General features: G+C 37.5%; 869 protein-coding genes, 2 tRNA genes, 12 pseudogenes and 2 riboswitches (2 of these 885 only partly in view). Of the genes and pseudogenes, 393 read left to right on the plus strand and 490 right to left on the minus strand.

The window, feature by feature from the left end; genetic code table 11:
• The 3 genes from AC07WY_RS00540 to AC07WY_RS00550 form a co-directional block, all read right to left on the minus strand.
• A protein-coding gene (locus AC07WY_RS00540) for a 3-deoxy-7-phosphoheptulonate synthase (protein ID WP_004719768.1) crosses the window boundary here: on the minus strand, window positions 1–473 show its beginning. The gene continues 619 nt to the left of window position 1, outside the view; only the first 473 of its 1,092 coding nucleotides appear in the window; it begins with the start codon at window positions 471–473; its stop codon lies off the left edge, out of view.
• 143 nt (window positions 474–616) lie between these two features.
• A complete protein-coding gene (locus AC07WY_RS00545) occupies window positions 617–1,495 on the minus strand; it encodes a sulfite exporter TauE/SafE family protein (RefSeq protein WP_034615589.1) in 879 nt (292 codons plus the stop codon).
• A 357-nt stretch (window positions 1,496–1,852) separates the two neighbouring features.
• The gene (locus tag AC07WY_RS00550; protein ID WP_419335642.1) at window positions 1,853–2,749 is read right to left on the minus strand and encodes a DUF4198 domain-containing protein; all 897 of its coding nucleotides are present in this window, start codon (window positions 2,747–2,749) and stop codon (window positions 1,853–1,855) included.
• Between the two features lie 101 nt (window positions 2,750–2,850).
• Between AC07WY_RS00550 and AC07WY_RS00555 the strand changes: the two genes are divergently transcribed.
• Genes AC07WY_RS00555 through AC07WY_RS00565 form a run of 3 tightly spaced genes read left to right on the plus strand, consistent with a single transcriptional unit; the run spans window position 2,851 to window position 6,561 of the window.
• Entirely contained in the window at window positions 2,851–4,407 is a 1,557-nt protein-coding gene (locus AC07WY_RS00555; protein WP_419335641.1) for a DUF2271 domain-containing protein, read from the plus strand.
• A gap of 60 nt (window positions 4,408–4,467) precedes the next feature.
• Window positions 4,468–5,058 carry a PepSY-associated TM helix domain-containing protein gene (locus AC07WY_RS00560; RefSeq protein ID WP_034615581.1) on the plus strand — a complete coding sequence of 197 codons (591 nt, stop codon included), beginning with the start codon at window positions 4,468–4,470 and terminating at the stop codon, window positions 5,056–5,058.
• A 12-nt stretch (window positions 5,059–5,070) separates the two neighbouring features.
• Window positions 5,071–6,561: a sulfite reductase subunit alpha gene (locus AC07WY_RS00565; protein ID WP_494735473.1), complete on the plus strand. Its 1,491-nt coding sequence runs from the start codon at window positions 5,071–5,073 to the stop codon at window positions 6,559–6,561.
• Between the two features lie 207 nt (window positions 6,562–6,768).
• On the opposite strand, the gene AC07WY_RS00570 is transcribed toward AC07WY_RS00565, so the two are convergent.
• Entirely contained in the window at window positions 6,769–8,259 is a 1,491-nt protein-coding gene (locus AC07WY_RS00570) for an amidase (RefSeq protein ID WP_419335639.1), read from the minus strand.
• Window positions 8,260–8,281: 22 nt separating this feature from the next.
• Window positions 8,282–9,757 (minus strand): GGDEF domain-containing protein, encoded by a 1,476-nt coding sequence (locus AC07WY_RS00575; RefSeq protein WP_034615571.1) that lies wholly within the window; start codon window positions 9,755–9,757, stop codon window positions 8,282–8,284.
• A 253-nt stretch (window positions 9,758–10,010) separates the two neighbouring features.
• Here AC07WY_RS00575 and AC07WY_RS00580 point away from each other — a divergent pair, with 253 nt between their 5' ends.
• Window positions 10,011–10,499: a hypothetical protein gene (locus tag AC07WY_RS00580; RefSeq protein WP_004821977.1), complete on the plus strand. Its 489-nt coding sequence runs from the start codon at window positions 10,011–10,013 to the stop codon at window positions 10,497–10,499.
• Window positions 10,500–10,614: 115 nt separating this feature from the next.
• Here AC07WY_RS00580 and accC read toward each other — a convergent pair whose 3' ends face one another.
• From accC to AC07WY_RS00600, 4 genes are all read right to left on the minus strand, one after another.
• The gene (gene accC / locus AC07WY_RS00585) at window positions 10,615–11,979 is read right to left on the minus strand and encodes an acetyl-CoA carboxylase biotin carboxylase subunit (RefSeq protein ID WP_004719789.1); all 1,365 of its coding nucleotides are present in this window, start codon (window positions 11,977–11,979) and stop codon (window positions 10,615–10,617) included.
• Window positions 11,980–11,995: 16 nt separating this feature from the next.
• Window positions 11,996–12,415 carry an acetyl-CoA carboxylase biotin carboxyl carrier protein gene (locus tag AC07WY_RS00590; RefSeq protein WP_004719790.1) on the minus strand — a complete coding sequence of 140 codons (420 nt, stop codon included), beginning with the start codon at window positions 12,413–12,415 and terminating at the stop codon, window positions 11,996–11,998.
• Between the two features lie 17 nt (window positions 12,416–12,432).
• On the minus strand, window positions 12,433–12,888 hold the full coding sequence (aroQ, locus tag AC07WY_RS00595) for a type II 3-dehydroquinate dehydratase (protein WP_004719793.1): 456 nt from the start codon (window positions 12,886–12,888) through the stop codon (window positions 12,433–12,435).
• 235 nt (window positions 12,889–13,123) lie between these two features.
• Entirely contained in the window at window positions 13,124–14,440 is a 1,317-nt protein-coding gene (locus AC07WY_RS00600; RefSeq protein ID WP_494735474.1) for a Y-family DNA polymerase, read from the minus strand.
• Between the two features lie 351 nt (window positions 14,441–14,791).
• Between AC07WY_RS00600 and AC07WY_RS00605 the strand changes: the two genes are divergently transcribed.
• Window positions 14,792–14,998 carry a hypothetical protein gene (locus AC07WY_RS00605; protein WP_262086217.1) on the plus strand — a complete coding sequence of 69 codons (207 nt, stop codon included), beginning with the start codon at window positions 14,792–14,794 and terminating at the stop codon, window positions 14,996–14,998.
• Between the two features lie 135 nt (window positions 14,999–15,133).
• On the opposite strand, the gene AC07WY_RS00610 is transcribed toward AC07WY_RS00605, so the two are convergent.
• Together AC07WY_RS00610 and AC07WY_RS00615 are read right to left on the minus strand one after the other, a co-directional pair.
• Window positions 15,134–16,333 (minus strand): winged helix-turn-helix domain-containing protein, encoded by a 1,200-nt coding sequence (locus AC07WY_RS00610; RefSeq protein WP_494735475.1) that lies wholly within the window; start codon window positions 16,331–16,333, stop codon window positions 15,134–15,136.
• A gap of 107 nt (window positions 16,334–16,440) precedes the next feature.
• Window positions 16,441–16,980 carry a LexA family protein gene (locus tag AC07WY_RS00615; protein WP_151802384.1) on the minus strand — a complete coding sequence of 180 codons (540 nt, stop codon included), beginning with the start codon at window positions 16,978–16,980 and terminating at the stop codon, window positions 16,441–16,443.
• Window positions 16,981–17,117: 137 nt separating this feature from the next.
• Here AC07WY_RS00615 and AC07WY_RS00620 point away from each other — a divergent pair, with 137 nt between their 5' ends.
• The 3 genes from AC07WY_RS00620 (at window position 17,118) to hpaR (ending at window position 18,985) form a co-directional block, all read left to right on the plus strand.
• On the plus strand, window positions 17,118–17,456 hold the full coding sequence (locus AC07WY_RS00620) for an immunity protein Imm33 domain-containing protein (RefSeq protein WP_262086214.1): 339 nt from the start codon (window positions 17,118–17,120) through the stop codon (window positions 17,454–17,456).
• A 19-nt stretch (window positions 17,457–17,475) separates the two neighbouring features.
• A complete protein-coding gene (locus AC07WY_RS00625; protein WP_004821964.1) occupies window positions 17,476–17,856 on the plus strand; it encodes a hypothetical protein in 381 nt (126 codons plus the stop codon).
• A gap of 697 nt (window positions 17,857–18,553) precedes the next feature.
• Window positions 18,554–18,985: a homoprotocatechuate degradation operon regulator HpaR gene (hpaR, locus tag AC07WY_RS00630; protein ID WP_004821962.1), complete on the plus strand. Its 432-nt coding sequence runs from the start codon at window positions 18,554–18,556 to the stop codon at window positions 18,983–18,985.
• A 135-nt stretch (window positions 18,986–19,120) separates the two neighbouring features.
• Here the strand turns inward: hpaR and dsbG are convergent, their stop codons facing one another.
• The 5 genes from dsbG to AC07WY_RS00655 form a co-directional block, all read right to left on the minus strand.
• Window positions 19,121–19,870, minus strand: coding sequence for a thiol:disulfide interchange protein DsbG (gene dsbG, locus AC07WY_RS00635; RefSeq protein WP_494735476.1), 750 nt, complete (start codon window positions 19,868–19,870; stop codon window positions 19,121–19,123).
• A gap of 57 nt (window positions 19,871–19,927) precedes the next feature.
• Entirely contained in the window at window positions 19,928–20,758 is an 831-nt protein-coding gene (locus AC07WY_RS00640; protein WP_262086211.1) for a TlpA disulfide reductase family protein, read from the minus strand.
• A gap of 11 nt (window positions 20,759–20,769) precedes the next feature.
• Window positions 20,770–22,803, minus strand: coding sequence for a protein-disulfide reductase DsbD (gene dsbD / locus AC07WY_RS00645; RefSeq protein WP_494735477.1), 2,034 nt, complete (start codon window positions 22,801–22,803; stop codon window positions 20,770–20,772).
• A gap of 68 nt (window positions 22,804–22,871) precedes the next feature.
• Window positions 22,872–23,327, minus strand: a complete 456-nt coding sequence (locus AC07WY_RS00650; protein ID WP_494735478.1) for a hypothetical protein — start codon at window positions 23,325–23,327, stop codon at window positions 22,872–22,874.
• Window positions 23,328–23,354: 27 nt separating this feature from the next.
• Window positions 23,355–23,597, minus strand: a complete 243-nt coding sequence (locus AC07WY_RS00655) for a DUF7660 family protein (RefSeq protein ID WP_227504254.1) — start codon at window positions 23,595–23,597, stop codon at window positions 23,355–23,357.
• Window positions 23,598–23,802: 205 nt separating this feature from the next.
• Between AC07WY_RS00655 and pepN the strand changes: the two genes are divergently transcribed.
• Window positions 23,803–26,412 carry an aminopeptidase N gene (gene pepN / locus AC07WY_RS00660; protein WP_494735479.1) on the plus strand — a complete coding sequence of 870 codons (2,610 nt, stop codon included), beginning with the start codon at window positions 23,803–23,805 and terminating at the stop codon, window positions 26,410–26,412.
• Between the two features lie 133 nt (window positions 26,413–26,545).
• Here pepN and AC07WY_RS00665 read toward each other — a convergent pair whose 3' ends face one another.
• The 4 genes from AC07WY_RS00665 to AC07WY_RS00680 form a co-directional block, all read right to left on the minus strand.
• The gene (locus AC07WY_RS00665; RefSeq protein ID WP_262086204.1) at window positions 26,546–27,493 is read right to left on the minus strand and encodes a hypothetical protein; all 948 of its coding nucleotides are present in this window, start codon (window positions 27,491–27,493) and stop codon (window positions 26,546–26,548) included.
• A 43-nt stretch (window positions 27,494–27,536) separates the two neighbouring features.
• Window positions 27,537–27,731, minus strand: coding sequence for an exodeoxyribonuclease VII small subunit (xseB, locus tag AC07WY_RS00670; protein ID WP_034615548.1), 195 nt, complete (start codon window positions 27,729–27,731; stop codon window positions 27,537–27,539).
• The gene (gene xseA / locus AC07WY_RS00675; RefSeq protein ID WP_419338174.1) at window positions 27,724–28,986 is read right to left on the minus strand and encodes an exodeoxyribonuclease VII large subunit; all 1,263 of its coding nucleotides are present in this window, start codon (window positions 28,984–28,986) and stop codon (window positions 27,724–27,726) included. Before xseA ends, xseB begins: the two co-directional genes overlap by 8 nt.
• A 180-nt stretch (window positions 28,987–29,166) precedes the next feature.
• Window positions 29,167–29,631, minus strand: coding sequence for a DoxX family protein (locus AC07WY_RS00680; RefSeq protein WP_494735480.1), 465 nt, complete (start codon window positions 29,629–29,631; stop codon window positions 29,167–29,169).
• Window positions 29,632–29,841: 210 nt separating this feature from the next.
• On the opposite strand from AC07WY_RS00680, the gene AC07WY_RS00685 reads away from it, so the two are divergent.
• The 3 genes from AC07WY_RS00685 (at window position 29,842) to AC07WY_RS00695 (ending at window position 32,555) form a co-directional block, all read left to right on the plus strand.
• Complete coding sequence (locus AC07WY_RS00685) at window positions 29,842–29,967, plus strand: hypothetical protein (RefSeq protein ID WP_004821939.1); 126 nt, start codon at window positions 29,842–29,844, stop codon at window positions 29,965–29,967.
• 566 nt (window positions 29,968–30,533) lie between these two features.
• Window positions 30,534–30,914 (plus strand): NADPH-dependent 7-cyano-7-deazaguanine reductase, encoded by a 381-nt coding sequence (locus tag AC07WY_RS00690; protein ID WP_494735481.1) that lies wholly within the window; start codon window positions 30,534–30,536, stop codon window positions 30,912–30,914.
• A gap of 414 nt (window positions 30,915–31,328) precedes the next feature.
• Window positions 31,329–32,555: an acetamidase/formamidase family protein gene (locus AC07WY_RS00695; protein ID WP_419335628.1), complete on the plus strand. Its 1,227-nt coding sequence runs from the start codon at window positions 31,329–31,331 to the stop codon at window positions 32,553–32,555.
• Between the two features lie 273 nt (window positions 32,556–32,828).
• Here AC07WY_RS00695 and AC07WY_RS00700 read toward each other — a convergent pair whose 3' ends face one another.
• Entirely contained in the window at window positions 32,829–33,110 is a 282-nt protein-coding gene (locus tag AC07WY_RS00700) for a hypothetical protein (protein WP_004719854.1), read from the minus strand.
• A gap of 338 nt (window positions 33,111–33,448) precedes the next feature.
• Here AC07WY_RS00700 and AC07WY_RS00705 point away from each other — a divergent pair, with 338 nt between their 5' ends.
• The 5 genes from AC07WY_RS00705 (at window position 33,449) to AC07WY_RS00725 (ending at window position 36,935) form a co-directional block, all read left to right on the plus strand.
• The gene (locus AC07WY_RS00705; protein WP_034617245.1) at window positions 33,449–33,664 is read left to right on the plus strand and encodes a hypothetical protein; all 216 of its coding nucleotides are present in this window, start codon (window positions 33,449–33,451) and stop codon (window positions 33,662–33,664) included.
• A gap of 130 nt (window positions 33,665–33,794) precedes the next feature.
• On the plus strand, window positions 33,795–34,790 hold the full coding sequence (locus AC07WY_RS00710) for an alpha/beta hydrolase (protein WP_262086198.1): 996 nt from the start codon (window positions 33,795–33,797) through the stop codon (window positions 34,788–34,790).
• A 77-nt stretch (window positions 34,791–34,867) separates the two neighbouring features.
• The gene (locus tag AC07WY_RS00715) at window positions 34,868–35,092 is read left to right on the plus strand and encodes a hypothetical protein (protein WP_004821923.1); all 225 of its coding nucleotides are present in this window, start codon (window positions 34,868–34,870) and stop codon (window positions 35,090–35,092) included.
• 902 nt (window positions 35,093–35,994) lie between these two features.
• Window positions 35,995–36,339, plus strand: coding sequence for a DMT family transporter (locus AC07WY_RS00720; RefSeq protein WP_004821920.1), 345 nt, complete (start codon window positions 35,995–35,997; stop codon window positions 36,337–36,339).
• Between the two features lie 29 nt (window positions 36,340–36,368).
• The gene (locus AC07WY_RS00725; protein WP_262086197.1) at window positions 36,369–36,935 is read left to right on the plus strand and encodes a TetR/AcrR family transcriptional regulator; all 567 of its coding nucleotides are present in this window, start codon (window positions 36,369–36,371) and stop codon (window positions 36,933–36,935) included.
• A 141-nt stretch (window positions 36,936–37,076) separates the two neighbouring features.
• On the opposite strand, the gene putA is transcribed toward AC07WY_RS00725, so the two are convergent.
• Window positions 37,077–40,832, minus strand: coding sequence for a trifunctional transcriptional regulator/proline dehydrogenase/L-glutamate gamma-semialdehyde dehydrogenase (putA, locus tag AC07WY_RS00730; protein WP_494735482.1), 3,756 nt, complete (start codon window positions 40,830–40,832; stop codon window positions 37,077–37,079).
• A 120-nt stretch (window positions 40,833–40,952) separates the two neighbouring features.
• Between putA and AC07WY_RS00735 the strand changes: the two genes are divergently transcribed.
• A complete protein-coding gene (locus AC07WY_RS00735; RefSeq protein ID WP_004821915.1) occupies window positions 40,953–41,450 on the plus strand; it encodes an Lrp/AsnC ligand binding domain-containing protein in 498 nt (165 codons plus the stop codon).
• A gap of 50 nt (window positions 41,451–41,500) precedes the next feature.
• Here the strand turns inward: AC07WY_RS00735 and putP are convergent, their stop codons facing one another.
• The gene (putP, locus tag AC07WY_RS00740; RefSeq protein ID WP_034617251.1) at window positions 41,501–43,006 is read right to left on the minus strand and encodes a sodium/proline symporter PutP; all 1,506 of its coding nucleotides are present in this window, start codon (window positions 43,004–43,006) and stop codon (window positions 41,501–41,503) included.
• A 374-nt stretch (window positions 43,007–43,380) separates the two neighbouring features.
• Between putP and aspA the strand changes: the two genes are divergently transcribed.
• Together aspA and AC07WY_RS00750 are read left to right on the plus strand one after the other, a co-directional pair.
• A complete protein-coding gene (gene aspA, locus AC07WY_RS00745; protein ID WP_262086195.1) occupies window positions 43,381–44,832 on the plus strand; it encodes an aspartate ammonia-lyase in 1,452 nt (483 codons plus the stop codon).
• A gap of 144 nt (window positions 44,833–44,976) precedes the next feature.
• On the plus strand, window positions 44,977–45,978 hold the full coding sequence (locus AC07WY_RS00750; protein WP_262086194.1) for a DUF4349 domain-containing protein: 1,002 nt from the start codon (window positions 44,977–44,979) through the stop codon (window positions 45,976–45,978).
• A gap of 54 nt (window positions 45,979–46,032) precedes the next feature.
• Here AC07WY_RS00750 and AC07WY_RS00755 read toward each other — a convergent pair whose 3' ends face one another.
• On the minus strand, window positions 46,033–46,734 hold the full coding sequence (locus tag AC07WY_RS00755; protein WP_494735483.1) for an SIR2 family NAD-dependent protein deacylase: 702 nt from the start codon (window positions 46,732–46,734) through the stop codon (window positions 46,033–46,035).
• Between the two features lie 171 nt (window positions 46,735–46,905).
• Here AC07WY_RS00755 and AC07WY_RS00760 point away from each other — a divergent pair, with 171 nt between their 5' ends.
• From AC07WY_RS00760 to AC07WY_RS00770, 3 genes are read left to right on the plus strand one after another with little or no spacing between them, the layout of a single operon-like run.
• Complete coding sequence (locus AC07WY_RS00760) at window positions 46,906–47,799, plus strand: hypothetical protein (protein ID WP_494735484.1); 894 nt, start codon at window positions 46,906–46,908, stop codon at window positions 47,797–47,799.
• 51 nt (window positions 47,800–47,850) lie between these two features.
• Window positions 47,851–48,801, plus strand: coding sequence for a hypothetical protein (locus AC07WY_RS00765; RefSeq protein ID WP_494735485.1), 951 nt, complete (start codon window positions 47,851–47,853; stop codon window positions 48,799–48,801).
• Complete coding sequence (locus tag AC07WY_RS00770) at window positions 48,798–50,828, plus strand: DUF4034 domain-containing protein (protein WP_494735486.1); 2,031 nt, start codon at window positions 48,798–48,800, stop codon at window positions 50,826–50,828. The genes AC07WY_RS00765 and AC07WY_RS00770 overlap by 4 nt, the downstream gene beginning before the upstream one ends.
• A gap of 138 nt (window positions 50,829–50,966) precedes the next feature.
• Here the strand turns inward: AC07WY_RS00770 and AC07WY_RS00775 are convergent, their stop codons facing one another.
• Together AC07WY_RS00775 and AC07WY_RS00780 are read right to left on the minus strand one after the other, a co-directional pair.
• A complete protein-coding gene (locus AC07WY_RS00775) occupies window positions 50,967–51,302 on the minus strand; it encodes a hypothetical protein (RefSeq protein ID WP_004821903.1) in 336 nt (111 codons plus the stop codon).
• Between the two features lie 109 nt (window positions 51,303–51,411).
• Window positions 51,412–52,710 (minus strand): MFS transporter, encoded by a 1,299-nt coding sequence (locus tag AC07WY_RS00780; protein ID WP_151803078.1) that lies wholly within the window; start codon window positions 52,708–52,710, stop codon window positions 51,412–51,414.
• 858 nt (window positions 52,711–53,568) lie between these two features.
• Between AC07WY_RS00780 and AC07WY_RS00785 the strand changes: the two genes are divergently transcribed.
• The 6 genes from AC07WY_RS00785 to AC07WY_RS00810 all read left to right on the plus strand — a co-directional run bounded on the left by AC07WY_RS00785 (window position 53,569) and on the right by AC07WY_RS00810 (window position 62,513).
• Window positions 53,569–56,358 (plus strand): type VI secretion system Vgr family protein, encoded by a 2,790-nt coding sequence (locus tag AC07WY_RS00785; RefSeq protein ID WP_419335618.1) that lies wholly within the window; start codon window positions 53,569–53,571, stop codon window positions 56,356–56,358.
• Complete coding sequence (locus AC07WY_RS00790; RefSeq protein ID WP_494735487.1) at window positions 56,355–57,152, plus strand: hypothetical protein; 798 nt, start codon at window positions 56,355–56,357, stop codon at window positions 57,150–57,152. Before AC07WY_RS00785 ends, AC07WY_RS00790 begins: the two co-directional genes overlap by 4 nt.
• 4 nt (window positions 57,153–57,156) lie before the next feature.
• Window positions 57,157–58,329 (plus strand): hypothetical protein, encoded by a 1,173-nt coding sequence (locus AC07WY_RS00795; protein ID WP_419335616.1) that lies wholly within the window; start codon window positions 57,157–57,159, stop codon window positions 58,327–58,329.
• A gap of 95 nt (window positions 58,330–58,424) precedes the next feature.
• Complete coding sequence (locus AC07WY_RS00800) at window positions 58,425–59,477, plus strand: type VI immunity family protein (RefSeq protein ID WP_494735488.1); 1,053 nt, start codon at window positions 58,425–58,427, stop codon at window positions 59,475–59,477.
• Window positions 59,478–59,809: 332 nt separating this feature from the next.
• The gene (locus tag AC07WY_RS00805; RefSeq protein WP_494735489.1) at window positions 59,810–60,976 is read left to right on the plus strand and encodes a hypothetical protein; all 1,167 of its coding nucleotides are present in this window, start codon (window positions 59,810–59,812) and stop codon (window positions 60,974–60,976) included.
• A gap of 172 nt (window positions 60,977–61,148) precedes the next feature.
• The gene (locus tag AC07WY_RS00810; protein WP_494735490.1) at window positions 61,149–62,513 is read left to right on the plus strand and encodes a hypothetical protein; all 1,365 of its coding nucleotides are present in this window, start codon (window positions 61,149–61,151) and stop codon (window positions 62,511–62,513) included.
• Window positions 62,514–62,649: 136 nt separating this feature from the next.
• Here AC07WY_RS00810 and benE read toward each other — a convergent pair whose 3' ends face one another.
• The 6 genes from benE to catA (AC07WY_RS00840) form a co-directional block, all read right to left on the minus strand.
• Window positions 62,650–63,876, minus strand: coding sequence for a benzoate/H(+) symporter BenE (gene benE, locus AC07WY_RS00815; protein WP_494735491.1), 1,227 nt, complete (start codon window positions 63,874–63,876; stop codon window positions 62,650–62,652).
• A gap of 57 nt (window positions 63,877–63,933) precedes the next feature.
• Window positions 63,934–64,719, minus strand: coding sequence for a benzoate diol dehydrogenase BenD (gene benD / locus AC07WY_RS00820; RefSeq protein ID WP_262086180.1), 786 nt, complete (start codon window positions 64,717–64,719; stop codon window positions 63,934–63,936).
• Between the two features lie 27 nt (window positions 64,720–64,746).
• Window positions 64,747–65,763 (minus strand): benzoate 1,2-dioxygenase electron transfer component BenC, encoded by a 1,017-nt coding sequence (gene benC, locus AC07WY_RS00825; RefSeq protein ID WP_494735492.1) that lies wholly within the window; start codon window positions 65,761–65,763, stop codon window positions 64,747–64,749.
• Window positions 65,764–65,872: 109 nt separating this feature from the next.
• Entirely contained in the window at window positions 65,873–66,382 is a 510-nt protein-coding gene (benB, locus tag AC07WY_RS00830) for a benzoate 1,2-dioxygenase small subunit (RefSeq protein ID WP_262086178.1), read from the minus strand.
• The gene (gene benA / locus AC07WY_RS00835) at window positions 66,379–67,779 is read right to left on the minus strand and encodes a benzoate 1,2-dioxygenase large subunit (protein ID WP_494735493.1); all 1,401 of its coding nucleotides are present in this window, start codon (window positions 67,777–67,779) and stop codon (window positions 66,379–66,381) included. The genes benB and benA overlap by 4 nt, the downstream gene beginning before the upstream one ends.
• 82 nt (window positions 67,780–67,861) lie before the next feature.
• Window positions 67,862–68,782, minus strand: coding sequence for a catechol 1,2-dioxygenase (gene catA, locus AC07WY_RS00840; RefSeq protein WP_004719897.1), 921 nt, complete (start codon window positions 68,780–68,782; stop codon window positions 67,862–67,864).
• A 282-nt stretch (window positions 68,783–69,064) separates the two neighbouring features.
• Here catA (AC07WY_RS00840) and AC07WY_RS00845 point away from each other — a divergent pair, with 282 nt between their 5' ends.
• From AC07WY_RS00845 to AC07WY_RS00855, 3 genes are all read left to right on the plus strand, one after another.
• Window positions 69,065–69,991 carry a LysR family transcriptional regulator gene (locus AC07WY_RS00845; RefSeq protein ID WP_004821871.1) on the plus strand — a complete coding sequence of 309 codons (927 nt, stop codon included), beginning with the start codon at window positions 69,065–69,067 and terminating at the stop codon, window positions 69,989–69,991.
• Between the two features lie 461 nt (window positions 69,992–70,452).
• Window positions 70,453–71,826, plus strand: a complete 1,374-nt coding sequence (locus AC07WY_RS00850; RefSeq protein WP_494735494.1) for an MFS transporter — start codon at window positions 70,453–70,455, stop codon at window positions 71,824–71,826.
• Between the two features lie 108 nt (window positions 71,827–71,934).
• Window positions 71,935–73,200, plus strand: a complete 1,266-nt coding sequence (locus AC07WY_RS00855) for a DcaP family trimeric outer membrane transporter (RefSeq protein ID WP_494735495.1) — start codon at window positions 71,935–71,937, stop codon at window positions 73,198–73,200.
• Window positions 73,201–73,658: 458 nt separating this feature from the next.
• Here the strand turns inward: AC07WY_RS00855 and AC07WY_RS00860 are convergent, their stop codons facing one another.
• Both AC07WY_RS00860 and AC07WY_RS00865 read right to left on the minus strand, forming a co-directional pair.
• The gene (locus AC07WY_RS00860; RefSeq protein WP_494735496.1) at window positions 73,659–74,570 is read right to left on the minus strand and encodes an alpha/beta fold hydrolase; all 912 of its coding nucleotides are present in this window, start codon (window positions 74,568–74,570) and stop codon (window positions 73,659–73,661) included.
• A gap of 8 nt (window positions 74,571–74,578) precedes the next feature.
• Complete coding sequence (locus tag AC07WY_RS00865; protein ID WP_004719902.1) at window positions 74,579–75,130, minus strand: PadR family transcriptional regulator; 552 nt, start codon at window positions 75,128–75,130, stop codon at window positions 74,579–74,581.
• A gap of 168 nt (window positions 75,131–75,298) precedes the next feature.
• Here AC07WY_RS00865 and AC07WY_RS00870 point away from each other — a divergent pair, with 168 nt between their 5' ends.
• The 3 genes from AC07WY_RS00870 to AC07WY_RS00880 all read left to right on the plus strand — a co-directional run bounded on the left by AC07WY_RS00870 (window position 75,299) and on the right by AC07WY_RS00880 (window position 79,051).
• Window positions 75,299–77,323 (plus strand): NADPH-dependent 2,4-dienoyl-CoA reductase, encoded by a 2,025-nt coding sequence (locus AC07WY_RS00870; protein WP_151803512.1) that lies wholly within the window; start codon window positions 75,299–75,301, stop codon window positions 77,321–77,323.
• Window positions 77,324–77,467: 144 nt separating this feature from the next.
• Window positions 77,468–77,878 (plus strand): nuclear transport factor 2 family protein, encoded by a 411-nt coding sequence (locus tag AC07WY_RS00875; protein WP_004821860.1) that lies wholly within the window; start codon window positions 77,468–77,470, stop codon window positions 77,876–77,878.
• Between the two features lie 90 nt (window positions 77,879–77,968).
• Window positions 77,969–79,051, plus strand: coding sequence for a YheT family hydrolase (locus AC07WY_RS00880; protein WP_262086172.1), 1,083 nt, complete (start codon window positions 77,969–77,971; stop codon window positions 79,049–79,051).
• A 180-nt stretch (window positions 79,052–79,231) separates the two neighbouring features.
• Here AC07WY_RS00880 and AC07WY_RS00885 read toward each other — a convergent pair whose 3' ends face one another.
• Window positions 79,232–80,107 (minus strand): LysR substrate-binding domain-containing protein, encoded by an 876-nt coding sequence (locus AC07WY_RS00885; RefSeq protein ID WP_494735497.1) that lies wholly within the window; start codon window positions 80,105–80,107, stop codon window positions 79,232–79,234.
• Between the two features lie 145 nt (window positions 80,108–80,252).
• On the opposite strand from AC07WY_RS00885, the gene AC07WY_RS00890 reads away from it, so the two are divergent.
• Complete coding sequence (locus AC07WY_RS00890; protein ID WP_494735498.1) at window positions 80,253–81,671, plus strand: aspartate ammonia-lyase; 1,419 nt, start codon at window positions 80,253–80,255, stop codon at window positions 81,669–81,671.
• Window positions 81,672–81,815: 144 nt separating this feature from the next.
• Here the strand turns inward: AC07WY_RS00890 and AC07WY_RS00895 are convergent, their stop codons facing one another.
• Window positions 81,816–82,280: an internalin gene (locus tag AC07WY_RS00895; RefSeq protein WP_105712515.1), complete on the minus strand. Its 465-nt coding sequence runs from the start codon at window positions 82,278–82,280 to the stop codon at window positions 81,816–81,818.
• 229 nt (window positions 82,281–82,509) lie between these two features.
• Here AC07WY_RS00895 and pyrG point away from each other — a divergent pair, with 229 nt between their 5' ends.
• The 10 genes from pyrG (at window position 82,510) to AC07WY_RS00945 (ending at window position 94,253) form a co-directional block, all read left to right on the plus strand.
• Complete coding sequence (pyrG, locus tag AC07WY_RS00900) at window positions 82,510–84,150, plus strand: CTP synthase (RefSeq protein WP_004719920.1); 1,641 nt, start codon at window positions 82,510–82,512, stop codon at window positions 84,148–84,150.
• A 30-nt stretch (window positions 84,151–84,180) separates the two neighbouring features.
• A complete protein-coding gene (gene kdsA / locus AC07WY_RS00905) occupies window positions 84,181–85,038 on the plus strand; it encodes a 3-deoxy-8-phosphooctulonate synthase (protein WP_004719923.1) in 858 nt (285 codons plus the stop codon).
• A 45-nt stretch (window positions 85,039–85,083) separates the two neighbouring features.
• A complete protein-coding gene (gene eno / locus AC07WY_RS00910; protein WP_004719930.1) occupies window positions 85,084–86,373 on the plus strand; it encodes a phosphopyruvate hydratase in 1,290 nt (429 codons plus the stop codon).
• A gap of 403 nt (window positions 86,374–86,776) precedes the next feature.
• A complete protein-coding gene (gene ftsB / locus AC07WY_RS00915; protein WP_494735499.1) occupies window positions 86,777–87,163 on the plus strand; it encodes a cell division protein FtsB in 387 nt (128 codons plus the stop codon).
• A complete protein-coding gene (gene ispD / locus AC07WY_RS00920; RefSeq protein ID WP_262086167.1) occupies window positions 87,126–87,845 on the plus strand; it encodes a 2-C-methyl-D-erythritol 4-phosphate cytidylyltransferase in 720 nt (239 codons plus the stop codon). The genes ftsB and ispD overlap by 38 nt, the downstream gene beginning before the upstream one ends.
• Window positions 87,846–87,946: 101 nt before the next feature.
• Window positions 87,947–89,083: a rod shape-determining protein RodA gene (gene rodA / locus AC07WY_RS00925; RefSeq protein WP_494735500.1), complete on the plus strand. Its 1,137-nt coding sequence runs from the start codon at window positions 87,947–87,949 to the stop codon at window positions 89,081–89,083.
• Window positions 89,084–89,813: 730 nt separating this feature from the next.
• Window positions 89,814–91,082, plus strand: coding sequence for a D-amino acid dehydrogenase (locus tag AC07WY_RS00930; protein WP_004719943.1), 1,269 nt, complete (start codon window positions 89,814–89,816; stop codon window positions 91,080–91,082).
• A gap of 18 nt (window positions 91,083–91,100) precedes the next feature.
• Entirely contained in the window at window positions 91,101–91,760 is a 660-nt protein-coding gene (locus tag AC07WY_RS00935; protein ID WP_494735501.1) for an Imm19 family immunity protein, read from the plus strand.
• 294 nt (window positions 91,761–92,054) lie between these two features.
• Window positions 92,055–92,143, plus strand: a riboswitch (glycine riboswitch).
• Window positions 92,144–92,317: 174 nt separating this feature from the next.
• Window positions 92,318–93,562 carry a D-amino acid dehydrogenase gene (locus AC07WY_RS00940; RefSeq protein WP_494735502.1) on the plus strand — a complete coding sequence of 415 codons (1,245 nt, stop codon included), beginning with the start codon at window positions 92,318–92,320 and terminating at the stop codon, window positions 93,560–93,562.
• Between the two features lie 82 nt (window positions 93,563–93,644).
• Window positions 93,645–94,253 carry a DUF4303 domain-containing protein gene (locus tag AC07WY_RS00945; protein ID WP_262086162.1) on the plus strand — a complete coding sequence of 203 codons (609 nt, stop codon included), beginning with the start codon at window positions 93,645–93,647 and terminating at the stop codon, window positions 94,251–94,253.
• 81 nt (window positions 94,254–94,334) lie between these two features.
• On the opposite strand, the gene nfsB is transcribed toward AC07WY_RS00945, so the two are convergent.
• The 3 genes from nfsB to AC07WY_RS00960 form a co-directional block, all read right to left on the minus strand.
• Window positions 94,335–94,988, minus strand: coding sequence for an oxygen-insensitive NAD(P)H nitroreductase (gene nfsB / locus AC07WY_RS00950; protein WP_494735503.1), 654 nt, complete (start codon window positions 94,986–94,988; stop codon window positions 94,335–94,337).
• 98 nt (window positions 94,989–95,086) lie between these two features.
• Window positions 95,087–95,833: a UDP-2,3-diacylglucosamine diphosphatase gene (locus tag AC07WY_RS00955; protein WP_494735504.1), complete on the minus strand. Its 747-nt coding sequence runs from the start codon at window positions 95,831–95,833 to the stop codon at window positions 95,087–95,089.
• A 93-nt stretch (window positions 95,834–95,926) separates the two neighbouring features.
• Entirely contained in the window at window positions 95,927–96,436 is a 510-nt protein-coding gene (locus tag AC07WY_RS00960) for a peptidylprolyl isomerase (RefSeq protein WP_004821835.1), read from the minus strand.
• Window positions 96,437–96,603: 167 nt separating this feature from the next.
• Between AC07WY_RS00960 and AC07WY_RS00965 the strand changes: the two genes are divergently transcribed.
• Together AC07WY_RS00965 and AC07WY_RS00970 are read left to right on the plus strand one after the other, a co-directional pair.
• Window positions 96,604–98,325, plus strand: coding sequence for a glutamine--tRNA ligase/YqeY domain fusion protein (locus tag AC07WY_RS00965; protein ID WP_494735505.1), 1,722 nt, complete (start codon window positions 96,604–96,606; stop codon window positions 98,323–98,325).
• Window positions 98,326–98,461: 136 nt separating this feature from the next.
• Window positions 98,462–98,782 carry a pyrimidine/purine nucleoside phosphorylase gene (locus AC07WY_RS00970; protein ID WP_262086158.1) on the plus strand — a complete coding sequence of 107 codons (321 nt, stop codon included), beginning with the start codon at window positions 98,462–98,464 and terminating at the stop codon, window positions 98,780–98,782.
• A gap of 24 nt (window positions 98,783–98,806) precedes the next feature.
• Here AC07WY_RS00970 and AC07WY_RS00975 read toward each other — a convergent pair whose 3' ends face one another.
• Window positions 98,807–99,703, minus strand: a complete 897-nt coding sequence (locus AC07WY_RS00975; RefSeq protein ID WP_494735506.1) for a LysR family transcriptional regulator — start codon at window positions 99,701–99,703, stop codon at window positions 98,807–98,809.
• A 104-nt stretch (window positions 99,704–99,807) separates the two neighbouring features.
• Here AC07WY_RS00975 and AC07WY_RS00980 point away from each other — a divergent pair, with 104 nt between their 5' ends.
• Both AC07WY_RS00980 and AC07WY_RS00985 read left to right on the plus strand, forming a co-directional pair.
• The gene (locus AC07WY_RS00980; protein ID WP_494735507.1) at window positions 99,808–100,860 is read left to right on the plus strand and encodes an aldo/keto reductase; all 1,053 of its coding nucleotides are present in this window, start codon (window positions 99,808–99,810) and stop codon (window positions 100,858–100,860) included.
• Window positions 100,861–100,968: 108 nt separating this feature from the next.
• Window positions 100,969–101,412 carry an SRPBCC domain-containing protein gene (locus AC07WY_RS00985; protein ID WP_494735508.1) on the plus strand — a complete coding sequence of 148 codons (444 nt, stop codon included), beginning with the start codon at window positions 100,969–100,971 and terminating at the stop codon, window positions 101,410–101,412.
• Between the two features lie 57 nt (window positions 101,413–101,469).
• On the opposite strand, the gene AC07WY_RS00990 is transcribed toward AC07WY_RS00985, so the two are convergent.
• Entirely contained in the window at window positions 101,470–102,006 is a 537-nt protein-coding gene (locus AC07WY_RS00990; protein ID WP_004821822.1) for a lecithin retinol acyltransferase family protein, read from the minus strand.
• A 188-nt stretch (window positions 102,007–102,194) separates the two neighbouring features.
• On the opposite strand from AC07WY_RS00990, the gene AC07WY_RS00995 reads away from it, so the two are divergent.
• Window positions 102,195–102,953: a phosphodiester glycosidase family protein gene (locus tag AC07WY_RS00995; protein ID WP_494735509.1), complete on the plus strand. Its 759-nt coding sequence runs from the start codon at window positions 102,195–102,197 to the stop codon at window positions 102,951–102,953.
• Between the two features lie 90 nt (window positions 102,954–103,043).
• Here AC07WY_RS00995 and AC07WY_RS01000 read toward each other — a convergent pair whose 3' ends face one another.
• Both AC07WY_RS01000 and AC07WY_RS01005 read right to left on the minus strand, forming a co-directional pair.
• Complete coding sequence (locus tag AC07WY_RS01000; RefSeq protein ID WP_004719975.1) at window positions 103,044–103,289, minus strand: hypothetical protein; 246 nt, start codon at window positions 103,287–103,289, stop codon at window positions 103,044–103,046.
• Window positions 103,290–103,481: 192 nt separating this feature from the next.
• Window positions 103,482–104,723, minus strand: a complete 1,242-nt coding sequence (locus AC07WY_RS01005; RefSeq protein ID WP_494735510.1) for an OmpP1/FadL family transporter — start codon at window positions 104,721–104,723, stop codon at window positions 103,482–103,484.
• A 516-nt stretch (window positions 104,724–105,239) separates the two neighbouring features.
• Between AC07WY_RS01005 and AC07WY_RS01010 the strand changes: the two genes are divergently transcribed.
• Window positions 105,240–105,869, plus strand: a complete 630-nt coding sequence (locus tag AC07WY_RS01010; protein ID WP_034615342.1) for a TetR/AcrR family transcriptional regulator — start codon at window positions 105,240–105,242, stop codon at window positions 105,867–105,869.
• Window positions 105,870–105,898: 29 nt separating this feature from the next.
• Entirely contained in the window at window positions 105,899–106,579 is a 681-nt protein-coding gene (locus AC07WY_RS01015; protein WP_494735511.1) for a class I SAM-dependent methyltransferase, read from the plus strand.
• Window positions 106,580–106,733: 154 nt separating this feature from the next.
• On the opposite strand, the gene plsB is transcribed toward AC07WY_RS01015, so the two are convergent.
• On the minus strand, window positions 106,734–108,935 hold the full coding sequence (gene plsB / locus AC07WY_RS01020; protein WP_494735512.1) for a glycerol-3-phosphate 1-O-acyltransferase PlsB: 2,202 nt from the start codon (window positions 108,933–108,935) through the stop codon (window positions 106,734–106,736).
• A gap of 232 nt (window positions 108,936–109,167) precedes the next feature.
• Here plsB and cysK point away from each other — a divergent pair, with 232 nt between their 5' ends.
• Window positions 109,168–110,166: a cysteine synthase A gene (gene cysK / locus AC07WY_RS01025; protein ID WP_494735513.1), complete on the plus strand. Its 999-nt coding sequence runs from the start codon at window positions 109,168–109,170 to the stop codon at window positions 110,164–110,166.
• 122 nt (window positions 110,167–110,288) lie between these two features.
• Here cysK and AC07WY_RS01030 read toward each other — a convergent pair whose 3' ends face one another.
• Entirely contained in the window at window positions 110,289–110,825 is a 537-nt protein-coding gene (locus AC07WY_RS01030; RefSeq protein ID WP_004821807.1) for a lytic transglycosylase domain-containing protein, read from the minus strand.
• Between the two features lie 262 nt (window positions 110,826–111,087).
• Between AC07WY_RS01030 and AC07WY_RS01035 the strand changes: the two genes are divergently transcribed.
• From AC07WY_RS01035 to AC07WY_RS01055, 5 genes are all read left to right on the plus strand, one after another.
• The gene (locus AC07WY_RS01035; protein ID WP_494735514.1) at window positions 111,088–111,435 is read left to right on the plus strand and encodes a hypothetical protein; all 348 of its coding nucleotides are present in this window, start codon (window positions 111,088–111,090) and stop codon (window positions 111,433–111,435) included.
• 241 nt (window positions 111,436–111,676) lie between these two features.
• On the plus strand, window positions 111,677–112,147 hold the full coding sequence (locus AC07WY_RS01040; RefSeq protein WP_423854736.1) for a hypothetical protein: 471 nt from the start codon (window positions 111,677–111,679) through the stop codon (window positions 112,145–112,147).
• A 91-nt stretch (window positions 112,148–112,238) separates the two neighbouring features.
• Window positions 112,239–114,842 carry a type VI secretion system Vgr family protein gene (locus tag AC07WY_RS01045; protein ID WP_494735515.1) on the plus strand — a complete coding sequence of 868 codons (2,604 nt, stop codon included), beginning with the start codon at window positions 112,239–112,241 and terminating at the stop codon, window positions 114,840–114,842.
• A 10-nt stretch (window positions 114,843–114,852) separates the two neighbouring features.
• The gene (locus AC07WY_RS01050) at window positions 114,853–116,997 is read left to right on the plus strand and encodes a M23 family metallopeptidase (RefSeq protein WP_262086150.1); all 2,145 of its coding nucleotides are present in this window, start codon (window positions 114,853–114,855) and stop codon (window positions 116,995–116,997) included.
• Window positions 116,994–117,467 (plus strand): hypothetical protein, encoded by a 474-nt coding sequence (locus AC07WY_RS01055; RefSeq protein ID WP_494735516.1) that lies wholly within the window; start codon window positions 116,994–116,996, stop codon window positions 117,465–117,467. The genes AC07WY_RS01050 and AC07WY_RS01055 overlap by 4 nt, the downstream gene beginning before the upstream one ends.
• Before the next feature lie 261 nt (window positions 117,468–117,728).
• Here AC07WY_RS01055 and AC07WY_RS01060 read toward each other — a convergent pair whose 3' ends face one another.
• The 6 genes from AC07WY_RS01060 to AC07WY_RS01085 all read right to left on the minus strand — a co-directional run bounded on the left by AC07WY_RS01060 (window position 117,729) and on the right by AC07WY_RS01085 (window position 124,013).
• Window positions 117,729–118,673, minus strand: coding sequence for a phosphatidate cytidylyltransferase (locus AC07WY_RS01060; RefSeq protein WP_004719987.1), 945 nt, complete (start codon window positions 118,671–118,673; stop codon window positions 117,729–117,731).
• Entirely contained in the window at window positions 118,670–119,410 is a 741-nt protein-coding gene (locus tag AC07WY_RS01065; RefSeq protein ID WP_004821804.1) for a lysophospholipid acyltransferase family protein, read from the minus strand. Before AC07WY_RS01065 ends, AC07WY_RS01060 begins: the two co-directional genes overlap by 4 nt.
• 318 nt (window positions 119,411–119,728) lie before the next feature.
• Window positions 119,729–120,157: a hypothetical protein gene (locus AC07WY_RS01070; RefSeq protein WP_419335589.1), complete on the minus strand. Its 429-nt coding sequence runs from the start codon at window positions 120,155–120,157 to the stop codon at window positions 119,729–119,731.
• A complete protein-coding gene (locus tag AC07WY_RS01075; protein WP_494735517.1) occupies window positions 120,154–121,509 on the minus strand; it encodes a phosphatase PAP2/dual specificity phosphatase family protein in 1,356 nt (451 codons plus the stop codon). The genes AC07WY_RS01070 and AC07WY_RS01075 overlap by 4 nt, the downstream gene beginning before the upstream one ends.
• 91 nt (window positions 121,510–121,600) lie before the next feature.
• Window positions 121,601–123,349 (minus strand): bifunctional alpha/beta hydrolase/class I SAM-dependent methyltransferase, encoded by a 1,749-nt coding sequence (locus tag AC07WY_RS01080; protein WP_494735518.1) that lies wholly within the window; start codon window positions 123,347–123,349, stop codon window positions 121,601–121,603.
• A 28-nt stretch (window positions 123,350–123,377) separates the two neighbouring features.
• The gene (locus AC07WY_RS01085; RefSeq protein WP_494735519.1) at window positions 123,378–124,013 is read right to left on the minus strand and encodes a CDP-alcohol phosphatidyltransferase family protein; all 636 of its coding nucleotides are present in this window, start codon (window positions 124,011–124,013) and stop codon (window positions 123,378–123,380) included.
• A gap of 158 nt (window positions 124,014–124,171) precedes the next feature.
• Between AC07WY_RS01085 and ybaK the strand changes: the two genes are divergently transcribed.
• Complete coding sequence (gene ybaK / locus AC07WY_RS01090; RefSeq protein WP_494735520.1) at window positions 124,172–124,639, plus strand: Cys-tRNA(Pro) deacylase; 468 nt, start codon at window positions 124,172–124,174, stop codon at window positions 124,637–124,639.
• 299 nt (window positions 124,640–124,938) lie between these two features.
• Here ybaK and AC07WY_RS01095 read toward each other — a convergent pair whose 3' ends face one another.
• Entirely contained in the window at window positions 124,939–125,349 is a 411-nt protein-coding gene (locus tag AC07WY_RS01095; RefSeq protein ID WP_494735521.1) for a winged helix-turn-helix transcriptional regulator, read from the minus strand.
• Window positions 125,350–125,448: 99 nt separating this feature from the next.
• On the opposite strand from AC07WY_RS01095, the gene AC07WY_RS01100 reads away from it, so the two are divergent.
• From AC07WY_RS01100 to aqpZ, 4 genes and pseudogenes are all read left to right on the plus strand, one after another.
• Complete coding sequence (locus AC07WY_RS01100; RefSeq protein WP_494735522.1) at window positions 125,449–126,285, plus strand: enoyl-CoA hydratase/isomerase family protein; 837 nt, start codon at window positions 125,449–125,451, stop codon at window positions 126,283–126,285.
• Between the two features lie 225 nt (window positions 126,286–126,510).
• Window positions 126,511–127,289 (plus strand): annotated as a pseudogene (locus tag AC07WY_RS01105) (APH(3')-VI family aminoglycoside O-phosphotransferase).
• Window positions 127,290–128,013: 724 nt separating this feature from the next.
• Window positions 128,014–128,343: a YcgJ family protein gene (locus AC07WY_RS01110; protein ID WP_410004178.1), complete on the plus strand. Its 330-nt coding sequence runs from the start codon at window positions 128,014–128,016 to the stop codon at window positions 128,341–128,343.
• A gap of 343 nt (window positions 128,344–128,686) precedes the next feature.
• Window positions 128,687–129,379 (plus strand): annotated as a pseudogene (aqpZ, locus tag AC07WY_RS01115) (aquaporin Z).
• Window positions 129,380–129,601: 222 nt separating this feature from the next.
• On the opposite strand, the gene AC07WY_RS01120 reads toward aqpZ, so the two are convergent.
• Window positions 129,602–130,921 (minus strand): NAD(P)/FAD-dependent oxidoreductase, encoded by a 1,320-nt coding sequence (locus AC07WY_RS01120; protein WP_494735523.1) that lies wholly within the window; start codon window positions 130,919–130,921, stop codon window positions 129,602–129,604.
• Window positions 130,922–131,417: 496 nt separating this feature from the next.
• A riboswitch (yybP-ykoY riboswitch) is annotated at window positions 131,418–131,563 on the plus strand.
• Window positions 131,564–131,633: 70 nt separating this feature from the next.
• On the opposite strand from AC07WY_RS01120, the gene AC07WY_RS01125 reads away from it, so the two are divergent.
• The 10 genes from AC07WY_RS01125 to AC07WY_RS01170 all read left to right on the plus strand — a co-directional run bounded on the left by AC07WY_RS01125 (window position 131,634) and on the right by AC07WY_RS01170 (window position 141,051).
• Window positions 131,634–132,209 carry a TMEM165/GDT1 family protein gene (locus AC07WY_RS01125; protein WP_171066908.1) on the plus strand — a complete coding sequence of 192 codons (576 nt, stop codon included), beginning with the start codon at window positions 131,634–131,636 and terminating at the stop codon, window positions 132,207–132,209.
• Window positions 132,210–132,253: 44 nt separating this feature from the next.
• Window positions 132,254–133,837, plus strand: a complete 1,584-nt coding sequence (locus AC07WY_RS01130) for a phosphoethanolamine transferase (protein WP_494735524.1) — start codon at window positions 132,254–132,256, stop codon at window positions 133,835–133,837.
• 670 nt (window positions 133,838–134,507) lie between these two features.
• The gene (locus AC07WY_RS01135; RefSeq protein ID WP_494735525.1) at window positions 134,508–134,759 is read left to right on the plus strand and encodes a hypothetical protein; all 252 of its coding nucleotides are present in this window, start codon (window positions 134,508–134,510) and stop codon (window positions 134,757–134,759) included.
• 177 nt (window positions 134,760–134,936) lie between these two features.
• Window positions 134,937–136,535 carry a histidine-type phosphatase gene (locus AC07WY_RS01140; RefSeq protein ID WP_419336548.1) on the plus strand — a complete coding sequence of 533 codons (1,599 nt, stop codon included), beginning with the start codon at window positions 134,937–134,939 and terminating at the stop codon, window positions 136,533–136,535.
• Window positions 136,536–136,598: 63 nt separating this feature from the next.
• Window positions 136,599–137,273 (plus strand): HAD family hydrolase, encoded by a 675-nt coding sequence (locus AC07WY_RS01145; RefSeq protein ID WP_262086137.1) that lies wholly within the window; start codon window positions 136,599–136,601, stop codon window positions 137,271–137,273.
• 100 nt (window positions 137,274–137,373) lie between these two features.
• Window positions 137,374–138,039 carry a 2'-5' RNA ligase family protein gene (locus AC07WY_RS01150; protein WP_494735526.1) on the plus strand — a complete coding sequence of 222 codons (666 nt, stop codon included), beginning with the start codon at window positions 137,374–137,376 and terminating at the stop codon, window positions 138,037–138,039.
• Window positions 138,027–138,539 carry a bifunctional adenosylcobinamide kinase/adenosylcobinamide-phosphate guanylyltransferase gene (gene cobU, locus AC07WY_RS01155; RefSeq protein WP_494735527.1) on the plus strand — a complete coding sequence of 171 codons (513 nt, stop codon included), beginning with the start codon at window positions 138,027–138,029 and terminating at the stop codon, window positions 138,537–138,539. Before AC07WY_RS01150 ends, cobU begins: the two co-directional genes overlap by 13 nt.
• A gap of 80 nt (window positions 138,540–138,619) precedes the next feature.
• Window positions 138,620–139,672, plus strand: coding sequence for a nicotinate-nucleotide--dimethylbenzimidazole phosphoribosyltransferase (gene cobT / locus AC07WY_RS01160; protein ID WP_494735528.1), 1,053 nt, complete (start codon window positions 138,620–138,622; stop codon window positions 139,670–139,672).
• Between the two features lie 30 nt (window positions 139,673–139,702).
• A complete protein-coding gene (locus tag AC07WY_RS01165; RefSeq protein WP_494735529.1) occupies window positions 139,703–140,314 on the plus strand; it encodes a histidine phosphatase family protein in 612 nt (203 codons plus the stop codon).
• Window positions 140,311–141,051 (plus strand): adenosylcobinamide-GDP ribazoletransferase, encoded by a 741-nt coding sequence (locus AC07WY_RS01170; RefSeq protein WP_034616781.1) that lies wholly within the window; start codon window positions 140,311–140,313, stop codon window positions 141,049–141,051. Before AC07WY_RS01165 ends, AC07WY_RS01170 begins: the two co-directional genes overlap by 4 nt.
• Before the next feature lie 128 nt (window positions 141,052–141,179).
• On the opposite strand, the gene AC07WY_RS01175 is transcribed toward AC07WY_RS01170, so the two are convergent.
• The 6 genes from AC07WY_RS01175 to AC07WY_RS01200 all read right to left on the minus strand — a co-directional run bounded on the left by AC07WY_RS01175 (window position 141,180) and on the right by AC07WY_RS01200 (window position 148,251).
• Window positions 141,180–143,267, minus strand: coding sequence for a TonB-dependent receptor plug domain-containing protein (locus AC07WY_RS01175; RefSeq protein ID WP_494735530.1), 2,088 nt, complete (start codon window positions 143,265–143,267; stop codon window positions 141,180–141,182).
• Window positions 143,268–143,460: 193 nt separating this feature from the next.
• Window positions 143,461–143,997 (minus strand): DUF2058 domain-containing protein, encoded by a 537-nt coding sequence (locus AC07WY_RS01180; protein WP_419336535.1) that lies wholly within the window; start codon window positions 143,995–143,997, stop codon window positions 143,461–143,463.
• Between the two features lie 15 nt (window positions 143,998–144,012).
• Window positions 144,013–144,687 (minus strand): YoaK family protein, encoded by a 675-nt coding sequence (locus AC07WY_RS01185; RefSeq protein ID WP_004821751.1) that lies wholly within the window; start codon window positions 144,685–144,687, stop codon window positions 144,013–144,015.
• 32 nt (window positions 144,688–144,719) lie between these two features.
• Entirely contained in the window at window positions 144,720–145,916 is a 1,197-nt protein-coding gene (sstT, locus tag AC07WY_RS01190) for a serine/threonine transporter SstT (protein WP_270382402.1), read from the minus strand.
• A gap of 169 nt (window positions 145,917–146,085) precedes the next feature.
• Window positions 146,086–147,813, minus strand: a complete 1,728-nt coding sequence (locus AC07WY_RS01195) for a SulP family inorganic anion transporter (protein ID WP_303576032.1) — start codon at window positions 147,811–147,813, stop codon at window positions 146,086–146,088.
• 126 nt (window positions 147,814–147,939) lie between these two features.
• Window positions 147,940–148,251 carry an ArsR/SmtB family transcription factor gene (locus AC07WY_RS01200; RefSeq protein ID WP_004720219.1) on the minus strand — a complete coding sequence of 104 codons (312 nt, stop codon included), beginning with the start codon at window positions 148,249–148,251 and terminating at the stop codon, window positions 147,940–147,942.
• Window positions 148,252–148,484: 233 nt separating this feature from the next.
• Between AC07WY_RS01200 and AC07WY_RS01205 the strand changes: the two genes are divergently transcribed.
• The 11 genes and pseudogenes from AC07WY_RS01205 (at window position 148,485) to AC07WY_RS01255 (ending at window position 157,347) form a co-directional block, all read left to right on the plus strand.
• Entirely contained in the window at window positions 148,485–148,742 is a 258-nt protein-coding gene (locus AC07WY_RS01205) for a hypothetical protein (RefSeq protein WP_262086129.1), read from the plus strand.
• 6 nt (window positions 148,743–148,748) lie between these two features.
• Window positions 148,749–149,492: an ATPase gene (locus AC07WY_RS01210; RefSeq protein ID WP_494735531.1), complete on the plus strand. Its 744-nt coding sequence runs from the start codon at window positions 148,749–148,751 to the stop codon at window positions 149,490–149,492.
• 402 nt (window positions 149,493–149,894) lie between these two features.
• Complete coding sequence (locus AC07WY_RS01215; protein ID WP_262086127.1) at window positions 149,895–150,311, plus strand: YeeE/YedE family protein; 417 nt, start codon at window positions 149,895–149,897, stop codon at window positions 150,309–150,311.
• A gap of 2 nt (window positions 150,312–150,313) precedes the next feature.
• Window positions 150,314–150,724: a DUF6691 family protein gene (locus AC07WY_RS01220; protein ID WP_239045569.1), complete on the plus strand. Its 411-nt coding sequence runs from the start codon at window positions 150,314–150,316 to the stop codon at window positions 150,722–150,724.
• A gap of 6 nt (window positions 150,725–150,730) precedes the next feature.
• Complete coding sequence (locus tag AC07WY_RS01225; protein WP_494735532.1) at window positions 150,731–151,597, plus strand: MBL fold metallo-hydrolase; 867 nt, start codon at window positions 150,731–150,733, stop codon at window positions 151,595–151,597.
• 534 nt (window positions 151,598–152,131) lie between these two features.
• Window positions 152,132–154,240, plus strand: coding sequence for a sensor domain-containing protein (locus AC07WY_RS01230; RefSeq protein ID WP_494735533.1), 2,109 nt, complete (start codon window positions 152,132–152,134; stop codon window positions 154,238–154,240).
• A gap of 494 nt (window positions 154,241–154,734) precedes the next feature.
• Complete coding sequence (locus AC07WY_RS01235) at window positions 154,735–155,790, plus strand: 3-deoxy-7-phosphoheptulonate synthase (protein WP_494735534.1); 1,056 nt, start codon at window positions 154,735–154,737, stop codon at window positions 155,788–155,790.
• 103 nt (window positions 155,791–155,893) lie between these two features.
• Window positions 155,894–156,109: pseudogene (locus AC07WY_RS01240) on the plus strand (RHS repeat-associated core domain-containing protein); the annotation flags it as partial.
• Between the two features lie 203 nt (window positions 156,110–156,312).
• Complete coding sequence (locus AC07WY_RS01245; protein ID WP_419336528.1) at window positions 156,313–156,657, plus strand: DUF4951 domain-containing protein; 345 nt, start codon at window positions 156,313–156,315, stop codon at window positions 156,655–156,657.
• The gene (locus AC07WY_RS01250; protein WP_419336527.1) at window positions 156,654–156,890 is read left to right on the plus strand and encodes a hypothetical protein; all 237 of its coding nucleotides are present in this window, start codon (window positions 156,654–156,656) and stop codon (window positions 156,888–156,890) included. Before AC07WY_RS01245 ends, AC07WY_RS01250 begins: the two co-directional genes overlap by 4 nt.
• A 121-nt stretch (window positions 156,891–157,011) precedes the next feature.
• Window positions 157,012–157,347: a hypothetical protein gene (locus AC07WY_RS01255; protein WP_494735535.1), complete on the plus strand. Its 336-nt coding sequence runs from the start codon at window positions 157,012–157,014 to the stop codon at window positions 157,345–157,347.
• Window positions 157,348–157,424: 77 nt separating this feature from the next.
• Here the strand turns inward: AC07WY_RS01255 and gcvH are convergent, their stop codons facing one another.
• The 8 genes from gcvH to AC07WY_RS01295 form a co-directional block, all read right to left on the minus strand.
• The gene (gene gcvH / locus AC07WY_RS01260; protein ID WP_004720254.1) at window positions 157,425–157,799 is read right to left on the minus strand and encodes a glycine cleavage system protein GcvH; all 375 of its coding nucleotides are present in this window, start codon (window positions 157,797–157,799) and stop codon (window positions 157,425–157,427) included.
• 117 nt (window positions 157,800–157,916) lie between these two features.
• Entirely contained in the window at window positions 157,917–158,948 is a 1,032-nt protein-coding gene (locus tag AC07WY_RS01265) for an AraC family transcriptional regulator (protein WP_004720255.1), read from the minus strand.
• Window positions 158,949–159,041: 93 nt separating this feature from the next.
• On the minus strand, window positions 159,042–159,491 hold the full coding sequence (locus AC07WY_RS01270) for a MaoC family dehydratase (RefSeq protein WP_262086123.1): 450 nt from the start codon (window positions 159,489–159,491) through the stop codon (window positions 159,042–159,044).
• Between the two features lie 256 nt (window positions 159,492–159,747).
• Window positions 159,748–160,236 (minus strand): GNAT family N-acetyltransferase, encoded by a 489-nt coding sequence (locus tag AC07WY_RS01275; protein ID WP_096734191.1) that lies wholly within the window; start codon window positions 160,234–160,236, stop codon window positions 159,748–159,750.
• Between the two features lie 136 nt (window positions 160,237–160,372).
• Entirely contained in the window at window positions 160,373–161,572 is a 1,200-nt protein-coding gene (locus AC07WY_RS01280; protein WP_004720264.1) for an acyl-CoA dehydrogenase family protein, read from the minus strand.
• Window positions 161,573–161,596: 24 nt separating this feature from the next.
• Window positions 161,597–162,883 (minus strand): acyl-CoA dehydrogenase family protein, encoded by a 1,287-nt coding sequence (locus AC07WY_RS01285; RefSeq protein ID WP_262087482.1) that lies wholly within the window; start codon window positions 162,881–162,883, stop codon window positions 161,597–161,599.
• 258 nt (window positions 162,884–163,141) lie between these two features.
• On the minus strand, window positions 163,142–164,515 hold the full coding sequence (locus AC07WY_RS01290; RefSeq protein WP_004720267.1) for an ABC1 kinase family protein: 1,374 nt from the start codon (window positions 164,513–164,515) through the stop codon (window positions 163,142–163,144).
• A gap of 151 nt (window positions 164,516–164,666) precedes the next feature.
• Window positions 164,667–164,972 carry a hypothetical protein gene (locus AC07WY_RS01295; protein WP_262086121.1) on the minus strand — a complete coding sequence of 102 codons (306 nt, stop codon included), beginning with the start codon at window positions 164,970–164,972 and terminating at the stop codon, window positions 164,667–164,669.
• A gap of 369 nt (window positions 164,973–165,341) precedes the next feature.
• Between AC07WY_RS01295 and AC07WY_RS01300 the strand changes: the two genes are divergently transcribed.
• The 3 genes from AC07WY_RS01300 (at window position 165,342) to aroC (ending at window position 167,957) form a co-directional block, all read left to right on the plus strand.
• The gene (locus AC07WY_RS01300) at window positions 165,342–165,725 is read left to right on the plus strand and encodes a lysozyme inhibitor LprI family protein (RefSeq protein WP_494735536.1); all 384 of its coding nucleotides are present in this window, start codon (window positions 165,342–165,344) and stop codon (window positions 165,723–165,725) included.
• 114 nt (window positions 165,726–165,839) lie between these two features.
• The gene (gene prmB / locus AC07WY_RS01305) at window positions 165,840–166,850 is read left to right on the plus strand and encodes a 50S ribosomal protein L3 N(5)-glutamine methyltransferase (protein ID WP_004720275.1); all 1,011 of its coding nucleotides are present in this window, start codon (window positions 165,840–165,842) and stop codon (window positions 166,848–166,850) included.
• A 12-nt stretch (window positions 166,851–166,862) separates the two neighbouring features.
• Window positions 166,863–167,957, plus strand: coding sequence for a chorismate synthase (gene aroC / locus AC07WY_RS01310; protein WP_004720277.1), 1,095 nt, complete (start codon window positions 166,863–166,865; stop codon window positions 167,955–167,957).
• 194 nt (window positions 167,958–168,151) lie between these two features.
• On the opposite strand, the gene AC07WY_RS01315 is transcribed toward aroC, so the two are convergent.
• Both AC07WY_RS01315 and AC07WY_RS01320 read right to left on the minus strand, forming a co-directional pair.
• A complete protein-coding gene (locus tag AC07WY_RS01315) occupies window positions 168,152–168,625 on the minus strand; it encodes a hypothetical protein (protein ID WP_004821699.1) in 474 nt (157 codons plus the stop codon).
• Window positions 168,626–168,754: 129 nt separating this feature from the next.
• Window positions 168,755–169,234: a CinA family protein gene (locus AC07WY_RS01320; protein ID WP_494735537.1), complete on the minus strand. Its 480-nt coding sequence runs from the start codon at window positions 169,232–169,234 to the stop codon at window positions 168,755–168,757.
• 465 nt (window positions 169,235–169,699) lie between these two features.
• On the opposite strand from AC07WY_RS01320, the gene AC07WY_RS01325 reads away from it, so the two are divergent.
• Complete coding sequence (locus tag AC07WY_RS01325) at window positions 169,700–169,930, plus strand: hypothetical protein (protein ID WP_034616591.1); 231 nt, start codon at window positions 169,700–169,702, stop codon at window positions 169,928–169,930.
• Window positions 169,931–170,073: 143 nt separating this feature from the next.
• On the opposite strand, the gene AC07WY_RS01330 is transcribed toward AC07WY_RS01325, so the two are convergent.
• Together AC07WY_RS01330 and AC07WY_RS01335 are read right to left on the minus strand one after the other, a co-directional pair.
• Window positions 170,074–170,517, minus strand: a complete 444-nt coding sequence (locus tag AC07WY_RS01330; protein WP_262086116.1) for a universal stress protein — start codon at window positions 170,515–170,517, stop codon at window positions 170,074–170,076.
• A 34-nt stretch (window positions 170,518–170,551) separates the two neighbouring features.
• Window positions 170,552–171,013 carry a universal stress protein gene (locus AC07WY_RS01335; RefSeq protein WP_004720286.1) on the minus strand — a complete coding sequence of 154 codons (462 nt, stop codon included), beginning with the start codon at window positions 171,011–171,013 and terminating at the stop codon, window positions 170,552–170,554.
• A 371-nt stretch (window positions 171,014–171,384) separates the two neighbouring features.
• On the opposite strand from AC07WY_RS01335, the gene ureE reads away from it, so the two are divergent.
• From ureE to AC07WY_RS01415, 16 genes are all read left to right on the plus strand, one after another.
• Complete coding sequence (gene ureE / locus AC07WY_RS01340; protein ID WP_004821691.1) at window positions 171,385–171,867, plus strand: urease accessory protein UreE; 483 nt, start codon at window positions 171,385–171,387, stop codon at window positions 171,865–171,867.
• Window positions 171,854–172,519 carry an urease accessory protein UreF gene (locus AC07WY_RS01345; RefSeq protein ID WP_494735538.1) on the plus strand — a complete coding sequence of 222 codons (666 nt, stop codon included), beginning with the start codon at window positions 171,854–171,856 and terminating at the stop codon, window positions 172,517–172,519. Before ureE ends, AC07WY_RS01345 begins: the two co-directional genes overlap by 14 nt.
• A gap of 58 nt (window positions 172,520–172,577) precedes the next feature.
• Entirely contained in the window at window positions 172,578–173,192 is a 615-nt protein-coding gene (gene ureG / locus AC07WY_RS01350) for an urease accessory protein UreG (RefSeq protein ID WP_004720292.1), read from the plus strand.
• A gap of 59 nt (window positions 173,193–173,251) precedes the next feature.
• Window positions 173,252–173,818 carry a HupE/UreJ family protein gene (locus AC07WY_RS01355; RefSeq protein WP_494735539.1) on the plus strand — a complete coding sequence of 189 codons (567 nt, stop codon included), beginning with the start codon at window positions 173,252–173,254 and terminating at the stop codon, window positions 173,816–173,818.
• Window positions 173,819–173,861: 43 nt separating this feature from the next.
• The gene (locus AC07WY_RS01360) at window positions 173,862–174,731 is read left to right on the plus strand and encodes an urease accessory protein UreD (RefSeq protein ID WP_494735540.1); all 870 of its coding nucleotides are present in this window, start codon (window positions 173,862–173,864) and stop codon (window positions 174,729–174,731) included.
• Window positions 174,732–174,831: 100 nt separating this feature from the next.
• Window positions 174,832–175,134 (plus strand): urease subunit gamma, encoded by a 303-nt coding sequence (ureA, locus tag AC07WY_RS01365; RefSeq protein WP_004720298.1) that lies wholly within the window; start codon window positions 174,832–174,834, stop codon window positions 175,132–175,134.
• A gap of 30 nt (window positions 175,135–175,164) precedes the next feature.
• On the plus strand, window positions 175,165–175,473 hold the full coding sequence (locus AC07WY_RS01370) for an urease subunit beta (protein ID WP_151801394.1): 309 nt from the start codon (window positions 175,165–175,167) through the stop codon (window positions 175,471–175,473).
• Window positions 175,474–175,486: 13 nt separating this feature from the next.
• Window positions 175,487–177,187 carry an urease subunit alpha gene (gene ureC, locus AC07WY_RS01375; protein ID WP_494735541.1) on the plus strand — a complete coding sequence of 567 codons (1,701 nt, stop codon included), beginning with the start codon at window positions 175,487–175,489 and terminating at the stop codon, window positions 177,185–177,187.
• A 193-nt stretch (window positions 177,188–177,380) separates the two neighbouring features.
• Window positions 177,381–177,995, plus strand: coding sequence for a lysozyme (locus tag AC07WY_RS01380; protein ID WP_262086110.1), 615 nt, complete (start codon window positions 177,381–177,383; stop codon window positions 177,993–177,995).
• 208 nt (window positions 177,996–178,203) lie between these two features.
• Window positions 178,204–179,238 (plus strand): hypothetical protein, encoded by a 1,035-nt coding sequence (locus tag AC07WY_RS01385; protein WP_262086109.1) that lies wholly within the window; start codon window positions 178,204–178,206, stop codon window positions 179,236–179,238.
• Between the two features lie 108 nt (window positions 179,239–179,346).
• On the plus strand, window positions 179,347–179,928 hold the full coding sequence (locus tag AC07WY_RS01390) for a histidine phosphatase family protein (RefSeq protein WP_004720306.1): 582 nt from the start codon (window positions 179,347–179,349) through the stop codon (window positions 179,926–179,928).
• A gap of 15 nt (window positions 179,929–179,943) precedes the next feature.
• Window positions 179,944–181,002: a hypothetical protein gene (locus tag AC07WY_RS01395; RefSeq protein WP_494735542.1), complete on the plus strand. Its 1,059-nt coding sequence runs from the start codon at window positions 179,944–179,946 to the stop codon at window positions 181,000–181,002.
• A gap of 80 nt (window positions 181,003–181,082) precedes the next feature.
• Window positions 181,083–182,048: an allantoinase PuuE gene (puuE, locus tag AC07WY_RS01400; RefSeq protein WP_494735543.1), complete on the plus strand. Its 966-nt coding sequence runs from the start codon at window positions 181,083–181,085 to the stop codon at window positions 182,046–182,048.
• Between the two features lie 129 nt (window positions 182,049–182,177).
• Window positions 182,178–182,699: a 2-oxo-4-hydroxy-4-carboxy-5-ureidoimidazoline decarboxylase gene (gene uraD, locus AC07WY_RS01405; protein WP_494735544.1), complete on the plus strand. Its 522-nt coding sequence runs from the start codon at window positions 182,178–182,180 to the stop codon at window positions 182,697–182,699.
• Window positions 182,700–182,732: 33 nt separating this feature from the next.
• Window positions 182,733–183,053 (plus strand): hydroxyisourate hydrolase, encoded by a 321-nt coding sequence (gene uraH, locus AC07WY_RS01410; RefSeq protein ID WP_494735545.1) that lies wholly within the window; start codon window positions 182,733–182,735, stop codon window positions 183,051–183,053.
• A 159-nt stretch (window positions 183,054–183,212) separates the two neighbouring features.
• Window positions 183,213–183,935, plus strand: coding sequence for an outer membrane protein OmpK (locus AC07WY_RS01415; RefSeq protein ID WP_105712585.1), 723 nt, complete (start codon window positions 183,213–183,215; stop codon window positions 183,933–183,935).
• Between the two features lie 206 nt (window positions 183,936–184,141).
• Here AC07WY_RS01415 and AC07WY_RS01420 read toward each other — a convergent pair whose 3' ends face one another.
• The gene (locus AC07WY_RS01420; protein WP_494735546.1) at window positions 184,142–184,636 is read right to left on the minus strand and encodes an ureidoglycolate lyase; all 495 of its coding nucleotides are present in this window, start codon (window positions 184,634–184,636) and stop codon (window positions 184,142–184,144) included.
• Window positions 184,637–184,640: 4 nt separating this feature from the next.
• Complete coding sequence (alc, locus tag AC07WY_RS01425) at window positions 184,641–185,648, minus strand: allantoicase (protein WP_151957778.1); 1,008 nt, start codon at window positions 185,646–185,648, stop codon at window positions 184,641–184,643.
• Window positions 185,649–185,861: 213 nt separating this feature from the next.
• On the opposite strand from alc, the gene hpxO reads away from it, so the two are divergent.
• On the plus strand, window positions 185,862–187,019 hold the full coding sequence (gene hpxO, locus AC07WY_RS01430; protein ID WP_494735547.1) for an FAD-dependent urate hydroxylase HpxO: 1,158 nt from the start codon (window positions 185,862–185,864) through the stop codon (window positions 187,017–187,019).
• 194 nt (window positions 187,020–187,213) lie between these two features.
• On the opposite strand, the gene AC07WY_RS01435 is transcribed toward hpxO, so the two are convergent.
• On the minus strand, window positions 187,214–188,146 hold the full coding sequence (locus AC07WY_RS01435; protein ID WP_494735548.1) for a LysR family transcriptional regulator: 933 nt from the start codon (window positions 188,144–188,146) through the stop codon (window positions 187,214–187,216).
• A 294-nt stretch (window positions 188,147–188,440) separates the two neighbouring features.
• Here AC07WY_RS01435 and AC07WY_RS01440 point away from each other — a divergent pair, with 294 nt between their 5' ends.
• Entirely contained in the window at window positions 188,441–189,496 is a 1,056-nt protein-coding gene (locus tag AC07WY_RS01440) for a Rieske 2Fe-2S domain-containing protein (protein ID WP_494735549.1), read from the plus strand.
• Between the two features lie 63 nt (window positions 189,497–189,559).
• Here AC07WY_RS01440 and AC07WY_RS01445 read toward each other — a convergent pair whose 3' ends face one another.
• The 5 genes from AC07WY_RS01445 to AC07WY_RS01465 all read right to left on the minus strand — a co-directional run bounded on the left by AC07WY_RS01445 (window position 189,560) and on the right by AC07WY_RS01465 (window position 194,606).
• Window positions 189,560–191,041 (minus strand): aldehyde dehydrogenase, encoded by a 1,482-nt coding sequence (locus AC07WY_RS01445; RefSeq protein WP_494735550.1) that lies wholly within the window; start codon window positions 191,039–191,041, stop codon window positions 189,560–189,562.
• 298 nt (window positions 191,042–191,339) lie between these two features.
• Window positions 191,340–192,482 (minus strand): acetylornithine deacetylase, encoded by a 1,143-nt coding sequence (gene argE, locus AC07WY_RS01450; RefSeq protein WP_494735551.1) that lies wholly within the window; start codon window positions 192,480–192,482, stop codon window positions 191,340–191,342.
• The gene (locus tag AC07WY_RS01455) at window positions 192,475–193,461 is read right to left on the minus strand and encodes a LysR family transcriptional regulator (RefSeq protein ID WP_494735552.1); all 987 of its coding nucleotides are present in this window, start codon (window positions 193,459–193,461) and stop codon (window positions 192,475–192,477) included. Before AC07WY_RS01455 ends, argE begins: the two co-directional genes overlap by 8 nt.
• A 35-nt stretch (window positions 193,462–193,496) precedes the next feature.
• A complete protein-coding gene (locus tag AC07WY_RS01460) occupies window positions 193,497–194,168 on the minus strand; it encodes a DUF1028 domain-containing protein (protein WP_494735553.1) in 672 nt (223 codons plus the stop codon).
• Between the two features lie 24 nt (window positions 194,169–194,192).
• On the minus strand, window positions 194,193–194,606 hold the full coding sequence (locus AC07WY_RS01465) for a RidA family protein (RefSeq protein ID WP_419336485.1): 414 nt from the start codon (window positions 194,604–194,606) through the stop codon (window positions 194,193–194,195).
• 405 nt (window positions 194,607–195,011) lie between these two features.
• Here AC07WY_RS01465 and AC07WY_RS01470 point away from each other — a divergent pair, with 405 nt between their 5' ends.
• From AC07WY_RS01470 to AC07WY_RS01480, 3 genes are read left to right on the plus strand one after another with little or no spacing between them, the layout of a single operon-like run.
• The gene (locus AC07WY_RS01470; protein WP_494735554.1) at window positions 195,012–196,301 is read left to right on the plus strand and encodes a flavin-containing monooxygenase; all 1,290 of its coding nucleotides are present in this window, start codon (window positions 195,012–195,014) and stop codon (window positions 196,299–196,301) included.
• Between the two features lie 51 nt (window positions 196,302–196,352).
• A complete protein-coding gene (locus AC07WY_RS01475; RefSeq protein ID WP_494735555.1) occupies window positions 196,353–197,756 on the plus strand; it encodes an APC family permease in 1,404 nt (467 codons plus the stop codon).
• Between the two features lie 28 nt (window positions 197,757–197,784).
• Window positions 197,785–199,185: an aminotransferase gene (locus AC07WY_RS01480; RefSeq protein ID WP_494735556.1), complete on the plus strand. Its 1,401-nt coding sequence runs from the start codon at window positions 197,785–197,787 to the stop codon at window positions 199,183–199,185.
• 175 nt (window positions 199,186–199,360) lie between these two features.
• Here the strand turns inward: AC07WY_RS01480 and yddG are convergent, their stop codons facing one another.
• Entirely contained in the window at window positions 199,361–200,287 is a 927-nt protein-coding gene (gene yddG, locus AC07WY_RS01485; RefSeq protein ID WP_262086089.1) for an aromatic amino acid DMT transporter YddG, read from the minus strand.
• Between the two features lie 276 nt (window positions 200,288–200,563).
• Here yddG and AC07WY_RS01490 point away from each other — a divergent pair, with 276 nt between their 5' ends.
• The 6 genes from AC07WY_RS01490 (at window position 200,564) to AC07WY_RS01515 (ending at window position 207,279) form a co-directional block, all read left to right on the plus strand.
• On the plus strand, window positions 200,564–201,202 hold the full coding sequence (locus tag AC07WY_RS01490) for a vWA domain-containing protein (RefSeq protein WP_494735557.1): 639 nt from the start codon (window positions 200,564–200,566) through the stop codon (window positions 201,200–201,202).
• Between the two features lie 17 nt (window positions 201,203–201,219).
• Complete coding sequence (locus AC07WY_RS01495) at window positions 201,220–201,864, plus strand: TerD family protein (RefSeq protein ID WP_419336476.1); 645 nt, start codon at window positions 201,220–201,222, stop codon at window positions 201,862–201,864.
• Between the two features lie 14 nt (window positions 201,865–201,878).
• Window positions 201,879–202,514 carry a vWA domain-containing protein gene (locus tag AC07WY_RS01500; protein ID WP_004821620.1) on the plus strand — a complete coding sequence of 212 codons (636 nt, stop codon included), beginning with the start codon at window positions 201,879–201,881 and terminating at the stop codon, window positions 202,512–202,514.
• Window positions 202,515–202,617: 103 nt separating this feature from the next.
• Window positions 202,618–203,670 carry a TerY-C metal binding domain-containing protein gene (locus AC07WY_RS01505; protein WP_262086087.1) on the plus strand — a complete coding sequence of 351 codons (1,053 nt, stop codon included), beginning with the start codon at window positions 202,618–202,620 and terminating at the stop codon, window positions 203,668–203,670.
• 158 nt (window positions 203,671–203,828) lie between these two features.
• Entirely contained in the window at window positions 203,829–205,706 is a 1,878-nt protein-coding gene (locus tag AC07WY_RS01510; RefSeq protein ID WP_494735558.1) for a PP2C family serine/threonine-protein phosphatase, read from the plus strand.
• A gap of 43 nt (window positions 205,707–205,749) precedes the next feature.
• The gene (locus AC07WY_RS01515) at window positions 205,750–207,279 is read left to right on the plus strand and encodes a helix-hairpin-helix domain-containing protein (protein ID WP_151801412.1); all 1,530 of its coding nucleotides are present in this window, start codon (window positions 205,750–205,752) and stop codon (window positions 207,277–207,279) included.
• 27 nt (window positions 207,280–207,306) lie between these two features.
• Here the strand turns inward: AC07WY_RS01515 and AC07WY_RS01520 are convergent, their stop codons facing one another.
• The 5 genes from AC07WY_RS01520 to AC07WY_RS01540 are packed head-to-tail and all read right to left on the minus strand — an operon-like array spanning window position 207,307 to window position 212,241.
• Window positions 207,307–208,233 carry an HpcH/HpaI aldolase/citrate lyase family protein gene (locus tag AC07WY_RS01520; protein ID WP_303576063.1) on the minus strand — a complete coding sequence of 309 codons (927 nt, stop codon included), beginning with the start codon at window positions 208,231–208,233 and terminating at the stop codon, window positions 207,307–207,309.
• The gene (locus tag AC07WY_RS01525; RefSeq protein WP_303576064.1) at window positions 208,230–209,396 is read right to left on the minus strand and encodes a cysteine protease StiP domain-containing protein; all 1,167 of its coding nucleotides are present in this window, start codon (window positions 209,394–209,396) and stop codon (window positions 208,230–208,232) included. The genes AC07WY_RS01520 and AC07WY_RS01525 overlap by 4 nt, the downstream gene beginning before the upstream one ends.
• Window positions 209,389–210,168: an HAD family hydrolase gene (locus AC07WY_RS01530; RefSeq protein ID WP_303576065.1), complete on the minus strand. Its 780-nt coding sequence runs from the start codon at window positions 210,166–210,168 to the stop codon at window positions 209,389–209,391. Before AC07WY_RS01530 ends, AC07WY_RS01525 begins: the two co-directional genes overlap by 8 nt.
• On the minus strand, window positions 210,158–211,279 hold the full coding sequence (locus AC07WY_RS01535; RefSeq protein ID WP_303576066.1) for a phosphoribosyltransferase domain-containing protein: 1,122 nt from the start codon (window positions 211,277–211,279) through the stop codon (window positions 210,158–210,160). Before AC07WY_RS01535 ends, AC07WY_RS01530 begins: the two co-directional genes overlap by 11 nt.
• Before the next feature lie 5 nt (window positions 211,280–211,284).
• Window positions 211,285–212,241 (minus strand): ATP-grasp domain-containing protein, encoded by a 957-nt coding sequence (locus tag AC07WY_RS01540; RefSeq protein ID WP_228128950.1) that lies wholly within the window; start codon window positions 212,239–212,241, stop codon window positions 211,285–211,287.
• A 365-nt stretch (window positions 212,242–212,606) separates the two neighbouring features.
• Between AC07WY_RS01540 and AC07WY_RS01545 the strand changes: the two genes are divergently transcribed.
• The 8 genes from AC07WY_RS01545 (at window position 212,607) to AC07WY_RS01580 (ending at window position 221,391) form a co-directional block, all read left to right on the plus strand.
• Complete coding sequence (locus AC07WY_RS01545; RefSeq protein ID WP_494735559.1) at window positions 212,607–213,833, plus strand: TerD family protein; 1,227 nt, start codon at window positions 212,607–212,609, stop codon at window positions 213,831–213,833.
• Between the two features lie 58 nt (window positions 213,834–213,891).
• Window positions 213,892–214,467 (plus strand): TerD family protein, encoded by a 576-nt coding sequence (locus AC07WY_RS01550; RefSeq protein ID WP_004821599.1) that lies wholly within the window; start codon window positions 213,892–213,894, stop codon window positions 214,465–214,467.
• A gap of 16 nt (window positions 214,468–214,483) precedes the next feature.
• Window positions 214,484–215,596, plus strand: coding sequence for a DUF475 domain-containing protein (locus AC07WY_RS01555; protein WP_239045606.1), 1,113 nt, complete (start codon window positions 214,484–214,486; stop codon window positions 215,594–215,596).
• 2 nt (window positions 215,597–215,598) lie between these two features.
• The gene (locus tag AC07WY_RS01560; protein WP_004821595.1) at window positions 215,599–216,177 is read left to right on the plus strand and encodes a TerD family protein; all 579 of its coding nucleotides are present in this window, start codon (window positions 215,599–215,601) and stop codon (window positions 216,175–216,177) included.
• A 116-nt stretch (window positions 216,178–216,293) separates the two neighbouring features.
• The gene (locus tag AC07WY_RS01565; protein ID WP_494735560.1) at window positions 216,294–217,601 is read left to right on the plus strand and encodes a VWA domain-containing protein; all 1,308 of its coding nucleotides are present in this window, start codon (window positions 216,294–216,296) and stop codon (window positions 217,599–217,601) included.
• Between the two features lie 14 nt (window positions 217,602–217,615).
• Window positions 217,616–218,332: a TIGR00266 family protein gene (locus tag AC07WY_RS01570; protein ID WP_004720370.1), complete on the plus strand. Its 717-nt coding sequence runs from the start codon at window positions 217,616–217,618 to the stop codon at window positions 218,330–218,332.
• A gap of 17 nt (window positions 218,333–218,349) precedes the next feature.
• Window positions 218,350–218,940, plus strand: coding sequence for a TerD family protein (locus tag AC07WY_RS01575; RefSeq protein WP_004720371.1), 591 nt, complete (start codon window positions 218,350–218,352; stop codon window positions 218,938–218,940).
• Window positions 218,941–219,186: 246 nt separating this feature from the next.
• Window positions 219,187–221,391, plus strand: a complete 2,205-nt coding sequence (locus AC07WY_RS01580) for an OsmC domain/YcaO domain-containing protein (protein WP_494735561.1) — start codon at window positions 219,187–219,189, stop codon at window positions 221,389–221,391.
• 150 nt (window positions 221,392–221,541) lie between these two features.
• Here AC07WY_RS01580 and AC07WY_RS01585 read toward each other — a convergent pair whose 3' ends face one another.
• Complete coding sequence (locus AC07WY_RS01585; RefSeq protein WP_004720374.1) at window positions 221,542–222,423, minus strand: LysR family transcriptional regulator; 882 nt, start codon at window positions 222,421–222,423, stop codon at window positions 221,542–221,544.
• Window positions 222,424–222,588: 165 nt separating this feature from the next.
• Between AC07WY_RS01585 and AC07WY_RS01590 the strand changes: the two genes are divergently transcribed.
• The 6 genes from AC07WY_RS01590 (at window position 222,589) to AC07WY_RS01615 (ending at window position 229,839) form a co-directional block, all read left to right on the plus strand.
• The gene (locus AC07WY_RS01590) at window positions 222,589–224,106 is read left to right on the plus strand and encodes a CoA-acylating methylmalonate-semialdehyde dehydrogenase (protein WP_494735562.1); all 1,518 of its coding nucleotides are present in this window, start codon (window positions 222,589–222,591) and stop codon (window positions 224,104–224,106) included.
• 15 nt (window positions 224,107–224,121) lie between these two features.
• On the plus strand, window positions 224,122–225,012 hold the full coding sequence (gene mmsB / locus AC07WY_RS01595; RefSeq protein WP_004720378.1) for a 3-hydroxyisobutyrate dehydrogenase: 891 nt from the start codon (window positions 224,122–224,124) through the stop codon (window positions 225,010–225,012).
• A 103-nt stretch (window positions 225,013–225,115) separates the two neighbouring features.
• The gene (locus tag AC07WY_RS01600) at window positions 225,116–226,768 is read left to right on the plus strand and encodes an AMP-binding protein (protein ID WP_419336453.1); all 1,653 of its coding nucleotides are present in this window, start codon (window positions 225,116–225,118) and stop codon (window positions 226,766–226,768) included.
• 73 nt (window positions 226,769–226,841) lie between these two features.
• Window positions 226,842–227,969 (plus strand): acyl-CoA dehydrogenase family protein, encoded by a 1,128-nt coding sequence (locus AC07WY_RS01605; RefSeq protein ID WP_419336451.1) that lies wholly within the window; start codon window positions 226,842–226,844, stop codon window positions 227,967–227,969.
• Window positions 227,970–228,024: 55 nt separating this feature from the next.
• On the plus strand, window positions 228,025–228,798 hold the full coding sequence (locus tag AC07WY_RS01610; protein ID WP_494735563.1) for an enoyl-CoA hydratase: 774 nt from the start codon (window positions 228,025–228,027) through the stop codon (window positions 228,796–228,798).
• A 15-nt stretch (window positions 228,799–228,813) separates the two neighbouring features.
• Window positions 228,814–229,839 carry an enoyl-CoA hydratase/isomerase family protein gene (locus tag AC07WY_RS01615; RefSeq protein ID WP_419336449.1) on the plus strand — a complete coding sequence of 342 codons (1,026 nt, stop codon included), beginning with the start codon at window positions 228,814–228,816 and terminating at the stop codon, window positions 229,837–229,839.
• A 109-nt stretch (window positions 229,840–229,948) separates the two neighbouring features.
• Here the strand turns inward: AC07WY_RS01615 and AC07WY_RS01620 are convergent, their stop codons facing one another.
• From AC07WY_RS01620 to AC07WY_RS01630, 3 genes are read right to left on the minus strand one after another with little or no spacing between them, the layout of a single operon-like run.
• Window positions 229,949–230,860: an alpha/beta hydrolase gene (locus tag AC07WY_RS01620; RefSeq protein WP_494735564.1), complete on the minus strand. Its 912-nt coding sequence runs from the start codon at window positions 230,858–230,860 to the stop codon at window positions 229,949–229,951.
• Window position 230,861: 1 nt separating this feature from the next.
• The gene (locus AC07WY_RS01625; protein ID WP_494735565.1) at window positions 230,862–231,743 is read right to left on the minus strand and encodes an alpha/beta fold hydrolase; all 882 of its coding nucleotides are present in this window, start codon (window positions 231,741–231,743) and stop codon (window positions 230,862–230,864) included.
• 20 nt (window positions 231,744–231,763) lie between these two features.
• Window positions 231,764–232,816, minus strand: a complete 1,053-nt coding sequence (locus AC07WY_RS01630; protein ID WP_494735566.1) for a sugar phosphate isomerase/epimerase family protein — start codon at window positions 232,814–232,816, stop codon at window positions 231,764–231,766.
• A gap of 179 nt (window positions 232,817–232,995) precedes the next feature.
• On the opposite strand from AC07WY_RS01630, the gene AC07WY_RS01635 reads away from it, so the two are divergent.
• From AC07WY_RS01635 to metC, 9 genes are all read left to right on the plus strand, one after another.
• Window positions 232,996–233,604, plus strand: coding sequence for a TetR/AcrR family transcriptional regulator (locus AC07WY_RS01635; protein ID WP_494735567.1), 609 nt, complete (start codon window positions 232,996–232,998; stop codon window positions 233,602–233,604).
• Window positions 233,605–234,030: 426 nt separating this feature from the next.
• Window positions 234,031–234,522 (plus strand): MarR family winged helix-turn-helix transcriptional regulator, encoded by a 492-nt coding sequence (locus tag AC07WY_RS01640; protein WP_262086066.1) that lies wholly within the window; start codon window positions 234,031–234,033, stop codon window positions 234,520–234,522.
• 68 nt (window positions 234,523–234,590) lie between these two features.
• Window positions 234,591–234,929 (plus strand): DUF6616 family protein, encoded by a 339-nt coding sequence (locus AC07WY_RS01645; protein ID WP_262086065.1) that lies wholly within the window; start codon window positions 234,591–234,593, stop codon window positions 234,927–234,929.
• Between the two features lie 158 nt (window positions 234,930–235,087).
• Window positions 235,088–237,295 (plus strand): TonB-dependent siderophore receptor, encoded by a 2,208-nt coding sequence (locus tag AC07WY_RS01650; RefSeq protein ID WP_494735568.1) that lies wholly within the window; start codon window positions 235,088–235,090, stop codon window positions 237,293–237,295.
• A gap of 285 nt (window positions 237,296–237,580) precedes the next feature.
• Window positions 237,581–238,867 (plus strand): salicylate 1-monooxygenase, encoded by a 1,287-nt coding sequence (gene salA, locus AC07WY_RS01655; protein ID WP_494735569.1) that lies wholly within the window; start codon window positions 237,581–237,583, stop codon window positions 238,865–238,867.
• A 45-nt stretch (window positions 238,868–238,912) separates the two neighbouring features.
• Window positions 238,913–240,265, plus strand: a complete 1,353-nt coding sequence (locus AC07WY_RS01660; protein ID WP_494735570.1) for an MFS transporter — start codon at window positions 238,913–238,915, stop codon at window positions 240,263–240,265.
• A 48-nt stretch (window positions 240,266–240,313) separates the two neighbouring features.
• On the plus strand, window positions 240,314–241,207 hold the full coding sequence (locus AC07WY_RS01665; protein WP_004720408.1) for a LysR family transcriptional regulator: 894 nt from the start codon (window positions 240,314–240,316) through the stop codon (window positions 241,205–241,207).
• A 202-nt stretch (window positions 241,208–241,409) separates the two neighbouring features.
• Window positions 241,410–241,880, plus strand: coding sequence for an Lrp/AsnC family transcriptional regulator (locus AC07WY_RS01670; RefSeq protein ID WP_004720411.1), 471 nt, complete (start codon window positions 241,410–241,412; stop codon window positions 241,878–241,880).
• 400 nt (window positions 241,881–242,280) lie between these two features.
• The gene (metC, locus tag AC07WY_RS01675) at window positions 242,281–243,450 is read left to right on the plus strand and encodes a cystathionine beta-lyase (protein ID WP_494735571.1); all 1,170 of its coding nucleotides are present in this window, start codon (window positions 242,281–242,283) and stop codon (window positions 243,448–243,450) included.
• 99 nt (window positions 243,451–243,549) lie between these two features.
• Here the strand turns inward: metC and AC07WY_RS01680 are convergent, their stop codons facing one another.
• On the minus strand, window positions 243,550–245,751 hold the full coding sequence (locus AC07WY_RS01680) for a TonB-dependent siderophore receptor (protein ID WP_494735572.1): 2,202 nt from the start codon (window positions 245,749–245,751) through the stop codon (window positions 243,550–243,552).
• 358 nt (window positions 245,752–246,109) lie between these two features.
• Window positions 246,110–247,024: a LysR substrate-binding domain-containing protein gene (locus AC07WY_RS01685; RefSeq protein ID WP_494735573.1), complete on the minus strand. Its 915-nt coding sequence runs from the start codon at window positions 247,022–247,024 to the stop codon at window positions 246,110–246,112.
• Window positions 247,025–247,144: 120 nt separating this feature from the next.
• Between AC07WY_RS01685 and AC07WY_RS01690 the strand changes: the two genes are divergently transcribed.
• Window positions 247,145–247,849, plus strand: a complete 705-nt coding sequence (locus AC07WY_RS01690; protein ID WP_494735574.1) for an SDR family oxidoreductase — start codon at window positions 247,145–247,147, stop codon at window positions 247,847–247,849.
• Window positions 247,850–247,969: 120 nt separating this feature from the next.
• Here AC07WY_RS01690 and AC07WY_RS01695 read toward each other — a convergent pair whose 3' ends face one another.
• Window positions 247,970–248,107 (minus strand): hypothetical protein, encoded by a 138-nt coding sequence (locus AC07WY_RS01695; RefSeq protein ID WP_419336430.1) that lies wholly within the window; start codon window positions 248,105–248,107, stop codon window positions 247,970–247,972.
• Between the two features lie 98 nt (window positions 248,108–248,205).
• Window positions 248,206–248,844, minus strand: coding sequence for a TetR/AcrR family transcriptional regulator (locus AC07WY_RS01700; protein ID WP_262086057.1), 639 nt, complete (start codon window positions 248,842–248,844; stop codon window positions 248,206–248,208).
• A 91-nt stretch (window positions 248,845–248,935) separates the two neighbouring features.
• Between AC07WY_RS01700 and AC07WY_RS01705 the strand changes: the two are divergent.
• From AC07WY_RS01705 to adeE, 3 genes and pseudogenes are all read left to right on the plus strand, one after another.
• Window positions 248,936–249,118 (plus strand): annotated as a pseudogene (locus tag AC07WY_RS01705) (IS982 family transposase); the annotation flags it as partial.
• A gap of 97 nt (window positions 249,119–249,215) precedes the next feature.
• A complete protein-coding gene (locus AC07WY_RS01710; RefSeq protein ID WP_494735575.1) occupies window positions 249,216–250,340 on the plus strand; it encodes an efflux RND transporter periplasmic adaptor subunit in 1,125 nt (374 codons plus the stop codon).
• 11 nt (window positions 250,341–250,351) lie between these two features.
• Entirely contained in the window at window positions 250,352–253,465 is a 3,114-nt protein-coding gene (gene adeE / locus AC07WY_RS01715) for a multidrug efflux RND transporter permease subunit AdeE (RefSeq protein ID WP_494735576.1), read from the plus strand.
• 435 nt (window positions 253,466–253,900) lie between these two features.
• On the opposite strand, the gene AC07WY_RS01720 is transcribed toward adeE, so the two are convergent.
• The 4 genes from AC07WY_RS01720 to AC07WY_RS01735 form a co-directional block, all read right to left on the minus strand.
• On the minus strand, window positions 253,901–255,106 hold the full coding sequence (locus AC07WY_RS01720; protein WP_494735577.1) for an NAD(P)/FAD-dependent oxidoreductase: 1,206 nt from the start codon (window positions 255,104–255,106) through the stop codon (window positions 253,901–253,903).
• Between the two features lie 158 nt (window positions 255,107–255,264).
• Complete coding sequence (locus tag AC07WY_RS01725; protein WP_262086051.1) at window positions 255,265–255,813, minus strand: RrF2 family transcriptional regulator; 549 nt, start codon at window positions 255,811–255,813, stop codon at window positions 255,265–255,267.
• A gap of 196 nt (window positions 255,814–256,009) precedes the next feature.
• A complete protein-coding gene (locus tag AC07WY_RS01730) occupies window positions 256,010–257,029 on the minus strand; it encodes an MBL fold metallo-hydrolase (protein WP_494735578.1) in 1,020 nt (339 codons plus the stop codon).
• Between the two features lie 146 nt (window positions 257,030–257,175).
• Window positions 257,176–257,745 carry a TetR/AcrR family transcriptional regulator gene (locus tag AC07WY_RS01735; protein WP_034613038.1) on the minus strand — a complete coding sequence of 190 codons (570 nt, stop codon included), beginning with the start codon at window positions 257,743–257,745 and terminating at the stop codon, window positions 257,176–257,178.
• Between the two features lie 417 nt (window positions 257,746–258,162).
• On the opposite strand from AC07WY_RS01735, the gene AC07WY_RS01740 reads away from it, so the two are divergent.
• Complete coding sequence (locus AC07WY_RS01740; RefSeq protein ID WP_494735579.1) at window positions 258,163–258,501, plus strand: hypothetical protein; 339 nt, start codon at window positions 258,163–258,165, stop codon at window positions 258,499–258,501.
• Between the two features lie 76 nt (window positions 258,502–258,577).
• Here AC07WY_RS01740 and AC07WY_RS01745 read toward each other — a convergent pair whose 3' ends face one another.
• From AC07WY_RS01745 to AC07WY_RS01760, 4 genes are all read right to left on the minus strand, one after another.
• Complete coding sequence (locus AC07WY_RS01745) at window positions 258,578–258,814, minus strand: VF530 family protein (protein WP_004720475.1); 237 nt, start codon at window positions 258,812–258,814, stop codon at window positions 258,578–258,580.
• 480 nt (window positions 258,815–259,294) lie between these two features.
• On the minus strand, window positions 259,295–260,593 hold the full coding sequence (locus AC07WY_RS01750) for an NADH:flavin oxidoreductase (protein ID WP_494735580.1): 1,299 nt from the start codon (window positions 260,591–260,593) through the stop codon (window positions 259,295–259,297).
• Between the two features lie 226 nt (window positions 260,594–260,819).
• Window positions 260,820–262,088 (minus strand): NADH:flavin oxidoreductase, encoded by a 1,269-nt coding sequence (locus tag AC07WY_RS01755; RefSeq protein ID WP_494735581.1) that lies wholly within the window; start codon window positions 262,086–262,088, stop codon window positions 260,820–260,822.
• A gap of 105 nt (window positions 262,089–262,193) precedes the next feature.
• A complete protein-coding gene (locus AC07WY_RS01760; protein WP_494735582.1) occupies window positions 262,194–262,691 on the minus strand; it encodes a DUF2505 family protein in 498 nt (165 codons plus the stop codon).
• Window positions 262,692–262,960: 269 nt separating this feature from the next.
• Here AC07WY_RS01760 and AC07WY_RS01765 point away from each other — a divergent pair, with 269 nt between their 5' ends.
• Window positions 262,961–263,992 (plus strand): AraC family transcriptional regulator, encoded by a 1,032-nt coding sequence (locus AC07WY_RS01765; RefSeq protein WP_494735918.1) that lies wholly within the window; start codon window positions 262,961–262,963, stop codon window positions 263,990–263,992.
• A gap of 209 nt (window positions 263,993–264,201) precedes the next feature.
• Here the strand turns inward: AC07WY_RS01765 and AC07WY_RS01770 are convergent, their stop codons facing one another.
• Entirely contained in the window at window positions 264,202–265,101 is a 900-nt protein-coding gene (locus tag AC07WY_RS01770; protein ID WP_494735583.1) for a LysR family transcriptional regulator, read from the minus strand.
• 99 nt (window positions 265,102–265,200) lie between these two features.
• Between AC07WY_RS01770 and AC07WY_RS01775 the strand changes: the two genes are divergently transcribed.
• Entirely contained in the window at window positions 265,201–265,641 is a 441-nt protein-coding gene (locus AC07WY_RS01775; protein WP_494735584.1) for a CidA/LrgA family protein, read from the plus strand.
• Window positions 265,641–266,336, plus strand: a complete 696-nt coding sequence (locus tag AC07WY_RS01780; protein ID WP_004821497.1) for an LrgB family protein — start codon at window positions 265,641–265,643, stop codon at window positions 266,334–266,336. The genes AC07WY_RS01775 and AC07WY_RS01780 overlap by 1 nt, the downstream gene beginning before the upstream one ends.
• A 55-nt stretch (window positions 266,337–266,391) precedes the next feature.
• On the opposite strand, the gene AC07WY_RS01785 is transcribed toward AC07WY_RS01780, so the two are convergent.
• From AC07WY_RS01785 to AC07WY_RS01795, 3 genes are all read right to left on the minus strand, one after another.
• Window positions 266,392–267,555 (minus strand): MFS transporter, encoded by a 1,164-nt coding sequence (locus AC07WY_RS01785; protein WP_494735585.1) that lies wholly within the window; start codon window positions 267,553–267,555, stop codon window positions 266,392–266,394.
• Between the two features lie 306 nt (window positions 267,556–267,861).
• Window positions 267,862–268,512: a hypothetical protein gene (locus AC07WY_RS01790; protein ID WP_494735586.1), complete on the minus strand. Its 651-nt coding sequence runs from the start codon at window positions 268,510–268,512 to the stop codon at window positions 267,862–267,864.
• Between the two features lie 28 nt (window positions 268,513–268,540).
• Window positions 268,541–268,840 carry a hypothetical protein gene (locus AC07WY_RS01795; RefSeq protein WP_494735587.1) on the minus strand — a complete coding sequence of 100 codons (300 nt, stop codon included), beginning with the start codon at window positions 268,838–268,840 and terminating at the stop codon, window positions 268,541–268,543.
• 310 nt (window positions 268,841–269,150) lie between these two features.
• On the opposite strand from AC07WY_RS01795, the gene AC07WY_RS01800 reads away from it, so the two are divergent.
• The gene (locus AC07WY_RS01800) at window positions 269,151–270,338 is read left to right on the plus strand and encodes a benzoate/H(+) symporter BenE family transporter (protein WP_494735588.1); all 1,188 of its coding nucleotides are present in this window, start codon (window positions 269,151–269,153) and stop codon (window positions 270,336–270,338) included.
• Window positions 270,339–270,439: 101 nt separating this feature from the next.
• Here AC07WY_RS01800 and AC07WY_RS01805 read toward each other — a convergent pair whose 3' ends face one another.
• Window positions 270,440–271,210 carry an alpha/beta fold hydrolase gene (locus tag AC07WY_RS01805; protein WP_494735589.1) on the minus strand — a complete coding sequence of 257 codons (771 nt, stop codon included), beginning with the start codon at window positions 271,208–271,210 and terminating at the stop codon, window positions 270,440–270,442.
• Window positions 271,211–271,868: 658 nt separating this feature from the next.
• On the opposite strand from AC07WY_RS01805, the gene AC07WY_RS01810 reads away from it, so the two are divergent.
• Window positions 271,869–273,074, plus strand: a complete 1,206-nt coding sequence (locus tag AC07WY_RS01810) for an amino acid aminotransferase (protein WP_262086039.1) — start codon at window positions 271,869–271,871, stop codon at window positions 273,072–273,074.
• A gap of 359 nt (window positions 273,075–273,433) precedes the next feature.
• On the plus strand, window positions 273,434–275,002 hold the full coding sequence (locus AC07WY_RS01815) for an ATP-binding cassette domain-containing protein (protein ID WP_494735590.1): 1,569 nt from the start codon (window positions 273,434–273,436) through the stop codon (window positions 275,000–275,002).
• A 151-nt stretch (window positions 275,003–275,153) separates the two neighbouring features.
• On the opposite strand, the gene AC07WY_RS01820 is transcribed toward AC07WY_RS01815, so the two are convergent.
• From AC07WY_RS01820 to AC07WY_RS01830, 3 genes are all read right to left on the minus strand, one after another.
• Window positions 275,154–276,437 carry a serine hydrolase gene (locus AC07WY_RS01820; protein WP_494735919.1) on the minus strand — a complete coding sequence of 428 codons (1,284 nt, stop codon included), beginning with the start codon at window positions 276,435–276,437 and terminating at the stop codon, window positions 275,154–275,156.
• A gap of 383 nt (window positions 276,438–276,820) precedes the next feature.
• Window positions 276,821–277,129, minus strand: coding sequence for an I78 family peptidase inhibitor (locus tag AC07WY_RS01825; protein WP_262086036.1), 309 nt, complete (start codon window positions 277,127–277,129; stop codon window positions 276,821–276,823).
• Window positions 277,130–277,286: 157 nt separating this feature from the next.
• Entirely contained in the window at window positions 277,287–278,396 is a 1,110-nt protein-coding gene (locus AC07WY_RS01830; RefSeq protein ID WP_004720535.1) for an S-(hydroxymethyl)glutathione dehydrogenase/class III alcohol dehydrogenase, read from the minus strand.
• 191 nt (window positions 278,397–278,587) lie between these two features.
• Between AC07WY_RS01830 and AC07WY_RS01835 the strand changes: the two genes are divergently transcribed.
• On the plus strand, window positions 278,588–280,066 hold the full coding sequence (locus AC07WY_RS01835) for a phospholipase D family protein (RefSeq protein WP_494735591.1): 1,479 nt from the start codon (window positions 278,588–278,590) through the stop codon (window positions 280,064–280,066).
• A gap of 48 nt (window positions 280,067–280,114) precedes the next feature.
• On the opposite strand, the gene AC07WY_RS01840 is transcribed toward AC07WY_RS01835, so the two are convergent.
• Both AC07WY_RS01840 and AC07WY_RS01845 read right to left on the minus strand, forming a co-directional pair.
• Window positions 280,115–280,765 (minus strand): class I SAM-dependent methyltransferase, encoded by a 651-nt coding sequence (locus AC07WY_RS01840; protein ID WP_494735592.1) that lies wholly within the window; start codon window positions 280,763–280,765, stop codon window positions 280,115–280,117.
• 79 nt (window positions 280,766–280,844) lie between these two features.
• Window positions 280,845–282,242 (minus strand): aminotransferase-like domain-containing protein, encoded by a 1,398-nt coding sequence (locus AC07WY_RS01845; RefSeq protein WP_434277298.1) that lies wholly within the window; start codon window positions 282,240–282,242, stop codon window positions 280,845–280,847.
• Window positions 282,243–282,410: 168 nt separating this feature from the next.
• Between AC07WY_RS01845 and AC07WY_RS01850 the strand changes: the two genes are divergently transcribed.
• Entirely contained in the window at window positions 282,411–283,274 is an 864-nt protein-coding gene (locus tag AC07WY_RS01850) for a DMT family transporter (RefSeq protein ID WP_494735920.1), read from the plus strand.
• A gap of 229 nt (window positions 283,275–283,503) precedes the next feature.
• On the opposite strand, the gene AC07WY_RS01855 is transcribed toward AC07WY_RS01850, so the two are convergent.
• Both AC07WY_RS01855 and AC07WY_RS01860 read right to left on the minus strand, forming a co-directional pair.
• The gene (locus AC07WY_RS01855; protein WP_494735593.1) at window positions 283,504–284,094 is read right to left on the minus strand and encodes a uracil-DNA glycosylase family protein; all 591 of its coding nucleotides are present in this window, start codon (window positions 284,092–284,094) and stop codon (window positions 283,504–283,506) included.
• A 204-nt stretch (window positions 284,095–284,298) separates the two neighbouring features.
• Window positions 284,299–285,000, minus strand: coding sequence for a hypothetical protein (locus AC07WY_RS01860; RefSeq protein WP_494735594.1), 702 nt, complete (start codon window positions 284,998–285,000; stop codon window positions 284,299–284,301).
• Window positions 285,001–285,522: 522 nt separating this feature from the next.
• Between AC07WY_RS01860 and AC07WY_RS01865 the strand changes: the two genes are divergently transcribed.
• Complete coding sequence (locus tag AC07WY_RS01865; RefSeq protein ID WP_419334348.1) at window positions 285,523–285,882, plus strand: hypothetical protein; 360 nt, start codon at window positions 285,523–285,525, stop codon at window positions 285,880–285,882.
• A gap of 128 nt (window positions 285,883–286,010) precedes the next feature.
• Here AC07WY_RS01865 and AC07WY_RS01870 read toward each other — a convergent pair whose 3' ends face one another.
• From AC07WY_RS01870 to AC07WY_RS01895, 6 genes are all read right to left on the minus strand, one after another.
• A complete protein-coding gene (locus AC07WY_RS01870) occupies window positions 286,011–286,724 on the minus strand; it encodes an SGNH/GDSL hydrolase family protein (protein ID WP_494735595.1) in 714 nt (237 codons plus the stop codon).
• 116 nt (window positions 286,725–286,840) lie between these two features.
• Window positions 286,841–287,113 (minus strand): hypothetical protein, encoded by a 273-nt coding sequence (locus tag AC07WY_RS01875; RefSeq protein WP_315079264.1) that lies wholly within the window; start codon window positions 287,111–287,113, stop codon window positions 286,841–286,843.
• A gap of 101 nt (window positions 287,114–287,214) precedes the next feature.
• Window positions 287,215–287,958, minus strand: coding sequence for an SDR family oxidoreductase (locus tag AC07WY_RS01880; protein WP_004720558.1), 744 nt, complete (start codon window positions 287,956–287,958; stop codon window positions 287,215–287,217).
• A 43-nt stretch (window positions 287,959–288,001) separates the two neighbouring features.
• Window positions 288,002–288,700 carry a histidine phosphatase family protein gene (locus AC07WY_RS01885; RefSeq protein ID WP_494735596.1) on the minus strand — a complete coding sequence of 233 codons (699 nt, stop codon included), beginning with the start codon at window positions 288,698–288,700 and terminating at the stop codon, window positions 288,002–288,004.
• Window positions 288,697–289,818, minus strand: coding sequence for a phosphotransferase family protein (locus tag AC07WY_RS01890; protein ID WP_494735597.1), 1,122 nt, complete (start codon window positions 289,816–289,818; stop codon window positions 288,697–288,699). The genes AC07WY_RS01885 and AC07WY_RS01890 overlap by 4 nt, the downstream gene beginning before the upstream one ends.
• Window positions 289,819–289,951: 133 nt before the next feature.
• The gene (locus AC07WY_RS01895; protein ID WP_494735598.1) at window positions 289,952–291,190 is read right to left on the minus strand and encodes an acyl-CoA dehydrogenase family protein; all 1,239 of its coding nucleotides are present in this window, start codon (window positions 291,188–291,190) and stop codon (window positions 289,952–289,954) included.
• Window positions 291,191–291,296: 106 nt separating this feature from the next.
• Here AC07WY_RS01895 and AC07WY_RS01900 point away from each other — a divergent pair, with 106 nt between their 5' ends.
• The 3 genes from AC07WY_RS01900 (at window position 291,297) to AC07WY_RS01910 (ending at window position 294,026) form a co-directional block, all read left to right on the plus strand.
• On the plus strand, window positions 291,297–292,214 hold the full coding sequence (locus AC07WY_RS01900) for a LysR family transcriptional regulator (protein ID WP_494735599.1): 918 nt from the start codon (window positions 291,297–291,299) through the stop codon (window positions 292,212–292,214).
• Between the two features lie 218 nt (window positions 292,215–292,432).
• Window positions 292,433–292,774, plus strand: coding sequence for a helix-turn-helix transcriptional regulator (locus tag AC07WY_RS01905; protein WP_051065603.1), 342 nt, complete (start codon window positions 292,433–292,435; stop codon window positions 292,772–292,774).
• Window positions 292,775–292,787: 13 nt separating this feature from the next.
• Window positions 292,788–294,026, plus strand: coding sequence for a type II toxin-antitoxin system HipA family toxin (locus AC07WY_RS01910; RefSeq protein WP_494735600.1), 1,239 nt, complete (start codon window positions 292,788–292,790; stop codon window positions 294,024–294,026).
• Between the two features lie 338 nt (window positions 294,027–294,364).
• Here the strand turns inward: AC07WY_RS01910 and AC07WY_RS01915 are convergent, their stop codons facing one another.
• From AC07WY_RS01915 to AC07WY_RS01930, 4 genes are all read right to left on the minus strand, one after another.
• Window positions 294,365–295,258, minus strand: coding sequence for a hypothetical protein (locus AC07WY_RS01915; RefSeq protein WP_494735601.1), 894 nt, complete (start codon window positions 295,256–295,258; stop codon window positions 294,365–294,367).
• Window positions 295,255–296,325 (minus strand): GNAT family N-acetyltransferase, encoded by a 1,071-nt coding sequence (locus tag AC07WY_RS01920; protein ID WP_314339319.1) that lies wholly within the window; start codon window positions 296,323–296,325, stop codon window positions 295,255–295,257. Before AC07WY_RS01920 ends, AC07WY_RS01915 begins: the two co-directional genes overlap by 4 nt.
• A 23-nt stretch (window positions 296,326–296,348) precedes the next feature.
• The gene (locus AC07WY_RS01925; protein WP_494735602.1) at window positions 296,349–297,782 is read right to left on the minus strand and encodes an aspartate aminotransferase family protein; all 1,434 of its coding nucleotides are present in this window, start codon (window positions 297,780–297,782) and stop codon (window positions 296,349–296,351) included.
• 76 nt (window positions 297,783–297,858) lie between these two features.
• On the minus strand, window positions 297,859–298,614 hold the full coding sequence (locus AC07WY_RS01930) for a MipA/OmpV family protein (protein WP_419334340.1): 756 nt from the start codon (window positions 298,612–298,614) through the stop codon (window positions 297,859–297,861).
• A 367-nt stretch (window positions 298,615–298,981) separates the two neighbouring features.
• Here AC07WY_RS01930 and AC07WY_RS01935 point away from each other — a divergent pair, with 367 nt between their 5' ends.
• From AC07WY_RS01935 to AC07WY_RS01955, 5 genes are read left to right on the plus strand one after another with little or no spacing between them, the layout of a single operon-like run.
• A complete protein-coding gene (locus tag AC07WY_RS01935) occupies window positions 298,982–299,701 on the plus strand; it encodes an MtnX-like HAD-IB family phosphatase (protein WP_262086022.1) in 720 nt (239 codons plus the stop codon).
• Window positions 299,698–300,588 carry an alpha/beta hydrolase gene (locus AC07WY_RS01940; protein WP_494735603.1) on the plus strand — a complete coding sequence of 297 codons (891 nt, stop codon included), beginning with the start codon at window positions 299,698–299,700 and terminating at the stop codon, window positions 300,586–300,588. Before AC07WY_RS01935 ends, AC07WY_RS01940 begins: the two co-directional genes overlap by 4 nt.
• Entirely contained in the window at window positions 300,585–300,944 is a 360-nt protein-coding gene (locus AC07WY_RS01945) for an EamA family transporter (RefSeq protein ID WP_004821440.1), read from the plus strand. Before AC07WY_RS01940 ends, AC07WY_RS01945 begins: the two co-directional genes overlap by 4 nt.
• Window positions 300,941–301,339, plus strand: a complete 399-nt coding sequence (locus AC07WY_RS01950; protein WP_262086020.1) for a DMT family transporter — start codon at window positions 300,941–300,943, stop codon at window positions 301,337–301,339. Before AC07WY_RS01945 ends, AC07WY_RS01950 begins: the two co-directional genes overlap by 4 nt.
• A gap of 53 nt (window positions 301,340–301,392) precedes the next feature.
• Complete coding sequence (locus tag AC07WY_RS01955; RefSeq protein WP_494735604.1) at window positions 301,393–302,595, plus strand: DegT/DnrJ/EryC1/StrS family aminotransferase; 1,203 nt, start codon at window positions 301,393–301,395, stop codon at window positions 302,593–302,595.
• Between the two features lie 260 nt (window positions 302,596–302,855).
• Here the strand turns inward: AC07WY_RS01955 and AC07WY_RS01960 are convergent, their stop codons facing one another.
• From AC07WY_RS01960 to AC07WY_RS02000, 9 genes and pseudogenes are all read right to left on the minus strand, one after another.
• A complete protein-coding gene (locus tag AC07WY_RS01960) occupies window positions 302,856–302,963 on the minus strand; it encodes a DUF2474 family protein (protein WP_004821434.1) in 108 nt (35 codons plus the stop codon).
• A 106-nt stretch (window positions 302,964–303,069) separates the two neighbouring features.
• The gene (cydB, locus tag AC07WY_RS01965) at window positions 303,070–304,074 is read right to left on the minus strand and encodes a cytochrome d ubiquinol oxidase subunit II (RefSeq protein WP_494735605.1); all 1,005 of its coding nucleotides are present in this window, start codon (window positions 304,072–304,074) and stop codon (window positions 303,070–303,072) included.
• Window positions 304,074–305,510 carry a cytochrome ubiquinol oxidase subunit I gene (locus AC07WY_RS01970; protein ID WP_004720575.1) on the minus strand — a complete coding sequence of 479 codons (1,437 nt, stop codon included), beginning with the start codon at window positions 305,508–305,510 and terminating at the stop codon, window positions 304,074–304,076. Before AC07WY_RS01970 ends, cydB (AC07WY_RS01965) begins: the two co-directional genes overlap by 1 nt.
• Window positions 305,501–305,665, minus strand: coding sequence for a hypothetical protein (locus tag AC07WY_RS01975; protein ID WP_262086018.1), 165 nt, complete (start codon window positions 305,663–305,665; stop codon window positions 305,501–305,503). The genes AC07WY_RS01970 and AC07WY_RS01975 overlap by 10 nt, the downstream gene beginning before the upstream one ends.
• Before the next feature lie 135 nt (window positions 305,666–305,800).
• Window positions 305,801–306,238, minus strand: a complete 438-nt coding sequence (locus AC07WY_RS01980) for a DUF2946 domain-containing protein (RefSeq protein ID WP_494735606.1) — start codon at window positions 306,236–306,238, stop codon at window positions 305,801–305,803.
• Between the two features lie 312 nt (window positions 306,239–306,550).
• Window positions 306,551–306,670: pseudogene (locus AC07WY_RS01985) on the minus strand (GlxA family transcriptional regulator); the annotation flags it as partial.
• 71 nt (window positions 306,671–306,741) lie between these two features.
• Complete coding sequence (locus AC07WY_RS01990) at window positions 306,742–307,344, minus strand: nitroreductase family protein (RefSeq protein ID WP_419334327.1); 603 nt, start codon at window positions 307,342–307,344, stop codon at window positions 306,742–306,744.
• Window positions 307,345–308,290: 946 nt separating this feature from the next.
• Window positions 308,291–308,782, minus strand: coding sequence for a hypothetical protein (locus AC07WY_RS01995; RefSeq protein WP_004821426.1), 492 nt, complete (start codon window positions 308,780–308,782; stop codon window positions 308,291–308,293).
• Between the two features lie 200 nt (window positions 308,783–308,982).
• Window positions 308,983–309,879: a LysR substrate-binding domain-containing protein gene (locus tag AC07WY_RS02000; protein ID WP_419334326.1), complete on the minus strand. Its 897-nt coding sequence runs from the start codon at window positions 309,877–309,879 to the stop codon at window positions 308,983–308,985.
• A gap of 128 nt (window positions 309,880–310,007) precedes the next feature.
• On the opposite strand from AC07WY_RS02000, the gene AC07WY_RS02005 reads away from it, so the two are divergent.
• Window positions 310,008–310,688 carry a hydrolase gene (locus AC07WY_RS02005; RefSeq protein ID WP_494735607.1) on the plus strand — a complete coding sequence of 227 codons (681 nt, stop codon included), beginning with the start codon at window positions 310,008–310,010 and terminating at the stop codon, window positions 310,686–310,688.
• Between the two features lie 130 nt (window positions 310,689–310,818).
• Here AC07WY_RS02005 and cpaB read toward each other — a convergent pair whose 3' ends face one another.
• Window positions 310,819–311,526, minus strand: coding sequence for a metalloprotease secretion chaperone CpaB (cpaB, locus tag AC07WY_RS02010; protein ID WP_419334323.1), 708 nt, complete (start codon window positions 311,524–311,526; stop codon window positions 310,819–310,821).
• A complete protein-coding gene (gene cpaA / locus AC07WY_RS02015; RefSeq protein WP_419334321.1) occupies window positions 311,526–313,322 on the minus strand; it encodes a metalloendopeptidase CpaA in 1,797 nt (598 codons plus the stop codon). Before cpaA ends, cpaB begins: the two co-directional genes overlap by 1 nt.
• A gap of 566 nt (window positions 313,323–313,888) precedes the next feature.
• On the opposite strand from cpaA, the gene AC07WY_RS02020 reads away from it, so the two are divergent.
• Window positions 313,889–314,812: a metal-dependent hydrolase gene (locus AC07WY_RS02020; RefSeq protein ID WP_262086014.1), complete on the plus strand. Its 924-nt coding sequence runs from the start codon at window positions 313,889–313,891 to the stop codon at window positions 314,810–314,812.
• Between the two features lie 167 nt (window positions 314,813–314,979).
• Here AC07WY_RS02020 and fumC read toward each other — a convergent pair whose 3' ends face one another.
• The 3 genes from fumC to AC07WY_RS02035 all read right to left on the minus strand — a co-directional run bounded on the left by fumC (window position 314,980) and on the right by AC07WY_RS02035 (window position 319,030).
• Window positions 314,980–316,374 (minus strand): class II fumarate hydratase, encoded by a 1,395-nt coding sequence (gene fumC / locus AC07WY_RS02025; protein WP_419334317.1) that lies wholly within the window; start codon window positions 316,372–316,374, stop codon window positions 314,980–314,982.
• Between the two features lie 156 nt (window positions 316,375–316,530).
• Window positions 316,531–317,535, minus strand: a complete 1,005-nt coding sequence (locus AC07WY_RS02030) for an SDR family NAD(P)-dependent oxidoreductase (RefSeq protein ID WP_419334314.1) — start codon at window positions 317,533–317,535, stop codon at window positions 316,531–316,533.
• Between the two features lie 610 nt (window positions 317,536–318,145).
• A complete protein-coding gene (locus AC07WY_RS02035) occupies window positions 318,146–319,030 on the minus strand; it encodes an alpha/beta fold hydrolase (protein WP_494735608.1) in 885 nt (294 codons plus the stop codon).
• Between the two features lie 59 nt (window positions 319,031–319,089).
• Between AC07WY_RS02035 and AC07WY_RS02040 the strand changes: the two genes are divergently transcribed.
• Complete coding sequence (locus tag AC07WY_RS02040) at window positions 319,090–319,713, plus strand: TetR/AcrR family transcriptional regulator (RefSeq protein ID WP_327858668.1); 624 nt, start codon at window positions 319,090–319,092, stop codon at window positions 319,711–319,713.
• A gap of 580 nt (window positions 319,714–320,293) precedes the next feature.
• On the opposite strand, the gene AC07WY_RS02045 is transcribed toward AC07WY_RS02040, so the two are convergent.
• The 5 genes from AC07WY_RS02045 to AC07WY_RS02065 form a co-directional block, all read right to left on the minus strand.
• Window positions 320,294–320,500 carry a hypothetical protein gene (locus AC07WY_RS02045; RefSeq protein ID WP_004823271.1) on the minus strand — a complete coding sequence of 69 codons (207 nt, stop codon included), beginning with the start codon at window positions 320,498–320,500 and terminating at the stop codon, window positions 320,294–320,296.
• A gap of 71 nt (window positions 320,501–320,571) precedes the next feature.
• Window positions 320,572–320,799: a hypothetical protein gene (locus tag AC07WY_RS02050; RefSeq protein WP_494735609.1), complete on the minus strand. Its 228-nt coding sequence runs from the start codon at window positions 320,797–320,799 to the stop codon at window positions 320,572–320,574.
• A 110-nt stretch (window positions 320,800–320,909) separates the two neighbouring features.
• Window positions 320,910–321,125 carry a cold-shock protein gene (locus AC07WY_RS02055; RefSeq protein ID WP_494735610.1) on the minus strand — a complete coding sequence of 72 codons (216 nt, stop codon included), beginning with the start codon at window positions 321,123–321,125 and terminating at the stop codon, window positions 320,910–320,912.
• An 803-nt stretch (window positions 321,126–321,928) separates the two neighbouring features.
• The gene (locus tag AC07WY_RS02060; protein ID WP_004720139.1) at window positions 321,929–322,156 is read right to left on the minus strand and encodes a hypothetical protein; all 228 of its coding nucleotides are present in this window, start codon (window positions 322,154–322,156) and stop codon (window positions 321,929–321,931) included.
• Window positions 322,157–322,223: 67 nt separating this feature from the next.
• The gene (locus tag AC07WY_RS02065; RefSeq protein ID WP_004720137.1) at window positions 322,224–322,409 is read right to left on the minus strand and encodes a hypothetical protein; all 186 of its coding nucleotides are present in this window, start codon (window positions 322,407–322,409) and stop codon (window positions 322,224–322,226) included.
• Between the two features lie 537 nt (window positions 322,410–322,946).
• Here AC07WY_RS02065 and AC07WY_RS02070 point away from each other — a divergent pair.
• The 3 genes and pseudogenes from AC07WY_RS02070 (at window position 322,947) to AC07WY_RS02080 (ending at window position 325,593) form a co-directional block, all read left to right on the plus strand.
• Window positions 322,947–323,590: pseudogene (locus AC07WY_RS02070) on the plus strand (SOS response-associated peptidase).
• A gap of 93 nt (window positions 323,591–323,683) precedes the next feature.
• The gene (locus AC07WY_RS02075; protein WP_494735611.1) at window positions 323,684–324,301 is read left to right on the plus strand and encodes a LexA family protein; all 618 of its coding nucleotides are present in this window, start codon (window positions 323,684–323,686) and stop codon (window positions 324,299–324,301) included.
• Complete coding sequence (locus AC07WY_RS02080) at window positions 324,298–325,593, plus strand: Y-family DNA polymerase (protein WP_494735612.1); 1,296 nt, start codon at window positions 324,298–324,300, stop codon at window positions 325,591–325,593. The genes AC07WY_RS02075 and AC07WY_RS02080 overlap by 4 nt, the downstream gene beginning before the upstream one ends.
• Window positions 325,594–325,663: 70 nt before the next feature.
• On the opposite strand, the gene AC07WY_RS02085 is transcribed toward AC07WY_RS02080, so the two are convergent.
• A complete protein-coding gene (locus AC07WY_RS02085; protein ID WP_004720129.1) occupies window positions 325,664–326,194 on the minus strand; it encodes a hypothetical protein in 531 nt (176 codons plus the stop codon).
• Window positions 326,195–326,793: 599 nt separating this feature from the next.
• On the opposite strand from AC07WY_RS02085, the gene AC07WY_RS02090 reads away from it, so the two are divergent.
• On the plus strand, window positions 326,794–327,033 hold the full coding sequence (locus AC07WY_RS02090; protein ID WP_004720127.1) for a DUF2171 domain-containing protein: 240 nt from the start codon (window positions 326,794–326,796) through the stop codon (window positions 327,031–327,033).
• A gap of 121 nt (window positions 327,034–327,154) precedes the next feature.
• On the opposite strand, the pseudogene AC07WY_RS02095 reads toward AC07WY_RS02090, so the two are convergent.
• A pseudogene (locus tag AC07WY_RS02095) lies at window positions 327,155–327,637 on the minus strand (hemerythrin domain-containing protein).
• A 362-nt stretch (window positions 327,638–327,999) separates the two neighbouring features.
• On the opposite strand from AC07WY_RS02095, the gene AC07WY_RS02100 reads away from it, so the two are divergent.
• The 3 genes from AC07WY_RS02100 to AC07WY_RS02110 all read left to right on the plus strand — a co-directional run bounded on the left by AC07WY_RS02100 (window position 328,000) and on the right by AC07WY_RS02110 (window position 330,569).
• Window positions 328,000–328,263: a hypothetical protein gene (locus tag AC07WY_RS02100; RefSeq protein ID WP_034617890.1), complete on the plus strand. Its 264-nt coding sequence runs from the start codon at window positions 328,000–328,002 to the stop codon at window positions 328,261–328,263.
• A 471-nt stretch (window positions 328,264–328,734) separates the two neighbouring features.
• Window positions 328,735–329,337, plus strand: a complete 603-nt coding sequence (locus tag AC07WY_RS02105) for a TetR/AcrR family transcriptional regulator (protein WP_494735613.1) — start codon at window positions 328,735–328,737, stop codon at window positions 329,335–329,337.
• Window positions 329,338–329,414: 77 nt separating this feature from the next.
• A complete protein-coding gene (locus tag AC07WY_RS02110; protein WP_494735614.1) occupies window positions 329,415–330,569 on the plus strand; it encodes an MFS transporter in 1,155 nt (384 codons plus the stop codon).
• A gap of 68 nt (window positions 330,570–330,637) precedes the next feature.
• Here the strand turns inward: AC07WY_RS02110 and AC07WY_RS02115 are convergent.
• Window positions 330,638–330,850 (minus strand): annotated as a pseudogene (locus AC07WY_RS02115) (hypothetical protein); the annotation flags it as partial.
• A gap of 294 nt (window positions 330,851–331,144) precedes the next feature.
• On the opposite strand from AC07WY_RS02115, the gene AC07WY_RS02120 reads away from it, so the two are divergent.
• The 4 genes and pseudogenes from AC07WY_RS02120 to AC07WY_RS02135 all read left to right on the plus strand — a co-directional run bounded on the left by AC07WY_RS02120 (window position 331,145) and on the right by AC07WY_RS02135 (window position 332,951).
• Entirely contained in the window at window positions 331,145–331,810 is a 666-nt protein-coding gene (locus AC07WY_RS02120) for a hypothetical protein (protein WP_494735615.1), read from the plus strand.
• A gap of 206 nt (window positions 331,811–332,016) precedes the next feature.
• Window positions 332,017–332,160 (plus strand): annotated as a pseudogene (locus AC07WY_RS02125) (DNA polymerase V subunit UmuC); the annotation flags it as partial.
• A 99-nt stretch (window positions 332,161–332,259) separates the two neighbouring features.
• A complete protein-coding gene (locus AC07WY_RS02130) occupies window positions 332,260–332,673 on the plus strand; it encodes a hypothetical protein (protein ID WP_494735616.1) in 414 nt (137 codons plus the stop codon).
• 2 nt (window positions 332,674–332,675) lie between these two features.
• Complete coding sequence (locus AC07WY_RS02135; protein ID WP_494735617.1) at window positions 332,676–332,951, plus strand: hypothetical protein; 276 nt, start codon at window positions 332,676–332,678, stop codon at window positions 332,949–332,951.
• A 171-nt stretch (window positions 332,952–333,122) separates the two neighbouring features.
• Here AC07WY_RS02135 and AC07WY_RS02140 read toward each other — a convergent pair whose 3' ends face one another.
• The 33 genes from AC07WY_RS02140 to AC07WY_RS02300 all read right to left on the minus strand — a co-directional run bounded on the left by AC07WY_RS02140 (window position 333,123) and on the right by AC07WY_RS02300 (window position 362,738).
• Window positions 333,123–333,563, minus strand: coding sequence for a lysozyme (locus AC07WY_RS02140; protein ID WP_494735618.1), 441 nt, complete (start codon window positions 333,561–333,563; stop codon window positions 333,123–333,125).
• Window positions 333,560–333,895, minus strand: a complete 336-nt coding sequence (locus AC07WY_RS02145) for a phage holin family protein (RefSeq protein WP_034708947.1) — start codon at window positions 333,893–333,895, stop codon at window positions 333,560–333,562. Before AC07WY_RS02145 ends, AC07WY_RS02140 begins: the two co-directional genes overlap by 4 nt.
• Window positions 333,896–333,956: 61 nt before the next feature.
• A complete protein-coding gene (locus AC07WY_RS02150) occupies window positions 333,957–334,703 on the minus strand; it encodes a hypothetical protein (RefSeq protein WP_494735619.1) in 747 nt (248 codons plus the stop codon).
• A complete protein-coding gene (locus AC07WY_RS02155) occupies window positions 334,703–334,999 on the minus strand; it encodes a hypothetical protein (RefSeq protein WP_488632405.1) in 297 nt (98 codons plus the stop codon). The genes AC07WY_RS02150 and AC07WY_RS02155 overlap by 1 nt, the downstream gene beginning before the upstream one ends.
• 8 nt (window positions 335,000–335,007) lie before the next feature.
• Window positions 335,008–339,453 carry a TipJ family phage tail tip protein gene (locus AC07WY_RS02160; RefSeq protein ID WP_494735620.1) on the minus strand — a complete coding sequence of 1,482 codons (4,446 nt, stop codon included), beginning with the start codon at window positions 339,451–339,453 and terminating at the stop codon, window positions 335,008–335,010.
• A 49-nt stretch (window positions 339,454–339,502) separates the two neighbouring features.
• Window positions 339,503–340,132: a tail assembly protein gene (locus tag AC07WY_RS02165; protein ID WP_494735621.1), complete on the minus strand. Its 630-nt coding sequence runs from the start codon at window positions 340,130–340,132 to the stop codon at window positions 339,503–339,505.
• Window positions 340,125–340,868 carry a C40 family peptidase gene (locus tag AC07WY_RS02170; protein ID WP_494735622.1) on the minus strand — a complete coding sequence of 248 codons (744 nt, stop codon included), beginning with the start codon at window positions 340,866–340,868 and terminating at the stop codon, window positions 340,125–340,127. The genes AC07WY_RS02165 and AC07WY_RS02170 overlap by 8 nt, the downstream gene beginning before the upstream one ends.
• A 2-nt stretch (window positions 340,869–340,870) precedes the next feature.
• Window positions 340,871–341,659, minus strand: coding sequence for a phage minor tail protein L (locus AC07WY_RS02175; protein WP_494735623.1), 789 nt, complete (start codon window positions 341,657–341,659; stop codon window positions 340,871–340,873).
• Window positions 341,643–342,524: a phage tail fiber protein gene (locus tag AC07WY_RS02180; protein WP_494735624.1), complete on the minus strand. Its 882-nt coding sequence runs from the start codon at window positions 342,522–342,524 to the stop codon at window positions 341,643–341,645. Before AC07WY_RS02180 ends, AC07WY_RS02175 begins: the two co-directional genes overlap by 17 nt.
• 50 nt (window positions 342,525–342,574) lie before the next feature.
• The gene (locus tag AC07WY_RS02185; protein ID WP_034618365.1) at window positions 342,575–342,919 is read right to left on the minus strand and encodes a phage tail protein; all 345 of its coding nucleotides are present in this window, start codon (window positions 342,917–342,919) and stop codon (window positions 342,575–342,577) included.
• Window positions 342,920–342,990: 71 nt separating this feature from the next.
• Complete coding sequence (locus AC07WY_RS02190) at window positions 342,991–343,635, minus strand: TonB family protein (RefSeq protein WP_494735625.1); 645 nt, start codon at window positions 343,633–343,635, stop codon at window positions 342,991–342,993.
• A gap of 80 nt (window positions 343,636–343,715) precedes the next feature.
• On the minus strand, window positions 343,716–344,207 hold the full coding sequence (locus AC07WY_RS02195; RefSeq protein WP_315079784.1) for a DUF4189 domain-containing protein: 492 nt from the start codon (window positions 344,205–344,207) through the stop codon (window positions 343,716–343,718).
• Between the two features lie 509 nt (window positions 344,208–344,716).
• The gene (locus tag AC07WY_RS02200) at window positions 344,717–345,193 is read right to left on the minus strand and encodes a hypothetical protein (protein WP_494735626.1); all 477 of its coding nucleotides are present in this window, start codon (window positions 345,191–345,193) and stop codon (window positions 344,717–344,719) included.
• A gap of 70 nt (window positions 345,194–345,263) precedes the next feature.
• Window positions 345,264–349,382, minus strand: a complete 4,119-nt coding sequence (locus AC07WY_RS02205; RefSeq protein WP_494735627.1) for a tape measure protein — start codon at window positions 349,380–349,382, stop codon at window positions 345,264–345,266.
• Between the two features lie 101 nt (window positions 349,383–349,483).
• Window positions 349,484–349,636 (minus strand): hypothetical protein, encoded by a 153-nt coding sequence (locus AC07WY_RS02210; RefSeq protein WP_171287893.1) that lies wholly within the window; start codon window positions 349,634–349,636, stop codon window positions 349,484–349,486.
• A gap of 405 nt (window positions 349,637–350,041) precedes the next feature.
• Window positions 350,042–350,527, minus strand: a complete 486-nt coding sequence (locus AC07WY_RS02215) for a phage-derived protein YdaY family protein (RefSeq protein ID WP_494735628.1) — start codon at window positions 350,525–350,527, stop codon at window positions 350,042–350,044.
• Window positions 350,528–350,529: 2 nt separating this feature from the next.
• Window positions 350,530–351,444, minus strand: coding sequence for a phage tail tube protein (locus tag AC07WY_RS02220; protein WP_494735629.1), 915 nt, complete (start codon window positions 351,442–351,444; stop codon window positions 350,530–350,532).
• A gap of 75 nt (window positions 351,445–351,519) precedes the next feature.
• Window positions 351,520–351,834: a hypothetical protein gene (locus AC07WY_RS02225; protein WP_494735630.1), complete on the minus strand. Its 315-nt coding sequence runs from the start codon at window positions 351,832–351,834 to the stop codon at window positions 351,520–351,522.
• A gap of 39 nt (window positions 351,835–351,873) precedes the next feature.
• Window positions 351,874–352,284 (minus strand): hypothetical protein, encoded by a 411-nt coding sequence (locus tag AC07WY_RS02230; protein ID WP_494735631.1) that lies wholly within the window; start codon window positions 352,282–352,284, stop codon window positions 351,874–351,876.
• On the minus strand, window positions 352,281–352,661 hold the full coding sequence (locus AC07WY_RS02235; protein ID WP_494735632.1) for a hypothetical protein: 381 nt from the start codon (window positions 352,659–352,661) through the stop codon (window positions 352,281–352,283). The genes AC07WY_RS02230 and AC07WY_RS02235 overlap by 4 nt, the downstream gene beginning before the upstream one ends.
• Before the next feature lie 41 nt (window positions 352,662–352,702).
• Window positions 352,703–353,086 carry a hypothetical protein gene (locus tag AC07WY_RS02240; RefSeq protein ID WP_494735633.1) on the minus strand — a complete coding sequence of 128 codons (384 nt, stop codon included), beginning with the start codon at window positions 353,084–353,086 and terminating at the stop codon, window positions 352,703–352,705.
• Window positions 353,087–353,133: 47 nt separating this feature from the next.
• Complete coding sequence (locus AC07WY_RS02245; protein WP_494735634.1) at window positions 353,134–353,505, minus strand: glutamate 5-kinase; 372 nt, start codon at window positions 353,503–353,505, stop codon at window positions 353,134–353,136.
• Window positions 353,502–353,876, minus strand: a complete 375-nt coding sequence (locus AC07WY_RS02250; protein ID WP_494735635.1) for a hypothetical protein — start codon at window positions 353,874–353,876, stop codon at window positions 353,502–353,504. Before AC07WY_RS02250 ends, AC07WY_RS02245 begins: the two co-directional genes overlap by 4 nt.
• A gap of 4 nt (window positions 353,877–353,880) precedes the next feature.
• Window positions 353,881–354,420, minus strand: coding sequence for a HeH/LEM domain-containing protein (locus tag AC07WY_RS02255; protein ID WP_494735636.1), 540 nt, complete (start codon window positions 354,418–354,420; stop codon window positions 353,881–353,883).
• A gap of 44 nt (window positions 354,421–354,464) precedes the next feature.
• On the minus strand, window positions 354,465–355,601 hold the full coding sequence (locus tag AC07WY_RS02260; protein WP_494735637.1) for a major capsid protein: 1,137 nt from the start codon (window positions 355,599–355,601) through the stop codon (window positions 354,465–354,467).
• A 57-nt stretch (window positions 355,602–355,658) separates the two neighbouring features.
• A complete protein-coding gene (locus AC07WY_RS02265; protein WP_004720070.1) occupies window positions 355,659–356,444 on the minus strand; it encodes a DUF6651 domain-containing protein in 786 nt (261 codons plus the stop codon).
• A gap of 105 nt (window positions 356,445–356,549) precedes the next feature.
• On the minus strand, window positions 356,550–356,738 hold the full coding sequence (locus AC07WY_RS02270; RefSeq protein WP_262780151.1) for a hypothetical protein: 189 nt from the start codon (window positions 356,736–356,738) through the stop codon (window positions 356,550–356,552).
• Window positions 356,739–356,831: 93 nt separating this feature from the next.
• Window positions 356,832–357,941 (minus strand): phage head morphogenesis protein, encoded by a 1,110-nt coding sequence (locus AC07WY_RS02275; RefSeq protein WP_494735638.1) that lies wholly within the window; start codon window positions 357,939–357,941, stop codon window positions 356,832–356,834.
• Window positions 357,907–359,376 carry a DUF4055 domain-containing protein gene (locus tag AC07WY_RS02280; protein WP_494735639.1) on the minus strand — a complete coding sequence of 490 codons (1,470 nt, stop codon included), beginning with the start codon at window positions 359,374–359,376 and terminating at the stop codon, window positions 357,907–357,909. The genes AC07WY_RS02275 and AC07WY_RS02280 overlap by 35 nt, the downstream gene beginning before the upstream one ends.
• Entirely contained in the window at window positions 359,373–360,668 is a 1,296-nt protein-coding gene (locus AC07WY_RS02285; protein ID WP_494735640.1) for a terminase large subunit domain-containing protein, read from the minus strand. Before AC07WY_RS02285 ends, AC07WY_RS02280 begins: the two co-directional genes overlap by 4 nt.
• Window positions 360,628–361,149, minus strand: coding sequence for a DUF2280 domain-containing protein (locus tag AC07WY_RS02290; protein ID WP_494735641.1), 522 nt, complete (start codon window positions 361,147–361,149; stop codon window positions 360,628–360,630). Before AC07WY_RS02290 ends, AC07WY_RS02285 begins: the two co-directional genes overlap by 41 nt.
• Window positions 361,150–361,207: 58 nt before the next feature.
• Window positions 361,208–361,849, minus strand: a complete 642-nt coding sequence (locus tag AC07WY_RS02295) for a putative metallopeptidase (RefSeq protein WP_004720062.1) — start codon at window positions 361,847–361,849, stop codon at window positions 361,208–361,210.
• Between the two features lie 568 nt (window positions 361,850–362,417).
• On the minus strand, window positions 362,418–362,738 hold the full coding sequence (locus AC07WY_RS02300; protein ID WP_004720061.1) for a GrlR family regulatory protein: 321 nt from the start codon (window positions 362,736–362,738) through the stop codon (window positions 362,418–362,420).
• 328 nt (window positions 362,739–363,066) lie between these two features.
• Between AC07WY_RS02300 and AC07WY_RS02305 the strand changes: the two genes are divergently transcribed.
• The gene (locus AC07WY_RS02305; protein ID WP_303576921.1) at window positions 363,067–363,258 is read left to right on the plus strand and encodes a hypothetical protein; all 192 of its coding nucleotides are present in this window, start codon (window positions 363,067–363,069) and stop codon (window positions 363,256–363,258) included.
• A 330-nt stretch (window positions 363,259–363,588) separates the two neighbouring features.
• Here AC07WY_RS02305 and AC07WY_RS02310 read toward each other — a convergent pair whose 3' ends face one another.
• The 17 genes and pseudogenes from AC07WY_RS02310 to AC07WY_RS02390 form a co-directional block, all read right to left on the minus strand.
• Window positions 363,589–363,825: a hypothetical protein gene (locus tag AC07WY_RS02310; protein WP_004720058.1), complete on the minus strand. Its 237-nt coding sequence runs from the start codon at window positions 363,823–363,825 to the stop codon at window positions 363,589–363,591.
• Between the two features lie 140 nt (window positions 363,826–363,965).
• A pseudogene (locus tag AC07WY_RS02315) lies at window positions 363,966–364,168 on the minus strand (hypothetical protein); the annotation flags it as partial.
• Between the two features lie 601 nt (window positions 364,169–364,769).
• On the minus strand, window positions 364,770–364,964 hold the full coding sequence (locus tag AC07WY_RS02320) for an acyl-CoA thioesterase (RefSeq protein ID WP_327858625.1): 195 nt from the start codon (window positions 364,962–364,964) through the stop codon (window positions 364,770–364,772).
• 11 nt (window positions 364,965–364,975) lie between these two features.
• Window positions 364,976–365,260, minus strand: a complete 285-nt coding sequence (locus tag AC07WY_RS02325) for a hypothetical protein (RefSeq protein WP_353159768.1) — start codon at window positions 365,258–365,260, stop codon at window positions 364,976–364,978.
• 323 nt (window positions 365,261–365,583) lie between these two features.
• Window positions 365,584–366,576, minus strand: coding sequence for a hypothetical protein (locus AC07WY_RS02330; protein WP_353159771.1), 993 nt, complete (start codon window positions 366,574–366,576; stop codon window positions 365,584–365,586).
• Window positions 366,577–367,487: 911 nt separating this feature from the next.
• Complete coding sequence (locus AC07WY_RS02335) at window positions 367,488–367,748, minus strand: hypothetical protein (RefSeq protein ID WP_353159774.1); 261 nt, start codon at window positions 367,746–367,748, stop codon at window positions 367,488–367,490.
• 904 nt (window positions 367,749–368,652) lie between these two features.
• Window positions 368,653–368,886, minus strand: coding sequence for a hypothetical protein (locus AC07WY_RS02340; RefSeq protein ID WP_353159777.1), 234 nt, complete (start codon window positions 368,884–368,886; stop codon window positions 368,653–368,655).
• Between the two features lie 141 nt (window positions 368,887–369,027).
• Window positions 369,028–369,198, minus strand: coding sequence for a YlxR family protein (locus tag AC07WY_RS02345; protein ID WP_004720038.1), 171 nt, complete (start codon window positions 369,196–369,198; stop codon window positions 369,028–369,030).
• Window positions 369,199–369,300: 102 nt separating this feature from the next.
• Window positions 369,301–369,537: a hypothetical protein gene (locus AC07WY_RS02350; RefSeq protein WP_004720029.1), complete on the minus strand. Its 237-nt coding sequence runs from the start codon at window positions 369,535–369,537 to the stop codon at window positions 369,301–369,303.
• Window positions 369,538–369,646: 109 nt separating this feature from the next.
• Window positions 369,647–369,898, minus strand: coding sequence for a hypothetical protein (locus AC07WY_RS02355; protein WP_327858622.1), 252 nt, complete (start codon window positions 369,896–369,898; stop codon window positions 369,647–369,649).
• Window positions 369,899–369,989: 91 nt separating this feature from the next.
• A complete protein-coding gene (locus AC07WY_RS02360) occupies window positions 369,990–370,679 on the minus strand; it encodes a DnaJ-like cysteine-rich domain-containing protein (RefSeq protein WP_494735642.1) in 690 nt (229 codons plus the stop codon).
• A 1-nt stretch (window position 370,680) separates the two neighbouring features.
• Complete coding sequence (locus AC07WY_RS02365; protein ID WP_494735643.1) at window positions 370,681–371,091, minus strand: DUF559 domain-containing protein; 411 nt, start codon at window positions 371,089–371,091, stop codon at window positions 370,681–370,683.
• Window positions 371,092–372,012 (minus strand): helix-turn-helix domain-containing protein, encoded by a 921-nt coding sequence (locus AC07WY_RS02370; RefSeq protein ID WP_494735644.1) that lies wholly within the window; start codon window positions 372,010–372,012, stop codon window positions 371,092–371,094.
• Window positions 372,009–372,305, minus strand: a complete 297-nt coding sequence (locus AC07WY_RS02375) for a hypothetical protein (protein ID WP_209827025.1) — start codon at window positions 372,303–372,305, stop codon at window positions 372,009–372,011. The genes AC07WY_RS02370 and AC07WY_RS02375 overlap by 4 nt, the downstream gene beginning before the upstream one ends.
• Window positions 372,302–372,667, minus strand: a complete 366-nt coding sequence (locus AC07WY_RS02380) for a hypothetical protein (RefSeq protein ID WP_494735645.1) — start codon at window positions 372,665–372,667, stop codon at window positions 372,302–372,304. Before AC07WY_RS02380 ends, AC07WY_RS02375 begins: the two co-directional genes overlap by 4 nt.
• Window positions 372,668–372,714: 47 nt before the next feature.
• Window positions 372,715–373,212: a phage regulatory CII family protein gene (locus tag AC07WY_RS02385; RefSeq protein WP_016539718.1), complete on the minus strand. Its 498-nt coding sequence runs from the start codon at window positions 373,210–373,212 to the stop codon at window positions 372,715–372,717.
• A gap of 61 nt (window positions 373,213–373,273) precedes the next feature.
• A complete protein-coding gene (locus tag AC07WY_RS02390; protein ID WP_494735646.1) occupies window positions 373,274–373,468 on the minus strand; it encodes a hypothetical protein in 195 nt (64 codons plus the stop codon).
• Window positions 373,469–373,570: 102 nt separating this feature from the next.
• On the opposite strand from AC07WY_RS02390, the gene AC07WY_RS02395 reads away from it, so the two are divergent.
• From AC07WY_RS02395 to AC07WY_RS02445, 11 genes are all read left to right on the plus strand, one after another.
• On the plus strand, window positions 373,571–374,293 hold the full coding sequence (locus AC07WY_RS02395) for a S24 family peptidase (RefSeq protein WP_494735647.1): 723 nt from the start codon (window positions 373,571–373,573) through the stop codon (window positions 374,291–374,293).
• A 32-nt stretch (window positions 374,294–374,325) separates the two neighbouring features.
• On the plus strand, window positions 374,326–374,628 hold the full coding sequence (locus AC07WY_RS02400) for a hypothetical protein (protein ID WP_154130047.1): 303 nt from the start codon (window positions 374,326–374,328) through the stop codon (window positions 374,626–374,628).
• Between the two features lie 45 nt (window positions 374,629–374,673).
• The gene (locus tag AC07WY_RS02405) at window positions 374,674–375,609 is read left to right on the plus strand and encodes a sensor domain-containing diguanylate cyclase (protein WP_494735648.1); all 936 of its coding nucleotides are present in this window, start codon (window positions 374,674–374,676) and stop codon (window positions 375,607–375,609) included.
• An 80-nt stretch (window positions 375,610–375,689) separates the two neighbouring features.
• Window positions 375,690–376,016 carry a hypothetical protein gene (locus AC07WY_RS02410; protein ID WP_494735649.1) on the plus strand — a complete coding sequence of 109 codons (327 nt, stop codon included), beginning with the start codon at window positions 375,690–375,692 and terminating at the stop codon, window positions 376,014–376,016.
• A 210-nt stretch (window positions 376,017–376,226) separates the two neighbouring features.
• On the plus strand, window positions 376,227–376,694 hold the full coding sequence (locus AC07WY_RS02415) for a hypothetical protein (RefSeq protein WP_494735650.1): 468 nt from the start codon (window positions 376,227–376,229) through the stop codon (window positions 376,692–376,694).
• Complete coding sequence (locus AC07WY_RS02420) at window positions 376,694–376,996, plus strand: hypothetical protein (RefSeq protein WP_494735651.1); 303 nt, start codon at window positions 376,694–376,696, stop codon at window positions 376,994–376,996. The genes AC07WY_RS02415 and AC07WY_RS02420 overlap by 1 nt, the downstream gene beginning before the upstream one ends.
• Window positions 376,997–376,998: 2 nt before the next feature.
• Window positions 376,999–377,781 (plus strand): hypothetical protein, encoded by a 783-nt coding sequence (locus AC07WY_RS02425; protein WP_494735652.1) that lies wholly within the window; start codon window positions 376,999–377,001, stop codon window positions 377,779–377,781.
• 12 nt (window positions 377,782–377,793) lie between these two features.
• Window positions 377,794–379,014 carry a hypothetical protein gene (locus AC07WY_RS02430; RefSeq protein ID WP_494735653.1) on the plus strand — a complete coding sequence of 407 codons (1,221 nt, stop codon included), beginning with the start codon at window positions 377,794–377,796 and terminating at the stop codon, window positions 379,012–379,014.
• Window positions 379,011–379,277, plus strand: coding sequence for a hypothetical protein (locus tag AC07WY_RS02435; RefSeq protein WP_262780119.1), 267 nt, complete (start codon window positions 379,011–379,013; stop codon window positions 379,275–379,277). Before AC07WY_RS02430 ends, AC07WY_RS02435 begins: the two co-directional genes overlap by 4 nt.
• A gap of 11 nt (window positions 379,278–379,288) precedes the next feature.
• A complete protein-coding gene (locus tag AC07WY_RS02440; protein WP_262780117.1) occupies window positions 379,289–379,597 on the plus strand; it encodes a hypothetical protein in 309 nt (102 codons plus the stop codon).
• Window positions 379,598–379,885 carry a DNA-binding protein gene (locus tag AC07WY_RS02445; protein ID WP_105712708.1) on the plus strand — a complete coding sequence of 96 codons (288 nt, stop codon included), beginning with the start codon at window positions 379,598–379,600 and terminating at the stop codon, window positions 379,883–379,885.
• Here the strand turns inward: AC07WY_RS02445 and AC07WY_RS02450 are convergent.
• The gene (locus AC07WY_RS02450; protein WP_494735654.1) at window positions 379,882–380,901 is read right to left on the minus strand and encodes a tyrosine-type recombinase/integrase; all 1,020 of its coding nucleotides are present in this window, start codon (window positions 380,899–380,901) and stop codon (window positions 379,882–379,884) included. The two genes, AC07WY_RS02445 and AC07WY_RS02450, sit on opposite strands and share 4 nt — an antisense overlap.
• A gap of 277 nt (window positions 380,902–381,178) precedes the next feature.
• Between AC07WY_RS02450 and tusD the strand changes: the two genes are divergently transcribed.
• From tusD to AC07WY_RS02470, 4 genes are all read left to right on the plus strand, one after another.
• On the plus strand, window positions 381,179–381,547 hold the full coding sequence (tusD, locus tag AC07WY_RS02455) for a sulfurtransferase complex subunit TusD (RefSeq protein ID WP_419334218.1): 369 nt from the start codon (window positions 381,179–381,181) through the stop codon (window positions 381,545–381,547).
• A 43-nt stretch (window positions 381,548–381,590) separates the two neighbouring features.
• Window positions 381,591–381,941: a hypothetical protein gene (locus AC07WY_RS02460; protein ID WP_315079415.1), complete on the plus strand. Its 351-nt coding sequence runs from the start codon at window positions 381,591–381,593 to the stop codon at window positions 381,939–381,941.
• Between the two features lie 20 nt (window positions 381,942–381,961).
• Window positions 381,962–382,246, plus strand: coding sequence for a DsrH/TusB family sulfur metabolism protein (locus tag AC07WY_RS02465; RefSeq protein ID WP_494735655.1), 285 nt, complete (start codon window positions 381,962–381,964; stop codon window positions 382,244–382,246).
• Between the two features lie 101 nt (window positions 382,247–382,347).
• Window positions 382,348–382,659 (plus strand): TusE/DsrC/DsvC family sulfur relay protein, encoded by a 312-nt coding sequence (locus AC07WY_RS02470; RefSeq protein ID WP_494735656.1) that lies wholly within the window; start codon window positions 382,348–382,350, stop codon window positions 382,657–382,659.
• 79 nt (window positions 382,660–382,738) lie between these two features.
• Here the strand turns inward: AC07WY_RS02470 and AC07WY_RS02475 are convergent, their stop codons facing one another.
• The 3 genes from AC07WY_RS02475 to AC07WY_RS02485 form a co-directional block, all read right to left on the minus strand.
• Window positions 382,739–384,082 carry a hypothetical protein gene (locus AC07WY_RS02475; RefSeq protein ID WP_419312014.1) on the minus strand — a complete coding sequence of 448 codons (1,344 nt, stop codon included), beginning with the start codon at window positions 384,080–384,082 and terminating at the stop codon, window positions 382,739–382,741.
• A gap of 418 nt (window positions 384,083–384,500) precedes the next feature.
• Complete coding sequence (locus AC07WY_RS02480) at window positions 384,501–384,980, minus strand: winged helix-turn-helix transcriptional regulator (protein WP_494735657.1); 480 nt, start codon at window positions 384,978–384,980, stop codon at window positions 384,501–384,503.
• Window positions 384,981–385,230: 250 nt separating this feature from the next.
• The gene (locus tag AC07WY_RS02485) at window positions 385,231–386,448 is read right to left on the minus strand and encodes an alkane 1-monooxygenase (protein ID WP_096734064.1); all 1,218 of its coding nucleotides are present in this window, start codon (window positions 386,446–386,448) and stop codon (window positions 385,231–385,233) included.
• 191 nt (window positions 386,449–386,639) lie between these two features.
• Between AC07WY_RS02485 and AC07WY_RS02490 the strand changes: the two genes are divergently transcribed.
• Complete coding sequence (locus AC07WY_RS02490) at window positions 386,640–387,560, plus strand: AraC family transcriptional regulator (protein WP_004720615.1); 921 nt, start codon at window positions 386,640–386,642, stop codon at window positions 387,558–387,560.
• A 115-nt stretch (window positions 387,561–387,675) separates the two neighbouring features.
• Here the strand turns inward: AC07WY_RS02490 and AC07WY_RS02495 are convergent, their stop codons facing one another.
• From AC07WY_RS02495 to AC07WY_RS02505, 3 genes are all read right to left on the minus strand, one after another.
• Window positions 387,676–389,550 carry a SurA N-terminal domain-containing protein gene (locus AC07WY_RS02495; protein ID WP_262086003.1) on the minus strand — a complete coding sequence of 625 codons (1,875 nt, stop codon included), beginning with the start codon at window positions 389,548–389,550 and terminating at the stop codon, window positions 387,676–387,678.
• A 129-nt stretch (window positions 389,551–389,679) separates the two neighbouring features.
• Window positions 389,680–389,952 carry an HU family DNA-binding protein gene (locus AC07WY_RS02500; RefSeq protein WP_004720620.1) on the minus strand — a complete coding sequence of 91 codons (273 nt, stop codon included), beginning with the start codon at window positions 389,950–389,952 and terminating at the stop codon, window positions 389,680–389,682.
• A 160-nt stretch (window positions 389,953–390,112) separates the two neighbouring features.
• The gene (locus AC07WY_RS02505; protein ID WP_004821389.1) at window positions 390,113–390,598 is read right to left on the minus strand and encodes a phasin family protein; all 486 of its coding nucleotides are present in this window, start codon (window positions 390,596–390,598) and stop codon (window positions 390,113–390,115) included.
• A gap of 268 nt (window positions 390,599–390,866) precedes the next feature.
• On the opposite strand from AC07WY_RS02505, the gene AC07WY_RS02510 reads away from it, so the two are divergent.
• From AC07WY_RS02510 to fdx, 8 genes are all read left to right on the plus strand, one after another.
• Window positions 390,867–391,520 (plus strand): hypothetical protein, encoded by a 654-nt coding sequence (locus tag AC07WY_RS02510; RefSeq protein ID WP_004720623.1) that lies wholly within the window; start codon window positions 390,867–390,869, stop codon window positions 391,518–391,520.
• A 150-nt stretch (window positions 391,521–391,670) separates the two neighbouring features.
• Window positions 391,671–392,144, plus strand: a complete 474-nt coding sequence (locus AC07WY_RS02515; RefSeq protein ID WP_004720625.1) for an Rrf2 family transcriptional regulator — start codon at window positions 391,671–391,673, stop codon at window positions 392,142–392,144.
• A gap of 1 nt (window position 392,145) precedes the next feature.
• On the plus strand, window positions 392,146–393,363 hold the full coding sequence (locus AC07WY_RS02520; RefSeq protein WP_004720627.1) for an IscS subfamily cysteine desulfurase: 1,218 nt from the start codon (window positions 392,146–392,148) through the stop codon (window positions 393,361–393,363).
• A 110-nt stretch (window positions 393,364–393,473) separates the two neighbouring features.
• Window positions 393,474–393,860: a Fe-S cluster assembly scaffold IscU gene (gene iscU / locus AC07WY_RS02525; protein ID WP_004720629.1), complete on the plus strand. Its 387-nt coding sequence runs from the start codon at window positions 393,474–393,476 to the stop codon at window positions 393,858–393,860.
• Between the two features lie 45 nt (window positions 393,861–393,905).
• Window positions 393,906–394,226 (plus strand): iron-sulfur cluster assembly protein IscA, encoded by a 321-nt coding sequence (iscA, locus tag AC07WY_RS02530; protein ID WP_034610390.1) that lies wholly within the window; start codon window positions 393,906–393,908, stop codon window positions 394,224–394,226.
• A gap of 100 nt (window positions 394,227–394,326) precedes the next feature.
• Window positions 394,327–394,842 carry a Fe-S protein assembly co-chaperone HscB gene (hscB, locus tag AC07WY_RS02535; protein WP_004720634.1) on the plus strand — a complete coding sequence of 172 codons (516 nt, stop codon included), beginning with the start codon at window positions 394,327–394,329 and terminating at the stop codon, window positions 394,840–394,842.
• A 65-nt stretch (window positions 394,843–394,907) separates the two neighbouring features.
• Complete coding sequence (hscA, locus tag AC07WY_RS02540; protein ID WP_494735658.1) at window positions 394,908–396,767, plus strand: Fe-S protein assembly chaperone HscA; 1,860 nt, start codon at window positions 394,908–394,910, stop codon at window positions 396,765–396,767.
• 15 nt (window positions 396,768–396,782) lie between these two features.
• Entirely contained in the window at window positions 396,783–397,121 is a 339-nt protein-coding gene (fdx, locus tag AC07WY_RS02545) for an ISC system 2Fe-2S type ferredoxin (protein ID WP_004821379.1), read from the plus strand.
• Window positions 397,122–397,222: 101 nt separating this feature from the next.
• Here the strand turns inward: fdx and AC07WY_RS02550 are convergent, their stop codons facing one another.
• The 9 genes from AC07WY_RS02550 to AC07WY_RS02590 all read right to left on the minus strand — a co-directional run bounded on the left by AC07WY_RS02550 (window position 397,223) and on the right by AC07WY_RS02590 (window position 407,287).
• On the minus strand, window positions 397,223–398,671 hold the full coding sequence (locus AC07WY_RS02550) for an adenylate/guanylate cyclase domain-containing protein (RefSeq protein ID WP_004720640.1): 1,449 nt from the start codon (window positions 398,669–398,671) through the stop codon (window positions 397,223–397,225).
• A gap of 54 nt (window positions 398,672–398,725) precedes the next feature.
• Complete coding sequence (locus AC07WY_RS02555) at window positions 398,726–399,160, minus strand: HIT domain-containing protein (RefSeq protein WP_004720642.1); 435 nt, start codon at window positions 399,158–399,160, stop codon at window positions 398,726–398,728.
• 229 nt (window positions 399,161–399,389) lie between these two features.
• A complete protein-coding gene (gene mfd, locus AC07WY_RS02560; RefSeq protein WP_494735921.1) occupies window positions 399,390–402,851 on the minus strand; it encodes a transcription-repair coupling factor in 3,462 nt (1,153 codons plus the stop codon).
• A gap of 296 nt (window positions 402,852–403,147) precedes the next feature.
• On the minus strand, window positions 403,148–403,504 hold the full coding sequence (locus tag AC07WY_RS02565) for a hypothetical protein (protein WP_244015908.1): 357 nt from the start codon (window positions 403,502–403,504) through the stop codon (window positions 403,148–403,150).
• 106 nt (window positions 403,505–403,610) lie between these two features.
• Complete coding sequence (locus AC07WY_RS02570) at window positions 403,611–404,552, minus strand: Dyp-type peroxidase (protein WP_004720648.1); 942 nt, start codon at window positions 404,550–404,552, stop codon at window positions 403,611–403,613.
• Window positions 404,553–404,734: 182 nt separating this feature from the next.
• Complete coding sequence (locus AC07WY_RS02575; protein WP_494735659.1) at window positions 404,735–405,217, minus strand: DUF6678 family protein; 483 nt, start codon at window positions 405,215–405,217, stop codon at window positions 404,735–404,737.
• A gap of 51 nt (window positions 405,218–405,268) precedes the next feature.
• On the minus strand, window positions 405,269–406,054 hold the full coding sequence (locus tag AC07WY_RS02580; protein ID WP_494735660.1) for a glutathione S-transferase N-terminal domain-containing protein: 786 nt from the start codon (window positions 406,052–406,054) through the stop codon (window positions 405,269–405,271).
• A gap of 42 nt (window positions 406,055–406,096) precedes the next feature.
• A complete protein-coding gene (gene rraA / locus AC07WY_RS02585) occupies window positions 406,097–406,609 on the minus strand; it encodes a ribonuclease E activity regulator RraA (protein WP_004720654.1) in 513 nt (170 codons plus the stop codon).
• Window positions 406,610–406,621: 12 nt separating this feature from the next.
• Window positions 406,622–407,287, minus strand: coding sequence for a Rossmann-fold NAD(P)-binding domain-containing protein (locus AC07WY_RS02590; protein ID WP_494735661.1), 666 nt, complete (start codon window positions 407,285–407,287; stop codon window positions 406,622–406,624).
• A gap of 213 nt (window positions 407,288–407,500) precedes the next feature.
• On the opposite strand from AC07WY_RS02590, the gene rpsT reads away from it, so the two are divergent.
• Window positions 407,501–407,767, plus strand: a complete 267-nt coding sequence (rpsT, locus tag AC07WY_RS02595; protein ID WP_004720657.1) for a 30S ribosomal protein S20 — start codon at window positions 407,501–407,503, stop codon at window positions 407,765–407,767.
• A 153-nt stretch (window positions 407,768–407,920) separates the two neighbouring features.
• Here the strand turns inward: rpsT and ispF are convergent, their stop codons facing one another.
• Complete coding sequence (ispF, locus tag AC07WY_RS02600) at window positions 407,921–408,412, minus strand: 2-C-methyl-D-erythritol 2,4-cyclodiphosphate synthase (protein WP_004720660.1); 492 nt, start codon at window positions 408,410–408,412, stop codon at window positions 407,921–407,923.
• 100 nt (window positions 408,413–408,512) lie between these two features.
• Between ispF and AC07WY_RS02605 the strand changes: the two genes are divergently transcribed.
• The 5 genes from AC07WY_RS02605 to AC07WY_RS02625 all read left to right on the plus strand — a co-directional run bounded on the left by AC07WY_RS02605 (window position 408,513) and on the right by AC07WY_RS02625 (window position 412,555).
• The gene (locus AC07WY_RS02605; RefSeq protein WP_004720662.1) at window positions 408,513–409,163 is read left to right on the plus strand and encodes an A1S_1983 family putative colistin resistance protein; all 651 of its coding nucleotides are present in this window, start codon (window positions 408,513–408,515) and stop codon (window positions 409,161–409,163) included.
• Window positions 409,164–409,189: 26 nt separating this feature from the next.
• Window positions 409,190–409,873, plus strand: a complete 684-nt coding sequence (locus tag AC07WY_RS02610; RefSeq protein WP_494735662.1) for a hypothetical protein — start codon at window positions 409,190–409,192, stop codon at window positions 409,871–409,873.
• A 218-nt stretch (window positions 409,874–410,091) separates the two neighbouring features.
• Entirely contained in the window at window positions 410,092–410,733 is a 642-nt protein-coding gene (locus AC07WY_RS02615; RefSeq protein ID WP_494735663.1) for a DUF4304 domain-containing protein, read from the plus strand.
• A gap of 198 nt (window positions 410,734–410,931) precedes the next feature.
• Window positions 410,932–411,972 (plus strand): AlbA family DNA-binding domain-containing protein, encoded by a 1,041-nt coding sequence (locus tag AC07WY_RS02620; RefSeq protein WP_419334194.1) that lies wholly within the window; start codon window positions 410,932–410,934, stop codon window positions 411,970–411,972.
• 40 nt (window positions 411,973–412,012) lie between these two features.
• Window positions 412,013–412,555 carry a CbrC family protein gene (locus AC07WY_RS02625; protein WP_494735664.1) on the plus strand — a complete coding sequence of 181 codons (543 nt, stop codon included), beginning with the start codon at window positions 412,013–412,015 and terminating at the stop codon, window positions 412,553–412,555.
• 35 nt (window positions 412,556–412,590) lie between these two features.
• Here AC07WY_RS02625 and AC07WY_RS02630 read toward each other — a convergent pair whose 3' ends face one another.
• From AC07WY_RS02630 to AC07WY_RS02655, 6 genes are all read right to left on the minus strand, one after another.
• On the minus strand, window positions 412,591–413,202 hold the full coding sequence (locus AC07WY_RS02630) for a GNAT family N-acetyltransferase (RefSeq protein ID WP_494735665.1): 612 nt from the start codon (window positions 413,200–413,202) through the stop codon (window positions 412,591–412,593).
• 150 nt (window positions 413,203–413,352) lie between these two features.
• Window positions 413,353–413,961 carry a GNAT family N-acetyltransferase gene (locus AC07WY_RS02635; protein WP_004821359.1) on the minus strand — a complete coding sequence of 203 codons (609 nt, stop codon included), beginning with the start codon at window positions 413,959–413,961 and terminating at the stop codon, window positions 413,353–413,355.
• Window positions 413,962–414,062: 101 nt separating this feature from the next.
• Window positions 414,063–414,914, minus strand: coding sequence for an EamA family transporter (locus tag AC07WY_RS02640; protein WP_494735666.1), 852 nt, complete (start codon window positions 414,912–414,914; stop codon window positions 414,063–414,065).
• Window positions 414,915–415,030: 116 nt separating this feature from the next.
• The gene (fba, locus tag AC07WY_RS02645) at window positions 415,031–416,068 is read right to left on the minus strand and encodes a class II fructose-bisphosphate aldolase (protein ID WP_004720677.1); all 1,038 of its coding nucleotides are present in this window, start codon (window positions 416,066–416,068) and stop codon (window positions 415,031–415,033) included.
• Window positions 416,069–416,196: 128 nt separating this feature from the next.
• The gene (locus AC07WY_RS02650) at window positions 416,197–416,475 is read right to left on the minus strand and encodes a hypothetical protein (RefSeq protein WP_004821354.1); all 279 of its coding nucleotides are present in this window, start codon (window positions 416,473–416,475) and stop codon (window positions 416,197–416,199) included.
• A 416-nt stretch (window positions 416,476–416,891) separates the two neighbouring features.
• Window positions 416,892–418,079 carry a phosphoglycerate kinase gene (locus AC07WY_RS02655; RefSeq protein ID WP_004720679.1) on the minus strand — a complete coding sequence of 396 codons (1,188 nt, stop codon included), beginning with the start codon at window positions 418,077–418,079 and terminating at the stop codon, window positions 416,892–416,894.
• Between the two features lie 139 nt (window positions 418,080–418,218).
• Here AC07WY_RS02655 and AC07WY_RS02660 point away from each other — a divergent pair, with 139 nt between their 5' ends.
• Entirely contained in the window at window positions 418,219–418,602 is a 384-nt protein-coding gene (locus AC07WY_RS02660) for a DUF2237 family protein (RefSeq protein WP_004720680.1), read from the plus strand.
• 21 nt (window positions 418,603–418,623) lie between these two features.
• Entirely contained in the window at window positions 418,624–419,217 is a 594-nt protein-coding gene (locus AC07WY_RS02665) for a Maf family protein (protein ID WP_494735922.1), read from the plus strand.
• A 103-nt stretch (window positions 419,218–419,320) separates the two neighbouring features.
• Here the strand turns inward: AC07WY_RS02665 and AC07WY_RS02670 are convergent, their stop codons facing one another.
• Complete coding sequence (locus tag AC07WY_RS02670; RefSeq protein WP_105712730.1) at window positions 419,321–419,716, minus strand: hypothetical protein; 396 nt, start codon at window positions 419,714–419,716, stop codon at window positions 419,321–419,323.
• A 144-nt stretch (window positions 419,717–419,860) separates the two neighbouring features.
• Here AC07WY_RS02670 and AC07WY_RS02675 point away from each other — a divergent pair, with 144 nt between their 5' ends.
• Window positions 419,861–421,024, plus strand: a complete 1,164-nt coding sequence (locus AC07WY_RS02675; RefSeq protein WP_494735667.1) for a ribosomal protein uL16 3-hydroxylase — start codon at window positions 419,861–419,863, stop codon at window positions 421,022–421,024.
• Window positions 421,025–421,112: 88 nt separating this feature from the next.
• Here the strand turns inward: AC07WY_RS02675 and AC07WY_RS02680 are convergent, their stop codons facing one another.
• Entirely contained in the window at window positions 421,113–421,328 is a 216-nt protein-coding gene (locus AC07WY_RS02680; protein ID WP_262085992.1) for a hypothetical protein, read from the minus strand.
• 186 nt (window positions 421,329–421,514) lie between these two features.
• On the opposite strand from AC07WY_RS02680, the gene AC07WY_RS02685 reads away from it, so the two are divergent.
• The 3 genes from AC07WY_RS02685 to AC07WY_RS02695 all read left to right on the plus strand — a co-directional run bounded on the left by AC07WY_RS02685 (window position 421,515) and on the right by AC07WY_RS02695 (window position 424,617).
• Window positions 421,515–423,185, plus strand: a complete 1,671-nt coding sequence (locus AC07WY_RS02685) for an FMN-binding glutamate synthase family protein (protein WP_419334179.1) — start codon at window positions 421,515–421,517, stop codon at window positions 423,183–423,185.
• A 208-nt stretch (window positions 423,186–423,393) separates the two neighbouring features.
• Complete coding sequence (locus AC07WY_RS02690; RefSeq protein ID WP_494735668.1) at window positions 423,394–424,017, plus strand: hypothetical protein; 624 nt, start codon at window positions 423,394–423,396, stop codon at window positions 424,015–424,017.
• A 12-nt stretch (window positions 424,018–424,029) separates the two neighbouring features.
• The gene (locus AC07WY_RS02695) at window positions 424,030–424,617 is read left to right on the plus strand and encodes a hypothetical protein (RefSeq protein WP_494735669.1); all 588 of its coding nucleotides are present in this window, start codon (window positions 424,030–424,032) and stop codon (window positions 424,615–424,617) included.
• Between the two features lie 56 nt (window positions 424,618–424,673).
• On the opposite strand, the gene prpC is transcribed toward AC07WY_RS02695, so the two are convergent.
• Both prpC and prpB read right to left on the minus strand, forming a co-directional pair.
• Entirely contained in the window at window positions 424,674–425,810 is a 1,137-nt protein-coding gene (gene prpC / locus AC07WY_RS02700; protein WP_004821331.1) for a bifunctional 2-methylcitrate synthase/citrate synthase, read from the minus strand.
• Between the two features lie 4 nt (window positions 425,811–425,814).
• Window positions 425,815–426,699 (minus strand): methylisocitrate lyase, encoded by an 885-nt coding sequence (prpB, locus tag AC07WY_RS02705; RefSeq protein WP_004720700.1) that lies wholly within the window; start codon window positions 426,697–426,699, stop codon window positions 425,815–425,817.
• Window positions 426,700–426,935: 236 nt separating this feature from the next.
• On the opposite strand from prpB, the gene AC07WY_RS02710 reads away from it, so the two are divergent.
• The 4 genes from AC07WY_RS02710 to ppk1 all read left to right on the plus strand — a co-directional run bounded on the left by AC07WY_RS02710 (window position 426,936) and on the right by ppk1 (window position 431,516).
• The gene (locus tag AC07WY_RS02710) at window positions 426,936–427,589 is read left to right on the plus strand and encodes a TetR/AcrR family transcriptional regulator (RefSeq protein WP_004720703.1); all 654 of its coding nucleotides are present in this window, start codon (window positions 426,936–426,938) and stop codon (window positions 427,587–427,589) included.
• Window positions 427,590–427,717: 128 nt separating this feature from the next.
• Window positions 427,718–428,638, plus strand: a complete 921-nt coding sequence (gene argF / locus AC07WY_RS02715; protein ID WP_004720705.1) for an ornithine carbamoyltransferase — start codon at window positions 427,718–427,720, stop codon at window positions 428,636–428,638.
• A gap of 95 nt (window positions 428,639–428,733) precedes the next feature.
• Entirely contained in the window at window positions 428,734–429,204 is a 471-nt protein-coding gene (locus AC07WY_RS02720) for a hypothetical protein (RefSeq protein WP_494735923.1), read from the plus strand.
• Window positions 429,205–429,410: 206 nt separating this feature from the next.
• Complete coding sequence (ppk1, locus tag AC07WY_RS02725) at window positions 429,411–431,516, plus strand: polyphosphate kinase 1 (protein WP_419334172.1); 2,106 nt, start codon at window positions 429,411–429,413, stop codon at window positions 431,514–431,516.
• A 148-nt stretch (window positions 431,517–431,664) separates the two neighbouring features.
• Here ppk1 and AC07WY_RS02730 read toward each other — a convergent pair whose 3' ends face one another.
• The 3 genes from AC07WY_RS02730 to AC07WY_RS02740 all read right to left on the minus strand — a co-directional run bounded on the left by AC07WY_RS02730 (window position 431,665) and on the right by AC07WY_RS02740 (window position 435,763).
• Entirely contained in the window at window positions 431,665–432,894 is a 1,230-nt protein-coding gene (locus tag AC07WY_RS02730) for a CaiB/BaiF CoA transferase family protein (protein WP_419334171.1), read from the minus strand.
• Between the two features lie 77 nt (window positions 432,895–432,971).
• Window positions 432,972–434,288 (minus strand): MFS transporter, encoded by a 1,317-nt coding sequence (locus AC07WY_RS02735; RefSeq protein WP_056510935.1) that lies wholly within the window; start codon window positions 434,286–434,288, stop codon window positions 432,972–432,974.
• Window positions 434,289–434,539: 251 nt separating this feature from the next.
• Entirely contained in the window at window positions 434,540–435,763 is a 1,224-nt protein-coding gene (locus tag AC07WY_RS02740) for an acyl-CoA dehydrogenase (protein WP_096734036.1), read from the minus strand.
• Window positions 435,764–436,108: 345 nt separating this feature from the next.
• Between AC07WY_RS02740 and AC07WY_RS02745 the strand changes: the two genes are divergently transcribed.
• Window positions 436,109–437,062 (plus strand): LysR substrate-binding domain-containing protein, encoded by a 954-nt coding sequence (locus AC07WY_RS02745; RefSeq protein ID WP_151803114.1) that lies wholly within the window; start codon window positions 436,109–436,111, stop codon window positions 437,060–437,062.
• A gap of 209 nt (window positions 437,063–437,271) precedes the next feature.
• On the opposite strand, the gene AC07WY_RS02750 is transcribed toward AC07WY_RS02745, so the two are convergent.
• Window positions 437,272–437,607, minus strand: coding sequence for a hypothetical protein (locus tag AC07WY_RS02750; RefSeq protein ID WP_004720717.1), 336 nt, complete (start codon window positions 437,605–437,607; stop codon window positions 437,272–437,274).
• A gap of 121 nt (window positions 437,608–437,728) precedes the next feature.
• Between AC07WY_RS02750 and AC07WY_RS02755 the strand changes: the two genes are divergently transcribed.
• The 5 genes from AC07WY_RS02755 (at window position 437,729) to AC07WY_RS02775 (ending at window position 442,065) form a co-directional block, all read left to right on the plus strand.
• Entirely contained in the window at window positions 437,729–438,157 is a 429-nt protein-coding gene (locus AC07WY_RS02755; RefSeq protein ID WP_004720720.1) for an HD domain-containing protein, read from the plus strand.
• An 88-nt stretch (window positions 438,158–438,245) separates the two neighbouring features.
• The gene (locus AC07WY_RS02760) at window positions 438,246–439,145 is read left to right on the plus strand and encodes a LysR family transcriptional regulator (RefSeq protein ID WP_004821316.1); all 900 of its coding nucleotides are present in this window, start codon (window positions 438,246–438,248) and stop codon (window positions 439,143–439,145) included.
• Window positions 439,146–439,307: 162 nt separating this feature from the next.
• Window positions 439,308–440,390: a tRNA (uridine(54)-C5)-methyltransferase TrmA gene (gene trmA / locus AC07WY_RS02765; protein WP_494735670.1), complete on the plus strand. Its 1,083-nt coding sequence runs from the start codon at window positions 439,308–439,310 to the stop codon at window positions 440,388–440,390.
• 242 nt (window positions 440,391–440,632) lie between these two features.
• Complete coding sequence (locus tag AC07WY_RS02770) at window positions 440,633–440,863, plus strand: hypothetical protein (RefSeq protein ID WP_004720727.1); 231 nt, start codon at window positions 440,633–440,635, stop codon at window positions 440,861–440,863.
• Between the two features lie 134 nt (window positions 440,864–440,997).
• Window positions 440,998–442,065: a hypothetical protein gene (locus AC07WY_RS02775; protein WP_419334165.1), complete on the plus strand. Its 1,068-nt coding sequence runs from the start codon at window positions 440,998–441,000 to the stop codon at window positions 442,063–442,065.
• Between the two features lie 13 nt (window positions 442,066–442,078).
• On the opposite strand, the gene AC07WY_RS02780 is transcribed toward AC07WY_RS02775, so the two are convergent.
• A complete protein-coding gene (locus AC07WY_RS02780) occupies window positions 442,079–442,432 on the minus strand; it encodes a YnfA family protein (RefSeq protein ID WP_004720731.1) in 354 nt (117 codons plus the stop codon).
• Between the two features lie 221 nt (window positions 442,433–442,653).
• On the opposite strand from AC07WY_RS02780, the gene AC07WY_RS02785 reads away from it, so the two are divergent.
• On the plus strand, window positions 442,654–443,562 hold the full coding sequence (locus AC07WY_RS02785; protein WP_419334163.1) for an alpha/beta hydrolase: 909 nt from the start codon (window positions 442,654–442,656) through the stop codon (window positions 443,560–443,562).
• Between the two features lie 59 nt (window positions 443,563–443,621).
• On the opposite strand, the gene clpA is transcribed toward AC07WY_RS02785, so the two are convergent.
• The 5 genes from clpA to AC07WY_RS02810 form a co-directional block, all read right to left on the minus strand.
• Entirely contained in the window at window positions 443,622–445,898 is a 2,277-nt protein-coding gene (gene clpA / locus AC07WY_RS02790; protein WP_004720735.1) for an ATP-dependent Clp protease ATP-binding subunit ClpA, read from the minus strand.
• Window positions 445,899–445,907: 9 nt separating this feature from the next.
• Window positions 445,908–446,333, minus strand: coding sequence for an ATP-dependent Clp protease adapter ClpS (gene clpS, locus AC07WY_RS02795; protein ID WP_004720737.1), 426 nt, complete (start codon window positions 446,331–446,333; stop codon window positions 445,908–445,910).
• Between the two features lie 21 nt (window positions 446,334–446,354).
• Window positions 446,355–447,098, minus strand: a complete 744-nt coding sequence (locus AC07WY_RS02800; protein ID WP_004720739.1) for a DUF6776 family protein — start codon at window positions 447,096–447,098, stop codon at window positions 446,355–446,357.
• 82 nt (window positions 447,099–447,180) lie between these two features.
• Window positions 447,181–448,230: an N-acetyl-gamma-glutamyl-phosphate reductase gene (gene argC / locus AC07WY_RS02805; RefSeq protein ID WP_494735671.1), complete on the minus strand. Its 1,050-nt coding sequence runs from the start codon at window positions 448,228–448,230 to the stop codon at window positions 447,181–447,183.
• A gap of 114 nt (window positions 448,231–448,344) precedes the next feature.
• Window positions 448,345–449,451 carry a GGDEF domain-containing protein gene (locus tag AC07WY_RS02810; protein ID WP_494735924.1) on the minus strand — a complete coding sequence of 369 codons (1,107 nt, stop codon included), beginning with the start codon at window positions 449,449–449,451 and terminating at the stop codon, window positions 448,345–448,347.
• A 448-nt stretch (window positions 449,452–449,899) separates the two neighbouring features.
• On the opposite strand from AC07WY_RS02810, the gene AC07WY_RS02815 reads away from it, so the two are divergent.
• Entirely contained in the window at window positions 449,900–450,652 is a 753-nt protein-coding gene (locus AC07WY_RS02815; RefSeq protein ID WP_166782543.1) for an HD domain-containing protein, read from the plus strand.
• A gap of 3 nt (window positions 450,653–450,655) precedes the next feature.
• Window positions 450,656–451,477 carry an alpha/beta fold hydrolase gene (locus AC07WY_RS02820; RefSeq protein ID WP_166782544.1) on the plus strand — a complete coding sequence of 274 codons (822 nt, stop codon included), beginning with the start codon at window positions 450,656–450,658 and terminating at the stop codon, window positions 451,475–451,477.
• On the opposite strand, the gene AC07WY_RS02825 is transcribed toward AC07WY_RS02820, so the two are convergent.
• From AC07WY_RS02825 to rpiA (AC07WY_RS02845), 5 genes are all read right to left on the minus strand, one after another.
• Window positions 451,467–451,898 carry a GNAT family N-acetyltransferase gene (locus AC07WY_RS02825; protein WP_494735672.1) on the minus strand — a complete coding sequence of 144 codons (432 nt, stop codon included), beginning with the start codon at window positions 451,896–451,898 and terminating at the stop codon, window positions 451,467–451,469. The two genes, AC07WY_RS02820 and AC07WY_RS02825, sit on opposite strands and share 11 nt — an antisense overlap.
• A gap of 54 nt (window positions 451,899–451,952) precedes the next feature.
• A complete protein-coding gene (locus tag AC07WY_RS02830; protein WP_234624009.1) occupies window positions 451,953–452,375 on the minus strand; it encodes a bleomycin resistance protein in 423 nt (140 codons plus the stop codon).
• Between the two features lie 28 nt (window positions 452,376–452,403).
• Window positions 452,404–452,760: a VOC family protein gene (locus tag AC07WY_RS02835; RefSeq protein WP_105712750.1), complete on the minus strand. Its 357-nt coding sequence runs from the start codon at window positions 452,758–452,760 to the stop codon at window positions 452,404–452,406.
• A gap of 52 nt (window positions 452,761–452,812) precedes the next feature.
• A complete protein-coding gene (locus AC07WY_RS02840) occupies window positions 452,813–453,484 on the minus strand; it encodes a M48 family metallopeptidase (protein ID WP_234624008.1) in 672 nt (223 codons plus the stop codon).
• Between the two features lie 100 nt (window positions 453,485–453,584).
• The gene (gene rpiA, locus AC07WY_RS02845) at window positions 453,585–454,256 is read right to left on the minus strand and encodes a ribose-5-phosphate isomerase RpiA (protein ID WP_035372052.1); all 672 of its coding nucleotides are present in this window, start codon (window positions 454,254–454,256) and stop codon (window positions 453,585–453,587) included.
• Between the two features lie 115 nt (window positions 454,257–454,371).
• Here rpiA (AC07WY_RS02845) and ilvA point away from each other — a divergent pair, with 115 nt between their 5' ends.
• On the plus strand, window positions 454,372–455,910 hold the full coding sequence (gene ilvA / locus AC07WY_RS02850) for a threonine ammonia-lyase, biosynthetic (protein ID WP_004821288.1): 1,539 nt from the start codon (window positions 454,372–454,374) through the stop codon (window positions 455,908–455,910).
• Window positions 455,911–455,992: 82 nt separating this feature from the next.
• Here ilvA and AC07WY_RS02855 read toward each other — a convergent pair whose 3' ends face one another.
• Window positions 455,993–456,490, minus strand: a complete 498-nt coding sequence (locus tag AC07WY_RS02855) for a hypothetical protein (RefSeq protein WP_494735673.1) — start codon at window positions 456,488–456,490, stop codon at window positions 455,993–455,995.
• Between the two features lie 48 nt (window positions 456,491–456,538).
• Window positions 456,539–457,084, minus strand: coding sequence for a hypothetical protein (locus tag AC07WY_RS02860; RefSeq protein WP_004720765.1), 546 nt, complete (start codon window positions 457,082–457,084; stop codon window positions 456,539–456,541).
• A gap of 245 nt (window positions 457,085–457,329) precedes the next feature.
• On the opposite strand from AC07WY_RS02860, the gene AC07WY_RS02865 reads away from it, so the two are divergent.
• Window positions 457,330–457,980, plus strand: coding sequence for a potassium channel family protein (locus tag AC07WY_RS02865; protein WP_004720766.1), 651 nt, complete (start codon window positions 457,330–457,332; stop codon window positions 457,978–457,980).
• Window positions 457,981–457,988: 8 nt separating this feature from the next.
• Window positions 457,989–459,341 (plus strand): TrkH family potassium uptake protein, encoded by a 1,353-nt coding sequence (locus AC07WY_RS02870; protein WP_004720769.1) that lies wholly within the window; start codon window positions 457,989–457,991, stop codon window positions 459,339–459,341.
• A gap of 208 nt (window positions 459,342–459,549) precedes the next feature.
• Here the strand turns inward: AC07WY_RS02870 and zapE are convergent, their stop codons facing one another.
• Both zapE and AC07WY_RS02880 read right to left on the minus strand, forming a co-directional pair.
• Complete coding sequence (gene zapE / locus AC07WY_RS02875) at window positions 459,550–460,698, minus strand: cell division protein ZapE (protein WP_494735674.1); 1,149 nt, start codon at window positions 460,696–460,698, stop codon at window positions 459,550–459,552.
• 108 nt (window positions 460,699–460,806) lie between these two features.
• Window positions 460,807–461,817: an AraC family transcriptional regulator gene (locus AC07WY_RS02880; protein ID WP_209826242.1), complete on the minus strand. Its 1,011-nt coding sequence runs from the start codon at window positions 461,815–461,817 to the stop codon at window positions 460,807–460,809.
• A gap of 154 nt (window positions 461,818–461,971) precedes the next feature.
• Between AC07WY_RS02880 and AC07WY_RS02885 the strand changes: the two genes are divergently transcribed.
• Window positions 461,972–463,495: a flavin-containing monooxygenase gene (locus tag AC07WY_RS02885; RefSeq protein WP_494735675.1), complete on the plus strand. Its 1,524-nt coding sequence runs from the start codon at window positions 461,972–461,974 to the stop codon at window positions 463,493–463,495.
• 87 nt (window positions 463,496–463,582) lie between these two features.
• The gene (locus tag AC07WY_RS02890) at window positions 463,583–464,491 is read left to right on the plus strand and encodes a LysO family transporter (RefSeq protein ID WP_034610237.1); all 909 of its coding nucleotides are present in this window, start codon (window positions 463,583–463,585) and stop codon (window positions 464,489–464,491) included.
• A gap of 194 nt (window positions 464,492–464,685) precedes the next feature.
• Here the strand turns inward: AC07WY_RS02890 and pyrF are convergent, their stop codons facing one another.
• Window positions 464,686–465,381 (minus strand): orotidine-5'-phosphate decarboxylase, encoded by a 696-nt coding sequence (pyrF, locus tag AC07WY_RS02895; protein WP_004821273.1) that lies wholly within the window; start codon window positions 465,379–465,381, stop codon window positions 464,686–464,688.
• Between the two features lie 103 nt (window positions 465,382–465,484).
• Entirely contained in the window at window positions 465,485–466,033 is a 549-nt protein-coding gene (locus AC07WY_RS02900; RefSeq protein WP_434277382.1) for a helix-turn-helix domain-containing protein, read from the minus strand.
• 116 nt (window positions 466,034–466,149) lie between these two features.
• Between AC07WY_RS02900 and AC07WY_RS02905 the strand changes: the two genes are divergently transcribed.
• From AC07WY_RS02905 to AC07WY_RS02930, 6 genes are all read left to right on the plus strand, one after another.
• Window positions 466,150–466,812, plus strand: a complete 663-nt coding sequence (locus AC07WY_RS02905; RefSeq protein WP_494735676.1) for an AzlC family ABC transporter permease — start codon at window positions 466,150–466,152, stop codon at window positions 466,810–466,812.
• Between the two features lies 1 nt (window position 466,813).
• Entirely contained in the window at window positions 466,814–467,149 is a 336-nt protein-coding gene (locus AC07WY_RS02910; RefSeq protein ID WP_034610229.1) for an AzlD domain-containing protein, read from the plus strand.
• A 1,064-nt stretch (window positions 467,150–468,213) separates the two neighbouring features.
• Window positions 468,214–468,750, plus strand: a complete 537-nt coding sequence (locus AC07WY_RS02915) for a fimbrial protein (RefSeq protein WP_262085955.1) — start codon at window positions 468,214–468,216, stop codon at window positions 468,748–468,750.
• Between the two features lie 87 nt (window positions 468,751–468,837).
• Window positions 468,838–469,542, plus strand: coding sequence for a fimbrial biogenesis chaperone (locus AC07WY_RS02920; RefSeq protein WP_262085953.1), 705 nt, complete (start codon window positions 468,838–468,840; stop codon window positions 469,540–469,542).
• Between the two features lie 24 nt (window positions 469,543–469,566).
• The gene (locus AC07WY_RS02925) at window positions 469,567–472,071 is read left to right on the plus strand and encodes a fimbria/pilus outer membrane usher protein (protein ID WP_494735677.1); all 2,505 of its coding nucleotides are present in this window, start codon (window positions 469,567–469,569) and stop codon (window positions 472,069–472,071) included.
• 15 nt (window positions 472,072–472,086) lie between these two features.
• Entirely contained in the window at window positions 472,087–473,154 is a 1,068-nt protein-coding gene (locus AC07WY_RS02930; RefSeq protein ID WP_494735678.1) for a fimbrial protein, read from the plus strand.
• A gap of 141 nt (window positions 473,155–473,295) precedes the next feature.
• On the opposite strand, the gene AC07WY_RS02935 is transcribed toward AC07WY_RS02930, so the two are convergent.
• The 27 genes from AC07WY_RS02935 to AC07WY_RS03065 form a co-directional block, all read right to left on the minus strand.
• Window positions 473,296–473,661: a lipopolysaccharide assembly protein LapA domain-containing protein gene (locus AC07WY_RS02935; protein WP_004821255.1), complete on the minus strand. Its 366-nt coding sequence runs from the start codon at window positions 473,659–473,661 to the stop codon at window positions 473,296–473,298.
• 21 nt (window positions 473,662–473,682) lie between these two features.
• A complete protein-coding gene (locus tag AC07WY_RS02940) occupies window positions 473,683–473,985 on the minus strand; it encodes an integration host factor subunit beta (RefSeq protein ID WP_004720793.1) in 303 nt (100 codons plus the stop codon).
• Window positions 473,986–474,144: 159 nt separating this feature from the next.
• Window positions 474,145–475,827, minus strand: a complete 1,683-nt coding sequence (gene rpsA / locus AC07WY_RS02945) for a 30S ribosomal protein S1 (protein WP_004821252.1) — start codon at window positions 475,825–475,827, stop codon at window positions 474,145–474,147.
• A gap of 118 nt (window positions 475,828–475,945) precedes the next feature.
• Window positions 475,946–476,635 carry a (d)CMP kinase gene (cmk, locus tag AC07WY_RS02950; protein WP_262085950.1) on the minus strand — a complete coding sequence of 230 codons (690 nt, stop codon included), beginning with the start codon at window positions 476,633–476,635 and terminating at the stop codon, window positions 475,946–475,948.
• 11 nt (window positions 476,636–476,646) lie between these two features.
• Window positions 476,647–477,081, minus strand: a complete 435-nt coding sequence (locus AC07WY_RS02955; RefSeq protein WP_419312061.1) for an SRPBCC family protein — start codon at window positions 477,079–477,081, stop codon at window positions 476,647–476,649.
• 86 nt (window positions 477,082–477,167) lie between these two features.
• Window positions 477,168–477,692 carry a tRNA adenosine(34) deaminase TadA gene (gene tadA, locus AC07WY_RS02960; RefSeq protein ID WP_419334124.1) on the minus strand — a complete coding sequence of 175 codons (525 nt, stop codon included), beginning with the start codon at window positions 477,690–477,692 and terminating at the stop codon, window positions 477,168–477,170.
• A gap of 6 nt (window positions 477,693–477,698) precedes the next feature.
• Complete coding sequence (locus AC07WY_RS02965) at window positions 477,699–478,820, minus strand: enoyl-CoA hydratase/isomerase family protein (RefSeq protein WP_004720808.1); 1,122 nt, start codon at window positions 478,818–478,820, stop codon at window positions 477,699–477,701.
• Window positions 478,817–479,530, minus strand: a complete 714-nt coding sequence (gene ung, locus AC07WY_RS02970) for a uracil-DNA glycosylase (RefSeq protein WP_151957114.1) — start codon at window positions 479,528–479,530, stop codon at window positions 478,817–478,819. The genes AC07WY_RS02965 and ung overlap by 4 nt, the downstream gene beginning before the upstream one ends.
• 74 nt (window positions 479,531–479,604) lie before the next feature.
• Window positions 479,605–480,201, minus strand: coding sequence for a 6-pyruvoyl trahydropterin synthase family protein (locus tag AC07WY_RS02975; RefSeq protein ID WP_262085945.1), 597 nt, complete (start codon window positions 480,199–480,201; stop codon window positions 479,605–479,607).
• 232 nt (window positions 480,202–480,433) lie between these two features.
• Complete coding sequence (gene gspK, locus AC07WY_RS02980) at window positions 480,434–481,390, minus strand: type II secretion system minor pseudopilin GspK (RefSeq protein ID WP_494735679.1); 957 nt, start codon at window positions 481,388–481,390, stop codon at window positions 480,434–480,436.
• Between the two features lie 47 nt (window positions 481,391–481,437).
• The gene (gene gspJ, locus AC07WY_RS02985; protein ID WP_494735680.1) at window positions 481,438–482,094 is read right to left on the minus strand and encodes a type II secretion system minor pseudopilin GspJ; all 657 of its coding nucleotides are present in this window, start codon (window positions 482,092–482,094) and stop codon (window positions 481,438–481,440) included.
• Window positions 482,094–482,477 carry a type II secretion system minor pseudopilin GspI gene (gspI, locus tag AC07WY_RS02990; protein WP_004821236.1) on the minus strand — a complete coding sequence of 128 codons (384 nt, stop codon included), beginning with the start codon at window positions 482,475–482,477 and terminating at the stop codon, window positions 482,094–482,096. Before gspI ends, gspJ begins: the two co-directional genes overlap by 1 nt.
• Window positions 482,464–483,030, minus strand: a complete 567-nt coding sequence (locus AC07WY_RS02995) for a prepilin-type N-terminal cleavage/methylation domain-containing protein (RefSeq protein ID WP_034610211.1) — start codon at window positions 483,028–483,030, stop codon at window positions 482,464–482,466. The genes gspI and AC07WY_RS02995 overlap by 14 nt, the downstream gene beginning before the upstream one ends.
• Window positions 483,031–483,035: 5 nt before the next feature.
• Entirely contained in the window at window positions 483,036–483,650 is a 615-nt protein-coding gene (locus AC07WY_RS03000) for a TetR/AcrR family transcriptional regulator (protein WP_004821232.1), read from the minus strand.
• Window positions 483,651–483,737: 87 nt separating this feature from the next.
• The gene (locus tag AC07WY_RS03005; RefSeq protein WP_004720827.1) at window positions 483,738–484,511 is read right to left on the minus strand and encodes a TatD family hydrolase; all 774 of its coding nucleotides are present in this window, start codon (window positions 484,509–484,511) and stop codon (window positions 483,738–483,740) included.
• 30 nt (window positions 484,512–484,541) lie between these two features.
• On the minus strand, window positions 484,542–484,883 hold the full coding sequence (locus AC07WY_RS03010) for a PilZ domain-containing protein (protein ID WP_004821228.1): 342 nt from the start codon (window positions 484,881–484,883) through the stop codon (window positions 484,542–484,544).
• 26 nt (window positions 484,884–484,909) lie between these two features.
• Entirely contained in the window at window positions 484,910–485,890 is a 981-nt protein-coding gene (locus AC07WY_RS03015) for a DNA polymerase III delta subunit-related protein (protein ID WP_494735681.1), read from the minus strand.
• Between the two features lie 66 nt (window positions 485,891–485,956).
• A complete protein-coding gene (gene kdsB, locus AC07WY_RS03020; RefSeq protein ID WP_494735682.1) occupies window positions 485,957–486,718 on the minus strand; it encodes a 3-deoxy-manno-octulosonate cytidylyltransferase in 762 nt (253 codons plus the stop codon).
• A gap of 4 nt (window positions 486,719–486,722) precedes the next feature.
• Window positions 486,723–487,739 carry a tetraacyldisaccharide 4'-kinase gene (lpxK, locus tag AC07WY_RS03025; protein WP_494735683.1) on the minus strand — a complete coding sequence of 339 codons (1,017 nt, stop codon included), beginning with the start codon at window positions 487,737–487,739 and terminating at the stop codon, window positions 486,723–486,725.
• A gap of 6 nt (window positions 487,740–487,745) precedes the next feature.
• Window positions 487,746–489,476: a lipid A export permease/ATP-binding protein MsbA gene (gene msbA / locus AC07WY_RS03030; protein ID WP_056510831.1), complete on the minus strand. Its 1,731-nt coding sequence runs from the start codon at window positions 489,474–489,476 to the stop codon at window positions 487,746–487,748.
• A gap of 3 nt (window positions 489,477–489,479) precedes the next feature.
• Window positions 489,480–489,902 (minus strand): ExbD/TolR family protein, encoded by a 423-nt coding sequence (locus AC07WY_RS03035; RefSeq protein ID WP_004821219.1) that lies wholly within the window; start codon window positions 489,900–489,902, stop codon window positions 489,480–489,482.
• A gap of 20 nt (window positions 489,903–489,922) precedes the next feature.
• Window positions 489,923–490,555: a MotA/TolQ/ExbB proton channel family protein gene (locus tag AC07WY_RS03040; RefSeq protein ID WP_004821216.1), complete on the minus strand. Its 633-nt coding sequence runs from the start codon at window positions 490,553–490,555 to the stop codon at window positions 489,923–489,925.
• 35 nt (window positions 490,556–490,590) lie between these two features.
• Entirely contained in the window at window positions 490,591–491,481 is an 891-nt protein-coding gene (locus AC07WY_RS03045) for a ParB/RepB/Spo0J family partition protein (RefSeq protein ID WP_004720851.1), read from the minus strand.
• Window positions 491,478–492,260, minus strand: a complete 783-nt coding sequence (locus AC07WY_RS03050) for a ParA family protein (protein ID WP_004720853.1) — start codon at window positions 492,258–492,260, stop codon at window positions 491,478–491,480. The genes AC07WY_RS03045 and AC07WY_RS03050 overlap by 4 nt, the downstream gene beginning before the upstream one ends.
• A gap of 24 nt (window positions 492,261–492,284) precedes the next feature.
• A complete protein-coding gene (rsmG, locus tag AC07WY_RS03055; protein ID WP_004821214.1) occupies window positions 492,285–492,917 on the minus strand; it encodes a 16S rRNA (guanine(527)-N(7))-methyltransferase RsmG in 633 nt (210 codons plus the stop codon).
• Window positions 492,918–493,023: 106 nt separating this feature from the next.
• A complete protein-coding gene (gene murU / locus AC07WY_RS03060) occupies window positions 493,024–493,713 on the minus strand; it encodes an N-acetylmuramate alpha-1-phosphate uridylyltransferase MurU (RefSeq protein ID WP_004821212.1) in 690 nt (229 codons plus the stop codon).
• Window positions 493,710–494,729 (minus strand): aminoglycoside phosphotransferase family protein, encoded by a 1,020-nt coding sequence (locus AC07WY_RS03065; protein WP_494735684.1) that lies wholly within the window; start codon window positions 494,727–494,729, stop codon window positions 493,710–493,712. Before AC07WY_RS03065 ends, murU begins: the two co-directional genes overlap by 4 nt.
• Before the next feature lie 119 nt (window positions 494,730–494,848).
• Here AC07WY_RS03065 and AC07WY_RS03070 point away from each other — a divergent pair, with 119 nt between their 5' ends.
• On the plus strand, window positions 494,849–497,299 hold the full coding sequence (locus AC07WY_RS03070; protein ID WP_494735685.1) for an LPS-assembly protein LptD: 2,451 nt from the start codon (window positions 494,849–494,851) through the stop codon (window positions 497,297–497,299).
• Window positions 497,299–498,615 (plus strand): peptidylprolyl isomerase, encoded by a 1,317-nt coding sequence (locus tag AC07WY_RS03075; protein ID WP_262085934.1) that lies wholly within the window; start codon window positions 497,299–497,301, stop codon window positions 498,613–498,615. Before AC07WY_RS03070 ends, AC07WY_RS03075 begins: the two co-directional genes overlap by 1 nt.
• Before the next feature lie 132 nt (window positions 498,616–498,747).
• On the opposite strand, the gene hfq is transcribed toward AC07WY_RS03075, so the two are convergent.
• The 4 genes from hfq to tsaE all read right to left on the minus strand — a co-directional run bounded on the left by hfq (window position 498,748) and on the right by tsaE (window position 502,838).
• Window positions 498,748–499,263 (minus strand): RNA chaperone Hfq, encoded by a 516-nt coding sequence (gene hfq / locus AC07WY_RS03080; protein WP_004720864.1) that lies wholly within the window; start codon window positions 499,261–499,263, stop codon window positions 498,748–498,750.
• 90 nt (window positions 499,264–499,353) lie between these two features.
• Entirely contained in the window at window positions 499,354–500,298 is a 945-nt protein-coding gene (gene miaA / locus AC07WY_RS03085) for a tRNA (adenosine(37)-N6)-dimethylallyltransferase MiaA (RefSeq protein ID WP_419334102.1), read from the minus strand.
• Between the two features lie 6 nt (window positions 500,299–500,304).
• Window positions 500,305–502,314 (minus strand): DNA mismatch repair endonuclease MutL, encoded by a 2,010-nt coding sequence (gene mutL / locus AC07WY_RS03090; RefSeq protein ID WP_494735686.1) that lies wholly within the window; start codon window positions 502,312–502,314, stop codon window positions 500,305–500,307.
• Between the two features lie 65 nt (window positions 502,315–502,379).
• Window positions 502,380–502,838, minus strand: a complete 459-nt coding sequence (gene tsaE, locus AC07WY_RS03095) for a tRNA (adenosine(37)-N6)-threonylcarbamoyltransferase complex ATPase subunit type 1 TsaE (protein ID WP_004720868.1) — start codon at window positions 502,836–502,838, stop codon at window positions 502,380–502,382.
• Between the two features lie 147 nt (window positions 502,839–502,985).
• On the opposite strand from tsaE, the gene AC07WY_RS03100 reads away from it, so the two are divergent.
• The 3 genes from AC07WY_RS03100 to AC07WY_RS03110 all read left to right on the plus strand — a co-directional run bounded on the left by AC07WY_RS03100 (window position 502,986) and on the right by AC07WY_RS03110 (window position 504,860).
• Entirely contained in the window at window positions 502,986–503,903 is a 918-nt protein-coding gene (locus tag AC07WY_RS03100) for a pseudouridine synthase (protein WP_494735687.1), read from the plus strand.
• Between the two features lie 107 nt (window positions 503,904–504,010).
• The gene (locus tag AC07WY_RS03105; RefSeq protein WP_004720870.1) at window positions 504,011–504,322 is read left to right on the plus strand and encodes a type II toxin-antitoxin system RelB/DinJ family antitoxin; all 312 of its coding nucleotides are present in this window, start codon (window positions 504,011–504,013) and stop codon (window positions 504,320–504,322) included.
• A 94-nt stretch (window positions 504,323–504,416) separates the two neighbouring features.
• Complete coding sequence (locus AC07WY_RS03110; protein ID WP_004821200.1) at window positions 504,417–504,860, plus strand: GNAT family N-acetyltransferase; 444 nt, start codon at window positions 504,417–504,419, stop codon at window positions 504,858–504,860.
• Between the two features lie 22 nt (window positions 504,861–504,882).
• Here the strand turns inward: AC07WY_RS03110 and AC07WY_RS03115 are convergent, their stop codons facing one another.
• The 3 genes from AC07WY_RS03115 to AC07WY_RS03125 form a co-directional block, all read right to left on the minus strand.
• Window positions 504,883–505,218: an aminoacyl-tRNA hydrolase gene (locus AC07WY_RS03115; RefSeq protein WP_004821198.1), complete on the minus strand. Its 336-nt coding sequence runs from the start codon at window positions 505,216–505,218 to the stop codon at window positions 504,883–504,885.
• Between the two features lie 2 nt (window positions 505,219–505,220).
• On the minus strand, window positions 505,221–505,943 hold the full coding sequence (locus tag AC07WY_RS03120) for a pseudouridine synthase (RefSeq protein ID WP_262085925.1): 723 nt from the start codon (window positions 505,941–505,943) through the stop codon (window positions 505,221–505,223).
• A gap of 107 nt (window positions 505,944–506,050) precedes the next feature.
• Entirely contained in the window at window positions 506,051–506,959 is a 909-nt protein-coding gene (locus AC07WY_RS03125; RefSeq protein ID WP_494735688.1) for an NAD(P)/FAD-dependent oxidoreductase, read from the minus strand.
• 102 nt (window positions 506,960–507,061) lie between these two features.
• On the opposite strand from AC07WY_RS03125, the gene AC07WY_RS03130 reads away from it, so the two are divergent.
• The 3 genes from AC07WY_RS03130 (at window position 507,062) to AC07WY_RS03140 (ending at window position 509,600) form a co-directional block, all read left to right on the plus strand.
• Window positions 507,062–507,520: an Rrf2 family transcriptional regulator gene (locus tag AC07WY_RS03130; protein ID WP_494735689.1), complete on the plus strand. Its 459-nt coding sequence runs from the start codon at window positions 507,062–507,064 to the stop codon at window positions 507,518–507,520.
• A 108-nt stretch (window positions 507,521–507,628) separates the two neighbouring features.
• A complete protein-coding gene (locus tag AC07WY_RS03135; protein ID WP_004720882.1) occupies window positions 507,629–508,087 on the plus strand; it encodes a DUF441 domain-containing protein in 459 nt (152 codons plus the stop codon).
• A gap of 604 nt (window positions 508,088–508,691) precedes the next feature.
• Window positions 508,692–509,600, plus strand: coding sequence for an alpha/beta fold hydrolase (locus AC07WY_RS03140; RefSeq protein WP_494735690.1), 909 nt, complete (start codon window positions 508,692–508,694; stop codon window positions 509,598–509,600).
• 223 nt (window positions 509,601–509,823) lie between these two features.
• Here AC07WY_RS03140 and AC07WY_RS03145 read toward each other — a convergent pair whose 3' ends face one another.
• The 4 genes from AC07WY_RS03145 to AC07WY_RS03160 all read right to left on the minus strand — a co-directional run bounded on the left by AC07WY_RS03145 (window position 509,824) and on the right by AC07WY_RS03160 (window position 514,453).
• On the minus strand, window positions 509,824–510,837 hold the full coding sequence (locus AC07WY_RS03145) for a sensor domain-containing diguanylate cyclase (RefSeq protein ID WP_004720885.1): 1,014 nt from the start codon (window positions 510,835–510,837) through the stop codon (window positions 509,824–509,826).
• 458 nt (window positions 510,838–511,295) lie between these two features.
• Window positions 511,296–512,516: a sodium/glutamate symporter gene (gene gltS, locus AC07WY_RS03150; RefSeq protein ID WP_004720888.1), complete on the minus strand. Its 1,221-nt coding sequence runs from the start codon at window positions 512,514–512,516 to the stop codon at window positions 511,296–511,298.
• A gap of 331 nt (window positions 512,517–512,847) precedes the next feature.
• Complete coding sequence (locus AC07WY_RS03155) at window positions 512,848–513,300, minus strand: hypothetical protein (protein WP_262085916.1); 453 nt, start codon at window positions 513,298–513,300, stop codon at window positions 512,848–512,850.
• A 169-nt stretch (window positions 513,301–513,469) separates the two neighbouring features.
• Window positions 513,470–514,453, minus strand: a complete 984-nt coding sequence (locus AC07WY_RS03160; protein WP_004821177.1) for an ion transporter — start codon at window positions 514,451–514,453, stop codon at window positions 513,470–513,472.
• A gap of 481 nt (window positions 514,454–514,934) precedes the next feature.
• Between AC07WY_RS03160 and AC07WY_RS03165 the strand changes: the two genes are divergently transcribed.
• Both AC07WY_RS03165 and mqo read left to right on the plus strand, forming a co-directional pair.
• The gene (locus tag AC07WY_RS03165) at window positions 514,935–515,420 is read left to right on the plus strand and encodes an Lrp/AsnC family transcriptional regulator (RefSeq protein ID WP_004720894.1); all 486 of its coding nucleotides are present in this window, start codon (window positions 514,935–514,937) and stop codon (window positions 515,418–515,420) included.
• Window positions 515,421–515,740: 320 nt separating this feature from the next.
• A complete protein-coding gene (gene mqo, locus AC07WY_RS03170) occupies window positions 515,741–517,387 on the plus strand; it encodes a malate dehydrogenase (quinone) (RefSeq protein ID WP_494735691.1) in 1,647 nt (548 codons plus the stop codon).
• A 353-nt stretch (window positions 517,388–517,740) separates the two neighbouring features.
• Here the strand turns inward: mqo and AC07WY_RS03175 are convergent, their stop codons facing one another.
• Window positions 517,741–518,073 carry a helix-turn-helix domain-containing protein gene (locus AC07WY_RS03175; protein WP_004720899.1) on the minus strand — a complete coding sequence of 111 codons (333 nt, stop codon included), beginning with the start codon at window positions 518,071–518,073 and terminating at the stop codon, window positions 517,741–517,743.
• Window positions 518,074–518,201: 128 nt separating this feature from the next.
• Between AC07WY_RS03175 and AC07WY_RS03180 the strand changes: the two genes are divergently transcribed.
• Window positions 518,202–518,630 carry a hypothetical protein gene (locus tag AC07WY_RS03180; RefSeq protein WP_262085914.1) on the plus strand — a complete coding sequence of 143 codons (429 nt, stop codon included), beginning with the start codon at window positions 518,202–518,204 and terminating at the stop codon, window positions 518,628–518,630.
• An 86-nt stretch (window positions 518,631–518,716) separates the two neighbouring features.
• Here AC07WY_RS03180 and AC07WY_RS03185 read toward each other — a convergent pair whose 3' ends face one another.
• From AC07WY_RS03185 to AC07WY_RS03205, 5 genes are all read right to left on the minus strand, one after another.
• On the minus strand, window positions 518,717–519,415 hold the full coding sequence (locus AC07WY_RS03185; protein WP_262085912.1) for a hypothetical protein: 699 nt from the start codon (window positions 519,413–519,415) through the stop codon (window positions 518,717–518,719).
• An 87-nt stretch (window positions 519,416–519,502) separates the two neighbouring features.
• Window positions 519,503–522,142, minus strand: a complete 2,640-nt coding sequence (locus tag AC07WY_RS03190) for a bifunctional aconitate hydratase 2/2-methylisocitrate dehydratase (protein WP_004720906.1) — start codon at window positions 522,140–522,142, stop codon at window positions 519,503–519,505.
• Between the two features lie 697 nt (window positions 522,143–522,839).
• Window positions 522,840–523,109, minus strand: coding sequence for a hypothetical protein (locus tag AC07WY_RS03195; protein WP_004720907.1), 270 nt, complete (start codon window positions 523,107–523,109; stop codon window positions 522,840–522,842).
• Between the two features lie 317 nt (window positions 523,110–523,426).
• Window positions 523,427–523,801, minus strand: coding sequence for a hypothetical protein (locus tag AC07WY_RS03200; RefSeq protein ID WP_004821171.1), 375 nt, complete (start codon window positions 523,799–523,801; stop codon window positions 523,427–523,429).
• A 71-nt stretch (window positions 523,802–523,872) separates the two neighbouring features.
• Entirely contained in the window at window positions 523,873–524,637 is a 765-nt protein-coding gene (locus AC07WY_RS03205) for a glutathione S-transferase family protein (RefSeq protein ID WP_004821170.1), read from the minus strand.
• A 396-nt stretch (window positions 524,638–525,033) separates the two neighbouring features.
• Here AC07WY_RS03205 and AC07WY_RS03210 point away from each other — a divergent pair, with 396 nt between their 5' ends.
• The 9 genes from AC07WY_RS03210 (at window position 525,034) to AC07WY_RS03250 (ending at window position 534,961) form a co-directional block, all read left to right on the plus strand.
• Window positions 525,034–526,239 (plus strand): SfnB family sulfur acquisition oxidoreductase, encoded by a 1,206-nt coding sequence (locus AC07WY_RS03210; RefSeq protein ID WP_353160517.1) that lies wholly within the window; start codon window positions 525,034–525,036, stop codon window positions 526,237–526,239.
• A gap of 36 nt (window positions 526,240–526,275) precedes the next feature.
• Complete coding sequence (locus AC07WY_RS03215; RefSeq protein WP_494735692.1) at window positions 526,276–527,508, plus strand: SfnB family sulfur acquisition oxidoreductase; 1,233 nt, start codon at window positions 526,276–526,278, stop codon at window positions 527,506–527,508.
• The gene (locus AC07WY_RS03220; protein WP_494735693.1) at window positions 527,508–528,941 is read left to right on the plus strand and encodes an LLM class flavin-dependent oxidoreductase; all 1,434 of its coding nucleotides are present in this window, start codon (window positions 527,508–527,510) and stop codon (window positions 528,939–528,941) included. The genes AC07WY_RS03215 and AC07WY_RS03220 overlap by 1 nt, the downstream gene beginning before the upstream one ends.
• Window positions 528,942–528,996: 55 nt before the next feature.
• Window positions 528,997–529,878: a MetQ/NlpA family ABC transporter substrate-binding protein gene (locus tag AC07WY_RS03225; RefSeq protein WP_262085905.1), complete on the plus strand. Its 882-nt coding sequence runs from the start codon at window positions 528,997–528,999 to the stop codon at window positions 529,876–529,878.
• Between the two features lie 10 nt (window positions 529,879–529,888).
• Entirely contained in the window at window positions 529,889–530,725 is an 837-nt protein-coding gene (locus AC07WY_RS03230) for a MetQ/NlpA family ABC transporter substrate-binding protein (protein ID WP_494735694.1), read from the plus strand.
• An 11-nt stretch (window positions 530,726–530,736) separates the two neighbouring features.
• Window positions 530,737–531,807 (plus strand): methionine ABC transporter ATP-binding protein, encoded by a 1,071-nt coding sequence (locus tag AC07WY_RS03235; RefSeq protein WP_494735695.1) that lies wholly within the window; start codon window positions 530,737–530,739, stop codon window positions 531,805–531,807.
• Entirely contained in the window at window positions 531,788–532,447 is a 660-nt protein-coding gene (locus AC07WY_RS03240; RefSeq protein WP_004720927.1) for a methionine ABC transporter permease, read from the plus strand. The genes AC07WY_RS03235 and AC07WY_RS03240 overlap by 20 nt, the downstream gene beginning before the upstream one ends.
• Window positions 532,448–532,796: 349 nt before the next feature.
• Window positions 532,797–533,888 (plus strand): redox-regulated ATPase YchF, encoded by a 1,092-nt coding sequence (gene ychF / locus AC07WY_RS03245; RefSeq protein WP_004720929.1) that lies wholly within the window; start codon window positions 532,797–532,799, stop codon window positions 533,886–533,888.
• Between the two features lie 461 nt (window positions 533,889–534,349).
• Window positions 534,350–534,961: a superoxide dismutase gene (locus AC07WY_RS03250; protein ID WP_151801703.1), complete on the plus strand. Its 612-nt coding sequence runs from the start codon at window positions 534,350–534,352 to the stop codon at window positions 534,959–534,961.
• A gap of 222 nt (window positions 534,962–535,183) precedes the next feature.
• Here the strand turns inward: AC07WY_RS03250 and AC07WY_RS03255 are convergent, their stop codons facing one another.
• On the minus strand, window positions 535,184–535,726 hold the full coding sequence (locus tag AC07WY_RS03255) for an Mpo1 family 2-hydroxy fatty acid dioxygenase (RefSeq protein WP_494735696.1): 543 nt from the start codon (window positions 535,724–535,726) through the stop codon (window positions 535,184–535,186).
• Between the two features lie 332 nt (window positions 535,727–536,058).
• On the opposite strand from AC07WY_RS03255, the gene AC07WY_RS03260 reads away from it, so the two are divergent.
• Both AC07WY_RS03260 and AC07WY_RS03265 read left to right on the plus strand, forming a co-directional pair.
• A complete protein-coding gene (locus tag AC07WY_RS03260) occupies window positions 536,059–536,760 on the plus strand; it encodes a Crp/Fnr family transcriptional regulator (protein WP_234623977.1) in 702 nt (233 codons plus the stop codon).
• Window positions 536,761–536,928: 168 nt separating this feature from the next.
• Window positions 536,929–537,336 (plus strand): hypothetical protein, encoded by a 408-nt coding sequence (locus AC07WY_RS03265; protein WP_004720938.1) that lies wholly within the window; start codon window positions 536,929–536,931, stop codon window positions 537,334–537,336.
• Between the two features lie 75 nt (window positions 537,337–537,411).
• Here AC07WY_RS03265 and AC07WY_RS03270 read toward each other — a convergent pair whose 3' ends face one another.
• The gene (locus AC07WY_RS03270; protein WP_004720940.1) at window positions 537,412–537,894 is read right to left on the minus strand and encodes a hypothetical protein; all 483 of its coding nucleotides are present in this window, start codon (window positions 537,892–537,894) and stop codon (window positions 537,412–537,414) included.
• Between the two features lie 102 nt (window positions 537,895–537,996).
• Here AC07WY_RS03270 and AC07WY_RS03275 point away from each other — a divergent pair, with 102 nt between their 5' ends.
• From AC07WY_RS03275 to dapC, 6 genes are all read left to right on the plus strand, one after another.
• Window positions 537,997–538,734 carry an AzlC family ABC transporter permease gene (locus AC07WY_RS03275; protein WP_004821147.1) on the plus strand — a complete coding sequence of 246 codons (738 nt, stop codon included), beginning with the start codon at window positions 537,997–537,999 and terminating at the stop codon, window positions 538,732–538,734.
• A gap of 1 nt (window position 538,735) precedes the next feature.
• On the plus strand, window positions 538,736–539,071 hold the full coding sequence (gene ygaH, locus AC07WY_RS03280) for an L-valine transporter subunit YgaH (protein ID WP_056510745.1): 336 nt from the start codon (window positions 538,736–538,738) through the stop codon (window positions 539,069–539,071).
• 168 nt (window positions 539,072–539,239) lie between these two features.
• Window positions 539,240–539,737, plus strand: a complete 498-nt coding sequence (locus AC07WY_RS03285; RefSeq protein WP_494735697.1) for a metal-dependent hydrolase — start codon at window positions 539,240–539,242, stop codon at window positions 539,735–539,737.
• A gap of 190 nt (window positions 539,738–539,927) precedes the next feature.
• A complete protein-coding gene (gene purT, locus AC07WY_RS03290) occupies window positions 539,928–541,136 on the plus strand; it encodes a formate-dependent phosphoribosylglycinamide formyltransferase (protein ID WP_244015843.1) in 1,209 nt (402 codons plus the stop codon).
• Window positions 541,137–541,162: 26 nt separating this feature from the next.
• Entirely contained in the window at window positions 541,163–543,829 is a 2,667-nt protein-coding gene (gene glnD / locus AC07WY_RS03295; RefSeq protein WP_056510738.1) for a [protein-PII] uridylyltransferase, read from the plus strand.
• Between the two features lie 28 nt (window positions 543,830–543,857).
• Window positions 543,858–545,027, plus strand: a complete 1,170-nt coding sequence (dapC, locus tag AC07WY_RS03300; RefSeq protein ID WP_494735698.1) for a succinyldiaminopimelate transaminase — start codon at window positions 543,858–543,860, stop codon at window positions 545,025–545,027.
• 51 nt (window positions 545,028–545,078) lie between these two features.
• On the opposite strand, the gene AC07WY_RS03305 is transcribed toward dapC, so the two are convergent.
• Window positions 545,079–547,301: a TonB-dependent receptor gene (locus AC07WY_RS03305; protein WP_494735699.1), complete on the minus strand. Its 2,223-nt coding sequence runs from the start codon at window positions 547,299–547,301 to the stop codon at window positions 545,079–545,081.
• A gap of 413 nt (window positions 547,302–547,714) precedes the next feature.
• Between AC07WY_RS03305 and AC07WY_RS03310 the strand changes: the two genes are divergently transcribed.
• Together AC07WY_RS03310 and AC07WY_RS03315 are read left to right on the plus strand one after the other, a co-directional pair.
• Window positions 547,715–548,908 carry an efflux RND transporter periplasmic adaptor subunit gene (locus AC07WY_RS03310; protein WP_494735700.1) on the plus strand — a complete coding sequence of 398 codons (1,194 nt, stop codon included), beginning with the start codon at window positions 547,715–547,717 and terminating at the stop codon, window positions 548,906–548,908.
• A gap of 1 nt (window position 548,909) precedes the next feature.
• Window positions 548,910–552,080, plus strand: coding sequence for an efflux RND transporter permease subunit (locus AC07WY_RS03315; protein ID WP_494735701.1), 3,171 nt, complete (start codon window positions 548,910–548,912; stop codon window positions 552,078–552,080).
• 245 nt (window positions 552,081–552,325) lie between these two features.
• Here AC07WY_RS03315 and AC07WY_RS03320 read toward each other — a convergent pair whose 3' ends face one another.
• The 4 genes from AC07WY_RS03320 to msrB all read right to left on the minus strand — a co-directional run bounded on the left by AC07WY_RS03320 (window position 552,326) and on the right by msrB (window position 554,798).
• Window positions 552,326–552,946 carry a LysE family translocator gene (locus tag AC07WY_RS03320; protein ID WP_494735702.1) on the minus strand — a complete coding sequence of 207 codons (621 nt, stop codon included), beginning with the start codon at window positions 552,944–552,946 and terminating at the stop codon, window positions 552,326–552,328.
• 72 nt (window positions 552,947–553,018) lie between these two features.
• Window positions 553,019–553,864 (minus strand): AraC family transcriptional regulator, encoded by an 846-nt coding sequence (locus tag AC07WY_RS03325; RefSeq protein WP_494735703.1) that lies wholly within the window; start codon window positions 553,862–553,864, stop codon window positions 553,019–553,021.
• A gap of 35 nt (window positions 553,865–553,899) precedes the next feature.
• Window positions 553,900–554,382, minus strand: coding sequence for a glutathione peroxidase (locus AC07WY_RS03330; protein WP_096733977.1), 483 nt, complete (start codon window positions 554,380–554,382; stop codon window positions 553,900–553,902).
• The gene (gene msrB, locus AC07WY_RS03335) at window positions 554,379–554,798 is read right to left on the minus strand and encodes a peptide-methionine (R)-S-oxide reductase MsrB (RefSeq protein ID WP_004720961.1); all 420 of its coding nucleotides are present in this window, start codon (window positions 554,796–554,798) and stop codon (window positions 554,379–554,381) included. Before msrB ends, AC07WY_RS03330 begins: the two co-directional genes overlap by 4 nt.
• A 151-nt stretch (window positions 554,799–554,949) precedes the next feature.
• Between msrB and AC07WY_RS03340 the strand changes: the two genes are divergently transcribed.
• Both AC07WY_RS03340 and AC07WY_RS03345 read left to right on the plus strand, forming a co-directional pair.
• On the plus strand, window positions 554,950–556,185 hold the full coding sequence (locus tag AC07WY_RS03340; protein WP_004720962.1) for a pyridoxal phosphate-dependent aminotransferase: 1,236 nt from the start codon (window positions 554,950–554,952) through the stop codon (window positions 556,183–556,185).
• A gap of 308 nt (window positions 556,186–556,493) precedes the next feature.
• On the plus strand, window positions 556,494–557,552 hold the full coding sequence (locus AC07WY_RS03345) for a type II asparaginase (RefSeq protein WP_004720964.1): 1,059 nt from the start codon (window positions 556,494–556,496) through the stop codon (window positions 557,550–557,552).
• A gap of 126 nt (window positions 557,553–557,678) precedes the next feature.
• Here AC07WY_RS03345 and AC07WY_RS03350 read toward each other — a convergent pair whose 3' ends face one another.
• Window positions 557,679–559,025: an esterase-like activity of phytase family protein gene (locus AC07WY_RS03350; protein WP_494735704.1), complete on the minus strand. Its 1,347-nt coding sequence runs from the start codon at window positions 559,023–559,025 to the stop codon at window positions 557,679–557,681.
• A gap of 110 nt (window positions 559,026–559,135) precedes the next feature.
• Here AC07WY_RS03350 and AC07WY_RS03355 point away from each other — a divergent pair, with 110 nt between their 5' ends.
• Window positions 559,136–559,675: a hypothetical protein gene (locus AC07WY_RS03355; RefSeq protein WP_494735705.1), complete on the plus strand. Its 540-nt coding sequence runs from the start codon at window positions 559,136–559,138 to the stop codon at window positions 559,673–559,675.
• 69 nt (window positions 559,676–559,744) lie between these two features.
• On the opposite strand, the gene tsaD is transcribed toward AC07WY_RS03355, so the two are convergent.
• Window positions 559,745–560,761, minus strand: coding sequence for a tRNA (adenosine(37)-N6)-threonylcarbamoyltransferase complex transferase subunit TsaD (tsaD, locus tag AC07WY_RS03360; RefSeq protein ID WP_239045761.1), 1,017 nt, complete (start codon window positions 560,759–560,761; stop codon window positions 559,745–559,747).
• A gap of 145 nt (window positions 560,762–560,906) precedes the next feature.
• On the opposite strand from tsaD, the gene rpsU reads away from it, so the two are divergent.
• Window positions 560,907–561,122 (plus strand): 30S ribosomal protein S21, encoded by a 216-nt coding sequence (rpsU, locus tag AC07WY_RS03365; RefSeq protein WP_001136722.1) that lies wholly within the window; start codon window positions 560,907–560,909, stop codon window positions 561,120–561,122.
• Between the two features lie 38 nt (window positions 561,123–561,160).
• On the plus strand, window positions 561,161–561,607 hold the full coding sequence (locus AC07WY_RS03370; protein WP_004720970.1) for a GatB/YqeY domain-containing protein: 447 nt from the start codon (window positions 561,161–561,163) through the stop codon (window positions 561,605–561,607).
• A 124-nt stretch (window positions 561,608–561,731) separates the two neighbouring features.
• Here the strand turns inward: AC07WY_RS03370 and AC07WY_RS03375 are convergent, their stop codons facing one another.
• From AC07WY_RS03375 to AC07WY_RS03400, 6 genes are all read right to left on the minus strand, one after another.
• Window positions 561,732–562,292 carry a GNAT family N-acetyltransferase gene (locus tag AC07WY_RS03375; protein ID WP_494735706.1) on the minus strand — a complete coding sequence of 187 codons (561 nt, stop codon included), beginning with the start codon at window positions 562,290–562,292 and terminating at the stop codon, window positions 561,732–561,734.
• Between the two features lie 38 nt (window positions 562,293–562,330).
• Complete coding sequence (locus AC07WY_RS03380; protein WP_494735707.1) at window positions 562,331–562,690, minus strand: hypothetical protein; 360 nt, start codon at window positions 562,688–562,690, stop codon at window positions 562,331–562,333.
• A gap of 150 nt (window positions 562,691–562,840) precedes the next feature.
• Window positions 562,841–564,238, minus strand: coding sequence for a M48 family metalloprotease (locus tag AC07WY_RS03385; protein WP_224965516.1), 1,398 nt, complete (start codon window positions 564,236–564,238; stop codon window positions 562,841–562,843).
• A gap of 172 nt (window positions 564,239–564,410) precedes the next feature.
• Window positions 564,411–565,376 carry a 2-hydroxyacid dehydrogenase gene (locus tag AC07WY_RS03390; RefSeq protein ID WP_494735708.1) on the minus strand — a complete coding sequence of 322 codons (966 nt, stop codon included), beginning with the start codon at window positions 565,374–565,376 and terminating at the stop codon, window positions 564,411–564,413.
• Window positions 565,377–565,410: 34 nt separating this feature from the next.
• Window positions 565,411–566,118, minus strand: coding sequence for a hypothetical protein (locus AC07WY_RS03395; protein WP_494735709.1), 708 nt, complete (start codon window positions 566,116–566,118; stop codon window positions 565,411–565,413).
• A 152-nt stretch (window positions 566,119–566,270) separates the two neighbouring features.
• Window positions 566,271–566,483: a hypothetical protein gene (locus tag AC07WY_RS03400; protein ID WP_004720981.1), complete on the minus strand. Its 213-nt coding sequence runs from the start codon at window positions 566,481–566,483 to the stop codon at window positions 566,271–566,273.
• A gap of 736 nt (window positions 566,484–567,219) precedes the next feature.
• On the opposite strand from AC07WY_RS03400, the gene AC07WY_RS03405 reads away from it, so the two are divergent.
• Window positions 567,220–568,848: a long-chain-fatty-acid--CoA ligase gene (locus AC07WY_RS03405; RefSeq protein ID WP_494735710.1), complete on the plus strand. Its 1,629-nt coding sequence runs from the start codon at window positions 567,220–567,222 to the stop codon at window positions 568,846–568,848.
• 366 nt (window positions 568,849–569,214) lie between these two features.
• On the opposite strand, the gene AC07WY_RS03410 is transcribed toward AC07WY_RS03405, so the two are convergent.
• Both AC07WY_RS03410 and AC07WY_RS03415 read right to left on the minus strand, forming a co-directional pair.
• The gene (locus tag AC07WY_RS03410; protein ID WP_494735711.1) at window positions 569,215–573,756 is read right to left on the minus strand and encodes a translocation/assembly module TamB domain-containing protein; all 4,542 of its coding nucleotides are present in this window, start codon (window positions 573,754–573,756) and stop codon (window positions 569,215–569,217) included.
• A gap of 35 nt (window positions 573,757–573,791) precedes the next feature.
• A complete protein-coding gene (locus AC07WY_RS03415; RefSeq protein WP_494735712.1) occupies window positions 573,792–576,536 on the minus strand; it encodes an autotransporter assembly complex protein TamA in 2,745 nt (914 codons plus the stop codon).
• A 175-nt stretch (window positions 576,537–576,711) separates the two neighbouring features.
• Here AC07WY_RS03415 and AC07WY_RS03420 point away from each other — a divergent pair, with 175 nt between their 5' ends.
• Together AC07WY_RS03420 and coq7 are read left to right on the plus strand one after the other, a co-directional pair.
• On the plus strand, window positions 576,712–578,031 hold the full coding sequence (locus AC07WY_RS03420; protein ID WP_004720991.1) for an MFS transporter: 1,320 nt from the start codon (window positions 576,712–576,714) through the stop codon (window positions 578,029–578,031).
• Window position 578,032: 1 nt separating this feature from the next.
• Complete coding sequence (coq7, locus tag AC07WY_RS03425) at window positions 578,033–578,668, plus strand: 2-polyprenyl-3-methyl-6-methoxy-1,4-benzoquinone monooxygenase (protein ID WP_004720993.1); 636 nt, start codon at window positions 578,033–578,035, stop codon at window positions 578,666–578,668.
• Between the two features lie 111 nt (window positions 578,669–578,779).
• On the opposite strand, the gene AC07WY_RS03430 is transcribed toward coq7, so the two are convergent.
• From AC07WY_RS03430 to AC07WY_RS03450, 5 genes are all read right to left on the minus strand, one after another.
• Window positions 578,780–579,304, minus strand: coding sequence for a COG3650 family protein (locus tag AC07WY_RS03430; protein ID WP_494735713.1), 525 nt, complete (start codon window positions 579,302–579,304; stop codon window positions 578,780–578,782).
• A 26-nt stretch (window positions 579,305–579,330) separates the two neighbouring features.
• Window positions 579,331–579,762, minus strand: a complete 432-nt coding sequence (locus AC07WY_RS03435; protein ID WP_262085860.1) for a 2-amino-4-hydroxy-6-hydroxymethyldihydropteridine diphosphokinase — start codon at window positions 579,760–579,762, stop codon at window positions 579,331–579,333.
• Window positions 579,719–580,099, minus strand: coding sequence for a dihydroneopterin aldolase (gene folB, locus AC07WY_RS03440; protein WP_004720998.1), 381 nt, complete (start codon window positions 580,097–580,099; stop codon window positions 579,719–579,721). The genes AC07WY_RS03435 and folB overlap by 44 nt, the downstream gene beginning before the upstream one ends.
• A 107-nt stretch (window positions 580,100–580,206) precedes the next feature.
• Entirely contained in the window at window positions 580,207–581,505 is a 1,299-nt protein-coding gene (locus tag AC07WY_RS03445) for an ABC1 kinase family protein (protein WP_004721001.1), read from the minus strand.
• 39 nt (window positions 581,506–581,544) lie between these two features.
• Complete coding sequence (locus AC07WY_RS03450; protein WP_262085859.1) at window positions 581,545–582,327, minus strand: HesA/MoeB/ThiF family protein; 783 nt, start codon at window positions 582,325–582,327, stop codon at window positions 581,545–581,547.
• A 299-nt stretch (window positions 582,328–582,626) separates the two neighbouring features.
• Here AC07WY_RS03450 and AC07WY_RS03455 point away from each other — a divergent pair, with 299 nt between their 5' ends.
• Window positions 582,627–583,100 (plus strand): Lrp/AsnC family transcriptional regulator, encoded by a 474-nt coding sequence (locus AC07WY_RS03455; protein ID WP_004721004.1) that lies wholly within the window; start codon window positions 582,627–582,629, stop codon window positions 583,098–583,100.
• Window positions 583,101–583,137: 37 nt separating this feature from the next.
• Window positions 583,138–583,611 (plus strand): GrpB family protein, encoded by a 474-nt coding sequence (locus AC07WY_RS03460; protein WP_494735714.1) that lies wholly within the window; start codon window positions 583,138–583,140, stop codon window positions 583,609–583,611.
• Window positions 583,612–583,665: 54 nt separating this feature from the next.
• On the opposite strand, the gene AC07WY_RS03465 is transcribed toward AC07WY_RS03460, so the two are convergent.
• The gene (locus tag AC07WY_RS03465) at window positions 583,666–584,415 is read right to left on the minus strand and encodes a YebC/PmpR family DNA-binding transcriptional regulator (protein ID WP_004821088.1); all 750 of its coding nucleotides are present in this window, start codon (window positions 584,413–584,415) and stop codon (window positions 583,666–583,668) included.
• Window positions 584,416–584,521: 106 nt separating this feature from the next.
• A complete protein-coding gene (locus tag AC07WY_RS03470) occupies window positions 584,522–585,085 on the minus strand; it encodes a 1-acyl-sn-glycerol-3-phosphate acyltransferase (RefSeq protein ID WP_262085856.1) in 564 nt (187 codons plus the stop codon).
• Window positions 585,086–585,822: 737 nt separating this feature from the next.
• Here AC07WY_RS03470 and AC07WY_RS03475 point away from each other — a divergent pair.
• The 3 genes from AC07WY_RS03475 to AC07WY_RS03485 all read left to right on the plus strand — a co-directional run bounded on the left by AC07WY_RS03475 (window position 585,823) and on the right by AC07WY_RS03485 (window position 588,269).
• Complete coding sequence (locus AC07WY_RS03475; RefSeq protein WP_494735715.1) at window positions 585,823–586,251, plus strand: MAPEG family protein; 429 nt, start codon at window positions 585,823–585,825, stop codon at window positions 586,249–586,251.
• A gap of 466 nt (window positions 586,252–586,717) precedes the next feature.
• A complete protein-coding gene (locus tag AC07WY_RS03480) occupies window positions 586,718–587,824 on the plus strand; it encodes an OmpW/AlkL family protein (RefSeq protein WP_494735716.1) in 1,107 nt (368 codons plus the stop codon).
• A 211-nt stretch (window positions 587,825–588,035) separates the two neighbouring features.
• Complete coding sequence (locus tag AC07WY_RS03485) at window positions 588,036–588,269, plus strand: DUF2171 domain-containing protein (RefSeq protein WP_004721027.1); 234 nt, start codon at window positions 588,036–588,038, stop codon at window positions 588,267–588,269.
• Window positions 588,270–588,695: 426 nt separating this feature from the next.
• Here the strand turns inward: AC07WY_RS03485 and AC07WY_RS03490 are convergent, their stop codons facing one another.
• Window positions 588,696–588,866, minus strand: a complete 171-nt coding sequence (locus AC07WY_RS03490) for a hypothetical protein (RefSeq protein WP_004821078.1) — start codon at window positions 588,864–588,866, stop codon at window positions 588,696–588,698.
• A 311-nt stretch (window positions 588,867–589,177) separates the two neighbouring features.
• Here AC07WY_RS03490 and AC07WY_RS03495 point away from each other — a divergent pair, with 311 nt between their 5' ends.
• The 3 genes from AC07WY_RS03495 to AC07WY_RS03505 all read left to right on the plus strand — a co-directional run bounded on the left by AC07WY_RS03495 (window position 589,178) and on the right by AC07WY_RS03505 (window position 590,528).
• Window positions 589,178–589,324 carry a hypothetical protein gene (locus tag AC07WY_RS03495; protein ID WP_262085851.1) on the plus strand — a complete coding sequence of 49 codons (147 nt, stop codon included), beginning with the start codon at window positions 589,178–589,180 and terminating at the stop codon, window positions 589,322–589,324.
• A 604-nt stretch (window positions 589,325–589,928) separates the two neighbouring features.
• Window positions 589,929–590,005: transfer RNA gene (locus tag AC07WY_RS03500), tRNA-Ile, on the plus strand.
• Between the two features lie 301 nt (window positions 590,006–590,306).
• Window positions 590,307–590,528, plus strand: coding sequence for a putative quinol monooxygenase (locus tag AC07WY_RS03505; RefSeq protein WP_494735717.1), 222 nt, complete (start codon window positions 590,307–590,309; stop codon window positions 590,526–590,528).
• 97 nt (window positions 590,529–590,625) lie between these two features.
• Here AC07WY_RS03505 and AC07WY_RS03510 read toward each other — a convergent pair whose 3' ends face one another.
• Window positions 590,626–591,165 (minus strand): type 1 glutamine amidotransferase domain-containing protein, encoded by a 540-nt coding sequence (locus AC07WY_RS03510; protein ID WP_494735718.1) that lies wholly within the window; start codon window positions 591,163–591,165, stop codon window positions 590,626–590,628.
• A gap of 289 nt (window positions 591,166–591,454) precedes the next feature.
• On the opposite strand from AC07WY_RS03510, the gene dctA reads away from it, so the two are divergent.
• The gene (dctA, locus tag AC07WY_RS03515) at window positions 591,455–592,738 is read left to right on the plus strand and encodes a C4-dicarboxylate transporter DctA (RefSeq protein WP_494735719.1); all 1,284 of its coding nucleotides are present in this window, start codon (window positions 591,455–591,457) and stop codon (window positions 592,736–592,738) included.
• 261 nt (window positions 592,739–592,999) lie between these two features.
• Here dctA and AC07WY_RS03520 read toward each other — a convergent pair whose 3' ends face one another.
• Window positions 593,000–594,211, minus strand: a complete 1,212-nt coding sequence (locus AC07WY_RS03520; RefSeq protein WP_494735720.1) for an MFS transporter — start codon at window positions 594,209–594,211, stop codon at window positions 593,000–593,002.
• 134 nt (window positions 594,212–594,345) lie between these two features.
• Between AC07WY_RS03520 and AC07WY_RS03525 the strand changes: the two genes are divergently transcribed.
• The 3 genes from AC07WY_RS03525 (at window position 594,346) to AC07WY_RS03535 (ending at window position 596,614) form a co-directional block, all read left to right on the plus strand.
• On the plus strand, window positions 594,346–594,939 hold the full coding sequence (locus AC07WY_RS03525; RefSeq protein WP_419334003.1) for a TetR/AcrR family transcriptional regulator: 594 nt from the start codon (window positions 594,346–594,348) through the stop codon (window positions 594,937–594,939).
• A gap of 197 nt (window positions 594,940–595,136) precedes the next feature.
• Window positions 595,137–595,652 carry a GNAT family N-acetyltransferase gene (locus tag AC07WY_RS03530; protein WP_419334000.1) on the plus strand — a complete coding sequence of 172 codons (516 nt, stop codon included), beginning with the start codon at window positions 595,137–595,139 and terminating at the stop codon, window positions 595,650–595,652.
• A 152-nt stretch (window positions 595,653–595,804) separates the two neighbouring features.
• Window positions 595,805–596,614, plus strand: coding sequence for a siderophore-interacting protein (locus AC07WY_RS03535; RefSeq protein ID WP_419333999.1), 810 nt, complete (start codon window positions 595,805–595,807; stop codon window positions 596,612–596,614).
• A gap of 296 nt (window positions 596,615–596,910) precedes the next feature.
• Here the strand turns inward: AC07WY_RS03535 and AC07WY_RS03540 are convergent, their stop codons facing one another.
• The 3 genes from AC07WY_RS03540 to AC07WY_RS03550 all read right to left on the minus strand — a co-directional run bounded on the left by AC07WY_RS03540 (window position 596,911) and on the right by AC07WY_RS03550 (window position 599,573).
• Window positions 596,911–597,690 carry a TIGR03915 family putative DNA repair protein gene (locus tag AC07WY_RS03540; RefSeq protein WP_494735721.1) on the minus strand — a complete coding sequence of 260 codons (780 nt, stop codon included), beginning with the start codon at window positions 597,688–597,690 and terminating at the stop codon, window positions 596,911–596,913.
• Entirely contained in the window at window positions 597,691–598,950 is a 1,260-nt protein-coding gene (locus AC07WY_RS03545; protein ID WP_034612872.1) for a putative DNA modification/repair radical SAM protein, read from the minus strand.
• Between the two features lie 200 nt (window positions 598,951–599,150).
• Window positions 599,151–599,573, minus strand: a complete 423-nt coding sequence (locus AC07WY_RS03550) for a PACE efflux transporter (RefSeq protein ID WP_494735722.1) — start codon at window positions 599,571–599,573, stop codon at window positions 599,151–599,153.
• A 93-nt stretch (window positions 599,574–599,666) separates the two neighbouring features.
• Here AC07WY_RS03550 and AC07WY_RS03555 point away from each other — a divergent pair, with 93 nt between their 5' ends.
• A complete protein-coding gene (locus AC07WY_RS03555) occupies window positions 599,667–600,590 on the plus strand; it encodes a LysR family transcriptional regulator (RefSeq protein ID WP_494735723.1) in 924 nt (307 codons plus the stop codon).
• A gap of 134 nt (window positions 600,591–600,724) precedes the next feature.
• Window positions 600,725–601,441: a tRNA (guanosine(46)-N7)-methyltransferase TrmB gene (trmB, locus tag AC07WY_RS03560; protein WP_494735724.1), complete on the plus strand. Its 717-nt coding sequence runs from the start codon at window positions 600,725–600,727 to the stop codon at window positions 601,439–601,441.
• 128 nt (window positions 601,442–601,569) lie between these two features.
• Here the strand turns inward: trmB and AC07WY_RS03565 are convergent, their stop codons facing one another.
• From AC07WY_RS03565 to AC07WY_RS03590, 6 genes are all read right to left on the minus strand, one after another.
• Window positions 601,570–602,832, minus strand: coding sequence for a carbohydrate porin (locus AC07WY_RS03565; RefSeq protein WP_494735725.1), 1,263 nt, complete (start codon window positions 602,830–602,832; stop codon window positions 601,570–601,572).
• 267 nt (window positions 602,833–603,099) lie between these two features.
• Entirely contained in the window at window positions 603,100–603,807 is a 708-nt protein-coding gene (locus tag AC07WY_RS03570) for a YoaK family protein (protein ID WP_262085839.1), read from the minus strand.
• Window positions 603,808–603,855: 48 nt separating this feature from the next.
• Window positions 603,856–604,533, minus strand: a complete 678-nt coding sequence (locus tag AC07WY_RS03575; RefSeq protein ID WP_227515068.1) for a YoaK family protein — start codon at window positions 604,531–604,533, stop codon at window positions 603,856–603,858.
• 38 nt (window positions 604,534–604,571) lie between these two features.
• Window positions 604,572–604,736, minus strand: coding sequence for a DUF1427 family protein (locus AC07WY_RS03580; RefSeq protein ID WP_004721074.1), 165 nt, complete (start codon window positions 604,734–604,736; stop codon window positions 604,572–604,574).
• 56 nt (window positions 604,737–604,792) lie between these two features.
• Entirely contained in the window at window positions 604,793–606,667 is a 1,875-nt protein-coding gene (locus AC07WY_RS03585) for an amidohydrolase (RefSeq protein ID WP_262085838.1), read from the minus strand.
• A 39-nt stretch (window positions 606,668–606,706) separates the two neighbouring features.
• Complete coding sequence (locus tag AC07WY_RS03590) at window positions 606,707–607,393, minus strand: hydrolase (RefSeq protein WP_004821006.1); 687 nt, start codon at window positions 607,391–607,393, stop codon at window positions 606,707–606,709.
• A 167-nt stretch (window positions 607,394–607,560) separates the two neighbouring features.
• Here AC07WY_RS03590 and AC07WY_RS03595 point away from each other — a divergent pair, with 167 nt between their 5' ends.
• Window positions 607,561–608,445: a LysR family transcriptional regulator gene (locus tag AC07WY_RS03595; protein ID WP_494735726.1), complete on the plus strand. Its 885-nt coding sequence runs from the start codon at window positions 607,561–607,563 to the stop codon at window positions 608,443–608,445.
• Window positions 608,446–608,563: 118 nt separating this feature from the next.
• Here the strand turns inward: AC07WY_RS03595 and AC07WY_RS03600 are convergent, their stop codons facing one another.
• Entirely contained in the window at window positions 608,564–609,418 is an 855-nt protein-coding gene (locus AC07WY_RS03600) for a hypothetical protein (RefSeq protein ID WP_262085837.1), read from the minus strand.
• Window positions 609,419–609,573: 155 nt separating this feature from the next.
• Between AC07WY_RS03600 and AC07WY_RS03605 the strand changes: the two genes are divergently transcribed.
• Complete coding sequence (locus tag AC07WY_RS03605; RefSeq protein WP_004721084.1) at window positions 609,574–610,977, plus strand: aminotransferase-like domain-containing protein; 1,404 nt, start codon at window positions 609,574–609,576, stop codon at window positions 610,975–610,977.
• Between the two features lie 129 nt (window positions 610,978–611,106).
• Window positions 611,107–611,265 carry a hypothetical protein gene (locus tag AC07WY_RS03610; RefSeq protein WP_004721086.1) on the plus strand — a complete coding sequence of 53 codons (159 nt, stop codon included), beginning with the start codon at window positions 611,107–611,109 and terminating at the stop codon, window positions 611,263–611,265.
• Window positions 611,266–611,307: 42 nt separating this feature from the next.
• Here the strand turns inward: AC07WY_RS03610 and AC07WY_RS03615 are convergent, their stop codons facing one another.
• The 8 genes from AC07WY_RS03615 to AC07WY_RS03650 form a co-directional block, all read right to left on the minus strand.
• Window positions 611,308–612,087: a Rossmann-like and DUF2520 domain-containing protein gene (locus AC07WY_RS03615; RefSeq protein ID WP_494735727.1), complete on the minus strand. Its 780-nt coding sequence runs from the start codon at window positions 612,085–612,087 to the stop codon at window positions 611,308–611,310.
• 88 nt (window positions 612,088–612,175) lie between these two features.
• On the minus strand, window positions 612,176–613,210 hold the full coding sequence (locus tag AC07WY_RS03620) for a lysozyme inhibitor LprI family protein (RefSeq protein WP_262085834.1): 1,035 nt from the start codon (window positions 613,208–613,210) through the stop codon (window positions 612,176–612,178).
• A gap of 144 nt (window positions 613,211–613,354) precedes the next feature.
• On the minus strand, window positions 613,355–614,905 hold the full coding sequence (locus tag AC07WY_RS03625) for an OmpA family protein (RefSeq protein WP_494735728.1): 1,551 nt from the start codon (window positions 614,903–614,905) through the stop codon (window positions 613,355–613,357).
• A gap of 193 nt (window positions 614,906–615,098) precedes the next feature.
• Window positions 615,099–616,334 (minus strand): dihydroorotase, encoded by a 1,236-nt coding sequence (locus AC07WY_RS03630; protein ID WP_494735729.1) that lies wholly within the window; start codon window positions 616,332–616,334, stop codon window positions 615,099–615,101.
• A 17-nt stretch (window positions 616,335–616,351) separates the two neighbouring features.
• Window positions 616,352–617,368, minus strand: a complete 1,017-nt coding sequence (locus tag AC07WY_RS03635; protein ID WP_494735730.1) for an aspartate carbamoyltransferase catalytic subunit — start codon at window positions 617,366–617,368, stop codon at window positions 616,352–616,354.
• Between the two features lie 94 nt (window positions 617,369–617,462).
• Window positions 617,463–618,056: a hypothetical protein gene (locus AC07WY_RS03640; RefSeq protein WP_494735731.1), complete on the minus strand. Its 594-nt coding sequence runs from the start codon at window positions 618,054–618,056 to the stop codon at window positions 617,463–617,465.
• Between the two features lie 111 nt (window positions 618,057–618,167).
• The gene (locus AC07WY_RS03645) at window positions 618,168–618,527 is read right to left on the minus strand and encodes a hypothetical protein (protein ID WP_004820990.1); all 360 of its coding nucleotides are present in this window, start codon (window positions 618,525–618,527) and stop codon (window positions 618,168–618,170) included.
• A gap of 788 nt (window positions 618,528–619,315) precedes the next feature.
• Window positions 619,316–619,927, minus strand: a complete 612-nt coding sequence (locus AC07WY_RS03650; protein ID WP_262085828.1) for a LysE family translocator — start codon at window positions 619,925–619,927, stop codon at window positions 619,316–619,318.
• Window positions 619,928–620,116: 189 nt separating this feature from the next.
• Between AC07WY_RS03650 and rlmKL the strand changes: the two genes are divergently transcribed.
• The gene (rlmKL, locus tag AC07WY_RS03655) at window positions 620,117–622,321 is read left to right on the plus strand and encodes a bifunctional 23S rRNA (guanine(2069)-N(7))-methyltransferase RlmK/23S rRNA (guanine(2445)-N(2))-methyltransferase RlmL (RefSeq protein ID WP_004721106.1); all 2,205 of its coding nucleotides are present in this window, start codon (window positions 620,117–620,119) and stop codon (window positions 622,319–622,321) included.
• 18 nt (window positions 622,322–622,339) lie between these two features.
• Here the strand turns inward: rlmKL and AC07WY_RS03660 are convergent, their stop codons facing one another.
• Both AC07WY_RS03660 and clpB read right to left on the minus strand, forming a co-directional pair.
• Window positions 622,340–622,804 carry a hypothetical protein gene (locus AC07WY_RS03660; protein ID WP_262085827.1) on the minus strand — a complete coding sequence of 155 codons (465 nt, stop codon included), beginning with the start codon at window positions 622,802–622,804 and terminating at the stop codon, window positions 622,340–622,342.
• Window positions 622,805–623,310: 506 nt separating this feature from the next.
• Window positions 623,311–625,890, minus strand: a complete 2,580-nt coding sequence (gene clpB / locus AC07WY_RS03665) for an ATP-dependent chaperone ClpB (protein ID WP_494735732.1) — start codon at window positions 625,888–625,890, stop codon at window positions 623,311–623,313.
• A gap of 267 nt (window positions 625,891–626,157) precedes the next feature.
• Between clpB and AC07WY_RS03670 the strand changes: the two genes are divergently transcribed.
• Window positions 626,158–627,303, plus strand: coding sequence for a hypothetical protein (locus AC07WY_RS03670; protein ID WP_494735733.1), 1,146 nt, complete (start codon window positions 626,158–626,160; stop codon window positions 627,301–627,303).
• Between the two features lie 59 nt (window positions 627,304–627,362).
• Here AC07WY_RS03670 and epsC read toward each other — a convergent pair whose 3' ends face one another.
• Window positions 627,363–628,271 (minus strand): serine O-acetyltransferase EpsC, encoded by a 909-nt coding sequence (epsC, locus tag AC07WY_RS03675; RefSeq protein WP_004820985.1) that lies wholly within the window; start codon window positions 628,269–628,271, stop codon window positions 627,363–627,365.
• A 605-nt stretch (window positions 628,272–628,876) separates the two neighbouring features.
• Here epsC and AC07WY_RS03680 point away from each other — a divergent pair.
• The 3 genes from AC07WY_RS03680 (at window position 628,877) to AC07WY_RS03690 (ending at window position 632,449) form a co-directional block, all read left to right on the plus strand.
• Window positions 628,877–629,365, plus strand: coding sequence for a rhodanese-like domain-containing protein (locus AC07WY_RS03680; RefSeq protein ID WP_209826320.1), 489 nt, complete (start codon window positions 628,877–628,879; stop codon window positions 629,363–629,365).
• Window positions 629,366–629,574: 209 nt separating this feature from the next.
• Window positions 629,575–630,507: a family 2A encapsulin nanocompartment shell protein gene (locus AC07WY_RS03685; RefSeq protein ID WP_004721119.1), complete on the plus strand. Its 933-nt coding sequence runs from the start codon at window positions 629,575–629,577 to the stop codon at window positions 630,505–630,507.
• Complete coding sequence (locus AC07WY_RS03690) at window positions 630,482–632,449, plus strand: family 2A encapsulin nanocompartment cargo protein cysteine desulfurase (RefSeq protein WP_494735734.1); 1,968 nt, start codon at window positions 630,482–630,484, stop codon at window positions 632,447–632,449. Before AC07WY_RS03685 ends, AC07WY_RS03690 begins: the two co-directional genes overlap by 26 nt.
• Window positions 632,450–632,761: 312 nt before the next feature.
• On the opposite strand, the gene AC07WY_RS03695 is transcribed toward AC07WY_RS03690, so the two are convergent.
• From AC07WY_RS03695 to AC07WY_RS03720, 6 genes are all read right to left on the minus strand, one after another.
• Window positions 632,762–633,223 (minus strand): hypothetical protein, encoded by a 462-nt coding sequence (locus AC07WY_RS03695; RefSeq protein ID WP_494735735.1) that lies wholly within the window; start codon window positions 633,221–633,223, stop codon window positions 632,762–632,764.
• Window positions 633,224–633,256: 33 nt separating this feature from the next.
• Entirely contained in the window at window positions 633,257–633,715 is a 459-nt protein-coding gene (locus tag AC07WY_RS03700; RefSeq protein WP_494735736.1) for a hypothetical protein, read from the minus strand.
• Between the two features lie 110 nt (window positions 633,716–633,825).
• The gene (locus tag AC07WY_RS03705) at window positions 633,826–634,293 is read right to left on the minus strand and encodes a hypothetical protein (protein WP_494735737.1); all 468 of its coding nucleotides are present in this window, start codon (window positions 634,291–634,293) and stop codon (window positions 633,826–633,828) included.
• Window position 634,294: 1 nt separating this feature from the next.
• Entirely contained in the window at window positions 634,295–634,726 is a 432-nt protein-coding gene (locus AC07WY_RS03710) for a hypothetical protein (RefSeq protein ID WP_494735738.1), read from the minus strand.
• 185 nt (window positions 634,727–634,911) lie between these two features.
• The gene (locus tag AC07WY_RS03715) at window positions 634,912–635,463 is read right to left on the minus strand and encodes a PAAR domain-containing protein (protein ID WP_494735739.1); all 552 of its coding nucleotides are present in this window, start codon (window positions 635,461–635,463) and stop codon (window positions 634,912–634,914) included.
• A complete protein-coding gene (locus AC07WY_RS03720) occupies window positions 635,456–635,899 on the minus strand; it encodes a PAAR domain-containing protein (RefSeq protein ID WP_419333964.1) in 444 nt (147 codons plus the stop codon). Before AC07WY_RS03720 ends, AC07WY_RS03715 begins: the two co-directional genes overlap by 8 nt.
• Window positions 635,900–636,195: 296 nt before the next feature.
• On the opposite strand from AC07WY_RS03720, the gene AC07WY_RS03725 reads away from it, so the two are divergent.
• The gene (locus tag AC07WY_RS03725; protein WP_494735740.1) at window positions 636,196–636,999 is read left to right on the plus strand and encodes a peptidoglycan DD-metalloendopeptidase family protein; all 804 of its coding nucleotides are present in this window, start codon (window positions 636,196–636,198) and stop codon (window positions 636,997–636,999) included.
• Window positions 637,000–637,183: 184 nt separating this feature from the next.
• Here AC07WY_RS03725 and AC07WY_RS03730 read toward each other — a convergent pair whose 3' ends face one another.
• Window positions 637,184–637,606 (minus strand): OsmC family protein, encoded by a 423-nt coding sequence (locus AC07WY_RS03730; RefSeq protein ID WP_004721138.1) that lies wholly within the window; start codon window positions 637,604–637,606, stop codon window positions 637,184–637,186.
• 151 nt (window positions 637,607–637,757) lie between these two features.
• On the opposite strand from AC07WY_RS03730, the gene crp reads away from it, so the two are divergent.
• Window positions 637,758–638,468 (plus strand): cAMP-activated global transcriptional regulator CRP, encoded by a 711-nt coding sequence (gene crp, locus AC07WY_RS03735; RefSeq protein ID WP_004721139.1) that lies wholly within the window; start codon window positions 637,758–637,760, stop codon window positions 638,466–638,468.
• 329 nt (window positions 638,469–638,797) lie between these two features.
• The gene (locus tag AC07WY_RS03740; protein WP_494735741.1) at window positions 638,798–639,847 is read left to right on the plus strand and encodes an NADP(H)-dependent aldo-keto reductase; all 1,050 of its coding nucleotides are present in this window, start codon (window positions 638,798–638,800) and stop codon (window positions 639,845–639,847) included.
• Window positions 639,848–639,941: 94 nt separating this feature from the next.
• Here AC07WY_RS03740 and AC07WY_RS03745 read toward each other — a convergent pair whose 3' ends face one another.
• From AC07WY_RS03745 to AC07WY_RS03765, 5 genes are all read right to left on the minus strand, one after another.
• A complete protein-coding gene (locus AC07WY_RS03745; protein WP_004721143.1) occupies window positions 639,942–640,727 on the minus strand; it encodes a M48 family metallopeptidase in 786 nt (261 codons plus the stop codon).
• A 111-nt stretch (window positions 640,728–640,838) separates the two neighbouring features.
• Window positions 640,839–641,144 (minus strand): hypothetical protein, encoded by a 306-nt coding sequence (locus AC07WY_RS03750; RefSeq protein WP_056510530.1) that lies wholly within the window; start codon window positions 641,142–641,144, stop codon window positions 640,839–640,841.
• A gap of 139 nt (window positions 641,145–641,283) precedes the next feature.
• Complete coding sequence (locus AC07WY_RS03755) at window positions 641,284–642,075, minus strand: M48 family metallopeptidase (protein ID WP_419333960.1); 792 nt, start codon at window positions 642,073–642,075, stop codon at window positions 641,284–641,286.
• Between the two features lie 176 nt (window positions 642,076–642,251).
• The gene (locus AC07WY_RS03760) at window positions 642,252–643,571 is read right to left on the minus strand and encodes an adenylosuccinate synthase (RefSeq protein WP_004721148.1); all 1,320 of its coding nucleotides are present in this window, start codon (window positions 643,569–643,571) and stop codon (window positions 642,252–642,254) included.
• Between the two features lie 70 nt (window positions 643,572–643,641).
• Window positions 643,642–644,808 (minus strand): ATP phosphoribosyltransferase regulatory subunit, encoded by a 1,167-nt coding sequence (locus tag AC07WY_RS03765; RefSeq protein WP_056510528.1) that lies wholly within the window; start codon window positions 644,806–644,808, stop codon window positions 643,642–643,644.
• Between the two features lie 316 nt (window positions 644,809–645,124).
• Here AC07WY_RS03765 and AC07WY_RS03770 point away from each other — a divergent pair, with 316 nt between their 5' ends.
• A complete protein-coding gene (locus AC07WY_RS03770) occupies window positions 645,125–645,634 on the plus strand; it encodes a hypothetical protein (protein WP_004820954.1) in 510 nt (169 codons plus the stop codon).
• A gap of 71 nt (window positions 645,635–645,705) precedes the next feature.
• Here the strand turns inward: AC07WY_RS03770 and AC07WY_RS03775 are convergent, their stop codons facing one another.
• Complete coding sequence (locus AC07WY_RS03775; protein ID WP_151957695.1) at window positions 645,706–646,248, minus strand: cysteine hydrolase family protein; 543 nt, start codon at window positions 646,246–646,248, stop codon at window positions 645,706–645,708.
• 124 nt (window positions 646,249–646,372) lie between these two features.
• On the opposite strand from AC07WY_RS03775, the gene AC07WY_RS03780 reads away from it, so the two are divergent.
• A complete protein-coding gene (locus tag AC07WY_RS03780; protein WP_419333958.1) occupies window positions 646,373–646,783 on the plus strand; it encodes an Lrp/AsnC family transcriptional regulator in 411 nt (136 codons plus the stop codon).
• Between the two features lie 36 nt (window positions 646,784–646,819).
• Complete coding sequence (locus tag AC07WY_RS03785; protein ID WP_494735742.1) at window positions 646,820–647,392, plus strand: RNA 2'-phosphotransferase; 573 nt, start codon at window positions 646,820–646,822, stop codon at window positions 647,390–647,392.
• On the opposite strand, the gene AC07WY_RS03790 is transcribed toward AC07WY_RS03785, so the two are convergent.
• A complete protein-coding gene (locus AC07WY_RS03790; protein ID WP_494735925.1) occupies window positions 647,389–647,844 on the minus strand; it encodes an Lrp/AsnC family transcriptional regulator in 456 nt (151 codons plus the stop codon). The genes AC07WY_RS03785 and AC07WY_RS03790 overlap by 4 nt on opposite strands.
• 157 nt (window positions 647,845–648,001) lie before the next feature.
• Between AC07WY_RS03790 and AC07WY_RS03795 the strand changes: the two genes are divergently transcribed.
• Window positions 648,002–648,745, plus strand: a complete 744-nt coding sequence (locus AC07WY_RS03795; protein WP_494735743.1) for an AzlC family ABC transporter permease — start codon at window positions 648,002–648,004, stop codon at window positions 648,743–648,745.
• Entirely contained in the window at window positions 648,742–649,041 is a 300-nt protein-coding gene (locus AC07WY_RS03800) for an AzlD family protein (protein ID WP_262085811.1), read from the plus strand. Before AC07WY_RS03795 ends, AC07WY_RS03800 begins: the two co-directional genes overlap by 4 nt.
• Before the next feature lie 52 nt (window positions 649,042–649,093).
• Here AC07WY_RS03800 and AC07WY_RS03805 read toward each other — a convergent pair whose 3' ends face one another.
• Both AC07WY_RS03805 and AC07WY_RS03810 read right to left on the minus strand, forming a co-directional pair.
• Window positions 649,094–649,390 carry a hypothetical protein gene (locus AC07WY_RS03805; protein ID WP_004721164.1) on the minus strand — a complete coding sequence of 99 codons (297 nt, stop codon included), beginning with the start codon at window positions 649,388–649,390 and terminating at the stop codon, window positions 649,094–649,096.
• A 125-nt stretch (window positions 649,391–649,515) separates the two neighbouring features.
• Window positions 649,516–650,538: a type I glyceraldehyde-3-phosphate dehydrogenase gene (locus AC07WY_RS03810; RefSeq protein ID WP_262085809.1), complete on the minus strand. Its 1,023-nt coding sequence runs from the start codon at window positions 650,536–650,538 to the stop codon at window positions 649,516–649,518.
• A 193-nt stretch (window positions 650,539–650,731) separates the two neighbouring features.
• Here AC07WY_RS03810 and AC07WY_RS03815 point away from each other — a divergent pair, with 193 nt between their 5' ends.
• The 5 genes from AC07WY_RS03815 to csrA all read left to right on the plus strand — a co-directional run bounded on the left by AC07WY_RS03815 (window position 650,732) and on the right by csrA (window position 657,059).
• Window positions 650,732–651,478 carry a PA3715 family protein gene (locus AC07WY_RS03815; protein ID WP_419333957.1) on the plus strand — a complete coding sequence of 249 codons (747 nt, stop codon included), beginning with the start codon at window positions 650,732–650,734 and terminating at the stop codon, window positions 651,476–651,478.
• Window positions 651,479–651,507: 29 nt separating this feature from the next.
• Window positions 651,508–652,284, plus strand: coding sequence for a PA3715 family protein (locus tag AC07WY_RS03820; RefSeq protein WP_494735744.1), 777 nt, complete (start codon window positions 651,508–651,510; stop codon window positions 652,282–652,284).
• Between the two features lie 243 nt (window positions 652,285–652,527).
• On the plus strand, window positions 652,528–655,221 hold the full coding sequence (gene alaS, locus AC07WY_RS03825) for an alanine--tRNA ligase (protein WP_171066878.1): 2,694 nt from the start codon (window positions 652,528–652,530) through the stop codon (window positions 655,219–655,221).
• A gap of 62 nt (window positions 655,222–655,283) precedes the next feature.
• A complete protein-coding gene (locus tag AC07WY_RS03830) occupies window positions 655,284–656,564 on the plus strand; it encodes an aspartate kinase (protein ID WP_004721171.1) in 1,281 nt (426 codons plus the stop codon).
• A 243-nt stretch (window positions 656,565–656,807) separates the two neighbouring features.
• Window positions 656,808–657,059, plus strand: a complete 252-nt coding sequence (gene csrA / locus AC07WY_RS03835; protein ID WP_004721174.1) for a carbon storage regulator CsrA — start codon at window positions 656,808–656,810, stop codon at window positions 657,057–657,059.
• Between the two features lie 79 nt (window positions 657,060–657,138).
• Here csrA and rnhB read toward each other — a convergent pair whose 3' ends face one another.
• Both rnhB and AC07WY_RS03845 read right to left on the minus strand, forming a co-directional pair.
• Window positions 657,139–657,708, minus strand: coding sequence for a ribonuclease HII (gene rnhB / locus AC07WY_RS03840; protein WP_494735745.1), 570 nt, complete (start codon window positions 657,706–657,708; stop codon window positions 657,139–657,141).
• A gap of 248 nt (window positions 657,709–657,956) precedes the next feature.
• Window positions 657,957–658,334, minus strand: coding sequence for a hypothetical protein (locus AC07WY_RS03845; protein WP_004820799.1), 378 nt, complete (start codon window positions 658,332–658,334; stop codon window positions 657,957–657,959).
• A gap of 224 nt (window positions 658,335–658,558) precedes the next feature.
• Between AC07WY_RS03845 and AC07WY_RS03850 the strand changes: the two genes are divergently transcribed.
• Window positions 658,559–659,110, plus strand: coding sequence for a cytochrome b (locus tag AC07WY_RS03850; protein ID WP_004721181.1), 552 nt, complete (start codon window positions 658,559–658,561; stop codon window positions 659,108–659,110).
• Window positions 659,111–659,209: 99 nt separating this feature from the next.
• Here the strand turns inward: AC07WY_RS03850 and AC07WY_RS03855 are convergent, their stop codons facing one another.
• The 7 genes from AC07WY_RS03855 to AC07WY_RS03885 form a co-directional block, all read right to left on the minus strand.
• On the minus strand, window positions 659,210–659,563 hold the full coding sequence (locus AC07WY_RS03855; RefSeq protein WP_494735746.1) for a hypothetical protein: 354 nt from the start codon (window positions 659,561–659,563) through the stop codon (window positions 659,210–659,212).
• A gap of 69 nt (window positions 659,564–659,632) precedes the next feature.
• Window positions 659,633–660,634: an adenosine deaminase gene (locus tag AC07WY_RS03860; RefSeq protein WP_004721186.1), complete on the minus strand. Its 1,002-nt coding sequence runs from the start codon at window positions 660,632–660,634 to the stop codon at window positions 659,633–659,635.
• Window positions 660,635–660,755: 121 nt separating this feature from the next.
• Entirely contained in the window at window positions 660,756–662,075 is a 1,320-nt protein-coding gene (locus AC07WY_RS03865) for an NCS2 family permease (protein WP_004721188.1), read from the minus strand.
• Between the two features lie 883 nt (window positions 662,076–662,958).
• Complete coding sequence (locus AC07WY_RS03870; RefSeq protein WP_419333952.1) at window positions 662,959–664,356, minus strand: efflux transporter outer membrane subunit; 1,398 nt, start codon at window positions 664,354–664,356, stop codon at window positions 662,959–662,961.
• Window positions 664,357–664,374: 18 nt separating this feature from the next.
• Window positions 664,375–667,470 (minus strand): efflux RND transporter permease subunit, encoded by a 3,096-nt coding sequence (locus AC07WY_RS03875; protein WP_419333950.1) that lies wholly within the window; start codon window positions 667,468–667,470, stop codon window positions 664,375–664,377.
• Window positions 667,467–670,580 (minus strand): efflux RND transporter permease subunit, encoded by a 3,114-nt coding sequence (locus tag AC07WY_RS03880; RefSeq protein ID WP_494735747.1) that lies wholly within the window; start codon window positions 670,578–670,580, stop codon window positions 667,467–667,469. Before AC07WY_RS03880 ends, AC07WY_RS03875 begins: the two co-directional genes overlap by 4 nt.
• Before the next feature lie 3 nt (window positions 670,581–670,583).
• Window positions 670,584–671,792 carry an efflux RND transporter periplasmic adaptor subunit gene (locus AC07WY_RS03885; protein WP_494735748.1) on the minus strand — a complete coding sequence of 403 codons (1,209 nt, stop codon included), beginning with the start codon at window positions 671,790–671,792 and terminating at the stop codon, window positions 670,584–670,586.
• Window positions 671,793–672,090: 298 nt separating this feature from the next.
• Here AC07WY_RS03885 and AC07WY_RS03890 point away from each other — a divergent pair, with 298 nt between their 5' ends.
• Window positions 672,091–672,612, plus strand: coding sequence for an RNA polymerase sigma factor (locus AC07WY_RS03890; RefSeq protein ID WP_004820783.1), 522 nt, complete (start codon window positions 672,091–672,093; stop codon window positions 672,610–672,612).
• A gap of 254 nt (window positions 672,613–672,866) precedes the next feature.
• Entirely contained in the window at window positions 672,867–675,083 is a 2,217-nt protein-coding gene (locus tag AC07WY_RS03895; protein ID WP_419333946.1) for a TonB-dependent siderophore receptor, read from the plus strand.
• Between the two features lie 768 nt (window positions 675,084–675,851).
• On the opposite strand, the gene AC07WY_RS03900 is transcribed toward AC07WY_RS03895, so the two are convergent.
• The 6 genes from AC07WY_RS03900 to AC07WY_RS03925 form a co-directional block, all read right to left on the minus strand.
• Window positions 675,852–677,909, minus strand: a complete 2,058-nt coding sequence (locus tag AC07WY_RS03900; RefSeq protein WP_494735749.1) for a TonB-dependent receptor domain-containing protein — start codon at window positions 677,907–677,909, stop codon at window positions 675,852–675,854.
• A 511-nt stretch (window positions 677,910–678,420) separates the two neighbouring features.
• Entirely contained in the window at window positions 678,421–678,600 is a 180-nt protein-coding gene (locus AC07WY_RS03905; protein ID WP_004721206.1) for a ribbon-helix-helix protein, CopG family, read from the minus strand.
• Window positions 678,601–678,862: 262 nt separating this feature from the next.
• Window positions 678,863–679,219 carry a hypothetical protein gene (locus AC07WY_RS03910; RefSeq protein ID WP_004721210.1) on the minus strand — a complete coding sequence of 119 codons (357 nt, stop codon included), beginning with the start codon at window positions 679,217–679,219 and terminating at the stop codon, window positions 678,863–678,865.
• 806 nt (window positions 679,220–680,025) lie between these two features.
• Window positions 680,026–680,520, minus strand: a complete 495-nt coding sequence (locus AC07WY_RS03915) for a hypothetical protein (RefSeq protein ID WP_419333944.1) — start codon at window positions 680,518–680,520, stop codon at window positions 680,026–680,028.
• Entirely contained in the window at window positions 680,495–680,971 is a 477-nt protein-coding gene (locus AC07WY_RS03920) for a hypothetical protein (RefSeq protein ID WP_419333943.1), read from the minus strand. Before AC07WY_RS03920 ends, AC07WY_RS03915 begins: the two co-directional genes overlap by 26 nt.
• Before the next feature lie 297 nt (window positions 680,972–681,268).
• Entirely contained in the window at window positions 681,269–681,646 is a 378-nt protein-coding gene (locus tag AC07WY_RS03925) for a PAAR domain-containing protein (RefSeq protein ID WP_419333941.1), read from the minus strand.
• A gap of 564 nt (window positions 681,647–682,210) precedes the next feature.
• Here AC07WY_RS03925 and AC07WY_RS03930 point away from each other — a divergent pair.
• On the plus strand, window positions 682,211–682,762 hold the full coding sequence (locus AC07WY_RS03930; protein WP_262779849.1) for a DUF2799 domain-containing protein: 552 nt from the start codon (window positions 682,211–682,213) through the stop codon (window positions 682,760–682,762).
• 235 nt (window positions 682,763–682,997) lie between these two features.
• Here AC07WY_RS03930 and AC07WY_RS03935 read toward each other — a convergent pair whose 3' ends face one another.
• The 4 genes from AC07WY_RS03935 to AC07WY_RS03950 form a co-directional block, all read right to left on the minus strand.
• Window positions 682,998–683,405, minus strand: a complete 408-nt coding sequence (locus AC07WY_RS03935; protein ID WP_262085796.1) for a hypothetical protein — start codon at window positions 683,403–683,405, stop codon at window positions 682,998–683,000.
• 80 nt (window positions 683,406–683,485) lie between these two features.
• A complete protein-coding gene (locus AC07WY_RS03940) occupies window positions 683,486–683,689 on the minus strand; it encodes a hypothetical protein (protein WP_262085795.1) in 204 nt (67 codons plus the stop codon).
• 359 nt (window positions 683,690–684,048) lie between these two features.
• Window positions 684,049–684,309, minus strand: coding sequence for a hypothetical protein (locus AC07WY_RS03945; protein ID WP_224965320.1), 261 nt, complete (start codon window positions 684,307–684,309; stop codon window positions 684,049–684,051).
• 636 nt (window positions 684,310–684,945) lie between these two features.
• Window positions 684,946–685,140: a hypothetical protein gene (locus AC07WY_RS03950; RefSeq protein WP_016539065.1), complete on the minus strand. Its 195-nt coding sequence runs from the start codon at window positions 685,138–685,140 to the stop codon at window positions 684,946–684,948.
• An 883-nt stretch (window positions 685,141–686,023) separates the two neighbouring features.
• Between AC07WY_RS03950 and AC07WY_RS03955 the strand changes: the two genes are divergently transcribed.
• Complete coding sequence (locus tag AC07WY_RS03955) at window positions 686,024–686,902, plus strand: ATP-grasp fold amidoligase family protein (RefSeq protein ID WP_262085794.1); 879 nt, start codon at window positions 686,024–686,026, stop codon at window positions 686,900–686,902.
• Window positions 686,903–687,023: 121 nt separating this feature from the next.
• Here the strand turns inward: AC07WY_RS03955 and AC07WY_RS03960 are convergent, their stop codons facing one another.
• The 5 genes from AC07WY_RS03960 to AC07WY_RS03980 form a co-directional block, all read right to left on the minus strand.
• Window positions 687,024–687,281: a hypothetical protein gene (locus tag AC07WY_RS03960; RefSeq protein ID WP_262085793.1), complete on the minus strand. Its 258-nt coding sequence runs from the start codon at window positions 687,279–687,281 to the stop codon at window positions 687,024–687,026.
• Between the two features lie 1,268 nt (window positions 687,282–688,549).
• A complete protein-coding gene (locus AC07WY_RS03965; RefSeq protein WP_494735750.1) occupies window positions 688,550–689,161 on the minus strand; it encodes an NAD(P)-dependent oxidoreductase in 612 nt (203 codons plus the stop codon).
• A 584-nt stretch (window positions 689,162–689,745) separates the two neighbouring features.
• Window positions 689,746–689,946, minus strand: coding sequence for a hypothetical protein (locus AC07WY_RS03970; RefSeq protein WP_166782639.1), 201 nt, complete (start codon window positions 689,944–689,946; stop codon window positions 689,746–689,748).
• A gap of 23 nt (window positions 689,947–689,969) precedes the next feature.
• Complete coding sequence (locus AC07WY_RS03975) at window positions 689,970–690,239, minus strand: hypothetical protein (RefSeq protein ID WP_419333937.1); 270 nt, start codon at window positions 690,237–690,239, stop codon at window positions 689,970–689,972.
• A gap of 102 nt (window positions 690,240–690,341) precedes the next feature.
• Window positions 690,342–690,500: a DUF1328 domain-containing protein gene (locus tag AC07WY_RS03980; protein ID WP_262085790.1), complete on the minus strand. Its 159-nt coding sequence runs from the start codon at window positions 690,498–690,500 to the stop codon at window positions 690,342–690,344.
• Window positions 690,501–691,594: 1,094 nt separating this feature from the next.
• Here AC07WY_RS03980 and AC07WY_RS03985 point away from each other — a divergent pair.
• Entirely contained in the window at window positions 691,595–692,044 is a 450-nt protein-coding gene (locus AC07WY_RS03985; protein ID WP_262085789.1) for a BLUF domain-containing protein, read from the plus strand.
• A 39-nt stretch (window positions 692,045–692,083) separates the two neighbouring features.
• Window positions 692,084–692,551: a BLUF domain-containing protein gene (locus AC07WY_RS03990; protein WP_262085788.1), complete on the plus strand. Its 468-nt coding sequence runs from the start codon at window positions 692,084–692,086 to the stop codon at window positions 692,549–692,551.
• Window positions 692,552–692,872: 321 nt separating this feature from the next.
• On the opposite strand, the gene AC07WY_RS03995 is transcribed toward AC07WY_RS03990, so the two are convergent.
• The 9 genes from AC07WY_RS03995 to efp form a co-directional block, all read right to left on the minus strand.
• Window positions 692,873–693,133 (minus strand): hypothetical protein, encoded by a 261-nt coding sequence (locus tag AC07WY_RS03995; RefSeq protein WP_494735751.1) that lies wholly within the window; start codon window positions 693,131–693,133, stop codon window positions 692,873–692,875.
• Window positions 693,134–693,629: 496 nt separating this feature from the next.
• Window positions 693,630–693,706: transfer RNA gene (locus AC07WY_RS04000), tRNA-Val, on the minus strand.
• Between the two features lie 44 nt (window positions 693,707–693,750).
• Complete coding sequence (locus AC07WY_RS04005) at window positions 693,751–695,766, minus strand: transglutaminase TgpA family protein (protein WP_494735752.1); 2,016 nt, start codon at window positions 695,764–695,766, stop codon at window positions 693,751–693,753.
• A gap of 9 nt (window positions 695,767–695,775) precedes the next feature.
• Window positions 695,776–696,684 (minus strand): DUF58 domain-containing protein, encoded by a 909-nt coding sequence (locus tag AC07WY_RS04010; RefSeq protein WP_262085778.1) that lies wholly within the window; start codon window positions 696,682–696,684, stop codon window positions 695,776–695,778.
• Window positions 696,685–696,696: 12 nt separating this feature from the next.
• The gene (locus tag AC07WY_RS04015) at window positions 696,697–697,656 is read right to left on the minus strand and encodes an AAA family ATPase (RefSeq protein WP_419333930.1); all 960 of its coding nucleotides are present in this window, start codon (window positions 697,654–697,656) and stop codon (window positions 696,697–696,699) included.
• A 141-nt stretch (window positions 697,657–697,797) separates the two neighbouring features.
• Window positions 697,798–698,823, minus strand: a complete 1,026-nt coding sequence (locus tag AC07WY_RS04020; RefSeq protein WP_262085776.1) for a 2-dehydropantoate 2-reductase — start codon at window positions 698,821–698,823, stop codon at window positions 697,798–697,800.
• 197 nt (window positions 698,824–699,020) lie between these two features.
• Window positions 699,021–699,323 (minus strand): YbdD/YjiX family protein, encoded by a 303-nt coding sequence (locus AC07WY_RS04025; protein ID WP_004721243.1) that lies wholly within the window; start codon window positions 699,321–699,323, stop codon window positions 699,021–699,023.
• Window positions 699,324–699,355: 32 nt separating this feature from the next.
• Complete coding sequence (locus AC07WY_RS04030) at window positions 699,356–701,455, minus strand: carbon starvation CstA family protein (RefSeq protein WP_004820734.1); 2,100 nt, start codon at window positions 701,453–701,455, stop codon at window positions 699,356–699,358.
• Window positions 701,456–701,852: 397 nt separating this feature from the next.
• Window positions 701,853–702,422 carry an elongation factor P gene (efp, locus tag AC07WY_RS04035; protein WP_004721246.1) on the minus strand — a complete coding sequence of 190 codons (570 nt, stop codon included), beginning with the start codon at window positions 702,420–702,422 and terminating at the stop codon, window positions 701,853–701,855.
• A gap of 340 nt (window positions 702,423–702,762) precedes the next feature.
• On the opposite strand from efp, the gene epmB reads away from it, so the two are divergent.
• The 3 genes from epmB to AC07WY_RS04050 are packed head-to-tail and all read left to right on the plus strand — an operon-like array spanning window position 702,763 to window position 707,764.
• Window positions 702,763–703,779: an EF-P beta-lysylation protein EpmB gene (epmB, locus tag AC07WY_RS04040; RefSeq protein ID WP_239045876.1), complete on the plus strand. Its 1,017-nt coding sequence runs from the start codon at window positions 702,763–702,765 to the stop codon at window positions 703,777–703,779.
• A 14-nt stretch (window positions 703,780–703,793) separates the two neighbouring features.
• Window positions 703,794–705,545, plus strand: a complete 1,752-nt coding sequence (locus AC07WY_RS04045) for a cyclic-di-GMP receptor FimW-related protein (RefSeq protein WP_034612070.1) — start codon at window positions 703,794–703,796, stop codon at window positions 705,543–705,545.
• Window positions 705,527–707,764 carry an EAL domain-containing protein gene (locus tag AC07WY_RS04050; protein ID WP_244015718.1) on the plus strand — a complete coding sequence of 746 codons (2,238 nt, stop codon included), beginning with the start codon at window positions 705,527–705,529 and terminating at the stop codon, window positions 707,762–707,764. The genes AC07WY_RS04045 and AC07WY_RS04050 overlap by 19 nt, the downstream gene beginning before the upstream one ends.
• Window positions 707,765–707,910: 146 nt before the next feature.
• Here AC07WY_RS04050 and rpmE read toward each other — a convergent pair whose 3' ends face one another.
• The 4 genes from rpmE to AC07WY_RS04070 form a co-directional block, all read right to left on the minus strand.
• Window positions 707,911–708,135, minus strand: coding sequence for a 50S ribosomal protein L31 (rpmE, locus tag AC07WY_RS04055; protein WP_004721254.1), 225 nt, complete (start codon window positions 708,133–708,135; stop codon window positions 707,911–707,913).
• Between the two features lie 238 nt (window positions 708,136–708,373).
• Window positions 708,374–709,354 (minus strand): bile acid:sodium symporter family protein, encoded by a 981-nt coding sequence (locus AC07WY_RS04060; protein WP_004820726.1) that lies wholly within the window; start codon window positions 709,352–709,354, stop codon window positions 708,374–708,376.
• Window positions 709,355–709,987: 633 nt separating this feature from the next.
• Window positions 709,988–710,389: a lactoylglutathione lyase gene (gloA, locus tag AC07WY_RS04065; protein WP_004820725.1), complete on the minus strand. Its 402-nt coding sequence runs from the start codon at window positions 710,387–710,389 to the stop codon at window positions 709,988–709,990.
• Between the two features lie 288 nt (window positions 710,390–710,677).
• Window positions 710,678–712,873: an AmpG family muropeptide MFS transporter gene (locus AC07WY_RS04070; protein WP_262085772.1), complete on the minus strand. Its 2,196-nt coding sequence runs from the start codon at window positions 712,871–712,873 to the stop codon at window positions 710,678–710,680.
• A gap of 181 nt (window positions 712,874–713,054) precedes the next feature.
• Between AC07WY_RS04070 and AC07WY_RS04075 the strand changes: the two genes are divergently transcribed.
• A complete protein-coding gene (locus tag AC07WY_RS04075; protein ID WP_494735753.1) occupies window positions 713,055–715,694 on the plus strand; it encodes a Lon protease family protein in 2,640 nt (879 codons plus the stop codon).
• 221 nt (window positions 715,695–715,915) lie between these two features.
• On the opposite strand, the gene grxD is transcribed toward AC07WY_RS04075, so the two are convergent.
• A complete protein-coding gene (gene grxD / locus AC07WY_RS04080; protein WP_004820720.1) occupies window positions 715,916–716,257 on the minus strand; it encodes a Grx4 family monothiol glutaredoxin in 342 nt (113 codons plus the stop codon).
• A gap of 165 nt (window positions 716,258–716,422) precedes the next feature.
• Between grxD and AC07WY_RS04085 the strand changes: the two genes are divergently transcribed.
• A complete protein-coding gene (locus tag AC07WY_RS04085; protein ID WP_034613657.1) occupies window positions 716,423–717,634 on the plus strand; it encodes an aspartate aminotransferase family protein in 1,212 nt (403 codons plus the stop codon).
• A gap of 131 nt (window positions 717,635–717,765) precedes the next feature.
• On the opposite strand, the gene AC07WY_RS04090 is transcribed toward AC07WY_RS04085, so the two are convergent.
• From AC07WY_RS04090 to surE, 3 genes are all read right to left on the minus strand, one after another.
• Complete coding sequence (locus tag AC07WY_RS04090) at window positions 717,766–718,698, minus strand: LysR family transcriptional regulator (RefSeq protein WP_004721269.1); 933 nt, start codon at window positions 718,696–718,698, stop codon at window positions 717,766–717,768.
• A 95-nt stretch (window positions 718,699–718,793) separates the two neighbouring features.
• Entirely contained in the window at window positions 718,794–719,630 is an 837-nt protein-coding gene (locus AC07WY_RS04095) for a peptidoglycan DD-metalloendopeptidase family protein (RefSeq protein WP_034613659.1), read from the minus strand.
• 106 nt (window positions 719,631–719,736) lie between these two features.
• Window positions 719,737–720,522 carry a 5'/3'-nucleotidase SurE gene (gene surE, locus AC07WY_RS04100; protein WP_004820713.1) on the minus strand — a complete coding sequence of 262 codons (786 nt, stop codon included), beginning with the start codon at window positions 720,520–720,522 and terminating at the stop codon, window positions 719,737–719,739.
• A 116-nt stretch (window positions 720,523–720,638) separates the two neighbouring features.
• On the opposite strand from surE, the gene AC07WY_RS04105 reads away from it, so the two are divergent.
• The 4 genes from AC07WY_RS04105 (at window position 720,639) to AC07WY_RS04120 (ending at window position 723,527) form a co-directional block, all read left to right on the plus strand.
• The gene (locus tag AC07WY_RS04105; protein ID WP_494735754.1) at window positions 720,639–721,004 is read left to right on the plus strand and encodes an MCR_0457 family protein; all 366 of its coding nucleotides are present in this window, start codon (window positions 720,639–720,641) and stop codon (window positions 721,002–721,004) included.
• A gap of 182 nt (window positions 721,005–721,186) precedes the next feature.
• Window positions 721,187–721,561, plus strand: coding sequence for an MCR_0457 family protein (locus AC07WY_RS04110; RefSeq protein WP_004721274.1), 375 nt, complete (start codon window positions 721,187–721,189; stop codon window positions 721,559–721,561).
• A 141-nt stretch (window positions 721,562–721,702) separates the two neighbouring features.
• A complete protein-coding gene (gene dacC / locus AC07WY_RS04115) occupies window positions 721,703–722,851 on the plus strand; it encodes a D-alanyl-D-alanine carboxypeptidase PBP5/6 (protein WP_494735755.1) in 1,149 nt (382 codons plus the stop codon).
• A 133-nt stretch (window positions 722,852–722,984) separates the two neighbouring features.
• Window positions 722,985–723,527, plus strand: a complete 543-nt coding sequence (locus AC07WY_RS04120; protein ID WP_262085768.1) for a gamma carbonic anhydrase family protein — start codon at window positions 722,985–722,987, stop codon at window positions 723,525–723,527.
• A 124-nt stretch (window positions 723,528–723,651) separates the two neighbouring features.
• Here the strand turns inward: AC07WY_RS04120 and AC07WY_RS04125 are convergent, their stop codons facing one another.
• Together AC07WY_RS04125 and AC07WY_RS04130 are read right to left on the minus strand one after the other, a co-directional pair.
• Window positions 723,652–724,134: a hypothetical protein gene (locus tag AC07WY_RS04125; protein WP_494735756.1), complete on the minus strand. Its 483-nt coding sequence runs from the start codon at window positions 724,132–724,134 to the stop codon at window positions 723,652–723,654.
• A 13-nt stretch (window positions 724,135–724,147) separates the two neighbouring features.
• Complete coding sequence (locus tag AC07WY_RS04130; protein ID WP_004721283.1) at window positions 724,148–725,194, minus strand: linear amide C-N hydrolase; 1,047 nt, start codon at window positions 725,192–725,194, stop codon at window positions 724,148–724,150.
• Window positions 725,195–725,925: 731 nt separating this feature from the next.
• Between AC07WY_RS04130 and AC07WY_RS04135 the strand changes: the two genes are divergently transcribed.
• The 5 genes from AC07WY_RS04135 to AC07WY_RS04155 all read left to right on the plus strand — a co-directional run bounded on the left by AC07WY_RS04135 (window position 725,926) and on the right by AC07WY_RS04155 (window position 730,503).
• On the plus strand, window positions 725,926–726,411 hold the full coding sequence (locus AC07WY_RS04135) for an NUDIX hydrolase (protein ID WP_262085766.1): 486 nt from the start codon (window positions 725,926–725,928) through the stop codon (window positions 726,409–726,411).
• A 4-nt stretch (window positions 726,412–726,415) separates the two neighbouring features.
• Window positions 726,416–727,552, plus strand: coding sequence for a tRNA 2-thiouridine(34) synthase MnmA (gene mnmA, locus AC07WY_RS04140; protein ID WP_494735757.1), 1,137 nt, complete (start codon window positions 726,416–726,418; stop codon window positions 727,550–727,552).
• 30 nt (window positions 727,553–727,582) lie between these two features.
• Complete coding sequence (gene hflD, locus AC07WY_RS04145) at window positions 727,583–728,314, plus strand: high frequency lysogenization protein HflD (protein WP_004820699.1); 732 nt, start codon at window positions 727,583–727,585, stop codon at window positions 728,312–728,314.
• 56 nt (window positions 728,315–728,370) lie between these two features.
• The gene (gene purB, locus AC07WY_RS04150) at window positions 728,371–729,759 is read left to right on the plus strand and encodes an adenylosuccinate lyase (RefSeq protein ID WP_034613672.1); all 1,389 of its coding nucleotides are present in this window, start codon (window positions 728,371–728,373) and stop codon (window positions 729,757–729,759) included.
• Between the two features lie 102 nt (window positions 729,760–729,861).
• On the plus strand, window positions 729,862–730,503 hold the full coding sequence (locus AC07WY_RS04155; RefSeq protein ID WP_151802604.1) for a DUF2238 domain-containing protein: 642 nt from the start codon (window positions 729,862–729,864) through the stop codon (window positions 730,501–730,503).
• A gap of 71 nt (window positions 730,504–730,574) precedes the next feature.
• Here AC07WY_RS04155 and AC07WY_RS04160 read toward each other — a convergent pair whose 3' ends face one another.
• Window positions 730,575–730,949: a winged helix-turn-helix transcriptional regulator gene (locus AC07WY_RS04160; protein WP_004721299.1), complete on the minus strand. Its 375-nt coding sequence runs from the start codon at window positions 730,947–730,949 to the stop codon at window positions 730,575–730,577.
• Window positions 730,950–731,075: 126 nt separating this feature from the next.
• Between AC07WY_RS04160 and AC07WY_RS04165 the strand changes: the two genes are divergently transcribed.
• Window positions 731,076–731,927, plus strand: a complete 852-nt coding sequence (locus tag AC07WY_RS04165) for an SDR family oxidoreductase (protein ID WP_494735758.1) — start codon at window positions 731,076–731,078, stop codon at window positions 731,925–731,927.
• A 60-nt stretch (window positions 731,928–731,987) separates the two neighbouring features.
• Here the strand turns inward: AC07WY_RS04165 and AC07WY_RS04170 are convergent, their stop codons facing one another.
• From AC07WY_RS04170 to uvrB, 9 genes are all read right to left on the minus strand, one after another.
• Window positions 731,988–732,668, minus strand: coding sequence for a hypothetical protein (locus AC07WY_RS04170; protein WP_262087471.1), 681 nt, complete (start codon window positions 732,666–732,668; stop codon window positions 731,988–731,990).
• Between the two features lie 12 nt (window positions 732,669–732,680).
• Window positions 732,681–733,415: an MFS transporter gene (locus AC07WY_RS04175; RefSeq protein ID WP_494735759.1), complete on the minus strand. Its 735-nt coding sequence runs from the start codon at window positions 733,413–733,415 to the stop codon at window positions 732,681–732,683.
• Between the two features lie 129 nt (window positions 733,416–733,544).
• On the minus strand, window positions 733,545–734,006 hold the full coding sequence (locus tag AC07WY_RS04180; RefSeq protein WP_494735760.1) for a hypothetical protein: 462 nt from the start codon (window positions 734,004–734,006) through the stop codon (window positions 733,545–733,547).
• Between the two features lie 274 nt (window positions 734,007–734,280).
• Window positions 734,281–734,766 (minus strand): hypothetical protein, encoded by a 486-nt coding sequence (locus tag AC07WY_RS04185; protein ID WP_494735761.1) that lies wholly within the window; start codon window positions 734,764–734,766, stop codon window positions 734,281–734,283.
• Between the two features lie 148 nt (window positions 734,767–734,914).
• Window positions 734,915–736,372, minus strand: coding sequence for a glyceraldehyde-3-phosphate dehydrogenase (locus AC07WY_RS04190; protein WP_004721304.1), 1,458 nt, complete (start codon window positions 736,370–736,372; stop codon window positions 734,915–734,917).
• 353 nt (window positions 736,373–736,725) lie between these two features.
• Complete coding sequence (locus AC07WY_RS04195) at window positions 736,726–738,426, minus strand: hypothetical protein (protein ID WP_494735762.1); 1,701 nt, start codon at window positions 738,424–738,426, stop codon at window positions 736,726–736,728.
• A 112-nt stretch (window positions 738,427–738,538) separates the two neighbouring features.
• A complete protein-coding gene (gene rarD, locus AC07WY_RS04200; RefSeq protein ID WP_034613698.1) occupies window positions 738,539–739,468 on the minus strand; it encodes an EamA family transporter RarD in 930 nt (309 codons plus the stop codon).
• Between the two features lie 144 nt (window positions 739,469–739,612).
• On the minus strand, window positions 739,613–740,203 hold the full coding sequence (locus AC07WY_RS04205; protein WP_262085758.1) for a lipocalin family protein: 591 nt from the start codon (window positions 740,201–740,203) through the stop codon (window positions 739,613–739,615).
• Between the two features lie 137 nt (window positions 740,204–740,340).
• Window positions 740,341–742,362: an excinuclease ABC subunit UvrB gene (gene uvrB / locus AC07WY_RS04210; protein WP_034613705.1), complete on the minus strand. Its 2,022-nt coding sequence runs from the start codon at window positions 742,360–742,362 to the stop codon at window positions 740,341–740,343.
• Window positions 742,363–742,539: 177 nt separating this feature from the next.
• Here uvrB and AC07WY_RS04215 point away from each other — a divergent pair, with 177 nt between their 5' ends.
• The 3 genes from AC07WY_RS04215 to AC07WY_RS04225 all read left to right on the plus strand — a co-directional run bounded on the left by AC07WY_RS04215 (window position 742,540) and on the right by AC07WY_RS04225 (window position 746,736).
• Window positions 742,540–743,319, plus strand: coding sequence for an A1S_2505 family phage non-structural protein (locus AC07WY_RS04215; RefSeq protein WP_494735763.1), 780 nt, complete (start codon window positions 742,540–742,542; stop codon window positions 743,317–743,319).
• A 374-nt stretch (window positions 743,320–743,693) separates the two neighbouring features.
• The gene (locus tag AC07WY_RS04220) at window positions 743,694–745,097 is read left to right on the plus strand and encodes a diguanylate cyclase domain-containing protein (RefSeq protein ID WP_494735764.1); all 1,404 of its coding nucleotides are present in this window, start codon (window positions 743,694–743,696) and stop codon (window positions 745,095–745,097) included.
• Window positions 745,098–745,284: 187 nt separating this feature from the next.
• Complete coding sequence (locus AC07WY_RS04225; RefSeq protein WP_239045895.1) at window positions 745,285–746,736, plus strand: sensor domain-containing diguanylate cyclase; 1,452 nt, start codon at window positions 745,285–745,287, stop codon at window positions 746,734–746,736.
• 101 nt (window positions 746,737–746,837) lie between these two features.
• Here AC07WY_RS04225 and AC07WY_RS04230 read toward each other — a convergent pair whose 3' ends face one another.
• Complete coding sequence (locus tag AC07WY_RS04230; RefSeq protein ID WP_004721316.1) at window positions 746,838–747,017, minus strand: hypothetical protein; 180 nt, start codon at window positions 747,015–747,017, stop codon at window positions 746,838–746,840.
• Between the two features lie 221 nt (window positions 747,018–747,238).
• Here AC07WY_RS04230 and AC07WY_RS04235 point away from each other — a divergent pair, with 221 nt between their 5' ends.
• Window positions 747,239–748,474 carry a pyridoxal phosphate-dependent aminotransferase gene (locus AC07WY_RS04235; RefSeq protein WP_004820670.1) on the plus strand — a complete coding sequence of 412 codons (1,236 nt, stop codon included), beginning with the start codon at window positions 747,239–747,241 and terminating at the stop codon, window positions 748,472–748,474.
• Window positions 748,475–748,572: 98 nt separating this feature from the next.
• Here AC07WY_RS04235 and AC07WY_RS04240 read toward each other — a convergent pair whose 3' ends face one another.
• Window positions 748,573–748,950 carry a hypothetical protein gene (locus AC07WY_RS04240; RefSeq protein WP_262085755.1) on the minus strand — a complete coding sequence of 126 codons (378 nt, stop codon included), beginning with the start codon at window positions 748,948–748,950 and terminating at the stop codon, window positions 748,573–748,575.
• A gap of 229 nt (window positions 748,951–749,179) precedes the next feature.
• Window positions 749,180–750,076 (minus strand): AraC family transcriptional regulator, encoded by an 897-nt coding sequence (locus AC07WY_RS04245; protein ID WP_262085753.1) that lies wholly within the window; start codon window positions 750,074–750,076, stop codon window positions 749,180–749,182.
• 201 nt (window positions 750,077–750,277) lie between these two features.
• Between AC07WY_RS04245 and AC07WY_RS04250 the strand changes: the two genes are divergently transcribed.
• Entirely contained in the window at window positions 750,278–750,973 is a 696-nt protein-coding gene (locus AC07WY_RS04250) for an alpha/beta hydrolase (RefSeq protein WP_494735765.1), read from the plus strand.
• A 133-nt stretch (window positions 750,974–751,106) separates the two neighbouring features.
• On the opposite strand, the gene AC07WY_RS04255 is transcribed toward AC07WY_RS04250, so the two are convergent.
• From AC07WY_RS04255 to AC07WY_RS04305, 11 genes are all read right to left on the minus strand, one after another.
• Window positions 751,107–752,597 (minus strand): surface lipoprotein assembly modifier, encoded by a 1,491-nt coding sequence (locus tag AC07WY_RS04255; protein WP_494735766.1) that lies wholly within the window; start codon window positions 752,595–752,597, stop codon window positions 751,107–751,109.
• A 67-nt stretch (window positions 752,598–752,664) separates the two neighbouring features.
• Window positions 752,665–753,423, minus strand: coding sequence for a Slam-dependent surface lipoprotein (locus AC07WY_RS04260; RefSeq protein ID WP_419333892.1), 759 nt, complete (start codon window positions 753,421–753,423; stop codon window positions 752,665–752,667).
• Window positions 753,424–753,625: 202 nt separating this feature from the next.
• Window positions 753,626–756,757: a TonB-dependent receptor gene (locus AC07WY_RS04265; protein WP_494735767.1), complete on the minus strand. Its 3,132-nt coding sequence runs from the start codon at window positions 756,755–756,757 to the stop codon at window positions 753,626–753,628.
• A 263-nt stretch (window positions 756,758–757,020) separates the two neighbouring features.
• Window positions 757,021–758,034, minus strand: a complete 1,014-nt coding sequence (locus AC07WY_RS04270; protein WP_262085746.1) for a FecR family protein — start codon at window positions 758,032–758,034, stop codon at window positions 757,021–757,023.
• Window positions 758,035–758,556, minus strand: a complete 522-nt coding sequence (locus AC07WY_RS04275) for a sigma-70 family RNA polymerase sigma factor (protein ID WP_209826368.1) — start codon at window positions 758,554–758,556, stop codon at window positions 758,035–758,037.
• A 283-nt stretch (window positions 758,557–758,839) separates the two neighbouring features.
• Window positions 758,840–759,277 (minus strand): Fur family transcriptional regulator, encoded by a 438-nt coding sequence (locus AC07WY_RS04280; RefSeq protein WP_151802770.1) that lies wholly within the window; start codon window positions 759,275–759,277, stop codon window positions 758,840–758,842.
• A gap of 17 nt (window positions 759,278–759,294) precedes the next feature.
• Window positions 759,295–759,720 carry a YbaN family protein gene (locus AC07WY_RS04285; RefSeq protein WP_494735768.1) on the minus strand — a complete coding sequence of 142 codons (426 nt, stop codon included), beginning with the start codon at window positions 759,718–759,720 and terminating at the stop codon, window positions 759,295–759,297.
• A 31-nt stretch (window positions 759,721–759,751) separates the two neighbouring features.
• A complete protein-coding gene (locus AC07WY_RS04290) occupies window positions 759,752–760,348 on the minus strand; it encodes a biliverdin-producing heme oxygenase (RefSeq protein WP_004721344.1) in 597 nt (198 codons plus the stop codon).
• Window positions 760,349–760,389: 41 nt separating this feature from the next.
• Window positions 760,390–761,247 carry an energy transducer TonB family protein gene (locus tag AC07WY_RS04295; RefSeq protein ID WP_234622973.1) on the minus strand — a complete coding sequence of 286 codons (858 nt, stop codon included), beginning with the start codon at window positions 761,245–761,247 and terminating at the stop codon, window positions 760,390–760,392.
• Window positions 761,248–761,751: 504 nt separating this feature from the next.
• The gene (locus tag AC07WY_RS04300; RefSeq protein WP_494735769.1) at window positions 761,752–764,868 is read right to left on the minus strand and encodes a multidrug efflux RND transporter permease subunit; all 3,117 of its coding nucleotides are present in this window, start codon (window positions 764,866–764,868) and stop codon (window positions 761,752–761,754) included.
• Window positions 764,865–766,109 carry an efflux RND transporter periplasmic adaptor subunit gene (locus tag AC07WY_RS04305; RefSeq protein ID WP_303577312.1) on the minus strand — a complete coding sequence of 415 codons (1,245 nt, stop codon included), beginning with the start codon at window positions 766,107–766,109 and terminating at the stop codon, window positions 764,865–764,867. Before AC07WY_RS04305 ends, AC07WY_RS04300 begins: the two co-directional genes overlap by 4 nt.
• Window positions 766,110–766,245: 136 nt before the next feature.
• On the opposite strand from AC07WY_RS04305, the gene adeR reads away from it, so the two are divergent.
• Both adeR and adeS read left to right on the plus strand, forming a co-directional pair.
• The gene (adeR, locus tag AC07WY_RS04310; protein ID WP_004820644.1) at window positions 766,246–766,977 is read left to right on the plus strand and encodes an efflux system response regulator transcription factor AdeR; all 732 of its coding nucleotides are present in this window, start codon (window positions 766,246–766,248) and stop codon (window positions 766,975–766,977) included.
• Window positions 766,967–768,058, plus strand: coding sequence for a two-component sensor histidine kinase AdeS (gene adeS / locus AC07WY_RS04315; RefSeq protein WP_419333881.1), 1,092 nt, complete (start codon window positions 766,967–766,969; stop codon window positions 768,056–768,058). Before adeR ends, adeS begins: the two co-directional genes overlap by 11 nt.
• Before the next feature lie 176 nt (window positions 768,059–768,234).
• On the opposite strand, the gene mobR is transcribed toward adeS, so the two are convergent.
• Complete coding sequence (gene mobR / locus AC07WY_RS04320) at window positions 768,235–769,917, minus strand: phenol degradation transcriptional regulator MobR (protein WP_034615101.1); 1,683 nt, start codon at window positions 769,915–769,917, stop codon at window positions 768,235–768,237.
• Window positions 769,918–770,322: 405 nt separating this feature from the next.
• Here mobR and AC07WY_RS04325 point away from each other — a divergent pair, with 405 nt between their 5' ends.
• From AC07WY_RS04325 to AC07WY_RS04360, 8 genes are all read left to right on the plus strand, one after another.
• Window positions 770,323–770,613, plus strand: coding sequence for a phenol hydroxylase subunit (locus tag AC07WY_RS04325; RefSeq protein WP_056512494.1), 291 nt, complete (start codon window positions 770,323–770,325; stop codon window positions 770,611–770,613).
• 18 nt (window positions 770,614–770,631) lie between these two features.
• The gene (locus AC07WY_RS04330; RefSeq protein WP_494735770.1) at window positions 770,632–771,633 is read left to right on the plus strand and encodes an aromatic/alkene monooxygenase hydroxylase subunit beta; all 1,002 of its coding nucleotides are present in this window, start codon (window positions 770,632–770,634) and stop codon (window positions 771,631–771,633) included.
• A 12-nt stretch (window positions 771,634–771,645) separates the two neighbouring features.
• Complete coding sequence (locus tag AC07WY_RS04335; RefSeq protein WP_034615112.1) at window positions 771,646–771,915, plus strand: MmoB/DmpM family protein; 270 nt, start codon at window positions 771,646–771,648, stop codon at window positions 771,913–771,915.
• 67 nt (window positions 771,916–771,982) lie between these two features.
• A complete protein-coding gene (locus AC07WY_RS04340; RefSeq protein ID WP_004820631.1) occupies window positions 771,983–773,509 on the plus strand; it encodes an aromatic/alkene/methane monooxygenase hydroxylase/oxygenase subunit alpha in 1,527 nt (508 codons plus the stop codon).
• 94 nt (window positions 773,510–773,603) lie between these two features.
• Window positions 773,604–773,966 carry a phenol hydroxylase subunit P4 gene (locus AC07WY_RS04345; RefSeq protein ID WP_419333871.1) on the plus strand — a complete coding sequence of 121 codons (363 nt, stop codon included), beginning with the start codon at window positions 773,604–773,606 and terminating at the stop codon, window positions 773,964–773,966.
• Between the two features lie 11 nt (window positions 773,967–773,977).
• Window positions 773,978–775,039, plus strand: coding sequence for an NADH:ubiquinone reductase (Na(+)-transporting) subunit F (locus tag AC07WY_RS04350; protein ID WP_419333869.1), 1,062 nt, complete (start codon window positions 773,978–773,980; stop codon window positions 775,037–775,039).
• A gap of 124 nt (window positions 775,040–775,163) precedes the next feature.
• Entirely contained in the window at window positions 775,164–776,084 is a 921-nt protein-coding gene (gene catA / locus AC07WY_RS04355) for a catechol 1,2-dioxygenase (RefSeq protein ID WP_419328264.1), read from the plus strand.
• A gap of 74 nt (window positions 776,085–776,158) precedes the next feature.
• The gene (locus AC07WY_RS04360; protein WP_494735771.1) at window positions 776,159–777,040 is read left to right on the plus strand and encodes a SphA family protein; all 882 of its coding nucleotides are present in this window, start codon (window positions 776,159–776,161) and stop codon (window positions 777,038–777,040) included.
• A 192-nt stretch (window positions 777,041–777,232) separates the two neighbouring features.
• On the opposite strand, the gene cntB is transcribed toward AC07WY_RS04360, so the two are convergent.
• From cntB to AC07WY_RS04390, 6 genes are all read right to left on the minus strand, one after another.
• Entirely contained in the window at window positions 777,233–778,189 is a 957-nt protein-coding gene (gene cntB / locus AC07WY_RS04365; protein WP_004721372.1) for a carnitine monooxygenase, reductase subunit CntB, read from the minus strand.
• Window positions 778,190–778,300: 111 nt separating this feature from the next.
• The gene (locus AC07WY_RS04370) at window positions 778,301–779,752 is read right to left on the minus strand and encodes an NAD-dependent succinate-semialdehyde dehydrogenase (protein WP_494735772.1); all 1,452 of its coding nucleotides are present in this window, start codon (window positions 779,750–779,752) and stop codon (window positions 778,301–778,303) included.
• 128 nt (window positions 779,753–779,880) lie between these two features.
• Window positions 779,881–780,996: a carnitine monooxygenase subunit alpha gene (gene cntA, locus AC07WY_RS04375; protein WP_004721375.1), complete on the minus strand. Its 1,116-nt coding sequence runs from the start codon at window positions 780,994–780,996 to the stop codon at window positions 779,881–779,883.
• Window positions 780,997–781,062: 66 nt separating this feature from the next.
• Window positions 781,063–782,016 (minus strand): alpha/beta hydrolase, encoded by a 954-nt coding sequence (locus AC07WY_RS04380; RefSeq protein WP_494735773.1) that lies wholly within the window; start codon window positions 782,014–782,016, stop codon window positions 781,063–781,065.
• Window positions 782,013–783,668 (minus strand): BCCT family transporter, encoded by a 1,656-nt coding sequence (locus AC07WY_RS04385; protein ID WP_016539053.1) that lies wholly within the window; start codon window positions 783,666–783,668, stop codon window positions 782,013–782,015. The genes AC07WY_RS04380 and AC07WY_RS04385 overlap by 4 nt, the downstream gene beginning before the upstream one ends.
• Before the next feature lie 42 nt (window positions 783,669–783,710).
• A complete protein-coding gene (locus tag AC07WY_RS04390; protein ID WP_004721382.1) occupies window positions 783,711–784,823 on the minus strand; it encodes a tartrate dehydrogenase in 1,113 nt (370 codons plus the stop codon).
• Window positions 784,824–784,923: 100 nt separating this feature from the next.
• Here AC07WY_RS04390 and AC07WY_RS04395 point away from each other — a divergent pair, with 100 nt between their 5' ends.
• Together AC07WY_RS04395 and AC07WY_RS04400 are read left to right on the plus strand one after the other, a co-directional pair.
• Window positions 784,924–785,904 carry a LysR family transcriptional regulator gene (locus tag AC07WY_RS04395; RefSeq protein ID WP_004721384.1) on the plus strand — a complete coding sequence of 327 codons (981 nt, stop codon included), beginning with the start codon at window positions 784,924–784,926 and terminating at the stop codon, window positions 785,902–785,904.
• A 75-nt stretch (window positions 785,905–785,979) separates the two neighbouring features.
• The gene (locus AC07WY_RS04400) at window positions 785,980–786,813 is read left to right on the plus strand and encodes an EamA family transporter (RefSeq protein ID WP_494735774.1); all 834 of its coding nucleotides are present in this window, start codon (window positions 785,980–785,982) and stop codon (window positions 786,811–786,813) included.
• A 95-nt stretch (window positions 786,814–786,908) separates the two neighbouring features.
• On the opposite strand, the gene AC07WY_RS04405 is transcribed toward AC07WY_RS04400, so the two are convergent.
• From AC07WY_RS04405 to AC07WY_RS04460, 12 genes and pseudogenes are all read right to left on the minus strand, one after another.
• Complete coding sequence (locus AC07WY_RS04405) at window positions 786,909–788,093, minus strand: hypothetical protein (RefSeq protein WP_494735775.1); 1,185 nt, start codon at window positions 788,091–788,093, stop codon at window positions 786,909–786,911.
• Window positions 788,094–788,469: 376 nt separating this feature from the next.
• On the minus strand, window positions 788,470–789,192 hold the full coding sequence (locus tag AC07WY_RS04410; RefSeq protein WP_423854412.1) for a tetratricopeptide repeat protein: 723 nt from the start codon (window positions 789,190–789,192) through the stop codon (window positions 788,470–788,472).
• Between the two features lie 83 nt (window positions 789,193–789,275).
• Window positions 789,276–789,731 (minus strand): hypothetical protein, encoded by a 456-nt coding sequence (locus AC07WY_RS04415; protein ID WP_494735776.1) that lies wholly within the window; start codon window positions 789,729–789,731, stop codon window positions 789,276–789,278.
• A gap of 396 nt (window positions 789,732–790,127) precedes the next feature.
• On the minus strand, window positions 790,128–790,277 hold the full coding sequence (locus tag AC07WY_RS04420; RefSeq protein ID WP_494735777.1) for a hypothetical protein: 150 nt from the start codon (window positions 790,275–790,277) through the stop codon (window positions 790,128–790,130).
• A gap of 53 nt (window positions 790,278–790,330) precedes the next feature.
• The gene (locus AC07WY_RS04425) at window positions 790,331–790,678 is read right to left on the minus strand and encodes a hypothetical protein (protein WP_494735778.1); all 348 of its coding nucleotides are present in this window, start codon (window positions 790,676–790,678) and stop codon (window positions 790,331–790,333) included.
• Window positions 790,679–791,283: 605 nt separating this feature from the next.
• Window positions 791,284–791,634: a hypothetical protein gene (locus tag AC07WY_RS04430; RefSeq protein WP_494735779.1), complete on the minus strand. Its 351-nt coding sequence runs from the start codon at window positions 791,632–791,634 to the stop codon at window positions 791,284–791,286.
• Between the two features lie 156 nt (window positions 791,635–791,790).
• Window positions 791,791–792,276 carry a hypothetical protein gene (locus tag AC07WY_RS04435; RefSeq protein WP_494735780.1) on the minus strand — a complete coding sequence of 162 codons (486 nt, stop codon included), beginning with the start codon at window positions 792,274–792,276 and terminating at the stop codon, window positions 791,791–791,793.
• A gap of 700 nt (window positions 792,277–792,976) precedes the next feature.
• Window positions 792,977–793,633, minus strand: a pseudogene (locus AC07WY_RS04440) (RHS repeat-associated core domain-containing protein); the annotation flags it as partial.
• On the minus strand, window positions 793,633–794,067 hold the full coding sequence (locus AC07WY_RS04445) for a hypothetical protein (RefSeq protein ID WP_004820588.1): 435 nt from the start codon (window positions 794,065–794,067) through the stop codon (window positions 793,633–793,635). The pseudogene AC07WY_RS04440 and the gene AC07WY_RS04445, both read right to left, overlap by 1 nt.
• Window positions 794,068–794,069: 2 nt before the next feature.
• The gene (locus tag AC07WY_RS04450) at window positions 794,070–798,938 is read right to left on the minus strand and encodes an RHS repeat-associated core domain-containing protein (RefSeq protein ID WP_494735781.1); all 4,869 of its coding nucleotides are present in this window, start codon (window positions 798,936–798,938) and stop codon (window positions 794,070–794,072) included.
• 69 nt (window positions 798,939–799,007) lie between these two features.
• Entirely contained in the window at window positions 799,008–802,592 is a 3,585-nt protein-coding gene (locus tag AC07WY_RS04455; RefSeq protein WP_494735782.1) for a type VI secretion system Vgr family protein, read from the minus strand.
• A 938-nt stretch (window positions 802,593–803,530) separates the two neighbouring features.
• Window positions 803,531–805,732, minus strand: coding sequence for a TonB-dependent receptor (locus tag AC07WY_RS04460; RefSeq protein ID WP_494735783.1), 2,202 nt, complete (start codon window positions 805,730–805,732; stop codon window positions 803,531–803,533).
• A 483-nt stretch (window positions 805,733–806,215) separates the two neighbouring features.
• Between AC07WY_RS04460 and sbnA the strand changes: the two genes are divergently transcribed.
• The 8 genes from sbnA (at window position 806,216) to AC07WY_RS04500 (ending at window position 818,066) form a co-directional block, all read left to right on the plus strand.
• The gene (gene sbnA / locus AC07WY_RS04465; protein ID WP_004820582.1) at window positions 806,216–807,220 is read left to right on the plus strand and encodes a 2,3-diaminopropionate biosynthesis protein SbnA; all 1,005 of its coding nucleotides are present in this window, start codon (window positions 806,216–806,218) and stop codon (window positions 807,218–807,220) included.
• A gap of 22 nt (window positions 807,221–807,242) precedes the next feature.
• On the plus strand, window positions 807,243–808,256 hold the full coding sequence (sbnB, locus tag AC07WY_RS04470) for a 2,3-diaminopropionate biosynthesis protein SbnB (RefSeq protein ID WP_004820581.1): 1,014 nt from the start codon (window positions 807,243–807,245) through the stop codon (window positions 808,254–808,256).
• A 71-nt stretch (window positions 808,257–808,327) separates the two neighbouring features.
• Window positions 808,328–809,968 carry an IucA/IucC family protein gene (locus tag AC07WY_RS04475; protein WP_494735926.1) on the plus strand — a complete coding sequence of 547 codons (1,641 nt, stop codon included), beginning with the start codon at window positions 808,328–808,330 and terminating at the stop codon, window positions 809,966–809,968.
• 3 nt (window positions 809,969–809,971) lie between these two features.
• On the plus strand, window positions 809,972–811,177 hold the full coding sequence (locus AC07WY_RS04480) for an MFS transporter (RefSeq protein WP_494735784.1): 1,206 nt from the start codon (window positions 809,972–809,974) through the stop codon (window positions 811,175–811,177).
• The gene (locus AC07WY_RS04485; RefSeq protein WP_494735785.1) at window positions 811,174–814,701 is read left to right on the plus strand and encodes an IucA/IucC family protein; all 3,528 of its coding nucleotides are present in this window, start codon (window positions 811,174–811,176) and stop codon (window positions 814,699–814,701) included. The genes AC07WY_RS04480 and AC07WY_RS04485 overlap by 4 nt, the downstream gene beginning before the upstream one ends.
• On the plus strand, window positions 814,694–815,467 hold the full coding sequence (locus AC07WY_RS04490) for an HpcH/HpaI aldolase family protein (protein ID WP_494735786.1): 774 nt from the start codon (window positions 814,694–814,696) through the stop codon (window positions 815,465–815,467). The genes AC07WY_RS04485 and AC07WY_RS04490 overlap by 8 nt, the downstream gene beginning before the upstream one ends.
• 162 nt (window positions 815,468–815,629) lie before the next feature.
• Window positions 815,630–817,858, plus strand: coding sequence for a TonB-dependent receptor (locus tag AC07WY_RS04495; RefSeq protein WP_494735787.1), 2,229 nt, complete (start codon window positions 815,630–815,632; stop codon window positions 817,856–817,858).
• Between the two features lie 64 nt (window positions 817,859–817,922).
• Entirely contained in the window at window positions 817,923–818,066 is a 144-nt protein-coding gene (locus AC07WY_RS04500) for a hypothetical protein (protein WP_419336963.1), read from the plus strand.
• Between the two features lie 231 nt (window positions 818,067–818,297).
• Here AC07WY_RS04500 and AC07WY_RS04505 read toward each other — a convergent pair whose 3' ends face one another.
• The 4 genes from AC07WY_RS04505 to AC07WY_RS04520 all read right to left on the minus strand — a co-directional run bounded on the left by AC07WY_RS04505 (window position 818,298) and on the right by AC07WY_RS04520 (window position 822,008).
• Window positions 818,298–819,476, minus strand: a complete 1,179-nt coding sequence (locus AC07WY_RS04505; protein WP_494735788.1) for a thiolase family protein — start codon at window positions 819,474–819,476, stop codon at window positions 818,298–818,300.
• Between the two features lie 151 nt (window positions 819,477–819,627).
• The gene (locus AC07WY_RS04510) at window positions 819,628–820,275 is read right to left on the minus strand and encodes a 3-oxoacid CoA-transferase subunit B (protein WP_004721431.1); all 648 of its coding nucleotides are present in this window, start codon (window positions 820,273–820,275) and stop codon (window positions 819,628–819,630) included.
• Window positions 820,276–820,277: 2 nt separating this feature from the next.
• Window positions 820,278–820,979: a CoA transferase subunit A gene (locus tag AC07WY_RS04515; RefSeq protein ID WP_494735789.1), complete on the minus strand. Its 702-nt coding sequence runs from the start codon at window positions 820,977–820,979 to the stop codon at window positions 820,278–820,280.
• Window positions 820,980–821,126: 147 nt separating this feature from the next.
• The gene (locus tag AC07WY_RS04520; protein WP_004820562.1) at window positions 821,127–822,008 is read right to left on the minus strand and encodes a LysR family transcriptional regulator; all 882 of its coding nucleotides are present in this window, start codon (window positions 822,006–822,008) and stop codon (window positions 821,127–821,129) included.
• Window positions 822,009–822,662: 654 nt separating this feature from the next.
• On the opposite strand from AC07WY_RS04520, the gene AC07WY_RS04525 reads away from it, so the two are divergent.
• The 3 genes from AC07WY_RS04525 (at window position 822,663) to AC07WY_RS04535 (ending at window position 826,070) form a co-directional block, all read left to right on the plus strand.
• Entirely contained in the window at window positions 822,663–824,087 is a 1,425-nt protein-coding gene (locus AC07WY_RS04525) for a GntP family permease (protein ID WP_004721436.1), read from the plus strand.
• Between the two features lie 33 nt (window positions 824,088–824,120).
• Window positions 824,121–824,906, plus strand: a complete 786-nt coding sequence (locus AC07WY_RS04530; RefSeq protein WP_096733811.1) for a 3-hydroxybutyrate dehydrogenase — start codon at window positions 824,121–824,123, stop codon at window positions 824,904–824,906.
• 207 nt (window positions 824,907–825,113) lie between these two features.
• Entirely contained in the window at window positions 825,114–826,070 is a 957-nt protein-coding gene (locus AC07WY_RS04535) for a 3-hydroxyacyl-CoA dehydrogenase NAD-binding domain-containing protein (protein WP_335955310.1), read from the plus strand.
• Between the two features lie 1,149 nt (window positions 826,071–827,219).
• On the opposite strand, the gene paaG is transcribed toward AC07WY_RS04535, so the two are convergent.
• Together paaG and AC07WY_RS04545 are read right to left on the minus strand one after the other, a co-directional pair.
• Window positions 827,220–828,008, minus strand: coding sequence for a 2-(1,2-epoxy-1,2-dihydrophenyl)acetyl-CoA isomerase PaaG (gene paaG / locus AC07WY_RS04540; RefSeq protein ID WP_494735790.1), 789 nt, complete (start codon window positions 828,006–828,008; stop codon window positions 827,220–827,222).
• A 40-nt stretch (window positions 828,009–828,048) separates the two neighbouring features.
• Window positions 828,049–829,851 carry an acyl-CoA dehydrogenase C-terminal domain-containing protein gene (locus tag AC07WY_RS04545; protein WP_494735791.1) on the minus strand — a complete coding sequence of 601 codons (1,803 nt, stop codon included), beginning with the start codon at window positions 829,849–829,851 and terminating at the stop codon, window positions 828,049–828,051.
• A gap of 329 nt (window positions 829,852–830,180) precedes the next feature.
• Here AC07WY_RS04545 and AC07WY_RS04550 point away from each other — a divergent pair, with 329 nt between their 5' ends.
• Entirely contained in the window at window positions 830,181–830,615 is a 435-nt protein-coding gene (locus tag AC07WY_RS04550; protein ID WP_494735792.1) for a PaaI family thioesterase, read from the plus strand.
• Between the two features lie 350 nt (window positions 830,616–830,965).
• Here AC07WY_RS04550 and AC07WY_RS04555 read toward each other — a convergent pair whose 3' ends face one another.
• From AC07WY_RS04555 to AC07WY_RS04580, 6 genes are read right to left on the minus strand one after another with little or no spacing between them, the layout of a single operon-like run.
• Window positions 830,966–832,174, minus strand: a complete 1,209-nt coding sequence (locus AC07WY_RS04555; protein WP_494735793.1) for an MFS transporter — start codon at window positions 832,172–832,174, stop codon at window positions 830,966–830,968.
• A gap of 18 nt (window positions 832,175–832,192) precedes the next feature.
• Window positions 832,193–833,509: an outer membrane trimeric porin-like protein DcaP gene (gene dcaP, locus AC07WY_RS04560; protein WP_004721452.1), complete on the minus strand. Its 1,317-nt coding sequence runs from the start codon at window positions 833,507–833,509 to the stop codon at window positions 832,193–832,195.
• Between the two features lie 41 nt (window positions 833,510–833,550).
• Complete coding sequence (locus AC07WY_RS04565; RefSeq protein ID WP_004721453.1) at window positions 833,551–834,204, minus strand: 3-oxoacid CoA-transferase subunit B; 654 nt, start codon at window positions 834,202–834,204, stop codon at window positions 833,551–833,553.
• On the minus strand, window positions 834,204–834,872 hold the full coding sequence (locus AC07WY_RS04570; protein ID WP_004721455.1) for a 3-oxoacid CoA-transferase subunit A: 669 nt from the start codon (window positions 834,870–834,872) through the stop codon (window positions 834,204–834,206). The genes AC07WY_RS04565 and AC07WY_RS04570 overlap by 1 nt, the downstream gene beginning before the upstream one ends.
• A gap of 47 nt (window positions 834,873–834,919) precedes the next feature.
• A complete protein-coding gene (locus tag AC07WY_RS04575; protein ID WP_494735794.1) occupies window positions 834,920–836,215 on the minus strand; it encodes an MFS transporter in 1,296 nt (431 codons plus the stop codon).
• A 57-nt stretch (window positions 836,216–836,272) separates the two neighbouring features.
• Window positions 836,273–837,427 carry an acyl-CoA dehydrogenase family protein gene (locus tag AC07WY_RS04580; RefSeq protein ID WP_004721459.1) on the minus strand — a complete coding sequence of 385 codons (1,155 nt, stop codon included), beginning with the start codon at window positions 837,425–837,427 and terminating at the stop codon, window positions 836,273–836,275.
• A 312-nt stretch (window positions 837,428–837,739) separates the two neighbouring features.
• Here AC07WY_RS04580 and AC07WY_RS04585 point away from each other — a divergent pair, with 312 nt between their 5' ends.
• The 6 genes from AC07WY_RS04585 to AC07WY_RS04610 all read left to right on the plus strand — a co-directional run bounded on the left by AC07WY_RS04585 (window position 837,740) and on the right by AC07WY_RS04610 (window position 844,380).
• Window positions 837,740–838,528 (plus strand): enoyl-CoA hydratase, encoded by a 789-nt coding sequence (locus AC07WY_RS04585; RefSeq protein ID WP_494735795.1) that lies wholly within the window; start codon window positions 837,740–837,742, stop codon window positions 838,526–838,528.
• Between the two features lie 29 nt (window positions 838,529–838,557).
• Entirely contained in the window at window positions 838,558–839,319 is a 762-nt protein-coding gene (locus AC07WY_RS04590; RefSeq protein WP_494735796.1) for an SDR family oxidoreductase, read from the plus strand.
• Window positions 839,320–839,407: 88 nt separating this feature from the next.
• Window positions 839,408–840,931, plus strand: a complete 1,524-nt coding sequence (locus AC07WY_RS04595; RefSeq protein WP_494735797.1) for a 3-hydroxyacyl-CoA dehydrogenase — start codon at window positions 839,408–839,410, stop codon at window positions 840,929–840,931.
• Window positions 840,932–840,945: 14 nt separating this feature from the next.
• On the plus strand, window positions 840,946–842,151 hold the full coding sequence (locus AC07WY_RS04600) for a 3-oxoadipyl-CoA thiolase (protein ID WP_262085703.1): 1,206 nt from the start codon (window positions 840,946–840,948) through the stop codon (window positions 842,149–842,151).
• Between the two features lie 121 nt (window positions 842,152–842,272).
• Window positions 842,273–843,115 carry an IclR family transcriptional regulator gene (locus AC07WY_RS04605; RefSeq protein WP_004721464.1) on the plus strand — a complete coding sequence of 281 codons (843 nt, stop codon included), beginning with the start codon at window positions 842,273–842,275 and terminating at the stop codon, window positions 843,113–843,115.
• 89 nt (window positions 843,116–843,204) lie between these two features.
• Window positions 843,205–844,380, plus strand: a complete 1,176-nt coding sequence (locus tag AC07WY_RS04610) for an MFS transporter (protein WP_262085702.1) — start codon at window positions 843,205–843,207, stop codon at window positions 844,378–844,380.
• A gap of 63 nt (window positions 844,381–844,443) precedes the next feature.
• Here AC07WY_RS04610 and AC07WY_RS04615 read toward each other — a convergent pair whose 3' ends face one another.
• Window positions 844,444–845,415, minus strand: coding sequence for an NAD(P)H-dependent flavin oxidoreductase (locus tag AC07WY_RS04615; RefSeq protein ID WP_419336984.1), 972 nt, complete (start codon window positions 845,413–845,415; stop codon window positions 844,444–844,446).
• A gap of 50 nt (window positions 845,416–845,465) precedes the next feature.
• Here AC07WY_RS04615 and AC07WY_RS04620 point away from each other — a divergent pair.
• Window positions 845,466–845,605, plus strand: a pseudogene (locus AC07WY_RS04620) (enoyl-CoA hydratase); the annotation flags it as partial.
• Window positions 845,606–845,687: 82 nt separating this feature from the next.
• Here the strand turns inward: AC07WY_RS04620 and AC07WY_RS04625 are convergent.
• A complete protein-coding gene (locus AC07WY_RS04625) occupies window positions 845,688–846,533 on the minus strand; it encodes an IclR family transcriptional regulator (protein ID WP_004721467.1) in 846 nt (281 codons plus the stop codon).
• 190 nt (window positions 846,534–846,723) lie between these two features.
• Complete coding sequence (locus AC07WY_RS04630; RefSeq protein ID WP_494735798.1) at window positions 846,724–847,941, minus strand: CaiB/BaiF CoA transferase family protein; 1,218 nt, start codon at window positions 847,939–847,941, stop codon at window positions 846,724–846,726.
• A gap of 329 nt (window positions 847,942–848,270) precedes the next feature.
• On the opposite strand from AC07WY_RS04630, the gene AC07WY_RS04635 reads away from it, so the two are divergent.
• The 4 genes from AC07WY_RS04635 (at window position 848,271) to AC07WY_RS04650 (ending at window position 853,474) form a co-directional block, all read left to right on the plus strand.
• Window positions 848,271–849,422 carry an acyl-CoA dehydrogenase family protein gene (locus AC07WY_RS04635; protein WP_262085700.1) on the plus strand — a complete coding sequence of 384 codons (1,152 nt, stop codon included), beginning with the start codon at window positions 848,271–848,273 and terminating at the stop codon, window positions 849,420–849,422.
• Window positions 849,423–849,483: 61 nt separating this feature from the next.
• Window positions 849,484–850,734 (plus strand): MFS transporter, encoded by a 1,251-nt coding sequence (locus AC07WY_RS04640; protein ID WP_262085699.1) that lies wholly within the window; start codon window positions 849,484–849,486, stop codon window positions 850,732–850,734.
• A 173-nt stretch (window positions 850,735–850,907) separates the two neighbouring features.
• A complete protein-coding gene (locus tag AC07WY_RS04645; protein ID WP_494735799.1) occupies window positions 850,908–852,620 on the plus strand; it encodes an electron transfer flavoprotein-ubiquinone oxidoreductase in 1,713 nt (570 codons plus the stop codon).
• 263 nt (window positions 852,621–852,883) lie between these two features.
• A complete protein-coding gene (locus tag AC07WY_RS04650; protein WP_494735800.1) occupies window positions 852,884–853,474 on the plus strand; it encodes a tetratricopeptide repeat protein in 591 nt (196 codons plus the stop codon).
• Between the two features lie 76 nt (window positions 853,475–853,550).
• On the opposite strand, the gene AC07WY_RS04655 is transcribed toward AC07WY_RS04650, so the two are convergent.
• A complete protein-coding gene (locus AC07WY_RS04655; protein ID WP_419336099.1) occupies window positions 853,551–853,880 on the minus strand; it encodes a hypothetical protein in 330 nt (109 codons plus the stop codon).
• Window positions 853,881–854,602: 722 nt separating this feature from the next.
• Here AC07WY_RS04655 and AC07WY_RS04660 point away from each other — a divergent pair.
• Together AC07WY_RS04660 and AC07WY_RS04665 are read left to right on the plus strand one after the other, a co-directional pair.
• Window positions 854,603–856,285: an arylsulfatase gene (locus AC07WY_RS04660; protein ID WP_494735801.1), complete on the plus strand. Its 1,683-nt coding sequence runs from the start codon at window positions 854,603–854,605 to the stop codon at window positions 856,283–856,285.
• Window positions 856,282–857,286, plus strand: a complete 1,005-nt coding sequence (locus AC07WY_RS04665; protein ID WP_494735802.1) for an SUMF1/EgtB/PvdO family nonheme iron enzyme — start codon at window positions 856,282–856,284, stop codon at window positions 857,284–857,286. The genes AC07WY_RS04660 and AC07WY_RS04665 overlap by 4 nt, the downstream gene beginning before the upstream one ends.
• Window positions 857,287–857,413: 127 nt before the next feature.
• On the opposite strand, the gene tatC (AC07WY_RS04670) is transcribed toward AC07WY_RS04665, so the two are convergent.
• From tatC (AC07WY_RS04670) to AC07WY_RS04750, 17 genes are all read right to left on the minus strand, one after another.
• Window positions 857,414–858,187 (minus strand): twin-arginine translocase subunit TatC, encoded by a 774-nt coding sequence (tatC, locus tag AC07WY_RS04670; RefSeq protein WP_494735803.1) that lies wholly within the window; start codon window positions 858,185–858,187, stop codon window positions 857,414–857,416.
• The gene (tatB, locus tag AC07WY_RS04675; RefSeq protein ID WP_494735804.1) at window positions 858,184–858,702 is read right to left on the minus strand and encodes a Sec-independent protein translocase protein TatB; all 519 of its coding nucleotides are present in this window, start codon (window positions 858,700–858,702) and stop codon (window positions 858,184–858,186) included. The genes tatC (AC07WY_RS04670) and tatB (AC07WY_RS04675) overlap by 4 nt, the downstream gene beginning before the upstream one ends.
• A 17-nt stretch (window positions 858,703–858,719) precedes the next feature.
• Window positions 858,720–858,944 carry a twin-arginine translocase TatA/TatE family subunit gene (gene tatA, locus AC07WY_RS04680; RefSeq protein WP_494735805.1) on the minus strand — a complete coding sequence of 75 codons (225 nt, stop codon included), beginning with the start codon at window positions 858,942–858,944 and terminating at the stop codon, window positions 858,720–858,722.
• Between the two features lie 144 nt (window positions 858,945–859,088).
• The gene (locus AC07WY_RS04685; protein WP_034616083.1) at window positions 859,089–860,852 is read right to left on the minus strand and encodes an alkaline phosphatase D family protein; all 1,764 of its coding nucleotides are present in this window, start codon (window positions 860,850–860,852) and stop codon (window positions 859,089–859,091) included.
• Window positions 860,853–860,958: 106 nt separating this feature from the next.
• Complete coding sequence (locus AC07WY_RS04690) at window positions 860,959–861,972, minus strand: lipase secretion chaperone (RefSeq protein ID WP_494735806.1); 1,014 nt, start codon at window positions 861,970–861,972, stop codon at window positions 860,959–860,961.
• Window positions 861,973–862,049: 77 nt separating this feature from the next.
• Window positions 862,050–863,273 (minus strand): alpha/beta hydrolase, encoded by a 1,224-nt coding sequence (locus AC07WY_RS04695; RefSeq protein ID WP_494735807.1) that lies wholly within the window; start codon window positions 863,271–863,273, stop codon window positions 862,050–862,052.
• 733 nt (window positions 863,274–864,006) lie between these two features.
• Entirely contained in the window at window positions 864,007–865,047 is a 1,041-nt protein-coding gene (locus AC07WY_RS04700) for an NAD(P)-dependent alcohol dehydrogenase (RefSeq protein ID WP_494735808.1), read from the minus strand.
• Between the two features lie 188 nt (window positions 865,048–865,235).
• Window positions 865,236–866,417: a maltoporin gene (locus AC07WY_RS04705; protein ID WP_494735809.1), complete on the minus strand. Its 1,182-nt coding sequence runs from the start codon at window positions 866,415–866,417 to the stop codon at window positions 865,236–865,238.
• A 188-nt stretch (window positions 866,418–866,605) separates the two neighbouring features.
• Window positions 866,606–868,120 (minus strand): aldehyde dehydrogenase (NADP(+)), encoded by a 1,515-nt coding sequence (locus AC07WY_RS04710; protein WP_494735810.1) that lies wholly within the window; start codon window positions 868,118–868,120, stop codon window positions 866,606–866,608.
• A gap of 30 nt (window positions 868,121–868,150) precedes the next feature.
• Window positions 868,151–869,149, minus strand: a complete 999-nt coding sequence (locus tag AC07WY_RS04715; RefSeq protein WP_004721504.1) for an ABC transporter permease — start codon at window positions 869,147–869,149, stop codon at window positions 868,151–868,153.
• A gap of 49 nt (window positions 869,150–869,198) precedes the next feature.
• Window positions 869,199–870,713, minus strand: coding sequence for a sugar ABC transporter ATP-binding protein (locus AC07WY_RS04720; RefSeq protein ID WP_494735811.1), 1,515 nt, complete (start codon window positions 870,711–870,713; stop codon window positions 869,199–869,201).
• Window positions 870,714–870,774: 61 nt separating this feature from the next.
• The gene (locus tag AC07WY_RS04725) at window positions 870,775–871,884 is read right to left on the minus strand and encodes a sugar ABC transporter substrate-binding protein (RefSeq protein ID WP_262085682.1); all 1,110 of its coding nucleotides are present in this window, start codon (window positions 871,882–871,884) and stop codon (window positions 870,775–870,777) included.
• Between the two features lie 242 nt (window positions 871,885–872,126).
• Complete coding sequence (gene rpiA, locus AC07WY_RS04730; protein WP_239045959.1) at window positions 872,127–872,840, minus strand: ribose 5-phosphate isomerase A; 714 nt, start codon at window positions 872,838–872,840, stop codon at window positions 872,127–872,129.
• A gap of 47 nt (window positions 872,841–872,887) precedes the next feature.
• Entirely contained in the window at window positions 872,888–873,727 is an 840-nt protein-coding gene (locus AC07WY_RS04735) for a MurR/RpiR family transcriptional regulator (protein ID WP_004721513.1), read from the minus strand.
• Window positions 873,728–873,766: 39 nt separating this feature from the next.
• Window positions 873,767–874,414, minus strand: a complete 648-nt coding sequence (locus AC07WY_RS04740; RefSeq protein ID WP_004820488.1) for an HAD family hydrolase — start codon at window positions 874,412–874,414, stop codon at window positions 873,767–873,769.
• Window positions 874,415–874,430: 16 nt separating this feature from the next.
• On the minus strand, window positions 874,431–875,948 hold the full coding sequence (gene xylB / locus AC07WY_RS04745) for a xylulokinase (RefSeq protein WP_419336124.1): 1,518 nt from the start codon (window positions 875,946–875,948) through the stop codon (window positions 874,431–874,433).
• Window positions 875,949–875,951: 3 nt separating this feature from the next.
• Complete coding sequence (locus AC07WY_RS04750) at window positions 875,952–877,436, minus strand: aldehyde dehydrogenase family protein (protein WP_419336126.1); 1,485 nt, start codon at window positions 877,434–877,436, stop codon at window positions 875,952–875,954.
• 291 nt (window positions 877,437–877,727) lie between these two features.
• Here AC07WY_RS04750 and AC07WY_RS04755 point away from each other — a divergent pair, with 291 nt between their 5' ends.
• From AC07WY_RS04755 to tatC (AC07WY_RS04780), 6 genes are all read left to right on the plus strand, one after another.
• Window positions 877,728–878,873: a fumarylacetoacetate hydrolase family protein gene (locus AC07WY_RS04755; RefSeq protein WP_494735812.1), complete on the plus strand. Its 1,146-nt coding sequence runs from the start codon at window positions 877,728–877,730 to the stop codon at window positions 878,871–878,873.
• Window positions 878,873–879,826, plus strand: coding sequence for a C-terminal binding protein (locus tag AC07WY_RS04760; protein WP_494735813.1), 954 nt, complete (start codon window positions 878,873–878,875; stop codon window positions 879,824–879,826). The genes AC07WY_RS04755 and AC07WY_RS04760 overlap by 1 nt, the downstream gene beginning before the upstream one ends.
• Window positions 879,827–879,845: 19 nt before the next feature.
• Entirely contained in the window at window positions 879,846–880,607 is a 762-nt protein-coding gene (locus AC07WY_RS04765) for an SDR family NAD(P)-dependent oxidoreductase (RefSeq protein WP_494735814.1), read from the plus strand.
• A 566-nt stretch (window positions 880,608–881,173) separates the two neighbouring features.
• Complete coding sequence (gene tatA / locus AC07WY_RS04770) at window positions 881,174–881,392, plus strand: Sec-independent protein translocase subunit TatA (protein WP_004721526.1); 219 nt, start codon at window positions 881,174–881,176, stop codon at window positions 881,390–881,392.
• 17 nt (window positions 881,393–881,409) lie between these two features.
• Window positions 881,410–881,892: a Sec-independent protein translocase protein TatB gene (tatB, locus tag AC07WY_RS04775; RefSeq protein ID WP_494735815.1), complete on the plus strand. Its 483-nt coding sequence runs from the start codon at window positions 881,410–881,412 to the stop codon at window positions 881,890–881,892.
• Window positions 881,889–882,674 (plus strand): twin-arginine translocase subunit TatC, encoded by a 786-nt coding sequence (gene tatC / locus AC07WY_RS04780; RefSeq protein WP_419336137.1) that lies wholly within the window; start codon window positions 881,889–881,891, stop codon window positions 882,672–882,674. The genes tatB (AC07WY_RS04775) and tatC (AC07WY_RS04780) overlap by 4 nt, the downstream gene beginning before the upstream one ends.
• 118 nt (window positions 882,675–882,792) lie before the next feature.
• On the opposite strand, the gene AC07WY_RS04785 is transcribed toward tatC (AC07WY_RS04780), so the two are convergent.
• From AC07WY_RS04785 to AC07WY_RS04810, 6 genes are all read right to left on the minus strand, one after another.
• Window positions 882,793–883,908: an NAD(P)-dependent alcohol dehydrogenase gene (locus AC07WY_RS04785; protein WP_494735816.1), complete on the minus strand. Its 1,116-nt coding sequence runs from the start codon at window positions 883,906–883,908 to the stop codon at window positions 882,793–882,795.
• Between the two features lie 33 nt (window positions 883,909–883,941).
• Entirely contained in the window at window positions 883,942–885,396 is a 1,455-nt protein-coding gene (locus AC07WY_RS04790) for a benzaldehyde dehydrogenase (protein WP_494735817.1), read from the minus strand.
• A 95-nt stretch (window positions 885,397–885,491) separates the two neighbouring features.
• Window positions 885,492–886,373 (minus strand): transporter, encoded by an 882-nt coding sequence (locus AC07WY_RS04795; protein WP_494735818.1) that lies wholly within the window; start codon window positions 886,371–886,373, stop codon window positions 885,492–885,494.
• Between the two features lie 510 nt (window positions 886,374–886,883).
• Complete coding sequence (locus AC07WY_RS04800; protein WP_494735819.1) at window positions 886,884–888,680, minus strand: sigma-54-dependent Fis family transcriptional regulator; 1,797 nt, start codon at window positions 888,678–888,680, stop codon at window positions 886,884–886,886.
• A gap of 255 nt (window positions 888,681–888,935) precedes the next feature.
• Window positions 888,936–889,631: an LrgB family protein gene (locus AC07WY_RS04805; protein ID WP_494735820.1), complete on the minus strand. Its 696-nt coding sequence runs from the start codon at window positions 889,629–889,631 to the stop codon at window positions 888,936–888,938.
• Window positions 889,628–890,020 (minus strand): CidA/LrgA family protein, encoded by a 393-nt coding sequence (locus AC07WY_RS04810; protein WP_494735821.1) that lies wholly within the window; start codon window positions 890,018–890,020, stop codon window positions 889,628–889,630. The genes AC07WY_RS04805 and AC07WY_RS04810 overlap by 4 nt, the downstream gene beginning before the upstream one ends.
• Before the next feature lie 344 nt (window positions 890,021–890,364).
• Between AC07WY_RS04810 and AC07WY_RS04815 the strand changes: the two genes are divergently transcribed.
• From AC07WY_RS04815 to AC07WY_RS04825, 3 genes are read left to right on the plus strand one after another with little or no spacing between them, the layout of a single operon-like run.
• Window positions 890,365–891,822: a cytochrome ubiquinol oxidase subunit I gene (locus AC07WY_RS04815; RefSeq protein ID WP_056513011.1), complete on the plus strand. Its 1,458-nt coding sequence runs from the start codon at window positions 890,365–890,367 to the stop codon at window positions 891,820–891,822.
• A complete protein-coding gene (cydB, locus tag AC07WY_RS04820) occupies window positions 891,815–892,819 on the plus strand; it encodes a cytochrome d ubiquinol oxidase subunit II (protein WP_315077329.1) in 1,005 nt (334 codons plus the stop codon). Before AC07WY_RS04815 ends, cydB (AC07WY_RS04820) begins: the two co-directional genes overlap by 8 nt.
• A 14-nt stretch (window positions 892,820–892,833) precedes the next feature.
• The gene (locus AC07WY_RS04825) at window positions 892,834–892,956 is read left to right on the plus strand and encodes a DUF2474 family protein (protein WP_004820453.1); all 123 of its coding nucleotides are present in this window, start codon (window positions 892,834–892,836) and stop codon (window positions 892,954–892,956) included.
• Window positions 892,957–893,513: 557 nt separating this feature from the next.
• On the opposite strand, the gene AC07WY_RS04830 is transcribed toward AC07WY_RS04825, so the two are convergent.
• Entirely contained in the window at window positions 893,514–894,779 is a 1,266-nt protein-coding gene (locus AC07WY_RS04830) for an OprD family outer membrane porin (protein WP_494735822.1), read from the minus strand.
• A 555-nt stretch (window positions 894,780–895,334) separates the two neighbouring features.
• On the opposite strand from AC07WY_RS04830, the gene catA (AC07WY_RS04835) reads away from it, so the two are divergent.
• The 3 genes from catA (AC07WY_RS04835) to AC07WY_RS04845 all read left to right on the plus strand — a co-directional run bounded on the left by catA (AC07WY_RS04835) (window position 895,335) and on the right by AC07WY_RS04845 (window position 899,183).
• Window positions 895,335–896,279, plus strand: a complete 945-nt coding sequence (gene catA, locus AC07WY_RS04835) for a catechol 1,2-dioxygenase (protein ID WP_004721555.1) — start codon at window positions 895,335–895,337, stop codon at window positions 896,277–896,279.
• 85 nt (window positions 896,280–896,364) lie between these two features.
• Window positions 896,365–897,621 carry a GTPase gene (locus tag AC07WY_RS04840; protein ID WP_494735823.1) on the plus strand — a complete coding sequence of 419 codons (1,257 nt, stop codon included), beginning with the start codon at window positions 896,365–896,367 and terminating at the stop codon, window positions 897,619–897,621.
• The gene (locus tag AC07WY_RS04845; RefSeq protein WP_494735824.1) at window positions 897,621–899,183 is read left to right on the plus strand and encodes a dynamin family protein; all 1,563 of its coding nucleotides are present in this window, start codon (window positions 897,621–897,623) and stop codon (window positions 899,181–899,183) included. The genes AC07WY_RS04840 and AC07WY_RS04845 overlap by 1 nt, the downstream gene beginning before the upstream one ends.
• A 194-nt stretch (window positions 899,184–899,377) precedes the next feature.
• Here the strand turns inward: AC07WY_RS04845 and catM are convergent, their stop codons facing one another.
• Window positions 899,378–900,295, minus strand: coding sequence for a cis,cis-muconate-binding transcription regulator CatM (catM, locus tag AC07WY_RS04850; protein WP_004721564.1), 918 nt, complete (start codon window positions 900,293–900,295; stop codon window positions 899,378–899,380).
• A gap of 118 nt (window positions 900,296–900,413) precedes the next feature.
• Between catM and AC07WY_RS04855 the strand changes: the two genes are divergently transcribed.
• The 7 genes from AC07WY_RS04855 to AC07WY_RS04885 all read left to right on the plus strand — a co-directional run bounded on the left by AC07WY_RS04855 (window position 900,414) and on the right by AC07WY_RS04885 (window position 908,239).
• Entirely contained in the window at window positions 900,414–901,523 is a 1,110-nt protein-coding gene (locus AC07WY_RS04855) for a muconate/chloromuconate family cycloisomerase (RefSeq protein WP_154131035.1), read from the plus strand.
• A gap of 14 nt (window positions 901,524–901,537) precedes the next feature.
• Entirely contained in the window at window positions 901,538–901,828 is a 291-nt protein-coding gene (gene catC, locus AC07WY_RS04860; protein WP_004820442.1) for a muconolactone Delta-isomerase, read from the plus strand.
• Window positions 901,829–901,964: 136 nt separating this feature from the next.
• Window positions 901,965–902,648 (plus strand): 3-oxoacid CoA-transferase subunit A, encoded by a 684-nt coding sequence (locus AC07WY_RS04865; protein WP_494735825.1) that lies wholly within the window; start codon window positions 901,965–901,967, stop codon window positions 902,646–902,648.
• 2 nt (window positions 902,649–902,650) lie between these two features.
• Complete coding sequence (locus AC07WY_RS04870; RefSeq protein ID WP_004820437.1) at window positions 902,651–903,304, plus strand: 3-oxoacid CoA-transferase subunit B; 654 nt, start codon at window positions 902,651–902,653, stop codon at window positions 903,302–903,304.
• Between the two features lie 134 nt (window positions 903,305–903,438).
• Window positions 903,439–904,653: a 3-oxoadipyl-CoA thiolase gene (gene pcaF / locus AC07WY_RS04875; RefSeq protein WP_494735826.1), complete on the plus strand. Its 1,215-nt coding sequence runs from the start codon at window positions 903,439–903,441 to the stop codon at window positions 904,651–904,653.
• 10 nt (window positions 904,654–904,663) lie between these two features.
• A complete protein-coding gene (gene pcaD, locus AC07WY_RS04880; RefSeq protein WP_494735827.1) occupies window positions 904,664–905,461 on the plus strand; it encodes a 3-oxoadipate enol-lactonase in 798 nt (265 codons plus the stop codon).
• Window positions 905,462–905,749: 288 nt separating this feature from the next.
• Complete coding sequence (locus tag AC07WY_RS04885; RefSeq protein WP_494735828.1) at window positions 905,750–908,239, plus strand: penicillin acylase family protein; 2,490 nt, start codon at window positions 905,750–905,752, stop codon at window positions 908,237–908,239.
• Window positions 908,240–908,414: 175 nt separating this feature from the next.
• Here the strand turns inward: AC07WY_RS04885 and AC07WY_RS04890 are convergent, their stop codons facing one another.
• The 12 genes from AC07WY_RS04890 to AC07WY_RS04945 all read right to left on the minus strand — a co-directional run bounded on the left by AC07WY_RS04890 (window position 908,415) and on the right by AC07WY_RS04945 (window position 922,315).
• Window positions 908,415–909,902 (minus strand): NAD-dependent phenylacetaldehyde dehydrogenase, encoded by a 1,488-nt coding sequence (locus AC07WY_RS04890; protein ID WP_494735829.1) that lies wholly within the window; start codon window positions 909,900–909,902, stop codon window positions 908,415–908,417.
• Between the two features lie 34 nt (window positions 909,903–909,936).
• Window positions 909,937–911,214: a hypothetical protein gene (locus AC07WY_RS04895; RefSeq protein ID WP_419280828.1), complete on the minus strand. Its 1,278-nt coding sequence runs from the start codon at window positions 911,212–911,214 to the stop codon at window positions 909,937–909,939.
• A gap of 83 nt (window positions 911,215–911,297) precedes the next feature.
• Window positions 911,298–913,613 (minus strand): primary-amine oxidase, encoded by a 2,316-nt coding sequence (tynA, locus tag AC07WY_RS04900; protein ID WP_494735830.1) that lies wholly within the window; start codon window positions 913,611–913,613, stop codon window positions 911,298–911,300.
• A 208-nt stretch (window positions 913,614–913,821) separates the two neighbouring features.
• A complete protein-coding gene (gene feaR, locus AC07WY_RS04905; protein ID WP_034614190.1) occupies window positions 913,822–914,736 on the minus strand; it encodes a transcriptional regulator FeaR in 915 nt (304 codons plus the stop codon).
• Window positions 914,737–914,880: 144 nt separating this feature from the next.
• Complete coding sequence (locus tag AC07WY_RS04910; RefSeq protein WP_419336227.1) at window positions 914,881–915,840, minus strand: p-hydroxyphenylacetate 3-hydroxylase reductase component; 960 nt, start codon at window positions 915,838–915,840, stop codon at window positions 914,881–914,883.
• 65 nt (window positions 915,841–915,905) lie between these two features.
• A complete protein-coding gene (locus AC07WY_RS04915; RefSeq protein ID WP_494735831.1) occupies window positions 915,906–916,859 on the minus strand; it encodes a PDR/VanB family oxidoreductase in 954 nt (317 codons plus the stop codon).
• A gap of 34 nt (window positions 916,860–916,893) precedes the next feature.
• A complete protein-coding gene (locus AC07WY_RS04920; protein WP_494735832.1) occupies window positions 916,894–917,631 on the minus strand; it encodes an SDR family NAD(P)-dependent oxidoreductase in 738 nt (245 codons plus the stop codon).
• 11 nt (window positions 917,632–917,642) lie between these two features.
• A complete protein-coding gene (locus AC07WY_RS04925; RefSeq protein WP_004721595.1) occupies window positions 917,643–918,128 on the minus strand; it encodes an aromatic-ring-hydroxylating dioxygenase subunit beta in 486 nt (161 codons plus the stop codon).
• 10 nt (window positions 918,129–918,138) lie between these two features.
• Window positions 918,139–919,416, minus strand: a complete 1,278-nt coding sequence (locus AC07WY_RS04930) for an aromatic ring-hydroxylating oxygenase subunit alpha (protein ID WP_004721598.1) — start codon at window positions 919,414–919,416, stop codon at window positions 918,139–918,141.
• A 30-nt stretch (window positions 919,417–919,446) separates the two neighbouring features.
• On the minus strand, window positions 919,447–919,974 hold the full coding sequence (locus tag AC07WY_RS04935) for a nuclear transport factor 2 family protein (RefSeq protein WP_494735833.1): 528 nt from the start codon (window positions 919,972–919,974) through the stop codon (window positions 919,447–919,449).
• Window positions 919,975–920,017: 43 nt separating this feature from the next.
• On the minus strand, window positions 920,018–921,184 hold the full coding sequence (locus tag AC07WY_RS04940) for an acyl-CoA dehydrogenase family protein (RefSeq protein WP_494735834.1): 1,167 nt from the start codon (window positions 921,182–921,184) through the stop codon (window positions 920,018–920,020).
• Between the two features lie 18 nt (window positions 921,185–921,202).
• The gene (locus tag AC07WY_RS04945) at window positions 921,203–922,315 is read right to left on the minus strand and encodes an amidase (RefSeq protein ID WP_494735835.1); all 1,113 of its coding nucleotides are present in this window, start codon (window positions 922,313–922,315) and stop codon (window positions 921,203–921,205) included.
• Between the two features lie 147 nt (window positions 922,316–922,462).
• Between AC07WY_RS04945 and AC07WY_RS04950 the strand changes: the two genes are divergently transcribed.
• Window positions 922,463–922,746, plus strand: the 5' portion of a protein-coding gene (locus AC07WY_RS04950) for a MarR family winged helix-turn-helix transcriptional regulator (RefSeq protein WP_004721604.1). It continues 184 nt past the right edge of the window; the window shows 284 of its 468 coding nt (coding positions 1–284); it begins with the start codon at window positions 922,463–922,465; the stop codon falls past the right edge of the window.

Below are 922,746 nucleotides of genomic sequence, written 5' to 3' on the forward strand. Positions count from 1 at the left end.
GAGTTCGGATCAAGCGCTTCAGTCGCACAAGGTAAGCCTTTATCGTTTAACTCAAGCAATAGTTTGCGACCTAAACGTAGACCTTTTTCAATATTAAAAGAATCATTCATATCTGGATCATTGATCAAACCTTTCCAACCAACGGTTGTACGAGGTTTTTCAAAATAAACACGCATGATGATATATAAAGTATCTTTTACTTTTTCACTTAATACTTTTAAACGATTTGCATAATCATGTGCTGCAACAGGGTCATGAATAGAACAAGGGCCAATCACAACAAATAGACGTTTATCTTTACCATCTAAAATATTACGAACAGTTTCCCGACCATGAAGTACAGTTTGGTAGGCATTTTCATTTAATGGTAATTCAGCTTTAAGTTCCGCTGGGGTTACCAGCGTTTGAATGCTTTGGACATTCACGTCATCAATATCTGATTGAGTAATTGGATTTGAATTTAATGTATTCATTGCCGTCACTGGGTATTAGAAACATACAGAAAGTATTTTTAGTGGTCAGAATATAACACGAATTGGCCGAAGTTTTGTCATAAATAAATCATTAAAACTTTACGGTCAATTCATAATTATTAGTTATCAATAAAAGCTTAATTTTAAACCTGTGGTTGTTGGACGGATGGCGTCACCATTGCAGCCTGTGGTTTTTCTACAGGTTTGGATTTAACTGGGTTTAAGATAAAGTTAATACCCAAGGCAAATAGGGTGATCCCCAAAACCTTACGAATCATTTTTTCTGGCATTTTAGAACTGATCAAGGTCCCCACTACAATTGCAGGAATTGAGCCCACCAGTAACCATCCAAGCAGATGAAAATCTACATTGCCAGATGTCATATGTGCAAACCCAGCAACAGAGGTTAACAAAACAGCATGTACCACATCAGAACCAATGATACGAATCATCGGTAAATTTGGAAACATGAGGATCAGTGCCATGATACCAAATGCGCCAGCACCTACAGAAGAAAGGGTCACGAATACGCCCAGTACAATCCCCATAATCACAACATAAGTGCGTTTGCCTTCAATGTTGAAATTATTGGCTTCATGAAAATCTTGTTTTTCTGCACGAAATTTGGCAAAGAATTTTTCAATTCTAGAACGGAACACGATAGACAAGCCTGTTATGGTCAGCATAAAGCCTAACACCATGGTTAAAATGGCTTTGTAGTGCGTTGAACTGCTGAGGTAATTGTCTAAAACCCAATGGGTGATAAATGAAGCAGGGACACTGCCCAAGGCTAACCAGAGAACAATCGGCCAAACGATATTGAGTTTTTTAGCATGAACCATTGAGCCACAAAACTTAGAAATAGCCGCATAGAGTAGGTCTGTTCCGATTGCGATGTGTGGTTCTATTCGAAATAAACTAATCAGGATGGGGGTCATAAGAGAACCACCGCCTACACCAGTAATACCTACACAGAAGCCGACTAAAACGCCAGCTAGAATAAACTCAACAGGACCAAACATGACTTATATTGCCAGATATCAAAAAACAGGCATATCTTATGACTTTTTTGTATAAGTGGTTGTCTTGATTGTTGATTTGCTTATGCAAAAAAATGCTAAAGTCTTTTAACTTTAATGTAATGCAAGTTTTTATATCTATCTAATTGATTGTTATTCTAAATTTTGATTGGGTTATCTTTGATGGGTTGAAAAATGATCATTTGAATTGAATCATATTGGTATTGAAAGTTCCTTCTCCCACTGGGAGAAGGCTAGGATGAGGGTGCTTTTATGTCGATTTACGCTTTTAAAAAGACTTGTGAAAGAAAGCTAATAAACACACTAATTATTAAATAAAAATTAAGATCTTAATAGTATTTACTCAGCAACCTCAATGGTTAGACCATAAGTAAAAATTTCACTTTCTGGCTTTTTGCTATTGTCAGGATTAGCCTCTGGATAAGAAGTCGTAATCAAATAAATTCCAGGTTTTTCAAATTTAACTTCCACTTCACCTTTTGCATTGGTTTTTACATGTGGTTGTTCACGTTGCGCACTGGTTTCATAGCTGCTGGCGCCTTTAAACACATCAACCTCAAGGTTTGGTACAGCTTTGCCATTGAGTAAAATCTGCGCTTTTAATGATTCACCAGCAAACAATTCATTTGGATGGGTTAAAAACTTAACTTCAAATCCTTTATTGCTGACTGCTGGAACAGGGCTTGGTTTGCCTTTGGTGACAAAGCTTTCAGCAATAATATTGTTTTTAACCTCTAAGGTTTGTGCATTTGCAGGGACTTGGTCTGCTGAAACTGAACGTGGCGGTTGTGGTGGTGTTACTGGTTTTTTTTCAGCATCGGCTTTTTGTTGTTCTGGTTTAGGCGCTTGCATATTTACATTTTGTGGACGTACGGGGCGGATACGTAACCAACGACCATCTATAAGGGCATATTTACTACTATTCCCTAAAGCGTTATCTGTACGGATACGATAAGTCCCTTCACTTGGAAGATCAAACTCAGCAACATTAAAGCGCTTTAATTCGGCAGCAGGGTTTATTTTTATTTGCTGACCTTTAGGATCTGTAAGGAGATAGCTGGTTTTAAAGTTAATGCTGGGAACAAAAAATTTTTCAAGGGTCAGTGAACTCTGGAAGCTTACATTTTGGGATGCGCTAGTATCAAAAACTTCAGGGAGAATAAAAGGGCTGATGGTATGTGCAGAACCAACTACGGGTAATGCAGATAGCAAGGCAATTTTGAGCCATTGATTCATTTTAAGCGTCCTGTAAACTTAAGTTAAAATATTTTACATAATGTACTTGATAACAAGTATCATTATCAATATTATTTTAACAAAATTCAGAGACTATCCGTATGTCCTCATCAAGCAGACGTTCACCCTCAACTCGTGCTGTATTTCGTCTTTCGCCTCTGGTCATGGCATTAGCACTGATATCTCCACTGCATAGTTATGCAGAAACAGTGCAGGTTTCTGCTACAAGTAATAACCATGTTGAATTGGAAAGTCATCACTTCCATCGTGATCATGTTTTAGGTACATCTTTAGATGTGGTGATTACTGGAACTTCGCAACAAGAGGCTGCGCGTGCAACAGCTGCAATCGAAAAAGAAATTTCTGATTTGAATCGAGTGTTATCTACTTGGCAAGATGACAGTGAAATTTCACAACTTAACCAACAAAAACAGCTCACAGCATCTTCGGATTTGTATCAGGTGATTGCTGCATGTGAAGCTTGGCGTGGTAAAACCTGTGGTGCATTTGATGCACGTTTAGGCAATTTGATCGCAATGTGGCAACAGGCCAATGGGGTGCTTGAAATTGATCAAAGTACACGTGATCAATTAGTTTCGCAGTTGCAAGACAACAGTGTTCGCTTGGATGAAAAAACAAAAAGTGTGCAAATGGATAGCTCTGTTACTTTTGCACCAGATGGCTATGCAAAAGGTTATATTATTGATCGAGCTTTAATTGCAGCACGTCAAGCGGTCCCTAATTTAAAAGGTATTTTACTGGATATCGGTGGTGACATGCGCGTTTGGGGAACCTCACCCAATCAAGCGGGTTGGAATGTTGGTGTACAAGATGCCTTTAATCACTATGACAATCTAGCACCAAGCCAAGTTTTAAACTTAAAAGACCAAGCGGTCGCATTCAGTGGTCAGGGTTATCGTAGTTTGGCGGGTCAATCCCATCTTTTAGATCCACATACCGGTTTGCCAATCCAACATGTTGAGCAATGTGTAGTCGTTGGAAAATGTGCTGCGGATGCAGATGCTTTAGCAACAGCCTTGACTGTGATGAAGCCAGCAGAAGGCATACAGCTGATCGAGTCTTTACTCGGTTATGAAGCTCAACTGACACTATCAACGGGTGAAACGCATCAAAGCACAGGTTGGAATGCGTTGGTTCAACTACCACAGCAAGCAGATTTTCATAATGTTGCAGCAAATGCTTCAGCAAAATGGCCCGCAGGTTATCAAGCGGTGATCGATTTGGTTGTTCCCAAATTGGTTGTGGAAAATTATCGTGCACCTTATATCTCGATCTGGGTGACCGACAGTGATAAAAAACTAGTGCGGACACTTGCTGCTTGGGGCAAAGACCCAAAATGGATTAATTCAAACTATGTATGGTGGCGCCGTTATGGTCGTCAAATAACGAACTTGGATGCAGTTGCTAAACCGTCACGCCAACCAGGTAATTATAAGCTGGCTTGGGATGGTAAAGATGACAATGGTAAAACTGTAGATGCAGGGCAGTATCAAATACATGTTGAAGCGTCACGTGAGCATGGTGATCATTCTTATCAAACCTTTAACTTGGACGTAAAAGCAAAAGCTTCCTCTCAAAATTTACCTGCACAAAAGGAAATTGGTGTCGTCAAACTGAATTTTCAGAAAGTGAATTAATTTGCTGACTATACCTGTTCGGATAAGTGTTTTGATGAAAATTTTGATGAGAGTTTAATTGTGTATCAACGTCGAGATTTTTACCGCCATGCACGTTATGTGCATGGCTGGTTATCAGCTTTTGCTTTTATTGTATTAATCTTTTTTGCTGTTACGGGATTAATTTTAAACCACCCTGAATGGTTTACCCCTGCAACAGATGAAAATACTGAAACGATTACTTTACCTGAAAATGTCCTGACTCAAATTAAAGACCAAGAGAATCCAAGCACTCAAATCGTAGATTATCTACGACAACATCATGCAGTCATTGGTCGTTATAAGAGTGGTGAAGTCATGGACAATGAGGTCATGATTCATTTGGCAAGCCCAGCAGGTTCAACAGATATTTGGGTTACTTTAGACAATGGTCAAGCTGAAATTACACTTAAACCAGCCTCTACCGTTTCATTGATCAGTGATTTGCACCGTGGAAAAAATGCGGGTAAAGCATGGACTTGGCTGATTGATATCAGTGCAATCATCATTACGATCTTATCATTGGCAGGCTATATCCTATTTTTAAGTATTAAGACTCGCTTAAAAACACATCTTTTCTTGACGGTATTTAGCTTAGGGCTATTGATGCTTCTGGTTTGGACAGTTGTATAAAAGGTTAGAACAATGACACATGCTGTACTGACTGTACTTCTATTTTTAGCAATCTTGTTTATATTTCATGGCATTTTTCTGTTGCTTTTATTGAGACCTCAATCAAAACGCAATTTAGCTCAAAATGCAGATGAATATTTGATTGTATATGCAAGTCAGTCAGGGCAGACAGAAAGTTTTGCTTTGCAAATAGCCCAGCAATTATCTGTTTCAGGTTATTTGGTTCAGTGCTTGAGTATTGAACAGGTGAATGCTGCTTTATTCAAACATGGGACAAAGATTTTATGGATCGTCAGTACTTATGGCGAGGGGGATGCACCAGATTCAGCACGTCATTTTGTTAGGAATGTAATGACAATGTCATTTGATTTAAATGACATTGAGTATGCTGTGTTGGCTTTTGGTGATTCGCATTATGCAAATTTCTGTAATTTTGGTAGACAATTGGATTTATGGTTAACTGAAAACCATGCACAAGCTTTATTTCCCATGATTTGTGTTGATCAACTAAACCCTACAGGTCTGACGGAATGGCAAACTCAACTTAACCTAGTTTTGCCGCAATTTTCCGTTCAATCTGTTCAATTGACACAACATCCATTTCATTCCGTGGTTTTATCTGAACGCCATTTGTTAAATCAAGGCAGTTTAGGGCATCCAATGTATCATCTTGTGTTTACCCAAGTTGAAGCATTATGTTGGAAATCTGGTGATATTCTTGAAATTCAATGTGCCAATACAGATTCACAAATCAAGGCATTTTTAGGTCATTTTAATCTTCAAAACTCCAGTGTGTTTCAGGCTAATCATCCAATAGAATTATTGCGGTTTAAGAATTTACGTTCATTTGATGCCATGCAACATTCAACGACATTTGAGCAATGGTTGGCACAGGTAGAAGACTTACCGATTCGTGAATATTCGATTGCCAGTATTACATCGCAAAATCAGATTGAGTTGGTGGTCAGACGAGAAGTTCATCAAACAGGTTTAGGGCTGGGTTCGGGCTATCTTACCCATGCACTGGCTTTAGGTGAGCAAATTTCTTGTCGAGTTCGTTCAAATCCCGCATTTTATCTGGTTCAAAATGATCGGCCTATTATTCTGATTGGAAATGGTTCTGGGATAGCAGGCTTGATGTCACATATTCGGCAACGCGCAGAATGGTCTTTTCAGCAAAACTGGTTGATTTATGGTGAACGTCAGAACCAAGTTGACCTTGGCTTTGCAGATCAATTGAATCTATGGCAACAACAGTGTGTACTACCGCAAATTGATTATGCGTTTTCACGTGATACAGATAATCAGAAATATGTACAAGATTGTGTATTGGAGAAATCAGCACAACTTAAACAATGGATTGAGCAAGGTGCATCAATTTACATTTGTGGTAGTTTAAAAGGGATGGCACAAGGGGTTGAAACAGTATTAATCGATATTTTAGGTGAAGATCAGTTTGAGCAGTTGATTGAACAAAAACGTTACTTACGTGATGTATATTGATTGCGTGATGTTTCTCATTTCTATATAGATGATTAAAGTAATGAACTAAGAATAGTCTTACGAAAGCAAACTTTATAACTTATGGAAATTATACTCTTCTATAAAAAATGAATATGTATGATTGAAAAGCTTGCAATGCCACGCTATTCTCAAAAAATATTCACACCAGTACCAGATGTCTAATGTGAATATTCATGCAGATAAAATTTATATCGCAATACCTTTATATTTAGCTGCCCAAGGTTGCGCTTGCTCCAATTGTGCCGCCAGTTGTAATAACACATCCTCACGTCCAAAAGGTGCAATAAATTGTGAACCTAAAGGCAGATTATCTTTATTCCAATATAAAGGTACTGACATGGCAGGTAAGCCCGTGATATTGGCCAATTGAGTGAATGGAACCCATTGCAAATTATTTTTAATCATCTGCTCAACCAGCTTACCTTTTGCCAGTAAGTGGGCTTGATCGACTTTGAGCAGGGCTTTTAAAATCGGAACCTGCCAAGATGGTGTTTTTACCTCACCATTTTTAGGTGCAACTGAGGCTGTAGACGGAATCAGAAATAAGTCATAACGCTCAAAGAAATGGTTCATTTTTGCAACATAAACACCCCAGTTATTGAGGTTGTTAATATAGTCCACAGCAGAAGCTTTGGCACCAAATGCTGCAATTGCCAAAGTATCTAATTCAAAATCCTGATCTGTTGCACCAAATCGCTGTTTGACTTGATTGACTGTATAAGCGCATTGACTAAACCATGTGGTAATAAAGTCTTTGGCAAGCGCCATACCGTCAATCTGAGGGGTTGCTTCTTCAACAATATGTCCTAAAGATTCTAAAAGTTTGGCGGTTTTTTGAATGGCTTGTACTGCATCTTTTGAAACTTTGGTTCCAATTGGGGAAACAGTGGAAAAGCCAATTCGCAAACGTTTTGGGGCTTTTTCAATGATGTCTAAGTAGCGTTCAGTTGGACTTTGGATATTGAAAAGCGCCGTGCGATCTGAGCCTTGAGTAGCATCTAACATTGCGGCACTGTCACGGACTGATTTGCACAATACATGTTGCATTGCAGCCCCATGCATTGCTTCACTGATTTCAGGTCCCCAAGGTGTACGTCCACGACTTGGCTTTAAACCAAATAGGCCACAATACGAGGCTGGAATTCGAATAGAACCACCTCCATCACTCGCACCTGCAATTGGTACGATACCTGCTGCCACGCCAGAAGCAGAACCTCCAGAAGAACCACCACTATTGTGTTTTAAATTCCACGGATTTTTGCAACTGCCCCAAGCCTCAGGTTCAGTGATACCTTTAATGCCAAACTCTGGCGAATTGGTTAAACCAAAAGTAACCACGCCCGATTTTACCCAGCGATTGACGATTTCTGAGTTTTCTTTGGCAATATATTTAGCATTTTTAAATGCTTTAGAACCAAATGAAGTTGCGACACCCGCATATTCTTGGTGTAGATCTTTGAGTAAAAACGGCACACCTGAAAAGGGGCCAGTTGCATAGTTTTGGGTATTTTTTAATGCCTGTTCATAAATCGGAATAACGATCGCATTAATTTTAGGATTTACCAGTTCAGCACGTTGAATTGCGATTTCTAATAATTCATGTGCTTGTACTTCTTTGTTTTGAACAAGCTGTGCTAAACCGATACCATCATATTGAATATATTCTGAAAATTTCATAGCTTTCCCTTGCTGTTCTGAGTTATTGGGCAAATATCTTTTGGTTTTGTTCGATCGTGGTTTCTAGACAAAGTTGATTTCTACCTTTTTCCTTGGCTAAATACAAAGCATCATCAGCCCGTTTAATCAGCTGTTGAAAAGGTATGCAATAGGGTAAAGTCTGATAACTTAAGCCAATACTGACGCTGATATTTAAGCTACGCTGATCATCTAAATGAATCGGGGTATTAAAAACGCTATTACAAATTCTTTGTGCAATGGCAACACTTTGTTCTAAAGATAGATCTTTTAATAATATAGCAAACTCTTCGCCACCTAAGCGACCAAATAGATCATTCGCACGAATTTGTGCTTTGACTTGATGGGTAAACTCTTGCAAAACATAATCGCCAATCACATGGCCATATTGATCATTAATTTTCTTAAAATGATCTAAATCTAAAACCAAAATCGTGACACTGTGTGCTTGTTGCTTTTCAACATCTTCAGCAATGGTACGTTCACTTTCTTCATAGAAATAACGACGATTGAGTGTGGTGGTGAGACCATCATGATTGGCTAAGTATAAGATTTGGTGATAAAGCTTTTGGCGATTTAAACTGATAATAGCAAGGGTTAAAGGCCCTAAAGCCAACATCATTAAACCGATGCGTACAGACAGTGTGGTGCCCAAATAGGCATCTGGAGATTGAGCAATATAATATGCAGTCAATGCATTATAGAGCAGCATACATACTATACAGTTAATGATAGAGACAAAGAACAAATTATAGCTTAGTGCAGCCCAGACCAGTGCTGCAATGGGGAACATGATTGCACCTGGACCCAGAAAAAAATGAGTCAGAATGACCGATAAAATCACGCCCAACAGCGGAAGAAATTTTTCGTATTGAAAAGGCTGTTGTTTAAATTGTTGGATATGGCTTTGAATGGTTTTTTTATCTGGGATTGCCAATATAATCGGTAAAAAGGCAATGACATTGAGGATTTCACCCGTCCACCACATGCCAAAATCAATCCAGATTCTATCCATAACCATAAAGGTATTTGGTAAATAAGGGACTGTTAGACTTGCAACGATTGGTGAGGCTAAACAACCGCCAAAGGCACTGATTGCAAATAAGTATAAAAATGTTAGGCCTTTATTATATTGTTTATAATCCAGTTTAAAAAAACGAATCAGTCCTAATGTGACCAAGGCATGAGCTAGATTGGCCAAAGTCAGAAAGAAGGTGATTAAAAATGAATTGCCAGTAAGCAGATCTGCGAGCATAAAGGCGGTAAATGCGCCAATCCATCCCCCTATATTTTTTAAGCGATGAAACCTTAAAAAAAGTCCAAGTAAAACAGCATTTGCGGGCCAAAAAATGGCAAGAAAGGATAAGGGTCTACCAAATATTCCAGCCAATGCGCAGACAAAAATAATCATTGCAATAATAAAAAATGCAGAGATGTTGTCTTTAAGCGTTTGACTTAAATATGCGATAGCTCGAGGCAATTTACTAACCTATTCTAAAGAGGGATTAATCTCTAAGCCAATATTTTATCTGGCTCTGCTAAGGTATTAATAAGTAATCATATCTATTTATATCGATAAATCAATAGTTTTAGTTACCTTAATTCGGGTTCGTCACAAAAATGTTTTTGCATAGAGTAAACAAGAAAGATTGTTCATATATGGTTAATTTTACATGTTTTATTCTAAATCTATGCTAATTTATGTCTGATGAAATATTACATACAGACTTGGTATGAAAAAAACAGCACTTATAATTTCTTTATTGCTTAGCCTTTCACCTTTTGCGAGAGCTGAAACAGTTCAACCTCAAGCAACCAATCCTGCGACTGTGGCTGCAACCAATACCACAAGCACAATTCGTATAAATACTCGCCCTGAAATTTTAGGCTTATGGGGCATGGAAATTCCAGAAAATAAGAAATGTACAGAATATTATAATTTCCGCGGTTCCAATGAAGTGGTGGTGAATAGTGCCAAAGAGTGGTCAATTGGTCTGTTTGACTATCAGCCTTCACCCGATAATACGCTGGAAAAGCCACCCGCATTAATCATGCAAATTCGCTATGAAAATAATGAAACAGATTGTTCGGGGCGTAAAGAAGATCAGTCGGGTGAAGTTACCCAATATTTTGTGAAGTGGGTTAATAAGAACACTTTGAATTTTTGTATTTCTGACAAAGGTGATCAATGCTTTGCTACTTTACGTAGAGTCTTGCCTTAAGTTGATTTAAAGCATCAATGCTTGGCTAAATAATCAAGCATTTGCTTTAAAATAAAAAACCTCTGATTTTACAGAGGTTTTTTATTGGCTTTTTTACTGGATTAGAGGATGCATATTAAGCATCTTTTTCATGTCCTTGAACTTGTTTTAACAAGTGTTTTTCAAGGTAGTGAATATCCATTGCTTGTGAACAGAAGTTTTTGTCTTCAAGGATCAGATCTTTATGTAATGGAATATTGGTTTTAATTCCAGTTAAGATCATCTCATCCAAGGCTTGTTTCATACGGGCAATCGCAGTTTCACGATCTTTACCATAAGAAATCAACTTTGCGATCATTGAGTCATAATACGGAGGAATGCTATACCCTTGATAGATATGAGAATCTAAACGGATACCTGCACCGCCTGGCGCATAGAATGATTCAATTTTACCTGGTGATGGTAAGAAGGTCGACGGATCTTCTGCATTGATACGGCATTCAATCGCATGACCTTCGATTTTAATATCTTCTTGTTGAAGATTTAAACCTAGACCCGCAGCGATACGTAATTGCTGTTCAATAATATCTACACCAGTTACTTGTTCAGTCACAGGATGCTCAACTTGAACACGGGTATTCATCTCGATAAAGAAGAATTCACCATCTTCAAATAAGAACTCAAAAGTACCAGCACCACGGTATTGCATCAACTTACATGCATTGACACAGGCTTCAAGAATATGCGCGCGGGCTTCTTCTGGTAAACCCGGTGCAGGTGCTTCTTCAAGCACTTTTTGATGGCGACGCTGTAAAGAGCAGTCACGGTCATATAAATGAATCGCTTGACCATTACCATCTGCTAAAACTTGTACTTCAACATGACGTGGTTTTTGCAGGAAACGTTCCATATAAACCGTATCATCACCGAACCACATCTCAGCATCACGTTGTGCAGCTTGAACCGATTCAAGTAATGTATCGACACGTTCAACAATACGCATTCCGCGACCACCACCGCCTGAAGCAGCTTTTACAATCAGCGGGAAACCAATTTCTTTGGCTTCAGCCAACGCATTGTTGGGTGTCACTGCATGTGCTGAACCAGGAACTGTTGGTACACCTGCTTTACGCATCGCCGTAATTGCAGAAACTTTATTTCCCATTAGACGAATATGTTCAGGACGCGGTCCAATGAAAATAAAGCCTGAGTTTTCTACAATTTCTGCAAATTCAGCATTTTCAGATAAGAAACCATAACCGGGATGGATAGCATCTGCGCCTGTAATTTCTGCTGCGGTAATAATGGCAGGAATGTTTAAATAGCTTTCGCTACTCGCTCCTGGACCTATACATACTGCTTCATCACAAAAACGTAAATGCATCAAATCTTTATCAGCATCTGAATAGATGCCGACAGTTTTGATTCCTAAAGTTTTACAAGCTCGAGTGATGCGTAACGCAATCTCACCTCGGTTTGCAATTAAAACTTTTTGCAACATATCAACCCCCGAGATATTACGCGCGGTAGCGGAATAAAGGTTGACCGAACTGGATTACATCACCATTTTTTACTAAAATTTCTTCAACTACACCACTTTGAGTTGCTTCAATCGGGTTCATAATTTTCATTGCTTCGATGATCCCGAGAGTTTCACCTGCAGAAACAGTTTGACCTACATTTACAAAGGGTGCTTCACCCGGACTTGGTGCTGAATAGAACACACCAACCATTGGAGACGTTTCTACTGCACCACGAGAGGCAGCTTTAACTACAGGCGCTTCAGCGGTTGGGAGGGCAATAGGTGCTACACCAGCAGCAACCACAGGATTACGGCGAGTTAAAGCAATCGATTGATCGCCTTCTTTCACTTCAATTGCTTGAAGATCAGATTCGATCATCAAATCGATGAGCTTTTTAATTTTGCGAATATCCATGGGTTCGTATTCCTAAATTATGATTGGGTTGAAGATTTAAGTTTTTCGATGGCGAAATCAAGTGCAAAAGAATAGCCTTTGGCACCTAAACCACAAATGACGCCAACGGCTTTATCTGATAAATAAGAATGATGTCTAAATGCTTCACGTGCATGAACATTAGAAAGATGTACTTCAATAAATGGAATCGCAACGCCAAGTAGGGCATCACGTATAGCGACTGAGGTATGGGTCAGCGCGGCAGGATTAATAATGATAAATTTTATGCCGTCTTGTTGTGCTTGATGAATACGATCGACCACAGCACCTTCCCAGTTGCTTTGAAAAGTATCTAAACTTATATTGGCTTGACGTGCTTGGAGACTCAATTGTTGGTTAATGTCATCCAATGTGAGGTGACCATAGACCTCAGGTTCGCGCTTTCCTAGCAAGTTTAAGTTTGGTCCGTGAATGACCAAAATGGTCGAACTCATTGAGAGTGCTCCAATTCAAAAGTCGCAAAAAAATTTGCAAGATGTCTGCAAAGTTTGCATATTATGGCATATTTTTCCACAAATACTTTATATTTTCTTTGAATCGTCGCGGAAACGCAGTGCCTTGTATGGGCTATATAATGTTAATTTTGTCTGTAAATGGCAATGTTAAAATATGACATTTTTAGCAGATGTTTTACAGAGACTTTATTTTAAACTGAGTGACCAAAACTATTCATTTGATTTGTGTAACAGCCATATGACTATCGTCAATAGATAAGATCTCACTATAACGTGTTGTATAGCTTGGAGACCGATTTTGCTGGCGCATTTTCCATGTTTCTTGGTTGGAATGATAACCCACTTGTATACAGTCTGAGCCAAAGCGTTGTTTCATACTTGAGAGCGTATCCATAAGCTGATCACGTTGCTGAATAAAGTCTACAGGATGCCATAAGTCATTGATGTGCTGGCTTTTGCTATGCAGTGCTGAGAACATCACAGCAACTTTTACATACTTTAAATTTTCTTTAAATAAAACATCAATTTGCTGTAATGCTGACTTGGTTAAAATCATCAAATCATCTGTTGCATACATCAAGCCAATGACACTGCTTTGTGCCTTTTTATAGGGCGCTTGTGCAACTTTTTCATATAAGGAAACATGCACAACAGCACATAGCTGTCGTTGCTTGCTCAGTCGTTGATGTGCACGATTGACATGGAAAATAATGGCTTGTTTGATAATCTCAGCATTGTTTAGAGCAGATGCAAAACTGCGTGAGGATAGGATGCGTTTGGAGGGAATGTCTGTATCGTCCAAAGCAATGCAGGATTGACCTTTTAGCTCACGAATGGTGCGTCCAATGACCACTGAAAACTCGCGTGCAAGGTAATGTTCATTGGCAAAAGTTAAGTCATAGCAATTATAAATATTATAAGCTTGTAAGCGTTTGCTGGTTTTACGTCCAACACACCAGACTTCTGCAACACTGGTTTCGAGCAGTAGGCCTTCAAAACTGCATAAATCTAAACCAGTCAGGTCACAGACGCTATCAAAGCCTCTACGTTTCTTGGCAAAATTGTTGGCAAGCTTGGCTTGGGTTTTACTATAGCCGATACCAATGCAACAGGGCAGACCAAGCCATTTTTGGATGGTTTTGATGAGTTTTCTACAGTAATCCTGTAGATCGAATAAGTCTTGGTAAGAGCTGAGATTGATAAAACATTCATCAATAGAGTAGGCTTCCAAATCCTCATCTTTAAAAAAAATCTTTAAAATTTTAAAAAAACGATCTGAAAAATCACCATATAAAGCATAGTTACTTGAAAAGGCGAGTACCCCAGCTTTTTTAGCTTGTTGTTCAACTTCATGCCAAGGGATAGCCATATCTATGTTTAACGCCTTGGCTTCATTGCTTCGTGAAACGACACAACCATCATTATTGCTTAAGACGACAACTGGCTTATTATTTAAACTGGGGTTAAATACGCGCTCGCAACTGACATAACAATTGTTAATGTCGATCAAAGCAAAAATTTGTTCGCTCATGGGCTATCTTGAAAAAGTTACAAATTCAAGTGAAATATTAAAAGATGTTTAAAATAAATTCAAATCAAATCTAGTGTGGATTTGTTCATCCTTTGGGCTGGATGATTAAATCGTCGGTGTGGTGAGATGCAAAACTGACTAAGCACTGTTGAGCTTCGTAGTGGTTTAAGTAATTTAGGTAAAAAGAGTAAATAGAGAAGTGGTTCTTTTAAAAGGTATATCTTAAATTGCAGCTTACAATGTCGAAAAATGAAACATCTCAATGCTTGTATAGAAAACTGAGAGGGCTAAATTAACAGTTGTCGTCGATTTGTACGGCATATCCCAATATTGAAAAGGATGGATATGAAAATGGCTAATCAACAACAGAATCAGCAACAAAATCAGCAACACAACCAGCAGAATGACCAACAAGGTCAACCCAACCAATCTAATCAGCAGCAGAAGCAACACAGTCAGCAAGATCAACAATCAAATCAACAAAACCAGCAAAAGCAACAATCCAACCAACAGGCTCAACAAAATCAGCAAAGCCAACATAAGCCTCAGCAAAAATAGGGCTTTGAACTCATCTTAATCGTAGCTTCTAAATGACAAAACGCCTCAACTTAGGCGTTTTGTCATTTTAGCTATTTTGAATTTTAAACTTCTTCATTTTTAAGTGTCTTGATTTTAAGCTTACGTTGTCGATTACTAAAATCGTTTATTGCTTTCATCAAGAATTTTATGAAGACCTTCATTTATATTTATACATTGATTAAATTGGGCAAAATGGTGTATTTCAGTGTTTAGTACGCTAAAGAAATGCGCTGGGTCTGCAATAGTATGATTGAGATGCTGCGGTTCAAGATGTAGGCTGATGACTTCAAATTGATTTTTTGCCCGATGTGCTTTGCAATCTATACGTCCGACAATTTGATCCCCATATAAAATAGGTAAACAAAAATAACCAAATACACGTTTAGGTGGCGTCACATAACATTCTAAACGATAATCAAATTTAAACAGGGTATTTAAACGTTCACGATGTATCACCAGATTGTCAAAAGGAGAGAGAATTTTTACTTTTAACTCAATATTGGGGATCTGTTCTAAGGCATCGGTTTTGATATAAAGATTTTGACTCTCTTTGTCACTACTGCCTAATTGAGCTAAAGTGGTGATCACACCTGCATCTAATTGTTCATTGACGATGTCACGCATTGCCTCACGAATCTTTTGCCCAACTTTTAAATGCAACAATTGCTTCCATGCAAACACGCCATGTGCACGGAGCGTGGTATTGAACAAGTAGCGGGCATATTCCTCTAGTGTAGGAACACTCAGATCAAGATGACTTGGGATACAATATTCGGTCAGTTGATAGACTTTTTCCATACCATTACGTTCAGAAATCATCAAATCGCCTTGCATAAACAATTGTTCAATAGAACGACGCGCTAAACTTGAGTTCCACCAGCCTCCCGAATTTTGCTTATTGCCTTGTTCAATGTTGCGTAATCGAATACTGCCTTCAGCTTTCGCCCGAGCCAGAATCTCATTCATAAAAGCTTGATCACCACGATTAAAATAACGATGCTCACCATTTCTAATTGATGTCATATGAGGAAGTGCATAGCGATAATCTTGCATTGGTAAATAAGATGCTGCATGAAACCAATATTCAAAAATATGCTGCTGTTTGACCAGTTGATTTAAATGGCTTTGCTGATAATCTGGAACACGGCTCCATAAAATATGGTGGTGGGCACGTTCTACTACAGAAATTGTATCAATCTGAACATAGCCTAGATGTTCAATCGCATGGCGTGTTCCAGATAATCCTGTACCAAAGGAAGCAGGTGAAATTAAGCCTTGATGAGAGAGTGCCAGACGTCTTAATGATTCAATCATAACAATTATTTTTTTAACCTATTTTTAGTGAGTCTTGGTTACTAGGTGGGTATCACAAATGAAGCTTGAAGGTGCGTAGCACAAACAAAGGCTATGACGTTCAATGATCATTTTAATTTTTTAAGAATACAAGTAACAACACCCCAAATCATAATTTGTTCTTCACTGTGTGGGTGAATATCTGGAAAATCAGGATTTTCTGCTTTGAGCCAAATATCATAAATTCCTGTAGATACTTTAACTTGCATAAAGCGTTTGACTGTAAATTCATTGTTGATTAATGCCAAAACAACATCGCCGTGTTCAGCCTCTAGGCTACGGTCAATTAAAATTTCATCTCCAATTTCAATACCTGCATTTTTCATTGATAAGGAGTTAACTTTTAACATAAAGGTTGCAATAGGGTTATGAATTAAGTGTTCATTTAAATCAATTTTCTTTTCAGTATAGTCTTGAGCGGGTGATGGAAAACCTGCTGCAACGGTTTCCAAAGGATAGGGAATACAGATGTTGCTACGAAATTCAATTGTACGTAAATCTTGCTTTGAGATAGGCTCAATAATAGAAATAAGAGAATTGATTGTCTTAAAATTTTCTCTTACAGAGCGATCACTTAACTTCGATGGCGGAGTCAAATTTGGCGGCATCACGATTCACCTTGAAAATGTAACATAATCAAGTTTAACAAAATAAACGCGTGATGCAAGATTCTTTTGGTGAATTGATTGTGATTGTCAAACTGTCAGCTTACAATTTGACAAAATCCAATCGCTCGGAAATGTACATGTTGCAAGATTTTGTAGAAGAACAGAAATTAGTGTGTGAAGAATTTGACTCTCGATATATCAAAGTCAATGAAACAGATCTCGTGGCTATCGCTAAGCAAACCTTAAGTAAAGAACCGATTGTGGGTTTACGTAAACAGCCAGATGCTGAAAACGTGTCATGGTTTATTTATGGTGGTGAGTTGGAAGAGGGTGAAGATTTTTTTGATGTGATCAGTGTAAAAGAGCTTGAAGAGGTTTTTCCTGATGCGATCCCTTATCTGGCTTTGGAACAAGGCTTTAGATTTATGATAGATGCTGATGAATACGAAGATGTATGGAAAGCAGATGTTTTATAAATAAAAGGTTTGCTTCAGCATGATCTATAGATTTATTTTGACCCTCTGCAGTATTGTTCTGAGTAGTGGATTGAGCACGCAAAGTTTTGCTGAATCATCCACGCAAAAACTCACCCAAGAACAGTATGACCAACGTATTCAAACCTATACTGATCAAGTCAATGCAACTAAACATATATTGGATGAAGCGCATAGCACGATCACTGCGATTGAACAGCATCAAGCATTTTGTTCACGTTTAGATGCTTATCAAGCGATTGCTAGGATTTCGAAAGAAAATTTAGAACTTGATACGGCCAATATGATGTTGGTGATCGCCAATAATTTTTTAGATCGACAAAAACAAAGTATTGAGCAGTCAGGAATGACGCTTGAGCGATTTTGTTCGATTAAGAAATAAACAAAATGTCATTTAAGCCTTATTTTAGTCAGAAAATGATATTTAATTGGCTGAAAATGATAAGTTGTTTTTAAAAAAATGATCAATAATAGACGCATTAAAGCAGTACAAGATTTGATTTTCCCTGGTCTGTATTTTGTGTGGCTTTAAGCGTCAATTGTATGATTGACGCACCCTAAACTCGCTTAATTGCGAGTTTTTTAATGCATTTTTTATGGATTTTATTTGCCTGAATATCGGAAAAAGATAGCAAGACGATTAAAAAAAATAACCACTCAAAAAAGAAACAGAAAAATCAACCAGCATTCGTTTTTGCGCAGAATTTTAAAAAGAATAGCAGGGCAATTCAAGATCGTGGATAAAGCCAAACAGGCTGAAGCACTTGAACAAAAGCTGAAAATTTTGCTATATACTACAATCATATAAATAAAGTGAGTCATTCATTTTATTGATGATTTTTTATGATATGCAACAAGCATTACCACAATATTTTTATTTTAGGCAAATGTTGTTACTGTAAGATTGTTCGCATGAGCAGTATAAATTTTTAATATCATTTTGTAGTCAAGAGAATATGGATTTGTATGAATTCACTCATCAGTCAAATCGTGAGGCTATTGCAATATATGTATTGAAGAAATTCTTTAATTAATCAAGTGATTAATCTATCTGTTAATTTTTTATTTAAAGGATTTTTATGAAACCGATTCGCGTATCGCCATCTCTGACTTTAGCTTTGTTACAAGCGCGAGAAGCTACAATGATGCATTTTAGACCGATTTTAAATGAAATGGGTTTGACTGAGCAGCAATGGCGTGTGATTTCTGTACTTTATCAATATGATGAACTTGAAAATAACCACTTGGCTGATTTGGCATGCATTTTAAGACCCAGTCTAACGGGGATTTTAAATCGTATGCTTGATCAAAATCTGATTAAGAAACGAAAAGATCTACATGATCAACGAGTGAGTTTGATTCAGCTGAGCGATGAAGGTAAAAGATACTTTGAGACGCAAGCGGTGAAAATGGAAGAAAGCTATACAGATATTCAAACACAATATGGTGCAGAGAAAATCCAGCAGCTTATGGAATTGTTAAACGATCTCTCAAAAATAAAACCACGATAAATTTTAAATTATCAAATTTCAAGTGAAACAATGGTTTAAGAGTTAAAATAAAACTGCATGTCACTCAATTCATTTTAAATATAAAAACCCTTAATCAAAAATGAGTGGGTTTTAATCACTCATTTTTATCATCGCTTAATCAAATAACTTTTTAATGTCTTTCGGTGCGCCTTGCTGGCTTTGAATTTCACCTTTTGCATCTTTCCATACCATTGCAGGGGTGGCATAAAAACCGTATTTATCCATCAGTTTGGTATTTTCATCTAACTTTTCAGATAACACCTTAGGAATGCTTTTCATTTCCACCAATTTATTCTTACCGTTGCTTAAATTGTATTGTTTAAAAATTTCTGCAGGATTGGCATTGTTTAAAATCGTTGCGGCTTGTCCTTTACTGCTTGGACGAATGACTCCAACCATAATATGACGTAATTGAACTTTTCCTGAATCTACATAGGGACGTGCTTGTTGCCAAAAGGTATGACAGTAGGGGCAGTTTGGGTCATTAAATACATAAACGACTTTTGGCGCATTGCGATCGCCGTCTTGAATCCAACTTGATTTTTCTAGGCTTTTCCAAATTTCATCTAATACTGCACCTTTAACATGGGTGTTAATCGCTTCTTCGGTTAAATTTTTTCCTGAAGCGTTAAATAGGTCACCAACGATATAGTGCTTTTGATCTTTTGAAATAAAGATTGTCGATGGATATTCATCTTTATAGCCCGTCCAACCTTCTAAACCCTCGGGTGCATCTATTTGCTTAACAAAGTTATAACCTTCTTTTTCCAATTTATTTTTAAGGAAATTTGCATCAGCAGCAAACAAAGAGCCACTTAATACCAAACCAAGCGAATAAATACCGAGTGTTTTTAAATCAATCATCAAGATGACTCCTAAGGTTAAAAGCAATAATTCTTTAATCAATGCCAATGAAATAAATTATTTCGAAACTATCCTTTGAACTTTTTGGTGAAGTGCTGCATGGGTAAGTTCACCCATATGTGTATCGATTAATTTACCTTGTGCATTAAAAAATAAAGTGCTGGGTAAGCCAAACATTCCCATTTTTTGTGCCGTTACGCCGTCAAAGTCCAGTAAAGTCCAATGCAAATTAAGTTTGTGTTGTTGCAAATACGTTTGTACAGTTTTGGCATCTTCATTTTGATTAATAAAGACAAATTGCACATTGGGGTATCGTTGTTGAGCATCATTTAACACTGGCATTTCACGTCTGCAAGGCGGACACCAACTAGCCCAAAGATTAATTACAGTGGGTTTGCCGAGGAACTGAGTCAGCTCAACATGCTCTTGTTGAAGATTCACTAAATTGACTTGAGGAAATTGTTGGTATTGCAATTGTACCTGTTGATAGAAATATTGCCCTGAAATGAAAAACATGGCAAAAGCTGCAAAGCATAGTGCAATAAAGCTTTTCTTTAGAGATCGATTTTTCCAAATCATCCATAGCCCAGCACAAGCAATTCCCACATAAAGATGAAAACCTTTATCTTGAATCTTCAATATTTCAATTGGATGCTCTAAATAAACATCTAAATTGAGTAAGACAAAGCCCAGTCGTGCAGATAACAAGCCGACCAAGAATGCAGACCAAATCGAGTCTTTAAACGCAGACCACTGTAAATCTGAAACAGCAAAATATTGAAAGCTAAACTTTCCAATTACCACACTCATCAGTATCGCAAGCATGAGGATGGTTAATCCCCATGGCAACATAATCGGTCCTAAATGAATTGCTTGTGCAGTGATCATGGAGAGTGTGCTTAACGTCCTGTGTGTATTTTTTCAGTTTGTTGAATAAGTTGTGGCGCTGAGAAGGTACCTGTAAAGCGCAATTCACGGATTTCTTCTGCATTGCTATTTAAAAACAGCATGGTTGGCGGACCTAAAATTTCACGTTGTTTTAAAATGATGTCTTGTGAGGCGTTGTATTCGGTTAAGTCTAATTGGATGAGGGTGAAGTTTTTCAATGCCTCTTGTACATCGGTACGTGGGAATACCTCTTTTTCAATCGGTTGACACGCCACACACCAGTCCGCATAGACATCAATAATGATGGGTTTGCCTTGCTGTTTAGCATTGACCAAAGCCTGTTCTAATTGTTCAGCGGTGGTCACTTTATTCCAAACTAAATGTTCTGTTTGGCTATGTTGAATTTGATAAGCAGAATAACTTTGTTGAATATTCCAAAAACCAGCTATTAAACTGGCTATTGCGATAATGGCAAGAATAACTTTATTAACCGTTTTTTCACTGTCACGTAGAGCAATAAAGAGATAGATTGCCAATGCAATACACAGCAAGGCAAAAATTGCAGCATATACAGTCGAAGGCAGCATAGGGCGAATAAAGTACAATGCAACCATCAGCATAATAAAGCCAAAACTGACTTTAATCCGATCCATCCATTTACCTGGTTTTGGTAATAATTTAGAACCAAATACACTGGCGATAAATAAAGGTAAACCGATACCTAGACCGAGAATAAATAAGTACAAGCCACCTAATACAGCACTTTGAGTTTGTGAAACAAATAATAATGCACCAGCAAGTGGGGCACTCATACAAGGGCCAACAATAAGTGCTGATAATGCACCCATAACTAAAGCACCGAGCACTGTCCCAGCTTTTTGATTATTTTGCAGATGACTTAATTTATTGGTGATGAATTGTGGTAAGTTTAATTGATATAGACCAAATAAATTTAAAGCTAATACAACAAATAAAACTGCAAATAATGAAACAATCCAAGGGCTTTGGAACCAACGTTGAAAGCTATAACCAATTTCAGCAACCACAATCCCCATAATGGCGTAAACCACCGCCATACTCACTACAAAACACAAGGCAATCACAACAGCTTTATAACCTTTCGCGCGCTGAATGATGATGCCAGAGAGAATTGGAATAAGTGGCAGCGAACAGGGTAAAAACGCCAGTAAAATACCTAAACCGAAAAACACCAATAAATTTAGAAACAGAGAATCTTTAGACAATAGTTTAAAGAATGATTGATCATCATTCCATTGTAATGACGATGTATTGTTTTTAGTGTCCGTATTGCTGTTTAAATCAGCAGGATTTTCCGTATCTGTAATTGCACTGCTACTTGCAACAGAAGCATTGGGGGCGATTAGATTTGCAGTGTTATCTGTTTCATTGGCAGTTTTTTGTCCAGGCTGAGTAGTAGTTTGGTCATCCAATACTTTGTTTGGAACTGGTTTTTCAGCAGTTGAATTGGCTTTAGTTTCAGCGTTTTCTTTGAGCTTTTTATCTTGAGCTGGGACAGTATCAGGCTGATTGAGTAATGTGCTATTTGAATTATTATTGAATAGGTGCTTAGACGATGTATTGCTTTGTGGTAATAAGCCATCTGCATCAGTTGCAATGGTTTTTCTTAGTAATGGATAACATAAACCATCAGCAGAACAACCCTGATACATCACTAAATATTGTGAATTTGGTTTGACCTGAATCTGTGTAGTCACATTTTCATAATGAACTTCTGTTTTCCCAAAAGTTGGATCATCTTTAATATGACCTTTTGGGAGGCTTAAAGGTACAGCTTTATTGTTGACCGTTACTTTAAATTGATCATGATAAAGGTAATAGTGAGGTGCAACTGTCCATTTCAATTGTGCTTTATTTTCTGAAATTGATTCCGCAGAGAATTGAAAAGCTTGATCTGGGGGGAGAAACTCAGGATTTGCGTGGCTGATGGTACTTAGACTCAACAAAGTAAAACCACATACACTGAGCAAGGTTCGCAACTTCATAATTCCATATCTTTGTTTCATTTACAGCCATTATCCATAATTTCAGATAAAGAAGGCATTATTCTAAGTTTTTCTTTGTAAAAATACCGTTAAAAGCATTCAACTCCATTTTGCTTAAGTTTTTGAAAAATTTGTCCATCATCAGGATAGAATCTGTTGAATTGGGTCATTTTCTTGGTTTTTTTGCTGGTGTAATTGACATTGTAAAGCACAGCACCTTGATAAACGATTTCATAAGTTCCTGTTTCTTTCTGATTGATTATTTCTTTATAGAAATCGTGAAATTCACTTGGTCTACCTTGTGCCGTGTCAACAGCATCATAGTGGGTAAATTTTAACGAGATTTTTTTCATATAAGGATAATATTGAACTGTTTTGACTTTTGGAAATTCTTCCTCAGAAATAAGCAGAAAGTTGGGATCTGTTGACAATTCGTCTACGTTGTTTTGACTTTCTTTAAAGCAAAAATATGGGGTAGTTTGCTTTGCATAAACAGGCAAAGGGAGAAGACTCATTATAGTTATAAATAGCCTAAGCAATTTCATACTCTTTCCTCAAAGTTTTTCTTGTTATTATTCATAGATTTTTGCAGCCATTAAAATATCTGCAAAAATTTTCCATGGGATGCACTCTGGTTGTGGCTGTTGGGTATTTGCATAAAAACCCTCCATATCTTCCACCCAATTGTGCATTGCTGCTAAAAAGCTTTGCAAATCTTTATTTTCCCATTGTTGAATATTTTCAAGATGATCTTGTTTGAGATTATCTAAAAATGTTAAAAAATCTTGTTTGCTTTTTATTGCATTAATTTTCATAAGCATCATTTCTAATTTACAGGATAAATTGTTGTATAAATATAGGCCATCTCGCACGTTTTTTGCATTCCAACAATTGAAATTAATTTCAACTAGACCCATATAGAAATTAATCAACAGTACAGAACAGACACTTTGTGAAATTTGATTGATGATCAAGCTCACGATAACAAGTCGAAGCTCAACAATAGGATTAGGACATCATATGAATATCGCGGCAAACCCAGTAGTTGAAGCAGATCAAACTATATATCTAAAAGATTATCAAAAACCTTCATATGTTGTAGATTCAATCAATCTCGATATCCAAGTTTATGATGACCATACCAACGTAAACAGCAAATTAGTCATGAAACGCCAAGCAGCAGGAGATATGGTATTGCTTGGACGTGATCTTGAGCTTAAATCAATTTCTATTAATGGTAAGCAGCTTACTGAAAGTGAGTATAAGCTTGATTCTGAGCAATTGGTGATTGCCAATGCACCAGATGAAGCCATCGTTGAAACATCTGTGGTCATTCATCCTGAAACCAATACACAACTCGAAGGATTATATCTTGCGGGGAGTGATTTATTTGTCACTCAAAATGAGCCAGAAGGTTTCCGTAAAATTACGTTCTATCCTGACCGTCCAGATGTCTTATCTGTGTTTACCACTCGTGTAGAAGCCGATAACAAATATCCTGTGCTTTTGGCAAATGGTAACTTGATTGAAGCGGGTAAAACTGGTGATGAGCGCCATTATACCATTTGGGAAGATCCAACCAAAAAACCAGCCTATTTATTTGCTTGTGTGATTGGTGATTTAGCAGTTTTAAAAGACCGTTATACCACTTCAGAAGGTCGTGATGTGGCTTTAGAAATCTATGCAGAAGAAAAAGATATCCCAAAATGTCATATTGCGATGGAAGCATTAAAGCATTCTATGCGTTGGGATGAAGAACATTATGGACGTGCATACGATCTAGACAATTATATGATTGTGGCAACCAGTCAGTTCAATATGGGTGCAATGGAAAATAAAGGTTTAAATATTTTCAATACATCATGTGTGCTTGCTGATGAAGAATATACCACTGATGCCGCAATCATGCGTGTACAGTCTGTAATTGCTCATGAATATTTCCATAACTGGACAGGTAACCGTATTACTTGCCGTGATTGGTTCCAATTGTGTTTAAAAGAAGGCTTAACAGTTTTCCGTGATCAGTCTTTTTCAGAAGATTTACAATCGGCTGCAGTACAACGTATTGACGATGTTGCTGTACTTAAAGCGCATCAATTCCCAGAAGATGCAGGCCCATTATCGCATCCTCCACGTCCAGATCATTTTGTAGAAATCAACAATTTCTATACCGCGACAGTGTATGAGAAAGGTGCGGAAATTAACCGCATGATGTCAACTTTATTGGGCAAGGAAAAATTCCGTAAGGGTACCGATGAATATTTTCAACGTCATGATGGTCAAGCGGTTACTGTTGAAGATTGGGTTGCTGCCTTAACTGCGGGTTCAGGTGTCGATTTATCTGCATTTTTAATCTGGTATAACCAACCAGGAACGCCAAAGCTTGAAGCGAAAGGTGAATATGATGCGAGTACTCAAACTTATCGTTTAAGCTTTAAACAAAGTTTAAAACCCCATCCTAAATATCCAAATTTAAAAGCAGTACCTATTCCAGTGGCTTTAGCATTGTTTAATGCAGAAACAGGTGAGCAGTACACCTTGCATTCTGAGGCTTTATTTGAGAATGGGGTAAAAGATGGGGTGTATTTGTTTGATCAAACAGAAGCAAGTATTGAATTTACAGGTGTGACCGAAAAGCCTGTAGCATCTTTATTACGTAATTTCTCAGCACCAGTAAATCTTGAATTTAACTATTCAGATGAAGAACTTGCCTTCTTATTGCAATATGAAACCAATGGTTTTAACCAGTGGCAAGCAACACAGACTTTGCTTGAGCGTATTTTGCTTAATGGTCATGATGCTCAAATTTATGTAGATGCAATTAAACAGACCTTACCAAATGTAATTGAAAAAGACCCGCTATTGGCGTCACGCTTATTTGATGTACCAAGTGAAGGTTATTTGGGTAGTCGCATTGATCAAGATTATAATCCTTTGATTGTAAATGAAGCACGTGAAGCCTTGTTGAATCAATTGGCTAAAGTCTTGGGTGACTTTGTTAAAGAAACATATTTATCACTTGATCCAGATTCACAAAATGAATTTTCACAAGCAATGGGTGTTCGTGCTCTGAAAAATATCATGTTGAGTTTTATGGCGCGTCAGGGGGATACCGCAGTATTTGATTTGGCTTATGCGCAGTATGAAAATTCTGTGAATATGTCAGAGCGACTAGGGGCACTTAAAGTTTTAGTATGGAATGATGCACCACAAGCAAAAGCAGCCTTAGAGGACTTCTATAAGCGCTTTAAAGATGAAGCATTGTCATTAGATCAATGGTTTATGATTCAAGCAGCGCATCCGAAAGCAACGGCTGAAACGATTCAGTATTTAACTTCACATGCTGATTATGATTTAGGTACACCTAACCGTATTCGTTCGGTAAGCGGTGGTTTAAATGCCAATCCTGTCAATGCATGGAGTTTTGGTGTTCAGCATTTTGTAGATTTGGCGAAGTATTTGGATGAAAAGAATCCAATTGTTGGCTCTCGTTTACTTCAAGTCCTTACACGCTGGTATACATTAGCTGAACCACAACGAAGTGAAGTAAAAGCCGCACTTGAAGGATTAAAATCTCAAGTGAAATCAAAAAATGTCAGTGAAACCTTAAATAGTATGTTAAGTGTTTAATTACTAATGATTTTTTGATTTAATTATATTTGTAATGCTATTTCTCTTATTGTTATAGGAGAAATAGCTTGTTTAGAAGTTATAATGTTATTGGACCTATTGATATAGGTCTTACAAATTATTAATAGAAAAGTTAATCAATTAGTGTGTAATCTGAATTTGAAATGGTTTTGTGAAAATAAGGGTTTTTAAAAATTATTAATCCTTGTTTTGTGAAGCTAATGTCTATATTTTTGTTTGCATCTATTAATATCAGGCATTTATTTGTGCCACATGTCATGAATTTAACATTTAAAAATTTTGGAGTGGTTAATCTCTGAGATTTAAATAAATAATCAATACTATCATCTTTTATTGAAATACTATTAGTATCTGAATAAATGAATTGATTTATAGCATCTGAAGTTCCTTTCTTTTCAATACCTGCCAAATAAAATACAGTTATTAGAATTAATAAATAAAAAACAATTAGATAAGCGTAATAATAAATAATTTCTTTAAAGCCTTTGTCTATGTTTTGTGTATCAATAGAGTCATTCCAGTTAATTTCATTTTTAGAAGTATTGTGGGTTTTTCTAAACAATAGTTTTAAAGGATATGTAATTAGTGCAAAGAATAAACCTAATAATAAGATGATAATAATAAGTACTATTTCAATATAATGGCAAAGAATTGGAAATTTTCGATAAAGAAAATCTGAAAAAATGCTTATGATGTAATAAGGTATTTTTAAAATAAATAAAAAAGGTTTTATTATTGTATAAAATAGTATGTTAAATATTAATACAAATAAAAAAGTAGCAATATAAAGCCCACCTTTTATAAAAGACTTACTAATATTTTTGTTTGTCAATGTATTTGCTAAAGATATTAAAAGTAAAAGGATAAAGCTAAACATTAGTCCCTTTACACCTTGCAATCCACCAGTGATTAAATAGTTTTGAAAATCATAGCCTAATGAGTGATGGGAGTAGCCAAAATACCCAACATAATTTTTAATATAAAAGTACCCACATGCATATAAAAATATAGATAAGGCTGTAAAAAGTAGAGCTAAATCTACGCTAAAATTTGTTTTCAATGTAATTTCTCTTTTTTGTTAAATATTCTATCTGATTCGTAAGTTATTCTTTAAAAGTCTCATTTAGAGCCTGTTGCACCGCATCTACACGTGACTTACAGGCTTTATATGCAGACATGGATTCTTCCACAATCTTCATCAAATTATCAATATCAGGTTCTTCTTGAGATTCTAATAATTCTGCATTTTTCTTTAGAACGTCATAACCTTCTTTAAACGTTAAATCTTGTTTAGCCATTGCTTAATACCTGTGTCACATTTGCGTTGATCGTACCATCCAATAATTCTACTTGGATGTGATCAGTTGAAATTTGTTGAATAGAACGAATGGCTTTACCATCACTACGGACAATAGCATAACCTTTGGCCATTACATGACGTGGATTTTGCAAAAGCGTTTCACGCATGAGTGATTCAACTTGATTGGATGCCAATTTAATCAGTTGCTGTGCCAAATATTGAACAGTACCTTTCATCAAATCTAAACTTTTATTTGCTTCATTGATCTGTCCTTGAGAAAGCGTTTTAATGACTTTGATGTACTGATCATTCTGGCTTTGATAAGCAGTGATTTGATGCTGAGATAACAGTTTAATCTTATGTAGAGAATCTAGCACATCTTGGGTACGCTCTACGATTAGATTTCGAATACCTCCAATCACTTTACTCGGTGTATCAAAAGAACGGTTTGCCACTTCATCTAAAATGGTTCTATCTTTTTCATGACCTATACCTACCCAGATCGGAACAGAGCGTTTGCAGAGTAGCGCAGCGAGATTGTAGTCATTGAGATAGGCCAGATCATTGACTGCACCTCCACCACGAATAATCACAATAAGATCTGGTGGGGTATTGAGGTCTTTCGCCCATTGTCGTAATGCATTTGCTAAAGCTTCTGAAATACTTGTCGCTGCAGTGTTCCCCTGAAACGTTGCCGTATGATAGACAAAATGACAAACGCCAGCTTGATCGAGAGCATCTGCATCTTTCTTAAAGTCACCCAAGCCAGCAGCATTTTCAGGAGCAATGACGAGCACATTTTGAATATCAAATGGGGCAGGCAGTAATTTATTTTTATTGAGTAGACCTTCGCTGGTCAGTCTTTCTAAAATTTGTTGATAACGCCGTGCGATATCACCTAGGGTATAACTTGAATCTATTGCTTCAATATTGACTGAAAAACCGTATTGGGGACTAAATACAGCTTTCACTTTAATCAGTACATTGAGATCGCGAGAGAGTTCAACACCACTTTCTCGTTCAAACTTTAATACCATTTTGGCAGCAGAGAATTTCCAGATTGTTGCCTTACAACTGGCAATGACTTTATCTGAATCTTCTTCCTTTTCTGCAAGTTCTAAATAGTAATGGCCGCCCTTGATGCTTAGATTTCTAATCTCAGCTTTTACCCATATTGCTTCATCAAAAGTTACACGTATAACTTCTTGAACAGTTGCAAGGTATTCGCTTAAGGAAAGCTGTAAGTCAGACATACAAAGGTAATTACGGTAAATTTATCTAAAATAGTATATAACATGGTGACTCAAGACGGTGAAGATATATTGATCTTATGTAAAGTCAAATAGCATCTTTTTTGTTACGATGAAGCAAATGATTTTGATTCATACAGTTTGACAATGTGTATCCCCACTTCTCCAAAAAGTGGCTATTTTCTAAAAGTATTTTTTGAAAAAAAGTTTATCTAGCGTGAAAGAATCTGGCTTGTTTGTAAAAATAAAAAGTAAAATGAAAATATAAAGCAAATCATGAATATAGAAAAACCAGCTTATCCAAGTGATCAAATTAAGACCTGGCGGGATTGTATAAATGCCAACTGTTACAAGTGCTACAAAGCAAATAAAGATCAATATAAGACTGGTTAACTGAGTAAATAACCCTATGGTTAGCAATAGCCCGAATACAAATTCAAATAAAGAAACAATGATAGCTGTCACTTCTGGAAAAGGTATACCTGCCGAAACAATCGTTTCCAACATGATTTGTTGATTTTTCTCTACAAATAATTTGTTATAACCCGTTGTTAAGAAAAATAAACCGATCGAAATTCTGGCTAATATTAAGACGAAGTGACTAAATTTTGGTGAATTAAATGGATTTTTAAAGAGAAAACCAAGCATGTGTCTATGATTCTGAAAATTAAAAAATATCTTAATAATCTGAGTAGATTTTTTAAATGTAAGCATTGTTGATGAGTGTATATAATTTGTCATTTATACAAATTTAAAATTTTGCTAAGGCTGTGAGAAATGTTACGTAAGTTTCACAACATACACATCAAGAAGTCCATACTTTGATATGGTGTATTTTTAAGCAAAACTGAGCGAACTATGAAAATATTTTCAATTTTGAGTTTAGCTATGTTGATCGGCTTAACAGCGTGTCAAAAAAGAGATACAGATACACAAAAGCAAGATCAAACAACAACGCCACATTCAGTCGATAAGGACAGTTAATCCACCGCCCACTGATACAGTGGGCTGATTGATATGATGTACTGGTCGAAATCGAAATCATGTTTATGCTAAGACGCTTAAAGCGTCTTTTTTATTGTAAAGACAAAGTCTTGTTTGAGATTAGACAAACATTTTATAGATAGATCTTTGATTCTTTAGGCTCTATTTCACAATTAAAAGATATCGAAAAGTGGGAGAATTATTAATTTTAAAGCAAAGTTTTATTTAGATTTTTATATCTAATTCAAGTAATTTTTAGGCTTTCTCTATAAGAAATCATACTGTAGGCATAAGCTAAGATAGCCGAGTAATTTTCTTTAATGATATACAACCGTCTCGTTCTAATTGGCAATGACAGCGCTTATCTGGGTTTAATGGCCCCTATTCATTGATCAAAGAATAAAACTAAATATTTAAATTAAAACAAAATTCAAGTTTAAAATGTATAAGGTTCTAAGTGATAGTTATGATTTGTGTAGGCAACAAGTAGTTATTCGCAATAAGTGGTTGGATTGCTCTAAAGCGCTATGTTAGAACATAACTTCCATATTTATTCGAGATTAAACATGAAAAAATTATTATTAATTTCATCTTTTTTAGCTGTTGTTTTTGTTGCTGGGTGTAGTGCAAAAGACAAAGATAAAGCGACATCTCCTGATAATGAGGTAAGTAGTAGTGCCGTTGCTGTTGATAAAAATGAGTCAGCTGAAAAAACGGTAAAATATGAAACCGCTGATAAGAAACAATTTACACTTAAGACCAGTGATAATTTTGTTACAGCGACATTAACGGATAGCGATGGAAATAACTATTCATTGAAAGAAGTACCTGCTGGAAGCGGTATGCGTTTAGAAGGTGACAATGGTGTTTCAATTCATTCTAAAGGCGATGAAGGAACCATTGAACTTGCTAAAGATAAATCTTTTACAGTGAAAGAAGTTAAATAGAATTGTGACGTAAATAGCCCCACCATTTGGTGGGGTTTTTTATTTGTAATTCATCAATCAAAAAATATCGTATTGAGTGAATCATATTGGCATTGAAAGTTCTTGCTCCCTTTAAGCGAAGGCGAGGATGAGGGGGGATTTATGTTGGCATATCATTCTAAAAAGGACTTATGAAAGAAGCTGAATAGCTTGAGAGAAAACTGTACACATTAAAATTAAACACTTTAAAACCCACTCAAAAATAAGATATTTACGGGCATTTCATTATTTATGCACTTGAATAGACCGACTAATTGTAAACAATTGGCGCAATAGCTATTGAAATGAACAGATTAAAGTAATTTTACCGTGGCATGAAATTTGCTGAAAACACCTTTGCAATATTTTTATTTTTCAATTATTAAAGGTATTTTTATGTTTAAGCACACGGTTCTTTCACTGTTTATTTTCAGTGCTATCAGTACTTCAGTCGTTCATGCTGAAAGTTTTACTGTTCTTAAGCAATTATCCAATAAGCCTGTTCAATTAAAAGACGGTGAATACAAAGGCAATTATTATGTACCTTCGACTTTAAACACGATTACTTGGGGTTACTTACCGAATAAAGATGCCAAGCCTGTGATTTCTGTTCCGTCGGGGAGTGTGGTGACTTTTGATACAGTTTCACATGAAGGCTTACTTGAAGATCAAGGGCGGGATGCGGAAAAATTCTTTAAATCAAAAGGGGTGAAAGATGAATACATTTTAGATGAAGCAAAAAATATTACAAAATCTTCTCTAAAACATGATTTTCATAAAGATGGACCTCATATTGTGACTGGCCCAATTGAGATTCAAGGTGCACAAGCTGGTGATATTTTAAAAGTAGAAGTCATTAAAGTAGAGCCTCGTGTTCCCTATGGCGTCATTTCAAATCGTCATGGTAAAGGTGCTTTAGTGGGCGAATTTCCTAAAAGACCTCAACAAGAAAATGCTTCGGCTGAACATCCTGAGCGATATGGAAACGTTTCAGTCTTTACCCCAATAGAAAAAAATGCCAAGGGTGAATATGAGGGGGTACTAAAAACACAATCAGGTAAATCGATTCGTTTCCCGCTAAGCCCGTTTATGGGCATTATGGGGGTCGCACCGAATACATCACAGCCAGTTCATTCAGTACCACCAGCGATGTATGGCGGTAATATTGATATAAATGAGTTAGGTGCTGGATCAACTGCATATTACCCAGTACAAGTGCCGGGTGCATTGTTCTATACAGGTGATAGTCATTTTGCCCAAGGTGATGGCGAAGTTGCATTAACTGCATTAGAAGCTTCAGCAAGAGCAACACTCAAGTTCACTTTATTAAAAACAGGCAAAGATAAGATTCCAGGTAAAGAAATCGTACAGCCATTAGCAGAGAATGCTGAATTCTGGATTACACCAGGATTAGATGAAGATTTAGACGAAGCAATGAAAAAATCTACACGTGAAGCGATTCGTTTTTTAAATCAAGAATATGGTATTGATGAAGCGATTGCTTATGCCTATCTGAGTGCTGCTACTGATTTTGAAGTATCGCAAGTGGTTGATAAGACCAAGGGGATTCATGCAAAAATACGTAAAGCTGACTTTAAAGAGTTTGTTGAAGATGCTAAGTAAAACTAAAGCTGCTTAATTAAATATCCTTGGACGTGAGGTCGTGTATTCAGCTTTCAAGGATTTATCATTATCTTTGAAATGATATAAAGCTATAATCTTTTCGTCTTTATTCGTGTTGATTGTTTTCCTGCAATTTATTCATTTATGTTTTCAAACGATATTTAGTCGCTTGTTATCGTGGCTTTCGATATGTGACATCAATGCTAAAGCACTTCAAACATGAAAAATCATGTTTATTTAAGCCTTAGTTATAGCAATTTAGCGGAATGAGCTTTAGACACGAATCATACTTTTACTGTTTATATCCTCCATCCAGTCATTTAAATCCAAATCATTGGTAAATGAATGTTCACCATCAATCTTAAAAACTAACAGAGAGTCATGAATGCTAATAATACTCGCTAAATGTTGGCGAATGATGTTGGCTTCATAGCTGGTATTGATCAGCCAAGTGGAAGGGTTCACCCGAATCGAAGCATCGTAGTCACAGATAAGCTTATGGACTTCATCTAAATGATGTACTTGTGATGAATTTAGAATAATCAAATAATTCATATTAACAACCTCCATAAAAGAGATTTAGATAAAATAACTTTTATTATGAAATGTGATAAGTATCACGATTTATTCAATCTAACACCAAAGCAATTTGATCAATCAAAAAAATGTCGGACAATCTAAAGCTGAATTTTGATGATGTGTTAGTTTTTTTTATTGTATTGTTCAAGAAAATTCTTAGTAGATATTCCTTTTGTTACACAATAAATAATCAAAAATTTTAAATACTGGCTAAATTGAAGTATGCTTAAGTTTAAAATATTTAAACAAAAAGCTCATCAAAAGATGGGCTTTTTTGTCTTACTCTCTGTGTGTTATAAGGTTTGAGGCTTAAAATGCTGGTTAAAATAGAAGATGGTTTTTACCTAAATTCACTGCATATTATCGCAATACATGTTTCTAAAGATATGATTACGCAAAATTTTTCTATAAGTATAGAATATACACCGCACAATCAAAATGCCAATGGCTTATATCATAAAAAGTGCCAAACCAAAGCTGAAGCGGATTTATTTTTACAAAGTCTGCATCAACAAATCGCGCAAATATAAATTTAAATTTTTAAGTTGTTTTTTGCATTTAAATTAAAAGAAAAGGAATTCATTTTTAAGCTATATTAGGCTCACAATTGAATGTATCGATAATGTGAAAATCACAATGATTGAACATTTTGAGGTCAAAATGCATAAACTGAAAATTCTTATTTGTACACTTTTACTATTCACATTGTCTGCCTGCCAAAATGTGCAAAAAAATAACAAAATCATTGCAAAGGCATTTGATACTTCAACACATTTTCAACGCTATTTGATGGATAAACATGCGCCAGAGAATGTCATTGTTAGCAATAATATGACTTACCAAGAGCAACCAAAACTCAGTTTAGATCTCTATCAGCCAAAAGATATTCAACAATTTGAAAAACGTCCAACAGTGATCTGGATTCATGGTGGTGGTTGGATTTCAGGTGCTAAAGATAATGCAAGAGGATATTTTAAACTGCTTGCAGCACAAGGTTATAATGTTGTTTCTGTGCAATACCAATTTGCACCGCAAGCAATTTATCCAACGCAGTTGCACCAAATCAACAACGCACTGCGATTTATCCAGCAAAATGCAAAACAATACCATATAGATGCTGATCAATTATTTTTAGCAGGGGATTCGGCTGGGGCTAATTTAGCCAGTCATTATGCAGCGCTTCTCACTAACCCAAATTTTGCCATAGAATCTGGATTTACAGCCTCAATTCAAGCCTCACAACTTAAGGGGTTAATTCTGCATTGCGGAATTTATGATATGAATGCCTTTATTAATACAGCACCAGATGAAATCAAACTGATTGAATGGGGGGTAAATAATCTTGTTCAAGCTTATACTGGTAATCAAAAAGATAATCCTGAATATTTAAAACGTTTATCACCTATACAGCATCTTACCAAAAACTATCCACCTGTTTTTATCAGTGGGGGTAATAAAGATTTTCTGACAGATACGCAGTCCATTCCTTTTGTAAAAGCTTTGCAAGAAAAGCAAATCCCTGTTCAAGCCGTTTTCTACCCAGAATCAAAAGAATGGTTGGTCCATGAGTATCAATTTTTCTTGGGCAAAAAGGCGAGTCAGCAAACATTTAATCGAACCCTCATGTTTTTAAAGAAAAATATAGATCAAAAATGAACTCAAAAAATAATGATTTAAACTGAACTGTCATAAAAGAGTGTTATAAAAAATAAAATTGCAGTGAGAAATGAAAGATGGAAATTAGTGTAAAGCAAATCAACAAGCGTATAGATGAATTTCAAGAATCAAGTAAGAAAGCATCAACTTTAGAAATTGGCTATAAAACCTATGCCAAGTTAATGAATGAAGATAAATTTGCAGAGGCACTCAAGAAAGATCCGAATAACACAATGGTTCGTTACTACAAAGATATAAAAATTAAATTGGTCACAGAAAAACACCATTTTGAGGTGAAATAAGTCTTTTAATAAATAGAATAACAATTTTTAAAATTTACAACTCAAGGAATGAGTGTAAATTTTTTATGATTTTGCATGAGAAAAAGTAATATATTTTTAAACACTTACCAGATTTTATAGTGAACATTTTTGCCTTTTAAAATTAAAATTTAGTACATATAAAACATAGATATGTGACCTCATTGTTAAACACAACTTGTAACATTTTTTTCTAAATCCTTCATTTATTATTCACTTTATTTATATGATGTGTCTAAATATTTCATTTTTTTGAATTTTTTTAACATGTGTTTAAAACATTAAAAACATATTTATTAAGGTAAACTAATTAATTTGAGTGATTTTTAATCAAGCTTATATAGGTTTAATTCTTGTGAGATGGTTTTTAAACTATATATAATAATTGAATAAAAACAAATATATGAGAATATTTATCATTTATAATGGTTTTTTTGAATCTCTCTTCATGCTGTAAAAGTAGGCAGTTAGACTCTTTTTTTAAGTGTTTTTTAATTTAATCAGGCTTAATGATCTTACAAATTGTGACAAAATATATTAAAATAAATGCTGGTTTATTTTGTGACGAAAAATAATGGAAATTTTAAACTTTATAAAGAGTTTCAACACGGTAAACACATATTTAATTTTGGCGGTCATTGCCTTGTTGTTTATAATTTCATTTTTCTACTTTATTCATCCTACCTGATTAAGTAGAAAACTGAAGAAAAAAGGTGAGTATCATATTGATAACTCGCCTTTTTTTATTTTAAAAAATAATTTTTATCAAAGTGCAATGCTTATTATTCATCAAATCTAATGGCTGAGATTACAAATAACTAAAGATTGTATTGTAAATTGAATTTATATAACATACCAACCAACTGGTATCTTTTGATGAATTTATGAATTCTATACTTTTTGCCTATAGTTTATTGGCGGTCGCTATCATCGCTGAAGTAACAGGTTCAACATTCTTAGTGAAATCGCAAGGCTTCACAAAGTTGGTCCCAAGTTTACTGGTGGTATTTTTTTATGTGATTTCTTTCTATTTACTGTCCCAAGTGATTAAAACGATTCCATTAGGTATTGCTTATGCAATTTGGGCAGGTGTCGGTATTATTCTCACTGCTTTGGTGGGTTATTTCATTTTCAAACAAAGCTTAGACTTTGCTGCAATTGCAGGCATTGGATTAATTATTTCAGGTGTATTGGTGATTAATTTATTTTCAACATCAGCAGGACATTGATAAAAGCACGAAGCAGGTAAGATTTGAGTATGGATAAAATTGTAGAAAATGCTTATCAACGTAAAAAAGATCCTGAAGGTGTTAAAAAATTAATTTTAGCCAACACAATGAGTTTAGTTGCTGAACATGGTGTAAATGGCGTATCTATTCAAAGTATTGCAACGCGTTCAGGTGTAACGAAAGGTGGTGTATTTCATCATTTTGCCAATAAACACGTTTTGATTGAGGCCATGTTGGAAGAGTTAATCCAACAATTGGACGAGCAAGTCAGTCTTGCCATTGAAAAAGATCCAGTTACTTATGGCTGTTTTACTCGCGCATATATTGATGTCACCTTAAGCGCTTCATTTGGAGTCAACACAGTATGGAGTGCTTTAAGCATGACATTGATGACAGATAAATCTTATAGCGAGAAATGGGATCAATGGCTGACACGGCGATTATCTCAACATGCTGCAACGGATGATTCTGCCACATTAAAAATATTACGTTATGCAGCGGATGGGGCATGGTTTGTAGAAAGTCTCTCCCCAAAAATGCAGGATGATTATGAGGAAATTAAACAGCAATTGTTATTAAGGACTTATCCTGAATAGTGATTCATTTGCTCAGATTTTTAAGCAAAACCAATAGCTGCAAACTAAAATAAAGATCTTAAATAAAAAAAACCAAGCCAAATGATATTGACTTGGAATGGAAAAATTTCTTTTAACTTGGTTAAATCATTGCTTTATGATTTATTCACTGCCTAAAGTCATCAAACTTGCATTTCCGCCCGCAGCAGCAGTATTGATACTGATCGCACGCTCAATAAGTAATGGTGCAAGCGGGATAATTGTATTGGCATCCGCTAAATGCGTTATGCCAACAATTGCACCTTCACGTTGCGCAATCACTGTCTGTAATTCTTTTAGACCAGCACCTTGATGTAAAACTGCCTCAAACTCTCCAACAGTCACATCATTGATCATCGAAAATTTTTGTTGCAACGCTTTTGGCATACTTTGAATCATTTTTAAAGCAATCGCATCGTCACTTAAAATACAGACTTGCGCATTGAGAGACAAAATTGCATTAAATTGATTCAGCAAAGCCTGTTCTTGCGTTGCGATTGCCAATATGCGATGACGTGATACAACATGGTATTGATTCAATTCACCTGTTGGACCTGGAAGTTCATATAAAGCAATCGGTGATTGATACTGATGCATAGCCCATTGCGAATAGTGCTGTTTTGCCCAAGTGTTAAATTCTGTTTGAATCTCAGATGGTTTTAGATTGAGCTGTTCCGAGATATTTTTTACAGTACCAAAAGGGCGATTGGGTAGGGCTGTATGCTGCATCAATTTATATAAATAAATCGGACCGCCAGCTTTAGGTCCTGTTCCTGATAAACCTTCACCACCAAAAGGTTGTACGCCGACAACAGCACCTACAATGTTACGGTTAATATATAAGTTACCCACTTCCGCATGTTCAATGGTGGTTTGAATAGTTTCATCGATACGTGTATGTAAACCCATGGTTAGGCCATATCCTTTTGCATTGATATGTTCTAACAATTGCTTTAATTCACCATATTTATAAGTAATGACATGCAATACAGGTCCAAAAACTTCACGTTTTAAATCATTCAGATTTGGAAGCTCAATTACCGTCGGGACAATAAATGTGCCTGCATTTAGATCAGATGTTGGTGTTTCATAAGCAAGTTGATGTATTGCATAGCCTTTGCTCCGCATCATTTCGATATGCTTTTCAATATTTTGTTGCGCTTCACCATCAATCACAGGGCCTATATCTGTTTTCAGCAAAATAGGTTGTCCAATGTTGAGCTGTTGCATGGCGCCTTTAAGCATCTTAATCAAGGTTGCTGCATTGTCTTCTTGAACGCACAATACTCGGAGGGCAGAACAACGTTGACCAGCGCTATCAAATGCTGAGTTTACTGCATCAATTACCACTTGTTCTGTCAGCGCAGAAGAATCTACGATCATCGCATTTTGACCACCTGTTTCAGCAATCAGCGGAATCGGTTGACCTGTTGGACTCAGGCGTTGTGCTACGGTTTTTTGTAAAATCTTAGCAACTTCAGTCGAACCTGTGAACATAATGCCTTGAATACGCTCATCTTGGCTGAGTTTTGCCCCGACTGTTTCACCACGACCAGGAAGTAATTGTACAACTGATTTTGGAACTCCTGCTTCCCATAAGATTTGAATTGCTTGTGCTGCAATTAATGGGGTTTGTTCAGCAGGTTTAGCAATTACGGTATTTCCTGCAACAAGTGCTGCTGAAATTTGTCCAGTAAAAATTGCAAGCGGGAAGTTCCAAGGGCTGATACATAAAATTGTACCCAAGGGGCTAAGTGCACCATTTTTTTCGATACTTTGCATTTGAGCTGCATAATATCTGAGGAAATCAACGGCTTCACGTACTTCGGCAATACCATTGCTATAGGTTTTACCACTTTCACGACACAGTAAAACCATCAGTTCCTGAATACGCGATTCCATAATCGCAGCAGCTTTAAGCAATAACTCTGCACGAAAATCTTGAGATGCGTTTTTCCAATTTTCAAAAGCTTGATGAGCGTTGTTTAAGGCCAAATCAACTTGTGCTGTTTCTGCTTCGATCACATAACCAACTAGATCTGCATGATCAGCTGGATTACGGATTTCTTGCGAATTTATTTCAGCCAAGTCTTGTAAATCAAGCTGATCGACAAGGCTATAACTGTTCCATTGGTGTTTTAAATGTTGCTGAACAGTTTGATTTAAATCTTTTAATTTGCTGTCATCGGCTAAGTCTAAACCTTGAGAGTTTTGGCGGATGCCTTGATATAAATCATGAGGAAGCGGAATAGCAGGGTGTTTTAACCCGACTGCATGCTCTTTTTCTGCAGTATGTAAAATCTCTTGAACTGGGTTTTCAATCAAGTCTTCAATTTTAATATTTTTATCTGCAATACGGTTAACAAATGAGGTATTCGCACCATTTTCTAATAAACGTCGAACCAGATAGGCCAATAAGGTTTCGTGATTACCGACAGGCGCATAAATACGACATGGAATCCCTAATTTCTGATCTGAAACCTTGCCTACCACTTGTTCATAAAGTGGTTCACCCATGCCATGTAAGCATTGGAATTCATATTGACCAAGATAATATTTTTGTGGATCTGCCAATTCATAAATTGTAGCAAGCGTTTGCGCATTATGTGTCGCAAATTGCGGATACACTTGATCAGGCGCAGCCAATAGTTTTTTTGCACAAGCAATATAAGACAAATCTGTATGCACTTTACGGGTAAAGACTGGGTAGTCAGACATACCGTCAATTTGTGCTTTTTTGATTTCACTGTCCCAGTAAGCACCTTTGACCAGACGAATCATTAAACGTTTTTGACTACGTTTTGCCAGATCAATAATATAATCCACCACATAGAAACAACGCTTTTGATAGGCTTGGATCACAAAGCCTATACCTTTCCAGTTTGCCAGTTGTGGCTCAAAGCATAAACGCTCAAGTAATTCTAAAGACAGCTCTAAACGATCCGCTTCTTCAGCATCAATATTGAGGCCAATATCATAGGTCTTTGCTAAAAGCGCCAAATTTAAAATTCGAGGATAAAGTTCATGATGCACACGTTCGGTTTGAGAACGTTGATAACGTGGATGTAAAGCCGAAAGTTTAATTGAAATTCCTGGACCGGTATAAACATCTTTACCTTCAGACGCTTTACCTATGGCATGAATCGCTTGAGTATAGTCTTCAAAATAGCGATCTGCATCGTGTTCAGTCAGTGCTGCTTCACCAAGCATGTCATAAGAATAACGGAAACCTTTATCTTCAAGGGTTTTGGCATTGTCCAACGCTTCTTCTATGGTTTCACCAGTAACAAACTGCTCACCCATCATACGCATGGCTGCATCAACTGCCTTACGAATGATGCCTTTACCTGTACGCGCTAAAAGCGAAGTGAGAATCCCTGAAAGGCTGGTTTGTTTAGGCGTTTCCATCAGTTTTCCAGTCAGCATGAGTCCCCATGCAGCAGCATTGACAAACATCAGATTACTTTGGCCTAAATGATCTTTCCAGTTTCCTTGATTAATTTTATCGCGAATCAATAAGTCTCGGGTCGCACTATCAGGGATACGCAATAAGGCTTCAGCCAAGCACATCAATGCGATGCCTTCTTGTGAAGACAATGAAAACTCTTGCAGCAGACCTTGTACGATACCTGCTTTGCCTGACGAACTTTTACGGTCACGTAAGCTATGCGCTAAGTTAAATGCAATGTCATAAATTTTCTGATTCATTTCTTCAGAAATTTGACTGTGCTCAAGTAAGTTTTCAACACATTCCGATTCAGTACGACGCCACGCATGATTGATTTCTTCTTCAAAATCAGTTTTGTCTTTAAATTCGGTAATGTAATCCAAACTTGGAAGTAAGTTTGCATTTAAAACTTGAGGTGAATCCATATTCATTGTCAACGTCCTGTGACTAGCAAATATTTTTGTTGAGCAGATGGGTTTATATAATTTATGATTACAGAATATTTGGTGAATAACTCACTATAATTTGAATAATATTTAGAGAATTATTCTATGGAAAGTGCTTATTTAAGCTTGGATCGTATAGATATTCGGATTTTGGACATTTTGCAAAAAGATGGAAAAATTTCCAATATTAAGTTGGCTGAAAAAGTTAATTTATCGCCCACAGCTGCGCTTGCTCGGGTGCAGAAATTGACAGGGGAAGGATTTATTTTAGGCTATGAAGCAAAGCTAAATCCGAAAATGTTAGGTGCTAATTTTGTGGTATTTGTTGAGATTCTTTTAGATAAAACCACACCCAATGCTTTAGATGCTTTTTCAGATGCCATCGTACAATATCCAGAAATTATGGCATGTCATATGATCAGTGGCGGTTTTGATTTTTTAGTGAAAATTCGATGTGCTGATATGGAGGAGTTTCGTCGTATTTCAGGGCAGGTACTCTGGCAATTGCCTGGTGTAAAGGAAACACGTAGTTATCCAGTGATGGAAGTGATTAAAGACAGCTCGCAATTACATTTAAATTTTAAAGCGAAAGTAAAGAAATAGAAAAGGGGCATGAATGCCCCAGCTCTAATGGTTTATTCAAACATGTGAATTTACATATTTTTCATTTCACGGTTATAAATTTGTTCAGCATTTTCAAAACGATCAATTACTTCTTTTTCAGGCGCTTTGTCCATTAAGCTGACCACAATGATGCTGATGAAAGAAAGCACAAAGCCCGGCACGATTTCATATAAACCTGTATGCGCCATGGTGTTTTTCCAAACAATTACTGTTACAGCACCGACAATGATACCAATCAATGCGCCATTTAAAGTCATACGCTTCCAGAACACAGACAATAAAATAAGCGGACCAAATGCTGCACCAAAACCAGCCCATGCATAAGCCACTAGACCAAGTACCTTACTTTCTGGGTTAAATGCCAAGATGATTGCAAGTACTGAAATGGCTAAAACCATTAAACGACCGACCCAAACCAACTCGTTTTGTGAGGCTTTTTTGCGAAGAAAAGATTTATATAAATCTTCAGTCAAGGTGCTTGAGCATACCAAAAGCTGACAACTTAAGGTACTCATGACAGCGGCTAAAATAGCAGCTAAAACAACACCAGCAACCCATGGATTAAATAAGATTTTGGTTAATTCCATAAACACTGTTTCTGGATTTTTTGCCACAATTGCAGCTGACGGAATATCAGGATGTGCTTGGAAATACGCAATACCCACGTAACCTACAGCAACAGCGCCCGCTAAACATAGAATCATCCACGCCATACCAATACGACGAGCATTAGGAATGGTTTTCACTGAATCTGCTGCCATAAAACGGACTAAAATATGCGGTTGTCCAAAATAGCCTAAGCCCCATGCCATTGATGAAATGATGGCGATAAAACTAACCCCTTGGAACATATTTGCTGCATGTGGACGTGCGGCTTCAATCAATTGATTGACATGTTGTAAATCACCGACTGCCAGGAAAGTCATAATCGGTGCCAACAGCAATGCAAAAATCATCAAGCCCGCTTGAAATGTATCTGTCCAACTGATGGCAAGGAAGCCACCAATACACACATAACTGATGGTTGCAATCGCACTGACCCAAAGAGCAGTGGTGTAGTTCATAGCAAAAATACTTTCAAATAAACGTGCACCTGCCACCATGCCTGAAGCACAGTAAATACCAAAGAAGATTAAAATGACCAGCGCAGAAATGATACGGATCACTTTCTTTTTATCACCAAAACGGCTGGTGAAATAATCTGGTAATGTTAATGCATTATTTTGTATTTCAGTATGGACACGTAAACGGCCTGCGACCAAATACCAGTTGAGCCAAGCACCAATAATGAGCCCGATTGCGATCCATGATTCAGATAATCCAGTCAGGTAAATTGCGCCGGGAAGACCCATGAGTAGCCAGCCACTCATATCCGATGCACCCGCTGAAAGTGCAGTGACAAAACTCCCTAAACTTCGACCTCCCAAAATATAATCTGAGAAATCAGTGGTTTTTCTATAGGCATATAAGCCAATACAAACCATTGCAATGATATAAAAGATAAACGTGACAACTGTGGGGTTGAGTGAGTCCATATTTAATTCAGTCCTTGTGGAGTAAATCTCCAAGTTTTATTTTTTATCGCATAAGTTTCACGAGCGAATTCTTTCACACAACTAAAAAATATCGCTGTGATTTTTATAAGGTGATTGTGCAAGATTTATGTATCCGATTGTAACTTTAGATACAAATGCAAAAAATCAGCAATTTATATCCAAAAAAATTCTACTGGGAGTGTTTAGTGACTGCGGGATTATACTTTACGCAAAGTTACATTGTTAACGTTTAATTGATAATTCCATAAAATTGTTTATCGAAATGACATATTTTGCTAGTACAAAAGCCAAGGAGTAGGAATATTATTATAACTGCACAACTATAGTGCATAAATATATAATGAGCAGATCACATGGAAACGGTTCAACCTGAAGTTACAAGAATAGAAAAAGATTTATTGGGAAGTAAAGAAGTTCCTATAAACAGTTATTATGGCATTCATACAATCCGAGCTTTAGAAAATTTTAATATTTCTAAACATAGCGTCGGTGAGCAAAGCTTTTTTATCCGCGCTTTGGCTCAGGTCAAAAAGGCCTCGGCACAAACCAATTTGCAATTTAATAAGATCTCTGAAGAAATCAGTGTAGCGATTCAAAAAGCAAGTGATCAACTGATTGAAAATCCGCAAAATTGGAAAGATGCATTTCCATCAGATGTCTACCAAGGTGGTGCGGGGACATCAATTAATATGAACACCAATGAAGTCATTGCCAATATCGCGTTAGAATCTTTAGGTTATGCGAAAGGACGTTATGACATCATCCACCCAAATGACCATGTCAATAAATCTCAATCGACCAATGATGTCTATCCCACCGCATTACGTTTAGCAACTTACTATTCACTGGATTTGTTATTTGAAAAAATCAATAATTTGATTAGTTCACTGACTTTAAAATCTGCTGAGTTTCAGTATGTGCTAAAAATGGGACGGACCCAGTTACAAGATGCTGTCCCAATGACATTAGGACAAGAGTTTCATGCCTTTGCGACATTACTCAAAGAAGATGTTCGTCTAATTAAAAAGACCCGTGAACTTTTATTAGAAATTAACTTAGGCGCTACTGCGATTGGTACAGGGGTAAATACGCCACATGGTTATGCTGCGCAGGTCAATGAAAATTTAAAAGCCTTAACAGGTTTAAATTTAATTGGTGCAGAAGATTATGTTGAAGCGACCAGTGACTGCGGTGTATTTATTATCCTTTCAAGCACCTTAAAACGTTTGGCTGTAAAACTCTCTAAAATCTGTAATGACTTACGTCTATTAAGTTCTGGCCCAAGAACAGGTTTATGGGAAATTCGCTTACCTGAATTACAAGCTGGTTCATCGATCATGCCAGCAAAAGTCAATCCTGTGATTCCTGAAGTCGTCAATCAGGTTGCATTTAAAGTGATTGGCAATGATTTAACCATTACTTTTGCAGCAGAAGCAGGCCAATTACAGTTAAATGTGATGGAGCCTGTGATTGCGCTTACCATGAATGAGTCAATTGAGTTACTGATCAATGCGATTCAAACCTTGGATGAGAAGTGTATTCAAGGTGTGGTTGCCAATGAAAAAACCTGTTTTGATGCAGTGATGCGTAGTGTGGGAATTATTACCTTACTTGATCCAATTTTAGGTCATGCGAAGTGTGATGAAATTGGGAAGCAATGTATTGCTGAAAATAAAACCATTCAAGAGGTTGTACTTGAACAGGGTTTATTGAGCCAAGAACGTCTAGATGAAATTTTCTCTTTTGAAAATATGATTTCAGAAATTGCAGTACAACCCTATGAAGAAATCGATAAAGCGGGCTAAGTGTTTAAATTGCACCTGTTGATCTATATATAAAAACTTTGATAAATACAGCATTTCGATGCTGTATTTTTATGCATGGTAAAAAAAGTAAAGTTTCTTTATAATTCAACAAAATTTAAAATCACCAACAAAAGTCAATAATCTATGAATAATAAACATTTAATTCTTGCCTTAAGCTTAGTACTTCTTTCAGGATGCGCCAAAAAGTCGGAACAAGCTGCTGAAAGTTCGGCGTCTGCTCAAGATGCACAAGTTGTTGCTCAGGATGCTGCACAAGCGGCTGATGCCGCAGAAAAAAGTACTGAGCAAGCAGCTGAAAATTCTGTTGATACCACACCTGTGACTGAACAAAAACCTGAAACTATTTTAAGTACCGATGTCAGTCAAGCAGAAAAAGCACGTCGTATGGTGCGTGAAGCTCAGGTTAATTTCACAGCCAAAGATGTGGTGAAAACTGCTTTAGAAATTGATAAGCTCACTTTTCAAGCGGGCGGCTTTATAGAGCAGAAAAATATCAGTTTTGATGTACTCGATGTCAAAACACAAAAAATTGCGGATGGTAAAATCCGAGTTTTTGAAAAAGTTGATCCGCATGCAGAGATCATTGTCAGAGTACCGAGTGATAAAGCTGCGTTATATGTCAATCAGTTATTGCCTTTGATGTATTTTTTAAATCAACAACAATATTCTGCAAAGCGGTTTGAGTTAAAGCTTTTAGAAGAAAAAATCGGACAAACTCAAACTGTACCTAGTGATACCAAACAATCACAGCTGAATGAAATTTCCCGCTTAACCCAACTTGAAGTTCAAGATCGTGTGCGTTTTAGCACGATTAGTATTGCCATTAAACAACCCGCGATGGTGAGAGAAAGTCTGGATGTTGATGTTGCTGCTGTGGCACGCTTAAACGGTGATAGTTTTTGGAAACGTGCTTGGGAAGGTGTTCAATATGGCTGGCAATTTATTTTGGATTTATTGGTTATTTTAGTCACCATTTGGCCACTGTATTTACTGGTATTTCTTGGCTTGATTATTTATCGAGTGATTAAGCCTTTAATGAATAAATTATTCAATGATTCATCTTCGACTAAACCCTCTAAAGATGTAAAAAAAGATCAGATGAATTCCACAGATGACAATGCATGATTTTACTTAGTGCTATGCTGTAATTTTTAAAGCCAGTGTAATTGCACTGGTTTTTTAATGTGTTGTCAGTTTCTCAAAAAGCTGTTGCATCCCTTCAGTCGCACTCATTTTTAAACATTGGTATTGCTGGGGAACACGCTCATAACTGGCTTGCGGGTCAATATAATACGCATCACAGTGTTCTGGAATCTCGTGAATTAAACCTGCCACAGGGTAGACGGTCAATGTTGAGCCAATAACAATAAAAATATCAGCATCACGGATCATCTCTACTGCTTCTTCATACGCAGGAACAGCTTCACCAAACCAAACCACATGAGGTCGAAGTGGAAATCCTTCAGGACATTTATGTTGTTCTAGATCCAATTGCCAACCATCTATAGGATAGAACTCATTTGTGTACTGCGCATTAGGTTTAGAACTTTTAGCAAGGCGGATATTGCCATGTAAATGAATAACCTGTTGGCTTCCAGCACGTTCATGTAGATCATCAATATTTTGAGTAATTACAATGACATCAAAATATTGTTCGAGTTGAGCAATGGTATCGTGTGCTTTATTGGGTTGAGCATTGAGAATATGTTGACGTCGTTCATTGTAAAAACGTTGCACCAAGGCAGGGTTACGCCGCCAAGCTTCAGGTGTAGCCACCTCTTGAATATCATAATTCTCCCATAAGCCATTACTATCTCGGAAAGTGCTGATTCCACTTTCTGCACTCATTCCTGCACCTGAGAAAACTACAATTTTTTTCATAGGATAAACAATTAAAATTTTTAAAATCCTAACATAAATATTGTGAAATATGAGTGAAACGTATTTTCTTAGAATTAATTTGTTATAAAATAACAGCAAGTCATACTTCGATCATTTCGAATATTTTTTATAAAAATCAAATGCACTAGAAATAAGTCAAAATGGAACAGCATGGAAACACGTGATATTGTCAATGCCCCTGAAGTGAAAAAAACAATTGTAGAGCGTAGTCAACGCCGTAAAGATGATCCAGAAATTACTCAGTGGTTTGAAAAAAAATTCTTTGAATATGTGATTAAACAATTCAATCCAGTTTTTCATGTAAATTCGGTCTCTGCTTGGAAAATTTGTCAACTTCCACAGCCTATTCCTACATGGTTTTTGAACAAGCTTGAACAACAGCCAGAACATCAAATGTTGTATGTTGATCCTTTACATGAACAGATTTTGGAACTGGAAAAGCCCATTTTAGAGTTTTTAAATTCGCGTTTAAAAAGCAATTTAAAAGGCAAATTCATGAAAATGACCTATGAGCAAGTGTTAGACGCTTGGCATAAAGATCATGAAGCAATGAAAAAGCGTTTAGAAAAAGGGCAATGGGACAGCAGTGAACAGGCAATTGATGAGGTTTTAACTGTAAATACAGGCAAATTTATTGAAATTACGGCAACAGGAATGTTGTTGCGTAAGGAAATGGCATTTGAATCACGTTATATGCAGCACTGTTTAGGGCAGTTTAGCAACCTGATTGAACTGAAAGATGGCTATGGTGAATATTATGTAACGCAAAAAGAGCAGGGAATATTTCGTTATTTTAGCTTAAGGGATTCAAGCAATAAGCCACATGTTACCATCAGTTTAGAATGGGATGGTGAAGCATGGTGTATTGAGCAGATTAAAGGTAAGCAGAATCAAGCACCAGTTAAAAAATATGCAGATGATGTCTTATTATTTTTAAATCATATTCAACCAAATAATAATCACAACCCTGATTGTTTAAGTATGGGAATCGTCTATCAACCTGAGATAAATGAGGGTTCAACGGATCATGTCAATCAAGCCTGATATTTCTATTTTCATGAATTAGATGATCCTTGTAAAATTGAAACGCTGTTGATGAAAAATCAGCATCTATTGGCGCAATATGATCATCAAACCCATGTGATTCAGCATCTTTTGCTGGGACTAAATCGTCCAGAACATATCAGGCACCCAGTAGAAAAATATATAGAAGAGATCGTTGCTTATACAAATCAAAAGCAAACTGAGAAAAAATTTGATTTAAAGGTCGAGCTAAGTCAAGCAAAGTCTAACAAATCGCTGTGGAGCGTGATCTTTAGGCCTTATTTCTGGTTGATTCAGACTTTATATGGTTTAAGCAAGATTCCATTGCTTGGTTGGATGATTAAAATTATCGTCTATATCATTGCTTTGCCTTGGATGCTGTTAAATTTAAAGCAGGATAATCGTAAGCAATGGATGCTTGCAACTGGTGATCTGATTTATTTTCGTAATCATATTCAATGGTATCAGGTGGATAGCTTAACGTTAGCGCATTTTGAACAGCATCCAGAAATATATAAAAAACATTTAAATCAATTGTTAAATATTAAACAGAAAAAAGCAGGTTCTAAAGAGAAACAGATTCGTTATTTTTTAAATCAATATTTTCAAATCGCTCAATTAGAAAATCTTTATTCAAGTAGTGAATTTGGTACTGCAAGTTATTTAAGAGATATTTTGGTGTTTAGCCATATTCAAAAAATATTTACTATACGGTTATTGGTGCAGTTCTATGAATTACAGGAATATGATGCATGGCAATATATTGTTGCTTCATCGAAGATTATTCAAGACTGTTGTTCTAGCTGGCAGGATATGGGCGAGAAATATGTCGCAGGGCGTGAGCTTTATTTGATGTTTAAACATTCAGATTTTGAAAATTATGATCGTTCTGCAAAGCAAGACTTACACTTATATCAATCCATATATCCCAATAATTGGTCACTTTATTCATGGAATATTGATTTATTCTCAACCCATAATAAAAACAAAGTAGCTGAATGATGATTAAATCTGAATATACCCATGAAGTATTTCGTAAAGATATCCATTGTCCGCAAGGCTTATTGGAAAATAAAAACTATGCAGAATTGGAAAATTTTTTCAATGTGTTATGGCAAAGTCGAAGTCATAAATCGCCGCAGCTTTGGGAAAATGAATGGTTTGATCAGCCCAAACAAATGTTTAAGGACATATTCTTAAATCACGGCATAACAGCATTAAAACATATCAATGAATGGCATTTGGCTTTTCCAGAAAGCTTTTTCCCTTATATTGTTCGTGTGCGTTATTGGGCTTTTTGGGCAGCTGAATATCGTGGGCAAGAATGGTCAAGCAATGTTACAGATGAAATGTGGGATTGTGCAAGAGAGGCGCAAAAGCAGTTGTATGCTTCTGCAATGCAAGCTTTTGCATTTAGTGCGGAGACATGGACAATTGCACTGCATTTATTAAATTCGACAGTTCACTTGGATGAACCTGAATGGTTTGCAGAGTGGATGCTTAAGCGTCGATATCCTTCAAATTTAGTTCATAAAATAAAACCTTCAGCCCAAGCAATGGCGCAAAAAAGTGGCTTAAATCAAGATTTAAAAATTGATTTACCCCAAGATGTGCCTCAACTTTTACAAAAATATCTAAATTTGAAAGAAGAAATTGATTTACCTCAAGCAGATGCCGCTTTTTGGTTAAAAATATTTATAGAAGAATCAGGTTTTGGCTTGCTTGCAGTAAGAGATTATTGCTGGTACCTCTTGCCACGATGGGGACACGATCATCAAGCCATTACTGATTTTGCTCAGTCGGGTTGGTGTCAACATTTTAACGAAATCGAAAAAAGTGAATTAAACTATATCGTGTGGTTTGATACACTTGATACAAGTTTCGATAAAGATCAGACACTTGAAATAAGAAAATATATCCAAAAAGCCCAAGCAATCTTAAAACGTCCCTTAACAGAACGTAATCGAGCAGTCATCTATTTAAAATTGGCATATTTCTATTATTTGTTAGATGAAAATGATCCAAGAATTTTATCTTGTTATCAAAATGCTGCAGATTATCCTGTATTCGATGAGTATGAGCTTGATCGCGCAATTTATTTTTGGCGACATAATGCTCAAGATTCAGATTTTCTAGGTCGAATTGCATTGTCCAATCGGAAGCGTCTTGCCAGTGCTGCGGTTCTTTATGGTTTTCTATGTCAACATGGTTGGTCTAGTGTTGAAAAAAATCCATTGGTTGCTCAATCTTGGTATGAACACGCAAAATTATTGGAAGCACCAAAAGCTTATCCTGAAGGTCGCTACTGTTGTTTTTACCGTGTCGCAAACAATTTTGATGATGATCTTGGCTATATTTTTACCATTGATTTATTACATCAAGGTGCAGATTTAGGTTTTGTATATTGTTGTTTTAGTGCAGGTTATATTCATGCTTTGGCTGAACATACCTTATATGATGTAAATCAAGAACTGTATTATGCAAAAAAAGCAGCAGACCAAGGTCATTATATTGCCATGTATAATATGGGCATACACTATCTAAATTTAAGTATGGATGAAAACCAATCTCAACCTAAAGAATATTTAAAAAAGAGCTTAGGGTATTTTGAACAGAGTCGATTAAGCTTAGAGAAGTCGCAACAAGATCATCGTTATATTAATTCTGATTTACTGAATGACCTGATTGATATTTATGTCACGCGCTTATTTAATTTTAGCTATTATCCTGAAATTGCAGAGGAAATGATTGCAGTTTTAAAAACAAAAGCACATAAACGCCATATTGCTGCAATGTGTGCGATAGCAAGACTACATTTTGATCTTAAAAATCGACCTCATTATTATAACTATGCTGAAGCAGTTAAATGGTGTCAGGCGGCTTATCTACAAGACCCAGAGCATGACCTTGTCAAAGAGGTTTTATATGAGATCATGGGAAATACCAAGCGCAGTATCAAAAAGTATAACCAAACAATTGCAAATATTGCTGCTTCAGACATACCTGGACGTCAAGATGTTTTAATTTAGTTGATTTTTATTGATTTATTATTAATACATAAAGTCTAAAGATTTGATCCCTCTCAATTTATAGTATCAAAATAAAGGCATAAAGCGCATGACATTTAGAAGGGAGAGTGGATTCTAATGTCATGATTTATTTTTAAATTATTCAATAAATTTGATTTGTTTAATGAAGTAAAAAGACTCATCTGCACTAGGACCAGCAACTCGATCTGCATTTTTTTCAAATTGAATATCTGCTTGGACCTTTTTTTCAATATATTGCTTTTTTAGAATTTGCCCGCCTGTTTCTTCATCATGGTCAAACCATGGTCCGCACTTTTGATTGCAGTATGCATAAATGGTTTTGCCTTGGGTATTTTTTAACAGCAAACCGTTGTCATCAACACCACCACCATTGGCCAGGATATAGTTTTGTGTTTTGGCATTGGCAAAATGACTGATTGAAATACAGGTAAGAATAAGCAATATTTTTTTCATCTTTTCCTCAAGATTTAATAAGACTTTATTGTATATACGCTGTTATTTTACAACAAATGGCATGTATTAAAAGAAAAGGTCTGTAAAAACAGACCTTAAAATACTGAGCTTAATGATCATGATGTAAATATTTCGGCTGTTTAGGGAGTTGCATGCTACAGAAAAGACAAATTATCAGCATGACAATCACGTAAACAAAGAAGCTGTTCTCATGACCAAGATCTTTTAACTTTAATGCTACAGCCGGAGCAGAACCACCAAAGATTGCATTACCGACAGCATAGGCAAAACCAACCCCCAAGGCTCGAATATGTGGCGGGAACATTTCTGCTTTAACTAAACCACTAATCGAGGTATAGAAACTGAGTAACATCATTAAGAAGATCAGTAATAAGGTCACGATAAAAGCTGAACCACTAAAGTACGGCATCGCAATGACCATGACAGGATAGATAAAAATGGCACAGCTGCTACTAAAGAGCATCATTGAAGCACGACGACCGATTCGATCTGCCAGCATCCCGAACAAAGGTTGTGCACACATAAATACAAATAGGGCAATGGTCATCATATAGCCGACCGTTTTATCGGCAAAACCAAGGCTGGTGATATAGGTTTTTGAATATACTGTGATGATATAAAAACACAATGAACCCGCAGAGGTATAACCAACAACCAGTAGGAAAGTATTCCAGTTCTTGCTGAGTAATTCTTTTAAACTACCTGAACCCTCTTTTGCACTATCATCTTCAGATAAGGTTTCTTTTAAATGTCGACGTGCAAAGAATGAAAGAATGGCAACTACACCACCAATAATAAATGGAATACGCCAGCCACCATCCATTAATTGTTCTTTAGACATAAGGGCCAACATAATCACGCCTAAAAGGCTTGCTAAAAGTTGCCCACCAGACAGCGTGACGTACTGAAAAGAGGAATAGAATCCTCGTTGACCTTTTAAAGCAACCTCGCTCATATAGGTCGCAACAGTACCATACTCACCACCTACTGAAAGTCCTTGTAACAGACGTACAGCCAATAATAGAAATGGTGCTGCCATACCGACTTGATCATAAGTCGGGAGTGCTGCAAATAAAAATGAACTGATCGCCATTAATGTAATAGAAATGATCATGGATTTTTTACGTCCATAGGTATCGCCAATCCAGCCAAAAAGCCAACTGCCTATGGGCCGCATGAAAAAACTAGCAGCAAAGACGCCCCACACATAAATTGCTTTTGTGGAGTCATCCATATCTGGAGCGGTTAATGCATGGGTGAAATAGGTTGCGAATGCTGCATAAATATAGAAATCAAACCATTCCACCAAGTTACCAGAAGCAGCCCCAACGATAGCCATGACACGATTACGTTTTTCATGTGGCTGATATATATGTGTTTCTGTCATAAAATATCCTTATTATGCTGCTGCGATTTTTATGTCTTGAAAATGTGAAAAATCAAATTTTTTGCATTTCAAACTGTTTGGATTTTGCATTTTGATTTTAAGATTAAACGATTATACAAATACGGGATTGGTACAAAAAATACACAGCTTAATACAGCTATATCTATAAATTAACGCACGAATGTTCTTGTTTTAATTTGCGTAATATGAGAATTTATTGCTTAATTTTATGTTGTAAAAATGAAAAAAATAAATAATTATCAAACTTGGTTTTAGATAAATTTGCTTATGATTTAAGTTAAATAGGGTCTGTTGACATTTCATAAATGGCTTGCGTTGTAGACTAAAATTGAGCAGGCAAGGCATGAAACGAAGAGAATAGCGAGACTATTTTCGAGTTTCATAACGTAGGCTGAGATAATTTTAGCCACAACCCTTCGGGACTAGCGTGTTTTTTGCCGCTACGTTGTTACGAACTACTCATTTAGAATAACTAAATTTCGTATTTCGCGCCTAGTATCGCCTAAAAAACACACGTAGTCGCAAACGTAGACGAATTGTCAACAGACCCTAAAAGAACCATCGAAAAGTATTCGGTATTGTAGTTGAGAAAAAATATCTAATTACGATTGGGTGAAATCACATCAATTCGAATGAGAAAAATTAGAGAGAAAGAAAATATAAGAATATTTTCAAATGACCAAAGGGCAGATTGATTATCGGCATAATTGACTTAACACGTTGAAACAAAATGAGACACAATTTGTCGTTTTAAAAGCGGCTGTAGACAAGCCTGTCTAGACATTTTATTAAGATTTTTAGTATAATTCATCACATTCTAAAATTAAATAATAAACCATGTCTAACAATATTTACACTACTTTAGAGCAACTGGGACTTGGCGCGAAAAAACGTGCGATCCATGTTCTATTTTCAAATTCATCTTTAAATGATCAAGTGTTCCTGCAACGTATTGATGGGACACATACACTTAACTTAGGCCTTAGCCTACAATTAACTTGTCTATCTACATCAGCAAGCATTGCTCTAAAAAGCTTTATTGGTAGTCAAGTGGCCGTGGATATTGTTAATGACAAATCTGAGCTGAATCGAATTTCAGGGATCGTAACCAAAGCCGATGTAGGCGCCAGTGACGGTTCTCTTACAATTTATCGCTTTACAGTAGAAGACCCCACAGCACTTTGGAAATATCGTAGAAACTCCAGAGTGTTTATGAATAAATCTGTTGTTCAAGTTGTGGAGGTTCTATTTCAAGAATGGCGAGAGCGAAGTCCATTGTTTGCTTCAAGCCTGACTTTGGATAAAACTGCCTTAACCAAAGACTATGATGTTCGACCATTCATCATGCAGAGCAATGAGCTCGATTTTGACTTTATTCAACGGTTGTTGGCTTCTGAAGGGATAAGTTTCTTAGTTGATGAAGCACAGCATAAAGTTTCTAGTTCTTCAGAGCAGATTCAACCACAGAAACTACGCCTAATCGATCATAATGCGCAATACAAAGCACTAGATCGCCGTAGTATCCGTTTTCATCGTAGCAGTGCTGTAGAAAGACAAGATAGCATAACGGCATTTACTGGTTTACGTTCCATTCAGCCTACGGCTGTACATGTACAAAGATGGCAAGCGGATGCTTTAGAACAAGAAGAAGGTGCAGGCTCAGTTCTTACCAAACATAAGCATTCAGACAATCAGAATGTGGCAAGTTTAGCTTTAGAACAGGCATTTCATGTCAGTCCTGCATGGATACAGGACTTAAAAGGTGAAGATGGTGTAACCAAATCTGGTCATGTCCAAATTGAAAAACTCAATGAAAACTTGAGTAAATATTTCGATCTACAAGCCAAAAAATTTACTGCTATTTCTACAGTAAGAGATGCATATGTGGGGTATTGGTTTGAATTTAATGAACATCCTGAAATAGTTCAGCATTCAGGTGCAGACAAAGAATTTTTGATCACCTCAAAGACATTCTATAATCAGAACAACTTGCCTAAAGACCTGAATGATCAAGTGACAGCATTACTTACACAAAGTCATTGGCAATTGAACAATATCATCACCAATAACAAAGATGAACGTCAAGCCAATCAGCTTGTATTGCAACGTCGAAGCATCGACATTGTTCCTGAATACAACCCACTGCAACAACGACCTACCACACATCCACAACGAGCAAAAGTTGTCGGGATGGATGGCGAGGAAATTCATGTCGATGAATGGGGACGTATCAAAGTACGCTTCTTGTTCACTCGAAATGAAGACCACATCCATGATGGCGGTGCAGGTTCAAATGACAATGATACAGATTCGGCTTGGGTCGATGTACTGACGCCTTGGGCAGGAGAAGGCTATGGTGCACGATTCTTGCCTCGTATTGGAGAAATTGTGGTCATTAATTTCTTTGATGGCAATATCGATCGACCGTATGTCGTGGGGCGAATTCATGAAGCACAACGTCATCCCTCCAAATTTGATCATAAAGGCAAATTGCCAGATACTAAAAAATTATCAGGGATAAAAAGTAAGGAATATAAAGGGAGTGGCTACAACCAACTGAGATTTGATGATAGTACAGGACAAATCAGCGTCCAATTGCAAAGTAGTCATTCAGCAAGCCAGCTGAATTTAGGTAATCTTAGTCATCCTAAAGAAACTGACACCAGTGAGGGACGTGGTGAAGGCTTTGAATTGCGTACTGATCAGTGGGGAGCGCTTAGAGCTAAACAAGGCTTATTGCTTTCTACCTATTCGCAAGATTCAGCAAGTGGTCATCATCTTGATGCATCAGAAACCAAATTACAGCTTGAATCTGGTTTGAATAATTCAAAAGCGTTAAGTGAAGTCGCTAAAAATCAACAAACCGACCCTTTAGAAATTCTAGATGATCTTAAGCAGTTTATTGAACAAATCGAACAGCAAAGCGAAACTAAGGCAAAAGCATTTAAACAAGCTTTAATGATTTTGACTTCACCCAATTCAATCGCCCTTGCAAGCAATGAAGATGTACATCTTTCAGCAGATGGTCAAATTAGTCATAGTGCAGGTGATAGTATTAACCTAAGTACTCAAAAGAACTTGTTAGCTCATGCACAAAGTAAAATCAGTTTGTTTGCAGCTCAGGAAGGTGCCAGATTCTATGCAGGTAAAGGCAAGGTTGAAATACAAGCTCAAGGAGATGGGGCTGATTTGATTGCACGTAAAGGGATTCAAATCATTTCAACTGAAGATGCAATCTATATTACCAGTCCTAAAGAGATTAGATTAGTTGCAGATACCTCAGAATTAAGAATCAATGGCTCAGGTGTGTTTGCCACTACTGGTGGTTTGTTTGAGAGTAAGGCGGGGCAGCATAAGTTTGTGAGTGGACAAAAGGTTGTGACAACCTTACCTAATATGCCAAACTCAAACTTAGAGGGTTTTAATCAAGGATTTAATTTAATCAGTGACGAACAGATTAAAAACTTGCCTTTTAAACTCTTTAATTCAAAACGTAGTTATCAGTTCAATGCAAATCTAGATGAAGAACAACAAACTCAATTTGTTCAAACTGGAAATGAAGCTGAAAAATTGGAACTTAAATATTCAGGCGATGATGATGTTAATCATCAATGGAAAGAAGAGTGATTAAAAAATTTAATTTAAATAGAAAAAAGCTAATTATATTGATTATTTGCCTCTTGGTTGGCTTAATTGTCGTCGCCAAGTTGATTAACTTTGGAAGAGATTTTATGAAACCGCCTATTGTCTTTTTAATCCCTGAAAACTTCATTGGTCCTGTGTTTGTTGTATTCGACCAAGATGATGGGCAAGACTTAAAAACCGATCCTTTAGGTGTCTCTCTAACCGTCCCTGAAAGTGGCTTAATCAAAGTAAAGGCCTCCAAAAGTGAAGTCCTGACAAGCGGAATGAACTACGATAAACGCAATGTTTATTGGGTTACAATCACAAAAGAAGGACAGAGAATCAATATGCCTTATTTAGGTGGAGGGGGGCATGATTATGATAAAGATGTTAATTGGTCTTGGTATATTGATACCAATAATCAAGCCAAACAAATAATTTTTGATCCTAAACTTTATCCTAAGACTAATGATCCTAATGCTTATTTTTTTACCAAGGAGCAAGCCAAATTTAAAACAGTTTATTATTGGAATACTACTCGTGCTGAGATATGGAAAAATTCAGCCGAATTAGAGCAATATATGAAAGATTATCAAAATGAAAATAGGAAAAAGGGTGAGTTATTAAGTTCTATGAGTTTTTCTGTTCTTTATCCAAATATGGAAAGTAAAAATATTGATGCCTCAGAAATTTATGAAATGCAAAGTTTAGATGAATTAGAACAACTATTGATTTCATTAAACCCATTGAAACAACAATATTTAAAAGAATATTTCGAACAAAATAATAAGGATTAAAGAAATGGGAACAACTTTAGCATCGGTAATGACTACACCTGCTGACCCGAATAAAAAACGACATGATGTTGTTATTAAAATGGTTAAATTGGCGAATTATCAGATTAATCTACGTTCATTTCATCCAAATAAGCAGTTTGAAGCCAAAGGTTTCTTTTTTCATGGAGATAATCGAGGTTTCTCTTTAGGAAAAAGTCACTATGACTCTAATAATCCAGACAAAATTCCAGTTGATAGTGTCACTTCTAGAGTTTGGTCTAGATCAAACATAAATCTATCTATTTTAAATACGTCTCAAGGTCTTAAAACGATCGAAGTGGAATCTAATCCATCAGGACCATTAAGAGTTTTGGGAGTTCCTATCCTAGGACATGATGAAGATTATAAAGATGAAAAATATAAACCAACAGGAACGCTTCAAGTCACTGTGCCAGATGTAAAATTTGAAAGTCCTCGTAGTTTTAACTTTACTTCACATTATCATGGTAAAAATCATGCCTTTGCTATGTCTCGTACAGTTTATGATTACACAGGAAAAAGTTTTGTCCCTGATTTAGATGTTCGTCATGAGTTGATGATTCGGGTTGAACGAATTAATAAGTATATGGACATCACTTCACTGGTGTATGGTGATGGCTTTCCAAATACTGAGGGATTTATTGAGGATACACAGGGCAATAAAATTTTTATTGGTGTACATATCCGAATTGGTACACCTGCAACTCATTTATTTGGAGACAATAAACGCCTCATGTGGGCAAATGCTATTCGTATTGGCTTAAAAGAAGATGGCACTTTTGGAAATACACTATGGGTTTTTGCTCAAGGTTTAGGTGGTCCAAAAGAATATAGAGATGATTATGGCTTAACACTTGAAAGGAAAGGGAATACAACGAGAAGAATGGTTGAGCCCTTAACGCAACAAGCGACTATATTTTTTTGGAATTTTCAAGAAATCAGTGTAATTACTAAAAAAAATTATAAAGCTCCATTCAGATTAAAGATTGACAACGATTTATCAGGCATTGAAAACCAACTCTTTGAATCCTTTAAAACCCCACCTATCTTAAAAACAACTGTTCAGGATTGGAATAATATGTTTTTGCAACAAAATCCAAACGAAGGGCGGAGTAAAGCAATATTCCAATTAGATGATTCTAAGTGGGAAAAAAAGTAAGCATTATAATACTACCTCCAGAATTCCCATCATTAAGAAAACAAAAAATGCTGTTACCAATGCTGAAAATCTTTGGAAATAATTAGGAATAAATAATGGGTGAGTTATTTAAACAAGCTGAAGCTTGGTTAGATCAGATTGAAAAGACACAAGATTACACTTTGCCATATGTGGACGTTGAATCGAAGACAGAACCAGTGCGATTAAACTTAATGATGTCTTTTTGGTTTTATAATGGTGATCAACTGTCAATGCGAGAGTATTTTTTTAACAAAGTCCTCGATTATATTAAATTAACGGAGATTGAATTTCAGCGGGAAGCTTCTGTAAAAAATCAACGTGAACGTAAATTTAGAAAAGATGGATTTCCAAACAATTGGATTGAGGATATTAGGAAGGAAACGACATCATTAAGTTACTATTTTTCAGATCAACCGAAAATGAGTTTTGCTCCTAGATATGGAGTAGATGTTGCCTGTAGTTCTGAAATGGCAAACAATGAACGCTATTCAACTGTGAATTTTATTTTTCCTTTTGATTTTACAAAAAATAGTGAACAACGACTGAAATGTATTGAGTTTTTTAAATCAATTGTCCGTGAAATTAAGATAGAACAAGCCTACTGTGGTTATCGTATAGGACAACCTTTAAATTTTACCCGTGCTGTACCATGGCAAGTTTTTGAAACTGCAGCTAATTATCGTTTTCTAGGTTTAGATATTGATAAGAATATGGTTCAGCGTAGTGCTGTGACCAATGATGAACCTTCTTTAGAAAAGGGCGTGCGTTCAACTGCATGGTTGGTCTATTTGGGTCAGCCTTGGCTTGAAAAGCTAAATCAAGTACAAGCAATTCAGAAACAAAACCTCAATACACCATTACAGTTAGAACCGATTAATGATGGCATGTTTTTTAAAGCAGATGAATCACCACAATTGGCACGAATAGGCTTACCACGTCCTCAAGGATATCAAGCTTTAAACAATATATTAAGACCAATTCGTGAAAAGATGTTACCCCTCACTCAATACGCGGATTCATTGGCTGAATGGGAGCCAGTCTTTTTTCAAGCTGAACAATGTGATTGGTGGCTTGAACGTTGGGACCGAGAGGATGATGCTGAATTATTAAAAAAATATCCTGTTTAAAATAATTTTAATACTGAATAATTTATAACATGACTAAAACTTTTCTACACACTTGTATGACTGTTGTTTTGATGATGGTAATTTTATCAAGTCAGAATACAGTTGCTCAAACTACAGATATGGTTATTTCAAAGAAAGAGGACTTTAAAGTAATAGAGCCAAATGAAGTCATGAAACAATTCATTAAAACCTTAGTGCTAAAGAATGTAATTTTGCTAGTTCGATGGTGCAACTTAGAGCATATCAAATTATCGCATCATATAGATGTGAGTAGATAAAAATCACTTAGGGAGAGAAGTTAGTACAAATATGAATAATGGTGGAAAGAAACTATGAAAGAAATATCTTCTGTAACATTCAAAAGCGCATGTGTAATTTCTGATAGTATGGTCTATTTAAGCGCTTCACTAGATAACTTAGATAAGTTTGATGCGGAATATTCAAGATGTATCTTATTTGATTATGATTACGGATTAGAAACAGGCTGGTATTATCATGATGTGGAATTTGATGTAGTATCAGTGTGTTATAATAACAATCTAAATAATAAAAAACTATTTGGAATTAGCAATGAAGGGCATTTAGAGGAATATAATGGAGAAACTAGTAAGTTTTCATATATTGATGGGGCTGGACTAAATGAAGATTGGAGTCTAGGTAAAGGATATTTATTTACAATAAAAGCAATAAAAGCAATAAATCAAGAAATTTTTGTTTGTGGGTATGATGGCCAAATTTATCAGTTTTCTAATAAAAAATGGTCATTGATCAATCAAGGATTTGAATTAAGTCGTGATAATATAGAAATAACAAATATTGAGCTTACATCTGAAGAAAATGATATTTCGATCATTGATATATGTGGTAGAAATTCAAATGAATTTTTTTGTGTGGGGAGAATTGGTGAATCAGGTTTAATTGCTCATTATGATGGGGAGCAATGGAATGTATTGGAACGAAAAACACCAGCTACATTATACTCATTATTGTTATTAAAGAATAAAAATGTTTTTGCTGCGGGGATTCAAGGTAATTTATTCTTAATAAAAGATGATAACTCTATAAAAAGGTTAACTGATCTAAATATACATGCAGATTTTTACTCTTTGACTGAATTTAATGATGCTGTTTATATTGGATCTTCAAAAGGAATATATAAGTATAGTGATGAAAAGTTAACTAAAATTATTATTAGTAATCTTGTAGATGAAGATTTAGTATTTAAAGTTGAAGCATCAGAGTCTTATTTATGGGCTTTTACTAATAAGTTTATTCTTCGCTTTGATAACGTTAAATGGGAAGTAATAGATCACCCAGATAATAAAACTGATGATATGTTTTTTAAAAATCAAATCTCGGGCAGTATATGTCCTCAGTCTGGATATTGGTTTGCAGTCGCCAAAGAAAATTCACGACAATATTTTGAAAAAGGTAATGTATTCCCTAATATTAAGAGCGATTGGGGTGATGTGTATTGGCAGTTTGATGGTGAAAAGTAAAATTTTGAGTTAGTAAAACCATCCATAAAAAGATGGTTTTCTTTTTAGTTAGAATAAAATAGTAAAGAATTACATATGATAATTATGCTTAATTTTGAAGTAACTAATTGGAAGTGATGATGTATTATAATATTCATTGTATTCATACTTTAAAATCTGAAGGATAAAACTCATGATTGGTTTTATCTGTTTCTTAGTGGGATTACTTAGTTTTTCTCACTTTAGTGTACTCACAATATTAGTTTTTAGCTTAATCACTCTCTGCTTATATCGAGTATGTTATTACTTTAACTTTCAAAAACTTCAAATTTACTCATCATATCTTTATGGTGGATTGAGCACAGGGTTAATTTTAAGATTAGGTATTTATTTTTGGTTAAGTAAAAACTATGTATTACTGATGATTATCCTACCAATAATCGGGGTTCTCCTGATTGTGGTTTATGAAGAATTATTTAAAAAACATTATTCTCTTAGTCTTATTGCTTTTGGGGAAAGTGAAGAGCTTTGTACTAAAAAACCAGAGATTAAAAATGATTATGCGAAAGTATATTTGCAGTTGAGGGACAAAAAACCAAATCCAAGCAGTTTTTATACCTTTAGTCCGAAAGAAGCCTATTTGCTTGAGCAATTTAGCGCTTTGCATTTTTTTGAAATTGTACGTAATAACCATCGTCAATTTTTAGATGGTTTAGAAGAATTATTTGAAATATATATGCATAACCCTCCTTATGACTTAAGAGATTTTCCTTTACCTGAACGGGCAGATATTAATTGGGGCGGTACAGTTTTACCAAATTTTAGGTCCACGATGGATCGGATAGAATATGCTTATATAAAAATAAAATCAGGTGATTTTACTTATCTAAATTGTGTGGGGGAAATTCGTTCGAATGACAAAGGTCTAAGTGAATTTTCTCCACATTGGATGGATGATCTACCTAACGATAAAGTACGACAATGTTGGGATTATTATTCAATCACAAATCGATATGCCTCAATTATTAGAAATTCTTACCCAAAAAATTGGGATATGGGTTTTCTTGAAGCCGAATTTCCAGAAGCAGCTATATTTCAAGGAATTGATGTTGATTTACCAAAGTCTTATCCAATATATCGGATAAATTTTGAAATAACCGTTAAATCTAATGAGAAAGTAAAAACGACAGGGATTTATATTTGCAAAGAAGACCAGAAGCGGATTGAGTTTATAGCTTCAAGCAAAGAAGAGGATAGAGGGTGGGGAAGTGTAGTACCAATCGGGGTGGATCCAGACACATATGAAACATTGTATGCTGAAGTGAATTGGATATTAATTGAAAGAATTGCTGATGAAGGTGGTTCAGATAATTCTTTGGATGTTGAAAATATAAAGGCCTTATCAAGCCAAAGTTGCCCAAGATCAGGATATTGGTGGAGTCCAGCAAACAAATCTCAATCTCGTTATTTTGAACAAGGAGAAATTTTTCCAAAAATTGAAAATAGTGATTGGGGTGAAACGATTTGGTATTTAGAAATCACCAATAAGCAACAGTAAAATACTTTAAGATTTAACTGTAAGAAATGGCGCTTTCATAAAGCGAAACTTGGTTATATCCCACAATATGTCATGATAGAAAAATCCCATCGGACTGCATGGGATTTTATGCTGATCGTGAAGTGAATATGCTGTTTTATTGACTTTGTGGTGAGTCTTGTACTGGAGTTGGAATGGCAGCCTTTGATTGTTGTCGAGTTAAAATCAAGTGTGCGATCATGCCAATACAAATTCCCCAGAAAACCGAACTAAATCCTAAAAAATGCATACCCGATACAGTGGCAAGAAAAGTAATGATGGCAGCATCTCGTTGTGTTTCATCTTTCATTGCAATACCAAGATTGGTGGTAATTGCTCCGAGTAAGGCCAATCCAGCAAGTGCCGCAATCAACTCTTTGGGAAGTATGCTAAATAGCATCACCAAACTGCCTGCAAATAATCCACCTAGAATATAGAAGATGCCATTGGCAATACCTGCGATATAGCGTTTTTCTTTCAATTCATGCGAATCTTTACCCGTGCAAAGTGCAGCAGTAATCGCTGCTAACACAATCGTGATTCCACCAGTAAAAGCCACAGCAATAGAGGTGATACTGGCTATGCTTAAAATCGGTTTAGCAGGTGTGTCGTAATGATTCAGTTTGAGAATTGCCATACCCGGCAAGAACTGCCCCGTTAAACTGACAATTGTAAGTGGAATTGCAAGGTTCAATGTAGAAGACCAGGTCCATTCTGGACTGATCAGAACAGGAACTGCCAATGAAAAATCCATTGCTACTGGATTGATTTTTCCAAAGATAAAACTGAGCGCAATACCTGAAAATAATACCCAAATTATGGCATAGCGAGGTGAAAAGCGTTTTGCTAGTAAAAAGCAGATCAGCATACCAAAAACGACATAGGGCATTGTGTCAGTAGCTTTAAACAGACCTAAACCAAACTGGAACAGAATTCCAGCCATCATTCCTGCTGCCAGCCCTTGTGGTATCCATTTTAAAAGTTTATCAAAAGAACCAGTAATCCCAATGATAAAAATAATGATTGCAGAAGTAATATAGGCTGCAACAACTTCATTCAGAGAAATATGCGGAAATAAAGCCACCAAGAGCGCCGTTCCCGGTGCTGACCATGCGGTAATAATCGGCGTTTTAAACTTAATGGATAAAATGATTCCAGTGATTGCCGCGCCAATAGAGCTCCCCCAGATCCATGATGCCATCATGGTTGAGGAAACATTGGCTTGTTGAGCGGCCTGAAAAAAAATGATCATTGGTCCTGCATAAGAAATCAGTACAGCTAAAAATCCTGCAACTGTCGCTGATAAAGACCAATCTTGTTTTAACATTTTGAACAGGGATGCCATTGGGCAAAGCCTCCATGCATTGAATTTCAATGATCCTGCTATATAAAAAAATCAGTTTTAACCCTGATCACCACCACCTACAGGAACAATAGTACCTGTCATATAAGAGGATTCATCAGACGCAAGAAATAATATTGCATTGACTTGTTCCTGAATCGAACCATAACGGCCCATAAAAGTACGATCAATGGTTTGATCTACCACATCTTGCATCCATTGTTTTTCATTTTCGGTCAATGCCGTAGTATTACGAGGGACTTTACGTGGAGGTGCTTCTGTACCGCCAGTCGCAACAGCATTAACCCGGATACCATCTTTGGCATGTTCAAATGCAAGTGCTGTGGTTAGACCATTTACACCGCCTTTTGAGGCTGAATAGGGCACTCGATGAATACCGCATGTTGCAATAGAGGATACATTAACAATGGTACCTTTTTGATTTTTGATCATTTCAGGCAGGACTGCTCGACAACACCATAAGGTTGGAAATAGTGAGCGATGCACTTCTTTGATAATTTCTTCTTCAGAAAACGCTTGAAACGGTTTCATCCAAATTGCACCACCGACATTGTTAATCAAAATATCAACACGGTTATAGCGTTCAATGGCTTTAGCAACGACATCTTGAGCACCCGCTAAAGTTTCCAGATCTGCATTGATGGTGATTGCATCACCGCCATTTTTGTTAATTTCAACAAGCACTTCTTCGACATATTCTGAACGATCGGCCATAACCACATGCGCACCTTCCGCTGCCACTTGTAGGGCGACACCACGACCAATGCCTTGTGCGGCACCAGTAACAATGACAACTTTATTTTTAAATCTTTGGCGATCTGACATTCTTCTCAGCTCCTGAACAGTACCATTTTAGTTTGCAGAGAATTTCTCAAATAAGAAGTTTGCCGGTTTAATCCCTTCGGTATCCAACCAGCCTCGAACAGCTTCAACCATAGGAACAGGACCACATAAATAAACATCGACGTCACCGCCATTTAGCCAGTCATTGTCAATATGACCTGTCACATAACCTTTGCGTTCATGTGTTGATTCAGCATGTGCAACGACTGTACGGTATTCAAACCATGGCAGTTTATTTTGCAGTTCATTGAGCTTTTCAAGTGCCACAAGGTCAAAGTCATTGGTTACTCCAAATACTAAGCGTACAGGGTGTTGTGAGCCTTTGTCTTCAAGCACTTGTAACATCGACATAAATGGTGCAATACCTGTACCGCCTGCCAACATAACGACAGGGCGAACTACATCACGAAGGTAAAAACTTCCAAATGGACCAGTAAAGGTCATTTTGTCACCCGCTTTGGCATTTGCACTTAAAAAGTCACTCATCTTTCCATTTGGAACATTACGTACCACAAAGCCAGTTAAGCGATTTCCGGGTTTTGAACTAAATGAATAAGAACGCGTTTCAGTGGTTTGTGGAATTGCCACATTGACATACTGACCTGCAAGAAAATGAATATCGGGTTGGCCTTCATCTAATTGAATATCAAAAGTGATGGTGGAATCAGAGAGCTTTTCAACACGAGATAATGTACCTTGAAATGCATGAATTTCGGTTTTGCATACTTCAGATGAAGCTTGAATCTGGAATACTGCGTCAGAAGAAGGTCTACATTGGCAGGCCAAGATATAGCCTTGTTCAGCTTCTTCTGGTGTTAAAGCATCCTCAATATAACTTTCTTCAGGCATGTCAAACGAACCAGATTCACAAAAAGCACGACATGTACCGCAAGCACCATCACGGCAATCTAAAGGAATATTGATTTTCTGGCGATATGCTGCATCAGATAAAGTTTCACCTTGTGTAACTGAGATAAAACGCGTTACGCCATCTTCAAATTGAAGAGCAACATTGTGGTTTGACATGGCTGAAAATCCTATAAAAATCTTTAAAACTTTTGAGTGCTTTAGCCAACTTTCCATTTGGCTAAAGCAAAAACCTCATATTTTTGTTTACACAATTCGAGATAAAAAATTAGAGGTGGTAAATATCGATAACTTGGTTGATGTAGTCATTTTTTAACACCACATATTTATTGAGAATCTGTGGTTGTGTAGCAGAAAAGTCGATGACATAACGAGACATACCAAAGTAGCTATAACTGTTTTTATAACGAAAGCTCAGCGTATTCCAGTTAAAGCGGACTGTGACTTTATCACCATCACTTTCGATAATTTCAATATTGCTAATATTGTGGCAAGTGCGTGTATCAGGCATGGTTGCTGAAGAACGTTCAGTCTTAATCCGGAAAACACGGTCTTCCAAACCTTGACGGTCAGGGTAATAAATCAAGGAAATTTCAGACTGAGGATCTTCAGTTAAACGATCATCATCATCCCAAGCAGGCATCCAAAAACATGCTGAGGGTGAGTAGCATGCCAGCCATTGATCCCATTGTTCATCATCTAAAAAGCGTGCTTCGCGGTAGAGAAATTGCGCAATATTTTCTAAAGAAACTTGATCGATGTTTGCTGTTGCATTCATGCTGTTGCTCCTTGCTGAGATATTTCTTGTTGAGCAAGATTTTTTTCAGATTGAATGGCATGTTTCATCATTTCTAACCAGTATTGATGTTGGGCGAGGTATAAGCCTTCATCTTCTGTTTTAATACCACTCAGTTTAGGTTTTAAGCCAATTTCATTGGCCGCATCATCCGGTCCTTGAATCCAGTGTTTTGAACCACGGCACATGTCATTCCATTCAAGCTCAATACCAGCATAACCGGCTTGACAGGCACGGAATTCTTCAAGGTCATCAGGGGTTGCCATGCCGGAAGCATTAAAGAAATCTTCGTATTGGCGAATACGTCGTGCACGTGCTTCAGGGCTTTCCCCTACAGGTGCAATACAGTAAATTGTCACTTCAGTTTTATTGACTGAAATTGGACGCAATACACGAATTTGCGAACCAAATTGATCCATGAAATAGACATTTGGGTAAAGGCATAAGTTACGTGAACGTTCGATCATCCATTTCGACATTGGCGCACCGAATTTTTCAGTATACTCATCAGCTTTTGGATAATTAGGACGATCTTCAGGGTTTGCCCATTGAGTCCATAACAGCATATGTCCATGCTCAAAACCGTATGAACCGCCACCTTGTTTGCCCCAAGCACCTGCACTCATTGCACGGACATTGTCATTTTCTTGCTGTTTTTCTTTACGTTGCTGTGTGGTCGCTGCATAGTTCCAATGTACAGCAGAAACGTGGTAACCATCTGCACCATTTTCAGCAGTCAGTTTCCAGTTACCTTCATAGGTATAGGTTGAAGTACCACGTAAAACCTCTAAGCCTTGCTCAGATTGATCGACAATCATGTCAATGATTTTGGTTGTTTCACCTAAAAACTCTTCTAAACTTGGTACATCTGGATTTAAACTGCCAAATAAGAAACCTTTATAGCTTTCAAAACGAGCTACTTTTTTCAGGTCGTGTGAACCTTCTTTATTGAAGCAGTCCGAATAACCTGCATCACTTGGATCTTTAACTTTGAGTAGTTTCCCAGAGTTATTAAATGTCCATCCATGGAATGGGCATGTATAAGTCGCTTTGTTACCACGCTTATGCCGACAAAGCTGTGCGCCACGGTGTGAACACGCATTGATCATGGCATTTAATTCGCCATTGCGATTACGCGCAATCATAATGGGCTGACGCCCCATAGTGGTGGTGTAATAATCGTTGTTATTTGGAATTTGGCTTTCATGTGCCAAGTAAACCCAGTTGCCTTCAAAGATGTATTTCATTTCTAGGTCAAAAAGGGCTTGATCTGTGAAAACAGAACGATGAAGTTTAAATTCACCCGTTTCAAAATTATCGACTAAGAGTTCGTCAATTCGATCAAGATGGCTGGTATTTATAACAGGAATACGTGGCATATGGGTTCTCCGACTTTCCAAATGAGAGGAAGTCCCCGAAGTGCTGCAATAGTGCAAACATTTCGGTTCCGTGCGTGTGGGTTTAAGCGCTTGCGCGACGACGATCTACTTCTGTAGATGGTGCTTTAGATTGTTCTTTTACCAGTGCTACATTGAATGAAATACGTTTAAATGGTTTGTTGAGACCACGACGAGCAATTTCAGCTTCATCACTGATATCAATAGCTGTTGCCACTAAGCCATCGCGTGTTGCAAAAGCAAAATCATCCCAAAGGTATTGATCACCTTCGATGTTGAATTGTGTGGTTAATTTGCGATAGCCGGGTGCAGATACGAAATAATGCACATGAGATGGGCGGTTACCATGGCGGCCTAATTTGTTCAGTACAAACTGAGTCGTCCCTTGTGGTGGACAGCCATAGCCAACGGGCATAGTTGTTTGTGCAACGTACTGACCATTGCTATCAGTCAATATGCTACGGCGTAGATTAAAATCTGACTGCGATTTATCAAAGAAAGAGTAATTACCTAAACTGTTGGCATGCCAAATTTCAACTTTAGCATTTGGGATAAGATTGCCATCTGTGTCAGTTACTGTACCTTCAATAAATAGGGTGTCGATTTTATCGCTCTCTGAACCATCGTCCATACGAGAAAAGCCGACGGACTCAGGCGCACCAGCGACATATAATGGGCCTTCAATGGTGCGTGGTGTGCCACCTGTGATACCTGCTTTTGCATCTGCTTCATCAGCACGTAAATCCAAATAATGTTCCAAACCTAAACCCGCTGCTAAAAGACCAAGTTCATTGGCTTGACCTGCATCGGTAAAATATTCTAGGCCTTTCCATAATTCACTTTGTGAAATGTCTAAATCTTCAATGGCTTGAAACAAGTCAGCTAATAAACGTACCACTACTTGTTGTACACGTGTATCGACTGCACCTGTTGCAGTGTCTACATTCATTTGTTTGACCAAAGTATCGATTTCTTGACGGTTCATACTAGATCTCCTGCAGTATGCGTGGTTTGGCATTGCATACGAAAAAAATCGTTTGAAACTTTGCTGCCCACTTTCCATGTTCTTCATGTGCGAGATTTAAAGCTTGAACTGATAAAAGTGATTCATTGGGCTAACAGAATGGGATTCTTTGGCTGGCTGTGAATATCAAAAGTTTTACAGTCTTGCTTTACATCTTGCTTTTGATATACCTTAAAAGAATGGATGATCGCTGTCTAAGATCAAATTTGCATTTTTTTATATCTTAAAGGTATGGAGTTTGAGATGGAACTCAGGCATTTGCGCTATTTTGTTGCTGTTGTAGAAGAACAAAGTTTTACCAAAGCAGCAGAAAAGCTTTATATTGCTCAGCCTCCACTGAGCAGACAGATTCAAAACCTTGAAGGTGAATTGGGTATCGCGCTTTTTGAACGTGGAAGCCGTCCGTTAAAAACCACAGAAGCAGGACAATTTTTTTATCAACACGCTGTTAAACTTTTGTCTAATGCCGAAGAAGTAAAGTCCATGACCAAGCGAATTGGCTTGATCGAAAAAACGGTGACCATGGGGTTTGTGGGTTCTTTATTGTATGGTTTATTACCCAAAATCGTTTATATGTTCCGTCAACAGCAACCACATTTAAAAATTGAGCTGATTGAAATGAGTACCAAAGATCAAATTCAGGCGCTTAAAGAGGGACGTATTGATGTTGGATTTGGACGTTTAAGAATTTCTGATCCTGCCATTAGGCGAGTTTTGTTGCGAGAGGAGCCGTTAATGTTGGCTGTCCATATCAGTCATCATCTCGCTACAGATTCTAAGGGTACTTATTTTGCCGATATTGAAGATGAGAACTTATTTCTTTACCCAAGTCACCCTAAGCCCAATTTTTCTACCCAAGTACGTCATCTGTTTTCCGAGCATGGTCTAGATCCTAAGAATCTAAAAGAAGTTCGAGAAATTCAACTGGCTTTGGGATTGGTTGCTGCGGGTGAAGGCGTATGTATTGTGCCTGAGAGTGCAAAAACCATTCAATTGCCGAATTTAATCTATATCCCATTGTTAGATAGCTCTGCAAAAAGTCCAATTTTTATGGCAATACGTTGTATGGATGAAAGTGAAAATATTCGGTCTTTATTTGATTGTATTTATCAGGTTTATGATTTAGAAGGCTTTCAATATGATCGTGCAAGCTTTACGACGATATATTAGGCTTCTTTCCTAAGTTCTTTTTAAAATCATAAATCAACATAAAATCCCCCTCATCCTAGCCTTCTCCCCCAAGGGAGAAGGGACTTTCAATACCAGTTTTATTCACGCCATATGATCATTTTTTCGATTTATGAAAAATTCATTCGGTCCAATCATTGAATGAAAAGTCATTTATATATGTTATTTTGCGTGAAAAGTAACATATTGAAAAATCAGAACAAGTCGATTAATTTGTTCTAATACTCTAAAAATATCGAGATAATCATTAAAATAAAAAATAAATCATTGAAAATATAAAGCCCGATTTCTTTATTAATTCTTTTTAATCCATTGTTTATTCATCAAAAAATATTAAACCGACTTTTAAGGTATGGATATATATGCAATCGGTTTTGGACAAAAAATAACAGCTGCCTCATTGTTTGAAAAAATTTCGTAGCGTTTCACCGCAGGAGGCAAAAGTGCAAACGAGTAAACTAAATATTAATCGCATCGTGGATGAAGCAAAATTCACCCCTTTTCATTGGGGCGTTCTATTGTGGTGTTTATTAATTATTATTTTTGATGGATATGATCTGGTTATTTATGGCGTAGCTTTACCTTTATTGATGCAAGAGTGGGGATTAACTGCTGTACAAGCAGGCTTGCTAGCCAGTACAGCACTTTTTGGCATGATGTTTGGTGCAATGAGTTTTGGAACATTGTCTGATAAGTTGGGCCGTAAAAAAACCATCATGATTTGTGTGGCTATTTTTAGTGGATTTACTTTTCTCGGTGCATTTGCATCAACACCCGTTGAATTTGGGATTCTCAGATTTTTAGCAGGACTTGGTATTGGTGGTGTGATGCCGAACGTGGTGGCTTTAATGACCGAGTATGCGCCTAAACGTATACGTAGCACACTGGTCGCTGTGATGTTTAGTGGCTATGCCATTGGTGGTATGACCTCTGCCTTGCTGGGTGCTTGGCTGGTGGTCGATTATGGTTGGAAAATCATGTTTTATATCGCCATTATCCCATTCTTGGCTTTACCACTTATTTGGAAGTTTTTACCTGAATCGTTGATGTTTCTAACTCACCAACGCAAGACCGATCAAGTGCGAGAAGTGGTACAGAAAATTGCACCACAGCAACAGATTCATGCATCGACTCAATTTGAATTAAATGAAGTCACCGCTGGTGATGAAGCACCGTTACGTGCATTGTTTCAGCAAGGCCGTCGATCAAGCACAGTAATGTTCTGGATTGCTTTCTTTATGTGTTTATTGATGGTTTATGCACTCGGAAGTTGGTTGCCTAAATTAATGATCCAAGCAGGTTATTCACTGGGTGCAAGTATGATCTTCTTATTTGCATTAAATATTGGTGGCATGGTTGGTGCAATTGGTGGTGGTGCTTTGGCGGATAAATTTCATATTAAACCCGTATTGACCATCATGTTTACAGTCGGTGCGATTGCGCTCATTTTCCTTGGTTTTAAAAGCCCACAATTCATTCTCTATACCTTGATTGCAATTGCTGGTGCAGCAACCATTGGTTCACAAATTTTACTCTATACCTTTGTTGCACAATTTTATCCTGCAACAGTACGTTCTACAGGTATGGGGTGGGCATCAGGCATTGGACGAATTGGTGCCATTGTTGGACCAGTCTTAACAGGTGCATTGCTGACCTTAGAGTTACCTCACCAAATGAATTTTCTTGTTATCGCTGTTCCAGGATTTATTGCAGCACTGGCGATATTCTTTGTGAATTTAAATGCTTCAGTGGAAAAAACTCAAACGGCCGAAGCACCAACAACTCAACAAAATATTGTTGGAAATACAATTAACTAAGTTCGTAAACCAAACTCACGCACAAACTGACTTGGTATTTCAGCCTGAATCATGAGGATTAAGGCTGGTTCAAAATAATCAATCGTAGAGAATAGGATGCTTTCTACAATGAAAAAATTTAACTACAACATTATTTTGGTGTCAATGGGATTACTTAGCCTAAATATGGCACATGCAGATTCGATGACAGAAGTTGAACAGTTACGTAATGAAGTTAAACAATTACGTGAAATGATTGAACAACAGCAACAGGTGCAAAATAAGCAAATTGTGGCATTGGAAAATAATGTTAAAGCAGCACAGGTTGTATCGCAGGCAAAGGATCAAAGCTTTGCACGAACAAAAGCAGGTGCAGAAGTAACACTATATGGGAATATCCGTGCGGATCTATTGTATCAGTCGGAAGGTGGAAGTGCCGATCGACTGTATAATCAGATCAATAGCGTACCGCTTAAAGGCCATAATGAAAGTAGTGATCAATTAAAATCGACACTTGCCGCGACTCGTTTAGGTTTAGATTTTAAAACTGCTGACAAAGATATTTCTGGAAAAATAGAAGTTGATTTCTTAGGTGCGAATGATGGACTTAGAATTCGCCATGCCTATTTTAATTATGGTCAGTGGTTGATTGGTCAAACATGGTCTAACTTTGCAGTGCCTGATTATATGCCAGAAACAATTGATGCTTTGGGTTATGTGGGAGGCGCTGTTAAACGTGATGCACAAATTCGTTATACCCATAAATTTAATGCAGAAACACAGCTGGTAACAGCTTTGGAAGATTCCAAAGATGCCTTATCGAATATGCGGATCCCGGTTTTATCAACTCGATTAAATCAATCATTTGCTGATCGAGCGGGTGCATTGAGTTTGCGAGGCATGGTTAGTGAAAAGAGAACAGTTGCTGATAATGAACTCGCTTGGGGTGTTGGACTTGGAGCAAAATACGATATTTCTGCAAAAACCACACTTAAAGCAGATTATTATCATGTTAAAGGTGACTCCAGTTTAGTGTCATGGACGAACCAAGGCTTTACCATAGATGCCAATAAAAACATCATGGCGCTGAATCAATTTGACTCAATCACTGTGGGGGTGACGCAACAGTTTAACTCACAATGGCGAGGAACATTGGGATATGGCTATATGAAAGCAGATGAAAATCAGGATTATATTCGATATTTGAGTGATCCGACCAAAGCCAATAAAACACTTTGGCAAGCTTGGGCCAATGTATTTTATAGCCCGAAAAAGCCATTAAGTTTTGGTCTGGAATATGTTTATGGTGAGCGTAAAGCCTTTGTTGCAGCACCTAATGGACAGGATACAGGTGAGGACAATCGTTTTAATGCGGTTGCGATCTATAATTTTTGATAAATATTTCTATTAGTCTTCTTACGAAAGTAGGCTTTTAGAGGATATTAAAATGAGGTGAAGTCTTTAAAAAAATATCAAACTTATATCATTCTATAAACGTTAATTCATATGGTGATAAAGTTTGTACGGCCATACCTTGCATTTAAAGTTTAAATATATTTGCGTAGGCGATGCCTCCCTTTTCAGGGATGAAAAGGGACAAAAATCCTCTGTTGGGTGAGAGGTACGTCCTGTACCCCCACCCAACGGCGACAGCCATGTCGCCTCACGATAGAATGACCATGTATGGTTCAATAATGTATAAAGCTGTTTAATTTATATGATGATCAATATATGGATTAGTATTAAATAACGACTTTAAAAGCGTTTTTTAAAGATAATGTGAGTAATTTGATAAAAAACCTCTTTTAATTTGATTTAAACGAGGTTTTTATATTGTTTGTTATTCGTTTAAATTAAGCGGATTCTTTTAAAAATAAACGGATTGCTTGGCTAAATTTCACGGGTTCAGTAATAAGCGGGGTATGCCCTGAACGTTTAAAAATAATATTTTTCGCATTGGCTAAACTGTCAGAAATTTGCATTTGACCTTCAGCAGGATAGAGCGATGACTTTTTCCCAATAAAGAATGTAGTTGGACATTCCAATTGTGAAATTGCCTGACGATAATCTTCATCATGGTTGAGATAATTATCGATATACCAAGTTAAATAATCCATTCGACGGATAGGTAATAAATGTTTTTGTAATTGAGGATGTTTAAGCGCCAAATTAAACATAAATGGGCTTAATTTATTACTGCCCTGAATTTTAATAAAATTTAACCAAATTTGAATCAGTTCAGTTCGTGGTTCAATCGGTAATTCATCGACAAAACGATAGTTTGAATATTGATGTAAAAAATCAGAGAAGTCTTTTAGCAATCTTTTAATTTTAAAATACTTTTTCCCAAATAATCCAAACTCCCATGTTTCATCCGTTGGGATTTTAGGGGTTTGATCAATGTGTAGATAAGCTTTGAGTTTTTCAGCCAAATTGCCATATTGCATCCCATGCATGGCAGTGGTTGCTCCCATGGAATAACCCATAAGAATAAAATGATCTAAATTTAACTGGTCAATTAAGCTTTCAAGATCACGCCAATGGTTGCTAATCGCATCGATTTCTTGAGGGATCTTACAGGTTCTAGAGCCACCAAATCCGCGCCAATCTGGGATATAAAATTTATAATGTTTAATATTAGGCAGTAAAAAGGGAAGCCATTGCCAACTATGCATACCTAAACCAGACAGGACCAGTACAGGTTCACCCTGACCAATTTCACGGACAAATAATTTTTCACCATCTGGCATTGTATAGTGTGGCATGCAGTTTCCTATGAATTCTCTTTATTCTCAAACGCTTTAAGCTGTGGAATGACTTGGTCGAGCCAATTGATCCAGCCCATTTCTAAGTCTATACCCAATTGTAAAATCATTTTGTGAATATATAAAGTTCGATCCAGTTGCTCGATTTGTTCAAAATCTTTGGAAAAAATCTGGCGGTATAGTTTTAAATTTTCACGATGTAATTCTAAATGACGCTCAAGTTCAGGTAAAACAGTATTTCCACCAAATTGTGCTTCTGCCCGTAAGCGAACCATAATTTCTTCACGAAGCTGGGCAGGTTGGCCTTGTTTGACCATCCAGTCTGCCAGTTCGACTCGTCCAAGTTGCTCAACTTGATAGGTTTTTTTTCGGCCATGATCAGACTGATCTTCAAGGGTGGAAATCCAGCCTTTCTTTTGCATGCCGTTAAGTTCACGGTAGATTTGTTGATGCGTTGCATTCCAGAAGAATCCCATAGATCGGTCAAAGCGTCGCGCCAATTCAAAACCTGTACTTGGCTTCTCTATCAGACTGGTCAATAAAACATGGGCTAATGACATTGTGTAATATCACATCAACAAAATGAATATAAAGTCATTATGCAACATGTTGCATAAAAATCAAATCTCGATTATAAATACTCAAACTATGCAACTTGTTGCATTAAACAGATATGAAGTGTCATTTAACAGATTGATAGCTAGCGAAAGCACGCCAAGGGAGTTCACATGTCTAATTATCCGCATTTACTTGCGCCTTTAGATTTAGGCTTTACCACATTAAAAAACCGTGTATTGATGGGTTCAATGCATGTTGGACTAGAAGAAGTTCAAGGTGGATATGAACGTATGGCTGCATTTTATGCAGAACGTGCAGCAGGTGGAGTGGGCTTAATTGTGACGGGTGGTATCTCACCCAATGATCATGGGGTAACATTCTTTGGCGGTTCAAAACTGGATCATTTAGAAGAAGCAGAAAAACATAAGGTCATTACCAAAGCTGTGCATGATGCTGGCGGTAAAATTGCACTGCAAATTTTACATACAGGTCGTTACTCGTATCAGCCTGAAAATGTTGCACCATCTGCGATACAAGCGCCAATCAATCCAACTAAACCGCATGCTTTAACTTCAGCAGAAGTTCATCAAACCATTGCAGACTTTGCCAATTGTGCAAAATTGTCACAAATCGCAGGTTATGATGGTGTGGAAATCATGGGATCAGAAGGTTATCTGATCAATGAGTTTATTGCTGCACGTACCAATCACCGCGATGATGAATGGGGCGGAAGTTATGAAAACCGTATCCGTTTCCCGATTGAAATTGTCAGAAGAACACGTCAGGAAGTGGGCGAAAACTTCATCATTATCTATCGTTTATCTATGCTGGATTTGGTTGAGGGTGGTTCTACACTTGAAGAAGTGATTCAACTTGCGAAAGAAATTGAAAAAGCTGGTGCAACCATTATCAATACTGGAATTGGTTGGCACGAAGCACGTATTCCAACCATTGCTACCAAAGTACCGCGTGCCGCATTTACTTGGGTGACCAAAAAATTAAAAGGTTCGGTCAAAGTTCCTTTAGTGACCTCAAACCGTATCAATACACCTGAAATGGCTGAGCATGTCTTGGCTCAAGGCGATGCCGATATTATTTCGATGGCGCGCCCAATGCTTGCAGATTCGCATTTTGTATTGAAAGCTGAACAAGGCCGTGCTGATGAAATCAATACCTGTATCGGTTGTAACCAAGCTTGCTTAGATCATATTTTTTCAATGAAAATTGCAACGTGTTTGGTCAATCCACGTGCATGTTATGAAACTGAACTTATTTTTAAAGAATCGCCAGTAGCTAAAAATATTGCTGTAATTGGGGCAGGTCCAGCGGGACTTAGTTTTGCAACATATGCAGCTGATCGTGGGCACAAAGTTACAATCTTTGAAGCATCTAATCAGATTGGTGGTCAGTTTAATATTGCAAAAACCATTCCTGGCAAAGAAGAGTTCTATGAAACTTTACGTTATTTTAAACGTAAAATTGAATTACAACCGAATATCAAACTAGTACTTAACCACACTGCAAGCTATGAAGAATTAGCAACAGGTGACTTTGATGATGTTGTGGTTGCTACAGGTGTAACGCCTCGTCATTTAAATATTGAAGGTATCGATCATCCAAAAGTTTTGTCATATATCGAGGTTTTACGTGAGCGTAAACCTGTCGGTAAAAAAGTAGCAATTATTGGTGCAGGCGGTATTGGTTTTGATACTGCTGAATATCTTTCCCATGAAGGCGAGAGTGGCAGCTTAAATCCACAAAAATTCTATGATGAATGGGGAATTGATACATCCTATGAACATGTGGGTGGCTTGAAACAACCTGAGATTGAACAATCTCCTCGTGAAATCTACTTACTGCAACGTAAAGCCAAATCTGTTGGTGCTGGTTTAGGTAAAACAACAGGTTGGATTCATCGTACAGGTTTAAAACATCGTCATGTCAATATGATTCCTGGCGCAAGTTACGACAAGATTGATGATCAGGGCTTACATATTACAGTTGGCGACAAAACCATGATTTTAGATGTCGACAATGTGGTGATTTGTGCAGGCCAAGAACCCTATACAGCAATGTTTGATCAACTCCAAGCTGATGGAAAATCTGTACATTTGATTGGTGGTGCGAAAGAAGCGGGCGAGTTAGATGCGAAGCGTGCAATTCGCCAAGGTGCTGAATTAGCAGCTGTGATTTAAAAGGATTAACGCTGTTTGAACTCTTTCTCTTTAAGCTATGTGTAGTGCGAAGCATGCTGCGAGAGAAGGAACTTCATGATTGGATTTTAAAGAAAAATATTGGAAATGAATTCAAAGTATTTCAAATCAAAGGGATATATAAAAATGAGCTATACAAATACCAAGCCTGCAATTCAAAAATGGCACAACATGCTGGAAAGTCGAGACATGAGTCTTTTAAATGAATTATTGGCAGACGATGTGGTCTTTCGTTCACCTGTGGCTTATAACCCCTATGAAGGTAAGCAAGTGGTCTTTTTCATTTTAAGTAATGTGATTCAAATTTTTGAAAACTTTACATATCATCGAGAATTTTTTACAGAAGATGAGCAAAGTGTAGTTTTAGAATTTTCTGCCAATGTTGGTGAAAAAAAATTAAAAGGGATTGATATGATTCGTTTTAATGAACAGGGTCAAATTGTTGATTTTGAAGTGATGATTCGACCAAAAAGTGGTTTGGAAGCATTGGCAGCTCAAATGGGGCAACGTATGGCCAGCTTTATACCTAAAGCCTAATTACGTATATACTGCAATAAATAAAATTAAGCGTGAAAAATTTCTTAATTTTTAAAATGATGATGAGTGATAAAAGAGTTGAGGTGGAAAATGTCTGTATTACATAAGTTTACTGAGATTAGCCAAGATTTATTGGATCAAGTGACAGGTGCTGAATTACCAAAGCTGTATTTTAATCAGCAAGGGAAAATGTCTGAGATCATCAAGAAACTGCCTCAACTACAGGATAAATATCGTCCTACACCATGGCTCAGCAATACCCATGCTCACCTGTTATATTTTGATTTAATTAAGAAAAAATCCGTTAAGCTGGACTATGATCGAATTGATCAGCTGACCATGCAAGATGGCGGTGTTACGGCAATTGCTTGGTATGGCTACGATTTACCACAAGAAACCCCAACTATCGTGATTATGCATACGATTACAGGCACACCTGACAGTATGCGTGAATTGGTCAAAGATCTCCATGAATATACGGGATGGCGTATTGCATTATGTTTGCGCCGTGGGCATGCGGGCTTACCTATGCCTGTTCCTTTAATGTCAATTTTTGGTTCAACTTCTGATTTAAAAGAGCAATTGGCTTCGATTCAAAACCTATTTCCGCAATCTGATCTTTATGCAGTTGGTTCTTCCGCTGGTACAGGCCTACTTGTGCGTTATCTTGGCGAACAAGGCCTAGATACACCTTTTAAAGCGGCTTTTGCCATGTGCCCTGGTTATGATACTGAGCTTGGATTTCAAAATGTCCATCCTTTCTACACCAAAGTCATGACCCAAAAATTGTTTAAGGCATTTATTAAGCCTTATGAACAAACCTGGACACCATTACATTCTGTACAAAATGTTTTACAAACGAAAACCCTACAAGAGTTTCAGACTGAATATTTTGAAATGGCTGGATTTTCAGATTATGAAAGCTATTCAAAAGCCACCAATCCAATTTATGTATTTGAAAATGTTAAAATTCCATTAATGATTCTAAACTCAGAAGATGATCCTGTATGTTCAATCAAGAATTTAGAGCCGTTTAAAGAAACCATTCAAAATATGGATAATGTTGTGGTGGTGACAACCAAAAAGGGCAGTCATTGTGGTTTTTATGAAGGTCTTAATACCAAATCTTGGGCTTCACGTTTAATGGCTGATTTTTTAAGACAGTATTCATGATGATACGCAGTATCAATAAATATCTCTTTAATTTAAAAAACTGACAGATCAAACTATTATCATTAGATCTGGCAGTTTTAATTTTTCAACTGGGCGTTTAATTGATCCTAAGTTGCTAGATTAAGATAAATCTACATGATCATTTTTTGAAGTAAGCAAGATCTTTATTAAAATAAAGGCCTATTTAAGTGCTAAATAATTCCAAACAAAATTTATCTTTTGTGAGTAAATAATATTGCTACGAACGATATAAATATCTTGAAAGAAACTATAACCATCAAGTATTTTTAATTTATTTTCATTTATTTCTTCTTCAATCAGTAAGCGAGGTAACCAAGCTACGCCTAAGCCTTGTAAAGCCAAGGCTTTTAAGTCACTGGCATTATCTGTTTCATATAATGTTCGATAATTGAGTTTACTTTCTATAATTTTATCTACACATTTTCTCAGATAAGCTTGTTTACTATAGGCCAAAAGGGGGAATGTCTGGTTAAGTTGGTATTTAGGCAATTCATTTTTGCTTGCTGTAACTGGCACAATTTGCATATTTACAATTTTATGATAGGTAAAAAGTGTAAGATCCAATTGTTGTAAAGTGAGTTGATCACAATAACAAATGAGAAAATCACAAGAACCTTCTTTTAATAAATGTATGCCTTGTTGCAGATTTGCAGCAATAATTTCTAACTTTAGATCATTATAGTCTGAGTATAGTTTTTGAATAAATTTGGGAAAAAACTGCGTGATGAGTGAGTGTGATACTGCAAATTTAATTGAGAGTTCATTATCCTTAATATTTTTCTCTAAATATTTTATTGTTGTATCCATTTGGTTCTGAATATTTTTTGCTGTAGAGAGCAAGACTTGACCAGCATCTGTAAAATCAATGTTTTTACTATAGCGCTTTAAAATTTGAAACCCTAACGACTCTTCAATATTTTGTATTCTACGTGTAAAAGCCGATTGAGTGACATGACGTATAGTTGCAGCTTTAGAAATGGATTTTTCTTGGTCTAATGCAAGTAGATCTTCTATCCAGCGAATTTCAAGCGTCATGTTCAATCACCAATAAATATTTAACTCAAGCAAAGTATAACAAGTGATATGCAAAAAATGCATACAGATATATTTTTTTACATTGGTCAAGTTTAGATTGTTTCACCTAAGATGAATTGATTATCTTCGTAGAGTTACATTGCAAATGAACATTGAAATTAAAACGAGAACTGAGAAAGATTTATTGGGAATGAAAGAAGTCCCATTTCATTGCTATTACGGTGTACAAACATTAAGAGCGGTTGAGAACTTTAACCTAAGTGCGCATAAATTAAGTCATTTCCCTATTTTTATTCAAGCGCTTGCTATGGTGAAGTCTGCTTGTGTAGAGGCTAATTTTACATTAAATAAAATTGAAGAAAATAAATATAAAGCGATTCAACATTCATGTCAGCAATTGATAAATGGTTCATACCATAATCAATTCCCTATTGATATGATTCAGGGTGGAGCAGGAACTTCTACAAATATGAATGCAAATGAAGTTATTGCAAACATTGGATTAGAGTTTCTTGGTCATGCAAAAGGCGAATATCAATATCTACATCCCAATAACGATGTAAATATGTCTCAATCGACCAATGATGTATATCCAAGTGCAATAAAAATAGGTCTATTATTTGCATTGGATCATCTCAATGTTCCGTTTCAAAAACTAATTGAAAGCCTAGGTCGCAAAGCTGAAGAGTTCTCTGATATCTTGAAAATGGGACGTACTCAGTTACAAGATGCGGTACCGATGACATTAGGGCAAGAATTTAGTGCTTTTGCGCATACCTTACAAAATGATTTGCAAAAGTTAAATCATATTATGCCTGATTCACTTAGTGTGATTAATTTAGGTGGGACAGCAATCGGTACAGGGATTAATACCGAGGTTGAGTATCGCTTAAATGCCATTCAAGCTTTATCAGAAATCACGGGTAAAAATATTTCAAGCTCGCCTGATTTGATTGAAGCGACTACAGATATGGGTGACTTTGTACTTTTATCGAGTTTACTCAAACGTACTGCAACCAAGTTGTCTAAAATCTCTAATGATTTACGTTTGCTATCGAGTGGGCCGCGTACTGGTATAGGTGAGATACAATTAGAACCACGTCAGCCCGGTAGTTCAATCATGCCAGGAAAAGTAAATCCAGTGATTCCTGAAGCGATGAATTTGGCGTGCTATCAAATTATTGCAAATGATTTAGCAATTACTTTGGCTGCAGAAGGTGGTCAACTACAATTAAATGCGTTTGAACCATTAATTGCGCTTAAACTATTTGAATCTATTGAGTTATTAGGCAAAGCGATGCAAATGCTGAATGAAAAGTGCATCCAAAATATTCGTGCCAATGCAGCGCATTGTCAGCATTTAGTGGATAACTCAATTGGTATCATTACGGTGCTAAACCCATATTTAGGTTATGAAACCACTACACGAATTGCAAAGATGGCAAATGAATCTGGGCAGAGTGTTTTGGCTTTGATCAAAGCTGAGGGATTACTTTCAGATGAAATTTTAGCAGATGTACTTGCTGTTCATAATATGGTTCAGCCAAAGCAGCATGCGGCTTAGTTTTTAAAAGCTACAGGTACAATTAAACTCATTCATGACTTAATCATAAGAAATTAAGTTTCATATGGCATATGCAACTGAATACTTATACAGAGTTATAAAAAAGGGAAATCATCATTTCCCTTTTTTTAGCAATGCAAAATCTTAGTTTTTCAAAGCTGGTGTAGCAGCAGCGATGGCAGCGGCAACAGCATCATCTTCAGATTGTGCTGAACCAGAGCTTGCTTTTGGTGCTGGTGTTTTGGTTTGTGCAGTTTCAGTTTTTACTGACTCTGCTTTTGCAGGCTTCGCTTCAGTCGCAGCAGGTTTATTTTCCGCTTGTGCACTTGGCATAGTTGCATGGGCTTCATGCGTTGGTTCACGGCGAATTTCTGTGCTTGTATTTGCTGTTTCTGTGCGTTCAACTTCTACATGTGCCGGAATTTCGACTTGTTGTGCATTATTCTGTTCAACGCTTGGTAAGCTTTCAAACTGTGTCGGTTCAGAAGTCGCAGGTTGAGCAGTTTCAACTTTCTCTGGCTCAGCTTCTTTAGGCTCTTCTTTTTTTACACAAGCAGATACCAAAAGCGCTGTCGCAATTGCACCACAAATTAAAAATTTCTTATTCATAATGACTCAAAACAAAACGTATTAAAGAGATGTTACTTAGTATAACAGCAAAATGATATTTAAAAATCACCTTATCAAGTGCTAATTTTTTATTGGAAATGCTGATAGAATAGCCAATTGTTTATTGTTCTATGAATTGATGTGAATTGACTTTGCTTTCTTGGTACAAGGTAAAGTAAAATCGCACAACATTGTAGGCCAATTTAGGCTCCATTGTACGAGAAACTTAATGACCCATTTTATATTCGTAACTGGTGGTGTTGTATCATCACTAGGTAAAGGTATTTCAGCTGCTTCAGTTGCTGCACTTTTAGAAGCCCGTGGTTTAAAAGTAACCATGGTCAAAATGGATCCATACATTAATGTCGATCCTGGGACTATGAGCCCATTCCAGCACGGTGAAGTATTTGTCACAGAAGATGGTGCTGAAACTGACTTAGATTTGGGTTATTACGAGCGTTTCTTACGTCGTGCCAAAATGACCAAATTAAATAACTTTACATCAGGTCGTGTTTATCAAGACGTTTTAAATAAAGAACGTCGTGGTGATTATCTCGGCGGTACAGTACAAGTTATTCCACATATTACGGATAATATTAAAGAACGTGTTCTTCGCGCAGGCGAAGGTTATGACGTTGCCATTGTGGAAATCGGTGGCACAGTAGGTGACATTGAATCTCTCCCATTCATGGAATCTGTACGTCAGTTGATGGTTGAGCTTGGTCATAAACGTACCATGTTGATGCATTTGACTTTATTACCTTATATCAAGTCTGCTGCTGAACTTAAAACCAAACCAACTCAACATTCTGTTAAAGAATTATTGTCGATTGGTATTCAACCAGACATTCTGATTTGTCGTACTGAACATGATGTTGACGCAGATACCACCCGTAAAATTGCACTCTTTACAAACGTTGAAGCGCGTGCCGTTGTGGTGTGTAAAGATGCACGTTCAATTTATCAAATCCCACGTACATTCTATGAACAAAACGTTGATGATTTAATCTGTGAACGTTTTGGTTATGACAGCTTGCCTGAAGCCGATCTTTCGGATTGGGATCATGTGGTTGAAGCATTATTGAATCCAGAGTACACAGTTCGTGTAGCGATGGTGGGTAAATATGTTGAATTGCCAGATGCATATAAGTCTGTCAATGAAGCACTTTTACATGCGGGTATTCAAAACCGTGTCAAAGTTCAAATTGACTATATCAATGCTGAAGAGCTTGAAAGCCAAAATCCTGCTGAAGTATTAAAAGGTATCGATGCAATTTTGGTTCCTGGCGGTTTTGGTGAACGTGGTACTGAAGGCAAAATGCAGGCGATTCAATATGCCCGTGAAAACAAAGTACCTTTCTTGGGTATTTGTTTAGGTATGCAATTGGCCGTGATTGAATTTGCTCGTCATGTTGCTGCTATGCCAGAAGCGACTTCTACGGAGTTTAATCGTTCAACAAAATTCCCATTGATTGGTTTAATTACTGAATGGTTAGATGAGCGTGGTGAAATTCAGCATCGTAGTACTGAGTCAAACCTTGGTGGCACAATGCGTTTAGGTGCACAAAAATCAGAATTGGTTGAAGGCACTAAAACACGTGAAGTTTACGGCAAAGCGGAAATTACTGAACGTCATCGTCATCGTTATGAAATGAATGATCGCTTTATTCCTGCAATTGAACAGGCAGGTATGAAAATTTCTGGTTATTCTACAGCGCAACATCTTGTTGAAACAGTAGAAATTCCTGAACATCCTTGGTTTATTGCTGTACAATTCCACCCGGAATTTACAAGTTCACCACGTGATGGACATCCATTATTTGCTAGTTTTATCGATGCCGCTAAAAAGCAGCACCAAAACAGCAAGTAAGTATGTAAGAACTTAAACTAGGAAGTTTAAATGTCACAATTAAAACCACAAGAAATTGTACGTTTAGGCGATATACAAATGGCAAATCACTTGCCATTTGTATTATTCGGCGGCATGAACGTACTTGAGTCGAAAGACTTGGCTTTTGAAATTGCAGAAACGTATGTCGATATCTGTACTCGTTTAGAAATACCGTATGTATTTAAAGCTAGTTTTGATAAAGCCAATCGTTCAAGCTTACATTCGTTCCGTGGCCCCGGTTTGGAAAAAGGCATCGAATGGTTAGGCGACATTAAAAAGCATTTTAATGTTCCGATTATTACCGATGTTCATGAACCTCACCAAGCTGCAGCTGTCGCTGAAGTTGCTGACATTATCCAGCTTCCCGCATTTCTTAGTCGTCAGACTGATTTGGTTGAAGCAATGGCGAAAACTCAAGCCATTATCAACATCAAAAAAGCACAATTCCTTTCTCCTCGTGAAATGAGCCATATTCTAAACAAATGTTTAGAAGCGGGTAATAACAAGCTCATTTTGTGTGAACGTGGTACGTCATTTGGCTATAACAACTTAGTTGTTGATATGCTGGGTTTCGACATCATGAAAGAAATGAATGTGCCAGTATTTTTTGATGTCACACATGCATTGCAAACACCAGGCGGTCGTGCTGATTCAGCAGGTGGTCGTCGTGCTCAAATCACCACCTTAGCACGTGCGGGTATGGCAACAGGGCTTGCAGGTTTATTTTTAGAAAGTCATCCAGACCCTGAAAATGCAAAATGTGATGGTCCTTGTGCATTACGTATGTCGCAGCTTGAGCCGTTTTTAGCGCAGTTAAAAGAATTGGATACCTTAGTTAAAGGTTTCAAAAAGTTAGATACACATTGATGCGCTTATAAAGCATCTTATTTTTAATCAACTGAGGAATTATTCATGAGCCAAATCGTTGACATTCGTGCACGTGAAATTTTGGACTCTCGTGGTAACCCAACCATCGAAGCAGACGTAATCCTAGACTCTGGCGTTGTTGGCCGTGCATGTGCACCATCTGGTGCTTCAACTGGTTCTCGTGAAGCTTTAGAACTTCGTGACGGTGATCAATCACGTTACTTAGGTAAAGGTGTTCGCACTGCTGTTCAAAACGTAAATGGTCAAATCAAAGACTTATTAAAAGGTCAAAACGTATTTGAACAAAAAGCGCTTGATGACAAAATGATTGCGCTTGATGGCACTGAAAACAAAGAAAAATTAGGTGCAAACGCAACATTGGCTGTATCTTTGGCGGCTGCACGTGCGGCTGCTGTTGAGAAGAAAACTGAATTGTTCCAATACATTGCAGATCTTCGTGGTCAAACAACTTTGTCTATGCCTGTTCCAATGATGAACATCTTGAACGGTGGCGCACATGCGGACAACACTGTTGATATTCAAGAATTCATGATTGAGCCTGTAGGTTTCACATCTTTTGCTGAATCTTTACGTGCTGGTGCTGAAATTTTCCATGCTTTGAAATCTGTATTGAAAAAGCAAGGTTTAAATACAGCAGTTGGTGATGAAGGTGGTTTTGCACCTAACTTACGTTCAAATGAAGAAGCAATTACTGTTATTCTTTCTGCAATTGAAACAACTGGTTATAAAGCAGGTTCTGATATTATGCTTGCGCTTGATTGTGCATCTTCAGAATTCTACAAAAATGGTCAATATATTCTTGCAGGTGAAGGCAACAAAGCATTCACAAGCAACCAATTTGCTGACTATCTTGCTGGGCTTGTTAAACAATATCCAATTATCTCAATTGAAGATGGTTTAGATGAGTCTGACTGGGAAGGTTGGAGCTATTTGACTTCTATCCTTGGTGATAAAATCCAATTGGTTGGTGACGATTTGTTCGTTACAAACCCTAAGATTTTACAACGTGGTATTGATGAGAAAGTAGGTAACTCTATTTTAATCAAATACAACCAAATCGGTACTTTGTCTGAAACTTTAGATGCAATCTATCTTGCTAAAGCGAATGGTTATAGCACTGTGATTTCACACCGTTCAGGTGAAACTGAAGATTCTACAATTGCGGATCTTGCAGTGGGTACAGCAGCAGGTCAAATCAAGACTGGTTCGCTTTGCCGTTCTGACCGTGTTGCAAAATATAACCAATTGCTTCGTATTGAAGAATTGACTCATGCTGCTTATCGCGGTAAAGCTGAGTTTAAAGGTTTAAATTAATATCTTTTATTGATTTAAATTAAAAAAAGCCATTCTTTTATTTGATATAGGGAATGGCTTTTTTATACGCTAAAAAATAATCATGAATAGTATGTTTTAAGAGAAATTTAATATTATGTAATTGATTGATAATAAAATTTAAGGTAAGAATTTAATTAACTTAGTTTATTGAAAAAGAAAATTTATAATAAATAATATCGCGATATGTGAGTTTTTAGCATAAAGATAATTTTTAGAGTTTTACTTACAAAGTAGATTATTGATCATCCACTTATTTTTTATAAGGAAAGAAAAGTTATTTTGTTCTAGTTTTGCAGTTTTCGCATAGTTTAGTGTTCTTCATACAAAATATTTGATGTATATTAGCATCTTAATTTAATGCTGTTACTCAAGACGCAAATCCATGTTAGAAGTCTTTAAAACAACTTCAAGTAAAGTGATTGCAGTACTCGCGATTTTAATCGTTGTGGTATTACAATATCGCTTTTGGTTCGGTGAGGGTGGTCATTTCCCTCATCAAGCTTTACTACAGCAAATTGAACAGCAAGCTGAAGTCAATGCTGAGTTAAAAGAACGCAACCGAATTCTTGCTGCTGAAGTGTATGATTTAAAAAATGGTGCTGAAGCCATAGAAGAACATGCACGTTTAGACCTCGGTCTAGTCAAGCCACATGAAACTTTTGTACAGATGAGTACCATTAGTACCCATTACAAACCTATTTATACCGATCCAAGTGTAGATTTAAGAACCAATGAAGATGACAACGAACCTGTACCAGAACAACCGTAAAATTTGGGCAATTGTTCCTGCGGCTGGCTCAGGTCATCGTTTTTCAAAAACTGAACTTAAACAATACCAAGTCATCCAAAATCAAACAGTGTTAGCGCATACCATAGCGCGTCTAAACGATTTACCGCTTGCAGGTTATGTACTCGCTGTTGGTGAGCAAGACCATTATGCGCAAACATTGCCATTAAAAAATAAACATTTGAGTCATTTTTGTTTAGGTGGTGCAGAACGTGTTGATTCGGTTTTAAATGCGTTGCGTTATTTAGAACAATTTGCACAAGCCGATGATTTGGTTTTTGTACATGATGCTGCGCGTCCTTGTGTGACACAACAATGTCTTGAAAACTTAGTCGATACCGCAATAAACCTGAACAGCAGTGCAATTCTTGCAATTCCTGTAAGAGATACTTTGAAGTGTGTTGAAAATCAGCAAGATATCAATAAAACAGTCAGTCGGGATCAATTGTGGCAAGCACAGACACCACAAATTTCTACCTTTTCAAAGCTTAAAACAGCAATCGAAACAGCTTTAGCGAATAATATTGTCATTACAGACGAGGCGAGTGCATTGGAATATATCAATGAACCTGTCAAAGTGGTGATGGGGCGTTCTGACAATATAAAAATTACCTATCCAGACGATTTGGAGTTAGCCAAGTTAATTTTGCAATCACAGCAGTAAAAACAATGAAAATAAAAAATAATTATGCATTGATTGATTTTCTCAACCGCTATTTATCTCTATAATTTGACCAGATTAAACTAGGTTTAAGATTTGTATTCATGACACCATCGCCACAGTATAAGTTTTTACGTCAATCAGTCAGAGATGGTTTAAGTATTAATCAAAAAGTTTCAAGGTGGGACAAACTACACCTTGATCCTTGGTTATTGGGCTTTTTAATTATCAATGCGATTTTGGGTTTATTGATGGTCTATAGCGCATCTTCTGAAGATATGTCTATGGTCATTCGACAAGCCGTGAGTTTCGGTGTTGGTTTTGTTCTGCTTTTTATTTGTGCACAAATTCCACCAAAAGTATATCAAGCGATTAGTCCTTGGTTTTATTTGTTTGCAATTTTGTTGTTGATTCTGGTTTTATTGGTTGGTGATGTTCGATTAGGCGCAAAGCGCTGGCTGACTATTCCAGGGATTGGCAGTATGCAACCCAGCGAATTTATGAAGTTCGCCATGCCATTGATGATGGCATGGTATTTTGCACGTAACCCGTTGCCGCCTAAGTTTAAACACATTGTAATTGCCTTGATCATCATGATGGTGCCTTTCGTATTGGCGTTGTTACAGCCAGATTTGGCGATTGGTATCGTGATTGGTGGTGTGTTTGCCTTGTTTTTAAGTGGCATGTCGTGGACTCTAATTATTGGGACCTTAGCAGCATTGGCACTGGCTTTCCCTTTAATTTGGACTTTTGTATTACAAGCTTATCAAAAGAAAAGGATTATGACCTTATTTGATCCTGAGTCAGATGCGCTTGGGGCAGGATGGAACATTATCCAATCTAAAATTGCGATTGGTTCAGGTGGAATGACAGGGCGTGGATTCTTAGAAGGAACACAGTCTCAGCTGGGTTATTTACCTGAACATCATACTGATTTTATTATGTCGACCTATGCAGAAGAATTTGGCTTTATTGGGGTGTTCTTCTTATTTGCACTTTATACCGCAATGATTTTTAGATGCATGATCATTAGCTTAAGCAGCTTCCATAACTATGGTCGTTTATTGGTAGGTACGATTGGTTTATCTTTGTTTTTCTATGTATTTGTAAACTCGGGTATGGTCAGCGGGATTTTACCTGTGACTGGTGATCCATTACCGCTGATGAGTTATGGTGGATCAGCCGTAATTGCATTGTTAGCGAGTTTTGGTATTGTTATGTCTATCCATACGCATAAATAAAATCTTTGCAATTTAGAGTTTCTCAATCTAAAGCTATTCCTTCTCTTTTTTAAGAGAAGGATGGTATCAAACATAAATAAAAATATTTTTCTTAAATTTAAGGCCCTTATATAGTCAAACTACCTAATTATTCATACAAGAGCTATGCATCAAGTTATTGATCGTAAAAAAAATATTTTTTATATGAACTTTTAGTTATCAATTCGTTTGGTGTACTTTTGAATCATAGATGGTTGTTCTATCGTGTGGCGACAGGGATGTCGCCGTTGGGCGGGGGTATATGAGCAAAAATAAAGCACTGCTTTGTTTGCAGCGCAAGAGCCCTGTTAAACGAAAGATTTTTGTCATCTTTTCATCTCTGAAAAGTGAGGCATCGCCTACGCAAAGGTATTTAAACTTTGAATGTAAAGTGTGGCATTGCAAGCTTTTTTATAACGGAACAATTTATTTTTCTATGCAATTAATTTAACTAAAAATATTAATTAGGAGAAATTGTATTCTTGTGTCTGAGTTTTTTGACAAGTCGGCTATAGCTAGCTGATAGTTTGAAAATCATGTGATATTGTGAATGATTTATCTATTTAAAGTTGAATTAAAGCTGACATTTCAACATCAAATCGGTATTGCTAAATCTGTTCTAAGTGCTAAATTAAAATAGTCATATAAATTATTTCTCTAACTACATCATTTTTATTATAAGACGATTAATTCGTATAAGGTTCGGTTCAGTATGCATATCATCATCATGGGGGCAGGTGTTATTGGTACAACATCCGCCTACTATCTAAAACAAGCAGGTCATGAAGTCACTGTGATTGATCGGCAACCCAATGTGGCTTTAGAAACCAGTTTTGCCAATGCTGGGCAGATTTCTCCGGGTTATGCATCACCTTGGGCTGCACCAGGCATTCCACTAAAAGCGTTTAAATGGATGTTTCAACCACATTCACCATTGGCGATTAAGCTAACAGGTGATATGCATCAGTATCAGTGGATGGTGCGCATGTTGGCTGAATGTAATATCAATCGTTACCAAATCAATAAAGAGCGAATGGTGCGAATTTCAGAATATAGCCGTGACTGTTTGGACGAGTTACGTGCAGAGACCAAGATTCATTTTGATGAGCGTCAACTAGGCACATTACAACTGTTTCGTAAACAACATCAATTGGATGTGGCAGGCAAAGATACCGAAGTTTTAAAACATGAAGGTGTACCATTTGAGTTATTGGATAAAGCTGGGGTTATCAAGGCTGAACCTGCTTTAGCCCATGCAACAGTTGATTTTGTTGGTGGTTTGCGTTTACCCAATGACCAGACAGGCGATTGCCAAAAATTCACAACAGAGTTGGCAGAACTTGCAGCCAAACAAGGGGTCAATTTTTTATTTAATACGGTAATCGAATCAATCGAAAAAGATGCTGAACGGATTACCGCGATTCACTTGAAAGATGGTAGCAAAATCAAGGGAGATGCTTATGTCATGGCATTGGGCAGTTATAGTCATGAAATGCTCAAACAATTGGAGATAGATGCACCTGTATATCCTTTAAAAGGCTATTCGATCACCACCAAAATTGTTGATCCGGCACTTTCACCGGTTTCTACAATCTTAGATGAGTCTTATAAAATTGCCTTAACCCGTTTTGATGATCGAATTCGAGTAGGGGGTATGGCTGAAATTAATGGTTTTGATCGCTCTTTAAAATCTAGCCGTGAAGACACTTTGCTTATGGTTTTACAACAATTATTTCCAAATGCAAGTGACATATCAGATGCACATTTCTGGACGGGTTTAAGACCAGCCACGCCTGATGGAACCCCGATTGTTGGTAAAACAAGATATCAAAACCTATATACCAATACAGGGCATGGAACTTTAGGCTGGACTATGTCATGTGGTTCAGCAAAATTATTATCCGATATTATTTCTGGAACCACACCACAAATTGAATATGATGATTTGAATGTGTTCCGATATGACTCAGTGAATCACTAAGACGATTGTTAAGGCGATATGAATCAAAATCACCAAGTCGCAGAACAGGAAATTTCATTTTCCAATGTACATTTTTGGCATTGGTTTCTGCTTTTACTTCGTGGTTTTGATGAAGAAAAAGAGCTGAATTTAGATGAGGCGATTCAGGAAGCGGTTGGTTTAGATCCGTATAGCAAGGAATTGGCAGCGTGGTATCAATCATTTCTATCCAGTGAAAATAATACCATTCGAAATTATCAATTTTCCATTAGTGCTGATATTCGGGTAGATATCCAGTTTACCCAAGAGCAGATTAATTATTATCTCAATGATCTATATATAGGCAATCTGGGTGGGCACTTTGAAGCATGGTTTTTTACCCTAAAAGAGCTTTTGAGTTTTCAATTGAATGATCAGCATTTCTTATTATTGTTAATGATGCTGGGTGTTGAACCTCAACAGACTTTAGAGGCTAAAATTCAAATATCAAAAAGATTAAATAACATTCCGTCATTTCAAGGGCAACAAGATTACATCGCAAATTGTATTGTGAATGGTTTAAAGATGAATCAAGAATTTTATCAGGATGAACAAATCGGGATATTAAATCGACAAAATCATAGTATGCGCAATGTTGAGTTATATCCTGATGATTTTGAACATATAAAAACCATTAATCTTATTTTAAAGCATAATTAAATATGAAAATAATAATGAAAGCATTGTTTACCGCGATTAGAAATAGGGAAAAATGAAAAACATTCGTTGTAACTTTGCAAGAAGTTCGACAACTTTTCAAGAATTGACAAAGCTTGATGCTAACTTCAATCAAGCTACAACAGAGCCAGACTCGCTGAACAAGTCAATCGCTAAGCTATTTATTTCTTAAGCAATTTAAAGATCTTAATTTTTAATTTAAAAATTAGAGAATAATTGAACATATTTTACTTGTATTCGAACAAATTCATGGCATATTAATTGCTAATACAAGGAAAGATGATTGCAGGAGAGAAGTCTCTTGCGGACTCGCCGAAGGAGCAACGACCCCGGAAACTCTCAGGCAAAAGGACTGTAATCATTGTAAAACCTCTGGAGAGAAGTCATTCTATTGAAAACAAAAAAGAAATGACTCACCGAAGGGGATGGTAAAGCCTAAATAGTTTAGGTTTTTATCGAAGCTCTCAGGTACACATGACAGATGGGGCATACATTGACAATGTAATAAAAAAAATATTGCATTTCAACGGAGTGTGCGTATGTGTCATGTCGTCATTATTGGTTCTGGTATTACAGGTGTTACCTCTGCCTATGAACTTGCTCAATTAGGTTATCAAGTTACTGTTATTGATAAACATTTATTTCCCGCAATGGAAACATCTTTTGCCAATGGTGGGCAGCTGTCTGCGTGTAATGCTGAAGTGTGGAATCAAAAATCCACTGTGTTAAAAGGCATTAAATGGATGGCGAAGAAAGATGCACCATTATTGCTCAATCCATCTTTTGATTTGCACAAATATGCATGGCTGGTCGAATTCCTTGGCAATATCAAAAACTATGAAGCAAATACTCAAAATACAGTGAAAATGGCACTTTTAGCGCGTCAAAGGCTATTTAATATTGCTGAACAAGAAGGCATTGATTTTGATTTAGAAAAACGTGGCATCTTACATTTCTACCATTCTGAATATGATTATAAAGTGGCAACAAACGTCAATGCGCTGTTATGTAAAGGTGGTTTAGAACGCCATGCAGTGACCAATGAAGAAATTAAATCCATCGAACCGAGTTTGACGGGTGAATATTATGGTGGTTTTTATTGCCCAGGTGATGCAACTGGTGATATCCATAAATTTACCACTGGACTTGCCAAAGCCACTGAAAAATATGGGGTAAAATATTTATTTGGTATGGAAGTCGTTAATGTAGAACACACTGCCAATGGGGTGAATATTCAATATCATTCGAGTGTTGAAAACATGGAAGGTGGTTCAGTAGCAGTTGAACAACTCAGTGCTGATGCCGTGGTGATTTGTGGTGGTGTTGGCAGTTACCAATTGGCCAATCAATTGGGCGACCGTGTGAATGTTTATCCTGTAAAAGGCTATTCAATCACCGTACAATTGGATGATGAAAAAAGTATCAATGGCGCACCTTGGGTCAGCTTGCTCGATGAAAGTGCGAAAATCGTCACGTCACGATTAGGTGCCAATCGTTTACGTATTGCTGGAACTGCTGAATTTAATGGCTATAATCGAGATATCCGCTCAGATCGTATCCAACCTTTAACAGATTGGGTCAATAAGAATTTCGATATTTCAACCGAGCATTGTATCCCGTGGGCGGGTTTACGTCCGATGATGCCGAATATGATGCCAGTGGTAAAACGTGGAAAACGTGAACGGGTATTTTACAATACAGGGCATGGGCATTTAGGCTGGACGTTGTCTGCTGCAACAGCTGTGATGATTAGTCAGGAAATTGCAAGCTCGCATCCGATTTAATCGTATAGGCAATACTTAGGTATTTGCACTCTGGTGAATGTCCATATTCACCAGAGTGATGGTAAAAATAATTAGGTGTGTTATGAATATAGAATCAACAACGCAAAAGCACTGGCATGAAACGAGTTATGCAAAGTTAGTTGAATCGATTCAATATATTGCACAAAATTATCACGATGTGTATGCCTTGGCCTTGTACTACTATTGTGACGACGATGAACCTTGTTTTCCCAAAGTTGAACTTAACTTTAATACCAATCAACAGTTTCAAGCGCAAATTTCTGAAGCTTCAAGTCAAGCTGAAGCGAAATGGAATTATGCCTATTGGTTACAACAGCCATCTTGGGATTTTGGTGGGGAGAATGATCCGCTTTTGGCACAATGGTTTGAGCAAACGCCATTTTATTATTCTCAAAAACAGATGGAATATGCTGAACAAGAAGATGATGCACTATTTAATGAACTTTTAGAAAAAGGCGAGCAGTTTGCTCAATTGTTTATTACACAAATAATCAAAATGGTTCAGCAATTATTTTCTGAAAATATTCTTCAAGATACATTTGGGAAAAATCTTCCAGTCATTATTCATGAGCTTGAATATTATGAAGAACCCATTTCGTGGACCAAAAGAGCCAATCCAAGTGCATTAATCAATGAATTTATGGATGCCTATGAAAGTGATTTCTCTTAACAAAATATGCTTATGATTTAATGCTGAGGGACGTGATGTGCCCCACAGCACTTATTGAGTGGCAGCAAGTACTTTAAAAAGTTATAGACGAGTAAAGACTTCTTCTTGGGTCAAACGAGACTTGGGCAATTTTGCATTAAAGTCACTATCACTACGATAACCGAGTGTCATAATCACAGACGGGACCAAATTCTTTTCGGTTAAGACTAATTCTTCAGTCAGAATATCTTCGTCAAAACCACCGATTGGTGTTGCATCGATACCTTCAATACCAGCAGCTAATAGCATTTGCCCCAGTGCGATAAAGGTTTGATTTTCCGCCCAGCGCTGAATATCACCTTTTTCATTGCGATAATAAGAGACATAGCCTGTACGACTGTCTTTTTGACCTTGCTTAGCCTTGTCATCTTTAAAGCGGCCACTGAGATCATCCTGCTGAAGTAAATTACTTAGGTGCTGTTCTGTAATATCTGCTTTGGTACAGAATAAAATTGTATGTGATGAATCTAAAACCTTTGGTGCGTTGTAGCTATATTTTCCGACTAAGGCTTTAGCAATACGTTGTTTAGCTGCATCATTGTCAGCAATAAAAAAATGCCAAGGCTGGATATTGATTGACGATGGGGTTAAACGCAGGATTTCAAGTAAACGTGCAAATTGTGCTTGAGGAATCTTTTTAGAAGAATCATAAGCTTTTGTGGTGTAACGTGTTTTTGCTACATTTAATACATCCATAAGGCGATCTCATATATCGTAAATTTTCGATATATTGTATGCTAAAATCGCGAAATTTGAATCTTCAAAACGTAAATAAAGGTGAAAAATCATGATTTTTAATCATGGGTAAAGTGATTTGTGTCTGAAATTGTCCATTTAATAAATTTCCAATCCGCATTTTCATCCACTTCTAAAATCATTGCTTCAGATGTTTTTTCGCGCCAATCCCCTAAAACAATTCTAGTTTTACCATTTACATCATGAATTTCAGGGCGATGGGTGTGACCATGAACCAACAGGTCGACATTATTAACTGCTTTTTCTACTGCTTGTTGGTTAACATCCATAATTTCATAGGATTTATTTTGTTGAGACTCACGGCTTTTTTTACGAAAACCATTGGCAAGTTTTTGTCTAAAACCAAGTGGGGTGCTTTTTAAAAGTCCTAATACAATTGGATTACGAATAATTTTTTTAAATCGTTGATAAGAAATATCATTGGTACATAAAGCATCGCCATGTTCAAGACGAAATTTTTTATCACCAATGTTAAATGTATAAAATTCAGGAAGTAATTTTCCATTAAACTGATTTAAAAATGTTTGCCCTAAGGCAAAATCACGGTTACCCACTTGAAAATAAATTTGATTACCAGCTTGCAAGGAAAATTGTTTTAGATGCTCAATAATTTCATCTAACCAAGGCGCAGTATAATCATCCCCAATCCAAGCATTAAACCAGTCACCGAGAATAAACAGTTGTGTGTTTTGATATTTATAGTGTTCTAATAAATCAAAAAACCCTCGAACCAGTCGAGGGTGTTCTGGTGACAAATGTAAATCAGCGATAAACAGATAGGTCACTTATTTTTCCTATTTAATAACTCCTCCCAAGCTTGCTTTGTAAAGGGAACAGTATTCCTTTATTTAAAAGTCAGCTTCGGGAGGATTTATAAATTATTCAGAGATAATTTTTGCAGATTCAATCACAATGTTTTCTAAAGGAACATCAGCATGATAACCACGGTTACCTGTACGAACGCCTTTGATTGCTTCAACGATGTCTAAACCTTCAGTTACTTTACCAAATACTGCATAACCCCAACCTTGAGCAGTTTTACCTGTATGGTTAAGGAAAGAGTTGTTTTTTACATTGATAAAGAATTGTGCAGAAGCAGAGTGAGGCGCTTGAGTACGTGCCATTGCAATCGTACCTTCGTCATTGCTTAAACCATTGTCCGCTTCATTTTCAATTGAATCACGTGTGGTTTTTTCTTTGAAGTTTTCATCCATGCCACCGCCTTGGATCATGAAACCATCAATAACACGATGGAAGATTACGCCATCATAAAAACCATCACGAACATATTCTAAAAAGTTAGCAACAGTTTTTGGTGCTTTTTCAGAGTTAAGTTCAAGAACAATGCGTCCTTTGTTGGTGTTTAATTCGACTTGAGGAAAACTCATTCTATAATCTCCTAATCATGACTAAAAATGTCATGGGTTTTTGGTTGAGAGAAGCATAAGCAAACTGTAAACTACATAGCAAGTAAAAATGTGAAATTCTTTTGTTAAAAAAGGATAAAATCACATTTCTATATTCAATTTTAACTTTTAGAAGTGATTTATCAACTATGAAGCCAAATGATGTTGTTTCAGAACTGCCGAAAACCCCGACAAATAGTCCAAGCCCTGTCGATAATGCGCAGCAAGAACAACAAGCGGGCTTAGATTTTGTACGCCAAGTCATTACAGAAGATTTGGCAGCGGGCCGTACACAAAAAGTTGTTACACGTTTTCCACCTGAGCCAAATGGTTATCTACATATTGGCCATGTAAAGGCTATTTGCTTAAATTTTGGCATTGCTCAAGAATACGATGGTTTGTGTAACTTGCGTTTTGATGACACCAACCCAGATGCTGAAGAACAAGAATATGTTGACGGTATTGCCAATGACGTAAAATGGTTAGGTTTTGAGTGGAATGGCGAACCTCGCTATGCATCAAGTTATTTTGACCAATTACATGCTTGGGCAGTTCAGTTGATCAAACAGGGCGATGCTTATGTAGATCTACAAAGCCCAGAAGAAATTAGAATTAACCGTGGTAATTTTGTCGAGCCAGGTAAAAACTCACCTTATCGTGATGCATCTATTGAAGAAAACCTTGCTCGTTTTGAAAAAATGAACAATGGTGAGTTAGCTGAAGGTGAAGCAGTATTACGTGCCAAAATTGATATGACCTCGCCAAATGTACATATGCGTGATCCAATTCTATATCGTGTACTTCATTCAGAACATCACCAAACGGGTGATAAATGGAAAATGTACCCAATGTATGACTATGCTCATCCATTGTCAGATGCGATTGAAGGGATTACCCATTCATTATGTACCTTAGAGTTTCAAGACCATCGCCCATTTTATGATTGGGTGGTTGAGAAAGTGCATTCACAATCAGTTCCACGTCAGTATGAATCTAGCCGTTTAAATATAGACTATACGATTACCTCTAAACGTAAATTACGTAAATTGGTAGAAGGTAACTATGTTCATGGCTGGGATGACCCGCGTATGCCAACTGTGGTGGGCATGCGTCGTCGTGGTTTTACCCCTGAAGGGTTACGTGAGTTCTGTAAGCGTGTAGGTGTATCTAAAACAGACGGTATTGTTGATGTGGCTATGCTTGAGTTCTGTATTCGTCAATCTCTTGAAAATACAGCAGCACGTGGTATGGCTGTTTTAAATCCGCTGAAAGTAACTTTGACTAACTTGCCAGCAGATTTGGATTTAAGCCATGCACGTCATCCAAATGTAGATATGGGCGATCGTATTATTCCTTTGACCTCTGAAATCTTTATTGATCGTAAAGACTTTGAAGAGGTTCCACCAAAAGGCTTTAAACGTTTAGTTCCTGAGGGTGAAGTACGTTTACGTCATGCTTATGTGATCAAGTGTGATGAAGTGATTAAAGATGCCAATGGCGAAGTGATCGAGTTGAAATGTTCAATTGATCCTGAAACTTTGGGTAAAAACCCAGAAGGTCGTAAAGTGAAAGGCGTTGTACATTGGGTTTCTGCGTCGAAAGGGATTCCGGCTGAGGTTCGTGTTTACGATCGTTTATTCACCGAAGTTGCACCAGATGCAGATGATGATTTCTTGGCAAATTTAAATCCAGAATCTTTAACGGTACTTCAAGCGGTGATCGAGCCTGCTTTGGCTCAAGCGCAATCAGAAGATCGTTTCCAGTTTGAGCGTGAGGGTTATTTTGTTGCGGATCAATATGATCATACAGCAGATAAACCTGTGTTTAACCGTGTCTTAGATTTGAAAGATAGCTTTAAACCAGGTAAATGATTTTATTCAATCTTGAATAAAATCATGATTTAAGACCTAGCTTCGGCTAGGTTTTTTTTATGCTGTTTAAAATTGATTGAGGAATACTATAGAAAAGCGATATAGTAAATGCACAAATAATAATCAGGACAAATATATGTCTTCCCAATTTGATTTTGTTACGGTCCATATTAAACCTAATGTTCATTATAAAGGGCGATCAATCAGTTATCTTATCGAATGCAAAGATGGTTCGAAGAAAACATTGGGGGTAATTTTACCCACAGACAAACCTTTAACTTTTGAAACGCATGTGACTGAGCGCATTGAGATTGTCTCTGGAAAATGCTTGGTTCGGATAGCAGATCAAGAAGAAATGGAAGTCTACAGTTCTGGAGAGTCTTTTACTGTTCCTGCAAATAGCCGTTTTAGTCTGCAATCCAGCGAAGTAGTAGATTATGTTTGTCATTTGGAATAACGGATAACATTAGCCAAATCATCATTAGAATTCTTTAAAGTAATCCTGTAAATACTCAATAAAAACTTTTACTTTATCAGAGATTAATTTTTTATCTGGAATAACAGCATAAATAGCAGTGGGTTCTACCATAAAATCAGGAAGCACATGAACCAGTTTTCCTGAATCTAAATCGTTTTTGACATGCCAAAGCGAGTGATTGGATATGCCGAGCCCTGCCAAAGATGCCTGACGAATCCCTTCGCCTGAGTTGGTAATAAAATAGCCATTTAGCTGAATATCTAATCTTCTATTTGGGTTAGCATGATCCACAAAGTTCCATGTATTGCTGATGCCTTGTTGATGACGCTGCACGATACAACGATGTTGTTGTAAATCCTCTAAACGTTTCGGGATACCAAATTTAGCGAGATATTCAGGTGCAGCACAAAGTAAGCGCTTATTGATAGCTAATGGTTTTGCGATGAAAGAAGAATCTTGTAGTTTGCCAATGCGAATCGCAAGATCCATACCTTGGGTAATAAGATCTACATTTTGGTCATTTAAATCTAAATTGATTAATAATTCAGGGTGTTGTTTTAAAAACTCAGCAATAACCTGAACCAGTATCTGTGTTCCAAAGGTTGCGGAAGCGGTGATATTGATGCTTCCTGAAAGTTTTTGATCTTGAAGCTTTAAATTTTCGGTTAATGTCTGGAAATTATCGAGAAGTGGTCGTCCTTGCTCAATCAATATTTTGGCTTCTTCGGTCAGACTTAGTTTCCGTGTCGTACGATAAAAGAGTTTAAGACTGAGCTGATTTTCAAGCCTTTGCACTCGTTGACTTGCCACTGAAACTGCAATATTGGCTTCTTTTGCCGCTTGGCTGATTGAACCTAAATCTGCGACACGTAAGAAGAATTGGAAGTCTTGTGTATTCATTTTCCATAAAATCGAAAAAGTAATTCCTCATTATCCTGATTTTTAAAATAATACCAAGTTGTTATTTTGTGATGAAACACATTATTCAATCAAGGTGAATGATCATGAAATATAATTTTTTAGGCAATTCTGGTTTAAAAGTATCTGAGTTGGGATTCGGTGCTGGAACCTTTGGAGGAAAAGGTCCTCTATTTTCTGCATGGGGACAAGCAGGGCAGAAAGAAGCCAATCAAATGATTACTACATGTATAGATGCAGGAATTAATTTCTTTGATACGGCCGATGTGTATTCAGACGGTGAATCTGAAAAAATGCTTGGAATTGCATTAGCGCCGTATCGGCACAGTGCAATTATTTCAACTAAAGTTGCGCTTCGTAGCAATGAACAAGTGAATCAGGTCGGATTGAGTCGTCATTATTTGATTCATGCTGTAGAGCAATCGTTAAAACGCTTAAATACAGAATATATCGATGTTTTACAGTTACATCAGTTTGATAGCTTTACTTCGCTAGATCAGCTTATGAAAACTTTAGATGAATTGGTCCGAAGCGGAAAAGTTCGTTATATCGGGGCATCTAATTTTTCAGGCTGGCAATTGATGAAAGTGCAGTCGATTGCAGATCGTTATGGTTATGAAAAAATGGTGGCACATCAGGTGTATTATTCATTGATAGGTCGGGATTATGAATGGGAGTTGATGCCTTTAAATCATGATCAGCATATTGGTGCTGTTGTGTGGAGTCCTTTGGGATGGGGACGTTTGACAGCTAAGTTTGATCGTCACAATCCTTTGCCTGAAAATAGTCGCTTACACGAAACAGCACAATTTGCACCACCTGTAAACGAAGAATATCTTTATCGGGTAATCGATGCCTTAAAACAGATTGCATTAGACACAGGATATTCAGTCCCACAAATTGCTTTAAAATGGTTGCTCACACGTCCTACAGTGTCTACTGTACTGATTGGTGCTCGAAATCAACAACAACTGCAAGATAATCTCATTGCAACAGATCTAGTGCTTACGGATTCACAATTACAGCGTTTAAATCAAGTCAGTGCGGTTTATCCAGCATATCCATATTACCCGTATTGGAATGGTCAATTTTCAGAGCGCTATCAGCGCATTGTTGAATCATCACTTATTCAAAACTAATTCGTTAAATTTGTTAACAAAAACATGATACTGATTACATAGCACTTATGTTATCAGTATCACTTTGTTATCCATATAGTTCTATATAAGCTTAGAAGAGTAATAAGAATGAATCCAACCATTGAAACTCAAATGTTAATTCGTAAACCTGTCTCTGCGGTTTTTAATGCATTTATTGATCCTGAAATTACTTCAAAATTCTGGTTCAGTCGTTCTACAGGACCCCTAAAAGAAGGTAAAATTTTGCAATGGAGTTGGGATAAGTATCAAGTCAGCTCAAAGGTTATGGTATTTAATATTATTGAAAATAAATTGATTCAAATTACTTGGGGTGAACCTAAAACATCGGTAGATTTTATATTTGAAGAAATCAGCCCCGAGCAGACCTATTTAAAAATTAGAAATTATGATATTTCGTTGCAAGGCTCTGAACTGATTCAATTTATTATCGATGCAACTGGGGGATTCACCACAGTGCTGGATGGTTTAAAAGCTTATTTGGAACATGGAATAGAACTCAAATTGGTTGAAGACAAATTTCCACCATTTTAATGGTGATTTAAAATCAGGGCTTTGCCTAATGTCATATGATGAACCTAGCTGAGTATTTTACTTTTTAGGCTGTTGTTCTTTAAGTGATAAATAGGTTGGAAGTTTTAATTTTGACTGAGCCCTGAGTTTCATTTTTATATATAAAACCAAAGCAAAACAGGTGGTTGCAACTGTTAAAAATAAGCCATTCATATAGGTCATGATTGAACTGATATAGCCAATCGTGGTTAAACGGTTCATCATTTTTACCACTTGAGGGCTACTTTCAACCCCTGTAATTGCCCAACTACACAGATGTTCACAATTATTGATAATCAAATGATAGCTGTTTTCGTTCATACGTGTACGCATACGTCGAACTACATGACGACCAGAAAACTTAGGTTGATCATAGTAACGGACACGGATCACCTTACCATGTGAAAATTTTTCAAGTGAAGTGATTTCGATTGGGCGTTTTTTTACAAAATGTGCCAGCCCAGAATAATGTATAACACGACCTTTTCCAGCATAGATTCCATGATGGCTATAGCCAAAATGTTTGACGATTAAATGCGCACCTAACGGGTATTTAGCTATTTGTTTTGTCTGCATATTCCACTCAGTTCAAATAAAGTGTACACATGTATTTAATTGAAAGGATAGTTTGATTATAACCATGCAAAATGAATTTGATAGCCCTTAAAGTGATAATTAAGTAAAAAAATGCATTAAAAGTGCTAATTAGCCTTCATTATTCAATAGATCACACGATAAAATATAACGCTTTGAATGGGGATGTTATGAATTTGAAAACTGGGGTATATGCGCTGATAAGCATGATGGGATTAAGTGCACTTTCATTTCACGTCAATGCCAATACTGACTATATCAAAATAATCAAAGACAAGAAGGTGATCGCAGATGCTGTTCGTATTGACGATTTGGATCAGTTACAACTATTTTTAAAAAACCAACAAGGGCAAACCTATAAAAAGTTCGCAGCTGTGCAAAAAGAGCGTAAAAATTGTCAGATCAGTTTTGCCATGAATGCAGGAATGTATCACCCTAATTTTGCACCAGTAGGCTTGTACATTGAACAAGGTAAACAACAAATAGAATTAAACCAACAAAAAAACAAATTTGGTAATTTTTTTATGCAACCCAATGGTGTGGTTGCTTGGAACAATAAACAAGCTGTGATTAAAACCACAGAGCAATATCTTAAATCTAATTTTAAAGCTCGCTATGCTACACAATCTGGTCCAATGTTATTGATCAATGGTGAGATCAATTCAATTTTCGTTAAAAACTCAGATTCGTTAAAAGTTCGCAATGGGGTGGGAATTAAAAATAATCAACTGTATTTCGTGATAAGTCGTGGAAAAATTAATTTTTATAATTTTGCTGATATTTTTAAGTCGCAGCTTAAAACAGATCAAGCTTTATATTTAGATGGCTCAATTTCAAGTGCATTTATTCCACAAGCGAAAAGGAATGATCAGACTTATGATTTAGGCCCAATGTTTATTTATAGTGAAGCAAAAAATTGTGACGATTAAAATGTGAAAATTAAAGTTTTAGTTTTTATTTACAGGCAAAAAAATGGATGCCTGCAAACAGAAGCATCCATTTTGTAGATCAAGGATAAATTACTTAACCATGCCAATGATTGAAGACTGTGCTTTACAGGCTTGAATAGCATCTTCTTTAGATAACTTTTTAATTTCTTCTTCAAAGGCTTTTTTCTGTTCTTTTAGTGAATCTTCAGGAATGCCACTTTGTTTTGCCAAGTCTTCCATATGCTTCCAAGATTCTTCACATTCCTTTGGCATACCACCACATGCGGTTAAGATAGTGCCTAAAGCGAGAATTGGAATTAAACGTAATAATTTCATATTCTGATCCTTTAATTTAAGTTGGTTTTTTACTGAGGTTTATTCATATTGATCATTAAAATTTATAGCGTATACAAATGACGAAAAAATGAATTTGTCTTTGAATAAAAAGAAAAAGACTTCATTCTCAAGTATATACACTAGAATGAAGTCTACGCTAAAAATAATTTTAACAAGATCATGCATTGAGCATTAGAAACGGTAACCTATTTTTAAACCATAACCTATGGCATTGTTGTCACGATAATCACCTTGTTGGGCAATTTCTGAAGCACCGGGTACCGGAATGTAATAGGTACCATCTTGTGCCGTGGCATCCCCAATCCAAATATATTTGATACCTCCTGCGATAAAGTAATTGTCAGCAGGGTTGTATTGAACACCTAGCCCTAGGCCCCAACCGCCTTTGGTAGGATTCAATACAGAAGCAGGATTTCCAGTACCTGAATCCCATGAAACATCAGCCGACGCAGCCCATTTTTGTGTAAATTGATGTCCTAAACCAACAGTGATGCTGTATTGGTCTTTTTGATAGTCATCAAGATTAAATCCGCCAGCATATAGGCCTTGGCTTAACTCAGCTGTTGCCAGTTCGGTGAGTGCACCAAACTGTGTTGGACGGATTCTAAAATCTTTCCAATTTACCCAACGCGCATTTAAATATGCCAGCGTATCTTTATAAACCCCTGTTTGAAAGTCTAAATTTACCGATTGTGGCGTGTTGATTTCTGTGTCTTTATCAGTGGTGAATGCTAAAGGTTGTCCAAAAATAGTTTCTTGAGCATCTATTTTGTGCTTGATTTTAGAACGATAAGTCACGGCTGCCTTTAAAGCAATTTCAGGAATCTGAAAAGCAGCACCAGCAAGCCATCCAACAGCACTATCTTGTTTAAAGTTGGCATCATAGCCATTAAACACACTCATCGAATTACCACGTAAAGACACTTTGCCTTTGACTGTCTGGTATACGCCACCGCCGTAGAGGTTAAAATGAGTATCTGGCTGAAAACCAAATAGCATCGCAATATTTTGAGTATCAACATCCGCAAGGGTACCTTTCATACTGATTTCAGTATCAGAGAAGGTATTATTGCTACGTAAAGGATATTCGATTGCAGCACCATAGGGTTGATCATAGATGAGCCCAAAGGAAACTTTTGGCGCAATTTGCAGTTTTAATGCTGCATTATAGTATTGATATGATTGTGCCATATCACCTGTACTCAAATCATTGCTGCCTGCATTGACTAAATCAGGTCGATTTCGGACTTTGCCTGATACTTTCGGGTCAACTGCGGCAATACTGGCTTCGAAATAATTCTTGTCTTCAAGAAACGCCAGTATCGATTGTCCAGATTGATCCATCGCGGCTGCATGAGTATAAGCAGTGGGTAAAATGCTGAGGATACTGAGAATGAGTGATTGAGTTTTCATGCTTTTCTTTCCTTGAATGTTTTTTTTATTTCGCATATAAAATTCAGACAAAACTATTGTGAATAATAGAGGTTAAGCTATTAGTTTATTTAAGTTTTATCTGAAAGCTTTATGATTTTAGTGAATCATTTTTACTGGATTTAATAAAGGGGTGTAATGACCAATTTAAGGGGGGATTATCGGACAATTCATATGTGCATTGTCTTAAGAAGTTGCCTTAGATCATTGAAGAATATTGAAGGATCAATCGCTGATTTAAAAAGGATCATTTTCCAAAAAGAATTAATTTAAAATGACTGCTTTGATCGATGAGGAATTGATAGATCAGCAATGATACAAAATAACCTCAACAAGATAACTAAGTTGATCAATGATTTATTAAATATTGAATGAAGCGATCTGGGTGGATAGCTTATTGCTGCAAAATTTATTAGTATTTAATCTGAATTACCTTGTCGTACCAACAGGGTAAACTATTCGCTGCCAGTTTATTTGGAATGGAATTTACGTATCGCTATGAACTATAAAAGATCCTCTGTCATGGAAGAGAAAATGCAACAGAACCGCGAGATGATTTTATTGTCTGCACGAGAGCTGGTTGCACAAGGAGGATTTAAAGATGCACAAATTCAAGCGATTGCGGATCGGGCAGGCGTATCAAGTGGACTGGTCTATCGTTATTTTGAAAATAAAAATCAGGTACTGATTGAAGTTTTAAATGCGGCGATTCATATCGAAGTCAATATTCTCAATGATATTGCACATACCCAACTCAGCGCTGTAGAAAAACTAGATCGCGCCGTTACAACCTTTGTAAAAAGGGCAATGAACAGCCCTCGACTGTCTTATTCTTTATTGTTTGAACCTGTCGATCCTCAATTTGAGTTAGAACGTTTTCAAAGTAAACAATTGATTAAAGAAAGTATTATAAAAATTTTGACCGAAGGACGTCATTCAGGTGAGTTTATTTTTGAGGATTTAAACACCACGGCATTGTGCATCGTGGGTGCAATGACTTTTGTTGTGATTGAACCTTTAAGTATCGCCAAGACCAAGCGTTTTGATAAAAGCTATAAAGAGTATTTTGTAAAACAAATCGCTGATTTTTGTTTACAGGCAGTGAAAGTCAAACATCCTCAGGAATAATATTAATCATCATTGCAAGGCTTAAAGAAATGGCAAAGGACTTTAATAATCCAGTTGTAGTTGAAGGATATGATGCACATATTCGTAAATTAATTCCCGGCTATGAACTGATACATTTACAAGTCCATGCTGTATTAAAGAGCTATGTATCGACTCAAGCGAAGATTTTAGTCGTGGGATGTGGTACAGGTTATGAACTGCAATATTTGGCTGAGCAATTTCCTCATTGGAGTTTTACAGCAATCGATCCTGCAGCAAATATGATTGATAAAGCCAAACAACATATAGCAGATTTAGGGCTTTGTTCTCGAATTCAGTTTGTGCAAGGTGATACATCTGTTCTTAAACAAGTCGATGAGAATTTTGATGTGGCTTTGGCGATCTTGGTTTCACATTTTGTTCCAATTGATGCAAAAGCACAATTCTTAAAAGATATTGCAAATCACCTAAGCAGTACTGGTCTATGTTTAAGTTATGAGTTGATGGAAATTTCGAATACCAAACAATTACAAGCTTTAAAAAATCTGAGTTTAGCAACCGGATTAACAGAAAAACAGGCGCAACTTATGACAGATCGTATTGAACAAGATTTTGCTTTAATTTCTGTTGATGAAATGAGTGCTTTGTATTTGCAAGCAGGTTTTAAGCGTGTGGAAAGCTTTGCTCAAGTATTGAATTATCATGGTTTTATTGCATTTAAAACGGACTAAGAAAAACCTCTAAGTAATAACTAAAAATCATTTTTTTCTTTAAAATAAATCAATTAGTCATATTTCTATGAGCTTTATACGCTTATAAAAAAGTTCCTTATCCAAGTGGATGAAGGAACTTTTTTATTGCAGATCAAAACCAAAACATAAAGGATTATTTCTCTTTGCTTTCTTTTTCAGGTTCTTTCACCACATTGACATCATATAGATGAGCAAGGGCGGAAAGTAAACGAATTTTAGGATCTGCATTTGAAATTTTAATGCTTTGATCCGCTTCAAGTGTGATTAATTTCTCAGCAACAAAATAATCGACAATTTGTGTGATTTCACTCTCAATATCAGACTCATCCCATTTTAAGAAGAAGGCTTTTTGTATAAGTGGGTAATGTTCGATGACTTGGGTATATAAATCAGATTTTGAAATCTCAAATTGCCGCTGCTCTGTTTCAACACGCAATACTTTGGCAATCAGTGCTGGCAGTATAAACGTATGCAGAATGTTATTACTGAAATACTTAAGTAAGCCCACCTGTATATCACTGACTTTCACCCAACGTTCATTATCATGCTCAATCAATTCAACTTGTTTAAGCTTCATGGCATATTGAATGATTTCTGTGTTGGAAAGCTCGGTGATTTGCATACGATCATCATAACGATGCTGTTTGAGTAGATTGCGGAATTGCTCTAAGCGTACCAATACTTCACGTTCTGCCAAAGCATGTGTTGGTGCATTTAACAAGACTAGAGAAATCAAACTGATAGGATTAATCACTACGGCTTTATTGATATTTTCCAAAATATCAAATGCAACATCATTGACCGTGGCTTTAACAGACTCAGGCATCTCTTCATGCAAAGCAACACGTTGCGGAGCATTGTTCTTTTTTAAGATCTCTTCAAGGAAAACCGGTTCACCTAAATTGACGTGGACAACACCAAAGACTTTTTCAATTTTTTGAATAGATTTAAGTAGTCCAAATAGTGATTCAGCTTGTTTTTTCTGTCCACCCAGCTCTTTTATATATGAACTGCCTTCGATCAGTTTTTCATATCCAAAGTAAGTTGGAATAAAGGCAATCGGTTTACTATTTCCACGCAAATAACTTTGGATGGTCATTGCGAGCATCCCTTTCTTAGGCGGCAATAAAAGTCCAGTACGAGAACGACCACCTTCAATAAAATATTCCATTGGTGTATTTCGATTGAGCATACTGTAGATATATTCTTTAAAGACAGCGGTATAAAGCGCATTACCATTAAAGCTACGTCGAATAAAGTATGCACCTGCACCACGCATCAGTTGCCCAACCACAGGCATATTTAAATTAATACCTGCTGCAATATGCGGAACCATCAAGCCACGGTTATAAATCACATAAGACAATAACAAATAGTCAATGTGGCTGCGATGACAAGGGGTATAGACAATTTCATAATCTTTGGCAAGTTCACGAACCGTATCGAAATTATGTACTTCGATACCGTCATAGAGCTGGGTCCACAATTTCGTTAAAGCAATTTCAGCAAAGCGTAAGGTCGAATAAGAAAAATCAGAGACAATTTCATCGAGGTATTTATGCGCGAGTGCTTCGGCTTCATTAATGCTGATTTTTTTATGAATGCTTTCATTGAGAATGGCTTCTTTGACCGCATCACTCACCATGAGTTTGTTAATCACATTGCGACGATCTGAAATATCAGGACCAAGAATTGCTTCTTTATAGCCATTAAATTGTTTATTGAGCTCAGTCACCACATAATGCGCTGGTGAAAAATTGGGGGTGAGTTCAATGGCTGAGTCAATTAACTGGCGTAAAGAAATTGCTTGATGGAACTCAATATAATTATTACGGCCATAGAGGGTGATGTTGAGTGCTTGTTTAATGCCCGTTGGCTTTGCCCAAGCATCGGTCATCAATGCTTTATACCAGCTATCTTCATTCTCTGGTGCACGTCCCCATAAAATCGTTGTTGGTACTAAAAGCACATCTTGCTCAGGATGTTTCAATAAATATTCGACTAAGCGAATAATTTTATCTGGGTAGTATGCAGAAGCATTGCTTTTGGTTGGTTCTAAGGTGATAAAACGATCATCTTCCTGATAATCTGCCTCTAGATTAAGTGGCGCAAAAGCAGGGCTGAGTTTTCTTTTTTCTGTTTCATTGTCGATCAAGACTTTATTTGAAGTTGAGTCATCTTGAATGACATAGCAAATCGGAAAATTAGCTGTGTTTGGATCATTAACTGTATTTTCAAGAGTTTTTGTATCGCCTAAAACTTGTGGGGTGACGATTTTATCTAAGATTTTTTTTGTAAATTGACGATAAAATTTTTGATAAGCATTGCTTGCCATAATATTCTCTAAATATGAGTCATATCGTTATTATGCTTGAAATAATATACAAATATATAGTTTGATTTGACGACAAATCGGTCAAACACTTTGCCTAAAAACTAAACTTATGATTTTTATCAATAAACTATTTCGATATTGGTATAATTAAATTCAGTTACTCAATATCAAAGTTTCATAGAAAAGCATTATGATAGATTGATATAAATTCATTTAAATTCAAGGAAAGGTCATGTCTACAGATCCAAATTTTCCAGCAACTGAAAACTTAGGGATTGCTGTTTATTCTAATAATGCTGAGGCAATTGGGAATACACCACTTATTCGTATCAACCGTCTTATTACAAGTGGCGCAACGGTCTTAGCAAAAATTGAAAGTCGTAATCCTGCGTTTTCTGTTAAAGATCGAATTGGCGCTGCACTTATTGCAGATGCAGAAGCGAAGGGGCTTTTGAAAAAAGGCATGCATATTGTAGAACCAACCAGCGGGAATACTGGTATTGCATTGGCATTTGTAGCAGCGGCAAAAGGTTATGCCATCACTTTAACCATGCCAGCAAGTATGAGTATAGAGCGCCGTAAAGTATTAAAAGCGTTGGGTGCAAATTTAATTTTAACTGAACCCGCAAAAGGTATGAAAGGCGCAGTTGATGAGGCAGTACGTTTAGCAACTGAACAACCTGAAACATATTATTTACCACAACAATTTGAAAACCCAGCCAATCCTAAAATACACGAAACAACAACTGGCCCTGAAATTTGGGCTGCAACAGGTGGTAAAGTCGACATCCTTGTTGCTGGTGTCGGAACTGGTGGTACTATTTCAGGTATTTCAAGTTATTTTGAAAAGGTGAAGCAGCAAGCGATTTACTCCGTTGCTGTAGAACCCGCAGACTCCCCAATTATTGGACAGACTAAACGTGGTGAAACTTTAACGCCTGGGCCACATAAGATCCAAGGGATTGGCGCAAACTTTATTCCGAAAAACTTAGATTTAGATTTAGTTGATGAAGTTATTGCTATCGACAACCAAGAAGCGATTGATTTTGCCCGTCAAAGTGCCACTCAAGAAGGTATTTTTGTCGGTATCTCTAGTGGTGCGGCGTTAGCTGCTGCAGCAAAATTAGCTGCTCGTCCTGAAAATGCAGGAAAAACCATTGTGGTGATTCTTCCAGATGCAGGTGAACGTTATTTGTCTTCCGTTTTGTTTGAAGATATTTCAGCAGATTAAGTTTGAATTAAATCGTCTATATCTATGCTGTGTATTGTTGTCATGGGTAAAAAAATAAACCCGCTCAAGTATTTGCAAGAGTGGGTTTATTTTATTGATATTCAGTTTCTATTCTTAAACTTCTATAAAGAAGACTTTAACTGTTTTTCATGTTGTTTGACTTGTTTCGCGTATCGTTTACCTTGGCGTTTCATTTTACGATTTGTTTGGTAATTTGTGGGTCCAACATTGTAGTAGGCTAAGGCCTTTTTCCAGCTTCCTGCACTTTGATTGTATTTTGCCAAGATCATGGTGCCACAGCGTACATTGGTATATTCATCAAACAAATCACCAGGGCAAGCTTGTTGCCAATAACGCGGCATGATTTGGGTAAGTCCAACAGCACCAGATGGAGAGGTGACATAACTACGGTAGCTCGATTCTTGACGGATGGTCGCTGCGATCAGTAAAGGATCTACATCATATTGATCTGCGCTTTGTACAATCATTGGGGATACACGATTGGCAACATCGGGAGAGACAGAATAGGCTTTTTGGATTCCAGTCGAAAGTTTAGCAGCACGTTTTTGCACAGAGCCGCCACCCAAAGACGAACATGCTGTGATCGCAAGTGTTAAGCCTACTGCAGAAATTATTTTTAACTGATACTGAAAATTCAAAATAAAACCAATGTTATGTATCCAAGATTGCCCTGATGTTAAGTAGCTGATTTAAACCTGTCAATCTATGAAAATTGGTAGATTTATTCGTGATTTGTATCTTAAGCTGTTGGTTGCTTGCTATTTAGGCGTTATTGCTTGAAAAATTAATTTGTTTAAGGTGTTGAAAGATAATTTTTATTTTTGTAAGAAAAACTTAATAAAATGCTTTAAATTGTAAGCAGAATTTGATAAAAGAAAAAATTGTTGATGAATACAAAAAATGTTAATGATTATGGCTAAAAGATATAAAATTTATCCAATAAAGACAATTAAGGACTGGCAAGGTGAAGACTGGGATGTTTATGAAGAAGTAAAAACCTCAGTTGGCATTGTGGTTTATAGAGGATGGAAACATAGATATAGAACAGGAACTTTTGCCATTATTTTTAGCGCAGAGTTAGCTGAATTTTTAAGACAAAATGGACTATATTACGCCTCAGAACAACTTGGAATATCAGTATCTAAATTAAGTCGCCTTCGTCGAGAATTAAATATTCAGAAAAAGATTTCAAAGCCTGATCATACTTGGATTAAAGCACATCAAACAGAGATACTTAGGGTCTTTTGACATTTCATAAATGGCTTGCGTTGTAGGTTAAAATTGAGCAGACAAGGCAGGAAACGAAGAGAATAGCGAGACTATTTTCGAGTTTCATAACGAAGGCTGAGATAATTTTAACCACAACCCTTCGGGACTAGCGTGTTTTTTGCCGCTACGTCGTTACGAACTACTTATTTAGAATGACTAAATTTCATATCTCGCGTCTAGTATCGCCTAAAAAACACACGTAGTCGCAAACGTAGACGAATTGTCAACAGACCCGAATGAAAGTTATCAACTATTAAATGAAAAATATGGACTTAGCAAAAAACAAGTGCGTAGTTATACTTGTTATTTGCTTAAGTATGCTGGTGTACTTAGATCGAAACCGCTTCGTACAACCCAGCAACAAATTCAAAATGAACAATGGTATCAACAAAACAAGCAAGCAATGGTTGATATGACTGTGAAGCAAATCAGCCAAACTTATGGTGTTTCGAGTGCTAAAGCAGGGAAAGTTTATATGAGAATATGTAGAGAATTTCAATTGCCTATGTTGGCGGATCGAGTACAAAAAAGAGTTGAGCAACGTCGAAAATGGTTAATTGATAATCAAGAGCAAATATTAAGAACGGATATTAGGATTAAGCAAATCGCACAAAACTTAGATCAAACAGAGAAGCAAATTTTGCATGCTCGTACGCAACTTAAAATAATATTAGAAAATAAGGGGCGGTGAAATAATACCAATAGATAGACAAATCTGTATAGACAATGAACAATTTTTTTGCGTATAATTGATAAAATTTAGAAAAACTACACAATAACTTATGTTGAATAATATTTACTCTGCCTTGGAGCAGCTTGGAATTACGGCACAAAAGCGTGTTTTGCATATTCAATTTAGCAATCCTGATTTGACTGCTCAAGTGTTCCTACAACGTATTGATGGGATGCATGAATTAAACAAAGGCATTCATTTACAATTGATTTGCTTGTCGACGTCAATGAATATTCCATTAAAGCAATTTATCAGTAGCCAAGTGGCTGTCGATATTGTGAATGACAAATCAGAACTCAATCGAATTTCAGGGATTGTGACCCAAGCAGATGTGGGCGCGAGCGATGGTGCGCTGACGATTTACCGCCTGACAGTTGAAGACCCAACAGCACTTTGGAAGCATCGTAGAAATTCCAGAGTGTTTATGAATATGTCTGCGCTTCAAGCAGTTGAAGTTATATTTCAGGAATGGCGTGAGCGAAGCCCATTATTTGCTTCAAGTCTAACATTGGATAAAACTGGCTTGACCAAAGACTACGATGTTCGCCCATTTATTATGCAGAATAATGAACGGGATATAGACTTTGTTCAACGTCTACTTTTTTCTGAATGTATTAATACTTTAATTGATGAAGCCCAACTTAAAGTATCGAATTTCAGTGAACAAATTCAGCCTCAAAAACTTCGTTTGATTGACAACAATACTCAATACACCAGCTTAGAACGCAAAAGCATCCGCTTTCATCGTAGCAGTCCCACCGAAAGGCAAGACAGCATTATCTCATTTATTGGACAGCGTTCTATTCAGCCTACATCAGTACATATTCAACGTTGGCAAGCCGATGTATTAGATATAGATGAAGGTGCAGGCAATGTACAAAGTAAGCATCAACATAGTGAAAACTATGACAATGCTAGTCTAGGACTAGAGCAAGTTTGGCACTTTAGTCCAGCATGGATTCAAGATCTCAATGGAGAAGATGGTGTAACTCCATCAGGCAACAGTCAGGTTGAACGCTTTAACCAAAATATGAGTAACTACTATGACTCACAAGCCAAACAATTTACCGCAATATCTACAGTACGTGATGCACATGTGGGTTATATCTTTGAATTAAATGGGCATCCCGAAATTGATCAACATGATTTTTCAGATAAGCAATTTCTGATTACATCGAAACACTTTTATAATCAAAACAACCTACCTAAAGACCTAACCAATCAGGTTGAAAATTTGCTTAAACAAAGCAATTGGCAAATGACCAATATCACAACAAACAATAGTGATGAGCGTCAAGCCAATCAGTTGGTGCTACAACGTCGAAATATCACCACTGTTCCCGAATATCACCCACTAAAACATCGTCCGATTGCATCACCCCAACGTGCCAGAGTGGTTGGACCAAGTGGAGAAGAAATCCATGTAGATGAGTGGGGGCGGATCAAAGTACGTTTTCTGTTTACCCGTAATCAAGATCATAGTCACGATGGTGGTGCTGGTTCCAATGATAACGACACCGATTCAGCTTGGGTGGATGTACTTACGCCTTGGGCTGGTGAAGGTTATGGTGCACGATTCTTACCGAGGATTGGTGAGATTGTCGTGATTGATTTCTTTGATGGCAACATAGACAGGCCGTTTGTGGTGGGGCGTATTCATGAAGCGCATCGTCATCCAAGCAAGTTTGATGACAAAGGTAAACTGCCTGATACCAAAAAACTGGCAGGAATAAAAAGTCGAGAGTATCAAGGTACTGGTTATAACCAACTTAGATTTGACGATACCACAGGCCAACTCAGCAGTCAGTTACAGAGCAGTCATGGGGCGAGTCAACTCAACCTCGGTAATTTAAGTCATCCCAAAGAGACAGACACTAGCGAAGGACGAGGTGAAGGCTATGAACTGAGAACTGACCAGTGGGGTGCAGTAAGAGCAGGACAAGGTTTACTCGTCAGTACTTATGCTCAGAATTCAGCTTCGGGTAATCACCTTGATGTGACAGCAGGCAAAAATCAATTAGAAAGTAGCCTAAATAACTCTAAAGCATTAAGTGAAGTTGCCAAGAATCAGCAGACTGATCCTTTAGAAGTTTTAGATAATATCAAAGGTTTTATCGACATACTGACTCAACAAGATCCGAAAAAAGCAGATGAATTTAAGTCTGCGGTGATGATGTTGGCTTCACCAAACTCAATTGCATTTGCAAGTAATGAAGATATTCATCTTTCAGCAGATGGGCAAATTAGCCACACATCAGGCGACAGCATTAACCTAAGTACACAAAAGGCTTTGATTGGACATGCCAGCGCTAAAATTAGCCTTTTTGCGGCACAAGAAGGTGCAAAGTTATTTGCTGGAAAAGGTAAAGTTGAGATCCAAGCACAAGGTGATGGCTTGGATATGATCGCACGTAAAGGTATTCAAATCATTTCAACCGAAGACGCAGTTTATATCATCAGTCCGAAGGAAATTAAGTTGGTTAGTGATGGTTCTGAACTCAAGATTAATGGTTCAGGTGTGTTCTCAACTACAGGTGGCTTATTTGAGGTGAAATCTGGGCAACAGAAGTTTACTAGTGGTGTTAGGGTTGAAGCCAATACACCTAATTTACCAACAGAACCAAAAGTAAAAACAAAAAAGAATTTTTCGTGAGCTTATTTCAATGATTATTAGTCCACCTATTTTAAAAGCAAATATAAATCAATCGGATGAAGATTGGGTAAATTCTATAATGCCTGTGGGGTCGTCCGCTAATGAGTATCCAATTCTTGATACTTTGGCTTGGCATGGTGGCTATCATCAAATAGCTAATGGTAATGATAATGTTGCCAGAGCCATCGCAGATGGAAAAGTGATTTATGCCAGAAAGGATACTGATCTGGTTGATTATGAGGGGGCTAAATCAAATAAAGGCTGTGTTGTTATAGAACATGAAACTGAGATTGGCAATAATATTTCTATAAAATATTTTTCTATTTACATGCATTTACGACAAATTGAAGCAGCAGTCGATAAAGGCAAAAAGATTACAAGAAAAACCAAAATTGGTTTGGTAGGGCAACACCAAAATGAAAATAAAATGCATTTTGAAATTGTTTGTGATCAAGCCAACTTAACAAAAATAATTGGTCGAAATACGCCTGAATTAAATCTAAGTACAGATGGTCGCAAAGATGTAGTTTATGGTGATATACATTTTTATCTGCCATCTGGTACAAAATTTTATAGAGAAGCGAATACTTCAAATGAAGTTTTTACATCTGATAGTCAATTATTTATTAGTCTAAGTTTTAAGAAAGGTAAAGCATATACACAGACCTACAAGGAGTTAGGAAAAGGAATTTTTCAAAAGCAAAGTACGGAATCTTTGGTTGTGAAATATAATTTATCTGAAAAAGGCAAAATAGAACAAGAATCTTATGAATTTGACTTATATGAGTATAGTGTAGATTATTCTACATCAGTAATTTCTACGCATGCAGTTTATGAATTGTTTAGATTTGGACGAATTTTAGATACAACTCATGAAACTAGTAATGTTTCTACGATTGGGCATTGGCATAAAGTACCACTACCAGATAATAAAGTTGGCTACGTAAATCTGAACACTAATTCTATTAAAAAATATAGTGACGGCGATTTCCCACATTGGGTGGGATGGAGGTTATTTAATGACGACTCAACTCTAGATAGTCAATGTAACTCTCTTTTACTTAAAACTTGGCTAGATGGAAATAAGGATGGTAAAACGACTCAAGCTGAATTAAAAAATATGTTAGGAGATGCTAATGTTAAAAGGCGATTAAGTAGAGCTATTTGTCAGTTTCCAACAGAATGGAGCGAATCGTTGATTGAAACCCAATATAGTTGGGTAACTAAAAAAAATGATGAAAATCCAAATCCCATGTCAGTTGATGACTTCGCTAAATTTAAAAACTATGTCACAGCCCTAAGTTTTTGGGATAAAGTACCTGAACTACCTGCCAAAGATAAAGTTTGGCATTTTCACCCAAGAGAATTTATTAAGCATTTTAGAAAATGTGGTTGGCTCTCTGCTGATGAATTAAAAGCCGTTTACCCTGATAATATATTCCCTGTTACCGCTTTAAGCCAAGTTGGTAAAACACCTGAATCTGTAAGGGAAACTTATCGGAAAGATATAAATAATGTTATGAATAGTTATTTCGTAAATACAGGTACCAGAAGATCACATTTTTTTGGGCAGGGTTCTATTGAATCAGGTAATCTTGTTTCAATGATTGAAGGTGAAGCATCTTTTTCAAGAAATCCCAAACATGCAAGTTTTCAGAGTGAAGTTGATGGTTACTATAATCCACCAATTGGAACCTATCTTTCATATCTAAATGGAAAGCTAGGCAATATTGAAAATGGTGATGGTCCAAAGTTTCGGGGACGAGGAATGAAACAACTTACTGGGCGCGAGAATTATACAAAATATTGGGCTTATAGAGGATGGATTGACATTTCTATATATAAGATAACTTATAGGGGGATGAAAAAACCTTGGTGGAATCCTAAAAATCTAAATAATGCCCCTCCAATTCCGGATCCTCAGAGATTATCTGTTGATCATTTTAATTGTATTGATGCAGGGGGATGGTATTGGATAGCTGGTGCCGCATCGAATAGATTTAAACCAATAAATAATGTAATAGTAGAAATGAATGTAAGCTTAGAACAATCTAGAAAAGTTACTAAAGCTATTAATGGTGGTTATACTGATGATATAAAACGTAGTGATCAAACAACAAGAATTTCTAAAGTATTAATGGATGCATTACCATGATTAAATATATTTCAATATTTGGTATATGTCTTTTTACCTGTATTTCTTACGCTTCCACAAGCTTGAATGTAAAACTGGAAAATTCAAGCACATTGAATGTGCAGAAAGATAAGCACATTAAAAAAATAAACTTAGGTGAAATTAATGGATACAAAACTAATTGTAATAATAGTTATTTAGTAGTTTGGGGGATTCCTAAGAAATTCAAAAATAGTTCCCCTCAAAATAACGAAGTTGTTTTTTATAATTTGAATAATAAGAAGCTGAAAGTTGTTAAGACAAGCCATGCCATATTCGATGTTGATTTTTATAAAACTGAAGATAAAGCAATTTTAAGTTTAGCAACTACTAATACTGAAATTAATTTAAAGACGGGAGAGCAAAGTGATTTTCCAGAAATAAGCCCATCCATCTTTAACCAATTAGAAGATTGTAAAAATTTAACTCAATTTAAAAGATACAAAGAGTAGTAATTAATGTGTCGTGAATTTGATTCATTTGAAGAAATAACTTTTGAAAGATTAGACTTTTTACGCTAGTCGGAAAATGAGCATGCGATAGCAATCAGTATTTTACTACTGAGATCAATTTATCTACTTTTTGCTTGATGAAGCATAGAGATATTTCCTATCGTGAGGCGACATAGAAATCGTCGTTAGGCAGCAGTATAGGAAGTACCGCTCACCTAACAGAAGATTTGTCGCCTTTTCATTTTTGAAAAGTTCGACAGACTAACTCCACCAATATCTTAAAATATGAAAGAAGATAGGTGCTGAAAAGCAAATCGAATCAATCCGATCTAACATTCCACCATGACCATGAATCAACTGTCCCCAATCTTTGACACCACGGTCACGTTTGATGGCAGACATCACCAAACCACCGAAAAAGCCAAAGATACACACAACCAGTCCTATCAATGCAGCTTGTAGATAACTAAATGGAGTAAGCCATGCCATAGCAACACCTAAAGCTGTGGCTAAAACAATACCACCCACTAAGCCTTCAACTGTTTTTGATGGTGACAAGACAGGCGCAACCTTGTGCTTTCCAAAAAGCTTACCACAGACATATTGCAAAACATCGGATGCTTGAACGACCATAATCAGCCAGATTGCTAACCAAATCGGTTCACCTTTAAAACCATTTAGTTTTAAATTGAGTAATGCTGGAACATGGGAAATACAGAAAACACAAACCATGAGTCCCCATTGAATTTTAGAACTACGTTCAAGGAAGTGTTTGGTATCTTCTTGTTTTAAACTGGCAATCGGAATCAGTAAAAATACATAAAGTGGAATAAAAATTGAATATAAGCCGTACCAGTCGATATAGATCAAATAATATTGATAGGGAATAACAAAATAAAAGGCGATAAGTAAAGGAAAATAATCACCACGCCGTGTCGGCAATAGACTGGTAAATTCTCGTAGAGCAAACAGGGAAATAATCCCAAATAAGATAATAAATGCAGTTTGACCCAATAGGATTGCTGCGCCAATGACGATCAACATCACCCACCAAGCATTGATCCGTGCATTTAAATTATCAATCACTGATGAGGGTTTTTGCCCAGCTTTTTGCTTGAGAATAAAGCCCACGCTAGATGCAAAAACTAAAATTCCCGCAAAAATACCAAATAAAAGATAGGTTTTATTCAGATTATCTAAAATCATTGATTCTCAACCTCTTTTAATTGTAATAGTTGCTTTTGTGCATAATCTATAAATGTGGCTTTATCCATTTCTAAATGTTGTTCTAAAGGAAAGCCAAAGCATACGGTAGACAGTAAAGGCAAAGGAACAAAAGAACCTTTTGGCATGACACGTCTTAGATTTGAAATCCAAACAGGGACAATCTCAATCTCAGGAAATTGTTTATGTAAGTTATAGAGGCCACTTTTAAAAGGTAATAGCTCAAGATCATCATCGAGATTTCGAGTACCTTCAGGAAAGAAAATAATGGAATAACCCTGAGCAAGAGCGTCTTTCACAGGTTGTAAAGGGTCTGCATTATCTTCGCGATTACGTTGAATCGTGACACCATTAAAGGTGTCTTTAATTAAAAATTGTCTAAAACCATCTTTCAGCCAATAATCTGAAGCAGCAACAGGTTTAGTTTTACGACGCATCAGTTTGGGAAGTGAGGACCACAATAAGATAAAGTCGATATGACTATTGTGATTGGCATAGTAAATACGTTGTTTCATCTCAGGCTGACAACCAACCCACAAGCTACGAGCACCAGTTAAGAGTCGTGCGCCGCGGCGTGTCAAAAATGCGATAAAGCGAGCAATAGAGTGTGATGCTAAATTTCCATTAGATGAATCTAAGTGTTGAGTCTTTTGCTCTAAAGACGGTTTATTGTATGACTCTTTATCTTGTTCGGAACGTTGTTCAGGTAGTTGATTCATTCTCTAAGCCGATTGATATTGAAGCATTTTATTGTGGGGCAAGCTGTATAATAAGATGATTAAAGTATAAAATTCTACTTTTTAAGTGATTAAAATAAAAATATAACCAAACTTAGTTTTGAATAAAAAGTAAAAAGCTTGGTCTCCTTTTATAAATTTATCATTTCTATTTTTTGAATCATAGAAGAATTTTATAGCATTTCAAGATCTTCACTGCTGAGAAGCTGAAAATTTTCTTGATTTAAGATGATTCAAGCCATCATACGATAACAATTGAATATATCAGCTAAAACTGTATCAGTTGAGGTTAAAATCGCTTTAAATCATTCTAGAAATCAAAATCATTAAAACCAGATATTGTATCAATAATAAAGCAATTTGAAGTTTTAAAAGTTTAAAGCATCCTGCAAAACGCTGTGACCAATCACGACCTGCTTTGGATGCGGGCATCAATTTCATACTCATTAGGGTTTGATCAAATTGTAGGGTTAAGTTTTCAATAGATTCAGTTTGGGATTCTCGTGCAATCATTTTAATGAGTTGAGCGTCAAACTTAACTCTAAATGAGAGGTAGTGATGAAGCCCAGATAATAACAATGTAATGACAATGAACGTCCAAAACTCAAAGGATTGCCAGCCTTTGAACAGGATGGCAAAAATAGATAAGGCAAAAGCCAAATAACCTGAAAGTAATATAGCTGTGGTTGCAGACAACAGTTGTGCAACCACATAAAAATTCATTTTCATGGCGCTAAACCTTTCAGTTTTAGATGGTAAATTTCTAATTCTTCAAGTTGAGCTTGTTTTAATACCACCCAAGGGCGAGCTTTACGAATAATGTTTACCATTTCATCAATATTGGCATCTTGGTTTTGTTGAATCAGCCAAGCAGTGAGTACAGCGCTACTTCTTGAATAACCTAAGGCACAAAAAATCAGAATATTTTGGGTAGAGCTTGGTTCAAGCTTTGACATCAAATCATTTAAGCGTGCTACGGCTAACTCAAGCTGATTGGCTTGTAATGGAATCAGATCTAGACTGAGATATTGCTGATATGCAGTTGCTTGATTTAAGGGTAACTCAGCAACACAATCAAATATTGCATTGTATTGGTGGTGATCTTGTTGTGTTGGAATTCTTCCAATATAGATTTTTTTAAGTTCATGTTGAATGATGAAAGAATCTTCGGGATGTTTTTTGGTCCAAACACGACTATTAAGCCAAGCAAAGATTAAATAAGGCGCAAGCAGTATTTGTGCCGCAACCGTCATTTTGCCATTTTCTTGTTTTTGAAAAAAATGTGGACGTACAAAACTATAGCTATGTGCAACGATAAACAGGCTCACAGCAGGGTAAATTAACCACAGTCCCCATGATCTAAACTCATAAGCTAAGATAAAGAAAATTACTGAACCACATAGATAATAACTGCCAAGCTTTAAATGTTTTGCTGTTAACAGTTGCAGTCCATCTTTTCTAAATGGGGATTTTACTGAAATTGGAAATAGCCATAAGCATAAAGCCCCAACCAGTATTCCTGTGGGAAGATCAATAAAATGATGCTGCCATGTGGTGAGTACAGAGATGCCAATCAGCACACACCAAAAATCGACCAAATATTTCCATGTCCCTGATACATGGCGACGATAGAAATCCCAAAGGATAATCAACAGAACAATATGTAATGAGGGTGCTTGGTTAAAGGGTTTATCGAATCCCATGAGGACATCAAACCATAGACCGAAAAAACCATCTAAAGGTGGGCGTTCAAAACTAAACTTTAAAGGAAACAGTAAGAAGCAACTAATCGAAATAACTTGCGCTAAAAATAGCCTAAGCGCTTGTTGTTTAAGCTCAAACTTATTCCAACAAAGCAATAAGGAGAGACCATAAAACAGGTCAATTGACCAATATGGCACAATCGTCCAAGCCCAAAGTGGAATATGTTTTTCCCAAGCAAAGACAATACTTGGAACATCACTCAGACCTGATGCATATTGATTTGCAAAGCCATAAGTGAGGAAAAAGAAAGGCGCAAGAAAAACTAAGCAAAGTACGCCCCATTTCCATGTCCCAGTTTCTTTGATGAGTGTTTGCATAAAACATCCGTAGATTTTTATTCTATTTAAATTAAAAAATTGGTGACTTAGATTGATTTATATCAAGTCACCAACTGTGATAGCAGAATTTTTATAGCTTTTGTGCGACTGAGACGGTAAATATTCCAAACTCATCAATACATTGGTCGACCTTTTTAAAGCCAGCAGCTTCAACAAGTGCATCCATTTCCGCTTGTGAGCGTAAACGCATTACCCATGCATCACCTTCACGATGTGAGGTTAGTGCACGCGCAATAAATTCTTGTTGTGGGTGCCAAATTTGACCGGTATAAATCAAATAACCATCTTTAAGGATTGCTTTACTTAAGCCTTCAAGTGATTGACGTAGCAAATCATTGTCTGCAAATAACTCATATAAACCCGAAACCACGGCAAGTGATGGTTTTGGTTTAACAGAGGCCAAAGACTGTGTATCAAATGCATCTGCTTGAACAAATTCAGCAATGTCATTGAGTCCACGCGCTGCAATCATTTGCTGACCAGCTTGTACATTGATATCACTATAGTCACGCAATAAAATCGAATCTGGTCGTTTTGGTAGTTGAACCACAGCATCTAAAATATAACGCCCATGACCAGATGCAATATCCATAATTCTCAATGGCTTGCGTTTTTTAATCAGAATATCCGCATATTTCTGAACCAAATGTTCAATGTTCTGTTTGCGGACACGGATCCCACGCCAACCAATCGCATTTAAATACTGGCGGTCAATGATTTTGCCAATAGGATTGGAACTTTCAGATTGATTACGATAGACAAAATCTAAAGTACTTCCAGAGTCATAGCCTGTGTCTTCACCAATTTTTAAGCCTTTAGATAAATGGCTACCAATTTTTAGATTCTTTTTGGTGATTTCCCAAAATGCATTCTTCATTGATTTAGCGGGTAATGGTGAACTGAGATCTTCAGCGATAGCACAACTTGGACCAATTTTGTCCGCATTTAAAACATCTGGTGCTTGATATTCAACAGCAAAACATTGCTGGATAAATCGGCGTATTTTCTCTGTTGCTAAATGGCGATCTTTTTCACCTAAAGTATCGTGAAAGAAGCCATCTAAAATATGTAATTCTTTTTTAGGATGCGGAAGCTTTTGGTAAAACTCACGTTGCGGTTTTTGAAAAACCACAAAATCTGAACCTGAGCATAACACTTGAGTCGGCACAAAGATATTTTGTGAATCTGCAACAATACGCTTTGAGGCATCATAAAGTCCAAGCAACATTCTCACCGAAATGGCTTTAGCAATTTCAGGATCGGTATCATAGCTTTGAGCACGTTCTTCATCATGGGTCAGCATTTTGGCTTTAACATAACTTTGGATGAAAAAATTACCGCGAATTTTTTCCATAACTCTTAAACTAGGTTCGGCAAATGGCACATAAAGCTTAATATCAAAAGCAGGGGAAGCGAGACACAAGGCGCGAATTTTAGGTGCATAATCATGTACCCATGTTGCGGCCAATACCGCACCTACACTTTGTGCAACTACAGCAATATTCTTGGCATCGATACCATAGTTTTCTTCAATATGTTGGACAAAATATTGAATATCTTTTACACATGCTGAGAAGCTAGGTGCATCACCACGTTCGCCAGGGGAATCGCCGTGACCGCGGGCATCCCATGCAAAGAAATCAAAATCACTTAAATTGAGTTCCTTGACCAAATGCGCCATACGTCCTGAATGTTCATGTCCACGATGAAACAGAAGAATGGCTTTTTTTGTTTCGCTCGGTGAGTTGGTTGCCCAATGTTGATAAAACAATTCTGTTCCATCATGACTCTTAAAGGTGTGATGACTGTTGTTATACATACGAATTTACCCTAAATATGAAACTGTTTTATAAAGCTGTTTTTAAGCTATTTTTAATTCGGTTATAGATGGTTAAACTAAGCAGCAGACCAATTAAAATGAGTATGCCATTACAGATTAAGCCGAGAAGTTGTAAATTTGTAGTGAATAATGGCAAGGCGACAATCACGACTGTGATTAAACTAAACCAAAATGCACGGTCACTTTTTCCCATTGGGCCGTCATAACGACGTTCTTGCCCAATCAGTGGTGCCATTACACCAGTGTATTCACTTAGAATTGCAAGGAAAGCAATCAATAACAGTAATTTTGCATTGATAAAGCCAAAAGCAATCAAGCATAGATAGAGTGCTGTGTCCGAAATAACATCACACAACTCATTGTAAAATGCACCTAAGTTGGATTGTTGTTTAAATTCACGGGCAAGCATTCCATCGATGGCGTTGAAAGCCATTCGTAGCAGCATCCACAAGGGAAAGAGCAATAACCATTCATTTACAGCATGATTCAGATAATACTGGTATAGAAAAAAACTTAAACCGAGCGATATAAACATCGCTAATAATGTGACTTGATTTGCCGTGATTCCGATATTAAAAAGCTTTTGAACAAAAGGGCGCAGTAAGTTTTGAAATGCTGGTTTTAATTGATAGATTGATGGCATTGTTCTAGTAATATAAGGTATATGACAGGATTTTAATCAAGTTTTCCATGATTTTACAAGTATTAATTTTCATCATTTAAATTTGTATTGTTATTTTAAAATTTATATAAATAGTCCTATAATTCAAATGTCTTCTTAATTTTGATCTTGTTTATTCTATGACGCCTGCTTGCAAAGTTTTAAAATCAAATAAAATTGAATTTTCAATTCATGAATATGAACATGATGTAAATGCAAAAAGTTTTGGCTTAGAGGCTGCTGAAAAATTAGGTTTAAGTGTTGAAGAAGTGTTTAAAACTTTGATGGTGACAGATGATAAAAACTATTTTGTTGCCATCCTTCCAGTGAATCATCAATTAAATTTAAAGAAAGTGGCGAGTGCCTTTGCTTGTAAAAAACTACATATGGCTGATCCTAAAGATGCAGAGCGTTTAACTGGATATTTAGTCGGTGGAATCAGTCCTGTAGGTCAAAAAAAGCGTTTAAAAACGGTGATTTGTGAAAGTGCACAGCAGTTAAGTAAAATGTATGTCAGTGGTGGGAAAAGGGGCTTGGATATTGGGGTTAATCCACAAGACTTAGCTAAGGTTTTGGGTGCGAATTTTGCTGATATTGTTGATGTTTAATCCATCCTTTCATTGATGAATTTTAATTAAAAATAATAATGTTACTCACAAAAAGATTTGCTCCACTAAGGCAATAGAACTGAAAATTAAAGACAAAGATTACAGTCATTCATTCAAGATATGAACCACCTTTGCAGTGGTTTTTTATTGTATAGATGAAAGTGGAACTAAATTAAGTAAGCAAAATTAAGTAAGCAAAACAGGTGAGTAGTTTTAAAACCTAAATAATCTTTTCCATATTCATACGATTTTGGACGAACAAGCCAAACTCTCACATTTCTAGCTAGCGACTACACACGTTATTTCAGTGTTATGCCTGATTGCTGGGTGGTCGCTGTGCGAATAACATCATCAGATTGGTCATAGCGAGATTGGCACACCTGAATGGTGCCCATATTCTCGACGGTCCAGTCGTAGAGCACGTTAAAAGGCAATTTGAGTGATTGACCAAGTGGCGTCAAGGCATATTCCACGCCTAGAGTTTTCCCATCTATAACGGTGCGTGTCAGCATACCATTGCGTTCTAACTTGCGAAGCGTCTGTGTCAATACACGTTGGGTAATACCATCAAGACGCCGTTTAATAGCGTTGAAGCGACGTGGTTCATGTAACACCATCAAAACCAGCATTGACCATTTATCTGCGATTTGATCGAGAATGGCACGGCTTGGGCAGTCGGCACGGTAGATTGGATCGTGATCAGAGTTCATAGGTATGCTCCAAGATACTTAGGATGCTTAAGGTGCGTAATTGACACTAAGTATACATAAGATACCATGATTGCACACAGCTAAAATCAAGGGTATATGATGACCATTCCAACTTATTCCACACTTCACATTGAGTATGATCGAGGCGTGGCGACTGTCAGTATTAACAATCCACCAGTTAATGTATTGGATGTTGCTTTGATGAGTGATATTCGAGCTTTTCTCACTCAGGTACGTGATGACCCACAAACACGTGTAATCGTGTTCCAAAGCGCCGATCCTGAGTTTTTCATCGCTCATGTAGACATGACCTTAATTGATGAGCCAAATGCTTTTGACCAGTTCGCAAAAGATCTACCTAATGGATTGAATCCATTTCAGGCTTTAGGAGAGATGATTCAGGCACAGCCGCAAGTGACGATTGTTAAGCTCGAAGGCTTGGCGCGTGGTGGCGGTGCTGAATTTGTAGCAGCAGTGGATATGGCATTTGCTGCTATTGGGCGTGCTGGCCTCGCCCAATGTGAGGCATTGATGGGGATTATTCCTGGTGGTGGTGGTACTCAATATCTTTCACAGCGTATGACACGGGGGCGTGCATTAGAGGTAATTCTTGGTGCTGAGCTGATTGACGCTTTGCTAGCCGAACGATATGGCTGGGTAAATCGTGCGCTTCCGGCAAATGAGTTAGACGCTTTTGTTCATCGCATCGCCACAAATATTGCAGCTTTACCTGAAGGAGTCATCGCCGCTGCAAAGAAAGCAATCCCACCAGCGGATTTAAGCGAAGGCTTCCTTCGAGAGCACAAAGCATGGGCTGGACTGTTTGCGCGTCCTGCTGCTGAAAAACTCATTCGTGGCGGCTTGCAGACAGGTGCTCAAACAAAAGTAGGCGAACAGGATTTAGAGCAGCTACTCCGCGATTTATCTGCATCATGAGGTCTTGCTGCTGTCTAATATTCTGCTCTAGCTTATTCCTGAGGTTGCCCCCACTTTTTAAGACTAATACAGTTTATGCAATTGAGAGGCGATGACAATAGTTTGAAGTATTGACCATCTATAGGGAATAAGCCATATTTTTGATACAGTGAACCAAATTAAGATCATCTATTTACTAGGCCTCGCATTTGCGGGGTTTTTAATGCTGAATAAAAGGAAAACTTGATGGAATTGCCCAATATTATTCAACAATTTATTGGAAACAGCGTTTTAGAGCCAAATAAAATTGGTCAGTCGCCATCGGATGTTTATTCTTTTAATCGAAATAATGAAACTTTTTTCTGAAGCGATCTAGCACTTTATATACAGAGACCACATACAGTGTCTCTCGCGAAGCGAAAATGTTGAGTTGGCTCTCTGAGAAATTAAAGGTGCCTGAACTCATCATGACTTTTCAGGATGAGCAGTTTGAATTCATGATCACTAAAGCGATCAATGCAAAACCAATTTCAGCGCTTTTTTTAACAGACCAAGAATTGCTTGCTATCTATAAGGAGGCACTCAATCTGTTAAATTCAGTTGCTATTATTGATTGTCCATTTATTTCAAACATTGATCATCGGTTAAAAGAGTCAAAATTTTTTATTGATAACCAACTCCTTGACGATATAGATCAAGATGATTTTGACGCTGAATTATGGGGAGACCATAGAACTTACCTAAGTCTATGGAATAAGTTAACTGAGACTCGTGTTGAAGAAAGATTGGTTTTTTCTCATGGCGATATCACGGATAGTAATATTTTTATAGATAACTTTAATGAAATTTACTTTTTAGATCTTGGCCGTGCTGGGTTAGCAGATGAATTTGTAGATATATCCTTTGTTGAACGTTGCCTAAGAGAGGATGCATCGAAGGAAACTGCGAAAATATTTTTACAGCATTTAAAAAATGATAGACCTGACAAAAGGAATTATTTTTTAAAACTTGATGAATTGAATTGATTCCAAGCATTTTCTAAAAATACTTAATTGTCTTTTTACGTCGCTAAATTTTAAATAAATAAGTGAAGAAAGTTAGTGAAGCCACTGATTTAAAGTTTTATATCACCAATAAATCTAAATTTTGGTTTTTAGAATGAACTTATTTAAAATAGCTAAAACTGTTTATTAGCTTAACTTGTGATTTAAGTTTTTATGAATATAAAATTGTTAATTTATTGGCTTTACAAGTTTATTTAAATTTCATCGTGCAACATTTTTAACCAATTTTATTATCGATGGTATTTTTTTGTCTGCTTTTCTTTTCTTAGTCTTTTATCTATCCGTCACCCATGTAGTATTTTATTAAATTCTTATGGGAAATGACGAATGTTAAATTATCTTAAGAGCTTTAATAATATCAATACTTATTTGATTTTATCGATAATTCTGCTGTTAATCATAATATCTCTAGATTATTTCTAAACTGAATGAATGTTTATAATGAGTGATTCATATTGCTATTGAAATCGCCTTCTCACTTTGAAAGAAGGCGAGGATGAGCGGCTTTTATGTTGATTTATCATTTTAAAATTGTCTTATAAAAGAAGCCTAATGTGTTTTCTTATATAGGTTTAAACGTAATTGTTGTATATCTTAAATCCAATTGATCTTATAATTTTCCTTTATTTTTTTGTATTGTTTTGCAGGTTTAAAAGTGAAAATTTCTAAAGGATTATTGAGTCTCATCAGCTATGCTTGTTTAATCATCAGTTTTCCAGTGATTGCTAAAACCAACACAAGTTTAGTTTCACCTAAAAAAGGTGTGATTTGTGATCAATATATCTGTGTAAATAACAAAGGTGTATCAAAATCACTTACGGCTCAATATTTAGGAACCCAAAAAGCGAATAAAGTTTTCTCACAAGGCGATTTTGATCACTCTGCATTTACTTTCTCAAATGGGGTGTTCTGCGATACAAATACAAAACGATGCCATGTAGATCGATATTTTAACAATGGACATCGAAGTAAAGTTGATCAAAAGATAACAGATCAGCTTTTTAATAATAAGTAATTCTTTGCCATAAATCGGCTAAAGCGCTCACTCGCAGATGGGCTTTTTGATTGATCTTAAAATTTTTAGAATGCTGTGTTCTATTAAATAAGATTGTATAAATCTATATACATGTTAAAAATTACCAATAGATTTATTAAATCATTCCTTCTTCCCCCTCTGAATTGGAATTTTAATTTGTCTAACAAACCCTTCAATCGAAGGGTTTGTTTTATAAAAATTATGAATTTCGTCATTTCATCAATTACTTATGTTTTTTGTAAAATAATTCATATTTTTGTTTAAAAGTGTGACTTGTTTTGCTAAATTCCGCTTGGATTTATTGAACAGAAAAGTAATGAACATGAATAAATATTTTGCAGAATTTATTGGAACATTTTGGCTGGTCTTTGGAGGGTGTGGTAGTGCAGTACTTGCTGCAGCATTTCCAGAATTGGGTATCGGTTTTGTCGGTGTTGCACTTGCGTTTGGTCTCACTGTACTGACTGGTGCGTACGCATTAGGTCATATTTCAGGTGGACATTTCAATCCCGCAGTAAGTATAGGTTTATGGGTTGGCGGTCGTTTTAATGCAAAAGACTTAGCACCATACATCATTGCTCAAGTCGTAGGTGGTATCTTCGCGGCATTTATATTGTATTTGATTGTACAAGGTCAAGCAGGATTCACTGGTACAGGTGGATTTGCAACAAATGGTTTTGGTGACTTATCGCCTGGAAAATATTCTCTGCTTTCTGCACTAATAATTGAGATTGTCTTAACTGCTATTTTCTTAATTGTAATTCTCGGTTCTACAGATAAACGTGCACCAGCTGGTTTTGCACCTATTGCTATTGGTTAGGCATTAACTTTGATCCATTTAATCAGTATTCCTGTCACCAATACTTCGGTCAATCCTGCACGTAGTACAGCAGTGGCTTTGTTTGCTGAAACGGCTGCACTGAGTCAACTATGGCTTTTCTGGGTTGCTCCAATTGTTGGCGCTGTGATTGGCGCTTTAATTTATAAGTGTTTTGAGCAAAAAAATAGCCAATAGCATTAAAGATCTTTCATAAATCAAAAAATGATCATGTGGAGTGAATCATATTGGTATTGAAAGTTCTTTCTCCCTTTAGGAGAAGGTTAGGATGAGGGTGCTTTTATGTTGATTAATGGTTTTAAAAAGGACTTATGAAAGAAGTCTATTATCAATGCGCCTAACTCTAGACAACATTATAAAAACCTCCCTCGGGAGGTTTTTTCATGGCTGAGATTAGACTTAAATAATTGAAACTTCAGCTAAAATTTTTTGAGCTGTTTCATCGCCATTTAAATATGCGCCATGAACCGTACCCGCATATTTCAAGCTACAATGTTCACCAGCAAAGAAGATTTTTTCTTGAATTGGTTGATGCAACACTTTAACAATATCCTCACTGTGCTTTAGTGAGGGAAAACTAAAAGAACCATAGCTATAAGGGTCGGCGCCCCAACGTGTAACGATGAGTTTTTTAGGTGTATGGGGAATATTGTTAAATTGTTTCTGCAAGTTACTAAAAATAAACTTTGATATTTCATTATCCGCTGAATTATCAATAAACTCAGATTGCTTTCCTCCAAACAGCATTAAATAAATGGGTTTTTTATAAATTCCAGATAAGTCTAGAATATTAAAACAACCAAGCTCATTCCAATAGAAATCACTTATCTTGTCTATCGGCATTTTGGATCTAAAAGAAAGTGGTTGTTCTAATTCAAAAAATACTTTATTGAAGGATCCAAATCCAATATCTTGAATAGATTGAGTATAGTGATGAGGTAATGGAGGATAAAACGCGATATGATTTTTCTTTAAAATTCCAAGTGGGACAGTAACCACTACACGGGAACCTATGTAAAAATTATCATTGGAATCAATAATTTTGACATAATCATTTTCACAGATGATTTTTTTTACATCAACATTGAATTGAATGTCGATTTTTTTTGAAAGCACGTCTATAACTTGGGCATAGCCATTGGGAAAAATAACTTCATCACCATCAAAATAACCTTCGTAATTTTTGTAATTTGATGAAAGTAGCTCAAGATTTGTCGCAAATGGGTCATTTGCTATTCGATTGAAAAAGTTAAATAATAATTGTTTAAGATAATCTTCTGAAAATGTATTACCTGAATAATGTAAAGAAGAAATTATTTCTTCAGTCGCCTTGAGGGCAGATTGCGTTTGTGTTTGAGAAAGTTGCTTTTCTATTTCCTCTACATAAGATTCAAACTCTTGGACTTCTTTGTCAGAAAATAACAACCCATTTTCATGAAAATATTGCGATTTGTCATAGTTAAATACAGTTGTTGCTATATGATTCTCTTGGGTAATTTCCCAGATCGGATTAGCTTCAACGCCATGAATCCATGATGCTCCTAAATCAAAAAAATCAGCATCAGATTGCAATGAATCTATGCGCCCACCTGTGCGAGACCTCGCTTCGAGTATGGTAACTTTTTTACCATTTTCTTGTAATTTTTTAGCGCATGCGATTCCTGCTATCCCAGCACCAATAATAATAACCGGTAAATTAATATCGCTATGTTCCAACATAAAAATCTATAGCTCAGTTTTGTATCTAAAATTAAGATAATACACTTTATACTTCTTAGATAAAATTATTTGATTTTTATTTCAAAAAATCAATAAATTATATTTTATCACATTGATTACAGGTTCTTTAGAATGGCTGAGATTGTTGAATAATAATCTTATAATATGAGTTTTTTTTGTTTTTGATAAAAGCGCCACGTAGGATGAAATTAAAGTCATGCTTATGCGACCAATGCGTATTCGCAATGACCGCAATTTAAAAATAAATATTATATAATTTATTGAATTTAAATATTTTTTATGGGTATTGATTATTTTTAATAATATTTCCCTCTAGCTAAATATATTCATAACTTTGCAATTTTGTTACTGATCAATATTTAAAATATTTTTATAGGAACATGCTGTGAGTAGACGGCGTAATCAAATAGGAATGAGTTCTTTTAATTTATCTAAAAAGTATGATTGAAAACTACACTTGATTCTACTAAAATAAAAAAACTTCATTGGGGAGTAGCCGCTTTTTACCTCAGGTAAAAAGGTGATGGTCAACATAATTGCTTAAACAAGCATGGTCATCATAGCAAAGAACCAAATGATCCTCCGATCATAGATTTCTTTTTGTTGGCAAGACCTTTGATTTATGATTCTGCTATGGCTAGCAAGAGTTATAAATCATTGGTAATTATTGCTAGCCGGAGAAATTATTATGATATCTGCTTTCCTAATCTCTCTTGCTGTAGTTGCTTTATCTGAAATGGGAGATAAGACCCAATTACTGGCACTACTGCTTTCTGCACGATTCCGAAAACCTATTCCTATTCTTATCGCTATTTTTCTCGCGACTCTGGTAAATCATGGTGTTTCTGCTGTACTCGGGCAGTGGATTACGACTGTTCTTAGTCCGACTGTATTATTGTGGATTGTTTCTCTAGGATTTATTGGGATGGCGGTATGGATGTTAATCCCAGATAAGCTAGATGATGAATCTGGAAGTATCGATAAGTGGCAAAAATATGGTGTCTTTGGCGCAACCTTTGTGCTTTTCTTTTTGGCAGAAATTGGTGATAAAACTCAAATAGCGACTGTGGCATTAGCTGCTCGTTTTGACAGTATCGGCTGGGTAACTGTAGGTACCACCTTAGGAATAATGTTGGTGAATGCTCCAGCCGTATTTATTGGTAATAAACTTGCAGAAAAGCTTCCAATTTCACTCATTCATAAAATTGGCGCACTTGTCTTTTTAATTATTGGTGTTGCTGCACTCATTCAACATTACTTTTTCTAATGACAATGAAGCGATTTAATCGAATACCAGTAAGCTGGCAAAGCATGTTTTTTATACCGTATCTACTTGCACTACCACTGATCACTTTACTGTTATTAGGTTTAGCTGGGAGTTGGTCGGATAGTGTTCGTTTGGCCTTTTTATCACTACCAGGGTGTTGGTTGTGTTTTCAAGCCACAAAAAAACCAAATTTATTTTGGAAATTATTTTCAATCATTTGGTGGTTTATTTTTATATTTCATACCAGCTTACTCTCAGTAAGTTGGCTGTTGTTCAATAGTGATGCTGAAGCATATTCAATTATTGAATCTATCGCGAATACAACATTGAATGAAAGTTTAGAATTTTTTCAACTGCATTTTGGCTTTTTTATTCTATTTGTTGGCTTGATTTTAAGCGCTTTGATTTTATATTTTTTTATTTTATTTAAATATTTTAATACGCGTGAGTTCCATGATCAGAAAGTACATCGATTAGGACGTTATGCTATAGGTTTGTTATTTTTACTGTGTACTGCCAGCTATGCGATTAAGCCTTCAATTGCTTTACATCCATTGCCATTTTGGTATGGATACTATGGCAAAATTCAAGATTTCAAACAGCGTATTCTACAGCATGATCAGATACATAAAGAATGGACATTGAATGCAGAACAGCGCTTAGATTTTAGTGGTAAATTGAATAAAAGGCAGACACATACCATAGTTTTAACTGACAGCATTACCAGTTTTAATTTTGGATTATGTGGCTATCCACGAAATACAACACCTGAGTTAACTCAACGGAGTGATCAATTCAAAGTCTTTTGTCGTGGTTACTCACCAGCATCATCTACTATTCAATCTTTACGTTATTTATTTAATGATGGTACGCGAAATGCAATGGATGATCATGCCCCTGAAAATATTATGGCATATGCTAAGGCAGCAGGTTTTAAAGTTTATTGGATTAGTAACCAAGATGATGTTTATATCTCTTCACTTTTTGCGTCATATGCAGATGAAGCTGTTTTTATCAATAAAAAGTCAGGTCGTAGTAGCACGTCATTAGATGAAAATATTCTGCCTGCTTATAAAATTGCATTGGATGACCCAGATCCTCGTAAATTGATTATTCTGCATCTCATTGGTTCACACCCAAATTATAAGTTGCGATACCCAGAACAATTTTCTAAGTTTAATGATTCTAGTAATGATGAGGTTGAAAAAAAACTTGAACGAAATGAGATTAATCATTTAATTCAGTTAAAACGCAATGAATACGATAACAGCATACTTTACCAAGACTGGATTGTTGCAAAGTTATTCGATCTTTTAATTTCTACCCAATCTGATTTTAGATCTTTTACCTTTTTATCAGATCATGGCAATGAAGTCGGGCATGCTAAGAACTATGCTGGGCATAGTGCAAATACTGAGGCTGGCTACCGTATTCCAATTATTCTTTGGTATGATCATATGCCGACTAAAGGAATAGTCAGTGAAAAACCAATTGATGCCAGTGACCTAGATCGATATGTATTACACCTCATGGGCGCTCATGATCGATTGGATCGTAAAGAAAAATTGTGTTGGTTAGATCAAACTTGTAATTTTGTACCTCAGTTACTTTGGCATTCACCAAAATAAACAAGCGATATTATATTAGCTATGGACAAAATTTTTGCTAAATCGTATCGCTCTGATTGATTGGGGGAGATTTGCTTCGACAAGATCTAGATGAAATAGCATTTTAAAGAAGCGACACAATTCATGGATATCGTTAAATCTACTTTTTATTTTTCCATTATAAATATTACTATAAATCAATAAATAAGCCATAGATTAAAATCTGCTAGTAAAGTTATAGATTGATAAAAATTGCTAAATAATCTCTTAAAATGAAGTTTCTCAATTCTAAATGAGAATATTATCATTATTTTGTGTTAAGTAGAGCTACATGATCCAAGAAAAGCATAAATCAAATTTCTAGATCTTTTTAGTGCAGTAAAAAGTCTTGTACAGAGGATATGGTCAGATGAAAGAGCTTGCCAGCCGATTGGCTATGCAGCACCTAATCAATGCATAGTCACAAGAAACAGGAAGTAGAATTTTACTGGAGAAATATCAGCAAAAATCTACACAACTTGCGTTTAGCCAAGGCTTGATCTTGTTAATGATTCCATTGGAATCTATCCAATCCCAATTATATGTACCGCTTTCATATAGGGAGTCTTATAGGACGGCATCGAATAGATAAACTGCCGCAGATTTTTAATAAAGGACAAGCGCAAAGGTTTAGTCCAATTGCGATTTCTAAATGGTTAAACTGGTCGTTAACACAGCTTTTAATGGTTGGATTAAGCTCAATGCTGATTGGGCTGATCTTGTCAATCTATACCCAGCAGATCGTGATTTTCAGTTAGCTTATGTGTTTTATGGTATCGCTGTGGCATGTCTAATGCCGGCATTTACCACAGGTGCATCACAATCAGTTTCGAAAATTTGCAAACTAAAATTGCTGCTTTATGCACCATGGCGCAAGCGCTCAGTTTGGTTGTTGCACCATTAATGAGCACAGGGTTGTACCAACTTAACATTATCTTCCCATATTATTTACTGCTTAGTATTTTCTTATTGCTGTCTTTTTATTTTGTTGTTTTTAAATGGAATAAATAGAGGATGGTCATACCAGTGTCATGTTCTTTGATTAGTTTGCCTGCATTAAATCAAATATGATATTTCAATGATGAAACCATTTAAAATTAAACATTCGCTAATCATTTGTTTTGCTTCAGGACTATTTTTAACAGCCTGTAATAATGATCATGATGATAATTCAGCTGTTGTCGTCCCACCTAAAGCTGATACATCACTATATTTACAGACCAAACAACCCTATCAACCTCAGCAGAAACTAAGCAGTTATGAAGCAACGCCAGCAGGTTATCGTGCAGTTTTTACAGAATTAGTTGCTCGACATGGTTCACGAGGCTTATCGAGTATTAAATATGATTTAGCTTTATACAACATGTGGTTAAAAGCAAAACAGGAAAATGCCTTAACGCCATTGGGTGAACAATTGGGTGCTGATTTAGAAGCCATGATGAAAGCCAATATTCTATTGGGTTATGGAGTGGAAGGTATACGCCAGTATGGCTATGGCAACGAAACTTCTGTAGGTATTAAAGAACATCAGGGTATTGCAGATCGCTTATTACAACGCTTACCACAATTGTTTAATCAAGCCAGTCAACAAGGTAAATCTGTACAGATCGTTAGCTCGGGTGTGGATCGTGCGGTGGACAGTGCTAAATTTTTTACCAATGAATTGTTGAAACAGCAACCAAGTTTAAAGACCGCAATTACACCAGCAAGCTATCAAAGCCTCAACAGTACCTCTATACCAAGTATTGTCGATGGCGGGGTAAATCGCTTTCATCTGTATTTTCATAGTTTAAATGCACAAGACGATTTGGCCAATGTCAAAACGGATTTAGACAAAACAGTCTATGCGGCTAGTTTAAAATATCAAGATTTTGAAGAGAATGACGTTAACTTAAAACAAAAAATAAAAGAGTTAAGTGCAGATCCTAATGCGCAAAAAATCGCAACAGAAGTATTAAGCCCAATTTTTAAAACAGCGTTTATTCAAAAAATTGGTCAAACTGGCTATAGCTTTAGTAATTCAGGATCATTCACTGTAACAAGCCCTAAAGGTGAACAGATTACTGAAAAAGGAAAGGGGAAAAATACCATTGCCAGTGCAGTAGATGCTGCTGCTTATGTATATGAGTTGTATTCAATCACTGGCGGAATGCAAGACGAGCTTGGTGCGACAAATTTTAAAAAATATATGCCAATTGAAGCGGCTAAGTTTTATGCACAATATAACGATGCCAATGATTTTTATAGTAAGGGACCAAGCTTTGATACAGGCAAAGCTGTAACAACAGATATTGCTAAATCACTCAAACAGGATTTATTTAAACAAGTTGATGATGTTATGAGCAATACACAAAAGAATGTTGCTGTATTAAGATTTGCTCATGCTGAAATCATAATCCCTTTAGCTACTAGCTTAGAGTTAAAGGGGATGATGCAATCTGTGCCTTTGACGCAGACGTTTAATTATTCAAATAGTGCGTGGCGTGGTGAAGATATCTCACCGATGGCAGCTAACTTACAGTGGGATATTTATCAGAATTCGCAAGGGCAGACTTTGTTAAAAATGCTTTATAACGAAAAAGAGATTGCTTTTAAAAAAGATTGTGATTATGCCCGCTATAAAGCAAACAGCTATTATTATGATTATTTAAAGTTGAAACAATGTTATAGTATTCAATAGATTGCTATAAAATTTGAGGGAGTACAGGTTTCTCCCTTTTAATCTGTTTATAAAAGGAACACTGTGAAATTCCAGCAACATACGATTCAAGCTGCTATTTTTGATATGGACGGTACGATGCTGGACACTGAACGGCTTAGGTTTGATGTGTTAAAACAAGCGTCTTTGGAAATCACTGGTGTAGAATTTAGCTTAGATTATTTGATGCAATGTTTAGGGCTTAATGCGTTAAGCTCAGAACAGTTAGCACAAAAGTTTTATGGTCAAGATATCCCTTACCAGCACATTCGGCAACGTGCTGAACAAATTGAACTTGAGATGATTTTGTCACAAGGCGTACCAGTGAAAGCTGGACTTTTAGAAATATTAGCATATTTGCAATCTCAAAATATCCGATTGGCTGTCGCTACATCTAGTGCCAGAAAAATTGCTGAAAAATATTTAAAACTTGCAAAAATTGATCATTATTTTACCTTGTTGGTCTGTGGCGATGACGTGATACAAGGTAAACCACATCCAGAAATTTTTAACAAAGCCTGCATGTTATTAAATCTAAATCCACAACACAGCTTGATGATTGAAGATTCTGAAAATGGGATTACTTCAGCAGATTTGGCTGGGGGAGTAACGATTTTGATTGAGGATATTAAAGCGCCAAATCAGACCATGCTGGCGAAAGCAGATTACTACTTTGAATCTATGTTAGATTTTTATCAGGCAATCATAAAATCTGACTGAATAAAATTCATTTTCAATTGAACAACACTCAGTCAATTCAAGATTTAAACATGATGATTACGTGCTTTAATAGAAGCATTAAAATTAATGTGAATTTGATGTGTTTTTAGATTCTCAAAGTTTAACAACTCCAACTGAGACACATGATTATCCCGAGTGGCACAAAGGGAGAAAACACTACGCCTTATGGTATATCGAAATTCATCATCCTGAATTATTGGCTTATTTAAGCGATTTAACAGAAAAATTCTCAAACTATTTATTGCACCCCAACACACGCCAATTTCATATCACATTGTATATTTGTGGTTTTCTAGCGGAAGATAAAAAACAATTTGATGATGATTTTATCCAAAGTAAATTTCAACAACAGCTTAAAATTTTGAGCCAAAACCCGTTAAATAGTTTTAAATTAACAACAGGAAAAATAAATAGTTTTAGCAGTGCTTTATTTATAGAAATTCAAGATCATGAAAATAGCCTAAGCAATATTCGACAATTATTATCCCAATCAAGTCACGAAATTGCTGCTTTAGATTATTGTCCGCATATCACCTTAGGTTTGTATTCAGCTGAATTTAAAACGCAACAAATATTTAAGGCTATCGAAACGATTGATCAAAAAAGTTTTGAAATTGGCATTGATCAGCTTAATTTTGGTATATATCAAGCGCAAGTCTTACAGGGGCCTTTAGCTACGTTACATCAGCTTATACTCAATCCGAAAAAAAATGGATCTTGGAAATCAAATTTATGTTGCAATTAATCCTAGGTGGCGCGCGTTCTGGTAAAAGTAAATTAGCTGAACAGATCGCAAAAGACTCAAATCTACAAGTTGTTTATATTGCTACCGCGCAAGCGTGGGATGATGAAATGCGACAACGTATTTCACACCATCAGACACAACGACCTGATGCATGGCGGCTGATTGAAGAACCACTTTACCTCGCCGATTGTTTAAAACAAATAGATCAACAAGAACAAGTGATTTTGGTGGATTGTCTAACCCTATGGATGAGTAATTTATTGATGCATGAGAACTCAAATCTTCAGCGCATCGAATGTGAAAAAATGCTGAAAATTCTACCTACATTAAAGTCTAAAATTGTTTTAGTTAGCAATGAAACAGGGCTAGGTGTTATACCGATGGGTGAAATAACCCGAAAATTTGTTGATGAATCAGGACGTTTACATCAACTATTAGGTCAAATAGCTGATAAAGTAGTGTTTTGCATCGCAGGTTTTCCGATGTTATTAAAAGGATAAATATTGTGATTTTTATCATATAAACTTGAGCATTTTAACGATTAACAATGAATTTTTAAAATACGAGATGGAGAGCAACAATGAATTGGTGGTTAGAAGCATGTAAAGTGCCAAACGCAGAAACAAAACAACAGGCTGAAGAACGTCAATTACAATTGACCAAGCCAACAGGCTCACTGTCTGTTTTGGAAAATGTCGCCGTGCAATTGGCTGCTTTGCAAAGTAATTCAAAACCCAATGTAGATAAACCTTGGATTGCAATTTTTGCAGGTGATCATGGGGTAATGGCTGAAAATATTTCTGCATATCCGCAAGCAGTAACGCGTCAAATGCTACAAAACTTTGCAACGGGTGGCGCGTGTATCAGTGTAATTGCTAAAGAATATGCCGCGACCTTACAAGTCATTGATTGCGGCACAGTGGGTGAGTCTTACCAATATCAAGGGGTTGAGCGTCATAGTATTGCTCAAGGGACTGCCAATTTTGCTCAACAAGTGGCAATGACTGAGCAACAATGCCAGCAAGCCATGGCGCTAGGGCGTGAGAGTGTAGAAAAAACCATCGCACAGGGTGCTTCAATTTACATTGCTGGAGAAATGGGGATTGGAAATACCTGTTCAGCTTCAGCGATTGCATGTTTCTTATTAAATGAACCCGCTGAGCAACTGACAGGTGTAGGCACGGGGATTCGTGCTGATCAGTTGATTCATAAAAAAAATATCATTCAGCACTCACTTGAGTTACATAAAAATTATGTTGAAAATGATGCATTTAAAGTTTTGTGTGCTGTAGGTGGCTTAGAAATTGCTGCAATGACAGGAGCTTATATTCGCTGTGCTCAACTCGGGATGCCTGTAATTGTCGATGGCTTTATTAGTTCTGTGGCGGCATTAGTCGCGGTACGACTCAATCCTGAAGTTCGACAATGGATGTTGTTCGGTCATCAGTCTGCTGAATATGGGCATCAACGCCTATTACAAGAATTGAATGCTGATCCATTATTAAAGCTTAATTTACGTTTGGGGGAAGGCAGTGGTGCGGGTGCTGCCTTGGGTGTGATTAAGTTGGCATGTAGTTTACATAACAATATGGCCACTTTTGCAGAAGCTGCGGTAATTGGCGAGAAAGTTTAAATTTATTCATAATTCAAAAAGAGCATATGCATGAAATTGAGGATTGATCTATTACGTCACGGGGAAACTACGCTGAATCATACTTTGCGTGGTTCGACTGATGATGAATTGACAGAATTGGGCTGGCAACAAATGCACCAGACCATTTCCTATGATCAATCCTCTGTGCAAACGCAATGGGATTTTATGTTTAGCTCGCCTTTAAAGCGCTGTTTCTCATTTGCACAGAGACTTTCTGAACAAGTTCAAATACCACTGATGCAAGATCATCGATTACAAGAAATTCATTTTGGTGATTGGGAAGGTATTTCAACACAGCAGATTTATGCAAAAACGCCTGAGTTATTGGAAAATTTTTGGCAATTTCCGACACGTTATACTCCACCAAATGCTGAAAGATATTTAGATTTTCAGTATCGAATTAAGCAAGCATTACAAGCGATCAAAGAGCAAATGCTGATTACACAAAGCCAAACAGCTTTGATTGTGACGCATGGTGGTGTGATTAAGCTTTTAAAATGTATGGCGCTACAACAATCTCTTGATGATATTTTAAAAATGTCTGCTGAGCTTGGGCAATTAAATCGCTTTATGTTGGACAGCGAAACCATGCAGTTAGAGTTATTGGAGAGCAATAAATGACCCCATTTTTTATTGCATTGCAATTTTTAACGATTTTCCCTGTTTATTTAAAAAATATGCCTTCGCCAAAACAAAATGGTCAGTCACTGCTATTTTATCCAGTGATTGGACTTTTGATTGGTTTGGTTCTGTTTGCTGTTGCCAGTTTTCTACATGTTTTGCCTGTAGTTTTACTCAGTACCATTATTCTGGTCATCTGGATTTTGCTCACGGGTGGCTTACATTTAGATGGTTTAGCGGATACTGCGGATGCTTGGGTCGGTGGCTTTGGTGATAAAGAAAATACCTTAAGAATTATGAAAGACCCAGCATGTGGACCGTTTGGTGTGCTGAGTTTAATTGTTATCTGTTTGATTAAATGGTCTGCACTGTATGTGTTATTACAGGAACAACACTATACTGCTTTGATTCTATTTCCTATTTTAGGGCGTTTAACACCATTATTTTTATTTCTGACCACTGAATATGTTCGTGAAAAGGGTTTAGGCTGGTCGATTGCTCAATATATCCCTAAAACTTGGGCAATGATCATTTTTGGTATCAGTTTATTGGGCGCAGGTTATTTTGTTTGGGTTGGTTTGGTGACGGCGACAATTTTTATCCTCACCTTAATTTATCTACGCTATAAGTTTATTCAACGAATCGATGGGATTACGGGTGACACCATTGGTGCCAGTATAGAAATCGCGGAAACCGTCTGTTTACTCTGTTTTATCATTTGTGGTTTTTATATTTAATCAGATTTAAAAACCGAAGTTTTTAAAACTTCGGTTTTTAAATTGATCACTTATTTATGTTTATCTACTCATTATTTATCAGTAAATAATTGAGAAGATTTTGATTTATATATCTGTACTAATCAAAATTAGAATTTTTTCTCTACACTGAACAAGAAGCTTGGAATAGCATCATTGACCCGAGCTTCATATAAAGCACCATCACTTTGATTATTTAAGCGCTCTTTATAGTCTGTACTCAAAATATTACGAGCACTCAGTGTTGTTGCCCAGCCTTTAGGGAAGCGTTTTGTCGCACTAATATCCACATTTACACGTTGATTGGTTGTACGATCATAGGGAAGATTGTCTAAAGCACGGGTAAATTCAGGCGTATAGCTTAGATTAATACTGCTTGCCAATTGCCAAGGCTGGTAATTGTATGAAACGCCTGTACTTGCTGTATAAGGGGCAACATCACTGGCTAAACGGGTATTATGATCGGTATCTTCGATTTTGGCGCGTACCGTCGATAATTGTCCATTCAACATAAATGAATGACCATTTTCGGTTTGTTTTAAAGCATAGCGACCTGAAATTTCTACACCGTAGGTTGTTGCTTGGTCTTGATTATACGGACGTTCAACAAAGCGTGTGCCTTCTTGACGAATCACTTTTTCGATATAGTCATCAATATCTCGATGAAAAGCCGTAATATTTACGCCACCTGCAGTAGTATTATAACCCAAGGTTGTTTCCAGTGCGGTGATTTTTTCAGGTCGAAGATTGGGATTACCACCACGGTCTGGGTTATTGATAGAGCCTGCATCAGCATCTGTTGAAATGGAAACAGTCGGCATGAGATTGTTACTATTTGGACTTTTAAAGGCGCGACTAACATTGGTTTGCAAAGACCATTGATCGTTAAAGTCTAAACGGTGTGCAAGCACAGGGCTGAGGTTTTGATCACTGTATTCAACCAAGCCTGAACGTTCTAACCATTCCTGACGCGCACCCACGGTAAGCGTTTGACGTTTTGAAAACTTCCAACTGCCTTCCAAATAAAGTGCGTAACGTTGCTCATCTAATGTATCAGCAATATTGCTTGCTAGCGCATTGGCACGCGCATCAAGTCCAAATTTTACTTGTTTGCTTTCGTCAAACTTGCGTACCCCATCATACGCTAAGCCGTATTCATTCACAGTTTCATCAATATAAGAACTGTATTGATTGGAACGAGTAGATTCAGTTTCATTTTGCTTTTCAATAGACAAGCGGACTTTGTCTGAGTCACCTTTATCTTTACGCTCATAACGGGTATTTAAACGAATACTGTCATTTTTATCATTTTGAACTTGATTACTGCTAGAGCCATCACTTTCATTCTTACGATAAAAAATTTCTGAAACCAGTTTTTGTTGATCATCAATTTGATATTCAACACGTGGTGCAAACATGGTATTTGTACGATTGGTAGTGCGTATTTGTTGGCGTGTACCATTTATATTTTCAATTTCTGTGCTTGATTTGCTGTCATTCCACATTTGATTGGCTGAAACACTGTAAATCCATGCACCATTACGCCCATCTGCTTGTACACTGATATTTTTACGCTGTTCTTCTTTTTGATCCGATTGGGTGATGCCATATCCTAATTTCACATTGCCACTAATTCCAGCATCGTCTAAGGGTTCTTTTAAAATGATATTGATCACTGCGGATGAGGCAACTGAGGCTTGAGCTACACTAGGTTGTTTGGTGATTTCAATTCGTTCAATCATTTCAGGCGTAATTGAGTCAACAATAGACATACCACCACGTGGTCCACCTTGTACAGCTTCACCATTAATCAAAAATACTGGTGCGCCACCACCACGAAAACGCATGCTGCCTGAACCGCTTGATCCACGTGGTCCTTGCCCAGGTGTTGGCATTTGAAAACCTGCTGCACGTCTTAAAGCATCATTGACCGATTGATCGCCGAATTGCAGCATTTCTTCACGTGTCACAATGGTTTTAGCGACCGCACTGATATCAGGATCTTTAGCAGGTGTTTGTTCAGCGGCAAAAACCAAGGTTTTTAATTGTTTTGGTGATTCATTTTCTTTAAGTTGAGTCGCTTCAGTGGTTTTATTTGCAGATATTGTTTCATCATTTGCAAGGCTTGCAGAGGTGATGGCGAATATTGCAAGGCTTAAAGTACTCAATGTACCCCAGTAAAGTTTTGTACGGTGCATGTTGCATCGTTCCGTTTATGTAATTTCGCGTAAGATTAGCGCACAATTATGTAGAAATTTTGAGGAAAAGTGCATGGATAAAAAATAAATTTAATGCTGAATTTTTTTTATTTAAATCAAAAAAAAGCCTAATGATTGAAGCATTAGGCTGATGAAATTTCTAAAAATATAAACTGAAAAATAGAACAGGGGATTACCACATCAAGTCATCTGGAATAACATAAGCAGCATAAGGATCTTCCTCATCCGTCACTTGTTCATTCTTCTCAGAATTATTGACAATAATAAATCCAGTCATTTTTTCATTGATACGTTCACCCAAAGCTTTGGGTAAAATTGCGTAGGCATCATTATTGTCATGTGCAATCACCAAACTGCCTGAAACCAAGGCATTATAAACTTGCTGATTGATATAGATTTTCTTAACCGAACCATCGATAAATTGATAGATCGCATCGCCATCTGTATCTGTGATTTTATGTTGACCAATCATTTGGATAATTGAAGCTTTTAAAGCTTTTTCATCTAAAATGCGTTGTTTCTCTTGATTCAGCGCTTGGTCTTTACTGATTTTCTCTTGTTTGTCTTGTTCAATTTTAGCTTTAAGCTCAGCTTCATTACTCTGACCAGTACGTTGCTCGTGCTGTGCCTGCTTTGACAATTTCTTTGCTTTTTTATTATCCACTAAGCCAGCTTTGAGTAACTGTGCTTGTAATGCGTTTTTGACCATAACAATAACCAACCATTAAATGTGTTTCGAACCATGCCGAAAATAAATAAACCAATACGTTAAGCTGAGTATTAAACTTAATCCAGCAGGGATAAGGAATGAATTTAATTGTAAATAAGGATACACGATACTGGCAATCAGCCCACCCAGAATAAATCCGCAAAGAATCAATAAATGTAATGTGACACGGCGCTTTTCAATACCGAGTCCCCGAAAAAGATAGCCTAAAGCCAAACCAAGATCAGTTAAAACCCCTGAAAGATGTGTAGTGCGAATAATGGTGCCTTTATAGTGGCTGACCATGGCATTTTGCATTCCCATTGCGGTACTTGCCCAAAGTAAAGCATATTTTGGATAATAAGGAATAAATAACCAGCAAAGCAAAATAAACACACTGACAAGACTGAGTGGAACACCATATCTACGACCCAGTTTAAAATTGCTATTACCTAAAATAAAGCCACTATAACTTGATCCAATCACATAACTGAGCATGACCAAGAAAAGGTAAAGCACATGATCATATTGTTGATGAATCAGTGCTTGCGCAAATAAACTGGCATTGCCCGTCATATGAGAGATGGATTGATGAAGGACGGTAATCAAACCAAGCACATTAATTATGCCTGCATTGACTGCAAGCATAAACGCACCTAGTTGAATCCAAACGGGCAAATACTGTAGAGGCATAATTCCTTCTTTTTATTCATATACCTTGTATATTACTTTTTAGAAAGATCAACTGCTGCTGTAAATAAGACATCAGTCGAGGAATTCAATGCTGTTTCTGTTGAGTCTTGAAGCACACTAATCACCATACCAATTGCAATTACTTGCATTGAGATTTCTGAAGGAATACCAAATAAACCACAAGCCACGGGAATTAACAACAGAGAACCACCAGCAACACCAGATGCACCACAAGCTGTTACCACAGAAACCACAGATAAGATCACCATAGTGACGATATCAACTTGAATACCAAGTGTATGCACAGCAGCGAGGGTGAGCACGGTAATCGTTACCGCTGCACCTGCCATGTTAATTGTTGCACCTAATGGGATCGCAACGTTAGCAGTAGTATCATTTACCCCTAAGCGTTTTGCCAAGTCAAGGTTTACTGGAATATTTGCCGCAGAACTGCGGGTAAAGAATGCAGTGATTCCACTTTCTCTTAAGCATTTTAAAACCAAAGGATATGGGTTTTTACGCATCACAAAACCAACAATCAATGGATTGATGACGAGGGCTACAAAAAGCATGGTACCAACAAGTACAGCAATTAAGTGCGCGTAGTTTTTTAAGGTTTCTAAACCTGCTTGCGCAAATGTTGCAACAACTAAGCCAAAGATCCCCACAGGAGCAAAAGCAATCACCACACGAATAATGGCATTCGTCGCATCCGCAATATCTGTAATCACTTGTTGAGTGGTTTCTGAACCGTGACGAAGTGCCGCACCTAAGCCTACAGCCCAAGCTAAAATGCCAATAAAATTCGCCTCGTGTAAAGCTGTTATTGGATTGGTAATAAAACTAAGGAGTAGATTTTTTAATACTTCTGCTACGCTACCCGGTGGCTGTAAAGTCACTTCGCTTGCATGTGCAAAAACCAAAGTACTTGGAAACATCGTGCTTATCGTAATGGCACTTATCGCAGCCAGTAACATTCCAATTGCATATAATCCCAGAATTGGTTTTAAGTTACTCGCACCTTCGCCAACTTTAAAGTTAGCAATCGATGAGAGAACCAAGACAAATACAAGAATTGGTGCAATGGATTTTAATGCTTTAATAAAAAGCTCGCCTAAAATAATGAAATATTGGGCTGAATTGGGGAATAGATACGCAACTATAAAACCAAGAATAATGGCAATAAGAATACGAGTAACTAAACTTAAACGTGCTAGGACAGCAAACATGTTGAACCTTTATGCCTAAACTGGTCTAAAATCGATGAACAAGCCGCGTATTCTATACCTAAAAGCGAAAACTTAAATAATACAATTTCGCCATAAAAATTAAGATATTAAAAAATATATAGCTTTTTCAGCAATCATAATAAAAAATGTTGATAATTTAAACGATTATTTAACTAAAAGTTTGGGCATCTAATTGATGCATGGCTTGGTAATGCGTTAAATAAATATTTCCACTAAGCTGTTTAATTAAATTGGACTGTTTTAAACGATCCATGACTGGACCTTTGACTTCCGTGAGATGCATTTGGATTTTTAATTTATTTAAATCACTGTTGATTTCTTCCAGAGTTTCTAAAGCGCTTGCATCAATATTACTAATACTTGAGCAATTGATCACCACATGATGTAGTTCTGGGTGTTTACTGACTTCTAAAATGATAAATTCTTTTAAGGTATTGGCATTTAAAAAACTTAGATTTTCATCTATACGAATAGACACAATATTGGTACTGGTCAATACATCATGTCTTGAAATATTGCGGAAATGTTGCGTGCCTTCAACTAAGCCAATGACGGCAATATGCGGACGGCTAATACGCCATAACAGCAATAAAAATGTAGAAACAATACCAATAATCAAACCTGTTGAAATATCGATACACAACACCCCAAAGAATGTGACCCACATGGCAATCCCATCGGCTTTGGAATAACGCCATGTTTCGATGAAAGGTTTAAAATCAACCAATTTCCAAATGGATACCATAATGGTGACAGCGAGAATCGCTAAAGGAAGTTGTTTAAATAAACCGGTAAAATATAAACTCACAATCACGATAAAAATTGAAGATAACACACCAGCCATAGGTGTTTTTGCGCCTGCATCTGCATTGACCACTGTACGTGATAAACTGCCAGTCACAGGAAATGCTGATGTGACACCTGCACTAAAATTGGCTAAACCCAGTGCAATCAGCTCTTGATTACTATTGAGCTCACTACGTTGTTGAAATGCTGTGGTCTGTGCAATAGAAATAGATTCGACAAAACTCACCATGGTAATCATGGCTGCACCGGGTAAAAGCTGGATCACCAAATCCCAGCGCCAGTAAGGCATGGCAATTGGTGGAAATCCCGAAGGAATCTCACCTACGGTTTTGATGCCAAATTGGTCTATATGCAGGAAATGTATTAACGCAATCGAAATAAACACCAGAACCAAGGGCAGTGCTTTCACCCAGAATTGTAGAGAATGTGCATAAGATTGGCATAACTTAGATTTAAAAAAAACTGGGATGTAAATCAAAAACAGAATGGCACAGACACCAAAAATCAAAGTTTCAATACTGGTAAAGCTAATGTATTGCCATATGCTTTGAATAAACTCGATAATATTGCCTGATTTTAAGGGAACATCGAGCATAAACTTAACTTGGCTGAGTGCAATCAATACTGCGGATGCGATGATAAAACTCTTAATCACAGGATGGCTGATTAAACGGATTAAAAAGCCGAATCTAAAAATTCCCAGTAAGCTTGAAAGTATGCCGACGAGAAGTGCCAATAAACATGCGGCTTGAATATATACAGGCGAACCTACCTCATAGAGCGGTTCAAGTGTAGCAAAGGTCATCATGGAAATCAGTGCAACAGGACCAATAGAAAGCGTTGGACTGCCACCAACAATGGCATAGATGATCATGGGTAAAATACTGGCATATAAACCAGTCACAGGAGGCAACCCAGCAACCATGGCATAAGCCATACCTTGTGGTACAAGCATTGCAATGACGATTAAAGCAGCAAGTAGATCAGCCCTAAATTTAGGGACATTATAGTCTTGCAGCCATTGCCATGCAGGGAGTATTTTACTGAGTTGAACTTTTGGGGCAGCCATTGGAACTTCATTAGCATATTTTCATATATATTATGCAGAAAAAATGCTAAGAAAAATAGCGACAGCTAACTTATATACTGAATTGTTTGTTTTTATTTTAAATTTATCTAGACGCTAAGATGTGTATTAAACCTGTGGGCAATACAAATCATATAAGGTTGTTAATACCACTGTCAGTTTTTGATCTTTAATAGAATAATAAATTTGCTTCCCATCACGACGTGTTGAAACAACATCACTTTTACGTAACATCATCAATTGTTGAGAAAGCGTCGGTTGATTAATCTGAGTTTTTTCTTCTATTTGCGAAACATTTAACTCTTCTTGAGCAAGATGGCATAAAATGAGTAAGCGATCTGTATTGGCTAAAGATTTTAGAATAGTCACGACTGATGCAGCTGATTCACGCATTACATCAATTTCAAGATCACTAGACATCGGTAGGTTCCATCCATTATTTAATACAGTATAACTGTGTCAGTGCATGTCGTATGGCTTTTAGCTTATGTTTTTTGATGAATTTCTAAATCAATTTTGTGAATATATCTTCACATTCTGTTTTAACTTTCTACAGAACTAGATTTTCTCTACTTACAGTTGAATAAATAGACAAAAATAAGTGATATGTTAAGATGTAACTACAGCTAAAAATCAAGCTGAGGATATTTGACATGACGACATTTACAGCAATGAAGACGACATTACGTGAGGAAGCAACGATTCCAGTGCTTGCTATCGATGCGTTTAGTGCGGCATTTAATCATGCAAGTCAGTCAAACGCTACAATCACTTATGTAAAAGATCAACAGCTAGTCCAACAAAGCAATGGTAAAGTCAAAGTTGTTGAAGATTTATCTTCTGCCTATGTGGTTCCCAAGCTTAAACACAGTGTGTTAAAACGTAAAAAGAAACAAGAGGTGATGGCATAACTTTATATGCGACAGCCGAGAATAAGAATGTTTGCTGGTCCAAACGGATCAGGTAAAAGCACAATTAAAGACTATTTAGCGCCCCATCAGATTGGGGCATATTTAAATGCAGATGAGCTTGAAAAACAATTATCTGCGACTCAAAGTTTATGCTTAGATGATTATCATCATGATTTATCTAGCGCAGCGTTACTGAAATTTTTAAAACAAAAAAAACATAAAAAGAATGACCAAGTCGTGCCGCTATTATCCTCAAAACCACAAATTGTGGATGGACTCATTATATTTAACCGAGATGAAATCGACTCCTATCTTTGCGCACACATTATCGATTTTATTCGGATGGAATTTTTAAGGTTAAAAATGAGTTTCACTTTTGAAACTGTGATGTCGCATATCAGCAAAGTTGAGTTTCTACGTGAAGCCCAGAAACAAGGCTTTAAAACGTATCTGTACTATGTGGCAACCGTTGACCCTAAAATTAATATTGGACGTGTGCAATATCGGGTCGCTACAGGTGGTCATGCTGTGCCTGTACAGAAAATTTGTGAGCGCTATTACCGTAGTTTAGATTTATTGATGTTGGCAATTGAAGCCTCAGATCGTGCATATATTTTTGATAATTCAACTCACGGTGAAAAAGCAGCTTTTATTGCAGAGATCGAAAAGGCTGAAGTGCTAAAACTAAATCCTGTTGTCGAGTATTTCCCTAAATGGTTTGTAGACAAAGTATTGAGTGAATTTAATTAATTTTAAGATTAGATCTGTTTGATAAACAAAAAAATCATGTTGAGTGAAACATATTGGTATTAAAAGTTTCTTCTTTCTTTGGGATAGGGCAAGAAAGAGGGGATTTTATGTTGATTTATCGTTTTAAAAAGGATTGATAAACGAAGTCTATTGGCAAAATATTAGAAATTAGAATAAATAATAAGCTGTTGATTATTCATTATAAATATAATTAAAGCCATTCGAGGATTTTTAATCAAAACTAAAAATTAGGCTGTGCAATCCTGTAGCAAATCATATAGCGATTATATTTGCAGTTATGACTTTGATTTGCACATTTCTATATATCATTATCTGAAGATGAGGTTGATTAATTTAAATAATTATATATTATAAAAACATATATTGTATAGGTTTAAAGCAATGCATGATTTTATACTGGCCTTTTTGGGTGGAGTCCTACTTGGGCTGGCTGTAGTTGGCTACTTATTTGTAAATGGTCGTGTTGCTGGGATAAGTGGTCTAATTGCACAAGTCCTCAATCCACACAGAATTTTTAAAACACCCGCTTTGTGGTTTTTATTGGGCTTATTCAGCACACCATTTATCTATAGAGTGATTTTTAATCCTGAAATCGTGATGCTAACGACAAGCCCAATTTTACTTGTCATCGCAGGTCTATTGGTTGGTTTTGGCACACGATTAGGATCAGGCTGTACCAGTGGTCATGGAATTTGTGGGATAAGTCGTTTGTCTAAACGCTCAATTGTTGCGACTTGTACCTTTATGCTGGCTGGATTTATCACAGTGTATGTGATGCGTCATGTGATTGGAGCTTAATCATGAAAAATATCTTTGCATTTATCTTTGGCGGGCTATTTTCTGTAGGTTTAATGCTTTCGGGGATGTCGAATCCAGCAAAAGTCATCGGTTTTCTAGATATATTTGGCCAGTGGGATCCAAGTCTGGCTTTTGTGATGATCGGCGCAATTGTAGTCGCATTTATTCCTTTTCAAAAAGCGATACGTCATCCTGTGACTGTGTTTAATGAAGTGATCGAATTACCAAAAAATACCCAACTCGATACAAAGTTAATTGCAGGCGCTTTCATTTTTGGTATAGGTTGGGGAATTGCTGGAATTTGTCCAGCACCAGCATTTACATTGATTGGTTTAGGTTATTATCAAGCCCTATATTTTATTGTTGCCATGCTGTTTGGCGTATTGATTCATCGCAAAGTGACAGGAGCATAATTTTTTATGAATCCATTTGTACAAGATTTTTTTGATGAAGCCAGTAATACCTTTAGTTATGTGGTGGTTGATCCTGCAACTCAATACTGTGCCATTATTGACAGTGTATTGGATTATGATGCGGCATCTGCAACAACATCGACAACACATGCAGACCATATTATCGAGTATATTCAAAAACATCACCTTACAGTGCAGTGGATTCTTGAAACACATGTACATGCAGATCATTTAACAGCTTCGCAATACTTAAAAGCACAATTAGGTGGTCAAATCGCCATGAGTGAAAAAATTGTGACTGTTCAAGATATTTTTAGTCAAATTTATAATATTGATTATGAGGCTTTAAAAGCACAGCATTCCTTTGATTATTTATTTAAAGATCATGAGATTTTTAAGATTGGCGAGTTAGAGGCATATAATCTCCCTACGCCTGGCCATACCCCAGCTTGTTTGACCTATGTGATTGGTGATGCAGCCTTTGTTGGTGATACTTTGTTTATGCCTGATTATGGCACAGCGCGTTGTGATTTTCCAAAAGGCAGTGCGGCACAACTTTATGATTCTGTGATGAAAATTTTTAACTTAGCAGAGTATACTCGGTTATATTTATGCCATGATTATTTGTCTGAATCACGCCAAGATTATCATTGCCAAACAGACATTAAAACCCAACGTGAAGAAAACATCCATATCCATACAGGGGTGACTAAACAAGCCTTTATTGCGATGCGGGAACAGCGTGATGCTACATTGGCTATGCCGAAATTGATCCTTCCAGCCATTCAAATCAATATGAATGCAGGTCAATTTCCTGAGCCTGAAATAAATGGTATTCGTTATTTAAAATTACCTTTAAATTATTTTAGGTAAATTGCTTAAATTAAAATGTATTTATTAAATGATAATGATTTAAATTTTTGTTCAATAATTATGCAATTTAATCACGATGATTATTTATTTAGTTTTTTAAAATAATTTTCTTTAATTTGCTTGAAAATTACGCAATGATTGATTTTTTTATGAATATTGTTAAGATTATTGTAAATAAGTGCAGAACTCAATCATAGAATTGAGTCTCTTTAGAATAAATCATAACAGGGGGATTTTTTCTGATATTACAAAATATAAAATTTATTTATTAGGTTGATATTTAAGGATAATTTAAATAAACATAGGTTTGTCATAAATTTGAAACATACCTAAAAACTTAAAAGAATAGATTTTATAAACGTTATTGTATACAATTTAAACTTATTGATTAAAGTGTGACTTATATCACATGGATTTTTTAAAAAAATAACGACTCGACACTTGGGTTATACAAGAATCTGTGGTTATTTAAAATACATATAAGTTTGAACAATGGTTTATCTTAATTTTTGCGTTGATAGATAGGATTAATTTATGGCAGGCATTTATTTACCTTTGCATTCGAGTTTGAATCAGGTGGGTTCATTTCCAAAGTCTATAACTCCTCGATCTGCACAAATTTTGAATGAAGTCAAAGAAGCTTTAGATCTGATACCACACCTTATTTGGGTGACAAAATTGGGGATTGGCTATTGTAATACCCCATTAAAAGAATTTATTGGTGTAGATACGCATAATATTTGCGATTCCGATTGGATTAAATGCTTACATCCTGATGATGCAGAACATATCTATAATATTTGGATAACCGCGCAGAAAACTGGTCAGCGTTTTGAAAAAGAATGTCGTATCCGTCATGTGAATGGCGACTATCAATGGTTTTTGCTGATTGCTCAAAGTACGGTTTATAAACAACAGTTTTTTGATTGGACCATAACCTGCACCAATATTCATGAACGTGCAACGTTATTACGTGAAACCAGTGAGTCGTTAAAAGCCAATACAGATATGCTTGATGTCAGTGTCGACTGTATCAAAATTATTACACCAGATGGTTATGTGTCACATATGAACAAATCTGGTTGTATTGCATTACTAGGACAAGAAAAAGTAAAAACTTTTGGTATGGAATGGCTCGGACTATTGCCACCAGAAGTGCGTGAACAGGGTAAAAAAGCCATTAAAGAAGCGGCAAAAGGGAAAAACGCCAGATTTGCAGGTAAAAGTGTCTTTGGTAATTTAACCATGTATTGGGACAATATTTTAACCCCAGTTGTCAATGAAAATGGTCAAACCACCAGTATTTTATGTGTTTCACGAGATATAACCAAACAACGTATTGCCGAAGAAAAACTCAGAGTGATCTGTGAATTTGATGAAATGACGAGTTTGATGAATCGTCGTGCATTTAAAAGAAGGCTAAAGGCATCAATCTCTAAAGCCAGAGAAAATCGAAGCAAAATTGGATTGTTACTGATTGATTTAGATCATTTTAAACATATTAATGACACTTTGGGTCATTCTGCTGGTGATCATTTATTAAAGGTTTTGTCTAAACGCCTTGCGCATTGTTTAGATGAGAATGCCTATATCTCAAGACTTGGGGGTGATGAGTTTGCGGTGGTGATTGACCATGTGGAAAGTCATGCACAGATTGAGGCTGTTTCCAAAAAATTATTACAACAACTCGATGCGCCTATTACTTATAGCGGTAAATTGCTGAATGGTGGTATGAGTATCGGCGGTTCAATTTATCCGCATGATGCCAAAGATGGTTCAGGATTGTTGAAATGTGCAGATGCTGCTTTAAATGACCTTAAAGAAAGGGGTCGTGGTGGAATTCGTATGTTTGGTGTAGACATGTTTGAAATTGCCCAAAGTAAAGCCAAGCAATTAAATACAGCGCGCCAAATTATCCGTAACAATCAAATTGAACCATTTTACCAACCTAAAGTGAAACTGGATGATTGCTCAATTATTGGTTTTGAAGCTTTACTCAGATGGCGAGATGTAGAGGGCAATGTTTATTTACCTGCGACTGTTGCTGAAGCATTTAATGATTTTGAGTTAGCGACGAAAATCAGCGAAACCATGCACGATAAAATATTTACAGATATTTCTCATTGGATCAAGCAAGGCTTTAATGTTGTACCGATTTCAATCAATGCCTCACCTGTAGAGTTTATGAGGGATAATTATGCTGAAATTTTATTAAAGCGCTTAACCCAGTATGCCATTCCACATCATCTTGTTGAAGTCGAGATTACTGAACATGTCTTGGCTGATCGTGGCTATGAATATGTCATTCGCGCGTTAAAAAAACTTAAACAAGAAGGTGTGCGGATTGCCTTAGATGACTTTGGAACAGGGCATTCATCGATGGCGCATATTCGTGATTACCCTGTAGATAGTTTAAAAATTGACTATAACTTTGTAAATCGTATGCATGAAGAAAAGTCAATTAAAGCGATCGTGGAAGGGATTGCAAAATTAGGTCCAATCCTTTCTTTAGATATTATTGCAGAAGGGATTGAAACGATTCAGCAGCTTGAAAATTTAAGAGCCGTGGGCTGTAAATTTGGCCAAGGTTTCTTATTTAGCCAAGCGATTTGTGCTGAACAAGTGCAAGAAATGTTGCAGTAAGGGGCTTTGGATTAACAACAATGATTGGGTTAAATTATGTCTTTACTCAATCATTTGTATTCCATACATAAAATATAGAAAAACTTTAAAAAAGGGCTTGAAAAGTCTACAGACTACAGGTATTGTAAATTCAATATAGATTTTTATGAACGACATAAAGATGAAAAAGCAACCTGTAATCGCTACTTCTTATTATTTCTGGCAATTCTTTAGATAATTGCCTGAAGTCGTTCGGGCAATGAATTGGTTGCCCATCAAAGTTAATACCTGATCGGCAACACCGATCAGGTTTTTTTATATCTGAATGTTAAAAATATTTTGAATCAATTAAGTGTAAAGATTTTGGAGAATGTCATGATGAAATTTAACTACGTATACTTTAGCAACTTTTATTGGACTTACTTTGGTCAAGTGAAAAACCTGATCGCCCATTTGAATAGATCCCATACGCTCAAATAAAAGTTCGGACTTTAGAGAGTCCAAAGGAATACATCATGAATGCACTAAATATTGCTTTACAACAAAATCAAACCATTGAAACTCAACTCAGTTTGCCTTATGAGTTAAAAGAAAAATTTGTATTAAAACATAAGCTCGCTTTACAAATTGCCGAGCAACGTCAAACAATTGAAAATATTCTCGATGGTACAGATGATCGCCTGTTGGTGATTACTGGCCCATGTTCTATTCATGATGAAAAATCCGCATTGGAATACGCAGATCGCTTAATACAATTACAAGAAAAAGTGTCAGATCAGATCTTTCTAGTGATGCGTGCATATATTGAAAAGCCACGTACAACAGTAGGCTGGAAAGGGTTTTTATACGATCCAAATTTAGATGGGTCTGCCAATATGCAATTGGGTTTAGAAAAATCACGCCAATTATATTTACAAATTATTGAAAAAGGCTTGCCAATCGCCAGTGAAATTTTAAGCCCTATGGCAACTGCATATTTTGATGATTTATTGGCTTGGGGTGCAATTGGTGCACGTACCAGCGAATCACAAATTCATCGTGAAATTTCAAGTCATATGCCTTTTAGTATTGGCTTTAAAAATGGTACAGATGGCTCGATTCAAATTGCTTTAGATGCAATTCAATCTGCAAGCCATCCTCATCAGTTTCTTGCCATGGGTCAAAAGGGATTGCCTTGTATTGTACATAGTCATGGTAATCCTTTAGCACACATCATTTTACGTGGTTCAAATAAAGGCACAAACTATGATGCAGAATCGATCCAACAGATCCGCCAGCAGCATCAAGGGAAATTACCCGCATTGGTGATTGATTGTAGTCACGGTAACAGCAGTAAAGATCCTTTAAAGCAACCGTTGGTTTTACAGCAAATCATTGAAGAAAGACATGTAACCCATGTACGTGGTGTAATGCTAGAAAGTCATTTGGTGGATGGTAATCAAAAAATCTCTTGTGATATGACTTATGGTCAGTCTGTTACAGACGGTTGTTTGGGTTGGAATAAAACGGAGCAATTGTTGTTGGATGTTGCAGAGCAGCTTTCTGAAAAGACTTTAGCGTTTTCGGCGTAAATACAGTGTGTAATTTATTTTTATAAAGGCTGTACTAGATTAGCAATATGTTAATCTAGTAGCTATATAAGCAGTCATTGAACAGTCTTTTTTTGACAAGTACAAGAAACCAAGCAATTTAAAGAATCCCAATGCTTTTGTTGGTGGGGTTCAAGATGCTGATGATTTGGTTTATTTAAAGCAACGTCACTATAACCCTGTATTAGGAAGATTTTATCAGCCTGATCCAGTGACTTTTATTATGAAAGGTCATGGACAGACCAACCGTTATCAATATGGATGGAATGATACTTATACATTTAGTGATCCGACAGGACAAGCTGCTGTAGTTAAAAATGGTGTTTGGGTTGAAGATGGGATGAGTTTTTACTCTACATCAGGAGGTTCTGTTACTGATTATTTAGGTCAGAATTTTCTTAATGATTTTGCTACTTTAGCACCAACTCCAAAATTTAAATGGCTAACAGGGATAAGTGATTTAATATTTAAACCACAATATGATAATATTATGGATCTTAAGGTATGGCATTCAATACTTACACGCCATTGTCTAAGCCTTGGCTTAATAAGAATATCGCGAAATTACCAACTCCTTCATTTCCACCTGGGATTGAAACTCAAAATAAATTTGGTAGCGATTTTATAAAGTGGGGAAAAGGTCCTGAAGGAGCACTTATAAGATCTCAAAATATTACGAAATTTGAAGTTGCTGTTATGCAAAGTCAGGGGCTTACACTACAAATGGCTAGTCAATGGCGTACTTTTTATGCTAATGAATTTTTTAGGAATGTTCATAATACTACTGCTCAAAACAGAGTTCTGCTAATGAATCGTATTATCGAACATATGGAAAATATAAGAAAATGAAATCTAAACAGAAAATTATATATCAAAATTCTTCTGATGAAGCAATTAAATTAATTATAGAACCGTGGGGGCAAGAACTTTATATTGATTCGAAAGTTAAAGTAGAAATTCAAATTGAAGGAGGCTCTGAGCACGGTTGCTTGATGATAGAATCAATTCAAAAGACGCTAATTTTATATGGATGGGAAGGCAGTATAATTGATGTATATCAAGATGGTGAAAAAATTTTTTAAATTTTATTTTACAACATTGCATCTCACCAACAAACAATAATTAGTGGTTGGGTAAACGGATGTAATGGTTTATATCCAGTCTTAACAAGAATAGATTTAAGAAAATAAGATGAGATCACTTATGAAAAAAATACTTTTTGCATTTGGTTTGAGTGTGCTGTTTAGTAGTTCTGTATTTGCAAATAGTCCATTCTCACCCACAAAAATAAGTGGATTAGTCGTACATGATAACGGAACAGATATAATTATTGAATTGAAAGCTAATGTAGCGACTGGTGAGGGATGTCAAATAGCAAATCAAGTAGTATTAAGAAAAACTCATCCATTATTCAAAGAAGTATATGCTGCACTTTTATCTGCTTTTCATAGCCAAACTGTAATTCAAGGTTGGATTAATGGTTGCCATACTATAGGAGAAAGTAGACCTATTCTTACTCGCCTTGATTTAAAAAAATAATTTTAATCAAATTTTAAAAACAACAAAAAGATCAGACTCATCTGATCTTTTTGTTTTCCAGCATATAGATTTAAAAATTAAAGCCCAGCTTCATATTCGCTATTGCTGAGTAACTTTTCAACATCTGCAATATTGTCTGGTTTAATTTTATAAATCCAGCCTTTGCCATACGGGTCGTCATTCACAAAATCAGGATCATCTTCAAGGGCAGTATTCACTTCTACAACTTCACCAGAAACAGGCGCATGAATATCAGATGCTGTTTTAACGGATTCAACTACACCAGCCTGAGCCCCAGCAACCACATGGCTACCTACTTCAGGCGCTTCAACGTAGACTAAGTCGCCTAAAGCATCTTGAGCATGGTCAGAAATACCAGTAATCACAAGATCACCTTCAATTTTTACCCATTCATGTGTTGCTGCATATTTCAAATCTGAAGGATGATTCATAATGACTCCATTAATCAATTTATTTTTGGCACGAGTTATACAGGTTTTTTAATCAAAACAGAAAGCAGAGATACTGATAAACTTATTCATCGAAACAAATAATCGTGATAAATCACATTATAAGTATGGGTCTTTGCGCCAACTACTTGGGCTACGGCCACTCCAGCGTTTAAATGCACGACTAAAGTTTGCAACATCACTATATCCGAGTTCATCTGCAATTTGTTCCAGTGTATAGTCAGTGCGGGAAAGTAACGATGTGGCATGGCGATAACGTACTTCATCTACCAGTGTAGAGAAAGAAGTACCTTCGGCAGCCAACTGACGCTTTAATGTACGGTCTGACATATGCAGACGATCTGCGACATTTTCAATACTTAAATAATGCTGTTCCGAATGGGTCAAGATATCACGTACACGCATTGCCAAGCGGCGTCTTTCACCCAAAGCTGAAAGTTCTGCTTCACATTGATTAATCGCAATTTGACTGGCAATCGGGTCAGCATTTACCATTTTTAAGCCCAAGTAGGATTTGTCAAAACTTGCAATGAGATGTGGCTGTTCAAAACGCATATTGTATTGCTTTGCCAGTTTCTCGATATATTTGTCAAAACCATCAGGCTTGGGAAAATCAAAGTCGATATCGCCATGCAAATAATCAATACCAGTTAAGGCTTTTGCCATGGTCATAATACCAAAGGTTAGCCCCATCACAATTTCTGTGCGTAAGGGTTCGATTTCGATATCACATTGCAATTGAAGTGTGGCTTTTTCACCAAAAGTCGAAAAATACAATTGTAGAAAGGGCATACGCAACTGGATAAAACGGTTGGCTAAGACAAGCGCATCGGTAATATCATGTGCTGTCATGATGGCATAACCAATAAAGCCATGAATGGAGATACGCATTTGTGTACCAAGATGAAAGCCTAAGGTGCTTTCACCTGTAAGTTTTAATGCGTGTTTAATCAATTCATTGGCAAGTGGTGTCGGAATCCGACACTCAGGATCTGCTAACTGCTCGCTGGTAAAATTAAAGGGTGCGAAAAGTGTCTCTGCGCTATATCCCCAACGAGAAACAATATCTAATAATAATAGTCCATAAACACCAGGAATTCCCTGATCTTGGCGAGCTGAGACTGTTTTCATGTGCTTTCCATTGCTCTGAACATTGTTTTTACTTGTTTAATCATATTGTCATGATATGGAAAAACCCTTAAATATTGTAAGACAAATTTAGGATTAATGTGCATCAAAATTGCGCTTAAATACCACAATTTTAGTGGTTGAAATCAGCAATACATCATCATCTTGATTTTTTGCTTGTGTTACATAGGTCACAATTGCGCGATCATTTTTGGTTTTAGACGGCTGGATAGATACAATTTCGACATCGACATGTATTTTATCGCCCACACGCGTGGGTTTTGGCCATCTTAAACTTGATTCTGAACCAATTAAGCCATAAGCAACAGGGAAGCATTCAGTCCAAAGACGCATGGTGACCGCTGAGGTATGCCATCCACTTGCAGCAAGTCCTTTAAAAATCGGGTGATTTTTGGCTTTTTCAGCATCAGTATGGAAAACTTGCGGATCATACTTATGTGCAAACTCTAAAACCTCATCCAAAGTCATTTCGTATTCACGACTTTTAAAATGATCACCAATATTTAAATCTTCCAAATACAACATTGTTTATACATTCCCTTAATTTCACACAATACTCATAAATAATGATGTTCTACGCATAAAAATTAAATTATTTAAACTTTTTCATTGTAAATCACCATTAAGCAATTTCAATGACTGTTTTGCCAATCATCCATTTTTTTAAGTCGCATTGAAATATCACTCAAAATTTCGAGTGATTTAGACCATAATAACATTGTGTTATGTCCTGAAAGTAATGAAAATACGACCAAAGTGAATTGAACAAGCTTATGGTGCGTTAAAGCAATGTTTTAAGCATCCAAACTTCACAAACATGACTATGACCAGTATTACCTTTAGGTTGTGATAAATGCTCAAAGCCTAACTTCTCATAGAGTTTAATGGCTTGCCAGAGATCTTGAGTGGTTTCTAAATAACAAGACTGAAAGCCTTGTTGTTGTGCAAATTCAAAACACTTTTCTAAAATTTTCTTAGCAAATCCTAAACCACGAAGTTCAGGCAAAAAATACATCTTTTGAATCTCTAAAACAGTTGCATCACCTTGTAATGGTGAAAGGCCTCCGCCACCAACAACGCGACCATTTGCATCCTCAATAATCCAATATTGGGCATTGGGTTGAGCATATACCTGATATAAATCATCCAAGATCGGGTCGGCTACAGCAAAGCCTGATTCAGGTGCTAAGCCAAATTCTTTAGATACTTCACGAATAACTTGTGCGATCGACGGATTGTCTTGTATTTGTATCGTTCTAATTTGGTACATAAGTAAATGAAAATAAAAAAGGTAGAATTTTTATAACAAAAATTCTACCTTTTGTGATCAGTTAAAAATTCAACTGATCAAAACTTTACCACTTGAATAGTGGTAAATAAGTAAATTTACAGGTCTTGCTGCAATACTATTTTAATTCACTCGAAGATTTACCCAATTCTCGACGGGCAATAATCAGCTGTTGAATCTGTTGTGTTCCCTCAAAAATATCTAGAATTTTTGAGTCACGCGCCCATTTTTCTAATAATTCATCTTCGTTATAACCCACACTGGCAGCCAGCTCTACACATTTTAAAGTGATTTCATTACAAATACGCCCAGCTTTAGCTTTGGCGATAGAGGCCTCACGAGAGTTTGGTTTTTTGTTATCTGCCATCCATGTGGCTTTTATGGTGAGTAAGCGTGCAGCTTCCCATTCTGCCTCCATCCGATAGATTTGTGCAGCCAAATTAGATGTTTGCAAATATGGAGTTGCATAATCGGGATCTAGTTCATCTTTAAAGATGTCTTTAATCCGTTCTAAAGACGCTTTGGCACAGCCCACTGCCATGGCTGCAACAAGTGGACGGGTATTATCAAAGGTTTCCATCACCCCTGCAAAACCTTTGGCTACATCAATTTCTGCATTGCCGAGTAAGTTTGCTCCAGGGACACGACAGTCAATAAAACTAATTGCCGCTGTATCGGATGCCTTAATACCAAGTTTATGTTCAAGGCGTTCAACTTTCATGCCAGGTGTACCTTTAGGCACAACAAAAGATTTAATTGCAGCACGGCCCAATTTCTTATCTAAAGTTGCCCAAACCACGACTGAGTCAGCACGTTCCCCAGAGGTGACAAATATTTTTTCACCGTTCAGAATGTAATCATCACCATCTTTGGTTGCGGTTGTACGAATCGCAGCAGAGTCAGAACCACAACCAGGTTCAGTAATGGCCATTGCAGCCCATGTCCCCTTAAAACGCTCAAGCTGTTCATCATTGGCGACTGCCGCAATCGCAGAATTGCCCAGCCCTTGACGGGGCATGGTCAGCAATAGGCCTGTATCGCCATAACACATTTCGATTACACCCAAGGCAGTCGACATATTGGTGCCATTTTTATTATTACTGTCGATATCGCCACGTTTATTAATTGCAGCGCCAGCATTGAGCCCATCACCACCGTCGTTCATACCATCCAGTAGAGAAGCCAGCATATCAAGTTCTTTAGGATAGGCATGTTCTGCTTTGTCGTATTTACGAGAAATTGGGCGTAAAACATTCAATGCAGTTTCGTGTGCTTGATCTAAAAGCATTTGGAATTTTTTTGGATTTTGTAAATTCATGATTTTTATCCTTTATCTTCTAAGTTAAGCGTGTAAGCCAGAATGTAGAACGGCAGTTGCACGTAAGTCGCGGTACCAACGCTCAGCCGGATGTTCCTTAGTAAAACCATGTCCACCTAAAATTTGCACACCATCTGTACCAATTTTCATAGATTTTTCTGCACAAAGTAGACGGGCTAAATACGCTTCTCTATGGAAGGGTTGTCCTGCTTCTGCAAGACTGGCAGCATTTAAAATCAGCATACGCATTGCATCAATTTCAATCGCCATATCTGCGATCATAAATGCCACACTTTGACGGTGTGAGATAGGTTCACCAAATGCAGTACGTTCATTGGCATATTTGATACTGTAATCTTTAACCGCTTCACAGCTACCAACAGCCATTGCACACCACATTAGATTGCCTAAATCTAAAAATGCAGCGTAATTAAAATCGTCGTCACCTAGACGTTGGGCAGGGGTATTGTCAAACTTCAAAGTTACCGTTTCAGTTGCTTTTAAACCCATTGCCGGTGATTTTTTCACTGTAATACTTGGATCTCGCTTTACAACGAAAACGTCCGCTTGACCCTTAAAGTCAGCACTAACAAGGAATAAATCTGCTGTTGCACCCAACAGCACTAAAGTTTTTTCTCCAGTAATGCTGAATTGTCCATTGTTGGCAGTCGCTTTGGTTTTTAAGCGTAAGGGATTAAATGCAGGGGTTGCTTCTTGTACTGCAAAAGTGGCTTGAATATCGGTATCATTGGCAAAATTTGCTAAATAAACAGATTGAACTTTTTCAGAACCCCATTGCGTGATTGCATTGATGACACTAAAAGTAGAGAGCAAACCTGCAGCAAGTGAGAAATCACCTTTAGCCAAGCGTTCAGCAATTAAAATATTACTCACAATATTTTTTTCAGATGCAACACCGCCTAAAGCTTCAGGCAGTGCATAGTAATTTAGTCCTAAATCAGTACTGTGTTGCCAAAGTTCAGCTGGAAACTTTTCGTCGTGATCCGCTTGATGGGCCAATTGATACAGTACTTCAGACGCAAATTGATCCATAGCATCCACCGTCATTTGCTGCTCTTCAGTCAAACTCAAATCAAATAGGGACTTTTGCTGATTGGGTAGACGTTGTTTGGTTACATTTGAATCCGATTTAAATGCTTTTTGTGTTGCACTTAAGGTTTTAAAACCGGCTTTAGAACCTTGATAAAGTGATCTTTCGATAAATTTGCGCAATTTAAACTGATCAAGTAAATCACTACCTGCAATTTTTGTAATTAGATTTAAACCCAAACCTTGAGCTTTATTTACCATATTGGTCATGCCGAAGTCCCTGTATTTTAGTGTCGGTATACAACAATCCTGACATGCATAAAAATAAAAAACTATGTCAAAGCTGACAAAGTGATTGACCTTAGATGAGTGGTAGAGTGAATGAGATATTTGTTATTAATATTTTGATTTTTATTGTTTATTTAAAAATAAAAAAACCCAACATTTGTTGGGTATTGGTAAAAGTGACATTTTAAAAACGTTTACAATCTCGTCTAACGTGTATGAAAACTAAAAAGATTAAACAAAAGGTACAATCATTTTACGTACATTGGTCTTTGCTTCAATCACCGTCATAAATGTATAAGCACCAATAAATTTACGACTGATAAACATAAATTCTTTTGGTGGAATACTGAAGTAACGTGAAGCCATTGATTTTGAAGCACGTTGCATCACACGGCTATGTAGCTGGCTTTTTTTCCAGTCATAGCGGTTATGTTGATCCATCACACCTGCGGGTAAATCTGGGTTATTTAAAGGTGTACTAAATGCTTCTGTTGCCAATAAAAATACTTTTGCCATATCGGGTTTAATGCTTAAAGGCATTGCATCAAAGAACTCATAGCCCGACATCGCATTGACCATTGCTTCAGCATCGTGGTTATAACCCGCTTTGATTAAATTACAAGCTACGCGAAGTAATTGGTCATCGAATTGACGTATAGCGCCAAAATCTAACAAAATAATTTTATCTTTTATCTCTTCACCATTGCCCAAACGAACAAGGTAATTACCAAAGTTCGGGTCGGTTTGCATTTCTCCCCACTCAAACAATTCACGAACTGCGATTTCAAGTGATGCTTCACCTAAAAGATTACGTCGTTCTTGCGGTAAAGACAGCATGACAGGACTGTTGATAGGTACACCACGTTCAAAGGTCATGCACAAGACTTGATTGGTACAATAGTCATCAATAATTTGTGGCACGCCATAACGTGGATCTTCTTTAAGTCGCTGGCCAAAACGACGGGTTGTTGCCGCTTCAACTTTATAATCAACTTCACGATGCATCATTTCACGCACTTCATCAAACCACTGATCGAACTCACGGGTTTGTGGCACCATACGTGTTAATTTAAGCATATTTCGAAATAGGCTCATATCTGAGTCTATGGCGTCGGCTACACCTGGATATTGGATTTTAAGAACCAACTCTAATCCATCTGACTTACGTGTTGCGCGGTGAACCTGAGCCAGAGAAGCGGTACCAATCGGCTCATGATCAATGGTGAGATCGTTGAGTTTTGAACCTAATTGGCTGACCAATTGCTCTTTAATCGCAGGCCATGCAAGGGCAACTGTTTGATTATTGAGAGTGTTTAATGCTTGAGTAATTTCTTCAGGTAAAAAATGCTCGCCATAAAGCGCCATCATTTGACCGATTTTAACAATTGAGCCTTTTAGCTTGCCAATTTCTTGAACAAGGTAATTGGCTTGTTCTTTCATAGCTTGTTTACGTTTTTTTTCTTTTTCTTCTTCACTTGAAAAGATTGAACTCGCACTTGAAGCTGCCCAGCGTGTACCTGCCAATAATGATGCTTTTGCAATTGATAAGCGACGATCCATTGATGAGGTTTTTAACTGTTTGAGCTTTTCGTTCTGATCTGACATGAAGATAAAATCCTTTATAAGAGATTCGAAAAGATAAAAAGATGACTAATTGTAAGGAATATTACATGGAATGACTGTATTTAAACAGTTCAATTCGCTGAATGGGGGAATTAAATTAATTCCATCAAAATAGCCTAAGCAATATTAAAATTTACATTCTAAATTGGATTTTAAGCTCTTTGCGGAGTATTAAACCTTGCTTATTTGAAGCAATGTAATTGATGATCAGATCTTTAACGCTTTGATTAGTAAAACCAAGTGCATAGCCTTTAACAATGATAATGCTGGGCAAGCTAAAGAAAAAATATTTTACATCGTCTAGAGAAGGCGCTTCGTAAACACCTTGCTCAGAGAGGGTTTGTTGAAAAAACTGCTTTTCAATTTTGACATTTGGAGTGGATTCATCATCCCACCATGACTGACGCATCGCCATGAGGTTATTATGTTTGTAGCTCATAAATTGACTAAATTCAGAAATATTTAAAAACTTGTTGTATATATAAAGGTGAAATGACCCAATTTCAAGTTAAGCGCTCAATCTCAGCAATTTTGCCACAAATAAGTTTATATTTTATAACCAAGCAGATTGATTTGTTTTAAAAATATACAACAATAGGCTTGAAAATAAATCTAAAAAACGAGTGACATGGTGAAACAAAGTTGATTGTTTTAAATCAAGTTTTAACAATAATTAATCTACAATGATTGTATTTAGTTTCAAATCTTTTACACTCTTTTGCAGAGGGGATTGTTGCTAATCAGTGCCTGAGTTCTTTGGATTAAAAGTTTTTGAATTAAAATAATGATTTTGGGATAGGGGAATTGAATGTATTTAAAGTATTGGGGTATCAGTTTAGTTATATTATTGCCGATGCACACACAGGCGATCGGTTATAGCTCAGACTATTTAAGCTGTATGAATTCGGCAGGTTCAAGCTCGGCAACACTTGCCAGCTGTATGAAAACAGAGTTGAGTAAGCAGGATGATCGTTTGAAATCATTATTTAAACAGACGCTGGATCTGTATACACACAAGCAACAGAAAGCTCAAAAGAAATATCAGAAACAATGGTTTAAACTTCGAGACCAGCAGTGTGATGAGTCGAATAAATCAGTTTCTGATGATTATAAAATGAAGTATTACAATTGTGCCCTCAAACAAACAGTCAATAGAGCCAATATGTTAGAGAAACAAAGCTATCGTTTATAGTGCTTTATTGCGCTATAAAATAATTGCTAAGTAAATTGTCGTAAAGCATTATAAATGTCATGCAAAACAAGGTATCATAAGGCGTTTAAAAATATGACCTTGGAGAAACCTTAAGTGGATCGACCGACTATTAGCCCTGAACATTTACAGGAAGCTGCTGAAAACCTATCAACAATTCGTGATTTTATTCGTTTTGGGGTTACAGCTTTACGTCAATACGATGCACATTTGGGTCAAGGTACAGAAGATTATTTCGCAGAAAGTTCTGCCTTGGTTTTACAAACGCTTTCTTTGGAATGGAAGGCGGATGCTGAAATTTTAGATTCAAAATTATTGCCAAGTGAAAAAGCTGAGTTTTTAAATCTACTCGAACGTCGTGTAAATGAAAGAATTCCAACCTCTTATTTACTTAACCTGTCTTATTTCTTTGGTAAGCCATTCTATGTTGATGAGCGTGTGTTAATTCCTCGTTCACCGATTGCTGAATTGATCGAAAACCGTTTTGCACCTTATTGTTTAGATGAAAATGGACAAACGCGTGCAGGCGTGAATAATTTACCTGAAAACCCAAATCCAAAAACACCACAGCGTATCTTAGATATGTGTACGGGTTCAGGTTGTATTGCGATCGCGTTGGCATATGCATTCCCTGATTCAGAAGTAGATGCGACTGATATTTCTAAAGAAGCATTAGAAGTGGCTTCTATTAATGCAGAGCATCACAATAAGCAATATCAGGTGGCTTTGCTTGAGTCAGATTTGTTTGCCAAAATTCCAGCTGAAAATCAATATGATTTAATCGTTTCAAATCCACCGTATGTGGATGCCGAAGATATGGCTGATCTACCAGATGAATTCCATCATGAACCTGAACTTGCTTTAGCTGCTGGTCAAGATGGTTTGGATTTAGTTCGAAAAATGTTGGCTCAAGCTGCTGATTATTTAACTGAAGACGGTTTAATCGTGATTGAAGTAGGTAACTCAGAATGGGCAATGAAACAGAATTTTAATACCATTGATTTTTACTGGTTACAGTTCCAAAAAGGCGGTACAGGTATTTTTGCTTTGACTGCTGAACAATGTCGTACATTCCGTGATTTATTTATTCAATCTATTCAAGCTTAAGGAGTCGTAAGCATGGCAGGTAACAGTATTGGACAACTCTTCCGTGTAACGACTTGTGGTGAATCTCACGGCGTAGGCTTGATGGCAATTGTTGATGGTGTGCCACCGGGTCTTGAATTATCTGCTGAAGATTTACAAATTGATTTAGATCGTCGTAAACCGGGCACTTCTAAGTTTGCCACTCAGCGTAAAGAGCCAGATGAGGTTGAGATCATTTCTGGAGTTTTTGAAGGTAAAACGACAGGAACTTCAATTGGTTTATTGATCCGTAATACAGATCAAAAATCTAAAGATTATGGCAATATTGCGCAAACTTTCCGTCCAGGCCATGCAGATTACACCTATACACAAAAGTATGGTTTCCGTGATTATCGTGGTGGTGGTCGTTCAAGTGCACGTGAAACGGCGATGCGTGTGGCAGCGGGTGCGATTGCAAAGAAATTTCTTTTTGAGAAATTTGCGATTGTGATTCGTGGGCATGTGACGCAAATTGGTACAGAAAAAGCACAAGCTTTAGATTGGAATGAAGTTCCGAATAATCCGTTCTTCTGTGGTGATGTCAATGCTGTTCCACGTTTTGAAGCGCTGGTAACATCATTGCGTGAACAGGGGACCAGTTGTGGTGCAAAGCTTGAGATCCTTGCAGAAAAAGTACCTGTAGGTTGGGGTGAACCCGTATTTGATCGTTTAGATGCTGATATTGCCCATGCCATGATGTCAATCAATGCGGTGAAAGGTGTTGAAATTGGTGATGGTTTTGCAGTTGCAGAACAATTTGGTCATGAAACCCGTGATGAACTTAGCACAGATGGGTTTTTAGCCAATCATGCTGGTGGTATTCTTGGTGGTATTTCTTCAGGCCAAACCATCCGTGTAGCGATTGCGTTAAAACCAACCGCAAGTATTACTACACCAGGGAAAACCATTAATCTAGATCGTGAAGATACAGATGTACTCACCAAAGGTCGTCACGATCCTTGTGTGGGCGTGCGTGCGACACCTATTGCTGAAGCCATGCTTGCCATTGTATTGATGGATCATTTTATGCGTCATCGTGCACAAAATGCGGATGTGGTTGCACCATTTGCCCCAATTGAACCTAAATAGCAAATATATTTGAGATAAGAGAGGGTATTTTAGTTTTGAAATACCTTTAATTATTATAGTAAATTTCAAATGATTTGTTTTTTTACTTAATAGAGTTATTGCTCAACAAATTTAGCTTAATGGGCTTAGCTCATTATTTTAAGTTAAAAAAACCAGACATTTTGTCTGGTTTTTTATATCTATACTGCTCAGTCTTATTGAGTAACAATTTGACCTGTATAACCCTTTAAGAAAGTGAGATACGCAGAAGACTGTTGACCATCTGCCTTTAAGATTGAACGTTCAACATCACCCTGGTTGGTTACCAATTTAAGTGAGATTTCTTTACCATTACGGAATGAGTTAAGAAAACTGACTGGAACATTAATCGAGTTTGATGAAACTGTACCCGCGTATTGTGTCGTGTTAATGGTTGAATATGTATATGGCTGACCATCCACTAAGAAGACAAATTGGGTAATATCATATTTTGTTGGATTGTTAATTTCTGCTGTGATTTTAAAGCCATCACGGACTTCATCTTTCCAACGCATAGAAAGTTCAGGGCAAACTTCATTTGCTTCACAGATTAAAGGGCCTTTTGTAACAACTCTTTCTGGATAAGAGCCAGCACAACCCGCCAAAGTTAAACATGCTAAAGAAGAAATTACCGCAAATTGAAGTTTCATACCGCTTCCTAATAAGTTCATTTGTGTTATTGATATGTTGATAATCTATGTAAAATTTACCGCTTTTTAGTTAAAAAGTGAATTAAATATTTCAGTAATTTGTATTTCAGTTAAGGCATAGCATAAATCTTAAACAAAATTTAAGATTTTTAATATTTCCTTTGCTACATTTTCAGTTAATTGATTTAAACGAGTCAACGGCTCACCTTCAATAAAATATTTAAAATTCGACAACGTGTTTTGATAATAGATTGAGATAAAGAAAGTACCTTCTGGTTTTTCAATACTAGCACTCCCACCAGGTTTAAGTAAGCCCGTACAACTGACAATGATATCTGCAGCGCTAAAGAGCTTTTTCCCTTGAATTGCCATTGCTTTAGTCACTTCAACTGATTCAGCGCTATATTTTTTGATGAGGGATGGATCAACTTGTAAAATTGAAATTTTAATAGAGGGGTCGTAACTGACTAAACCGCCTAATAAAATATCTGCACCACTGTTTTTATAGATCGAAAATTGACTGGATAAATAACCAGAACTTGCACTTTCAATAAATGCGACTGTTAAATTCTTTCTTTCAAGCAGATCACAACATTGTTTTAAAAGCATTGGTATGACTCTAAATTAATTATTTATATTCAATAATTTAACTATAAGTGAATTGAGGGAATTTGCAAGAAAACCAAACAAAAAATAAGCATTTTGAACCATGAACTTAATTGTTTTTCGGATATTTTTATATATAAATCATAATATTAGCTTGTATGGTTTATTAAAGACAAAATAAATCAAAAGAGCGCTGAGTTGAAATAAGCTTGTCATATTTATTTGCCATAATGACGGCACAAAACAACAAAAACCAAGAATAAGCATCAAATAACAATCACAGAAAGTTAAAAGAATAATCAGCGTAAAGTCTGTAAATATGCAGTCAACCCACTTCTCAACAGGTGGGTTTTCCTTTTTTGGGCCAATTGTAGAATTACTATGCAATATGATGAATTTTTATATTTCAAACGCGTCAAAAAGTGATATAAATAAAAATAAAGTGCATATGAAAATGGAGTGCGAATGATGAAAACGACTGTTAAGTATGTTGTCTTAAAAAGTAGAGAATATCAGCTTGGCACAGCCTTATTTGAAGAAAGTATTGAAGCCGAAGGAAATTATTTTGATCAAATACCTGAGGTCATCCACTATCAAAATCATAATTTTAAAGTAAAGTCCAAAGAACTTAGCCGTAAGCAAATTTTTGATGATTTTGAAGAATCTCAAACCATTTTAGTCAAAGTTATCGCGGTTTAATAGTTTCCCCAAGTTATCTTTGATATGGACATTGCATAAATAAAACCCAGCTAAACTGGGTTTTATTTATTTGGTTTTTAGGGGCGTTTGACAATTCATCTACAACGCAAATCATTTATGAACGGTTAATAGACCCTAATCAATCACTGTTTAACAATCAATACAGGAAGTTTGGTTTGACCCAGTACATCTTGCGCAAAACTGCCTAAGAAAAACTTTTGGAAGCCTTTGCGACCATGCGATCCCATGATAATTAAATCTGTATGTAATGATTCAGCAGTTTTAATGATGGTTTCAGCTGCAACCGAGTCTCTCACGACTTGTGTATCAATTTGAACACCTTGCTGTTCAGCCAATTGTTTGGCTTTGCCCAAACCTTCTTCCGCATTTTTAATTGCTTCTTGAATGTAATCTTTTAACATATCTGGCGAATAGTAAAAATCAGCAGCAGCAAAAGGGTCTTCAGCAACGACACTGATCGCAGTGACTTTGCTGCCAAAGGCTTTGGCAATCGCAGCAGCATGTTTTAATGCAGAAAAAGAAATGTCAGAACCGTCAACTGGGACAAGAATATTTTGATAAGTCATAATCACACCTTTTTAATTAACATTTCAAATAAAATTAAGCTTCTTCTTGGGTAGATTTAATAATCAACACAGGCAGTGGAGAAATCGACAACACTTCTTGTGCAACGCTCCCTAAGAAGAATTTCTTCAGACCAGTACGTCCATGAGAACCCATTACAATAAGGTCCACATTGAGTTCATCTGCAACATCTAAAATTCCAGTAGCAGGAGGCACTTCACGTACCACTTTGGTATCTACTGTTGTTACACCATGGTGAACTAAAGTTTCTTGAATATCTTTTAAACGTGCTAAAGCATTTTTTTCAGCTTCAAATAAATATTGAGTTACAGCAGGCGCTATTTTATAAAAATCGACGCCTTTAAAAGGATCAACTGCGATCACACTCATCACAGTAATTTTACAGTTAAAAGCAAGTGCAAGTTTTTCTGCATGTTCAAGTGCAGCATAAGAAATAGGAGAGTCATCTACAGCAAGAAGGATGTGTTGATAAGCCATTATAAGTTTCTCCCTTTTTTGTCTGATTATTTATTCATTGATAACACATTGCGCTGTTAGTCGCAAATTGTCCATGAGAATTTTAGTTGATCAAAAGTGTGTTATTTCAAGCTTTTGTGAAATACACATAATTTTATTATGGTTTTATTTTGTAACGTTTAATTGTTCTGATTTTTTATTGAAATCTCGCTCCTGTAAATTTGATCTCAGGTTTTAGGCTGGCGTTCTAAATAAGATGCAGTTTGAATTCTTACGATTCTAAAAACTGGCATGATAAATGCTTTAATTTAATGCAAACCGATATTTATGAATAAAATTTTGGCATCAATTTGGAACATTTTAAATCAAGTGCCATAGAAAAGTGGATCAATATGAAAATTTATACGCAACGTCTAGACCATATAGAGTCAAACATTGAGGCTGAAAGTATTGAATTGACTTTTGATACTCGGCAAAAGAGCCGTTTTCGTGCAACTTTAAATAATGGGCACGATATTGGTGCGGATTTACCACGTACAGGCATTTTGCGTAGTGGTTCTTATATTGCAACTGAACAAGGTGAAGTGTTACGTGTAGATGCCAAAGCTGAAAAATTAATGCAAGTTTCGGCACTGCATAGTTTTGATTTACTTAAAGCTGCATATCATCTGGGAAATCGCCATGTTCCGTTAATGCTTACTCCAACAGCACTTTATTTTGAACCTGATCATGTCCTTGCAGAAATGATCCAAGGTTTAGGGCTGACAGTAGATGAAGTTGAACATCCATTTGAACCTGAAAGTGGTGCATATGCACAACATCAGCATGATCATCGTTTAAGCCCGATTAAGGCTTTACATCATGTCCATCACTAATGCATCGCAACTATTAAGTCTATTGACCCTGTCATCGACAGCTTTACCTATAGGTGCATATTGTTATTCGCAAGGGGTGGAAAGTGCGATTGATCAAGGCTTGATTCATGATGAAGCAAGCAGTATTGCTTATTTTGAAGAAGTACTGGAAATGTTGCTGGTTAGGTTTGAACTCCCCGTTTTAAAACGTCTGATGCAACATTATTTAGACGAAGCTGAATTTTTAAATTGGGCTAACTTTTATAAAGCGAGCCGTGAGTCGAAAGAATTACGGGCTGAATCTCAGCAGTTGGCATTTTCTTTGAATGCTTGGATTCGTGATGTTTTAAAACAGCAACCTGAGATTAAAAAGCAGTTTGGTTTTGTCCCTGTTTACGCACATTTATGTGGGACATTAAAACTTAATCTGGTGGATGTCCTGACAGCATATAGCTTTACTGTTTTAGAAAACCAAGTGCTAGGTGCGGTTAAAACTGTCCCTTTAGGGCAAATGAGTGGTCAAAGAATTTTGTGGCAGTTACATGGCTTAATTCCTCAAGCGGTAGTGCGTGCCTTAGCCTTAGAAGATGATGAGTTAAGTAGTGCCTTGCCCAATTATGCGATATTAAGTATGTCGCATGAAACTTTATATTCACGATTATTCAGATCATAAATGACACGTTTCATTCGCTATTTTTTATTGAGAATGAAGCATAGAAAAGGAAAAAATGATGACAGAACGTAGCCCTTTACGTGTTGGAATAGGTGGTCCTGTTGGTTCAGGTAAAACAGCATTAACCCTGAATTTATGCCTTGCTTTACGCAACAAATATAATATGGCGGTTGTGACCAACGATATCTATACCAAAGAAGATTCTAATTTTTTAACTCGTCATGAAGCGATGTCACCAGAACGTATTGTTGGTGTTGAGACAGGTGGTTGTCCACATACTGCAATTCGTGAAGATGCTTCAATTAACTTGGCTGCAATCGATGATCTTTGTGAAAAATTTGATGGTTTAGAGCTGATTATTATCGAAAGTGGTGGAGATAATCTAGCCGCTACCTTTAGTCCCGAATTATCTGATTTAACCCTTTATGTGATTGATGTTGCGGGTGGTGAAAAGATCCCACGTAAAGGTGGTCCCGGCATTACCAAGTCGGATTTATTGATTATTAACAAAACAGATTTAGCCCCAATGGTCGGTGCAAATCTCGATGTGATGGATCAAGATGCAAAACGCATGCGCGGTGACAAACCTTTTTTATTTTCAAATATGAAAACTCAAGATGGTTTAAAGCAAATCATTGAATTTATTGAAAAACAAGGTTTATTTAAGGCTTAGTCGCGATATTAAAAATAATTGTAACTATTTGAATTGAAAATAATCAAAGGAGAATTCGAATGCGTTTTTTAAGACACAGTCTGATGGCTTGTGCTGCATATTTACCTGTATTGGCTTTGGCTCATCCTGGACATGATCACCATAGCGGTTTTTGGGCAGGCTTTATTCACCCATTTACAGGTTTAGATCATTTGATGATGGCAGTCGCATTTGGTGTATTGATGTGGACGGCAAATCAACGCTGGAAGCTTTTCGGCTTGATTGGGTTAGCTTTAGCGATGGTGATTGGCTTTATGATCGGTAGCGAAGGATTTATTCCATCACCAGTTGCTGAGTACGGCATCATTGCGTCATTGATTTTATTGGCTGTTGCACTTTGGACAAAAACAAATCAAGTTTTACCTATCGCAGCAGTTCTATTGGCAAGTTTTCACGGCGTTGCACATGGTGCTGAATTAGGCCAATCAGGTCATGCCAGCTTACTGATTTTAGGTATGGTGACAGCAATGGCATTGATCTATGCGGGTGGATTAGGCATTGGTGCTTTTATCAAAAAGTACGTTCCATATGGCAAGAAAATTATTGGTACTTTGGCTGCAATCGTTGCCGTTATTGGTTTGGCTTAATGTTTAAGCGCTTAATTGCGGATATCAATTTATAAAGGCGGTCATGATAAGTTTAGTAGAACATCTTCCTGATCAGCGCCTTTGGTATGCCAAACTCGAATTGGGTTTTCAGGCGCAAACTGAGCGAACGGTATTGGCGCATCGTAGACATTTTGGACCTGTGCGTGTGCAAAAGATGCTGTGGCCAGAAAAAACTGGAATTTGTCATGCGATTATTGTCCATCCGCCTGCGGGTATTGCAGGCGGTGATCATTTAACATTTGAGATCAGTGTAGATGCTGCTGCCCATGCCTTAGTCACAACCCCAGGTGCTGGTAAATGGTATCGGACCAATGGCAAACAAGCTTATCAACATATCCATATCTTAGTTAAACACAATGCTGTGTTTGAATGGCTTCCTCAAGAAACCATGTTATTTGATGGTGCCAATGCCCACTCAGAAACATTGATTCAGCTTGATCAAACAGCAAGCTTTATCGGTTGGGATATGTTGGTAATTGGTCGTCAAGCTCGAGATGAAAAATTTCAATCTGGTGCTTATCACAGTCATTTTAAATTATGGCGAAATCAGCAATTACTGCTGGCAGACACATTGAGTTTTAAAGGCAATGATCGTTGGCTAAGTTCTTGTTTAGGAATGAATAATCATGCCGTTATGGGGAGTTTATGGGCAGTTCCTCCTGAAAAATTCCGAGCAAACATTTATTTAGAGGCACATATCGATTTAATTCGTGAGTTGATGATGCGAATGGATATGCCTGTAAGGTTAACTTTATTGGGTGATGTCATCAATGCACGTTTTTTAGGCGATGATGTTCGACATTGTCATGATGCTTTTGCAGCAATTCGCGCCAGATTAAGGCGATATTGGTTTGATTTGGATGAAGCATTTCCACGCATTTGGCGAACTTGATTCATTTAAAGATCACCTTTTAGAAACAAAATCTGCGTGTTTAATTTAAAACTGAGCACATATTTTGCATAAAAAAATGTGAGAACTTTAGGAAATACATATGGAACTCAATCCTACTGAAAAAGATAAACTGCTGATTTTTACAGCGGGTTTAGTTGCAGAACGTCGCAAAGCACGTGGATTAAAACTCAATTATCCTGAATCTATTGCATTTATTTCTGCAGCATTGCTTGAAGGTGCACGAGATGGAATGACTGTCAGTGAGTTGATGCATTTTGGTACCACTTTACTCAGTCGTGATGATGTGATGGAGGGTGTGCCTGAGATGATTGCCGAAGTGCAGGTAGAGGCTACTTTTCCAGATGGCTCGAAGCTCGTCACAGTCCATCAACCGATTGTATAGAGAACACTTCTTCAAAATTAGGATAAGCATATGATCCCTGGCGAAATTATTACACCTGATTGTGATATTGAAATGAATGTTGGTCGTGAAGTACTGAAAATTTCAGTGTCAAATATAGGTGATCGGCCAATTCAAGTGGGTTCACATTTTCATTTTTATGAAGCCAACGATGCTTTGCAATTTGATCGTGAACGTGCCAAAGGTTTTCGTTTAAATATTGCGGCTGGTACAGCGGTTCGGTTTGAACCGGGACAGCGACGTGATGTAGAAATCGTTGCACTGGTCGGAAAACGTGAAGTCTATGGTTTCGCAGGGCGTGTGATGGGTAAGTTGGACTAAAAGGATAATCAAAATGAAAATGTCACGTCGAGCTTATGCTGAAATGTTTGGTCCTACCGTTGGGGATCGAGTACGTTTAGCAGATACCGAACTTTTTATAGAAGTTGAACAAGACCTCACCACCTATGGTGAAGAAGTTAAATTTGGTGGTGGTAAAGTTATTCGCGATGGGATGGGACAATCTCAATTACTTGCAGCAGACGTTGCAGATACGGTGATTACCAATGCATTGATTGTCGATTGGTGGGGGATTATTAAAGCCGATGTGGGATTAAAAAATGGGCGAATTTGGAAAATAGGTAAAGCTGGCAATCCGGATATTCAACCAAATATTACCATTCCACTGGGTGCGGCAACCGAAGTGATTGCCGGAGAAGGGCAAATACTTACAGCAGGTGGAATAGATACCCATATTCACTGGATTTGCCCCCAACAAGTTGAAACAGCGTTAATGTCGGGGACAACGACCATGATTGGTGGTGGTACTGGTCCTGCTGCAGGAACATCGGCAACAACAGTAACACCGGGGCCATGGCATATTTCAACCATACTGCAAGCCATTGATGATTTGCCTATGAATATTGGCTTATTGGGTAAAGGTAATTTGAGCCAACCTGAACCGATTGCGGAGCAGATTAAAGCAGGTGTGGTGGGGCTGAAATTGCATGAAGATTGGGGTTCTACCCCTGCTGCAATTGATAATTGTCTAACTGTAGCAGATGAATATGATGTACAAGTGGCGATTCATACCGATACTTTAAATGAAAGTGGTTTTCTTGAAGAAACACTGGGGGCATTTAAAAATCGTACTATTCACACTTATCATACTGAGGGTGCGGGTGGTGGTCATGCACCTGATATTTTAAAAGCCATTGGTCAAGCAAATGTTTTACCATCTTCAACCAATCCAACCCGCCCCTATACCATCAATACCATTGATGAACACTTAGACATGCTCATGGTCTGCCACCATTTAGATCCAGCGATAGCTGAAGATGTCGCATTTGCTGAGAGTCGTATTCGTCGCGAAACGATTGCAGCAGAAGATATTTTGCAAGATCTCGGCGCAATTTCAATGATGTCTTCTGATTCTCAAGCCATGGGGCGTGTGGGTGAGGTGATTTTACGCACTTGGCAAACGGCGCATAAAATGAAAGTGCAACGTGGGCCATTAGAAGGTGATAATCAGTACCATGATAATAATCGGGTAAAGCGTTATATTGCAAAATATACAATAAATCCCGCCATTACTCATGGTTTAAGCCACGAAATTGGTTCTATAGAAGAAGGGAAACTTGCTGATTTGGTGTTGTGGAAACCCGCGTTTTTTGGGGTAAAGCCATCAATGATCATTAAAGGTGGCATGATTGCGGCAGCGCCAATGGGGGATATTAATGCCTCAATTCCAACACCACAGCCGGTACATTACCGTCCAATGTTTGGGGCGTATCCAAGAGGCGTGCATAATACCTGTATTACTTTCTTGTCACAGGCCGCAATTGAACTTGGTGTTGCTGAAAAATTACAATTAAAGAAGTTAATTTCACCTTGTAAAAATACCAGAAACATCACTAAACAAGACATGAAGCATAATAGCTATTGTCCTGTGATGGATGTGCATCCTGAAACCTATGAAGTTCGTGCAGATGGTGTACATCTAACTTGTGAAGCTGCTGAAGTATTACCAATGGCACAGCGTTATTTCTTGTTTTAATTTTATATATATCAACAGCAACAAGAAGATAAAACTCCTTTCTTATGATAAGAGCGGAGTTTTTCTATTTAAAATCAATAGATCTATACCCAATGCAACCAAAGACAACTTTATTTATTCAAAAAGCTATGTTTAATATTGGGTGGTATAGGTACAGCGATATAACCTTTTTCTTTTTTTTTGAGTTTTATTGATGACGCAATTTTGGTCTAAATTTTTTTCCAAGTTATTTTCTACGTTGTTTTCAAAACCATTGAATCAACAGCAGCGCGAATTGAATAAACATAGGGCTGATTATTCCAATTCAAATATCGGTGTCGCTATTGATTCTGATACGAATGTCATTGGCTTTGCACAAGATCAAATTACTCAGGTAAGTCCTCAAGGCGTGGATTTGATTTGTGGTTTTGAGGGATTAGAGCTTAAAGCTTATGATGATGGTGTCGGGGTTTGTACTATCGGTTATGGAACGACGATTTACCCGCATGGAAAAGCTGTTCAGTATGGTGATACTTGTACCATTGAACAAGCAAAAAACTATATGCAATATGACCTTAGACGTTTTGAGCAAGCAGTAACTGCTGCTGTAAATGTGCCGTTAAATCAAAATCAGTTTGATGCGTTGGTTTCATTGAGCTATAACATTGGGATTGGTGCTTTTAAAAACTCAACCTTATTAAAATTATTGAATGCCTCTGATTATCACGCTGCCAGTCATCAATTTGATGTTTGGATCAAAGCAGGTGGCAAAACAGTACAAGGTTTAGTAAACCGAAGAGCAGTAGAGAAACTCTTATTTAACTCATAATTTTAAACCTCTTTGCTAAATTAAAAAATGATCATCTGGAGTGAATCATATAGCTATAGAAGGTTCCTTCTCCCTTGGGGGAGAAGGCTAGGATGAGGGGGCTTTTATGTTGATTTATGATTTAAAAAAGAGCTGATGAAAAAAGCCTTTTGAAAATGAAGAGGATTTTTAAAATATCAAAAAAGAGAAAAATATAAGGGCCAATTTGATGATTAGAGTATTAAAAATAGCAATTTTTATTGCTTTTATAGGGATGAATAAATTTGCGTATGCTGATGTGCGGTCTGAATTAAATTTAATAAGCCAAGATTTATTAATAGCATGTAAAAATGAAGATGATTATAGACCAATAAAAAATTTGAATAACTTCTTAAATGACTCAAAAGGAAGTGATATTCATGTATATGATCTTATGTTTATATTTAATTCAGATTTTTTACTTTTTATAAAAGATAAAAATTGTGCTTTGGCAGCAAGTAAATTTTCAGCTAATGGTATTTCAATTAAAGAAAAATATTTTAAAGATAAATATCATATAGAGAGAATGTTGGATAATGAAGTTTATAGGCAAGCAGGTTATGCTAATTTAATTGAGTATTCTTGGACGATGGATAACCAAAAATTACAACAAGCTCAAGAAAATTTTAATATTTATTTAAATAGAAATATTATTTCAAAAAATGAGAAAAGCCGATGTGGAGAGTTATGTAAAGATTATGTATATCTAAAAGAAGATCATGGATTTTATCTTCCTCTTCATTATGTAGGTATTTTAATGGCATATCATGATCTATTTCAACATCATTATAAAAATTTTAAAAAAACAGAACAGCAGATCACACAACTTCAAGAAATATCTGATTTAACTAATGATTTTGAAATCAAATATATAAAAAAAACAGGTTTAAATTCTTTCCCCTTCGAAATTGCATCAATTGAAAACTTTAAATTCATTTTTAAAATTGATGATCGAAACATTAAAAATATTTTCTATGCAAAACTAGATGCTTATATAAAATATCGTATTGAAAACAATATTCTTGATGATCGCATGATAGAAAATATATATGAGATTTTAAGCAAAGAAAGCAGATACTTGTACACAAAGGTTGAATATCTAGGTACACATGAGACTAAAAGCAAAAGTGTAACAAGTTATCAATTAGGTCAGCACATTTATAGTTTTATAGTTTCAGACAATAAGTTAAAACTAATTATGGAGCCGATAAATTTTTCTAACTAAAATTCTGGATGATTAATCTTCAAAAATGATGATTAAAATATGAGTTATAAATTGATTGACTAAAAATTATTGATTATTTTTAAAATAAAGGTGAGGTAAGAGAATCTTATGAGTATTTATTTAATCCGTCATGCGCAAAGTTTAGGTAATGTAAACGGTAAAACTGAGTCACATGCAAGTATTCCCTTAACCGAATATGGACATAAACAGGCGCAAAAACTTGTTGATGTTTTACCACCAGCAAAGCAGATTTTTATCTCTCCATTCCTCCGTACACGTCTAACAGCTGAACCAATTTTATTACGAGATCAGATTACCCCTCAAGTTTTGGATATTCAGGAGTTTTCTTACTTATCCGATACGCGATGTAAAAATACCACTTTAGAGGAACGAAAACCTTGGGTCGATGATTATTGGAACCAAGCAGATGTGAACCTAGTGACAAGTGAAGGTGCTGAATCTTTTGCCAATTTTTATCAACGCGTTACGGACTTTATTTCGCACTTGGATTCGTTAAAAGCACACTATCAACATGATCATTTACTGGTATTTAGTCATGGTCAGTTTTTACAGTTATTGAAAATGCTGGTAGAGCAAAAGCGAGAATTATCATCGCAATTAATGCGTGATTTTCGTTATGCATTGTTAAATCATCAATTAGACAATACAGAGTTTTTTATTTTTAAATAAAATGAGAATAACAGCATGAATTTTATAATAAGAAAAATTGCTCTATTGACGGTTTTTATGTTTATACCTGTATCTACATATGCAGATATTGTGGCTTTAAAGTCAGATTTAACTCAATTTGCGCAACCTCTTGAAACAGAATGTAAGGGGCTTGAAAGCTATATGCCTCTTAACATGTTGCATAAATTTTTAAATCGCTCAAATTCTGAAAAAATAGATGTGTATTCGATGGATGTTATTTTTGTTTCAGATTTTTTGGGTTATTTAGAAGATAAAAACTGTGCTTTAGCTGCATCTGATTTCACCATATCGGGCGTTAAAATTTTGAATCAATATCGTGACTTATGGGAGAAAGATTTACCAAAAGAGAGAAAAATCCTGAGATATGAAACCTACCTTGCAGCAGGTGATGCAAGTTTGGTGAAATATAAATGGACACATAAGATTCAATATCTAGATGATGCGTATCAATTTTATATACAGTACTTAGTGACCAATGCAATCAGTCAACAACAAAAACAACAATGTGGGAAAAAATGTGCTGAATACTTAGCTGATGTAAGTAAGACGCAATACTTTAATCTTTATGATTACGCATCTATATCCTATGAATATCAAAAAATTTTTCGTGATATCTATGAACAATATTCACAACAAGATGCAAATTTTTCAGACAATCTCGAAAGTCTGAATCTGGTTTTTGAACGCACTGATCAATTTGAAGTGAGTGCAATTAAAACCACAGGATTAAGCTCAGTAAATAAAGAGGTGGCTTCTTTAAATAATTTTGATCGCATTTTTAGTTCTGGTGATAAAAAACTTATAGAACTTTATACAAAACGTTTAGATCAATATCTACAAAATAGAATCCAGCATAAATTATTAGATGCAGAGATGACGGATAAAATTTATCAATTCTTGTTAAAAGAATCGAATGAAAGTAATACGATGATTGTACGTACTCAGCAGGAAAGTGCTCTTCAACTTAATCAAAGTTTTCAAATTGGAAAACACCACTATATTTTCAATGGGAAAAGTCATCACATGCAGTTAACTTTCCAACCCGTTGACTAAAACATGAGTGAGATTGGCATAAAAACTGCTTGATCATTCACACTAAAAAATGGTGATTGAAAAGTTTAAAGGCGGTTTGAGTGAGTAAAACTTATTTACGTGGGCAAGACTTAATAGACCAAATCCAAAATACTCCCTATTCACGAGATCTCATTGGCTATCACGGTCAAGTACCTAAAGTAGCATGGCCCAATCAAGCCAAAATAGCTGTACAGTTTGTTCTTAACTATGAAGAAGGTGCTGAAAACCATATCGAACATGGTGATGCCAGTTCTGAGCAGTTTTTATCTGATATTGTGGGAGCAGCAAGTTTTCCCGACAAGCATATGTCGATGGATTCGATGTATGAATATGGCGCTCGTGCAGGATTTTGGCGTATTCATCATGAGTTTAAAAAGCGTAACTTACCCATGACTATATTTGGAGTAGGCATGGCGCTGGCACGTAATCCATATATTGTGGAAGCCATTCAACAAGCCCATTATGATGTGGTTTCACACGGACAGCGTTGGCTAAATTACCAAAATATAGATATTGAAACGGAACGTCAGCATATTGATCAAGCAATCAGTATTCTAGAAACCTTATTTGGCAGTACACCAATGGGTTGGTATACAGGGCGAGATAGCCCAAATACGCGTAAATTATTGGCTGAATTTCCACAGATCAAATATGACTGCGATTACTATGGTGATGATTTGCCATTTTGGACAAGTTTAACCAATTTACAAGGCCAAAGCCGCCCGCACCTGATCATTCCATATACTTTAGAAAGTAATGATATGAAGTTCTGCGCGCCTACTGGTTTTAACAGTGGCGAGCAATTTTACCAATATTTAAAAGATGCCTTTGATGTACTTTATGCAGAAGGTGAAACTGAGCCGAAAATGCTATCGATTGGAATGCATTGTCGTATTTTGGGACGTCCCGGTCGTTTTAAAGCATTACAGCGTTTTTTAGATTATATACAGGCACATGAAAAAGTCTGGATCTGTCGTCGTGGCGATATCGCTGAACATTGGTTTAAACACCATCCTGCCGCATAATTGTAGGTATTAGGATGTGGCTTTTAATAAGGTAAGCACTTTATTTTTAATTGAATGCAGTAAAGCGCACAGCAAAGTTTATATAAAAGTGTTTGAAAATTTTAGCGAAATCAAGCATAGGTATTATTCGTGAAAATAGAAGAATTTAATCAAGCATCATCAGAAGAGCTTACAACCTTGCTCAAGCATTGTGTGCACATTCAACGTTGGTCAGATGAAATTTTGTCACAACGTCCATTTGTCAACACTCAAGCATTAATGGATTTTGCAAAAGCACAAGCCTCAACTTGGACATGGTTAGAAATTGCAAATGCATTAGCGACACACCCACGGATCGGTGAAAAAAAGGCTCAGGCTATGCTGAGTGAAAAAGAGCAAGAATTTTCTCATCAAGAGCAATCAGCAATAAAACAGAGCACTGAAACACAACATGCTTTATTGCAAGGCAATATTGCTTATGAAAAGAAATTTGGTCATATTTTTTTAATTCGTGCTATGGGCTTAGATCAGACTGAAATTCTACAAGCACTGAAATATCGTTTATTAAATGATCCTGAAACAGAACAGCGTATTGTTAAACAACAACTTGGTGAAATTGCAATGTTAAGACTCAATCAAGAACTGAATAAAAATGAAAGCTTAAATGATTGATTGCATTAAAATAATGTTTAGAAAGGAAATAACATGATCAGTACCCATATCTTAGACACGCATCTTGGCAAGCCTGCCGTAAATGTTCTGATAAAATTATTGGATAGCCAAGACAATATTGTTGCAGAATCAAGGACCAATGAAGATGGGCGGGTAGCAGATTTTAATTTAAGTGGCATTAAAACAGGGGATTATAGTTTGGTTTTTTATACAGCTGAATATTTTGACCGTTTAGCCTTAGCAACGTTTTTCCCAAGAGTTGTGATTCATTTTTCAGTCCTTGATATTGCACAACATTATCATATTCCTCTATTAATTAGCCCTTTTGCTTATTCCACGTATCGTGGAAGCTAGCTTTTATAGAACTAGATTTATAGAACTCGTTTTTTTCATGATTTTAAGGCCCATTGATTTGGGCTTTTTTATGAAATTTTGACCAAGTGTAAAAAATTGGCTTTGTTTTTGCTTATTCACGCAGGTGTTTACCGCTATTTCTGATGGGGAATTTATACAATGAAATTAACACAATTTGCTGCGCTTTCAACTTTCGTTTGCACCGCTTTTAGTACTCATGCTGCGCCTATTTGGCAAGACTTTAGCATTACTGGATTATATGGAAAAAATTATGAATTAATTGCTCGGGAAGATGACCAATCGACCATTACTTTTGAATATGCAGCCAAATTAAAATATGGGGACTTCTTTGCATTTGCGGATCGTACCAATAATGATGTTTCAGGCAATGAAACCTATTTTGAAGTTTCACCACGATTGAGCTTAGGCGCGATTTCAGGGCATAAGTTGGAAGCAGGGCCAATCAAAGACGTTCTTATTGCCACAACATGGGAAGGCGGTGAAGGATTTAATAATTATCTGTATGGGATCGGGGTAGATTTAGCGATTCCATATTTCCAATATGCACAATTAAACTTTTATAAAGCAGACAATTACAAGAACACAAATGATGATTATCAGCTGACTTTTGTTTTTGGTGTGCCTTTCAAAATTGCATCAGAAGATTTTCTTGTTGATGGTTTTCTGGATTGGTCAACGGCTGAAGATGATCATGCCAGTGAGTTAAACTGGACCACCCAGTGGAAATGGAATGCGGGTAAACATATTTCACCAGATACGAAATTGTATTTAGGTGTTGAATATTCCGTTTGGAATAATAAATATGGAATTTCAGGTAAAGATGAAAATAATGTCAGTGCCTTAATTAAATATCATTTTTAAAATGATCTTTATCTGATCATGTTTTTAAATGCATGATAGGATTGAGATAAGCTTAAGATAAATTTTCCAAACCAGCGCAACACAGAATAATGTTGTGCTGTTTTTTTTTAACAACATAGGGTGAAGTCTTATCTCAACACTCTTCAGCACTTTTAGTGTGAATGTTTTGATCCATGCATTTTTTATTTGCTGTTATGAAATGGTGATTATAAGGTCAGGATAATATTTTCATTAAAGTGAAAAACATCGCAATTGTGACCCTCACCAATCCGATCGATTACAGCAAAGTCGCTGGGTGCTTCAAGCGTCAATAACGGATGATGCCAAGTGCCTGCACGATAGTTTACAGCCTGTTGGCCATTGCTTATAAAGGCATAAATATGATCAAGATCAGGTTGATCCTGATCTAAAGCCGCTGCAACAACAACCAAGAAGGATTGACCTTGCATCGGGATAAATGCCTGTGAACCGATAGGATGGCGTTCAAGCATTTGAATTTCACAAGGCACTTGGGTTTTTTGAATATTACGGAAAATACTTAATCCGACTTCAGCATTAGCCGCTTGAGCCAAGGATAAAGCATGATAGCGTTCCGTATGCGCGCCATTGATATGGAAAAAGTCATTGCCAGCACAGGCTATGACCTCACCAAATGCTGCAAAAGCTTCAGCAGTTAATGGCTGAATTTGGATGTATTTCATAAAATCACTCTGCAATTTTACCCCATAATCGGATACGGCTAATGCCACCGTCTGGAATCATATTGACACGAATATGTGAAATTTTTTCATGTTTTAAAATGTCTGCTACATAATCATGAATATGGTCCATTTGCATATCCTGAGCATTGAGTAGAAATGGCCAAAACATACTTTGCGGAATCAATTGTGGATCAGTGGCATTTTCAATATATATCGCCTGAATCGATACTTGAGCGGGGAAATTACCTTTAAAATGTGCGGTATCGATTTCAATTTTTTCAATTACACCACTTTGACCGAGTGCCAAAATACACCAGTCAAATCCAGGTGCACGGCGGCGTTTGGTTTCCCAACCATCCCCCATATTGATCCCACGATTCGGATTGATCAAATTACGAGGATGACCAAAATGGGCATCACTATAGGCAATCACGCGTCCACCATTTTCAAGTGCCAGTAAATCTAATGTACGTTGGCGATCTTGAATCTGTATTTGCACTTCACCATAGACGCGAAATCGTGCAATACCACCATCAGGAAAAATATTTAAGCGTACATGGGTAAAGACTGCTGAATTTTTAATGTCAAAAATATGATGTTGGCTGGGGCCAAGAACAGAATTATCTAGAATGGGCTGCCATAGTGCATTGCTTAAGTCCCCATTTGGTGCATAACAGGCTTCAATTGAAGCAGAAGCAGGGTAATTCCCCGTAAAAAAAGTGGTATCAATATCAAATGCTGTAATTTTTCCAGCAACACCTAATTTAACAATTGCCCAGTCATAGCCTGCATGGCGTTTACGGCGGGTTTCCCATCCATCCATCCATTTGCCGTGATCATCAAATTTATCTTCTACAAAAATGGGTGGATTAAATTGCAACATTCGTTGTGCTTCTGCAAAAAAATCATCTGAACATTCAAGTACTTTTGTACCAATTCGGGGATCTGCCAAATTGCTGTATTGTTGCAAATGTGCAGGAAGCTCAAAACTTGGTGCAAGTAAAGTTGCCATATTTATTTACCATTCATATTACGATTCATATCATTTTATTGATTGATATCAGCACTTAAAGTTCAATAAGCACTCATAAAAACAATATCTTAGCGTCCTCATCATGCATAGCCTATGCCAACTTTGCTTAAGGAATGTTGTGATTTTTATATAAATGGCACGTTTTTAGCATTTTAGTCATAAGTGTTAAAGAAACAGACAGAGGAGAAATAGATGGAGATTACTATTATCGGTGCAGGTATGGGGGGATTAACCGCAGGTATTGCACTAAAAAAATTCGGACATACGGTCACCATCTATGAACAAACTGAACAAATTCTAGCTGTAGGTGCTGCTATTTCTTTATGGTCAAATGGTGTTAAGTGTTTAAACTATTTAGGCTTAACGGATCAAGTTGCTAAACTTGGTGGTCAAATGGATCATTTAGCCTATATCGATGGCTTAACTGGTGAGCACATGACTCAGTTTAGTTTAATGCCTTTGATTGAAGAGGTTGGGCAACGGCCTTATCCAGTTTCCCGTGCAGATTTACAAAACATGTTGATGGATGAATTTGGCCGTGAGGATATTCATCTTGGGAAAAAAATGGTTGCACTAGAACAAGTAGATCAACACATAAAAGTTCAGTTTTCAGATGGCAGTGAAGTCACCACAGCATTGTTAATTGGTGCTGATGGAACACATTCGCTGACGCGCCAATATGTACTGGGTGAACAGGTTGAACGTCGTTATGCAGGTTATGTTAATTGGAATGGCTTAGTCGAAATTTCAGATAAATTTGCCCAAGCAGATCAATGGACCACCTTTGTTGGAGAGGGAAAACGTGTTTCGCTTATGCCAGTGGCAGAGCAACGGTTTTACTTCTTTTTTGATGTGCCATTGCCTGTAGGTTTAGAAAACAGTAAAGCCCAATATAAAACACTCTTTAAACAATATTTTAAGGACTGGTGCCAGCCCGTTCAAAACTTAATTGAAGCGATTGATGAGCAAAAAACCAATCGAGTAGAAATTCATGATATTGAACCTTTTACCCAGTTTTATAAAGGGCGGGTGGTGATTATGGGGGATGCAGCTCACAGTACTACGCCTGATATTGGTCAAGGCGGTTGCCAAGCCATGGAAGATGCAATTTACTTAGCACGCGCTTTGCAAATCAATACATTAGGCTTAGAGGATGCCTTAAAACGTTATCAAAATAAACGTAATGAGCGTGCCAATGAGCTGGTATTACGTGCACGTAAGCGCTGTGATGTGACCCATATGAAAGATGAGGCCGTGACCGAAGCGTGGTATCAAGACTTACGTCAAGAACAAGGCCCACATATTATGCGTGGCATTATCAGCAATATTATCGGAAATCCTTTAGATTAAATGTTGCTAGGTCGATGCTGAATTTAAATTACTGAATCTAAATTCAGCATCGGAAATCTAATGCTTTTGATTCATATATGTTTAGGGAGTTATTGTTAGTCATCACTCAGCTACACGTCTTTGCTTTGTTGCTTAAGGGGCTGTTGTTCATTTCTTTAAATCAATGATTTGTATTACAACATACCCAAACCTGATTATTGATAAGGGATCAGCTTGAGCTTAAATGCTTCGATTTGTTCAATAAGATGCTTAATCATAATTTGCGATACGCGTGAAAGTTGTCGTTTGGGCGCAACACATAAAGCCAGTGTTAATGGATATAAACCCTTTTCTCGAATCGGCTTAAAAACCAGCTCGTCACGCTCTAAATATGGATATGCATCAATAAATGACAATAAACCAATGCCTAAATTCTTTTGAATTAATGACATAATCATTCGAATGTCATTACAATCTAAGTGCTGCTGTGGGCTAAATTTATGGTGCTTATACAAGGTCTGCACATAATCATGAATAATTAAAGGAGCGCCAGGAATTAAGTGTTTATCGTTGACACTATCTGACAAATAAACTTTCTCATTTTTTGTTAAAGGGTGATCTTTAGGTAAAACAAAACCGATTGGGATTTCGACAAAAGATAAAACCTCTAATTGATGATGGCCTTTCGGGTTTAATAAAATTCCAAAGTCAATTTCAGCATCCATAATCATATTTGACACAGTTTCACTGTCTTGGATATGAAAATTAAAATTAATCCAAGGGTAGTTGTCATACATATATTGAATTGAATCTAAAACGAAGCCATCACTAAGTGCAGAAATCAATCCGCAGCCAATTGTTCCCCGAGAAAGCCCTTGGATTTCATCAAAACGATTACGGGTTAATTGAAATTCTTTTTGCCACTTAATCAAATCCGCATAGAGTAACTCTCCAGCAAGCGTCAGTTTTAATCCACTGGGTAAACGTTCAAACAGATCAATGCCAAACTCTTCCTCAGCGAGTGCGATTTGACGATGTACCGCTGATACGGAAATATAGAGTTGATCTGCTGCTTTTCTTAAGCTGCCTGTCTTGGCAACGGCAATAAAATAATCTGAAAATCGTGAAAAAGTTGTATTCACAGGCATATGGGCTGTCCATTATTTATATTTCACGGACTTATTCCTAAGCAATGAAAATCAAGGAAATTTAAAACTCGCTAAAATCACAGATCACTAAGCGATTTTTATGCCAATGATGAGTTTTTTTTAAATAATTTTCAGATAGGTGTTCTATTTTTTAGAACGAGATAAGCAAAACATTCTAATAGACAGAATTAGACAAAATTCGTAATTTAAAACTCAGCCATGATTTTAGCTGAGCGTTATGCTGAAATCACAGCATAAGATCATGACATTAAATATATATTCTGTGAGTTTCGTATGAATGCAATTCCAGTTCTGAACTTATTTAGTCAACCACAATGTAGTGGTTTTGAGCCTAAAGACTGGGAAATACTTGCTCAGCATTGGTATCCTGTCGCACGTGAGCAAGATGTCACAACAGACCCACAGCAAGTACAACTCCTCGATGTGAAAATGGCGCTTTATCAAACTGCAAGTGGTGCGATTCAGTTGGTGCGTGATATTTGTCCGCACCGTGGTGTACCACTCAGCAAAGGTTGGGTGCAAGGTGAAGAGATTGTCTGTCCCTATCACGGATTGCATTACAACACAGCAGGTCAATGTACAAAAATTCCAGCACAACCAGACCTGACAAATATTTCAGAGCGCTTTAGTCTCACCAAATTTCCTGTAGTGTTAAAATATGGTTTGGTTTGGACAAGTTTATTTAGTCGTGATGAAAGCTATGCAAACTTTCCAATATTAGACACTTGGGATGATCCTGAGCATCAGCCTGTACTGCCACCATTTGTAGACATTGCAGGCTCAAGCGGGCGGCAATTGGAAGGCTTTATTGATGTCGCACATTTTGCTTGGGTACATCAGCAGTCTTTTGCTGATGCTGAAAATCCTGTTGTACCCAAATACACCACTGAGCGTACAGACTATGGTTTACATACTGAATATGTCAGTAATGTGAGCAATTACCCACATGGCTTACAGCATCTGGCACCAGAGGATTTTTTATGGAAACGAATTTTTGATGTTTACCCACCATTTTCAGCAGTATTAAAGGTTGAATTTCCACGTGAGGGTGTGTTGAAAATTTTAAATGCCTGCTGTCCTGTATCACATAACAAAACCCGCTTATTTGTACCACTGACCCGTAATTTTGATACCACAGGTGACTTGCAGGCAGTTTACGATTTTAATGCGCAAATTTTTGCAGAAGATCAGGACATGGTAGAGAGTCAAAAACCAGAAGAGCTTCCATTAGATATTACAATGGAAGCACATTTTGAAGCAGATCGTTCATCTACAACTTATCGTCGAATATTGGCAGAATGGGGGCTAAGCAAACGCTATATTGTATAAATTTTCCTTATAGCATCAGGAGCACTCAATCTTTCTTTTGACGGATTCAGTGCTCTTTTGGATTTACAATTGAATCCATGTGGTTTTTAACTGTGTAAATTTATCAATCGCATGTAAAGATAAATCACGGCCATAACCTGACTGTTTATATCCTCCAAATGGAGTACTGACATCTAAAGCATCTACTGTATTGATAGAAACGGTGCCAACTAAAAGTTGTTTAGACAGAAGAATTGCTTTCTGAATATCTTGGGTCCAAATTGAGGCAGCTAATCCATAAATGGAGTGATTGGCAAGTTCAATTGCTTCTTCTTGGGTTTCAAAAGTTGTGATTGAAACCACAGGACCAAAAACTTCGTCATGAAAGATTTTAAAATCAGGATTGACACCCGTTAAAATGGTTGGTGCCACATAGGTGGCTGGATCTAAAGCAGCATCTAAATCAAACGGAATAATATGAGATTGCGCACCTTGAGCCTTGGCTTGATCAATAGCAGCTCTGACATTATCTGCATGTTGACGATCAATTAAACAGCCCATCGTGGTATTGGGATCTAGAGGATCTCCAATCTTAAGTGTTTTGGCTTTGGCTATAAATTTCTCTATAAATTGTTGTGAAATGCTTTTTTCTAATAAAATCCGTGAATTTGCCGAGCACACTTCACCTTGATTATAAAATGCACCAAAAATAGCCTTATCGACCGCTTTATCTAAATCAGCATCAGCAAAAATTATATTGGCACTTTTCCCACCTGTTTCTGGCCAAACAGGTTTCATATTCGATTCAGCAGAATAAGCCAAAAACTTTTTTGCCGTTTCAGTCGATCCTGTAAAGACTAAACAATCAACATCTGGATGGCGTCCAAGTGCTTGACCTGTGATATGTCCTAAGCCAGTAACTACTTGTAATACACCATCTGGAATCCCAGCTTGTTTTGCGAGTTCAGCGAGTTTTAATGCAGTAAAGGGTGATTGTTCTGCGGGTTTTAATACAACACAATTTCCTGTCGCTAAGGCAGGTGCAAGTTTCCAACTTGCCAAATCAAGCGGAAAGTTCCACGGGACCACAGCAGCGACAACGCCTATGGGTTCACGACTGACCATCGCCAGTTGGTCTACACTTGTAGGGGCAATTTCATCATAAATTTTATCAATACTTTCTGCATACCATTCAAAGCAAGATGCTGCACCTGGAATATCAACATGCAGTGAATCCTGAATCGGTTTACCTACATTGAGGGTTTCAAGTAAGGCAAGCTCTTCAGCATTTTCACGAATAAGTTCAGCAAGCTTTTTGAGTATTTGCTTACGTTCACGTGGCACTAACCGAGACCAGACACCACTGTTAAAGGTCTTTCTCGCATGTTGGACTGCTTGTTCAACGTCATTGGCATCACATGCTGACATATTGACTAAAAACTCAGCAGTGGCTGGATTTGATACTTTATAGGTCTGCGTGGTGTTGAAAAATTGTCCGGCTATAAAGGCATAACTTGGCAGTGTTATCTGCACACGATGTTCTAGCCAATCCTGTTTTAGTTTCATTCATCTTCCTTAAAATTTTAGCGATAGAGTAGGTTTAACCGTATTATTTTTCGCCAATTTTGTGAATTTGTTTTATACAAGCCTTGGGTTTAGAAAAAACAAATAGACTTCTTTCACCAGTCCTTTTTAAAAGCATAAATCATCTTAAAAGCGCCCTCATCCTAGACTTCTCCCAGCGGGAGAAGGAACTTTCACAATACCAATATGATTCACTACACATGATCATTTTTTATTTATGAAAGATCTGTAAGGTATTGCTTATTTTTTTAAACTAACTTTTTAAATCAATAGTCGCATCTTAGCGCTTAATATGACTGAGCAGGCGTTCAAAAAATGCATCACATTGTTGCATCTGTGAGATTTCAATATATTCATCAGGTTTATGCGCAACTTGAATAGAACCGGGGCCACAAACGAGAACCGCAGAATTTAACTGTTGATGAAATAATCCACCCTCCGTACCAAATGAAATCTTCAGTAATGCAGTTGCTGGATCAAGGAGGTTTTGTAAAAATTTGACCGCTTGAATAGTGGTTGAGGTATTTAGTCCAGGGTATTGGTTGATTTCTTGAAAACTGACAAATTTTGCATAAGGGCTTTGCTCGATATATTCAAAAATTTTCGCTTGAACTGAATCCGTATTTTGTTCTGCAACATTACGAATCTCATAATCTAAAACACATTCATTGGGAACGATATTTAAAGCTTTACCACCTTGTATCTTCCCGACATGTACAGTGGTATAAGGCACATCGTAGCCCATATCGACAATTGGACCTTCTGCAATCTGTTTTTGTGTGGTGGTAATTGCCTCAACAACATTTTGAGCACAATAAATCGCATTGACATATAACGGGGCTAAAGCGGAGTGACCTTCTTGTCCACGACAAATTGCTTTAAATACTGCTTTGCCTTTATGGCCTGTGGCAATATTCATACTGGTAGGTTCACCAATCACACAAAGCTCTGGTTGAATAATTAATTCAGAGAGTAGGCCAAGAATTCCGCGTATACCAATACAGCCAATTTCCTCATCATAGGAAAGGCAAAGGTGCAATGGTTTAGCCAATTCTGGCATTTGTGCTGCTTTTAACATGGCCTGTATCGCGCAGGCGATAAAGCCTTTCATATCAGCTGTACCACGCCCATAAATTTTATCGTCTTTGATTACAGCGTGGAAAGGTTCGGTGCTCCACGCTTGTCCTTCAACTGGAACCACATCGGTATGTCCAGAGAGCAATATACCAGCTTGATCTTTAGGACCAATACTTGCCAATAAGTTGGCTTTGGTCTGTTCTGGATTAAAATTTAAAGTGATACTGATTCCCGCAGGTTCAAGTAAGTTTTTGACGAACATGATCAGTTCTAAATTACTTTTGTAGGACGTCGTATCAAATGCAACAAGTTTTTTAAGTAATTCAATACTTGACAGATTAGACATCTGAGGAATCCTTTTGTGTTTGGGCTTTTTTATAGGGATCGTAGAAATGCGGCGAACTCATGCCCGAAATAAAGTGATCAGAGATAAAGCTTTTACAACGACTAATGAACGCTTCGACAACAATATTTTTGGGTACATTTTTCGGTGTAGCAATGCCGATATACATCGGGCGATGTTCATGCGCAATACGAATACGTACCAGACGTTTACCATCAAGGCTATAGGTGTTTTTCGGGCGAACATTCAAAATCGTATAGCCAATATTATTGGCAACCATTGAACGAACGACATCGATATTTTTTGAAGAACGCACAACATTGGGCGTAAGATTTTGAGCTCTAAATAATGATAAGAAATACTCATTACTATAGGGCATGTCTAAAAGAATCATCGGGTACTGTGAAAGTTCTTCTAAACTTACAACAGGCAATATTGCTAAAGGGTGCTCCTCACTGACCAATACATGGGGTGGCAATTTCGTTAAAGCTTCAAAATGAATAATATTTTCATCAATATTGAGATCGTAAGTTAAAGCAAGATCAATATCATTACGTATAAGCGCGTTTAGAAGTGCTTGTTGATCATCTTCGTAGAGGTCTAAAGAAACTTGCTTATATAAATTGGAAAATCCATTGATGATATCGGCATAGATCATCGGGGTAAAAGCAGGGAAGCAGCCTACTTTTAACGGCCCACGTATGGAACCAGAAAATTCTGCAGCAAGAGAATATAAACTTGAAGCTTGGTTTAAGATCTTCTTACATTCCAACATCACACTTTTACCAACAGTGTTGAGGATTAAGCCTTTGGCATGTTGGCGAATAAATAATTGGGTTTGTAATTCTGATTCAATATGTGCGATTGCGGCAGAAATAGACGGAGAGGATACATGTATCTTCTCCGAAGCAATAATGATGCTGCCACATTCAGCCGTTGCAACAAAGTATTCCATTTGTCTTAAAGAAATTCGATTTAACACTTTGGATACACCTCCATTGTATACCCTCGAAAAATTTATTCATTTCCTGGAACACCATAGCTGCGAGCATTGATCGGGTTTAAAGCTCTTAAAACATAATCATCAATTTGCGGTTCATATATCTGCCATAGTGCGATAAGGTCGGAAATGGGTTGATCTGACCAGTCCACGCGTAAGTCAACAATCGGCCATTCCAATTTGTCAACAACCAAAAGACCAGCAGAATGTACTGCTCCTGCTTCTCCACCAGCCTGTTTTCCTGCGTCTAATGCATAAAGTAAACGCTCAGCTAAAGCGCCTTTACTTTGTTCGAAGTGTTTGAGCATAACATGAGTAACATTCTCATTTGCAAGTAAATTACCCGCACATACAGCATGTTTCCCTATATGTTGTGTATAAATCCCTAAGCTATTTTTCCCACTATAGGCAAAAGGCTCATTCACCGCATCAAGTAAAGTTAATTGGCGGTATTCAATAAAATCGGTATTTTTAGTTAATTCTGTAATCGCATTTTTAGGCGATATATTATATTTGGTCATTTCAAGTAAAATGCTGGCCAATTGAGGATCAGTTATATTTTGGCTTGCTGCAACACCAATCCCAGCTTTGGCACGTATACATCTTGATGCAACGGCTGGAGAGGATGAACTAATTGCTGCACCGAACTGTCCAGTTTCACTACATCTCGCAATAATTGAAAATGTCATATTTCCCTCATATCTTGGTTGTTTTTAGTCTGAAATAACGGCGATTGCATCAACTTCGACAAGCCATTCTGGACGCGCCAAGGCGGAAACAACAATGCCTGTTGAGACAGGGTAAACGCCTTTAAGCCATTTACCGACAACGCGATAAACATCCTCACGGAAACGTGGATCAACGATATATATGGTAATTTTACAAATATCAGCCAATTCTCCCCCAGCTTCTTTGAGTAGCATGTCAATGTTGTACATCGCCTGTTCGGTCTGACCCTTGACATCACCTATCGCAACACTTTCCGATGTATCCAGATTTTGTCCAATTTGACCACGAAGAAAAACTGTTCGCCCACGTGCAACCACAGCTTGGCATAGGTCATTGTCTAAATTCTGCTCTGGATAAGTTTTCTTGGTATTAAATGTTCGAATACGGGTATGTTTCACAGCTCAATCCTCAGTTAATTATGATGTTTCTCTAGTATGCTTACTTCGTGAGCGCTCACAATTTGTGTTTTCCTTTCTAGTAATTTACTTTTTCCGTAGTAATAAAAAAAATTTTAAACAGAATTATAGTTTTTATATTTTTTCCATTAATTTCATGTGCTTATTATGTAGCTTCAGATTTTTTGATGCACTTGTTTTGGATATTCTATTTTCGCTTTGCTGCTGGGCTGCCTATATTTTTCTTAAATCATGTTTTGTGCAGTTTGAATTATTCATTTTTTGAACAAGAAATCTGCAGCAAACACATACAGCCAAACACATGTGATTGGCTGTAGTTGGTAAATGTCTATTCAGCAATAGAGTTGTTGTTGCAAGGACGTTCCTCGATCTGACAAGGGAAAAAAGATGAGTCTAGATAAATTAGAAATAGATACCGTTGTGGTTGGTGCTGGTCAAGCTGGAGTCGCGATGAGTGAGCACCTGACAGAGCTTAAAATTCCACATGTAGTATTAGAAAAAAATCGTATTGCAGAAGCTTGGCGTACACGCCGTTGGGATTCTTTGGTAGCGAATGGACCTTGTTGGCACGATCGCTTTCCCAATATGGAATTTGATCTTGATCCAGATAGTTTTGTACATCATGACCAAGTTGCTGAATACTTTGAAAAATATGCCAAGCGCTTTAATGCACCGATTTATAGCAATGTTGAAGTTAAAAAGGTCCAAGCAAATGCGCAAGCTGCGGGTTTTATTGTTGAAACCTCAAAAGGCACTTTAACAGCACAACGTGTTGTTGTAGCGACAGGGCCTTTCCAAAAAGCCATTATTCCTTCGATTGCGCCTCAGCAAACGGATTTATACCAAATCCATTCAGATCAATATAAAAATCCACAACAAATCCCCGAGGGTGCTGTTTTAGTGGTGGGTTCTGGTTCTTCAGGTATTCAAATCGCAGATGAATTAAATCGTGCTGGTAAAAAAGTCTATTTGTCTGTGGGAGCGCATGAACGTCCACCACGTGTTTATCGTCAACGCGATAATGTTTGGTGGCTCGGAGTGTTGGGCGGCTGGGATAGCGTTAAAACCGATACAGGGCCGTTGAAAGGTTTGGCTGTAAGTGGTGCTCATGGTGGGCATTCCATTGATTTTAGACGTCTCGCACAACAAGGCATCACTTTACTGGGGATGACGATGCAATTTGAAGCTGAGCGCGTTTGTTTTCAGAATGATTTGCAACAGTCATTGGCCGACGGTGACAAAGCTTATTTTGAATTTTTAGATGCTGCTGATGCCTATGTTCAGCGTACAGGTATAGATTTACCTGAGGAGCCTGAAGCTCGGATTATTTTAGATGATGCTGAATGCATACAACAGCCTATTTTAGAGCTTAATTTAGCCAAAGCAGGAATCACTTCAATTATTTGGGCCTCTGGCTTTGGTTTTGATCATAGTTGGTTAGAAGTCAATGCTTTTGATGCAAATGGGCGGCCCAACCATAAGCTTGGCGTCTCAACAGAACCCGGTATTTATTTTATTGGTTTGCCTTATTTATCTGGGCGTGGTTCAAGCTTTATTTGGGGTGTTTGGCATGATGCAAAACGCGTGGCAGGCCATATTGATATTCAACGTCAGTATTTAAAATATCAAGATAAAACTCAAAGAAATTTAATCAATAAAGAAGAAAAAACTGCATGAAATAAGTTTTAAATTTCAAGGTTTAATGCCCACTCTAGGAGGGAGGAGCACATGACAGGAAAAAACAATAAGCAAGGAAGTCGTTTAATCGATCAGGCAAAACAGGTGAATGCAAAAAAGTTAACTTTGTTTAACTTGATCGCCATTGCAGTAGGTTTAGTGCTATCACAAGGTGTGATGGTGATTATTTTGCAAGGATTTGGCTTAAGCGGAATAAGTTTCTTTATTCCGCTGATTATCGGATTCTTTTTAGCGCTGAGCTATGCGACCTCTTTTGCAGAGTTGGCATTATTAATCCCTAAAAGTGGCAGTATCAGTGATTATAGTCTAGTCGCAACAGGGCATTTACCCGCAATGCTTTCGGTGTTTTGTGGTTATATTTTAGTGGCGATGTTTGCTGTTTCAGCGGAACTGATTTTAATCGATGATGTAATCAAAAAAATATTTAAACTGGATGTTCCCTATTTTGGCATTGGCTTTTTGATTTTATTTATTTCAGTGGGTTTAAATCTGCTGAAAATTGATATCTTCTCCAAAGTTCAAAATACCGTAGCTTTTGTCATGGTGGTTTTATTACTTTTGCTCGGTATATTTGCGATCAGCGGTTGGGTTTATCCGCATGCACAAGTGGTTGATTATACAATTACTTTTGATACAAATACTGTGGTACTGGTTGCGTTGGCTTTTTGGGGATTTGTCGGGGTAGAGTTTGTTGTTCCGATGATCGAAGAATCCAAAAATCCCAGTAAAAATATTCCAAGATCGATGTATATCGGTTTAACCACGATTTTTATCACCATTTCTTTATATGGCGTGGGTGCACTGTATTTCTTACCCCAAGAGCACTTGGTTAATTCTTTGACCCCGCATATTGAATATGCAACGGCGGTATTTGGTCCGACAGGCTTACTCTTTATTGCGATTGGTGCTTTATTTGCCACCTTAAGTACCTTAAATGCGACTTTAGCTGCCTTGCCGCGTATGTTGCAGGGCATGGCAAGCAATAAACAAGTGTTATCAATTTTTTCCCGAGTCAATCAGAAGAATAATGTGCCTTGGGTGGGCGTTCTATTTGTTGCTGTCATCATCATGATACCAATGCTGTTATCACAGAGTGAAACTGAAGTGATAAAGGTTCTGTTAACAGCAGCATGTATCTCTTGGTTGATCGCCTATGTGATTGCACATATCAACGTGATTGTATTGCGTAAACGCTACCCACAGATGGCAAGACCTTATAAAGCACCATTTTATCCATTCCTGCAAATCATTGGCATTATCGGGATGGTACTTACGATTTTCTATGCTGTCCCTACCCCAGATTTGAGAGTCAAAATATTTACTTGGGTCGGAATCGTGATTGGTTTTACCACAATCATCAGTATTCTTTGGATCAAATTGGTGATGAAAAGACAACTTTTTCAACCAGAATCCATCGAAAGTTTGACCAAATAAAAGCAGAATTTTAACAAGGAGTTATCTTATGAAGCAGTTATCAACAACAGAAATTACAGAAGTTTGGAAAAAAGATAAAGATCACCATATTCATCCATGGACTGACTTTGCAACCTTTAAAGATGAAGGTGCCATGATTCTTGCACACGGTGAAGGGTGTTATGTTTTTGATGCTGAAGGCAATAAATATCTGGATGGTATTGGTGGTTTATGGTGCGTCAATGTGGGTTATGGGCGTCAAGAAATTGCCGATGCCATTTCAGAACAGATTATGCAAATTCCTTATTATTCTGCATTTGGTCACCATACTTCGATACCCGCTGCAAAATTATCTGCAAAACTGGCTGAATTGGCGCCTGGAAATTTGAATCATGTACTGTTTGGCTGTGGTGGCTCAGTTGCCAATGATACCGCGGTACGGGTCATTCACTTTTATTTCAATCAACTCGGTCAACCAAGCAAGAAAAAATTAATCTCGCGTAAAGATGGCTACCATGGCAGTACCTATATCAGTATGTCATTAACTGGTGTTGAGTTTGACCATATCGGTTTTGATATTGATCGTGAATTGGTCCACCAGATTTCATGCCCAAATCCATACCGTAGAGCGGAAGGTCAAAGCTTAGAAGCGTTCTGCAATGAAAAGGTACAAGAGTTAGAAAATAAAATTTTGGAATTGGGTCCAGAAAATGTCGCTGCATTTTTTGCAGAACCGATCATGGGTGCTGGCGGTGTTATTGTACCTCCACCGGGCTATCATAAAAAAGCCCTTGATGTGTGTCATAAATATGGGGTTTTATACGTGTCCGATGAAGTTGTGACTGCGTTTGGGCGCTTAGGGCACTTTTTTGCTTCGGAATCCGAGTTTGATATCGTTCCAGATATTATTACTTGTGCCAAAGGCTTATCTTCAGGCTACTTACCCTTAGGTGCAACGATTATATCTGATGATATTGCAAAAGTGATTGGTAAGCCTCAGGCGGATGGTGCGTTATTTACCCATGGATTTACCTATTCAGGTCATCCTGTTTCTTGTGCAGCGGCATTAAAAAATATTGAAATTATCGAACGTGAAAATTTACTGCAACATGTCAATGATGTAGGTCAATATTTTGAAGATCAATTGCACACATTGGTTGACTTAGACATTGTCGGAGAGGTTCGTGGTAAGAAATTTATGATGTGTATTGAAAACTTAGCCAATAAGCAAACCAAGGAACTTTTCCCAAGTTCAGTCAATGTAGGTTCTCGAATTGCCGATTATTGCCAGAAAGATGGGTTAATTATTCGTCCAGTTGGTCATATGAATATCATGTCGCCACCCTTAATTTTAAATAAACAACATGTAGACTTTATCGTGACCACATTACGTAAAGCGATTCTGAGTACGACAGCGGATCTTAAACGTGAAGGTTATTTGTCTATTTAAACTTGCAGATAACTCTAGGCAAACAAGTTAAGCGATTTATGGCCCCCCTAAATTGAATCTAAAGTAGCGGGGCCATTTACTGAGTTGATCATTCCATCTGGATTAAATGTAGCTTAAGCTGTTGAATGATTGCTTGGATGGTATTTATTTAAAATGCTTGCTAACCGGCAAGCATTTAATTTAACACACTGAATAGTTTGTCTTTTAATTGTTGCCAATTTGTCGAAATCCAACACAGCAAAGAGCCTGAAGTCACCAAGATCACACCATACCAAAACTCTGTTGGTAGATTGGTTTGTAAGATAAACATTGAAATCAAAGTTGAGATGACTGGACTAAAATAAGATAAAGTCACCAAAATCGTAATATTGCCTTTGATAATGCCAATATTCCAAGCGGCATAGCCCAAGGCCATCACCACTGAAACAATACCTAATAATCCAATTGTTGTAAGTTCAACTTCTGGAATTGCATTTAAACTTAATCCATGTGACCACAAGTATTTAGTCCACAGCACTATACTGATCGCCACAAAGAAAAATGAAATTGGATTATGCCCATCACTATATTTTTTTGTAATGACACAATATAAGGACCACAGCGTTGCCCCTACAAATGCCAAAATATAACTGATTGGATTTTCGAGAATATTGGATAAAATATTGGACCATGTTAAAGCACCTTGCCCAGTTTGAATCAAAATAATTCCACTTAAGCTGATGGCTAAACCGACAATAACAAAGACATTAAATTTAATTTCTTTAAAGAGAATCAGCATCGCCACAGTTAAGCCCGGCCACAGGTAATTGACCAGACTAACTTCTATGGCTTGTTGGGCGGTTTGTGCCAGTGCAATGGCATAAGAAAAACATAATTCATAAATAACAAACAATAAGGTAGAAAAAATCAGATATTTTTTTGAAATCAATTTTAAATTTGGGATTTTAAAAAATATTAATAAAATACACGTGCTCAGTGTATACATCAGCAGCACAGCCAATTCAGCGCCCAAACTAAAACTAATTTTTTTCAATAAACCGACAATAGAAGACCATTGTAAAATGGCACTTAAACCAATCAGGGTTGCGAGATTTTTTGACATATTGGGCTTTAAAATCTGAGGATTCAGATTAAGGTAAGTAATGGAACAATTATAGCTTAGAATTCTGCGATTATTTTTAAAATATCACCCAGCATAAAACAAATAATATGTCAGGATAAGCTCAATTAAAAAACAGCGGATTTAAGCAAAATTTGATATTTGGATAAAAAATTAGGTATTAAAAATGATAAAAAAGCTTTGTTTTTAGTTCAATTTTTTATATAAACATATGCATAAAGATTAAAAATTAACGAGACATTCAACAGAGATAAACAAATGAGAAGATTACCCGTATATTTATTATTAGATACCTCAGGTTCGATGCATGGTGAACCGATTGAAGCGGTTAAAAATGGTGTTGAAATACTGGTTTCTTCACTCAGACAAGATCCTTATGCGCTCGAAACAGCCTATTTGTCTATTATTACCTTTGATACTCAAGCCAAACAACCGATTCCATTAACTGAAATTGCGATGTTTCAACCCCCTCAATTACAGGCAACAGGGACTACACAGTTGGGCGAAGCACTGGGATTACTGGCAGATAAAATTGATCAGGAAGTGCAAAAAACCACACCTGATACCCGTGGTGACTGGAAACCCTTAGTTTTTATTATGACAGATGGTGCACCAACGGATGATTGGACTAAAGGTTTTGCAAAACTAAAACAAGCCAAGACGGGGATGATTATTGCTTGTGCAGCGGGGCATAATGCAGATAGCAGTATTCTCAAACAAATTACAGAAGTTGTGGTAGAACTTGCAACTGCAGATTCAAATACCATTAAAGCCTTCTTTAAATGGGTTTCTGCAAGTATTTCTACAGGTAGCCAAAAAGTAGATGCAGGTCAAAAAGAAGTCACAGGTTTAAATGATCTTCCACCACCACCACCTGAAGTGAATGTGGTTCTATAAAAATAAAGGAAACTAGCATGGCAATTACATTGGCGAAAGGTCAAGGACTCAGCCTTGAAAAATCTAAACATGATTTAGAACGAGTGACGATTGGACTCGGTTGGGATATCACTGAGCAAAAGAAAGGCTTTTTAGGCGGATTATTTTCAGGTGCAAAGAGCGAAGAACACGATCTAGATGTGGTGGCATTTTTATGTGATGCCAGTGGAAAAGTAAAAGATCTGGGCTGGAATGCCGCAGGTCAAGCCACACTCGAAAATAGTGATGTTATCTTTTTTAATAATTTAAAACATCGTTCAGGGCAAATTTGGCTGACTGGAGATAACCGTACAGGTGCTGGCGACGGCGATGATGAGCAAATTATTGTCAAATTAAATAGCTTGGCAGCTGAATATCACAAGATTGTTTTTATTGTGCAAATTTACAATGGTGCAAAAAATAATCAGCATTTTGGTCAGGTGAAAAATGCCTTTATTCGTGCTGTCGATGGTACTGGCAAAGAAATGGTGCGTTTTGATTTATCAGGTATCGGTCAATATGATCAACAACGTTCATTATTATTTGCTGAACTGGTCAGAGAAAATAGTGGTTGGAAATTTAATGCGGTCGGTAATGCATCACCCGCGGATAATTTCGTGGATTGGTTAAAAAAATATAGTTAAAAAATGAGAATATAATGCGCCGTTTACCTGTATATATTTTATTAGATACATCTGGCTCTATGCGTGGTGAGCCAATTCACTCGGTGAATGTTGGCTTGCAGTCGATGCTCAGTGCATTAAGGCAAGATCCTTATGCGCTTGAAAGCGTGTATTTAAGTGTGATCACCTTTGATATTGAAGCAAAAGTTTATTTACCGCTTACCCCTTTAGATCAAGTTCAAATTCCCGATCTAGATGTACCCAATGTGGGAGCAACATTTATGGGTGCAGCATTGGAATTACTGGCTCAGGAAGTACAACAGAATGTACAGAAAAGTAGCAATGATGTTAAAGGTGATTGGCGCCCGTTATTGTTCTTGATGACAGATGGTTCACCCTCAGATGTCTATGCTTATCAGCAAATCGTTCCCACAATTAAACAGCTTAACTTTGCCACGATTGTCGCTTGTGCTGCGGGGCCAAAAGCGAAAACTGAATCTTTGCTACAACTGACGGATCAAGTGGTTGTGTTAGACACCATGGACTCAAATAGTTTTGCCAGCTTCTTTAAGTGGGTTTCTGCAAGTGTGGTTGCTGGTAGCAGTAGTGCAGGAGTATCCGATTCAATTTCTTTACCACCACCACCCGCCGAAATTCAGCTGGTTTTATAACTGAATATGATGTGACGATAAAAATACTAAATCAAATAGATCAGCGCTTATCTGTTTGATTTAGATATGTGAATAATATGATAAAAATAATGTAGGTGAAGTTATGCGCCGTTTACCGGTATTTTTTGTTCTCGATTGTTCTGAATCAATGGTCGGGCAGCCGCTTGAATCAGTTCAAGAGGGTGTGGAATTTATTTTAAGCAGTTTAAGGAAAGATCCTTATGCGCTTGAAACTGTATATGTTTCAGTAATTGCATATGCAGGGATTGTCAGAACATTGGTCCCTTTAACTGAGTTATTTGCCTTTAATCATTTTAATTTGCCCTTGGGTGGTGGGACACATTTGGGTAAAGCTTTAGATCATTTGGGTCAGGAAATTGATCGTTATGTGATGAAAACCACCAGTGAAGTCAAAGGCGACTGGAAGCCAATGGTCTATATATTTACTGATGGTCGTCCAACCGATGAATATGATCAGGCAATTCAACGTTGGAATACCAAATATGCGCATAAAGCGACTGTCGTCGCCATTGGTCTAGGTGCAGATGTTGATTTTTCAGTGTTGAGTAAGATCACTGAAAATACCATTTCAATTGACCAGATCAATCAAGAATATGTCAAAGGTTTGTGTAAGTGGATCACAGCCTCTGTAGTGTCACAAAGTATCAGTATTGGTAGCCATCAACAAAAAGATGACCTATTGCCAATTGATGAGCGTTATATGCGCTTGGCAAAAGATGCATTATCTCTACAAAAAAATAAAGCTGATGATCATTGTGCGATATTTGTCGGTCGCTGCCAAAAGATGAATAAACCTTATATCATCAAATATATACGTAATTTACAGTACAAAGGCCCAGCTGATTTAAACATCAATATCTATAATTTTAAGTTAGATACCTGTAGTGCGATATCTGAGGAGTATTTTACTTGGTCAGATCATAATGCATCCAATAAGCAGATCAATACGGCTGAACTCGATGGTTTCCCTGAATGTCCACATTGTTTTTCTGAGACCGCTTTTGCGGTATGTGGATGCGGTAATTTGATGTGTTATGACGGCTATCGGGAATCTGTGGTTTGCCCGTGGTGTCGTCGACAAATCAGTTTTTCTTCTGGTGATGGAGATTTTGATTTAACCCGTGGGCAAGGTTAGGCTTTATCGGTTGATGTGTTGATACATTATTAAAGCATTGCTGCATTGAACAATATTAAAAATCTATATCGCTTAACGCTTAAGTGCATCGTGATTGGTGAGTGACCAAGTGACCAAGTGACCAAGCAAATAGAATAGAAAAATGAGTAGAGGGTAAAATGGACAGTGATGTATGCAAATTAAAGCAAATTTTGGAACAAAATCCTGCTGATTTCAGTGAGGATTTTTCACAATTTTTATTAAGTGATCCACAAAATCTCAAACAACTTTCAAAACTCATCAACGAATTGGAAAAAGTGAAGATAGCTGCACCGCGTTTGAGCAATATTCATGAAGCTGATTTATTGGATAATGCATCTGCTGCACAGTCTCAGCATGAAATTATAAGCTCGGATAGAACCCAAGCCACTGTACAAAAGAATGTTCAAGAGCAAGCCTGCCTTAATCAGCAAACTGGAACCAATCAACACACTAGAGTTGATGAACACGTCAAGCTTGATGAAAATATTCAACAAAATTGTGATGATCCTTTAGTCAATGTGGATCAACTCCATACATCATCTGAAAACACCAACTCAGTTGGAGCAATTTCCGAAACGCAAAATATCACTTTAGATCTTCATACAACATTACAACTGGCACCGATCCTACAAGTTGAACAGCAAGTTGTTGCAGATCAAGTCGAGCAAACATCAGCCTTAACAACTGAACCCAATTTAGAAAACAAGCTGACAATTGATTCTGAAAATATAAGCTCAACCCCTGAAATAATATCTTCTGAAACTGAGAAGAATAGATTAGAGATCGAATCTGTGTTTAGACGAAGTAAATATGAAGACATTAAATTTCAGGTTGAAAATGCCCGAGTAGGACAACACTATCAATCTCAAATTTCAGTGATTTCACAACATGATGTCAATCAATTAACATTCAAATCTGAAAGCTTTAAATTTCCAGATACAAGTTTTTATTTCGATGAAGCCACACAGCGTATTCATGGTGAACCACTACAAGCAGATTCAATCGAATTTTCTTTTCAGTTTATCGCTGATGGAGAAACACGCTCCGCCCAGTGTCGGTTGAATATCATTGCAGACCCACGTAGTTTATGGAAAGTCATTGAACCTGAGTCTGGGCAAAAATTTAGCAAGCCACATTTGGATCAAGCCTTGATTGATGCCGTGGACTATAAAATTATCGCTGCAAGTCGTCGTGGCCGTTCACATGAACATGCAGGCTTATTTAGAGATGACGATTTTTCGATTACCTTAATTGACAATACATCTTGGTCGGTCTTGACTGTGGCAGATGGTGCGGGCAGTGCGCAATACTCCAGAGAAGGGTCTCGAATTGCGGTAGAGATTGTTGAAAATGAGTTTAAAAACTATTTAAATCCACACACGGTTGAAAGCCTGATTGCTGACTTAGAAAAATGGCAAGTGGGCAGTCAGGATGCTGAAACTGTTGCAGTTGCCAAGAAGTTAAATGAGCAGTTTCATCATGTATATTATGAAATTTATAAATCAATTATTAACCAAATCAAATTACAAGCAGAACAGATTGGGGCAAATACTAAAGATTTTTCAACCACATTGCTGGTTGCGGTCGTATGTAAATTAGCTGACAAAACCTTTATCAGTGCATTTTCAGTGGGAGACGGTGCAATCGCAGTATATAGCGAGGACAATGTGCGTCTGATGAATGTTCCAGATGGTGGTGAATATGCAGGACAGACCAAGTTTCTAGATCTGAGTATTGCAACAGAATTTCCAAACCGTTTAAAAATAGGCTGCTTTAAAGATACCCATGCGATTATGTTGATGACAGATGGTATTTCAGATCCAAAATTTGAAACAGATTCTGGCTTATCCAATTTTGACAAATGGCAAAGTTTATACCGTGAACTGGATCCGTTGCTACAGAATGAAGCAGCTGATATAGCATTGTTGGAATGGATGCATTTCTTTACAGCTGGGCATCATGATGATCGTACCATGGCCGTATTATGGAATAAGCATTCAACAATATCTGTATAAATAATATCTAAGTATTTGAAGAATATAGTGTAAGGTGGCAAGTATGTCAGCAAAAATTATTAAATGTACCACCGTTGATGGACGTGAAATTGAATTTGTAGATGAAATTATCGGTTCAGGTGCAATGAAAGATGTATATTTTTCACCTGATCGTAGCTATGTGGTGTGCTTTTTCAGTAAAGAAAAGAATAAGTTTTATGACTCTAAAGCCACCTTTGAGCAGCAAAAAGATCGTTTAAAAGAAATTGTAGGCAATAAATGGCAAAGTATCTTTAATGGGATTGGTGGGGACTATTGGAAAAATATTTTCTGTTGGCCCGACGGTTTAGTTGAATATAATAATTTGCTTGGGATTACCGCCCCAACCTATAGAAAACAATTTTTCTTTGAATATGGTTCAAAAAATAATGATTTTCTGCAAATCAAAGGCAAAGAAAAAGAAGGGAAATGGTTTGCAAGTGCAAATAACCAAAACAGATTTCTCGACGACAAAGAAAAAGGCACTTGGCTAAATTACCTTAAAATAGGAATTCTAATTTCCCGCGCAGTACGCCGTATGCATGCTGCTGGTTTGGCCCATTCAGATTTATCTTATAAAAATATTTTGGTCGATCCTGTTTCTGGCAGTGCTAGTGTTATTGACGTTGATGGTTTGGTGGTACCTGGAAAATACCCACCTGACGTTGTCGGTACTCCTGATTTTATTGCGCCAGAAGTGGTACGCACCAGTCATTTATCCAAAGACAATCCTGATCGTTATTTACCCAGTATTGCGACAGATAAACATGCTTTGGCGGTATTGATTTATATGTATTTGCTCTATCGACATCCGTTACGTGGTGGAAAAATTCATGATATGAATGATCCGCAAAAGGATGAAACGCTGGGAATGGGTGAAAAAGCGCTGTTTATTGAACACCCAACAGATCATAGTAATCAGGTGAAACCGACTCAACTTAAAGTCAGTCAGCAACCATGGGGGGATCCTGCAAAAGTACCTTTTACAGTGACTGGACCGTATTTGTCTGAGCTCTTTATCAAAAGCTTTGTCGAAGGTTTACATGATCCTGCCAAGCGCCCCTCAGCCAACGACTGGGAAACAGCTTTGGTTAAAACAGTGGATTTGATTCAGCCGTGTCATAATCACCGTTGTGGTCAAAAGTGGTATGTGTTTGATAATTCCACTAAACCTGAATGTCCATTTTGCCATACGCCGTTTAAAGGAAAATTACCCATTCTCAATTTATACTCAGCACGGCAGCAAGGTAATTTTAGACCTGATAATCATCGTTTAATGGTGTGGACAGGCCAATCTATTTACGCATGGCATACCAATAATATGATTGCACCGAATGAACGCTTGACCGCAGAACAGACCAAGCGAAAAGGCTATTTCGTCTTACATAATGATGTATGGTGGTTGGTTAATGAAGATATGCCTGATCTTACCGATGTTGCCAATAAAACGCAGATCCCGATTGGCGGTAAAATTGAATTAAAAGATGGTGTTCAAATTTTATTTTCTAAACAAGATGGTGGTCGTTTAGCTGTAGTACAAATGGTTGAAGCATAATTTGCTGCTTCAACCTCTAATCAAGGCTTATACCACCAATATTTTGTCATGTGTTGAACACGATGATTTGACCAAACCAAAAGTTTTATATCTGAGTAAAATCATTTCAGCCCAATTTTTATGGGTTGCAGGTTCGATCATTGAACCATGACATTTAAATACACTTTTAGCATCGTGGGCTAAGATTAACTGAGCCTCATGGAACTCTTCAGGTTGAACTTGTAAGGCATGATGAATATGACCAATTTGAGCAGGATGAATTGCCGTTTTGGTATAAATTCCATTATTCATGTCTTGTTCCAGCTCTTGCATCAATAGCTGTGTATTTTCAAAATGTTCACACACAGGTGAACTCAACTGAAAACCGTTGGGAATAAATAATCCCGCCAATTGTGAAATCAAAATGCCCACAGGCGTCTGATAAATCGTGGTGTTTTTGGGTCTACGCAAATTTAAACAGGACAAGAGGTCATTGCCACCAATTCTTAAACATAGTGTTTTATGAAAGTCATATTTAAGGGCTTGGTAAAGTTCAATATTGTGTGCCACATCAAAGATTTCTTTGGTTTCAAGCGTCGGCATATATTGCAAATTGGCAGGTAATACATTCATCCAATTTTTGAGATTAAATACATTAAACTTGGGCAAAATCATGCCATTAAATGTTTGATTTAGATCCCAGTCGACAATGTGCTTCGCCATTTCCATATTTCTAGGACGGATAAAAATGGTAGGGGCTTTTAAACTGGGTTCATCCAGTCTTCTTTGCAATAAATGTTTTAAATTAACCATTGCCGTTTGAACATCTGATTCGAGTACAGCATCTTCAAGGCATACCGCAATTGATTTAATCTGCGGAAATTTAATTCCTTGGGTAACTTCCCACAATTGTTCATGTGTTGCAGGAATATACATGGTCGCGCCAAGCTCAATGGCGTGTAAAAGTGGCTTCATTTGTTCTTCTCTACTTTTTTTATCAATGTTGCTGCGTGATAAGGACCTAATTTTGTTCCCAGAATATCGACTGGAATATTTCGCTCACGTGCAAAGTGCAATAATAATTGTACATGAGGATTAGATTCGTCTTTTAATAAGATTCGCTCAGGTATGCGTCTTAAAACTGCACGTGTTGCTTCAGCAATACTGGGTTTTATATGGTTAATATTTTGAATCGCATATTGTGCTGCAATCCAGTCAATCGTTTCTGCACATTGCTGCTGTTGTACTAAACGAATTTGATTGTTCCAGTTCACCTGTTTATCAGTTGGGTTTTGTTCAATCAACAGTCGTATTTTCTCAATAAAATTAACAGAAAGGTCATAAGGTTTTAACTGATCGTAGATCAAACAACTATGCCATTTTTGTGTCTGGTAGCAATTGTTTCGGGCATCTTGCTGTTCTATGCTTTCTTTTAAAATCGTCCGAGAAGTCAGTCCAGAGATCACTGAACCCAATATCCCAAATGGAATCAACCAATCATCTGTACTGGCACTTAACCAAGAATAACCACCCAAATCAGACAGGGTAACTAAACGCGGGATCTGCCAATTTTCATCAAAGAGCTCAGGAATGTCTTGTAGATTTTTTGTGAGTTCTTTGCATATTGCGCCTTTACCTGTCCAGCCATCTACAAAAACGATATTCTGAGCACCATGTTGTTCAATAATCGCTTGCAGTGCAGCAAAATCAACACCACGATCACGAATAATACTAATACCATAGTGATAGCAAGACTGATGCTTTTCAAGGTAATGCTTGAGTAGAACACCTAAAGGAACACCAGCACGAACCAAGCTCACCAAAACAATCTCTTGTTTGGGAAAACGTTGCATCAAACTGTTGCCAATTTTCTGAACTTCTTCGGCAAGGCGCTGTGCACCTTGTTCAAAGGCATGCTGATAATGTTGCATCTGTTCATCCGTTGGCGGATGTTCAGCACCGATCATTTGTGAATAGTGCATTTTTCCTGACTGGATCAGATATTCTTTTTCTTCAACAGCAGTGGGTTGAATATCATCAATCTGCATCAAAAAAGTGACATCTTCGGGACGATATGAACCGTGAAAGCCAAGTTTACTCAAGATTGGATTGAGTGGTGTAATCAATGCATTAGACATGACCTAAATATCCTTTAGTGTCAAAATCATGGCTTAATTGCGTATTGAGAAACTTATCCAACTGACTGCTTTTCGGCATTCCAAACCAATCACAACAGCTGAGGAATCCAGCATCTGATAGACTATCGCCCCAACCTAAAATAATACGTTCCCGTTGCGGATCATGTTTTTGAATATAAAACTCAACCGCGCTTTGTTTGCTGACATGATGTGGAATAATCGCCAGATTATTGCCATTGATATGGATATAGCATTGTTCTAGTAGCGTTTTAGGTAATTTTTCAACAAGCTGATCTAAAAATAACGCACCAGCTTGTTTTTGTTTTGCGACAGAATAAATACTCAGTTCATTTTCAACCAAGGTCCAAGTTCTGACTTCACCCAAATCTTTGGCATAGTCATGCAAAGCATCTGGCAAGTCAGTCAGTATGCCATTGAGTTGAATTTCATGTTGTTTTTGAAGATCAAACCAGTCTGTATCCACGGCTAAATTCTGATCTAGAATCGTGCCACCGTGGGAACAAATCGCACCATATTGAAAGGGGATTTGTACACGTTTAAAGCCTTCAACTGAACGAGCAGTCACAGGCACAACTTCAGCAGATTCAAGCAACCAATTCAAAAAAGACTGCTGTTTTGGGCTCATATATGAAAGCGGTTGTCCAGAAACATCTGTAGTCACCATTTGATGTTGTGGTGTCGGTTGTTGTTTTCGATAAGTTTGAAATAAAGTGTCATCCAAGTCGACAAAGACCAAAGGTTTAGGGTTCATAACTGATCACTTCCAAATTTTTAATTTGTTCAAACAAGCTTGGGTCTACACTATCTTGATGTGTTTCAATCACCAAAAGCACCCGATCAAATTCTTGATGTTTTACGTTATAAGCAAAGTTTTGAATATTGAGCCCATAGTTATCATGAAACTGGCAAATACTTTTTATTGCATGTCCTTGCATGATTGGTGAACGGGTTGTTGAACTAAAATATGTTTCAGCACCTTGTTGTTCCAACTGTTCTGCAATAAGAAAAGGGATCCAACTAAACTCACCTGAACCAAGTACAAGTATTTTTTCGCCTGGATGATTGATGTGAATATGTTCCCATGGCTTACATTCTAAATAACCTGGCTCACGCCCCCAATTATTTGGTGCAATAATTTTCTGTGCCTGTTGCTCAGTGGAGCTGACATTGGGCATATTAACCTGAATATTGTGTTGATTCGCTTGCCACTGCCAATTTCCTTGCAATAATGAAACCACTTCCACAGGGATATCAAGCTCATCCGTTGCAAGACTGTGCTCAGCCCAGTTCACCAACGTGACCAATATTACGCGTTCAACTTGCTGCAAACCGGAATTGGTTAAACTATTGATCAGATTTTTAAAGGTTTTTCCTGTTGAAATTTCATCATCAACTAAAATCAAGGTCTTTGAATCAACCACTTGCTGATGTTTAACTGGATCGTGGCTGCTTAGAATAAACTGATCTTGTGCATGACTATGTTCTTCTAGAAAAAGCCCCAATGTCGGTAAAGTCGATACAGGGTGTCGTGTTGTGGTTAAGAAAATCGCATTTTTGCCATGTTGTTTTTTTAATTCACGATAAACCCCAGCACCTAAACCGACGGCTGTTTCAGCCATACCAATGACACAAATTGGCCCAGCTAAATCTGTAGGCACTAAACTGGCTAAATCGCTATAGCTACGCTGCATGACAGAGGGTGCAACAGGAATATGTTTCCCCAATACTTTGGAAACAAATAAAAATGCTCTTTTAGGATTAATTCTTTCTGCAAAATCTAATAAATCATCTAAAGCCCAGTGGCTATGTTGTTGGTTAACTTGAACAGTGATTCGCCCACGACTTAAATCTATATGCTTCATCTATATTACAAATCCAATTTTATACTATGGGCAATCGGTAAAGCTTTAACAGGCGATTGTTGCGGTGCTCGAACTAAGTTCAAATTTAATTTTTCAGCAATCAGTTCGGCAATTAAATTGACTCCCGTATGTTGTGTATAAGCAAAACCACCAGCAGGGCGTGGATTAATCTCAAGAATATGCCATTGCAAGCTTTCATCTTGTTTAAATTGGATGTTAATTAGTCCATCACATTGAAAATAATCGACTAAATCTATACAAATTTGATGACAAGGATGTTGCAAAAAACATTCTTGAAAATAAACATGTTTGATTCTGGTTACTTGAGCAATGATCTTTCCTTGACTACAAGCAATATCAACTGAACATTCTTGCCCAGCCAAATAAGGCATAATCAGATATTCAACAGGCTCTTCCTGTTGATTATATGCCTCTATAAATTGCTGAGTATTACATTTGGTTGGTGAGCTAAAGTTTTTAAAGTACGACACATGATTCTGTAAGCGGACAAAACCTGCACCATAAACCCCATAAACAGGCTTAGCGCAGATCTCACTATGTTGTAGCTGCAATGTTTCAATAGATCTTTTCAGCGTTTCTGTGGAATTTGCTAATAACGCTGGAATGACAGATAAATTTTGCGCTTCGCAATGTAAGGTAAACTGGTATTTATTGTTCATCAACTCATGCTGTTCTGAGCTGAGTGTACCAGTAATCAACTGAATAGCATGTTGTTCAAATTGGGCTCTAAACGGCTCAATATGTTGGCTGTGCTTTCCACAGAAGAGCAGTTGAATATTGTGTTCAATACATTGTTCTAATAACCATTCAGCGCTCTTTGAAATAGCAGGTTGCTGAAGATAAACATCAGCACTTAAGGCAAGTTCGGGGCGATTACGGCTATGAGAACAAAATATAGTCAGTTGTTTTGATATATTAGAACTTTTCAGTAATTGAATCATATCATTTTGACAGGAATAACACTCGGCGATCCAAATTTTATATTGCTGTAGCACGGGTAATTTAATCTCAAATTTTTATAAAGAATAACGAAGTTTTTAAAGCGATTAATCTGATGCGCTGGAAAATATAACAATTCCCCGTAGTGATACAATATTTAATTTTAATATTTTGTAAAAGTAATCAAACCCCAAGAAAAAAAACACTGAAACACTTGAGATTAGTCATTTTTATGGTAAAACATAACACATCTATTTTTATTTGTTTTTTATAAAGAAAGTTAATTTAAAAAACTTCATTTGAATAACATATGATTTTAAACTCATTTTATCAAAAAGCGATAATATATCTATAAAGTGGAGGGTTTATGCAGCTGGTTGCTGGTGGAAATATTCAAATACCTGCTCAGGATATTGAAATTTGTATCAAAACAGGTTTTTCTTCTGAGATTGAATTAGATGTTACTGCGTATTTACTGGCCCAAGGCACGCTTAAAGTGCGTGGTGATCAGGACATGATTTTTTATGGACAACGTCAAACATCCAATCAAAGTGTGGTTTTGCTAGAATCGTCATCGAAGAATCCAAATCTCACCAAATTAAAAATCAATACTGCACTTTTAGATGCACAAATTCAAAAAATCGCCATTTGTGTCACGATCAATGAACCAAACACCATTGGAAATATTGTTCCGATTGATATTGAGCTTTATGCAGCACAACAGCGTATTGCGACTGCACATTTGGACACTCGGAATAGAACTGAAAAAGCCTTAATCCTTGCAGAGATTTATTTACATAACAGCCAATGGAAGTTTCGCTTTGTTGGCCAAGGATTTAATGGTGGATTAAAGCCATTGGCAGAAAACTTTGGTGTTGTGATTGCCGATGAAGTGAAAAACACTACACCTACACCTACACCTACACCTACACCTACACCTACACCTACAAATTCAAATTCAAATTCAAATTCAAATTCAAATATTAATTTGTCTAAAATCAGACTAGATAAAAACAATTCATCCATCAATTTAAGCAAAAAAGGCAATGGTTTTGGGAAAATTTCAGTCAATTTAAACTGGAATAAAAGCCAGCCCAAATCCCAATCATTTTTTCAGAAACTATCGGGTTCAAGTGCAATAGATCTGGATCTTGGTGCGATGGTACAACTTAAAAATGGTGAAATTGATTTAGTGCAACCGCTGGGCAATCGTTTTGGTCGTTTTGAGATCAAACCATTTATTCAGCTTGATGGCGATGATCGTACTGGTTCATCTGTACAGGGTGAAAATCTGCACATTAATGGTAATCAGTGGGATCAAATTGAGCGTATTGTGATTTATGCTTATATTTATCAAGGTGCTGCGCAATGGGCAGCAACGGATGGCGTGGTTACCATTAAGATCCCAGATCAACCTGAAATTGAAGTTCATTTGACGGATGGTAATCAATTGACAACATGTTCTATTGTAGAATTAAAGAATAACAATGGCACTATACAAGCCAACCGAGAAGTTCGTTATTTTAAAGATCAAAAATATTTAGATGAACATTATGGTTTCGGTTTCCGATGGACACATGGTTCTAAAAATTAATTGACTGCATATATTTAAACAACCAATGCACACTGCAATAAAGTAGAGGAAAATATAAATGGCAATTTCATTAAACAAAGGTGGCAACTTATCTTTAAGCAAAACTGACCCAAGTTTAAACCAAGTTTTGGTCGGCTTAGGTTGGGATGCGCGTGCAACTGACGGAACAGATTTTGACTTAGATGCTTCGGCATTTTTATTAAGTGAAAGCGGTAAAGTCCGTGGTGAACATGATTTCATTTTCTATAACCAAACCCGTTCACCTGAAGGTTCTGTTGAACATACAGGCGATAACCGTACAGGTGCGGGTGATGGTGATGATGAAGCGGTTCGTATTAATCTGGCAAAAGTACCTGCAGATGTTCAAAAGATTGCGATTACAGTTACTATTCATGAAGGCGAAAGTCGCGGTCAAAATTTTGGTCAAGTTCAAAATGCGTTTATTCGTGTGGTAAATGATCAAAGCAATACTGAAATTGTTCGTTTCGATTTGAATGAAGATTATTCAACAGAAACTGCCATGATTTTTGGTGAATTATATCGCCACAACGGTGAGTGGAAGTTTCGAGCTGTAGGACAGGGTTATGCTGGCGGTTTAAGCGCAATGTGCCAACAGTTCGGTATAAGCATCTAATATAAGAGTTCAATGGATGAAACATTTTCGCTTTTCGATTCTTTTTACCATCATTTGTTTAGCAATTTCAGCGTATTGGGGTTTTACACATGGGCCCCAAGCCGGCTTAATGACCATGTTCAAGGCATTGGCAATTACTGCAATTCTTGCAGTAATGGAAGTTTCTTTATCATTTGATAATGCTGTGGTAAATGCTTCAGTACTTAAGCACTGGAATCATTTCTGGCGAACCTTATTTTTAACAGTCGGTATTGTTATCGCTGTATTTGGTATGCGTTTAATCTTTCCATTACTCATTGTTGGCGTCACTGCAGACATGGGGATGATAGAAGTCGCGAAACTTGCGCTGAACGATCCGAAAACCTACTCTGAAAAACTCATGGCACACCATGCTGAAATTGCAGCATTCGGTGGTATGTTCTTACTTTTGGTGTTCCTTAACTTCTTATTTGATGATGAAAAAGATGAGCATTGGTTCCATTGGTTGGAATCAAAACTCGCTGATCTAGGCAATATTCAAGCGATTTCAGTGTTTATTTCATTATGTGCATTATTGGTTATGGCTAATTTTGTACCTGAATCTTCTCGCCTTGTTGTAACTATGGCAGGGATCTGGGGAATTGTGGTTTATGTCGGTGTTCAGGTGATCGGACACTTGCTTGAAGGCGGTTCACATGATGATGAGCAAGAACCAGCGACTGAACAAACCAGTTCAAATAATGGTGCACCAGTCACAGGAACAATTATCAAAGGCGGTATTGGTGGCTTCTTGTATCTTGAAGTACTTGATGCGTCTTTTAGTTTCGATGGCGTAATCGGTGCTTTTGCAATTACCAGTGATGTGGTAATTATTATGCTGGGCTTGGCAATCGGTGCAATCTTCGTGCGTTCGATGACGGTTTACCTTGTAGAAAAAGGTACGCTTGATGCTTATGTTTATTTAGAACATGGCGCGCATTATGCGATTGGTGCACTTGCATTTATCATGCTTGCAAGTGGTACAGGCTTACATGTACCTGAAGTCGTAACAGGTCTGATTGGTGTCGCGTTTATTGTTTGGGCAGTGATCTCATCAATTTCTTATAGTAAAAAACAATCTCTTGAAACAACAACTGACAAAGGAAACTAAAAATGGCTATTAATTTATCAAAAGGCGGTAACATCAACCTGTCTAAAACAGCGCCTACAATGAATAAAGTAGACTTGGGTTTAGGCTGGAATCCTCGTGTGACAGATGGTAAAGCATTTGACTTGGATGCTGTTGCTTTTCTGACTGGTGAAAATGGCAAAGTTCGTTTAGATGGCGACTTCATCTTCTTTAACCAAAAAACTTCTCCTTGTGGTTCTGTCAACCATAACGGCGATAACCGTACAGGTGACGGTGATGGTGATGACGAAACAATTTCAGTTGATTTATCTAAAGTTCCAGCAGATGTGGCTAAAATTGTATTTGCTGTAACCATTCATGAAGGCCAACAAAATGGTCAAAACTTCGGTATGGTCGACAAAGCCTATATCCGTGTAATCAATAAAGATAGCAATGCAGAAGAACTTGCTCGTTTTGACTTATCTGAAGACGGTAGTACAGAAGTTGCGATGATCTTTGGTGAATTATACCGTCATAGCGGTGAGTGGAAATTCAAAGCAGTTGGTCAAGGTTTTAACGGTGGCTTAGGCGCTTTGGCTGCAAGTTATGGTGTTGCAGTTTAATTTTTAAAATCAGTACTAAAAGATTTATCTTTTAGTACTTGAAAGTGATTCGGTTTAAATCGGTTCATTTATGAACACAGTAAAAATTATTTTCAAGTACTAAATAGAGAACAACAATGCAATTCATTACTGGCCAAAAACTGGCACTTCACCAATTGTTGCAGACAGAGACACAGTTTAAAGTACGTGTACAAGTTCAAGCACCTTTTGAAATCGATATTTCTAGTTTTGGTATTGCGCCAAACGATAAACTTTTCCATGATGATTATATGACTTTCTATAATCAGCCACAGACTCCGAAAGGCGAAGTTCAATATCAGCTTCAAGGCAACATACATAATTTTACCTTTGATTTAAACAAGATAGATACAGCGCGAACGTCACGTTTTGTTATTTGTGCAACCTTAGCCAATCAACAGTCTCAAATCCAAAATATACAATCGATTCAGGTTGAGTTAGCTAATCAACAGGGTCAGATTGTTGCCAGTTATGTTTTAAATGGTTCTAATTTTAGCCAAGAAAAAGCTGTGATGCTGACTGAGATTTACTTTAAAAGTGATGCTTGGCGTATTGCTGCCATTGGTCAAGGTTTTAATGGTGGCTTAAAGGCTTTGGTTGAGCACTTTGGGGGAGAGGTTGAAGAAAGTGCAGCAGCAGCTCCATCAACAGTAAACCCATCGATAAGCAATAGCGCATCTACGATTGATCTGAAAAAGAAAGTGGTATTGGATAAAATCCAAAATGCAGCACCACATTTGGTAGACATTACTAAAAAGTCTTTGATCAGTTTAGAAAAAAATAATTTACTCGATGTAAAAGCTCGCGTAGCTTTAGTGCTCGATTATTCAGGTTCAATGCACCAACAGTATATAAAAGGTGATGTGCAAAAAGTACTCGACCGAATTATGCCCTTGGCAGTCAATTTTGATGATGATGGTAGTTTTGAGTGTTGGGCATTTGCAGAAAAATCATTGCGTTTAAGCGATGTAACCTTGAACAACTTAGAAAGTTTTGTCAATACAGATCAAGGCGGTCATCCAAAGTGGAAAGCGGGTGCACGTTATAATAATGAACCAGCTGTACTTGACGCTGTGATTCAATATTTTACCCAAGAAAACCCATCTCACTTACCCGTTTATGTGGTATTTGTTTCAGATGGTGGGGTCAGTGAAAGTAAAAAGATTAAAAATATTCTTAAAAATGCATCCAGTTTTCCTATTTTTTGGCAGTTCGTGGGTATCGGTGGTCGTAACTACGGTGTGTTGGAACAACTCGATACGATGGATGGGCGAGTGGTAGATAATTGCAATTTTTTTGAAATGAGCAATATTCAAAGCATGCCTGAAGCACAACTGTATGATGCGCTGCTTCAGGAATTTCCACTGTGGCTAAAAGAAGCGAAAAATAAAAATATTATTCGATAAAGTGAGGACAATCGATGGCTAAATTTGAACTTGTAGGCAGCCCAGAACCATTTCTATTGGTCGATTTGGTACAGGGAGAAAAAATATTTTGTGAATCTGATGCAATGGTCATGATTGAACAAAATTTAGAATTAGCAGGGAATTTACGAGGCGGCTTATTTCAATCATTTATGCGTAGATTTACCACAGGTGAATCGCTGTTTCAGCAAGAAATCAAAGCATCATTTGGTCATGGACAGTGTCTACTTTCTCCAAACATAGATGGAGATATGCAAATTCTTAACATTGGGCCTCAGCAATACACTTTATCTGATGGGGCTTTTGTTGCCGCAACAGAACATGTCAATGTCAAAGCCAAGATTCAAGCAAATTTAGGTGGTGGATTCTTTGGTGATACGGGTGGTTTTGTGGTGATGGAATCATCTGGGCAAGGGCAACTGTGTATTTCTGGTTGTGGCACCTTAATGGAAGTTGATGTAAGCACTCAGAATGGAGAAACCACCATTGATAATGGTCATGTTGTGGCATGGGATTCGTCTTTAAGTTACAACATTGGGATGCCAAGTTCACAAAACCGCGGAATTGTTGGAAATCTTTTAAATAGTTTTACCAGTGGTGAAGGTATGGTGCTTAAGTTTAGGGGCAATGGCAAAGTCATTATTTGTTCCCGAAATCGCAAGAGTTACCTCACATGGTTATCTTCAGCTTTAAATTTAAATAGAAACAATTAAATCTATGAGGGAAACACATGAGTATTAGTTTAGTAAAAGGTCAAAAAATCTCTTTAGAAAAAGGTGATGGTTCATCTTTGACCAAAATTTATCTTGGTGCAGGCTGGGATGTGGCGAAGAGTGGCGGATTTTTAGGTGGTCTTTTTGGTGGCGGTGGTGGTGATTCAATCGACCTTGATGCGTCTGTCATTATTTTTGATGAAAACAATCAACCGCTTGATGCAGTATGGTTCGGTCAATTAAAAAGTAAGGATGGCAGTATTTGGCATTCAGGGGATAATCGTACAGGTGCTGGTGATGGCGATGATGAAGTGATCCATGTTGATCTAACCAAAATTCCACCACAAGTCAAAGCACTGGTTTTTACAATTAGTAGTTTCCGTGGTCAAACTTTTGAAAAAGTTGAAAATGCATTTTGTCGTTTAGTCGACTCAAATACCAATACTGAAATCGCAAAATATAACCTTTCTGCCAAAGGCAATTATACTGCCTTGATTATCGCTAAAGTCTATCGCCACAATGGTGCATGGAAAATGTCTGCGATTGGCGATACCTGTAATGGTAAGACCATTCATGACATGCTTCCTTCGATCATTCCAGTGCTTTAAGCGCGGCTGTAAAAATTTTTAATCAACAAAGCCATTTCTAGAAATGGCTTTTGTTTAAAGTATTTTCAAACTTTCCATTCTAAAGTTATCAATTGTGTAAAATAATTCTATAATAGCGTCCATTATTACTGACCTCAGTTGAGGTTGGTTCGTTTTAAGTCAATTTCTTCTCCGTGATTCGGCTTATTTTTCAATATTTAAATTTTATGTGTCCATGCCAACACATAAGAATATTTAGGTGCCCACATGGAAATCAAAGTCAATTACCTCGACAATCTTCGACAAGAAGCCAAGTTCGATGACTTTACAGTAATTGCTGATCAACCCATTCGCTATAAAGGTGATGGCTCTGCGCCGGGTCCTTTTGATTATTTTCTTGCATCATCTGCTTTGTGTGCTGCTTACTTTGTCAAAGTGTATTGTGCAGCTCGTGACATCCCGACAGATAATATTCGTTTATCGCAAAACAATATTGTCGATCCTGAAAACCGCTATAAACAAATTTTTAAAATTCAGGTTGAACTGCCTGCGGATATTTCGGATAAAGATCGTCAAGGTATTTTGCGTTCGATCGACCGTTGTACTGTTAAAAAAGTCATCCAAACAGGTCCTGAATTTGTTATTGAAGAAGTTGAAAGTATTGATGCCGATGCACAAGCATTGCTCATGCCAAACTTAGCACAAGAAAGCTCAACTTATATTGAAGGTAAAGATCTGCCTTTAGAGGAAACTATTGCCAATATGTCAGAGATTCTGGCAGGTTTGGGAATGAAAATAGAAATTGCCTCATGGCGAAATATTGTTGCAAATGTATGGTCATTACATATTCGTGATGCGCAATCTCCAATGTGTTTTACCAATGGTAAAGGTTCAACCAAAGAAAGTGCTTTGGCTTCGGCATTAGGCGAGTTCATTGAACGTTTAAATTGTAACTTCTTCTACAACGACCAGTTTTGGGGTCAAGACATTGCCAATGCTGAGTTTGTACATTATCCAGATGAAAAATGGTTTAAACCAGGACCAAATGGAGCGCTACCTAAAGAAATATTGGATGAATATACATTAGAGGTATATAACCCAGACAATGAATTGTTAGGTACACATTTGTATGACACCAACTCAGGTAATACTGAGCGTGGGATTTGTTCATTACCGTTTGTACGTCAATCAGATCAAGAAGTTGTATATTTTCCATCAAATTTGATTGAAAACTTATATCTAAGCAATGGTATGAGTGCAGGAAATACCTTAGCCGAAGCTCAAGTACAGTGTTTATCTGAAATTTTTGAACGTGCGGTTAAACGTGAAATTTTAGAGGGAGAAATTGCACTTCCAGATGTACCTGAAGACGTTTTAGCAAAGTACCCGCGTATTGTTGAGGGCATTAAAGGCCTAGAAGAACAGGGCTTTCCAGTCTTGGTTAAAGATGCATCGTTGGGTGGTGAATTTCCAGTGATGTGTGTCACGTTGATGAATCCACGTACAGGCGGCGTATTTGCATCGTTTGGTGCGCATCCTAAGCTTGAAGTTGCTTTAGAGCGTAGCTTAACTGAGTTGTTACAAGGTCGTAGTTTTGAAGGTTTAAATGATTTACCTAAACCAACCTTTAGCAGTAATGCGGTGACTGAACCGAATAATTTTGTTGAACATTTTATCGATTCAAGTGGTGTGGTGTCTTGGCGTTTCTTTAGTGCAAAATCAGACCATGACTTTGTTGAATGGGATTTTAGCAGTGCGGGTGAAAATGCCAATGCTGAAGAAGTAAAGACCATGCTAAACATTCTTGAAGAAATGGGCAAAGAAGTCTATATGGCAGTCTATGAGCACTTAGGGGCGACAGCTTGCCGTATTATTGTGCCTGATTATTCTGAAATTTATTTGGTTGAAGACTTAATTTGGGACAATACCAACAAAGCATTGTTATTCCGTGAAGATATCTTAAATATCCATCGTTTAGATGATGAGCAACTAGAAGCTTTAGTTGAACGTCTTGAAGACGTTGAGGTAGATGATTACACCGATATCGTGACTTTAATTGGGATTGAATTTGATGATAATACTGTGTGGGGGCAACTGACCATCCTTGAGTTAAAACTGTTGATTTATCTTGCTTTACAACAGTTTGAAGAAGCCAAAGATTTAGTTGAACAATTCCTGCAATACAATACCAATACTGTAGAACGCGGCTTGTTCTATCAGTGTATGAATGTGATGCTTGAAGTTGAACTAGATGACGACATGGATTTAGATGACTATGAAGCGAATTTCCGTCGTATGTTTGGTGATGAACGAATGGATGCAGTTATTGGTTCTCTAGACGGCAATATGCGTTTTTATGGTTTGACTGAAACCAGTATGCAGCTTGAAGGGCTTGATCGTCATTTAAGACTTATTGACAGTTATAAGAAATTACATAAGGCACGTGCTAAAGCAGTTGGCTTAGCAAGTTAAACGTGTTTTATTGATAACTTAAGTGAAATACCCAAGATTCGTCTTGGGTTTTATTTTTCAAAATGATATTTGATAAATCATTCAACGGCTTAAATTTATACTGCTGATGAAATGGGTAATTCCTGAATATCATTAACAACAAAATAATAACTAATCCATCAATAAATTTTGATATTTATCAGCTTGTGTTCTTAAAAAATCCCAAACCAATTTTATACGCGGTTCATGCTGTAAATCGACTAAAGTTAGCATCCAAAAGGTATGAATAAAACGAACTTCGTCTTGTAACACCTGTTTAAGTTCTGGTTTATTTTCTGCCAAAAACTTTGGCAAAATTGCCAATCCAGCACCTGCACTCACAGCAACTTGTTGGGCCAAAATACTGCTACTTCTAAAATTCGCATTGAGCTGTAATGGCAGACGTTCTAAACAATACAGTTCAGGACTGTAAATTAAATCGTCAATATAGTTTACAAACTGATGGTTTTTTAAATCTTCAAGTTTTTTAATCGCTTGGGTACTTTCTAAATAGCTTTTACTGCCATAAATTTTAAGACAATAATCGGTTAAACGGGTAATAATATAAGGTCCTGACTTAGGACGATCGATGGAAATCACAATATCGGCTTCACGATGCGACAGCTTAATCATTTTTGGAACTGGGATAAGATCAATCGTGAGTAAAGGATATTGTTTAGACAGTTCTGCCAATAGCTGGGCTAAAAATGCTGTTCCAAAACCCTCTGGTGTGCCAATTCGCACATGTCCTTGTAAAGGTAAGTTGGGCTTTTCAATTTGCAAAAAAGCTTGCTCCATTTGCTCGACACGGGGCACCAACGCCAAGCCTTCCATAGTTAGTTCATAACCTGTGGCTTCGCGTCTAAACAACGGTGTTCCTAAAGCTAATTCTAGCGCCTGTATCCGTCTAGATACGGTACTGTGTTCGACCCCAATAATACGAGCTGCATTGGTTAACGTCTTGGCACGCGCTAAAACTAAAAAAAACTGTAGGTGATCCCAATCGACTTTCATTGTGTATGACATCCTTGTGCATATTTGCACATTCATTGTGCGTTAATTTCTATTGGTCATCTATATTTTCTTTGTTAGTTTGATTTGAAACAGCACTGATGAAAATACTGCTTTTGGCTATTTTCTAAGAATGTAACAACAAAAAATATTGCCTATGGAGAGGTTATGAACACAATGTCAAATATTCATTCAACGACGGCTAAATTATTAATTAATGGAAAATTTACCGAATCAAATACTACTGAATGGCAAGACATTCTAAATCCAGCGACCCAAGAGGTACTTGGTCGTGTCCCAATGGCAACTCTAGACGAAGTTGATGCTGCAATTGCTGCTGCACAAGAAGCATTTAAAACTTGGCGTTTTACACCGATTCAAGCCCGTATGCGTATCATGCTGAAACTGCAAGATTTGATTCGTGACAATATGAAAGATATCGCCCGTGTTTTGACCGCAGAACAAGGTAAAACCTTGGCTGATGCAGAAGGCGATATCCAACGTGGCTTAGAGGTGGTTGAACATGCTTGCTCGATTGGCACCTTGCAAATGGGTGAATATACTGAAGGTGTAGCTCGTGGTGTAGATACTTATACCTTGCAACAACCATTGGGTGTATGTGCTGGAATTACCCCGTTTAATTTTCCTGCCATGATCCCTTTGTGGATGTTTCCAATGGCGATTGTTTGCGGCAATACCTTCGTACTTAAACCGTCTGAGCAAGATCCACTATCGACCATGATGCTGGTTGAATTGGCATTACAAGCAGGTGTACCTGCTGGTGTACTCAATGTGGTACATGGTGGCAAGCAAGTGGTAGATCGTCTATGTACGCATCCAGACATTAAAGCCATTTCATTTGTAGGTTCGACAGCAGTAGGAACGCATGTCTATAACTTAGCGGGTCAGCATGGTAAGCGTGTGCAATCGATGATGGGTGCAAAAAACCATGTCGTGGTCATGCCAGATGCCAACAAAGAACAAACCTTAAATGCTTTAGTTGGTGCTGCATTTGGTGCGGCTGGACAACGTTGTATGGCATTGTCAGTTGCTGTCATGGTCGGTGAAACTAAAAACTGGGTGGATGAATTGGTTGAAAAAGCCAAAACACTGAAAGTCAATGCTGGGCATGAACCGCAAACAGATATTGGTCCTGTGATCTCACCCCGTGCTAAAGCTCGGGTTATGGATTTAATTAATAGCGGTATTGAACAAGGTGCGCAACTCTTACTCGATGGTCGAGACGTACAAGTCCAAGGCTACGAAAATGGCAATTTTGTTGGTGCAACCATATTCAATCAAGTCAGCACCGATATGCGCATCTATACAGAAGAAATTTTTGGCCCTGTTTTAGCCATTATTCATGTTGATACGCTTGAACAAGCCATTGAATTGGTCAATGCCAATCCGTTCGGGAATGGAGTGGGTTTATTTACCCAAAGTGGCGCAACAGCGCGTACTTTCCAAAGCACCATTGATATTGGTCAAGTTGGTATCAATATTCCAATTCCTGTGCCGGTTCCATTCTTTAGCTTTACAGGGTCAAGAGGTTCAAAATTAGGGGACTTAGGGCCTTATGGTAAACAAGCAGTACAGTTCTATACTCAAACCAAAACCATTACCAGTCGTTGGTTCGAAGATACACAAGAAAAAGGTGAAGTGAATACCACCATCAGCTTGCGTTAATACAGGAGTTCAAGGATGAATATTGCATTTATTGGTTTAGGCAATATGGGCGGTAAAATGGCCCATAATTTACTCAAAGCAGGTTTGACGGTTTATGGCTTTGATTTAAGTGATGTTGCAATCGCACATTTCACTGAAGCAGGTGGAATTGCTTGTAATAGTCCACAGAAAGCAGCAGAAAATGCAGATGTGGTAATTACCATGCTGCCAGCCGCAAAGCATGTTAAAGAGGTGTATTTGGGTGAAAATGGGGTACTTGCTGTGCTTAAACAAGGCAGCTTATGTATCGACAGCAGTACCATTGATCCACAAACTATTAAAGACATTGCTGCAATTGGTGCAGAGCAAGGAATTCAAATTTGTGATGCACCTGTTTCAGGTGGCACGATCGGGGCTCAAGCAGGTACGCTAACCTTTATGGTAGGAACTGATGATAAAGCTTTTGAACAAGTAAAATCTGTGCTTGCACCAATGGGTAAGAACATCGTGCACTGTGGTGAAGTGGGTGCAGGACAAATTGCTAAAATTTGCAATAATCTCATTTTAGGCATTTCAATGGCCGCAGTGGCTGAAGGCATGGCGCTCGGGGCAAAACTCGGTATCGATGCACAAGCATTAGCAGGTGTAATCAATAGTTCAAGTGGTCGTTGCTGGAGCTCGGAAGTGTGTAACCCATGGCCGGGTATTTCTGCAAATGCACCTGCTGGACGTGGTTATAGTGATGGCTTTGCCTCTCAACTGATGCTTAAAGATTTGGGTTTGGCTGTTGAAGCCGCAGGCCAAGTCAAACAACCTTTGCTTTTAGGTGGTTTGGTACAGCAGCTTTATCAGCAACTGTGTATGCAAGGTAATGCTCAACTCGATTTTTCCAGCATTATTCAGCAATATTTGCCTAAAGAAACTTAATCATCAATCGAAGCATAGTCAATTTCACCACCCATGGGTGGTGAAAAACCAATAGATTCACTCGTGTCATGAATAACAATAAATCCAGGCCGGAGTATATAATATGTTGAATTATCAGGATGTTGCTAAAACATTTAATTTAGATGGTGCGGTTAAAGAAATGCTCTCAGGTTCAGTCGATCAACTGAATGCCTGTTATGAATGCTGTGACCGACATGCGGAAGCAGATCGCGAAAAAGTTGCCCTATATTGGCAAGCTAAAGATGGTCGTAAAGAGCAATATACCTTTGCTCAACTGAAAAAATGGTCGAGTCAGTTTGCCAATTTTTTAAAGTCACAGGGTATTCAAGCCGGTGATCGTATCTCTGGTTTATTACCAAGAACTCCCGAATTATTGGTGGTGATTCTCGCTGCTTGGCGAATTGGTGCAGTTTATCAACCGCTATTTACTGCATTTGGCCCAAAGGCGATTGAACATCGAGTTCAGCTGGCAAAAAGCAAATTGGTTGTGACCGATATCGGCAATCGTAGCAAACTGGATGAAGTTGCACAGTGTCCACAAATTATGACTGTCGCTGATCAACAGGGTCATGCTATACAACAAGGCGATTTAGATTTTTGGAAAGAACTCAATCTATATGCTGAGCAATGTGATCTGGTCATGCAAAGCATTCAAGATCCATTTTTACTGATGTTTACCTCAGGCACCACGGGGCCTGCAAAACCGTTGGAAGTTCCTCTCAAAGCCTTAATTGCTTTTGGCAACTATATGAAAGATGCGATCGGCTTACGTGCAGATGATGCATTTTGGAATATTGCTGATCCAGGTTGGGCATATGGACTTTATTACGGTATCACTGGACCCTTGTTGTTAGGTCATGCCACTTTGTTTTATGAAGGTGGTTTTAGCATAGACAGTTTATGTCAAATTATTGATGATTATAAAATTACCAATTTGGCAGGTGCACCTACGGCATATCGGATGATGATGGCCGCGGATCCCGCTCAAATGGCACAACTAAAGGGTAAATTCCGTGTTGTGAGCAGTGCTGGTGAACCTTTAAATCCAGAAGTTTTTCGTTGGTTTAAACAAGTGCTTGATGCGCCTATTTTTGATCATTATGGACAGACAGAGGTGGGCATGGTGGTGTGCAACCATCATGGTTTAAGCCATGACGTCCGTGCAGGCGCTGCTGGTTTTGCCAGCCCAGGTTATCGTGTTGCTGTGGTAGATGATCAAGGCAATGAGTTGCCTGCCGATACCGCTGGAATTTTAGCGATAGATATCAGTCGATCACCGATGATGTGGTTTGGTGGCTATAAAGAAAGTCGTAAATCACCATTTATCAAAAATTATTATTTGACCGGTGATACTGCTGAATTACATGCAGATGGGAGTATGAGCTTTGTTGGACGTAGTGATGATGTGATTACCACCTCTGGATATCGTATTGGACCTTTTGATGTAGAAAGTGCATTACTTGAACATGAGGCAGTGATTGAAGCTGCTGTTGTTGGAGTACCTGATCCAGAGCGAACAGAAATCGTTAAAGCTTTTGTGATTTTGGCTGAAAATAAAACACCGTCTGAGGAATTGGCTGAACAACTTGGGCAATTTGTCAAAAAACGTCTGTCTGCCCATGCTTATCCTAGACAAGTTGAATTTGTCACTGAACTACCCAAGACCCCAAGTGGTAAGATTCAACGCTTTTTACTGCGAAATCAAGAAATTGCTAAACAACAATTAAGTGTATAAAGCCAGTAAGGATCATCCTAGACAAGCTAAACTTGCCGAATGTAGGATGTTAAATGATGCTAAGGAATATGAAATGCAATTTACTGAAGAACAATTATTGATTCAGGACATGGCGAAAAGCTTCGCCCAAGAACAAATTAAACCAAATGCTGCGGAATGGGATAAACACAGCATTTTCCCCAAAGAAACCTTGTCACAAATGGGGCAATTGGGCTTTATGGGGATGCTGATTTCAGAGCAATGGGGTGGTTCAGATACTGGTAACTTAGCCTATGTCCTTGCACTTGAAGAAATTGCGGCGGCCGATGGCGCAACCTCTACCATTATGAGTGTGCATAATTCAGTCGGTTGTGTTCCGATTGCTAAATTTGGTAGTGAAGAACAAAAACAAAAATATTTATTGCCTTTGGCACAAGGTGAAATGATTGGTGCTTTCGCATTGACCGAACCGCATACTGGCTCTGATGCAGCAGCACTGAAAACCCGAGCTGTCAAAGATGGTGAGGATTGGATTATTAACGGCGCAAAACAATTTATTACTTCAGGAAATAATGCTGGTGTAATTATTGTATTTGCAGTGACCGATCCAAGTGCTGGTAAAAAAGGCATCAGTGCCTTTATTGTGCCACGGGGAACTGCGGGCTATGAAGTGATTCGGACTGAAGAAAAACTGGGATTGCATGCTTCAGATACCTGCCAAATTGCATTAACTGATGTGCGTGTACACAAAAGCTTAATGTTAGGTCAAGAAGGTGAAGGGCTTAAAATAGCACTGTCTAATCTGGAAGGCGGTCGTATTGGTATTGCTGCGCAAGCGGTGGGTTTGGCACGTGCGGCCTTAGAAGAAGCCAGCAAATATGCCAAAGAACGGATTACTTTTGGAAAACCGATTTTTGAACATCAGGCAATCGCTTTTCGTTTGGCCAGTATGGCAACAGAAATCGAAGCAGCTCGTCAATTGGTCCATCATGCCGCACGATTGAAAGAAGCAGGCAAGCCCTGTCTCAATGAAGCCTCAATGGCAAAATTATTTTCCTCAGAGATGGCAGAGCGTGTCTGTTCTGCTGCACTACAAATCTTTGGTGGTTATGGTTATTTAAAAGATTTTCCAATTGAACGAATTTATCGTGATGCACGTATTTGCCAAATCTATGAAGGTACCAGTGACATCCAGCGTTTAGTGATTGCGCGAAGTTTATAAATAGAGTTAATCGCTGTGTATCAGATGATGAGATAAAACAGATAAGGAAATGAATATGCAATTTGAAACGATTTTACTGGAAAAACATAAAGGTGTAGGTTTAATTACACTCAATCGCCCAAAGGCTTTAAACGCATTAAATTCAAAATTAATCCAAGAAGTAAATTTAGCTTTAGATGACTTAGAAAAGGATCAGGATATTGGCTGTATGGTGCTGACTGGTTCAGAAAAAGCCTTTGCAGCAGGTGCTGATATTAAAGAAATGGCGGGATTGAACTTTCCCAATATTTATTTTGATGATTTTTTTAACCTTGCCGATCAAATTGCGCAACGCCGTAAACCCTTAATCGCAGCTGTCAGTGGTTATGCCTTGGGTGGTGGTTGTGAGTTGGCACTGATGTGTGATTTTATTTACTGTGCGGATAATGCCAAATTTGGCTTACCTGAAGTCACTTTAGGCGTGATTCCAGGCATTGGGGGTACACAGCGTTTAACCCTTGCCATAGGTAAAGCCAAAGCGATGGAAATGTGTTTAACCGCTCGACAAATGGGGGCAATTGAGGCAGAACTGAGTGGTTTAGTTGCCCGTGTGTTTAGCCCTGAAGAGCTTTTAACCCAGACTTTAAGTGCTGCTGAAAAAATTGCTGAAAAATCATTGGTGGCGACAATGATGATCAAAGAATCAATTAATCGTGCCTTTGAAGTGAGTTTGGCGGAAGGTTTACGTTTTGAACGACGAACCTTTCATTCAATTTTTGCTACTTTGGATCAAAAAGAAGGCATGCAAGCCTTTGTTGATAAACGCCAAGCCAACTTTAAAAATCAATAACAGGATGAAGATCGGATGAATACTGAAAATCATTTAATTATCGAACAGAACGCAGCTCTGGGTGTGATTACCTTAGATCGAGTGTCCAGCCTGAATGCACTGACTTTGGATATGATCAATGGTATCCGCACACAAGTAGAAACTTGGCAAAATGATGCTGGCATTCAAGCGATACTGATCAAATCTAATAGCCCAAAAGCATTTTGTGCAGGCGGTGATATTCGTTATCTTTATGATTGTTATCAAAATGGTACAGATGGCCATAAAGGCTATTTTATCGCTGAATATGACATGTTGAATAGCATTCGCGCGTCTAAAAAACCGGTTGTGGTATTGTTAGATGGCTATGTCTTAGGTGGCGGTTTTGGTCTGGCACAGGCCTGTCATATTATTGTTAGCAGTGAAAAATCACGTTTTGCCATGCCTGAAACGGCGATTGGTTTCTTTCCTGATGTTGCAGCAACGCATTTCTTGTCACGTTTAGATGATATTGGGGTCTATTTGGCAACCACTGGCGACCAAATCAGTAGCAGTGATGCCTTATATTTAGATTTGATTGATTATCATGTTCCTAGCCAACAGTTTCATGCCTTACTTGATGCGTTGAGCCAATCAAGCAATTTAAGCAAAGACAATATTGAACAGATAATTTCTAAATTTATTACCCGTCCTGTAGAAAGTGAACTCAGTGCATCGGTTGAGAACATTCGTAAGCATTTTGGCTTTGAAAATTTGCAAGATATTGAAAAAAGTCTTGAAAATGAAAAAGACCAACAGCATCAAGCCTGGGCAAGCAAAGTCTTAAGCACTTTGCAACAACGTTCTTGGGTGGCGAAAAAGACCAGTTTAAGACTGCAATACTTGGGACGGGGATTGTCATTACAACAATGTATGCAGTTGGAACGAAATTTACAGGATATCTGGTTTGAACATGGCGATATTCTTGAAGGTGTTCGTGCTTTAATTGTCGACAAAGATAAACAGCCCAAATGGCAGCAACAGAATGCAACGCTAGATAAAATATTGGCTGAATTAGGTTAATATCTTTAATGCGTATATCAGTTCTGTTTTTAAAAACATTCAGATACGCTTAAAGGCAACAAAAAAAGGAAATCATGCGATTTCCTTTTTTCACGATGATCAAAAGCACCTATAAATCGATCTTATCGTATATAGCGTTGGCTTTCTCTGTGATTGCAGTCATATGGATTGCACCATGAATCATTCCTGCTAGAAGATGAAATTTCACCGAGACACCAGCATCTCTTAATCTTTCAGCATATTGTTCGCCATCATGACGCAGTGGATCATATTCACAGACAAAAATTGTTGCCTCAGGTAAGCCTTGTAATGATTGTGCCAGTAGAGGACTCACCAGCTCATTGGTTTTGTCAGAATCACTATTTAAATATTGATCCCAACAATACGCCATTGTTGCAGTCGTTAAGCCATAACCATCCGCATAAGTTTCATAGGATTTACCCTGCATCGTGGCATCTAAGGCTGGATAAAACAGCAGTTGTTGACTAATTTTGATTTCTGGATGCGCTTTAGCGAGTAAGCATGCAGCCGCTGCAAGGTTAGCTCCCGCACTATCACCACCCACAGCAATACGATTTTGATCAAGCCCTAAACTTAAAGCATGTTCTTGAATATAACGAAGTGCTGTAAAAAAATCTGTCAGTGGTACTGGAAATTTGAATTCAGGCGCTAGGCGATAATCCACTGAAAAGATAACATGCTGTGTTGATTCTGCCAGTAAGCGGCATGAACGATCCCATGCATCTAAACTCCCCAAACACCATCCACCACCGTGGGCAAATACTAAAGCTGGGTTGCTTTGTAGTTGCACCAAAGCATAGGGCGTATATACCCGAACTTGGATTTGAGCTTGATCAGAAGTTGTGACCCAAAAACTGGATTGATAGCTGGGATCTCGCTCAATACCTTGCTGTTGTATGATGTCCTGATTTACCTGCGCTCTTAATTCACAAAGTGTGTTTGCAGTTGTTGCAGCAGGTCTAGTGTTAAGCCAGTCTGTAATTTGATGATCTAAAGGCATCTTATTGCTCCTGTTGTAGAAATTCTAAAATCAGGGAACAAAACGCTTCGGGTTGTTCCTCCATAATAAAATGACCACAATCTTTGACAATTGCACTGGTTAAATGTGGTGCAACTTTTTTCATGGTTTCATAAGGTGCATCATTGGTTGCCTGTTCTGCACCAATCGCCAATACAGGCATTTCTAGATTTTTAGTTGCGCGGATTTTATTTTGACGAATGGTTTCCGGGATTGAACGATAGTAATTAAAACCAGCCGTTAAACGTCCCGATACTTTATAAGCCTCAATATACGTTTCAGCGGCGACTTTATCTCTGTGCCACGACCACTTATCAAAAATATAATTAAGATAAGTTTCTTCACGTCCACTGACCAAAGCTTCAGGTAAGTCCATCACTTGATTAAACATGAAATGCCATAGAAAAATATTTTCATCAGCTGAAACAAAAATAGGCGGTGGTGTTGCCAATCCGGGAATAACGGCTTCAGTCACAGCCAGAGAAGTAACAGATTGGGGAAAATCAGCTGCAAGTGCATAAGCAACCCACATCCCGATATCGTGACCAATCACTGAATAAGTACCATGTCCAAGTTTTGACATTAAGCTGGATAAAATTGTCGCAATTCGCCCCGTATCATAACTTCCATTCAGCGGCACAGAATATCCCGTCCCTGGTGGATCCACAGCAATTACCTGATAACCGTTGGCTGCCAAGACGCTCATTACATTTCGCCATGCGTACCATGTTTGTGGCCAACCGGGGATAAGTAATACAACAGGACCACGGCCTGTAGAGACATAATGAAGTTTTTTACTGTCTATATGAATGTAATGATGCTGAAATTGATCAACTAAATTTTCATGTGTTGTAATGGTTGTCATAGTAAATTCCAATCGCTGCCTTAGATACCCAAAAGTTGATTTATTTGTAATTGATTGACAGGCGCTGCGGCAAAATCATCAAAGGTTTTATCAGTAACATGAATAATATGTTGTTGAATAAACTCAGCACCTTCACTTGCGCCATCTTCTTTATTTTTTAAACAACATTCCCATTCCAAAGTTGCCCAGCCCTGATAGTCGTTATGTGCCAATTTTGAGAAAATTGCTTTGAAATCAACCTGACCATCTCCAGTAGAACGGAATCGACCTGCACGATCTCCCCAATTTTGATAGCCCCCATACATTCCTTGACGACCTGTCGGGTTAAACTCCGCATCTTTAACATGGAACATCCGAATAAAATCTTTATAGATATCGATGTATTCCAAATAATTCAGTTTTTGCAGAATAAAATGACTCGGGTCAAAAAGAATCTGACAACGTGGATGGTAGTGTGTCCGTTCTAAGAACATTTCAAAGGAAATGCCATCATGTAAGTCTTCGCCAGGATGAATTTCGTAACACAGATTGACATTATGTTCATCACAGGCATTGAGGATCGGCATCCAACGACGTGCAAGTTCATCAAAAGCAGTTTCAATAAGTCCAGCGGGGCGTTGAGGAAAAGGAAAGATATAAGGCCATGCCAGTGAACCTGAAAAAGTTCCCATATCTTGCAAATCTAAGCGGGCAGATGCTTGAACAGAAGCCAACATTTGTTGTTCAGCCCATTGAGTTCTAGCTACTGAATTTCCATGTAAATTTGGAGGTGCAAAAGCATCACATAAAACATCATAAGCTGGATGCACAGCCATAAGTTGACCAAAAATATGCGTTGTCAACTCACTAATTTCTAAACCATTATTTTGTAAAACCCCTTGTATTTCATCGCAATAATCTTGGCTTGTGGCTGCTAAATTAACATCAAATAAACGTTTGTCCCATGCTGGTAGTTGTACAGCTTTAAAGCCTTTGTCCGAAACCCATGCAGCAATGCTCTCTAAATTATTAAATGGGAAAATATCATCACTGAATTGTGCGAGATGAATACTTGGACCTTTGATGGTTTGCATAGCTAAACTCAATTAGTTGTCGATCGACAAACAATAGGCTTTCTTTTGAATAAAAACAACAAGTTTTTAAAAAAGAATCTAAAAAAGGGCAGCCTCTCCAACAAATCCTATTGATTTATTTGCGAAATTTATTTTTTCGAATGATAATAAAAAACACTAAATCGGATTGAAGCGTCGTTATGGCTGGTAGACCAAGAGAATTTGATAGGGAAAAAGCACTGATTCAAGCGCGTGATTTTTTCTGGCAACATGGCTATGAAGGGACTTCGATGTCAGATTTAGTCGAGGTCTTAGGTATTGCTTCAGCGCGTATTTATAAAGCCTTTGGCTCTAAAGAAGCTTTGTTTCGAGAAGCTGTTATACACTATGAAGAAAATGAAGGCGGCTTTGCGATTCACGCTTTACAACAAGCAAATATCAAGGAAGCGATCAGCCAATTATTTCAAGAAGCAATCAAACTTTATACCCAGAATAATCATTCATATGGCTGTATGGTTGTATCATCTGCAAGTGTATTAAGTGAGGAAAATCAAGGTCTTTTAGACTGGATGAAGCAACAACGTATTGAACGTGGTCAAAGTCTGGTTAAGCGCTTTAAACAGGCGAAAGCAGATGGACAATTATTAGAACATGCTGATCCTGAAATATTAGGGCAATATTACGGACTAGTGCTACATGGATTATCCGTTCAAGCCAGAGATGGTTATTCAGAACAAATGCTTGTGCAAATCATCGATTTTTCCCTTAAAAATTTAGATCAATATCTGGTTTCATCTTCAAAAGCTTAGACCTAGATCAGCAGTAACAATGTATAAGTGATGAATATTGACTTGGAATATACATCGTATGATTGCGACTTATTTTGTTGAGTTTTTAAACATTGCTTTACGGCGAATAAATGGGCGTCTCATCACTTTGCAAGGGCAATATTGAATGGGTTTTAATTTACGAAAAAATTAAACTTTAACGATATATTTCAATAAATTATTACACTTTATAAGCTAGGTTTCATCCTATTCAAAATAACACTAAGAAATAATTTATCGATTTAACATGAGATAAAGTAAACATAAAAATTCAATCTCAAAAAATCTGTTTTAGTCCATTTAAAATCGATCAATTTAAGCACTGTTTTTTTTAGTAAAAAATCAATCTTGACACAGCTAAAATATTCAATATATAGTTAGTCGCCATACTATATGGTTAAATACTAAATGAATCTAGAACAGAAATACACCGCGCTTTTGCATGAAGCGCAACGCCGTAAAATGGCAGATATTGAAAATTTGCGCCTCTGTTTTCAAACGCTTTCACTCGCTTCAAGTATTGATCGAGACTGTGCCGCACAGCTTGCGCCTTATGGCTTATCTGAAGGGAGATTTGTGCTTTTATTTCTCCTTGATGCAGCTAATGATGCTGTAGCGCCTAAAACTTTAGCTGAACAAGCGGGAATTACCCGTGCCACAGTCACTGGACTACTGGATGGTTTAGAACGTGAACAATTGGTAGAACGTCACGCAGATCCAGAAGATCGTCGCGCGTTATGTATTCAGCTGACGGCAAAGGGCAAGCAAGTCGCAAAAACTGTGTTTGATCAGCATAGTCGTTGGATTGCCAGCCTGTTTGCTGGTTTAACCCAAGCTGAGCGTGAGCAATTAACAGGTTTACTTGAGAAAGTAGCGAAAAATCTTGTTGATAAACGCTGATAAAATATCTACATAAAAATCTTTTTAAATTATCGATATAAAACGTTGAATTAAATCAAGGAAAAATCATGAATCACTATCTAATTGAACTCTATACACCAAATGCAGTTTGGCAAGCTTTACCTACACAAGAGCGCCAACAATATTTGGGTGATGTTGGCGCGGCTATGGGAGGCTTGTCTAATCTGGGTGTTGAGCTTTTAACACTCACCGAGATTGATACTGCCGTTGATCAAAGTAGTCATCATCGCTTTATCGGGATTTGGCGCTTTCCAAATCAACAGGCACGGGATGCATTGTTAACAGGTATTCAAGCAAGTGGTTGGTATGACTACTTCGATCATGTAAATGCAGCAGGGACGGAAGGTGATTTCCAGCAACACCTTGATGCTTTAGCGAAGTTTTAATTTTTCTTCTAAGATGCTTATTTATTTTCAAGGTCATATCAAAGTGTTCTTTAAAGCTTAAATATCTTATAGAAATGCTTGTTCAATCGAAGAAAATTGTGAATACTCATGCGCATAAATTTAGGCTGTAAGATTATCTTTGGGGTTAGACAATTACTGTGAAAACGTATCCATTTTCTCGTTTACAAAAAGCATTATTGGCAGTTGGTTCATTTTCATGTCTAGGGCTAAGTTCAGCATTGGCACATGCTGATACTGAAAAAGATACACAGCAACTTAAAACAATTAAAGTAAGCGTTCAAACAGAAGAAACAACACCAACTGCTTATTATCAACCCAAGGTAAATTTATCAGGATTTACTCAGCAAAATCTTGCTGAGATCCCTGCATCTATCAGTACAGTCACCGCAGAACGTATCGCTGACCAACATGCAAAAACCCTGACGGATATTGTTAAAAATGATGCAGCCATCGGTGATGGCTATGCACCCATTGGTTATTATCCAAACTTTATTATGCGTGGCTTTAACCTAAATTTAGGGTCAAGTTATTTACTCAATGGCAATTTGTTGCGTGGTGAGCAAAATGTGGCGCTTGAGAACAAAGCACAAGTTGAAATTCTAAAGGGTATAAGTGCAATCCAAAGTGGAATGTCAACACCGGGTGGTGTCATCAATTATGTCACTAAACGTCCAGAAGACATTCATGCTATCACCATTGAAGTAGATAGTCATGGTGGCAATCGTGTCGCAACTGACTTGGGTGGCTGGTTGGGAGAAGAGCAGCAGTTTGGTTATCGAGTGAATCTGGCCAAAGAAGAAATTCATCCTTATGTTGAGCATGCAGATGGGCAGCGTTTATTTGGCGCTTTGGCATTAGACTGGAAGATTTCAGATCGCTCAAAATTAGAATTTGACATTGAATCACAGCATCAACGTCAGCGCTCAGTCGCTGGTTATCAGTTACTGGATGGTACAACCGTACCGACTGACGTCAAATGGGATCGTTTACTTGGCTATCAAAGCTGGAGTAAACCTGTGACCAATGAAAGCCTAAATGCCAGCTTAAAATATATTTACCAAGTCAATGACAACTGGACAACAAATCTGTCTGCTGCACAAAGTCGTGTCGTGATTGATGATTATTCAGCATTTTCGTGGGGTTGTTATAGCAGTACTTGCCAAACGACAGGTTTAGGTAATACTTTTGACCAAAATGGTAACTATGATATTTATGATTTCCGTAATCCTGACGACAGCTTCTTAACCAATCAATTTAAAGCAGGATTAAACGGCAAGTTTAGCACTGGGGCTTGGCAGCATAAGCTAAGTTTAGAACTGTCACATACAGGGAAACGGCATACACAATATAATGCAATCAATGAATTGGTCGGTACAGGAAATATTTATAATGATCCTATAACGTATGCGCCTACTGATAAAACTTTAGGTAAACATTATAAATCATTAGACAGTCAACAAACCGCATTGAACTTACTTGACCAGATTGACTTTAACACTGAATGGTCAATGCTGTTGGGTGGTAGGCTGATGCATTTAAATGAAAATGCCTATGATGAAGATGCAAACAACATCCGAGAGACGAATTTCAATCGTTTCTTACCGCAGTTTGCGTTGATGTATCAACCTTGGGAACAGACTCATCTCTATGCTTCTTATGCCAAAGGATTAAGTGATGGTGGACAAGCCCCTTGGTTTGCGACTGGTATTCCTGATCAAGGTATTGAAGGTAATGCTTTTAAAACGTTAGCACCGATAAATTCAACTCAGTATGAATTGGGGATTAAGCAGCAGTGGCAAACATTACTGTTTACCGCGGCATTGTTCGATTTAACCCAAGACAATCAATACACCAACTCAAGCAATTACTTTGTCACGGATGGTAAGCAACATAACCTTGGCTTAGAATTGGGCTTACAAGGACGTTTAGGGCAAAATCTAGATATAACCTCTTCTTTAGCTTTGATTCGTTCACGTTTAAAAGAAATACAAGTGGCTGATTATCAACGTCATCAAACTCAGAATGTACCAAGTGTTCGTTTTGCTAATCATCTGTCTTATCAAGTACCACAAGTGAATGGCTTACGTTTATTGGCTGGCATGCAATACAGCAGCAGTAAATATGCCAATAAAACAGGTACAGTAAAAGTATCAGGCTATAGCGTGTTTGATGTAGGTACAGCTTATAACTTCCGTGCTTATGGTTATGACAATACGCTTCGATTTAATGTTGATAACGTGTTTAATAAAAAATACTGGCGCGATGCGGGGAGTTTCTTAGGCGATGACTATTTATTTCTTGGCGCACCACGTACAGCACAACTCTCGTGGACTGTGGGTTTTTAACTAAACTAGTTTAGTTATATCAATATTTTAAGATTATTTCATAAAACCTTTTTAAAGCTAAAAATCAACATAAAATCCCCCTCATCCTAGCCTTCTCCCAAAGGGAGAAGGGATTTTCAATCGCAATATGATTCACGCTACATGATCACTTTTTCATTTATGAAAGAGATTTATTTAAATAAATATCAAAAAAATAGATAGTACAAACCTAAAAATATAAATTGGATTTATTCTAAAAAATAACCAATTATAGAATTCTAAGCAATTTAGTAAGGAATGCTAAAAATGGACAAAAAAATTAGAGTTGCTGTGATTGGTGGCGGTATTGCGGGATTAGCACTCACGACTCAATTGGTCAAAAATAAACATTTAGATGTACATCTCTTTGAGTCCGCATCACAGTTTTCCGAGATTGGCGCAGGGATTTCGTTTGGTGCCAACGCAGTTAAAGCCATTCAATTATTAGGTCTAAGCCAAGAGTATGAATCTATTGCAGATCAGGTAAAGGCACCATACACCGATATTTGGTTTCAATGGCGTAATGGTTATACCGATGAGTATCTATCTGCATCGATTGCGCCACAAGTTGGACAGTCTTCGGTACATCGTGCAGATTTTCTCGATCGTTTAATTCCGTTAGTGCCTTTAACAAATGTACATTTTAATAAACGTGTACAAGAAATAGAGGCAGATGAAGAACAAGCGACAATTCACTTTATCGATGGTCAACATATTACATTTGATTATGTGATTGGTTGTGATGGAATTCGGTCAGTTGTTCGAAATCATGTGCTTGACTCTAATCAATTAGTGCGTGTTGAACCTCAGTTTTCAGGGACGTGGGCATATCGTGGAATTATTAAATTTCAAGATTTTAAGCAAGCTATTGTAAAACTGGGAAATGATGCAGAAATTGCCGATGTACCGCAAATGCTTTTAGGGAAAGATAAACATATCTTAACTTTCCCAATCCGTCAGGGTGAAGAAATTAATATTGTCGCGTTTAAGTCAGATCGCACGCAAACCGTATTAGCAGAGAATACACCATGGACATCGCCTGTTTCAAAACGAGCCATGCTGGCTGATTTTGCAGACTGGAGCGAGAGTTGTAAGGCATTATTGGATCTGATCGACTCACCAACCATTTGGGCATTACATGAAATTCAACCTTTAGAAACCTATAAAAACAAAAACAATAATGTGATTTTGATTGGCGATGCGGCTCATGCCATGTTACCGCATCAAGGTGCTGGTGCTGGACAAGGTTTAGAGGATGCTTTGATTTTAGCTAAATTATTAGAAAACCCTGAGTTGACATCTGAATCTATCAAAGCTGTATCTGAAATCTATGAGCAAGTTCGATTAGCGCGCGCCGTGAAAGTTCAAAATACCTCGCGTGAATCAGGTGAAATCTATGAGCTATATTCATCGAAATATCCTGATTTTGAATCAATAGGCCAACATTTGGCACAGCGTTTTGACTGGTTGTGGCAGCATTCGCTTGAAGATGATATTCAGACAGCCAAAGCAGCATTAGCAAAACAACTACAGCACACTGAAATGACGACTTAAACAACAAAGATTACAAACAGGACAATATGACCAGGGAGGTCTATTATGCAAACCATAAATGCAAATGAAATTATTGATCATGCCAAATTAAAAGCCATTCATTGGCGGGTGATTTTACTCAGTGCATTGATCATTATCTTTGATGGTTATGATTTAGTGATTTACGGTGTTGCTTTACCCAAGCTGATGGCAGAATGGAAAATTGACAGTATTACGGCTGGATTTCTGGGCAGTGTCGCTTTATTTGGGATGATGTTTGGTGCAATTATTTTCGGTAGCCTGAGTGATAAATTAGAAAGCTATGGATTTAGCCGCAAAAAATTAATTATTTTATGTATCTGTTTATTCAGTGGTTTTACTTTACTTTGTGGTTATGCCAATAATCCACAAAGTTTTGGAGTCTTTCGGTTTTTGGCTGGTTTGGGTTTAGGCGGGGTCATGCCAAATGTAATCGCCTTGATGACTGAATACGCACCTAAAAAACTACGTTCAACCTTGGTTTCCTTAATGTTTAGTGGCTATGCAGTCGGTGGGATGTGTTCAGCTTTATTAGGAATGTGGTTAGTCCCGCAATTTGGTTGGAAAATCATGTTTATTCTAGGAGGCACGCCACTTTTACTGATCCCTATAATCTGGAAGCTGTTACCCGAATCGATTGATTATTTGGTACGCCGTGATAAAACTGACCAAGCCATTGAGATCCTTAAACAAATTGACGACAATATTACCTATACGTCTCAGACTCAAATTGGACTTCATCAAGACAATCAATCTATCTCTAAAACTCCGATCAAGGATTTATTTGCAGAAAATCGTGGGATGGTGACACTCTTATTCTGGGGCAGCGTATTTATGGCGCTTGTATTGGTCTATGCTTTAGGTAATTGGTTACCTAAATTGATGGTAGAAGCAGGCTATGATTTATCAACCAGTCTGGTTTTTCTATTGGCTTTAAATATTGGGGGAATGCTTGGTGCAATTTGTGGTGGCTACTTAGCGGATCGTTTTAATCTGGCAAAGGTATTATGCTCACTGTTTTTAAGTGGCGCGATCGCATTAATCTTACTGAGTTATAATTTACCAATGGTCATTCTTTATTTTTGTATTGCGGTTGCAGGTGCTGCATCAATTGGTGGGCAAATCTTATTATTGGCGTATATGTCTCAATTTTATTCATCCAATATTCGTGCAACAGGCTTAGGAATGGCTTTAGGTGTGGGGCGCTTAGGCGCAATTTTAGGGCCAATCTTATGTGGTTGGCTGTTAAGCTTAAGTCTGTCCATTAATTATAATTTTATCGCATTATCAATTCCTTGTATTATTGCGGTAATGAGTGTTTCAATGATTCACTTACAGTTGAAAAAAACAAAATTGGCGGTGAAAGCGCTACAAATCTAAAATTAGAGCAGGGAGGTCTACCTCCCTCATTCAATAGAGATATTACAATTGATTGATCTAAGTCTTATTAAAGTTTTTATTATCGTTTTTGAAACTAAAAATATTAGTCATGCAGCTGAGCGCCTCAATTTAAGCCAACCTTCTGTCACCTATAATCTAAATCGCCTACGTAAATTTTTAAATGACCCTTTATTTGAACGAGACAAATTTGGAGTCAAACCGACTAAGTTGGCACAAAGTTTATACCCAAGCTTTAGGCAAGCAATTACCGATATTGAAATGGCAATTACAGCGTCTAAATACTTTGACCCAAAAACGTCAACTCGGATATTTCGTTTAGGCTTATCTGATTTGGGTGAAATATGTTTACTACCTTCTTTAATTCAATACCTTTCTAAAGAAGCACCATTTATTAAGGTGGAAATTGAAGAAATTCAATCGCATAAAGTAGAAGACTGGCTGACTGAAGGCTTTTTAGATGTTGCTGTATTCAATAGTAGTTATACCGTTATGCCTAAAATTGAATCACGTAATTTATTTGAAGAACGCTATATGTGCATTGCGCATAAGTACCATCCACGTATAAGAGATACACTAAGTTTAGAACAATATTTTCAAGAAAATCATGCTGCTATTAAATCTTCAACAGGTCATATTGAAATTGATCAAAGGCTGAAAGAATTGGGCTTAAAAAGAAAAATCATGCTTGAGCTTCCTCATTTTAGTGTTTTACAAGATGTTGTGACCAGTTCTGAATTATTAGTGACTTTGCCTTCAAGGGCAGCAAAAGTATATGCGCGTAATGGTGATGTCAATATTTTTGAATTACCATTTTCAGTTAAACCGTTTAATGTAAGTGCCAATTGGTATAACCATCGAGATGACATAGAAGCCAGAACATGGTTTATCCAAACACTACAAGAACTTTTCCAATCGCTTTAACGCCGTATTTTTATTTGCAATGTATTAAAAAAACAGTGAATAGAGCCATAACTTATCTGAACTGCTCTTTATTTGAATGAGAATTTCAAGTAATCAGCATTAAGAATTAAAAATCTATTTATCTTGTCAAAAATAGAATATCATTCCAATCATAGATAAATCAGTGACTTATTTTTTTAATTCCTTATATAAAGTGAACTGCATGAAATTACAGCTAGATAAATACGATCGTGGCATTTTAGAACTATTACAAAAAGATTGTACCTGGGCGATTGGCGATATCGCAGATCGTATTGGATTAAGTAATACAGCATGTTGGCGACGCATTCATAAAATGGAAGAAGAAGGCATCATTCGCGCTAAAGTTGCTTTATTAGACCGTAAAAAACTAAATATCAATGTGATTGTTATGGTTTTTATTAAAACTGCACAACATAATGCAGAATGGATTGAAAAATTTCACAATCATATCCATACAATCGATGAAGTTATAGAAGTGTATCGGATGGCTGGAGAGACTGATTATTTGTTAAAAGTCGCTGTACCCGATGTGCTTGAGTATGACAAAGTGTATAAAAAAATAATTCAAATTTCTGGCCTTACTGACGTGAGCTCCAGTTTTGCCATGGAACAAATTAAATATACGACTGAATTACCTTTAAATTTTCTTTGATCATTGATGTTTTTTCATAAAAATCAAAGCTAGGTCTCAATAAGATGTATTTATTTTAGGGTTGATTTGTTCCGCATTTTACTAAGAAAGAATCGTACTATCTCCCTTTATGACAATAAAAAATTAAATCAACATTTAACAAAGTAAATTTGCTAGGCATATTTTCTAAGTAAATGACTTTAAAAAACTACTCAATAACGCATTGAACATATCAATCAGCCACATTATGAATATTTACCTTATCATGTCATTATGGGAATAAAATTCCCATTAAATATTCAAATACGGATTTATATTCTATATTATTTGAAAAATAGTGATTTATTTAAAATAAAAATTCTATGCATTTTATCTATCATTAGTTGTAGAAATATTTGTTAGAAATCATGCTGGTGCTGCTATGAATCACTTTTGTACACAAGTCATAAATTTGGGAAGAACCCCTCAGCGTTTTGATGGTTTGGTGAACACACCTGTTTATCGAGGTTCAACCATTGTTGTCGATAGTTTTAAAGAATGGGAAGATCATAAGCAAAATGGCGGTGTTTATAAACATTATGGCCGTTTTGGTGCTGCTACAGCAAAGTCTTTTGAAAGTGCAATTAATGCATTAGAAGGTGGTGCAGGATGTATGGTTTTCCCATCTGGACTATCGGCTTGTACTCATGCATTAATGGCATTTGTTGCAGCAGGTGATCATGTTTTGATTGCTGATAATATTTACGGGCCAACACGAAGTTTTGCAGACAGTATGTTGCCCAAACTGGGAATCCATGTTGAATACTTTAACTCATGTGATTTAGATGAGTTAAACAACAAAATTAATCAAAAAACCAGTGTGGTCTTTGTAGAGTCACCAGGTTCAATTACTTTTGAAATTAGCGATATTGCCGCAATCTCAGAAATAAGCCATCGAATGAATGCCAAGGTTTTAGTGGATAACTCTTGGGCAACGCCATTGTTTTTTCAACCTTTAAAACATGGAGCAGATGTCTCAATTCAGGCTGTCACAAAATATATTGGTGGGCATTCTGACATTCTCATGGGGACTGCAACAGCAAATGCAGCATCCATAGAGCAATTAAATAAAGTGGTTCACTTTTTTGGTGAAACGACTAGTCCAGATGATATTTATCTAGCATCACGTGGGTTGCGTAGTTTAGCCGTTCGCTTAAAACAGCATGAGGAGAATGGTGTAATACTCGCTCATTATCTAAATGAACATCCTGCAATTGATGTGGTAAATCACCCAGCTCTAGCAATGAATCCATATCACAAACTATGGCAACAGAGCTTCTCTGGTTCTACAGGCTTATTCTCCTTTTATCTAAAACAAAACAATCCGTGTTTTGTTGAGGCTTTCTTTGATTCTTTAAAGCTTTTCCACATCGGCTTGTCATGGGGGGGATTTGAAAGTCTGATTTTGCCAGTTGGAACACCTTATCGCACTCAAAGTCATTTGCCTAGTCGTGGATATTTGGTGCGCCTACATGCAGGACTTGAACATGTAGACGATTTAAAAGCGGATTTGGATGAGGCTTTGGCTGTTGCGCAGTGTGCGATAGCTTAATTTCATTATACTTATCGTAAAATGAGACCTTAAATATCCAATATAGCAAGACTATAGAAGAAACCCTCTAATAAAATAGAGGGTTTAATTTAAAATGGATTAAAAATTATAGCGGACACTTAATGTGGCATTTCTTGGTGTACCCCAATTCATAGAGTTTGCACCAATACCTTCGTAGTATTTCTTGTCAAAAATATTGTCAACGTTCAGCTGAAGCTTAATATTTTTATCAACTTGATAACCTAACATCGCACTAGCAAGTATAAAAGCATCTTGATCTATACGTGTATTTCCAGTACCCGTATAGTATTTACTTTTGTAATTTAAACCTAGTCCAGCACTCCATAGATCTACTTTATATTTCACAAATAGATTAGATGTTGTGCGTGAATTCGTTGTATTAACCTTTACACCTTTTGCATCTTTTGCTTCAAAATTAGCAATACCAAAATTAACGCCCCAGTGTTCATTAATTTCCCCATCTGCTTCAAATTCAAAGCCTTTACTTTCAACTCCATTTACACCACGATAAGCTTGTTCATTTGTAAGCTGACCATTACGTACAATAAATTGTCCTGTTATTGCTTCAGCAAAATTAGATTGTTCAATGCGGAATAGTGATAAAGCTGTATTTAAACGTCCACCAAACCATTCACTTTTCAAACCTGCTTCATAGTTTTTACCATTCGCAGGATCTAGATATTGATCATTTACATCTTTACGGCTTTGCGGTTTAAATATGTCTGTATAGCTGACATAGACTGAGTGATCTTTTGCAAAATCGTAAATAGCGCCAATATAAGGCGTGACTTCGTTGTTAAATTCACGATTGCCTACACCATTTTCAGACTCATATTTCCAATTAGATAAACGTGTACCTGCAATCACTTTTAATGGATCGAGAATTTGAAATTTACCAGAAATATAAGCTGAAGTTTGAGTCGTTTGATTCAGAGCATTTACACCATTCAAAATGACAGATTGAAGTAGTGGTTGTGCCATATTGTTATAGTCGAGCGGACCGCCTAAATATTTCTCGATTTCATTTTTAGTATTGGATCCCCCAAAAATATCCTTGGTCTTCTCATTTCTATTCCATGAACCACCAATAATTATTTCTTGTGGGCGGTTAAATAGTGTAAAAGGCGCATTGATGAAAAGATCAATGTTATTTTCTTCATTCCTTGCTTCAGAGCCATATACTGAAACATTATCTGTGATTTTACCTGTCTTAGGATCAGGTTTATTTTTCAGTGGGCTGGTATTGGTTGCTTTGTTTACTTGCCCTCCAGTGTAAAGCAGAAGGGTATTTACATCTTCTTTACGAAAGGTATATGCAACATTTAAATTAACATCATTGAATAAATTCTGTTTTAAATTGGCGAATACTGCTGTGGTATTTACATCCCAAAAAGTCCAAGGTGCAGTTACCGTTAAGCTTCGATCAAAGTTAGTACGACTTCCATCATCATAAAATGCTGGAGTGCCTCCCCAACGAATACCATCACGTTGTAACTCTTGATAAGTTGCGCCAAGTGACATACTAGTTTTATCACTCAAATCGTAATCAATCGCACCATAAAATACATTGCGTTCTTTTTCATAAAAATCCATAAAGGATTTTTCATCAGCATGTTTGACGAACATACGTCCACGAAGTGAACCATCTTCGTTCAGTGGAGTAGAAATATCCGCAGAGCTACTCCATGCATTCCAAGAACCGAATGAAGTGCTCAGATTACCCGTCAATTCTTTTGCATTGGCATGTTTACGGACCATATTCAGTCCCATTGCAGGGTTACCAGCACCTGTGGTAAGTCCATTTGCACCTTTAACAACTTCTACACGATCATAAATATCTAAATCAAGGTCACCTGCACCTAAGTTTGTAGTACTCGGCATTCCATCTATTAAATAGTAATCGACCTGAAAGCCTCGAGCGTAAACAGACTGACGTTCATCGGTACGCGAGGTTGAAACACCTGTAATGGTATTCATTAAATCTTGAAAAGAATCAATGTTTCGGTCATCTAAATATTCACGTGTTAAAACTTTGACAGATTGAGGTGTTTCACGAAGGGACAAGTTTAATTTTGTTGAAGTATTTGTACTTTTGGCTGTATAGCTTTGTGTCCCTTCTGTAATCGCTGAATTTTCACTTTCTGCTTGTATTTTGATTGTTGGTAAAGCCACTGTTTCTGTTTTTTCTTCCGCATAAACAACAGATGGAATAGTTAAAGCCATAGAAAGTACTAGAGGATGCATTTTAAATGCATGTCTCAAAGGGAAGAAGTTGTACATAAGATTAATTCCATAATAAAAAATGCGCGCTATCGGTTTTCTGCCTTTCTATTGCTTTGAACCTGTTACGGACGGAAAAGCGTTACAAAAAGTAACATATGGATAATTAATTATCAATAATGATTCTCATTAAATTATATAAATCATTATTCTTATTATTTATATATAAAATATATAATTAATTTTGTTAACAAGTCATGTTTTTATAAAAGATTTTGAATTTTGTTATGCTGTATAGAATAGGGTGAAAATTGCGAATTTATTTTTTATAAAGAAAAACTGAATATCTTTTTAAATTAACTATGAACTTAAAAAATATTTTAATATCAACATACTAAGCCTCATCTTCAACACGAGTTTAATCAGATGCTTTTGGCTGATCAAATTGAGTAAATAGCCAATGATGAACTTTCGATAAGGCTTCAGCACCAACGGTATGACGTGGATAAACGACATAAAATCCTGTTTCCATGGCTAACTCCTGTGGAAAAACTTTAATAAGTATTCCAGACACTAACTCTGAATGTACAAATATTGGATGGGTTAAAGTAATTCCTTGAGCAGCAATAGCAGCATCAATCGCAAGTGCAGTCTGATTAAAGCGGATATTTTTAAATAGATTTTGCGTATTCTTGAATTTTAATTTCTCAATAAAATGCGGCCAAAGATTATGTGCATCATGTAATAAGGTGAACTGGTCTAAGGTGCTGATCTCTAAAGATTCCTGATTTGATAGCTTAAGTGACTTGATTAACTCAGGACTTGCCACCGCAATAAAGGTGTCTTGCAACAGTAATTCAGTATTTAAACCTGTACCAAATGGGGGTTTACCATAACGAATTGCCAAATCAACAGCATCATTTTGAAAATGGGAAACTCGTTCTGTAGCCAAAATCTGCAAGTCAATATCAGGATGAGATTGTCTAAATTGATTTAATCGAGGAATTAACCATTTCGCTGCAAAAGTTGGTGTAACACTCAATGTAATCTGCTGATTTGAATGGTGAAACGATTGAGTTGCCTCAAAAATTAAACTAAAAGCCTGAGTAATGCTCGCGGCATATTTTCGACCATTCGCTGTTAAGTTTACGCCTTTCGAATGTCTCTCAAATAACTTTATTCCTAATTCTTCTTCTAAATGACGGACATGCTGCGCAATTGCACTTTGAGTGACATGTAACTCTTCGGCAGCGAATTTAAAATTTAAATGCCGACTGGCGGCCTCAAAGGCCTTTAATGCGTTCAAAGGTGGTAAGCGATTGAGTAGCGTCATACTATAGTTTTTCTACATTCAATTAAGAGAAAAGGTCAAACCAGATCAACGGAGCTTAATGCTATTCTAGTTGCAGTATTTATATATATTCGATCATAAAACATTTAGAGGATAGCACAAATGACTGTAGAAAAAGTAGCATTAATCATGGCTGGTGGAAGTGGTATGGGGGCAGCAGCCGCACGAAAATTAAATCAAGACGGCTACCATGTGGGTATTCTTTCTTCTTCAGGTAGAGGAGAAGAGCTTGCTAAACAACTCGATGGCATTGGTGTGACAGGTACCAATCAATCTACAGCTGATATCAACAAGCTGATTGAGCAAACATATCAAAAATGGGGGAGGATTGATGTTTTAGTCAATAGTTCAGGACACGGTCCACGTGCACCTATTTTGGAAATCACTGATGGACAATGGCATTTAGGTTTAGATACTTATTTAATGAATATTATTCGCGCCACTCGCTTAGTCATTCCGATCATGGAAAAGCAGAATGCAGGGGTGATTATCAATATTTCGAGTGCGTGGACATTTGAACCCAGTGACCTGTTTCCGACCTCAGCTATTTTTCGTGCAGGACTGGCTTCGTTTACTAAGATTTTAGCGGATCAATATGCGGCAAAAAATATTCGTGTGAATAATATCTTACCAGGATGGATTGATAGTTTGCCTGAAACCGAACAACGTCGCCAATCTGTGCCGTTGCAACGCTATGGTACCAGTGAAGAAATTGCTGCAACTATCAGTTTTCTTGCTTCACAAGGCGCAGGTTATATCACAGGGCAAAATATTCGTGTAGATGGCGGTATCACTCGTTCAGTTTAATTCATGATGATGACCTTAGTTCAGCCTTATCAATGAGTTGATAAGGCTGAATAGAATAATCTAATGATTAGATACATGATTAATTTTATTGAATTTATGTTTGCTTACTATATTAAATGTCTAACGCGCGTAATCTTCGCTGGTAATGTCAATTGTTGCACCAGTACTATGACAGGAGCGTCCTGTTGCAAGAAAAGCAACCATTTCGGCAACATCACGTGCAGGCGTAAGTTCGCCTAAAGGCAAATTTTTTAGCAATGAAGGTTCAATCTCTTCTTTAGCGAAATCTGTTACAACCCGTCTAGAGGCAATATCTGATGTGTTAATTTCAGATATTTACGCTCATCAAAATCTAATTATTTCGAGCTATCCATTTCAATTTTAAATTGCCACGCGCTTAGAAAAGTACGGCAGGCTTCTTCATTCAACTGTTGTAACTCTTCAGAAGTGGGAACTGCACCACCTAATAATGTTGCAGGATACGCATAGCCCATAACAGCACCAAGGAACGCTTTAGCTGCTGCTTCAGAATTTGAAATTTTGATAATTCCCGCATTGTTAGCTGATTCGAGAATATTGATCATCGATTTTTTGATACTTCCATACGTACGTTGTTGAACCTGCTCAAGTATTTCTGGCATTTCTACTAATGCTATAATCATTAACCTTTGAAGACGTATTACGTTAGTATTATAGAAATGATTTTGAACAGTTTGGCCTATTTGTATTAATAGCTGCTCTAACATCATTATTTCATTTAAATTATTCTTCTCATCAAATGGTGTCTCCATTTCTGCTTTGAAGTTTTCAAAAATTTCAATGAGTAGAGCTGTTTTTGTTGGGAAGTGATTATAAAGTGTCTGTCTCGTAGTTCCTGCTTTTACCGCAATTTTATCTAGACTTACATCTAAACCATGTTCAAGAAATTGCTCACGTGCTGCCAAAATAATATTTGGACGAGCTTTAGAAGGACGTCCTCGACTTTTCTTTAACATAATTAACCTGAATCGCGGATAAGAAATTGACTAAAAAAAGAGGATAGAGGCATCAGTTGAGTTACCACACAAAACTCACAACCCAGTCCTTATGTTAGATAGTACCCAATTATTCTGTCTAATTGATGATTTCTTTCTAGAATTTGAATCAATTTATTGGAAATTCTTAAAGCAAAACCATAGATGCTTAAGGATTCCTCACTCAATGCTCAGTATTAACTCGTCCCATTTGTTTAGAAGCCTACCTTGTTATCAACATATAATTCATCTGATCAAAAGCAAGATTCAGGTTAATTACAATTTTCAATCTATCAATATTATTTACTTTACAGTAAAGTAAATAAATTATCTATAAGTCTATGGTTCTAGATATGCCTGATTTGAGATTTCCTTGTTATAAAATATTTTTTTCCGTTGTTTTACTCCCTTTTATAAATGGGTGTGATTCAGACCAACCTGTAAAAAAAGTAACACAGCAGGTGAGTGTGATGACGATAACTCCTGAAACTATAGAAACTGACCGCGTATTAGCTGGCCGGACAGTTGCATCGGAAGTTTCACAAGTTAGACCTCAAGTAAATGGTGTAGTTGTTGCGCAGCTATTCCAAGAGGGTTCATATGTTAAAAAGGGGCAGCCGCTTTATAAAATTGACTCAACGCTTTATCGAGACAGTCTTGCAGAGGCATTAGGTAATTTTGAATTGGCTCAGGCAACGGTAAATTCAACTCGCCTTCAAGCTGAACGTTATGAGCAATTAATTAGTGTCAATGGTGTTAGTCGTCAGGAGCTTGATGATGCGAGAGCAGCTTATGCGCAAGCAAAGGCTGCAGTGAACGTTAATAAAGCATTGTTAAAAACTGCACAAACCAATCTTAACTATACTCAAATCACAGCTCCAATTTCGGGGAGAATCGGTCGATCTGCGATTACCCGTGGAGCCCTTGTAACATCTAGTCAAGTAGATGCTCTAGTAACTATTCAGAATTTAGATCCAATGTATGTAGATTTAACTCAATCCAGTGATGAATATATGGCGCTTCGGAAACAACTTACAGAAGATGGAATAGAGCCTGTGGAGTTAACTGTAAGTTTGGAGTTGAATAATGGAATGAACTATCAAGAAAAGGGAACTTTTAAGTTTAGTGATACCACAGTAGATGAAGCAACTGGGAGTATCACATTAAGAGCTTCATTTGCAAATCCGAATCAATCTTTATTGCCAGGAATGTATGTGCGGGCACAACTTGGTACAGGACCACGTCCAAAAAGTTTATTAATTCCCCAAGGGATTGAAATTAGAAATGCTGATAGTAAGGCATTTGTATGGGTTATTGGACAAGGGAATAAAATTGAACAAAGAGCGATTACGTTAGGCGAAGCCATAGACAATCGATGGTTAGTATTATCTGGTTTGCGTTCTGGAGATAAAGTTGTTGTCGAAGGTCTGCAAGGATTAAGTGCAGGTATGACCGTTGAGCCTACACTCATTCGCTGAGGAATTTTCGTATGCTGTCTAGTTTTTTTATCGCTCGTCCGATATTCGCTTGGGTACTGTCCATATGCATTATGGCGATGGGTGCAATTTCCATTTTCACTTTATCTGTTGAGCAATATCCTGATATTGCACCTCCCGGTGTAAATGTAACAGCAAACTATCCTGGTGCATCAGCCAGTACAGTTGAAGATAGTGTTACTCAAATATTAGAGCAACAAATTAAAGGAATTGATGGTTTACTTTATTTTTCATCTACAAGTAGTTCAGCCGGTCAGGCTCGTATTAGTTTGAGTTTTGATCAAAATACGAATCCTGATACAGCTCAAGTCCAGGTACAGAACGCAGTAAATCAGGCATTGAGTCGTTTACCACAAGAAGTTCAACAACAGGGCATAACCGTTACAAAGTCTCAAGGAGACAGTTTGTTAGTTTTTGCTCTTTATGATGAAAGTGGTGCTAGATCAGATGTTGATATATCTGATTACATGGTAAGTACACTTCAAGACCCACTAAGTCGGGTAGATGGGGTTGGTGAGATCACAGTATTTGGTGCGCAATATGCGATGCGAATATGGCTTGATCCGCATAAGCTAAATAGTTATAGCTTGATGCCATCCGATGTTAGAGTTGCTATTGAAGCTCAAAATACTCAAATCACAGCAGGTGAGCTTGGAGCTTTACCGACTAAAGAAAACCAAGCTTTAAATGCAACTGTTACTGCATTGTCTCGTTTACAAACGGTAAGTCAATTTGAAAATATTATTTTGCGGACTGAGCCAAATGGCAGTGTAATATTGCTAAAAGATGTTGCTCATGTCGAACGAGGCGCAGAAAATTATCAGACGACCACGAGATTGAATGGTAAATATGCTTCAGGTATGTCAATTCAGTTAGCGTTAGGTGCAAATGCTCTTGAAACAGCTGAACGTGTTAAAGCAGAGGTTTCAAGATTAACAGCATCCATGCCAGCAGGTTTAAAGGTGGCATATCCACGTGATAGTACTCCATTTGTAGAAGCATCTGTTCAAGGCGTGATTAAGACCCTAGCTGAGGCAATCTTCCTTGTCATTATTGTGATGTTCGTGTTTTTACAAAGTTGGCGCGCCACATTAATTCCTGCAATTGCTGTTCCAGTGGTTTTGTTAGGTACCTTTGGAATTCTGAGTGTATTGGGTTATACCATTAACACATTGACATTGTTCGCGATGGTATTGGCGATTGGACTCTTGGTTGATGATGCAATTGTCGTTGTAGAAAATGTTGAGCGTGTAATGCATGAGCAAGGTCTTGATCCAAGAGAAGCTACGCTTATTTCTATGAAAGAAATTTCAGGTGCGTTAGTTGGTATCGCGATGGTCTTGTCTGCTGTATTTCTACCGATGGCTTTTTTTGGTGGTTCCGTAGGGATGATTTATCGGCAATTTTCTGTGACATTAGTCTCAGCGATGGTGCTTTCTGCTGTGGTTGCCCTAACTTTATCTCCAGCTTTATGTGCTACTTTACTTAGACCTAACAATCATCAGCATAAAAAGAGACGTTTCTTTACTTGGTTCAATCAAAAAGTAGAGCTAAGTCAGTCCAAATACCGTAATGTACTCGTTAAGATCATCAATAAACCTAAAATATTTGTGGTTTTATTTGTTGTGATCACTGCTTTATTAGGGTGGCAATACACACGAATGAATACGGGCTTCCTCCCACAAGAAGATCAGGGTTCTGTCATGGTCCAATTTAGTACGCCTGTGGGCTCGACCTTAGCTGAAACCCAAGAAATAGGTAACCAAATTTCAGAGTATTTCATGACGAATGAGAAAGATAACTTGAACGTTATTTTTATGGTTATGGGACGAAATAATGCTGGTAGCGGTCAGAATGTAGGTATGGCATTTGCCAGTCTAAAACATTGGGATGATCGTAAGGGAGAAGATAATACTGCCGAGGCAATTATTTCTCGTGCAAATGCACATTTTCGCTCAATGAAACAAGCGCGGGTTCAAGTACTTTCTCCGTCAGCGGTACGTGGATTAGGTCAATCCAGTGGATTTGAATTATGGATGCAAGATGCGGAGGGTAAAGGGCGTGATGCTTTGTTAGCTGCACAAAGTACGGTTCTAAAAGAGGCAAGTGCAGATCCTGGACTTGCTGCGGTTCGATTAAATGGACTCGAAGATAAATCTCAATTACAGGTCAATATTGATCAACGTAAGGCAAGTGCATTCGGTTTAGCACAGACTGATATTAGTAGTACTTTATCAACTGCATGGGGTGGTTCATATATTAATGACTTCATTGATAGAGGTCGTGTCAAACGCGTTTATTTACAAGGTGATGCGGCATATAGGTCATTACCACAAGACATTGGTCAGTGGTATGTAAGAGGAACGACAGGAGAAATGACACCATTTGCTAGTTTCTCATCTGTTAATTGGCAAATGGGACCGCAGATGTTGCAACGTTTTAATGGTCTTTCATCTGTTCAGCTTCAAGGTTCTGCCGCAACTGGTGAAAGTTCAGGGGCTGCAATGAATAAAATGCAACAGTTCATTGATCAACAACAAGGCTTTAGTCTTCAATGGAGTGGCTTGTCTTATCAAGAAAAGTTAGCGAGTGGTCAGACGATTTGGTTATATTTGGCATCTATCATATTTATTTTTTTATGCTTAGCTGCATTATATGAGAGTTGGTCAATTCCATTCTCCGTTTTGCTTGTTATCCCTCTTGGATTAATTGGTGCTGTTATTGCAGCTAGTATTGCAGGATATGTTAATGACATTTATTTTCAGGTCGCGATGCTGACAACCATTGGTCTTTCAGCTAAAAATGCGATTCTTATTGTAGAGTTCGCAGCAGCGAAACTAGCAGAGGGTCAGTCATTAATAGAGGCTGTTATTGAGGGTGCAGGTCAAAGATTAAGACCCATTATCATGACCTCATTGGCATTTGTTGCTGGTGTTTTACCACTGGCAGTTTCAACAGGAGCTGGTGCAGCGAGTAGAAGAGAAATTGGTATAGCTGTAACAGGAGGGATGATATCCGGCACATTGCTTTCAATTTTCTTTGTTCCATTATTTTTCTTTTTGGTACGTAAGGTATCTATAAGATTGAAAGTTTCTCCTAATAAATGATGTAAGGTCCTTACTTATATTATGTGCATTAGGATACTCAGTAACGTGATGTATAATCTTGGATCATCACGTTACTGAGCTGTGGCAACAATAGTGTTGTCTAGCCACAGTCTTGGATATCTTAGTTAACTTATGTTTATATAAAATCTAGTTCATAATTATAAGGAAAGGAGAAATATACTTATTAAATTTAATAATTTAAACTGATAATTTTCAAAAATAGTAAATTAAGTTCATGAACTAATGACAATGATCTCAACATACATTAATTACAGGACAAAACACATTTTCTGCTAAAAAACGGCTTTAGTGATAATAGAAGAAAGAGTTAGAAAAGTCATAACTTAATGACTCAAAAACACCTAAAAGCAAAATCAGTGATGGCTTTACTTTTAGGAGAGTTAAATAAAATGATCTGCATTAGCAAAACTAATTTTAAGGGACAATTACAAAATCAGGATTTGCTATTGCAAAAACAGCTTCACGGTCTGCAACTGGCGGATAAATCCATACTGTATTAATTTCTTGCTTAATTTTTTTCGCCTCGTGACGTACAAATTGAACTTTTCGATCCCATCCTTCAGTGTAAAGGGCTCCCCATGGGCCTAAGTCGACACAAGTCACATACTTTGGTTGGCTATACGCATGTAATGGCAAATCTACCAATTCTGCCGCGGCATTGTAACCCGCTACGCGGCCTAGGCTCATGGCATGCTGACAGGACATCACGTTAAAATTACCTAAATTGTCGGTTGGAACTTTTACAGTATCACCCGTCACAAAAATATTTTTTGTCTCTGGTGCATGTAAATAAGCATCACCTAAAATACGACCTAAATTATCTTTTTCACCTACAATTTGAGAGGTCAACGAGTTCGCTCGCATGCCCGCAGTCCAAATGACAGTTTCTGTTTCAATTCTTTCGCCGTTAGAAAGCGTTACTCCAGAAGCATCAAGTGCAGTAACGCGTAGCCCAGCTTTACCTTCAACGCCTAGTTCGCTAAGAGCTTCTTGAATTACCACTGCAGCGTCGTCACCCAATGCTGCACCAATTTCTGCTGATGAATCGACTAAAACCACACGAACATCAGTTTCAGCTAAAATGCTACGCAGGCGTTCAGGCATTTCGGCAACTGTTTCAAGCCCAGTCAGTCCACCACCAGCAACGACTATGGTATTACGTGCTGCACTTATAGGCTTACTGGCTAAACTTTTAAGATGCTGATCTAGTTTTTCAGCATCTGCTAAAGTGCTGACACTAAATCCATAGTCTTTAAGACCAGATATAGGCGGCATATAGCCAGTACTTCCCGTTGCCAAAATAAAACGGTCATAACTTAAGCTTTGTTGATCGCCGTGGATCGTTGTAATCACAAGATTTTGAGCCGCAGCATTCACTTCATTTACCCAGCCAGCGACATATTTAACATCAACGACATTTAATATGTCTAATATATCAGGATACATATTTTCAAGTACAGCTTCATAAAGACGAGGACGAATATCAACATTCGGGCTTGGGGAAACCATCAGCACTTCAATATTTTGTTCTTGCGCAGCCAAATGAATTGCTCGTTGTGCGGCAAGTGCAGCCCATAAACCAGCAAAGCCAGAACCTGCAATAATAATACGCTTACTCATTTGATTATCCTTTTGATAGATTTTTCGGACATGTAAATTCCAGCTCATCCCAAAATTTTGGGTGAGCGAATCCTTTCTCTGACTGTCCGAAAAATCTGAGAAGGGGTTTAAAAAGGTTAGGGGAGTGATTACTTTAAGACGCTAAGTCCTATCACTGCTTAGTCGGGAATATCGCGTGATATTTTACTTTTCCGCATTTTTGCTGTTCTTCCTTCGATGCGTTTATTGATCCAGCCATTCACATCACTAAAAAATACATCAGGTGCATAACGACCAAAACGGTCTGCAATATCACCAAGTGTGTGCGCGCCTAATGCATCTTGCATCGCTTTCTCGGCCTGCAACATAACTGCATGTACGGCACAAACCCCATTTGTTGCCCAATTGGGTGGGGCATTATTAAAGACTGCACATTTTCCACGTACTTCTTGGCATTCAAAAAGCGGTTTTTCACCTTCGATTGCATTCACAATATCGAGAAAACTGATTTCGTGAGCAGATCGGGCCAGTAAATACCCGCCACGAACGCCTTCTTGCGCCAAAACAAGTTTTGCCTTTTCAAGTTTAGGAAATATCTTGGCCATAAAGCTAGGAGAGACACCTTGCAATTCAGCTAAATCCTTACTACTCAATGGTTTATCTTCATTATTTACAAGAAAAAGAAGACAGTGAATCGCATACTCGACGCTACTAGTGATATAAGCCATTTCATTTCATAATTGATCAATTACAAACACAGACTAATGTAGTCTGTGTTTTAAGTCAACCAAAAAACTAAGACAAAGTTAGTCCTAGTTTTACTGGGAGACAAAATAAATAATAAGAATAGGGCTATATCACTGAATATAAATACTTTTAAAAGAGAATTGAGGGACGTAAATAATTTAAAATGATTGAAAAAAATTACGAACGCCACCAATAATTTTCGACATTTGGCAGGTTTAAGTTCAATACTTCACCCATTTGAGGGGTACTTATTGCTAAGCTATTTTGCTGAGCCAGAGCCACGATACGTTCAAATGGGTCATCCCAAGCATGAAGGGCCAAGTCAAAAGTCCCATTATGGACAGGTAACAAATGACGTCCTTTTAAATCGATATGCGCTTGTAAAGTTTGCTCAGGTTGCATGTGAACATCTGGCCATTCTGGATCATACGCCCCAGTTTCTAGCATGGTAAGATCGAAAGGACCATAACGATGTCCAATCTCTTTAAACCCATCGAAATAACCAGTATCGCCACTAAAAAACACCCGTAGATCATTATCAATAATCACCCACGATGCCCAAAGCGTTGCGTTGCTATCACTCATACCACGGCCTGAAAAATGATGGGCAGGGGTAGCAATCAGCTCAAGACCATCTACATGGGTTGTTTCCCACCAGTCAAGTTGTTGAACCTTTTCAGTTGGCACGCCCCATTTAATCAGTGTGTCACCAACACCAAGTGGTGTTAAGAAGTGTTCAACTTTGTCTTTGAGTTGGATTACTGCATGGTAATCGAGATGGTCATAGTGGTTATGCGACAAAATCACACCTTTAATGGGAGGTAAGTCCGCAATGCTAATCGGTGGTTGGTGAAAACGCTTTGGGCCAATCCACTGAAAAGGCGATGCACGTTCAGAAAAAACAGGATCGGTTAACCAAAATTCATTACGCAATTTTAATAAAATGGTCGAATGCCCAAGACGAAATAAAGAACGGTCTGGTGCACTCATGAGTTGTTCTTTTGATAAACTTAACACAGGAATTTCTCGGCTTGGCACCGTATTTTTGGGTTTGTTAAATAAAAATTTCCACATTAAGCCTAGCGTTTTTCCGAAAGAATGTATGTGCAGATTCGGCCGTGTATTGCTATATTTCCCATTGTGCTGCTGTGATGACATGAAGGGAGAAGGCAAGTCTGTTGCGTTTGAAATTGTCATTTTATTTTCCTTGAGTGGAGCAAGCTATATCTGTAAATAAGAACTTGAGATAAGTGCTTATTTTGATTTATTTAAATGAGTATTTAATCACTCATTAATTAATTTAAAAAAATAAGAATGCTGCACATCCTTACTTTAGTCTTTATCTACATTGAAACTGCATGCCAAAAAGCTTCAAAACCTGACTTCCGATAAAGATCAGCTTGAGAAGGGTCTTGAGCAATAAAGTTGAGTGTGACTTCGGCAAGTGCACCCAAAATCGAACCGATAAACAAGGGTGGATAATCTCTTAATTTGCCGTCATCAATATGTTCTTGAATAGTCCTAGTAAAATCACAAAAAGTTTGCATACCAATGTGTTTACTCTGCTCTGTAATTTGTTCTGAAGTCGACAACTGTGCCATCACTTTACGTTTGAGTGGGGCATCTAAACTCCAGTCCAAATAGCTTTGCCAGATATAAAACATTTGGCTTTGTAGGTCTGAATTGTTCGGATAATTCAGCATTATGACCTGACGCAGTTCAGCCTTTAGCGAAAGGTATAATTGGTTAAGTAATTCCTCTTTATTACTGAAATAAGTAAATAAAGTACCTTCTGCTACACCAGCGACTTTGGCTATTTTTGAAGTAGATGCACGCTCTCCAAGTTCTGCCAATGTTTCAATAGCAGCATTTAAAATTGCATTACGTTTATCTTCACTACGAGGACGGGCCATAGACAAATATATTAATTGAGTGATTACTCAATCATACATAAAAATAGATAAAGCGCAAGATATATATTTTAAAAGGGATGGGCTTTTCAAGATCACAAGCTATAGATGCATCACATAGACAGGGCCACACAGCAAAGTTAGCGCTTTAATTAATAGTCATAATTATAATTTCGGCAACTGATAAGACGCGAGAAATTATTGATCACTGTATGGAATCACGTGAGTCAGGTAATGCTTCTATAGAATAGAACTATTTTTAAGTCTTTGATCTATATTTTAAAATTTAAATCACGGACAACTTTTTATAGATATGTGTAATCCTGAATATCTGCTGTTACAGCATGTGTAAATTGCTAGATTATCTCATCAGATTGTTTCAGTATAGATCCAGACACTCGAATTTACAGGACAATCATCATGATATTGAGATATCGTATATTTTTAAAATATCTTTCTATTTTAAGTTTTGTGGCAAGTTCTGCTATGACTAGCGTAACTTTCGGAAGTTCCGAGCAGGCATGGAATAAGCATGATCAGGAAATAAAAACGGCTTGTATAAAAGCAAGTCAACTTAAAAATGCTAAGACAGTAAGCAATGTCATGCTGTTTGATGATCGTGTTGGATATTCGGCACTCTTGATTCAAGGAAAATATCCGCAAGCACATATGAAAAACAAAACAGGGCAAGAACTGTGTTTATGGAATAAGACATCGAAGAAAGCTTATTTAACTGAAGCAAATACGAAAGTACATTGAAGTCATAACCATATAAAGTCGATTACTGATCTGATTTCTGCATAGCTTATATTATGCTGAGGCTAAGTTTTGTTAGCTACGATTTCTGTTTGGCTTTTTGGCGTAAGACATACAAATATAAGCTTTCCACTTTTTCACGTGCCCATGGTGTGGTACGCAAGAATCGCAATGATGATTTAACGCTTGGATCTATACAAAAACATCTAATTTCAATTTTACGACTTAAACCTTCAAAGCCATCATAGTAATCCAATAATTCATCCAAAATGTCAGCAAGTTTTTTGCCATGTAGAGGGTCATTGGAGGCATTCATAATAGATCAACCATATTTTGGGAGGTGTTTATTATAACCTGAGCTGGTTAAAAAAAGAGAGAATTGGTATTTAAACGTAAATAACATAGAAAATTACAGCTTATTTTCTAGTTAAATTTTTTCTAAATATAAATTAGGGCATACAGAGTAGCAGCCTTTACCAGATATTAGGTCAGCATCATAAGGCTTGTTAAAGCATCGCTCTGATGCATAAGTCTTGTATGTCTGATTTCTGCATAACTTATATTATGTTACTTGGGATACTCAGCGACGTGAATTATAATCGCAGATATTCACGTTGCTGAGCTGTAGCTACAAACAGTGTTGTGTATTCACAGTCCTAGATATCTTATTTAACTTATGTTCACCTAAAATTTGATTCATAAGAATCTATCCATTTATATTCTTTAAATTAAATAACTTATAGTCATAATAACAAAAAAACTAAAACCCAAGTTCATGAACTAAAAGATTCATACTTTAAAAAAGAATATCTGTGTCTAGCATTATCTGACGTTTTTTTGACATTTCTGGTTCATAGCAATCCACCGCCATTCCCCCTAAACGAGCAATACATTTATTGCAATACTGGCAAATTGGGTAATCAAACTCTGAATGATACAAGTTATGGTAAAGATAAGGATCTGCGATAAATGCACGGGCACACGATATAGCATCACTATGTCCATTAATTAAGGCATTTTCCATCACCTCTCTTGAGACAAACCCACCACTTGCAATCACAGGTATATCCAGTGCGTGTTTAAAGTGTTTTACATAGGGCATGTTATAACCTTCACCTTTTGGAGCTGACCAAGTGAGAAAGCTTTCAATCATGGGGGACATGGACAAGGCCATTTTCTTTCGAGTAGATGAAAAACCCATTCCCGAACCATGCTCTATATTTGTTTTTAAGAACCCATGATAAGAACCAGATAACATGGGTGGAACAGATTCATAATGAGCTCGACTGATCTCAATCGCATCAACTCCCTCATTTTGTAGAGCAACTGCAAAAGTCACTAACTCATCAGTGGTTGCACCTCGTCGAAAAGCGAGAGCATCTGTACCATTTACTTTGGCCAAAATCGGAAAATCATCTCCAACACACTGACGAATGGCTTTAACAATCTGTAAGGGTAATCTCATTCTATTATCTAGATTGCCACCATATAAATCATTTCGCCGGTTGGTATAAGGCGCTAAGAATTGGCTAATCAAATAACCATGAGCAAAATGCAATTGAATACCATCAAAGCCCGCCATTTTCGCTCTAACCGCAGCTCTAACAAAATCATCAATGATCTTTGGAATTTCATTTAGCTGTAAAGCACGAGGCTTTGTACCCAATGATTGTTCCATTACGTTTGATGCAGACACCACAGGATTATCTGCATCATTTGGTCTGACAACTTGACGGCCACCATGATTCAGTTGTGCAATTAACTTAGTTGTTTGAGCTTGTGCATGTATAGCGTCTACCCAAGTTTTTAAACCTGTTATTTTATCATCTGCATCAATGCTTGCCTGTTTACCTGCTGAATGACCTTGCTTAGAAATACAAAGATTTCCAGTAAAAATTAAAGGAGTCTTTGCTTTTGCCATGGGTAAATAAAAATCTATTAACTCATCTGTAACAAACCCTTCGGCTGTTGCTCTTGTTTCACTCGTTGCAGATTTAAAAACACGTCCAGAAACATTCATTTTACCAATCTTCAACGGTTGATATAAAAGCTGTTCTATTGGTTTTTCCTGAGGTTTATCATTGAATTGTTTCATAGAAAATTATCGCTATTTGTTTTCAGTTGACTGAATCTAAAAGTTATTTGAAAGTATCTATTTCCATCGATCTATACGCTCAAAAATTTATCTTTGATTCAATTTTAACTTTTAGAAAAATCTTTAATTCTTTGAAATACAATATTTACATACCAAGGGTATCTAATCCTCAGAACAAAGTAATTAGAGTGAGGATTAGAGTATCTTTCTGGATGGTTGAAATATATTAACTTGAATGGAATATTCTGGCTTTAAGCATGCGATCACGATCTGGTTGCACTTTAGGGTTGAAGCAACCTACACCTAATTGACCACCAGCACTTCCAATACATAAATTACAATAATCACAAACGGGGGCTTGTGGAATCGGATGATATAGATGATGGAATAAATAAGGATTTGCGATCAAGCCACGTCCTATAGAAATTGCATCTATTCGTTTTTCTCGAACAGCATTTTCCATTGAAGCTTTGTCATTAAATCCACCACAACTAAATACAGGAATAGTGAGTGCCTTTTTAAACTCCTCAGCATAGCTCACATTAAAGCCTTGGCGGGCAGGGTAATTATGGTTGAGAAATGGTTCAAAAAAAATTGCAATAACACGCATAAACAAACGCTGCCATAATGGGAATGTGGAAGCCATGCCGACCTGAGTTTGCCTTTTTATAAAACCAGACCATTTTCCAGACAATGTACTTGGGATTGTGGAAAAATGTCCTCGAGTAATTTCAATTACATCTAAACCTTCATTTTCAAGTTGCTTTGCTAACATGATTTGATCTTCAAGCTTAACCCCACCTGGACGATCATCGGATCCGTTTAGCTTCGCAATAATTGGATAATTAGGACCAACTCTTTCCCGAACCGCTCTATATATTTCTAAAGCCAGATTCATGCGTTTTTCAGCATTTCCACCATACTTATCCTTCCTCCGATTAGTGCCTGGCGTCAGAAACTGGCTAATCAAATAGCCATGAGCCATTTGAATCTGCACCCCATCGCAACCTGCTTTTTGAGCTCTTTCTGCGGCATCTGCATAAGACTTAATTAAATCAGGAAATTCTTCTAGTTTTAAGGAGCGAGAAATTCCCAATAAAGTAGGGTGTAAGCGACCAGTAGATGTAACGGGATAATCAGTGATACCTTCAGCAGGTGAACGCATTTGAGATCCACCGTGATTGATCTGAGCGATTAGCTTTGTTCCATATAGGTGGCACATATCCGCTAATTTCTTCATTCCCAGAATTTTATCATCATGATCTAAAGCTAACTGTTTACCACCAGATTTCCCTTGCCAAGAAACAAAAATATTTCCTGTGATGATTAAAGGTAATTTAGACTCCGCCATAGGTCGATAAAAATCTAATATTTCATCGGTCATAAACCCTTCATCAGTGGCTAGAGTCTCATGAGTTGCCGTTTTAAATACTCGTCCTGAAACTTTCAAAGACCCAAAATAAATTGGATTTTCTAATATAAAATTTGAAGACATTTGTTTGACTTCCTTAAAATATGATCGTTCTAATTACCCAGAAATAGCAGTGTCAACAGATTAATGAATTGCACTATTTCTGAAGATTGGAAATATCTAAATTAATCAAATATATGCATTGCTTTTAATTTCATCACATACAATTTTCAATTCAATATCACTAAAACGTCGAATTTCAGACTCAGCATGTTTTGCAAGCATGTTGCCAATGAGGGGAACATTCACTTTAACTTCCCAGTCAACAGTGATTGTCAATTTTCCATTTTCTATTGAATAACGTGCTTGGTTATTAAAACTACTTGGCATATTCATTTGAAAAGTGGATTTGCAGACTAAATGCTCAATATCCCAATGATCTTCACGAACAAGTTTGAATGCTCCATTTAAGAACTTTCTTGCCATTTCTGGGATATTTACATCTAGATTTTGGGACCGTTTAAGGTAATATTTTGAACCCGTAAATTCTTTATTGAGTATCTCTAAATTTTCACACGGTACTTTTGAGCAGACACTTAGATGAAACTTTTGATTTGACAGTATTTTTTGGGCCTCTGCCAATGTACAGGGTACTAACTCCTGTTTTACCGTAAAGCGATGTGCCATTTCCTAACTCCTTTAAGGCTGGGTAGACGTACTGTTCATACACAACATCATTAATGAAATTAATTTTTAAGGCTTGATGGGAAATGCCAAAGAATTGATACTTTGCGCCAAAATATAAAAACGAGTAAAACTTTTATAGATCGATTATTTTTACGGTTTTTTAAATTAGTTTTAATTTTATATACTTGAATGTTGTACATTAATTTAGATTTACTTGACACCTCAAAGAAAACTATTTGATACTTTGTGCCATATTAGAATGGAACGAGATTATTGGATTGAATAAACCGTTACATAGTAGAAAGATTCCCGAAACCTACGTTCGACTATTATTTCAATATCTTGAGGCAAAAGGTCATGACCCAGAAAAAATTCTTGGCGAACCTTGGCCTGTAGTCGATTCAAGCGGCTTAGGTGGGATCGATGTTGATCATTGGGAAGAGTTGCTTGTTATTGCAAGGGAATATTTGAATGATCCTTTAATAGGTTTACATGTTGGTCAAACGATTACGGCACAGCATCTTGGAATTTTAGGTTCTGTTTTTCTAGCTTGTGAAAATCTTGGCGCAGTCTTAGAGCGTTTTGAACGTTATCATCGCCTTTTATATGATGTTGTTCCCGCATCTGTCCTGATGCATACTGACTATGTAGAAATTTCATGGGAGGTTCAAGACTATCAAGTCAATAGCTTATCTGATGAAACGGGTTGGGCCGTGATAATCCAGTTTTGTCGAAATCTAATAGAGGGCCAAGATAAATTAAAAGCTGTTCATTTTATTCATAAGAAACCAACAGATATCAAGCCATATGAAGATTTTTTCGGGTGTCCTGTTCTATTTGAACAGCCTATACCGCTTATGCGCTTTGATATGGAAATGCTAACGATACCGCTTAAAAACTCTGATGCGACTTTAGTTGCCATACTAGAGAAGCATGCGGACACTTTACTTGCAAGTTTGCCACATAATGACGAAATTATTGAACAAGTTAGAAAGCAGATCGCTTACTTGATCCCTCAAGGTGAACCCGACGTAGAACAACTTATAGAGATACTAAATTATTCACGTCGGACGTTTCAAAGACGATTAAAAGAAGCGGGAACAACTTTTAGAAAGGAGTTGAATTTTGTGCGATATGAGTTGGCAAAATCTTATCTAAGAGATCAAAGATTACAAATTGTAGAAATAGCATTGTTGTTAGGGTATGCAGAACATAGTCCATTTACTAGAGCTTTCAAAGAATGGTCTGGTAAAACTCCACAGCAAGTAAGAGATGAGATGAAAATTAAGTTTAGAGAATAATATTAATCATCCTTGACGAGAAGTTATCATAAGTCTAGTCTATATCAATATTAATGAATAAAATGCTAGGTGTTATTTATTTAACATAATATACATTATGCGAAATTAATATAATTAAACATTTGATATAAATAGTTTTAATAATTATAAAATTTAAACCTAAGCCACACTAATCTTAATTTATTAAGACTTAAAAGCTATCAATTAATCTAGAAATGAATTTTATCTCGATGCATCTCTACAATCGTTAACCAAGCTTTGGTTGCTGGACTCATTGCTACAGTCGTATTCCAAGCCATACTTAATGTCCAATGTAATTTAGGCTCATTAAGGATTGCTGAGCAAAACTTCCCCTGATCTAACTGATCACAATAAATTTTGGGTAATATGGCAATCCCCATATTAAACTCCACCATTTTGGTGATAAAGTCCCACTGGCTACTTTTACACACCACTTTGGGTTCAAAACCTACAGAATTTGCAGCCTGTATAATCATCTTATTTAATGTAAAAGAATCAGCGTAAAGTAAAAAAGTTTCTTCTCTAAGCTCATGCAAATTTACTGAATCTCTTTGATTCCAATGTGAATTTTTCTTAGCCAATAAACACATTGGTGAATCTATCACAGGAATTGCCGCAAAACTTGGTCTTAAATTACCGAGTAAAATCCCAACATCAATACTTTTATCAGCAATTGCTTCCTCAATACCATTGGCACCAACTTCTAAGAATTTCAATTGAATATCAGGATAATTCTGATGAAATAAAGCAATTAAAGGGCTAAGTAATACCGAGCCCAATGGTGGTAAGCCTATGGTTAATTTACCTTTTTTTAACTGCTGTACTTGATCTATATTTTCAAATATTTGCTTTTGTTCATTTAAGATATTTAAAGCATGTTGATAAATTAATTCACCAATGTAGGTAAGTACAACTTCCCTTTTTCTTCCAGCTTCACCTCTTTTAAACAAAGCTGTGCCAAGTTCTTCTTCTAAATGTTTAATTGATTTACTGAGTGTAGGCTGTGTCATAAACAAACGATCCGCAGCCAAAGTAAAACTTTCGCAATTGACGATTTCTACAAAAATTTTAAGATTCTTAATGTCCATCAATTATTCCAAAAACGCATAATTATGATTTAATTATTCATAATATACTGTGATGTTTGCAACTAAAATAACTCATCTTTTTAAAATATCTGCAATAAAATGTCTACGCGTACTCAAAGCCATCGAATTTCATCAATTTATAAAGTCATTTTGCAAATTGGGCTTTTAATTTTGATTTGGTGGATTGGTTCAATCATTCAAAAACAATTTAATTTACCTATTTCGGCAGCTGTGATTGGCTTATTTATGGTTTTGATTGGGCTCATGACAGGTATTTTTAAGTTAAATTGGATTAAATCAGGCTCAGATTTCATTCTAGGTGAATTGGTACTATTTTTTATTCCTTGTTTTATCGGGTTAATGAAATATAAAAACCTATTTATGACTGAGGGTTGGCAACTGATTGTTGTGGTTGTACTGGGTACAATTTGTGTGATGGTATTTACTGCTTATAGTGTGCATATAGGTTTTAAACTAGAGCGGAAGTTGAAACAACGTCATGTTCATAAAACCGTACATGTATTACAGGGAGATAAATAATGTCTGCCATTTCAATATTTTGTCTAGTGATCACATTAGTCGCGTATGTGTTGGTCAAAAAACTTTATCGTAAGTTTCCATATTTAATTTTATCTCCAGCAATTTTGGTTCCGATTGTTTTAATCACCATTTTACTGTCAGCGCATGTTTCTTATGATGCTTATATGCTTGATAGTCAGTGGATTATATGGATGTTAGGGCCTGCAACTGTTGCCTTTGCAATCCCAATTTTTGAATATCGCCAAATCATTAAAGAACATCTCATTTCAATTTCTATGGGTGTGGTCATTGGTATGCTTGCTGGAATGATCAGTGCATTCTACCTTGCCAAGTTATTTCATTTTGACCAAACAACAACCTATAGTCTAATGGCACGTTCAATCTCTACACCATTTGCAATGGAGTTAACAACCCATATCGGCGGTTCAGTTGAACTGGTGATTTTATTCACCATGATTACTGGGGTAACTGGTATGTTAATTGGTGATTTGGTATTAGGCGGTTTAAGACTGAAATCAAGCTTTGCACAAGGTGCGTCTTTGGGTAATGCGGCACATGGTTTTGGTACAAGTAAAGCTTATATGCGTGATAAAGATGAAGGTGTTATTGCCAGTTTAACCATGGTTTTAGCTGGTATTTTTATGGTATTGGTTGGACCTTTTATTGTACACCTCATTGTTTATTTACTAAATTAACCCCATACAGTATCGATTTGAATGTTCTGAATCTCTTTTCTGCAAAGAGATTCATTTATCTTTGAATCGTTTGTAGTGTTTTAGGTAAAAAATTAATCAATAGCAAACCAAGCAAGGCTGAAAATCCAGCAAGGATAAAAATATATTCTCCTGATAATTTTTCCCAATATTGCCCAGCAAAAATACTGCCTGACGCAACACCAAGTCCCCACATGGTACTGTATAGTGCTTGCCCTCTGCCCTGTTGTTTGGCTGCAAAGTTCTGCAAAATGACACGCATTGCAATAATATGAAATAAACCAAAACTAAATGCATGAAAAGTTTGAGAAATAAATTGAATAATGAAACTTTCTGAAAATAAACCTGCCAAAATAAATCGAATACTGGTCATGATTAAACAAAGCGCGACTAAGCTTCGCCATGAAAAACGATTTAGGAAGAAATTTGCATAGTTAAACATGATAATTTCAGCAATCACCCCAACTGACCATAAAAAGCCAATCTGAGTTGTACTGTAACCAGCAAGCTTTAAATAATTACTATAAAAACTATAAAATGGTGCTTGTGCAAAAAGCATAATAAATTCAATGATAAAAAATGAAAAAACCACTGGTCTTTTTAGAATGGGAAGTAATGGGTCTAATATTTTTTGTGCACTCGGTGCTGTGCTGGGTTCCTTAATCGAAAAGGACCAAATAAAAGCTGTAAATGCAATACATAACAACATCATTGGTAAATATTGAATTGCAATAACTTCTAAAATCGCTCCGATACTAAATACGCCAATAATAAATCCAATAGAACCCCATTTTCTAATTTTCCCATACAATGCTGTATGTTGATTACCCAGCCAAAACAGCGTTACACCTTCAAATTGCGCAAGTATGGCATTTTGAAAGAAGCTAAAAATCAACATCAGAAATGCAATTGATTGCATATTGTTGGGAATAATAAAAATCAAAAACCAGATTGTAGCTTCCATCCAGGTTGCCACACGTACCCACAACATTCGTTTGCCCGTTTTGTCTGCGATAAATCCCCAAATAAAGGGTGCAAATATACGGGTTAAAATGGCTATAGAGGACAGTAATCCGATTTCTTGATAATTAAATCCTTGATCTTGAAGATATAAGCTCCAATACGGTAAAAAAGTTCCAACTATTGAATAATACCAAAAGTAAAATCCACTCAGTCTGTATTGGATTGGCATAGATTGCATATCGTTGCATTCACTTGTATTTTCAATATGTTACCACAATTAAGAGTTGTAGTGGATTGCTGCCATTTGTTTACTTTTGCAGGTCAACAGTCTACAAAAAATAATTCTGAAAATTGTAGACTGCAATTCATCTATATGATTTAAAATAAAAAACCGCCCAAAGGCGGTTTAATTTTTATTTTAACAATAAATATCTTTGATGCGGTAAAACATTAAGCTCAAACATGTTTTCATAATCATAGGCAGGCCGTTCTACCTCATATTTTTTGCATAAATTTGAAAATGGTATTTTTAGAAAAAAGCATTTTATGGTACTTTTTTTAGATTCTGCCATAACTTACTTTCCATTTGTTCAACATCTTTAAGCTCAACAAATTTGTATCTATAGTCTCTACTGGCTAAAGTAGCTTTATCTACCAAAACTAATGTATCGGCTACTTTTTCAACTAAATACCACTCTGTGGAGTCACCTTTAAGCACTATTTTATTTGATGCCTCATTTGGAAATTCATAGTTTTTATTCAAGCCATTCACAGCTGGCGCAACGACTAATACCATAAAAATACACACAGACTTTACAATCAGACTCTTAGTTGTATTGAAAAAAATTATTGTATTCAAAAACACTAATTTCAGAATTAAGTCAAAAAATGTCATATCAAAGATAGGAAGGTAATGTGTACTAATAAATACTAAATTAATAAATACGACAAATTTCCAAGTTATCTTTTCTAAAAAATTTAGTTTCATTATTGAATAGCTATATAACGAAACTAAAGCAAAAAGTATTGACGAATATGAACTTAATGCTAATTCTGTATATGAGAATGAGCTAATTAAAAATTGCAAATCAAATAATAATAAGTAACCGACTTTATAAAATATTCCAATGATTAAAGGAATAATAGTTATTACAGGAATATAAGTTAGCACATCATTAATTTGTATTTTATTCATTTTCTTCTTCGGGTAGGTCAACTTTTAGTTACAACAAACGCTTTCTAGCTACTTCTTTCTGTTCAGGAGTAAATAAGTCTGCAAACTGAGGATTTAGAACTAAATACTCTACGGTTAATTTTAATGCTTCTTTGCCACGTAAGCTTAATTCTACAAGCCCGTCATGTATCTGATTTGGAGAACTTAATAGTTCATCTGCAACTTCCTTTCCTCCACGCTCATCCACCATCTTTTTAAATCTCGTCGGTCTATATGGAGGTGTTAGTTCTTTTGATTTATCATAAATTTGGCGCATAGCCTCATTAAACTGGTCAACGACGTTTGTCATTATTATAACTTCTCCATAAAATTTAAAAAATATTGTTAATTCAACAAATTGTCAACTAAATTAGCTTTTATAATACTTTTTAATTAGATTTATTGAGCAAACAAGCTAAGAGTTGTAGACATCGAATAATATTCTAACTTTAAGTGATTTTCTAAATTTTTGCATTGGATTCACTCTCTTCCAATCTTATGCAAAAAACATACTGATTACCAAACTGGTACCTTAAAAAATATTAAAAGTGTATCTTATGGCAATACCACATTAAAAATACACTCTACTACTTCTTTTTAAAATCTTAGGGGTAGAGTTTATGTCTTTTCAACATCATTCTAATCATTTTCTTCCCCCCATTATGGCTGGTTTAATTTCGGTCATTGTTAATTATGGTGGTACCTTTATTTTAATCTTCCAAGCTGCACAGATGGCTGGTCTTAGCCCTGAACTCACTGCCTCATGGGTATGGTCTATTTCTATTGGGGTTGGTATCACAGGAATATTATTAAGTTGGTATACCCGCGAACCCATTATCACTGCATGGTCTACGCCTGCCGCTGCATTTTTAATTACGACGCTTGTAACTGTGCCATATTCTGAAGCAATTGGCGCATATTTACTTTCTGCACTGGCATTTGTGATCTTGGGAATTACGGGCTATTTTGAAAAATTGATTCGTCTAATTCCAACGGGTATTGCATCTGGTCTCTTGGCAGGTATTTTATTGCAATTTGGGATCGCTGCCTTTACCAATATGACAATTGATCCTTTTTTGGCGATTTCATTATTTTTGATTTACCTAATCACCAAGCGATTTTCTGCAAGATTTGCCATTATTAGTGTCTTGGTTTTTGGCTTTATTTTCTTACTTTTACAATCACGAATTGATTTCTCTGGATTTGAACTAAAATTAGCCTCGCCTATTTTTTACATACCAACTTTTTCTATAAACTCGATACTGAGTGTTGCATTACCTTTATTTTTAATTACCTTAACAGGACAATATATGCCAGGTTTACTGGTTCTTAAAAATGATGGTTTTCACACCAATGCTAAACCGATTCTTATCGTGACAGGCTTAGGCTCGTTCCTCATGGCTCCGTTTGGTTCACATGCATTTAATCTTGCTGCGATCACTGCTGCAATTTGCACTGGAAAGGAATCCCACGAAGATCCATCAAAACGCTGGATTTCAGGGATTGCCGCAGGTGTGTTTTATATTCTTGTTGGAATTTTTGGTGTAACGTTAGCAACTGTCTTTGCAGCGTTTCCAGTCGCTTTTATAAGCACTCTAGCAGGACTTGCATTATTAGGTACAATTGCTGGAAGTCTTGCAAATGCGATGAGTGATATTGATTGCCGAGAAGCCTCACTCATTACCTTTCTCGCAACGACGGCCAATATCAGTTTATTTGGTGTTGGGGGTGCATTTTGGGGTTTGGTTTTAGGTCTAATTTCATATCTTGTACTCAATGGTAAATTCAAAACCAAGACACTTTTTTGACTATAGAGAACTAAAAAGTTGGTAGTTGTTATAAAATAATATTTTATAAACAGCATATTACCTTTAAATATGCTGTTTTAATTTATTCAGAGTCTAAAACCTCATTCTATAAACCCAGAGATCATTTGATTGACTACAGCCGGTTTTTCAGCATGTAACCAATGCCCGACTTGTTCAATGACTTTAACTTGGCTATGACTAAACTGGGTTTCGATTGCAGAAAAATGTTCAGCTTTTGAGATATAGGGTGAGTTTCCGCCTTTAATAAACAATGCTGGAATAGGATTCACCTGCTGATTTTCCCAGCTTAAAATATCAGCATAATGATTAAATAAGGCTTGGACATTAAACAGCCATTTCCCCTTACTGAATGATTTTAATAAAAATTGAATCACCATTTCTTCTTTTAAGTATTGACGCATAATCTCTGTAGCTTCTTTACGAGATTCAATTTGTGCATTTTCAACCGCAAATAAGGCTTTAAAAATTTGATCATGGTGATTTTCTTGATATGTAAAAGGTGTCATATCCAAGACAATCATTTTTTGCATACGATCTTGCGCTAAACCTGCAAGTTTCATTGTAATTTTTCCACCCATAGAATGTCCAATCGCAATAAACTTTTCAATATTTAAATGATCAAGTGTTTGCAAAACATCCTGAGCCATCAATTGATAATTCATTTCATCTGAATGTGCAGAATGGCCATGATTTCGAACATCAATTTGCAATAAGTTGAATTTACCTTGAAATTCACGTGCAATAATGCCCAAATTACTTAAACTTCCAAATAATCCATGAATCAATACCAGTGTGGTTTTTTGAGTCCCATGGCTATCTTGAGCTTGATCGTATTGATAATTCAGTAACATTAAAAACCATCCAGAATTTAAATATTGCGCTTGCACTATGATGACAAGAAGAGAAATGCAGAACAATAGTTTTATCATTCATTAACAATACTGCGACTTAAAAACAATCAATATCTTAACTATCTCTCTTCCAATACCGCACTTGATACACTGTTTAAGTTTTATCTTATTTATCCTCTATTTTGTAGAGAATACACATTTGGCTATAAATATAGACAAATGTGCGATGAGCTTAGGGTCTGTTGACATTTCATAAATGGCTTGCGTTGTAGACTAAAATTGAGCAGGCGAGGCAGGAAACGAAGAGAATAGCGAGACTATTTTCGAGTTTCATAACGTAGGCTGAGATAATTTTAGCCACAACCCTGAGCAAGAACAAAGCACTGCTTTGTTTGCAGCGCAAGGCGCAGCGGGGACTAGCGTGTTTTTTGCCGCTACGTCGTTACGAACTACTCATTTAGAATGACTAAATTTCATATTTCGCGCCTAGTATCGCCTAAAAAACACACGTAGTCGCAAACGTAGACGAATTGTCTACAGACCCTAATCTAAAGTTGAATAAATAATAAAAAATAAACTTTAATCTACTGTTGAGTCGGGGTTTGAATTACCTATATTATCAGACTTGATTTTTTCGATTGATTTAGGACTTTAGACCATGTTTCAACATGTAGATCCTTATGCAGGTGATCCAATTCTCTCTCTAATGGAAGCCTTTGGTAAGGATGAACGGACACACAAAGTAAATTTAAGTATTGGTCTTTATTATAATGAGGACACAATTGTTCCTCAGTTAGACGCTGTAAAAGCGGCTTTGAAAAATATTGAACCAAGCAATGACAAGGTAAAGCTTTATTTACCGATGGATGGTTCAAAGTCTTATAACGAAGCAACCCAGAAACTGGTTTTAGGTGCAGATAGCCAAGCACGTAAAGATGGTCGTGCAGTGACCATTCAAACTCTAGGCGGTTCTGGTGCACTTAAAGTAGGCGCAGATTTTCTAAAAAAATACTTTCCTGAATCTGATGTTTGGGTGAGCCAACCGACGTGGGAAAACCATATTGCGATTTTTAATGGTGCGGGAATCAATTCACATTTCTACCGTTATTTTGATGCAGCAACCAATGGTGTCAATATTGAAGGCATGTTAGAGGATTTACAGCAAATCCCTGCAAAAGGCATTGTTCTTCTTCACCCTTGTTGCCATAACCCAACAGGCGCAGATTTAACACCTGCTGAATGGGATCGTGTAATTGAAGTATTGAAAGCACGTGATTTAATTCCATTCCTAGATATTGCTTACCAAGGTTTTGGTCAAGGCTTAGAAGAAGATGCTTATGCAATTCGTGCTTTAGACAAGTCAGGATTGAATTTCATTGTTAGCAATTCATTCTCTAAAATTTTCTCACTATATGGTGAGCGTGTTGGTGGCTTAAGCTTTATTTGTGATGACCAAGCAACTGCACAAAAAGTTTTAGGTCAGCTTAAAGCAACTGTACGCCGTATCTACTCAAGCCCACCTACAACGGGTGCCTTAGTGGTTGATAATGTATTGAATGATGCAATATTAACTGAAAAATGGCATGCAGAACTTAAAGAAATGCGTGAGCGTATCATCCAAATGCGCGAACTATTAAAGGCAAAATTAACTGCTGCTTTACCTGGTCGTAATTTTGATTACCTTACAGAACAACAAGGCATGTTTAGCTATACAGGTTTAACTGCTGAACAAGTGGATATATTGAAAGATCAATATGCCATTTATTTGCTACGTAGTGGCCGTATGTGTGCAGCGGGCTTAAATTTAAAAAATATTGATTATGTAGCAACATCTGTTGCAGAAGTCATTAAAGCAACTGCTTAAATAAATTGATAAGCGTTGATTGAATCAATCAACTGCCACTTAACTCCCTTTTCATAAGGGAGTTAAGTTTTTGAGATGATTCTTTTTTAAATGAGCATTTTAAAAGCTTAACATTGACATACAGATTTATTTTTATACAATAAGCATTCTTATCCCCTTTCTTAAAAGAGTAACGCCAATGAAGTAAGTCATTTTCTCATCATTATTTATTTAATTTTTGATGTGCAAAATAGATTCTACTCAAGGCTACACTTATCTTTTAGTTCTGATACCGTCTTTACGATAAATTAAATAATCTACTGTTATTTAAAGCTTTTATTAAATACTATTTTGTGCATCCTCTATATGAGGATCATTGAATGCAACAAGCATGTATTATTTCAAATTTGAGTTTGGCATTCCCCACTCAAACAATATTTACGCAACTAAATTTTGTACTTTTTTCAGGGCAAAATTCTGCTGTGATTGGCCGTAATGGTTTGGGAAAATCATTACTTTTTAAACTATTACACCTACAACAGCATTCAGATTTAGCCTATTCAGGGCAAATTGCATGGCATATTCAACATGATTATTTAGCACAATTACAACGATTAAATGCCAAAACCATAGCTGAAGCTTTAGACATTGCTCATCTACACAATGCTTTTGAGCGTATTGAAAACAGTAGTGCCAGTTTTGAAGATTATGATTTGGTGGAAAACTGTTGGGATTTACCTCAAAAATGGCAACAAATTTTAAGCAATGCACAACTGCCGCTTGATTTAAATTTTCCCATACACTACTTAAGTGAAGGTCAAAAAACCAAGCTGGCTTTGTGTCGCTTATTTCTAAAACAAGATCATTATCTACTTTTAGATGAGCCAAGTAATCATTTAGATGCCATGGCAAGAAAATGGTTAATTGAGTCAATTCAGGCACATAAGGCGGGAGTTTGTATTATTAGTCATGATCTTCAATTGCTGAATCAAATGCAGCATATTTATGCTTTAACCGCGCAAGGTTTGCAGCATGTTTCGGGCAATTATGCTGATTATGTTCAACAGCACCAACAACAAATCCATGCTTTAACTCAGTCTATTCAACAAGAAAAACGTGAATTTAAACAGTTAAAGCAACAACAGCATGATAGTTTAATGAAAGCACAAAAACGTCAACGTAAAGGTGCTCAATTGCGTGACTCGAACTCTCAAGCCAAGATTCTACTGGATTTTAAAAAAGAGCAAGCTGGGCAAAGTTTTGGGAAATTACGTGCACAGCAAATTCGCCAAGCTGATGAAACACAAAGCAGTTTACAGGAGAAACAAACAGCTTTAGAAAAAATTAAACCACAACGATTTGACTTTCAATTTCGATCATCTAAACAAGGTGAAATATTAAGAATTCACGATTTACAATTGCCTTATGCCATCACACAGAACATAAAGTTGTCACTCCAAGCCGGTGAAAAAATCCAGCTTAAAGGTGCAAATGGCGTGGGTAAATCCACCCTATTAAAAATGATTGATCAATCACGACGTACTGAAATTTTCTTTACCGGGCAAAGTTTATATTTGGATCAAAATTTTAGTTTACTCAATGATGATCTTTCTGTGATCGAGAATTTAGCGAAATTTAATCCAGATATACTGGAGGTCGAATGGCGAAATTTATTAGGTCAACTGCGTATCCGCCGCGAAAAAGCACTCTTAAAATTGGGGCAACTCAGTGGTGGCGAAAAACTTAAAGTTGCATTACTTGGAATAAGTCAGCATCATCAAAATATTGATTTATTGTTATTGGATGAACCTGAAAATCACTTAGACATCGAGTCACGAGAATTACTTGCGCAAGCCATTGAGCAATTTAAAGGTGCTGTCATTCTGGTCTCTCATGATGATTGTTTTGTTGAGCAATCTGGAGTAAATGAAGCATTTTTACTGTGTTAAAAAGTATTACTTCATTCTGATCATTTTGAAAAACTTTCCGCCAATGGTTTATTGCCCATATGGCGGATTGTACTGGTCAAACTAAAAGTAAATCTCCAATCTACTCAAAATATTTGCAGTGTTAAGTTTCTCTATATGTAAAATCCAAATATTATTTTTGCTTCTCATCTATGAGCTGAAAACATAATTTATCAATGTTTTTCGTTTTTGGATGAAAAGCTGAGAGGTTAGATAACACTATAACAGCAGTCTTATCCTCAACATTTATTGCCATTGAAGATGAATAGCCACCAGTTCCGCCATTGTGCCAAACCAAATCTTTTCCATTTTGTGATTTTAACAAATGCCAAGCTAAACCGATTTTCATATCTTTGTTCATCTCAAAGGTCGGTGTACGTGTTAAAGTCAATTCGGTATTTTTAGGATCGAATTGTGCGATTGCAAATTTTGCTAAATCCTCTGTGGTTGATAATAGCCCGCCAGCACCAAACAAAACGTCAAAATCCCAATTTGATACGATTTTTCCATCAGGATTTTGCCCTTTTACTAACTTATCATGTAGATTTTGCGAGTTTACAAATGAGTTTTTCATTGTGTATTTATCAAAAACTCTCTTTTGTAATAACGTTTGAAAACTTTTTCCTTGTGATACGCCAAGCGTATAGCCTAATAACCCCGCCCCTAAATTGGAATAAACATATTTTTTTTCACGCTCATTTTCAATTTTCAAATCATCTTTAAGGTATTGTTCAATCTGACTTTTACCATAATCTTTATAGGGATTACTTTGATTCGATAAATCTAGATTCTCAGGTAAGCGTGGTAAACCAGAAGTATGATTAGCCAAGTCTTTAAAATTCAGTTGAGTGTTATTTTTAAATTTTAAAGATGGATAAAATGGATTGATTTCATCTGTTAATTTAATTTTTCCTTCATCAACAAGCGAAGCTAAAACGGTCGATGTAAAAACTTTCGTAATAGAACCAATTTCAAAAACCTTATTCTGGTTTTCAATTGGTTTGATCTTGCCATCAGTTTTTATAACCCCATAATATTTCACTTTTTGATTTTGAACGACTGCAATAGAAAGTTGCGTATTATTTGGAAAATTTTGGCTATTCGAAAAAATGATGTTTGAGATTTCTTTTGGATAAGCGTTAAGCGCATTCACAGTATTACTACTGTTTATCTCTTTTTGGACTTCATTAGGCTTCATAATAAGTCCCTTGATATGATTTTCTTGATCAAGCGAAATATTGACCGTCAACACCATTTTCTCAAACTTGGTTTTATAACTTTGATAACTTCCTTGTTGATCGCTGAGAAATTCTTTGCTTTCAATTTTTCCTGCCTGAGATTTCAATCCTGAGAAAAATTGCTTTGTCTTTTCAAGCGGCAATGTCTTTTTCATTTCAACAGAAAATTCATCATAAATTTTTTCCTACTGATCAGCATTATAGTTGTTTATAAAATTATCCATGGCAATTTTATAGTTTTCATTCTGAGCAAATATTGGGTTTGATATCAAAATCGCAAATAGCATTAAAAATAGTCTTTTCATAAGGTTTTAATAATAGCTAATGAATTGAAGTCTTGTGCTCTAACACTACACATCCAAAAGTACAGCTTAAAACATAACAAAAAAACTGCTTTAAGCAAGTATTATCTGTCACTCAGTAGCAAAACATTGTTATTTTAGTTTTTTTATAATGATTGTTTTGTGTCGAATAGATGAAGCGAATTTATTAAATTAAACTTTAAAATCATGATTGAACAAATCAATATTTATTCAATCATATAAGACTTAAATTTGTGTCATTAACCACAAGTCGCTTGGGTAATTTTTTTGGTCGCAGGATCTACAGTTACTGTCACACGTTCAATACGATAATCCATAGTTACCCCTTGATTTGGTGCAACTTTACGTACGATTGATGCTTGTGTAAGCTGCTTAATTTTCGCTTCAGACATATCATTTTGACCAATCAATTGAGCCGCACGTTCAGCAACACATGTGGTTTGAGTGTTTTGTGCTGTTTGATCTGGCGTTGCATTGGTTTGAAGCGAAGAACATGCTGATACGGTTAAAGCCATGATACCAAGACCTAAAATTGCAACATTTTTCATAGGACGACCTATTTTGATTTTTTGCTTTAAAGCCATAACATAACAAAAAAAGATAAGCTTAGAGAATTAATATATAAAACTCATACATTTATCATGCAAATAAAAACCAGTGATACATGATGTATCACTGGCTCTTAGTGGTGCTCAGTATTTAAGCTTAAAAGTTAATCACTGTACGGATTGATTTACCTTCATGCATTAAATCAAATGCTTCATTAATTTTATCTAAGCCCATTGTATGAGTAACAAAAGGTGCAAGTTGGATATCACCTTTCATCGCATCTTCAACCATACCTGGCAATTGTGTACGGCCTTTTACCCCACCAAATGCGGTTCCTTTCCATGTACGACCAGTCACAAGCTGGAACGGACGGGTAGAAATTTCTTGACCTGCACCTGCTACACCAATGATGACTGATTGTCCCCACCCACGATGAGCACATTCAAGTGCTGAACGCATTACATTGACATTGCCGATACATTCAAATGAATGGTCTACACCCCAACCTGTCATTTCAACAATCACTTCTTGAACAGGTTTGTCATAGTCTTTTGGATTAACGAAATCAGTCGCACCAAACTCTTCTGCCAATTTAAATTTTTCAGGATTGGTATCAACAACAATGATCCGACCTGCTTTCGCTTGGCGCGCACCTTGTACAACAGCCAGACCAATACCACCCAAACCAAATACAGCAACTGAATCGCCTTCTTGTACTTTTGCTGTGTTATGGACTGCACCAATCCCTGTCGTTACACCACAACCCAGCAAACAGACATGTTCAGGATTTGCTTCAGGGTTAATTTTAGCCAATGATACTTCAGCAACGACAGTATATTCACTAAAAGTTGAACAACCCATATAGTGGTAAATAGGTTCACCATTATAAGAAAAACGTGTCGTTCCATCAGGCATAACCCCTTTACCTTGTGTCGCACGAACGGCTGTACACAGGTTGGTTTTGCCTGATTTACAGAATAAGCATTCGCCACATTCTGCCGTATATAAAGGAATTACATGATCCCCAGGTTTTACTGAAGTTACACCTTCACCAACTTCGACAACAATACCAGCCCCTTCATGGCCTAAAACTGCTGGAAATACGCCTTCTGGATCATCACCTGATAAAGTAAATGCATCTGTATGACAAACCCCTGTATGGGTAATTTTAACAAGGACTTCGCCTTTTTGTGGGGGAGCTACATCAATTTCCACAATTTCTAAAGGTTTTCCTGGACCAAATGCAACAGCAGCACGTGATTTCATAGCTAAATATCCTAATAGGTTTGTGTTTTAACAGTTGGACTACAGTAACCTTTTTCTCTTTACAGATTCAACTATTAACTTGATGATATGATTTAGTAAAATTTAAAGTACTCATTGAAAGAATGAATCATTCAAAGACTTCGCTTGCCTTCGTTATTTTGGCTTTTTCAATCACTGGATGTAGTTTACCTATGAATCAACCAGAACAAGAACAACAAGTTAAAGTATATGCAGAGCATTGGATCAATGAGCCTCAAGCAAAACAGATGCTTACTCAAGGTCTCACTGCATATTTAGCCATGAATGATGCTTTCCAAAGTATCGCGTCACGTATCCACCTGATTCGAAAGGCCAAATATACACTTGATTTACAATATTATATTTGGGCAGATGATTTTATTGGCAATTTAATGCTACACGAATTGCTTAAAGCTGCTGACCGCGGAGTAAAAGTACGCTTATTAATCGATGATCAAAATGGAACAAAAATAGATCGGCAATTAAGTGCATTGCTGAGACATCCAAACATTTCGATCAAATTATACAATCCTTATAAATTCCGACACTTTCGTGTAATGGATTATATTTTTAGAATGAACAGAATCAACCATCGAATGCACAATAAATTAATTATTGCTGATGGCGCAATTGCTGTGACAGGCGGACGAAATATCAGCAGTGAATATTTTGATGCCAGTGAATCTTTCCAATTTACTGATATGGATATTTTATTTTTTGGTAAAGCAGTCAATCGTGCAAATGAAGTTTTTACCGACTTTTGGAATTTTCAATTAAGCTATCCAATTGATCAATTTATTCATAAAGGTTCTGAACAAGATTTATTAACTTTACGAAAAAGCTTTGAACGACTTGAACAAGCTGAACATACTACAGATGAAAAGGTAAATCTTGAGCAAAAAGAGCTCGCCAATGAGCTTAATCAAAATAAAATCAATTGGGCTTATGCCGATTTTCTGGCAGATTCTCCAAAGAAAAGTTTAGGACAAGCACACGGCAATGAATTAATTTCACACCAAATTCACCAACATTTGGGTGATCCCAAACAAGAAATGGATTTGATTGCCGCTTATTTTGTTCCTACAAAAAATGGGACGGATTTCATCAACCAATTCCCTAAGCAAAATGTCAAAGTGAGAATTTTAACCAACTCCTTTATGGCAAATGATGTTGCGCTTGTCCATGCGTTTTATCAAAAGTATCGAGTTGACCTGCTTAAAGGAGGCGCAAAACTTTATGAATTTAAACCCTATATAGAACGCAATCGCCGTACTTGGTATGAGGTCCTCACAGGAAATATCATTCCGAAAAAAGGCAAAAATAAATCCAGTTTGCATGCAAAATTTATCAATATTGATGACAAAGTCTTTATTGGTTCATTTAACCTAGATCCAAGATCATTCAATATCAATACCGAAGTTGGACTGGTTGTTCAATCAGATCCTTTACAAGAGCAAATTTCAAATCTATTGGATCAAACCCTATTTAGGGTTGCTTATGAGTTAAAACTTAATCCGCAAGGTGAACTGATCTGGCTAGATCATCGTGCTGATGGCAAAGTGATTGAATATAAAGTTGACCCTGAAACAACACGATTCCAACGATTTGTCATGTATAGCGTCTCATATTTACCACTTGAATGGATGATGTAATTTTAGTGTAATGACAACGCATATACCAAAATTATTAAAAATTTACTGCTACAAATAACACTCAAACAGACAGAGCCCTTTGATCTCTTTAACCAGTTCTATGTCAGTAAAGCCCGCATATTTTAAGCTTTGAAAATGTTCATGTTTCGACATATACAAGTCATTATTGCTCATCGCATCTGATGCAAAAATATGGTCACAGACGAGATACAGAGCATCACGTTTTAATAATGTCTTTACTTGTTGATGAAATTGATTTGCATAGTTTTTATGGCGTAACTCATGTAAAGCTTGATGAATAATGATGGCATCATATTGTCCAAGCTGATCGCGCCAATCTTCATTTTTAAAATCAGCAATCTGATATTGCACTCTATCTAACTCAGAAGAAAGTAGCTTACTTTTAGAAAGCTCATGCATTGCATCAGAGAAATCTAGCGCTGTATATTCAATATCAGCGCACTGGGTAAGTAAATGTTTGGCAAGAAAACCAGGACCTGAACCTATTTCTAAAATATTGAACTGCGCGTTTTGATCAGTTTGATAGTGTTTCTCTTTGGCTGCTTTTTGAATTAAATTCACATAATAGTCAAAAAACTCATACCGCCATGGGCGTTTTTCATTGGCTTCATTTGCCCATTGCAATGCATCTTGTGGATTTTTTAAATCAATTGGACTCGGTACATCCTGAACACTCATTATAATTATTCCACTGAAATCAATATAAATTTGCTTACTATTTACCCACATTTTAAAGCAATAAGGAAACGGATTTTCGCTAACTTTGTAAGTTATTTATTTTTAACTGCTGAATTGACATCGCCAAAATATCAAAGACTTTTTTATCCACACATTGTGCAACATTAAAGCGCATGAACTGTCCTGCATTTTCAGCTTGGCTAAAAGAATTACCCGGCGCTAGAATTACGCCCTGTTTAAGACATAACTTTGATAATTCCGCAGCCTGTATACCATCTGGCAATTTGCACCATAAAAAAATCCCTGCTGTTGGCACAATCCACGGTTTTATACCGAGTTGCCCCAACTTTTGCATCATTTCATTGCTGACTTTAAGCAAATGTTTCTTTAACCAATCTAAATGTTTAGGATAACTGCTGTCCATTAAAGCTTGATAAATAATTTCTGCATTTAAATGACTATTGCTAAAGTTGGTTGCAATTCTTAAATCGATCAATTGATCAATCAGTTCTGACTCTGCAATGATATAACCGCAACGAATTGCTGCTGAAAGAGTTTTGGTAAAACTGCCAATCTGAATAACATGCTTAAAACCTGCTAATGAAGCATAACGTGGTGCTGGTGTATATTCAAAATCAGCAAAAATTTCATCTTCAATAATCAATAAATCAGTTTTCTCAACCAGCTTAGAAATTTGATAAACCGTTTGTAGCGAAATCGTGGCCCCTGTTGGATTATGGATCCCTGAATTGGTTAAATAGATTTTAGGCTTTAAATTCAATGCTTGTTCAAATTTTTCTACATCTGGTCCCGTTTCTGTAAATGGAATTGGAACGGCTTTTAAATGATGTGCCTTAATCAAGGCGCGGAAATTAAAATAGCAAGGATCATCAATCAAAATCACATCACCTGCGCTAAGCAAATGTCTAAAAATTAAATCAATGGACTGGGTTGCTGAGTCAGTAATAAGAATCTGATTCAATTTAAACTTTAAATCATACAGTTCTTTTTTTCTGGCAATAAATTTACGTAACTCCAAATGTCCATGTGGTGTTGCATAATCAGTGAGCATGATGATTTCAGATTTGGCAGCTTGTTTTAACGCTTTACGGATCGATTGTTCAGGCATCCAAGTGGTCGGTAACCAGCCACAACCCGGTTTTAGCACATCCGTCTTCGCCTCTAATGACTGCCTTGAAATCCATAAGGGATCTATTTCACGTTGATACTGTATTTCAGTATCAATCATTTGTATTGGTTCGGCTTTACCTAACACATAGTAACCAGAACCAAGACGAGATTCTAAAACACCTTCCGCAACTAATCTGGCATAGGCTTCAACGATAGTTGAAACAGAACAGTTTGTTTGTGTAGCAAACTGACGGACTGAAGGTAAGCGTGAACCTGCAATCAAACTTTTATTCAAAATTTGATTTTTAATCATCAGCACTGTTTGTTCAATTTTAGTTTTTGCCATTTAAAAACCACATATTTTAAAGATAAGAAATCTGAGAAAACCCGTTAGATTGAGTAGAATTGTAATGGTAAAAATAGCATAACAGTTATTTAAAATTGTACTGTAGTGTACATATATATTTCCAGTAAATAGCGCTTAAATCATCATAAATTGACTGAGTAATTGATGATGGATAAAACAAATATTGGCTGGCTGAATGGTTTTATTGGTGTAGCGATTTTTGCTGGCTCTTTGCCCGCAACCCGTATTGCCGTCATGGGTTTTAGTCCAGAATTTTTAACCACAGCTCGGGCAGCCATTGCAGGAAGTATTGCTTTAATCTGCTTGTTTATTTTACAGCAATCAAAGCCTTCATTTGCTCAATTTAAATCATTGGTTATTGTGGCTTTAGGTGTGGTGATTGGTTTTCCATTATTTACGGCATTAGCTTTACAAACAGTATCCTCAGCACATGCTATTGTCTTTGTTGGTCTCTTGCCTTTATCGACTGCAATTTTTGCAGTTTTACGTGGGGGTGAAAAACCTGCTACACAATTTTGGTTATTTGCCTTAATTGGTAGTGCCATCGTGGTTGGTTTTATGTTTTATGAAAACCGTAATTTAAGTTTTAGTGTGGGCGATCTCTATATGCTTGCATCAATTGTTGTCTGTGGACTGGGTTATGCTGAAGGTGGAAAGCTTTCAAGAGAACTGGGTGGATGGCAAGTGATTTGTTGGGCTTTAGTGGTTGCATTACCCTTGATGCTTATCTCAAGTCTATATTACCTACCTGCAAGCTTTGCAAATATTCATTGGCCTGAAATAATTGGTTTAATCTATGTGTCGCTGTTTAGTATGTTGATCGGTTTTATTTTTTGGTACAAAGGCTTAGGGTTGGGCGGAATTGCCAAAGTTGGACAAATTCAATTGATACAACCGTTTATTGGTTTAATGCTTTCAGCGGTTCTATTGGGTGAGCATGTAAGTTTTGCAATGATTGTTGTTTGTTTTGCAGTTGTGATCTGTGTTGCTCTGGCAAAACGATTTGCATAGAAAATGGAAAAGCTTAAGCATTTATTGGCTATATCTGTATATCGATTTAATCAAGTACAATAGGATAAATGCCTAAGCTAAAACAAAAACAGTCAATTACAGATATTGGGACAACCCAATATAACGCTTATAGGAACAGTATTCTTAAAAATTTTCAAACTGACTTTTTCTTCTCTACTGATTAGTGAATCATTTAAAGTATGATGCCAAATTATGAGTTTAAACTTACTTAAAGTAAGCCTGTTTCTTTAAATAAGTTCTTATATGCCTCTGCCTTCTTATCCAGTGCTAATGGATACGCTCTTGATGAAGAAGGCATCCGATATAAACCTATCTCTCGTCCAGCAAATATAGCTTGTGAGGATTGCCCTATCTGTGGCTTTTCCGTTTCTTCAGGCATAGATAACATCAAGGTATCTGTTGCCTTATCTCCAGTGGTCATGATGCTGTTACATTCAGGAATTTGCGTTAAAAGCTGTGCTAGGTCTGTGGGGGTCTTAATCTGTAGGAATTTATCTGAGGCATTTCCTTTTAAGCGAATAACTTGATACGCCGTATCAAAAATTGCGATACCTTTTTCGATTAAGAATTCGCGAATACGTTGTTCTTTAAAATTTTTATTGGGTAAATCTAAAAAGTGGTCTTTATTTTCAAAGAAAATAAGCCCAAAAATCCGCCACATATCATTTTGATAATTCGGATAATAAAAATCCATCTTCCATCTGCTTTGAGGCGGTGGAAAGCTACCAAGCATCAACAGCTTAGCATTTGAAGGAAGAAATGGTTTAAGTGGGTGGGTTTCTATTTCGATATCAGTCATTTATAAATAAGAAATAATTTAAGAATTATACTTTTATCTTAACATTTTTACTTGCTAAGCATGGGTAGTTGTTTCTAATTTTATATTAAAGATTTTAAATCGTAAATTTATCCATTTTCTTTTAATTAACCAACTTAATCGATTGTTGTGCTTATTCAATAAAACCACCCGTAGGTGGTTTAAATACAACTTACACAATAAAAATCAGTAGCCATTCGCGCTTAACTTAACTCTAAAAGGCTCTGTTTGATTTCTCATCATTTCCTTCATCTCAGTTGTGATCTCAACACCCATCTCTTCAAGCATTAACAAACCAAATTCTGAAGTGCTCTCTGCAAAATTTTTGTTATCTATTAACATTTGAGCAAGCTTTACATTTTTAGGAAAATCAGGGAAAAACTCATTAAAGTCTTTTTTATCTTCAATTCCAAAATAGATAAATCTTCGCCATTCATTCGTTTGAATATCGCGTATAAAAATTATGTCAGCTTCAGTCTGCATAGACTTTTTGAATAGTTCATCTTGTGATTGCATAGGCACAACACAAACTTCACCTACACTTGAAATATAATTTAATTTTGGTTTTAAAAATGTAGAATCTATATTTTTATAAGATCCATCTTTGGCTAAATCTTGCTGTAATTTAATGTCTTTTCTGTACTCAGCATCGCTGATCCATTCGCCTGAAGAAAAAGTCTGTCCTTGATGCTTAGGTTTAACTTTTCGATCATATTCAATCTGGTCATAATAACTGATCACATCATCAAGTGAACCATTTTTAAGTATTTCTATTTCCTTGTCCCCTTGCTTATTAAAAATCTCATAGCTTTTTTCACACTGTAAGTTCTCTGCAAAGGAGAAACTTGATGCTAAGGTTGTTAAAGCAATAATGAATAATTTTTTCATGAAATACCCTCTTAATATTTTGGGGATAAGATACTCAGGTTGAGATCAGAAATAAACCTTACAAAAAATTTATTTAACACAACACATTATCTGATTTTTTCAACCTCACACTAAGCTATTATTTTTAAATAAGTTTTAAAATATTCTGACAAGGTTATTTTTGTCAAATCTCTTTATGATGAGGGCAATTTTTACTGCTGCTGTGATTACTGATTTTAAAAAATTACTAGAAATTTCATATAGAACAAAGTCTTAATCAATATTCTTAGCACTAATAAAAGTTGTTGCGTCAATTCCACCCGTATAAAAAATACAAAACTTGGCGATGTGCTGTTTTTAATCGGAAATTTCAAATAAAATAATTAAATATCTTGAATTTGTAACAGTTTCAAGATATGGTAATAAAAATCATTGCATATCTCGGTAATATATTTGATAGTTAAGGTTCTTTAAGATTTATCTAAATATTAACTGACTTTATACAACCGAAAACTTTTTCTTAACATTAAAAATCAATTCGTTATGAACATTAAACTTTTTACAGCATTATTCTTGATCCTTGCCCTGTCTGCTTGCAATAAAGAGCCTGAGCAGCATGCAACTGCGCAAACAGATCGACCAACCCTCACTGCACAATTTGAACAATCAGATGAAATGATTAGTAAATTTCTTGATCAACTTGATGATCCAAATACAACATTGGATGATAAGACCAGAATCGTATGTCAAGATTACCCTAAAGAATACAAATCGAATTACATGCCAAATTTACTTAAATTAAATCCAGAGAACTATACTGAAGCTAAATTACTTTCAGACTTAGATATTGCTTTAAACTATTACAAAGAAAAAGAAAATATTCAGTGTAAAAATACAAAATAGTGATTTTAGTTAATTAATTTTTTTCTAGCTAAATCAATAAAGCAATATTTTATGAATGGTGTTGATACTTTTTTGAATCGTGCTTTTAGGTTTTTGTTATAGTCAAAAATAGATATTTGAACGTTGTATTAGCTAAATTTGCTAAAAATACACTGTGAAATTTGTTTTGCCCAAATTTGATAAATTTCCTGACTCGGATGAAAACCATCACGTGCCATTTGTAAATTTAAAGTTTTAAAATGGGCTAAATCAAAGCGAATCAATTGATAATTGATTTTATTTTCGATGAATTGGGCTAACTTCTGATTCATTGCACTCGAATACTGTCCAAACAGCCATCCTAATGGATTTGGTAATGCTGGAAACAGATTCATTGGGGGAACACCCGTGACTAAAATCATCTTTGGTAAAAACTTAGCTTCAATTTCTGTATAAAGCCCCTTTTGTTGCTGAATCCATTTTTGTGGTGAAATAAGTTTTGTGACATCGTTTACTCCAACCGATGTAATCACAACATCAAACTGCTGATTGTCTAATTGCTTGGTTCTTTGCAAAATTTCTAAGGTGCTATCTCCTGTTTTCGCTTCTAATTGATAAGTGACTTCAAAATTAGAGGTTAATTCATCGAGTAAACACCCCAATAAGGCTTCACGTTGATCTTCAACCCCCACACCTGCGGCAGCAGAGTCACCCAAAATTAAAATAGATAGTGCTTTTCCTTGTCCTATAACACCTTTTCGCAATCCTTGAGGTTCAGCTAATCGAGGAGTATTTTTCTTGACGCGATAACCTTGAAGAATTAATGCGGGAACGAGAACAATGGTCGAAATTTTTAAAAGCATATTTGAGTACCAATCAACAAAGCTACCTCAAAATCAGTCAGAGTCGGATATAGCTTGTCGCAATATTAAAATCATAAAGTTCAATGTCGATTTTACTTAATTGTATGGCCAAGTTGCTATTGGGCTAAATCAACAAAATTTAAGGCAAAAGCAAATATGAATGTACCAATAAATTCAAAAACTAAAACCGCATACTTTCTGCTTTTGCTCATCAAATAGGCATTATAGGTCCCGATTAAAATAATACCAAGATACATTAACTTTTGAATATCATCGATTTGCATCAGGCATTGTTGAATTTCACAGTGCTTTTCAAAAAAGAAGAGATATAAGATACGCGCAAGAAAAACTAAAAAGCTGGTCAGGAAAAAACCCAATACGATAAACATGTTAAAATTCTCATTATTTTTTATCCAGTTAGATTTTAAAGCTTTATCTATGCAACGCAATAAAAAAGACCCTTGATGGGTCTTTTAAAGCTAAATAAAGCTCAACCGAGTTTATTTACAATTTTTAATGGCAATATTTTCATGGCTAGGCCTATCGGTAACCAAGGCCATTGTGGCACATAAGCTTTAACAGGCTGTTTTTCAATTGCTTTAACCAATAAATGAGAACCTGTTTCAACATCGACCTCAAACGGCAATTTTTTTGCCCCTTCATTAATTTCAGTACGAATATAACCAGGGAAAATCGTAGAAACTTTAATTTTCGTGTCAATTAACTCAGCACGTATCCCTTCCGCTAATGCTGCTACACCAGCTTTACTTGCGCCATATGCGGTCAAGTGTTTAGGCATACCACGAAGTGCACTCATAGAAGAAATCACAACCAGATGACCAAACTTTTGCTCACGGAATATTTCAACAGCAGCTTCACACTGTGCCAATGCAGAAATAAAATTAGTTTCTACAGTTGCACGGTTAATCTCAAATTTACCATTGCCAATTCGACGACCATCACCAACACCTGCATTGACGATAATACGATCGAGCTTACCAAAGTCTTGCTTAAATGCTCGAAAGACTTGAAAAACTTGCTCATAGTTGGTCACATCTAAAGTTTTGGCAATCACTTTGATACCATATTTAGACTCCAACTCTTGTTTTAAACTTTCTAAACGCTCTAAACGACGCGCACAGACCGCTAAGTTATAACCTTTTTGCGCAAATTCTCGTGCCATTCCTGCACCGATTCCAGAACTTGCGCCTGTGATTAAAATGGTTTTTGCCATGACAAATTCCTTAAACTGTTTTTATATTTCTAAAAGTGCGATTTTAAATCCACGTCAATAGTTGCGGATCTTCAGCCTTAATAAAATGATGTTCATTCAAACTCAATAGTTGTGGTTCATTTCCCACCAGTCGTAATGTGGTTAAACTGGTATTGGCAATTGCCCAATTCAATGCAAAGGTTTTATTGGCGCTTAACTCCAAGAGTTTTCCTGCAACAACTGAAATAACACCGCCAGAAGTAAATACAATTGCATAGCGAGGTTTAGTCTTCACCAGCTCATCACATAAATTCTGTAAAGCCGTTTCTACACGGTTTTTAAAATCTGGCCAAGATTCGTCATACTCATGGTGATATTCACCACTAGTCCAACGGTCAATTGCCCCTTCAAAAATTTTTGCCAAGTAGGCACGTGGGCTTTTTTCTTTGGCAACATCCTGTTTAAGTAGATGCGGTTGATTAAAACGCGGATCATATTGAGCAAAAACTTGTTGATGGTTAAATTCATTCCAATGATGGTCCGTCACAATTTGAGCATCGGAAAAACTTTCAGCCAAAGCAAAACTTGCTGTTTGCTGATGGCGTAACATTGAACCTGCAACCACATAAGGCTCTTCTTTCAAAATTTTATCGAGATATTGACCCAATAATTTGGCTTGTAACTCGCCATTGGGTGAAAGTTTGTCATAACTCTCTGCACCAAATGATGCTTGTCCATGACGAACGAGGTAGATTGTGGTCATTTTCCTAAAATTTCCTTAAATTTTTCAAGATATTTCTGTGCAACTTCATTGGCTTCAATTTTTTGTATACCGATGAGCTTTAAGGCACGAATATGTAAGGCATGAATCACAATCCAAAAATCTTTAAAAGCAGGATTATCTGTTTGTTTATGATAGTAACGATAATAAATTTGCTGTGCGATTACAGCTAAACGGAAAATACCAAATACTTCGTAGAATGCCCAATTATCGGGTTTTAATCCGGTTTTTTCTAAATAATATTCAACCACTTCTTTACGGGTAAGCATCCCTTTTAAATGTGTAGGCTGGCGACGGGTTGATTTAAAAATTTGATTGTCTGTATCTTCCACCCAATAGGCCAAAGCAGAACCTAAATCCATGAGAGGATCACCAATGGTTGCCATTTCCCAATCCAATACACCAATCACTTGGGTTGGGTTTTTAGGATCAAGAATGACATTATCAAAACGCCAATCATTGTGAATCAAACACGTGTTTGAGTCAGCAGGAATATTTTCATTAAGCCATTTACGTACAAATTTAAAACTCGGCACATTGATAGTGTGTGCCTTTACATAACGTGCATCCCAACCTTCAACCTGACGACGACAATACCCATCACCTTTTCCAAGTTTTTCGAGTTCGGTGCCTTGATATGGAACTTGATGTAATTCAATCAGCTTGTCTAAGACATTAATACATAATTCATGTACTTGCTGTTGAGTAAAATTCAGTTCAGGGGGCAGTTTGGCACGCGGAATAATACCTTCAATGCGTTTCATCACATAGAAGTCACAACCAATTACGGATTCATCCTGACACAGCGCGACCATTTCAGGAAGAACTGGGTAGTATGGTGCAAGCCATTTTTGTACATGATATTCACGCGCCATATCATGTGCAGATTTCGCCTTTGTCCCTTTGGGCGGACGACGTAAAATTAAATCAGCATTGTCATATTTTAAACGATAGGTCCAGTTTGAAGCTCCGCCAGAATATTGAGTCACTTCTACATTGCCTGAAATTTCAGATCCATTTTCAATGAGCCAATTTCCGACAGCACGAATGTCCAGCTCCTCGCCTTCACGTATACTTCCACCAATATCAATGACTGACATATTATTTCCCTGAATCTTATGTTTTAAACCATACATCTATAAAGAATGATACTTTTAACTAAAAACTTCACTTGCTCACTACTTTATATATAACACCTCTAACATAAAGCAGTTATTTTTTATCAGCAAATTGTTATTTTTTACGCGAGCCATAACCTCGTTTTTTTATTTCTAATTTTGCAATCATCCCTTTATGCACTTCATCTGGGCCATCCGCTAAACGTAAACTGCGGGCTTGAGCAAAGAATCCTGTTAAAGGTGTATCTCGTGATACGCCCATGCCACCATGAATTTGAATGGCCATATCAACTACTTTTTCAAGAACTGAAGGTGCAACAACTTTAATGGCGGAAATCTCGGTAAGCGCAGCCATAGTCCCTTGAGTATCCATTTTATACGCCGCATACAGGGTTAACAGTCGTGCTTGATCAATCGCAACACGAGCATCTGCCACACGTTCTAAATTTCCACCTAATTTAAGCACTTCTTTACCAAAAGCAGTTCGACTCATTCCTCGATCAATCATTAATTCTAATGCTTTTTCAGCAGCACCAATGCATCGCATACAATGATGAATACGACCCGGACCTAGACGCCCTTGTGCAATTTCAAACCCTTGTCCAGCACCACCAATAAAATTACTTACAGGTACACGAACTTGATTAAAACTAATTTCGCCGTGACCATGTGGCGCATCATAATCACCAAACACGGGTAACATACGTTCAATGGTTACGCCTTGAGTATCTACAGGCACTAAAACCATGGAATGCTGATGATGACGATCTTTGCTTTCATCAGGCGTATGCGCCATAAAGATAATAATTTTCGCATTTGGATCTCCCAAACCTGAAGACCACCATTTACGACCATTCAATACAATTTCATCACCATCTACCACTGCAGTCGCCTGCATATTGGTTGCGTCCGATGAAGCAACTGCTGGCTCAGTCATACAGAATACTGAACGGATTTTTCCTTCTAATAACGGCTTAAGCCATTGTTGTTTTTGTTGATCTGAACCATAACGCCATAGCACTTCCATATTGCCACTATCTGGAGCATTACAATTAAATACTGTGGGTGCGATTAAACTACGGCCTGACAGTTCTGCGATATGAGCATATTCCTGTACAGATAAACCTGCACCCAATACTGGATCTGGTAGAAACATGTTCCAAAGTCCAGCAGCTTTTGCTTTATTTTTCAGGACTTCAAGTTGTGCTGGCCATTGCCATTTTGTCCAATCACCGCCTTGATTCAGATGATGGACTTCATTCCAAAAATCAGCTTCTATAGGTTCAATTTCATTTTTAATAAAGGCTTTGGTACGTTCTACAAATTCTTGCGCACGTGCTGAAAGTTCAAACATGCTTATCTTCCTGTAAATATATGGATAAATATTTGAATAGTGACTCTTTACTTTACCTTAGCTGAAAACCTATTATGAACCAAATGATTTAATTCAATACATCACAATGAATATGATTCATAATAAAACCAATCTTGATATGTCGATTTTCAATCATATTGATATTAATTTATACCCACTTTTTATCACCATTTATGAGCAAAGAAATATTTCAAAAGCGGCAAAGATTTTATGCATTACTCAGTCTGCTGCGAGTCATGCTTTACAAAGACTTAGGCAACATTTGCAAGATGATTTATTTGTTCGCGCTGGGAGTAAAATGCTGCCTACACCTTTTGCTGAACAGATTTATCCATCTGTACAAAATGCTTTATTTGCTTTTCAAAATATCTCCAAACAAAAACAACAGTTTGATCCCAGTTCAGTACAAACCTTACGCATTGCAATACATGATGAAATTGAACCGATTATTTTTCCTAAATTGATTCATCATTTCCAAAAATTGAATTTAACCATTCAATTTCTAAGCACCAAGCTTGACCGCAAAAATGTAATTGCTGATTTAACTGCTCAACAAGTCGATTTTGTCATTGATCTAGAACAAAACTATGGTGAAAAAATTAATTATCAAAATTTGGTTCAAGATCATTTTGTGATTTGTTCTCAGCATATAAATATCACTTCTGAACTGTATTTTGCATCACCTCATATCGGTGTTTCTTCACGCCGTACTGGTTTGCTTTTAGAGGACATATATTTAAATCAAGCGCAATTTCGTCGTCAGATTTTTATGCGTTGTCAGCATTATTCAACTGCCCTGCAAGTTTTAGCACAATATCCTGATGCGATGTTAACCATTCCAAAGCAGATACTGGCACATTTACAAGTTGATCAAAGTATTAATATTTTTGAGCATCCTATTGATCTACCTGTATTAAATATGGGAATTTATTGGCACGGTGTGCTAAATGAAAATTCTAGGCACATTTATTTAAGAGAAGAAATTTTTAAAATTTTTGCTTAGGCTATTTTATAAACGATTGGATTTAGCATGCGGTTAAGCCGCTTACGTACGATCATCCCTATTCTTAATGATTTTCTTCATTCTAGTAGGTGAAATTAAGCCACTTATCTATTCCATTTGACATTTCATACATTGAACTCAAATTATAAAAATAAGACATAAAATCCATGTTAACCATGATAATATACATTTTATGTCATGTTTTGGATGATGTTGCGATGAGAACTTCGGCGCATAATTTTATGCTTGATGGTGTGGAAGACATGTTGACTCAAATTGGGACGAATATCAAAAAAGCCCGACTTCGACGTAATATGACCATTCATGATTTGGCCAATCGCATTCATGTAGATAACCGAACGATCTCACGTATGGAAAAAGGTGATCCAAGTACCAGCCTAAAAAATGTGATTTCAGTTTTAGTGATCTTTGGCCTTGAACATACCCTAGGCTCACTCGCGAATCCTGAGTTGGATGAAGTTGGCTTGGCACTCGAAAATCGTAATAGTTCAGTACGTGCAAGATTAAAAAAACAGTCTGTGATTAGTGATGATTTCTGATAGGTAAATGAACATGGATGAAGTTAAAGGATGTTATGTTTTCATAGATACAGGCTCCCAGCCAACAATTTCTGCACACTATTCTTATGAAAAACCGATTTATCGCTTTCTTTATGGTCAATCATACTTACAACGTGCAGATGCCTTCCCTTTAGATCCACTTAATCTAAGCTTTCAGTCTTATAACAAACCATATGAAAATATTTCTAAAGATGGTTTTGGTGTACTTGCAGATGCAACACCAGACAATTGGGGTAAACGCTTAACCAATGCCTTACACCGTAGAACACCATTAAATCAATTGGAATGGTTACTCGCTTCACAAGGAAATTCAGTCGGCTGTATTGTTGGAAGCTTGTCTAAATCGCATATAAAAAACAATTCAAATATCATTCAATATGCAGAATTAGAAACCTTTATACAAATTACTGAACTCATCGAAAAAAAACGAGATCCGTTTGAGATGAAACTTGAGCAACTCGAATTAAATAAGCTTTTATATAATGGGGCTTCAATGGGCGGTGCCAGACCCAAAACCCTTGTGATGTATAAAAATAAAGAATGGATTGCCAAATTTAATAAAAGTGATGATTTGTTTGATACCTGTAAAGTTGAATATGCTTCGCTGAATATGGCACGAGACATGGGGCTCAATACATGTAATGCCGAACTAACAGAATGTGCCGGCCGCCCTATTCTCTTAGTTGAACGCTTTGATCGAAACTGCCCTGAACGTAAAAAACACTATATAAGTGCCAATAGTTTGCTCAATATTCAGAAAATTCGTATAGGAGATCCTAAAATGTCCTATATGAGTATTGCCAAAGTCTGTAGTCAGATTTGTTTTGATGCTATCAGTAATCAAAAAGAACTCTATAAGCGGATGGTGCTGAATGTCATGATTAGCAATACTGACGATCATTTAAAAAATCATGGTTTTTTAATGTATGACATGAAAAAGCAACATTATGCTTTAAGCCCGCTTTTTGATGTTTTACCACATGGTATGCCAAGCTCATTTCCAAATGAACATGCTCTGGTTTTAGGCAATGATGGACGTTTTGGAAGCTATGACAACCTTATCAGTCGTAGCAATGCCTTTGGACTAAACCTAGATCAAGCCAGAGAATGTATTAAGGATGTCCGTGATGTTCTCGAAAATAGAGAAAAATACCTGTTAGATGCAGGTCTTAAAGCCACAGAAATTCGTCAATTAGAACCCTATTTCTATCTAGATATCCTCAAAAACTAAAGTTCAACAATGCCAGCCATTGATACTATGGATAATGAAAACTTTGATCAGAATGAATCGGTATTTAATCATTCATCTTGTCAAGAAAATGATCCAAACATGACATAAAATCCAGTTTAAATTAGATAAAGTACTTTTTATGTCATTATAAATGAGAAAATCCAATTGCATTTATATAATTTTGCTTAGGCTATTTTGTTGTTTTACAATGATCTTATTCCTACTTTTTTAAGATAATAAGCTAAAACATCAGAAAAAACTCTTGCTGCGGTATACATGATCAAGATCGTAAATCAAAAATAATTGTTGTTATAACATGAGACCGAATACGATCTGTTTTATTCATCTATTTTCCAGGCGTGATGAATACTGTTAAGCAATCTTTGATTTAATGCTTGCTGATGTATTTGCCATTGAGCAATTTCAATTTGGGTCGGCTCTTGTTGCCCATCGGATTCACTTAAAAACCTTTTCAATCGACTTTGATAATGAAAAGCTGAGACATCCCCAGTAATATCGGCTCCGATTAGACGCGCTGAACAAGTTTGAATTAGATCCTGCAAATGTTTTTCTAAAAAATGCCCTTGATCCCAATTGGTCATCACCACATCTTTAGACAACACATCCTTATCTATAGATAAATATATGGGTAGATCAATTTTTTGTATTTCATTAAAAAAATCTGACATTAATTGGTCTGGCTCATCATAACCATGCCATGCATGTTGTGCGCCAATCCATTGGGTCCAATTCGCCTTTTGTTGAATACTCCAATAATGCAATTTGCCCTTATATAAAGGAGACCAATGGTTTCCCCATGCATGTTTTAAGCTAATATCACTTGAGCTGATGCCGATCACATCGATCCGGGCAACCTGTGGCAATTGACTGGCCCAATACACCCATGAACCGCAGTGTATTCCAAACGGATAACGCATATTGTCAGGGTGATTGTCACAAACAATTAAATGAACAGGTTCATTGTTTGTTATCCGTTTTAAAAGCAGCTGGGTTATATGATGATAATCACCACTTCCCATAAATACACAACCCAATTGATCTGATGGAGGTAATTGCTTGGCTAGATAATCTTCAAGCTGCTGAAATTTTTTCCAATGACATCCAAAACGGATTTGTTCTTGCCAACTGGCAAGATCGATGTTTTGGGCAGCATTCGAAATCTCAACTGAACCATCAAAATTGAGAACAACATGTTGCCTAATGCTATTCATGATTTTGACTCCTGCATACTTTCATGCCAATGTGCATCTGCTTCAAACAAATGGCGTAGTCGTCTGAGTACAAATCTTAATATAGGTTGTTTAATCCATACTAAATGCCGTGTAAAAGTAAACTTAGCACCCAACTGAGCCTTTACTTCTGGATCTGTCCAGCCAGCAATATAAAATTTTAAATGATGTTGTTTGGCATAATCCAGATTGATGAACCAACTGATAAAATAAAGATTATATTCAATGGCTAAGGGATAATTTAAACCAATATATTTATCAACAAGATTCCCTTGGTACTCAAAACAAATGTTATATCCCACTAAAATTTGCGCTTTCCAATACAAAAAGACTTTGCCACCATTCTCAGCATCTTGCAAAATTTCATCAAAAAACTCAGCAGTGAGTAAGTCAAAGTGAACCTCACTTTGATTGTAAACATTTAAAAATAACTGATATAACTGCGCTCGAAATGCGTGCTGTGCAAATTGTTGTGCACCTGTATCGAGTATCTCAACCCGTAAATCGTCTAAGCTTTTCAACTTGCGTTTCAAATTTTTACGGCGGCTTTTTGAAAATTTTGCTAAATAATCTTCTCGATTTTCAAAATCAATTGGCACATAAGCCAAAGCTTGCCCTTCTATCGCCAGAAAACCGGCACGCTCTGCAACTTCAATGAATTGCTGACTATAGAGATTCTCCCGCGCAGTTAATAAGGGCGAATTTATCGGTAAATCTTTAATAATCGTTAAACTTTGCTGGCCTATACGTTGCTTGAGTTGTTGCAGCAAATCACTGACCGGTAAACTACTGATAAGCGGGCTATATTCGGTTACGGTCGTTCCAATAAAACATGTTTTTAAATGCAAAAACCGACCCCAATATGAATAACCTAATGTAGATTCAATGCGTTTTTTTACAGGAAGATCTAAAGTCGTGAGTAGATTAAAATCTGTTGTAAAAAAAGTTAAAAAATCGCTTGAATCATTTACATCAAACATCTTAGGTGGATGCTGAATAAAAGCATCTACCAGTGAATGTGGTTCCAATTGATTGAGATCGGTTTGCATTGTCATAAATTCAACCTACTGAATCACAGCTCTTTTTTAGCACGTAGTAATAACTGCTCTAATAAAACCATTGCTTGATCAATTTCAGCACGTGAGATTTCCAAGTTTGGTGCAAATGTAATCACATTTTTGTAATAGCCGCCCACATCTAAGACTAGACCACATTTTTCACCTTGATACTCCAAAGTACCTGAAAGACCAATATCTACCATTTTGTCCAATAATGCTTTATTTGGAGTAAAGCCATCCACTTGACATATTTCTGCACGTAAAGCTAAGCCTAACCCATCAACATCACCAATTTCAGGATGGCGTTTCTGTAGATCTTTTAAGCCTTCAAGGAAATATGCACCACTTTCCATAATTTGTTTTTCATAATCTTTCTCGGCCAGCATTTTCATGACTTCAAGCCCCACTGCCGTACCCAATGGATTTGATGCAAAAGTCGAGTGCGTTGATCCAACAGGGAAAACTTCAGGATTAATGATTTCTTCTTTTGCCCAAACGCCTGCAAGCGGATTTAAACCATTGGTCAGAGCTTTACCAAATACCAATACATCTGGGGTAATACCGAAATGTTCAAATGACCACAATTTACCAGTACGATAAAAGCCCATTTGGATTTCATCAACAACCAATAAAATTCCATGCTCATCTAAAACTTTTTTTAACTCTGGATAAAAATTCATAGGTGGAATGACATAACCACCTGTTCCTTGAATCGTTTCAATATAGAAAGCGGCAAATTCACTTTCGCGAACTTTAGGATCCCAAACACCATGATATTCATTTTCAAATAAGCGTTTAAACTCAGCCACAAGTTTTACTGCATACTCTTCAGCTGTCATCCCTTTAGGACGTCTAAAAGGATATGGGAAAGGAATAAATTGAGCACGTTCACCAAAATGACCATAACGACGGCGATAGCGATAGCTTGAGGTAATTGAAGAAGCCCCTAAAGTTCGACCATGATAGCCGCCTTCAAAAGCAAACATACGGCTTTTACCATGACAGAAATTTCGCACCAATTTCAATGAATCTTCGATCGCTTGTGATCCACCAACATTATAGTGAATACGTCCCTTTTCGCTGGTCTTTTTCAACATATCTTCGGCAATGACTTTGCTCAATTCAATTTTAGTTGGGTGTAAATATTGGCTGGCAATTTGAGGTAAGGTATGAATTTGATTAATTAATGCTTGGTCTAGGCGTGGGTTTTTATAACCAAAATTAACTGCTGAATACCACATTTGAAGATCAAGAAACGGTGTGCCTTGGTCATTGTAAACATAGCTACCTCGACAATCTGTAAAAATATTAGGCGGATTGACATAATGCACGGTATCGCCATATGAACAATATTTGGCTTCATCCGCCAAGAGTTGTGCTTCATCTAATGGTTCACGTTTTGTCATGGCCTGACCTTCTGAAAAAAGATGGTTTTCTTTGATATTCATGTTGTTACCTTTTTCGAGCTTTTAATTGATTCAGTTTTGTTTTGAAACAAAATCTGAGTGGAGAAATGAGTTACATTCAAAATTTATATTTGATGCCGATGGATGGATAAATATCTGTACGTCGGTCAATCATTGGACTATTTGTTTGTTCCTTTGAAAGAAAATCGACGTTTAAAGTGCCAAAAGCACTCCAATCTTTTGAAATCTGGTAATCAGCTGCGATCCCTAAAAAAGGATGAAAGCTTGTGCTGGGTTGATAAGAACTGATACCTGTGCGTTGGGCTTCTAATGAACTTACGCCATAGTAATATTGGTTATATTTAGCATTGTTCCATTGCACGCCGATTTCAGGATAAAAAGACCATTTACCACGACTGATTTCGGCTAAATAAGATACTGTGGCAATCGTGCCCTTACTTCGAGAAAGTACGTCTGTTCCAATCTGAGCTTTAAAACCACCAAATGGTGTAATTCGCATATAACTACCACCCGCCATGACTGACCATTTACGGCGTTGTAGTCCAGTCAGCTCTCCACTTGGGTCATAACTACTACCATCGTATGCAGCATTTAACCGCAGTTCATTGTGATCATCATTTAAAAGATAAACACCAGCTTCATCGCCTTCTAAATAAACGCGACCGTTATCATAGAAAGCTGTAGGAAGTAAGCTCTGATAGGTACGTTTTCCTTTATATGGCTGAAAATCGACAGTGTAATTTGCACCAATACTTAAAGCTGCTGGCTGATCACCATTTGCATATACATATGATGAACTAAGTAGTATTCCGATAATCGGCGCAAGTTTTATGGGTTTTAAATGATTATTCATATTTCGGTCCATTCAACGCATTTTTATAATGACTTCAAATCTGAAATCAGCATATTTGCGATGTGGGCTAAATATGAATTTGCTTTCTTATGCGAATCTTAAAAAAAAGTAAAATTCCATTAACATTGTTTTGTTTTGTGATCCGAAACTTAATTCAGTCAAAAATATGAATTTTAAATTCTTTTAATTTGAGGCGATAAAAAAATAAGCTATTCATTTTTAATAAATTAAATAATTTTAATAAATTACACTTTTTTACAATACAGCGACGTCATCTTTTTGCCACTAATTCCTCATAAGATTTAATTAAGAATCGAAAATTAATTTATGTGACAAGTTTATTAAAATAACAGTGGTAAAACTTATTATGTTCCTGATAAGCCCGCAACAGAATACGACCTCACAAAACCTTTGGCATATATTATGTGATTTTGATGGGACTATTAGTTTAAATGATACAACTGATCATTTATTGGAAACTTTTGCCTTAGATGGATGGCAAGCCATTGAGCAGCAATGGGAACAAGGATTGATTGGCTCAAAGCAATGTATGCAACAACAAATTGCTTTATTACATATGAATCAACAAGCGTTTTATCAATGCTTAGATCAAATAGAAATTGATGCTGGTTTTTTAGATTTGGTGCAATTGAGTGCCTTACATAAAATACCACTGACCATTGTCAGCGATGGTTTAGATCTGGTGATTCAATATATTTTATCTAAGTATAATCTAGGACATCTTCCGGTTATCGCGAATCATTTGGTTCAAATAAATGAATACCAATGGCGATTAGAATTTCCAAATACCAATTTAGCCTGTAAAAGTGCAAGTGGCACCTGTAAATGCAAAATTGCTGAGATGAATCATCAGGCAAATATTATTTTAATTGGCGATGGTCGTTCAGATTTTTGTCTTGCCGAAAGTGCAAATTATGTCTTTGCAAAAAAATCCCTGATTGAACATTGCCGCGAAAAACAAATTTTATATACGCCTTTTAAAAATATTACAGAAATTCATCAACCTTTAGAAAAGTTACTGATGAGTGATTTTGAACTTGATCCAACGATTATGGTGCTTGCATGATTAAAGATAACTCATTCTTCATCAATGGAAGTCGTACTGGTGTACTACTGATCCATGGTTTAACAGGCACACCTAATGAAATGCGTAGTGTGGCAAAGCCCTGTCAGCAAATGGGCTATAGTGTCTTAGCCGTACAGCTCGCAGGACATTGCGGAACAATGCAAGACTTAGTCCAAACCAAATGGGAAGACTGGTATTCAAGTATTTGCCAAGCTGCTGAAGAATTAAAAAAGCATACTGATGAAATATTTGTCATTGGATTATCTATGGGCTCGTTATTGGCACTTAAATATGCTTCAGAACATCCAGTTGCTGGAGTGATTTGTTATAGCCCAACATTTAAATTTGATGGTTGGAGTATTCCACGATGGTCAAAAATACTCGCCCCTATCGTTTTACCTATCGTTTCGCATTTAAATATTTTTAAAAATAGTGCCTTTGATGAAACTGAGCCTTACGGCATTAAAAACCAACAATTGCGTATGCGTATTCTAGAAGCCATGAAAAGTGACGATAGTAGTAAAGCTGGATTGCCAGGTAATCCTTGGCATTCACTTTATCAGATGCAGCGCTTATCCAAAAATGTTGGTAAAAATTTATACAAAATTACCGCTCCGACGCTTTGTTTACATGCATTTCATGATGATATTGCGGATAAAAAAAATAGTCAGTTGATCTATGACAAAGTATCGGGCCAAAAACAATTAATTTGGCTTTACGAAAGCTACCATATGATCACGATTGATAACGATCGTAAACAAGTCATTGAAGCATCATTAAATTTCATCAAACAATATCAACAATTGGCTGTTATTTCCAACCCTGTAGAAAAGTCAGCTGAAATAAGCACTGTTGAAGCGAATTTAAAACATGGTGAACCTGCGTGAATTTAGCTATTGCTGCTGTCTGGTTTCTAACTATTGTCATTGATACTGTCGGTCAACTGGCTTTTAAGGCAGCAGCGTCAGAAAATACTCAACATGATGGCATTGCACATTGGAAAGCAATGGCAATACGCCCCTGGATTTGGATTGGTATCACCAGTTATATCATTGAGTTTTTCACTTGGCTTATTTTCCTTTCCTTAGTCCCATTGTCTGATGGTGTGATGTTAGGCAGTATCAATATCGTTGTCATCCTTATCGCTGGGCGTTTATTTTTTAATGAAAAGCTCACACGTAATCGACTGATCGGTGTCATCTTAATTAGTTTAGGCGTCACTGTTGTGGGATTAGGCACATGAAGTTATTTTATATCATCGGTTTTATCATATTAATGTCTTTTGACACCTTGGCCCAAATCAGTTTTAAATTTGCGTCCATCCATGCAATGCCACTGACTTATGATATGGCTTGGTTAATCCGTATCTTGAGTCATTATTGGATTTATGGGGCAATTATTGGCTATATCGGGGCCTTTTTTACATGGATGACTTTACTCAAACATGCACCTGTTGGGCCTGCCTTTGCTGCATCACATTTGGAGTTGATTAGCGTCACGCTTCTATCTATATGGTTGTTTAATGAACCACTCACCTTTGCAAAAGTACTAGGCGCAACACTGATTTTAATTGGTGTACTTTTCTTAGCAAAAGATGAGTCAAAACAATATCTTTCAACCAATGAAGTACTGAAGTAAAACCACACCCTCTTTGAACCAATACATAGGAATATGACTTACGACATCTAAATATGAAAAAAGAAATCCCACCGACCAATGGCCTCACGATTAATTTTAGAGATCTGTTTCCTTCTGCTCATCAAACAGATCTATCCACATATCTAAGCCATTTACTCAATATTCCTGAACCGAGTTTAACTTGCTCAGGTACAGTTGCTCTAATTCTTGCCTTGCAAACGCTAGAAAAAAGACAACCACAACGTAAACAAGTCATTATTCCAGCATGGACATGTCCGTTGGTGGCACTGGCGATTGAGAAAATAGGATTAACGCCCGTTCTATGTGACATAGAAACCAATAGCTTAAATTTTGAGATTCAACAACTACAACAGTTAACCAATGCAAATACCTTGGCAATTGTGGTGACTCATTTTGCCGGTCTGGTTTATGATTTTAGCTTAGTCCAAGAAATTGCCCGACATTATCAGACCTTTATCATTGAAGATGCTGCTCAATCTATGGGTGCTAAAACCCATTATCAAAGCGTAGGGCTAATTGGAGATATTGCATTTTTTAGTCTGGCTTTTGGCAAAGGACTAACCAGTGCTGAAGGAGGTGTATTGTTTAGTCGGGATCTAGAAATCAACCAGCAACTTTATGAAAGTTCCTTAACATTACCTTTGCTCAAGCAATGGGAGCTGAAACGTTGTTTGGAATTGATGGCGTATAGTTTGCTTTATCGTCCTGCAACTTTAACATGGCTCTATGGCAAACCATTGCGTAAGGCGCTAGAAAACCATGATGAAATCACAGCTGTAGGCGATAACTTTGATCTAGACAGCATTCCTATTCATCAACTTGGGAAATGGCGCAGTCAAGTTGCAGCACATGCCAGCACACGCCTTCCGCTACATTGGCAACAAGCAAGACAGCGAGCTAAAAAGCGTATCTTACAATTAAGATTATTGCCAAACTTACATATATTTGATGAACAGATAAATACTCAGGCAACTTTTCCATTTTTGATTTGTTTTGTAGAAAATGAAAGATTATGTAAAAAAATATTAGATGAACTTTGGTGCTCAGGTTTAGGCATAACCAAACTTTTTGTACGTTCAATTTCCCACTATCCAGCGTTATCGCATATACATGCCGATACACCAAACGCAACAAGCTTCGCAGCACAAAGTTTTACTATTAGTAATTCAGCTTGGTTAGAGGAGGATGATTTTCAAATTATTTTTAAAGTACTAGAGAGAATTCTAACCACATAGAATTAAGCCCAATCCGAGTAACATCTATTTAAAAAAACAATTTACCTTTGTCACGTCATATAACCCATTCAATAAAAACCAAACCGTTTTCACCCTTGGTCTGATTTAATCAAAGATGATCATTTTTTGATTAATGAAAAAGATTTATTAATTTTTTAGAAGCCGCTTAGATACAGATTATTTTTATTGTCGATTCGCTAACACAAAAAATAAAACAAAAAATGAGGAACACAGTTCCTCATTTTTACTTTAGCAAAACCTTAGTAGGCCAATTGAATCAACATTCTAAAAAAACCAGCAATAATCGCCAATGTCAGAAATCCACCTAGCCATAACACGACAAACCATTGCGTTTGAGATAGTTTCATATTTGCTTACCTCATTTAAAGCTTTAATTTTTTACTCTGCAGCATGTTTAATCTTGCTTAGGCTATTTTTTACTCAAGCCAAAAACTAAACATGCGACTTTTAAGTTTAGTGATAACCTTTATCACCGATTCGAACTTTGTCTCGGAACACCCAATACGAAAGCCCGGTATAGATCAAAATAATTGGAATTAAAATCAATGCACCAATTAAAGCAAATAATTGGCTGCTCTGTGGCGCGGCAACTTCCCATATGGTCACTGATGGTGGAATCACATAAGGCCACAAACTGATGATAAACCCAGTATAAGCAAGGAAAACCAAAGCCAAAGTATAAAGGAATGGGCTTAGTTCATAACGCTTTTTACATGCGCGAAGCACAAGAAAAGTAAACAGCACCACCAATATTGGTACAGGACTAAAATACATCAATTGTGGTTGGCTAAACCAGCGTGCTGCAATTTCAGGATGCGCCATCGGGGTATAAATACTGACTGCGCCAAAGATGACAAACAAAGCAACGATTAATTTAGGCATCAACTGATACATACGATCTTGTAAATCAAGTTCAGTTTTAAAAATTAACCATCCACAACCCAGTGCTGCGTAAAGTACAACAACACCAATACCTGTAAACACAGTAAACGGCGATAACCAGTCTAAACCACCACCTGCATACATATGATTTTCAACTTTAATCCCTTGGATATACGCACCAAGAATCATCCCTTGGAAAAAACTGGCAAGAATTGATCCACCAATAAAAGCTTTGTCCCATAAATGCTTGGTTCGATTGGCCTTAAAACGAAACTCAAAAGCCACACCACGGAAAATTAAAGCAATCACCATAAGGATAACTGGCATATATAATGCAGACAATACAGTGGCATAGACCATTGGAAACGCAGCATATAATGCTGCACCGCCCAATACCATCCAGGTTTCATTACCATCCCAAACAGGTGCAACAGTGTTCATCATCACATCACGTTCGTGTTGATCTTTAACAAAGGGAAATAAAATCCCAATCCCTAAATCAAAACCATCTAATACTACATAGATGAATACACCAATGGCGATAATGACAATCCAAATCAGAGATAAATCAATCATTATTTACGCTCCTGTTCATTGGAATCAACGCTATCTTCAACACTCGTCAATGGACGTTTAGAGGCCAAAATAACCGCTTCTTCACTATGCGCTACACTTTCTGGTGTGGCGTAGATAAATTGTGGACCTTTGTGCATCAATTTCAACATATAGTAAATGCCGATGCCAAATACGATGCAATACACCACAACGAAAATAATTAAAGTGAGGCCGACTTGTTCCGCAGAAACTGGAGATAAAGCATCTTTGGTTCGCATCACTCCATATACCACCCACGGTTGACGACCAACTTCTGTGGTAAACCAGCCTGCAAGCAAGGCAATAAATCCTGAAGGTCCCATAGCAAAAGCAAAACGGTGTAACCATTTGTTTTCATAAAGCTTGCCGCCTTTGCGTAGAAACAATGCCATCACGGCGAGTAAAATCATCAGCATGCCCATTCCAACCATGATTCTAAAGCTCCAGAACACCACAGTAGAATTAGGACGATCTTCAGGTGCAAACTCTTTTAAGCCTTTTACCTCACCATCCAGTGTATGGGTCATGATTAAGCTACCAAGATTTGGAATACCGATAGCATATTTAGTTTCTTCTGCTTGCATATCTGGAATACCAAACAGATATAGCGGCATACCCTCACCTTTGTTGGTTTCCCAATGCCCTTCAATCGCCGCAAGTTTAGCAGGCTGATGTTTTAAGGTATTTAGACCGTGATTATCACCGATGAGAACCTGTAATGGTGCAAGGACCAGAATCATCCACAATGCCATAGAAAACGATTTTTTGATTAATGCGTCACGGCGTCCTTTTAATAAATGCCAAGCAGCAGTTGCAGCCACCAGTAAGGCTGAAACAAGGAATGCTGCAGCAGCCATATGGGCTAAACGGTAAGGAAATGAGGGGTTAAACACAATTGCAAACCAATCTTGCGGCACGATAATCCCATTTTCGATGCTAAAGCCTTGTGGTGTTTGCATCCAACTGTTTGAAGATAAAATCCAAAACATTGAAATACAGGTACCAATCGCCACCATAGCCGTTGCAAAGAAATGCGCCCGAGGACCTACGCGCCCCCAACCAAAAAGCATAATGCCAAGGAAACCAGCTTCTAAGAAAAATGCACTCAGCACTTCATAAGCCAGTAATGGACCAGTTACCGAGCCTGCAACACGTGAAAATTCACTCCAGTTTGTTCCAAACTGATAACTCATCACCACACCAGAAACCACGCCCATCCCAAAAGCGACAGCAAAAATTTTTACCCAGAATTTAAATAAATCTTGGTAAACAGGATTTTGAGTTTTTAGCCAGCGCCATTCAAGTACAGCTAAAAAGCTTGCAAGCCCGATAGAAATTGAAGGAAAAATAATATGGAAAGAAACAGTAAAAGCAAACTGAATACGCGCCAATTCTAAAGCAGTTAATCCTAGATCCATGACATCACCTTATTCATTGGTAAAGTTGGTAAAGATTGAGTTTTAAATACATTGTTAAACATTTTTTGTTGTACAAACTCAGCATACGCCTGAACATTCCGTACAATCTGTTGTTTTCTTTTTGCTGTATTTTTAAACAATGCTAAAAATAGCATGCAAAACCTGCTTTCCTGCAAATCGAGGAAATTTTGAAAAATCATGATCATTCTCTACACAATAAATTCGAAATATGATCGCATGGCTTTAAAGCCTTTATTTAAAAATGCTAAACCTATGGATCGGTGAATGTGTTATGCAAAGACTACAGGTGGGGCTCGCCCTTGAGGAATCAGAAACAGGCGTTGTAATTGAAAATAGACATGCTGAAAGTTTTCAACATAAGCCATTAAACGTACTTGAATACGCACTAGGGTTTCTTTTACGCCAATTTCTGGTGGCATCACTAAATTGCCATATACCACACAATACTGACATTGATGGTTAATGTCATGATGATCATGACTTGAGCTACTTGCTTGCTGGGCTTGATCTAAATGCAAATAGTGATGAATAAAACTAGATTCTTGCTCATGATGAAGATGTGCATGTGTTGGTCGCAATAAAGCTTGAGTGATGTCTTCACAGACCGGAGCAATTTGATACTGCTCAGGTAATAACGGCTGTAAAAAAACCGCAAGCTGTAAAAATACTGTTGCAAATGCCAGCAACAGACCACTGCTTCTTAACACAATTGATTGCTCATATTGAGAGAGATAGAAAAAAGTATAAGTTTGCTTTTAACTGTAGATCTTTAACTTGAAATAAAGAATCAACTGCATAAAAACCAAGCATATTACTCAACTTTTCTAGCTTTACTATAGTACATTTAAATTTTAAATCAAAGCCTCTTTAGCACTTTTTTGGAAATCGTTTTCTTTTTTAATGATTTGTTTATTATATAGCAATGATCAATAAAACTTAAAAAAGCATCCATCATCGCTTCAGCTTTTAGTGAGTAAATAGCACCAGCCCAACTTTCAAGCTAAATTCAATTGAAAAGCTTATACCCGACGACTGAATCTACAATGATATTCTAAGGGTGTTAAGCCGATTTTTTTTCTAAACAATCTGCGAAAAGAAATTGGGGCTAGATAACCAACACTTTGTATAATTAGATCAATAGATTGATTAGCATTTTCAATAGCAAAGCTTCTTGGCTGAGCAAGCCAAGAAGCTAGAGAAAATAAAACAATTATTTAAACACTTTAAAACGCACAGCATCATCGATATAGGCTTTTTCAGCAGCCTCTGCTTCAATTGAACCAAATACCAACTGTGCACGAAGTTTCCAAGTTTTGGGTATATCCCATTCCGCATGAACTTGTTCATCGACAATTGGATTGTAGTGCTGTAAGGATGCACCAATACCCTCGCTATTTAAGGCTGTCCACGTTGAAAATTGTGCGATTGCTGTAGAGTGTTCAGCCCAAATCGGAAAATTTTCTGCATATGCTGGAAATTTTTCCTGTAAGTTTTGGATTACATCTAAATCTTCAAAGAAAAGAACGGTACCAAAGCCTGCGATAAAGCTGTCCATTTTATTCTCTGTTTTTAAGGCACTTGCTTCATCTTTGGCATAAGCTTTCAGTTGAACTTTTACAAAGTTCCAGAACTTCTCATGTTCAGCATTAAACAAGATCACTGCACGAGATGATTGCGAGTTAAAAGAAGATGGGCTTTGCTTGATCGCTTGCTGAATCAAATCAGTAAGATGCTCAGGAGATTGGTTAACATGACGTCCAATCGCATAAATTGTACGGCGTTTATGAATTAAATCTAAAAAATTATTCGACATTGCTGAATATCCTTGGATATATCCCCGGGGAAATCCGATACTTTAAAAAAGATTATCAAGATATTTTAAAAAATCATAACAAGTATGAATTGATTAAAATCAAAAGTATTACAACATAAAAAAACTTGCTAGAAATATCTACTTTTGTCATATGTTTCTAAGCAAAAGTGAATTAGAAGAAATATAAGGGTCTGTTGACATTTCATAAATGGCTTGCGTTGTAGGTTAAAATTGAGCATGAGACGTATACGTCGTAAAGCATGAATGAGAATAGCGAGACTATTTTCGAGTTTCATAACGTAGGCTGAGATAATTTTAGCCACAACCCTGAGCAAGAACAAAGCACTGCTTTGTTTGCAGCGCAAGGCGCAGCGGGGGACTTGTGTGTTTTTTGCCGCTACGTCGTTACCTTGCGAAACAATGTTTCTCATCATTTAGAATGACTAAATTTCATATTTCGTGCCTTGTATCGCCTAAAAAACACACGTAGTCGCAAACATAGACGAATTGTCAACAGACCCTAAGCAACTCTTCGACATAGAAATCACGATATATACCATCCATCAATCTACAATCAGAAGTTTTATCCTACAAACGCGTAATAAAGAAGATTGAATAAGAAGTACCAGCATTTAAAATTAAATCATAAAGACTTGCTAAATGAATGACCTCATTTAAATCATTGTCATCCTGCTTAAACAACTGCCGAATAAAATCTAAGCATTAAAAATATTTCCACTCAAAATTTAGATATCGCAATTGGTTAAAAAATGAAAGTTTTAAATATATTAAGTATCATCAGTTCAATATTTATTCTATTTTTTATGTTTTATACGCTTGGGCCTACAATTTAAAAAACTTAAACAGATGAATAAAAAATAAAAGGCAGTTTAAAACTGCCTTTTATACTTGAATTTGATTATTTCAATCTATTGATTATGTTTGACTAGAAATTAGCATTCAGCACTTTGGCAGGTACAGTATTTTTCCAAATATCTCGCAAAGTAGGTAAATAGAATTTTTCACCTAACTCAACCAATTCAGCGTCAATCAATGCATGTGTTTCATGCATAAATAAGTAGTCCAGTTCAACCGTAGACAATTGTTGCTGCTTTTTTGCAAATTCTTTACGTTTGGCTTGAGCTTGTTTAAGCAGTTGGTCTGCGAAATTTTTATTCTTATATTGGCTAATCGCTTGTAAACGTAACTCAATCACACCCCAACCTGTAAGGAGTTTCTTAAAAATCTCAAAATCTTCAGTTGTAGATTCCCAAGTCATTTTATCCAAGTCTTCATCATCAGGAAGTACTGGGAGTAAAATTTCCATTACACTTGGAAAAATCTTTTTGAAATTTAAAATAAATTTAACAGGGTGCTCACCAGGGTAATCTTTAAACTGCACATTTTCCTGAACATCTGTTAAATAAATTGATAACATTAAAAAATCCTTAATTAAAATACTGTTTACTATAACGTTATTGGTCATCTTGCAGCCTAAATACAAAATAAAAATAACATGAAAACAGCGAAAGAAATGCATTCTAACAATTATGACAGTTTATTCAATGCCAATTGCAGTATTCACCTGTTGTCGATCAAAGATATTGGTGGGCGAATAAAGCTGATTCTTGTAAAGAACTAAACTTGATCAAACTCAGTGACCAAAAACTCGATTAAAGCTTTTACCGATGGTAATAGGCCTCTTCTAGAAGTATAGGCCAAATGAATAAGCTCTGGCATCGGTTCCCACTCAGGAATCACTTTAACCAGTCTGCCCGCTTTTAAGTCTTCAGCAATAATTAATTCCGGTAGTTTTGCAATTCCCAAGCCATCTAAAGTCGCTAAATGCAATGCACTTAAATCAGTAGTGGTTAGCCTCGGCTCATCCTTAACCACATATAATTCATTATTAGAATTATAAAGATCCCAATGATATTCAAAGGACAAAGACTCCATCATTAAAATAGGTAATTTTGTTAATTCTTCTGGTGTTTTAATCAAGAAATGTTGATTCAACAAATCAGGGCTTGCGACAATAAATTGTTTTGAAATGGATAGGCTACGTACAATCAAATCACTATCTTTTAAAGGTAAGGGTCTGATTCGAATTGCAACGTCATAACGTTCATTAAACAAGTCTACCTTTCTATTTGTCGCTTCAACATGTAATTTAACTTTCGGATAACGTGCTAAAAACTTATTCAACATTTTACTGACATTAATATGCAATAAATTTGTAGGACAAGAAATTTTTACAATTCCAGTTGGCTCTGCGCTTAACAGTGCAATTGCCTCATCAGCCGATTCAGCTTCCACAAGCATTGCTTTACAGTGTTGTAAATATATGTTCCCGACATCTGTAATCGAAATTCTTTTGGTGGTTCGATTGAGAAGTTTTACTCCTAAACGGTTTTCCAATTCCGCAACTCTTCGACTTAACAATGATTTGGTCACACCCAACGCATTACTTGCAGCTGAAAATCCACCATATTCAATCACTTTGGTAAAATAATATAGGTCATTTAAGTCTTTCATCATATCCCCTTAAATATCACAACTGTTCTCTATATAAGACAATATGTCATATAAATAGCATAATTCAATATTTGTCCTACTGTTAGTATTAAAAACAGCAAATGATTGCTTAACTAAGGATATATAAAATGTCTACTCCAGCTAATTTTAATGGCCAAGCCCCAGTGATTGATGTAAATGATTCCGTTATGCTGTTAATTGATCACCAAAGTGGTTTATTTCAAACCGTTGCAGATATGCCAATGACAGAACTACGCCAACGCGCAGCAGCCTTAGCTAAAATAGCATCATTATCAAACATTCCTGTCATTACCACAGCATCAGTTCCCCAAGGCCCCAATGGCCCACTTATTCCTGAAATACACGCAAATGCACCCCATGCAAAATATGTCGCACGTAAAGGCGAAATTAATGCTTGGCATAATCAAGAGTTCGTTGAAGCGGTTAAAGCAACAGGTAAAAAGACCCTGATTATTGCGGGTACGATTACCAGCGTGTGTATGGCTTTTCCAGCAATTAGTGCAATTGCAGATGGCTATAAAGTTTTTGTTGTGGTTGATGCATCAGGTACGTATAGCAAAATGGCACAAGAAATTACCTTAGCACGTGTGGTTCAAGCAGGTGCGGTACCGATGGATACAGCGGCGGTTGCTTCAGAAATTCAACAAACTTGGAACCGTGAAGATGCTGCTGAATGGGCTCAAGTGTACACTCAAATCTTCCCTGCTTATCAATTACTGATTGAAAGTTATTCAAAAGCACAAGCAGTTGTGACAAACAAAGAAGTACTTGATTCAATTCGTAAATAATTTTAAATAAATGATGATTTTAGACACCTTTCGAGGTGTCTAAATCTTTGTTATGACGCAGTAATTACTATTTTCATTTTATTGCTACTTCAAGTTTAGAGAATAAATCATGTCTTTAGATTAAAAAAAATTAATGTATATGATCCGTCTCCTTTTCCGCTACCTCAAGTGCGGCAGATTCATTGGCAACGTCATTGACCCATCCATAACCATTTTTCATCAAAATGGTATAGGTTTTACCATCTGCTGTAATCGTGCCCATGGTAAAATTGTCTTTAATGGTTTGAGTAATATGAAACTTCTCATTATTTTGATCTCCTCCTTCTAGAGAGCCTGACCAACTGACAATATCTTCACCTGGATCTACCTCTATGCGTTCTATAACGGCCTGTCTGTTTAAACCATAGCCTGGCACATTAAATACGATTTGATCGCCGACATTCTTCGCCTCTAAGGTATATAGATCATTCCTCAGAAATATTCGCCCATCTTTTTTTTGTGCATCTGTCAAAGGAACAGGATTATGCATAGACACGGTATCAACAGTACTCAAATTGAACATCTGTTGATTGAAAATTCCTGCACGTAATTTGTCCTCATCCAGCGTTACAAGTTTACGGCGAGCATGGCTGTCTTTTATACGTTGCAATACTTGTGTTTCGGTTAGATTTGCATTTAGCTTCGGTGAATTCACTTGATCGATTTGTTCATTTTGTTTAGACGCAATCGCTTTAGCCGTATCAGCTGTCTCCTGTTGACCTGAGATGAACCAAGCCAACAAAGAAACCACCAAAACAGTTAAAACAACGGAAATAATGAGATATATCCGTTTATTCATTATAGATTAACCGCCACTAAAAATTTTGAAATGGCTTCAACATTCTCATTAATTTTTCTTAAGCCATCAAATTTGTCAGTTTCACCTAAACGCACGCCATATTCAGGGCTATAGATATCTGGGCTCGAATATAAGCCAATTTGATTTCCACCCATAATGGTACTGCCTAAAGGATGACCAAATCCCCAGTTATAACCTGTGGTTCGATCAAAACTGTGTCCGAGTCCCATGTTATGCCCTAACTCATGCCGCATTGCGGTGATACCACAACCATAGTTATGTGATCCGATCATGTTGTACTTGCTCGGTGTGCTATTTACATAAGCGAGACCGCAACCCGAATGATCTGTAATGGTATATATCGCATCAGCACCTGTTCTGGTTCTTTCCGCTTGTACGGTGGTATCTGAACGCCCTAAATTAATCGCATCACCGAGTGTCGTTCCAGGAATTCGATAATCCAAGTATCCGACTTCTTTGTAGTAGGCTTTTGCTTGCGAGTTTTCAAGCGCTTCATTGGTTAATCTAAGTGCTTCACGGGCTTGAATTTTTGCAGCAGTTGCACCAAGTTTGTCATTGACTACGGGACTATTCACAAGTAGCAAATCAATCTGATAACTATCGGTATTCCAAACACCATTGTTAAATACCAAACGGATTTTATCGCCTTTTTTCAAACTTGCGCTAATATTGCTAGCCGAAACTGTAAACGCTGTATCCGCAGAATTAGATAAGATAACCTTGTCACCAGACTGAGCCGCTGGCAAGTTTACAACAGGCGCCCATTGCGCATTATCAGCGGTTATTTCAACGACAGGGGTTTTAAATGTGAATCCCTGTGCAGCGGTGTTTGCAGTGAATAAGGTTTTAGGAGACGAAGCCAACACCCAATACGATTTATCTGCAATATAAATGAACTCGTAACGATTGCCCTTGTTAAGTTTTAGGGTTGCAGTGGTATTGGTTTTTTCATTTTCAATCACTGATTGCCAGCTTGCAGTTGAGCTAACAATGATACGATCTCGGTCGTTTGCTGTTTGCGGTAATTTTAATGAAGACACCCATGCCCCATCAGCAAAACGAATTTCTGTTTTAGGTGCAGTTAAATTTTGCAAAGCCGTATTTAATGCCGCAGTATTACCATTGATCACGTTGATAATACGTGTCGGAACAGACAGTGGAACCCATTTACTCAGTTCTTGATTATATTGAAAGATATATGCATCATTTTTATTGACAACCAATGTACTTGGAAATAATGCATTTTGTGAATTAATTTTGGAGGATTTAAGCGCATTAGACTTAACCACAAGGATCTGGCCATTCTGACCTGTTTGCGGTAAATGAATTGTCTCAGTCCAAGCAGCATCACTTACAACATATTGAGCCTGTGATTGTTGAAATACTGGAATGGTATTGCCATTTTTTTCAGGCGTAAAATTGGCAATTTCAGGCGCATAAAACTCCCATTTTCCATTACTAAATTTAAAACGATAACTGTTTCCAGACTTTAGTGTGAGAACGCCTTTTTTTTCAATATTTACATTACTTAAATCAATATCACTGTCATAACCCGCAGTTGATTGAATTGTAATTAAGGCACCTTCTTTTGCTACATTCGGTAAGGAAATATTCTTTACCCAATTGCCATTGGATACACTAAATATCAGATCATCATAGCCTGTTGGAATGATCCCACTCTGGTTATTCTGGTTTGGTGATAGCGTGGTTGCGGCTATGGCAAAAGTGACCATGCCACTTGTAATGAAGACTGTAATAACTTTTCTTTTATTCATGTTATACCTGAGTCAATATTATAAAGTTGAGCTGACACTATAAATTAATTTTTATTGAAAAATAAAATTAAAAATTGTTAATAAAATCGATAAAACCAACAACTAACCCAAGTACTGTAAAATCATAAATATATGATATATAAATAAAAATAAATATTACAACTTAAAAACAATGCAGAGCTTATAAAATAAAACTTAGTAAAATCATCAATCCAAACCAATCAATAATTCGTGAATTATCCTTCTTTTTTTGTTGAACAATCGCTGAGTTTAAATCTCAGTATTTCAATATAGAAATTTGATATTTCTATAGATGATTCAACCCATTAAAATTATTTTTATATCATCTAATCCACATTGCTTTTCACGTCTTTATTTTCTGGATTTTTAAATTAAGAAATAACAATATCAATAACTTAAACAAATAATATTAAATTTCTAAAGCAATATTTTCTATTCAAAAGAGTACAAATCACAAAAAAAGTGTCCTCAAAGGATATGTTCGCTAATTATTCTAAATGGTAAAAACTTTTAATCTCTTAACAGTTTCATGTTGGATAACCACAATGATCACGGAAAGTCATCAAATTAAAGCAAGAAAAGTATATTTCGATTTTTCTGAGTCTTCTGTATGTTGGATGCCAGATGATCCACTCTGTTCACATATCGCCAATGGTATCAATATGCTTTTGCCTGCGGGCGAGTTTTGGTTCTGTCGAGTATTTAATAAAACCCTTCCACATATTAGCGATGAAAAATTAAAACAAGACGTTATTGGCTTTGTCCGTCAAGAAGCTGCACATGCACGCGCACATGAAAAAGTACAAGACTTTTTAAGAGAAAATGGCTATGACATACAAGAACCATTAAATCGTGCCCATCTTGTTTTCAACATTTTATTAGGTGACAAACCATTAGGAATTCCTTTTTTAAAAGGAAAAAAATTTGACGAATATTGGTTAATCTTTCGTGTAGGTGTTATTGCAGCGATCGAGCACTTTACAGGTACAATTGGGCAATGGACACTTGATAGCAAATCTTGGGATAAAGCAGATCCAGCTATGGCTGATTTATTCCGCTGGCATCTTGCGGAAGAAGTTGAACATCGTTGTGTCGCTTATGATTTGTTTGAGCATTTATTACAACAAAAGCTAGGTTTTTATGTTTCCAGACAAATCATTATGATGGGAATTTTTCCGCTTTTTATTTACTTCCTCGTTGATTTTGCTCGTAGTCTGGGCCAACAAGATACTGAACATCAACAAATCCAAAAATTAATGCGCCGTGGATTCTTTGCTTTTATTCGAGAGTTTGAAAAAACTGCAACCAAAACAGATCACCTACCGACCATTAAATACTTATGGAAAGCCACTCTACGTTGGACCTCTCCAAAGTTTAACCCAATTCATGAAGGCGATACTGAGCAGGCTTTAGCCTATATGTCACGTTCACCTGCTGTTCAGTATTTTGAGAAAACGGCGCTCAATTAGAGGGTCATCACATAATAAAAGTGACCATAAAGCTCGGAAGAAACATGGTTAATGCGAGTCCTATAACTCCTCCAAATTCAAAATAAAAAAGCACCTTAAGGTGCTTTTTTAAACGACTGATGCTTTCTCAATAAATCAACAAAAGTATAGTCGCTTACAGCTTTTGATTATTTCGCGTTTGGACGTACCATTTTTTCAGGTTGTACCACTTCATCAAACTGTTCAGCCGTGACAAAGCCAAGTTCTATCGCGACTTCTTTTAAAGTCTTATCTTCTTTATAAGCCGTTTTAGCAACTTTAGCAGCATTTTCATAACCAATCACAGGATTCAGTGCTGTTACCAGCATCAATGAATTATGTAAGAAGTAATCAATTTTTTCACGATTTGGCTCAATACCTACAGCACAGTGTTCGTCGAAGCTGTTACATGCATCGCCAAGCAATTGAATCGACTGAACAAGATTATATGCAATCACAGGCATATAAACATTCAGTTCAAAATTCCCCGCTGCACCTGCAAAGTTAATCGTGGTGTCATTCCCCATCACTTGCGCAACCACCATGGTCATTGCTTCACATTGGGTTGGGTTGACTTTACCAGGCATAATGCTTGAACCTGGTTCATTCTCAGGAATACGCAACTCGCCCAAACCACAACGTGGTCCACTTGCTAACCAACGTATATCATTGGCAATTTTATTTAAACTCGCAGCTAAGGTTTTCAATGAGCCTGAAGCAAATACAGCAGCATCACGACCAGCAAGTGCTTCAAACTTATTGGGATTACTGACAAATGGTAAACCCGTCAGTTTGGCTAATTCTTCCGCTGCTTTGTCTGCATATTCAGGATGCGCATTTAAACCTGTACCAACAGCGGTTCCACCAAGTGGTAACTCATATAGCCACACCAAAGCCTGTTGTAAACGTTTTAGTCCATGATCCAGCTGTGAAACATAGCCACTGAATTCCTGACCTAATGTAAGTGGTGTTGCATCCTGTAAATGAGTACGGCCAATCTTAACAATATCGTCAAACGCTTCAGATTTGCGATGTAAAGTGTCTCGTAAGCGTTTTACTGCTGGAATAAGCAACTCATTGATTTGTACCGCAGCAGCCACATGAATCGCTGTTGGAAATGAATCATTGGTAGATTGCGCACGATTGACATGATCATTCGGATGCACTGGTTTTTGCGAACCTAATGGATTACCTAATTTTTGATTGGCGATATTGGCGATGACTTCATTACAGTTCATATTACTTTGCGTACCTGAACCTGTTTGCCAAACCACCAAAGGAAATTGTGAATCCCATTTGCCTGAAATTACTTCATCGGCAGCATCGACAATATACTGTGACAGATCATGCGGAATTTGGTTTAAGCTGGCATTGGTTATTGCCGCTGCCTTTTTGACCAGCCCCATCGCTCGAATCATCGGGCGTGGCATATGTTCTGTACCAATTTTAAAGTTTTCTACGCTTCGCTGAGTTTGTGCGCCCCACATTGCTTCGCTTGGGACTTCAACATCGCCCATTGTGTCATGTTCAATACGTGTTTGCATTTTCAACCTCTTCTTTATCCATATCTTATTTTCAAGTTAAAGCTTGTTTTGACAACATGTGCGTAAAAACACCAGCTTCAGCGAAGCGATTATGCTAAACAAATCAACCAAACATGTAAATGATAATTATTTACAATAATCATCTATTTTGGATTTTTATCGATTGTTTAAGGTATTTTGATAAAAACGCCATTCATCTTCAATCATTTGTTTAAGCGAGCGTTGTGCTTTCCATTTTAAAACCTCAAAAGCTTTTTGGCTGGTAGATGCAACCTGATCCAATTCATCTAATTTATACACCGCATCAATTTGATGGATTTGACTCGCCGTAACCTCTTCGATCAAGTGGATCAAATTCTGTATCGAACTGACAGGACCTGCAATATCAAAACTTTGATAAACATTACCCTGCTCATGTAGCCAAAGAATAGTTGATTTAATTGCTTCACATACATCAAGTACATGCACAAAGCTACGCTCAGTCGTTTTATCCTCAGTCTCAGAATTACGTTGTACTTCAATTAGATCACGTTGTTGAGCTGCAACTTGTAAAGCCAAAGGGACAACATTTTTAGGTAGTGGTGCAACAAATTCACCCAAGATACCATGCTCAAATGCCCCGACAACATTTGAAACCCTTAAAATGGCAATTTTCCATTCTTCATCAGTTTTAAAGGTGTCTTTAATGATTTCTTCAATCATTTGCTGAGATTTTATATAAGGATTGGGATAACTATAATTAAATGCGGTTTGTTCATTCAGCTCTAAACTCGATTGCGCATAAACCATAAGACTAGAAAGATGTACCAAATTTCTGACACCGGTACGCTGCATCGCACGTAATAAACTCATAATACAACTGAGATTGTCATTATAATATTCAAGTGGTTTTAGGTTTGACTCTTCAATGGACTTAAAACCCGCACAATGCACAACGGTATCTATGGAATATTGTTCAAATACTTTATTTAAAGCGGGAGTATTACGAATATCAATTTTGACAAAAGGAATATACATTCCTGTAATAAATTCTAAGCGCTCTAAGCATTGCAGATTGGCATTGGCTAGATTATCCACAATGACGACCGCTTGCCCTTGAGCTAGCAAACTTAAAACCACATGCGAGCCTATAAAGCCTAAACCACCAGTCACTAAAATCATTGTATAGATACTCCTTTTAAAAATCAATTACTTGCATCATATCGGTGTTTATTTGGTGCGTTCATCAACTTATCCACAAGCCAGAAAAACTAAAACCAACTTAAATATCCTTGGCTTATTAACCTACAAGATCATTAATTAAATCTTACCGTCTTACAAATATAGTGTGTGTTGCAGTTCAGTTATGGTTAGAAATAGAAAATCCACATTTCATTCACTTTTACAATTTACCCTTTTCTATTAGAAAAATAGCCATAATCCACTGGTGTAATTTTTGTAATATTCCGCCATTTAATTCTAATCACAAATACCCATAAAAACAATTACTTATTAAATCAAAAAAGTTTGTACAAAGTAATATTTTGCACATAGCGTCATTTGTATAGTTATTTTCAAGGCTACGCGTTACGCGACACATAAGTTGTCATTGTGTCGCATAATTTATCATAGAAAAAGCCCATTCGACATGAGTGGGCTTTTTTAAGTATTCTCCGATCGCTCTTAAAAGATTTTCTTAGAGTGCATTATATTAATTTTAGAAAAATTAAAGAGCTTCAATAGTCAACACGACAACTTTTAGATTGTTAATCGTATGCAAGGAACTAAAAAATTATTTAGTGATAAAAAATGAAGACAAAAAAGTTTTTATTTCTTTTCCCACTCTGTTTGGCTGTTCCCAAGGCGTCCAGTGTCCACAATCTTCAAGTTCAATCACATGTGGATTAGGAATAATTTCTTTATATCGTTGTGCCATATGTTCACCAGAATTAGGATCATTTTTTCCATTGATGAGTAGCATAGGAATTTGACTGTTGATCAAGGCACCTACCAATCTATCTCGATGTTTAAATCTTTCAAAAATTGCACGATTCAATTGAACTAAACTTTTCTTTCCCTCATTGATATTTAATATTTGATACCATTGTTGTAAATCTAGATGGCTTGGCTGAGTCTTTTGATCAAACATATTTTTCATGTTTTTTGAGAAAACACGAAAAGATAAAAAGTTTGTAATGATATGCCCAACAAAAGAAGCCATAAGTTTTTGGATAAGGCGAGGACGATAAACTTCAGGAAATAAACTACCATTCATAAAAACAGATGATTTAATCTGAAATGATAAAAGCTTCTTCTGTTGCCTGTCGAGTAATTCCTGAATAATACCAACGCCTAAATCATGTCCTATCAAATGAATATTCTGTATCTGTAATTCTTCAAGCAAAGAAATACATTGATCCGCATGATCTTGGACAGAATATACATATCTATTGGGTTTATCTGAAAATCCTAACCCAAGTAAATCTATAGCAAGTAATTGGTAATCATCTTTTAAAGTATCCCAGATTTTTGCCCAATCAAATGAACTCGTGGGATAGCCATGAATGAAGAAAATGGTTTGGCTATCTGGTTTAGGTGAAAACTTATAGAAAATTTTATAATTCTTAAAAGCTGAGTAATTTCCTTGTTGCTCCCAAGTCTTTAATGTGTGGTTCATTAATTTTCCTTTTTCTGTTAGACTTACACTGTAAGGTAGATTATATGGGAACCACTTATATGTCAAATCAAACTCAGAATCAGAAAAAATCAAAAGTAAATTTGTCCAAAGATTTGATCATTCAAACTGCTTTAGGGATGATTGAAGAACTGGGAATTGATGGTTTCAGTTTGCGTAAACTTGCTCAAAAGCTAAGTTGTGAAGCGATGAGCATTTACTATCATATGAAGAATAAAGAACAAATTCTTGATCAAATTGTCGATTTTTTAATTTCAAAAATTATGTTTCAAGACCTAATAGAAGATCCAAAAGAACAATTAATTCATATAGCAAAACAATGGAGAGCATTAGCTAAGGAATATCCAAAATTTTTTCCGATCTTAGCTGTACATCCATTAGATACAAAGATTGGATATAACTTTATGAATAGTATTTTATTAATTTTTAAAAATGCAAAACTACCGGTAAAAGATGCTAGTTACTTTCTAAGAATTTTAAATTACTTCTTAATTGGAATGGGAATTGATGAAGCGAAAGGATATCAGCTTGCAAATCATAACCTAAAATTAGACGAATATCCTTTATTGGATGAAGCTAAATCATACTGGACAGAAAAAGATCAAGATAAAATTTTTGAGTTAGGTTTAAATATACTCTTAGCAAATATGTTACATATGAATTGAACGGGAAATGACAAAGGTTGAGTCGTATTACACTCATAATGAGATAGGCTGAGGCAGAGTATTTAATTATCATGCTAATGACAAGCTATGTGTTATTTTACGCCACGCCTCAATCAATTTTTCTGCATCAGCAGCGTGTCCATCAGCTTCTTTTGCCATTGTTCAATATTCTGTGATGCACTTTTCGAGTAGATCACTGTAGGCAACGGTGTATTCAACGATGGTTTCTTTGGATGCATTGGGCAAATGGCTGTTTGCAACTTTATACGAAAGTTTTATTATTGTTTTAGCGAAATTGTCATTACATCAAGTCATGTATTTAATAGTTTAAAACATATTTAAATACACTCTGATTTTTCATTTTTGATTGTTTTTTATTCCAAAATTATTCCTAAGAATAAAGCCCTTACTTAAGAGCCTTATTCTTCGCATCATTCAAAACACGACACTCACTTTATTTAGCGAAAGTATTAACAACCCATTAAAAAAAAGCCTGTTACCAGACTTAATGTTAGATTATTTCTTAAAGAAAATATCTGTAATGACTTAACAGAATTCATCTGTAAAGGTTTAATAATCTTTAAGAAATTTTATCAATCTTAAAAATTTTACCACTTAATGTACTTTGAAAAAACATTTCAAAGCTAGGTCGTATGTCTTCACCTTCAACTGTTATGTATTTTAAATTTGAAAAACATTGAGTATTCGCAAAATAATTATCTACTGTTGCTTGAATGAGATATTTAATTCCAAACTGATCTTTAACACTGATATTTTGTTTAAGCATTGCGATATCCTAATAAAATTATGGTAGAAATAATGGATCTACCTAAGTATCCAAAAACTATTGAGTTTTATTTAAATAACTCTATCATTTAATTTAAATAGTTGATTTATAGACGCATAGAAGGTACGTCCATCTAAATTTAAATCAACTTCGATTCCAGAGGAAAGCAGAACTCTTTTACCAACTTCAACTGTTTTAAAACCTTCACATGTACTTTGTATTTTATTTAGAGGAATTAAAGACACAAGAATTTCTGTACCATTTTTAGATTTTGCAATTAAATCATTTATTTTTAACAATTTACATCCTAAATTTAATCTTATCGACATTCATAAAATTACTAATAATAATTTTAAGAGAAAATAAAAAGCACTAATTAGTGCTTTTATTTAGTACTGCTTATTGTTGCTTATACAGCAATAATATTTACAGCATTTGGTCCTTTTTGACCTTGTGCAATACTGAATTTAACAGGTTGACCTTCAGCAAGGGTTTTGAAACCTGAGCTAGCGATTTCGCTAAAATGAGCAAAAACATCTGGACCTGATTCTGGTTGGATAAAACCGAAACCTTTAGCTTCGTTAAACCACTTAACAGTACCTTTCACAATATTTGAATTAGACATAATAAATCCTATTTTTTTAAAAATTTTAGCCAATTGATTGACTATCTGTAACATCGAAATAATAAAGAATGGAGCTTAAAATCTGAAAAAAACGAAGGATTATGACTAATACTGCGGTACTTAGAGAAGATTTACCAAACATGATTTTTTCTAGTTATGTTCATTGTATACCTAAAATTAAATTAATCAAGTTTTCTTATATATATATTTATTTTATTTATAAAAATCACTTATAAATTCTAATTTACAAGAAAAATTAATCTTAAAACTCATTAATAAACTTGACCTTACATCTATTTTTTGATTTTGAGAAATAATTCATTTCATTTAATAACATTCCTAGATATAAATTTAAGCAGAAAATATTATAATATAACATTTCCAAAATGAGTTCTTTATTACAAATCAATATATTAATAGAAATTTCTATGTTTTAATTTTGGTCTTATTTATATCAATTCTGACAACCAATGTAATTCATAATGATTTTTCTGATACTTTATTAACGGTAATAAACTGTTTTATAATTATAAAAATCTTACATATGTTATCAATTCAAGCCTTAAAAACAATTTTTTAAATATGTAATCCTTAATTCTTTAAAGTTATATAATTTCTACAATACTCTTTTCTAATTTCATCAGTATTCATAAATTGATAATCAAACTTTTCATATCTAATTCGGTGTAAATAATCATTCTTATTTTGTTTAATGTCAGCCAACAAAAAGTCATTGAACGATTGATTTCTTAATCTTGGGAATACACTAATTCTCATAATTATCTCCTTTAAAAAATTTAGCTTCAGTCCAAAAAACTTCTATACATTGGATCTTCCTCAATGAAGAAAATGTCATCTGTTCCAATTTGAGCCCATTGATAAGTACCAAAGATTCGGCTCAACTTTTGATTGAATGAATTATATACATTAATCAAGTTAGATCGCTCATCATATTCCCCTATGTATTGGACGATAGGATATTGATGAAACTCTTCAAACATTTTATGTACTGTAACTTTTTTCATGCTCATTTTATAACTCCTTATGAATCAAAGGGGTATAAACCCCTTTGATTACAAGATCATGCTTTTAAAAATATCATTTTGAGTTGGGAGCTTGTTGATGCTCTTTTGCATTATTATCTTGTTTAGGTTTAACACCAGCATTTTGCTGATCTTGATTACCTTGTTGCTGTTTTTGAGATTGATTACCTTTATCGCTATCAGGTTGCTTAGATGTTTGGTTATTTTGATCTGAACCTGGTTGATTTGTAGAATTAGACATAATAATTATCCTTTTTTTGTCATTAACATTAATGACAAGATCAGCATGTACCCTTATTTAAATAATAGATACAACTTATATGTATCGGCATATATTTAAATTTTTAAAAATCCCAACAATATTGTTTTATATAAAATTAATATTTTAATATTCACTTATATTAATATAAGATAAGTAGCTACAAGAAAAATATACCAACAACCTTGTAATATTTAAATCTTTAGCCAAATAAGAAACCCCTTATACAAAAACATCAATAAACTATTAATTTTAAAATGAAAAATTCATTATTTCATAACAATAAAATATTATACACATAAACGTTATTTTTAAGTTCATCGAAAAGTGCTATTAAATAGCTTAAGTTTAAACTTTACTTCTATTAAACACAGACCGAAAATTTAGCCTATTTAAAAAATAGGCAAGCATGTAGTATTGAATATATTGCATTTAATTATGATTAGTTAAATATTTAGTACTGTTGACTGTTCAAGCTTTCGGTAATTTAGTTATATCCATTCATTAAGGATTTTATCCATGTGCTCAAACTATAAAATTCCAAAAAAACAGCATTTGTTCAATTAGGAATAGAATTTAATGCATCGGATCATGATTTAAAGTCACACGTTTATCCACTATACCCTGCTCCCATTATTGTGAAAGAGTTTGATCTGGATTTTGGGAAATTTGGATTAATTCCCAAATGGGCTAAAGATACAAAGTTTGGGGCACATACCTACAATGCAAGAACTGAAACTGTAGCTGAAAAGCCTAGCTTTCGACATGCATGGATTTATAGTAAGTTTTGCCTTGTGCCAGTGCAAGAATTCTATGAACCCAAGTACATCGACGGTAAAAGCCATTGGTACGGAATTAAACGTGAGGATGGCCAACCATTCACCGTTGCTGCAATCTATGATGATGCAGTAATTGATGGAAAAAGAATAAGATCATTTTCAATGCTTACAATCAATTCTGACAACCATCCTTTCATGAAGCAATTTCACGCACCAAATGATGAAAAAAGATCGATCATAGTCATACCACAAGAATATAGGAACGATTGGCTAAACGTGGATCGTGAAAACGCACATGAATATTTCTTTGAAATGCGTGATGAGTTTGTCACTTTTCCGCGTGACCATTCATCTGAAGCAACAAAACAAAGTGACCTTTTTTAAGTTAAGACTGATTATCCACAGCTTTTAAATTTGAAATTTAAAACCATACAATCTAAAATCTTGAATGCGTAACTTATTCAAGTGATATTTTTTATGAATATTAAATCAAATTCAAGCTTCTCAAAAGCTAAACTTCAAAGGCTTAAAGATGCAAATCTAGATCACTTGAACGGTTCTAAAGTAATTGATATAAAAAAATATTCTTCAAAGTCTCGTCAAATTTCTGACATCTCTAAAATCTTGTCATTTCAAGCAATAACTAAAGCCTCAATCCCCTTAGTTTTAAACAAAATTGCTGCAGGTTTTCCATCACCCGCAGAAGATTATATTGATAAAACTGTTGATATGAATGATCTACTTATCTCAAACAAGGAAGCTACATTCATTGTTCAAGTTGAATCGCTTTCAATGAAAGACGTAGGCATAGATATAAATGACTATTTGATCGTTGATAGAAGCATACGCTCACAGCATCAAGACATTGTTATCGCATTCATTGATAATGATTTCACTGTAAAAAGAATGATGATTACACAGCGAATGTCTCATGATGAATTGTTTAATATTTTTCATAATGAAAATGATCTTAGAAATTTACCAGCTGTTTGGCTCAAACCTGAAAACATCGAATACAAACCAATTCTCCCCCGCAATGAGCAAGAATTAGTAATTTGGGGTGTTGTCACTAAAGTTATTAAGAACTTTAAATGAAACATGAAGAAAAGATATTTGCACTTATTGATATCAATAATTGCTATGTCTCGTGTGAACGGTTTTTTAATCCCAAGTTGAATAATGTTCCAGTCATCGTAGTCTCAAACAATGATGGTTGTGCAGTTGCCCGTAGTAATGAAGCAAAGGCAATGGGAATTAAAATGGGAGTTCCATTATTCCAAATTAAGGACGTAGTTCAAAAGAATCATGTTCAAGTGCTTTCAAGCAACTATGCGATATATGCTGAAATGTCACGTAGATTTCATTCGATACTTGCAGGTTATGTCGCACCACATGAACAAGAGATTTACAGCATAGATGAATGTTTTCTAGATCTGACAAGCTTTAAGAATAACTATGATCTTGTGGAGTATTGCCAGGGAATGCGCTCTCGAATTCAGGAATGGATCGGATTGCCGGTTTCTATTGGTATAGGAAGGTCAAAGACTGAAGCAAAAATCGCGAATCACATGGCCAAGAAAGGAAAGCGGTTTAATGGAGTTTGTGATTTAGCAAATATGGACCCAAAACATCGTGACTATTTTTGGTCGCTGGTTGAGGTGGGCGAAGTTTGGGGTGTAGGGAGAAAGCAGAATAAAAAGCTCAATGATATGGGGATTAAAACTGTTTTACATCTTTCGAAAACTAATCCACCCATAATGGGGAAAATGTTCACTGTCTGCATGCAGAGAACAGTATTAGAACTGCAAGGCATTTCATGTATGCCAATCGATGATCAGCCAAAGCCTAAACAGCAAATTGTGGCTAGTCGTTCATTTGGTGTGAAAATCACTGAGCTGCAGGACTTAAAAGAAGCAATGTCGAAGTATGTGCAAGATGCAGTTGGCCGTTTGAGAAAAGAAAAATTATTGTGTGGGGTGATTACAGCTTTTGTTCAATCGAATCCATTTGATGCATCAATGCCCTATTACAGCAAAGCACAGACTTATAAATTCGCTGAACCAACTGATTGTGTTCTTGATCTTGTTGAAGTTGCTTATTTACTATTGGAAAGAATTTATAAACCAGACATCAAATATAAGAAATGTGGTGTGTTTTATTCAGAGCTAATTCAAAAATCAAATCATATTCCCGACCTGCTTTCAGACCATGAGACAAGAATCCAGAATGAAAGCTTGATGCAGGCTTATGAAGATATTCAAACGAAATTCGGCAAAGCCAAGATCTCTGTAGGACCCTGCTACTTTAAAGATCGAAAGTGGTCAATGAGTCGAGATATGCTTTCCAAAAACTATTTCACTAAAAATGGATTAATTAAAGTTAAATAAATTTAAAGATATAAAATATACAGCAACAAAAATAGCCCTTACATTGAAGGGCTATTTTTTTGAGAATCTGTTAACGAGTTACTCGATCCCAAGCATCTTTTACTGCATGCTTTGCTTCTTCCCATTTTAAACGAGACTCTCTTTTGGTTTTTTCCCATTGCAGCTTAAGATCTGCTTCAACTTCTTCAAACTTTGTTTCATAAGGGTAATTGCTTCTAGAAGTGTACCCTAGCTGATAAGCATCACGATAATCACGATCGTAATCTACATTATCATATAAGTTAATCGTGTCTTTATAATAAGGGCGAGTGTTGTAAGTTTCACGCCAATAAACATCTTCATCAGTTGGATTTACAGCTTCAGAAATGCTTTTTCCAGCTAATCCTCCAACAACTGCACCTACTACTCCACCGACTGCAGCACCTACAGGTCCGCCAACAGCTCCAATAGCTGCACCACTTACTGCACCGCCTGCGGCTCCAACACCTGTCCCAATTGGGTGTGCTCCTGGCTCGCCGGAAATTGGATCGGCATTCAATTGGTCACGTTGTTCTTTACTGAGATTCTTAACTACTTCGTTATCTATATTAGAATTTGACATATTTAATCCTCTATTTTGATAAAAGTTATTAATTCAATTAATCAATCAACGATAATCATCCTAGATTAAATATTTTTATTTAATATTACTATTTGTTATAGTTTCAAGAAGGGTTTGTACAAAATAAAATTAACTAAATTAAAATAAACTCAGCTCAAAACCCCAGCCCTATTGAGTATTTCCGTTTTAGAAATTTTCTAAATAAAAAACATTAAATTACAATAGAACACATTAAAAAATCACGATTAACAATTAAAGAATAATTTACTAAAAAACATCAACTTATATAAATAAATTTAAAATAAACATTAAAACAAAGAATAAATCAAAAAACAAACAGAATCTCAATAAAGTTTTAAAATTATAATTAATTCACAAAAAATAAATGAATCAAACATGAAAATATTAATCAATTGAGAACAGAGTCACATTATTATTAATTTTATGTATTGATTCAAAAAATACATTTATAAATTAAATAAGTCTATAAATATTACATTAATAACTCAACAAAACTTAAAGCTTAAAAATACTTACATCACTAATTTTTAAATGTCTTAGACTGATATTTCAACTTGAACAATAGATGAGCAAACATTATGAGTAACGTTAATGTAAACGATATTAAAGAACATGCTTCAGTAATTGCTTCATGTGGTACACAGATCGGTAAGGTCGATCATCTTGAGGGACAAGATTCAATTAAATTGACTCGAAGTGATGATGAACATAATGAACATCATCTGATTCCATTAAGTTGGGTGAGTGAAATTAAAGATGGAAACGTAATTTTGAATAAAAATTCAGAAGAAGCAAGAAATGAGTGGCAAACATTATAGCTTTTACCTAAATTAATTTGCTATTTCAAGAATGCCAATCAATTTGATTGGCATTCCTGTCATCAAATGATCAATTTTCAAATCTGTCTTATCTATCTAACTAAATTTAAAAAAGTTTAAATCATTGATGAACTAAACTCGTTTTGTCTTTATCAATATATTTATCATATTCATGTTGATACTTTTTAGCTAAGCTTAGTTTTTCATCATCTTTTAAAATTTTGCCAGATTGTTGGAAAAATTTATGCTCTTCTTCATCTAAATGATGATGTACAAGCTTATGTAACTGATTTGCTATACGTAACCAACTCGGATTATTGAGTTATTTTTCAGTAAGTTGCTCAAGTAACTCATCTATTTCGTGATGCTCAGACAGAGCATGCCTTGTAATATTCAAACCTGCATCTGTCATCATAAGAGGTATGTAAAAATACCTGTCTTCAGCCACAGCATGTGCAAATAATTCATTTTTCAACAATGAGAAATAACGCTTTCTTTCTTCTGAATTGCCAGTAGTTTCAATTAACTTATCAGATAATTCTCTTTGCTTTTCATGACTAAATTTTAAGACATCAAATATGGTGAGTTGCTTACTATGGCTCATACTTTCATCCTATCGAAAAATTTATTTAGTATTCAATCTTATAGGATAGACTAGTATTTATTATTGAATTCTTGTTTCAATATTATTTTAATTGTAATTACCCTTTATATTACACAATCTATGAAATTTAAAGATTCTTAGCATTTAACCCAACCATTTCGCTGCGTTTTTATTCAAAATTAAAGAATGTATAATTATTTTGACCATTGGAGAGAATGGTCTATAACTAGAAATGATGTCCAGCATTGCCCACCTTGTGTGGGTTTTTTTACCTGATTTCAGGTATATGCTAAGCCTTCAATTATGCCTATATTTTATACCGATAGTTAAAATCTATCACAACTAATTAAAAGGATTCTAATATGGGTATCAAGGTTACAAACAATACAAATGAATCAATCTCTGCTTGTGTTAATCAGTGGGGAAATGATGGTGATACAGGATATTTCTCGATTGCTCCTGGTAAAAGTGAAAACTGGGATAGATCAGCAGAAAAGCCTTTTATTATGTTAATACAGAAAGGTGGGAATGTTACTGCATACTGTGTATCTAGTAAAAGTCAAATTATTGTTTCTACAAATGGTATAACAGATCAAGGTATTGAAAAAAATCCAATCCGTCCTTAAGTATAAATCATTTCACAGAGTGGTGAGTTCAGTTCTACCACTCTTTAAAAAAATGAATTTTATATACAGTGTACGAAAGTTTTATAATTGTTTTGCGAAATTCTCATTACATTTTTTTGAATTATTTTTATTTTTCATTCTGAAATTATTCATAATAATAAAGCTCTATTTAACAATCTTATTCTTCGCACCATTCAAAGCAATGCACTCATTGTATTTAGCAACTGCATTAATAATCCATAGCGTGATTTCTTTGCCCTGCCCTGATTCCAGTTTAAGAGTTTAGAGCAAATTTTTTCTGATATTGGTGAATGCTTAAGTCATCGATTGTATCAAGCAATACCTCTAGTTTTTTACAATTAGAAAGAATCTATAAGTAGGCTATTATTTTTAATATTTAATTTAATATTTGACAATTCGTTCCATAATACCTAGTATCCCTCATAAGTTCACTCCCACTCAGGTTCATCCATGAGTGATGACAAATCAAATTATCCAGGCCGTCCAAGACAGTTTGAAGATAAAGAAATCATTGATGCAGCTATAACCGTATTTAGTAGCAATGGCTATGCAGGTACTTCTGCACAGAATTTATGTGATGTTACTGGATTAGGGCGCGGAAGTTTATATAACGCCTTTGGTAGCAAACAAGCTTTATATGAACAAGCTTTGTTACGTAGCCATGAACAAACCATGGCGGCTCAATTATCCATTCTCACACAGTCAGGGCTGTTCAAAGAAAGATTACGATCCCTTTTACTTTGGGGCATTGCTGAGGATCTTTCACAATCAGAACAGCATGAAGCCATGGTCTTATTCTCTGCTTTAGAAATGGGTGATAAAGATCCGGTTGTCTCCAGCCTGAATCTAGAATATAGACAGCGCCTAGAAAGCTCTCTCCTCAAAGTATTTGTCGAAGGACAAGCCAATGGGGAATTCACTACGAAAGCCTCTGCCCTTGAAATGGCTCGAGGATTTTTAGCTGGCTACTACGGTTTACGTGTACTGAACAAAAATATTTCAGATAAAAGCTTTCTGAAAGATGTAGTTAATGGTCTCTTAGCTAATTTGTAATCACATACTTCGTGTTAAAGAAACTAAACCCTTTCATTTTGTAATGAACGTTCAAGAAATAGGAATTTATTCAAAAAATGCCATTAGCAGTATATATATTAGGTCTAGCGATTTTTTCAATTGGTACAGCAGAATTGATGGTCGCTGGTATGACCGCCACTTTGTCCCAAGCCTTTGGAATCAGTGTAGGTGAGGTTGGACATTTAATTTCATATTATGCCTTTGGTGTCATGTTAGGTGGACCTGTACTCACTTTCTTCTTCCTCAAATATAAAGTTCAATATCGTAAAGTCTTACTTATTCTGTTTGCACTCTATGTAGTAATCCAAGGCCTAAGTGCATTTATATCTAGCCATACTATTTTGATTGCAATCCGTTTTATCACTGGCGTCTTATGTGCAGGTTGTTTGAGTCTTTCACTTGCCACAAGTATGGCTATGGTTCCTAATCATAATCGCCCACGAGCAGCAGCCATTGTTATTGGAGGTTTTATGATTTCCAATGTGTTTGGAGTCCCGCTTGCGACTATGATTGACCAACAATGGGGCTGGCGTGTTACTTTTGGTTTAGTAGCAGTATTGGTATTCATTTGTTTGATTGCTCTATTACGTCTTTTACCTGAAGTGAAAAGCAGTGGGCAACTTAGAATGGAAGAAGAGATTAAAGCCTTTAAAAATAAAGCTTACTGGAAAGCATGTGCAACAAGTTGCTTAATTCTTGGAGCAAGCTTTGCTGCATTTAGTTATTTCGTTCCTGTTTTGGTCGATATCACTGGATTTAGCATGCAAGTAGTTCCATTTATTTTAATGGCATTTGGTTTTTCAAATATTGTGGGAAATACTATTACTGGTCATTTAGCACATGACCACAGCCTAAAAATCATGCTTATCGGATTAACCGTATTAAGTATATCCTTATTCGCTTTTGCAATATTTGCCGAATATAAAACAGTAGCAATTATCACAATAATTTTGATTGGATTATCTGGTGTTCCAATGAATCCAGCAATGATGGCAAGAATTGTAAGTGTTGCTCATCCAGGTCCTATGGTCAATGCAGTACACACCTCAGTGATTAATATAGGTTTAGGTGGCGGTTCATATATTGGAGGTCTAGCAATTACGAATGGTTACGGCTTACGTTCAGGCTTATGGATTGGTGCTGTACTGGCAGTATTGGCATTGGCTTCACTTCTTCCTTACGCTCTTAATCGTCAAAAAGGTTGGACTTAAAGCAAGTTTCTTAAAATCATTAAATATCATGAATCATTTAACATAGTGACCGGTTTCCGAATCAGCCCTCACTCAGAGGGCCATGACTCCCTCAATCTTTCTGCATCAGATGCGTGTCCATCAGCTTTTTCTGCCATTGTTCGATATTCAGTGATGCAGTTTTCGAGTATGTCACTGTTGGTATTGGTGTACTCAATGATGGTTTCTTTGGAAGCACTGGGCAAGCGACTGGTTGCAATCTTGAGCTGCTTTGACAAGCTGTCAGCATTGGCACTAGCAATACGTCTAGACAAATAATCAATAATAAAGAGTTATAAGCTTTTAATTCGCTTATAAGTCTTTGAAAAATATATGGTAGGTATATACATACTCGAACTGGAGACCTCTACTATGTCAACGTAAAGTTATTTTATTAAATATCAATTTAATAAGTTCAAATTGTCGTATATTTGTCGCATTAAATAATTAATCTGAATAGCTTTAATCATGTAATTCAAATATTGCGCATGATTTTATTGTTTTGTGCGTAAAACTAATATAAAGTGCATTTATACAAACAATTTAGGATTATTCTTATGGCATTTCGAGCTAATGAAATTGCATTAGAAAATAAACAAAAAGCTGAAAGGTTCTTACTTTCAAATTTAATGGATCTTACTGAAATAGAGAGACAAAAAAGTCGTACTTATCTTCATAAGGTGATTAACGAATTGGGACCAGTTGTAGATACATATCCAATATGGCACCCCTTAATTGTCGATAAATCTAAATGGCAGTTTTACAATACTCCTCACAGAGAAACTGGCTACAATAAGTTAGATCATACGATATTTTTCATGAACGGATTTATCACTTGTCCATATAATGCCGCCTCTAATTTTGGACAAGACGTAATAGATGCTGTCAATGCATTTCCACCAATTCATGGTGTAACTATTACTGCTGATAGAGCACCTGTAACTCTATATAATTCAGATACTACGGCTATAATAGTTAAGTGTATATGGCATTCAAAATCCATCAAATCAACCACACTTCCTTTATCGGAAATTATGCCAAAAGTAATTAATACGGCAGTTGAAATTAATAAGCTGAAACACGCGAGTTTCTCACTTATTGATATGGAACCTTACTTGTTAGGCCAACCATGCGGGAAAAGGTCATCTCTTTTTGTAGACCAAAATACAGGTCTTGCTATTAAGAAAATTTGGCAAACTTTAATAGATTCAGAAATGATTTAAAATATTAATAATTTCAGACATCATTTTTGATGTCTGTATTATTTGATAACACTATTTGTCTCAGTCAGGGACGCGGGAGTTGAACCCGCTTACACAATAATCAATAAAGCCTTATAATATTCAGAGTGTTTTAAATCAATGAGTTAAAAAATTTAAGATTGATTGTATATCACTAGATTTCAAATATCTGTGGCAAAAAATGTGGCATGGAATGTATTCATCAGAAGTTTGGAAAGAAGAAGATAGGAGTAGGCCCTTGCTTTGTACCTAATTGTAACTGGACTATGAATAGGGATAAGTTGAGCAAAAATCCATTTAAGTGGGATGAATTATTAACAATTAGTAGTTAATATACTAATAGTCTTATTAGTAGGAATTTAATTTAGAAATTTCTCTATTATGATGAAGTGAATAGCTTAAGTAACATTTAATTAAAATGGGGTAAACATATGAAAAATCAAAGTATTGGAATAGAGGTAAATGGAGGAGGTAGAAATCAGATTTCAGATGGTACAATACATGTTAAAGGGAGTGGTAAAGCAATTGTTTTGAATGAAACTTTTGATAATGAAATATCAAATGTTCGGATACTTTTGGAAGAAGAAATAATTTACTTTACTAATCTAAAAGCTGATTTAGAAAAAGTAGAAGATAATTCAATTAACCCAATTTCTAAAAAACCATTTAAGAATGAAGCCGCTAACAAGATTCAAGAAATTATAAATCATCCTAACCGTGATAATTTACAAAAAAACACATTAGAACTAATTTCATTGTTAAGTAGTTGGTTAACTATAAAAAGTGCCTTAGCTCCTGCTCTTTCTATCTACATAAGTGGCTTATTAAGATTAATTGGAGGTTAAACTTGAGTACAGGAATATATTTCAAAGGTGGTGGGAATATAATTATTAATGATTTTAAATCAAAAGGATGTTCTACGGCAGTTCATGCTATAGATGTCAATAAGTTGAAAGTTAATGGTTTAAACACGAAAGAGTGTGATAAATCTCTTCAATTGGACAATTGCTGGGATGCTGACATAAAAGATTTAAATATTGAAACCAAGAAAAATGTATTTTACTTTAGAGAGACCCTATTATCTTATACAATTAGATTTTTTATGAATAGTTGTAAAATTTAATTTTTTATTTTGTCATATCATTATTATTAATTTTAAAAGCCTTCCATTGGAAGGCTTTTATACATATCCAAACATGAACATTGTTATTGATCGTATGTGCAGTGCACCCTGAAAGAAGGATGCACATTGTCATCATGATTATTGCAATCATAATATGTTTAGGCATATAAATTACTTCTTTAAAAATAACTCCATTTCAATTTTTCTGCGCTTTATAAGGCCATTCAAAACTTGACCGCCTGCCTTTTTCCACTTAGGAAATTCAGCAGCTGCACCTTTATAGTCCTTGGCATTTAGCTTTTTAAGTAGAGTTGAATCTTTAAATGCACCTATGCCAATGTTGTAAGTCAGTGATACCAAAGCATCAAACTGATTCTGATTTAATGGAACTTTAACCGATGTATTTACAGCCGATTCAAATTTCTTTAAATCTTGTGCCATGTAAGACTTAGCTTGTTCTGCAGTGCAAGTATCTCCCTTCTTAACTGCGACACCATTAATTGCTGTTGTACCGTAACCAATAGTCCATACACCTACCCCATCGTCATACGCTTTGAGTCGAAGATCTTCAAAACCTCTAATCAAATTAATTCCTGTATTGCTAATTTTCACGGCAACTTACCTCCCGAAACTACTGCTTTCCAAATCAACACAAAAGTATCGATCGCTTTACCACCTAAATGTCCAGCCATGCCAGCCAATACACCAATCAGTACCAATGGCATATCCCAGTAAATACACAATAGGACCGTGATAATCCCTGCAAATGCAGAGATAATTAACTCACCGAAAAGTCGCATAAATATCTCCTTCAACGGCTTGGGTTCTTTTGACTGATTTAGTCTGCGAATGAAAGCAACCAAGCCTCCAAGCATTGCCAAAGCAATCATCCAGCCATATGTAATGAGACCTGTAACGATCTCTTTTAATGTTTCTTTATCCACACAACCCCCTAATTTTTGGCAATAAAAAAGCACCCGGTTGGGTGCGTGTAATGTTTGATTTTTAGTAATTTGTGACGTCAAGTACGAATGATGGTGCGTACCCTTGTCGTGTGGTTGAGTCAATCATCGTATCATTTAATGTTTCACTAAATTGGTAGCGCTGCTGATGCACCCTATTATCAGACGTAATGTAATAAGCCGCTATGTTAATGTTATGAATGGTCTGAGGTGTTCCAGTAGGACCAGGAGGAATCGAGGCATACACGTTATCACTAGTATCTCCTGTTATCATAATGGCTAACTTTTTTGCACCATCAAACTGTTCAGAAGTTGAAGAATTGGTACCTGCACCTGTAACAGGAACACCATTAACCGTCCACGTAGTTAAGTTATTTGCAGCCACACCTAATATTTTTAAATATGGCATACCTGAATCATAGGTCACTCGACCATTGGCATCGTACACTCGCAAACCATACGAAGATGTTGCGACCACATTGGAGCCATACAGATAATATTTAAGAGTACCAGGATCCCCACTCACCCATATGTAACAAGTCATTCCAGAGGAAGTATTACTCAGGTTGGTTTTAGAGACTCGTACAGTTTTATCTAACTGAATGGCTACGCTAGGATTTAAAATAAAACTAGGATAAGTAAGTTTATACAATCTTCCCCCATAAGGAGGAATTGTATAACTACCTAAACTAGCAATAGTACCTGAAGCAATTACACCCTGATTCATATAGTTGTTATCAATAACAATGTTACCTGTATCAGGGTTATAAATAGTTAAACCATAATCCATTAATATACCCCATAAACAATAGGGCTATTGATATTTTCATATCTAATGGTACGTGCAGCATTATCAATAGCAAGTAATCGGTTAAAAGCGTAATTAGGCACATTGGTATCCTCTGCGGCAGGTTTTGTTAGGCACAAATAAGCAAATATATTCCCGGGTAGAGAAATATTAATTGTGCCTGTACTACCTTGTGCTGTTGCCGCTGGAGTTACCGTTCCAATAACTCTGGTTAATCGATCAGTCACCTCTTGAATCGGTTGTCCTGCTGCATTCCAGCATTTTAATCCGTAAGTCATTACATCTCCTATTTTTTTAAGTTGCCTAATTGACAGCGCAACACTCCCCCATTTTCAGGATCAAATACCTTAATGAAATCATCAGATATTAAAAGTCCGTTAGTGAGAGTTCCTAATGTTCCGATTTTTACGGTTAAAGCACTTAAACTATCGGCATAAATGCGATTAGCATGCACATACCCAATATTGGCCATCTCAACATACATTCCTCTCGGTACCACGGTACCATTCGGTAATGTGATAGGCGTATTTTGCAAGACCATTAGCGGTTTTTCTGGTATCCCTTCCACGCCAGATGGTGCACCAAAATACACAGCATCATAGTTAAAGATCATTGTTGCAACTTTACCGTCATTCATTGAACCACGGCCTGCAACATGACCATTTACATCTGTTTTAATGAACTCTTGTGCATAAATGCCGTCGATTGATGTTTGCTGAGTTTGAATACTCGCAGTGTTACCATCTACAGTGGTTTGAATCGTACCAACTTGATTTGCGGTAGCAGTTTGAGCTGTTGTAACCGCTTCAACTTTCGTTTGAACTGTTGCAAGATTTGTATTTGCCGTATTTGCTTTTGATAAAGCATCATTTGATGTTGCTTGCGCATTATCTGCTTTGGTAATTGCAGAAACAGATGAAGCTTGAACCGTATCAATACGTGAAGACTGTGCAGATTGAGTATCAGATATAGTCTTTATCTGAGTAGTCACAGATGCTTGATTATCACTCATCTGAGCTGTTACTTGATCTATACGAATAGACTGAGCTAAATCTCCCTCTATACGTGCTGATTGTTCAGACCATACGCCAGCATATCCACCAGAATTACCAATCAAATCAGAAGTGGATCCAATCAATGATGGATTCACTTGAGCATAAACACCATCGACCTTTGTTGTTGTAGTTGTCAATTTGTTGTCAACATCAGCAACTTTTGAATCAACAGTGCTTAATGCGCCAGTTGTCGCATAATTGCCTAGTTTCGCTTCTACAGCATCCACTTTCGATACAGCAGAACTTGCATTCGTCACAGCCACATCAGCTTTTGATAAAGCAGTTGCAGAATTGGTTAATGCATTATCGGCTGTACTTTTTGCCGAAGTTGCAGTTGCATTGGCTTGTTGCGCCATTGATGCTGCTGCACTTGAATCAGTAACCGCAGTATTTGCTTTGCTTAATGCACTGGCTGCATTAGTTTTTGCAGTCGATGCATCAGATTCAGCAACACCAACGCGGCTATCTAATGCCTCAATAGAACTACTGTTTGCTGTTGATTGTGTTACAGCAGTTTCGGCTTTTTGCTGTACCGAAGATAAGGCTGAATTATTACTCGAAATATAGTTATTTAAAGCAAGCGTATTCGCTTTATCTCCTTCAACTCGCGATTGAACCTCTTGTTGTGCAAATGCTTGTACATCATTGATCTGTGCAACTGTTGTATCAACTCGTTTACTAAGGGCTAGATCACCTTCAATCATTGCAGACTGAAGTGACCACGTTCCAGCGAAACCTTGATCATTGCCGATCAGATCAGATGAAGATCCAATCAATTTTGGATTTAGTTGTGCATAAACACCATCAGTCTTCTCTGCAGTAAGTTTCAAATCATCAGCAACAACCTTAATACTTGATTGTGCTGCCGCTAAACCTTGGTCACTTGATTTTTTGACTGTATCTATTACTTCTAAAACAGCATCATCACCTGCTTTAATTTGCTTTGTTAATCCATCTTCCAAAGTACTGATCGCAGTTTTTCGATCCTGTATTTCAGTATTGATCTTTGAAGTAGTTGAATTGATTGAGTCAATACGCTCAGTCCGTTCAATTGCTAAATCATCATTTGCTTTTTGAGCTGACTCTTTCGCTTGTTGTACAGATGTTTTGAGCCCTGAAATATCAGTATCAATATTTTCGATATGATCAATCTTGGTCTGCAAGTCTTTGTTTAATTGACTTTCAGAGATTTGCTCATGCAAAAGCTCAAGTACATCTGATGCATCTGCCGAAGTAACACCACTGACCCAATCAGACCAATCACCCACATTGCCAATACGATCAATTAAACGACCACGGTAATACTGGCGTAAGTTTGGCTGCATACCTTGAATCGTGTGAACAGTAGTCGGATAAGCAAACAAACCCAGTTGAGCAATATTTGATGTGCTGTCTGGTGAAACTTCAATTTCAGTGTATGCAGTGTCAAGCGCACCCACAGCAGGAAACAACCAAGTTAATTTCATGCCAAATAAAATACCTTCAGCATGTATATTGGCGAGTTTAGGTGGTTTTCCTTGCTTGCCTTTTAGCTCTGTCAAAACTGAATAAGTTGGCAAGGATGAAATATCAAAAGCACTGATCGCAAATACGCGCGCTTCATATTGCCCTGCGTAAATGCCTGCGACCTCTGCTGAGTTATTTCCAGTTAATGGTAGCTTTAACCAGGTGCCGTTATCTTTGCGCCATTCAACTTGATACTTGGTTGCATCTTTGGCTTGTGGCCAACTGATCACCATGGTTTCAACCGATATTCCTTGCTGAACCATTTGCTCACTGGAAATGATGACTGACTCAACAGGTTCTTGGGTTGTAGGATTAATGATTGAGATTGGTCGATCATCAATGAATGCACCATGATCAATGGCATCAAACTTAGATGCATTGTGTTGAAGTGCGGTAATGGTAAATTGGTGTGGCTCATCTTGTGAGATCGAAACTACACGAAATTTCATCGTTGCTAAATCTTGTGCATCAATCACCCATGCATTTTGTGGAGCAACACTATCAAATGCTGATACTACAGTAACAACTCGACCAGCAATACTTGATACAACTCGTGCTTGTGCCTTTCCATTCTCGCCATTAACAATTAGACGGTCACCAGATCGGCACACCACATCATCACGATCTAAAGTGATTTGTTTTAAATCAGAACTGACTGAAGAAATACGCCCACCGTTTGCACGACCAGCTAACAACTCATCAGCAAGTTCAATCACTTTACCAGGTAATGGAATATAGCCATCTAACCCAACTTTAAATGTGACAGTTCGAGTTTCGAGTTGTTCTGTTTTTAAAGCCCATTGGCCAGTACGTTGTGCTTGACCTTCTGATGTACAGCCCCATGCCTCAAGTTCTAATAAACGTACCGCTTTAGCCTCTGCAATTGATTTTTCATCACGCACAAAAACATATTCAGTCTTATAGCGATTTTGCGGATTATCCCAAGCAACTTTGACTACATTATGCCGATCCCGTGCACGCGTACCGGTGTAATTAATACCAAGAACGCCATCAATGATATTGGCAGATGTATATGTAAAAATAGTATCTTGTGGCAAATCAGCTTCACATACGATTGAATTACCATCCCAATAACTGATTGCACGAAATAAACCTGCAAGTTTGCTTAAAATATCAAAAGCAGATTCGGCACTTTGAATATATACATTACAAGTGAAACGAGGCTCTTGACCGCCTTTGCCATTCGGTACCAACTGATCACAATATTGTGCTAAACGATATAAAGACCATTTATCAATCATTTGCTCGGTTAAACGGTTGCCAAGTGCATATCGCTTATTGGTACATAAATCATAGTAAATCCAAGCTGGATTATTGCTATAAGCACGCTTAAATAGACCATCCCATATCCCGATGTAAGTTCGGCTTACTGGATCATAGTTGCTTGGTACTTTGATCTTTACACCCTTTAGATCTACAGCAATTTTGGCAATATTTGAGAATGTTTCAGCATCATATTGCACACCAATCAATGCAGTATTTGGGTAGGCAAGTTTAAGATCGACAACTTCAGTAATGGCTTGAATATACATCTTATCGCTGACATATTCAGAGCTTGAATTCGGTGTTTTACGTGTGACTCGAATCAACCAATTATTATTGGCTTTTGGTAAGCCGATACGATGGGTACGTTCATAATTTGCTGAAGTTTTTCCTGACATTTGAGTATCAAGCATTAACTCCCATGATCCCCCATCAGTCTGCACTTCAATCAAGTAATCAATAACAATACCTGAAACATCGCCATTACTTGGGTCTTGCTGTTTTAAAGCCCCAAAGCGCACTCTTACAATCACGGCATCGAGATTAAGATTGGTAATCCCTTTAACCCAAGGCGTATCACTTTTAAGTTCAACACCAACAGCAGTTTCAGAAGCAATGCTTTCAAAACCTTCCATGTATGCCTGATCATTGGTACCTGAGCGAAAATCTAGAGTGACATCTTGAAAGTTTCTTGCACCACTATCGTTTTCAACTGGGGTGTCATCAAGGAAGATTGACTTAAAGCCATTTGCCAAGCCCTCAACTTCACCCTCACTCATGCCATACTGTAAGCGCGCATAGGTTTTTGAGGCTGTAGTGTCATTTGCAACTTTTGGTTGTCTTTGGTTTTTGCTACCGCCTTTTGCGCCTTTTACTGTTTTAAGCATACTTTTTCCCACACAATAAAAAAGCGCTTAATGCGCTTATATTCTTAAATTATTTCTTCCCACCGCTGCTGCCACCGCCTGTAAAACCAGCATCTGCAGAACTGAAAGTATCTACTGCAAATTGACCAGCATTTACAATGAATCCACCGACTTCGCGCTGACCATAAAGAATAGGAACTGGATTGCCTTGGGCGATTGTGGTGACAGCTCCACCAAATCCAAAGTTAGACTTATTTCCATCTTGATTTTGATCTTGTGCATCAACCTTAGGGGCAAGCATTTGTGCAATACCACCAATAGACATTCCAATACCTGCACCAATCAATGCTGCACCATAAGGAGTTGTTGCTCCAAAAGTAAAATAGCCAGCAACTATCAACACAACCCCTAAAACTAAATTGAGAACCCCACTGTCACCGCCAGCCCCAATGACTTTAGGCACTATCTTGATAACTTTGGCACCAGTTTCAAAGTCGATTTGATCCTCACTGATATTTTCATCATCTTGAAAAACAGCAAAGGTAAGTCCCTGTTCATGAGCGGTTAACATGAATTGTTCAAAACCGGGCACTTGGACTGATAGTGCTCTTATAGCTTCTCGGGTGCTTTCAACAGCAAGCTTAAATTCTTTACCAAACTTCTTTCCCAGTACACCATATAATTTGATCGTTTTAAGCATTCTTATGCCTCACTATTTTGACAACACGCTCTTGCCATTGCTGCCCAAAGATTTCACGCACTGACTTTCGACCATAAGGATGATGTAGGATTAATGGTCCACCAAAACAACTTGTGCTTTCTTCTGACTTTAATTGCCACTGATCACCCAACCAAATCACAGCATGATTCGGGTGTTCTGTACGACCAACATTACACACCAACATGTCACCATACTGAGGTTCACTGACCTCATAAAATCCAGCTGCGTCTAAATTTTCTAGATAAAGGGATTTATGGTCTTTATCACTCCACCAATCATCTTTACGCTCGAAATCAATTAACTGAACACCTAGCTCACGATTATAAAAATCACGAATAATTGAATAGCAATCTTGATATCCATGATGATAATCACGACCAATGAGTGGTGCTTTATAGCCACATGGCTTATAGACCTGGAAATCTACTTCGGGCCAAGCACAGATCACCCATGGCATTTCATGAAGTTCAATTTGTAATAAATCTAAATCAGAAGCACGTGCTGTAGCATTTGGATGTGAATGTACATAGGCTTGAATCTCACCTTTATCTTCAGCATTCGCCAAGTCTTCATGATGAATTTGAAACTGACCTTTTTCAGCGACATTACGGCATGGAATATACTCACCAGAAACAATAACCCCGCAACATTCTGCGGGGAAACATTGTTCAGCATGAGATAGAATCGCTGCTTTTAGTTTTTTATTTAATTTCATTTTTACACCATTGAAGATGCAGGGAATCCACCAAAATGAAGCTCATTCTCTCGGCAACGACAACCTGATGTTCTGTAGTTACAACGATCTAAAGCTGGATTGTCTGTCGATTCATCTTTTTCAGTAAACATTGCAGATCCGATATATCCGCACTCTTCACTTCGATATTCCCAATTGCAGTAGTTTGATATTTGCCGTGTAGGGATTTTTAGCCCTTCAAAATCCACGGGATTAGAAAGTTCAAACGTCACTTGCTGAGCATTTTCAGAAGTCTTTTGTTCAATGAACCAAATCTGCTCGCGCTTCTCACTTGGATTAGCCGTGGCATTACCAGCACTAAAGTTTTCAGCATCGAGGTATTTGGCTAATGTGGTAATGACTTTGATTTTTGCACCAGCAAAATCACCAAACTGTAAACAATATGCAGTTACTGCACCTTGAATACCTTTAATATTGTTGGCCATGCTTAAAGTTGGGGCTGAAGCTTTACCATCACTTCGCATTTCTAAGCCTGATACTTGCAATGCCATTGGCTCAAAAGTCTGGCCATTAAATATAATGTTGCGGTGCCAAACCTTTTCATCACCAACATCATATAGTTTACCGATTGAGCCTGTATCTGAACCAATCAAGCCATTTGAACCAATTGAGCTATAAATCTTTTCCCAGTCTTCATATGAAATATGGCCATGGAAACGCAAAACGCCAGCACCTAAAGCGCTGGCATCTAATTCAAATAATGTGATTAACCCATCTACATAGAGCTTTTGAAAATCACTGTTCAGAGTCATCTTTCAATGCCTCCGCTACAGCTTGTGCCAAATTAGTTGGTTGAAATTCAATTGGTGTATTTGAGATTTCAATTTCAGGTTTAGGTAGTTCTTTTAAACGAATGTCAATCCAACGACCATTCGGAATATCACGAGGTTTATCAGGATTTGGAAGAATATCACCAGTTTCTTCATCAAACTTTTTGACAAATGTTTTAACTTCAATGGTGTTATCTTCAAGTTGTTGATACTGCACGGCTACCAATACATTACCGTTGGCATCTTTTGGCATTTCGATATACCAACCATCATCAGAAAAGCCTTCTGTATTTTTTAAAAGGTAATGGCCAACATCCACTTTTTCAAATATAGGTTCTTGCTCTAACGCTTCATCATTGGGTTGTATTTTTTCTGCAAATAATTGAACAACTGGTGAAGCTGATTTGATGAATCCATTGCTATCTACTGTCGTATTAGCTGTTGTTCTTAAACTAATCCAAGCACCTGCTGAAGCTATATTTAATCCACTTCGAAAATTAATTCCATTACTGTCAGTAAATCCTAGTTGAGCATATCTTGTTGAATTTCCTCTCCATGTCTGAAAAATACCATTTGCCCAACCATTTGTTTCTGCTGTAGTTGTGAACCAACAGGCATTTAAATGAAATTTTGTATCATTTAGATTATTCCCCCCATATAACCCTTGCCCACCACCTAATCCAAAGGCCCCGACCTCCATTAAATTACCAGCTGCAGTTCCAACTAATCGACTCGCAGCGTGCGTGTTATTGGTGAAATTTTCATTTACTTTTGTACCAGTAGAGCGAAAAGTGTCACCACCTGCACCACTTGGTGCGGTTCCTAAATTAATTGTTTGAATAGCCATATTTTTCTCACTAAAAAGCCCCAGCGAGTGGGGCGTGAATTTGATTAGATTTAAGGGTAGAAAACTTGGGTAAAGGTAGTTGAAATAGTCCAGATCATTCCACCTACTTGACTAGGTGTATAGCTTGTATCTGTTTTGACGCGTACTTCACCATCCAATGGCGAATTCCATAGAAATGAATCAGCCCCTTTATGTCGATCAAAAAAAGCTTTGATTTGAAGAATTTCTTCCTTGGTAGATGTAAATTTGTAAGGCCACTCCCCCTTTTTATTGTTGATGCCTACTGAGATATTCTGCTCGTAGCCATCTCCAAATTTAGAAGTCAAAATATTGAAGTTTTGTTTGCCTGAGTTTCCATCTAAATCACATGGAAATGTAAATTTTTCATTGCTCATAAATTGCGTCCAATAAAAAACCCACTCAGGTGAGTGGGTTTTAAGTTTAATGCTGAATAAGTATTTGAATATTAATCACTTGATGATCTTAAAATAAAGCTAAAATCTGCAGTTGTTTTGATAAGTTGAGGCTTGCCATTTATAATCAAAGGCTTAAAACTTGCCTGCTTGATAAACTCACTTAAAACATATTTATCTAGAGCAGGTATTCCAGTCCCTCGAAAAACATTGACTTTGGTTAATTTACCTTTTTCATTAGCCTCTACACTCAATCTTATCGTTCTATCACTTCCTTTTAAATCAGCATTAGTATAAGTAAATTCGGGATATACAGCATATTTAGGAACTCTGGAAACTGAAAATTCAAAAGGTAGTTTTAAGCGCGATGGGTGATTTGTTTTTATATCCCATTCATTCCAAACTTTGAGTTTTGATCTTTTCACAGCCCTTAATACTAAACTGTCTAATTCATCCACTCCGCTACTTTTGCTTACTTCAGCTTTTTGAACCCTACCATTCTCATCGGTCTCTAAATAGATTAATAAATCTCTGTCGTAACCTTCTAATATTTCATTATCAATTCTAATTTTTGGCGGTATTATCCATTTCATTAACATTCCAGTTTCTTTACTTCTCTGCACTTCTTGAAGATTAGCATTTGATTCGATACAAAAAATTGAAATTAATAAACCGAAAATTAAAATTATTTTTTTCATGATATATCTCTTGTATATTTAGTCCCAGATACTAATTTTAAGGACAAAAAGAAACCTCCCGAGGGAGGATATGTTTTTAATTACATTATTCCACTACAATTTTCATAGACGATTTTGCATCGTTCTTTAGGAAAGCCTTCGTTTTGACATTGTGAATATACATTTTCACGACCATCTAACTTTCGACTCCAGCCACGAATCCTACTTCCAGTAACACGACCATACAGTAAGGTTGTTCCTTCAGCTTGTCCAACTGTTGCGCATTCAGTTTCTGAATAGGTAAACCAAAGCTTACATTGGGTGCCCCCTTTCTTTTGGCAATCTTCAAGAGCATTTTCCTGTATTTTTCCGCGGAATACTTTGGCAAATGACGTTCCGACCACACCATTAGTACCAGCAGCAATTGCTCCTACAACTTTCCAAGTGCGGTTACTTGCAGCTCCTTGATAACCACCACCCCCTGGAATTGGTGCACAACCTTGCACACCTTGACCGCCTACTGGATAAGAACCAGAGGGACAATTTCCTTCCGCATGTGCAGTACCAGAAATAATAATTGAAAATAGAGCCATACAAATTAATGATATAAAATTTTGTATGATCTGAGGTTTATTTTCATTAGTCATAATTGTTTCGTCCCTGTTAGTAATTTAATAGGTGAAATATTTATTTGATCTAAATCTTAAAATAATTCTTAGCAAAAAACCACCTTAAGGTGGTTTGGTTTATTAATTGATTAACACTCTAAAATATTTACCTAAATCTTCTCAATACAACTGGCATATTTGAGTCACCTACATTTTTATCCCACAACCATTGCACTACATATATTCACAATGTTGCGCAAATATAAGCACACGATATAAGTAGCAACTTCATAAATTTTTAGAGGTTAATATGCTAATTAATAAAAGCGAAGAGCGTGTTCAAGAAAGGTCAGAGAAAGCTACAGAAAATCTCATAATGCCTATATATGTTTCGATCTTTATAGGCCTAGTTTTAATCGAAATTGTGAGCTATGTACTTTCAAACTGGTTGAATTAAATTAAAAACCCACTTAGGTGGGTATTGTTTACTTTCTTTACTGCACAATTTGAATTTCACCATTTTGATCCATAGTAAAGTCTTTTGAATTTGATCCTATTTTTTTTGCACCATAAATTTTTGCAAAATACTCGATAGTAATATTTACTGAATTACCAACCTGATAAATATAAATCTTTACTGGAACATACGAGTGTCGATTTTTAAGACTATCTAGAATTGGAATCTCTGTCATTTTGATCCCACACAAAGCTTGATCTCTAGTTAATTTTTTCCCATCTTTTTGGTCTATAAATGTTGATACATTCACAATAACGTCTTTTTTATTACCATCTTTAAGTGTTACATCATAATATTTTCCATCTAAAACATAATCATCATCTGTGAGCCTTACAATAGCCGAAGTTTGATTGACTTTTTGTTCTACTTTTTCACCTTTAGAAGTTGTTACAGACTCTGCATTACCTAACGCTGGCAATAATCCTAAAGTGCCAATCAGCAATAAACTTTTCATTCTAAAGCACTCCTTGAAGTGCTAATAAAATATCAATTAATCAAAGGAAAAGCCACTGGAGTGGCTATTCTTATTTTGACAACAAACCGCCTTGACGCTTCTCTTGAATAATCACAGCTCGTACAGCATTACCAACAACCTGAGCAAACTGTCGCTGATCCTGTGTATTACTACCTGAAGTATTAACACCAGAATCAGTAATACTTACTTGAATGGTAATATTGGGTTCACTGCTCCGTGGGGAATTATGCTGAATAGATTGAAACTGCCTTCTATCAACATCGTCACCACTCATTCGAGAAACTCCCACTAGCCCTCCATCTTTAAATTTTTGAACATTTAAATCTGGTTGAGTAGAACCTAAGTACTGAGATTTCATGCCTAGATATTCACGCTGAAATGGTATCTCACCCGTCTGATTCATGTAATTTAAAGAAACTAGACCAATTTTAGAGGCAGCATACTGACGCATCATAAACTCGCCATTGGATGCCATAATTGGAATATCATCACTTGTTCCAGTGCCTTTGCCTGTAATATGGCCACCAGTTGCAAAACCTTGAGGGGTAATTGCTTGGATCATTGCTAAGAATGTTCCTTGATCCAAAGCCGCCTTAGCACCTGCGGCAACTTTCTGCCATACAGTACCTGGCTCTTTAGCATAAGCATCAGAAACAGATGACCATAAATTCATACCCGCTTGAGTAAGCGCAAACCCCTGCTGCATTGCAAACATTGTTTTATATGCACCTGAGCTTTCACCAAGAATACCTTTAAACATATTTGCAAATGAACCGGTCAATTGCTGAGCTTGAGTTAGTTGTAAATTCAATGAATCCGTTTGATACTGATTTTCAATATCAATCATACGTTTATTATGCGCAGCCCAAATTTGTTCACGAACCTCAGCTAATTTTTGTAAATCCGCTCCAGGTTCTTGCTCTTGGTTTTCAACATCTGCTATCTGAGTATCAAATAGATTTTGTGATGCTCCCATTCTGCTGAATTTATCTTGGTTAACTTGAAAACGCCCAGTAGATCCATTCATTTGAGATTGAACAGAATCCCACCCAATAGATGCATCTTTTAGGCGTCGATTCATATCAACTTGATTTTGAAGTTCAAGCATTTGTGTTTTAAATGCATTTTCAGCAGAATCTTCATTATTCTGAGCAATAAGCCTTTTTTCTATGTCATATCTAGCCTTAGCCTGTTGAATTTCTGACATGTAAAATTCAGTTGATTGAAGTAAACGCTGATCTTTAGCAAGTTTAGACTTTTCAATTTCATAAGCAAATTTTTCATCAACCTTTTCTTTAGCAATCTGTTTTTGAATATCAGAATATTCTTTGTTTAAAGAAATAGTTACTTTTTGAGTTTCGATTTCATTTTGAATTCGTTGCTCATTTGTCCAATTCCAACCCTTCACATTTGAATCAAATTGAAGTTCAGCAAGTCGATTTTCATTAGCAAAGCGTTCATTCTCTTGACGCTCAAGTTTTGTGTATGTGTCACCTGAAAAATGAGATTGAATATCTGCTAATTTCTTCTCATGTTCTGTTTTGCGCTGAAGCTCACCACTTGAATATTGCAGTTCAATATCTTGCTTAACTTGCAAAAACTTAACCAAATCATTGATAGAAGTATCAAAGTCTTTAGTTGAGCCTTCAAAACCATTTGCTCCTGCAATATAGCCTTTTACATTTTGAATATATTGGCGATTTACTGGTCCAATATTTGTGCCTTTATCTACATTGCCTTCGCCAGCATGGTAAGCAGAAATAGCCTTATCCCAAGAGCCGAATTTTTTGTAGAGAATTTGCAGATATTTAGCGGCTGCTTCTGCGGATTTACCTAAATCAAATACATCGCCTCCAGTCAATTTGAAACGCTTAGCTGTATCATCAAGAAATTGAAATCCACCTTTTGCAGTACCATACTTGGTCATAGGGCCAACTGCATCCGCTTTACCACGTGACTCCTGCATATGGACACCTGATAATAACCCTGGCAAAAGTCCATACTTACTTTCTAATCCACCGAAGTTGTATTTAGTAGCATTAGCCTTAACTTTTTCGTTGACCTGTAAGACTTTGAGCTGCTTCTCAAGCTCTTTGGTTTGATCTTTTTTCGCTTGGGTAATTAAATCCTCTTTTTCCTTCATTTTTGCGGAAATATCAGCAACCTTAAACATTTCCTGTGCGTAAGGAGTCTTAGTTTTAAGTGGGTCAAAATTTAATGCTTTTAAAACTTTCAAATTTTGCTCAATTAAGGCATCTGACTGCCCCATACTTTGCAATTTAGCCCTTGCTGCCATTTCTTTAATATCATCAAAAACACCTGCCTTATAACTCTCATAGGCTTTTTTTGACTCTTCAAGAGCTTTTTTCTTAAGATGGATGGATTCTGTTTCGTCCTTATTTGCCTTTATTGCAGATGAAGTTTGATTGGTTAATGCTTGTTGAGCAGTTTTAACCTTTTTATATTCTGCATCAGCCTTTGCATGGGCTGTAGTCAACTCATCGATTTCAACTTTATGCTTTTTCTGCACTCCCGATAGATTGTTCACTGCTGTTGCAAATTCAGACGAACTTATTTTGCCCTTATTATATTCTTTGAACAGCTTATTGATTTCTCTTGCTGTAGATTCAGACACTGAGCCAGACTCTTCAAGCCATCCAATCATTGCACTCAAATCTGAATAAGCAACTGTATAACTAGTGGCTAAGCTTTTAACTTGCTTTTCGAGCTCTCGCAATGTTGTACGTTTTTGAAGCTCATCTAACTTTGAATATTCTTCAACCAACTCACTTACAGTGCTCTTTTGTAAATCAAGTGTGGTAGTTGTATCTTTGGTACTATCTTTGAGCATTAGATATGAACCAGCAACAGCCGCAACAGTTAAACCTAATCCTACTGGTCCACCCAGTACACCAAGTAAACCACGGCCAACACCCATTGATAGATTTTGGGCTGCATTAACTCGGCTTTGAGAAGCAGCCAAAGCATTTTGAGCAACTGTTAATTCAGCAGTAACTTGAGTCTCAACTCTTCTAAGTTGAGCCATTCGTGTTATTGATGCAGTCCGACCAATACTATTGATTTGCTCATTTAATCTTTGAACCTCTAAGGCTTTTTCAGCTGCAATTGCCGCCAAAGTTGCCTGTGTTGAAACTACTCGAGCCTCTGCACCAGCCAACTCTTGAGCTGCTGCTACCCGCTCTGCTTGTATAGCAGCATACTGAATGGATGTCTGTTCAGTAAGTTGCTTAATTTTTCCATAGCCTGCCATTGTGCTTGTATAAAGTGCTGGAATATAAGTACCAAGCCAATACGCCCCACCAATCATGGCAATGTTTGTTACTGTGTTTAAATTATCAGCAAGGCTTTTTAATGATTCTTGCATCGTTTTAGATATACCTGTTGACTTACCAAGCTCACCAGCATAGTTAGCTACAGCATTGCCAAGTTGAACAAACCCTTGACCAATTGAAAAATCAGTTTTCCCAAATAAGTCATCAACAGAAACTTTTGCGTTCTTTAAAGCCTTGATGACCACATCAGTTGTGAGCTTTCCTTCGTTAGCCCAATTTCTCAAATCACCAACAGAAATATTTAACCCTTTCGCAATTGCATCTCTTAATCCACCTGCCTGTTCTGCGATAGAATTATATTCCTCACCCCTTAAGATTCCTGAGCTAAGGGCTTGTCCAAATTGCACCAATGCAGCTTCTGCTGATGCTGCTGTTCCACCGCTAATTGAGATAGCTTTTGAAACTGTCTCTGTGAGTGTTGCTGCATCCTTTAAATTAATTCCAAGTGATTTCGCATTTTGAGCAAATCTTTGATATACCTGAGCTGTTGAATCCCACGCTTGAGCAGTGTTTTGCGCAATAGCAAAAGTATCTTTCATCGCCTGATTAAGCTCATTCTGATTTGCAGTCACAAGCTTCAGTCTATTTTGCAGACCCGTGTACATATCCATCTTAGCGATCGCAGTACCAACAGTCACAACCCCAGCCAAATACCCTGCCAACTGCCTTGCTGCCACTGACATAGAGTTCATTGAAGTAGTTGCGTAATTACCAGTGCGTTCGATACTTTGTAGCTCTCGATCTAAAGCACGTGCATTACGTGCTGCTTGTTCTGAGCTAATTTCAATAATGAGTGTGCTACGTTGTTCAGCCATGACTTTTCCTTAGGCGTAAAAAAAGCGCCTAAGGGCGCATTGCGGACAATATAAAACCGACCTTTAAAAAGATCGGTTTTATGGTTTGATGATCATGTTTATTACCACCAGCGTATGGCAGCAATCACTGCCGCGATTCCAAATAATACTGATGCAATAATTGCAGCAGTTGCTAATTTGTTACCAGCTTTATCAGCACCTAATTCGCTCATTTTTCCGTCTACCTTTAATTGGTTTTTGGGGGTATAATTCATATATGTTCTGATCCTCAAGTGTGCGTTGTGGGTTGGAAACAAAAACCCCAAGAGCTGTGAACTCTCGGGGTTTTGTTTTGGAAACAAGAAAACCATATAAATAGCTCTCTCTTATACGTGCACCTCTAAATAAAATTTGTTAGAAGTTTAGGTTTGATAGCGCTTATGACTTATTCACTTCACTCAAGCACTTCCCATCCAGCGCAAAAATACACTTAACAAAAAGTCCTCGATCTAAGTCACAACCATACACATCAAAGTAGCTTTTAATGTCAGCAAGGGTCAGTGAGTCATAGAACCCACCTCCCTGTGGAAAGGCAATAAAACGTCGAGCCTTTGAAATTAGATTAAAGGCTTTAATGATGTGATCTGCCGTGAAACTTGGCTCTAAACGCTCAGGTGGTTTTAGACCGAGCTTCTGGTAGACTTCTGCGGTTTTTTCTTCGCACCATTTGATGTTTCTTTGTTCGTAGTGCTTGATGACTTTCCCACTTCTTCAACAATCTCTTCAGTCTTAGAGTCATGGATCACTTTAGCCTTTTCCATGATGAAGACAATAATTTCAAGCGATTGCTTTGAGCTTGTACAAATCAGTTCTGCATTTTGTACGCTGTATTCGATCGGCTTCTTATCCTTTCCGACTAACCCAACCCATCCTAGCAACAAATGTGAAACAGCACGGTTAAAACCTAATTTGGCTTTTACTGCTCCTTCATCTGTAACGGCCTTAATGCCAGCTAGCTCTTGCTCAGCTTGAATCCCATTGAGTTCAAGTGATCGCTGAAATGATGGCTTATCAATACTCGCAATGAGTAGTTTCACGCCATCTTTAAAATCAAACCATTCTTGAACGTATTCAATGGACTTCTGTTCTTCGATTTCAATTAACATGATTAAGGCCCCGCAACTACAGGAATACGTGTAAGAGTCGGTGCAACATCCGCGACCGTGAATGAAAACTGAGTCGTCAATACATCACCAGCACCACCACTTGGCAAAGGCGCAGATACTTGAACCTTAGGTAGTTTGAGTGTGTATTTATTACCTGCAGTATCTTTCAATGAATATTCAAGACCGATCGGCTCATTTAAGAATTGTTTTTCATAAAGCTCTGCAGTGTTTTTGGACCATGCAATTGTAAAGTTACCACTGCCTTTCATAATGGTTTCTAAGATTGCGGCAATGTTATTTTCATAGTCTAAGCACTTCTGAATTTGCATTGTATTATCAATGGTTAATTCAATCTGAGTGATGCACATTCCTGGTTTCTTTTCACCATCAATAAGAATGTCGCCGGTAGATAGACTAGTTAAAGGTACTGCATCCACTGCAGGTGTTACAGTACCAGTCGGTGCAACCTCATAAGCTGTGCGCGTCATTCCCATAATTGCGAATTTAGAAGTCACAATGCCACTATCTGGAATCGATAAAGTCCATTGGTTAATGTGGCAACCGGTGAAAACTTGGAAGTTATCAATATCACTAAAGCCTCGAATAATCGAAAGCGTTTTTCGAGTAGTACCCCCAAATGTTAAAACGTTGCTATTCCAAGCATTGAAGGCAATTAGCTCTAAGATTCCATCTTGAATGCCATAAGCCCATTCAGATTCAATATCGCCTTGCACTTCTATACCAGTCACTAAAGTACCAGCTGCAATTCGTGAATCTTTGATCGTTTGTGATTCGGTGGTTTGTGCTGATGCATCTAAACCATTAGTGGTAAATGCAAATGTATTCCAGGTTGTTGAAATCATACCAGGCGATGCTTCAAAACCAATTCGGGTTAATTGTTTGGCTCCAGAACTCATTAAGTTCTCCTTAATTTAGGCATAAAAAAACCTCCTTTAAGGAGGTGGATAAAGTTAAACCCTTATGTTTCAAGGTTATTCGTCTTCAATTTCTTTAAATTCAGGTATGTCTCCATCTAGACAGGCTTTAAATTCATTTTGAGCATATTGATAACTTAGTTCATTCCTTGATGGTTCATTAGCTGCAACATCAGTTGTATAAACATAATCAATCATTCGGTTTAAAACTGGTATGAAGCGCGTATTAGTTCCATCCTTAGCTGCACTCTTAACAACTTCTATAGGTACACCAATTTGCCTTTTATGCATAACTGCAAAAGCTACATCCCGAAAATTATTACAGAACTTTTCACGTTTAATCTCTACAGCGGCTACATATTGCGTAAGCATGCATGAACCTACTAGTAAGATTATTTTAATATTCATACGCTAATTCACCCTAAATTCTGCTCTCACTATCTTAGCGTAAAAATTGTCATCATCCATATCTTGTGGCGCATGCACTTTATAAACTTCAAGAAATGAAACACCAAATGATTTAAGAAAATCACGCCACTGACCACACAGGATTACCATATTAATTGTGCCTGTATTCATTGGTGCAAAACATTGGATTGAAATAGTGCCTATATCACGTATACATAGCTCATTTCCAATTCCAGCTATTTGGCTGTCTCCATATTGAATATAGGCTTTGCACCATAGTTTATTTGTAGGCGGGACAAACGGCTTACCATCAATAGTTGGTTGGTTCGGTATTCGGAGATTCGATTTTTCCACTCCACTAAATTGACCTATTCGCTTGTATATTGCTAATTCAGCTTCCGATAATGTCATCATTTATATCTACTCGTAACTGACTGGAATGTGATTGAATAAATACCTAAAGGTGCTTGCCCTGAATGTCCATTCTCTAGAGCAACTGCATAGGGTAAATTATTGCTAATGAAGACTCTCATTCCCAATTGAACGCTCAGTATTTTAGCCATCCCATCTGCAATGGTAGTGGTACCTGATTTATCTATTTTCTGAAAGTCTTTGGTGTAATCGACGCTACCAATTGAAACTCGATGATTACCTCTGAAAGCCCCTGTATCGACTGGACTTTTAAGCACAACACCTTGAAGCATTGCAGCAGTGATTTTTCTTTGTAGTTCTGAGCCATCACGTAAAACTTGGAGTGTGAATTGTGATGGTCGTAATCCTCTCCAACTCATAATTTTCACCCATTAAAAAACCCACCGAGGTGGGTTAAATATTATTTAATCTTGAAACAAACATTAATTTCACCACTAACTTGTTTATAGCATGACCAAATTTTAGTATTTGAATTACTACTTATCACTTTCAATCTTCTATCTAAAAAGTATTTTTCTGCTTCTGTAAGATAGTTCAAATCTTCGCCCATCTCATATTCACAATCTTCACTTTTACACGCTATCGGTTGTTTAATATGGTAAATTTTATCTCTAAAGCTTAATTCAGTGTACTTACTATCTTTATCTGTACCATATACAACAAGACAAGATCTGATTTTATTTTTTCCTGCCGAATCAAAACATTGTCTGTAACGACTTGGATCTTCGAGTGCATACACATTTATAGAAAGTGATAGTAAAGCAAAGAAAAAAATTAATTTCATTGTTAAGATATTTAAGTAATTTGATGATATTAAATATCACAACCATTTTAATTTGCAACTTTCCTCAACTGTAAAACCCAAATACTTCCACTCGGATCCTCACCAACATTTAAAACTTCAAAGCTACCTTTAGAAGTAACCCAAACATCATCAATCTGAGGCACACCAGTTACTTCATTTTGAAGCACAGGAGCTTTTACATCTTCAACTTGATAATCAATAGGCTTTACCAAATCTCGCTTATATGAGCCAAATACACCACGTCCAGAGTATTGTTCAACGGTCACAGTAGGATAAGTTTGTGTTTCAAAGTCGAAATCACCAGATTGGATTTCTTTAGAACATGTGAAATTTGTGATGGCATCTGCAAGCTTAGTATTAAAGGCTTTAGCCACTTTAGATTGAATCTTATCTCTCATCCACGATACACCTTGAATGTGAATCCCTTGGGCTTTAGATCCAGCGAATTTATAAATGCTTTGGCAATCTGCTCAAATTCTGAAATTTCATGACTACCCTCTACAAATGACTCTTCAACTTCAACTGTATCGGCCTTAACACGCTCGCTTGTAGTTTGCCGTGATACTCCTGAATAAATCACACCGGCTTTAATGCCTTTCACAATTTCACATGCTGCATCTTGCAATAAAGGATCTATTGGATTAGGAACAAAACCTATTTCATTCTTCATCCATGTATTGGCCAGCAAAACTAGACGAGCCTTATCACTATCATCGACAAAGTCAGCACCAAGGATAGATTCAGCTTCTGAAATAGTAATAAAGCTCACGGTGTTATTCCTTTGGCAATAGGGCCAGCAAGTCATCTTTTTTTGCATCAGATGAGAATGCAATGCCTTTCAGTTTGAGAACATCTTTAAGTTCATCTACTTTAAGTTTTGAATAATCAACTAACTGAAGTTCAGAGATACGTTCTTTCATTGCACCAACATCATTTTTAAAGGCAATAAATTCACCCTGCACAGTGGCTAGTTGCTCTTTTGTATGGGTTAGATCAAGTGCTACAGCATCGAATTGCTCTGAAGGTACCAAACCAGTCAAATCAGTAGGCTCACCGTGCAAAAGCTCAGTCTTTAATGATTCCAATTGTTGTTTTAGATCTTTATTCTCAACAACAACCTTTTCACATTCTGCCTGTGCGTTATCAATCACAGCTTGGAGTTCTGTTGTAATTCCAACCTCAACATCTACAGTTAAGGGGTTGATAGAAAGTTCTTCACCCTCACACAATTCATGCTGGCCAAGCTGAAAATCCGATTCGTTGATGATGCGAAAATCTTCACCATCTTTAATTTTTACAGTTTTTGCTAACATTTTTTATTCCTTAAAAAAGAAATGGGCGCAAAACGCCCAAACCATTACCCAATTAGCAAACCGATATGCCGCTTAGTAACTGCCTTTACACCCCATGCTAAAGCAACTTCATACACAACCTGTTTGTACTGGCGATACACCGATACTTCAAAAGCCAATCCAGTTAAAGGATCAACAATGGTAGTGCGGTCATCTGCGCTATCACCACCTTCGGGTAGTGCAGGTGCACGTGTTGCTAATGCGATTGCAGAGCGAGAGAATGCTACATTCGGCGTGTAAGATGAGCCAAGAGTAATAACAGAATTATCTGCAGGTTCAATAATTAGCCCTCCATTTAATGAAAGGTTGGCACCAACCAGCCCACCCGAAACATATTTATTGGTGTCACCAGCAAAAGTCAGAATGTCACCAGCTAAAACAGTACCAGTACCACCATCAACAGTTAATGTTTTATCACCAATTTCAGGTGCACCATTTACCAAGTAGTCAGCACCAGATCCTTTAGTGTGAATACCAATTGAATGAGAGTGGCGAATAGCAAAATTCATTACACGGTCAGTCATACCATTTCGTAGTAAATCACCACTACCAGCTTCATTTACTTTAAAGAGCTGTGATTGCTTACCACGGAAGTTACCAATTGCAGAATGTCCTAAAACTAACTGTAGGTCATTACGTGGTGCACCATTGCGCTCTAAAACACCTAAAATGCCTGAAAAGTCGGTCATATCAGCTGCTACAGCAAATGGAGTAGATCCAGCCACACCATATGCACCACCAGCACCTTTATATGCCTCAAGCCAGCAATCATATTCAACTTCATTAATCAATGTCCGCATCGCTTGTGCAAAGCGATCAGCCATAATTGTTTGATACGTTCCAGCATTTTGAAGTGAGCGAGTTTCCTCACCATTCCAACGAATCGGCACATTACGAGATTTAGTAATCTTCGCAACCACATTATCAACTGTGCCATCACCAGCATTAGGAGCAGTTACCCCAGGCACAGTATCTTGTGCGCCGGCAACTGTAGTTACAGGAATTTTTACGTCATCCCCCACGGCGGCACGCTCAATTGTACTATCACGCGTAACAGCTGGAATAAACCCTGTTAATTCACGAGATACGATATCCATAGCAGTGTAAAGTGTAGGTAGTAAACCATTTAAATTGTTAGCCATTTATTGGACTCCAAGAATAAGAAAACCTGCTAATGCAGGCTGTAAGATATTTAAAAATCATGATTCGATTTCACCGCCACTTTTCATAAATGATGCTTTATCAGTAGGGCTTAATTGCTCAAAACCTTGACGTGACATTGATTTACCACCTCCCTGCCCACTTTGGCCATTAAAGCCACCACCACCTGCTTGAGAGCCTTTAAGTAAAGAATCTTTGTGTTGATATCCACTAACAAGAATCTCTAAGGCTTCATCAAAACCAGCTGCATCACCATGATTGGTACGTGAATAAATCTTTTGACCGTTGTTGTCATAAGCAGTTGGCTTACCATCTTCAACTTTGAAGTTTTTGCCAAACATCGCTTGAAATACATCCGCAGGAACAGCTGATTTATCTGCAATATATTTAGATCGAGCGAATCCACCACCAATTAATTCACTATGTAATTGCTGTTGATATGTGTCACGATCTTTGGTTAATTGCTCAATTTGTGGATTATATTTTTGCTCGAATGACTGTGTTACTGATGCAATCGCTTCATTACGAACACGCTCTGCTTCACCAGCATCAATCAATTTTTTAGCATCAAGATTCTGGACAGTAGTCAAAGCTTGTTTGGCTTTTTCAACATCAAGACCCTCAAATGCTTTCAAGCTAGTTTCTGCTGCTTCTTTTGCTTCACGATGGGTTTTAGCTTCCGCATTTAAAGAACTGATTTTTTGTACCGCATGGGCAGCATCAAAACCTACTTCTTTACCATCATCATGAACATAAACAGGCAAACCTTGCTCGTTCACTTCAGCGTATGTTTTACCTTCAACAACTACAGTTTTGATTTTCATAGGTTTCCACCTTTTTAAATTGAGCATCCGCTCATTGCGCCTTATTCATCCGAATTTCAGGCAATAAAAAACCGCCTTTCGGCGGTCGTATTGATTTAAAAAAAATTAAGAAATTACTGATAACTCAATAATTGCAAATTCATAACCTTCAGATTCTAAATTTTTGCCTAAGCTTTTTAGATGTTCTATTGCATTTTGTTTTGAAGTAAAAAGACCAACATTAATAACATTATGCTCAAGCCCATCCTCAAGTTTCAGGTCAAACGTTTTAAGATAAAAATATTTTTCTTGCATTTTTAACCCCCTTAAAATTAAAAGACTTTTTACATAGTTAAGTTATACCTTAAATAATCTTTACTTCGTTTTAAATAGTTTTACAAATTGTAATTACAAACTTAAATCATTAAGAGTTTTGATATCATTTTTTCTCAATTCCTTAAGCGTGAATGCCTTTCCACTTAATGGATCAACAAATTTATCAACTGAAAATCCACCTTCTGAATAGAGTTTGTATTTCGATGGACCTAACCATTCTTTTTGAAAAGATTCATCCTGACGCGCAAACCATTCTTTATACGTTAGATTCGCATCCACCTGACCTATCTTTCTTTCACGTTGATCTTTAGGGATATTTTTGACAGCTCTCTTATCTGAAACGAAAGGACGTATACCAGCTAAATCACCATCTTTATCACAACCTACTTGAATAGTTCGACAACGGCGGTGATATGGTGGTTTCTGATGACCTTCCCCTATTTGTTGTATGCGTCCATCTTTGGCAGCACAGCCTAAACTTGTACGCCCATCCAATGTTGCCACATCTTTTGTGTAGTTAAAGCCTAATGCTTTCCAAGTATCCAGATATGAAATATTACTGACATGTGATCTTGCAGTTCTAACTTCGGCATCTATCGCATTACGGGTCTGATTTAATAAACCATCTGAGTAATTTATCTTTTTAGTCCCCTTGATCCGTTGAACAATTTTCTGACTCGTTTGTCCCTGGTAAATACCATCACGAATAACATATTCAACCTTTTTACGGACATCCTCAGCAATATTTGGAAAAATCAGATCGATCAGCTGACCTTCAGCATAAGGAACTTTCCTAAACTTATTAAAAAGCTTGTCACCTTCTAATTTAGGTTGCTTCTTTTCAGCTAAAGCATAAATAAATCCCGCCTCATGAACTGCTAAAGCAATTGCTGAAGCAGTAAATATCTCAGGAAGCACGACAGAAATTGATTGCTGCCAATTCATCAAAATTCCTAAGATATCTTTCAATGAAGAGGTCGTGTATTTACCACTTGCCAAAATCGTCTTTTCAACTTCGTTTAGATCGATTAGCAAATTTTGAAGCTTATTTAACATCTCGATAGATAAACCATCAAACGTTTTTAAAATTTCATTAACTGATGCTGAAGAAAGTCGTTGAAGATATGAGTTGTGTTGATTTAAGGCATCAAGTATTGCTTGTTGGATCATTTGATCTTTCATCATCTACACCTTGATATGGCAGATAACCACCTAATGGCTTGCTCATCCGATATTCATCTATCTTTTTCTCGATATCTTCCCATTTAGCATCTGAGAACGTTCCAGTTTGCTCATATTGATAAAGAACTTCTGGTGGTATTAACTCACCTTGCACCATCTCTAAAATCAGTTTTGAACGTTCTACGCTGTATTTCTGCTTATTGAAATCTTGAGAAATCACATAAGTTAATTCATCTGGTTTTATGTCATGGTTAGGCAATGCAAATTTCGCGCACCAACGTAAAGCCATTTGAAGTGCTTCACTAATGTTTGATACTGCCAAAGAGACGACAGAATGCTGAATAGAATCCTCATTATCGGCCTGAGTTGCAGTCTTATTAGCAGATCCCACTTCAATTAGGCGAGCACCCATTTCTTTCATTTGCCCCCATTTGTCTGTCATCAATTGTTTGGCCAAGTTATTACTTTCTGCTTGTACAATTTCAATTTTGGTTGGGAAGCCACGGCGCGAACCCACAGTTAAACCTTCATTCTTTGCAATTTCGTATTGCTCATGAGTCACATCTGGCATTGAAATAATGGGTTGGCCAACAACAAAACCTGACTCTTCAACATCAGCGCTGTTCCGGTAATGAGCAAGGTTTAAATCTGCGAGTTCAAGCAGAGGTGCGTTATCAATTTCATCTGTATTATCTACAGCTCCACAAAATGTGAATGGAATATATGACCAGGCTTTGCCATGATAATCTGTAGGGGTATATTTTTTATCTTCCACCCATTCGCCTTTATCATTCTGCTTATAAATTTGAACAGTATAAGTATGCCCATTCTCACCTTCATCCAGTCTTAAAAATCTATATTGTTTCTTAACGTCACGGCCAAAACCGTCGGCAGTGCGTGTAGAGACAGTTTCAAGAATCTTTACGAAAGAAAGCTTTTTCTGATTGCCCAAAATAATATGGTCCCAATCTTCAACTGAGGCTGCTTTTAGGATATGAATCATTGGAAATGCATTCTTTTGTTTATCTTCCTCCCGGTTACGACTGGGAGCTACTTCTGGATAATCAACATACACACCACAACGATAATGCTTGAGGATTAAACTCAACATATATTGTGATGTTTGGAAAATCGAACGCCCAGATCCATCGGCATTACGATCTAAATACTCTAATTCTTCAGGTCGTTTGAAATCAGGAAGCTTATTAAAAGCTAAACCAATGTTGCTTTTCAGAGTTCGACCAGTTACACCATAAAATACAGCTCGATCCAAATACTCTGTGTATCTGTCATCTTCTTCAAAAGTTTGTGGAACAGGTAAATAACGTTTTCCTTTAGCTTTAACTGCAGTCTGCCCTATACAAACATCATCCACTTTTGTCCAAGCATTAATATTTGCACTATATTCTGTGTGCAGTGATGTTATTCCTGTCATTTTCTTCGTCCAAAAATAGAAATGTCTTTAAGGCTGGTTACAGGTTTTATAATCGGGAATCGCTTTGCCAATGGATAACCACCAGCATCTCCCACATGATCTAAACCTGATTTTTTATCCGGCATTCCAAAATCATCATAAATTTGCTGTTCTAGCGTTTCTGTAAAACGTGGGCATTTGTTGGTATTTACTTTAAGTGTTCGCTCACCCTCTGCATTAAGAATCAGAGCATTTACTGCGTTAATCCGATCTTTAATTGCAGGGTTTATTCCATCCACCTCAATCCTAAAACCCTTATCTCGTAATATTTGGTGATCTGACTCACTGCTATTTTTAGATGATGTAGATTGCCCTGCTGCATCAGGAATTACTGTCATTTCATGAAATGGAAAGCGCTCAATAAGTAATGTTGCCATTGTGGGTGTATCTCTCACTCCAACCATCTCGTCCAATGCTAGGGGCTTACCATCACGTATGACATAAACAACTGCAGCCATTTTCAAAACGTTAAAGTCCATACCAATGAGTAAAGACTCATTAGGTCTAATCTCTTCATTGGTATGATTTAATTTTCGATCAAAATCAGGATATACAGCGCCACTAGTTAAGTTTACGAACTGCCCTTTTAAATATGCAGAAATGAGCTGAGGTGGATAGGACTCGAATAACGAAGAAATATAATCATCAGGTAAATTTGCTTCATTATCGTAGGTTGAAGCCTGAATCATTCCGTAAAATGCTCGTTTCTGAGGTGTTGAGTTAGCCTCTTTTACAAACTGTTCATGTGTAAATTTAAATCCCTCAGGTGTGGTGGCCACATCAATGCCATTGATTAAACCCGCTTGCTTATAACGCATTCGAGCAATGATTTTACGCCATGCTTGTTGTGCTTTAAGCGTAGGCATGACATCAAGTTCATCAATTAACCCATGACCAATTTTAAAACCAACAATTGTTTGAGGTTTTTCCATTGAACGGCAAATAACTGTACTTCTGTATTGGCGACCATAGTAAATATCAACTTCCTTATTTGACTCATAAATCTTGGTCTTAAGGCCCCAGTCAAAAGCAACTTCATCTATGGTAGGAAAGAAAATATCTCGTATCTGGGGATAAGTTGGTGCAAAGTAGCCCAAAGGTACTTTCGGAAATTCCCAAGACTTATCACAAAGACTCGAACATCCCACCCAAGTTTTACCAGATCCAAATCCTGCGACAAATGCACGAAACTTATTTTTGAGCTGTAGAAAATTAGCCTGAGGTACATTCAGTGTCGGATTTATGTTCGGCATTTTCTTTACTCGCATCAACAACCTGAATAGTTACTTTTACTGGTGTAGGATCATCAGCGCCTTTACCATCTCCGTTTTTAATTCTTTCTATTTCAAGCTGTTTAAGCTGCTCATCTAATAATTGAATTTCATAACCATGCATTTCATCCTTAACCTGTTTAATGATGCTTTGTTTTTTTACTTTATTATTCTTCCAATCGACATACATCTTTTGGAGTTCATTAAGGCGTACCGCTTTATTGGCTAATGGAATGTCATATATATTTTTCTTGAAATGTTCGCGGGTATGTTCAAAAAGTGTCTTAAGCTTTTTACTCATTCCTCTACATGTTGCTTTTGTTGGATCATATGAGGCAACTTGCTGCCGTTCAATTTCAATACCAAATTCTTCTCTTACAGCATCTACAACTTGTTGAGGGGTTTCAAAGCAAGCAAGAGACTGAACTATAAATATTTTCACAGGCTCTTTAAGTGTTGCCATAACCACCCCTTCGTAAGACTACGTAAGGGTAAATAGGCAAAAAAAAGAGCCAAGAGGCTCAATTGATCACACAAGTTCCACAACACGCAGATACATTAAAATCTGATACAAACGGCGGGTTTTGAGCTACCTCAACCAATCGCTTGACGTTCTCGCTTGCTCCCCAGCGTTTGACCACCCCGATAAATTCCTCTACATCATGGCCAGCTAAATAGTGCTTAGGTAAGCCTGTATGATCGCTATAGAGTATTTCTCCATCCTCATCACGTTCTACACCGATATGGTAAAGCTCATGCTCAATCAAAGCACAGAATTCACGATCGTTCGCACGTTCACAAAAGCTTGCATCAATAGTGATGAGATAAACAGGAACAAATCCAAACCAGTCGCGCATTTGCTGCTCTTGCCGAGCTTTGCGCCATCCACCTTGGTTAAACATAACTTTTTCACATTGACCTAATACCATTCTCTTTTTAGCAACGGCGGCAGATGACGCCCAAGCTAAAGCTAAAAAGGTTTCATCGTCGTGTAATAGCTCTGCTATGTGATCATGGTCAGGGTTATATAATGCACCACCAAGCGTTAGAAAGTTGTTTACCACCCATTCTTTAAGATCTGCTGCAGGTGATAATCGTATTGCTTCTTCTTCATCTGCTTGATCAATTAGCTCAGTTGGTGGAAATGGTCTGATCTGCTCCATTGAATTTCCTAAATAAAAATAATGTTATTTAAAATGTATTATTGAAGAAATTAAAAACTAAAATTATTTTAATAAAATAAACTATAAAACCAACCAAAATAAAGAAAACACAAACCAACTAAATAGTCTTAAAAATATATCAATGTAACGATAAAACAAGAATACAATTATTATTCACTATTAAAATTAGCGTGAATAAAATGTTAAAATCAAGTAACAATTTCAGAGGTCCAAAAAAACCAACTGATCAGGAGATTAATAGAACAAATTTTGATCCCACTCCTCACAATAAAGATTCGCCAATAGTAGAATCTTCTGTTGATGATAGAGATCATTTTGATCAACCTAATCTAAACACACCCTTTCCAAGACATAGTACGATAAACAATGGAAAACCGACCTCACAAACTCGAAGATAAAACCATGATATTTTTGAAATTATCCTTAATTACTATTGAGCTATTTAATACACAGAACGAAATTCCTTCATTCTGTGTATTTTGTTTCAGCATTCCGCACCTAACATAAAGAAACAATAATTTTAGTTATATCAGTAACATAATAATAATTAACTTAAATCCCCAATAAACTTAGCATCAACAATCAATGGTACAGTCTGTAAATTTTCAACATTTCCTTTAAGAATATAACCATTTGATTCTGAATATAAATTTAAGTTTACTTTTAATGCGTTTAAGTTTCCAAAAATTGAATGAGCATGTTGATTGTGTTGAGTTAATTCTAAAACTAATGTATTTCCTTCAACTTCACCTTTATATACATATATTAAATCCCCTCCTAAAGCACGCTCATCCTCAACAACTAAAATTCCGTTTCCAAAATCTTTCCCTTCACTCTTAAAAATTAACGAATAAATGCCATTTTTCATTTCGTACTCTTTATTCATCTACTGAAAATTCAGTACTATTATTTTAACCAAATAATTATTCTTAAATGTAATACAAAATTAAAACCATCAATAAAAAATAACATAAAAATACAACATATATTTTAAATTTTTAAAAAGATACTTAAATTAATCTTATATTTCATCAAACTATAAAAATATCTAAAAAAATTCGTGAAACATAAATGAGATAAATAAATCTAAACTTCACACTTATCTACATAGACACTCTGATATAGCATCAATGTAACTATCTATTATATGTCAATCTAGTTAAGTCGAATATTCGGCATGAGAAATCGAGAAAATCATGTTAGTAAATAGAAACTCTGCTAAAAAATCTTCTTTCAATCAGTACTCTACCTTTGCTAATGGAAGCAAATTTAATTCAAACTCAAGTGATCAGCCTCAAAATCCAGCTAAAGATGATGAAAAGGCTCCTAATAAAGAGCCACAGGAACAAAAACCAAATCAAGAAAAAAAAGATTTAATCACTAAATAGCTTAATAATTTTGAAAAAACCATTTATATGGTTTTTTCATTATTTAAATACATATAAACATAGTAACTCTATTTAACTATATCGACTAAAGAATTTTTAGCATCACTAACAAGTTTTAAAAGGTTATTTTTATTTTTTTCTTGAGAAATCTTAAAAACAGTAAAACCTAGTAAAAAGATACTAACGATTAATACAGCAATCAGAACCACTAACAATTTATTCTTATTCATTAGAGTACGATACTAATACAATATTTTGATCTATTATTGCTCTCAATTTGAAAAATAAGCAAACCCATTTTAATTTTATGTTAATAGAGTTTTCAAAAATTCAAGAAAAACATCTAACTTCAAGTTGATTGTCATCTTGGGTGACTTTTATTTTGATATTTTTATAAGTTCTTTTGCTGGGTTTCATTGATGAACCGACTACATCTTCAAAAAATTTACGGTCTTTCATAAGCTCACTATATGATTTATAACCAATTAAAATTATTTTTGGAATTCTTTTAGTTTCAATCAATTTACTAAGAATATTATCAAGCTTTTTAACATTAACGATTGGCATGTAAAAACCATGGAAGAAAACATAATTATCCTTTAAATATCTAAATCTACAATGCTCAATAAATTCTATCTTAATGAAATACGTAACATTATATAATTTTTTAAAAATTGACATATATCTTTTAAAAAATCATGCTTTTCTCAATTTAATCTGTGTCTCTTTAGATTCGTAAGCCACTGAGAAGTAAGAGTAGTTTCAATTTGCAATGGACCAAGTTCATCAATCTTATATCTATTGGCTGATTCTATTCTTATTACATTATGCCCCATCTCCTTTGCATGATCATATCGATCCATACCCACCCCGTGTTTTTAAGTTTACCTTTTCGTCCACCTGACCAGGGGGTCCACCCAATATTAGTTTTTCCATATCTTTAATATTCATTTTTTAAATTTGAAGATAACAATATTAGACAATTAAATATAACATTTGTTTTATAGGGTATAAAAAAAGACGCCTACGCGCCATTTATTTCAAACCTGCCTTGCCAGCTTCTCAGCCTCGACAAAAGCATCATGAAAACTTACTTTATCAGAGAACCAAAACTTGTATGTCTTTTTACAGATTACGATTGACTGCTGAAAGTAATCATTTGGACTTTTCTCTACAACTTGACCGTTTAGCTCGCCACCGATGCAAATATTCATGTGTTTTCCTATTAATCGATAGGAGTCTAACATATGAAGGGATATCGATAATAAAAACCCACCTTACGGTGGGCTTCTCGTCCAAACACAAAACGAATGATCGATTAAAAACCGAATGACTAAATAAGATGTTATTCGATCACATGGGAAAGATACTACTAGGCGGACTTAACTACAAGATATAAATGCTATTTTTGCAAAAAAAATACCCACTTATTGGAGTTCGTGGGCATATAAAGCTTACATTAAATTGAGTCTTTCTTGTTCTTGAAATATTAGTTAAATACAAGCACAACGTTATCTTGTCTTTTCAACTGACTCTATAATTTTTAAAATTCCCAATTCTTTTTTCCGGGCATTAATTTCATCTTCCGAATATGGCAACATTTCCAATAGATCTTCCATACTGAAATTTGCTTTTTCTATAAGTAAGCAATCTTGATCACTTGACCAATCAGTGCCACTTTTAATTCGTTTTCGTCTATTAGGCACTTATAACCTACCTACAAAATTTCTTGTTGATGATTGAACTGAATGTTTAACCAAGATAAAAATCTATTCTTATCTTTGAAATTAGGTGCTTGTCTAATATTAATGAACTCATGTTCTCCAAAATTTCCATATATTTTGTATGGTGAAACAAATTTAAAATCTGAATCACTACCTTTGTTCAAAGTAGCAAAGTAATCCAAAATTTGATCCAATTCTGATTTTTTAGAAAAATTAGCTCTTTCGTTCACAAAATCATAAATTTGCGTTAATACGTGTAATTCAAAGCCGTTTGACATTTTTTTAATCGCTGATATTGGAGCTCACGGTTATATATTACATAGTTTATTTACATAGTTTTAACAATAAAGATCAAAAAACCAACAATCCCGCAGCCTTTTTTGTAATTGTAATTAATAATCATTATGAAAAAATAAAAATTGGAAATTAATAAAACACTTAAGCGCCTTTATAAAACAACAATTTTAATTCTGCTTTGCCAGCTTCTCAGCTTGGGCAAGAGCATCAGGAGTCAAACACCATTTTTTATTGACTGATCTAAAACATAAAAAACTCACAGAAAAGTGAGTTTTAAATTTTAAAAATTTTGAAAATCCTATTTTTACTGCAAAAGTAAAAATTTTTGTTCTTCTGTTGTTTGATTCATCCCAAATTGCAACATTGAATCTTGAATCGCTTTTAGCATGTATGGTCGATTAGAAAGATTAGACTGATCATTCTCATTCCAATTATGAGGATTCCAACCATTTTGAATAGAAATCTGATCCGATTTAATTTTTAAATTTTCCAATGTTTTCTTAATAAACAAATAACCTTTTAACTTGTCATCCTTAAACACCTTAGTGCCATCTATGTAAGTTCTATTTACCAGATTCGGTGAGAGATTTAGTTGACCATTAGTTTTATCTGAAAGCACAGCTAATCTGTGCCACATTTGATTATAAGCCACATTATAAACATTTGCTGTTAGAGAATCTTGATCATCAGGCAATTGGGTCAAACCATCTCCCCCTTGTGTACCCAAACGTAAAACTCTTTCAGCCCAATTTGTCATTCCCTCAAGATACCAACTACCTTTAAATTGATTATATCCATACTGGTAAAGATGAAAAATTTCATGTGTTACTGTAGTCCAATAATTTCCTGGGAAACTCTCGATATTATTTCGAATGTATATATTTAAAGCACATTTACCTTCCTTGGTTTGCTTATTTACGAATATAGAAGGATTTTCATAAGCTATTCCATTGCCTGATAGAGCTGTTAAATGAATATCAATGTATTCTGCAGCACCAGCGTATCGATCACTATTTAAAGGATGAACAAATCCAAGACTCGTTAAAGCTTCCGTTGTCGCATTAGCTTGTATTGCTACATTTTCAACATAGTCAGGAATACCATTATTATTAAGATCAGTTTGATTTGGTATGTAATCAGCATTACTTGAATTTGATGAGTAGAAAATTCTAAACTCGCCTGATTTATAAATACTATTTAAATTGGGAAGTGTTGATGTTGACGTACCACATGTTACAGCCGCATAAATCTGATTAGACATAAATGCTAACAGTAAGCCACTTAATATACTTTTCATCTTTTTACCTTTTAATAATTTTGATCTTGTCTCGTCTTGAATAAATAATTAACAAGAATATATGTAAATACTTCAATTTTAAAAATATTTTAATTGCATATAAATCAAATAATTATTTACTTTTCTAGTTTTAAAAGTATAAGCAACATAGAAAAATTTCAATACCCATTTGTATTTAAGTAAATATAAATGAGAAAATATGATTCTATACAATTGAAATTACGATGTTTTTTAAAAAATAAAAGTTAAGTATATTGTTTTAAATTGCTTATAAAATATCAGCTTTAAGTTAGTGATTTCATGTTTCTCTCATGCATTTTCGTTTTTTTCACAGCCTTATGATACATGTTTTTATTGGTAGTTCTATAATGCAAAAAGCTCACCGAAAAGTGAGCTTTAATTTAGGTTACAAAAGCTATCTATAGAATACTAAACCTGAGTTTAAACCACCAAATAGATACATCAATAATGTAAGAATAAGAAATATAGCGAAGAAAAACATTGCATTCATAGAGTAGTACATAACTTTACTACCTTATCTAATAATTGTTTACACATTATACACGAGAAGCAACATTTATCCTAATTACACTTACTTAAGTTATTGAAGAAAAATTAAAAATGATTAAGGGGTCTGGGTTAAATTTTAATAAGTGCCCGTCTTTCCGGGCTGTCAACAAATTCACAATCTATATAGCTTAGATTGAGATTAAATACAATAAATGATAATGAGTTTCATTACAATACATAAATTTAAGATAAAAAAATACCCGATGATTAGACTCAATGGGTATATTAAAAGGTAAATTTGTTAGGTGTCAGATAAATATAATATGACCACTATGAAAAATATACATTTAATTTTGGGACTATGCAACCTTAATTATATCAAGGGAGCTGAACTATCAAAATTAATCCCAAAAAATAGAAAATATCGTCTCATCACTTGTTAATGAAATTTTAACTTTGTATCCTGATTGCTTAAATTCTTCACTTAATACTTTGATTTGATGTTGATTGATCTCTTTAGAAATATTTTCACTCACTGAAATTTCACCCAAATCCGCTTTTTTGAGAACTTGTGATTTCAAGAAAATTTTAAGTTGCTCTATTGAACTATATCGGGTTTCTTTAGAAATATTTTTCGATTCTTCTATAGCTGTATTTAACATTACATGTTCTCATTTGAGTAATTTTAAGTAGTCTAAAATAAGGCTAATAATTTTAAGTATTTTAAAAAATTAGCTTTATTTTAGAACTTGTCAGACTAGTTACTAACAACTTTAAGGCAATGACGACAGACTGTTAATTCACCATCTTTACAATAGTGAGTATCAAATACTCTGTGTAAGCCAATGAAACATTTAATGTATTGAATCACATCCATATACTCACTAAAAAGCATATCTTTTGATAAGCTTATAGATATCCATGATTTTTTATAAATCCATACTCCAGATGGAATATTCCTAAAAGATGTAACAGCATTGTAAGATCATAAAATTAATGAGAAAAATAAAATATAAAACTTTATTTTTACCCACACTCGTACAAATTTAATAATCTAAAAACCTTTAAGAATAATATTTTCAACGTATTTATCAAAATCCAACTCTGTGGATTTTAAGCTTTTAGCTTTAAAGGTTTTGTAAAAACAACTACTAATTATCCCTATACTTAATAAGGTTAATATTTTCATAACTCACCTCTAATATGTATATATGATAATTTTTAAGATACCATTCAATTTTGTTGTCTTCTAAAGCACTTTAGCTACTTTTTGTATATGCTGTAAGTGGGTGTAACAAAATTAAAGTTCTTAAAATTTGTACAACATATGAAATTTATTAGTTTTTTTCTTATGTAAAATTATTTTTAAAATGCATTAGAGCTTATTTTAGAATTTAGATGTTTTTCCACAAGTTATTGAATTAATATATTTTACTAAATAAAAAAAACCCATATGATTAGAAATATGGGTTTGGAAATTGAATTGGTTTTACTATGTGTATGCAAAAAAATATACGCTCATTATTTTTGTAATGCAATATAAATTTATTGATTTAATATTTTTACCTAAAACTCTTTAACATTAATTACGATTAATTCATTATAAATTTTAGTCACTTGATTGACTAAAAATATTTGAGAACAAACCCCCTTCTTTTTTGTAATTATCTTAAAGCCTTTTTCAATAATTATACCTGGATCTTTCACTAATATTTCGCCATTGCTCCCTATTTCAAATTTAGAAATATCATGTTCATTGCCATCGTTATCAACAATAAACAGTTTATTTTTATATTGCATACTTAGCATCCTTAAATTGTGACACTAAACACATTTAAGTATTAATTTGAGCAAATTAATACATTTTAACTTATGCATGTATTAAAACTTATAAAAGACGCCCTAAAGCATCTTTTATTTTTTATAATATATTTAAATGTTCTAGCAATTGTTTTTCTTCGCTTGACCAGGAGGACAGAATTTACCATTTCCATGCCCACCATTGTAACGCCCATCAGGATCTACAACGATGCTTCCTTCAGGAGTATGTACAGCGCAAGCCGTAAGACTTAAGCCACTAAACATCATAACTACGATTAAGATATTTTTCATAATCAACTCCTTTTAAAGTACAAAATTAGAATGTTTCGTGATCATGTTCCACTATAAAATTGTTATTAAAATAAATTAGCCCGTTTTATATCTTCTAGAATTTCAGATGCTTGTATGAAATTTTTTAACTAAATAACCTCTAATTATTTCATCAGCTTGCATATCTAATAACTCATCAGAGACCCAAAATACATACTCTTCGTTCTTAAACTTAACTATTTTTTTTAAATAGGTTGTAATTGAATTTGATGTAGAACCTTTAATTTTGAAAAACTTCTCATGACTTACATTCCCCAGCAACTTACTTCCATGCCAAGGACCACCAATACAAATGTTCATGTGTTTTCCTATTCTTCAATGGTATCTTAGCACCTAAACCTTACAGAATTGTTTTAATAAAAAAAGCTCACCTTTCGATGAGCTAATAAAATAGACAATATTAATTAATTTAATCTAATCCATCAATTAAAACCATAGAAAGGCTTTGTACATCACAATTCCCCCAATCATTTACCAATTGTTTTACATCGTCAGGACTTAAATAATCATCGTGATAAACTGTAAAAATTTCCTCACCTTTATTTAATTGCAAAGAAACCATGCCACTCATAGACTCAAATTTAAGAATATCAACTGGTATTGGCATACGATAAAAACTAAAACTTCCATCTTCTTCTTTTAAAGTACTAATATAAATCATGAATAAACTCTTTTAATGAACAAATTGGTCTTGGATAATCCTAATACGACCAGATTCTAATAAATGAATTCCTATTTTTACATCTGTTCTCTCACAAATCAAATTCTTCTGCAACTTTGAAAAAGTACCCTCTTAAATGGCTATCTAGATTAATTCGCCACTCTCCTAATATCTCTAATGCATATTTCTCATATTTATCATAGGTTCTAATGTACGCTTTACGATCTATATTCATACCTGAAATTCTATAACGCTCAGACTGGTTGTATGAGTTTTCCTTTCTACCTTCACATTTGCTGCATTCGATGTGTTTCTTTTCAACTTTAGAAAATATAAAACCTTTACCATTACATTTAGTACACACTCCACGTTTAAATAAAAATTGAACTAATGCAGAACGTGCTACTCCTTTTGCCGCGTCTTTTGTAGTTATTTTTTTTGTTTGAAAACTATCAGCTTGAAACTTTAAACGGATCTCACTAGTAAGTAGGTTATGCAATAAAGCAAAGTGGCGATCTGTTGGACTGATCGATCTTACTAAAGCCCATATTAGTGCATATTCTTCTGTAGCCATATTTTGCATCATTAAAGCAGCGCTGTTTACTTTACTTCCATAAACTGATGGTCCCCCCACTCCATCTTTAAAGCCATCCATCGTTTTTTGTGCTAAATCAAGAAGAGTAAAATCAACTCGTGACGTACTAGGCTTAAATAGCAAACGACGTAAATCATGAACGATCATCATATCTCTATGTTTTTCAAAGTTTGCTGTGGCTGTCATTTTACTCCCCCACCATTGTCTCTATCTGTTGAACCGCTAAACCTGACTTCACTTGCTCTGTACTAAACCGTAATACCTGATATCCCATTACCACAGCAGCATTGTATTTCTCCATGTCACCTATATAACCCTTACCCCTTGTATGACGTCCACCGCTCCAAACACCGCCTTCAACCTCAACCAAAATCCGTTTACCAACAATATGAAAATCGGCTCGCCATTTTCGTTTTTGATGGAATTTAAATTCTCTCTCAAACTCGATTCTGAGCACTTTAAGTTGTGTTGCTAGCAATGACTCACCGATACTTTCACCTCGATGAGTTTTAACTCGAGTACTGCTTTTCAAGTTAGTTTTCTTTTTGGATCTACCACCGCAAAGTTTTTGATATTCTGCAATTGAGATGCTTTCCACTTAAGCAGCACCTCTACCCTTAGGTTTAAATCCAACAGCCTGCAGATGTGATTTCCAGTTTTGGAGTTCATTTGGATCTGAGAGTTTTGCAGCAATGCGGCTTGCTAGTTTTTCAAAAGATTCACCAGGCATACTAAATTTATCGATCACATCTGGAAGTTGAGCAAGCTTGTTTGCAAATACGTAAATCTGTTGAGGTGATGAGAAAAATACTAAATCAGATTCACTAGTGGATTTTCCATTATGTGCTTTGTCGTATTTGTGGCGGTTTTTCAAAAGTGTGTCAGCGAAGTGATAAATCAAAAGATCATCACAAAGATTATTTCCAGCATTGAAAAGCTCAAATGCTTTTTTCTCGCGTTCAAACCAACTTGCTTCGATAATCGATTTCGGTACTACCGTGGGATTGGCTTGATCTAATTCAGAACGAAGTTTTTTCAAACAAAGCCAATCTTTTTTATTTTTAGATTCTAATGAGAGATTCCTTGGGAGGTTCTGTGTCCCAAAATTGGTACTGGTCTCGGTACCAATATCGGTACTGGTTCCAGTTCCATTATTGGTACTAGTACCGATTTTGGAACCAATGCCTAAATCAACACTAGTGTCATTATTGGTACTAGTCCCCTTTTTGGTATTGGTATCTGAACTATCTTCACGTCCAAATACACCAATTAATTGATAGACTTTTACGCCATTTCCTTTAATTTCACCTGTAAATTTAATCAACTTTTTAAGCTCAAGTTCGTCTAAAACTTTGATAATCGTTTTTCGATTTAAAGTGGTGTCTTTCTCTAATCGTTTTAAACTTGGGAAGCACTTATGGTCATCCCCAGCTCGATCAGCAAGTGATAGAAGTACTAGCTTTTGACTAGCACCATCTACAGTTGTTTTCCAAGCCCATACGGTTGCATCTAAGCTCATAATTCACCGACCTTAGGCTTTACGTACCCACCAAATGAAATGACCTGTTCAGCTTTGATCAAGCTCGTAATAACCTGATGTGATAACCAAATCGTGATCTTGAATCGATAAGCCATCTTTTGGGCCAATTCTTCCTTGGTTACAGCAGCATTATCTTCGTTGTAACCACGCATTCTTAAATTGCCTTTTTTGATGTCATGAATGTGGTCCAACAAAAGCAAAGTTGGTTCATAAAATGATTGGATTTCCTGAGTCTGCTTATGCTCAGGTTTAATTTGAAAATGGCTATTCATGAAACCTCCGCAATCGATTGCTCGATTTCATCTAAACGGCGTTTATGAAATAGCTCTGGCAAAGTGGCTGTACGTATATCAGCTTGCTTTACCAACTTACCGCTTTCTAACCAGTAGTGATTGTTCGGTTGATACGCCTCTACCGTTTGTAAGTCTTTTATTTTGATGTGATTCATATACACAACCACATCGCCATTCATGTATTTGCCTGGCTCTTTTTCTTGTGCTAGATTGATGTCCATTCGATACTCCGAAAAGTCGTTTAGGGTGTATTGGGTACGCGGTGAATTACAGGAAGCCTGATCTGATACATCAGGCTTCTTCTTTAAAATGAGTGAAATTTGTGCTAAATTTGAACTCATATTCATTCCACCTCGTTATGGATATAGGAAAGCCTGGGATATGAGCCTCAGGCTTTTTCTTTTTCAGGGCCTGACGTATATCTCTTCATTTGTTTTAAAGCTGCTTGATCTACAGCTGTCGCCAATTCAATTAGATGCAATGTCAATTGATGGATCTCTTCATATTCTTGTGGTGTTACTACACCATCCTCATACGCTTCATATACAGCTTTGTTGGTCTTTCCTGACTTAATGTTGTGCTGCATCATTGCCTCAAAAATCGACAATTCATGATGCTTACTGCGGTCACATGTCACAGGAACTAAAGCAAAGCCAAGTTCATGCGCCCAAATTTTTAAAAGCGCTGGGTTTTGGGTGTAATAAAGAATTGCTTCTAATTTTTTAATACTGGGTAAATGGTTCGGCATATTGATATTTGCGTAATTGCAAATTGTGTTATGTGAATCCCCAAGTACCTGCGCAATATCTTTAGGCGTAAATCCCGGTGTATTACTTATCATCTGCCAAATTGCGTTTTGGGCTTCTCGGCTTAAATTAATTTCCATATGTGAATCCTTAAATTTATTCACGTTTACCTTTTCGTACTTTAGTAAGAAATTAGGCTTATTAAGAGCTCATGCTATTTAATCCTTTGCGATCAGCAATCAACTCTCCATTGGTTTTAATTTCAAATACAGCTTGAGTTTTAAGAGGGATTTTTTTTCGCCAATAACTTATTACGGATCTATCTTTATTAAGGATTCGAGCAAGTTCAGCATCGTTTTTAGCCTGAAAGTGATTTTTAAGATCATCAACAGTCATGTTTAGTTTCCAGAACAATTTGTTTATTTAATTGAACTATAAGTTTAGGAACATGTCAATTTTATTGTTTAGTATTTTAAACAAATATTAGGTTTATCAATTATGCAAACCACGTCTGATAGAATTTCTTCACGAATGCGCCAACTTGGTCTACAGCATAAAGATTTAGTTGCTGCGACTGGAGCAAGCAAGGGAACTGTTACCAATTGGATTAGTGGTGTGAACAATCCAACTGGTAACCGATTAGTTCAGTTAGCTCAAGTTTTAGGGACTACATCTGAGTGGTTGTTAAATGGCACTTCCCCTGAGATTAGAGACTCAGAAAGTATTCATTTCGCACCAGTTGAATTTATAAGTGCAAATACAAAAGGTCGCCTAACGAACGTACGTATTCCAATATACAAAGATGTTAAAGCTTCATGCGGCACAGGAATTCAAAACTTTTTAGAGGATGCTAGTGAGTACCTTGAAATAGATCCGCAGATATTAAAACTAATGGGTATTCAGACCAACCCAGTTAATTTGCGTATTATTTATTCAGCTGAATATAGTATGTATCCAACCATTGCACCTGATAGCCCTTTATTTGTTGATATTTCTGATAAAGATCCTGATGCATTAAAAAATGGAAGTGTTTACGTTTTCACTCATAATCATGAATTACGCATGAAACGAATTTTTGTAAGTTATGCGGGTTCAAAAACAGTTAAGCTAACAAGTGATAATCCTGATAAAAATAGATATCCCGATGAGTTTATTACAAATGAACAGTTGAATGAGATCAACTTTGTTGGGCGTCTAGAGCTAGCTCTGGTAAAACCATAAATACAACTAAAATCTTTAAGAGAGAAAGTATTATGATAGCAACACTTAATAAGTCTAAAACTGCGCTAACAATAAATCGTCAAGAATTTAAATTAGCTTTAGCTAAAGTTGGTACTGGAATTGATAAACAAATAGCTTCTTTTAAAAAAGCCAAACAAAGCTACGATTCTTCTGAAATTGCAAATGAGATCATTAGTGAAGCAAATATCTTTGAAGCCATTATTCAAGGGTTTAACGAGGCTGAAGAAACTAATTTAAAATTAACCGATATAACCAATCTTGAATTAGCACAAGGATGGATAGATGAGTTTTTGGAAAAATATTCAAACGATTAAGTACTATAATAATTTTTAATTTAAACAATGAAATAGGCCCACAATATGAAAGATATAATATTTAAAAACTTTGAAGAGGCTGGACAAACTGTTTTAAAATTTTTATCTCAAAAATTTGGATTCAATTTATGGATGATCACTCGTACAGAAGGAGATAATTGGATCGTCCTTCAATGTGAAGATAAAGGCTATAATGTTATACCAGGACAAGTTTTCTCATGGGCGGATTCATTTTGCTCTCATATGGTTTTAGGAAAAGCTCCTAAAATAGCTCCTCATTCAGAAAAAATCCCCTTATACTTAAATGCGCCAATAGCCAAAAAAATTGATATTAAAGCTTATATAGGTCAACCACTTATAAAAGAAGATGGAACTTTATTTGGTACTCTTTGTGCTATTGATCCCAATCCTCAATCCGAATCACTACTACAGGAAGAAGAATTAATTAATCTTTTTGGTAAAATTCTAAGCTATATTTTGCAAGTTGAATTACGGGAAAATGAACAGAAACGTCAAAAAGAGTTTTTTGAAGCCGTAGCTTTAAGTGATTCTTTAACGGGATTATTTAATCGTAGAGGATGGGATCAACTTCTCGCACAAGAAGAAGCCAGATGTAAAAGTTACGGTCATCCTGCTGCTATTTTTATGATTGATCTAAATAATTTAAAAATTGTAAATGATCAATTTGGACATTTTATTGGAGATGAATTAATAAAAAAGACAGCAAATCTATTAAAAATTTGCGTCCGTAATAATGATATTGTGGCTCGGATAGGTGGTGATGAATTTGCAATCCTCAGCATTGAAAATACAAAAGAGGGAGCAGAGCTTTTATTTGATAGAATTCAAGAAATTTTTGCAAATGCTAATATCAGCATCGCTGTTGGCTTCGCAATTCGAAATCCTTCTTTTAGTTTATTAGAAGCGGTTCAAGAAGCTGATGAAAAAATGTATGAAAATAAACGCATGATCAAAAAATAAGATTCAACCACTTTAGTAAACTTCACCTCCCACTCAGCATGAGATTTCTTTTGCTCAAAAACCTAAGAAGAACCTACATTATGGAAACTGTATCATTTATATGTTTGTTAACTCTTTCTATATTTGGTTGCGATAATTCAGAACAAATATCACCTGAACGCGAACACCTTATTGAAAAATTTCAAGAAGTTGATTTAAAAATGACTATGTATCTTGCAACGCTAGCAGGTCCCTCTACCCCATTAGAAGAACGCAAAAAAGTTATTTGCGAGGATTTCCCTGTTACCTACGAACATGAATACCTTCCAATTTATTTAAAGCTGGCTGATCCAAAAGATCTCAATACAAGTACGGATCTTCAAAAAACAATAGATTCATATAAAGCTAGATACAATATTGATTGCTAATACAAAATTCTAAAAAAAGAAAACCCACCCTGTGTGGGTTTTCTTTTGTCTATAAAGTACAGAAGTATAAACATAAATAATAAAAGTTTATTTTTATAAACAAACCTATTGACCAATTTTGTTTAGTTTACTAAACTTAATTTCATCAAATAACAAAAAAGCACATCCGACCTCGAAATCAAATGTGCTTTTCCTTACAACAGGTGAATTATGAACACAAAACCAAATTCAATCAATCCCATTGTTACACATCGTGTACAGCCATCCAGCTTTATTAAAGTAGCTGCAATTAGTGGTTTATTCACAGTAGGCGTTATCGGTCTTACATATGATCAAAAAGCCACTGAATACAAACCTGCAGTAGCTGTTCCTAACACTGCCCCTTCTTCATATAGCATTCAAGCACTAAAAGTCACTTCTAATTCATCTGGCATGGCCGTTGTTAAACTTGATAGCTTCTTACTTAAAGTTAGCTTTGATTTTGAAACTCATCCCGATAACTACGGAGTTCCTGGTTCCGAATTTACTGCAGTTGATATCACCAACTTAGCAATTGATGAGATCCACGACATTAACGGCAAGGAATATAACGACTTCACTGATTACAACGATCACCGAATGATTAATCAAATTATTGTCGGATATATAGAACGTAATAAATTAGTGGAGGCAATCTAATGAATACATCTACTCCTAAAAAATCAGAATTTATAAGCGATGAAAACGGCGAATTTCGCATGCGTATTTATTCATCTGAATATTTACAGAAAAATGGCGAAATTTACCGGGTTAGCAAATCAGGCTATTTGTTTCTTATCGAATTCGCTGAACACTTAGAGAAACCTTGGATTAGCCTTAATTTTGAACGTGAGCGTAAATTTCAAAAGCGTAAAGCATTGGCTATTGGGCTTCAAAATTCAAATATCCCCTCTTATGAACGTCGCGCATATAAAAAGCGTATGGGCTGGTCTGGAGCATAATCATGACAAATTCAAATAATTCAAACATGGATCTTTGGAATTCTTTAAGCATCACAGATCCAAAGAAAGTTAAGCCGATTACAGGTAAATCTTATAAAGGCTCATCACCTCAACCGTATTGGTTAGTTCAACGAGCTACCGAGACTTTTGGCCCTTGTGGCCAAGGTTGGGGAATTGAAATAGTTCAACAAGGTTTTCAGCAATGTAATGCCGAAACAATGATGCATTATGCGACAGTCCGCGTTTGGTATATGCAAGAAGGTAAAAAGTGTTCAGTGGAACATATGGGCGGAACAATGGCCATGTATAAAACCAGTACAGGAAAAATGATATACGACGAGGACGCCCCTAAAAAATCAGTCACAGATGCAATGGTTAAGGCGCTTAGTTTTATTGGTTTTGCCGGTGATATTTTCTCAGGTATTTGGGATGATTGGAAATATCAAGAAATGGCTGCAGCACATTACAATGAGCAAAAACAACAGCCCTCTCAAAATCAAAATAATCAGCAAAACTCAAGACAGGCTCAACAACCGAATCGCAATCAAAATAACCAAGCTAGTGGCCAGCAACAAAAGCCATTAGCTCAGCGTTATAACGATGCACTTCTAGCTATAAAAGATGCTAAAAATCCTCAAACCCTTGATAAAGCAATTAACACATTCAAAGGCACTCAATACGAGTCAGGTATATCAAAAGCCTGCCGTGCTCGAGCAGATCAAATGGGATGGAATGAAGCGCCACCGATAAACCAAGTTCAACAACAAAATCAAATGCAGCACTGAGGTAAATAAAAAATGAATTTATTAAATAGTAATGAAGCATTTTCAGCACTCATGGCTGGTAAAAATATTATGTGCCGCGCTGTTGGCGAATTGATGGACTTTGATGACTTAAATCAATTCCCTGCTACGATCTTTGCTTTACCTGGTTATGAGTTCTGTATCAAACGTGAATCGTTAACTTTGGCAGATATTCAATTTACTAAGCCAGTAGAACCACACGATCTGGAGAATGGCCAAGAAATTTTTATTGTGATGCCAACATGTATCTTGCGTACTAAATACGACCCAGAACATGGTGATATATGTTTGAGTGTGGCAAATGGATTTGCTCAATTAGATGCTGAAAATGCACAACTGCAGCTTCAGGCGTTTGGTAAAACGTTTGGCAATATGATTACTGAGATTGAAATTAAAGACGGTTTCAGTGAAAAGCCTAAAAAATCTAAAGCTCCTCGTAAAACTAAAGAAGCTTTTAAAACTGAAGATACCCCAGAAATTGAAACAGATCCTGCCTTAATAATTGATAAATTTGCAGCGAAAATTGCAAACTGTACGACTACAGAAGCTGTTCTTTTATTACGTCCAGTGTTTTTTGCTAATGGTCATCTTGAGCGTGAACATACTCAACATCTATGCAAATTGACTGAGAATAAGTTGATAGAGATCGATCCTGAGCAATATGCACCAAAACAAAGTTACATTGATCATCAAATTTATCTAGATGGCATTAATGCATGTGTTTCAGAGGAAGAAATTAAAACCACGCTACACGATGTGAATGATCAAGGTTTTAGCGAAGAACAGCTCTCAGAAATTAATCTTGCAAAATGTTCTAAACTTGCTGAGTTTCAAGCGACTGCATTAAAGAATATTCAGGATAATCAATATGACAATCTGTTAAAAGAACTATTAGAACGTGCTCAAAAATCAAAATTACCTGCTGAAGCTAATGCCTTGTATAAATATACGGTCAATTGGACTGAAGAACAGCGTAAGCCATTGATGGATGCAATTAATAAAAGATTGAGTGAATTAGGTGCGACCGCTCCACTTCCTGAACAACCACCATCATTAGTGGTTCAGATCCAAAATGCACCTGATTTAACAGCCTTGGATATTTTAGAAATTGATGTTGCAACCCGTCATCCAGACATTCAACCGAAATTAATGGGGCTGGTTCGTAAACGTCGATTGGAGCTTGAGAATTCAAGTTCAATGGCGGTGCAATCATGATCAAAATTCCTGAGTTCGAACTTGAAGGTACATCAGAAGAAATTGCTGAACAAGTATTTTTAAAGTTGATCTATCCGATTTATGAAGAGCTAAAAAAGACTAATCCAATTTTGGCGCTTAGATTTGGATATTGTATTTCTGGTAATGCAATAGCGAGTTATTTAGGTAGCCATGCAGATGTTAAGCGAGCAGAAAAAGTAATGATTGATTTAACGCAAAAAATGGCTGCTGGAATTGCTTACAAAAAAAGAAAAGCTTGTTGAGGAGCAAAGTCATGACTGAAAAAACATTTAATCAAACTGGTGACTTTGCTGCTCTGCATGCTGCAAGAAGATGGGTTGAGGATCAAGGTTATAGCGTTGGTTCACTGTGTAGAGATATGCCTATTGGTTTACTTAAGGGAGAATGGACTATAGCAAAATGGAGAAACCTAACCTCTAAAGAGCGTAATCAATTAGATGGCCAAATGACCTCAATTGATTTCAGAAATGGTCCAGTTACTGTGTTTCTTAAAGAAATGCCAACAGATGAGGAAATTAAATCGGGTGAACGGATTAAGCAAGAAGAAAAGGAGGAAGGTTAAATGGGTGCTATTAAATACATTATCACTGTCGAAAGTGATACCCCTCCGCAGGTAATGCTTGGTCAAAATATTGGTGGCGGGATTGTTAAAGAGTTGAAGGAAGTGGATGTTGAATTAGTCTCTGCAGCACAACTTGCCGAAAAATATAATCTATCATCCACAACAATTAGAGAACGGCTTATCTCAATAGATCAAGGTACCCCTGGAAAGGCCTTGTATAATCCACGATTAGCCCATGATCTACTCACCACTAAAAATAAAAAAAGAGGCAGACCGAGAGCTAATTAGCTCTCACTGTCATTAAACATCTCGACTAAATCCTGTGCATCTGGATTGTAATAAGTATTGATTAATATCCCGATTGTCTTATGTCCTGTAATTTTTGCCAAAACCTCAACTGGTAATTTACGAACCTTAACCATCCTTGTGATTGCCTCATGTCGAGAATCATGAAAGTTAATTTCAGGCAGCTTTGCTTTTTTCTTAACCCTCATCCACATGGCACAAAATATATTCTTATCAATCGGTAATAATTTATCATTTTCTGGAGGAAGCAATAAGAGCAAGCGCTTTGCTTCCTTAGAAAGGGGCACGTTACGAGATTCACCATTTTTAGTCATCGGTAGATGAATAAAACCATCTCTTAGGTCTTCCCTGTGCATCGCCAATATTTCACCCTGCCTCATTGCAGTTTCAAGTGCAAATAAAAAAGCCCATGCGACATACTGTCTAGAATTAATTGGCGTGGTTGAACCATCCCACTCCATCACTTTTAGTAAAGTATCTTGATGTTCAGGAGTAATTCTCTGATTTCGTGATTTTTCTTTGCTAGGCATTGATACTGAGTGCCAAACGTTAGACTCAAGCAAAAACAACTCTTTCATTGCATATGTAAAAACTGCTGAATATATTGCATGCTCATTTCTTAAGGTAGCCACCTTAACTTCTTTCTTTCTATTATTACGCCATTCTGCAATGTCGGCTGGCCTAAAGTCATAAATTGACTTGTCTGCAAGGTTTGGTGCGATATGGTCTAAGTTTTTTAATTTAAAGTTTATAGTACGAGCCGATCGCATATGGCGACCATGTTCTTCATAATATTTATTACATAATAGTCGAAATGGATAAGCTGGTTTTATTCCTTGTTCAAAATTAGCCTTCCCTGTTTTAAGTTCAAGTAATTTAAGGGATGCCCATTGTTCACATTCTTTTGCAGTATCTCTAGTTGCTGAGTATCTCTTATTATCAAAAGTTACAGTAATACGCCAACTTGATCCACGTTGTATAGGTTTTGGTAGTTTCATTGTTGGTGCAGATTTGGTGTAGATTTCATTTTATTTTATCAATTTTATGGGAAAAAGGAAGAAAATACAGGTTATTTCATGCAGATTATATAAGAGATATAGTGACTTAATAATTCTAAAAATCCAATAAGATACTGTTTATAAAGGTATTTTATTGAGTGATTTTTTTGATTTTAGAGAATATCATAAAAATGTCACCTAAAATCATTGTATACTACCTATCATTATCAAGTTTGAATGTTGCAAACTGTCCATTCTCCAAGTGAATCGCCATCAAATGAGTACTTTATTACTAATCACCGCAGCACCGACTTCAATCCATGCATGGCATGCATTGGGTTTAGCTCAAGCACTGCAAGCTGAAGATCAAGAATTTCGTGTTTTCTTTTATCAAGATGGTGTACAAGTTGCGAACAACTTGCAATGGGTTCCTGACGATCAACGTAATTTATCTGTAGAATGGCAAAAACTCTCAATTCGACTTCCTGTCTGTGTGAGTGCTGCATTAGCGCGGGGGATAACAGATCAAGAGAATGCCAAACGTCACCAAATTCCAGCCAATAATCTTGCAAAAGGCTTTGAGCTTGTGGGTTTAGGCGAACTTGCAGATGCTGTTCAATCTACAGATCGTATCATTCAATTCTAAGTTGATCATCCCATTAGCGTGTTGCATTTAAAAGGTAATTTGTGTGAATACTGTGCTCGTTGTGATAACCCAAGCAAATTTAAATACATTGCAGGTACATGAAAGTCTGTCAGCAACCATGGTGCTTGCAACTTTTGGCTGTAAAGTCAAAGTGTTACTTAAAGACGCTGGATTAAGCCTACTTAAATCAGAAATGGCTTTTAGCCAATTAAATCACGTATTTAAGCTTGCTTCAAATCTGGTCGATAGCTTTGAATTCTATGATTTAACACCAGTTTTAGTAGAAAATATGAATAAATCCTCGACTTTTGTTACTCAATCACAACAAGAGTTGGAATTTGTAGAACTGAATGCTGAATTTATTCAGTCTTTTGATCATGTGTTGTATTGGTAAGCTGTGGATGGAAAGTTCAAATGTCAGATAAAACACTTTATTTAATTCAATCTTCTTTTATACATACAGACCATATATTGAATCAGTTGGATCAACTGTATGGTTCTCATGATCACATTGTTTTAATGGGTGATGCGGTACTGTTTGCAGCAGATCAGCGTTTAACAAACAAACAGAATCTTTATCTTATTGAAAATGATGCTGAAATTTTATCTGAATCCATTCCTGAAAATTTTAAATCAATTTCTTACCCACAATTTGCTCAGTTGGTTTTAGACTTTAGCCGTTGTATCAGTTTAAAATAGTGAGCTAGGTTGTCAATTATCTTCGATTTTTTAAAAATCAATCTTTGATGTTTTGTTGATCAAAAGTTACATTATTTCAGTTGTTTTGTTTAGGTTATTTTATGAGCTTTGAGTTAGACCAAGATGGTCATTTAGTAGATTACACCATTTGGAATGAACAGGTTGCCCAAGAGTTGGCACAAAGTTTAGATCTACAACTGACCCCATGGCATTTTGAAGTGTTGCATGCAGTACGTCAATTTTATACCCAGTTTGGCCACTCTCCTGCAACTCGTCCACTGCTTAAATTTTTAATGAAAACGATCAACCCAGCAATTGATAATGCTGTTCTACAAGATAAGTTTAATACAGGACTGGTTGCCCGCCATTTAAGCCGTTTGGCAGGTATTCCTAAACCTGCAAATTGCTTGTAATCTATTTATAGACAGTGATCCGTTCACATATATGTTAAGGTGAACGAACCCCCTCTAGATTAGGGCTTAGATAAATAGATTATTTCACTCTTTTTCTAAGTAAATCCCATTGGTACTTGAAAAAATAGCTCAACGAAAAAGTGGGATTGGGTATAGCCCTTGACTTAGTCTTACTATTTTTTTCTTTCTCATCAATTTTTATATGATCATAATCCAAAAAATTACCTGTCAAACCCCGTAAAAACTGAAAAGACTTGCCTTGGGGATTAATTTTTTGGGAGTCAAACAAATGAATCAAGCCAAAACGATGTCCCAACTCATGTACAACAACTTGATTAAATATATTCTCAGGACATTTTAATAAGACAACACTTTCTCCCCCACTACCAACGCCTTCTTTTTTAGAAACATTTGTTACAAAAACATAGTTTTTTATTGCTAAGTTTTTATCTTGATATTGTTTATAAAATTTACTTAAATCACTTAAAAAATAACTGGTATCATTGATATTAAGTTTGTTTAAAGAAATATTTACATCAACATCATTTTTACGATACTTTCTAAAATCGAATGCTGGAGCATTTATTATTTCTACATTAATTAAAGCTTGGTTAAATGATCTATTTTGTAAAAAATCCTCATAATCATATGAACGTATAGTTTTTTCTTCATTAGTAATCACATCTACAAATATAAGTTTTAAAGTCGGAATCACAGCATTATGGTATAGCATGAGCTGACCAACAACTTCTTTACAACCATTTTTTTCTGCATAGACTAAAATCTCTTCATGGTTTTCCAATGCACTTTTACATACAATATTAACTGCATTTGAAACTAAATATTTCTGATCATTTTCTTGATTTGATAATTTTTTGTTATTTCCAAAAGTACTAAGAAATCGATTAATATTCATTTCTGAAGGATCAATGACAATATTTGGGTTTGATGCTTCAAACTTAAGAATAGTTCCATTATTTTTTAACTCAAATTCTTTATTTTTATCAATTGGATTTAATTCACCGTCATCTTTGTCTTCAATTAGATTTAGCTCTAAATCTAGTGCTACACTATAGTTCTCACCTTGACCCGAACGATGAACATTAAGCCACTCTGTTGAGTAAATAGCCAACCATGCAGGTATATATTCTTTACCATAAGGCAAAATTTTTGTTTTTTGCCCATGTGTATAAGTGCTTTTGAGTGTATCTATATCGCCAGTCACTAAAGCAACTTCAATCCTTTTTTCACTAGATGTTAAGGGTTGATAATAGGTCATTTTTTTAAAAAATTCTGGACGGTACCAATCAAAACCATAACGACCATCATACACTCTGTCCTCTGCACGTCTAAAATGAATTGTAAATTCTTGAAGACAGGTTTGACTTGTTTTTCCAACTTTTGGGCTTGAACCAATTCCCATTCGATTACTCCATATTAAATATTTTATAAATTATTAAAATTTTACATCAATTAAATAAGTATATAAAAATGAATAGCTTGATCAAAATTATCTGTTAAAAAAATCGCCTAATTCTTTATCAAGCAATAAACCTTATTTTCTAAACTAAGATTACAGTTACTGTTTTTCATACTTTTACTTATTAATTTAAATTATATATTTTTTAAATTGAACAATCACATATTTTATATCTTGTTAACAAAAATCAAAACAATATCAGTAATTAAAATTTCAAATTACTTACTACGCTTCATCTAAACATTTTCACAAACACTAAAAATAATAAGTGTCCATGTCTTTAGATTTTTATGATATTTACCAACAACTTAATCTAAAATTAATTCATGATAAATATTGAAAATCATCTAAGGAATAGCAATCAAGCTAATTTTTTCTGCGCTATGTATTGAAAAAACGCAGAGCTAACGATTGGCTTCACTTGTCTCGCATTCACCGCCTGCTGACATTCTGAACATACCAATACCGGAGTAAACTCATGTCCACAGACGGTATGTTGATACACCATAGGTGCACCCAGCCCCTCATCCATCCATTTATCCGCCCATGCCACCATGGTTAATAAAATAGGATATAGATCTAAGCCCTTTTCAGTTAAGCGATATTCATAACGCTCTTGTCGATCGACATAAGCCACTTTAACCAGTATTTCATGCTCAACCAAACGTTTTAGCCGTTCAGACAATACATGTCTTGTCACACCTAAATTTTCTTGAAAATCATCAAAACGACGTAAGCCCATAAAAGCATTACGTAAAATAAGCATGGTCCATCGATCACCCAATACAGATAATGTACGCGCAATTGAACACGGTTGATTGCCTATTTCTTCCCATTTCATACGAAGTTCCAAATTACATTTGTAAATTTAAAATACCATTAGTGAATACTATGAAATAAACAGAAAAAGAAAGATAGTATTTCAGGGATTTTTTTTACATTCATTAAAATTAAGCGACAAGTGCCTATGCTTTAATAAGGATGACTCACAACTAAAAGTAGCGTTAGTCAACATTAAAAAATGCTGGGATATTTTTAATGCTCAAAAACAATAAAAGCCCAATTCTGGGCTTTTATCTTAAAATTAAATTTTACTTATTCAACAACTTGTCCACGACACCAAACTTTTTGAAAATGCTTGCTCGGCGTTTTGGATAAATACTGGCCTTATTTAAATCACCCTTGTAATGATCAAATACCCGCTTATCCATAATTTTAAACCACCACGACGGGATCATCGCTGGCAACAGCATACTTGCATAACCGCTTGGCAATTCAGGTGCTTCATCGAAGTGACGTAATGCTTGGAATGGGCGTGTCGGAAAGGCATGATGGTCTGAATGACGTTGTAACTGATATAAGAATAAATTAGTTACGATGTTGTTATTGTTCCAACTATGCTCAGGCATTGTGCGTTCATATTTGCCATTTTCATCTTTCTGGCGCAACAAACCATAATGCTCAATATAATTGATGATCTCAAACAACGTAATACTATAAGCTGACTGGGTTGCCAAATAAGGCAAAATACCTTTACCAAATAACCCGACCATGGATGAATGGAATGCTGCGGTCATTGTCCAACCTTGCAATAACTCATTATCTTTAGACCAGAATCCAAGGCCCTTACGTTTAAGACGGTTAGTTTCAATTTCAATCGCTGATTTAAATGAACCAATGACGGTACGTGGTAAAAACTCATAGAGCGTTTCACCCATTTGCGATGAGGCTGGATCTTCAGGCGTTGCAGCGCGTTTATGGTGTCCATAAGGATGTTCGATACGGAAATGGTTATAACCTGATGGAACCAATGCCAAATGCGATAAAATATGGTCCATACGGTCATGCTTATGGCTTAACTCATGTGCTGTGTTAATGGCAATACCATTAATTGCACCCATTGAGACACCTAGCAAAATCTTATCTAAAAGAGATGTTTGTTTACGTCCCACCAAATAACAAGCATATACATTGGCGACATATTGAATCGGAATAAAGGATTTAACCAAACGTGAATAATATGGATCTTGCTCAAGTAATTTTACATCTTCACTGGTCGGATTGTTTTTATCCTTACCAATCAATGAATCTATGGCTGGAATAATCACATGCAGTACCAGTGGCCCACCCAATGCAAAAACTTTTTTCAGTGGCTTAGGTGCAACATGATATCCCGCTAAAATTCCTAACCCAATCACTGGAAGTGATGGACTAATCATCCAAAGATAACGCTTTTTATCAAGTGCCAAACCTGACTTTGGTTTTAATTGTTGCAATTGCTGCTCTGTCAGTTGAACTGGTGCATTCATGGCTATATCTTCCCTATCTTTCTACTTAGTTATATATTTATGTAAAATTCAACTTAAAGACAGTTGTAAGCGTCCATAAAACCTATGAAAAAGTCTTTGGCATCTTCAACATAGAGTTTGTCCTTTGCGCACATGTTTTAATAGCATGAAACATTTTTATTATTTGAGAACAGGAAATTTGAACTGAATCTATGGATGCTTTAAGTAAAATTTTTGATGATATTCATCTCAACCATTCAGAATATATTTACCTTCAAGCACAAGGTGATTGGTCATTTCAGAGCCCAAAACAAGATGCCGTGATCGCACATATAGTTCTGTATGGAAATGCTTATTTAGAATTTTCACCCAAAATGACTGTTGCACTACAAACCGGCGATATGTTTTTAATCCCAGCAGGATTAGCACACACGGTAAAAAATCATTTAGACACGCAGTTAGTTGAAAGCCTCAATATAGAATCACTATTTGATGGATTAAGACAAGACGCAATCGAATTTGGTCAAGGAAGCTCAGAAAAGACCCTTATCCTTTCTGTACGATGCCATATGAATGCAATCATGGCTCGTCCATTGATCAATGCACTGCCACCTTATTTGCATATTCAAAATGCCTTGAGTGATGAGGCACCTGAATGGCTTAAAATTGGATTATATTTTGTTTCTGCTGAAACACGTAGAACCATGGCAGGTAAAAATAAAATTATGGACCACGTCGTCAGTATTTTGATGATTGAGTGTGTACGTGACTATATTGAGCAAATGCAAGATCACAATAACTGGTTAAATGCCCTTGTACATCCAGAACTTTCAAATGCACTTGCAGCTATTCACAGCCGTCCAGAACAGAGCTGGACCGTAGAAAGCTTAGCAGAAACCTGTTGTATGTCGCGTTCTAAATTTGCCAGTTTATTTAATCAAATTATTGGGGAAACACCTTTAGCCTACTTGCAACAACATCGCTTACGTCTTGCCAGCCAGCTAATCAAACAGGGACAACTGCCTATTCAGCAGATTGCACACCAAGTGGGATATTCATCTGAAACTGCATTTAGCCAGGCGTTTAAGAAACAATTTGAACTTAGCCCCAGCCAATATCGCAATCAGATCTAAAAAAGATTAGAGACATCCGCTAATCACATCTTACTGATATAGCTCCTGTACTCACGCTATATTTCATTTCACATAAAAAAAGCGCCGAGGCGCTTTTTTTATCAGAGAAGATCAATTATTTAATTTTTGCTTGTGCTTTTAAATAACGCGAATAATCATCTAATAATTGTTCACCACGGAACTTCTGATACATTTGCGTAAGTTGCTGAACTTCAGCAGGATCCATCTGAGCAGTATCTACTTTTTTCACATTCGCTACAGCCACAACAACTAACTCATTTGGCAGTTTCGCAGTGCTGACAGACCACATGCCTGCTTTAGGTACTGGCTGACTAAAGGCAACACGCTCAATCTCACGCTTAAGGCCTTTTGAACGAGTAAATGTTCCTGCATGGACAAAGTTAGACTGATATTTCGCAGTAACCTCTTGCGCTGGCAATTTTTTGAAATCCGCAATCATGGCATTTAATTTTGCATGCGCAGCATCAAACGCTTTTTGTTCAATCAATTGTGCTTTTACACGCGCAGTTGCTTGCGCTAAAGGCTGTACACCGGCTGGATGATACTTACGAACTTTAACCCAGACAACATCACCATTGGCAGTTTGGATATTACTTGATGCCGTCGTATTTCCGCTTTTCACATCATCATTAAACAGTTTAGATTTAACAGCAGGATCAGCAAGAACTGGATTGGTTGTCGTTAAATTCACATTATTTGCAGATTGAACTTGAACAGTCTTCACTGCTTGTGAAACCACATCCAATGCATCACTGTTGACCACTTGCTCATTTAAACTATTTACAGTGTCAGAGAAATAGTTAGCAGATTTATTCTTTAAAACTTCAGCAGTCAATTCAGCTTTTTTTGACTCAAACGATGGTACTGAATCTACTGGTGTATTCACTTCAATCAAATGATAACCGAATTGAGTTTTAACAGGCTTAGACACTTGACCATTGCTGGTTGAGTTGACAGCTTTATCAAAATCATCACCAAAGGCACCAGGCGCATAGGCAGCAAGTGCACCACCTTTCGCTTTAGAATCAGGGTCTTCTGAATATTGCGCAGCAGCTTGAGCAAATGATGTACCTGCCTGAATTTTTGCATACACTTCATTTGCAAGTGTAGCAGCTTGCTCAGGCGTACGAGAATCAGTCGTGATCAGAATATGTTTAACATCACGCTTCAAACTTTGCTTATATTTTTCTACAAACTGAGTATAAGCTTGTTGTAATTCAGCATCAGTCACTGCCGCATTTGGCTGTGTCAATGTCGCTGGGCTGAGCACCACATAGTCCACATCCACTGAAGCAACTTGTTTAAACTTATTTTGATGCTTGTTGTAATAATCCGCAATTTCCTGATTGGTCACTTTAACATTGGCTTTATAGTCATCAAGTTTAACGCTTGATAAGAATAATTCACGTTGTTCAGATTGCAAATTGGCAATTTGCTGGATATCCAATTTACTGATCAGTGCATTATCCGAAATTGTAGAGCTCAAAATGCTTAGGGCAAAATCTTGGCGAATATTTTGGATAAATGCTTGGCTAGTTAAACCCTGTGAACGTAAATAGTTTGCATATAGCGTATTTGAAAATTTACCATTTTCCTGAAAAGCAGGAATTTGTGCAATTTTCTGTTCAATTTGAGCATCGCTCAAAGTCACACCTAACTTATCCGCTTGTTGTCTTAAAAGACTTTGGCTAATTAGGTAATCAAGTGCTTTATTTGCAATAAATTCTTTGTTCAACAAAGACTCATCCCCATGTATAGCAGGATTTGCCAATAATTGATCTGTATAGCCTTTTGTAACCGTTTCTAACTCTTTTTTAGAAATATCTTGACCATTAACAGTTTTAGCTACGTCTGCTTTTTGCCCACCGCTGAAATAGCCTTCAATACCAACCACAGCAAATGGCGCTAAAAATAACACAAGGAGAACTTTACCAAACCAGCCCCTTATGAGAGTGCGAAACGATTCCATGAGTATTCCAATATTATATTTCGTAAGGATTCTAACTGAAATTGTGAAATGAATGAACGAGCAATCACTGATAATTTAATATATTTCATAAAAAACGCGCCACAAAGGCGCGCTTTTAACAAGCTCAGATTAAGCTACTGAGTCTTTTAAGCCTTTACCAGCTTTAAAGCTAGGTACTTTGCTTGCTTTAATCTGAAGCTCTTCACCAGTTTTAGGGTTACGACCAGTACGAGCAGCACGGTCTTTAACACTGAATGTGCCAAAGCCGACTAAAGTCACTGTGTCGCCTTTTTTAAGCGCTTCACCAATTGAAGCAATAGTCGCATCTAATGCTTTACCAGCATCGGACTTTGACAATCCCCCTTTTTCTGCAATCGCATCGATTAATTCTGATTTATTCATGAAGATTACGTCCTCTTATATCGTTCGTTTAAGTTCCAAGGCTGTAGATCAAAGGCCATGACGACTTTATAGCAATGCTTTGGGGGGAAACGCAAGACTCCAAACACGCTTTTCACAAAAATTACGACTAAAATTTACGATTTTTTTGGATTAATGGTAATTATTTCATTTTTTTTAGCAATTGGTCGCGTAAGTTTTGGTTCTCTTCAGCCAATGCATCGACCTTATTGTGGAGTTGCAGGATTAGGTTTTCCAAATGCTGAAGATCTTTAGCAGTCACTAAACCAATTCTGTTTAATGAATGATTTACACGCTGATCTAAAAGTTTTTCAACCTTGTCTTTGGTTTCTGCAACTGACTCTTTGGTTTTTTCAGTGACTTTATTGACTGTCTGATCTGTGACTTCAACTGTCTTAGATTCAAGCTCCTCACCCACCTTGACTAAAGAATCAAAGAGTTTATTGCCTTCTTCTTCAGCTCTGGAGAACGCTCCCAACCCTGCCAACCAGATTTGTTTTGTATATTTTCTGAAATCTAATGCTGACTTTTTATGATTTCTAGGCTTTATTTGAGATTCATCAAATTCATTTTGATCTTCATAAAGATCCGTTTGTTCTTTGTTGCTCTTTTTCATATCTTGCTCCATTTACCCCAAACTCCAGCGTGTAATGACCTATATGACCAAATTATGTAGAAAATATTGCTATATTATCAAATAAAACTATTGAACCTTTTGCTAAACTGTTCTACAAAGCAAAGTAATTGTTTTAATGTTAAGGAACACTTGGCAATTCGACAATGGTTATTAAGATAATTTTTATATCATTGTTGAAATATTGTGTTTCCAGTCATGGATGAGATTGTTTCAAATTTATTTAGAGATCGGACTCTCTGTTTTGCTATAGGAATTTTTTATGAATGAATCGCAACAAAAGCAAGGTCATTCTCGTTTGTTGCTAAACATTGTCATGATTATATTGGAAACCATTTATTCTTTTGTATTAAAACATGATCGTGTTGTTCGCTTACAGGCAAAAAAATTCGTCGGACAGCAGATTACAATTAAAATGAATAGTTATATTCCTTATTTTGACTTTTATGTTCAATTTACAGATCGTGGTATTCTTTTTGATTTACAGCCTCCAGAAAAAGCCATTGACCTTTCTGTGAGTAGCACACTCATCGATTTCATCCAAATTTTTGTCTTTGCTAATCGTCGTAGCATGAAAAAAATGCGTCTGGAAGGCGATAACCTGCTCAAGGAACAGTTCCGTGATCTGGTTGTACACTTAACTGCACCTAAATTGCTTTCAGACTGGAAGCAATGGTTAACCAATCCAGATGATGACAGCCAGACAAAAGCATCAAAAAAACGCATTGCCCCTTTGCTTGAAAAGATTGATCAGCAACGCTCTAAGATCAACACACTCCAAGTTGAAGTGAAACAATATCAAAATCGTGTTAAACGCTTGCAGCTCAACCAACAACGTTTATATACGGCTTTAGGCGTATTGGGCTTCCTATTTATGGCATTAGTCGTGTATAATCTTTGGCAAATATTTTCATAAAACTTGAACAAAAATTGAAATTTTCCAGTAATTTTTGTTCAAATAATAAATTCTGACTAAATTAGTCAGAATTAAACTTAAAAATACTTGACTATTTTAGTCAGGATTCATAAAATTCATACATCTAGTCTAAAACATGTGTATCGAATCATGCGCCTAACTACTCGCGGTCGCTATGCAGTGACTGCACTACTTGACTTAGCATTGCAGCCACCTGAACAAACGATTACGCTTGCAGAAATTGCAACCCGCCAAACGATATCTGTCGCTTATCTTGAACAATTGTTCGCTAAACTTAAACGTCATGGCTTAGTTTCAAGTGTTCGTGGAGCAAATGGCGGTTATCACTTAGCGCGCCATGCTGAAGAAATTACTGTCTTAGAAATTATTGAAGCTGTAAATGAAACCGTTGATGCGACTCGTTGTGACCACAAAGGCAACTGCCAAAATGGTGCAATGTGTTTAACTCACGATTTATGGCAAGAACTCTCTCTCCATATTGCCGATTATTTAGCTAAAATCACCCTTGCGGATTTAGTAGCTCGTGACAACGTACAAACCGTTGCGGTTCGCCAAAATTCAGCACCTCTTGATTCAGCCCTTTTATCGGTTACAGGTATTTGACATGAAACGTCCGATTTATCTTGACTATGCAGCAACTACGCCTGTTGATCCTCAAGTAGCAGAACGCATGATGGAGTGTTTAACCTTTGATGGTACATTCGGTAATGCTGCTTCTCGCTCACATGCTTATGGATGGCAAGCTGAAGAAAAAGTTGAATATGCACGTGAACAAGTCGCAAATTTAGTAAAAGCCGATCCACGCGAAATTGTCTGGACTTCTGGTGCTACTGAATCTGATAACCTTGCCCTTAAAGGTGTTGCTCAGTTTTACGGTTCTAAACGCAAACACATCATCACAAGTAAAATTGAACATAAAGCAATTTTAGATACTTGTCGTGAATTAGAAGAAGAAGGTTTTGAGATTACCTATCTTGAACCTGAACCTAAAACTGGTTTAATTACCCCAGAAATGGTTCAAGCTGAACTTCGTCCAGATACGTTACTTGTTTCATTGATGATGGTGAACAATGAAATTGGTACTGTGACAGATGTTGCTGCAATTGGTGAGTTAACACGTGCTAATAAAACATATTTCCATGTAGATGCTGCACAAGCTGCGGGTAAAGTGGAAATCGATCTTTCTACCATGAAAGTTGATTTGATGAGCTTCTCAGGTCATAAGGTTTATGGACCTAAAGGCATTGGTGCTTTATTTGTACGCCGTAGCCCACGTGTTCGTATCAAAGCACAAATTCATGGCGGTGGTCATGAACGTGGTATGCGCTCAGGTACACTTGCAACTCATCAAATCGTCGGTATGGGTGAAGCATTTGAACTTGCTGGCAAATCTTTACAGGCTGAACAAACTCGTTTACGTGTACTCCGTGACAAACTCTGGAACGGTTTACAAGATTTAGAACAAGTCTTCTTAAATGGCCACCCTGTATACAATGTTGCAAACTACTTAAATGTTAGCTTCAACTTTGTAGAAGGTGAATCATTGATGATGGCGTTAAAAGATGCTGCTGTATCTTCTGGTTCAGCATGTACATCTGCAACACTTGAACCTTCTTACGTACTTCGTGCCCTCGGTCTTTCTGACGAGTTAGCACATAGTTCAATTCGTTTTAGCTTTGGTCACTATACGACTGAAGAAGACATTGATCATGTAATTAAGATTACTAAAGCTGCTGTTGAGAAATTGCGTGAGCTTTCTCCGCTTTGGGATATGTACAAAGAAGGGATCGACTTAAATTCAGTTGAATGGGCTGAACACTAAGTTCCTTGAAATCAAAACGCGGCATTTTATTGAAAATCAGTAAAATGCCACCAAATTAGATTGTAGAAATACATATTATCAACGCTGACCCCGAGGTTTGGAGAAGCAACATGGCTTATAGCGAAAAAGTAATAGATCATTACGAAAATCCTCGTAATGTTGGTGTGTTGGATAAAAATGCAGAAAATGTTGGTACAGGTATGGTGGGTGCACCTGCATGTGGCGATGTAATGCGTTTACAAATCCAAGTGAATGACAGTGGTGTAATTGAAGAAGCTCGCTTTAAGACTTATGGCTGTGGCTCTGCAATTGCGTCTAGTTCACTCGTAACCGAATGGTTAAAAGGTAAAACGCTTGACGAAGCACAGGCGATTAAGAATATCGACATCGCAACTGAACTTGCACTTCCTCCTGTAAAAGTACACTGTTCTGTACTTGCAGAAGATGCAATTAAAGCTGCTGTTGAAGATTACCGTAGCAAGAAAACTAAAGCCTAATATCTGTTCGTCAAATTTAGCAGATGATTTTTTAACGGAGTTTTCATGATCAATCTAACTGAAAATGCTGCAACTCATATCAGCAATTACTTAAAGAATCGCGGTAAGGGTGAAGGTATTCGTCTTGGTGTGAAAACTTCAGGCTGTTCTGGCTTAGCTTATGTACTTGAGTTTGTTGATGATATCGACACTCATGATCAAATGTTCGAGCAGTTTGGTGTAAAAGTTTTTGTAGATCCAAAAAGTTTGGTTTATCTCGATGGTATGGAAATGGACTATGTTAAAAATGGTCTCAATGAAGGCTTCGAGTTTAATAACCCAAATAAAAAAGGTGAATGTGGCTGTGGTGAATCTTTCACTGTATAATCTGCCCTGCTTTTTCTCATGTTAAAACAGTGTCTTGCACTGTTTTAATCACATTTAATTACACCGTTTTCCTGTAAAACATCGTGGATGAGTATCTCCCATGAGTCATTTTGAGTTGTTCGATCTCCCGGAAGCACTCGATATTGATTTAGCGACATTAAAAGCTAATTTCCTAAAACTACAACAGCAATATCATCCTGATAAAGCTGAAGATAAAGACAAAGCTTTGATTAAATCAAGTGAAATTAATCAGGCATATAAAGCTTTATCCAATGTAGACAGTCGTGCTGCTTATCTACTTTCACTCAAAAAGCAAGATCATCACTTAGATCAATCAATTAGTGATTTTGAGTTCTTACAATCTGCTTTAGAAATTCGTGAGCAGCTTGATGAAGCAACCAATACTGAACAATTGCATTCTTTAAAAAAAGAAGTCCAACAATGGATTGATGGCTTAGTTCGTGAATTCAAAATTGATTTTGAGGATGAAGATTGGGCTGAAGCACGCGACACTGTGCGCAAGTTACGATTCTTCCAAAAAGTCATGAATGATATTGATAAAGCCGAAGATCAGCTTTTAGATGATGAAGATTTTAGTTTAGATGATGATTTCTAAATTTTAACTTTCATTATATGTTTTACCCGAATTTGTTTTTAGTTTTTATTTTAAGGATGTGACAAATGGCACTCTTGCAAATTGCTGAACCAGGACAATCAAGTGCGCCACATGAACACCGTATTGCGATTGGTATCGACTTAGGGACAACCCATTCTCTTGTTGCTACGGTATTATCAGGCAAAGCCAAAGTACTGAACGATGAGCAAGGTCGCGTGTTACTTCCTTCTATTGTACATTATTCTAAAAATTCAACCGAATATGGCGATGCAGCAAAACCGTTTATTACTGCTGACCCTAAAAATACCATTGTTTCTGTTAAGCGCTTTATGGGCCGTTCTAAAGCAGATGTTAAATTTCAACACCCTTACACGCTTGCCGGTGCTGATAATGAAATGCCAGCATTTGAAACAGCGCAAGGTCGTAAAACACCCGTAGAAATCTCCGCAGAAATTTTAAAACAACTGAAAAATCGCGCTGAACAAAGTTTAAGCAATCCGGTGAATGGCGCTGTGATTACGGTTCCAGCCTACTTTGATGAAGCGCAACGCCAAGCTACACGTGATGCAGCTGAACTCGCGGGTTTAAATATATTACGCTTACTCAATGAACCTACCGCTGCAGCTGTTGCATATGGTTTGGATCAAGAGAGCAACCTAACAACAGACCGTAACTATGTCATTTATGATTTAGGTGGCGGTACATTTGATGTATCTATTTTGCGTTTTTCTCAAGGTGTATTTGAAGTTTTAGCCACAGGCGGTCATACCGCACTAGGTGGCGATGACCTAGATCGCCTTATTGTGAAATGGGCAAAAAAACAACTCAATATTGAAATTTTAGATGATGCAGAATATGCGCACTTTATTGTTTCTGCGCGTAAAGCCAAAGAAGCACTCAGTGATGCAACCTCTGTTGATATTAAAGTTCTAACACATCATCTCACGCTAGATCGCACAACATTTGAAGAAATCATTCAAGTGGCATTAGATAAGACGATCAATGTATGTAAACGTGTCATGCGTGATGCAAAACTTGAACTCGATGATATTCAAAATGTAGTTCTTGTTGGTGGCTCAACCCGCTCTTATGCTGTACAAAAAGTCGTGCGTGAAGTATTTAAGCAAGAACCACTTTGTACCATCAATCCTGATGAAGTTGTGGCGATTGGCGCTGCGATCACTGCGAATCAGCTCATTGGAAATTCTAAAGATGGTTCATTACTGTTAGATGTTACCCCGCTGTCCCTTGGTCTAGAAACTATGGGCGGTTTGGTTGAACGTTTAATTTCACGCAATACAGCCATTCCTGTTGCACGCCGTCAAGAGTTCACCACCTATCAAGATGGTCAAACTGCCATGTTGATCCATGTCTTGCAAGGCGAACGCGACTTAGTTGAGCATTGCCGCAGCTTAGGTCGTTTTGTATTACATGGTATCCCACCAATGACCGCAGGCCAGGCACGTATTGAAGTCACTTTTCAGGTCGATGCAGATGGCCTGCTTACTGTTTCAGCCAAAGAAACCACATCAGGGGTCAATGCGCAAATCGACATTAAACCCTCTTATGGATTGTCTGAAACCGATACTGAACGTTTGCTTTTAGAAGGTTATAAATTCGCTGAAGAAGATAAAAATCTTCGTCATCTCAATGAAACTAAAGTTGAAGCACAGCGTGAACTTGAAGCCTTAACACAAGCATTAAAGGTTGACTCCAATCTGCTCAGTACTGAACAACTGACTGCACTGACCCATGCCGCTGAAGCTTTAAAAGCCCAGCTTGAAACAAACGATATCAAATCGATTGAGCATGCTGTTGAACAGTTAAAAACTTATAGCGATGCCTTTGCTGCAGAACGTATGAATCAACACATTGATCATGCACTCAAAGGCACCAAACTTGATGATTGGTCTAACTCAAACTAATTTAAGGTAACGACTATGCCACGTATTAAAGTACTACCTCATGCAACAATTTGTCCAAATGGTGCTGAGTTTGAAGTTGAACCAAACGCCAATCTGTGCCAAAGCTTGCTCGATAATGGTATTAAAATCGAACATGCCTGTGACATGTCTAAAGCATGTACCACTTGCCATGTGATTGTACGTAAAGGCTTTGATGAGCTCGAAGAGATGGATGATGTTGAAGCAGACTTACTTGATCGTGCTTGGGGCTTAGAACCCGATTCGCGTCTATCTTGCCAAGTTAAAATCACAGACGAAGATATGGAAGTTGAAATTCCAAAGTATACAATTAACCACGCTTCTGAAAACCACTAAATTGCTTTTCATGTAGGCAAAAAAACCACTCTTTATGAGTGGTTTTTTAATGTCTTGATAATTTTTAATGGCTTAGGTATTTAATTTAATATTTAAGGATTTTACAAATAATTTGAGTTGACTTCATCTTCAATATTAAGCTTTGCAACGCCTTGAGAGTTAGTAAGTTTTTGCTGAACCTTAATCCGTTCTACCATTTTTTCTAATACTTCAACCAGCTCTGGATATTCAAAGTTTTGCACTTCTTCTAAATTCAGCACCAAATGGAAGCCCTTATACTCATAATCAAACCATTGCTGATTTTCATTCTTGGTCGCTGAATATTTTTCCATCACTTGCCAAGTGCGCACCTTACCTTGAATTCCTTTCAGCTCAATCGGAGTTTTTGGTGCACAGAGATAATCATTTTTAATCAGCTTATAGGTTTCATCTGAAACCAAAATTTCATCGATATCCGCAGCATATTGCAAACGCGCTGCTAAATTGGCATCACGCCCCACAATGGTATACGCCATACGATGCACAGCACCATAGTTCCCAACGTGACAATAACCGGTACTTACCCCCATACGAATATGTAAAGGTGCATAGCCCATTTTCACCCAACGTTCACGGAGAAATTTCATCTGCTGGCGCATTGCAATGGACATATCAATACAGTTTTTCGCATCCTGCTCCACACCTTGTGAGTCAGGATCACCAAAGAAAATCAGGATTGCATCACCCATAAACTTATCAATGGTTGCACCATATTGTTTGGCAATTTCAGTCATATGACTTAAATAGTCATTTAATACAAAGGCCAAATCATCTGGAATCAATGTTTCTGATAATTCTGTAAACCCTTGAATATCAGAAAAGAAAACCGTCATTTTTTTACGTTTATATTCAATCTTGGCTTCTGTATCACCACGCATGATCGCTTGCCAAAGCTGTAATGGCGCATAACGACTGAGTTGATTTGATAACTCAATATAGCGATTCATTTCATTGAAATAGGTGTTTTTCTTGGTTTCTACACTTTTGATACGGCGATTTTGATAATAATTTCCGATGTTTACAAACAAAATGATGCTAATAAAAGACAGGACTGATAGCTCTGGGCTGGTTTGCTGAAAATAATCATAAAAACCAAAGATAAAAATAATATTGGTATAAAATACAACAAAGGCAACTAAAATTGCCAGAGAGCCCATCATAAATGAAATTTTGTTGTTAATCGCTGTATAGATCAGTGCAAATAACAACACAAAAGTAACCACGAGGCTTAGATGTACAGCAGCCAATGCGGTAGAAACTACGATGACATCAATTAAGAAATAGATGTTTTTCCGAATTTTAGAGCCATATGAATATTCTAGCCAGCGCGATAGCTTAGGGCTAACAATAAAAATAAAGCCTATAAAAAAAGGAACATAAAATTGATAATTTGCAATTGGGGAGGTGAAATAATAAACCATGACCACCAAAGCAATAATCAAATACCCCATAAATCGCTGGAATATCTCAAATTGCTTTGGCTCTTTATCTAACATACGTTCAAATGGCAAAATATTTTACCTCGAATGTCATTTTATTAAACACTTCCCTTGTGCTGTTTACACTTAATCCATACGCCAATCGAATGGCATCTCACCTTGACCACGTAACGCCAACATCAGAGTTTGACGCATGTGAGCTAATACTTCATTGCTATAAGGAACTGCTTGCAGGCCAAATACAGGTTTAGGCCAAGCTACATCATTCTGATAACGAACTACATGATGAAAATGTAATTGCGGAACCATATTTCCAAGTGCAGCGACATTCATTTTATCTGCACGAAAAACACGAGAAAGCTGACTAGACAACCAGCTTGATTCACGTAAAAACTGCTCTTGGTCAGCTTGACTTAGTTCATATAACTCAGTGATACCAGGAACACGTGGAATAAGAATCAGCCACGGGAATTGCATATCATTCATTAAACGACATGTTGAAAGCGGAAAATCGCCTACAAAAAAAGTATCTTGAGCAAGTTGTGGATGCAAACTAAACATATCTTTATAAATGACGCAAAATTAAAAGGATGGCTAATACTAACACATCGGTTTTCGTGTGAATATTGGTTATCTTGTGTTTTGGTACAAATAAACACAGTTTGTTTTGAACCTGATCACAATTACACTTTAAAGAATCACAGAATTTTTTCAAGTGATTTACCTGAAAAAATTCATAAGCACTTTTAATCTCAGATTGAGCATTTTTTAAGCTCAAAATCCTGATAAATTAACGCTTTAATTCTGTCAGTAAATTGTTTAACAAATCCTGAATAAACTGAATTCGCTTGTCATTTTCTTCAAGCATCACCATCACTTTTAAACGTTGTCCACCTTCCATACGGAACCAAGTTGGATGCTTCTGCATGAGTTGAATAATACTGATCGCTTGCACAGGTGTATCAGGTGAAAATTCGATCACCCCACCATTAGCCCCAATATCAATTTTGGTAATTTCTAAGGCTTCGGCCTTAACCCGAATTTGATGAACACTAAACAGTTGTTTTACTGGTAATGGCGGTACACCAAAGCGATCAATCAACTCCATACGGATGTTGTCAAGTTTATCCTGAGTATCGGTATTACTAATACGTTTATAGAACATAAGACGCTGATGTACATCTCCCAAATATTCATCTGGGATCAAAGCAGGCATATGCAGGGTAATTTCAGAAGTAAGTGAAAGTGGTGTATCAAAATTAGGGGTCTTGCCCTGTTGAATTGCTTTGGTCGCTTTGGCTAACATTTCCATATATAGGCTATAACCAATTGCATTCATTGAACCGCTTTGTTGTTCACCCAGTAATTCACCAGCCCCACGGATCTCTAAGTCTTCCGTAGCCAGCATAAAACCAGCGCCAAGATTTGAAGCTCTCTGAATGGCATCTAAACGTTTTTCTGCATCACCTTTAAGGCCTTTAATCGATGGCACCATCAAATATGCATAGGCTTGATGATGGGAACGTCCAACACGACCACGTAATTGATGTAATTGTGCTAGGCCGAGTTTGTCTGCACGTTCAATAATAATCGTATTGGCATTGGGAACATCAATTCCCGTTTCAATAATCGTTGAACAGACCAGCACATTAAATTCTTTGTGATAGAACTGTTGCATGATTTGCTCAAGTTCACGTTCACGCATTTGACCATGTGCAACCGCGACACGTGCCTCTGGTACAAGTTGACGAATATTTTCCGCAGCACGTTCTATGGTATCTACTTCATTGTGCAAGATATAAACCTGACCACCACGTAACAACTCTCGCAGAATTGCCTCTTTCATAGTTTCATTGGTTTGTTCATTGACAAAAGTCTTGACGGCTAAACGACGTGCAGGCGGTGTAGCAATAATTGAAAGATCGCGCATTCCGCCAAAAGCCATATTCAAGGTACGAGGAATTGGTGTTGCAGTTAAGGTTAACATATCAACATCTGCACGCATGGCTTTGATACGCTCTTTATCACGTACCCCAAAACGATGTTCTTCATCGACAATCATTAAACCTAAGTTTTTAAACTGCACATTTTCCTGAAGAATTTTATGTGTGCCGATGACAATATCGACTTTACCATCGATTAAATCTTCAATAATTTTGGTATGACTTTTATTGGTTCCAAAACGCGAAAGTACCTCTATACGAATTGGCCAATCGGCAAAGCGATCTTTAAATGATTCAAAATGCTGTTGCGCCAATAAGGTGGTAGGTACTAAGACAGCCACTTGCCTATTATTTTGAACAGCAACAAATGCCGCGCGCATCGCCACTTCCGTTTTACCAAAGCCAACATCACCACAAACCAGTCGATCCATTGGTTTGGCTTGTTGCATATCATATAGAGTCGCTTTGATGGCATTTTCCTGATCCAGTGTTTCCTCATAAGCAAAACCACTGGAAAATTGCATATATGCACTTTGATCCAGCTCAAAGCTAATCCCAGGTTTAGACTGACGACGTGCTTGAATATGTAATAATTCAGCTGCCACATCATGAATCTGTTCAAGTGCTTTACGTTTTGCTTTATTCCATGCATCTGTACCCAATTTATGTAATGGCGCTAAATCAGGATCACCACCACTAAAACGGCTAATCAGGTGTAGATTGGTCACAGGAACATACACTTTTGCATCATCTGCATAGTTTAATTGCAGAAACTCATAGTCTTGTTCATCAATATTTAAGGTGACTAAGCCTGCATAACGCCCAACACCATGATCAATATGCACCACTGGCGCACCAATATTGAGTTCCGTCAGACTTCGGATCAAAAACTCTTCTGAAACCTCTTGTTGACGTTTTCTACGGCGCTGTACTACACGGTGTTCATACAGTTGGTTTTCAGAAATAACCGATAGATCATTGCTGATGACCAATCCACGATCCAAAGGCGCATTGGTAATCGCCACAGAGAAATTAGATTGTTGAAATACAGCAAAACTTTCAACAACTGGAATTTCACCTAAACTTGCACGTAAAGCATCTTTTAAAGTTTCACGACGTCCAGCACTTTCAGCCACCAGTAATACAGGATGATTGGCCTCGTCCACATATTGTTTAACTGCTTTAAATGGCTGGTCTTGTTTAGGATCTACAGGCAATCGTGGCGGCAATTCAACCGACAAATTGATACAGCCTGCTTTTAATTCAATGGCTTCTGTTGAGGCAATAATTCTTGAAAACTGATTTAAATACTCGAATAGTTGATTCGGTTGTATAAAAATTTCTTCAGGTGGTAATAGCGGTTGATCAGCATTATGGCGTCGGTCTTCGTAACGACGCATCACATCTGTCCAAAAACTCAACAATCCTTCATCAATGTGTTTATCTGTAATGACAATCGCATTGCTTGGTAAGTACGATACCAAACAACTTTGTGTTTGCATGGCTTGTTGTGAAAAGAATAATGGGAAGTAGAAATCTAATCCTGGAGAAGCAATGCCTTCTAACACATCTTGATAAATAGGGTTTTTCTTGGGATTTGCAGTTGGAAAACTTTCTGCATAACGATCACGAAATGTTGAACGCGCTTCTTTTAACGGAAATTCTTTTGCAGGAAGTACGGTAAAACGTTCTAACTTTGTTGTTGTTCTTTGGGTTTCAGGGTCAAAGAATTTTAAACTGTCTATTTCATCATCAAATAAATCAATACGAATAGGTGCATTTTGCCCAGAAGCATAAATGTCCATGATGCTACCACGTACCGCAAATTCCCCATGATCATAAACGGTATCAACCAGATGATAACCTGCCTGAACTAATTTTAATTTTTGTTGTTCTAATTCAAATTTCTGACCAACGCGGATATCAAAATGCTCACCCAACACCCATGATATAGGGGCAACACGTTGTGCCAAGGTGGTTGCAGAGACTAATAAAATACCTTTTTGTGGCATATTGGAAAGTATTGACAGTCTTTCAGAGACAATATCTTGGTGCGGAGATAAACGATCATATGGCAATATCTCCCAATCTGGAAATATTGTTGGTTTTACTCCATAAAATTCTAATTCACTTTCCAACTGTCCCAAGTGCTGATTATTTTTTGCAACCAATACAAAGAGCTGATCCGATTTCTCTGCGATCTCCTTAAACAATAAGGCTGCAGATGAACCAAGCATTGTGCCAATCCAACGTTTTTCGCCTGCTTTCAGTTGTTTTAAATTGAGGTCAGAGATTTCTTGTTTAAACATAATCGCATAGGGTCTAAAAGACATGAGCAATAGTTTAACATGATGACTTTATTCAGTTGAGTGATTTTGTTTATTCTATTTATCTGCGCAGTGACTCAACAGCAGTATTTTCTTCATCAGGATAGAATTCACATCAACCTCAAGACAAACTCACAGGATCATAGACCTGTGGAAGCTCTTGCAAATGAATTGAGAATAGTCATTTGTATAACAGAGAAAAAACTAAGCAACATCACACATTATTCTTTGGTGAAATATTCTGATTCCACTAAATGTTATCCATGCCTTAAGTTGATTTATTTTTCTCGTTTAAACGCTTTATAATAATCATTGAGTTTTCGAATAATTTCTTTAAATTGTTTTAAATTTTCTTCTGTATTGCCAAGCCTTTGCACATAGTTGTTTGTCGCGATTTCTAAATCAATCTTTTCATTGATCAAAATTGTTTTATAGAACAAAGCCTTTAAATCATCAAAATTATTGAGTTTTCGGTTAGAAAAGTATTCCAGCCGTTCAGATAACTCACGATTTAAAACAATACCATCTACTATAAAACCATGCTCAGCATCAATTTGAATATTATTTTCTTGTAGAAAAACTTGTTCAGGACCATTTTTATTGCCCTTAAATAATGCTGTAATTTTATCAAACATCATTAAAACTCAATTAAATCAGAGATTCATCATAACAAAGATGACAAAGTTTCGCAGTAAAAGGCCGTTTTAAAACGACCATTTACCTGAACATAAACCATCAGCGTTATTCGTCACCTAAATCATCTAAGAAATCGACAGTAGGCACAAAGAATAAGGTTCCTGTCACTGCTGTACTAAAATCTAATAAACGATCTAAATTACCCTCTTCATCACCTTGAAACATATGCTCTAACATTTGTCGGGTCACACTAAATTTGCGTGCATAACCAATAAAGAAGGTGCCATATTCATTTTTAGATGGATTTGAAAACGGCATATTTGCACGCATGATTTTAATTTCATTGCCATCCGCATCATGCGCCTTACTCACTACATTGTGTGCTGTTTTAGGCTTTACATCATCACTCAGTTCAACATCATTAAACTTTTTACGTCCGATGACTTTTTCTTGTTCTTCATCACTGAGCGCACGCCACTTGTCCATATCATGCATATATTTTTGAATAAATGCATAGCTGCCACCTTTAAAGTCTGGATCTTCATCACCCACCAGTGCATATTCAGCTGCAATTTCAGGCTCTGGGTTTTCTGTCCCATCGACAAAGCCAATAATCGCTCTACCGTCAAAATATCGAAAACCATTCACTTCATCCACTGGATAACTTACGGCTTTTAATTGCGTATTGATCATATCTGCCATTTCAAAACACAACGCTTGACGATCAGCACGAATATGGAAAAACAAATCACCTTCTGTTGAAACAGCCGTATATTTTGGCCCTTTAATTTCTTTAAACTGTTCTAATTCTTGTGGTTTAGCCTGATCAGGAAATAAACGCTCCCACGCATTTGCCCCAAATCCCATAACCGCACTAAATTGTGCATCTGGATAACGGTTGGTTAAACTACGTGTTAATGCTGAAAAATTTGCTGCAAAATCGATTACTGTATCTATTACTTCAGCCCCAAGCCTTAATCCTAAAACAATAAATAAGGCATTTTCCCCTGGACGATTCATAACAGGTTGAATTCGAGTTGAAGTCATAATTTATCTCAAAATATTCTATTGGTTACAATCTAACATAGGCTGTTTTAAAGCTTAAGTTTTTATCGTTAACAATCCACTAATTCACAATATTTATATGGATAGAAATGTTGCGAAAAATGATTAAAGCAATCAGTTTTGACTTATTTGTTCAGACACCTCTATTGTCATTATTTTTAAAATTACTTTGAGTAATAAGCATAAATTTTAAAACAACTGTTTTTTTCATCAAACACAATATTCAAACGCTGCAACAAAGTACGAAATTGATCTGTTTGATCTAAAATCAAATCACTGATCAATCTTCCTCTCGGTTTGCTTAGCATAGGCTTTACAATTAAATATTCAATTGCAATAAATACAGGCATAGCATCGTGATAGAAAGGATGCCAATCACCCAAATACCACGGAATTTTCTTCACAAATTGATCTTCAGCTTGTAGATCTTTATTTTCAGTCACCAATTTGACAATAAATGCAGGTGGAAAATCCAAGTCTGTCATTGCATGCAGAAGTTTGAGCCATTTTGAATCACTCATACAAGATACCAACTGCCGTTGATGCACGACCTGCTGAATTTTCAAAATATACTTTATATAGCCTTGGTCAGTCTTTAAAGTATTTATATGATTTCGATATTCAAGATAATTTTCTTGTAAACCCACATTTATCCTTCAATTAAAAGCACCTATGTTAGGTGCTTTTAACACATAGAGTTAACCATATTGTTTCTGTAAATAACGTACGATTGCTGCTGACTCAAAGAGTTTTTCACCTGTATTTGGATCTTCTAAATAAGGCACTTGAATATCTTGCTTTGCACGCGCCATAACAGGAATAATTTTTTCACGTTTGCCACCGACCAAAGGAACATATTTACCAGGTTTTAAACGTAAAACTGCTGGGCCTAGATCTTGCCAACACTCTTTAGCCACATTATGAAAGATAAATGGAATTTCTAATTCAGTTAACACAGCACGCACAACTCGTGTATATGGACTTGCTTCAAACCCCCATAATTCCAATAATTGCGCTGGACTTGCACGATCAACAATTTTTTTATTTACCCAAACCCCACGTGCACCATTAATAATAGTTCCCACCATGGCTACAGTTGGGTATTTAGGATAATGAAAATATTTCTTTGGTGTTTTGCCAGTTTTACCATAATGTTTAAATAAGTAATCAACAATCTTTTTCGATTCGTACATTGCTGTTCCCGTATTTTCATCAATGAAATACGGAAAACGCAATTTTCCACCTTTTTCTTTTACAACCTGACGATATTTGGTCCCACCTTTAGGGCATGGATAGACTTCATAATCCAAATTGAGCAAGGTCATTACTTCTCGTACACGGCGGCAAAATGGTGAACCCTCAAACTCATATAACTTTAAAGCCTTTTCTGGCTGGTTTGGAAACGGAGTTCCTGTTACACCACGGCCTCCCTCAGTCAGTGATGAAGCCAAAGCTTGTACAACTTTAATTTGATGATGCACCATTTTATACCCCCTAGACGATTGTTTTCGCTTAAATAAAGCTTTTTATAAATCCACTAATTTTTCTTTTGAAACCACAATGCCATTGTTATCTGCATAGATATATTCACCAGAATTGAAAGTGACACTACCAAAATACACAGGAATATCGACCTCACCTATGCCTTTACGATTGCTTTTTTGTGGAATTGAAGCCAATGCATGGACACCTAGATCAAGTTCAACTAGCGCATCTACATCACGTACACAGCCGTAAATCACTACACCATTCCAGTGATGCTTAACCGCTGACTCTGCAATCATGTCACCCATCAAGGCACAACGCATGGATGCTCCACCATCGACAACCAAAACCTTGCCAGTTCCATCTGTAGCAAGTAACTCTTTCACTCGTGAGTTATCTTCAAAACACTTGACTGTCACGATTTGACCACCAAAGGTTTTACGAGCCCCATAACTTCTAAAAAATTTGCCATCTAGAGATGGAATCAAGGTTTGAATGTCTTGGTCTGGGTGATCATCTAATAAATCACAAGTTACAAAAGGTACTGTAGTCACGTTATCACTCCATTATTTGCTATTTTGTATACGCAAATTATCATAAATTTCAATTTTTTGAGTTTGTGTTTGAGCAGCCTCGACCATAGTATGAGCGACTTGTTGTGCTGTCACTGGCTTATATTTAAAAGAATTGGGTACCAAATGCGAAAATTTGCCATACAACTTTTGCGTTACATCTTCCAAGAATCGCTTTTCATTTCGATCACCAAGGAGTAACGATGGGCGAATAATTGAAAAACGATATAAATTCAACTTTTGTATATAGTCCTCAAGTTCACCTTTCACTTGATTATAAAAAATTGGCGAGCTGGCTTTTGCCCCCATCGCACTGACTAAAAGTAAATGGGTTTCAGTCATTTCAAATAAATCTGCAAAATGTGCATTGATCTCAAAATCAATATTATAGAAAGCTTCTTTAGAACCTGCCTTTTTAATAGTCGTTCCCAAACAACTGAATGCATGGGTGTAACCGCTGACATCTTGATCATTGAGTAGAAGGAAGTCATCCAATACAAATTGTTCAACTTTTTTAAATTTTGAAAAGTCGGGATTTTCTCGTCGCACAACAACTGTAATTTTTTCACAATCAGTCAATAAATCGAGCTGTTCAATGAGACGCTGCCCCACTAAACCTGTTGCTCCAATCACAATCGCATTTTTTATCGAATTAGTCATTTTTTAAACAATCTCCTAGATTTATTACTAATCTAACGTTTTATTTCAAATTTTTCTTCAACAAAAATGTTGTCAAAGCATGTCAACACTTGACTTTACTGGCCTCTTTAATCACAATATGGCACTTGTTTACGGGCTGGTGATAATCCTCTGATGTGGTTTTCAGATGTGGTTTCAGCCCGCCCAGACCCATCTAATTCAAGGAGTGCACGAGTGGCAAACTCTGCTCAAGCAAAAAAACGTGCTCGTCAAAACGTTAAAGCACGTAAACACAACGCAAGCTTGCGTTCAATGGTACGTACTTATATCAAACGCACAATCGCTGCTATCGCTACTGGTGAATATGCTGCCGCAACTGAAGCTTATAAAGCTGCAGTTCCAGTTATTGACCGTATGGCGGATAAAGGTATCATCCATAAAAACAAAGCTGCTCGTCACAAGAGCCGCTTGAATGCACAAGTTAAAGCGTTAGCTAACTAATTTTTGCATGTGAAAAGAGCCCTTTAAAGGGCTTTTTTTGTAGCTAAAATTTGACTATAGCGCTTTAAAATCAGAAAACATCAAAACTTATCTACCACCTCATCAATATTTCTCAGTAGATAGATAAGTAAGAGTTCTAAACTATAAAAATAATTACTTTGCTAAATGAGAAATTAAGACTGTTGCAGTGGATAAAATACCTTCCTGACGACCAGTAAAGCCCAATTTCTCTGTGGTTGTTGCTTTAACACTAATTTGAGTCACATCAACATCTAACACATCTGCAATACTTTGACGCATTTCCAAATTGTGTTTGGCTAATTTAGGCCGTTCACATGCCACAGTAATATCAGCATTATTTAATTTATAACCACGGTCTAAAATTAATTGATAAACATGTTTTAAGAGCTTACGGCTATCCGCACCTTTAAATTCAGCATCTGTGTCTGGGAAATGCTGTCCAATATCCCCTAAAGCCAATGCACCCAATAAAGCATCACATAATGCGTGTAATACGACATCACCATCAGAATGTGCTTTTAAACCATGGGTATGTGGAATTTGAACGCCTGCCAAAGTTACAAAATCACCTTCTTCAAAAGCATGTACATCCATTCCCTGCCCAATACGAATCGGTATGATCATTCTTAGCTCCTTTTGCAGTTTTTAAAATTTAAAAATCTTGTATTCGTACTTTCTCTTTCGCTATAGTACGTATGCAAACATTGTGAAAGTATAAGCGATCATGCTGTTGAATACAGAATTTAATCAAATTAAAACACTCTTGTCTGGTCTCATTTTGAGCTGTATCAGTACATCAGCAGTTTACGCCCTGCCTCTTGACTGTAAGCACCAAGATTCATCACTTTTAAAAAAGTTATGTGGTTCGCAGTATAGTGAACTACGCGCTCAATTAAATGAGAGCTATCTCACTGCATATCTGGTGACAGATGCACCAATACGCTTAATCAATGATACACATCGTTTGTGGCTCAACCGTTTAAGTCAATGTAAAAGCAACGATTGTTTTAAACAACAGTTCGATATTCGCCTAGAAGACTTAAATTTTTACACCTCAATGAATCAAAGTTTAACCCAACATTTCATTAAATATGAACATGGTAAAATTTCGAAGCAACCCGCCCATTTACAAATCCATCAACTGACTAAAGATCGGATTAAAGTTGAAGGCATCGCCTACCGAAATCCCAATAACCGTAAAGATAGTCAAATTGTCTCATTGTTGGCTTACACCACGCCTGAAAAAAAGAATCAAATTTTAGACAATGAACATGACTGTAAATATGTGCTTAATTTCCAAAAAGCAATTTTGTCTGTGACGACAACACAAAAAGGCTGTGAGCGCTTTACTGGAATTTACCGTTTATATGATTAAGATTTATCATTAAATTTGGCAAAATCATGAGTATAAAATTAGCGTTAAGTGAAGAAAGATTAAAAATATTATCTGAATGCATGCAGAATTATGATGTGGGTGCTGATACAGATGAATGGCCTAACAATATCATTTCGCGCTTTACCAGCGTTTATAATGATGGGTCTATTTCAAAGCACAATATCCCATTGCAGCATGAAATTGATCCCGATGAATTAAAACTTTGTCAAAAATTAAGCACTGAAATCGCCAATATCATGGCAAATATTGAAGTTGGCATGGGTTCAAACTCGGGTGATTATTTTCAAGATTTTTATATCATGCATCCACAAAACTCAGCTAGCCAAAAAATTACGCCTCAACTGATTCAACAATACTTTGCCAATACTATTTTTCCTTTGGCGAACATTACGACTGAACCGCTTACAACCAATACACAGTGGTGGGAAGAAGTAGAACAAGATGGTGAAGAATCTCCGGCAGAATATTTTCAGCCTTGGCACAAGATGATGGATTGGTTTGCAGCACAACACGATTTTATCGACTGTGCATTTGTTCGGATTGGTGACTCAGCACTTTTAGAACAAATCAATTCGGATGATTACCCAAAAGGAACAATCATTACAGGTTGTGTCTTACCTCGACTTGCATTGGGCTTAACCCAGAATAGCAGCTTGGTTGGAATCTTTGGATATGTTGTACAGAGTTAAGATCTAACACCCCCAGAGCTAAATTAGAAATAAAATAAGGTATAAACATGACTCAACTGTTAATTTTAGACCAAATCTCACAACACCTTGATCAAACTTCTTTTGGCGGTCTTCCTGTTAAAACGATTGGATTATAGGTTGAATGGTTGTTTGATTGCCCTCAGGGTAAAACTGCTAAATTTCTATGGCAATGCTAGCCTCCACCATGGATATATCTAATGGATAAAAAAGTTATTTCCAAACTATTACAACATCAATTTTATCCCATTTTAAAAGCACAAGGCTTTATAAAAAAAGGCGATGTATTTAGGCAGGTTGAGGGAGAAGTTATTCGAATCGTCGATATACAACACTCCATTAAAAGACATTGTTTCCAAGTTAATCTCGGTATTCATCTTATCCCATTAGGTGAATATGTTATGCGATGTACAGGTAAAGCTTTAGATATTGAAAAAATGCGTGATTATGATTGTGCATGGCGTAGTTCGATCCTACCTTATTTAATCAATGATCATGACAACGATTGGTCATATACCTCAAATGAACAAGATGCTAATGAAATGGTGCAATTTCTAGTATCTGAGTGGAATCGTCAAAGCCAAAATTTCTTTAATGAATTGGCACATTGGCCTGAAGATTTTCTCAAGAAAGCGCATCAGGCCTGTATAAATCCCTTACATCCCACACATATGTGTACCCTATGCTATGTAGCTGGTGCTGCTGGTGATTTACAATTGGCCAAGAGACTCGCTGAGATTGCAATTGAAGCGGTTCCTGAACGAGCCACCTCATTAAAAGAACGATTAGCATCATTTATCCAAGATCCAAGTTCGGCAATTCCGCAAATTATAGATGAATGACGAAATGAAGCTGTCAAATGCGCTATTCACCAAATTGAAATATTTGTTATATTTTCTAACAACTTTCACGATCCGATTTAAAGTTTTACGCTTTATTTCCTGACTTAATTAACTTATAAATAACTATATATAAATAGTCTGATGACATATTTGTTGTAAATACCGAACACCAAACAATAGAGGATCAAAGGTGTTGCTATGGATTTGAACATGTATCTCACCAATAAATTTAAGAATTTTAATGAGTTTCTAGAAACGCATTGGCATGACTACCCCAATAAATACAAAGAAATCCAAACACTGCTGTTTTTTCAAGCCTATACCACTAAGCCACTTTCTGAGAAATTTGAAATTAATATTGATCAGGCCTTAAAGTACCCAACCTTAAGATATTATTTCCTACAGATTGAAAAATATATCCATATACCGCCCAAGCAACTGTTTCCTAACTCATTTCATCGCCCTTATGAACATATTTTAAATGAGTTTAAATATTTAAGCTTTTACCAAGAAGCTTTTGAATTTCACAAAAACTTAGAAAAAATAAGAAATACCTTTAATAAAATTTCCATTCCAATTGCCAGTCATGCTATTTACACAGAAATTTTACAATATCTCAATTTGAGCTTTGAATACCTTGCTGATCCAGACTTAACCAACGAGTTAAAGATTAAATTAATTTACCAATGGCAAGATATTCATAATTTAGAAACTGTTGCCGCATATAAATCATTAGAAAAAATTAAGACCACACTCAATCATTATCGGCAAAATTCCTGTTCAGAGTACTATTTTAATTTAATTCAACTGGGTGAAAATCAACGGATTGAATTTAAAGAACGTACCACAGACCTATTAACCAACCGCAAATCAGATAAATGGGTCAAAGCGTGCTTTGCATTTATGAATACCCGCAATGGCTATGTCTTTATAGGCGTTGCTGATGATTTAACCATTGTAGGGATTGAAAATGAACTTGCGGAACACTTTAATAATTCACTCGACTTAATGAAACGGAGTTTGATTGATAAACTGGCACACGAAAGTAACAAAATTTCAAATATTTATACCACACTAGAAGAAATACAGATTCAAGGAAAAACCATATTGGTCTTTAAATGTAATAAATCGGATCGTCCGTTATATTACAAAGGCGAATTGTTTATGCGCACCAATGGACAAACTACACGTGTTCCACCTGAACTAATTGAAAGTTTTCGTGTAGAATTTTATTGTTAGCATTCAATAGTTAAAATCTCTACCTAGAAGAATCAAAAATATGAATTATCCTCAATTTAAATATCATCCCAATGCATACAAACTAGATCTGTTTGAAAAAGAAGATGGCATTTGTTCAATTTGCAATCAACAACGCGATTTAAAGTACGTATGTTCTTTCTATAGCATAGATGAACCCGATTATATCTGTCCGTGGTGTATTGCCAATGGTGCGGCAGCGCAAAAATATGATGGAGAATACAATGACTATTGTGGCATTGAAGGTATTTCTTCAAACCCAAATGATCCATCCGAAAAAATCAACCCTGAATTTTTAGATGAAATCTGCTTAAAAACGCCAAGTTATCATAGTTGGCAACAAGAAGTTTGGCTGGTGCATTGCAATGAACCATGTCAGTTTATTGCTTATGCGGATAGTGAAATGCTTAAACCAATTTGGAATGAGGTCAAAGCCGATATCGAAGAAAATGGTTATCCAGTAGAGCTTATCCAAGATCACCTCTGTATCGACGGTGATTTAACAGGCTATCTGTTTCAATGCATTCATTGCCAACAACATCGTTTGCATATAGATTGTAGTTAAATAATGATTAAAACTTATAGGTCAAAACTTATAAATTAAACCTTATAGCTTTGGCTAAGTAATTGGCTTAAATGCTGTTTAATGCCCTGCCATTCATCTTTGATTATGCTGTATATAACAGTATCGCGGACAGTTCCATCTTTTCGTAGCGCATCTTGACGTAACACACCATCATAATGCGCACCTAGACGCTCAATGGCACTTTGACTTTTAATATTGCGAATATCCGTCCTTAATACAACCGAGTTAGCTTGTAGTTTTTCAAATGCATACTCAAGCAACAACAACTTACAACTGGTATTGATATGACTGCGTTGTGCTGATTGTGTATACCATGTATAGCCAATCTCAACACGGCGCACCTCCCAAATAAAATCGCGAAAACTGGTGGTTCCTACAATACGACCATTTCGCTGATTTAAAACAACAAAAGGTACGCGTATTCCCAAAGATTTTTGTTCAAGTGCCTTGGCAATATAAGCCTTGATCTGAGAATAATCTGGAACCGATGTATATTCCAATTCCCACAAGCGGCCATCTTTACATACCTCAACTAAAGCATTTTCATGTTCTGTTTGTAGTGGTAAAAGCTGCACTTTATGGGTTTGTAATGATGTATAAAGCGTTGAAAAGATATCTTGATTCATAGCAATTACACCAATGTAAAGAATGCTCCTCCATTGTCCGCTATGTTTTTGAAAGTTTTATGATCAAAATATGAAATCACCATGACGATCTTTCAAATGATTTCAAAGGCATTTGCATGCGCTTGAATCGAATATAATTCAACAAAATAGTTATTTTTTATAATGTGCCAACATGTCTTGTAAATGTGCTTTTACATTGTTCCACTCACCTTGAGCAATACTGTACAACACCGTATCTCGAATCGTACCATCTTTACGCATTTGATCACCCCGAATAATGCCATCTTTTTTAGCACCTAAACGTTCAATGGCTTTTTGGCTTTTAAAATTAAATTGATCAGTCCGCAACGCCACGGTATTGGCTTGAAGTTGTTCAAAAGCGAACCCTAATAGCAATAGTTTACAGCTTGTATTGACATGGGTTCGCTGTGCCGATTGTGCATACCATGTATAGCCAATTTCAAAACGTTTTACGTTTAATAAAATATCGTGATAACTGGTCGTTCCCAAGACTTTCCCTGAGCTTTGCTCTATGACAACAAAGGGATAACGGCTGCCCTGTGCTTTTTGGATTAGTGCTTTTTCAATATAATTTTTAACTTCTGTGTAATGTGGTGTAGAGGTAATTCGTAAATTCCACAATTCACCATCACGACACGCTTCAGCGAGTCCTTGCTCGTGTTCAAAAGACAGTGGTACTAAGCGAATATTATTTAGTTGTAAATCTAAATGAATAAATAATTGTTCAAATGCATCCATCTCATATCCACCAAGTTAATCTATAAAGTTACCGTTTGATGTCATTGTAAAGTGATCAGCATCAATCGTATTAACAACGAAGCTTTCTTACTGTTAAGTCATTATATTGCCAAGGCTAAACATACCACTCCAGCCAAACCTAAAACCAGTCCTAGAGCGGTAATCACTTTAAGCTTTTCTTTAAAAATTAACAGCCCTGCAATGACCCCAAATAACACCACAAGGATATTCATCCCTGCAAAAACAATCGCTGGAGAATCTTTTAATAAAATATGCGCCTTGACATATAAAGCAATATTGGCAAAATTTATGATCCCCAAGGCCAAACCAGCAATACAGTTCTGAAGCTTCCACTGAGTTTTTCGAATCAGTAAGTAACCGACAGATAATAGGAATGAACAGATAAACATCAAGGTTAATGTAACTGGAAACTGTAAGCCCAGGCTGGTTGTATATTTCAATAAAACATCAACCAAAGCATAACCTACCCAAACACTGAGTAAATAAAGGATCCCTTTCTGATTGAGGGATGAATTTAATGGACTCGACTGGGAAAGTACAATACATAAAACTGCCACGATACCCAAACCGATACCAAGCATTTTTAATTGGTTAAATTGTTCTTGGAATAAAAAATATGCAGCCAATAATGATAAAACCACAGATAATCGCTGTGCAATTTCAGTTTTTAAAATTCCTGCACTATGTAATGATTTTGCTAGACATAAAAAAATACTGGGTAATACAACACCTAAAGCAAGAATCAACCACCACGGCGTATTTGAGATTGAAATATGGGCCAAATCAGGCGTAAACCAAATATAGCTCAATACACTGGCGATTGCATAATTCCAAGCAATCATTTGCAATGCATCAAAACCTTTTTGTTTGGTCCATTTTAAAAGCATTGAAACCAGCACACTACAAAGTGCTGCTGAAAATATGAGTTCCATAATTTACTTCTTATCTCACCAATCATTGCAAAATTTATGCGGAACCGAATCCCTATGATTCAATAAAAAGCCCACTAGTATGAGTGGGCTTTTAGGTGATCAACAACCATCAAAGATTATTTATAACGATCAACCATTTTTTCTAAAGAAATTGGGCGAATCTTGTCTGCGTTGCCCGCAGTACCAAATGCTGTATAACGATCTACACAGATTTGTTTCATTGCTTCAACAGTTTCACCGAAGAATTTACGTGGGTCAAATTCACTTGGTTTTTCAGCCATCATACGGCGCATTGCACCTGTAGATGCTAAACGTAAATCTGTATCGATGTTGATTTTACGTACACCATGCTTGATTGCTTCAACCAACTGCTCAACTGGAACACCATAAGTTTCTTTGATGTCACCACCATATTGGTTAATAATCGCTAACCATTCTTGTGGTACTGAGCTTGAACCATGCATAACAAGATGAGTATTTGGAAGTGCCGCATGAATTTCTTTAATACGGTCAATTGCCAAGATATCGCCTGTAGGTGGACGAGTAAACTTGTACGCACCATGAGAAGTACCGACTGCAATTGCTAAAGCATCAACATTGGTATCTGCAACGAATTGACGAGCTTCTTCAACAGAAGTGAGAAGTTGAGAATGATCAAGTACACCTTCTGCACCAACACCATCTTCTTCACCAGCCAAACCTGTTTCAAGGCTACCCAAACAGCCAATTTCACCTTCTACAGAAACACCACATGCATGTGCCATTTCAACAGTACGACGTGTTACATCAACGTTATATTCATAAGACGTTGGTGTTTTACCATCTGCACCTAAAGAACCATCCATCATTACAGATGAAAATCCAAGCTGGATCGAACGTTGACAAACATCTGGGCTTGTACCGTGATCTTGATGCATTACCACTGGAATATGTGGCCATTCTTCAATTGCAGCTAAAATTAAATGACGTAAAAATGGAGCACCCGCATATTTTCGTGCACCAGCAGAAGCTTGCACAATTACAGGTGAATTTGTTGCGTCAGCGGCTAACATAATTGCGCGCATTTGTTCTAAGTTGTTCACATTAAACGCTGGAACGCCGTAACTATGTTCACCGGCATGATCCAAGAGTTGGCGCAATGAGATAAGAGCCATAATATCCTCCCAAGTAATGCCCCATATTCTACATGTTGCTTTATTTCAATTCAGCAACAATATTGACTATTTCATAAAAAATCCCCGCGTTTGCAGGGACTTTTAACAAATAACAACATTTAGAAAGATTATTGAGCTTTAGGTGCTTCTTCTTCAGTCGCTGGCGTAGCCGCATCTGCTGGAGCATTTGCTTTTTCAGCAGCTACATCTGTATTTTTTTCATCCAAAACAGGCTGATCAAGCGCATCAATCACAGCTTGTTGTTCTGCAGATGTGTTTGCTGATTCTGCTGAAGCGGCTTCAGAAGAAGATGTTTGTTCTGAGGCTGGTGCTTTTTCTTGTTTAGAACATGCAGTAAATGCCAAAGGAGCAATAAGAAGTGCTGCAAGTGTAAATTTAAATTTCATCACATTTCCCAGTGTTGGTGATTGGATTTGATCAAGGGTCTGTTAACATTTCATAAATGGCTTGCGTTGTAGGCTAAAATTGAGCAGGCAAGGCAGGAAACGAAGAGAATAGCGAGACTATTTTCGAGTTTCATAACGAAGGCTGAGATAATTTTAGCCACAACCCTTCGGGACTAGCGTGTTTTTTGCCGCTACGTCGTTACGAACTACTCATTTAGAATGACTAAATTTCGTATTTCGCGCCTCGTATCATCTAAAAAACACACGTAGTCGCAAACGTAGACGAATTGTCAACAGACCCTATTTTATTGCAGTTATATTTCATTTTTATTACTTTACAATGAATCTCTCAGATAAAAAAGGCTGACACGAGGTCAGCCTTTCATATAAACGTCATAATTAAAATAATTTTTCAATTAAGCACGTTCAAGCAATACTGCTACAGCAGGAAGTGTTTTGCCTTCAACAAATTCAAGGAATGCACCACCACCAGTTGAAATATAACCAATTTTGTCTGCAACTTGGTATTTATCAATTGCCGCTAAAGTATCACCACCACCTGCAATAGAGAATCCTTCAGATTCCGCAATCGCTAAAGAAAGTGTTTTTGTACCTTCACCAAATTGATCCACTTCAAACACGCCAACTGGACCATTCCAAAGGATCGTTTTAGAAGTTTTTAAAATTTCTGCAAAAGCTTTTGCAGTTTCAGGACCGACATCTAAGATCATGTCATTGTCTGCAACATCTTCAACTTTTTTTACTGTTGCTTTAGCATTTGCCAATGAACCTAAGAAATCGGCAAAGTCGATTGCAGAGGCATCTGCCACAACAACATCTGTTGGAAGTGGAACTGATACTTTTGCCGCAATCGCTTTCGCTGTGTCAATCAAATCATGTTCACACAATGATTTACCGACATTGAAGCCAGCTGCGGCTAAGAATGTATTGGCAATACCACCACCAACAATCAATTGATCACAAATATCAGAAAGCGAAGTTAAAACATCAAGTTTAGTAGAAACTTTAGAACCAGCAACAATTGCAACCATTGGTTTTTCAGGTGTTTGCAACGCACGACCTAAAGCATCTAATTCAGCTGCAAGCAAAGGGCCCGCTGCTGCAACTTTTGCTAAGCGTGCTACGCCTTCAGTTGATGCTTCTGCACGATGCGCTGTACCAAATGCGTCCATCACAAATACATCACAAAGCGCTGCATATTTTGCTGAAAGTTCAGCATTATTTTTCTTTTCACCTACATTGAAACGACAGTTTTCAAGTAATACCACTTGCCCTGCTGCAACTTCAACACCATCTAAATAATCTGTAAATAATTTAACGTCTTGACCAAGTGCCTCAGTTAAATAAGCTGCTACAGGAGCTAATGATTGTTCCGCTTTTGGCTCACCTTCAACGGGACGACCAAGATGAGAATACACCATGACCGCAGCACCTTTCTCAAGTGCCAATTTAATTGTCGGTAATGCAGCACGTAAACGTGCATCACTTGTAATCACACCATTTTTAACAGGTACGTTTAAGTCTTCACGAATAAGTACACGCTTGCCTGCTAAATCGAGGTCAGTCATACGCTGAAAATTCATGTATAGCTCTCTTATAGATATTAAAAATCGCGTAGATTCTAAATGATTACACAAAAAAAGGTTAGATACTTTTGTAGAAAAGCTGTAGAAAAGTTGAGATTTGATTATTATAGGGCGAACTTTTAAATTCTATACGCTTATGTCTTTTCATCCCGATCCTAAAATCAATGGTTTAAATGTCTTAGGTGAACCTTTAGCAAGTTGTTGTTTTTCTCCAATCACAGGTTATTTTCGTAATGGTTTCTGCCATACAGCAACAACCGATCTCGGTCAGCACACTGTATGCGCTGAAATGACTTCAGAATTTTTAAATTTTTCACAAAAAGTGGGAAATGACCTAATTACACCGCTGCCAGAACACGGCTTTCCGGGACTACAACCTGGTGATTTTTGGTGTTTATGTGTGACGCGTTGGGTTGAGGCCTATCAAAACGATATGGCACCTCGTGTAAAACTACAAGCCTGTCATCAAGCTGTTTTGGCGTATGTTCCCTTAGATCTCTTGATGGAATATGCAGTATAACTAGGCATGAATTATTCAAAGATGAATCACCCTGAAATTATTTTGGCTTCATCCAGCCAAACCCGTAAAGATTTAATGAATCGTTTGCGCTTAGACTATCATTGTATCTCTCCTGAAATCGATGAATCACCACAGGGCGAGTCTCATGCCGATGACTTGGCTAAGCGCTTGGCTTTTGAAAAAGCCCAAGTCATTGCACAAGATCATCCAAATGCAATTGTGATTGGGTCAGATCAGGTGGCTTGGCGTGAACATGCACCACAAGATTTTATTGGTAAACCTCTATCTGTAGAAAAAGCCATTCAACAGCTACAAGCCAATTCAGGCAGAAATGTCTTTTTTAGTACAGCCTTAAGTGTGCAACATTTGGCTTCTGGTTTTGAACAAACCTTGGTCGAGCATTATCATGTGAAATTTCGTGACTTAACTTTGGCTGAAATTGAGCGTTATATCGAAATTGATCAACCTCTGCATTGTGCGGGTAGCTTTAAGTGTGAAAGTCTTGGTATTGGTTTATTTGAGCAAATGATTGGGCAAGACCAAACCACTTTGATGGGTATGCCAATGATTCAGTTATGTGGAATTTTAAGGAAGTTGGGAATCCTGCTACCTTAATTTCCACATTGTATAATAAGCTCGATCTTATTATAAATTTTCATAATTACATGGACTTTGTGTTATTTGCTCATGCATTAAAAAAGGATGAAGACTTTTTGAGTTAATCCCATAAATCCTGATAATGCGTTGCAAATAACATAAGCCCTTCTTTAATCTTAGCCTTAGATTCTGTTTGGCAGTCCCCCATCAAGACCAAATCAAAAGCAAGAATCATCTTGTTTAAATACTCTAACCAAATTTGATTTAATTGCGCCTCACTAAAATCATTCACTTGCGCTTCATTCACCACCCAAGTTGGAATAGACATATTTTTGCCTTTGATAATCAATTGTCGATACGAACGCAATACTGAAAGTGTTTTGTTTGCAATTTCTTTTTTGGGGTCAGAATAATACGAAATAGGAACAAATCCATATCCCTCAATCCAATTAAAAATGCTTTCTTTTAAATCTAGGCAAATCTCGAATATATTATGAGATATTTTTTTTAAAATCATGACTTTTATAACTCCTTTAATTTTCAAAAAGCATGGCTGTTTTTATATAAATATATTTTGAATAAATTTACAAATACTTGCACCACCTGTCATCTCATAAGACAATAGCCACATTATAGATTCAAATTTGCTTAGGCTATTTTCATGTCCCTACCTTTAGATGTTCTTGGCGGAATTACTGCTGAACAATTCCTCTCAGAATACTGGCAAAAAAAACCTTTATTGGTTCGTAATGCTTTACCTGAAATTGCCAATATCCTTGTTCCAGATGATGTCATGGAGCTTGCTCTGGATGAAAACATCACAGCACGCCTAATCAAACAAAAAGACAAAGATCCAAATCAATGGTCAGTAAAATCATCACCACTCATCAAAGGTGATTTTCAAAAAATGCCAAAACTTTGGACCTTATTGATTCAAGCTGTAGATCACTATTCATTTGATTTAGCAGAGCTTTGGAAGAAATTTCCTTTTATTCCACAGTGGCGTCGTGATGACATTATGGTCTCTTATGCTGCTAAAGGTGGTTCTGTAGGTCAGCATTTTGACTTTTATGATGTATTTCTTGTACAAGGTTATGGACACCGTCGTTGGCAACTTGGACAAATGTGTGATGCTGAATCTGAATTTGTTGAAGGGCAGCCGTTAAAGCTACTTCCAGAAATGGAGATCAATTTTGATGAAGTTTTAGCGCCAGGCGATTTACTTTATGTCCCACCAGGATTGTCACATTATGGTGTAGCGGAAGACGATTGTCTAACCTACTCTTTTGGTTTCCGTATGCCGAATATTGCCGACATGATGGATCGTGTCAGCGATAAATTTGTCGAAGATCAACAACTACGTAATCCGCTTCTCGACATCTTACGGAATAAACAAAACCCGATTGGGCAAGTGACACAAGCTGAACTCGATTATTTAAAGACTGAATTGTTGGCGAAATTAAACAATTCTAAAGTGTTAGAAGATGCCATTATGAGTCTAATGGCTGAAGCAAAGTACCCTGAAAATATTCCTGATGCTGAAGCGATTGGCACTGGAGATTTAGAAGAAGTTCTTGACCAAGGCTATTTACTACAAATTGAGCCAGCCTCTCGATTAATTTATCTTGAACAGAATCATGAATTATTATTCTGGGCAAATGGTGAATCGATCTGTATTTCTGAACAATTTGCACCCCATTTAAAGCAGATTGCAGATGGACAAAGTGTCAAACTCAATCATGAATTGTCTGATGATGAAATATTAGAAGACATTGCTGGATTGTTGAATGAATCTATCTTGATGCTTGTTCCAACTGACGAATAAAATTCGCAATCTAACTCTAACAATGTAATGCTTAAATAAAGCCTGAAAATTCAGGCTTTATTTCTATCAATTTACTTTCAACATAGTTTTAAGAAATAATTCCCTCATCCTTACTCAAGCTGATATTTGAATGAGCTTGAGAATTTAACTGATGCTTTAATGTCTCGTTTTCCTGCTTTAGATTTTTTATTTTAAAAAACTGGAAGAACAGCCCGATATACGCAATAACAACGATCACAGAAACATAAATGGCTAAAAAACTGATACTGGGGTTTAACAATTTTGTCAGAAACTCTTCAAACATTTTCGATTCCTTTTTGTTTTCATCGAATATTGAATAAATATTTCAGTTAAATTAACTCAAATTGTTTAGAAAATAAATCATTCAATTATTAATCTAGAACCATTCTCAAGTCTAACAAATCATTACTTGAGCTTTTTCATCAATTTGGGCAATTTAGCGCTATATAAAGAATGAGATATTTACTTCATGGCAAGTCCTGCTCAAGCAATTCGACATCAACTTCTCAATACTTTTTTCTCCCGTTATTCCGTTTGGTTCCTTTGTATATTTGTATCTTTATATTTGACTTGGATTATTTTCTTTAACGAAGGTCATTATATTTATTACTTTTTTTCAGATACTGTACTGAATTTAGCTTGGATTATTTCATCCATATTGGCCGCAATTGGCTTTGCCGATATCATCCAAACACAGCATTCTATTTTAAGAAATTACCCTTTAATGGGACATTTCCGATTTTTCTTTGAAGATATACGTCCTGAAATTCGTCAATATTTCATTGAATCTGATGATGATGCCTTACCTTTTTCACGTGCACAAAGAAGCTTAGTCTACCAACGTGCTAAAAATGAAAATGCAGATAAGCCTTTTGGTTCAATTATTGATGTCTATCAAGATGACTATCGTTTTTTAACCCACTCGATGACACCCAAAACACCTGCTGATTTTAATACATTTAGAATTAGTATTGGTAATGATCAGTGCTCACAACCTTATAGCGCTTCGATCATGAATATCTCAGCAATGAGTTTTGGTAGTTTGAGTGCAAATGCCATTCTTGCTTTAAATACTGGTGCAAAAAAAGGCAACTTTTATCATGACACAGGTGAAGGCAGCTTAAGTCCTTATCACCTGGAACCGGGTGGTGATATTGTTTGGGAAATTGCCAGTGGCTATTTTGGTTGCCGTACTTTAGATGGGAAGTTTGATCCTGAAAAATTTAAGCAACAAGCGGCTTTGCCTCAGATCAAAATGATCGAAATCAAATTATCACAAGGGGCAAAACCAGGGCACGGCGGTATTCTGCCTAAAGATAAAATCACCAAAGAAATTGCCGAAATACGCGGGGTTTCTATGGAGGTGGATTGTATTTCTCCAGCAACCCATTCTGCTTTTAGCAACCCTATTGAAATGATGCATTTTATTCAGCAATTACGTGAGCTATCCAACGGTAAACCGGTTGGTTTTAAATTGTGTATCGGGCAACCTTGGCAATTTATGAGCATTGTAAAAGCCATGCTGCTGACCAAAATCACCCCAGATTTTATTGTAGTTGATGGTTCAGAGGGCGGTACAGGTGCTGCCCCTATTGAACTGATTGATCATATGGGTACGCCTTTACGTGAAGGCCTGCTATTTGTAAACAATACCTTAATTGGCGCAGGTTTACGTTCGCAAATCAAGATTGGCGCAAGTGGTAAAATTATCAGTGCCTTTGATATTGCCAGTACGATGGCTATGGGTGCCGACTGGGTCAATTCTGCACGTGGCTTTATGTTTGCGGTGGGTTGTATCCAAGCACAAAGTTGTCATACCAACCAATGTCCTGTTGGCGTTGCAACGCAGAACAAAGAACGTCAAAAAGCACTTGATGTGCCATCTAAAGCAGACCGTGTGTTTAGTTTCCAAAAAAACACCTTAAAAGCGCTTGCGGAAATGATTGCTGCAGCTGGCTTACAACATCCTGCTGAGATTAAAGCACATCATTTGGCACAACGAATCAATGACCGTGAAATCAAAAACTATGCTCAATTGCACTTTTGGATGAAAGACGGCGAATTGCTCAGTTGTGAAAATAAAGATGAAGAAAACTTCTATTTTAGAATGTGGAACTTAGCAACTGCTGAACATTTCTAATTATTTGCAAGCGAAATTTCATTAAGGAGATCATCATGATCTCCTTTTTTATATCTAGCATTTATATAGTTAAAAGAAGCCTAATCTTCTGTTTTTGATTCTTCCGCATTTTTTAAGTTTATATTGGCTTTTATTTTTACTCAAACACCATTTTAATCTAAACAATATTTAAGCAAGATATCTTAAAACACATCAAGAATATTTGCGGATGAAATTTCTAAAACACATAACCGCCACCACTATCCTTACAACGTCATTACATTGTTATGCAACTGTCGGTGGTGGACAAACAATAGAAGTATTGGGTTATGAAGCAAAACAACAAAAACTTTATCTGTTACGACACTATGAAGATGAGCGTGGGCGCTTGCCACAGTTATACTATTATCAGCTCAGCAGTAAAACACCTGACAAGTTGATTGAAGTACAATCGTTATATATCAATCCCAAAACGCATCAAATTGACTATGATCAAGATGCTATCCAGTTTAAAAAAGACCTAAATAAAATTAAAAAGCGTTTAACACCGTTACTTATAGGAAATGCCAATACAGCAAAAATTCAAGTGGTGCAAAGTCAAACTCATTACGTCCCTGCTTGGCATGATCAATCCCAAAAGATTCCTCAATATAAAACCATATACAAAGTTACAACAGCTGCTTTAAAAAGCAAAAACCAACAAGCTGTACAGTATGCTAAAACAATAAAAATCACTCAGAACTATGTCGTACCAAATCAGAATAAGCGGCTGATTGTGGTTAAATATTTCGGCATTCCAGAAGAAACAGGCTATGATGTTGAAGATGCTGTTTTGCTCTTACCAATAAAATAATGAGGATAAATCGTGTTAAAAACAATCACATCAACGCTCTTATTCAGTTTTAGCGCTCTCGCTTTTGCAAAAAGTGATAGCAATATTTCACTTGAAGTCCTCGGCTATGATTCAGATAAAAAAGCGGTTTTAATTCTTGAAAACTCAGCAAGCTATGACATTCCAAGAGTTTATCGCTATTCACTGAGTGAAAAACGCTATGATCTGCTCAAATACGATGAAAATTTTACAGGTATTACAGATCAACAAAGCTTTCAGCAAAAACTTTCAAACATAAAGACTCAGCTTAAACCGCTTAAAAAAATCGCGCTTCAAGACTTTAAAGTTAATCTACTCGAACAAAGACCTTCTGATACTGAAAGCTCTGACTCATTTAAAACAATTTATGCCTCGATATTTACAATATCCAGTCCGCAATATCAAAGTTTTCAACAGAATTTAACCAGTTACAGTCCAGAAATTAAACTTAAACAGGCTTTTGAACTGCCAAAACATAAAGGTGCACTGATTACTTTTGAATCACTCAGCTTACCTTTTGATGAAGGATATAGCCGTGAAGAAGCTGTTGTTTTATTTCCTACCGGTCAACTTCCCCAATAAATAAAGCCTCTTAGGAGGCTTTATTTTTACTGCTTTTATCAATCTTGATCAATGCATTACGCCGCTGAGCGCTCAGTGATCGGTACAACTTTGCGGAGTTCTGGACCAGTATAATCTGCGCTTGGACGGATAATACGATTGTCAGCACGTTGTTCCATTACATGCGCTGCCCAACCCGTAACGCGAGACATCACAAAGATTGGTGTGAATAATTTTGTTGCAATATCCATGAAATGATATGCAGATGCATGGAAGAAATCTGCATTACAAAACAATTTCTTCTCACGCCACATCACTTCTTCACAACGTACTGATACTGGGTAAAGCACTGTATCACCAACATCTTTTGCTAAACGCTCAGCCCAAATTTTGATGATGCCATTACGCGGGTCATTGTCTTTATAGATCGCATGACCAAAGCCCATGATCTTTTCTTTACGTTCAAGTTTACCCAGCATTTCACGTTCGGCTTGTTCTGGAGATGTCCAGTTTTCAATCATTTCCATCGCAGCTTCATTTGCGCCACCATGCAAAGGTCCACGTAGTGAACCAATTGCGCCAGTAATACACGAGTGCATATCAGACAATGTTGAAGCGCATACACGTGCAGTAAATGTTGACGCGTTAAACTCATGCTCAGCATAAAGAATTAATGAAACATTCATTACTTGTTCATGTAATTCATTTGGCTTTTCGCCACGTAGTAAATGCAAGAATTGTGCACCGATTGAATCGTCATCGGTATTTTCTTCAATACGTACACCATCATGACTAAAACGGTACCAATAACAAATGATCGCTGGCAAAGTTGCAAGAATACGATCTGCCACATCTTGCTGTTGATCAAATGATTTTTCAGTTTCCAGATTTCCTAACATTGAAACCCCTGTACGCATCACATCCATTGGATGTGAATCAGCAGGAATACGTTCCAACACTTCTTTTAAAGCTTGCGGTAACTGGCGAAGTGATTTTAATTTGGCTTTATATGTCGCCAACTGTTCTGCTGTAGGCAATTCACCAAAGAAAATAAGGTATGCAACTTCTTCAAATTGGCAATTTTCCGCAAGGTCTTGCACATCATAACCACGATAAGTTAAGCCTGCGCCACTCTTACCTACTGTAGAAAGTGCTGTTTTACCTGCAACTTGACCGCGCAATCCAGCGCCTGTAAGTACTTTTCCTTCAGCCATTTTATTATTTCTCCTGCGTGAACAGTTTGTCTAGGGTGTTTTCGAAAGTGTGATAATCAAGGAATTCGTAAAGTTCTTTTCGTTGTTGCATGCTATCCAGTACATTAACTTGTGTACCATTTTCACGAATTGAACGAAAAACTTCGAGGGCTGCTTTTTGCATTGCACGTGTTGCAGACAATGGATATAGCACCATGCTGATGCCCTGTTCAGCTAACTCTTGGGTGGTGTAATAAGGTGTATCACCAAACTCTGTAATATTTGCAAGAACAGGAACACCTACTGCATCACAGACTGTTTTATACATGGTAATGTCAGTCATTGCTTCAGCAAAGATCGCATCTGCGCCAGCTTCGACACATGCACAGGCACGATCAATCACGGCTTGCAAACCTTCTTTTTGCAATGCATCTGTACGTGCCATCACAACAAAGTTCGAATCTGTTTTTGCATCAACTGCTGCTTTAATGCGATCAACCATTTCTTGTTGAGAAACAATTTCTTTATTTGGACGATGACCACAACGTTTTTGTGCAACTTGATCCTCAATATGGACAGCTGCCGCACCCGCACTAATCATTTGTTTAATTGTACGTGCAATATTAAATGCACCACCCCAACCTGTATCGATATCAACAAGTAATGGTGTATCTACACGTTCTGTAATACGACGAACATCTTCCAATACGTTGTCTAAGCTGGTCATCCCTAAATCAGGTAAACCATAAGAATAGTTTGCCACACCAGCACCTGAAAGATAGATGGCTTTATAACCCACCTGTTTCGCCATCATCGCTGCATAAGCGTTGACTGTACCAATGATTTGTAATGGTTTTTCCACTTCTAGAGCTTGTCTAAATCTTAAGCCTGCAGACGTCTGTTGTGTCATATTCCCTTCCACAGTGGTCACTTGTTTATTGAGTTTTGAGTATAGCCATAATTTATATTTCGCATATGACCATTTAGGTATATTACTCTAAAACTTTAGTCAAAGAAAAATGAATTTTGATTCATTTTTTCATTTTTATGCACTTTTTTTAATCATTTTTTCCAATAGCACGTTTGCTAAGAAATTTATTGACATCTTTGATATAATAGTGACAACCCATTTTTCCTCAGTAATTTATGAACGAAGATTTAGCACAAGTTGAAGCTACAGGATGTGATTTTCCACAAACTAAACGTGGGCATGAACGTCGCTTGGCATTACTGATTAGTGCAAACGATCTTTTTTTAGAGCACGGTTATGATGCGGTATCTTTAGATGACATCGTGAATCATGCAGGCGGATCAAAAGCCTCGATTTACAAATATTTTGGTAGTAAAGAAGGTCTATTTACAGCGATCTGTGACTATCGTCGTGATTTATTCTTTAAAGATATCTGCATTCCATTTAACCCCGCGTTGAATGAGCTCAGAGCATATTTGATCAATACCTTGATTAACTTTTATAAGCATATGATCATTCCTGAAAATATTGCCTTTATACGCTTGGTACTAGAACGTTCACAAAAAGACCCTCAATTGGCCGTCTATATTCATGAAAAAGGACCAAAGCAAGTACAACACTCTATTGCATGCGCCTTGGAACGTTGTGTAGAAAATCAAATATTAACCTGTGCAAATCCTTTATTTTCAGCACAATTTTATTTTGGAATTCTTAGAAATTTGGAATGGCGAATTTTAATGGGGATTGAAATCAAAGAATCTGATCAAGAAATATTCAATTGCGTAAGTTATTGTGTAGATCGCTTCTTAGAGGGCCATCAAAAGGTCTAATTTTTTTGCGTTTTCATATTCATATAGTATATTAGCTGATTCTCCTTTTTATTTTCATCAACCACCAACAATGAATTGTTGGTCAATTTCCCTATTGGTTTTGACTAAACAATTATTGTGGAGTAACCATGGCTCTACGACATTTTCTTACTTTACGTGATTTATCCACTGCTGAACTTAACCGTATCATTGAACGTGCTCAAGAGTTAAAGCGAAAACAACACAACAACGAAGTATTTCAACCCTTTGTTGGAAAAGTCATGGGGATGATTTTTGAAAAGTCGAGTACCCGTACTCGTGTATCTTTCGAAGCTGGTATGAGCCAATTTGGAGGCAGTGCAATTTTCCTTTCATCACGCGATACTCAATTGGGTCGTGGTGAGCCAATTGAAGATTCTGCACGTGTGATATCGAGCATGCTTGATATCGTGATGATTCGTACATTTGGTCATGATATTGTTGAACGTTTTGCTGAATATTCAACAGTCCCAGTTATCAATGCATTAACTGATGACCACCACCCTTGCCAGCTACTTGCGGATGTACAAACATTTGTTGAACATCGTGGTTCGATCAATGGCAAAACTGTGGCTTGGATTGGCGATGGCAACAATATGTGTAATTCATATATTGAAGCTGCGCATATGTGGGGCTTTAAGTTAAAAATCGCGTCACCAAAAGGTTATGAACCAAAACCTGAATTTCTTTCAGAATTTGCACATTGCGTAGAACTTTTTGAATCAGCAGAAGATGCAGCGGTCAATGCAGATCTGATCGTGACAGATGTTTGGGCAAGTATGGGCCAAGAAGAAGAACAAAAAATTCGTGAAAAAGCGTTTGCTGCGTATCAAGTGAATGAAAAATTAATGGATTTAGCACATCCAGATTGTCTATTTATGCATTGCCTACCTGCACATCGCGGTGAAGAAGTTTCTGAAAATATGCTGGATCACAAAAACGCTGTGGTTTGGGATGAAGCAGAAAATCGCCTACACGCACAAAAAGCCTTGGTTGAATTTTTAATCAATGAAAATTTAAACAAAGACTAATTTGTTTTGTTTTAAGATAAATAAGCACCAACTATGGTGCTTATTTTTTGTTTCAGTATAATAAAATCCATATTTTTAATATTTGTATAATTCAAATGAAATTTAAAATAATTCCTTTATTCGTAATCTCAGTGTACATGCTCATTTCTCAAAGTAGTTATGCAACTGAATTAGATGATTATTTGATTCAAAAGAATTTGATTAGACAGGATTATAAAATTATAGATCAACAAAATTTAGATGATGTTTTAACGGCGTTAAGTGAAGAAGACTCTCGCGTGCTTCCTGTACAAGTCGACCAAAACACTGTGATTGAGAAAATTCATATGTATCATGATCATGTTGATTTGCAAGGTTTAATTACATCTAAAGATTTTAATCAGTTTTCCAATAGCATGGGTAAAGAAAAAACTCAGCAACTTTTGATGGAAGGAATGCTTGAAAATTGTCATTTACTTTTTGAAAATGAATTCCAACGCCAAAATCCTTATTATGTAAAAATAAAACTGATGTCTGAACAGAAAGCATATGAGCTAAAACTCAAAAATGAGCAATGCAAATTTTAATTTGTAATAATATTGTCTTGGTGCATTCTATCAGTTCACATTTTGTCTAAGCAGATTCGTTTTTTTTCAAGTTGATCTAACGATTAAAAAATTAATATTTTTTAATCGTTTAAGATTAAGACAATTTTCAAAATTTTAACTATCTGTAACAATTTTGTCATGTAGAATACTTACTATGCCCTTCAAGGTCGTTAAGACAGTTTCAAATGACGCAGATCATGCCCGCTTCAAAAAGTTTAACCACGCCTGAATTTCAACATAGCTCTAGCAGCTATATTAATCGTGAAATTTCCTTACTGGAATTTCATAAACGTGTGTTAGCCCAAGCAAAAGATGAAACTCATCCTTTGCTTGAACGGTTGAATTTTCTCATTATTTTTTCACGTAATTTAGATGAGTTTTTTGAAATTCGTGTCGCTGGATTAATGAAACAACTGGACTTCAAAACCATTACCACAGCGCCAGATGGTATTCCAAACGAAGTCATTCTTGAGCAAATTTCACATAACGCACATCTTGCGATTCAAGAGCAATACGACACCTTAAATCATGTTTTATTGCCTGAGTTAGAAAACTATGGCGTCAAATTCATCCAATATAATGATATTTTAGAAAAACACGCCGAATGGATTAAAAATTACTTTTTTAAACAAGTACAACCTGTTGTAACACCAATTAGCTTAGATCCTGCTCATCCTTTCCCACGCTTGGTCAATAAAAGTTTAAACTTTATTGTCACCTTAGAAGGAAAAGATGCTTTTGGTCGCCAGATTGAACTGGCCATTGTACCCGCACCTCGTTCCTTACCACGTGTTGTACGCTTACCAAACGAGCTCACAGACGGCGCAGAACATTACATTTTATTGTCAGCGATTATCCAACAGCATATCAGTGATTTATTCCCCGGCATGACAGCAACAGGATGCTATCAATTCCGTGTTACCCGTAATGCTGACTTAACTTTGGCAGAAGATGTCGATGATTTGGCAGTCGCATTGAAAGATGAATTATCTTCACGTCGTTTTGGTCGTGCAGTTCGTTTAGAAATCGCAGATAATTGCCCAAATTCAATTAATGATTATTTACTAGAACAATTTGATTTAGATCCACAGCATCTTTATCAAGTGAATGGTCCTGTCAATTTAACACGTCTGATTACTGATTTTGATATTCCAGAATTAAGGTTTAAGCCTTATCAAGCCGTTATTCCCAAAGCCTTAAGAAATTCAAATAAAATATTTGAAATATTAAGCAAGCAAGATTTGCTATTACATCATCCATTTGATTCTTTCCAGCCCGTTATCAATCTACTCAAAGAAGCGGCAAAAGACCCCAATGTTTTAGCAATTAAACAAACCTTATATCGTAGTGGCCCAGACTCAGAAATTGTACAAGTGCTGGCAGAAGCTGCTCGCAATGGGAAAGAAGTTACAGCGATTATCGAATTACGTGCGCGCTTTGATGAAGAGTCAAATATTATCGTCGCAAATCTTCTACAAGAAGCTGGCGCAGTTGTGGTGTATGGTATTGTCGGTTATAAAACCCATGCCAAAATGATTTTAGTTGTGCGACGTGAAGTCGATAAACTCAAACGTTATGTACACCTTGGCACAGGCAACTACCATGCTGGAAATGCACGGATGTATACCGACTATGGTTTACTGACTACAAATGATGAAATTTGTGAAGATGTACATAAGATCTTCCAAGAGCTGACAGGTATGGGTAAATTGTTAAAGTTAAAAAAACTCTTTCATGCTCCCTTCACCTTACACTCTCAGCTGTTACATTTGATTGAGCAAGAAACAGCACATGCAAAAGCGGGTAAAAAAGCCCGTATCATCATTAAAGTCAATGCATTGACTGAACCTAAGCTCATTACAGCTTTGTATAAAGCATCACAAGCTGGGGTTAAAATAGAGCTGATTATCCGTTCAATCTGTTGTTTAAGACCACAAATTGAAGGGCTTTCTGAAAATATTAAAGTTCGTTCTATTGTCGGGCGCTTCCTAGAACATACTCGTGTTTATTATTTTTATAATGATGCCAATGAGGACTTATACTGCGCAAGTGCTGACTGGATGGGTCGAAACTTATTTTCTCGGGTCGAAACTTGCTTTCCAATTGAAGATAAAAAGCTTAAAAAACAGATTATTGAATATGGGCTGCTCAGTTATTTAAAGGACAATATTCGTGCTTGGGAACTCGATGCCAATGATCAATGGCATGCAGTTCAACCCAAAGATGATGAAAAACCTTATATTGCCCAACAGGTGTTGATGCAACAACGGATTATTCCCACTACAGCGTAATTCTTTCATATTGTTATTTTCAATGACTCACCCCCCTTTTTTTTGAAAGGAGGGTTTGGATGATTAATGCGGCATTGAAGTATCGTAATTAAGTCATAACTTTGATTGATCCTATGCGTTGATTTCAATATTTTTTAAAATCAGCCAACTATAAGCCAATACCCTCAATAACCCCTTGTTGCTTTAACTGTAACAATTCTTCATCTGAACAAAATTCTTCTAAAATCGCTTTGGTATGTTCTCCTAAGCGTGGTGGCGCATTACGATATTCAACAGGTGTTCCTGTCATTTTAATCGGTGAACCAATCACATTAAAATCAGGATTATCTGTATGCGGAATATTGACCACCATTTTACGATATTGAATTTGGGGTTCATCTAAAGCATCTGCAACTGAATTAATCACGCCAACAGGTACTTTCACCGCATGAATTGCATCGACCCAATGCTTCGCGGTATTTGATAAAAAATATTCAGACAACAAAGCAACCAATTCTTGACGATATTTCACCCGATCTTGATTACGAAGATAGTTTGATTGATCTAACAATTCAGGTTTTCCAATGGCAATACATAAATCTTTAAATTGTTTATCATTGCCACAGGCCAGAATAAACTCCTTATCTTGCGCTTTAAAAGTCTGATAAGGCACAATATTGGGATGATGATTACCCATTCGTTGAGGTGCGATACCTGAACTTAAATAGTTCATACCTTGGTTGGCGAGTCCAGCAACCTGTACATCTAACAAAGACATATCAATATATTGTCCAACACCTGTTTGCTGTCGAGAAATCAGTGCCGCCTGAATCGCAATTGTTGCATATAGCCCAGTCTGAATATCAACCACTGCCACACCAACTTTTTGTGAACTTGCCCCTAACTCACCTTCTTTTTCACCAGTAATACTCATCAAGCCAGACATACCTTGAATAATAAAGTCATAACCCGGTTCTTCTGCACGCGGCCCATCTTGACCAAAACCAGTGATAGAGCAATAGATCAATTTTGGATTAATATGCTTGAGGGTTTCATAATCCAATCCATATTTTTTCAATGCACCTGCTTTAAAGTTTTCAATCACAATATCTGCGGTTTTCACCATGTGTTGTAATAATTGCTGCCCATCCTGCGTTGCCATATCAATTGCCACTGAGGATTTATTGCGATTCGCAGATTGGTAATATCCAGATTCTCGCGTCGCTCTACCCTGTTGATCAAGCATCCACGGCGGGCCCCACATACGGGTATCATCACCAACTTTAGGGCGTTCAATCTTAATCACTTCGGCGCCTAGATCTGCAAGAACTTGTCCACACCACGGACCTGCCAGTACTCGACTCAGATCTAAAACTCGAATTCCTTGTAATGCACCCATATGTTTACCTCTATGTAAGGAGTAAGTGAATACTCCTCAATTTTACGATTTACTGAATCTGTCTAAACAAGCGTTGACTATTGTTGTTGGGGATCATATTGACGATCTTTGATAAATAAGCCAGGTAATACTCCTGCAACAAAATAAGCTGCGCCCATCACGATAAATGCCGTCATAAATGTACCTCCCGAAGCAAGAAAACCAATGGTTGCTGGGGCAATTGCAGCGCCTACTCGCCCAATGTTATATGCACCACCAATTGCTGTACCTCGGACATCGGTAGAAAATGATTCCGCCATATAGGTCGCATTTACACCATAAGGGATGCCATATAAGAAACCAAAAGTGATCAATAAGTACAAAATATTGTCTGGTGTATTAAAGATAATAATCACAGGTAAGAAGACAGCGCTGGCTATAGTACCGAACACAAATACCGCACGACGATTAAATTTATCTGCCAAATATCCCGCTAAGATCTTGCCTAGAATCATTGCTGTATATGAACCCACCATATAGCTGGTCATGTTTTTAAAGTTCATATGCACTTCTGTTTCTAGATAACTTGGCATCCAATTGTTGATTCCGTAGTAACCAAATTGTAAGAAGAAGGCCGTAGTCATCCACAATAAAAACATTTTACGGTGCTTAAAGTTGGCAAAAATTTGTTTATAAATACTGCCACTTTTTGCTTTCTCGGGAACTGTAGCTTCAACTGGTTTTTTGCCTTGAAGTTGATTGATTTTGTTGAGCTGCCAAGACTTTGGTTCAGGTACAAAGCGTTGCAAGAAAATATTGATAAATGCTGGAATAACCGTGATAAAAAACAAGACTCGCCAACCATGATCAGGAATAATCGCACCAGCTAATAATGTAGCAACAATATATCCAACGGTTTGCCCTGTTTGTAATGTACCCAATACCGTAGTTCTATACGTTGTAGGAACATATTCAGCCATAAGGGTATTGCATGCCATATAAAGCGCCCCAATCCCTAGTGCACCAATAAATCGTAATGCCATAAATTGTTCAAAACTTTGGGTAAAGCCTAACAAACATGTTGCAACTGAGAAAAACGATACAGAATTGGCAATGGTACGTACGCGGCCAAACTTATCACATGCCCATCCACCTAGAATCCCACCAATCCCCATACCTGCCAGAGAGGCACTGCCTAAGGCGCCAGCCTGAAAAGTAGATAATGCAAACTCACCCTTTAAACTGGTTAAGCTATAGGACAACAACATGATATCTACGCCATCGACGACCATAGCGAAATAGGCGAATAAAAGTGCCCATTTCCAAGTATTTGGGCCTATTTTTTCAAAGGTTCCAATATTGGATGGCATGGATAATTTTGTTGAAGTTGTAACTGATCGAACATCATTGTTCATTTTTCCTCTACCTCATTTTCCCAAATGAGTCATCGGTCACTTTTTATCTTTCTCTCTACTTATTTCTTTGTTATTTTTATTGCATCAATCTAGAGTTAAGTATCAGAGTTAAAAGAATAATCAGATATTTTTCACGATGAATCCTTTTATCATTGATTTATTTTTACCTTAGTTTTTATAAAATTTAAGGCAAAAAATCCTACAAGGGATGCTAGCTAGATTTAAGCATCCCTGTTTTAAAACAGTGGATTTTAGTTACTAAAGGCAGCAATACCAGTTTGTGCACGCCCGAGAATTAAGGCATGTACATCATGGGTACCTTCATAGGTGTTGACCACTTCCAGATTGACCAGATGGCGAGCAACACCGAATTCATCACTGATGCCATTGCCACCCATCATGTCACGAGCAACACGCGCAATATCTAAAGCTTTACCACAATTGTTGCGTTTAATCAGTGAAGTGCCTTCAACAGAAGCAATACCTTCATCTTTCATACGACCAAAACGTAATGCGATCTGCAGCCCTAAAGCAATTTCAGTTTGCATATCTGCAAGTTTCTTTTGCACCAATTGATTCGCAGCCAGTGGGCGTCCAAATTGTTTACGATCCATCGTATATTGATGTGCGGTGTGCCAGCAAAACTCTGCCGCCCCCATCGCGCCCCATGCAATACCATAACGTGCACTATTTAAACAAGTAAATGGTCCACGCAAACCACGAATTTCGGGAAATGCATTTTCTTCAGGAACAAAAACATTGTCCATCACAATTTCACCAGTAATCGATGCACGCAAACCGACTTTGCCATGAATCGCAGGCGCAGAAAGTCCTTCCCAACCTTTTTCTAGGATAAAGCCACGAATTTCACCGACATTGCCTTCAGCAGAAACTTCTTTGGCCCAGACCACAAATACATCAGCGATTGGACTATTGGTAATCCACATTTTTGCGCCAGTTAGACGATAACCACCTTCGACCTTTTTGGCACGGGTGATCATACTGCCTGGATCTGAACCATGATCAGGTTCTGTTAAACCGAAACATCCAATAAACTCGCCAGTAGCTAATTTAGGTAAGTACTTTTGTTTTTGCTCTTCAGAACCAAATTCATTGATAGGCACCATCACCAATGAGCTTTGTACACTTGCCATTGAACGATAACCCGAATCTACGCGTTCAATTTCACGGGCAATAAGACCGTAACTGACATAGTTTAGACCTGCACCACCGTATTCTTCAGGGATTGTCGGCCCCAGCAAACCTAACTCACCCATTTCACGAAAAATAGAAGCATCTGTTTTTTCATGGCGGAATTGTTCCAAAACTCTTGGCATCAGTTTGTCTTGTGAATAGGCATAAGCAGCATCACGAATCATGCGTTCTTCAGAAGTAAGTTGCTGTTCCAATAAAAATGGATCTTGCCAGTTAAATTGAACACGTGCCGTTTTTGTAGAATTAACCATTTGATTCATAGCATCCTTTGCTGAACATATCTTGTTGTCTTAGTAGTGATGTTAGGTGTGAAAATTCATACTTTCAAACGATTAATTCTCACTCAGATATTCCATTTACGCATATCTTGTGTTTTTATAATATGGCTCGCTCAATGACTACGGTTCAAGTATGCGGGTATTAAACGAGGCTTTTTAACAGATTTTTATCATCTTTACATCCTCTTATAAATTTTCATTCGAGGTAAAACCAAGTGGTTTGATGGAAGATTCATTACATACATCTGCTTTGCTTTAAGTTCTGTTTGCTAGATATGAATAGATTAAATTTAGTCTTAACTAAACTTTGATATTCAAGGAATGAATATGCGTAGAATGATTCCCTCATTACAATCATTGATATGTTTTGAAGCGGCTGCCAAGCATCTAAGCTATACCTTTGCAGCTCAAGAGCTGCATCTTACTCAAAGTGCCATCTCTCGCCAAGTACAACAACTCGAAGATTTTTTAGGACTCAATCTATTTAACAGAACACGGCATGGCGTTGAATTAACACAAGCGGGTGAACATTATTATAAAAACATCAAAGCTCATTTATTGGGTATTGAGCAAAGCACACTCGATTTAATGAGCCATAAAGGTTTAGGCGGTACGCTAAAATTAGGGGTTGTACCGACATTTGCAACACGCTGGCTGTTACCCCGACTGTATAAGTTCAATGAAATATACCCTGAAATTACCATTCATTTAGAGACCAGTACCAAACCCTTTTTATTCAGTGAGCATATTTTTGATGCAGCAATATATACAGGTACACCTGCACAAATTGAAAATTGGCCGGGTGCAAAAGTCCACTATTTAATGAATGAAGATGTTGTTCCTGTGTGTTCTGCTGAGTTAATTTTTAAGCATTTTCCAGAGCTAAGAGGGCCTTCCGGAGATTTACGTCGAAGCTTAACGGCGGAAGAGATTGCCACGCTGCCCTTACTCCAACAAACCACACGCCCCTATATTTGGAAAGAGTGGTTTGAAGTTTCTGGTTATGAGCATCCTTTTGCATTAGAAGGACAACGGCATGAATTATTTTCGATGCTTGCGGTGGCAGCCATACATCATATGGGGGTTGCGCTTATTCCACAAAAACTACTGGAAAAAGAACTGCGCTCAGGTGATTTAATTATCGCCTCAGAAATTAAGCTAAAAGGTTCACGTGCCTATTATTTTGTCTATGCAGAACAACAGCAAACACCTCTCATTGCTAAATTTGTTGAATGGTTATTGGCAGAAGTTGAACAATCACAAAGTACTTTTTTAAAATAACGCGATTTCAAGTTAAACAATAGTTTGTTGAAGATTTATAGAATGCAGTTTAGCTTCTATATTGTGATGAAAAAACTCAGCTTGTAGGAGATGAAAAGAACAGCACCTACAACAGAAAATACAAGCCTACTCCGCCATTTTTAATACCTATACAGTATCTTTAATAAGAGTAGGCTAAAAAACAAATGAATGACTACCGATCTTAAAATTTAAGCGCTAAATCCAATATAACGATAAAAATCTTGATCCCCTACAACACCTAAGCTTGTTTTATAAATCAGATAATCAGGATAATTACTCTCAGATAATTCATTGAAAATATTCAATCCCTGATCATCATGAGCATGGATTTCATCGACGCTACGGGGCATGGTCGCTTCAAATTCATCTGAAATATATTCAAAGCCCAAATCCATCGCAATAAACAAGGTATGTATACACGGTTGTAGATATTGTTCTTCATTCCAATCAATGACCGCATGTTGGCAATGTGGGCATGTAACATTTTCTTGAGAATTTTCTAAAGTGATCAGTTGAAATGGCATACGCTTTGGAACAGAATAAAATTGTATTTTAAACGAGTTAGGGAAATTAAACACTCGTTTTAGATAAATCTAAAATTGCTTTTCATATTTTATAAATACACGAAACAAAGCTAAGGATATTATGTCAACGATTGAAAAAGCGATTGCTTTAGCAGCTCGTAAACACGCAGGCCAAAAAGATAAAGCGCAACAGCCTTATATTTTTCACCCTCTGAGGTTGATGTTCAAAGTTAAAACACCCAATCAACAGATTGTTGCTGTATTACACGACATCTTAGAAGATACCGACACCACTGTGGTCGATTTAATCTCACTTGGCTTTAGTCAAGAAATTGTCGATGCCGTTGTTGCCTTGACCAAAAAAGAAGGTGAATCTAGAATCGAAGCCGCCTACCGTGCAGTAAAAAATCCAATTGCACGTGTGGTAAAACTGGCAGATGTTGCTGATAACATGGATATCACCCGTATTCCACATCCGACCACTAAAGACCTTTTAAGATTAGAAGAATATAAGCAAGTTCAAAATATTCTCATGACAGGCAATGCCTAATCTTAGAAAATTTTCACAATTAACAAGTTGACTTGATGCAACAATTAAGTTTAATAGTGCGTCATTGTTGCAATTATGGAATGTATTTATGCTCACTGATTTGGATGACTTTTACTGCTTTGGTTTGGTTGTAGAGCATGGGGGATTTAGTGCGGCTGAACGTGCAACGGATATTCCTAAATCCAAGCTCAGTCGCCGTGTATATAATTTAGAAGAAAAATTAGGGGTTCGTTTAATTCAACGAAGTTCACGTCATTTCGCAGTTACAGACATTGGCATGAATATTTACCGCCATGCCCAAGTGATGATGAATGCAGCACAATCAGCGCATGATCTGGTTGATCATCTCAGTGAACAACCACGTGGTGTGATTAAAGTCAGTGTACCTGTGACCGTTGCGCAAAGTGAATTGTCCAAAATCCTTCCTGACTTTTTAAAAACTTATCCTGAAATCAGAGTACAACTTTTAGTCAGTAATCGCCGAGTAGATATCATCAATGAAGGTTTTGATGTTGCCTTGCGTGTGCGCGCAAATCTGGACGATGACCCGAGCTTAGTGCTGAGAAAGTTTGGACATATTGAACAGCACCTTCTTGCAAGCCAAGCCTATTTAAATGAATTTGGTATGCTCAAAAAACCAGAAGATTTATCTGAACACCGAATTTTAAGTATGGTTGATGAGCACTTAGATCAACAAATGGTGTTACATGATAGTGAAAATCAACAGAAAAAAATTAAAGTTAACCCGATACTCATGGGGTCGGATTTAATGATGCTGGCAAAATTAGCCAGCCAAAATTGTGGTATTGCCTTACTTCCAGATACGATTGCTAATGATTTTGTCGCCACAGGCGAATTGGTTCGTGTCTTACCTGAATGGAAAGCACCACACGGGATCTTTCACGCTGTTTACCCTTCTCGCCGAGGCTTACTTCCTGCGGTAAGAGTCTTTATTGACTATTTGGTTAAGCACTTAAGTAAGTGTTGAGTAACTTATCTTCATCGTCACTTTGATTAAAGAATCCTAGGATTATTTCAATAGACAAGCCGATCTAAATAAATTGACAAAGATGGACTGCAATCTGGTGTCCATCTGGTGCTATTTTTGATACCATCGCTACTGCTTAATTCCAATGTTTTTCTGATTTATATGACTTCATCTTATCAACAACAGCTTGATGCCAAAATTGAACGAATCCAAACTCAATTCGCAGAATTTAATCCACCTTCGTTAGAAGTATTTGCTTCACCTGAACAAAACTTCCGTATGCGTGCAGAATTCCGAATTTGGCATACTGACGATGATATGTTCTATGCCATGTTTGAACGAGATGAAAATCAACAGAAAACCGTTGCTCGTATCGATGAATTTCCGATCGCAGATCAAAGTATAAATCAGCTTATGCCAGTTTTATTGGCTGAGCTAAAAGCCAATTCAATCTTATCAAAACGGCTTTTTGAAGTGCATTTTCTAGCAACGCTCAAGGGCGAAATGCTGGTTTCATTGATTTACCGTGCGCCACTGAGTGAAGAATGGGAAGTTTTAGCAAAACAATTGGCTGATAAGCTGAATGTTAAAATTATTGGTCGCAGTCGCGGACAAAAAGTTGTCTTAACCGATGAATTTGTTGTTGAAGAATTACAAGTCTTTGAGCGTAAATTTCAATATAAGCAAATTGAAAGTAGCTTTACTCAACCCAATGCACAAGTTTGCCAAAAAATGTTGCAATGGGCGTGTCAGTCAGTAGAGGGTGAAAATAAAGACCTACTCGAATTGTACTGTGGTAATGGTAACTTTACCCTTCCCTTATCCTTGAGTTTTAACCGTGTTTTGGCAACTGAATTAGCGAAATCTTCGGTCTATGCGGCACAGTGGAATATTCAACAGAATCAGATCGACAATATTCAAGTTGCACGCCTGTCAGCAGAAGAATTTACTCAGGCCTATAACGGAGAACGTGAATTCCGCCGTTTACAAGAAGCAGAAATAGACATTCAGGGCTATGAGTTTGATACAGTTTTTGTTGATCCACCACGTGCAGGGATTGATGACGATACGTTAATGCTATTGCAAGGTTTTCAACGTATTCTTTATATTTCATGCAATCCAGATACATTACACGACAATTTAAAAACCTTGCTTAAAACTCATAAAATTGTGAAATTTGCGATGTTTGATCAATTCCCCTACACCCATCATGTAGAATCTGGGGTTCTTCTCGAAAAAATTTAAACAATTTATTACAAGATTAGACTGCCATGTAAATTAGTGTGGCAGTTATTTCTTTAAATTATTTATTGATATATCATTAAGTTATAAATCATTTAAAACATGGCCTTTTAACAAACCGTTTAAAACATATCAAATCATCGAAAAAATCAGCCTATAACTCGACCATCTATTTCGCTCAGATCTTGTATTTTATTAAAAAACGGCTATATTTCGAACTATGTTAGGTTGTGTATGAAGGCTCTATGAGTTTTTGGCAAAAGCTGTTTACGGCTGAAGATACATTGCAAAATGAACATAAAAATCAAATTGCATGTGTTGAAAATGATTGCTCTTGTAAATCCAATGATCAACTTTTATCAGCGTTGATGAAAGCGACAGATCAGGATGTAATTACTGGGATTAAAAAGGTACTTATCTCTAGAGGTTTCAGTAAAAAAGAGTTAAACCAATTACAGCATCCACCTATTCAATAGTCATGGATGACCGCTAAGAAAGAAAAAGCATTCAGTTTACTGGATGCTTTTTTAATTCCAATAGAACAACTTTTGATGTTTTTCCTTGGCTTGTATACAATTATTTCAAAGAATAGATAAACGCAGAATCAACAATGAAAATTAAAATTGTTATTTTTTTATTATCACTCAACGCTTCAATTATCTATGCAGATATCAACGATGATGAGATTCAAGCCATAGAAGATTTAACTGATCAAGTATTAGCAACCAAAAATCTTGCCAAACTTGAACCACAGATTAAGGCTCAAATCCAGAAAGCCCAACCCAATGTGCAAAAACTGTTAAAAGCCAAAGACATTGAATATAACGATTCCGTCTATTTACACAACTATGCGATTCTGACTTCTGGATATGCTGAATATTTGCTTGAACAACACTGCACCACGCTCTCTCAGCCTTTTCAAGAATTTACTGAGCAGACGTATTTTGCGTTAAAAAAACGTGATCCTAACGATACAATCGCAATCAATAATTTAGGTTTATTCTATGCACAAATGTCAGTGTATTATCGGAAAAACATAGACCCAACGCCACGTCTAAACTATTTGCTAAAGGCTGAACAATTATTTGAGACCTTAATGAAGTTGCAACCAGACAATGAGGAGTATGAGAAAAATTATTATGCTGTACTCAGTGACAAGCTGATGCTGTTACAGAAATATCATCGTGATGAGAATGAGCAAAAACGCCTCATCAATATACTTAAAAAGCCTTTATTTCACTATTTATCTGATCCCAATCAAGCGTTCGATGCAGGAAATTTTATTATTTTAGCTCAACAATATTTTAAATATCTCAATCGTGAAGACCCGAAACTTGCTGAAAAATGGTTGCGTGATAATCAGGCTAAAATTGAAGCTGTGGTGAATAAGAATCGTAAGCAAACTCAGCGAGAAAAGGAATTTCTCGCTGAATTCTATGCGCTGCTTGGTCAAACGGATCGAGCATTGTCCTACTTAAAACAATTAGAATTTTCTGATGAGAACAATACAGAACCATCCTCATTTGAAAATGAGCCCAATCTTGCCAATTTAAGGCTAAATCCTGAATATCAGAAATGGTTTAAACAATATAAACAGGATTATGCTGCATACCGTAAAGCAATTCCCAAAGTATGTAAGATCAGCCAGCTTGAAACAACACAAGATACTTCAGGATAATGCTGTTGGAGACTTAACGAATCAACCCTTGCGGTTGCAGAATAATCACCAAAGCCCCAATGATTACAATACATCCACCAAACAAATCCCAGCGAGTTAGGCTGACTTGATCGACAAATTTCAGCCACATCAGTGCACTAAAGATATAGATACCGCCATATGCAGCATAAATACGCCCTGAAGCAGCCGGGTGCAAGGTCAATAGCCAGACAAATACTGCCAAACTTAAAACGGTAGGTATCCATAACCAATGGCTTTTATTTTGATTCAGAATCAAATAAGGAAAATAACAACCTAAAATTTCTGCAACAGCTGTGACAAGAAATAATAAAATCGTAGTTAAAATTTTAGTAAATGCAATGTCCATTGATACTCAAAGAATAATCATGAAGTTAGAGTATATGTGATTTTCACGCGAGCTAAGTAATAAAATTTTGAGCATACTAAAACAACTAAGCTTTTATCTATAAATTGTAGTTGTTGTTTGCCTCATCCACAAAAGCATACATTTTTAAAATATGTTGATGAATTTGCCTTGTTTAAAATAGGATAAAATATCAGTATCTACATTTTTTTGGTTTTTTATGGATGAAAATAAATCATTTCGTGTTTAATTTCTTCATTTTCCTCTGGCTTAGCCAAAATGTAGATGCAGCAACACTGAGTCTTCCCCTGTGGCCCAATAGTGCAATACTGGCACCATCCAGTGAACAATATACGATAAATAAGCATGGTGCTATTGAGCATATCACCTCTCCTCAACTGCGCGTATATTCCCCCAAACAGAGCAATCACATCGCTATTTTAGTTATTAGTGGTGGGGGTTATGCCAGAGAGGAATTGGCCAAAGAAAGCACGCCAACTGCACAGTTTTTACAAGAACAGGGATTTACCGTATTTGAATTAATCTACCGCTTACCTAATCAGGATGGCAATAATCTGCTTGCGCCCTTTCAAGATGGCCAAAGAGCCCTGCGTGTCATTCGTTATCATGCACATCAATTCAACATTGATCCAGACAAAATTGGTGTACTGGGTTTCTCCGCAGGTGGGCATTTAGCTGGAATCATTGCGACACAATGGCAACAACAATTTTTGAGTTTAAATGATCCGATTGATCAAATTTCCGCTCGGCCTAATTTTATGGCGCTACTCTATCCAATCATTAGTATGCAAGCGCCGCTAGATCATACCCATGCTTATAAAAGCTTATTTGGATCAAAACATGATTTAGCCAAACAAATCTTGCTTTCAGTAGATTTACAAGTCAAACAGAATACACCTCCAACCTTTTTAGCCCATGCCATTGATGATCCGATTTCACCTGTTCAGAATAGTCTCAATATGCAAACCGCTTTGCAGCAACACAAGATCACTTATGAATTACATCTTTTCAAAAATGGTGGACATGGTTGGGGCTTAGGCAAAGCCAATACTGAAACAACACAATGGCCAGCATTATTCCTAGCTTGGTTAAAGAAAATTGATATTTTATAAGCGTCTAATTCAAAAAATAACCCGCAATCAATGCGGATTATTTTAAAGCTCATTCACAACTATGCTGGTTCAGCAGTCTGATCTTCAAAGACTTCTAATGTAAGCCCTACCGCCTTACCATTTTCTTTCTTCACAGAGACAGCAACGTTACCACCATGATCTGCAAGCTCACCAAATAGAATCATCTCAGCAAGTGGTTTCTTCAAATGTTCTTGAATCAAACGTTGCATTGGGCGAGCACCCATTAAACGATCATAACCATTCTCAGCCATCCAATCGCGAGCAGATTGATCAACTTCCAGTACCACTTTTTTATCATCTAACTGCGCTTGGAGTTCGGTTAAGAATTTATCAACAACAGACTCAATCACTGTGGTAGGCAATGCTTTAAACTGAATGACACCATCTAAACGATTGCGGAACTCTGGTGCAAATGCACGTTTCATCGCTTCTTGATTGTCATTACTATTGTCTTGCTCAGTAAAACCGATACTGTTACGAGAAATACTTTCAGCACCGATATTGGTAGTCAATACAATAATCACATTACGGAAATCAGACTTACGTCCATTGTTATCGGTTAAAGCACCATGATCCATGACTTGTAATAACAAGTTAAAGACATCTGGATGTGCTTTTTCAATTTCATCTAATAACAAGACACAGTGCGGATTCTTATGAATCGCGTCAGTCAGTAAACCACCTTGATCATAACCAACATAACCTGGAGGCGCACCAATCAAACGAGAAACCGCATGTCGTTCCATATATTCAGACATATCGAAACGAACAAGCTCTACACCCAACAATTTTGCCAGTTGCTTGGTCACTTCAGTTTTACCAACACCTGTAGGACCTGCAAAAACAAAACTACCCACTGGTTTATCTGGCGCTTTCAAACCTGCACGTGACAGTTTAATCGCAGAAGCCAAAGCTGTAATCGCTTCATCTTGACCAAATACCACACGCTTAAGATCACGCTCTAGATATTCAAGTACCGATTTATCATCTTTAGATACTGTTTTTGGCGGGATACGTGCAATCTTCGAAATAATATCTTCGATATTTTCAACTGTAATCAAGGTATCATCTTGTTCAGCTTTTAAACGACGCTGTGCACCAGCTTCATCAATCACATCAATCGCCTTGTCTGGCAAGAAACGATCATTAATAAATTTAGCAGACAACTCAACCGCTGAAACTAGCGCAGTATCTTCATATTTAACATGATGGAAATCTTCAAACTTGCTTTTCAAACCACGCAAAATATCAATTGTCTCTGAAATAGAAGGCTCATTCACATCAATTTTTTGGAAACGACGTGATAGTGCATGATCTTTTTCAAATACTTGGCGATATTCTTGGAAAGTGGTTGAACCAATACAACGTAAACTACCATTCGCCAACGCAGGTTTGATTAAATTCGATGCGTCCATGGTACTGCCCATACTTGAGCCAGCACCAATGATCATATGAATTTCATCAATAAATAAAATTGCTTCTGGTTTCTTTTTCAAAGCATTGAGAAGCTGTTTCAAGCGTTTTTCAAAGTCACCACGGTATTTTGTACCTGCAACCAATGCACCGATGTCTAAACTAAACACTTCAGCAGTCGCAAGTGGCTTAGGTGCTTTACCATTCACAATCAACCATGCCAGACCTTCAGCAATCGATGTTTTACCCACACCAGGATCACCCACAAGCAATGGGTTGTTTTTACGGCGACGGCAAAGAATTTGAGCAGTTCGTTCAATTTCTTTTTCACGCCCAATTAAAGGATCAGTTTTGCCTTTTTGCGCTTCAATATTCAAATTCAAAGTATAAAGTTCAAGTGGTCCAGCATTTGCTGAAGCATTTGATTCACCTTCTAAATCATCAGATTCTTCTTCAACTTGAATTTCTTCTTTACGCGCACCGTGTGACAAATATTGGGTTAAAGTCAAACGATTGATTTGATGTCGTTTTAGCAAATAAACGGCAAAAGAATCTCGCTCAGAGTACATCGCAACCAGTACATCTGCACCCTCTACTGTGCGATCACCGCCACTTGACTGAACGTGGAAAATTGCACGTTGTAAGATACGGTCAAAACTTTCAGTTGGATGAGGGGCTTGGTCGTTGTTTTCTCCTAGTTTAGGGGTATGTTGTTCTACATACTCCTCTAACTCTTTGCGCAAACTGATAATTTCAGCACCGCATGCTTTTAAGGCATTTACCGCTGAATCGTTATCAAGTAAAGCCAATAATAAATGTTCAACCGTAAGAAACTCATGTCTCTTTTGACGAGCCATGCTAACAGCCAAACGGAGTGAAACTTCTAATTGACGACTGAGCATGAAACCCCCTTATTCTTTTGGCTCAATCTGACAAAGCAATGGATGACCTTGAGATCGAGCGTAGTTATTAACTTGGTTGGCTTTAGTCTCCGCAATGTCTCTTGGATAAACACCAGCTTCACCTTTTCCTTCATAATGTACTGTTAACATTACTTGAGTGGCTTGGTCAAGATTCAAAGCAAAGTATTGTTGTAAAATTTCAATAACAAAGTCCATCGGAGTGTAATCATCGTTCAATAAAACGACAGAATACATCGGTGGTCGCTTCACTTCAGGTGGCGCAGTTTGTACTGCAACATCTGCTTGATCATGGTCTGGATGGTTTGGATCTTCTGAATTACTTATACGAATACTCAAGTGCCAATCTATAAATCCTGAATCACGGAATGATGATTTCACTTCATTTAAACTCATTTGACGTTTATTAGTTCGCATATTTTTCAAAATACTTATGATTTATTGAGAATTAGCCGCAGCTTGAGGAACCTCTGCTGCAAACGCAGCTGCACTGTCTACAGCTTGCCCACGTGACCAACTAAAGCGTTTAACCACTGGCGTGGCACCATTTAGGCGGATTTCGATAAATTGTGGATTAAAGCCCTTAGGCATGGTCCAACGTCCAGTCAAGCGCTCATAATCAGTAAAGTTATAATTCGCATCTGCCATTGGCACTGTTAACACCTCAGTACCACTAATCAAACGAATTTCAACAGAACCCGTCGCACGTCTTGGGCTAACTTGAATAAGATCAAGCTGATATTCATAAGCGTTTTCTGGTAATGGCTTAACCGCCAAGTTTTGAATGGTTAAACTCAAACCGCCACGTTGTTTTAACACTTCACGATAAATCGCACTCATCACATCAACTTGTGATTTTTCAGCATTGGCTTTGTTCAATGACTCTAACAAATCGTTAGAGTTCGAAACAGCCACATCTCGTTCCTGTACAGCAGCATTTAAGCTTTTATTTAAATTAGCCAGCGTTGTTTTTTGTTGCTTCACAACTTCTACCAACTGTTCTGCATCTGCATCAAAACCGACTACCGTTAGCCCTTGGCGATGTCCAACCGTATAACCTAAAAGTACACTGCCAGCACATAATACAACCCCACCGATCACCAAAGGCATATTCCCTTTTAAAAAAGGCTTTTTCGGTGCTTGAGCTGGTTGTGACGCGGTATTTGTTTCTGTGTTCTGCATCATCATCTCTAAGTATTATTGATAGAATCAAAACACACATTTAACCGCAAAGTTATATGTGTGTGAAGCCATAAAGCGTTTTTTATGGTAATAATCCGATACCTTGTAAACCAGCATCTTCAGCAAAACCAAACATTAAGTTCATATTTTGTACAGCCTGTCCTGCCGCACCTTTGACTAAATTGTCTTGAACAGACAAAACAATTAACTTGTTCGGATGCGGTTTATACAGTGCAATTCTGAGTTGGTTTGCACCACGTACAGAACGTGTTTCTGGTGAACTATTTGCAGGCATTACGTCTACAAATATTTCATTTGCATAAAATTTTTCATAAAGACTTTGTAAATCTGCTGCTGCACCTTGCTCTGTCAAATCAACATAGATTGTACTGAACATACCACGAATCATCGGAACCAAATGCGGCACAAAAAGAATCTGATCAAATAGATTTTTTTGACCCGAAATATTTTCTAATGCTTCTACAATTTCAGGATGATGACGATGTCCAGCAACGCCATAGGCTTTAAAATTATCAGCATTTTCTGAATAAATCATGCCTAGACTAGCTTTACGCCCCGCACCTGATACACCAGATTTCGCATCAATGATAATACTTTCTGGTTTAACCAATGTTTCAGCTTGCTTAAAAAGTGGCGCTAATCCCAACTGTACAGTGGTTGGGTAACAGCCAGGATTACCGACAACATTGGCATTTTTAATCTGTTCACGATTAAGTTCAGATAAACCATATACAGAATCTTTCAGTACTTCTGGACAAGCGTGCTGCATCCCATACCATTTTTCAAACTGTGCTAAATTCTGCAAGCGAAAATCAGCGGCTAAATCGATAACTTTGGTATTTGCTGCCAAGAGTTGTTGCGCATGTTGCATTGCCACACCATGCGGGGTCGCAAAAAACACAACATCACATTTTTTTAATTCATCAATGTTTAAATCTGAATATTTAAGCTCGGTGTGTCCACGTAAGCTTGGAAACATATCATCTACACGGCGACCATCTTCGGTACGTGATGTCAGTACATTCACTTGAACATTTGGATGTCGTAGTAAAAGACGCAACAATTCAACGCCTGTATAACCTGTTCCACCGACAATACCCACTGAAATCACGTTTTTTACCTCGATTTAAAAGTATCCATTTTGTAGTGCTGTAGTATGACAGGAAGTTGATGCTTTCTAAACTATTTTACTGGGTTTTTATGATATTTTAGCATTATGACAAAGTTAAATTCGCATAAGTTCAATTGATGCATCTTGCGCAATACAGTTGCGCCCTCTACGTTTGGCGACATACAAAAGTTTGTCAGCAGCTTCTATACCGCTGGCTAAATTACGATGTCGCACTTGTGTTAAACCAAAGCTGGCTGTCAATAAGATGGGTTGAGTTAAAAATTGCTCAGTTTCAATAGCAGTCCGCATACGCTCAGCAATTTTATAGGCATCACTGAGATCTTCAACTTGTAATAAAACAATAAACTCTTCACCACCAAAACGCCCCACTAAGCCCTTTTCACCAACATGCTGACTGACAAGACGACCTACACTCTGCAAAATCTGATCACCCACCAGATGTCCATAGGTGTCATTAATTTTCTTAAAATGATCGACATCACACATCAACAAAAAATATTGCTTTTCTGGTAAATCGATTAAATTTATTTTAGCTGCGTCATAAAATCCACGACGATTGAGTAAATGTGTTAATGGATCTCTGCAACGTTCATCATTTAATTTAAAAATAATATCTCGAACTAATGTTCCCAAAAGTACGATCGCAAACCACATGCTCAGGATAATACTGGCAGCAAGCATCATTAACCACCATACAGAATCCACAAGCATACTGGCTTCAATATTTTTCAAAAAAAAGAAAATAATAATGACACGGACAAAAGTATATACAACGATAAAAAGATAGGAATAATCGACCAGCTTATTTAACCAATCACTTTGCTTATCATCTTTAAAAATAGATACTAAAACTAAGGATTCAACTGTGGCAATGCTCAGGTTTAAAATCAGCATCCGGATCCATAGCTGTTCATCAACAAAAGCATAATAGACCAACAAGCATATTGTGATAAAGATCAAGAAAAAAGCGACTAAAGCGTGTGAACTAGCATTCTTTCTCAATGCCATAGTATATGCACTGGCCCACGCGCCAAATAGGTATAAACCACCTAAAAGTGGAGCAGAAATTGTTAATTGTAGGTTAGACATAAAACTTTGTGCAGTTAAAGAAAAAGATGGCACGATATATCCAAGACCCAACCAAAATAAATAAGTAGGTGCTTTAAAAAAGTAATGGCAGATCAAAAGTAAACTGCCCATTAATATCAGGCAGACCGGTACAATCAAAATAAAGTAATGAGTATCTGCAAAATTCACGTCTGATATCTTTATGATAAGAAATAGGAAATATTGGCAAGTCGCCAAGTTTAGAGTATTTTTTAATTCACTCCCAACTTATGCTTAAAATAATCAGACTATTTTGTAATTTAACTGCTTTTATTAAGAAATACTTTTAAGGCATTATACCATCACTTAAAATTCATGATGATAAATACACAAATAAACATGTAATTTAATGACATCGCCTATAAAATCATCAAATTAAACCTCTAAAAAATGATAAAAACAAACCTTTTCATTTTAAATCTTGTTTTGGCATAAAAGACTATTCAAACAAATTCAAAGAAAACGGTCTTGTCTTGCTAAATGATCTATGCATAATAATTTAGAGTAATTACTCTAAAATTAACAAAAGGACGTATTGGTCATGATTGGATCACGAACGTGGATGAATACAAGTAATGGAAAACTTAGCTTTAAAGAAAAAACTCAGCTTATAAAACAAGTTCTCATTCCTGCCACACTGAACTATGGCAAAACATTTCGAAAGGCGAATCATGATTCAACTTCATTTACATTGGATAGTTTTCAGATTCCTGACACAGCAATTGTCAAAGAAGCGATGAACGAATTAGAACAAACAGCCTCTCAAGCGATCATCAATCATTCTTGGCGAAGCTATTTTTGGGCTGTTGCTATCGCCCACACCAAACAGTGGCAATTTGACCAAGAGAGTCTTGTTATTTCATGTTTGATGCATGATTTAGGATTGGTTAATCATTTGGATCAATATGCATGTCAATGTTTTAGCTTTGAAAGCGCCTTAAGAGCAGAAACCCTCTGTAGCAAACACTATTATCCCATAGACAAAATGGATAATATTTCAAATGCGATTTGTTTACATATGAATGGCAGCTTAGATGAAAGTGATCACAACCTTTCTAAAGAAGTGCTATTACTACAAAAAGCCACTTCATGTGATGTAATTGGGACTGATCTCAGCTTATTTTCAAACAGTTTTAAAAACAAAATTTTAAGCCAATATCCGCGGGTACATTTTAATTCAGAAATGCGTAAACTTATCTCAATTGAAGCAAAAAGAAACCCTCAATCACGAACTGCTTTAATGCATACACTCGGACTTTCAAGCATGATTCAAATGAATATTTTTAAGGACTAAATCATGAAAAATACATCTTTCACCCAAAAGAATATTGATTTTGGGCAATATCCAATTGTAGTCGATATTTATTCCAACCCTGAAAACAGCCATAGTGTTATTTTGCTGGCTGCGCTTGGCATAGCAATCAATAAATACGAGGTGCTCATTACCGCTTTAAGCCAAAGTGGCTTGAATGTTATTGTGGCTGATTATCCTCATTGTGGGCGTAATACTCCGCCTGTTTCAGCAAAGATTGATTATGGTTATGCTGATTTACTCAATGACTTTATTCCTCAACTGGAAAAGCTGGCCTTAGAACTGAACCAACAAGTTCCAATCTTATTTGGACATAGTTTAGGTGGACATTTAGCAACACTTTATGCACAAAATCATGCAAATAAAGTCATTGGTGTTGCCACAGGCAATATCGGTTTAAAAAATTGGGACTTAAAAGGTAAAATCAATATTTTAAAAGCAGTCACGGTAATCAATGCCATGATTTTAAAAGATGGTTATTTTGCAGGCTATAAAATTGCTTTTGGGAATAAAGAGACAAAATCCTTAATGCGTGATTGGTCTAAAGTTATCTTTACAGGAAATTATGCACATATTATTGGTCAAGAAAACGTGGTGAATAACGCTGCCTTATTTGTCTATTTAAATGGCGATGATTTTGCACCAATGTCTTCAATGCTTGCCCTAAGTGGTTATTTTAAAAACCCACAAATAAACACGCTGGATTTGACCCATAAAACTAAAGGCAATCAACATAGTGCATGGATTAAACAGCCTGATGAAGTCGTCGAAATAATTATAGAATGGGTCAATAGTTTTACTGAATAAGTTTTGCTTTTGACATCAATATATATCCACCTTCTTCACTTTCTCCAGTGCTGATTGCTTCCCAGCTATAATCTAAATAAAAAGACAAAGCTTGTTTATTTTCAGATAAACATTTGAGATAGCCTGTACCCGTAAACAGTTGTTCTGCTGCGTGTAGCAATGCTGTCCCTACACCCTGATTTTGAGCATTTGGGGCAATAAATAGATGATGTAAAAAGTTCTCTTGCAGGTAAATAGATGCAAATCCCAAATATTCTTGGTCTTTTTCAGCCACTAAAATCATTTCATTTTCGGTATATTTTTCAAAATCACTCAGCTCCCATTTTGAAGAATCTAACCACGACCAACTTAATTTTCTGGTATTTAAAAAAAGTTCACTCAATGGTGCTCGGTCATGATTTTGAAAAGATCTGATGTGCATCGCTGTATCTCAATTAAAGTCCCTATAACCTTAGCTTATTTAAGCCAGCCTTATTTAATCTAACGTTATTGCTCTTTCTCCAATCACCTCAACAATTCGTAATAAATAACCATCTGGATCTTGAACTAAAAATTGCTTTTGTCCATGCTCTATAGTTTCTGCACGGTACCAACGTTCTTCTAACGCTGCAAATAGCGGCCATTGTGCGACATCCAAACGATTTAAAATACTGTCGAGTTGGTCTACTTCGAACTGAAAGTTAATCCCTCTTCCCAATGGGTAGGCCAATACTCCGGTTAACCATTGCCCTTCTTGTTGTTGCTCCAACATAAACTGAACACCATCAAGTTCCACATAGATAAATTTTTCTTCAGTCCGTTGATACATTACAGAAAAACCCAGTATTTCCACCCAAAACTGATAACTCCTCTTCAAATCGGTGACGATCAATTCTGGAACCAATTTATTCCACTGCATTTTAAAATCCCACTTAACTCATTAATTTTTAATATTCAATATGTTGTAAAATATTTACAACCTTTCCAAATGGATCTTTGACATAGAATCGCCTAACACCCCAGTCTTCATTGGCTAATGGATAGAGAATGTCTAAATCTAATTTTTTGGCTTTTTCATAAAGCTCATCCACATTGTCGACCTCGATTGAAAAATCGGGTACATCTGTATTATTTCCCCCTTCCGAAGCAATACTGATTTGTGGATGCATGATTTCCTGACTGGCAAATGTTTTGATCCAGCCATGATCCATCACCAAGTCCATCGCTAAAAAATCACCATAAAAAGCTTGGGCACTGGCTAAATCTAAAGCTTTAATATTACTTATGATTCTTTTTACAGTCATACGCTTTTCCTCATTTTTTATTTTAATGCAATCTAGAAATTTACTTATTTTATTACGCCCACCACCAAGGCATTACACTACTTTTTAAAACTTTACGATGCTGCTGATAGTGTTGATCATGCTTTTCAACTTCAGACCAAAAAGCAGCGCTATGATCAAAATGTTTGGTATGTGCCAATTCATGTACACAGACATAACGGGTAATTCGTTGATCACATAAAACTAAGGCACTATTGAGCATAATATCATGATGGGCTGTACAACTTCCCCAACGCGTTTTCGGGTGTCGAACAGCACACTGTCCAAACTTTAAATGGGTTTCATCACTGACTTGCTTTAAATAAATCGGTAAATAATGCTTTGCATAAGCAATCACAAAAGCTTTTAAATAGCTTTCGGGCTGACGCTCGCTGACAAATAACTGATGCTTTTGCTCATCTAAAATATAGCTATTTTTTTGAGTTTTATAAATAATTTCTAAGGGCTGTTTTAAATTAAACAGTTGCAAGCTTGTCGGTAATACCTGATCAACTTGCTGTATTTTTTCCTGCTGTTTATGCCATGTCTCAATCATCCATTGTTCAGACTCGTGTAAAAAATGCTGAATCTGACGTTGGGTACAATATTTGGGCACAGTTAATCGAATCTGCGTGGGTTCAACACGTAAACGTAAGCGTGTTGCCCGTGCATGATGTGTGATTTTTATTTCAGGAAGATTTGCCATCTTAATACGCTTATTTTTAGAATCTCCCCCAACGCTTACTTAAAAAAGGTAGGTAGTAAACCTCGTCTTTACTCAAGCAGAAGTTAGGGGAAATTTTTTCTTATCCTGCGGTACGCTCTTCAATACCATGATTGGTGGCGACTACAGCGACATCAGCTTTATTGATCGCAAAAATACCATTACACACCACACCAGGAATATCGTTAATGGTTTTTTCGACCTCTAATGCATTCAAAATATTTAAGTTATAGACATCTAGAATGACATTACCATTATCCGTTACTACACCTTCACGATAAACTGGGTCACCGCCTAAAGATACGATTTTACGCGCAACTGCTGAACGTGCCATAGGAATCACTTCGATAGGCAATGGAAATTCACGGCCTAATTGATCAACCCATTTCGAGTCATCAACAATACATACAAACTTTTTCGCAATAGATGCCACGATTTTTTCACGTGTGAGTGCAGCACCACCGCCTTTAATCATATGTAAATGACGGTCAATTTCATCGGCACCATCTACATAAGCATCTAAACCACCAACATGGTTCATATCAACCACTTCAATGCCTAATTTCTTAAGACGTTGAGCTGTTGCTTCTGAACTGGCTACGGCTGCTTCAAGTTGTAACTGAGGTAATAATTCAATTAAGAAGTTCACTGTACTACCAGTACCGACTCCCAAAATGCCCCCTCTTGGTAAGTGTTTTAAAGCGGCTTGGGCTGCAGCTTGTTTTTTCTCGTCCTGGGTTGCATAAAGGCTCATGACATCTCTCAATAAAATTTCAATTTCCTGCACATTTTGCATAATTTTAAAACGCAAAGGTACAACGGTTTGTTACAATGAGCGCTCATTTTAAACTGTTAGATGGAAAATTAACATGCTGTCTCGTTTGGTTCGACAAATATTACAGGCAACGGTGTATGACGTTGCAATCGAAACCCCACTCGAAGCAGCGCCACGAATTAGTGAAAAACTAAACAATAACATTCGCTTTAAACGCGAAGATTTACAACCTGTCTTTTCCTTCAAACTACGCGGTGCGTATAACCGTATTAGTCAATTACCGAAATCTCAGTTGGAACGTGGCGTTATTACTGCTTCAGCAGGTAACCATGCTCAGGGCGTGGCTTTATCTGGTCAAAAGTTAGGTATTCGCGCCATTATTGTGATGCCAAAAACCACCCCTGATATTAAAGTTCAAGCAGTAAAACGTTTGGGTGGTGATGTTGTGCTTCACGGCGACTCATTTGATGTTGCTAACAAATATGCCATTCAACGTGCAAATGACGAAGGTTTAACCTTTATTCCGCCTTATGATGATGAACTGGTTATGGCCGGCCAAGGTACAATTGCCAATGAAATATTGCGTCAATGGCGTGATGTTGAATACGTATTTGTTGCTGTGGGCGGTGGTGGTTTAATTGCAGGTGTAGCGGCATATCTTGGTGATGTTGCCCCGCATGTCAAAGTTATTCCTGTCGAATATGATGAATCTGCATGTTTAAAAGCAGCATTTGAAGCCAATCAACGTGTAATACTCCCTTCTGTAGGATTATTTGCAGATGGTACAGCTGTTGCTCAAATCGGTGAAAAGCCATTTGAAGTGATTCAACTACAAAAATCTGATAACTCAGGTCCAATTGTTGAACGTGATGTGGTACTGGTCAATACAGATGAAATCTGTACGGCAATCAAAGACACTTATGATGAATGTCGTAGTATTGTTGAACCATCAGGTGCTATGGCACTTGCAGGTATCAAAAAGTACGTCGCTGCACATGGTCTTGAAGGCAAAAACATGGTGTCAATTGTTTGCGGTGCCAACATGAACTTTGACCGTTTACGTTATATTGCTGAACGTACCGAACTCGGTGAACGTAAAGAAGCCATTTTTGCAGTGACCATTCCAGAAGAAAAAGGTTCTTTCCTGAATTTCTGTCGTGCTTTGCAAGGCCGTAATATCACTGAGTTTAACTACCGTGCCAGTGACGCATCTGCAGCTCAAGTCTTTGTCGGTATTAGCTTAAAGGCTGGTGAAAAAGAACGCCATGACATCTATGAAGCCATGAAATTACATTATGATGTCGATGATTTATCGGATGATGAAGTTGCAAAATTGCATATCCGTTATTTGATTGGGGGTCATGCCGATATTGCCAATGAACGTTTGTTCCGTGTTGAGTTTCCAGAACGCCCAGGCGCTTTATTAACATTCTTGGAGCGCCTTGGTCCAACCCATAACATTAGCTTATTCCATTATCGTAATCACGGTGCAGCAGAAGGACGTGTTTTGGTTGGCTTGGATGCAGAAGATGCTGTACAGAATCCAGATGGACTGATTGAGACTTTGGAAAATATCAATTACCCATATCAAGAAATTACCAATAACTTAGGTTATCAACGTTTCTTAAAATAGAAATAGCTTCAAAATCGAAATAGCCTATAAATTTTTTATGGGCTATTTTTTTATAAAATCAGAACAATTCGAAAAAGTTAACTTAATAAACCGCCATATTTAAATCACCATCATCATTAAATGCGTCATTAAAAGCATCCACAATTTGATTTAATTGTTGCTCATCTTGTGAGGGTACAAGCATCCAATACGGATTTTCACGATATATAACCAATAAAGAAAGCTGATACTGATTTGCAACCAGTTTAATTTTATCGAAAATGATTTCTTCTGTTTGTTGCATTGTGTCCATTTGATCATCAAATGAGACCTCATCATCTTCTTCGTATTGATCAAATACTTCAGCTATTGCAACTTCAATCTCATTTTGCAATTGCTCAGTATCAATATTGTGCTGGTTAAAGTAGAAATCATCTTCAACTCCATTGTCATAATATTCTTTTAATTCAATATAATGCAGGAAATCATGCTGTTGATTCAGCCATTCACTAAAACTATAAAATTTAGTATCTTGAGGAATTTTTTGTGCATTTAGCTCTGGAATTAAATGTTGAAGCAATAAATATATTTTCTGTGACATGGATATCTCTCTATTTTATTATCAATATGTTGAATTAATTGCAAAAAACTAAGTCGATCTTGAGCAATCAAATAATGCATAATGTTCTATACTGACATCTTCATCGTGAAATTGTTTATTAAAACACTTGCAGAATTTTTCAATTTTATATTCATGATTTGGTACGATCAACCAATAATAATCTTCAGCATAAATCAGCAACAGTTCATGATCATGTTGTCTGGCTTGTTTTAATATCTCCTCGAATACAACATCATAAACTTGATCTTGAACATTGTAATAGCGTCCAATAACATCTTTGTGTACTTCATAATGATCAAATAAAGGCTTCGCTCTTTCACGAATTTGAGTTTGAATTCCCAAGCTATCTACTGCATATTCATGAAAAACCGCACAACGCTCAATCTCATTTTCATGAAATTGCATACGATCAATTTTCATTAAATATCCACGAAATCGCCCACCAAACTTTTCAGCTTCGATCCAATTGAGAAACTCGACAAAACGTTTACGATGTTTCTTTTTAGGAATATCTCTTTGCTCCAACGCTGGGAACCAATGTTGGAGAATTTTAAAAATTTTCTTATCGTCCATTTTTTTATCATCCATTTTTTATTCTTGGATCGAAAGCCCAATCTTGGCTTTGCATTTTGAAATTTCAAAGCAATGATATCGGATCAATTTTAAGTTTTTATGACATAAATCTGGTTTTATTTACATTTATCGCTTTTTATTCTCAGTTTGTAGATTGGCGTTGCAATACTTTAAAGATAAAATATATAAAAATTGAATATGATCATACCAACACAAAATCAGTGTCGGGATAAGGACTTTGTAGAATGGCGCAATTCGCTGTCATCGGTTTAGGCAGTTTTGGTGAAGCAGTTGCACTAGAACTCACCAACTTAAATCACGATGTAATAGGTATTGATACATTAAAGAAAAATGTAGAAAACATTGCAGATAAAATCAGTCATGCAGTTATTGCAGATGCTACCGATGAACATGTGTTAGATGAACTGAATATCAAAAATTGTGATGCCGTGGTGGTTGCCATTGGTGAAGATATTGAAGCCAGTATTCTATGCGTACTGCATTTAAAAAATTTGGGTATCGAAAAAATCTTTGTAAAAGCCAAATCTAAATCACATCATATGATTTTGTCTCATTTAGGCATTACAAAAATCATTCACCCTGAAGAAGACATGGGGATTCGTGTTGCACAATCACTCAGTTATCCAATGGTGAGACGTTATATGGCGTTAAATAATGATCGCTATATCGTCAAAATTGAAATAGGTGCAAATTTACAAGGCGCACAATTTCAAACGGTCATGGAAAATACCCCCGAACTTACAACCTTGTTATTACAACGCGGCTCGCATGTACTGTATGATATTGCACCGGGGACGATTTTACAGGAAAAGGATATTTTAATCCTTGAAGGACCTGTAGAGATGTTAAGACAATTTTCGATTCGTTTCTTATAGTTATAACTATGCGTTTATCTAAAAAAGAACTAATCAACAAAAAACACAATAGTATTAATCTCAGCCCACCGAGCTTACTTGCTTTAGGTTTTTTAAGCTTTATTATCATCGGAACATTGCTTCTTAAACTTCCTTTTGCTAATCAAGGCAATTTGACATGGCTAGAGGCCCTGTTTACTGCCACGTCTGCTGTAACCATTACTGGGCTGTCTGTCGTCAATATTGGAGACTCCTTAACCACCTTCGGTCAAGTTGTGGTGATGATCCTGATCCAATGCGGCGGCTTAGGTTTTATGACATTTGCAATCTTAGCTGCTTTGAGTCTTTCCTCAAAAGTTGGTATTCGGCAGCAAGTTATGGCACAGGAAACTATTGGTCAAACCAGTTTGGCCAAAGCGACCTTTACAGTAAAAGGGGTTTTTCTTTACTCATTGTTCTTTGAAGCAATTGGTACAGGGATTCTAACTATGGCTTGGTCACATCACTATGACCTTGAACATGCATTTTTTTATGCGCTTTTTTATAGTATTTCTGCTTTTAATAATGGTGGGTTTTCTTTATTCCCCAATAGCTTAATGAGCTTCTCTGACCAGTATATGGTGACATTTACCATCAGTATGCTGTATATCATCGGTGGGATTGGTTTTGTTGTGTTGATGGATATTAAAAGAGCCAAGCGTTGGAAGAAACTCTCCACCAATAGTAAGTTAATTCTGTCTACAATTGCGGGCTTAAACCTTTTTGCTTTTATTGTTATTTGGGCAATCGAAGCATCCAATCCTTTAACACTGGCTCCGATGTCTGTTGGTGATCAAGCTTTAAACGCGTGGTTCCATGCCACTGTACCTCGTTCATCAGGTTTTAACAGCTTGGAAGTCAGCAGCATGACCAATGCATCAACCTTAATTACCATGGTATTGATGTTTATTGGTGGCGGTTCTTTAAGTACCGCTGGTGGAATTAAAGTTGGCACATTTATCATTATGATTTTAAGTGTCATTACCTTCTTAAAACGTTCAGATGAGATTACCATTTTTGGGCATTCTGTTTCTCATCAGGCGACCTTTAAGGCAATGGCGGTCATTTCAATTACTTCACTGCTGATCCTGATTGGCTTTTTTACCCTACTGATCCTTGAGCCTGATAAAAAGTTTTTAGACCTATTATTTGAAGCCGTTTCTGCGGCTTGTACTGTCGGCTTATCACGCGGAATCACTGAAAATTTACATGCTGGCAGCCAAATCGCTTTAATTTGTCTAATGTTTGCTGGACGCTTAGGACCACTAACACTGGCTTATTTGATTGCTACACCGAATAAAAGTCGTGTTCGTCATCCTAATACTGAAATTCAGGTGGGTTAATTGTTTTTAGTCATCAAGCGAATACAACTGAAACAGCTTTGGTTTTATGAGATTGTTTAATCTTATCGTGTATATTTAGAATAGGATGAACACCCTAAAATAGTTTGCTCACACAGTCCTTACAAAATGCATACTGATGACAATATCCCCCATAAAAAAGCGATCTTATCAATGATAGGATCGCTTTTTTACATCTTTCTAAGGATGATTATTCTACTTCTAACTCACTATTGCCTTTAATCAAACGATGCTCTGACTGCAAATATTCATCTGACTGCATTTCAAGTAAACGAGAACGTGTACGTTCAATTTCGAAAGCCAGCTTCTCTCCGCCATAAATCTCAATAATCGAGTCTTGTGATGTCAGTAGCAGTTTTACGCCACGGTCATAAAACTCATCTACCAGATAAATAAAACGACGTGTACCTTCTGACAGCAAATCAGTTAAGTGCGGAACATTACTCACCAAAACGGTATTATAGATATTGGCAATTTCAATAAAGTCCGATGGGCTACGCGGTTTCATACAGAGTTCTCTAAACTCACACCACAATACATCTTCTGTATGGCCTAAAGTTTCAACAACACGGTTATTAATCGTAATTGGTTCTTCTGACACTGTTTGCGATGTGGTTAAGGCATTAAAACGCTTTGCCATCCAGACTTTATTGTCATCTGTCAGTGGCGATTTAAACAATTGCGCTTGTTTTAATACCCGTAAACGATAGTCAACACCCGCATCAACATTCAATACCACACAATGTTTTTTTACCATTTCAATCGTTGGAATAAAACGATCACGATGGATTCCATTCTTATATAAACCATCTGGGGCAATATTTGATGTGGCAATCAAGGTAATGCCACGGGTAAATAATTTTTGGAATAAATCACTGAGAATCATTGCATCAGTTACATTCGATACAAAGAACTCATCAAAACAAATTACCACAGCTTCTTTATAAATTTGATCTGCAACAATATCTAAAGGATTACGCTGCCCAGAAAGCTTGTTTAACTCTTTATGCACAAATTGCATAAAGTGATGAAAATGCATACGGGTTTTACGGCGAAAAGGAATCGAATCGTAAAATTGATCCATGAGCCATGTCTTTCCACGCCCTACACCGCCCCACATATATACACCTCTCGGTGCAGTTTGACGACGGAATCGACGAAAAGCTTTCTTCGATGCTTTATAACGATTGATCAATTCTTGCCATACCCGCTCCAACTCATGTACTGCTTGAGCCTGAGCATCATCTGGTAAAAACTGTCCAGATGACAATGCTTTTGCATAACGCTCAGCGGGTGATACGGGAGTAAATGCTGTTGAAGTTGTATTCTGATCTAACATATCATTTTGTTACTTTTAAAGGCTAAAGGAAGTATATCGAATATTCATTTTTGATAAATAAAACTTTGGGATAATTCTAACTCTATATCTCATATCAGCACTACCTGTTTATTTACCATATTGACGCGGGCTTTGCCCAAACCAACGTTTAAAAGCATGATTAAATGCAGCGGGTTCTGAGTAGCCGAGTAATTCCGCAATCACCTCAATTGAATATTCCTTATATTCAATCAATCGCAAAGCTTTGTGCTTAATCAGCTGTTCCCGAATTTGTTTATAGCTGGTATTTAATTGCTGCAACTGATGGCGTAAGGTTCTTTCAGGCACATTCAACGCCTGAGCCACTTCGGCCATCGAAGGAATAATCCCTTGCTGTAATTCCAAATAATCATTTACCCGTTGAATCAACGGCGCAATTTTCTGTTCTTCGGCATTTAATCGCTCGATTTCAGCAATACATTTGGCTTCGTAAACCCGATGTGTAATTGGATCTGCGGATGGAATCGGCAGTTGCATCACATCTTCATTGATCCAAAAAGCGGCTTTTTCACAATTAAAATGTAAATCTGCACCGTAATACTCATGATATTGCTTTAATACACTTAAATCCTGAGGCTGCTGAAAGGGTAACTCGATTCTCACGCTGGGCGCTGTAAGTCCCATCATTTTATAAATATCATCCAGAAATTTATAAGTTCCAGAGATTTCACATTGCGCTCTCAACAAACCCATTTCTGTTTCTAAGTCTACAGGCTTGTAGGTTAATGCGACTTGATGATCGCCTTTCTCAAGCCCTAAGACACCGTATAAATAGGTTAAACCCTGATAATGCACACCATTTTGAATCGCATCACCAACATTACTACATGTCACCAAGAGCATGAGTAACGGGCCATAGCCCGCCAAAGAATAATGCTGACCAATAAACAAGCCTGTTTCTGGCTGTACACCCTGCCCAATCACTTTTTGTATATCCCACTCTAAGCTGGGGTGAATGATTGAACTGGGATCAAGTGCATCTGCTTTGATCCCAATACTAGCAAGTCGTGAATCTACATCGATTCCAGCATTACGCATACCATGAATTAAATACATTAAACCGAGAATCGAGCGTTTCATTGGATCATCATTTGATTTCTACCCAAACTTTGTACTACAAAGTCGGTTTTTTGCAAATTGCCGAATATATCAATTTTTGTGTCAGTGCAATCATATTTCAAGCGCTGCATTTCCGATATTCTATGCAAAACTGGAAAAGTCAGAGCGAACAAAAATGAGTACAGCCCCTACGACTGAAGCAAAAACCCAATCAACGCAAGTTGCAATTATTGGATCTGGATTTGGTGGTTTAGCCATGGCAATCCGCCTATTGCAAGCCAATATTCATGATTTTATCATTTTAGAAAAAGCAGATGATGTTGGTGGTACATGGCGTGAGAACCAGTACCCAGGTGCGGCATGTGATGTTCAATCACATATGTATTCGCTTTCTTTTGCACCTAAAACGGATTGGTCAAAACGTTATGCTGAAGCGCCTGAGATTTTTGACTATATTCAAGATTTAATTCAACAATTCAATTTAAAGAAATACATCCAATTTAATCAAGAGGTGGTGTCTACACGTTATGATGAGCACAATTTCAATTGGCATTTAACACTAAAAAGTGGGCAAAAAATTGAGGCTCAATTTGTTATTTTTGCATCAGGGCCATTACATGTACCACAGATTCCTAAAATTAAAGGGATTGAAAAATTCAAAGGTGAAGTTTTCCATTCATCACACTGGAAGCATGACTATAATTTAAATCAAAAAAATGTAGCATCTATTGGTACTGGTGGTAGTGCAATTCAATATATTCCTGAAATTGCTGCAAAAGTTCAAAATCTTTATGTGTTTCAAAGAACCCCTGCTTGGGTGATTCCTCGTGATGAACGCGCCTATAATGCGCTTGATAAAAAACTATTTAGTCGCTTTGAATGGTTTAGAAAATTACACCGTGCTCGCTTGTACTGGTCAAATGAATCACGTGTCGTCCCCATTGTAAAACCACAAATCATGAAATATGGTCAAAAACTTGCGGAAGCTTATATAAAATTCCAAGTTAAAGACAAAGAAGTCGCCAGAAAACTGACCCCTGACTATATTATGGGCTGTAAGCGTATTCTAATTTCCAACAAATACTTTCCAACATTTAATCGTAAAAATGTCGAATTAATCACCGATGGAATTCAGGAAATTACAGAAAATAGCATCATCACCAAGGATGGCAAAGAACGTCAAATTGAGTGTTTAATTTATGGTACTGGTTTTATTACAGACCCACGCATCTATTTAAAATCATTTGATTGCTATGGTGAACACGGCGTTGAATTAAAAACCGCATGGAAAGACGGTGCAGAAAGTTTTTATGGGGTCAGCACCAAAGGCTTTCCTAACCTATTCCAATTACTTGGTCCGAATACCGTACTGGGTCATAACTCTGTAATTTTCATGATTGAATCTCAAGTGAATTATATTTTGCAATTGATTCAAATGGTTGCAAAAACACAGACGCAAGCTGTGGCGGTAAAAGCTGAAGTACAAGATCAATTTAATGAAAATGTACAGCAACAGCTTGCAGGTACGGTATGGCAATCAGGCTGTGTCAGTTGGTACCAACAAGATGGCGGAAAAAACTTTGCATTATGGCCAACCTATACATGGAAATTTTGGCTCAACACCCGCAAAGTAAACCCAGCAGATTTTCGCTTATTAGGCCGTGAGCAAAGTGCCAAGCAAAAGTCAAAAGCTGCATAAACTTGCTTGATATTCTTCTATAAATTTTCAACCGCTTTTCTGCGCTTCGACTATAATAGATAGGTATCCATTGCCTATCTATTTTTCATGCAATCACTTTGGCTTATTTTCCAACTTTTATTTTGTTTATGCTTAGGTTTTATTTTAGCCCGCAGAATTCCACAATCCATTGAAAAAATAGCTTTTAAAATACTGCCTTATTTTACCTATATTCTTTTAATTGCGATTGCAATGGAGTTTTCTCAAACAATTCATAATATTGCCAGCCCTGCACAAATTCTCACCAGTTCAATCACAATTGCATTCACCACATCAATGGGTGCATTTTTTTGTTGTTATCTAGTATTTACAGCGATTGGCTACAAACCATCACAAGGTAAAGTTTCTGCTGAATTATTGATGGGTTCATTACTCAACATCAGCTATGCATTTATTGCACTGGCTGTAGGTTATGGCTTAGCAGAGTTGGCCCACCTTTTCCATGTTCCACTACATGTCAGCACATGGAATTTACTTTTAGTTTACATGTTACTGATCGGCTTGGATCTGGCTTACTCGCCACTGGATCGTTCTTGGTTAAACTGGAAAATTATGCTGGTACCGATTGCCTGCGTGATTGGCTCACTATTGGGTGCTGTTGCGGCATTTTTCTTGATTCAAGACATCAGTATGAAAGATTTAATCATGCTATCGCAAGGTTACGGCTTCTATTCGATGACAGGGATTGTGGTGACGGAATTAAAGAATGCCCATCTGGGAAGTATTGCGTTAATGAACGATTTATTTAGGGAGATTTTTGCCATTTTATTTATGTATATGATTGGATGGCGTTATCCACGTTCAGCAATTTCTTCTGCTGGTGCAACCGCAATGGATGTCACCTTACCTATGGTGAAACAAGCTTGCGGCAATGATTATATTCCACATGCAATGGTCAGTGGTTTTGTTCTGTCGGTATTGGCGCCAATTGCGGTAAGTGTTCTGGCTGCACTTTAAAATTAAGCGCAGAATATCGTACTTTATCTGACGAGATAGCAATACTGATCAATAGAATCATTGGAATAAAAAGTTTTTTAAACTTCTGAAAAAAGACCTAGTAACGCAGATACACTACAGTGTATACACAGCAATTTTTATTATATAAATCAAAGAAATCACCCTCTTGATCAACTGAAAAAGAGGGTTTATTTTTATAGAGTCGCTAAAATATCTTGCAGGGTTTTACTTGGATGTTCAGACTGAGTAATTGGACGACCAATCACTAAATGAGTAGAACCGTCAAGCATGGCCTGCTTAGGCGTTACAATACGCTTTTGATCATCTGCATTTGCACCAGCTGGACGAATCCCTGGTGTTACCAAAGCAAATTCAGCACCCAAATCCTGACGTAACATTTTGGCTTCCTGAGCCGAGCATACTACACCATCCAAACCACTCTGTTGCGTCAATTTAGCCAGACGTTTCACTTGTTCAAATGGCTCTATGTCTAAACCAATATCACGCAAGTCTTCACGTTCCATTGAAGTAAGTACAGTAACCGCAATCAATTGAGTTTTATAGTTACCTGCTTTTAAGCGTTCTACGCAAGTTTCCATCATTCTACGCCCACCTGAAGCATGGACATTGACCATCCATACGCCCAAATCAGCCGCAGCACAAACTGCCTGCGCAGTTGTGTTCGGAATATCATGAAATTTTAAATCGAGGAATACTTCAAAGCCCTTATCATGTAGTGCTTTCACAACCAGAGGGCCTTCATGGGTAAATAATTCTTTACCGACTTTTAAACGACATAGTGATGGGTCAAGCTGATCAGCAATTGCTAGGGCGTCATATTGACTTTTTGCATCTAAGGCAACAATAATACTCACGAATCTCAGTTCCATCACATAAATTTGCGCTCATTATAAAGTGATTCACGCCATGTACAAAGCCAGAAAATCGACTTCAGCACAAAACAATCAACTATTCTTAGATCTTGCTCATAATTTATCTCTGCTCTGAGATCAAAATTGCACGTGTGTCTTGCTCCAGTGCTTCAAAAATATGTGCTTGATCTGCTGGATAGGAAATATAGTCCCCTGCTTGAAGTAACTCAGCACTGTCTAATAAACCGACTTTGGCAGAGCCCTGCATAATAATAATATGCTCCACACTGCCAATAGGATGCGGTTTACTGCAACGCGGCTCACCCGGTTGGGTTGTAAGGATATACACGTCTCGTCGTGCATTGGGTGGGCATGTCGCCAACAAAACAGCCTGATAATTTGATATTTCAGAAACAACTGAAGCGCCCTCGCCATAACGAATCACTTGTGTAGCTTGGGTTTGTGCTTCCATAAGTTTGGCAAATGGAATATTTAAAGCCACGCAAAGTGCCCATAAAGTTTCTAGACTCGGATTGCCCTGCCCAGATTCAAGTTGCGAAAGTGTGGATTTCGCAATGCCTGCACGTCGAGCAACTTCTCCCAAAGATAATGCAGCACTTTTTCTTTCTTTTTGCAGATTATTTGCAATGATTTCAATTGGTATAGACATTATCCTTCCAAAAAATACGATCGTTTGATTTGACGAACCACAATAATAAAACTATTATAACAAATGATCGTTCATTTTATCGAACGATCTTATTACCCCAAGCAAGGCTCATCTCAATGAAGTATAAAGAAATAAAAAATTTACCCAAGCCCCTGATAAAATCAATCGTGATTCTCTGCATCGCAACCGCACTGATCGGGATTTCATTAGGTACGCTTGCAGTCAATTATCAACTGCCGATCTGGATACCTTTACTACTTTCAATCTGTGTCTTGGCTGGTGCTGCCGAGTTTACTTTCATTGGCATGATTGCTGCTGGAAGCAGTCCGATTACAGCTGCGATTGTCGGATTACTGATTAATTTACGACATCTGCCTTTTGGTTTAGCAATTACCCATTTTATAGAAAAAAATAAATTAAAATATTTTGCTACACATATTATGAATGATGAAAGTGTTTTATTTGGTTTAAGCCAATCTTCAAATGAGCTAAAACTGAGTGCTTATTGGCTGTGCGGCGTCGGAATTTTATTTGCTTGGCCCATAGGCGTTTTAAGCGGTTATATATTGGGAAGTCATTTAGCTTATGCAAAATTACTGGGTATCGATACGATTTTTCCTGTCGTACTGTTTGCACTTACCTTTAAAGCATTAAAAAGAAAATCTGCTCTAAAATCGGCAATGACTGGTGCAATCATCAGCCTCGCTACTTTTCCATTTCTCCCCTTAGGGATTCCAATACTCATGTCATTATTTGGCTTGCTTGTAGGAAGAAAATAACATGCATCAGCAATTTATCATTTTAATCGGGATCATGCTGCTGGCGATGGGGACTTATCTGATCCGATATGCAGGACTTTCACTCGGCCAATATTTTACGATCACTCAACAACGCGAGCAACTTTTTAATGATGCCGCAACAACTTTACTGTTTTCTATTGCGATTCTCAGCACTTTTTTTGAAGGTGCGGATTGGGCAGACTTAGGCAAAATCATGGGGGTATTGGTAGGCTTATTTCTGATTTGGAAAAACCACTCACTTATCACGACGATCGTAATAGCAATGCTGGTCACCACAATATTCCGCTTTGCTGAATTTTTCTGGTTAGCCCAATAGAATTGTTAAAGCTTAAAAAAGCGTTTTACAACAATCAAAGCGCTTTTTTAACAGCATAATGCAAGTGACTACGCATGCTTAATTATTGATTGAATATACTGTTTTAATCTCTATGCTTATTTTTTATGGATACTTAATCAATCTGGAAGTGGTTAAAATTCATTTTATATTTGATCATTGTGAAGCACTTCACTCACTCCAACAAATAAAACATTTCACAGAACATAACCTTTTATTTATCATTCTTTATTCTTACAGCAAACAAATTCTTTTTCATGTATTCAAAAAACCTATAAAACTTAAAACAATATTAAATTAAATTTATATTTTTCTCCTTCATTGCATCCATGTTTATACTAGAGTTTTATCTTTAATAAATCTATCCACTCTATTTCTAAATATATTCTTTATAACTAAACACACATTACATCATAACTAAACAATAAGTCTCTTTGATAAATCAAAAAAGTAATCATATTAAGTGAAGCATAGTCACATTAAAAACACCTTCTGCTTTTGAAATAAATCTAGGGCGAGAAAGATTTCATGTTGATCTATGCCTTTAAAAGAATTTACAAAGAAGTTAAATAAATACTAAAAAATCATTTAAATTCAAGTTAATAATTTTTTTTAATTAAAATGCAGCGTTTTAAAATAAAATCCAACATTTAATTAATAATGATAATAAATTATTTTAGAAAATCTTAAAAACTTATTCTCGCTTAATATAAGCAGATCAAAATAATTTGCTATAATATGACGCTATTCACAAAAAGTGACATTTTTTGTCACTTTTTAGTAAACAGAAACAAATTCTTGTTAAAATAAATAAACATATTAATTATAAATATCCTATTGTATTTAAATAATAAAAAATAAATCAAAAACAAATAACGTTATATTGTATTTGTAACACAAAAATAATGTGATATTTGTCTCTTTTTTTCATTGTTTTTATTTAGGAAAAATTTATAGTAGCCCTTATTGTTTAGCTCCTAAACACTTCCCCTTTATTAGGAAAGTACCAGTAAAGGGCAAATCAACGCAGTATTGAGAGAAATTCTATGAAAAATATTCAATTGGGTTTAGCGATCATTGGCTTAGGTTTAGCATCTTCAACAGTTTTTGCGGCTGCTGATGGTACAGTAACAGTTACAGGAAAAATCGTTGATCAAACCTGTACAGTTGGTGGTACTGCTGGTAACTACACTGTTGTTTTACCGACTGTAGGTAAATCAACTTTAGCGACAGCGGCGACAACAAATGGCGACACTAAATTTACGATTAATTTAACAGCATGCCCTGTAGGTAATGTGGGTGTTTATTATGACAACACCAATGCAAATATTAATACTTCAGGTCGTTTAAACAATACCGTAACCACTGGCGGTGCAACAAACGTAAATATTCAATTATTAAACTCTGCAAAAGCAGTGATTGACCTAACTAAAGATCGTACAGGTCAAAACATTGTGACTTCAAATGTTGCAACTGCAAACGGTTCTGCAAATCTTGATTTTTATGCGCGTTACTATGCAACAGGTGCAACAACTGCTGGTGATGTAAGCACGACTGCAACTTACTATGTTGTATATCAATAAATAAAAATTTGGGTCTGTAAGTTTTTTAAACAGGTCTGGTTAATTTTTACATCTTAACCAGACTTGCATCTCCCCAAGGGTCTTTCAATGAAAAAACCATTTTTTATTTCTAGCTTGTTAATGCTCAGTACTTTGATCACATCCGCGCATGCTGGTATTGTGATTACAGGTACCCGTGTAATTTACCCAAGTGATAAAGAATTTGTATCTGTGCAATTAACCAATGTAGGTGATCAAATTGCATTAGTACAATCATGGGTGGACAGTAAAGACATTATTGCAGATCCAACCACAACCCAAGCCCCGTTTATTGTTACCCCTCCGATAACTACGATTGAAGCTGCGAAAGGACAATCTTTACGTGTCATTTTCAATCAAAAACAAAAGCTTGCTACTGATCGAGAAACATTATTTTGGCTTAACGTGCTTGATATCCCTGCCAAGCCAACAGCTGAAGCAAATTATTTACAATTTGCGATACGTAATCGCTTAAAACTGTTTTACCGACCAACTAGCATCAAAATGGAACAGCAACAAGCGTTTCAAAAAGTTGAAGTACAGCGTGTAAACAACCAACTACAAATCAACAATCCAACACCTTATTACTTAAATTTTGGTAAATCGAATCTGGTTTTAAAAAATGGTACGCCAAGCGAAATTAAAAATCTAAGCTTCATAGAACCATTTTCAAAACAACAAATTGAGGTCGAAAATTTATCAGACGCTAAGTCCGTACAGCTTTATTTAATCAATGACTACGGCAGTTTATCGACAATAGAGAAACAGTTTTAATCTAAATTATTGGGAGAATTGTGCTTGAAACATTTCACACTTAGGTATAGTGTTTTGGCGCTAAGTCTATATCTATGCAATCAAAATGTTATAGCGCAAGCACCACAATTCGATAATAGTTTTTTATACGGCCAAAACTCTAAAACAATTGATCTTGAAAAGTTTGTTTCAAGCGATAAAGTCGCGCCAAATGATTACATCCTCGATATTTACCTAAATGATCGTTATATCACCCGCTCTATTGTGCATATTTCAGATGATCCTGAATCACCTGAAAAGCAACGTTATTGTATTCCACGCAGTACTGTTAAGCAGCTTGATTTCAATCATAAACTTATCGATTTAGATAAAGTCACTGGTGACTGTATCGATACACGCTTAATGAATCATGTCGTGTTCTGGAAGCTGAATATAGCGGAACAACGAGTGGATGTTTCAAGCCCTCAATCGATGTTAAATGAACGACCATTTGGCTATATAGATCCATCACTTTGGGAAACTGGTGGAAATAGCGCTTTTCTCAAATATTACTACAATTACTATAATTCAGATTATGGTCAGGACAATAAACAAGATTCTAGCTTTCTGAATATTAATTCTGGTATCAATATTGATGATTGGCAATTCCGTCATTCTGGTAGTACTAGTATGGGAGACAGCAATCATTCAGGCCAATATACCAGCTATGAAAACAAGCTTATGCGAGTACTACCTAGTTTAAAAACTCAGCTTACTCTTGGTGATTTCTATACCAATACCAAAACCATCAATAGTAATTCGAGTATCGCCATTCGTGGGGTACAACTTGCCAGCGATGACAGAATGCTACCGGTTTCATTGCAAAGTTACGCACCCACAATTTCAGGTTATGCAAAAAGTAATGCTTTAATACGCGTGCGCCAAAATCAACAAATTATTATGGAACGCACTGTTCCTGCCGGCGCATTTAATATTACAGATCTCCAAACACCTGGGACGGGTGGTACATTAAATGTAGATATTATTGAAGCAAATGGTGAAATCCGCAGTTTTGATTTGCCTTATAATAATTTTATTCAATCTATCCGCGCAAAGCAGTATCGTTATCAAATTGCAGCAGGTACTTTTCGTCAAAATAGCAAATCCTATGATGAGAAGTTAATCAATGCATCTTTTGATTATGGATTAAATGATTTTATCTCAGTGAGCAGTTCAGCGCTGGTCAGTGATCATTATCAATCCTATATTCTAGGAACCGCGTTAAATACCAAACTCGGTGGTATCGCTTTAGAAAGTAATTTTGTTAAAGCAGATATTAACCAATCCAACCAAAATTTAGACAGTTCTTTGCTTACGCTGCGCTATAACCTTGCTCTAAACGGTGCAAAAACAAATATCAGTTTAAACAGTACTGTTTATGGAAATGATCAATATTATTCCTTCGATGAAACCATGCAGAATCGTTATATTCAAAACAACAGTTCTGCATTAGTACTTAATGGTCGGCCCAAGTCATCAAACTATATTCAACTGAGCCAGAACCTAGGTCATCAGTTTGGTGCTGTTTCAGCCAGTTTTTCACAGTATGAATTCTGGCATCAAATCAATACACAAAAATTTTATCAAATTAGCTATAGCAATAGTTATAAAGGCATCAGTTACTATGTCGGTATGCAACATACTCAAAATGATCAATACAAATTAGATAAAGACACTCAATACTTTGTCAATGTGAATATTCCTCTATCGTTTAAAAAGAAAAATAGTAATTTACGCCTAAGTAGTGAAGTCTATCCTGATAATAATGCACTCAATACCAACCAAGTCGGCATATTTGGAAATTTAGGTGAAAATCAGCAGTTCGGCTATAACTTCAATTATTCAAATAGTAAAGATAAAGATCTCTTCAGCAGTTCTTTGAGTTATCGAACCAATCCAGTTTATTTAGCATCGACTTATGCAACCGACTTTGACCAACAACGTCAATACTCTTTACAAGCACAAGGTGCAATTGTTGCACATCAACACGGCATTACCTTAGCCAATGATTTAAATGATACTTTTGCAATTATTCATGCCAAAGGTTTAGAGGGAACCAGCCTCTCCAATGGAAATAATATTAAAATTGATCGCTGGGGCAATGCGATTATTCCCTATCTAAATCCTTACCAATACAATAGTATCAACTTAAACCCAAATACAATTCCATTAAATACCGATGTTGATGCAACCCAATTGCAAGTTGTACCTAAATCGAACGCAAGTATTTTAGTGGATTTTAAAGCGTTAAAAACCACAAAAGCCTTAATTGAACTTAAACACGCAAATGAGGTGCTCATTCCAATGGGTGCTCAAGTGAAAGATGCTTTGGGTAATGCAGTGACTACAGTAGGACAAGGTCAGCAAATTTTTATGCAAAATATAAATCCTGGACGCTATAGCGTCTCTTGGAGTAATACTGATTCTTGTCAATTCGATATTTCAAAAGAAATATTGGAACAAAGTAAAACTCAAATCCCTTTTGCAAGCTTTAGCCTAAATTGCAAATAAGCACGGAGTAATTTTATGCTGAAATATAAATTGTTATTTATGTTATCTACACTCCCTGCAAGTTTTGCAGTATTTGCAGATTGCAGTGTAGGCAGCAATTTCACCAGCGGCTATAGCATGCCAACGATGAATGCCAGTACCATGAATATCAATAAATATGAAGGGACATCAGTACAGTCCAATGTATATTCCCGCGAAGTTGCTTCAGCAAATTTTGATATTTTCCGTGTTTACACTGGATGTACTGTTGGCACAAATAGAACCATTTTTGGTAATGTTTTTGCCACCAATGTGACGACCTATGATGCCAATATTTCGCGTTTAAATGCTTACCCAGCTTTAGGGATTAAAGTTGAAATGGGCGATGCACCGGCGAGTGGTACATTAAAAACACTAAATACCACTGAATTAGCAATTTATAGTTATAGTGGTGATACCCATGGTGTAAAAATGAGGGTGACATTATATGTTTTACCTAGAACATCAACAATGACCTCATACCCCACAACGATCAATGTTTCTAATCTACGAATAGCAACCATCAGTTTAAGACGTGTTAGTGATAATGGTCTTATCCCTGCAAATACACAAATTCCCGTATATTTAAATGCAACAGTCAATATCTCTGAATCCACATGCTCACTGAGTCAAAGTAGCTACACCATTGCACTGCCTGATATTAGTGTACGAAACTTGGGTTTAGTCGGAAATGAGACCGCATTAAGCTCAAGCAATACAGCAACCCTCAGTATAAATTGTGCAAATTTAAATGATGGCGCAGGTCGTGAAATAAAGGCTTATACCACGGACGCCTTAAATCAATCCAATGCAACAAATATATTAGAGAATCAAGTCGGTGCAGGTTATGCGACTGGTGTAGGTATTCGTTTACGTGATAAAAATAATGCGATAATTAGTTTAGATCCAAACCAATCAAAGAGCACCAACAAATGGACCTTTGGTAATTTAAGTACTGCTCAACTGATTCAACATGTGATTAAAGCCAATTACGTGAGAACCGCAAATACAGTGACACCTGGTCTGGTCAGATCTCAAGCTTATTTAAATATCGTATATGATTAAAAAATAGCGAACTTATATTCTTTTTTTGTTTGATGATATTGAACAAAGTTTTTGATGTTGAATAATCGACACAGTCAAAAAAATCAGTACCAATAAAAAAGCGCTTTACACTGATGGTAAAGCGCTTTTTTATCATAATGATTAAAGCGTATTGATATTCTTATTTTCTGGTTGAATATCTAATACTGTCTTTTCATGACGAGCACTTGCGGCAGCTTCAGCAGCGGCCAATTGTGCTGTCTGTATTTGTTCTTTTCGGAGATGATCAATATCTTTACGAAGACGCTTAACTTCCCATGCATTTTGGAATACACGGAACACCTGTACACCAAGCAACAATCCAAGAACAATCCCAAGCACTAAAGTTAATAGTAGCAATAACCCTAAACGCATTGCTGGTACTTGAGTAAACAATAAATCTACAGGTAGTTCAGCTGGATTCTGCAAGACTAATGCTAAAGCATAACCAAAGACTACCAGTAGTAATGCAACTAAGAAATAGCGCATACTCACCTCATTCGAATTTTATTAATTAGCAGATTCGTTTACTGCATCACGGAGTGCTTTACCAGGTTTAAAGTGAGGTACAGCTTTTGCTGCAACTTCTACTGATTTACCTGTTTTAGGATTACGACCCACACGTGGCTCACGGTGATGTAAAGCAAAACTACCAAACCCACGAATTTCAATACGGTCATCTGAAGATAATGATGCAATCATTTGATCGATCATAATCTTAACTGCTTCTTCGACTAATGGCTCTGCTAAATGCGGATTTTTAAGAGCAATTCTTTCTATTAAGTCAGACTTATTAAGTGCTTCAGTTGTCATTTAAGACCTCATTAATTTTAATGCTAATTGATATACACCAGATAATATCCTTTTTAAATACAAAAAGGTAGCGCAGTAATCATATACTACGCTACCTTTTACACTATTTGAATAAAAAATATTAATTAATTACATTAAATAATACTTCTTAACAATCACTTAGTGGTTCATCTGTGCTTTGATCAAATCACCAATTGTCTTAGGACCATTGTCTTGACCAGTAGGCGCAGTTGTAGTTTTCAAGTTTGCTACAGCTTCTTTCTCTTCAGCTTCGTCTTTCGCTTTAATCGACAAGTTGATAGAACGTGATTTACGATCTACATTGATGATTTTAGCTTCAACTTCTTGACCAACTTCTAAGAATTTAGTTGCATCTTCAACGCGATCGCGGTTGATTTCAGATGCTTTCAAAGAAGCTTCAACTTCGTCAGCTAACTTAATTGTCGCGCCTTTAGCGTCAACAGCAGTTACTGTACCTTTAACCAACGCACCGCGTTCGTTAGCAGCTAAGAAGTCATTGAACGGATCGCTGTTCATTTGCTTGATACCAAGACTGATACGGTTGCCTTCAGCATCTACAGACAAGATAACTGCTTCAACTGTATCACCTTTCTTGTAACGACGAATAGCGTCTTCGCCTTGTTCGTTCCAAGAAATATCAGACAAGTGAACTAGACCATCGATACCGCCAGGTAAACCGATGAAGATACCGAAGTCAGTGATAGACTTGATCGTACCAGAAACTTTTTCACCTTTGTCGTGTGACTTAGAGAACTCTTCCCATGGGTTCGCACGAGTTTGCTTGATACCCAATGAAATACGACGACGTTCTTCATCAACTTCAAGAACCATAACATCAACTTCATCACCAATCTGAACAACTTTAGATGGGTGGATGTTTTTGTTAGTGTGATCCATTTCTGAAACGTGTACTAAGCCTTCAACGCCTTCAGCGATTTCAGCGAAACAACCGTAGTCAGTTAAGTTTGTAACACGTGCTTTAACGATAGAACCTTTAGGATAACGGTTCATGATCGCTAACCATGGATCTTCGCCTAATTGCTTAAGACCTAAAGATACACGATTACGTTCTTTGTCAAACTTAAGTACTTTAACAGTAACTTCTTGACCCACTTCAACAACTTCTGAAGGGTGTTTGATGCGTTTCCAAGCCATATCTGTGATATGTAGAAGACCATCAATACCGCCAAGGTCAACGAATGCACCGTAATCAGTAAGATTTTTGATCGTACCAGTAACTGTTTGGCCTTCTTCCAATTGAGAAAGAAGCGCTTCACGGTCAGCTGAAGATTCAGCTTCCATTACAGCACGACGAGATACAACAACGTTGTTACGTTTAGCATCAAGTTTGATTACTTTGAATTCTAACTCTTTGCCTTCAAGGTGAGTTGTATCACGAATAGGGCGAGTATCTACCAATGAACCTGGTAAGAATGCACGAACTGGACCGATGTCAACAGTGAAACCGCCTTTAACCTTACCAGAAATAACACCAGTAACGATTTCGCCGTCTTCAAAGATTTTTTCAAGTTTAGTCCAAGTTTCAGCACGTTTCGCTTTTTCACGTGATAAAACTGTTTGACCCATACCGTTGTCAAGCGCTTCAACAACAACATCAACTTCATCGCCAACTTGAACTTCAAGTTCGCGTTGTTCGTTTAAGAATTCTGAACGTGCAACAACACCTTCAGATTTAAGGCCAGTGTCAACAGTAACCCAGTCAGAGTCGATGCTAACAACGATACCTTTAATAACGGCACCTTTGTCGATATTGAGAGTTGATTCGCTTTCTTCAAAGAGGGCTGCAAAAGATTCGGTCATGATATACCTAGTAAAGTCAACGGTCTTGGATCAGACAAGGCCGGTTTAGTTAAGCCATCCACATAGTCCGTATAAACTGATCAAGCTATGCTTTGGCTAATATTTGGTTAAATATTCTTTATTTAGCTAAATGTAACTCGACATAATCAGTCATCAGTTTAAACACTTCATCGATGTTCATTTCTGAGCTATCAATGACATAAGCGTCTTCTGCTGGCTTGAGTGGAGCGACTGTGCGTTCCATATCTCTTTTATCTCGAGCTTGTATATTTGCTAAAATGTCGCTTATTTTAACATCCAGCCCCATTCCCTGCAACTGTTTTACACGACGCTCTGCACGGGACTCAGCTGAGGCAGTGAGATAAATCTTCGCTTGTGCTTGTGGAAAAATAGAAGTACCCATATCACGCCCATCGGCAACCAAGCCAGGCAACTGGGCAAAAGCATGTTGTCGATCTACCAATGCCGCTCTAAGCGCAGGAATTGCTGCGACTTTTGAAGCAAATTCACCAACGCGTTCAGTACGAATCGTTTGTGAGACATCTTCACCATCCAACAAAATCATGATTCCGTTGTCAGCACTCTTAAATACGATATCTAGATTTGTTGCAATCGTCACACTTTGTTGCAATACAGATTCAGTGTCTAATGCGTCCAACAATTCTTTTTGATGCAATGACAATCCAAGCAAACGATACAGCGCACCAGAGTCTAATAAATGGAATTGATAGTGATGCGCAAGTTTTGCTGCAAGTGTTCCTTTACCAGAACCACTTGGCCCATCGATTGTGATAATTTGAATTGTCATTGAATTTCCAATTAAGCTACAGACTTAGCAAGTTTCTTAAATCCAAGTGTAATCGCTAGTTTAAGCTGTGCAAGTATTAATTTACTCACAAATGGTGCACGTGCTTGTAATTCGATCGTATAGTCAACACGGGTTTTGTTTTCAGCAAGCGCTGTAAACTCAATAATTCCAATATGATGTTTAATCAATGGATTGTTAATTAACTTATATTCGATACGTTTATTGACATCCAGATGCGTAATTTGCTCTTGAATCGGCTTGATCGGACCGAACCCCATACGACGGATAGAACCTAATCCATCTGGGCGTTCAGGATCAGCAGCATCTTTTACCCGTACAACTTGAATCGGTGCAAAAGCCACATTATAGGTTGAATGTTTTGATAACAAGTCAAATACCTGATCGATTGGTGCATTAAACTCTTGTTTTACTTGAATAGAATTCATTGTTATACCCTTTTAAACTTTAACTATATTTTTTAAACCCTTATTTTGACAATTTTCATTGTCAATAAAATCTTGTGTATTCTAGATCATTTTAATGAGTCATTTAAGGTCTTTTGTTGTAACTTTAATTGTTTTTTTTGCTCACGGCGCATTTTAAAAAAATCAGACAGTTGGCTTGAGCACTGCGTTTGCAAACAACCACCTTCAAACTGAAATATATGATTGTAATAGCCAATCTCTAACAGTTGACGACTACTGATGAGTGAACCCGCTTTAGGTTCAGTCGCGCCAAAAACCACACGTTGAATTCTTGCATGGATTAATGCACCGACACACATGGTGCAAGGTTCAAGTGTGACGTATAAAGTGGCGTCTTCTGGTAGGCGATAATTTTCAATCTTTTGACACGCATTGCGCAGTGCCAGAATTTCCGCATGGGCTGTTGGATCATGCTGAGCAATCGGTTGATTATAACCTTCACCGATCACTTGCCCCTGACTTACAATCACAGCTCCTACTGGAATTTCACCGATAGATGCAGCAAATGCAGCTTGCTCTAAAGCCAGCTGCATCCATTGTTGATCTATGTAGTGTTGAGTTTCTTCAGTCATACAACCTTAAATGATACCGTACTGGCTTAGCAGCGCATTCCAACTGTCAATTGTTGTGACAGGTGGATTCTTCGCAAGGATTCCACGCAATGTTCGCGACTCAACCTGTTCCCACTCTGGTGATAAATCTTTATCCACCAAACGTGCGCGTACACCTTCAACAAAGTCAGGATGACGAATTTTCCAATCAGAAATTTGTTTTTCTAATTCAAAAACCTCAGACCAAGGATGAACTTGACGTCCCCACTGCCATAACAACCAGGTAATCGCAGCAGTACTTGGTGAACCTTTTTGTAGATTCTCACTGGCTTGACGCAACCAATCACTACGCGCATCACTTAGACCAATAATCGCCTCATAATCATGTTCAAAGTTTACACCACGACAAACACTATGAATCACATCCAAAGAGTTTTGCAACGGTCCAGGTGAAACAGGACGATGTAAACTATTTAAGGTGTCATCTAAAGCACGGAAATCACCAGCAGGATAATGATCCCAATCGATATCAATCAGTTTCTGTAAAACCACATCACGTTGTGCATCACAAATATGGGTTGCCCAACCAATCCCATAACCACCCGCTGCAGTCATGATCGATCCAGTTAAACCCGTAAATAAACCAATCGGACCACGATCTGCCAAGAAACGTGTAGCACCTACATCTGGATATAGACCAATATTCACTTCAGGCATAGCAAGACGCGAATACGGTGTAACTAAACGGAAAGGCGCTGCCATGAATAAGCCTAAGCCACCACCCATGACATAACCTTCACCCCAAACCACTACAGGTTTAGCATAATTATGCAACAGTAAATCTAAAGCATATTCCGTTTCAAAAAACTTATTGGCTGTTTCAACTTCATTGTTGATCACCAATTGACGCAATTTACGAACGTCACCGCCTGCACAAAAAGCTTTAGGCGTGGTTGAATCTAACCAAATTGCCTTAACTGAGTCATCATGATGAAAATCCTCAAACAGCTTCAATAATGCCGCAACGATAGATTCATCAAGTGCATGAAGCGACTTAGGACGATTTAAGCGAATAATTCGCCATCCCTTTTTCGCTTCTTCGATAATCAGATCTGGGTGATAATTATTTATTTCGGGAGAGTTTGTCATGCGTCCAGCTGCCAGTCGATTGGCTCAATGCCATATTGTTTCAGATAATTATTTGTTTTTGAAAAAACCTTACAACCAAAAAAGCCACCACGATTTGCTGCCAATGGAGATGGGTGCGCAGCTTTTAATACCAGATGCTTCGTTTGGTCTATACGTTGTCCTTTTTTCTGAGCATATGCGCCCCAAAGTATAAATACAATGTGCTCTCTATGCTCATTCAACACATCAATCACATGATCTGTAAAATTTTCCCAACCGCGTTTTTGATGTGATGTTGGTTGCCCAGCTTCCACTGTCAACACACTATTTAAAAGCAATACACCCTGTTGAGCCCATTTGGTGAGATCACCATGTCGGGATACAGGTACAGCTAAATCTGTATTTAACTCATGAAAAATATTACGTAAAGACGGAGGCAATGCAACGCCTCTTTGTACGGAAAAACTTAACCCATGGGCTTGATCAGGGCCGTGATAAGGATCTTGTCCTAAAATCACCACTTTTACGTGATTCAATGGCGTTGTGTCTAATGCATTGAAAATAAGTGAGCTCGGTGGGTAAATGGTTTTATTTGCATTTTTTTCAGCAACTAAAAAAGAACGCAAATCATCCATTTGCTGACTCAAAAGAAACTCAGCTAAACCTTCTTTCCAACTTTGATCTAACCGAACTTGATTTAATTTTGTTTGTTCGAGTTCAGATAATTGCATCAACTTTCATCCTAAATTTCATTTTCCTAAAAATTTATTTGTCCTAAAGATGGATTTCACTCAAAAATCATCATTTAAAGTTTAACCTGTAAATCCACTTCAGGGTTTTGAAACGGAATACCTTGTTTCAATTTTTCATACATTTCTGGGTCAGACCATTCAGATGTGACCTGCTCAGAAAAAATAATTTTATCCAGACTCAACAGTCCCATCTGAGCATTTTCAATATCTTCTTGAAAACTTTGCGCATAACCTGTATCGGTTTCATGCACAATCACAGAATAGACTTCAACATCCCCTTCCCCATTTTGAGTAATGGTTGATTTTAAAATCTGTTGCGCGAGGAAAAAGAATATCCGTGAAAACTGTTCAGCCGATGGAGAAACTGGCAAAGCCACCCAACGAGCACTAAAAGTTTTACACGCCTGAATATATTCAGGGTTATCTTCTTGCCAAAAACAGATCGCATGGTCAAAACTGTCGAAAATTTCTTTGATTACACCTTTAAGCAATCCAAAGTCATATACCATTTGACCATGATCAAGTTTTGAAGCTTTAAGTAGTAATTCAACTTTATAGCTGTGCCCGTGTATAGACCGTTTGCAACGATCTGACGTGCAATTGCGCACAATGTGTGCATTTTCAAACTTAAATAACTTACGAATTAACATGAGCCAAATTTTATAAACAAATCGGTAAAGAATCTCGATTATAAAGCAAAACTCGAACCCTGAGCATTAATTTTCACGTTGATTGCAATTAGCAAAAAGGATGATCTCATTTTTTAGGCTTATTTAGCCTATCGAATCATGTTTACTCAATCAACCAACCTTTTAGCTACCTTTTAACTATCTTTTATAGTTATTTAAAATCATATAGTTAAAAAAATACTCACTAAAATTTTCAAAATGGTGCAAGGCTACGTGAATAAACATAAACTTGCGATTTATCATTACGCATAAAGCGCGTAGTAAATTGACGCTTGCGATTGCTTAAAGATACTTCGATCTTGGCTTTAAAATAACTGGATGTTACTCCAAAAATCTTGTCTGCCTCGGTTTTACTTGCAGCGTTCAAGCTGTCAAATGGTGCGATTTTCATTAGCTCGCCCACATTGGCAAAATGCTCTAGTTTTTCTTGTCGCGCTTTTAAAGCTGTTTGTACGCTATTTACGTCTAGTTTTTCATCCATGGCTGCTAAAACCATTGCAGGTGCGGTATTGACATTAATTTTTGTTGCAATATCAGGCAGTGCCGATATATAAGGTGCAATTAAATCATACTTTTTTTCTTCAAAACCACGTACTTGTTTAAGTTCTTCAACACTGGAAAATTTTCGATTTGCAGCCAAATATGGTTTAGGTAAACCTTGGTAATAACTTGTTTCAGCACCGAATGAACCTATGGTTTCATTATCTGGATCTTGCCAATCAATCACGGCTTGGACAGCATCAGCAGGTAAACCGACACGAACCAAAAGCTTAGAAAAATATTTCTGTGCTGCATCATTGGGCTTACCTTCATTGGTTAATAAACTGTTTAAATTGAATTTACCTGACTCATCTTCCAACACACCTGTGACATACCCATCTTCAACTGGAAATGCTGGCATCGGTTTTGCCCATGTTTCCTGTAAGTAATCTGCCTCTTTGCTGTTTTCGCTGTCTTGTACCAATATCTCAGAATAAAATGCTTCCGCACTCTTTGCATAAAAAAGTGCTTGGCTTTGCCGTTTTAAAAAACCTGTACTTTCATTGGTGTAATTTTGACGTTTAGCAATCGTCGCAGCAATGATGGTTGCCAAAGCGACCATCACTAAAATCGTAATTAATGCGATACCCTTTTGCTGCTTTAATTGCATGAATGATTTACCTAAATTTATTGATCCGCATCGACCACAATACTGATTTAATTATCTGCGCCGTTATTGATCAGATAGTCTGAATTGAGCAAACTAAAAATCCATTCATATTCTATATCACGAATCGTGACTTTAATTTTAATCCCACGCGGTAATTGCCTATCATTTTTAATCATATCATTTGGCCAACGATCTAATTCTGTTGGATTTAAAACATCAATACGATACTGATCAACATCTGCCAATAACACACTCGACAAGGGCTGTTCTGAATTATTTCGATTTAAATTTGAATATTTTAACCGATAAAGTTTTTTCTCTTGTGCATTGTAAACATATTCAATTCGTTCATAGGGCGACAACCCCTGTTTAAGCGGATCGGTTACACCCGTTTTACTGAAAGAAAGTTTTTGATTATCTAAACCTAAAGCAGGTTCAATTTCCTCACCGCTTCTTGCAGAAATAGGAACAATCTGTAAGGTATCACGCTGAATCTGTTGATACGCACCTTGTAATTGGCCTAAATTTTCCTCATGTATGATATTACGATCTTTAACTTTAATCAGGTAGTCAAATATTTTCCAGCCCAATGCTGACAAAACAGCAAAGATTGCTATGGCCACCAAAAGTTCAATTAAGGTAAAGCCTGTGCTTTTCTGTGCATACACAGTTTGATTTTTTTTATGCTTGATTAGATTCATCATTATTTTTCTTTGATCGGATAATTAAAGAACACCATATTGGTAATCCCTGCTTCTACTTTACCCGTATCAGGATTAAAAAGGCTCACTTGCACATCTATTTTTTGTACATTTGGGCTCAGTGTAGATTCTGCTTTTTTATCTACCTGCCAAGTTTCACCTTGTGTGGTGACTTGTTTAGATGACGTTCCTGACAGCCATTCACGATTAATCATCATCATTGAGATTTCATTCTGTGCAACAAACTGAGCCTTGGTTCGTAAAATCGCATTGGCTGTCGACTGCGTATATTGCATCGCGACTTTGGTCAAAGCCATTGCTGCGACTGCAAAAATCGCCAAAGCCACAACCACCTCAATTAAAGTAAAGCCTTTATTTTTCTTCATCTACTTTACCCAAATAATCAACTCGAATTACCCCACCCACTGGCTTTTGCTGATAATACATTTGAATTGTGACAGGTTTGACTTCACCATTTCCAAACCAAATCAATTTAGGTGCATTATTTCCCAAGAGTTCTGAGTTATTTGCATTTTGGAATTGATGATCTTCTGTTTCAATAGAAAATGAAACGTATTCTGGCAACGCTCTTTTAGGAAAGTCCGTCACTTCTTTCCATGGTTTATTGTCAACCACTCGAATACGTTGCTCAGCATCTTCTTTGACTGGAATATATTCAATAACACCATACTGTGCAGCTGCAACATCGGTAGCATTGTGTAAATCGAGTGCATAAATACGCGCTTGATCATTGGCTTCACGATTAATCTGTTTTAAATCAAGCAATAACATCTCACGTGCTTGCATAGCTTTACGCTGATCTACGCCATCAATATTTAAAATGATCAATGAGGCAATAATACTGATGATGACGATCACCACCATCACCTCAATTAAGGTAAAACCTCGTATTTTTTGAGATGATCGTAGATTTTTCATTGCAGCTAAGCCACCTGTTCTGAGGCTTGTGGATGTTTTGGCACAGCCAATGCCTGATCAATCAATGCGACACGTAAGGTATCTCGACAACCTAAATAACGCTGATAGAAGCTGGAATTCAGTATCGCTGCTCCACCATGCGTAATCGACCAAATCGAAGCCAAATAATCACGTACCGACATCAAACTTTGAATCGATTCTAGATAGCTTTCTGTCATGCGAATAATGATACGTAAACGTTGTTTACGTACTTGATAGAGTTCGCTAAATAAATGATGGATGCCTTGTCCAGTGGTGGATAATCGCTCTTCGATCTGATGGAATAACACTGCACGTTCAGGATGGTGTAAATGGTGCAACATAAAAAAAGCCAAATGCTCAGGAAATGCTTTTTCAGTATCACGTACCATTTCAAGTAACATACGTTCATTACGAATGATGAGCAGTATATACAACTCATCCTTACTCTGAAAATGCTTATAAAGTGTTCCCTTGGCTAGATCTAATTCTGCTGCTAGGGCATCCAATGTCATCCCTGCTTCACCATTTTCTAAAAGCAGTTGTTCAGCAACCTGAAAAATCAATGCTTCTCTTGCTCTAAACTGAGCCTGTCGATCCATCTTCACCCGATAAACTCTCTTGTTAATTCTATCCGTTAATAAATTGACGCACTTCTATTGATTGCTTTTTAAATCAGTGCTTTTCAATCACTTTTGTTGAAGCAGATTTTCAAAATTTTGTGTAGTAATGAAAGCGATCTCTTCAAGCGTTTTATCATATACATCACTCAGCGCTTTGGCTACATAAGGAACGTATTTTGGTTCATTCGGTTTTCCACGATAAGGCATCGGTGCCAAATAAGGACTATCCGTTTCAATCAACAAGCGATCTAAAGGCACTTGCTTAGCAACATCTCTTAAATCTTGCGCATTTTTAAATGAAACAATTCCAGAGAAGGAAATATAATAGCCACAATCTAAAACAGCCTTTGCAGTCTCCCAATCTTCTGTAAAACAATGCAAAATACCATGTGTTGATTTTTCAGCCCGAATAATATCTACGGTTTCATGCTTTGCTGAACGGGTATGTACAACTACAGGTTTTTTAAGCTGCTGCGATGCGTGAATATGTCGTGCAAAACAGGCTTTTTGTTCAGCAATAAATTCAGTACTATGAAAATAATCCAAGCCTGTTTCACCTAAGGCCCAAACTTTTTCAGCTTGTGCCAGTTCAACCAGTTTTTCAACACTTGCACGTTGCATTACTGCTGGATCTTCACATGGGTGTACACCGACACTATAACCCACATCTGAATGTCTTGCGGCAATTTCTGCAAGTGCGATATGGTCATCCAAATCTACAGAAATCCCCATAAACTTGGACACACCAGCATCTCTTGCTTGTTGTAATGCGGCATCGAGATCCCCAGCATAAGGTTCAAGATTTAACATGGTTAAATGGCAATGCGTATCAACAAACACAGAAATTCCTAAATAATATTGAAAATTGGCTTACATTGTAAAGCTAGGACGGTCTAAAGACATACTGCCTGCGAGTAATTTTTCTGCTTCCATTTTGTAATAGATGCCTTTTTCACCAGTGAGTTGAATTGCAAAACCTTGTGGCTTAATTCCATTTTGCTTTTGCGAAATCCAAATCACTTTCCCTGTTAAAGGAACTTTCTGTGATTGATCTGGCAAACCTGCCAATACAAACACTTCATCGCCCATTTTTACAGGATTCTTTGATGGTACAAATAAGCCACCGCCTAAAATATAAGGCATATAACTGGCTTGTAAAGTTGCACGATCATTGATGTTGACTTGAATCAAACCGCCCATACGTGGTTGCATGATTATTCCCCCTGAATATTCAAATTTTATGTCACATTCATTAACTGAATCGACAATTGATCAATAATTAGATTTGTTTGTACATTTTGATCAACTTTTAGCTTCGATTGTTGTAAATCTTCATAAATAGAGAACAAGCTTTGCAATTGATACTGCGCGGCAAGCTCATCTAAATGCAAGTCTGAATTCTTTACAACTTGATTCAGCTTGACACAAATTATATCTGACAACAAGTATTCAAACATTTGTAAAAAATCATAAAAGCTCAGTTCTTTATTCCATTTTGAAGCAAACTGTAAAGGCATGCTTTTTTGACTGACCAATTTTTGCCAATCTTGTAAAAACTCCCCACGTCGGTTTACCCAATCCAGCTTAGCAAGCGCCAATGCTTGCAATGGCATATTATTGGATAAATTCATCAACAAGTTAATTTTAGAATGCATTTCAGCGGGTAAATGTTGTTGCAAATATTGTTCTGAAAGCGTGGGGCTAATACGATCCATGGCAAAGTGCTGTAATCGACTACGAATCGTTGCTGGGAGCTTTAGATAATGTTCCGCAAGTAAAATAATCTGTACCCGATCACCTGGCTCTTCTAGCGTTTTTAATAATGCATTTGCAGAAGCAATGTTTAAAGCTTCTGCAGGTTCAATCACAATAACGCGCCAACCATCTACTGTTTGCTGCACAAATGGTAGTAAATCACGGATCTTCTCGATCTTAATTTTCGCGTTTTGCTTCTTATTCTCTTCATCAGTCGTGATATTAACATAGTTAGGGTGGGTATCCGATTTGAGCCACTGGCAACTTGCGCACTCGCCACAAGCACCTTGTGGTGTTTTATTTAAACATAAAACCCATGACAAAAAATGTTGGGTAAATGCATGTTTACCACAGCCTTTTTTACCATAGAACAATAAACCATGCCCTAATTTTGGAAAGCGACCAGTTAAGGTTTCCCATGTTTGTTGCTGCCAAGGATAAACCTGAGAATTAGAAGCATCCATGAATCAAAAACCTAAATACAAGTGAGGTAAAACAAGTGACGCAAATATAAATAACGCAAAGACAAACTATTCAAAAAACGCTATATCTAAGGTGTTTAAGCGATCCAAATCTGCTTGAGTATCGACACCGGGTGGTAAGTTTACTTGTGCGATATCAATCGCAATACGATGTCCATTTTCTAAAACACGTAATTGCTCTAAGCTTTCCAACTGTTCTAAAATCCCCATATCCCAAGTGACATATTCTTGTAAAAGCTTGACACGATAAGCATATAAGCCCAAATGGCGATAAGCATGCTGATGTAGCTTTTGCTCAGCCTGTTTAACACCCTCACGATCATAAGGAATTTGTGCACGACTGAAATAAAGCGCTTCGTTGAACTTTGACATCACTACTTTCACAATGCTGTCACGCTGAAACTCGTCAAGCTGATGTATCGGCTCACATAAGGTCGACATTGAACAATCCGCTTTCTGTGCCAGCAACTCAGCAACTTGAATCACCAATTGTGCAGGCAACAAAGGCTCATCCCCTTGTACATTCACAATAATATCCTCTGCATCCCAGCCTTTGATCCGAGCAACTTCACTTAAACGGTCTGTGCCCGAAGGATGATTCGGATCAGTCATCACAACATCCACACCTTCTGCTCGGCATAGCGTTGCAATACGTGGGTCATCTGTCGCCACACAAAGATCATCAAAGCCCTGTACTTTTTTTGCTTGATCGACCACACGTAAAATCATGGCTCGCCCATGAATTTCTAAAAGAGGCTTACCAGGAAGGCGTGAACTGGCAAAACGCGCAGGAATAACAATATGTTTCATCAAATTAACCTTGTATTAGATCAATACCAAGTTGAGTAAGTTGTTGGTTGAGTAATAGATAACATTCATCAGACAAGACCGCTCCCACCGGAACCACCCAAATCTCACGACTAAATGTAGAATGATTTTTCAATAATGGTAAAAGCTTTACCGCATCTTTTTCAGTGGTAATAATTGGATTGTTATCTTCAAACTGCAAATCATCAATTTCATAATCATAATGGTCTGGAAATTCATGACATTGAAATTGAGTTACACCGATACTTTCCAAGGTGTTATAAAAGCGTTGCGGAAAACCTATTCCAACGACTGCATAATAATCAAGTGTAGGATCAAACTGTTCAGATTGGTCAAAACTTGGATTTAATAGATAAGGTTCAGTCACTTCTAAATGCATATTGAGAGCTGAATGCGGCTGATGCGCATGCTCAATCACAGTACCGTGTTTTAAACGGCTCACAGGCTCGCGTAAATAACCTTCAGGAAGTAGCTTCTGATTGCCCAAACCTCGGTTATTATCCAGTACAATCCATTCGATTTGACGCGCTAAAGCCCAATGTTGTAAACCATCATCACTGATGATTAAATCAAGTTCATAATGTTGCAGTAGTAACTCAATATTGGCTTGGCGATTACCGCCCACTACCATGGGGACCTCAGTAGACTGAACAATTAAACAGGGCTCATCGCCCACTTGATCAGGCACAGAGTCTAAAGTAACCAGTGCAGGGAAAGGCCCTTGCCCCCCATAACCACGACTAATCACGCCCACACGAGCTTGGTGATGTTGCAAATATTTCACCAACTGGATCAATAACGGTGTCTTTCCACTCCCGCCCACAGTAATATTTCCAATAATCATCACTGGGACAGGTGCTTTATAGGTTTTTTTTATACCTTTTTGATACAGTTGTTTATTTACCGTAAAACCGAACTGATATAACCATGACAATGGCCGCAATGCAATCAACCACTTGGACTGTTTATTCCAAGCATCTTGAATGATTTGCGCAATAGACATGTTCGATTATTCCTCAAAGTTACGTTCATACAATTGATAGTAAGCGCCATGCTTCGCCAATAACTCAGTATGAGTACCTTGCTCTATGATACGCCCTTTATCCATAACCACAATCTTATCAGCTTTCTCAATCGTGGATAGACGGTGAGCGATTACAATCGTGGTTCTATTTTGATCAAGCATCGCTTCATCAAATGCTTTTTGAATAAAGTGCTCAGACTCATTGTCCAAAGCACTGGTGGCTTCGTCTAAGATAAGAATCGGTGCATTTTTAAGGATTGCACGCGCTATGGCAATACGTTGACGTTGACCACCCGAAAGACTTAAACCTTGCGCACCTAATGGTGTGTCATAACCTTTTGGTAATTCCATAATGAAGTCGTGTGCATAAGCCGCCTTAGCTGCTGCAACAATGGCTTCATCGGATGCTTTTTCTAACTGACCATATGCAATATTTTCGCGTACAGTTCGATCAAATAAAACCACTTGCTGGTTGACCATCGCAACTTGTGTGCGTAAACAACTGAGTTCAATATCCTGAATAGGCAGTTGATCTAGATAAATTTGCCCTGCACTAATTTCCTGAAAGCGCACCAACATATTCACCAAAGATGACTTACCAGCACCTGAACGCCCAACCAAGGCAATCGTTTGGCCTGCTTGTATGTCTAGTGAGAAATCATCAATTGCTTTTACATTATTTTTATAAGTTAAAGACACATGTTCAAACTTAATATCACCCAATAATTTTGGGGTTAAAGTCCCAGTATTCTCTTCTTGAGGTAAATCTAAAACTTCAAATACAGAATATGCAGCAGCAATACCACGTTGTAATTTTTCATTGATATCGGTTAGGTTTTTAATCGGCTTCGCCAGCAACCCAGCCGCTGTGATATAAGCAACGAACTCGCCTGCTGAGGTATCGCCTAAAATTTGTGGACGTAATGCCAACCAAATAATGATACTTAAAGCAAAAGCCATAACCAGTTGTACTAGTGGGCTATTTAAGTTCTGTACAACCACCATTTTCAAACCACGTTTTAAGTTTTCTTCTGAAGACTTATAAAAACGCTTTTGTTCATTTTCCTCACCTGCAAAACTCTTTACAACAGCATTACCACTGATTGTTTCCTGAACAATATGGTTCACATCGCCCATGGTATTTTGTACTTGAATGGAGAGTTTACGCATACGTTTTGAAGCTTTTCGCACCAATAAGCCAATAATCGGCATAAAGATGAAAATACATAAAGTTAAACGCCAATTGGTATACAGTAAATAGCCCAACAAGCCTAAAGCAATTGCACCATCACGCACTAATATTTTTAATGATTCAGATGAAGCTGCGGTTAGCTGCTCCACGTTATACATTATTTTTGCTGTGATATGACCAGATGAATTATCCAAATAATACTGCGCTGGAAGTTTTAGGAGCTTGGCGTAAACTTCTTGACGAATACTAAACACCAAACTTCTTGAGATGACTGCTGTAAAGTAGCCACCCATAAACAAGCCTAAGCCACGGAAGAATATCAATAGAATAATCAGTGCTGGAAACCAGTCAAGATCACCACGATTACCACCTTGAATTGCATCAATAATATATTTAAGTAACTTCGCTACGGAAACTTCAGTTGCTGCATTTAAGCCAAATCCAACAATAACGAGTAAGGCTGCCCCCCAATACGGCTTTAAATATGCCAAAAGACGGACATAGACCTTAAAATCCTGATTCACTAATTAATAACCTCGAGATGGAACTTTGGTACTGATATTGATGTTAACGAAACCGAGCTGTCCTGCGACGTCCATCACTCGAATGACATCTTGATGCGTCGCTTTGGCATCTGCAGCAATCACAAACATCAGATCACGATTGTCATTTGCTGCTTGCTTAATTGCAGTACTTAAATCAGCCGACTCTTTACTCGAAAGTGCCTGCCCATTTACTGCATAATGCCCTGCTGAGTCTACCATGACTTCAATTTTATTTTTGTATTCTTTTGGCGGAACACCTTGTGCATCCGGTAAAGAAAGATTGATCCGACTTTGCTGGTTAAACGTGGTGGTCAGTAATAAAATCACCAATATAAATAACAAGCAATCAATCAATGGCGTAAGATTAATATGAATATCTTCAACTGTTCTGCGTCTAAATTTCATGAAACACCCCTAAAACGGATTTAACCAGCTTTCTTTTTTTCATTTTCAAGGTGTTTCTGAAAAAATAAGGCAGCATGAAATAAAGTCGACTGTTGTTCGAGTTCAGCCACATATTCTTGAACTAGGCGCTGAAAATAACGGTAGGCAAATAGTGCTGGAATAGCAATTACCATACCCGCAGCTGTGGTAATTAATGCCTTAGAAATACCTGGAATCATCATGGTTGGATTGGCATTCGTACCTAAATCAATCACCAGAAAAGACTCGATAATTCCAATCACTGTACCCAATAGCCCCAATAACGGTGCAACAGCGCTCAATGTACCTAAGAAATTAATATTTTTTTCTAAATATCCAATTTCGCGTGAAGCAGTCGCTTCCATCTGAGCACGTGCAAATGCTTCACCTTGAGCATAAGCATCGATACCATCTTTAAAAATATAGCCCAATGCTGTTTGGCAAACCGCTTGATCTTGTTCCATTTCATCTAAAACATCGTCAACACTGCGGCCTTTTTGCATCATAAGCGACTTAGGTAGAACTAAAGATCGTTTCAGCCGTATAAATCTCTCGATTGAAATCGCAACAGTAAAAATTGAACATAAAACCAATGGCAGCATTAACCAACCGCCGGCTTTAACAAGTTCCCACATCTTTAGTTCCCCAAATTAATTAAATCGCTTAAACATTATTGTTCTGGTAAACAGATATTTAAAATTCCATCTAACTCATCAAGCGAGTTATAACTGATGACCAGCTTGCCTTTACCCTGTTTGTTATAGTCTAATTTTACACTGGCACTAAAGCGCTCTGACAGTTTCTGAGTCAGTTGTTGCACATCTGGCGCAAGTGGATCTTTAGATTTTTCCTGCTTTGGCGTATTCCAATCACGCACCAACTGCTCGGTTTGACGAACAGACAAACTCTTATCAATCACGATTTTTGCAATTTGCAATTGATCTTTAGCTTTTAGGGTCAATATCGCACGGGCGTGCCCCATGTCCAACAGACCTTGTTGCATTAAATCTTTAATTTCATCTTCTAGACTTAATAAACGCAATAAATTACTTACGGTAGTCCGTGCTTTACCTACAGTGTCTGCAATTTCTTGATGACTTAAGCCAAATTCTTCATGGAAGCGTTGTAATGCCAGTGCTTGATCAACTGGGTTTAAATCTTGACGCTGAATGTTTTCGATCAATGCCAAGGCAATCGCAACTTGATCGGTCAAATCACGCACAATTGCAGGAATTTCAGTCAAACCCGCCAATTGAGCCGCACGCCAGCGACGTTCACCTGCAATGATTTCATAGGGAGTTTCGTCATTTTCAATCGGACGAATCACAATCGGCTGCATTACACCATGTTTTTTAATTGACGCTGCAAGTTCTTGTAAATCTTGCTCACCAATAAAACGACGGGGTTGATATGCGCCGCGTTTTAATTGGGTTACATCCATCTGTTTTAATTGGCCATGATCCAATGCTTGAACTTCAAGTTGTAATTTTTCTTTTTGGATTGAACCTAATAATGCATCTAAGCCACGACCCTTTGCCAACCCTCTTTTTTTCACGGTCATGCTTTATTTCCTTTTTTCACTTTACTCTTTTTCAACATTTCAGCTGCTAAATTTAAATATGCAATTGCACCCTTAGAGCTTTTCTCAAAATAAATAATCGGTAATCCATGTGCTGGCGCTTCGGCCAAGCGCACATTACGCGGAATCACTGTATCATAAAGTTTCTTACCAAAATACTGTTCTAATTCAGCAGAAACATCACGAGTGAGTGCATTACGTGCATCATACATGGTACGAAGCACCCCAATAATTTCCAATTCAGGGTTTAATGCCTGTTGAATTTTATCAATGGTCTGGGTCAGATCTGCCAATCCTTCTAATGCATAATACTCACATTGCATTGGAATAATCACTGCATCGACTGCGGCTAAAGCATTGACCGTAATTAAACTTAAACTTGGTGCACAATCAACAATTATATAATCAAAGTCTTTTTCAATTTGCTGTAAAGCGTTACGCAAAATAAACTCACGTCCATCTTGCTCTGCAATTGCCAGTTCAACACCTGCCAAATCACGATTTGAGCCAAGTACTTTATAACCGACTTCAGCTTTACTAATTGCAGTTTCAATCGGTACTTCACCCAGAAGTACATCGGTGACTGAATACAACAAATCATTTTTTTGAATACCTGATCCCATGGTAGCATTACCCTGAGAGTCCATATCCACCAATAAAACACGCTTTTTCAACACTGCCAAAGAGGCAGCCAAATTCACGGCTGTCGTGGTTTTACCTACGCCACCTTTCTGGTTTGCGATAGCAATAATTTGAGCCATGGTAACCCCAACCCTTAGTCTGTTTTAAATCTGTTTTAATAAAAGTAAATGACGTTGTTCGTCCAACCGAGGTACATGCAATTCAATAATGTCACAACTCCACTTGTCTTTTAAAGCATCAACTTCTTCAGTGGGAATCAAACCTTTCATTGACGCAATAATACTGCGTTCATGCATATAAGGTTTTGAAGCCGTCACAAAATCTGTCAATGAAGCAAATGCACGACTGGTGATCACATCAAATTGCCCTAGATCATGGATACTATCTTCATTTTCTACACGTGTCTGAACTGCGACAACATTTTTTAGTTTTAAATCTGCAATAAACTGTTTCAGAAAACGAATTTTCTTACCATTTGAATCCAACAAAACACATTGGCGTTCAGGTTGGCACAGTGCAATGATCATCCCCGGCATACCCCCGCCTGTACCAATATCGAGTAAACGACCAGCGGGTAAATCATTTAAAATACTTAAGCTATCCAATAAATGTTTAACCAACATTTCTTTTGGATCGCGAATCGCCGTTAAGTTATAAGCTTTGTTCCACAGGACGAGCGCATCTTGATATTGCAACAATAATCCTAATGCTTCATCACTAAGTTTTAAGCCAAGCTTTAGACTGCCTTGCTTTAACTCTTGAAAAAATGGATGCATGATCAAATAACATCTCTAAAAAGTTAGCTGAAAGTATACCTATTTCTCGCCCGTGGAACAGTAGTTAACGATGAGTTAATACGCACTTAAGCGTATTTATCCTCACTTAACTATACTCACCCTGTCTTATTTGCCAATCCAAGGCTGTTAAACGCTCAGGTGTACCCACATCAACCCACGCTGCCTGCATTTTCTCAGCCGAGATTTTACCGTCTAGCATGCCTTGTTTAAGCAAAGGTGCAAGCGGTCTTTTACCCTGTTCCAGACCATCAAACATTTTTGGGTTAATCACAGCGACACCACTATACGTTAAATTTTCACCTTGCTGATTTTGCTCAAAGGTATAAGCACGACCATTTGCCAAGGTAAAATCGCCCTGAGGATGCTGTTCAGGATTATTGACAAAAACCAAATGTGCAAGATCATCGGCAAGATTGATATCTAATAATGATGCAAAATCAAAGGTGGTCCATACATCACCATTGACCAGAATAAAAGGTTGATCACCGAGAAGTGCTAAGGCATTGATAATCCCACCTGCGGTTTCCAAGCCCTCATCTTCACGCGTCCAGCGTATAGTCACACCAAATTGTGAGCCATCACCCAAGGTACCAATCAGAATATCTGCCAACCATGCAGAATTAATCACAATTTCAGTCACACCAATTTTTTTTAATTTTTCTATATGCCATACAATCAGTGCTTTGCCGCCGACTTCTAATAAAGGCTTTGGCTTATAGAGGGTCAAAGGTCGCATTCTATTGCCTAGCCCCGCAGCTAAAATCATTGCTTTCATGCTGCAATCACCTCATATACACCATATTTTTCTTCAAATTTTGGTAAAACCCGTGCATGAATAAAATGCATAAACGGTTGTAATTCTGAGTAAGGTTTTGATTCTTCCAGTAAGTACCACATGACACGAGGCAAGTCTTTGAGATAACCAGATTTACCATCACGCTCAAACAAACGTACAAAAATACCTAAAATTTTGATATGGCGCTGAATTGCCATAAAGTCAGCATCTTGTTTGAATTGATCAAAATCACGATCTTGCTTGGCAGTTTCTGGTAATAAGTCATAAAACACTTTAAACCATCCATACACACGCTCAGGACCCCACTGTACGTAGGCATCACGGGTAATCGAAATCAAGTCATAGGTGTCCGCACCAATCACTGCATCTTGAAAATCAATGACGCCTTGGTCTTTCTCAGCTTCAAGAATCATCAGATTACGACTATGGAAATCACGATGTACGATTACTTGAGGTTGTGCCAAAGCTGCATTGGCAAGAATAGCAAAAGTTCGTTTAATTAACCCAAGCTCATCATCTGTTACTTGGATAGCTAATGAGGGCAACAACCAATCCGTTAACAATTCCATTTCTGAGATCAGCTTTTCATAGGTATATGCTGGCAAATGCGATGAATCAGCAGCAATAGACTGCAACTGCACCAACTGCTTAAAACTTTGCGCATAATGTGCATCTACCGTTTGATCATTCAATTGTGTAGATAACAATACATCGCCAAAATCTTCAAGTAACAACAAACCTTGATCTAAATCCTTGGCAACAATATGAGGTACACGCACCCCATTTGTGTCAAAGAATTCATCAATCGCAACAAAAGGACGACAATCTTCCTTCTCAGGAGGTGCATCCATAAGCATAAATGTTTTATTATTCAAGGTAATTCGTGCATAACGACGGAAACTCGCATCGCCTGCTAAAAAATTGATTTCAAATTGATCTGAACTAAGTACAGATGTTAACCATGTTTGTATCAATTGTTCACGTTGTGTATTCATTTGCAATTTAATCTAATTCAGGCTGAATTTTTGAAGTGCTAAGTGTAGCTACTTATCGACTTTTTCTCTATGATGCGACAATAATTAATTGCGATTAGCATATTTGGTTAACGAGACAAATGAAGCATCAGTTTAAATTTAATCCTTTAGCGACTGCTATTTTGACACTTCTTTGTGGAAGTTCAGTATCCAGCTATGCTGAATCGACAGACACTGTTTCTGAAGTTAATAATAAGCAACTGAATGCAGCCATCAAAGAAAGCTTTGCAGGGCAAAATTTCTTTGAACAATATTATGTGGACAAAAACTCACCTGAAGCACAGGTACGTGATTTAAAGAATCCAAGTACCCGTTATTGTGAAGGTGTCTGGGTTACACCTTTTAGCACTCAAGCTAAATCAACAACCCCAGAAGAAGCGTCATCTGTGATTACCGCAGATAATGGTTATTACAATCCCAATGGTGACTCTTTCCTGTCTGGTGATGTAGTCATTGATCAATCTGGACGTATGATTCGTGCCGATGAAGTGACCATTGATAAAACACAAACTTTCGCCAAAGCGAAAGGTAATGTACAAATGGCACAAGGTGGTATCATCGCGCAAAGTGATCAAATCGATTACAACCTGAAAGATGAAACTGGTCAGTTAAATAATAGTTTCTATATTGCAGAATTGACCCACGCACATGGTCATGCAGAAAAAATAGAAAGAACTTCGCCAACCAATATCGTCCTTGAAAATGCCACCTACACCACCTGCCCACCCGATGAAAAACCCACTTGGAAAATTCAGGCCAATAAAATTGAATTGGATCAAGATACGGGTCGTGGTGTAACACGTGGCACCAAACTCTATGTTAAGGATGTGCCTGTACTCGCAGTCCCATATTTCAACTTTCCAATCGATGACCGCCGTACTACAGGGATTTTAAATCCTAGTTTCGGCTTTACCAATGATGGTGGTTTTGAACTCGCAGTTCCCGTTTATTTAAATTTGGCGCCCAACTATGATGCCACCATTACACCACGGCTAATTACTGACCGTGGTCTTATGGCTCAAGGTGAGTTTCGTTATTTAACTGAAAACTTTGGTGCTGGTAGCGTTTGGGGAAGTTACTTACCTTCTGACCGTGATTATAATGATGAAGATCGTAAAGACCTGCATTTTCTGCACAAGTGGGATATCACTAAACAATGGTCAACCAACTTAGAATATAACTATGTTTCTGATAAAGATTTTTTCTCAGATCTAGATAATAACCCAAACACTCGTACAGAGCTGAACCAACGTCGCGCTTGGGAACTCAACTACAATCACGGTATTCCAGGCTTAAAAGCTCAGCTTAAAGTTGAGGACTTCCAAACCCTTGATAAAACCATCAAAGATGTAGATAAGCCATATGCCCGCCTACCACAGTTTTTACTGAACTATGTCGCTGGAAATCCGCAAGGTTTGGAATACGAATTTAACAACGATACTGCGTATTTCCAAAAAGACATCAATGATGCCGATTATAACAACCAGCCAAGTGGTACACGTTTATATAACCAATTTGCGACACGTTATAATTTCCGTAATCCATGGTCTTTTGTGATTCCCGAAGTCTCTGTTCGGAGTTTAAATACTTTCTATGATCAAACCACTGTAGATCAACTTAATTTAAATAACCAAAGCCAAGATAGCAAAAACAAATCCGTTGTTGTTCCTCAATTTACTTTGGATACGGGTTTAACTTTTGAAAAGGATGGAAAATTCCTCCAGACCATCACACCTCGCGCTTTCTATGCGTATGCACCATATAAAAATCAAACAGGTTATCCAAACTTTGATTCAACAACAGCTTCTATCAGCTATGATCAATTGTTTAGCCCGTACCGCTTTTATGGACATGACCGTTTAGAAGACAATAACTTTTTATCTCTTGGTTTAAGTTATAGCTTATTTGATACAGTCGGCTTAGAGCGCTTAAGAGCCAGTATAGGTCAAAGTTATTATTTTGATGATCGAAAAGTTACCCTACTCAATAATACAGATGATTTAGACAGAGAAAAACATACTGGCCCTGTGCTGAGTCTTTCTAGCCAACTTTCACAAAACTTCACACTGAGCACCAATTCAGCGTGGATGTCAAATGGTGATAGCGCTCAACATGACTTCCAATTGTATTATACAGGCCAACGCGGAAACCTTTATAACGTTGGTTATTTTTATCGCAATAACCTTCCTGACCGTCAACGTGCATATGATCAAGCAGTTGCATCATTTATACAGCCTGTAAAAGACAATTGGCGTATTATGGGACATGTTCAATATGACCTTGACAACCATGTCGCACGCGAATATTTATTGGGTGTGAATTATGAATCTTGTTGTTGGGGAATTTCCGTCTATGGTCGCTCGTACTTTAATGATCTAGATGACGTTTCTCTTCCTGATACAAAGCCAAAACGCGCAGTGATGGCTGAGATCACACTAAAAGGACTTGGTGGTTTGAACAACAAGTTAAGTTCATTACTTGAAAATCGTATTTTAGGTTTTGATAAAGCTAATCAATCTTGGACACATTAATGAAGACGCAAAAATTTAAAAAATTATTTAAAGCATCAACCTTAGCTTTACTCATCTCCACCTCGGTATCAGTTTATGCTGCTCCGCAGGACCAAATCATTGCAATTGTTGGTTCTACAGCAATCTTAAAAAGTGATTTAGACCAAGGTGTTGCTGAAGCGACGCATCGACTTCAGGCACAAAAGAAAGAAATTCCACCACAAAACATTCTGCAACAGCAAGTACTGAGTCAGCTCATTACTCATGATGCGCAGCTTGAACAAGTGAAGAAGTATGGCTTAAAAGCAGATGAAAAAAGCTTAAATGAAGCCGTATTGAAAGTTGCCCAACAATCTGGTGCAAATTCTTTAGAAGCTTTTCAAAAAAAATTAGATGCGGTTGCACCTGGTACCTATGAATTACTTCGTAACCGTGTTGCGGAAGATTTACTCATTCAACGATTGAGTCAACAACAAGTAATGTCTCGTATCAAAATCACTGACCTTGATGTTGAAAACTTCTTAAAATCACCTGAAGGCCAAGCTGCGGTTGGTAGTCAAGTCCATGTACTACATATGCGTATTTCAGGAGAAGCACCTGCAAGCGAGTTAGAAAGTATTGCAAAAGCAGTTCGTACTGACTTAAAAGACAGCAATGACGTTAAAGGCATAGAAAAGAAATTTAGCACAGCCCAAGTTAAAGTTGATGGTGCTGATATGGGCTTCCGTCCGCTTTCAGATATTCCAACAGATCTTGCTGCACGTGTTACTACCCTTGAGCCAGGACAAACCACTGACTTAATTCCAGCAAAAGATGGCGTTCATGTTTTAAAGTTATTAGAAAAAAAATCGAATGAGCAAAAAGCTTTAGTTCCGCAATTTAATACGCGTCATATTTTGATTAAAACATCAGAAGTTGTTAGCCCTGAAAATGCAAAGCAAACCATTGACAGTATTTATAACCGCTTAAAAGCGGGCGATGATTTTGCTACGCTTGCTTCAACCTATTCAAATGACCCTGGTTCTGCTCGTGATGGCGGAAGTCTGGGTTGGGTAAGCCCTGGCATGATGGTTCCTGAATTTGACAAACTCATGCAGAGTTCGCCAGTCAACGAAATCAGTAAACCATTTCAAACTCAATTTGGCTGGCATATTCTTCAAGTTACAGGTACACGTCAACAAGATATGACCTCAGAGTACCAAAAGCGTATGGCTCGCCAAATTTTAGGTGAGCGTCAATTCGAATCAGAATATGACGGCTGGTTAAGAGAGCTGCGTGCAAATACTTACATTGAAATCAAAGACCCAAGCCTAGATCCAAAGAAAAATGAAAGTTAAGTCTGTGCTACGTCGTTAAATTAAAAACCAGTGCATTGCACTGGTTTTTTTATCTCTAAATTTAGCAACACCAATAAAAAAGAGACGCCAATTTGGCGTCTCTTTTACAATCGTTCTTGTTAAATCAAGAAATTAACGATTGTTTTCATCTTCTTGTGAATCTTCAAATTTTGTTTCGCCGCCAAAGTCAGTACCTTGACCGCCGAAGCCACCTTGACCACCGAAGCCGCCTTGACCACCGAAGCCACCTTGACCGCCGAAGCCACCTTGGCTACCGAAACCACCTTGACCACCGAAGCCGCCTTGTTGACCACCAAAGCCACCTTGTTGACCACCAAAGCCACCTTGACCACCGAAGCCACCAGCTTGACCGCCGAAGCCACCAGCTTGACCGCCGAAGCCACCAGCAGCGCCTTGAGCACCAGCAGGAGCACCAGCTGGACGTGGATTACGTGCAGGTACTACAGTTGAAATAGCATGCTTATAAACCATTTGGCTTACTGTGTTTTTCAACAAAACAACATACTGGTCAAAAGATTCAATATGACCTTGTAATTTAATACCGTTTACAAGAAAAATAGAAACAGGAATACGTTCTTTACGGAGAGAATTTAAGAACGGATCTTGTAAAGTTTGACCTTTAGACATTTTATACTCCAAAAAAAATTAAAATCAGCGCAAAAACTACCTTTATTTTTCAATTAAAATTTATAAAAAAGGTAGTTGTTAAATTTTGCTTTATCCGTATAAGTTTCGCAAGTCTTCTTGTGCTTGGTTTATCGTAAAAAAAGTTTGAAAAGAGTGTGTTTCTTGCAAAGATCGTAACCATGTGTATTGACGTTTTGCTAATTGTCGTGTCGCAAATAGTGCTTTATCCTTCATTTGACGCTCACTTTCTTGACTCAAATCACTGTTTTTTAAAAAATCTATCGCTTGTCGGTATCCAACAGAGCGTGAAGAAGGTAAATTTTCTTCGAGATCGTATTTTTTCATAAGATTTTCAACCTCATTTAAAAATCCGATTTCCCACATTTTTTCCAAACGAAGTTCAATTCGCTTGTGCAGCTCTAGGCGATCAGGCAATAAAGCATAATTATGAAAATCATATCGGTACGGTTGATTCTTTGGTTGTTCCGCCTGTAGTTGAGTAATCGGACGACCAGTAATTTTATACACTTCTAAAGCGCGAATGATTCTTTGCTTATCACTGACTTTAAATTTTTCACCTGCCAATACATCAACAGATTTTAATTCATCATACACCGATTGCCAGCCTTCCGTTTCACCTTTTAACTCAATCGCAGCACGAATCGCGTAATCAGCACTCGGTAAATTTGTAGAAAGTCCTTCAAGCAACGCTTTAAAATATAGCATTGTACCGCCAACTAAAATAGGTGTTTTACCGCGTGCATGGATTTCATCAATCAGTCGACAAGCATCCTCGACAAATTCAGCAGCGGAATAAACCTCAAGTGGGGTAATAATATCAATCAAATGATGCGGATAACGCTCCTGCTCCGCTTTGGTTGGCTTTGCAGTACCAATATCCATATCTTTATAGACCAAGGCAGAATCTACAGAAATAAGCTCATAATTCCCATGGTCATACAATTCACATGCCAAAGCAGTTTTACCGCTTGCGGTTGGTCCCATTAAATTGATGACGGGCAATTGATTTGACATGTACAACTACTCTCCTCGAGCAAATAATTTATCTAATTGGGGCAATGGAAATGCACGCCATGTTGGTCGACCATGATTACACTGACTGGCAAATTCTGTGTGTTCCATTTGACGCAACAAAGCATTCATTTCGGAAAGACTCAGCATTCGATGAGCACGCACTGCACCATGGCATGCCATGCCTGCTAAAATTTGATCACGCTTTTGCTGTAGCGCCTGCGCTTCATCATTTGGATCTAAATCATTGAGTAATTCAGGTACCAAGGATTCAAAATCTGCTTTATGTAAAATCGCAGGCACACCACGTACAATCACTTGATCATCACCATATTGATCGATTTCTAGGCCTAAGCGTTCCAACTGTGGTTTTAAATCATCAACACGGGTTGCCTGCATACGGGTAATCGAAATGACTTTAGGAATAAGCAATTGCTGTGAGGTCCAAAATTCTGGTTTATCCCATGCAGATTTCATTTGTTGTAGCAAAATACGTTCATGCGCTGCATGCATATCGACAATAATCAGGCCTTCCGTATTCTGTGCAAGAATATAAATTCCATGTAATTGCGCTATTGCAATTCCCAACGGATATTCATCAACCTGATGGGCATGTTTATTTTGAATCTCTTGTACAGATCGCTCATAGGACGCTTGATCTGTTAATTCTTGATCAGCATCCCCAGACTCACGTAAGGGGGCTAAATAGCTTTTCAAGGCGTTATTGAGTTGTTGAGTGCCACGATACTGCTGTTGTGGTTCATAGTGGGAATAATTGACTGTTTGAGCTTGTGTATCACTAAAATCTGTTAAACCACTATGCTGTATAGCCCCATCTGAATTGCTTCGGCTATTTTGATCACTTACATGTTGCTCAGCTGGCGCATTGCGATGTAAAGGAAATTGTTCCTGATAGCGTGGCTGCGCTGACAATGCTTGATTTTCTGTTGCTCCATCCTGCTTCATTGCAGAAGATAAATCCGCAGTTGCAGTTTGGAATTGAGATAAGGTATCTTTAGCAAAATGTCGTACAAACTCATGTACTTCACGCTGATTAAGGAAGCGGATTTCATGCTTAGTTGGATGCACATTCACATCAATATTTTCAGGATCAACTTCTAAAAACAGCAAATACGCAGCATGTTGATGCCCATGCAAAATACCATCATATGCCATACGCAAAGCATGAGAAATGGTTTTATCTTTGACGATACGGCCATTCACATAAACATATTGCAGATCGGCTTGTGCACGCGCATCTGAAGGATGTCCTAACCAGCCTGATAAACGCATACTAATACTGTCTGCGTCTATCCAGTAAGCATTTTCAGTAAATTGGCGCCCCAATAATTGCTGTACCCGTTGAAATCTTAGCTCACCACTATCTGCAATCGGCAAATTAAGACGAATGTTGTCATTATGTTCTAAAACAAAGCGGATATCGAAATGCGTAAGCGCCATTCGACGTACAATTTCTTCAATATGACCAAATTCAGTACTTGGTTTCTTTAAAAATTTACGCCGTGCAGGCACATTAAAAAACAAATCCTGAATACGGATATGTGTACCTTGTTGAGTTGCTACCGCTTGAATATCTTGATGGTCAAATGCTGTACCATTGACTTCCAGTTGGTAACCGACACCTGAATCATCCTGACTACTGGTTAAAGTTAAACGCGAAACCGCTGCGATAGAGGCAAGCGCCTCTCCACGAAAGCCCAAACTCACAATTGCATGTAAATCTTCAGCAGATTGAATTTTACTGGTTGCATGACGGGTGACTGAAAGTGCTAAATCCTCAGCGTGAATACCCCGACCATTGTCAATAATTTCAATCAGGGTGCTACCCCCATTTGCCACACGAATAATCAGCTCAGTCGCACCTGCATCAATCGAGTTTTCAAGCAACTCTTTCACTACAGATGATGGTCGCTCAATCACCTCACCTGCAGCAATTTGGTTGGCCAGTGCTGGATCTAAGTTTTGGATACGTCTTAAACTGATATCTTCACGTTGCATTCAATTAACCTAAAAATTTAAATAAATTAAAATATATGATGGGCTTAAAATGCTGAAAACATTGATCAAGTCAACGCTTCAATCAATTCAGCAGAAATACTTTCAATGACCACTTCTCGTGCAGCTTCATCTTCTGTTTTTAAAATGCGAATGACGTGATCTGGCTGTGGAATTTCATCACCGCCCTTAGAAGGCCATTCAAATAAGAACAAAGCATTCTCGACCTCTAAATAATCACGAATACCCATCAATTCAAGCTCATAAGGATCATTTAAACGGTATAAATCAAAATGAAACACCTCTTTCGCATTGATATTATAAGGTTCCACCAAGGTATATGTTGGACTTTTAACCGCACCCTGATGACCTAAACTTTGCAACCAATAGCGTGTGAGTGTGGTTTTACCTGCCCCCAAGTCACCGATTAAATAAATCACGCCTTTTGCAATATGTTGAGCTAACTTTTGTGCCAACATTTGGGTGTCTTGTTCATTGCTCAGACTTAATTTATATGAATATTGCATAACGCTCACGACATGATTCAAACCAGACAATATGATAGCATTGCGTGACTTTAAAACCTATGTTGCATTGTTTAGAAATCATGTTTTGATACTTTCCAACACGCTTAGACAACTCACTTTAAACTTATCTGCATAAAAAATACGCTTATGAAACCCGCCACCCCTGTTTCAGAATATCAACCGCCAATGAGAGATGGTGTAACTGCATCAAAAGTTTATCTCCCCAAGCGAGCAGATTTACCTAAAAATTTATTCAGTTATTTATGTGAGCATTTTCCTCATATTTCAGCCAATGAATGGCAACAACGTTTTCAAGAGCAACTCATTATCGATATGCAAGGTCAAGCATTAACCGTTGATCAGCCTTATCTAGAAAATACCCATCTTTACTACTATCGATTTCTACCCCATGAAATTCATGTGCCATTTCAAGAAAAGATATTGTTTGAAAATGAGGATTTAATCGTGGTAGACAAGCCTCACTTTTTAACCATTAGCCCTTCTGGGCAATATATACAAGAAACCTTATTAGTTCGTTTGAAAAAAACCACAAACAACCCAGACCTTACCCCAATCCATCGCTTAGATCGGGAAACTGCTGGCGTTGTATTGTTTTCAAAACGGTCTCAAACACGTGGTTTATATCAACAAATGTTTGCTGAGCGACAAGTCAAGAAAACCTATCAAGCGATTGCTCAATTCAATGCTGATTTAAAATTTCCATGTGCCGTGGACTTGAGAATGGAAAAGGGCGAACCCTTTTACACCATGAAAGTTGTTGAGGGAAAATCAAACTCATATACCGAAATTGATCTGATTGAGCACAATCCAATTTGGGCAAAATACTTACTAAAGCCTACTACAGGTAAACAACATCAATTACGAGTGCATTTAAATTGGTTAAATATTCCAATTAAAAATGACCCTTTTTACCCGCAAGTTCTGCATAAAGATGCTGCTGATTTTTCACAACCTTTACAGCTATTAGCCAAGAAAATTGAGTTCCTTGACCCGATTACACAAGCCGAATATTGCTTTTGTTCTGACTATGAATTGACACTGTAATTTTGACGTAATGACAAATATATGACTTTTTGACGATTAAGCATTGAAATTCCGAAAGCTTTGATTAAAATAAGCATTCAAACTCAAATTTTGTTTGGTCACTATTCATGAGAAAAACCGAAGTCTATCAAGTACGTCTTGATTCACAAGAAAAAAAACTAGCATTTGCTGTTTTTAAACAATTGGGGATTACGCCTGCACAAGCAGTTCGACTGTTTTTTAAACAAGTTGTCATCACAAAATCCATCCCTTTCGCCATAGAAAATCAAAATATCAATATGGATCAGTTATTCAAGCTGAGAAAACTTAAGCAAGACCAACAAAACGGACAACTCAATTCTTCTGTTGATTTAAATGATGACGACGAAGATCTATTTGCAGAGCTGAATGCCATCTTGGGTGAAAGTGACAAAAAATAACACTGTCGCATTTTTAAACAAATAATTAAGTTTACTTTTCTATTTTTTGGTTATGCTCTTTTGCAAAGATAAAAATCATTGCAAGGAGTAATAAATGATCGTTAGACGAGCGACCAAAGAAGATTTAAATCAACTTGCTACTTTATTTGATGAATATCGCCAATTTTATGGTGCATCTTCCAATATCCAACAGTCCTTTAATTTTTTAAAACAACGTTTTGAAAATAAAGAAAGCGTTATCTTCATCCATGTAAAAGACGATGTTTTTACAGGCTTTGTGTTGTTATACCAAGGCTTTTCATCTGTTTCTTGTTCAAAGTACTATATTTTAGATGATGTATATGTAACACCTGTTTTTCGTCGACAAGGTTCTGCCAAACAACTGATTGATACTGCAATTCTGTTTGCACGCCATGAAGATGCGCAACGAATCAGTTTAGAAACCCAGAAAAACAATTACCATTCACATCAGCTGTATGAGCAAATGGGCTTTGTTAAAGACAATGAATTCCAGACATTTCATTGTTTCCTCAAGTAGTTTTTTACAATGCATTTTTTGATCAATTCAACATAGGTTTCCACATCTTTGCGAATTTAAGTACATTGGGTATCGTGTCCTGTGAAATAGGAAAAACCACAGCGCAGGATTTCTTAGCATCCAATACTGTACTTTCATGCCCTAAATAACACTTTAATTGAGCAATTTTATCAAACTCTTTTTGATTCACCTTGACCACAACTTTACGAAAAGAATGTTCTAACCAATTTTTATAACTTTCGGCATCAGCATCTTGAACAAATTGTAAATGTGCAGCCAAGACTGCATGCGCAACAAGGGTTGGAACCATAAAGTCTGGCATTTCATCTAAAACAGCAATATAGAGCTTTAAAGCCATGATCAAATTACTATTTGTTCATTTTGACTATTTCTAGCAGCATTCACCTGATCTTCTGTCAAATAAACCCACTCACCTTCAACTAAGTCTTTGAGTGCTAATTGCCCGACTTGTGCACGATGCAAGCTTTCAACCTTATTCCCCACAGCAGCCAACATCCGTTTGACTTGATGATAAACCCCTTGGTGCACAGTCATTTGTAATGCATATTCAGCCAAGCGCTGTACATCTGTTGCTGCAAAGGTACCCTTTTCATTGCGTAATTCTACACCCTGTTCAAGTTGTTGAATCTGATCATCTGTAATCGGATCTGCTGTTTGTATTTGATAAACTTTAGCCACATGCTTTTTAGGATGAGTCAATGCTTGCAAAAACTGTCCATCATCCGTCAGTAGCAATAGCCCCGTCGTGTCCTGATCTAAACGACCAACAGTTTGTAAACCACGGTTCATAAGGACATCATCGAATAAATCAAAAACACTAAAATGGTGTGTTGATTGATGGGAACATTCGTAGTCCTGCGGTTTATTTAAGGCAATATAAACTTTTTCACGGTATTGAAATGTTTCGGTATACACTGAAAATACTAGATTTTGGGTATCAAGTTTAAATTTAGGGTCGGTAACGACCTCGTTTTGGATTTGAATTGCACCATTTCTAATGAGTTGTTGGCAATGCTTACGTGAGCCAAAGCCTTGTGATTGCAACATTTTTTCCAAGAACATAAATCAATACCTTAAAAATTCACGATACATTTTAAAGTATCGTGAATTGAAACCCAAACAACATTCAGGCTTTTTTAGCCTTATTGATTAATCAATAGATGTTTTTATCAAGTATTAAAGATAAATGACTTATGTACAGCAACACCCACCAGTGCTCCATCTGCGACTGAGAAAGCAACTGAACCACCTGAACGGGTAATATCACCACAAGCATATATCCCTTTAAGATTGGTTTCTTTCATGGCTGTGGTTTGAATGGCTTCGCTATATTCATTTATATCAAGCGCTATCCCCAGTTTTTTAACCCAAGGGGCGTTGATGCGCATAAAAGTGGAGACGAATAATCCATCTAATTGAACCTGCTCACCATCTTCAAAAACTAAATCACAATGATTGTGTATTTTGACAATTTTGCGTGTATCCAATTTCACATTTCTTTGTTTAAGCTGCTCAAGTGTGACTGGATCTAATTCAGCTTGTGAAATTACATCATTTAAAAATAAAGTGGTATTGCCCCAGTCGGGTAACATCAATGCCATATGGATCGAATGTAGACCTGAACATAACATTCCAAGCGTTCCAAGATTTAACTCATAGCCATCACAGTATGGACAATGAAAAATGCTTTTCCCCCACCGTTCTGCTAAACCATCGATTTCTGGTAAATCATCTTTAACACCTGTAGCAATAATTATTTTTTTGACTTGAATGGTTGTACACGTCTCATCGGCTTGATCTACTTGAATCTCATATTGCTCCCCGACAGCCCTCACTTCGGTGACGGATGCGTTGATACATGACAAAGTTTGGTATTTGTCTAACTGTAATTTTGCATCACGAATAATTGCTGCTGGCGTATTGCCATCTTGGGTTAAGAAATTATGCGAATGTTCAGCAAAACGATTACGACGCATGCCTGCATCAATCATTAACACTTTTTTTCTAGCACGAAGCAATGGTAATGCTGCTGATAAACCTGCATAACTCCCACCAATAATTACAACATCGTAGTTCATTTTCAACACCAATAAGTAACTTTTAAGGTTACTATATTGAGTTATTTTTATAATTGCAACTTTTAATGTTACAATTAACAAAAGAGCGTTGACTTAAGAACTATGCGTAAAGACAGTAAGCTTTCTCGAATGTTGCATGTGCTATTACATATGGCCCGTGAAAAAAAACCGTTCACCTCTGAACAAATTTCAATCATGTTAGACACCAATCCTGTCGTAGTACGTCGTACCATGTCTGGTTTAAAAAAAGCAGGCTTTGTCCATGCAGACAAAGGCCCCGGTGGTGGCTGGACCTTAGTACAAGCTTTAGAGCAAATATCTTTATTTGATATTTATCAGGCTGTTGGAGAACCTACTATTTTTGCCATTGGCAATGAACAAGAAACACCCAACTGTCTGGTTGAATTGGTGGTGAACAAGGCTTTAAACCAAGCCATGCAAGAAGCACAAAGTATTTTAATACAACAGCTTAAATCAACAAATCTGTCTAAACTGGCCCAAGACTTTGAGTATGAGTGGAATTTATTGGGTGCTGAAACTGAAAAATTTATTGTTCACTAAATCCACACTCGACTGAATTTAAATGTGAATCATTGCCAGACAAGGCAAATTCACATACCGCTTTTCAGTATAATGGATGGATATATTAATTTTTAATGCTGAATATTGATGAGTCTTTCTAGTCTAGACCTAAATTTAATTGTACTCCTTGTTTTATTGGCCTGCGGCATTTTTAGTCACAATACTGCGGTCACTATTGCAGCTGGAGTTTTGATCGTCTTTAGAATCACACCATTAAGTGAATTTTTCCCATTATTACAAACTCACGGTTTAGAAGTTGGTATTATTATTTTAACTATTGGCGTACTTACTCCAATTGCCAGTGGCAAAATTCCCGGTGATGTCATCTTAAAATCATTTATGCACTGGAAATCATTAACAGCCATTGCGATCGGTTTATTGGTTGCATGGTTAGGTGGGCGTGGCGTTTCCTTAATGAGCAGCCAACCCAATGTTGTTGCAGGCTTATTGATTGGAACAGTCGCTGGAGTTGCACTGCTCAGAGGTGTTCCTGTGGGTCCCTTGATTGCTGCAGGAATCCTATCTTTACTGATTGGAAAAACTTAAGGTATTTTAAAATCAACAATTGTGTATCTAAAAATCATGTGCTCGCTGAATTTTATCAATGGACTTACTTTCGCCAGTAATTCTATAGATAAAGCACAAATTTAGAATTCTTCACGCATCATTGATCATCCTTCCACTGCTTTAATAAGATTAATTTTTTTAAATTTACTTATTATATTTGGACTCTTGCATAAGTCCTTTTTAAAACCAAAGCTCAGCATAAAATCCCCCTCATCCTAGCCTTCTCCCAAAGGGAAAAAAGAACGTTCAACCCCCATACAACTCACTTTTCATGATCACTTTCTGAATTTTAAAAGATCTTTATTCATCAGATAAATAACAATTTGTTATCATAAAATAAGTGAACAAATCACCGTTTTCAAAATAGAAACTCAAGATATTTTAATCAAACAATTACAAGTCATCGCTATACTTGTTTTTTCTTAGACCATTCATCGGGTTTATCATCTTGTATAGATAAGCTAATATATAAGCTTGTATAAAAATACTTTTTAAAAATCAGAATCAATACAGAAACATTTTTAGATTCGTTCACCTTACCATTTTTTGATTTGCTCAAATAAAATGAGGAACCATATTGGACATGAAGAATAATGCAAATTCGATAGAAACACAGTCTTCTACGCTGCAATCAGCAAATTATAAGACACAAATGCAAAGCAACATTGTCGATCATAATGGAAATACTTTATTTAGTATGATTTACCCAAATCCAGACAAAGAGACACTAATTTTATTGCATGGAGGACCCGGTTTTCCAAGTGATCTCTCTGCCGTTGCCGATCTTTTAAAAGATCATTTCCAAGTGGTCACATTTCATCAAAGAGGAACCAAAAAATCTCCTTGTCTTGATAAAGACTATTCTATGCAGGCTTATTTAAGCGATATAGAAACTGTTCGAGAGTTCTATAAAATCAATAAGTTTCATTTATGGGGCCACTCTTGGGGTGGACTTTATGCACAAATCTATGCTGAAAAACATCCCGAAAACTTACTCAGTCTTTTTTTATGTAGCCCAGGTTCAGGTACCAATACGCAATGGAAACAAACTGAAAAAGAAGTCATGCAACTCAACAAGTCCAAAACAAGTGCTTGGGCATGGACAAAAATGGGATTAAATAGCCTTTTAGGCGCACTTGGAAGCGATGAAGCTTATAAACGTCTCTTTAAACAAGTCATGAAAAACTATAATGAAGGATTTATTGCAACAGATCATCCAGATCTCACTGATGATTTTGATTTACTGAAAGCAGAGCCGATCAATAAAACCAGACCTGAAATCATCAAGTATCCGCTGTTAACTGGATTAGAAAAACCAGATTTTAAAATTACCATTGTCTATGGAGATCAGGACATCTATACAACAAGTAAAAACTTCGTGATCAATCGATACCCTACAGCACATTTATTTACACTTTCAAACTCAGGGCATATTCCTTGGTTACATCATCCAGAGGCTTATAACAATGTAGTGATGAGTCATTATCAGTAATTAGTTATTATCAGCGCTAATATGTATAGCTCAAACCTGATCTGACAGTTACCGATATTTGATTGAGACTGTCAGGTTAAATTTGAGCTACATTCAATTCATAAAATTGATAAATGCGTGTACATAATGATTGCAGATACTTTCAATGCATATACTCAACATAAATGATATTGATGAGATCTAAACCTCACTAAAACTTATTTCCTATCAAAGATTTTAAATTTCAAGTGTTTAGATTAATCATTTTTCTAGAACGTTTATGTTCATACATTTTAAGGTCTGCAAATTCAATCAACTTATTGAGTTCAATACCATCTTCAGGAAATAAAGCCAGACCGACACTTGCACCCATAGTTAATTTGACATTTTCAAATACAAACGGTAATCCACACGCCTCAACAATACGATTCATGACTTTTTTTGCCAGCTCTTGATCGCCAAGACTACTTAATATCACTGCAAACTCATCACCACCTAAACGCGCAACCAAATCATCGTGTCGGGTAATATTGACGATACGTTTACCTATTTCTTTTAATGCCTCATCACCTAAACGATGTCCATATTGATCATTGATTGGCTTCAAGCCATCCATATCAATGATCAAGATTCCAAGTAACTTTTGTGTACGTTTAGCTTGTTCAACACCTTGTCTTAAACAATCGAGGAACAAGGCACGGTTGGCAAGTCCTGTTAACTGATCCTGTGTCGCAAGCTTATAGAGTTCTTGAGCACCAAACTTACTGGCATGATACATTGCTGCAGCAATCAGCTCAGACATGAGTGTAAGTAAATTGATATCACTTTCTTTAAAAGCATTTACCCGTTCTGAATAAATTTTTAATACACCAATCGGTTCATCACAATGAATTAGCGGTACAACAGCCATAGAACGCAGTCCAACCCGTCTACATGCTTCACGATCTACACGCTCATCAGTTTCACTGTCTTTACAATATAAAGTCGTATTCTGCGCGATACAAAGCCCTGAAAGGCTAGAACCCATCTTTAAGCGTAGACCTAGAAATTGATTTGCACCATTTGAAACGGCACGATAGACCATATCACCTTCTTCAGCGAGCTCTACAATTGCACCTTTTGCATGGGTAATCAATTGAACTTGCTCTGCCACTAAGGTCATGACAGCATTGATATCTAAGCCTAATTTTGCAATTGCTGTCTGTGTTTGAATCACTGACAGTAATTGTTTTGAGGTTGGTTGTTTCGTTTTAGACATACATCATCCTAGACGAGTGTGATCCAATTTAAGTATATAAGCTCAAACTCTACACTGATGAAATAAATGCAAGTGTCTTGCGCTGACTTAATTTCAAAGCTTGAACACGTAAAATATATCAAATACAGAGTTTGTGGCATACATATTATGATGATTCATATTTAAAGTATATTACTGTGTTCATTAAATTTTTGAGTAAAACTTCAATCCGTTACATCCTTTAAGCGTTGATCTCGCTCAAATATTCAATTCCTCATCTAAGCATTTTTGAAGGTTTAAAGTCACCAACAGAAAACCTTAGTCTAAATCACGACTCATTGCAGCCATATGAATTGTATAAAACAGTGTGAGATTCAAAAGAGTAATGATCAAACTGATTTAAATACAAAAAAACAGCCACTTTTTGAGGCTGTTTCCCAAATGCTTAAGTCATCACATCGCTTTTTCTAAAAAAACATTTAAAAGAACTTAGTAATGGTTTGAATAACAACGGCATTCACAATATCAACAAAAAATGCACCAGTTAGAGGAATAATTAAAAATGCTTTATGCGATGGCCCATAAGTATTGGTTACAGCTTGAATATTGGCAATAGCAGTCGGTGTTGCGCCTAAATTTACCCCACACTGACCTGCACACAATACTGCTGCATCATAATTTTTACCCATAACTCGGAAAGTGACAAAAAACAGATATAAAGCAAGAAAAACCGTCTGAACGATCAGAATGATCACCAATGGACCAGCTAAATCAGCAAGTAACCACAATTGCAAAGACATCAAGGCGATAGCTAAAAATAAAGCCAACGAGGCATTACCAAATACATCGATACAACGGTCAAACAGTTCAATTTTAAATACATATTCCAGTGTATTCCGTAAAAACACCCCACAACCCAATGCCCATACAAAAGTCGGTAACTCAAACCATTGTCCTTTGGCAACACCGGTCATAAAGTTAGCAAAAACAATACACAGTGCAAACATTCCTATGGTTTTAACCGCATCATCAGCTGTAATCAAACGGGTTTTTTCTGGATATTCAAATGGCGCTGTTTCAGCAGAAGGAGGAGCTTGCATACGCGCTGCAGATGGTGCTATTTCTTCAGCCAATTGATAACGACGAATCAGAAACTTTGCAACTGGACCACCCATCATTCCACCAATAACCAAACCAAATGTCGCACTCGCCATTCCTAAGACAATCGCACCTTTGATACCATAATTTTCTTCAAAAATACTGCCCCATGCTCCAGCTGTACCATGCCCACCAGTTAAAGTGACGGATCCTGCAATCAAGCCAATCAAAGGGTTTAAATCGAGTGCTGTTGCCAAACTTATCCCAACAGCATTTTGCAGTAGCACATAAATCACTACGCAGACCATAAAAAGAAGCAGCGACTTGCCCCCTTCTTTTAACTTAAGCAAACTTGCACTCAGTCCAACAGAAGTAAAAAACATCAACATAAAACTTTGTTGAATATTGGCATTAAAATTTACGGTTAAATTAAATTGCTTAAAAAGCACAAAAGTTACAGCAGCAGCAATTAACCCACCTACTACAGGTTCAGGAATATTATATTGCTTCAATATACTGATCTTATTTACAAGAAAATAACCAATAAAAAGAACAGCTACAGCAATTGCAATCGTGCCAAAAATATCAACATTAATGTTCATTGTTAACCATTCAAAACTTTTATGGCGTTATTAATACTTAAATTTACTCAATAATTCATTAAAAAATATGTAAAAAATAAATTTAAAACTCTTATTCGACTATTCGTTGGTCAAAATATTTAGAAGAATTTTCATCATTATATAGATTGAATTTATCGTTGTTATTGTGAAGCACTCAGCGCAAATAAAGCGAGCATTGATTCGTCTCAGCCAAATTAAGAATGGATAGTGCTATGTAGATGATGACCTAATTAAACCTTGATAAAGGTAGATTAAAATAGAAACAAGGAAGCACTGCGCTTCCTTGTTTCTATTCTTATAAAGTATTTATCTATTTTTTAACTTCTATTTCAGCTGCAGAACTTGAATCATTTTTATAGTCGGACATTGTCAATAATTTAGAGCTTTCTAAACGATCATCAGCATCAAAAACCATTTCATAAGAAGTTTTTTTTCCATTAAAAGCTGATTCTGTTGGTGTGCCAATAATTTCCCAAAGTCCAAAAGTGACAACATCTGCCGCACCATGCCAAACCGCACGGCTTATTTTATTGGCCTTTGAATACCCTTGCATAAATGTGTAAATTTCATAACGTTTACCATTTTTAAATTCAGATGTAATAGGTGCCCCAATTTCAGCAATAATTAAACTACGATCTACACCTTTATTAAATATTGATAAATCTTTTTTTGTCGGTTGCTTTGTTGCCATAACAGCCGCGCAGCCTGTATTTAGAGAAATTACAGCACATAAAACAATTTTTGATAAACTTTTAATTTTCATACTTCATTACAATCCAATGCGTTATGCGACAATCCATTCTTTTGTTCAGTTGTAATTGCCTGATCATTTACATTGTATCTGAAGTGTAACTTTAGAAAAAGTTATTTTTAATCGTTACACTTCACTTTCTCATTTATTTTTGATCGTATAAATTCCTTTTGAATCATACTCACTCAGGTAACTTATAACCACAATTTGGACAGAAACAATACTTGTTTTTTTCTCTTTCCAATTCCTGTTCTTTACGTTCACGAATCAGTTGTAAAACAATATCTCGCGTCTGTTCAGCAGATAAGCCAACATCTCTACGAATATCATCAATCTTGTCTTCATCATGAATAATGTCAATTTCACAGCTTTCTAACAGATCTCGAAACTTTAACTCCAGTTGTTGCTTTCTTAATTCCAACTCATTGGCTAAACCATTTGCCAAGATACCAGCGGGTAAAGCAGCCAATCCAACACCGAGTATGGTAATCAAAGCACCAAGGAAACGTCCAAGTGGGGTAATTGGCGTTACATCACCATACCCCACAGTAGTGAGCGTCACCACCGCCCACCACATAGATGCAGGGATTGAGCTAAAGACATCGGGTTGCGCACGACCTTCGACAACATAAATGCCTGCTGCCGCCATCACGATCATAATCACCAAAATAAAAATCACAGCTTGAAATGAACCCTTTTCACGTTCTATAACGCGCAGTAAAATCTGTAATGAAATAAAATATCGGGTAAGTTTTAATAAGCGCAGTAAGCGCAGAATCCGCAAAAATCTCAAATCAATATGTACAAAGAAGTTGATATATGCAGGTAAAATCGCCAGTAAATCGATAATCGCAGCACCACTGGTCACATATTTCCAGCGTACTCTCCACTCAGAATCAAACGGTTCTTTTTCTGCAACACTCCAAAAACGTAGAATATATTCAACGGTAAAGACAATGATTGAAAAATCCTCAAATGCATCGAAGTAAAGCTGATAGGCTTTATAAACATCATTGATTGACTCTAAAAGTACCGCGACAACATTACCAATGATTAGAAAAATCAAAGAGAAATTGATCGCACGACTAAACCACGTTTCATAATCTTCATTATGCAAATTGTCATATACAAATTTTCGGAGTGTGTACCAAGCTGTGAATCGCATGCATTATTCTTTATTTTAAAGATAAATCATCTTAATACTTCTCGATTTAATTGCACATCTTCAGCTGCCTGAGTTTACAATTTTGTTGATTATTTTGACTGTTTAAGCATCGAACTCAAAGTATAAATATATCTTATTCATTGCATAATTTTTTGTTATACAATAAATAAGATTACAATGTCTTATTGAATCATATGCAATTTGTGAAGGCGCGGTTGAATTTTATCGTTTTAAAACTATTTTTATAATTTTTTTAAAGCGTAGAATAAGGTCGCGGACAGTATCGTTAAAGGCACCCTTTCCTCTAAAGATACTATCCGCTAAATCAAAGCCAGTCTCCCAAATGTCTTTGATTTGATAAGTTTATTCTAGCGTTCTACTGAATAGAATGTTTCCCGTATTTAATATAAATCTCCAGTATTTTCGGAATGATTTTTCATATATTCGATTATTCTCGAAAATATTTTCTGTGGTAAAGCTCATGAATGAAAGTCAGTACACTTTAGATAGGATTGATCGCAAAATTTTATCGGCACTTCGAAAAGATGGTCGTTTAACGGTCGCTCAGCTCTCTGAACTGGTTGGACTCTCCTCTTCGCCATGTTGGACACGTGTTAAACGTCTAGAATCTTTAAATGTCATTGAAGGCTATACTGCAACCATAAATGCCAAAGCCATCGGGATTAATGAACTATTTTTTATTGAGATCACCTTAGAACGCCATGATGACGAGATCTTAGAGCAATTTAGTGATGCACTCAGTCAAATGCCTGAAGTTGTAGAAGCGCACTTGGTAACAGGTGATTATGATTATTTGGTCAAAGTTGCGGTGAAAAATGCTGAACATTATGAGCGCTTTTTACGTAAAAATTTATATTCAATGAAAGGTATTCGTCATACCCGCTCTATTTTTGCTTTACGTCCTTTAAAGCTTGAAAATAAATCAGACCTCATGATGATTGAATAAGCAAAAAAATCTTGAGAAGAGTTTTCATATTGAGGCTGGAAAACTCTTCTTTTCAGCATATTTTTTAGCCAGCTTAAAGCTACAAAAAGCTTAACACCTACAAAAAATAGTACTTTAGTCTAAGACTTTTTTGAATATTTATTACACAAATATACTAATCAAATTTTAATCTGATTGTTTTTTGTACACATCTTTACAAATTTAAAAACAAATTATTTCATATATTTAAATCATTTACGAAAAAAATCATTACACAAACTAACATTTATGTAACTTTTCTACATTACAATATTATTAAAACTTGATGAAACAGGAAATATATGAAGAGATTTTTTAAATACCTACTGATTGTCATCGGGGTTATTTTTGTTATTGGATTGATCTTTTTATTCAGACCAATTGCTTCTAAAAAAGTCAACACAACAGCAGATGAACCAGTTGTAGATGTGGTACTTGTTGGTGGCGGTATTATGAGTGCAACCTTGGGGACTTACCTCAATGAAGTTGAACCAGACTGGACCATCAATATGTATGAACGTTTGGATCAGGTAGGTCAAGAAAGTTCTGCGGGATTCAACAACGCAGGAACGGGACACTCTGGCTTTATGGAAATGAACTATACCCCTGAAAAAGACGGTAAAGTTGATATTAAAAAAGCCATTGATACTGCTTCACAATTTGAAGTAAGTAAACAATTCTGGGCTTATCAGGTCAAAAATGGCGTGTTGGGTCAACCAAACAGCTTTATTAATCCTGTACCACATATTGCCTTTGTTTGGGGCGATAGCGTGAACTACATGAAAAAACGTTATGAAGCGATGAGCCAAAGCCCAATGTTCGAAGGATTAAAATATACTGAAAATCCTGCTGAAATTAAGCAATGGGCGCCTTTAGTTATGCAAGGCCGTGATGCAAATCAAAAGGTTGCTGCAACACGTATGGACGTAGGTTCTGATGTAAATTATGGTTCAATTACGACTCAATTAATTGATCATTTGAAAAAACAGCCTAAATTCAAACTTGAAACTTCATCTGAAGTAACAGGTATTAGTCAAAATGCAGACAAAACTTGGACTGTATCGTTTAAAAATCTAAAAACCAACACAACCAGCCATGTTAAAACTCGTCATGTGTTTATTGGTGCGGGCGGTGCTGCGATTAGATTATTGCAAATGACAGGTCTGGAAGAGACTAAGCAATATGCTGGCTTCCCGATCGGTGGTATTTTCTTGATGACAGACAATCCAGCTGTTACATCACAACATACTGCAAAAGTCTATGGTAAGCCTGAATTAGGTGCACCTCCAATGTCTGTACCACACATTGATACTCGTTATATTGATGGTAAAAAGTATGTATTGTTTGGTCCATTCGCAACCTATTCAAACAAGTTCCTAAAAAATGGTTCTCAGTTTGATTTGATTGATGCGACCAACAAAAATAATGTGATTCCAATGGCAACCATTGGTATGGAAAATCTGGACTTGGTGAAATATTTAGTCAGCCAAGTGGCGATGTCTAAGCAAGATCAGTTCAATGAATTGAAAAAGTATTATCCAGATGCAAAAATCGAAGACTGGACTTTAAGCCAAGCTGGCCAACGTGTTCAAATCATCAAAAAAGCACCGGGTAAACCTGCAACACTTCAATTCGGTACAGAGATCTTCACCTCTAAAGATGGTTCAATCACTGGCCTTCTTGGTGCTTCACCAGGTGCATCAACCTCTCCATACATTATGTTGAGCTTGATGGAAAAAGCATTCCCTGAGCAAGTGAAAGGTAAATGGAATCCAAAATTGCATGAGATTGTGAAGTCTTATCAACAGGATTTAAATACTAACCCTGCTCTGCTTGATCAAGTGCGTACATATACCAGCTCGACTTTAGGTTTAAACTACACACCTACTCGTAAAGCTGCAAATGATGCGACAGCCGCTGCTGCACCTGCTGTAGCAAATGCACATTAATTTTCTTGTGTAAAAAAAGATGAGCTACGGCTCATCTTTTTTATGGCTGAATATCTCATTTTGTGTTTTAATACAACCAGTATGAGATGAGCCTTATATAAGTATAGAGTGATCTATACGACTAGCCCCTGAATAAGGGGCTTTTTATTGTCTGATCATTTTATCTATAAGTTAAATGAGTATTATTATTTTAAAACACAGTGAGAATATAAAAGTGATAAATTTCAAAGACACATACGAGATGATTTCAATTATATCAAGTTAGATTAAATTGCTTAAAATCATTATGCATAATGAAATAAATAGAAAATGAAAATCAATCGTAGAATATTAATAAATATGGAGATATAGGATTAAGACTTATTTTTAATCAAGCTATGTATAAGCTGTTTTAAATTATCTTGAATATCTTTAGGCAGTTGTATAAATAGTGCATCTATGGGCATCTGATCCCAGTTCTCAGCAATGTTTTCATCATCATCTAAGCTTTCTGCCAATAAAAACAATTGCGCTACAGTGCAATTAAAAGCCTCAGCAAGGTACTGAAGTATTGCAGGACTGTACCCTTGATTGCCATTCTCAAGATTGGAAATATTACTTTTTGAAGTATTGGAAAAATCGGCTAATTGCTGCTGAGTCCAGCCTTTCCGTTTTCTCAAATAACGTATTGCATGACCTATATTCATTCTTTGATATTAGCTTAACAAAGTATCTTAGACGTATTGCAATGCAATATATTCTGCACCATAAGTATTGTTTTACAAAACAATAGTTTTGCAATACAATACCCATTGATTCACTAAAACTTAAAAAAATGATGCCTTATTCTAATATTATTCAAAATTTATCTGCGGACTTAGCAAGTTCGTTTACCTTGATTCAAAGTATGCTTAAAAACTATTTTATCGATTTAAATATTTTAGTAGTTGATAAAGATGAGTTTGACTATTTCTGCATCGCATTATTATTTACCATATGTTCAAAAAATCTAAGCAATGATGATCAAGAACTCATTCTATCTGGTTTTAAATACTCAGAATATGCAAAAATAAAAGTTAATTATTATATTGAGTATTTTAATTTAGACTCATCTTGTCCTGTCGATGACCTAGAGATCAACTCACTAACAAATGCATTATTTGATTCCGTGAACACTGATTTTGATCCATCGAGCATCAATCATTATGTGGTTATTTTAGATTTTAAAAAGATGATGACTGATATTATAAAAATGTATAGTTAAGCATTTTCTATCAATAACATATTAAAAATATGAGTATTCCATATTTAAAGCAAAATACTCACCAATACCTTTTATTTTATTAATATTTAATAATTTATAGCAACAGAAACTTTAGCCTCAATTTCTCCAACAATTTTAATTGGTGCGATTACAAAAAGAAGCATTTCCAGTAAATATGGCTTACTGCCTTTTCCATAAACCTCAATTGATAACTCTTTCATCAATTTACAATAGTCTTGGTAAGCACTTTTATTACCTCTGTACACATATTTTTTCTTACTTAATCGAAAAATCGTTTGCATGTCATATTTAGCTAACTCAGAGCTTCTCCCTAAAGGTTGATAAAACAACTCTATTTCAGGTGCATAATTAAAAATTAACCAATTTAATGCATAAATCACTCTTGAATCATAAATTGCATGATCATCAGGATTAATAAATGATGCAACTTTAGAAAATGAAGAAATACAATCAAATGAATTTTTAGTTAATTTATCTTGCCCCATTTCAATTATAAATTTTTTGATTCTGGCATCATTAACGTCATTTTGCTTAAAAGAACCTATGCCACCCCACTGTTGGATAATCCAATAATAACAATCTAAAGATTGCTGTTTTAATAAAAAATCTTTTAAATTTTCTTTTAGGTATCTATTTTTTTCAAAATTAGAGTCATTTAGTTCTGGAATTTCTATTGGACAACTACTTGGAATTCCCCAGTCATAATGTTCGAGATTAAACTCTTCTGATAAATCCTTTAAAACTGTGATTAATTTTTGCATCATTTCAATTCTATACACACTATATCTAAAAACTAAGGGCTGAATAATCAGCCCTTAGTTTTAACTCAATTTAATCTATTTTTCAATAAATTAGCTTAATTGAGCAGCAGCAATTTTCTTAGTATCGATGTCTTTAGCAGCATCTGTATACTCGCCCATCTTGTCGAAGTTCAAGTATTGATAGATGTCAGCAGACATGCTGTCGATTTGAGCAGCATATTGTTGATACTCTTCTGGAGAAGGTAATTTACCAAGTACCGCAGCAACAGATGCAAGCTCAGCAGAAGCTAAGTAAACATTTGCGCCTTGACCTAAACGGTTCGGGAAATTACGTGTAGAAGTCGATACACAAGTAGTGTTCGGAGCTACACGTGCTTGGTTACCCATACATAATGAACAACCTGGCATTTCAGTACGTGCGCCAGCTTTACCATAAATGTTATAGAAACCTTCTTCCATCAATTGATGCTCGTCCATACGTGTTGGTGGAGCCAACCATAGACGAGTAGACAATGAACCACCTGGTACTTTATCAAGTAATTTACCAGCAGCACGGAAGTGACCAATGTTCGTCATACAAGAACCAACGAACACTTCATCGATTTTAACGCCTTGAACGTCAGAAAGAAGTTTAGCGTCATCTGGATCGTTCGGGCAGCAAAGAACTGGTTCTTTAATGTCAGCAAGATCAATTTCATACACTTTAGTGTATTCAGCATCAGCATCAGCTTGAAGAAGTGATGGATTCGCTAACCATTTTTCCATGTTCTCAACACGACGAGCCATAGTACGTGCATCGCCATAACCTTGAGAAATCATCCACTTCAACATTGTGATGTTAGAGTTCAAGTATTCAGCAACTTTCGTTTCAGAAAGTGTGATTGAACAACCAGCAGCAGAACGTTCAGCAGAAGCATCAGAAAGTTCGAATGCTTGCTCTACAGTTAAGTCAGTTTCCATTTCTGTTAAGTCGATTTCTAAAATACGACCAGAGAAAATGTTTTTCTTACCTTTTTTCTCTACAGTTAAGTCACCCGCTTGAATCGCGTAGTAAGGAATTGCATGTACAAGGTCACGTAGCGTGATACCAGGTTGCATTTTACCTTTGAACTTAACAAGTACAGACTCAGGCATATCTAATGGCATAACACCAGTTGCAGCAGCAAACGCGACAAGACCAGAACCCGCTGGGAATGAAATACCGATTGGGAAACGTGTATGTGAGTCACCACCAGTACCAACTGTATCTGGAAGAAGCATACGGTTTAACCAAGAGTGAATAATACCGTCACCTGGACGTAATGAAACACCACCACGGTTCATGATGAAATCAGGAAGCGTATGTTGCATTTGAACATCAACTGGTTTTGGATATGCAGCTGTGTGACAGAAAGATTGCATCACAAGATCAGCAGAGAAACCTAAGCAAGCTAAGTCTTTCAATTCATCACGAGTCATCGGACCAGTCGTATCTTGCGAACCAACAGTCGTCATTTTCGGTTCACAGTAAGTACCTGGACGAACGCCTTGACCTTCTGGAAGACCACAAGCACGACCAACCATTTTCTGAGCTTGAGTAAAGCCTTTACCAGTGTTTTCAGGTTGAACTGGAACACGGAATAAAGTAGATGCTGGAAGACCTAAAGCTTCACGCGCTTTAGTTGTCAAACCACGACCAACGATTAAGTTGATACGACCACCCGCACGAACTTCGTCAAGAAGAACAGGTGTTTTCAACTCAGATTCAGCGATTTGCTCGCCTGCTTTAAATGCAGTGACTTTTGCTGCAGCATGATCAATTTTAAGAACGATTTCATCGCCCATGTTCATGTTAGCAACATCAATCTCTACAGGTAACGCACCAGCATCTTCCATTGTGTTGAAGAAAATTGGAGCGATTTTAGAACCTAAGCAGTAACCACCGTCTTTTTTGTTCGGGATGTGAGCAATGTCATCACCAAAGAACCAAAGCACTGAGTTAGTCGCAGATTTACGAGAAGAACCCGTACCAACAACGTCACCAACATAAGCAACTTGGTTGCCTTTTGCGATGAGTTCTTTGATTTGGTTTAATGGACCAACTTCACCAGGAACTTCTGGGTTGATACCATCACGTACGTTTTTAAGCATTGCGTTTGCATGCAATGGGATATCTGGACGGCTCCAAGCATCTTGTGCAGGAGACAAATCATCAGTATTTGTTTCGCCAGTTACTTTGAAAACAGTAAGTTTGATTTCTTCTGGAACGTCTTTACGGCTAGTAAACCATTCAGCATCAGCCCAAGATTGCATAACGGCTTGTGCATTTGCATTACCTGCTTTGGCTTTTTCAGCAACATCATGGAACGCATCAAATACAAGAAGCGTTTTTTTCAATGCTTCAGCAGCTAAGCTTGAAAGTGCAGCATCGTCAAGTAATTCAACCAAAGGTGCTACGTTATAACCACCAAGCATAGTACCTAGTAAGTAAACCGCACGCTCTTTAGAAACCAATGGAGAAGTCGCTTCACCTTTAGCCACAGCAGTCAAGAAAGCAGCTTTTACATATGCAGCTTGGTCAACACCTGCTGGAACACGGTTTTCAAGCAAATCTACTAAAAATGCTTCTTCACCCGCTGGTGGATTTTTTAGTAATTCAACCAAGTCAGCAGTTTGAGCATCGTCAAGTGGCTTCGGTGGGACTCCGAGTGCGGCACGTTCTGCAACGTGTTGGCGGTAAGCTTCTAGCACGGTGTAATTCCTCTTTTTAAAAATTTACCTGTGAATTCCTGCTTATTAAAGCTTCACAGGCAATATGGACTGTCAAATTTTACTAAAAATCAAGCCAAAAGTTAATGCAATGAGCGTATTAATTCGTGATGACCATTATTTTATAAATAAATACTCATCACTTTTCGCTTCATTTAACTACAGATCTACACAGTACGCTTTCATCAGACGTTTATGTAAATTATTTCTCAAATTAATTTGAAAAAGCTCTAAAAATACAGGGTCTGTTGACAATTCGTCTACGTTTGCGACTACGAGTGTTTTTTAGATGATACAAGGCATGAAATATGAAATTTAGTCATTCTAAATGAATAGTTCGTAACGATGTAGCAGCAAAAAACACTCTAGTCCCCCCGCTGCGCCTTGCGCTGCAAACAAAGCAGTGCTTTGTTCTTGCTCAGGGTTGTGGCTAAAATTATCTCAGTCTGCGTTATGAAACTCAAAAATAGTCTCGCTATTCTCTTCGTTTCATGCCTTGCCTGCTCAATTTTAGCCTACAACGCAAGCCATTTATGAAATGCCAGCAGACCCTTATCTTTGTAAAACATGAACTTCACTTTACTAAGATTGAAGTTATGCTTACCTTGCCTTTAGACTATTTCAGCCATAAAAAAAGCAACATATGTTGCCTTTTTTTTAGAACAAAGTACATTCCACCTTAGTGGACTGTCGTACTGTCTACATACTTTTGGAATTCCGTACGACAACCTTCAAATTTCATTTGCACTTCATCTTCATGAAACATTGAATGTTCAGTACACGCAAATGAAATTTTCACTTGGTATAACTTCGCTCGTTCATCAATGACTTCTTGAAAAAAAACTTGATCGCCTAAACTCAGTACATAATGACTTCCGCTAATCACAGCGACACCATTGTCATCTTCTAAGAGCAAATCTGCATTATGTAAATAAGCAACTACTTCCATTGTCTCACTCCTATGCTACTTTTTGTTTTCTATTTCTATAGTGTATATATGCTTTTCAATTTTTATGCTAATCATTTTTTGTGACGAGGCTTGCCGATTACTTATATTTTTTCGATAACTCAACATAAAAAACACGCCATCGTGAACTTCATGCCAAAAACACACATAAACGACTTAAAGGAATGGACACTCAAAAGTGTGCATGTACTGATTACTCAAACTTCACGTTTCTAATGTACACAAATCATATTCTTTCATTGTCTGCTGATCAGGTATATCGCCTGCTGTTGTGCTTTAAGCCATAAAAAAACCGCTCCTTAGAACGGTTTATAATCTGGCATTTTTTTCGGATCATGCGGTGTATTTAGACATTGTTCAAATGCTTCGTTCTTAAACTTTGCTTGAACTGCATCTTTATCCGCTTTTAGCTCTGCATCTGATAATGCATAGACTTTCTCTAAATACTCAAGTACAAAGCCCTTAGTTGTTGGATCAGTGACTTTATTTGCATACTCAATTGCTTCTTTCTTGGTAATCCCATTTTGACGATCTAAAGTAATAGAACGTGCAGCATTACCAATACTGGTACAGTAACCTTTCCAAATTTCTTCAGGAGTTGCAGGCTTTTTCTCAGTACAACCCGCCATCAATAAAACAGTGCTTATCGCACCTAAAATTACGAACTTCTGCATTAAAAAATCTCCAATTCCACACTATGATACTTAATTTTTCAGTAAATTGGAGAGTTTCTTGCTTTGAAATCTCACATTCCTCGCCAATCTACACGTGCATTGCGCTCAGTGGCGTAAATTCTTTTCACGTATTGCCCTAAAGGCAGTTCTAACAAATGTTGGCTAAATTCGGTAAATTCTTGAGAAATATTCTCTGCATATTCCTTTTCCCACGGTGTCGCAGGTAATTCTAATAACGGTGCAAGGATTGAACATACCGAGATATCTGCCAAACCAAGGCGATCACCAACAAAATAACGGCAACCGTTATCAATCAAAATCTTATTTAAACTGTCGATAGTCAGCTCTAAATTGTATTTAGATTCTTCGACTTTCTCTTTATCTAATTGATAACTTTTTGAAACCATGGTTTTTAGAATAGGCTTTGAAATTTTTTCAAATTGACGTAAATAGCCTTTTTCACCAATCATAATTTCTAGCGGTTCATCGCCTTCTGCTAAAGCATGTGCCAATCCCCAACGTCGTACATGAATACCTAACTCATTGGCAATCAAATCAATTTCTAAGGTTTTTTCGCGAAGCGTGTGATCTGTACGAAGCAGTCGATGTTCAGGATAAACGTCATCTAGATACAATGCGATTTGAGTCGATCCCGCAATAAAGCGTTCTCCATCTTTTAAAATAGGCAACTTGTTTTGCCCTGTTTTAAGTTGTGCAAATGCACGATGGACACCTGGGATTAAATTCTGCGCAACAAAATCCAATTCTTTATGATCAAGCAACCAACGGGCTTTTTCACAGTAATGCGAGAGTGGGAATTGGTACAACGTACGCATGTAATCTCCAAATTATTTTTTTAATTAAAAGCTTAGATAAATCTAAAAGTTAAGATTAATCCTGAGTAATCTTGTGTACTTTAGACATTCATCGCTTGAATTACAATGTACTTTTTACTTCAATCGCTCGTCATATGACCCAATGCTTATTCTATGGTTATATCTGTTTCTTTATTCTTTATTCGTGATAGGAATAACAAAGCTGCTTCAGACTAAGAGCTCGACCAGAGGAATTCAAAACAAGTTATAAATTTCAATTATTTAACATATATTCAATATTAAAAAACTTTGCGATTTTTATCCTAACAATAATTTTAGATAAGTTAAGCACAATAGTTCGTTTAATTTTTACCACAATATTGCTTAGCGTTTTGGTATCTATTGAAAGGTGCCAATATGTCTAGTTTGAATTCTTCTACCTCAGCCTTTGTGATCCAAAACGATCAACAAGCAATAAATGCAGCTTACCAAGTTGCTGATTTTGCTTTGGTAGAACGAAATATACGTGATCAACAACGAATTTTACCTGTTGATGTCATTCAAGAATTAAGCCTCAAAGGATTAGGCGGAATTCGTATTGCCAAAAAATATGGTGGCGCTCAAGTTTCAAATAAAACCCTTGCGCATGTTTTCCGTATTTTATCCAAGGCAGATGCCAGTGTTGGTCAGATTCCTCAAAATCAATTTGGCCTGTTAAATGCCATTGAGCATATTGCCAATGAACAGCAAAAACAGTTTATTTATACTGAAATTTTAAATGGTAAACGGCTTTCTAATGGTGGCCCAGAACGCAATACCAAAGATACCCGCACCATTGAAACACGTTTAGAACAGATCAATGGTCAATACCGTTTAAATGGTGAAAAGTTTTATTCAACGGGTTCATATTTTGCCGATTGGTTGGCGATACGTGCAATTCATCCAGATGGTCATATTGTTTTAACAATTATTGATGCAAAAGCTGATGGTGTTGAAATTGTTGATGATTGGGATGGCTTTGGACAACGTACAACGGCAAGTGGCACAGTGCGTTTAAAGAATGTTGTGGTTCACCCAGATCTTATTATGGATGAAAAACCGCTTGCCGATGCGTCAAAATATCGTGGGGCGTACTCACAACTGATTCAGGTTGCGATTGATGTAGGTATTGCAGAAGCTGCCTTTGCTGATACTTTATCTGCAATCCATAAAGCGCGTCCAATCATTGATGCCAATGTGGATAAAGCCAGTTTCGAAGCGTATACCCTACAAGAAGTCGGTAAGCTCAATATCTTACTCGATGCATCCATTTTATTGCTTGATGAAGCCGCAGAATATTTAGATCAGTTAGATTCACAAGACATCGTCAGTCCTGAACAAGCCAGTAAAGCCTCAATTATCGTTGCTGAGGCAAAAGTGTATGCCAACGATGCAGCACTACTTATTTCTGAAAAGCTACTTGAATTAGGCGGTAGTCGCTCAAGTCTAGAAACTCATAATCTCGATCAACACTGGCGTAATGCTCGTGTACATACCTTACATGACCCTGTGCGTTGGAAACTTCATGCCATTGGAAACTATTACTTAAATGGTACGCAAAATCAGCGCCATGCGTGGATTTAAAGTTAAACGACTTTGTTACTCATCAGGGAAATATATATGACAACTTATCAAGATATCAATAAAACATTGGATGTACACAATCATCCCTTTGCACAAGCACATATTATTCAAAATGATCAAGAAGCTTTAGAAATCGCGCAACAGTTGAGTCAACAATTTAGAGAGAATGCGGTACCCCGTGATGCTGAAAGAATTTTACCTTTTGATGAGGTTGAAGCTTTTAGTCAATCTGGGTTATGGGCGATCACAGTACCGCGGCAATATGGTGGTGCAGAAGTATCTAGCCATACTGTTGCTAAAATAATTGCATTATTCAGTGGCGTAGATGGCTCTATTGGTCAAATCCCACAAAACCATTTTTATGCACTGGAAGTATTACGTAATACAGGCACCGAGCAGCAAAAGAAAAAACTCTATAGTGAAGTACTTCAAGGCGCTCGTTTTGGCAATGCCCTCGCTGAATTTAAGACCAAGACTGCGGCACAAAAGCATACCCAAATTAGTCAAACTGAACATGGTTATGTGGTCAATGGGGAAAAGTTCTATTGCACAGGCAGTCTATTTGCCCATCGTATTCCAACATTAGTCCGTGATGCTGAAGAACGTGAATATTTAGCTTTTATTTCGGCCGATGCACAAGGCTTACAACGTATCAATGATTGGTCAGGCTTTGGACAAAAAACCACGGGCAGTGGCACCGTTAAATTCAATCAAGTTTTTGTTGAATCTGAATACGTCATTCGTTTTGACACCGCATTTTCTGAACCCACCCTCGTTGGACCATTTGCACAAATTATGCATGCTGCGATTGAAACAGGCATTGCGCGTGCAGCATTTGAAGAAACAATAGAACGGGTTAAAAAAGCACGCGCATGGATTGATGCCAATGTAGAACGTGCAGACCAAGATCCACTGACCATTTATGAATTAGGTCGTGTTGCTGCGGATGTAAGAGCAAGTGAGGTTTTATTAAAACAAGCTGCTCAATCTATTGATGCGGCAAAACCACTACCTACAGTTGAAAATATTGCCAAAGCCTCACTAGATGTAGCTAAAGTCCGTGCACACAGCACAGAAACAGCATTAAAAGCATCTTCAAAATTGATTGAGTTGGCTGGAAGTCGGGGTAGTCAACGTGCCGATGGTTTAGATCGACATTGGCGCAATGTACGGGTACATACACTGCATGATGCATCACGCTGGAAATATTATTTTATTGGAAACTATGTATTAAACAACATCCTTCCACCACGCAGAGGGACATTGTAATGACAAATACATCTCAACATACAGCATCCAAAAAACAAATCTTACTCAATGCTTTTGACATGAACAGTGTCGGCCATATCAATCACGGCTTGTGGACCCATCCGCGTGATGAATCTCATCGTTTTAATGAGCTCAATTACTGGACTGATCTCGCTAAGACCTTGGAGCAAGGTTTATTTGATGGGCTGTTTATCGCAGACATTACCGGTGTTTATGATGTCTACCAGAATGGTATAGATTTAACCTTAAAAGAGTCCATTCAACTGCCGAGTCATGACCCATCTACCCTGATTTCAGCAATGGCAGCGGTAACCCAAAATCTAGGTTTTGGCGTGACCGTGAACCTTAGTTATGAAACACCGTACCAATTCGCACGGCGCTTCGCGAGTTTAGATCATCTGACACAAGGTCGGATTGGCTGGAATATTGTCACTGGTTATTTGGACAGTGCTGAACGCTTGATTGGGCAAAAAAGTCTAAAAGATCATGACTTACGTTATGAGCAAGCTGAAGAATTTTTAGAGCTTTGCTATAAGTTTTGGGAAGGTTCTTGGGAAAATGATGCAGTACAAAAAGATAAGCAAAAGCGTATTTTTACTGACCCGAAAAAAGTTCATCAAATTAACCATCAAGGGAGCTTTTATCAAAGCCAAGGTGTTTTCCAAGTCTCACCTTCACCACAGCGTACCCCTGTGCTCTTTCAAGCAGGTGCTTCACCACGCGGTTTAGCATTCTCCACACGTCATGCGGAATGTGTATTTATTGGAGGGGACCAACCTGCAAAAATCAAACAACAAGTGGATAAGATTCGAGAACTGGCTGTGCAGCAAGGCCGTAATCCAGAAGATATTAAAATCTTTGTGGGAATCACAGTGGTTACAGCTGAAACAGATGAGTTAGCTCAAGAGAAATTAGCTGAATATGCTCGCTATGCAAGTCCTGAAGCTGGTTTAGCACATTTCTCAAGTTCAGTCGGTATCGACCTATCCAAATATGCTGATGATGAAGCCATCCCATATCAACAAACCAACAGTATTGCTTCAGTCAATAATAAATTTAAGGAAAACCAGATCACACCTAACGATCTTAAAGCACAGCATCAACTCGGTGGTCGTTATCCACTGATCGTTGGAAGTGGAGAAACAATTGCTGAAAAATTAATTCAGTTGATTGATGAAACAGGTATTGATGGTTTTAACCTAACGCGTACTGTTGCGCCTGAATCACATCATGACTTTATTCGTTTTGTGATTCCTGAACTGCAACAACGTGGCAGATTTAAAACCAAATATGAAAATGGTTCTTTACGCAACAAAATCTTTAAACAAGGTGATCATTTAACCCAACAACACCCTGCTGCTGATTTTCGATGTCAAAACTCAAATCATAACAACAGCATCGAAACGGCAGATCGGCAAAAGCAAACTGCCTAAATATCCTAATCAGCAAACATGATGAATTGAATAATTTCACTTTAAGGGGTGTCACATGACTCAAATAAACTCACCTGCAAATGGTAATCCATCCAGAAAATCAGGCTCCAAGAATAAATTTATTTTGCTTGGCGTGATCATTATTGCCGTGATTGCAGGACTTTTTTATTGGAACCAACATAAAAAAGCCGGTTCAGAAGAAATCACCATTGGTATTAGCCCACCCTTTGCCAAGCCTTTACAAGTTGCAGCAGAGGAAGCCAAGAAACAAGGGATTCATATTAAACTGGTGGAATTTTCAGATTGGAACACACCGAATATCACACTGAATCATGGTGATATTGATGCAAACTATTTCCAACACCAACCATTTTTAAGCAATGCGTTAAAAGAAACTAATTTTAAACTGAAACCGATTGCCACAGGTGTTGCAACTCATGTGGGCTTATATTCTAAAAAATATGATTCTTTAACGGCTGTACCTGAAAATGCACGTGTGGTGATTCCAAATGACCCAGTCAACCAAGGTCGCGCACTGTTGCTTTTACAACAGGCAAAACTCATCACCTTGAAAGATCCGAATAACCATTTATCAAACTTACAAGACATTACCTCAAACCCTAAAAACTTTAAATTTATTGAAGTTGAAGGACCTCAAACTGCGCGTGCTGTAGATGATGCTGATTTAGTATTTAGCTACCCACTTTATTTACGTCTTGCAAAAACCATTGATCCAAACAAAGCATTATTACTCGATGATAATACCAATACACGTTATGCCATCTTGTTTGTTGTAAAAGATGACTATGAGCAAAAGCATCCAGAAAAAGCCAAACAGTTAAAAGAATTTGTAAAAATTTACCAAACTTCGGACAAGGTCAAACAGGCTTTGAATGATGATATTGGTGAAAATTTATGGTTCCCAGGTTGGAAATAAGGAATAACTCATGTCCCAAGTTTCCAAACTCAAAAACAAGAACCTGCTGATTGGTCTTGCTGTTGTCATCGTATTATTAGGACTTTTTACCTATCGTTATGTACAAAATCAACAAAAGGATAATGTACTCACGATTGGCATTAGCCCACCTTATGCCGAATTACTACAAACGGTTGCCAAAGAGGTAGAGAAAGATGGTATCCATGTCAAACTGGTCGAATTTTCAGATTGGCAAGCACCCAATGTTGCGGTACAAAACCGTGACATTGACGCTAACTTTTTCCAACAAAGTGTTTTTTTAAAGAATGCCATTAAACAAACCAATTACGATTTGCATGCTTTTGGTATAGGTAGCGGCAGCCATGTCGGTTTATATTCAAAACAATATAAATCCTTAGCGGCTTTACCTCAAAATGCTCGTGTTGTCATCCCGAGTGACCCCGTCAACTCTGCGCGTGCTTTGATCTTGTTACACCGTGCGGGGTTAATTCAAATCAAAGACATCAACAATGAACTTTCCACACTTCAAGATATTGTTTCAAAACCAAAACAGTTGAAGTTTTTAGAAGTTGAAGGTCCACAAACAGCTTTAGCTTATGATGATGCAGATCTAATTTTTGGTTTTCCGCATTACTTAAATATGGCAAAAAAAGCCGATCCGCATAGTGCCCTGTTTTTAGATCCCGTTGATAAAAAGTACGCCATTCTTTTTGTGACACGTACCGATTATCAAGACAAAAATCAAAAGTTAGAGAAATTTATTCAAGCTTTCCAAAACTCACAGCAAGTTCGAGATATTTTAGATAAAGATTTCGGCAAAGATATGTGGTTTGCAGGCTGGAAATAAGGAGAATAGAAATGGTGAGTTTCGGTTCGCATGTTGATTTTTCAGTCCCTCATATCAAAATTCGTGATTTGAATAAATACTATGATGGGCAAGATCAACAGATCCATGCATTAAAAAATATCAACTTAGATATCCCTCAAGGCAAGATTTTCGGCATCATCGGTAAAAGTGGTGCAGGTAAATCTTCCTTAATCCGAACCTTAAATGGTTTAGAAGGTATTTCTGAAGGCAGTATTCATATTCATCAACAGAATTTGGCTGAACTCAGTCATGCTGAGTTGATTCAAACACGTCAAAGAATTGGGATGATTTTTCAGCATTTTAATTTAATGTCTGCCAAAACAGTTTGGGACAATGTGGCATTGCCTTTAAAAATTGCCCATGTTGATAAAGCTGAAATTGAAACACGTGTCAACGATGTTTTAGATCTGGTCGGATTGGGAAATAAAGCGCATAACTACCCTTCACAACTGTCTGGTGGTCAAAAGCAACGTGTTGGTATTGCTCGTGCGCTGGTACATCATCCTGAAATTTTATTGTGTGATGAAGCAACATCTGCACTTGATCCTGAAAGTACCTCGGTGGTGTTATCCTTGCTGAAAAAAATCAATCGAGAATTGGGGATTACCATTGTTTTAATTACCCATGAGATGCAAGTGATTCGTGAAATTTGTGATCAAGTGGTGGTAATTGAACATGGTGAAATCGTTGAGTCAGGACAAGTCTGGTCCGTGTTTTCACAGCCTCAGCAGAAAATCACACAAGAATTGTTAAACCTAGAACAACTCGATTTGCCCTTTCCTGTGCATACAGCGTTGCAACAAGATTCAACCCATAGCATTTTAAAACTACGTTATGAGACCGATCCGAAAAACTCACCTGATTTAGTTGAACTTTTTCAGGTTTTTGAAAAATCGGTACATTTATATCAAAGTCACATCGACAATATCCAAAACCATTTGATTGGAACGCTGATTGTCGGTACTGAACAAACCCATTTAGACTTGCATAATTTACAAGAAAGGTTAAAACATCAAATTGCACAAATAGAGGTACTTGGCTATGCAAGACCAACTCATTGATTTATTGCTGACAGGAACCATAGATACCTTACTGATGGTTGGCGTATCTGCCATTGTTGCCTTTTTGATTGGCTTACCTTTGGCAGTGATTTTGGTCAATACATCTGAACAAGGGATTTATCCATCTAAAAAGATTAATCATGCATTGGGTACGGTGATTAATATTACTCGATCTGTTCCCTTTTTGATTTTAATGGTGGCGCTGATTCCTTTAACCCGATGGATTGTCGGAACCAGTTACGGAGTCTGGGCAGCTGTTGTTCCATTAACTTTAGCAGCGACACCATTCTTTGCCCGTATTGCAGAAGTTAGCTTACGTGAAGTTGATCAAGGTCTAATTGAAGCTGCACAAGCGATGGGCTGTAACCGTAAGCAAATCGTTTGGCATGTACTTTTACCTGAAGCCCTTCCCGGTATTGTGGCTGGTTTTACAGTCACAATTGTCACCATGATTAACTCCTCTGCAATTGCGGGTGCAATTGGTGCTGGTGGCTTAGGTGATATTGCTTACCGTTATGGTTATCAACGCTTTGATATGCAAATGATGTTTGCTGTGATTGTGGTCTTGGTGGCTTTGGTCATGATCGTTCAAGCATTTGGTGACAGTTTGGCAAGCCAGTTGGATAAGCGGAAGATTTAAGTTTTTCCAATTAACTTAATTCGCATCAATATAAATAAAATAGATTCAGCTTTTGCCTTGTTGAATGATACAAGGCTTATACATCTGTAGGGCGACATGGATGTCGTTGTTGGATGCAGGACAGTAACTTTACTTAATTTGATCCACTTATAAAAATCATGCTAAATCAATTGTCACCCCCTAGAATGCTCATTTTGTTCAATAAAAGTGCTGATCTCAGGCAAATATGTAGCACTTGATATATTTGAGATGATCTGATTTTAAAACTTATAGGTCGCAGACCTGACTTTGTCATGGCTTTCATGTAAAATCATCCGCAATTTTTATATAACACTTTGTGAGTTATTTCATGGGTTTTAATTGCGGTATTGTCGGCTTGCCGAACGTTGGTAAATCTACACTTTTCAATGCATTGACTAAAGCTGCTATTGCTGCGGAAAACTTCCCATTCTGTACCATTGAACCAAATACAGGCATCGTACCTGTACCTGATCCACGTTTAGACAAATTAACAGCCATTGTTAAGCCACAACGTGTTATTCCAACTACGATGGAATTTGTAGATATTGCAGGTTTAGTTGCGGGTGCATCTAAAGGCGAAGGTTTGGGTAACCAATTCCTTGCAAACATCCGTGAAACTGATGCAATTGCACATGTTGTACGCTGTTTTGAAGATGAAAACGTAATTCATGTAAATGGTAAAATTGATCCATTAGATGATATTGCAACGATTAATACTGAACTTGCACTTGCTGACTTGGAAACTGTAACTAAAGCCGTTACACGTTTGGCAAAATCTGCAAAAAGCGGTGATAAAGAAGCGCTTGCAACAAAAGCTGTTTTAGAAAAAATTCTACCTTTACTTGATGAAGGCAAGCCAGCTCGTGCAGCTGATTTAGATGATGATGAGCGTAAACTTGTGCGTGGTTTTGGTTTAATGACATTAAAACCGACCATGTATATTGCAAACGTTGCAGAAGATGGTTTTGAAAACAATCCACACCTTGAAGCTGTGAAAAAGTTAGCTGCTGAGGAAAATGCAATCGTTGTTCCGCTTTGCAACCAAATCGAAGCTGAAATTTCATTGTTGGATGATGAAGATCGCGCTGAATTCCTTGAAGCATTAGGCATGGAAGAACCAGGTCTAAATGTGGTAATTCGTGCAGGTTATAGCTTACTTGGCTTACAAACTTACTTTACAGCAGGTGTTCAAGAAGTTCGTGCTTGGACTGTAAAAGTGGGAGCAACTGCACCTCAAGCTGCGGGTGTAATCCACACTGACTTTGAAAAAGGCTTTATTCGTGCAGAATGTATTGCATATGATGATTTCATCCAATACAACGGTGAAAACGGCGCTAAAGAAGCAGGAAAATGGCGTTTAGAAGGTAAAACTTACATCGTTCAAGATGGTGATGTATTGCACTTCCGTTTTAACGTATAAACGGATCTCATGCTTTAATGAGACAGGTTGAAGACTTCTTCAACCTGTTTTTTTTCGTCATAGAATCTTTCGCTGGTTTTCGTTTAGTTTATAAATGTCTGACGAATATTTAAAACTTGTTTTCTAAATGTAGATTCAACGATCTGTTGATTGATTTGCGGACTATTTCGATCATTCATCTCATCTCTATAAGGTCAGCCCTGTTTTTAATGAAACACGTATTCAGGTTTTTATAAAAAAATCAACATTTAAAATTACAATATTCCAGTAAATATACGCGATATTTATTTACATCTTAAAACGCGCCAAACGTCTATCGCTAAACCCTGCCTCAATTGATCATCTCTATTTTGAAATCAGCTACACAATAATAAAGTTAAGTAGGTTGCACTTTTGATGTTCATATATAATAATGATAATTATTAGCATTACCACTATACTTAACATCACGGGATTAATTCATGGCTTACTCGCTTCCACAACTGCCTTATGCATACGATGCACTTGAACCTAATATTGATACAAAAACAATGGAAATCCACCATACCAAGCACCATCAAACCTATATCAATAATATCAATGCCACAGTTGAAGGCACAGCATGGGAAAAGTTGTCGATTGAAGAACTGGTTTCAAAAGTGAATGAAGTTCCTGCTGATCTTAAAAATAGCGTGATTAATAATGGTGGTGGTCATGCCAACCACTCTTTATTCTGGACAGTAATGAGCCCTCAAGGCGGTGGAGAGCCAATTAAACAAATCGCTGAAGCAATTGACAGAGATATTGGCGGTTTTGAAAACTTTAAAGAAGCCTTTACCAAAGCAGCACTGACACGATTTGGTAGTGGCTGGGCATGGTTAAGCGTAACCCCTGAAAAGAAAGTCATCGTAGAAAGCAGTGCCAATCAAGATTCACCACTGATGAATGGCAATATTCCGATTCTGGCTTTAGATGTCTGGGAACATGCTTATTATTTAAAATACCAAAATCGTCGTCCCGAATATATTGCGGCATTTTATAATGTTGTGAATTGGGAAGAAGTGAATCGCCGTTATTTAGAAGCAATCCAATGAAATACTATACAGACCATATGACGATTCCAATGTTCAATTCTTCACTGATTAAAAAAATAAAATTTTATATTGGTTGCGCCATTTTTTTCTTTGGTTTAGTGATATTTATCAAAGAATTCTTATTCTAAAACAAACAAAAATATAGAAGTCGATACCCTTTAAGTCATTTTAAATTACTGACTTAAAGGGTTTTATCATGAACTAGATTCTTTATCTTTCAAATTATTTCGCGTGTAAAGCGTCTAATGATTTTTCATCCATTGCATTACGTTGCTTTCTGGCTTCTGCTAGCATTTTTTCTTGTAGATCTTTACGAAAACCCAGCAAGAATACAAACTCAGCTAAGACAAATAATGGACCAATCGCTAAACCGACTAAATCATCAACAAATGCAGGTTTTTTCTTTTCATAAAAATGCCCTACAAATTGGAATACCCATCCTACAACAAAAGTACCAATGCTGATACTTAGCCAAGTTCCCATGCCTAATTGAGCAATTTTATAGGCAAATGGATAGGCTACTGCATAAATAAGCAACATTAAAAAGCCGAATGATTTATCCAGACTTAAATAATAAATCACACTTAAAATCAGTAGAATCAATGCCAAAGTGATTTCAAAACCTGAAAGCATCACCCCTGCTCTAGCCGTTAAACACATAATTGAAAATACGATCATCGGGATACCAATAAAATGCGTAAATACATTTTTATGATCTAAATGATAAGCTGCGTACTGGCTAAGAAGTTGTTCTAATCTGTTCATTTTCAGCGTCCTTGTTAATCTCTTCATTTCACTATATAAAAGCGCTAAGATAAAAGTTGTCGTCTAGCTGACAAGTTGAATTGATTTTTCATTTAAATTTGCAAAGAAGTAGATAACAACAGCTTTCACAATAAATTTATTGATACATTATGGCCAGTGACTCTGTCATATTCACGCTAAATTGCTGCCCTTAAAGGAGGATTGTAAATGGTTCTACTCAGTGCTTATCGCTACTAATTTTATCTAAGGAACTTTCTATCCTACTGACTATGTTGTTAGATATATTTGAAAATCAAAGCAAAGATTATCAATGATACATAAAAGGACATATTGTGCTGAATTCAACGGACCTTGAATTATTATCAAAGAATTTATGGTATTCACAACTGCCTATTCCTTTTCAACAATTGATTCAACAACAAGCCCATTATCAAAAATTTGAGCGTGATCAAGCGATTTTCAGATCAGGCGATCTATTTAATGGTATCTATGCGGTCTTAGATGGTCGGGTACGCTTAGGCTATATTGATATTGAAGGAAATGAATCCGTTGCTGCTATTGCAGAACCGATTATGTGGTTTGGAGAAATTTCTTTGGTGGATCAGCAACCACGTTCTCATGATGCCATTGCTGTTGGAAAATGTTTAATTTTACATCTCCCCAGCCAAGCGATTCAGAAAATTTTAAATGACTATCCACAATATTGGTTCCATATCGCCCAATTGACCAGTCAAAAACTTCGCTTTGCTTTTTTAGAACTCATTTCAATTCAAACCCAGCATATACGACAACGATTAGCTCAGCGTTTGATGTTTATCTTAAACGGCTATGGCAATCATATCCGTATTGAAAATAACATCATTCATTTATCACAAGAACAATTGGCATTGCTGCTCAAATGCTCACGTCAGACCATTAACCAAGAATTACATTTACTCGAACAACAAGGCGTTTTAAAAATTGCCTTTAAAAAAATAGAAATTTTAGATATCAATCAATTACATTCTATCGCCCACTCACTCGGCCAACTCTAATTTAACATATCACTTTTCCACTTTTAGACAAATATTAAATTCACCTTAAACGGCTGGAATATATAATCATTTTATAAATAAAATATACAAATTATTTATTCTACTTTGTGAAAAATACAATTATATTTTAGCTAGGCGCTAATGCCATCTCAATAAAAGTTGAAATAAATGAAAAAAATCACAACATTGCTCACAGCGGGATTATTCACTGTACTTAGCGCTTCTGCATTTGCATGCCCTAAAGGTACAACATTGGTTGGTGGTACAGGCCCAAACCATAAAGGCGGCAAATGTGTTGCGGCAAATCCTGCAGCTCAAGCGACTCAAAAAGCGACGGCTGCAAGCACAAAAGCCAAAGCTGATGCAACTCAAGCAAAAGACAAAAGTGTAGCTGCAACAAAAGCTGTTGAAGCGAAACCGAAAGAAGCAGCGACAAAGCTAAAAACTGAAACTGCTGCAAGCAAAGCAAAAGCTGAAGCAACAACCAAAGCAGTGAAAAATGACGCTGCTGCAAAATCAACTGCTGCTAAAGACAAAGCAGTGAAAACAGCATCGACCAATCCGTTAAAACCTTAAGTAACACCGAACGTACTGAACATAGATCTGTATCAATAAAAAATGGCGCATATTTGCGCCATTTACTAAGATCCTTTAAAAAATATTATTATTTGCCTTGGTATTGCCTAAACTTGGATTTTCAATTGCATCTTTGCACTGGGCTTTATCACGCTCATATTGCGCTTGATTTTTTTGCATTTCACCATCTTTTTCCAATGTCGATCTTGCCCAAGTATCTAGACTGGTCATGGCTTTACGACACAAAGCGTATTTACCTTCTGTCACTGAATCGGTCATTTTGACATTGATACGCCAGTCGGTACTTAATTTCCGTAAAGGTTTACGTACATTGTCTTCAATCAAATTCAATTGCTTACGGTAGACAAAGGGTTCCACCTGATTAATCAGTTTCCATGCTTCATTGGCATAGGTTGTCGCATCATTGGTTAGTTTTGGCGCAGCTTTAATTTCAACTTTTTCTTTAGGTTCAGAAGATGAATTACCACATGCTTGTAAACCTAAAACACCTAACACCAAGGTCATACTCAATAATAATTTCGACTGATTTGCGAACATAAAGTTACGCCTAAATAAACATTTCGCTACTATGCTAGTAAATTCGGGTAGAATACACAATCTTGATTTTACCTTTTGTTTTACTCTCGTTTTAGGTGTCCTGTGTCAGAGCACAATCCCTCAGTCCAAACTGCTGGCTTTTGGCAAGGCGCTAAAGACAGTCAAGCCATCATCTTTACTTATCTGCCTGTATCTTTTGCCTTTGGTGTATCCGCGACCCAATTTGGTTTTAGTGCATGGGAAGCCTTATTTCTATCTTGCTCTATGTACGCTGGTGCTAGCCAATTTCTTGTGGTTGCATTATTGGGCAGTGGTACATCTATTTGGATGACAGCACTTACAGTCATTGCACTGGATATTCGCCACGTACTTTATGGGCCAGCCTTACAAAACCTGATTCAAGACCGTTTAAATCTAAAAAAGACCGCAGTATGGGCCTGGGGTTTAACCGATGAAGTTTTTGCGGCTGGAATGATTAAACTTTCCCAACGTCGTCAAGAATGGTCAGAGTCTTGGATGCTAGGACTCAGCTTGTTTAGCTGGATGTCATGGGCCTTGGGTTCATTTTTAGGTGGTTTATTTGCAGATCAAGTCAGCGACTTGCCGCAATTTTTACAAGCTGCTTTAGACTTTTTGTTACCTGCATTGTTCCTAAGCTTCTTACTGGCAGCCTTTGAGAAAAAACATACTTTTGTGGTTGCCGTATCTTTAATGGTTTCCGCATTGGCTTGTTATTTTATCAACATGTCGGCAGCAATTTTTATTGGGATTGCATCTGGGATTTTAGCGGGATTATTTAAACATTATGTTTTAAAGCAAACTGATGAAGTGAGTATTTAAAATGGATTTACAGATTATCTTGGTGGGGATATTGGTCGGTATTGCAAATTTTGCTTCACGCTTTGGTCCATTCTATCTGCTGCAAAAAAGCCAACAACACACACAAACTCGTGGTGCAACATGGTTAAAAATTGCATTAGGCAGTATTGGAATTGCAGCAATCAGTTCAATGTTAATTGTCGCCACTCTCCCACCATTGATTGAAACCCCAAATAAAAGTTTTGCGATGTTGGTGGGCTTTATTGTACTCACAGGATTATATTTTAAATTTAAAAGAATTGTTTTAGCGACACTCACAGCAGCATTGGCCTATGGTTTGGTCTATACCTATCTGTAGTTTTGTTGATTAAAGCATATTTTAATGCATCAGCAGATCAGCGTGTAAATTTAAAGTCTTTCGGATTTAAAATGCTTTCATCTAATTAATTTACAATAAAAAACCATGTGAATTAATTAGTTGTGTATGATTGCTTTCAAATAAAATATTTAAAATACGCAACTTGATATGTTTATCGCACACTTACCTTCTGGCTATATACTGGCTAAACTTTTACTCAAGAAATTTAAACAGACAAAAATCACCAATAAAGCTTTCTTTACGCTGATTATGTTTGGTGCAGTTTTTCCTGATATTGATCTATTCTATTTCTATTTATTCGATCATAGATCAGTACATCACCATAAGTATTTTTTACATTGGTTTTCATTTTGGATTCCAATCTTTCTAATCGCTTTATGTTATTTCATCCATTCAAAATACACTGCTAAACCTGCCCTGATGATCAGTCTTTTTTCGGGTGCTGCCCTGCTACATATCGGCTTGGATACTTTTGTAGGTGATGTTTGGCTTTTTGCACCGTTTATTGATCAACCCTATGTGTTTTTTGAAGTCAGCTCACGTTATCAGCCGTGGTGGCTAAACTTTATTCTGCATTGGTCGTTTTTTGTAGAATTACTGATCTGCCTAATTGCGTTGATTCTGTTGGTTCGTAAAAAGAATTGATCAAAAATTATTGATCTGTTTTCTTGCGCAAATTCAAAGCCACTTCATTTGTAGTGGCAAACCGCCTATAAGCTAAAAACTTTATAAAAAAATCTGTTAGACAATATCATTATTTTATGTCAATCAGCCCTTAACACACGCCTGAGTTCTGCTATGCTAACAGTCCAAAAGACAAGCATGGAAGAATAGCATGAGCGTTACTATTGGTACCCCACTTCAATCATCTGCATTTAAAGTTTTACTGTTAGGTTCAGGAGAGCTTGGTAAAGAAGTGGTGATTTCATTACAACGACTTGGTGTCGAAGTTCACGCGGCAGACCGCTACGAAAACGCACCTGCCATGCAAGTTGCTCATTTCTCTTATGCCTTAAACATGGCTGATGCAACAGAATTAAAAGCTTTAATTGAAAAAGTAAAACCCAATCTTATTGTTCCAGAAATTGAAGCGATTGCTACTCAAGTATTAGTCGAAATCGAACAACAAAATATTGCAACCGTGATCCCTTCTGCAAAAGCAGTGAATTTAACCATGAACCGTGAAGGGATTCGTCGCTTAGCGGCGGAAGAACTTGGTTTACCCACTTCCGCTTACCGTTTTGCCAATACCTTAGAAAGCTTCCGTTCTGCATGTGATGACATTGGTTATCCGAACTTTGTTAAACCTGTAATGTCTTCCTCTGGTAAGGGGCAATCTCGTGTCAAAGAATATGCAGAAGTAGATGCGGCTTGGGAATATGCTCAAACTGGCGGTCGGGTAAATCAAGGTACAGTCATCGTTGAGTCACAAATTGACTTTGATTTTGAAATCACCTTACTCACTGTACGTTCGAAAAATCCAGAAACAGGTGAAATTGAAACCGCTTATTGTGATCCAATTGGACATCGTCAAGATTCAGGCGACTATGTAGAAAGTTGGCAGCCTCAAGCAATGACTGAAACAGCTTTAAATGAAGCCAAACGCATTGCCAATAAAGTCACTGTAGCACTTGGTGGCTGTGGAATTTTTGGGGTAGAACTGTTTGTAAAAGGTGATAAAGTATGGTTTAGTGAAGTATCACCGCGTCCACACGATACAGGCTTAGTCACACTTGCATCACAATTCCAAAGTGAATTTGAATTACATGCACGTGCAATTTTAGGTTTACCAGTCAATACTGAACGACATAGTATTGCCGCAAGTGCTGTAATCTATGCAGGTATGGATGCAAACAATCTTTTATACTCTGGCTTAGATCTTGCTTTGCAAAATCCTGCGACAGACTTACGCCTGTTCGGTAAACCTGAAGGATTTAAACGTCGTCGTATGGGCGTGGCAACAGCACGTGCTGAAACAACAGACCAAGCACGTGAACTTGCACAAGAAACGGCTGCAAAAGTCACTGTTCATTTAAACAACTAGCCAATATATTTGCGGACAAGACATCCATGATCAACACCTCTCCTCTGTTGGAATATGTAACTGATATACATGACATTAAAGCGATTAATCAATGGCGTAGCGATGTCGAACAACAGTTAAATGAGGCCTATGATCATGGTACAACGATACGCGAAATTGTGCGTACCCGTTCAAATGTGGTGGATGAAGCCCTTATGTTTCTATGGAAGCATTCAGGGCTAGATCAAACAGATCTCGGTTTATTTGCTGTTGGTGGCTATGGGCGACGCGAAATGTTGCCCTATTCCGATGTCGACATCATGATTCTTTCAGAAGAAGACCTTTCTCCTGAACAAGAACAAACGGTGACGCAATTTATTTCTACACTTTGGGATGTGGGAAATTTTAAACCGGGTGTCAGTGTACGTACCATCCGAAGTTGTTTTGAACAAGCCACCAATGATCTCACTGTGGCAACCTCGCTGATTGAAGCGCGATTAATTATTGGCAATCAACATCTGGCAAGATGGCCTCGTCGTGTCGTTTCCCAAACTTGGACAGACAAGACTTTCTTTGATGCCAAGATGGATGAACAAGCGCAACGTTATGCGCAACATAACAATACTGAAAGCAATTTAGAACCCGATATTAAAAATGCACCCGGCGGTATTCGGGACATTAACCAAATTGGCTGGATTGCCAAACGACATTTCCGAGTCAATCGTATTTACGACTTGGTTCATTTGGGTTTTATTTCTGAATTTGAATTGGGCGTCCTAGAAGAAGCTGAAAACTTTCTTTGGGAAATCCGCCATCATTTACACCGTTTAACCAAACGTGATGAAAATCGCTTATTGTTTGATTATCAACGTGATATTGCAGCTAAATTTGGCTATACACGAGAAGATGATCATCATCCAAATTATCCAATTGAACAGTTCATGAAGCGTTATTATCGAACCGCGCAACAGGTTTCGACCTTAAATGAAATGTTATTGGCTTATTTTAATGAATCGGTGATTACCCCACGCTTACCCGACTATGAACGTAAAATCGAAAATATTAACGAACATTTTAAATTGGTTGATGGCAAGCTTGCCGTTCAACAACATAAAACCTTTTCCGAAAATCCAAGCGCTATTTTAGAAATTTTCTATATCTTAGCGAATCGCCCTGAAATCGAGGGTATTCGTGCACGTACATTGCGTCTTTTGACTTTAGCTGCAAAACGCATTGATCAAGCATTTCGTGATAATCCGACCCATCAAGCATTATTCATGGCGATCATCCGCTCTCCATATCGTTTATATGAAACCATGGTGGCAATGAAGCGTTATGGTGTATTAGGAAATTATATTCCTGCATTTGGTCAAATCATGGGGCTGATGCAATATGACTTGTTCCATATTTATACCGTCGATGCACATACCTTACTGTTAATTCGTAACTTAAATCGTTTTAAAGAACCCGGCTTTGCCAAAGACTATCCTGTTGTCAGTTCTGTATTTCAACGCTTAGTCCGTCGTGACATCGTATTCCTTGCTGCATTATTCCATGATATTGCCAAAGGCCGTGGTGGAGATCACAGTGAACTTGGCGCTGAAGATGCAATTGAATTCTGTCTTGCACATGGGTTTACTGAGCGCGAATGTAATCTGGTTGCTTGGCTCATCCAAAATCATTTACTGATGTCGATGACCGCACAGAAAAAAGATATTTCTGACCCAGATGTGGTGAAAGAGTTTGCTGAAAAGCTTGGTGATATGGAGCATTTAGATTATCTCTATACGCTGACAGTTGCCGATATCAATGCCACCAATCCAAAACTTTGGAATACATGGCGCTCTTCTTTGATGCGTCAACTCTATACCCATGCGCGTGATGTAATTCGTTCTGGTTTGGGTCGACCTGTTGATTATCAAATGCTGATTGAAGATACCAAATTCTCTGCAAGCGAAGTCTTGGTGGATGAGTTTCCACTCGATCAAGTTGAAAAGGTTTGGCAAGAGCTTGGGGACGAATACTTCCTTAAAGAATCTGCAGATGAAATTGCATGGCATACCCGTGCAATTTTGCAACACGGTGACAATCCTGCACCATTGGTGCTCATGCGTGCGCACCGTAAAGCAGCACAAGATGCTGTACAGATCTTTATTTATACTCAAGACCAACCCAATCTGTTTGCCACCACAGTGGCAATTTTGGATCGTATGAATCTGGATGTCCAAGATGCACGGATTATCACTGCAACCAAAGCCTTTAGTTTAGATACTTATGTGGTCTTGGATCGTTTCGGTACCTTATTAACCGATCCTGAACGTGAAGAAACAGTCAAACAGGCGTTAATTAAAGCCTTAAGCGAATCAGATAAATATCCGGGTTTGATGCAACGTCGTATTCCACGTCAACTTCGCCACTTCGACATTGAAAATACTGTGGATGTAACACTTAACGAAGCTTTGCAGCAAAATATGGTAGAAATCTCTACCCTCGACCAACCGGGCTTACTTGCACGCGTTGGTGGTTTATTTATGATGCAAGGTTTAGACATACATTCTGCTAGAATCGCCACACTGGGTGAAAAAGCAGAAGATATTTTCTTTGTCACCAAAAAAGATGGCACCCCCCTCACTGAAGCTGAGGCTGAAGTCTTTACCGCAAAATTAAAAGCGGCATTAGATGAAGCATCCAATCAAATCTGTGGGCAACATTAATCTTACTTTCTATCGTGGTAATTGTTTCATGAACTCTAGTTTGTCTTTATTACATCCTTATCCATTTGAAAAGTTAAGCCAGCTTTTTCAGGATGTAAAACCTGCAGATTTACCTTTGATCCCACTTTCAATTGGAGAACCAAAGCATCCTGCTCCTGAGTTTGTGAAGCAATCGATCATTGATAATTTTCAGCACCTTTCAACTTATCCAAACAGCAAAGGTTTACCAGAACTTCGTGAAAGTATTGCTCAGTGGCTAACCCGTCGTTTTAAACTGAATGCGATCAGTGCCGAAGATCATGTCCTTCCAGTAACAGGCACACGTGAAGGGATTTTCTCTTTTGTACAGGCCTTGATTAATCGTGATGATGTACCTTATGTGGTAATGCCTAATCCGTTCTATCAGATTTATGAAGGAGCGACTCTTTTAGCTGGCGCCAAGCCATACTTTGTCAACTGTACCGAAGACAACAATTACCTCGGTGATTTTGATGCTGTACCTGCTGAAGTTTGGGAAAAAACTGCACTTTTGTTTGTTTGTACGCCGGGAAATCCTACTGGTGCGGTACTTTCAAAAGCTCAATTCAAAAAGCTAATTGCACTTTCTGACCAATATGACTTTGTGATTGCCTCTGATGAATGTTACTCAGAATTGTGGTTTGATGAAGCACCTATCGGTTTATTGGAAGTCTGTGCTGAATTAGGTCGTGACGATTATAAAAATTGTATCGTATTCCATTCACTGTCTAAGCGTTCAAATCTACCGGGTATGCGCTCAGGTTTTGTTGCTGGGGATGCAAACTTACTTAAACCTTATTTAAAATTCCGCACTTATCACGGCGCTGCAATGCCAGTCCAACATCAATTGGCTTCAATTGTTGCTTGGAACGATGAAACACATGTTGAAGAAAATCGTAGACTGTATCGTGCTAAGTTTGATTTGTTCCAAAATGAACTCAGTCATCTTTTACCCTTACAAAAGCCCGATGCAGGTTTCTATTATTGGTTAAAAGTCGATCATGATGAAAACTTTGCCAAAATGTTAATGGAAAAAGCCAACATTAAAGTTTTACCAGGGCGTTATTTGTCTCGTGATACTGAACAAGGCAATCCTGGTGAAGGTCATGTTCGTATGGCATTGGTCGCAGATATTGCTCAATGTGAGCAAGTGATTCAACGTCTAAAAGCTATTTTATAAAAATATACTGTTATAAAAAATGCCCCAAATTTGAGGCATTTTTTATGGGGTTTAAAAATCAAAAGCTGCACTTAACATGAATGTACGAGGTTGCCCAGCAACCAAGTACCCGTTATTGGTGTTAGAAGTACTGTTGATGTTGTCGAATAGACCAACTGATGACCAATAATTTTTATCGAAGACATTATTTACGCGGAAATTAAAAGTTGTCGGTGTTTGCCCCAACTGAGTTTTATATGTCGCACCAAGATCTAAAGTTGTCCAATCACCTACTTTCAATTTGTTGTCTAAACTTGCATAAGTCGAACCTGTATAAGTGACTTGAGCATTTAAAGACACATCTTGAACTGTTGGTAATTTCCAATCAGCACCAACATTTGCTTGAAATTCTGCAACACCCACTTCCTTTTTATTATCGTAGTTAACATTTCCTGTATTTTTTTGCTTTGCATCAATCCAAGTTGCACCACCTAACACTTTTAAAGAATCAGTCAATTGACCAAAAGTATTGAGTTCAACACCACGATGTACATATTTACCCGCATCACTAAAAATACTGTTTTCAAGTACTGCGCGCTGCTTATCGATATCAAACAAACTTAGGCTTGCACCAAACTGATCATTTTCATATTTGGCACCAATTTCTTTTTGTTTAGCAACGAATGGTTTGAGTGTTGTGGTTTCTTTCGTTGTTGAATTGGTATTACTCAAACCTTTAGCTAAAGATTCAATATAATTTGTATAAACTGAAACTTCAGGCAGAATTTTATAACTTAGACCTAAAGCAGGGGTAAACTTACTCTCATCATATTCGCCAGACTTAATTGAAGTTCCATAATTATAATTTTCTTGCATGATGGTTTGATAACGTCCACCGAGCATAACTGTTAATTTATCATCTAAAGCTTTGAGGTTATCGCCAATGGCAATACTTCTTAAACGCGTCCGAGTGGTTAATTTAGGCGTATCTAAGTTATTCCCAAACAATGCATTTTGTGAATAAGCAGGTTGATCATACTGAATTGGATTATAGATATTGTTGGCTAATGTATTTTTATAGTCCATCACATAAGCATTGCGGGTATTCTGTTGAAATGCTGATGCAGAAAGCACTAAATTATGTTCAATTGAACCTGTGTTTACTTTGCTACGCACACCAACTTCACCAGTATTGACCATATCTACACGTGCATTGTCAAATCGATAAATGGTCCCCGCGCCTGTTGTCTGATTGGTCAAGGTCATATTTGCTAAACTGTTTTGCTCTTCGCCATGTCGAAAACCATAAGCAGCGTAAGCCGTTAAATTATCAGCTAAATCATATTCAGCACGATAACTTCCAAAAACATCCTCTTCATTTGAATACGTCCATTTTTGTGCAAAGTTATCTGAGCCATCAATTGCTTTCGGAATCTCAGTAATACCCGCGCCTAAAGTCACGTTTGGACGAGTCGCTTTTAAACGATTATTCACATAACCCATATCGCCAGAAAGACGTAAACGATCACCGCGGTAATCCAAGCCTATAGAAGCTAAACCTAAAGATGCTTGTTCATTATCAACAGCCGTATCACCACCATGATATGCTGTGTTTACACGTACACCGAATTGTTGATCTTCACCAAAACGGCGAGAAATATCATTGGCAATATAACCGCCATTAAAATCCGTACCCACTGTGACACGATTGAGTGGTTCGTTACTTGCACGTTTCGGCAATAAGTTAATTGCACCACCAATCCCACCATTACTTGGCATGGCGCCATTTAAAAATGAGGATGCCCCTTTTAATACCTCAACACGTTCAAACAGCTCCGCAGGAATATATTGACGTGGTAAAATTGAATATAAACCGTTATAGGCTGTGTCGTCTGAACCCAAGTTAAAGCCACGAATATAATAGTTTTCTTGGAAATTACCAAAACCGCGTCCGACACGAACACTTGGATCTGCTTTTAAAACATCCCCAACACTTTTTGCTTGCCGCTCTTGAATATATTGATTGGTATAGCTGGTTAGATTAAACGGCGTATCTATATTTTTCTGATTGCCAAATATCCCAACTTTACCGCCAGAAGCCACTTGTCCGCCGGCAAATGCTGGCATTAAACCCTCTGCTGATGCATCTGCACTTGCGACTACTGTAATCGTACTCAGTTGTTTTGCATTGCCATTGCTCGATTGAGTCGATGAAGCATCTTGTTGTTCAGCATGCGCAATTGCAGCACTTGTCGCCACTGCCATCATCACAATTAAGGGTTTAATTTTTCGCATAGGAGGCTCTAAAACAGTCATCTAAATTAAGCCGCCATATTAAATGATAATCACTCTTACTTAAACTTACTTTCTCATTTTATAAGCGTGATTTTTTAAATAAAAAAGCAAGATCTCATGGTATTTATTTATTAAAAAATATTATAAATCTCAATTAGTCATGTAGTTTTTATATAAAATAATGCTTGTTTTTATCATTTTTATATTAAAAACATATAAATAATTTTATTCATTCACGTGATCTAATAATCAAGGCCTTAAAACAACAAATATCACTAAATTCAACGGGCTCTCTATAGCAAAATTTAACCGCTTAACTTTCAAAAAATCACATTAAGCGCTGTATTGCAACTTGACCAAACATAGAGCCTTTAGAGATACTCAACTTATCTCTACTCATTTAAAAAACTAAAATGAAATCGCATGACCCAATGAAAAAAAAGCGCATAAACTCAAAACTCGGGATCATTATTGCAATTATTTTTATTGTGCTAATCGTGGCTTTTATTGGATGGAAATCTTCAAATAAAAAACAGCCTTCTCCAGAAAATGCAGCAACATCCGCTTCTAGTGCAAAACCAGCACTGACTGTAACGGTGATACAACCCGAGCTACAAAACTGGAAGCAAAACTTTACAGCCAATGGCAATATTGCTGCATGGCAAGAAGTGGTGATTGGCAGTGAACTTTCGGGGCAACGAATTACCAAAGTCAATGTTAACGTTGGAGATAGCGTACAACGTGGGCAAGTTTTAGCTGAAATTAACAGTGAAAGTATTCGTGCTGAATTGGCGACAGCAAAGGCCAATTATGCAGAAGCGAAAGCTGTACTAGCTGATGCCAGTATCAATAATCAACGTATTCAACAACTCAAAAATACTGGTGCAATTTCACAACAAGAAGCGACAAAATATTTGACTTCTCAAAGTACAGCACAAGCCCGCTTAGATGCAGCCAAAGCCCAAATTGACAGTAATCAGCTTCGTTTAACGCAAACTCAAGTGATTGCACCCGATCATGGCGTTATCTCAGCACGTACAGCAACAGTTGGCTCATTGGCACAAACGGGACAAGAACTGTTTCGCTTGATCCGTGATAACCGTTTGGAATGGCGTGCCGAAGTCACCTCGACAGACTTATATAAACTTAAAAAAGGTATGACAGCGCATATCACCTCACCTGATCCTAGCCGTTCAGCCGTTTCAGGTAGCGTTCGCATGATTGCACCAGTCATTGACCCGCAAACACGTTATGGCTTGCTCTATGTGGACATACCAACCACTGATGCTGTTCGTATGGGTATGTTTGTCAAAGGTGAGTTTGATCTAGGCGAAAAGCCAGCACTAACAGTGCCTCAAACCGCAGTACTTTTACGTGATGGTTTCTCTTATGTGTTTATTGTCAATAAAGATAATCGAGTAACTCAACAGAAAGTCACACTTGGTCGACGTTTAAATGATCGTGTTGAAATTGTTGATTTAGCAGCAAACACTCAACTGGTTGCATCTGGAACAGGATTCTTGTCAGATGGTGATTTAATCAAACGTGGTCATGCCATTCCAGATACACCATTGACCAAACAACTCGTTAGCACGCAGGAGAAATAACATGAATTTCTCCGCTTGGTCGATTAAAAATCCGATTCCCGGTATCTTGCTTTTTATCATGCTCGGTTTAGCCGGTTTGATGTGTTTTCATTGGATGAAAATCCAACAATTTCCCGATATTGAATTACCAATGGTTACTGTTACTGCAGCTTTACCCGGTGCAGCACCACCGCAACTGGAAACAGAAGTTGCACGTAAAATTGAGAACTCGATTGCAACTTTACAGGGACTTAAAAATCAATATACCAATATCCAAGATGGTGTAGTTACCGTAACTGCCGAGTTCCAACTGGAAAAACCACTGCAAGAAGCTGTTGATGATGTCCGTAACGCGGTTTCACAAGTACGTTCAGATTTACCTGCAGATCTTCGTGATCCGATTGTCAGTAAAATCAATCTTTCAGGTTCACCGATTCTCACCTACACCATCCAATCCCCTCGTATGGATGAGGAAGCACTGTCTTGGTTTGTAGATTATGACGTTGCACGTGCAATGTTAAAAGTCAAAGGCGTTGGTGCGGTTTCTCGTGTAGGCGGTGTCACGCGTCAAGTTGAAGTTGAATTAGATCCTGAAAAACTCTTAGCGTTAAATGCCACTGCAACAGACATCACCCGACAATTACGCCTTGTTCAGCAAGATGCTTCTGGTGGGCAAACCAAAATAGGCGGCAGTGAACAGTCTATTCGTACCATTGCCACAGTAAAAACTGCTGCTGAAATTGCAGCAATGGATATTGCCTTGAGTGATGGTCGCCATATTCGGCTGGATCAAGTTGCCAACATTCGCGACGGCATTGCTGAACGACGTTCTGCTGCACTGTTAAATGGCCACCCTGTGATTGGCTTTGAAATTACCCGCAGTAAGGGTGCAAGTGAAGTTGATGTTGAAATCGGAGTAAAAGAGGCACTTGAAACATTAAAAGCGGCGCATCCCGATATTAAAATCACTGAAGCATTTAACTTTGTAAATCCTGTGGTTGATAACTATAAAGGCTCAATGTCCTTGCTATATGAAGGCGCACTTCTTGCAATCTTAGTGGTTTGGCTGTTTTTACGAGATTGGCGTGCCACGATCATTGCGGCAACTGCCCTGCCTTTGTCCATTCTACCTGCCCTAATTGGCATGTATTACTTAGGTTTTACTTTAAATATTGTCACACTGTTAGCCATGTCGTTGGTTGTGGGAATACTGGTTGATGATGCCATTGTAGAAATTGAAAATATCATCCGGCATCTTCGAATGGGGAAAACACCTTATGAAGCGGCCATGGAGGCAGCCGATGAAATTGGTTTAGCCGTGATTGCCACCACTTTCACCTTGATTGCAGTGTTCTTACCCACTGCCTTTATGAGTGGTATTGCAGGTAAATTCTTTGTGCAATTTGGCTGGACAGCGGCTTTGGCTATTTTTGCCTCACTCTTGGTGGCACGCTTACTGACGCCTATGATGTCAGCCTATATTCTTAAACCTTGGGTTGGTAAAGTTGAAAGTCATCATGACAATCAAGTATTAGATGATCAAAGCCAACCAATCAAAGATCATGGTGATCTTGAACTTCAACATGATCGTGCCAAAGATGGTCGGGTGATGCGCGCCTATATGCGGATGGTCACGTGGTGTTTAAATCATCGTTGGATCACCTTAAGCAGTGCCATCATATTTTTTATTGCTTCACTGATGCTCATCCCATTACTCCCTACAGGCTTTGTTCCACCACCTGACACTGGGCAGACCCAAGTGCGTGTTGAGCTTCCACCAGGTTCACAATTTCCAGATACCTTAAAAGCAGCAGAATACGCGCGTAGTTTAATTAAGGATCATCCTGAAATTAAAAGTGTCTATACCACGATTGGCGGTGGATCAGCAGGTACAGATCCTTTTGCGGGTGGTGCATCAAGTGAACCAAGAAAAGCAACCTTAACCATTCAAGTCACAGCACGTTCAGACCGCGCTGCAAGTTTGCAAAAAATTGAAAATGACTTGCGGCAACGTTTAGCTCCACTGCCTGGTGCACGAATTCAAGTTGGTATTGCAGGCAACAACAGCCAATATCAAATTGCGCTGTCAGGTGATGACCCAGATGTATTAATCAGTACAGCACGTCAGGTAGAACGAGAAATCCGGACTATTCCAAATATTGGTAGTATTACCTCAAGCGCAGCACTGATTCGCCCTGAATTGGTGATTCGCCCTGACTTTGCAAAAGCTGCGGATTTAGGCATTACCACACAAAATATCGCTGAAACTGTGCGTATTGCCACGGCGGGAGATTTTGATCAGAACTTGGCAAAATTAAACCTCTCGCAACGACAAATTCCGATCGTCATCAAACTGCCCCTGTCTGCACGTCAAGATCAAGATCTGATTAAACGCTTGATGATTACTGGTAGTAAAGGTCCAGTGATGTTAGGCACCATTGCACAAGTCAATATTGAAAGTGGGCCTTCACAAATTGACCGTTTTAACCGTTTACGTAACATCAATTTTAATATTGAGCTCAATGATCAGCCTTTAGGCGATGTAGCGGCTGCTGTAGATAAACTTCCAACCATCAAAAACTTACCTCCGACGGTAAAACGTACCAATCTGGGTGATGCCGATGTGATGGAACAGCTCTTTGCAAGCTTTGGTTTAGCTATGCTCACAGGCGTATTGTGTATCTATGTGGTCTTGGTGCTCCTGTTTAAAGACTTCCTGCAACCGATCACCATTTTAGTGGCATTGCCTTTGGCACTGGGTGGTGCGTTTGTGCTACTGCTTTTAGCAAAAAGTAGTTTTTCGATGCCAAGTTTGATTGGTTTAATCATGTTGATGGGAATTGCCAGTAAAAACTCGATTCTTTTGGTCGATTATGCAATTATCGCCCGCAATGAACGGCAGTATTCACGTATGAATGCGCTCTTAGATGCCTGCCATAAGCGTGCACGACCCATTATTATGACCACTTTAGCGATGGGCGCAGGTATGTTTCCGATTGCCTTAGGAATAGGTACAGATCCAAGTTTTAGAGCACCGATGGCAATCTCTGTAATTGGTGGACTGATTACCAGTACCTTCTTGTCGTTATTGGTTATTCCTGTTGTGTATACTTTTATTGATGATATTCACAACATGTTATTCAAACGCAATAAAGCTAATAAATCAAAAGAAGCAAGCGTATCTCATTCTTAATTTTTAAAATTGAATCAGATGACAACATAATGTAAAAGAGAAAGCCTATCTAGATCTTTATTAGACTTCTTTCATAAGTCCTTTTTTAAACCATAAATCAACATAAAAGCGCCCTCATCCTAGCCTTCTCCCAAAGGGAGAAGGAACTTTCAATACCAATATGATTCACTCCACATGATTATTTTTTGATTTATCAAAGATCTTTATTAGATAGACATTTTTTTATTTGGGCTAATTTTATTTGATTAATTCAGCAACAAAGCTGCGGCAAATAAGCCAAAGCATAAGGATGAAAGATAATAAATATATTTGATTTTGGTTTTAAACCAATGCATAGCTTTATTTTGAGTCATCAATCGCACCAGAAACAAGTTCCAGATCAAAACTACACTCACCATCCACAGACAGGTTAAAGTCAGTTGAACAACATTATAGTGTTGATAAATTGCCATAATAATACTGCTATAAAACAGGATATTTTTAGGATTTAATAAACTCGACTGTATCCCCAGCAAGACATATTTTATCCATGCAAAGGTGGGTTTATTTTGGTGTTCTAGATGGTAATCCACTGTTAGCTTTGCTTGTTGTGCAAATATAAAACATCGATAAGACAAATAGCTTAAATAAGCAATACAGCCCCATTTTACCAACTTTAAAATTTCATCATCAAATTTGCCAAGAAAAAACAATGAGCTCAAAATAAGGCCAATCACGGCAACATTTCCCAAGACTATCCCTAAACAAACAGCTCTCGCCGCATGTGGCCCATTTCGAAACAATGAGGTTAAAATAAGAAAAAAATCAGGGCCCGGTGAAAGCAAAGCAATAAAATGGGCGACAATCACAATAATGAACAGTTGCATTACTCGATCCAAAAAATATTTAGATAAGCTTAAATATTTTTAGAACCTATTATCTTGTAGATAATTGCGCAGTTAGAGCGTGACAAACTGAGCTTGAAACTGCTTCGGTGTGATTCCAGTATGGGATTTAAACACATGATGAAAATGACTTTGGTCTGTAAACCCCAAATCATGTGCAACTTGAATAATTGCTTCTCCAGACTTCAAACGCTTTCTGGCTATATTTATTTTTTGATTTAATTGATACGCATGTGGTGTTAAGCCAAAATTATTTTTAAACAAGCGAATAATGGCATAACGACTAATCCCGAGACTTTGACTGAGATCTTCTAAAGAAAGCATCTGTTTACTGTGATTCATATCATCAATCATTGCACCCAAATGCTTTTGAAAATAATCAGACTGCTTTAATAACGTAAATTCAAAATTGGGCAATAATATTTCACTCAGCACTTCAATTAATTGTTGTTGTTTGAATAAAATCGATATGGTTGGATCAAATAACAGCTGATTTAACTGCGTAAATGCTTGGTATATATGTGAGTTTGTTAAAATTTGTGGTTTTAGCAATGGAATATGATGGGGATAAAGCTGCTCAATATCTTTGACTAATTCTGAAAAAAGTTGAGCAACCCAATGTGCATCTAAATGCATCATTTGATAACTCCATGCTTGATTTTCCAGTGGATTGCATGCGTGTTCCACCTCAGCAGGAATGATCACTACGCTTCCTGTTTGAATTTGCTCCTCACTGGCAAAATAGCTACTAAAGCGGCTTATTCCACAATCTACGGCACCAATCGAAAAGGTCGGATGGCTATGTGATTTATAGCAAATACGGCTTTGACATGCCCTACGTGTTTCGACATAGGGCATTTGCGGATCAGTCCAAAATTCAACTATAGTGTCTAATTGCATTATATCCTCAGTCTTATTTTGGTCTTTACAACAGGTTATTCTGCTAAAGCTTTTTCAATATCCTGTTCTATATCCTCAGGCTTCGTGGTTGGTGCATAGCGGTTAATCACTTCGCCTTTCTTATTAATTAAGAATTTGGTGAAATTCCACTTAATACCACTACCGAGTATGCCCTTACTGTTATTGGTTAAATAACGGAATATCACATGTGCTTCAGGTCCTTTTACATTTACTTTAGCGAACATTGGAAAAGAAACACCATAATTGCGTTGGCAATAAGCGCCGATTTGCTCATTTGTACCGGGGTCTTGTCCACCGAACTGGTTACAAGGAAATCCTAAAACTTCAAGACCTTGGTCTTTATATTTCTCGTAAACCTTTTCTAATCCTGCAAATTGTGGAGTAAAGCCACATTTACTTGCAGTATTTACAATCAATAAAACTTTTCCTTCATAATCAGAAAAAGATTTATTTTCACCCTCTAACAGCTCAGCCTCAAACTGATAAATGTTGGTCATGGATACGTTTCCTCGTCGCCTTTTTCTTGTGATTTTAATTCTAAAGAAGCGGAATTTACGCAGTAGCGTAAGCCCGTTGGTTGTGGTCCATCTTCAAATACATGCCCCAAATGAGCGTCGCAATGATGGCATATAATTTCTACACGTTCCATACCATGCGAATGATCATCTTGTTCTTCTATAACAGTATTATTGATCGGTTTAAAAAAGCTCGGCCAACCACAACCACTGTCATATTTGGTTTCTGAAGAGAATAATTCTTCCCCACAACATCGACATACATAAGTTCCATGCTGCTTGGAATTCCAATACTTTCCAGTAAAGGCAGGTTCAGTGCCCTTTTGTCGAGTGATTTTAAATTCCTCTGGTGATAACTCTCTTTGCCATTCTCGGTCTGTTTTATTGAGTTTTCCCATCATTAAACTCCTTTAAATCTTTGACATTCAATGTCATGCTTCAGTACTTCCATATTTACGCTAGAGCTTGGAAAATTTCTAGCTAAATTTCAACATAGATTGTGATATTTCAGTAATCTATTTTTTTAACTCAAAATAATTGGATAAAATTATGTCCGTTTTAGGTAACACAACCCCACGTGAAATCAAGAAATCGTCAAAGCTAGAGCATGTTTGCTACGACATTCGTGGACCAGTGTTACGAGCGGCCAATGAGATGGAAGAAGCCGGTCATAAAATTATTAAGTTAAATATTGGTAACCCCGCCCCGTTCGGCTTTGAAGCCCCTCAAGAAATTATCAATGATGTGGCTTTAAATTTGCCTAATGCTGTCGGTTATACAGATTCAAAAGGGATCTTCCCTGCGCGTAAAGCCATCTGTCAGTATTATCAGCAAAAAGGTATCTTGGATTTACATGTCAAAGATGTGTATATCGGAAATGGTGTATCTGAACTGATCGTTATGGCGATGCAAGGTTTATTGGATGATGGCGATGAAATGCTGGTTCCAATGCCAGATTACCCATTATGGACGGCAGCCGTAAATCTATCAGGTGGTACAGCGATTCACTATAAATGTGATGACCAAAACTACTGGTATCCTGATATGGCGGATATGGAAAGTAAAATCACCCCAAATACCCGTGGTATTGTGGTGATTAACCCAAACAATCCAACGGGTTCAGTTTATCCACGCCATGTTTTAGAACAGATCGTCGCATTGGCAAAAAAACATGATCTGATTTTATTTGCAGATGAAATTTACGACAAAATTGTTTATGACGGTATCGAACATGTCTCTGTTGCAGCATTAGCAGGAAACCATTTATGTGTTTCTTTTAATGGTTTATCTAAAGCCTATCGTATTGCCGGCTACCGTTCTGGTTGGATGGCAATTACGGGTGATAAGTCTCGTGCAATGGATTACATTGAAGGCTTGGACATGCTTGCCTCTATGCGTTTATGTGCCAACCACCAAGCCCAATATGCGATTCAAACCGCTTTAGGTGGCTATCAATCAATTAATGATTTGATCCGCCCAGGTGGTCGTTTATATGAACAACGCAATATTGCTTGGGAAATGCTTAACGATATTCCTGGCGTGTCGTGCGTAAAACCAGAAGGTGCAATGTATTGTTTCCCTAGGCTGGATCCTGAAATCTATCCAATTGAAGATGATGAAAAATTCATGTTAGATTTCCTCAAAGCTGAAAAAGTTTTACTGGTTCAAGGAACAGGTTTTAACTGGCCTACACCTGATCATTTCCGTGTGGTATTCCTTCCTGCAGAAAATGAATTACGTGAAGCAATGAACCGCTTAAGTCGTTTCTTGGCAAAAATGCGTTAATCTTTATAAAGTAAAGATAAGCTCAAAAAGGCATTCAAAATTGAATGCCTTTTTTAATTGCTCAATTCATCTGTACAACTAAAAACTTAGTCATTGACGTTATATTGCACAACATCTTCATTGAATGCTGAAAAAACGCACTGGCAAGCACTTTATCCAGTTTTAATAGTATGTAACTATAAATTTGAGTGATTATTTGAAAAATTACATTTTTAAATAAGTATGGGCAACAGCTCAGTATTTATATAGATTTAAAAACTGGTACAAAAAATGCTTATGACCAGAACAATGATTGAAAAGGATAGTTTATGAAAAAGACGGTTACTGCACTTACACTTGCAATTGGCATGCTTTTACCCTTTACGAGTTATGCAAAAAATAATGTCGTTGTCGTCGCAACTGGCGGTACGATCGCGGGTGCTGGAGCAAGTTCTACAAATAGCGCAACATATACTGCTGCGAAAGTTCCTGTAGATGATTTGTTGAATGCAGTTCCTCAAATTCAAAATCTTGCTAATGTTACAGGCGTACAGGCTTTACAGGTTGCTTCAGAAAGCATCACTGACAAAGAGCTTTTAACCATTGCACGTAAAGTAAATGAATTGGTTAAAAAGCCTGATGTGAATGGCGTGGTAATTACCCATGGTACAGATACTTTAGAAGAAACTGCTTATTTTCTAAGTCTTACAGTTCATACAGATAAACCAATTGTCGTTGTTGGTTCTATGCGTCCACCTTCAGCACTTTCAGCTGACGGCCCTTTGAACCTGTATAGTGCTGTTGCGCTTGCTGCCGCAGACAGTGCCAAAGGCAAAGGCGTTTTTGTGTTAATGAATGATGATATTTTTGCAGCACGTGATGTGTCAAAGACCATCAATATTCATACCGATGCTTTTGTCAGCCAATGGGGTGCTTTAGGTACACTGGTTGAAGGTAAACCTTATTGGTTTAGAAATGTTGCAAAACGTTTTAACAATAGCTCTGAGTTTAATATTGAGAACATTCAAGGTGATGCGTTACCAATCGTTCAAATCGTTTATGGTTCAGGCAATATGCTTCCAGATGCCTATGTGGCCTATGCGAAAGCGGGTGCTAAAGCCATTATTCATGCGGGTACAGGTAATGGTTCCGTTGCGAATTATATTGTTCCGACATTGAACCAACTCCAGCAACAAGGTGTACAAATCATTCGTTCTTCACGTGTTCCACAAGGTTTTGTGTTACGTAATGCTGAACAGCCTGATGATAAATATGGTTGGGTGGTTGCTCACGATTTGAATCCGCAAAAAGCAAAACTTTTAGCTGCTTTGGCGCTGACCAAAACCAAAGATGCAAAAGAAATTCAACGGATGTTCTGGGAATACTAAATTTAATCTTTGAATCAAGCTTAATACTTGAATCAACTTTAAAACCAGCACAAAGTTAAGCGTGAACTATTGATTAAACCGTCAAATTAATTTGGCGGTTTAATTTTATCTTGATTAGATAATGATTTAATCCGCTGTTAAATCCAATTGATCAAGGATATAAAGTGTATTGCCATCAATGATATTTTTATCGTGATCCAAATACTTTTGTTCCAATACTCCATCCGTTTCAGAAAAAGCATAATCATCATCATTGAGCACTGCTAAATGCTGTTCATCAGTCACCCATAGACCTTCAATTTTATCGTGCGGATACTGTAAACGTGCAACCAAATCCACCACTAAAGTCTTTTCTACCGGGTAGATACCCTGTTGAGCCAGACCACTCCAGCCTGCTGTTAACACATATTGTTCTAAGGTTTGTTCCGCTATCAACAGACCGAATTGTTCATCTTGCCGAATCGTTGAAGTTGGCTTTAGCTTTTCCAAATCAGTGGCATGTTGCAGATTGATTTTATAAATCCTTTTAAATGCTTGAGGATTATCTTTATAGAAATCATCATCACGTTCTGCGACTAAAAATTGTGAGGCACTCAATGCGGTTATTGCCGTATTTGAATAAGCCTTCGGACCTCCTTCTTGTTGATACAAATACTGAGAAACGACTTTGCTTTCTAAATCAATCATCACAATACGCACAAGATCTGATTTGCTTACCGATGCATCAGGATTGCTCATGGTGGATTGCATGATGCCCACCAGTTTTTTTTGATCGGGTGTAATGGTTAAACCTTCCATCCCTCGATTTTGGCGTCGATTGGCATATTCTTGGGGCAATAAATACCCCGATGTTCTGCGCTCATCTAAAACATAGGCATTGATACGGTCGATTTCTAGCCCGTCTGCATTAAAATGCACAATATGAGGACCATATTCATCACTGACCCAAAAAGTACCATCTTTGAGTGCAACCAAACCTTCAGCATCCAATCCAAATTCATCTGTCCCTATGGCTAATTTCTTTCCATCTTGGTCATAGGCGATTTCTTTACTTGCACCAAAATGCTGATTAGGCAAACCAGTAATATTTCTGCCCGTTGGATCTTTTAATAAAATTTCTTTTATTTTCTGAATAGTTCCATCTTTTTTTAACTCAAATAATCCAATCTTAGGGGTATAGTCAGGCTCTAAAAAGATTTTGCCATGATCTTGATTAACGTTATACGTGGTATTCGGCCCACGATCTGTAAGTGCATAGAATTGATACTTTTCTGTAGGGTGTGCTGAAATTTCTGAACCAAACCCACCACAACGAACCTCGATAAAATGGCCAGGTTTTGCACCATCAGGAATATTGTGAATGTTTAAAACTTCATAAGGTAAACGCACGCCTTGGCTAAATTTTTTATAAAGCTGAGGATCTGTATCAATATTGTTTGGGTCGATATGCTGTTCAGAAGACAATAAGTCCATGTTCCAATCTCATTTTTTAATATTCTGATTATTTTCTATCATGAAATCAGATAAACCACAGTAAAAGAAATGCGATAAACTGTGTAGAAATACCTTCAAAGTCAATATAAATGAAAAGATTTTTTGCCCTATCACTGATTGTTTGTTCTGCATCGCTACAATTGGCATATGCTGGGACGACGTTTAAAAAAGTTTCTGAGTGTCAGAGTGATTATTTTAATGGCGATTATTGTTCTAAAGCCAACCTTGCTAAATATAAAAATGCGCTTAAAACAATGCAGCCCAATTTTGATAAAAAATATATTTTACTCAATACGGGAACTTCAGATTCTTTAGAAATGTTTGCTTTAGATACCCAAACAGGGATTGCTTATCCACTCAATTATCAGTTCACGGGTTGGGAAGATAATGAAGGCAATGTCAAAAAGAAGCCCACTTATACATTTGCATTGAATGACGCCAAATTATGCTTAATGGGTTCACAATTCGATGGTGATCACCCTGGCACACATGAAACCTATAGCAATATTAAAAATTGTTTTAGCATCAGTCATCAATATGGCCATACAAAATTTGAATCAAATTACGATGATCAGGTTCAATATAACTATGATAACAAAAGCAAAACATGGAAGCCTTATTCGCGTTAAATTTTAAATCCATAAAAAAAAGAGGCTTTCACCTCTTTGCTAAATTTAATGATCCGTTCAATATCGGACTTAAACTAATTCAGGTTTCGTCAATTCAGTCATTGGCCAACGTGGTGTTGTTGTCACCGATAAACCATCTTTTTGTCCAGCTTTTAAACGCTGATAACCTGCAAACGCAATCATTGCGCCATTATCTGTACATAAAGCAGGTTCTGCATAATAAACTGTTGCTTTAATTTTAGCTAAGTCTGCTTCTAAGCGCTCTCTTAAACGTTTATTGGCACTGACACCGCCCGCAATCACCAACCGTCTTAAACCCGACTGTTTTAAGGCTTTAATCGACTTTTTAACCAAAGTATCCACTAAAGCTTCTTGGAATGAAGCTGCAATGTCTGCATCACGTTGTTCTTCACCTAATTTTTTTAACTGCACTGAAACAGCAGTTTTTAGACCACTAAATGAAAAATCTAGCCCTTGATGCAACATTGGACGTGGAAATTCAAACGCGTTTTTGTCACCTTGTTCCGCCAATTTTGAAATATTTGGACCACCGGGATAAGGTAATTTCAACATTTTTGCGACTTTATCAAAAGCTTCACCAGCGGCATCGTCAATCGACTCACCTAGAATTTCATACTCACCAATTGCGTGTGCTGCCATCAATTGAGTGTGTCCACCTGACACTAATAATGCGACAAACGGAAATTCAGGTGGATTTTCGGATAATAATGGAGCAAGCATATGACCTTCCATATGATGCACGCCAATTGCGGGTTTATTCAGCGCAAAAGCCAAGGTGCGACCAAATAATGCCCCTGTCATCAGTGCGCCCATTAAACCAGGGCCGCGTGTATACGCCACTGCATCGATCTCTGATTTTCTTACACCGCTTTGCTCAAGCAACTGATTAATCAGAGGAATTAACTTCCGAACATGATCACGAGAGGCCAATTCAGGGACCACACCACCATACTCTGCATGCAATTTAATTTGACTATATAACACCTGTCCTCTTAAGCCGACTTCATTGTCATAGAGCGCTAATCCTGTTTCATCACATGAAGTTTCTAAGCCCAGAACGATCATTAAATTGCCTTTTACCCATTTCAAAATATTGCTAAAGCTATTATAGACTTGTGGTATGAGATGTAAATGAGTAAAATACTGACCTTCACTTGTGATCTAGGGTAATTCGACCCTGATCTTATCCATAACTTAATGAGGATTCTTCATGCCACAAGTTAAATTGAAAGAAGGCGAACCAGTAGACGTAGCTATCCGTCGTTTCAAACGTTCATGCGAAAAAGCTGGTGTTTTAGCTGATGTTCGTAAACGTGAATTCTACGAGAAACCTACTCAAGAACGTAAACGTAAAAAAGCTGCTGCTGTTAAACGCTACCAAAAGAAATTGGCGCGTGAATCAGTACGTACTACTCGCCTTTACTAAGATTAATTTGTGATTGATTGACTCACCTGGACAGATAAATGACTACTTTAAAAAACCAAATAACTGATGTTTTAAAAGCAACAATGCGTGCTAAAGAAATGGGTAAGTTAACGGTAATTCGTGGTCTACAGGCAGCAATCAAGCAAATCGAAGTCGATGAGCGCATAGAGCTTGACGATACTCAGGTTCTTGCGGTCATTGAAAAGCAAATCAAACAACGTAAAGAATCGGTCAAAGCCTTTGAAGGTGCAGGCCGTGAAGATTTAGCTAGTAAAGAACAAGCCGAAATTGAGGTGTTATCTCAGTTTCTACCTGAAGCTATGTCAGAGGACGAGCTTGATTCTCTCATTGCGCAAACTATTACTGCGCAAGGTGCAACTAGCATGAAAGATATGGGTAAGGTGATGAATTCTCTACGTCCGATCATAGCCGGACGTGCCGATCCAGCACAAGTTTCTGCAAAAATTAAAGCAAAACTTGGCTAAACCCAACGTTCTTAAATCTGAATTTCTGTTTGATTTGGTCTATTTAACAACTTAAATAAAAATTATTTTGCAATGAAATAGTTTCTTGTTAAATAGCCCAAAATCGTCAATCTACAATATCACTTCATTTATTTTCTATCTGATAATGGCAAATATCTCTAAAGCCACCATCGACTGGATTTTGTACAGATTGATATTGAATATCTTTAAGTAAAAACCCTGCTTTTTCACATAATTTTCGTGCCAATATATTTTCTACATCGACATAAGCATTTAAACCCAAAAAATTCCATTTCGAGAATAAACTACTTACAAATAGTGTTAGCGCTTGTGCCATATAACCTTTTTGTTTAAATTTTGAGTTTCCCCAAAACCCAATAGATGTAGTATTTTGCAACCAATCAATTTCATGGATATCAACAACCCCTAAAAAATCATCAGTTTCTTTTAAACGGATAATAAATACAAAGTTCTCTTTATTTAATAACGCCACCAAACGAGATTGGCAGAATGCCATTGAAGCTGGCAAATTAGGTTCTTCCAACGCCCACACTAAACTTGCTGGAAACCTTCTAAGCTCGGTTAAAGTATTTTTTATTGCACTATATAAATCTTCAGCATCAGATACTTGAATGATGTTGAGAACAATCTGATCATTCTCAATTTGAAATTGGTTAAAATCCATAAGTGATGTGGCTCAGATGTAAGATGTTAAAGATAAATCTATTTCAAATCACACTGAATATTATATTTTTTAAGCAGCTGCATTTCAGGTGACAACATCACTTTATCAATTACATTTTGCTTGGTCATAGATTGTGCAGATAGAGGGAGGTATTGGCGATTTTCATCTGTCGTTTTATACATATCATCGACATATTTTTTAACAATGCCACAGAATTGTGACTCTTGTTGCGGGTTAAACTGGCTCAATTTCGGATCTAGACTACGTAAAAAAAATTTCATATCGGCACTGTATTGCGCCGAAATACGCTCCACTTCTCGAACATAGCTTTCTGGTACTGCTGCAAATGTTGAGTGAGCATAGAAAAAAATGCTGCATGCGATTAAAATTTTCTTCATGTGAATCAAATACTTTATTATAACTTTAAGTGATTTTAGCTTAACCTGTTCAAGCAAGAATAGAAAGTAAATTTTCTTTAATGGCACATTTAAAATCACCCATTTTTTTTAGTTTTTTAACTCAAGTTTTAAGTTCTTTAAATCAAGCTTTTAAATTTTTAACTTTCGTTCATCTTGCATCACTTTTAAGCGTGTATCGATACGAGCACTCATCGCATTATTTTCTTTAGCCAAACGCTTGGCATGTAAAAGTGATTTAATTGCATTTTCTTCATCACCAGACCAATATTGAACTTCTGCCCGATTTCTCAGCACATTGACTGTACGCATTGGATTCTTTTTATCTAAATTTGCCGCTTGTTGTAACAGTTGCCAGCCAATAATATCTTTATTATTTTTATTTACAAAACGATTAACCAATTGCTCGGCTTCTTTGGGCTTCTGCTGTCGAATATAAACTTCGGCTAATTTATAACTTAATGCGCGATTTTCTGGAGTTATGATTTGCTTACTAATGATGGTTTGATAGGCATCATCTAATTTATTTCGCCCTAAATAAATATCAGTTTGAATCAAAGTGACCAAAGTATGCTCAGCGTTGACCTTCTTGGCTAAATTCAGCTGTGTTTGCGCATTGTCATAATCACCTTGCAGCAAATAAAACTCACTTAAAGCCAATAAACCCGCTAAATTATTCGATTGTGCTAAAGCCAGCAATTGACGGTCAGTGGCTTGCCCCGAAATCACTGCGGTATACCATTTAATAATATCAAAATCAGATTGCTGGGCACGAAAAGGAACTTTTGGAAATTGATTTGCCCTTAATCTTGCTTCACTCATACGCTCTGTTGTTAAGGGATGGGTTAACCAAAAATCAGGTAAAAAACTTAAACGACTGGTAGAACGATGCATGGTTTCAAAGAAATCAGCCATACTTTCTGGGTCATATCCAGCCCCGTACATAAACTGCATCCCGATCCGATCAGCTTCACGTTCTTGATTTCGGCTATAACTGAGCTGCTTGTCCATCAATGCAGCTTGTGTACCCATCATCACCGCACCACCAATATCACCATCCGCTTTGGACGCCAATGCAGCACCGACGATAATTCCTGCAAGCGCCAATAAACCTTGACCTTTAAATGCTTCCTGCGAACGACTGTAATGACGTTGTGTGACATGGGCAATTTCATGTCCCATTACACTGGCAACTTCATCCATATTACTTGAAGCTGTAATCATCCCACTATTTAAGGCAAACATGCCCCCAGGTACTGCAAATGCATTGATCTGAGCATCTTTGATCACCACCAAGCCTACTGGCTGTGAAAGCTGAGTCTGACTGAGAATTTTTGAAAAAACCAGCATAAACTGGTCTTCAAGCCAAGGATCTTGCAGAACTGGCATTTGTTGTTGAACTTGACGATAAACTTTTTCACCAATGGTTTTTTCTTTTTGTTGATCAATAAACCCCACCCCACTGCCAATCTCAGGTACTTCAAATTGAGTACTATTTTGAGTTTGCAGAAAATCATCAGCTGAGCTAATTGAAGTGCTTAAGCAGAGACAAAGGCTGAGGAAGGTCTTGTTCAATTGATCGTCCCAATTATTTTAATATTCTAAATATAACATTGAATTTAGTACAAATTCGCAATGAAGTGTTAGGGGGCTGTAAACATTTCATATGTAATTTGCATTGTCAGCAAACATTCAACATCAACTAGAAGTTTTCATTGACTAAATATCTTGGTGTGCGTTGTTCCAAAGCATCGACTAAATTTTGAAAAGCCAGTTCCGCCATTTTCTTGCGCGTCTCTACGGTTGCTGAACCGATATGCGGTAAAGTCACGACATTATCCAACTCGAACAATGGCGATTGTTGCAACGGTTCTTTTTGGTATACATCTAGACCCGCAGCAAAAATTTGGCGGTTCTGTAAAGCCTCTGTTAATGCCTCTTCATCCACCACCGAACCACGTGCAATATTGACAAAAACAGCATGCTTTTGCATCAAAGCAAATTCTTGAGCACCGATTAAGGCTTTAGATTGGCTATTTAAATCTACCGCAACCACAACAAAATCAGCTTGTTTTAACAGTGCTTCAAGACTTTTATATTGCGCATTAAACTGTTGTGCAACTTCGATTTTTTCACGGCGATTATGATACACAATATTCATATTAAAGCCATAAAATCCACGTCGTGCAATTGCTGCACCAATATGACCTAGACCAATTATTCCTAAAGTTTTACCAAAAATTTCTTGACCAAATTGTGCCGCATTGACTGTACGTTGCCACTCACCTTGTTTGGTCCAGTGATCTAGACTCGGTACTTTACGTGCAGCACTCATCAACAAAGTAAACGCTAAATCCGCGGTCGTTTCGGTTAATACGTGTGGTGTATTCGACAACCAGATTTTCTTTTGATTTAAATAATCAACATCGTAATTATCATAGCCCACACTGACAGAGGAGATAATTTTTAATTTTTCTGCAGTGGCTATATTGCTTTCATTAAGCAAACGACCCGCACCAATCATTGCATCTGCATCAACAACTGCTTGACGAATTTGTGCATTGATATCGCCTTGCTTAGGATTCAATACAACCAACTGATATTTTTCTGCTAATTTTGCTTGAACTTCTGAGTCGATTTGACTAAATACAACCACTTTTTTATTCATATCCCAGAAAACCTCTCAGTACAGATCTTGAAAACTAATTCAATTTATTTTGCATAAATTGCCATAGACGGCGCTTTAATAAAGGTTGCTCAATCATCTCTTGTAAACTTGCCAATTCAAACATTTCAGTATTGTTTAAATATGGCAATTGACCAAGACTGATGACTTTACGCTCTTGCCTTAAAGCATCAACAAACCCTTGGATATACATCGCTGCCCCTCTTCCATCTTGAAGCTGCAACATTGGAAAAGGCCATTTTAAATCATAAAATTGCCCTACAAGCGCCTGCTGTATATTACCCCATAGTCCTAATTGGTCAGCGCTGATTTGAGTACAATCGACAAAGATGACACAGCTTTCAATGCAATAGGCTTGGATTTCAAATGGCGCAATTGGTAATGCAGGCTCGACAATAAAGTTTGTCTGTTGCTGAATTTGTTCAGGCGCTGAAATTTCTTCAGTTTGCTGTGTTTCTGGATTTCGTTTTAATAAAGAAACTTCAGGCTGATGTGCTTTTTCAATCTGTGACGGCTGTACATTTTGATTTTCTAATTTTGCATCAGATTGAGTTGAATGCGTGTTCAACTCAGGCACAACAGCAATATCCCGTTCAACTTGAGCAATATCACGGTATAGCGCATTTTCATAATGACGTGTATGAACATCAACCTTGGGGATCCAAAGCTCTATTCCCATCGTAGCCAAAATGCTACGCTGATGTTCTGATACGTTCATATTCATTATGGATTCAATACACACTATTCAAGCTATATTTTAGCTGTGTTTTGACTTTTTTGTCGCACTAATCAAAGTAAAAAAACACGATAAATTAAATTTAAGCGCAAGAATATGTTACATGCTGATTTTAGCGACAATCGTTGAGCACCAATTCACTATAAGGATGTGATTAAAATTCCGTACTTTGCCGTAAGATACATCCCCTGACGAATGATATCTGTACCATTGGCATGATGAACTTTGAGTTCTTGAGTCAACACATCAAATTGAAAAGCATCATAACAATCTTGATGTTGGCATAGCCAATTTAAAGTATCAGCAAGATGTTCATCGACAATATAATTTTCAGCTAAAAAATCTTTAGACATTATGATTCAAAGACAATAAAACAAGAATAGCATTATTCTAACGTAAATTTAACCATACTGAAAAAACCAAGACAGCCTTAAGCAATAAAATAAAACAGCCATATGCAATCAAACGAGGACATCTATCAGCATAAGATTGAATGAATCAGCTTGCAAAACTAGATTTTTATTATTTTCATTTAGAGATATAACACTTTCTAAATATCACCATATTTTATCAAATGATCATAATATAGTGATATTTTGAGATCGCTTCTAGAAAATTAATGATGAGCACCACACTTACGGCACTCTTTAACCACAATATTATGTCCAATTTCATATTCAAAACTGTGGATACACAATAATTTTCTGATTTTTTGAAACATTGTAAAACTCCTTTTAATATTTCACATCAATATAGTTTCATCCTAAAAACATCAATGCCTTAACAGGACATATAATATGTTTAGCACATATAGATATATCTGAGTAATACTTTCCCCTAGTTCTTTAGTCTGATACCCCGCATTTCTTGATCAAATTTTCAAATCGTGATAATCCAACTAAGCTATTGTTTTTTATTGGTTAAAATAATAAAAATGTTGCAAAAATATATTGTTTTTAAGCTTGATTTAATCTGACTTTTATATAGGATGAAATGATAGCTTTTTCTATTTAACAATTTTTTTCACTTAGAAAGCTTCTGAGAAAAATACAATTTAAGCCTATCAACAAGATTATAGAGGAATTTTATATGCAAGGACGTATGATGCAGCAACCATTGTTAATCAGTAGCCTCATTGAGCATGCTACGCGTTATCATGGTGATACTGCGATTATTTCAAAAAATACCGATGGCACGATTACAAAGACAGATTGGACACATGTAAGTGAAAACGCGAAACGCTTTGCCAATGCACTTGCTGGACTGGGTTTAGGCTTAGGTGACCGAGTTGCAACGATTGCATGGAATAATCATCGTCATCTTGAATCTTGGTATGCAATTTCCGGAAGTGGCTTGGTCTGTCACACTATCAACCCTAGACTTTTTCCTGAACAATTGATCTTTATTATCAATGATGCTCAAGACAAAGTGGTGTTATTTGATAAAACCTTTTTACCGCTAATCAAAGCAGTGAAAGCCCTTACCCCTAATGTAGAACATTTCGTCTATCTGGGTGCTTTTGACCAAGATATTGCTGATGCCCTCCCAGATGTTAAATTCTATGATGTGCTGATTGCAGAACATTCTGTACAGTACGAGTGGCCAAATTTTGAGGAAAATACCGCAAGTTCGCTTTGCTATACCTCAGGAACAACGGGCAATCCAAAAGGTGCTTTGTATAGTCATCGCTCAACCATTTTACACACCTATGCGATCGCACTACCCGACTCACTAAATTTATCTGCAAAAGATATTATGTTACCTGTGGTTCCCATGTTCCATGTCAATGCTTGGGGTACACCTTATGCCGCAGCAATGGTCGGTTGTACATTGATACTCCCGGGGCCGGGTCTAGATGGTGCCAGCTTAGTACAAATGATTGATGAATATAAAGTCAGTATTGCGCTCGGTGTACCAACGATTTGGCAAGGCTTACTTGCCGCAGCAAAACAATCTGGTAGCGCTCTTGAAAGCCTTAAACGCAATGTCGTTGGCGGTTCAGCTTGCCCACCTGCGATGATGAAAGCATTTAGAGACATCTATCATTGCGAAACTATTCATGCATGGGGCATGACTGAAATGAGCCCATTGGGCACAGGCAACCAACTCAAAGCCAAACACCTAAATTTAAGTGAAGAAGAACAATTTAAAGTTCGCTTGTCTCAAGGTCGCCCACCTTTCGGCGTAGATTTACGTATTACCGATGAAGAAAATGGTACACATGAAGTTGCTCGTGATGGACATAGTACGGGGAATCTACAAGTAAAAGGCCATTGGATTATTGAATCTTATTATGGAAAATCTGAAAAAGCATTAAGTGCCGATGGTTGGTTTGATACCGGTGATATCGCCACGATTAATGAGGACGGCTATCTACTGTTAAGCGATCGTGCCAAAGATTTAATTAAATCAGGTGGTGAGTGGATTTCTTCTGTTGAGCTTGAAAACATTGCCATGAATCATCCTGAAATTGCGATGGCTGCTGTGATTGCAGCAAACCACCCGAAATGGGATGAACGCCCAGTGGTGATTGCGATTAAACAGCAAGGTAGTCACATTACTGAACAAGATCTATTGGATTACTATGCTGATAAGATTGCGAAATGGCAAATCCCGGACAAAGTTATTTTTGTTGAATCCATTCCTTTAACAGGTACCGGTAAGATGTTAAAGCGTGATTTACGTGAACAATATGGTGATGTGTTATTCACTGAATAACACCATTGAAGCGTTTTAGCGTGTAACACCATCTTCAAATCGGTTTTAAAAGCCCAATATTTTATTGGGCTTTTCTACTTCTAAAAAATTAAATATTCAACCCATGATCAGTCTTAAACAACCAGTATAAATCAGCAAGACAAGTGCAACATAAAGATCTTTAATATACTCGCCTATTGGCTTTTAATAGCTATGTACAAGATCGTTGCGCTGCTCACATTCCAAGCATTTTACCATGCGCTTTGTTTAGCTCAATGATTCATCTCATTTGATATAAGCATAAAAAACTCGGATCGTAATCCGAGTTTTTCAATATTGATCAACTACATTTCAATGCCGATTGCATCTAAAATGTTTTATCCATGGCTAGAATCTCCAATGATAGAACACGTCAATAGCTTTTTCTAAAGACTGGCTGGCTTCCAGATATAAACGTTTATTCATTTGATAACGTAAAGTCAGTTTATTCACCGGTGTAAATACCCCCACACCATAGCGAATATACAGGTCTGGGGTAATATAACCCGTCAAACTAACCTGCGTATCATCGCCTGTACCTTGTGCATCAAATGACAAACCACTTAAACCAAATGTACGTCCAATTTGGTTGGTAAATGCACGTGTTCCACCTAGCCCCAAACTGATCCCTGCTGCTGCAATCGTATTGTTTACATCCGATTTAAATCCTTCAGCATTACTTAAACCACTGGACCCTTCATTAATACGTCCTGTAATTAAAGCATTCATCGCTTCCTGATCAGACAAACCAGCATCATTATAAACTTGAATGTTTGGACTAGAAGCTGTGCCTGTAATACGTAGGCCTACGGTACTTCCAGAAATACTCTTATTGGTATCGACATCCAATGTAGGATTAGACAATGGGCCATTAAAACGAGCAATGGCACGATTTAAGTCTAAGCGCTGACCATAAGCCTCAACGGTTACTTTTTGACTGACACCAATCGCACCATTGGCACGCATTGCAGTTTCCAAACCACGTTGAGAAAGGTAAAGACGACCCACCAATGGAATACGACTGTTAAAGCCTTGGAAAATAACCTTATCACCCAAGTTTACTGAAACATCTGCACGTATAGACCACGGCTGTGCTGCTTTAAGCACGGCCAGCTGATTTTGACCTTCTTTTACTACACGGACATCAGGTGACACATTGACTACTGTTGCACTGGATTCAGGCATTGAAATTAATGCACTAGGTACATCAACTTTACCTTTCACGGTCAGTTTCTTACTTAAAGGTAAAGCATCCAATTCAATATCGGTATCGACAACTGCTGTGATCAACGGTGCTTGACGAATCAGCAATTTATCGCCATTGAGACGTAATTGTATATGTGGATCATTTTTCCAATCGATACTGCCATTAATTTTACCGACACCACGACCACTGTTAAATGCACCATTAATTGTTGCAACGTCTTGACGAATTGAAGTGTAAATCTGAACATTATTCAAACTCACAGGCAGTGAAATCATACTAATTTCACCATTTTTCAAGCGCATTTCACCATCAAACAATGGTTGTGTCAGCGTACCGTTAATTTTTCCTGCAAGTGATAAAGTCCCATCGAGTTTACGTACATCAGCAATAAATGGTTTTAAAATTTTCAGCTGAACTTCATTAAATGCCACCTCACCACGCATCGGCTTAGACTCAACATATGGATTGACAATGACACTGGCATAGCCTGTTCCAACATTCGGCGCCTTTAAATCAACACGTAACAACAAACCATCTTTTATGCTTTTTGCAATTACACTGGCTTCGTCATAGTTCATTGAAGTTGAAGGATCATTCGGATCTTCTGCCGCAATACCAATTTGCCCATTACGAGTAACCAGCTTAGCATCTAATTTAGGCTGTGCACCTTTCGCCCATGATGCTTTTGCATAACCATTTAATTTCCCCGTCAGTGCCAAACCTTCTGGCATAAACGCAGCAAAATCATTCAGATCTAAATTTTTAGTAACAAAGGAAACATTACCATTTTGCTGACTTGCGCGGATCGGTTGATCAAAACACAATTGGCTTTGCTGACTTGACCAACAATGCTGCCCAACATATAACTCCGATTTTGACGCGTTAAAAATAACCGGTGCATTTTGTTGTTGTAATAAGTGTGCTCTTACTGAGTCAAACTCACCTTTTTGAATCTGACCCAACCAATCATTCTGCGCATTAAATCCACCTGCAAGCTGCACATAGAACTTAGAATAATAGTTCCATGCCTGAAGCTGTAATAAATGTGCTTTACGTGTTCCAGAAAGTGTAATCCCTGCATGCTGAATTTCACGGTTTCCACTGCGCAAAGTATCCATTTGCGCCACCATTTTCGACGCTACAGTTTCAGAGGTTGGTAATTCACCTTTTAAGCTTAATTTTTTAATGCTTAGGCTATCATTAAAACTAAAATTATCGACTGTGAGGTTTGCAGTTGCACTCAGACGTGGCTGTGCTTGTAGATTCAAATAACCATATGCTGTGCCACGCAATCCCGGATAAAGCTCATATAATGCAGGTGCATTGACTTTTAATCGTAGATTCTGTGCATTTCCTGTCGCCTGAACTTGGTTATTGGCATAAGACAAAAATAAGTTGTTGGCTTCAAATTGCTGTGGCATCAAGCCTTTTAAATCAGAATTTAAAACAACTGCAAGGTTACCGCGTCCTCTTAAGGGTTTGTTATTGATCATGCCTGCAATATTCAATTGTTGAATATTAATTCTCTTCAGACGATCTGACCAATTCCCCTGAGTCTTCACATTCCCAGAAACTTCACCACGGACAGAAGAAACAAAATATTGTGGTTTAAAACGCACCAAAGATGCGTTGATATCCCAACCGATGCCATTGCTGATATGCACCAAGCCATTGGCTAAGATTTTTCCTGCAACACCATCATGCTGTAGCTCCGATATTTTTATTAGCTCTGGTGTACCCGCAACTCTGATCTTTAATAAGCCACTGCCTTGTTTTAGCTGTGACGCATTTAATGCCCCGTCATAATTCACAGCAAAGCCTTTAAACGCTCCACCAGCATTAGCATCATTGAAAATAACTGCGGCTGTACTTTTACCTGTCAATTGGATTGTTTCAGGGTTGGCTTGATTTGCAAGTCGCCCAGTTAAATTAATCGCATCAAAATTAATCAATTGTTGATTTGGTTTTGCAAAACCATTGGCTTTTATCTGCCCATTGATTAAATCTACTGGTGCTGTTGCGACAATACTTTGTGGATTAAAATCTTTTGCATTGAGCAAGGCATTCCATTTTAACTGGCGTTTTTCAGTAGGTAATTCAACGATTGCATTTCCAGATAAACTACCTTTCGTTGCCACATATTCAAATGCTGGTACGTGTAGATCATTGCCTTTTAGGTCTAACTGAGCTGTGTATTTGCCCTCAGGTAAACTGCCTTTTTCATGTTGACGTACAACGGTTGCCACATGAATATTTTGCTGATCGTCAACCAGTGCAACTTCAACCTGACCTTGTTCACTGCTTAACCAACCCACATAAGGCACTGCTCGGTCAATATTTTTCCAGTTAACACCCAATAACATCGGTTCAGGCTTTTTACCCTTTTGTTCAGCTTGATCTAATTTAACCTTCCAAGCTTCATATTTATCAAAATCAACATTGGCGGTTAAATGCATGCCTTGTTTTAATTCGCCCACTGAACCAATTTTGGCATCAAGGGAAACAGGTAAAAAGTCTTGAATCACTTGTGGGATAATTTTATCTTTTGGATTGATTCGATCTAAACGGCCTTGTACATCCCAATGCACATGATCTTGCCAGCTGACCAAACCTGCAAGATTTAAAGCACCACCCATCAATTGACCATTTAAATTATTAATATTCAACTGATTGGTTAAATCGGTATGTGCTAAAGCGGTATATTGACCTTGTGGGATATTTTTACCACTAATGTCTGTGTTGATGTCTAAGCTTAAGCCTTTTACATCGCCTTGAAATTTCGCCAAGCCATTTTTAGACAGTAATTCTTGTTCCTGCAACAACGGCCAATGATAATCTTTAAAAACCAAAGCACCATTCATTGGAACATCATGACGCATCGGATGGATCACCGCCCAGCCTGTTAAGAGATCAGGCGTTTTAGTCGCAACACCCGCTTTAATCGTGTCGAGTGAGCCACGCGCATGTACATAAATATCTTCAACATTTAGACTTTTTAAACTTGGGATCCGCAAAATTGCCTTAGCATTCAGCGGATAATCGCCTTGTTTAAAGTTCATATTACCTGTCGCATCTTTTACAGATAAATAGCCCATGTCCATTTTAGAGTTTTCAAACTTCAGCTCTGTACCCGACCACAATGCATTTTCTAAATGAATATCGTTAAAGTCAATTTTTGTAGATGCGGTTTGAAACTGCATATGATCTACATTTGCTTCATCTAAACGTAAAACAAAGGGTAACTTGATTTCGCTAAACTTAAAGGGTTCATCGCTTGGTGGTGTTTTACTGATAATTCTTAAATTGTTAACATCAGCATGACTCAGATGAATTTCTTTATCTAATATTGCGCGCCAACCCAAGGAAACATCCGCACGATCAATTTTGACATCAACCGCAGCGAGAGTGACCAAAACATTTTTAAGTATGATCCCTTGAAGCAAGTTACCGCCTTCATATTGGTAATCAATAATTTTCTGGCTGGAAGCAACCCGATCCAATAAAAACTTACTGCCTTTATCGGTACTAAACATCACAGCCAATGCAGCAATCAATAAAATAATGACCAAAAGCAATGACATCAGAATATTACGCAATATATTACGCTTCTTCGGTGTCTGCGCTTGCTTTAGTTGATCATTTTGCTGTTCATTTTGAACATCTTGATGTTCTTCATCAGCCATAATATTTCCAGTATTTCTCTTATATTTTTAGTTAATTAAAGTTGTGAACCAATAAAGAAGTGCAGTCGAATTGGGCGAGCAGGATCTGAAACACCTGATGCAACATCAATTCGAATCGGACCAATTGGTGACTTCCAACGGATTCCTAAGCCTAAGCTATATTGGGTATCGTTACTAAATGATTTATCGTAAGCATTACCAAAGTCACTGAATATTGCGCCACGCCACCCCTCTTTAAATTGGTAATTATATTCCAATGAACCGACAGCCAAACCTTGACCACCGACTTTATAGCCATATTCCGTTGGGGATAGACTCTTATAATCGAAGCCTCGCAAACTCTGATCCCCACCAGCGAAATATCTTAAATTATAAGGAACTTGTTCAAAATCTTTGGCAAAAATATAGCCGACATTCAAACCACCAACCACCTGATGATTATCATTTTGACCAAAAGAATATAAGCCTTTCCAATCTGCACTGGTAATCGCCATATCCGTATCTGAAAGTAAAGATTTACTGCCAAGCTGAATTTTATAACTTTGCTTATATCCGCGTGTTGGATTGATCCGATTATCACTGGTTGTTTTGGTTGCTTCATAACCCAACAACAATGATTGCTGTTCTTGATTTGAACCAGGAATTAAAAAAGCATCAGGAATATTGGCAATATCTACAGGACCATTTTGAGTAACACGGTCTAAACGATAACGCACACCAAGAATATGCTGCCACTCTTTTCTGGACCCTTTAATAATACGGTCTACCCCAGCTACCGCAGACTCAATAACCAAATCCATGTCATTACCAATACCATCACGGGTTTCTCTCTCATAACCCGCAACCAAACTGAAGTAATCATTTAATGGATGTTTATAAGGAATGTTATAGCGAGCATCAATGGCTTGACGAATTTGTGACAATTCCATATTGGCATCAAAAGAATGCCCTAAATGGTTGACGATCGCACGTCTATATTGGCTACGTAAACGTACCCCTGTATCAGTCCCATAACCAATACCAGTTTCTAAACTGTTTAAGCGATCCGCATTTAAAGTCACAATCACAGGAATCTTTTTATTCTCACGTGCCTGATCTTTTAATAGATCATCATCGGATTCTTTTTCTTTCTGTTGTGCTTGAAGCTGCTTTAAGTTCGGATTGACCTCTTCACCTTGCGTTCCAGCAAACTGATTTTCATTGACCACATTTTGGGTCACTTCTTTATCTGACAAATGCACTTTATCGGCATTGGTTTGCGCAGACAATGTTGTTTCAGTGATTTTTTGCTGATCTACCAAAGCTTGCAGATCCGCGGGAAGCTCAAGTGGTTTTACAATTGCATCCGGTTTAATCGCATCAACCAAGGTATAGTTAAAATAACGTGAGTTGGTTAAGTTATTTGCTAAACCATTGACACGCCATGCAGTGTAATCCGCACCATCTTCCCACGGCGCTAAGGTTTTTAAGATTTTTAAATCGATCGGAAGTGGCTTAGAAGGGTCACTCATTCTAAACTCAACATCTTGCAATTTATAACGATCGCCCGTTTCGTACTTTAAATCAATTTTGGCTTTGTTTTGCGGTTGTTCAACTTTGACATCATGTAAACGCCAATAACCATCAAAAAATCCATTATTCGATGCTGCATCTACTATTCGGCTTTTTGTAGATTCATAAGCACCATGATTGAGAATATCACCTTCTTCTAAATCAGGAAGTACGCCAATAACTTGGAACTGTGCCAGTTTAGAGCCAGCCCCTGTAAACTCAATATTTTGTTCAGCCACTTTGACTGGATCATGTGGGGTGACTTTAACCCCTAAATGGGTATCATCGATTTTAGTAAACTTAAATTCTGCATTGTAATAACCTACTGCTTGAGCAGCCTGTACCGCCAGTGTTCTTAACTGTGGCACCGAGCCATTAAAATCAGAATATGCTTCTTGGGTAAAGGTTCCTAATTTTGCTTTTAAGTTAGTTGCTAGGACCGTAGGTGCACCCGTCACGGAAACACCAATTTTTGGAATTGGTACACCGTTGTCTTGCGGCCCACGGATTTTATTGACTAAACTTTTAAAGAAACCAGGTTTAGCCTTTTCTTCATCGCTATTACTCTGTGTATTATCAACCAAGGTTTTACCCGATTGATTTTCCTCTACAGAAATTTTATTGTCCGCACGAATGGTTTGTATAAGCTGATCAACATTGACTGGCGCTTGCGTAATTTCATTTAATTCTTGTTGGGTCGCATTAGTCACTTCGACTTGAGGTGCTTTGGTCACCCCATTACGAAAATTCTGCGCATCTGTTTTTGCATCTTCTGCAACTTTATAAATTTCATTTGCTAAAGACTGATCCACAGCAACAGCAGGTAACTCTTCAAGATCTTCAAATTGGATCGGCTTAAAATCATCTTGCACCCCCATATTTTTTTCTTGTTGTTCAAGCATTTTAACACTATCGACTTGATCAGTTTGTTGAGCTTGTTGAATTTTCTGATCTAACTGGTCGATCTTTTCGTTGGGTACGCCTTGTTGAATGGCTGCAGATTCTAATTGTTCTTGAGTATTGCTGATTTTTTCAGAACTTGTACTGATGGTTTCAGAGCTTGATGGCACGTTCTGATTGCTTTGTATTTGATCGGCATAACTGACAGGGATCGCAAAAACACTTAAAAAAACACTTGAACATATCAGTTTATTGATATGATAACGGTCAAAGTGTAAATGTACACTATGTGAAAGCACAGATTTTTTAAAATTAATTTTTGCTGGCATACCAAGCTCGAATGACCTAAATTTATTTGTAGAAAGATCAATTATTAAAAATCTTTCAAATACCCAAACCAATTGGTTTTACACATGATTTAAGTTAAAAACATGATACATGATTTTGAGAGATAGTTACCATTTCAACACATTTCTTATATATAACTAAATGAAGTCGTCTACAATGGAAAAAAATGAGCATATTTTAGGGACACGACGTTTTTTACCGATGTTCCTTACCCAGTTTTTTGGCGCCCTGAATGATAATGTTTATAAACAATCATTATTACTCGTCATTACCTATGGTTGGATTCATCATCAGTCTGCCAATATCAGCACACTCAACAATCTCGCTGCGTTACTGTTTATTCTACCCTATTTCATCTTCTCTGCGACCGCAGGTCAAATTGCAGATAAATACGAACGCTCATTTTTAGTCCGAAGTATTAAAATTTTAGAAATCATCATCATGCTGATCGCCTCGGCAGGTTTTTTATTGGGCAATCTTTGGATTTTACTCTTCGCCTTATTTTTAATGGGTACGCACAGTACTTTTTTTGGGCCAATCAAATATGCGATTTTGCCTGAAATCTTAAAACCCAATGAACTAATGTCAGGTAATGCCCTGTTTCAGTCAGGCACATCGATTGCAATTCTAATTGGGATGATTTTAGGCGGTGCAGTCATTTCGCTATCACAAGGCAATATGATCTGGATTTGCTTAACCATCGTCTCTATTGCAGTGGTGGGTTATTTATCCAGTCGTTTTGTTCTTAAACAATCTACTTCAAATGAAGATTTAGAAATCGATTGGAATTTCTTCCGTACAAGTTTCCAAACCATTCGTTATGCTAAAAGTTTACCATTAATTTTTATCGTACTTTTAGGCAATTCTTGGTATTGGTTTTATGGTGCAACATACCTCACACAAATTCCCCAGCTAACACAGCAAAACCTGCATGCCAATGAAAATGTTGTTAGTTTATTGCTTACATTTTTTTCTGTCGGTATTGGCGTGGGCTCGTTACTGTGCCGTAAAATTGGCGGTGCAGAGGTGAATATCAAAATGGTACCGCTTGGTGCGATTGGTTTAACGCTATTCGCACTCTATTTAGCAGCTAGTTTGGCTTTTGTTCCAGAACGTACCGGTGATCTGATTGCGATTTCTGATATGTTTAATTCAGGGGCAATTTATTATCATGTCATGCTTGCAGTGACCTTATTGGGTATAAGTGGAGGTTTTTACATTGTTCCACTTTATGCCATGATGCAAGCCTATGCCCCAAAATCACACCGTGCGCGTGTGGTTGCGGCTAATAATATTTTTAATGCAATATTCATGGTTTCATCGGCAATTTTTTCTATTCTCATCTTAAGTATTTTGAAAATAGATATTAAAATCTTATTCTGTATCACAGCTGTGCTGAGTGCTATTTTTAGTACTTGGTTATTAATTCGTTTAAAACCATTAATAGCGACAACTCAGGTTTCTTTGGAGGACTAATATGCGTCAATATACTGGCATCGATAAATTGATCAATTCATTTGACCAAGCTTTAAGAAGTTTAGTACCTGGTGCAACTTCAGCACAAAGAAGCAATCCGTCCAATGCAGTCGAAACCAAACTGGCTGTCAGTGAAGCACGCCATGTTGCAGGCTTAATGCGCGTTAACCATAGTGGTGAAGTCTGTGCTCAAGCGCTTTATCATGGGCAGGCATTAACGGCCAAACTTCCAAATGTACGTCGTGAAATGGAATTTGCAGCAATTGAAGAACAAGACCACTTGGCTTGGTGTGAAGATCGTTTAAAAGAGCTCGACAGTCATACCAGTTTGCTGAATCCTGTATGGTATGGTCTTTCTTTTGGTATGGGTGCGCTTGCTGGCATTGCAGGCGATAAATACAGTTTAGGTTTTGTGGCTGAAACTGAACGCCAAGTCAGCTTACATTTACAACACCATATCAGTCAGCTTCCAGCTCAAGACGAACGCTCACGTAAAATATTGGTGCAGATGAATGAAGATGAGCTACATCATCGTGATACAGCATTAACTGCTGGTGGTGTAGAGCTGCCTATTCCAGTCAAGATCACCATGACTGCAATTTCTAAACTGATGACCAAGACCAGTTATTTTATCTAACAGTATGATTTAACTGATTTACAAGCCCACTTGCTGGGCTTGTTTTTTAGCATTTTACTAGGGTCTGTTTAACCCACATTTTGATATAGAGCTGTGGGTTAAAATAAAAAACTACTCAGCAACACCCAAAAGTAATTTAGCTGTATTCGGTGCCAATTTTGCAGTTGCGACAGGCAATAAAGATGGATTGAGCGGATATTGAGTTCCATCAAATTTCAACATCACTTGCCCATGCTTTCGGCTATAAACCAGCAATTGCTTCCAACCATTATGCATATATGTTGTGGCGTAGACAGGCGTATCCACCAAGGTTGTTTTACTTAAAAAGTCAAACTGTTGATTAGGTTTTCCTTGAAAGATCAGCATTGTACAACCACCTGACCCACACCAATCTTGCCCTTTTAAAAGCACGATGGCTTCATCTTGCCCATCTTGATTGAGATCATCAAATGCCACATCAAATAAAGCTTGATCTTGTGTATAAGCATTCACTTTTTGCTTAAGATTGTTATCTCGCTGTTGTAAGGTTTGCACTTCACTTACAGCTTGTGCTGGTGTAACGGATGATTCAGGTAAATGGCGACATGCACTGAATAAAAGCACACAACTGAATAATGCCAAGGGCTTAAAATACATTGTTTTTAACCTAGTTATTTTAAAGACTATAAAATGATAACTGGAAATTGATCTGCGGAATGTTTGAATAATGCATCTTCCCAAAGATCAGACATCGGCACTTTAACATCCAACGCCAATGGTAGTTTCTTTGGATTAAATTGCATTGCAGTTAAATGAAATCCCCATGCAATGAGATCAATATCCAACGAAATTTGATGTGATGGGCGTACACGACCTGAGTCTGCTTCCATCTTTTTTAATAAAGACAGCATTTCATCTACCGACAGCTGACTTTGAACCAAACATGCAGCATTCCAATAATCTGCACCAATTCCATCACGGCATGGAATCAAATAGATTGGAGAAAATGACACCATTCCCAAATGGGCAATCTGAGCAAATGCTTTTTGAAAATTTTGTTGTGGATCGCGATTACTCGCTAGAGCTAGGGCGAATATCATTTCGGTGTCGTTCAAGACGAATTCCTACAGAATTTGCTTGCGGGATAATGGCAGGCTTACGGATCGTAATCATAATCGATTCAATAGGCGGAAAGGTAGAGAAAAGCGTATTCAACACCAATTTGGCCGCATGTTCGATCAATTTTGGCGCAGCATCCTGAATCACTTTGGCAGAAATTTCACAAATTTCAGCATAGTTCAACGTATCGACCAATTCATCTGAGTTAGACGCTTGTTCTAAACTGGTTTGAATATGGAGATCCAACATTAAAGGTTGAATAATTTGCCGTTCCCAATTGAAGCAGCCAATCACCGTCTCAACTTTCAGCCCTTCAATGATAATTGCATCCATGACGTTTATAAATTCTCAATGTAAATAAAAAATGCTCTTTTAAAAAGGGCCAAGTAAGATTTTACAATCAAACTCAGCCAGCTTTTCACAAAGGGAAAACATCTATATCAATGTTTTAACAGCGACACAGGATCAATATTTTGCACCATCTGTAAACGTTGGTCAGCATAAATATCGGTATATGGCGCAAGAACACGCATAAAACGATCAAAATAGAGCATTTGCTTAAATAATAAAGCGAAGTCACGTGGGAAACGAATACCATGACGCTCGCCTACACCCACCATATCCATCATGATGTCATTTAAATCCGATGGATTCGACGTCATAATTTTTTGTGGATCCGCAAGCAGTACCCCACTAAATAAACGCTCTAAATCTTCTGCCAAAACCTGCGTATCGACTTGAGTACTGGTCATACCCATACCCAACATATTTTCAGCCATCAACTTGTAATCAGTCTTTTGTAAAGCATCCATAAATGCCATACATGCTTGCCAAACTTCAGGTTTTAACTGTCCAACGATACCAAAATCAATAAAACCAATACGGCCATCTTCAAGCAACATCAGATTACCTGCATGCAAATCAGCATGGAAAGACTGGCATAACATCAAACTACCAAACCAAGTATTCATGGCGGTAATCAGCACTTGAGATGGATCTTTTGCGACCTTTCTCACCACATCAAAATCAGTCAGTGGCACACCATACAGGCGTTGCATGGTAAGTACACGACGTGTTGAAAATTGATGATAGACCTTTGGTGCTGTTGCTGCGGTGTTTTGTGACACATTAAGATAATTCACAAAATCATCTAAATTTTGTGCTTCTTCAATAAAATCAACTTCACGTACCATACGTGTTTTAATTTCATCAACAATATCTGCCAATGAAGCGAATTTTACTTTTGGAATCGCTTTTTCCAACACCTTTGTTGCCCAGTGCAAAACATTTAAATCGGTATAAAGAATAGTTTCAACACCTGGTTTTTGCACTTTAATTACAACATCTTCACCAGTCACCAATTTGGCCGCATGAACCTGAGCAATAGACGCTGAAGCAAGAGGCTTTTCATCAATAGATGCAAAGATTTCACTTAAATTACGTCCAGCAAATTCTTGTTCCAATACGTCCTGAACATAGCTAAAAGGTAAATAAGGCGTTTGATCTAAACAGCCTTGAAACTCTTCAACATATTCACGAGGAAATAAAGATGGTGTACTGGCAATAAATTGACCCAATTTAATATAAGTTGAGCCTAATGATTCAAAGGTTTCACGCATCAGTTTGGCATTACTTGGTTTTTCAGTGGCGTATTTAATGCCAGCTTTGGCAGCGATAACAGCAGTTTCCCCAACTCGGGCAACTGAACGCAGACCATCTAAAAAGATATTATTTTTCATAATGTCAACATTGAATTGAATTTGTATAAGTGTAGCAAATTAATCAGCATTTGCAGTATGGCTTGCCTGACAGTTTGTACAATCTCTATCTTTTTCAAAGGCTAAAATTCGTTGTTTCATTGTTAACCCATCCCAAAGCATCAATTTTTGTTTCAGTGGGGTTTTTGCCAAACCTAAATATAGAAGTGCATGATGTGCCTGTAAACTTGCCATGACATTGGGTGTGGTGGCCAATACACCAGAGTCAGCACAACGCAGACTTTCATTATGCTGTTGCGCTTTGGGAAATAAGCATTCATAACAAGCTGAATCACCGTCAACCATAAAGAGCTGGCCTTGGAAACCAATCGCAGACGCGCTAACCAGTGGGATATGTAGCTGAGTACAGATGTGATTCACCAGATAACGGGTGGTAAAATTATCGCAACCATCTAAGACTAAATCTTGCTGAGCAATCAATGCTTGCGCATTATTTTCATCCAATTTACTGGTATAGCTTTCCACTTGGATAAAAGGATTAATTGTTTGTAATCTCTTGGCCAAGATCTCCGATTTATAAAACCCGACATCTTGAGCAACGTAGGCAATTTGTCTTTGTAAATTACTGATTTCAACCGTATCAGCATCAATCAGACTAATTTTCCCAACACCAGCACGTGCCAACAATTCGGCTGTGGTACACCCTATTCCACCGCAACCAACAATCAGTACATTGGCGAGTTTTAATTTTTCTTGCGCCTCAATATCCCAACCATCCAGCAGAATTTGACGGGAATAGAGATGCATTTCAGATTCGGTAAGTTCTAGATCGTGTTCAAGCATGGGTGGATAAACTTTTCAATTTTAATCAGTATAAAGTAAAAATTTTATAGAGGAGCAATAACTAAAAATAATCTTTAATCCTCTGGGTTAGGTTTTATCGATTCGCTCAATGTTTTCAACAGGTCATTTGCAAAATCATCATGATATGGTTCAACACAGTATGCCATCAGATTTAAACTGCTTTATTTTCCATAACCTAGCGTTTTATGATATTTATTCTCAAAAATGATTCAAATATTGAAAAACTATAAAAATCAATCTACATTAATACAGAAAATTTTTTCAAGCTGGATAAAAATATGGAACTGGATCGTTACGACAAACAAATTTTAGAAATTTTAACCCATGAAGACATCAATCTAAATGAATTGTCAGAACGTATTAACCTGTCAGTAAGTTCTGTCCATCGTCGTATCAAACACTTGATCGAAACTGATATCATGACCAATCTAAAGCGTGATATCAATTTTGAAAAATTAGGCTTTAAATTACATGTCATTTTACAAATTTCCCTAAGCAAACATGACACCGATACCTTTGCTAAATTTTTAGAAGAACTCGAAAACATCCCTGAAGTGATTAACGCCTTTTTAGTGACTGGGCAAACCGCTGATTTCCTTGTCGAAGTTATCGCTAAAGATATGGAGAATTACAGTGAAATTTTACTCAAACGGATTGGTAAAATTGAGCATGTGGTTGCACTACATTCAAGCTTTGTGATTAAAGAATATAAACGCGTGTTTAATTGTACTGGCCTACTCAATCGAATTTAAATAAAGATATCAGATTGTATTTGAATGGGTCTTTTTTATGAGATTTTATTTAGCCGAAGAATATCAACCACTATGTCATGCACGGTTTGCGTATTATAAAACTCAAATCAAAGCACTTTTAACCAATGCAGAGATTGAGCACATTGGCGCCTCTTCGATTCCAAATGCAATCTCTAAAGGAGATTTAGACATTTATATTGCAGTGGATCAATTTGAATTTAATGATGCAATTCAAAAACTTTATGGCTTAAATTTTCAAGAAAAATTAGCAACACTGAGAACGGATCAACTGTGTATGTTGGAATCGCTCAATGGTGATGATGTCGCCTTTCAACTGGTTGTCAAAGGTTCTGAATTTGAGTCATTTATTAAGTTTAGAGATAGACTTAGGCAATCGCCTGAACTGGTGCAAACGTACAATGATCTAAAAAAACGTTGTGAAAATTTAGATATGATCGATTATCGGATTGAAAAAAATAAATTTATTTCCGCTGTTTTAAATCAGCAATAAATTCTCTCAATAAAAAACGCACCCAAAGGTGCGTTTTATCAACTCGAATCAGACTTAACTGTCTAATTCAGCCAATACTTCATCTGTGAATTCAACGTTGGTATATACGTTTTGAACATCATCAAGATCTTCAAACATATCAATCATTTTCACAATGAGTTTTGCTTGATCCACATCAGCAATCAATGCTTTTGTTGATGGGCTCATAACCACTTCTGCATTATCAGATTTTAAACCAGCAGCAGTCAAAGCATCTTGTACATCACCAAAGCTTTCTGGTGTAGTGATTACTAAGATTTCATCTTCGTTCACTTCGATATCTTCAGCACCAGCTTCCAAAGCCACGTCCATGATTTTATCTTCCAAAGAAACATCTTCAAAAGTAATCTCACCACGTTTGGTAAACAAGTATGCCACTGAACCCGCTGTACCTAAGTTACCATTGGTTTTAGAAAAACAATGACGTACATCAGGCACAGTACGATTAAGGTTATCTGTCATGGTTTCTACGATAACCGCAACACCACCCACACCATAACCTTCATAAGTGACTTCTTTTAAGTCATCGTTATCTTCACCACCAGCACCACGCTGGATAGCGCGGTTGATCGTGTCACGTGTCATATTCACTGAAAGTGCTTTTTCGACAACAGCACGTAGACGAGGGTTACTTCCCACATCAGGACCGCCAAGTCTTGCTGCTGTGGTTAATTCACGAATATATTTGGTAAAAACTTTACCACGACTTGCATCTTGTTTTGCTTTGCGATGCTTAATATTGGCCCACTTGGAATGACCCGCCATGCGAAATATGCTCCTGTAGATTGGCTTCATGCCATATCAAATTGCGACAATTCTACCATAAGCACTTTTTTATGAGAAAGTGCTTATTTTTTAGATTTAATGCAAATTAAGATTTTTTTGCTTCAGGAATCACAATATCGAGCCCTGTATGTTGTTTATATAGACGTTTAATTTCTGCTAAGTCTTGATCTAGATCTGTTGGGTAAATTTTTCCAAAGATCCCACCCTGTTTTGTTTTTGAGTTTGCATACATTAAAACAATAGGAACACCAGCTGCTTTTGCGATATGCCAAAAACCAGTACGGATCGGTTTACGTGCTTGCCCACGTTCTGCGCGAGTCGCTTCTGGCGCAATCACCAAATTAAATTCTTCATTACTCTGAAACAGATCAACCATTTGTGAAACGATGTCTTTGTTTGACTTTCGATCTACAGGAATACCACCAATTTTTTCTAAAATCGGTTTCAACGGCCCTTTAAATAATTCTTTTTTAATTAAAGTATGGATTTTAATGTCATGAATTTGAAAAATTGCCAATGACAATACAGCATCCATCATGGATGTGTGTTCAAAACCGATGATGACTTGTTTTTTTTCTAATACACTTTGATCAACTTCATATGACCAACCTGAGAGCTTAAAAGTAAGTTCTCCCAACATCTTTTTCATAAATACCTAACATCATAAAATCATAATTTGCGAATTGTCCGAGTAAAAGCTTAAAAAGACAATCTCTATTGTGCTTATTTTTTACATTTGTATATTTATTTTTGTCATTTTAAACCTTTGTTTTGCTACACCGAAATGTATGCTTAAAATAGGAAATCGTTAATCGCACCAATATCATCTAACTTCCTCTAGGACAAAATATAAATTTTTCATAAAAAACATCCATATAAATCATAATCTCAATAATAAAACTCAAATCAATATTTTTTATCATGTTAAAATCATTTAGACTTTAGTCTTAATTGCGCCATAAGCTCCAAAATTTTATCTGCAAAAGGATTGCAATATGTTGATGCCCCTATTTGGCGTAAGTGCCTTAGTCTTTGTTTTGATTTGTACATGGAGCGTATTTGAAATTTATTTAGAAAAACGAAAAAAGTGACACTGCATATTATTCCCACTCAATAACCACAAATCTGACTAGATCATCGTATAACTCAACACACTCAGCAGCAGCTCTCATTGACTCAAAACTTAGATCATCGTTAAAAGCACTCGATTAATTTTCAATTATGGTTAAATTTCTAATTATTCATTTTTATTTTACCTCCCCTCCGAAAATTAAATCAGAGTCATAGAGCATTAAAACTGCTTCTAAAAATTTCGCTCGACAAAGTTTAAAAATCACTTTAAATAGATACACTTACTTCTAAAGCATATAAAATAAATGGGGATCTATGAATAATCTACTACATATCTATGCATTTTGTGTGGTTTTGCTTTTTTTTAAAATGCTTGCAATCTCTTGTTATCAAGGATTTTATCGTATAAAGAATAAAGCGTTTAAAAATACCGAAGATGCTAATTTTGTTAGTGTTCAAGCCAGACCCGAAGAACTACCACAAGTGACCAGAGCCAGCCAAGCTTGGGCAAATGATCTAGAAAATATTCCCGTGTTTTGGGTGCTTGGAGGGCTTTGTATAGTATTAAATCTTAGCAGTGATTTTATTGTCTGGATCTTTTGTATTTTTACGATTGCAAGAATCACACATACAGTCACCTATCTCCGTGCAATTCAACCATGGCGCAGTATTTCTTATGCTGTTGGAATAATCTGTCTTATTATTTTGGCGATTCAAATTGTAATCACATGTATTGGATTTTAAACAAATGCTAATCAATAGGCATTAACTGATCATTTTATGCTTTATTCGCTATTTTATAATCGTTCATTTCTTTATAAGTTGTATTTTATAGCGGGAAAAATAATACAACTTATATCGATAATTCATCAAAAATATTCTATGAATAATAATTAAATTTAGATCTACTAATTTATCTTATAATTTTTTCAATATAATCAAAAGTAAAGTAAATTTATCAAAAAGTAAAACTATGTCACTATTTTGTAATACTTTATTTATATGAAAAATATACTTAAAAATACATTATTTTCAAACAACTCTATGATTTTATGTTTTTTATATTACTTTTCAATCATTATTAATTAACTTTTAAGTCTTAATACTGTTTTTAAATTAGAGTTTTTACTCTACTTATTGGTTATTTTATGTAATTTTAATAATCTCATTGTCAAGAAGACAGTGATTGTATTTAAAAGGATGAATCAAAGTGAAAATAAAAAAGATCTTTCAAAAAGCCATCGTTACAACCTCACTCTTGTGTATTGCGGGAATAAGCCAAGCTGAAGATTTTAAACGCTTCTCTGTTTCTTCAGGTTGGTTGCATATGTCATCAATGGGGAAAGCACAACCTTTTAGGATTAACACCTCTGTAGGTAATGGTACTAAAGCTGCTGTGGGTGTAATTACAGGCCAAACCATTTTAAACAATGTCGATCAATCTCGTATTGATGCAATGAATCCCGACCTAATTAGCTTGCTCAATGCACCAAGTAATGAAGAAGGACGATATTTATTTGATGACCTGCTAGATGTAATCATGGCAGACGACCCAACCTTAATTGACCAATTAACAGGAATTGCTGAAATCAATGGGATTGCCAACTGGTCAGCGGATGCTGGTTTGGAAGTTGAGGATGTAGACACGCTAGGTATGATGTTTACTTATAATGTCACTGACAATGTTGCCGTTCAATTGATTGCAGGGATTCCACCAAAAGTTGATCTAAAAGGGAAAGGTACTGTCTATGCACCCTTTTCAGCAACATCTCAGCCACTTCAAGGCTTAGTAGGCGATTTGTATTTAAAAAACAATCTTTTGATTACAGATTTGGATAGTTATAACACTGCTGCATCTGCTAGAGCTTGGACGCCTGCAATACAAGCGCAGTACTATTTTGGTAAATCTGGTGTCAATAAGTTCAGACCATTTGTAGGTGCTGGTTTAATGTATGCCTACTTCAACGAGATCGAAATTAATTCAGGGATTGAAAATGATTTGATACGTGCTGGACATATGATTCAAAACATTCATGATGGTAAAGCAGGCGCTTCTCTAGAAGGAAAGCCATCAAGCGGCAACATGAAAGTTAAGGTAGATGCTACTGATGCCATTGCACCGATTGTTACTGCTGGTTTTACCTATGACTTTAAACAAAACTGGTTTGCGACTGCCTCTATTTCGTATGCGAAGTTAGACAATACTGCAACCATTACCGTCCTCAACACCAACAACAATGCAAAGCTTATTCAGGCTAAAACTAAAATTGAGATCGACCCGCTGATCACTTACCTTGGTGTAGGTTATCGTTTCTAAGTCTATCTGTTAAAACCTGAAGCCATTACAGCAACTTAAATACTGTAATGGCTTCATTTATCATTAATTTCAAAAAATTACCATGTATAAAATTTAATTCATTAAGTAATTATTTTGGCTGTCTTGTAGCCTTTTCATTTCAGACCAAGACTCACCTACCTATTTCATATAAGGTAAATATTCAAATCACATTTCAATAGGAAAGTATCAAATGACTTCTATCAATGTTGAAAGTATTAAGAATCATGCCGATGTTATTGCCTCTTGTGGAACCAAAGTTGGTGAGGTAGATCACCTTGTTGGAGCAGACCAAATTAAGCTGACTAAACATGGCGATGGACATCACCATCTCATCCCAACATCTTGGGTTGGTGAGATAAAAGGCGAAAAAGTTATCTTAACTAAAGATTCTCAAGAGGTTAAAGACACTTGGCTAGAAGTATAGATTTGGCCTATTACAACTGAGTTATATTCAATTTTATATGTGTCTCGTTCTGAAGTAGATTGACACTTATTTCATATAAAACGCTCGATGAATTTCATCGAGCGTTTTATATTTGATTAAATCTTATTTTTAAGACTTTCATATCTTCATCTAACCTTAATTGGCGTTGTCTTTCGCCTTCATTGATAAGATCAAGGCGCTTGCCCCAGTATTGAATTGCATATTGATATTCACTCTTTTCGCTTGTTGATATATTTTCTATTCTAGAATTTATAAGTAGTAATATGGATAATGACTAACGGTGTAATATTTCAAATAACCCTATAAGTAAACTTTAAAAATCATCTTTAGGATGCTCTCATTGAGTTTTTGGAAATTAATAGTTTATTTAGCAAATAAAAAATCCACCGAGGTGGATTTAATCAGTTAAGAATGCTGCGTTTTTCTTTTCCCACCACCATCCTGCTTATTTACAGTCGCCCAAGCAATACGTTCTGCATCTTCATCTGAGCGACCTTGTTTTTTCTCACTTTCATAAATATGTTGCGCTTGTCTTTTCTGCTTTGCTGTATATGCTGATTTATCACCTACAGACATAATCACTTCTCCATATAACGTTAAATAAAAGCATTGTTTTTATAGCATAGATTATTTTATTCGCTGTTTAGTGTTGTAAGTACTTGTGAATTTAAGCCCTGCTTATTTATTTTAACTCAATATAGAATACCAATTAACACTATGTTTTTATTTTAAAAATAACTAGCCCTTATTTTAAAGCATCATTTCATTTAATACTTAATCTTTCATTTAATCTACATTGATCACTTTTGAACAACATTTATTCACACAGTATTGATGAGATTAGTCCACCATATAAATTAATCACTTGATAAATCTTAGAGGTTAAGATGCAACATGATAACAACCCTTCAACCGCTCAAGAAAGATCTGAAAAAGCACAAGAAAAGCGTAGAATCCCTAAATATATTTTACTCTTAGTGGGTCTATTTTTAATTGCGATTGTGATCTATATGCTTGCAAGCTGGCAAAGCTAAGTTAGAGTAATGTGTAGCTATTTTTAAATGATCTATTTTTGATTATATAATCCATAATTGATCTTGCTTGAAGAGACTTTAAATTGAGGTAATCCATAAAAGCTTAGTTTGCTATAGCTGCTGTAGACTACTTTTTCTCGATATTTAATTGTTGTTGCTGCTCTAATATTTTTTGCTTTTTTATGGTTGGATTTATTCCTTATGCCATTTGTAGCAATTTCCCCTGTGCTAAGTCATACGCTTTCCCTAGACTGATATTTCCATATATCCAAAGTCGTGCGCACAGATCTACCAAGAAATTTCTTTCAGCGACAGTAAGTTTTATCGCTGTTATTTACACTTACAACAAAGCCAATCAACTCCTTGTCTCGATAAATCTTGTCTCGATAAATCGTAGATCTAAGCTCCAATTGATCAATAAATGTCTTTGTCAGCTTTACTCTTGGTGTAGACCTATATAGAATCTCTAGCTGTCGCAATGCTAAACACTATATCAAGCTATTCTCTACAGTCTACTTGTAAAAAAAACTTGATAAACTCTAAAATCTTAGATAGTATTGCACACGTTCCAAGTAGTTGATAATTAATCAATTCACTTGATGAAGGGCCTGTAGCTCAGTTGGTTAGAGCAGCGGACTCATAATCCGTTGGTCCCCAGTTCAAGTCTGGGCGGGCCCACCAAATAAGACAACCACTTAGGTGCATTAATCCTAAGTGGTTTTTTAATATCTGCTTCTTTATTAAGTTATCTATAAGCAATTCTATAGGCTCCTTTCATAAGTCATTTCTAAACCATAGATCAACATACGCCTTGATCCTAACCATCAATACCAATATAAATCACTCAACATGATCATTTTTGATTTATGAAAGATCGAATAAAATGCGCATTAAATTTTTACGCAAAAAAAAATAATAATATATGCAAGACTAGTACTACGCCTACATAAAACAACAGCTATATTTTATCAATGAGAATGCTATGGTTAAGCTATGTGGTCAGTTAATCTGTGTTTCTGAACATGAATTAAATATCGTAATCAAGTATCTTCCAGAACATATCAAGTTAACCAGACAAGAACAAGGTTGTATTTCTTTTGAGGTCAAACAAAGCCAAAATCCCTTAATTTGGGATGTGCATGAAGTTTTTGAGAATCGACAAAGTTTTGAAAATCATCAACGTAGAATATCAGGTTCTGTGTGAGGAATTAAAACCCAACATATTCAAAGATTGTATGAAATAACCCTCGATTAAAGGGCTATCTCAAAAACTTACACTTTGCCTAGCCTACTCTATTCACTTATTCCAATTCTTTTAATATCGCCTCATTAAAGGCAGGAATATCATCTGGACTACGCGATGTAATGAGTACCCATCCACCCGTATTACAACGATGAACTTCTTCATCTATCCAGTTTGCACCTGCATTTTCTAAATCTATGCGAATACTTTTATATGAAGTCAAATTTTTATCTTTAATTCTTTCTGCATTGATTAAAGCCCATGGTCCATGACATATGGCAGCAATCGGTTTCTTATGATCTATAAATGATTGAATGATTTTCTTAGCATTGTCATCAATTCTCAATTGATCGGCATTGACCGTTCCCCCTGGAATAACCAGCAAATCATAATCACTTGGATCTACTTTTTCCAAAATCGCATGCGGACTATATGACACCGATTTTTCATCATCATGAACAACGGTTCGTACATCTTTTAATTCAATCGCAGCGTGAATGCTTTCTATGCCCTTGCTCGTCAAAAAGTCTAAAGGTTTTTTAAGCTCATCATGCTCAACGCCAGAATTTGAAGTGATGAATAGTACTTTTTTAGTCATTTTCCTACTCCAACAATACGGTATATTTCAAGCTAACAAAAAATACGATTGCAGATGTACAAGTTTTAGCTTCTTATTGTTAAATGTTTTAGGAGATTCTTTTAAGGCTTGTTATATATCCTTTTTATTTTTTAATCTATAAATAATCGAATACCGCATTAAGTAGCCTATATATCAAACAATCAAATAACACTACAACAAAAACTACAGAAAAGACCAAAAATTATTCATTCAAAAAATGGCATAACTATTGCTTTTTCAAGTGACCTTTTAGTTATGAATCTCCTCAATGAAGCTCATTAAACGCTCTTTATTTTTACAAGTGATGATTGCATTGGTGATTGGCTGTTTATTCGGTTACTTTTTGCCTCATATTGCGATCAATTTTCAAGTGTTTGGTAATGGCTTTGTCAAACTTGTCAAAATGTTGATTGCTCCACTTATATTCTGCGTCATTGTATTAGGAATCTATGGTGCAGGAGACTTAAAAAAAGCTGGGAAAGTAGGAATAAAAACACTGATTTATTTTGAAATCATGACTACTATCGCTCTAATTTTAGGCTTAGCCGCAGCCTATATATTTAAACCTGGGCATGGTATGCACGTGGATATTTCGACTTTAGATGCGTCCCAAATGAACAAGTACAATGAAAATATCCATGCAGTTACAGGTGTAGCTGATTTCTTTTTAAATATGATTCCTCAAACTGCTGTGGGTGCATTTACAGGAAATGATATTCTGCAAGTGGTTGTCTTTTCAATTTTATTTGGCGTTGCATTATCTATGCTGTCTAAAGATGTCAGTGAACCTGTTGCCTCTTTTATCGACAAAATATCTCAAGTTATTTTTAAAATCATGTCCATCATCATCAAACTGGCCCCTATCGGCGTTTTTGGTGCAATTTCTTTTACCGTAGCAAAGTTTGGAATAGAAACTTTACTTAATCTGGGCTATTTGGTTTTAATTTATTATGCAACTGTGATTTTCTTTGTGATCGTAATACTTGGTCTGGTATTAAAACTCTTAGGCTTCAATATTTTTAAGCTTATTCGCTATTTTAGAGAAGAAATCACCATTGTATGTGGAACATCATCTTCTGATTCGGTATTACCGCAAGTGATGTATAAACTAAAAAAATTAGGGATAAAAGACTCTACAGTAAGCCTCGTCATTCCTTCGGGTTACTCTTTTAACTTAGATGGCTTTTCAATTTATCTCACCCTTGCTGTTGTATTTATTGCGCAAGCGACAGGCGTTCATCTAACAATTTCAGACCTCATCATGATTCTTTTAATCACCTTGTTTACCTCAAAAGGAGCACATGGTATTCCTGCATCAGCAATCGTTATACTCGCTGCGACTTTATCCAGCTTTCCTGTTATCCCTGCGATTGGCTTGGTATTGATCCTTTCAGTGGATTGGCTGATTGGTATTTTAAGAGCAGTAAGCAACTTGATTGGTAATTGTGTCGCAACTTTAGTGATTGGTGTATGGGAAAATGATGTTGATAAGAAACGTGTACATCAAATGTTAGATGATCCGAACTGGGCAAAAAATGAATTGGGCAGTTAAAACGCAATTAACACATAATGGGGAAAAATTAGAGTTTTATCTTACAGCAAAACGAACGCGCTATTACCAAATATACTATAACCAACAGAATACGCTTTAGATAAAATCCTTTAACGCTATCTTAAGCACACATATTTCATAAAAACCATTTCCGCATTGAGTCGCTGAAATGGTTTTTTATGAATCATGGCATTTACTTAAACTAAAGTCCTCAATTGAAGACCACTCCAGAAAGCACAGCAAAAAGAATCATACTGATCATCATGATGGATCATTTGATATTGCTATGCTGTCATTACCCATACGGTAATGTCCCCATAACACAACCACCAACACCATACCCCCTGCGCATAATGCAACGAGAAAACCCGATCTTAGCCCATAGCCATCAACCATTTGTCCAGAGATTGCTGCGCCTAGTGCCACGCCAACATTTAACCCAGCTAGTAACCATGTCATACCTTCCGTCAGGCGATGTTTTGGCACAATGCGCTCAACCAGTGCCATTGCGACGATCATCGTCGGTGCAAAAAATACCCCTGCAAGTAAAACACTACTTGCCAGCATCGTAATACTATTCACCCATAATAAGAGTAATGTGCTTGCTGCAGTTGCCACGCCTCCGAGTAATAAAAGATGCTGTAAAGACATTTTCAATTTAACTGCACCAAATAATAAGCCAGCTAAACATGAACTTAACGCATATGCAGAAAGCACCAAACTGGCAGCTGCAGGCTGACCAAGATGTTCAGCAAAGGCGACACTAACGATATCAATCGTACCTACAATGATTCCCATTCCGACCATTAACAATGTCAGCAAGCGTATCTGAACAAGCATAATGATTGAGCCTAAATGCTTATGAGTTAAATCTTGTGTGTCGATTTGGGGTTCTGTACCCCGTTGTAACACCAATAGAAATACACCGATAATCAACAACAATGTTGCAACCAGTAAACTTGCTTGTGCTAACACTGCTACCGATAAACCAACAGACAATGGCGGACCGATAATAAAGGTGACTTCATCTAGGACTGTTTCTAGTGAGTAAGCGGTTTGTAATTGAGCTTGTCCAGCATATATTGCTGTCCAACGCGCCCTTACCATGGCAGATATACTGGGCATAAAACCCGCCAATAATGCACCCACAAACAACGTCCAATCAGCTGCCCGCCACCATGAAGCAAATACCAATACTAGTAAACCAATACTGCTGATCGTTGTTACGATAGGTAGTATGCGGCTTTGTCCATATTGATCAACTAACTTTGATACTTGGGGCGACACTAATGCGTATGTCAATACGAATACCGCAGACACTGTACCTGCCAGCGCATAGCTCCCCCTCAGTTGAGATAACATAACAATGATACCAATGCCGGTCATCGGTAAGGCAATCCGAGCCAATAAGCCAGCCAAAGCAAAACCTTGGGTACCCGCGACACAAAATAGTTCTCTATATGGACCAATCATCAGACTCTCCTGAATACAATCTCTTGCAAACATATAAGGATTCAGCAAAAATACATACACTGCGTATGAATAAAGCATACATTCATACGCAGTGCATGTAAATAATCATACGAAACGTATGTAAGGAGAAATTGATGGTTCGTCGTACTCGTATTGAAATGGAAGAGACCCGTGCTGCACTCATTACGATGGCTCGAAAAGTCTTTAGTGAACGCGGTTATGCCGATACCTCAATGGATGATCTCACCGCACAGGCAGGTTTCACTCGTGGTGCGTTGTATCACCATTTTGGTGATAAAAAAGGATTACTGGCTGCAGTCGTTGCACAAATCGATCATGAAATGGATCAACGTTTAGATGTGATCTCCGAACAAGCTAAAGATATTTGGTCAGGATTTAGTCAGCGTTGTCATAATTATCTAGACATGGCAATAGAATCAGAATATCAGCGCATCGTACTGCGCGATGCACGAGCGGTATTGGGTAGTGCATCGATAGATTCGCAACAGCACTGTATTGATTCGATGCAAAGACAGATAGCGCAACTTATCCAGCAAGGAATCATTGAGCAAGCTGATCCGCAAGCACTCGCCTGCTTAATTTATGGCAGTTTAGCTGAAGCCGCGTTTTGGATAGCTGATGGTGAAGACCATAATCAAAGACTCAACTCGGGAAGAACAGCACTAAACCTTTTACTCCGCGGGTTATTGATTAAAGTAAATCAATAAAAATTCTGATTGCTATGAATACAGGATTTAAATTGAAGCTCGATATTCAAAATAGAATTAGAAAATTAGAATCGACATCCCTATTGTTGGCTTCAATTTAGGATTGGTTTTTAGCTTAAACTGATCCTGATTTTAACCATGTACCTTTTGGCTGCTATACGATAAATTAACTGTAATTTTGAATTTTCGAGGTTTTTTTGAACTGGAATAATATAGAGATCCATTTTTCTCAGGTTGTTTTAAAACCATTTACATCTTTAGATGCTGATGAGGTATTTCAGCATATTACTCCCACCTTAACTCGATATATGGCTTGGGATCCTCCGCAAAACCGTCAAGAGTTTGATGAGATCTGGCATAAATGGCTAGAGAATATTAAACATGGGAATGAGTTAATTTTCGTCGTCAGAAACATTGCTAATTATGAGTTTCTTGGCCTTGCAGGACTGCACCAAATACAAACTGAAACACCTGAATTAGGCATTTGGATTCGAGAAGATCGACATAAGTCAGGATTTGGTAAAGATGCGGTAACAAGCATGGTTCATTGGGCTTCAGGCAACTTGAGTTTTAAAAATTTTATTTATCCTGTAGCTGTTGAAAATTATCCCAGTCGTCATATCGCAGAATCTTTAGGTGGAGTTATTTCTGAATATAAAAATAAACCTAAATATGATTCAGTGACTTATGTTATTCCTCCTCATACTGAATAATACAAATATATAGATTAAATTGTTTATGATTAATTGATGCAGGATATAGAGCATCTTTGCAGTTTTATCATCAACTCTCGCGGTAATAGTGGCATTTTCATGTAAAAGCCGATACGATAATGAGAATTATTGTTATTTATATGGAATAAATCATGGCGCTGAATGCACATCGCACTTTTATTCAAGTGAAAGAGAAAATATATCTAGGTCCAAACTATGTTCGTATTATTTTTGACTGTGCAGATGTAGAGAAATTCAAATACACCAGTATTGGTGATAACAATAAAATTTTTATTCCAAGGCATGATCAAACTGCGATAGAAATTCCTGATTTTGATTTTAATCAGCGTAAGTGGATTGTCAGTAATCCTGAGATGATGCCAGAAATTCGGACTTATACCCATCGAGATATTGATTTAGTCAACAAAACCCTAACCATCGAGTTTGCAATGCATGGTACAGATACGGTGGCTTGTCACTGGGCAGATCGTACTCAACCTGGAGATCAAATTGGCGTAACCATGTCTACTGCCGCTAAAAATTCAATCCCTACAGGGCTGAATCATTATCTCATTATCACTGATGGGACTGGACTTGCAGTTACTCAAGCGATCTTAGAAAAATTAACAGCTGATGCCAAAGTATATGTCATTGCAGAAGTGGCAACTGTAGAAGATCAAATCGAACTAAATACACAAGCTGATTTAGAGCAAATATGGCTGTTCAATCCAAACCCGCTTCAGCAAAGTTTATTGGCTGACGAATTGTTACGCCATCCTGAATTCATTAATTTACCAGCAAGCCGTTTTGCACATATTACCGCTGAACTACAAGCTGTACGCGCATGTCGTAATATCTTAAGAAAGCAAAGTGATTGGGGCAAAGAAGATTGTTATGCTTGTTCTTACTGGCAGATTGGGAAAGCAGATAATGAACGACTGTCTAAAGTGTTAGATGATTAAGTCCAAAGTGAATAAATGATCAATCCCGAAATCTGATTTATATTATTCTGAGTAGATGCGTTAAAACCTTATAAACTAGGGTTTATAAGGTTTTTGATTCCGAAAAAAATCAATTGAAAAAACACGAGTCTTAGAAATATAGAATAATCAGAGAATCTTATTTAATACCTAAGAACTGACAAATTTCCAAACTCATTCATAAATGTAATGTAGAAAGCCCGCTAGACATCAAAACCAAAACTATATTATTCAAGATCCAGCTATAGATACAGCCCATATTATTGATTTAAAAATATTTAAATCGTTTTCTCGTTCATATAGCGCCAATATCGCATTGGTACATATTGAATATGTAGTTTAATGTTTTTCCGCGCTGAAATATTTACACTGTTAAAATAATCTTTCCAAAGCTGATCATATAGAACCTCTTGATGATCTAATTCAACACTAAAATCTTGACTAGAGCCTTGATGAATATTTTGATCAATCTCTAAGACATTCATATTGACATGATGAACCTGTCTTAAATCAAAATAGATTCCAAAATCTCGTTTTTCATCATAAATAAGCCAGCGCTGGTCTTGATATCTGGCTTTAAAATGCTTTTCGATCAAAGGCAAAACATTGAAATCTGGCTTAACCAAGCTTAAAAATAATTCATCTTTACATTTTTTAAAGCGAACAAAAGCTTCCATACGGTGCTTTTCTCTTCCCACTTGTTTGGCCCATTTTGACAGTGCCAAAACATCTGGATGACCAAAATCTCGATCAATCGCTTTTTGAGCGAAGAATGCATAAACACTAAAATTAAATAGATGTTGAAAAGCATCTTCCTGTTCAGATAAAAAAGTATAGTAAAAATTACGTAAACCACTTGCTGAAACTTTTAACTTTAAGCCTTGCCAAACTCTATTGGCTTGAGCGTCATTAGATTCAACAAAAATCGTTTCATCAAATAAAGCGGCTTGAGTGCTGTTTTCACTTGAGACAATGGCATCAAACTCTTTAAATTGAAATGCACGAAATACACAGCACAAAATCCCTGTCATGGTCCCATCAAAAATATATTTCGCCATTTAGAATAACAAATCCAATTGTGGCGAAAGTTGTTGAGTATATTTTGAATGCCCTGTCTGTAATATTTTCTGGCGAATTTGGCTGGGTAATTGATCTTTTAAAAATGGAGGGGTATCAGCACAACGAATAAAATGCATTGCCCTGTTATACGCAATCCCCAATTTTTTGATTTGATCAATATGAATTTTACCAAAGCGACGTGCTTGAACAATTTTCTTAGCTGAACGGACCCCAATTCCAGGGACTCTTAAGATCATTCGATATTCAGCTTGATTGATATCGATAGGAAATTGTTCGGGATGACGTAGCGCCCAACTCAGTTTGGGGTCGATATCTAAATCTAAATTTGGATGCTTTGCATTGACAATTTCAGTTGCTTCAAAGCCATAAAATCGCATTAACCAATCCGATTGATACAATCTATTTTCACGCAGTAATGGCGGTGCTGAACCCACCGAAGGCAACGCTTTTTCTTCATCATTAATCGGAATATAGCCCGAAAAATATACCCGTTTGAGTTTAAATTCTTTGTAGTGACGATCAGCCATTAAGATAATATCCTGATCCGTTTCGTTATGTGCACCCACCACCATTTGAGTTGTTTGTCCTGCTGGAACAAACTTCGGCACAGTTTTTATAATTTTTCTTTCATCTTTAAATTGAATCAAACGATCGCGAACAATGCCCAAATCTTTTTGCACTTCGTCATGGGTTTTTTCAGGGGCAAACTTTTTTAAACCTTCTGCGGTAGGCATTTCTAAATTGATACTCATTCGATCTACATAAAGCCCTGCCTCATGGATAATCTCCTGTGAAGCACCTGGAATTGTTTTCAAATGAATATAGCCATTAAAGTTTTCTTCTAATCGTAGCTTTTTAACGACTTGTAGCATGCGCTCCATGGTATAGTCTGCTGACTTAAAAATTCCTGAACTGAGAAACAGCCCTTCGATATAATTTCTTCTATAAAAATTAATAGTTAAATCAACAACTTCTTGTACCGTAAAAGCAGCTCGTTTGACATCGTTAGAACGGCGAGAAACACAATATGAGCAATCAAAAATACACACATTGGAAAATAAGATTTTAAGCAACGATACACATCGACCATCTTCGGTATAACTATGGCAAATTCCAGCCCCCGTATTGCCTAGCCCACTGTCTTTATTTTTGCGGTTACTGCCACTGGATGAACATGACACATCATACTTCGCAGCATCTGCTAAAATTTGCAGTTTTTCTCTAATACGCTCTGTCATCACTCACACCTAATTTTCCGAATGAACTTTAGTGATTATATAAATTATGAGCGGTCAACAATGGCGATTTCTTTATTGTTGCGACATCAGCTGTCGTATAAATTTAAAGCATTAAATAGAAATTATTGTGCTAGAAAAAACCTAAATTATTGCCCATTCAATTGAATGGGCAAATAACTTAAGCAGAAACATTTACATTTTTAAGCTTGAGCGGAAAGTGGAACACCAAATAATCGATCAAAAGACCAATTAAAAATAAAGGTATAAATTGGAATGATAACAATTAAAGCCGCATCTAATAAAAATGCCTCTAGAAAACTAATATTCATCCACCATGCAATCAATGGAATAAGAAAAACTACTAAGGTTAATTGAAATCCGATCGCATGAGCTACACGGCGTTTTACTGTACGTTGACGTAAAGTTTGGCGTTTTTCCCATGCTTCAAAAATTAAGTTATAAATAAAGTTCCAGCTCACAGCAATCGTGGTAATCAGGAAAGCCAAAGGCCCTGTATGGTTTAATTGTGTACCCGAAAGTAGTGCCAGCCCCAAAGAAGAAATACCTAATCCAATGATTTCATAGGTACTTACATAAATTACTCTACGTTTAAGACCTTGCATAAACTTACCCAAACAGATTTTCAAAAAAGCCATTTTAATTTCAGCTATAATAATAGATAAAGACAATAGCTTTCAGTTTGACTGATACCAATTATGAATTTCACCAGCGAAAATATAGAATTATTTGTAAAAGTACTGGATACAGGCTCTTTTTCTGCTGCGGCTCGTGCCTTAAATCGAGTACCATCAGCCGTCAGTATGGGTATCGCAAATATTGAAGCAGAATTAGGCTTACAACTGTTTGAAAGAACACCCCGCAAAGTGATTCCAACAGCGTCAGCACTTGCCTTAGCCCCACAAGCAAGAATCATCTCAGAACAATTAAAACAATTAAGTAAACATGCTTATGAACTGTCCTTAGGTTTGGAGAGCACCTTAAAAATAGGGGTTGTATCGGATGTAAATAATCAAAAGCTTTTACAATCTATTGATAAACTTGCATCAAAATACCCACTGCTCAATATCGAAATCATTACTGCACCACAAGATGATATTTTGCATTTACTGTATTCAGAACAAATCACAATTTGTTTAGCGGGTTCAGGGCAACATATTAAAATGCAAGAACATTTACAGTTAGTCAGCATGGAGGTTGTTGTTGCAACGATATCTGCAAATCATGCTTTGATGAATCAAGCAGTTCATCCTATTTATATCGAGGATTTGGTTAATGTTCGGCAAATTGTTGTTGCGAGTAGTGCGCTTGATATTGCAGATTTGAGATCGGTAATTGCTGCATCTTATTGGCGAACCAATGATCTACAAACGGCGATTGATATGGTTGAGATCGGCTTAGGATGGGGAAATTTCCCATATTCATTGGTCAAATCACATATTGATGCTGGGCATTTAATCCAAATTGATTTTAAAAATACCTACAATCAACTTTCTGTCCCGATTTATCTGATTTGGTTAAAAGATAAAGCGCTACCTAAAGCATCGCGTGAATTAATCGAGTTAATTAGACAAAGTCTAAATGAACATAACGACGTATTGAATAACAAGAATAGTCTTTGACTCAGTGCTCGATAATGATTTTATCCAGTTTTCATTGTAAATTTATTAGAATTGAATGAAATTCTATAAAAAATTTGACTTGCGAAGCTCAGCACTTACAATACGCCTTTTAGATTTCTAGTATTACCTAAATCATGTCAAACGATCAAATTGAAGCACAAATTGTAGAATTAGACAATTTGCAAGAACACCGTGAAATTGTGACATTTATGCGTAGATCGTCACCGCTCAATACTTCACAACGTACTGCGCTTGAACAACATCGTGATTTAATTTTGGAATACCCTGTCGGCGATTTACGTCAACACTTTGAACATCCTGAACGCCCACTTACGGTAGAAATTGGTTTTGGTATGGGCCGCTCTTTGGTTCTGATGGCAAAAGCCAATCCTGAACGTAATTTTGTTGGAATCGAAGTGCATGTGCCTGGTATTGCGCAATGTGTTTATGAAGCCGGTATGGCAGAAGTTAAAAACCTTCGTGTTTTAGATGCAGATGCAATCCAAGTTCTGCGTGAAATGCCTGACAATAGTATCAATACAGTTCAACTTTATTTCCCTGATCCTTGGCAGAAAAAACGTCATTTTAAACGCCGTTTTGTTTCTCATGATCGTATGCCATTGGTTGAAGAGAAACTGGAAATCTGTGGTACATTTCATGCTGCAACAGACTGGGAACCGTATGCTGAATGGATGCTCGATGTTTTAGACAATCGTCCTCGTTTAGAAAATTTAGCAGGCAAAGGCAATAGCTATCCTCGTCCTGAATGGCGTCCACAAACCAAGTTTGAACGTCGTGGTATTGAGGCAGGTCATAAGATTAATGACTTTATTTTTAAGAAAATAAATTAATCCAAATCATCCTCATTCTAAATTTATCTGTAGCATTAAATATCAAATATTTAATGCTATTTTTTTTTGTCTAATGTTGTCTATTTAAATTGGACTCATCCTAAAATATTTTAGCTAGATTTTTTATGCTAAAAGTTAAGCTTTGTTCCCAATGCCAAGACCCAAGCATTGTTGACATCATGTGTTGCACCAGGATGAACGATATATTGCAGGCTTGGACGTAACATCAGCCATTTTGTTGGATAATAACTATAATTTAATTCAATATTATATTCGGCATCAGCATTAAATTGTTTCTTGTCTTCTGCAAAACGATCATTGATATGAATACGATTCAGTGCAAAACCCAAATTATCCTCAGCTCGGCTGCTTATCACCCCATAATACTTTAAACCGATCTGTTGAGACTGATCCACCTTGTTGGTGGTTCGGCTATGGAATGTAAAATTGGCAAAACTGTGTAAGCCCTGCTTTCCTACACCAACAGAAGTAAGCTGCTGGTCAAAATTAAACCAAGCGCCATAAGTATGATTTTGTTGCTGCCCCGTCCGTATATCCTTTTGATTTTTAGCTTCATCTGCGCTGTTATACATAGCTCCTACACGATAAGTTCCTGCTAATCCATTGATCAATGATTTCGGTTGCCAGATCATCTCTAATGGAATGGTGACACCATCGGCGTGATGGGTACTCAGATTCCAGCCATGACGTTCTAAAGCATTTTGAGGGTTATATTCATAAACGCCGATTTGTACGGCCAGATCTGGGTGAAATTGATATTTTAAACGACCACCCCATTGAGAAATTGGAGAGTTATACCAAATTCCGCTTTGCCATTTCCCCATTTGCGCAGCACAAAATGAATTATTTTGAAATTCACAAGACATCACATTGAAATCTGTACCTATTCCCAAACGCCCTAATTTAATACTGAGCTCCTGTTGTTTAAAGTTTTTCTCCAAAGAAAACTCGGTCAGTCGACTTTTACTGTTACCACGACCATAATTTGCTTGAACATTGGCAAGCTGTGGTGCAGATGGATCAGAAATATCTTCCGAAGATAAACTTTGTCCTTGTCTTGCTGTGATTGTTACTTTTAATGTCATCCCCTCCCAATTTGCCAGCTTTTCTAAATCTAAAGTTGAACCAATTAAAAATTGACTGGCATATTTAGGATCATTCCCCGAATTGTAGCCACCATCGGCTAAATAAGCGCTGTCTACAATCAAGTTTGCATCTAATTTAATCCCTTGCGTTAAAAGTTCAGTCCTCATCCCCTGCCAATCACCAAACAAATAAGGACTATTTTTGTCTAAGCTGTGTTGAGCAGCATGCAACTGCATACTGAGCAATGAAACAAAAGGAATCATACATTTAATTATATTTGACATAGGTTTACCTTAATTTTGCAAAGTCCATAATTAAAATAAATGACAGATGCTGGCTTTGCTGTTTGACAAGACATGGCTTAATTTCTGGATTTTTCAAAAATGTGAATGATGAATGCGAGTTAAATCAATCAAGGCTTGATTTAACTAAAAAATGATTGTTCCAATAGATATTTGAAGGAATTTTTAAGCGCCCACGTGGTCACAATAATCATGACAAAGACGCCATCAAGTATGATTACTCATTGAAGTTTATTCATCATTAAGCCACTAGCTTGGTTGGACAAATCTTTGCTGGGCTGCGAGATAAGATAGATACAACACAGGTGCGACAAAGAAAGCGACACTCCAGAAATCTAGATACACATATAAAAAAGCACCTAAAAATGCGCCAATCACAAAACCCACCACAATGCTGAAACTATGCTGTAGCTTTTGCATATTGCTATCGCTCCGATCTCTTAAATAATTAGAAATATCTATACCTAACTGTGTTGTATTTCCCGTCATCATGGTGCTCGGACTAATATGTTTAATTAAGGTTTTACTTGAAGTGTTACGAATAGCTAAGGCGATCAGCCCTAAACCACCTGTAATTGCGACAGTGACACTATTGGCATCTTTAAACGGTTCAAAATATAAACCCGTAAGCATAAACCCAATTAAAAAAATTGCTTCCCCCAAAAATAAATAACTTAAGGTGGTATGTTTTTGTACGCTACGATCAATCCAATATTTGGTGATGGCAACAGTCAGAATAAATAAGGGAATTGCCCCAAGCTTAATCCAAATCCCAGGCCCACCTTTAACCCAAGCAGCACCAGCTAAGACTAAGTTTCCTGTGACATGTGCAGTAAAAAAACCAAACAGTGCGATAAAGCCAATGGTATCAATTGCGCCACCCACAATTGTCAATAACAAAGGATCTCGACATGTTTTCCAAAACCCACTCGGTGGCGTCGTTTGTATATTTTCCATGTTCTACTCGTCATTCAATAATTAATTAGAATTAGGATCTGTCAAAACCTAAGCTTTTTTATAGTTGTCCCGATTGATGTAAATCATCAGCAACAAAACTGGGGGAAGCAAAAATAACCACAGCAATGCAAATTTATATACGATTGCAGCAACTGCGCACCCCAGTGCAAAACTCAACATGGTTGGAAAAATTGCAACAATACTCTGTCGAATTTGCAGTCTTTTTTCCTGAGAAGGTTTGGAAAAAAGCTCAGCAATATTTAACATCAATTGTGTTGTAGCACCCGTCATCACAGTTGTTGGTGATTCTTTCGTCCAATGGATACGATGCATCGCATTTTGAATCGCCATAGCCGCCACCAATAACATACCGACAGTGAAACTCATGATGGTATCGTATTTAGGAAAGGGCAAATAAAAGTAGGAACATACAGCGACAATACTAAAAAGCAAAAACATCAGTTTGAGAAAAAACGCATATGAACTGTTTTGGTGGCGGATAAACTTTTGATCCAACAATTTGACTGATAAGACTGTAATACAGAACATCGGTAATGCCGCCAATTTGGCCCAAGCACCTGTTTGACTCTCAGAGACTAAAGCCGCGCCTAATGTTACAAAATTACCTGTCACGTGGGCAGAAAATAAGCCATGCAATGCGAGAAAGCTTGCAGTATCGACATAGCCTGCATTGAAGCTCAATAACTTACTTAGTCTGAATTGCATCGTTTGCCCCTTTCTCCAGTTATTGCATCACCCTATCGTTAGGATAATAAGTTTTTAATCATTGGCATGAGCTGTTCACCAATAACCATTCCCAATAAACCACATAAAGCTACAAAAGGTGGTGCTGGAGATTTCACATTTAATAGGTAATACAACACGCCAACCAACAACCCAACGGCCAAAGAGATCAGATAGATTTTCATAAATTTCTCCCCAATAAAATTCCACCTAGTTTCAGATGGAATTTTTTAGGTTGGTTTTAAAAAGCAAAACAAGAACAGCCTAATGCGCCCCAAAATGATTTTTTATCCTGATCATTGATAGGAACGTCAATCATCCATGCATGCGAATGTCCATGCATGCCACAGCTGCTAGAACATGCACACACTGCTGAATTTTTTTGTAAGGGTTGTAAGGAAGGCGCATTACGATTTTCAGAGTGGCGCCACTGCCCGCCAAATCGCTTGACTGGTGACCAATCAGGCGATGCTGGTGGAATCGGTGGATCTTGTTGCTTAAATTCGGCACCCGCATAGACCACTTTACCGTCCATCACCGTCATGACTGATTCAATAAATTGAATTTCATCGCCCTCAACAGTGAGATAGTCATCTGAAAGTACAACAAGGTCCGCATGTTCACCTGCGACTAAAGCACCTTTATTACTTTGCTCGCCTGAAAACCAAGCCGATCCTTTGGTCCATAGTCTTAGCGCTGTCTGACGATCAAGTAAGTCTTTCTCATCATATAAAGCAAAGCCACCCACAGTCTTACCTGTGGTTAACCATGCCAAACAGACCCATGGATTATATGATGCAACACGCGTCGCATCTGTTCCTGCTCCCACTGGTACACCCAGCTCAAGCATTTTTTTTACCGGAGGCGTGTCTTTGGCTGCATCGGCACCATAACGCTGAACAAAGATTTCGCCTTGATATGCCATACGGTGTTGAATGGCAATTCCACCACCAAGTGCACCGATCCGTTCTATGTTTTTTTCTGAAACCGTCTCTGCATGGTCAATAATAAAACGGGTTTCAAATGGCTTTTTACCATTGACACGTTCAAAAACATTGAGCAATCGACTAATGCTTTCATCATAGGTGGCGTGAATTCGAAACGGCCATTTCTTCTCAGACAAATGTTCAACAATGGCTTCTAATTCGGTTTCCATTTTTTCTGGAAGATCTGGGCGAGGTTCATAAAAATCCTCAAAATCACCAGCTGACCAAGTCAGATTTTCCCCCGCACCATTCATCATCAATAATGCATCGCCATCACCGGGAAACGTCATTTCTGTCCATCGTTGATAATCTTCTAACTCTTCACCGGCTTTTTGTGCAAAGAGGTTATAAGCAATACGAACGGTCATTTGATCTTTTTCATGCAATTGATTGATCACTGCATAGTCATCTGGATAGTTTTGCCCGCCCCCTCCGGCATCAATCGCAGAAGTGACACCGAGTCGATTTAACTCACGCATAAAATGTCGGGTAGAATTCACTTGATCTTCGACGGGTAACTTGGGTGCCTTACCCAGTGTTGAATACAGAATTGCAGCAGAAGGCGTTGCCAATAATAAACCTGTTGGCTCGCCTTTTTCATTGCGTTCTATTCTGCCTCCGGGTGGATCAGGAGTATCTTTATTAAAACCTAAGACATCTAATGCTGCTCTGTTCAGCATTGCGCTTGCATATAAGTGCAGAATAAAAACTGGGGTATCAGGTGCAGCTTTATTGATTTCAGCTAAAGTTGGTAAACGCTTTTCTGCAAATTGGAATTCAGTCCACCCACCGACAACACGGACCCACTGTGGTGCTGGCGTATTTTCTGCCTGCTCTTTGAGTAAGTTTAAAGCATCTTTAACAGTCGGTACCCCTTCCCAACGCAACTCCATATTATAGTTAAGCCCACCACGGATAATATGGAGATGGCTATCATTTAAACCGGGAATAACGCGACGACCATTTAAATCAATCACTTTTGTCGAGGCTTTAGCCAACTTCATGATGCTATTTTCATCACCCGTGGCAAACACTTTTCCGTCAACGATCGCAATTGCATCTACTTCTGGTTGTTTCGGGTCGAGCGTAGTAATTTTGCCGTTCTTAAGAATTAACTGTACATCTGTCATGATCATCTCCATGTAGATGAATATTTATATCCATAAGGTTTATTTTGCTGACACAGGTGCAATAACTTCATGTTGCGTTGTGGTTCTTTCTGGCGCTTTATGTACCATGGTATATGCATAATCTACGCCCATACCGTATGCACCCGAATGTTCACGCACAATGTCCATCACTGCATCATAAGTTTCACGATGCGCCCAATCACGTTGCCACTCAAGTAAAACTTGTTGCCAGGTTACAGGAACCACGCCTGCTTGAATCATCCGTTGCATCGCATAATCATGTGCTTCTTTTGAAGTTCCACCTGAAGCATCGGCAACCATATAAATTTCATAATCACCTTCCAGCATCGCGCCAAAAGCGAATGTAATATTGCAAACTTCAGTCCATAAACCAGATACGATAATTTTTTTACGATGATTGGCTGCCAATGCATCACGAACCTTTTGGTCATCCCATGAGTTCATAGAGGTTCTTTCGAGTAAAGGTGCTTCAGGGAACACATTTAATAATTCTGGAAAAGTGTGTCCCGAAAAACTTTCTGTTTCTACTGTTGTAATGGTGGTTGGAATATTAAAAACCTGAGCGGCTTTAGCCAATCCCACCACATTATTTTTTAACGTTTGACGATCAATTGACTGTACGCCAAAAGCCATTTGTGGTTGTTGATCAATAAAGATGATTTGACAGTTTTGAGGTGTAAGTTGTTCTAAAAATGCTTTATTCATTTTGATTCGCAACACATTTATAAAGGAATTTATATAAAAGCAAAAATACACGTAAACCACTAGACACTATTTTAAATACAAACTGTATCCTAAAAAGATACAATGATTGATCAGTATAGAATGATGCGTTACTTTAATCATTCAAGTGAAGAGTACTTTAAAATTAAATGGATAAATTAGACTGTATTAATACGTTTATTAGTGTCGTTGAATATGGAAATTTCAGCAGTGCATCACGTCACTTAAACATTACTAGAGATCAAGTTGCGAAAAGAATTTGTCATTTGGAAACTATTTTTAATACAGTCCTGTTCATCCGCAATACCCGTAAAATGGATTTAACTCATTCAGGTGAAAAATTTTATCAACACTCTAAAGTCATTATGAGTGAGTTTGAATGGGCAACCAGTGACTTTACCCATGACCAGAAATATCCTGTAGGTAAACTCAGAATCAACGCACCTCATTCATTTAGACATGCGAATCTTACCGAGATCATTTCTAAATTTATGACACAGTACCCCAACATCAAAATAGACTTGTTTCTTTCAGATAAGTTCTTAAATATCAGTGAAGATCAATATGATATTGTGCTCAGAATCAGTCAGGATATTGATCAGCGTAATGCCCACCTGTTTAGTACCTATCATCGACATTTTTATGCAACTACAGCTTATTTTGGAAAATATGGTGTACCCAATACAATCGATGAGTTAAAACAGCACAGCCTATTGTTGTATTCACAAACGGATTCAAGCACTAAAATTGTGCTAAGCAAGAATAAAAAAGAAGAAACTATTTACTGTACGCCGAAATTGACATGCAATAGTGGCGATTTCCTTTTAGATTTTTGTAAACAAGATCAAGGCATTATATTTTTGCCCGATTTTTTAGCAAAAAAAGATCAAGATGCCGGAAAAATTATGCGTTGTTTAGAAGATTATCATTCAAAGCAACTTTATTTTTATGCAATTACGCCATATCAACAAAAGATTCCAAAAAAAGTGAAGCTCTTTTTAGATCATCTCAAAAAACATTTATCTGATCGCTAATATATAAAGCTTTAGACCAGACTTTTACCTAATAACTAAGTATTCACGGCTCATGTTGTATCTTTATACAATACATAAAGCACTTCAATAAAGCGTTGTGTATGCAAATACTTAGCATCTAAGCTTGCAAACTTGACACAGATTTGAATTTTGGACTAAACACATTGTTTTGTAATCGTGTCTGCATATATTCAGCATAAACCGATAGTTTTTCATAAATATGTTCAGAATAAAACATATCTTCGACTAGGTTTTGCGCTTGAGCTAGATCATAAAGACCTGATAAATTTAAAATTTTAGCATTCATTTCTGAAAATTTACGACATAAAGCCACATGAAAATCATCTTTATATTTAAACAAAAGCTTCTGCATGTTTAATTTATGATCATGATGATCTAATTGCAGATTTTGATCATCTTGATCATTTTCGGGGTTTACCAAGAAAATTCGAACCTTAAAAAAACATTCTATTTCAAACAAATAATCTGGATTGATCGGTTGATCTGTAATTAGAAAGATACGATCAACTTCTGCTTGAGTCAGTGCTTTGAATAACTGAAAATAAACAAATTCCTGTGCATCCCATGTTTGATCTTGTAGATCTAAAAATAACTTTAAACTTTCTAGAACGACATCATCCTTGGTCAAGTTCATGGTTTTTTCAACCTGATAATAAGGTTTTAAAATATCTTGAACTTGTGCAGTCAAAAGCGTTGAGTAAAGCACTGTTTGATTTAAATTCGCCAAAATAAACGGTGAAAACAAATAAGCCAGACTTAAATGATTTGAAGCAATTGCAGATTGGATAATCGCTGTACTTTTCTTTTTTGAAAATTCACGTAAGACTTTGGCACGCAATAATGTTGCTTCTAGATTTACAAATCTTTGATTGAGTTGCTCTATCACATTTTCAGAGCAATCATGCTCACATAAAACTTGTGTGAGCACATTCAACTGAGTCGTCACAAACATATCCCTGCCTCATTCTATACTGCATCGCGTGCGAGTATTTTGGAAAGAAATCAAAAAGAAATATAGCCACAAAATTTTAGAAAAAATATATAACAGATAGAGCTGTAATGATTGCTTCTGTTATAGTTATTTTAAATACCCACTTGCATTGACCTATGTATAAATCTGAACAACTGGCCCATAGCCTAAAATTATTGATTGAAAATGGGACGTGGAAAGCACATGAAAAGTTACCCTCACTACGTCAACAGGTTGAACAATCAGGTTTAAGTCTGATTACGGTTATGAATGCTTATCAAGAGCTCGAAGCGCAAGGTCTGATTTATTCAAAAGAAAAGTCAGGGTATTTTGTTGTAGAACAAAGCTCAGATCACCCCACCACATTACATGTGATTAATGAAACAGTTGAAATTAACTCCGTTGTTTTCAAATATTTAAAATCAACCCAGTCTGAACACATTATCCCTTTAGGTTCTGCCTTTCCTAATAGCCAATTGCTCTACTCTGCTAAACTGATACAAACGCTTGGACAACTTGCTCGACAACGGCGTAGCTATGAACAAACACCCAGTCTACCACCCGGAAATTATCAACTGAGAAAAATTATTGCTCAAAAATATGCTATGCAAGGCATCCCCACGGATCCATCTGATATTGTGATTACGTCTGGAGGTTTAGATGCATTAAATCTTTCATTGCAAGCACTTACACAAGCTGGGGACTATATTTTATTACAGCAGACGATTTTTTATGGGGCATGGCAAGCGGCTGAACGACTTGGATTAAAAGTAATTACCATCCCAGAACATCCTGAACATGGTATTGATTTAGACGCATTCGAACAGGCAATTTTAAAATATCCAATTAAAGTATGTTTGATGATGTTAAACGGTCAGAATCCTATTGGCTTTACCGTGAGTGATGAAATTAAATTAAAATTGGCAAAGTTACTCAACCAATATCAGATTTATTTGATTGAAGATGATGTCTATGAAGAACTTTACTATGATCAGAAAAAACCCCTCTCGATGAAGTATTTTGATCAACAAAATTGGGTACTACATTGTTCTTCTTTTTCCAAAACATTAGGTGCAGGTTTTCGTATCGGTTGGGTCTATGCAGGTAAATTCTCTGAACATATTCAGCACACTCAACTTATGAGTACCCTTTCAGTCAACTCATTTATCCAAAATGCTTTGGTTGAATATCTTTCCCATCGTCATTATGAAAAACATTTAAAAACTTTACGATCCACCTTACAACGCTATAAAAAACAATATTTTAATTATTTAAAAACTCATTTACCTGAACAATGTCATGTCAATTATTATCCTTCAGGGTATTTTTTATGGATTGAATTACCTGAACAAGTCGATAGTAATGAGATCTATCAGCACATGTTAGAACACGGTGTCAGTGTCGCGCCGAGCAGCTTATTTAATATTAGTAATCAACAAAATCACTTTATTCGGATGAATTGTTCATTTGAAATGAATGAAAAGATTCAAAATGCATTAAACCAATTGATTTATATTATTGGTAAATCAGTGACGACATAAGCTGAATTTTTATAACAGATTCATCATTGCTTACTTATCTGTTATAGTTTTTTTCTAATTTTTTGTATCTACAGTGTGAACATGTTTCTATCCATAATGAACCTATATTAAGCAGAAAGAGATTTTGCGATGAATGATGACAAAAGCCCTAAAAAACCACAATATGCTGATAGCTCGATTTCAGACAAAGCCTTTAAACGCATGATCATCTGGTTTTTTATCTACTGTAGCCTGTTTTGTATTGGTGTTATTGTCACAATCGGTGCAGATCACGCTGCTTTAAACTAGATCTCAATTGATTTAAAAAGATACGATTCATAAAACACTCACTTAATCAAGTGAGTGTTTTTTCTGTATCTGTTGGCTTAAAAGTGTATAGGCATCTTTAAGATCTTCCCGCCCCATATCCTGTAACATGTGTTGATGCATATCTAAAATATTCACATCTCCACGTCTTGCAGGACCCGTCTGCATTGTTTCAGGATCATTTTGAGTGGCTTTTTTTGCTGTTTCCAAAATTAATGGATACAGTAAATTAAAATCGACCTGCTGTGCATCAACCACTTGTTTAGCCATGTCATAACAATAATTTGTAAAATTACAGGCAAATACTCCTGCCAGATGTAAGCTCAGCCGCTGCGCTGAATTATATGAATAAACCTGATTACTTAGACTATTTGCTAGCGTCGTTAAAATAGACAAATCCTCTTGCAAAGCCGTTTCAATAAACAACGGGGTATTCTGCCAATCCACTTCACGTTCAAAGCTAAAAGTCTGTAAGGGATAAAAAACCCCAGATTTTACATGGTGTTCAGTCAATATATTGAGATTGGTACTGCCAGAAGTATGAACAATCAAAACATCCGAAAGTTGTGAATGAATCGTTTGGATGACTTGAGCAATGGCCTGGTCACTTACCGCAATAATTAATAAATCAATTTCAGGTTCTATACAATGCACAGCATCAATAGCCTGAGCATTCACCTGCTGGGCTAAGCGTTGTGCATTGTTTAAATCACGACTATAAATCTGAACAATATGATGTTGTTTTGACAGTGCTTTTGCAAAATGTGTAGCAACACGACCTGAACCAACAATACTAATACGCATATCGACATCTAAAACTTTAAATATACTTACAGCATGCCAATAAAAAAGGGATGAATCAATTCATCCCTCTCAGATTATGATGATTACATCAATTTAATGCATTGTTTAAATAAATAATTCGCTCAGCGGTACGTTTATTAAAACACTTGGTATATTGCATCTCTTTATTTTGTTGAGACATCGCATCATCCCAATATTGACGTTGTTGCTGATAGGTTTCAATTTCACTGTCTGGAATATCACCAAAACTTTTCTGTGAAATGACTTTACAATCAACATCACGTTTTTCAAACCATTCTGTTTGATCTTGCTTAAATTGTGCTTTTTGTTCATCACTCAAACTGTCCCAAGTCTGGTTTAAACGATCAACTTGTTTAAGCTTTTCTTCATCTAGCTCTTTTTTACGGATGTCCATGGCTTTTTGTGCAAGTGCTGTTTGCTCTGCATTTTCAATTTGGTTGACCTGCTCACGTTCACGCATATCTTTATTTTCTTTCATATAGGCTGCGTATTGCACCGCTTTTACCGTAACAAAAGTTACCCCTTGGATAACTGCATCCTGATTAAGCACATCAAGGGTTAAACCATCTTTATCTGTTTTCACAACATTGTAATTAAACTTGCCTTTTAACTGATCATTGGCTAGTACCAATTTAGATTCACCAGCTTCGATATACTCACGTATACTGCGATAGCCATCACCTTCACATCCATCCTCACAATCTTGCCCAAATTCTGCATATGAATTTTCAGCACGCTGTTGTAAGCCTTTCGGGAATTGAACCACTAACTGACTTTCACATTCCAGTTGATTGGTTTTAGATGAGTCTTCAGTGATCGTACGAACATTCTTCACTTCAAACTTTAAAGCATTGTTAATTTTCTGAAGTAAGGCTTGGTCAGCTTCATAACCAGAATTTTTAATATTGTCTGCGACTTCACGCAAATACTCATCTTTCAAATATTTTTGAATTTGATTGATATTATCTTGATTGGTACAGCTCCACTCTGCAAGTTCAGCATTACCTTCATCTTTTTTCTTTTTGAAGTAATCACAGCCTGACAGCATCAAGGTACTAGAAATCGCAGCAATCATAAATAATGGGTTTAATGATTTATTCATTGTTTATCCGATCATATTTTTATGTGGGTCATTTAACCAAATAATTGAAGAATTTTCGAGTAAAAAATAAAAAGCTTCTGGATATTCAGAAGCTTTTTATACAATTTATGCCTGTTTTAGCACCGAACATACCACTTTAAAAGATTATTGTGTCGTTGCACCAAGTACTTCAAACTCAATACGACGGTTTTTAAATTGCCCTTCTTTGGTTGAATTATCTGCAATTGGATTGTCTTGACCATGTCCTTCGGCAGTTAACTGTGAGGTATGTACGCCCTTTTCAACCAAATATGCAACAACTGATTTTGCACGTTTTTCAGATAATTTTTTGTTTGAATCCGCATTCCCAACATTATCGGTATAACCTTTAACCACGAGTTTTGCATCTGGTAGTTGTTTTAACAAATTCGCAGCTTTATCCAAAATCGCTTTATTGGCGTCTGGAATTCCTGAAGAACCAGTCGCAAAATTAATTACCTGTAAATTCAATGCAGCTGCAATATCATTTACATTGGCTTTATCTGCCTGAATGCTTGACAGTGCTTGGTCTGCTTGTGAGTTACTTGTATCTACATTTGCAGCACTGCTTGTTGCAGCTGCATTTGCATCGGCTGTTTGCTCTACAGAAATATGTAGATTAGGAGCAATAACTTTTAACTCATCTGCTAATTTTTGTGCTTGTGCTAAATCTGAAGTTTGAATGGTAAGTTGATCACCGATCCAAGCCAGTGAAATGCTTGGAATGCCTTTAATTTTAGCCAACACCTGATCTACAGCATTTTGATCCGGCAAATCAGCCGCATAAGCACTGCTGGCTGTAAGTTGACAATGATCGGTTTGACCAAACACTGAGGCAATACTGGTTTTTAAACTGTCCAATAAAGATTGACTGCTCGATTGTGCCTGACAGCTCGCTAATTTACCTTCAGCATCTGTAGAAATTTGCAGTTCAGCGGCTTGCACATCAGCAACAGCTTGTGAAGCACCACTGCTTACTGGATCACCCCCTACTGGTGGTTTGCTACTGCATTGTTTAAATAACAATGCGGCCAATCCAGCAATCACCAACAAAGCAATAATTGGCAATAACCAATTGGATTTTTTAGGTTCATCTTGGATCGAATTTGTTGTGATTGTAGACGTATCAAGGGGTACTGGTGTTGGAGATACACTTTGTACAGGTATCGGTGCCACAGGTTCTACAGGCGGGATAACTGCCTCAGCAACAGGAGCAGCTTGCGTTGTGGCTGCGAAACTAAGACCGCCTACACTTAAGCCCAATGTAGCAAATAATCCTGTTGCCCAAGCTGGCAAAGCATCTTGAATATTGTTCCATTGCGCTTTGATAAAATCAAAAATTTCATGCTTACCATCTGAACCTGCTTGATCTGCAAGCAATGATAAAGTTGGAGCAATAGAGTGGTTTAATGTGCTTTCAATTTCTTGGGTTGGTGCATTGCCCGCAACCAGTCCTAAAAAATGCGCGACTGTTTCTGGTTGGTGACTGAAAATATCACCTAAGCGAGGATTTAGATTTTGTTGAAGTGTATTAATAAGTTCTGGTTTTGATTTTAAAACTGAGAGGAGAATGGGATAAAAGGCACTTAAAGCACCGATTTTTTCATCTTGAAACTGAAGATCACCTTGTAAAACTTTTGTGGTCACCCGTTCTTTTAGAAGCTCAATAATATTCATAATTTTGGACACTCCGATTTCATTGTTGTATTTGTCACATTAAAAATCATTTTATTGATCATTTTTTATTCTAGTGATTAAATTCTAATAGTTATAATAGCTTTTTGTAGCACAGCGTGTTCAATATCTATTTGAAAAGCCAGCTTATGCTGGCTTTTTGTTTCAATTTTTGCGCTTATGTAAATTTTACAGCTTAGGCAGTAAACGTTTGCAGTACTTTACCGACCATTTTTTGATTGATTAATGGCGTATTTTTTCCATGAGATAAAATACTGTCATTGCTAACAATCCATTCTAGGTCTGGATCAACCAAAGCCCAACCCGATTCTTTGACCCAACGATCCGTCATATTGGCCACTTTTGCAGGAGCAAGCGTAACTTTTTCAACCCATTCTAAAGGTTCAAACAAACCTTCACGAACCAATTGCACCCCAAAAGACACATAGGTATCAAATGCGCTAATACCGGGTAAAGTCTCAGCAAAAGGCGCTAATTTCGCAGAACCACTCAAAGGTTCATGATGGGTACAAATCGCATCAATCACACCGTCTTTGACGCCTTGGCGCAGTAATTCTTTGTCTTTTTCAGCACGTAATGGTGGGCGCACATGTGCCAAAGAATTAAAACCATCAATCAAGTGTTCTGTTAAATGCAATTGATGCATTGCAACATCTGCCGTCACAGGCAAACCTTTGTTTTTTGCAATTTTAATCAACTCTACAGATGCACCACTTGAAAGCAAACCAAAGTGCGCTTGGACACCTGTTGCTTCAATCATCAATAGGTATTTCGCAATAGCAACTGTTTCAGCCAGTGCTGGAATCATAGGTAGTCCCTGACGTGAGGCAATAAACCCCTCATGTACACAACCATCTTTTGCGATCTGGTGCTCTTCTGGATAAAACACTACGGTCATGTCTAAACCAGCCGCATATTCCAGAGTACGCAGAACCACATCATCATCTTTAAAAGTAGCATAGGCGTTTGAAACGGCAGTACAACCACCCTTTTTTAAACCTGCCATATTTGCGGGTTGTTTACCATTTAAACCTTGGGTTTGCGCACCAATCACTTGTAAATGAATACCACCATCTAACATGGCTTTTTCTACAAGTCCATGAATCAAAGCACCATTGTCTTGCACGATCGGCTTTGAATCAGGCGGGGTAAATACATGCAAAATACCATTTTCACGTGCCGCTTTACCTTCTGACTTCAAGGTACCATGCTGTTGCTGACCTGGCTCACGTAACCGTGCACACAAATCAACCATGGTCGGTATCAACCATTTGCCTTGTCCGTCAATGGTATCTACGACATTGGCAGATGATTCGACTATTTTTCCATGTTCAACATAAACCGTTTGTACAGTGTCAGTTTTTTTAATTGGGTCTAAGACACGTACATTTTCAATTTTTACACTACTCATGACTTTATCCTTAAACCTTAAACCACAATCGCTTCTAACAAACCTTTCTCTTGCAACTGACCTTGCATTGCCAAAGCCAAAACAGCCATTCGCACTGCAATACCATTGGTCACTTGATGCAAAATTACCGACTGTGCACCATCAGCAATACTAGAATCAATCTCTACACCACGATTCATCGGTCCCGGATGCATAACAATACAATCAGGTTTAGCCATGGCAAGACGATCTTTATTTAAACCATACATTTTGTAAAATTCAGCTTGTGATGACAAAGCTGGTGAATCAATACGTTCATTTTGAATACGTAAAGTAATGATCACGTCACAGTCTTTAATGCCTTCATCCATTTTATTGAACAAGCGAACACCTTCACCATACTCATCAAAACCACACGGAAGCAGAGTGTTTGGTGCAATTACACGAATATCTTTACAACCTAAAGTCTGTAACGCTGCGATATCTGAACGTGCCACACGCGAATGCTTAATATCACCAATAATCGCCAGACTAATGTCTTCAAAATTCTTTTTCGTTTCACGGCGAATGGTTAACATATCTAACATTGCTTGTGTGGGATGAGCATGACGCCCATCTCCAGCATTGATGATTGCAACGTGTGGACAAACTGTTTCAGCAATAAAATGTGCTGCGCCTGATGAAGAGTGGCGCACAACAAAAATATCTGCTGCCATCGCTTCGAGGTTCCATAGCGTATCGCGCAATGTTTCCCCTTTTGAAGTACTTGATCGTGCAATATCAATATTCAATACATTTGCAGATAACCGTTTTGCAGCCGCTTCAAAAGTAGTTCGTGTACGTGTCGAATTTTCAAAGAATAAGTTCATCACTGTACGACCTTCTAAAAGTGGTGTCGTTATCAGTTGATTTTGATCATTTATAAAGGAATGGGCTGTATCTAGAATTTTGGTGAGGGTTGCTTTAGAAAGACCTTCGATGGTCAGGAAATGCTTTAAGTTTCCGTCATTATTGAGTTGAATCTGACTCGGTGTATGCAATGCCGCCAAGTGCATGAGAGATTCCTTAGAGGTTAAGTTAACGTATTATACAGATTTTCTTTTTCTTTGGCAGTTGAAGTTTTGGACAAATAGTCATAAAAGTCAGCGATCAAATTTTAAATTTGATCTGCTTTAAGTCTGCAAGTTTGAGTGTTAAGTTTATCAATTTTTCTCGAAGTTGCTGAATCATATTGAGGTAGTCAATATCTGATTGATCTTTTAACAGCTCAATATAAGCATCTATTCGCAGCAAGGCTTGATTACGCCATTTAAGTAATTCTGCTATTGGATGGTACTTTTGTGAATCAAAATCATGCAATTGATATTCCGATATTTGTATATTGGTTAATGTCACATCATATTCTTTTACACGTTTTAAGCACTTTAAGGTATCTTCTAAACGAAAGCGGATCTCGTGTTCACAAAGAAATTTTAAATGTGGCAAATCCTGTTGAGCAGCAAAATATTGTGCTAATGGCAGAGTAAAATCCTCATAAGGATACCAACGCCCATGTGCACAGGAGATTAATTCTTTATATTTTTTCTGTTCAATCCACAGTTTAAACACAGCAACCTTTGCCTGATGATAATGACTTAATCGTAGCTCAGTTTGTTGTGCCGACTCATCAGCCGTACCCACGTAAATCATTTGGTGGTTTTTTAAATATTTGCTAATTTCTGCATTGAATTTCGTATAACTCAAGTGATTGTCTCACAGCTTATCCTCAGCTTAAAAATACTATAAATGAGTTTTTATTTTAATCACACTGTATCAATTAAGCTCTAACGCTATAGTTAGAGCTTATTGCCCGACTTATCTCAATGCACCAATATAGTGATGTGAAACTTGCGCTCGATAAATTTCTTCTTCTGTTGCACCAGAAACATATGCTTCCTCGCTTTGTTCGACTTGCGTTGTCGTTACTGTATTCACAGAGGAAGCTGGTTGTTCCTGTTCTAATAAATGCTGTAAGCGCAAGGCATGACGATTTAATTCTGGATCTTGAGTCGCCAATGACATATCAATCACATACTGTGCATAGCTTTTATTATCCACTAAATACATCACATCAATCACACGTCCTGTCACACGTCTTAATCGCGTTAAGATTAATGCCCCAATGGAAAACGCATCTGCATGTGCAATAAATCTGCTGTTGTTAAGATCTTGCATAGAAATCCCCGTATTTATTAATTCATTAAAAATTCAATTAAATTTCTGAGCCAATACGATGGATAATTAAGCAAATTGTGTACCAAAATCACGCCATAAAATGAATTAATAATGCATACACATTATTCTCTATTTAAAAGTTTACCGACTAGAACTCGACCCACACATTGCGGACCTTCAAATAGATCTAGAAATTGTCCCGTATGCACTTTGCGCTCATCATGAACTATATTCAACCTGTCAAAAAACTCAGGCACAAGAATATAATTTCTCTTAATCAATATTTTAAATTAAATCAATTACATGAGAAAAATAAATTGTTTAATTCTAAAAATCTTGCAATGCCACATCTTATATTCAAAGTTTAAATAGCTTTGCGTAGGCGATGCCTCACTTTTCAGAGATGAAAAGTGACAAAAATCTTCCGTCGTGCGAGGGGTACGTCCTTTACCCCCGCCCAACGGCGACATCCCTGTCGCCCCACTATAGGATCACCATCTATGATTCAAAAATACAAAAATGAATTGATAACCAAGAGTTTCTAAAAGTTCATACAAAAACATAAGCTTCATTTATGATCAATGACTTGATGCAAATCAGTAATACTTCAAATATTTCAGAGCTTTGCTCAATGTTTCGATTTTTTTGCTTTTTAGTCATTTGACCTAGCCTATAAACTAAAGCATCATGATTATCAGCGACACTATTCTGTTCAATACATCAGTGCAATTGTAAAAATAAATCCATGTTTAAGCCTTACATTGAATGTAAGAAAGTTAAATCAAATTTTAATGATAAAAATAGCGCCAACACATTTCCAATGAAATCAAAATTAATAACACACCCATCACGATATTAAAAAGACGTGCTCGATTTCCTGTATTTAAAAAGCTTGCTAACTTTTCACCAGCAATCCCCCACAGTACTAAAGATAGATAACAGACAACAAAATAAATCGCTACAAAAACCAATAAAACAGCATGGATATGCCCCGTTGAAAATAGCCCTGTACCTGCCACTGCGGCAATCCATGCTTTAGGATTTAGCCATTGCATCAACGCACCTTGTATAAAGGTTGGTATTTTTGCTTCATCATGGGGTTGACTTGAGATAACGGTCCCTTTTGCACGTAGAATATTGAGCCCAATCCACAACAATAAAACTGTACCTAAAATCGTGATCACATCAAGAAGTACAGGATAGATCACAATCATTTGATACAAACCAAAACAGACTGATGCCAATAACAAGGTAAAACCAATGGTCGCCCCTGAAATAAATGCAAAAGTTGCTTTTACACCATAATTCATACTGCTGGTTAAAATGGTCAAATTCACAGGTCCCGGTGAAATCGACATAGACAGCGAAAAAATAAACATTGAAACAATAAGACTGAGCATTTTTTAAATTCGTTATTTGATCTTATCTACATATTGATATTTGAATATATTTCAAGCAAAAAACCCAAATTTTTAACTGAATTTGGTACTTTTTATAAAATTTCGGACTTAAAAGGCCATTCTATAAGTTTTCGTCATCAAAATACGCTAAAATACGCGATTGCTTTTTTAATGTCTTTGGAAATATTCATGAATTCGAAACCACGTCTTTCTACATATTGGGTTACCTGTGCAGATGGACTAGAAACCTTACTGCAAGAAGAAATTCAAGGTTTAGGGATTCAAGATATTGAAAAATTTCCTGGACGTTTAATCTTTAAAGGCAAACTCGAAGATGCATACCGTGTTTGTATGTGGTCACGTTTGGCTTCTCGTGTACTAACACCGATCCATGTTCATGAACTTGAATTTACCCATGACGCACGTGACGTTGCAGAAGAACTTTATGAAGGTGCGATCAATTTTGATTGGTCACTTATTTTTGCACCACAAAGTACTTTCGCAATTCGTCTTCACGTAGAACGTGATATTAAAGTCAATACACAGTTTGCGACTTTACGTGTTAAAGATGGTGTGGTTGATTCTTTCATGGAAGCTGTCGGTAAACGTCCAAGTATCGACATTAAACAGCCTGAAATTACCCTGTACGTGCTTGCTGGAAAAACTGAACATACCTATTGTTTAGATTTATCTGGAGATTCTTTACATAAGCGTGGCTATCGTCGTTTTATGACAGATGCCCCAATAAAAGAAAATCTAGCCGCCGCTATCCTACAAAAAGCACAGCTTAAACAACGCAATCCAGAAATAATTCTTGACCCAATGTGTGGTTCAGGAACCTTTATTATTGAATCATTGATGATTCTGACTGATCGTGCACCTGGTTTAGTGCGCCGTTTCGGCTTTAATGGCTGGAATGGACATGATCATGAGTTATGGATGTCGATTAAAGCTGAAGCAGCTGAACGTCATAAAGTTGCCTTAGAACAACCTTTACCTAAATTCTATGCCTATGATGCAGATTGGGAAGCAGTAAAAGCAACCAAACAAAATATTATTGCTGCTGGATTTGAGCAACAACTGGATCAAATTCAAATTGAAGAGCGTACTTTAGCAGATTGGCCTGATTTCCAAGCAGAAGGCAAAACTTCATTTATTGTCACCAATCCACCTTATGGTGAGCGTTTAGGGGAAAAAGCCTCTAACCGAGCTTTATATCTGGGTCTGTCAGCACTTCTACAAAAGAATTTCCCCAATCAGCATGCTGCCGTTATCGCAGCGGCTGTTGAACAAGCTGATGTATTGGCATTTAACAATCCACAAATCTTACGTTTAATGAATGGTAAATTGCCAATTTATATTCGTTTTGGTGATATTAAGCCAGCAGCTGTGGTTAAACCTTTCCTTGCAGATTGGCAACCTCAACAATTTGAAAAAATTGAAGGCGCAGAAGACTTTACCAATCGTTTGCAAAAAAATATGCAAGCTTTGAAAAAATGGGCTGTAAAAGAAGATATTTATTGTTTACGTCTCTATGATGCAGATTTACCAGACTTTAATGTCGCTGTAGATTTGTATGGTGATCGTTTACATGTTCAAGAATACGCACCACCAAAAACCATTGACCCTGAAAAAGCCAAAAAACGCTTTAACCTTGCTTTGGCTTCAATCCGTGCTGTAACAGGTTTAGGTCGTGATGCGATCTTTATCAAAACCCGTGCCCGTCAAGAAGGTAAAACTCAGTACGCAAAACAAAGCACAGCATCTAAACGTTTTATCGTACAAGAAGGTAAAGCCAAAATTTTAATCAACTTGACTGATTATTTGGATACTGGATTATTCCTAGATCACCGTCAAATGCGTCTACGTATTGCAGCTGAAGCTAAAGGAAAACATTTCCTGAACCTGTATAGTTATACCTCTACAGCAAGTCTACACGCTGCTTTAGGTGGTGCTGCAAGTACGACAAGTGTTGACTTATCCAATACTTACCTAAATTGGTCTAAAGAAAACTTTGTCTTAAATGGCTTAACGGTTGATCACCCAGATGAACAGCATCAATTCTTCTCAAGTGATTGTTTTGAATGGTTAAAAGAAGGTCATGAACAATATGACATGATTTTTATTGACCCACCAACCTTCTCAAATTCAAAGAAATTCTACGGTACTTTTGACGTGCAACGTGACCATATTTCTTTACTTAAACGTGCAATGAACCGTCTAACCACCGAGGGAACGTTGTATTTCTCAAATAACTACCGTGGTTTTGAGATGGATGAAGAAATCGATGCAATGTTTGATGTACAAGAGATCACCAATGAAACGATTGGCTTAGATTTCAAACGTAATCAAAAAATCCATAGAGCATGGAAAATTAAACACTTCCCTGTTTAATCATACTAGACCTCGGGCTTATTTATAAGCCACGGGGTCAATTTCATGTCCTATATAAAGTGTGACACGATCTTGAGTTGTTATTCTCACATCATGGCGTTGATATGGATTATAGCCAATCTCAATTATTCTATATTTTTCAAGTGGTTTTAAATATTTATCCCCAGGTTGATTTGGATCTGGGTCTTTTTTCTGCCACTCGAAATCAGTTAATACGGTAGAATAAATTTCATCTTTTTTAGCATCGTCTGACCTCTCCTGAGCAACTTGTTTATGCAGGTTATTTTGCTCTTCGACAGGTTGTTGTGCATTATCCTTGACAGCTTTAATAATAATGGGGGACAGTTTAACCACACCTACAGATTGCTCCGCAAGATCTTGATCATCTAATTTATCTGCCAATGCCTCTATCGAACTAAATGCCATCAAGAGAAAACCGAGTATTTTTAAATAATCAGATTTGTCCTTATCTTTGATCATCATGATCAACTTTTCCTTTCTTATTATTCCTCATTGAAAAACTATCAATTTTTGACCGTTTTTTCAATAAATTCATGAAAAACCCGATAATAGGTAAAACCTAAATAAACACGCATAAATATCTGATGATTAAAATAATACGATAAAAAGCCAAGGCTATGCCGATTGCTTCTTTTAAATGGTTTATAAATCTATACATCCCTATAGCTCTGGATGCTTGATTGGGGGAGTTAAACAGGCTTTAAACCTTTGTATTAATTCTGCGATATATAATGTTTTCGCTATAATGCAGAAATTATTAATCTGGCATCCTACTACTCAATCAACCTCAATTACCCTTCACAAGTGCTATCCATCAATATTACTTCCCCTTGCACCAATGCTTACACTTATGCAGAACGCAAAAGTCCTACTGATCGGAATCTGTAACACGCAAAAATATAAATGCGTATCCAATAAAAAAGCCAACCACCTTACGGTAGTTGGCTTCGGTTATACTGCTGGGTAAATTAACTTAATTTTAATTTACCAAAATCAAGTTGACCATTTTCAGCACTGATTAAGATGGTATCACCTGCTGCAAATTGACCAGCAAGGATTTGCTGAGCCAATGGATTTTCAACCTGTTGTTGAATTGCACGTTTAAGTGGACGCGCACCATATACAGGATCAAAACCAGCATCAATCAGAATATCAAAGGCCTGATCATCGACTTTCAATCCAATGTCGCGTTCAGATAAACGTGAACGTAAACGATCCAATTGAATATCCGCAATGCCACGAATTTGTGATTTTTTCAACGAGTGGAACACCACCAATTCATCGATACGGTTAATAAACTCAGGACGGAAATGTTGTGATACGGCATTCATCACCGTTAAACGAACATCTTCATCACTAGCACCTTCACCGAGTTCACGTACATCACTTGAACCTAAGTTCGATGTCATCACAATCACGGTATTTTTAAAGTCAATCACACGGCCTTGTGAGTCTGTTAATCGACCATCATCCAACACTTGCAATAAGATGTTGAATACATCTGGATGGGCTTTTTCAACTTCATCAAATAACACCACACTGTACGGTTTGCGGCGTACTGCTTCAGTTAAAACACCACCTTCTTCATAACCCACATAACCCGGAGGCGCACCCACCAAGCGACTCACCGAATGCTTTTCCATAAACTCTGACATATCGATACGAATAATCGCATCATCACTGTCAAATAAGAAGTTACCTAAAGCCTTGGTTAACTCAGTTTTACCCACCCCTGTTGGTCCAAGGAATAAGAACGAACCACTTGGACGATTTGGATCAGATAAGCCCGCACGTGAACGGCGAACTGCATTTGAAACAGCTACTACAGCTTCATCTTGTCCCACCACACGGTTGTGTAAGAAATCTTCCATATGAAGCAATTTCTCACGCTCGCCTTGTAGCATTTTTGACACAGGAATACCGGTTGCAGCACTAACCACTTCTGCAATTTCATTTTCAGTCACTTTGGTACGAATCAGTTTCGGCTCTTCATTGACTTCCGCAACCTCTTCTTCATTTAAGCGTTTTTGCAACTCTGGAATCACCCCATATTGCAAACGACTTGCTTCTGCCAAATCACCTTCACGTTGCGCTTTTTCAAATGCAGTACGTGCTTTATCAAGTTCGATTTGCGCCTGATTTGTACCATCGACTAAACGCTTTTCTGCAATCCAAATTTCTTCCAAATCACTATATTCTTTTTCAACATCTGCAATTTGTTTTTCCAAATGCTCAACTTCAGCTTTACTGACTGAATCTGCATCTTTTTTCACCGCTTCCAATTGCATTTTTAATTGGATTAAACGGCGGTCTAAACGGTCAAGTGGCTCAGGTTTTGAGTCAATTTCCATTTTGATACGTGATGCTGCTTCATCGATCAAATCAATCGCCTTATCTGGCAATTGACGGTCTGTAATATAGCGATGTGACATTTTCGCGGCTGCAATGATTGCAGAATCGAGAATTTGCACACCATGATGCGTTGCATATTTGTCTTTTAGACCACGTAAAATTGCAATGGTGTCTTCAACACTTGGTTCATCCACCAGAACTTTTTGGAAACGACGTTCCAAAGCTGCATCTTTTTCAATAAATTGGCGATACTCATCCAGTGTTGTTGCACCCACACAACGTAATTCACCACGTGCCAATGCAGGTTTTAACATATTACCTGCATCCATTGCGCCATCACCTTTACCCGCACCAACAAGCGTATGTAGCTCATCAATAAACAGGATGATTTCGCCATCAAATTTAGCTAAATCTTTGAGTACTGCTTTTAAACGTTCTTCAAACTCACCTCGGTATTTTGCACCAGCCAACAACGAGCCTAAGTCTAACGATAAAACACGTTTACCCTTTAAGCCTTCAGGTACCTCACCATTGATAATACGCTGTGCCAAACCTTCCACAATCGCTGTTTTACCGACACCCGGTTCACCAATCAATACAGGATTATTTTTAGTTCGACGTGACAACACTTGGATGGTACGACGAATTTCTTCATCACGGCCAATTACAGGGTCGAGTTTGCCTTCCGCAGCACGTGCCGTAAGATCTACAGTATATTTATTGAGTGAATCTCGCTGATCTTCATGGTTATTTGCCATAACTTGTTCGCCACCTCGAATATTTTCAATTGCTTTGCGTAGTTTGTCGGTTGTTACACCTACACTGGTTAACAATGTTTTGGTTGCACCTGTTTCAGCAAGTGCCAAGATCACCCAATCCGTAGATAAAAATTCATCTCCTGCTTTTTGAGCAAAACTGTCTGCCAAATTAAGCGCACGCACAGCTTCAGGATTTAAATTGATATCCCCAGTCGGTGTTCCAATTTTTGGCGCATCTGTTAAGGCTTTTTGCAGTTTTGTTTTTAACTCGGGTAGATTGGCGCCTGACTGTTGCAACAGGCTAAGATTGGATGGTTCTTCCAATAAAACAGAAAGAATATGAATACCCTCAATTGCGGTATTATCATTACCCATTGCCTGAGATTGTGCATCAGATAAGGCTTGCTGCAGGCGGTTCGTAAATTTTTCAAATCGCATTCTTGTTATTCCTCACAACAAATTTTGTACTTGAATAATAAATGGGAACGTTTTTTTCGATTTCAATAGCAATAGTGAATTAATTTATATATTTTTCAAAAGCTTACCAAAACACTTGGAATAGATTTCAGTATTAATATCTGTGCTGAAACGTTATTTTTCAAGTAAGCTGATGGAAAAATATAGAAGATTAGTTTTTTAAGCGTTTGTATTTTCAACGATATGCTTTTAGAGTAAGGAGTATTGAGAGATTTTAGTATAAGAACAATGTTGACTTTCGGTAAATCATTATCTGTATTAATTGCAGTATCTGCACTGTATGCCTGTGGCTACAAAGCGCCAAATAGTGAAGAATTTCCGCACCAACATATCCAGCAATTAACACCGAATATATCAGGCATAGAATTCACATGGTTTAAAACGTCTGATGATATGAATAGAAAAGCCATCAATGAAAATTTTATTGTCTACAATTGCCCTGAAAGTCATGTAAAACAAAATCCTGTAAAGAATTTTAAAATATGTACTTATGATCTAAATCATGATCAACAGATTCAGCCTCATTTCATTGCTGCGCAAACAAATCAATTGATCGATAAAATTGTCACCTTAAATCACAATCACTTTCTCATCACTATAAAAACCTTTCAATCTGGTGTGAATGATCCAATGCAAGCTTATTTGTTCAATGCACAGACACAAAATTCAACGGCCATGACTTCATTTTCCTATACCGCATTTGCTCAGACAATTTTAGAGCAAATGGTGCAAGAAAAAACATATCAAAAGAAAGTCTTAGAATATGGCACAACGGTTTATTTTGATCCTCAATATGTTTCAGCCAAAGCAGCCGCAGAAGCTCAAAAAGAACTTAAACAACAGCAGCAATCTGTAATCGAAAATTTCAAAGATATTTTTAGAAACAAGCCTGAACAACCAAAACGTGATTTTTCACCAGATGATTACCCAGCTCAACCTGCCGAACCTTTTAATTTAAAACTCATTCAACAGTTAAAGCTTTACCTACAACAGCACCAAGCAGAATGTTATTTAATTCTTGATCACGAAACACAGCTCTTAAAAACACCTCAAAGTTATCTCTATAGTCGCGATTTTTCCAAATTTCTGCCACAGTTGGAAGATGAGATAAGACTGCCTGAATGCAAAAAGCCAGTAGAGTTATCCACTGTAAATGCCAAATATCTAAAATATCAAAGTATTGATGATGTGCAAGGTTCAGGAAATCATTATATATTCTGGTTTACACCTATTGGCTATGACGTATTTGAAATCAAACAACATGGGCAAAATAAACAATTTAAGCTGCCCATTGACACTGCTTGGATATATCAAATCAGAAATAAACTGATCATCTCGGTTGATCAGACTTACTACATCATTCCACTTTCTTAATGAAGCATTTTAACCCAATAAAATTTTAAGCTAAGCTACTCATTAAGCTTTCAATACACTTACACTTCTGACTTGGTTGCAGAACTTTGAGAAACTGCACTATTTGCTGCAACACTTTGGGTAATCCATACATTTCCACCGATTACAGCACCCTGACCAATGGTAATACGCCCAAGAATAGTTGCACCTGCATAGATCACTACATTGTCTTCTACGATTGGGTGACGTGCATATTCTTTCTGTAAACGCCCAGAATCATCAATTTCAAAACGTTTAGCACCAAGCGTTACGGCTTGGTAAATCCGCACATTTTTACCAATAATACAGGTTTCACCAATCACCACACCTGTACCATGATCAATAAAGAAACCTTGATCGACTTGTGCGCCTGGGTGTATATCAATGCCAGTTTTTGAATGTGCAATCTCAGCAATTAAACGTGCCAACAGTGACAAGTCTTTTTTATAAAACTCATGTGCAATACGATGGTAAATAATTGCCAAAATACCCGGATAACACAATAAAACCTCATCGACACTTCGCGCTGCTGGATCACCATCATAGGCCGCAATCACATCTGTATCTAAAATACGGCGTAAATCTGGTAATTTTTGCGCAAATTCACTGACGATACTTTGTGCCAATACCTCAATCACATCGGCATTTTCGTTGTGCTTTTTATATTTATAATCATAGGTTAAATTAAGTTTGACTTGCTCCAATAATGAGTGCAAAGTTTTCTCAAGTGCATGTGCAATATAAAAATTTTCACTTTGTTGGCGTAGGTCAGGTGGCCCCAGTCGCATAGGGAACAAGATGCCACACAGATCATTCATGATTTTCTTAATTTCATCTTTTGAAGGTAATTCCCTACCGCCAAAGTCTTTTAAGCTTTTACGTTGAGTACGCCATTCATTTCGAGCTTGTTGTAGCTCATCCACAATATTGGGGATATTCCATTGGGTCATATATTTACCTACTGAAATGACTTTTCACAATCCATGCGCTTAACATGAAATTTTATTATTCACTTTGAATGAACAGGGTCTGTTGGCAATTCGTTTATGTTTGCGACGACGAGTATTTTTTAGGCGATCCGAGGCACGAAATACGAAATTTAGTCATCTAAATGAGTAGTTCGTAACGAAGTAGTGGCAAAAAACACTCTAGTCTCTCAACTACGCTTTAGACTGCAAACAAAGCAGTGCTTTGTTCTTACTCTCGGTTATCGTTAAAATTATCTCAGCCTACATTATAAAACGCAGAAATAAGCTGGCTATTCTCCTTATCCCATGCGTTACGACATATACGCCTCGTGCTCATTTTAACTTACAACGCAAACTATAATATGAAATGCTAGCAGACCCTTGATACTATTTTATTAGCAATCTTGTAGATAAACATTCTTCGTATAAAGATATCTTTAAAAATCATTTAAACCTTATTTCAAAATAAGAATAAGCAATTCAATTTTTATTAATTTATTGAATATATAAAATCATTATAGTTGTTATCAATACATCTGATACATGATGACTTAGACGTGATTTAAGTCTCAAAAAAGGCAATTGAAATGACGAGTTTAAATCAGCAACACTTTACCGAATTAACAACGGCTCAAATTGAAAATATCTTTGAACAAGCAAAACAACGTGTTGAAGATCATTATCTAGAATTTACTGGAACGATTTTACCTCATGAAGCATGGGCTTTGTTTAAAGCAGGACATGTGGTGATTGTCGACGTACGCACCAACGAAGAACGTAAATTTGTGGGTTATGTAGAAGATACCATTCATATTCCTTGGGCAACAGGAACTGCACTAAACCGCAATCCACGCTTTGCCAAAGAACTTGAAACTAAAATTGGAAAAGACAAGGTTATTCTTCTGCTTTGTCGCAGTGGTAAACGTTCCGCTGCTGCTGCAAATGTGGCTTTTAATGCGGGTTTTGAAAATATTTACAATATCGAACAAGGCTTTGAAGGCGACCTTGATGAAAATGATCATCGTGGTTCTTTCAATGGATGGCGTTTCCACAACTTACCTTGGCGTCAGGAATAAGGCTTTCGCTTTATTCCCCTTATGATTTTTATCAATCCTCGAAAATGGCAATAAAACGCACGCAATAAACCTCAAATTAATCCAATAAATATACAGCGCAATTAAACCCCAAGAGCAAAATTTTTACTTTATTGGAGAAGATAACAACAGCATTTTTAAATCAAACCAGTAATCAATAATTAATTTCCAATACCACCAAGGATTAAAACATGGCTAAGAACCAAGAAGTCACACGCCAAGCATTGAATGATCAAGCAGCTCGTCAACTTGCCAATGCGACAAAAACAGTACCGCAACTCTCCACCATTACACCACGTTGGCTAACACATTTATTGCAATGGACCCCTGTTGAAGCGGGTATTTACCGTGTCAACAAAGTCAGCAATACCGATGACATTCAGGTGGCGTGTACACAACGTGATGAAGCAACACTTCCACAAACTTTTGTCGATTATGAAGTTAATCCACGTGAATATTTTTTAAATGGTGTTTCCACAGTTCTGGATATTCATACCCGTGTTTCTGACTTATATAGTAGTCCTCATGATCAAATCAAAGAACAGTTACGCTTAACCATCGAGACCATTAAAGAACGTCAAGAAAGTGAATTGATCAATAATCCTGAATATGGCTTGTTGGCAAGTGTTGCAGATGAGCAACGTATTTCCACTTTGACGGGTGCACCTACACCAGATGATTTTGATGATTTATTGCGCAAAGTTTGGAAAGAACCGGGCTTCTTCTTAGCACATCCCGATGCGATTGCGGCATTTGGACGTGAATGTACCCGTCGTGGTGTTCCACCACCAACCGTAAGCCTATTTGGTTCACAGTTCATCACTTGGCGCGGTATTCCACTGATTCCTTCAAATAAAATTCCAGTTGAAGACGGCAAAACTAAAATCATCCTGTTACGCGTTGGTGAAAAGCGTCAAGGTGTTGTTGGCTTATTTCAACCCGGTCTTGCAGGTGAACAGGCACCAGGCCTATCTGTACGCTTTATGGGCATCAATCGTAATGCAATCGCCTCTTACTTAATCTCCTTATATTGTTCTCTTGCTGTGTTGACAGATGATGCACTCGCTGTGCTCGAAGATGTGGAGGTAGACAAGTACCATGACTATCCAACAACTTACAAGTAATCAATCTACTCCAGATATTTCTTCTGATCATATTGCTGATGCACCCATCAGTGAATCTGTCCTTGCACAATTGGCTGCTGAATTTTTTTCGGCTTTACCCAAACAAAACCCACAAGGTTTTAACTTTGATCTACCCGATCAACGATCTCAAGGTATTAGTCATCAACCACAGCCTAAAGACCCAATTACTGCTTTGTCTGGGCGTATACCTGCCATTGTGCAACAGGCAAATTTAAATCCAGATTCTACACATCACTATGTAGAACCGACCGCCGACCATCCTGAGCGTAGAATTCTATCTTCCTCGCCCATTGTTGGGGGTGCAAATACTCCTGATCCACTTGCGGTCGGACAAAAGCTAGATTTGTCTTTGAATCCTACACCAATCACACAACACACTGCACCATCAAACCTAACAACGATTGCGCCACATCAAGCGCAATCGAGTTATTACTTTTTGGATCTGCCTCACCCTGAAGTTGCCAGTGCCCAAACAGTAAATACCAATACTGCTCAAACTGATGTGCTTAAAAATCCATATGCTTTTGATGATTATCATGTGACTGATGACCAGCAATTAAAAAGTGTATTACAAGATCGTAACGACAAACCTGCAACCGCAGCATCTGGTTATTATTTTCTTCAATCACCTACCATTGAAACTGCTCGTCCGCATTCAGATGTGCAAATACCAGCGAATGCTCAGAACTATCAACCCATTGATATTTTGCAAATCCGTCGGGATTTTCCCATCCTACAAGAACGTGTAAATGGTAAGCAATTGGTTTGGTTGGATAATGCAGCCACCACCCATAAACCTCAGGCGGTCATCGATCGAATTTCATATTTCTATCAACATGAAAATTCGAATATTCACCGTGCAGCACATGAACTTGCAGCACGGGCCAGTGATGCTTATGAGCATGCACGTGATGTTGTGGCTCGCTTTATTGGGGCCGCTTCAGCAAAAAATATCGTCTTTGTTCGAGGTACAACAGAAGGCATTAACTTAATCGCAAAATCGTGGGGTAAACAGAATATTCAAGCGGGAGACGAAATTATTGTGTCCCATCTTGAGCATCATGCCAATATTGTGCCTTGGTACCAACTCAGTAAAGAAACTGGAGCAAAACTCCGTGTAATTCCTGTAGATGATACTGGTCAGATTCAGATTGAAGAGTTTGTAAAATTGCTCAATCCTAGAACCAAGCTGGTTTCAATTACACAGGTTTCTAATGCCTTGGGTACTGTAACGCCTACTCAAGAAATTATTGCATTGGCGCATGCAGCAGGTGTGCGAGTTTTGATTGATGGTGCTCAGTCTGTTTCGCACATGCCCACCAATGTTACTGCCTTAGATGCCGATTTCTTTGTGTTTTCTGGGCATAAAGTTTTTGGCCCAACAGGTATTGGCGCTGTCTATGCCAAGTCTGAATTACTTGATAGCATGCCTGTATGGGAAGGCGGCGGGAATATGATTCAGGATGTGACGTTTGAGAATGTGGTCTATCAACCTGCACCAAATAAATTTGAAGCAGGTACGGGGAATATTGCAGATGCTGTTGGCTTAGGTGCTGCTTTAGAATACGTAGAAAGTATTGGAATCCATAACATTGCACGTTATGAACATGACTTGCTTGAATATGGTCAACATGCACTACAAAGCGTTTCTGGACTACGCCTGATTGGTACTGCATTAAATAAAGCCAGTGTGATGTCTTTTACACTGGCAGGCTATGAAACGGAAGAGGTCGGGAAAGTACTCAACCAATATGGTATCGCCGTGCGTACTGGGCATCATTGTGCTCAACCGATCTTACGCCGTTTCGGTGTTGAACGTACGGTACGCCCTTCTCTTGCGTTTTATAATACCACTGAGGAAATTGATTTATTGGTTTCAGTATTGCATCAACTGCGCCGTGCTAAACCTTATAAATCTTAATTTTAAACTTTAGCTTTTAAAGCTTAGTTTTCAAAGGCTTTATTGATCGATCATAATCACATGCTTAATTAATTAGGCATGCGATTTTTCGAGGTGGTGATTGTATAATCTATTTTTGAATGGAGTCTGTAATTCATCCAATGACTAAAAATATCCTCTCAATTCGATAAAACACTACACTCCAACAAACTAATTAAGTCGCTAATTAGCTTAAATCAGATTGATTTACCATTATTTTTATCAACCTATTTTTGCAACATTTTTAAGACTATATTACTCATAACTTTAAAATAAATATATCGGCTGTACCTGTTAGTAAGGACAGTAATTTTTAACGGATGTATTTTTGCCAAAATTTTTACTAATATGCTGGCTCCATATAGCACGCTTTTTATCTAGCCACTGCAATGCTTCAATATCAGCTAAAGAGGGTTTTGGAGCAAATGGTTTGTAATCTGTCACAAATTTCCCCATCCAACAATAACCAAAAAAATTCTTAGGATCCGTATGGTCTTCTACAACATACTTTTCAGGAAATTGTTGTTCATACGCATACATTGAAAACAGTTTTGCTAATGAGGATTTATATATTGCATCAGAAACCACATTTTCTTTGGTTACATCAGCAGCTCGATATACTGGAATATCGTAGCTAATAAACACTTCACTTGTTTCAATATATTTTTGTACAAAGTCCACTTCTGACTTATTTGCAGAACAACCCAGAGTAATAAAAGGTAGTAAAGCAAAGAGAGTTAATTGTCTAAAAATCATATTATTCTATTCATCATATCTTGGGATTAAATATTAGTAGGGACAGTAATTTTTAACAGACGTATCATTCCCAAATTTTTTACTAATATGCTGAGCCCATATAGCGCGCTTTTTATCCAGCCATTGCAATGTTTCAACATCTACTAAAGAAGGCTTGGGGGCAAAGGATTTATAATCATTGATGAATTTTCCCATCCAACAATAGCCAAAGAAGTTTTCAGACATCATCTGGTCTTCCAGATTGTAAATAGGGAATAGCTCTTTCTCATAACTTTCTAAAAAATAAAGCTTAGCTAATGATGATTTATAAATTGCGTCAGCCATCGCATTTTTCTTAGTCGTGTCAGCTAACCTATAAATAGGTGTATCAATATTGATAAATACATCACTTGTTTCTACGTATTTTTGAATGTCTTTTTTTGTTATTTCATTAGCAGAACATCCTATCGATACCATTGGTATTAATATTAGAATTAAAAATTTAAATTTCATAATTACCTACTCCCTTATATTAAGATGGTTATTTTCATTGATCTAATTTTAGATCATTTCTAAAATTAGATTACTCATAACTTTGAAGTAAATTATGTAAGCAGTACCTGTTAGTAAGGACAGTAATCTTTCAAGCTAACAAATCTTGGATCAGCATAATTCTTTTGAATGATAGCCTTCCATTTAATACGCTTATCTTCCAGCCATTTAAGCGTCTTTAAATCTTCCTGATTTGTAGTGGGTCTAATCTTGCTATAATCAGATACAAACTTCCCTATCCAACAATAGTCGGAAATTAAGCTAGGCAATGCATCATTTTCTATTTTTCCATTGAAAAGACTTTGTTCTTCATAAGCTTTTAAAATAGACACTTTCATTAATGCTGAATCATAAATAGCATCAGATACTTCACTCTTGATTTTTTTATCTATTACCTTATAAATTGTTGTATCCAAAGAGAAATAAGCACTTGAAGATTCAAATGATTGCTTTAATTCCTTACTGTCTAATTCAGTAGCATTAGAACAAGCACTTAAACTAACAGAGATAAAGCAAATAAAAAGTATTCTTTTTTTCATTTTAATACCTATTTGGTGGAAATGGGGTGAGAGGACCTTCCCCTCTATAGGTTCTGTCATCTGTTAATTGTTTGACCATTCCTGCATGATAGTCTTGTTTAAAAATTCTATTAAAAGTTTGTCTATTAATATATAAAGGGCAATAATTATTACGAGCCAACGCCCTTGTATTTAAGAGAACTTGCTTAATATCCATGGCATTTTTGATTCCCAAAATAAGCATAACATCTGTAGGTGAAAAGCCAGTTTTCACTTTTAGACTAAATGCTGTTTTTTCAAATTCATGAATAATCTGAAAAGCTTCTTTTTGAGCATGTTTTTTAACGTACCGGCTGAATTTTATATACATTTGAGTATTAAATGAGAGCTTGCTAAGCATGCCATCACCTAATTTATTAATATCATATTCTAGTCCAAAACGTACAGCTAACAAAACTTCAAGTTTATTAGTAAGTTCGGCCTGTGACCAATACCAACTATCAAAAAGAAATTATATGGTGCTGCCTTGTAATAATTATCAACTTTTAAAATTGGGTTACAAGTTAAAGAATTATACTTACATAGCTCTACATCTTCAGGAAATTGACCATTCGGTAACCCTATACTATCGCTCATAGCTTACTTCCAACTTTCCATAGGTTCAGATAAGACAGGGATAATGAATTGTATCTGTTCTTCTTCATTTCCTGAGTTGATGGCTTGTGTTTTTCCTTCAGCATCCGTGATGCCTTCAATAACTTCACCTGAAGCTCTTATTATTCTATAAGGTAATTCTGTGATAGGTTCATTCGTAGTTTCATCTAATAATTGATACTGCAAACCAAAATTTGTTGAGATTACTTTATCTATAAAGCTATTTTGTAAAGGCTCTTTTGAGCTTGAAGAACTTCTATAGTTCTCCCCCTGGCTTGTTCCAACAACATGATCTTGTTTAGGTAAAATTTTAGCTCCACAAGTCAATAAGTCATCAACATAAGCAACAGCTTTGCCATCCATAATAATATGATCATGGCTTTTAACAATTTCAGACCAACATTTGCACTTAGGGCAAAAGTGACCATCCCCTGCACATAGAAATAGATTTCCCATTTGGGATGTTCGCTGTTGAGTTGCTTGAATGATGCCTCCATGATTTGTCATAGAGTTATGAATTGCAAAACCTTTAGCCATGATTAACACCTTCTTGGCACAAAAAGCCTTCTGGGGTCTTATCACCAATAAAGATATTTATAGCTACAGAGATGTTAGGGCTATCTACAATCTCATCACCATTCTCTAAGGAGCTTCCCACCAATGCAGCGGACTGACCATTTATAAGGCAACCCTTGCCAGCTCCTGAAATGATTTTAGAAATTGTCCCATCTGCGTAAATAACATCGTCACCAACTAAAGCAATAGGCAATCCACCTATTCGGCTTTGCAATGCACTCGCTTTAACTAACCCACCATTTTTAGTTTTAGCCCCATTTACCGCAAGGTAATAGATTTTTTTGGGCCTATGTCGAAAATAAAGCTGCTCTGCTTTTATTGTTTGCTTTATGTCTTCTTGAGACATCTGTTTTAACTGTTCAATTGGTAATTCATGTAAAAAATTAGGTTTTGTCATACATAGTCCAATTATTGTTATTGAATGAAGAACATAGCGATTAAAACATAAAATCAACTATTAAGACAAATTTAATAGAATTATTAATTATATTTAATAATTTAAATTTATTTACTCAAATTAACGACAGTCTTTTATGGCACTTCTGTTTTAATTATCTGGCTTATTATGTTTATGACCAATCGCATAAAGTAAATCACATACATCTTTCTTGTCTTATAATTTAACAATCACATGCTTGAGCATCTGAATAAAAAAGCGAGATACTACAAAAAATTAAACCCTGTATGTTATTTATGCCTTCAATCAAAAAACTTTTCCTACTATCTAGCTTAATTATAGCAACTCAAGCCTTTGCCTTACCTCAAGACTCACGTCGTGCAGGTGGCATAGCGGTTATTCCTGTTGCTAAAACCGTATTAAATGTCACTTACCAAGACAAACCTGTCTTGATCGTGGATGGTGAAAATTCAGTAAACCATATTGTTTTTGGTATTCCGCTTTCAGCACCATTGGGTACACTGCAATTACAAAGCTCTACAGGCCCAATTAATATTGAAGTGAAGCCATTTAAATACGCTGAACAGCGCCTCAATGTAAAAAATCAGGATTATGTCAATCCAAATCAGGAACAACTTGATCGTTATAGCCTAGAAGCGAAAGAACAAAACAGTGTTTACAGCTCATTTAGCCCTGCACAATGGAAAGACTTTCCCAAATTTATCCGTCCTACAGCAGGAAAATTTAGTAATTCATTTGGTCGTAAGCGTTTTTTCAATGGTGAAGAACGTGCTCCACATTCTGGTTTAGATATCCCTGCCCCAATCGGACAAAAAGTTGTTGCGCCAGCTTCGGGAACGGTGGTTGCGACAGGCAGTTATTTCTTTAATGGAAATACTGTCATGATTGATCACGGACAAGGTCTGATCAGTATGTTTTGCCACCTCAGTAAAATAAATGTAGAAAAAGGCCAAATCTTGAAACAAGGTGAATTATTGGGATTGGTGGGTAAAACAGGACGAGTAACAGGTCCACATCTACACTGGGGAATGAGCTTAAATAATGCCAGAGTTGACCCACAATTATTTTTATCACCTTAATTTAGCAAGAAAAATGCTAAGAAACCTTTGAACGCTTGTTTCAAAAATGCTTATTTTTGAACAAATACACATTTTGTAATAATTTATTTTTTTTAATTTTGATCGGATAAGTCACCAAATTAAGCAGCCAAAACGCGTTAAAAAAAAGCCAATCTTTTGATTGGCTTTTTTAAAATTAAGTCAGTTATTCAGCAGAAATAATTTCAAAATCATGGGTGATTTCAACACCACCATCGGACAGCATTTTACTTGCTGAACAATACTTTTCGGCTGATAATTCAACAGCTTTAGCCACTTGCTTCTCTTTCACATCATGCCCTGTTACCACAAAATGTAAATGTATCTTCGTAAATACAGCTGGAATCGTGTCTGCTCGATCCGCTTTGAGCTGACAAACAACATTTGTTACATTTTGCCTAGATTTCTTTAAAATGGTCACAATATCGAATGAAGCACACCCACCAAGTCCCATTAATATGAGTTCCATAGGACGTGGTCCACGGTTTTCACCACCATATTCAGCAGAACCATCCATCACAATTTGATGACCACTTTCTGATTTTGCTTCGAAAGCAACATTCTCTAACCAATGAACGCTAGTTTGCATTGCAACTACCTAAAAAAAGCTATAAATTTACGGGGTACCTGTACACTAGCATAAAATGAGTTGATAAGGAATTTCATCTCTACTGCTTCTACGTGACGAGTTCAATTTAGATCAACAGATCTAGTTATTATCCAATTCGGAATTTTTAAGCATGTCTTCTAATTTTGCACAACTTAGTACAGATGCTTTGTCTCCTGGTCAACTACCTGAGTCAGTCAAAGCTTTGCTCAAAAGAGCCCACATCAATCGTTTTCCAAAACGCTCAACGATTATTGATGCAGGTTCAGAGTCAAAATCACTGTATTTAATTTTAAAAGGTTCAGTTTCAATTATTTTACGTGAAGATGATGAACGTGAAATTGTTGTTGCATATTTGAACCCTGGGGACTTTTTTGGGGAAATGGGATTATTTGAGCAGAATCCACAACGTACTGCGGAAGTAAGAACCCGTGACGTATGTGAAATTGCTGAAATTTCATATGATAATTTCCACGAAATTAGTAAACAATATCCTGACTTAAGTTATGCAGTATTTGCACAACTTGTTCGTCGTTTAAAAAATACAACACGCAAAGTAACTGACCTTGCTTTTATTGATGTATCTGGTCGTATTGCGCGTTGTTTAATTGATCTTTCAGCACAGCCTGAAGCGATGATCTTGCCAAACGGCCGTCAAATCCGCATTACTCGCCAAGAAATTGGTCGTATCGTGGGTTGTTCCCGTGAAATGGTTGGTCGTGTTCTAAAAACACTTGAAGAACAAGGCATGATCGAAACCGACGGTAAAGCCATCCTTATATTTGATGTATCTTTGGAAGAATCTAATTTTTCTGAAGACGAACTAAGCACAGATGATGAATAAAGCTTGAGAACAAATTTGAGAATTTAATTCCTTAAAGAATTATGTTGAATGGGATAAATATCAAATATTGTCAAAAAGTTAAAATATAGTTTAAAAGCAAACTCCCGAGTTTGCTTTTTTCATGTTGCGATAAATACACAGAGAATTACTGTGAGCTAGTCTCATGACCATGCTATAAAACAAGACCAAGCTAAAATGAGCATTTTATAAAAGAATCAGATAACTTTATCTTATTTTGATAATTAGAAACATTCTTTCACTTAGTTATCAAATTTAAATTACGTTATTATTCTCATAAGATACTGAATATTAATTTTGAAGGACATAAAATGAAGTCAAATCGTTTAGGGCATTCTGATCTTGTGGTCCCTAAAATTTGTTTAGGTACCATGACCTTTGGTGAACAGAATAATCAGAATGAAGCATTTGAACAACTTGCTTATGCACTCGATCAAAATATTCATTTCTGGGATACTGCTGAAATGTATCCCGTACCCCCTAAACCAGAGACACAGGGATCGACTGAAACCATCATAGGGAATTGGATTGCTCAAAACGGTCAGCGTGACAAACTTATCATTGCCACAAAAATTGCAGGCCCCCAACAAGGTGGCAGTCAAATTCGTGATGGGCATACCAAGTTTATAGAAGCAGAGATCAGTAGTGCTATTGATAGCTCGCTCAAGCGCTTACAAACAGACTATATAGATCTTTATCAACTGCATTGGCCACAACGCCCTGTTAACTTCTTTGGCACGCTGGGCTACAGCAATCAGCTTGCGGCACGTACACAAGACATCACCCCGCTTGCTGAAACTTTAGAAGCACTCTCAAAAGAAGTTAAAAAAGGGCGTATTCGTCATATTGGCTTATCCAATGAGACACCTTGGGGTACCTTAAAGTTTTTACATTTAGCTGAACAATTGGGCTTAGAAAAAATAGTGAGCGTACAAAACCCTTATAGTTTGCTCAATCGTACTTATGAAATTGGAATGTCTGAGATCGCACAACACGAGGGCGTTGGCTTACTCGCTTACTCCCCCTTAGCCTTTGGTTACCTAACTGGCAAATATCGCCACGACGCACGCCCTGAAAAAGGACGTATTACACTATTTTCTCGCTTTAGCCGCTATAGCAATCCACAGAGCGATTGGGCAACTGAACAATATGCACAGCTTGCAGAAAAACATGGTTTAACACTTACCCAATTGGCTTTGGCATTTATTAAACAACAATTTTTTGTGAGTAGTACCATTATTGGCGCGACTACGCTCGACCAACTAAAAGAGAATATTCAGGCCTTTGATACCCAATTGTCTGAAGAAATCTTATCGGAAATAGATGCGATTCATCAGCAGCAGCCAAACCCCGCACCTTAAGTACTGGTTTTAAAACACGTGTTGTTCTACATTGTTTTCAATAAAAAAGGATGCATAAGCATCCTTTTCTATTCGATAGGTTTTATCAAAAAACTTATCTTCCGCCTCGCGCAGTATAAACTGCCATTGCAGCAGGTAAATTCTTTTTCATTGCATTGATACGATTGACATCAGATGGATGTGTTGACAGTAATGCAGAACCTTTTCCTCCACCCTGTTTCGCCATTTTTTCCCATAAGGTAATTGCCGCTTGAGGATTATAGCCAGCTTTCGCCATCATCATTAAGCCGCCCTCATCTGCACGGCTCTCTAAACTACGTGAGTACGGTAAGCCTACCCCAACTTGGCTTCCCAAATCGAGCGCTGCATTGCCTAATTCACCAATTTGACTGCCTGCATAAGATTTACCAATACCAACTGCAAGATTGGTCAACGCTTGCGCACCTAATTTTTGTTTAGAATGTTCCTCTAAAGCATGGGTCATTTCGTGGCCCATCACCGCAGCAACTTCAGCTTCAGATAGATTCAGTCGATTTACAATCCCTGTGTAGAAAACCACTTTACCACCTGGTGCAACATAAGCATTGATTTCATCTGACTTAAGTACTGCCAATTGCCAGTCAAATCTTTGACCCGTTTGGTTCATTTGATCTGCAAAAGGTTTTAATCGAATAAATGCTGCATTCACTTTTTTATAAGTTGCAGAAGTTGTATCTAGAGTCTTATTCAAACGTGCTTCTTGCACTGTTTTATTAAAGCCTTGCGTTGCATTTAAATTAAGCGTTGCAGAATCAGCACCTGCCATATCTGCGATAGTTGAGCACCCTGAAATTGAAATGGCAGTCGCCGCACAAAGACTAAGCATTAATTTATTGTTCATTATAATCAACTCCATGGAGAACAAATAAAAGCATTGTGGATTATATGCAAATGTTACATAAGGATAAATCAATAAAATCCATTAATTCATATTAATTATGTAAGTGAAATATCACAAAAATTGAATCGCCAACCAATATATGAGACAAATCACATTCAGCGTCAAATATATGTTTTTCAATGGAATAATCTTTTGTTCTAAATGTTGATCATTTCTTTTGATAAACAAAAACGCATTCTGGATCAAAATAATAGGAACCAGTACACATGCAACCATCACACTCAGACCAAGCAATGCATTATTGATGATATTCAGATCATTGGTTTGAGCTTGAATAATCAGCATTGCGATCGTTGGAGCACCGCCCATAGCAAAAATCAGAGAATAAAATATCGTGCTCGATATATTCTTTTGCATCCTACAAACTCAATGTGTATCTAAAAATACATTTTAACAAGCTAAACTTGAAAACCTAGTCTAATTGATATCGACTTTAGTCTTTTTAGCTGTCAATAAAAAGCCCGATTTTCATCGGGCTTAGCGTTCTGCGATCAAATTACTTTTTAACAACAGACTGATAGATTTGCTTTGCTTCAACCATGTTTTTGTTTAAATCTGAAATACGATCATTATTTGATGGGTGTGTTGAAGTGAACTTCTGTACACCATTATTACTACCACCATCAATCTTGTTCATTTTTTGCCAAACGCTGATTGCTGCTTCAGGATTATAGCCAGCTTTCGCCATAAGCATTAATCCACCACGGTCAGCAGACGACTCTAAACTACGTGAATATGGCAAACCTACACCATATTTACTTCCGATATCTAAAGCTTGAGTGCCAACTGAGCCCAATTTATCGCCTGCATAAGTTTTGCCCATTTTCACAGCAAAATCTGTAATTGCAGTTGCGCCAGCACCACGTTTAGAATGCTCTTCTAAGGCATGGGTCATTTCATGTCCCATAATGGCAGCAATTTCAGCATCAGTCAGTTTCAATTGATTGACAATACCTGTAAAGAAAACAACCTTACCGCCAGGCATGACAAATGCATTGAGTTCATTGGATTTAAGCACGCTCAATTGCCAGTCAAATTTTTGACCCGTTTGATTTGCTTGATCAGCAAAAGGTTTCATCTTTAAGAAAACAGCATTAACTCGTTTATATGTTGCAGATGTTGTATCAAGTGCTTTTTGTGCCTTTGCATCTTCAACAAGAAGTTTATAATCTGCTGCTGCATTGAGGTTTAACGTCGCGGAATCATTACCCGTTAATTCAGCAACAGTGGTACACCCTGTTAAGCCTATAGCCAACCCTAAGCCAAGTAATAGTTTCTTGTTAATCATTATTTTCACCAAATTTCATAGATCTTATTGCAAGCTTCAAAACGAAGCTCAGCTCTTAGCGGCTGAATTATGTTGTATTTTACAAAAAAAATCAAAATATAATCACACTTTATTTAAAACACCTAAAAATAATAACAAAAAAAGCTCCCGAAGGAGCTTTTTAAAGATTGAATCAATTAAGCATCAAATGGATGACGCATCACAATTGTTTCATCACGATCTGGACCTGTTGAAATGATGTCGATAGGACATTCAATCAACTGCTCAATACGTTTTACATAGTTAATTGCATTTTGTGGCAATTGATCCAATGATTTCGCACCAAACGTAGACTCAGACCAACCTGGCATAGTTTCATAAATTGGTTTTAATGTTTCAAATGCAAGTGCATCTGTAGAACCTACACAACCTGAATCCGCAGCTTCATAACCGATACAGATTTTCACTTCTTCCAAACCATCTAAAACATCAAGTTTAGTTAAGCAAATACCTGATAATGAGTTTACATCTACAGAACGACGTAAGATTTCAGCATCAAACCAACCACAACGACGCTGACGACCAGTCGACGCACCGAATTCTGAACCCACAGTACCCAAATGTTTACCAACTGCATCACCAACATCATTGGCAGCATCATAAACAAGCTCAGTTGGGAATGGACCTGCACCTACACGAGTTGTATAGGCTTTGGTAATTCCCAAAACATAGTCAAGATGCAATGGACCAAGACCTGAACCAGAACTTACCCCACCAGCGGTAGTGTTCGATGAAGTTACATACGGATATGTACCATGATCGACATCAAGAAGTGAGCCTTGCGCACCTTCAAACATGATATTTGCACCATCTTTACGATAGTCATGCAATGTTGTAATCACATCTAAAACTAATGGCTTAACCACTTCGCGCCATTGATCACAAAGTGCCAACACATCTTCAACTTTAACGGCTTCGACACCGAAGAATTGAGTCAATTGGAAGTTATGGTATTCAAGAAGCTCTTCAAGCTGTGCTTTAAGATGTTCGCCACCGCGAACTAAATCCGCAACACGGATCGCACGACGTGCTACTTTATCTTCATAAGCAGGACCAATACCACGCCCCGTTGTACCGATTTTGGCATTACCACGTTTCTTCTCACGCGCTTGATCAAGTGCAATATGGTGAGGAAGAATCAACGGACAGTTTGGAGAAATACGTAGACGTTCACGAACGGGTACGCCCTCTTTCTCAAGAATATCCATCTCTTTGATCAATGCTTCAGGTGAAAGTACAACACCATTGCCAATTAAGCAAAGTACGTTTTCACGTAAAATACCTGATGGAATGAGGTGAAGAACTGTTTTCTTACCACCAACGACGAGCGTATGCCCTGCGTTATGTCCGCCTTGATAACGTACTACCGCAGCTGCTTGATCTGTGAGCAGGTCAACGATTTTACCTTTACCTTCGTCGCCCCATTGGGTACCGAGTACCACAACACTTTTGCCCATAATAGCCTCATTACATCATGCTGTTAAAATAGAAAACCAAATCGAATGACATGAACATTCAATCTGATACTTAAATTGTTTCGATTTTCCACTCACCAGCAACATTCACCATCTGGTGGGTTGCATTTGGAACTGAGTTTAAATCGTCATTACCCAATAACTGAATTACACTTAAACCTTGTTGACGTGCTACGGCAATCGCATCCAGCAAAGTGGATTCGGTACCTTTCGGTGCAACCACTTTTTCAATCTGTTGACGTTGACCCGCACTTAAGGAATACAAGTCACAAGAAAAACCCGTTGCAGGACGCGCGCGTCCAAAGTGTTCACCAATACCATCATAACGACCACCTTGTGCCAACGGCGCAGCACGGTTTGGCGCATACACGGCATACATTAACCCAGTGTGGTAATGGTATGAACGAAGCTCTACAACATCGATACCAATATTGAGTTTTGGCCAACGTGCTTGAATTTCTGTATATGTTGTTTTAAGTACCTCAAAAGCATTTTTAAATGCTTCATCAGCAAAAATCTCTGCGCTAATATTCGCTTGCAATGCATCCAGATCACTTGCATAACGACCTAAAGCATAAAAATCAGAACCAAATTCTAAATCTTGAGTGAATTCAGCAAGTTCTGGTAGTGCTTTGCGCTGATACAAATCAGATAAGTGGCTTTCTGTTGATTTGTTTAAACCCACATGTTTTACCAGACTTCTAAACAGTCCTACATGCCCTAAATCAAGATGGATACCATCAGCTAAACCCGCGGTATTAATCAGATTGAGCATCACGTCGATCATTTCAACGTCTGCGTCAATACTGTCTGAACCAAATAACTCTGCACCTAACTGAAGTGGTGCACGTGTGGTATTAAAACCTTGTGGTTTAGTATGAAGTACAGTTCCTGCATAGCAGTAACGCGCCACACCTTGTACTTGATGTACATGGGCATCAATACGAGCCACTTGTGGTGTCATATCGGCACGCACACCAAGTAAACGACCTGAAAGTTGGTCGATGACTTTAAAAGTGGCTAAGTCTAAATCTTGATTCGATTCGGAGAGAGAAGAAAGAGATTCGATGTATTCGATGAATGGCGTATACACCAGCTGATAACCTCGTGATGCGAGGAAATCTAAAGCTTCACGGCGCAATTTTTCAATTACTTGCGCTTGCTCTGGTAATACATCAGCTACACCATCAGGTAATAACCATGTCTCTGAAATGGGCATGTTGTAAACCTAAATCCTGTCAGCGCGGAAGTAATCCGCATAAAAAAATCGGGAACACACCCGATTTCTCTTATTTTAGCACGATCATCTGCGCCATGCATTAATAAAATAACTTTTGATGCCTAGATAATTTGACCACTTATGCATAATTTAGGCAAAAAACCATCTATTACACACTATCCCACTTCAATTCTTTGTATTTATTTAACTTTTCACACAAGTGATGATTGCTATTTGCGTTGTTGAAAATATAATTTATTCGTTTAGAAAAACAGCATCTATTTAAAGCAACTGAAATACTAAAAACTGGGGAAGTATGGAACTACATAGCAACTTATATTACACGCATCCAAATACGGAAATCATGCAAAAGCTAGGCCGTTTATTTCAAGAGCATCGCGGTGAACAAGACAAATTTATTGCTGTTGCAGTTGAGCTCAATTCACAATTGGGGCAAGAACTTGCAGAAGATCTTTTAAATACAGTTGACAATATTGAGTTTGATTTGGGTCCTGAATCATTACACGCTATTGCAGGCTATTCAGTTGCCCATTTTGTGCATGGTTCTTCAGGCGATGAGTTTATCGAAGCAATCTTACTTTTCTTAAAAGCATTGCTCCCTGAAATTCACACACTGGCTTGGGGTTGTGGGGATGATGACCCGTGGGAATTCTGGTTTAAATTTGAAGGCGATGAATTGATTCGTGAAGATGATGAACCTTTCAATGATCCTGAACAAGATGAAGAAATAAAATCCTCCATTTATACATGGTGGCATACAGGCTTACCTGAAAAAATCAAAGAAGGTTTCTTAAACCAAGCATAAATTTTTATTCAGATTTAAAGGGAAGTACAAAATCGAATCGCTGTACTTCCCTGTTATTTTAACTCTTTCAACTATTTTAAATAGTCCTCGATACTGACTACTTGTGAAAACATTTGAAAGGCTGACAAACAGGCTGTTTGTACATCTTCTGCTTCAACTGTTCTGCCTGAATAGCTCAATTGACGCGTCGCTGTAGCGTCTGCAATGATCGTCGGTTGATAAGCAAATTCTGCCGCTGCACGTGACGTCGCATCAACACACATATGCGTCATCATGCCACTAATCACTAATTTATCAACATTCAGTCGCTCTAATTCTGCTTTTAAAGTGGTTTGAAAAAAGCTATTGGGATAATGTTTTTCAATCACAATTGAATCGGTCTTAACACGTAAACCCGAATGTAGTGCTACACCCTGCGTTCCTGCTTCAAAAAATGTAGCATTGGGTTGATTGGCAATATGCTGAATATAGATAATCGGCTGCTCACGCTTTATAAATAGATCTTCCAATCGATTGATGTGTTTTAAAGCCTGTTCCGCACAGAACAACTCCATCTTCCCTTGAGGAAAATAATCGTTTTGGACATCTATTACTAATAATGCAGTTTGGCTCATGGTGTTTTCCTAACCCTTGTGTTGATGTTTTTATAAGATTAATCAAAACAACTGGCGATTTGCAGTCACTCATGAAAGAATAATCGATTAGAAACTTTCAAACTGAAAATTTGTTCAATTCACTATGTTGCCAAATGACCCAATTGACCTCAAAATTTTAAAAATACTGAAAACTGATTCTCGGTTAAGCAATAAAGAGATCGGAAAATTAGTACACCGTACAGGCCAAGCTGTAGGAAGTCGCATTGCTCGAATGCAAGATGAAGGCACAATTCAGAAATATACGATTACGCTACAGCACCAATCAACACAATTTATACGTGTGATGATGCAGACTAATGAATTTGAACAGTTTGAAGCATTTATCGCTCAATTTGAGTCAATTGAAAGTTGCTATAAAGTCTGTGGTTCCGCTTGCTATATGCTGGTTGCGCATTTTGATAGTCATGCAATCAATCTATTTATCGAGCAACTCTCTGAATGGGGACAATATTCAGTAGATAGTGTCGTAAGAGCAATTGAAACTCAGCCTTAATTTTATATCCAAATCCATATCATGTAAGAATAACAAATGAAATCTTCAGAAAAAACATTACGCGAACATAGTAAATTTCTAAGTTTAATACTTCGACATCAACCAGAAACCATTGCAATCCAACTCGATTCTGAAGGCTGGACGGATGTACACATCCTTTTACAGCAAATGATCAAATACAAAAGACCGCTTAAACTCGTAGAGTTGATCGAGATTGTTGAAAGTAGTGATAAAAAACGCTTCCAGCTCTCACCTGACCAAAGCAAAATCCGCGCAGTACAAGGTCACTCTAGTGCTCAGGTTCAACGGGAGTATGCTGCTATCACGCCGCCCGATACCCTTTTTCATGGCACAGCAACTCGCTTTGTTGACAGTATTTTAGAAAAAGGCTTAATTTCAGGTAAGCGTCATCATGTGCATTTATCTGCTGATTTAGTCACAGCACAAAAAGTGGGACAACGGCATGGCAAAGTCATCATTTTCATCCTAGACACCAAACAGATGCACCAAGATGGTTTCCAGTTTTATTGTGCTGAAAATGGGGTTTGGTTGACGGAACAAGTGCCGATAAAATATTTAAAGTTATTCGAAAGCGAATCAAAAAGCTAATCCAGCGGTAAGGCTGTGGTCTGTTTAATCTTCTGTAAAGGGATTTCAGTTTTGACATTCTGGATCCCTGGAATTTTATTCAAATGATTAATTTGAAATTTACGATATGCCTCTAAATCAGAAACCACAATACGTAAGAAAAAATCACAATCACCTGCCATAAGTTGACATTCAACAATTTCAGAAATATTCATAATGCTTTCGATAAATCGATTGACCGCTTGTTCATCCTGACTCTTTAACCAAATTCGTGCAAATACTGTCAAACTAAGATCTACTTTTTGTGGATTGACCAATGCAACATATTGGTCAATGATCCCCTCATCCTCCAGTTGCTTTACTCGTCTTAAACAAGGTGAAGCGGATAAACCGATCTGTTCTGCCAATTCATTATTTTGTAGTTTTCCATTACGTTGTAATGCACACAAAATACGCCGATCTATCTGATCCAATTTCATAAAATTATTTCTAGTAGATAAAACCAAAAAATAACATATTCCAGCAATAATATTGCAAAAATTATTTTACAAGCAGCAAGTTTAGCGAAATATAGCGAATCATTTGGCATAAAATAAAAATCACCTTGTTTTAGCGACCATTGAGCAACTCATGTTAAGTTTTAAGAACACTACGACTGAACTGACCTATTCAATTGAATTTAAAGAGTTTGTACGTGGACTTAAAACCTCTATTCCAATGCTACTGGGTATTATCCCTTTTGCACTGGTTTTAGGTACACAAGCAGCGCAAAAAGGATTTTCTGCCTTAGAAGTTCCTTTATTAACAGGACTCAATTTTGCTGGTGGTTCTGAGTTCGCCATTATTGAAGTCTGGACGCAACCACCTCAATTATTGTTTTTAATTCTGATCACTTTTCTGGTCAACAGCCGACATATTTTAATGGGTGCAAGTTTAGCACCCTATATTCGACATTTGCCCAATCGTAAAGCCCTTCCATTATTATTTTTTATGTGTGATGAAAGTTGGGCCCTTAGCATTACGGATGCACACAAACAAAACCCTCGCAATCCCTATGCAGGATTTAGTGTATTTTTTTATATCGGCCTTTGTTTTGCGTTATATGTCATGTGGGTGGTTTTTACCACGATGGGAGTCGGCATTGGTTCTTTCCTAGGCGATGTCACAAAGTTTGGTTTTGACATGGCATTTCCCGCAGTTTTTCTGGTGCTTTTACGTGGAATGTGGAAGGGCTTTAAACCCGCTCTGCCTTGGTTGATTAGCCTGATCGCGGCAGCACTGGCCTATTATTATCTACCCAAAGGCTGGTATGTATTGATTGGTTCTATTTCAGGAATTATTGCTGCGTTCTTATTAATTGGAGATGAAGAATGATTCATATGACGACATTCATCGCCATTGTTTGTGTGGGATTAACAACCTATTTAACTCGAATCTTAGGTTATTTACTGTTAAAAAATAGACACCTTAGCAAAAGAACCACACGAATTTTACAGGTGATCCCCGGCTGTGTTTTGATATCAGTGATTGCACCTTACTTTGTTACGGATCAACCAGCCAACTTGATTGCAATTATCATCACACTGTTCGCAGCTTGTTATTTTTCATTATTACCCACTGTACTGATCAGTATCATTGCAACAGGGATCTTGAGATACTTTATGCTTTAAACGTTCTCAATAGCCTGTCACTCCTGACTTGATGCAATTCAAAACCTCACAATTAAGGTTTTGAATTTTGCTGTAATATTTTAATTAATTCAGCATTTTGAAACTCAACTTGAGTCAAACGTGTTGAGGTATTGTCTAAAACTTCCTGCTGTACATGCATTTTTTTAGCCAAATCTTGCATAATTTGTAAGGTCTGTTTGAGATGTTGCTCTTGTGCATGGATCTGTTGCTCATGATTCTGCACATGCTTAAGCCATTCAAGGTTTTCTTTCTTTAACTTTCCCATTTGCCAAATCACAAACATCATGGCCAGATAAAGAATCACAATAACCAAATATATAAAAAACATCATTTACCCCCAACAAAACACGTCAATCTTCGTCTTGATTAAACTCAAGTCATTAAAGTTATTTTAAAGTGATGAATATTTATAATAATCCATGAATTTTTCATCACAGTCTGATAAATATTAGATTAATAAAATGATTCACACAAATCTAACAAGCGATTTGCATAGCCCCATTCGTTATCATACCAAGCAAACACTTTCGCCTGTTGACCTACGACCATAGTTTGAGTCAGATCAACAATCAGTGAATAAGGTGAATGATTAAAATCACTTGAAACCAATTGCTCATCTGTGACAGACATAATTTCAGCATAATCATATTTTGCTGCTTGAATTAAGGTTTGGTTAATTAAATGAGCTGTTACTGGCGCTTTAGCAATAAATGTTAAATCAATGGCGGCAACATTAATTGTTGGTACACGGATTGAAAAACCATCAATACGGTTTTCCATTTTGGGCATGACTTGTTTTAATGCACCCAAAGCAGATGATGTGGTTGGAATAATATTTTGTCCTGAAGCACGTGCGCGGCGTAAATCTCGATGTGCATGATCCAATACAGATTGATCCGCAGTGACCGCATGGATTTCAGTCATTAATGCACTGTCAATTCCAAATGCATCATCAATAATTTTGACCAAAGGGACTAAAGCTTGTGTGGTACATGACACACCCGAAATAATTTGATCACTAGCTTTAACATCATGATGATTTACCCCATAAACAATGGCAGCATCAACAGTATCAAAAGGTGCTGCACCAATAATGACGCGTTTTGCACCTGCTGTTATATGTTGTGTTGCAGCGGCTCGTGATCGAAACAGTCCTGTACATTCTAAAACAACATCAATATTTAAATCTTTCCAAGGCAATAATTCAGGATTGGCTTGTCTTAAAATTTGCACTTTCTGTTTAATTTGCCGTGCGTCAATCGACATATAAAGCTGCCCATGTTCTTGTACGATATTCACTGCACCGTCAAAGCGGCCATGGGTAGTATCGTATTTAAATAAATGAACCAGCGTTTCAACATCTGCAATATCGTTAATGGCAACAATTTCAAAATGGAAGTTTTTCGGATTTTCAAACCAAGCGCGTAATACATTCCGTCCAATTCGCCCGAATCCGTTTATTGCCACACGTTGCATCAGATGTCCTTTTACAGCCAAACTACTTTATGCGCTATATGTTATAAGATTTAGCGTGACTACTGTTAGAATATGCTTTATTTAGTCATAAAAATTTCTCAAAAATAATTTTTTGATTCAGCTAGGATAAAAATAAATGTATCCATCCATTAAAAATATTTTTAAATTAAATCAATTGTTTTATCTTTACTGCATGATTTTACTAGCCTTTCTATATACACAACCAACACATGCACAAAATCTCTATTCAAACTGCTCAGAAACACTGACTCAACAACTCATTCAAAAATTCAACTTAAACACACAACAAAATTTAGATGCGCGTTATCCTGTATTCCAAACCTGCTTAACGATCAGTAAACACCAACAGATTATTGCAATCAGCGATCCTGTTGCTATGCAATCTGACTTTGCGGATTATGATTTAAATTTATATTTGATCGATACCGCATCTTCAAAAATTTTAAATCATTATACTTATCCAAAAACCATCTCTTCCGATACCAGTCAGTTTGAAAATTTAAAATTTGATATCAATCCTTACTCTAAAACTCCCCATACTCATGTTATTGGATTAGCCTTAACTTATGGGCATTCTGGAGGAATGTATTATACAATTCGTGAATTAAAACTATTTCAAATCAATGCTGCTAAAGTTCAGCTCGTTTTAGATAATTTTATGACTAATTTTTCAGGTGGTAATACGCCGTCTAGATGTGAAACTGATGTACAAACCGAGACTCAAATTTTGCTTAATCCCTTAAAACAGCAAAGTCGTGGTTTAGCAGATATTCAATTAACTGAAAAATCCGAACGTATAACGCTTGATGAGAAAAACTGTAAAACACACCGTATCGTCAAAAAACAAAACCATATTATGAAATTCGATGGAAAAAAATATCGTTTTAAACATCTAAATTTTTTAGACTTTGGAATTTGACTAAATTTTGCAATTAAAAAGGTTAGATCATGAAAACATTACAAATTGTATTGAACACTGCACTGCTTTTGATTACTGGAAATAGTTTTGCAGCACCTTATCAAACTTGCTCAGAACAATTACAAGACTCTTTAATTCAAAAATTTAAACTAACCAACCCACGTTTTGCCAATACTGAAGCCAAAACATATCAAAGCTGTATCCATTTAGACAGTACACAAAGAATTCAATTGATTGCCATTAGCCAACCGATTGCTTATAAATCTTATGATGAAATGGAACATGATCTGAATTTATATTTAATTGACTCTTCTCAGCATAAAATCCTGCAAAAGTATAAAGCACCAGAAACTTTTTACTCAGATGCAGATCATTATGATGGTGCACAACTCCATACGACCCGTTTTTCAACATTAACTGATATTGATGTCGTGGGAATTGAAACTTCATCGTCGCATCAAGGTGGTTTCACTTATAGTCACAGTAATTTAACTATATTTAAAGTTAATCCTAAACACCCCATTAAAGAAATTGGCGGTATCAGTATGAATGATAGCGGCGATGAACGAATTGGAAACTGTCCAGAGAATAGTAATTCAGAGGTCAGAAGTATCCTCATTTTATCAAATAAAACGACACATGGCTTACAGGACATGATTTTAAAAGAAACCAAAAACCAGACCAAAACCAACTATAAAACCTGCACTTCGGTGAAAAAACAATATAAGCAACAACAAACGCTTAAATTTAATGGTCAAGTATATAAATTTCAGCATCATAACTTTTTAAGTATTGATCCTTTTTAAGCAAGCTTAAATTCGATAATGGCAATGTGGCTATGTTTTAAATTTATACAACCAAAATTTACCCCAGACGAAAGTTGAAAATGTATAGAAATACCAATAATTCACCTTAAAATCATTGGTGGACACTACATTTTCCGTTATACTTTGGCGTTTTTAAAAATAAGCCCGTGTGGTGACTGAGCGCAAAAATCAGACTCAGCAACGCACTTTTAGCCAATATGAAAATTAAGGAGTGACTTGGTTGTGAGTACTCGTTTTATGACAACTGCTGAAATACGTGAAGCATTTTTGCGCTACTTTGAATCGCAAGGACATACACGTGTCGCGTCAAGTTCACTTGTACCTGCCAATGACCCTACTCTGCTTTTTACCAACGCAGGGATGAACCAGTTTAAAGACTGTTTCCTTGGATTAGAAAAACGTGACTATGTTCGTGCAACGACGTCGCAAAAATGTGTCCGTGCAGGCGGTAAGCACAACGACTTAGATAATGTCGGTTATACAGCACGTCACCATACATTCTTTGAAATGTTAGGCAACTTCTCTTTTGGTGATTATTTTAAGCGTGACGCGATCCGTTTTGCTTGGGATTTTCTTACAGGTGAAGAATGGTTAGCACTACCTAAAGATAAATTATATGCCACTGTTTATCATACAGATGATGAAGCGTTTGACATTTGGAACAAAGAAATTGGCTTAGCTGCAGATCGTATTATCCGTATTGGTGACAATAAAGGCGAAAAATACGCTTCTGATAACTTCTGGGCAATGGGTGATACTGGCCCATGTGGCCCTTGTTCTGAAATTTTCTTTGACCATGGCGATCATATTTGGGGTGGCTTACCGGGCACACCAGAAGAAGATGGCGACCGGTTTATTGAAATCTGGAACAACGTTTTCATGCAGTTTAACCGTACTGCTGATGGCGTACTGCATAATCTTCCTGCACCATCTGTAGATACAGGCATGGGCTTGGAACGTATTTCTGCTGTTTTACAGCATGTCAATTCAAACTATGAAATTGACCTATTCCAAGACCTATTAAAGTCTGCTGCTGAAATTATTGGTGTTGATACATCTGAAGCGGTTGCAACTGCTCAAGCAAACAATAAACCTATTGAATACCCTGCTTCACTTAAAGTGGTTGCAGACCATGCACGCTCATGCTGCTTCCTGATTGCAGATGGCGTTAACCCTTCAAATGAAGGTCGTGGTTATGTATTGCGTCGTATTATCCGTCGTGCAGTACGTCATGGTAATAAAATGGGCGCAACGGGTACATTCTTCTACAAAATGTTGCAACCATTAATCGATGCCATGGGTACTGCTTATCCTGAGCTTGAACAACGTCGTAATGTGATTGAAGCGGCTTTGATTCGTGAAGAAGAGTTATTTGCCAAAACGCTTGAACAAGGTTTAAAACTGCTTGAAGGTGAGTTAGCCAACCTCAAAGGTAAAACCATTCCGGGCGAAACCGTTTTTAAACTTTACGACACTTATGGCTTCCCTGCTGATTTAACCGCTGATATCGCACGTGAACGCGAACTGGAAATTGACGAAGCTGGTTTTGAAGTTGAAATGGCAGCACAACGTCAACGTGCACGCGATGCAGGCAAGTTTGCAGTTGACTATAACAGCATTGTGAAAGTAGATAGCGAAACTCAATTTGATGGCTATGAAGCAACTCAAGGTCAAGGTCAAATTATTGCGATCTATAAAGATGGCGTACAAGTTGATGAAGTCGTTGAAGGCGATGAAGCACTAATCGTATTGAACCAAACACCGTTCTATGCAGAAAGCGGTGGTCAGATTGGTGATACAGGTCTGTTCAAAAACGATACTGGTATTTTTGAAGTTCAAGATACTAAAAAATCTGGTGGCGCTTTTGTCCACCAAGGTATCGTGACAATGGGAAGCCTAAAAGCGACTCAAAATGTTGAAGCAATTGTAAAAGCAGATCTTCGTGAAGCAACTGCACGCAACCACTCTGCAACTCACCTTTTACATGCCGCTTTACGTCAAGTATTGGGCGAGCACGTACAACAAAAAGGTTCTTTGGTCGCTTCTGACATTTTACGTTTTGACTTTGCCAATGACCAACCGGTGACATTTGAACAAATTCAACAGGTTGAACGTATTGTAAACCGTGAAGTAATTGCAAACACCGCCGTTTCTACTGAACTTTTAGACATCGATGCTGCAAAAGAAAAAGGCGCAATGATGTTGTTCGGTGAAAAATATGGTGATGAAGTTCGTGTACTTTCTATGGGTTCAATCCAAGATGAGAAAAATTTCTCTATCGAACTTTGTGGTGGTATCCATGTAAAACGTACTGGCGATATTGGTCTGTTTAAAATCACCTCTGAAAGTGGTGTTGCAGCAGGTGTTCGCCGTATTGAAGCTGTTACAGGTACCAAAGCACTTGAAATCGTTCAAAAATTTGATGCAGATATTTTGCATATCAACGATTTATTAAAAGCACAGAAAGATCAAACTGTTGAAAAAGTTCAATCAACGCTAGAAACAGCACATCAATTGCAAAAACAAATTGAGCAATTGAATCAAAAATTGGCGAATTTCCAAGCCTCTGATTTAATCAATCAAGTGACCGAAATTGCGGGTCGCCAAACACTTATTGCCACAGTTCAAGGACAAGATGCGAAGTCTGTTCGTCATCTTCATGACAGTGTCAAATCAAAATTAGATAATGCAGTGATTGTGCTTGCGGCTGTAGAAGGTGACAAAGTTAGTCTTATCGCATCTGTAGCTAAAGATTTCACTGCAAATCTAAAAGCGGGTGACATCATCAAACACTTAGCAACTGAGCTTGGTGGTAAAGGTGGTGGTAAACCTGACTTAGCACAAGGTGGCGCGCCACTAAACGAGAAGTTTGAACAAGTGATGGCAGATTTAACTGCTTGGCTTGCTCAAAAATAATACTTCACTTTTGTGTAACTGACCCTAATGCCGATTAGGGTCATGGCTTATATGGAACAACTATGGCATTAATCGTTCAAAAATATGGCGGTACTTCTATGGGTACTCCCGAGCGCATTTTAAATGTTGCTCGTCGTGTAAAGCGTTGGCATGACCACGGCCACAAGGTTGTAGTGGTTGTATCCGCAATGAGTGGTGAAACAAACCGCTTATTGGCTTTAGCGAAAGCCATTACCGAAACCCCTGATCCTCGTGAACTAGACCAAATGGTGTCTACGGGTGAACAGGTAACGATTTCAATGTTAGCAATGGCGCTCAATTCAATTGGTGTTGAAGCTAAGTCACTCACAGGTCGCCAAGTTGGTATCAAAACTGACAGCGCATTTACCAAAGCCCGTATCGAATCTATTGATACAGATGTGATGACAAATCATTTGGATGCAGGTCGTGTCATTGTTGTTGCAGGCTTCCAAGGTTTCGACATTGATGGCAATACAACAACTTTAGGCCGTGGCGGTTCTGATACTTCTGGTGTTGCACTTGCTGCGGCTTTAAAAGCAGATGAATGTCAGATTTACACAGATGTGGATGGGGTTTATACCACTGATCCCCGTGTTGCACCTAAAGCAAAAAAAGTTGATCGTATTTCATTTGAAGAAATGCTTGAAATGGCATCTCTCGGTTCTAAAGTATTGCAAATTCGTTCTGTTGAATTTGCAGGAAAATACCAAGTGCCTTTACGCGTATTATCAAGTTTTGATAATGACAATGATGGCGCATTCGACGAAGATTTCAAAAACAATGTCGGAACACTAATCACTACTGAAGCGGAAGACAATATGGAACAGCCAATTATTTCTGGTATCGCATTTAACCGTGACGAAGCTAAATTAACAATTTTAGGTGTACCTGATGAACCAGGTATTGCGTCTAAAATCTTATCGCCTATTGGTGCTGCAAACGTTGAAGTGGATATGATCATCCAAAACGTTGAAGAAGATGGCACAACTGACTTCACTTTTACCGTGAATCGTGGTGAGCTTAAAAAAGCCAAAGCAATCCTAGAAGAAACGGCTACAGCGATTGGTGCGCGTGAAGTTGCTACGCGTGATGACATTGTTAAAGTGTCAATTGTTGGCGTAGGTATGCGTTCTCATGCAGGTGTTGCAAGTAAAATGTTTACTGCTCTTGCAGATGAAGGGATTAATATCCTGATGATCTCAACTTCTGAAATCAAAATTTCTGTGATTATTGAAGAAAATTACTTAGAACTTGCGGTTCGTTCACTCCATACAGCCTTCGGTTTAGACCGTGAACATGGTGAATCGAGTGCGCGTGCATAATTTTTGATCAAATATAGCTACTTATTCGCTGTTTTGACCAAGAAAAAATCAGAGCCACTATAGTGTTTTCTATAGTGGCTCTGTTATATTAGTTTTTGAGGTTTTAGAGAAATTTCAATAGAGCAACGTGAAAATGAAAAATTTGTCACATTATTCTGTTAAAATTATCGGTGCTATTTAAAGTTGTGTTTTCTAGTTTTTAGAAATTCATCGCAGGTTTAGCGTTTAAGCAAGGAGATAAACATGCTGATTCTGACCCGCCGTGTCGGAGAAACTTTGATGATTGGGGATCAAGTCAGTGTTACTGTGCTTGGTGTTAAAGGCAACCAAGTTCGTATTGGTGTAAATGCCCCAAAAGAAGTTTCTGTACATCGCGAAGAAATTTATCAACGTATTCAACATGAGCGTGCTATGCACGAGCATTTGCAACATATTGATCAAGATTATCAACCTTCTTTTGAAGATGATAATTCGCAAAACACCTATAATCGTTAAGATTATAGTGGTTTTGGAAACTAAAGCGGCTTTTAAGCCGCTTTAAATTTTTATTGATCAGTAAAAAACATCATCCGTTTTATTCAAGACCTAGTGCTTTTCTGACTGGTGAATAGCTACGACGATGTTGATCAATCACACCATGTTCAGCAATGGCTTCAAAGTGTGCTTTGGTTGGATAACCTTTATGTTTTGCAAAACCAAATTGCGGATATTGTTTGTCTAATTCAACCATTTCATGATCACGCGTTACTTTGGCCAAAATACTTGCCGCACTAATCTCAGCATGTAAAGCATCCCCGCCTACCACCGCATCACAGCTCATGCTTAAGCCTTTAGGAACTTTATTGCCATCTACAAGCACATGTTCTGGTCGCGTTTTAAGTGCCTCTACAGCACGTCGCATCGCCAATAATGAAGCTTGTAAAATATTCAGCTCATCAATTTCTTGATGTGTTGCTTCAGCAATTGCCCAAGCAATCGCTTTTTCCTGAATTTCAATAAATAACTTTTCACGTTTTTTTTCAGTTAATTTTTTAGAATCATTTAAGCCTTGAATTGGCTTGTTTGGATCTAAAATTACTGCAGCCGCAACCACAGAGCCAACCAATGGACCTCGTCCTGCTTCATCTACACCAGCAACTAACATTTTCTTTCCTATCATAAAAGAAGCTCAACAGGTTTTATCTGAGTTCATAGATCATCATCTTGAAATGATGACAGATTGAAAGCCCTTTTCTTTGTACATAAATTCAATCGGCTGATCAAAATTTAGAATATTTTACTTCGCGTGAATGACGCCATATAAAGAAAACAGCATTAATCCTAAGACCATGAATTTATCAATATAGAAAATCTGTATCAATAAATTCATATGCCTTTGATGCTTTAATGCAATTATCTCATCGCTTCCGCAACACATGCATTAATTGTTTTTGTCACCACATTTGAAACAATCGTAGCACGCGCTTGAGGGTCTAAAGCAGCTGTTGCCAAATCTACAGTGCTGACACTTTGTGGTGCTTTTTCACTGACACAACCACAAATTTCACTTTGTACATTGTTTTTCTGATCTGCAGTCATGACTTTTGTTGCAGTCTTCCAAGCAGGTAAATTATTCAGTTCAGTTGTACATTTCGCATTGATCGCAATTTTAAGCGCAACACCACCTAACTGCTGAGTTGTTGATGCTGCTGCTGCACCTGTTGGGTCATTGGTCGCGCAAGCCGATAGAGCTAAAGCGATTGAAGCAAGAAAGACAACGCGTTTTTTCACAATTTTTTCCTTTTTATGAGATAAAGCTGGGCTATTTTGCCTAAACTTATACTTGGATTAAACTAAAAATTTGAATAATCACCTCATTAGACGCTAAATGGATAAATATTTCACAATTATTGCTTTAAGCGTTGCAAATTTAAAACAATACGTTGAGTTTTTAGAACTGATTTCTTTTAATAAAATCCATATTATAAGCACTAAATTAAATCGGAATCTGTGTCATGCAACAAAAATCACAATACTATACAAGGACAGCACAATGGTTGCATTGGATTATGGCAATCATCTTTATTACCGCTTGGGTCATTGGTTTTTATAGTGGCAATTTTTTAAGCTATGATGTCGATGGGCCGTTTAAAGGTGATGTCATTACCTTACATAAGAATATTGCATCGGTGATTATCTTTTTGGTGATTATCCGTATCTTTTGGCGTTACACTCACCCTGCACCTGAACTACCTGAAACCATGTCACCATTGATGAAAACTTTGGCTCATTTAGGTCATTTGGGTTTATATTTCATGTTATTGGCATTGCCAATCACAGGATGTTTATTTAGCTGGAGTGCTGGTCATCCCGTGCCTGTATTGTACTTATTTGAGATTCCAAGACTTGTACAAGATAACCCCGATTTAACAGCGATTGTAAAACCTTTACATATTTATATTTCATGGGCTGCAGGCTTACTTCTTGTCGGACATGTTCTGGCTGCGCTCAAACACCATTTCATTGATAAAGACAATGTATTGAAAAGTATGACACGACAAGGTTAGTTGAATATAAATTAAAAAATCTAGCAAAGCACATCAAAACGGTGTGCTTTTTTATATTTTTATTGTGGTTTAAATTTATGCTGCTTAAATTCTAGATCTTTACTTTAATGCTTCTTTTGCACAACCTTTTAAACTATTCATCACCGCCTGTTGAATCAGCTTATTTTTTGCAGCTTCATTAAACGTTGCCATAACCAGCTGTTTAGCAGGGACATCATTCAAAGCATTCTCACTGACACAGCCACAGATTTTTTGCTGTGCATGTTGCTGTTGTGTAGCTGTCCATAAAAATGAGGATACTTGCCAAATCTTTGACGCTTTTAATTCACTAGCACACTGCTGTTCGATTAAAGGTTTTAACATCTTATGCGTAATCGTTTCTGTGCTTGAGTCTGCACATGCAACAGTCACAGGTAAAATAATGAATAAGGTTAGATTTGTTAAAAATTTCATTCTATTTTCCTCATGAAAAAAAGCAGTGTTCACACACTGCTTTTATAGGCTTAAAGAATATAGCTTGATTTAAGCCAATTGATCAATTTGATTGTTCCATTTTTGCTTTTCTTCATTTGAAATAAATGACGCTTCAAATGAATTTTTTGCCAATTGCTTTAACTCTGTATTGGAAAGATCTAGCGCTTCAGCAATCGAAATAAAATTATCATTCATATAGCCACCAAAATAAGATGGGTCATCTGAATTGACAGTCACATGCACACCCTTTTGCAATAAACGGTGAATATTATGTTGTGCCATATCATCCACCACACACAATTTTAAATTGCTCAGTGGGCAAACAGTCAAAGGCATCTTTTCTGCGATTAAACGTTGCATCAGTGCTGGGTCTTCTTCTGAACGCACCCCGTGGTCAATACGGTTTACTTTTAATAAATCTAAAGCTTCCCAGACATATTCAGCAGGCCCTTCTTCTCCCGCATGCGCAACCACCAAGAAACCTTCTTTGCGTGCTTGAGCAAAAACCCGTTCAAACTTAGCTGGTGGATGCCCAACTTCGCTTGAATCTAAACCTACAGCAATAATTTGATCTTTATACGGCAACGCTTGCTTTAACGTTTCAAATGCTGCTTCTTCACTTAGGTGACGCAGGAAACACATGATCAAATGAGAGCTTATACCCAACTTTGTTTGAGCATCATCGCATGCACGCTGTAGGCCATTGATCACCGTTTCAAATGCAACACCACGGTCGGTATGTGTTTGTGGATCAAAGAACATTTCAGTATGTACAACTTTATCTTCTGCACATTTTTCAAAATATGCCCAAGCTAAATCATAAAAATCTTGTTCATTGATCAGTACATTGGCACCAGCATAATAAATATCAAGGAAAGACTGTAGATTATGAAAGTTATACGCTTGTTTAACTTCTTCTACAGATTTATACGGGATATCAATCTGATTACGCTGAGCTATCGCAAACATCAGCTCAGGCTCAAACGTGCCTTCGATATGTACATGGAGTTCTGCCTTAGGTAAGGCACGAATAAGTTCTAATCTATTCACGTTTTTCCTCAAACTTATTAAATTAAATTTCAATCATCCAAATCGCTTGGATTCATTTCAATCTGATTAAAACAAAAAAGGGTGCAAACCTGAGTTTACACCCTTTTCTTACTTAAATTTATTAACCACCAAATGCAACGAATTTAATCACCCAGAGCACAGCAATGATCCAAACCATATATGGAACTGTTTTTGCTTTACCTGTAAATAATTTAACCAATGCATAGCTGATAAAGCCCATTGCGATACCGTCTGCAATAGAATAAGCAAATGGCATAAATACAATGGTTAAAAATGCTGGAACTGCCTCAGTAATATCATCCCATTCAATATTGATGATGCCTTGAATCATCAACACACCAACGAATAATAATGCTGGAGCAGTCGCAAATCCAGGAACAGATTGAGCCAGTGGTGCTAAAAATAAACACGCTAAAAATAAAATACCGACAACAACTGCAGTTAAACCTGTACGACCGCCTGCAGCAACACCCGCAGATGACTCAATATAAGGCGTTGTTGATGATGTACCCAAAGCAGCACCGGCAACAATTGCAGTTGAATCTGCAAATAGCGCTTTTTTCAAACGTGGTAATTTACCGTCTTTCAATAAACCAGCACGATGTGAAACCCCGACCAATGTTCCTGTTGAGTCAAATAAATCAACCAAGAAAAATACGAAAATCACGCCGACTAAACTTACCGTAAATAAGTTTTCAAAATTCATTTGCATGAATGTCGGTGCAATAGAAGGAATCGAACCAACAACCCCTTTAAATTCATTTAAACCTAAAGCTGTTGCAATACCAGTGATTGCTAAAATACTGATAATAATTGCGCCACGAATTTTATAGTGGTGCATAATCACGATTAGGAAAAAACCCAATAAAGTCAGTAAGACTGTAGGTTGTTTTAAATCACCCAAACCCACCAAAGTTGCTTGATTTGCAACAATAATGCCTGAGTTTTTCAATGCAACCAGTGCAAGGAATAATCCAATACCACCACCGATTGCAAATTTCAATGACATTGGAATCGCATTGACAATGGCTTCACGGATTTTAAACATGCTAATTGCAATAAAGACAAGTCCGGAAACAAATACAGCAGCCAAAGCGGTTTGCCACTCAACGCCCATACCTAAACAAACGGAATAGGTAAAATAAGCATTCAGCCCCATACCTGGTGCAAGTGCAATCGGATAGTTTGCAACAACCCCCATGACCAAACAACCAATCGCAGCGGCTAAACACGTTGCCACAAATACGGCGCCATGATCCATACCTGTTTCTGAAAGAATCAATGGGTTAACAATGATGATGTAGCACATTGTTAAAAATGTCGTTAAACCTGCCAGTATTTCGGTTCTAAACGTTGTTTTGTTTTCGCTTAGTTTAAATAAGCGTTCAAGCAAACCCGCTGAAGGATTTGGATTCGTCATTGTTGAGCCCCTGTTAAGTTTGAGCTATTCGTTGATAAAATCGAGTTCATTTAAAAAATGCTAAATGCCGTCAATTAAGGCCATAATTCAGCATTCAATAAACATACCAAAATGACATTTCCGATAAAAAACTTGAATTAAAAAAGCTGCAGATTAGCAGCTTTCATTTTCTAGAAGGTTTAACGGTCGTTATCGATTACATATTACAAATTATAACATACAGTTTAAATAATTTTATCAATCTGACGCTTTTAGTCATCCAATTCATGTGAACTCAGAAGTTTAATGCTTTAAGGATATACAGTGCCTAAATCAAATCACGGTATTACTTACTTTGAAATGATTGTGATTATTAGGATTAGACTCAATTTTCCGAATGGTTAAATTCGCATCTTTAATAATATCTTGCATTTCTTGTTGTTTTTTTTGTTGCGAATCGACATAAGAAAAATAGCCTAGAAATATCACACTACTCAACACGAAAAAAGTTACAAGCTTTACCATTTCAAAATCAAATCAAGGTATAAATTTCGCTGATTATACACATAAACGTGACATAAATAACACTTTAACAATAAAATTGTATGACAAATCACAAGTATTAACTTGCGCTTTCATAGTGCATACTAAATTTTAGAGCCTGCTATACATCTAAAATGGTGCTATTTATTTTAAATAATGATTAAAAAACAACATTAAACTTAATCAATCAAACACAGCTTTTAAATACATAAAATTTTCAATAACAAGAGTTTAGACGGCTTAGCTTACACACTTTAAAATGCATGTAAGCTTTTAAAGTGTGTAAGCTTTTAAATCAGTAATGTTTAAATACACTATTCAAAGATTTAAGCCAAGTCACTTAAGTTTTTACATCGTGCCTTCAACTTATATTGCCACCTAAGGCTGCAATCAGTTGGGCTGTATTTTTTAACTGCAACTGTTTGAGCTGTAAAGTTGCCTGTTCCGCCTGTAAGGTTAAATTCTGTGCGGTAACCACTTCTAAATAACTGACTAAGCCTGCATGATAACGACGAGTTACAACTTGTTCATTTTCTAAAGCAAGTTTAAATAGTTGAGCCTGTTCAGATTGTTGCTGTTTAAAACTGGATGACTGTAAAAGCGCGTCTTCCACCTCTTTCCAACCCGTTAAAACAGCCTGTCTATACGCTGCTGCTTTTTCAGCATAACTGGCTTGTGCTTGTGCAATCTCAGCCTTACGTTTTCCACCGTCAAATATCAATGCCGTTGTTTGTAAGCCCGTCGACCACAAATACTGTGGTGCTTGAAACAGTTGACTCAACACGCGGCTATTTAATTCACCCGTTAAACCAATACTGAGATCAGGTAACCATGCTGTTTGAGCCAAGCCCAATTGGGCATGTGTTGCCGCCAATTCACGTTCAGCACGGATCACATCAGGACGCTGGATCAGCATCCGACTTGGTAGCTGAGTTGGTAATAGTGGAACTTGAAAGTGCTGTTTCTGTTTGGCCAATTGAAATTGAGCAACTGTTTTACCTTGTACCACAGCTAAAATATTTTCTTGTAAATCACGTTCCCGCTGGGTTTCTATCTGCTGGATTTGCACTTGCTTGAGCTGTGTTTCAGCCTGTATCACATCCGCGCGCGCGATCATTCCAGCAACATATTGGTTATTTAAAATTTTGACGGAACGCTGATAACTGTGTTGGGTTTGTCGTAAAACATCCAATTGTGCATCCAGTACTCGGATATTCCAATAGGTTTCTGTGCCCAATAATTGTTGATTGAGTTTGACTGCGGCTAAGTCAGCCTGTGAAGCCCCTAAGTTTGCCTGTTGTCCTTCAATCGCTTTGGCGACTCTGCCCCATAAATCAGGAATCCAACTGACCTGAACACCCGTCGTAAATTGGTTGTTTGGCGTACTGTCCTTTGTTCCACTACGTTGTGCAGAACCATTTAACTTTAAACTTGGCAAACGGTTAGCGCGTTGCTGCTCAAGTAAGGCATTGGCTTGTTGATAGCGTGCTTCAGCTTGTTTCAGACTCAAATTTTCTTGATTCAATTGTTGCATCAATTGACTGAGAATAGGGTCTTGATAGATTTCCCACCAAGTGTTGGCATTGACGTCTAAGCTTGAGGTTTTTTTCCAATTTAAAACAGCATATTTATAATGATCATCCGTTTGAAGGACTGGCACTTTATATTCAGGCGGATGCAACACAACAGTAGAATTGCATGCAGTCAATATCAATAACACACTAAGGCACATGACATTTTTAACGATTAAACTCTGCATTATATTTTCCTATTTACCTCAATGAAGTGCATATTTATTTTTCAATTTCAAACAAGATTCAGCACATTTTTCCAACACCAAATACAAGACAGGCGTTGTATACAACGTCAATAATTGACCCAAGGCTAAACCACCCACAATGACAACACCCAAAGGCTGACGTAGCTCTGCCCCTTCTCCCCAGCTAAGTGCCAGTGGAATTGCACCCAGCAACGCTGCGGTATTGGTCATCAGAATTGGACGAAAACGGAGTGCTGCGGCAGACAAAATAGCCTGATATGCAGTCTTGCCTGCTCTTCTTTCTAATAAAGTAAAATCAATTAAAAGAATGGCATTTTTTACAACAATTCCGATCAATAAAAACATGCCCAAGAGTGCAATTAAGGTGAATTGGAAATTAAATAACCATAAAGTCAACAAAGCCCCCAAAGCCACTGCGGGTACTGTCGATAAAATCGTCAATGGATGAATCAGACTTTCATAGGTAACCCCAAGAACGATATAAATAAGTAAGATCACCACACAGACAAGTAACGAGGTCGATAAACCAGCCTGCAAACTTTCCGCCTCGACATCTTTATCTGTCATGATAAAAATTTCATTGGGTAACATCACTTCGGGTAAAACACTACGAATAGCTGCATCCGCTTGTTCATAGCTATAGCCTTGTTTAACCACATAACCAATCCCCATTGCAGCATATTGGTTGCGTCGATAAACCCGATCATTGGTAATACCATAAGACCATGTGGCAAAATTACTGAGTGGTACAGCAATCCCTTGTTGGTTTGGAATGCGTACATTTGCCAGCGCTTCAGGATGTTCAGTAAAGTGTTTATCGACTTCCATCACCACATAAAACTGTTGGGTTTGATCATAAATAGTCGAAATTTGGCGCTGCGAAAATGAGTTATTGAGTACACTTGAAATATTGTCTATATCCACACCCAAACGACGTGCTGCTTCACGGTCAATGTCTAAAGTCACATGCTGAGCACCTTCATCACCCATAGTTTCAACTTCTTCTAACTCTGGAAGCTTCTGCATTGCCTGAGCAACTTTAGGCACCCACTGACGTAGTAACGCAACATCATCAGATTGCAGTAACAACAGATAATCTTGCCCACTTCCACTTGAAAATGGATCATCCAATTCTAGCTCCTGTTTGACTTGTGCAGAAAAAATCGCACCTGCCAGCCATGGGGCATTTTTTTTAATTCTGTCTACAATTTCATGTGAAGATTTGCCATCTCGCTCTGCTTTGGGTTTTAAACTCACCATTAAAAAAGAATTGGTGATTCCGCCAGCACCACCAGACGTACCGATCACATCTTTGACTGCGGGATCCTTTAATACACTTTCACTAAAGGTGGCGATTTTAGGCTGCATAATTTGAAAGGAGAAGCCATCATCCCCTCGAATAAAAGCTTCAACCCGTCCAGTATCTTGCTCAGGTAACACCCGTTTGGGTAATGTTTGATAGACATATACAGAGGCAGCGATTGCACCGCCCCATAGCAGAATGACCAAATAACCATGTTTAATCATCCATTTCAGTGAATGCAAATAGAGTTGACTCAAACCCTGCATCAAGCGATGGCTATAGCGATATAAAGCCTGGTGTTGATAACGCTCCAATGGTTTTAAACAGCGTGCAGATAAGCTTGGCGTAAGGACTAGGGAGACAAATACAGATAAAATAATGATAAAAATCAGTGTTAAAGAAAACTCCCTAAATAATCGTTCGATCACACCACCCATAAATAGCACTGAAATAAAGATCACCACCAAAGCCAAATTCATTGCCAGCAAGGTCAGACCAACTTCTCGAATACTATTTAAGGCAGCTTGTATAGGCTGTTCACCTTGTTCTATATGACGTTCTATGTTTTCCAAAACCACAATTGCATCATCAACCACAAGTCCAATCGCAACAATCACCGCCATAATCGACAAGTTATTCAATGAAAATCCAGCGAGATAAACCAGACTGCATGCGCCAATCAAAGTCACCAGCAAAGCAATACTTGGTACAAGAGCACTTTGCAGACGACCTAACATCAGAGCGACCACAATAATCACCAAAAGCATGGAAAATAATAAAGTATCCCTTGCCTCATTTAAGCCTGCCCGAATAATTTCCGATCCATCCATCACTGTGGTCAGTTGTGAATCTGCTGGAATTAATCTGCTTAACTCTGGTAGTTTTTCTTTGATCTTTTCAATTGTGGCAACGGTATTTGCATTGGGCTGACGGCTGATTTTGATAATGACCGCGGGTTTACCATTGTGAAAACCACTTACATAACGGTTTTCAACCGAATCCTGTACCTCAGCCACATCTTTTAAACGGACAACTGTCTGACCATTTTGATGTACGATCAAATTGGCAAAATCATCCGCTTTTTTTAAACGACTTGGAAGCTCAACTTGCCAACGCAACTGTTCAGTTTCAATTACCCCTAAGGCTTGTACTGTATTACTTTTTACAATCGCTTCCCGAACTTGCTCCAAAGATACCCCTTGTGAAATCAAGGCATTTGGATTGAGTTGAATTCGCACAGCAGGCATAGATGCCCCGTCAATGACAACTTCCCCAACCCCATTAATTTGCGCAAGATTTGGCTGCAACTGATTGCTGGCAATTTCATAGAGTTTGCCCGCAGAAAGATGTTCTGAACTCAGTGCCAAATAAAAAATTGGACTCTGGCTTGGATTGATCTTGAAATATTCAGGAGGGCTTGGCATTCCAGAAGGCAGCTGTGACATCGCAGCATTGATTGCAGCTTGGACCTCTCTGGCGGCTTCATTGATGTCAGTTTTTAAATCAAAATGCAAAACCACTTGGGTTGCGCTTTGGTTACTTGAAGAATTAATCGCTTTTACCCCTGAAACACCCATCATGGCACGCTCTAACGGCGTCGCCACGGTAGCAGACATACTTTCAGGACTTGCACCCGGTAAACTTGCTCGCACCACAATCGTTGGAATATCTGCCTGTGGTAAAGCGGCTACAGGTAAGCGAAAATAGGCCAATATACCCAATAATACAATTGCGATTCCGAGTAAAATACTCGCAACAGGTCGGTGAATAAAGGTCGAGAGAAAAGTCAAAACTCTCTCCTTGTCGTATCCTGCTCTGCGGGTAAATCATCTACAGATAAATCTGAATTGGTGTGTTGCAATGAATATTGCAGACGATCAAAAAATAAATAAACCACTGGTGTAGTAAATAAAGTAAGGACTTGACTTAAAATCAAACCACCCACCATGACGATCCCAAGAGGCTGACGTAATTCAGCCCCTGAACCCGATGCAAGCATCAATGGAATTGCCCCAACCAGTGCCGCAAGTGTAGTCATTAAAATTGGGCGAAAACGCATCAGTGCGGCTTGAAAAATCGCTTGCTGTGCTGACAATCTGTCATTACGTTGTGCAGCCAAAGCAAAATCCACCATCATGATGCCATTTTTCTTGACCAGACCAATCAATAAAATGATCCCAATCAAGGCAATCATGTCCAGTGGTCGATTGACCATAAACAATGCCAACAAAGCACCAATTGCAGCAGATGGCAAGGTAGAAAGAATGGTTATCGGGTGAATAAAACTTTCGTACAGAATGCCCAACACAATGTACATGGTCACTATTGCTGCAATCACCAACCAGAACGTATGTTGTTGCGAGTTCTCATAAGCAGCAGCTGCACCTTGCAGTTTGACTTTGACTTCTGTTGGTAGATTTAGAAGCTGTTGTACACGATCAATCGCTTTGATCGCATCCCCGAGCGCAACCCCTGATGCAAGATTAAAAGATACCCCATTGGCCGGAAATTGTGATTGCTGTTGCAGAATAATAGGCACGCGTTTTTGCACAATATTGGCAACAGAACTGAGTAATATCGGCTCTCCACTTTTATTATGAATATAGGTTTGCCCTAAAGCATCTATACCTTGAGTGAATGTTGGGTCCAGTTCTAAAACAATACGATATTGATTAGATTGCGTGTATAAAGTTGCAATCTGACGCTGCGCAAATAAATTTTGTAAAGCTAAACTGATATCTTCAATGTTTAAACCCAAACGTGCTGCGGCATCTCGATTGACATCAATAAATGCTTGTAAGCCTTGTCCACCCTCTTCACTGGTGACTTGTGCAAATTCAGGTTGTAGTCGTAAAGCATCAACAAATATAGGAGTCCATTCGGCTAAATCTGTCGTTTTAGCAGCGCTTATACTCAGTTGATATTGAGTACGACTAATTTTATCTTCAATACTCAGCTCTTGTACTGGTTGCATCCAACCTTGAATCCCTTCAACTTGAGCGAACTGTCCTCTAAGTCGTGCCATAATTTGATCTACAGGATCTCTTTCAGCATGCGGCTTTAGATTAATTAAAATACGTCCATTACTTAGTTTTGGATTATTGGCATCTATACCAATAAATGAAGACAAACTTTCCACAGCAGGATCTTTTAAGATCTGCCCCGCGAGTGTTTGTTGACGCTTACTCATAGCTTGGAATGAAATATCATCAGGCGCTTCAGTCACCACCTGTATGACCCCACTGTCCTGTACAGGGAAAAAGCCTTTGGGAATCATCCAATACAGCAGACCCGCTAAAATGACGGTACTCAACATCACCGCAAGAGTCAGTACTTGATGCAGAAAAACCCACTGTAAAGCTTTACCGTATTGCTGGATAATTCGGTCTAGACTCCAGCGACTGTGAGAAGTTGAATGTTTGGCATTTTTTAATAAATATGCGCACATCATTGGCGTCAATGTAAGCGACACCACCAATGAAATTGCGATTGCTGCTGCTAAAGTGACAGCAAATTCATGGAACAGTCGCCCAACCACATCCCCCATAAACAGTAATGGGATTAATACTGCAATCAGTGAAATCGTCAGGGAAATTAAGGTAAAGCCGATTTCTTTAGATCCTTTAAGTGCGGCTTGTAATAAGCTTTCTCCTGCCTCACGATGTCGTGCAATATTTTCCAACATCACAATTGCATCATCGACTACAAAGCCTGTCGCAATGGTGAGTGCCATTAAAGTCAGGTTATTAACAGAGAATCCCAAAAAATACATGACGACAAAAGTACCAATAATCGACAGTGGTACGGCAATACTAGGAATAATCGTAGCGGATAAATTTCTTAAAAATAAAAAAGTCACCATCACCACCAAGCACACGGCAAAAACCAATTCTTTTTGCACATCATCAATGGAGCTGCGAATACTCTCAGTTCGATCGGTTAACACTCGAATTTTGACATTTTCATGCAGATTTTTTTGTAGCTCAGGCAATATTTGCTTAATCTGATCTGCAACTTGAATCACATTAGCATTCGGTTGGCGCTGTACATTAACCAAGATTGCAGCTTGACTGCCTGCCCAAGCCGCCATATAGCGATCTTCGCTCCCTTCTATGACTTTTGCCACATCTCTAAGACGTATCGGTGCGCCATTGTTCCAGCGTAAAATTAGATTTTCATAATCTGCAATCGAACGAATCTGATCATTGGCATCCAACATGGTGGTGCGATATGGTCCATCAAAGCTGCCTTTGGGTTGATTTGCATTGGCAGAATCAATTGCAGAACGCACATCCTCAGCACTCATTTTATAGGCGGCAAGTGCCGCAGCATTCATTTGCACGCGTATTGCTGGACGTTGCCCACCCGCGAGGCTGACCATCCCGACACCTGAAAGCTGAGAAAGCTTTTGTGCAACTCGGGTATCCACCATGTCGTAGACTGTTGTTAAAGGTAAAGTTTCTGAACTGATAGCAAGGGTAATCACAGGAACATCAGCAGGATTTACTTTACGGTAAACCGGTGGTGCTGGTAGATCATTGGGTAATTTACTGCTGGCTGTACTGAGTGCTGACTGTACTTCTTGTTCAACGACACCAAGTTCTGCGCTCAGTTCAAACTGCAAGGTAATAACGGATGCGCCCACTGAACTACTGGAAGACATTTGCTTTAAACCAGCAATTTTGCCCATTTCTCGTTCGAGTGGTGCGGTGATTGTGCGTTGTACCGTATCGGGATTGGCACCAGGTTGAAAAGTATAGACTTGAATAATTGGATAATCGACCTGTGGCAAAGCTGAGACAGGCAACAACCGCCAAACCAAGAAACCACTCAACAGCAGTGCTAACATCAATAATGTGGTTGCGACTGGACGTAAAATAAAGAACCGTGAAATATTCATGATTTATCCAGCAGTTGGCTTGGCCGTAGAAATTGGCTGTTGATTTTCTGCAACAATTTGAACTTCTTTGCCTTCCGAAAGACGATCTATTCCTTCAAGTACTACTTTTTCGCTCCCCTTTAATCCGTCTAAAACTTCAATTTGACCATTGGAGGTCATCCCCAGTTTTAACATGCGAATTTCGGCTTTGTTTTGCGGATTGATGATATAAACATAGCTGCCTTTTGCACCATGTTGTACAGCATCACTCGGGATACTGATTGCATTTTGAATGGTTTGAGTCTTTAAACGCACATTGACAAACTGATTTGGAAATAAAGCATCATCCTGATTTGTAAAAATTGCTTTTATTTTTAAAGTTCCAGTACTGATATCAATCTGATTATCTATTGCTTGTACATGCCCTAGCGCAAGTTGTTTTTGTTCTGTTTTATCCCAAGCACTTGCCAACACCTTATCGCCATTTTTTAAGGATTGACGCAGATTTACTAAATGGTTTTCTGCTACTGCAAATTGCACAAAAATTGGATGAACTTGAGTAATACTGACTAAACCAGCACTTTCATTGGCTTGAATAAGGTTGCCAGCATCTTTCTGTCTAAATCCAACCCGCCCATCAATAGGTGCATAAATTTTAGTATAAGACAGCTGTAGTTTTGCAGCATCTACTTGCGCCTTGTTCGCCTGTATTTGACCTTTAAGCTGGTTGACCAGCGCCAGTTGCTGTTCTACTTGTTGTTTCGCAATCGAATCTTGTTTAAACAATAATTGATAACGCTGCAACTCTGTTTCAGCATTGTGCAACTGTGCTAAATTCTGCTGCCGTGTTCCTTCAGCCTGTGCAAGTGCGACCTGAAACGGTGCTGGATCAATTTGTGCAAGGAGCTGACCTTTTTTTACGGTTTGCCCTTCTTTAAAATAAATCTGCTGTAAAACCCCAGCAACCTGACTTTGTACATTCACAGTATGCGTAGGAATGACTGTACCAATTGCTTTGATTTCAATCTGTAAATCTTGTCGTTGTACTGGTACAGTTCGCACGGGTACAGGTTTACTCCATTGGCTATATTCCTCTGCGGGTTTGGATGAGGTTTTTTTCCAATAGAAGCCTGCTAGTCCGAAAATAATCAGCAGCATAAATCCAATTAAATATTTAAACTTACGGCCAATAAAACTTTTTTTTGGGTTTACATTTACAGATGGCTTACTCATAAAAACTCTTATTCATACAGTCGCAGAACGATCAAAATTTACAATTGCGAAATAAATAAAGTGAAATTTCAAAGTTATTTATCATTTATCAATTAGATAATAATGTGAAATGTCACAATTACCAACCACCCATCTCATTAATAATCAAGAAGAAATAGTCTTTTAGTTCGCTAATTATCATGTTGCATTTTGTAATTCTTATTATTGCATTTAATAATCATTATCACTATCATTATTTTCAACACCTCCCTTTAATCAATAAACTCCATGTTGTTGGCTTTTCTAACAGGCAACGCTTATGAATTTGAACGTACAAAAGCAGCAATGGTTTGATCATATTTATCAAGACCATCAAAATACTTTACTTTTGTGGTTCAAACATAAACTTCACAACCATCACCACTCTGAAGATCTTAGTCAGGAAGTTTTTTATCGTGCATTAAAAAGTAACTACTGTTTTGAAAATATTAAAGAACCCAAAGCATGGTTATTGGGAATTGCGAAACATGTGATTATTGATCATTGGCGCCACCAACAAGTTGAACACTTATATCTAGATGCACTAATACATACACCACAGGATGGCTATCCATCTGTAGAACATGAAATATGTATTCGAGAAAGTGTCTATCAAGTTCAACAAACGCTAGAAAAGCTACCCGAACGCGTCGCACAGGTTTTTTTATTATCACAAATGGAAGATATGACTTACCGTGCAATCGGTGAAAAACTTAATATTTCTGAAGCCACAGTAAAACGAGATATGAAACAAGCTTTTTTAGCCTGTTCTAGTATTTATACTACGACATTTAACTCATAATTTTTTTACTTATAAAACAAACGATTCAATAAAAATAAATAGATAAAGCCGATTAAGTATATTTAAAAATCCATCTCGAACTTTCATGACATCGATCTATTGATCATACAGATAGTTATAACCCTCTTCCCTATTCGCGCCTGCTCGCTATTGTTGTTACATCCAACGATATCCCTCATTTAAATCATAAAAAAATGAGCTTTTTTTAAAATAAAAACGACTAAGTAGATGAATATGACTCATACGAGAATCTAATGAAGGAACATCAAAGCAAACATGCATTAGCAATTGCAATTCGAACTGCACTTTGGGGCGGATCTATTTATTTAATACATGGATCTGTATTTGCAGCACCGAATCCATCTGATGGCCAAGAACAAAACTCTACTCAGCTTCCTACCATCACTGTATCTGCCAATAATACCAATAGCCTTACAACCGAAGGCTCTGGTTTATATACCGCTAAAGCTACTACCGCATCAACAGGCTTAGCACTCAGCCTAAAAGAAACACCGCAATCAGTTAGTGTCATGACCCAGCAAAGAATGCAAGATCAAAACCTTACACAACTGACTGATGTTGCAAACCAAGTTGCAGGATTAACCGTTAGCCAGTCTGGAAATGTAGGTTCCGATACTTCACCAATTTATTCACGCGGTAAAAGTGTAGATAGCTATTTACTTGATGGTGTAAAACTCCTAAGTACCTACTCTTCTATTTTTCAAAGCCAAGACACTGCACTTTTCGATAGAATTGAAGTGGTACGAGGTGCGACAGGTTTAATGACTGGTGCAGGTTCCGCCAGCGCCAGTATTAATATGGTTCGGAAAAAACCATTACAAGATTTTAAAGCATCAATCAGTACAGATCTTAGCTCATGGGATTCATACCGTTTCGATGGCGATATCTCAACACCTCTTAATCAATCAGGTACGCTTCGTGGACGTGCTGTCGTTGCTTATCAGAACTCGGACTCATACATAGACCGCTTCAATGAAGAACGCAAAGTGGCCTATGCGGTTGTTGACACTGATTTGTCAGATAAGACTCAAGCAAGTCTAGGCTTAAGCTATCAACAAATTTATATTACTGGACAAGCTCGTGGTGGTTTGCCTGCTTTTTATAGTGATGGGACACGAACAAACTGGTCGCGATCAGATTCAGCAGCACCCAGTTGGTCTTACTCAGATCGAACAACCACTTCACTCTTTGCCGATGTCAATCATCAATTTAATGATAACTGGAAATTAAAGGCTTCATTAGCACGTATCATTACGGACTCAGATGAATTAGTTGGCTATGCAAGTGGTGGAACACCCAACAAAGAAACTGGTAGTGGGGTTTCGATTTATTCTACTCACTGGGCTTATAAACCAATTCAAGACTTGTTTAATGTCAGCTTAAACGGCTCATTTGATTTATTTAATCAAACCCATGATGTGATCTTTGGTTCAACATTAACCAGAAGTGAAAATAGCCAGCCGTACTTTACCAATTGGTGGATTGATGGTTGGAGTGGAAATATTGATAATATATATAAATGGGATGGGAATACGCCTGCACGTCCAAATAATCCTGCCGTAGGATGGACCAAAGAAAATAATACAAGTTCATCATTTTATACCGCAGCTCGGTTTAAATTAAGTGATGATTTAGCACTGTTGTTGGGATCACGCTTAGAAAATTGGAAGTTAAAAAAAGAAGATAATGACTATAAAGAAAATAAAATTACAGTCACAACCCGAAAAGAAGAAAATAAACTCATTCCTTATCTTGGCTTAGTTTATGATCTCACCCCCAATTGGTCTGCTTATGCGAGTTATACAAATATATTTTCGCCACAAGATCTAAAAACAAGAACTGGGGATTATATAGACCCATTAGAGGGAAATAGTACAGAACTTGGAATTAAAGGTGCTTTTTTTGACAATCAACTTAATCTAAGTGCAGCAATTTATGAAAATAAAGAAGATAATTTTGCGGTCGCGATTCCTGAACAGCCAGATGGCTCGCATTTAGCACCTGATGGATCTCAAGCATATATAGCAGAATCTGGAACCAAGAGTCGCGGTATTGAATTAGAAGCCACAGGAAAACTCACAGATGCTTGGCAAATCTCCTCAAGCTTTGCCCGAAATTTAAGCCGAGACCGTAATAGCAAGCTATTAAACTCTAATATTCCAAGTAATACTGCCAAACTTTATACAACCTATAAACTTCCTTATCTTAATGAAGCACTAACCGTTGGCGGAGGTATTCGTTGGCAAAGTGAAATTCAATCAGCAGATCATAAATTTACCCAGAGTGAATACAGTGTTGTTGACTTAATGGCACGTTATAAAATAAACAATAAATTAACAGCCAATCTCAATATAAATAATCTTTTTGATAAAAAGTATTATTTAACAACAGGTAATAGCTACTACGGTGCACCGATTAATTTTAGAGTGGGATTAAAATACGATTGGTAATTCTGAAGTCTATTTATAATTAGTTAAACATTAGATTTCTTTCATAAGCCTATTTTAAAACATAGATCGAGATAAAATCCCCCTCATCCTAGCCTTCTCCCACTGGGAGAAGGAACTTTCAATACCAATATGATTCACTCTACATGATCATTTTTTGATTTATGAAAGACCTTTATTGATTTAGCTTAAAATAAACCAATGAGTTAGATGTAGAGAAAGTTAGCTTAAAGGTGATTTTCTCTACAAATTCAAATGTTATCAATATAACTAAAATTAACTCCTCTGCTGGTCTAGTAGTAAACCTCATCTATTGTTTTTCCGTTGATTGTTAAACTAGCTATATGGCAGTGAACATTTGATTAGCTGCCTGTGACACATTGCCCAATTTCTAAGCTGCCTATATGGCAGTGAACCCTTCTTGCAAAATTTTTGTATTGGATGGGGTTTTCTAAGCTGCCTATATGGCAGTGAACTATAATTTTAAATCAAAAAACACCCTGATAACAGCCAGTTAAATATAAAAAACATATATAACCAACTGATTTTATTAAACTATAAAATTATCGAAAAATATTGGGGGAAATTTTGGTGCGAATAAAAATGCTTAAATCAAGAAAATCATTGCTTTACTATTTTATATACAGCACTTAACTCATCGAAATAAAATCACTTTTGCTAATAAAAACACATAACAAAAAAACCATCCGAAGATGGTTTTTATAACGCATGATTTATTACTGAAGTAAGTTTTCACTTCAGTATACTTGATTAAAATTTAAAGGTTGCGCCTACAAATACTTTTTGACGTTCTACCAAATAGTTATCTCCACCATTTGACAGCTTTTTATCAAATAGGTTAGTAAAGCCACCACGTACAGTCAATTTATCATTCACTTGATAATTACTTGCTAGATTTACAATCGTATGTGGTTTCTGCATCGTAGGAGTAGCACCTTTATCGGTCAAATATTGCTTACCTAAATATTGCGCAGACAACTCCACATTGAGTGGATCTGTTGGCTGCCAATTTAGAGCTGAATTTACCGTTAATTTTGAAGTGGTTAGTAAAGTTGTACCAGTATCTTCATTTTTTGCTTTTAAGAAATACGTTGCATTATTATTCCATTTTAGATTGTCTAAAATCGGGAAATTTACAACCATTTCTATACCACGCGTTACCGCTTTTTGAATATTCTCATTGCGAGTAAACCAAGTACCGTAATAATAACCTAATGGGGAGTAATCAATTTTATTTTTAAAATCTGTATGGAAAAACGTCAAACCTAGGTCTGTACCAAAACCAGTATAATTTACTCCAATTTCATAGTTTGTACTTTCTTCTGGTTTAAGGTTAGGATTACCTGTCATAAAACAACTACCACCCGTATATTCATGTGGTTGTTTATTCTCATCATACCAAGTTCTACCTCTTAGCCCATTACAACCATTCCCACCAGATTCAGTTGCCCCACCAGGAGATGATTCTTTCACTGTTGGTGCACGAAAACCTTTTGAGATCCCGCCTTTAATTACCAAATCATCTGTGGGGCTATACACTAAATAACCTCTTGGACTATGATGTGCACCATATTTATCGTCATGATCTAAACGATTCCCTACTGTTAATGTCAAATTATCAAGCAGTGAAATATTGTCTTCAAGAAATAATGCCCAGCTCTTATTATCTACCTTAGGATTATTATATCCTTGTCCATCCCAACTCCCGCCTGGTAGAGTCCCAATCGTGTCAGTATTGGTTAATTCTTGTTTTTTCCATTGGCCTCCGACAGTTAAGACCTGCTTAAACATTGCCTCAAATGGCATAGTTAAACTACCTTCAACAATCATTTCATTTGATTTGCTCGTAACCTCACCTATACTCGAGTCATAATCATTGTAATAAGCATTTAATTTGGATTTACCAATCTCCCATTCAGCTTCATGCGATATGCTATATGTATTATGTTCTAATTTATTTGCGCCCCAACTGGTCTCCTGTTCAGCACCTGTTGTGGCGTTAATTTGAGAACCTTTTTCATTCTTTTGAATACTGTGTCCTGCTTCAAAACTGAGTGACTGTTTATCTGTTGGCTGATAGTGCAACATCGCATTGTAGTTTTGATCTTGAGAACCTGTAGTCCCATTTCCTGCTTTATATTTTTTATCTGCCTCTCGTTCTGTCATCCCTGCTGTCAAGCGCAGACCTAAGGTATCAGTTAATGGGCCAGCGGCCATAACACCTGTTTGTAAAGACGTACCTAAATCTGAAGAAGTCGTGGGCTGAATATAATTTAAAGTGACATTACCTCCCCAAACACTGGGGATTTTCTTTGTAATAATATTAATTACACCACCCATGGCATCTGAGCCATATAAGGAAGACATTGGACCACGAACAACTTCAATTCTCTCAATCATGTCGGGTGTAATCCAGTTTAAATCCTGACGACCTAAATTTGGACGATAACTGACATCTCTTGAAGACCCGATGCGTTTGCCATCAACTAAAATCAATGTGTAATTGTCTGGTAAACCACGTAATTTAATCTTAGAACCTTCCTTCGAAGGACTAATTCCACCCGTTACCCCGGGGACTTTACTTAATAACTCTCCAAGACTACCGACAGGTTGTTTTTCAATATCTTCACTTGTAATAACACTAATACTTGCTGGTGCTTCTTTAACATCTACAGCCTGACTACTCGCAGTCACCACAATTGTTTTTAACTTTGTCGCATCTTCAGAAGAATCTTTTGCAAATGCTGAAATTGACATTGCTGTGAGTATGGAAATTGACAGCGTTTGAAATCTTAATTGTTTATTCATGTTAATACGCAACTCAAATTAAGGAGGAATTGTGAAAGAATTGTTGCGCATTGTATTTGAGCAAAACCTCAAATGCAATTGCTAATAATAATAATTATCATTTATTTAATTTTAATTTATAGTCAATTAACAGAGAAATACTCAATCATAATCATATGAAAAACAACGCTATAAAAGTCAAAACTAAGCTGAAGTTTTGTCAAAAATAAATTTAAAAAAAATCTATTTATCATATTGTTTCTAGACTTTCTTTTCAAAAAAAGAGAGCTTACAAGCCATAAAACTGCTTGTAAGCTCTCTTTTGCTTATTTTACTCAATATCATCAAGCTCAAATTGGTCAGCTTTACAGAATCAAATATATTAAAAATTTATAAATATCAAAGTCATCAATAATTAGTACAACATTTTTGATCAATCTTACTCGAATTTTTCTGATTCAAGATAAATAAGACCCGCTTTTCCCCCTAAAAAGCACAGTCCCGTTTCTTGATAAAATTGATAATTTAAATATTACTTTTTTGGTAAAGTCGGTTTAGTCGCGTAATCAACACCATGCTTTTCTAAATACTCACGAATCAGTTGGCGAACCACTTGTGAAGGCTTTAGATCCTGACGGTTGCACAATTCTTCAAAAGCTTCCTTTTTATTCGGGTCTATCAAAATAGTTAATCTTGCTGTTTTATTTTCCATATCCCCAATCTCTTAATTTATTTAGAAATAGAATTCTAATAACATTTATGAGATTTTCAATGATATTTTTTTATTTTATGGTATTCATATTTATAACTTTACATTCATAGACTTAAGTCGACTATTTCACTCAAGTTTTAACATCTTTATATAGCCTATATTCGGGCTATATTTATATGCTAAATATGCATTCTATTTTATTAGTATTGATGATTTAAAATGGCTATTACATCGTATCCAATATAATAGCCAATTGCTGCTTTTAAGAAAAATCTAACTCTTTTTCAAAAATTCGAAGTTCATGTCTTGCCATCGCTAAGTTCGATTTTTGGCGGTCCAATACCAGATATAAAAATAAATCGCTATTCTTTTCAAGTGGACGTAATAAATGGTACTGCTTCCCGAGTGTGATCAAAACATCATCAATCGTATCTTTCAAATCTAGGGCTTTTGCTGTTTTAATTTTTGCTCTTAAAACTTCCGTATTTCCAGCAGCAGCAAGCTCTAAATCGATCCCCGTTCCTTGAGCGGCAAGTGATAATCCGCTTGTATAGTCTACAAGTGCTGCTGCTGTGAAGCCATCAATCTCAGCCAATGGATTTAAGTCAATTTTAGCCATTATTTTTTACCCCTTTTATTCAATATAAGATGATTTATATAGATTTATAACGCTATATAACAACATAAAAATATCATAAAATGATAATAAAATATTATATTATTATAATAATATGTGATTTTTTTAATGTTTTTCAGCACCTTGACACACAAAAGCCCTCCAATGAGGGCTCTATCAAGCTTTTGTACTTTTTAACTCCGTACTTACATTCCTATAGTAAAATTAGATCTTTATTTTTTAGCGACTTTTATAATTTTTGTTTGTTCTGTTTTTCACTGGAAAAAGTAAGCAAGAAATCTGTAAAACTAATTACAGTTAAAAGATATCCGATTAATTTTTAAATTCAACACCATGATTGCATAGCATTTTTTGACAATAAAAATTAGCCAAAAGTACTCTTGGTTAAAACCACAAAATTAGTCGTCATTCTGCTTGAATGATATTTTCATTTGTTTAAAAACCAAACCCGATGCGATAAAACCAAGGCATCCAATAACGATAAACTCAACAATAGCTTCCGTTAAACCTAGAACCAAAAAAACTATGGATAAGACTACCGATACAGCAAAAACGATCTTCCCAAACATTAGAATTAAGCCACTTTAAAGATCAATGTAAATTTAACTATAAAATCATAGTATATAAGTTTTATGAAATTAAATAAGTAACTATAAATTTCTGTGTAATCGTCACTGCACTGAGCTCAATGATTGTCTATGTTTTGGATTTGTAGTCTTGCTTTAATCCACTTTATTTTTATAGCGTTAGATGAAAAATCCTATTTTTAGAAAAATCTGAACAAATTATCAATCTATTAAATTTAACTGTCCATCCGTTATTTTTAAATTAAATGAAGTTAAGAATTTAGCAGTTCTGTTCTCTTGAAGGTCGATCCCAGAAATAACAACAGTAAATTTTCCTGTAGACAAACTCTTAGTTTCTTTAAAGGTTTTATAGTTTTTTAAAATAATGCCATACTCCAAACATTGTTCTGATTTTAAAATGAATTCGTTTCCTATATTTTGAGTAGGCACATAGATGCTCCAAATAGCATCACCTTGGTATTTCAAAACACCAATACTTTGTAACGCTAAACCTTTACGGGCAATACTTCTACTCTGAAAGATTGACCCTTTAGGCTTGTATTTATCAACTGCGAAACATAAGTTATTGTTTTTTGTAGTCACGATTACAGGACCATCACCAACCCGATCAGCGATTGCGTTACTTGTAACTGTTAAGCTCAATAAAAACGTAAATAAAACTAATCTTAGATTATTTCTTTGGAAGATTGCTAACATCACTAGGATCCTTTAGAAACTCAGACAAGGTCAATAGGAAGGCACTTTGAGGGTAATTTTTACCATAAACTCCAATTTGAAAAATATATAACATCGCATAATCAGCAATAATATCTGGTTGCTGTTGCATATTGTAATCACATAATTTTCGACTAGCATCTAAACTATAATCATATGGATTATATAATAATCCCCACAGACTTTTTGGATGTAAAAGCAATCCTTTTCTTTTTACAGGGTAACCTAATTGATATTGCCAAACATGCCCCATTTCATGAATAAATAAATGCATAAAATTGGGATCAACCGAATAATCATCCACATACACTTCTATAGCATAGTACATTTGACCATTAGGTGTCATTGCTGCATTATTTGGTTGTAGACCTAACCAAAGATATTCTTCATTATGAATAAATATTTTTGAATAATCGACACTTCCCTTAAACACTTTTTCTGCAATACTGACTTCGCCCTTTGTTAAAGGTCTTTTCGAAATCTCTAATATACATGTCTCTAATGAACTCCCAAAAGCCTCGGTATTTGTCGTAAAATCAAGTTCACTCCTTTTCTTTGGAATAAGTGGATTTTCTTCCTCATCATCGAATGTAACTTTCGTTATTTTAACAGATCCAACAGTTTCAATTCTTGCCGTTTTCCCTGCCGCATCTGTTATACCACTTCTCGTAGTCCCATCAGCTAGCTTTAATTCATATTTAATATTTGCAAAAGGTTCTCCTTTTACAGTTTAAAATTGAATTTGAGTATCATGATCAGCACTCTTATTATTAAAAAAACTTTCTTCAACGTTTTTTGTACTATTATTCGGTAAAAAGTTAGAAAAACTGCCTAAGCCACCACCATTATCACCAACAACTAAATTCTGTTTAGGTAGTAATTTACAACCACATGATAGTAAATCATTTGCCCTTGCAGCAGACTTCCCGAAAACGTTCACGTGCGGATCACCAGTGACTATTGTCGCTACAACTTTATGCTTTGGACAAGAAGCTTTATCACCTACACAGGCTATAGGAATTCCTTCAACCAAAAATGCAGAATTACCAGTTAAAACTTTCCCACCACCAGTAGTAGGACAACCAATTGTTATATATGGTGTTGCCATTCTTTACCTTTAATTAATTTTTCTAATAATTAATATTTGTATTTCTACATAATTTATATTATTAATTCAAGAAAAATATCTAAAAATAAAAAATACAGATAACATATATTTTCAAAGCTCCTCGTCCTAATCACTAAAAATAAACAAATTATCAATTAATTAGGTTAATACAATCCTTTTTACACATATGCTTTTATACATATGATTTAATTGAATTCTTCTATTATTAAATAACAAGTTCCGAATATTTTTGTGTAAGTTGATTTGATAAAATCTGAAAAGATAGTTTTTCTACAGCATAAACTTCCCTCAGGTACGTGCCGTTGGGTTGCTAAAACACTAAAGCTACAAACTGTTCTACTACTTAGATTACCGCATAAACAATATTTCAAACGATTTAACCAAAAGTTTTACCCGCCACTCAAGATCACAAAACACTTTTTTATCTCAAATTTTAGATGCACTTTTCATGTGATAAAGCATTAATGATCAGGAAATTATTGATCTTGTCATGATAAAATCATTTTTTTAAAGTAAGTCAAAAATCGTTTGGAAGAATTTTTCATGAAACTTATAGTAATTTTATCTACTTTTACGGTTTTACTTTCCGGTTGTGCTGCAATGAGTGTTGAACAATGTAAAACTGCAAATTGGTTTAACGTTGGTGAAAAAGATGGCGCTGCTGGAAATAAATCCCACATAGATAAATACTATTCCTCTTGTAAAAAAGCCAATATTATTCCTAGTCAAAATCTTTATGAAATGGGTTACCTAAAAGGTTTAGGGGCTTACTGTCAACCTGAAAATATCTTTTATGAAGCTTTAGAAGGTCGCGGTAATTTTCGAGTTTGTCCTGCAGAGAAACGTGAATCCTTACGTCATTATTATCAAGTCGCCAATAACTTTTATCATGCGAATTCAGAATTTAATACCTCACAAAATAACCTAGATTACTATCTTGGAAAGTTAGATAGTAAAGACCTCTCTACCAAAGATCGTGATGACTATAAAAAGAAATTATCTGACCTCCGAAGCAATAGCAGTCAAGTACGCTCACGTTATCAAGACGCACTTCGGAATCTGGAACGCTTTAAAGCTGAGCATGATCTCTATTAGTTTTAAACAAAGTCACAAACAACTACTCACGAGCGATTTCGAACACTGTTTTGGAATAAGTTGTTCGAATAAAAAAGCCTCACATAACTGTGAGGCTTCCCCTTAATTTTGCGCTGATTAAGGATTATTGTATGTTTATTCACTATAATGAATTAACAATCACAGTTTTACTAAATAACGTGAAATGTGTCAATTTTAAATCATAAAATAAGCATACTTCTTCAACTATTCACCATCATTCAATGATACAGACTTGTTTTCTTAATGGGCTATCATCTGCAAGATCGTCATTAGATGAACCAATACCATGTGTAATGCCATTTTCATCATAAAATGACAAATATGTATAGATCTTATTTTTATCACAGTCTACATAATTTATCATTTTCATATATTTAAAAGAATTCTCCTGCCTATCCTTAGCGACTCTTAGCATCACTGCTTTATATCTAGGCTGGTCCAATTTTGGCTCTCTTTTTACAAGAAAAAGCGACTTTTTTATTTTAGATGTATGTTTATCATCTAGCTCTTTTTTAAACTTTTTAATATCTAATTTTTCTTCAAGAAAAGTTGGTTTTATTGGATCAGCAAAGCTAAATTTCGAATTCAATATAAAAAATACCAAAAGAATTTTGTTCATCATTGATTTGAATGTCATATACAAAAAGTTCAATCATATAAATTAAAGCCCCAACTTTTGATGGGTGCATTTGCGAATTGATTTTAAAGACTTATATCAATATCAATGTTGTTGGTAATGTCAGAAACAATATCTTTACTCGTATTCACAATCAACCGACCTGTTTCCAAGATCAGATCAACAGCATCCAAAGGATTGATCGAATTCACGATATCATTCATTACGCTAGAATCTTTTTGTTCTGGTTGAGATTGCTGTTCTAGATCTTGATTTTCTAAATTATTCACTTTGTTCTCCCATAAGCCTCGCATAAGAATTCCACAGTGAATTCAGGGGCTATTCAGTTGACTACATCACGATAGCAGAACTATGCCATATTGCCTCTACGCGGCCAATAGCTGACATCAATTCACTGATTTGATCCTGCAAATGCAGAGTCTTAGATTGATCTTGTTGATATGTATCTTATTTTCGACATATGATTCAACCCACAATAAAACGAGACAGACTATTGAAATGATTTTCATCGTTGGGACTGTCTTGATTGAAAAAATTAAACCCTATCAAAAAGTAAAACTTGGTTCGTTTAGGTGGTGGAATAAAGTTATGGTTATTTCCTTCAGGAGACATTAAAACTTACAGTGCTTTAATTCCAAAAAACAGAAAATATTTTTTCTTTACCAGCATTTTTGATCCTCACCTTATAGCCTGCTTTCTTAAATTCTTCACCCAGATTAACGATGTCATGTTGTGCGAAATCTGTAGTGATGTATTCACTTACAAATAACTCTCCTTCATCGGCTTTTAATCTAATTTGTGTTTTCAAAAATCTTTTAAGCTGCTCAATTGAAAAATATGGCGCTTGATTGGAATCTGTTTTAGTCTCATTCATTTTAGGTATTGGCATTTAAAAACTCACACTCACAAAGTAAAAAAATATTATGAACAGCTTAACTTTGAATTGAGTATAGAAATTGAAATATCATGTATTCCATGTCATTTCATTTATATGATTATTTTTTAACAACTTTTAGACAATGATGACACACCGCCAACTCTCCGTCTTTACAATAATGCGTATCAATCACCCGATGAAAGCCAAACATACATTTTAATAACTGGATCAAAATCAATCCCTCCATAAAGTAAGAAGCCCATCTCAAGATGAGCTTTTCTATTGAGCAGTTTTATTTTGGAAACCATACGCCTGTTGGTACATTTCCCAACAGGTGTACCAGTAAAGTTAAGGCAATAAATACGGAAAAGAAAAAAACGATGTTTATTGATTTGTCTATCATGATTTCACCCTCATTTTATTGTTGTTTCTTTTTTATACAATAAATTATGTAAAATATCAAACAATTTAAGCAACTTAAAATATATTTTTTACCATTTGTTAAAATAAATTATCAAACAATCAAAATAAAAAAATCATGGATTATCCAAAATAATCACCATTTCACTGTAACCGAAATGCAGCAAGGCAAAATGCAAAAATATAAAAAAAAGACGCCTTAGCATCTTTCATTTATATGAAGTTTATTTAAACAATAATATTTAATTTTTTAAGTAAAAAATTTTTAATAATTTCATTCTCATCTAATAACATCAGTTCATCAGATACCCAAAAAATATAAAATACGTTTTTAAACTGAATCTTTCTTTTAAAATAGTTTGTTGTTGAATTAGGTAATTTGCCTTTTACTTTAAAAGACTTTTTATTATCATTTCCTAACAACTTACTTCCATGCCAGGGACCGCCTATACAAATATTCATAAGAATTAATTTTAAAGATGTTGTTCTGAATTTACATCAAATTTATAAATAAACAACCCATACCTTCGTATAGATTTTAAGCAAAACAATAAAAGACCACATTATTAGATCAAATAGTACATTATTTGAACTGCAATGATGTTAAGTTAGAAAGCAGAACATCCGTTTACAGTAGCTATTTCAAATATGAATTCATTCATATTTATTAAAAGTGTGCTTAAAATCACATTAAATCCTCAATATTCTTTAAATAAAGCTTAAGTATTCATTTTTTAAATCATTTTTATGCTTTTAGATAGAAGCCAGATACCTATCATTTATTGATCAGGATAAAATTAATAAACCCACCTAAAAATAGGTGGGTTTATTAAAGACTTAAATACCAAGTCAAAGTGAAAAGCACAACCTTCTTCACTGGTTAAATTTTACACAATTCATATTAAGATTCAAGAAAATATTTTACCTTTTGGTAAAGCTTCATATATGTATCGTAAATTTTATGTAACAGACTGCTTAAATCCTTAGCAAATCACCTAAGGATTGTCGGCCTAAGCGATCTAAAGCTTAAATTTTCATGGATTACAATAACCACGCGCTTGATTCAAATATGTCATATCACACATATAAAAACTGGATTCAACATATTGATTAAATATAATAATTTATAATTCAAAAACGTAGCCTAATAAGATTTTCCAATAACCCCGTAAGTGAAAGTAAGTATGAAATATTCAAAGTAATAAGCCTATTACTATAATACTCATACATAAAGTCATTGGCTTTTTAAAAATTTTTTAAGCTTTGGTTATTTATACTTATACGATCATTAATTGGGTTTTGATAAATGATTGACAATCTCACCTATTTTGCAAAAGTTATAAGAGCATATTTTGTCTCAGATAAGCAATATTTAACCAAACGTTTTATTAATAAACTTGGCTATATTCCCAATTTTGATCAACCCAAAAGTTTTAATGAAAAAGTTACAGCAAGAATGATTTTTGAAAGAGATCCATTGCATACCTTATTGGCTGATAAATTGGCTGTAAGAGAAGTGATCAGCAATAAAATTTGTTCTTCTCATCTGGTCCCATTGATCGGTGTATACCAATCATTCAATGAAATTGACTTTAGTCGACTGCCCGATAGATTTGTTTTGAAATGCAATCATGATAGCGGCAGCGCAATCGTCTGCAATGATAAGTGTCAATTTGATCAAAGAAATGCGGAAAACAAATTAACACATCATTTAAAGCAAAATATGTATTTCAGGAAAAGAGAATGGCATTACAAAAATATTAAGCCATCAATTTTAGCTGAGCAATATGTTGAATTATTGATTGACCAAGAAACTAAATTAACCATTACCACATGTAGAGTCCATTGCTTTGAAGGTCAACCCAAATTTATCGAAGTCGATGTACAAGATAGTCTCAAAAATGAATATTCAAATATTTACGATACTTCGTGGACACTCCAACCATTTACAGTTGATTTAAAAAGCAATAGCCCTGCATATTTAAAAAAACCAGCTCGGCTAAGCATCTTAATTGAGTTATCACAAACGCTCTGCCTGAAATATGGTTATAGTCGAATAGATTTTTTGATATCAAAAAATAATATCTATTTCAGTGAAATAACCCTAACACCTAATGCTGGAAGAATGGTTATTGAACCCAAAGAATGGGATATGAAACTTGGTAGTTATTGGCATTTATTTTAAAATGATGTAAAAAATACCCACAAAGAGCTGGTCTTGTGGGTATAAATCATAAAAATGAGTAAAAAACACACGAAGTTTAGTTCAATGAAAATATGACTTATTGCATGTAGTTTATATATCGCTACACAATAAATTTAAACTCAAATTTTCCTTTATAATCAATAGCATCTAAATAATCTTTAATATCATGTGCTATATTCTTAAAGGTTTCTAAAACATCACTTGGTGGATCAATAACAACTTCAATTTTATAATTTTCATCTTCTTTTTTTGTAGTATGTGTATATACCCCATCACAGCTCATTTTTAATTTGAGATAATCCTCTAGTGTTTTAGTTAAATGATTTGTTACCAGCTCAATTTTTGAAAATTTGTGCATATCCCTTCTTTCCTAAATCACTAGTCATAACCAGATAAAGAATCTCGTATCTCCCCAATCAAATACTCTTTAACTTATCAGAAAGACCAGTTATCCAGACATTGGTGCTTAAGTTACGATTCACTATATCGTATTTTATAGATATACTAATTCAATCTTAGGTTGAAAATCAACTACTATTCTTTTGAAATTTCTACTATTTTGAGATTTAATGCCAATAAAAAAACAATTTTTAGTTATTTTCCCCTTCTATTCTTATATTTTCTAATATATTTATACCCATGTAGTTCTTAAAAAAGATCTTTCATAAATCAAAAAAATGATCATGTTGAGTGAATCAGATTGATATTGAAAGTTCCTTCTCGCTTTGGGAGAAAGCTAGGATGAGGAGGATTTTATGTTGATCTATGGTTTTAAAAAGGACTTATTCAGATGTCTAAAGTATAAAACTAAAAGTCATATCTACAATGGTTGTAACTGTTCAGATCATTTTACTCAGCACTAATCCAAGTATGCCCCAATCCAAGTGTGATCCAATATAGGTTTGATGAATAAAGCACGGAAAATAATTCATCTTCAAATGACAACAAAATCAAAAATAACATTGATTTAAATGAATTAATATTTACACAACTAGGGATGATGATTTTAAAACCAATGGCAATAAATCATTTATCTTTACGCGCTAATCTGTTTTTTATACAAGACTCATTTAGAGACTACCATAGCAATATCTTAAAATTCTCATAACTAATCGACATATAAATAAAAAATTACTGATTGAACTAAGAAACTAATAGATTTTTTAAAAGAGTACTTTTTGTTTCATAACATTTCCAACATATAAGTCTATACATAAAAGTGTTATACTATAACAATTCAAAAAAGAGCTTTTCATGACAAATCCATATATCAATAGCAAGTTCTATATTTTAATTTTGGTCTTATTTTTATCAATTATGACCACTAATGTAATTCATAATGATTTTTCAGACACCTTATTAACCATAATTAACTGTTTTATCATCATAAAAATATTACATGTATTGTCTATTCAACTTTTAAACACAATCTTTAAAATTTGTAATCCTTAATTCAATTAAACTATACAGTTATATTTATTCAATATAAATAAAATGTTCTTCAGCAACAATTAAAAAACATTTAAAATAAAACACTTATGAGTACAAATAAGTCTAGAAAATGCTAAAATCATCAATTTAATTTTTATAGAAAAAAGCCCTCAAATGAGGGCCTTTATACATTTCTTAGTACCCAACAGTAAAACGTTGATTAATATGGTTGTTATTTTCAATTTCATCAGATAATGCTATTGCAAAATCTTCAGCTGAAATTTTACTGCCATCTTTACCAATTATAAGTTCATCTTTGCCTAAACGAAATTCTCCTGTACGTTTTCCTGGAGCAAACTCAGCCGAAGGTGATATGAAAGTCCATTCAATATCGTCGACTTGTTTAAGTTTTTCAAGAAAATTTACAGCAGCTTCTGCTTCAAGTTTATATGCGGCAGGAAAGTCATCCGTATCCAATAAGCGTACATTTTTGTTGGGAATAGTCAGTCCACCAGCACCACCAACAACCAAATAACGCTTAACTTTAGAATCCCGAATTGTGTTAATCAATGCATTCGCATCTAACCCATGAAAAGGAACAGCACTTATCACGGCATCTTGCCCTTTTAGAGCTTCTACAAGCGCTTCATGATCATTTAAGTCCACATCTACGGATAAGACACGCTCTGTATCTGGTACTTTATGTGTATTACGTGCGATGGCTTTAACGTAATGGCCACGTGAAACAAGCTCTTCTAAAATACGTGAACCCGCCATACCTGTTGCGCCAATTAAAGCAATCTTCATAATAGTTCCTCACTTATTTTAAGATAATTCAAAAATCTTAATCAAATAGTTTTATAAACCATTAAATATAAAACTTATAATATTTAAAATTTTATAAATAATCTATACATGAAATAATTAACAATTTATCGATTAAAATTGATAACCCATTATCACCTACATAACTCCATTTTGAATTATTAGTTAAGTTTATTTTCTGTCAAAATCATGTAAACAATGTCACTTTTTAATAGCTCTCATGTATAGGTATTTATTTTAAGTATAATGATTTTAGTAACTGACTTTCACTTGAATAAATTTTATGCCTTATTTTAAAATATACCTACTAAGATGGCTGAGTTGCCTTAGCTGCCCCTATTAAAGGTGGTCAAGAAACAGAAAAACGTTATGATTATTCACTTCGGGTAGCTAAACACGCAGCTCTAAATTTTCATGTTTAAAAACTGCTAAGAGTGTAGCATCGTATATTCAGTATGTAGTTTTGATTAGTTAAGTTACTCTATGAGGTAACTCTTAGTCATTTTAGACCGATTAAATTAAGGCTAAAATTATAAAAATGAATTGAGAAGCTTAGAATATTTTATTCAACTGCTTCTCATCATTTGTCGTTGCTGGCGAACTAATCCTAACTGCATCTTTCTCTCAAGTATTTCTTCTTCAGAGAATGATAATGAATCTTTTAACATTTCAATAGGTAATGAACTATTTTCAATCAAATAGCAGTCTTGATCAGTTGACCATTCTGAAATCAATGTTGCTTTTTTGCGCTTATGTCTATGATGCATATAGATACCCTTAATCAAAAACCTTATAGATTTATTTGCCGATCAACCCATTCCAAAAATTTATTTTTATTATTTATTTCGGGTGCGTTGACTATTACTATATTTTTTTTACTGCCAAATTTACCCGAGATTTTGTTTGGTTTCTCAAAATTGAACTCATCATCTGTGCCCTCATTTAAAGCTCTGAAATATTCAGCGATCTTCTCAAAATTTGTTTTACTATTAAACTCAGGTCTTAAAAGTAAAAAATTATAAATTTGTTCTAAAACAAAATCGTAGTTAATATTTTTCATAATGTGCACAGTTCAAATTTATTTAAATGATTTAAGTACTTTCAAATTCAGTATATCTAACGATAGAATGATTACACTCTATCGTTAGATGGTTTATAGTGACTATGCCTTTCCACGAGAAATAAAACCAATCACAGTAAGGATAACAGCGACAACCAATAAAATAACTGCAAAATCTTTTGAAAGACCTGCTACACCACCAAATCCTAAAAGACTCGCTATAAGTGCTATTACAGCAAAGATAATCGCCCAACGAAACATACTATAGTACTCCCTAAAATATATTTTGATTTAAAACAACACTATAAATTAATATTTTAATTCAAGTGTTATTTTATGTGATTAAAATGTTCTAGTTTATAATATTTACAACTCAAAATAACACCCAACACTTAAATTCACCAATTAAGATCAACTTAAAATAAAAAAGTAATCATTAAAACTTACTTTTTATATAATTTATTAAGAATAAAAAATCTATCGACACGTGTATCCTTTAATTTCGGCATAATCATTTTTATAATCAATAAAACAGAGCAAGAAATAAAAAGCATGACGATGACTTCAACCGAGTAACTTATCATGAATAAAAGGCTATAGAATCCTAAGAAGTAAGATAGACTTAGGAATACCTTTTGCAAATAAATTATGATGAATACTCCATACAGTAAAGCTGATAAAAACAAGTTGAGTTTTTTATTCATCCCCAATTGATCAAAAATAATAATAAGCAATGAAATACTCAAAACAGAGACAATAAAAATAACAATATTTTTTAAAATTTGCATTTCATCCTCTCTCATTTCATATTTATAAAAATGCTCCCCCCTTAGTTGTCCGACTAAGGGGGAAGACTCCCCCAATACACAACACTTTTTATTCAACACATCATTTTTATAATGAATTATTTTAATTTAAGCGTTAGCGACAATCACCTTAAATTAATATTCAGATTTATAATAATGATGAGCACTTGTGGTGTATCTAGGCAGTATAAATAATATGAAATTTAGCAAAATAATCCATGGCTTACATGACTGTGAGAAATCTCGTACATTTGTACGTTTTTTAACCACTTTAAACTCAAAATATATTGATTAAATTTATTATTTTCAATTAGTTAATTTTAACAATATGCTAAATTTATTTTGTAAAGTAACAAAACACTCAAACAGTGTTAAAAAAACTTTACATTTCCTGTTTCGCCCCATTGGTACGATTTGTTAGCTTTTGATTAATTATCAATGTATTGTAGTCATCGTTACTAATCTTTCTATGTGAATACATAAAGCTTATTAATAAAATTAAAGCGTTAGCACTAGTTCGAAGTAATTATTTATGGTGGAAGCCTTCTAATGGAATTTGTAAGAGTTTTATATGCAAGTAAAGCTACGAGTACTCATCCAAATCTTAAGAACGATTTGATAGATATTCTTAACACAGCTGTTGATTTCAACTCTCGCAATGAAATCACAGGTGTTCTTTACTATGGACATGGATATTTTGTTCAATGTCTTGAAGGTCATAAAAGTAAGGTTGATGATCTGTTCTATAATCAAATTTTAAAAGATCAACGTCATCAAAATTGTGAGATTTTATATTACGAAAAATGTGACATAGGTTTGTTTAAGCATTGGAATATGAAATTTGCCCCTGTCAATAAAAGACTAGGTGACTTTTTCCTAGAAAATCATCGTGATGATTTCAATCCATTTCTTCTTTCTAGTGAGACGATCCCTTCTTTTATCGACCTTTTGGCTGGGGAATACGCTATTGAGCCATATAATTTTGATATCAATGAATAAGGTTTTTTATACGAATCTACGCAACTAGAGGAAAGATGTATGCTAATTCGATTGTGCTATGCGAGTACTCGAAATGAATTAGCCAATGACCTTATTGAAGATTTAAATGCTATCTTAAATACTGCGCGTGATTTTAATGGGAAAAATAAAATTTTTGGCGTTCTATATTATGCCAATAATCATTTTTTTCAATGTCTTGAAGGTGAAAAGTCTATAGTTCAAGCGTTATTTCAAAGTATAAAAAATGACGCTAGGCATAATAGCATTATTGAATTTGAAATCATGGGTATTGACAAAATTAGTTTTAAAAACTGGTCAATGAAATACGTGCAAAAGTCCTCAAAAGTTGATTTATTTTTTAATCAGCTTGGATATGACTCATTTACGCCAGCTGCCCTCAATAAAGCTCATTTAAATAGCTTATTAAATGAGCTTTTGAAAGAAAAGCAAACTCGAGTGCGTAAAAAGGTCGGTTTAAATCAGCGAGGAATCTCCTCTTTTCTTTAAATATCAAATGAGAGGGTTATGGACCCTCTCTTTTAAAGAATTTCAAAGTTTGACCGATTGACTCGCACCCAGTTGCTCTGATTCACCAGATATAGATGCTTTTACTAATTTAAAAAGCGTAACAAGTTTTCCAGCGACAATAGAAACCAAATCGGGTTAATGAATGTATTGATGGCCGCTGTTAAGTTTTCACTTTTAATTTCCTATACCTATAGAGATGTATTGTTACTATCCCTAAATAGATAAAATTAAATCGTTTTTTATATTAGGTTCATGTTTTAAATTATTATGAAAATTATTTATCTATAATATAATTAAGTTTTATGAGTAATTCATTTTATTGTTATTATTAATACTAACTACTTTAAAGTTATAATTTTTATAATTAATATTTTCGTTTATTTTTGCATGATCAAGTTCATCCCATAATTCAAAGTAAAAAAATTCAGATGTATCTGAGTAAATCCAAAACCACAAAGTAGATTCATCTTTTTTGACTGGGTCATAAATACTATCTTTAACTTTGACAAGTTTATGTAAATGAAATTTATCATCTTGAAGTACTATTTCATGAATACTCAATAGTGTGATTCCTGCAATTTAAAATCATTTAGACTATAACTCATTTTTATTTCTTTTTTTTATTATGATTTTTTTAAAAATGTAATTTAATAATTAAATGTAAATGTTTCTTTCTATATTTAAGATAAATTTAAGCTAAGCTGGAAAGATTATTGAGTAATATATCAATAACGTGAATAGATTTTAATCTGTATTAAATTCAATACAGTAGAACCTGATTTAAAGTCGCATGTGTATGCTATGAGTCCTAACAATAATACATTCTTCTAAGGTATCTCCTGTTCCAGCATCACGAAGATGTTTATACTTGAGTTGAATACGCCCAAAATTGCCACATAGTCGCTATATTTTTATTTTTGTTGCTAACTTATCGCAAACATGTTGAATATACCGCCAGTTTCTGCAATTTTTCTGAATTCACGAATAATAGAGATGCAATAAAAGCACAAAAAAAGACCTATAAGCTTTTGAATCGCTTATAAGTCTTTAAAAATCTTGGTAGGTATATCCAGACTCGAACTGGAGACCTCTACGATGTCAACGTAGCGCTCTAACCAACTGAGCTATACACCTGAAGTGCTGAGAATATTATTCATTTTTTAATAAGATGACAAGCCTTATTTCTTTACTTTTAATGCATTCGCACACTCTTTAAGCAATTTCTTGATATTTTGAATATCCTGTTGATTTTCATTACCTAAATAGACATTTTTTTGAAAAATCTGATTCACTTGCTCAAACAGATGTTTTTGTTCAGTCCTCAAGGCTAAACGCTGCATCCATTGTTGAAAGGTTTCTGATTCAGCTTTTTGATCAACCTCAGATAATTGATGATTAAATTGAGCAATGATTCGCTCAAGCGCTGACATTTGACGAGTGCGCCAAAATTGCGTCACACCCCAATAGATCAACAGTAATCCAAGAATTCCAAAAATTAAAACCAAACCATAACTATAAGCCGATGTTAAGCCAAGCTTCTTCATCCAGCCGCTTTGCTTCTCTGCATCGTAACCGACAACCTTACTCTGCCATTGAAAACTAGCATAGTCACTCCAAACACGCAGCGTTCTAAGCAGCGATGAATGCTGAAAACGTAAATTTGAATAACCCGCATCACCAAAAATCGAACGATCGTCATTCATCACATTTTGCATACCACGATCTATACGCATTGGTGCAATGATGGCCGTTGGATCAATGCGTTGCCATTGCCCGTGTTGATAAACCTCAGCCCAAGCATGTGCATCTAACTGGCGTACTTCCCAACTTTGACCATCAGGAGACAGCTCACCACCTTGGTAGCCTGTGACTACACGCGCTGGAATTCCAACATAACGCATCAGCAAGACAAAGCTTGAGGCATAATGTTCACAAAACCCCTGCCGAGATTGAAACAAGAACTCATCAACGCGGTTATTCCCCAACCTTCCAGGTGCAAGTGTATAAACAAACTTTTCTTTCTTGTACCAGTTCAATACATTCTGAATATAAGCTTCAGGATTAGACTGGCTCTGCTGATATAGATTTAAAGCAAACTTCTGGGCTTGTAGATCACTCTGTTTCGGATAACTGAGATTATTTTTCAGCATCATCTGTTCAAAATGTGCATCCTGAATATCTCTAACCTGACTCCCCACCCACTGCAATTCAATTGGCTGGGTACGCTGTACCAGTCGTTTAGGTGTAATCGACCAATCTTGGTGTAACTCAAAACGTTGTTCTATTGGAATCGACTTTTCCAAACCGGTAATCCATTGCTGACTTGGATCACTGGCAAGATATTGATAATGAAATCCATCAATCTGCCCTGCGATCTTGGAATAAGCTTTTACCTGTTTATTGGCAAACTCACTTGTCCACGTTGTACCATCATAACCATCAAGCACCATCGCTCGCCAATACAGCTCATTACGATTTGGCAATTGCTTCATATTGCCAATAACCCGAAATGCCAATGCACTTGACTGTGAAAGCTCAGCAATATCACCCGGTGACATGCGATCACTCAATCCCGTTACCGCTTTATTATTGGGAATGGGGATTTGCCAAAGTGGTGGCAAACGCGGGAAAAACATAAACAGTAAAACAAAGAATGGCAGTGCCAAAGCAATAAATTTAAGAATATGCAATGAATCACTTTTAAGTGACTGAAAAATCGGTTGCTCTATTTCAAAATTGGCAATTTGTACACGATACAGGCCAACCAAACAGCTGATTAAACAACATAAAACTAACAGTGCCATCCAAAAGGCTTGGCTGTGTAAAAATAAACTGGCACTGACGAACAAAGCAAAGTTAAACAGAATAATAAAGTCACGCTTTGATTTGGTTTCCAGTGCTTTCGCAAATAAAAATGTGGAGAGAACCGCTGTACCTGCTTCTACGCCTAAAAAAGTGCGGGAATCAAAGTAAATGATGACTAAGGCTAAAAGTGCAAAAACTAATTTTGGGGTTTGTGCAAAGAATCGAGGCAGATTATAGACTTGATGCTTATTGGTTTTGTCATAATATAGTGTCAGAGCCACTATATTCATGAGGAATAAAATAGACAATGCAACAGGCATATAAGGCAGCTGTGCCAGCCAAATCAAACTCAGCACAACTAAAATTGAAATTTGTATCGATTTATTCATTGTTCATCCTCATGCTTGCGCCAATAAGGTTTTGATATGAATATAGTGCTGTTCTCCAATCCCATTTTCAGTTTGTGCATGCGGTAAAATGATGCTGTACGGCGTTTCCGTCTGATGACATCGATCGACCAACTCCATCATAAAACTTAGCTTCTCTTCATGGTCTGCGCTTGGCATTTTGCTATATTCAATTTGCATCGCATGGGTATCAACCAAATCATCGAATTGCTTTACAAATAATCCTTGTCCACGCGCGGCCTGTTTCCAAGAAATGCTTTGCAATGAATCACCTGATTTAAAAGTCCTTAACTCTTTAAATTCATCTAAATCAGGCTCACCTGTATTGGAATAATTCTGTGATTGATGCGTTAAAGGCTTCGCTTCAGGGGCAATCCAGTAACTTTCAGTTAAATAAATATAGGTCCATGCCCGCACCAAACCGAGCGGATATGTGGAGTAAATTTGAATTGGGGGAACTGAAAATTCACCCCGTAGTTGTGGAATAAAATTCAAATCGAAACTTTGTTGTTTTTCTTCAAATAGAAAAGATTGTAATTGTTCATCAATTTTAAAGTTTAAAAACTTAGGCGTAGCACGATCTTGTTGTAGGTTAATTCTCACCTTAAAAGCTTCATTAACCTTACCCACCTCATCAACAACCACATCTAATGTAATCGCATGTAATTGTTTAAAACTGAGATAGAAACTAATACATAAAATCGCACTGATTAAAAAACAAAAACCAAGAATTAAATTGTTGGCATAATTAATCCCAGCGATAAAAGTAATCAGAATAAGGACTAGATACAGAAAACCTTGCTGGTACATAAACACCAACACTTGGTTTTGTTTCAGTGTACGGGTTCCTGTATAGCGAAACCGAAGATGCAGCCATTTAACAAATCGTTGACCTAACATAAGCGTTTCCAATTAGCCCTTTACAGGAACTTTTTGCATAAGTGCTCGTGTCTCAGACTCACCTAATCCTATACGATGTGACACCACAGCAACAAACACTGCTTGTACATCATCTGCAATTACAAATTGTCTTTTTTCAATCAAGGCATAGGCTTGTGCTGATTTTTTTAATGCCAATAACCCACGTGGAGATAAGCCATGACGACCTTTACGTGTTTCTTCTGCTAGATCAAGCATATATTCAAAAACAACATCACTTAATGTAATTTGATTTACCATACATTGTAATTGCAAAATTTCCTGATGTTGAAAAATCGCTTGCAACTTTTCAATCAAATCATGGCGCGAGGTTTGCTGCAATAATAGTTTTTCTGCTGCGCGTGATGGGTAGCCTAAAGACAGTCGCATCAAGAAACGGTCAAGTTGTGACTCAGGCAAACTATAGGTCCCACTTTGAAAAAGTGGGTTCTGTGTTGCAATCACCCAAAATGGTTGTGGTAAAGGGTAACGTGTACCATCTATAGTGACATTGCCCTCCTCCATTGCTTCAAGCAAAGCACTTTGGGTTTTAGGGCTACAGCGGTTAATTTCATCTGCAAGCAGAATTTGGGTAAAGATTGGACCATGTTTAAACTCAAATTGATGCTCTTTTTGATTGAACATATTGATCCCAATCACATCACTTGCCAGCATATCATTGGTAAACTGAATCCGTTGAAAATCGAGACCTGCTAAACGTGACAAGCTGCTGGCTAAGGTGGTTTTTCCAAGTCCGGGTAAGTCTTCAAAAAGTAAATGTCCACCAGCCAATAGACTACAGAGTGCCAGTTTAGTCTGATGACTTTTATCTAAAATAATTTGGTTGATTTGACTTAAAAAGTCATCAATTTTTGGGTAAAACTGAGTGAGGTCTAAATTTGATACAGTGCTATGTTGTTCTGATGCTTTTACTTGTGTTGTTCCCCAAATCACCTTTTATTTCCCCAATAAAATTATTGTAACTTCCTTAACATACACGGTTTTAAGGAATACTCAATCTTGACTGCGATAAATCCATATTTTCATTTGCTGAATACACTTCAAAATTTATAGCTTCCCCCATCAACCAAAATTTTAAACTTTTAATTTTGCGGCATGTTCTAACTTTGTTTTTAAATCGTGCGCACCAATTGAAAATTCACTTCCTGAAATTTCAGCCTGTTTAATCAATTCAATTAAGGTTTTATTGATAGGCGCTTGTTTACCTAGCTGTTGGGCGAGCTGAATAACTTCCCCGTTGATCCAGTCCACTTCTGTTGTTCGCCCTGCTATCAAATCATCTTGCATAGATGAACGCGCCAAGGGATCGATTGCCAACATTTTACGGCTTAATATTTTAAAAATGAAATTGGGCAAACTGATTATTTTAGGCAATAGATGTGCCGAAATTGCTGTGAGTTTGGCTGGCTTGATTTGTACTAAATCTAAGAGATGTAATGTTTCTTGTTGCGCCATAGCAAGGCATTGTCGATATTGATGATTAGACAATTGTTGTTTTAATGGTAACTTTGACAAAGCATTGATTGAATTATTTAAATTCAGCAAAATTTTTGCCCATTGCACCGCAAGCATATCCTGATCAAAAACAATTTCTAATTCTGCTTGTTTAAAAAGCTTGGCTAAATCCTGTTGCTGTGCATACGCTTTCACATGCAACGCACCAGATGTCCCTTGATGAAAATGCCCAACTGCTTGAACTGCAACATTAAAAGGCACCATACCTTCTAAAATCGAATGATGTTTTAAAATCTGCTTTAAAATTGGAACATTACTCAACCCGTTTTGAAAACTCACAATATAGGGTCTGTGTGCGCCCAAGTTGTCATAAAGTTCCTTGGCAACTTGCTCAGTCGCAGCCGACTTTACACATACAAAAATAATATCAGCATCTGTGACTATTTTAGGATCAACACTGAGCTGTAAATCATTTGCCGCGATTTTTATCGTTTTACCAGTGTAATCCGTCAGTTTTAAACCAGACGTGCTTAATTCTTCATATACACGAGGACGTGTAATAAAGCTCACATCAGCACCTACCGCTGCTAATCGACCGCCAATATAGCATCCAATACTACCCGCACCATAAATACAGATTTTCATAGCAGTCTCCTTTTCATTTATATGTATTACATGATTCTAGCGGAGTTAGACTTTGCCAACTGTCAGTTATACGACAAGTCTCATCATGAAGTACGCTGTTATTGTGTTAAACCGATAAATCACTTCGCTCATCTTCAATAAAAAACGGCACCCAAGTGCCGTTTCTATTTAAGCTTTAAATCAACTTATACCTTCCATCAACATGGACACTTCTTCATTGTTCCACCAGCCGTTGGATAGCGAGCATCTACACAATAGCGATGAAAAGTCTTTTCATCCATTGCATCCATATCGGGATGATGCTTTTTCATATGTTCCAGATAATTTTGATAATCTGGAACACCCACCATCAAACGGAAACTTTGCTGTAAGCGTGTCCATAATGTTGCAATTCTAGACCAATTTTTAGGATTAAAAATTAGCTCCTTTTGCGACATGATGGTCATCTTGATGATTTTATAAATCACCGTTTTACCACCTTGAGCAAATTTAAGCTTCATCACTCACCTCTCACTCTATCTGTAATATCAACTTAGTGTGATTTAGAAACAGACACTTCTTCAGGATCTGCATACACCGCTGGAGCTTCATTTACTGTTGGTGTAGGGCTTGCCAATGCACGACGAATTGCGCCAATAGCAGCAAACAGCATCACAATCGCAACAATCATAAAGAATGCACACAGTGCAGCGTTGATTTGATTGGACAATACAATGGTTTGCATTTCTTCAAGTGTTTTGGCTGGTTTTAAAATTTCACCATTGGCAATTGCTGTTGAGAATTTATCCGCCTGAGCCAAGAATCCAATCTTAGGATTGGTATGGAAGATTTTTTGCCAACCCGCAGTCATACAGGTAATGAATAAGAAAATTGTTGGGATAATGGTAACCCATACATATTTCTCTTTCTTCATTTTAAATAAAATCACTGTACCTAAGATCAAAGCCATTGCCGCAAGCATTTGGTTACCAATACCAAACAGAGGCCATAAGCTGTTAATACCACCGAGTGGGTCGACTACACCTTGATAAACAAAGAAGCCCCATCCAGCGACAGCAACCGCTGTACCGATCATATTCCCCACAAAGTTGTGTGAGTTTTTAAGTGCTGGAACAACGATACCCACCGTATCCTGTACCATAAAACGACATGCACGAGTTCCGGCATCGACAGCGGTTAAGATAAACAGCGCTTCAAATAAGATCGCAAAATGATACCAGAACGCCATCATTGAACGATTATTAAAAATATCCGTGATGATGTGAGCCATACCAATTGCAAATGTTGGCGCACCACCAGTACGCGAAAGAATCGTACTTTCACCCACTTCTTTTGCCAGCAAGCTCAAAGTTTCAGGTGTAACCACAAAACCAAGTGTACGTACTGCTTCTGCTGCGCTCTCTACTGTAGTACCCAATACTGCCGCTGGCGCATTAATCGCAAAATAAACACCAGGTTCAAGCACTGTTGCACAAATCATTGCCATGATTGCAACAAATGATTCCATCAACATACCACCATAACCAATGACACGAATATTGACTTCGTTATCAATCAGTTTAGGTGTAGTTCCAGACGAGACTAAGGCATGGAAACCAGAAATCGCACCACAAGCAATGGTAATAAATAAGAATGGGAACATGGATCCAGCAAATACAGGACCAGTGCCATCAACAAAATGCGTAACAGCCGGCATTTTTAACATTGGCATTGCAACAATAATACCGACTGCTAAACCCGCAATTACACCAATTTTCAAGAATGTTGATAAATAATCACGCGGTGCTAACAACAGCCAAACAGGTAGAACCGAAGCCACGAATCCATAAATGATGAGTGCCCAAGTAAGTTGTGTTCCTGTTAATGTGAAAAATGGTCCCCAATAAGGATCAGCAGCAACATTTCCACCATAAACAATTGCAGCCATCATCAACACAAAACCAATGATAGAAACTTCTGCAATCTTGCCCGGACGGATATAGCGCATATAGATGCCCATAAACAAGGCAATCGGTATCGTCGCTGCGATACTAAACACGCCCCATGGACTATGTGCCAGTGCTTTCACCACCACCAATGCCAATACAGCAAGGATGATAATCATCACACCTAATGCACCAAGCATCACCACCACACCAGCAAATGAACCCAGCTCTTGCTTTGCCATTTCACCAAGTGAGCGCCCATCTCTCCGTGTGGAGATAAATAAAACCAAGAAATCCTGAACTGCACCAGCAAGAACAACCCCGACCAAAAGCCAAATTGTTCCTGGTAAATAACCCATTTGGGCAGCAAGAATAGGCCCAACCAATGGCCCCGCTCCTGCAATAGCAGCAAAATGGTGACCAAAAAGTACATATTTATTGGTCGGGACATAATCCAAGCCATCTGCTAAACGATGTGCTGGTGTTAATCGCCGAGGATTCAGTTCAAAAACTTTGGTCGCAATAAATAAACTATAAAAACGATAAGCGATGCTATAGACACATATCGCTGCAAGCACTAGCCAAACCGCATTGACATGCTCACCCTTGCTGACTGCAAGTATTCCAAAAGATACTGCACCAATTATAGCGACAATCACCCAGATCAATTTTGATAAGGGTGATGATTTTGTTTGAATATTTTCCATTAAAACCTCACATCTTGATTACAAAAAGCAGTTCCATTGTTTTTATAAAGCGTAATGCATTTCCGTGACTCATTCCTTGGTGACTCTACTCCTCATTTTTTTGTTTTCATCTAAGACTTTGGCATTAAAACTGGTCTGAATATGTACTATTAGCATGACATCACAGTGACTTAAATCGCGACTTTGTTATTTTTATCATCAATGTAATTATCCGACTCTCTGACTCTACTATTAATTATAGGCTGTCGATCTACGACTTTAGTCGAAAATTTAGCCGATACTCTCTATTTTTATAAAGGCTTGTACTTTTAAAAAGCCATATGCCAACTCAATCTATGCGCAATAAAAAAGGGATGATTTTCATCATCCCTCAGCGCCATCATTTTCAATAAAATGATTAAGCACGCTCTAAGTAATCACCAGTACGGGTGTCTACACGAACGCTTTCTTCTTGCTGTACAAATAATGGAACACGTACAACTGCACCTGTTTCAAGTTTAGCTGGTTTACCACCACCACCTGAAGTATCACCACGTACACCTGGATCAGTTTCAACGATTTTCAATACAACGAAGTTTGGTGCACTAACGTTTAATGGAATACCATTAAATAGCATAATTGTGCATTTTTCGTTTGAATCATCTTTTAACCATTTTGCAGCATCGCCCATTGCAACTTTATCCGCAGCAATTTGTTCGAAAGATACTGGATCCATGAAGTTCCACAATTCGCCATCGTTGTAGAGATAATCCATTTCTACTTCTACAATATCAGCTGCTTCTAAAGATTCACCTGATTTAAAAGTTTTTTCTAATACTTTGCCAGATCTTAGGTTACGTAGTTTTACACGGTTAAACGCTTGACCTTTACCTGGTTTTACATATTCGTTTTCCATGATTGAACATGGGTTACCATCAAGCATAACCTTTAGGCCAGCTTTGAAATCATTTGTAGAATAATAGGCCATGAAAGGCACACTCCGAACTTACTAATTTAAATCTCTACTGCGATGCTATCAACAAATCACCCGATTTGTGACAGTGATCATTCCAAACAGCAAAGAATGTATTTTACATTTTTCGTATTCTAAATGAGCAATACATCGTGAAGCAATGAAAAATTACCCATGTTCGGTCAGATTGAGGGTAAAATCTTCGATTCATTGGAGATTCACTGCTGTTCAATACAAATCAGCTATACTGAAAGTATTTTTCCAGTGAAACATTTCATATTGAACCTGACAGATTCAATATGAACAAGCAATACCATCCGCTTTCCCCTATCTTCAACTATTTATCGCACGTGGCATGTTAAACTACTTATATCAAGAGCAAAATTGGCAATCTCAACTCAGTGATTTAATTACTGATCCATTAGAACTGTTAGAAATACTCGAACTTTCTAAAGCACAGTTATTGTCTGGTGCAATCCTTGCGTCTGGGCAATTTAAACTACGTGTGCCCCGTGCATTTGTCAGAAAGATGGAAGTTGGCAATCCCTTAGATCCACTTTTACTGCAAGTTTTACCACATCATCTGGAAATGGAAGAACACGAAGGCTTTGTCACAGATCCGCTTGATGAAGAACAAGCCAATCAAATTCCTGGGGTTTTACATAAGTATAAATCACGTTTTTTACTGACCCTCACTGGTGCATGTGCCGTGCACTGCCGTTATTGCTTCCGTCGTCATTTTCCATACCAAGAAAATTTACCTAAAAATGAAGACTGGTTGAACATTAAAAGCTATTTAGAAGCTCATCCTGAAATCAATGAAGTGATTTTAAGTGGTGGTGATCCATTAACTTTATCTAACCGAAAATTAGCCACTTGGATAGAACGTCTAGAATCTCTCAGTCAGATTAAGATCTTGAGAATTCATTCACGCGTTCCAATTGTAATTCCAGAAAGAATCGATGAAGAGCTAGTTTCTTTATTGAAAAACAGTAGGCTACGTGTAATTCTAGTGGTACACTCGAACCATCCTGCAGAATTAGATAATTTGACCTGTGCAAAGTTATCTCATTTAGCAAAACAAAATATTCTTGTGTTGAATCAAGCCGTTTTACTTAAAGGTGTGAATGATTCTGCACAAACTCTTGTTAATTTAAGTCAACGACTTTTTGAAGCACAAATTTTACCGTATTATCTTCATGTTTTAGATAAAGTAAAAGGTGCGCATCATTTCGATTTAGGGGCGGAAAAAATTGATCAGATTTATAAGGATGTATTGGCCAGTTTACCGGGTTATCTAGTTCCTAAATTGGTTCGAGAAGTCGCGGGAGAAAATAATAAAACACCGCTGTTTGGAGTCACAACCTTTTAAGAGTTGAAATGCTCATGATAAATAAAGAAATTTCAGAAATTTTTCAAAATATCACGGTTCTACAACGAGAAAGTCTAAGTTTTGCAGAAAATTCGGTGGCATCTGTCAATGCATGGGTGGCCACATTGTCTATTATGCAACTTGGCGATACCTCAGAATCGGTCTTAAAAGCGATTTGTGAAATCAGCGAACTGGATTGTAGCGAAATGCTACGCTTTGATTTAATTCAAGTTTTACACCCAATTACCGAAAGCATTTTATCAAGCCTTGAAAAAAACATCTTAAATCAAGGTCTTTCTCAAAATGCGCGTATTGAACATATTATTGATTTATCCTCTAGAATTCGCACCTATTTTGCCAACGTCTATATCAATATTGTGCGAAGAAGTCATCAGACACTGGTTTCAAATAAATTCTCATTTTTTAATTTTAAACAAAAACGAAATTTACAAACAGCACGTACACTTGCAACCTTTTATGCCTTAGAACAACTTGGTTTATTGTTGGTTCAACAGCAAATGCTCTACAGTGGCCCATTGACCCATCAATGGCTCACCACACATCATCTTTACGAGCTTGCGGTTAAAAACCAAGAATTTAATATCAATATCAACCAGTTACAAGGTACACACTTTACCATTCAAAATATCCAGCAGGCCTATGCACAAGTGCTGCTTTTGGATATTTTTAATACGCACCAAATTCGCCCTTCAGAAACACAAGCACTTTATCAATGTACTTTTGATTGGGTCAAACTGATCCAAATTTTACCAAGAGAAACCAGCTTATCGCGTTATGTGATTGATGGCTCTAAAGACGTTCCACCAATTTATAATCGCAAACAACATGCGAATTTCCGTACTTCTTTGTATATTTCTACACAGAATCTGCTTGAACATATTAATTCAACAATTCATAAAGACGAATATCTGTCTAAAAATGAACAAATCTATTTATCTGCTGCATTAAAATTTCATGTGCAAAATGTCTTGGGTACCACAACTGAACGTCAACATGAGCGTTATGAATACTCTGCACAACTTCAAATTTGTTTTAGCTTACAAACCGCACACTTCTATTTATCCAAAGCTAAGAATTTTTATGAAACACTTAATTTAAATAATAATTATGCATTTCAGTCTGAGTCCAATATTCATTCATCGATTTCAACAGGTTCAAGCACAGCATCGAACTTAGGACAAATCAAAACTTTAGACCGTGAAGCAAAACAGATCTATCAGACCCAAGTACTGGATATCAGTGTAAATGGTTATCGTATTCGCTGGTCAGATGAAACCCCACGAAATTTACGCACGGGTGAATTTATCTTGGTCAATGAAAGCCTCAATGACAAATGGAAAGGTGCGATCATTCGTTGGATCAAACAATCTGTTAAAAAAACTTATGAAGTCGGTTTAGAGGTTTTAGCTCAAGACATCTACCCATGTGCGGTAAAAGTTCCAGCGGATCGTTCGACGATTAACTACCACCCTTGCCTTATGGTTCAAGTGCAAAATTTAAATGAATCCAATGTTTCTATTATTTTGCCAAATTTACCGTTCTTCAAAGAACAGCAAGCAATTTATCTACGTTTAGACACTGAAGAAATTAAGGTGTATTTAACAAAAACATTGTTAATTACCCAGAGCTTTATTCAGTACGAATTTGAATTGATCAATGATGAAGAAAATGACCGCATTGATCAGTTCATTCAACACCAATCTGCCAATTTGAATAATCAAGATGTATGGGAAGCTTTAAAGTGAGAAATTTATTATTATCGAAAAAATTAAAACTCTCTGAAACTAGATTACTCATTATTGATGATAACCAGATTCGTTATAATCAAATTATTGATCTTTTTCAAAGTAAGAATCATCAAGTACAAGCACTTTTATTGGATGATTTAAAAAGTTTTGAAAAACAACTCAATACTTCATGGGACTTGATTATTTTTGGTCGTGCTTATGACATCAAAATTGAGCAAGCCATTACCTTAATTCAAGCCTCTGCTGATATTGATCTGCCTGTTTTGTTCTTAAAACCTGAAGATTATCAAACCAACCAATATCAGTCCTATATTCAAAAAGGCATCTATGATGTTGTTAATTTAGAATATACCGATCGTTTTTATATTAGCTTAATCCGTGCGTTGTCTTATAGCCGTACCTTACAAGCGAAAAAGCACCTTTTAAACGATCTTGAAAGTGCAAAAAATCAAGCTCAAGCCTTGGTTGAAGAACAACATAAAGCGATTGCCTTAATTCAGGAAGGTATCCATACCCAAGCCAATGCTGAATATTTAAAATTGTTTGGTCTAAAAGATGAAGCAGAAATTATTGGATTGCCTGTATTAGATATTTTAAAACCGAAGAATATCAATGATTTTAAACAACGTTTTAAAAAGATTTCTCAAGGTAATTTTGATTTAGCACGTTTTGAAATTGATACACTGAATAGCAATGCTAAATCAGAAAATCCATTAAAAATTGAATTTCTGCCTTCAGATGAAGAAGACTGTATTCAAATCACCATCGAGATCAATTCTGCAAGTCAAAAACCGCAAGCACAATCCTCCGAATCGAATAAGAAAAACATCAGTGCTGTCGCAACCAGTCTGCAAAAAATTCAGTACGCTTTAATTAACCAACCTGCCAAATCGAATGCATTGGTACTGTTTAGCTTTGCCGCTTGTCCTGAGAATATTTTAACTTCTCCTTGGAAAACAGCCGTTCAATACTTAGAAGGCTTTAAAAACTTTATTCAAGAACAAACCAATACCACGGTATATCAAATTGATATGTTGTTGTATGCAGTGATTTTACAAGCTGAGTCTGACACCATTTTAGAATCCCGTATTCATGGGCTGCATGCTTTAGAAAAACCTCAATTATTGGAAATTGATGGTCATACCTACCCACTGAATATTAAGATTGGCTATTCAAACATACAGCAAAACAGCTTTACAGAAGCAAGTTTTAACGACGTTTTAGAACAAGCTTATAATCATCGTCTGGCAAAAAAAGACTCTGTATCCGAGCAACAATTAACGGCGACTTTACAAGACACTAAAATTGAATTGTCATTGCTTGAACCCAAATTAGATCAAGCAGAACCGCTGCAAATACAAAGTAACTCCATTGAATTTGCCCCAAAACCTCAAGTTGAAAATACAGCTGTAGAGAAACCAGTTCAAATTCAAGAAACGCCAGCGCCACATATCTTTAAAACCTCCGCGATTCTTGGTCAAATTGCCCAATCACTTGAAAAAGGTGAGATTCAGCTAAAATACCAACAGCTTTATGACAAACAAGATAGCAATTTAAATACTTATGAAGTCAGTAGCGGTTTTATTTTTGAAAATCAGTGGAAAAAAGTAAGTAATTTAATTGATTTAGATGATGATATTGAGCTTTCAATTAAATTAGATCGCTGGATTTTAGTTGAAGCATGTAAGCAATTACATAACTTTATCACTCAATATCCAGAAGCAAAATTAATCGTCAATTTAAATCGTCATGTGCTGTTCCATGACAAACAGTTCCCTGAGCTTATTTCTAAACTATTGACCATTGTTGGAAGCCGCCAATCTCATCCACTGATTTTACAATTTGATGAGGAAGATATTGCAAAAAATATCTTAGAAACTCAAAAGCAAATTGGCGTTTTACGTGATCATGGTGCCGAAATTTCAATTCGACGTTTTGGTTCGAGCATTTCAAGTGAAGCAATCTTAAAACAATTGGATGTGAGCTTAGTAACGCTGGATGAGAAGTTTACAAAGCAGCTCAATAGTGATGCGACTATGACGCAATTCCAGCATACTCTTGAAAAATATCATGCAATCAAGCCAATTGAATTGTTATTGAAAAATCTAAATGATATGAACTCTTTTGCAAATGCGTGGAATGTAGATGTCAGATTCTTGCAAGGTGAATATTTCCAAAAGAAACTGGATCACTTGACTGATGTTCAAGATCAATAAAGTCTAATACTAAAAAAGGTTGAGTGTTTTAAATGCTCAACCTTTTTTTAAATCTATCACTTTGTCTGATCCTGAAATAGATCAACACGAGATAAAATTCAGCAACAAAAAAACGGGCTAAAGCCCGTTTTTTATGTTTTGTCGTATTAACGCTTAACAGAACGTGACATACCAGCAAAACGTTGTTTGAATTTATCGATACGGCCGCCAGTATCAACATTCTTCTGTTTACCAGTATAGAATGGGTGGCAAGCTGAACATACGTCTAGATAAAGTGTTTCTTTACCTAAAGCTGAACGAGTTTCGATAACGTTACCACATGAACAAGTAGCAACTAATTTTTCATATTTTGGGTGAATATCGGCACGCATGGTCGATTCTCCTAAGTTAAGAAAGGTTTAGCTGTCATCGCAATTAACCACTCTCAAAATCTAATAAAACTTTGAGGAAAGCAGATTTAAATTAAAAACCAGCAGGTTAACACCACAACAGACCATTTCTTTTGGCCCACCGAGACTATAAGCGTCAGAGCTAAGCACAACAAGTGGGCAAGATTATACTCGAAATATTTATAAATTGCGAGCCAATCAATTAACAATCGATACTAATTTATTCGTCAGAATGCTTTTGCTTAGACCAGTAGTTTGCAATCACCCCACAAACCATTAACTGGATTTGATGGAAAATCATAATCGGTAACACAATCATACCTAAAGGCTGCCCAATAAATAAAATCTGCGCCATAGGCACACCACTGGCAAGGGTTTTCTTCGATCCACAGAAGAAGATTGAAATCTGATCTGCTTTGCTAAATCCAAGCCATTTTGGAACATACAACGCCAATAGCATAATCACCGTGAGTAGAATCGAACATGCCAAGGTGAGATAAATCAATGTAGATAAGCTGACCTGATGCCATAAACCTGCCACCACTGCCCCACTAAATGCACCATAGACCACCATCAAAATCGAGCCTTGATCAAAAACTTTGACGATCTTTGGCATTTTCTGCATCAATGGAAATACATAAGGGCGTAATACCTGCCCTAGAACAAATGGAACTAACAACAACAAAGTGATTTCGATAATAGACGAGGTTGGATCGTAATTATGCTTAGATTGACCGAAAATAAATATGCTCACCAAAATCGGAGTAATAAACATACCGATCAGGTTTGAAAATGAGGCACTGCATACAGCTGCTGCCACGTTCCCTTTTGCAACAGAGGTAAATGCAATTGACGATTGTACTGTCGATGGCAAAAAGCACATAAACAGAAAGCCCCAATACAACTGCTGACCCAGCAAAGGTTCAAGCACAGGTTTTGCCATTAGCCCCAATAAAGGGAAAACCAAGAAGGTAAAAGCAAAAACCAATCCATGCAATTTCCAATGCAAAATTCCCTCAATCACCGCTTCACGTGATAATTTTGCGCCATGTAGGAAAAATAAAATTGCAATCGCAATTGTGGTGATTTTTCCAAAGATAAGCGCTGCCTGACCTGAAATCGGTAAAATAGAAGCTAAAACCACCATCGCGATTAAAAGTATCGTAAAGCGATCCAATGCTAATAATTTCAACATTTTCATAAGCAACGTCCTGTATTTTAAACATGAAAAAGCCCAGTAGTTAAATTTTACTATCGGGTAAAATTCAATCTTACTGAGCGAAATAAATAAAGCTACTCATTTGGCTAAATGTTCACTATTTATTTACGACACATATCAAGTTAATTTAAGGTCTATTAGACTTCTTTCATAAGTGCTTTTTAAAACCATAAATCAACATAAAAGCACCCTCATCCTAACCTTCTCCCAGAGGGAGAAGGAACTTTCAATACCAATATAATTCACTCCACATGATCATTTTTTGATTTATGAAAGATCTTTATTGATATGTCTTTGCCAAATAAACACTAGACCTGCATCATTTTTAAATGATGGGGGCTGTAGGCATTTCATAAATGGCTTGCGTTGTAGGTTAAAATTGAGCAGGCAAGGCAGGAAACGAAGAGAATAGCGAGACTATTTTCGAGTTTCATAACGTAGACTGAGATAATTTTAGCCACAACCCTTCGGGACTAGCGTGTTTTTTTCCGTTACGTTGTCACCTTGCGAAACGATGTTTCTCATCATTTAGAATAGCTAAATTTCGTATTTCGCGCCTAGTATCGCCTAAAAAACACACCTAGTCGCAAACGTAGACGAATTGTCAACAGCCCCCTAATTATTTCGTGCATCTTGATCTTGTTGGATCAATTCAATTTTATAACCATCTGGATCTTCAACAAAAGCAATGACTGTGACACCGCCCTTCATAGGACCAGCTTCACGTACCACATTACCACCACGTGCTTTGATCTCGTCACAGGCTTTATAGGCATCATCGACACCAATCGCAATATGTCCATAAGCATTACCTAATTCATAACTTGCAGTATCCCAGTTATGAGTAAGTTCTAACACGGTATGATGCTCTTCATCACCATAACCCACAAATGCTAAAGTAAACCGCCCTTCTTCATAATCACGTTTACGAAGTAATGTCATACCGAGAACTTCAGTATAGAACGCTAAAGATTGTTCTAAATTGCCTACTCGTAACATGGTATGCAACATGCGCATGATTTATTTTCCTGTTTGATCAGATATCATCTGCCAATATAGGCAATACAGTTCAATATTTCAATTTATCTATATTTCAGCTGCTCAATGATGCCGTCTTCTGGATTATTTTTAAGCAATAACCGCTTATTTTAGATAAACACTACAGCTTTATCTTTCGAGTAAGTTACTTGAATGTATGACCGACCTAATAATTCAAACCACTTTCCGATAAAAAGCCTACTTTATCTATAAGATAAAATAGGCTACTTGTAATCATCGTAAATCTATCTTGAGTAATTCAGTCGCTTACTCGATGGATTGATTCACCTTTTGTGCTTGATGTTCTCGCAATAATTTTCCAACCCACAACACAAGTAATAGAATCGGAATACCAATTAAAGTGGTCATTAAAAAGAATTTAGGATAACCAATGTGGGTGACAATTGTTCCAGAATAACCACCTAAAATCTTAGGTGTAAGCGTCATCAATGAGCTAAAGATCGCATATTGAACAGCTGTAAATGACACACTGGTCAAACTAGACAAGAACGCAATAAATGCTGCACCAGCTAAACCAGAAGCTAAATTATCGACAACAATAGCAAAATACAGCCAACCAGAACTATATTTTTCAATTACTTTCCCCTTAATTTCAACGGCTGCAGAGGAATCGGCTTTAATCACTGGAAGTGGTTGAATATCCACATCGATATCACTTTTTATCGTTGTTAATTGATAGCTTTGTTGAGTACTTAATGCTGCTTGTGCGTGTTGATAATTGACTACGGCGATCACATTTTTTGAGCCAGAAGCATATAAGGCTTTACCGTCAATCGCACCACTAAACAAACCATCTTTATCTAATTTTGCAGGATATGTTTTGCCATCAAGTTTAAGGGTAATCGGCTGATCTGGATTAAGCTCAGATACAGGTATTCCCGCAATCTGCCCCTTAACCACAATACTTTGCTTCGCTTCTGTTGCAGACAATTGATTGTCACTGGTAATAGGCAATAATTGAATTTGGGGCTTAGCATTGTCTTTTAAATAGGGCACCGTATATTCATTCGCGACAGCCTGTTCAACCAATGCTGCTTTGATATGAATGGTATTTTCCCCTACCAAATCCTGACTAGGCACAGAAACTTTCCAATAGCCTACTTCATCAGTTTGAGCTTGAAATTTCTTATCGCCAATCTGTACAGATACAGCTTGCATCGGTGCGCCAGATTTTACCAATCCAATAAAGATCAAATTGGTTGAACTTGCCAAAACTGCACCGACAAACATCAATTTCATAATATTCATGCGTTGTGCAAGTAAGCCACCTAAAAAACCACCCAATAGGCTAAAAATAACCCCGTAAATTTTAACGGCTTCTGCAATTTGCTCTTTGGTGAAGTTTAAATCTTGATAGAAAACATTCGAAATAACACCCGCAATAATGTCTGAAATTCGATAGAAACCGATCAATAACAGTAGAACCAATGCCAGCTTTACCCCATAACGCTTAAAAAAATCAGCAATCGGGTTAACCCAAGTCTCATAGGCCATCTTTTTATTGACTACACCAAAACGAATCAACGATGTTGCAACAAGAATTGCACCGAGCCCTGAGCCTAAAAAGCGTACAGCTTCCATTAAAAACTTCAGCAAGTTGTCTTCGACTTTCCAAGTCGCTTGCAGATATTGAACCATGTCATCGGAGTAAATATATAAACAAACAAAACTCGCCACAGCCAAAATAAAGACCAAAACTAAACGATAGTAATCAATATTTTTATAGTGTTTATCAACTCGATTAACCAAGGGTTCTCGAATCACTAAAGTGGTGATAATACCCACTAGCATCACCAGCGCCATCGTTAAATAAGTATATTTCCACGCTTCATAAATATAGTTCCCTTTTGCAGTCCCCAAAGAAGCAGCAAGAAATAAAGCACCCGCACCAGCGAGAATCATCCCTAAACGATAGCCTGCGTTATAGGTCGATGCCAACACCGTTTGCATCTCGGTTTCAGCCAGCTCAATTCGATAGGCATCAATCACAATATCTTGTGTTGCTGCGGAAAAACCCAGTAATACTGCCCCCACAGCCATTTGGTAAATATAACTTTGGCCCAAAGCGGGATCAGAAAACGCCATAATACAGATCGCACAGATAATCAGTATTTGTGCAATCAACAACCAAGCACGGCGCCGACCCAGTTTTTTGGTCAGTATCGGGACGGGTAATTCATCAATCAGTGGTGCCCATACAAATTTAAAAGAATAGCCCAGCGCGGCCCAACTAAAAAAAGTCACTGCACTTTTTTCAATTCCAGCCTCACCTAACCATAAAGATAAACTTGAGAAAATGAGCAGAATTGGAATACCTGCTGAAAACCCAAGAAAGAGCATAATTGCAGCACGCCGATCGATAAAAGCGGCAAAAGCAGATTTCCACCCATTTTTTGCTGTGGAATTCTGCTCAGCTGATTGCTGAGATAGTTGCGTTGTCATTGCGTTGTTATTTTCTGAAAAATGAAATAGTGCTATTCAACCGCTTAATGCTTAGAGTTTCAATCACTTTTATGCAACTGATGAGCGCTTTTACAGATATTTCCGCTTTTGGCGCTTGATCTTTACCCCCAATCCTGTATACCTTTAACTTTTCAACCCATATAAGTTTTGGATTTCACCTGTGACCCAAAGACACGATCAATTAAGCTCTACTACTGTTTCAATTACGACGACTGCAACCCCAATACAAAAAACTGAAACGATTTTTCCATCTGCTTTTGATCAAACGGAAATTCAAAACACGTTGACACAAACCGCACTAAAATCAGAACAACTGACGCATATCCCCAATCTAAGCAAGATTCCTACCTCAACCAAGCGGATCAAGCCTTTAAATAATTTCTTAGGGCAAGATCGCGCCAGAGCCTCTGTAGAAGCAGGGATTGCTTTACCTTATTCAGGCTACAACATTTTTGCAGTGGGGACGGCAGGTCTTGGCAAAAGAACCATGATCAAGCGTTTGTTACAGCAGCATGCAAAAAACATGCAAACACCTGATGATTGGGTCTATGTTTATAATTTTAAAAATGCGCGACAACCGATTGCACTGCGTTTTCAAGCGGGCCAAGGCAGTAAGTTTCAAGCTTTAATCCACCAAGCATGGCAAACCATTCTCAAGCAACTTGAACGTCGCTTTAGTGCCGAAACTTATCACAATCGTATTGAACGTATTCGTCAAATCACGGGAAATGAGCAACAACTCGCTTTAGTTGAACTGACCAAAGAAGGCGAAGACCTCGACCTAAAACTGATTAATCGTAACGATGAACATATTTTTGTGCCGATCCATGTCAAAGATGACAAAGTATTGGAAATGTCACAGGAAGATATTAATGCGCTCGACAGTAAACAGCGCGCAGAAATTAATTCCAATATGCGTTATATGGATAAAAAGCTTGAACGGCTTGGTCTTCAGTTAGGTGATTTGGAAGATGATGCACGTGATCAAGTTTCTGAATTAAATCGTGATATTGCCAAACAAGTGGTGATTCCTCGTATAGATTTGATTTTAAGTAAATTTAAAACCGTACACGGACTCGATCAATACTTAAAGCATTTTGCAGCAGATATTATCGAAAATGTTGAAACGATTTTAGATCAGGAAGGTGAAGAATTCTCTCCTGCTTTATTTAATCGGGTTCCTTCACGTTACCAAGCTAATGTCGTGGTGAGCAATAAGCCAAACTCTGGTGCACCAGTTATTTTTGAAGACTTCCCAACACATTATAATTTACTGGGACATGTTGAACAGCTGACGCAAAACGGCACAATCACCACCGACTTTACTCTGATTCGCCCAGGCTCATTGCATCAAGCCAATGGTGGTTTTTTAATTTTAGAAGCAGAACAGCTGTTAGAACAGCCTTATGCATGGCAAGGGCTAAAACGTGCATTAAAATCAGGACAATTAAAGCTGTCTTCTCTTGAGCACATGCTGACTTTAACTGGCAGTATTTCAATTGAGCCTGCATCTGTGCCACTCAACTTAAAAGTGGTTTTATTGGCAGAACCTGAAATTTATTATGAAATTTTAGAACTAGAGCCGGAATTAGGCAGTGTTTTTAAAATTCGTGCTGATTTTACCGATACCCTGCAACGTAATGATGATAATGAACAAGCTTATATGCAACTGATTGCAGACTATGTTCAACAAGACAAATTACTGCCTTTTGATCGCTCAGCATTGGCGGCATTACTAACAGATTCGAGCCGCCAAGCTGAAGACCAGAGTTCATTGTCTTTACATGCTTTAACTTTGGGTGATTTAATCCGTGAATCTCATCATCACGCTGCACAGTCGGAAGAAAAGTTAGTCACCTCTCATCATATCAACACTGCTCTGAAACATCGCCAATATCGATTAGGCTATTTAAGAGAGCTTTATTGGCAAGACTTGTCACGTGGTACGCAACTGATTGAGACACGCGGCCATCGTTTAGGTCAGATCAATGCTTTATCCGTGATCCACTATGCCGATGTTGAATTTGGTTTACCGTCACGCTTAACCGCTTCGGTATATCAAGGCGGCGGTGACATTTTAGATATTGAGCGCAGTGTAGAACTTGGTGGTTCATTACATGCCAAAGGTGTCTTGCTGATGTCGAGCTTCCTAAAAGCTCATTTTGGCCGTGAACAGATTTTGCATTTCTCTGCTGCCCTCGCCTTTGAACAAAGTTATGGTCAAGTGGATGGTGACAGTGCCACGGTTGCAGAACTATCTGCATTGATTTCCGCAATCTGCCAATTGCCTATTGATCAATCATGGGCGATCACAGGTTCAATGAACCAATTGGGTCAAGTTCAACCTATTGGTGGGGTCAATGCAAAAATTGAAGGATTCTTCGATGCGTGCAAACTCCAAGGATTAACGGGCAAACAAGGGGTAATTATTCCGCGTCAGAATATGCAGCATTTAATGCTTCGCCATGATGTGATTGAGGCTGTCAATGAGGGTCAATTCCATATACATGCCATAGACACCATTGACCAAGCTTTAGAAATCCTAATGGCACGTCCTGTTGGGGCATTAGATAAAAAAGGTCGTTATACCAAAGGTTCAATCTATGCGGCAGTGATGGCACAGCTTGAATATTGGCAAGCCTTGGAAGATGGCGTTGAAATAGAGCACAAGCCAAAGAAAAAGAAAAAAAAGAACAAAGGGAAAAAACTGAAAAAGGCAGAAGCTGAATCAGCAAGCATCATTACTGACGAAAACCAAACTGAAGTTGCAGCAAAGCAAAATAAGCGCAAGTCAGCTTAAATTGCTTCTTGGATAGACCTCAGTCAGACAAAGCTTTGAATATTCAAAGCTTTGTCTGACTCATACTGATAGCTTGTTAAATATACAAACAAAGATTGGAACCGCTCATCAGCCATAACCTAATTTCTCTAGATTGTTGACCAATTCAGTCACGTGACAACAACATAAAGCCTAGCCAATAAAAAAGCACCTTCCGGTGCTTTTTCTACATCATCAACTTATTAAGCATCTGGTGCTGGGCTATATTGCTCGATCAATGGCTTTAATTCACCATTTTGGAACATTTCTAGCATAATGTCGCTACCGCCAATCAATTCGCCATTAATCCATAATTGCGGGAATGTAGGCCAATTTGCAATTTGTGGCAAAGTTGCACGAATATCTGGATTTTCCAAGATATTTACATAAGCAAATGGACGACCAATTTGGCTAAGTGCTTCAACTGCACGTGCAGAGAAACCACATTGTGGAAATTGCGGTGTACCTTTCATATAAAGAAGTACTGCATGTTTAGCTATTTGATCGCGAATTAACGCTTCTGTATCACGCGCTTGTTCAGTCATTGATTAAATCCTCAACTCATCTGCCTGCATTATACCTAAATCCACAATAAAGAATATGTCTAGACGATTATTTCCAATTTTATTTATATTAAAGCTTTAAATCTTGTGCATATTTTGGTTAGATAATCCTTTACCCTTTCCACTCCTAACAGATAAGAGTTAGTTATGAATAACATTACCCTCGCTCCGGTACAAACTGATCAACCTTCACACTTGATGCCTGTATTCAGCCGTCAACCGATCAGCTTTGTCCGAGGACGAGGTTCTTATCTTTATACTGAAAATGGTACAGAGTATTTAGATGCATTGACGGGTATTGCTGTGTGTGGCTTAGGACATGCTCATCCTGTTCTGGCTGAGGCTATTGCAGAACAAGCGGCTACATTAATCCATACCAGCAATATTTACGAAGTCGCTTGGCAAACTGCAGCAGCGCAAAAGCTGGCTGAAGTTTCAGGTATGGAAGAAATCTTTTTCTCAAACAGTGGTGCAGAATCAAATGAAGGTGCAATTAAAATTGCACGTAAATTTGGTCACTTACAGGGTGTTTCCAATCCCAAAATCATTGTTGCGGATCAATCATTCCATGGTCGTACCCTTGCAACGCTTTCAGCTACGGGCAATAAAAAGGTTCAAGAAGGCTTTGCACCACTGGTTGAAGGCTTTATTCGTGTGCCTTTTGGCGATGTAGAAGCCATTGAAGAAGCCGCTATTCAGCATCCTGACATTGTGGCAATTCTAGTCGAACCGATCCAAGGTGAAGGTGGTGTCAATACCGCACCTCAAGGTTTTAGCTACCTTGAAGATATTCGTCGTATTTGTAATCAACATAATTGGTTGATGATGCTGGATGAAGTTCAAACAGGTAATGGCCGTACCGGTAAATACTTTGCTTATCAACATACCAATATTATTCCAGATGTTTTAACCACAGCAAAAGGCCTCGGAAATGGTTTTCCAATCGGTGCTGTGATGACACAAGGTCGTGGTGTTGGAGTACTGGCTGCGGGAAATCATGGCTCTACTTATAGTGGTACGCATTTAGGCTCTCGTGTTGTCTACACAGTGATTGATTTGATCCAAAAAGAAAACATCGTTGCAAATGCTGCTGAAATTGGAACATATCTGGTCGATCAGTTCCGTGCTCAACTTGTAGAGCAAAATGTGATTGTGCGTGGTTTCGGCATGATGATTGGTATCGAATTACCTAAAGACTGTGCCGAATTAGTAAACATTGCACGTGATAAGCATCATTTAATTATTAACGTTACTTCAGGCAATGTGGTGCGTTTACTGCCTGCCTTGAATATGAATCATGAGCAAGCAGATGATCTATTAAAACGCTTAGTACCTGCAATTAAAGAGTTCCTTGCCTAATTGTGAATAAATGCTTTAAGAGATTAACCCGTTAATCTCTTTTAGTTTTGCCATGAATGCTTATCAAATTGCTGATATAGAAAAGCCGCTTTAAAGCGGCTTTTTTATTAGAACTTATTAGAATTAGAACTTTATGAAGCTTCTTGGAAAATTCTACCACCAGGTAACTGGCTAAAATATTGTTTCAAAGCATCCAAACAACGATGAATTTTCATCGGCTGCTGTTCACGCTTTAAGGTCACAGCACTTAAAGTGAAAGTTGGTAATTTCCACTCTGGAAGCACTTCAACCAATGTTCCGTTCATTAATTCTTTTTGCACATCTAAATAAAGGATTCGTGCAATACCATGCCCATGTTGGCACAATGATTTTGCAACAAATACGTTATTTGTCTGAAGGCGATGCTTCATTTCTAAATTAACAACTTCACCTGTTGCACCATGCTGAAATGAAAAATGTTGAGAATTTTTCATGATATTTATCGGAATCAAATCATGATTCTGTAAATCTTCAGGACGTGAAATAGGCGCTGTTTGATTTAAATAACTTGGCGATGCAACTAAGATCTGATCGACTCGTGCAAGTGGCATACAGCTCAAGTTATTCGCATCTTCAATTTTTGAAGACATGCGAATAGCAATATCTATACGCTCTTGAATCAAGTCGATATATTGGTTATCTGCTTCAAAATGAACCATCAAACCTCTATGTGCAGACATCCAATGCGATAAAGCAGGAACAACATGTGTTGCCCCTATTTCCGGGGTTGTCGCAATACGCAAATCCCCAACTAAATCATCGCGCAACTCATTAATGCGGATTTTTCCACGCTCTGCGGCAGCGAGCATTTCTTGACAACTGTGGAAAAAAGCTTGACCAGCCTCAGTTAAACTCAGCTTTCGCGTAGAACGATGTAGAAGTGTCACTTCCATTTCATGTTCTAGAGATCTAATTTGCTGACTAACCGCACTAGTCGTAATGCCAAGGTCACGCGCGGCACCACTAAAAGAGCTTTTTTCAACAACACAAGCAAATACACCCATTGCCCGAAGTTGATCTAACATAAATTTCCCTCTGAAATTATGAGCTGTTTCACACTTTTTTGTTCAAAACAACTCATTGTATTATACGAAGAAAATTACACTTTGCATTAAAATATTTAATTTATTGGTAAAATATTTGCTGGGTTTATCGGTTTTCCATCTAAACGTACCTGAAACTCCAACATGGTACTGCTAGCACCTGAAGATCCCATCTCTGCAATCTTCTGTCCTGCTGTCACAGTTTGACCACTTTTCACCAACATTTTGCTGTTATGAGCATATGCAGTAATGTAACCATCAATATGTTTTACTAAGACAAGATTACCATATTCTTTTAATCCATCTGCAGCATAAACCACCTGTCCATCCGCTGCGGCAAAAATTGGATCACCTTGATTCCCTCCAAAACGTATTCCTTTAATATTATTCGCAATATTATAATTTGCAATAACAGATCCATTTGATGGTTTTACCCATCTCAATTGGGTTGATTGTACTGTCGTCGTCGTTTGTACAGGCGGCGGCGTTACTGGCTGAGCCGTCGTTGTACCAGTTGGCGACGTCGGCTGCTGTGTTGGTAACTTAATCGTTTGACGTTGAATTTGCGGTTCATTGCTCGTCAACGGTTTCGTTGTAGATCGAGTGACATTGCCCCCACCTTTTTTCAAACGTAATGACTGACCTACATAAATTCGATAAGGCGCGGCAATATCATTCATTTCAGCAACACTGAGATAACTCAAACCATAACGCATAGAGATTGCGCTTAAGGTATCACCAGAACGAACTGTGTAATAGTCAGGCGCAACAGCATAACGTGTAGGGTTATTAATTTGAGGCTTCGATGCACACCCAGTCACCACTATGGCAGAGGTGATTGCTATTGTGGACAAAATGATTTTCATCCATCGCTTAGGCATTTGAATTGGAAGTGTTGATCGAGCCAAAAGCATTGATTTCCCTCTCTACAATCTTAAAATTTAAAAATATTTGCTTAAGATTAGCAAAATACACACGCATTTCACTGTTTAACAGTGCTTTTTCACAAAGTTATAACACTCATACATCAAAATGACTATGTGAGAGTTGTGATTGTAGTGTTTCAAGAATTGTGTAATTGGTTGCATCCATCTGAATTGGGGTAATACTGACGCAACCATTGGCAATGGCAAAAAAGTCAGATTGCAGGTTTTGTGCATTTTTTTGCGGATCTGTCACCGCTTCACCCGCCAAACCAATCCAATAGACTTGACGACCACGCGGGTCAACCTGACTGGTTATCGGCTTTGATTGTATTCGACGCCCCTGATATGTAATTTGAGCCCCTAAAATTTCAGCGACATCGGGAATATTGATATTTAAGATATGTCGTGGAGGCAGTTCGGGTAAGCCTTTGGCAATAAAGCTGTAAACCCAGTTTGCAGCTTGTGCATAATCTTCAGGGTTGTCATAGGAACGTACATTACTGCCTGCCAATGAAACTGCGATTGCTGGCTGTTTCATCAAACGTCCTTCAAATGCCGCCCCTACGGTTCCAGAATAAAGGACATCGTCACCTAAATTCGCCCCACTATTGATTCCACTGACAACTAAATCAAACTCAAAATCAAATAAACCGTTCATGGACAAATACACACAATCAGCAGGTGTCCCATTTACTGCCCACATATCTGGTGCAACTTGAATCGGTCGAAGTGGTCGATCTAGGGTTAATGCACTTGAATAACCACTGCGTTCACTTTCTGGCGCAACAATAACAACTCGACCTAAAGGTCGTAATGCTTTTGCTAAAGCTTGAATACCTGGTGCAAAAACACCATCATCATTGGCAACTAAAATATTCACTAAAAGGTTCTCTGACTAAAAATTATTAAATGACTACTGAGTAATTTAATTCAAATTTATTGAACAATTATATATAGTTACTTACTCAATTTTAAATCTAATTTGTGACTATAAAGATGATTACACGTTCTCTTACTCATACTATTTCTATCGCTCTCATCACACTTTGCACACAATCTGCATTTTCAGAAACATTAACTTCACAAGAATCTGATCGAATTGCGAAAGAAGATATTGCCGCAACACAGGTGCTTGCCGAAGTTTGCCCAGCGTTAATTGGAAACAACCCTGCATTTCAAACTAAAATTGCAAGTTTAACCCAAACCTTATTAAAGGATTTTTCAAAACCTACAACATTGACTCAGCTTCAACAAGATCCAGAATACCAAACTGTACTCAAAGAAGCACAAACCAGTGCCAAAGAAGTTGATCAAGCTGAACACAAAGCAGTATGTGCAGATGTACTTGAACTTCCACACTAACATAAGATAAAAAAAACCTCCCCCAATACGATGTTAAAAATCCTTTTTTGACATCTTTTGCATTGTTCAGTTTGTGAAAATTTCAAATAAATCTACAACATCGATACACTTTCTCTATATTTTTCACAGTTTTTACGTTTAATCTATGCAGGTTCTCAAATTAAAAATTGATTGGGTTATTTATGCGTATGACTTTAAAAATGCTTACATTAAGCCTTGTTTCAGCAAGTGGTTTATTTATGACCCATGCTTTTGCCGCATCTGACAAAATCGAAGTCACACAGCAACAAGTATCTAAAGAAGAATTGGCTGCAATTTATGTATTGTCAGATATCTGCCCGAGTCTAATCAAAACAGATGCTGCATTTAATAAAGGTTTTGATCACTTGCTTAAAGACTATATGCCAAATGACAAAGATCCTAAAGCAACCTTAAAATCACTTGCCAAGCAAAAAGATTTCCAAAGAGCATTAAAAGAAGCAAAAAGTGATGCTAAAAAAGCGGGTGATACTGAAAATACAGCAATTTGTAATGACATTAGTAACTATCAGTCATAACGATTTCTGCAATTTATCCAACAAATATTGAATTAGTTACAATAAGTAAGAAATAAGCCGACTTTCCTTATAGAAGTCGGCTTTGCTTTGCCCTAAAATGCTAGCCTGTTTGTGCTCATATAACGATTGGAACGACCTAGAATGACTCGAAAAAGCGCCATTGCTGCATTATTACTTTTACCTTCATTTTCTTATGCAGCAACCGTCTTAACCACTCCGCCAGAATTAAATAATAAATCGTATGTCTTAATGGACTATGAGACAGGTCAAATTCTTGCATCGAAGAATGAAAATGAAAAATTAGCACCTGCTTCGATGACAAAAATGATGACGAGTTACATCATTGAGCAAAAACTTCTTAAAGGCGAACTGACCGAAAGTGAAAAAGTTCGCATGAATGAGTCTGCATGGTGTCGTGGTAGCAGTACTGAATCTTGTATGTATGTGCCGTTAAATGGTACTGCAACAGTTTTAGAAATGTTACGAGGCATTATTATCCAGTCGGGTAATGATGCATCTAAAGCGATGGCTGAACATATTTCAGGTAATGAGGGTTCATTTGCTTATGCAATGAACCAAGAAGCCAAACGTGTAGGTATGGTCAATACACATTTTATCAATGCAACGGGTATGCCTGCTGAGGGTCATTACTCAACTGCAAAAGATATGGCGGTACTTGCTAAACATATCATTCATGACAGTTCAAAATATTATCCTATTTATTCTGAAAAAGAATTTACTTTCAACGGGATTAAACAAGGTAACCGTAATGCCTTGCTTTATACTGACCCAAGTGTTGATGGCTTAAAAACAGGTCATACTGATGAGGCTGGTTATTGCTTAACCACATCTTCAAAACGTGGTCCAATGCGTTTGATTTCTGTGATTTTTGGTGCGCCATCAATGAATGAACGTGCCAGCCAAACACGCTCATTGTTAGCTTGGGGTTATTCAAACTTTGAAACGGTCAGTGTTCAACCTGCAAATCAAGTGCTTGCTAAAGCAAAAGTTTATTTTGGTAAAGAAAATGATGTACAAATTGGTTTAGCTGAAAACTTCAATGTGACCATGCCAAAAGGTCAAGCCAATGCAATCAAAACACAAATCACTGTTCAACCCAACTTAAATGCACCATTAAAACAAGGTCAAGTCGTTGGTAAATTAACAGCAACCTTAGATGGTAAAGTGATAGCTGAAAAACCATTAGTGGCTTTAAAAGCTGTAGAAGAAGCAGGCTTCTTCTCTCGCTTAATCGACCATATCAAAATGTTCTTTAGCAACTTGTTCTAAGTTATTCGCTTAAACCTAATATTGAATCTATTAGACTAAAGCACAGGCATCCTGATCACAGATTTGGATGCCTTTTTAATTTATACTCAGTAAAAATACACTGGTTAAATTTGCTTTTGACATGGAAGCCAACATGAAAAAAAATATTCGTTCGTATTTAGGTCATCATCCTAAAATTGATTCAACTTGTTATATTGACGATCTCTCGGTTGTGATCGGTGAAGTAACTTTGGCGGAGAATGTATCTGTTTGGCCTTTTGCAGTGATTCGTGCTGATGTCAATTACATCAAAATTGGTCGTTATTCTAATGTACAAGACCATTGCATGTTACATGTCAGTCATAAAAATGATGCTAAACCCAATGGCTCACCTTTAGTGATTGGGGAAGATGTGACCATTGGACATCATGTCACCTTACATGGTTGTACCATTGGCAACCGGGTTTTAGTAGGAATTAATACAATTGTTCTAGATGATGTGGTGATTGAAGATGATGTCATGATTGGTGCAGGCTCACTGGTTCCACCGCGTAAGCGCTTAGAAAGTGGTTACCTCTATGTGGGAAGCCCAGTACAAAAGGTTCGACCTTTAACTGATAAAGAAAAGGAATTTTTGCCTTATTCAGCAAGACACTATGTCAAAGTAGCAAATCATTATTTAGAAGCAAATGATTAGGGATATAGCAAATATTTAGGCATGCTTAAAAGCATATTGGTTATTTGAAAATTAAGCTGTTTAAGTAAACCTCGTTCCACTGACATACAGTGGAACGAGGACTATATTTTTTTGGATCAAATTTCTATTTTGAAACGTTGTAATATTTGGTTAATTCTTCAAATACTGGTGCTTTGACATTATCTTTTAAGATATAGCGGGTAATCACACCTTGATCTGTATGTATTTCCATAAAGATATTTTGAGAGTTTTTAAAGTCCCCCATTAAGTTGACTGGAATAAGCACACTGTTTCGAGAGCGGTTTGCCTTAAAAGCAAAATCAATTTCAGTTGGCCCAATCACATTAAATGAGTGGCTTTTTGCGCCATCACTAAATACAACTTTTTCAATATTATATTTGGTATAGGCACTATTTAAGCTAAGTTTCACTTTTAAAAAATCTTTATGTGTCTCATTCCACACTACGGTGACGATTGGACAAAGCTCATTTGGCTGACAAATTAATAATCCCTGCGTACCTAAATTTGAAGTAGCGTCATTAGGATTTGAAGCACACCCAGTAATTAGTAATACACTGAAAGGTATACATAATAATCTCTTTATCATACTTTTTTAAATCCTATTGTATGCCCAAAAATTGAAATGGTGGAGCGACCTTAAAAGAAGAATTAGCCTTACCTGCATAAACTTTTGCTTGATCAGCGCCCAACTCAAGCTTTCTGGTTTGACCATCTTTAAAATCAATCTCTTTTAAGTCTACCCAAAAAACATTTGGTGATACAGCAGATTCAAAAAAATAAAGTCCTCGCTTATGATCTACCACTGTACGCCAACGTGTAGAGGAGATATTTGGCTCTTCTTCTGTATTGAGTCCAAACGGAACAGATGTGTTACGTATCACGCTAAATACACTTGCTAAAGAATATTCAGGTGTCGCATCTTTAGGAATCGCATTAATATAAAAAGATGCTCTTGCAAACCGATCTGCTGCTCGATTGGTTCCAGGTAACATCGTTGTTCCGCCAATTTGTTTCCAATATGTATTTAACGCCAATTGCTGATCAAAGGTTGGAGAGTTTGTCATCACTTGATATTGTCGATTATGATGGATGACCTGCTTACCACCAATGTATTCAATAATAGCGCTGTCACCCGTTGCATCTGAAATTGATAAATGCAGGGTCGCTAATCTTTTTTCACCTGGCACTTGATCTGTCACAATCATAAACGGCTCTTGTGCTAAAGCCTGAATTGCTTCATCTACTGTTGCATAGTTATCTAAAACATACTGCGCCCAAAGTGAGATACTTAATGGCGGTTTTTTATTATTTTTAACATTTGGGTATTCAGACTCAACCAGCCAAAGTAAATTTGCAGCCAATCCCTTTTCATTCACACCATCTGTTGTTGAAATATCATAACCTGTTGCGACAACACTGCCATATTTAGATGTCCATTGAATCGATTTTGGCCCAGCCATACCACTGCGTTTTACATTATTAGGCAGAATCCACAAGTTTGTTCCAACATCACTTTTCCAATCCATAGAACGTGCTGTCATCACATCATTATTACCTAAATAAACAACCCGTGTACATGCCGTTGCCAGCTCAGCCGCAACCAAAAGTCCTGCTGCAAACAATACCTTTTTTATTGCCTTTTTCATGATGATACCCACTTATAAAATTACTAAAGCTAGACTTATTGTTGATTCAATATACGCATATATTTCCAATAAAATATGCTTAAACCATATTTATCAAAACGTTTATTTCCATTCTATTTGTGATTACACACCTTTAAATGATAGATCCATGACCTAATTCATTTTAGATCATCATACCTACTCAACGAAGCATCCAGACAAACTAAATTGAATAAACACACCATTAACAGGAAAAATAAATATTTGTTAAGTTTAATAAAATTTTATATATACGTATTATTTATCATATGTTTCAATCATAGTAAATGCCTTAATCGGGTATTTATTGTACAGAAATAAATTAAATGCCATTCACCATAAAATCAATAGTTTTGAAATATTTACTCATGAATTACAACCTCTATCTATTGGTCATTACTGATAAGAATTAAAATAATAACAAAATTACTTCATAAACTGATGTCACATTGAATTGCATTTAGATATAAAATATAAGAGTATTTTTATTAAACTTTTTACATGAAGTATCACTTTAAAAACCATAAAATAAATCTTTTCTTTAAAAAATAAGCAAATAAAAATTTAAAAAATAAACAAAACTCGACCATGATGTATTTTTGAACAGGCTATAGATATAAATCCTTTTAGGATGATCAAAGAAAACCCTTATGCACATAGCCACCACGCGCTAAATTTTGTAGAATAATGCTTTATCTCCCTTGGTGCTGGTCATGACCGCTTGGACACCCCACGTTACTGTTGCGACAGTTGTAGAAAAAGATGGAAAATTTCTTTTTGTAGAAGAATATACTGAAGGTGTAAGCCATACTGTGTTCAATCAACCCGCAGGGCATGTTGAATGTGGTGAAACCATTATTCAAGCTGCGTTACGTGAAACCATGGAAGAGACAGGATATGCAGTAGAAATCAATTCATTACTGGGGATCTATAGCTATACCCCACCCATGTTTCCAGACCGTACCTATTTTAGATTTTGCTTTTTAGCCCATGTAACTGAATACTTTCCAGACGCGCAACTTGATACAGATATCATTGGTCCACAATGGATGACACTTGAAGAACTACTTGAATCTGCTCGCGCAAGAAGTCCTTTGGTCATTAAAGCTGTACAAGACGCAATTTCTGGGCAAAAATACCCACTTTCGCTCATCTATGAGCACCAAAACTCTCCTTTAATTTCAAATTTGGATGCCTAATCCTATGCAACAACGTGTCATCGTCGGTATGTCGGGTGGTGTAGATTCATCTGTTTCTGCTGCACTTTTACTTCAACAAGGATATCAAGTTGAAGGGCTTTTCATGAAAAACTGGGAAGAAGATGATGGCACGGAATATTGTACTGCAATGGATGACCTTGCTGATGCTCAAGCGGTGTGCGACAAAATTGGGATCAAACTACACACTGCAAATTTTGCAATGGAATATTGGGATCGCGTTTTTGAACATTTCTTAGCAGAATATGCCGCTGGGCGTACACCAAACCCCGATATTCTGTGTAACAAAGAAATTAAATTCCGTGCATTCTTAGATCATGCTGTCAATTTAGGCGCTGATTTTATTGCAACTGGACATTATTGTCGTCGTGGTGAAACAACCACCAATTCAAAAGGTGATCAATATGCGCCTTTATTACGTGGTGTAGACAACAACAAAGATCAAACTTATTTTCTTCACGCGGTTCATGGCCGTGAAATCAATAAGACCTTGTTCCCTGTTGGTGAGATTGAAAAACCACAAGTACGTAAAATTGCAGAAGAGCTTGGTTTAGCCACTGCCAAGAAAAAAGATTCAACAGGTATTTGCTTTATTGGTGAACGCCGTTTTAATGACTTCTTAAAACAATATTTACCTGCTCAACCTGGGAAAATTGTCTTAGATACAGGAAAAGAGGTTGGTGATCATCACGGCTTAATGTACTATACGCTCGGTCAGCGTGGTGGTATTGGTTTAGGTGGACTCAAAGGCGCAGAAGAAGGTGCTTGGTTTGTTCTACATAAAGACATCGAAGGTAATCGTCTTGTGGTTGGACAAGGTCATGAACACCCACTGATGCAGAGTACCATTTTATGGTCTGAAACAATTGACTGGGTTGCAGGTGAACAAGCGATTCCAGACACAGGTTTCCGATGCACGGCAAAAACTCGTTACCGTCAGCCTGATCAAGCATGTACAATTTATAAAGATGCAAACACGCCAAATGGTGTCCGTGTCGAATTTGATGAAGCACAGCGTGCCGTAACACCGGGACAAAGTGTTGCTTTCTATGTCGATGAAGTCTGTTTAGGTGGAGGTGTGATTCATCATACCAATGCACCAAAACCAGATTTTATTGAGTAATGATTAAAAATTATTTAAAGGAATTTAGGCATGGTTGAGTTGCCCTTTCAACAGCCTCAAACTTTGAATCAACGTCAAAACCGAGCTTTGGCGTTAGCAGCTGTGTTTCAAGCAACACAGCTGACGCATATGACTGCAATGTCAGGACGTCAAAGCATTGGTGAAAGCGGTAATTTCTATTTTGAACAGCTCATCAAAGCTAGCCTCAATATCCGTGCCACTGCCAATTCATCAGGTCAAACTTTAGACTTCTTCAATCAATTGGCAGACATTTCCTTAGGTTTAAAAACTTTAGAAAGTAGCATTACACAACCTTTCTCAGCATCACCGAAATCTAGAATTCCTAAAATTGCCAATGCAAAACTGCCAATGACTTATGCCATGTCATTATTGGCCTTGGAAAAAAAAGTTTATAGCAATCCAAAGTTTGTTGAAATTATTGAACAATCTCAACAAAAAATATTAAAACAGCTGTCTTTTTTTGATAATAACTATTTACATCCAAGTATCATTGCCAATTTAGCACAAACCTATGTCGACACTGCTGGTCAAATTAATCCTCGAATTCTAGTTCGCGGCAATGCAGAAGCCTTTAAAGACTCTGCACATACCAATCGTATCCGTGCCAGTTTATTCACAGGCTTACAAATGGCTCACCTATGGCGTCAATTAGGTGGAAGCTCATGGAATATGATCTTTAGCAAACGTAAACTTCTTCAAGATATTCAAGATCTTGCTCGATTACAATATCAGGTTGTTTAATTTGATACTGTTCGAGTTACGCCATTCGCTCTAATTCCAAAATTTAAGGAATCTTTATGAACGCTTTAACCGCACTTTCTCCACTAGATGGACGCTATGCAAGCAAATGTGATGCATTACGCCCTTACCTCTCTGAGTTTGGTCTAATCCATGCTCGTGTGACTGTTGAAGTGCGTTGGTTACAAGCGCTTGCAAATCGTCCTGAAATCACAGAAGTTCCAGCTTTTTCTGCTGCAACCAATACCGCTTTAGATGCGATTGTTACTCAATTTTCTGAAGATGATGCTAACCGCATTAAAGAAATTGAACGTACCACTAACCATGATGTAAAAGCGGTTGAATATTTCTTAAAAGAAAAAATTGCACATATTGATGAGCTTAAAAATGCAGGCGAATTTATTCACTTTGCTTGTACTTCAGAAGATATCAACAACCTTTCTCACGCTTTGATGTTGAAAAATGGTCGTGAAGTGTTAGTTGTTGCTATGCAACAAATTGTTGATTCTATTGTGGCTTTAGCTGAAACACATGCAGAACAACCAATGCTATCACGCACCCATGGTCAAACTGCGAGCCCAACAACTTTGGGCAAAGAAATGGCCAACGTTGCATATCGTTTAGCGCGTCAAATCAAACAGTTTAAACAAGTTGAATTATTGGGCAAAATTAATGGTGCAGTGGGTAACTACAACGCACACTACTCTGCTTATCCTGAAATCAACTGGCCTGCTCACTCGCAAGCATTTGTTGAATCACTCGGTTTAACCTTCAACCCTTATACAACTCAAATCGAACCACACGATTACATCGCGGAATTGTTCGATGCTTTGCGTCGTTTTAACACAATTTTAATCGACTTTAACCGTGACGTTTGGGGCTATATCTCTTTAGGCTTCTTTAAACAACGTTTAAAAGAAGGTGAAGTCGGTTCTTCTACAATGCCTCATAAAGTCAATCCAATTGATTTTGAAAACTCTGAAGGTAACTTGGGCATTGCCAATGCAGTATTAGCGCACTTAGGCGAGAAATTACCAATTTCTCGTTGGCAGCGTGACCTTACGGATTCGACTGTATTGCGTAACATGGGTGTTGGCTTGGCACAAAGTTTAATTGCTTTCGAAGCATGTTCAAAAGGTATTGGTAAACTTGAGCTTAATGCAGCACGTATTCTTGAAGACCTTGATCATGCTCAAGAAGTATTGGCTGAACCAATCCAAACTGTAATGCGTCGTTATGCAGTTGAAAAACCATATGAAAAATTAAAAGCATTGACTCGTGGTCAAGCGATGACACGTGACATGATGGTTGATTTTGTCAATGGTACTGAACTTGAAGCTGTACCTGCTGCTGATCGTGCACGTTTGGCTGAAATGACCCCTGCTACTTACACGGGTAATGCTGCGGATCAAGCCAAACAAATTAAAGATTTGATTGCTAAAATCTAAGCACTTAATCTTCTAAAAGACCTAAAAAATGCGAAGCCAATGCTTCGCATTTTTTTGCATTTTGATTACAATGCGCAGTAATAATTTTTAGAAAATGCCATAATGATTTATCATGCCTTAACAAAAAAACATTGGCTTGTTCTTGCTATGCTTGCAATCGCAATCATTCTTGCCAGTATTAATCCTTTAGAATACCCATCCTACATGCTGCATCAGATTGGCACCTTGCTCATGCTGATTGCCCTATTTTTCTGCCTAAAGAAAATAGGTCTGACATTTTCATCATTTTTATTGTACATCCTCTTCTTGGTGATTCATGTGATTGCTGCACATTATCTTTATTCTTATGTGCCTTATAATGATTGGTCAATCAAATACTTACACTTTGACCTCAATCAAGCAATGGGGTGGACACGTAACATGTTTGACCGCTTTGTACACTTATTCTATGGCTTATTTCTTTATCCATTTTTCTACCGAATTTTCCAAGTATGGTTACCAAGCTTAAAACCTAAAACCTTATTTTTATTGGTCATTCAATTTGTTATGGCAACCAGTTTATTTTATGAATGGATTGAATGGTGGATTGCTATTGGCCTATCCCCAGAAGAAGCTGAAAACTACAATGGGCAACAAGGTGATATATGGGATGCGCATAAGGATATGTTCTTAGCCACCATTGGTGCAATCATAACAGGATTAGTCGCTTTAAAAGCCACGGCAAAAGAGAATCATCCTCAATAATAAGGCCTCCCTCCCTTCCAATATACTCACTTAGCGATCAAGTTCTTGGTGAGTATAAAATCAACTGAGTTTTACTTTTGCAATCTTTGTTTATTCTCTAAGATATCTGGCAAACTGCGCTCGATCCAACCAATCAAATAGTTTAATTTTTCAGCCGCTTGTGCACCTAAAATCGTCAACTGATACTCTACTTTCGGTGGTACTTCAGGGTAAACCGTTCTCAATATAAAGCCATCTTGCTCGAGCACTTTTAATGTCTGTGCAAGCATTTTTTCGCTAATTCCCTCAATTCGATTACGCAGTTCGCTAAAACGTTGTACGCCATCATTTAAACAACGTAAAACCAATACAGACCATTTGCTGGTTAAATGCTCCAATATTTCTCTAGATGGGCACTGACTGGATAAAACTTGACCAATTAAATCACTTGAAGCATAGATGCTCATAAATTCTCTCTACACAGTAATTAGCTTACTTTTAGGTACGTACTTACATATAGTAAGTTTAATGATTATGATAATAACATCAAGTTTAAAAAACATCCAATTTAAATCATATTTAAAGGTGAAATTATGAAAATCGCAATTACAGGTGCAACGGGTCAACTTGGACAATTGGTGATCCAAGCCTTACTTCAACATACTGCCGCTGAAAATATTGTAGCGCTGGTTCGAAATATAGATAAAGCACAGTCGCTTAAACAACAAGGGATTGAACTTCGCCTATTTAACTATGATCAACCTGAAACATTGATTCTTGCATTACAGCACATAGATAAATTACTTTTAATTTCAGCCAATGAAATTGGTCGTCGAACGCCTCAGCATAAAGCAGTTATAGATGCTGCAGTCGCAGCCAAAGTTGAATACATTGCCTATACCAGCTTACTCAATGCAACAGATAACCCACTCGGTTTAGCACAAGAACATCGTGAAACAGAAGCACTCATTCGGCAAAGTGGTTTGAAATATACATTTTTACGCAACAATTGGTATAGCGAAAACTATCTTGGCAACGTTAAGCATACTGCGGAAACAGGAACGCTATACGGCAGTGCTCAAAATGGAAAAATTAGTTCAGCCTCTCGTTTAGATTATGCCGAAGCTGCGGCCAAAGTCCTTACTTCCGTAGGGCATGAAAATAAAACCTATGAGCTTGCAGGTTCTAATTATTTTACCCTTGCAGATTTAGCCTCTTATATCGCTTTGGCATCAGGTAAAACTGTACAGTATCAAGATATCAGCCCAGAAGATTATACTCAGGCACTTCTTACGGTAGGGTTACCTCAAGCACTGGTAGCGGTTATTGTTGACGCAGATGTACAGACTGTAAATGGTGCAATGTATAGTGAAAGTAAAGACTTAGAACATTTACTTGGTCGTAAAACAACGCATATTCAGGATCAGGTTAAAGCTTTATTTTAGGCATTTTTAAAGATAAGCATGGGTTTAATACAAAATTTAAGCCCATACTATACTGAGCAATTAAGGATGAATATTTTTGATAGGAAAATCGATATTCATCTCCAGATCTGCGAGGGACTGTCTTTCTGTGTTGTACATGGTTGCACGGAACACCGCAATTTTTTTCATCGTCATTGGATCATTAATATTCAGTATTGGCTTAAGTTTATGCTTAACATATAAATGAATCACTTCATCAAATTCTAAATAAACAGGCCCATCAAACATAATTTTGATCGGAACTTGATAACGTCGTTTTAACTTAAATGGCACCGAAAGTTTAATCGGAATATCCACTTTTAAAGGAAATTGAGGCAGCAGTTTATTTTGATAAACCAAATCCGTGGTTGTTTCTAATGGCATTAGCGTTTCAATCTGAATATCAGTCTCATAATCAAGCTCAACCTCAATCGGCGTTGTCACAACAAAACTTAAATTAGCCAAATATTTGCCTTTTAAAGGTAAAGCCAACTCACGGTCAATCGTCAGTTCAGTATCTAAAGCACCTTGTGCATGTGTTTGTAAATAATTCCCCACATGGATTTTTGTCGGTAAAGATTCCGACAATTGAATTTGTGCCCTTTGTGCAGAAACCTGCATTGAGGCATGAATATTCAAATATAACCAAACGCACAGCGCAATGAGCAATACGACGCTGATAAAAGTGAACAACAAATTTCGTATAGATTTAAAGATCCACATTTCCATACTACCCTATTTTAAAGCTTCGGACTGTGGTTGTTGTGGTTCTATTGGCGGATGATCGCGACGTGATAGCCTTAAACTATTGAGCGGAATTTTAAGCTGCCCTTTTTCAATTTTTACAGGTAATGTATTTTGAACATCTACTGTTGCTTGAAGTGCTGATTTAATTGGAACATTGAGGTGGCCTTGAATTGGAATATTGGTTTTTAATGTCGCATCAAGTGGCACATGTAAATTTTCTTTAAGTAAAACCTTTACAGGCGCATCAAACTTTAAATGAATATTTTGGTTGAGTGGTACTTGTAAATTAATCGGCACATCCATATGAATCGGAATATTCCCTTTTAACGGTAAAGTAATATCTTTACCTAAAACAGTGACTTTAACCTTAGTATCAATTGGCATATCCTGATTGATTTTGATCACTTCATTCACAGGAATTGTGGTTTGAATTGGGACTTCATTATCAAAATACACATGTGGGGTTAAGGTTTGTGTAATCGGTAAGTTTAGCTTTTCATGAATAGGAATTTCAGCTTTCACTTTTCCTTTGACATCCACATCTAATGCGTCATGAATTTGTACTTTGGCTTGTAAAGGTTCTTTTAAATCGATACGTACAGCTTGATTTTCAAGTGGAATATAAATATTAAAATGTTTAAATACCCAGATTGCAATCAACACACCACACACTGTAGCAATAAGAATAAAGGCTACTCCTGCCATAACTTGCTTCAACTGCAAAATCCTGTCCTTAATTTTTATCCTTAATTATTTTTATTTTAAATACTTATGTGAATTAATATGCGTTTTTATGTATAAAAGTCGAAGAATTTTGTTTAATTAATAAACAATTGATATTTAATCTACGGATTATTTCGAAAAATCAGCTAACCAATAGCACTGCACAATTGCTGTATTATTTTTATACTCAACACTTACATCGCCTTTTTCATGATTTTGATTGAATTTTAGAGTTTTAAATCGCTGCTTTGCTGCTGTAGTACTCAGATCAAAATATAAATATTCATTGTATTGTTGCGCTGGACGACCAAAACTAAATTCTATTTTGCGAATAGGAATGCCAGCATAAGTGACATTTTTTAATTTATAAGTGGTTGAGTCATAAACCTGTTTATCCACATATTTTACATCAATCGTATAGTGTTCAAGTGGTGCAATCAGTTCTGTATTTTCATTATGAAAATCATATTGCTGTCGAATTGCACAATTTTGTTCAAAACGATCTTTTAATAAAGGACGTAATTCTAAGGATTGGGCATGTGTAGCTCCCGCTAGCAGTAACAGCATGCTCAGTAATATCTTTTTCTTCATGTGATTTTCCATTGATGCAAATTACTTTATATAAAATAGCTTTTATTAGACTTTTTGCGTTAGTCAAAAATGAGCATTTAATACTTGTATCGTTTTAAATATTGATGAAACCATCGATAGCCTTTCTATCGTAACGCATTACCTAAGCGAAGCAATTTAAACTTTAAATGTAAAGTGTGGCATTGCAAACTTGCTCTTCATACACTTATTTCTATGTGATAGTAAAAGTTTCATCACTTTTAGAAATCATCCCAAAACTTAATTCACAATAACGCTATTGATGTCCATTTTTATCAAGCCAAGAACAGATAGCAATTGCATCACGCTTGCCCTCTCCAGTCATTACAAAATTTGCAGCTTTAGCTGGTTGCTGTATATTGCTTTTAATCTTATTAAATTGCTGCTTGGCTGAAGCCGTTGGAAGATCAAAGTACAACGTCTCACTCAAAGTCAAACCACGTCCCCATAAAAACTCAATTTTATTTACGACTAATCCCCTATAAGTCGTATTTTTTAAACTAAAATTTCTGCTGACGTAAGCCGCTTGCTCTTCTACTTCATCCTTAACCACCTGATTCATTAAAATTGCCTGAATCTCATCATCATGAGTATAAAAATCGAACTGTTGACGAATCGCACAATTTTTTTCAAAACGATCCTGCAACATAGGTGTTAAATCAAGTGCAGTATTTGCTGATGCACTTGCCACAGTTAATGAGCCTATAACACCTAGCCCGAAAATAGATAAATTATTGTTCATTTAGCTTTTCTCTAATTTCTTAATCAATTTTTTTAGTCAAATTGCTGAGATAACTGGTAATTTTCATTTGAATTTAACCATATATCATCAATTTTGAATATAAAAAAAGGAGCTTCATTTGAAGCTCCTTTTCGACGACTCTTACAAATTATGCATTTGTTTCAGCCGGTACTTTCGGATAGCTTACGCCACATACTTGTTCAGCAATACGCAATACTTGGCAGCTATAACCAACTTCGTTATCGTACCAAACGTAAGCTGTTAAACGGTTACCAGAAGTAATTGTTGCTTGTGCATCAAATACACCCGCTGTACGCGAACCAATAAAGTCAGACGATACAACTTCTGTAGAGTTGGTATAGCCAATTTGACCTTGAAGGTTAGAGTTGATCGAGATTTGACGAATATATTCGTTCACTTCTTCACGATCTACTTCTTTCTCAAGTGTTAAGTTAAGAATAGCAAGTGAAACGTTCGGTGTTGGAACACGTACTGAATTACCTGTTAATTTACCTTGTAACTGAGGTAATGCTTTCGCAACAGCTTTTGCAGCACCTGTTTCTGTAATAACCATATTCAGTGTTGCAGCACGGCCACGGCGATCCGCTTTGTGGTAGTTGTCAATCAAGTTCTGGTCATTTGTAAATGAGTGAACAGTTTCCACATGACCATTAATCACTTTGTATTTGTCTTCTAACACTTTCAAAACTGGTGTGATCGCGTTAGTGGTACAGCTTGCAGCAGAAATGATTTTGTCTGAATCAATGATGTCCGCTTGGTTAACACCAAACACGACATTCTTCATGTCACCTTTACCAGGCGCTGTAAGCACAACACGACTTACGCCAGGACATTTAAGATGTTGAGATAAACCATCGATATCACGCCATTTACCTGTGTTATCAATCACTAGTGCATTGTCGATACCATAAGCTGTGTAATCAACTTCAGCAGGGCTAGACGCATAGATCACTTTGATAAAATTACCATTTGCAATGATTGCTTCATTTTGCTCATCAACAGAAATCGTTCCTGCAAATGGACCATGAATTGAGTCACGACGTAACAATGAAGCACGTTTTTCTAAATCACCATCAGATGATTTACGTACAACGATCGCTTTAAGGCTTAAACCACGGCCAAGACCTGATTGGCTAATGATTAAACGCGCTAAAATACGGCCAATACGACCAAAACCATAAAGAACAACATCTTTAGGCTCAACTTGCGCAGGACGACCTTCTAAAGATTGAACAGCTTGAGCAACAAATGCATCAATATCGCCGCCCTTTTCTTTATATTCAACTGCAAGTTTACCTAAATCAACTTCAGCAGAACCGATATTATCTAATTTCGCTAAAGCTTCTAAAATAGGGAATGTATGTACAACAGAAAGCTCAACATCCATCATACGTGTACGACGGTGCGCTTTAAGGATTTGAATTACTGAACGGTTCACTAAAGAACGACCGTACACAGAAGTCACAATGTTTTTTTCACGGTATAATTGACCGATTAATGCAATCATACGTTCCGCGATTTCTTCACGGTTTTTCCAGCGACCTTGGTGCTCTGCATGTAGGGCGATGATAGTGTCTTTGCTCACAGATACGTCCTCTATTTATGTATATCTAGACATGGATTTTTAAACCCCATAATTGTAATGTAATTCTCATTTAGTTGAAATCAAATCGTGATACATTTTTATAATATTTTGTCATACTGGGTATTTTATTTTAAATTATGCCTTGATCTCTAAACAATATTTCAGCCATTTCGGTTTTTTGCATCTATGTAGATTTTTACTATTGATATTGACTTTAACAAAGCAACTGGAAAAATAAAGTAGATAAGAACAAAGTTAAACCAGACAAAACAAAAATAAAGCTGATGTTGTATCGTTAAAAACCCGATTATCGCACTCAGTCTGAGCTTTCTACTCAGCCCCTAACACGCGCTTTAATCATCATTAATCGACGCATTAAATTCTTCCAAATCAAAATCAGCTAAATTTTCAGGCAGCTTCATTAAACAAGGAAAGCGAATAATGCCATTGTCCCCTGAAGGAAATGCATAATGGCGCTCCAATTCACTCATTGAAGTCAGACTTTCAAACTCAATAAATACACTATACTTTGCTAAACCTTTAGGGACAGTTAATACCTCTAAATAGGTTTGTTTTTTTATCAACATTGCAGCATGGTTTGCTTGAACAATATCCTTTTCAACTTTCCCACCTTTGATCATTTTTTTTAACAGTGAGCCTTCTACTTCATGTTGTTCATTCTTTAATTGCTTAACATAGCTGTCTAAAGCCCTAAAATCCTTCACTTGCTCAGCGATAATTTCTTGAAGTTTTCTAATCGGTTGTTGAGAGCGTTCATGCATGACTTGCCACTCTCGCGGACTCATTGGAATAAAAATTTCATCTTTACGCTTTTCCAATAGCTTTAAATAAGCCAGCAGACGATATTCAAACAGTTGTACATGAGAATTAAAAAATAATGCGGGTTGTTCTTTAAAGTCACGATAATGCGATAAAATTTCAGAAAATATTCGATGCACACTCATAAACAAATATTCAAATTCTTCAATATGTGATAAATCGCTTTTAACCGCATTTCTTAAAGGCATCAATATATTGGCCGTGAGCAATTGTTCAATGGTTTTGATATGGTTTTGTGCAACAGTATCACTATTTTTCCCCACCATTCCAAGTGGTTCCATCAAAAATGGCAAGAGTTTATTTTCTGTAAAATCCTCAAATTCTTGCACAATTTCAATCACATCTCTATGAACTTGATGCTGAATTGTGACCATTTTCTGAATCAAAAGATCCGTACTATCTCGATATTCACTTTCACTCATTTGATCGGTATCAAGAACCAAACCCGTTACATAGACCTGATTTTTATATTCAATATTTTCTTCAAACAAAAAACGCCGAATTGAATAAGGATTCTGTTCAAAATTTTCAATTGGTGCAATTAAATAGATAAATTCAGAGGTTTTAACAATATCAAACTTACGAATCCGTTGTTCTCTTAAAATAAAATACTTAAAAAAAGGACGTTTCATTAATTCAGATGATTTAGCCAATAATGGCTTAAACCAATAGCCCAGTAATTGTTGTTTAATAAACACTTCAATAATAAAACATTTAATTTGATCAGAAGTTAAGTTGCGGATACCTGCTGGCGCTTCAATATTTAATGTACGGATCAATTTCGCCACATCTTGTAAAAAAACACGGCGAATCAGTAATTTTTCTCGCTGCAAATTTAGATGATCATCCACCGAAATCAAATCAATTTGATACAACGCATTTTCTAAATAATCTGCGATCTGAATACTATCTGTAATATTTTTTAACCAATTGATTGAGTTGCTCAATTTGGTTGCAATGGAACGCATTCGCTCATTTTCAAAGCTATATTTTAAATTTTCTAATGAATTTGTGATTTTAAATTCAAAGCTGTTATTGCCTTTGTTCCATTGAATTTCTTTCGGTCTTAAAATTTGACGCTCAATTTCTTCACGTACTTCGATATTGGCTTCATCAAAAACATCACACAAAACCTGTTCCCAGTTTAAATCGGTACTAGGCTCTAATTGCAATAAGGTTGCCCGTGTTTGATAGGGAATTATTGTTGTGTTCATAATATATTCAGCGTTTTTCTACTTAAAAACCAAATTAAAACATGGGTTAATGAGATTAATTTAACACTTTTAAAAATTATAGTCCAACAATTATCAATTTATTTTCTTTTGATTAACCAATTCTTTCGTCTAATTTTTCGATATTCAAGGCTAAGTTTTTCCGTTTATTGTTTTGTTGATAGAGATGCCAAATCCCTTCCAATACCAAAACCCCCACTGCACACCAAATTGGAATATAAGTAAACCATTCATCTGCTGAAATAGATTCACCCAACGCCAAGGATGCTAAGGCCAACAAAACAGGTTCTAAATAACTTAACAATCCAAATAAAACCATTGGTAAATGACGACTCGCTAAAATATAGCTCCCTAAACCAATCGCACTCAGTATTCCAAGCCCTGCAACCACAACAATTAAAACGGGTGCATCAGCAAATTGGCTATATGCATCTAATCCCGTTTGAGTGAAATAAATTGCAATGGGAATGCAAATTAAAATATCCCACCAAAAACCACCTAAATTATCAGTTTTAATGGTTTTTCGAACCAAAAAATAAAGCGAATAGCCCAATGCTACACTGAGGGTTTCCCATGCAATACTGCCCAAACGCCATAATTCGTGCCCTACCCCAAGAACCGCAAAAGCAACGGCAACCATCTGGAATTTTGATAATTTCTCTTTATAAAAAATGCTACCAGCAAGGACGAGAACCAAGGGTAAAAGAAAATATCCAAGCGATACTTGTAAACCCCGCCCATTCATCGGTCCCCAAAGAAAAAGCCAGAGTTGGAAACAGGTCAAAATAGAAGTAATGATCAATAATAGTAATAAAGCAGGTTGTTTGACCATTCGATGATAAATGGTTTTAACATGGACAAAATCACCACTCAATAACATAAATAAGGTCAGGAACGGTAAAGTGGCAATAATCCGCCAACCAAAGGTTTGTTGACTATCTAGATCGCCCAGCAATTTGGTATAAAAGTATAAAACCCCAAATGTTACAGATGCCAATACAGACAATACGACGCCCTTAAACATCTGTCGCCTCACGGTGATTTTCAAATAGATTCTTAGGCATTATAAACATCTTCATCCAAAATTAATTTGAATATTCAATTATTTTTCCAAACTCAAGATTTGCAAATATTGAAATATTCAAAATATATCGGCTTAAATTTTTGATTATTCTTGCGCGTTCTGCTTGGTTCGAATCAGATCTTTTAAGTTAAAACCAACAGTCTGCGCATAACGAAGAAATTCAGTTACTTTTGCTTCATCTGGATGAGGATCCCTAGACAGTAGCCACAAATATTTTCGCTTCGGTTCTCCCACCAATGCCATTTGATAACTTGAATCAATTTTTAATACCCAATAGTCACCACGGCCCACGGGCATCCAACGAATCGCTTCTGGAATAAAACTCACTTTAAATTTTGAATTAAACGGCTCATTACTGATAAATGCTTCACCCAATGAACGTAATTCTTGTCCATTTTGATCTACACATCGATTATCAACTGCAACATTGCCATATTCATTCACGGTATATCGTGCAGTCACATCTGACTTACAATCTTTTTGAAAATACATTGGTTTACGGGCGATTTCATACCATAGCCCTAAATATTGCCCCAATTCCAATTTTGGAACTGCAGCTAAAGTCGAATTTTCAGCATAGACTTTTGGATAAAAAAAGCTGGAAAAAACCACCCCGAATACGATTATTAATTTTTTAAAGTCATAAGAATTGGGTAATATTTTGAATAATTGCACCTTATACCCTCAGCATTACTTTTTACTATTTATTATAAAATAATCAGAAATTTAAACTTAGACTGTAGCTTTATGTATCCTTGTTCAAACTAAAGCTACAGCAAGTACCAAAGTGTAATCATCCCACAAAGAGACAATTACTTTAACATTCTGGTTTTTAAACGCACAATTTCGTCACGTAATCGCGCAGCTTGTTCAAACTGCAACTCTTTAGATGCTTTTAGCATTTCTTTTTCAAGCTTGCTAATGTGCTTCGTAAAGAGTTTTGGATCAGATAAAATGTGACGTTCATCTGCAGTTAACGCCTGATGCTGGTCACTAATCCCTGCTTCAATTTCATCATCACTGATCACTTCACCAGTATCAATTTCTTTAATTGCTTGACGGACAGCACTGCGCGGAATAATGCCATGCTCTTCATTAAATTGAATTTGTTTGGCCCGACGACGATCAGTTTCATCTATGGCTTTCTGCATCGAATCAGTTATACGGTCAGCATATAGAATCGCCTTGCCTTTTAAATGACGAGCAGCACGACCGATGGTTTGGATCAATGAGCGTTCAGAACGAAGAAAGCCTTCTTTATCTGCGTCAAGAATGGCAACCAACGATACTTCTGGCATATCCAGACCTTCACGCAACAAGTTAATCCCGACCAGAACATCATGCACCCCTGTCCGCAGTTCGTGAATAATTTTGACACGCTCAACGGTATCAATATCTGAATGTAAATAAGCCACCTTCACCCCATATTCTTTTAAATATGAAGTTAAGTCTTCTGCCATACGTTTGGTTAAGGTGGTGACTAAAACACGTTCATCGAGTTCTTTACGGATATTAATTTCTGAAAGCACATCATCCACTTGAGTCAATACTGGACGTATTTCAATTTCTGGATCGACTAATCCAGTTGGACGTACCACCTGCTCTGCGACTTGTTCAGATTTTTCCAGTTCGTATTTCGCAGGTGTTGCACTGACATAAATGGTGGTTGGAACAATACGCTCCCATTCCTCAAATTTCATCGGACGGTTATCCAATGCACTAGGTAAACGGAAACCATAATTGACCAAGTTTTCTTTACGTGAACGGTCACCTTTATACATTGCCCCAATTTGTGGAACAGTCACATGCGATTCATCAATAATCAGTAACGCATCATCTGGGATATAGTCAAATAATGTCGGAGGTGCTTCACCCGCTGGACGACCAGATAAATGCCGTGAGTAGTTTTCAATACCATTGGTATAACCCAATTGTTGCATCATTTCTAAATCATAACGGGTTCGTTGTTCGATCCGCTGTGCTTCAAGGAGTTTTTCATGTTCTTTAAAGAACACTAAACGATCAGCCAATTCATCACGAATCGTTCCAATTGCACGCTGCAAATTATCTTTTGGTGTTACATAATGACTTTTTGGGTAGATTGTTATACGTGGTGCTTTACGGACCATTTTCCCAGTAATTGGATCAAACCATCGAATTGAATCAACTTCATCATCAAACAACTCAACCCGAACTGCATGTTGGTCCGATTCAGCAGGGAAAATATCGATAATTTCGCCACGAATACGATAGGTACCGCGTAAAAATTCCAGCTCATTACGGGTATATTGCATTTCAACAAGCCTACGAATAATGTCATCACGACTAATTCTATCCCCTTGTACAATATGTAATAACATACTCATATAAGCATTGGGATCACCCAAACCATAGATCGCGGATACTGAAGCGACAATAATCGCATCACGGCGTTCTAATAAAGCACGCGTAGCGGAGAGACGCATCTGGTCAATGTGATCATTGATTGCTGAATCTTTTTCAATAAAAGTATCTGAAGATGGTACATAAGCTTCAGGTTGATAATAGTCATAATAACTGACGAAGTATTCAACTGCATTGTTTGGAAAAAATGCTTTAAATTCGCCATATAATTGTGCAGCGAGGGTCTTGTTATGTGCCATGACAATGGTTGGACGTTGCGTTTGTGCAATCACATTTGCCATGGTATAGGTTTTCCCTGAACCCGTTACACCGAGTAGAAGTTGGTCGTGAAAACCTTTATTTATGCCTTCGACTAATTTTGCTATTGCCTGTGGTTGATCCCCAGCAGGTTGATAATTTGTAACAAGTTCAAAAGGTTGATGTTCACTCACAATAATTCACTCTTTAACCAATCGGGAAGAAGCCACGGTAGTTTAACAGAAACCAATTAAACCCATACATTGACACCTATTCTAGATGGGGCTTTTTACACAATATTCAACAAATACCTTGACCCTTTTTTATTTCAATAGCAACATGGAAACAAGCCAATTAAAAGATTGAAAAACATGACATATCACTATCATGATGAAAGCATAATCAAAACTTTGCCAGAAGATACTGTGTTTGTTTTTGGTAGTAATATGGCGGGCACTCATCAAGGCGGTGCGGCTAAAACAGCACATTTACATTTTGGCGCAACCAAAGGTGTTGGACGTGGCTGGGCAGGACAAAGTTTTGCTATACCAACCATGAATGAACATTTACAACAAATGCCACTTTCGCAAATTCAACACTATATTGATGATTTTAAAATTTATACAAAAAATCACCCGAAGATGAAATATTTTATTACGTCGGTGGGTTGTGGTGTTGCAGGCTATAAAGTCGAAGAAATCGCGCCGATGTTTAAAGGTATTTCACGCAATGTGATCTTCCCTGCTTCATTCCGTCCATTTGTAGAAAAAACCTTGCCTAAGCTCACGCAAAAATTACTGCATAGTTTTTTAACTGATGAAGTTATTTTTAGTTCAGATATAGAGCAAAAGATTCAAAGCTTGGATTTAACTGAAGCTGAAAAAAGCCTTGCTACGATTATTCTCAATACGCCAATGTATCCTAACGACAGTAATGGTCGAGATCGTATTTTTGAAATACAAGATATCCTGCACAATTTAAATGGAAAAATATTTGAATTTCAGTCTAATTCAAAAGGTTCAATGATTTTTGGAGGGGCTATTTTAGCGCTTTTAGAACTTTATAATTTAAATGAAACAGACTTTATTGCAGTATGGACTGGTCAGCGTACCATTGCTGCACCAAAAGCGGAACATCGGGCTAAAAAGTAAAATGCTTTGATTATTTTTAATTGAACAACTATTTATGTTAAGTTTTTACTTATGTTATATAGTTAAACAGGGGTTGTTAACAATTCGTCTATGTTTGCGACTACGTGTGTTTTTTAGGCGACACTAGGCACGAAATACGAAATTTAGTCATTCTAAATGAGTAGTTCGTAACGACGTAGCGGCAAAAAACACACAAGTCCCGAAGGGTTGTGGCTAAAATTATCTCAGCCTACGTTATGACACTCGAAAATAGTCTCGCTATTCTCATCGTTTCATGCCTTGTCTGCTCAATTTTAGCCTACAACGCAAGCCATTTATGAAATGTCAACAGCCCCTAAATTAATAAAAGAGAAATTGGAAAATATATGGAGCAAATGGATTTAACAATATTTGATTTGTCTCCAATTGCCATGTGGCTACAAGATTTTAGTGGTATAAAAAAAATATTTGATGAATGGACTGCGCAAGGTATTTCCGATATTAAGCAACATCTATTGGAAGACACCAATCGTTTAAAACCCTGTTTGGCGGCGATCCGCACCATTCATATTAATAAAAGCACCCTGATTTTATATGAAGCTGATGATTTAGCGGAGATTTTAGAAAAATTTCCAGAAATGCATACAGAAAATACTGAACTCTTACATATCCAATTTTTTTCAGCGCTTTGGAATAAAGAAACAGATTGCTCAATTCAAGTGGTCAATCTTAGCTGTAAAGGAAAAAAAATTGATATCCAACTCAGAGCCAATATTTTAACGGATGCCAAACAAAGCTGGGATCGAGTTTTATTAACCACGGAAGATATCTCTCAGTGTCAAAATGCACGTCGGATTGCAGAATCCCTATTTTTGCATTCGCCCACTGCCCTCTGGGTCAAAGACTACAGCAAAATAAAATCATTATTTAATCAATTAGTAGCGAATAATGTCACGGACTTAGATCAATATATTCAGCAAAATCCAGATTTTCTATTTCTTTGTTTTGAAAGCATCCGATCAGTGGGTGTAAATCAAGCTTTACTGGACTTATTTAATGCCGACAATGAACAACATTTTTATCAGCATTTAAATCATATTTTTAGAGAGAATTATCAACAAAATTTTCACAAACAATTATTACACTTATGGAATAATCATCATCAACTTAAACGAGAATGTGAATACCAATCAATTAACGGAGATTCGCTGCATGTACTCGAACAGTTTGTTATTTTTCCAGATTCAAAACATAACTGGGATACCGTGCAAATTGCCTTTACCGATTTAACGGAACGAAAAAAATTAGAAGATCACCTGCAACATGCCAGTAAGCATGATCAATTAACGCAGTTATATAATCGAACATTTTTTATCGGTGAAATTCAACGCTTACAATCTCAAAAATTTAATTCACTTTCATGTATGTATTTAGACATCAATGGTTTAAAAAGAGTGAATGATTTACAGGGACACCATGTTGGCGACTTACTGATTCAACGTTTTGCGCATCTGTTAAAAAAATCCACCATCAAAACACCTTATTCTGTTTCACGCATTGGGGGTGATGAATTTGTGATTCTTATGCCTGAATCAAATCATCTGCATATAGAAACATTACTGAAGATCATTCAACAAGAATTAGAGATAGATCGAGTGAACAATCCTCAACATCCAATTCATGTGGCGATTGGTTATGCGACAACAAGCCATTATAAAAATATTGATGATTTATTAAAAAAAGCAGATCAAATTATGTATCAAGATAAGCAAGCATATTATTTATTAAACATGGATTAATGTCTTTTAAGAATTAAAGAAATTAATTGAAATTAACCAATATCAATGTAAACCCAATCAAAGGATAACCAGCGATCATAAAATACAATAAGTAATAAATAACTTGGATTTTATTATTTTATATCGCTCTTTTTTAGGATATATTTCAAACATTCTAGATCACCGCTCAACACACGAGAATCTTATAATGGAATTTTCTGATTCTTCTATTTTTGATATATCACCTACCCCGATGTGGATAGAGGACTATAGCGAAGTAAGAGAACAATTTAATCAGTGGAAAGGCCAAGGAATCACAAATCTTCAAAGCTTTTTAGAAGAAAATCCAGATCAGATTACGGCTTGCGCACATAAAATTAAGATTCTTCATGTCAATAAAAAAACCTTAGATTTATTTGAAGCCAGAAATCAACAACACCTGTATCAGAACTTAAATATTATTTTTCAGAAAGAAATGCTGCACTCACATATCAAAGAGCTGGTTGCACTTTGGAATGGAGAAGCTGAGTTTTCAAATACCACAGTCAATTACACGATTTCTGGAAAAAAATTAGATATCAAATTACGCGGTATCATCATGCCAGGTTCAGAAATCAGTTTAGACCGAGTTTTAATCACCACAGAAGATATTACTGACTATCAAAATGCGCGCCGTTTAGAAGAAAAAAATCGCCAACTGGCAGAATCTCGCTTTATTTACTCGCCGACTTCATTGTGGGTTGAAGATTTTAGCCGTGTAAGACTCCGTATAGATCAACTCCGTGAAATTGGTATCGAAGATTTTCGCACCTTCTTAGATGTGCATACCGACTTTGTAAACCAGTGTATCGAAGACATCATCTTATTGGATGTCAATCAAGCAACCCTTGATTTATTTAAAGCCAAAGACAAAGAAACCCTGTTTAAAAACTTAAACAAAGTATTTGCAAAAGAGATGTATCAGACTTTCCGTGAGCAACTGATTGAACTCTGGAATGGGAAAATTCATCATCAACGTGAAGCTGTAAATTATGCATTGGATGGTTCAGTACGAAATGTATTGCTTCAATTTACTGTTTTCCCGGGTTATGAACATGACTGGAGTTTAGTGCAAGTTGCATTGACTGATATTACTGCACGGAAAAAAGCAGAAACGTATTTGGAATATCTGGGGAAACATGATGTTCTGACTAAATTATTCAATCGTTCGTTCTATACAGAGGAAATTAATCGTTTAGAGCGTGGTGTACTGCGTCCGACTTCAGCCATTTTTATTGATATGAACGGTTTAAAAGCCATCAATGATCAGTTGGGTCATGATGTCGGCGATGAATTACTGCGACGAATGGGCAATATTCTGACTCGCACCATTGCCAATACAAGTTATACCGCTTCCCGTATTGGTGGAGATGAGTTTGTGATTCTTATGCCTGCGGCAAATGAACAGACCGTCGAATCGATGATTATGACCATTGAAGAATTACTTAATATCGACAATCAATATTATTCGTCACAGCCTATTAGTATTGCCATTGGTTATGCAACAACATCTGCAAATGAAAGTATAGACAATATGTTGAAACGTGCAGATTTATTGATGTATCAAAAGAAAAAAAATTATTATGAATATGTCACGGAAATGTTAAATGGTAGCGCTTAATATTCCACAAGGATAAATGTTATAGCCTTAATAAAAATCTTCTTTTTTATTCTTATTATAAAAATAGGTGCATCAAGCACCTATTTTTATATCTCAAACACTTAGCGTTTTCCCATCGAACGGCGTGTACCACGAGGTGGCATCCAAGTACGATCTGCATATTGCTCAGGTTTAGGACGGACGTTGTTGTGGGCAACATCATCATCATTTTCTAAAGATGATGGCATTGGAAATGGTAAATTCACCAATGGCTTCTTTTTGGGAGTATTTTGGGTGCTCATGTGATTCACTCAATTTTAACTGGCTATATTGTACGTAAATTTCAGCTTTGATGCGAGTGCTCTTAAACTTTCGCTTTTATTTGTATTCTCTTGATACATTAATTTCTGCTTTTGATGAATATTTATTGAATTTGCATAGATATTAGACGACCAAACATGAAAAATTAGGCTATGATAATGTGCTTTTTATTTTTTTAATCCCTATAAGAAGGAATAATGCCGTGGACGTACGTCTCTCTGATCGTGTAAATGCCATCAAACCGTCTCCAACGCTTGCTGTTACCAACAAAGCTGCTGAATTAAAAGCTGCGGGTAAAAATGTAATCGGATTGGGCGCTGGCGAACCAGATTTTGACACCCCACAACACATCAAAGATGCTGCTATTACAGCGATTAACAACGGTTTTACCAAATATACCGCTGTTGATGGTACACCAGGCCTTAAAAAAGCAATTATTGCGAAACTAAAACGTGATAACAATCTTGACTATGCTGCAAATCAGATTTTAGTGTCTTGTGGTGGTAAACAGTCTTTCTTTAACTTAGCACTTGCTTTGTTAAACAAAGGTGATGAAGTCATTATTCCAGCACCATATTGGGTAAGCTATCCAGATATGGTGATCATTGCTGAAGGTGTTCCTGTCATCGTGAAATGTGGTGAAGAACAACGTTTCAAGATTACACCTGCTCAACTAGAAGCTGCGATTACAGACAAAACACGTTTGGTGGTTTTAAATAGCCCTTCAAACCCAACAGGCATGATCTACAGCAAAGCTGAGCTTGAAGCTTTAGCAGAAGTGCTCCGTAAATATCCTCAAGTTTATGTTGCTTCTGATGATATGTATGAGCCGATCCGTTGGGATGATGAGTTCTACAATATTGCGACTGTAGCGCCTGATCTTTATGAGCGTGTTATCGTGCTTAACGGTGTATCTAAAGCATATGCAATGACTGGATGGCGTATCGGCTATGCAGCAGGACCTGCAAAATTGATTGGCGCAATGAAAAAAATCCAATCACAATCAACTTCAAACCCAACTTCGATTTCACAAGTTGCTGCTGAAGCTGCATTGAATGGTCCTCAGGATGTACTTCAACCGATGATTGAAGCATTCAAACGTCGTCATGATTTAGTTGTGAATGGTTTGAATGAAATTCAAGGGATTAGCTGCTTACCTGCTGATGGCGCATTCTATGCTTATGCCAATATTCGTCCTTTGATTCGTGCAAAAGGTTTAAAATCTTGCACAGAATTCTCAGAATGGTTGTTGGAAGAAACTGGTGTTGCTGTTGTTCCTGGTGATGCTTTTGGTTTAGGCGGCTATATGCGTATTTCTTATGCGACTGCAGATGAAGTACTTGTTGATGCACTTGCTCGTATTAAAAAAGCTGCAGATTCTATTGACGGTATTGATGCAGCAATTGCTTCAATCGCAGCTGAAAAAGCAGCACAATAATACTAGTTGGTTTAAATAAAAAATGGGTGTATTGATTACACCCATTTTTTTATCTTTGTTGATCTTACTTATCAACAAGCTTCTATATTTTTTGTAAATCAATCTTTGAGGAGCAAGCCCGTGGTATTGTCTCCATCATTTCCAGTACCGTAATGATCTATACGTACAGTATCAACTTGCACAGTAGATGTGTTTGCCGCATAGTACTTTTCATGATCGACTAATAATAACCCTGTGGTATTGTCTCCATCATTGCCTGTGCCATAATGTTCAATTCTCGGCTCCTTATTTTGATCAAGTTTTGAATAAGGCACCAGTTTTATTGGCTCTTTCAATAAAAGACCTGACGTATTATCTCCATCGCTACCTGTACCAAAGTGATCAATGCGTATTTCTTGCATATTTTGATGTGATGCAAAACTTAAACTTGAAACACTACAAAGACCAATAACAGCTAATCTGATTAAAGTTTTCATGTCATTCTTCCCATTGAGATATCATTTCATTCTAGAGGTCGAAACTATACAATTCACGGTCTTGGGAATTACATTTATGACATTAATCAATCTAAGCAAGTCTTTAATAAAAATCTGAAATCTAGCCTAAATCTTCAAGTTTTATTGCTGTTCCAGATCAGTTTGGCTAAGTACGATTCAGTGTTAAAGCAAGTTTTAAAACATAAAAACTAAATTTGATCATTTGTATTTATTGATCACTTTGTATCAATGACGCTCTAAATACTTTTGGTGCGCATCCATATGTTTGTGTAAAAGCACGAGTGAATGCTGCTTGTGAGCTATATCCTACTAATTCAGCAATTTGAAAGATATTTTTGTCTGTCTCTTTTAGAAACTGACCTGCGAGTCTCATCCGCCAATTTTTTAAATATTGAATTGGTGAAACTCCCACCAGTTCTACAAATTTTTTAGCAAAACTTGAACGTGATTGATGGGTGGATTGAGCCAAATTTTCTACATCCCATGCATAAGCAGGACGATCATGCAGCAAAGATAATGCTTTACTAATCGTGGGATCACGTAAAGCGACAATCCAGCTTTTATGTTCAATGGTTGCCTTTGCCAACCAAAACCGTATTGACCACACCAATAGAAGATCAATGATACGTGAAAGCATCACTTGACTTCCAAGGCTAGGATGCTCAAGCTCAAGCTTTATCGCAGCAACAGTCATTGGCACCCATTCTGCGACTTTGTCAGCAGCGTTATGTGATGGGACATGGATATAGCGAGGTAACCCTTCGATTATAGCTTCACCATAAATTCCACTAAGTTTAAAAATACAGCTAATCACAGCGGCTGCTTGATTTTCAGCATCCAACAATTCAATCGTGTGTTCTCCAGCTGAAGGTAGAACAATAATATCCCCTGCTTTTAAAACCAGATCTAGATTAGTGCATGCAACTTTAAGTCTGCATGTCGCCTGCTGAACGATATGGATATATGCATAATCCTGTTTAAAGCTTAACTGTTGTTGATCTGTAAATCGCGCGAAGTCATAGATCTCACCTGATATTTTTGCAAACTGATAAATATCAAAGAATAGATCCGTTAAAGCACTTTTTTCAGCATATTCATCTCTCATTTTTTGTCACAATTCCTAAAAAGTGTTTCTGCAAAAACATTGGTGTTTCTGTTATTGTTAAAATGAATTTAAACATGAATAATCGCTTATAGAAGCTTTTTTGAGTATAAAAATTACATCCAGTATCTATCCAATCTTTATACAGAAAGTCTTCAATCATTTAGCTCAACAAATACAATAGCATTTAGCTAGGAGACACACATGAGTAATAAACCGACAATTATATTCGTACACGGATTTTGGGGAGGCGCTGCTCATTGGAGTAAAGTGGTAACTGAGCTGTCTCACCGAGGATATGAATCATTACGTGCAGTAGAACTCCCGCTTAGCTCATTGGCTGAAGATGTTGAACGAACAAGAAAAATGATTGCGCAAGTTAAAGGTGATGTTCTTCTGGTTGGTCACTCATATGGTGGTGCTGTAATTACTGAAGTTGGCAATCAAACGAATGTCGTAGGTCTGGTTTATATTGCTGCTTTTGCGCCTGACTCAAACGAAAGCCCTGGCGGCATTACTCAACAACATTTACCTGAAGCTGCACCAAACTTAGAACCAGACAGTGATGGTTATCTCTGGCTTAAAGCAGATAAATTCCATCAAAGTTTCTGTCAGGATTTAACCAAAGATGAAGGGTTTGCAATGGGTGTCACCCAAAAGGCGCCAGTAGCAAGCACTTTTGGCGATACGGTTTCCACGCCAGCATGGAAAACGAAACCATCTTGGTATCAAATCTCAACTCAAGACCGAATGATCCACCCTGAAAATCAAAAAGTCATGTCTGCACGCTTAAATGCAAAAAAAGTGATTTCGTTAGATGCAAGCCATGCTTCTTTGGCATCACATCCAAAAGAAATTTCAGACTTGATTGAGGAAGCTGTCAGCTTTCTTGCTCAATAAATGATGAATGAATAGAGGAAATCAACAGATTTCCTCTATATCTTAGACCCATTTAAAACTAAGATTTATTGAAATTCAATTTGGCTATATAAATGCCTAAATTAGAATTCAGTAATAAAACCTCTACAATATTTTAAAACCGATGCTCCAGCTTTAAACTGACATTGTGTTTATCATAAGAATATAGCCACTCTACATTGCTGATATTTTGATTATATTGATAAGTGAGATTAGGTGTTAAACCATAAAAAGCCCAGCGTGGTGCACTTAGAATTAAAGTATAATTTTGTTCAAAATCATGTCGTCTAGCCTCCAACACTGGAGTAAATTTATCAAATTGACGCCAACGGAAAGAACTAAATAAATTTGCGTTAAAACCTGATTCAAAGTTTTTGGAAAGGCCTAAACGTATGCCCTGTTGCTGATAAGCTGTAAAATATTGTTCTTGGGTGTTATGGTCGACAAAATCTAGTCCGCCAAATAGCGTCCAGTTTTTCGGTAAAATTTTCCAAAAGGTTGAATAGACTGAATATTCCACGCCATCTTGGCCTTTATACTGGGAATAATTTATATCCTTCGTTTCAGCTTCTAACTTGACGGCTTTGTCGTTAGAGATAAAACGCATCCACTCACCCCTTAGCCCATAGGCACTATAGAGTGGGTCGTGGGCATAGTATTTATGTTCAAATACGGGTGCAATCAAGACTTGATTACGTTCGTTGTAATAACTATAACCCGCATTTAAGTTAAAAGTTAGTTCATTATAATCAGCCTGCTCTGGATAAACTTGACCATAGAATAATCCACGCAATGCAATGCCATGTTGTCCAGAAAGCGACCATCGTTTAGTTAAGGTGGCTTCATAGTCCAAACCTTGCGCACTGATCGCATCAGGTGTGCCACGCTTTAATTGTTCAACCGGCACTACTTCCTTGGTCACTGGGTCAATACCGTAGTAAGTAATAATGTCGTATTTATCGGAAGCATTGTTGATATTGCTAGCATAACGTGAACCAAAAGCCAATGAACCATGCCATTCATCTCGTTGTTTAAGCCCTTTGAGATACATCTCTACGGTTTGACGAATACCTTGGGCAGCGGGATCTGTAGACAGGGCTAGTTGAGATTGAATCTGCTGAAATAACTGTTGACCTTGCTGATTTTTTTGTTGTTCCGTGTAAATACGAGCCAGTTCAAGTTGAGTCATTAAATTATTCGATTGAATCTCTAAACTGTGTTTTAGTTTGCTCTCAGCTAAACTTAAATTCCCCTGTGTTCGTGCCATGACGCCCTCAGCGAACTCAGTCAAAGCCTGATCATAATTTGGAAATTTTTTATATTTTTCAAGATAGCTTAAAGCCACTTGCCATTGTTTTTGCATCACTGCCAAGTAAAGTGCATATGCGACTTCTGCGGGTTCATCCTTAACCACATATTCTTGACCTTGTATGATCAGATTCGGTAATGCTTGTGTGTTTTTAGGGTCTTCTGATTTGAGTAGTTTCTTATCATTTTGATATTGCTGTTGGCTAATTTCCTGATTTAACCTAATACTGGTATCATCCGCTGCATAAACACATTGTCCACACTGCAATATGGCACCAAGCAATACTATTTTTTTCATCTATAAACTCACCTGATAGAATAAAAAAAGAAAGACTTACCGAAGTAAGCCTTTCTCATTTAAATCATTACTTTTTACCACCAAAAGCAACATCATATGTTCTGTTACCAGTGAATGTTGCTATTCCTGCTAAGCTGCTTTGACTATTATAGAATTGACCTGAAACATCACCACCTGAAGGGCCACCTGTCCAAGATGCATTTGAACCACTAATCGTTGCATCATTATTAATCGTTGCAGTACCTAAATTAAAGGTACGTGAACTATCGCTCAATGACCCCGTTAACTGTTTGGTTGCAAAGTTAGCAGTAAAAGTACCTGACAATAAATTAGAGCCATTATAATTATTGACACCTTGAACACTATAATTTGCAGTACCTGTAGACGGTACGCTGGTATCTGCGTCTTTACCATTGTAATAAACCGTATGTGTCGTAGGATCAACTGTACCTAGACGCTTACCGCTGGCATCTTTGGCTTCGGCATTCCACTCACCAAACCAAACATCTTGTGTAGGCACTTGTTTGTAATTAGCATAACCAATTCCAGCATGAGATGCTGGAAGCCCAGGTAAGTACGGGCTTAGACGTACAACACCATTGCCATCTGCATAGCCGTTAAACCCTGAGAATGCAACTATTGCACCGTTATAAAGGGTTTTAACACCAAAACCAACACCTGAGTTTGGATGAGTTGGTCCAAGTGAACCAGTTGAACCAACCAGAATTTTAGTGTTATCACTCGACTCACCGACTATGGCTGCTTGTGCCACACCGACTAAACCTACTGATAGTAAAACAGCCAAAGAGATAGATTGAAGTTTCATTTTAAATTCCTCGATATGAGTTTAAAGTTTTTCATTAAGAATAAAAATAAAAGTCTTAATGATTATTATTTAAAATAAAACATGTGCTGCGTTGATCTTAATATTCAATTTAAGTGTAAAAATCAAGGAGTACGTGTCTTATTTTCCACACATTTGTTGCACATGGAGTGACAACAAATTCAGTTGATTACCCAAAGTTTCTTTAAAACTTATGGCTAATGCTTAGCTTAAATGTTCGACCTGGTGCTGCAATTGCCGAACGAGTTAATGGATCAATATAGAATTCGTCAGTGAGATTAGTCCCCACTAGTTCAAATAAGGTGTCTTGTTTAAGTCGATAATTGATATAAGCATCCACAATGGTCATCGAGTTCCATGCCAAAGGGGTATTGGCGTAATAACTCATCTCTATATCGTTATAGTTTTTCGTTTCAGGATTTTCATACTTATGGTGATAACTCGCACGAGTTCCGACTTCAAGTTTTTGATCAAAGAATCGTCCACCAAGTGTTAAATTCACTGAATATTTAGGGGTTGCCATACTGACCAAATATCCCCCTACAAATCCATCATCTACACAACGATTTAATGAAAACTGGTGGTTCGCCCCTAAAAGCATCGCTGAATTCTCATCACAAACTTTGTTTTTAAAACGATAATTGGCACTCAAGTCGGTAAAGAAATGCCCATTATCAAAGCGACTTTGCAGTTCCAACCCTTCTGTAGTAAGACTATCGACATTACTAAATGCTAAAGTTGGACTACGCTCAATCGCATTCTTAGTTTTGTTATAGTAATAAGCCAATTTAATATCTGCATAACTGCTGTTTTTAAATAACTCAGATAGATTATGAACATAGGCGAGTTCATAGTTCGATGCATGCTCTGGTTGTAACTTATAACCACTTAAGGTACCAGAAAACCCAAGCGTACTTTCAAACATACTTGGCATTCTAAAAGCTTCGCTATAACGCAAATACATTCGACTATTTGAATTAAAATTGACCGTTGCTGAAGCTGTTGGTGTCCAACCATGATCTTTAGTTTTTTGCACACCTGTTTTAGTTAAATCAATATCCTCATAAGCACCAAGAGTGCCACTAGTATAGTATCCATAATCCCGCCCTTGTACTAAGGTCCCATTTAAAAAGGGATTATTGGCAATGGTTAATTTTCCACGACTATCCTTTTTATAGTCAATCGTATTGCTTTTAGCGTAGAGACTTCTATTTAATTCATTTTGCTTATACTCTTCAGACCAACCCTGAGCCAAGGCTGCTGCGTCAATCGTTTCTCTTAATTGTTGTTCTCGCTCTGGAGTCATATTTGCTCTTTTTGTATAATAAGTCATACTTAATGCCGTGGCTTTTTTAATCAGGCTAAACTGGGGATCACCCGCATTGACTCGTTCATTAAGAAAATCATCAAAGGCCCAATAGTTTTGATATCTTGCACCAGCGTTTAAATTCAGCCATGAGACAGGTTGATAGTCAAAGTTAAAATTAAATTCTTTTTCTTCTCGACGACCTGCTCTCGGTAACATCCTATAACCCGAATTTGTTCCGTTAATATTCGGGTCTTTATAAATATCATCCGAACTGAGTTTTTCTTTTTGAAAACTCCCCCCAACAGTTAAACCCAGATTAGACAACAATTTAAACTTATTACTTAAGGTCATTCCTTGGCGAGTATTGTCTGAGTTTGCGGTAGCACTGTTCACAAAAACACCCAAGTTTGCATTGGTATCATTGGGAAATCCACCTGAACTATAGGTATGACTCTTGGTATCAGTCCGCCAAATATTGCCGTAGAAATCGACTAAATTATTGTTTTGAGGTTGATATTTGTATTCCATATTATAGGCTTTAGAGTCGATATGACTTAAAGGCCATTGTGGTACCCCTGCTTTATTTTTGACGACTTCACCCCAAGCAATTCGTGAAGGTAAAATTTCTCCATTGATGATTGAACTGTCCCGATAACCGAACTCTAAACGCTGTTCATCTGTGGGTTTCCATGCCGCTTTTAACAAATAAGATTCTGTTTCAAGGGATGTATTGGGAACTTCTGTACCTCCTGGGTAAACTTTGGCAAGGTATGGAACGTAATTAAATCGTCCTGTGGCAGGTTTATCATAAAAATCACTGCCATTTTTTCCTGCAAAGTGATTGCCTTTATTACGATAAGCATAAGCAGCCAAAACTTCAAAATTATCACTACGTCCCGCCAAAGCAATACGTGTTGCAACATCATCGCCTGAATAAATATTATTTTCTTTATTCTGACGTGCTACTTTAAATAAGGATGGATCATAATAAGGCTCGAACACTGGATTGCCTTGCCAGTCCGTTCCTGTAGCTGGATAATTTGGATTATCGTAAATGCTTTGACCAGTTAATAGTTGTGGTTCTCGAGGTTTCACTGCATTGCTGCTGGTTTCTACTTTTATCTCCCCACCAAAATTTTTACCTTCTTTTAAAACATCATCTACAGCTAGAGTATGAATAACGACCGCACCACCCACACCTGTATTTACATTGCGTGTGATGGAAGGCCCCTTAATGACTTGTAACCCACCGATTAAATTAGGGTCAATATAACTCCGATTATTCGCACCGTTATAACCACGCCATACAGTGAGTGCCTGTTCTGTCCCATCAATAAGGACAGGAACACGGCCCGGTCCTTGAACACCACGGATACTTGGATCTAAAGCACCACTGTTTCGGGCATCACCACTGTATACTCCGACCATTCCCTTGAATAAATCTGCTGGCTGAGCGCCTTTATATCGTTCTATTTGCTCTTTGCTGGCATAGACGCTAGAAATATCTTGATCATAAACATCATTCTGCCCTTTTGTATCGCGACTGACAGTGCCAAAAACAGTCATTGGGCTAAGTTGTACGACATTTTCTTGATCAGCTATCATCGGCTGAGATTGTACTGGAATGGTTCTAATTTCAGCTTTATCCACATGCTTCAATATATAGCCATTTCCAACTTTCACCACAGTAAACTCGGTTGCTGCTAAAATATGTTGAAAGCCGTTTTCTAAATTATATTGTCCGCTTAAACCTAAGCTACTTTTACCTTTAAGCTGATTTGCATCAATTGCAATCGAGGTCCCCGCTTGCTCGGCAAAGGTATTCAGAACACTGGCAAGTGAACCCGCTGGAATATGATATGACTGCGTTTCTGTACTGAGCGCATAAGTGCTTTGTGTCGCGACTGTTGTTGCTACACCCACACAAACGAGATGAATCGCCAATGCCAATGATGTCACTTTGAAAGAATATTTTGGATGCTTTTGACCGCAAACAGCTTCACTCATTTTACGCCCCAGTAAATGTAAATAAGAATCATTCAATATATTAAATTAAATGTATTCCTAATATTTGCTTCTACTTACTATGACGCTTCAGAATTGAAAAAGTGGAACCATTTATTCAAAATAAATTTAAATTATCTATCTTTTATTTTTCTAAGTTTATTATTAATTATATTTATCAAACAATTAGTAAAAAACGATATAAATTTTAGGCCTAATTTAAAGCTAAACAGCATGATTCAAACCAAGTGCTTAAATCATGCTGTTTATTGCAAAGTCACAACTGTGAAATATGGAGTGATTTGATAGACATTTAGCTGAGGGAATACACTGCTTAATAATTGCAATGCACTTTCGGTATGATCTAAAGGCAATACAGCATTGACCTTAATTTTCTCTAACTTAGCAGCGTTAAATATAATTTTTTCTTTGCTGTTTCGATTCAACTCATTTAGCACTTTTGACAAAGACATATTCTCAACAATCAAATGCCGTTGATTCCATTTCTGCTGTTCATTGTATAAATTAAAAGTATGTATAGGCTGTATACCATTTCGATCAAGTATGACTTCTTGCCCTGCTGTCACAATCACAGAAGATGCTTTGGTTTGATCTTCGTCTTGTTTCGAGGACTGCACTTTCACTTTGGAATGTAGCATTTTAAGCCCAGTCGCATCTGGCTGATATTGAACACTAAATGCAGTTCCCAATGCTTCAATTTGACCATGTTGGGTTTTGACAATAAAAGGACGGGCTTTGTCTTTGGCCACATCTACAAATATTTCCCCTTGAACCAACTCCACAACACGCTGATTTGATGAAAAGTCCAGATTAACCGCACTCTGACCGCTGAGTTTAAGTTGTGAACCGTCTGCTAAGGTTTGGGTTTTCCATTCTCCTGCATGATTTTTAATATCAGCGGTTAGATATGACACTGGATGATAAATAAAATAACTATAAATACCCCCTACACAACACAATATCACCGTCAAAATTCCACCATAGCGCATATTTTTTTGCTTACGAGCACTATGTAAACCAGTTTTTAATACAGATTGGGTCATTTTCTGTTGTTGTGGATTCTGTACCAGTTTTTGAATCGAAGTAATATATTGCTCAATATCTTGAGCAATTTTTTGGCGTTGTGGACTCTTGCTTTTCCAAGCATCAAAATCTGTTTGCGCTGTTCTTTTGAGTAAATCATCATCGGTACTCAGCAGCACAATCCATTCCGCTGCTTCTTCGATTAATTGTTGCTTACTCTTCTCTTCTTCAATCATTTACTCAAACAAATCCTTCTCTTGTTTCAGTGCGTAGCATTGCACAAGGCAAGTTGCTAGATATTTTTGAATCATCTTGGTTGAAACACCAATGATTTCTGCAATTTCTTTATGGGTTAAACCTTCAAAATAATGGAGCACAAAAGCTTGTTGTGCTTTTTCAGAGACGCGTATCAAAGCCTGACAAATCTGGTCAATGGCTTGAACAATCTGAAGCTGATCTTCTGGTGAAGGAATTGTATCCAGAATATATTCCATCTGACTTAATTCATTCAGATAGGCTTGCTCTATGCGCTTTCGGCGCACCTGATCAATCATTAAATTTCTAGCAATAGTCACCAGATATGCACGAGGTTCTTTTACTCCAAAAAGTTCATCACGCGTTTGCAGAATTTTAATAAACGTATCTTGTACCAAATCTGCGGCTTGCTCACTATTGCCTACTTTTTTTCTAAGCCATTGATGCAACCAAGATTGGTGATTACGGTACAATTGATCTACAAATGCAGGATTTTTGTTCACAATAGGATCAACTCTTTGATGGTCTGTTAAATGATAATAATTATCATTTAAATGTCAAGACACTCTGAGAGAAATTCCCCGTATATATGATTATTTTTTAGTTCATGTATATCCTTATGTTCTATTTGATCGTTTAATATACTTAAAAAATAAAGCTAAATTATCAATAGTTAATGCACATTGAACCTCAATATCTTGGTTATCATTCAGTGTAAATTCCGATTTATTATTTAATTTTATGGATATTTTTATCATAAAATAATCTACCCTTTGGCATGTTGTTTTAATGACTACAATAAGGACAAGAGGGTTTTTCTATAACAAGATGATATGAACTTGCACCATGTTCTAAAATAAGTCCTCGAATTTGCTGCTCTAAAGCCTCATCATTAATTTGTTGCAACTGACTACACTTTTTACAATATATTCTCATATTGGTTTGACTTCCCTTGAATGAATATAATGCTTGTTCACTGCCCAGCTTAAATTTAACCAACAATCCTGCTTTAACAAGCTGTTTCAGGGTTTGATAGACACCAGCAAAAGATAATTTTTTCACTTTTAAATCTGGACTATACAAAATTTCGGCTGCTGTCAGCTCTCGTTGTGCATTTCTTAAAATATTCAGTACAGTCAATCGTGTTGTAGTTACTTTTAAATTTGCTTGCAACAACAAGCATTTAAGTTCTTCAGTATTTTTATAATATTCAAAGATTTCCATCCTGAGATTATCCTCATTTATGCTTTTAACCACATCCACAATTGCACACAAACCATCATCACAATAATGGTTCCTACTGCCCATGGATGAGGCACAGTCCAAATTAAAATGCCAGCAGCTACACTCATACTGGCCAAAGAAAATAGTTTTACTTTTACGGACAAAGTTCGTTTGAGTTGCCATTGCTGTAAAATCGGAGCAATGACTTTATTATTAACAATCCACTGATGCATTCGTTGCGAACCCTTTGCAGCAAACAACGTCGCAAGAAAATAAAAATCAAACGTAGGCAAACCAGGAACCACCAAACCGATCGTCCCTAAGACCAGACATAACCCCGCCAGTGCAATACAGATCCAGCGAACCAACCATGACTTCGCCAATCTCGGCTCCGACATAGAAATACTGGTATTTAGATTGGTCTCTGACCCCGTTTGCTTCATTGCTTGATTTCCTTTATCCATCATCAATTATTTATTTCAGTGTTTTTAATTGTGCTAAAAGTTCACCAAAACGATGAAAGCCTTGCATAGCCCCCTCAATAATCAATTGCTGTTCCTCTAAACTAAAATTTGCATCATCTAGGGTTTGCTTGAAACGCTTCCACACTAATCCACGACCCTCTGGATATGCTGCTAAGTTACGTGCAGCAAAATCAGCATTAAAGCCAAATCTAGCCTGAGCCTCTTTGAGTAAAAATGCTGCGCCTAAGGTTGAACCTTCTGAAACATAAATCCAGCCCAAAGATTGTGGAAAACTAATTTCATCTGTTGCAATACCCTGCTGCTGAGGTGTTAAACCTAAATCAGCCAAGTCTTGTAAAGCTGCATCGGAACGCCCACGCACATCTAAATCGGGAATCAATTGTTCAACCTGTGAATCTTGATAAAGATGTTCAACATCTTTCTGAAAATAATATTGCGACAGGGTGAATTGCGCATAATTCTCTTTACTCTCAAACGCGCCTGATTGCTGCATCAAGATTTCCATACGTTCATGCTCTGCCAGTGTTTCTTGTTTCAAGCGTTGCATTAAACTACTGCTGATCACTTTTTCTGTTGATGCGTTCATAAAAACTCCTAAATAAACCCTTTCATTGTTTAATGATCCAATCAGCGATTACGACCAAGCTTAAGCTGAATGGGAAAATCCACCACGATTGCCAATGCTTCACCATTGACAATATGTGGTTTAAATTTTGCTTTTTGTGCAGCTTGTATAGCTCTTTCATCCAAACTACTAATACCTGAGCTTTGCTTTACTCTGACATCTATCGGCTGCCCTTGAGGATTGATTTTGATGGTGAGAACCAACAAGCGCTGCTGGTTTTGCAATTCGCGATCATCGTAATTAAGCTTGCCAAAGCTGAGTACATCGACCCGACTCACGGGAAGCGGTTGCTGTGGTTGAGAAGTAGAGGCAGCGTTTTGTTCTTTTTTATTGTCTTTGCCTGCTTCACCACCTGCACGTTTGGCTATCTCATTTGACTGACCTGAAGCAGTCTGTTCAGTATTCGTAGATGATTTTGTTTCAGTGAATGTTTGTGTTGACTGACGATTTGATTCAGATTTACTTTCCGTCTGTTGATCGGTTGGTTTTTTTTCTTGTGCTTTTGTTGTCTGTTGTGTTGTTTGATCCATCTTCAACTTTTTTGACTCAGTACTATGTATCACTTTGACCTGTTGTTGATGTTGTACCGCTGTTGCTACTGTAGATTGAGGTTGTGCTTTTGATTGCGTTGCAGCTTGCTCTGATGCCGTCTGCAGCTTTGTACTGCTTTGTTGTACAACATCGGTTTTGTTCAAGCTGATAAAACGAATTTGAATCGCATTTTCAGGTGAATGTGATTCAATACGAACATCTGTTTTTAAATAAGACAAAGACCATAACAACAATATATGACTGATCACTACCCCACAAAGCGTAGAGTATTTTTGCTTATCATTTGAAGCGAGAATTACAGCAGACATAGGCTTAGATACAGCACAAATAAATGTAGCGCATTTGCTGAGTGCTGGATAAAACCCTGTGCTTTTCTTGTCTGCTCAATCTATTGTATTGCGTTGTACTGTTCATGAATCCTTCCTGCTTCGTCTATCAGGTCAATTGCCGTGAATTTAAAAAACACTGCCTTTATCTATATAGACGAATGAGAAGGCAAAAATGCCTAATGAGAAATGTAATTAAATGTAAATAAGAATGGTTTAGGAGGTATGATTTGACGATAAAACAGTGGGCCACTGAATGTATTTATTTAAATGTAAAAAATAAACTTATATAAATAATGCAGTTAAAACAACTGACCTGTATATCTAAAGAAAACAATACGAGATAAAAATAATAGGAAGAAAAATTAGGCATCCAAATAAATGCATATAATAAATGCGATGGAGGACTTAGAAATATTGTAGAGGACAAATGCTTCATCCTCTACAAAACACAAGACTTAAAATTAAAAACTTAACGCAGAGCGCTTAAGGCAGTTTACGTACAGGTAAAGCTTTGCCACGTAATTTCTCAACAGCACTGAGGATAAACACAAAAAATACTGGCACAAAAAAGATTGCAAGTATCGTCGCACTGACCATACCACCAAAAACCCCTGTACCAATCGCATGTTGAGTTTCAGAACTTGCACCTGTAGCAATCACCAATGGAATCACACCAGCGGTAAAAGCCAAGGATGTCATCAAGATCGGTCTTAAACGAAGTTTGGCAGCCGCAACAGTGGCTTCAATCAGAGTCATTCCTTCTTCTTTTAGCATTTTGGCAAATTCAACAATCAAAATGGCATTTTTTGCAGATAATCCAATGATGGTAATTAAACCCACTTTAAAGAAAATATCATTGGGAATCCCTCGGATCCATACCGCAACCACTGCACCAATCATACCTAAAGGTACAACCAACATCACCGACAATGGAATCGACCAGCTTTCATAGAGTGCGGCAAGGACGAGGAAAACCACTAACATTGACAATGCCAATAAGAAATTGGTTTGCGCTTCTGACTGTTTTTCCTCCAAGGATTGCCCTGTCCACTCATAACCAATTCCTTTTGGTAATTGCTCAATCAATCGCTCCATTTCCTTCATCACTACTCCTGAAGAAACCCCTTCTGCGCCTGCCCCTGCAATACTCAATGATGGTCGTCCATTATAGCGATTGTATTGCTGCGGAGACTGTGTCCACACAGGTGTTACAATCTCAGACAGTTTAACCAGTGCTCCAGTCTTGTTAACCACATTCAAATTTAGAATATCAGTAACTTTCATCCGTGAATCGGCATCGACTTGAACAATCACTTGCTGCATTCGTCCCTGATTTGGAAAATCATTGACATACATTGAGCCCATTGAAGATGAAATGGTGTCTGTCACATCAGCAAAATTCACTCCTAAAGCTTCTGCCTTATTCCGATCAATTTTTAAATCGACATTACTACCTGGCGGTAAACCCTCTGGATAAACATAAGCCAGTTTTTTACTGGTTGCTGCAAGACCGATCAACTGCGCTTGTGCCTCATTCAAAGCTTGCATTCCAAGATTACCGCGATCTTGTAAACGTAAAGTAAAGCCCGAAGTTGTTCCCATTTCTTCAATTGCAGGCGGTAAAACAGACATAATCGTACCTTCTGCACTGTCTGCCATGGCCGCATTTACAGCGTTAACTTCATCTGCAGCTGAGGTATTTCTGTCTTTAAAATCTTTTAAATTTGTAAAGGCAATGGCTGTGTTATTACCAGAACCACTAAAGCCAAACCCAAGCACAGAGACATTTTCCTTAATACTTTCTCTGCTTTTTAAATGTTCCTCAAATGATTTTACAATGGTCAATGTCCGCTCTTGACTGGCATCTGCAGGCAATTGAAATGAGGTGATAAATGAGCCTTGGTCTTCTTCTGGTAAAAAAGCGGTTGGGATCGATTTAAACGCAAATAATAAGAAACCTGTTAGAACAACAAATACAATCATCACAGTAAAAATGTGTTTCAACAATTTCACTAAAATAGCTTCATACTTTTTATTGATGCGGTCAAAAAAGCGATCAAACCACGCAAAGAAGCCCTTTTTCTGATGATCGGCTTCAATCGGTTTTAACAAGGTTGCACAAAGTGCAGGAGTTAAGGTCAGTGCTAAAAATGCTGAGAATGCAATGGATACCGCCATGGTCACGGTAAATTGTCTATAAATAATCCCGACCGAACCACTGGCAAAGGCCATTGGTAAAAATACCGCCACCAGCACCAAGGTTATCCCGATGATTGGACTGGTAATTTCTTGCATTGCTTTAGAGGTGGCATCAACTGGTGATAAACCCTCTGTTGCCATGATGCGTTCCACATTTTCAATCACCACAATCGCATCATCGACAATAATACCGATGGCTAAAACCATACCAAACATGGTTAAAACATTGACCGAAAAACCACTGATCAACATCACCGCAAATGTGCCTAGAAGTGCAATCGGTGCAACAATTGAAGGGATCAAAGTATAGCGAATGTTATGTAAAAATAAATACATGACAAGGAAAACCAACACCATTGCTTCCAGCAAAGTCATGATTACTTTTTCAATCGAAATTTTAACAAACGGTGCAGTATCATAAGGAATCGAATATTGCATTCCCTTTGGTAAAACCTTGCTCAGCTCCTCAACTTTTGCTTTGACCGCTTCAGAGGTCTTGACTGCATTACCACCCGGGCTCATTTGAATCGCCAAAGCGGTTGCTGGCTTTCCATTTTCTAAAATAGAAAAACTATAGGTTTGCGCCCCAAGCTCCACTCGTGCAACATCTTTCAGTGTGACTTGTGCGCCACTCTGGTTGGCACGCAAAGTAATATTTTGAAATTCTTCAACTGTACTTAACTGCCCTTCAGCCGTTAATGGCAGTGTAATCATCTGTCCTTGGACCGCAGGCAAACTCCCGACACTTCCCGGAGATATCGGCGTATTTTGTGCTTGAATGGCATTTGTGACATCTTTAATCGACAGCTGATAAGACACCAGTTTGTTTGGGTCTATCCAAATACGCATGGCTTTTTCAGATCCAAAGGATTGGATACGACCGACCCCTTCAACCCGTTTTAATTCTTCAACCACATTTCGAACCAAATAATCACTTAAATCAATTTCTTTAAATTGATCATTTGGTGAGTTGATTCCGACCATCATCAGAAATCCAGAAGATGCTGCTTCAACAATTAGGCCTTGCTGTCTAACTGATTGTGGCAATCTCGGTTCGATAGACTTTAGTTTATTTTGCACATCTACCTGAGCCAACTCTGGATCAGTCCCCGGTTTAAATGTGGCAGTGATACTCGCTTGACCACTGGCATCAGAGGTGGCGCTGTAATAAAGTAAATTCTTTACTCCCGATAACTCTCTCTCAATCAAGGTAACAACACTATCATTCAAGGTTTCTGGTGTTGCTCCCGGATAAGTTGCATAGATACTAATCGAAGGTGGTGCAACTGAAGGAAAACGAGAAATCGGCAACTTTGGAATACTTAAGACACCAAACAGAATAATAAAGAGTGCAATCACCCAAGCAAAGATTGGCCGTTTAATAAAGAACTGCGATATCATAATTTTTCTCCTGTATTCGGAGAAGACTGACCTGCAGTGCTTTGATCACTGCCCTTATTTTGCGTTTGTAAAGTCCCAACATCGGTTGTGTATTGCGACTTCCACTGGGTTATTTTTAAAGGCTGTTCTGGCTGTTGAATTCGATCATGTCCCTCAACGATGACTTTTTCACCAGCTTTAATTCCACTATTCACCACATAGAAACCTTTATATAACTGTCCTAAACTCACTGGACGTGTTTCTGCAGTCTGATTTGCTTTTACAATCAACAGTTGTGCTTGACCTGAAATATCTCTTTGCACGGCTTGCTCAGGTACAAGTAAGGCATTGGGCTGTGATGCTCTGTTTAAACCAACTCTGACATACATCCCTGGCAATAATTTCCGTTGAGGATTATTTACTTCCACACGGATAGTGACATCACCAGTATTGGGATCTACGCTGGTATCTGAGAATAAAATCTTTCCAGTCACTGGATATAATTTACCCTGACTATTGGATATGCTGACTTCAGCACCGCCACGTTGTAATAACGAACCATCACTCAAACGATCTTGCAATTGCTCATATTCAGAGATTGATTGTTTAACATCAACATAGACTTTATCTAACTGATGTACCAAAGCCATTGGATTGGTATCGCTGGTGCTGACCAATGCACCTTCGGTTACCAGCAACTTACCAATTTGACCTGAAATCGGGGCGCGTACAGTCGCATAGCGTAAGTTTAAATTTTGTCGTGCCAATGCTGCCTTGGTTTGAGCAACTTCGGCCAAAGCCTGTTGATAAGCGGCTTCCGTATTATTAAACTCCTGTTTACTAATGGCATTGGAAGGAAGCAGTTGTCGATATCGCTCCTGTTGGGTTTTTAGACGCACCACTTCTGCCTGTGCTTTTGCCAATAAAGCCTGATTACTATTGACATCTGCTTGAAGAATTTCCGAATTGATCTTAAATAAAGGTTGTCCAGCCTTAACTTCACTGCCTTGGGTAAACAGCACCTTTTCAATAATTCCGCCAACTTGTGGGCGAATTTCTGAAATTCGATAGGCTTGTACACGTGCAGGTAAGTTTTCAATCAAATGAATATCTTGCTGTTGAACTGTATAAATACTGACTTTGGCTGGTGCAGCCTGCTGTGCTTGTTCTGCTTCAGCATTTCCTGAGCGATTACATCCAGTTAACGCACTCCCACTTAAAACAACCAATAAAATAATAAAAAAATAAGGCTTAGGCATCATCTGCACCCAGAGTTCTAGATATAACGATTATTGGCAATATTTGTGTACTTAGCGTCACTAAAGTGTGGAGATTGTGTGGATATAACCACTAAAAATAAATTATGATGGGGCTATATCCATTTTAAAGTATCCAGCGATGGGCAATATTTCTTTTGCGTCTGATCCAGCCAGTAAACAAATTTTAGTCGTTGAAGATGATTATGATATCGGTGATATTGTGGAGCATTACCTGAAAAAAAATGGCTTCAATGTGCTTAGAGCACTTAATGGACAGCAAGCCATTGAAATACATGCGCAGCAACAGATTGATCTGGTGATTCTTGACGTGAAATTACCAATCTTAAATGGTTGGGAAGTTTTAAATCATATTCGTCAATCCAAACAAACCCCTGTAATTATGCTGACCGCATTAGATCAAGAAGTGGATAAAGTCACAGCACTTAGAATCGGTGCTGATGACTTTGTGGTAAAACCATTCAATCCAAATGAAATTATTGCCAGAGTTGAGGCCGTATTGAGAAGAAGTGCAATGTCATCTCAGGCGAAAGCCCAAATCATTAGCTTTAAATCAATTGAAATTAATATAGAAACACTTTGTGTATACATTATCAAAGAACATTCGAAAGCACTGTTAAACCTTACCTTAACGGAATTTAAGATCCTTGCGTTGATGTCGCAAGCGCCCTACAAGGTTTTTACCCGATCAGAATTAATGAACCATTGCTTGCCTGATGGTGATGCCTTAGAGCGTACTGTAGACAGTCACATCAGTAAATTACGTAAAAAACTGGAAGATCATCATCAAACCGACTTACTGATCAATGTCCGTGGTGTTGGCTATCGTTTAAGGCAAAATGATGAAAAATAACATTGGAATTAGCCGCCAGCTGATTATCACCATGGCCAAAGTGAGCTTATTAACCACTTGCTTTTCCTTGATTTTTGGCTATTTGACTTATTTTGTTGCCATCGAGTTTAAATTGGTCTCGCTAGAACAGTTAAATTCCGAAGACTGGTCATTTAATTTTGTTGATCTCACTTGGATTTTATTGGTGACTTTATTCGGTTCACTAACCTCTGTTTATTTAGGATTAAAATTAGCGCAACGCTTTATCGCCCCGCTAAATTCTTTAGCCATTGCAGCAAGAGAAATTAGTTTGGGCAATCTTTCCGTAAGAGCACAATTGGACAATCCCTCTTCTGTCGCTGAAATCACAAAGATGATCAATGATTTTAATCGTATGGCAGAAAAACTGGAAATCTCAGTCAACAATGCATCTATTTGGAATGCCGCAATTGCACATGAATTAAGAACACCTGTGACCATCTTACAAGGTCGCTTACAAGGCGTGCTTGACGATATATTTACCCCCGATAAGGCCTTGTTAAAAAATTTGCTCAATCAAGTTGAGCAGCTGTCATTTTTAATCGAAGATCTAAGAACCCTAAGTCTGGCGGATAATCAACAACTTCGACTTAACCTAGAGTCAGTTTGTCTATCTGACGTCATTACACAATCTGTAAACTTACTTCAAGACCGTTTTGATCAAGCAAAATTAGTCATCGAAACCGATCTATCAGATCAAGCCTGCTTTTTTGACCGACAACGGCTTGAACAGATTTTAATTGCGTTATTTGAAAATGAAATTCGTTATGCACAGGCAGGGATTTTACGGATTAGCACCCAAAAAAAATCAGAAGGTTTGGTTTTAACCATTGAAGATCAAGGACCCGGTATTGCAGATCAGCATATCCCCTTTATATTTGATGCGTTTTATCGACTTGAAGAATCCAGAGGCAAGAAGAATGGTGGCAGTGGTTTAGGTCTATCTGTTGTCAATGCAATTATGATCGCGCATGAAGGTCGCATTGAATATTCCAAGTCACAAGCTTTAGGGGGAAGTTGTTTTAGTATTTTATTTAAGCCCGATGATTTAAATAAAATATGAGATCAACATCCAAGTGTAAAATCGACTTCATTGAAACAAGCATTCAACTCATCTGTTTTAAATTGACAACTATCAGCAACTATAGACAGATAACATAACGGCCTTTAGCTGATCAAAGCGCTATCCAAGCACATTTCTATGGCTATTGGTCTATGGTTATTGAGGCAAATTTGATTTTAACCTAGCGTAATTTTCTTTAAACGGTAATCCAATGTTGCCCGACTAATTCCAAGCATACGTGCAGCTTCTGAGACATTCTGTTGGCTTTTATCCATAGCGCTACGAATAATATTTTGTTCAAGTTGATCTAAAGAGAAATTCTCACTAAATAAATCCTCTACATTGATCAGCGATTGTGCAGTTTCACCCACTGCTTCTAAGTCTTTATGTTGAGGAAACAAACTGTCCAATTTAATTTCCTGTTGATGATCGGTCAGTAAAGTGGCTCTTTCCAATAAGTTTTCCAGTTCACGAATATTGCCAGGCCAATCATATTTCATCATAAAGTTTTTCGCTTTATCACTGAGCCCTTTTAGGGTCTTGTTATACATATTTTCAAAGCGTGCCAAAAAGTGATTAATCAGCAAGGGAATATCTTCTCTTCGCTCACGTAAAGGCGGAATAATCACAGGAAAAATATTTAAGCGATAATATAAATCTGCTCGGAATTTTCCATCTTTAACGGCCTGCTCTAAATCCTCATTGGTCGCAGCAACAAGTCTGACATCGACTTGGCGTGTTCGACTATCTCCTACCCGTTCAAACTCACCTTCTTGCAGCATCCGTAATAATGCAGCTTGTGCGCGTGGTGAAAGCTCAACCACTTCATCTAGAAAAATTGTTCCGCCATGAGCACGTTCAAATTTTCCCATTCGAGATTGAACCGCACCAGTAAATGCGCCTTTTTCCACACCAAACAGTTCTGACTCAATCAGATCAGGAGGAATACAGGCACAATTCACTGCCACAAATGGTTGCGCTTGACGCTGACTGCCATTATGAATACCCCGTGCAAATGCTTCTTTGCCAACGCCTGTTTCACCTTGTAATAAAACTGCGACTTTACTCCCTGCTGCTTTTTTAAGTAGATCACAGACTTTTCGATAAGCAACGGACTCGCCTACTGCATTAAACATGGTGTAATCACTTTCAGCATCGGTATAAATATTTTTCTTTAATTGATTGAGTTCCGCCTGTAAGGCAATGATTTCGTCCGAGACAGCATCGGGTGACATAAAGCGAATCAACTCATCGGCATTTTCCCATTCACTCAATGGCTTTCCAATGATTCGACAATGCTCATCACCTTGAGCAACGCAATGTGTCTCTTGATAGATAATGGTCTGCCCCATGACAAAGCTGCTATAGCCACAGGCATAGCCCAATAACATCCAACAAGCAGGTTGATCTGAAGCACCAAATTCACTTAAATGCACCTCTGCCTCAAATGAATTAAGCCAGTTAAAATCAGCATAAAACTGTTTTAAATCATGACTTAAATGTAGCTCATTGACGTCAACCTGCACCATACCACGAATGCCATGCATTTGCGGTCCAGCCATAAAAGCTTCTGCTTCATTTAAATTTGGTCGTAGTTTTGAGGTCACTTCTGCATCGCGCATGCCAGCTTGGTAACCACAACGAATAAAAAAGCGTTTAGTGCGTTCAAGCCCCAACATTTGATAGAGATCTTTTCTTAAAAAGCCCAAAATACTGGTATGCATCAACAGCATTCGATTTTCATCAAACCAGATTTGTCCGTGTTGAGCATCAAAAACGATTTTATCGAGTAAATCTTGAATATCTTTGTTCTGTTCCAGTATTTTTTTATATACCTTCACATCTTTGGCTGGGGGCATGATATATCCATCCTTGGCTATATGTCTTTGTGAATGCAATCTTGATATTACCTAATTCTGAACCAAAAGCTTCACTACCTTTTCTTATATTTTCATACCTTTAAGGTATATTGTTTTTATTTTAATCGATATCAAGTCGTTATTGGTTTTTATAAACATTAACTCGATCTTTCCCATCAAAATCACTGTTTCATCTTTTGATGAAATCAGCATCTCTTTAGCTTCATTATTTGATGAAAATAATGCTGTCGCGCTTCATATCCTCATGAGAAAAAAATATTAAACATTTGAATTTTAATTAAATTTTAAAGTTGGCACGACTTTTGGAATATCTAGAGCAAACCTAGCATATGAGCATGAAGCTCTACATCAAAATTGTTTTGATGTTGATAAAAGGATAAGCACATGATTGACGCTAAACAGCCTACCGCATTGGTCAAATATATCCGTATTACTGGTGAACGGAATGCCAAATTTGTCGAGTTCGATTTTGCCATTCAAGACCCCACGCTTTTTGTTGAACTGATTCTCCCCCAACAGGCTTTCCAGCATTTTTGTGAAATTAATCATGTCATTGAAATGACCGCAGAACAACAAGCTTGGAACGATGCGCAGGAAGATAAATGGCGTTATGGCATTGAACCAACTGTTTTAAATCATGCTCGCCAACATTCTGATCAAGAAGATCAGGCTTAATTCTACAAGGAGAAGCTAATGACTTTAGAAATTAAAACATCCAATTTGCAACCGATTCGTCAGACTTATGCGTATATCGAACGCCGTTTTGGAGCCAAGCCCGCAACACGCTATCAAGAAGTCAGCTTTGATATTCAAGCTTCGACAAATTTTCACTATCGCCCCTTATGGAAGCCAGACAAAACCTTAAATGATAAAACCCATACCGCTTTGCAAATGCAAGATTGGTATGCATTTAAAGACCCTCGTCAATTTTATTACGGCGCTTATGTGCAACATCGTGCACGTCTGCAAGATACCGCTGAAAGTCATTATGCTTTTTTTGAAAAACGTCAGTTGGTCAATAATCTCAGTGATGAATTGAAACAAAAAATCATCCAGTGTTTATTACCTTTTCGCTATGTCGAACAAACAGCCAACTTACATATGATGTCAGGCAGTGCCTATGGTTATGGCACTGTCATCACCCAAGCATGTATTTTTGCGGCTATGGATCGTCTCGGTATGGCGCAATACATTTCACGTATTGGCTTAATCCTCGATGGCAATACAGGTGAATCATTACAGCAAGCCAAACACGCTTGGCTAAATGATGAAACTTGGCAACCCTTACGTAAACTTTGTGAACAAAGCCTAACCGAACAAGACTGGTTCAAACTTTACATTCTGCAAAATCTTTTGATTGACAGCATGTTACAAGAGCTGGTTTTTGGACAGCTCAATGAATGGCTGGTTGAAAATGGCGGGCGTGATATTGCCATTCTTACTGAATTTATGAAGGACTGTTTAACTGATTTAGCGAAGTGGTCAGACAGTGTTTTAAAAACTGCGATTTCAGAATCTGAAGACAATAAAACCCTGATTCAAACATGGATCACGGAATTACTACCCCAAGTTAAACAAGCATTTAGTGCTTGGGCACAAACCGCACTCACGGATTCAGGGATTGATTCAGGTCTAAATAAGATCTCTGAGCGTAGCAAAAAAGCCGGCAACATTTTACTCGATTTAGCAGCATAAGGATTTGCCATCATGACCTCTAAAGTTTATTTAGCATTGCAAGACAATGACACCTCACGCTACATCATTGAAGCGATTGAACAGGACAATCCTCAAGCAACAATTCAATATCTTCCCGCGATGATTCGGGTCGAAAGCACTGGCGAACTGGTGGTACGTGCAGAAACAGTATCAGAAAAACTTGGGCAAAACTGGGATATCCAAGAACTACAACTCAACATGATTACCTTGGGTGGCAATGTTGATGAAGATGATGACAGTTTTACCTTGAAGTGGAACTAAGCCGCACTTCCCCTAGATTTAAAGCATAAATAGCAGGTAGCTGCATGTAAATTAAAGGATGATCAAAATGAATAGCCAAGCCAAAGTAAACAATAAAAAGCTCAATGCCAAAGAACGTTATCGGATACTCACCCGTGATCTAGATTGGGACTTTTCCTATGCAGATCGTAAAGATGCCTTTCCGTATGAAGAGTTTGAAGGCATCAAAATTACCGACTGGTCGAAATGGGAAGATCCTTTCCGTTTAACCATGGATAACTATTGGAAATACCAAGCAGAAAAAGAAAAGAAGCTATATGCCATTTTTGATGCTTTTGCACAAAACAATGGGCAAATGAATGTTTCAAATGAACGTTATGTCAACGCAATTAAACTGTTTTTAACCGCGGTAACCCCGCTTGAATATCAAGCGTACCAAGGCTATGCACATGTTGGACGTCAGTTCAGTGGCATTGGTGCACGTATCGCCTCGCAAATGCAATCCATTGATGAATTACGTCATGTACAAACCCAGATTCATGCGATGAGCCATTACAACAAGTTCTTTGATGGCTTCCAAGACTGGGCACATATGCATGACCGTGTCTGGTACTTGTCTGTACCTAAATCATTCTTTGAAGATGCACGTTCAGCGGGGCCTTTTGAGTTTTTATTAGCAATCAGCTTTGCCTTTGAATATGTCCTAACTAACTTATTGTTCGTTCCTTTCATGTCGGGAGCAGCTTACAACGGTGATATGGCAACCGTAACATTTGGCTTTAGTGCACAATCAGACGAAGCACGCCACATGACGCTAGGACTGGAAATTGTAAAATTCTTACTGGAACAGCACGAAGATAATGTGCCAATCGTACAAGAATGGATTGATAAATGGTTCTGGCGAGGAACTCGCCTGCTGTCCATCGTCGGCATGATGATGGATTACATGTTGCCAAATAAAGTCATGTCATGGAAAGAAGCTTGGGAAACTTATTTTGAAGAAGCAGGTGGCGCTTTGTTTAAAGACTTAAGTCGCTACGGGATTCGTATGCCGAAATATAGTGAAGTGATTAGCAAAGAGAAAGAACATGTTTCGCATCAAGCATGGTGGATTTTCTATAACTTCGGTCATGCAGCAGGCTTCCATACGTGGATTCCAACAGATGAGGAAATGGATTGGCTCTCAGAAAAATACCCTGACACGTTTGATAAATACTATCGCCCACGTTGGGAACTTGCTCGAAAAATGGAAGCTGAAGGTAAACGCTTCTATAGCGCAGGTTTACCTCAATTGTGCCAAGTGTGCCAAATTCCAATGACCTTTACAGAAATGGATGGTGACCCAACGCTATTTAGCTATCGCGATTCAATTTACAAAGATGAGCGTTACCACACTTGCTCTGATGGTTGTCATGACATTTTTGAACGTGAACCTGAGAAATACATCCAAGCGTGGCTGCCTGTACATCAAATTTTGCAGGGTAACTGTGGTGGTCCAGATTTAGAAAGTATTTTAAGGGATTACTACAACTTTAATGTCGGTGCAGACAATCTCGATATCGAAGGTTCACCTGACCAACAGCGCTGGAAAAAGTGGAAAGGCAACGCAGCTTAAACCCTCATCCAAAAATTAAAAAATAAACAATGGATGTTGTCTAACTCGACAGCATCCGCTCAAGGATTTATTCAAAAGTTTAAGGAAATACACCATGACTGTACAAGCGATTGTTGAAAAATATCAATTTGAACCACTAGATCTACAACAAAATTACGGCGAAAACATGTTGTTGTTTATTGGTTGGGATCATCACACCTTATTTTGTTCGGCACATGCTTTTGTGGTTTCACCAAAACAAAGCTTACAAGCCTTGATTGATGGGCAAATTCAGGCGGGTTTTGAGCAACATCCCGATTTTAAACATATTGATTGGTCTAATGTTGAATTCCGTTTAAACCGCAATCTTTTACAGGCTGATTTTTCTAAGTCCCTAGAAGATTTGGGTTTTGATCATAAATCTCTCCTGCGCTTTGTAACGCCTGATTTAGCAGGTTACCAAGGCACACATGTTTAAGGAGAACACAGATGAGCTATCAAGTCACGATTGAACCAGCAGGAACCATCATTCAAGTTGAAGAGGATCAAACCATTTTAGATGCAGCATTGCGTCAAGGTGTTTGGTTGCCCTTTGCTTGCGGACATGGCACTTGCGGTACATGTAAAGTTCAAGTCACAGACGGCTTTTATGATGTAGGTGAAGCCTCGCCTTTTGCGCTTATGGACATTGAACGTGAAGAAAATAAAGTGTTGGCTTGTTGTTGCAAGCCAGAATCTGACATGGTCATCGAAGCTGATGTGGATGAAGATGAGGATTTCTTAGGCTATTTAGTCCAAGACTACCAAGCTAAGGTTATTGAAATAACGGATTTATCGCCAACGATTAAAGGTGTCCGACTTCAACTTGATCGACCAATGCAGTTTCAAGCAGGCCAATACATCAATATCCAACTCCCTAATATGGAAGGAACCCGGGCATTTTCAATCGCCAATACACCGAGCGAAGCAAATCTGATCGAATTACATATTCGTAAAGTGCAAGGTGGTGCTGCAACACGCTATGTGCATGATGAACTGAGTGTTGGTGAAGAAATAGCGCTTTCAGGACCTTATGGACAATTTTTTGTGCGTAAGTCTGATCAGCAAAATGTCATTTTCATTGCAGGTGGTTCAGGGCTTTCAAGCCCTCAATCGATGATTCTGGATCTTTTAGAACACGGTGACACCCGTATCATTTATTTGTTCCAAGGTGCACGGGATGTTGCTGAATTATATAACCGTGAAAAATTCGAACAGCTTGTCAAAGAATATCCAAATTTCAGATACATCCCTGCCTTAAATGCGCCTAAGCCAGAAGACCAATGGACAGGGTTTACAGGTTATGTACATGAAGCGGTTGCCAATTATTTTGAAAATAAATGCAGTGGTCACAAGGCATATTTATGTGGCCCGCCACCGATGATTGATGCCGCCATCTCCACCTTGATGCAAAGCCGCTTATTTGAAAAAGACATCCATACCGAACGCTTTTTAAGTGCTGCAGATGGTGCAAATGGGCAATCACGTTCGGCACTTTTTAGACACATCTAAAGTTGAGTGGTTGAACCCTTAAATTATCCAATATAGCAACACCAGTTTGAGTGATCTGCACCGATTCCAGATCGCTCTCAAGATACTCATGCCAAATACTCATATCAATCAAAGGAAGATGATGATGAATAGACAACAAATCGATAGCCTCGTTCAGCAAATGAATGTCGCGACAGCAACAGGTGAAGTCAATCTGCGTGTTCAGCAAATCGTTGTTCGTTTACTTGGTGATTTATTCCAAGCCATTGAAGACTTAGATATGTCTCAAACCGAGCTTTGGAAAGGCTTAGAATATTTGACAGATGCAGGTCAAGCCAATGAACTGGGACTTTTGGCAGCAGGTCTAGGGCTAGAACATTACTTAGATTTACGTGCAGATGAAGCAGATACTAAAGCCGGTATTACAGGTGGAACACCACGAACAATTGAAGGACCGCTTTATGTTGCAGGTGCGCCTGAGTCCGTTGGCTTTGCTCGTATGGATGATGGCTCTGAATCTGCGCACGTCGATGCCTTAATCATTGAAGGCATTGTCACTGACACTGCTGGACAGATTATTCCCAATGCAAAAGTAGAAATCTGGCACGCCAACAGTTTAGGCAACTATTCATTCTTTGATAAATCTCAGTCTGCATTTAATTTACGCCGCAGTATTTTCACCGATACACAAGGTCAATATATTGCTCAAACCACCATGCCTGTCGGTTATGGCTGTCCACCTGAAGGTACAACACAAGCTTTACTCAATTTGTTGGGTCGACATGGTAACCGTCCTTCTCATGTTCACTACTTTGTCTCTGCGCCGGGTTATCGCAAACTGACCACTCAATTTAATATTGAAGGTGACAAATACCTTTGGGATGACTTTGCCTTTGCTACTCGTGATGGACTGATTGCTACTGCGCTGGATGTAACGGATCTCGCAAAAATTAAACAATACAATTTAAATAAAGCCTTTAAACACATCAAATTTAATTTCCAATTGGTCCAAGACGCTGATCAAGCCCCCTCTACAGAGGTTGATCGTCGTCGAGTAGCCGCTTAGTCAACAATGTAGTGATGCTTAATCCGTTTAACTACAGCTACCTGCAATAAAAATATCATTGAAAAGGATTTTCTATGAAACAATTGATGTTCAAACTTTCAATTCCACTAATGCTCGGTTTAACCAGTAGCATTGCCTGTGCCACAGAAAATGGGGCTGACTCATTTGCCCTCGGTGCCGAAGGTATGATGGCGGGCGCACTACCACCTGCTGGCGTGTATCTATTAAGCTATTATCAAAATTACCATGCTGGAAGTTTTGATAATGGCCCAGCGAATTTTCATTTAGATGTAAATGCCTTTATACCCCGTTTGGTCTGGATGACAGAACAAAACTATCTCGGCGGTCAACTGGGTTTCTATGCCATACAACCTATGGTAGATCTCAGATTATCTGCAGCGGGGATGTCAGACCATAACACTGCCTTAGGTGATTTAATGTTGGGGTCAATGTTAGGTTGGCATCAAGGAGATCACCACTGGATTGCTGCGATAGAAACAGTACTCGCCACAGGTCAATATGATAAGGCCACAGCACAACAGCCTTTGGTCGCCAATATTGGCAAAAACTATAATACTGTTCGATCGATTTTTGCTTACAGCTATGCGCCAAAAAATGGTTTAGATATTTCAACTAAAATTTCTTATAGCTTTAACACTGAAAATGATGATACCCAATACAAATCTGGGGAATATTTTGCTGGTGATTATAGTCTTGGATATAAACTTACTGATCAGGTTAAAGTGGCTGTTGAAGGCTACGCTTTTAAGCAAACCAAGTCAGATAAGCAACAGGGTGAAAATATTGCGATGCGTGGACAAGTTTTGGCAATTGGTCCTGCCATACAATATCAAGATAAAAACTGGTCAATTGAAGCAAAGTATTTAAAAGAAACACATATTGAGAATCGCCCTGAAGGCCATACGAGTGTATTAAAATTTGTGTGGGCTTTTTAGTGGCTATGCTTTGCACTTAGCAGTATTTGGTTTTTTACGCAGATGCTCAAATGTAGTTGTTAAATCATACTCATAATCAGTCATTAACGCCGAATGAACTTCATTCGGCGTTAATTTAGAAACCGTCAATTCGGGTTAAAGTAAAGCTGCAATATATCAACATAAATCACTTCAGTTTACGCCAATAATCATTTATAAATCTAATACCAATCTTTTGCCTTTGGCACGAGATACACAGATCATCATCGATTGCTGTGATGCCTTTTCATCATCACTCAAATACTGATCAAAGTGCTCTGCCTCACCGTCTAGGATTGCAGTTTCACAGGTACCACACACCCCTTCACGACATAAACACTCAACATCAATATTCAGTGCTTCAATCGCCTGTAAAATAGTCTGGTTGCCTTGAACTTCGACTTGCTGATTGGATTTCGCCAAAACCACAGTAAATGCTTCACCATCTTCAGGTACGGTTGAAGCAAATTGTTCCCAATGAATATATTCATCTCGATAACGATGAAAATTACAACGATCAATCACCGCATCAATCATTGGCTTTGGCCCACAGACATAAACGTGTGTGCCCTTTGGCTGTGCGGAAATTAATTGATCGAGGTCAAGGCATTTCCCATCTGAATCGACATAACTAAAAATATGTTCAGCATGTTTTTGTTTGAGTTCTTGCAACAGTGCAGCATGCTCTGGCGAACGATAGGCATAATGCAATTCGTAATCTGCCCCACGTGCAGCCAACTCATCCATTTGCGGCACAAAAGGCGTAATCCCAATCCCACCCGCAATTAAAATATGTTTTGCGCCATTTTCAGCCAGTGGAAATAAATTTTTAGGTTCTGAAATCAGAATTTCACAGCCTTCATTGCATTGCTCATGCATATAGACCGAGCCACCTTTACCTTCTACATCTTTGCGTACGCATACTTGGTAAGTGCTAAGATCCTGAGCACAGCTCATCAGTGAATAGGCATTGGAAAGCTGATCATTCATTTTAACAATGATATGACTGCCCCCATTAAACTGAGGAAAATTTTGTCCATCCTGACGTTTAAATGTAAACCGTTTGATCAATGGTGTAAGTTGCTCTACCCCAGTGACCACTGATGCAAACATTTCATAATGACTTGCCATGTCTAAATCCTCTTTACCACATGTTGCTTTTTTAAGTACTTATTCAAGCGCTTTCTCATTGGAGGGCAGCGTGTTGGATGATCATCAATGAATGTCCAACACGCCTTTATCCTATAGCCCTAAACACATATATTTAATGGTCATGAATTCTTCTAAGCCATACTTAGAACCTTCACGGCCTACCCCTGATTGCTTCACGCCACCAAACGGGACCACTTCATTTGAAATTGCAGTTGAGTTCATCCCCACCATGCCATATTCGAGTTGTTCTGCGACACGCCAGATCCGTGAAATGCTTTCGCTATACACATAGGCTGCCAAACCAAAGATGGTGTCATTGGCTTGGGCAACCACATCTGCTTCATCACTAAATCGAATCAGTGGTGCCACTGGCCCAAAGATTTCTTCTTTGACAATTTCCATGCTTTGATCCACATCAGTAAGCACGGTCGGTTCAAAGAAGGTCTGTCCAAGTGCATGCTGTTTACCACCACAAGCCACTTGTGCACCTTTTTTTCTTGCATCATCAATCAACTGTTGAGCCTTAAGGACGGCTTTTTCATTGATTAAAGGCCCTATCTGTACATTTTCTTCAAGACCATTGCCAATCTTAAATTTTTCAACTTCTTGCACAAATTTCTCAGTAAATGCCTGATAAACCGTGTCATGTACATAAATACGGTTGGCACAAACACAGGTTTGCCCTGCATTACGGAATTTGGCAAAAATTGCACCTTGTACTGCTTTATCTAAATCCGCATCATCAAAAATAATCAATGGCGCATTTCCACCAAGTTCAAGCGCAAGTTTTTTAATCGTGTCTGAACATTGCTGCATCAATAAACGACCAACAGGTGTTGAACCAGTAAAAGTCAGTTTTTTGACTTTTTCATGACTGGTAAATACCGCACCGATTTCTTGTGACTGACCTGTTACAACATTGATCACCCCAGCAGGAATCCCTGCCATTTCTGCAAGTTTGGCAATGGCCAAGGCGCAATAAGGCGTTTCATTGGCAGGTTTAATCACAATCGTACAACCCGCAGCTAAAGCTGGCGCAGCTTTACGGGTAATCATAGCGATTGGGAAATTCCAAGGCGTGATCGCTGCAACCACACCTACAGGTTCCTTGGTAATGATAAAACGCTGTTGATTATTGGTGGTAGGAATCACATCACCATAAACTCGCTTGCCCTCTTCTGCGAACCATTGAATAAATGAAGCAGCATATTTCACTTCACCTAAGGCTTCAGCCAAAGGCTTGCCTTGTTCAATGGTCATGATACGAGCCAGTTCGTCAGCATGTGCCAATACCAACTGATACCAAGCCAATAATAAATCTGCGCGTTTTTGTGCAGTTAAGGCTTTCCACGTTGCTAAAGCTTGATATGCAGCATCAACAGCTAGGCTTGCTTCTGCCGCCCCCATATTGGGAATAAGCCCAATCTCTTCACCTGTTGCTGGGTTGGTGACGGGTACAGTGGCATTGGATTGTGCATTGATCCACTGACCATTTACCCATCCACGTTGTTGAAATAGCGGACTACCTTGCAAACTTGACATGTCATGATCCTATGGTTTGAAAGCAAGGTACGACTTTATTTGCCGCACCTTTAACTTGAGCGCTTCTCTAAATAACACATGATCGAGCTCTTGGCCCCAGTGATATTTTGAGAGGCTCCCTTAAATGATTATTTGTGATATTGCGCAACGAGGTTTTGGAAATAAGCAATGCCGTGTTCACTAATCCCCGAACGTTGCTTATCCGTCATGATTCGCCCTTGACCGCGATAACCACGTGACTTTAAGCCACGTTGCACACTTTCAACCAGATTTAAATCTTCTGGGCGGAAGACATTACGATACCATTCAATCAAATCTTTTTGGTCTTGAGTCAGTTCTTCATTGGTAAAGTAAATATCATAATGTTGTAATGTCGTTTCAGCATCTACAGGAAATTCATAGATCACGGTCATAAAATTACCGCCTGGTGGCACATTAAACATGGTGCAAGGCCATGTCCAAAAACCACTAAAGGTTGGATCTTGCACCGATGGATCCAGCTTGAATGATTTTTCTGAAGAACGTGCATAACCATATTGCAAGGTCCAGTTTTGATGTGTGGTATGCCAATATTTATCCACCTGAACAGAATCAGCAAAGCCCGGATGCGCAGGCCCGCAGTGATAACATTCCATATAGTTATCTACAATCACTTTCCAGTTCGCTGGTGTTTCCGTCACAAAGCGTGCTGCAAGTTTTAAATCTTTGATGACCGCACAAGTTTCATTGAGCTTTTGTGCAAACTCAGGCAATTGATCTTCAACACAAGTGGCATTTTCATCCATATTGATAAAGATAAAACCGGCATACTCTTCAACTTTTACAGGCACCATACTTGAGTTTTGTTTATCAAAGGATTCAACATGATCACAGTTACGTGCCAGCGCCAAACTTCCGTCTAGCTTAAATGTCCATGCATGATAAGGACAGGTAATCACATTCTTCGCTTTACCACTGCCACTTAACAACTCATGCCCACGATGTGGACAAACATTATAAAAAGCCCGTAATACGCTGTCTTTACCGCGAATCACAATAATATTTTCACCAATGACCTTACGGGTAATATAGTCATTGGCTTGTGCCACTTCACTGCCGTGTGCAACGCAAATCCAGCTTTTTGCAAAAATTTCTTCTTTTTCGCGCTCGAAAACTTGAGACGATGTATAGAACACTTTGGGAAATGTCCAAGCAACGTCTGGGTTTGAACAGAAATCTTCTGGTAATTTTTCAACTGCATTCATGTTTTTACTCCATTAAACTCTTTTTTGTCCTAACGACCGTTTGTTTAAAATTGGCTGATGTTCAAATCAATTGAACATTGGCTTTAACGAATTCAGCATGCGCTGATATAAATCTTGCACCACAGGACAGTCACGTACTAACCGTAAACTGCCATGTAGTAATCCTTTACCGAGATAAAATTCGGTTGCAATATTGGCCTGTTTTAACTTGTCAGCAAAAATACGCCCATCATCACTGAGAGGGTCATACTCAGCGACGGCAATAAAACTACGGGGCATATCGGAAAAATCCTGTGCCAACAATGGTGATAAACGTAAGTCCTGCCAGTCGCTTGCATTTGGCGCATAGGCTTGCAAGTAATCATGCATATCCGCTAGCGACAGTAACGGTGCATCTGCTTGCTGCTGACAGGATGCTGTATCAAAACTGCTACTCAAACATGGATAAATCATTGCCAGACCACAGGCTTGAGCACCTGTATGTTGTAATTGCACTGCAAGTGCAGCCGCTAAATTACCGCCCGCACTGTCCCCCATCAAAACAATTTGATTTTTATTAATCTTCCATTGCAGGCCATGTTGATAGAGCCAGTGATATACCGTTTCACAGTCTTCATATGCAGCTGGAAAATGGTGTTCTGGTGTTAAGCGATAATCCACACTCAGCACAGCAACATTTAAATCACGGCATAAATAGCGGGTTATAAATTCATGTGAATCAAGATTTCCCACCATCCAACCGCCACCATGAAGATATAAAATACATGGCCAACCTGTCGCTGGTGCTTCGCCCAATGGTGAATACAACCGAACATTGACTGGATGATTGAGCTGCGGCACAGTTTTATCTTCAATATTGACCGTACCATCACGTGGTAAGGTGTAATGTAAGCACATCGCATCATACGCAGCCCGAATAGAATCGATATCATCATCCGCAGGTGAATAAATGCTGCTCCAATACACCAGACTTTGCATTTCTTCACTCAATCTATAGTGCATGCTCGGTTGTTGTGTCATGACAATTCCTTTTGACTGGTTTTATCCGCAGTGGGTTCAATTGCAACATCAATGTGCATATGTTTATTTGCGTCTGTTTGATCTAAAGATTCCAACTCACTAAAACTCATTTGCTCTATCAGATGGGATGGAACCTTTGAATAATCCTCAATCAACCATTTCACCAAGCCATAGGTCTGTATCAAAATAATCACAATGAATGGCAAAGCAGTCACAATGGTCGCGGTCTTCATGGTGTCCAAAGGTGCTTTAGAGAAAATCATCGCAATCGGGACAAGGGTTAGCATCACACACCAGAACAAACGTGCATTTGGTGATGGGTCTTGCCCCTCACGTAAACCACGGGTACAAGTTGCCGACACTGCATAGCCCACAGCATCCATATGTGCTGCAAGAAAAATCACCATAATCCCAAGGAAAATCCACATCATCAGCTTGCCAGCAGGCAATAAACCAAGCAGTTGGCTAATCGCAACTTCACCACCTTGTTGGCTTAAAACTTGTGGCACATTGACCATACCGTGAATAAAGTTATAGACACTGTAGTTTTCAAACACCCCAAAGATGAACCATAAACCAACGCTACCACCGATGACCATGGCAAGAATCACTTCTTTGATGGTACGTCCCTTTGAAACACGCGTTACAAATAAGGCCACACCCGGTGCATAAGAAATCCACCATAACCAATAAAATACGGTCCATTCACGGGTAAACTTTCCATCGCCCATTGGGTCGGTAAATAAACTCATATCGACAAAATTGGTTGCCATTAAGCCAAAGCTCATCAGCGAGTTATTCATAATGAATTGGGTCGGCCCAAAGCACAGCACATAAATCGCAAACAACACCACACCTAAACACACCATATGGCTGAGACGTTGCATGCCCTTATCCATCCCCACATAAGAACTCAGGGCGAATAAAATTGATACTGCAAAAATAATCACCACTTTGGTCATAAAGGTATTGGGGATACCTGTCAGCTGCGACAAAATATTGGTAAAAGTCACCGCAGTCAGCACCAAAGAAATTGTTAAAGCACCGAACATACACAACAAGAACATCAGATCGACAAGGCGCCCAACAGGTCCAGTTGCCTTAAAACCAGTGACCGCTTCAATCATTGACGCCAAACTTAAGCCTTTATTCTTTCTGACGTGATAGCTATAACATAGTGAAATTGAAGCCAGCGCATAGATCGACCAAGCACTCAATCCCGAATGAAAGAATGAGTAAGCAACGCTATATTTCAATGCTTCCGCAGATTCAGGAGTTAAATTTAAACCCGGTGTTTGATAATAATAAGCCCAGTCTAAGAAGCCCCAATATAAGGTCGAAGAACCAATACCCGATAAAATGAACATGAAAATCCATGACATGGTACTGTATTGCGGTTTGCCTTCACCTAACTTGATTTTTCCATATTTACTGAACGCCAAAGCAAAGGTAAAAATAATCGATAAAAATGCAAATAAAAGCACTGGTGTAGTAAAAACAGATGTTGTCCACTTCATCCATTGAGCAGCAAGCTGTATAGATTCAGTCGAGTAAATTGCCAAACCAGCCACCGAAATAAACACAACGGCAAGACTGGTTATTGCAAGTGTCTTATCTGTATAAAGTTTTGTATTTTGATTATCCATATCCATTCAATCCATCTTGGATCCTGATTGTTTATTCCCTAAGGGCGATTACTCCATCGCGAATAAGTCCATTTTTTGATGTGTTACAAATGCTGCAATCGCATCACCAACGTCGTCCGTTTTGGCTGTTCCACCCACATCTGGTGTTTTTGGGCCATGTAGCAATACATGTTCAATCGCCTGCATAATCTCTTGACCTGCTTGAACCACCTGTTCGTCGCCATCTGCCAAGAAATCCAACATCATTGCGCCAGACCAGATTGCAGCAATTGGATTGGCAATTTTTTGACCATAAATATCGGGTGCAGAACCATGTACAGGTTCAAACAACGATGGGAAATTACGTTCTGGATTTAAGTTTGCAGAAGCAGCTAAACCAATCGTTCCTGTACATGCAGGTCCCAAATCTGACAAAATATCACCAAATAAGTTTGAAGCAACCACGACATCAAAACGTTCAGGCTGTAACACAAAACGCGCGGCCAAAATATCGACATGCTGTTTATCTGCCTTGATTTGCGGATATTGTTTTGCCATCTCATCAACACGTTCATCCCAGTACGGCATACTGACTGCAATACCATTTGATTTGGTTGCAGCGGTAACTTTTTTAGCATCGCGTTGATTGGCAAACTCAAAAGCATATTTCAAAATGCGGTCTACACCATGACGGGTAAACACAGCTTCTTGTAAAACAAACTCACGCTCAGTACCTTCAAAAGCCTTACCACCAATCGCAGAGTATTCACCTTCGCTATTTTCACGTACCACGTAGAAATCAATATCCCCCGGTTTTTTACCTGCAAGTGGGCATTTCACCCCTGGCATTAAACGTACTGGACGTAAATTCACATATTGGTCAAAACGACGACGGAACTGTAGCAATGACCCCCAAAGAGAAATATGATCTGGCACTTTTTCAGGCCAACCCACTGCACCAAAGAAAATCGCATCGTATTGCTGTAAAATTTCAAACCAGTTATCCGGCATCATTTTTCCGTGTTCAAGATAGTAATCACAACTTGCCCACTCAAATGCATCGAACTGTAGCGCTATGCCATATTTGTCTGCAGCTGCCTTTACAACCTTGATCCCTTCTGGTAGAACTTCTAACCCGATTCCATCGCCTGCAATCGTCGCAACTTTATACTTTTTTGCCATAACGCTCCCTTACACCTTTGGTTAATATCCTTAGCTGTAAACATGCTATTTTCAGCAAAAATGATCAATAATAAAACTATCACCCCAATGGACACGGATCGTGAATAATCTACCTAACCTATCGGATTTAAAGGTTTTTTGCACAGTCGCAAAACGTAAAAGTTTTGTTGATTCTGCTGAGGAACTGGGTGTTTCGCCTGCGTTTATTAGTAAGCGCATCAACATTTTAGAAAACAATTTAAACTGTAAATTGTTTCATCGCAGTACCCGTCATGTCAGTTTGACTGAGGATGGCAAACTGATTTTGGAGCGAGTCGCTCATATTTTGGATGAATTTGATGAAATCAGTGAGTTGGTCAATAACCCATTAAGTACCCCCACAGGCCATCTGGATATTGTCAGCAGCTTTGGTTTTGGGCGGAAACACGTTGCACCAATCCTGTCTAAACTGCTGACCATGTATCCAAAATTAGAAATTCAGTTTGATACGATTGATAATACGAAAGATTTAATTCAACACAGTATTGATCTGGATATTCGGATTGGTAATGAAATTGCACCCAATATGATTGCCAAAAAGATGGTTTCTAATTTCCGAATTTTTTGTGCTGCACCAAGCTATTTACTAAAAAATGGAATGCCTGAAAGTTTAGACGATTTACGTAGTCATGATTGCTTAACCATCAGTGAACGTGATCAATCCTCCGTATTATGGAAATTACGCCACGCTTCAGAAGATATGTCGGTACATGTCACCCCACGTTTTATTTCCAACAATGGTGAAATTATTCACCAATTGGCTGTCGAAGGTCATGGCATTATCTTACGTTCAATTTGGGATGTTGCAGATGAGTTGATTAGCGGTCAGTTACAGCATATTTTGCCTGAATACTGGCAAGATGCTGATGTATGGGCTGTCTATCCGTCACGTTTAAAAAGCTCGTCTAAATTACAGACCTGTATCCTGTTTATCCAAAATGAATTACAGAATCGATTGCAGCATGTTCAGAACCTATCACGTGGACAACTGATTCAACCAGTAGAATCGGTAACACAGCACGCTGAAAAGGTATTTTTATAATCGAGATCAGCTGCCTGCTTTCTTTTTTTAACAACATCATGCACATTAATTCAATCATGAACATGCAGGCAGCATATGAGCACGGCAATATTTGGCCTTATTTTAATCGCAGCGGCATTTCACGCCACATGGAATGCTATTGTCAAAGCAGGCGCAAATAAATTTTTAACCACTGTACTGGTGACTGCATCAGCAGCAGTTTTAGCAGCGCTACTACTGCCCTTTTTCCCGATACCACATCGCGCTAGTTGGCCTTATATTTTGGCCTCAACGGGAATACAGATTCTCTATTTTGGTATAGTTGCCAAAATCTATCGTGTCGCTGACATGGGACTAAGCTATCCACTGATGCGTGGTACTGCACCGCTTATTGTGGCAGTTTTAGGGACATTCTTGCTGCATGAAACACTAGAATTCAATGCTTGGCTTGGGATCATTACCATTTCCATCGGCATTTTATCTATGATCTTCGCAACCTCTCAAACAGGACGAAAAGGAATTGGTTTAGCCTTGCTCAATGCAGTCTTAATTGCTGGCTATACCTTGGTGGATGGTCATGGAATTCGTCTCTCAGGATCACCCATTTCTTATATCTTATGGAGCTTTGTGCTCTCGGGTCTGATCTTTTTTATGTTTGCCTTGAAAATGCAATATCACCAGATGGGTGATTATTTTCGCCATAATTGGCATTTCGGTTTAATTGGTGGGATTGGCTCATTTTTCTCTTATGGACTCGCATTGTGGGCGATGACACTTGCACCAGTTGCTATTGTTGCCGCACTGCGTGAAACCTCGATTTTATTTGCTACGCTAATTTCGATTTTTATTCTTAAAGAACAAGTTAATGCGATACGTATTATCTCCTCATGTATTATTTTAATCGGGGCATTGATCCTAAGAGCAGTCTAACCCTAACAGCCATTTATTCCTAAGAGTTGCTGGCGTAGGCAGAACCGAAAGAACCAGCCTATTTTAAATAGACTGGTTGATCTTCAATGTTAATTTTAGAAGTAATAACCCAGTGATAAGTAAAATAATTTATTCCACTGATTACTGTCGCCTTGTGCAAGACCATTGGCACTACCGCCTGTCATTGGATCATTACGACTCCAAATATATTCGCCCTGAATCCCTACTGCTTTATAATTAAAATACACCCCAGCAATTAAACGATCTGAATCTTGATAGCCCTTTTGATCTTTAAAGAAGCGGCTATAGGACAGATAAGGTTTAATATTTTCCAACTGATAAAAGGGTTGAGCCAAAGTGTAATTAATTTCATTGGCCATAAATTTGCCTTTATTGGCCACTTGGTAGGGGTAATCAAATGCCCCGATGGTTGAGCTATTTGGCAGAAGATTATCGGCATTATTAATGTTCTGTTCACCTGCAAGGAAGAGCCATTGCCATGCTTGATAATTGGTTGTGCTAAATACACTCCACGTACTTCGATGACCATCTTGCTGCGTGCGATTATTTTCCAGATCTGAGTACCAGAATGAACCACCAATCTCAGTTGAAAACTTTTGCGCTGGGTCCAACTCAAATTTTTTAGATAAGCGAGTCACCCACATATTTTTTTCATCGATATCTGTGCCTTGACTTAAATCATCGGCTTGAACGAAGTTACCACTATAGCGACTTGCGTCTTTGGATGTCCCTGTATAGTTACCGCCATCTGTTGGGTAAAAACCTAAAATAAAATTGTATTGATCATTTTTAAACTGATACTTCGCACCTAGATTTTGAATATCTTCTAAGCCAACCGTATTTAGCAAGGTTTCATAATAGCTGTTGCCCCACAGTCGACCAAATCCAAAATCAACTGATTGAAAACCCACGGTAAAGCGTTGTTGGTCTGAAATTTTATATCCAGCCCAAGCATCTTTTAGAAATAATCCATCACATAAACGGCTGTATTGATAACAGCGTAGATCTAATGAGGCAATCCAATTTGGATTTTCATAACTCAATACCGTTTTAATATCTGCAAGCTGCCAATCCTTGTTTTTAGAACCTTCATTTGCTTCAACGATATAATCTTTGTACATATATCGGGTACGGATTGCGCCTGAAAGTTTAAGTTCACCTGATTCTGTTTTAGGGTCACCTATACTTAAATCTGCTGCAAAACTAGGCATGCTGACCAAAAGCCCCATTGAACCTATAAATAGAAATAACTTCTTCATTGTTGTACATCCTTGTTTAACCTCATATAAAAATGAAGAATTTATGTACAACAAACAATGGGCAAACTATAAAGTCGGAATTTACAGACTGTGTTTAATGCGGATTGATTCAATCACGATAAGGAGGTAAAAAACTGTGATTTTTAGGTTTTATTGAAAAACCAAACTTATGGCAACGATTCAAATCAAAGCTTCTTAAAATCAATAAAATCGTTTGAATTTTGATTACATGCAGCTAACTTTGATGTACTTTTATAAACAGAAATCTGCCAGACATTAATGTCATCATAGCTTAATGGAATACCTGCTGGAGTCTTTGCGAATTTTCCTAATGGATATAAAATAATTAGAGAAAAATCTTCTCTAAAAAACCTAACTATAAGTATTTTTTAATTCTATTTGGCACTTTGCTTAAAAGACCTAATTTTTTCATCTCTGCATAATATAGAGCGTAGTTTTTCCTTGCGAGCGGTTCATTTTTTTGTGCGACATAAATATCGGCTATATTTAAGTAAGCTACTGCTCTACTTGGATCTAGCTTTGTAACACGGTTTAAAATGTTTAAAGATTCATTATAATAGCCTAATTTATATAAATAAAATGCAGAATCATTAAGCTCTTGAATATCATTTTTGCTATATACAGGCAATTGGCAATTTATGCTTTTGATTATTTCATCTATTTCTAATTTCTCAGACTTTTTCAATTTCTTTAAATTTTGGCTTGTTGAATAATTCATATAAACAACTGCGCCTCTTCCCCCACCGACATCAGCCTCCCAAATAGGTAGATCCTTTTGCTTATCCCACTTTCCAGCACACATACCGCTTAACATCGTCGGAATAGCATCAACAATCACTTTATTTTTATTATTGATAATTAAACAATAATGTTGATTTTGATCTGAAATCGGTAACGTCAAAAAGTTATAATTTTTAGTGATGTATGAATATTCAGGAAAGACATCTTTCGATGAAAGACTAAAATTTGCATCACTTAAATTTAGCGGACTGCAATTTTTATAGCTTAAAAAATCAGGAGTTGCGTGTACTGAAAAAATTGTACTGCTTAACAATATAAAGAGCGTTTTCTTTAGCATTATCGTTGTCCTAATGTTTATATCTTTATTAGATGTACAGGTTCATTCATTGGCATATAAAATTTGTCACTTTATAAAGTAATTTAGAGGCTACATGCTGTTTTAATTTTCTTAGGCCGATAAAGTGTAATATTCCAATCAATTTCATTTTGTCTCAATATATCGCCATCTTTTAGTTCAGAATTTCCTATAATACTTTTAGGAATAGACACTTCTAATTGACTTTGGTTTCTACAAAAAATTTGACTAAAACCTTCACTCCTTAGATATATCCATCCTCTTTGCTTAATTTTACTCATTTTTAAATTATTAAATGATTTTAAATCCATATTTTTAGGCTTAATTTTAAATATTACATACTCAGCACCAGCTGAGTTATAATAAGTCATATTTTCAGGGTTAGCTTCACCAAAAATCATATTAATTTCATAAGTAGAATCTTTCTGATTCTCTGTAATATTTTGACTTGAATCAGGTTTCACTTCTGTACAACCACTAATGTATACTAAAGAAAAAATTATTAATAAATATTTTAACATTTCAATCACCTAAACCAAATCTATTTTTTACTTTATTAACAACTTCTTCTAATAGAATAGAATTACTTCTAGTAATATCAACTCTCTTTCCATTAGTTAATGATATTTCTAGGCTTATAGTATTTTGAAACTAAACTATACCCACCTAAAATTTCCATAGTATAAATGAGGACAATATTATCCTCGTTTAATTAACTATAAAAAAAAACACTATCATAAAACAACATTTACATTAAAATGAAATCTTATTTTCACTAGTATTATTTAGTTTATTTAAATTTTTAGGTGCTAATTCAAAACCATTCTCAGAAGCTATTCGATGCCAATATTCAGCTTTTTCTATATTTATTTCTGTACCTTCACCATGTTCATACATCTATCCTAAATTATTTTGAGCTAATGGGTCATTTTTTTCGCAGCCCTTTCAAAGTAATCAAATGCTTTTTGTAAATCTTTTTCAACTAAAGTACCATCATAATAAATAACTCCTAATTCTGTAATAGAGGGTGTAAAACCATTACTTTCAGCAAACAATAAATTTTCCATCATTTTTTCTATTTCTTTTTCATTTTTATAGATAGTGCCTAACAGATGCGCAGCTAAATTATCCCCAAGTTCCTTCGCCGAAATAAACCATTTTTAACACTTATTAAATCCCCTTGTAAATAATACAAATAACCTAGTGAATAGTGGGCTGGTGAAAAACAATAATTAGCGGATTTATTTAAATAAAACTCAGCAAGCTCATAATTTTTCAATCTATCTTTTCCAATCAAATATGAGTATCCATAATAATAATCCACATAATAACCATCTTTCATTTTTTGAATATCTTCATCAATTTTATTTTGATTTCCCTGCAAAGAATATAAATTCATTATAATTATTTTATTTTCATTCAAATCATCAACTTTAATACATTTAGCATATAAAATATTAGACCACATTAAAAAAACAAAATAACATATAATCTCATAAATCAACTCAGCATTAAAAAAAATGAAAAAACAAAAATCAATAAAAAACAAATCTGTATGAAATATAAAAATTTTAGCCTTATTGCATAAAAATCACGATTATCAAAATTTTTAAAAACTATTTTATAAAGATACTTAGTATGTTGAAAACTTTTTAAGTTAAAATCCAAATAATCTTTTGCAATATTTTTACTAATAAAATATTTAAACAAATAAAATCGAACTGTACAAAATAAAACAACATAAAGCAGCAGTGATGATAAAAATAAAATTAAAATGAATTCATCCGACATTTATCTTAACCTCAAAAACTTAAAGATCCTTGTTGAAGAATTTGTTGATTTCTTTTTAACTGCTTGTGATCGACTACTGTTTTTTGATCGACCATAGAAATTCAATACCATTTAAGCCTCTATTATTAAAAATATTTAATTCTTACTTCGATTTACCACCACAAGAAATAAAAAACGTGATCAGAAATATATTTTACCTTTTTAAGTATCTTGAGTATGATGGTACTAAATATTTTATATTAATACTTATAAAATAAAAATAAAATATAAATAAAATTGGTGCTAAAAAATAGAATCGCGTATAAAACGAGAAAAAACAATAATTCCACCAACAACTAAATAAAGATAAAAAAACAATACTTTAAGTAAAAATTTCCCTTTTGAATCGAATGATTTATTGCTCTCAAGATAGCTATACACATTGTATGAAAGAAAAAATAAACCTGCATAAGAAATAAGACCAGGAATAATCATCAATATAACTAAAGCAACCAAAAACCTTAAAATTGATTTATCAGGTAAGGAAATTAAAACAAAAAAAAGCAAATATAAGAAAAAAACACCTATATAATAATAGTATTTCAAACCATTATAATCTGATCTATTTAAACTTAATTCATCTCTATTTCTCACAATACCCACCTAATACTTTATTAACTCCTGTTTACCAATTCATCAAAGCGAAACTCTATACTATATATTCCCCCTTATTAATCCTACTGCTACTTTCCTACAGCTAATTGTATTTAGTATATAAAAGTTTTTTTATCTTAAATGTAAACACCACTATTAATCTTTTACCACACAGCTTATATTATTTTTAGCAGTAGTATAATTTAAAGTTATTGAAACTTTTTTATAAAATTGATAAGTAAAATAACCAGTATTGACTCCATCCATTTCTTTTTTATAAGTTGGAAATGTTACACCAATTGCTTGATTTTGTTTACAGAAAAGCTCACTAAAATTATTCTTTTCAACTAAGACCCACCCCTTTTGAGCAAGCCTTGGTCTTACCTCTTTCAAATAAATCTCATTATCAAAAAAACCTATTCTTTCTATAAAATAGAAAAAATCTGAAGATCTAACTGATTGAGTATCATATAAAACTAAATCATAATTTGAGAAAATGTATTGCATTTCTTTTAAATACTTAGCTTTATTTACATCTACTTTAGTTTCTAGTTGTTCTAAGCTTTGACCCTGTTCAAATTTTGATTCATTACAACCTAACAAGATTGATGAAATAATTGATAGTAAAATAAGTTTTTTCATCATAATCCCCCAAATGAACGCATCAGCCCTATTGCATAAGGTTCTGTATCTTTAGTATTACCAATATGTTTACTATGTGAAAAATCAAAATATGTTACACCAGGAGTTGAACCCCCCCCCCTGTGTTAACCGCAATTTTACCACCTTTTGCTATCGGCATATCAACTCCTGCTGCTAAACCAAAAGGCCCACCATATGATAAACCAAATGATTCTCCGCTCATTGCAGAATCTGTCAAAGTCGCTCTATTTAATTTAGAATCCAACTGCCCCAAAGAAAAACCTAAACAACCTGCACCAATTGCAGATTTGCCAGATAATTTATCATAGCTTGCTTTAGTAATCCCAATTCCACCATAAATATTCCCATTGTGTACATTCAGCCCTACACTTCCACTCCCGACATAATAACTTCCAGCGCAAATTAAATAGTCGATTTCAATATTACATTTTCCACTTGGACATTTTGATTTGTTGTCATTGTATTTCGAAGGGATTTTGTATCCTCCTAGTAAACCACCAGAATATGGTTCTTTTTTATTTTTCGGAACAGGTTGATTATAAATTTTTTGTTGACCAATCCAATAATCACTTACTTTTGTAACGCCCCATTTACTCTTAGCTAACTGAGTTTCATTTGCTTTATTCTTTAGAACAGAAGCATTATTCGCTGCCATCTTTTCCTTTTCACTCTTTGCCATCAATCCCATCGGATCCACCCACTGATTTGGATCACTTACATAAACAGAATTATTTAACCCTCCATCTAATCCAATTGGATCTTTACTTATATACCTTGCGCTAAACGGTTCGTAATAACGATAACGGTTATAGTGTAAACCTGTTTCCTTATCGTAATATTGCCCCTGAAAACGGATATTACTTTGTTCCAATGGATTGTCTTGGTTTGTTGTATTAATTTCTAAAGCTGTGCCCCATGTATCCTGTTTGATTTCCCAAACAGACTCGCCTAACTCATTACTCAAGGTTTCTGGTGTACCAACTTGGTCGCAGTGATAAAAGGCAACACGTTCTAATTCAGCTTTGTTCTTTCTGGTTTCAGTTTTCCATACAGGATCTTTATAAATCGAATAAGGTACGTTTTGGAATTGGCGATAGTCAGGTGTTTCTATCAGTTTAATAAAGCCTGCATAATCTGTCTGTAATAACGGTACAAAGCTATTCGGTTCATAAACATAGTGTTTGGTATAGTCTTGCTGTTTTGATTGAGTTTGGTTTGCTTGATATGACTCCCATATCATTAAATCACCATCCCAACCAAATAATGTCAGACTATTTTCATTCGCATTATTCTTAAATAATCGACGACCAAACACATCATAACCATAATCAGTAATTATTTACAAAGATCATCACCCCATTTATTGTAAGAATACAAAACACCATCGACATTATTTTTTGGTAATTTTCCACCTTTAAAATCATAAAGTTCCCCATTCCCAACAATTACTACATTGATACGATTATTCAAACCTAAACAATATGTATTAACGCCTACTCCTTTTCCTTTAAGCATCCATCCATCTTTTTCTAATAAATTTGTTATTTCTAATATTTTCTGACTATTATTAGAACTCTTTAGATCAAAATATGAAACTTGTACTTCTGCTCTTCGTAATGAATCAATAACGTCCAAATTTTCACCTAAAACAGTTTTCATTTTTTCATCAAAAGGGTATTTATCTGAAGGTTCATTATAAATTTTATTACTACTGCATCCTATTAAAGTGATCATAGAACATATTAAAAAACTTAAACTGCAAAATTTCATATTTAATCCCTAATTTTTTCTGTAAGAGAGCGGCCTTGACCTTCAACACCATATCCAACATTAAAATCAGCACCTGGAGTACCAACCCCAATTTCAAAACCTTTCATCGTTTTAGAGGTAAAATAAGCTTTAACTTTTTCACTAACCGATGTAGAACTTGTATCAATAGGTAATACTAAACCTGCACGTACTCCCCATATACCACCACTTGCACTTCCTGCTAAACCAGTTAAAAATGCATCTGTATTATTTGCATCACTATCCTTTACTGGTTTATTAAAAATATAACCTGCCATGCAACTAGCCGAAAACTTACCTTTTAATTTTGTAAGATCAGAAGCACCTAGTTTTTTAGTTCCATCAAGTACCATCACAGCATTCTTACCTATCGCTTTAGCACCTTTTACATCTGGCCTTGATGATGCACCTACTTGAAATACCTTACCATTATGTAGGTTAGTAATCTCTGCGTAAGCAAAGGGGCCTACCCCTCCCGAACAATAAACATAATCGAATAATGGAGGCCCTTGCAACCGACAAATATCACCTGTTTTCATCCAACAGTCATAATTTCGATAACCTTCGTATTCTAAATTTGCTGAAGCTTGACGACTTAAACCGATAAATTCTCCACCATAGGTTACTTGCAATCCCAAAGCATCTACCCACAAAGTTGGATTAATTACATAACTGTAGTGATTCAATCCTGCGTATAAATCTATGGGGTCTTTACTCATATATCTTGCACTATACGGGTCGTAATAACGATAACGGTTATAGTGTAAGCCTGTTTCTTTATCGTAATATTGCCCCTGAAAACGAATATTACTTTGTTGCAATGGATTGTCTTGGTTTGTTGTATTAATTTCTAAAGCTGTGCCCCATGTATCTTGTTTGATTTCCCAAACACACTCGCCTAACTCATTACTTAAAGTTTGTGGAGTACCGACTTGGTCACAGTGATAAAAGGCAACACGTTCTAATTCAGCTTTGTTCTTTCTGGTTTCAGTTTTCCATACTGGATCTTTATAAATCGAATAAGGTACGTTTTGGAATTGACGATAGTCAGGTGTTTCAATTAGTTTGATAAAGCCTGTATAACCAGTCTGTAATAATGGTACAAAGCTATTCGGTTCATAGACATAGTGTTTGGTATAATCAGTTTGCACTTTTGATGATTTCACTGATTCCCAAACCATCTGATCACCATCCCAACCAAATAAGGTTAAACTCTGGTCTTGATGATTATTCTTAAATAATCGGCGACCAAATACATCATAACCATAATCTGTGATTTGACCATTGTTGTCACTTTGAATCAGGCGGTTTAAGTTATCCCAAGTTAACTTTAAGGTCTGACCTGCTTGAGTGGTTTCAATCACATTGCCCTGCGCATCATATTTATAATGTTTGCCTTGATACTGGCTAATCAAGTTATTTTTCACTTGCGCAGCTTGTGTCGCTATTGGATCAATTAAGTTCCCCGCAGGATCAAAACTAAAGCTTTCCGATTTAAATGGATTTTGGGTTTTGATTAAACGCCCGATTGGATCATATTGGTAATTTAACTTACCTAAACGGCTATCATCGACTTGAGTCAGCAAATAGTTGTTATCATAGTGATAATGACGTTCTACTTGAAATTGTACCCTGTCCGTAATTTCTTGTTCAGGGCGAATGACTTGTGAGCTGAGTAAGCCCACAACATTATAATTCTTAGTTTGCACTAAACCATTGGCCAGCAGTCGTGTGGTTTCACGATGTAAATCATCACGTTGGAATGCCACCATATCTTGTTGGTTAAAAGCAATACCATAAATATGCCCTGATCCATAGCTTAAATTGGCTTGTACTTGTCCATCTGGTCGAATGGTTTGAGTCAAGTTACCCAATTCATCGTACTCATAACGTAATACTGCTGTGAGTGGGTTTAGATTCGGTATTTTATAGTGTTGATGCTCACGTACCAATTGTCCAAGTTGATTGCGATAAAAATCAATTTGGCTTTCTGTATTTGTCGCTTTACTGAGTTGATTATTTAAGTTGTATTCAAATTCTTCAACTTGACGATGTCGAGTTTGTAAATGAGTAAATGTTTTTGACGCAATCGAACCATCCGTATGATATCCAAATTGGGTCAGAATATTTGGTTGACGAATGTGAAACAGTTGCCCATTGTCATTATAGTTGTAATGTTTTTCTTCTCCATCAAAAGTATGTTCACGTACCAATTGCCCGAAACGGTTATAGTCGAATAAATATTCTGCATGGTTTTGATTAATCAGCTTTTTAATACGACCTTGTTTATCCCACTGGTAGCCGATTTGGTAACTCTTGGCATCGATCCGTTCCTCTAATAGCCCAACTTGATTGTATTTATATTTGGTGATTAAGCCTTTGCTATCGGTATGCTTAAGTAAACGCCCTTCTTCATCATGTTCAAATTGTTCTTTTAATCCATCAGGATAAATAACAGATTGAAGTTGCCCCTTGTCTTTACCTTGAGTACTATAGAGATACTGAACTTGTTGTGCATCCGCAGCAGCTTGTGCGGTCAGTGTCCCTTCTTCATCATATTCCCAAGCACTACTTTTCCCGGAACAGTCGGTATACCACACCATCTGCCCAAGATCATTATATTGAATTTTCTTTAAGCCACCTTTGGCATCAATCACTTCAACCAATTGATTGTCATTATTATATTTATACTGGGTGGTATGTCCTAAAGGATTAATTTCTTTGCTGATATTACCATCCTGATCATATTCAGTTTTCCAAATATGACCTTCAGGATCTTTGATTTCAGTTAAGTCCCTTGCTTCATCATAGGCAAATAGGATAATGCCACCATTTGGCTGTACAATTTTCACCAATTGATCTTGATCATTATAGACTTGCTCTGTTTCTAAGCCTGCAAAATCTATTTGGCGCGTAATCCGTTTTCGACTATTTCGTGATATCCACTTTTCACGACCATCGGCTAAACGGGTACGATAGGTAAAACCATCCAAATCAAAATAATAATAGGTCGGAACATCATAAGCATCATAGACGGCCACTTGACGCAAACGTGGATGCCATTCTAAACGGGTTTTAAAACTACCATCATCTGCCCATTCCTCAATCGCCTTGGCTTTGGGTGCGGTAGAGTCATATCGAATATTTTGCCCACGCCCAGTACGATCTGTATAACGGGTCAATTGATGTGCATGGTTATATTCATAACTGCGTGTATGTCGATTTTGATCAATGGCTTTGATCAGATTGCCTTGTTGATCGTATTCATAACGTGCCAATGCTTCTGTTTGTTCATCGACAAATGCGGCAATCACTTTGGCTTGTTCATTAAAAGCAAATTTAACTAAATGTTTAGCGCGCTTCAATTGAAAATCAATCGCTTGTAAATAGGCAAATTGTTCAAACAATAAATAGGTCAGTACTACTTTTTCATCAGTCTGATCATTAAATTGTTGAACGAGGTGATAATGTTTTCCAGCATTAAAACTATGAAAATGGAAATTCCAGTCTGAACCAAAATTCAGCAATAAATCTCCATCGTCATGTGGTGCTACAGTGAAACCTTCAAAGGGTACCTGATACGTTGCATACACAATCGAAGCAGGCAGCTGATGTTTACGTCCATTGCTGTCAATAAATAAATACCCATTTTGGTTTTGTATGATCACATTGGAAAATGGCATCATCCAACGTGCGCCGATCATACTGTGGTCAAACTCATTCATTTGAGAGTTATATTGACGACTAAAGGCAAAATCAACTTTAGGTAAGTAAAAGTCTGAATGATTAACTCGTTCTGCACCAATTGAATAGCTGATACTATGACCTGTTTGTGTATCCGTCCCTGGACAAGGTGGATTATTTAGTGCATCAGATTGTAAAGTGACAAACTCTAAAATATCACCATTGATATGCTGCTCATGTTCGCCTGTTTGGTTTAACGGCACACTGGCTGTGGCTTTTTTACCTTGAGTTTGGATGGCTTTTAGAGTTTCTTGAATCAACCAAGCAAGGCTATATTGAGTTCCTGCATTGCTTTGTTGTTGAATCACTGTAGCAAGTTGTGGTGTCGCCTTAAGCACTTCTTCTGTTAATCGTGTTGCGATATTCGGGGTCATCTTTGCGGTCATGTCAGCTTGTGCAGGTGTACCCAACAAATCAATCAATGGCTGTGCCCAGTTGCTAAACTGCTTGCTGGGATCACGTTTTTCAGCTGTGGCTCCCGCTGAAGCAACGCTGGGTAATCCAGCTACAGCGCTGCTGCTAAAGGCTTGCAGAATTGAAGTCCCCAATGTCGTTGCACTCGACAATAAACCTGATAATTTACCTTGTGTTTCTTGTAGGAATTTTTCTAAATCGCCTGCCATCTGCGCATTTAAGTGTAGCTGCATACGACGTAAATCAGCTTCTTTGATTTTGCCATTGGCTGGGTATAAACATTCGGCCATTAAACCCAGCATTGGACGTAAAGCCATACGCACATGTGCTTCTGTATTCGGTTGTAAAAATAAACCGATTAAGTTCATGCTTAACAATGCCGATTGTTGTACGCCTGCCTCAGCTTGTTTGGGTTCAGTGGCAAATAAAATAAGGTCTAAAACACTGCCGGATAATGCAAAGATATTGGCGACTGTCGCTACATTGGCGCTTGCTTTGATCTGTTCTAGGCTGGTATTTCCGCAAGCTTGTAAATAGTTTTGGATTTGATGCGCGATAAACTTATGGTCTTCTGTATGCGTCAGACTGGCCAAATTAAATACTGCCAACTCTACCGCTGGCTTGGTCTTTTTAGCGGTTGGTTGTTGCTGTGTATTTGACCCTGCGGTCTGATTTTTACTGTCTATAAATGCCATAAGCTTAACCTTAATACGTTCTAATTTTTAATTTAATTTCAATCAATTAAAATTCAAAAAAATGTTCAATTATTTATTTCGCGCGTTATATACATCTGGTTGTTCAGCAGCCGTTTTTCGCACAGTCACTTGTTTGGTGACATAACGCGACTCTTCCAGATCCATCCGTACCACATCCTTATCCATATCATAAATCGACTGCGGTTTTTTCACTTCGACAGGTGCTGTCGCTTGTGGAGTCTGCTGAGTCAAAATTGGCGCAGGCTGACTGACTTGTTGAGGAATGTTTTGCGGGATCGTGGGTACTGATGCATCGCCTTTTCGAGTGGTAATGCTATAGGTTAAGAAGCGAGAGAAATATTCATCTTTTTTAATAAAATCATCCACCACTTTCACTGGGGCATCTAACCCATTTTGAGCAGCGCCAAATGACTCTGCAACAAAACCTTGACCCAGTGACGACCCAAATCCTGTTCCAGCAGTTATATTAGAAACTAAACCACTGGTCTGTTGAGCAAACAATGCTGAGGCTTGGTCTTTAAAGAAATCGATGCCTTGATCTTTAATGTTTTGTAGGGATTGACTTGGATTAGCAATCATCTGCCCCACATTCATCATCTGTGACGGAGATAAATTTAAATTCAATGCTGAAGAGACTGAACCTAATGCACTTTGAGTAAATTGTTCTTTAAATTGTCCCAAGCTTTGTGTGCCTAAGTCTTTTAAAGCGTTTTTGCCCATATCTTTCAATGAGTCAGCATTCAAAGAGAATAAATTGTTTTTGAGTTGGGACATCATATTTTGTCCCACTGAATTTAATGTATTTTGTGCAAAGCTTGTGGCACCACCGACCACTTCTTCTGACCAAGTATAATCACGGTTAAAATGACTTGCTTTATCCCATGCACTCCGTGGATCAGTTTCAAATTCAACTTTGGCAGGACCAGGTGCAATACCTGTCACTTGGGCAAAACCATTGCCATCCAGCTTGCCAGACACTTGCTTGCCAAATGAATCAATCACTTTAAAGCCGGTTTGTTTAAAGAAGTCTTGCCCACCATAGCTTTTTAATAAGTCGAGTGCGCCTTTAAGCGGATTCGATGGCGGCAGTTGTGCTGATTTACTGACACTGGCACCTGGCTTAAATGTGTGCTGCCCTGCATTGACCTCAAACTTACCGCCTGTTTTTGGGAAAATCCCTGAGCCATTTAGGGCAATCTGTGAGGAACCACCAGTAATCAATACTTCTTTTGGACTACTGATTTCTATCCGATCTTCTGTAGATGAGATGGTAATCCCCAGTTTGGCAAATACATCTAAAGCATCGGACTGTGCTTGAATTTCAACTTTACTTTGCGCTGCAATGGCTTTAATGCCACCTTGTGCAGCAAATAGGCTCACTTTGCCTAAAGCTTGTCCCAAAAGATTCTTTTGGGTACTGAGGTTAATACTATCGCCCGCAGTATGGTTAATGATGCCTGTGGCTGAAAGATGGATATCTTCAGGGGTACTTAAGGCAATCCCATCAACAGAACTGAGTAACATGATGGCTTTTTTATACTTGGCAACATCTTTTTCAATTTCTTCGGCAAAAGCTTTGAGTTGCTCAATCGATTCTATTTCATCCGTCTTTTGATTCTTGGCAATATCGCTTAAAGCTTTACTGTTGGTCTGACTGCCTTCAAGTTGCTTTTTGGCAAGCTCTGAATCAAGGTGATCACCTTTGGCTTGGTCTTGTTTATAGGTCGAAAGTAGTAAACCTTGCCCTGCCCGAACGGCTCCCCATTGGTCAGTTCTCAGCTCAAAGCCTTCACCACGATCATCACTTTCTGCTTTGTCTTTAGGATGACTCAGTTTGCCCAAGTTGAGTTGGCTGGCCCCATGACTACTCTGTAACTGGCTGCTGATTTGGCCAGTAGTATCGTCAAACCTCAGTTGATTGTAGCCACTGCCTTGATACTCTCGACTTTTTATTCCTGCCAGTTTCTTGGTGTCAGGCAGTTTGCCTTTGTCATCAAACTTGCTTGGATGGCGTTGCGCTTCATGGATACGCCCAACCACAAATGGACGGTCAATGTTGCCATCAAAGAAATCAATCACAACAATTTCACCGATTCTTGGTAAGAATCGCGCCCCATAGCCTTCACCTGCCCATGGGGTCAGGACATCGACCCAAGCTGAATCTGTATCGTTATCATTGGAACCCGCACCGCCATCATGGGTATTGTCTTCATTACGGCTAAACAGGAAGCGAACTTTGATACGCCCCCATTCATCAACATGAATTTCTTCTCCGCTTGGCCCTACTACTTTGGCCCGTTGTGCTGATGCAATCGGTCGGTGTTGTAATGGGTTATAGGCTGGAACCGTGCTGATATTACGACGTTGAATGGTTAAATTACTGGCTTGACGTTCATCACTCGTGTTGCTGGTGATTTGACTTGTTTGCCAATTGCTTTGTTGGACTAAAGCGGTGACTTGATCGGTGAGATGTTTAGGTAAATTGTTTTGGTTATAAAAGCTTTTAGCCGTGATTAAAAACTCTTTGTCTGCACCTGAGTGTTGATCTATCTCAGGGTGTTCATTCAGTTCAAACCAATAACCAACATGTGCATCGCGCACTGTTGACGTTGCTGTAAATTGTTTGGCTTGTGAATCGTAGTAGTTACTGAGGTTTTGGTTAAATTTTTCAATCTGACTGTTGCCCGATGGCGTTGCGCCATCTTCGCCATTAAGGTCTTGAATCCAAGCAGGGCTAAAGTGCCATGCTTGTTCTAAAGCTAGACTGGCATTGTCATAATTTTCACTATGGCTGTGTTTACTTTGGACACTGCCAGCGCCTTCATCAATATCCAATACATCAGCTTGCCAACGTTGGATATGTACCGAAGTCGGTTGAATGGAACGCTGACCAATAAAATTGGTGATTGAATCAGTTTTTTCTACGGCGCTGCTTCTATGAAAGCGAATATTGCGGCGTTCTAAGGCACTAAATTGAGAATTATCATCGATTAAACGGAGTTTTTGCGCTTGGATTTGTTCTGTTGAACTCGACACTTTAAGTTGTGCTTCATCGATCAGCCAGTTAATCCCTTCACTTCTCATCAAACGGGTCAGGAAGTCAAAGTCGCTTTCAGATGCCTGCATAATGAATGGACGCACATCATAGTCTTTACTTAGGCCGCTCTTATCTAAACTTAGACTTGAAGCAAACAGTGGGCTGCGTTGCACCCATTCTTGGAACACAGTCTGGATCACATCCACAACCGACTTATTCATAAATACTCGAGAGTTTCTACGGTGTTTCCAAAGTGCTGTTGGGTCTTCTACAGTCAAACGATAGATGGTAAGAGAACCATCAGATGCGCCAATATCGGCTTGGGTCACAATCCCTGAAATACGGGTTAATTCGGATTTATCTGTGACAATATCGATTGCAGCTTGCGTTCCAATAAAGCTTTTTAAAGGGATAGTTGCTGACGTTGCAAGACAGATGAGTTGGAGCCGAACACCCTCATTGATTTGATGTGTTCCATCGATACGTTGTAGGAACACTTGTTGGCTCAACGCCGAATTAGAAAATTGTACGTGAATCGCACGTTTTTGTGCTGATAAGCCAAGCTGCTCCAAAGCAGCGTAAATATTGTTAGACATGCATTATTATTTAATTCTAAATTGTGATCAATTGTACTAAAAAATTTAGGGCTTTGTCTATACAGACTAGTCTATCTTGTGGTTAATATTTAAGCAAAATGCATCTATTTTTATTATAAGTCATATAAAAGATAAAAATTTCTCATTGTTTTATCAAATATTTATTTAAAAATACGCCCCTGCTTAAAAACGATTATCACACTGAGCTGATGTTTGACTCTCTTTATTTCGATTCGGTCAATTCACATAATGTGTTTTAAACAGTATTGGGAAACTAAACAACGTTGAACCAAAATTAGGGCGATACAACATGTACTCATTGAATTTTTATTGATTTCAAATTGTGCAACAACAACTCAAATAGAATAGACCTCTACAAACATGGCTAAAAAATCCGCTAAATAGCTTATCCATTCTATTGTTTTAAATTTTGACGACACTTGATACTTATCTTTAGTTAAGGATCTGTTTTATAATCAACCTGTCAAAAAACTCAGACACAAGAATATAATTTCTCTTAATTAATATTTTTAATTAAATCAATTATATGGAAAAAATAAATTGTTTGATTATAAAAAGCTTGCAATGCCACACTTTATATTCAAAGTTTAAATACCTTTGCGTAGGCGATGCCTCACTTTTCAGAGATGAAAAGATGACAAAAATCTTTTGCTGGGCGAGGGGTACGTCCTGTACCCCCGCCCAACGGCGACATCCATGTCGCCCCACGGTAGGATCACCATCTAGGATTCAAAAATACAAAAATGAATAACCAACAGTTTCAAAAAGTTCATACATAACTATAAGCTTCATTTATGATCAATGACTTGATGCAAATCACTTGTATGAATAATTAGGCGGTTTAACTATATATAAATAATAAAAGCTGGTGATAAGTGAAAATTAAACACTCAGCACCAGCTTTTAGCTAACATCAATTAATAATTAAAAGTATAACTCAAACCAAAGGTCCGCCCTTGTGCCCGCATACTAGACACAGGGGAAAAGGTAATTTCTGACTGCTGGCTATACACCGTGCGATAGTCTTTATTCCACACGTTATAAATTCCAAAATCCACCCGCCCCTTATACGCAGGGAAATTCACTAGGGTATCCATAATCGCATAACCCTTTATTTTTGCAGCACGGTTTGGAACCACCTTATCACTGTTCACCGCAACCTTATCATCTTCAAATGCTTTGTCAGTTCCTTTTACAGCAAGCATCTGTACACGGAATCCATAACCATCATCACTATTCCACTCACCAAAAATAGTTCCCTTAGTTGGAGATACCTGATAAGCATTTAACTCACGCCAATTACCAGCAGCATCCTTATATTGTCCACGGGTGTAAGCCAACGTACCACCAATTTTAAAATCATCTAGAATTGGATATGCCGCAGTCATTTCAGCACCGTAAACACGCTGATCAGTATCAGCAATATTGACTGAACGGTCCGCATTGAACTGAATGACTTTATCAGATGTGTTATAAAAGCCAGTAATTCCTAAATCAAGTTTTTGATCATCTTGCAGACGCCAACCCAGTTCATAACTATTGACGGTTAGTGGTTCTATATTCGCAGTTGAAACGGTCAGAATTGAGACATCACGCAACATCCGTAATACATCTGGATAACTAAATCCTTGAGAGAAATTGGCAAATAATTGCTGATTATCAGTAAGTTTATAAACTGCGCCTAAATTAAACAAAAACTTGTCAGCATTTGTTGAATCACTCGCTACGCTTTGTGTTTGTCTAGAAGGTGTATAAGCGTCTGTATCTGCCTTGATATATTGATAACGCGTTCCCGCTTGTAGATTAAAGCGATCCGTTAATTGATAATCTGCCTGTAAAAAAGCACCGATATTTTGAATGACAGTATCTGGACCAGCATCTAATCTTCTACCAGTATCCTTGTAAACCATACCGTTATTGCTGACAGACAATACGTCATAATGCTGAGTATCTTTTTCCCGGTCATAATCCAGACCATAGGTCAGATTAAGATCACGCGCTGCAAGCTTAAAATCAGACTGAACTGTAGACCGCATTCCTGCCACATCAACCGTATATTGCGACTGATTTACCGTCGCGCCACCTGCATAAACTGGGAAAAAACGCCCTTTTTCATTTCTATAATAGGCTTCCAAATTTACCGTCTGCCCCCATACATCCTGATTTTGATATTGGGTATTAAAGGCATAACGATCCGTAAATGGCTGATTACTTAATTCCAGTCCCTTGATTGCTCGTTCAGACTGTGGCCCTTTAGCAATAGTATAGTTCGGTCCATAATCAGGTAGATAACGAGTATCTTGCTTATCCTTATAATACTGCGCACCAAAACTCAAGCTTTGTGTGTCAGTCAAATTAAAATTCAGGCGCCCATTTATGTCTAGTGTATCTGTATCATTACGGCTGGTCTGATTGGGTTCAGTTGCGATTCGATCCCCATTCGCATCAAATAATGATCCTCGGCTGGTATAGTTCGCACCAAGAAAACCATCCATTTTATCATTGCTAAAAGAAACGCTCTGACCCGCTTCATAGGCCAGGCCATCTCCTCGGAAATTATCAGCAGAGGTTATCCCTAATTTCGTCTCAAAACTCAGTGGTTTCGATTTGTCAGCACGTTTGGTAATGATATTAATAATCCCACCCGTTGCGCCAGAACCATAAATACTGGTTGCTCCTGAAATAACCTCAATCCTTTCAATCATACCTGGACTGATACTGTTCAATTGGCGAGCTGGATCACGCGACCCCGTCTGAGATACACCATCAATCATCACCAGTACAGTTCTGCCTCGCATGGTCTGTCCATAATTACTTCCAGTACTACTAGACGGCGCCAGTGAAGGAACCAATTGAGCAAGAACATCTGCCACTTTTCGCCCTGCCCCAGCCTGTTTTTGTACCTCTGCTCCGCTAATGTTCTGTACAGTCCCTGCAATATCTGCAATGCTTTTTTCTGACCGTGTTGCTGTAATAACAATCTGTGGTAATTTCTGGACAGATTCTTGTTGTTGAGCATTGCTAACTGATGTCTGATTATTCGAGGTTTCATCCTGTGCATATAACTGACTACTGATTGCAATAGATAAAACACATAAGCTGAATTGGGAAAGGCGCATCCTGTTTCCTCAGTTGTAGGCCTGAATTTTAGCGCTAATAATAATCATTATCATTAATGATGTAAAACATAATATTCTAATGACCAATTCCAACAACTCAGGAAAAACACAGTACAAAAATTTTTAAATTATTAATTTATTTTGCCTTTTTATAATTTCAGTTCTGATTCATTTGAAGTTTCTAAGATTTTCTAGCGGTAATTCTCTTTAATAAAAATAAATGTGATAGCCATCTGCTTTATAAATTTTTTCTAGTGATTGATTAACAATTTTAATCAAATGGTCATCTAATTTCACTATAATTTAATTCAATAATTACATATAAACTATATTTATCAATATCTTATAAAAACATCCTTAATTACTCTCTTAGTTTACTCTTCAATAAAATTACAAAACACAACAAATTTCACGTAAATTTTAATAATAACAAAACCAATAATGATTATCATTTGCAACAGATAAAACCAGAGAATTCTAACGATGATCCATAACAATATTCTCGATTGCATAGGTAAAACTCCTTTAATCAGACTCTCAAGGATGTTTACCGATCAATCCATCACCGTTGTCGCAAAAATGGAGTTACTCAATCCAGGTGGAAGTATCAAAGATCGACCTGCATTGTATATGTTACAAGAGGGGCTTAAATCTGGCCTCATTCATAAAGATAGCCACATTGTTGAAAGTTCATCAGGAAATCTAGCAATTGCACTTGCAATGGCATGCAAAATTTACGGCCTAAAATTCACGGCTGTGATTGACCCCAAAATTGCTTCAGCCAACTTGCAAATGTTGAAGCTCTATAAAGCCAATATCGAAATGGTCTCTGAAAAAGATCAAAACGGCGGTTATTTAAAAACAAGAATCGATACAGTACAACGACTTTGCCGCCAGTTGCCCAATGCTGTTTGGATCAACCAATATGCAAATCCCAACAATTGGAAAAGCCACTATTATGGTGAAGCGGAAGAGATCATAAATCAAATCGATCGCAGTATTGATTACTTGGTTGTTGGTGCAAGTACTTCTGGAACAATCATGGGCGTATCTCGTCGCTTAAAAGAAAAATTCCCGCATTTAAAAGTTATTGCAGTCGATATCGTCGGTTCTGTTCTCTTTGGTGGTCACTCAGGCCCACGTGAAATTCCGGGTATCGGTGCAAGTACCGTTCCAGCCCTACTCTCCCCAGATGAAATAGATGATGTCATCTATGTTGATGATTATGAGTCAGCTTTAGGCTGCCGAGAACTCCTCGAACATGAAGGCATTTTTGCGGGTGGATCTAGCGGCTCATCTATTTCAGCAATAAAAAAACTTATCCCGACCATCCCTTCTGGATCATGCGTTTTAACCCTTTTAGCAGATAGAGGCGATCGTTATTTAGATTTAGTTTATGACGAAGAATGGTTCGAAATGATCAAGCGAAGACATTTCAATAAAAATCATCTCAATCAAGAAAATTTCACTTTGCAATCCGTTGTTTAACTCCACTTTTTAGGAAATATTTATGAGTAATTTGGCTAGCCTTCGTTACCTTAGTCAATCAGATTTACTCCATCTTGGTGCAAATCACAGTAATTCGTTTATCGAAGCAATTACTGAAGGCCTCACACTTCACGCAAATAAACAGTTTGTACAACCCTTAAAACCCTATTTACGTTGGCAAGGTGCGGATCATATTGCAGACCGAATTATTGCCATGCCGTGTTATTTGGCTGGAAATGATCCTATTGCTGGGATCAAATGGATTGGTTCTCGCCAACATAATCCTAAGAAATTTAATATTCCTCGTGCCAGTGCCTTAATTGTTTTAAATGACGCAGAAACAAATTACCCCGTGGCAATCATGGAAGGCAGTTTAATTAGTGCGATGCGAACAGCGGCAATTACTGGTGTATCAATTCAATATCTCGCCAAAAAAGACTTCTCAGATATCAGCGTGATTGGTTGTGGTCCGATTGCCCAAATGCAAATCAAAACGGTCTTAGAACAATATCCACAAGTTAAAAAAATACACTTATTTGATCTAAACCCTGAAGCCGCAGAAAAACTTAAAGCTTTATTTATTGGCGAATATCCAAATCTTCAAATCGAAATTCATGAAACTGCCAAGTCGGCGATCCAACAGGCAGATGTATTAATCACTTGCACAGTATCTGACAAACCCTATATCCCGTTTGAATGGCTTAAAAAAGGTTGCTTCGTTTCAAATATATCAATCATGGATATTGAACCAGAAGTTTTCCTCAAAGTTGACAAAGTGATTGTGGACGACTGGGATCAATCCAATAGAGAAAAGAAAGTCATCAATGTGTTGGTTGAAGAAGGTTTATTTAGCCGTGAAAAACTACATGCTGAACTAGGTGACATCATTATTGGGCATAAAAATGGCCGTGAAAATGATGATGAAATCATTTTACTCAACCCAATGGGTATGGCGATCGACGATATTGTTTGTGCGAAATGGTTTTTCAATGCTGCACAAAAACAAAATATTGGCACAGTTTTGCCACTTTTATAATTATAGGAACAATGCACATGTTAGATCGGATTTACACAACACAACTTCAGAAAACTATAGATGCGCTCTATATGGAAAATTATGGTGAGTTCAGAAACCATATTGTCTATAAAAAGCCTTATCTTGTAATACATCTGAGTAGTGAGTTGGAACTACATTTCAACTGCTTAAAAGTAAATAGTGTAAATCCTTTCTATATCACAAAAGCAGAAGTTTTACTTCATAACACGTTGAGTCAACAGACTACTGAGATCGCGATTGCTGACGTTTTTAATTATTTAACTCAATCCTCATGGTGGCCATCAATCAACCACCAAAAGGCCATTGCATATTGGCATGATAATTTAGTTACTGCTGAAAAAATTCCTCAAATCTTACAATCCGCACTTTCTTTTTCTTCGCCACTCATAATGAGTGAACAACTTTCGCTTGTCGCTGACCGTGCATTTCATCCATTTGCACATGCGAAAGGTGAACTCAGTCCACTCATTACTCAAAAAGAAATTGAAGTGTATTGGTGGGCATTTAAAAAAGCAGATGTCATAAATAATATGGAATCCATTCCACATGATGAACTGGCTCTCCCTGCTGAGGAAAAAAATCTTATTATTGAAAAAATGCAGGCTCTCTCAAATGAATACCTTGCAATACCTGTACTTAAAACACAGCATGACTATTTAAGATTTCAAGAAAACAAATATCTAGGGATTGACCTCGGCCTCGCCACTGCAATTGGTTGCCCAACATCCTCGCTACGAACTTTAATCAATCACTTAAATTCAAATCAGCACTTAAAGCTCTCGACCAATGCCAAAACTTTGGGTGCTATTCGCTCTATGCCTGCTCGATATTTAGCCAACGGTCATGCGGCATATGATTTTCTCAATGATGTCATCGACAAAACACCATCGTTAAAACATCAGCTCTTTTTAAGCAATGAAACCCATTGGTGGGTCTTGGGAAAACAAGAACCGTTGGTACAGAATTTAGGTGTTATCGGCTGTCAAGTGAGGCATTTACCTCATTTTTGCCAAGAAAAAAATATAGCACCAATTAGCATGTCTGCTTTAAGTTGCCCTTATATTGATCCATGGGAAGCTTTAGGTATAACAGGTGACAAATGGAACTTACTTAAAGATTTGAGTACCCATTTCATTCACACTTTTCTCACACTGTGGTCTTTTGGTGTTATGCCTGAGTGTCATGGTCAAAACACCCTAGTATGTTACCAAGACAATCAATTTAAATGCTTTATTCTGCGTGACCATGACACTTTAAGAATATGCACCCCTGCGATTCAGAACAGTGGTTTTGTTCCGCCAATCTATAAAATTGATACCAGTACACCAAACAATCTTATTTTTAATAAAAATGAGGATTTATTTAATTATTTTATAACCCTCGGGATACAAATCAACCTATACCCTATCGCATTAGCAACATTGAAATATACCGATCATACTGAAATTGATTTCTGGGAAATGATCCAAGCGATTATTGTCAACTTTATAGAAACTGCCACGATTTCTGAACAATCGAAAAACTGTATTCAGAAATATGTTTTTGAAAGTAGCCATTGGCCATTCAAACAATTACTCACCCCGTTATTAGCCCAACAAGGTGATTCAACAGGGATGCCAAGTAAAATTGGTATGACGTCAAATCCCTACCATGCTTTATTCCAATCTTGCTATGAGACCATGGATATCTAAATCATGCGTTCCTCTCGCCTAGATCATTTGATTATTTTACTGTGTCAATTTTTTTCGACTTTTGGCTTGATGGTCTTAATACCGATCATGCCGCTATATATGGAAAAATTGACGGCGCAAATGACAACACCCGCCATTTGGGCAGGTATAGCGCTGTCAGCACCAGCTCTAGGGAGTCTATTTACAGCCCCCCTTATTGGTCATCTATCAGATACATTTGGGCATAAAAAAGCACTGTTACTTTCTTTGGCTGGTTTCTGCATTTCTATACTTTTAATGGCGGGAGCACAGCATCTATTTGTGTTTATTTTTGCCCGTATTCTATTAGGATTTTGCGGTCTATCCGTGATTCTTTATGCCTATACCTCTTACTTGTCTAGCGAGCGACAAAGAGGTCTTGCTTTTGGACAGCTCCAAAGCAGTGTCGCACTGGCCTGCCTATGTGGTCCGGTACTCGGGGGCATATTTATGGACCATTGGAAAGTTGAAACCTTACTCAATGCCACAGCATATATTGTCATCATTTTAATCTTAGTTGCTGCCATTTTATTGAGCCAACCTGTACAGACATCTGTCACTGAACCCGATAAAAAACCATCAACACTGCAATCCTTTGATCGAACAATTTTTTCTTGGCTCAGTGCAGGAACCTTTGTCCAAGCTGGCGGGTTCGGTTTAGTGTCCTGTTTTATCTTATATATCAGTGAAATCAGTCGAAATATAACTACACCCTTATCTATTGCGAGTTTAACAGGAACAATCCACGCACTTTCATGGGGCGCTGCATTCTTTGCTGCAACCTATTGGGGGAAACGTAATGATGCAAGAGGCTATTCATTTCATAATTTTGTCAGTGCAACGCTGATCTGTGGAATCACGGTTCTGGCTTTGACATGGACCACTAATATTTGGTTAGTGCTGCTATTAAGACTCATACAAGGTTTCTGTTTCGCTGCACTTATTCCCTCTATTTTTCATACGATTTCGTTAAAAACTGATGCAAGAAATCAAGGAAAAGTGATTGGTATTTCAAACAGTGCCTTTGTTCTCGGTCAACTGTTTGGGCCGATTGCGGTCACCCTTACATACTCATTTTTCAATATCACTGCCGCGTTAATTTGCACTGCATTATTTTTTATTGGTGCTGGATTAATCGTGACTTTAAACAAATTTTTAACCAATACAATTTTAGAAGAGGTACAAGAATGAACCCGATCATTACCACCGATGCATGGTCTTACAAGCTTTTTGAACAATACTTGAATACTTTTTTTCGTGAACTTCAAGTTCAACTCGAACAGCATATTCTCTCAGAACAGGATTCACCTTTAACAATACATGACGCAAATAATTCATCCTATTTTTCATACCCATTTACTGCATCTAACTCAGTCATCTATGGTGCGATACAGCATTTCTCAAGCACAGGTTATCATCGTTACCAGCGCTCTTTTTGTGTATTCAATACTGAGGATAAGACTGTCAAAAGTCTGACTGATCCTAAAGTGTTGGTTAAAATGATAACCGATGAGTTAAAGTTAAATCAGCGATTTAAAGATAAAAAGCAAAATCAGAATCTCTATGCTGAAATCGCAAACAGTATCGAAAATACCAAATTCTTTTTAGAAAACTGCGTAGATCAAATAAAGCCTAAACTGGCCTCTAGTTTTCAATCTGCTGAACAAGGCATGTTATATGGACATCCATTTCATGTGACCTCAAAAGCCAATCTAGGCTTTTCTAAAGAGGATATGAAAAAGTATAGCCCAGAGCTAGGTGCGACGTTTCAGTTACACTACTTCGCAGTGCATTCATCCTTAATCCAAAAACTTGTCAGCGATAATAATGTTGATCAACTGATTGAAGAAGACGTATTGAAGCATGCACGACAGCGCCTTAAAGATGACTTCGAAAATTATGAACTTTTGCCTACACATCCGTGGCAAGCAAACTTTTTACTCCTACATCCTTCCTTAAAACGCTATTTAGAAAATCATGAGGTTCGATATTTAGGTGCTTTAGGACAAACCGTTTGGCCTACATCTTCAGTACGAACCGTCTGGTTACCGCAATCTAATATTTTTCTAAAACTCTCCATTGATGTGCGTATTACCAGTTTTATTCGTAACAACCCTATGGATGAAATGGAAAGAGCGATTGATGCCAGTAAAATCATTCTTAAGCATCAGATCAATCAACACTATAAAAATATGCTCATTCTTCCAGAGCTTACAGCCAAAACTGTCAAAATCCCTGAGTTAGAAAGTTCTTTTGGCATTATATATCGCGCAGGATTAGCTACGGAAACGCTTGAAAATACTCGGATGCTAGGTGGTTTAGTCGAAGAAAATGAGCATCATCAGATCCCCTTAATGGCGTTTATTGATCAGGCCGCACAAGCCCAAGGACTTCCAAATAGTCACTCAAAAGCCTTTCTTGCTGATTGGTGGAAACAATATATTCAAGTTTCCTTGGTTCCACTGATTGAATTGTTTGCAAATAAAGGGATTAGTGTTGAAGCCCATATGCAAAACAGTTTGATGGAATTTAAACAAGGCTTCCCTGCTCGACTGATTATTCGTGATATGGAAGGGATTAGTGTGGTTTCTGAGATGCTCAATGATCATTCCTCAGTCTCTGAAGATAGCACTGTTTGGTTTTCTCAAAAGGATGCATGGATTTTTCTGCAATATTATTTAGTCATTAATCATATTGCGCATCTGATTAGTGCGATATCAAGAGTAAGCATTATTGAAGAAAGTGAACTTTGGCAAACCACCAGACAAACCCTGATCGATGAAAACTTCTCAGATAAAGCACAGCACTACTGCAACCTTTTGCTTAACTCTCTCACTTTACCTATTAAGGCAAATATGATGAACACCTTATATCACAGTGGTGGTAACCCGATTTGGATTGATATTGAAAATCCGATTTATAAATACAGAGGCGCTCAAACACTGACCCCTCTTCAAGCTACGCAACAAATTGATTATAAAGTCCAAGCGGAAAGACGTGTCATCGGGCAATTATTAGAAGCATTAATCTTTGAAAATGCCTTTAACTACGAAAAATCAAATGGGCAAATTAAATTCTTTATTTCAGATGATCTTTTTTATTGCTGCGACGCTAAACAACATTTTAGTTTTAACCGAATTAAATTAAATCCATCGAGTTTAGTCCGTTATGATGCCGTTCAAAAGTCATCAAGCAGTCCAAATTTAAAAGCATTATTGGCTGATTTAAAACATATTATTGATGCTGATCCAATCAAATGGCAAAACTTTAATGATGAGCTCAATCTTACCTATGTCAAACATGCACAAACACTGGGTCTATCACCCAACCAACCATTAAGAACACTGTCATATATTGAGCAAGAAGCCCGTATAAACAATGCACATCTCTATCATCCAAGTTTTAAATCTAGAATAGGCTTTGATCTTAAGGAAAATCAAAAATACTCACCTGAATTATCCCAAGGATTCTCTGTTCAATGGGCTGCTACTCATAAAAGCTTATGCAAATTGGTTTTGAGTGAAACGATCAACTTAAATCAACTGTATAAACAGCATTTTTCAGACAAAGACCTTCACGCAATCCGTGAGGAATTGACAGCACATCAAGTTGATTTCAATGATTATATTCTTAGCCCCATTCATCCTTGGCAATGGGATAAAATTATTGAATTATATTATCAAGATGCAATCAGCAATCAACTGATCATTCCATTGAAAATCGCTGGACCTACTTATTTACCGCAACAATCAATCCGAACATTATCAAACATCACGGATATTTCAGCGTTATCACTAAAATTAGCGATGAATTTAGTTAACACGTCGACCTCTCGTGTTTTAGCACCACATACTGTGCAAAATGCGGCAAAAATGAGTGACTGGCTGTATAAAATCGTTGAGCAAGACCATATTTTAGAAAAACAACGTAAACCCGTTATTTTAAGAGAAATTGCTGGACTTTCTATCAATCAGCCGATCGCCTTAGCTGTTCAATATGGCGCACTGGCCTGTATTTGGCGTGAAAGTATTTATCATTATCTCAATGAAGGCGAATCAGCAACACCAGTTACAGGTCTAATGCAACTTGATACTGACCAAAAACCGCTGATAGACCACTGGATCAAACAATACGGGATCGAGTTTTGGTTAGAGAAATTATTAAAAAATGCCTACCTGCCAATTATGCATATTTTATGGTGTCACGGCTTAGCATTGGAATCTCATGCACAAAATATGGTGTTAATTCACAAAGATGGTCTACCTGTTAAAGCTGCTCTAAAAGATTTCCATGATGGTATTCGCTTTAGTCGTCATTTGTTAAGAAATCCAGAGCTATTACCCGAGTTACAAGACGCGCCTAAAGAACATGCCAAAATTAACCCGAATTCTTTTTTAGAAACACACGCAGCAAATGAGTTAAGAGATTTTACCCAAGATGCACTTTGGTTTGTCAATCTAGCGGAATTGGCCATATTTTTAAACACGCATTATGATTTTGATGAAATCAAATTTTGGACAATGTTAAGATCGATCATCAATCAACATAAAGAAAAGCATCCAGAATTTGCACAAAGATATGAATTGTTTAACTTTACAGATGACACCATCGATATTGAACAACTTGCAAGTCGTCGCTTCCTACCAGAAATCCGATTAAGAGTACAAACCACCCCAAATCCGTTGAGTTTAATTAAGGAAATTGAATATGAATAAAGCTTCAGTTCCCTTTAAAAAACGCATGGAAAATGGTGAGTCACTGTATGGCATATTCTGTTCTATTGCCTCACCAATTCATGTGGAGCAATTGGGACTGGCTGGCTATGACTTTATTATTATTGACTTGGAACATACTTTATTTAGTACATCCCAAGTTGAAAGCATGATTTTAGCCGCTAGAGCCATGCAGCTTGATGTATTGGTTCGAGTCCCCTTAACCGCCAATCACTTGATCTTACCTTTACTCGATGCTGGCGTGACTGGAATTGTATTACCACGTATAGAAAATGCACAACAAGCCCAAGAAGCTGTGAATTATTGCCACTACATGCCCCTAGGGCAAAGGGGCTTAAATTCAACTCGGTTAAATCGCTATGGCATGCAGAGCTTAACTGATTTTGTGCAACACGCACACAAAGAAACAGTTGTCGTCGCAATGATTGAAAGTTTAGCTGGTGTAGCAAATATCGATGAAATTTTAGCTATTGATGGGATCGATATTATTCTTGAAGGTGCGGCAGATCTTTCTCAGTCTATGGGCGTTCCTTGGGAAACGCGCCATCCGCAAGTTCAAGCAAAGATCCAAGAGATATATAGCAAAACTCAACAACAGGGTAAATATTTCTGCGCAATTCCGCGCCAGCCTGAAGATATTGCGTTGTGGAAACACCAGTCTGTAAAACTTTTTGTGCTCGGTGATGATCGCAGTATTACTCGTCAAGCACATCAGCTTCATATTGATTCATATAAAGAAATTGTATAGATCTCTAAACCTTGAGTGGTGTATCAGCTATTCCACTCAATTAAATTTAAGCTGAATATAAATGTTTTATTGTTTGTTTATTTGTTACTGTGAATTACAATCATTCTCAATTATACTTTCGTCAATTTAAAGCAATCTCAGGGTGAGATAAAAGGAAGCAAGATGAAAAGCAACAAAATTTTTAATAAGAAGTCTGATGTAAAAAAAATCATTCCACTTATATCAATTGGTGGGTTCATCTTTTTATCGCAATCCTCTTTTGCTATTTCACCCACAGAAGCTACAGATACAGAGAACAAAGCGGCAGTGCTTCCGACCATTACTGTCAGCGCATCACGCTCAGATGAATTCTCCTCTTCTGCAAAACAAGTGACCAAATTAGATGAAAAACAAATTGAATTTCTAAAAAATGCGTCTTCTGGAAATATCGCCACTGTTTTAGCCAAAGTTGTGCCTGGCTTATCTGATTCAAGTCGTACAATTACCGATTATGGGCAAACTTTACGCGGACGTAATGCCTTGATCTTGGTTGACGGCGTACCTATGAATTTGACACGTGATACATCAAGAGGTCTTTCATCTATCGACCCGCAAAGTATTACGGGGATAGAAGTCATTCGTGGCAGTAATGCGATTTATGGAAGTGGTGCTGCTGGCGGAACGATTTCAATCACCACCAAAGCGGCGGGCGGTGAACCGACTGCAAAAACTGTGATTGGGCTACAAAGCGCTTTGACCAACTTTCGTACAGATGCTTTAAGTGGAGATATTCATCAATATTTTTCTGGAAGCTTAAATAACTTTGACTATGCATTTGATTTTGGCTATCAACGTATTGGTAGTCCATACGATGCCCGAGGCGATCGTGTTGCACCAGAACCAAGTCAAGGTGATTTATTTGATGCGGATGCATATAGCGTAGGCGGGAAACTTGGCTATCACATTGATGATAACCAATATCTACAATTTGCAGCAAATTACTATAACGCTGAACAAGATTCTGACTATGCCTCTGACCCAAGTGTAGCAAAACTTCCTGCAGGTAGCGTACCTGCGAAAGCAATCAAAGGGCTTAAATTAAAAGACCAGAATAAAAATGAAAATCAAATCTACAATTTAACCTATAACAATAAAGATTTATTTGGCAGCAAAGTTGACGGGCAAATCTATTACCGAGACTTTTTTACTCGCTTCTCGCCATTTGATGCCCGTCAAGTCATTACACGTGGTGGAAAAGTCGATCAGGTTTATCAAAACAATAATGTTCTTGGCAGTCGCCTAACCGTAAACACTCCACTAGAATTTTTAGGTGATACGTCGATTGTTTGGGGTGGCGATTTTAGTCGTGAAAAAAGCGAAATGCCTCTAGACACGTTTGATCCTACAATTTATGTCCAATCTGGTGGCTTAGAATTTGTTAAAAATGGAAAACTGATCTATTTACCTGAATTAACTACCCAAAGTATCGGCGGTTTTGCGCAATTAAAGCATAATTTTAATGAGCAATGGTCTGCAGAAGTTGGTACGCGTTATGAAGACAGTTATGCAAAAATTGATAGCTTTGTTCCACTATCACAACTAGGTAAACCAAATCCTTATACTGTTAAGGGTGGTAAAGTGACGGCGGATGCATGGTTATATAATGCCAATATCACCTTTAAGCCAACAGATCAGCACTCGATTTATGCATCTTTTAATCAAGGTTTTCAATTGCCAGATGTAGGGGTGGTGATCCGTAATGCAACAGAAGGATTTAACTTAGCATCATCATTCCTTGAACCGGTTAAGGTGGATAATTACGAGCTCGGTTGGAATGGTCATTTTAATAATTTTAGCTCAAGCTTAGCGGTGTTTCAGTCAACGTCAGATCTGGGTGGTGTTCAATCCTTTAACAATGGCTTGATACTGACGCGTACCAAAGAAAAAGTGACTGGTGTAGAAGCAACTCTTGATTATCTTGATGATGCAAAAGTATGGGGAGCAGGAGGAAGTGTTACATGGATGAAAGGCCGTGAAACGCCACAGAACACCAATACAGAACAAGACATGACGGGTTACCGTATTCCACCATTAAAAGTAACAGGATACATTTCTTATAGCCCAACAGACACATGGACAAATCGTTTACAAGCGACATATTTTGGTTCAGAAGATTATCGCTTAAACGGTCTCAACAGTTTTGGTCGTTATGATGTGAAGTCATATACCACTGCAGATTTAATCAGTAGTTTTGCCCTCAACAAAAAAGATACCGTTACGATTGGCTTAGAAAATATGTTTAACCGTAAATACTATCCTTTATACAGCCAACTTCTCCGCACCAGTAATAACACCAGCCATCTGCTGGCATCAGGTGCAACATTGAAAGTGACTTATAGTCATAAATGGTAAGATTTAATGATAAAGCATTGTGCTTTTGAATTATAAATGGTTGTCCTACCGTGGGGCGACATGTATGTCGCCCCTTGTGTGTGGGAATACGGGGGTACAGGACATACTCCTCGCCCAACATGAGCAAAAACAAAGCACTGCTTTGTTTGCAGCGCAAGGTTTGGCAATCCCTGCGAAAAGTCAGGCATCGCCTACACAAAGGTATTGAAACTTTGAATGTAAGGTGGAGCATTGCAAACTTTTTATAATCAAACAGCTTATCTCGCCATATAATTAATTTAATTAAAAATATTTATTTCTTGGGTTTGAGTTTTTGACTGGTTGACTATACATAAACTCACATGACAAAGAACAGCAAAAAGCCGGCAGTATTGAAACGACCGGCTTTTTTAATTTTGAATCACAAACTATTTAGCTATTTATTACGATAAACAATAAATTACGCGCTTAATTCAACTGCAAGTGCTGTAGCTTCACCACCACCAATACAAAGTGTTGCAATCCCTTTGGTTTTACCTAAGCGTTTTAAAGCATGGATCAAGGTCACAATGATTCGTGAACCTGATGAACCCAGTGGATGACCAAGTGCGCAAGCACCGCCATTAATATTGACTTTTTCAGGATCAAGTTTAAATGCATCAATTGCAGCCATAGTGACCATGGCAAAAGCTTCGTTAATTTCCCAAAGATCAACATCGTCTACGGACCAACCGAGATTTTTCAATAATTTTTCAATTGCTCCCACAGGTGCAATGGTAAACTCTTCAGGATGCTGGGAATTGGTTGTATAGCCTTTGATTTCTGCTAATACAGTTAAACCACGCTTTTGCGCTTCTGATGCCGACGTGATCAGTAGTGCAGATGCACCATCACTGATTGAACTAGAGTTTGCAGCTGTAATCGTACCATCTTTGGCAAATGCAGGTTTTAAGCTTGGGATTTTATCAATCTTGGCATTTTCAGGATTTTCGTCCACATCTACAGTGATCTCCCCCTGACGTAGCGCCACTTTAACAGGTGTGATTTCGTCTTTAAAATAACCTTCTGCAATCGCTTTTTTTGCACGTGTCAGTGAGCGAATTGCAAACTCATCCATTTGCTCACGGCTATAGCTCTTTTTATCCGCCATTTCCTGTGCAAAACTTCCCATTGCACGCCCTGTACCCGCGTCTTCTAAACCATCAAGGAACATATGATCAATCACTTGACCATGCCCCATCCGATAACCTGAACGTGCTTTAAGTAATAAATACGGTGCATTGGTCATAGACTCCATCCCACCGACCACAATAATTTTGGCACTTCCTGCTTTAATGGCGTCGCTGGCTTGCATTGCAGCTTTCATCCCAGAACCACAGACTTTATTGATTGTGGTTGCGCCAACATGATCCGGTAAACCCGCTTTTCGCATCGCTTGACGTGCTGGACCTTGTTTTAAACCCGCAGGTAATACACAGCCCATAATTACTTCATCAATATCAGCAACAGGCACATTGGCTTGTTCAACAACTTTTTCAATGACGACTGCACCCAAATCCGGTGCAGATAAACTTGCAAAACTGCCTTGAAAACTTCCCATTGCAGTACGACCAGCAGCGACGATGACAATCTTTTCCATTCGAGTTCACCTTGTATTTTAAATGCGTATACTTTTGAAGCGGGTATTTTTAAAAATAGCATATCCATTCATAACATGTCTAAGCCGCCAAAGCGACTTAGCATTCAAACTTGGCTGCTTACATTAGAATTTTAAGCTTGCTTTATCGCAATCAAGCCACAGCGAGATTTGAGGTGATCAGTTCTACCCCAGTTGCCGCCTGAATCTGTTCTAGGCTTACATCTTTAGCCAATTCAATCAACTCTACACCTTGGGGAGTGATATCCATCACTCCTAGATCCGTAATTATACGGTTTACGACCAGTCTACCTGTAAGCGGTAATGAACATTCAGCGACGATTTTAGGACTGCCATCTTTAGCACAGTGTTCCATCAACACCACGACTTTTTGTACACCAGCAACCAAATCCATTGCACCGCCCATGCCTTTTACTTTTTTCCCTGGGATCATCCAGTTGGCTAAATCTCCCTTTTCGGAAACTTCCATTGATCCTAAAATAGCAATATTGACCTTACCACCACGAATCATGGCAAAAGATTCAGCACTAGAGAAAAATGCAGCACCCTTACGTGCAGTTACGGTTTGTTTACCCGCATTAATTAAATCTGCATCGACAGTAGCTTGTGTTGGAAATTCATCAATTCCCAATAAGCCATTTTCAGATTGAAGCCAGACATTGATATTGTCAGGAATATAGTTTGCAACCAAGGTAGGTAAGCCAATGCCTAGATTGACATAAAAGCCATCTTCAAGCTCTTGCGCTGCACGTTCAGCCATTTCATTACGCGTCCAAGCCATGATTAAATCTCCGTCTTCAATGTCAATTGTTCAATTCGTTTTTCAGGCTGCGCATTTAAAACAATACGACTTACATAAATTCCCGGTAAATGAATTGAATCTGGATCTAACTCACCAATTTCAACAATTTCTTCAACTTCGACAATGGTCAATTTGCCAGCCATTGCACACTCAGGGTTAAAGTTTCGTGCAGTCTTACGAAAAATTAAGTTGCCGGCTTTATCTGCCTTATAGGCTTTTACCAAAGCAATATCTGCAACCAATGCTTGTTCGAGTATGTAATCTTTACCATCAAATTCGCGAACTTCTTTGCCTTCGGCAATCAATGTCCCAACACCTGTTTGGGTAAAGAACGCTGGAATTCCAGCACCACCTGCACGTAACTTTTCAGCCAAAGTGCCTTGAGGTGTCAACTCAACTTCAAGCTCACCATTTAAATATTGACGTTCAAATTCTTTGTTTTCACCGACATAGGATGAAATCATTTTTTTAATTTGTTTGGTTTGTAAAAGCTTGCCTAGACCAAAATCATCCACACCTGCATTGTTAGAAATACAGGTTAGACCCGTTACGCCAATTTCTTTTAAGGCATCAATCAATGCTTCTGGAATACCACATAATCCAAAACCACCCACTGCAAAAGTCTGGTTGTTTGCAACCACATCAGCCAAAGCCTCATGTGCATTCGCGACAACTTTTTTCATCGTTTTAACTCTATGTCCTTTAGAATTATTATTATTAACATCGAGCAAATTATTTTAGAAATTGATTCTTTCAAATGTCTAATGAGTAAAACTCATTAATCTGATTTCATCCTGAAACAGTGGGCTTTATGATGGGGTGAAATTCTTTTAAAACTGATGTGCCAATATCGTTTCAATAAATTGCGAAGAAATATTAGAAAGTTCAAAATCTTTTTTATAAATAATCCCAACCGAAAGATTGACATTGCCCTCTTCAATTTCGACCAAGACATTATTTTCTTTATCGATATAATTTTGAAAATGACGTGGAATCGCACTGACCCCCATACCAAAAGCCACGAAATGCGACAATGAACTAATCTGATGACACTCAAGTTTTAAATCTAAGATCATATTATTTTGTGAACATTTCTCTTCCACCACGTGTCGAATGATCGAAGGTTTCTGTAAAGTGATAAAAGGATAAGCATACAGCTCACGCCATGTCACACTTTTACGCTGCGCCAACTGATGATCTTTGGGAAGTAGTGCTAAAAAATCTTCATTGAAAAATGGCTTAAATATTAATTGATCATTGTGTTGCGGTTCAAAGCAAATCCCAATTTCAAAAATGCCCTCTTGGACTTTTTCAATAATTTTTTCATTAGGAATATCATGGATTGAAAAATTGATATTGGGATGATTCTTATTAAATTCATGCAGTACAGCAGGTAAAACAGCATGTGTCGCGAAAGGCATCGAGGCAATATTCAATGTGCCACGATGTAATTTAAAACGCTGTTTAACATCTCTTTCCATGTCTTCCCAATTTGCCAAAAGTTTTTTAGCAAATGGAATCAACGAATTTCCCTCAGCGGTAAGATCCACACGGCGGGTATTGCGCTTAAACAGCTTGCCACCCAACTCATCCTCTAAACTTTTGATACTTAAGCTTAAAGCAGATTGACTTAGGCAAAGTTCATTGGCAGCATTGGCATAATTCAATGTCCGAGCAAGAACTAAAAAAGCTTTTAACTGTTTGAGTGTCATACGGCAACCTAACTGATTTATAGCTCTATAATACGCTAAACCAAGCGAGTTTTGATCCTAAAATGAGTCATTTGAGCTATCGTTTTGCTTATAGAATAAGATATCAATCCATGCTAGCTGATCTCGTTTTTGCTCAGATTGATGTCTTAATGAAAGTTTTTAATTTGTGTGATCTGTAAAAAATATGTCTATGCATTTAAATCAGGACAAAATCGATATATTACGTATTTCAAGCAACATACTTGTCAATAAAACCACTGCTGTAAATAAAAATTAAAACGTTGAACATATACTCATTCATCTGCATCTCCAATTTGGCTTTTTTCTTTTGCTTATCTATGACCTATTGCGCAAAAACCTCATGAAACTTGTTTCTATTCATTAGTTTTCCATATTGACTCATAAATATTTTCAAACAATGCCTCGAATAATTTGGATTATAGTTTTATCCATCATTTGGAAATGGATATTCCAATTTATAAGTCTGGACGATTTATAAAAGCTAAATTTATTGATCAATATTAATTTCTCTAGATATCCATTTTTATTGGTTTCACTCACTAATGCATTTTTATGATTGAGATAGCCTTGTCGTGATTTGAAATAAAAACAAGGTGGGTTTTGACATATATTCTTTAAGGACGGAGTAAAAATATGTGGGAACTGGGTATAATTTTACTTTCTCTTGGCTTGTTGATGTACACAGCCTACAGAGGATTTTCTGTAATTCTCATGGCACCGATTTGTGCCTTATTGGCCGTCTTGCTGATTAACCCTGCCAACGTTTTACCATTTTATTCTGGTGTGTTTATGCCAAAAATGGTGGGCTTTATTAAAGATTATTTCTTGGTGTTTTTGCTGGGTGCGATTTTTGGTAAAGTCGTTGAAATGTCAGGTATTGCTGAATCCATTGCCAAAACGATTGTTAAATTAATTGGCTCTAAAAATGCAATGCTTACCGTTGTTCTGCTAGGGGCAATTTTAACCTATAGCGGCGTCAGTTTATTTGTCGTGGTTTTTGCAGTCTATCCCTTTGCAAACCAATTATTTAGACAAGCAAATATCCCTAAACGTTTGATTCCTGGCACGATTGCACTGGGTGCTTTCTCCTTTACCATGGATGCCTTACCGGGTACGCCTCAGATTCAAAACGTTATTCCAACTACATTTTTTGGAACCAATATTTATGCAGCGCCATTTTTAGGAATTATCGGCGCAATCTTTGTTTTAGGTGTCGGTTTAACTTATCTGGAATGGCGTCGTCGTGTTGCTGCTCGCAATGGAGATGGTTTTGCATCTGGTATTACTTTAACAGAAGCCGAACTTCAACAATTCGAAAATCAATCTCAGCAACAAGATAATGGTTCTGGTCTACGTCAATTTATGGCATTTGTTCCCTTAATTTTAGTTGCAGTGATGAATAAATATTTATCTACAGCAATTAAAACATGGTATCCAAATGGCTTTGATTTTAATGCGCTTGGACTAGCAAACTACACTGTCGATGTCGCAAAAACATCAGCGATTTGGGCAGTTGGTTTAGCTTTAATCGTTGGGATTATCACCGCGATTATGTTCGATTATCGTCGTGTTTCAACCAGCTTTAAAGAAGGTGTAAATGCAAGTATAGGTGGTTCTCTACTCGCTGTGATGAATACTGCATCTGAGTATGGTTTTGGTGCAATCATTGCCGCTTTACCGGGTTTTGCCGTGATCAGCCATGCTTTAGGTCATACATTTACCAATCCATTGGTCAATGGTGCAGTCACCACAACCGTTTTGGCAGGGATTACAGGTTCAGCATCTGGCGGTATGAGTATTGCCCTCAGTGCCATGGCTGACCAATACAATACAGCTATTGCAGCAATGGGCATTCCTGCTGAAGTGATGCATCGTATTGTTGCAATGGCATCTGGCGGTATGGACACCTTACCGCATAACGGTGCCGTGATTACCCTACTTGCTGTCACTGGACTTACACATAAACAATCTTATAAAGACATTTTTGCCATTACCATCATTAAAACAGTTGCAGTATTTGTCGCAATTGCTGCATTTACATGGTTTGGTATCGTCTAAGTTTATCTTCAAAATGAACACAGGGAGTCAATAATGAGTCAACTTCTCAAAGATAAAGTTGCATTTATCACAGGTTCAGCAAGTGGTATTGGACTTGAAATTGCCAAAAAATTTGCCCTTGAAGGTGCAAAAGTGGTGATTTCGGATATGAATGCGGACAAATGTAATGAAGCAGTTTTAGCCTTAAAAACTGATGGATTTGAAGCCTTATCTGCACCTTGTGATGTTTCAGATGAAGATGCTTATGCTGCTGCTATTGGTCTAGCACATAGCACCTTTGGTCGTTTGGATATTTTGATCAATAATGCTGGTTTTCAACATGTTGCTGCCATCGAAGAATTTCCAACTGCCATTTATCAAAAACTACTGAATGTCATGCTGGTGGGTTCTTTTATTGGAATCAAACATGCATTTCCAATCATGAAGGCACAAAACTATGGCCGTATTATCAATATGGCTTCGATCAATGGTTTAATCGGCTTTGCTGGAAAAGCGGGTTATAACAGTGCCAAACATGGGGTGATCGGTTTAACTAAAGTTGCAGCGTTAGAATCTGCTCGTGATGGAATCACGGTCAATGCATTATGCCCAGGTTATGTCGATACACCTTTGGTACGTGGTCAAATTAAAGATTTAGCCAAAACCCGTAATGTCAGCGAAACAAGTGCACTTGAAGATGTCATTTTAGCCATGGTGCCACAAAAACGCTTACTCAATGTTGAAGAAATTGCAGATTATGCCGTTTTCTTGGCGAGTGAAAAAGCGGCGGGGGTGACAGGTCAAGCAGTGGTTATGGATGGTGGTTATACCGCTCAGTAATACAGTTGATGATTGCAATGATCATGAATTTGTCTCTATGTAAATCATCTAACCAGATGTAATACATATTCATTTGTAGGGGGAAATCCTCCCCTACTGTTTTTTAGTTTTTCTATCTTTAGTTTTTATCAAAGTGAAAGGCTCACTTTGTCATGTGTCATAGCGAGACAATCCAACGTTCTCAGGTTATTCAAGGAAAATGAATATATGAAACCCATAAATAAAGTTGCCATTATCGGTACTGGTGTTATTGGTGCAAGTTGGGCAGCATTCTATTTAAGTAAAGGATTTCAGGTGAGTGCTTTTGATCCTGCAGTTGATGCAGAATTAAATTTAAAAAATAGAGTTCAGACCTATTTACTTGATTTGTTTGAACTGGCTGAAGAGCAAACCACTTCTTCTAATCATTATGTTTCAGACACTTTAAAAAATCTCACTTTTTATCAAAATCTAGCAGATGCGGTAAAAGATGCGGATTTTATTCAAGAAAATGGTCCTGAGCGAATTGATCTAAAAAAAGACTTATATGCACAGCTCACTCAAAACTGCCCCAAAGATAGCATTATCGCCTCAAGTTCATCTGGCTTAAAAATCTCAGATATTCAACATGATTGTCTATATCCTGAAAGAATTGTACTGGGCCATCCTTTTAATCCACCACATTTATTACCGTTGGTTGAGATTATTGGTGGAGAAAAAACCCAAGCGAACTATATCCATGATGCTTTTGAATTTTATAGATTATTGGGAAAAAAACCGATTTTAATTCAAAAAGAAGTCAAAGGCCATGTCGCTAATCGTTTACAGTCTGCAATTTGGAGAGAAGCGTTTTATCTGGTTTCTGAAGGTGTATGTAGCGCAGAAGATATTGATATCGCTATCACCAATGGCCCCGGATTACGTTGGGCAATATTTGGTCCTTATTTAAATATGCAGTTGGCCAATCAACATGGATTTAAAGCTGCTATGCATCATTTAGGTGAACCGATGTCTGAATGGTGGGCTGATATGCACCCTTATACCTTGTCTGAAGAAAAAATTGAGATGCTGAATGAAGAAACTCAGCAGTTTGTTAAAAAACTAGGCGATAAGAATCTTCAATTACTTCGTGATCAGGCATTACTTCGATCTTTAAAGATGCGTAAAGAATTAGATTTGCCTTAATAGGGTTTTACAAACGTGAGCTTCATTGATTCTCCAGAATTCTCATCTGGAGAATTTAGTCTTCAAAAACTTAGCCAAGGGAATCAGGATCATTGACCTTCCCGCTCCTAAATTGAATCAACAGATCAAAGCACCCCAAGCAACAATTTTAGACTGGACGTTGTTGCTCATTTTTGAACTATATCAAAAATGCCCATTAGCTTTTAGATTGTTCGAAAATTCGAATAGACATGCCAAGTTTCATATCATTATTGTTCTACTAAAAACATTTATCCTTGTCTTATTCGCTACTTTAATCATTAAGTCGCCCAAATAAGGGAAGTATTATGCTCAACAATAAAATAAAGTTAAAACAAATGTGGTAAAGCAACTTCGATATGATGAATGAAAATATAAATAATCTCTAATTCAAATGGTGACCCAATATGCGAACTTTCTATACGATTCTCATCGGTATAATGCTACTCCTTGCAATTCTTTTTATAAGTCGAATATTACGTGGTCGCTTTAGTCCAACATTATTTTTTATTCTGTTCATCTTGATTTGGTTTGTAGCAATGAGCTGGAATATGTATATGGGCATACAAGCGGGATATGCGGTTAAAGAAGAATTCTTAATATTTTTACTAAATTTTGGTATTCCTTCTCTTCTCGCAACTTACTTCATATATAAAAAATAAAAGCTCTATTTAGCTTGCTAAGGTTAAAAAAACATCATGTAAACAACGATCAAAACTAGGGGCTGTTGACATTTCATAAATAGCTTGCGTTGTAGGTTAAAATTGAGCAGGCAAGGCATGAAATGAAGAGAATAGCGAGACTATTTTCAAGTTTCATAACGCAGGCTGAGATAATTTTAACCACAACCCTGAGCAAGAACAAAGCACTACTTTGTTTGCAGCGCAAGGCGCAGCGGAGGGACTAGCGTGTTTTTTGTCGCTTCGTGTTACCTTGCGAAACAGTGTTTCTCATCATTTAGAATGACTAAATTTCGTATTTCGCGCCTAAAATCGCCTAAAAAACACACGTAGTCGCAAGCATAGACGAATTGTAAACAGACCCTCTTATTACTTATTATAAAGCACTCTCCAAAGAGAATGCTTGTTTAGTTAATTTTTACTGGTTAAACATGATTAGACATAGATTTGATCAAGTAAAATCAGCTTTCCTTTTTTCGATAAAAGCCGCAACGCCCTCTTTATAATTGTCTGATTGTCCAGCAATACGCTGTAACTCTCGTTCCAACTGTAACTGTTCAGCCAAAGTATTTTGCGAGGCAGTATTTAAGGCCTTTTTAATTAGCGAAATCGAACTGCTTGGTTGCTCTGCCAAACGTTCCGCCAATTCAATCACGCCCTGATCAAAACCATCATCTTCATAGACCTCCCAAATAAGCCCCCAACTCAAGGCTTTCTGGGCAGATAACTTATCCCCGAACATGGTCAAACCTTTGGCTCGGGCAAGCCCCACCAGATGTGGCAAATTCCACGTCCCACCTGCATCTGGGATTAAACCGACTTTGCAAAAAGATTGTATAAACGTAGCAGATTGCTTGGCCACAACAATATCGCAAGCCAAAGCCAAGTTCGCCCCTGCACCAGCCGCTACACCATTGACCGCAGCCACAACAGGTTTAGCCATATTGGAAATTTTAACGACTAACGGATTATAAAATTTTTCTAAGGCAGCACCTGCATCATAATCAGCTGCGCTTATCACCTCTTTGTTTCTGGCTCTTAAATCCTGACCCGCACAGAAGCCCTTGCCTGAACCAGAGATTACAATGGCTTTAATCTCAGTAGAAACCGCCCACAGGTCTAAAATTGCAGCAATTTCACGATGCATTTGCTCATTAAAACTATTCAGCACCTCGGGACGGTTTAAGGTTAAATAGCCCACCCGATTTTCCTGACGAATCAAAATATGTTGAAAATCCATTTATTTTTACTCATTTAAATAAAAAACAGCCTGACCCTGCTTAAAAAGCAAAGTCATCTTGTTCTAATTCCATTACCGCTTCAGCACCTGATGCAATAGCAGCCGCATGACTTTGGGTACGGTGTAATAATTTTTGAAAGAAAAATTTCGCTGTGGTTAATTTAGCCTGATAAAATTTTTCGTCCTGCGTTGCTTGGCTTAACTTTTCATCTGCTACTTGCGCCATACGTGCCCAAAGATAAGCAAACACGACATAGCTAGAGAAATACAGATAATCAACTGAAACAGCGCCAATTTCTTCTGGGTTTTGCTGTGCTTTTTTGGCAACACTGTCTGTGATTGATAACCACTGTTGCTTGAGTTCCGTCAGTTTTTCCAGATAAGCTACCAATACGGTATTTGATTGATTAGCTGCAATAAACTGCTCAATTAAATCAGTCATATTTTTTAATAGTTTGCCATCCGACTTGAGCACCTTACGTGCCAGCAAATCTATAGACTGAATCTCTGTGGTTCCCTCATACAAGGTTGAGATACGGGCATCACGAACAATTTGCTCCATGCCATGTTCAACAATAAATCCATGCCCACCAAAAATTTGTACGCCGTGTTTTGCAGCTTCATTGCCTGATTCAGTTAAAAAAGCTTTGGCAATCGGGGTTAAAAATGCTAACAATTCATCTGAGATTTTCTGTTGTTCAGGATCATTGGATGTTTCAACAATATCAACATGCTGAGCTAAAAAATATGCCAATGCTCGGCCACCTTCAGAAAAGGCTTTTTGCGTCATTAACATCGAACGCACAGCTGGATGTACAATAATCGGATCAGCATTTTTATCTGGATATTTTGCACCTGATAAAGCGCGCATCGCCAAACGTTCTTTGGCATAACTCAATGCACCTTGAAATGAAATCTCCGAAGCCGCCAACCCTTGTACAGCTGTTCCAATACGTGCTGTGTTCATAAAGGTAAACATACAATTTAACCCACGATTTTCAGGGCCAATTAAATAGCCCTTGGCCCCATCAAAATTTAAAACACAGGTTGCATTGCCATGAATCCCCATCTTGTGTTCAATCGCACTACAGATAACATTATTTCGATCTTGGCAATCACCTGCATCATCGAGGTTAAATTTAGGCACGATAAACAGTGAAATCCCTTTGGTCCCCGCTGGTGCTTGTGGTAGTCGGGCTAAAACAATATGAATAATATTTTCTGAAAGGTCATGTTCCCCAGCAGAAATGAAGATTTTTTCGCCAGTAATTGCATAACTTCCATCTGGGTTTGGTTCGGCCTTGGTGCGGATCAAACCTAAATCTGAACCGGCATGTGACTCAGTTAGACACATTGTCCCTGTCCACACGCCACTAATCAGTTTGCTTAAAAATTGTTGCTTCTGTTCTGCTGTGCCATGATGTTCAATGGTGCGCATTGCACCATGCGATAAGCCTGGATACATTGCCCAAGCCCAGTTAGAACCACACAGCATTTCTGAGATTGCAATACGCAATAATGTGGGTAGACCTTGACCGCCATATTCAGGATCCGCCGTCAGTGAGGTAAAACCCAATTCAGTATATTTATGATAAGCCTGTTTAAATCCCGCTGGGGTTGTAACAACACCCTGATTTAAATGACAACCTTCCTGATCACCATTTTGATTGATGGGTGCAAGCTCATTTTCACAAAAGTCTGCTGCGGCATCTAAATATTGATTGATCAATTCACGACTGACCGTTTCCTGATATTTGGGTAGTTTTTGGTAGTTTTCTTCTGTTTGCAGCATTTCATGCAATACAAATTGCATATCACGCAGTGGTGCTTTGTATAAAGGCATAGTGTTTCCCTTTCAGTTCTTCTGCCGATGATGCAGATAGAGATGATTTCCCTTGGATGACAATTTTATTTTACGATTGCTTAAAAATATCAAATAAATTTCTTATTGCAAAATTTATTTTCATTCTTATTAGATAAATTTATTCAAAAATACCACCAAAAATATGAAAAACCGATACAACAAGCTGTATTTTAACAATAATATTTAAATAAATAAAAATTCAAGTATAATATTTGATTAAAAAATAATTTTGTATAGCAAAATATTATTTCGTAAAATTAAATTTTATAGTATGGTAATTAGATCGCTTAACACTCCAAGGATGATTTATGGATAACCCTCAATACACAGGTCTTGAATTCTTAACTGCTTTAAAAAATGGTGAAATTCCAGCGTCACCCATGGCGCAAACCATTCCTATGCAGTTAATCGAAGTTTCTAAAGGCAAAGCGACGTATAAGGTTACGCCAAGTCAAGCGCATCGAAATATACAAGGAACAATCCATGGCGGTTTTTGTGCGACTGCTTTAGATACTGCAACGGGAAGTGCAGCACATACCTTGCTGGAACATGGCATGGGTTATGGCACGATTGATCTCAATGTGAAAATGATTCGCCCAATGCAGATCGATACCGCCTACTACGCACAAGCTGAACTGATTAATGCTGGACGTAATATCATTACCACAGAAGGTAAAATTGTGGATGAAAATGGCAAAATTTATGCTTTTGCGACGGCAACACTGATGATCATACGAAAATAATAAAAAGACTAAGCCCTTTTACGGCTTAGGGTCTGTTGACACTTAATAAATGGCTTGCGTTGTAGGCTAAAATTGAGCAGGCAAGGCAGGAAACGAAGAGAATAGCGAGACTATTTTCGAGTTTCATAACGAAGGCTGAGATAATTTTAGCCACAACCCTGAGCAAGAACAAAGCACTGCTTTGTTTGCAGCGCAAGGCGCAGCGGGGGACTAGTGTGTTTTTTGCCGCTACGTGTTACCTTGCGAAACGATGTTTCTCATTATTTAGAATGACTAAATTTCGTATTTCGCGCCTAGTATCGCCTAAAAAACACACGTAGTCGCAAACATAGACGAATTGTCAACAGCCCCTATTCTTTTATCACTGTTTTCTTCATGACATAAAAATCTATTCGGTCAATTATAAAACTTAGAATTGCCATGGCTAAACCCACAGCCACACAGACACTCCATCCCCAATGTTTCCACGTGTAGACCGCAACCAAAGAACCCAACGCAGCACCACCAAAATACAATGTCATATAAATAGAGTTAATTCGAGAACGTGCTTGTGCTGAAATTCGATAGACTAGATTTTGGTTAAGTACATGAAAGGCCGATAAACCAAAATAAGCCAAAATCACACCCCCTGCATAAGCCAGCAAAGACTGCTGGGCAAAAAACAGTGGAATCCATGCCAGTACCAATAACCACATACAAATCAGTGCAACCTTATTTTCCAATCCTTTGGCAATTTGTTTTCCCGCCCAAGGGGTTGCAAACACACCCGCCAAACCAACTATGCCAAATAAACCAATTTGGAAATCATTGAAATGATAAGGCGCATTGGCAAGAATAAAAGTCATGGTGGTAAAGATCAACGCCAATATGCCGAAGCCGATCCCACCTGCCAGACCACGGCGGATTAAATGTGGCTGATCAACGGCCAATGTAAACAATGAACGATAAATTTGCAGCACTGTTAATTGATGAGATTTTCGAGCAACGGGTAATTTAAGCCACATCACTACTGCAAAAGCTAAAATCACAATACCACTGAGTAAATACACCGCATGCCATGACCAAACGGTCGAAAGTAAGCCTGCGATTGATCTGGCTAAGAGAATGCCTAAAAACAAGCCACTCATCAATGTTCCGACAATTTGCGGGCTTTTTTGAGGGCTCGCCAAACCAGCAGCAAACGGTACCAAGACTTGTGTCGTAATCGAAAAGAAGGTGGCTAAAAAGGTAAAACCATACAATACAGGCAAACTTTGACTTAAAGAAAGTCCGATCTGGGCAAAACCTGTGCAGCACATCAACAGACAAATATAGCTACGCTTTTCAAAAAAATCACCGAGCGGCACCAAGATAAACAGACCAACTGCATAAGAGAGTTGACCGATTACAATTGTTAAAGCGACTTGCTCTGCATTGACCTGTAAAGCTTCTGCAATAGAATAAATCAAAGGCTGGTTATAATAGTTCGAACCTGCACAAATTCCACATGCCATTGCCATGATGAAAATAAAGCTTTTTGACAAGATATGTGTTGTGTCAGGTTGAACTATTTTTTCCATTGCGCAGCTCACCTTATTTTAGAATTTGTACATCGACACAAAGTTAATGCGAGAAACATCTGCTGTTCTTCCATCAAACACTTCACGCTTACCTTGATGATATTCCATACCAATATCAATTTGCTCAGCCGGTGAATAAAACAGATTGGCAGCATAATCCGTTAAACGCTTATTTGCGTCAGGATTGAGTTTTGCATAGGCTGAATCATCATCAAAATCAAAAATCGATGCAGATAAATTTGCACGCCATTGCGGATTAAATTTATATGAATAGCCAATATTTAAGCTATTGAGTTTATTCATCTCTAAATCTGTTTTTTGCGCATTTAACGAAAAATCACCTGCCGCATTTAAACTGGTTGCATTTGTCAGGCCAGTTTGTGTGGTATATGGCATGAATTTTTGATCACCCACGATATATTGATAATTCGCCTGTACAGATTGCGCTGGGCTTAGTTGGTATTTTAAACCTGCGCCCGCGCCCCAACTGACTTTTTTAACCGTATCTTTCGCAACATCTACTGATTTTTCATTGACAAAACCTTGAGCCAAAGCCGTTAAGGCACCTTCTTTTACCGTATATCGACCTGTCAATGTCGGGAATGCTGAAACCCGAGATCCAGTGTATTCCAATGCGACTTTTAAATCACTCTTGCCATTTATCTTCCAGTCATAGCGCACTTGAGGTGTACGGGTATAAGAGGTTCCCATAAACTGAGTATAATCGACGGACTCTGTGCGTGTTTCCATATTGGACATCAAAGACCAGGTTTGACCGAAAGTCCAATCTTTATAAGTAAAGAAAGCATGACGAATACGGAATTTACCATCGCCTGTACCCATGTTGGCACTGTCAAAGAAATCGGCTTCAATATTTCCTGTTACAGCCTTATCTGGACTGTTGAAATACACCCCGATTCGACTGGCATTGATCATGGCATCTGAGCGGGCATGATCGGAACGCTTGTCACTTTCAAACGGAGTCCGATTTAAGCTATTGGTGGTTCTTCCTCCCGAATCTGGTGAGGACTTAAAATCAACTGCAGCATCAAGTCGAGCAATTCCATAGACTTTAACATTGTCTGTCCAAGTCACCCACGAAGGTGCAATTGGTTTCGCGGTTTCAAGTGCTTTATTTTTTTCTACATTTTCTTCAATTTTTGCTTGTTTGACCTGCAAATTATTTTGTGACAGCTTTTGAGCTTCGAGTTCTGCTTTGAGTTTTTGCAGCTCTGTCTCTAACAGATTAATCCGTTGTTCTGCTGTCACTGGCGAATTTGCAAAAATAGTCCCTGAAGCCACAGCGCAAGCTGTAGCTAAAATTAATTTTTTCATCTTTTAATCCTTAAAGAAGCTTTTTTTCCTACGCTTATAAACTAAGCGTCTCGTGCATCTATCAACGGGCAGCCCGTTACTGCCTGTAACTCATCAAAACTCAGTCCCGAAACCATTTCAGTGACATAGGCTTTGTGACCTTTTAATTCAATAATGCATAAATCGGTATAAATACGATCTACACACTGCTCCCCTGTAATGGGATAACTCAGTACATCAACAATTTTAGCTTCGCCCTTTTTGGTGACATGCTCCATATAGACATAAATTGACTTGGCTCCCACCGCTAAATCCATTGCACCACCTACAGCGGGAACATCATCAGCTTTGCCAGTATGCCAATTGGCTAAATCGCCATTCACTGCGACCTGAAAAGCACCAATCACGCAGATATCCAGATGCCCACCACGCATAATGTCAAATGAATCTCCGTGATGCATAAAGCAGCCACCATCCAGCAAAGTGACTAACTCCTTTCCAGCATTGACCAAGTCCTCATCTTCTTCACCTGCTTTGGGTGGTGGGCCAAAGGCCAAAACCCCATTTTCTGAGTGCAGAAAGATTTCTTTGTCTTGAGGTAAATACTTCGCAACGTTGGTGGGTAAACCAATACCTAAATTGACATAAGCTCCTTCGGGAATATCCTGAGCAATCAACTGAGCGATATCTTCACGAGAACGTTTTTGAACTGACATTAGATATCTCCTACTTTGACAACATGCTGTACAAAAATCCCAGGTGTGATAATGCACTCAGGATCAAGGCTTCCTAGATCTACCGTATGATTCACTTGAACAATGGTTGTTTTTGCCGCTTTTGCCATAATCGGGCCAAAGTTCCGTGCTGCCTTACGATAGGTCAAATTCCCCCAACGATCGGCTTGATCGGCATAAATCAAAGCAAAGTCAGCTTCAAGCGGATACTCAAGTACATAGTTTCGACCATTAATGGTTCTGGTTTCTTTGCCTTCTGCGACTTTTGTGCCATAGCCTGTCGGTGTAAATATTGCACCTAGACCTGCACCTGCCGCTTGAATACGGCAGGCTAAGTTGCCCTGTGGAACCAGTTCTAATTCAATCTTTCCTGCACGATATAAGTCTTGAAATACGGTCGAACCCGCTGACTTTGGAAATGAACTGATCATTTTTCTGACACAACCTGCAATGATCAGCTTGGTCAAACCACGATCACCAGAGGCAGCATTGTTATTGACAATGGTCAGCTCTTTTTTACCTAAATCGATCAAGGCTTCAATCAGTTCCGCAGGCTGACCTGTCACACCAAAACCACTGGTCATGATGGTTGCACCATCAGGAATTGCCTTTAAAATCGGTTCAATGTCACTGGTGATTTTATTTATCATTTCGCTTGTCCCTTTTCATCCTTAAATTGACGTGACAGGTCAAATTGTCACTCTGCCTTTTGCGGGTTAAATAGTCGGTCTTTAATAAATAACAATGGAATTACACCGCATATAAAGTACGCCCCAGCCATCACCAACAGTCCTAAACCAATCGAACCATGTTGTGATAAATAACCGATGGTTAATGGAGAGAAAATTGAAAGTACTTTACCGATGTTATATGCACCGCCAACCGCCGAGCCTCGAATTGAGGTTGGAAAACTTTCAGTCATATACGTGGCATTGATTGCATACGGTATGCCATATAGAAAACCAAAGAACAGCATGAGCCATAAAATATTGGCAGGCGTGTTAAGGTAAACAATCACGGGAATAAATAGAGCTGTGCCAATTGTGCCGAATGCAAATACAGCGCGGCGACCCAATTTATCCGCAATAATCCCAGCAATAATTTTGGCAAACATCATGATTAAGAAAGTGCCGACCATATACATCGCCATTTCTTTAAACTTGATTCCTAGATCAGATTCCAAATAAGCCGGCAGCCAGTTACTCACCCCGTAATAACCAAATTGCAAAGCACCAGTACTCAAAATCCACAGCACAAACATGGTGCCATGTTTCTTATCTTTCAAAATTTCCCAATACGGATTCTGACGTTTTACAGGCTGTGCATTTTGTGGCATTGCAATGACTTTTAATTGGCGTGCTTTTTTCCATGACTCAGGCTCAGGTACGATAAAATGCATCAGTACTGATAAAATAATCGGGGTAATTGCAAGCCAATATAGGAAACGCCAGCCATGTTCAGGAATAATATGACCTGCCAATAAAGTCGCAAGTAAAGACCCCAAGGTATAGCCCGTCATCAGTGTTGCCAACACTGTAGAACGATGTTTGGTCGGTACCATTTCAGACATTAAAATATTACAGGCAATATAAAGTGCGCCTAAGCCCATTGCACCGACTGTTCTTAAAATCGCAAATTGCATATATGAATGGGTAAAACCCAATGCACAGGTCAGAACAGAAGAAAAAGCAATAAAGAATACAATCACGCGCACTCGGCCAAAGCGATCACAAGCCCATCCACCAACTAAACCACCCACGGCGGAACCTAACAGTGTCAAACTGCCCAAAGTTCCTGCTTGTACACCGCTCAGATGAAACTCAGCCTTTAAACTGGTCAAACTTAACGCTAAAAAGCCCAAATCTGCGCCATCACAAAGCAAAGTAAAAAATGCAAAGATAAAGGCCGTAATCCAAATCTTTTTGGGTGTCTGAATCACCTCTCCAGCCCCATTATTACCACTATTATTTTGTGTAACTGTTTCCGTTGTCATGTCCATATCCTCAGAAGGAATATGAGGCATCCCCTGCCTCATGGCATCTAATTGTTATTAGGCTGTAGCGTCCCTAATCATGTTTTTTGCGATAATCAATTGTTGAACTTGCGTGGTTCCTTCATATAAACGGAACAAACGCACATCACGATAAAAACGTTCAATGGCATATTCACTGATATAACCAGCACCACCGTGAATTTGTACGCAACGATCTGCGACCCGACCACACATTTCAGTGGCAAACATTTTTGAACAAGATGCTTCTGTACTAATGTTTTCGCCATTATCACGGCGACGCGCAGCATCGAGCACCATACATTTTGCCGCGTAAATCTCAGCTTTTGAGTCTGCAAGCATGGCTTGGATCAATTGAAAATTAGCAATCGGCTGACCAAATTGTTTGCGCTCAATGGCATAGTGAAGTGCGTCGTTTAACATCCGTTCAGCCACACCGACGCTATATGCACCAATATGTAAACGACCTTTATCTAAAACCTTCATGGCTGTTTTAAAACCAATACCTTCAATCCCACCAATCAGTGCTGATGCTGGAACGCGGCAGTTTTCAAAAATCACATCACAAGTATGAGAACCCTTTTGTCCCATCTTTTGATCGATTTTCCCCAAACTAATCCCAGGCGTATTGGCTTCAACTAAAAATGCAGAAATACCACTTGCACCTTTAATATCAGGATTGGTCCGTGCCATCACGGTAAAAGTAGCAGCATGTGGTGCATTGGTAATAAAGCGTTTAGTGCCGTTTAAAACGTAAAAATCACCATCTTTGACCGCACTGGTTTTTAAAGAGGCGGCATCTGAACCAGCCTCAGGTTCGGTTAAGCAAAATGAACCAATAATTTCACCGCTGGCATAACGAGGAAGATATTTTTGTTTTTGTTCTTCTGTGCCATCAATCAAAATCGCACTTGAACCAATACCATTGTTGGTACCAATCAGTGAACGGAATGCCGGTGAAGTTTGCCCAAGTTCAAATGCAACATTCACCTCCTCTTCCATGGTAATTCCCAATCCACCATATTCTTCTGGAATGGTTAACCCAAACAAACCTAACTCACGCATTTGTTGCACGATATCCTCAGGAATTTTGTCCTGCTCGGCAACCTCATGCTCACGTGGAATCAATTCATTTTTTACAAAGTCACGAATTGTTGTGAGCAACTGTTGCAACATTCCTTCATCACGGATCATCTATGATCTCCCTTCTTTTGTAGCTTCATTGCATCCATTAGCTATTCCAGCTGGGTAATGGATACCCTGTTTTAAATCTTGTTTACTGCGAATGTGTTTCATAGTACGAGATTAAAAACACAAATTTCAAGCTTTTTTGAAAATTAATTTCATTAAGCGAAATTTTACACTCTACCAATATTAAATATCAATCACTTAGAAAAATTTGCAGACGATAAAGTGTCAAGATGAATAAAAACTACTTGAAATAAATTTCAAAACACGCATTATTAAAGAAACATAGTTTTGATCTGCGAAACAAGGAATCAAAAAATGAGTGAAATAACAGGGAACAGTTTCATTGAAATAGACTATTCTGTTCAGAAAGTAGCGATCGTGAAGATTAATCGTCCAGAGGCTAAAAATGCCTTAAATACACAGGTACGTCAGCAACTGGCTCAAGTGTTTACTGAGTTAAGTTTTAATGACCAGATCCATGCCATTGTGCTTACAGGTGGTGAAGAAGTTTTTGCCGCAGGGGCTGACTTAAAAGAAATGGCAAGCGCAACCTCTACAGAAATGTTGCTACGTCATACAGAACGTTATTGGAATGCAATTGCGCAATGCCCTAAACCCGTGATTGCTGCTGTAAATGGTTATGCACTGGGTGGTGGTTGTGAACTTGCCATGCATAGCGACATTATTATTGCGGGTAAAGGCGCAACTTTTGGTCAACCTGAAATTAAAGTCGGTTTAATGCCTGGCGCTGGTGGAACCCAACGTCTCTTCCGTGCAGTGGGTAAATTCCACGCGATGCGTATGATCATGACGGGTGTAATGGTCAAGGCCGAAGAAGCATATAGCATTGGACTGGTTTCCCAAGTTACTGAAGATGACCAGACCATCCCAACTGCCATTCAAATGGCGCAAAGTCTAGCAAAAATGCCACCGATTGCCCTGCAACAAATCAAAGAAGTTGCTTTAATGAGTGAAGATGTTCCATTAAATGCAGGTTTGGCATTGGAGCGTAAGTCATTTCAATTGTTGTTTTCGACCGAAGATAAAAATGAAGGCATTCAGGCATTTATTGAAAAGCGTAAACCATCATATCAAGGCAAATAAGCTTAATCGATAACAACAATGGAATAGAAATGGCTAGAAAAGTATTGATTAGTGCAGGCGGTTCAGGAATTGGACGATGTATTGCAGAAGCATTCTTAGCGCATCACGATGAAGTTTTCGTTTGTGATATCAATGCAGAAAGCTTAGCACAATTCCAAAAGGCCTATCCTGCACTACATATTTATGCATGTGATTTAGCTAACCATGATGAAATCAAATCTATGTTTAGTGAAGCTATCAGCAAATTGGGGCATATTGATGTTCTGGTCAATAATACAGGGATTTCTGGCCCAACCATCGCAGCAGAAGAATTGAGTTTCGCCGATTGGAGTGCGGTATTAAACCTTAATTTAAATAGTACCTTTGCTATCACCCAACTCGCCATCCCCTTTTTAAAACAGTCGGAAGCAGGTGTCATTATCAATATGTCATCGATCGCTGGACGTTTGGGCTATCCATATCGTTTGGCTTACGCGACCTCTAAATGGGGATTAATCGGTTTTACCAAAACATTGTCAATGGAACTCGGTGCAGACAATATTCGAGTCAATGCCATACTTCCAGGTGCAGTGGATGGGGAACGTGTTCAACGGGTGTTACAAGCGCGTGCAGATGTCGCTCAAACTTCCTTGGATGCCGTTACGCAAAATGCACTTAAAAATCAATCGCTCAAATATTTTGTCAATCCAAAGCATATTGCCGATTTGTGTATATTTTTAGCCTCGGAAAGCGGTTGCTCTATTTCTGGACAAATTTTACCGATTGATGGTGACAAACAATGTCTGAGTTAACCCACCAAACTGTACTGGTTTCTTTCGTTTCTATTTTTTCCATCTCTAATTTTTCGTTTAATCTGGATCAGTTATCAGGATGATCGACATGACTTATGATATTCAAAGCATGGCTGTAATTGGTGTTGGTATTATGGGCAGCGGTATTGCTCAAATTGCCGCACAATCAGGTCATACCACTTATTTATATGACACCAAAGAAGGTGCTGCGCTACAGGCCAAAGAAAAGCTGGCAGCAACATTTCAAAAGCTGGTCGATAAAAATAAAATCAGCGCTGAACAGGCGGAAAATGCCAACAAACATTTGATCGTTGCCGCGCAACTTGAAGATTTAAAAGCCTGTGACTTGATTGTGGAAGCGATTGTTGAGCGCTTAGATATCAAACAAGCGTTGATGCAACAACTCGAAGAAATCGTTTCAGACACCACTATTTTAGCCTCAAATACTTCATCGCTTTCAATCACAGCCATTGCAGCAAACTGTAAAAAACCACAACGTGTAGTCGGTTTCCATTTTTTTAATCCGGTACCCCTGATGAAAGTTGTGGAAGTGATCCAAGGATTAAAAACGGATCCACGTATTGTAGCTGCATTAAATGAGCTATCACGTGCATTTGGTCATCGACCTGTTGTTGCCAAAGATACCCCAGGATTTATTATTAATCATGCGGGGCGCGCCTATGGCACCGAAGCGTTAAAAATCTTAAATGAAAACGTCTGTGACATCAGTGAAATTGATCGCATTTTAAGAGATGGTGTTGGTTTTAGAATGGGACCATTCGAACTCATGGATTTAACAGGACTGGATGTATCACATCCTGTAATGGAGTCGATTTATCATCAATACTATGAAGAAGCCCGTTACAAGCCCAATCCATTGACCAAACAAATGCTTGAAGCCAAACAACTTGGGCGTAAAGTCAATCAAGGCTTTTACCACTATGAAACAGGCACAAAAACAGGTGAAAAACCTGCACAGTTTGTTGAGCGTTTAACCAACTATCCAAAAGTTTGGATTGCAGCTGATTTTGCTGAAGATAAACAACAACTGGAAGATTATTTAATCCAGCAAAATATTGTCTTAGATACAGGTCTAGAACCACTACCTGAGAGTTTATGTTTACTCGCTTGCTATGGTGAAGATACCACCCAAGCAGCGACACGTTTAAAAGTCAATCCACAACAAGCTGTTGCCATAGATATGCTATATGGCATAAATAAACATAGAACGTTAATGCCGTCACTGGCGACAAGCACGGAGTATCGTCAAGCAGCCCACTCTATGTTTAATTTAGATGGTGCTATGGTCAGCATGATTGCTGAAAGTATTGGCTTCGTGGCACAACGTGTTTTAGCCATGGTGATTAATTTAGGCTGTGATATTGCACAACAAAATATTGCCAGTGTCGATGATATCAATGCCGCAGTCCGTTTAGGTTTAGGCTATCCCTTTGGCCCTATTGAATGGGGTGATCATATCGGTAGCCAAAAAATCTTACTCATTCTCAATCGTATCTCAACACTGACCTATGACCCACGCTATCGCCCTAGCCCATGGTTACAACGTCGTGTCGCATTAAATTTACCGCTTACTTTTAATTCTGGATTTTGAAAAGGAACTTCTCAATGTTAAATGCCTATATTTATGATGGTTTACGTAGCCCGATTGGTCGTCATGCAGGTGAGCTTGCTTCAGTACGTCCAGATGATTTAGCTGCGGCAGTTTTACAAAAGCTCCTTGAAAAAACTGGGGTTCCGGGCGCAGCGATTGAAGATGTTATTTTGGGTGATACCAACCAAGGTGGTGAAGATAGCCGTAACGTTGCCAGAAATGCCCTATTAATCGCGGGCTTACCTGTGACTGTTCCCGGCCAAACTGTAAACCGTTTATGTGCAAGTGGTTTGGGTGCTGTGATTGACTCTGCACGTGCCATTACCTGTGGCGAAGGCGATTTATATATTGCGGGTGGTGTAGAAAGCATGTCACGTGCTCCATTTGTGATGGGTAAAGCTGAATCTGCCTATAGTCGTGAGGCCAAAATTTACGACACCACAATTGGCTCACGCTTTCCAAACAAAAAGCTGATTGCGCAATACGGTGGTCACTCAATGCCTGAAACTGGTGACAATGTCGCAGTTGAGTTTGGCATTACCCGTGAACAGGCAGATTTATTTGCAGCTCAATCACAGGCAAAGTATCAAACAGCTAAACAAGATGGCTTTTTTACTGGTGAAATTACCCCAATTGAAGTCTTTCAAGGCAAAAAGTTACCGCCAAAACTGGTTTCTGAAGATGAGCACCCTCGCCCAAGCTCAACGGTTGAAGCCTTAACCAAATTAAAACCATTATTTGAAGGTGGTGTCGTCACTGCTGGAAATGCATCGGGTATTAACGATGGTGCTGCTGCACTACTCATCGGTTCCGAAGCAGCGGGACAAAAATATGGCTTAAAGCCAATGGCAAAAATCTTGTCAGCAGCGGCAGCAGGTATTGAACCCCGTATTATGGGTGCTGGCCCAATCGAAGCAATCAAAAAAGCCATTGCACGTGCAGGGCTAACTTTAGATGATATGGATATCATTGAAATCAATGAAGCTTTTGCTTCACAAGTATTATCTTGCTTAAAAGGTTTAGATGTTGATTTTAATGATCCGCGTGTCAACCCAAATGGTGGTGCAATTGCCATTGGCCACCCACTTGGGGCTTCTGGTGCACGTCTTGCACTGACAGTTTCGCGTGAGCTGATCCGCCGCAATAAGAAATATGCTGTCGTTAGCTTATGTATTGGCGTAGGACAAGGCTTAGCCATGGTGATTGAAAACGTGTCATAACATTGACTGTTTAATCACTAACCGAGTATCCATTCATCACAACAGCGCAGTGATGAATGGATTTATTTTGCAGAGCGAAATATAATAGCCAAACTGTTGCTTTATTATATTTGAGTATTGAATGTCTCAGAATTCAGAAACTGAACAACCTATAAATTTTGATGAGATACGTCTTGATCCTATTTCACATATTCATCGGGAAAATAACCCCCAATTTATCGCTTCTTTAGCACGTGGTTTAGAGCTATTACGTTGTTTTTCTGCCAACAATCAAGTCTTGGGCAACCAAGAACTGGCAAAAATGACGGGTTTACCAAAACCTACCATTGCGCGGATAACCAATACCTTAGTGTCATTAGGCTATTTAAAACAATTACCTAATTCCACCAAATATACTTTGGATATCGGTGTTTTATCTTTAGGCTATGCAGCCTTGTCCAATATTTCTATCCGTAATATTGCACATCGCTATATGGAAGAAATGAGCCAATATGTACAAGCACCTGTTGCTATGGCAACCCGTGACCGTTTAAACATGGTCTATATCGACGTAGTTCAGATCGAAACTGCTTTAAATATGCGCCGTCCCATCGGCTCAACCCTACCCATTCACAGCAGTTCCATGGGTCGAGCTTGCTTGGCGGCTACACCTGAACGTGAGCGTAACTTTTTACTGGATGCGCTTAAACAAAAAAATGCTGAAAACTGGCCTGCAATTAAACGTTCTTTAGAACGAGCTTTCCGAGATTATCAAGATTACGGATATTGCCTTTCTTTAGGTGAATGGCATAAAGAAGTAAACTCTGTTGCTGTACCTTTAGTCAGCTCCAAACATGGTCTTTATGTGTTTAACTGCGGTGCACCAAGTTTTCATTTAAACCCTGAAAAACTTGAAGGTGAAATTGGACCCCGTTTAATCCATATGGTGCACAACATTCAAGATGCTTTGAGTGAAACGCCTTAACAACGATGATTAAAATCAGATGCTTAAAATCAGCAGATACATGGTTGTGTGGATTAAAAGTTCCGATTTCATAATGACAAACCATAGGCATGATGAAAAACACTCTCTATACCCCAACCATTATTTTAATGGCAGTTGCAGCAGGCATCTGTACTGGTGGGAATTATTTTAGCCAACCACTGATTCATTCCATTAGTCTAAGTTTAAATTTAGCAGATACCACCACAGCATGGGTGCCTACTTTAGCGCAAATCACCTATGCAGCAGGTCTGCTATTTTTAATGCCTTTAGGGGATATTCTTGAAAAGCGTAAGTTGTTATTTATATTTATGCTGCTTGCCTCAATTGGGCTAATTATTAGTGGTTTTTCCCACAATATTTATCTGTTAATGCTCGGTACCATCATTACAGGATTATTTTCTAGTTCAGCCCAACTGTTGTTACCACTGGCTGCCAGTCTGGTTCCAATTCAACATAGTGGTCGTGTTGTTGGTTTTTTACTGAGTGGGTTAATGATGGGTGTCTTATTGGCACGCTCATTATCAGGGATGATGTCGACGCTTTTTGCTTGGAATGTTATTTATCTACTCAGCGGTTTTTTATTATTGCTCATTGCGATTATTTTGTACCGTAATATTGGCTTATTTCCTCCAACCAAATCTGAAAATTATCTCAAAACAATTCACTCACTGCCGCAAATCTTTATTCAAAATCGTCGCCTAAGAATCAGAACCTATATTGGTGGATTAACCTTTGCCTGTGTAAGCTTAACCTTTACCACCATGTCTTTACTCTTAGCTCCTGCGCCTTATTTTTTCAGTGATTTTACGATTGGCTTATTTGGGTTTGTCGGTGTTTTAGGGACATTCGTTGCCAATTTTTCAGGTAAATTTATTGATCAAGGCTATATTCATAAAATTTCGATATGTTGTGGTATCGGTCTGATTTTAAGTTGGCTATTGTTTTTATTGCTCTCTTATCATTTTATCTTTTATATCATTGCCTTACTTATCCTTTATGCTTCGCTCTCGGCTGTTCATGTCACCAATCAGAGTATTGTCTTTAAGCTTAACCAACAATTGCGTTCACGTTTCAATGCCATCTATATGACAGGTTATTTCGCTGGCGGTGCTTTAGGGACCACGAGTGGAAGCTATGCATGGAAACATTTTGGCTGGACAGGTGTATGTATCTTGGGCTTAGTTTTTGCTCTGCTGTGTCTATATTATTGTCTTGCAGATGCTAAAAATCAGCACAATTCATAGTGTTGTGCTGATCTTTAAAAGCAGTCTTTTATCATCGAGATAAAGCTGAACTCAAATAGATGTTTATAAAAGCCCGAATAAACGTCCACGAATAATGTCTTCTGCATCTTTTACAATACGGTTGACCAGTTCATCACATGTCGGAATGTCATGGATCAGACTGGCAACCAAACCACATGACCACGCCCCAGCATTGACATCACCATCGATCATCACTTTAGGATAAACACCTGCAACTTCTTCAATGATATCTTCAAATTTAATCTGGTCTCCAAGTGCTTTTTCTTTGGCTACAATTTTTTCTACAGCCGCATTATTCATAACACGCTCAGTATTACGTAAAGCACGCATAATTAAACGGGTATCTCTTTCCGTAGCATTCAGGATCGCCTGTTTTACATTTGCATGCACTGGCGCTTCTTGAGTTACAATAAAACGTGTTCCCATATTAATGCCATCCGCCCCCATGGCTAAAGCGGCAGCAAGTGAGCGTCCATCAGCCATACCACCAGATGCAACAAATGGAATTTCTAAGGTATCGGCAGCTAAAGGCAATAAAATCATATTCGGTACATCATCTTCACCGGGGTGCCCACCACACTCAAAACCATCGACAGAAACAGCATCACATCCAATTTTTTGAGCTTTTAGACTATGCCGAACCGAAGTGCATTTATGAATTACTTTAATTCCAGCAGCCTTTAAATAAGGCATGACCTGTTCAGGATTACGGCCTGCTGTTTCTACAACTTTTACCCCACCCTTAATAATTGCCTCGACAAAACCCGGATAATCAGGTGTATTGACTGTGGGTAAGAAAGTTAGATTGACACCAAAAGGCTTATCGGTCATTTCTCGACATCGGGCAATTTCTTTTGCTAGATTTTCAGGTGTTCGCTGGGTTAAACCGGTAATAATGCCTAACCCACCCGCATTTGAAACTGCAGCAGCCAGCTCGGCAAAACCGACATAATGCATACCGCCTTGAATAATCGGATGTTCAATTTCAAATAATTCTGTAATTTTGGTTTTCATATTCTTTCCACTCACTATTTTATATTTTGAGGCTCATTTCTTAGCATCCTATGCTTGTCGATAATTTATTAAATCTGATCGATCATGAGTCCACTGTATTCTCACTTTGTTTGCAAGGTGACGAATTTAAACAAGCACTGAGTGCATTGATGAAAAAACAGCACCTATTTTTCGTAAGCAAACTATTTAACATGCATCTTATTAACATGCATCTTATTAAAAAGGCCAACAATGTAGATCGTTGCTGGCCTTTCAGTTTTAAAGCAATAAAATTAGCTAATTTCAGTACGAATATTATTCACCATGTGGAGAAGACGCGGTGCAATATCCTCTTCAAGTTTTTCGCGGTTCATAATAAAGCTTGGTCCGCCGCAGTTAAATACCAGTAGACCATGTTGTTCATGAATCAAGGGAACTGCCACTGAATTGACATCTTTATGCCATTCACCAATTGAAAAACAATAACCAAAATCTTGATAATCTTTAAATGCCTTATCTAAATCACGGTTAATCTTGATCCAATCGTCTTTATGTTTACTACGGATTGCATCAAGTAAAAACTCTCTTTCATCTTCAGGCATTGCAGCCAGACATGCACGTCCCATTGAACTTAAATGAATCGGTAAATAAGTACCGACTTGGCGACGCATGGTCATATTGCCCTTGCCTTGTACCACATCCAAATAAATCATATTTAGACGATCACGCGTTGCCATTGCCACAGCAGCACCCGCATAATCCGCTAAGTTTTTCATATAGGGATGTGCAATATTACGGATAGACACATTAGAAAGCATGGAGTAACCAAACGCCAAAACCCCAACTGAAAGTTGAAATTTGCTAGAATTTGGGACCTGCTTGATATAGCCCAAACGTGACAATGTGTGCGTTAAACGGGTAATGGTCGGTTTAGGCAAACCGGTCATTTGTGATAACTCTTGATTACCCAAATGCTGATGTTTTGGGGTAAAGCAACGTAAGAGTTCTAAACCACGTCCTAAAGCTGTAATAAATTGACGATCATTTTCATCTTGCATATCTTCAATCGGATGCAATAACTCATGCCTCAAAGGCGCTAATAATTTTTCTGTTTGTTCTGCATCTACGGCATCATTCATGGTTATACCAATTCACATATTTGTTTCGCACTGCGAAAATTATAATCTATTTTTTCTATAAATAGCAAAAAGCAATCATCTGATTCACTTTGAAAATAAAACGATGCATCCATCTCGATGTGAAAAGTCTAAATTTGCTTATTTTATTGAAAAAAATGGCTTTAGACTGCTCACATCATCTATTTAAAAACTATCCTATCACGCCTTTGGCTTTTAACTCATCAAGTTTTGCTGGAGAGATAATACGGCCTAAGATTGTTTGAGTATGTTCGCCTAATAAAGGAGGCGCATTTCTATACTCTACAGGTGTACGTGAAAGCTTAATCGGGGAACCGACCACAGTAAGTTTTTCACGTTGAGGATGTTGCATTTCTACCAGCATCTCTCGCGCAAGCACTTGAGGTTCATTAAAAGCTTGTTCTAGATTATTAATCACACCAACAGGCACTTTAGCAGCATAAATCGCACTCACCCACTCATCGGCAGTCTTGCTTAAAAAATGCTTTGATAAAATTTCGATCACTTCATCACGATGCTTAACACGATCTGCATTACGGGTAAATCGAACATCATTGGGTAACTCTGGCAAACCAATACTTCTACACAGTTGGATAAACTGGGTGTCATTACCACAAGCAATGATAAACTCTCGATCTGCGGCTTTAAATAATTGATAAGGCACAATATTGGCATGTGCATTGCCATAACGTACCGGCACTTTTCCAGATGAAAGATAATTCATTCCTTGATTTGCCATTGTGGCAATTTGCACATCAAGTAAAGCCATATCTATATGTTGCCCTAAACCCGTCATATGACGATTGAGCAAAGCCGCTTGTATGGCAATGGTTGAATATAATCCCGTTGATAAGTCTGAAAATGCGACACCTACTTTTTGCGGACCACCACCGGGTAAATCATCTTTTTCACCCGTGATGGACATGAGTCCACCCATTCCTTGAATGATAAAATCATAGCCAGGTTCTTCTGCTCTCGGTCCATTTTGACCAAAACCCGTAATCGAGCAATAAACCAGTTTAGGATTAATTTCTGATAAAGAAGCATAATCCAAGCCATATTTTTTCAAAGAACCAGCTTTGTAGTTTTCAATGACCACATCGGTATCTTGAATAAGTGCTTTGATGAGCGCCTGCCCTTCAGGATTTGCAATATCAATTGCAACAGAAAGTTTATTACGATTGGTCGACTGATAATAAGCGGCTTCTCGTGTCTCCTGTCCAGCGTCATCTTTCATCCAAGGTGGTCCCCAAGAACGCGTATCATCACCTAGTTTCGGTCTTTCAACCTTAATCACTTCTGCGCCTAAATCGGCAAGAATCTGTCCACACCACGGTCCAGCCAGTACTCGACTTAAGTCAAGTACACGAATTCCATTTAAAGCACCCATGTTTATTCCACTAACCTTTGATTAATTTCCTACAGGAAAATTTATTTAATATAAATTTCGCATAGCGATATATATTTTTAATATACACAGAAAACTTTAAAAATAAAACTTAATTTTTTCATCAAAAGTGATGATTTTTATTCAACAAATATAGATTAATTAAATCAAATAATTAGCCAACTGAAAAACAAGCACAATATACCGCATTGCGAAATTAATTTTCAAAATATATTGTTTTCTACTGATCCTTTGATTACTATCGCATCAATATGCAGGGTTTTAGCAACATCAGCTCGATGTTTTCAACATGTTGTACAAAGGACAAGACTATGATTCGAGATCAGGAAACACTCAAACAACTGGTAGATATGATTCGACAGTTTGTAGATGGTGTCCTCATTCCTCATGAGAATGAAGTCGCAGAAACAGATCAAATCCCTCAAGCCATCATTGAGCAAATGAAAGCTTTAGGTTTGTTTGGACTGACGATTCCAGAAGAATATGAAGGTCTTGGCTTGACCATGGAAGAAGAGGTGTCTATCGCTTTTGAACTTGGACGTACTTCGCCTGCCTTTCGTTCACTGATCGGCACCAATAATGGAATCGGTTCGAGTGGTCTGATTATTGATGGTACCGAAACTCAAAAATCATTTTTCTTACCCCGTTTAGCACGTGGCGAAGTGATCAGTTCTTTTTGCTTAACTGAACCAGATGCAGGTTCAGATGCTGCCTCTTTAAAAACCAGTGCTGTAAAAGAAGGTGAATTTTATATTTTAAATGGCACCAAACGCTTTATTACCAATGCACCTCATGCAGGGGTATTTACCGTGATGGCACGAACCAATCCAGACATTAAAGGTGCTGGTGGAATTTCTGCTTTTATCGTAGATCGCAAAACCGCAGGAATCTCTCTAGGTAAAACAGATAAAAAAATGGGGCAAAAAGGTGCCCATACCTGTGATGTGATTTTTGAAAACTGTCGGGTTCCTGTCTCAGCACTAATTGGCGGTGTCGAAGGTGTCGGATTTAAAACCGCAATGAAAGTCTTGGATAAAGGTCGTTTGCATATCGCCGCAATCAGTGTCGGTGCTGCCATACGTATGTTAGACGATACTTTAAAGTTCGCCCTTGAGCGTAAGCAATTTGGACAAGCGATTGCTGAATTCCAACTGATTCAAGCCATGCTTGCTGACTCCAAAGCAGAAATTTATGCAGCGCAATGTATGGTTTTAGATGCGGCAAGACAACGTGATGCTGGGCACAACGTCAGCACAGAAGCATCATGCGCAAAAATGTTTGCCACTGAAATGTGTGGTCGCGTGGCCGATCGCTGCGTACAGATTCATGGTGGCTCTGGCTATATCAGTGAATATGCCATTGAACGTTTTTACAGAGATGTACGTTTATTCCGTCTCTATGAAGGCACCACCCAAATTCAACAAATGATTATTGCGCGAAATATGATTCGTGCTGCGTCTTAATTAATTTTTAGGCACTTTAAAACGATTTGAAGTGCTGTAAATCAAATGTAGGTAATGGATTATGGCGACAAACTACAATACACATCTCTCTTCAATACAGCCTCATACTTGGAAAATTGCATTTATTTTTGCATTTTTAGCCTTGTTGGTGGATGGTGCCGATCTGATGCTGCTGTCTTATAGTCTCAACAGTATTAAGGCAGATTTTGGTTTAAGTTCCGTTCAGGCAGGTATGCTGGGTAGTTTTACCTTGGCGGGTATGGCTGTTGGTGGGATATTTGGGGGATGGGCATGTGACAAATTTGGTCGAGTACGGATCGTGGTTATTTCTATTCTCACCTTCTCACTACTTACATGTGGACTAGGCTTTACCCAAAGTTTTCTTGAATTTGGTCTATTACGCTTTTTTGCTTCTCTCGGACTAGGCTCGCTTTATATTGCCTGCAATACCTTGATGGCGGAATATGTACCTACACGTTACCGTACAACGGTATTGGGTACCTTACAAGCAGGTTGGACGGTTGGCTATATTGTTGCAACGCTACTCGCTGGATGGATTATTCCAGATCATGGCTGGCGTATGCTGTTTTATGTTGCCATTGTACCGGTGTTGATTGCTGTTTTAATGCATCTTTTGGTACCAGAACCACTCGCATGGCAACAGTCTCGTTTACAACAACCAACACGTGATAAAAATTCTGAGGAAACTTCAGCATTTAAACTGATTTTTAAAGATAAACGAAATCGCAATATGTTTATCTTGTGGGCGCTCACAGCAGGCTTCTTGCAATTTGGTTATTATGGGGTAAATAACTGGATGCCTTCATATCTAGAAAGTGAATTAGGCATGAAGTTTAAGGAAATGACCGCATATATGGTCGGTACCTATACCGCCATGATCCTCGGTAAAGTCCTTGCGGGGATGATGGCTGATAAACTTGGTCGTCGCTTTACTTATGCCTTTGGTGCGATTGGGACTGCTATTTTTCTACCACTGATTGTTTTTTATAACTCACCCAGCAACATTTTATATTTACTGATCGCTTTCGGATTTTTATACGGTATTCCTTATGGTGTAAATGCCACCTATATGACGGAAAGTTTCCCGACAGCGATTCGTGGTACAGCGATTGGTGGTGCCTATAACGTGGGGCGTCTTGGTGCAGCACTTGCGCCTGCAACGATTGGCTACTTGGCATCGGGTGGTTCTATTGGTTTAGGTTTTGTGGTGATGGGGGGTGCTTATTTAATTTGCGGTGTTATTCCTGCCCTCTTCATCAAGGAAAAACTCTACGATCCGCAAAAATCGTAAAAATAACCTTGTAAAATCAGTTATCCCATTTTAAAGCCAGCTAAATCTAGCTGGCTTTTTTGTCGATACCATTTTGAATTTGCTCATCAAACAGTCCTTTTTTGAGGCTTTTTTATTTGATATTTTTACCCCAATAAATTAAAATACCGCTAAGCGAAATAGGATTTCTTTTTATGAAAGATTTACAACGAGAGTCAATGGAGTTTGACGTAGTGATCGTAGGCGCAGGCCCTGCAGGTCTTTCTGCTGCGATTAAAATTCGTCAATTAGCGCTTGAAAACAATCTTCCAGACCTTTCCGTCTGTGTGGTTGAAAAAGGCTCTGAAGTTGGTGCGCATATCCTTTCTGGTGCTGTACTTGAACCTCGTGCAATCAATGAACTTTTCCCTGACTGGAAAGAACAAGGTGCACCTTTAAATGTACCTGTGACTGAGGACAAAACTTATTTCCTCATGTCTGCTGAAAAGTCACAAGAAGCACCACATTGGATGGTTCCTAAAACCATGCACAATGATGGTAACTATGTTATTTCATTGGGTAATGTCGTGCGTTGGTTAGGTCAAAAAGCGGAAGAGTTAGAAGTTTCTATCTTCCCTGGCTTTGCTGCTTCAGAAATCCTTTATCATGAAGATGGTTCTGTAAAAGGCATCCAAACTGGTGATATGGGTATTGGTAAAGATGGTGAACCTACTCACAACTTTACTCCTGGCTACGAGCTTCATGCAAAATACACAATTTTTGCAGAAGGTTGCCGTGGACACCTTGGTAAACGTTTGATTGCAAAATACAACTTAGACCAAGATGCTGATCCACAACATTACGGTATCGGGATCAAAGAACTTTGGGAAATTGACCCTGCAAAACATAAATCTGGTTTAGTGATGCATGGTTCAGGCTGGCCTTTGGCAGAAACAGGTTCTTCAGGCGGCTGGTGGTTATATCACGCTGAAAATAACCAAGTAACCTTGGGTATGATTGTCGATTTATCTTATGAAAATCCACATATGTATCCTTTTGCTGAAATGCAACGTTGGAAAACACATCCTCTGATCAAGCAATATCTTGAAGGTGGTAAGCGTATTTCTTATGGCGCACGTGCAGTTGTTAAAGGTGGTCTAAACTCTCTACCTAAACTAACCTTCCCAGGCGGTTGCTTAATTGGTGATGATGCTGGTTTCTTAAACTTTGCTAAAATCAAAGGCTCTCATACTGCGATGAAATCGGGTATGTTGTGTGGTGAAGCTGTATTTGAAGCAATCCAAGCGGGTCATGAGAAAGGTGGTGATTTAGCGGTTGCGCGTGTCGCTGAAGGCGAAGATTTCTTTGCTAAAGAATTGACTGCTTATACTGACAAATTCAACAACAGTTGGTTAAAAGAAGAGTTACATCGTTCACGTAACTTTGGCCCAGCGATGCATAAATTCGGTTTATGGATGGGTGGTGCATTTAACTTTATCGATCAAAATATCTTTAAAGTGCCATTTACCCTACATGACCTTGCACCTGACTTTAGTGCATTAAAAACTGTAGATGCTGCGACATTTAAACCCACTTATCCAAAGCCAGACGGTAAATTAACCTTTGATCGTTTATCTTCTGTATTTGTATCCAATACCGTACATGAAGAAAATCAGCCAGCTCACTTAAAGCTGACCGATGCTTCTATTCCAGTCAATGTCAACTTACCAAAATGGGATGAGCCTGCTCAACGCTACTGCCCTGCTGGTGTTTACGAGATTATGGAAAATGATGATGGTTCTAAGCGCTTCCAGATTAATGCTGCAAACTGTGTTCACTGTAAGACTTGTGATATCAAAGATCCATCTCAGAATATCACATGGGTAACACCGGAAGGTGGTGGTGGGCCTAACTATCCAAATATGTAAGCTGGATACTTAGGACGATGCTTTAATGCTGCTCACCACTAAACATGCGAGTGTTTAGATAATTTTGTGTAGTATTAACAGCGTCTTTTACCCAAATTTGTCGAGTGATATAAGCTCTTCATTTTCATTATTTAGGTAAGTTTAGTTCCCTAGGGAGCTAAGCTTGAAAGACAAAATAGAATAAGTCTTGGCTCAAATTAAGTTGACTATAACTTAATTTTGCACTTTAATTTTATTGATTAAAAAACACAAATGATTGAAAAATGATGAAATTTAAAATTAAAAAACTGCTGTATCCTCTGATTATTCTTACATTTTCCCCCGCCACACTTGTATTTGCAGAAAGTTTTGAAGCGCTACTCGAAAAAGCCAACAACGGGGACGTAAAAGCGCAATACCAAGTGGGTTATCTTTATAGTAGTGGCAATCAGGGTGTGTCCTTTGATGAAGAAAAAGGTGTTTTTTGGTTTAAAAAAGCCGCAGAAGCGGGTGATTCAGAATCTCAACTCAGTTTGGCAATGAGTTATTTATGGGGATCAGGTGTCGGTAAAAATACCCGTAAAGGTATTGAATGGCTGACCAAATCTGCAAATCAGAACAATGCCATGGCACAATACAATTTAGCTGAAGAATATTCAGATGGGAAAAATATAAAGAAAGATCAAGATCTTGCAAATTATTGGTATCACAAGTCGGCTGAAAATGGTGATGTGTCAGCACAATTTAAATTGGGATCTCTATACTTAGATGGAAATTCAGGCCTACCTCAAGATATCAATAAAGCGAAAGCATGGTTTAAAAAAGCCGCAGACCAAGGCTATGAATTAGCGCAACAGCAATTGGCTGTATTATGATAAAAAACAATGAAACCACGAATTCAATCAATTATAGGATTGATTTTTAATGATTATTTATTTTGACTGATACTTTTTAAATAAGAGGTTTTACAACATGTAAAACCTCATGACTTTTAACAATTAAACAAATGCATTGATCAAAAATGGCTTTTGAATTTTGTATAAATTCATCTTCCATCGCATCTAAATGTAAATGGCTTTCTTTTTGGACTTTTTTGTACAAGGCAAATAAATCATGCTTATACTTAGATTTACAATTAAGATTGAAATCCTTAAGTTCTTGCTCAAGTTCTAAACGCATATTTTCAATAAAATGCTGACGTGAAGCTTTATTATTCTGAATATAAAATAAGCGTGTTTGTTCATAAGTTCCTTTATGAAATATCATTTCATAAACTTTCATCGTAAGACTTACCTATAGATTCGCGTTATTACTCTTAAAATACAGCTCATACAAATACATTATTTAGTAAAATTTATCTAAGTCCATATTGAGATAATATATTTCTATCTTTTATAAATATCTTTATCCAGTGCTTTTTATTCAGCCTTAAAAACTCCTATTTCCCTTGGGGAAAGGAAATAGGATCAAGGCATCAAGAATCTTTAAAAAAGATCTCCCTCTAATTCTGTAGAATTTATCACATTAATCTTCAATTAATCAATACACCATCAACATAAAAACAGACAGTTCTGTATATTTTTGTTTAAAAAACATACTTTCGAATCAAAACAGCTTATTGATTCACACCAATGTTTAAAGTTTAGTCAATTTAATTGATTCGGTCGGATCGACTCAAATATCAGTATCTCAACCCCATAATATTGCAAAGGTGTAATTGAATATTCTGTATTAAATTATCATTAATATAAAACTTTCCGAATATGCCTAAAGCATATCCGACACCTTGCTATAAGCTGATGGTGCTTATTTTTTTGCCTAGAAGTATTTTGGTTTTATTAAACAGCTCAACATGCTTACTTTTAAATGATTTCAACATCTATTTGGAAGCATATTGAGGGCTTTTCTTTTTTTCAGATTAACAATCAAATTTTAATTATTTTTACCATAAAAATTAACACTCTAAACTCAGCCTAATTTTTTAGAAAACCAAGTCGACACGTATGTCTCATAAAAATCTGCTTACAACACTTTCCATTGCATTATTCAGCCTTTCAATTTCAGCATGTAATAATAATGATTCCGACGATTCAAATACTGTGGTGGAAACCAAGAAACAACCAAACATTTTATTTATCATGGCAGATGATTTAGGTTATTCAGATTTAGGAGCCTTTGGTGGAGAAATACACACTCCAAATATTGATGCACTGACCAAAGAAGGTCGGATTTTAACGGACTATCATACTGCCCCGACCTGCTCACCGACACGTTCACAATTGATTTCGGGTACAGACCATCACTTAGCGGGCATTGGGGCTATGGCTGAGCTCACCCCTGCCCACTTAAAAGGCCAGCCGGGTTATGAGGGCTACTTAAATGAGCGCTCACTCTCAATTGCAGAAGTGCTTAAAGATAATGGCTACCGAACCTATATCAGCGGAAAATGGCACCTCGGTTTAACCGCTGAAACCAACGCACATGTAAAAGGCTTCGATCACTCATTTACGCTATTACAAGGTCTAGATTTACACTTTAAACAAGCACCTAGTGCCTACAAACGTAATGCCACCTATACAGAGGACGGTAAAGTTGTTCCAATTTCAGCCTTACCCGATGATTTTTTCTCAACCAATTACTTCACTGATAAATTAATTAGCTATTTAGAGTCAGGAAAAAATTCAGGCAAACCATTCTTTGCTTATGCTGCCTACACAGCACCTCATTGGCCATTACAAGCCCCAACTGAATATCGTGACCGTTATCGTGGCGTGTACGATGCTGGTTATGATGTGATTCGTAATGGTCGTATTGCCCGCCAAAAACAACTTGGTCTAATTCCAGCCAACTTTACTGCAGCCGAACCGATTGCGACACAAAATGCACCACAAAAATATGGCAAATGGAATGAACTTTCCGCTGAGCAAAAAGTATTAGAAGCACGCAGAATGGAAATCTATGCGGGAATGGTTGAAAACCTTGATGCCAATATTGGACGCGTGATTGAGTATTTAAAACACAATAACTTATACGACAATACTTTAATTTTCTTTGTTTCAGATAATGGGGCTGAAGGCTTTATCCGTGGTAATTATGGAGCCGAATCAGGTTTTGATAATCGGGTGAATAATGTCGGTACATCCAGTTCTTATCACTATGTCGGTCCGCGTTGGGCTGAAGTCAGTGCCGCACCTTTCCATTTATGGAAAGATACTGCAGGTGAAGGTGCAACCACAGCACCAGCCATTGTTAAACTTCCTCATCAAAATAAAGCGCAAGCAACCTATCATGGTTTTGCTTCAGTACTCGATGTTTTCCCTACTGTTTTAGATTATGCCAATATTGCCGTCCCACAAAGTCAATATAAAGGCCGTCAGATTAATACCCCAAGTGGTTCCTCATGGAAATCGGTGCTTGAAAATAAAGCGCAGACGATTCGCCCTGTAAACTTTAGTTTTGCCGATGAATTGCATGGCAGTAAATATGCGCGTCAAGGCGAATGGAAAATTGCTTTACAAGGTAAAGCAGAGCTAGGAACGGGAACTTGGGAATTATATAACTTAAAAAATGACCGTGGTGAAACCCAAAACCTTGCACAAAATAATCCAGCAAAACTACAAGAACTACTTGATGTATATAACAAATATACCCAACAAAATGGAGTCAAGGAATACAACACTCAATGAAGTTCAGTCCCCTTTTAATTACACTGTGTAGCCTGTTTCTTGTAACAGGCTGCAATAAGGTTACGACCAACTCGCACCATTCTCCCAAACAAACCAGTAAAGCTTCTACACCGCTTGGTTCATTGCAGCAATGCGAACACTATTCAGGTTTACCTGATGCATGGCAAAAAAAGCCAACAGCGGGGATGGTTTGGATTGCCAAAGGTTCATTTCAGCTAGGCTCCGATAAAGCCTATCCCGATGAACTTAATTTTGGGCAAAAACAACGACAAGTTGAGGGTTTCTGGATTGATCAAACCGAAGTGACTGTGGCGCAATTTAGCAGTTTTGTAAAAGCCACCGGCTATGTAACCGATGCAGAGCAACAGAAACAGGCGGCTGTATTTTCACCAGATGCCAATAAGCCTAATCAGTGGTGGCAACTCAAATCTGATTACACTTGGAAAACGCCTAATGGCGCTTCGGGTCAAGCTCCACGCCCTGCTGAACCTGTTCGCTATGTGACCAAAAATGATGCTGAACATTATGCAGTTTGGTTAGGACGAGATTTACCTACTGAACCAGAATGGGAATATGCTGCCAAAGCAGGTTCAAAAGTCGATACACCACTGCACCAAGCACCTCAGGATGCCCATCAACATCCACAAGCCAATTACTGGCAAGGCGAATTTCCACTGCATAATTCTGTTGACGACCATTTTGCAGGTGTGGCACCTGTCGGTTGCTACCCTGCCAATGCGTTCCAATTGTTCGATATGATTGGTAATGTTTGGGAGTGGAGCTCTTCTGTATATCAAGGCGCGCATGATCAACATATGGGAAATTATACGGATCTGCGTCAGCAAAGCATCGCAGCAACCCAATATGTGATTAAAGGTGGTTCTTTCTTATGTGCTTCAAGTTATTGCTCTCGTTATCGAAATAGTAGTCGATATCCGCAAGAGTTTGATTTGGCTGCAACGCATGTGGGGTTTAGAACAGTATTACGTACTCATCCATGAGACAAGGATGGGTTAAAATCTAGAGATATGGCGAATTTATACACTTAAATATGAATTCGCCTGCTTTAAAAAAGAAAGGTTGAATAGAACAAAGCAACACTTAACCACTTTCGCTAAAAATCAGTGCTTATACACGTTTACGTTTTTCAATCATCTTGCCAAATACCAACCCCAATTCAAACAACATCCACATTGGAATTGCCAACATGATCATCGAAATAGCATCTGGTGGCGTGACAAACATTGCAATAAAAAAACAGCCCACAATAATAAAGCGTCTTTTTTCCACCAGCGTTTGCGTGCTGACCAAACCGATTAAAATCAGTACCAGTGTAATAATTGGAATTTCAAAAGTGACCCCAAACACCAAAAAGAGTTTTAAACAGAAACTTAAGTAACTGTTAATGTCTGTCATTGGCGCAACGGTATCAGGTGAAACACTGATAAAAAAATGCAGAATCGAAGGCAAGGCAATAAAATAGGCAAAGGCAATTCCTGAATAAAACAAGCAAATACTGCTCAATAACAATGGCAATGCCAGACTCTTTTCTTTTTCATACAATGCAGGTTTAATAAATGCCCAAATCTGATAAATAATAAAAGGCATCGCCAGCATCAGCGCAATAAAGAAATTCAGTTTAAAAGGTGCCATAAATGTTGCAGTTACATCAGTAGCAATCATGGTCGAACTGGCAGGTAATTGGGCACGTAATGGTTCAGATAGCATTGAATAAGTTCTGTTTGCAAATGGCAACAAACAGAAAAAAAGCACAATTAATACCCCGATAATTTTAAACAAATGCTGGCGCAACACCATCAAATGTCGGGTGATCGGCATTGCTTCAAGCTGAGTCGCTTCTTCAGAAGCTTGCTCTTGTAGCTGCGGTATCATTGACGTCATACAGCCACCTTCAATTGCAATATTGATTTGGATTGAACAGGAACAATGCTGAGTTTGTCATCATTAGATTTAGCCTGTTTTAGCCAAATACTTGGCAAATAGACAGTAGGAATATCACGTGAGACAGGTTGATAAATCTGCTTCACCCTCAGCTGGGCTATTTGCTGTTCTTTTAATTGCGGTTGTTCTAATGGCTGTTTCTTTAATAGCGCTGGTGCTTGTTCTGGCTGTATAGCATCTCCAGGCATAGCCGATAATTGCTGTAGTTCATGCATCTGCGCCTGCATTTTTTGCTCTAATTCTTGAATGCGCTGCATCTCATTCTGCATCTGTTCGCGCAATTCGGATAAGCGTAATTCACGGTCAATGTCGTTCTGAACATTGCTGATGAGACGTTTCAATTTACTGTACCATTTCGCAACAAAACGCGCAGCTTCAGGGAGTTTATCTGGCCCTAACACCAACAGCGCAATGATCCCAAAAACCAATAATTCAGAAAATCCGACATCAAGCATGTGTTAGTTCTCCAGTTTTAGTGCTTTACCGTAGAGTTCACATCAGTATTACTATTTTGATGTTCCTGTGTTCTTGGTTCATTCAGCGCAGCAGCGGTTATTTCATCATCTTGAATTGATTTTTTAAAATCCTTTACCGCACCGCCGACATCTTTACCTAAATTTTTTAATTTAGATGTGCCAAAAAGTAAGATCACCACAATTGCAAAAATAAGTACGTGCCAAATCGATAATCCAGCCATGGTTTTTTACTCCTGATATTCTTGTGTTATTTCATTATGTGTACAAAGACAGCTAAACCCTGCACTACTGAAGAAATGACGCGATAGCAATAGCATCTAAATCTTCTTCAGTAGTCAGGCGATATAAAATTAAATAGGCTTTTATTAAGCAGTTTTCTTAATCGAACGGGTATTGACCAACTGATTATTCAGCACCACTTGATGCCCACGTTTTGTATCCACAGTATATTGCGGCTCTTTAATGGTATCGACATAGATCCAGTCCGCTTGAACCTGCGTTGCAGTAAAGCTGACATTCAGATAACCACGTTGATTTAGATTGGTATAATCCAACTCATCAATCAGTGTGGTAAACGCCATTTCAAACTGCTGTAACTGTTCCACTGGAATATTGAGGTACTTTTCAATTCCCGGCGATGACACTGAACTTGTCGCCAGTTCGACACCGACAAAATCACCCGCCTGACTATACAACTCTGATGACCATGCATTATGGGTATCACCTGCCAGCACTACGACCTTCTTGTTCAATGCTTTTAAAGTGTTATACAGAATTTCACGTTCAACATAATAACCATCCCAAGCATCTAAATTATAAGGTGCGACTGTGGTTAAACGTGCCTTTTCAATTGCTGTCAATGTTGGATCGCCCTGTAGCACACGCATTTTCAGTTGCACTAACTCCATAATCATCGTATTGATTTGATTTAAAACCTCTTGAGTTGCGTTTCCACTCAGAACTGCACTCAAAGGTACCAGTAATTCAGCAGGGATTAATATCTTACCCATCAACACTTGCTGACCCAATACATTCCACGTTGCCTTGGATTGAGCCAACTTTTGCTGTAACCATTCACGTTGGGTATACCCCATCAAGGTTCGATTCTGATTGGTTAAGTCAGTCTGAAAACGTTGAAAATCCATACCAGAAGCGGTGATATAATCGGTATATTCCAGTTGCTTATCTCTGGCAAGGATACGGGTATCTAACATGGTCAATTGCACCAGTGTACCAAAGTCAAACTGGCGATAAATATTGAGATGATCATTTGCGGAAATAGGGCGAATCGGCATCCATTCAAAGTACGCTTGTAATGCTGCAAGTTTACGATCGAGGAAAGACCCTTCATTGGCTTGGTGATTTTCAGCGCCGTCTCGCCATGTATCATTTGCCAACTCATGATCATCCCAAATCACAATAAATGGGTGACGGTGATGCAAGGTTTGTAAATCTTTGTCTTTACGATATAACGCATAGCGTTTGCGATAATCATCTAACTTGATAATTTCTTGATTATTGTCCGCAGCCAAAGTACGTCCTAACTTCACTGCATCTTCTGTTGCATAACCACCTTGACCATATTCATAAATATAGTCACCCAAATGAATCACCACATCAACATCTTGCTTGGCCATTTCACGATAAACATAGAAATACCCTGCTGGATAATTCGCGCAAGAACATACCGCAAAACTGACCTTGGTCGGATTGATTGGTAATGTTTTGGTTTGTCCAACTGGTGAAAATTTATTGCCAAAGCTAAAACGATAGAAATAGCGTTGATCTGGTTTTAAGTTTGTGGCATCAACTTTCACAGTGAAGTCTTGTGCTTTTGCTGTGGTGACTTTGTCTGTTTTAATGATTTGCTTGAATTGATCATCTAAAGCGATTTCCCAAGTCACTTGCAAACGTGCGCTGCTATCATTGGGCGTTAAGCGTGTCCATAAAATCACGCGATCTTGTAAAGGGTCTCCACTGGCAACCCCATGTTCAAAATTGACTTGTAGCGTTGTTGATTCTCGATCTGAACTGTCATTACATCCCGTAAAACCCGCAGATAAAGACAGTGCACCAAAACCGAATAGGCTTTTTTGAATAAGTTCTCGTCGTGTAATTTTGGCTGTCATACTTTACTCCTTAAACTATGGCTAGATTACAAATACTAAATAAGACCTAACTTTATTTATTCTCTACGGTCCCATTAACTAGATTGATTCATTGAATACACTTACATTAATTGAGAATATCTAGCGATTTTTCCGTATCATAAATTTTTTCCAGACTGATAATTCTCCGCTTATCATATCCGTCACTAAAAATTTCTTTTCTAAGCGCTTCAATTGATTTTTCCTGATCAAGCATATTTAAATTACGCTGCATAATTTCACCTCGCTTTTGCATATATATTTCTGCTTGGTTTTTAAATTGCGCTCTTGATTGATCAACAGATTCCATCCGCTCGGTCACTTCAGGACCAAACACTTTTAACCGCTCCTTGCGTATCTCTTCCTGTGAACCTCCTCTATTTTTTATTTCCTGAACTTTACGAGATACATCGTTAAAGTCTTTATTAAACTTTATGGCCTTTCTCGATTTTTCGGGCAGGTTGCTTATCGCTGCATTGAGTTCCTGTTCGATTTCATCATCTGTCATCCCTGTAGATTCATTTATTTTTAAAACAACCAACTCATAATCTTCAATTTTGTCACTTGCCCCAAATAATGCCTTTATCTCAAAGGGGGTAAAAAATCTTGCTCGGATAGATCGAATCGCATCTACAAGTCTTTTCGCATTTTTATAATTCACTTGATTTTTCGAATGTGCCTTATGGGTTAAAATGACCTGATCGGTATATTTGACATACCTAATCCATAAATCCTTTACGATACTTTGAGTTGGATCAACCAACAGCTTATTGAAAAAATTTAAACCAAAATTGGTAGGATCAGATTCAGTTGGATTATTTTTTAGCAACTTATCAAAACAATCCTTGGTCATATTGTCTAAAACAAAAGTTTGATTTGTATCAAAACTTAATTCACAGTAAATATTCCCTCCAAATGCATCAACTGCAATGGGTATAAAACCACTGCTTGGTTTTATACTACCTATATTTAAAGCGGTCGCTTGATCTGGCTTTAAATCCTCCTGATTATTTGTCTGTTTATCTATTGGCTTAAACACAAGCCATAGAAAACAAACAATAACCACTAGAAAAAAAGATGAAACTAAAATACTTTTTTTCATTTAAAATCCCTGATTTTTTGTTTTAAATAAAATCAGGCTATATTTATTCTTTATAGATCAATATAGCCCAAAGTCAATCACATATTATTTTCCTTTAAATAATTTGCATGATCTTTTAAAACATCAATTGGGTTTGGAATTGTTGCCCATTTCGTCGGTGTTTGAACCCAACCCCAATTCCAAGGCCAGCCTGAAACTGAGAATGATTCATCGTATTTACTAAATGTTCCTGACTGTTCTCTATGTTTCCAGTTATAAATTCCTTTTAAGTTTCCTAGACGACTACTACATACCGAGACCGTACCATCATGTGCTTGGTTGGGAAATAAATTTACCACTTCATCAATTTTTCCCGTCCATGATGTCATATAAATAGGATAGGAATTTCCATCGGATCCTTTGATAAAATATCGATCAGGTGTATTGGGTAGATTATAATCGCTTGGATTAGCTGTCTGTTTTAGACATTGAGCAGAAATGGGGATACCCTCAGGGAATAAAGTATTAAAGTCTTGCATACTTTTGGCACTATTGGCTCGGATCCCTTCAAGCAAATTAATATAATTTAGACTGTTACGACGATAATCTTCATCTGGTAATTTTCTAACACCCTCACCGCCCCACACCCAGAACGAGGTGTTGGCATTAAAGGTTTTAATATCATTTTCATCTAATCTGCCATCAATTATAATTTTATGAAGTGCACTTAAAAAATCATGTCTATAAATGATATTTTGCAAAAAATTCAACACAGACTGTAGCGAAGAATAAGGCAACATACTGCTAATATCTAATTTTCCAGTTACTTCATATTCTTGGATATTTTGATCAGCAAATGGACTTCCCCGATGTGGAGAACCAACAGTCGCGATGGAGGACACCAACTCAGGTTTAACCCCAAGCGCATAACGGGATGTTGGTCCCCCTTGACTATGTCCTACTAAATTAAATTTAACGTCATCACGATAGTAAGTCGTTTGGATATACTGTAAATGCTTGATTAATTCTTCACCACGATATTCATTGCTATTTAAAGGACTTATAGAAACAGCTATGGCTGGTGTGGACTGTTCAGCCAATTGAGTTAATGTTGAGCCCCAGTAGTCGTAAATAGAAAATTTTCCTAAAAACTTTACATGTTCTGCCCCAGCTAAGCCATGTACAAGCACAATTGGTTGAGGACTATTTTTATTTTCATAGCTGTCTACAATTGGATTTACATTAAAACCCGCAAAAGAATAGCTTGAATAAACTACTGTTGAAATTAAAAATACCCACTTGGATAAAGTAAAATCTTGCATACGTACTCCAATTTATAAAAATTTTCTTGTCATGGTCTATATCGTCGTCTCAAACTAAAATACATACCAAGATTCACAAATCCTTCGTGCTGTCTTATCGATTGGTATTGATTTAAATCATTTCTTAAAGTTATAAAAGTTGTGGAATTTTATTGATAAATATTCACAACACAGTGTTAAAGTATAAAATTTAGAAATATGCGTATTGACATTTCACTACAAATTCATTGACAAATTACGACAAATATAAAGACCGATATGTATAAAGTATTTTCTTTTAGGGTTTTAGTAAATTCAATTGAATTAAACATACAAATAAAAACCACTTGAATAATAAAAAACTTACTTATATAAAATACTTAATTATTATTTATGATGATCAAAAAAGTTAGGATATAAATACAAAATTAAAATCATACCATCCAAGGTTATTATTTAATTTTCATTTAATTAATATAATAAATACAACCAAACCAACTCATTATTCATACAAGTACTTTACATCTAGTCATTGATCATAAATAAAGCATATATTTTTGTATAAACTTTTAGAAACTATTGGTCATTAATTCGTTTTTTGTACTTTGAATCATAGATGGTTGTCCTACCATAGGACGGCATGGATGTCGCTGTTGGGTGGGAGTACATATTTTTAAATGCTTCATTTTTAAACGCTTCATTTTTAAATATAAATATCCCGTCTCACATATCTAAGTAACTAATAATTAATAAATTACAGATCAAAATCAATAATAATTTTAATCACATCTGCAGGTGCCGATACCGCCAACTTAAATGCCTCAATACTTTGATTAAAATGAAAATTTTTGGAAATTAGCGGCTTCACATTAATTTGACCAGAAGCAATCATCGCAATAGAACGCTCATAATCATTTGCATAACGGAAAATTGAAATCGTCTCAATCTCTTTGACCTGCATGGCAACAATATCCATCGGCACAGCGTGTTGTGGCATTCCAACAAAAACCAGTTTGCCCGCAGGTTTTAGACAATCGGGCGCTGCTGCAATTGCGCTTGCATGACCACTACAGTCAACAAATAGGTCGACACCACCGACAAAGTGCCGTTGTACAAAGCACTTTAAATCTTCCTGTGCGACATTACATGCAATTAAACGCTCACCATAATGCTGGACTAAAAAATCCAGCTTCTGTTGTTTTATATCCGTGATGATAACTTGACTACAGCCTGATGCGAGTAATGCCAATGCCATTAAAGCACCAATCGTCCCTGCACCAGTAACCACAGCAGTATCTCCAGGTGAAATACCCACTTTGCGAGCCACATGTACACCTGAGGCCAAAGGTTCAACCAACACCGCTTCTTCAAGGCTGACATGATCTGGTACCTTAAAGGTTAAGTTTGCAGGATGAACTACTGACTCACGCAATACACCATGTACAGGCGGTGTTGCCCAAAACTGAATATTCGGATCTAGATGATACAAACCCTGCATCGCTTCTGGAGAATTAGGCTCAAAAACCCCCGGCTCCATACATACGCGATCGCCTATTCTTAAATGTTGAACTGCTGAACCCACTTCAACAATGATCCCACTCGCTTCATGCCCCAGAATCATTGGTGCATTGACAATAAAATCACCAATTCGACCATGCTGATAATAATGCACGTCACTGCCACAGATACCCACTTTGGCAATTTTAATACGTACATCAGTTGCACTTAGATATTCATTGATCTCAATATCACGAATTTGCAGTTTATCTTTTTCTTCCAGTACCAATGCTTTCATTGTGATTGCTTCCTTGGGTGTTGTTTTCCGTTGTTGCTTTTATTGTTTTTGACTTTCTGCTGCTACTGACTTATTCCAATAGCAATGGTTGATGACATTCTTAATTGAGTCATATTTTCAATTGAGTCACATTTTTTAAAATGAGCGATCTTATAAGACCACTCATTTTTGAATAATCAATTAAAGCCTTACCACCAATATTCCAATTGAGCACCAAAGTTTGAACCACGATTCACATTGTGAAAATTGTTATTCGGCATCACCAAGTCACGCATTTTTTGCTCATTATCGTTCCAAAATGCATAGGTATAATAAAGGCGCAGTTCTGGACGATCATAATAGCCTGTGCCCTTTATCGACCAGGTTGGTGCCAGTGTCAATTTGGTCAGATTACGGGTTTGGTCATTGGCCTTAATTTGGTCATAGCCAATTTCAGTGGAAATTTTAAAATGATCTTGAACCACATACGCCACCCGAGAGCCCACTGAAATCCAATCACGATCTTGTTGATTCTTCAGTTGGTCTTTTTGGTAAATAAATTGAGCTTGTCCATTGAATTTCTTACTGTCTGAGCTCCAATCCAAGATTTCAAGAAAGCGCAGTGAAGAAGTATCACGATCCAGCTCAGGGTTACCGGTATAACTCAGCCCGATTCCAGCACCTTGACCATATTGTAGCGCCACGGTATTTTTACCATTCAATACCTCAGCCGTGACATTTTGCACAGTCAATGCCCAGCCCATCTCATCTGCATCAATCAATGACAAACCCGTATTGATTGTATTTTTAGAACCGATTGGAACCCCTTTGACTGTCACATCATGTCGATTGATATATTTTTCCTGAAATACATTGTCTTTTCGGGAAAACACATAACTTAAGGACAAGTCATTGATTTTATAATCATCAATACCGAAGCCAGTAGCACTCTGATTCCAATAAAAGAAATCAGTCATGTGAATGTCATTACGTTGATAAAATCGCCTACCTGCCCAGAGATTTGCCCCATTCAGATAGGAAATATTTCTCCAATCCAAATAAATTTGATTCATTCGGGTAAAACCATTGTCGTCATTAAAACTTAATGTTTGCCCATATTGGTTATAGAACTGAAGCATTCCTTTGATGTTCAGTTCGGAATTATCTTTTAATTTGATCAGGTTTTGTTGGGCAAAAAACTCACCATATTGTTCACATTCATTGCCAAGACGATACTTGGTCGGCGCCCCCGTGAGTCGAAAACACTCTTGTGTTTTGCCATTTTCAGTTGCACCGATTCCCGTACGGAAATAGCCACCAAATTCAATCGCAGATGCAATTTGCGACAATAAAAAAACCGTTGTTCCAACAATCCATAAGTTTGTTTTCATGTTAAATTCCTTTTTTAAGCACGAGTTTGCCTTATCCCTCTGATTCATTCAGTTGGATGGAGTAAAGAGCACACTCATTAAAATTATATTTATTTCAATTCAATTTAGAGTTTAATAATGAGATAAAATCATCTCCTTTAATTCATCTCATTGCCTTTATTTTCAAGCACATTAGGCTTGATTTTTACTTAACGTAAATCCACAGGAAGCAAGTCTTCCGCAATGTTTTGATAACACACAGGACGCATAAAGCGACGAATCGCCAGCGTGCCTACAGAGCTTGCACCAAAGTTTGTTGAAGCTGGATAGGGTCCGCCATGAACCATGGCATCACATACCTCAACCCCAGTTGGGAAACTATTTGCAAGAATACGACCTGCTTTACGTTCCAGTACAGGCAGTAATTGACTTGCAACGTGATGATCTGCTTGATCAAGATGAAGCGTACAGGTAATCTGCCCCTCAAGGGACTTCGCCACGTGCATCAATTCATCGATATTTTTAACAATAACCACTAAACCCAGCGGTCCAAATACCTCTTGTTCTAAGGTCTTATTCTCCAGCCATGCTTTGCCTGTTGTAACAAACAGATAAGGACTCCCATTACGCAAATCACTGCTTGAACTAAAGACTTCACTTACATCTGCTGTATTTGCCAAACGTTGTTGCCCTTCACGATAAGCCTCGGCAATCGCATCGGTTAACATGACTTGTGCTGGAACAGATTCAAGTGTTTTTACAACAGTTTGAATATACGCATCTGCTGCTAAACCTTCGATCAACACGACGACCCCAGGATTGGTGCAGAATTGACCTGCGCCTAATGTCAATGATTCAGCCCAGCCTTTGGCAATTTCAGCACCACGATTGGCAATCGCATTGGGCAAAATAAACATTGGATTAACAGAACCCAATTCACCAAAGAACGGGATCGGTTCTGGACGTGCAACACAAAGATCATATAAAGCACGTCCACCACGCAACGAACCTGTAAATCCAACCGCTTTAATCAACGGATGTTGTACTAAGCTTTGACCAACATCTAATGCTCCACCGTGGACTAAACTAAATACACCAGCGTGCAGTCCACATTTTTCAATCGCAGCATGAATCGCTTCAGCAACAATCTCCGCTGTACCTGGATGTGCCTCATGCCCTTTAACCACAACTGGACACCCTGCGGCCAATGCCGATGCTGTATCCCCGCCTGCTGTTGAAAATGCCAGCGGAAAATTTGATGCACCAAACACTGCAACTGGTCCGATTGAGCGTTGCATCAAACGAATATCTGGACGTGGCAGTGGCTTTCGATCCGCAAGTGCAACATCATGCCGGCGATCCAAAAACTCACCTTTCAAGATATGTGCAGCAAAAAGTCGCAGCTGCCCCACAGTACGCCCACGTTCTCCTTCCAGTCGAGCCTTGGGCAACCCTGTTTCTTGGGTTCCAATCTGGGTAATCGCATCTGCTCGAGCTTCGATTTCATCAGCAATGACATTGAGAAAAGTCGCGCGCTGCTCAAGCGTTGAGTAACCATAAGTGCAAAAAGCATCTTCTGCCGCTTGGCACGCTTGATTGACAAGTTCACGATGACCGACAGAAAAGCGAGATACTGAACCATCAATCGGGTTATTGGTAAAAGTCTGATCAGTCGCAATCCACTTCCCTGCGATTAAGTGCTGACCATGTGGTTGAAAAGACATTGTGCTTATTCCTCGATCAAGTTGAGTAAATTAACCAAAATAACGGACGCGGAAAGCATCAATCAGTACTGCAATAAAAATCATGATTCCTCCAATCATTCCGACATAAAAAGAAGGCACATTGATAATTGCAAGTCCGACCTGAATGATCGTGAGTAGCAATACACCACCCAATACGCCTTTCACATTACCACGCCCACCAAATACACTGACACCACCAATAATGGGCGCCGCAATCGCATAGAGTAGATAGCTTGAGCCTTGATTTGATGTAATCGCCATTTGCCATGAAGCCAGTAAGAATCCCGCAAGAGCAGCAAGAAACCCAGAAATGGTATAGGTCATAATTTTGATACGCTTCACTCGGATTCCCGCAGAGAGTGAAGCAGCAGGATTTCCACCTACAGCATAGATTGAACGACCCAAAACGGTATGTTTCAACATCACGCCAATAATCAACAACATGATCAGAAATACCACTGGCATTAATGGCCAAGTCCCGAGGGTTGCTTGCCCAATCCAGGTATAAGCTTCTGCAAAATTATTCAGTGTTTTGCCTTGTGTTAAGGCCAAAAGTGCACCTTGAAGGATGATCATCATTGCTAGGGTTTGGATCAACGCAACCATTTTTAATTGGGTGATACACCAACCATTAAAGAACCCAATAAAAGTACCGACCAATAAGCCCAGTAAAATCGCGGCAAACCAAGGTAATCCCCAATCAGAATAAGCAAGTGCACCCACAGCAGCGGAAAAACCTGCATTTGCTGGAATTGAAAGATCGATTTCAGCAATCAACAATGGCAATGCGACAGCCAAACCCAAAAGCCCTAAAACGGTTGCCTGCACCATAATATTTTGCAAATTAAACACGGTAAGAAAGTATTCATTAAATGCACCAAAAATGATGACCAAAGCGATCAACCAAATCCAGACCACGTTATGGAGCACCCAACCTAAAATTTCGCGAGTATTTTTCTTTGCTGTAATGTTGGTAATCTTATTGTCTGCTGCTATTTCATTACCCATTGCATCTCTCCTTACTCATTGCATCTATCCTTATTATTGTCTTGTGACATCACGCCTGAACGGATGCGCGTAGACGGTCGACGGTAATCTCCTGCCCCGTCAATGTTTCTTTTACAGTCCCTTGATCAAAAATACATACGCGATCGACCACACGAACCAATTCGTCCATATCGGTTGAAACAATGATGACCGCAACACCAGCACGACTAAGTTCATCAATGATGCGCAATACATCTTGTTTCACCCCAATATCAATTCCACGTGTCGGTTCATCCACCATCAGCAATCGTGGCTTTGCTGCCAACACTCGTCCCAAGCACACTTTTTGCTGATTACCACCACTCAATGTATCCACTGCATATTCAGCATTGGGTGCTTTCACCCCCATTGCGTTAAAATAATGCTGAATCACCGAATCCTCTGCCTGTTGATCGATAAATCCTAATTTTGAGCGTTGTGATAAAGAAGAAAGCGCAATATTCGATCCAATCGACATCTGTCCAACCGCCCCATCATGACGACGATCATCAGAAAGATAAGCAATTCCCATATCAAAGGCTTCATGTGGAGATGTTGCTAAAGGTTGCGCATCTTCGCCATGCATTGAGATCGAGCCTTTTGCAGGATGCAATCCAAAGATTGCCCGAGCAATTTCTTTGGCGCCTGCGCCAGGCAGACCTGTAAATCCAATCACTTCGCCTGGACCAATGTTCAGTTGTTGCAAGGCCAAATCTTTGCCATATATATTTTTTAAACAAACAGCAGGGATTTGACCGGTGTAATCACATCGCTCCCGTTGAAAAAGCGCAAGGTCTCTCCCGATCACCAACTCAGTCAGTTGTTCAGAACTCATGTTACTCACATTGTCAGAACCACCTGCCAAACTGCCATCGCGTAATACAGTCACCGCATCACAAATTTCAAGAATTTCATCGTTGTAGTGTGAGATAAAGATAAACGTTACCCCCGTAGCTTTTAATTTATGCATAAAATCAAATAACTGACGGCGATCAGCAACGGTTAATGCCGCTGTTGGCTCATCCAAAATAATCACTCGACCACCAGAGAACATCGCCCGTAGAATATTTAACTTACGTCGTGCCACCGCATTTAAATGCCCTGCTAGCGCTTTGGCATCGATATTGGTTCCTTCAAGCATGCGACTTGCATTGCCACGCAAAGTTTTCCAATCGATAAACCCTTTTTTATTCGGCCAGATACCCAACATCAGGTTTTCTTCTGCGGTCATGTTGTCAATGATCATTGGCTCTTGTGTCACCAAGAAAACCCCAGCGGCTTCCATTGCTTTGACATCAACATGCTCAAGTACACGACCATTTAAAATAATTCGCCCAGATGTAGGGGTGACTTGTCCCGAAATAATGCCAACCAATGTGGATTTACCTGCACCGTTTTCACCCAGCAAGCCATGAATAGAACCTTTACGAATCTCAACCGTGACACCGCGTAGTGCTTGAACCACACCATAACTTTTAGTCACATTGTCAATGCTTAGGATCTTCTCATTAATTGCCTTATCAATATTCCGTTCATGTAATCCCATTTTTTCTCTCAACATTGCTTATTTGTTATCACTGGAACAAGTCTGCTTTACTCAATACGAATTAAGCATAGGGAATGCCCCAATCCTTCTCAGCCACTGCCCCCCAATGTCTTGCATCGCTTGCATTGTCCTTATTGATGACAAAAGCAGGAATAATCAGTGTTGGTCCTGTTTTACCTTTTACGATGACGCCTTTTTCCCAAAAGTACTTCGTGTTGTGGTATTCACCCAAAGGCACTTCTGCATTCTTCAATGAATGCTTAGTTAGCATTTCAACTGCAATCTCACCATAAGCGATTGGGTCTTGGGATACACATGCATCCATATAGCCTTCCTGAATCCATTTCAAAGCAATTGGTTCACCATCAATCGTCACGAAAATAACATGGCCTTCCTCACCGACCTTCTTCCAACGATTTCTTTGTTGCAATGCAGTCGCAATACCGCGAGCAGGAGAATCTGAAGGTGCATGTACAGCATCTAGATCAGGATGCTCAGATAATGTAGATAAGGTCACAGCCAGCATTTTTTCCAGTTGTCCTTCAGTCGGTCGAGACAAATAGGTAATTTCTGGGTATTTCGCAAAAACTGAATCCATGCCTTCTTTACGTAAACGCCATGCCACAGAAGCCAAAGCACCAAAACAATTCAAGACTTTACCTTTTGGCTTTCCGTACTTTTTGACCAGACGACTTACAATCTCCTCTGCAGCAATGACACCGCCTTGAAAATTATCAAAACTCACAGTAATTGCGACATCACCACCATCCGCAGGCGTATCGATAATACCGACAGGAATCTTTTGTTGGTTATAGCGCTGGATGGCAGAAACAATCGCCTGACTGTCAATTGAATCTGAAATAATCGCCGATGGTTTTGATAAGAGTAAGCTCTGCCACTGCTCAAGCTGACGGGTACTGTCAAAGTTTGCATTGGTGGCTTGAAACTCGCCTGAGTTGGCTTGCACCGCACGTTTAACAGCTTCTTCCTGAATCACAAAAAAGTAGTAATCAAGACTTTTATTGGAATATGGAATTGAAAGACGAGTTGCGGTTGATGTAGAACGACTACATCCTATAAGCCCTCCCCCAAAACTCAGTCCTATACCTGCTGCAACTGCGCTTTTAAATAGATTACGACGGGTTATTCCGCCCTGATTTGATTTTGTCATTGGAATATCTCCTTTATTCCTTAATTTATTAAATCTAGTAATACTACATTTTTAATTAAACTGTCAATAACATCCCATACAGAATATTTAAAAATAATCTTTAGATACAATAAATAGATACTTAAAATTAAACAATAAAAGCTTAAATATATAATAAACACGGATATTTAAGAGAAATATCAACCATTTTATTCTGGTAAATCGATTTTAGTTTTATAACTATAAAATATAGTTTTACTATATTATCGCATTTTGACGTAAGAAGTTCCATCAAAACACGCCACCACCATCCCCACCGCTTCACGGGTAAACAGACCATTTTCGACCACACCCGGAATTCGATTGAGCTCAATCTCTAATGGTGATGGATCTTTGATTATTGGCCCACAATGGCAGTCTAGAATAAAATGACCACTGTCTGTCACGACGGGTTGCCCATCACGCATCCGACGTTCAATCCGTATATTGTCAATACCATGTTGTGCAAGTACACGTTCAACCATTGCTAAGGTTTGCTTCCATGCAAATTGCACCACCTCAACTGGAAGCGGAAAGCCACCCAAACAATCAACAATCTTGGTTTCATCACAAATACAGATCATTTGTTTAGAAGCGTGTGCGATGATCTTCTCCCAAAGCAAACAAGCACCACCACCTTTGATCATATTAAACTGGTGATCAACTTCATCTGGACCATCAATGGTCAGATCAATTTCACCGATCTCATTGGGATCCGTGATTTCAATCCCCACCTGTTGTGCCACCTCAATGGTTGAACGAGAAGTGGTGGTACACGTCAGGGTTAATCCATGTTCTCGGATGTGTGCACCCAACTCTCGAACAAAAAAATGCGACGTCGTTCCAGAACCTAAGCCCAATTTCATACCATCATGGATAAAATCCTGAATTACTCGGCGTCCTGCTACTTTTTTTGCCTCATCCTGTTGATTACTCATTCAGTACTCCTGTTACTTACGCAGCTTCACTGCTGTTTTTTAATCGATCAAATCTTGTCCGTGTGCCATAAATCAAGCGCCGGCAATTGATCAGGAAATTGACTACCACTTGCGATTGCAATGGCAGTGACTAACATATTGGTCACCAGATGATGGTTCAGACGTGAAGCCAACGGCGTCATAAGCTCGGTATGCTCATAAGGCTGCACGGCAATCAGCACATCTGAAATCTGTGCCAATGGACTATCATGTGCCGTAATCGAAACCACTTTTGCACCACGTTTACGAGCAATGCTAGCAATCTCAACCATTTTCCGCGTATGTCCAGACTGCGAATAAATCAAAATAACTTCTTCAGGTCTGGCGCTATCGGCATGAATACGTTGGTGCTTTGTACCAAGCAAGGCCTGACAGCGGATACCCAGTCGTTGAAATTTATGTTCTGCATCCACAGCATTGATTTCAGACATTCCTGTGGCATAAATGCCAACCCAATTTGCTGCTTGTAGGCAACCTGCCCCCGCCGTGATTTGCTCTGGCACTAAATCTTCAGCCAAGCGCTGGATTGCATTCAGTGAATTACGGCAGGTTTTCCGCACAATATTTTCAATACTGTCATTGGGAATAATTTGCTCATAAGCAAATGGTGCAGATGGCACTAAGCTCTGTGCCAACTGAAGCTTTAAATCCTGATAGCCCTCAAAACCAAAACGGCGGCAAAAGCGCATAATGGTTGGATCACTGACAGAACAGACTTCAGACAGACTCGCCATACTCATCTGGATCACTTCAGATGGGGATGTCACCACAAAATCAGCCACACGTCGTTCAGCACGATGCATGTTTTCACTTTCTTGAAGAATCCGCTGTAACAAACTGACGGTCATACCATTACACTCCTAGCCGCCACTTGACAGCACATCAAATCAAACTTGTAATAAATCCGCCAAACGACTTAAACGTTGCTTGGCAGAAATTTCCACTTCTGGGCCACCGCCCCAAGGTACAACAAAAAAAGGCACATCGGCACCCACTGCGGCTTGTTGATCAATGGGTGTATCGCCAACATAAGCCCAGCCACCAGAAACCAAATTCATCGCGTCCGCCACAGCCAACAAATGTTTTGGATCTGGTTTACAGGCAGGTACCGCATCCGCACCCAAAGCCACATCAAATAATTCAGACAAGCCCAATTGCTGCAACACTTTAGCAGTGATTGCATGGGTTTTGTTGGTACAAATGCCCAATTTTATCCCAGCCGATTTTAACGCCTCAAGATCTTCACGTACGTGTGGAAAAATTCGGGTATGCCCCGCAGGATTGGCCAGATACGCCTGTTGGTAGCATTGTAGAGTTTGCTGTAAGGTGAGTTCGTCATACGTAACACCCAATTCATCTAAAATATCGATAATCAGCCGACGTGGACCATTGCCAAGAAATTTTTCAACAAAATGCGCCTCAAGCTTGGGCCAACCATTTTGAGCAAAGCCAATATTTAAAGCCTCCGCAATATCAGGCGCACTATCAATCAGCGTGCCATCTAAATCAAAGATAAATGCAGAATAAGCAGTCATAAAAAACTCCTGAGAATTATTGGTCAAAAATTGGAGAACTTAATGCGGTAAGCGTTTGCCCCAATACGGGATAGAGACTGCGATACATTTCATGCGCTTGTGCATACACCTCAGCGACTGCCAAATTTGGCTGTTCTCTAGAAATTGCCCGAAAGTTTTTGATTGCACTCTGTGCATCAGGCCAAATCCCCACTGCTAAGCCAGCAACCAATGCAGCACCAAAGGCGGCACCTTCAGCAGCACCATCGGTTGTCACCACCTCACAACCAAATACATCGGCCTGAATTTGTCGCCAAAGAGTAGACTTTGCACCACCCCCAGAAGCTTTAATCACATGCTTTTCAATCCCTAATGGCTGCATTAAGGAATACATATCCGCCAAGGCATGCACCACCCCTTCCATCACAGATCGAGCAACATCACCACAATCATGTCGCGCAGTGAGACCGATAAGCGCACCACGCGCTTTAGGGTCGGCATGTGGGCAACGCTCGCCATACAGATAAGGTAAAAACAATAAGCCCTTTGCACCCGCCGTACTCGCTGTTGCTTTGGCAACAATTTGTTCAAATGAAAGATGTTGCCCGTCAGCAATATGACAAAAATTCTCACGGAACCAATTCATTGCACTGCCAGCATTGAGGGAGACACCCATACAATGCCATTTATCAGCAGCCACATTGCAGAAAACCTGCAAACGACCTTTCGGGTTTTCTTGTGCTGTATCTAAGGCAGCAGCGAGGATCCCACCTGTACCAAGTGTGGTTTGCAATTCGCCCGGCTCAATCACCCCAGAACCAAAAGTCTGAATTACCGAATCTCCACCCCCACCCGCAACAGGCAATCCTTCTGGAAGACCAAAGAGTGCTGCGCCTGCTGCTGAGACGCGTCCTGAAATCACTTGTGATTCAAATACCGGTGGGAGTATTGCAGGATCAATTCCTATCTTTTCAATCAAGCCCATCGCCCATTGTCGTGCACGCACATCAAACAAGCCTGTGCCAGAAGCATCAGAAACCTCAGTGGCAATCACCCCAGTCAGACGTAAACGCAAATAATCTTTCGGGTTCAGCATACTACGCATACGCGCAAACAGTTCAGGCTCATGGCGTTGCATCCAAAGAATTTTGCCACCGGTATAGCCCACCAACATTCTGTTATTGGTTGCCGCAAGCAATCCATCTAAGCCACCAGCAGCCACGACAATATCATCACATTCAGCTTGATTACGTTGATCATTCCATAAAATGGCTGGGCGTAAAACTTGCTGTGAAGCATCAAGTGGAACCAAACCATGCATCTGCCCAGACAAGCCAATACACAATATTTGCACTGGAGGCGCTTTGGCCAATGCCCCTGCGACAGCCTGACGTGCACCCTCCACCCACAATTCAGGATCTTGCTCAGTCCAACCTGGTCGAGGCCTAGACAATGGATAAGTTGCGATATCGGCTGCAACAACTTTTCCTTCAATATCGATCAATAAAGCCTTACATCCTGAAGTTCCTATATCTATCCCTAGAAGTACTTGCATAAATCAATTCTCCACGCCGTGGTGTAAACGAATATGTTTGAAATTAAAATATTCAAGCAATCCTTCACGACCATGTTCGTAGCCAACGCCACTTTGCTTACGACCACCATAAGCAGCATTCATTATTCCAGCGTCAACGTTATTGATCGCAACATTGCCATAGTCAAGACCCGCTGAAACCCGATGAATTTCTGTCAAATTTTGTGCATAACAATAAGCCGCTAAACCATAAGGCGTATCATTGGCATAGCTGATTGCCTCATCCAAATCATCAAAAGGCGCAACCCCAACCAAAGGACCAAACGTTTCTTCGCTCATGACTTGCATACTATGCTTACAATCCGCGATCACAGTTGGGCGAAAAAAATGTCCTTTGGCATATTGGGTCCCCTCTGGTGCTTTACCACCAGCCACCAATCGTGCACCTTTAACCAAAGCATCTTGGAGATGGATACGCGTTTTATCCAAAGGCTCAGCAGATGCCATTGCGCCGAGATCAGCGGCTGGATTTTCCAAGCCATTATCGACACTCAATGCATCAGCCGCCGCTGCAAGTTGAGTAACAAACTCCTCATATACTGCGCGATGTACATAGATGCGATTAATCGCAATACAGATTTGCCCACAATTACGGAAGCTACGACGTGCTGCACCTTTGACCGCTGCATCAAGATCGGCACTCGCAGTGACAATCATCGGGCAATTGCCACCCAACTCTAAAGACAGACGTTTCACTTGTGGGCAGCTTTGTTGAATATGCAAACCCACTGCACTTGAGCCTGTAAATGCAATTTTATCCACTTGCGGATGCTCGACCAGTGCCTGCCCCACTTGTGAGCCTTTACCTGTCAATACATTGACTACACCTGCAGGAATACCCGCTGCATGACATTTTTGTGCAATTGCCAAAGCAGTAAATGGCGTCAATTCAGCAGGTTTAATAACGATGCTACATCCAGCAGCAAGGCTGGCACATAATTTCCATCCCACCAACTCAGCGGGATAGTTCCACGGTGTAATTGCAGCAACCACACCAATCGGTTCACGTACCACTAAACTTTGGAATCCTTGTTGATCATTGGGAATAATTTCACCATGCACTCGCGTGGCTTCTTCAGCATAAAAATGACATGCTTCAGCGAGTTTTAGAATTTCACCTTTTGCTTCATTAACAGGTTTGCCTTGTTCCGCTGTCATGATCATTGCCATATTTAAGGCATCTGCAGCAATAAGATCGCCTAAACGATGCAAAGCGATCGCACGCGTTTTTGGCACAAGCTTAGACCATGAAGCAAATGCATGACGTGCAGCAGAAACAGCCGCATCAATCTCATCCGTTGTTGCTGCAGCAATATGACCAATCACCTCACCCGTTGCAGGGTTTAGCACAGGCAAGCGAGACCCTTTGCCTTTAGAAAATGTTCCGTCGATATATAAAGTACTGTCGAGTACAGCGATTGATTCAGCTAAAGCATTATTTTTCATCATTTACTTCACGCCTTCCTATGCGAGTAATCTTGTTATTCATTGTTAAAATATATAGTAATACTATTTTTATGCAAGAATAATTTATAAATTATCTGAAAATCCTTTTGGGAAACATCAAAATCAACAATAAAAATAAAATATTTTATTATTAAAAAACAAACAAATATATTAAAAATTTATTAATGTAAGCGAATAATCTCTGCATATACTCAACACACTACTTGACCAAAGCTAAAATTAAAAAGTAGTATTACTAGGTAGAACGAATGATAAACAAAGGAAGGATTCTCCATGTTACCCACATCACTCAACAGCGCCAAATTGGTTGGTCGTGTTTGGCTTCCTCACAAAGGGCCATCGGTTGTCATCTTACGTGACAACATAATGATTGATGTCACCGAGTTGGTCATCTCAATGGCTGATTTTCTTGACCATGATCCTGCTGGTCGTTTTGACCAACTCACAGGTGAAGTACTTGGAAGTGTTGAAGATTTGGTGCTTGATCCTACCGAAATGGGTTACCACGCAGATCGTCCTTGCTTACTTGCACCCTGTGACTTTCAATCCTTAAAAGCTTGTGGAGTTACTTTTGCCAAAAGTATGGTTGAACGTGTCATCGATGAACGAACCTCGGGTGATCCTGCTCGTGCCGAAGCATTACGTCAACGTATAGGTACACTGATCGGTGGCAGTTTATCGAATATTCAAGCGGGTTCTGAGCAAGCAGCTGAAGTTAAAGCGACATTGATTGCTGAAGGTTTATGGTCACAATATCTCGAAGTCGGGATTGGGCCAGATGCCGAAGTCTTCACCAAGTCACAACCCATGTCTGCTGTAGGTTATGGTGCACAAGTGGGGATTAATCGGATTTCAGCATGGAACAACCCTGAGCCAGAAATAGTGTTGGCGGTGGATAGCCAAGGCAATATCCGTGGTGCGACGCTGGGCAATGATGTCAATCTACGTGATGTTGAAGGCCGTTCAGCGCTATTACTCGGCAAGGCAAAAGACAATAACGCATCATGTTCAATTGGCCCATTTATCCGTCTATTTGACTCAGATTTCACCCTTAGCGATATTGAGAATGCCACGCTTCACATGTCTGTAATTGGTGCAGAAGATGGTTTCAGCATGTCGGGACAGTCCAATATGGCGGAAATCAGTCGTAAACCCGCGCATCTGGTCGCACAAACCTACAATGACTCGCATCAGTACCCAGATGGCTTTATGTTATTTTTAGGCACAATGTTTGCACCAACACAAGATCGAGAAGGTCAAGGTTCTGGCTTTACCCATAAATCAGGTGACGTAGTCGAAATCTCAACTCCGCTTTTAGGCACATTACGTAATACTGTTGTTTATGCTGATCAAGCACAACCATGGACTTATGGAACCCGTGCACTGATGCGTAATTTAGTAAAACGAGGAGTGCTCTAATGAAATTAGTGGTCACTGATCAAGCCTTTGGCAATACACGACATGAGCAAGCAGCCGCACAAGTTGCTGGGGCAAGTTTTGCAGCATTTCAATGCCATAATGAAGCAGAAACAGTACAAGCCGTTGCAGGAGCAAATGTAGTACTCAACAACTTTGCACCCATGACCCATCGTGTGATGCAGGCCATGGCAACTGGTGCAACCATTGTACGTTATGGCGTTGGTGTCGATAATGTTGATCTCGTCGCCGCAAAACAACTTGGGATACAGGTATGTAATGTACCTGATTATGGTATTGAGGAAGTCGCTGATCATGCAGCTGCCATGACCTTGATGATGGCACGTAAACTCAATCACTATGACCAAGGTATCCGCGCAGGTGAATGGAAGATCGACCAGATGGTTACAGGTATTCGTTCGTTGCGTAATACCACTGTAGGTTTAATCGGGCTGGGACGTATTGCGAAGGCTTATGCCTCACGCCTCGCAGCCTTTGGTTGTCATATGATTGGCTTTGACCCATATGTCACCGAAGCGCAAGCAAAAACACTAGGCGTTCACCTGATGTCACAGGATCAGGTGATTTCTTCTGCCCATGTTTTATCGCTACATGTTCCACTGACTCCTGCAACACGTCATTTAATTGATGCGGAGGCGATGGCAAAAATGCCTCAAGGTTCAATCATTATCAATTGCTCAAGAGGTGGACTGATTGATGAATCAGCATTAGCCACAGCCTTGCTCAGTGGACAAATCTCAGGCGCAGGACTCGATGTCTTTGCACAAGAGCCATTACCAGCAGACTCGCCTTTACGTACAGCACCTCATTTAATCATGTCTCCACATGCGGCCTTTTTTTCTGACACATCGGTAGATACCTTACAGCGCTTAGCCGCTGAAGAAGCATTACGCAGTTTACGTGGTGAACCGTTACGATGCTCACTCATCACATAAAAAGACAAAGAGAAAAGATATGGATTATCGCAAGAAAATGGACTTAAGCAATAAACTGGCACTGGTCACAGGTGCAGGTCAAGGCATAGGCGCAGCAATTGCTGAAGCACTTGCTGCGACAGGCGCCGAAGTTATTTGTACCGACATCTTACTGGGTCGTGCAACAACAACTGCACAAGCATTAAAGGCCAAGGGCTATCTTGCGCGTGCGGAAAGCTTAGATGTCACGGATAGTGCAGCGATTAACACGCTTGCTCAAGCATTACCAGCGCTGGATATATTGGTATGTAATGCGGGCATTGTGACGAATACCCCAGCTGAGCACATGACAGATGAGGAGTGGGATAATGTCATCAACATCAACTTGACTGGCATCTTTAAGACTTGTCGTGGCTTTGTCCGTCAAATGCTGGATGCTGGACGAGGATCGATTATCAATATTGGTTCAATGTCAGGACAGATTGTCAACGTGCCACAACCGCAATGTCACTACAATGCCTCAAAAGCAGGCGTGCATCATTTAACGAAATCTCTTGCGGTTGAATGGGCTCAACGCCATATTCGGGTGAACGCTGTTGCCCCCACCTATATTGAAACACCGTTATTAAAAAACCTTGAAAACCAAGATAACTTAGTCAATCAATGGCTGGATATGACACCGGCTAAACGTATGGGGCAAGCTCATGAAATTGCGTCTATTGTACAATTTCTGGCTTCAGATGCCTCAAGTCTAATCACAGGTTCAATCATTACGGCGGATGCTGGCTATACCTGTATTTAAAATCAACACGCTCAATGCGATCTATTAAGCTTGGGCCTAACTCGAAAATAAAGGAAGATGATCTTATTCAAGCATTGGAACAGAATCAGATTATGGGGTATGGTACAGATATAGTGGATCAGCAATCCAGTTGAGCGGCTTGTTGTTTAATCAAGTCGAATAGCCCAAAGCAACTCAAGCCTCATCTGCTTAATTTATCCATTACAGGAGAGATGACTAAAACAACCACTGAAATATAGCAATGATTATTTTCAATGCTATTTCGATATTAAAAAACGATTTAAACAAGAATATTCCAAGGATTAAACGGAATTTAATTGACTGGACAAACAAAGTGAAAATGATGCTGAAAGAGAAAAAATTCTTGTGAATTTATTGAAATTTTCTCTTTTAAAAACTTAACTTATAACCAACTCGCTCAAAACCTATTCATTTTAAATGCACTGCTTTTAATTGTAAGACTCTAAATGATTAGGTTATTTAAAACAATGAATTGAATCAATGGATGTTGATCTCAATACAGTAAAAATCAATTCTCATGGACAGGAATAACAAGGGAGAACACTATGGCTGGTTTATCAATTTGGCATGTGATCATTTTTGCAATTGTGGTTATTTTATTATTCGGGACCTCTAAGCTTAAAAATATTGGTAAAGATGTTGGCGGCGCAGTCAAAGACTTTAAAAAATCAATGCGTGAGGAAGAAAACATCGCATTAAAAGAGACCAACACACTTGAACATGAGGAGACCAAGAAACCATCCGACTCAACCATTAACAGCTAAGTTTAGGGATGATATAGATGTTTAATGTTGGAATGTCTGAACTTTTTGTGTTTGGCATTATCGCTCTTCTAGTACTTGGACCAGAAAAACTGCCAGAGGCCGCTCGTTTCGCGGGAAAATGGTATGCCAAACTCATGCATTTTGTGAACAATGCCAAACAAGATATTGACCGTGAACTCGGATTATCCGAACTGCGTGCGCAAGTCCAACAAGAAATGCAGCGTATGGCCGAGCTTGAACAAAAAATGCAATCCCAACTTGCTGAACTTCGGCAGCAAACAGAGGTAAGCGACGCTAAACAACAGCTACAGAGTAGCGCTACTGAAAAAACAACAAAGTTTAACAGTTTGATTTATTGTGATTTGTTGAGTAATCAAGCGTATTACTCAGTATTTACACCCTATTATTTACAAAACTATTTACAGCATCAATCACCATCTAATGATCATCAGACAGAGCCTAAAGCCTCATCTCCAGTAAAATTAAAGGTGATCGCATGAATACACAGCTCCCTCAATCTTCATCACCCGCTGTGATTGCAAAAGACCTACCGTCTGAAGAACTACAGCAAATGCCACTGATTGAACATTTGGTGGCGCTTCGTCAACATTTGTTTAAAACGGTAGGGGTTCTATTCGCACTATTTTTTTGTTTATTGCCTTTTGCCAATCGAACGTATCAACTACTCTCAGAACCGTTAAGAGCACAACTTCCTGCCAATTCATCCATGATCGCAACAGATGTTACTGCAACATTTATGGCACCATTTAAGCTTAACTTTTTTGTGGCGATTCTGCTGGCAATGCCTTTTATTATTTATCAGCTCTGGAGCTTTATTAAACCCGCACTGTATGAAAAAGAAAGATCACTGGCACTCCCCTTGTTGTTCGGTAGCATCCTATTATTTTACGCAGGGATTGCCTTCGCTTACTTTATTGTACTGCCTTCTATTCTGCACTTTTTCATCAGTGTCTCTCCCGAAACCGTCGCACCCATGACCGATATCAATAGTTATCTCAGCTTTTGTTTAAAGTTATTTTTGGTGTTTGGGGTAACTTTTGAAATTCCAATGATCACACTTTTATTGATTTTGATTGGTGTGGTTAGCACTCAGAGTTTAATTGCAAAACGCCGCTTTATTATAGTGGGCTGTTTTTTTATCGCTATGTTTGTAACACCACCTGATGCAATTTCCATGATTATGCTTGCGATCCCAATGTGGTTATTGTTTGAGCTAGGTTTATTATTTGGAAAATTACTGGAAAAGCGAAGAAAGCTCTAAACTCATCCAAATAGCTTAAAACACTTAACCTAAAATCTGAAACTAAACCCAAAATTTAAACTTAAAAAACTTATAATCAAAGAAATGGCATGCTCATCAATGAGCATGCCATACAAGATTATGCAATTTTAATAATCGGTTTGAGTGTAATACCCTTGTGACTATCTATCGCAGCTTGATTGATTTCATCAAATGCATAGAATTTTACAAGTTGGTCAAATGGAAATTTCCCTTGTTGATATAAGCGGACTAACTCAGGGATAAATTTCTTGGGTGAGCCACTCCCCTCAACAACACCTAAAATGGTTTTCCCACCTAATAACAGATCATTTACATCAAATTGTGCAGTTGTGCCTAATTGAGGTGCACCTACCACGGCGATTTTGCCTAAAATTCCCAGCGCATCAACACCTTGCTTTAATATCTCAGGTCGTCCAGTAGACTCCAATGCAAAGTTGGCTCCACCATCAGTAATCTCTTTAATCGCAGCCACAGGATCTTGAGTTTTACTATTGATCACATGAGTTGCACCCAATTGTTTTGCCAGTTCCAAACGTGATTCAACAATATCAACAGCAATAATGATCGAAGCGCCACACACTTTTGCCGCAAGTAAAGCACTCAGACCAACAGCGCCAGCACCCCAAGTCACAAAACTACTGGCAGGTGTCACTTTTAAAGCATTTATACATGCGCCAGCACCTGTTTGAATACCACAACCTAATGGTCCTAATAATTCAATTGGTACGTCTTTGGTCACTTTAACCGTGTTATTTTCACGACTTAAAGCATAGGTTGCAAAGGAGGATTGGGCAAAAAAATGATCATTAACCACACCATGATCGTGGGTACAAAGTGCATGTTGTCCTTCTGAATCTGCCCCACTAAAATTTCGTCCAAAAAACTCTGAACAATAGGCAGGATTACCAGTATTACATTGGATACATTTTCCACAATACCCGTAACTTAAGACCACATGATCGCCCACTTGAAGCTCGGTTACATTAGGGCCAATGGCCTCGATAATTCCTGACCCTTCATGTCCAAGAACAGCAGGCAGCGGAACCGGATAATATTGATCACGTACAATCAAATCGGTGTGGCACATTCCTGTAGCAACCACTTTTACCAATACTTCATCACCTTGAGGCTGACGTATTTTTAAAGCTTGCAACTCAAAGTCAGCACCTTTACATGGGGTCACTGCGGCAATAATATCTTTTAATTCACTCATGTTATAACGTCCTGTAATGATTTATTTAATTGTTTAAAAAGGATAATGTGGCGCTTGAGCCTGTACAGTAATCCATTGCCACTGGGTAAATTCATCGGCATTGGCAGGGCCGCCAATACGCGTACCATTACCTGATGAACCAAAACCACCAAATGGATTGACCGTTTCATCATTTACGGTCTGATCGTTGATATGTAGCAAGCCCACTTTGAGCTGTGCACCGAGTTGCATACCTCGTCCTACATTGGAGGTAATAATGCCTGCTGAAAGCCCATAATCGCCGTCATTGGCTAATTCAATGGCCTGTTCATCTGAGCTAAACGGAATCAACACGGCAACAGGGCCAAAAATCTCTTCACTAAAAATCGAATTATTTGCAGTCACATCTGTCAGTACAGTCGGTTGAAAAAACACCCCATCGGCATGTCCACCGATTTCCAAAGTTGCGCCTTCTTTAACCGCAACACTGACCAATTGTTCTACACGTTGCGCTTGTTTGGCATTGATCAATGGCCCAATGGTGACATTCTTGTCACAAGGATTCCCTACCACAAAATTCTGCACTTTTTCAATGACACGCTGTTTGACCTGTTGATAAATTTTTTGATGAATCAAAATCTTGCCAGAGGTCATACAAATCTGCCCAGAATGTAAAAATGCACCCCATGCAATATTTTCTGCTGCCAACTCAATATCCGCATCATCCAAAATAATCAGTGAGTTTTTCCCACCCAGTTCTAGAGAGACTTTCTTTAAGGTCTTTGCCGCATTCGCCCCCACAATCCGTCCAACTTGGGTTGATCCCGTAAATTGGATACTGGCAATATTTTTATCCAAAGTCAGTGCTTCACCAACTTCGGCCCCACCTGGCAATACATGCAGCAGCCCCTTTGGCAATCCTGCAAGTTCAAAAATCCGTGCAATCGCATAGCCACTGCACACTGCTGTACGCTCATCAGGTTTTAACACCACCGCATTACCAAAGGCCAAAGCAGGTGCCACAGCACGTAAAGCTAAGTACAGTGGAAAGTTAAATGGCGAAATGACCCCAACAACACCTAAGGGCAAGCGTTTGGCTATACTTAATTTGCCATTTTGTGTAGGTAATAATGTGCCCTGTTCAGTTGCAGGTGAAGCAATACAATGTTTAAGCACTTGAATCGCAATGCTTACTTCAAAGCCCGCTTTCAGTTGTAATGAACCACTTTCCTTAACCAACCACTCAATCACTTCCGCTTGATTTTCTGTCAGTAAAACAGCAGCTCGCTCAAACACTGCCTGACGTTCTTGGTAATTTAAAGCCCACCACTGTTGTTGAGCGGCTTTGGCTTGTTGTGCAGCACTCACCACATCAGCGGCAGTGGCATAACCGATTTCACCAAGCACTTGACCTGTTGCAACCTCAATCACACTGTAGGTGTCTTGGGTTGACTGCCATGAACCGTTAAATAATTTTTTATCCCAAAGCTCTTTTGTGAATATAGACATTCTGACCTCTTCAAAATTTATTTAGACAATTGCTTTACTGTTCCAACTGCATCCTTGTAAAAATGACGCAATCAATGTGTTACACCTGCTTTAAATTAAAAAATGTAAAAAACACGAAAATTCAGACCATAATCCTTCCTAAATCCGCTTTCCGTTCGTGTGTCTGAAAGCAACTGCGCACTTAATTGAGTTTTTGCATTCAGCATTTGCTGAAACTCCAATCGCGCTTGTTGCTTTTCCATGTTCTGATCCAGTTTGATTCCATCCAGCTTTTGTTCACCCCCATAATTTGCGGCATAACCGAAGGCGATTTTCTGTTTAGAATTCAAGTCGTAACGTAAGTTAAATTGAGTTTGATAGCTGGTCGCTTGTGAAAGTGTTTGATCGCCCTTTCCCGCTTCATCGTTGTCTCCATACCAAATCACATCTTGATAAAGTTCAAAAGCAAGCTTGCCATATAGCGGCTGTACCCATGCCAGTTGAAGATCATACTTAAATCGATTTTCGCCTAAATTCACCGCATCATTTCGATCATATTGCCCAAGTGGCAGATAAATAAATGGGGTAAATGCCAGATAACGACCCGATGAACCTTGTTCAGGTTGATTAATCAACCAAAAAGCAGAAGCAATCACTGGATCTGCAAAACCTGAGGCATTGTTTAAATCAGTATCGCCAATTTGCGTATGCCGTACTGTTCCAAACGGTAAAATTATTTGAGGCGTTGCACGTAAACCAGCGATGTCGGTGTAATGAATTAAGCGCGCGATACCAATATCCGATTTAGATTCAGCACTGGTTTTTTCGCCATTTTGGTAATAACCCTCCATTTGACTATGTTGATAATAGAACACACCTGCATTGGTGCCTTTTGGCAACGCTGTATAATCCCCCACATTTACATCAATCGCATGGCTATACTGTACAAACATGCCACTCAACATAAGAAGCAGGCTATTTTTATTGCTAAAACACATCATCTATTCCCTTTAGTTTCAAGCATCCTTTTCACTGCTCATTGCACTTGTTTAAATTTTTAATCAAAAATCAATCGATTTATCCATGACGAATCGACCATCTACACTTGATAAATCGTTTGATAGATTTGTTTTAATCAAATATGAGCCATAGAATATTTGCAGTTAGCGTGCCAATATTTTTATAATTAATAATCATAGACTTAAAATAAAGTTACATTCCCAATGTCCAATAAATGAACAGCATTGAGAAAGCGCTGTCCAATCAATGGACAATCACTGAGGGCCTAAAACAAGGATGAGGGTTAAATATGAATAAGGGTTAAAAACAAGAATAAGGGCTAGTTAAGTTTAAAAATAATGCGTACGTAATAAGTTGATATTTAGGCAACTTTGAGTTGCCTTAGCATGATGAACAATCAGAAAAAAGCCAAAGCTGTTTCGACAAGGCCTAATATACAGTCCCAAGATTAAGCTTTGGATGGAGTAAACGTTGCAATAAAATCAGTATTAATTGCCAATATATTTATATATCGTTGTTCTTGAAATGTTTAAGCGTTTCGCTGTCCTTGCGATATTGCCATTTTCTTCTTGTAATACCTGCACAATCATTTGCTTGGTCAAGCTATTTAAGTTTTTATTTTCATCTAATATCAATTGCTTACTTTGCTGCTGAATCGCTAAATCAGCTTCAGGTAAATATAAATGATTTAAAATTTCACTGTCTTTAAACGCTGCAGATAGCTTCACCACATGAATTAATTCACGAATATTTCCTTCCCATGTGTGCCTATCAAATTGTTGCTCTACATGGCTCGACCATTGCGCTATACCAAATTGATCCAGAACGTGGTGTAAAATGATCTGTTTATCTTGACGTAAGCGTAAGGGTTGTAAATGTACCTGAAAACCGCAAATACGATAATATAAATCACGGCGGAATGACTGCTGTTGTATTTTACTTTTTAAATCCTGATGTGTTGCACATAACAGTTTAAATGCTGACTTGATCGGTTTACGTCCTCCGACTCGATAGAACTGCTGATCTTGTAACACTCTTAAAATTTTCACTTGTAAATGTAACGGCAAATCACCAATCTCATCGAGAAAGAGTATGCCTTGATCTGCCAGTTCAATTAAACCTTTTTCGCCTTGCCGTTTAGCACCTGTAAAAGCGCCGCCTTCATAACCAAATAATTCTGCTTCAAGCAGATGATCTGGTATTGCACCGCAATTAATTGAGATAAAAGGTAAATCTACATCGAGCTTCTGATGTAACTGCTGAGCAAAATGATCCTTACCTGTGCCAGTTTCTCCGGTAATCAATACAGGAATATCAGCTTTTAATGCTTTCAGCGCTTGATCAAGCAAATGCTGTGTCGTGATTTTGCTTGTTTTATTCTGCAACTGCCCATTCACACTACGTAGCTGGGCATAAAAAAACGCATGGTCAAAACTTTGAATTAAAAAACAATCACTCGAATTTAATGGATTCAAATGCTCAGTGAGTAAAAAATGATCCATTGGTTGCTGCAACAATTGCTCAATAGAACAATTCAGCAATTTCAACGCCATTTGGTTGGCTTTGAGGATTTTTCCTGATTGATCCAATACGATCATGCCCGTATAGGCATTGTCCAGTAAATCTTTGGAATGTTGAAAATAAAGGACCCGTTGATCAGGTTGTAGCGCTGCCTGAATAATCTTATTTTCCAAAATATAACTTTGGTAAAGTAAGTGACGCAACCAATTGCTCGCCAAAAGCCTTTGTGGTGAAGTGATATCTAAAGCGCCGAGCACATCACCACAGCCATTGAATATCGGAACCGATGCACAAGAATAATTTGAAAACTCATCTAGATAATGTTGATGCCCTGTCATGATCATAGGCTGTTTAGACATCACACTACATGTCGGTGCAATCGCACCAAACACAGAGGGCTCAATAATACGACCCGTGCATAAATAATGATATTGGTCATCTAAATCAGGATTGTGACGTTCAGCAATAATTTTAAGCTGATGATTAATTAAGAAAACGATAACATCCTGTTGCCCAAATAAGCGCCAGACATCATTTAATACACCTTCAGCCAATGCGGCTAATTTTATATCGCCCTGTGAAAGGTCAGCGACAGGAAACTCGTCTAAGTCAGTGATTTTGGAGAAAGGACTTAAGCCCGAATTTTTTGCACTTTCCCAAAGCTGTAAAATAGGTGAATCTCGTTGCACAATCTCTGGCAGTTCTCCAGTATTGTAAAAGTTATATTTAATATTTTGCCAAGAAAATTCAGATAACCCATCCATAAGCCTATTCCAAATCCAGCAGTTGCTTTCGATCATCCCTTTGATGATCCCAATATAAAATCACCCTCTCTAGAATATGACAAGGGCTAAATACAATTAAATATGTAGCACAAAATCTGTATCATCACAAAATCCTATACGGAGGTTTAAAATAAATATTCATGTAAATCAATTATATTACACATTGCATACTGTCTTTAAATGCAGTCTAGACTTCATTCTTAAATGTTATTTTTCAATCTAAATAAAATGAAATCAAACAATATGTTTAATCAATGAAATCATAAATGGCGCAAATAACACCATGATGATCCCTGAAATAATCATGGATAGACTGGCAATCACCCCTTCTAACTCATGGCGTTGTCTTGCTCGCGCAATCCCCATTGCATGAGCGGCATTTCCTAGAGCAGCGCCTTGAGCAATACGGTTTTTATAGCGCATCCATAACAGTAAAAAATCACCAAATAACATCCCCACTAAGCCCGTTATGACCGTAAACAAGGGAATTAAACTGATTGAGCCGCCAATCTTTTCAGTCAACTCCAAAGCAAATGGAATAGAAATCGAACGTGCCAAAAGACTATTTTTCAAAATTTCGTCAAAATTGAATATACTTGCCAATAGCCAGCTACTTAAGATCCCCACCAGCATAGACACACTAGAACTGACGATTAAAACGAAAAAATACTGTTTGACGATCGCTCTATAACGAAATACAGGAATTGCAAATGCCACTGTAATTGGTCCTAACATGGCAACCAAGTATTGGGTGTATAGGTAATAGTCTTGAAAGCGATGCTGAAATATAAAGATCAAAATAATACTGAGACTCGGCACCACAATAATCGGAGAAAAATATATTTTCTGGGTAAAAACAAATACGCGCTTTGCCACGAAATAACACAGTACCGTCCACAGCAAGTAAAAAACGCCCCACAACTCCGTCATTCCACATCATCCTGTTGCAAGAATAATTTCACCATCAACACAGAGCTTGCCATCACCAAAGCGGTACTGAGTAAAATCACTAGAAATATTTTCCAACCACTGATCAAAAGTAATTGCTGATACTGAATCACACCGACCACTGGCGGAATAAAAAACAGTAACAGCTCCCCCAACAGAATATCTGCACCTAGACTCACCTTGTCCAAATTGAGCCATTGCATTTGCAATAAAATCAGCAATATAAAAAAACCTAAAACACCTGATGCAATGGGTAAATTCAACAGTTTTTGCAACATATATGCAAAACCCCAAATCGCTATAATCAAGCTGATTTGGTAGCTCGCGCGCTTAATGGTGGTTAACTCAGATATTGTATAAAACACTGTCATTTACATCCGTATATTCATCATGACTCAAGCTAAATTTAACGGTACATACCTTTTTTCAACTTAAAATTGAGTGATATATCCGTAGTTTGCAGTTCATTAAAGAAAAAATATAGCTACAAAAGCAGCCGATAAAAATATAACAGTTTAGCCATGTTTTAAAAATCTGTTATATTTTTTCTCCTCATTTTCTGTACCTACATCCCAACTAAATAATGGTGCAAGATCATAATAATTATTTCTAAGTAGGTAGTTTTTATGGAACGATCTATGGTTTTTTCCAAACTTAATCATGACGGTCATGGGTCTATAGCAATCCAATGCCTCAAGCAACCATGGAGCATGCGATGAGTCTCGGATTAACTGCACTAGAACTGGCAAGAATTCAGTTTGCTTTCACTGTGTCTTTTCACATTATTTTCCCTGCAACCTCTATTGGTTTAGCCTGTTTCCTTGCACTGCTGGAATGGAAATGGTTGCGTACACAAAACCCAGTTTACAAAGACCTTTTCAAATACTGGATTAAGATTTTTGCTGTTGCATTTGCTATGGGTGTTGTTTCAGGCATTGTCATGGCCTACCAGTTTGGTACCAACTGGAGTGAGTTCTCGCGTATCTCAGGGAGTGTGACGGGACCATTACTCACCTATGAGGTTTTAAGCGCATTTTTCTTAGAGGCAGGTTTCTTAGGGATCATGCTTTTTGGTTGGGGCCGAGTCACCGCAAAAGCACATTTTTTTGCCACACTTATGGTCGCCATCGGAACCTGTATTTCCATGTTCTGGATTTTGTCCTCTAACAGTTGGATGCAAACACCACAAGGCTTTGCAATAGAAAATGGCATTATTGTCCCGACAGACTGGTGGGCAATTGTATTTAATCCCTCGTTCCCCTATCGCTTTGCACATATGGCAACAGCTGCATTTTTAGTGTCTTCATTATTGGTTGTGGGCACAGCTGGCTGGCATCTGCTTAAAGGTCGTCGTGATGAATTAATTAAAAAATCATTCTCTATGGGTTTATGGATGGTGCTGGTAACCTCTTGTTTACAAGTCGTTATTGGTGACAACCATGGTTTAAACACCTTAAAACATCAACCAGCGAAATTGGCAGCAATTGAAGGACACTGGGAGACCAACCGTGACCATGCAATGCCACTTCTGCTGTTTGCAACACCAAACATGCAACAAGAAAAAAATACAACTGAATTCGGTATTCCCTATTTAGGCAGTTTGATTCTAACCCACTCCTTAGATGGCGAAGTCACTGGATTAAAGGACTTTGCAGCTGAAGATCGTCCAAATGTAGCCATCGTGTTCTGGAGCTTCCGTGTCATGGTGGGTCTAGGCATGTTAATGGTACTGCTGTCTTTAACAGCCTTATGGTTACGCAAAAAGAATCGCCTCTATGAATCTACATGGTTTCATAAATTCGCCATTGTGATGGGGCCAACGGGTTATATCGCTTTACTTGCAGGTTGGGTTACAACAGAAGTCGGAAGACAGCCTTGGGTGGTTTATGGCGTGTTACGTACCAAAGATGCGTTATCGCATACCGTAACAGCAGACCAAGTGGGACTCAGTCTGATCATTTTTGTACTGGTGTATACCGTTGTATTTGGTGCAGGGATTTATTATATGTTCAGACTCATGAAATCTGGACCTGAGTTTTTAACTCATTTAGATCCTGAAATAACCGGTTTAGGGCATTTTAAAACCCCATTACGCCCCCTCAGTGCTGTGGATGATCCAATCGATGGACAACAAGCGCCGCTAGATCAAAATAAGGAGAAACATCATGATTGATCTCGCTTTAATATGGGTCGGCATTATCGGTTTAGGTGTACTGATTTATGTAGTGATGGATGGCTTTGATTTAGGCATTGGAATTCTCTTTCCATTTATTCCAGACCGACAAGAACGTGATGTCATGATGAATACGGTCGCCCCTGTCTGGGATGGTAACGAAACATGGATGGTGCTTGGCGGCGCGGGATTATTTGCAGCCTTTCCGCTGGTCTATTCTACGGTACTCTCCGCTTTATACCTTCCCATTATATTTATGGTGGTCGCATTGATTTTCCGTGGTGTTGCCTTCGAGTTCCGCTTTAAAGCAACTCGAACCAAATACTTGTGGGATCAAGCCTTTATTTGGGGATCAATCTTATCCAGCTTTTTCCAAGGGGTTATCCTTGGTGCATATATTCAAGGTATTCAAACCACTGCAGGTATTTATAGTGGCGGTGTATGGGATTGGTTTACCCCTTTTTCACTTTTCACTGGTTTAGGTGTTGTTGTCATGTATGCCACTTTAGGTTGTGGCTGGTTGATTTTAAAAACGGAAGCGCGTTTACAAAACATCATGTATACGCTGATGCCAAAGCTGTTAATCACCTTAATGATTATTTTTGCTGCCGTCAGTATCTATACCCCGATCACACATCCTGAAATTGCCCAGCGCTGGTTTGCATTACCAAACCTTATCTATTTCAGCCCTGTGCCTATTTTAGTTGTACTCTTTTCTGGTTTAATTTTACATGCTTGTAAGCAACGACATGAGATCAAACCTTTTGTCTATACGCTGGCATTGGTTTTTCTGGCATTTACTGGATTTGTAATTAGTTTATGGCCAAACATCATTCCACCATCAGTTTCAATTTGGCAAGCCGCTGCGCCAGAATCAAGTCTTAAATTTACCTTGGTCGGTGCGGCAATTCTGATCCCAATTATTATCGCTTATACCTTCTTGTCTTATTGGGTTTTCCGAGACAAAGTCCGTATTGGTGATGAAGGCTATCATTGATCAAGGAGTTTTAGATGAACAAATACATCAAACAACTCAACCCTGTAACATGGTTTATTTTGTTGTGGTGTTTCGGTTTTGCAGCATTGGCTTTAATTGCGGGTTTGTTTAGATTAATGCTTAGTTTTGCCTATTAGGCATATACCTATTGATGATCTGACTAGCGAAGAAAGGATAAGCATTTAACTATGCTTATCCTTATTTATAGCCAAACCACCTAATTATTTATACAACTGATTTTCATCAAGTCATTGATCAGAAATGAAGCTTAAGTATTTGTATAAACTTTTAGAAACTGCTTGTTATCAATTCGCTTTTTGTGCTTTTGAAGCATAGATGGTTATCCTACCGTGGGGCGACAAGGATGTCGCCGTTGAGCGGGGGTATAGGATGTACCCCTCGCTCAATAAAAGATTTTTGTCCCTTTTTATCTCTAAAAAGGGAGGTATCGCCTACGCAAAGATATTTAAACTTTGAATGTAAGGTGTGGCATTGCAAGCTTTTTAGAATCAAACAATTTATTTTCTCCATACAATTGATTTAATTAAAAATGTTAATTAGGAGAAATTATATTCTTGTGTCTCAGTTTTTACAGATTAACTATACTTGGACGCTTAAATGTCCTGACTGCTAAAGATGATGCCCCATATTTTTAATAGAGGGCATCACTCGATTTATTGGATTAAGCAAAAAATTAGAATTTAAAGGTATAGGTTGTGATAAAACGATTTTCCACAAAATCTCTACCTGGAAGGTTTCCAACACCATATTTAATATTGGCATCAATATAGCGCCATTCCACTCCAAGTCCCTTTAACCATCCTTCTGGAACAGTATAGTTTACAATCAAATTTTTCTCGGTTTCTTTATTATCCTTGAAGCCAGCCCGATAAATGTCACTACCATTCAAATAACGCAAGGTCAGTTTCAAGCCAGGTACGCCATGATCTTTAAAGTCATAACTATATAAGGCATGCCAAGTAAACTCTTTCGCTTTATAAAAAGCAATTGCAGACCAAGTCTGTAAATATCCTTGCGGGACATAACCATTTAAAAGTGGAATATTATCCTCACCCATATGCTTTTGCACACCTGCTAAAAAGGTATTTGGACCATGTTGTGCACTCGCTTGTAATCCTAAAGACTGGACATCGATGTTTCCAAAATAAGCATCACCATCCTCTTTATAATTAAAATAGCGCGCATCTACTTTTAGCTTAGTCTCATTGACTTTTTCTGTATAAACCGCATTGAAATAGTGTTGTTGATAAATATCTTCCAACTGACCAAACCAGTATGAACCAGTGAAGTTTGGGGTAAACTTATAGTCTAATCCGATAAAATTTAAACCATCACTTCTTTTGTTGGGATCTGTGGAGTTGCCCAAAGTGAATTTTCTATATTCATCATCATCTCGGGCATTAACATGGGTAAAACGGCCTGCGGACAGTTTTAAATTTTGAATGTCTTGGCTTTCTAACATTACCCCAGCATAGGTTGTCACCAATTGTCGAGAATCATCAATAAATAAAACCGGTGTTTTTGGAAAAAGCTCCCCCACTTTAAGCTCTGTATTTTGATATTTAAGTTTTAAGGTGGCACCTAATTTTAAATAATCCCGTGCTTGTTGGGCTTCACTTTTGTCATATTTAAAAACGGTATCTAAACGTTCATCGTAACGATTATTTAAACGTAGGGCATATTGAAAACCAAAATCCAAACCGACTTGTAGCGCAGTGTCGCTATAACCTGACTCAAAGCGCCCAGATGCCGCCTGCGACCAACTGCCGAGGTCATTCTTGGTATCTTCGTAGTCACGTTCATTATAGAAATTACGTAAATAAATACTGGTGTTACTCTCTTCTAAAAACTCGGCATAAGCAGCATCTATACTCAGACATCCAAACAGCGTATAAAGTGCAACTCGTTGAGTTTTATAAAGCAGATCTAGCTTTAACATGGGAAATCCTTTCCTGAATCTTTGAAATTCTTGTTGTGTAAGTTCTAGGGCGTTCTTTGTCTTATCCTCCAGACAAAAACTTTTGCACTTCCTTAAAATATAAATAAATTCAAAATGATATAATTAAGGAAATACATCAGTATTACCCATTATCAGAATTATTAATGTAATTTTCCATGTATAATGTGGTATATGTTTATACCTTTTCAGTCATACCGCTGCTATTTTAAATCTAGATAAACATTTTTTGGCTGTATAAAAATAAAGCTAAGATATTAAAAAATAAATAATTTTTATTATTTTGATGACCTAACAACATGGTTATTTTCAAGCTATAGCATGAAGCATCACAGTTTTATCATTTGAGCGGGTTAAATATACCTTTTAAGTATTTAAAGATACCGAATTCAGTCTAGATAAGGCGATTACATTCAATTAAGGTATATAGAAGGATTTATGAACCAAGCAAGATTAGGAATGATGCTGGCTCAACGCACAACATATCTTAAAAGATATGACGCAAGCCAGCATTATGGCAAGATTAAGGAGATAGCCATGACAGCCAATAATATTAGAATTTTCGAGACGGAAGAAGTACAGAATTTCATTAACCTACTCAGCGGACTTGAGCAAGACGGTGGAAATCCTCGTACTAAGCAAATCATTCATCGGGTGGTTTCTGACTTATTTAAGACCATTGAAGATTTAGAGATTTCTTCTGACGAATATTGGGCTGCAATTGCATATTTAAACCAATTAGGTACCAGTCATGAAGCAGGCTTACTTTCTCCTGGTTTAGGCTTTGACCACTTCCTTGATATGCGTATGGATGCAATTGATGCCGCTTTAGGTATTGAGAACCCAACCCCGCGTACCATTGAAGGCCCACTTTATGTCGCAGGTGCACCTGTTGCCCAAGGTTTTGCTCGTATGGATGATGGCAGTGATCCAAATGGTCATACCCTGATTTTGCACGGTACAATTTATGCTGCAGATGGTCAACCACTGCCAAATGCACAAGTTGAAATCTGGCATGCCAATACCAAAGGTTTCTATTCACACTTTGACCCAACTGGCGAACAACAGCCTTTTAACATGCGCCGTACCATTATGACGGATGCTCAAGGTCAATACCGTGTACAAACGATTTTGCCTGCAGGTTATGGCTGTCCACCAGAAGGTCCAACCCAACAATTATTAAATCAATTAGGCCGTCATGGTAATCGTCCTGCACATATTCATTTCTTTGTATCTGCAGATGGTCATCGCAAACTAACCACGCAAATTAACGTTGCTGGCGACCCGTACACTTATGATGACTTCGCCTACGCAACACGTGAAGGCCTTGTGGTTGACGCAATCGAACATACAGATGCAGCAGCGATCCAAGCCAATGGTGTTGAAGGTCCATTTGCCGAAATGGTATTTGACCTCAGACTTAGCCGCCTTGTAGATGGTGTCGATAACCATGTGGTTGACCGCCCTCGCCTACAAGCTTAATTCAGCTAAAAGTCATTTTGTGAATCTTGAAATCAGGCGAGCTGTAACGGTTTAGCCTGATTTATTTTATGGAAAAGATATTTAGATGGATATTCATACTTTTGATGCAGCAAGCAATACTATTTTAGCCGTTGTACCTGAAGATGCGAAAGCTCTGGCTCGACTGCGTGCCATTCTACAGGCAGGTCAATTTCCGACGGTTACAGTGATTGGCAAATATAATCATGGTAAAAGCCGACTGTTAAATGAGCTTATTGGTCAAGATATTTTCTCAGTTGCGGATAAACGAGAAACGGTGGCCCTCTCCGAACATCTGCAACATCAAATCCGCTGGTTAGATGCACCAGGTTTGGATGCTGATGTGGCGACAATCGATGATCAACTTGCTCAAGATGCGATGTGGAACAAAGCGGATATTCGCCTCATGGTCCATTCGGTACGTGAGGGTGAGTTTGATCCTTATGAATTACACTTATTCCAGCAATTCGAGCAAGATGCAAAGCAAACCCAACGACAAAGCTTACTGCTGCTTACCCAAATTGACCAGATTCCAGATCAAACCATTTTAGCGCAGATTATTGGCAGCATTCAAAATCAAGCGCCAACTGCAACTATACTACCTGTATCAGCTACACGGCACCGTCAAGGTATCGAAAACTCCAAACCCATACTGGTACAACGCAGTGGTATCCCCGAACTACAACACACACTTCATCTGATGCTTGAGCAAGTCCCCGCAATACGTCAATTTGAAAAAAAACAGATCATTGTTGATCTAAAAATGCGCTTATCCCAGCACCTAGAAACCATTCAAAGTAACATTCAGCAACTTACAACAAGCTTACAGCAGCAACGCCAAAATTTTGAGCGTGATCTCAATCAAATATTAGATAAAGTGCGTCAAGATTTACAACCGGTCCTACAGGTCTCTGGGCAGGATAATTCGCTAGAACCAGATTCTTTTGCCAATATGTATAAAGTAACTGCGGGCAAACGTGATCGTAACCGTATTCAAGTGGCTTATTCTCGTGCCTGTATCGAAATCAATAGCCATCTGGTGCGCTATGGTGTGGTGGGTTTACCCGATACGCAAAAAAGTAATGTACGCAGTCTAGATACGGTCATGGTTGCGGTGATGGGTGTTTCAGTCAAACTGCGTAAGGATCTCAATCTTATTTTTGTGGAAGAATCAGGTCGTGAACGTTTACGTGGTGAATTTGCCCATTATTTTGAATTGTCTTCTGATCGAATGCAGTTGCAACAGCAATTACTTAATTTGCAGCAGCAACAGCAGCTCATCATACAAGCTCAACAAGCATCAACCACTTTGGAGCAGGTATAATGACCGTTCATGATTCGCATGATTCGATTCAGACGCTGATTGCGAGTAGCAAAGCTTTTGATCAGCATGAACAGGACATCATCCTGCATTTAAATAAGATGCACACGTGGTATCAACAACTGGCGATCAATCTTAATAAACAACGTATCAATCCCATTGGACTGACATCACATTGTCAGATTGCCCAAGACATCGCAGTACTCAATTCGCAGCTTGAAAGCTATCTCAGCCATTGGGAAACACAATTAGAGACCCTACATGCGGCACAATCCATCGCAGATCATTTTGACGATAAGATTATTTTGCTGATTTTCGGAAAATTCAATGCGGGTAAAAGTTCATTCTGTAACGTAGTGGCAGAGTGTTTTCACAGACGCCAGCAAAGCGTTGAATATTTTTATCTCGACTCAGGTCAAATTATCAATAGTCAGGAGCGTTTTAAAGAAGGTGCCACAGAAACCACCACACGCTTACAAGGGGTTTGTTTAGCGAACAACCTCATTTTACTGGATACCCCAGGACTTCATTCCGTTACGCCAGAAAATGCAGCATTAACCCAACGCTTTATGGATAGTGCGGATGGTGTCCTTTGGCTCAGTAGTTCCTCCTCACCCGGTCAAGTCAAAGAATTAGCGGCTTTGGGGCAGGAATTACGCCGACATAAACCGTTATTGCCAGTGCTTACACGCAGTGATTATTTTGAAGAAGATGAAGTCGATGGCGACATTTGCCAGATTCTATGCAATAAAACCTCTGACCAACGTTATCTGCAAGAAACCGATGTTTATACCCGTGCTATTGACCAACTGATCGCAATGCAAGTTGATCCTGTGCTGTTGCAATCACCAATTTCAACCTCCTCTCAGATGTTAAAAAATGCGGATTTCAATGATCAGGCCATGCAAATGGCAGGTTTTAATCATTTATTTGATGCACTTTTACATTTGATCCAACCTGCTCTGGCTTATAAACAGCGTAAACCTGCGGAAGCCTTGTTACATCATTTACAAGAACAAATTCTAACGCCTTTACAACTTGAAGTTGTGCCACAACTGCATCAATTACAGCAGCAGCTAAGCAATGCTAAGAGCGCCTTAGCACAACATAAACAGCAGATCATTACGCAAACATGGCGCAGTATGATTGCAACCCTGCCAAGCTTATTAGAGCAACATGCCGAGCAGCAAGCGGTGGATCAATTGTATAGTGCACTGACCCAACAGGCTCAACAGCTTCTATCACAACATATTGCAAATACTTTATCGGATTATCAACTGCAATATGCCCCTCTCAGTCCGTTACAGTTTGCTGAGCATCTGGCGTATGAAGTGATTTATGCTGATGATGCAACCGAGATCTTGGCCATTGGCCATGACCGTTTATATAGCGAGATCTCACATATTTTATGGCAAAAGCTTGATCTATATAGCGATGAAGTTATTGCGCAATGCCAAGAACTGCTGAGCAATCTTCAAGAGCAAATTGCCACCATCCAGCAAGGCTTAATCAATGACGAACAGGAACTACAATACATTGCGAATTCATTAAGAATGAAGGGATAAAGACTGATAATGTCATTTTAAAATCAATATTTTAAAATCATGGTTTCAAATCATTAACTCAATAGATCTCATTCATAAATCAAAAAAATGATCATGTTGAGTGATTCATATTGGTATTGAAAGTCCCTTCTCCCGTTGGGAGAAGGCGAGGATGAGGTGATTTTATATTGATCTCAGCTCAGACCTATACTCGATTAATCCCCGTCCAGTTGAAGTGGAATCCCTTCTTCTTCAAAGACCTGTCGAATACATTCTAAAATCTTAGGTAAATAAGGACTTTGATCCATATTTCTCACAGCTAATGAAATAGGACTATAGGCCTCTATATCCAAAATCGGAATATAGACCAGATTCTTCATGCCTATTTCACTGGCGCTTTCAGGAATAATGCATATCCCCTCCCCAGATGAAACCAAGCCCAAAGCCATATGGATTTCTCGAACTTCAACCATATCTTTCGGTACCAAGCCTAATTCGGTAAAAATGGATTGAATCAAGGTTGAAAAATTAGGCTTTTGTGTGGCTGGATAAGAAAAAATAGGTTCATTGATAATTTGCGATAAATAAATACCTTTATCGATATAACTGGTTAAATGATGATTTTTATGCGCGGCTAATTTTAATTTCTCTTTGTACAATAAAATGCGTTTAATCGATGGATCACTAATTCTTAAACGGCCAAAGCCTAAATCTATTTTACCGAGTTTGAGTGCTTCGATTTGATCCTTGGTACTGTGTTCAATCAGCTCAACCTGAATATCAGGGTTATTTTGACGAAATAAATAAATTACCTGAGGCAGTAACGCATACAGCAATGAACTGACATAACCAATACGGACAATTGTATTCATTGAACTAATACGCTTCGCCATAGAGGTGGCTTGCGCAGTATGAGTCAAAATTTGTACCGCATGTTGGTAAAAGAATTGCCCAGCTTCTGTTGTTCTTACTGGACGTGTGCCACGCTCAAATAAAAGAATACCGAGTTCTTCTTCTAACTTTTGAATCTGACGGCTCAATGGCGGTTGAGCAATACATAGTTTCTCTGCAGCTTTGGTAATACTCTGCTCTTCGACCACCGTAACGAAATAACGAAGATATCTTAATTCCATCTCTCTAAATCCCTTTTATATACCTTTTAAGTATCTAAAAATACCAAAATCGGCCTAGTTAAAGATATTACATTAAATTAGGGTATATAAATAGATTGATACTTAAGAAATAACCACGATGTACAAGTCCATAGAAACGCTGTTAATCGAAATTCCAACGATACGTCCTCACAAGATGGCCGTTGCGACAATGCAAACCCAAACCTTGGTCCTGATTAAAATCACGACTGAAGATGGTTTAATTGGCTGGGGTGAAGCGACCACAATTGGCGGTTTAGGTTATGGCGAAGAAAGTCCTGAAAGTGTAAAGACCAATATCGAAACCTATTTTGCGCCATTGTTAAAAACACTGTCTGGTGCCAATATTGCCCAAACAATGCAAGTGATCCATCGGAATATCAACGGTAATCGTTTTGCGAAATGTGCTGTTCAAACTGCATTATTAGATATTCAAGCGCAACGTTTAGGTCAACCCCTGAGTGAGATTCTAGGCGGTCGCTTACGTGACAGTATTCCTGTGCTTTGGGTTTTGGCATCGGGTAATACCGAAAAAGACATTGCCGAAGCAGAAAAAATGATTGCGTTAAAACGTCACAATGTCTTTAAGTTAAAAATCGGTTCACGTCCTGTTGAACAAGATGTTGAGCATGTATTGGCAATCAAAAAAGCCTTGGGCGCAGACATCTCAATTCGTGTAGACGTTAACCGTGCTTGGTCTGAACTGAATGCAATTAAAGGGATTCAAATGCTTCAAGATGGTGGTGTTGACCTGATTGAACAGCCTTGCGCAATACATAATATTGATGCCATGCAACGTCTTAGCCGTAAGTTTGATATCGCGATCATGGCAGATGAGTCGTTAACAGGTCCACAAAGTGCTTATAACTTGGCAAAAACCAATGCAGCCTCAGTCTTTGCGGTAAAAGTTGCGCAATCTGGTGGTCTGATTGAAGCATGCGAAGTCGGTAAAATCGCCAATCTGGCAGGTATTGATCTTTATGGTGGCACTATGCTTGAAGGTCCTGTTGGAACAATTGCCTCAGCACATGCCTTCTCTACATTTAGCAATCTCGCAGCGGGAACTGAATTATTTGGCCCACTGCTACTAACTGAAGAAATTTTAAAAACACCGCTTCAATATGGCAATTTTGAGCTCAAAATTCCAACTGGTCCGGGCCTCGGCATTGAACTAGATGAAGACAAAATCGACAACCTACGTCGTCAATAATTCAAGGAGCTGACATGCTTTTCCAAGTACGAATGGATGTACACATCCCCCTCGATATGCCCGTCGAAAAAGCCAATGAAATTAAAGCAATTGAAAAGGCTTATTCACAAGATTTACAACGTCAAGGGAAATGGCGTCATATCTGGCGTATTACAGGCCAATACTCAAACACCAGTATTTTTGATGTAGAGAGCAATGAAGAACTCCACAATATTTTACAGGGATTGCCTTTATATCCTTATATGAATATCGAAGTGACTGCCTTAAACCGTCATCCGTCTTCAATTCGAGAAGATGACCATTAAGCAGCGGGTGTAAATTCATTGACTAAATAACTGTGAGATAAGTTCTTTCTCACAGTTTTTTAAGTTTCTATACATGTCTATCTTTGCTAATGCGGTATGTATAGAAATTTAAAAACATGGATAAAAGGTTCGTCTTATGATTGATAAAAGTAAGCTCTCGTTGACTGAGGTTCTGTCACATATCAAAGATGATGCAACCATTATGATTGGTGGCTTTGGAACAGCAGGACAACCCGCAGAGCTGATCGATGGGCTGATTGAACTTGGCGTTAAAGATCTGGTGATTGTCAATAACAATGCAGGCAATGGCGATTATGGTCTGGCTAAACTGCTTAAATCAGGTGCGGTCCGTAAAATCATTTGTTCTTTCCCTCGTCAGTCTGACTCTTGGGTATTTGATGAACTCTACCATGCGGGCAAGATCGAACTGGAACTGGTTCCTCAAGGAAATCTCGCGTGTCGTATTCAAGCCGCAGGAATGGGCTTAGGGGCTGTATTTACCCCAACAGGCTTTGGTACCTTATTGGCAGATGGTAAAGAAACTCGTCATATCGATGGTAAAGACTACGTGCTTGAATATCCGATTAAAGCAGACTTTGCACTGATTAAAGCACATCAAGGCGACCGTTGGGGCAACTTGGTTTATAACAAATCAGCACGTAACTTTGGTCCAATCATGGCGATGGCTGCAGATGTCACCATTGCACAGGTTTCAGAGGTCGTTGAATTAGGTCAGCTCGATCCTGAGCATATTATTACCCCGGGAATTTTTGTTCAGCATGTGGTTGCAGTTGATGCAGCCAATGGTAATGGAGAATAACAATGAGCTACCAAAAATTAAGCCGTGACCAAATTGCTGAACGTGTTGCCCAAGATATTCCCGATGGGGCTTATGTCAATTTAGGTATTGGTTTACCGACCAAGATTTCAAAATATCTGCCAACAGATAAAGATGTATTCCTGCATTCTGAAAATGGTTTATTGGCTTTTGGTCCTCCACCCGCCAAAGGTGAAGAAGATCCTGAGCTGATTAATGCTGGCAAAGAATATGTCACCATGCTAACGGGTGGCTCGTTTTTCCATCATGGTGATTCTTTTGCCATGATGCGTGGTGGACATCTGGATATTGCTGTATTGGGTGCATTCCAAGTGGCAGCTAATGGTGATCTTGCCAACTGGCATACCGGTGCGCCAGATGCGATTCCTGCGGTGGGTGGTGCAATGGATTTGGCTGTAGGGGCCAAGAAAGTGTTTATCACCACAGATCATGTAACCAAACAAGGTGAACCTAAGATTGTTGAAGAACTAAGCTATCCAGTAACAGGTAAGCATTGTGTTGATCGTATTTATACTGACTTATGCGTGATTGATGTGACTGCAGAAGGCTTAAAAGTGCTTGAAAAAGTTGCAGGTCTGAGCTTTGAAGAGTTACAGGCTTTGACGGGTGCTCAATTGATTGATGCGACACAGGGATAATAAATCCCTCCCTACCCCCCTTTAAGAAAGGGAGGGGTTCTTCATCTTTCATTAAGATAAGAGAGAAAGTCTCTCTTTAAAAAGGTGAGAAGCACTGCTTCGCAAGGGGGGATTCAATATAAAAGGAAAGACACATGAAAAACGCTTACATCATAGATGCCATCCGTACCCCATTTGGTCGTTATGCCGGTGGTCTTGCGCCAGTCCGTGCAGATGACCTCGGTGCAATTCCAATTCAAGCATTGATACAACGTAATCCAACGGTAGATTGGCAGCAAGTCGATGATGTGATTTATGGCTGTGCCAATCAGGCTGGTGAAGACAATCGTAATGTTGGGCGTATGTCAGCTTTATTGGCGGGTGTGCCATACCAAGTGCCAGCAACCACTGTGAACCGCTTATGTGGTTCATCACTGGATGCAATTGCCATAGCAGCTCGTGCTATCAAAGCCAATGAAGCAGATTTAATTATTGCTGGCGGTGTAGAAAGCATGAGCCGTGCGCCCTATGTGATGGGTAAATCAGACAGTGCTTTTGGACGTAGTCAAAAGATTGAAGACACCACCATGGGCTGGCGCTTTATCAATCCAAAACTTAAAGAATTGTATGGTGTGGACAGCATGCCACAAACTGCTGAAAACGTGGCAGAACAATTCAATATTAACCGTGCGGATCAAGATCAGTTTGCGCTAAATAGCCAACAACGTACTGCGGCAGCACAAGCTCAAGGTTTTTTCCAAAATGAGATTGTGCCTGTCACTATTCCACAGCGTAAAGGCGATGCTGTGCTAGTGGATACCGATGAACATCCACGTGCATCAACCACTTTAGCAGCACTGACAAAACTTAAAGGTGTGGTCAAAGCTGAGGGTACGGTCACGGCGGGAAATGCGTCTGGGATTAATGATGGTGCAGCGGCCTTATTGATTGCTTCAGACGAAGCTGTAGAAAAATACCAATTAAAACCACGTGGCAAAATTATTGCAGCAACCACGGTAGGTGTTGAACCAAGAATTATGGGCTTTGCACCAGCGCCTGCGATTAAGAAACTGCTTAAACAAGCTGATTTTAGTTTAGCGCAAATGGATGTGATTGAACTGAATGAAGCCTTTGCCGCCCAAGCTTTGGCGGTAACCCGTGATTTAGGTTTGGCAGATGATGATGCACGTGTCAATCCTAATGGTGGGGCGATTGCTTTAGGTCATCCTTTGGGCGCATCAGGTGCCAGACTGGTGACCACAGCCTTAAATCAACTTGAACAGATCAAGGGTGAATATGCCTTATGTTCAATGTGTATTGGGGTGGGACAAGGTATCGCGCTCATTATTCAACGTGTTGATCAAAATTAAGGAACGAGCAATGCCAACTTTTCAATCAGCGGATGCACAAATTAATTATCAAAGTTTTGGAAACCCTAACTCCCCTGCACTGGTCTTTTCAAATTCCTTAGGGACCAACTATGGCATGTGGCAAAAGCAGTTCAATTATTTTAAAGAACGCTTTTTTGTCATTTGCTATGACACCCGTGGACATGGTTCTTCATCTGCGCCACAAGGTCCTTATACATTGCCCCAATTGGCTGAAGATGTGATTCGATTACTGGATCATTTAAATATTGAAAAAGCCAGCTTCTGTGGCATTTCTATGGGGGGATTAACAGGTCAATGGTTAGCCATCCATTATCCACAACGATTTAATGCTGTTGTTATCAGTAATACCGCAGCAAAAATTGGACAAGAACAAGCATGGCTAGATCGTGCTCAACTAGTCCGAGAACAAGGTTTAACCAGCATCGCAGCAACCGCTGCATCACGTTGGTTTACAGATCCCTTTATCCAAAGTCATCCTGCAATTGTCAATAATCTGTGTAACGACTTAAGTGCTGGCAGCGCAATAGGTTATGCCAATTGTTGTGAGGCTTTGGCTAAAGCGGATGTCCGCAATCAACTCAAAGATATCACGATTCCAGTTTTGGTCATTGCAGGGGCGCAAGACCCTGTAACTACAGTCGCAGATGGGCAATTTATGCAGCATCACATTCCACAATCCCAACTTGTAGAAATTCAAGCATCGCATATCTCAAATATTGAATGTCCCGAAGCATTCAATGCTTCACTTGAAAAATTTCTCTCAGCAATTTTTGCGACTGAACTTTGACGCTTAATCTTTGGCACTTAATTTTTGAAACAGCATAAAGGGATAGAACATATCCCTTTATTTTTTGGCATTTCATCAAGACTTGATAAAGCATATTTAAAATAAAATGATGAGATAAAATTAAGTGTATTTATTTAAAAGTATAAATATATACCCACAAAGTAATAGAAAATTACATATAAAAATAACAATCATTTTATTTAATCAGGACCTGCATATCGATAAATCTACTGTTTTTAGAAAACATCTAAAAGCATTTATTTTCCAATACTCTATTTCTCAACAATAATGAAAAGGATATTTCAATTGAAAAAAAGCCCCTCAAATAATCAACTGAGCGATAAACACCACTTAATCAAATTAGGTGTTTTAAGTTGTTTATTGCTTGCAGGATGTAGTTCATCCTCTCGTTTAGAATCAAACCCAGTGCAAAAACAGGTCACGATTCAACGTGACAATTTTGGCACACCGCATGTCTATGCCAAGGATACTTATGGTCTTTTTTATGGCTATGCCTATGCAGTCGCAACTGATCGTTTATTTCAAATGGAAATGTCAAAACGTACAGGTTTAGGCACTGTTGCTGAAGTGCTCGGTCCTGACTATCTACAGTATGATATTGCAACCCATAGTCGTTTTAATCCTGAACAGATTAAACAACAAATTGCCCAACTTTCTCCTGAAGATCGTGCCATTTTCGATGGTTATGCTGCTGGTTTTAATAAGCGTGTCCAAGAGGTTTTGGCCAATCCAGAGCTGTTGCCTAAAGAATTTATTGATTATGACTTTAAACCATCGACATGGCAGCAAGAAGATATCGCAATGGTCTGGGTGGGTTTAATTCTCAATCGCTTTTTTTCAGCCAGTTCAGAAGTCTCAAATTTAGATTTACTGACTCAACTACAAAAAGAAAAAGGTCCAGAAACAGGATTAAAATTTTATCAGCAATTACGTTGGTTAGATGATCCGAGTGCTCCTACAATTATTCAATCTAAAGCAAAACCACAAGTTTCAGCACGTCAGCAACACATGTTAAAAGGTATAGCGCCTATCTCAGACCAAGCAGCCAAAAACTATTTAGCTCAAGCACGTATAGCATTGGGTAAAAGTGTGGTTGATGGCGTCCCTACAGCCAGTAATGCCTGGGTGGTCACAGGAGATAAAACGGTAGAAGGCCAAACGGTTTTATATAATGGCCCTCAACAAGGCTGGTACACGCCTGCAATTACTTATGCGGTTGGGTTACATGGTGCTGGCTACAATCTCACTGGGATTACCCCTGTCGGTCTACCTGCTATTTTATTTGGAACCAATGGAAAAATTGCCTGGGGTTCAACTGTCGGTTCGCTTGATACCAATGACGTATATCAACTCAGCTTAAATCCGAGCAATTCAAAGCAGTATCGTTATCAAGGCAGTTATATTCCCTTTGAACATCAACAGATCAAAATTAAAGTTCGTAATCAACCAGACCATGTTTTAGATGTGTATCAAAGTAAACAAGGCTTTGTCAGCACATGGGATGAAAAAAATCATACCGCCTATGCACAAAAACGTAGCTGGGAAGGTGTAGAGATTGAAACTTTATTGGGCTGGGCCAATGCAGCAAAAGCGAGCAACTGGCAAGAATTCCTAGATCAAGCCAAACGTGTCGCGGCTTCGATTACGTGGTTTTATGCCGATACCCAAAATAATATTGGTGTCGCTGCATTGGGTCGTTTACCGATCCGCCCTGAAAACCAGCATATTCAACTGCCTGCTCAAGGTGATGGCTCAATGGAATGGCAGGGTTTCTATGATTTCTCACATAATCCCAAAGCCTATAACCCTGAAAAAGGTTATATTAGCAGTTGGAACAATAAAGCTTATGCGGATTTACGTTCCGATTCCTCCAACTTCTCTCATGTTGACCGTGTCAATGAACTGATTGAACCCCTAGAAAGTAAAGCAAAATTAAGCCAACAAGACATTTGGGATATCAATAAAATGGGCGCTTGGTCGGATCTGAATGCGCGTTATTTTATTCCTTATATGGTCAAAGCTGCGCAAAGCCCGAACGCATCACCTTTAGCAAAGAAAATCGCACCGATATTGGCGAGTTGGGACTTCAAACTTCGTCCTGACAGTGAGGCTAAATTCTATCAAGGCGCAGCACCTGTAATTATGCGTACATGGCTCAATCAAATGATTGAATTGGTGCTTAAACCAAATCTATCTGAAAATATTTATGCGCGTTATACAGATACCCTTTACCCAGTAAATAATGACCCACGGAGTACACAACCTGCGAATGCATCTAAACTGATCTGGAATGCACTGCAAGGCAAACAAGCCAGCGTTGCTCAAACCGTTGATTTCTTAAAAGGACAATCAGCAGATGATGTGGTGTTAACTGCCTTGGAAAACACCTTAATTCAGCTTTCAACACAATATCATTCAGACCAACCCAATGATTGGAAAATTCCTGTTGCCACAATGGGATTTTCCAACAAAAACTCAGTGGGTATTCCATGGGCTGATCAGGCGCATCAACAACAGCTGAGCACCTATGGGAATACAGGGAGTGCAACCTTTAGAGTGGTACTCAATCCCAATCAAGTCAGCATGTGTTCAATTCTTGCACCTGGTCAAAGTGGATTTATTCATCGCAATGGAAAGACCGATGCACACTTTGCCGATCAGCTCCCATTATTTGAAAACTATCAATGTAAGGATGATGCAGTAAGCCAAAAGCAAATTGATCAAGCAACACAACAAAGTATGACTTTAACCTATTAATTTTTACTCGAAACAGCCCAATATATAGATATATTGGGCTGTTTAAATTTTAAAGCTTGTTCAACTTATATATTTTCAGAACTTATCAAGCCTATATTCGCAATCAGTAGATCACTGGAAGCGATACCACTCTTTTTAGACTGTGCTACCTACTTTTAAATATCTATGCACATTTTTAATAGCGAATCATCACTGATTTTAATTCAGTGAAATCTTCAATAAATGCATCTGAAAACTCTCGACCAGTTCCTGAAGCTTTCACACCACCAAATGGAACCGACGGATCTAAAAAAGTATGCATATTGACCCATAAAGTACCCGCTTCAATTTTCGGTATTAAACGCAAAGCTTTGGACAAATCATTGGTCCAAATACTTGCGGTTAAACCAAATCGAGAATGATTCATCAGCTGAATGAGTTCTTCATCCGTTTCAAATGGCATTAATCCTACAATAGGGCCAAAGGTCTCTTCTAAAAATAATGGATCATCAATCGCTTTTAAAGAAATTAAAGTCGGTTCGACAAAATAACCTGTTTGTTGCAAAGTATCTCCACCAGCAATAATTTGATTATTGGCTTTGGCCAAATCTAAATAATGCTTTACTTTATCAAAGTGAGGTCGGTTAGACAGCGGACCAAACATACTGCTTTCATCCATCGCCGATCCAATTTTAAATTGAGATAATGCTTTAGAAAGCTTTGCAACAAGCTCATCATATTTTGTCTGATGCACAAAAAACCGTTCTGGCGATGCACATACTTGGCCTTGATGCACAAAAGTTGCTTGTATCAAGGTAGGTAAAATCTCATCTATATTTGCATCAGCCAAAATGGCAATCGCATTTTTACCCCCCAACTCCAAGCTAACACGAGTTAAATCACTGCTCATCGCAAGCTTACCAATAGCAATCCCCGTAGGTACTGAGCCTGTGAAAGAAACCTTTTTAACCAAGGGTGACTCAATCAAATATTGCCCAGTTTCGCCTTTACCCGTCACAACATTGATCACACCTGCTGGAATACCCGCTTCAATTGCTAACTCAGCTAAACGTAGCAATGACAAACTGGCAAATTCACTGGGTTTCAGCACAATGCTACAGCCTGTTGTTAAAGCTGAACCAATTTTCCAAATGCCAATCATGAGTGAAAAATTCCACGGAACAATACCCGCGACGACCCCAACAGGCTGCCTCAAGGTAAATGCGGTATATTTTTCACCTTGTGTAGAAGGAATAGAGGGTTGCATGGTTTGACCATGAATCTTGGTTGCCCAACCAGCAAAATATCTTAAAAAAATAATAGATTGCGCCACTTCAAGATGACGGGAAATATGAATTAACTTTCCAGTAGACAAAGACTCTAGTTGCGCAAGTTCCTCAGCATATTGCTCAATTAAATCTGCCAATTTATTCAGTTTTACACCACGTTGATACGGTGTCGTTTCAGCCCAAGCATTTTGAAAAGCATGATCTGCACTGGATACTGCATCTACAACATCTTGTTGACTCGCGATACTGATCTGAGCAATGACTTGTTCGGTAGAGGGGTTCACAATATCAACTTTATTTGAATGTTGAGCAGCAACCCACTTCCCATCAATAAAATGTCCATGCGCTCTATTCAAAAAAGTTTGTACGCTATCTAATATTCTGACTTCATTCATTTTTATTCCTCACACTTAACTTTAAAGGGCTTAATTAATAGATATATTGCAAAATCAATTGAGCATATAGATTGGTCTTATCATCATAGTTTTGAGTACCGCCACTATGGATATCTTGCTTCGGTTTATACAGCCCAATGAGCGGAATAACGGTAACGTTTTTATTTACAGACCAGACCGAAAACACATCCAACTCATGTCCATCAACATTTGTTAAAGCTTTATTTACTGTTTTAAACTTATGCGCCAAAGCACCTAATATAAAATTTTCTTTTAAATTCATCATGTAAGATATTTGATGAATATCGGCATTTTTATTGAAAGGACCCGCATAGTTTCCAGCAACCTCCCCCTGAAACCATGTTCCGAATCCCACGGTATTTCCATAAAACATGGGATCATATTGGTCTGAAAAACGACTAAAGCGATAGCCTAGCGAAGGCGTATATTTTGAGGATAAAAAGTTATAGTTCAGTCCTAAATAACCGGCATTTTCTTGGTGTTCCTTTTTGTCTTGAACAACAAATTCAGATTTAATTTGTAATTCTGGTAAAAGTTGATAATTCAAACGTAAAGCATAATTTTTAAGATCTTCCCGCCCTGAAATATGCTCGGCATCGTCAAGATCTAATACATTTAAGTAAGTAAATCCGATACCTTTATCATTAAGCTGATACATCAGATCAGTTACAAAGAGTTCTGATGAAAATTGTGCTTTATTATTCGATTTTAAATAGGCCAGTTTTAAGGTTGTATGATCTTGCAATTTATATTGCAGCAGACTGGTAAAATCAAAACTACGTCGTGCCGCCAGATAATAGGCCCCTCCACGGTCTAATGCTCCATCTGCGGGTAGTTTTCCAAGGTTTAATGCATCACCAGCAATAAAAAAACCGTCCCCAATCATTATATTTTGTCGACCAATACTTAAATCATATGTAGTCAATTGATCTTTATGAGTACCATCTTTAAAACCAATGACCCATTCATTCACATCAGTTTTACGTTCTTTACCATTACTATTTTGTCCTGCATCCCCCTCTCCAAATGTGGCTGAGCTAATCCCACTCAAACCTGCATAGAGTTGGTTGTTATTCAATGTGTATTGTCCTTTTGCACCATATTTAAGATGCCCTTCTTGCCAATTTATTCTTTGCTCAGCTATATTTTCACCGTTATAACTTTTCCCACTGCTAAAAGCACCCAAGGTGACTTCAAAAATCGGTTTAATTTCTATTTCGCTTGCATAGACAGTTGAAAAAATTGAGACAAAGAAAGTCCCTCTCATCACTTGAGAAAGTAGCGTTTTCATACAAAATTCCTTTTTGTGAACGGTCTACAAGACGCTAAGTTTTGGGTAACTTATTGGTTACCCATACTTGCTGATTGGCATCTTTAGTGATGCTCATGCTGGGTATTTTCTTTTTCATCACCCAAATTCAAGGTTGGTGTATTGTCAAAGAAATTCCACGGTTTGATTAAGGTATAAACCCATTCGGTTGGCATAATTGGCCATTCTTCAGCACGTGCTACATGAGTTGTTCCTGTCGTCATCCAGACCACAAGGTCTTTATTCTCAATATTGTCATTGTTACGAATAAACTGTCCTAAACCAGTATCATGCGTTGAGCGATTTGAATATTTACCTTCAGGGTAGCGTTCATCGGCATTGTACTGCGTCACCCAAATTTGCTTATCCATAAAATTCAGGCGTTTAAATAGCCATTCATCTTTGGCAAAATTTGCCCCCTTCGCCACAGGGTGTGTACCGCCAGCAAACGGAATCAGCTGATAAGAAACTGGATTACCAAGTTTATTTTCTTTATTAAAGTTGGTTAGCAAACGAATAGTCGACGGATCAAACTTTTCAGCGGCATTTTGCTCATTGCTAATCACCTGACTGTCAATTTGCATCGTACTTGTACGAACACCACCTCTGTCATTTACCTTCACGACAGGGTCCATATGCATAAAGCTATTATTTTCCCCATCAACATCCAGATCTAAACGGAAGTTATAGATATGTTGATGCGTGGTACCAACAATATTATGGTCAATTAACGTGCCGTATTTAGTGTCTTCTTTGGCAGTACTGTCATGCATAGTTCGCGCTTTAACACCTTTAACAGCTTCAATTCCTGTTGCACCAGCATTAATTCCAATGACACCATTTTGAGCAAATACCCAATCAAACATATAATCGTAATTTCCAACCGTACTAATCCAACGCACTACAAGCTCACGGCGGGCTTCACTTGCATCCTGATCACCAAAAATTTCTTGATGCTTATACTCAGGCCCAGCATATCGCTCAAAAATTGCGATCGCATTTGGAATAACTTGGGGCTGCCCTTTATAGTCAGCAATCACAGCATCCAGTAAAACCGCATTTTCTGGTGCATCTGTTCCCATTTGAATCGATGAAGTGAGTGTTCCCATACCATACTCACCTGAGTCTAGATAAGATTTAAAGTACCATCCCATATCAGGGTCACCATATGGAACAACCATTCCACCAAGGTTGCCCTCATACATGACTTTACGCTTTACACCCTTATCTTTATAAGTCACGGTTGAAAGCTGTAGGCCAACACGAGAATCTAGTCCAACATGGAAACACCAGTTTCCCCAATGTACAGTCTGTCCAGTAATTGTGAAGTTTTTACCTTCAGGTTCAATAATGTTCAGTGGTTTAATTTTCGGGGGTTGCGTATTTTTAGTCGCATAAGGTCGATCTGCCATCGGAACGGGAATCATTGCCCCTTCTTCAATTTTAATAATTTTTTCTTTATCTAGATCAACCACAGCAACTAAATTTTCAATAGGATGTGCCCAATAATTGCCATCGCCTGTATCTAGATATGACACGACTTTTAAAACGTTCAGTTGTTTGTCTAAACCATCCTTACCGCCAAAATATCCAACCGTTAAAGGATTGGTAATAACCTTTTTAACATCCGTTACACCTCGTTTACGTAAAGCTTCCTGATAATCTTTGCTTGACTCAATCACACGCTGGACTGTCTCGAAGTTATCTAGCAGGATCATTCCATGTGTATCTTTTAATACATTCCATTTTGTAACTTGCTGAGTATGAAGGTTCACCTCACCTTCAATCGCTTGATTACCTTTTAATAAAATAAAAGATGCTATACGGTCTTCTTTATAGTCTTTGTGGTTAATAAAATAATCCCACACTTTAGCTTTTTCAGGTTCTTTCAGCTTTAACTCGGCAAAACGCATATTTTTATAGGCATATTTTGAGCGATTAATACTTTCAAATGTTTTTTTGATTTCTTCTGTACTTAAACTATTGAGTGGGTGAAACGTGTTTTCAATTTTAAATGTTTGATCTAAGCCAGACTGAAATACTTCATTGAAAAAGTCTTTGCCAATAACAGGCTTACCCTCTTTAATAACTAATGGCACACTTAACTTTAACGGTTTACCATTGACTAAAACCTGATCTGAATTTGGTTTAGCTCTCACCACTATAGAGCCTTTGCTGATCATATACGTATTGGTAAAATCATCTTTTACAACTTTAGCGCCTTGCTCGCTCATGTTTTGATATAAAGGGACTAATTCTGCCTGTCCACCATGCGCATAAGCTTGTGTGTTTAGTCCCCAAAAGCTCGCAGCTATAGATAAGTTAAGCGCCAATATTTTTTGTATGTCATTGAATAATCGTTGTTTATGCATCAGTTTCATCCTTTTCATCTATCCCTAAACTATCTAAGACAGATAGTTAAATGCACATTCCTATGTGTGAAATTCGTGAGATAAACTGAATATTTTTAAGTTTATTCAGTCGTTCCTAACTGTTCTCATCGATTTAATTTCAACACACTTGCATGGGGCTAGCTTGTTCAGGAATGACCTCGAACTTGTCTAGAAGTGACATCAAAAAACAAAAGACTTAAGTCAACACATGCTCTCTAAATTCTTTAGGAGAGACACCATAGTTTTTTTTAAAGATTTTTGAAAAATGCGCGCCATCCCAAAATCCCCATTTCAAGGCAATTTGGGTAATTGAGCTTTGCTTATTTTTTTTATCAAGCAAATCTGCTTTAATTTTTTCTAAGCGTTTGAGCTGTATGTATTTGTTAATCGATAAATTTTCTTGAAGAAATAATCGATAAAGATGCCGTAGCGATACACCAATATGCTCAGCAATCAGCTTAGGTGTCAGATCAGGTTTGGCTAAATTTTCAATAATATAGCGCTCGGCTTTTTCCATAAGATTATTTGAATCATGCATATTTTTATAATTAATTGTCGGCTTGATTAAAGCAATCAAGGCATCTTCAAAAGCATTGCCATCTTCAGTTGCATACCAAAGTTTAATGTTTTCAGCAGACATATTTTTCATAATATTTTTAAGTAAAAAGCCACTCATATTTTGCGTAATGAGTTTGCCAAAATATTCAGAACTAATATTTTCTTTCAACAATTTTTCCCGCGACAGATGCACAGAAATTTGACTGACTAAGCCTTGTGGAAACATAGAAATTGTTTCAACTGGATCGAGTAATACAATATCGCCCTCATTGAGACTCAAGGTTTCATTTTTATAGTTCAACTGTATTTTGCCTGAATACTGCAAAATCAAAAAACAAAAGCGATTATTTACTCGATCGATTTCATCCGCTTTTCGGACAATTTTGTTTGCATTATTTTTAATAAAAGCGATCTCAGTATCGCCCAATAAAAAACATTCGACTTCGCCAATGAACAAATCACGGGTACCATCAAAATCTGTTTCAAAATTACCGCACACATTTTTGATATTACGCGTCCAAGTTATTAGTGCATCACGTACATACTGGTTCATCCGCTCACTTCCTTGTTTTACGGTTTAAACTGTTCAAAAATCGATATTAAATATACTTTTTGCTCATAAATTCTTTTGTTTATTACATAAATAGCGAATAGTCTCAAGCTGATAGACCCTTTCAACCTATCAGCTTATTAAGCCTTATACAATCCCCGCAATATCCTTTAAAATTTTAATAAAAATTTCCTTTTCATTTTCAGGATATTTTTCAAAAACTTCATTTTGATGGCTATCGGCAATATCAAACAGATAATGTGCGGTTTTCTTGCCCTTTTCCGTTAACTTAAAAAATCCATCCGTTTCAATCAATAAACCATCTTTTTTTAAGATAAGCGCAGCTTGTTCGATCTCACGCATCGGCATGGCAATATCACGTGGTAAATCTGCTTTATTGGATGCGGTACCACTGCCCAACACCAATAATAATCTTGCTTCACTGGTCCGAAATCCAGTGATTAACTGCTTCGGAATATAATCGGTCTGATAAAATTTAAACGCCCGACTCATTAAATAGCAGACATTACTATATAAATGCCCTTGATGTAATTCGCCTAAGTCTTCTGCTTCTACAGTATCTTTGAGCTGTAATAATGGATGAGGAATCACACCTGAATACGCGCCTTGGTGATACACCAACGGACTACGCCCTTGATCATGAAACTTAACAACTTTGCCAATAATAATCCAGTGATCACCACCTTCAATAATTTCGTGTCGTTCACATTCAAACACTGCTGAACAATGGTCTAGAACTGGTGATTGACCTGCACCAACCTGATAACTTGTACCGTCATACTTATCGATATTGCGACGGGAAAACTTATTGGATAACTCTATTTGAGAACCCGATAAAATATTTACCGCAAAATGCGTAGCTTGCTCAAATACAGAAAAACTCGATGATTTTTTATCGATACTCCATAAAATGAGCGGTGGGTCTAAAGACACTGAGTTAAAACTATTTGCAGTGACTCCAACCTTCTCACCTTGCTCATTTTGTGCCGTAACAATGGTCACACCAGTAGCAAAATTACCCAATGCCCGTCTAAATTGCATTGGATCTATTTTGATTTCATCCATTGATTTTAATGAATTCATTATTCTCTCCTGAATCTTTTATCCTATTTAGCTCGGTATCTGAAATTGCTTGATCCTGTTAAAAGCAATTAAATATCCAGTACCAATCGTGCTGACTTTGCACGGGAACAGCACACTAGTATTTGTTCATTACTGGCTTTTTCTTCATCAGTAAAATACACATCACGATGATCAGGCTCACCTTCGATCACATCGCACATACAGGTTCCGCAGACGCCCTGTTCGCAAGACATTTCAATCTCAATCCCTTCACGTGCCAGTGCTTGCAGAATGGTTTCTTCGGCATTAACCATGATGATCTTGCCGCTACGCTCAGCGACAACTTCAAATGCATCACCGTTGGTTTCAAGCTCAACCTGAAAATATTCCTTATGAATCTGTTGCTCAGGAAAATTTTGCGTCAATGCCAAATTAATCACCCAATCCATAAATCCATTGGGACCACAGGTATAGATATGGCTTGCTTTGTCTATGTCCTGAATGGCAGATTGAAAAAACTCACGATGGCTAGCCCCTTCCGATTTAAAATGAAAGGTGGTAAATGGCGCCAATACACTATTTCTAATTTCATCAACAAAGGCACATTGCTCTGGGCTTGCCCCGCAATAATGCAGTTCAAAAGATGCATGTTCTTGTACCAATTGATAGGCCATGGTGATCAAAGGAGTAATTCCAATCCCCCCACCCACCAGTACAGCATGTTTGGCTTTGACTAATGGAAACAGGTTTTTCGGTTCGCTGACCTGTATTTGCATACCATCTTTTAAATCATCAAAAGCCGAGACTGAACCACCACGCGATTCTGGATCGCGTAAAATCCCCAGTCGGAATATGCCAACATCTTTTGGGTTTTGGCATAGTGAGTACTGACGCACCATACCATTGGGTAAGTGCACATCAATATGCGCACCTGCTTCAATTTTTGGTAATGTGGCAGAATTTGCAGATTCAAACTCCATGACTGCAACATTCCCACCTTCTACATGACGGTTTCTGACAACCACGTTATAGAGTGTAGCCATGATTTATCTCCCTTTTATGCATCTCGCCCAAGGCTTAACGCATAAATAATCCACCGTTAATATCCCACGTCGCCCCAGTGACAAATGCAGCGCTTGGGCTTGCCAACAAGGCACAGGTTTCAGCAATAAATTCCATACTACCTAATGCTTTGACTGGGATATTTTGAATAAATTGCGCCATTTTTTCGTCAGATACCACACTGTGTACAATCGGTGATTCCATTGGCCCAGGCGCTATGGCATTAACAGTCACGCCTTTAGCAGCAAACTCTTTGGCAAAGATTTTGGTCAAAGTCACAATTGCACCTTTGGTTGCAGCATAGTGTGCTCCTGTTGCAGTGCCTCCATTTTGCCCTGCCAATGAAGCCATATTGACGATACGGCCATAGCCTTGATCTGCCATATATTTGCCAATAATCTGACACGCTTGAAAGGTTCCTCGCTGATTCACTTGAGTGATCCAGTCAAAGTCAGCTACAGTAATCTCTAAAACAGGGGTTGCCTTGGTGACCGTCGCATTATTAATCAACACATCCAATTTGCTGAATTTTTGTTGAATCCACTGCACTGCAGCATGAAAATCTTGCTCAACTGAAATATCCAGTTTTAACGCAAACATATTCTCCGCATTAGGACTACGTGCTTTGGCATTTTCAGCCTTTTCTAAGCTGCTGGCAGAGACAATCACTTGATGCCCCTGTGCTGCAAAATATTCGGCGATCACATTCCCTAAACCAGATGCTGCGCCCGTGACTAAAACAACCTGTTTCATTTTTTGCGCTCCTAGAGGATGTAACTGATACCCGCCAAAGTATCGGTCGAGTTGACTAAGTTGATAATTTTACGATTGATCTTAAAGCCTTGTTCTGGATCACGAACCAAATGAAAAATCACATCTGCGGTGTAATGTTTTAAGCTTTCCTTACGGAATTCACGGAGGTTTTGTGCACAACGTAAAATGATTTCACCATCCTCATCTTTTACGACACGGATACGTGACACGCTACGGACGGTATTGGCTTTGGGTGCAGTCGAAATCGCTTCACCATTTTCCAAACGTTCGACCCGTAATGTACGCATATGATTGTTGTCATAGGCATAGTTCAAATTGTTTTCATAATCCTTCAGCGTCGGATCAATCGGAATGATATACACGCCTTTTTCATTCCAGAGATTGAGCCATTCACGGTATTCACTGTGATCTAACATGTCAGCTTCAGCCCAAACAAAAGCAGTCACTTCATTTAATAATTGCAAATTCATATTCATGCTACTCTCCTTAAGCCGTCATCATCTTTTTCCACTGCTGATAAGCAGCGCGCATTCCAGTTTCTGCACTGACATCGCTCTTTAAGCCATCTTCAGTTTTTACTTCGCCGGGTAAACCACGGTTCAACATGATCCATAAATCATGACCAGCATTGGCACCATGTTGCACACGTTCCCACGCTTCTGAGTCATCAGGCGTACCGAAACCAAATGGACCTTGGAAATGTTCATGTAGACGTAAGCGATATTGATTGGCAATCTGTGGACCACCATCCATCGTGATCACGGAATGGTGAATTTCAGTTTCATTGACTGAAATCGGTTGCATAACACGGAAGAAAGCCATTGAACAGGCAATGTTCGGGAACAGATTTAAGTTAAAACCAGAGCCACCCACAGCACGTACAATACGGCGTACTTCAAGTTCTTCATGCCCTTCATCACGTAACGCTTGAGCAAGCTCTTCAAAACGTTCCTGAATTGGACGTTCCATCAACTCTTCATCTAAATCAACCAGCTCAGGAATCATCACCATGACACTGTGACCATTGCCTAAGTCTTCAACATAGCCAGGTTGATTTTCAAAGTTAAATAGCTCTTCAGTCTTCTCATCGACTGAACTTAAGAACGACTTATGTACCAAGGGGAAATGATAAGCATCGGTGGTATTTTCCAGCTGGATTTTCCAGTTGCCTGGGAAACGGAAACGATGTTCACCCAATACTTTAATTGGATAACCTGCGCCTTGTTTCATAAACAAATCAATCCATTTTTTCGCAGCGCCCAAGAAATCCGCTAAAGGTTCAATATCGTCTTTAAAGGTGGCGAAAATCATACCGTTGTATTCTTCAACACGTAGGCTAATCAATGGAAACTCTGATTTATCCAGACATTCACCATAACTTTCAGGTGAAGGTACACCACGTAATGAACCATCCAGTGCATAGCTCCATCCGTGATACGGGCAAACAAAACTATTGGTTTTGCCTTTTTTATGTTCACATACAGTTGCTGCACGATGGCGACAACGATTGAGCAATACATGGACTTTTTTCTTACGGTCACGTACAACGACCACAGGTTGCTTACCGATATTAATGGTTTTATAGCTACCACCATCTGGAATTTCACTGGCATGTGCCACCCAAACCCAAGTGCTGTAATAAATCTTTTCCATTTCATCATCAAAGACACGCGCATCTTTATATAAAGAGGTATGCGCACGATCACTTTGAACTAACTCGCTGTAATCAATGTTAATATTCTGCATTGGAATAATACTGTTCATATCCATTATCCTTTTCAATTTATCCATAACTTATTGCTGAGACGGTACTGGCAATATCGCTGTACTGTTCCAGTGAGACACGGGGCGACTAAAAATATTTTCAGTCTGAAAATGTTTGATCTTCCATAGACCATCGGTTTGCTGTTTAAATTTCACGCTGAGTTTTGCGGCATTTAAATGGCTATCTCCATTGAGAAAGGTCGAGGTTTGCAACATCAACCAACTTGCATTGGCCTGATCACCGGCAATATAAATTTGTTCTGAGCTGACAAAATGCGCATTCATTACAAAATGTGATTCGGTTTGGGTATAACTTTTAAACATGTCAAAAATGGCTTGCCATGAAGCATAGTGACCAAAAGATTGCGCATATTTCTCACCAACTCCTTCCCAAATACTGTCCTGATCAAATAAATCCATTAATTCATTGAGGTCAGTCTTGGCATTTAATCCATCACAAATTTCCATATAACGATGAATACAATTACGTATCGCGTTTTGCGCTTCGAGCTGCTCTAAGCGTTGTAGGATAACGGTCAAATCCATCTGGCTATTCATGTCATATTCATCCTTGGGCATCTCGTGATTATTTAAATTCGGCTTATAAATAACCGGGTGCTGGCTGCATACCAAAGCTCACCAAAGCGGCATTTTGTAAAGTGGCATCGCCCATAAAGGCATGCTGAGTCACCACATTGGTATCATTCACAAAACGGCTAAATGGGTTATGGGTATAAATTGCAGTCATGCCCGCCAGCATTTGAATTTTGCGCGTTACACGTGCGCAAACTCGAGCAACATGGGTACAAGACAAGCGCATATCACTGATCTGTTCTGGTGTTGGCGTACCACCTGCAATAATCTCATTCCAAACGATTTGCATAGTGTCGTAGAACCAAACACGTGCTGCTTTAAACTCAGCTTCGACTTGGGCAAATTCATATTGAGTGACTGGGCGACTGGCAATTTCAGCGCCACCTGTAATGGATGATTTCCCTGGCGCTAACTTTTGGAATTCTTCCAACGCTGCTGCTGCAACACCGATCCCGACCACAGTTAACACCTGTGTTGCCAACGACAGTGATGGATATTTAAAAAAAGGTTCCGAAAGTTTGGACGGTTCACCACGGATAAAAGTCCAGTCATTGTTTACAAAGACATTATCCACCAACAGATCATGACTCCCTGTTCCCTTTAAACCGACCGTATCCCAAGTCATTTCGATTTGCGCTTGTTTTGCTGGGATAATTGCTAAACGTGGCAGACCTTGTGTGGTGTTATTGACCTGTGGACTAATCCCCACCCCAATAATATCGGCCCCCATACACCCACTTGAAAATTTCCATCGACCTTTTACCACCACGCCATCAGCTCTTAAATCTGCGGGTTGCGGTGGAAAAATACCTGCTGCAAATACAATATCTGGGCTCTCTTTATATAATTCTTCAAGTGTTTCTTCAGGCAGGCTCCCCAAATAGGCAGGGCTCATCCCAAAACTCGCAACCCAGCCCACGGACCCATCTGCTTTAGACAAACGTTCAATCAACTTACAAAACTGTTGAGGTGACCATTCATTGCCGCCAAAACGTTTCGGTACCAATGCACGATAGACACCAATCTGCTTTAACTTATCGATGATGTCTTGACTCACATACGCTTGGTTATCGAACTCGCCTGTACAAGCCCGTTCTCGAATCTCCTGACAGAGTGCTTCTAATTCCATTATTGTTGTGTCCATTACAAATTCCTTTGTCGATAAATTATTCATTACCCAACTCCTTGTCATTTATTGCGCGGCATCCACGATATATTTCGCAATTGCACACACCAGCTCATCCGAATTTCGTTTTGCCACGATTTGTAAACCCACTGGTTGCCCTTCACTGGTTTTGAGCGGTATTGAAATTGCAGGATGACCAGATAAATTGAATGGACGCACCAATGAGGTTAAGTTCAACAGTGCAACCATATGTTCTGCATCGATTAATTTGGGTGGGATTTCCGGAAGGGTTGGCAGTAACACAGCATCATATTTTTCCAATAAGCCATCAATTTCATTGATAAATTGTGCTTTGACCGCTTCCGCCTCTTTTACTTGTTGCGCCGTGGTTTGCGCAGATTTGAGCAAGCGAGCATGGATATCGTCACCCAATAAATCGGTTTTGGTTAACTCGCCATACGCCTGCCAATTTTCATAATTAATGATCTGCATCCCTGCATCATAAGCAGGTTCAAACCATTCAGATTTCACTGGTGTAGCTGACAGATTCGCCTGAGCAAGAAATTGCTGAATACAGTTCAATACCGTTGGATTTGCATTTACCTCAAGCCAAGCCAGTTTCGGCGTATGCGCTAATTTTTCCAAAGCATGAAAGCTTGGATCAATTATCTGCATTGCGGTTTCAATCATTGCAACCGAAGCGGCAAATGGTCCCACGCAATCCAACGAACTCATGGCTGGATGTATCCCTTGACGACTGACGCGATTGAATGTCGGCTTAAAACCATACACCCCACAACATGCCGCTGGCATACGAATTGAACCACCAGTATCGGTACCTAAAGTAAAATCAGCCAGCCCCGCGGCTACGGCAGCAGCAGACCCACTCGATGAACCACCTGGAATAAGATCAGGATATTGAGGATTGATTGCAGTGCCAAAAACAGGATTGATCCCGGTAATCCCAAAAGCCAACTCATGTAGATTGGTTTTTGCAGTAATTTGGCAATCCGCTGCCAAAATACGCTCTACCACTTCTGCATTTTTTGTTGCAGAAGGCTTATCCATCAAGGCTTTGCTCCCGATCATGGTCTTTAGACCTTGAATATCAATGGAATCTTTCACCATGACTTTTAAAGCACCGTGTCCTATTTGTACGTCTTGTACAACAATATTCATTCACTTTTCCATGTATTTTTGTACTTAATACCAATATCGGAAAAAGTAATGTAATTGTCAAGATGTTTTTATCAGAAAGAGCAAAGATTTTTTCTTTAATTTTTGTATAATGATGAATATTCATCTTTATAAAGTTATCACTTTGCTATGCTTACTCATTTAGAACAATTTCTACCTAATAATGAACCTAGCAGTTTACAAAGCTATCCTTTCTTTTGGATTTCTCAAGTGAATGGTAAATATACACAACTTATTGAAAAATCAATAAAAAAACTAGGTATCGACAATACACGTCGTAAAATCATTTTAAGTACCAATGCTTTGCAACAAGCCAGTATTACCGAAATTGCCAACCTCTCTACACTTAAATTGACCACAGCAACCAAAGCCATTTATCGCTTGGTTGAAGATGATATTGTGCAGGTTTTTTC

Source organism: Acinetobacter sp. GW821-FHT01C12, from assembly GCF_059422625.1.

Bases quoted from the DNA above. Each gene is read 5' to 3' on its own strand.
- AC07WY_RS01910 (WP_494735600.1), top strand. From the start codon at position 292,788: ATGGATGAAGTTAAAGGATGTTATGTTTTCATAGATACAGGCTCCCAG.
- AC07WY_RS03745 (WP_004721143.1), bottom strand. From the start codon at position 640,727: ATGAACAATAAATTAATGCTTAGTCTTTGTGCGGCGACTGCCATTTCA.
- AC07WY_RS04165 (WP_494735758.1), top strand. From the start codon at position 731,076: ATGAAAATCGCAATTACAGGTGCAACGGGTCAACTTGGACAATTGGTG.
- AC07WY_RS02340 (WP_353159777.1), bottom strand. From the start codon at position 368,886: ATGCAATATAAAAATAAACTGTTTATTGTTGATAACGATGGCAATGAA.
- AC07WY_RS02835 (WP_105712750.1), bottom strand. From the start codon at position 452,760: ATGACTGTAAAAAGAATCATAAGTAATATTAAAGCTTTAGATTTAGCC.
- epmB (WP_239045876.1), top strand. From the start codon at position 702,763: ATGTTAAACTACTTATATCAAGAGCAAAATTGGCAATCTCAACTCAGT.
- AC07WY_RS02810 (WP_494735924.1), bottom strand. From the start codon at position 449,451: ATGGGCAGTTTACTTTTGATCTGCCATTACTTTTTTAAAGCACCTACT.
- ung (WP_151957114.1), bottom strand. From the start codon at position 479,530: ATGCAATTATCTGAACTCGAACAAACAAAATTAAATCAAGTTCGGTTA.
- AC07WY_RS02410 (WP_494735649.1), top strand. From the start codon at position 375,690: ATGGAAACTGTATCATTTATATGTTTGTTAACTCTTTCTATATTTGGT.
- AC07WY_RS01270 (WP_262086123.1), bottom strand. From the start codon at position 159,491: ATGTTGTATTTGGAAGATTTAAATATTGGTGATCATTTTAAAAGTCGT.
- AC07WY_RS03195 (WP_004720907.1), bottom strand. From the start codon at position 523,109: ATGGAAGTAGTTGCTTATTTACATAATGCAGATTTGCTCTTAGAAGAT.
- rpiA (WP_035372052.1), bottom strand. From the start codon at position 454,256: ATGAGCCTTTATGCAACCCAGGACGAGAAAAAACAAGCTGCAGCCCAA.
- AC07WY_RS01475 (WP_494735555.1), top strand. From the start codon at position 196,353: ATGACAGGAAAAAACAATAAGCAAGGAAGTCGTTTAATCGATCAGGCA.
- hfq (WP_004720864.1), bottom strand. From the start codon at position 499,263: ATGTCTAAAGGTCAAACTTTACAAGATCCGTTCTTAAATTCTCTCCGT.
- AC07WY_RS04890 (WP_494735829.1), bottom strand. From the start codon at position 909,902: ATGAATGAAGTCAGAATATTAGATAGCGTACAAACTTTTTTGAATAGA.
- AC07WY_RS03635 (WP_494735730.1), bottom strand. From the start codon at position 617,368: ATGCACTTGGCGGCATTGCATACACCGAGTCAGATTCAACTCAATAAT.
- cpaA (WP_419334321.1), bottom strand. From the start codon at position 313,322: ATGAATAAAAGAAAAGTTATTACAGTCTTCATTACAAGTGGCATGGTC.
- AC07WY_RS02815 (WP_166782543.1), top strand. From the start codon at position 449,900: ATGATTGGATCACGAACGTGGATGAATACAAGTAATGGAAAACTTAGC.
- AC07WY_RS02120 (WP_494735615.1), top strand. From the start codon at position 331,145: ATGGCATTTCGAGCTAATGAAATTGCATTAGAAAATAAACAAAAAGCT.
- AC07WY_RS03575 (WP_227515068.1), bottom strand. From the start codon at position 604,533: ATGCAATTCAGACTAAGTAAGTTATTGAGCTTCAATGCAGGCTATGTC.
- AC07WY_RS04585 (WP_494735795.1), top strand. From the start codon at position 837,740: ATGAGTGAAATAACAGGGAACAGTTTCATTGAAATAGACTATTCTGTT.
- AC07WY_RS01395 (WP_494735542.1), top strand. From the start codon at position 179,944: ATGAATTTTATAATAAGAAAAATTGCTCTATTGACGGTTTTTATGTTT.
- AC07WY_RS02035 (WP_494735608.1), bottom strand. From the start codon at position 319,030: ATGAACCACACATTAAAGACTTGGGAGCAACAAGGAAATTACTCAGCT.
- AC07WY_RS01505 (WP_262086087.1), top strand. From the start codon at position 202,618: ATGCGCCGTTTACCGGTATTTTTTGTTCTCGATTGTTCTGAATCAATG.
- AC07WY_RS02100 (WP_034617890.1), top strand. From the start codon at position 328,000: ATGGGTATCAAGGTTACAAACAATACAAATGAATCAATCTCTGCTTGT.
- AC07WY_RS03230 (WP_494735694.1), top strand. From the start codon at position 529,889: ATGTCCCAAGTTTCCAAACTCAAAAACAAGAACCTGCTGATTGGTCTT.
- hscA (WP_494735658.1), top strand. From the start codon at position 394,908: ATGGCACTCTTGCAAATTGCTGAACCAGGACAATCAAGTGCGCCACAT.
- AC07WY_RS00945 (WP_262086162.1), top strand. From the start codon at position 93,645: ATGAATATAGAATCAACAACGCAAAAGCACTGGCATGAAACGAGTTAT.
- AC07WY_RS02915 (WP_262085955.1), top strand. From the start codon at position 468,214: ATGAAAAATATTCAATTGGGTTTAGCGATCATTGGCTTAGGTTTAGCA.
- AC07WY_RS04940 (WP_494735834.1), bottom strand. From the start codon at position 921,184: ATGAATAATTTATCGACAAAGGAATTTGTAATGGACACAACAATAATG.
- AC07WY_RS03050 (WP_004720853.1), bottom strand. From the start codon at position 492,260: ATGGCTCAAATTATTGCTATCGCAAACCAGAAAGGTGGCGTAGGTAAA.
- epsC (WP_004820985.1), bottom strand. From the start codon at position 628,271: ATGACCCAATGGAATATCCCCAATATTGTGGATGAGCTACAACAAGCT.
- benC (WP_494735492.1), bottom strand. From the start codon at position 65,763: ATGTCAAACCACAATGTTGCTCTTCAATTTGAAGATGGCGTAACGCGT.
- AC07WY_RS01795 (WP_494735587.1), bottom strand. From the start codon at position 268,840: ATGACAAACGTCGTTGACCAGTTTAATGAGGCTATGCGCCAAATTTAT.
- AC07WY_RS03805 (WP_004721164.1), bottom strand. From the start codon at position 649,390: ATGTTTTTTATATATTTGGTTATTGTGATTCTTTATCTGGCCATGATG.
- AC07WY_RS02720 (WP_494735923.1), top strand. From the start codon at position 428,734: ATGAAATTTAAAATAATTCCTTTATTCGTAATCTCAGTGTACATGCTC.
- AC07WY_RS00845 (WP_004821871.1), top strand. From the start codon at position 69,065: ATGGAACTCAGGCATTTGCGCTATTTTGTTGCTGTTGTAGAAGAACAA.
- gcvH (WP_004720254.1), bottom strand. From the start codon at position 157,799: ATGAATCATCCTTCAGATTTGAAATATGCAGCAACACATGAATGGGTA.
- AC07WY_RS02310 (WP_004720058.1), bottom strand. From the start codon at position 363,825: ATGCCAATCGTTAATGTTAAAAAGCTTGATAATATTCTTAGTAAATTG.
- AC07WY_RS01800 (WP_494735588.1), top strand. From the start codon at position 269,151: ATGTCTTTTCAACATCATTCTAATCATTTTCTTCCCCCCATTATGGCT.
- AC07WY_RS02880 (WP_209826242.1), bottom strand. From the start codon at position 461,817: ATGAAACGCTCGATTCTCGGTTTAATGTATTTAATTCATGGTATGCGT.
- AC07WY_RS00795 (WP_419335616.1), top strand. From the start codon at position 57,157: ATGGGAACAACTTTAGCATCGGTAATGACTACACCTGCTGACCCGAAT.
- AC07WY_RS02510 (WP_004720623.1), top strand. From the start codon at position 390,867: ATGAATGAATCGCAACAAAAGCAAGGTCATTCTCGTTTGTTGCTAAAC.
- AC07WY_RS04755 (WP_494735812.1), top strand. From the start codon at position 877,728: ATGTTACCCACATCACTCAACAGCGCCAAATTGGTTGGTCGTGTTTGG.
- xylB (WP_419336124.1), bottom strand. From the start codon at position 875,948: ATGCAAGTACTTCTAGGGATAGATATAGGAACTTCAGGATGTAAGGCT.
- AC07WY_RS01680 (WP_494735572.1), bottom strand. From the start codon at position 245,751: ATGTACAACTTCTTCCCTTTGAGACATGCATTTAAAATGCATCCTCTA.
- AC07WY_RS02825 (WP_494735672.1), bottom strand. From the start codon at position 451,898: ATGCACATCAGATCTTTTCAAAATCATGACCGAGCACCATTGAGTGAA.
- AC07WY_RS04815 (WP_056513011.1), top strand. From the start codon at position 890,365: ATGAGTCTCGGATTAACTGCACTAGAACTGGCAAGAATTCAGTTTGCT.
- AC07WY_RS03720 (WP_419333964.1), bottom strand. From the start codon at position 635,899: ATGACAAAACCTAATTTTTTACATGAATTACCAATTGAACAGTTAAAA.
- AC07WY_RS03130 (WP_494735689.1), top strand. From the start codon at position 507,062: ATGCGTAAAGACAGTAAGCTTTCTCGAATGTTGCATGTGCTATTACAT.
- AC07WY_RS01390 (WP_004720306.1), top strand. From the start codon at position 179,347: ATGAGTATTTATTTAATCCGTCATGCGCAAAGTTTAGGTAATGTAAAC.
- AC07WY_RS00710 (WP_262086198.1), top strand. From the start codon at position 33,795: ATGCATAAACTGAAAATTCTTATTTGTACACTTTTACTATTCACATTG.
- AC07WY_RS02180 (WP_494735624.1), bottom strand. From the start codon at position 342,524: ATGGCTATTCAAACAATTAATTTAGGAACCGCACCAAGTGGTGCAGGT.
- AC07WY_RS01930 (WP_419334340.1), bottom strand. From the start codon at position 298,614: ATGAATAATCATTTAAAACCCATAAAACTTGCGCCGATTATCGGAATA.
- AC07WY_RS01895 (WP_494735598.1), bottom strand. From the start codon at position 291,190: ATGTTTGAACTTTCAGCACGTGCGCAAGAATTTGTAGAACGTACCAAA.
- AC07WY_RS04830 (WP_494735822.1), bottom strand. From the start codon at position 894,779: ATGTTAAAGCTAGATCTGCTTTATAAAACTCAACGAGTTGCACTTTAT.
- dapC (WP_494735698.1), top strand. From the start codon at position 543,858: ATGAACTCTAGTTTGTCTTTATTACATCCTTATCCATTTGAAAAGTTA.
- AC07WY_RS01600 (WP_419336453.1), top strand. From the start codon at position 225,116: ATGTTGAATTATCAGGATGTTGCTAAAACATTTAATTTAGATGGTGCG.
- AC07WY_RS02680 (WP_262085992.1), bottom strand. From the start codon at position 421,328: ATGTTTGAAGAGTTTCTGACAAAATTGTTAAACCCCAGTATCAGTTTT.
- AC07WY_RS02030 (WP_419334314.1), bottom strand. From the start codon at position 317,535: ATGATTTTAGTGACTGGTGGTTTAGGCTTTATAGGCTCGCATGTGGTT.
- AC07WY_RS02375 (WP_209827025.1), bottom strand. From the start codon at position 372,305: ATGAATAGCCATTTTCAAATTAAACCTGAGCATAAGCAGACTCAGGAA.
- AC07WY_RS01265 (WP_004720255.1), bottom strand. From the start codon at position 158,948: ATGAAAACAGTCTCAGCTCGCCAAGATCAGGGAATTCCTGGTGTTTAT.
- fdx (WP_004821379.1), top strand. From the start codon at position 396,783: ATGCCACGTATTAAAGTACTACCTCATGCAACAATTTGTCCAAATGGT.
- catA (WP_004721555.1), top strand. From the start codon at position 895,335: ATGACAGCCAATAATATTAGAATTTTCGAGACGGAAGAAGTACAGAAT.
- AC07WY_RS02200 (WP_494735626.1), bottom strand. From the start codon at position 345,193: ATGAAAAGTTTATTGCTGATTGGCACTTTAGGATTATTGCCAGCGTTA.
- AC07WY_RS00965 (WP_494735505.1), top strand. From the start codon at position 96,604: ATGAAGCCAAATGATGTTGTTTCAGAACTGCCGAAAACCCCGACAAAT.
- AC07WY_RS03865 (WP_004721188.1), bottom strand. From the start codon at position 662,075: ATGACGAATCCAAATCCTTCAGCGGGTTTGCTTGAACGCTTATTTAAA.
- AC07WY_RS01860 (WP_494735594.1), bottom strand. From the start codon at position 285,000: ATGAAAAAATTATTCATTATTGCTTTAACAACCTTAGCATCAAGTTTC.
- AC07WY_RS03120 (WP_262085925.1), bottom strand. From the start codon at position 505,943: ATGTTCTTGGAAAAAATGTTGCAATCACAAGGCTTTGGCTCACGTAAG.
- AC07WY_RS04300 (WP_494735769.1), bottom strand. From the start codon at position 764,868: ATGATATCGCAGTTCTTTATTAAACGGCCAATCTTTGCTTGGGTGATT.
- AC07WY_RS03595 (WP_494735726.1), top strand. From the start codon at position 607,561: ATGGATAAATTAGACTGTATTAATACGTTTATTAGTGTCGTTGAATAT.
- AC07WY_RS02105 (WP_494735613.1), top strand. From the start codon at position 328,735: ATGAGTGATGACAAATCAAATTATCCAGGCCGTCCAAGACAGTTTGAA.
- AC07WY_RS02085 (WP_004720129.1), bottom strand. From the start codon at position 326,194: ATGTCAAATTCTAATATAGATAACGAAGTAGTTAAGAATCTCAGTAAA.
- AC07WY_RS02855 (WP_494735673.1), bottom strand. From the start codon at position 456,490: ATGTCACAGAAAATATATTTATTGCTTCAACATTTAATTCCAGAGCTA.
- msrB (WP_004720961.1), bottom strand. From the start codon at position 554,798: ATGGGAAAACTCAATAAAACAGACCGAGAATGGCAAAGAGAGTTATCA.
- AC07WY_RS01940 (WP_494735603.1), top strand. From the start codon at position 299,698: ATGATTAAAGATAACTCATTCTTCATCAATGGAAGTCGTACTGGTGTA.
- AC07WY_RS00680 (WP_494735480.1), bottom strand. From the start codon at position 29,631: ATGCTTGGTTTTCTCTTTAAAAATCCATTTAATTCACCAAAATTTAGT.
- AC07WY_RS01590 (WP_494735562.1), top strand. From the start codon at position 222,589: ATGAACACAATGTCAAATATTCATTCAACGACGGCTAAATTATTAATT.
- AC07WY_RS04575 (WP_494735794.1), bottom strand. From the start codon at position 836,215: ATGACAACGGAAACAGTTACACAAAATAATAGTGGTAATAATGGGGCT.
- AC07WY_RS01130 (WP_494735524.1), top strand. From the start codon at position 132,254: ATGTTTTTTATACCGTATCTACTTGCACTACCACTGATCACTTTACTG.
- AC07WY_RS01470 (WP_494735554.1), top strand. From the start codon at position 195,012: ATGAGTCTAGATAAATTAGAAATAGATACCGTTGTGGTTGGTGCTGGT.
- AC07WY_RS02240 (WP_494735633.1), bottom strand. From the start codon at position 353,086: ATGAAATTAATTTTTTTCTTTGCTTTACTATCACTTTCTATAAATGTG.
- accC (WP_004719789.1), bottom strand. From the start codon at position 11,979: ATGTTGCAAAAAGTTTTAATTGCAAACCGAGGTGAGATTGCGTTACGC.
- AC07WY_RS03585 (WP_262085838.1), bottom strand. From the start codon at position 606,667: ATGACAGATGTACAGTTAATTCTTAAGAACGGCAAAATTACTACGCTC.
- AC07WY_RS04725 (WP_262085682.1), bottom strand. From the start codon at position 871,884: ATGACAAAATCAAATCAGGGCGGAATAACCCGTCGTAATCTATTTAAA.
- dacC (WP_494735755.1), top strand. From the start codon at position 721,703: ATGACTCGAAAAAGCGCCATTGCTGCATTATTACTTTTACCTTCATTT.
- AC07WY_RS04415 (WP_494735776.1), bottom strand. From the start codon at position 789,731: ATGTTAAAATATTTATTAATAATTTTTTCTTTAGTATACATTAGTGGT.
- cmk (WP_262085950.1), bottom strand. From the start codon at position 476,635: ATGACAATTCAAATTATCACAATCGATGGGCCAAGTGGTTCTGGTAAA.
- AC07WY_RS03660 (WP_262085827.1), bottom strand. From the start codon at position 622,804: ATGATGATCAAAGATAAGGACAAATCTGATTATTTAAAAATACTCGGT.
- AC07WY_RS03140 (WP_494735690.1), top strand. From the start codon at position 508,692: ATGAAGAATAATGCAAATTCGATAGAAACACAGTCTTCTACGCTGCAA.
- AC07WY_RS04050 (WP_244015718.1), top strand. From the start codon at position 705,527: ATGGGAAGCTTTAAAGTGAGAAATTTATTATTATCGAAAAAATTAAAA.
- AC07WY_RS03795 (WP_494735743.1), top strand. From the start codon at position 648,002: ATGTTAAGTTTTAAGAACACTACGACTGAACTGACCTATTCAATTGAA.
- cobT (WP_494735528.1), top strand. From the start codon at position 138,620: ATGAATTGGTGGTTAGAAGCATGTAAAGTGCCAAACGCAGAAACAAAA.
- mutL (WP_494735686.1), bottom strand. From the start codon at position 502,314: ATGCAACGTGAAGATATCAGTTTAAGACGTATCCAAAACTTAGATCCA.
- glnD (WP_056510738.1), top strand. From the start codon at position 541,163: ATGATCAACACCTCTCCTCTGTTGGAATATGTAACTGATATACATGAC.
- AC07WY_RS04945 (WP_494735835.1), bottom strand. From the start codon at position 922,315: ATGAATATTGTTGTACAAGACGTACAAATAGGACACGGTGCTTTAAAA.
- AC07WY_RS01010 (WP_034615342.1), top strand. From the start codon at position 105,240: ATGAACTATAAAAGATCCTCTGTCATGGAAGAGAAAATGCAACAGAAC.
- AC07WY_RS04350 (WP_419333869.1), top strand. From the start codon at position 773,978: ATGAGCTATCAAGTCACGATTGAACCAGCAGGAACCATCATTCAAGTT.
- AC07WY_RS01775 (WP_494735584.1), top strand. From the start codon at position 265,201: ATGTCTACGCGTACTCAAAGCCATCGAATTTCATCAATTTATAAAGTC.
- AC07WY_RS03700 (WP_494735736.1), bottom strand. From the start codon at position 633,715: ATGAAATTTAAATTTTTAATTCTAATATTAATACCAATGGTATCGATA.
- AC07WY_RS04615 (WP_419336984.1), bottom strand. From the start codon at position 845,415: ATGAAAACCAAAATTACAGAATTATTTGAAATTGAACATCCGATTATT.
- AC07WY_RS03045 (WP_004720851.1), bottom strand. From the start codon at position 491,481: ATGACCGTGAAAAAAAGAGGGTTGGCAAAGGGTCGTGGCTTAGATGCA.
- AC07WY_RS04455 (WP_494735782.1), bottom strand. From the start codon at position 802,592: ATGTCTAACAATATTTACGCTGCTTTGGAGCAGCTTGGCTTATCAGCA.
- AC07WY_RS01185 (WP_004821751.1), bottom strand. From the start codon at position 144,687: ATGCCTCTACAGTATTTGCCCGTTTGGATTCAACTAGGTGCGTTTATG.
- AC07WY_RS03775 (WP_151957695.1), bottom strand. From the start codon at position 646,248: ATGAGCCAAACTGCATTATTAGTAATAGATGTCCAAAACGATTATTTT.
- AC07WY_RS02155 (WP_488632405.1), bottom strand. From the start codon at position 334,999: ATGACTTACGGATTAAAATGCTGGAATGCAGCAGGACAACCGATTCAA.
- rpsU (WP_001136722.1), top strand. From the start codon at position 560,907: ATGCCACAAGTTAAATTGAAAGAAGGCGAACCAGTAGACGTAGCTATC.
- AC07WY_RS03450 (WP_262085859.1), bottom strand. From the start codon at position 582,327: ATGCTTGAACACGATCTAGAACTTACCGAATCTGAAATGCATCTCTAT.
- AC07WY_RS03725 (WP_494735740.1), top strand. From the start codon at position 636,196: ATGCCTTCAATCAAAAAACTTTTCCTACTATCTAGCTTAATTATAGCA.
- AC07WY_RS03320 (WP_494735702.1), bottom strand. From the start codon at position 552,946: ATGCAACTGTTCATTATTGTGATTGTCGCCCATTTTATTGCTTTGCTT.
- AC07WY_RS01290 (WP_004720267.1), bottom strand. From the start codon at position 164,515: ATGTCAGATCAGAACGAAAAGCTCAAACAGTTAAAAACCTCATCAATG.
- AC07WY_RS03890 (WP_004820783.1), top strand. From the start codon at position 672,091: ATGAATTTGAACGTACAAAAGCAGCAATGGTTTGATCATATTTATCAA.
- AC07WY_RS02490 (WP_004720615.1), top strand. From the start codon at position 386,640: ATGGATGCTTTAAGTAAAATTTTTGATGATATTCATCTCAACCATTCA.
- AC07WY_RS02865 (WP_004720766.1), top strand. From the start codon at position 457,330: ATGGCGCAATTCGCTGTCATCGGTTTAGGCAGTTTTGGTGAAGCAGTT.
- AC07WY_RS02330 (WP_353159771.1), bottom strand. From the start codon at position 366,576: ATGAAAAGTATATTAAGTGGCTTACTGTTAGCATTTATGTCTAATCAG.
- AC07WY_RS03550 (WP_494735722.1), bottom strand. From the start codon at position 599,573: ATGCAAGGTCTTAAACGTAGAGTAATTTATGTAAGTACCTATGAAATC.
- AC07WY_RS02690 (WP_494735668.1), top strand. From the start codon at position 423,394: ATGAAATTTCTAAAACACATAACCGCCACCACTATCCTTACAACGTCA.
- fumC (WP_419334317.1), bottom strand. From the start codon at position 316,374: ATGCAAACACGTATTGAACATGACACAATGGGCGATGTTGAAGTCCCA.
- AC07WY_RS01530 (WP_303576065.1), bottom strand. From the start codon at position 210,168: ATGAACCCTAAACCTTTGGTCTTTGTCGACTTGGATGACACTTTATTT.
- AC07WY_RS01555 (WP_239045606.1), top strand. From the start codon at position 214,484: ATGAAACATTTTCGCTTTTCGATTCTTTTTACCATCATTTGTTTAGCA.
- AC07WY_RS01280 (WP_004720264.1), bottom strand. From the start codon at position 161,572: ATGAATTTACAAAATCCAAAAAAATTCCAAATGCTTTTAGATCAAGCA.
- AC07WY_RS03960 (WP_262085793.1), bottom strand. From the start codon at position 687,281: ATGCACAAATTTTCAAAAATTGAGCTGGTAACAAATCATTTAACTAAA.
- AC07WY_RS01855 (WP_494735593.1), bottom strand. From the start codon at position 284,094: ATGACTGATATCGAAATAGAAACCCACCCACTTAAACCATTTCTTCCT.
- AC07WY_RS03380 (WP_494735707.1), bottom strand. From the start codon at position 562,690: ATGAAGAAAATTTTAATCGCATGCAGCATTTTTTTCTATGCTCACTCA.
- AC07WY_RS02370 (WP_494735644.1), bottom strand. From the start codon at position 372,012: ATGAGCTTAGATGCAACCGTATGGGCTTGGAAAACAACTGTAGATGGT.
- AC07WY_RS01045 (WP_494735515.1), top strand. From the start codon at position 112,239: ATGTTGAATAATATTTACTCTGCCTTGGAGCAGCTTGGAATTACGGCA.
- tatA (WP_004721526.1), top strand. From the start codon at position 881,174: ATGGCTGGTTTATCAATTTGGCATGTGATCATTTTTGCAATTGTGGTT.
- AC07WY_RS01660 (WP_494735570.1), top strand. From the start codon at position 238,913: ATGCAAACCATAAATGCAAATGAAATTATTGATCATGCCAAATTAAAA.
- AC07WY_RS01865 (WP_419334348.1), top strand. From the start codon at position 285,523: ATGAACATTAAACTTTTTACAGCATTATTCTTGATCCTTGCCCTGTCT.
- AC07WY_RS01535 (WP_303576066.1), bottom strand. From the start codon at position 211,279: ATGAAGCATATAGATTTAAGTCGTGGGCGAATCACTGTTCAAGTTAAC.
- AC07WY_RS03600 (WP_262085837.1), bottom strand. From the start codon at position 609,418: ATGTTTGTGACGACTCAGTTGAATGTGCTCACACAAGTTTTATGTGAG.
- dctA (WP_494735719.1), top strand. From the start codon at position 591,455: ATGAAGCTCATTAAACGCTCTTTATTTTTACAAGTGATGATTGCATTG.
- dsbG (WP_494735476.1), bottom strand. From the start codon at position 19,870: ATGATTGATTTAAAAACACTCGGTATTTATTCGCTTGGTTTGGTATTA.
- AC07WY_RS02075 (WP_494735611.1), top strand. From the start codon at position 323,684: ATGAATATTAAATCAAATTCAAGCTTCTCAAAAGCTAAACTTCAAAGG.
- rsmG (WP_004821214.1), bottom strand. From the start codon at position 492,917: ATGCATCCATTTTTTCAAGAGTTAAAGCAAGGCAGTCTAAAGCTTGGC.
- AC07WY_RS01620 (WP_494735564.1), bottom strand. From the start codon at position 230,860: ATGCCTTTAGATCATCAAATTACAGACTGGCTTAACACTAGACCTGCT.
- AC07WY_RS01995 (WP_004821426.1), bottom strand. From the start codon at position 308,782: ATGTTATCAATTTATTTAACAGATGTTCAGGAAAATGTGCAGTTTAAA.
- AC07WY_RS00605 (WP_262086217.1), top strand. From the start codon at position 14,792: ATGGCTAATCAACAACAGAATCAGCAACAAAATCAGCAACACAACCAG.
- AC07WY_RS04030 (WP_004820734.1), bottom strand. From the start codon at position 701,455: ATGGAAAATATTCAAACAAAATCATCACCCTTATCAAAATTGATCTGG.
- AC07WY_RS01200 (WP_004720219.1), bottom strand. From the start codon at position 148,251: ATGTCTAGTGATCTTGAAATTGATGTAATGCGTGAATCAGCTGCATCA.
- AC07WY_RS02475 (WP_419312014.1), bottom strand. From the start codon at position 384,082: ATGGGAATTGGTTCAAGCCCAAAAGTTGGAAAAACAAGTCAAACCTGT.
- AC07WY_RS00985 (WP_494735508.1), top strand. From the start codon at position 100,969: ATGAATCCAACCATTGAAACTCAAATGTTAATTCGTAAACCTGTCTCT.
- AC07WY_RS04930 (WP_004721598.1), bottom strand. From the start codon at position 919,416: ATGAACAGTATTATTCCAATGCAGAATATTAACATTGATTACAGCGAG.
- AC07WY_RS02005 (WP_494735607.1), top strand. From the start codon at position 310,008: ATGTCTACTCCAGCTAATTTTAATGGCCAAGCCCCAGTGATTGATGTA.
- AC07WY_RS03065 (WP_494735684.1), bottom strand. From the start codon at position 494,729: ATGAATACACAACGTGAACAATTGATACAAACATGGTTAACATCTGTA.
- AC07WY_RS04025 (WP_004721243.1), bottom strand. From the start codon at position 699,323: ATGAAGCTTAAATTTGCTCAAGGTGGTAAAACGGTGATTTATAAAATC.
- AC07WY_RS01830 (WP_004720535.1), bottom strand. From the start codon at position 278,396: ATGAAATCACGTGCTGCTGTTGCATTTGGTCCAGGAAAACCTTTAGAA.
- AC07WY_RS02885 (WP_494735675.1), top strand. From the start codon at position 461,972: ATGAGTACAGCCCCTACGACTGAAGCAAAAACCCAATCAACGCAAGTT.
- AC07WY_RS04340 (WP_004820631.1), top strand. From the start codon at position 771,983: ATGAATAGCCAAGCCAAAGTAAACAATAAAAAGCTCAATGCCAAAGAA.
- AC07WY_RS01975 (WP_262086018.1), bottom strand. From the start codon at position 305,665: ATGCTATTTTTAGCATTGTTTAAAAATACAGCAAAAAGAAAACAACAG.
- AC07WY_RS04410 (WP_423854412.1), bottom strand. From the start codon at position 789,192: ATGCTAAAGAAAACGCTCTTTATATTGTTAAGCAGTACAATTTTTTCA.
- AC07WY_RS04170 (WP_262087471.1), bottom strand. From the start codon at position 732,668: ATGTGGATCTTTAAATCTATACGAAATTTGTTGTTCACTTTTATCAGC.
- AC07WY_RS00970 (WP_262086158.1), top strand. From the start codon at position 98,462: ATGTCTTCCCAATTTGATTTTGTTACGGTCCATATTAAACCTAATGTT.
- AC07WY_RS04255 (WP_494735766.1), bottom strand. From the start codon at position 752,597: ATGAAAAAAATAGTATTGCTTGGTGCCATATTGCAGTGTGGACAATGT.
- AC07WY_RS03165 (WP_004720894.1), top strand. From the start codon at position 514,935: ATGAATGAAAGTCAGTACACTTTAGATAGGATTGATCGCAAAATTTTA.
- AC07WY_RS02165 (WP_494735621.1), bottom strand. From the start codon at position 340,132: ATGCTTAAAACGATCAAATTATATGGTGTACTGGGAAAGAAGTTTGGT.
- AC07WY_RS02045 (WP_004823271.1), bottom strand. From the start codon at position 320,500: ATGCTTAAACAAAATATCAGTGTTAAAGATCAGTTTGGAATTAAATAT.
- AC07WY_RS01950 (WP_262086020.1), top strand. From the start codon at position 300,941: ATGAAGTTATTTTATATCATCGGTTTTATCATATTAATGTCTTTTGAC.
- AC07WY_RS00685 (WP_004821939.1), top strand. From the start codon at position 29,842: ATGAAAATATTTTCAATTTTGAGTTTAGCTATGTTGATCGGCTTAACA.
- AC07WY_RS02465 (WP_494735655.1), top strand. From the start codon at position 381,962: ATGTCAGATAAAACACTTTATTTAATTCAATCTTCTTTTATACATACA.
- AC07WY_RS03370 (WP_004720970.1), top strand. From the start codon at position 561,161: ATGACTACTTTAAAAAACCAAATAACTGATGTTTTAAAAGCAACAATG.
- AC07WY_RS02435 (WP_262780119.1), top strand. From the start codon at position 379,011: ATGATCAAAATTCCTGAGTTCGAACTTGAAGGTACATCAGAAGAAATT.
- AC07WY_RS03970 (WP_166782639.1), bottom strand. From the start codon at position 689,946: ATGCATCATAGACATAAGCGCAAAAAAGCAACATTGATTTCAGAATGG.
- AC07WY_RS00785 (WP_419335618.1), top strand. From the start codon at position 53,569: ATGTCTAACAATATTTACACTACTTTAGAGCAACTGGGACTTGGCGCG.
- nfsB (WP_494735503.1), bottom strand. From the start codon at position 94,988: ATGGATGTATTAAATGTAGCAAAAACACGTTACACCACAAAAGCTTAT.
- AC07WY_RS04290 (WP_004721344.1), bottom strand. From the start codon at position 760,348: ATGAACGCATCAACAGAAAAAGTGATCAGCAGTAGTTTAATGCAACGC.
- AC07WY_RS04490 (WP_494735786.1), top strand. From the start codon at position 814,694: ATGAATAAAGCTTCAGTTCCCTTTAAAAAACGCATGGAAAATGGTGAG.
- AC07WY_RS02325 (WP_353159768.1), bottom strand. From the start codon at position 365,260: ATGTCAAACGGCTTTGAATTACACGTATTAACGCAAATTTATGATTTT.
- AC07WY_RS02605 (WP_004720662.1), top strand. From the start codon at position 408,513: ATGCTGTTGAATACAGAATTTAATCAAATTAAAACACTCTTGTCTGGT.
- adeE (WP_494735576.1), top strand. From the start codon at position 250,352: ATGCTGTCTAGTTTTTTTATCGCTCGTCCGATATTCGCTTGGGTACTG.
- AC07WY_RS02590 (WP_494735661.1), bottom strand. From the start codon at position 407,287: ATGACTAATTCGATAAAAAATGCGATTGTGATTGGAGCAACAGGTTTA.
- AC07WY_RS03010 (WP_004821228.1), bottom strand. From the start codon at position 484,883: ATGCAACCACGTATGGGCGGTTTGATTCAAGTCAACATCAATGATCGT.
- AC07WY_RS01545 (WP_494735559.1), top strand. From the start codon at position 212,607: ATGCAGCTGGTTGCTGGTGGAAATATTCAAATACCTGCTCAGGATATT.
- AC07WY_RS03415 (WP_494735712.1), bottom strand. From the start codon at position 576,536: ATGCCAGCAAAAATTAATTTTAAAAAATCTGTGCTTTCACATAGTGTA.
- AC07WY_RS04505 (WP_494735788.1), bottom strand. From the start codon at position 819,476: ATGGAAAAGATTGTCATCGTCGCTGCTGGTCGTACTGCAATGGGAAGT.
- AC07WY_RS03100 (WP_494735687.1), top strand. From the start codon at position 502,986: ATGAAACCCGCCACCCCTGTTTCAGAATATCAACCGCCAATGAGAGAT.
- AC07WY_RS03930 (WP_262779849.1), top strand. From the start codon at position 682,211: ATGAAACTTATAGTAATTTTATCTACTTTTACGGTTTTACTTTCCGGT.
- AC07WY_RS04920 (WP_494735832.1), bottom strand. From the start codon at position 917,631: ATGAAACAGGTTGTTTTAGTCACGGGCGCAGCATCTGGTTTAGGGAAT.
- AC07WY_RS02425 (WP_494735652.1), top strand. From the start codon at position 376,999: ATGACAAATTCAAATAATTCAAACATGGATCTTTGGAATTCTTTAAGC.
- trmB (WP_494735724.1), top strand. From the start codon at position 600,725: ATGTCAAACGATCAAATTGAAGCACAAATTGTAGAATTAGACAATTTG.
- tsaD (WP_239045761.1), bottom strand. From the start codon at position 560,761: ATGATCGTTCTGGGCTTAGAAACTTCATGTGATGAAACAGGATTAGCG.
- AC07WY_RS02555 (WP_004720642.1), bottom strand. From the start codon at position 399,160: ATGTTTAGTTTGCATCCACAACTTGCTCAAGATACTTTTTTTGTAGGC.
- AC07WY_RS02295 (WP_004720062.1), bottom strand. From the start codon at position 361,849: ATGGAGCAGATCAGACCATTTCCACCAACTGAGCTAATTGATCAAGCA.
- AC07WY_RS00620 (WP_262086214.1), top strand. From the start codon at position 17,118: ATGTTGCAAGATTTTGTAGAAGAACAGAAATTAGTGTGTGAAGAATTT.
- mnmA (WP_494735757.1), top strand. From the start codon at position 726,416: ATGCAACAACGTGTCATCGTCGGTATGTCGGGTGGTGTAGATTCATCT.
- benA (WP_494735493.1), bottom strand. From the start codon at position 67,779: ATGCCACGTATTCCTGTTATAAATACCAGCCATCTTGATCGAATTGAC.
- AC07WY_RS04735 (WP_004721513.1), bottom strand. From the start codon at position 873,727: ATGACCGTCAGTTTGTTACAGCGGATTCTTCAAGAAAGTGAAAACATG.
- AC07WY_RS04795 (WP_494735818.1), bottom strand. From the start codon at position 886,373: ATGTGTTTTAGCAATAAAAATAGCCTGCTTCTTATGTTGAGTGGCATG.
- AC07WY_RS02020 (WP_262086014.1), top strand. From the start codon at position 313,889: ATGATCACGGAAAGTCATCAAATTAAAGCAAGAAAAGTATATTTCGAT.
- AC07WY_RS03770 (WP_004820954.1), top strand. From the start codon at position 645,125: ATGGAACTACATAGCAACTTATATTACACGCATCCAAATACGGAAATC.
- AC07WY_RS04405 (WP_494735775.1), bottom strand. From the start codon at position 788,093: ATGAAGAAGTTATTTCTATTTATAGGTTCAATGGGGCTTTTGGTCAGC.
- AC07WY_RS01905 (WP_051065603.1), top strand. From the start codon at position 292,433: ATGAGAACTTCGGCGCATAATTTTATGCTTGATGGTGTGGAAGACATG.
- AC07WY_RS00855 (WP_494735495.1), top strand. From the start codon at position 71,935: ATGAAAAAATTTAACTACAACATTATTTTGGTGTCAATGGGATTACTT.
- AC07WY_RS04445 (WP_004820588.1), bottom strand. From the start codon at position 794,067: ATGAAATTTTGCAGTTTAAGTTTTTTAATATGTTCTATGATCACTTTA.
- AC07WY_RS03975 (WP_419333937.1), bottom strand. From the start codon at position 690,239: ATGAAAAATATTAACTACGATTTTGTTTTAGAACAAATTTATAATTTT.
- AC07WY_RS04295 (WP_234622973.1), bottom strand. From the start codon at position 761,247: ATGTCTGCTGTAATTCTCGCTTCAAATGATAAGCAAAAATACTCTACG.
- AC07WY_RS02485 (WP_096734064.1), bottom strand. From the start codon at position 386,448: ATGAATGCACCAGTTCAACTGACAGAGCAGCAATTGCAACAATTAAAA.
- AC07WY_RS03625 (WP_494735728.1), bottom strand. From the start codon at position 614,905: ATGAATATTATTGAGCTTCTAAAAGAACGGGTGACCACAAAAGTTTTA.
- hflD (WP_004820699.1), top strand. From the start codon at position 727,583: ATGGTTGAGTTGCCCTTTCAACAGCCTCAAACTTTGAATCAACGTCAA.
- AC07WY_RS01520 (WP_303576063.1), bottom strand. From the start codon at position 208,233: ATGAAGCCACTTTTACACGCCATTGAGCTTGGCGCGACCATGTATATT.
- AC07WY_RS02110 (WP_494735614.1), top strand. From the start codon at position 329,415: ATGCCATTAGCAGTATATATATTAGGTCTAGCGATTTTTTCAATTGGT.
- AC07WY_RS03285 (WP_494735697.1), top strand. From the start codon at position 539,240: ATGTTTATCGCACACTTACCTTCTGGCTATATACTGGCTAAACTTTTA.
- AC07WY_RS03870 (WP_419333952.1), bottom strand. From the start codon at position 664,356: ATGCAGAGTTTAATCGTTAAAAATGTCATGTGCCTTAGTGTGTTATTG.
- AC07WY_RS04595 (WP_494735797.1), top strand. From the start codon at position 839,408: ATGACTTATGATATTCAAAGCATGGCTGTAATTGGTGTTGGTATTATG.
- AC07WY_RS01060 (WP_004719987.1), bottom strand. From the start codon at position 118,673: ATGATTTTAGATAATCTGAATAAAACCTATCTTTTATTTGGTATTTTT.
- AC07WY_RS02290 (WP_494735641.1), bottom strand. From the start codon at position 361,149: ATGGCAACACTTAAAGAGCCTGTGAAAATATTTATAGTTCAGTCTCTT.
- aspA (WP_262086195.1), top strand. From the start codon at position 43,381: ATGGAAACGGTTCAACCTGAAGTTACAAGAATAGAAAAAGATTTATTG.
- AC07WY_RS03485 (WP_004721027.1), top strand. From the start codon at position 588,036: ATGACTTCTATCAATGTTGAAAGTATTAAGAATCATGCCGATGTTATT.
- AC07WY_RS01205 (WP_262086129.1), top strand. From the start codon at position 148,485: ATGACGACATTTACAGCAATGAAGACGACATTACGTGAGGAAGCAACG.
- AC07WY_RS02345 (WP_004720038.1), bottom strand. From the start codon at position 369,198: ATGAAAAATATCTTAATCGTAGTTATGATGTTTAGTGGCTTAAGTCTT.
- AC07WY_RS02170 (WP_494735622.1), bottom strand. From the start codon at position 340,868: ATGAAATTAAATAAAAAACTAAAAGCAGCGATTCTATCTCATGCTGAA.
- AC07WY_RS04885 (WP_494735828.1), top strand. From the start codon at position 905,750: ATGAAAAGGATATTTCAATTGAAAAAAAGCCCCTCAAATAATCAACTG.
- AC07WY_RS04500 (WP_419336963.1), top strand. From the start codon at position 817,923: ATGTCGCCCCTTGTGTGTGGGAATACGGGGGTACAGGACATACTCCTC.
- AC07WY_RS04565 (WP_004721453.1), bottom strand. From the start codon at position 834,204: ATGTCAGTTCAAAAACGTTCTCGTGAAGATATCGCTCAGTTGATTGCT.
- AC07WY_RS04760 (WP_494735813.1), top strand. From the start codon at position 878,873: ATGAAATTAGTGGTCACTGATCAAGCCTTTGGCAATACACGACATGAG.
- AC07WY_RS02780 (WP_004720731.1), bottom strand. From the start codon at position 442,432: ATGGACATTGCATTTACTAAAATTTTAACTACGATTTTATTATTTCTT.
- AC07WY_RS03780 (WP_419333958.1), top strand. From the start codon at position 646,373: ATGTTGCCAAATGACCCAATTGACCTCAAAATTTTAAAAATACTGAAA.
- AC07WY_RS04060 (WP_004820726.1), bottom strand. From the start codon at position 709,354: ATGAAAATGTTGAAATTATTAGCATTGGATCGCTTTACGATACTTTTA.
- AC07WY_RS02930 (WP_494735678.1), top strand. From the start codon at position 472,087: ATGCTGAAATATAAATTGTTATTTATGTTATCTACACTCCCTGCAAGT.
- AC07WY_RS01550 (WP_004821599.1), top strand. From the start codon at position 213,892: ATGGCAATTTCATTAAACAAAGGTGGCAACTTATCTTTAAGCAAAACT.
- AC07WY_RS04160 (WP_004721299.1), bottom strand. From the start codon at position 730,949: ATGAGCATCTATGCTTCAAGTGATTTAATTGGTCAAGTTTTATCCAGT.
- AC07WY_RS04450 (WP_494735781.1), bottom strand. From the start codon at position 798,938: ATGGCATTTATAGACAGTAAAAATCAGACCGCAGGGTCAAATACACAG.
- AC07WY_RS04215 (WP_494735763.1), top strand. From the start codon at position 742,540: ATGACATATCACTATCATGATGAAAGCATAATCAAAACTTTGCCAGAA.
- hscB (WP_004720634.1), top strand. From the start codon at position 394,327: ATGAGTCATTTTGAGTTGTTCGATCTCCCGGAAGCACTCGATATTGAT.
- AC07WY_RS01385 (WP_262086109.1), top strand. From the start codon at position 178,204: ATGATTAGAGTATTAAAAATAGCAATTTTTATTGCTTTTATAGGGATG.
- AC07WY_RS02220 (WP_494735629.1), bottom strand. From the start codon at position 351,444: ATGAGTTCTGGAGCCAAACAATTAACCCGAATTGGTTTTGAAGCATCG.
- AC07WY_RS02185 (WP_034618365.1), bottom strand. From the start codon at position 342,919: ATGAGCAATGAAAAATTTACATTTCCATGTGATTTAGATGGAAACTCA.
- AC07WY_RS02740 (WP_096734036.1), bottom strand. From the start codon at position 435,763: ATGAATCAAATGGTTAATTCTACAAAAACGGCACGTGTTCAATTTAAC.
- AC07WY_RS04845 (WP_494735824.1), top strand. From the start codon at position 897,621: ATGACCGTTCATGATTCGCATGATTCGATTCAGACGCTGATTGCGAGT.
- catC (WP_004820442.1), top strand. From the start codon at position 901,538: ATGCTTTTCCAAGTACGAATGGATGTACACATCCCCCTCGATATGCCC.
- AC07WY_RS02195 (WP_315079784.1), bottom strand. From the start codon at position 344,207: ATGGCTCTATTTTCAATTATTATTTCTGGTACTGCACATGCGGAAGGA.
- AC07WY_RS03205 (WP_004821170.1), bottom strand. From the start codon at position 524,637: ATGCGTACGTTGTACCAATTCCCACTCTCGCATTACTGTGAAAAAGCC.
- AC07WY_RS04545 (WP_494735791.1), bottom strand. From the start codon at position 829,851: ATGCCTTTATACAAAGCACCACTGCGTGATATGCAATTTGTATTGCAT.
- AC07WY_RS04105 (WP_494735754.1), top strand. From the start codon at position 720,639: ATGATTACACGTTCTCTTACTCATACTATTTCTATCGCTCTCATCACA.
- AC07WY_RS01630 (WP_494735566.1), bottom strand. From the start codon at position 232,816: ATGCAAACCATCAAAGGTCCAAGTATTCATCTCGCACAATTCAGTGAT.
- rnhB (WP_494735745.1), bottom strand. From the start codon at position 657,708: ATGTTAGTTGCTGGTGTAGATGAAGCAGGACGAGGTCCATTGGTTGGC.
- AC07WY_RS01250 (WP_419336527.1), top strand. From the start codon at position 156,654: ATGAAATCTAAACAGAAAATTATATATCAAAATTCTTCTGATGAAGCA.
- AC07WY_RS01625 (WP_494735565.1), bottom strand. From the start codon at position 231,743: ATGACAACCATTACAACACATGAAAATTTAGTTGATCAATTTCAGCAT.
- AC07WY_RS01235 (WP_494735534.1), top strand. From the start codon at position 154,735: ATGAATGCACTAAATATTGCTTTACAACAAAATCAAACCATTGAAACT.
- AC07WY_RS03185 (WP_262085912.1), bottom strand. From the start codon at position 519,415: ATGATGCAAAAATTAATCACAGTTTTAAAGGATTTATCAGAAGAGTTT.
- folB (WP_004720998.1), bottom strand. From the start codon at position 580,099: ATGGATGCAATTATCATTGAAGGGCTGAAAGTTGAGACGGTGATTGGC.
- AC07WY_RS04600 (WP_262085703.1), top strand. From the start codon at position 840,946: ATGTTAAATGCCTATATTTATGATGGTTTACGTAGCCCGATTGGTCGT.
- AC07WY_RS04345 (WP_419333871.1), top strand. From the start codon at position 773,604: ATGACTGTACAAGCGATTGTTGAAAAATATCAATTTGAACCACTAGAT.
- putP (WP_034617251.1), bottom strand. From the start codon at position 43,006: ATGGACTCACTCAACCCCACAGTTGTCACGTTTATCTTTTATATCATT.
- AC07WY_RS04715 (WP_004721504.1), bottom strand. From the start codon at position 869,149: ATGGGTAATGAAATAGCAGCAGACAATAAGATTACCAACATTACAGCA.
- AC07WY_RS01180 (WP_419336535.1), bottom strand. From the start codon at position 143,997: ATGGTCAAAAACGCATTACAAGCACAGTTACTCAAAGCTGGCTTAGTG.
- AC07WY_RS03160 (WP_004821177.1), bottom strand. From the start codon at position 514,453: ATGCGATTCACAGCTTGGTACACACTCCGAAAATTTGTATATGACAAT.
- AC07WY_RS03695 (WP_494735735.1), bottom strand. From the start codon at position 633,223: ATGATTTTTAGACAATTAACTCTCTTTGCTTTACTACCTTTTATTACT.
- AC07WY_RS04555 (WP_494735793.1), bottom strand. From the start codon at position 832,174: ATGGAAAAAATAGTTCAACCTGACACAACACATATCTTGTCAAAAAGC.
- AC07WY_RS02215 (WP_494735628.1), bottom strand. From the start codon at position 350,527: ATGTTAATTGAAATCGAAGAACAGAAGTCCATTGAATACGTTCAAGAA.
- AC07WY_RS01890 (WP_494735597.1), bottom strand. From the start codon at position 289,818: ATGTCAGTCATTGATATTGGTGGAAGTATACGTGAAGGCGAGGAGCTG.
- rpiA (WP_239045959.1), bottom strand. From the start codon at position 872,840: ATGAGTAATCAACAGGATGAGGCAAAAAAAGTAGCAGGACGCCGAGTA.
- AC07WY_RS04420 (WP_494735777.1), bottom strand. From the start codon at position 790,277: ATGGAAAATTTATTGTTTGCTGAAAGTAATGGTTTTACACCCTCTATT.
- AC07WY_RS02685 (WP_419334179.1), top strand. From the start codon at position 421,515: ATGGCAAGTCCTGCTCAAGCAATTCGACATCAACTTCTCAATACTTTT.
- AC07WY_RS01285 (WP_262087482.1), bottom strand. From the start codon at position 162,883: ATGGTAAATAAAGCTCAAGGTTTGGGTTTAAATCTAATTACAAAAATT.
- AC07WY_RS04895 (WP_419280828.1), bottom strand. From the start codon at position 911,214: ATGAAAACGCTACTTTCTCAAGTGATGAGAGGGACTTTCTTTGTCTCA.
- AC07WY_RS01730 (WP_494735578.1), bottom strand. From the start codon at position 257,029: ATGACAATTTCAAACGCAACAGACTTGCCTTCTCCCTTCATGTCATCA.
- ybaK (WP_494735520.1), top strand. From the start codon at position 124,172: ATGACGCCTGCTTGCAAAGTTTTAAAATCAAATAAAATTGAATTTTCA.
- AC07WY_RS03420 (WP_004720991.1), top strand. From the start codon at position 576,712: ATGGAAAAAAATGAGCATATTTTAGGGACACGACGTTTTTTACCGATG.
- AC07WY_RS00890 (WP_494735498.1), top strand. From the start codon at position 80,253: ATGAACATTGAAATTAAAACGAGAACTGAGAAAGATTTATTGGGAATG.
- AC07WY_RS04195 (WP_494735762.1), bottom strand. From the start codon at position 738,426: ATGAACACAACAATAATTCCCTATCAAACACGGGCAACCTTATTGCAA.
- iscA (WP_034610390.1), top strand. From the start codon at position 393,906: ATGATCAATCTAACTGAAAATGCTGCAACTCATATCAGCAATTACTTA.
- AC07WY_RS04515 (WP_494735789.1), bottom strand. From the start codon at position 820,979: ATGAAAAAAGTTGTCGCGAATGCACATGAGGCTTTGGCTGATGTGGTT.
- ureA (WP_004720298.1), top strand. From the start codon at position 174,832: ATGGAACTCAATCCTACTGAAAAAGATAAACTGCTGATTTTTACAGCG.
- AC07WY_RS02745 (WP_151803114.1), top strand. From the start codon at position 436,109: ATGCGTAGAATGATTCCCTCATTACAATCATTGATATGTTTTGAAGCG.
- AC07WY_RS02665 (WP_494735922.1), top strand. From the start codon at position 418,624: ATGAATCACCCTGAAATTATTTTGGCTTCATCCAGCCAAACCCGTAAA.
- AC07WY_RS00555 (WP_419335641.1), top strand. From the start codon at position 2,851: ATGTCCTCATCAAGCAGACGTTCACCCTCAACTCGTGCTGTATTTCGT.
- AC07WY_RS01540 (WP_228128950.1), bottom strand. From the start codon at position 212,241: ATGATTCAATTACTGAAAAGTTCTAATATATCAAAACAACTGACTATA.
- AC07WY_RS02675 (WP_494735667.1), top strand. From the start codon at position 419,861: ATGTCCCTACCTTTAGATGTTCTTGGCGGAATTACTGCTGAACAATTC.
- AC07WY_RS04635 (WP_262085700.1), top strand. From the start codon at position 848,271: ATGATTCGAGATCAGGAAACACTCAAACAACTGGTAGATATGATTCGA.
- AC07WY_RS04460 (WP_494735783.1), bottom strand. From the start codon at position 805,732: ATGCGCCTTTCCCAATTCAGCTTATGTGTTTTATCTATTGCAATCAGT.
- AC07WY_RS00750 (WP_262086194.1), top strand. From the start codon at position 44,977: ATGAATAATAAACATTTAATTCTTGCCTTAAGCTTAGTACTTCTTTCA.
- AC07WY_RS01720 (WP_494735577.1), bottom strand. From the start codon at position 255,106: ATGAGTAAGCGTATTATTATTGCAGGTTCTGGCTTTGCTGGTTTATGG.
- benB (WP_262086178.1), bottom strand. From the start codon at position 66,382: ATGAATGCAACAGCAAACATCGATCAAGTTTCTTTAGAAAATATTGCG.
- AC07WY_RS04385 (WP_016539053.1), bottom strand. From the start codon at position 783,668: ATGGATATGGATAATCAAAATACAAAACTTTATACAGATAAGACACTT.
- AC07WY_RS02080 (WP_494735612.1), top strand. From the start codon at position 324,298: ATGAAACATGAAGAAAAGATATTTGCACTTATTGATATCAATAATTGC.
- AC07WY_RS02130 (WP_494735616.1), top strand. From the start codon at position 332,260: ATGAAAAATCAAAGTATTGGAATAGAGGTAAATGGAGGAGGTAGAAAT.
- AC07WY_RS00570 (WP_419335639.1), bottom strand. From the start codon at position 8,259: ATGAAATTTTCAGAATATATTCAATATGATGGTATCGGTTTAGCACAG.
- AC07WY_RS01840 (WP_494735592.1), bottom strand. From the start codon at position 280,765: ATGAGTGTTCAGGATGTACCGAGTCCAATTGATTTAAAAAATCCACAA.
- tatB (WP_494735804.1), bottom strand. From the start codon at position 858,702: ATGCTTGATGTCGGATTTTCTGAATTATTGGTTTTTGGGATCATTGCG.
- AC07WY_RS03110 (WP_004821200.1), top strand. From the start codon at position 504,417: ATGATCGTTAGACGAGCGACCAAAGAAGATTTAAATCAACTTGCTACT.
- AC07WY_RS04610 (WP_262085702.1), top strand. From the start codon at position 843,205: ATGATGAAAAACACTCTCTATACCCCAACCATTATTTTAATGGCAGTT.
- AC07WY_RS02505 (WP_004821389.1), bottom strand. From the start codon at position 390,598: ATGGAGCAAGATATGAAAAAGAGCAACAAAGAACAAACGGATCTTTAT.
- AC07WY_RS03040 (WP_004821216.1), bottom strand. From the start codon at position 490,555: ATGTGGGAACTTGTTAAAGCCGGCGGTTGGTTAATGCTGCCATTGGTT.
- catM (WP_004721564.1), bottom strand. From the start codon at position 900,295: ATGGAATTAAGATATCTTCGTTATTTCGTTACGGTGGTCGAAGAGCAG.
- AC07WY_RS02870 (WP_004720769.1), top strand. From the start codon at position 457,989: ATGCGTTTATCTAAAAAAGAACTAATCAACAAAAAACACAATAGTATT.
- tatB (WP_494735815.1), top strand. From the start codon at position 881,410: ATGTTTAATGTTGGAATGTCTGAACTTTTTGTGTTTGGCATTATCGCT.
- mmsB (WP_004720378.1), top strand. From the start codon at position 224,122: ATGAATATTGCATTTATTGGTTTAGGCAATATGGGCGGTAAAATGGCC.
- paaG (WP_494735790.1), bottom strand. From the start codon at position 828,008: ATGGATTTTCAACATATTTTGATTCGTCAGGAAAATCGGGTGGGCTAT.
- AC07WY_RS00615 (WP_151802384.1), bottom strand. From the start codon at position 16,980: ATGCCGCCAAATTTGACTCCGCCATCGAAGTTAAGTGATCGCTCTGTA.
- AC07WY_RS04785 (WP_494735816.1), bottom strand. From the start codon at position 883,908: ATGAGTGAATTAAAAGATATTATTGCCGCAGTGACCCCATGTAAAGGT.
- AC07WY_RS01740 (WP_494735579.1), top strand. From the start codon at position 258,163: ATGATATTGAGATATCGTATATTTTTAAAATATCTTTCTATTTTAAGT.
- AC07WY_RS03535 (WP_419333999.1), top strand. From the start codon at position 595,805: ATGGCGCTGAATGCACATCGCACTTTTATTCAAGTGAAAGAGAAAATA.
- tatA (WP_494735805.1), bottom strand. From the start codon at position 858,944: ATGGCTGGATTATCGATTTGGCACGTACTTATTTTTGCAATTGTGGTG.
- AC07WY_RS03350 (WP_494735704.1), bottom strand. From the start codon at position 559,025: ATGGACTTATTGTCTTCTGAACAGCATATCGACCCAAACAATATTGAT.
- AC07WY_RS04700 (WP_494735808.1), bottom strand. From the start codon at position 865,047: ATGAAAGCATTGGTACTGGAAGAAAAAGATAAACTGCAAATTCGTGAT.
- AC07WY_RS01735 (WP_034613038.1), bottom strand. From the start codon at position 257,745: ATGGCCCGTCCTCGTAGTGAAGATAAACGTAATGCAATTTTAAATGCT.
- kdsA (WP_004719923.1), top strand. From the start codon at position 84,181: ATGTCACAATTAAAACCACAAGAAATTGTACGTTTAGGCGATATACAA.
- AC07WY_RS03215 (WP_494735692.1), top strand. From the start codon at position 526,276: ATGACAACTTATCAAGATATCAATAAAACATTGGATGTACACAATCAT.
- AC07WY_RS03935 (WP_262085796.1), bottom strand. From the start codon at position 683,405: ATGATGAACAAAATTCTTTTGGTATTTTTTATATTGAATTCGAAATTT.
- AC07WY_RS03175 (WP_004720899.1), bottom strand. From the start codon at position 518,073: ATGAATATAGGTCATGCAATACGTTATTTGAGAAAACGGAAAGGCTGG.
- AC07WY_RS02975 (WP_262085945.1), bottom strand. From the start codon at position 480,201: ATGTTAATTCGTAAGTTATTTAAGTTTGAAAATGCACACATTGTGCGC.
- AC07WY_RS03355 (WP_494735705.1), top strand. From the start codon at position 559,136: ATGAAAAGATTTTTTGCCCTATCACTGATTGTTTGTTCTGCATCGCTA.
- pcaF (WP_494735826.1), top strand. From the start codon at position 903,439: ATGAAAAACGCTTACATCATAGATGCCATCCGTACCCCATTTGGTCGT.
- AC07WY_RS01875 (WP_315079264.1), bottom strand. From the start codon at position 287,113: ATGTTTATCGTATTGGGTTTTTTCCTGACCAGCTTTTTAGTTTTTCTT.
- ilvA (WP_004821288.1), top strand. From the start codon at position 454,372: ATGCTGTCTCGTTTGGTTCGACAAATATTACAGGCAACGGTGTATGAC.
- xseB (WP_034615548.1), bottom strand. From the start codon at position 27,731: ATGGCTAAACAAGATTTAACGTTTAAAGAAGGTTATGACGTTCTAAAG.
- cydB (WP_315077329.1), top strand. From the start codon at position 891,815: ATGATTGATCTCGCTTTAATATGGGTCGGCATTATCGGTTTAGGTGTA.
- AC07WY_RS03590 (WP_004821006.1), bottom strand. From the start codon at position 607,393: ATGAATAAAGCATTTTTAGAACAACTTACACCTCAAAACTGTCAAATC.
- AC07WY_RS03155 (WP_262085916.1), bottom strand. From the start codon at position 513,300: ATGAAAATTAAAAGTTTATCAAAAATTGTTTTATGTGCTGTAATTTCT.
- aroC (WP_004720277.1), top strand. From the start codon at position 166,863: ATGGCAGGTAACAGTATTGGACAACTCTTCCGTGTAACGACTTGTGGT.
- AC07WY_RS03905 (WP_004721206.1), bottom strand. From the start codon at position 678,600: ATGGAAAATAAAACAGCAAGATTAACTATTTTGATAGACCCGAATAAA.
- AC07WY_RS01745 (WP_004720475.1), bottom strand. From the start codon at position 258,814: ATGAATGCCTCCAATGACCCTCTACATGGCAAAAAACTTGCTGACATT.
- AC07WY_RS04045 (WP_034612070.1), top strand. From the start codon at position 703,794: ATGATAAATAAAGAAATTTCAGAAATTTTTCAAAATATCACGGTTCTA.
- AC07WY_RS01880 (WP_004720558.1), bottom strand. From the start codon at position 287,958: ATGGCAAAAACCATTTTAATCACAGGCGCAAGTTCTGGAATCGGTGCA.
- AC07WY_RS04695 (WP_494735807.1), bottom strand. From the start codon at position 863,273: ATGCAAGATTTTACTTTATCCAAGTGGGTATTTTTAATTTCAACAGTA.
- AC07WY_RS01850 (WP_494735920.1), top strand. From the start codon at position 282,411: ATGGATAAAACAAATATTGGCTGGCTGAATGGTTTTATTGGTGTAGCG.
- AC07WY_RS01495 (WP_419336476.1), top strand. From the start codon at position 201,220: ATGGCAATTACATTGGCGAAAGGTCAAGGACTCAGCCTTGAAAAATCT.
- AC07WY_RS03445 (WP_004721001.1), bottom strand. From the start codon at position 581,505: ATGAAAAATAATATCTTTTTAGATGGTCTGCGTTCAGTTGCCCGAGTT.
- AC07WY_RS02285 (WP_494735640.1), bottom strand. From the start codon at position 360,668: ATGCCGAACATAAATCCGACACTGAATGTACCTCAGGCTAATTTTCTA.
- AC07WY_RS04640 (WP_262085699.1), top strand. From the start codon at position 849,484: ATGGCGACAAACTACAATACACATCTCTCTTCAATACAGCCTCATACT.
- AC07WY_RS04110 (WP_004721274.1), top strand. From the start codon at position 721,187: ATGCGTATGACTTTAAAAATGCTTACATTAAGCCTTGTTTCAGCAAGT.
- AC07WY_RS01490 (WP_494735557.1), top strand. From the start codon at position 200,564: ATGAGAAGATTACCCGTATATTTATTATTAGATACCTCAGGTTCGATG.
- AC07WY_RS04495 (WP_494735787.1), top strand. From the start codon at position 815,630: ATGAAAAGCAACAAAATTTTTAATAAGAAGTCTGATGTAAAAAAAATC.
- tusD (WP_419334218.1), top strand. From the start codon at position 381,179: ATGAGTACTTTATTACTAATCACCGCAGCACCGACTTCAATCCATGCA.
- AC07WY_RS02225 (WP_494735630.1), bottom strand. From the start codon at position 351,834: ATGCTTACGCAATATGTAGCCGCTGTAGAGATTAAACGTGAAAAGTTC.
- AC07WY_RS04330 (WP_494735770.1), top strand. From the start codon at position 770,632: ATGACTTTAGAAATTAAAACATCCAATTTGCAACCGATTCGTCAGACT.
- AC07WY_RS01005 (WP_494735510.1), bottom strand. From the start codon at position 104,723: ATGAAAACTCAATCACTCATTCTCAGTATCCTCAGCATTTTACCCACT.
- AC07WY_RS01015 (WP_494735511.1), top strand. From the start codon at position 105,899: ATGGCAAAGGACTTTAATAATCCAGTTGTAGTTGAAGGATATGATGCA.
- AC07WY_RS03630 (WP_494735729.1), bottom strand. From the start codon at position 616,334: ATGAGTAGTGTAAAAATTGAAAATGTACGTGTCTTAGACCCAATTAAA.
- AC07WY_RS02520 (WP_004720627.1), top strand. From the start codon at position 392,146: ATGAAACGTCCGATTTATCTTGACTATGCAGCAACTACGCCTGTTGAT.
- AC07WY_RS01640 (WP_262086066.1), top strand. From the start codon at position 234,031: ATGAATCTAGAACAGAAATACACCGCGCTTTTGCATGAAGCGCAACGC.
- AC07WY_RS03125 (WP_494735688.1), bottom strand. From the start codon at position 506,959: ATGAACTACGATGTTGTAATTATTGGTGGGAGTTATGCAGGTTTATCA.
- rodA (WP_494735500.1), top strand. From the start codon at position 87,947: ATGACACCATCGCCACAGTATAAGTTTTTACGTCAATCAGTCAGAGAT.
- ygaH (WP_056510745.1), top strand. From the start codon at position 538,736: ATGGATTTACAGATTATCTTGGTGGGGATATTGGTCGGTATTGCAAAT.
- AC07WY_RS04135 (WP_262085766.1), top strand. From the start codon at position 725,926: ATGACCGCTTGGACACCCCACGTTACTGTTGCGACAGTTGTAGAAAAA.
- AC07WY_RS02640 (WP_494735666.1), bottom strand. From the start codon at position 414,914: ATGGAACTCATATTTTCAGCAGCACTTTGTAGTGTGCTGGTTTCAATG.
- ureC (WP_494735541.1), top strand. From the start codon at position 175,487: ATGAAAATGTCACGTCGAGCTTATGCTGAAATGTTTGGTCCTACCGTT.
- AC07WY_RS01300 (WP_494735536.1), top strand. From the start codon at position 165,342: ATGTATTTAAAGTATTGGGGTATCAGTTTAGTTATATTATTGCCGATG.
- AC07WY_RS02270 (WP_262780151.1), bottom strand. From the start codon at position 356,738: ATGCAAGAAAAATATTTTTATCTTAAAACGTTTGACCTGAAACTTGAG.
- AC07WY_RS03340 (WP_004720962.1), top strand. From the start codon at position 554,950: ATGTCCGTTTTAGGTAACACAACCCCACGTGAAATCAAGAAATCGTCA.
- AC07WY_RS00600 (WP_494735474.1), bottom strand. From the start codon at position 14,440: ATGAGCGAACAAATTTTTGCTTTGATCGACATTAACAATTGTTATGTC.
- ispF (WP_004720660.1), bottom strand. From the start codon at position 408,412: ATGATCATACCGATTCGTATTGGGCAGGGAATGGATGTACATGCTTTT.
- AC07WY_RS00545 (WP_034615589.1), bottom strand. From the start codon at position 1,495: ATGTTTGGTCCTGTTGAGTTTATTCTAGCTGGCGTTTTAGTCGGCTTC.
- AC07WY_RS01900 (WP_494735599.1), top strand. From the start codon at position 291,297: ATGAATATGATTCATAATAAAACCAATCTTGATATGTCGATTTTCAAT.
- AC07WY_RS03785 (WP_494735742.1), top strand. From the start codon at position 646,820: ATGAAATCTTCAGAAAAAACATTACGCGAACATAGTAAATTTCTAAGT.
- AC07WY_RS03985 (WP_262085789.1), top strand. From the start codon at position 691,595: ATGGAATTTGTAAGAGTTTTATATGCAAGTAAAGCTACGAGTACTCAT.
- AC07WY_RS04685 (WP_034616083.1), bottom strand. From the start codon at position 860,852: ATGACAGCCAAAATTACACGACGAGAACTTATTCAAAAAAGCCTATTC.
- pepN (WP_494735479.1), top strand. From the start codon at position 23,803: ATGAATATCGCGGCAAACCCAGTAGTTGAAGCAGATCAAACTATATAT.
- AC07WY_RS03685 (WP_004721119.1), top strand. From the start codon at position 629,575: ATGGCTAAGAACCAAGAAGTCACACGCCAAGCATTGAATGATCAAGCA.
- AC07WY_RS04520 (WP_004820562.1), bottom strand. From the start codon at position 822,008: ATGACACTCAAACAGTTAAAAGCTTTTTTAGTTCTTGCTCGGACATTG.
- AC07WY_RS03540 (WP_494735721.1), bottom strand. From the start codon at position 597,690: ATGGCGAAATATATTTTTGATGGGACCATGACAGGGATTTTGTGCTGT.
- AC07WY_RS02830 (WP_234624009.1), bottom strand. From the start codon at position 452,375: ATGCAGTGGAATAAATTGGTTCCAGAATTGATCGTCACCGATTTGAAG.
- miaA (WP_419334102.1), bottom strand. From the start codon at position 500,298: ATGTCAAATCAATTGCCCGTCATCAATTTAATGGGACCAACCGCAAGC.
- AC07WY_RS01175 (WP_494735530.1), bottom strand. From the start codon at position 143,267: ATGCACCGTACAAAACTTTACTGGGGTACATTGAGTACTTTAAGCCTT.
- AC07WY_RS03800 (WP_262085811.1), top strand. From the start codon at position 648,742: ATGATTCATATGACGACATTCATCGCCATTGTTTGTGTGGGATTAACA.
- AC07WY_RS02995 (WP_034610211.1), bottom strand. From the start codon at position 483,030: ATGAAAAATCTACGATCATCTCAAAAAATACGAGGTTTTACCTTAATT.
- AC07WY_RS01440 (WP_494735549.1), top strand. From the start codon at position 188,441: ATGAATGCAATTCCAGTTCTGAACTTATTTAGTCAACCACAATGTAGT.
- AC07WY_RS01690 (WP_494735574.1), top strand. From the start codon at position 247,145: ATGACTGTAGAAAAAGTAGCATTAATCATGGCTGGTGGAAGTGGTATG.
- AC07WY_RS04220 (WP_494735764.1), top strand. From the start codon at position 743,694: ATGGATTTAACAATATTTGATTTGTCTCCAATTGCCATGTGGCTACAA.
- AC07WY_RS01760 (WP_494735582.1), bottom strand. From the start codon at position 262,691: ATGGCACATCGCTTTACGGTAAAACAGGAGTTAGTACCCTGTACATTG.
- pcaD (WP_494735827.1), top strand. From the start codon at position 904,664: ATGCCAACTTTTCAATCAGCGGATGCACAAATTAATTATCAAAGTTTT.
- rpmE (WP_004721254.1), bottom strand. From the start codon at position 708,135: ATGCGTGCCGATATTCACCCAAAATATGAAAAATTAGTTGCTACTTGT.
- AC07WY_RS02565 (WP_244015908.1), bottom strand. From the start codon at position 403,504: ATGTTTGATAAAATTACAGCATTATTTAAGGGCAATAAAAATGGTCCT.
- AC07WY_RS01725 (WP_262086051.1), bottom strand. From the start codon at position 255,813: ATGGCTTATATCACTAGTAGCGTCGAGTATGCGATTCACTGTCTTCTT.
- AC07WY_RS01525 (WP_303576064.1), bottom strand. From the start codon at position 209,396: ATGTCTAATGCATTGATTACACCACTCAATCCAATCTTGAGTAAACTT.
- AC07WY_RS00780 (WP_151803078.1), bottom strand. From the start codon at position 52,710: ATGACAGAAACACATATATATCAGCCACATGAAAAACGTAATCGTGTC.
- gspJ (WP_494735680.1), bottom strand. From the start codon at position 482,094: ATGATGAATCTAATCAAGCATAAAAAAAATCAAACTGTGTATGCACAG.
- AC07WY_RS00715 (WP_004821923.1), top strand. From the start codon at position 34,868: ATGGAAATTAGTGTAAAGCAAATCAACAAGCGTATAGATGAATTTCAA.
- AC07WY_RS02275 (WP_494735638.1), bottom strand. From the start codon at position 357,941: ATGAAAGATCAAATGATCCAACAAGCAATACTTGATGCCTTAAATCAA.
- AC07WY_RS04525 (WP_004721436.1), top strand. From the start codon at position 822,663: ATGTGGGAACTGGGTATAATTTTACTTTCTCTTGGCTTGTTGATGTAC.
- AC07WY_RS03475 (WP_494735715.1), top strand. From the start codon at position 585,823: ATGAATAATCTACTACATATCTATGCATTTTGTGTGGTTTTGCTTTTT.
- AC07WY_RS03505 (WP_494735717.1), top strand. From the start codon at position 590,307: ATGGTTAAGCTATGTGGTCAGTTAATCTGTGTTTCTGAACATGAATTA.
- AC07WY_RS04085 (WP_034613657.1), top strand. From the start codon at position 716,423: ATGAATAACATTACCCTCGCTCCGGTACAAACTGATCAACCTTCACAC.
- AC07WY_RS03225 (WP_262085905.1), top strand. From the start codon at position 528,997: ATGACTCAAATAAACTCACCTGCAAATGGTAATCCATCCAGAAAATCA.
- AC07WY_RS03680 (WP_209826320.1), top strand. From the start codon at position 628,877: ATGACGAGTTTAAATCAGCAACACTTTACCGAATTAACAACGGCTCAA.
- AC07WY_RS02860 (WP_004720765.1), bottom strand. From the start codon at position 457,084: ATGGACGATAAGAAAATTTTTAAAATTCTCCAACATTGGTTCCCAGCG.
- AC07WY_RS02255 (WP_494735636.1), bottom strand. From the start codon at position 354,420: ATGTTAGCAAAAACTGTAAAAATTAAAGATGGTGAAGATTTTCGCATC.
- AC07WY_RS01140 (WP_419336548.1), top strand. From the start codon at position 134,937: ATGAAACCATTTAAAATTAAACATTCGCTAATCATTTGTTTTGCTTCA.
- murU (WP_004821212.1), bottom strand. From the start codon at position 493,713: ATGAAAGCAATGATTTTAGCTGCGGGGCTAGGCAATAGAATGCGACCT.
- AC07WY_RS02350 (WP_004720029.1), bottom strand. From the start codon at position 369,537: ATGAACATTTGTATTGGTGGTCCTTGGCATGGAAGTAAGTTGCTGGGG.
- AC07WY_RS02755 (WP_004720720.1), top strand. From the start codon at position 437,729: ATGTCAACGATTGAAAAAGCGATTGCTTTAGCAGCTCGTAAACACGCA.
- AC07WY_RS00870 (WP_151803512.1), top strand. From the start codon at position 75,299: ATGTCTAATTATCCGCATTTACTTGCGCCTTTAGATTTAGGCTTTACC.
- AC07WY_RS01360 (WP_494735540.1), top strand. From the start codon at position 173,862: ATGATAAGTTTAGTAGAACATCTTCCTGATCAGCGCCTTTGGTATGCC.
- pyrF (WP_004821273.1), bottom strand. From the start codon at position 465,381: ATGGAACTGAGATTCGTGAGTATTATTGTTGCCTTAGATGCAAAAAGT.
- AC07WY_RS04535 (WP_335955310.1), top strand. From the start codon at position 825,114: ATGAAACCCATAAATAAAGTTGCCATTATCGGTACTGGTGTTATTGGT.
- AC07WY_RS00720 (WP_004821920.1), top strand. From the start codon at position 35,995: ATGAATTCTATACTTTTTGCCTATAGTTTATTGGCGGTCGCTATCATC.
- prpB (WP_004720700.1), bottom strand. From the start codon at position 426,699: ATGACACAACAGACGTCTGCAGGCTTAAGATTTAGACAAGCTCTAGAA.
- AC07WY_RS03490 (WP_004821078.1), bottom strand. From the start codon at position 588,866: ATGTCTGTAGGTGATAAATCAGCATATACAGCAAAGCAGAAAAGACAA.
- AC07WY_RS04155 (WP_151802604.1), top strand. From the start codon at position 729,862: ATGATTTATCATGCCTTAACAAAAAAACATTGGCTTGTTCTTGCTATG.
- cntA (WP_004721375.1), bottom strand. From the start codon at position 780,996: ATGAATGCAGTTGAAAAATTACCAGAAGATTTCTGTTCAAACCCAGAC.
- AC07WY_RS02515 (WP_004720625.1), top strand. From the start codon at position 391,671: ATGCGCCTAACTACTCGCGGTCGCTATGCAGTGACTGCACTACTTGAC.
- AC07WY_RS00810 (WP_494735490.1), top strand. From the start codon at position 61,149: ATGATTGGTTTTATCTGTTTCTTAGTGGGATTACTTAGTTTTTCTCAC.
- AC07WY_RS01220 (WP_239045569.1), top strand. From the start codon at position 150,314: ATGAAAAATATCTTTGCATTTATCTTTGGCGGGCTATTTTCTGTAGGT.
- AC07WY_RS02910 (WP_034610229.1), top strand. From the start codon at position 466,814: ATGCATCAGCAATTTATCATTTTAATCGGGATCATGCTGCTGGCGATG.
- AC07WY_RS01670 (WP_004720411.1), top strand. From the start codon at position 241,410: ATGAAATTACAGCTAGATAAATACGATCGTGGCATTTTAGAACTATTA.
- AC07WY_RS02380 (WP_494735645.1), bottom strand. From the start codon at position 372,667: ATGAGTTCAAATTTAGCACAAATTTCACTCATTTTAAAGAAGAAGCCT.
- AC07WY_RS04740 (WP_004820488.1), bottom strand. From the start codon at position 874,414: ATGACTGCTTATTCTGCATTTATCTTTGATTTAGATGGCACGCTGATT.
- AC07WY_RS01255 (WP_494735535.1), top strand. From the start codon at position 157,012: ATGAAAAAAATACTTTTTGCATTTGGTTTGAGTGTGCTGTTTAGTAGT.
- AC07WY_RS04855 (WP_154131035.1), top strand. From the start codon at position 900,414: ATGTACAAGTCCATAGAAACGCTGTTAATCGAAATTCCAACGATACGT.
- salA (WP_494735569.1), top strand. From the start codon at position 237,581: ATGGACAAAAAAATTAGAGTTGCTGTGATTGGTGGCGGTATTGCGGGA.
- ispD (WP_262086167.1), top strand. From the start codon at position 87,126: ATGAAGATGACAACGAACCTGTACCAGAACAACCGTAAAATTTGGGCA.
- sstT (WP_270382402.1), bottom strand. From the start codon at position 145,916: ATGTTTGCTGTCCTAGCACGTTTAAGTTTAGTTACTCGTATTCTTATT.
- AC07WY_RS02630 (WP_494735665.1), bottom strand. From the start codon at position 413,202: ATGAATCAAGATATCTTTTCAACGCTTTATACATCATTACAAACCCAT.
- AC07WY_RS00930 (WP_004719943.1), top strand. From the start codon at position 89,814: ATGCATATCATCATCATGGGGGCAGGTGTTATTGGTACAACATCCGCC.
- AC07WY_RS04270 (WP_262085746.1), bottom strand. From the start codon at position 758,034: ATGATTGAAGAAGAGAAGAGTAAGCAACAATTAATCGAAGAAGCAGCG.
- AC07WY_RS04480 (WP_494735784.1), top strand. From the start codon at position 809,972: ATGCGTTCCTCTCGCCTAGATCATTTGATTATTTTACTGTGTCAATTT.
- AC07WY_RS04750 (WP_419336126.1), bottom strand. From the start codon at position 877,436: ATGATGAAAAATAATGCTTTAGCTGAATCAATCGCTGTACTCGACAGT.
- AC07WY_RS03430 (WP_494735713.1), bottom strand. From the start codon at position 579,304: ATGTATTTTAAGCCCTTGGCATTATTCAGTTGTGTGCTTTTATTCAGT.
- AC07WY_RS03510 (WP_494735718.1), bottom strand. From the start codon at position 591,165: ATGACTAAAAAAGTACTATTCATCACTTCAAATTCTGGCGTTGAGCAT.
- AC07WY_RS04360 (WP_494735771.1), top strand. From the start codon at position 776,159: ATGAAACAATTGATGTTCAAACTTTCAATTCCACTAATGCTCGGTTTA.
- AC07WY_RS02840 (WP_234624008.1), bottom strand. From the start codon at position 453,484: ATGGCAAATCTTCCTGAAATAAAAATCACACATCATGCACGGGCAACA.
- AC07WY_RS00995 (WP_494735509.1), top strand. From the start codon at position 102,195: ATGAATTTGAAAACTGGGGTATATGCGCTGATAAGCATGATGGGATTA.
- AC07WY_RS03390 (WP_494735708.1), bottom strand. From the start codon at position 565,376: ATGAATAAAAAAGTGGTTGTATTTAGTCAAATCGACTCAGAAGTTCAA.
- AC07WY_RS02400 (WP_154130047.1), top strand. From the start codon at position 374,326: ATGATAGCAACACTTAATAAGTCTAAAACTGCGCTAACAATAAATCGT.
- AC07WY_RS04305 (WP_303577312.1), bottom strand. From the start codon at position 766,109: ATGATGCCTAAGCCTTATTTTTTTATTATTTTATTGGTTGTTTTAAGT.
- AC07WY_RS00760 (WP_494735484.1), top strand. From the start codon at position 46,906: ATGGAAACACGTGATATTGTCAATGCCCCTGAAGTGAAAAAAACAATT.
- AC07WY_RS03455 (WP_004721004.1), top strand. From the start codon at position 582,627: ATGGAACTGGATCGTTACGACAAACAAATTTTAGAAATTTTAACCCAT.
- AC07WY_RS04935 (WP_494735833.1), bottom strand. From the start codon at position 919,974: ATGAATAGCCAGATGGATTTGACCGTTATCCTACAACGCTTAGAGCAG.
- ureG (WP_004720292.1), top strand. From the start codon at position 172,578: ATGACAGAACGTAGCCCTTTACGTGTTGGAATAGGTGGTCCTGTTGGT.
- yddG (WP_262086089.1), bottom strand. From the start codon at position 200,287: ATGTCAAAAAATCTCGCAACCCTGATTGGTTTAAGTGCCATTTTACAA.
- AC07WY_RS01195 (WP_303576032.1), bottom strand. From the start codon at position 147,813: ATGGCTGCCCCAAAAGTTCAACTCAGTAAAATACTCCCTGCATGGCAA.
- AC07WY_RS02355 (WP_327858622.1), bottom strand. From the start codon at position 369,898: ATGATTTATATTAGTACTTTAAAAGAAGAAGATGGAAGTTTTAGTTTT.
- AC07WY_RS03400 (WP_004720981.1), bottom strand. From the start codon at position 566,483: ATGTCTAAAGATTTTTTAGCTGAAAATTATATTGTCGATGAACATCTT.
- AC07WY_RS02730 (WP_419334171.1), bottom strand. From the start codon at position 432,894: ATGGGTGCATTACAAGGAATTCGAGTTTTAGATCTGAGTCGAGTACTG.
- coq7 (WP_004720993.1), top strand. From the start codon at position 578,033: ATGCGTCAATATACTGGCATCGATAAATTGATCAATTCATTTGACCAA.
- putA (WP_494735482.1), bottom strand. From the start codon at position 40,832: ATGAATATGGATTCACCTCAAGTTTTAAATGCAAACTTACTTCCAAGT.
- AC07WY_RS04810 (WP_494735821.1), bottom strand. From the start codon at position 890,020: ATGACAGTGTTTTATACAATATCTGAGTTAACCACCATTAAGCGCGCG.
- AC07WY_RS02735 (WP_056510935.1), bottom strand. From the start codon at position 434,288: ATGAACAATGATGTTCGATCAGTTACAACTTCAACAAAATTATCCATG.
- AC07WY_RS04120 (WP_262085768.1), top strand. From the start codon at position 722,985: ATGAAAAAAAATATTCGTTCGTATTTAGGTCATCATCCTAAAATTGAT.
- AC07WY_RS00705 (WP_034617245.1), top strand. From the start codon at position 33,449: ATGCTGGTTAAAATAGAAGATGGTTTTTACCTAAATTCACTGCATATT.
- pyrG (WP_004719920.1), top strand. From the start codon at position 82,510: ATGACCCATTTTATATTCGTAACTGGTGGTGTTGTATCATCACTAGGT.
- AC07WY_RS00700 (WP_004719854.1), bottom strand. From the start codon at position 33,110: ATGAATTATTTGATTATTCTAAATTCATCACAAGTACATCATTTAGAT.
- AC07WY_RS04510 (WP_004721431.1), bottom strand. From the start codon at position 820,275: ATGGCTTGGACGCGTAATGAAATGGCTGAACGTGCAGCGCAAGAGCTT.
- AC07WY_RS03075 (WP_262085934.1), top strand. From the start codon at position 497,299: ATGAAGACGCAAAAATTTAAAAAATTATTTAAAGCATCAACCTTAGCT.
- AC07WY_RS03460 (WP_494735714.1), top strand. From the start codon at position 583,138: ATGAGATTTTATTTAGCCGAAGAATATCAACCACTATGTCATGCACGG.
- AC07WY_RS01685 (WP_494735573.1), bottom strand. From the start codon at position 247,024: ATGACGCTACTCAATCGCTTACCACCTTTGAACGCATTAAAGGCCTTT.
- AC07WY_RS03815 (WP_419333957.1), top strand. From the start codon at position 650,732: ATGATTTTACTAGCCTTTCTATATACACAACCAACACATGCACAAAAT.
- tsaE (WP_004720868.1), bottom strand. From the start codon at position 502,838: ATGCAATATTCATATAAATTAAGTCTGAGCAATGAACAAGACACCCAA.
- AC07WY_RS01315 (WP_004821699.1), bottom strand. From the start codon at position 168,625: ATGAAACTTCAATTTGCGGTAATTTCTTCTTTAGCATGTTTAACTTTG.
- AC07WY_RS00580 (WP_004821977.1), top strand. From the start codon at position 10,011: ATGAAAAAAACAGCACTTATAATTTCTTTATTGCTTAGCCTTTCACCT.
- AC07WY_RS02470 (WP_494735656.1), top strand. From the start codon at position 382,348: ATGAGCTTTGAGTTAGACCAAGATGGTCATTTAGTAGATTACACCATT.
- AC07WY_RS03670 (WP_494735733.1), top strand. From the start codon at position 626,158: ATGTTGACTTTCGGTAAATCATTATCTGTATTAATTGCAGTATCTGCA.
- AC07WY_RS01915 (WP_494735601.1), bottom strand. From the start codon at position 295,258: ATGAATAGCATTAGGCAACATGTTGTTCTCAATTTTGATGGTTCAGTT.
- AC07WY_RS04660 (WP_494735801.1), top strand. From the start codon at position 854,603: ATGTCTCATAAAAATCTGCTTACAACACTTTCCATTGCATTATTCAGC.
- AC07WY_RS02650 (WP_004821354.1), bottom strand. From the start codon at position 416,475: ATGAAATTTAAATTTACACTTGCAGCACTTCTTATTGCTCCTTTGGCA.
- uraH (WP_494735545.1), top strand. From the start codon at position 182,733: ATGATCAGTACCCATATCTTAGACACGCATCTTGGCAAGCCTGCCGTA.
- AC07WY_RS03895 (WP_419333946.1), top strand. From the start codon at position 672,867: ATGAAGGAACATCAAAGCAAACATGCATTAGCAATTGCAATTCGAACT.
- AC07WY_RS02190 (WP_494735625.1), bottom strand. From the start codon at position 343,635: ATGAAAAAAATAATTTTAATTTTCGGTTTATTAATTTCAATTTTTTGT.
- AC07WY_RS00770 (WP_494735486.1), top strand. From the start codon at position 48,798: ATGATGATTAAATCTGAATATACCCATGAAGTATTTCGTAAAGATATC.
- AC07WY_RS02440 (WP_262780117.1), top strand. From the start codon at position 379,289: ATGACTGAAAAAACATTTAATCAAACTGGTGACTTTGCTGCTCTGCAT.
- AC07WY_RS01000 (WP_004719975.1), bottom strand. From the start codon at position 103,289: ATGAAATTATTACGTTTAATTCCAATTCTCGCTTTAGGCACTATCTTA.
- benD (WP_262086180.1), bottom strand. From the start codon at position 64,719: ATGTCAGATCGCCAAAGATTTAAAAATAAAGTTGTCATTGTTACTGGT.
- feaR (WP_034614190.1), bottom strand. From the start codon at position 914,736: ATGAACCAGTATGTACGTGATGCACTAATAACTTGGACGCGTAATATC.
- AC07WY_RS02900 (WP_434277382.1), bottom strand. From the start codon at position 466,033: ATGTCTATACCAATTGAAATCATTGCAAATAATCTGCAAAAAGAAAGA.
- AC07WY_RS01415 (WP_105712585.1), top strand. From the start codon at position 183,213: ATGAAATTAACACAATTTGCTGCGCTTTCAACTTTCGTTTGCACCGCT.
- AC07WY_RS03345 (WP_004720964.1), top strand. From the start codon at position 556,494: ATGAAAAAGACGGTTACTGCACTTACACTTGCAATTGGCATGCTTTTA.
- AC07WY_RS03520 (WP_494735720.1), bottom strand. From the start codon at position 594,211: ATGATTGGTCCATATAGAGAACTATTTTGTGTCGCGGGTACCCAAGGT.
- AC07WY_RS02760 (WP_004821316.1), top strand. From the start codon at position 438,246: ATGCTCACTGATTTGGATGACTTTTACTGCTTTGGTTTGGTTGTAGAG.
- lpxK (WP_494735683.1), bottom strand. From the start codon at position 487,739: ATGTCTATTGCGCAAATCATTCAAGATGCTTGGAATAAACAGTCCAAG.
- AC07WY_RS03830 (WP_004721171.1), top strand. From the start codon at position 655,284: ATGGCATTAATCGTTCAAAAATATGGCGGTACTTCTATGGGTACTCCC.
- AC07WY_RS01570 (WP_004720370.1), top strand. From the start codon at position 217,616: ATGGCTAAATTTGAACTTGTAGGCAGCCCAGAACCATTTCTATTGGTC.
- AC07WY_RS02000 (WP_419334326.1), bottom strand. From the start codon at position 309,879: ATGAAAGACTTAAATGACCTATATTATTTTACCAAAGTGATTGAATAT.
- AC07WY_RS01225 (WP_494735532.1), top strand. From the start codon at position 150,731: ATGAATCCATTTGTACAAGATTTTTTTGATGAAGCCAGTAATACCTTT.
- AC07WY_RS04475 (WP_494735926.1), top strand. From the start codon at position 808,328: ATGGAAAATTATGGTGAGTTCAGAAACCATATTGTCTATAAAAAGCCT.
- AC07WY_RS00735 (WP_004821915.1), top strand. From the start codon at position 40,953: ATGGAAAGTGCTTATTTAAGCTTGGATCGTATAGATATTCGGATTTTG.
- AC07WY_RS01635 (WP_494735567.1), top strand. From the start codon at position 232,996: ATGGCTGGTAGACCAAGAGAATTTGATAGGGAAAAAGCACTGATTCAA.
- AC07WY_RS00610 (WP_494735475.1), bottom strand. From the start codon at position 16,333: ATGATTGAATCATTAAGACGTCTGGCACTCTCTCATCAAGGCTTAATT.
- AC07WY_RS01785 (WP_494735585.1), bottom strand. From the start codon at position 267,555: ATGCAATCTATGCCAATCCAATACAGACTGAGTGGATTTTACTTTTGG.
- AC07WY_RS03565 (WP_494735725.1), bottom strand. From the start codon at position 602,832: ATGTCAAATATAATTAAATGTATGATTCCTTTTGTTTCATTGCTCAGT.
- AC07WY_RS03115 (WP_004821198.1), bottom strand. From the start codon at position 505,218: ATGGCTTTAAAGCTCTATATTGCTGTTTTAGATGAAATGCCAGACTTT.
- AC07WY_RS01345 (WP_494735538.1), top strand. From the start codon at position 171,854: ATGTCCATCACTAATGCATCGCAACTATTAAGTCTATTGACCCTGTCA.
- AC07WY_RS01035 (WP_494735514.1), top strand. From the start codon at position 111,088: ATGTTAATGATTATGGCTAAAAGATATAAAATTTATCCAATAAAGACA.
- AC07WY_RS03465 (WP_004821088.1), bottom strand. From the start codon at position 584,415: ATGGCGGGTCATTCCAAGTGGGCCAATATTAAGCATCGCAAAGCAAAA.
- AC07WY_RS02660 (WP_004720680.1), top strand. From the start codon at position 418,219: ATGTCTTTTCATCCCGATCCTAAAATCAATGGTTTAAATGTCTTAGGT.
- AC07WY_RS04645 (WP_494735799.1), top strand. From the start codon at position 850,908: ATGAAAGATTTACAACGAGAGTCAATGGAGTTTGACGTAGTGATCGTA.
- AC07WY_RS01215 (WP_262086127.1), top strand. From the start codon at position 149,895: ATGCATGATTTTATACTGGCCTTTTTGGGTGGAGTCCTACTTGGGCTG.
- AC07WY_RS04090 (WP_004721269.1), bottom strand. From the start codon at position 718,698: ATGTTAGATCAACTTCGGGCAATGGGTGTATTTGCTTGTGTTGTTGAA.
- AC07WY_RS02065 (WP_004720137.1), bottom strand. From the start codon at position 322,409: ATGTCTAATTCTACAAATCAACCAGGTTCAGATCAAAATAACCAAACA.
- AC07WY_RS01420 (WP_494735546.1), bottom strand. From the start codon at position 184,636: ATGAAATACATCCAAATTCAGCCATTAACTGCTGAAGCTTTTGCAGCA.
- AC07WY_RS01080 (WP_494735518.1), bottom strand. From the start codon at position 123,349: ATGTATAACAACAGTCATCACACCTTTAAGAGTCATGATGGAACAGAA.
- AC07WY_RS01700 (WP_262086057.1), bottom strand. From the start codon at position 248,844: ATGTTAAAGAAAAGTCGAGGACGTCCTTCTAAAGCTCGTCCAAATATT.
- AC07WY_RS03545 (WP_034612872.1), bottom strand. From the start codon at position 598,950: ATGACAGAGCGTATTAGAGAAAAACTGCAAATTTTAGCAGATGCTGCG.
- AC07WY_RS01770 (WP_494735583.1), bottom strand. From the start codon at position 265,101: ATGGACATTAAGAATCTTAAAATTTTTGTAGAAATCGTCAATTGCGAA.
- AC07WY_RS00990 (WP_004821822.1), bottom strand. From the start codon at position 102,006: ATGCAGACAAAACAAATAGCTAAATACCCGTTAGGTGCGCATTTAATC.
- xseA (WP_419338174.1), bottom strand. From the start codon at position 28,986: ATGTCTGACTTACAGCTTTCCTTAAGCGAATACCTTGCAACTGTTCAA.
- AC07WY_RS02610 (WP_494735662.1), top strand. From the start codon at position 409,190: ATGAGTATAAAATTAGCGTTAAGTGAAGAAAGATTAAAAATATTATCT.
- AC07WY_RS01970 (WP_004720575.1), bottom strand. From the start codon at position 305,510: ATGGATCTAGGATTAACTGCTTTAGAATTGGCGCGTATTCAGTTTGCT.
- AC07WY_RS02160 (WP_494735620.1), bottom strand. From the start codon at position 339,453: ATGCTTAAAACAGTAAAAGGCGCAAAAGGCGGTAGCAAAAACCAAAGA.
- tatC (WP_494735803.1), bottom strand. From the start codon at position 858,187: ATGACGTCAATGATACCGCAGCTACAAGAGCAAGCTTCTGAAGAAGCG.
- AC07WY_RS00550 (WP_419335642.1), bottom strand. From the start codon at position 2,749: ATGAATCAATGGCTCAAAATTGCCTTGCTATCTGCATTACCCGTAGTT.
- AC07WY_RS02920 (WP_262085953.1), top strand. From the start codon at position 468,838: ATGAAAAAACCATTTTTTATTTCTAGCTTGTTAATGCTCAGTACTTTG.
- AC07WY_RS02445 (WP_105712708.1), top strand. From the start codon at position 379,598: ATGGGTGCTATTAAATACATTATCACTGTCGAAAGTGATACCCCTCCG.
- iscU (WP_004720629.1), top strand. From the start codon at position 393,474: ATGGCTTATAGCGAAAAAGTAATAGATCATTACGAAAATCCTCGTAAT.
- AC07WY_RS02245 (WP_494735634.1), bottom strand. From the start codon at position 353,505: ATGAGAGATAAGATTCAATCTAAAGTGGCTAAAGCCTTTAATACTAAG.
- AC07WY_RS02360 (WP_494735642.1), bottom strand. From the start codon at position 370,679: ATGACAGCCACAGCAAACTTTGAAAAACATAGAGATATGATGATCGTT.
- AC07WY_RS04130 (WP_004721283.1), bottom strand. From the start codon at position 725,194: ATGAAAAAGGCAATAAAAAAGGTATTGTTTGCAGCAGGACTTTTGGTT.
- AC07WY_RS02230 (WP_494735631.1), bottom strand. From the start codon at position 352,284: ATGATGACATTATCGGAAGCTGAATTAGCAATATACAAGCGAATAGGT.
- AC07WY_RS04650 (WP_494735800.1), top strand. From the start codon at position 852,884: ATGATGAAATTTAAAATTAAAAAACTGCTGTATCCTCTGATTATTCTT.
- AC07WY_RS01835 (WP_494735591.1), top strand. From the start codon at position 278,588: ATGAATCAACCAGAACAAGAACAACAAGTTAAAGTATATGCAGAGCAT.
- cobU (WP_494735527.1), top strand. From the start codon at position 138,027: ATGTTGCAATTAATCCTAGGTGGCGCGCGTTCTGGTAAAAGTAAATTA.
- AC07WY_RS01605 (WP_419336451.1), top strand. From the start codon at position 226,842: ATGCAATTTACTGAAGAACAATTATTGATTCAGGACATGGCGAAAAGC.
- AC07WY_RS04655 (WP_419336099.1), bottom strand. From the start codon at position 853,880: ATGAAAGTTTATGAAATGATATTTCATAAAGGAACTTATGAACAAACA.
- AC07WY_RS03705 (WP_494735737.1), bottom strand. From the start codon at position 634,293: ATGAAAAAAAGAATACTTTTTATTTGCTTTATCTCTGTTAGTTTAAGT.
- AC07WY_RS01990 (WP_419334327.1), bottom strand. From the start codon at position 307,344: ATGTCGAATAATTTTTTAGATTTAATTCATAAACGCCGTACAATTTAT.
- ftsB (WP_494735499.1), top strand. From the start codon at position 86,777: ATGTTAGAAGTCTTTAAAACAACTTCAAGTAAAGTGATTGCAGTACTC.
- AC07WY_RS01065 (WP_004821804.1), bottom strand. From the start codon at position 119,410: ATGAATCAACTACCTGAACAACGTTCCGAACAAGATAAAGAGTCATAC.
- AC07WY_RS02615 (WP_494735663.1), top strand. From the start codon at position 410,092: ATGGATAAAAAAGTTATTTCCAAACTATTACAACATCAATTTTATCCC.
- AC07WY_RS02580 (WP_494735660.1), bottom strand. From the start codon at position 406,054: ATGGTGCATCATCAAATTAAAGTTGTACAAGCTTTGGCTTCATCACTG.
- AC07WY_RS03305 (WP_494735699.1), bottom strand. From the start codon at position 547,301: ATGCGAAAAATTAAACCCTTAATTGTGATGATGGCAGTGGCGACAAGT.
- AC07WY_RS02820 (WP_166782544.1), top strand. From the start codon at position 450,656: ATGAAAAATACATCTTTCACCCAAAAGAATATTGATTTTGGGCAATAT.
- AC07WY_RS04245 (WP_262085753.1), bottom strand. From the start codon at position 750,076: ATGAGAGATGAATATGCTGAAAAAAGTGCTTTAACGGATCTATTCTTT.
- AC07WY_RS04240 (WP_262085755.1), bottom strand. From the start codon at position 748,950: ATGAAAACTTTAATCAGATTAGCTGTTATTGGTCTTTGTAGTGTTTCA.
- AC07WY_RS01610 (WP_494735563.1), top strand. From the start codon at position 228,025: ATGCAATTTGAAACGATTTTACTGGAAAAACATAAAGGTGTAGGTTTA.
- AC07WY_RS02570 (WP_004720648.1), bottom strand. From the start codon at position 404,552: ATGACTTCAACTCGAATTCAACCTGTTATGAATCGTCCAGGGGAAAAT.
- AC07WY_RS01230 (WP_494735533.1), top strand. From the start codon at position 152,132: ATGGCAGGCATTTATTTACCTTTGCATTCGAGTTTGAATCAGGTGGGT.
- AC07WY_RS03145 (WP_004720885.1), bottom strand. From the start codon at position 510,837: ATGTCTAAAACGAAACAACCAACCTCAAAACAATTACTGTCAGTGATT.
- eno (WP_004719930.1), top strand. From the start codon at position 85,084: ATGAGCCAAATCGTTGACATTCGTGCACGTGAAATTTTGGACTCTCGT.
- AC07WY_RS01750 (WP_494735580.1), bottom strand. From the start codon at position 260,593: ATGAAACAATTCAATGATAAACCTCAGGAAAAACCAATAGAACAGCTT.
- AC07WY_RS02775 (WP_419334165.1), top strand. From the start codon at position 440,998: ATGAAAATTAAAATTGTTATTTTTTTATTATCACTCAACGCTTCAATT.
- AC07WY_RS04380 (WP_494735773.1), bottom strand. From the start codon at position 782,016: ATGACACAACAACCGAGCATGCACTATAGATTGAGTGAAGAAATGCAA.
- AC07WY_RS02495 (WP_262086003.1), bottom strand. From the start codon at position 389,550: ATGGAATCGTTTCGCACTCTCATAAGGGGCTGGTTTGGTAAAGTTCTC.
- AC07WY_RS04925 (WP_004721595.1), bottom strand. From the start codon at position 918,128: ATGAATATGAATTTGCAATTATTAAATGAAGTGACTGCTTTTGTTTGG.
- AC07WY_RS01645 (WP_262086065.1), top strand. From the start codon at position 234,591: ATGAATCACTATCTAATTGAACTCTATACACCAAATGCAGTTTGGCAA.
- crp (WP_004721139.1), top strand. From the start codon at position 637,758: ATGTCTTCTAATTTTGCACAACTTAGTACAGATGCTTTGTCTCCTGGT.
- AC07WY_RS01100 (WP_494735522.1), top strand. From the start codon at position 125,449: ATGACCATTCCAACTTATTCCACACTTCACATTGAGTATGATCGAGGC.
- AC07WY_RS03270 (WP_004720940.1), bottom strand. From the start codon at position 537,894: ATGTTCGCAAATCAGTCGAAATTATTATTGAGTATGACCTTGGTGTTA.
- AC07WY_RS01070 (WP_419335589.1), bottom strand. From the start codon at position 120,157: ATGAAAATGAATTTTTATGTGGTTGCACAACTGTTGTCTGCAACCACA.
- adeR (WP_004820644.1), top strand. From the start codon at position 766,246: ATGGGCAATATTTCTTTTGCGTCTGATCCAGCCAGTAAACAAATTTTA.
- AC07WY_RS03180 (WP_262085914.1), top strand. From the start codon at position 518,202: ATGATGCCTTATTCTAATATTATTCAAAATTTATCTGCGGACTTAGCA.
- AC07WY_RS03395 (WP_494735709.1), bottom strand. From the start codon at position 566,118: ATGAATATGAACGTATCAGAACATCAGCGTAGCATTTTGGCTACGATG.
- AC07WY_RS03015 (WP_494735681.1), bottom strand. From the start codon at position 485,890: ATGGATGCTTCTAATTCTCAGGTTTATCCTTGGCAGCAACAAACATGG.
- hpaR (WP_004821962.1), top strand. From the start codon at position 18,554: ATGAAACCGATTCGCGTATCGCCATCTCTGACTTTAGCTTTGTTACAA.
- AC07WY_RS01380 (WP_262086110.1), top strand. From the start codon at position 177,381: ATGACGCAATTTTGGTCTAAATTTTTTTCCAAGTTATTTTCTACGTTG.
- AC07WY_RS01210 (WP_494735531.1), top strand. From the start codon at position 148,749: ATGCGACAGCCGAGAATAAGAATGTTTGCTGGTCCAAACGGATCAGGT.
- AC07WY_RS00565 (WP_494735473.1), top strand. From the start codon at position 5,071: ATGACACATGCTGTACTGACTGTACTTCTATTTTTAGCAATCTTGTTT.
- AC07WY_RS01585 (WP_004720374.1), bottom strand. From the start codon at position 222,423: ATGAAAGTCGATTGGGATCACCTACAGTTTTTTTTAGTTTTAGCGCGT.
- AC07WY_RS03820 (WP_494735744.1), top strand. From the start codon at position 651,508: ATGAAAACATTACAAATTGTATTGAACACTGCACTGCTTTTGATTACT.
- AC07WY_RS04720 (WP_494735811.1), bottom strand. From the start codon at position 870,713: ATGGGATTACATGAACGGAATATTGATAAGGCAATTAATGAGAAGATC.
- rlmKL (WP_004721106.1), top strand. From the start codon at position 620,117: ATGAATTCGAAACCACGTCTTTCTACATATTGGGTTACCTGTGCAGAT.
- AC07WY_RS04570 (WP_004721455.1), bottom strand. From the start codon at position 834,872: ATGATAAATAAAATCACCAGTGACATTGAACCGATTTTAAAGGCAATT.
- AC07WY_RS03715 (WP_494735739.1), bottom strand. From the start codon at position 635,463: ATGGCTAAAGGTTTTGCAATTCATAACTCTATGACAAATCATGGAGGC.
- AC07WY_RS00885 (WP_494735497.1), bottom strand. From the start codon at position 80,107: ATGACGCTTGAAATTCGCTGGATAGAAGATCTACTTGCATTAGACCAA.
- AC07WY_RS01955 (WP_494735604.1), top strand. From the start codon at position 301,393: ATGAAAAAAGAAATCCCACCGACCAATGGCCTCACGATTAATTTTAGA.
- AC07WY_RS04325 (WP_056512494.1), top strand. From the start codon at position 770,323: ATGATTGACGCTAAACAGCCTACCGCATTGGTCAAATATATCCGTATT.
- AC07WY_RS04225 (WP_239045895.1), top strand. From the start codon at position 745,285: ATGGAATTTTCTGATTCTTCTATTTTTGATATATCACCTACCCCGATG.
- AC07WY_RS01885 (WP_494735596.1), bottom strand. From the start codon at position 288,700: ATGACCACAATCTACCTCGTTCGTCATGGACAAGCATCATTTGGTGCA.
- AC07WY_RS01325 (WP_034616591.1), top strand. From the start codon at position 169,700: ATGAAAACGACTGTTAAGTATGTTGTCTTAAAAAGTAGAGAATATCAG.
- AC07WY_RS03850 (WP_004721181.1), top strand. From the start codon at position 658,559: ATGCAACAAAAATCACAATACTATACAAGGACAGCACAATGGTTGCAT.
- cntB (WP_004721372.1), bottom strand. From the start codon at position 778,189: ATGGCAAGTCATTATGAAATGTTTGCATCAGTGGTCACTGGGGTAGAG.
- AC07WY_RS04765 (WP_494735814.1), top strand. From the start codon at position 879,846: ATGGATTATCGCAAGAAAATGGACTTAAGCAATAAACTGGCACTGGTC.
- AC07WY_RS00650 (WP_494735478.1), bottom strand. From the start codon at position 23,327: ATGAAATTGCTTAGGCTATTTATAACTATAATGAGTCTTCTCCCTTTG.
- AC07WY_RS04800 (WP_494735819.1), bottom strand. From the start codon at position 888,680: ATGGATGGGTTATCTGAATTTTCTTGGCAAAATATTAAATATAACTTT.
- AC07WY_RS04125 (WP_494735756.1), bottom strand. From the start codon at position 724,134: ATGATAAAGAGATTATTATGTATACCTTTCAGTGTATTACTAATTACT.
- alc (WP_151957778.1), bottom strand. From the start codon at position 185,648: ATGGCAACTTTACTTGCACCAAGTTTTGAGCTTCCTGCACATTTGCAA.
- AC07WY_RS01370 (WP_151801394.1), top strand. From the start codon at position 175,165: ATGATCCCTGGCGAAATTATTACACCTGATTGTGATATTGAAATGAAT.
- AC07WY_RS00800 (WP_494735488.1), top strand. From the start codon at position 58,425: ATGGGTGAGTTATTTAAACAAGCTGAAGCTTGGTTAGATCAGATTGAA.
- AC07WY_RS01135 (WP_494735525.1), top strand. From the start codon at position 134,508: ATGGTTAAACTGGTCGTTAACACAGCTTTTAATGGTTGGATTAAGCTC.
- AC07WY_RS03570 (WP_262085839.1), bottom strand. From the start codon at position 603,807: ATGGAAAATATACAAACGACGCCACCGAGTGGGTTTTGGAAAACATGT.
- AC07WY_RS02625 (WP_494735664.1), top strand. From the start codon at position 412,013: ATGAATTATCCTCAATTTAAATATCATCCCAATGCATACAAACTAGAT.
- cydB (WP_494735605.1), bottom strand. From the start codon at position 304,074: ATGATTGATTTATCTCTGATTTGGATTGTCATTATCGCCATTGGTGTA.
- AC07WY_RS02060 (WP_004720139.1), bottom strand. From the start codon at position 322,156: ATGAGCATGAAAAAAGTTACAGTACATAAAATGTTTGAAGAGTTTCAT.
- sbnB (WP_004820581.1), top strand. From the start codon at position 807,243: ATGAGTAATTTGGCTAGCCTTCGTTACCTTAGTCAATCAGATTTACTC.
- gloA (WP_004820725.1), bottom strand. From the start codon at position 710,389: ATGCGCATGTTGCATACCATGTTACGAGTAGGCAATTTAGAACAATCT.
- AC07WY_RS04625 (WP_004721467.1), bottom strand. From the start codon at position 846,533: ATGAATGATGCCGTAGATGCAGAACAAACAGAAAAATTATTAGCGCCT.
- AC07WY_RS01575 (WP_004720371.1), top strand. From the start codon at position 218,350: ATGAGTATTAGTTTAGTAAAAGGTCAAAAAATCTCTTTAGAAAAAGGT.
- AC07WY_RS03070 (WP_494735685.1), top strand. From the start codon at position 494,849: ATGAAGCATCAGTTTAAATTTAATCCTTTAGCGACTGCTATTTTGACA.
- AC07WY_RS00865 (WP_004719902.1), bottom strand. From the start codon at position 75,130: ATGTCATTAGCCCATGTTTTATTGACCAGTCTGATAGAGAAGCCAAGT.
- AC07WY_RS01075 (WP_494735517.1), bottom strand. From the start codon at position 121,509: ATGCAAACACTCATCAAAGAAACTGGGACATGGAAATGGGGCGTACTT.
- AC07WY_RS01445 (WP_494735550.1), bottom strand. From the start codon at position 191,041: ATGAAACTAAAACAGGATTGGCTAGAACATCGTGTGCAGATAACACTG.
- AC07WY_RS03405 (WP_494735710.1), top strand. From the start codon at position 567,220: ATGCAAGGACGTATGATGCAGCAACCATTGTTAATCAGTAGCCTCATT.
- AC07WY_RS03255 (WP_494735696.1), bottom strand. From the start codon at position 535,726: ATGAACAGATTAGAACAACTTCTTAGCCAGTACGCAGCTTATCATTTA.
- AC07WY_RS00640 (WP_262086211.1), bottom strand. From the start codon at position 20,758: ATGATCACTGCACAAGCAATTCATTTAGGACCGATTATGTTGCCATGG.
- rarD (WP_034613698.1), bottom strand. From the start codon at position 739,468: ATGTTTAAGGGCGTCGTATTGTCTGTATTGGCATCTGTAACATTTGGG.
- gspK (WP_494735679.1), bottom strand. From the start codon at position 481,390: ATGCAATTAAAGCAGCAAAAGGGTATCGCATTAATTACGATTTTAGTG.
- AC07WY_RS01435 (WP_494735548.1), bottom strand. From the start codon at position 188,146: ATGCCTGTGAATACAACTTTTTCACGATTTTCAGATTATTTTATTGCC.
- clpB (WP_494735732.1), bottom strand. From the start codon at position 625,890: ATGCGATTTGAAAAATTTACGAACCGCCTGCAGCAAGCCTTATCTGAT.
- AC07WY_RS01460 (WP_494735553.1), bottom strand. From the start codon at position 194,168: ATGACATTTTCAATTATTGCGAGATGTAGTGAAACTGGACAGTTCGGT.
- AC07WY_RS04790 (WP_494735817.1), bottom strand. From the start codon at position 885,396: ATGTCTATATTCACAAAAGAGCTTTGGGATAAAAAATTATTTAACGGT.
- AC07WY_RS01815 (WP_494735590.1), top strand. From the start codon at position 273,434: ATGCAACAAGCATGTATTATTTCAAATTTGAGTTTGGCATTCCCCACT.
- AC07WY_RS04665 (WP_494735802.1), top strand. From the start codon at position 856,282: ATGAAGTTCAGTCCCCTTTTAATTACACTGTGTAGCCTGTTTCTTGTA.
- ychF (WP_004720929.1), top strand. From the start codon at position 532,797: ATGGGTTTTAATTGCGGTATTGTCGGCTTGCCGAACGTTGGTAAATCT.
- AC07WY_RS02800 (WP_004720739.1), bottom strand. From the start codon at position 447,098: ATGCAGAACACAGAAACAAATACCGCGTCACAACCAGCTCAAGCACCG.
- AC07WY_RS04590 (WP_494735796.1), top strand. From the start codon at position 838,558: ATGGCTAGAAAAGTATTGATTAGTGCAGGCGGTTCAGGAATTGGACGA.
- catA (WP_419328264.1), top strand. From the start codon at position 775,164: ATGAATAGACAACAAATCGATAGCCTCGTTCAGCAAATGAATGTCGCG.
- AC07WY_RS00765 (WP_494735485.1), top strand. From the start codon at position 47,851: ATGAAAAATCAGCATCTATTGGCGCAATATGATCATCAAACCCATGTG.
- AC07WY_RS01790 (WP_494735586.1), bottom strand. From the start codon at position 268,512: ATGAATAAAATACAAATTAATGATGTGCTAACTTATATTCCTGTAATA.
- AC07WY_RS02335 (WP_353159774.1), bottom strand. From the start codon at position 367,748: ATGTTAAATACAGCTATAGAAGAATCGAAAAATATTTCTAAAGAAACC.
- AC07WY_RS04005 (WP_494735752.1), bottom strand. From the start codon at position 695,766: ATGAATAAATCGATACAAATTTCAATTTTAGTTGTGCTGAGTTTGATT.
- AC07WY_RS01500 (WP_004821620.1), top strand. From the start codon at position 201,879: ATGCGCCGTTTACCTGTATATATTTTATTAGATACATCTGGCTCTATG.
- AC07WY_RS02175 (WP_494735623.1), bottom strand. From the start codon at position 341,659: ATGACTCTGAACAGTGATTTTCAAAAGCTCTATGTAGATGGGTTAATC.
- AC07WY_RS01780 (WP_004821497.1), top strand. From the start codon at position 265,641: ATGTCTGCCATTTCAATATTTTGTCTAGTGATCACATTAGTCGCGTAT.
- AC07WY_RS03580 (WP_004721074.1), bottom strand. From the start codon at position 604,736: ATGAAAATCTATCTGATCTCTTTGGCCGTTGGGTTGTTGGTTGGCGTG.
- tynA (WP_494735830.1), bottom strand. From the start codon at position 913,613: ATGAAACTGATGCATAAACAACGATTATTCAATGACATACAAAAAATA.
- AC07WY_RS03410 (WP_494735711.1), bottom strand. From the start codon at position 573,756: ATGGCTGATGAAGAACATCAAGATGTTCAAAATGAACAGCAAAATGAT.
- AC07WY_RS00625 (WP_004821964.1), top strand. From the start codon at position 17,476: ATGATCTATAGATTTATTTTGACCCTCTGCAGTATTGTTCTGAGTAGT.
- tatC (WP_419336137.1), top strand. From the start codon at position 881,889: ATGAATACACAGCTCCCTCAATCTTCATCACCCGCTGTGATTGCAAAA.
- AC07WY_RS02670 (WP_105712730.1), bottom strand. From the start codon at position 419,716: ATGATTTTAAAAAAAATATCTCATAATATATTCGAGATTTGCCTAGAT.
- AC07WY_RS00940 (WP_494735502.1), top strand. From the start codon at position 92,318: ATGTGTCATGTCGTCATTATTGGTTCTGGTATTACAGGTGTTACCTCT.
- AC07WY_RS01335 (WP_004720286.1), bottom strand. From the start codon at position 171,013: ATGGCTTATCAACACATCCTTCTTGCTGTAGATGACTCTCCTATTTCT.
- AC07WY_RS02415 (WP_494735650.1), top strand. From the start codon at position 376,227: ATGAACACAAAACCAAATTCAATCAATCCCATTGTTACACATCGTGTA.
- AC07WY_RS01615 (WP_419336449.1), top strand. From the start codon at position 228,814: ATGAATACTGAAAATCATTTAATTATCGAACAGAACGCAGCTCTGGGT.
- mobR (WP_034615101.1), bottom strand. From the start codon at position 769,917: ATGCCCCCAGCCAAAGATGTGAAGGTATATAAAAAAATACTGGAACAG.
- AC07WY_RS00980 (WP_494735507.1), top strand. From the start codon at position 99,808: ATGAAATATAATTTTTTAGGCAATTCTGGTTTAAAAGTATCTGAGTTG.
- cysK (WP_494735513.1), top strand. From the start codon at position 109,168: ATGTCTACAGATCCAAATTTTCCAGCAACTGAAAACTTAGGGATTGCT.
- AC07WY_RS01355 (WP_494735539.1), top strand. From the start codon at position 173,252: ATGCGTTTTTTAAGACACAGTCTGATGGCTTGTGCTGCATATTTACCT.
- AC07WY_RS00860 (WP_494735496.1), bottom strand. From the start codon at position 74,570: ATGCCACACTATACAATGCCAGATGGTGAAAAATTATTTGTCCGTGAA.
- AC07WY_RS02905 (WP_494735676.1), top strand. From the start codon at position 466,150: ATGAAGTATAAAGAAATAAAAAATTTACCCAAGCCCCTGATAAAATCA.
- AC07WY_RS01275 (WP_096734191.1), bottom strand. From the start codon at position 160,236: ATGTACCAAATTAGAACGATACAAATACAAGACAATCCGTCGATCGCA.
- AC07WY_RS03330 (WP_096733977.1), bottom strand. From the start codon at position 554,382: ATGACCAACATTTATCAGTTTGAGGCTGAGCTGTTAGAGGGTGAAAAT.
- AC07WY_RS04690 (WP_494735806.1), bottom strand. From the start codon at position 861,972: ATGAAAAAAAGTATTTTAGTTTCATCTTTTTTTCTAGTGGTTATTGTT.
- AC07WY_RS04705 (WP_494735809.1), bottom strand. From the start codon at position 866,417: ATGAAAACAAACTTATGGATTGTTGGAACAACGGTTTTTTTATTGTCG.
- clpA (WP_004720735.1), bottom strand. From the start codon at position 445,898: ATGCTCAGTCGTCAATTAGAAGTTTCACTCCGTTTGGCTGTTAGCATG.
- rpsA (WP_004821252.1), bottom strand. From the start codon at position 475,827: ATGACCGAATCTTTTGCAGCCCTCTTTGAAGAAAGCGAATCAACTCTC.
- AC07WY_RS00875 (WP_004821860.1), top strand. From the start codon at position 77,468: ATGAGCTATACAAATACCAAGCCTGCAATTCAAAAATGGCACAACATG.
- AC07WY_RS03210 (WP_353160517.1), top strand. From the start codon at position 525,034: ATGTCTAGTTTGAATTCTTCTACCTCAGCCTTTGTGATCCAAAACGAT.
- AC07WY_RS03915 (WP_419333944.1), bottom strand. From the start codon at position 680,520: ATGTTAGCAATCTTCCAAAGAAATAATCTAAGATTAGTTTTATTTACG.
- AC07WY_RS00695 (WP_419335628.1), top strand. From the start codon at position 31,329: ATGTTTAAGCACACGGTTCTTTCACTGTTTATTTTCAGTGCTATCAGT.
- fba (WP_004720677.1), bottom strand. From the start codon at position 416,068: ATGGCTCTTATCTCATTGCGCCAACTCTTGGATCATGCCGGTGAACAT.
- AC07WY_RS02935 (WP_004821255.1), bottom strand. From the start codon at position 473,661: ATGCGCTATTTCTTAGTTGCATTACTACTGGTAGTCTTTGGTTATGCT.
- zapE (WP_494735674.1), bottom strand. From the start codon at position 460,698: ATGTTAGATCAGAATACAACTTCAACAGCATTTACTCCCGTATCACCC.
- hpxO (WP_494735547.1), top strand. From the start codon at position 185,862: ATGGAGATTACTATTATCGGTGCAGGTATGGGGGGATTAACCGCAGGT.
- AC07WY_RS03990 (WP_262085788.1), top strand. From the start codon at position 692,084: ATGCTAATTCGATTGTGCTATGCGAGTACTCGAAATGAATTAGCCAAT.
- dsbD (WP_494735477.1), bottom strand. From the start codon at position 22,803: ATGAAACAAAGATATGGAATTATGAAGTTGCGAACCTTGCTCAGTGTA.
- AC07WY_RS04020 (WP_262085776.1), bottom strand. From the start codon at position 698,823: ATGAAAATCTGTATTTATGGTGCGGGTAGTATTGGATGCTATATTGGC.
- AC07WY_RS03240 (WP_004720927.1), top strand. From the start codon at position 531,788: ATGCAAGACCAACTCATTGATTTATTGCTGACAGGAACCATAGATACC.
- AC07WY_RS02150 (WP_494735619.1), bottom strand. From the start codon at position 334,703: ATGGATTATGGTTTAACTATTTATAACCCTGATACAGGTAACATTGTT.
- ureE (WP_004821691.1), top strand. From the start codon at position 171,385: ATGAAAATTTATACGCAACGTCTAGACCATATAGAGTCAAACATTGAG.
- AC07WY_RS01935 (WP_262086022.1), top strand. From the start codon at position 298,982: ATGTTCCTGATAAGCCCGCAACAGAATACGACCTCACAAAACCTTTGG.
- AC07WY_RS03525 (WP_419334003.1), top strand. From the start codon at position 594,346: ATGGTTCGTCGTACTCGTATTGAAATGGAAGAGACCCGTGCTGCACTC.
- AC07WY_RS00975 (WP_494735506.1), bottom strand. From the start codon at position 99,703: ATGAATACACAAGACTTCCAATTCTTCTTACGTGTCGCAGATTTAGGT.
- AC07WY_RS03375 (WP_494735706.1), bottom strand. From the start codon at position 562,292: ATGGATTTTAACCAATTTCAAATTGAGAATGATCAGATTGTTCTCAAC.
- AC07WY_RS03250 (WP_151801703.1), top strand. From the start codon at position 534,350: ATGGCTTACTCGCTTCCACAACTGCCTTATGCATACGATGCACTTGAA.
- AC07WY_RS03610 (WP_004721086.1), top strand. From the start codon at position 611,107: ATGAATGATGACAAAAGCCCTAAAAAACCACAATATGCTGATAGCTCG.
- AC07WY_RS03965 (WP_494735750.1), bottom strand. From the start codon at position 689,161: ATGAAGATTGCTTTAATTGGCGCAACAGGTATGGCGGGTTCACGTATT.
- AC07WY_RS02635 (WP_004821359.1), bottom strand. From the start codon at position 413,961: ATGGATGCATTTGAACAATTATTTATTCATTTAGATTTACAACTAAAT.
- AC07WY_RS00590 (WP_004719790.1), bottom strand. From the start codon at position 12,415: ATGGATATTCGCAAAATTAAAAAGCTCATCGATTTGATGATCGAATCT.
- AC07WY_RS03135 (WP_004720882.1), top strand. From the start codon at position 507,629: ATGAGTCTTTCTAGTCTAGACCTAAATTTAATTGTACTCCTTGTTTTA.
- cpaB (WP_419334323.1), bottom strand. From the start codon at position 311,526: ATGAATAAACGGATATATCTCATTATTTCCGTTGTTTTAACTGTTTTG.
- AC07WY_RS02710 (WP_004720703.1), top strand. From the start codon at position 426,936: ATGAACGAAGATTTAGCACAAGTTGAAGCTACAGGATGTGATTTTCCA.
- AC07WY_RS02235 (WP_494735632.1), bottom strand. From the start codon at position 352,661: ATGAGTTGGAGAGGATTACGACCATCACAATTCACACTCCAAGTTTTA.
- AC07WY_RS03690 (WP_494735734.1), top strand. From the start codon at position 630,482: ATGACTATCCAACAACTTACAAGTAATCAATCTACTCCAGATATTTCT.
- AC07WY_RS02205 (WP_494735627.1), bottom strand. From the start codon at position 349,382: ATGGCTGAACAACGTAGCACACTCATTATTGAAATTAGCTCAGAACAA.
- AC07WY_RS02420 (WP_494735651.1), top strand. From the start codon at position 376,694: ATGAATACATCTACTCCTAAAAAATCAGAATTTATAAGCGATGAAAAC.
- AC07WY_RS04400 (WP_494735774.1), top strand. From the start codon at position 785,980: ATGAGCACGGCAATATTTGGCCTTATTTTAATCGCAGCGGCATTTCAC.
- AC07WY_RS04185 (WP_494735761.1), bottom strand. From the start codon at position 734,766: ATGAACAATAATTTATCTATTTTCGGGCTAGGTGTTATAGGCTCATTA.
- AC07WY_RS01580 (WP_494735561.1), top strand. From the start codon at position 219,187: ATGGAAATCAAAGTCAATTACCTCGACAATCTTCGACAAGAAGCCAAG.
- AC07WY_RS00690 (WP_494735481.1), top strand. From the start codon at position 30,534: ATGAAAAAATTATTATTAATTTCATCTTTTTTAGCTGTTGTTTTTGTT.
- AC07WY_RS04530 (WP_096733811.1), top strand. From the start codon at position 824,121: ATGAGTCAACTTCTCAAAGATAAAGTTGCATTTATCACAGGTTCAGCA.
- AC07WY_RS03470 (WP_262085856.1), bottom strand. From the start codon at position 585,085: ATGAAAAAGATGTTGGGAGAACTTACTTTTAAGCTCTCAGGTTGGTCA.
- AC07WY_RS01845 (WP_434277298.1), bottom strand. From the start codon at position 282,242: ATGGCAAAAACTAAAATTGAACAAACAGTGCTGATGATTAAAAATCAA.
- AC07WY_RS01925 (WP_494735602.1), bottom strand. From the start codon at position 297,782: ATGAATATCAAAGAAAACCATCTTTTTTCAGAAGGTCAGGCCATGACA.
- AC07WY_RS03765 (WP_056510528.1), bottom strand. From the start codon at position 644,808: ATGCCCATTTCAGAGACATGGTTATTACCTGATGGTGTAGCTGATGTA.
- AC07WY_RS04865 (WP_494735825.1), top strand. From the start codon at position 901,965: ATGATTGATAAAAGTAAGCTCTCGTTGACTGAGGTTCTGTCACATATC.
- AC07WY_RS02750 (WP_004720717.1), bottom strand. From the start codon at position 437,607: ATGCCATTTCAACTGATCACTTTAGAAAATTCTCAAGAAAATGTTACA.
- AC07WY_RS01165 (WP_494735529.1), top strand. From the start codon at position 139,703: ATGAAATTGAGGATTGATCTATTACGTCACGGGGAAACTACGCTGAAT.
- benE (WP_494735491.1), bottom strand. From the start codon at position 63,876: ATGGCATCCCTGTTCAAAATGTTAAAACAAGATTGGTCTTTATCAGCG.
- argF (WP_004720705.1), top strand. From the start codon at position 427,718: ATGGCTCTACGACATTTTCTTACTTTACGTGATTTATCCACTGCTGAA.
- AC07WY_RS03220 (WP_494735693.1), top strand. From the start codon at position 527,508: ATGACAAATACATCTCAACATACAGCATCCAAAAAACAAATCTTACTC.
- AC07WY_RS03495 (WP_262085851.1), top strand. From the start codon at position 589,178: ATGCAACATGATAACAACCCTTCAACCGCTCAAGAAAGATCTGAAAAA.
- AC07WY_RS03945 (WP_224965320.1), bottom strand. From the start codon at position 684,309: ATGCCAATACCTAAAATGAATGAGACTAAAACAGATTCCAATCAAGCG.
- AC07WY_RS02305 (WP_303576921.1), top strand. From the start codon at position 363,067: ATGTTAGTAAATAGAAACTCTGCTAAAAAATCTTCTTTCAATCAGTAC.
- AC07WY_RS01825 (WP_262086036.1), bottom strand. From the start codon at position 277,129: ATGAAAAATGTTGCAATTTTAGGTCTTGGTATCATGGCTTTAACCGTA.
- AC07WY_RS02480 (WP_494735657.1), bottom strand. From the start codon at position 384,980: ATGAAATGGGAAGAAATAGGCAATCAACCGTGTTCAATTGCGCGTACA.
- AC07WY_RS02430 (WP_494735653.1), top strand. From the start codon at position 377,794: ATGAATTTATTAAATAGTAATGAAGCATTTTCAGCACTCATGGCTGGT.
- AC07WY_RS04095 (WP_034613659.1), bottom strand. From the start codon at position 719,630: ATGCTTTTGGCTCGATCAACACTTCCAATTCAAATGCCTAAGCGATGG.
- AC07WY_RS02405 (WP_494735648.1), top strand. From the start codon at position 374,674: ATGAAAGATATAATATTTAAAAACTTTGAAGAGGCTGGACAAACTGTT.
- AC07WY_RS03200 (WP_004821171.1), bottom strand. From the start codon at position 523,801: ATGCAGAAGTTCGTAATTTTAGGTGCGATAAGCACTGTTTTATTGATG.
- AC07WY_RS02390 (WP_494735646.1), bottom strand. From the start codon at position 373,468: ATGACTGTTGATGATCTTAAAAATCACTTTCAGGCTAAAAACGATGCT.
- AC07WY_RS01920 (WP_314339319.1), bottom strand. From the start codon at position 296,325: ATGCAAACCGATCTCAATCAATTGGAACCACATTCACTGGTAGATGCT.
- AC07WY_RS01480 (WP_494735556.1), top strand. From the start codon at position 197,785: ATGAAGCAGTTATCAACAACAGAAATTACAGAAGTTTGGAAAAAAGAT.
- AC07WY_RS00755 (WP_494735483.1), bottom strand. From the start codon at position 46,734: ATGAAAAAAATTGTAGTTTTCTCAGGTGCAGGAATGAGTGCAGAAAGT.
- AC07WY_RS04840 (WP_494735823.1), top strand. From the start codon at position 896,365: ATGGATATTCATACTTTTGATGCAGCAAGCAATACTATTTTAGCCGTT.
- AC07WY_RS01515 (WP_151801412.1), top strand. From the start codon at position 205,750: ATGTCAGCAAAAATTATTAAATGTACCACCGTTGATGGACGTGAAATT.
- AC07WY_RS03755 (WP_419333960.1), bottom strand. From the start codon at position 642,075: ATGATTAACAAGAAACTATTACTTGGCTTAGGGTTGGCTATAGGCTTA.
- clpS (WP_004720737.1), bottom strand. From the start codon at position 446,333: ATGCGAACTAATAAACGTCAAATGAGTTTAAATGAAGTGAAATCATCA.
- AC07WY_RS02955 (WP_419312061.1), bottom strand. From the start codon at position 477,081: ATGAATTCTATTCAAGTAAAACAAGAGTTTAATGCACCAATCGATCAG.
- ppk1 (WP_419334172.1), top strand. From the start codon at position 429,411: ATGACGCAGATCATGCCCGCTTCAAAAAGTTTAACCACGCCTGAATTT.
- AC07WY_RS03900 (WP_494735749.1), bottom strand. From the start codon at position 677,909: ATGAATAAACAATTAAGATTTCAAACGCTGTCAATTTCCATACTCACA.
- AC07WY_RS04010 (WP_262085778.1), bottom strand. From the start codon at position 696,684: ATGTTAGGTCAACGATTTGTTAAATGGCTGCATCTTCGGTTTCGCTAT.
- AC07WY_RS04915 (WP_494735831.1), bottom strand. From the start codon at position 916,859: ATGGCTACACTCTATAACGTGGTTGTCAGAAACCGTCATGTAGAAGGT.
- AC07WY_RS02620 (WP_419334194.1), top strand. From the start codon at position 410,932: ATGGATTTGAACATGTATCTCACCAATAAATTTAAGAATTTTAATGAG.
- AC07WY_RS02500 (WP_004720620.1), bottom strand. From the start codon at position 389,952: ATGAATAAATCAGAATTAATCGATGCGATTGCAGAAAAAGGGGGATTG.
- trmA (WP_494735670.1), top strand. From the start codon at position 439,308: ATGACTTCATCTTATCAACAACAGCTTGATGCCAAAATTGAACGAATC.
- AC07WY_RS00935 (WP_494735501.1), top strand. From the start codon at position 91,101: ATGAATCAAAATCACCAAGTCGCAGAACAGGAAATTTCATTTTCCAAT.
- AC07WY_RS03555 (WP_494735723.1), top strand. From the start codon at position 599,667: ATGAATTTCACCAGCGAAAATATAGAATTATTTGTAAAAGTACTGGAT.
- AC07WY_RS03265 (WP_004720938.1), top strand. From the start codon at position 536,929: ATGAAAAAAATCACAACATTGCTCACAGCGGGATTATTCACTGTACTT.
- tadA (WP_419334124.1), bottom strand. From the start codon at position 477,692: ATGACTGAAGAAACTCAACACTACATAGATCAACAATGGATGCAGCTG.
- AC07WY_RS01095 (WP_494735521.1), bottom strand. From the start codon at position 125,349: ATGAACTCTGATCACGATCCAATCTACCGTGCCGACTGCCCAAGCCGT.
- AC07WY_RS01755 (WP_494735581.1), bottom strand. From the start codon at position 262,088: ATGTCTTCAAATTTTATATTAGAAAATCCAATTTATTTTGGGTCTTTG.
- AC07WY_RS04630 (WP_494735798.1), bottom strand. From the start codon at position 847,941: ATGGGTGCTTTAAATGGAATTCGTGTACTTGACTTAAGTCGAGTACTG.
- AC07WY_RS04605 (WP_004721464.1), top strand. From the start codon at position 842,273: ATGTCTCAGAATTCAGAAACTGAACAACCTATAAATTTTGATGAGATA.
- AC07WY_RS02395 (WP_494735647.1), top strand. From the start codon at position 373,571: ATGCAAACCACGTCTGATAGAATTTCTTCACGAATGCGCCAACTTGGT.
- AC07WY_RS01055 (WP_494735516.1), top strand. From the start codon at position 116,994: ATGATTAAATATATTTCAATATTTGGTATATGTCTTTTTACCTGTATT.
- mfd (WP_494735921.1), bottom strand. From the start codon at position 402,851: ATGTTTAAACAAGAAATCTCTGACCTCAATTTAAAACAACTGAAAGCA.
- gltS (WP_004720888.1), bottom strand. From the start codon at position 512,516: ATGAACATTAATGTTGATATTTTTGGCACGATTGCAATTGCTGTAGCT.
- AC07WY_RS00880 (WP_262086172.1), top strand. From the start codon at position 77,969: ATGTCTGTATTACATAAGTTTACTGAGATTAGCCAAGATTTATTGGAT.
- AC07WY_RS01320 (WP_494735537.1), bottom strand. From the start codon at position 169,234: ATGCTTTTAAAACAATGTTGTGATCTGCTTGAAAGAAAGAATTTAACA.
- AC07WY_RS03730 (WP_004721138.1), bottom strand. From the start codon at position 637,606: ATGCAAACTAGCGTTCATTGGTTAGAGAATGTTGCTTTCGAAGCAAAA.
- AC07WY_RS01805 (WP_494735589.1), bottom strand. From the start codon at position 271,210: ATGTTACTGAATTATCAATACGATCAAGCTCAAGATAGCCATGGGACT.
- AC07WY_RS01295 (WP_262086121.1), bottom strand. From the start codon at position 164,972: ATGAGCTACAAACATAATAACCTCATGGCGATGCGTCAGTCATGGTGG.
- AC07WY_RS01960 (WP_004821434.1), bottom strand. From the start codon at position 302,963: ATGAAACTATCTCAAACGCAATGGTTTGTCGTGTTATGGCTAGGTGGA.
- AC07WY_RS00775 (WP_004821903.1), bottom strand. From the start codon at position 51,302: ATGAAAAAAATATTGCTTATTCTTACCTGTATTTCAATCAGTCATTTT.
- efp (WP_004721246.1), bottom strand. From the start codon at position 702,422: ATGGCCTATTATTCTACAAATGATTTCAAAGCTGGCCTAAAGGTTATG.
- AC07WY_RS04870 (WP_004820437.1), top strand. From the start codon at position 902,651: ATGAGCTACCAAAAATTAAGCCGTGACCAAATTGCTGAACGTGTTGCC.
- AC07WY_RS03105 (WP_004720870.1), top strand. From the start codon at position 504,011: ATGAGAAAAACCGAAGTCTATCAAGTACGTCTTGATTCACAAGAAAAA.
- AC07WY_RS02055 (WP_494735610.1), bottom strand. From the start codon at position 321,125: ATGTCTAATTCAAATATTGTGAAAGGTACTGTTAAGTGGTTTAACGAA.
- AC07WY_RS04285 (WP_494735768.1), bottom strand. From the start codon at position 759,720: ATGAAGCAAACGGGGTCAGAGACCAATCTAAATACCAGTATTTCTATG.
- AC07WY_RS02090 (WP_004720127.1), top strand. From the start codon at position 326,794: ATGAGTAACGTTAATGTAAACGATATTAAAGAACATGCTTCAGTAATT.
- AC07WY_RS03645 (WP_004820990.1), bottom strand. From the start codon at position 618,527: ATGCAAGATCTTAACAACAGCAGATTTATTGCACATGCAGATGCGTTT.
- aroQ (WP_004719793.1), bottom strand. From the start codon at position 12,888: ATGAGTTCGACCATTTTGGTCATTCACGGACCAAACTTAAACTTGCTA.
- AC07WY_RS03310 (WP_494735700.1), top strand. From the start codon at position 547,715: ATGAAATCGCATGACCCAATGAAAAAAAAGCGCATAAACTCAAAACTC.
- AC07WY_RS03235 (WP_494735695.1), top strand. From the start codon at position 530,737: ATGGTGAGTTTCGGTTCGCATGTTGATTTTTCAGTCCCTCATATCAAA.
- AC07WY_RS04070 (WP_262085772.1), bottom strand. From the start codon at position 712,873: ATGACAACGCAACTATCTCAGCAATCAGCTGAGCAGAATTCCACAGCA.
- AC07WY_RS02385 (WP_016539718.1), bottom strand. From the start codon at position 373,212: ATGGAAATTAATTTAAGCCGAGAAGCCCAAAACGCAATTTGGCAGATG.
- AC07WY_RS03615 (WP_494735727.1), bottom strand. From the start codon at position 612,087: ATGCGTATTAGTATTGTTGGTTCAGGTCGTGTTGCTACACATTTTGCA.
- AC07WY_RS04280 (WP_151802770.1), bottom strand. From the start codon at position 759,277: ATGGAAATCTTTGAATATTATAAAAATACTGAAGAACTTAAATGCTTG.
- AC07WY_RS01560 (WP_004821595.1), top strand. From the start codon at position 215,599: ATGGCTATTAATTTATCAAAAGGCGGTAACATCAACCTGTCTAAAACA.
- plsB (WP_494735512.1), bottom strand. From the start codon at position 108,935: ATGGCAAGCAATGCTTATCAAAAATTTTATCGTCAATTTACAAAAAAA.
- AC07WY_RS04260 (WP_419333892.1), bottom strand. From the start codon at position 753,423: ATGAAACTTCAATCTATCTCTTTGGCTGTTTTACTATCAGTAGGTTTA.
- AC07WY_RS00655 (WP_227504254.1), bottom strand. From the start codon at position 23,597: ATGAAAATTAATGCAATAAAAAGCAAACAAGATTTTTTAACATTTTTA.
- mqo (WP_494735691.1), top strand. From the start codon at position 515,741: ATGAAGAGATTTTTTAAATACCTACTGATTGTCATCGGGGTTATTTTT.
- AC07WY_RS01565 (WP_494735560.1), top strand. From the start codon at position 216,294: ATGCAATTCATTACTGGCCAAAAACTGGCACTTCACCAATTGTTGCAG.
- AC07WY_RS01330 (WP_262086116.1), bottom strand. From the start codon at position 170,517: ATGACTTATCAAAATATTCTTGTCCCAGTTGACGGTTCTGACATTTCT.
- AC07WY_RS03925 (WP_419333941.1), bottom strand. From the start codon at position 681,646: ATGGCAACACCATATATAACAATTGGTTGTCCTACTACTGGTGGTGGG.
- AC07WY_RS03855 (WP_494735746.1), bottom strand. From the start codon at position 659,563: ATGAAATTTTTAACAAATCTAACCTTATTCATTATTTTACCTGTGACT.
- AC07WY_RS04550 (WP_494735792.1), top strand. From the start codon at position 830,181: ATGGATAACCCTCAATACACAGGTCTTGAATTCTTAACTGCTTTAAAA.
- AC07WY_RS01050 (WP_262086150.1), top strand. From the start codon at position 114,853: ATGATTATTAGTCCACCTATTTTAAAAGCAAATATAAATCAATCGGAT.
- AC07WY_RS03620 (WP_262085834.1), bottom strand. From the start codon at position 613,210: ATGAATAAATCATTAAACCCATTATTTATGATTGCTGCGATTTCTAGT.
- AC07WY_RS00805 (WP_494735489.1), top strand. From the start codon at position 59,810: ATGAAAGAAATATCTTCTGTAACATTCAAAAGCGCATGTGTAATTTCT.
- AC07WY_RS04805 (WP_494735820.1), bottom strand. From the start codon at position 889,631: ATGACGGAGTTGTGGGGCGTTTTTTACTTGCTGTGGACGGTACTGTGT.
- AC07WY_RS02770 (WP_004720727.1), top strand. From the start codon at position 440,633: ATGAGTTTTTGGCAAAAGCTGTTTACGGCTGAAGATACATTGCAAAAT.
- AC07WY_RS01810 (WP_262086039.1), top strand. From the start codon at position 271,869: ATGTTTCAACATGTAGATCCTTATGCAGGTGATCCAATTCTCTCTCTA.
- AC07WY_RS04230 (WP_004721316.1), bottom strand. From the start codon at position 747,017: ATGAGCACCCAAAATACTCCCAAAAAGAAGCCATTGGTGAATTTACCA.
- AC07WY_RS01120 (WP_494735523.1), bottom strand. From the start codon at position 130,921: ATGTTGGAACATAGCGATATTAATTTACCGGTTATTATTATTGGTGCT.
- AC07WY_RS04180 (WP_494735760.1), bottom strand. From the start codon at position 734,006: ATGAAGAAAAAGATATTACTGAGCATGCTGTTACTGCTAGCGGGAGCT.
- AC07WY_RS03315 (WP_494735701.1), top strand. From the start codon at position 548,910: ATGAATTTCTCCGCTTGGTCGATTAAAAATCCGATTCCCGGTATCTTG.
- AC07WY_RS03880 (WP_494735747.1), bottom strand. From the start codon at position 670,580: ATGAATATTTCACGGTTCTTTATTTTACGTCCAGTCGCAACCACATTA.
- AC07WY_RS00895 (WP_105712515.1), bottom strand. From the start codon at position 82,280: ATGAATAAGAAATTTTTAATTTGTGGTGCAATTGCGACAGCGCTTTTG.
- AC07WY_RS03955 (WP_262085794.1), top strand. From the start codon at position 686,024: ATGATTGACAATCTCACCTATTTTGCAAAAGTTATAAGAGCATATTTT.
- catA (WP_004719897.1), bottom strand. From the start codon at position 68,782: ATGAACCGTCAAGAAATCGATACTTTGGTCAAACAAATGAATGTAGAC.
- AC07WY_RS04390 (WP_004721382.1), bottom strand. From the start codon at position 784,823: ATGGCAAAAAAGTATAAAGTTGCGACGATTGCAGGCGATGGAATCGGG.
- AC07WY_RS02300 (WP_004720061.1), bottom strand. From the start codon at position 362,738: ATGAAAAATGGCATTTATTCGTTAATTTTTAAGAGTGAAGGGAAAGAT.
- AC07WY_RS04265 (WP_494735767.1), bottom strand. From the start codon at position 756,757: ATGAGTGAAGCTGTTTGCGGTCAAAAGCATCCAAAATATTCTTTCAAA.
- sbnA (WP_004820582.1), top strand. From the start codon at position 806,216: ATGATCCATAACAATATTCTCGATTGCATAGGTAAAACTCCTTTAATC.
- AC07WY_RS02785 (WP_419334163.1), top strand. From the start codon at position 442,654: ATGAAAATAAATCATTTCGTGTTTAATTTCTTCATTTTCCTCTGGCTT.
- AC07WY_RS01245 (WP_419336528.1), top strand. From the start codon at position 156,313: ATGGCATTCAATACTTACACGCCATTGTCTAAGCCTTGGCTTAATAAG.
- grxD (WP_004820720.1), bottom strand. From the start codon at position 716,257: ATGACTGAACAAGCGCGTGATACAGAAGCGTTAATTCGCGATCAAATA.
- AC07WY_RS03885 (WP_494735748.1), bottom strand. From the start codon at position 671,792: ATGAGTAAGCCATCTGTAAATGTAAACCCAAAAAAAAGTTTTATTGGC.
- AC07WY_RS04370 (WP_494735772.1), bottom strand. From the start codon at position 779,752: ATGTCAAGTTTGCAAGGTAGTCCGCTATTTCAACAACGTGGATGGGTA.
- AC07WY_RS03740 (WP_494735741.1), top strand. From the start codon at position 638,798: ATGAAGTCAAATCGTTTAGGGCATTCTGATCTTGTGGTCCCTAAAATT.
- prpC (WP_004821331.1), bottom strand. From the start codon at position 425,810: ATGGCTGAAGGAAAAGTACTTACAGGCGCTGGATTGCGCGGTCAAGTT.
- AC07WY_RS00960 (WP_004821835.1), bottom strand. From the start codon at position 96,436: ATGAGTTTTCCTCAAGTCGAATTAAACACCAACAAAGGACGCATTGTT.
- metC (WP_494735571.1), top strand. From the start codon at position 242,281: ATGAATCACTTTTGTACACAAGTCATAAATTTGGGAAGAACCCCTCAG.
- AC07WY_RS02450 (WP_494735654.1), bottom strand. From the start codon at position 380,901: ATGAAACTACCAAAACCTATACAACGTGGATCAAGTTGGCGTATTACT.
- dcaP (WP_004721452.1), bottom strand. From the start codon at position 833,509: ATGAAAAAATTAATTTTAGCTACAGCTTGCGCTGTGGCTTCAGGGACT.
- AC07WY_RS02040 (WP_327858668.1), top strand. From the start codon at position 319,090: ATGTCAAATCAAACTCAGAATCAGAAAAAATCAAAAGTAAATTTGTCC.
- AC07WY_RS02940 (WP_004720793.1), bottom strand. From the start codon at position 473,985: ATGACAACTGAAGCACTTAATAAGTCTGACTTAATAGAAAGAATTGCT.
- AC07WY_RS04825 (WP_004820453.1), top strand. From the start codon at position 892,834: ATGAACAAATACATCAAACAACTCAACCCTGTAACATGGTTTATTTTG.
- AC07WY_RS04335 (WP_034615112.1), top strand. From the start codon at position 771,646: ATGACCTCTAAAGTTTATTTAGCATTGCAAGACAATGACACCTCACGC.
- AC07WY_RS04435 (WP_494735780.1), bottom strand. From the start codon at position 792,276: ATGAAAAAACTTATTTTACTATCAATTATTTCATCAATCTTGTTAGGT.
- AC07WY_RS03810 (WP_262085809.1), bottom strand. From the start codon at position 650,538: ATGCAACGTGTGGCAATAAACGGATTCGGGCGAATTGGACGGAATGTA.
- AC07WY_RS02280 (WP_494735639.1), bottom strand. From the start codon at position 359,376: ATGACAGGAATAACATCACTGCACACAGAATATAGTGCAAATATTAAT.
- AC07WY_RS02655 (WP_004720679.1), bottom strand. From the start codon at position 418,079: ATGAATTTTCAGCGTATGACTGACCTCGATTTAGCAGGCAAGCGTGTA.
- AC07WY_RS01510 (WP_494735558.1), top strand. From the start codon at position 203,829: ATGGACAGTGATGTATGCAAATTAAAGCAAATTTTGGAACAAAATCCT.
- AC07WY_RS03760 (WP_004721148.1), bottom strand. From the start codon at position 643,571: ATGGGCAAAAGTGTTGTGGTACTCGGTACCCAATGGGGCGACGAAGGT.
- AC07WY_RS00725 (WP_262086197.1), top strand. From the start codon at position 36,369: ATGGATAAAATTGTAGAAAATGCTTATCAACGTAAAAAAGATCCTGAA.
- AC07WY_RS01085 (WP_494735519.1), bottom strand. From the start codon at position 124,013: ATGCCATCAATCTATCAATTAAAACCAGCATTTCAAAACTTACTGCGC.
- AC07WY_RS04250 (WP_494735765.1), top strand. From the start codon at position 750,278: ATGAGTAATAAACCGACAATTATATTCGTACACGGATTTTGGGGAGGC.
- csrA (WP_004721174.1), top strand. From the start codon at position 656,808: ATGCTGATTCTGACCCGCCGTGTCGGAGAAACTTTGATGATTGGGGAT.
- AC07WY_RS03605 (WP_004721084.1), top strand. From the start codon at position 609,574: ATGTATAAATCTGAACAACTGGCCCATAGCCTAAAATTATTGATTGAA.
- adeS (WP_419333881.1), top strand. From the start codon at position 766,967: ATGAAAAATAACATTGGAATTAGCCGCCAGCTGATTATCACCATGGCC.
- AC07WY_RS03325 (WP_494735703.1), bottom strand. From the start codon at position 553,864: ATGCAATTAGACACTATAGTTGAATTTTGGACTGATCCGCAAATGCCC.
- gspI (WP_004821236.1), bottom strand. From the start codon at position 482,477: ATGAAGAAAAATAAAGGCTTTACTTTAATTGAGGTGGTTGTGGCTTTG.
- AC07WY_RS01870 (WP_494735595.1), bottom strand. From the start codon at position 286,724: ATGCTTTTAAAAATTTCGACCATTGTTCTCGTTCCCGCATTAATTCTT.
- AC07WY_RS02890 (WP_034610237.1), top strand. From the start codon at position 463,583: ATGCAATCACTTTGGCTTATTTTCCAACTTTTATTTTGTTTATGCTTA.
- AC07WY_RS04710 (WP_494735810.1), bottom strand. From the start codon at position 868,120: ATGTCTTTTCAACCACATGGTCAGCACTTAATCGCAGGGAAGTGGATT.
- AC07WY_RS03650 (WP_262085828.1), bottom strand. From the start codon at position 619,927: ATGCTCAGTCTTATTGTTTCAATGTTTATTTTTTCGCTGTCTATGTCG.
- AC07WY_RS02260 (WP_494735637.1), bottom strand. From the start codon at position 355,601: ATGGCTAACAATTTAAATGGTTTACTACCTACACTTTACACTGCTATG.
- AC07WY_RS04580 (WP_004721459.1), bottom strand. From the start codon at position 837,427: ATGATCCGTGATGAAGGAATGTTGCAACAGTTGCTCACAACAATTCGT.
- AC07WY_RS03980 (WP_262085790.1), bottom strand. From the start codon at position 690,500: ATGTTTCGTTGGGCGATTATCTTTGCTGTAATAGCACTTATAGCGAGT.
- AC07WY_RS03035 (WP_004821219.1), bottom strand. From the start codon at position 489,902: ATGAAATTTAGACGCAGAACAGTTGAAGATATTCATATTAATCTTACG.
- argE (WP_494735551.1), bottom strand. From the start codon at position 192,482: ATGTCTAATCTGTCAAGTATTGAATTACTTAAAAAACTTGTTGCATTT.
- AC07WY_RS03910 (WP_004721210.1), bottom strand. From the start codon at position 679,219: ATGGCTAAAATTGACTTAAATCCATTGGCTGAGATTGATGGCTTCACA.
- AC07WY_RS02265 (WP_004720070.1), bottom strand. From the start codon at position 356,444: ATGAAAATCAAAACTGTAGTTGTTGAAGGTAAAACATACGCTGAAGTG.
- AC07WY_RS04425 (WP_494735778.1), bottom strand. From the start codon at position 790,678: ATGTGGTCTAATATTTTATATGCTAAATGTATTAAAGTTGATGATTTG.
- AC07WY_RS02965 (WP_004720808.1), bottom strand. From the start codon at position 478,820: ATGACAAACTCTCCCGAAATAAATAATTATCACCCAGATCTGATTATC.
- AC07WY_RS03750 (WP_056510530.1), bottom strand. From the start codon at position 641,144: ATGCAAAAGAATATATCGAGCACGATATTTTATTCTCTGATTTTTGCT.
- AC07WY_RS01710 (WP_494735575.1), top strand. From the start codon at position 249,216: ATGCCTGATTTGAGATTTCCTTGTTATAAAATATTTTTTTCCGTTGTT.
- AC07WY_RS02210 (WP_171287893.1), bottom strand. From the start codon at position 349,636: ATGAATTATACCCCCAAAAACCAATTAAAGGTAGACGGAAAAATGAGC.
- purT (WP_244015843.1), top strand. From the start codon at position 539,928: ATGAGCGTTACTATTGGTACCCCACTTCAATCATCTGCATTTAAAGTT.
- purB (WP_034613672.1), top strand. From the start codon at position 728,371: ATGAACGCTTTAACCGCACTTTCTCCACTAGATGGACGCTATGCAAGC.
- AC07WY_RS04485 (WP_494735785.1), top strand. From the start codon at position 811,174: ATGAACCCGATCATTACCACCGATGCATGGTCTTACAAGCTTTTTGAA.
- kdsB (WP_494735682.1), bottom strand. From the start codon at position 486,718: ATGAAACATATTGTTATTCCTGCGCGTTTTGCCAGTTCACGCCTTCCT.
- AC07WY_RS03000 (WP_004821232.1), bottom strand. From the start codon at position 483,650: ATGGATCGACAGGCTCAGTTTAGAGCAAGAGAAGCATTGATTTTTCAG.
- AC07WY_RS01170 (WP_034616781.1), top strand. From the start codon at position 140,311: ATGACCCCATTTTTTATTGCATTGCAATTTTTAACGATTTTCCCTGTT.